Annotated in this window: 847 protein-coding genes, 10 tRNA genes, 1 other RNA gene and 4 pseudogenes (1 of these 862 running past the window's edge); 394 read left to right on the forward strand and 468 right to left on the reverse strand. The window is 67.7% G+C overall.

The window, feature by feature from the left end:
• Positions 1–713: 713 nt before the first annotated feature.
• The 19 genes from ACQ260_RS00005 (at position 714) to ACQ260_RS00095 (ending at position 19,361) form a co-directional block, all read left to right on the forward strand.
• A complete protein-coding gene (locus tag ACQ260_RS00005; RefSeq protein WP_432557344.1) occupies positions 714–1,175 on the forward strand; it encodes a hypothetical protein in 462 nt (153 codons plus the stop codon).
• Positions 1,172–1,981: a tetratricopeptide repeat protein gene (locus ACQ260_RS00010; protein WP_432557345.1), complete on the forward strand. Its 810-nt coding sequence runs from the start codon at positions 1,172–1,174 to the stop codon at positions 1,979–1,981. Before ACQ260_RS00005 ends, ACQ260_RS00010 begins: the two co-directional genes overlap by 4 nt.
• 7 nt (positions 1,982–1,988) lie before the next feature.
• Complete coding sequence (locus ACQ260_RS00015) at positions 1,989–2,981, forward strand: HAD-IIA family hydrolase (RefSeq protein WP_432557346.1); 993 nt, start codon at positions 1,989–1,991, stop codon at positions 2,979–2,981.
• Positions 2,978–3,766 carry a hypothetical protein gene (locus ACQ260_RS00020; RefSeq protein ID WP_432557347.1) on the forward strand — a complete coding sequence of 263 codons (789 nt, stop codon included), beginning with the start codon at positions 2,978–2,980 and terminating at the stop codon, positions 3,764–3,766. Before ACQ260_RS00015 ends, ACQ260_RS00020 begins: the two co-directional genes overlap by 4 nt.
• Positions 3,763–3,981, forward strand: a complete 219-nt coding sequence (locus ACQ260_RS00025; protein ID WP_432557348.1) for a hypothetical protein — start codon at positions 3,763–3,765, stop codon at positions 3,979–3,981. Before ACQ260_RS00020 ends, ACQ260_RS00025 begins: the two co-directional genes overlap by 4 nt.
• Positions 3,978–4,712 (forward strand): TlyA family RNA methyltransferase, encoded by a 735-nt coding sequence (locus ACQ260_RS00030; RefSeq protein WP_432557349.1) that lies wholly within the window; start codon positions 3,978–3,980, stop codon positions 4,710–4,712. Before ACQ260_RS00025 ends, ACQ260_RS00030 begins: the two co-directional genes overlap by 4 nt.
• On the forward strand, positions 4,706–5,686 hold the full coding sequence (locus ACQ260_RS00035; protein WP_432557350.1) for an NAD kinase: 981 nt from the start codon (positions 4,706–4,708) through the stop codon (positions 5,684–5,686). Before ACQ260_RS00030 ends, ACQ260_RS00035 begins: the two co-directional genes overlap by 7 nt.
• On the forward strand, positions 5,683–7,371 hold the full coding sequence (gene recN / locus ACQ260_RS00040; RefSeq protein ID WP_432557351.1) for a DNA repair protein RecN: 1,689 nt from the start codon (positions 5,683–5,685) through the stop codon (positions 7,369–7,371). Before ACQ260_RS00035 ends, recN begins: the two co-directional genes overlap by 4 nt.
• A gap of 47 nt (positions 7,372–7,418) precedes the next feature.
• Positions 7,419–9,824 (forward strand): SCO7613 C-terminal domain-containing membrane protein, encoded by a 2,406-nt coding sequence (locus tag ACQ260_RS00045; RefSeq protein ID WP_432557352.1) that lies wholly within the window; start codon positions 7,419–7,421, stop codon positions 9,822–9,824.
• 53 nt (positions 9,825–9,877) lie between these two features.
• Positions 9,878–11,602: a CTP synthase gene (pyrG, locus tag ACQ260_RS00050; RefSeq protein ID WP_432557353.1), complete on the forward strand. Its 1,725-nt coding sequence runs from the start codon at positions 9,878–9,880 to the stop codon at positions 11,600–11,602.
• Entirely contained in the window at positions 11,595–12,305 is a 711-nt protein-coding gene (locus ACQ260_RS00055; protein WP_432557354.1) for an NUDIX domain-containing protein, read from the forward strand. The genes pyrG and ACQ260_RS00055 overlap by 8 nt, the downstream gene beginning before the upstream one ends.
• Positions 12,289–13,218, forward strand: a complete 930-nt coding sequence (xerD, locus tag ACQ260_RS00060; RefSeq protein ID WP_432557355.1) for a site-specific tyrosine recombinase XerD — start codon at positions 12,289–12,291, stop codon at positions 13,216–13,218. Before ACQ260_RS00055 ends, xerD begins: the two co-directional genes overlap by 17 nt.
• Before the next feature lie 45 nt (positions 13,219–13,263).
• Positions 13,264–14,199, forward strand: coding sequence for a ParA family protein (locus ACQ260_RS00065; RefSeq protein WP_432557356.1), 936 nt, complete (start codon positions 13,264–13,266; stop codon positions 14,197–14,199).
• Positions 14,184–14,492, forward strand: coding sequence for a hypothetical protein (locus tag ACQ260_RS00070; RefSeq protein ID WP_432557357.1), 309 nt, complete (start codon positions 14,184–14,186; stop codon positions 14,490–14,492). The genes ACQ260_RS00065 and ACQ260_RS00070 overlap by 16 nt, the downstream gene beginning before the upstream one ends.
• A complete protein-coding gene (locus ACQ260_RS00075; protein WP_432557358.1) occupies positions 14,489–15,358 on the forward strand; it encodes a segregation and condensation protein A in 870 nt (289 codons plus the stop codon). The genes ACQ260_RS00070 and ACQ260_RS00075 overlap by 4 nt, the downstream gene beginning before the upstream one ends.
• The gene (gene scpB / locus ACQ260_RS00080; RefSeq protein WP_432557359.1) at positions 15,351–16,034 is read left to right on the forward strand and encodes an SMC-Scp complex subunit ScpB; all 684 of its coding nucleotides are present in this window, start codon (positions 15,351–15,353) and stop codon (positions 16,032–16,034) included. The genes ACQ260_RS00075 and scpB overlap by 8 nt, the downstream gene beginning before the upstream one ends.
• Complete coding sequence (locus tag ACQ260_RS00085) at positions 16,031–16,777, forward strand: pseudouridine synthase (RefSeq protein ID WP_432557360.1); 747 nt, start codon at positions 16,031–16,033, stop codon at positions 16,775–16,777. Before scpB ends, ACQ260_RS00085 begins: the two co-directional genes overlap by 4 nt.
• 9 nt (positions 16,778–16,786) lie before the next feature.
• The gene (pafA, locus tag ACQ260_RS00090) at positions 16,787–18,235 is read left to right on the forward strand and encodes a Pup--protein ligase (RefSeq protein WP_432557361.1); all 1,449 of its coding nucleotides are present in this window, start codon (positions 16,787–16,789) and stop codon (positions 18,233–18,235) included.
• A 109-nt stretch (positions 18,236–18,344) separates the two neighbouring features.
• Positions 18,345–19,361 carry an FKBP-type peptidyl-prolyl cis-trans isomerase gene (locus ACQ260_RS00095; protein WP_432557362.1) on the forward strand — a complete coding sequence of 339 codons (1,017 nt, stop codon included), beginning with the start codon at positions 18,345–18,347 and terminating at the stop codon, positions 19,359–19,361.
• A 10-nt stretch (positions 19,362–19,371) separates the two neighbouring features.
• Here ACQ260_RS00095 and gluQRS read toward each other — a convergent pair whose 3' ends face one another.
• Positions 19,372–20,280 carry a tRNA glutamyl-Q(34) synthetase GluQRS gene (gluQRS, locus tag ACQ260_RS00100; RefSeq protein ID WP_432557363.1) on the reverse strand — a complete coding sequence of 303 codons (909 nt, stop codon included), beginning with the start codon at positions 20,278–20,280 and terminating at the stop codon, positions 19,372–19,374.
• Between the two features lie 50 nt (positions 20,281–20,330).
• Between gluQRS and ACQ260_RS00105 the strand changes: the two genes are divergently transcribed.
• The 9 genes from ACQ260_RS00105 to ACQ260_RS00145 all read left to right on the forward strand — a co-directional run bounded on the left by ACQ260_RS00105 (position 20,331) and on the right by ACQ260_RS00145 (position 29,181).
• The gene (locus ACQ260_RS00105) at positions 20,331–21,347 is read left to right on the forward strand and encodes a helix-turn-helix transcriptional regulator (protein ID WP_432557364.1); all 1,017 of its coding nucleotides are present in this window, start codon (positions 20,331–20,333) and stop codon (positions 21,345–21,347) included.
• Positions 21,344–22,345: a helix-turn-helix transcriptional regulator gene (locus ACQ260_RS00110; protein WP_432557365.1), complete on the forward strand. Its 1,002-nt coding sequence runs from the start codon at positions 21,344–21,346 to the stop codon at positions 22,343–22,345. The genes ACQ260_RS00105 and ACQ260_RS00110 overlap by 4 nt, the downstream gene beginning before the upstream one ends.
• Entirely contained in the window at positions 22,342–22,545 is a 204-nt protein-coding gene (locus ACQ260_RS00115) for a hypothetical protein (protein ID WP_432557366.1), read from the forward strand. Before ACQ260_RS00110 ends, ACQ260_RS00115 begins: the two co-directional genes overlap by 4 nt.
• A 93-nt stretch (positions 22,546–22,638) precedes the next feature.
• Positions 22,639–22,917, forward strand: coding sequence for a twin-arginine translocase TatA/TatE family subunit (gene tatA / locus ACQ260_RS00120; protein ID WP_432557367.1), 279 nt, complete (start codon positions 22,639–22,641; stop codon positions 22,915–22,917).
• Between the two features lie 87 nt (positions 22,918–23,004).
• A complete protein-coding gene (gene tatC, locus ACQ260_RS00125; RefSeq protein WP_432557368.1) occupies positions 23,005–23,775 on the forward strand; it encodes a twin-arginine translocase subunit TatC in 771 nt (256 codons plus the stop codon).
• Positions 23,776–23,815: 40 nt separating this feature from the next.
• Positions 23,816–24,814, forward strand: a complete 999-nt coding sequence (locus ACQ260_RS00130) for a diacylglycerol/lipid kinase family protein (protein WP_432557369.1) — start codon at positions 23,816–23,818, stop codon at positions 24,812–24,814.
• A 104-nt stretch (positions 24,815–24,918) separates the two neighbouring features.
• Positions 24,919–26,112 carry an MFS transporter gene (locus ACQ260_RS00135; protein WP_432557370.1) on the forward strand — a complete coding sequence of 398 codons (1,194 nt, stop codon included), beginning with the start codon at positions 24,919–24,921 and terminating at the stop codon, positions 26,110–26,112.
• 35 nt (positions 26,113–26,147) lie between these two features.
• On the forward strand, positions 26,148–28,964 hold the full coding sequence (locus ACQ260_RS00140; RefSeq protein ID WP_432558335.1) for a DEAD/DEAH box helicase: 2,817 nt from the start codon (positions 26,148–26,150) through the stop codon (positions 28,962–28,964).
• Between the two features lie 46 nt (positions 28,965–29,010).
• On the forward strand, positions 29,011–29,181 hold the full coding sequence (locus ACQ260_RS00145; RefSeq protein WP_432557371.1) for a hypothetical protein: 171 nt from the start codon (positions 29,011–29,013) through the stop codon (positions 29,179–29,181).
• 12 nt (positions 29,182–29,193) lie between these two features.
• Here ACQ260_RS00145 and ACQ260_RS00150 read toward each other — a convergent pair whose 3' ends face one another.
• The gene (locus ACQ260_RS00150) at positions 29,194–30,258 is read right to left on the reverse strand and encodes a MauE/DoxX family redox-associated membrane protein (RefSeq protein WP_432557372.1); all 1,065 of its coding nucleotides are present in this window, start codon (positions 30,256–30,258) and stop codon (positions 29,194–29,196) included.
• 96 nt (positions 30,259–30,354) lie between these two features.
• Here ACQ260_RS00150 and hisF point away from each other — a divergent pair, with 96 nt between their 5' ends.
• Positions 30,355–31,161 carry an imidazole glycerol phosphate synthase subunit HisF gene (hisF, locus tag ACQ260_RS00155; RefSeq protein WP_432557373.1) on the forward strand — a complete coding sequence of 269 codons (807 nt, stop codon included), beginning with the start codon at positions 30,355–30,357 and terminating at the stop codon, positions 31,159–31,161.
• 46 nt (positions 31,162–31,207) lie between these two features.
• Here hisF and ACQ260_RS00160 read toward each other — a convergent pair whose 3' ends face one another.
• The 8 genes from ACQ260_RS00160 to ACQ260_RS00195 all read right to left on the reverse strand — a co-directional run bounded on the left by ACQ260_RS00160 (position 31,208) and on the right by ACQ260_RS00195 (position 38,402).
• The gene (locus ACQ260_RS00160; RefSeq protein WP_432557374.1) at positions 31,208–32,086 is read right to left on the reverse strand and encodes an urease accessory protein UreD; all 879 of its coding nucleotides are present in this window, start codon (positions 32,084–32,086) and stop codon (positions 31,208–31,210) included.
• The gene (ureG, locus tag ACQ260_RS00165) at positions 32,083–32,703 is read right to left on the reverse strand and encodes an urease accessory protein UreG (RefSeq protein ID WP_432557375.1); all 621 of its coding nucleotides are present in this window, start codon (positions 32,701–32,703) and stop codon (positions 32,083–32,085) included. The genes ACQ260_RS00160 and ureG overlap by 4 nt, the downstream gene beginning before the upstream one ends.
• A gap of 8 nt (positions 32,704–32,711) precedes the next feature.
• Positions 32,712–33,350 carry an urease accessory protein UreF gene (locus ACQ260_RS00170; protein WP_432557376.1) on the reverse strand — a complete coding sequence of 213 codons (639 nt, stop codon included), beginning with the start codon at positions 33,348–33,350 and terminating at the stop codon, positions 32,712–32,714.
• Positions 33,347–33,817 carry an urease accessory protein UreE gene (gene ureE / locus ACQ260_RS00175; RefSeq protein ID WP_432557377.1) on the reverse strand — a complete coding sequence of 157 codons (471 nt, stop codon included), beginning with the start codon at positions 33,815–33,817 and terminating at the stop codon, positions 33,347–33,349. Before ureE ends, ACQ260_RS00170 begins: the two co-directional genes overlap by 4 nt.
• A gap of 100 nt (positions 33,818–33,917) precedes the next feature.
• Positions 33,918–35,630 carry an urease subunit alpha gene (gene ureC / locus ACQ260_RS00180; RefSeq protein ID WP_432557378.1) on the reverse strand — a complete coding sequence of 571 codons (1,713 nt, stop codon included), beginning with the start codon at positions 35,628–35,630 and terminating at the stop codon, positions 33,918–33,920.
• Complete coding sequence (locus ACQ260_RS00185; RefSeq protein ID WP_432557379.1) at positions 35,627–36,295, reverse strand: urease subunit gamma; 669 nt, start codon at positions 36,293–36,295, stop codon at positions 35,627–35,629. The genes ureC and ACQ260_RS00185 overlap by 4 nt, the downstream gene beginning before the upstream one ends.
• An 88-nt stretch (positions 36,296–36,383) precedes the next feature.
• Positions 36,384–37,721 (reverse strand): DMT family transporter, encoded by a 1,338-nt coding sequence (locus tag ACQ260_RS00190; protein WP_432557380.1) that lies wholly within the window; start codon positions 37,719–37,721, stop codon positions 36,384–36,386.
• Positions 37,722–38,090: 369 nt separating this feature from the next.
• A complete protein-coding gene (locus tag ACQ260_RS00195) occupies positions 38,091–38,402 on the reverse strand; it encodes an ArsR/SmtB family transcription factor (protein ID WP_432557381.1) in 312 nt (103 codons plus the stop codon).
• Between the two features lie 78 nt (positions 38,403–38,480).
• Here ACQ260_RS00195 and ACQ260_RS00200 point away from each other — a divergent pair, with 78 nt between their 5' ends.
• The 14 genes from ACQ260_RS00200 to ACQ260_RS00265 all read left to right on the forward strand — a co-directional run bounded on the left by ACQ260_RS00200 (position 38,481) and on the right by ACQ260_RS00265 (position 56,069).
• Positions 38,481–40,103 (forward strand): ABC transporter substrate-binding protein, encoded by a 1,623-nt coding sequence (locus tag ACQ260_RS00200; protein WP_432557382.1) that lies wholly within the window; start codon positions 38,481–38,483, stop codon positions 40,101–40,103.
• The gene (locus ACQ260_RS00205; RefSeq protein WP_432557383.1) at positions 40,091–41,110 is read left to right on the forward strand and encodes an ABC transporter permease; all 1,020 of its coding nucleotides are present in this window, start codon (positions 40,091–40,093) and stop codon (positions 41,108–41,110) included. Before ACQ260_RS00200 ends, ACQ260_RS00205 begins: the two co-directional genes overlap by 13 nt.
• Positions 41,103–41,957: an ABC transporter permease gene (locus ACQ260_RS00210; protein WP_432557384.1), complete on the forward strand. Its 855-nt coding sequence runs from the start codon at positions 41,103–41,105 to the stop codon at positions 41,955–41,957. The genes ACQ260_RS00205 and ACQ260_RS00210 overlap by 8 nt, the downstream gene beginning before the upstream one ends.
• Positions 41,954–42,835, forward strand: a complete 882-nt coding sequence (locus ACQ260_RS00215) for an ATP-binding cassette domain-containing protein (RefSeq protein WP_432557385.1) — start codon at positions 41,954–41,956, stop codon at positions 42,833–42,835. Before ACQ260_RS00210 ends, ACQ260_RS00215 begins: the two co-directional genes overlap by 4 nt.
• The gene (locus ACQ260_RS00220) at positions 42,832–43,464 is read left to right on the forward strand and encodes an ABC transporter ATP-binding protein (protein ID WP_432557386.1); all 633 of its coding nucleotides are present in this window, start codon (positions 42,832–42,834) and stop codon (positions 43,462–43,464) included. The genes ACQ260_RS00215 and ACQ260_RS00220 overlap by 4 nt, the downstream gene beginning before the upstream one ends.
• 151 nt (positions 43,465–43,615) lie before the next feature.
• Positions 43,616–44,536, forward strand: coding sequence for a 2-hydroxyacid dehydrogenase (locus ACQ260_RS00225; protein ID WP_432557387.1), 921 nt, complete (start codon positions 43,616–43,618; stop codon positions 44,534–44,536).
• A 73-nt stretch (positions 44,537–44,609) separates the two neighbouring features.
• A complete protein-coding gene (locus ACQ260_RS00230) occupies positions 44,610–45,017 on the forward strand; it encodes an HIT family protein (protein WP_432557388.1) in 408 nt (135 codons plus the stop codon).
• Entirely contained in the window at positions 45,007–46,422 is a 1,416-nt protein-coding gene (locus ACQ260_RS00235) for a glycosyltransferase 87 family protein (RefSeq protein ID WP_432557389.1), read from the forward strand. The genes ACQ260_RS00230 and ACQ260_RS00235 overlap by 11 nt, the downstream gene beginning before the upstream one ends.
• Positions 46,334–48,169: a dihydroxy-acid dehydratase gene (gene ilvD, locus ACQ260_RS00240; RefSeq protein ID WP_432557390.1), complete on the forward strand. Its 1,836-nt coding sequence runs from the start codon at positions 46,334–46,336 to the stop codon at positions 48,167–48,169. The genes ACQ260_RS00235 and ilvD overlap by 89 nt, the downstream gene beginning before the upstream one ends.
• 228 nt (positions 48,170–48,397) lie before the next feature.
• Entirely contained in the window at positions 48,398–51,451 is a 3,054-nt protein-coding gene (locus tag ACQ260_RS00245) for a PKD domain-containing protein (RefSeq protein ID WP_432557391.1), read from the forward strand.
• 339 nt (positions 51,452–51,790) lie between these two features.
• Complete coding sequence (locus ACQ260_RS00250; RefSeq protein WP_432557392.1) at positions 51,791–53,599, forward strand: acetolactate synthase large subunit; 1,809 nt, start codon at positions 51,791–51,793, stop codon at positions 53,597–53,599.
• A complete protein-coding gene (gene ilvN / locus ACQ260_RS00255; RefSeq protein ID WP_432557393.1) occupies positions 53,596–54,138 on the forward strand; it encodes an acetolactate synthase small subunit in 543 nt (180 codons plus the stop codon). The genes ACQ260_RS00250 and ilvN overlap by 4 nt, the downstream gene beginning before the upstream one ends.
• A gap of 199 nt (positions 54,139–54,337) precedes the next feature.
• Complete coding sequence (gene ilvC, locus ACQ260_RS00260) at positions 54,338–55,369, forward strand: ketol-acid reductoisomerase (protein WP_432557394.1); 1,032 nt, start codon at positions 54,338–54,340, stop codon at positions 55,367–55,369.
• Positions 55,370–55,496: 127 nt separating this feature from the next.
• Complete coding sequence (locus ACQ260_RS00265; RefSeq protein ID WP_432557395.1) at positions 55,497–56,069, forward strand: hypothetical protein; 573 nt, start codon at positions 55,497–55,499, stop codon at positions 56,067–56,069.
• Between the two features lie 351 nt (positions 56,070–56,420).
• Here the strand turns inward: ACQ260_RS00265 and ACQ260_RS00270 are convergent, their stop codons facing one another.
• Positions 56,421–57,488 (reverse strand): 3-isopropylmalate dehydrogenase, encoded by a 1,068-nt coding sequence (locus ACQ260_RS00270; protein ID WP_432557396.1) that lies wholly within the window; start codon positions 57,486–57,488, stop codon positions 56,421–56,423.
• Between the two features lie 103 nt (positions 57,489–57,591).
• On the opposite strand from ACQ260_RS00270, the gene ACQ260_RS00275 reads away from it, so the two are divergent.
• Together ACQ260_RS00275 and cimA are read left to right on the forward strand one after the other, a co-directional pair.
• On the forward strand, positions 57,592–58,683 hold the full coding sequence (locus ACQ260_RS00275; RefSeq protein ID WP_432557397.1) for a branched-chain amino acid aminotransferase: 1,092 nt from the start codon (positions 57,592–57,594) through the stop codon (positions 58,681–58,683).
• A gap of 86 nt (positions 58,684–58,769) precedes the next feature.
• On the forward strand, positions 58,770–60,374 hold the full coding sequence (cimA, locus tag ACQ260_RS00280; protein ID WP_432557398.1) for a citramalate synthase: 1,605 nt from the start codon (positions 58,770–58,772) through the stop codon (positions 60,372–60,374).
• A 7-nt stretch (positions 60,375–60,381) separates the two neighbouring features.
• Here the strand turns inward: cimA and ACQ260_RS00285 are convergent, their stop codons facing one another.
• Both ACQ260_RS00285 and ACQ260_RS00290 read right to left on the reverse strand, forming a co-directional pair.
• On the reverse strand, positions 60,382–61,161 hold the full coding sequence (locus tag ACQ260_RS00285; RefSeq protein WP_432557399.1) for a DUF8692 domain-containing protein: 780 nt from the start codon (positions 61,159–61,161) through the stop codon (positions 60,382–60,384).
• A gap of 111 nt (positions 61,162–61,272) precedes the next feature.
• Positions 61,273–62,562: a thymidine phosphorylase gene (locus ACQ260_RS00290; RefSeq protein ID WP_432557400.1), complete on the reverse strand. Its 1,290-nt coding sequence runs from the start codon at positions 62,560–62,562 to the stop codon at positions 61,273–61,275.
• Between the two features lie 48 nt (positions 62,563–62,610).
• Here ACQ260_RS00290 and ACQ260_RS00295 point away from each other — a divergent pair, with 48 nt between their 5' ends.
• The 5 genes from ACQ260_RS00295 to ACQ260_RS00315 all read left to right on the forward strand — a co-directional run bounded on the left by ACQ260_RS00295 (position 62,611) and on the right by ACQ260_RS00315 (position 66,228).
• Positions 62,611–63,429: a fumarylacetoacetate hydrolase family protein gene (locus ACQ260_RS00295; RefSeq protein ID WP_432557401.1), complete on the forward strand. Its 819-nt coding sequence runs from the start codon at positions 62,611–62,613 to the stop codon at positions 63,427–63,429.
• Complete coding sequence (gene gltX / locus ACQ260_RS00300) at positions 63,426–64,964, forward strand: glutamate--tRNA ligase (protein WP_432557402.1); 1,539 nt, start codon at positions 63,426–63,428, stop codon at positions 64,962–64,964. Before ACQ260_RS00295 ends, gltX begins: the two co-directional genes overlap by 4 nt.
• 49 nt (positions 64,965–65,013) lie before the next feature.
• Positions 65,014–65,928 carry a CPBP family intramembrane glutamic endopeptidase gene (locus ACQ260_RS00305; RefSeq protein ID WP_432557403.1) on the forward strand — a complete coding sequence of 305 codons (915 nt, stop codon included), beginning with the start codon at positions 65,014–65,016 and terminating at the stop codon, positions 65,926–65,928.
• A 100-nt stretch (positions 65,929–66,028) separates the two neighbouring features.
• Positions 66,029–66,100: transfer RNA gene (locus ACQ260_RS00310), tRNA-Gln, on the forward strand.
• A 55-nt stretch (positions 66,101–66,155) separates the two neighbouring features.
• Positions 66,156–66,228 (forward strand) — tRNA-Glu (locus ACQ260_RS00315).
• A gap of 858 nt (positions 66,229–67,086) precedes the next feature.
• Here ACQ260_RS00315 and ACQ260_RS00320 read toward each other — a convergent pair.
• Positions 67,087–67,617 (reverse strand): DUF4342 domain-containing protein, encoded by a 531-nt coding sequence (locus ACQ260_RS00320; RefSeq protein ID WP_432557404.1) that lies wholly within the window; start codon positions 67,615–67,617, stop codon positions 67,087–67,089.
• Positions 67,618–68,230: 613 nt separating this feature from the next.
• Here ACQ260_RS00320 and ACQ260_RS00325 point away from each other — a divergent pair.
• Positions 68,231–70,477 (forward strand): peptidase domain-containing ABC transporter, encoded by a 2,247-nt coding sequence (locus tag ACQ260_RS00325; RefSeq protein ID WP_432557405.1) that lies wholly within the window; start codon positions 68,231–68,233, stop codon positions 70,475–70,477.
• 18 nt (positions 70,478–70,495) lie between these two features.
• Here the strand turns inward: ACQ260_RS00325 and ACQ260_RS00330 are convergent, their stop codons facing one another.
• The 3 genes from ACQ260_RS00330 to ACQ260_RS00340 form a co-directional block, all read right to left on the reverse strand.
• Positions 70,496–72,196 carry a glutamine--tRNA ligase/YqeY domain fusion protein gene (locus ACQ260_RS00330; RefSeq protein WP_432557406.1) on the reverse strand — a complete coding sequence of 567 codons (1,701 nt, stop codon included), beginning with the start codon at positions 72,194–72,196 and terminating at the stop codon, positions 70,496–70,498.
• A 64-nt stretch (positions 72,197–72,260) separates the two neighbouring features.
• The gene (gene mptB, locus ACQ260_RS00335) at positions 72,261–73,766 is read right to left on the reverse strand and encodes a polyprenol phosphomannose-dependent alpha 1,6 mannosyltransferase MptB (protein WP_432557407.1); all 1,506 of its coding nucleotides are present in this window, start codon (positions 73,764–73,766) and stop codon (positions 72,261–72,263) included.
• Positions 73,767–73,784: 18 nt separating this feature from the next.
• Positions 73,785–74,510, reverse strand: coding sequence for an IclR family transcriptional regulator (locus tag ACQ260_RS00340; RefSeq protein ID WP_432557408.1), 726 nt, complete (start codon positions 74,508–74,510; stop codon positions 73,785–73,787).
• A 139-nt stretch (positions 74,511–74,649) separates the two neighbouring features.
• Here ACQ260_RS00340 and leuC point away from each other — a divergent pair, with 139 nt between their 5' ends.
• From leuC to ACQ260_RS00355, 3 genes are all read left to right on the forward strand, one after another.
• The gene (leuC, locus tag ACQ260_RS00345) at positions 74,650–76,086 is read left to right on the forward strand and encodes a 3-isopropylmalate dehydratase large subunit (RefSeq protein ID WP_432557409.1); all 1,437 of its coding nucleotides are present in this window, start codon (positions 74,650–74,652) and stop codon (positions 76,084–76,086) included.
• 17 nt (positions 76,087–76,103) lie between these two features.
• Complete coding sequence (gene leuD / locus ACQ260_RS00350; protein ID WP_432557410.1) at positions 76,104–76,709, forward strand: 3-isopropylmalate dehydratase small subunit; 606 nt, start codon at positions 76,104–76,106, stop codon at positions 76,707–76,709.
• Positions 76,710–76,939: 230 nt separating this feature from the next.
• Positions 76,940–77,278 carry an HU family DNA-binding protein gene (locus ACQ260_RS00355; protein ID WP_432557411.1) on the forward strand — a complete coding sequence of 113 codons (339 nt, stop codon included), beginning with the start codon at positions 76,940–76,942 and terminating at the stop codon, positions 77,276–77,278.
• A gap of 2 nt (positions 77,279–77,280) precedes the next feature.
• On the opposite strand, the gene cofC is transcribed toward ACQ260_RS00355, so the two are convergent.
• Complete coding sequence (gene cofC / locus ACQ260_RS00360) at positions 77,281–78,120, reverse strand: 2-phospho-L-lactate guanylyltransferase (RefSeq protein ID WP_432557412.1); 840 nt, start codon at positions 78,118–78,120, stop codon at positions 77,281–77,283.
• A 104-nt stretch (positions 78,121–78,224) separates the two neighbouring features.
• On the opposite strand from cofC, the gene ACQ260_RS00365 reads away from it, so the two are divergent.
• From ACQ260_RS00365 to ACQ260_RS00375, 3 genes are read left to right on the forward strand one after another with little or no spacing between them, the layout of a single operon-like run.
• Complete coding sequence (locus ACQ260_RS00365) at positions 78,225–78,968, forward strand: lysophospholipid acyltransferase family protein (RefSeq protein ID WP_432558336.1); 744 nt, start codon at positions 78,225–78,227, stop codon at positions 78,966–78,968.
• Entirely contained in the window at positions 78,965–79,978 is a 1,014-nt protein-coding gene (locus tag ACQ260_RS00370) for an NAD(P)H-dependent glycerol-3-phosphate dehydrogenase (protein WP_432557413.1), read from the forward strand. The genes ACQ260_RS00365 and ACQ260_RS00370 overlap by 4 nt, the downstream gene beginning before the upstream one ends.
• 45 nt (positions 79,979–80,023) lie before the next feature.
• Complete coding sequence (locus tag ACQ260_RS00375) at positions 80,024–81,145, forward strand: D-alanine--D-alanine ligase family protein (protein ID WP_432557414.1); 1,122 nt, start codon at positions 80,024–80,026, stop codon at positions 81,143–81,145.
• Between the two features lie 3 nt (positions 81,146–81,148).
• Here the strand turns inward: ACQ260_RS00375 and ACQ260_RS00380 are convergent, their stop codons facing one another.
• Both ACQ260_RS00380 and ACQ260_RS00385 read right to left on the reverse strand, forming a co-directional pair.
• Complete coding sequence (locus ACQ260_RS00380; protein WP_432557415.1) at positions 81,149–81,607, reverse strand: DUF3515 family protein; 459 nt, start codon at positions 81,605–81,607, stop codon at positions 81,149–81,151.
• 1 nt (position 81,608) lies between these two features.
• Positions 81,609–81,845, reverse strand: coding sequence for an Lrp/AsnC family transcriptional regulator (locus ACQ260_RS00385; protein ID WP_432557416.1), 237 nt, complete (start codon positions 81,843–81,845; stop codon positions 81,609–81,611).
• Positions 81,846–81,948: 103 nt separating this feature from the next.
• Between ACQ260_RS00385 and ACQ260_RS00390 the strand changes: the two genes are divergently transcribed.
• The 8 genes from ACQ260_RS00390 to ACQ260_RS00425 all read left to right on the forward strand — a co-directional run bounded on the left by ACQ260_RS00390 (position 81,949) and on the right by ACQ260_RS00425 (position 89,680).
• Entirely contained in the window at positions 81,949–82,920 is a 972-nt protein-coding gene (locus ACQ260_RS00390) for a thiamine-phosphate kinase (protein ID WP_432557417.1), read from the forward strand.
• Positions 82,921–83,032: 112 nt separating this feature from the next.
• Positions 83,033–85,690, forward strand: a complete 2,658-nt coding sequence (locus ACQ260_RS00395; protein ID WP_432557418.1) for an FtsK/SpoIIIE family DNA translocase — start codon at positions 83,033–83,035, stop codon at positions 85,688–85,690.
• Positions 85,691–85,735: 45 nt separating this feature from the next.
• Positions 85,736–85,975: a hypothetical protein gene (locus ACQ260_RS00400; protein ID WP_432557419.1), complete on the forward strand. Its 240-nt coding sequence runs from the start codon at positions 85,736–85,738 to the stop codon at positions 85,973–85,975.
• Positions 85,976–86,073: 98 nt separating this feature from the next.
• A complete protein-coding gene (locus tag ACQ260_RS00405) occupies positions 86,074–86,493 on the forward strand; it encodes a RidA family protein (protein WP_432557420.1) in 420 nt (139 codons plus the stop codon).
• Positions 86,494–86,648: 155 nt separating this feature from the next.
• Positions 86,649–88,115 carry a 30S ribosomal protein S12 methylthiotransferase RimO gene (rimO, locus tag ACQ260_RS00410; protein WP_432557421.1) on the forward strand — a complete coding sequence of 489 codons (1,467 nt, stop codon included), beginning with the start codon at positions 86,649–86,651 and terminating at the stop codon, positions 88,113–88,115.
• The gene (pgsA, locus tag ACQ260_RS00415; protein ID WP_432557422.1) at positions 88,112–88,711 is read left to right on the forward strand and encodes a CDP-diacylglycerol--glycerol-3-phosphate 3-phosphatidyltransferase; all 600 of its coding nucleotides are present in this window, start codon (positions 88,112–88,114) and stop codon (positions 88,709–88,711) included. The genes rimO and pgsA (ACQ260_RS00415) overlap by 4 nt, the downstream gene beginning before the upstream one ends.
• A 22-nt stretch (positions 88,712–88,733) precedes the next feature.
• Positions 88,734–89,324: a CinA family protein gene (locus ACQ260_RS00420; RefSeq protein ID WP_432557423.1), complete on the forward strand. Its 591-nt coding sequence runs from the start codon at positions 88,734–88,736 to the stop codon at positions 89,322–89,324.
• An 83-nt stretch (positions 89,325–89,407) separates the two neighbouring features.
• The gene (locus ACQ260_RS00425) at positions 89,408–89,680 is read left to right on the forward strand and encodes a helix-turn-helix domain-containing protein (RefSeq protein ID WP_432558337.1); all 273 of its coding nucleotides are present in this window, start codon (positions 89,408–89,410) and stop codon (positions 89,678–89,680) included.
• A gap of 31 nt (positions 89,681–89,711) precedes the next feature.
• Here ACQ260_RS00425 and ACQ260_RS00430 read toward each other — a convergent pair whose 3' ends face one another.
• Positions 89,712–94,169 (reverse strand): ATP-dependent helicase, encoded by a 4,458-nt coding sequence (locus ACQ260_RS00430; protein ID WP_432557424.1) that lies wholly within the window; start codon positions 94,167–94,169, stop codon positions 89,712–89,714.
• 99 nt (positions 94,170–94,268) lie between these two features.
• Here ACQ260_RS00430 and ACQ260_RS00435 point away from each other — a divergent pair, with 99 nt between their 5' ends.
• From ACQ260_RS00435 to rny, 4 genes are all read left to right on the forward strand, one after another.
• Complete coding sequence (locus ACQ260_RS00435; protein WP_432557425.1) at positions 94,269–94,463, forward strand: DUF3046 domain-containing protein; 195 nt, start codon at positions 94,269–94,271, stop codon at positions 94,461–94,463.
• Positions 94,464–94,691: 228 nt separating this feature from the next.
• Positions 94,692–95,741 (forward strand): recombinase RecA, encoded by a 1,050-nt coding sequence (gene recA / locus ACQ260_RS00440; RefSeq protein ID WP_432557426.1) that lies wholly within the window; start codon positions 94,692–94,694, stop codon positions 95,739–95,741.
• A 59-nt stretch (positions 95,742–95,800) separates the two neighbouring features.
• The gene (locus ACQ260_RS00445) at positions 95,801–96,280 is read left to right on the forward strand and encodes a regulatory protein RecX (protein ID WP_432557427.1); all 480 of its coding nucleotides are present in this window, start codon (positions 95,801–95,803) and stop codon (positions 96,278–96,280) included.
• A 185-nt stretch (positions 96,281–96,465) separates the two neighbouring features.
• Positions 96,466–98,112, forward strand: a complete 1,647-nt coding sequence (gene rny / locus ACQ260_RS00450) for a ribonuclease Y (RefSeq protein WP_432557428.1) — start codon at positions 96,466–96,468, stop codon at positions 98,110–98,112.
• A 73-nt stretch (positions 98,113–98,185) separates the two neighbouring features.
• Here the strand turns inward: rny and ACQ260_RS00455 are convergent, their stop codons facing one another.
• From ACQ260_RS00455 to ACQ260_RS00470, 4 genes are all read right to left on the reverse strand, one after another.
• The gene (locus ACQ260_RS00455) at positions 98,186–99,058 is read right to left on the reverse strand and encodes an amino acid ABC transporter permease (protein ID WP_432557429.1); all 873 of its coding nucleotides are present in this window, start codon (positions 99,056–99,058) and stop codon (positions 98,186–98,188) included.
• A complete protein-coding gene (locus ACQ260_RS00460) occupies positions 99,055–99,738 on the reverse strand; it encodes an amino acid ABC transporter permease (RefSeq protein ID WP_432557430.1) in 684 nt (227 codons plus the stop codon). Before ACQ260_RS00460 ends, ACQ260_RS00455 begins: the two co-directional genes overlap by 4 nt.
• Before the next feature lie 89 nt (positions 99,739–99,827).
• Complete coding sequence (locus ACQ260_RS00465) at positions 99,828–100,688, reverse strand: glutamate ABC transporter substrate-binding protein (protein ID WP_432557431.1); 861 nt, start codon at positions 100,686–100,688, stop codon at positions 99,828–99,830.
• Positions 100,689–100,731: 43 nt separating this feature from the next.
• Complete coding sequence (locus ACQ260_RS00470) at positions 100,732–101,451, reverse strand: amino acid ABC transporter ATP-binding protein (protein ID WP_432558338.1); 720 nt, start codon at positions 101,449–101,451, stop codon at positions 100,732–100,734.
• A gap of 209 nt (positions 101,452–101,660) precedes the next feature.
• Here ACQ260_RS00470 and miaB point away from each other — a divergent pair, with 209 nt between their 5' ends.
• Entirely contained in the window at positions 101,661–103,139 is a 1,479-nt protein-coding gene (gene miaB, locus ACQ260_RS00475) for a tRNA (N6-isopentenyl adenosine(37)-C2)-methylthiotransferase MiaB (RefSeq protein WP_432557432.1), read from the forward strand.
• A gap of 78 nt (positions 103,140–103,217) precedes the next feature.
• Here the strand turns inward: miaB and ACQ260_RS00480 are convergent, their stop codons facing one another.
• The gene (locus ACQ260_RS00480) at positions 103,218–103,478 is read right to left on the reverse strand and encodes an antitoxin (RefSeq protein ID WP_432557433.1); all 261 of its coding nucleotides are present in this window, start codon (positions 103,476–103,478) and stop codon (positions 103,218–103,220) included.
• 149 nt (positions 103,479–103,627) lie between these two features.
• Here ACQ260_RS00480 and miaA point away from each other — a divergent pair, with 149 nt between their 5' ends.
• From miaA to hflX, 3 genes are all read left to right on the forward strand, one after another.
• Positions 103,628–104,563 carry a tRNA (adenosine(37)-N6)-dimethylallyltransferase MiaA gene (gene miaA / locus ACQ260_RS00485; protein WP_432557434.1) on the forward strand — a complete coding sequence of 312 codons (936 nt, stop codon included), beginning with the start codon at positions 103,628–103,630 and terminating at the stop codon, positions 104,561–104,563.
• Between the two features lie 12 nt (positions 104,564–104,575).
• Positions 104,576–105,409 carry a diaminopimelate epimerase gene (gene dapF / locus ACQ260_RS00490; protein ID WP_432557435.1) on the forward strand — a complete coding sequence of 278 codons (834 nt, stop codon included), beginning with the start codon at positions 104,576–104,578 and terminating at the stop codon, positions 105,407–105,409.
• 64 nt (positions 105,410–105,473) lie between these two features.
• The gene (gene hflX, locus ACQ260_RS00495; RefSeq protein ID WP_432557436.1) at positions 105,474–106,961 is read left to right on the forward strand and encodes a GTPase HflX; all 1,488 of its coding nucleotides are present in this window, start codon (positions 105,474–105,476) and stop codon (positions 106,959–106,961) included.
• A 54-nt stretch (positions 106,962–107,015) separates the two neighbouring features.
• Here hflX and purU read toward each other — a convergent pair whose 3' ends face one another.
• Positions 107,016–107,921 carry a formyltetrahydrofolate deformylase gene (gene purU / locus ACQ260_RS00500; protein ID WP_432557437.1) on the reverse strand — a complete coding sequence of 302 codons (906 nt, stop codon included), beginning with the start codon at positions 107,919–107,921 and terminating at the stop codon, positions 107,016–107,018.
• Between the two features lie 461 nt (positions 107,922–108,382).
• Between purU and ACQ260_RS00505 the strand changes: the two genes are divergently transcribed.
• Together ACQ260_RS00505 and ACQ260_RS00510 are read left to right on the forward strand one after the other, a co-directional pair.
• Positions 108,383–109,699: an MFS transporter gene (locus ACQ260_RS00505; RefSeq protein ID WP_432557438.1), complete on the forward strand. Its 1,317-nt coding sequence runs from the start codon at positions 108,383–108,385 to the stop codon at positions 109,697–109,699.
• A gap of 202 nt (positions 109,700–109,901) precedes the next feature.
• Positions 109,902–111,824, forward strand: a complete 1,923-nt coding sequence (locus tag ACQ260_RS00510; protein ID WP_432558339.1) for an ATP-dependent DNA helicase — start codon at positions 109,902–109,904, stop codon at positions 111,822–111,824.
• 10 nt (positions 111,825–111,834) lie between these two features.
• Here the strand turns inward: ACQ260_RS00510 and lexA are convergent, their stop codons facing one another.
• Positions 111,835–112,632, reverse strand: a complete 798-nt coding sequence (gene lexA / locus ACQ260_RS00515; protein ID WP_432557439.1) for a transcriptional repressor LexA — start codon at positions 112,630–112,632, stop codon at positions 111,835–111,837.
• 221 nt (positions 112,633–112,853) lie between these two features.
• On the opposite strand from lexA, the gene ACQ260_RS00520 reads away from it, so the two are divergent.
• The 6 genes from ACQ260_RS00520 (at position 112,854) to ACQ260_RS00545 (ending at position 118,281) form a co-directional block, all read left to right on the forward strand.
• Positions 112,854–113,237, forward strand: a complete 384-nt coding sequence (locus ACQ260_RS00520) for a hypothetical protein (protein ID WP_432557440.1) — start codon at positions 112,854–112,856, stop codon at positions 113,235–113,237.
• Between the two features lie 50 nt (positions 113,238–113,287).
• Positions 113,288–113,716 carry a DUF2752 domain-containing protein gene (locus tag ACQ260_RS00525; protein ID WP_432557441.1) on the forward strand — a complete coding sequence of 143 codons (429 nt, stop codon included), beginning with the start codon at positions 113,288–113,290 and terminating at the stop codon, positions 113,714–113,716.
• Between the two features lie 298 nt (positions 113,717–114,014).
• Positions 114,015–114,476, forward strand: a complete 462-nt coding sequence (nrdR, locus tag ACQ260_RS00530; RefSeq protein ID WP_432557442.1) for a transcriptional regulator NrdR — start codon at positions 114,015–114,017, stop codon at positions 114,474–114,476.
• Positions 114,477–114,538: 62 nt separating this feature from the next.
• Positions 114,539–117,397: a vitamin B12-dependent ribonucleotide reductase gene (locus tag ACQ260_RS00535; RefSeq protein WP_432557443.1), complete on the forward strand. Its 2,859-nt coding sequence runs from the start codon at positions 114,539–114,541 to the stop codon at positions 117,395–117,397.
• Between the two features lie 114 nt (positions 117,398–117,511).
• Complete coding sequence (locus ACQ260_RS00540) at positions 117,512–117,970, forward strand: hypothetical protein (protein WP_432557444.1); 459 nt, start codon at positions 117,512–117,514, stop codon at positions 117,968–117,970.
• A complete protein-coding gene (locus ACQ260_RS00545; protein ID WP_432557445.1) occupies positions 117,967–118,281 on the forward strand; it encodes a transcriptional regulator in 315 nt (104 codons plus the stop codon). Before ACQ260_RS00540 ends, ACQ260_RS00545 begins: the two co-directional genes overlap by 4 nt.
• Before the next feature lie 179 nt (positions 118,282–118,460).
• Here ACQ260_RS00545 and ACQ260_RS00550 read toward each other — a convergent pair whose 3' ends face one another.
• Positions 118,461–119,303, reverse strand: a complete 843-nt coding sequence (locus tag ACQ260_RS00550; RefSeq protein WP_432557446.1) for an HAD family hydrolase — start codon at positions 119,301–119,303, stop codon at positions 118,461–118,463.
• Positions 119,300–120,316: a hypothetical protein gene (locus tag ACQ260_RS00555; protein WP_432557447.1), complete on the reverse strand. Its 1,017-nt coding sequence runs from the start codon at positions 120,314–120,316 to the stop codon at positions 119,300–119,302. Before ACQ260_RS00555 ends, ACQ260_RS00550 begins: the two co-directional genes overlap by 4 nt.
• Positions 120,317–120,923: 607 nt before the next feature.
• Between ACQ260_RS00555 and ACQ260_RS00560 the strand changes: the two genes are divergently transcribed.
• The 7 genes from ACQ260_RS00560 to ACQ260_RS00590 all read left to right on the forward strand — a co-directional run bounded on the left by ACQ260_RS00560 (position 120,924) and on the right by ACQ260_RS00590 (position 129,958).
• Complete coding sequence (locus ACQ260_RS00560; RefSeq protein WP_432557448.1) at positions 120,924–121,841, forward strand: T3SS (YopN, CesT) and YbjN peptide-binding chaperone 1; 918 nt, start codon at positions 120,924–120,926, stop codon at positions 121,839–121,841.
• 23 nt (positions 121,842–121,864) lie between these two features.
• On the forward strand, positions 121,865–122,284 hold the full coding sequence (locus ACQ260_RS00565; RefSeq protein ID WP_432557449.1) for a pyridoxamine 5'-phosphate oxidase family protein: 420 nt from the start codon (positions 121,865–121,867) through the stop codon (positions 122,282–122,284).
• Positions 122,285–122,393: 109 nt separating this feature from the next.
• Positions 122,394–123,287 (forward strand): universal stress protein, encoded by an 894-nt coding sequence (locus tag ACQ260_RS00570; protein ID WP_432557450.1) that lies wholly within the window; start codon positions 122,394–122,396, stop codon positions 123,285–123,287.
• Between the two features lie 44 nt (positions 123,288–123,331).
• Positions 123,332–127,243, forward strand: a complete 3,912-nt coding sequence (gene hrpA / locus ACQ260_RS00575) for an ATP-dependent RNA helicase HrpA (protein WP_432558340.1) — start codon at positions 123,332–123,334, stop codon at positions 127,241–127,243.
• Entirely contained in the window at positions 127,236–128,129 is an 894-nt protein-coding gene (locus ACQ260_RS00580; RefSeq protein WP_432557451.1) for a proteasome assembly chaperone family protein, read from the forward strand. The genes hrpA and ACQ260_RS00580 overlap by 8 nt, the downstream gene beginning before the upstream one ends.
• Positions 128,126–128,998, forward strand: a complete 873-nt coding sequence (locus tag ACQ260_RS00585) for an acyl-CoA thioesterase (protein ID WP_432557452.1) — start codon at positions 128,126–128,128, stop codon at positions 128,996–128,998. The genes ACQ260_RS00580 and ACQ260_RS00585 overlap by 4 nt, the downstream gene beginning before the upstream one ends.
• A 75-nt stretch (positions 128,999–129,073) precedes the next feature.
• Complete coding sequence (locus ACQ260_RS00590) at positions 129,074–129,958, forward strand: acyl-CoA thioesterase (RefSeq protein ID WP_432557453.1); 885 nt, start codon at positions 129,074–129,076, stop codon at positions 129,956–129,958.
• 67 nt (positions 129,959–130,025) lie between these two features.
• Here the strand turns inward: ACQ260_RS00590 and ACQ260_RS00595 are convergent, their stop codons facing one another.
• On the reverse strand, positions 130,026–130,994 hold the full coding sequence (locus ACQ260_RS00595; protein WP_432558341.1) for a sigma-70 family RNA polymerase sigma factor: 969 nt from the start codon (positions 130,992–130,994) through the stop codon (positions 130,026–130,028).
• A gap of 306 nt (positions 130,995–131,300) precedes the next feature.
• Entirely contained in the window at positions 131,301–133,430 is a 2,130-nt protein-coding gene (locus ACQ260_RS00600; RefSeq protein ID WP_432557454.1) for a S9 family peptidase, read from the reverse strand.
• Positions 133,431–133,555: 125 nt separating this feature from the next.
• Here ACQ260_RS00600 and ACQ260_RS00605 point away from each other — a divergent pair, with 125 nt between their 5' ends.
• Together ACQ260_RS00605 and ACQ260_RS00610 are read left to right on the forward strand one after the other, a co-directional pair.
• On the forward strand, positions 133,556–133,915 hold the full coding sequence (locus ACQ260_RS00605) for a universal stress protein (RefSeq protein WP_432557455.1): 360 nt from the start codon (positions 133,556–133,558) through the stop codon (positions 133,913–133,915).
• A 192-nt stretch (positions 133,916–134,107) separates the two neighbouring features.
• On the forward strand, positions 134,108–135,430 hold the full coding sequence (locus ACQ260_RS00610; RefSeq protein WP_432558342.1) for an RNA polymerase sigma factor: 1,323 nt from the start codon (positions 134,108–134,110) through the stop codon (positions 135,428–135,430).
• Positions 135,431–135,517: 87 nt separating this feature from the next.
• Here the strand turns inward: ACQ260_RS00610 and ACQ260_RS00615 are convergent, their stop codons facing one another.
• Positions 135,518–137,149 carry an MFS transporter gene (locus ACQ260_RS00615; protein ID WP_432557456.1) on the reverse strand — a complete coding sequence of 544 codons (1,632 nt, stop codon included), beginning with the start codon at positions 137,147–137,149 and terminating at the stop codon, positions 135,518–135,520.
• A 113-nt stretch (positions 137,150–137,262) separates the two neighbouring features.
• On the opposite strand from ACQ260_RS00615, the gene ACQ260_RS00620 reads away from it, so the two are divergent.
• The 4 genes from ACQ260_RS00620 to ACQ260_RS00635 all read left to right on the forward strand — a co-directional run bounded on the left by ACQ260_RS00620 (position 137,263) and on the right by ACQ260_RS00635 (position 141,057).
• Positions 137,263–137,889, forward strand: coding sequence for a TetR/AcrR family transcriptional regulator (locus tag ACQ260_RS00620; protein ID WP_432557457.1), 627 nt, complete (start codon positions 137,263–137,265; stop codon positions 137,887–137,889).
• Between the two features lie 43 nt (positions 137,890–137,932).
• Positions 137,933–138,868, forward strand: coding sequence for a hypothetical protein (locus ACQ260_RS00625; protein ID WP_432557458.1), 936 nt, complete (start codon positions 137,933–137,935; stop codon positions 138,866–138,868).
• A gap of 132 nt (positions 138,869–139,000) precedes the next feature.
• Positions 139,001–140,053 (forward strand): glycoside hydrolase family 183 protein, encoded by a 1,053-nt coding sequence (locus tag ACQ260_RS00630; RefSeq protein ID WP_432557459.1) that lies wholly within the window; start codon positions 139,001–139,003, stop codon positions 140,051–140,053.
• Positions 140,053–141,057: an LLM class flavin-dependent oxidoreductase gene (locus ACQ260_RS00635; protein ID WP_432557460.1), complete on the forward strand. Its 1,005-nt coding sequence runs from the start codon at positions 140,053–140,055 to the stop codon at positions 141,055–141,057. Before ACQ260_RS00630 ends, ACQ260_RS00635 begins: the two co-directional genes overlap by 1 nt.
• Positions 141,058–141,147: 90 nt before the next feature.
• Here the strand turns inward: ACQ260_RS00635 and ACQ260_RS00640 are convergent, their stop codons facing one another.
• Both ACQ260_RS00640 and ACQ260_RS00645 read right to left on the reverse strand, forming a co-directional pair.
• Positions 141,148–142,083, reverse strand: a complete 936-nt coding sequence (locus ACQ260_RS00640; RefSeq protein WP_432557461.1) for a PRC-barrel domain-containing protein — start codon at positions 142,081–142,083, stop codon at positions 141,148–141,150.
• Positions 142,084–142,282: 199 nt separating this feature from the next.
• The gene (locus ACQ260_RS00645; protein ID WP_432557462.1) at positions 142,283–142,477 is read right to left on the reverse strand and encodes a DUF7455 domain-containing protein; all 195 of its coding nucleotides are present in this window, start codon (positions 142,475–142,477) and stop codon (positions 142,283–142,285) included.
• Between the two features lie 268 nt (positions 142,478–142,745).
• On the opposite strand from ACQ260_RS00645, the gene ACQ260_RS00650 reads away from it, so the two are divergent.
• The 4 genes from ACQ260_RS00650 (at position 142,746) to ACQ260_RS00665 (ending at position 147,582) form a co-directional block, all read left to right on the forward strand.
• On the forward strand, positions 142,746–144,842 hold the full coding sequence (locus ACQ260_RS00650; RefSeq protein WP_432557463.1) for a DNA gyrase/topoisomerase IV subunit B: 2,097 nt from the start codon (positions 142,746–142,748) through the stop codon (positions 144,840–144,842).
• A gap of 52 nt (positions 144,843–144,894) precedes the next feature.
• Entirely contained in the window at positions 144,895–146,235 is a 1,341-nt protein-coding gene (locus ACQ260_RS00655; protein WP_432557464.1) for an MFS transporter, read from the forward strand.
• A 130-nt stretch (positions 146,236–146,365) separates the two neighbouring features.
• A complete protein-coding gene (locus tag ACQ260_RS00660) occupies positions 146,366–146,824 on the forward strand; it encodes an SRPBCC family protein (RefSeq protein WP_432557465.1) in 459 nt (152 codons plus the stop codon).
• A gap of 98 nt (positions 146,825–146,922) precedes the next feature.
• Positions 146,923–147,582, forward strand: a complete 660-nt coding sequence (locus ACQ260_RS00665) for an SDR family oxidoreductase (RefSeq protein WP_432557466.1) — start codon at positions 146,923–146,925, stop codon at positions 147,580–147,582.
• Between the two features lie 25 nt (positions 147,583–147,607).
• Here the strand turns inward: ACQ260_RS00665 and ACQ260_RS00670 are convergent, their stop codons facing one another.
• From ACQ260_RS00670 to ACQ260_RS00680, 3 genes are all read right to left on the reverse strand, one after another.
• Positions 147,608–148,108, reverse strand: coding sequence for a beta-class carbonic anhydrase (locus ACQ260_RS00670; RefSeq protein ID WP_432557467.1), 501 nt, complete (start codon positions 148,106–148,108; stop codon positions 147,608–147,610).
• Positions 148,109–148,190: 82 nt separating this feature from the next.
• The gene (locus ACQ260_RS00675; protein WP_432557468.1) at positions 148,191–150,635 is read right to left on the reverse strand and encodes a DNA gyrase/topoisomerase IV subunit A; all 2,445 of its coding nucleotides are present in this window, start codon (positions 150,633–150,635) and stop codon (positions 148,191–148,193) included.
• Positions 150,636–150,767: 132 nt separating this feature from the next.
• Positions 150,768–151,832, reverse strand: coding sequence for an App1 family protein phosphatidate phosphatase (locus ACQ260_RS00680; RefSeq protein WP_432557469.1), 1,065 nt, complete (start codon positions 151,830–151,832; stop codon positions 150,768–150,770).
• 69 nt (positions 151,833–151,901) lie between these two features.
• Between ACQ260_RS00680 and ACQ260_RS00685 the strand changes: the two genes are divergently transcribed.
• The 5 genes from ACQ260_RS00685 to ACQ260_RS00705 all read left to right on the forward strand — a co-directional run bounded on the left by ACQ260_RS00685 (position 151,902) and on the right by ACQ260_RS00705 (position 158,043).
• On the forward strand, positions 151,902–154,568 hold the full coding sequence (locus tag ACQ260_RS00685) for a GNAT family N-acetyltransferase (protein ID WP_432557470.1): 2,667 nt from the start codon (positions 151,902–151,904) through the stop codon (positions 154,566–154,568).
• Between the two features lie 87 nt (positions 154,569–154,655).
• Positions 154,656–155,288 (forward strand): DUF5998 family protein, encoded by a 633-nt coding sequence (locus tag ACQ260_RS00690; RefSeq protein ID WP_432557471.1) that lies wholly within the window; start codon positions 154,656–154,658, stop codon positions 155,286–155,288.
• Positions 155,289–155,296: 8 nt separating this feature from the next.
• Positions 155,297–156,445 (forward strand): alkaline phosphatase family protein, encoded by a 1,149-nt coding sequence (locus tag ACQ260_RS00695; RefSeq protein WP_432557472.1) that lies wholly within the window; start codon positions 155,297–155,299, stop codon positions 156,443–156,445.
• An 81-nt stretch (positions 156,446–156,526) separates the two neighbouring features.
• Positions 156,527–157,198 carry a thymidine kinase gene (locus ACQ260_RS00700; protein WP_432557473.1) on the forward strand — a complete coding sequence of 224 codons (672 nt, stop codon included), beginning with the start codon at positions 156,527–156,529 and terminating at the stop codon, positions 157,196–157,198.
• Positions 157,195–158,043, forward strand: a complete 849-nt coding sequence (locus ACQ260_RS00705; protein WP_432557474.1) for a sulfurtransferase — start codon at positions 157,195–157,197, stop codon at positions 158,041–158,043. Before ACQ260_RS00700 ends, ACQ260_RS00705 begins: the two co-directional genes overlap by 4 nt.
• A gap of 45 nt (positions 158,044–158,088) precedes the next feature.
• On the opposite strand, the gene sepH is transcribed toward ACQ260_RS00705, so the two are convergent.
• The gene (gene sepH / locus ACQ260_RS00710) at positions 158,089–159,708 is read right to left on the reverse strand and encodes a septation protein SepH (RefSeq protein ID WP_432557475.1); all 1,620 of its coding nucleotides are present in this window, start codon (positions 159,706–159,708) and stop codon (positions 158,089–158,091) included.
• A gap of 185 nt (positions 159,709–159,893) precedes the next feature.
• On the opposite strand from sepH, the gene ACQ260_RS00715 reads away from it, so the two are divergent.
• Positions 159,894–160,985 carry a ferrochelatase gene (locus ACQ260_RS00715; RefSeq protein WP_432557476.1) on the forward strand — a complete coding sequence of 364 codons (1,092 nt, stop codon included), beginning with the start codon at positions 159,894–159,896 and terminating at the stop codon, positions 160,983–160,985.
• A 46-nt stretch (positions 160,986–161,031) separates the two neighbouring features.
• Here the strand turns inward: ACQ260_RS00715 and ACQ260_RS00720 are convergent, their stop codons facing one another.
• Entirely contained in the window at positions 161,032–162,201 is a 1,170-nt protein-coding gene (locus ACQ260_RS00720; protein WP_432557477.1) for a glycerate kinase, read from the reverse strand.
• Positions 162,202–162,398: 197 nt separating this feature from the next.
• Between ACQ260_RS00720 and ACQ260_RS00725 the strand changes: the two genes are divergently transcribed.
• Positions 162,399–162,698, forward strand: coding sequence for a DUF4193 domain-containing protein (locus ACQ260_RS00725; RefSeq protein ID WP_432557478.1), 300 nt, complete (start codon positions 162,399–162,401; stop codon positions 162,696–162,698).
• Between the two features lie 76 nt (positions 162,699–162,774).
• On the opposite strand, the gene ACQ260_RS00730 is transcribed toward ACQ260_RS00725, so the two are convergent.
• Positions 162,775–163,041 (reverse strand): DUF4235 domain-containing protein, encoded by a 267-nt coding sequence (locus tag ACQ260_RS00730; protein WP_432557479.1) that lies wholly within the window; start codon positions 163,039–163,041, stop codon positions 162,775–162,777.
• 94 nt (positions 163,042–163,135) lie between these two features.
• Between ACQ260_RS00730 and ACQ260_RS00735 the strand changes: the two genes are divergently transcribed.
• From ACQ260_RS00735 to ACQ260_RS00750, 4 genes are all read left to right on the forward strand, one after another.
• The gene (locus ACQ260_RS00735) at positions 163,136–163,642 is read left to right on the forward strand and encodes a DUF3093 domain-containing protein (RefSeq protein WP_432557480.1); all 507 of its coding nucleotides are present in this window, start codon (positions 163,136–163,138) and stop codon (positions 163,640–163,642) included.
• On the forward strand, positions 163,629–164,087 hold the full coding sequence (gene dut, locus ACQ260_RS00740) for a dUTP diphosphatase (RefSeq protein WP_432557481.1): 459 nt from the start codon (positions 163,629–163,631) through the stop codon (positions 164,085–164,087). Before ACQ260_RS00735 ends, dut begins: the two co-directional genes overlap by 14 nt.
• 108 nt (positions 164,088–164,195) lie before the next feature.
• On the forward strand, positions 164,196–164,987 hold the full coding sequence (locus ACQ260_RS00745) for a DUF3710 domain-containing protein (protein ID WP_432557482.1): 792 nt from the start codon (positions 164,196–164,198) through the stop codon (positions 164,985–164,987).
• A gap of 16 nt (positions 164,988–165,003) precedes the next feature.
• Positions 165,004–165,393, forward strand: coding sequence for an OB-fold nucleic acid binding domain-containing protein (locus tag ACQ260_RS00750; RefSeq protein ID WP_432557483.1), 390 nt, complete (start codon positions 165,004–165,006; stop codon positions 165,391–165,393).
• A 70-nt stretch (positions 165,394–165,463) separates the two neighbouring features.
• Here ACQ260_RS00750 and ACQ260_RS00755 read toward each other — a convergent pair whose 3' ends face one another.
• The 4 genes from ACQ260_RS00755 to ACQ260_RS00770 form a co-directional block, all read right to left on the reverse strand.
• Positions 165,464–166,165: a potassium channel family protein gene (locus ACQ260_RS00755; RefSeq protein WP_432557484.1), complete on the reverse strand. Its 702-nt coding sequence runs from the start codon at positions 166,163–166,165 to the stop codon at positions 165,464–165,466.
• Between the two features lie 37 nt (positions 166,166–166,202).
• Positions 166,203–166,883: a potassium channel family protein gene (locus tag ACQ260_RS00760; RefSeq protein ID WP_432557485.1), complete on the reverse strand. Its 681-nt coding sequence runs from the start codon at positions 166,881–166,883 to the stop codon at positions 166,203–166,205.
• Positions 166,884–166,944: 61 nt separating this feature from the next.
• The gene (locus ACQ260_RS00765; RefSeq protein WP_432557486.1) at positions 166,945–168,129 is read right to left on the reverse strand and encodes a hypothetical protein; all 1,185 of its coding nucleotides are present in this window, start codon (positions 168,127–168,129) and stop codon (positions 166,945–166,947) included.
• On the reverse strand, positions 168,126–168,686 hold the full coding sequence (locus ACQ260_RS00770; protein WP_432557487.1) for an RNA polymerase sigma factor: 561 nt from the start codon (positions 168,684–168,686) through the stop codon (positions 168,126–168,128). Before ACQ260_RS00770 ends, ACQ260_RS00765 begins: the two co-directional genes overlap by 4 nt.
• Before the next feature lie 181 nt (positions 168,687–168,867).
• On the opposite strand from ACQ260_RS00770, the gene ACQ260_RS00775 reads away from it, so the two are divergent.
• The 3 genes from ACQ260_RS00775 (at position 168,868) to ACQ260_RS00785 (ending at position 174,013) form a co-directional block, all read left to right on the forward strand.
• Positions 168,868–170,133 (forward strand): class I SAM-dependent RNA methyltransferase, encoded by a 1,266-nt coding sequence (locus tag ACQ260_RS00775; RefSeq protein WP_432557488.1) that lies wholly within the window; start codon positions 168,868–168,870, stop codon positions 170,131–170,133.
• Between the two features lie 196 nt (positions 170,134–170,329).
• A complete protein-coding gene (locus tag ACQ260_RS00780) occupies positions 170,330–173,212 on the forward strand; it encodes an aconitate hydratase (protein WP_432557489.1) in 2,883 nt (960 codons plus the stop codon).
• 150 nt (positions 173,213–173,362) lie between these two features.
• Positions 173,363–174,013, forward strand: coding sequence for a DUF1707 SHOCT-like domain-containing protein (locus tag ACQ260_RS00785; RefSeq protein ID WP_432557490.1), 651 nt, complete (start codon positions 173,363–173,365; stop codon positions 174,011–174,013).
• Positions 174,014–174,037: 24 nt separating this feature from the next.
• Here the strand turns inward: ACQ260_RS00785 and ACQ260_RS00790 are convergent, their stop codons facing one another.
• From ACQ260_RS00790 to ACQ260_RS00800, 3 genes are all read right to left on the reverse strand, one after another.
• Complete coding sequence (locus ACQ260_RS00790) at positions 174,038–176,677, reverse strand: polynucleotide kinase-phosphatase (protein ID WP_432557491.1); 2,640 nt, start codon at positions 176,675–176,677, stop codon at positions 174,038–174,040.
• Positions 176,670–178,109: a 3' terminal RNA ribose 2'-O-methyltransferase Hen1 gene (locus tag ACQ260_RS00795; RefSeq protein WP_432557492.1), complete on the reverse strand. Its 1,440-nt coding sequence runs from the start codon at positions 178,107–178,109 to the stop codon at positions 176,670–176,672. The genes ACQ260_RS00790 and ACQ260_RS00795 overlap by 8 nt, the downstream gene beginning before the upstream one ends.
• A gap of 66 nt (positions 178,110–178,175) precedes the next feature.
• A complete protein-coding gene (locus ACQ260_RS00800) occupies positions 178,176–178,595 on the reverse strand; it encodes an HIT family protein (protein ID WP_432557493.1) in 420 nt (139 codons plus the stop codon).
• Between the two features lie 109 nt (positions 178,596–178,704).
• On the opposite strand from ACQ260_RS00800, the gene ACQ260_RS00805 reads away from it, so the two are divergent.
• On the forward strand, positions 178,705–179,118 hold the full coding sequence (locus ACQ260_RS00805; RefSeq protein WP_432557494.1) for a hypothetical protein: 414 nt from the start codon (positions 178,705–178,707) through the stop codon (positions 179,116–179,118).
• A gap of 89 nt (positions 179,119–179,207) precedes the next feature.
• Positions 179,208–181,124: a 1-deoxy-D-xylulose-5-phosphate synthase gene (gene dxs / locus ACQ260_RS00810; protein ID WP_432557495.1), complete on the forward strand. Its 1,917-nt coding sequence runs from the start codon at positions 179,208–179,210 to the stop codon at positions 181,122–181,124.
• 4 nt (positions 181,125–181,128) lie between these two features.
• Here dxs and ACQ260_RS00815 read toward each other — a convergent pair whose 3' ends face one another.
• From ACQ260_RS00815 to ACQ260_RS00830, 4 genes are all read right to left on the reverse strand, one after another.
• Positions 181,129–182,358: an MFS transporter gene (locus tag ACQ260_RS00815; protein WP_432557496.1), complete on the reverse strand. Its 1,230-nt coding sequence runs from the start codon at positions 182,356–182,358 to the stop codon at positions 181,129–181,131.
• Positions 182,355–183,032: a Crp/Fnr family transcriptional regulator gene (locus ACQ260_RS00820; protein WP_432557497.1), complete on the reverse strand. Its 678-nt coding sequence runs from the start codon at positions 183,030–183,032 to the stop codon at positions 182,355–182,357. The genes ACQ260_RS00815 and ACQ260_RS00820 overlap by 4 nt, the downstream gene beginning before the upstream one ends.
• Before the next feature lie 44 nt (positions 183,033–183,076).
• The gene (locus ACQ260_RS00825) at positions 183,077–184,333 is read right to left on the reverse strand and encodes an HRDC domain-containing protein (protein WP_432557498.1); all 1,257 of its coding nucleotides are present in this window, start codon (positions 184,331–184,333) and stop codon (positions 183,077–183,079) included.
• A 71-nt stretch (positions 184,334–184,404) separates the two neighbouring features.
• The gene (locus ACQ260_RS00830; protein ID WP_432557499.1) at positions 184,405–184,989 is read right to left on the reverse strand and encodes a DUF3000 domain-containing protein; all 585 of its coding nucleotides are present in this window, start codon (positions 184,987–184,989) and stop codon (positions 184,405–184,407) included.
• 110 nt (positions 184,990–185,099) lie between these two features.
• Between ACQ260_RS00830 and hemE the strand changes: the two genes are divergently transcribed.
• Genes hemE through ACQ260_RS00845 form a run of 3 tightly spaced genes read left to right on the forward strand, consistent with a single transcriptional unit; the run spans position 185,100 to position 187,870 of the window.
• Positions 185,100–186,194 carry a uroporphyrinogen decarboxylase gene (gene hemE / locus ACQ260_RS00835; protein ID WP_432557500.1) on the forward strand — a complete coding sequence of 365 codons (1,095 nt, stop codon included), beginning with the start codon at positions 185,100–185,102 and terminating at the stop codon, positions 186,192–186,194.
• A gap of 23 nt (positions 186,195–186,217) precedes the next feature.
• Positions 186,218–186,871, forward strand: coding sequence for a hydrogen peroxide-dependent heme synthase (hemQ, locus tag ACQ260_RS00840; protein WP_432558343.1), 654 nt, complete (start codon positions 186,218–186,220; stop codon positions 186,869–186,871).
• A 60-nt stretch (positions 186,872–186,931) separates the two neighbouring features.
• Positions 186,932–187,870 carry an NADP-dependent oxidoreductase gene (locus tag ACQ260_RS00845; protein WP_432557501.1) on the forward strand — a complete coding sequence of 313 codons (939 nt, stop codon included), beginning with the start codon at positions 186,932–186,934 and terminating at the stop codon, positions 187,868–187,870.
• A 45-nt stretch (positions 187,871–187,915) separates the two neighbouring features.
• On the opposite strand, the gene msrB is transcribed toward ACQ260_RS00845, so the two are convergent.
• Together msrB and ACQ260_RS00855 are read right to left on the reverse strand one after the other, a co-directional pair.
• Complete coding sequence (gene msrB / locus ACQ260_RS00850) at positions 187,916–188,344, reverse strand: peptide-methionine (R)-S-oxide reductase MsrB (RefSeq protein WP_432557502.1); 429 nt, start codon at positions 188,342–188,344, stop codon at positions 187,916–187,918.
• 10 nt (positions 188,345–188,354) lie between these two features.
• Entirely contained in the window at positions 188,355–188,972 is a 618-nt protein-coding gene (locus tag ACQ260_RS00855; RefSeq protein WP_432557503.1) for a nucleoside/nucleotide kinase family protein, read from the reverse strand.
• Between the two features lie 118 nt (positions 188,973–189,090).
• Here ACQ260_RS00855 and ACQ260_RS00860 point away from each other — a divergent pair, with 118 nt between their 5' ends.
• The 3 genes from ACQ260_RS00860 to ACQ260_RS00870 all read left to right on the forward strand — a co-directional run bounded on the left by ACQ260_RS00860 (position 189,091) and on the right by ACQ260_RS00870 (position 192,186).
• Positions 189,091–190,098: a ribonuclease HI gene (locus ACQ260_RS00860; RefSeq protein WP_432557504.1), complete on the forward strand. Its 1,008-nt coding sequence runs from the start codon at positions 189,091–189,093 to the stop codon at positions 190,096–190,098.
• A 103-nt stretch (positions 190,099–190,201) separates the two neighbouring features.
• Positions 190,202–191,278 carry a DNA polymerase domain-containing protein gene (locus ACQ260_RS00865; RefSeq protein WP_432557505.1) on the forward strand — a complete coding sequence of 359 codons (1,077 nt, stop codon included), beginning with the start codon at positions 190,202–190,204 and terminating at the stop codon, positions 191,276–191,278.
• Between the two features lie 35 nt (positions 191,279–191,313).
• The gene (locus tag ACQ260_RS00870; protein ID WP_432557506.1) at positions 191,314–192,186 is read left to right on the forward strand and encodes a PPK2 family polyphosphate kinase; all 873 of its coding nucleotides are present in this window, start codon (positions 191,314–191,316) and stop codon (positions 192,184–192,186) included.
• 61 nt (positions 192,187–192,247) lie between these two features.
• On the opposite strand, the gene ACQ260_RS00875 is transcribed toward ACQ260_RS00870, so the two are convergent.
• The 7 genes from ACQ260_RS00875 to ACQ260_RS00905 all read right to left on the reverse strand — a co-directional run bounded on the left by ACQ260_RS00875 (position 192,248) and on the right by ACQ260_RS00905 (position 198,948).
• Positions 192,248–193,096, reverse strand: a complete 849-nt coding sequence (locus tag ACQ260_RS00875; protein WP_432557507.1) for a sirohydrochlorin chelatase — start codon at positions 193,094–193,096, stop codon at positions 192,248–192,250.
• A 193-nt stretch (positions 193,097–193,289) separates the two neighbouring features.
• Positions 193,290–194,207, reverse strand: a complete 918-nt coding sequence (locus ACQ260_RS00880) for a YihY/virulence factor BrkB family protein (protein ID WP_432557508.1) — start codon at positions 194,205–194,207, stop codon at positions 193,290–193,292.
• A 42-nt stretch (positions 194,208–194,249) separates the two neighbouring features.
• Positions 194,250–194,678 carry a CBS domain-containing protein gene (locus tag ACQ260_RS00885; RefSeq protein WP_432557509.1) on the reverse strand — a complete coding sequence of 143 codons (429 nt, stop codon included), beginning with the start codon at positions 194,676–194,678 and terminating at the stop codon, positions 194,250–194,252.
• A gap of 159 nt (positions 194,679–194,837) precedes the next feature.
• Positions 194,838–195,692 carry an alpha/beta fold hydrolase gene (locus ACQ260_RS00890; protein WP_432557510.1) on the reverse strand — a complete coding sequence of 285 codons (855 nt, stop codon included), beginning with the start codon at positions 195,690–195,692 and terminating at the stop codon, positions 194,838–194,840.
• Between the two features lie 172 nt (positions 195,693–195,864).
• Positions 195,865–197,907 (reverse strand): PQQ-dependent sugar dehydrogenase, encoded by a 2,043-nt coding sequence (locus ACQ260_RS00895; RefSeq protein ID WP_432557511.1) that lies wholly within the window; start codon positions 197,905–197,907, stop codon positions 195,865–195,867.
• Positions 197,908–197,985: 78 nt separating this feature from the next.
• On the reverse strand, positions 197,986–198,636 hold the full coding sequence (locus tag ACQ260_RS00900; RefSeq protein ID WP_432557512.1) for an NUDIX hydrolase: 651 nt from the start codon (positions 198,634–198,636) through the stop codon (positions 197,986–197,988).
• 54 nt (positions 198,637–198,690) lie between these two features.
• Positions 198,691–198,948: a zinc-ribbon domain-containing protein gene (locus tag ACQ260_RS00905; RefSeq protein ID WP_432557513.1), complete on the reverse strand. Its 258-nt coding sequence runs from the start codon at positions 198,946–198,948 to the stop codon at positions 198,691–198,693.
• A gap of 116 nt (positions 198,949–199,064) precedes the next feature.
• Here ACQ260_RS00905 and ACQ260_RS00910 point away from each other — a divergent pair, with 116 nt between their 5' ends.
• The 4 genes from ACQ260_RS00910 (at position 199,065) to ACQ260_RS00925 (ending at position 203,389) form a co-directional block, all read left to right on the forward strand.
• Positions 199,065–200,339 (forward strand): thiamine pyrophosphate-dependent enzyme, encoded by a 1,275-nt coding sequence (locus ACQ260_RS00910; RefSeq protein ID WP_432557514.1) that lies wholly within the window; start codon positions 199,065–199,067, stop codon positions 200,337–200,339.
• Between the two features lies 1 nt (position 200,340).
• Complete coding sequence (locus ACQ260_RS00915; protein WP_432557515.1) at positions 200,341–201,357, forward strand: alpha-ketoacid dehydrogenase subunit beta; 1,017 nt, start codon at positions 200,341–200,343, stop codon at positions 201,355–201,357.
• 3 nt (positions 201,358–201,360) lie between these two features.
• Positions 201,361–202,644 (forward strand): dihydrolipoamide acetyltransferase family protein, encoded by a 1,284-nt coding sequence (locus tag ACQ260_RS00920; protein WP_432557516.1) that lies wholly within the window; start codon positions 201,361–201,363, stop codon positions 202,642–202,644.
• Positions 202,645–202,798: 154 nt separating this feature from the next.
• Entirely contained in the window at positions 202,799–203,389 is a 591-nt protein-coding gene (locus tag ACQ260_RS00925; RefSeq protein WP_432557517.1) for a hypothetical protein, read from the forward strand.
• A 75-nt stretch (positions 203,390–203,464) separates the two neighbouring features.
• Here ACQ260_RS00925 and ctlX read toward each other — a convergent pair whose 3' ends face one another.
• Both ctlX and ACQ260_RS00935 read right to left on the reverse strand, forming a co-directional pair.
• Positions 203,465–204,388, reverse strand: a complete 924-nt coding sequence (gene ctlX / locus ACQ260_RS00930; protein WP_432557518.1) for a citrulline utilization hydrolase CtlX — start codon at positions 204,386–204,388, stop codon at positions 203,465–203,467.
• A gap of 21 nt (positions 204,389–204,409) precedes the next feature.
• Entirely contained in the window at positions 204,410–205,240 is an 831-nt protein-coding gene (locus tag ACQ260_RS00935; RefSeq protein ID WP_432557519.1) for an SDR family oxidoreductase, read from the reverse strand.
• Positions 205,241–205,316: 76 nt separating this feature from the next.
• Here ACQ260_RS00935 and ACQ260_RS00940 point away from each other — a divergent pair, with 76 nt between their 5' ends.
• The 3 genes from ACQ260_RS00940 to ACQ260_RS00950 all read left to right on the forward strand — a co-directional run bounded on the left by ACQ260_RS00940 (position 205,317) and on the right by ACQ260_RS00950 (position 210,326).
• Entirely contained in the window at positions 205,317–205,811 is a 495-nt protein-coding gene (locus ACQ260_RS00940) for a pyridoxamine 5'-phosphate oxidase family protein (RefSeq protein WP_432557520.1), read from the forward strand.
• Between the two features lie 240 nt (positions 205,812–206,051).
• Positions 206,052–207,992 carry a hypothetical protein gene (locus ACQ260_RS00945; protein ID WP_432557521.1) on the forward strand — a complete coding sequence of 647 codons (1,941 nt, stop codon included), beginning with the start codon at positions 206,052–206,054 and terminating at the stop codon, positions 207,990–207,992.
• A gap of 174 nt (positions 207,993–208,166) precedes the next feature.
• Positions 208,167–210,326: a hypothetical protein gene (locus ACQ260_RS00950; RefSeq protein ID WP_432557522.1), complete on the forward strand. Its 2,160-nt coding sequence runs from the start codon at positions 208,167–208,169 to the stop codon at positions 210,324–210,326.
• 175 nt (positions 210,327–210,501) lie between these two features.
• Here the strand turns inward: ACQ260_RS00950 and ACQ260_RS00955 are convergent.
• The 3 genes from ACQ260_RS00955 to ACQ260_RS00965 all read right to left on the reverse strand — a co-directional run bounded on the left by ACQ260_RS00955 (position 210,502) and on the right by ACQ260_RS00965 (position 210,763).
• Positions 210,502–210,577 (reverse strand) — tRNA-Val (locus ACQ260_RS00955).
• Position 210,578: 1 nt separating this feature from the next.
• Positions 210,579–210,649 (reverse strand) — tRNA-Cys (locus ACQ260_RS00960).
• Positions 210,650–210,690: 41 nt separating this feature from the next.
• A tRNA-Gly gene (locus ACQ260_RS00965) sits at positions 210,691–210,763 on the reverse strand.
• Between the two features lie 133 nt (positions 210,764–210,896).
• On the opposite strand from ACQ260_RS00965, the gene ACQ260_RS00970 reads away from it, so the two are divergent.
• Positions 210,897–211,763, forward strand: coding sequence for an aminotransferase class IV (locus ACQ260_RS00970; RefSeq protein ID WP_432557523.1), 867 nt, complete (start codon positions 210,897–210,899; stop codon positions 211,761–211,763).
• 72 nt (positions 211,764–211,835) lie between these two features.
• Here the strand turns inward: ACQ260_RS00970 and ACQ260_RS00975 are convergent, their stop codons facing one another.
• Positions 211,836–212,267 (reverse strand): hypothetical protein, encoded by a 432-nt coding sequence (locus tag ACQ260_RS00975; RefSeq protein ID WP_432557524.1) that lies wholly within the window; start codon positions 212,265–212,267, stop codon positions 211,836–211,838.
• A 151-nt stretch (positions 212,268–212,418) separates the two neighbouring features.
• Between ACQ260_RS00975 and ACQ260_RS00980 the strand changes: the two genes are divergently transcribed.
• Positions 212,419–212,494: transfer RNA gene (locus ACQ260_RS00980), tRNA-Val, on the forward strand.
• A 414-nt stretch (positions 212,495–212,908) separates the two neighbouring features.
• Here the strand turns inward: ACQ260_RS00980 and ACQ260_RS00985 are convergent.
• The gene (locus tag ACQ260_RS00985) at positions 212,909–213,445 is read right to left on the reverse strand and encodes a flavin reductase family protein (protein WP_432557525.1); all 537 of its coding nucleotides are present in this window, start codon (positions 213,443–213,445) and stop codon (positions 212,909–212,911) included.
• Positions 213,438–214,178 (reverse strand): pyrimidine reductase family protein, encoded by a 741-nt coding sequence (locus ACQ260_RS00990; protein ID WP_432557526.1) that lies wholly within the window; start codon positions 214,176–214,178, stop codon positions 213,438–213,440. The genes ACQ260_RS00985 and ACQ260_RS00990 overlap by 8 nt, the downstream gene beginning before the upstream one ends.
• Before the next feature lie 148 nt (positions 214,179–214,326).
• Here ACQ260_RS00990 and thrS point away from each other — a divergent pair, with 148 nt between their 5' ends.
• The 15 genes from thrS to ACQ260_RS01065 all read left to right on the forward strand — a co-directional run bounded on the left by thrS (position 214,327) and on the right by ACQ260_RS01065 (position 229,362).
• Positions 214,327–216,315, forward strand: a complete 1,989-nt coding sequence (thrS, locus tag ACQ260_RS00995) for a threonine--tRNA ligase (RefSeq protein ID WP_432557527.1) — start codon at positions 214,327–214,329, stop codon at positions 216,313–216,315.
• Positions 216,316–216,357: 42 nt separating this feature from the next.
• Positions 216,358–216,918: an HIT family protein gene (locus ACQ260_RS01000; RefSeq protein WP_432557528.1), complete on the forward strand. Its 561-nt coding sequence runs from the start codon at positions 216,358–216,360 to the stop codon at positions 216,916–216,918.
• Positions 216,919–216,921: 3 nt separating this feature from the next.
• Positions 216,922–217,560, forward strand: coding sequence for a phosphatidylinositol phosphate synthase (gene pgsA, locus ACQ260_RS01005; protein WP_432557529.1), 639 nt, complete (start codon positions 216,922–216,924; stop codon positions 217,558–217,560).
• A complete protein-coding gene (locus tag ACQ260_RS01010; protein WP_432557530.1) occupies positions 217,557–218,459 on the forward strand; it encodes a phosphatidylinositol mannoside acyltransferase in 903 nt (300 codons plus the stop codon). Before pgsA (ACQ260_RS01005) ends, ACQ260_RS01010 begins: the two co-directional genes overlap by 4 nt.
• Complete coding sequence (locus ACQ260_RS01015; RefSeq protein WP_432557531.1) at positions 218,456–219,547, forward strand: glycosyltransferase family 4 protein; 1,092 nt, start codon at positions 218,456–218,458, stop codon at positions 219,545–219,547. Before ACQ260_RS01010 ends, ACQ260_RS01015 begins: the two co-directional genes overlap by 4 nt.
• Before the next feature lie 106 nt (positions 219,548–219,653).
• Positions 219,654–220,430, forward strand: a complete 777-nt coding sequence (locus ACQ260_RS01020; protein WP_432557532.1) for a DUF881 domain-containing protein — start codon at positions 219,654–219,656, stop codon at positions 220,428–220,430.
• The gene (locus ACQ260_RS01025) at positions 220,427–220,759 is read left to right on the forward strand and encodes a small basic family protein (protein ID WP_432557533.1); all 333 of its coding nucleotides are present in this window, start codon (positions 220,427–220,429) and stop codon (positions 220,757–220,759) included. The genes ACQ260_RS01020 and ACQ260_RS01025 overlap by 4 nt, the downstream gene beginning before the upstream one ends.
• Positions 220,752–221,648 carry a DUF881 domain-containing protein gene (locus ACQ260_RS01030; protein ID WP_432557534.1) on the forward strand — a complete coding sequence of 299 codons (897 nt, stop codon included), beginning with the start codon at positions 220,752–220,754 and terminating at the stop codon, positions 221,646–221,648. The genes ACQ260_RS01025 and ACQ260_RS01030 overlap by 8 nt, the downstream gene beginning before the upstream one ends.
• Before the next feature lie 126 nt (positions 221,649–221,774).
• Positions 221,775–222,161, forward strand: coding sequence for a glycine cleavage system protein GcvH (gene gcvH, locus ACQ260_RS01035; RefSeq protein ID WP_432557535.1), 387 nt, complete (start codon positions 221,775–221,777; stop codon positions 222,159–222,161).
• Positions 222,162–222,256: 95 nt separating this feature from the next.
• Positions 222,257–222,796, forward strand: a complete 540-nt coding sequence (locus ACQ260_RS01040; RefSeq protein ID WP_432557536.1) for a zinc-ribbon and FHA domain-containing protein — start codon at positions 222,257–222,259, stop codon at positions 222,794–222,796.
• Entirely contained in the window at positions 222,796–223,509 is a 714-nt protein-coding gene (ftsR, locus tag ACQ260_RS01045; RefSeq protein ID WP_432557537.1) for a transcriptional regulator FtsR, read from the forward strand. The genes ACQ260_RS01040 and ftsR overlap by 1 nt, the downstream gene beginning before the upstream one ends.
• A gap of 60 nt (positions 223,510–223,569) precedes the next feature.
• The gene (locus ACQ260_RS01050; RefSeq protein WP_432557538.1) at positions 223,570–224,049 is read left to right on the forward strand and encodes a bifunctional nuclease family protein; all 480 of its coding nucleotides are present in this window, start codon (positions 223,570–223,572) and stop codon (positions 224,047–224,049) included.
• A gap of 256 nt (positions 224,050–224,305) precedes the next feature.
• On the forward strand, positions 224,306–224,878 hold the full coding sequence (locus ACQ260_RS01055) for a MerR family transcriptional regulator (protein ID WP_432557539.1): 573 nt from the start codon (positions 224,306–224,308) through the stop codon (positions 224,876–224,878).
• 118 nt (positions 224,879–224,996) lie between these two features.
• Entirely contained in the window at positions 224,997–227,861 is a 2,865-nt protein-coding gene (gcvP, locus tag ACQ260_RS01060; RefSeq protein WP_432557540.1) for an aminomethyl-transferring glycine dehydrogenase, read from the forward strand.
• Between the two features lie 43 nt (positions 227,862–227,904).
• Positions 227,905–229,362 carry a YhjD/YihY/BrkB family envelope integrity protein gene (locus tag ACQ260_RS01065; RefSeq protein WP_432557541.1) on the forward strand — a complete coding sequence of 486 codons (1,458 nt, stop codon included), beginning with the start codon at positions 227,905–227,907 and terminating at the stop codon, positions 229,360–229,362.
• Positions 229,363–229,473: 111 nt separating this feature from the next.
• On the opposite strand, the gene ACQ260_RS01070 is transcribed toward ACQ260_RS01065, so the two are convergent.
• Positions 229,474–230,688: a pyrophosphate--fructose-6-phosphate 1-phosphotransferase gene (locus tag ACQ260_RS01070; RefSeq protein ID WP_432557542.1), complete on the reverse strand. Its 1,215-nt coding sequence runs from the start codon at positions 230,686–230,688 to the stop codon at positions 229,474–229,476.
• A 142-nt stretch (positions 230,689–230,830) separates the two neighbouring features.
• Between ACQ260_RS01070 and ACQ260_RS01075 the strand changes: the two genes are divergently transcribed.
• Both ACQ260_RS01075 and ACQ260_RS01080 read left to right on the forward strand, forming a co-directional pair.
• Positions 230,831–231,607, forward strand: coding sequence for a sulfite exporter TauE/SafE family protein (locus ACQ260_RS01075; RefSeq protein ID WP_432557543.1), 777 nt, complete (start codon positions 230,831–230,833; stop codon positions 231,605–231,607).
• Positions 231,608–231,748: 141 nt separating this feature from the next.
• Positions 231,749–232,132: a pilus assembly protein TadG-related protein gene (locus tag ACQ260_RS01080; RefSeq protein WP_432557544.1), complete on the forward strand. Its 384-nt coding sequence runs from the start codon at positions 231,749–231,751 to the stop codon at positions 232,130–232,132.
• Positions 232,133–232,187: 55 nt separating this feature from the next.
• On the opposite strand, the gene ACQ260_RS01085 is transcribed toward ACQ260_RS01080, so the two are convergent.
• Positions 232,188–233,324, reverse strand: coding sequence for a MalY/PatB family protein (locus tag ACQ260_RS01085; protein WP_432557545.1), 1,137 nt, complete (start codon positions 233,322–233,324; stop codon positions 232,188–232,190).
• Between the two features lie 86 nt (positions 233,325–233,410).
• Here ACQ260_RS01085 and ACQ260_RS01090 point away from each other — a divergent pair, with 86 nt between their 5' ends.
• The 4 genes from ACQ260_RS01090 to ACQ260_RS01105 all read left to right on the forward strand — a co-directional run bounded on the left by ACQ260_RS01090 (position 233,411) and on the right by ACQ260_RS01105 (position 235,683).
• Entirely contained in the window at positions 233,411–234,031 is a 621-nt protein-coding gene (locus ACQ260_RS01090; RefSeq protein ID WP_432557546.1) for an L-threonylcarbamoyladenylate synthase, read from the forward strand.
• Positions 234,028–234,414: a CidA/LrgA family protein gene (locus ACQ260_RS01095; protein ID WP_432557547.1), complete on the forward strand. Its 387-nt coding sequence runs from the start codon at positions 234,028–234,030 to the stop codon at positions 234,412–234,414. The genes ACQ260_RS01090 and ACQ260_RS01095 overlap by 4 nt, the downstream gene beginning before the upstream one ends.
• Entirely contained in the window at positions 234,411–235,115 is a 705-nt protein-coding gene (locus ACQ260_RS01100; RefSeq protein WP_432557548.1) for an LrgB family protein, read from the forward strand. The genes ACQ260_RS01095 and ACQ260_RS01100 overlap by 4 nt, the downstream gene beginning before the upstream one ends.
• 109 nt (positions 235,116–235,224) lie before the next feature.
• Positions 235,225–235,683 (forward strand): GNAT family N-acetyltransferase, encoded by a 459-nt coding sequence (locus ACQ260_RS01105; RefSeq protein WP_432558344.1) that lies wholly within the window; start codon positions 235,225–235,227, stop codon positions 235,681–235,683.
• Here the strand turns inward: ACQ260_RS01105 and sppA are convergent.
• Positions 235,670–237,433 (reverse strand): signal peptide peptidase SppA, encoded by a 1,764-nt coding sequence (sppA, locus tag ACQ260_RS01110; RefSeq protein WP_432557549.1) that lies wholly within the window; start codon positions 237,431–237,433, stop codon positions 235,670–235,672. The two genes, ACQ260_RS01105 and sppA, sit on opposite strands and share 14 nt — an antisense overlap.
• A 57-nt stretch (positions 237,434–237,490) precedes the next feature.
• Positions 237,491–238,192, reverse strand: a complete 702-nt coding sequence (locus ACQ260_RS01115; RefSeq protein WP_432557550.1) for a PIG-L deacetylase family protein — start codon at positions 238,190–238,192, stop codon at positions 237,491–237,493.
• Between the two features lie 131 nt (positions 238,193–238,323).
• Between ACQ260_RS01115 and ACQ260_RS01120 the strand changes: the two genes are divergently transcribed.
• From ACQ260_RS01120 to tpx, 8 genes are all read left to right on the forward strand, one after another.
• On the forward strand, positions 238,324–238,848 hold the full coding sequence (locus ACQ260_RS01120) for a hypothetical protein (protein ID WP_432557551.1): 525 nt from the start codon (positions 238,324–238,326) through the stop codon (positions 238,846–238,848).
• A 162-nt stretch (positions 238,849–239,010) separates the two neighbouring features.
• Positions 239,011–240,717, forward strand: coding sequence for a nitrite/sulfite reductase (locus ACQ260_RS01125; RefSeq protein ID WP_432557552.1), 1,707 nt, complete (start codon positions 239,011–239,013; stop codon positions 240,715–240,717).
• Positions 240,714–241,505, forward strand: a complete 792-nt coding sequence (locus ACQ260_RS01130) for a phosphoadenylyl-sulfate reductase (RefSeq protein ID WP_432557553.1) — start codon at positions 240,714–240,716, stop codon at positions 241,503–241,505. Before ACQ260_RS01125 ends, ACQ260_RS01130 begins: the two co-directional genes overlap by 4 nt.
• The gene (gene cysD, locus ACQ260_RS01135) at positions 241,502–242,467 is read left to right on the forward strand and encodes a sulfate adenylyltransferase subunit CysD (RefSeq protein ID WP_432557554.1); all 966 of its coding nucleotides are present in this window, start codon (positions 241,502–241,504) and stop codon (positions 242,465–242,467) included. The genes ACQ260_RS01130 and cysD overlap by 4 nt, the downstream gene beginning before the upstream one ends.
• A complete protein-coding gene (locus tag ACQ260_RS01140; RefSeq protein WP_432557555.1) occupies positions 242,467–243,762 on the forward strand; it encodes a sulfate adenylyltransferase subunit 1 in 1,296 nt (431 codons plus the stop codon). The genes cysD and ACQ260_RS01140 overlap by 1 nt, the downstream gene beginning before the upstream one ends.
• 1 nt (position 243,763) lies before the next feature.
• Positions 243,764–245,029 (forward strand): uroporphyrinogen-III C-methyltransferase, encoded by a 1,266-nt coding sequence (gene cobA / locus ACQ260_RS01145; protein WP_432557556.1) that lies wholly within the window; start codon positions 243,764–243,766, stop codon positions 245,027–245,029.
• Positions 245,026–245,703, forward strand: a complete 678-nt coding sequence (locus ACQ260_RS01150; RefSeq protein ID WP_432557557.1) for a sirohydrochlorin chelatase — start codon at positions 245,026–245,028, stop codon at positions 245,701–245,703. Before cobA ends, ACQ260_RS01150 begins: the two co-directional genes overlap by 4 nt.
• Positions 245,704–245,747: 44 nt before the next feature.
• Positions 245,748–246,245 (forward strand): thiol peroxidase, encoded by a 498-nt coding sequence (gene tpx / locus ACQ260_RS01155; protein WP_432557558.1) that lies wholly within the window; start codon positions 245,748–245,750, stop codon positions 246,243–246,245.
• Between the two features lie 85 nt (positions 246,246–246,330).
• On the opposite strand, the gene ACQ260_RS01160 is transcribed toward tpx, so the two are convergent.
• A complete protein-coding gene (locus ACQ260_RS01160; RefSeq protein WP_432557559.1) occupies positions 246,331–247,590 on the reverse strand; it encodes a benzoate/H(+) symporter BenE family transporter in 1,260 nt (419 codons plus the stop codon).
• Between the two features lie 199 nt (positions 247,591–247,789).
• On the opposite strand from ACQ260_RS01160, the gene ACQ260_RS01165 reads away from it, so the two are divergent.
• Complete coding sequence (locus ACQ260_RS01165) at positions 247,790–248,500, forward strand: maleylpyruvate isomerase family mycothiol-dependent enzyme (protein WP_432557560.1); 711 nt, start codon at positions 247,790–247,792, stop codon at positions 248,498–248,500.
• A 58-nt stretch (positions 248,501–248,558) separates the two neighbouring features.
• Here ACQ260_RS01165 and ACQ260_RS01170 read toward each other — a convergent pair whose 3' ends face one another.
• Positions 248,559–250,055 (reverse strand): Hsp70 family protein, encoded by a 1,497-nt coding sequence (locus tag ACQ260_RS01170; protein WP_432557561.1) that lies wholly within the window; start codon positions 250,053–250,055, stop codon positions 248,559–248,561.
• Between the two features lie 171 nt (positions 250,056–250,226).
• Between ACQ260_RS01170 and ACQ260_RS01175 the strand changes: the two genes are divergently transcribed.
• A complete protein-coding gene (locus ACQ260_RS01175) occupies positions 250,227–251,882 on the forward strand; it encodes an amidohydrolase (RefSeq protein ID WP_432557562.1) in 1,656 nt (551 codons plus the stop codon).
• Here ACQ260_RS01175 and ACQ260_RS01180 read toward each other — a convergent pair.
• From ACQ260_RS01180 to ACQ260_RS01190, 3 genes are read right to left on the reverse strand one after another with little or no spacing between them, the layout of a single operon-like run.
• Positions 251,825–253,234 carry an MBL fold metallo-hydrolase RNA specificity domain-containing protein gene (locus tag ACQ260_RS01180; protein ID WP_432557563.1) on the reverse strand — a complete coding sequence of 470 codons (1,410 nt, stop codon included), beginning with the start codon at positions 253,232–253,234 and terminating at the stop codon, positions 251,825–251,827. The two genes, ACQ260_RS01175 and ACQ260_RS01180, sit on opposite strands and share 58 nt — an antisense overlap.
• Before the next feature lie 41 nt (positions 253,235–253,275).
• Positions 253,276–254,016: an SDR family NAD(P)-dependent oxidoreductase gene (locus ACQ260_RS01185; RefSeq protein ID WP_432557564.1), complete on the reverse strand. Its 741-nt coding sequence runs from the start codon at positions 254,014–254,016 to the stop codon at positions 253,276–253,278.
• Positions 254,013–255,317, reverse strand: a complete 1,305-nt coding sequence (locus tag ACQ260_RS01190; RefSeq protein WP_432557565.1) for a D-arabinono-1,4-lactone oxidase — start codon at positions 255,315–255,317, stop codon at positions 254,013–254,015. The genes ACQ260_RS01185 and ACQ260_RS01190 overlap by 4 nt, the downstream gene beginning before the upstream one ends.
• A gap of 161 nt (positions 255,318–255,478) precedes the next feature.
• Here ACQ260_RS01190 and ACQ260_RS01195 point away from each other — a divergent pair, with 161 nt between their 5' ends.
• On the forward strand, positions 255,479–256,384 hold the full coding sequence (locus ACQ260_RS01195; protein ID WP_432557566.1) for an AEC family transporter: 906 nt from the start codon (positions 255,479–255,481) through the stop codon (positions 256,382–256,384).
• Between the two features lie 56 nt (positions 256,385–256,440).
• Entirely contained in the window at positions 256,441–257,463 is a 1,023-nt protein-coding gene (locus ACQ260_RS01200; protein ID WP_432557567.1) for a hypothetical protein, read from the forward strand.
• Positions 257,464–257,500: 37 nt separating this feature from the next.
• On the opposite strand, the gene ACQ260_RS01205 is transcribed toward ACQ260_RS01200, so the two are convergent.
• On the reverse strand, positions 257,501–258,577 hold the full coding sequence (locus ACQ260_RS01205; RefSeq protein ID WP_432557568.1) for an NAD/NADP octopine/nopaline dehydrogenase family protein: 1,077 nt from the start codon (positions 258,575–258,577) through the stop codon (positions 257,501–257,503).
• A 220-nt stretch (positions 258,578–258,797) separates the two neighbouring features.
• Here ACQ260_RS01205 and glpX point away from each other — a divergent pair, with 220 nt between their 5' ends.
• Entirely contained in the window at positions 258,798–259,826 is a 1,029-nt protein-coding gene (glpX, locus tag ACQ260_RS01210; RefSeq protein WP_432557569.1) for a class II fructose-bisphosphatase, read from the forward strand.
• Here the strand turns inward: glpX and ACQ260_RS01215 are convergent.
• Both ACQ260_RS01215 and ACQ260_RS01220 read right to left on the reverse strand, forming a co-directional pair.
• Positions 259,813–260,208, reverse strand: a complete 396-nt coding sequence (locus tag ACQ260_RS01215) for a VanZ family protein (RefSeq protein ID WP_432557570.1) — start codon at positions 260,206–260,208, stop codon at positions 259,813–259,815. The genes glpX and ACQ260_RS01215 overlap by 14 nt on opposite strands.
• On the reverse strand, positions 260,205–260,744 hold the full coding sequence (locus ACQ260_RS01220) for a glutathione peroxidase (RefSeq protein ID WP_432557571.1): 540 nt from the start codon (positions 260,742–260,744) through the stop codon (positions 260,205–260,207). Before ACQ260_RS01220 ends, ACQ260_RS01215 begins: the two co-directional genes overlap by 4 nt.
• Before the next feature lie 59 nt (positions 260,745–260,803).
• On the opposite strand from ACQ260_RS01220, the gene ACQ260_RS01225 reads away from it, so the two are divergent.
• Entirely contained in the window at positions 260,804–261,202 is a 399-nt protein-coding gene (locus tag ACQ260_RS01225; RefSeq protein WP_432557572.1) for a DUF423 domain-containing protein, read from the forward strand.
• Positions 261,203–261,269: 67 nt separating this feature from the next.
• Here ACQ260_RS01225 and ric read toward each other — a convergent pair whose 3' ends face one another.
• Together ric and ACQ260_RS01235 are read right to left on the reverse strand one after the other, a co-directional pair.
• Complete coding sequence (gene ric / locus ACQ260_RS01230) at positions 261,270–261,941, reverse strand: iron-sulfur cluster repair di-iron protein (RefSeq protein ID WP_432557573.1); 672 nt, start codon at positions 261,939–261,941, stop codon at positions 261,270–261,272.
• Between the two features lie 73 nt (positions 261,942–262,014).
• Complete coding sequence (locus ACQ260_RS01235; RefSeq protein WP_432557574.1) at positions 262,015–262,959, reverse strand: PAC2 family protein; 945 nt, start codon at positions 262,957–262,959, stop codon at positions 262,015–262,017.
• Between the two features lie 88 nt (positions 262,960–263,047).
• Here ACQ260_RS01235 and ACQ260_RS01240 point away from each other — a divergent pair, with 88 nt between their 5' ends.
• The gene (locus ACQ260_RS01240) at positions 263,048–263,437 is read left to right on the forward strand and encodes a DUF2237 family protein (RefSeq protein ID WP_432557575.1); all 390 of its coding nucleotides are present in this window, start codon (positions 263,048–263,050) and stop codon (positions 263,435–263,437) included.
• 39 nt (positions 263,438–263,476) lie between these two features.
• Here the strand turns inward: ACQ260_RS01240 and ACQ260_RS01245 are convergent, their stop codons facing one another.
• The 3 genes from ACQ260_RS01245 to ngg form a co-directional block, all read right to left on the reverse strand.
• Complete coding sequence (locus tag ACQ260_RS01245) at positions 263,477–263,686, reverse strand: hypothetical protein (protein WP_432557576.1); 210 nt, start codon at positions 263,684–263,686, stop codon at positions 263,477–263,479.
• 116 nt (positions 263,687–263,802) lie between these two features.
• Complete coding sequence (locus ACQ260_RS01250) at positions 263,803–265,017, reverse strand: MarP family serine protease (protein WP_432557577.1); 1,215 nt, start codon at positions 265,015–265,017, stop codon at positions 263,803–263,805.
• 13 nt (positions 265,018–265,030) lie between these two features.
• Positions 265,031–266,872 (reverse strand): N-acetylglutaminylglutamine synthetase, encoded by a 1,842-nt coding sequence (ngg, locus tag ACQ260_RS01255; RefSeq protein WP_432557578.1) that lies wholly within the window; start codon positions 266,870–266,872, stop codon positions 265,031–265,033.
• Between the two features lie 263 nt (positions 266,873–267,135).
• On the opposite strand from ngg, the gene ACQ260_RS01260 reads away from it, so the two are divergent.
• From ACQ260_RS01260 to ACQ260_RS01280, 5 genes are all read left to right on the forward strand, one after another.
• Positions 267,136–269,703 (forward strand): sodium-translocating pyrophosphatase, encoded by a 2,568-nt coding sequence (locus ACQ260_RS01260; RefSeq protein ID WP_432558345.1) that lies wholly within the window; start codon positions 267,136–267,138, stop codon positions 269,701–269,703.
• Positions 269,700–270,791, forward strand: coding sequence for a glycosyltransferase family 1 protein (locus tag ACQ260_RS01265; RefSeq protein WP_432557579.1), 1,092 nt, complete (start codon positions 269,700–269,702; stop codon positions 270,789–270,791). Before ACQ260_RS01260 ends, ACQ260_RS01265 begins: the two co-directional genes overlap by 4 nt.
• A 120-nt stretch (positions 270,792–270,911) precedes the next feature.
• Positions 270,912–272,270 carry a phytase gene (locus ACQ260_RS01270; protein WP_432557580.1) on the forward strand — a complete coding sequence of 453 codons (1,359 nt, stop codon included), beginning with the start codon at positions 270,912–270,914 and terminating at the stop codon, positions 272,268–272,270.
• 81 nt (positions 272,271–272,351) lie between these two features.
• Positions 272,352–273,704 (forward strand): glucose-6-phosphate dehydrogenase, encoded by a 1,353-nt coding sequence (locus tag ACQ260_RS01275; RefSeq protein ID WP_432557581.1) that lies wholly within the window; start codon positions 272,352–272,354, stop codon positions 273,702–273,704.
• 159 nt (positions 273,705–273,863) lie between these two features.
• Entirely contained in the window at positions 273,864–275,048 is a 1,185-nt protein-coding gene (locus ACQ260_RS01280; RefSeq protein ID WP_432557582.1) for an alpha/beta hydrolase family protein, read from the forward strand.
• Positions 275,049–275,057: 9 nt separating this feature from the next.
• On the opposite strand, the gene ACQ260_RS01285 is transcribed toward ACQ260_RS01280, so the two are convergent.
• A complete protein-coding gene (locus tag ACQ260_RS01285; RefSeq protein ID WP_432557583.1) occupies positions 275,058–276,101 on the reverse strand; it encodes an Lrp/AsnC family transcriptional regulator in 1,044 nt (347 codons plus the stop codon).
• A 131-nt stretch (positions 276,102–276,232) separates the two neighbouring features.
• On the opposite strand from ACQ260_RS01285, the gene ACQ260_RS01290 reads away from it, so the two are divergent.
• From ACQ260_RS01290 to ocd, 5 genes are read left to right on the forward strand one after another with little or no spacing between them, the layout of a single operon-like run.
• Positions 276,233–277,417 (forward strand): M20 metallopeptidase family protein, encoded by a 1,185-nt coding sequence (locus ACQ260_RS01290; RefSeq protein WP_432557584.1) that lies wholly within the window; start codon positions 276,233–276,235, stop codon positions 277,415–277,417.
• 17 nt (positions 277,418–277,434) lie between these two features.
• On the forward strand, positions 277,435–278,805 hold the full coding sequence (locus tag ACQ260_RS01295; RefSeq protein WP_432557585.1) for an MFS transporter: 1,371 nt from the start codon (positions 277,435–277,437) through the stop codon (positions 278,803–278,805).
• A gap of 10 nt (positions 278,806–278,815) precedes the next feature.
• Positions 278,816–280,432, forward strand: a complete 1,617-nt coding sequence (locus ACQ260_RS01300) for an amidohydrolase (RefSeq protein ID WP_432557586.1) — start codon at positions 278,816–278,818, stop codon at positions 280,430–280,432.
• A 4-nt stretch (positions 280,433–280,436) separates the two neighbouring features.
• Positions 280,437–280,838: a cupin domain-containing protein gene (locus ACQ260_RS01305; RefSeq protein ID WP_432557587.1), complete on the forward strand. Its 402-nt coding sequence runs from the start codon at positions 280,437–280,439 to the stop codon at positions 280,836–280,838.
• Between the two features lie 13 nt (positions 280,839–280,851).
• Positions 280,852–281,880, forward strand: a complete 1,029-nt coding sequence (ocd, locus tag ACQ260_RS01310; RefSeq protein ID WP_432557588.1) for an ornithine cyclodeaminase — start codon at positions 280,852–280,854, stop codon at positions 281,878–281,880.
• A 69-nt stretch (positions 281,881–281,949) separates the two neighbouring features.
• Here ocd and ACQ260_RS01315 read toward each other — a convergent pair whose 3' ends face one another.
• Positions 281,950–285,498 carry a bifunctional proline dehydrogenase/L-glutamate gamma-semialdehyde dehydrogenase gene (locus ACQ260_RS01315; protein WP_432557589.1) on the reverse strand — a complete coding sequence of 1,183 codons (3,549 nt, stop codon included), beginning with the start codon at positions 285,496–285,498 and terminating at the stop codon, positions 281,950–281,952.
• 117 nt (positions 285,499–285,615) lie between these two features.
• On the opposite strand from ACQ260_RS01315, the gene ACQ260_RS01320 reads away from it, so the two are divergent.
• Complete coding sequence (locus tag ACQ260_RS01320) at positions 285,616–286,506, forward strand: LysR family transcriptional regulator (protein ID WP_432557590.1); 891 nt, start codon at positions 285,616–285,618, stop codon at positions 286,504–286,506.
• A 50-nt stretch (positions 286,507–286,556) separates the two neighbouring features.
• Positions 286,557–287,774 (forward strand): multidrug effflux MFS transporter, encoded by a 1,218-nt coding sequence (locus ACQ260_RS01325; RefSeq protein ID WP_432557591.1) that lies wholly within the window; start codon positions 286,557–286,559, stop codon positions 287,772–287,774.
• 258 nt (positions 287,775–288,032) lie between these two features.
• Here the strand turns inward: ACQ260_RS01325 and ACQ260_RS01330 are convergent, their stop codons facing one another.
• The 4 genes from ACQ260_RS01330 to ACQ260_RS01345 form a co-directional block, all read right to left on the reverse strand.
• The gene (locus ACQ260_RS01330; protein WP_432557592.1) at positions 288,033–289,001 is read right to left on the reverse strand and encodes an AEC family transporter; all 969 of its coding nucleotides are present in this window, start codon (positions 288,999–289,001) and stop codon (positions 288,033–288,035) included.
• A gap of 78 nt (positions 289,002–289,079) precedes the next feature.
• Positions 289,080–289,733, reverse strand: coding sequence for an MOSC domain-containing protein (locus ACQ260_RS01335; RefSeq protein ID WP_432557593.1), 654 nt, complete (start codon positions 289,731–289,733; stop codon positions 289,080–289,082).
• Positions 289,734–289,753: 20 nt separating this feature from the next.
• Positions 289,754–289,891, reverse strand: coding sequence for a hypothetical protein (locus tag ACQ260_RS01340; RefSeq protein WP_432557594.1), 138 nt, complete (start codon positions 289,889–289,891; stop codon positions 289,754–289,756).
• 78 nt (positions 289,892–289,969) lie between these two features.
• Entirely contained in the window at positions 289,970–291,772 is a 1,803-nt protein-coding gene (locus ACQ260_RS01345; RefSeq protein WP_432557595.1) for a glycoside hydrolase family 15 protein, read from the reverse strand.
• 57 nt (positions 291,773–291,829) lie between these two features.
• Here ACQ260_RS01345 and ACQ260_RS01350 point away from each other — a divergent pair, with 57 nt between their 5' ends.
• The gene (locus tag ACQ260_RS01350) at positions 291,830–292,717 is read left to right on the forward strand and encodes an SMP-30/gluconolactonase/LRE family protein (RefSeq protein WP_432557596.1); all 888 of its coding nucleotides are present in this window, start codon (positions 291,830–291,832) and stop codon (positions 292,715–292,717) included.
• A gap of 22 nt (positions 292,718–292,739) precedes the next feature.
• Here ACQ260_RS01350 and ACQ260_RS01355 read toward each other — a convergent pair whose 3' ends face one another.
• Positions 292,740–294,230, reverse strand: coding sequence for a potassium/proton antiporter (locus ACQ260_RS01355; protein WP_432557597.1), 1,491 nt, complete (start codon positions 294,228–294,230; stop codon positions 292,740–292,742).
• A 24-nt stretch (positions 294,231–294,254) separates the two neighbouring features.
• On the reverse strand, positions 294,255–295,034 hold the full coding sequence (gene nagB, locus ACQ260_RS01360; RefSeq protein WP_432557598.1) for a glucosamine-6-phosphate deaminase: 780 nt from the start codon (positions 295,032–295,034) through the stop codon (positions 294,255–294,257).
• A gap of 144 nt (positions 295,035–295,178) precedes the next feature.
• Between nagB and ACQ260_RS01365 the strand changes: the two genes are divergently transcribed.
• The gene (locus ACQ260_RS01365; protein WP_432557599.1) at positions 295,179–295,781 is read left to right on the forward strand and encodes a sugar O-acetyltransferase; all 603 of its coding nucleotides are present in this window, start codon (positions 295,179–295,181) and stop codon (positions 295,779–295,781) included.
• Here ACQ260_RS01365 and ACQ260_RS01370 read toward each other — a convergent pair.
• A complete protein-coding gene (locus ACQ260_RS01370; RefSeq protein WP_432557600.1) occupies positions 295,770–296,510 on the reverse strand; it encodes an SGNH/GDSL hydrolase family protein in 741 nt (246 codons plus the stop codon). The genes ACQ260_RS01365 and ACQ260_RS01370 overlap by 12 nt on opposite strands.
• Positions 296,511–296,729: 219 nt before the next feature.
• A complete protein-coding gene (locus tag ACQ260_RS01375; protein WP_432557601.1) occupies positions 296,730–298,904 on the reverse strand; it encodes a malate synthase G in 2,175 nt (724 codons plus the stop codon).
• Between the two features lie 172 nt (positions 298,905–299,076).
• Between ACQ260_RS01375 and ACQ260_RS01380 the strand changes: the two genes are divergently transcribed.
• Positions 299,077–300,513 (forward strand): protein adenylyltransferase SelO, encoded by a 1,437-nt coding sequence (locus tag ACQ260_RS01380; protein WP_432557602.1) that lies wholly within the window; start codon positions 299,077–299,079, stop codon positions 300,511–300,513.
• Positions 300,514–300,516: 3 nt separating this feature from the next.
• Here ACQ260_RS01380 and ACQ260_RS01385 read toward each other — a convergent pair whose 3' ends face one another.
• Genes ACQ260_RS01385 through ACQ260_RS01410 form a run of 6 tightly spaced genes read right to left on the reverse strand, consistent with a single transcriptional unit; the run spans position 300,517 to position 304,741 of the window.
• A complete protein-coding gene (locus ACQ260_RS01385) occupies positions 300,517–301,422 on the reverse strand; it encodes an SDR family oxidoreductase (RefSeq protein ID WP_432557603.1) in 906 nt (301 codons plus the stop codon).
• Between the two features lie 12 nt (positions 301,423–301,434).
• Positions 301,435–302,556 (reverse strand): tocopherol cyclase family protein, encoded by a 1,122-nt coding sequence (locus tag ACQ260_RS01390; protein WP_432557604.1) that lies wholly within the window; start codon positions 302,554–302,556, stop codon positions 301,435–301,437.
• Entirely contained in the window at positions 302,546–302,875 is a 330-nt protein-coding gene (locus ACQ260_RS01395; protein ID WP_432557605.1) for a plasmid stabilization protein, read from the reverse strand. The genes ACQ260_RS01390 and ACQ260_RS01395 overlap by 11 nt, the downstream gene beginning before the upstream one ends.
• A 6-nt stretch (positions 302,876–302,881) precedes the next feature.
• Positions 302,882–303,220 (reverse strand): DJ-1/PfpI family protein, encoded by a 339-nt coding sequence (locus ACQ260_RS01400; RefSeq protein WP_432557606.1) that lies wholly within the window; start codon positions 303,218–303,220, stop codon positions 302,882–302,884.
• Positions 303,221–303,269: 49 nt separating this feature from the next.
• Complete coding sequence (locus ACQ260_RS01405; RefSeq protein WP_432557607.1) at positions 303,270–303,704, reverse strand: hypothetical protein; 435 nt, start codon at positions 303,702–303,704, stop codon at positions 303,270–303,272.
• A gap of 47 nt (positions 303,705–303,751) precedes the next feature.
• Positions 303,752–304,741 carry an LLM class flavin-dependent oxidoreductase gene (locus ACQ260_RS01410; protein ID WP_432557608.1) on the reverse strand — a complete coding sequence of 330 codons (990 nt, stop codon included), beginning with the start codon at positions 304,739–304,741 and terminating at the stop codon, positions 303,752–303,754.
• 202 nt (positions 304,742–304,943) lie between these two features.
• Here ACQ260_RS01410 and ACQ260_RS01415 point away from each other — a divergent pair, with 202 nt between their 5' ends.
• Both ACQ260_RS01415 and yczE read left to right on the forward strand, forming a co-directional pair.
• The gene (locus ACQ260_RS01415; RefSeq protein WP_432557609.1) at positions 304,944–306,839 is read left to right on the forward strand and encodes an FAD-dependent monooxygenase; all 1,896 of its coding nucleotides are present in this window, start codon (positions 304,944–304,946) and stop codon (positions 306,837–306,839) included.
• A 174-nt stretch (positions 306,840–307,013) separates the two neighbouring features.
• Positions 307,014–307,688 carry a membrane protein YczE gene (gene yczE, locus ACQ260_RS01420; RefSeq protein ID WP_432557610.1) on the forward strand — a complete coding sequence of 225 codons (675 nt, stop codon included), beginning with the start codon at positions 307,014–307,016 and terminating at the stop codon, positions 307,686–307,688.
• 4 nt (positions 307,689–307,692) lie between these two features.
• Here the strand turns inward: yczE and ACQ260_RS01425 are convergent, their stop codons facing one another.
• Positions 307,693–308,238 (reverse strand): NADPH-dependent FMN reductase, encoded by a 546-nt coding sequence (locus ACQ260_RS01425; RefSeq protein WP_432557611.1) that lies wholly within the window; start codon positions 308,236–308,238, stop codon positions 307,693–307,695.
• Positions 308,239–308,404: 166 nt separating this feature from the next.
• Here ACQ260_RS01425 and glsA point away from each other — a divergent pair, with 166 nt between their 5' ends.
• On the forward strand, positions 308,405–309,652 hold the full coding sequence (glsA, locus tag ACQ260_RS01430; protein ID WP_432557612.1) for a glutaminase A: 1,248 nt from the start codon (positions 308,405–308,407) through the stop codon (positions 309,650–309,652).
• A gap of 9 nt (positions 309,653–309,661) precedes the next feature.
• Here glsA and ACQ260_RS01435 read toward each other — a convergent pair whose 3' ends face one another.
• On the reverse strand, positions 309,662–310,279 hold the full coding sequence (locus tag ACQ260_RS01435) for a CueP family metal-binding protein (RefSeq protein ID WP_432557613.1): 618 nt from the start codon (positions 310,277–310,279) through the stop codon (positions 309,662–309,664).
• Positions 310,280–310,411: 132 nt separating this feature from the next.
• On the opposite strand from ACQ260_RS01435, the gene ACQ260_RS01440 reads away from it, so the two are divergent.
• From ACQ260_RS01440 to ACQ260_RS01450, 3 genes are read left to right on the forward strand one after another with little or no spacing between them, the layout of a single operon-like run.
• On the forward strand, positions 310,412–311,683 hold the full coding sequence (locus ACQ260_RS01440) for an MFS transporter (protein WP_432557614.1): 1,272 nt from the start codon (positions 310,412–310,414) through the stop codon (positions 311,681–311,683).
• A 12-nt stretch (positions 311,684–311,695) separates the two neighbouring features.
• Complete coding sequence (locus ACQ260_RS01445; RefSeq protein WP_432557615.1) at positions 311,696–313,348, forward strand: FAD-binding dehydrogenase; 1,653 nt, start codon at positions 311,696–311,698, stop codon at positions 313,346–313,348.
• Positions 313,349–313,384: 36 nt separating this feature from the next.
• Positions 313,385–313,819 carry a CoA-binding protein gene (locus ACQ260_RS01450; protein WP_432557616.1) on the forward strand — a complete coding sequence of 145 codons (435 nt, stop codon included), beginning with the start codon at positions 313,385–313,387 and terminating at the stop codon, positions 313,817–313,819.
• Here ACQ260_RS01450 and ACQ260_RS01455 read toward each other — a convergent pair.
• From ACQ260_RS01455 to ACQ260_RS01515, 13 genes are all read right to left on the reverse strand, one after another.
• A complete protein-coding gene (locus tag ACQ260_RS01455; RefSeq protein ID WP_432557617.1) occupies positions 313,812–314,696 on the reverse strand; it encodes an alpha/beta hydrolase in 885 nt (294 codons plus the stop codon). The two genes, ACQ260_RS01450 and ACQ260_RS01455, sit on opposite strands and share 8 nt — an antisense overlap.
• A gap of 22 nt (positions 314,697–314,718) precedes the next feature.
• A complete protein-coding gene (locus tag ACQ260_RS01460; RefSeq protein ID WP_432557618.1) occupies positions 314,719–315,924 on the reverse strand; it encodes a sodium ion-translocating decarboxylase subunit beta in 1,206 nt (401 codons plus the stop codon).
• A gap of 7 nt (positions 315,925–315,931) precedes the next feature.
• On the reverse strand, positions 315,932–316,375 hold the full coding sequence (locus ACQ260_RS01465; protein WP_432557619.1) for an acyl-CoA carboxylase biotin carboxyl carrier protein subunit: 444 nt from the start codon (positions 316,373–316,375) through the stop codon (positions 315,932–315,934).
• Complete coding sequence (locus ACQ260_RS01470; RefSeq protein ID WP_432557620.1) at positions 316,372–316,755, reverse strand: hypothetical protein; 384 nt, start codon at positions 316,753–316,755, stop codon at positions 316,372–316,374. Before ACQ260_RS01470 ends, ACQ260_RS01465 begins: the two co-directional genes overlap by 4 nt.
• Before the next feature lie 13 nt (positions 316,756–316,768).
• Entirely contained in the window at positions 316,769–318,325 is a 1,557-nt protein-coding gene (locus tag ACQ260_RS01475; protein ID WP_432557621.1) for an acyl-CoA carboxylase subunit beta, read from the reverse strand.
• A gap of 101 nt (positions 318,326–318,426) precedes the next feature.
• Positions 318,427–318,819, reverse strand: a complete 393-nt coding sequence (locus ACQ260_RS01480; RefSeq protein ID WP_432557622.1) for an HsmA family protein — start codon at positions 318,817–318,819, stop codon at positions 318,427–318,429.
• 93 nt (positions 318,820–318,912) lie between these two features.
• Complete coding sequence (locus tag ACQ260_RS01485; RefSeq protein WP_432557623.1) at positions 318,913–319,749, reverse strand: ABC transporter ATP-binding protein; 837 nt, start codon at positions 319,747–319,749, stop codon at positions 318,913–318,915.
• Between the two features lie 5 nt (positions 319,750–319,754).
• The gene (locus tag ACQ260_RS01490; RefSeq protein ID WP_432557624.1) at positions 319,755–320,717 is read right to left on the reverse strand and encodes an ABC transporter permease; all 963 of its coding nucleotides are present in this window, start codon (positions 320,715–320,717) and stop codon (positions 319,755–319,757) included.
• Positions 320,714–321,718, reverse strand: a complete 1,005-nt coding sequence (locus ACQ260_RS01495) for an ABC transporter substrate-binding protein (RefSeq protein WP_432557625.1) — start codon at positions 321,716–321,718, stop codon at positions 320,714–320,716. Before ACQ260_RS01495 ends, ACQ260_RS01490 begins: the two co-directional genes overlap by 4 nt.
• 106 nt (positions 321,719–321,824) lie before the next feature.
• Positions 321,825–322,451, reverse strand: coding sequence for an acetate uptake transporter (locus tag ACQ260_RS01500; protein ID WP_432557626.1), 627 nt, complete (start codon positions 322,449–322,451; stop codon positions 321,825–321,827).
• A gap of 163 nt (positions 322,452–322,614) precedes the next feature.
• Positions 322,615–323,142 carry a GyrI-like domain-containing protein gene (locus ACQ260_RS01505; protein ID WP_432557627.1) on the reverse strand — a complete coding sequence of 176 codons (528 nt, stop codon included), beginning with the start codon at positions 323,140–323,142 and terminating at the stop codon, positions 322,615–322,617.
• A 30-nt stretch (positions 323,143–323,172) separates the two neighbouring features.
• Positions 323,173–323,679 (reverse strand): SRPBCC family protein, encoded by a 507-nt coding sequence (locus tag ACQ260_RS01510; RefSeq protein WP_432557628.1) that lies wholly within the window; start codon positions 323,677–323,679, stop codon positions 323,173–323,175.
• 50 nt (positions 323,680–323,729) lie between these two features.
• Positions 323,730–324,068, reverse strand: a complete 339-nt coding sequence (locus ACQ260_RS01515; RefSeq protein ID WP_432557629.1) for an ArsR/SmtB family transcription factor — start codon at positions 324,066–324,068, stop codon at positions 323,730–323,732.
• A 153-nt stretch (positions 324,069–324,221) separates the two neighbouring features.
• Between ACQ260_RS01515 and ACQ260_RS01520 the strand changes: the two genes are divergently transcribed.
• The 5 genes from ACQ260_RS01520 to ACQ260_RS01540 all read left to right on the forward strand — a co-directional run bounded on the left by ACQ260_RS01520 (position 324,222) and on the right by ACQ260_RS01540 (position 329,411).
• Positions 324,222–325,130, forward strand: a complete 909-nt coding sequence (locus ACQ260_RS01520; RefSeq protein ID WP_432557630.1) for a phosphatase PAP2 family protein — start codon at positions 324,222–324,224, stop codon at positions 325,128–325,130.
• A gap of 64 nt (positions 325,131–325,194) precedes the next feature.
• Positions 325,195–326,355: an LLM class flavin-dependent oxidoreductase gene (locus tag ACQ260_RS01525; protein WP_432557631.1), complete on the forward strand. Its 1,161-nt coding sequence runs from the start codon at positions 325,195–325,197 to the stop codon at positions 326,353–326,355.
• Positions 326,352–326,975 (forward strand): FMN reductase, encoded by a 624-nt coding sequence (locus ACQ260_RS01530; protein ID WP_432557632.1) that lies wholly within the window; start codon positions 326,352–326,354, stop codon positions 326,973–326,975. Before ACQ260_RS01525 ends, ACQ260_RS01530 begins: the two co-directional genes overlap by 4 nt.
• Before the next feature lie 40 nt (positions 326,976–327,015).
• The gene (locus ACQ260_RS01535) at positions 327,016–328,998 is read left to right on the forward strand and encodes a heavy metal translocating P-type ATPase (RefSeq protein ID WP_432557633.1); all 1,983 of its coding nucleotides are present in this window, start codon (positions 327,016–327,018) and stop codon (positions 328,996–328,998) included.
• 32 nt (positions 328,999–329,030) lie between these two features.
• Positions 329,031–329,411: a DUF4870 domain-containing protein gene (locus ACQ260_RS01540; protein WP_432557634.1), complete on the forward strand. Its 381-nt coding sequence runs from the start codon at positions 329,031–329,033 to the stop codon at positions 329,409–329,411.
• Between the two features lie 120 nt (positions 329,412–329,531).
• On the opposite strand, the gene ACQ260_RS01545 is transcribed toward ACQ260_RS01540, so the two are convergent.
• Complete coding sequence (locus tag ACQ260_RS01545; protein WP_432557635.1) at positions 329,532–331,253, reverse strand: PHA/PHB synthase family protein; 1,722 nt, start codon at positions 331,251–331,253, stop codon at positions 329,532–329,534.
• Positions 331,254–331,404: 151 nt separating this feature from the next.
• Positions 331,405–332,721 (reverse strand): reverse transcriptase family protein, encoded by a 1,317-nt coding sequence (locus ACQ260_RS01550; protein ID WP_432557636.1) that lies wholly within the window; start codon positions 332,719–332,721, stop codon positions 331,405–331,407.
• A 314-nt stretch (positions 332,722–333,035) separates the two neighbouring features.
• Between ACQ260_RS01550 and ACQ260_RS01555 the strand changes: the two genes are divergently transcribed.
• From ACQ260_RS01555 to ACQ260_RS01565, 3 genes are all read left to right on the forward strand, one after another.
• Positions 333,036–333,845 (forward strand): MerR family transcriptional regulator, encoded by an 810-nt coding sequence (locus tag ACQ260_RS01555; protein WP_432557637.1) that lies wholly within the window; start codon positions 333,036–333,038, stop codon positions 333,843–333,845.
• Between the two features lie 35 nt (positions 333,846–333,880).
• Positions 333,881–334,516 (forward strand): SGNH/GDSL hydrolase family protein, encoded by a 636-nt coding sequence (locus tag ACQ260_RS01560; RefSeq protein WP_432557638.1) that lies wholly within the window; start codon positions 333,881–333,883, stop codon positions 334,514–334,516.
• Between the two features lie 67 nt (positions 334,517–334,583).
• Positions 334,584–334,991 carry a rhodanese-like domain-containing protein gene (locus tag ACQ260_RS01565; protein WP_432557639.1) on the forward strand — a complete coding sequence of 136 codons (408 nt, stop codon included), beginning with the start codon at positions 334,584–334,586 and terminating at the stop codon, positions 334,989–334,991.
• 74 nt (positions 334,992–335,065) lie between these two features.
• On the opposite strand, the gene ACQ260_RS01570 is transcribed toward ACQ260_RS01565, so the two are convergent.
• Positions 335,066–335,356 (reverse strand): amphi-Trp domain-containing protein, encoded by a 291-nt coding sequence (locus ACQ260_RS01570; RefSeq protein ID WP_432557640.1) that lies wholly within the window; start codon positions 335,354–335,356, stop codon positions 335,066–335,068.
• A 105-nt stretch (positions 335,357–335,461) separates the two neighbouring features.
• Between ACQ260_RS01570 and ACQ260_RS01575 the strand changes: the two genes are divergently transcribed.
• Positions 335,462–335,989 (forward strand): YdeI/OmpD-associated family protein, encoded by a 528-nt coding sequence (locus tag ACQ260_RS01575; protein WP_432557641.1) that lies wholly within the window; start codon positions 335,462–335,464, stop codon positions 335,987–335,989.
• 44 nt (positions 335,990–336,033) lie between these two features.
• Here ACQ260_RS01575 and ACQ260_RS01580 read toward each other — a convergent pair whose 3' ends face one another.
• Positions 336,034–336,516, reverse strand: a complete 483-nt coding sequence (locus tag ACQ260_RS01580; RefSeq protein WP_432557642.1) for an OsmC family protein — start codon at positions 336,514–336,516, stop codon at positions 336,034–336,036.
• Positions 336,517–336,886: 370 nt separating this feature from the next.
• Between ACQ260_RS01580 and ilvA the strand changes: the two genes are divergently transcribed.
• Complete coding sequence (ilvA, locus tag ACQ260_RS01585) at positions 336,887–338,104, forward strand: threonine ammonia-lyase (protein ID WP_432557643.1); 1,218 nt, start codon at positions 336,887–336,889, stop codon at positions 338,102–338,104.
• A gap of 19 nt (positions 338,105–338,123) precedes the next feature.
• Here ilvA and purL read toward each other — a convergent pair whose 3' ends face one another.
• Complete coding sequence (gene purL / locus ACQ260_RS01590; RefSeq protein WP_432557644.1) at positions 338,124–342,053, reverse strand: phosphoribosylformylglycinamidine synthase; 3,930 nt, start codon at positions 342,051–342,053, stop codon at positions 338,124–338,126.
• A 190-nt stretch (positions 342,054–342,243) separates the two neighbouring features.
• Between purL and ACQ260_RS01595 the strand changes: the two genes are divergently transcribed.
• The 3 genes from ACQ260_RS01595 to ACQ260_RS01605 all read left to right on the forward strand — a co-directional run bounded on the left by ACQ260_RS01595 (position 342,244) and on the right by ACQ260_RS01605 (position 346,122).
• Entirely contained in the window at positions 342,244–342,399 is a 156-nt protein-coding gene (locus tag ACQ260_RS01595; RefSeq protein ID WP_432557645.1) for a hypothetical protein, read from the forward strand.
• Positions 342,400–343,615: 1,216 nt separating this feature from the next.
• Positions 343,616–344,443 (forward strand): siderophore-interacting protein, encoded by an 828-nt coding sequence (locus ACQ260_RS01600; RefSeq protein WP_432557646.1) that lies wholly within the window; start codon positions 343,616–343,618, stop codon positions 344,441–344,443.
• 95 nt (positions 344,444–344,538) lie between these two features.
• On the forward strand, positions 344,539–346,122 hold the full coding sequence (locus ACQ260_RS01605) for a hypothetical protein (protein WP_432557647.1): 1,584 nt from the start codon (positions 344,539–344,541) through the stop codon (positions 346,120–346,122).
• On the opposite strand, the gene ACQ260_RS01610 is transcribed toward ACQ260_RS01605, so the two are convergent.
• Together ACQ260_RS01610 and ACQ260_RS01615 are read right to left on the reverse strand one after the other, a co-directional pair.
• Positions 346,109–346,492 (reverse strand): YrdB family protein, encoded by a 384-nt coding sequence (locus tag ACQ260_RS01610; RefSeq protein ID WP_432557648.1) that lies wholly within the window; start codon positions 346,490–346,492, stop codon positions 346,109–346,111. The two genes, ACQ260_RS01605 and ACQ260_RS01610, sit on opposite strands and share 14 nt — an antisense overlap.
• A gap of 63 nt (positions 346,493–346,555) precedes the next feature.
• Positions 346,556–347,398: a DUF1206 domain-containing protein gene (locus ACQ260_RS01615; RefSeq protein ID WP_432557649.1), complete on the reverse strand. Its 843-nt coding sequence runs from the start codon at positions 347,396–347,398 to the stop codon at positions 346,556–346,558.
• Positions 347,399–347,587: 189 nt separating this feature from the next.
• On the opposite strand from ACQ260_RS01615, the gene ACQ260_RS01620 reads away from it, so the two are divergent.
• The 6 genes from ACQ260_RS01620 to ACQ260_RS01645 all read left to right on the forward strand — a co-directional run bounded on the left by ACQ260_RS01620 (position 347,588) and on the right by ACQ260_RS01645 (position 355,713).
• Positions 347,588–349,225, forward strand: a complete 1,638-nt coding sequence (locus ACQ260_RS01620; RefSeq protein ID WP_432557650.1) for an ABC transporter substrate-binding protein — start codon at positions 347,588–347,590, stop codon at positions 349,223–349,225.
• 4 nt (positions 349,226–349,229) lie between these two features.
• Positions 349,230–350,183 (forward strand): ABC transporter permease, encoded by a 954-nt coding sequence (locus ACQ260_RS01625; RefSeq protein WP_432557651.1) that lies wholly within the window; start codon positions 349,230–349,232, stop codon positions 350,181–350,183.
• Positions 350,183–351,097, forward strand: a complete 915-nt coding sequence (locus ACQ260_RS01630; RefSeq protein WP_432557652.1) for an ABC transporter permease — start codon at positions 350,183–350,185, stop codon at positions 351,095–351,097. The genes ACQ260_RS01625 and ACQ260_RS01630 overlap by 1 nt, the downstream gene beginning before the upstream one ends.
• Positions 351,094–352,902, forward strand: a complete 1,809-nt coding sequence (locus ACQ260_RS01635) for a dipeptide ABC transporter ATP-binding protein (protein WP_432557653.1) — start codon at positions 351,094–351,096, stop codon at positions 352,900–352,902. Before ACQ260_RS01630 ends, ACQ260_RS01635 begins: the two co-directional genes overlap by 4 nt.
• Entirely contained in the window at positions 352,899–354,968 is a 2,070-nt protein-coding gene (locus tag ACQ260_RS01640) for a CocE/NonD family hydrolase (protein WP_432557654.1), read from the forward strand. Before ACQ260_RS01635 ends, ACQ260_RS01640 begins: the two co-directional genes overlap by 4 nt.
• 175 nt (positions 354,969–355,143) lie before the next feature.
• The gene (locus tag ACQ260_RS01645; protein ID WP_432557655.1) at positions 355,144–355,713 is read left to right on the forward strand and encodes a hypothetical protein; all 570 of its coding nucleotides are present in this window, start codon (positions 355,144–355,146) and stop codon (positions 355,711–355,713) included.
• 278 nt (positions 355,714–355,991) lie between these two features.
• Here ACQ260_RS01645 and ACQ260_RS01650 read toward each other — a convergent pair whose 3' ends face one another.
• The 11 genes from ACQ260_RS01650 to lpdA form a co-directional block, all read right to left on the reverse strand.
• Positions 355,992–356,267, reverse strand: a complete 276-nt coding sequence (locus ACQ260_RS01650; RefSeq protein ID WP_432557656.1) for an acylphosphatase — start codon at positions 356,265–356,267, stop codon at positions 355,992–355,994.
• Positions 356,264–356,668 (reverse strand): (deoxy)nucleoside triphosphate pyrophosphohydrolase, encoded by a 405-nt coding sequence (locus ACQ260_RS01655; RefSeq protein WP_432557657.1) that lies wholly within the window; start codon positions 356,666–356,668, stop codon positions 356,264–356,266. Before ACQ260_RS01655 ends, ACQ260_RS01650 begins: the two co-directional genes overlap by 4 nt.
• Entirely contained in the window at positions 356,665–359,331 is a 2,667-nt protein-coding gene (locus ACQ260_RS01660) for a PEP/pyruvate-binding domain-containing protein (protein WP_432557658.1), read from the reverse strand. Before ACQ260_RS01660 ends, ACQ260_RS01655 begins: the two co-directional genes overlap by 4 nt.
• 19 nt (positions 359,332–359,350) lie before the next feature.
• Positions 359,351–361,585 carry a heavy metal translocating P-type ATPase gene (locus ACQ260_RS01665; RefSeq protein ID WP_432557659.1) on the reverse strand — a complete coding sequence of 745 codons (2,235 nt, stop codon included), beginning with the start codon at positions 361,583–361,585 and terminating at the stop codon, positions 359,351–359,353.
• Positions 361,582–363,621, reverse strand: a complete 2,040-nt coding sequence (locus ACQ260_RS01670; protein WP_432557660.1) for a cytochrome c oxidase assembly protein — start codon at positions 363,619–363,621, stop codon at positions 361,582–361,584. The genes ACQ260_RS01665 and ACQ260_RS01670 overlap by 4 nt, the downstream gene beginning before the upstream one ends.
• Before the next feature lie 136 nt (positions 363,622–363,757).
• Positions 363,758–363,946, reverse strand: coding sequence for a PspC domain-containing protein (locus tag ACQ260_RS01675; RefSeq protein ID WP_432557661.1), 189 nt, complete (start codon positions 363,944–363,946; stop codon positions 363,758–363,760).
• Positions 363,947–364,022: 76 nt separating this feature from the next.
• Complete coding sequence (locus ACQ260_RS01680; protein WP_432557662.1) at positions 364,023–365,153, reverse strand: sulfate/molybdate ABC transporter ATP-binding protein; 1,131 nt, start codon at positions 365,151–365,153, stop codon at positions 364,023–364,025.
• Positions 365,146–365,883 carry an ABC transporter permease gene (locus tag ACQ260_RS01685; protein ID WP_432557663.1) on the reverse strand — a complete coding sequence of 246 codons (738 nt, stop codon included), beginning with the start codon at positions 365,881–365,883 and terminating at the stop codon, positions 365,146–365,148. The genes ACQ260_RS01680 and ACQ260_RS01685 overlap by 8 nt, the downstream gene beginning before the upstream one ends.
• 41 nt (positions 365,884–365,924) lie before the next feature.
• Positions 365,925–366,692: a molybdate ABC transporter substrate-binding protein gene (gene modA, locus ACQ260_RS01690; RefSeq protein ID WP_432557664.1), complete on the reverse strand. Its 768-nt coding sequence runs from the start codon at positions 366,690–366,692 to the stop codon at positions 365,925–365,927.
• Positions 366,689–367,042, reverse strand: a complete 354-nt coding sequence (locus ACQ260_RS01695; protein WP_432558346.1) for a TOBE domain-containing protein — start codon at positions 367,040–367,042, stop codon at positions 366,689–366,691. The genes modA and ACQ260_RS01695 overlap by 4 nt, the downstream gene beginning before the upstream one ends.
• 181 nt (positions 367,043–367,223) lie before the next feature.
• On the reverse strand, positions 367,224–368,618 hold the full coding sequence (gene lpdA, locus ACQ260_RS01700) for a dihydrolipoyl dehydrogenase (protein ID WP_432557665.1): 1,395 nt from the start codon (positions 368,616–368,618) through the stop codon (positions 367,224–367,226).
• A 274-nt stretch (positions 368,619–368,892) separates the two neighbouring features.
• On the opposite strand from lpdA, the gene ACQ260_RS01705 reads away from it, so the two are divergent.
• Positions 368,893–370,389, forward strand: coding sequence for a helix-turn-helix domain-containing protein (locus ACQ260_RS01705; protein WP_432557666.1), 1,497 nt, complete (start codon positions 368,893–368,895; stop codon positions 370,387–370,389).
• A 1-nt stretch (position 370,390) separates the two neighbouring features.
• Here the strand turns inward: ACQ260_RS01705 and pdxY are convergent, their stop codons facing one another.
• Positions 370,391–371,248: a pyridoxal kinase PdxY gene (pdxY, locus tag ACQ260_RS01710; protein WP_432557667.1), complete on the reverse strand. Its 858-nt coding sequence runs from the start codon at positions 371,246–371,248 to the stop codon at positions 370,391–370,393.
• Between the two features lie 130 nt (positions 371,249–371,378).
• Between pdxY and ACQ260_RS01715 the strand changes: the two genes are divergently transcribed.
• The 7 genes from ACQ260_RS01715 to ACQ260_RS01745 all read left to right on the forward strand — a co-directional run bounded on the left by ACQ260_RS01715 (position 371,379) and on the right by ACQ260_RS01745 (position 378,724).
• The gene (locus ACQ260_RS01715) at positions 371,379–371,999 is read left to right on the forward strand and encodes a PGPGW domain-containing protein (RefSeq protein ID WP_432557668.1); all 621 of its coding nucleotides are present in this window, start codon (positions 371,379–371,381) and stop codon (positions 371,997–371,999) included.
• A gap of 16 nt (positions 372,000–372,015) precedes the next feature.
• Positions 372,016–372,816, forward strand: a complete 801-nt coding sequence (locus ACQ260_RS01720; protein ID WP_432557669.1) for a glycerophosphodiester phosphodiesterase family protein — start codon at positions 372,016–372,018, stop codon at positions 372,814–372,816.
• Between the two features lie 58 nt (positions 372,817–372,874).
• On the forward strand, positions 372,875–373,213 hold the full coding sequence (locus ACQ260_RS01725) for an RNA polymerase-binding protein RbpA (protein ID WP_432557670.1): 339 nt from the start codon (positions 372,875–372,877) through the stop codon (positions 373,211–373,213).
• A 90-nt stretch (positions 373,214–373,303) separates the two neighbouring features.
• Positions 373,304–374,593, forward strand: a complete 1,290-nt coding sequence (locus tag ACQ260_RS01730; protein ID WP_432557671.1) for a GlnX family signal transduction membrane protein — start codon at positions 373,304–373,306, stop codon at positions 374,591–374,593.
• A complete protein-coding gene (locus tag ACQ260_RS01735; protein WP_432557672.1) occupies positions 374,590–375,546 on the forward strand; it encodes a glutamate ABC transporter substrate-binding protein in 957 nt (318 codons plus the stop codon). The genes ACQ260_RS01730 and ACQ260_RS01735 overlap by 4 nt, the downstream gene beginning before the upstream one ends.
• A 20-nt stretch (positions 375,547–375,566) precedes the next feature.
• The gene (locus tag ACQ260_RS01740) at positions 375,567–377,798 is read left to right on the forward strand and encodes a serine/threonine-protein kinase (RefSeq protein ID WP_432557673.1); all 2,232 of its coding nucleotides are present in this window, start codon (positions 375,567–375,569) and stop codon (positions 377,796–377,798) included.
• Positions 377,795–378,724 carry a protein phosphatase 2C domain-containing protein gene (locus ACQ260_RS01745; RefSeq protein ID WP_432557674.1) on the forward strand — a complete coding sequence of 310 codons (930 nt, stop codon included), beginning with the start codon at positions 377,795–377,797 and terminating at the stop codon, positions 378,722–378,724. Before ACQ260_RS01740 ends, ACQ260_RS01745 begins: the two co-directional genes overlap by 4 nt.
• Before the next feature lie 18 nt (positions 378,725–378,742).
• Here ACQ260_RS01745 and ACQ260_RS01750 read toward each other — a convergent pair whose 3' ends face one another.
• Genes ACQ260_RS01750 through ACQ260_RS01770 form a run of 5 tightly spaced genes read right to left on the reverse strand, consistent with a single transcriptional unit; the run spans position 378,743 to position 382,522 of the window.
• Entirely contained in the window at positions 378,743–378,931 is a 189-nt protein-coding gene (locus ACQ260_RS01750) for a hypothetical protein (protein ID WP_432557675.1), read from the reverse strand.
• Positions 378,932–378,975: 44 nt separating this feature from the next.
• Positions 378,976–379,554: an FxsA family protein gene (locus ACQ260_RS01755; RefSeq protein ID WP_432557676.1), complete on the reverse strand. Its 579-nt coding sequence runs from the start codon at positions 379,552–379,554 to the stop codon at positions 378,976–378,978.
• A complete protein-coding gene (locus ACQ260_RS01760; protein ID WP_432557677.1) occupies positions 379,551–380,333 on the reverse strand; it encodes a polyprenol monophosphomannose synthase in 783 nt (260 codons plus the stop codon). The genes ACQ260_RS01755 and ACQ260_RS01760 overlap by 4 nt, the downstream gene beginning before the upstream one ends.
• A 2-nt stretch (positions 380,334–380,335) precedes the next feature.
• Positions 380,336–382,033, reverse strand: a complete 1,698-nt coding sequence (gene lnt / locus ACQ260_RS01765; protein ID WP_432557678.1) for an apolipoprotein N-acyltransferase — start codon at positions 382,031–382,033, stop codon at positions 380,336–380,338.
• A gap of 51 nt (positions 382,034–382,084) precedes the next feature.
• Positions 382,085–382,522 (reverse strand): Lrp/AsnC family transcriptional regulator, encoded by a 438-nt coding sequence (locus ACQ260_RS01770; protein WP_432557679.1) that lies wholly within the window; start codon positions 382,520–382,522, stop codon positions 382,085–382,087.
• A gap of 65 nt (positions 382,523–382,587) precedes the next feature.
• On the opposite strand from ACQ260_RS01770, the gene ACQ260_RS01775 reads away from it, so the two are divergent.
• Positions 382,588–383,607 (forward strand): 5'-3' exonuclease, encoded by a 1,020-nt coding sequence (locus ACQ260_RS01775; protein ID WP_432557680.1) that lies wholly within the window; start codon positions 382,588–382,590, stop codon positions 383,605–383,607.
• Here the strand turns inward: ACQ260_RS01775 and ACQ260_RS01780 are convergent.
• The 9 genes from ACQ260_RS01780 to thpR all read right to left on the reverse strand — a co-directional run bounded on the left by ACQ260_RS01780 (position 383,576) and on the right by thpR (position 389,978).
• Positions 383,576–383,800, reverse strand: coding sequence for a hypothetical protein (locus ACQ260_RS01780; protein WP_432557681.1), 225 nt, complete (start codon positions 383,798–383,800; stop codon positions 383,576–383,578). The genes ACQ260_RS01775 and ACQ260_RS01780 overlap by 32 nt on opposite strands.
• Complete coding sequence (locus tag ACQ260_RS01785; RefSeq protein WP_432557682.1) at positions 383,797–384,381, reverse strand: PadR family transcriptional regulator; 585 nt, start codon at positions 384,379–384,381, stop codon at positions 383,797–383,799. The genes ACQ260_RS01780 and ACQ260_RS01785 overlap by 4 nt, the downstream gene beginning before the upstream one ends.
• Before the next feature lie 68 nt (positions 384,382–384,449).
• Positions 384,450–384,893: an HNH endonuclease gene (locus ACQ260_RS01790; protein ID WP_432557683.1), complete on the reverse strand. Its 444-nt coding sequence runs from the start codon at positions 384,891–384,893 to the stop codon at positions 384,450–384,452.
• Between the two features lie 357 nt (positions 384,894–385,250).
• Positions 385,251–385,481 carry a helix-turn-helix domain-containing protein gene (locus tag ACQ260_RS01795; RefSeq protein WP_432557684.1) on the reverse strand — a complete coding sequence of 77 codons (231 nt, stop codon included), beginning with the start codon at positions 385,479–385,481 and terminating at the stop codon, positions 385,251–385,253.
• Positions 385,481–386,098, reverse strand: coding sequence for a DUF2975 domain-containing protein (locus ACQ260_RS01800; RefSeq protein ID WP_432557685.1), 618 nt, complete (start codon positions 386,096–386,098; stop codon positions 385,481–385,483). The genes ACQ260_RS01795 and ACQ260_RS01800 overlap by 1 nt, the downstream gene beginning before the upstream one ends.
• Positions 386,099–386,209: 111 nt before the next feature.
• Positions 386,210–386,842, reverse strand: coding sequence for a methionine biosynthesis protein MetW (gene metW / locus ACQ260_RS01805; protein WP_432557686.1), 633 nt, complete (start codon positions 386,840–386,842; stop codon positions 386,210–386,212).
• Positions 386,839–388,047: a homoserine O-acetyltransferase MetX gene (gene metX / locus ACQ260_RS01810; protein WP_432557687.1), complete on the reverse strand. Its 1,209-nt coding sequence runs from the start codon at positions 388,045–388,047 to the stop codon at positions 386,839–386,841. Before metX ends, metW begins: the two co-directional genes overlap by 4 nt.
• Positions 388,048–388,051: 4 nt before the next feature.
• Positions 388,052–389,350 (reverse strand): O-acetylhomoserine aminocarboxypropyltransferase/cysteine synthase family protein, encoded by a 1,299-nt coding sequence (locus ACQ260_RS01815; RefSeq protein ID WP_432557688.1) that lies wholly within the window; start codon positions 389,348–389,350, stop codon positions 388,052–388,054.
• A 10-nt stretch (positions 389,351–389,360) separates the two neighbouring features.
• Positions 389,361–389,978 carry an RNA 2',3'-cyclic phosphodiesterase gene (gene thpR / locus ACQ260_RS01820; protein WP_432557689.1) on the reverse strand — a complete coding sequence of 206 codons (618 nt, stop codon included), beginning with the start codon at positions 389,976–389,978 and terminating at the stop codon, positions 389,361–389,363.
• 14 nt (positions 389,979–389,992) lie between these two features.
• Here thpR and ACQ260_RS01825 point away from each other — a divergent pair, with 14 nt between their 5' ends.
• The gene (locus ACQ260_RS01825) at positions 389,993–391,069 is read left to right on the forward strand and encodes an ATP-dependent DNA ligase (RefSeq protein WP_432557690.1); all 1,077 of its coding nucleotides are present in this window, start codon (positions 389,993–389,995) and stop codon (positions 391,067–391,069) included.
• 68 nt (positions 391,070–391,137) lie between these two features.
• Here ACQ260_RS01825 and ACQ260_RS01830 read toward each other — a convergent pair whose 3' ends face one another.
• Positions 391,138–391,974, reverse strand: a complete 837-nt coding sequence (locus tag ACQ260_RS01830; protein WP_432557691.1) for a hypothetical protein — start codon at positions 391,972–391,974, stop codon at positions 391,138–391,140.
• Positions 391,975–392,104: 130 nt separating this feature from the next.
• Positions 392,105–392,830 (reverse strand): FadR/GntR family transcriptional regulator, encoded by a 726-nt coding sequence (locus ACQ260_RS01835; protein ID WP_432557692.1) that lies wholly within the window; start codon positions 392,828–392,830, stop codon positions 392,105–392,107.
• Positions 392,831–393,032: 202 nt separating this feature from the next.
• Between ACQ260_RS01835 and ACQ260_RS01840 the strand changes: the two genes are divergently transcribed.
• From ACQ260_RS01840 to ACQ260_RS01850, 3 genes are all read left to right on the forward strand, one after another.
• A complete protein-coding gene (locus tag ACQ260_RS01840) occupies positions 393,033–393,425 on the forward strand; it encodes a hypothetical protein (RefSeq protein ID WP_432557693.1) in 393 nt (130 codons plus the stop codon).
• A gap of 2 nt (positions 393,426–393,427) precedes the next feature.
• Positions 393,428–394,510, forward strand: coding sequence for an alpha/beta fold hydrolase (locus ACQ260_RS01845; RefSeq protein ID WP_432557694.1), 1,083 nt, complete (start codon positions 393,428–393,430; stop codon positions 394,508–394,510).
• A 79-nt stretch (positions 394,511–394,589) separates the two neighbouring features.
• Positions 394,590–394,877: a hypothetical protein gene (locus ACQ260_RS01850; RefSeq protein ID WP_432557695.1), complete on the forward strand. Its 288-nt coding sequence runs from the start codon at positions 394,590–394,592 to the stop codon at positions 394,875–394,877.
• Between the two features lie 61 nt (positions 394,878–394,938).
• Here the strand turns inward: ACQ260_RS01850 and ACQ260_RS01855 are convergent, their stop codons facing one another.
• Both ACQ260_RS01855 and ACQ260_RS01860 read right to left on the reverse strand, forming a co-directional pair.
• The gene (locus ACQ260_RS01855; RefSeq protein WP_432557696.1) at positions 394,939–395,346 is read right to left on the reverse strand and encodes a helix-turn-helix domain-containing protein; all 408 of its coding nucleotides are present in this window, start codon (positions 395,344–395,346) and stop codon (positions 394,939–394,941) included.
• Positions 395,347–395,428: 82 nt separating this feature from the next.
• On the reverse strand, positions 395,429–395,725 hold the full coding sequence (locus tag ACQ260_RS01860; protein ID WP_432557697.1) for a hypothetical protein: 297 nt from the start codon (positions 395,723–395,725) through the stop codon (positions 395,429–395,431).
• A gap of 191 nt (positions 395,726–395,916) precedes the next feature.
• On the opposite strand from ACQ260_RS01860, the gene ACQ260_RS01865 reads away from it, so the two are divergent.
• The 4 genes from ACQ260_RS01865 to ACQ260_RS01880 all read left to right on the forward strand — a co-directional run bounded on the left by ACQ260_RS01865 (position 395,917) and on the right by ACQ260_RS01880 (position 398,340).
• On the forward strand, positions 395,917–396,660 hold the full coding sequence (locus tag ACQ260_RS01865; protein WP_432557698.1) for a hypothetical protein: 744 nt from the start codon (positions 395,917–395,919) through the stop codon (positions 396,658–396,660).
• Positions 396,657–397,190, forward strand: coding sequence for a phage holin family protein (locus ACQ260_RS01870; RefSeq protein ID WP_432557699.1), 534 nt, complete (start codon positions 396,657–396,659; stop codon positions 397,188–397,190). Before ACQ260_RS01865 ends, ACQ260_RS01870 begins: the two co-directional genes overlap by 4 nt.
• On the forward strand, positions 397,187–398,002 hold the full coding sequence (locus tag ACQ260_RS01875) for a DUF3618 domain-containing protein (protein WP_432557700.1): 816 nt from the start codon (positions 397,187–397,189) through the stop codon (positions 398,000–398,002). The genes ACQ260_RS01870 and ACQ260_RS01875 overlap by 4 nt, the downstream gene beginning before the upstream one ends.
• 89 nt (positions 398,003–398,091) lie before the next feature.
• The gene (locus ACQ260_RS01880; protein WP_432557701.1) at positions 398,092–398,340 is read left to right on the forward strand and encodes a hypothetical protein; all 249 of its coding nucleotides are present in this window, start codon (positions 398,092–398,094) and stop codon (positions 398,338–398,340) included.
• 76 nt (positions 398,341–398,416) lie between these two features.
• Here the strand turns inward: ACQ260_RS01880 and ACQ260_RS01885 are convergent, their stop codons facing one another.
• Both ACQ260_RS01885 and ACQ260_RS01890 read right to left on the reverse strand, forming a co-directional pair.
• Positions 398,417–399,778 carry a DEAD/DEAH box helicase gene (locus tag ACQ260_RS01885; RefSeq protein WP_432557702.1) on the reverse strand — a complete coding sequence of 454 codons (1,362 nt, stop codon included), beginning with the start codon at positions 399,776–399,778 and terminating at the stop codon, positions 398,417–398,419.
• A 238-nt stretch (positions 399,779–400,016) separates the two neighbouring features.
• Positions 400,017–400,457, reverse strand: coding sequence for a MauE/DoxX family redox-associated membrane protein (locus tag ACQ260_RS01890; protein WP_432557703.1), 441 nt, complete (start codon positions 400,455–400,457; stop codon positions 400,017–400,019).
• Positions 400,458–400,565: 108 nt separating this feature from the next.
• Between ACQ260_RS01890 and ACQ260_RS01895 the strand changes: the two genes are divergently transcribed.
• Positions 400,566–401,375 carry a glycine betaine ABC transporter substrate-binding protein gene (locus ACQ260_RS01895; RefSeq protein WP_432557704.1) on the forward strand — a complete coding sequence of 270 codons (810 nt, stop codon included), beginning with the start codon at positions 400,566–400,568 and terminating at the stop codon, positions 401,373–401,375.
• Between the two features lie 3 nt (positions 401,376–401,378).
• On the opposite strand, the gene ACQ260_RS01900 is transcribed toward ACQ260_RS01895, so the two are convergent.
• A complete protein-coding gene (locus tag ACQ260_RS01900; RefSeq protein WP_432557705.1) occupies positions 401,379–401,585 on the reverse strand; it encodes a hypothetical protein in 207 nt (68 codons plus the stop codon).
• A 211-nt stretch (positions 401,586–401,796) separates the two neighbouring features.
• Between ACQ260_RS01900 and ACQ260_RS01905 the strand changes: the two genes are divergently transcribed.
• A complete protein-coding gene (locus tag ACQ260_RS01905) occupies positions 401,797–402,477 on the forward strand; it encodes a serine O-acetyltransferase (protein WP_432557706.1) in 681 nt (226 codons plus the stop codon).
• An 8-nt stretch (positions 402,478–402,485) separates the two neighbouring features.
• On the opposite strand, the gene ACQ260_RS01910 is transcribed toward ACQ260_RS01905, so the two are convergent.
• The 3 genes from ACQ260_RS01910 to ACQ260_RS01920 all read right to left on the reverse strand — a co-directional run bounded on the left by ACQ260_RS01910 (position 402,486) and on the right by ACQ260_RS01920 (position 407,774).
• Positions 402,486–402,917 (reverse strand): helix-turn-helix domain-containing protein, encoded by a 432-nt coding sequence (locus ACQ260_RS01910; protein ID WP_432557707.1) that lies wholly within the window; start codon positions 402,915–402,917, stop codon positions 402,486–402,488.
• 366 nt (positions 402,918–403,283) lie between these two features.
• Positions 403,284–407,261, reverse strand: a complete 3,978-nt coding sequence (locus ACQ260_RS01915; RefSeq protein ID WP_432557708.1) for a helix-turn-helix domain-containing protein — start codon at positions 407,259–407,261, stop codon at positions 403,284–403,286.
• A gap of 436 nt (positions 407,262–407,697) precedes the next feature.
• Positions 407,698–407,774, reverse strand: a tRNA-Pro gene (locus ACQ260_RS01920).
• A 200-nt stretch (positions 407,775–407,974) separates the two neighbouring features.
• Between ACQ260_RS01920 and ACQ260_RS01925 the strand changes: the two genes are divergently transcribed.
• Positions 407,975–409,693, forward strand: a complete 1,719-nt coding sequence (locus tag ACQ260_RS01925) for a thiamine pyrophosphate-binding protein (protein ID WP_432557709.1) — start codon at positions 407,975–407,977, stop codon at positions 409,691–409,693.
• Here the strand turns inward: ACQ260_RS01925 and ACQ260_RS01930 are convergent.
• Entirely contained in the window at positions 409,690–410,037 is a 348-nt protein-coding gene (locus ACQ260_RS01930) for a GntR family transcriptional regulator (protein WP_432557710.1), read from the reverse strand. The two genes, ACQ260_RS01925 and ACQ260_RS01930, sit on opposite strands and share 4 nt — an antisense overlap.
• A gap of 37 nt (positions 410,038–410,074) precedes the next feature.
• On the opposite strand from ACQ260_RS01930, the gene ACQ260_RS01935 reads away from it, so the two are divergent.
• The gene (locus ACQ260_RS01935) at positions 410,075–410,413 is read left to right on the forward strand and encodes a DMT family transporter (protein WP_432557711.1); all 339 of its coding nucleotides are present in this window, start codon (positions 410,075–410,077) and stop codon (positions 410,411–410,413) included.
• Here the strand turns inward: ACQ260_RS01935 and der are convergent, their stop codons facing one another.
• From der to ACQ260_RS02010, 15 genes are all read right to left on the reverse strand, one after another.
• Positions 410,414–411,799: a ribosome biogenesis GTPase Der gene (gene der / locus ACQ260_RS01940; RefSeq protein ID WP_432558347.1), complete on the reverse strand. Its 1,386-nt coding sequence runs from the start codon at positions 411,797–411,799 to the stop codon at positions 410,414–410,416. It lies immediately after the preceding gene.
• A gap of 21 nt (positions 411,800–411,820) precedes the next feature.
• The gene (locus tag ACQ260_RS01945) at positions 411,821–412,603 is read right to left on the reverse strand and encodes a lysophospholipid acyltransferase family protein (protein WP_432557712.1); all 783 of its coding nucleotides are present in this window, start codon (positions 412,601–412,603) and stop codon (positions 411,821–411,823) included.
• Positions 412,604–412,626: 23 nt separating this feature from the next.
• Positions 412,627–413,295, reverse strand: coding sequence for a (d)CMP kinase (gene cmk / locus ACQ260_RS01950; RefSeq protein ID WP_432557713.1), 669 nt, complete (start codon positions 413,293–413,295; stop codon positions 412,627–412,629).
• 139 nt (positions 413,296–413,434) lie between these two features.
• A complete protein-coding gene (locus ACQ260_RS01955; RefSeq protein ID WP_432557714.1) occupies positions 413,435–414,256 on the reverse strand; it encodes an ABC transporter permease in 822 nt (273 codons plus the stop codon).
• Positions 414,243–415,172 (reverse strand): ABC transporter ATP-binding protein, encoded by a 930-nt coding sequence (locus ACQ260_RS01960; protein ID WP_432557715.1) that lies wholly within the window; start codon positions 415,170–415,172, stop codon positions 414,243–414,245. The genes ACQ260_RS01955 and ACQ260_RS01960 overlap by 14 nt, the downstream gene beginning before the upstream one ends.
• On the reverse strand, positions 415,169–416,278 hold the full coding sequence (locus ACQ260_RS01965) for a LolA family protein (RefSeq protein ID WP_432557716.1): 1,110 nt from the start codon (positions 416,276–416,278) through the stop codon (positions 415,169–415,171). The genes ACQ260_RS01960 and ACQ260_RS01965 overlap by 4 nt, the downstream gene beginning before the upstream one ends.
• 52 nt (positions 416,279–416,330) lie before the next feature.
• A complete protein-coding gene (locus ACQ260_RS01970) occupies positions 416,331–417,077 on the reverse strand; it encodes a hypothetical protein (RefSeq protein ID WP_432557717.1) in 747 nt (248 codons plus the stop codon).
• A gap of 22 nt (positions 417,078–417,099) precedes the next feature.
• Positions 417,100–418,191, reverse strand: a complete 1,092-nt coding sequence (locus ACQ260_RS01975; RefSeq protein WP_432557718.1) for a prephenate dehydrogenase — start codon at positions 418,189–418,191, stop codon at positions 417,100–417,102.
• An 11-nt stretch (positions 418,192–418,202) separates the two neighbouring features.
• Entirely contained in the window at positions 418,203–418,916 is a 714-nt protein-coding gene (gene prcA / locus ACQ260_RS01980; RefSeq protein WP_432557719.1) for a proteasome subunit alpha, read from the reverse strand.
• A gap of 31 nt (positions 418,917–418,947) precedes the next feature.
• On the reverse strand, positions 418,948–419,778 hold the full coding sequence (gene prcB, locus ACQ260_RS01985) for a proteasome subunit beta (protein ID WP_432557720.1): 831 nt from the start codon (positions 419,776–419,778) through the stop codon (positions 418,948–418,950).
• On the reverse strand, positions 419,775–419,957 hold the full coding sequence (locus ACQ260_RS01990; protein WP_432557721.1) for a ubiquitin-like protein Pup: 183 nt from the start codon (positions 419,955–419,957) through the stop codon (positions 419,775–419,777). Before ACQ260_RS01990 ends, prcB begins: the two co-directional genes overlap by 4 nt.
• A 42-nt stretch (positions 419,958–419,999) precedes the next feature.
• Positions 420,000–420,722 carry a Pr6Pr family membrane protein gene (locus ACQ260_RS01995; protein ID WP_432557722.1) on the reverse strand — a complete coding sequence of 241 codons (723 nt, stop codon included), beginning with the start codon at positions 420,720–420,722 and terminating at the stop codon, positions 420,000–420,002.
• Between the two features lie 19 nt (positions 420,723–420,741).
• Positions 420,742–422,091 (reverse strand): HNH endonuclease signature motif containing protein, encoded by a 1,350-nt coding sequence (locus ACQ260_RS02000; RefSeq protein ID WP_432557723.1) that lies wholly within the window; start codon positions 422,089–422,091, stop codon positions 420,742–420,744.
• 197 nt (positions 422,092–422,288) lie between these two features.
• Positions 422,289–423,788: a depupylase/deamidase Dop gene (dop, locus tag ACQ260_RS02005; RefSeq protein WP_432557724.1), complete on the reverse strand. Its 1,500-nt coding sequence runs from the start codon at positions 423,786–423,788 to the stop codon at positions 422,289–422,291.
• Between the two features lie 53 nt (positions 423,789–423,841).
• Positions 423,842–425,155: a DUF2786 domain-containing protein gene (locus ACQ260_RS02010; RefSeq protein ID WP_432557725.1), complete on the reverse strand. Its 1,314-nt coding sequence runs from the start codon at positions 425,153–425,155 to the stop codon at positions 423,842–423,844.
• A 140-nt stretch (positions 425,156–425,295) separates the two neighbouring features.
• On the opposite strand from ACQ260_RS02010, the gene ACQ260_RS02015 reads away from it, so the two are divergent.
• A complete protein-coding gene (locus ACQ260_RS02015; RefSeq protein WP_432557726.1) occupies positions 425,296–425,667 on the forward strand; it encodes a DUF3054 domain-containing protein in 372 nt (123 codons plus the stop codon).
• Here ACQ260_RS02015 and ACQ260_RS02020 read toward each other — a convergent pair.
• Positions 425,664–426,287 (reverse strand): hypothetical protein, encoded by a 624-nt coding sequence (locus ACQ260_RS02020; protein WP_432557727.1) that lies wholly within the window; start codon positions 426,285–426,287, stop codon positions 425,664–425,666. The genes ACQ260_RS02015 and ACQ260_RS02020 overlap by 4 nt on opposite strands.
• Before the next feature lie 105 nt (positions 426,288–426,392).
• On the opposite strand from ACQ260_RS02020, the gene ACQ260_RS02025 reads away from it, so the two are divergent.
• Together ACQ260_RS02025 and ACQ260_RS02030 are read left to right on the forward strand one after the other, a co-directional pair.
• Complete coding sequence (locus ACQ260_RS02025) at positions 426,393–427,094, forward strand: TetR/AcrR family transcriptional regulator (RefSeq protein ID WP_432557728.1); 702 nt, start codon at positions 426,393–426,395, stop codon at positions 427,092–427,094.
• A 205-nt stretch (positions 427,095–427,299) separates the two neighbouring features.
• Positions 427,300–428,991, forward strand: coding sequence for an ABC transporter ATP-binding protein (locus ACQ260_RS02030; protein ID WP_432557729.1), 1,692 nt, complete (start codon positions 427,300–427,302; stop codon positions 428,989–428,991).
• A gap of 7 nt (positions 428,992–428,998) precedes the next feature.
• Here ACQ260_RS02030 and ACQ260_RS02035 read toward each other — a convergent pair whose 3' ends face one another.
• The 4 genes from ACQ260_RS02035 to ACQ260_RS02050 all read right to left on the reverse strand — a co-directional run bounded on the left by ACQ260_RS02035 (position 428,999) and on the right by ACQ260_RS02050 (position 431,556).
• Complete coding sequence (locus ACQ260_RS02035; RefSeq protein ID WP_432557730.1) at positions 428,999–429,466, reverse strand: lasso peptide biosynthesis B2 protein; 468 nt, start codon at positions 429,464–429,466, stop codon at positions 428,999–429,001.
• 68 nt (positions 429,467–429,534) lie between these two features.
• The gene (locus tag ACQ260_RS02040) at positions 429,535–429,822 is read right to left on the reverse strand and encodes a PqqD family peptide modification chaperone (protein ID WP_432557731.1); all 288 of its coding nucleotides are present in this window, start codon (positions 429,820–429,822) and stop codon (positions 429,535–429,537) included.
• Positions 429,819–430,694, reverse strand: a complete 876-nt coding sequence (locus tag ACQ260_RS02045) for a hypothetical protein (RefSeq protein ID WP_432557732.1) — start codon at positions 430,692–430,694, stop codon at positions 429,819–429,821. Before ACQ260_RS02045 ends, ACQ260_RS02040 begins: the two co-directional genes overlap by 4 nt.
• An 82-nt stretch (positions 430,695–430,776) precedes the next feature.
• Entirely contained in the window at positions 430,777–431,556 is a 780-nt protein-coding gene (locus ACQ260_RS02050; RefSeq protein WP_432557733.1) for an asparagine synthase-related protein, read from the reverse strand.
• An 81-nt stretch (positions 431,557–431,637) separates the two neighbouring features.
• On the opposite strand from ACQ260_RS02050, the gene ACQ260_RS02055 reads away from it, so the two are divergent.
• Positions 431,638–431,805 (forward strand): hypothetical protein, encoded by a 168-nt coding sequence (locus tag ACQ260_RS02055; RefSeq protein WP_432557734.1) that lies wholly within the window; start codon positions 431,638–431,640, stop codon positions 431,803–431,805.
• A 4-nt stretch (positions 431,806–431,809) separates the two neighbouring features.
• On the opposite strand, the gene arc is transcribed toward ACQ260_RS02055, so the two are convergent.
• The 4 genes and pseudogenes from arc to ACQ260_RS02075 form a co-directional block, all read right to left on the reverse strand.
• Positions 431,810–433,546 carry a proteasome ATPase gene (arc, locus tag ACQ260_RS02060; protein ID WP_432557735.1) on the reverse strand — a complete coding sequence of 579 codons (1,737 nt, stop codon included), beginning with the start codon at positions 433,544–433,546 and terminating at the stop codon, positions 431,810–431,812.
• Positions 433,547–433,599: 53 nt separating this feature from the next.
• A pseudogene (locus ACQ260_RS02065) lies at positions 433,600–434,496 on the reverse strand (tRNA (adenine-N1)-methyltransferase); the annotation flags it as partial.
• A gap of 40 nt (positions 434,497–434,536) precedes the next feature.
• Entirely contained in the window at positions 434,537–436,006 is a 1,470-nt protein-coding gene (locus ACQ260_RS02070; RefSeq protein WP_432557736.1) for an ABC transporter substrate-binding protein, read from the reverse strand.
• Positions 436,003–436,701: an HAD family hydrolase gene (locus ACQ260_RS02075; RefSeq protein WP_432557737.1), complete on the reverse strand. Its 699-nt coding sequence runs from the start codon at positions 436,699–436,701 to the stop codon at positions 436,003–436,005. Before ACQ260_RS02075 ends, ACQ260_RS02070 begins: the two co-directional genes overlap by 4 nt.
• A gap of 204 nt (positions 436,702–436,905) precedes the next feature.
• On the opposite strand from ACQ260_RS02075, the gene metH reads away from it, so the two are divergent.
• Positions 436,906–440,556, forward strand: a complete 3,651-nt coding sequence (metH, locus tag ACQ260_RS02080) for a methionine synthase (protein WP_432558348.1) — start codon at positions 436,906–436,908, stop codon at positions 440,554–440,556.
• Here metH and ACQ260_RS02085 read toward each other — a convergent pair.
• Positions 440,541–441,524 (reverse strand): LysR substrate-binding domain-containing protein, encoded by a 984-nt coding sequence (locus ACQ260_RS02085; RefSeq protein ID WP_432557738.1) that lies wholly within the window; start codon positions 441,522–441,524, stop codon positions 440,541–440,543. The two genes, metH and ACQ260_RS02085, sit on opposite strands and share 16 nt — an antisense overlap.
• 93 nt (positions 441,525–441,617) lie before the next feature.
• Here ACQ260_RS02085 and ACQ260_RS02090 point away from each other — a divergent pair, with 93 nt between their 5' ends.
• Both ACQ260_RS02090 and ACQ260_RS02095 read left to right on the forward strand, forming a co-directional pair.
• Positions 441,618–442,160, forward strand: a complete 543-nt coding sequence (locus ACQ260_RS02090) for a 3-hydroxyanthranilate 3,4-dioxygenase (RefSeq protein WP_432557739.1) — start codon at positions 441,618–441,620, stop codon at positions 442,158–442,160.
• The gene (locus ACQ260_RS02095; protein WP_432557740.1) at positions 442,157–443,149 is read left to right on the forward strand and encodes an amidohydrolase family protein; all 993 of its coding nucleotides are present in this window, start codon (positions 442,157–442,159) and stop codon (positions 443,147–443,149) included. Before ACQ260_RS02090 ends, ACQ260_RS02095 begins: the two co-directional genes overlap by 4 nt.
• 70 nt (positions 443,150–443,219) lie before the next feature.
• Here ACQ260_RS02095 and ACQ260_RS02100 read toward each other — a convergent pair whose 3' ends face one another.
• The 4 genes from ACQ260_RS02100 to ACQ260_RS02115 all read right to left on the reverse strand — a co-directional run bounded on the left by ACQ260_RS02100 (position 443,220) and on the right by ACQ260_RS02115 (position 448,559).
• Positions 443,220–443,669, reverse strand: coding sequence for an acyl-CoA thioesterase (locus tag ACQ260_RS02100; protein WP_432557741.1), 450 nt, complete (start codon positions 443,667–443,669; stop codon positions 443,220–443,222).
• A gap of 59 nt (positions 443,670–443,728) precedes the next feature.
• Positions 443,729–445,399, reverse strand: a complete 1,671-nt coding sequence (locus tag ACQ260_RS02105) for an indolepyruvate oxidoreductase subunit beta family protein (protein WP_432557742.1) — start codon at positions 445,397–445,399, stop codon at positions 443,729–443,731.
• A complete protein-coding gene (locus ACQ260_RS02110; protein WP_432557743.1) occupies positions 445,396–447,594 on the reverse strand; it encodes a thiamine pyrophosphate-dependent enzyme in 2,199 nt (732 codons plus the stop codon). The genes ACQ260_RS02105 and ACQ260_RS02110 overlap by 4 nt, the downstream gene beginning before the upstream one ends.
• A 113-nt stretch (positions 447,595–447,707) precedes the next feature.
• Positions 447,708–448,559 carry a PaaX family transcriptional regulator gene (locus ACQ260_RS02115; RefSeq protein ID WP_432557744.1) on the reverse strand — a complete coding sequence of 284 codons (852 nt, stop codon included), beginning with the start codon at positions 448,557–448,559 and terminating at the stop codon, positions 447,708–447,710.
• A 235-nt stretch (positions 448,560–448,794) separates the two neighbouring features.
• Between ACQ260_RS02115 and ACQ260_RS02120 the strand changes: the two genes are divergently transcribed.
• Positions 448,795–449,637, forward strand: a complete 843-nt coding sequence (locus tag ACQ260_RS02120; RefSeq protein ID WP_432557745.1) for a PAC2 family protein — start codon at positions 448,795–448,797, stop codon at positions 449,635–449,637.
• Between the two features lie 7 nt (positions 449,638–449,644).
• Positions 449,645–449,833: a hypothetical protein gene (locus ACQ260_RS02125; protein ID WP_432557746.1), complete on the forward strand. Its 189-nt coding sequence runs from the start codon at positions 449,645–449,647 to the stop codon at positions 449,831–449,833.
• Between the two features lie 109 nt (positions 449,834–449,942).
• Here the strand turns inward: ACQ260_RS02125 and rpe are convergent, their stop codons facing one another.
• The 4 genes from rpe to ACQ260_RS02145 form a co-directional block, all read right to left on the reverse strand.
• Entirely contained in the window at positions 449,943–450,608 is a 666-nt protein-coding gene (rpe, locus tag ACQ260_RS02130; protein ID WP_432558349.1) for a ribulose-phosphate 3-epimerase, read from the reverse strand.
• 83 nt (positions 450,609–450,691) lie between these two features.
• Positions 450,692–452,029, reverse strand: a complete 1,338-nt coding sequence (locus tag ACQ260_RS02135) for an RsmB/NOP family class I SAM-dependent RNA methyltransferase (RefSeq protein ID WP_432557747.1) — start codon at positions 452,027–452,029, stop codon at positions 450,692–450,694.
• Entirely contained in the window at positions 452,026–452,952 is a 927-nt protein-coding gene (fmt, locus tag ACQ260_RS02140) for a methionyl-tRNA formyltransferase (RefSeq protein WP_432557748.1), read from the reverse strand. Before fmt ends, ACQ260_RS02135 begins: the two co-directional genes overlap by 4 nt.
• 30 nt (positions 452,953–452,982) lie before the next feature.
• The gene (locus ACQ260_RS02145) at positions 452,983–454,992 is read right to left on the reverse strand and encodes a primosomal protein N' (protein WP_432557749.1); all 2,010 of its coding nucleotides are present in this window, start codon (positions 454,990–454,992) and stop codon (positions 452,983–452,985) included.
• 100 nt (positions 454,993–455,092) lie between these two features.
• On the opposite strand from ACQ260_RS02145, the gene ACQ260_RS02150 reads away from it, so the two are divergent.
• Positions 455,093–455,458 carry an RNA-binding S4 domain-containing protein gene (locus ACQ260_RS02150; protein WP_432558350.1) on the forward strand — a complete coding sequence of 122 codons (366 nt, stop codon included), beginning with the start codon at positions 455,093–455,095 and terminating at the stop codon, positions 455,456–455,458.
• Between the two features lies 1 nt (position 455,459).
• Here ACQ260_RS02150 and ACQ260_RS02155 read toward each other — a convergent pair whose 3' ends face one another.
• The 14 genes from ACQ260_RS02155 to ACQ260_RS02220 all read right to left on the reverse strand — a co-directional run bounded on the left by ACQ260_RS02155 (position 455,460) and on the right by ACQ260_RS02220 (position 472,030).
• Positions 455,460–456,176, reverse strand: coding sequence for a polysaccharide deacetylase family protein (locus ACQ260_RS02155; RefSeq protein WP_432557750.1), 717 nt, complete (start codon positions 456,174–456,176; stop codon positions 455,460–455,462).
• 4 nt (positions 456,177–456,180) lie between these two features.
• Positions 456,181–457,374: a methionine adenosyltransferase gene (metK, locus tag ACQ260_RS02160; protein ID WP_432557751.1), complete on the reverse strand. Its 1,194-nt coding sequence runs from the start codon at positions 457,372–457,374 to the stop codon at positions 456,181–456,183.
• A 39-nt stretch (positions 457,375–457,413) separates the two neighbouring features.
• Entirely contained in the window at positions 457,414–458,634 is a 1,221-nt protein-coding gene (gene coaBC / locus ACQ260_RS02165; RefSeq protein ID WP_432557752.1) for a bifunctional phosphopantothenoylcysteine decarboxylase/phosphopantothenate--cysteine ligase CoaBC, read from the reverse strand.
• A 12-nt stretch (positions 458,635–458,646) separates the two neighbouring features.
• Positions 458,647–458,973 (reverse strand): DNA-directed RNA polymerase subunit omega, encoded by a 327-nt coding sequence (gene rpoZ, locus ACQ260_RS02170; protein ID WP_432557753.1) that lies wholly within the window; start codon positions 458,971–458,973, stop codon positions 458,647–458,649.
• A gap of 11 nt (positions 458,974–458,984) precedes the next feature.
• A complete protein-coding gene (gmk, locus tag ACQ260_RS02175; RefSeq protein ID WP_432557754.1) occupies positions 458,985–459,635 on the reverse strand; it encodes a guanylate kinase in 651 nt (216 codons plus the stop codon).
• A gap of 9 nt (positions 459,636–459,644) precedes the next feature.
• Positions 459,645–459,971: an integration host factor, actinobacterial type gene (gene mihF, locus ACQ260_RS02180; protein ID WP_432557755.1), complete on the reverse strand. Its 327-nt coding sequence runs from the start codon at positions 459,969–459,971 to the stop codon at positions 459,645–459,647.
• Between the two features lie 93 nt (positions 459,972–460,064).
• Positions 460,065–460,877: an orotidine-5'-phosphate decarboxylase gene (gene pyrF, locus ACQ260_RS02185; protein WP_432557756.1), complete on the reverse strand. Its 813-nt coding sequence runs from the start codon at positions 460,875–460,877 to the stop codon at positions 460,065–460,067.
• Positions 460,877–461,956: a quinone-dependent dihydroorotate dehydrogenase gene (locus ACQ260_RS02190; RefSeq protein ID WP_432557757.1), complete on the reverse strand. Its 1,080-nt coding sequence runs from the start codon at positions 461,954–461,956 to the stop codon at positions 460,877–460,879. The genes pyrF and ACQ260_RS02190 overlap by 1 nt, the downstream gene beginning before the upstream one ends.
• Positions 461,953–465,309, reverse strand: a complete 3,357-nt coding sequence (gene carB / locus ACQ260_RS02195; RefSeq protein WP_432557758.1) for a carbamoyl-phosphate synthase large subunit — start codon at positions 465,307–465,309, stop codon at positions 461,953–461,955. Before carB ends, ACQ260_RS02190 begins: the two co-directional genes overlap by 4 nt.
• A complete protein-coding gene (gene carA / locus ACQ260_RS02200; RefSeq protein ID WP_432557759.1) occupies positions 465,309–466,451 on the reverse strand; it encodes a glutamine-hydrolyzing carbamoyl-phosphate synthase small subunit in 1,143 nt (380 codons plus the stop codon). Before carA ends, carB begins: the two co-directional genes overlap by 1 nt.
• Positions 466,452–466,730: 279 nt before the next feature.
• Positions 466,731–467,843: a ScyD/ScyE family protein gene (locus ACQ260_RS02205; RefSeq protein WP_432557760.1), complete on the reverse strand. Its 1,113-nt coding sequence runs from the start codon at positions 467,841–467,843 to the stop codon at positions 466,731–466,733.
• A 175-nt stretch (positions 467,844–468,018) separates the two neighbouring features.
• Complete coding sequence (locus ACQ260_RS02210) at positions 468,019–469,629, reverse strand: phytoene desaturase family protein (RefSeq protein WP_432557761.1); 1,611 nt, start codon at positions 469,627–469,629, stop codon at positions 468,019–468,021.
• On the reverse strand, positions 469,626–471,239 hold the full coding sequence (locus ACQ260_RS02215; RefSeq protein ID WP_432557762.1) for a flavin-containing monooxygenase: 1,614 nt from the start codon (positions 471,237–471,239) through the stop codon (positions 469,626–469,628). Before ACQ260_RS02215 ends, ACQ260_RS02210 begins: the two co-directional genes overlap by 4 nt.
• A complete protein-coding gene (locus ACQ260_RS02220; RefSeq protein WP_432557763.1) occupies positions 471,236–472,030 on the reverse strand; it encodes an SDR family oxidoreductase in 795 nt (264 codons plus the stop codon). Before ACQ260_RS02220 ends, ACQ260_RS02215 begins: the two co-directional genes overlap by 4 nt.
• Positions 472,031–472,174: 144 nt before the next feature.
• On the opposite strand from ACQ260_RS02220, the gene ACQ260_RS02225 reads away from it, so the two are divergent.
• On the forward strand, positions 472,175–473,158 hold the full coding sequence (locus ACQ260_RS02225; protein WP_432557764.1) for an AraC family transcriptional regulator: 984 nt from the start codon (positions 472,175–472,177) through the stop codon (positions 473,156–473,158).
• 23 nt (positions 473,159–473,181) lie between these two features.
• Positions 473,182–473,955: a cyclase family protein gene (locus tag ACQ260_RS02230; protein WP_432557765.1), complete on the forward strand. Its 774-nt coding sequence runs from the start codon at positions 473,182–473,184 to the stop codon at positions 473,953–473,955.
• A gap of 17 nt (positions 473,956–473,972) precedes the next feature.
• On the opposite strand, the gene nusB is transcribed toward ACQ260_RS02230, so the two are convergent.
• Together nusB and efp are read right to left on the reverse strand one after the other, a co-directional pair.
• A complete protein-coding gene (gene nusB / locus ACQ260_RS02235) occupies positions 473,973–474,491 on the reverse strand; it encodes a transcription antitermination factor NusB (RefSeq protein ID WP_432557766.1) in 519 nt (172 codons plus the stop codon).
• Positions 474,491–475,054 (reverse strand): elongation factor P, encoded by a 564-nt coding sequence (efp, locus tag ACQ260_RS02240; protein WP_432557767.1) that lies wholly within the window; start codon positions 475,052–475,054, stop codon positions 474,491–474,493. The genes nusB and efp overlap by 1 nt, the downstream gene beginning before the upstream one ends.
• A 68-nt stretch (positions 475,055–475,122) precedes the next feature.
• Between efp and ACQ260_RS02245 the strand changes: the two genes are divergently transcribed.
• Together ACQ260_RS02245 and metB are read left to right on the forward strand one after the other, a co-directional pair.
• A complete protein-coding gene (locus ACQ260_RS02245) occupies positions 475,123–476,292 on the forward strand; it encodes an aminotransferase class I/II-fold pyridoxal phosphate-dependent enzyme (RefSeq protein ID WP_432557768.1) in 1,170 nt (389 codons plus the stop codon).
• A gap of 105 nt (positions 476,293–476,397) precedes the next feature.
• Positions 476,398–477,561, forward strand: a complete 1,164-nt coding sequence (gene metB / locus ACQ260_RS02250; RefSeq protein ID WP_432557769.1) for a cystathionine gamma-synthase — start codon at positions 476,398–476,400, stop codon at positions 477,559–477,561.
• A gap of 34 nt (positions 477,562–477,595) precedes the next feature.
• Here metB and rbsK read toward each other — a convergent pair whose 3' ends face one another.
• Positions 477,596–478,552, reverse strand: coding sequence for a ribokinase (gene rbsK / locus ACQ260_RS02255; protein WP_432557770.1), 957 nt, complete (start codon positions 478,550–478,552; stop codon positions 477,596–477,598).
• Between the two features lie 147 nt (positions 478,553–478,699).
• Here rbsK and ACQ260_RS02260 point away from each other — a divergent pair, with 147 nt between their 5' ends.
• Genes ACQ260_RS02260 through ACQ260_RS02290 form a run of 7 tightly spaced genes read left to right on the forward strand, consistent with a single transcriptional unit; the run spans position 478,700 to position 485,865 of the window.
• Positions 478,700–479,647 (forward strand): siderophore ABC transporter substrate-binding protein, encoded by a 948-nt coding sequence (locus tag ACQ260_RS02260; protein ID WP_432557771.1) that lies wholly within the window; start codon positions 478,700–478,702, stop codon positions 479,645–479,647.
• Positions 479,644–480,660, forward strand: a complete 1,017-nt coding sequence (locus ACQ260_RS02265) for an ABC transporter permease (protein ID WP_432557772.1) — start codon at positions 479,644–479,646, stop codon at positions 480,658–480,660. The genes ACQ260_RS02260 and ACQ260_RS02265 overlap by 4 nt, the downstream gene beginning before the upstream one ends.
• The gene (locus ACQ260_RS02270) at positions 480,657–481,658 is read left to right on the forward strand and encodes an iron chelate uptake ABC transporter family permease subunit (RefSeq protein ID WP_432557773.1); all 1,002 of its coding nucleotides are present in this window, start codon (positions 480,657–480,659) and stop codon (positions 481,656–481,658) included. Before ACQ260_RS02265 ends, ACQ260_RS02270 begins: the two co-directional genes overlap by 4 nt.
• Complete coding sequence (locus ACQ260_RS02275; RefSeq protein ID WP_432557774.1) at positions 481,655–482,413, forward strand: iron ABC transporter ATP-binding protein; 759 nt, start codon at positions 481,655–481,657, stop codon at positions 482,411–482,413. Before ACQ260_RS02270 ends, ACQ260_RS02275 begins: the two co-directional genes overlap by 4 nt.
• Before the next feature lie 57 nt (positions 482,414–482,470).
• Positions 482,471–482,713, forward strand: a complete 243-nt coding sequence (locus ACQ260_RS02280) for a hypothetical protein (protein WP_432557775.1) — start codon at positions 482,471–482,473, stop codon at positions 482,711–482,713.
• The gene (locus ACQ260_RS02285; RefSeq protein WP_432557776.1) at positions 482,710–483,582 is read left to right on the forward strand and encodes an aminoglycoside phosphotransferase family protein; all 873 of its coding nucleotides are present in this window, start codon (positions 482,710–482,712) and stop codon (positions 483,580–483,582) included. The genes ACQ260_RS02280 and ACQ260_RS02285 overlap by 4 nt, the downstream gene beginning before the upstream one ends.
• Before the next feature lie 39 nt (positions 483,583–483,621).
• Positions 483,622–485,865: an ATP-binding cassette domain-containing protein gene (locus ACQ260_RS02290; RefSeq protein WP_432557777.1), complete on the forward strand. Its 2,244-nt coding sequence runs from the start codon at positions 483,622–483,624 to the stop codon at positions 485,863–485,865.
• 216 nt (positions 485,866–486,081) lie between these two features.
• Here ACQ260_RS02290 and ACQ260_RS02295 read toward each other — a convergent pair whose 3' ends face one another.
• From ACQ260_RS02295 to ACQ260_RS02360, 14 genes are all read right to left on the reverse strand, one after another.
• Positions 486,082–486,711, reverse strand: coding sequence for a hypothetical protein (locus ACQ260_RS02295; RefSeq protein WP_432557778.1), 630 nt, complete (start codon positions 486,709–486,711; stop codon positions 486,082–486,084).
• Between the two features lie 41 nt (positions 486,712–486,752).
• The gene (locus ACQ260_RS02300; protein WP_432557779.1) at positions 486,753–487,433 is read right to left on the reverse strand and encodes a hypothetical protein; all 681 of its coding nucleotides are present in this window, start codon (positions 487,431–487,433) and stop codon (positions 486,753–486,755) included.
• Between the two features lie 131 nt (positions 487,434–487,564).
• Positions 487,565–488,650, reverse strand: coding sequence for a 3-dehydroquinate synthase (gene aroB / locus ACQ260_RS02305; protein WP_432557780.1), 1,086 nt, complete (start codon positions 488,648–488,650; stop codon positions 487,565–487,567).
• A gap of 40 nt (positions 488,651–488,690) precedes the next feature.
• On the reverse strand, positions 488,691–489,197 hold the full coding sequence (locus ACQ260_RS02310) for a shikimate kinase (RefSeq protein ID WP_432557781.1): 507 nt from the start codon (positions 489,195–489,197) through the stop codon (positions 488,691–488,693).
• Positions 489,194–490,390, reverse strand: a complete 1,197-nt coding sequence (gene aroC / locus ACQ260_RS02315) for a chorismate synthase (RefSeq protein ID WP_432557782.1) — start codon at positions 490,388–490,390, stop codon at positions 489,194–489,196. The genes ACQ260_RS02310 and aroC overlap by 4 nt, the downstream gene beginning before the upstream one ends.
• Before the next feature lie 81 nt (positions 490,391–490,471).
• Positions 490,472–491,362: a shikimate dehydrogenase gene (locus tag ACQ260_RS02320; protein ID WP_432557783.1), complete on the reverse strand. Its 891-nt coding sequence runs from the start codon at positions 491,360–491,362 to the stop codon at positions 490,472–490,474.
• On the reverse strand, positions 491,332–492,471 hold the full coding sequence (mltG, locus tag ACQ260_RS02325; RefSeq protein WP_432557784.1) for an endolytic transglycosylase MltG: 1,140 nt from the start codon (positions 492,469–492,471) through the stop codon (positions 491,332–491,334). The genes ACQ260_RS02320 and mltG overlap by 31 nt, the downstream gene beginning before the upstream one ends.
• Complete coding sequence (gene ruvX, locus ACQ260_RS02330; protein WP_432557785.1) at positions 492,468–492,989, reverse strand: Holliday junction resolvase RuvX; 522 nt, start codon at positions 492,987–492,989, stop codon at positions 492,468–492,470. Before ruvX ends, mltG begins: the two co-directional genes overlap by 4 nt.
• Positions 492,986–495,676, reverse strand: coding sequence for an alanine--tRNA ligase (gene alaS, locus ACQ260_RS02335; RefSeq protein WP_432557786.1), 2,691 nt, complete (start codon positions 495,674–495,676; stop codon positions 492,986–492,988). The genes ruvX and alaS overlap by 4 nt, the downstream gene beginning before the upstream one ends.
• 146 nt (positions 495,677–495,822) lie before the next feature.
• Entirely contained in the window at positions 495,823–496,092 is a 270-nt protein-coding gene (locus ACQ260_RS02340; RefSeq protein ID WP_432557787.1) for a hypothetical protein, read from the reverse strand.
• Positions 496,092–496,475, reverse strand: a complete 384-nt coding sequence (locus ACQ260_RS02345; RefSeq protein WP_432557788.1) for a DUF948 domain-containing protein — start codon at positions 496,473–496,475, stop codon at positions 496,092–496,094. The genes ACQ260_RS02340 and ACQ260_RS02345 overlap by 1 nt, the downstream gene beginning before the upstream one ends.
• Positions 496,476–496,569: 94 nt before the next feature.
• On the reverse strand, positions 496,570–497,289 hold the full coding sequence (locus ACQ260_RS02350) for a Type 1 glutamine amidotransferase-like domain-containing protein (RefSeq protein WP_432557789.1): 720 nt from the start codon (positions 497,287–497,289) through the stop codon (positions 496,570–496,572).
• Between the two features lie 91 nt (positions 497,290–497,380).
• A complete protein-coding gene (locus ACQ260_RS02355) occupies positions 497,381–498,763 on the reverse strand; it encodes a replication-associated recombination protein A (RefSeq protein ID WP_432557790.1) in 1,383 nt (460 codons plus the stop codon).
• A 28-nt stretch (positions 498,764–498,791) separates the two neighbouring features.
• Entirely contained in the window at positions 498,792–500,273 is a 1,482-nt protein-coding gene (locus tag ACQ260_RS02360) for a glutamate-cysteine ligase family protein (protein WP_432557791.1), read from the reverse strand.
• Between the two features lie 152 nt (positions 500,274–500,425).
• Between ACQ260_RS02360 and ACQ260_RS02365 the strand changes: the two genes are divergently transcribed.
• Positions 500,426–500,956: a YbhB/YbcL family Raf kinase inhibitor-like protein gene (locus tag ACQ260_RS02365; protein ID WP_432557792.1), complete on the forward strand. Its 531-nt coding sequence runs from the start codon at positions 500,426–500,428 to the stop codon at positions 500,954–500,956.
• Positions 500,957–500,981: 25 nt separating this feature from the next.
• Here ACQ260_RS02365 and ACQ260_RS02370 read toward each other — a convergent pair whose 3' ends face one another.
• Complete coding sequence (locus tag ACQ260_RS02370; RefSeq protein ID WP_432557793.1) at positions 500,982–501,380, reverse strand: hypothetical protein; 399 nt, start codon at positions 501,378–501,380, stop codon at positions 500,982–500,984.
• Positions 501,381–501,505: 125 nt separating this feature from the next.
• Between ACQ260_RS02370 and ACQ260_RS02375 the strand changes: the two genes are divergently transcribed.
• A complete protein-coding gene (locus ACQ260_RS02375) occupies positions 501,506–502,636 on the forward strand; it encodes a YdcF family protein (RefSeq protein WP_432557794.1) in 1,131 nt (376 codons plus the stop codon).
• Between the two features lie 38 nt (positions 502,637–502,674).
• Here ACQ260_RS02375 and aspS read toward each other — a convergent pair whose 3' ends face one another.
• From aspS to fabI (ACQ260_RS02400), 5 genes are all read right to left on the reverse strand, one after another.
• Positions 502,675–504,498, reverse strand: a complete 1,824-nt coding sequence (gene aspS / locus ACQ260_RS02380) for an aspartate--tRNA ligase (RefSeq protein WP_432557795.1) — start codon at positions 504,496–504,498, stop codon at positions 502,675–502,677.
• Positions 504,499–504,604: 106 nt separating this feature from the next.
• A complete protein-coding gene (locus ACQ260_RS02385) occupies positions 504,605–505,165 on the reverse strand; it encodes a YcxB family protein (protein WP_432557796.1) in 561 nt (186 codons plus the stop codon).
• Positions 505,162–506,484: a histidine--tRNA ligase gene (gene hisS / locus ACQ260_RS02390; RefSeq protein ID WP_432557797.1), complete on the reverse strand. Its 1,323-nt coding sequence runs from the start codon at positions 506,482–506,484 to the stop codon at positions 505,162–505,164. The genes ACQ260_RS02385 and hisS overlap by 4 nt, the downstream gene beginning before the upstream one ends.
• A complete protein-coding gene (locus tag ACQ260_RS02395) occupies positions 506,481–507,176 on the reverse strand; it encodes an MBL fold metallo-hydrolase (RefSeq protein WP_432557798.1) in 696 nt (231 codons plus the stop codon). Before ACQ260_RS02395 ends, hisS begins: the two co-directional genes overlap by 4 nt.
• A 116-nt stretch (positions 507,177–507,292) precedes the next feature.
• Complete coding sequence (gene fabI / locus ACQ260_RS02400; RefSeq protein WP_432557799.1) at positions 507,293–508,066, reverse strand: enoyl-ACP reductase FabI; 774 nt, start codon at positions 508,064–508,066, stop codon at positions 507,293–507,295.
• Positions 508,067–508,330: 264 nt separating this feature from the next.
• Between fabI (ACQ260_RS02400) and ACQ260_RS02405 the strand changes: the two genes are divergently transcribed.
• Positions 508,331–509,575, forward strand: coding sequence for a DUF349 domain-containing protein (locus tag ACQ260_RS02405; RefSeq protein ID WP_432557800.1), 1,245 nt, complete (start codon positions 508,331–508,333; stop codon positions 509,573–509,575).
• Between the two features lie 60 nt (positions 509,576–509,635).
• Here the strand turns inward: ACQ260_RS02405 and ACQ260_RS02410 are convergent, their stop codons facing one another.
• The 15 genes from ACQ260_RS02410 to priA all read right to left on the reverse strand — a co-directional run bounded on the left by ACQ260_RS02410 (position 509,636) and on the right by priA (position 526,895).
• Positions 509,636–511,870 (reverse strand): RelA/SpoT family protein, encoded by a 2,235-nt coding sequence (locus ACQ260_RS02410; protein ID WP_432558351.1) that lies wholly within the window; start codon positions 511,868–511,870, stop codon positions 509,636–509,638.
• A 162-nt stretch (positions 511,871–512,032) separates the two neighbouring features.
• Positions 512,033–513,157 carry a potassium channel family protein gene (locus ACQ260_RS02415; protein WP_432557801.1) on the reverse strand — a complete coding sequence of 375 codons (1,125 nt, stop codon included), beginning with the start codon at positions 513,155–513,157 and terminating at the stop codon, positions 512,033–512,035.
• Positions 513,158–513,159: 2 nt separating this feature from the next.
• Positions 513,160–513,711 (reverse strand): adenine phosphoribosyltransferase, encoded by a 552-nt coding sequence (locus ACQ260_RS02420; RefSeq protein ID WP_432557802.1) that lies wholly within the window; start codon positions 513,709–513,711, stop codon positions 513,160–513,162.
• A 2-nt stretch (positions 513,712–513,713) separates the two neighbouring features.
• Positions 513,714–514,964, reverse strand: coding sequence for a protein translocase subunit SecF (secF, locus tag ACQ260_RS02425; RefSeq protein ID WP_432557803.1), 1,251 nt, complete (start codon positions 514,962–514,964; stop codon positions 513,714–513,716).
• The gene (secD, locus tag ACQ260_RS02430) at positions 514,964–516,640 is read right to left on the reverse strand and encodes a protein translocase subunit SecD (protein WP_432558352.1); all 1,677 of its coding nucleotides are present in this window, start codon (positions 516,638–516,640) and stop codon (positions 514,964–514,966) included. The genes secF and secD overlap by 1 nt, the downstream gene beginning before the upstream one ends.
• Before the next feature lie 38 nt (positions 516,641–516,678).
• On the reverse strand, positions 516,679–517,101 hold the full coding sequence (yajC, locus tag ACQ260_RS02435) for a preprotein translocase subunit YajC (protein ID WP_432557804.1): 423 nt from the start codon (positions 517,099–517,101) through the stop codon (positions 516,679–516,681).
• A 108-nt stretch (positions 517,102–517,209) separates the two neighbouring features.
• Positions 517,210–518,238, reverse strand: coding sequence for a Holliday junction branch migration DNA helicase RuvB (gene ruvB / locus ACQ260_RS02440; RefSeq protein WP_432557805.1), 1,029 nt, complete (start codon positions 518,236–518,238; stop codon positions 517,210–517,212).
• 40 nt (positions 518,239–518,278) lie between these two features.
• Complete coding sequence (gene ruvA, locus ACQ260_RS02445; protein ID WP_432557806.1) at positions 518,279–518,878, reverse strand: Holliday junction branch migration protein RuvA; 600 nt, start codon at positions 518,876–518,878, stop codon at positions 518,279–518,281.
• The gene (gene ruvC, locus ACQ260_RS02450; RefSeq protein WP_432558353.1) at positions 518,875–519,486 is read right to left on the reverse strand and encodes a crossover junction endodeoxyribonuclease RuvC; all 612 of its coding nucleotides are present in this window, start codon (positions 519,484–519,486) and stop codon (positions 518,875–518,877) included. Before ruvC ends, ruvA begins: the two co-directional genes overlap by 4 nt.
• Before the next feature lie 90 nt (positions 519,487–519,576).
• Positions 519,577–520,323, reverse strand: coding sequence for a YebC/PmpR family DNA-binding transcriptional regulator (locus tag ACQ260_RS02455; RefSeq protein WP_432557807.1), 747 nt, complete (start codon positions 520,321–520,323; stop codon positions 519,577–519,579).
• 17 nt (positions 520,324–520,340) lie between these two features.
• Positions 520,341–521,324: a GNAT family N-acetyltransferase gene (locus ACQ260_RS02460; protein WP_432557808.1), complete on the reverse strand. Its 984-nt coding sequence runs from the start codon at positions 521,322–521,324 to the stop codon at positions 520,341–520,343.
• 63 nt (positions 521,325–521,387) lie between these two features.
• The gene (locus tag ACQ260_RS02465) at positions 521,388–522,266 is read right to left on the reverse strand and encodes a 1-acyl-sn-glycerol-3-phosphate acyltransferase (protein ID WP_432557809.1); all 879 of its coding nucleotides are present in this window, start codon (positions 522,264–522,266) and stop codon (positions 521,388–521,390) included.
• A complete protein-coding gene (locus tag ACQ260_RS02470; RefSeq protein WP_432557810.1) occupies positions 522,263–523,783 on the reverse strand; it encodes a lactate racemase domain-containing protein in 1,521 nt (506 codons plus the stop codon). Before ACQ260_RS02470 ends, ACQ260_RS02465 begins: the two co-directional genes overlap by 4 nt.
• 2 nt (positions 523,784–523,785) lie before the next feature.
• Complete coding sequence (locus tag ACQ260_RS02475) at positions 523,786–526,140, reverse strand: HAD-IB family hydrolase (protein ID WP_432557811.1); 2,355 nt, start codon at positions 526,138–526,140, stop codon at positions 523,786–523,788.
• Positions 526,137–526,895 carry a bifunctional 1-(5-phosphoribosyl)-5-((5-phosphoribosylamino)methylideneamino)imidazole-4-carboxamide isomerase/phosphoribosylanthranilate isomerase PriA gene (priA, locus tag ACQ260_RS02480; RefSeq protein WP_432557812.1) on the reverse strand — a complete coding sequence of 253 codons (759 nt, stop codon included), beginning with the start codon at positions 526,893–526,895 and terminating at the stop codon, positions 526,137–526,139. The genes ACQ260_RS02475 and priA overlap by 4 nt, the downstream gene beginning before the upstream one ends.
• Positions 526,896–526,966: 71 nt before the next feature.
• Between priA and ACQ260_RS02485 the strand changes: the two genes are divergently transcribed.
• Positions 526,967–527,437, forward strand: a complete 471-nt coding sequence (locus ACQ260_RS02485) for a PaaI family thioesterase (RefSeq protein WP_432557813.1) — start codon at positions 526,967–526,969, stop codon at positions 527,435–527,437.
• 22 nt (positions 527,438–527,459) lie between these two features.
• On the opposite strand, the gene ACQ260_RS02490 is transcribed toward ACQ260_RS02485, so the two are convergent.
• Both ACQ260_RS02490 and ACQ260_RS02495 read right to left on the reverse strand, forming a co-directional pair.
• Positions 527,460–528,419 (reverse strand): hypothetical protein, encoded by a 960-nt coding sequence (locus tag ACQ260_RS02490; protein WP_432557814.1) that lies wholly within the window; start codon positions 528,417–528,419, stop codon positions 527,460–527,462.
• A 4-nt stretch (positions 528,420–528,423) separates the two neighbouring features.
• Positions 528,424–529,362 carry an N-acetylneuraminate synthase family protein gene (locus ACQ260_RS02495; protein ID WP_432557815.1) on the reverse strand — a complete coding sequence of 313 codons (939 nt, stop codon included), beginning with the start codon at positions 529,360–529,362 and terminating at the stop codon, positions 528,424–528,426.
• Positions 529,363–529,451: 89 nt separating this feature from the next.
• On the opposite strand from ACQ260_RS02495, the gene ACQ260_RS02500 reads away from it, so the two are divergent.
• Genes ACQ260_RS02500 through ACQ260_RS02510 form a run of 3 tightly spaced genes read left to right on the forward strand, consistent with a single transcriptional unit; the run spans position 529,452 to position 532,812 of the window.
• Positions 529,452–530,459 (forward strand): glycosyltransferase family 2 protein, encoded by a 1,008-nt coding sequence (locus ACQ260_RS02500; RefSeq protein WP_432557816.1) that lies wholly within the window; start codon positions 529,452–529,454, stop codon positions 530,457–530,459.
• Positions 530,456–531,469: a glycosyltransferase family 2 protein gene (locus ACQ260_RS02505; protein ID WP_432557817.1), complete on the forward strand. Its 1,014-nt coding sequence runs from the start codon at positions 530,456–530,458 to the stop codon at positions 531,467–531,469. Before ACQ260_RS02500 ends, ACQ260_RS02505 begins: the two co-directional genes overlap by 4 nt.
• Entirely contained in the window at positions 531,466–532,812 is a 1,347-nt protein-coding gene (locus ACQ260_RS02510) for a polysialyltransferase family glycosyltransferase (protein ID WP_432557818.1), read from the forward strand. Before ACQ260_RS02505 ends, ACQ260_RS02510 begins: the two co-directional genes overlap by 4 nt.
• Before the next feature lie 12 nt (positions 532,813–532,824).
• On the opposite strand, the gene hisH is transcribed toward ACQ260_RS02510, so the two are convergent.
• Genes hisH through hisD form a run of 4 tightly spaced genes read right to left on the reverse strand, consistent with a single transcriptional unit; the run spans position 532,825 to position 536,543 of the window.
• Positions 532,825–533,445: an imidazole glycerol phosphate synthase subunit HisH gene (gene hisH / locus ACQ260_RS02515; RefSeq protein ID WP_432557819.1), complete on the reverse strand. Its 621-nt coding sequence runs from the start codon at positions 533,443–533,445 to the stop codon at positions 532,825–532,827.
• Positions 533,442–534,083, reverse strand: a complete 642-nt coding sequence (gene hisB / locus ACQ260_RS02520) for an imidazoleglycerol-phosphate dehydratase HisB (RefSeq protein WP_432557820.1) — start codon at positions 534,081–534,083, stop codon at positions 533,442–533,444. Before hisB ends, hisH begins: the two co-directional genes overlap by 4 nt.
• Positions 534,080–535,204 (reverse strand): histidinol-phosphate transaminase, encoded by a 1,125-nt coding sequence (locus tag ACQ260_RS02525; RefSeq protein WP_432557821.1) that lies wholly within the window; start codon positions 535,202–535,204, stop codon positions 534,080–534,082. Before ACQ260_RS02525 ends, hisB begins: the two co-directional genes overlap by 4 nt.
• A gap of 16 nt (positions 535,205–535,220) precedes the next feature.
• Positions 535,221–536,543 (reverse strand): histidinol dehydrogenase, encoded by a 1,323-nt coding sequence (gene hisD / locus ACQ260_RS02530; RefSeq protein WP_432557822.1) that lies wholly within the window; start codon positions 536,541–536,543, stop codon positions 535,221–535,223.
• 100 nt (positions 536,544–536,643) lie between these two features.
• On the opposite strand from hisD, the gene ACQ260_RS02535 reads away from it, so the two are divergent.
• On the forward strand, positions 536,644–537,450 hold the full coding sequence (locus ACQ260_RS02535) for a DUF554 domain-containing protein (protein WP_432557823.1): 807 nt from the start codon (positions 536,644–536,646) through the stop codon (positions 537,448–537,450).
• The gene (gene ybaK / locus ACQ260_RS02540; RefSeq protein WP_432557824.1) at positions 537,447–537,932 is read left to right on the forward strand and encodes a Cys-tRNA(Pro) deacylase; all 486 of its coding nucleotides are present in this window, start codon (positions 537,447–537,449) and stop codon (positions 537,930–537,932) included. The genes ACQ260_RS02535 and ybaK overlap by 4 nt, the downstream gene beginning before the upstream one ends.
• Here the strand turns inward: ybaK and ACQ260_RS02545 are convergent.
• The 8 genes from ACQ260_RS02545 to ACQ260_RS02580 all read right to left on the reverse strand — a co-directional run bounded on the left by ACQ260_RS02545 (position 537,864) and on the right by ACQ260_RS02580 (position 549,026).
• A complete protein-coding gene (locus ACQ260_RS02545) occupies positions 537,864–538,721 on the reverse strand; it encodes a YhfC family glutamic-type intramembrane protease (protein WP_432557825.1) in 858 nt (285 codons plus the stop codon). The two genes, ybaK and ACQ260_RS02545, sit on opposite strands and share 69 nt — an antisense overlap.
• Entirely contained in the window at positions 538,708–539,346 is a 639-nt protein-coding gene (locus tag ACQ260_RS02550) for a hypothetical protein (RefSeq protein ID WP_432557826.1), read from the reverse strand. The genes ACQ260_RS02545 and ACQ260_RS02550 overlap by 14 nt, the downstream gene beginning before the upstream one ends.
• Complete coding sequence (dnaE, locus tag ACQ260_RS02555; RefSeq protein WP_432557827.1) at positions 539,331–542,891, reverse strand: DNA polymerase III subunit alpha; 3,561 nt, start codon at positions 542,889–542,891, stop codon at positions 539,331–539,333. Before dnaE ends, ACQ260_RS02550 begins: the two co-directional genes overlap by 16 nt.
• Positions 542,892–542,989: 98 nt before the next feature.
• Complete coding sequence (locus tag ACQ260_RS02560) at positions 542,990–543,610, reverse strand: hypothetical protein (protein WP_432557828.1); 621 nt, start codon at positions 543,608–543,610, stop codon at positions 542,990–542,992.
• Between the two features lie 16 nt (positions 543,611–543,626).
• Complete coding sequence (locus tag ACQ260_RS02565) at positions 543,627–544,160, reverse strand: SigE family RNA polymerase sigma factor (protein WP_432557829.1); 534 nt, start codon at positions 544,158–544,160, stop codon at positions 543,627–543,629.
• Between the two features lie 104 nt (positions 544,161–544,264).
• The gene (locus ACQ260_RS02570) at positions 544,265–546,301 is read right to left on the reverse strand and encodes a glycosyl hydrolase (RefSeq protein WP_432557830.1); all 2,037 of its coding nucleotides are present in this window, start codon (positions 546,299–546,301) and stop codon (positions 544,265–544,267) included.
• A complete protein-coding gene (locus ACQ260_RS02575; RefSeq protein ID WP_432557831.1) occupies positions 546,298–547,035 on the reverse strand; it encodes an HlyD family efflux transporter periplasmic adaptor subunit in 738 nt (245 codons plus the stop codon). The genes ACQ260_RS02570 and ACQ260_RS02575 overlap by 4 nt, the downstream gene beginning before the upstream one ends.
• The gene (locus ACQ260_RS02580) at positions 547,032–549,026 is read right to left on the reverse strand and encodes a glycosyltransferase family 2 protein (protein ID WP_432557832.1); all 1,995 of its coding nucleotides are present in this window, start codon (positions 549,024–549,026) and stop codon (positions 547,032–547,034) included. Before ACQ260_RS02580 ends, ACQ260_RS02575 begins: the two co-directional genes overlap by 4 nt.
• Before the next feature lie 168 nt (positions 549,027–549,194).
• Between ACQ260_RS02580 and ACQ260_RS02585 the strand changes: the two genes are divergently transcribed.
• Positions 549,195–550,385, forward strand: coding sequence for an alanine racemase (locus tag ACQ260_RS02585; RefSeq protein WP_432557833.1), 1,191 nt, complete (start codon positions 549,195–549,197; stop codon positions 550,383–550,385).
• A gap of 4 nt (positions 550,386–550,389) precedes the next feature.
• On the opposite strand, the gene ACQ260_RS02590 is transcribed toward ACQ260_RS02585, so the two are convergent.
• The 16 genes from ACQ260_RS02590 to gatC all read right to left on the reverse strand — a co-directional run bounded on the left by ACQ260_RS02590 (position 550,390) and on the right by gatC (position 568,793).
• Positions 550,390–551,856, reverse strand: coding sequence for a glutamate synthase subunit beta (locus ACQ260_RS02590; RefSeq protein ID WP_432557834.1), 1,467 nt, complete (start codon positions 551,854–551,856; stop codon positions 550,390–550,392).
• A 28-nt stretch (positions 551,857–551,884) separates the two neighbouring features.
• Positions 551,885–556,429 (reverse strand): glutamate synthase large subunit, encoded by a 4,545-nt coding sequence (gene gltB / locus ACQ260_RS02595; protein WP_432557835.1) that lies wholly within the window; start codon positions 556,427–556,429, stop codon positions 551,885–551,887.
• Between the two features lie 162 nt (positions 556,430–556,591).
• Complete coding sequence (locus ACQ260_RS02600; RefSeq protein WP_432557836.1) at positions 556,592–557,497, reverse strand: hypothetical protein; 906 nt, start codon at positions 557,495–557,497, stop codon at positions 556,592–556,594.
• A 91-nt stretch (positions 557,498–557,588) separates the two neighbouring features.
• Positions 557,589–558,215 carry an SCO family protein gene (locus tag ACQ260_RS02605; protein ID WP_432557837.1) on the reverse strand — a complete coding sequence of 209 codons (627 nt, stop codon included), beginning with the start codon at positions 558,213–558,215 and terminating at the stop codon, positions 557,589–557,591.
• A 56-nt stretch (positions 558,216–558,271) separates the two neighbouring features.
• Positions 558,272–559,084, reverse strand: coding sequence for a tryptophan synthase subunit alpha (trpA, locus tag ACQ260_RS02610; RefSeq protein ID WP_432557838.1), 813 nt, complete (start codon positions 559,082–559,084; stop codon positions 558,272–558,274).
• On the reverse strand, positions 559,081–560,325 hold the full coding sequence (gene trpB / locus ACQ260_RS02615) for a tryptophan synthase subunit beta (RefSeq protein WP_432557839.1): 1,245 nt from the start codon (positions 560,323–560,325) through the stop codon (positions 559,081–559,083). Before trpB ends, trpA begins: the two co-directional genes overlap by 4 nt.
• Before the next feature lie 37 nt (positions 560,326–560,362).
• Entirely contained in the window at positions 560,363–561,145 is a 783-nt protein-coding gene (gene trpC, locus ACQ260_RS02620) for an indole-3-glycerol phosphate synthase TrpC (protein ID WP_432557840.1), read from the reverse strand.
• Positions 561,145–561,378, reverse strand: a complete 234-nt coding sequence (locus tag ACQ260_RS02625; protein WP_432557841.1) for an HGxxPAAW family protein — start codon at positions 561,376–561,378, stop codon at positions 561,145–561,147. The genes trpC and ACQ260_RS02625 overlap by 1 nt, the downstream gene beginning before the upstream one ends.
• A 36-nt stretch (positions 561,379–561,414) precedes the next feature.
• A complete protein-coding gene (locus ACQ260_RS02630; protein ID WP_432557842.1) occupies positions 561,415–562,023 on the reverse strand; it encodes a Trp biosynthesis-associated membrane protein in 609 nt (202 codons plus the stop codon).
• Positions 562,016–563,557 carry an anthranilate synthase component I gene (locus ACQ260_RS02635; RefSeq protein WP_432557843.1) on the reverse strand — a complete coding sequence of 514 codons (1,542 nt, stop codon included), beginning with the start codon at positions 563,555–563,557 and terminating at the stop codon, positions 562,016–562,018. Before ACQ260_RS02635 ends, ACQ260_RS02630 begins: the two co-directional genes overlap by 8 nt.
• A complete protein-coding gene (gene hisI / locus ACQ260_RS02640) occupies positions 563,554–563,967 on the reverse strand; it encodes a phosphoribosyl-AMP cyclohydrolase (RefSeq protein ID WP_432557844.1) in 414 nt (137 codons plus the stop codon). The genes ACQ260_RS02635 and hisI overlap by 4 nt, the downstream gene beginning before the upstream one ends.
• A gap of 100 nt (positions 563,968–564,067) precedes the next feature.
• On the reverse strand, positions 564,068–564,724 hold the full coding sequence (locus ACQ260_RS02645) for a TIGR03085 family metal-binding protein (RefSeq protein ID WP_432557845.1): 657 nt from the start codon (positions 564,722–564,724) through the stop codon (positions 564,068–564,070).
• 92 nt (positions 564,725–564,816) lie between these two features.
• Positions 564,817–565,452, reverse strand: a complete 636-nt coding sequence (locus ACQ260_RS02650) for a hypothetical protein (RefSeq protein ID WP_432557846.1) — start codon at positions 565,450–565,452, stop codon at positions 564,817–564,819.
• A gap of 25 nt (positions 565,453–565,477) precedes the next feature.
• Positions 565,478–566,992 carry an Asp-tRNA(Asn)/Glu-tRNA(Gln) amidotransferase subunit GatB gene (gene gatB, locus ACQ260_RS02655; protein ID WP_432557847.1) on the reverse strand — a complete coding sequence of 505 codons (1,515 nt, stop codon included), beginning with the start codon at positions 566,990–566,992 and terminating at the stop codon, positions 565,478–565,480.
• Positions 566,989–568,500, reverse strand: a complete 1,512-nt coding sequence (gene gatA, locus ACQ260_RS02660) for an Asp-tRNA(Asn)/Glu-tRNA(Gln) amidotransferase subunit GatA (RefSeq protein WP_432557848.1) — start codon at positions 568,498–568,500, stop codon at positions 566,989–566,991. The genes gatB and gatA overlap by 4 nt, the downstream gene beginning before the upstream one ends.
• Entirely contained in the window at positions 568,497–568,793 is a 297-nt protein-coding gene (gene gatC, locus ACQ260_RS02665; protein ID WP_432557849.1) for an Asp-tRNA(Asn)/Glu-tRNA(Gln) amidotransferase subunit GatC, read from the reverse strand. The genes gatA and gatC overlap by 4 nt, the downstream gene beginning before the upstream one ends.
• Positions 568,794–568,973: 180 nt before the next feature.
• Between gatC and ACQ260_RS02670 the strand changes: the two genes are divergently transcribed.
• Positions 568,974–569,600 (forward strand): ACT domain-containing protein, encoded by a 627-nt coding sequence (locus tag ACQ260_RS02670; protein WP_432557850.1) that lies wholly within the window; start codon positions 568,974–568,976, stop codon positions 569,598–569,600.
• 55 nt (positions 569,601–569,655) lie between these two features.
• On the opposite strand, the gene ACQ260_RS02675 is transcribed toward ACQ260_RS02670, so the two are convergent.
• The gene (locus ACQ260_RS02675; RefSeq protein WP_432557851.1) at positions 569,656–569,847 is read right to left on the reverse strand and encodes a hypothetical protein; all 192 of its coding nucleotides are present in this window, start codon (positions 569,845–569,847) and stop codon (positions 569,656–569,658) included.
• A gap of 1,003 nt (positions 569,848–570,850) precedes the next feature.
• A complete protein-coding gene (locus tag ACQ260_RS02680) occupies positions 570,851–572,386 on the reverse strand; it encodes a PAS domain S-box protein (protein ID WP_432558354.1) in 1,536 nt (511 codons plus the stop codon).
• A gap of 280 nt (positions 572,387–572,666) precedes the next feature.
• On the opposite strand from ACQ260_RS02680, the gene ACQ260_RS02685 reads away from it, so the two are divergent.
• From ACQ260_RS02685 to ACQ260_RS02710, 6 genes are all read left to right on the forward strand, one after another.
• Positions 572,667–573,839, forward strand: a complete 1,173-nt coding sequence (locus ACQ260_RS02685) for an acyl-CoA dehydrogenase family protein (RefSeq protein ID WP_432557852.1) — start codon at positions 572,667–572,669, stop codon at positions 573,837–573,839.
• Between the two features lie 60 nt (positions 573,840–573,899).
• On the forward strand, positions 573,900–574,265 hold the full coding sequence (locus tag ACQ260_RS02690; protein WP_432557853.1) for a hypothetical protein: 366 nt from the start codon (positions 573,900–573,902) through the stop codon (positions 574,263–574,265).
• 57 nt (positions 574,266–574,322) lie between these two features.
• Positions 574,323–575,609, forward strand: coding sequence for an aromatic ring-hydroxylating oxygenase subunit alpha (locus ACQ260_RS02695; protein ID WP_432557854.1), 1,287 nt, complete (start codon positions 574,323–574,325; stop codon positions 575,607–575,609).
• Positions 575,606–576,109 (forward strand): aromatic-ring-hydroxylating dioxygenase subunit beta, encoded by a 504-nt coding sequence (locus ACQ260_RS02700; protein WP_432557855.1) that lies wholly within the window; start codon positions 575,606–575,608, stop codon positions 576,107–576,109. Before ACQ260_RS02695 ends, ACQ260_RS02700 begins: the two co-directional genes overlap by 4 nt.
• A 70-nt stretch (positions 576,110–576,179) precedes the next feature.
• The gene (locus ACQ260_RS02705; RefSeq protein WP_432557856.1) at positions 576,180–576,935 is read left to right on the forward strand and encodes an SDR family NAD(P)-dependent oxidoreductase; all 756 of its coding nucleotides are present in this window, start codon (positions 576,180–576,182) and stop codon (positions 576,933–576,935) included.
• Positions 576,936–577,000: 65 nt separating this feature from the next.
• Positions 577,001–577,951, forward strand: coding sequence for a PDR/VanB family oxidoreductase (locus ACQ260_RS02710; RefSeq protein WP_432557857.1), 951 nt, complete (start codon positions 577,001–577,003; stop codon positions 577,949–577,951).
• Positions 577,952–577,963: 12 nt separating this feature from the next.
• Here the strand turns inward: ACQ260_RS02710 and ACQ260_RS02715 are convergent, their stop codons facing one another.
• From ACQ260_RS02715 to ACQ260_RS02725, 3 genes are read right to left on the reverse strand one after another with little or no spacing between them, the layout of a single operon-like run.
• Positions 577,964–578,626, reverse strand: coding sequence for a response regulator transcription factor (locus ACQ260_RS02715; protein ID WP_432557858.1), 663 nt, complete (start codon positions 578,624–578,626; stop codon positions 577,964–577,966).
• Positions 578,610–578,867, reverse strand: a complete 258-nt coding sequence (locus tag ACQ260_RS02720) for a hypothetical protein (protein ID WP_432557859.1) — start codon at positions 578,865–578,867, stop codon at positions 578,610–578,612. The genes ACQ260_RS02715 and ACQ260_RS02720 overlap by 17 nt, the downstream gene beginning before the upstream one ends.
• 46 nt (positions 578,868–578,913) lie before the next feature.
• A complete protein-coding gene (locus ACQ260_RS02725) occupies positions 578,914–580,203 on the reverse strand; it encodes an amidase (RefSeq protein ID WP_432557860.1) in 1,290 nt (429 codons plus the stop codon).
• A gap of 155 nt (positions 580,204–580,358) precedes the next feature.
• Here ACQ260_RS02725 and ACQ260_RS02730 point away from each other — a divergent pair, with 155 nt between their 5' ends.
• Complete coding sequence (locus tag ACQ260_RS02730; protein WP_432557861.1) at positions 580,359–581,549, forward strand: flavin reductase family protein; 1,191 nt, start codon at positions 580,359–580,361, stop codon at positions 581,547–581,549.
• A 27-nt stretch (positions 581,550–581,576) separates the two neighbouring features.
• Here ACQ260_RS02730 and ligA read toward each other — a convergent pair whose 3' ends face one another.
• The 9 genes from ligA to ACQ260_RS02775 all read right to left on the reverse strand — a co-directional run bounded on the left by ligA (position 581,577) and on the right by ACQ260_RS02775 (position 592,214).
• The gene (gene ligA, locus ACQ260_RS02735) at positions 581,577–583,754 is read right to left on the reverse strand and encodes an NAD-dependent DNA ligase LigA (RefSeq protein WP_432557862.1); all 2,178 of its coding nucleotides are present in this window, start codon (positions 583,752–583,754) and stop codon (positions 581,577–581,579) included.
• Between the two features lie 117 nt (positions 583,755–583,871).
• Entirely contained in the window at positions 583,872–585,179 is a 1,308-nt protein-coding gene (locus tag ACQ260_RS02740; RefSeq protein ID WP_432557863.1) for a TRAP transporter large permease, read from the reverse strand.
• 3 nt (positions 585,180–585,182) lie between these two features.
• Entirely contained in the window at positions 585,183–585,794 is a 612-nt protein-coding gene (locus ACQ260_RS02745) for a TRAP transporter small permease (RefSeq protein WP_432557864.1), read from the reverse strand.
• Complete coding sequence (gene dctP / locus ACQ260_RS02750; protein WP_432557865.1) at positions 585,784–586,872, reverse strand: TRAP transporter substrate-binding protein DctP; 1,089 nt, start codon at positions 586,870–586,872, stop codon at positions 585,784–585,786. Before dctP ends, ACQ260_RS02745 begins: the two co-directional genes overlap by 11 nt.
• A 246-nt stretch (positions 586,873–587,118) precedes the next feature.
• The gene (locus tag ACQ260_RS02755) at positions 587,119–588,132 is read right to left on the reverse strand and encodes a uroporphyrinogen decarboxylase/cobalamine-independent methonine synthase family protein (RefSeq protein ID WP_432557866.1); all 1,014 of its coding nucleotides are present in this window, start codon (positions 588,130–588,132) and stop codon (positions 587,119–587,121) included.
• A complete protein-coding gene (gene mnmA, locus ACQ260_RS02760; RefSeq protein WP_432557867.1) occupies positions 588,129–589,223 on the reverse strand; it encodes a tRNA 2-thiouridine(34) synthase MnmA in 1,095 nt (364 codons plus the stop codon). Before mnmA ends, ACQ260_RS02755 begins: the two co-directional genes overlap by 4 nt.
• Positions 589,224–589,278: 55 nt before the next feature.
• On the reverse strand, positions 589,279–590,424 hold the full coding sequence (locus ACQ260_RS02765; RefSeq protein ID WP_432557868.1) for a cysteine desulfurase family protein: 1,146 nt from the start codon (positions 590,422–590,424) through the stop codon (positions 589,279–589,281).
• A gap of 45 nt (positions 590,425–590,469) precedes the next feature.
• Complete coding sequence (locus ACQ260_RS02770; protein WP_432557869.1) at positions 590,470–591,411, reverse strand: electron transfer flavoprotein subunit alpha/FixB family protein; 942 nt, start codon at positions 591,409–591,411, stop codon at positions 590,470–590,472.
• Positions 591,412–591,431: 20 nt separating this feature from the next.
• Positions 591,432–592,214 carry an electron transfer flavoprotein subunit beta/FixA family protein gene (locus tag ACQ260_RS02775; protein WP_432557870.1) on the reverse strand — a complete coding sequence of 261 codons (783 nt, stop codon included), beginning with the start codon at positions 592,212–592,214 and terminating at the stop codon, positions 591,432–591,434.
• Positions 592,215–592,457: 243 nt separating this feature from the next.
• Here ACQ260_RS02775 and glgX point away from each other — a divergent pair.
• Positions 592,458–594,569 (forward strand): annotated as a pseudogene (gene glgX / locus ACQ260_RS02780) (glycogen debranching protein GlgX); the annotation flags it as partial.
• 60 nt (positions 594,570–594,629) lie between these two features.
• Here the strand turns inward: glgX and ACQ260_RS02785 are convergent.
• Positions 594,630–597,569: an arabinosyltransferase domain-containing protein gene (locus ACQ260_RS02785; RefSeq protein ID WP_432557871.1), complete on the reverse strand. Its 2,940-nt coding sequence runs from the start codon at positions 597,567–597,569 to the stop codon at positions 594,630–594,632.
• A 54-nt stretch (positions 597,570–597,623) separates the two neighbouring features.
• On the reverse strand, positions 597,624–600,176 hold the full coding sequence (glgP, locus tag ACQ260_RS02790) for an alpha-glucan family phosphorylase (RefSeq protein ID WP_432557872.1): 2,553 nt from the start codon (positions 600,174–600,176) through the stop codon (positions 597,624–597,626).
• Here glgP and ACQ260_RS02795 point away from each other — a divergent pair.
• The 4 genes from ACQ260_RS02795 to glgB all read left to right on the forward strand — a co-directional run bounded on the left by ACQ260_RS02795 (position 600,154) and on the right by glgB (position 607,642).
• Complete coding sequence (locus tag ACQ260_RS02795) at positions 600,154–602,346, forward strand: alpha-1,4-glucan--maltose-1-phosphate maltosyltransferase (protein ID WP_432557873.1); 2,193 nt, start codon at positions 600,154–600,156, stop codon at positions 602,344–602,346. The two genes, glgP and ACQ260_RS02795, sit on opposite strands and share 23 nt — an antisense overlap.
• Positions 602,347–602,454: 108 nt before the next feature.
• Entirely contained in the window at positions 602,455–604,260 is a 1,806-nt protein-coding gene (gene treS, locus ACQ260_RS02800) for a maltose alpha-D-glucosyltransferase (protein ID WP_432558355.1), read from the forward strand.
• A gap of 9 nt (positions 604,261–604,269) precedes the next feature.
• The gene (locus ACQ260_RS02805) at positions 604,270–605,724 is read left to right on the forward strand and encodes a maltokinase N-terminal cap-like domain-containing protein (protein ID WP_432557874.1); all 1,455 of its coding nucleotides are present in this window, start codon (positions 604,270–604,272) and stop codon (positions 605,722–605,724) included.
• Positions 605,714–607,642: a 1,4-alpha-glucan branching protein GlgB gene (gene glgB, locus ACQ260_RS02810; RefSeq protein ID WP_432557875.1), complete on the forward strand. Its 1,929-nt coding sequence runs from the start codon at positions 605,714–605,716 to the stop codon at positions 607,640–607,642. Before ACQ260_RS02805 ends, glgB begins: the two co-directional genes overlap by 11 nt.
• A gap of 50 nt (positions 607,643–607,692) precedes the next feature.
• Here the strand turns inward: glgB and ACQ260_RS02815 are convergent, their stop codons facing one another.
• A complete protein-coding gene (locus ACQ260_RS02815; RefSeq protein ID WP_432557876.1) occupies positions 607,693–608,616 on the reverse strand; it encodes a co-chaperone YbbN in 924 nt (307 codons plus the stop codon).
• A 95-nt stretch (positions 608,617–608,711) separates the two neighbouring features.
• Between ACQ260_RS02815 and pgm the strand changes: the two genes are divergently transcribed.
• Positions 608,712–610,340, forward strand: a complete 1,629-nt coding sequence (pgm, locus tag ACQ260_RS02820; protein WP_432557877.1) for a phosphoglucomutase (alpha-D-glucose-1,6-bisphosphate-dependent) — start codon at positions 608,712–608,714, stop codon at positions 610,338–610,340.
• Positions 610,333–611,025, forward strand: coding sequence for an SDR family oxidoreductase (locus ACQ260_RS02825; RefSeq protein WP_432557878.1), 693 nt, complete (start codon positions 610,333–610,335; stop codon positions 611,023–611,025). Before pgm ends, ACQ260_RS02825 begins: the two co-directional genes overlap by 8 nt.
• Positions 611,026–611,046: 21 nt before the next feature.
• On the opposite strand, the gene ACQ260_RS02830 is transcribed toward ACQ260_RS02825, so the two are convergent.
• A complete protein-coding gene (locus ACQ260_RS02830; protein WP_432557879.1) occupies positions 611,047–611,673 on the reverse strand; it encodes a hypothetical protein in 627 nt (208 codons plus the stop codon).
• Positions 611,674–611,698: 25 nt separating this feature from the next.
• Positions 611,699–613,390, reverse strand: coding sequence for a coenzyme B12-dependent isobutyryl-CoA mutase large subunit (gene icmA, locus ACQ260_RS02835; RefSeq protein ID WP_432557880.1), 1,692 nt, complete (start codon positions 613,388–613,390; stop codon positions 611,699–611,701).
• Between the two features lie 88 nt (positions 613,391–613,478).
• Between icmA and ACQ260_RS02840 the strand changes: the two genes are divergently transcribed.
• The gene (locus tag ACQ260_RS02840; RefSeq protein ID WP_432557881.1) at positions 613,479–614,711 is read left to right on the forward strand and encodes a cytidylyltransferase domain-containing protein; all 1,233 of its coding nucleotides are present in this window, start codon (positions 613,479–613,481) and stop codon (positions 614,709–614,711) included.
• Here ACQ260_RS02840 and ACQ260_RS02845 read toward each other — a convergent pair.
• The 5 genes from ACQ260_RS02845 to meaB form a co-directional block, all read right to left on the reverse strand.
• Positions 614,692–615,855 (reverse strand): DUF6716 putative glycosyltransferase, encoded by a 1,164-nt coding sequence (locus tag ACQ260_RS02845; RefSeq protein WP_432557882.1) that lies wholly within the window; start codon positions 615,853–615,855, stop codon positions 614,692–614,694. The genes ACQ260_RS02840 and ACQ260_RS02845 overlap by 20 nt on opposite strands.
• Before the next feature lie 7 nt (positions 615,856–615,862).
• The gene (locus tag ACQ260_RS02850) at positions 615,863–616,363 is read right to left on the reverse strand and encodes a MarR family winged helix-turn-helix transcriptional regulator (RefSeq protein WP_432557883.1); all 501 of its coding nucleotides are present in this window, start codon (positions 616,361–616,363) and stop codon (positions 615,863–615,865) included.
• A complete protein-coding gene (locus ACQ260_RS02855; RefSeq protein ID WP_432557884.1) occupies positions 616,360–616,887 on the reverse strand; it encodes a PH domain-containing protein in 528 nt (175 codons plus the stop codon). Before ACQ260_RS02855 ends, ACQ260_RS02850 begins: the two co-directional genes overlap by 4 nt.
• A gap of 19 nt (positions 616,888–616,906) precedes the next feature.
• On the reverse strand, positions 616,907–617,065 hold the full coding sequence (locus ACQ260_RS02860) for a hypothetical protein (RefSeq protein ID WP_432557885.1): 159 nt from the start codon (positions 617,063–617,065) through the stop codon (positions 616,907–616,909).
• Positions 617,066–617,159: 94 nt separating this feature from the next.
• A complete protein-coding gene (meaB, locus tag ACQ260_RS02865; RefSeq protein WP_432557886.1) occupies positions 617,160–618,125 on the reverse strand; it encodes a methylmalonyl Co-A mutase-associated GTPase MeaB in 966 nt (321 codons plus the stop codon).
• 115 nt (positions 618,126–618,240) lie between these two features.
• Here meaB and mce point away from each other — a divergent pair, with 115 nt between their 5' ends.
• The 3 genes from mce to ACQ260_RS02880 all read left to right on the forward strand — a co-directional run bounded on the left by mce (position 618,241) and on the right by ACQ260_RS02880 (position 621,440).
• Positions 618,241–618,696, forward strand: coding sequence for a methylmalonyl-CoA epimerase (gene mce, locus ACQ260_RS02870; RefSeq protein ID WP_432557887.1), 456 nt, complete (start codon positions 618,241–618,243; stop codon positions 618,694–618,696).
• Between the two features lie 99 nt (positions 618,697–618,795).
• Positions 618,796–620,106: a DivIVA domain-containing protein gene (locus ACQ260_RS02875; protein WP_432557888.1), complete on the forward strand. Its 1,311-nt coding sequence runs from the start codon at positions 618,796–618,798 to the stop codon at positions 620,104–620,106.
• A gap of 311 nt (positions 620,107–620,417) precedes the next feature.
• Positions 620,418–621,440: an AI-2E family transporter gene (locus ACQ260_RS02880; protein WP_432557889.1), complete on the forward strand. Its 1,023-nt coding sequence runs from the start codon at positions 620,418–620,420 to the stop codon at positions 621,438–621,440.
• A gap of 13 nt (positions 621,441–621,453) precedes the next feature.
• Here ACQ260_RS02880 and nucS read toward each other — a convergent pair whose 3' ends face one another.
• The 3 genes from nucS to ACQ260_RS02895 are packed head-to-tail and all read right to left on the reverse strand — an operon-like array spanning position 621,454 to position 624,129.
• Positions 621,454–622,164, reverse strand: coding sequence for an endonuclease NucS (gene nucS, locus ACQ260_RS02885; protein WP_432557890.1), 711 nt, complete (start codon positions 622,162–622,164; stop codon positions 621,454–621,456).
• A gap of 28 nt (positions 622,165–622,192) precedes the next feature.
• Positions 622,193–622,843 (reverse strand): LON peptidase substrate-binding domain-containing protein, encoded by a 651-nt coding sequence (locus ACQ260_RS02890; protein ID WP_432557891.1) that lies wholly within the window; start codon positions 622,841–622,843, stop codon positions 622,193–622,195.
• The gene (locus ACQ260_RS02895; RefSeq protein ID WP_432557892.1) at positions 622,840–624,129 is read right to left on the reverse strand and encodes a PucR family transcriptional regulator; all 1,290 of its coding nucleotides are present in this window, start codon (positions 624,127–624,129) and stop codon (positions 622,840–622,842) included. The genes ACQ260_RS02890 and ACQ260_RS02895 overlap by 4 nt, the downstream gene beginning before the upstream one ends.
• A 284-nt stretch (positions 624,130–624,413) precedes the next feature.
• On the opposite strand from ACQ260_RS02895, the gene ACQ260_RS02900 reads away from it, so the two are divergent.
• From ACQ260_RS02900 to ACQ260_RS02940, 10 genes are all read left to right on the forward strand, one after another.
• Positions 624,414–625,424 carry a ferritin family protein gene (locus ACQ260_RS02900; protein WP_432557893.1) on the forward strand — a complete coding sequence of 337 codons (1,011 nt, stop codon included), beginning with the start codon at positions 624,414–624,416 and terminating at the stop codon, positions 625,422–625,424.
• A gap of 50 nt (positions 625,425–625,474) precedes the next feature.
• On the forward strand, positions 625,475–625,768 hold the full coding sequence (locus ACQ260_RS02905; protein ID WP_432557894.1) for an MmoB/DmpM family protein: 294 nt from the start codon (positions 625,475–625,477) through the stop codon (positions 625,766–625,768).
• Between the two features lie 116 nt (positions 625,769–625,884).
• Positions 625,885–627,372: a YHS domain-containing protein gene (locus ACQ260_RS02910; RefSeq protein WP_432557895.1), complete on the forward strand. Its 1,488-nt coding sequence runs from the start codon at positions 625,885–625,887 to the stop codon at positions 627,370–627,372.
• A gap of 149 nt (positions 627,373–627,521) precedes the next feature.
• Positions 627,522–627,890 carry a phenol hydroxylase subunit P4 gene (locus ACQ260_RS02915; RefSeq protein WP_432557896.1) on the forward strand — a complete coding sequence of 123 codons (369 nt, stop codon included), beginning with the start codon at positions 627,522–627,524 and terminating at the stop codon, positions 627,888–627,890.
• Positions 627,891–627,983: 93 nt separating this feature from the next.
• Positions 627,984–629,048: an NADH:ubiquinone reductase (Na(+)-transporting) subunit F gene (locus tag ACQ260_RS02920; RefSeq protein ID WP_432557897.1), complete on the forward strand. Its 1,065-nt coding sequence runs from the start codon at positions 627,984–627,986 to the stop codon at positions 629,046–629,048.
• Positions 629,048–629,545, forward strand: coding sequence for a hypothetical protein (locus ACQ260_RS02925; protein WP_432557898.1), 498 nt, complete (start codon positions 629,048–629,050; stop codon positions 629,543–629,545). Before ACQ260_RS02920 ends, ACQ260_RS02925 begins: the two co-directional genes overlap by 1 nt.
• Positions 629,538–629,849 carry a hypothetical protein gene (locus ACQ260_RS02930; protein WP_432557899.1) on the forward strand — a complete coding sequence of 104 codons (312 nt, stop codon included), beginning with the start codon at positions 629,538–629,540 and terminating at the stop codon, positions 629,847–629,849. Before ACQ260_RS02925 ends, ACQ260_RS02930 begins: the two co-directional genes overlap by 8 nt.
• 203 nt (positions 629,850–630,052) lie before the next feature.
• Entirely contained in the window at positions 630,053–631,285 is a 1,233-nt protein-coding gene (locus ACQ260_RS02935) for a 3-hydroxyacyl-CoA dehydrogenase (protein ID WP_432557900.1), read from the forward strand.
• A 150-nt stretch (positions 631,286–631,435) separates the two neighbouring features.
• The gene (locus ACQ260_RS17315; protein WP_502219702.1) at positions 631,436–631,714 is read left to right on the forward strand and encodes an Rv1322 family protein; all 279 of its coding nucleotides are present in this window, start codon (positions 631,436–631,438) and stop codon (positions 631,712–631,714) included.
• Between the two features lie 12 nt (positions 631,715–631,726).
• Positions 631,727–632,635, forward strand: coding sequence for an alpha/beta fold hydrolase (locus tag ACQ260_RS02940; RefSeq protein ID WP_432557901.1), 909 nt, complete (start codon positions 631,727–631,729; stop codon positions 632,633–632,635).
• Here ACQ260_RS02940 and ACQ260_RS02945 read toward each other — a convergent pair.
• A complete protein-coding gene (locus ACQ260_RS02945; RefSeq protein WP_432557902.1) occupies positions 632,610–633,290 on the reverse strand; it encodes a peptidylprolyl isomerase in 681 nt (226 codons plus the stop codon). The genes ACQ260_RS02940 and ACQ260_RS02945 overlap by 26 nt on opposite strands.
• 68 nt (positions 633,291–633,358) lie before the next feature.
• Between ACQ260_RS02945 and ACQ260_RS02950 the strand changes: the two genes are divergently transcribed.
• Positions 633,359–634,006: a cob(I)yrinic acid a,c-diamide adenosyltransferase gene (locus ACQ260_RS02950; protein WP_432557903.1), complete on the forward strand. Its 648-nt coding sequence runs from the start codon at positions 633,359–633,361 to the stop codon at positions 634,004–634,006.
• Here ACQ260_RS02950 and ACQ260_RS02955 read toward each other — a convergent pair.
• The 22 genes and pseudogenes from ACQ260_RS02955 to lysA form a co-directional block, all read right to left on the reverse strand.
• On the reverse strand, positions 633,961–634,131 hold the full coding sequence (locus tag ACQ260_RS02955) for a hypothetical protein (RefSeq protein ID WP_432557904.1): 171 nt from the start codon (positions 634,129–634,131) through the stop codon (positions 633,961–633,963). The two genes, ACQ260_RS02950 and ACQ260_RS02955, sit on opposite strands and share 46 nt — an antisense overlap.
• Positions 634,128–634,541: a DUF2550 family protein gene (locus ACQ260_RS02960; protein ID WP_432557905.1), complete on the reverse strand. Its 414-nt coding sequence runs from the start codon at positions 634,539–634,541 to the stop codon at positions 634,128–634,130. The genes ACQ260_RS02955 and ACQ260_RS02960 overlap by 4 nt, the downstream gene beginning before the upstream one ends.
• Before the next feature lie 174 nt (positions 634,542–634,715).
• A complete protein-coding gene (locus ACQ260_RS02965; RefSeq protein ID WP_432557906.1) occupies positions 634,716–635,132 on the reverse strand; it encodes a F0F1 ATP synthase subunit epsilon in 417 nt (138 codons plus the stop codon).
• Positions 635,133–635,134: 2 nt separating this feature from the next.
• Positions 635,135–636,586, reverse strand: a complete 1,452-nt coding sequence (gene atpD / locus ACQ260_RS02970) for a F0F1 ATP synthase subunit beta (RefSeq protein WP_432557907.1) — start codon at positions 636,584–636,586, stop codon at positions 635,135–635,137.
• Positions 636,587–636,590: 4 nt separating this feature from the next.
• A complete protein-coding gene (locus tag ACQ260_RS02975; RefSeq protein WP_432557908.1) occupies positions 636,591–637,502 on the reverse strand; it encodes a F0F1 ATP synthase subunit gamma in 912 nt (303 codons plus the stop codon).
• Between the two features lie 2 nt (positions 637,503–637,504).
• Positions 637,505–639,142, reverse strand: a complete 1,638-nt coding sequence (gene atpA, locus ACQ260_RS02980) for a F0F1 ATP synthase subunit alpha (protein ID WP_432557909.1) — start codon at positions 639,140–639,142, stop codon at positions 637,505–637,507.
• A 135-nt stretch (positions 639,143–639,277) separates the two neighbouring features.
• Complete coding sequence (locus ACQ260_RS02985) at positions 639,278–640,075, reverse strand: F0F1 ATP synthase subunit delta (RefSeq protein ID WP_432557910.1); 798 nt, start codon at positions 640,073–640,075, stop codon at positions 639,278–639,280.
• On the reverse strand, positions 640,072–640,632 hold the full coding sequence (locus tag ACQ260_RS02990; RefSeq protein ID WP_432557911.1) for a F0F1 ATP synthase subunit B: 561 nt from the start codon (positions 640,630–640,632) through the stop codon (positions 640,072–640,074). Before ACQ260_RS02990 ends, ACQ260_RS02985 begins: the two co-directional genes overlap by 4 nt.
• Positions 640,633–640,646: 14 nt before the next feature.
• A complete protein-coding gene (locus ACQ260_RS02995; protein ID WP_432557912.1) occupies positions 640,647–640,868 on the reverse strand; it encodes an ATP synthase subunit C-like protein in 222 nt (73 codons plus the stop codon).
• Positions 640,869–640,933: 65 nt separating this feature from the next.
• The gene (gene atpB / locus ACQ260_RS03000; protein ID WP_432558356.1) at positions 640,934–641,731 is read right to left on the reverse strand and encodes a F0F1 ATP synthase subunit A; all 798 of its coding nucleotides are present in this window, start codon (positions 641,729–641,731) and stop codon (positions 640,934–640,936) included.
• A 35-nt stretch (positions 641,732–641,766) separates the two neighbouring features.
• The gene (locus ACQ260_RS03005; protein WP_432557913.1) at positions 641,767–642,000 is read right to left on the reverse strand and encodes an AtpZ/AtpI family protein; all 234 of its coding nucleotides are present in this window, start codon (positions 641,998–642,000) and stop codon (positions 641,767–641,769) included.
• Positions 641,997–642,482, reverse strand: coding sequence for a hypothetical protein (locus tag ACQ260_RS03010; RefSeq protein ID WP_432557914.1), 486 nt, complete (start codon positions 642,480–642,482; stop codon positions 641,997–641,999). Before ACQ260_RS03010 ends, ACQ260_RS03005 begins: the two co-directional genes overlap by 4 nt.
• 137 nt (positions 642,483–642,619) lie before the next feature.
• Positions 642,620–643,783: an MraY family glycosyltransferase gene (locus ACQ260_RS03015; RefSeq protein ID WP_432557915.1), complete on the reverse strand. Its 1,164-nt coding sequence runs from the start codon at positions 643,781–643,783 to the stop codon at positions 642,620–642,622.
• A gap of 3 nt (positions 643,784–643,786) precedes the next feature.
• Positions 643,787–644,485, reverse strand: a pseudogene (locus tag ACQ260_RS03020) (L-threonylcarbamoyladenylate synthase); the annotation flags it as partial.
• A 143-nt stretch (positions 644,486–644,628) separates the two neighbouring features.
• Positions 644,629–645,489 carry a peptide chain release factor N(5)-glutamine methyltransferase gene (gene prmC / locus ACQ260_RS03025; RefSeq protein WP_432557916.1) on the reverse strand — a complete coding sequence of 287 codons (861 nt, stop codon included), beginning with the start codon at positions 645,487–645,489 and terminating at the stop codon, positions 644,629–644,631.
• Positions 645,482–646,567, reverse strand: coding sequence for a peptide chain release factor 1 (gene prfA, locus ACQ260_RS03030; RefSeq protein ID WP_432557917.1), 1,086 nt, complete (start codon positions 646,565–646,567; stop codon positions 645,482–645,484). Before prfA ends, prmC begins: the two co-directional genes overlap by 8 nt.
• A gap of 89 nt (positions 646,568–646,656) precedes the next feature.
• Entirely contained in the window at positions 646,657–646,881 is a 225-nt protein-coding gene (gene rpmE, locus ACQ260_RS03035) for a 50S ribosomal protein L31 (protein ID WP_432557918.1), read from the reverse strand.
• A 111-nt stretch (positions 646,882–646,992) separates the two neighbouring features.
• A complete protein-coding gene (gene rho, locus ACQ260_RS03040) occupies positions 646,993–648,918 on the reverse strand; it encodes a transcription termination factor Rho (RefSeq protein WP_432558357.1) in 1,926 nt (641 codons plus the stop codon).
• 403 nt (positions 648,919–649,321) lie between these two features.
• The gene (gene thrB, locus ACQ260_RS03045; protein ID WP_432557919.1) at positions 649,322–650,194 is read right to left on the reverse strand and encodes a homoserine kinase; all 873 of its coding nucleotides are present in this window, start codon (positions 650,192–650,194) and stop codon (positions 649,322–649,324) included.
• A 49-nt stretch (positions 650,195–650,243) separates the two neighbouring features.
• Complete coding sequence (gene thrC / locus ACQ260_RS03050) at positions 650,244–651,323, reverse strand: threonine synthase (protein ID WP_432557920.1); 1,080 nt, start codon at positions 651,321–651,323, stop codon at positions 650,244–650,246.
• The gene (locus ACQ260_RS03055) at positions 651,323–652,669 is read right to left on the reverse strand and encodes a homoserine dehydrogenase (RefSeq protein ID WP_432558358.1); all 1,347 of its coding nucleotides are present in this window, start codon (positions 652,667–652,669) and stop codon (positions 651,323–651,325) included. The genes thrC and ACQ260_RS03055 overlap by 1 nt, the downstream gene beginning before the upstream one ends.
• Positions 652,670–652,801: 132 nt before the next feature.
• Complete coding sequence (gene lysA, locus ACQ260_RS03060) at positions 652,802–654,220, reverse strand: diaminopimelate decarboxylase (protein WP_432557921.1); 1,419 nt, start codon at positions 654,218–654,220, stop codon at positions 652,802–652,804.
• A 74-nt stretch (positions 654,221–654,294) separates the two neighbouring features.
• Here lysA and ACQ260_RS03065 point away from each other — a divergent pair.
• From ACQ260_RS03065 to ACQ260_RS03080, 4 genes are all read left to right on the forward strand, one after another.
• Positions 654,295–654,369, forward strand: a tRNA-Arg gene (locus ACQ260_RS03065).
• Between the two features lie 57 nt (positions 654,370–654,426).
• Positions 654,427–655,800: a glycosyltransferase 87 family protein gene (locus tag ACQ260_RS03070; RefSeq protein ID WP_432557922.1), complete on the forward strand. Its 1,374-nt coding sequence runs from the start codon at positions 654,427–654,429 to the stop codon at positions 655,798–655,800.
• A 47-nt stretch (positions 655,801–655,847) separates the two neighbouring features.
• On the forward strand, positions 655,848–659,744 hold the full coding sequence (locus tag ACQ260_RS03075) for a multifunctional oxoglutarate decarboxylase/oxoglutarate dehydrogenase thiamine pyrophosphate-binding subunit/dihydrolipoyllysine-residue succinyltransferase subunit (protein WP_432557923.1): 3,897 nt from the start codon (positions 655,848–655,850) through the stop codon (positions 659,742–659,744).
• Between the two features lies 1 nt (position 659,745).
• Positions 659,746–659,922 (forward strand): DUF6104 family protein, encoded by a 177-nt coding sequence (locus ACQ260_RS03080; RefSeq protein ID WP_432557924.1) that lies wholly within the window; start codon positions 659,746–659,748, stop codon positions 659,920–659,922.
• 73 nt (positions 659,923–659,995) lie between these two features.
• On the opposite strand, the gene ACQ260_RS03085 is transcribed toward ACQ260_RS03080, so the two are convergent.
• Entirely contained in the window at positions 659,996–660,538 is a 543-nt protein-coding gene (locus ACQ260_RS03085) for a TetR family transcriptional regulator (RefSeq protein ID WP_432557925.1), read from the reverse strand.
• 118 nt (positions 660,539–660,656) lie between these two features.
• Here ACQ260_RS03085 and ACQ260_RS03090 point away from each other — a divergent pair, with 118 nt between their 5' ends.
• Genes ACQ260_RS03090 through ACQ260_RS03100 form a run of 3 tightly spaced genes read left to right on the forward strand, consistent with a single transcriptional unit; the run spans position 660,657 to position 663,455 of the window.
• Complete coding sequence (locus ACQ260_RS03090; protein WP_432557926.1) at positions 660,657–661,577, forward strand: ABC transporter substrate-binding protein; 921 nt, start codon at positions 660,657–660,659, stop codon at positions 661,575–661,577.
• A 13-nt stretch (positions 661,578–661,590) separates the two neighbouring features.
• The gene (locus ACQ260_RS03095; RefSeq protein ID WP_432557927.1) at positions 661,591–662,586 is read left to right on the forward strand and encodes an amino acid ABC transporter permease; all 996 of its coding nucleotides are present in this window, start codon (positions 661,591–661,593) and stop codon (positions 662,584–662,586) included.
• A complete protein-coding gene (locus ACQ260_RS03100) occupies positions 662,583–663,455 on the forward strand; it encodes an amino acid ABC transporter ATP-binding protein (RefSeq protein ID WP_432557928.1) in 873 nt (290 codons plus the stop codon). Before ACQ260_RS03095 ends, ACQ260_RS03100 begins: the two co-directional genes overlap by 4 nt.
• 21 nt (positions 663,456–663,476) lie before the next feature.
• Here the strand turns inward: ACQ260_RS03100 and ACQ260_RS03105 are convergent, their stop codons facing one another.
• Positions 663,477–663,890: a hypothetical protein gene (locus tag ACQ260_RS03105; protein WP_432557929.1), complete on the reverse strand. Its 414-nt coding sequence runs from the start codon at positions 663,888–663,890 to the stop codon at positions 663,477–663,479.
• A gap of 226 nt (positions 663,891–664,116) precedes the next feature.
• Here ACQ260_RS03105 and ACQ260_RS03110 point away from each other — a divergent pair, with 226 nt between their 5' ends.
• Complete coding sequence (locus tag ACQ260_RS03110) at positions 664,117–664,368, forward strand: WhiB family transcriptional regulator (protein ID WP_432557930.1); 252 nt, start codon at positions 664,117–664,119, stop codon at positions 664,366–664,368.
• Positions 664,369–664,443: 75 nt separating this feature from the next.
• Here ACQ260_RS03110 and ACQ260_RS03115 read toward each other — a convergent pair whose 3' ends face one another.
• Positions 664,444–665,946 carry a sensor histidine kinase gene (locus tag ACQ260_RS03115; RefSeq protein WP_432557931.1) on the reverse strand — a complete coding sequence of 501 codons (1,503 nt, stop codon included), beginning with the start codon at positions 665,944–665,946 and terminating at the stop codon, positions 664,444–664,446.
• Between the two features lie 183 nt (positions 665,947–666,129).
• On the opposite strand from ACQ260_RS03115, the gene ACQ260_RS03120 reads away from it, so the two are divergent.
• Entirely contained in the window at positions 666,130–666,204 is a 75-nt protein-coding gene (locus ACQ260_RS03120; RefSeq protein ID WP_425474887.1) for a 50S ribosomal protein bL37, read from the forward strand.
• 38 nt (positions 666,205–666,242) lie between these two features.
• Here ACQ260_RS03120 and rsrA read toward each other — a convergent pair whose 3' ends face one another.
• The 5 genes from rsrA to ACQ260_RS03145 all read right to left on the reverse strand — a co-directional run bounded on the left by rsrA (position 666,243) and on the right by ACQ260_RS03145 (position 670,742).
• Complete coding sequence (rsrA, locus tag ACQ260_RS03125) at positions 666,243–666,521, reverse strand: mycothiol system anti-sigma-R factor (RefSeq protein ID WP_432557932.1); 279 nt, start codon at positions 666,519–666,521, stop codon at positions 666,243–666,245.
• The gene (locus tag ACQ260_RS03130) at positions 666,518–667,201 is read right to left on the reverse strand and encodes a sigma-70 family RNA polymerase sigma factor (protein ID WP_432557933.1); all 684 of its coding nucleotides are present in this window, start codon (positions 667,199–667,201) and stop codon (positions 666,518–666,520) included. The genes rsrA and ACQ260_RS03130 overlap by 4 nt, the downstream gene beginning before the upstream one ends.
• Before the next feature lie 71 nt (positions 667,202–667,272).
• Positions 667,273–667,899 carry an alpha/beta hydrolase family protein gene (locus ACQ260_RS03135; RefSeq protein ID WP_432557934.1) on the reverse strand — a complete coding sequence of 209 codons (627 nt, stop codon included), beginning with the start codon at positions 667,897–667,899 and terminating at the stop codon, positions 667,273–667,275.
• Positions 667,900–667,985: 86 nt separating this feature from the next.
• The gene (locus ACQ260_RS03140) at positions 667,986–668,720 is read right to left on the reverse strand and encodes an SOS response-associated peptidase (RefSeq protein WP_432557935.1); all 735 of its coding nucleotides are present in this window, start codon (positions 668,718–668,720) and stop codon (positions 667,986–667,988) included.
• A gap of 75 nt (positions 668,721–668,795) precedes the next feature.
• Entirely contained in the window at positions 668,796–670,742 is a 1,947-nt protein-coding gene (locus ACQ260_RS03145) for a DUF222 domain-containing protein (protein WP_432557936.1), read from the reverse strand.
• Between the two features lie 274 nt (positions 670,743–671,016).
• Between ACQ260_RS03145 and ACQ260_RS03150 the strand changes: the two genes are divergently transcribed.
• The 5 genes from ACQ260_RS03150 to ACQ260_RS03170 all read left to right on the forward strand — a co-directional run bounded on the left by ACQ260_RS03150 (position 671,017) and on the right by ACQ260_RS03170 (position 676,104).
• Positions 671,017–672,162, forward strand: coding sequence for an N-acetylglucosamine-6-phosphate deacetylase (locus ACQ260_RS03150; protein ID WP_432557937.1), 1,146 nt, complete (start codon positions 671,017–671,019; stop codon positions 672,160–672,162).
• Between the two features lie 9 nt (positions 672,163–672,171).
• The gene (locus ACQ260_RS03155; protein ID WP_432557938.1) at positions 672,172–672,759 is read left to right on the forward strand and encodes a DoxX family protein; all 588 of its coding nucleotides are present in this window, start codon (positions 672,172–672,174) and stop codon (positions 672,757–672,759) included.
• Between the two features lie 20 nt (positions 672,760–672,779).
• Positions 672,780–674,165 carry a 3-phosphoshikimate 1-carboxyvinyltransferase gene (gene aroA, locus ACQ260_RS03160; RefSeq protein ID WP_432557939.1) on the forward strand — a complete coding sequence of 462 codons (1,386 nt, stop codon included), beginning with the start codon at positions 672,780–672,782 and terminating at the stop codon, positions 674,163–674,165.
• Positions 674,162–675,184, forward strand: coding sequence for a ribosome small subunit-dependent GTPase A (rsgA, locus tag ACQ260_RS03165; protein ID WP_432557940.1), 1,023 nt, complete (start codon positions 674,162–674,164; stop codon positions 675,182–675,184). Before aroA ends, rsgA begins: the two co-directional genes overlap by 4 nt.
• A 65-nt stretch (positions 675,185–675,249) precedes the next feature.
• Positions 675,250–676,104: an inositol monophosphatase family protein gene (locus tag ACQ260_RS03170; protein ID WP_432557941.1), complete on the forward strand. Its 855-nt coding sequence runs from the start codon at positions 675,250–675,252 to the stop codon at positions 676,102–676,104.
• Positions 676,105–676,111: 7 nt separating this feature from the next.
• On the opposite strand, the gene serA is transcribed toward ACQ260_RS03170, so the two are convergent.
• The 6 genes from serA to ACQ260_RS03200 all read right to left on the reverse strand — a co-directional run bounded on the left by serA (position 676,112) and on the right by ACQ260_RS03200 (position 682,388).
• Positions 676,112–677,314, reverse strand: a complete 1,203-nt coding sequence (gene serA, locus ACQ260_RS03175; RefSeq protein WP_432557942.1) for a phosphoglycerate dehydrogenase — start codon at positions 677,312–677,314, stop codon at positions 676,112–676,114.
• Between the two features lie 70 nt (positions 677,315–677,384).
• Positions 677,385–678,176, reverse strand: coding sequence for an ABC transporter ATP-binding protein (locus tag ACQ260_RS03180; RefSeq protein WP_432557943.1), 792 nt, complete (start codon positions 678,174–678,176; stop codon positions 677,385–677,387).
• Positions 678,173–679,069, reverse strand: coding sequence for an ABC transporter ATP-binding protein (locus tag ACQ260_RS03185; protein ID WP_432557944.1), 897 nt, complete (start codon positions 679,067–679,069; stop codon positions 678,173–678,175). Before ACQ260_RS03185 ends, ACQ260_RS03180 begins: the two co-directional genes overlap by 4 nt.
• Complete coding sequence (locus tag ACQ260_RS03190; protein ID WP_432557945.1) at positions 679,066–679,878, reverse strand: ABC transporter permease; 813 nt, start codon at positions 679,876–679,878, stop codon at positions 679,066–679,068. Before ACQ260_RS03190 ends, ACQ260_RS03185 begins: the two co-directional genes overlap by 4 nt.
• Complete coding sequence (locus ACQ260_RS03195; RefSeq protein WP_432557946.1) at positions 679,875–680,834, reverse strand: ABC transporter permease; 960 nt, start codon at positions 680,832–680,834, stop codon at positions 679,875–679,877. The genes ACQ260_RS03190 and ACQ260_RS03195 overlap by 4 nt, the downstream gene beginning before the upstream one ends.
• Before the next feature lie 27 nt (positions 680,835–680,861).
• Complete coding sequence (locus ACQ260_RS03200; RefSeq protein ID WP_432557947.1) at positions 680,862–682,388, reverse strand: ABC transporter substrate-binding protein; 1,527 nt, start codon at positions 682,386–682,388, stop codon at positions 680,862–680,864.
• Positions 682,389–682,529: 141 nt separating this feature from the next.
• Here ACQ260_RS03200 and ACQ260_RS03205 point away from each other — a divergent pair, with 141 nt between their 5' ends.
• A complete protein-coding gene (locus ACQ260_RS03205) occupies positions 682,530–683,657 on the forward strand; it encodes an FUSC family protein (protein ID WP_432557948.1) in 1,128 nt (375 codons plus the stop codon).
• Positions 683,658–683,722: 65 nt separating this feature from the next.
• A tRNA-Met gene (locus tag ACQ260_RS03210) sits at positions 683,723–683,799 on the forward strand.
• 115 nt (positions 683,800–683,914) lie between these two features.
• On the opposite strand, the gene ACQ260_RS03215 is transcribed toward ACQ260_RS03210, so the two are convergent.
• The 3 genes from ACQ260_RS03215 to ACQ260_RS03225 form a co-directional block, all read right to left on the reverse strand.
• On the reverse strand, positions 683,915–684,466 hold the full coding sequence (locus ACQ260_RS03215; RefSeq protein WP_432557949.1) for a hypothetical protein: 552 nt from the start codon (positions 684,464–684,466) through the stop codon (positions 683,915–683,917).
• Positions 684,453–684,683 (reverse strand): hypothetical protein, encoded by a 231-nt coding sequence (locus ACQ260_RS03220; protein ID WP_432557950.1) that lies wholly within the window; start codon positions 684,681–684,683, stop codon positions 684,453–684,455. Before ACQ260_RS03220 ends, ACQ260_RS03215 begins: the two co-directional genes overlap by 14 nt.
• 92 nt (positions 684,684–684,775) lie before the next feature.
• Positions 684,776–685,279, reverse strand: a complete 504-nt coding sequence (locus ACQ260_RS03225; protein ID WP_432557951.1) for an O-acetyl-ADP-ribose deacetylase — start codon at positions 685,277–685,279, stop codon at positions 684,776–684,778.
• Positions 685,280–685,349: 70 nt separating this feature from the next.
• On the opposite strand from ACQ260_RS03225, the gene ACQ260_RS03230 reads away from it, so the two are divergent.
• Positions 685,350–686,636, forward strand: a complete 1,287-nt coding sequence (locus tag ACQ260_RS03230) for a M16 family metallopeptidase (RefSeq protein WP_432557952.1) — start codon at positions 685,350–685,352, stop codon at positions 686,634–686,636.
• The gene (locus ACQ260_RS03235; RefSeq protein WP_432557953.1) at positions 686,633–687,967 is read left to right on the forward strand and encodes a M16 family metallopeptidase; all 1,335 of its coding nucleotides are present in this window, start codon (positions 686,633–686,635) and stop codon (positions 687,965–687,967) included. Before ACQ260_RS03230 ends, ACQ260_RS03235 begins: the two co-directional genes overlap by 4 nt.
• Positions 687,968–688,004: 37 nt before the next feature.
• Here ACQ260_RS03235 and ACQ260_RS03240 read toward each other — a convergent pair whose 3' ends face one another.
• From ACQ260_RS03240 to ACQ260_RS03255, 4 genes are all read right to left on the reverse strand, one after another.
• Positions 688,005–690,881, reverse strand: coding sequence for a UPF0182 family membrane protein (locus ACQ260_RS03240; RefSeq protein ID WP_432557954.1), 2,877 nt, complete (start codon positions 690,879–690,881; stop codon positions 688,005–688,007).
• Entirely contained in the window at positions 690,878–691,477 is a 600-nt protein-coding gene (locus tag ACQ260_RS03245; RefSeq protein WP_432557955.1) for a PPA1309 family protein, read from the reverse strand. The genes ACQ260_RS03240 and ACQ260_RS03245 overlap by 4 nt, the downstream gene beginning before the upstream one ends.
• 88 nt (positions 691,478–691,565) lie before the next feature.
• Positions 691,566–692,630: a YlbL family protein gene (locus tag ACQ260_RS03250; protein WP_432557956.1), complete on the reverse strand. Its 1,065-nt coding sequence runs from the start codon at positions 692,628–692,630 to the stop codon at positions 691,566–691,568.
• Complete coding sequence (locus ACQ260_RS03255; protein ID WP_432557957.1) at positions 692,627–693,061, reverse strand: molybdenum cofactor biosynthesis protein MoaE; 435 nt, start codon at positions 693,059–693,061, stop codon at positions 692,627–692,629. The genes ACQ260_RS03250 and ACQ260_RS03255 overlap by 4 nt, the downstream gene beginning before the upstream one ends.
• 288 nt (positions 693,062–693,349) lie before the next feature.
• Here ACQ260_RS03255 and ACQ260_RS03260 point away from each other — a divergent pair, with 288 nt between their 5' ends.
• Positions 693,350–694,657 (forward strand): zinc-dependent metalloprotease, encoded by a 1,308-nt coding sequence (locus ACQ260_RS03260; RefSeq protein ID WP_432558359.1) that lies wholly within the window; start codon positions 693,350–693,352, stop codon positions 694,655–694,657.
• A complete protein-coding gene (locus ACQ260_RS03265; protein ID WP_432557958.1) occupies positions 694,650–695,231 on the forward strand; it encodes an NUDIX hydrolase in 582 nt (193 codons plus the stop codon). The genes ACQ260_RS03260 and ACQ260_RS03265 overlap by 8 nt, the downstream gene beginning before the upstream one ends.
• Here the strand turns inward: ACQ260_RS03265 and ACQ260_RS03270 are convergent.
• The gene (locus tag ACQ260_RS03270; protein WP_432557959.1) at positions 695,166–695,756 is read right to left on the reverse strand and encodes a M48 family metallopeptidase; all 591 of its coding nucleotides are present in this window, start codon (positions 695,754–695,756) and stop codon (positions 695,166–695,168) included. The genes ACQ260_RS03265 and ACQ260_RS03270 overlap by 66 nt on opposite strands.
• A gap of 355 nt (positions 695,757–696,111) precedes the next feature.
• Here ACQ260_RS03270 and ACQ260_RS03275 point away from each other — a divergent pair, with 355 nt between their 5' ends.
• Both ACQ260_RS03275 and ACQ260_RS03280 read left to right on the forward strand, forming a co-directional pair.
• Positions 696,112–697,020 carry a hypothetical protein gene (locus tag ACQ260_RS03275; RefSeq protein WP_432557960.1) on the forward strand — a complete coding sequence of 303 codons (909 nt, stop codon included), beginning with the start codon at positions 696,112–696,114 and terminating at the stop codon, positions 697,018–697,020.
• Positions 697,021–697,061: 41 nt separating this feature from the next.
• Positions 697,062–698,402: an ABC1 kinase family protein gene (locus ACQ260_RS03280; protein WP_432557961.1), complete on the forward strand. Its 1,341-nt coding sequence runs from the start codon at positions 697,062–697,064 to the stop codon at positions 698,400–698,402.
• Positions 698,403–698,433: 31 nt separating this feature from the next.
• Here the strand turns inward: ACQ260_RS03280 and ACQ260_RS03285 are convergent, their stop codons facing one another.
• From ACQ260_RS03285 to ACQ260_RS03300, 4 genes are all read right to left on the reverse strand, one after another.
• Entirely contained in the window at positions 698,434–698,781 is a 348-nt protein-coding gene (locus ACQ260_RS03285) for a WhiB family transcriptional regulator (RefSeq protein ID WP_432557962.1), read from the reverse strand.
• 94 nt (positions 698,782–698,875) lie between these two features.
• Positions 698,876–699,076, reverse strand: a complete 201-nt coding sequence (locus tag ACQ260_RS03290; protein WP_432557963.1) for a hypothetical protein — start codon at positions 699,074–699,076, stop codon at positions 698,876–698,878.
• Between the two features lie 143 nt (positions 699,077–699,219).
• Entirely contained in the window at positions 699,220–699,375 is a 156-nt protein-coding gene (locus ACQ260_RS03295; RefSeq protein WP_432557964.1) for a hypothetical protein, read from the reverse strand.
• Positions 699,376–699,393: 18 nt separating this feature from the next.
• Complete coding sequence (locus ACQ260_RS03300) at positions 699,394–699,855, reverse strand: hypothetical protein (protein WP_432557965.1); 462 nt, start codon at positions 699,853–699,855, stop codon at positions 699,394–699,396.
• Between the two features lie 79 nt (positions 699,856–699,934).
• Here ACQ260_RS03300 and ACQ260_RS03305 point away from each other — a divergent pair, with 79 nt between their 5' ends.
• Positions 699,935–700,576, forward strand: a complete 642-nt coding sequence (locus ACQ260_RS03305; protein WP_432557966.1) for a TenA family protein — start codon at positions 699,935–699,937, stop codon at positions 700,574–700,576.
• Between the two features lie 3 nt (positions 700,577–700,579).
• On the opposite strand, the gene ACQ260_RS03310 is transcribed toward ACQ260_RS03305, so the two are convergent.
• A complete protein-coding gene (locus tag ACQ260_RS03310) occupies positions 700,580–702,658 on the reverse strand; it encodes an ATP-dependent DNA helicase UvrD2 (protein ID WP_432558360.1) in 2,079 nt (692 codons plus the stop codon).
• 126 nt (positions 702,659–702,784) lie between these two features.
• Between ACQ260_RS03310 and recC the strand changes: the two genes are divergently transcribed.
• The 4 genes from recC to ACQ260_RS03330 are packed head-to-tail and all read left to right on the forward strand — an operon-like array spanning position 702,785 to position 712,745.
• Positions 702,785–706,096: an exodeoxyribonuclease V subunit gamma gene (recC, locus tag ACQ260_RS03315; protein WP_432557967.1), complete on the forward strand. Its 3,312-nt coding sequence runs from the start codon at positions 702,785–702,787 to the stop codon at positions 706,094–706,096.
• Positions 706,093–709,542 (forward strand): UvrD-helicase domain-containing protein, encoded by a 3,450-nt coding sequence (locus ACQ260_RS03320; RefSeq protein WP_432557968.1) that lies wholly within the window; start codon positions 706,093–706,095, stop codon positions 709,540–709,542. Before recC ends, ACQ260_RS03320 begins: the two co-directional genes overlap by 4 nt.
• On the forward strand, positions 709,539–711,428 hold the full coding sequence (recD, locus tag ACQ260_RS03325) for an exodeoxyribonuclease V subunit alpha (RefSeq protein WP_432557969.1): 1,890 nt from the start codon (positions 709,539–709,541) through the stop codon (positions 711,426–711,428). Before ACQ260_RS03320 ends, recD begins: the two co-directional genes overlap by 4 nt.
• A gap of 54 nt (positions 711,429–711,482) precedes the next feature.
• Complete coding sequence (locus ACQ260_RS03330; RefSeq protein ID WP_432557970.1) at positions 711,483–712,745, forward strand: geranylgeranyl reductase family protein; 1,263 nt, start codon at positions 711,483–711,485, stop codon at positions 712,743–712,745.
• Between the two features lie 9 nt (positions 712,746–712,754).
• Here ACQ260_RS03330 and ACQ260_RS03335 read toward each other — a convergent pair whose 3' ends face one another.
• From ACQ260_RS03335 to ACQ260_RS03355, 5 genes are all read right to left on the reverse strand, one after another.
• Positions 712,755–713,708, reverse strand: coding sequence for an N-acetylmuramoyl-L-alanine amidase (locus ACQ260_RS03335; protein WP_432557971.1), 954 nt, complete (start codon positions 713,706–713,708; stop codon positions 712,755–712,757).
• Entirely contained in the window at positions 713,708–714,547 is an 840-nt protein-coding gene (locus ACQ260_RS03340; protein WP_432557972.1) for a hypothetical protein, read from the reverse strand. Before ACQ260_RS03340 ends, ACQ260_RS03335 begins: the two co-directional genes overlap by 1 nt.
• Before the next feature lie 80 nt (positions 714,548–714,627).
• Complete coding sequence (gene nudC / locus ACQ260_RS03345; RefSeq protein ID WP_432557973.1) at positions 714,628–715,491, reverse strand: NAD(+) diphosphatase; 864 nt, start codon at positions 715,489–715,491, stop codon at positions 714,628–714,630.
• A gap of 4 nt (positions 715,492–715,495) precedes the next feature.
• Entirely contained in the window at positions 715,496–718,756 is a 3,261-nt protein-coding gene (locus ACQ260_RS03350) for an ATP-dependent DNA helicase (RefSeq protein ID WP_432557974.1), read from the reverse strand.
• Positions 718,753–722,019, reverse strand: coding sequence for an ATP-dependent helicase (locus ACQ260_RS03355; RefSeq protein WP_432557975.1), 3,267 nt, complete (start codon positions 722,017–722,019; stop codon positions 718,753–718,755). Before ACQ260_RS03355 ends, ACQ260_RS03350 begins: the two co-directional genes overlap by 4 nt.
• 277 nt (positions 722,020–722,296) lie before the next feature.
• Here ACQ260_RS03355 and ACQ260_RS03360 point away from each other — a divergent pair, with 277 nt between their 5' ends.
• From ACQ260_RS03360 to ACQ260_RS03420, 13 genes are all read left to right on the forward strand, one after another.
• Positions 722,297–722,506, forward strand: coding sequence for a cold-shock protein (locus ACQ260_RS03360; RefSeq protein WP_432557976.1), 210 nt, complete (start codon positions 722,297–722,299; stop codon positions 722,504–722,506).
• Positions 722,507–722,675: 169 nt separating this feature from the next.
• A complete protein-coding gene (locus ACQ260_RS03365; RefSeq protein WP_432557977.1) occupies positions 722,676–723,311 on the forward strand; it encodes a TetR/AcrR family transcriptional regulator in 636 nt (211 codons plus the stop codon).
• A 169-nt stretch (positions 723,312–723,480) separates the two neighbouring features.
• Complete coding sequence (locus ACQ260_RS03370; RefSeq protein WP_432557978.1) at positions 723,481–724,776, forward strand: toxic anion resistance protein; 1,296 nt, start codon at positions 723,481–723,483, stop codon at positions 724,774–724,776.
• Between the two features lie 60 nt (positions 724,777–724,836).
• Positions 724,837–725,442: a hypothetical protein gene (locus tag ACQ260_RS03375; protein WP_432557979.1), complete on the forward strand. Its 606-nt coding sequence runs from the start codon at positions 724,837–724,839 to the stop codon at positions 725,440–725,442.
• 62 nt (positions 725,443–725,504) lie between these two features.
• Positions 725,505–727,475: an AAA family ATPase gene (locus ACQ260_RS03380; protein ID WP_432557980.1), complete on the forward strand. Its 1,971-nt coding sequence runs from the start codon at positions 725,505–725,507 to the stop codon at positions 727,473–727,475.
• Complete coding sequence (locus tag ACQ260_RS03385) at positions 727,475–728,833, forward strand: GlnX family signal transduction membrane protein (protein ID WP_432557981.1); 1,359 nt, start codon at positions 727,475–727,477, stop codon at positions 728,831–728,833. The genes ACQ260_RS03380 and ACQ260_RS03385 overlap by 1 nt, the downstream gene beginning before the upstream one ends.
• Before the next feature lie 46 nt (positions 728,834–728,879).
• Positions 728,880–730,106, forward strand: a complete 1,227-nt coding sequence (locus tag ACQ260_RS03390; RefSeq protein WP_432557982.1) for a coiled-coil domain-containing protein — start codon at positions 728,880–728,882, stop codon at positions 730,104–730,106.
• Positions 730,103–732,487: a serine/threonine-protein kinase gene (locus ACQ260_RS03395; RefSeq protein WP_432557983.1), complete on the forward strand. Its 2,385-nt coding sequence runs from the start codon at positions 730,103–730,105 to the stop codon at positions 732,485–732,487. The genes ACQ260_RS03390 and ACQ260_RS03395 overlap by 4 nt, the downstream gene beginning before the upstream one ends.
• Positions 732,484–733,845, forward strand: a complete 1,362-nt coding sequence (locus ACQ260_RS03400; RefSeq protein ID WP_432557984.1) for a PP2C family protein-serine/threonine phosphatase — start codon at positions 732,484–732,486, stop codon at positions 733,843–733,845. Before ACQ260_RS03395 ends, ACQ260_RS03400 begins: the two co-directional genes overlap by 4 nt.
• Positions 733,846–733,867: 22 nt before the next feature.
• The gene (locus tag ACQ260_RS03405; protein WP_432557985.1) at positions 733,868–735,145 is read left to right on the forward strand and encodes a vWA domain-containing protein; all 1,278 of its coding nucleotides are present in this window, start codon (positions 733,868–733,870) and stop codon (positions 735,143–735,145) included.
• A gap of 182 nt (positions 735,146–735,327) precedes the next feature.
• Entirely contained in the window at positions 735,328–736,044 is a 717-nt protein-coding gene (locus tag ACQ260_RS03410; RefSeq protein ID WP_432557986.1) for an FHA domain-containing protein, read from the forward strand.
• A gap of 108 nt (positions 736,045–736,152) precedes the next feature.
• The gene (locus ACQ260_RS03415) at positions 736,153–736,377 is read left to right on the forward strand and encodes a DUF3107 domain-containing protein (protein ID WP_432557987.1); all 225 of its coding nucleotides are present in this window, start codon (positions 736,153–736,155) and stop codon (positions 736,375–736,377) included.
• A gap of 1 nt (position 736,378) precedes the next feature.
• A complete protein-coding gene (locus tag ACQ260_RS03420) occupies positions 736,379–736,855 on the forward strand; it encodes a hypothetical protein (protein WP_432557988.1) in 477 nt (158 codons plus the stop codon).
• Positions 736,856–736,889: 34 nt separating this feature from the next.
• On the opposite strand, the gene ACQ260_RS03425 is transcribed toward ACQ260_RS03420, so the two are convergent.
• Entirely contained in the window at positions 736,890–737,609 is a 720-nt protein-coding gene (locus tag ACQ260_RS03425) for a ferritin-like fold-containing protein (protein WP_432557989.1), read from the reverse strand.
• Positions 737,610–737,901: 292 nt separating this feature from the next.
• On the opposite strand from ACQ260_RS03425, the gene ACQ260_RS03430 reads away from it, so the two are divergent.
• Complete coding sequence (locus tag ACQ260_RS03430) at positions 737,902–739,413, forward strand: DEAD/DEAH box helicase (RefSeq protein ID WP_432557990.1); 1,512 nt, start codon at positions 737,902–737,904, stop codon at positions 739,411–739,413.
• Here ACQ260_RS03430 and ACQ260_RS03435 read toward each other — a convergent pair.
• Positions 739,410–740,243 carry a PHP domain-containing protein gene (locus ACQ260_RS03435; protein ID WP_432557991.1) on the reverse strand — a complete coding sequence of 278 codons (834 nt, stop codon included), beginning with the start codon at positions 740,241–740,243 and terminating at the stop codon, positions 739,410–739,412. The two genes, ACQ260_RS03430 and ACQ260_RS03435, sit on opposite strands and share 4 nt — an antisense overlap.
• Positions 740,244–740,345: 102 nt before the next feature.
• Here ACQ260_RS03435 and ACQ260_RS03440 point away from each other — a divergent pair, with 102 nt between their 5' ends.
• The 3 genes from ACQ260_RS03440 (at position 740,346) to ACQ260_RS03450 (ending at position 742,464) form a co-directional block, all read left to right on the forward strand.
• Positions 740,346–740,816, forward strand: coding sequence for a DUF2505 domain-containing protein (locus ACQ260_RS03440; RefSeq protein ID WP_432557992.1), 471 nt, complete (start codon positions 740,346–740,348; stop codon positions 740,814–740,816).
• Between the two features lie 66 nt (positions 740,817–740,882).
• Positions 740,883–741,668: a class I SAM-dependent methyltransferase gene (locus ACQ260_RS03445; protein WP_432557993.1), complete on the forward strand. Its 786-nt coding sequence runs from the start codon at positions 740,883–740,885 to the stop codon at positions 741,666–741,668.
• Between the two features lie 130 nt (positions 741,669–741,798).
• Positions 741,799–742,464, forward strand: coding sequence for a hypothetical protein (locus ACQ260_RS03450; protein ID WP_432557994.1), 666 nt, complete (start codon positions 741,799–741,801; stop codon positions 742,462–742,464).
• Here ACQ260_RS03450 and ACQ260_RS03455 read toward each other — a convergent pair.
• The 3 genes from ACQ260_RS03455 to ACQ260_RS03465 form a co-directional block, all read right to left on the reverse strand.
• Positions 742,427–743,935 carry a dynamin family protein gene (locus ACQ260_RS03455; RefSeq protein WP_432557995.1) on the reverse strand — a complete coding sequence of 503 codons (1,509 nt, stop codon included), beginning with the start codon at positions 743,933–743,935 and terminating at the stop codon, positions 742,427–742,429. The two genes, ACQ260_RS03450 and ACQ260_RS03455, sit on opposite strands and share 38 nt — an antisense overlap.
• Positions 743,932–745,788, reverse strand: coding sequence for a dynamin family protein (locus ACQ260_RS03460; RefSeq protein ID WP_432557996.1), 1,857 nt, complete (start codon positions 745,786–745,788; stop codon positions 743,932–743,934). The genes ACQ260_RS03455 and ACQ260_RS03460 overlap by 4 nt, the downstream gene beginning before the upstream one ends.
• A gap of 98 nt (positions 745,789–745,886) precedes the next feature.
• Positions 745,887–747,491 carry an IniB N-terminal domain-containing protein gene (locus ACQ260_RS03465; RefSeq protein ID WP_432557997.1) on the reverse strand — a complete coding sequence of 535 codons (1,605 nt, stop codon included), beginning with the start codon at positions 747,489–747,491 and terminating at the stop codon, positions 745,887–745,889.
• Between the two features lie 288 nt (positions 747,492–747,779).
• Between ACQ260_RS03465 and ACQ260_RS03470 the strand changes: the two genes are divergently transcribed.
• Both ACQ260_RS03470 and ACQ260_RS03475 read left to right on the forward strand, forming a co-directional pair.
• On the forward strand, positions 747,780–749,495 hold the full coding sequence (locus ACQ260_RS03470) for a cell division protein FtsA (protein ID WP_432557998.1): 1,716 nt from the start codon (positions 747,780–747,782) through the stop codon (positions 749,493–749,495).
• The gene (locus ACQ260_RS03475) at positions 749,492–751,852 is read left to right on the forward strand and encodes a response regulator transcription factor (protein WP_432557999.1); all 2,361 of its coding nucleotides are present in this window, start codon (positions 749,492–749,494) and stop codon (positions 751,850–751,852) included. Before ACQ260_RS03470 ends, ACQ260_RS03475 begins: the two co-directional genes overlap by 4 nt.
• Before the next feature lie 9 nt (positions 751,853–751,861).
• On the opposite strand, the gene ku is transcribed toward ACQ260_RS03475, so the two are convergent.
• The 3 genes from ku to ACQ260_RS03490 are packed head-to-tail and all read right to left on the reverse strand — an operon-like array spanning position 751,862 to position 754,894.
• Complete coding sequence (ku, locus tag ACQ260_RS03480; protein WP_432558000.1) at positions 751,862–752,689, reverse strand: non-homologous end joining protein Ku; 828 nt, start codon at positions 752,687–752,689, stop codon at positions 751,862–751,864.
• Position 752,690: 1 nt separating this feature from the next.
• Entirely contained in the window at positions 752,691–753,194 is a 504-nt protein-coding gene (locus ACQ260_RS03485; protein WP_432558001.1) for a DUF6912 family protein, read from the reverse strand.
• Positions 753,191–754,894 carry a wax ester/triacylglycerol synthase family O-acyltransferase gene (locus ACQ260_RS03490; RefSeq protein WP_432558002.1) on the reverse strand — a complete coding sequence of 568 codons (1,704 nt, stop codon included), beginning with the start codon at positions 754,892–754,894 and terminating at the stop codon, positions 753,191–753,193. The genes ACQ260_RS03485 and ACQ260_RS03490 overlap by 4 nt, the downstream gene beginning before the upstream one ends.
• A gap of 156 nt (positions 754,895–755,050) precedes the next feature.
• Here ACQ260_RS03490 and ACQ260_RS03495 point away from each other — a divergent pair, with 156 nt between their 5' ends.
• The gene (locus ACQ260_RS03495; RefSeq protein ID WP_432558003.1) at positions 755,051–755,314 is read left to right on the forward strand and encodes a DUF6489 family protein; all 264 of its coding nucleotides are present in this window, start codon (positions 755,051–755,053) and stop codon (positions 755,312–755,314) included.
• A 122-nt stretch (positions 755,315–755,436) separates the two neighbouring features.
• Positions 755,437–756,030: an Rv3235 family protein gene (locus tag ACQ260_RS03500; protein WP_432558004.1), complete on the forward strand. Its 594-nt coding sequence runs from the start codon at positions 755,437–755,439 to the stop codon at positions 756,028–756,030.
• On the opposite strand, the gene ACQ260_RS03505 is transcribed toward ACQ260_RS03500, so the two are convergent.
• The 4 genes from ACQ260_RS03505 to ACQ260_RS03520 all read right to left on the reverse strand — a co-directional run bounded on the left by ACQ260_RS03505 (position 756,015) and on the right by ACQ260_RS03520 (position 762,346).
• Positions 756,015–756,971, reverse strand: a complete 957-nt coding sequence (locus ACQ260_RS03505) for a polysaccharide deacetylase family protein (protein WP_432558005.1) — start codon at positions 756,969–756,971, stop codon at positions 756,015–756,017. The genes ACQ260_RS03500 and ACQ260_RS03505 overlap by 16 nt on opposite strands.
• A gap of 42 nt (positions 756,972–757,013) precedes the next feature.
• On the reverse strand, positions 757,014–759,890 hold the full coding sequence (gene secA, locus ACQ260_RS03510) for a preprotein translocase subunit SecA (RefSeq protein WP_432558006.1): 2,877 nt from the start codon (positions 759,888–759,890) through the stop codon (positions 757,014–757,016).
• 98 nt (positions 759,891–759,988) lie between these two features.
• Positions 759,989–761,119, reverse strand: coding sequence for a winged helix-turn-helix domain-containing protein (locus ACQ260_RS03515; RefSeq protein ID WP_432558007.1), 1,131 nt, complete (start codon positions 761,117–761,119; stop codon positions 759,989–759,991).
• A gap of 93 nt (positions 761,120–761,212) precedes the next feature.
• Positions 761,213–762,346 carry a pyridoxal-phosphate-dependent aminotransferase family protein gene (locus ACQ260_RS03520; protein ID WP_432558008.1) on the reverse strand — a complete coding sequence of 378 codons (1,134 nt, stop codon included), beginning with the start codon at positions 762,344–762,346 and terminating at the stop codon, positions 761,213–761,215.
• Positions 762,347–762,459: 113 nt separating this feature from the next.
• Between ACQ260_RS03520 and gnd the strand changes: the two genes are divergently transcribed.
• The gene (gene gnd / locus ACQ260_RS03525; protein ID WP_432558361.1) at positions 762,460–763,908 is read left to right on the forward strand and encodes an NADP-dependent phosphogluconate dehydrogenase; all 1,449 of its coding nucleotides are present in this window, start codon (positions 762,460–762,462) and stop codon (positions 763,906–763,908) included.
• Between the two features lie 73 nt (positions 763,909–763,981).
• On the opposite strand, the gene hpf is transcribed toward gnd, so the two are convergent.
• Positions 763,982–764,620, reverse strand: a complete 639-nt coding sequence (gene hpf, locus ACQ260_RS03530) for a ribosome hibernation-promoting factor, HPF/YfiA family (protein WP_432558009.1) — start codon at positions 764,618–764,620, stop codon at positions 763,982–763,984.
• A gap of 296 nt (positions 764,621–764,916) precedes the next feature.
• Here hpf and ACQ260_RS03535 point away from each other — a divergent pair, with 296 nt between their 5' ends.
• The gene (locus ACQ260_RS03535; RefSeq protein WP_432558010.1) at positions 764,917–766,509 is read left to right on the forward strand and encodes an aldehyde dehydrogenase (NADP(+)); all 1,593 of its coding nucleotides are present in this window, start codon (positions 764,917–764,919) and stop codon (positions 766,507–766,509) included.
• Between the two features lie 18 nt (positions 766,510–766,527).
• On the opposite strand, the gene ACQ260_RS03540 is transcribed toward ACQ260_RS03535, so the two are convergent.
• A complete protein-coding gene (locus ACQ260_RS03540) occupies positions 766,528–767,016 on the reverse strand; it encodes a thiamine pyrophosphate-dependent enzyme (protein WP_432558362.1) in 489 nt (162 codons plus the stop codon).
• A 151-nt stretch (positions 767,017–767,167) separates the two neighbouring features.
• Positions 767,168–768,139: pseudogene (locus ACQ260_RS03545) on the reverse strand (thiamine pyrophosphate-binding protein); the annotation flags it as partial.
• 183 nt (positions 768,140–768,322) lie between these two features.
• Here ACQ260_RS03545 and ACQ260_RS03550 point away from each other — a divergent pair.
• The 3 genes from ACQ260_RS03550 to ACQ260_RS03560 are packed head-to-tail and all read left to right on the forward strand — an operon-like array spanning position 768,323 to position 771,775.
• Positions 768,323–769,705, forward strand: a complete 1,383-nt coding sequence (locus ACQ260_RS03550) for an ammonium transporter (protein ID WP_432558011.1) — start codon at positions 768,323–768,325, stop codon at positions 769,703–769,705.
• Positions 769,702–770,040 (forward strand): P-II family nitrogen regulator, encoded by a 339-nt coding sequence (locus ACQ260_RS03555; protein ID WP_432558012.1) that lies wholly within the window; start codon positions 769,702–769,704, stop codon positions 770,038–770,040. Before ACQ260_RS03550 ends, ACQ260_RS03555 begins: the two co-directional genes overlap by 4 nt.
• A 4-nt stretch (positions 770,041–770,044) precedes the next feature.
• The gene (locus ACQ260_RS03560; RefSeq protein ID WP_432558013.1) at positions 770,045–771,775 is read left to right on the forward strand and encodes a [protein-PII] uridylyltransferase family protein; all 1,731 of its coding nucleotides are present in this window, start codon (positions 770,045–770,047) and stop codon (positions 771,773–771,775) included.
• On the opposite strand, the gene ACQ260_RS03565 is transcribed toward ACQ260_RS03560, so the two are convergent.
• The 5 genes from ACQ260_RS03565 to ACQ260_RS03585 all read right to left on the reverse strand — a co-directional run bounded on the left by ACQ260_RS03565 (position 771,754) and on the right by ACQ260_RS03585 (position 777,266).
• Complete coding sequence (locus ACQ260_RS03565; RefSeq protein WP_432558014.1) at positions 771,754–772,497, reverse strand: ComF family protein; 744 nt, start codon at positions 772,495–772,497, stop codon at positions 771,754–771,756. The two genes, ACQ260_RS03560 and ACQ260_RS03565, sit on opposite strands and share 22 nt — an antisense overlap.
• Before the next feature lie 53 nt (positions 772,498–772,550).
• On the reverse strand, positions 772,551–774,305 hold the full coding sequence (locus tag ACQ260_RS03570; RefSeq protein ID WP_432558015.1) for an LpqB family beta-propeller domain-containing protein: 1,755 nt from the start codon (positions 774,303–774,305) through the stop codon (positions 772,551–772,553).
• On the reverse strand, positions 774,305–775,933 hold the full coding sequence (mtrB, locus tag ACQ260_RS03575; protein ID WP_432558016.1) for an MtrAB system histidine kinase MtrB: 1,629 nt from the start codon (positions 775,931–775,933) through the stop codon (positions 774,305–774,307). Before mtrB ends, ACQ260_RS03570 begins: the two co-directional genes overlap by 1 nt.
• Entirely contained in the window at positions 775,920–776,615 is a 696-nt protein-coding gene (mtrA, locus tag ACQ260_RS03580; protein WP_432558017.1) for an MtrAB system response regulator MtrA, read from the reverse strand. The genes mtrB and mtrA overlap by 14 nt, the downstream gene beginning before the upstream one ends.
• A gap of 96 nt (positions 776,616–776,711) precedes the next feature.
• Entirely contained in the window at positions 776,712–777,266 is a 555-nt protein-coding gene (locus tag ACQ260_RS03585; RefSeq protein WP_432558018.1) for a YqgE/AlgH family protein, read from the reverse strand.
• A gap of 163 nt (positions 777,267–777,429) precedes the next feature.
• On the opposite strand from ACQ260_RS03585, the gene ACQ260_RS03590 reads away from it, so the two are divergent.
• From ACQ260_RS03590 to ACQ260_RS03615, 5 genes are all read left to right on the forward strand, one after another.
• On the forward strand, positions 777,430–778,206 hold the full coding sequence (locus ACQ260_RS03590; protein WP_432558019.1) for a dioxygenase family protein: 777 nt from the start codon (positions 777,430–777,432) through the stop codon (positions 778,204–778,206).
• A gap of 364 nt (positions 778,207–778,570) precedes the next feature.
• The gene (locus ACQ260_RS03600; protein WP_432558021.1) at positions 778,571–778,867 is read left to right on the forward strand and encodes an ArsR/SmtB family transcription factor; all 297 of its coding nucleotides are present in this window, start codon (positions 778,571–778,573) and stop codon (positions 778,865–778,867) included.
• Positions 778,868–779,905 (forward strand): permease, encoded by a 1,038-nt coding sequence (locus ACQ260_RS03605; protein ID WP_432558022.1) that lies wholly within the window; start codon positions 778,868–778,870, stop codon positions 779,903–779,905.
• 14 nt (positions 779,906–779,919) lie between these two features.
• Positions 779,920–780,162 (forward strand): thioredoxin family protein, encoded by a 243-nt coding sequence (locus ACQ260_RS03610; protein ID WP_432558023.1) that lies wholly within the window; start codon positions 779,920–779,922, stop codon positions 780,160–780,162.
• 78 nt (positions 780,163–780,240) lie between these two features.
• Positions 780,241–780,807 carry a helix-turn-helix domain-containing protein gene (locus ACQ260_RS03615; RefSeq protein WP_432558024.1) on the forward strand — a complete coding sequence of 189 codons (567 nt, stop codon included), beginning with the start codon at positions 780,241–780,243 and terminating at the stop codon, positions 780,805–780,807.
• An 86-nt stretch (positions 780,808–780,893) separates the two neighbouring features.
• Here ACQ260_RS03615 and ssrA read toward each other — a convergent pair.
• Together ssrA and ACQ260_RS03625 are read right to left on the reverse strand one after the other, a co-directional pair.
• Positions 780,894–781,262, reverse strand: a transfer-messenger RNA (tmRNA) gene (gene ssrA / locus ACQ260_RS03620).
• 170 nt (positions 781,263–781,432) lie between these two features.
• Positions 781,433–782,083 carry a DUF1707 and DUF4870 domain-containing protein gene (locus ACQ260_RS03625; protein ID WP_432558025.1) on the reverse strand — a complete coding sequence of 217 codons (651 nt, stop codon included), beginning with the start codon at positions 782,081–782,083 and terminating at the stop codon, positions 781,433–781,435.
• 119 nt (positions 782,084–782,202) lie between these two features.
• Here ACQ260_RS03625 and ACQ260_RS03630 point away from each other — a divergent pair, with 119 nt between their 5' ends.
• A complete protein-coding gene (locus tag ACQ260_RS03630; RefSeq protein WP_432558026.1) occupies positions 782,203–782,574 on the forward strand; it encodes an FKBP-type peptidyl-prolyl cis-trans isomerase in 372 nt (123 codons plus the stop codon).
• Positions 782,575–782,617: 43 nt separating this feature from the next.
• On the opposite strand, the gene smpB is transcribed toward ACQ260_RS03630, so the two are convergent.
• The 5 genes from smpB to prfB all read right to left on the reverse strand — a co-directional run bounded on the left by smpB (position 782,618) and on the right by prfB (position 787,710).
• Positions 782,618–783,091, reverse strand: coding sequence for an SsrA-binding protein SmpB (smpB, locus tag ACQ260_RS03635; RefSeq protein ID WP_432558027.1), 474 nt, complete (start codon positions 783,089–783,091; stop codon positions 782,618–782,620).
• A 128-nt stretch (positions 783,092–783,219) separates the two neighbouring features.
• On the reverse strand, positions 783,220–784,617 hold the full coding sequence (locus ACQ260_RS03640; RefSeq protein ID WP_432558028.1) for a peptidoglycan DD-metalloendopeptidase family protein: 1,398 nt from the start codon (positions 784,615–784,617) through the stop codon (positions 783,220–783,222).
• Between the two features lie 141 nt (positions 784,618–784,758).
• On the reverse strand, positions 784,759–785,661 hold the full coding sequence (gene ftsX / locus ACQ260_RS03645) for a permease-like cell division protein FtsX (RefSeq protein WP_432558029.1): 903 nt from the start codon (positions 785,659–785,661) through the stop codon (positions 784,759–784,761).
• Between the two features lie 54 nt (positions 785,662–785,715).
• On the reverse strand, positions 785,716–786,402 hold the full coding sequence (ftsE, locus tag ACQ260_RS03650) for a cell division ATP-binding protein FtsE (protein ID WP_432558030.1): 687 nt from the start codon (positions 786,400–786,402) through the stop codon (positions 785,716–785,718).
• A gap of 195 nt (positions 786,403–786,597) precedes the next feature.
• On the reverse strand, positions 786,598–787,710 hold the full coding sequence (gene prfB / locus ACQ260_RS03655) for a peptide chain release factor 2 (RefSeq protein WP_432558031.1): 1,113 nt from the start codon (positions 787,708–787,710) through the stop codon (positions 786,598–786,600).
• Positions 787,711–787,854: 144 nt separating this feature from the next.
• Between prfB and ACQ260_RS03660 the strand changes: the two genes are divergently transcribed.
• Together ACQ260_RS03660 and ACQ260_RS03665 are read left to right on the forward strand one after the other, a co-directional pair.
• A complete protein-coding gene (locus ACQ260_RS03660; RefSeq protein WP_432558032.1) occupies positions 787,855–788,613 on the forward strand; it encodes an AzlC family ABC transporter permease in 759 nt (252 codons plus the stop codon).
• Positions 788,610–788,918: an AzlD domain-containing protein gene (locus ACQ260_RS03665; protein ID WP_432558033.1), complete on the forward strand. Its 309-nt coding sequence runs from the start codon at positions 788,610–788,612 to the stop codon at positions 788,916–788,918. Before ACQ260_RS03660 ends, ACQ260_RS03665 begins: the two co-directional genes overlap by 4 nt.
• On the opposite strand, the gene ACQ260_RS03670 is transcribed toward ACQ260_RS03665, so the two are convergent.
• The 8 genes from ACQ260_RS03670 to ACQ260_RS03705 form a co-directional block, all read right to left on the reverse strand.
• Complete coding sequence (locus ACQ260_RS03670) at positions 788,902–789,810, reverse strand: bifunctional riboflavin kinase/FAD synthetase (protein ID WP_432558034.1); 909 nt, start codon at positions 789,808–789,810, stop codon at positions 788,902–788,904. The two genes, ACQ260_RS03665 and ACQ260_RS03670, sit on opposite strands and share 17 nt — an antisense overlap.
• Positions 789,811–789,883: 73 nt before the next feature.
• On the reverse strand, positions 789,884–790,762 hold the full coding sequence (locus ACQ260_RS03675) for an ion transporter (RefSeq protein WP_432558035.1): 879 nt from the start codon (positions 790,760–790,762) through the stop codon (positions 789,884–789,886).
• A 74-nt stretch (positions 790,763–790,836) separates the two neighbouring features.
• The gene (gene truB, locus ACQ260_RS03680; protein WP_432558036.1) at positions 790,837–791,715 is read right to left on the reverse strand and encodes a tRNA pseudouridine(55) synthase TruB; all 879 of its coding nucleotides are present in this window, start codon (positions 791,713–791,715) and stop codon (positions 790,837–790,839) included.
• Positions 791,712–792,191, reverse strand: coding sequence for a 30S ribosome-binding factor RbfA (rbfA, locus tag ACQ260_RS03685; RefSeq protein WP_432558037.1), 480 nt, complete (start codon positions 792,189–792,191; stop codon positions 791,712–791,714). The genes truB and rbfA overlap by 4 nt, the downstream gene beginning before the upstream one ends.
• A gap of 136 nt (positions 792,192–792,327) precedes the next feature.
• On the reverse strand, positions 792,328–795,288 hold the full coding sequence (infB, locus tag ACQ260_RS03690; RefSeq protein WP_432558038.1) for a translation initiation factor IF-2: 2,961 nt from the start codon (positions 795,286–795,288) through the stop codon (positions 792,328–792,330).
• Positions 795,289–795,466: 178 nt separating this feature from the next.
• Positions 795,467–795,739 carry a YlxR family protein gene (locus tag ACQ260_RS03695; protein WP_432558039.1) on the reverse strand — a complete coding sequence of 91 codons (273 nt, stop codon included), beginning with the start codon at positions 795,737–795,739 and terminating at the stop codon, positions 795,467–795,469.
• 54 nt (positions 795,740–795,793) lie between these two features.
• Positions 795,794–796,465 carry a potassium channel family protein gene (locus tag ACQ260_RS03700; protein ID WP_432558040.1) on the reverse strand — a complete coding sequence of 224 codons (672 nt, stop codon included), beginning with the start codon at positions 796,463–796,465 and terminating at the stop codon, positions 795,794–795,796.
• A gap of 15 nt (positions 796,466–796,480) precedes the next feature.
• Positions 796,481–797,809: a TrkH family potassium uptake protein gene (locus ACQ260_RS03705; protein ID WP_432558041.1), complete on the reverse strand. Its 1,329-nt coding sequence runs from the start codon at positions 797,807–797,809 to the stop codon at positions 796,481–796,483.
• A 118-nt stretch (positions 797,810–797,927) separates the two neighbouring features.
• Here ACQ260_RS03705 and ACQ260_RS03710 point away from each other — a divergent pair, with 118 nt between their 5' ends.
• Positions 797,928–798,635 carry a M50 family metallopeptidase gene (locus ACQ260_RS03710; protein ID WP_432558042.1) on the forward strand — a complete coding sequence of 236 codons (708 nt, stop codon included), beginning with the start codon at positions 797,928–797,930 and terminating at the stop codon, positions 798,633–798,635.
• A gap of 3 nt (positions 798,636–798,638) precedes the next feature.
• On the opposite strand, the gene nusA is transcribed toward ACQ260_RS03710, so the two are convergent.
• Together nusA and rimP are read right to left on the reverse strand one after the other, a co-directional pair.
• Entirely contained in the window at positions 798,639–799,613 is a 975-nt protein-coding gene (gene nusA / locus ACQ260_RS03715; protein WP_432558043.1) for a transcription termination factor NusA, read from the reverse strand.
• Entirely contained in the window at positions 799,613–800,131 is a 519-nt protein-coding gene (gene rimP / locus ACQ260_RS03720; RefSeq protein ID WP_432558044.1) for a ribosome maturation factor RimP, read from the reverse strand. Before rimP ends, nusA begins: the two co-directional genes overlap by 1 nt.
• 105 nt (positions 800,132–800,236) lie before the next feature.
• Between rimP and ACQ260_RS03725 the strand changes: the two genes are divergently transcribed.
• Positions 800,237–801,250, forward strand: a complete 1,014-nt coding sequence (locus tag ACQ260_RS03725; protein WP_432558045.1) for a DUF4439 domain-containing protein — start codon at positions 800,237–800,239, stop codon at positions 801,248–801,250.
• A 27-nt stretch (positions 801,251–801,277) separates the two neighbouring features.
• Here the strand turns inward: ACQ260_RS03725 and ACQ260_RS03730 are convergent, their stop codons facing one another.
• Positions 801,278–802,075: a TSUP family transporter gene (locus ACQ260_RS03730; protein WP_432558046.1), complete on the reverse strand. Its 798-nt coding sequence runs from the start codon at positions 802,073–802,075 to the stop codon at positions 801,278–801,280.
• 176 nt (positions 802,076–802,251) lie between these two features.
• Between ACQ260_RS03730 and ACQ260_RS03735 the strand changes: the two genes are divergently transcribed.
• The 3 genes from ACQ260_RS03735 to ACQ260_RS03745 all read left to right on the forward strand — a co-directional run bounded on the left by ACQ260_RS03735 (position 802,252) and on the right by ACQ260_RS03745 (position 804,687).
• Positions 802,252–802,710 (forward strand): DUF2871 domain-containing protein, encoded by a 459-nt coding sequence (locus ACQ260_RS03735; protein ID WP_432558047.1) that lies wholly within the window; start codon positions 802,252–802,254, stop codon positions 802,708–802,710.
• A gap of 73 nt (positions 802,711–802,783) precedes the next feature.
• Positions 802,784–804,031 (forward strand): sensor histidine kinase, encoded by a 1,248-nt coding sequence (locus ACQ260_RS03740; RefSeq protein WP_432558048.1) that lies wholly within the window; start codon positions 802,784–802,786, stop codon positions 804,029–804,031.
• A complete protein-coding gene (locus ACQ260_RS03745; protein WP_432558363.1) occupies positions 804,031–804,687 on the forward strand; it encodes a response regulator in 657 nt (218 codons plus the stop codon). The genes ACQ260_RS03740 and ACQ260_RS03745 overlap by 1 nt, the downstream gene beginning before the upstream one ends.
• Before the next feature lie 4 nt (positions 804,688–804,691).
• Here ACQ260_RS03745 and ACQ260_RS03750 read toward each other — a convergent pair whose 3' ends face one another.
• The 6 genes from ACQ260_RS03750 to dxr all read right to left on the reverse strand — a co-directional run bounded on the left by ACQ260_RS03750 (position 804,692) and on the right by dxr (position 812,780).
• On the reverse strand, positions 804,692–806,434 hold the full coding sequence (locus tag ACQ260_RS03750; protein WP_432558364.1) for a proline--tRNA ligase: 1,743 nt from the start codon (positions 806,432–806,434) through the stop codon (positions 804,692–804,694).
• A gap of 703 nt (positions 806,435–807,137) precedes the next feature.
• On the reverse strand, positions 807,138–807,884 hold the full coding sequence (locus ACQ260_RS03755) for a hypothetical protein (RefSeq protein ID WP_432558049.1): 747 nt from the start codon (positions 807,882–807,884) through the stop codon (positions 807,138–807,140).
• 152 nt (positions 807,885–808,036) lie between these two features.
• Positions 808,037–808,888, reverse strand: coding sequence for a GNAT family N-acetyltransferase (locus ACQ260_RS03760; protein ID WP_432558050.1), 852 nt, complete (start codon positions 808,886–808,888; stop codon positions 808,037–808,039).
• Positions 808,889–808,902: 14 nt separating this feature from the next.
• Positions 808,903–810,054, reverse strand: a complete 1,152-nt coding sequence (ispG, locus tag ACQ260_RS03765) for a flavodoxin-dependent (E)-4-hydroxy-3-methylbut-2-enyl-diphosphate synthase (protein WP_432558051.1) — start codon at positions 810,052–810,054, stop codon at positions 808,903–808,905.
• A 115-nt stretch (positions 810,055–810,169) separates the two neighbouring features.
• Positions 810,170–811,477, reverse strand: coding sequence for a M50 family metallopeptidase (locus ACQ260_RS03770; RefSeq protein ID WP_432558052.1), 1,308 nt, complete (start codon positions 811,475–811,477; stop codon positions 810,170–810,172).
• A 22-nt stretch (positions 811,478–811,499) separates the two neighbouring features.
• Positions 811,500–812,780, reverse strand: coding sequence for a 1-deoxy-D-xylulose-5-phosphate reductoisomerase (gene dxr / locus ACQ260_RS03775; protein WP_432558053.1), 1,281 nt, complete (start codon positions 812,778–812,780; stop codon positions 811,500–811,502).
• A 140-nt stretch (positions 812,781–812,920) separates the two neighbouring features.
• On the opposite strand from dxr, the gene ACQ260_RS03780 reads away from it, so the two are divergent.
• Positions 812,921–814,438, forward strand: coding sequence for a S8 family peptidase (locus ACQ260_RS03780; protein ID WP_432558054.1), 1,518 nt, complete (start codon positions 812,921–812,923; stop codon positions 814,436–814,438).
• A 31-nt stretch (positions 814,439–814,469) separates the two neighbouring features.
• On the opposite strand, the gene ACQ260_RS03785 is transcribed toward ACQ260_RS03780, so the two are convergent.
• Positions 814,470–814,994, reverse strand: coding sequence for a M23 family metallopeptidase (locus ACQ260_RS03785; protein ID WP_432558055.1), 525 nt, complete (start codon positions 814,992–814,994; stop codon positions 814,470–814,472).
• Positions 814,966–815,088, reverse strand: a complete 123-nt coding sequence (locus tag ACQ260_RS03790; protein ID WP_432558056.1) for a hypothetical protein — start codon at positions 815,086–815,088, stop codon at positions 814,966–814,968. The genes ACQ260_RS03785 and ACQ260_RS03790 overlap by 29 nt, the downstream gene beginning before the upstream one ends.
• Before the next feature lie 152 nt (positions 815,089–815,240).
• Here ACQ260_RS03790 and ACQ260_RS03795 point away from each other — a divergent pair, with 152 nt between their 5' ends.
• The gene (locus ACQ260_RS03795; protein ID WP_432558057.1) at positions 815,241–816,335 is read left to right on the forward strand and encodes an LOG family protein; all 1,095 of its coding nucleotides are present in this window, start codon (positions 815,241–815,243) and stop codon (positions 816,333–816,335) included.
• Here the strand turns inward: ACQ260_RS03795 and ACQ260_RS03800 are convergent.
• The 8 genes from ACQ260_RS03800 to rpsB all read right to left on the reverse strand — a co-directional run bounded on the left by ACQ260_RS03800 (position 816,322) and on the right by rpsB (position 824,210).
• Positions 816,322–817,485, reverse strand: a complete 1,164-nt coding sequence (locus ACQ260_RS03800; protein WP_432558058.1) for a CapA family protein — start codon at positions 817,483–817,485, stop codon at positions 816,322–816,324. The genes ACQ260_RS03795 and ACQ260_RS03800 overlap by 14 nt on opposite strands.
• Before the next feature lie 67 nt (positions 817,486–817,552).
• Positions 817,553–818,893, reverse strand: a complete 1,341-nt coding sequence (gdhA, locus tag ACQ260_RS03805; RefSeq protein WP_432558059.1) for an NADP-specific glutamate dehydrogenase — start codon at positions 818,891–818,893, stop codon at positions 817,553–817,555.
• Position 818,894: 1 nt separating this feature from the next.
• The gene (gene rlmN / locus ACQ260_RS03810) at positions 818,895–820,064 is read right to left on the reverse strand and encodes a dual-specificity RNA methyltransferase RlmN (protein ID WP_432558060.1); all 1,170 of its coding nucleotides are present in this window, start codon (positions 820,062–820,064) and stop codon (positions 818,895–818,897) included.
• Positions 820,061–820,966 (reverse strand): phosphatidate cytidylyltransferase, encoded by a 906-nt coding sequence (locus ACQ260_RS03815; RefSeq protein ID WP_432558061.1) that lies wholly within the window; start codon positions 820,964–820,966, stop codon positions 820,061–820,063. The genes rlmN and ACQ260_RS03815 overlap by 4 nt, the downstream gene beginning before the upstream one ends.
• Positions 820,966–821,520, reverse strand: coding sequence for a ribosome recycling factor (frr, locus tag ACQ260_RS03820; protein ID WP_432558365.1), 555 nt, complete (start codon positions 821,518–821,520; stop codon positions 820,966–820,968). The genes ACQ260_RS03815 and frr overlap by 1 nt, the downstream gene beginning before the upstream one ends.
• A 34-nt stretch (positions 821,521–821,554) precedes the next feature.
• Positions 821,555–822,262: a UMP kinase gene (pyrH, locus tag ACQ260_RS03825; protein ID WP_432558062.1), complete on the reverse strand. Its 708-nt coding sequence runs from the start codon at positions 822,260–822,262 to the stop codon at positions 821,555–821,557.
• A 187-nt stretch (positions 822,263–822,449) separates the two neighbouring features.
• The gene (gene tsf / locus ACQ260_RS03830; protein ID WP_432558063.1) at positions 822,450–823,262 is read right to left on the reverse strand and encodes a translation elongation factor Ts; all 813 of its coding nucleotides are present in this window, start codon (positions 823,260–823,262) and stop codon (positions 822,450–822,452) included.
• Positions 823,263–823,298: 36 nt separating this feature from the next.
• Positions 823,299–824,210: a 30S ribosomal protein S2 gene (gene rpsB / locus ACQ260_RS03835; protein ID WP_432558064.1), complete on the reverse strand. Its 912-nt coding sequence runs from the start codon at positions 824,208–824,210 to the stop codon at positions 823,299–823,301.
• Positions 824,211–824,568: 358 nt separating this feature from the next.
• Here rpsB and ACQ260_RS03840 point away from each other — a divergent pair, with 358 nt between their 5' ends.
• Complete coding sequence (locus ACQ260_RS03840) at positions 824,569–825,573, forward strand: peptidoglycan DD-metalloendopeptidase family protein (RefSeq protein WP_432558065.1); 1,005 nt, start codon at positions 824,569–824,571, stop codon at positions 825,571–825,573.
• 38 nt (positions 825,574–825,611) lie between these two features.
• On the opposite strand, the gene ACQ260_RS03845 is transcribed toward ACQ260_RS03840, so the two are convergent.
• Complete coding sequence (locus ACQ260_RS03845) at positions 825,612–826,580, reverse strand: tyrosine recombinase XerC (protein ID WP_432558066.1); 969 nt, start codon at positions 826,578–826,580, stop codon at positions 825,612–825,614.
• A 146-nt stretch (positions 826,581–826,726) separates the two neighbouring features.
• Between ACQ260_RS03845 and def the strand changes: the two genes are divergently transcribed.
• Entirely contained in the window at positions 826,727–827,329 is a 603-nt protein-coding gene (gene def / locus ACQ260_RS03850) for a peptide deformylase (protein ID WP_432558067.1), read from the forward strand.
• Positions 827,330–827,341: 12 nt separating this feature from the next.
• Here def and ACQ260_RS03855 read toward each other — a convergent pair whose 3' ends face one another.
• From ACQ260_RS03855 to ACQ260_RS03870, 4 genes are read right to left on the reverse strand one after another with little or no spacing between them, the layout of a single operon-like run.
• A complete protein-coding gene (locus tag ACQ260_RS03855) occupies positions 827,342–828,376 on the reverse strand; it encodes a Gfo/Idh/MocA family protein (protein WP_432558068.1) in 1,035 nt (344 codons plus the stop codon).
• Between the two features lie 30 nt (positions 828,377–828,406).
• Positions 828,407–829,207, reverse strand: a complete 801-nt coding sequence (locus ACQ260_RS03860; RefSeq protein ID WP_432558069.1) for a TrmH family RNA methyltransferase — start codon at positions 829,205–829,207, stop codon at positions 828,407–828,409.
• Positions 829,204–829,488 carry a hypothetical protein gene (locus tag ACQ260_RS03865; protein WP_432558070.1) on the reverse strand — a complete coding sequence of 95 codons (285 nt, stop codon included), beginning with the start codon at positions 829,486–829,488 and terminating at the stop codon, positions 829,204–829,206. The genes ACQ260_RS03860 and ACQ260_RS03865 overlap by 4 nt, the downstream gene beginning before the upstream one ends.
• Positions 829,489–829,500: 12 nt before the next feature.
• Positions 829,501–830,283, reverse strand: a complete 783-nt coding sequence (locus tag ACQ260_RS03870) for an ABC transporter ATP-binding protein (RefSeq protein WP_432558071.1) — start codon at positions 830,281–830,283, stop codon at positions 829,501–829,503.
• A 65-nt stretch (positions 830,284–830,348) separates the two neighbouring features.
• On the opposite strand from ACQ260_RS03870, the gene ACQ260_RS03875 reads away from it, so the two are divergent.
• Positions 830,349–831,071, forward strand: a complete 723-nt coding sequence (locus tag ACQ260_RS03875; protein ID WP_432558072.1) for an Rv1486c family protein — start codon at positions 830,349–830,351, stop codon at positions 831,069–831,071.
• Positions 831,072–831,075: 4 nt separating this feature from the next.
• Here ACQ260_RS03875 and fabI (ACQ260_RS03880) read toward each other — a convergent pair whose 3' ends face one another.
• Together fabI (ACQ260_RS03880) and fabG are read right to left on the reverse strand one after the other, a co-directional pair.
• Entirely contained in the window at positions 831,076–831,849 is a 774-nt protein-coding gene (gene fabI / locus ACQ260_RS03880; protein ID WP_432558073.1) for an enoyl-ACP reductase FabI, read from the reverse strand.
• 39 nt (positions 831,850–831,888) lie between these two features.
• Positions 831,889–832,614 carry a 3-oxoacyl-[acyl-carrier-protein] reductase gene (gene fabG, locus ACQ260_RS03885; protein WP_432558074.1) on the reverse strand — a complete coding sequence of 242 codons (726 nt, stop codon included), beginning with the start codon at positions 832,612–832,614 and terminating at the stop codon, positions 831,889–831,891.
• A 106-nt stretch (positions 832,615–832,720) separates the two neighbouring features.
• On the opposite strand from fabG, the gene ACQ260_RS03890 reads away from it, so the two are divergent.
• Positions 832,721–833,074 (forward strand): DUF3099 domain-containing protein, encoded by a 354-nt coding sequence (locus ACQ260_RS03890; protein ID WP_432558075.1) that lies wholly within the window; start codon positions 832,721–832,723, stop codon positions 833,072–833,074.
• Positions 833,075–833,090: 16 nt separating this feature from the next.
• Here the strand turns inward: ACQ260_RS03890 and moaA are convergent, their stop codons facing one another.
• The gene (gene moaA, locus ACQ260_RS03895) at positions 833,091–834,119 is read right to left on the reverse strand and encodes a GTP 3',8-cyclase MoaA (protein WP_432558076.1); all 1,029 of its coding nucleotides are present in this window, start codon (positions 834,117–834,119) and stop codon (positions 833,091–833,093) included.
• Positions 834,120–834,297: 178 nt separating this feature from the next.
• Between moaA and ACQ260_RS03900 the strand changes: the two genes are divergently transcribed.
• Genes ACQ260_RS03900 through ACQ260_RS03910 form a run of 3 tightly spaced genes read left to right on the forward strand, consistent with a single transcriptional unit; the run spans position 834,298 to position 836,277 of the window.
• Complete coding sequence (locus tag ACQ260_RS03900) at positions 834,298–834,600, forward strand: DUF6457 domain-containing protein (protein ID WP_432558077.1); 303 nt, start codon at positions 834,298–834,300, stop codon at positions 834,598–834,600.
• A gap of 30 nt (positions 834,601–834,630) precedes the next feature.
• Entirely contained in the window at positions 834,631–835,413 is a 783-nt protein-coding gene (locus ACQ260_RS03905) for an SURF1 family cytochrome oxidase biogenesis protein (RefSeq protein ID WP_432558078.1), read from the forward strand.
• Positions 835,414–835,428: 15 nt separating this feature from the next.
• A complete protein-coding gene (locus ACQ260_RS03910) occupies positions 835,429–836,277 on the forward strand; it encodes a putative RNA methyltransferase (RefSeq protein ID WP_432558079.1) in 849 nt (282 codons plus the stop codon).
• Here ACQ260_RS03910 and ACQ260_RS03915 read toward each other — a convergent pair.
• A complete protein-coding gene (locus ACQ260_RS03915) occupies positions 836,262–837,629 on the reverse strand; it encodes a polysaccharide deacetylase family protein (protein ID WP_432558080.1) in 1,368 nt (455 codons plus the stop codon). The two genes, ACQ260_RS03910 and ACQ260_RS03915, sit on opposite strands and share 16 nt — an antisense overlap.
• A 129-nt stretch (positions 837,630–837,758) precedes the next feature.
• On the opposite strand from ACQ260_RS03915, the gene ACQ260_RS03920 reads away from it, so the two are divergent.
• From ACQ260_RS03920 to ACQ260_RS03940, 5 genes are all read left to right on the forward strand, one after another.
• Positions 837,759–840,251 carry a glycosyltransferase 87 family protein gene (locus ACQ260_RS03920; protein WP_432558081.1) on the forward strand — a complete coding sequence of 831 codons (2,493 nt, stop codon included), beginning with the start codon at positions 837,759–837,761 and terminating at the stop codon, positions 840,249–840,251.
• 187 nt (positions 840,252–840,438) lie between these two features.
• Positions 840,439–841,233 carry a 2-keto-4-pentenoate hydratase gene (locus tag ACQ260_RS03925; protein WP_432558082.1) on the forward strand — a complete coding sequence of 265 codons (795 nt, stop codon included), beginning with the start codon at positions 840,439–840,441 and terminating at the stop codon, positions 841,231–841,233.
• A 15-nt stretch (positions 841,234–841,248) separates the two neighbouring features.
• Positions 841,249–842,205: an acetaldehyde dehydrogenase (acetylating) gene (locus tag ACQ260_RS03930; protein WP_432558083.1), complete on the forward strand. Its 957-nt coding sequence runs from the start codon at positions 841,249–841,251 to the stop codon at positions 842,203–842,205.
• Positions 842,202–843,218 (forward strand): 4-hydroxy-2-oxovalerate aldolase, encoded by a 1,017-nt coding sequence (gene dmpG, locus ACQ260_RS03935; RefSeq protein ID WP_432558084.1) that lies wholly within the window; start codon positions 842,202–842,204, stop codon positions 843,216–843,218. The genes ACQ260_RS03930 and dmpG overlap by 4 nt, the downstream gene beginning before the upstream one ends.
• 189 nt (positions 843,219–843,407) lie before the next feature.
• Entirely contained in the window at positions 843,408–844,244 is an 837-nt protein-coding gene (locus ACQ260_RS03940) for an IclR family transcriptional regulator (protein ID WP_432558085.1), read from the forward strand.
• Between the two features lie 70 nt (positions 844,245–844,314).
• Here ACQ260_RS03940 and ACQ260_RS03945 read toward each other — a convergent pair whose 3' ends face one another.
• The 5 genes from ACQ260_RS03945 to dnaG form a co-directional block, all read right to left on the reverse strand.
• On the reverse strand, positions 844,315–844,659 hold the full coding sequence (locus tag ACQ260_RS03945; protein ID WP_432558086.1) for a non-heme iron oxygenase ferredoxin subunit: 345 nt from the start codon (positions 844,657–844,659) through the stop codon (positions 844,315–844,317).
• A gap of 134 nt (positions 844,660–844,793) precedes the next feature.
• Positions 844,794–844,866: transfer RNA gene (locus tag ACQ260_RS03950), tRNA-Asn, on the reverse strand.
• 39 nt (positions 844,867–844,905) lie between these two features.
• A complete protein-coding gene (locus tag ACQ260_RS03955; RefSeq protein ID WP_432558087.1) occupies positions 844,906–845,424 on the reverse strand; it encodes a hypothetical protein in 519 nt (172 codons plus the stop codon).
• Positions 845,425–845,444: 20 nt separating this feature from the next.
• Positions 845,445–846,302 (reverse strand): sigma-70 family RNA polymerase sigma factor, encoded by an 858-nt coding sequence (locus ACQ260_RS03960; protein WP_432558088.1) that lies wholly within the window; start codon positions 846,300–846,302, stop codon positions 845,445–845,447.
• A gap of 127 nt (positions 846,303–846,429) precedes the next feature.
• Positions 846,430–848,298, reverse strand: coding sequence for a DNA primase (gene dnaG / locus ACQ260_RS03965; protein ID WP_432558089.1), 1,869 nt, complete (start codon positions 848,296–848,298; stop codon positions 846,430–846,432).
• Between the two features lie 114 nt (positions 848,299–848,412).
• On the opposite strand from dnaG, the gene ACQ260_RS03970 reads away from it, so the two are divergent.
• Positions 848,413–849,336 carry a dioxygenase family protein gene (locus tag ACQ260_RS03970; protein ID WP_432558090.1) on the forward strand — a complete coding sequence of 308 codons (924 nt, stop codon included), beginning with the start codon at positions 848,413–848,415 and terminating at the stop codon, positions 849,334–849,336.
• Between the two features lie 87 nt (positions 849,337–849,423).
• Here ACQ260_RS03970 and ACQ260_RS03975 read toward each other — a convergent pair whose 3' ends face one another.
• From ACQ260_RS03975 to ACQ260_RS03990, 4 genes are all read right to left on the reverse strand, one after another.
• A complete protein-coding gene (locus tag ACQ260_RS03975; RefSeq protein WP_432558091.1) occupies positions 849,424–850,047 on the reverse strand; it encodes a maleylpyruvate isomerase N-terminal domain-containing protein in 624 nt (207 codons plus the stop codon).
• 132 nt (positions 850,048–850,179) lie between these two features.
• Positions 850,180–851,781, reverse strand: a complete 1,602-nt coding sequence (locus ACQ260_RS03980; RefSeq protein WP_432558092.1) for an ABC transporter permease — start codon at positions 851,779–851,781, stop codon at positions 850,180–850,182.
• The gene (locus ACQ260_RS03985) at positions 851,778–852,665 is read right to left on the reverse strand and encodes an ABC transporter ATP-binding protein (protein WP_432558093.1); all 888 of its coding nucleotides are present in this window, start codon (positions 852,663–852,665) and stop codon (positions 851,778–851,780) included. Before ACQ260_RS03985 ends, ACQ260_RS03980 begins: the two co-directional genes overlap by 4 nt.
• Positions 852,662–853,507, reverse strand: a complete 846-nt coding sequence (locus ACQ260_RS03990) for a MerR family transcriptional regulator (protein WP_432558094.1) — start codon at positions 853,505–853,507, stop codon at positions 852,662–852,664. The genes ACQ260_RS03985 and ACQ260_RS03990 overlap by 4 nt, the downstream gene beginning before the upstream one ends.
• Positions 853,508–853,616: 109 nt before the next feature.
• Here ACQ260_RS03990 and ACQ260_RS03995 point away from each other — a divergent pair, with 109 nt between their 5' ends.
• A complete protein-coding gene (locus tag ACQ260_RS03995) occupies positions 853,617–854,378 on the forward strand; it encodes an ABC transporter permease (RefSeq protein ID WP_432558095.1) in 762 nt (253 codons plus the stop codon).
• 93 nt (positions 854,379–854,471) lie between these two features.
• A complete protein-coding gene (locus tag ACQ260_RS04000) occupies positions 854,472–855,440 on the forward strand; it encodes a DUF4097 family beta strand repeat-containing protein (RefSeq protein ID WP_432558096.1) in 969 nt (322 codons plus the stop codon).
• An 82-nt stretch (positions 855,441–855,522) separates the two neighbouring features.
• Here ACQ260_RS04000 and ACQ260_RS04005 read toward each other — a convergent pair whose 3' ends face one another.
• From ACQ260_RS04005 to ACQ260_RS04060, 12 genes are all read right to left on the reverse strand, one after another.
• On the reverse strand, positions 855,523–856,749 hold the full coding sequence (locus tag ACQ260_RS04005; RefSeq protein WP_432558097.1) for a TsoY family (seleno)protein: 1,227 nt from the start codon (positions 856,747–856,749) through the stop codon (positions 855,523–855,525).
• Between the two features lie 132 nt (positions 856,750–856,881).
• Positions 856,882–857,964, reverse strand: coding sequence for an HD domain-containing protein (locus ACQ260_RS04010; protein ID WP_432558366.1), 1,083 nt, complete (start codon positions 857,962–857,964; stop codon positions 856,882–856,884).
• Positions 857,965–858,133: 169 nt separating this feature from the next.
• On the reverse strand, positions 858,134–859,603 hold the full coding sequence (locus ACQ260_RS04015) for a 2-hydroxymuconic semialdehyde dehydrogenase (protein WP_432558098.1): 1,470 nt from the start codon (positions 859,601–859,603) through the stop codon (positions 858,134–858,136).
• A 125-nt stretch (positions 859,604–859,728) separates the two neighbouring features.
• Positions 859,729–859,950 carry a tautomerase family protein gene (locus ACQ260_RS04020; protein WP_432558099.1) on the reverse strand — a complete coding sequence of 74 codons (222 nt, stop codon included), beginning with the start codon at positions 859,948–859,950 and terminating at the stop codon, positions 859,729–859,731.
• A complete protein-coding gene (locus ACQ260_RS04025; RefSeq protein ID WP_432558100.1) occupies positions 859,950–860,753 on the reverse strand; it encodes a 2-keto-4-pentenoate hydratase in 804 nt (267 codons plus the stop codon). Before ACQ260_RS04025 ends, ACQ260_RS04020 begins: the two co-directional genes overlap by 1 nt.
• Positions 860,754–860,825: 72 nt before the next feature.
• On the reverse strand, positions 860,826–861,641 hold the full coding sequence (locus ACQ260_RS04030) for an IclR family transcriptional regulator (protein WP_432558101.1): 816 nt from the start codon (positions 861,639–861,641) through the stop codon (positions 860,826–860,828).
• Between the two features lie 190 nt (positions 861,642–861,831).
• Positions 861,832–862,269 carry a GlcG/HbpS family heme-binding protein gene (locus tag ACQ260_RS04035; RefSeq protein WP_432558102.1) on the reverse strand — a complete coding sequence of 146 codons (438 nt, stop codon included), beginning with the start codon at positions 862,267–862,269 and terminating at the stop codon, positions 861,832–861,834.
• A 163-nt stretch (positions 862,270–862,432) separates the two neighbouring features.
• Complete coding sequence (locus ACQ260_RS04040) at positions 862,433–863,347, reverse strand: catechol 2,3-dioxygenase (RefSeq protein WP_432558103.1); 915 nt, start codon at positions 863,345–863,347, stop codon at positions 862,433–862,435.
• Positions 863,348–863,385: 38 nt separating this feature from the next.
• Positions 863,386–863,709 carry a 2Fe-2S iron-sulfur cluster-binding protein gene (locus ACQ260_RS04045; RefSeq protein ID WP_432558104.1) on the reverse strand — a complete coding sequence of 108 codons (324 nt, stop codon included), beginning with the start codon at positions 863,707–863,709 and terminating at the stop codon, positions 863,386–863,388.
• Between the two features lie 187 nt (positions 863,710–863,896).
• Positions 863,897–865,090 (reverse strand): tRNA dihydrouridine synthase DusB, encoded by a 1,194-nt coding sequence (gene dusB / locus ACQ260_RS04050; RefSeq protein WP_432558105.1) that lies wholly within the window; start codon positions 865,088–865,090, stop codon positions 863,897–863,899.
• 93 nt (positions 865,091–865,183) lie between these two features.
• Complete coding sequence (locus ACQ260_RS04055) at positions 865,184–866,581, reverse strand: glycine--tRNA ligase (protein ID WP_432558106.1); 1,398 nt, start codon at positions 866,579–866,581, stop codon at positions 865,184–865,186.
• A 120-nt stretch (positions 866,582–866,701) separates the two neighbouring features.
• A complete protein-coding gene (locus ACQ260_RS04060; protein WP_432558107.1) occupies positions 866,702–866,998 on the reverse strand; it encodes an antibiotic biosynthesis monooxygenase family protein in 297 nt (98 codons plus the stop codon).
• Between the two features lie 76 nt (positions 866,999–867,074).
• Between ACQ260_RS04060 and ACQ260_RS04065 the strand changes: the two genes are divergently transcribed.
• From ACQ260_RS04065 to ACQ260_RS04080, 4 genes are read left to right on the forward strand one after another with little or no spacing between them, the layout of a single operon-like run.
• On the forward strand, positions 867,075–868,079 hold the full coding sequence (locus ACQ260_RS04065) for a metal ABC transporter substrate-binding protein (protein WP_432558108.1): 1,005 nt from the start codon (positions 867,075–867,077) through the stop codon (positions 868,077–868,079).
• Positions 868,070–868,975 carry a metal ABC transporter ATP-binding protein gene (locus ACQ260_RS04070; RefSeq protein WP_432558109.1) on the forward strand — a complete coding sequence of 302 codons (906 nt, stop codon included), beginning with the start codon at positions 868,070–868,072 and terminating at the stop codon, positions 868,973–868,975. Before ACQ260_RS04065 ends, ACQ260_RS04070 begins: the two co-directional genes overlap by 10 nt.
• Positions 868,972–869,832, forward strand: a complete 861-nt coding sequence (locus ACQ260_RS04075; protein WP_432558110.1) for a metal ABC transporter permease — start codon at positions 868,972–868,974, stop codon at positions 869,830–869,832. The genes ACQ260_RS04070 and ACQ260_RS04075 overlap by 4 nt, the downstream gene beginning before the upstream one ends.
• On the forward strand, positions 869,829–870,236 hold the full coding sequence (locus tag ACQ260_RS04080; RefSeq protein ID WP_432558111.1) for a Fur family transcriptional regulator: 408 nt from the start codon (positions 869,829–869,831) through the stop codon (positions 870,234–870,236). Before ACQ260_RS04075 ends, ACQ260_RS04080 begins: the two co-directional genes overlap by 4 nt.
• Before the next feature lie 21 nt (positions 870,237–870,257).
• Here ACQ260_RS04080 and ACQ260_RS04085 read toward each other — a convergent pair whose 3' ends face one another.
• Positions 870,258–870,980 carry an NUDIX hydrolase gene (locus ACQ260_RS04085; RefSeq protein WP_432558112.1) on the reverse strand — a complete coding sequence of 241 codons (723 nt, stop codon included), beginning with the start codon at positions 870,978–870,980 and terminating at the stop codon, positions 870,258–870,260.
• Positions 870,981–871,072: 92 nt separating this feature from the next.
• Here ACQ260_RS04085 and nadA point away from each other — a divergent pair, with 92 nt between their 5' ends.
• Genes nadA through nadC form a run of 3 tightly spaced genes read left to right on the forward strand, consistent with a single transcriptional unit; the run spans position 871,073 to position 874,759 of the window.
• Positions 871,073–872,119, forward strand: coding sequence for a quinolinate synthase NadA (gene nadA / locus ACQ260_RS04090; protein WP_432558113.1), 1,047 nt, complete (start codon positions 871,073–871,075; stop codon positions 872,117–872,119).
• Positions 872,120–872,123: 4 nt separating this feature from the next.
• Complete coding sequence (nadB, locus tag ACQ260_RS04095; RefSeq protein WP_432558114.1) at positions 872,124–873,866, forward strand: L-aspartate oxidase; 1,743 nt, start codon at positions 872,124–872,126, stop codon at positions 873,864–873,866.
• A complete protein-coding gene (gene nadC / locus ACQ260_RS04100; RefSeq protein ID WP_432558115.1) occupies positions 873,863–874,759 on the forward strand; it encodes a carboxylating nicotinate-nucleotide diphosphorylase in 897 nt (298 codons plus the stop codon). The genes nadB and nadC overlap by 4 nt, the downstream gene beginning before the upstream one ends.
• A 205-nt stretch (positions 874,760–874,964) precedes the next feature.
• Here nadC and recO read toward each other — a convergent pair whose 3' ends face one another.
• Both recO and ACQ260_RS04110 read right to left on the reverse strand, forming a co-directional pair.
• Entirely contained in the window at positions 874,965–875,705 is a 741-nt protein-coding gene (gene recO, locus ACQ260_RS04105) for a DNA repair protein RecO (protein WP_432558116.1), read from the reverse strand.
• 96 nt (positions 875,706–875,801) lie between these two features.
• On the reverse strand, positions 875,802–876,644 hold the full coding sequence (locus ACQ260_RS04110) for an SGNH/GDSL hydrolase family protein (RefSeq protein WP_432558117.1): 843 nt from the start codon (positions 876,642–876,644) through the stop codon (positions 875,802–875,804).
• Between the two features lie 132 nt (positions 876,645–876,776).
• On the opposite strand from ACQ260_RS04110, the gene ACQ260_RS04115 reads away from it, so the two are divergent.
• Positions 876,777–877,616, forward strand: a complete 840-nt coding sequence (locus ACQ260_RS04115) for an isoprenyl transferase (protein WP_432558118.1) — start codon at positions 876,777–876,779, stop codon at positions 877,614–877,616.
• Positions 877,613–879,130, forward strand: a complete 1,518-nt coding sequence (gene glpK, locus ACQ260_RS04120; RefSeq protein ID WP_432558119.1) for a glycerol kinase GlpK — start codon at positions 877,613–877,615, stop codon at positions 879,128–879,130. Before ACQ260_RS04115 ends, glpK begins: the two co-directional genes overlap by 4 nt.
• A gap of 100 nt (positions 879,131–879,230) precedes the next feature.
• Here the strand turns inward: glpK and leuA are convergent, their stop codons facing one another.
• The 3 genes from leuA to argG form a co-directional block, all read right to left on the reverse strand.
• Positions 879,231–880,982 (reverse strand): 2-isopropylmalate synthase, encoded by a 1,752-nt coding sequence (leuA, locus tag ACQ260_RS04125; RefSeq protein ID WP_432558120.1) that lies wholly within the window; start codon positions 880,980–880,982, stop codon positions 879,231–879,233.
• Between the two features lie 235 nt (positions 880,983–881,217).
• Positions 881,218–881,631 (reverse strand): SRPBCC family protein, encoded by a 414-nt coding sequence (locus ACQ260_RS04130; RefSeq protein ID WP_432558121.1) that lies wholly within the window; start codon positions 881,629–881,631, stop codon positions 881,218–881,220.
• A 183-nt stretch (positions 881,632–881,814) separates the two neighbouring features.
• On the reverse strand, positions 881,815–883,233 hold the full coding sequence (gene argG, locus ACQ260_RS04135; RefSeq protein ID WP_432558122.1) for an argininosuccinate synthase: 1,419 nt from the start codon (positions 883,231–883,233) through the stop codon (positions 881,815–881,817).
• Positions 883,234–883,375: 142 nt separating this feature from the next.
• Between argG and ACQ260_RS04140 the strand changes: the two genes are divergently transcribed.
• Together ACQ260_RS04140 and ACQ260_RS04145 are read left to right on the forward strand one after the other, a co-directional pair.
• The gene (locus tag ACQ260_RS04140; RefSeq protein ID WP_432558123.1) at positions 883,376–883,996 is read left to right on the forward strand and encodes a TetR/AcrR family transcriptional regulator; all 621 of its coding nucleotides are present in this window, start codon (positions 883,376–883,378) and stop codon (positions 883,994–883,996) included.
• A 2-nt stretch (positions 883,997–883,998) separates the two neighbouring features.
• Positions 883,999–884,799, forward strand: a complete 801-nt coding sequence (locus tag ACQ260_RS04145) for a maleylpyruvate isomerase family mycothiol-dependent enzyme (protein ID WP_432558124.1) — start codon at positions 883,999–884,001, stop codon at positions 884,797–884,799.
• 33 nt (positions 884,800–884,832) lie between these two features.
• Here the strand turns inward: ACQ260_RS04145 and era are convergent, their stop codons facing one another.
• The 5 genes from era to ACQ260_RS04170 form a co-directional block, all read right to left on the reverse strand.
• Positions 884,833–885,771, reverse strand: coding sequence for a GTPase Era (gene era, locus ACQ260_RS04150; protein WP_432558367.1), 939 nt, complete (start codon positions 885,769–885,771; stop codon positions 884,833–884,835).
• Between the two features lie 118 nt (positions 885,772–885,889).
• The gene (locus ACQ260_RS04155; RefSeq protein ID WP_432558125.1) at positions 885,890–887,233 is read right to left on the reverse strand and encodes a hemolysin family protein; all 1,344 of its coding nucleotides are present in this window, start codon (positions 887,231–887,233) and stop codon (positions 885,890–885,892) included.
• 1 nt (position 887,234) lies between these two features.
• Positions 887,235–887,693 carry an rRNA maturation RNase YbeY gene (gene ybeY, locus ACQ260_RS04160; protein WP_432558126.1) on the reverse strand — a complete coding sequence of 153 codons (459 nt, stop codon included), beginning with the start codon at positions 887,691–887,693 and terminating at the stop codon, positions 887,235–887,237.
• A complete protein-coding gene (locus ACQ260_RS04165) occupies positions 887,690–888,625 on the reverse strand; it encodes a PhoH family protein (RefSeq protein ID WP_432558368.1) in 936 nt (311 codons plus the stop codon). Before ACQ260_RS04165 ends, ybeY begins: the two co-directional genes overlap by 4 nt.
• 189 nt (positions 888,626–888,814) lie before the next feature.
• A complete protein-coding gene (locus tag ACQ260_RS04170) occupies positions 888,815–889,264 on the reverse strand; it encodes a DUF5709 domain-containing protein (protein ID WP_432558127.1) in 450 nt (149 codons plus the stop codon).
• Between the two features lie 129 nt (positions 889,265–889,393).
• Here ACQ260_RS04170 and ACQ260_RS04175 point away from each other — a divergent pair, with 129 nt between their 5' ends.
• Positions 889,394–890,488, forward strand: a complete 1,095-nt coding sequence (locus tag ACQ260_RS04175; RefSeq protein WP_432558128.1) for an ADP-ribosylglycohydrolase family protein — start codon at positions 889,394–889,396, stop codon at positions 890,486–890,488.
• Positions 890,489–890,531: 43 nt separating this feature from the next.
• On the opposite strand, the gene ACQ260_RS04180 is transcribed toward ACQ260_RS04175, so the two are convergent.
• A complete protein-coding gene (locus tag ACQ260_RS04180; protein WP_432558129.1) occupies positions 890,532–891,680 on the reverse strand; it encodes an SPFH domain-containing protein in 1,149 nt (382 codons plus the stop codon).
• A 112-nt stretch (positions 891,681–891,792) separates the two neighbouring features.
• Here ACQ260_RS04180 and ACQ260_RS04185 point away from each other — a divergent pair, with 112 nt between their 5' ends.
• Positions 891,793–892,491, forward strand: coding sequence for a queuosine precursor transporter (locus ACQ260_RS04185; RefSeq protein ID WP_432558130.1), 699 nt, complete (start codon positions 891,793–891,795; stop codon positions 892,489–892,491).
• Positions 892,492–892,573: 82 nt separating this feature from the next.
• Here the strand turns inward: ACQ260_RS04185 and tgt are convergent, their stop codons facing one another.
• From tgt to hrcA, 5 genes are all read right to left on the reverse strand, one after another.
• Positions 892,574–893,818 carry a tRNA guanosine(34) transglycosylase Tgt gene (gene tgt / locus ACQ260_RS04190; RefSeq protein ID WP_432558131.1) on the reverse strand — a complete coding sequence of 415 codons (1,245 nt, stop codon included), beginning with the start codon at positions 893,816–893,818 and terminating at the stop codon, positions 892,574–892,576.
• A 96-nt stretch (positions 893,819–893,914) separates the two neighbouring features.
• Positions 893,915–894,685, reverse strand: coding sequence for an AraC family transcriptional regulator (locus ACQ260_RS04195; protein ID WP_432558132.1), 771 nt, complete (start codon positions 894,683–894,685; stop codon positions 893,915–893,917).
• Positions 894,686–894,781: 96 nt separating this feature from the next.
• Positions 894,782–895,507, reverse strand: a complete 726-nt coding sequence (locus tag ACQ260_RS04200) for a 16S rRNA (uracil(1498)-N(3))-methyltransferase (RefSeq protein ID WP_432558133.1) — start codon at positions 895,505–895,507, stop codon at positions 894,782–894,784.
• Positions 895,504–896,679 (reverse strand): molecular chaperone DnaJ, encoded by a 1,176-nt coding sequence (gene dnaJ, locus ACQ260_RS04205; RefSeq protein WP_432558369.1) that lies wholly within the window; start codon positions 896,677–896,679, stop codon positions 895,504–895,506. Before dnaJ ends, ACQ260_RS04200 begins: the two co-directional genes overlap by 4 nt.
• A gap of 8 nt (positions 896,680–896,687) precedes the next feature.
• On the reverse strand, positions 896,688–897,704 hold the full coding sequence (gene hrcA / locus ACQ260_RS04210; protein WP_432558134.1) for a heat-inducible transcriptional repressor HrcA: 1,017 nt from the start codon (positions 897,702–897,704) through the stop codon (positions 896,688–896,690).
• An 81-nt stretch (positions 897,705–897,785) separates the two neighbouring features.
• Between hrcA and ACQ260_RS04215 the strand changes: the two genes are divergently transcribed.
• Positions 897,786–898,643 (forward strand): MBL fold metallo-hydrolase, encoded by an 858-nt coding sequence (locus tag ACQ260_RS04215; RefSeq protein ID WP_432558135.1) that lies wholly within the window; start codon positions 897,786–897,788, stop codon positions 898,641–898,643.
• A gap of 102 nt (positions 898,644–898,745) precedes the next feature.
• Here the strand turns inward: ACQ260_RS04215 and ACQ260_RS04220 are convergent, their stop codons facing one another.
• Positions 898,746–899,531 carry an inositol monophosphatase family protein gene (locus ACQ260_RS04220; RefSeq protein WP_432558136.1) on the reverse strand — a complete coding sequence of 262 codons (786 nt, stop codon included), beginning with the start codon at positions 899,529–899,531 and terminating at the stop codon, positions 898,746–898,748.
• A 124-nt stretch (positions 899,532–899,655) separates the two neighbouring features.
• Here ACQ260_RS04220 and ACQ260_RS04225 point away from each other — a divergent pair, with 124 nt between their 5' ends.
• Entirely contained in the window at positions 899,656–901,068 is a 1,413-nt protein-coding gene (locus tag ACQ260_RS04225) for a sodium:proton antiporter (protein WP_432558137.1), read from the forward strand.
• On the opposite strand, the gene ACQ260_RS04230 is transcribed toward ACQ260_RS04225, so the two are convergent.
• Both ACQ260_RS04230 and hemW read right to left on the reverse strand, forming a co-directional pair.
• Complete coding sequence (locus tag ACQ260_RS04230) at positions 901,056–901,904, reverse strand: DUF3097 domain-containing protein (protein WP_432558138.1); 849 nt, start codon at positions 901,902–901,904, stop codon at positions 901,056–901,058. The two genes, ACQ260_RS04225 and ACQ260_RS04230, sit on opposite strands and share 13 nt — an antisense overlap.
• Before the next feature lie 55 nt (positions 901,905–901,959).
• Positions 901,960–903,171 (reverse strand): radical SAM family heme chaperone HemW, encoded by a 1,212-nt coding sequence (gene hemW / locus ACQ260_RS04235; RefSeq protein WP_432558139.1) that lies wholly within the window; start codon positions 903,169–903,171, stop codon positions 901,960–901,962.
• Positions 903,172–903,537: 366 nt separating this feature from the next.
• On the opposite strand from hemW, the gene ACQ260_RS04240 reads away from it, so the two are divergent.
• Both ACQ260_RS04240 and ACQ260_RS04245 read left to right on the forward strand, forming a co-directional pair.
• Positions 903,538–904,623, forward strand: coding sequence for an inositol-3-phosphate synthase (locus tag ACQ260_RS04240; RefSeq protein ID WP_432558140.1), 1,086 nt, complete (start codon positions 903,538–903,540; stop codon positions 904,621–904,623).
• A gap of 130 nt (positions 904,624–904,753) precedes the next feature.
• Entirely contained in the window at positions 904,754–905,800 is a 1,047-nt protein-coding gene (locus ACQ260_RS04245; protein WP_432558141.1) for a CPBP family intramembrane glutamic endopeptidase, read from the forward strand.
• Here the strand turns inward: ACQ260_RS04245 and ACQ260_RS04250 are convergent.
• Together ACQ260_RS04250 and lepA are read right to left on the reverse strand one after the other, a co-directional pair.
• Positions 905,779–906,336 (reverse strand): nucleosidase, encoded by a 558-nt coding sequence (locus tag ACQ260_RS04250; RefSeq protein ID WP_432558142.1) that lies wholly within the window; start codon positions 906,334–906,336, stop codon positions 905,779–905,781. The two genes, ACQ260_RS04245 and ACQ260_RS04250, sit on opposite strands and share 22 nt — an antisense overlap.
• Positions 906,337–906,340: 4 nt before the next feature.
• Positions 906,341–908,185 carry a translation elongation factor 4 gene (lepA, locus tag ACQ260_RS04255; RefSeq protein ID WP_432558143.1) on the reverse strand — a complete coding sequence of 615 codons (1,845 nt, stop codon included), beginning with the start codon at positions 908,183–908,185 and terminating at the stop codon, positions 906,341–906,343.
• A gap of 319 nt (positions 908,186–908,504) precedes the next feature.
• Between lepA and ACQ260_RS04260 the strand changes: the two genes are divergently transcribed.
• From ACQ260_RS04260 to rpsT, 3 genes are all read left to right on the forward strand, one after another.
• Positions 908,505–909,053 (forward strand): rhomboid family intramembrane serine protease, encoded by a 549-nt coding sequence (locus ACQ260_RS04260; RefSeq protein ID WP_432558370.1) that lies wholly within the window; start codon positions 908,505–908,507, stop codon positions 909,051–909,053.
• On the forward strand, positions 909,050–909,715 hold the full coding sequence (locus ACQ260_RS04265) for a hypothetical protein (RefSeq protein WP_432558144.1): 666 nt from the start codon (positions 909,050–909,052) through the stop codon (positions 909,713–909,715). Before ACQ260_RS04260 ends, ACQ260_RS04265 begins: the two co-directional genes overlap by 4 nt.
• 157 nt (positions 909,716–909,872) lie before the next feature.
• Positions 909,873–910,133, forward strand: a complete 261-nt coding sequence (gene rpsT / locus ACQ260_RS04270) for a 30S ribosomal protein S20 (protein WP_432558145.1) — start codon at positions 909,873–909,875, stop codon at positions 910,131–910,133.
• A 113-nt stretch (positions 910,134–910,246) separates the two neighbouring features.
• Here rpsT and holA read toward each other — a convergent pair whose 3' ends face one another.
• Positions 910,247–911,221 carry a DNA polymerase III subunit delta gene (gene holA / locus ACQ260_RS04275; protein WP_432558146.1) on the reverse strand — a complete coding sequence of 325 codons (975 nt, stop codon included), beginning with the start codon at positions 911,219–911,221 and terminating at the stop codon, positions 910,247–910,249.
• 149 nt (positions 911,222–911,370) lie between these two features.
• On the opposite strand from holA, the gene mca reads away from it, so the two are divergent.
• Both mca and ACQ260_RS04285 read left to right on the forward strand, forming a co-directional pair.
• Positions 911,371–912,282, forward strand: a complete 912-nt coding sequence (gene mca, locus ACQ260_RS04280) for a mycothiol conjugate amidase Mca (RefSeq protein ID WP_432558371.1) — start codon at positions 911,371–911,373, stop codon at positions 912,280–912,282.
• Between the two features lie 311 nt (positions 912,283–912,593).
• On the forward strand, positions 912,594–913,415 hold the full coding sequence (locus tag ACQ260_RS04285; protein ID WP_432558147.1) for a glycosyltransferase: 822 nt from the start codon (positions 912,594–912,596) through the stop codon (positions 913,413–913,415).
• 37 nt (positions 913,416–913,452) lie between these two features.
• Here ACQ260_RS04285 and ACQ260_RS04290 read toward each other — a convergent pair whose 3' ends face one another.
• The 3 genes from ACQ260_RS04290 to ACQ260_RS04300 all read right to left on the reverse strand — a co-directional run bounded on the left by ACQ260_RS04290 (position 913,453) and on the right by ACQ260_RS04300 (position 916,726).
• Positions 913,453–914,040, reverse strand: coding sequence for a YdcF family protein (locus ACQ260_RS04290; RefSeq protein WP_432558148.1), 588 nt, complete (start codon positions 914,038–914,040; stop codon positions 913,453–913,455).
• 3 nt (positions 914,041–914,043) lie between these two features.
• Positions 914,044–915,465: a sugar transferase gene (locus ACQ260_RS04295; RefSeq protein ID WP_432558149.1), complete on the reverse strand. Its 1,422-nt coding sequence runs from the start codon at positions 915,463–915,465 to the stop codon at positions 914,044–914,046.
• Positions 915,466–915,691: 226 nt separating this feature from the next.
• Positions 915,692–916,726 carry a glycosyltransferase family 2 protein gene (locus ACQ260_RS04300; RefSeq protein WP_432558150.1) on the reverse strand — a complete coding sequence of 345 codons (1,035 nt, stop codon included), beginning with the start codon at positions 916,724–916,726 and terminating at the stop codon, positions 915,692–915,694.
• Positions 916,727–916,973: 247 nt separating this feature from the next.
• Between ACQ260_RS04300 and ACQ260_RS04305 the strand changes: the two genes are divergently transcribed.
• Positions 916,974–918,137, forward strand: a complete 1,164-nt coding sequence (locus ACQ260_RS04305; protein WP_432558151.1) for a hypothetical protein — start codon at positions 916,974–916,976, stop codon at positions 918,135–918,137.
• A gap of 298 nt (positions 918,138–918,435) precedes the next feature.
• On the forward strand, positions 918,436–919,622 hold the 5' portion of the coding sequence (locus tag ACQ260_RS04310) for an oligosaccharide flippase family protein (protein ID WP_432558152.1). The gene runs 415 nt beyond the window's last position; the window shows 1,187 of its 1,602 coding nt (coding positions 1–1,187); its start codon is at positions 918,436–918,438; the stop codon falls past the right edge of the window.

Consider the following 919,622-nt stretch of genomic DNA (forward strand, 5'->3'; position numbering starts at 1 on the left):
CAACACACCCCCCAAAAGGGGGGGCAGGAAAAGGGTCTGAAACCACACGGTTCCAGACCCTTTCCCAATTCCAGGGCCTTTCGCCCATCGAAGCGGACTTCAGACTGGCACCACGCACGTGCTCGCTTTCACCCAGCAACTGCAGGCCGGCCGTGCGCCCTGGCTATATCGGGCCCAATGCGGGAGTGCGCACTCCCCGTTGGGGAGGACACCTTTTGCTTGGATCCCCGCGGACAGGCAGGATTGAGCGGTGGCAGACTACGAGCGGCCTCGACGCCCGCGCAACGATGGATCCCGCGGCCCCGGACGTGGCCCCAGCCGACCTCAGCGACGATCAGGGACCGGCAACCGTTCTCAGCGGAGCTGGGGATCAGACAGCGGGCGGGGTGAGGGCGGAGACCGGTCAGCGGGCCGATACCGCGCAGACAACCGGGATCGCGCAGACAACCGGGATCGTGCCGACAACACCGAGCGCAGAGACAACCGCGACGGCAGGGATAGCCGGGATCGCAGAGACAACCGCGACCGCAGGGATAGCCGGGATCGCGACGATCGCGGCGGCGAGCGGCGGTCTTGGCGGGGAGATGACTCCCGCGCCGGGACCTCTGGTGAAAGCGGCCGTCGCAGAGACTCCTCGGATTCACGGTTCTATGGCGACCGGCGGTCGGACGACCGCCGCTCCAGCGATCGGCGGCCGAAGGACCGACGCTTCGATGATCGCCGCGAGGACCGGGGCGAGCGCTCGGGCGGCCAGCGTTTCGACCGGAATGATCGCCGCGCAGGCGGTCGTTTCGAGCGTGGACCGGACGATCGTCGATCCGATGACCGTCGAGGCACTCAGGATTCGCGACGGGGTGGCGACAAGCGCCGTGATGAGCGACCTCGTTTCGAGCGGCGCGATGACCGGGACGGGGGGGAGCGCCGGGAGGGAGGTTTCCGCCCGGAGCGTCGCGGCGCCAGCGCAGGGGAGCGGTTCGGGCGCGGGGGCGATCGGCGTTCGGGCCCACGTGAGAACCGGCCCCAGGGAGGAGAGCGCCGCCCCTCGGGTGACCGGTTCGACCGTGGTGACCGGTTCGACCGTGGTGAGCGGCGTGACCGTGGTGACCGGTTCGATCGTGGTGAGCGGCGTGACCGTGGTGACCGGTTCGATCGTGATGAGCGGCGTCCATTGGTGACGGATCCGCCGTTGCCGGAGGACCTGGAACTGGATCTGCGCGAACTACCGCGTGGCATGAAGGCGGAATTGCGCAGCCTTCCTCCGGAGATCGCAGACAAGGTGGCCATGCGCCTAATGGCTGCAGGCAAGTTGCTCGAGGTCGATGCCACGGCGGCGTACGAGCAGGTGAAGGTCGCCCGGCGCATTGCGGCGCGACTTCCGATCGTGCGCGCGGCGACGGCGGAGACGGCGTACGCAGCCGGTGACTACCACGCCGCGCTCACGGACTACCGGGCGCTGCGGAGGATGAGTGGCGGGGATGAATACCTGCCGGTCATGGCCGATTGCGAGCGGGCCCTGGGTCGGCCCGAGGAAGCGTTGCGCCTGGCCAGGGAAGCGGCGGACGCGCGCCTCGACGCAGCGAGCGCTGTCGAGATGGTGATGGTCGAGGCGGGCGCTCGAGCTGATCTCGGCCAGCAAGCAGAAGCGCTGCGCCTGCTGGAAAGGGCCATTCGCCTGACCCAGCAACAGCGTCTGAACGACACGAGCAAGGCGCGGCTGCGGTACGCGTACGCCGACCTCCTCGTCGCCCAGGGCCGAGGGGACCAGGCTCGCGAATGGTTCGTGGCGGCCGCCCAACTCGACCGCGACGGCGTGACGGGCGCGGAAGAGCGCGTCGCGGAACTCGACGGCGTAATGATCGATTTCGACGACAGCGACGACGAGGACTGGGACGATCTGGAGGAGTCGGACGAGGAATCCCTCGAGGACGGATCTCTCGACGACGAACCTGTTGACACCGACGCCCTCGAGGACAAGGAGTGAGCTTCGCGTGACTGCGACGTTGATGGATGGCTACGACGCGGCCCTGTTCGACTTGGACGGTGTCGTCTATCTGGGACCGGTAGCCGTCCCCGGTGCCGCCGAGGGGTTGGCGGAGTTGCGGAAACGCGGCGCCCGGATCGGCTTCGTGACCAACAACGCGGCTCGCTCACCCCAAACCGTGGTGGATCACCTCGGCGAGCTGGGGATCGACGCCGCGCTCACCGACGTTGTCGTTTCTTCCCAGGCAGCAGCTCGCTTGCTCGCTGAACGCGTGCCGGCAGGTTCGCCTGTTCTCGTGGTCGGGACCGAAGCGCTGGTCGAGCAGATCGAGGGTGTCGGGCTGCGGGTCGTCGAGGAGGGGGAGAGGCCTGCGGCGGTGATTCAGGGATACCATCCCGACCTGCCCTGGCAGCTCATCAATCGCGCCTGCTATGCCATCGAGGACGGCGCGCCTTGGGTCGCCACCAACACGGACTCGACCCGTCCGACCGACTTGGGGCTCGTGCCGGGGGCGGGAGCGCAGATCGCCGCAGTGCGGATGACCGTCGGCATCGATCCAGTCGTGGCCGGCAAACCATTCAGTCCCTTGCTCGAGGAGACCGTCCGGCGCCTCTCCGCGGCGCGGCCGATCTTCGTCGGGGATCGCATCGACACCGACATCGACGGCGCGGCGACCCTGGGCATGGACAGCCTGTTTGTCTTCAGCGGCGCCCACGGCAAGCGAGACGTGATCGCGGCCGCCAACAGACCGACCCACGTGGGTCTTGATCTCCGGGCGCTCGTCGGACCTGTCGGCGAAACGGCGGTGGGGGAGCGGATGGCGTCCTCCGGTGAGGCGTGCGTACGCCTTGACGACGCCGGCTGGAACATCACCGCACCGCACGACGCCGAGGGGCAGCTAGCCGCGTTCCGCGCGCTGCTGGCCCTGGTGCCCGCCGGTGCCGACCCGACCGAACCGGCGCTCGCCCTGGCCCTGGACCAACTCGATCTGCTGCCGTGATCGGCATTGCCCGGCTCGCCAGGGCCCGGGGGTCGGCGAGATTCGCTAGCGTGGTCAGCAACGAAATGGTTACAAGGGGAGGAACGCCGGTGTTACTCGAAGTGCTTCAGAACTACATGGATGCGGTGAATGGGGCGACCCGGCTGACACAGCGCAACGCCACGGCCATGGCGCGGAACATTCTGATCCAGGCCGGCATGGAGCCGGCAGCCGACATCGTGCACCAGCTGTCCGAGCAGTTGATTGCGGCGCAGGAAGCGCAATACGCGATGATGCGCCAGATGATCCAGGCCGAGGTCAGCGCGACCATGGAGCGCATGGGCGCGGCTAGCCGAGCCATGGGCTACGGCAGCTCGAGCGGCGCCCCCGTCATCGACACTCCCGCGGCACCGGCCGTCGAAGCGGCACCGGAGCCGGAGCCGGAGGTCGAGTCCGACCGGCCGCGTCAGGAAGACCTCATGAAGGAGCAACTGGCCAAGCCGAAGGACGAGCCGGCCGAGGAGCCGGTCGCGGCAAAGAGTGCGCCAGCGTCGAAGGCCACCAAGACGGCTCCGGCGAAGAAGGCACCTGCTGCGAAGAAGGCCACCGCGGCGAAGGCAGCGCCGGCCAAGAAGACGACGGCGAAGTCGACCGCCTCGAAGTCCGCTGCGTCGAAGACGACTGCGTCCAAGACGACTGCTTCGAAGACGGCCGCTTCGAAGGCAGCGCCGTCGAAGACGACCGCCCGCAAGACCACCGCGCAGCCGCGCAAGACGGCTGAGGGTGACGGGACGTCATCGTCGTGACGGGCGCCCCCACCTTCCCGGGGGCAGCCGTGCCACGTCCGGGCCCGGGGAGCACGGCCCCGCCGTCCCCCGAGGTCCCGACCCATCCCGAGGTTCACGCTGCGCTGGCTGACCTCGCGAAGCAACTGTCCGATCTCCCGCTCGCCGAGCACCACGATCGCTATGTGGCGGTTCTCGAGATGCTGCACGGGGTGCTGGACGCCGACGCCACGTGACCGTTCGCCTCGACACGCTCTTGGTCGACCGCGGGCTCGCCCGCTCCAGGAGCCAGGCCGCGACACTCGTGCGCGAGGGCCGGGTCCGGGTGGGTGGTGTGACCGTGCGCAAGCCTGCGACGGCTGTTCCACCACAAGCGGACCTCGATGTCGATGTCGACCCTTGGGTGTCCCGGGCTGCGCACAAACTGCTGGGCGCGCTCGACGACCTGGGGATCGCCGTCCCGGACCGGGTGCTGGACGCAGGTTCGTCCACGGGCGGCTTCACGCAGGTGCTCCTGAGTCGGGGCGCCAAGCGCGTCTTCGCGGTCGACGTCGGCACGGATCAGCTCGCGGCCCAGCTCCGCGACGATCCCCGCGTGAGCGTCCACGAACAAACCAACCTCCGCGATCTCACGCTCGCGCATGTCGACGGGGAGCCGGTCGACCTGGTGGTCGCCGACGTGTCGTTCATCTCGCTGACACTGCTGCTGGCACCGCTGCTGGCTGTTCTTGACTCCTCCGGCGCCGCGTTGCTTATGGTGAAACCCCAATTCGAAGTGGGCCGCGAGCTGCTCGGCAAGGGCGGCGTGGTGCGGGATCCGGCCCAGCGTGCCGCAGCGGTGGCCACGGTGTCAGCGGCCGCGGAGGCGCTCGGCTGGCGAACCATAGCCGAGGTCGCGAGCAAACTCCCCGGCCCCGCTGGGAACGTGGAGTATTTCCTCCACCTCCGTTCGGCTCACCTATGCTGAGCCACGTGAGAACACCCGAGACATGTCGCCGCGTCGCTGTTCTCACGCATATTCACCGGCCGGAGGCCGTCGCGGCCGCCTGCCGCTTCATCAGTGGCATGACAGACCAGGACATCGCCTGTTTGATGCCGCCCGCCGATATCGACGCGATGGGCGCCGCCCTTGATGGCCTGGTGGTCCAGCCTCTGTCGGAGGATCTCCCGGCCGGTGAGGTCGAGGTCGCGGTGGTGTTCGGTGGCGACGGCACGATCCTCCGCGGTGCCGAGTGGGCGATGCCCGCCGACGTGCCCTTGCTCGGCGTCAACCTGGGGCACGTGGGCTTTCTGGCGGAGGCCGAGTCCTGGGAGATCGACCAAGTGGTCGCACACGTGGTCAGCCGGGGCTGGACGATGGAGGAGCGTTTCGTCGTCGAGGTCGTGGTCAGGGATCGACCCGCCCGGGAGGGCGGCCGTGAGATCTGGCGGTCGTTCGCGGTCAACGAGGTCTCGATCGAGAAGGCCGCACGGGAGCGCATGCTCGAACTGTTGATCGCAGTGGACGACCGACCGCTGCACCGGTGGGCCTGTGATGGCGTGCTGGTGGCGACGCCGACGGGCTCGACTGCGTACACGTTCTCCGCGGGCGGACCCGTCATCTGGCCGGAACTCGACGCGCTGCTCGTCGTGCCGCTGAGCGCCCACGCCCTGTTCGCGCGCCCCCTGGTCCTCGGCCCGCAGTCCACGGTCACCTGCCAGCTCGTCGACACGGCGCCCGAGAACAGCGGCGTCGTCTGGTGCGACGGCCGCCGGAGCGTCGATCTGCGCGGCGGCATGGAAATCGAGGTCTCCGCCGGGCCCCACCGGCTCCGGATGGCACGCCTTGGCCTGGCACCGTTCACCGACCGGCTGGTGCGCAAGTTCGGCCTGCGGGTCGAGGGGTGGCGCGGTGCAGCGGAGGCGCGCAACAACCGAGCCGCGGGGCAGCAGCAACCGTGATCAGTGAACTCCGCATCCAGGATCTGGGTGTGATCGAGTCCGCGACCCTGGACCTGGCCCCGGGGTTCACCGCGGTCACCGGCGAGACCGGTGCCGGAAAGACCATGATCGTGACCAGCCTCGGTCTGCTCCTCGGGGGCCGCGCGGATTCGGGCGCCGTGCGGCGAGGCGCAGACCGAGCGCGCGTCGAAGGCACGTTCACCGGAGTGTCGGGTGAGGTCGGCGTACGCGTGGCTGAAGCGGGCGGCGAGCTCGAGGAGGACGCGCTGCTGGTGGCCCGGCAGGTGACCAACAACCGGTCGCGCTGTTTCCTCGGCGGGGCCGGTGTGCCCGTGTCACTCGCCGCCGACATCACCGCCGACCTCGTCACCATTCACGGCCAATCCGAACAGCTCAAGCTCGCTGCACCCGATCGACAGCGGGAGATTCTGGACCGGTACGCCGGACCGCAACTCGCTGCCGACCTCAGCGACTATCGGCGGGACTGGGCCGAGCGACAGGCTGCTCGCGCCGAACTCGTCGAGCTTCGTGATCATGCGCGCGAACGAGCACGGGAGGTCGATCTGCTGCAGTTCGGGCTCACCGAGATCGAGCAGATCGACCCGCAGCCAGGAGAGGACCACGCGCTCGCGGAGGAGGCCGACAAACTGCAGGCCGTCGATGACCTGCGGCTGGCCGCCCACACGGCATTGGTCGCCCTCGCGGGCGACGAGGACAGCATCGACGCCGGATCAGCCCTGACGGCCGCGGCCACGGCCCGCAAGAGCCTGCAGGACGGTGCGGATCGCGATGCTGCCCTGGCGCCGTTCGCGGAGCGCGCGACGGATCTGCAGGTGTTGGCGTCGGAGCTTGCCCAGGACGTGGCCGCGTACCTCTCCGATCTCGAAGCCGACCCCCATCGACTCGAGTGGATCGCCGAACGCCGGGCGGCGCTGCAGGGGTTGACGCGGAAGTACGGCGAAACTGTCGACGAAGTCCTCACCTGGGCGCAGACGTCGGCGGCCAGGCTCGGGGAGCTCACGTCCAGTGACGACCGCATCGACGAACTCGCCCTGCGGGTCGAAGCCCTCGACCGCGCCCTCGCCGCCCGCGCAACCGCCGTCACGAAGAAGCGGCAGCAGGCAGCCGATCGCCTTGCCGACGCCGTCCGCGGCGAACTCACCGCGCTGGCCATGCCGCACGCCCGACTCGAGTTCGCCCTGGAACCGCTCGGCGAACTCGGCCCGCATGGCGCCGAGCAGGTCGTGCTCCAGTTCACCGCCAATCCCGGGAGCGCCCCCCGCCCAATCGGCAAGGTCGCCTCGGGTGGCGAGTTGTCCCGCATTCGGCTCGCGCTGGAGGTGGTGCTGGCGGAAGGGTCCGGCACCGGAACGTTCGTCTTCGACGAAGTCGATTCCGGCGTCGGCGGCGCCGTGGCGATCGAGATCGGCCGACGGCTCGCCAAGCTCTCCCAGCATGCTCAGGTCGTCGTCGTCACCCACCTCGCCCAAGTAGCGGCGTTCGCCGACCGGCACCTGCTCGTGCGCAAGGCATCCGACGGGCAGGTCACCACCTCTGGCGTCCACCTGCTCGGCGACGAGGACCGGGTCGCCGAACTGGCGCGCATGATGGCCGGCCTCGAGGATTCGGACACAGCGCTCGCCCACGCGCGCGAGCTGCGGACTCTGGGCGCCAGGCGCGACTGAACCCCGCCGCCCGCACCATGGAACGGTGACCGATCGACGAGGGATTCGTGGCTGACAAGGCAAACGCTAGCTATTTCGATGCAGCACGCTGCCCGGTGTGCGGGGTTCCGCGGGCCGGGGAGGAGTGCGGTGGGTGCGGGATATCGTACGCAGACACCCGCGTCTCCGAACTCGGCCGGATCCTCCTGCAAGCCGACGCGCTCCGCGGCGACCTGCTCCGACAGCCGCGCAGGACTCCACCGCGCAGGACTCCACGGGACCGGACCCCACCGCACCAGGCCGCCGCACCAGGTCCGGGGCCGGCTGGGCGAGCACCCGCTCAGAGCCCATCGGTCGGCTGGATCCTTCTCGGCGTCGGCGCCCTGTGTCTCGCGGTCGCAGCCGGCATCTTCATCGCCGTCACCTGGGACACCCTCGGGTGGTTCGTCCGCGGGCTGATCATGCTCGGGGTCACCGGTGTCTTTGCGGCGCTGACCGAGGTGACGCGCCGCAAGCAACTGCGTGCCTCGGCCGAGACGCTCGCCGCCGTCACCGGAGTGCTGTGGACGGGAACGCTCATCGCCAGCGCGCGACTGCTGCCGGGCAGCGCCTGGTGGACCGCCCTGATCGGGCTCCTGATGCTCTTCGCGGCGCTGGTCGCGGATCGCTGGCATGCCCACCACCGCGATCGGCTCCGAGCGGTTGATGCGCTCGCCGCGATAGCGCTGCCGGTCCTGTTCGGCGGTGCGAGTGTTGCGGCGGGGGAGCGGCAGGCACTGGTGTCGATGGGCGCAGTGGTGGCGGCCACGGCTGCCCATTTGCGCTGGTTCCGTGGCCGGCTGATCGTGACCCGCGGGGTCCTGTTGGCTATCGGCGCCCTCGCCGCTGCCGGGCTCGCCGCCCAGGGCCTGATCGGGCTCGCCGGGGAGGCCCTCGTCGACGGGTGGCGGGTGCTGTTCGTGATCACGGCGCTGGGGGCGCTCACCAGGCTGAGCGCGGTGCGGCTCGTCCGACGCGCGGCTGCCGCAGTGGCCGGCGCCCTCGCCGCCGGTGCGCTGCTGGCACTGACCGGACGGTTGCCGTTCGAGACCGCGGTCTGGGTCATGCTGGCGCTCACGGTTCCGGGCCTATTGACCTGGCTCGGTGCCCGCGGTCACGGCGAGCTCACCGCAACCGTCCGGTCCGCGGGACTCGGCTGGCTGGTCCCCCCGGGCGTCTTCGGCCTGGGCTTCGTCCTCGTGACGCTCGCGCGGATGGTCCCCGGACCGGGCGTCGCCGAACCAGGACCGTTGTGGATGCTGAGCACGATCGGCTTCATCGGCCTGGGGCTCGTCGCGGCCGTGGTTCGCACCCAGCGCCGACAGCGCTCGCTCCGCGCTTTCGATGCAGGGCTGGTCCTGGGCGCCTGGACGGTTTCGCTGGTGCTCGTCTACGGCTCCTATCCGATCGCTCTCGCCGTGCTGGCCCCTGCCTTTCTGGGTCTGCTCGCGCTCGCTGCCAGGACCGGGCGTCGGGTGCCGTTCTGGTGTGCGGTCGCGCTCGCGGTCTGGCTCTGGAGCCTGGTCGCGGCCGGAGGCTGGATCGCGCCGACGGCTCTCCTGGTCGTGGGGCTGGCGGCGCTGGGCTGGGGATATGGCCGGTGGCCGCTGCGTGTCGGCGCGCTGATCGTCGGCTGGCTCGCACTGCCGGCGGTTCTGCTCCTGCTGAACGAACCTCTGCGCAGCCTCGGGTTCGACGCCGCCGACGCGAACGCGGTGTGCGCGGTCCTGGTTGCCGTCCTCGCTGGAGCCGTGCTCGCCACGCACCAGTGGTGGTGGCTGGACCATCGCGCCCGGGTCGTGACGGAGATCGCGGCGCTGTTCTGGGCCGCTGCCGCGGCGCTCATCGCCCTTGCTGTCGCCGACCGACCCACCACCGCGCTGTGCCTGCTCGTGTTCGGTGTCGCGCTGGTCGTGGCAGGGCAGCCGCCCGAGCGGCGGGCGTACGCCTGGTCGGCCATCGGCGTTCTCACTCTGGCCAGCTGGACGTGGTTGATGCACCAGGGCGTCACGCTCGTGGAGTGGTACACCCTCCCCACCGCCGCCGTCCTCCTCGCCATCGGGACCCGCACGCTGCGACGCGACCGGGCAGCCAGCTCGTGGCGTACGCTCCTGCCCGGCCTCCTCTTCGGCGTGCTCCCGAGCACGACGCTGGCCCTCAGCGAACCCATCTCCATCCGCGCACTCATCGTCGGCGTGGCCGCGGTCGCGCTCATCCTTGTCGGACTGGTCCGACACCTCGCCGCCTGTTTCGTCGTGGGCGCGATCGTGCTGGCGCTGCTGGCGGTGGTGGAATTGTGGCCGTACGCGGCGTATGTGCCTCGCTGGGCCGGGTTCGCGGCCGCCGGTGTCCTGCTGGTCGCCATCGGTGTGCGCTGGGAAGCCCGACTGCGGGACCTCAAGCGGATGGGCGGCTATCTCCGCGGTCTCCGCTGACGCGCCTGAACGGCGTAGGCGAAAACCGTCTGTTCGGGATAGGCTGAAACCCCGTGGGAAGCGCCAAGAAGACCAAACACGTATTCGTGACCGGAGGCGTCGCCTCCTCGCTCGGCAAGGGCCTCACGGCTTCGAGCCTCGGCAGCCTGCTCAGCGCCCGCGGCCTGCGGGTGACCATGCAGAAGCTGGATCCCTATCTCAACGTGGATCCCGGCACGATGAACCCCTTCCAGCACGGCGAGGTTTTCGTCACCGAGGACGGGGCCGAGGCGGACCTCGACATCGGGCACTATGAGCGGTTCCTGGATGTGAACCTCAACGCCGATGCCAACGTGACCACCGGCAAGGTCTATTCGACGGTCATCACCAAGGAACGGCGCGGTGACTATCTCGGCGACACGGTCCAGGTGATCCCGCACATCACGAACGAGATCAAGGACGAGATGCTCGCGATGGCCACGCCGGGCATCGACGTGGTGCTCCACGAGATCGGCGGCACCGTCGGCGACATCGAGTCCCTGCCGTTCCTGGAGGCCGCCCGCCAGGTCCGCCGGGATGTCGGTCGCGAGAACTGCTTCTTCCTGCACGTGTCCCTGGTGCCCTATATCGGCCCGTCGAAGGAACTCAAGACCAAGCCCACCCAGCACTCCGTCGCCCAGTTGCGCCAAGTGGGCATCCAGCCCGACGCGATCGTGTGCCGCGCGGACCGGGACCTGCCGGAGGGCATCAAGCGCAAGATCGCGCTCATGTGCGACGTCGAGGAGGAGGCCGTGATCTCGTGCCTCGACGCCCCGAGCATCTATGACATCCCCAAGGTGCTGCACCGCGAGGGACTGGATGCCTATCTGGTGCGCAAGCTGGACCTGCCCTTCCGCGATGTCGAGTGGACCGTGTGGAACGACCTCCTCGACCGGGTGCACAACCCGACGAACGAGGTGACGGTGGCGCTGGTCGGGAAGTACATCGACCTCCCCGACGCCTATCTCTCGGTCGTCGAGGCGCTGCGGGCCGGTGGTTTCGCCGCGAAGGCGAAGGTGCACATCCGGTGGGTCGCGTCCGACGAGTGCGTCACGAACGAGGGGGCCCGCAAGCACCTGTCCGACGTCGACGCGGTCTGCGTCCCGGGCGGCTTCGGGATCCGGGGCGTGGAGGGGAAGCTGGGCGCGCTGAAGTTCGCCCGGGAGAACCGCATCCCGACCCTCGGCCTGTGCCTGGGCCTGCAGTGCATGGTGATCGAGTTCGCCCGCACCGTCGTCGGCATCGACCACGCGGCGTCCACCGAGTTCGATCCCGACACCGACAACCCCGTCATCGCCACCATGGCCGAACAGGTCGACATCGTCTCCGGGAGCGGCGACCTGGGCGGCAGCATGCGGCTCGGTTCCTATGACGCCGACCTGGTGCGCGGCTCGATCGTGGCAGGGCTCTATGGGGTCCACCACGTCGCCGAACGGCACCGCCATCGCTACGAGGTCAACAACGCCTATCGGGATCAGCTGGAGAAGGCCGGGCTGGTCATCTCCGGCACGAGTCCGAATGGGACCCTGGTGGAGTTCGTCGAGCTCCCGGCCGAAACGCACCCCTTCTATGTCGCGACCCAGGCCCACCCGGAATACAAGTCCCGGCCGACAAAGGCCCACCCGCTGTTCCTCGGTCTGATCCGCGCGGCCCTGCGCCACCAGCGTTCGGGCCGGCTGTGGGAGGACGTTGACACCGAGACCACGAGCACGCAGTCGGAGGGGTCCGAGCCCACGAAGGATGCGTCGACCGATGACTGATCCCGCGCAGCTGCCGGTTCGTCGCGACGCCGCAGACACCCCCGAGCTCTGGCCGGTCCGGAACCGCCGCGTCCTGGCGAGGGGACGGCTGTTCGACTATTTCGCCGATGAGGTCGAGACCCCCGACGGGGACACGATGCGTCGCGACTTCATCGACCACACCAGCGCCGTGGCCGTCATCGCGGTCGATGCGGACGAACAGGTGGTGGTCGTCCACCAATACCGCCACCCGGTCGCCTTCCGCCTCATCGAGCCTCCCGCCGGACTGCTGGACCAGGATGGCGAGGACTGGTTGGCCGCAGCCCAGCGCGAGCTCGCCGAGGAAGCGGGTCTGGCGGCGGGGGAGTGGCGGCTGCTCGTCGACATGATGACCACTCCCGGCGGGGTGAACGAGTCGATCCGCATCTATCTCGCGCGGGACCTGCGGGCGGCGGGCGCCCCGGACGGGTTCGAGCCCGAAGGGGAGGAGGCCCACATGGACCTCCTGCGGGTGCCGGTGGACGACCTGGTCGCGGGCATCCTGGCCGGGCGCCTGCAGAGCCCGTCGCTGGTGGCGGGGGTGTTGGCGTACGCGGCGGCTCGCGACCGGCTCGACCGACTCCGACCGGCGGACTCGCCGTGGCCGGCCCGCACCCAGGTGACCCGCATGCGCGCCGCCGCCCCCGGGACCGAACGGGACGAGTCGCATGGCGACCCCGCTTGAACAGCTGATCGCCACCTTCTTGGACCATCTCCAGGTCGAACGGGGCATGTCCCGCCACACGGTCGCGGGCTATCGGCGCGATCTTGCCCGCTATGCCGACCACCTCGCGGGCCGGGGCATCACAGACCCGGCCGCGGTGACACCGGCCGACATCACCGGCCACACGGTGGCGCTGGGCGCGACGCTCGCGCCCGCCAGCGTCGCTCGTGCCACCGTTGCGGTCCGCAGCCTGCATCGATTCGCGGTCACCGAAGGGCTCACCGACCAGGATCCCGCCGCCACGGTGAAACCGCCCCGGCAGGGGCAGCGGCTCCCCAAGGCACTGCCGCTCGATCAGGTTCAGAGGCTGCTCGACGCCCCCGACACCACCACCCCGGAGGGACTGCGCGATGCCGCGCTGCTGGAACTGCTCTATGGCACCGGTGCCAGGATCTCCGAGATCGTCAATCTTGACGTCGACGACGTCGGGCGGCTCGTCGGTCACGACGCCGACCCCGGCGCGGGGCTCCACCTGGTCGGCAAGGGAGACCGGGAGCGGATCGTGCCCCTGGGCCGCTATGCCCGGGCGGCGATCGATGCGTGGCTGGTCCGGGGGCGGCCCGCGTACTCCACCCGCGGCCGCGGCACCACCACGCCCGCCCTGTTCCTCAACGCCCGCGGCGGACGGCTTTCGCGACAAAGCGCGTGGGCACTGCTTCGGGCGTACGCCGACAAGGCGGGGATCACCGCCGAGATCTCGCCACACACCCTGCGGCACAGCTATGCGACCCATCTGCTGGACGGTGGCGCCGACGTGCGGGTGGTGCAGGAACTGCTCGGACATTCGTCGGTGACGACGACGCAGATCTATACGATGGTCACGGTGGATCATCTGCGTGAGACCTATCTGACGGCGCACCCACGGGCGTACTAGGCTCGTGGAATCCACTTGCTCGACCACCTCCGAGAGGACCAATCAGTGGCAGCACTCGATCAGAACCGGACCGGCACCACCCAGGCGCCGACGGGTCCCCTGTTCGACGTCGAGGAACCGCTGACCGACGACGTCAATCAACTCGGCCCGACCGGCCGACCCTGGCCCGACCTGCCCGAACCTGCCGCCCCGGGACCGGGTCCGAAGCGCGCGCTGATCCTCGCGATGTGCAACCAGAAGGGCGGCGTCGGCAAGACCACGACGACGATCAACCTCGGTGCCGCGCTCGCGGAGACCGGTCGCAGAGTCCTCCTGGTCGACTTCGATCCGCAGGGATCGCTGTCGGTGGGCCTCGGCATCAACCCGCACACGCTGGACGTCAGCGTCTATAACCTCCTCCTCACGCGCGACACCGATGTCGACGAGGTGATCGACGAGACGATCGTGGAGGGCATGGACATCCTGCCGTCCAACATCGACCTGTCGGCAGCTGAGTTGCAGCTGGTGTCCGAGGTTGCCCGCGAGCAGGTCCTGACGAGGGTCCTCGACCGGGTGCGAGATCGCTACGACGTGATCCTCATCGACTGCGCGCCGTCGCTCGGTCTCCTCACGATCAACGCGCTGACCGCGGCCGACGGGGTGATCATGCCGCTGGAGTGCGAGTTCTTCGCACTGCGCGGAATTGCACTGCTCACGGACACCATCGCCAAGGTGCAGGAACGCCTGAATCCGCGTTTGGAAATCACCGGCATTCTGGGCACAATGTATGATTCACGCACGTTGCACAGCCGTGAGGTGCTCGAGCGTGTCGTCCAGGCGTTCGGTGATGTGGTCTTCCACACAGTGATCCGTCGGACGGTGAAGTTCCCCGAGACCACGGTCGCGGGCGAACCGATCACGACTTATGCATCGTCCTCACCCGGGGCCGAGGCATACCGTTCATTGGCCCGGGAGGTGCTCCACCGATGCCCCGCAAAGTGACCCTGCCTGGCTCGAGTGATCCGCTGCGCGCAGCAGAGATCGCTGGCCGAGCGCCGGTTGAGACCAGCCCCTCGAGGGGGACGGGTCGGGTCCGGCACGAAGAGAAAATAACGGTCTATGTCAGCCGGGCCGAGCTGCTCCGACTCGAGCAGGCACGGCTGAGCCTGCGCGCCGAGCACGGGCTGGCGGTTGACCGCGGCCGGATCGTGCGCGAGGCCGTGGCCGCCGCGCTCGATGAATTCGACGCCGAGGGTTCCGACGCCGACCTGTTGCGCCGCCTGGCCGAGTCGTGACCCCTGCGGAGGACGGGCCGGAGCACACTGAACCCTCTGGCTTCACCCTCCACCTCGACAACTTCGAGGGCCCCTTCGACCTCTTGCTGCAGTTGATTGCCAAGCACGAGCTCGACATCACCGAAGTCGCGCTGTCTCGCGTGACCGACGAGTTCATCGCCCACATCAAGGCGGCCGGTGCCGTGTGGGATCTCGAGAAGACCAGCCACTTCCTGGTCGTCGCCGCCACCCTGTTGGATCTCAAGGCTGCTCGCCTGCTGCCGGACGGGGAGATCGAGGGCGAGGAGGATCTCGCACTTCTCGAGGCCCGTGATCTGCTCTTCGCCCGGCTCCTGCAGTACCGCGCGTTCAAACACGTGTCGTTCTGGATGGCGGAGGTGCTGGCGACCGAGCAGCGGAGGTACGCCCGCCCCGGCGGACTCGAACCCCAATTCGCGCGGCTCCTCCCCGAGGTGCGTCTGCGGGTCACACCGGATCGCCTCGCTGCGCTGGCCGCGAGCGCGATGGCCCCCAAACAAGCGGCGCAGGTGTCGTTGACCCATCTGCACGCGCCGAAGGTCAGCGTCCGGGAACAGGCCGAGCTGCTGATCGACCGGCTGCGACTCCGCCGCACCCTGAGCTTCCGCGCCCTCATCGCGGACTCACCCGACCGCATCACGACCGTGTGCCGCTTCCTCGCGCTGCTCGAGCTCTTCCGGGAGCGCGCGGTCGTGTTCGAACAAGACATGCCGCTCGCGGAACTGGTGGTGCGGTGGACTGGATCCGACACCGGCGAGCTGGACATTTCGGACGAGTTCGACGAGACCGACCCGGAATCGGCACCTGACCGCACCCAGGACGACACGGAGGAGACCATCGATGGCTGACCTCACCGGGGCCCTCGAGGCCTTGCTGTTGATGGCGGAGGAACCGGTGGCGGCGGTGACCCTGGCCGAGGCCGTCCAGGAGCCGGTCGAGCGGGTGACGGCGGCCCTCGACGAGCTCCGCGAGTTCTATGACGCCACCGGGAGAGGTTTCGAACTCCGGCATGTCGCGGGCGGGTGGCGCTACTACACGCGGGCGGAGCATGCCGACCTGATCGGCCGCTGGCTCGTCGACGGGAGACACGCGACCCTGTCCCAGGCCGCGCTCGAAACCCTCGCGGTCATCGCTTATCTCCAGCCGGTCTCCCGCAGCCGGGTGGCAGCGGTTCGCGGGGTGAGCGTCGACGGCGTGATCCGGACGCTCACGGCGCGTGGCCTGATCGCCGAGTCCGGGACCGACGAACACTCCGGCGCCATGCTGTTCGCCACCACGCCGCTGTTCTGCGAGAAGATGGGCCTCGCGTCGCTGGCCGAGCTTCCTCCGCTGGCGCCGCACCTGCCGGACGCCCTCGATCTGGAGGCCGAGCTCGCCCGAGAGGCTGCCCGCGCGGACGCCGCGGCTGCCCTCGCCGGCGTGGACGAGGAGGGGGCGATGGCCGAGCCGGCGGACGAGGATCAGGTGGGCAGCGACTCGGCGTACTTTCCGGGAGAACCACCACAAGACCAAGGAGACCAATGACTGAGGATGCCCCCGAGGGCGTGCGCCTGCAGAAAGTTCTCGCCCAGGCTGGAGTCGCCTCGCGCCGGGCCGCGGAGATCATGATCGCGGAGGGCCGCGTGGAGGTCAACGGCAAACCCGTCACCGAACAGGGCATGCGAGTGGATCCGGAACGCGACCACATCCGGGTCGACGGGTCACGGATTCCGAGCGCCCGACGGCATGTCTATCTGGCCTTCAACAAACCCAAGGGCGTCGTCTCCACGATGGAGGATCCCGAGGGTCGGCCGACGCTGACCGAATATCTGCCACGCAACACCCCGCGGCTGTTCCACGTCGGCCGCCTCGACTTCGAGACCACCGGCCTGCTGCTGATGACCAACGATGGAGATCTGACCCAGCGGCTGTCCCATCCGTCCTATGAGGTGCCGAAGACCTATCTCGCCGAGGTCGACGGGGTCATGGACAACCACGCGCTCAAGCGCCTCGAAAAGGGCGTGACGCTCGACGACGGCTTCGTGAAGGCCGATCGCGTCAAGCTCGTCTCGCGGCACCCGACGACCGAACGGACGCTCGTGCAGGTCACCCTGCACTCCGGAGCCAACCGCGTGGTGCGTCGCATGCTCGACTCCGTCGGGTTCCCCGTCCGCAAACTGTCGCGGATCGCGTTCGGTCCCATCCGGCTCGGGACGCTGCCCGTGGGGGAGACCCGGGAGCTCACCCGCGAGGAACTCGGCAAGCTTCTCGACGCTGCCAGCATGTGAGGAGGCACGATGGAGCAGCCGTTCCTGACCAGACGCATCTATGGACTGGAGACTGAGTTCGGGGTTATCTGCAACACCCTCGGCCACCGTCGGCTCAGCGCTGACGAGGCGGCCCGGCACCTGTTCCGGGACGTCGTCGCGTGGGGGCGGTCCAGCAACGTGTTCCTCGCCAACGGATCGCGGATCTATCTGGACGTGGGGTCGCACCCGGAGTACGCAACCGCCGAATGCGACGACATCGACGAGTTGATCGCGCATGACCGGGCCGGGGAACGGATCTTCCACGACCTCGCCCAACGTGCCGACGGCCGGCTCGCCGAGGAAGGCATCGACGGTGCCCTCTATCTGTTCAAGAACAACACGGACTCCCACGGCAACTCCTATGGCTGCCACGAGAACTATCTGATCGGGCGGACACGCGAACTCGGTCCCATCACCATGAACCTGGTGCCGTTCCTGGTCTCCCGCCAACTCATCTGCGGCGCGGGCAAGCTCGCCCCCAATGGGGAATATCGCGTCTCACAGCGCGCCGACCACATGTGGGACGGGGTGTCGTCCGCAACGACGCGCATGCGGCCCATGATCAACACCCGCGACGAACCGCACGCCGATCCGGGCCGGTTCCGCCGGCTGCACGTGATCATCGGTGACTCCAACATGTCCGAGACGTCCACCTGGCTCAAGGTGGGCAGCACCGAACTCGTGCTGCGGCTCATCGAGTCGGGCACCGCACTGCGCAATCTCGCGCTCGAGAACCCGATCCGCGCGGTCCGGGAACTCGCACGGGATCCGTTCGGCCGCACCGAGGTGATGCTGGCGACCGGGCGCACGATCACCGGACTCGAACTGCAGCAGGAATATCTGCAGGCGGCGCTGGACCTCGTCGAGCGCACCGGGGATCCGGGCGAGCGGCTGCGGGCGGTGCTCGGGCTGTGGGAACGCGTCCTCGCCGCGCTCGAGGCCAAGGACATGACCCCGCTCGAGGCGGACATCGATTGGGCGATCAAGCACAAGCTGCTGCGCCGATATGCCGACCGCAACTCGCTCCCGTGGACCGACCCCCGCATCCAGCAACTCGACCTCGCCTATCACGACATCGCCCCGGGGCGTGGGCTGTTCACCCTGTTGGAGGCGCGTGGGGCGGTGAGCCGGGTGACCGATGACGAAACGGTCGAGCGTGCTCGGACCGAGGCACCGCGGACGACGCGTGCCCACCTTCGCGGCGCCTTCGTGACGGCCGCCCAAGCGGCCGGTGTCGACTATTCCGTCGACTGGACCACCCTCAAGGTGAACGAGCCACCGCCGCGCGCGTGGCGCGCCCCCGATCCGCTCGCGAAAGCCGGAACGGAGGACAGCCTCTATCTGCCGGTGCTCTGCAAGGACCCGTTCGCCGCCACGGACCAGCGGGTCGACCGACTTCTCGAACTCCTGGCCAGAACCCGTCCGCAAGACGTGTGAGCTCCGGGCCGCCGGGCCGACTTCGGGTAGCGTGGCAGCCTGGATCAGGCCCGGGACATCGATCCCGCGGCCGTCCCATCGCCCTCGTCGCCCGACCGAAAGCTGGACCGTGACTCGTCGCCTTCGCGCCCTCCTGCCCGCCACGCTGGCCGTTGCCCTGATCACGCTCTCCGCCTGCGGGTCGGACGCCCCCGACACGGCTGCCTCGCCGGGGCCGAGCCCCACGGTGACCGCCGCCGAGAGCGCCGAGCCCACGCCGACCGCTGAGGCGACCACGTCGGCCACTGACCTCGAGGGCATCACGGTCGAGGGCGCGCCGGGCGAGGAACCCAAAGTGACCGTTCCCGCACCGTTCGGGGTCGATGAGACCATCAACCGCGTCATCACCCCCGGTGATGGTCCGGTGGTGCGTGAGGACGGATCGGTCGAGGTCCACTACGTCGGCATCAACGGGCGGACGGGGGAACCGTTCGACGACTCGTGGAGCAGCGGCGCGCCCGTCCAATTCTCGCTGGCCCAAGTCGTGCCCGGTTTCGCCAAGGGACTCGCCGGCGAGCGAGTCGGCAGCCGCGTGCTGATCGCGATGCCCGGCAAGGACGGCTATGACAGCAGCGGCGGCAACCCACAGGCCGGCATCGAGGTGGGCGACACCCTGGTGTTTGCCGTGGACATCACCGACGCCCCGCTCGAGCGCGCCGAGGGTGACCCCGTGGCGCCCCGCGCGGGCCTCCCGACTGTGGAGTTCGACGGTGACAAGCCGAAGGTGACGATCCCGGCGGGCGCGGCGGCACCGACCGAACTCATCGTCCAGCCGCTGATCCAGGGCAAGGGCAAGCCTGTCCAGGCCACCGATGCGATCACCGCCCGCTATCAGGCGGTGCTGTGGAAGGACGGCTCCGTCGTCGACGACACCTATGGGGGTGCCGCCGAGACCGAGCTCCTCTCGGCCCTCATCCCGGCCTGGCAGGAAGCACTCAAGGACAAGCCCGTCGGCTCCCGCCTGCTGATCGTGTCACCGCCCGACAAGGCCTATCCGGCCGATCCGGGAGCCCGCAAACCCAATCCCGCAGCGGGCGAGACGGTGGTTTACGTTCTTGACCTCCTCCACACCCAGCCCGGTCAGTGAGACCGGCGGCTCAACTCCCCACACGGAAGACGGACGGTTCCCGCGGCAGCGCTGCGGGATCGAACCGCTCGAGCAACAACTCCGGGGTCACCTGCTCGCCCCCGGCGCTGAGCCCCAGGCTCTCGCCGATCCAGCGCAGCACCCACGCCACGTCGCGTCCGGACGCCGCCAACTCGGTGAGACTGATCGCGCCGTCGCGTTTGGCCAGGCGCACCCCGTCGGCGTTGACGACGAGAGGGACATGGGCGTACGCGGGCACCGTGCCCCCCAGCTGTTGCGCGAGCCACGCCTGGCGCGGGGCGGAGGACAACAGGTCGTCCCCGCGGACCACCTGGTCGACGCCCATCGCGAGATCGTCCACGACCACCGCGAGGTTGTAGGCCCAGACACCGTCGCCGCGGCGCAACACGAAGTCGTCCACAGGTCCGCTGATGCGGCCGGCGATGTCGTCCGTGATCGTCATCCAGGCCTCGTCCGCGCGGATCCGCAGTGCCCCCCGGCGCGTGCGGCGCCGCTCGGTGCGCTCGGCCTCGGTCAGGTCGCGGCAGGTTCCCGGATAGGGCCGGAACCCGTCCCGTGTCTCGTGGGGTGCGCTGGCGGCCTCCGCGATCTCGCGACGGGTGCAAAAGCACTCATAGACCCGATCGTCGAGGGACGCGACGGCTGCGGCGTACTTGTCGAGGCGCTGCGACTGCCGCACCGGGTCGCCGTCGAAATCCAGCCCGAGCCGCGCGAGATCGGCGAGCTGACGGGCCTCGGTGCCGTCCGCCGCACGCACCCGATCGGTGTCCAGGTCCTCGACCCGCAGCAGGAAGGCCCGGCCGGTGCTGCGCGCGAACAGCCAGGCGAGCACGGCCGTGCGCAAATTGCCGATGTGGAGATCCGACGTCGGACTGGGTGCGTATCGCCCCGCTGCCACAGCACCTCCCTGGTAACGTCCCGGCTGTCGTGGAAAGGGAACGGTCCAGCATGGCACCTCGCAAGTCCGAGCGCATTCTGAACCTGACCATCTGCCTGCTCTCGGCCCGGCGATTCCTGACGCGGGAGCAGATCCGGGGTGCGGTGGAGGGGTACGCGGGGCTGTCCGACATCGCGTTCGAGCGCATGTTCGAGCGGGACAAGGAAGAGCTCCGCGAGCTGGGCGTCCCGGTCGAGACCGGCACCGAATCCACCTACTTCGGCGACGAGCTCGGCTATCGCATCCCGCGCGGGGACTTCGAGTTGCCACCCATCGGGTTCACCGCCGACGAAGCGGCGGTCGTGTCCATGGCCGGCCGGGTCTGGCAGGAGGCCAACCTCGCCGAATCGACCCAGCTGGCGCTGGCCAAGCTGAGGGCCGCAGGACTGGTGAGCCCGGACCGCACGGAATTGCTCGCCCCGACCTCGACCGCGCGGGTGGCCGCCTTCGAACCGCTGTGGCAGGCGTTGGTCGCCGGTCGACGCGTGCGCTTCGACTACCGCCGAGCCGGCGGCGAACAGTCCGCACGGCGTCTGGTGGAGCCTTGGGGAATCGTGTCCCACAAGGGAAACTGGTATCTGATCGGGCTCGACGTCGACCGCGCCGACACCCGCATGTTCAAACTCGCCCGCATCCTCGACGAACCGGTCGCCGAGGGCCCCGATGGTGCTGTCCGCGTGCCGGAACCGCTCGATCTCCGTGCCCTTGCCGAACGCCTCGAACCGGGCCGGCCGGATCGACGGGCGCTGCTCGCGATCCGAGCGGGCAGAGCACCGGCATTGCGACGACGGGGTGAACCGGTCGAGACTCCGCGGTTGCCGGGCGGGGGTCGCGTGCCGGGTGGATTCGAGACGTACGCGGTCGGGTTCGGCGCGCTCGACGTCATGGCGACCGAGATCGCCGGGAGCGGCAGCGATGTGATCGTGCTCGATCCACCGGAGCTGCGCGCGCTCGTGCGCCGCCAGCTGGCCGCGGTCGTCGAGAGCCTGCGGCCCGAGAACGCACCGGTCCCGGGGGGTGCATCGTGAGTCGACGTGCGACTTCTCGGGAGCAGGTGCCCCGGCTGCTGTCGTTGGTGCCGTATCTCCAGCGCCGTCCGGGCGCCCGCGTCGCGGATGTCGCCGCCGAATTCGGGATCACCCCGGCGCAGCTGCGCAAGGACCTGGGGGTGCTCTATATGTGCGGCCTGCCGGGCCTGCTGCCCGGTGATCTCATCGAGATCGACATGGAGGCCGTGGACGGTGACGGGGTCATCTTCCTCACCAATGCCGAGTTCCTGGCCCGCCCGCTCCGGCTCACGCCCGCAGAGGTCCTCCCGCTCATCCTGGGGCTGCGGACGCTGCGGGAGGTCGCCGGTTCCGATGCGCTCGCGAGCATCGACAGTGCGTTGGCCAAACTGACGGCCGTGGCCGGTGACTCCGCCGACCTGGCCGATCGCATCCGGATCGGCGTCCGGGCCGCCGACGAACCGGTGCGGGAAGCGATCTCGACGGCGCTGGGAGCGGGCGTACGCCTGCGGCTCACCTATGACTCGCCGAGCCGCGGCCGGACGACGACCCGGCTGGTGGACCCGGACAGTTTGCGGATGCGGGACGGGTACGCCTACCTCGAGGCCTGGAGCGATCCGGTCGACGAGGGCAGCGCGGGCGGATGGCGGAGCTTCCGGCTCGACCGCATCGCGGAGGCGGAGGTCACGACGGAGCCGGCGATCGAGCGGCCGGGCGCGCCGGATCCGCCCGAGGGGTGGCTGGATCGGCTCAGCACGGCCGCCGAGGTGGAGCTGGAGCTGGCGCCGCCGGCGACATGGGTGGCGGAGTACTACCCCGTGGCGGAGCGGACACCACAGCCGGGTGGTGGTCTGCGCGTGCGCCTGCGGGTGGCCGATCCGGCCTGGTTCCGGGGACTGCTGCTGCGGCTCGGTGGCGACGCGACGGTCGTGGCGCCCGCGGGGGCAGGCGAGTCGGCGGCACTGGAGGCGGTGGCTGCGGAGGCGCAATACGCGGCGCTGTTCGGGACATCATCATGAACTGGTGGTTAATTTTCGGCGCGATCGGGTTGTACGCCGTCCTCCAGACCGTGCTGCTCGTGTGGTGGCTGTGGCGCAAGGGACGGGGCGTAATCGCCGAGTTCGGCGTGCTCGCCGAGCGCGCCGACCAACTCGCCGACATTCTGGGCGGCCTCGACCCGTCCCAGCAGGGGCCCGACGCTCGTGAACGGTTGCATTGACCACCCTGCGCGTCGACGTAGGATGGCGGACGTCGCGATCGGAACGATTGACGAACGGGCGGGGGCCTGACCTCGCGCGAAGAGAGGAACGACATGACTCCGCTGGTGTTCGGTCTCGGACCGATGGAACTGGTCATCATTCTGGTCGTGGTGCTGCTGCTGTTCGGCGGCTCCCGTCTTGCCGGGCTCGGGCGCAGCAGCGGCCGGGCGATCCGGGAGTTCAAGGAGGAAACCCGCGGTTTGAAGGCCGAGGACGAGGCAAAGAAGGCTGCCGACCGCCCTCGTGGGATCGAGGATGCCGGCGCGACCCGCCCCGACGTTGCGGACGCGGAGATCGTGGAGCCCAAGCCGCGTCCCGAAGACCAGCGCTGATCCACGGTGACTGAGGTTTCCGCGCGCCCCCGGCGCAGGATCAGCCTCAAGTGGCTGAAACCTCCGCCCGTCCCCAAGGACGGGAACATGACGCTGTTCGAGCACTTGGCCGAACTGCGTTATCGACTGGTCGTCGCCGTCTTGTGGATCGTGCTTGCGATGATCGTCTGCGCGCTCTTCTATGGCCGTCTCTACGACGTCCTGCTCCAGCCGTTCGTGTCGGCCAGCGAGGCACTGATGGCCCGCCGGCCCAACGCGGAGATCCAGGCGGTGAACATCGGCGTCACCGCGCCGCCGATCCTTGCGCTGAAGATCGTCGGAGTCGCCGGGCTGATCGCGGCGGCGCCCCTGTGGCTCTATCAACTCTGGGCGTTCCTCGCTCCCGGCCTGCTGGCCAAGGAGAAGAAGTGGGCCCTGCTGTTCCTGGCCGCGGCGACCCCGCTGTTCCTCAGCGGCGTCGCGGTCGGCTATTGGGTGCTGCCCAAGGGCATCGAGGTCATGCTGGGCTTCACCCCGGAATCGGTCCCGGTGGCGAACCTGCTGGATCTGCAATATTTCCTGACGTTCCTCATCCGGCTCATGCTCGTGTTCGGGCTGGCATTCCTGCTCCCGGTGGTCATCGTGACCCTGAACCTGGTCGGGGTGGTCAAGGCCAGACAACTGGCGAGCGCACGGCCGTTCATCATCTTCGGCGTCTTCATCTTCGGTGCGGTTGCGACCCCGTCCACCGACCCGTTCTCGATGCTGGCGCTGGCCCTCCCGATGACGGTGCTCTATGGCATCGCCGAAGTGATCTGCCGCATCAACGACAAGGCGAGACGGCGTCGCGACCCCGATGCCGACCTGCTCGACCTCTGATTGACGCACCGTCCGTCACCGCCTGAAGCCCAAGGACCCCATGACACCCCTGCACCGCTATGACGGCGCCACGCTGACCCTGGTCGTGAATCCTCGCGCTGGCCGCGGCCGTGCAGCGAAGCTGTTGCCCCAAGTCTGTCGCGAACTGCTGAAGGGCATGCCCGGTGCTGCGCTGCGTGTCCACCAGACCTCGGACTTCGCCGAGGCTCGCCAGCGTTGCATCATGGCGGCCGAGAACGCGCGGCCCGCCCATGACGGCGTCCCTGCCGACGCACTCCTCGTGATGGGCGGGGACGGGATGATGACCCTCGGTGTGAATGCCTGCGCCGACACCGAAGTGCCCCTCGGGCTCATCCCGGCGGGCACCGGCAATGACATGTGTCGGGGATTGGGCATCCGGGTCTTCAACCCGGTCCAGGCCGCCCACTGGGTGATCTCCGGGCGCACCCGCCGGGTGGACACCCTGCGCATCGAGGGCGCACTCGCCGGTGGCGCCGAGGTGCGTTCGGTCGGGACCGTGGTCGCGACCGGCTATGCCGCGATGGTCAATCGGCGCGCCAACCACAGCAAATGGCCGATCGGTGGCCTGCGCTACGCGGTCGCGGCGCTCGCCGAACTGGCCAAGTTCGAACCCTTGACCTATCACTTGACGATCGACGGACGCCAGCGGGTCGTTCCCGCGATGTTCGTCGCAGTGGCCAACGCGCCCTACTTCGGTGGCGGGATGAAGATCGCGCCCACCGCGGACGTCACGGACGGTCTGATCGATGTCACGATCGCTCACCCGGTGAGCCGCAACACGCTCCTGCGGCTCCTGCCGACAATGTTCTCGGGACGGTTCGTCAACGATCCGGCGGTGGAGCGACTCACCGCGACGGAAGTGATCGTCGACGGACCGGGGGTCTATGGCATGGGCGACGGTGAGGAACTCGGCGACGCGCCCTTGCGGATCTCCGTGGCACCCCGGTCCCTCACCGTGTTCGGCGGAGAGATCGAGACGCCCGCGGCGGACGAAGGAGAGGCTGCGGCGGAGGCCTGACCCTGGCTCCTCATCTCGATTCGAGACGGTCACGATCGCGAACTCCCGGGTCATCCAGCGGCACCCGGAGTGGCTTAATCGATAGGCACCGTCAGAATGTCCGCATGAAGCCACAGACGATTGCCCGCTGGGTGCTGGTCGGGATGCTCCTTGCCGCATTCATGCTGCGGGCGCCCATCACTGCGGTGCCCCCCGTGCTCAAGGCCATCGCCGAGGACCTCGCGCTGAACCCGACCGCGGCCGGGTTCGTCTCGACGTTGCCGCTGTTGTGCTTCGGTGTGTTCGCCTTCGTGACCCCGTTTCTCTCGGCGAAGCTCGGGGTCGAGCCAACGCTTTGGGTCGCGGTCCTGCTGCTGATCGTCGGCATCGGCGTGCGTCTCGTCGTCGATGTCGGACCGTTCTTCATGGGAACCTTGCTCATCGGTCTCGGGGTGGCGATCGGGAACGTGATCGTGCCCGCCCTCGCCCGAACATGGTTCGCCACCCGGCTCGCCTTCGTGATGGGGCTCTATTCGGTCACCCTGCAGATGAGCGGTGCACTCGGCCCGCTCGTGACTTCGATCGGGGTGGGCACCGGCCTCTCCTGGTCGACCTCGATCGGCTTTTGGCTGATCCCGGCGATCATCGCCCTGCTGGTGTGGTCGATCGTCAGCCTGATCGTGCGTCGACAGACCCACAACCAACCCCACAAGGGTGCCCAGCCGACCGGGCTGCGGCACGTGGCCCGAACCCGACTTGCCTGGATCATCACGTTCGTGATGGGCGTGCAATCGCTGCTGTTCTATTCACTGCTGACCTGGCTGCCGACCCAGTTCCGCGAGATTGGCGCGACCGACACTCAAGCCGGGCTCATGCTGACGGCCTTCACGCTGCTGGGATTCCCCGGGTCTTTCATGGCCAAGTTCGTCACCGTCCATCCGCGAGCCCCCCGCAACCTCATCGTCATGTTCTCGATCTATTGGGTGGGCCTGATCCTGCTGTGGATCGGCCTCCCGGTCACGGTGCTGACCGGCGCGGTAATCGCCGGTCTGGGCCAGGGGATCTGCCTCGCGATGGCGCTGACATTCATCGCCCACCAATCCAACCCCGCCGATGTGCCGGCGACCTCTGCGCTCGCCCAGGGCGTGGGCTATCTCATCGCCGCAACGGGCCCGGTGCTGGTCGGCTTCCTCTATGACCGGACCGGCAGCCTGCAGCTCGGCGAGTTCATCCTGGTGATCCTCACGGTGCCCTTGACCATCGGTGCCGTGTATGTCGCTCGCTCCATCCGGCCGCGACGTGATGAAGTGGAAGTGTGACTGATCCCGACGCCGAACTGACCCCCGCGGAGCGCATGGCCCTCTTCCGCGAACGCCAGAAAACCCCGATGCTCAACGAGTTCTCGGCGGCCTACGGGTTCGAATTCGATGATTTCCAGCGGACGGCCTGCGCCCACATCGAGGGCGGTTCCGGGGTGCTCGTCGCTGCGCCGACCGGAGCCGGCAAGACGATCGCGGGCGAGTTCGCGGTCTTCATGGCGGTGCAAACCGGGCGGAAGGCTTTCTACACCACCCCGATCAAGGCGCTGTCCAATCAGAAATACCACGATCTCGTCGCCCGCTACGGGCCCGACAAGGTCGGCCTGTTGACCGGCGATACGTCGATCAACTCCGAGGCGCCGGTCGTCGTCATGACGACCGAAGTGCTGCGCAACATGATTTACGCCGGGTCCACCACCCTGAAGGGCCTCGGCTATGTGGTGATGGACGAGGTCCACTATCTCGCGGACAGATTCCGCGGCGCGGTCTGGGAAGAGGTCATCATCGGTCTCGCGGAATCCGTGGTGGTCGTCGCGCTCTCGGCCACCGTGTCGAACGCCGAGGAGTTCGGTGACTGGCTCGCCGAGGTCCGGGGTCGCATGGAGATCGTGGTCTCCGAGCGCAGGCCGGTGCCGCTTTATCAGCACGTCCTCGTCGGTCGTCGCCTCCATGACCTGTTCGACGACGTCGCCCCGACCGCGGTCCTGGACGGTTCCAGGGTGCGGGCCGAGGTGAATCCTGCGCTGTTGCGGGTGTCGAAGGACGAGTCGCGCGGTGTGCGCGACGATGCTCGCAGGCCACGCGGCCGCTCCGGACGCGGCAAGCGGGCACATGGCCACGGTTCGGGTTCCTATGGCGGCGCCGCGCACCGGGACCATCGCGACCGCAGCCGCTATCGGCCGCCGAGCAGGGCGGACATCATCGAAACGCTCGACCGCGCGGATCTGCTGCCGGCGATCGTGTTCATCTTTTCGCGGGTCGGCTGCGATGCTGCGGTGAAGCAGGTCCTGGGTTCCGGCGTACGCCTCACGAACGCGAGCGACCGCGCCGCGATCCTCGACATCGTCGACCGCCACATCGTCGGGCTCAGCCCGGCGGATCTCGAGGCCCTCGACTACGACGACTTCCTCGAAGCGCTGCTGCGCGGCGTCGCGGCGCATCACGCCGGCATGCTGCCCGCCTTCAAGGAATGCGTCGAGGAATGCTTCGTCAACAACCTGATCAAAGTCGTGTTCGCGACCGAGACCCTGGCTCTCGGCATCAACATGCCGGCCCGGTCGGTGGTCCTGGAGAAGCTGGTCAAGTTCAACGGTGATGTGCACGCGGACATCACGCCGGGGGAGTACACGCAGCTGACCGGCCGTGCAGGGCGGCGGGGGATCGACATCGAAGGACACGCGGTCGTTCTCTGGCAGCCGGGGATGGACCCGCGAGCGGTGGCCGGGCTGGCCTCACGGCGTACCTATCCGCTCAAATCCTCCTTCGCCCCCACCTACAACATGGCCGTCAACCTGGTTGGTGCCGTCGGGCACGACCGGGCGCGCACGTTGCTCGAGCAGAGCTTCGCCCAGTTCCAGTCGGACCGGTCCGTCGTCGGGTTGTCCCGCGCGATCCAGCGCAACAGCGACCAGGCCGAGTTGTTCTGGCGGCAGGCGGAGTGTGACCAGGGGGACTTCGAGGAGTACGCACGCCTGCGTGCCGAGATCTCCGAGGTCGAGGCGGAGGCCGCCCGCAACCGCAAGGCGGACAAGCGTGCCGAAGCCCTCGACGCGCTGCTCAAGCTCGAGCCCGGCGACATCATCCACGTGCCGAGCGGCAAGTCCCAGGGCTGGGCCGTGGTGATCGACCCCGGTGTGCGGTCGGCCCGGAACGAGCCCCACCCGCTGGTGATGGGGGAGGACCGGCACTCCCGCCGGCTCACGCTCTCGGACTTCCCGACCCCGCCGCGGGTCGCCGGCCGGATGCGGATCCCCAAGAAGTTCCACATCAAGGACGCTCACGCACGACGAAGTCTCAACGCAGCTTTCCAGTCGCGACTCGCCGACATCGACCGCACCGCAGCTCGCTGGCGGACCGGGCCGATGGACGAGGAGATTGCGGCCCGGATCGCTGAGTTGCGGTCCGAACTCAAGAACCATCCGTCTCACCGCTGTCCCGACCGGGAAGCGCATGCCCGGTTCGCGGAGAAGGCCTTGCGAGCGGAGCGCGACAACCGGGACATCAAGGCGCGGGTCGAGCGCCGGACCAACACGATCGCACTGCAGTTCGACAAGATCTGCCAGGTGCTCGAGTCGATGGGCTATCTCGTGTCCGCGGCGGGTGGTGTCCTGCGGGTCAGCGACGCCGGGCGGATGTTGGCTCGGATCTATGCCGAGCTCGATCTCGTCACGACCGAATGCATCCGGCGGGACGTGTTCGCCGGGCTGACCGCACCGCAGCTGGCTGCGGCGCTGTCGACGCTCATCTATGAGGCACGGCGGACCGAGTTCGGCGCTCGGCCACCGCGGATGCCCGACGCCGCCACGGATCAGACGCTCAAGGAGATCCGCACGATCTATCGCGAGGTGTCGCTCGTGGAGCGTGACTTCCGCTTGGAGCGCGGCCCCGAACCAGAACTCGGGTTCGCCCGGCCGGCGTTTGCCTGGGCCGCCGGTCGGCCGCTGGGCGAGATCCTGGACGAGTCGGGACTGACCGCCGGCGATTTCGTGCGATGGGTGCGGCAGGTCATCGACTTCGCGGACCAAGTGCGCGACGCGGCCGGTCCGGGGGAACTGCGGGAGGTCTGCCGCGAGTTGCGGGCGGCCATGCAGCGTGGGGTCGTCGCTTTCGCCGCGGACACCGGGACGCCCTGACCGGGCGAGTGCATCTGGAAGCTGACCTCCGGGTCTTAATCGTCGGGTGATCACCCGACGAACCTGGTGGGCCGTCACCGGCCCCGGGGTCTTCGCGCCCGCAGGTGAGCCGGCCGCCGGGGGATGGGCACTGACGCGCTCCGGGCCGGTGGCGCAGACGATCCTGGTGCGGCGCACGGCGCGGGAGGTCCCGGCGCCCACCATCAGCTATGCGTGAGGTGTCGTCGGATCATCCCGCCTGCACGGCGTCTTCGGTGAGCGCCGCAGCGATGTCGTCGAAGAACTCGATCACCGATTGGGCTCCGACGACGGGACCGCCCGCCAGATAGCCATCGGCGCCCAGGAGCACCGCGCCCGGCGAGGCGAGCTGCAGCGTGATGATGAAGATGCCCTCCTCATCGACGAACCACTCGTCGCCAAGCGCCGCAGGCGTCACATAGGGGTTCTCGGCGTCTGTTTCGGCGGCGAACACGACATGGATCCCGATCATGTCTCCGACACGTTCGCGCAGTGCGGGGAGCGACTCCAGGGCCGGCACACAGGCGCCGCAGCCAGGATTGATGAACACCAGGAGCCGCGCCTGCGTCGCTGCCAAGTGACGGAGGGTCACCCGCTGGTCTCCGGCCGGCAGCCCCAGCGAGACATGCGGGATCGGAGTCCGTTCATAGTCGGCCTCGTCGGTCAGCACTTCTCCGTCAGCCGCTGCCGGATCTGTCGCTCCGGCGGGGACGTGGGCAGGGACGGCGGTGGCTCCGGTGTCCGGTTCGGGGTCCTGCCCTGCGTACACCATGAGCCCGGCGACCAGCACGCCCAACCCGACCATCCCGAGCCATGCCCACGACGCAGCATCGGCGTCCAGCCAGCGGGCCAGCACGGACCGGCCGGCCACTGCATCGATCAGCACCCATCCCGAGACCGCCACCAGGACGGCGTTCCGGACGACCGTGACGGGCCCGACCACCCCCAGCCCGAGGCGCCCCAGACAGCCGCACTCGACTGGGTGATCGAACCGGGCGGCGCGAGCGATGATGACGAGGTACGCCACAAACAGCGCGCACGCGGCCACAGCGGCGGCGACCAAGAGGGGACCACCGAGGACGACCAGAGCAAGAGCCAGCACGATCTCCGCCCACGGCAGCAGCGTCGGAGCGGGGCTGCGGGTCAGCCACGGGGGCATCTGCAGCGTGATGAACGACTCCCGAACCGCTGCCGCGTCCCGCAATTTGGCGATTCCGCTGACGATCAGGACGACCGCGAGGAGAAGCGTGGGAATTGATGAGGCGAGAGCGAGCACCGACTCAATCTAACCCGGCTGCCCCGCCGCGGACCGCGTTGTTCGCAACGGTGACCCGGGCGTCGAGCGGTGCCGGGAATGGTTCAGGATGGGGGCATGTCCGTTGCCGTTCGCATCATCGCCTGCCTCGACGTCCACGACGGTCGCGTGGTCAAGGGAGTCAATTTCGTCAATCTCCGGGACGCAGGCGACCCGGTCGAACTGGCGGCCGCCTATGACGCCGCCGGCATCGACGAACTGACGTTCCTCGACATCTCGGCGTCGCACGAGGGTCGGGCCACCACTCGGGACATGGTCCGACGGACCGCTGAATCGGTGTTCATCCCTTTGACGGTGGGTGGCGGCATTGGGTCCGTGGAGGACGTCGACGATCTGCTGCGCCATGGTGCCGACAAGGTCGGCGTCAACACCGCAGCCATCCGTCGACCGGAACTCATTCGCGAGATCACCACGCGCTTCGGCAACCAGGTGCTGGTCCTCTCGGTCGATGCCCGTCGCGAGGGCGGCACGGCGTCCGGCTTCGGCGTCACCACGCACGGGGGACGGCAGTCCGCTGGTCTCGATGCGGTCGAGTGGTGCCGGCGGGCGGTCGACCTCGGCGCGGGGGAGATCCTTCTCAACTCGATGGATGCGGACGGGACCACCGCTGGGTTCGACCTGGAGATGATCGAGGCCGTCCGCAAGGTTGTCGACGTGCCGGTCATCGCGTCCGGTGGTGCGGGCACTGCCGCCCATTTCGTCGATGCGGCCCGGGCCGGTGCGGACGCGGTGCTCGCTGCCAGCGTCTTTCATTTCGGCACGGTGTCGGTCGGCGAGGTCAAGGACGAGATGGCGGCCGCCGGCTTCGAGATCCGCAACGAGCGATTGGCGCCGGATGCTTCTCCGGGAGCCAGCGAGGCCTGACCTGGTCGTGTGGCGGGCGTTCGGACATCGTGGTTGGTCCTGACCATCAGTACCGCCGCAGGTCCAGTCTGCCCTGCCCGGTCGTGTGGAACCGGTCGAGTTCGTTGAGGTCGAGCAGCAGCGCGGACAGGGCGTCCGTGGAGCCGGCGAGCGCGCGGACCATCAGCCACGCGACGCCGTGCCGTTCTCCCGCCGTCACACCAACGCGGTCCAGGCCACAGCTCTCCACGAGACCCCGCACGGCGTCCGTGTAGTCGGGGGAGGCCACGTGGCGGCCGAGGACGAGAGCGCTGCCCAGGTGCGAGAACCCCTCCATGTACCCGATGCCGTTGATGGCCGGACCGATGGTCGCCGGGGTGATGCGCAGGTTGTCGGTGCAGACCAGCCCGCCGTCGGTGTGCACGTCGATCCTCAGGCGCATGCCGGCATAGGTGAACCGCGCACCCTCGGGATCCCACCCGGGCGTGATGATCTCCCCGAAGAATGCCTGGGCGTCCGGCGCCACGGTCAGCGTGGTCGTCTGTCGGTAGTCGGCCTCGCGGTATGCGATGGTCTGGTCCGGCATGTACTCCAGCCGGCTGCCGGCCCCGACGGTGAACGCGCCCACCTGCACCGCGGGCGCCTCGGGCGTCCGATAGATGCGGGTCGCCCCCTGGTTCGCCAACAGCAGGTGGGCGCCGGGCTGAACGTCGACGTCGATCCGGTACGTCTCGCCGAAGTAGGCACCGCCGGGGTTGATGACGATGTACGTGATCTGCCCCGAATCATCGAGGTAGAGGGCCCGCATCAGGCGCAGGACGCCCGCACTGACCGTCCGCGTCGGGTGTGTCCTGTCCCCGCGGCGGGCGACCGAGAGCGACAACGAGCCCGCGGCCTCTCCCGCCACGGCGGCCGGGCTGCGAAAGCCCAACGAGGGCGGGGTCACGCCAGGTCGTCCATCAGCACGCTGTGGCGCATCCACGCGACCACCTCGTCGAGACCCTCGTCGGTCTTGAGGTTCGTGAAGACGAACGGGTTCTCACCCCGGACCTTGTCGGTGTCCGACCTCATCACGTCCAGGTTCGCACCCACGTAGGGGGCGAGGTCTGTCTTGTTGATGACCAGCAGGTCGGACTTGATCATGCCGTGCCCGGCCTTGCGCGGGATCTTCTCACCCTGGGCTACGTCGATCACATAGATCGAGAAGTCGACCAGCTCGGGGCTGAACGTTGCCGAGAGGTTGTCGCCTCCCGACTCGATGAACAGCACTTCCAGGTCAGGGTGGCGCCGGATCATTTCCTCGACGGCGGCATCGTTCATCGACGTGTCCTCGCGGACGGCCGTGTGCGGGCAACCACCGGTCTCGACGCCGATGATGCGATCCTCGGGAAGCACGCTCGTGGCGGCGAGGATCTTGGCGTCCTCGATGGTGTAGATGTCGTTCGTGATGGCAGCCATCGACACGTCGCCGGACATCGATCGGGTGATCCGCTCGATCAGTTGCGTCTTGCCGGCACCGACGGGGCCGCCGACGCCAATGCGGATGGGTCCGTCCTGGGTCACTTCTTCTCCTAACTCATGAACATGCGTGCGCGCAGCCGCTCGTGCTGCATCTGGGCTATCTCCAGGCCGGGGGCCACCATGCCCAGGTCTCCCTCGTCCAGCGTTTTCACCACGTGACAGACGTGCTCGATCCAGGCGTGCGCCGCGGCGACCACCAGTTGGCCGTCCGACTGGCCGATCGGGATGCCCCGCACCGCGTTCTGCGTCAGCGTGTTCACGGTGCCGGTCAGGTGGCCCATGATGGCATCGGAGCACGGCACGTCGAAATGCCGGGTGATGCGGGCGTACTCGAGGGCGGGGTGCGCCAGCTCGACCTGTGTGGGCGGCGTGCCGAGCGCCTCGACCCCGATCTTGCGCAGGCGCTTGGCCATGGCGATGTCGGCGGCCCGCAACTGGGCGGGCAGGGTGCAGGCGACCACCCGCTCGGCCAGCACGGCCTCGTCGACGCCGTCGTAGAGCAGGCGCATCGCGAGCGCGTCGGTGAAGGTGAGCTGGTTGGCGACGTACACCTCCAGCCATGCGGTGAACGTCCTCGCGTCCTTCACCTCGCCCCGAGCGAGGTACTGCTCGAACCCGAACGAGTGGCTGAACCCGCCCGTGGGCAGGGCGGAGTCACTCAGCTGGAGCAGAAGGGCGAGGGCTCTCAATGGGTGTGCTCGCTGTGTCGGAACGGCACGGGCATGATGCGGTCCTGGCGCTCGAAGGGGACGCCCACCCCCTGCAGGTACTGCTCCACCGTGTGGTCGTACTGGACCACCATCACCTCGGCGTCGTACTCGGAGTCCGCCCCGAAGAACTGGGCCTGCAGGTGCCTGTTGCCCAGGGTGTGGGCCACGACCGCCATCTCCAGGATCGACCGGGCGCGGATGACCAGCACGTCGGTCGCCTCGACCCGCACCACGATCGCGTTGTGGTCGTCGAGGGCCAGGATGTCGCCGTCCCTCAGGTCCGCAGATCCGGTCGGGAGCCTCAGTCCCACCTCCGTGCCGTGGTCGGTCCGCATCCGCTGGATGCGCTTGACCAGCTGGGCGCTCGGCACCGTGATGGTCTCGACATGGACGCCGTCGGGCAGCGGCGTCTCGTTCACATTGCCCGTGATGTTCGTGATCAGCATGGTCCCCTCGACGTTTCTTTGTGTGGCCCCGCCCCCCCCGCACCGGGAACGAGCCGCAAGCCCTCGCGGCCTGCGGCTCGCCCCCATGGATGGAAGCGGGTCAGAACAGGAAATAGCGCTGCGCCAGGGCCACCTGCTCGGCGGGCTCGGACGTCAGGACCTCCCCGTCGATCGACACCTCGTACGTCTGCGGATCGACCTTGATGTCGGGCGTCGCGCAGTTGAGCTTGAGGTCCGCCTTCGTGAGGTTCCGGATCCCGTGGACGGCGTAGGCCTTCTTGGTGAGGCCCAACTCCTCCGGGACGCCGGCGTCCAGCGACGCCTTGGACACGAAGACGAGGCTGCTCTCGCCGCGCGCACGGCCGTGGGCCGCGAACTGGTTGCGCATCGTCCGCGGCTGCGGGGTGGGGATGGACGCGTTGGCGTCACCCATCACTGCGTTCGCGATGATCCCACCCTTGATCACGAGGTCCGGCTTGGCGCCGAAGAACTTCGGGTCCCAGAGCACGAGGTCGGCGAACTTTCCGACCTCGACCGAGCCGACCTCGTCACCGATACCGTGCGCGATCGCCGGGTTGATCGTGTATTTGGCGATGTAGCGCTTGATGCGGGTGTTGTCGTCGTGCTCGGAGTCGCCCTCGAGCGGGCCGCGCTGGGCCTTCATCGCGTCGGCCACCTGCCAGGTGCGGGTGATGACCTCGCCGATCCGGCCCATGGCCTGGGAGTCCGAGGAGGTGATCGCGAAGACGCCCAGGTCGTGCAGGACGTCCTCGGCCGCGATCGTCTCCTTGCGGATGCGGGAGTCGGCGAACGCGACGTCCTCCGGGATGGACGGCTTGAGGTGGTGGCACACCATCAGCATGTCCATGTGTTCCTCGGCCGTGTTGACCGTGTAAGGAAGGGTCGGATTGGTCGAGGCGGGAAGGACGTTGGGTAGGCCCGCAATCTTGATGATGTCGGGGGCGTGACCACCACCGGCACCCTCGGTGTGGAACGTGTGGATGACCCGGCCGCCGATCGAGGCGATGGTGTCATCGATGAAGCCGCCCTCGTTGAGCGTGTCGGTGTGGATCGCCACCTGGACGTCGTACTCGTCAGCCACAGTCAGCGAGGTGTTGATCGATGAGTGGGTCGAGCCCCAGTCCTCGTGCACCTTGAGGCCGCAGGCACCCGCAGTGATCTGCTCGGCCAAGGCCTCCGTGGCGGACGCGTGGCCCTTCCCGAGCACGCCGATGTTCATCGGGAAGTCGTCCGTGGCCTGCAGCATCCGCTGGACCCACCAAGGGCCCGGCGTGATCGTGGTCGCCTTCGTGCCCTCGGCCGGACCCGTTCCGCCGCCGATCATCGTGGTCAGGCCGGACGCCAGCGCCACACCCATCTGGTCGGTCGAGATGAAGTGGATATGGGTGTCGATGCCACCCGCGGTGAGAATCTTGCCCTCACCCGCGATGACCTCCGTCGCGACGCCGATCGTGATGTCGACGCCCGCCTGGACGTCGGGGTTGCCGGCCTTGCCGATCGCCTGGATCCGTCCGTCACGCAGGGCCACGTCGGCCTTGTAGATGCCCGAGTAATCCACGATCAGCGCATTGGTGATGACCGTGTCGGGTATCCCCTCGGATCGGGTGACGCGCGAGTTCTGCCCCATGCCATCCCGGATCACCTTGCCGCCGCCGAACACGGACTCGTCGCCGTAGACCGCGAGATCACGCTCGACCTTCGCGAACAGGTCGGTGTCCCCGAGGCGAACGGCATCGCCGGTGGTGGGGCCGTACAACTCGACGTACTGGCGGCGCTCGATCTTCTGGCTCATGATGCATTCTCCTTGTCGCTCGCGGTCGCGTCGAGCGGGCGGTCGTACTCACTGCGGAACCCGTAGACGGCGCGGTTGCCCGCGAAGGCCACGAGGTTCACCGTCCGCGCGTCACCCGGCTCGAACCGCGCGGCGGTCCCGGCGGGAATGTCGAGCCGGAAGCCGACCGTGGCGTCCCGGTCGAACTCCAGCGCCGAGTTGACCTCGGCGAAGTGGAAGTGCGAACCGACCTGGACCGGACGGTCGCCCGTGTTCTCGACCTGGATCGAGATGGCCTCGCGCTCCTCGTTGATGATCACCGGCTCGTCGTTGAGGATCACCTCGCCCGGCCGGGCACCGGACGCGGCGGCGTCCGGCCCCCCGGCCCGGATGGGGTCGTGCACCGAGACGAGCTTGGTGCCGTCGGGGAACGTGACCTCGACCTGGATCACATCGATCAGGTCCGCGACACCGTCCATCACATCGGATTCACTCAGGATGGTGGTGCCGAAGCTCATCAGGTCGGCCACCGTGCGTCCGTCGCGGGCCCCCTCCATGATCTCGGATGTGATCAGAGCCACAGCCTCGGGCTGGTTCAGCTTGACGCCCCGCTCGCGGCGGCGCCGCGCGACATCGGCTGCGACGACGATCAGTAGCTTCTCTTGTTCTCTCGGTGTGATCCGCACATTTCCTCCTGGATCGATGGAGTGGTTCTCTCGACGAGACTTAGCGGGAGTGGGCGCCGCCGACCGGCGCCCACCCATGGCAGGGCTGTCAGGACTTCTCGGCGCCGCCCTGCCCGTCCTGCGTGACGATGACCATCAGGCCGGCGGCGACGACGGTCTGCGCGATGGTGAAGGCGGTGTTCCAGCCGACTTGACCAGTGACGAAGTTGTGTGCGGCTGCCGCGATACCAAGCAAGACAGCAGCCGCGCCCAGCAGGGCGAACACTGCACGACTCCTCGCCCCCTGCCGTTCCCGAGGAACGGCCGCCTCGGCCGTGGGTGCTCTGGAGGCTGCTCTCTTGCCTGTGAGTGCTCCGACGGCTGTCTGAATCAAGCCGTTCTGCCATCCGACGCAGCCCAGAATCAGCGCCACACCTACCCACTGCAGCCACGACGGCCACTCAGCGAACAGCGGACCAGCAATGATGACCGAGGTCACGGGCGAGAGGAGAAGGATGCCTGCAGACAGGGTCGGGTGCAGCCAGACCGAGCCATACTGAACCAATGTCCAGGCAGCGGCCTGGCCAAGAACGATCAACAGAATGAGGCTGACCCAGTTGCCCAGGTTGACCGGGTCACCAGCCATGGTCGCCTCGCGAAGGCTCGGGTTGTCGCCGAGCGATGCAGGGAGCACCATCTCACCGGAGACAGGATCCTTGGTGAGAACACCCTGAGTGACGTTGAAGCCATTGCCGCCGGTGAACATCCAGATGAGCGGAGCAACCGCCTGAGCCAGCATCGTGTACATCATCGGCTGGATGTACAGGTCCTTGCGTGGAGCGCTGGTGGACGCCTTGCGGGAGAGATACAGGTAGAGGGAGTAGCAGAGGCCGGAGGTAAGACCAAAGGCGGTACCGATGACCGACGTCTTGATCCCACCGATCGTCGCTGGACCAGCCGCACCTTCAGCAGGCTCGAAAACCCCGCCGGTGAAGAGAACACCGACGATCATGATGGGGAGGATGAAGACGAAGGATTTGGGCAGCTTCACCTTGTCAACAACCGCTGCCAGCATCGGCACGATCACGACCTGAAGGTTGAGCAGAATTGCTGCGACACCGGAACCGATCAGGAAGATCGAGTAGTTCCATGCCGTGAAGTCGATTCCCAGGAAGATGCCGGAAATCGCTGCCAGCACGATGCCTTGGCGATGCAGGCCCTGCTTCTTCCGGATTTCATGGATTCCCAAGGGGAGCAGCAGAAGGAAGCCAAGGATGACACGGAGGAAGGCCTGGGTGGCCGGGTCCATGTTGGAGGCCTTGACCCACAGTGGGGTACCCGAGAGGAAGAGAGTACCGACAAGCAGCCAGACGACGGCCTTGCCATGGCTCACCTCCTTGACGGGGACAGGGATCCGTGACCCCGTCGCGCTGGCTAGCTGATTCATGGTGTCATCCTTCCGGGGAGCGAGGTTGGTGCGGGGGTGGCCAGCGCCGCCGATGGCAACGGCGACTCGGGATTGGTGTGGAGGATGAGGACCGTCACCGGGTTCTGGCGCTGGGACGCGTGCTTATCCGCCCAGCTGACCGCTTTGTCGGACCGGGGCGACCCACCGGTGCTCTCGTAATCGTCGACCACCTTGACAACCTCTTGGGGGGAGTTGCGTGATCCTCGGGCCGATGTTGCACCCGAGGCAGGGCAGCCTCACGGGCCCTAGCGCCACCCTAGCCGAGATTCCCTCAGGTTTGGGCGGGGCTGCACCGAGACGTCAAAAGGGCCGAAGACCGTCGGCGACGGAGGGCAACCCGCCCCTGTTTCAGCGCGCGTGCTGGTGCCCCATGAAGTGCAGGACTTGGTGGACCACGTCGTCGACGAGCCGGTATCGCATCAGGCGACCCTCGCGGCGTCCTTCGACCCAGCCCTGGTCGCGCAGCACCCGGAGTGCCTGGGATGCCGCCGTCTGTGTGATGCCGGCCGCCATGGCGAGATCCAGCACCGATGGTTCTGGGAAGAGGTGCATGTGGGACAGCAGTTTCAGCCGAGTGGGATCGGCGAGGAGCTCGAATCGACGCGCCCAGTCCTCGGTCGAGGTCGGCATCTGCGGCGGGGGCCGGTGAATCTCCGGCACTGCACACCTCCTCGCGTCGCGCTGCTAGGATCCCGAATCATGTGTCCAGCTGGACATATGATGTCCGCAGGAGGGCCAATGATATCGCCGCGTGTCCGACACCTCGCCGCCGCGGCGACCACCGGCCTCCTGCTGACGGCCTGTGCGGCACAGCCTGCGGCCCCCTCGAGCGCGGGGAACGGCGCCGCCAGCACCGAGATCATCCTGGCCGACGCCTACGATCTGGGCGGGTACAACCCCATCGCCGGTTACGGCGAACTCGGCGTCTCCCCCCTGTACGACGGGCTGATGCGGCTCGACAGCACCGACGACCGCGCGCTCCCGTCGTTCGCCCCTGCGCTCGCCTCTGCGTACCCCACGCCCAACGCCGACTTCACCGAGTGGACCGTCCCCCTCCGCCGGGGAGTCGTCTTCCACGACGGCACCACATTTGATGCGGCCGACGTCGTGGCCACCTATTCTGCGGTGCTCGACCCGGCCAGCGCGTCCGAGATCGGTTCGGCCTTCGCCATGCTCGACACCGTGACCGCCACGCGCACGGACGACAATGAAACGGTCACGTTCCGCCTCAAGTACCCCTACGCAGACTTCCCGGCGCGGATGCTGCTGGCCATCGCCCCCTCTGAGAAGCTGACCGGTGGGCCCGCCTCCGAGTCGAGTCTGAACACCGAGCCCATCGGCACCGGCCCCTATCGGCTCACCGAGCTGACCGCCGACCGGGCCGTCTTCACCGCCTTCGACGAGCACTGGGCCGGCCCACCCCAGGTGACGAAGCTCACCACCGTCCACCTGCCCGACGACAACGCCCGGGCAATGCGGGTCAAGGCGGGCGAGTTCGACGGAACGATCATCCCCCCGGCGCTCGCGCGGACGTTCGAGGCGCAGCCCGGCTTCCGGGTCGAGGCCGCCAACTCCGCCGACTGGCGCGGGGTGTCCCTGCCCGCTGACGTGGCGTTCACTGCCGACCCCCAGGTGCGCATCGCCCTGAACCTCGCAGTCGACCGCCGGGCCATGGTCGACACGGTCCTGGCCGGCTACGGTACGCCCGCGCACACGCCGGTCTCGGCGGTCTACGGCGACTCGTTCGACGCCGAGGCGACCTTCGCCCACGATCCCGACCGTGCCGAAGAGATCCTGGACGCGGCAGGGTGGGTTCCCGGGCCGGACGGCGTCCGCGCCAAGGGGGGCGACCGGGCGGCGTTCACCGTTGCGTTCAACCCGACCGACTCGGTGCGCCGCGACCTGGCCACGGCGTTCGCCGCCGACCTGGGACGCATTGGCGTCGAGGTGAGCCTCGAAGGTCTTGACTGGGGCCGCCTCGAGGCCCGTGTGAACGATGTCGGCATCCTGCTCGGCGGGGGTGACAAGCCGTACTCCCTCGACACGCAGGTGTACGCGACCCTGCACACTCCCGTGTCGGGCACCTCGATGTGGGACAACCCCGGCCGTTTCGGAACCCCCGCGCGGGACGCCGCCCTCGACGAGGCCCGCCGGACGGCCGACGACGCCACCCGGGCGGAGCTGTACCGCCGGGTGCAGGCCGACTACCTGAGTGACCCGTCCTACGTGTTCCTGGCGTTCGTGCAGCACACCTACGTCGTGCGCGACAGCGACTGGAACCGCACCCCCGTGACCATCGAACCGCACGCCCACGGAGTCAACTGGGGCCCATGGTGGAACCTGGCCACATGGGAGCGTTGACGGCGACCCTCGTTCCCGCCCGGCGCAGGAGGCGTCGCCGCGAGGTGACCGGCTTGGTCGGACGCCGGGTGGCGGTAATGGTCCCGGTGCTCGTGGCGATCTCCGCGGGAGTGTTCGTGCTGGCGGACGTCTCCCCGTTCGACGCCCTCGTGGGCTACCTCGGTGACCGCTACCAGTTCGCGACCCCTGAGCAGAAGGCCGCCATCACCGAGGCGTTGAACCTCGACCAGGGCTGGTGGGCGGCATGGACGTCGTGGCTGTCCGATCTGGGCCACGGGAACCTGGGCCACTCGCGTGGTTTCGCGATGCCCGTGGCCGAGGTCGTCGAGCAACGGCTGCCCTGGACGCTGCTGCTGTCGGCGGCAGGGCTCATCCTCGCGGTGATCTGTGGCCTGCTCGGTGGGCTGTTGACTGCACTCCACCCCGGTTCACATCTCGATCGGCTCGTCCAGCGCCTCGCGGTGGTCGTCCAGGCAGTACCCCCGTTCGTAGTGGCCCTGGGTGCGGTGACGGTCGGGGCGCTGATGCTGGGCTGGTTCCCTGCGGGCGGGGCAACACCGGTGGGCGGGACGCCCACGATGTCGTCGGTTCTCCGCCACCTCGCCCTGCCGGCGCTCGTGCTCGGCATCTCGCAGACGCCATGGCTGCTGCTCACCGTCCGGGCCGAGATCACCTCGGCTCTGGCGTCGGACGCCGTACGCGCGGCCGTCGCTCGCGGCGTCCCCTGGCGACGGGTGGTGACGGGACACGTGCTGCCCCCCTCGCTGGCTCCTCTGGCCACGCTGGTCGGCATCCGCCTGCCCGAGCTGATCGTGGGGGCGGTCCTCGTGGAAGAGGTGTTCGCGTGGCCGGGCCTGGCCGCTGCGCTCGTCACCTCCGCGCGGACGCTCGACCTGCCGCTCCTGGCCTTCCTGACGGTGGTCAGCACGGCACTCGTCCTCCTCGCGTCACTGCTGGCCGATATCGCGTACCTGTACCTCGACCCGCGGGTGCGCGCCGATGGCTGACCAGTTGCTCACCGGGGCGACGCCCCGCGCCCTCGTGCCTCGCTTGGGCGGCATGGTCGTCGGGCTGTTGGCCGTCGCCGGCTACGCCCTGCTCACCCCCGTGCTCGCGCCCGCCGGATGGCTCGAGGTCGACCTCACCCTCGCCCGGGAGGCGCCATCGGTCGCGCACTGGTTCGGAACGGACAACGCCGGGCGCGACTTGTTCGTCCGCGTCGCACAGGGGCTCCGCGTGAGCCTCGTGATCGCCGTCGTCTGTGCGCTCGCGTCGACGGTGATCGGGATCGCCGTCGGGACGGTCGCGGCCATGGTCGGCGGGCTCGTCGACGGCGTCCTCATGCGGATCACCGACGCCACCAACGCACTCCCGCATCTCCTGCTCGGCATCGTGATCGTCGCCTTCTTCCCCGGATCGCTGCCGGCGATCATCGCCTCCATCGCGCTCACACACTGGCCGCAGGTGGCGCGCATCGTGCGCTCGGTGGCGGTCACCGCCCGCCGCAGCGAGTTCGTGGACGCCGCCTATCTGGCCGGAGCCCGGCGCCGCGACGTGCTGGCGCGCCACATCCTGCCCGCGGTGTCGGGGCAGGCGACGGTCGCCGTCGTCCTGCTCCTGCCGCACGCCATCTGGCACGAATCGACATTGTCGTTCCTGGGGCTGGGGCTGTCGCCGGACCGCGCGTCGCTGGGCACCCTGCTCGCCATCGCCCGCGGCGAGATGCTGATCGGCGCCTGGTGGACCCTCGTCTTCCCCGCGGCCGCGCTCGTCCTGGCCACGCTCGCGGCGTCCGGACTGGCGGGGTGGCTGCAGCGTCACCACGCCCCCGTCGTCGAGGGGCGGGTGGCATGAGCATCGTCTCGATTCTCGGGCTCACCCTCCGGATCCCCACCCGTCTGCGCGGGCGCCCCGCCACTGTCCACGCCGCCACGGACGTGTCGCTGAGCCTGGAACCAGGACGCGTGCACGCCCTCATCGGCGAATCGGGCAGCGGCAAGTCCGTGCTCGCCTCGACCCTCAACGGACTGCTGCCGCCCGGCACGATCGCGCGCGGAACCGTCGAGGTGGACGGCGTCGACGTCACGCCTGCGTTGGGCCACCCGCGGCATCGGGCCTGGACGGACCTGCGCGGCCGGGTCGTCGGCAGCGTCGCGCAGTCGGCGGCGACGGCGTTCACCCCGATGCGCACGGTCCGCAGTCAACTGGCCGAGGCGGTGGACGCCCTCGGCGGTCTCCAGGACCCCGACGAACTGGCGGCCACTGCGTCCCTGCCCGCCTGGGCGCTGGATGCGTACCCGCACGAGTTGTCCGGCGGACTCATCGGCCGGGCGGCGCTGGCGGCGGCTCTCGCCGGGCAGCCATCCGTCCTCGTGGCGGACGAGCCCACCGCGTCCCTGGACCGATCCTTGGCCACCCGCGTGTTGTCGCTGTTGCGCGAGCAGGCCGACGCAGGCGTGGGCGTCCTGCTCATCACCCACGACCTGGGCGCGCTGTTGGACGGCGCGCGGGCTGCCCGTCCGCTGGTCGACGACGTGTCGGTGATGTATGCCGGGCGCCTCGTCGAACAAGGCCCTGCGGATGCGGTCTGGACAAACCCGGAACACGCCTTCACCCGAGCATTGTTGGCCGCGCTGCCCCGCAACGGGCTCCACCCGGTCCCGGGCGACCCGCCCGCATTGACCGACCTCGACGAGCGGGTCCGGTTCGAGGACCGGCTGGTGGCGCCATGAGCCTGACCGCGAGCGACCTCCGTGTGGGCTACGACGGGCGGATCGTGCTCGACGGCATCTCGCTGCGCGTCGATCCCGGCCGGACGGTGGGGCTGGCCGGACCGTCCGGGATCGGGAAATCGACGCTGGCCAGCGCGCTGGCCGGGCTCATCCGCCCGTACGCGGGGACGGTCACCCTCGACGGGGTGCCGGTGGGAACTCGCCGCGGCCGCATGGACGGGCGCGTCACGATGCTGTTCCAGTCCCCACGTCGCTCGTGCAGCCCCCGACAACGGTTGGGCGACCTCATCGCAGAGCCCTTGGGTTACCGGGGCCGCCGGCGTCGCGACCAGTCAACCCGCGTGGGGCAGCTGGCGTCCGAGGTGGGGCTCACCGCCGACCTGCTCGGACGCCTCCCGGACGAGGTCAGCGACGGACAGCTACAGCGCGCCGCGCTCGCGCGCGCGCTGGCCACCGACCCCCAGTACCTGCTGTGCGACGAGGCTACCGCCATGCTCGACGCGCTCACGACCGCGTCGATCGTCTCCACCCTGCGACGTCGTGCGGACGCCGGCCTCGGCGTCCTCGCCATCAGCCATGACCGCGAACTCCTGGATGCCTGGGCCGACCAGGTGGTGGAACTGGGCTGATCCAGGCCGACTCAGCAGCCCGGCGTACCCCTCGAGAACCGGCTCCACTGAGCGCGCGACCGCGCTGGACGCGGAGTGACCGCCGGGTGAGCACCATCGCGGCTGTGATAGGGATGCCGCATGTACGCCACGAGTACCGCGGAGGTTTGAGATGAGAGCCTGGCTGCCGTTCGCCACTCTGGCCGAGGCCGAGCAGGCGCTCGGCCCGCTGCCCGCGGGCGTGGAATTCGACCCGTTCCCCGACCCCGAGGGCCCCTGGCCGGAGACGATCGACGAAGTCGGCTTCCTCGTGGTGCCCTACCTCAGCGGCACCGACTGGCTGGCGCGGATCGGGGAGATGACGAGCCTGCAGGTGGTCCAGCTCAACCTCGCCGGCTATGACGCCTATGTCGGCCGGATCCCCGACGGGGTGGCGCTCTGCAACGCCGCCGGTGTGCACGACACCGGGACCGCGGAGATGGCGCTGGCGCTCCTGCTCGCTCAGGGCCGCAAGCTCGACCGCTATGCGCGCAACATGACCGCCGGGCACTGGGAGCGCGACGGATTCGGCTGGTCGATCGCCGACCGCCGGGCCCTCATCGTCGGCTATGGCGGCATCGGTCAAGCCATCGAGCGCCGGCTGGAGCCGTTCGAGCTGGCGAGCATCACGAAGGTGGCCAGGACCGCCCGGGGCGACATCCACGCCTTCGGCGACCTCGACGGGTTGTTGCCCGAAACCGACATCGTGCTCATCGCCTGTCCGTTGACCGAGGAGACCGCCGGCATGTTCGACGCCCGCCGCCTCGCCCTGTTGCCGGACGGTGCCGTCGTCGTCAATGTCGCCCGCGGCCCGATCATCGACACCGACGCGCTCCTCGCCGAGACGTCCGCGGGGCGTCTGCGCGCTGCACTCGACGTCACCGACCCCGAACCGCTGCCGCAGGACCACCCGTTGTGGCACAGTCCCGGCGTACTCATCGCGCCCCACACCGGCGGCCCCGCGACTTCCTTCTGGCCCCGCGCCAACGCCCTCATCGCGCGTCAGCTGGCCCACTGGGCCAAGGGCGAACCACTGGAGAATCGGGTCCGCTGAGTGCGTGCCGGGCTGCGGGACGCCCTCGTCGGCGCCTGCCGGACGCGGCCCGGATTGTGGTAGTGATGCCCGCATGGATTGTCTGTTCTGCGCCATCATCGCCGGTGACGTCCCGTCGCGGCAGATCTATGCCGACGACCACGCGGTCGCCTTCCTCGACATCGCGCCGTGGCACCGCGGACACAGCCTGGTGATCCCGCGCCGGCATGTGGTCGACGTCCTCGAGGAGGGTCCCGCACTCATCGATATCGCGCCGGCAATCCAGACCACCTCTCGGTTGCTGATGGACCGCCTGGGCGCCGACGGGCTCAACATGGTCATGAACAACCGCGCGGTCGCGGGGCAGGAGGTCTTCCACCTGCACGTGCATCTCGTGCCGCGATATTCGGAGCACCCCGGCATGCGGGCGCTGTTCCGGCCCGATCCTGCCGCCGGGTCGGACCTCGACGCTCTGCACGCCCATCTGACCGGTGCCGTCTGAGACAGCAGGCCCGGGGGTAGCGGCTGACGAAGCACCCCGACCCCTCAGCCGACGTCTGCTGCGGCTCACGATCGAGGTTGCCCCCGCGCTCGTCGTCGCGCTGGTTCTTCTGCCCTGGATCATCGCCACCGGCAGCGGCCGGCCCTGGCAGCCCGCCATGATCGATCTCGACGTTTACGTGGCGGCAGTCCGGGACCTGCTGGCGGGCGGGGACATCTATGCCACCCGCACCCCGAAGTGGAATCTGCCGTTCATCTATCCACCGATCGCCGCGCTGATCATGGTGCCGGTGGCGTGGCTGCCGACCTGGGTCCTGCAAATCGTGTGGGCGGTCCTGACCGTCGTGGCGCAGCGCCTGATCCTGGTCCGGGCGGGAGTACGCCGCGCAGGTGCGCTTGCGCTGGCCAACGCGGGCCTGGTGCTGGCGTTCGAACCGTTTCGGACCACTCTCGGATACGGCCAGGTCAACACCCTCCTGATGGCGCTGGTCGTCGCGGATCTCCTGCCGCGGAGGGAACGGTCCGGGTGGTTCCCCCGAGGTGCCTTGATCGGGCTGGCGGCGGCCATCAAGCTCACCCCGCTGGCGTTCGTGGTGTTCGCCGTGCTGGTCGGGCGGCGCGCGGTGGCGGTCTGGGGGGTGGGCACCTTCGTCGGGCTGACCGGGCTCGGCGCGCTGATCCTGCCGCGGGAGACCGCGGTGTTCGCGCGCAAGGTTCTGACCGGCAATCTTTACGGGGACCCGGTGTATGTCGGCAACCAGTCGGTGAATGCCGTCTTTGCGCGGCTGGTGGGAAACGACCCGACGACCGAACGGATCGCGCTTCTCGCGAGCGGGCTCGCCGGCCTCCTGGCGTTGATCGTGGCCGTCCTGTGGTGGCGACGCGGACAGCGCGTCCTCGCCGTGGGGCTCGTGGGTCTCGCGACCTGCCTCGCCTCCCCGCTGTCCTGGACCCACCATCATGTGTGGGCCCTGCTGATTGCAGTGGCGGTCTTGTCCAGCACGTTGGCGTGGTGGCCCCGGGTCGTGGGCGGCACGTGGTCACTGTGGATCGCGCTGTGCCCGGTGTTGGTGTTCCTGCCCTACGGTTCGGGCGCCGAGGCAGGCTATTCGGTGGGTCAGCAGGTCGTGGCCAATCTCGGCCCGGCGCTGGCCATAGCGCTGTGCTTGGGCCTGCTCGTCGAGGCGATCGCAGGATCCGATCGGGGGCTGGCCGTCCCAACGAGCAGCCGGTGCGCAGGGTTGAGTGCTCGGCTAATGTCGTGCGCATCACTCCTGGCGGCGTGCGGAGCGCCGTCCCGCCCGTTGAAGGACAACCATGCCCGAACTTCGTTCCCGCACCAGCACACACGGCCGCAACATGGCGGGCGCCCGCGCGCTCTGGCGCGCGACCGGCATGGGCGATGACGATTTCGGCAAACCGATCGTCGCGATTGCCAACTCCTTCACCCAGTTCGTGCCCGGGCACGTCCACCTCAAGGACATGGGGCAACTCGTGGCCGGCGCGGTGGCGGAGGCCGGGGGAGTGGCCAAGGAGTTCAACACCATCGCGGTCGACGACGGCATCGCGATGGGGCACGGCGGCATGCTCTATTCATTGCCGAGCCGCGAACTGATCGCGGACTCCGTCGAATACATGGTCAACGCCCACTGCGCCGACGCGCTGGTGTGCATCTCCAACTGCGACAAGATCACCCCCGGCATGCTGATGGCTGCGATGCGCCTCAATATCCCGGCCGTGTTCGTCTCGGGCGGGGCGATGGAGGCCGGCAAGGCGATGGTGATCGACGGGGTGGCCTATGCAAAGACCGATCTGATCCAGGCCATGAGCGCCACCGCCGATGACGCGGTCTCCGATGCCGAGGTGCTGGACATCGAGCGCTCCGCGTGCCCGACGTGTGGTTCCTGCTCGGGCATGTTCACCGCCAACTCGATGAACTGCCTCACGGAGGCCCTCGGGCTGTCGCTGCCAGGCAACGGCACGACCCTGGCCACCCACGCCTATCGGCGGGAGCTGTTCCTCACCGCGGGCCGGACCGTGGTCGACTTGGCCCGTCGCTATTACGAGAAGGACGACGAGTCGGTCCTGCCCCGCAACATCGCGAACAAGGCGGCTTTCCGCAACGCGATGGCGCTCGACATCGCCATGGGGGGGTCGACCAACACGATCCTGCACACGCTCGCTGCCGCGATCGAAGGAGAGATCGACTTCACCCTCACCGACATCGAGGACCTGTCGAAGCGGGTGCCCTGCCTGGCCAAGGTCGCGCCGAATCACAACGACTATCACATCGAGGACGTGCACCGCGCCGGCGGCATCCCCGCGCTGCTGGGCGAACTCGACCGCGCCGACCTGCTCGAGGACTCCGTTCACACCGTGCACAGCCACGATCTGCGAACGTGGCTGGACGCCTGGGACATCCGCGGCGACAAGGCGGTGCCCGAGGCCGTCGACCTGTTCCACGCTGCCCCGGGTGGCGTGCGGACCACGGAGGCGTTCTCCACCGAGAACCGCTGGGATGCGCTCGACACGGACGCGGCGGAGGGATGCATCCGGGACGTCGCGCATGCGTACACGAAGGACGGCGGTCTCGCCGTGCTCTACGGCAACCTCGCGACCGAAGGTGCCGTGATCAAGTCCGCGGGCATCGACGAGGAGCTCTTCCACTTCGTCGGAACGGCGATCGTGGTCGATTCGCAGGAGGATGCGATCACCAAGATCCTGGACAAGACGGTGCAGCCCGGACACGTCGTGGTGATCCGCTATGAGGGTCCGCAGGGAGGACCGGGGATGCAGGAGATGCTCTATCCCACGTCATTCCTGAAGGGACGCGGGCTCGGCAAGACTTGTGCCCTGATCACTGACGGCCGCTTCTCGGGTGGCACGTCGGGCATCTCGATCGGCCACATCTCCCCGGAAGCGTCCGGTGGCGGCACGATCGGCCTCGTCGAGGACGGGGACGAGATCGAGATCAACGTCCACAAACGGCTGCTGCGACTCAACGTCGACGATGCCGAACTGGAGCGGCGCCGGGCCGCGAAGGGTGCCCTTCCCTGGGCGCCGGCGAGCCGCGATCGAGTGGTCTCCAAGGCGCTGAAGGCCTACGCCGCGATGGTGCGTCCTGCTTCCTTCGGAGCCGTCCGCGACATCTGACAGGAGCATTTCGGGCAGGGCCGCTGGGCACGGTCCCCGCGGGCCTCACCTGTTCCTGGCACTTCCGGTTCCGGGCAACGGAGAATGAGGGACGGCTGAACGGACCGGCAGCCAGTTAACGGCTGCATAACGTTCTCGATTCGACCTGTGCGGAAGCCGTGGAGTTGCGCGAAATCCTGCGGTTCCCACCGTTAGTCTGCGGGTGCCCACAGAACCTACGGGGGAAGAATGAAGAGAACACTGCGTGCGCGCGTGCTGTGTCTGATGGCGATGGTCGCCCTGGCGCTCCCGCTCGCGATCGCCGGCCCAACGGGAGCCGCCCATGCGGCCATCCCCTCGGGCTTCCAAATCGTCAACTATCCGACTGGCCATGCGCCCGGCATGGGGACCGCGCTGACGGACTTCGCCTTCACGCCGGACAACAAGGGCTACTACAGCCTCGGCAAGGGCGGCTCGGTCCGCTGGTCCTCCCTGGACGGCCGGATCAACCGTGAGATCGCCCGGCTGTCCGTGACCACCCAGCAGGACCTCGGCGCCGTTTCGATCGACCTCGGTCACAACTACGGACTGCCCGGCGGCTCCAACAGCCTTTGGATCGTGCGGATTCGCCCCGACGGCCGTCCCGGCCGTTGCCCCGAGGACAACGCCTGCGGCGAGAACGTCCTCAGCGAATTCAACGTCAACTTCGACGCCGCCGGCAACCCGGTCAGCCTGGGCGCCGAGCGCCGCGTGCTCTGGTTCCCCAACCGCGACATCACCCACGGCATGGACAGCGTCGTCGTCGACAAGGACGGCTCGCTCTGGGTCAGCATCGGTGACGGCGCGAGCTTCCGCGAAATGGATCCGGACGCTTTCGACGCTCAGCGTCGTGACTCGCCGTACGGCCGCATCATGCACATCGACCGCGAGGGCGCGGGCATGCCGACCAACCCCGAGTTCGACCCGCGGAACAGCCATGCGTGGTATTCGAAGACCTACGCGCGCGGCTTCCGCAACCCGTTCCGTCTCCGCCTCCACCCGACGCTGGGTCTCCCGATGGTCGGCGACGTGGGCTGGAACACCACCGAAGAGCACAACATTGTGCGCCGCGGTGGCAACTATGGCTGGCCGTGCTGGGAAGGCACCGCCCGGACCCCCGAATACTCCACGCGTCTCGCCGGGTGCGCAACCGTGACGAGTGCGACGCCGATCTTCCAGTATTCCCGCGACCGCGGCATGGGCAGCAGCGCCATGGGCGGCATCATCTACACCGGCACCCCGGACGGCAGCCCGGGCTATCCGTCGAGCTATGTGGGCACGTACTTCTTCGCCGACTACACCGCCGGCCGGATCTACACCATGCGCTTCAACGACACGGCCACGGCGCTCGTCACCCCGCCGAACCCGGCCGGCTGGGCCACCAACGTCGCCCCGAACGCCGTCGGCATCCCGGTGTCACTGAAGCACGCGGCCAACGGCGATGTCGCCTATTCCGACTTCGCCTCCGGCAACATCCGGCGCCTCTCCTACATCAGCTCGAACCGGTCTCCTGTCGCCAATGCGAGCTACCGGACGACCAGCAATGCGAACGAGGTCGCTTTCACCCTCGACGCCAGCGATCCCGACAATGATCCGCTGAGCTATCGGTGGACGTTCGGTGACGGCACCACCTCGACCGACCCCAACCCCGTCAAGCGCTACGGCTCCGCCGGAACCTATGACGTCCGCGTCGTGGTGACCGATGGTCGCGGTGGCTCGACCACGGTGGACCTGCGCGTCAACACGGCCGACGGCACGCCGACCCTGACGCTGACCACGCCGCCGGCCACCCGCACCTATGCGGTCGGTGACGCCATCAACCTCACCGCCACGGCAACGGACGACGAGGACGGTGCGCTGACCGCGGACGTTCAGTGGAGCACACAGCTCGAGACCTGCAAGGGCGACGTCTGTGAGACCACGACCGGTCCGTCGGCCACCGGTGGCACCTACAACGCCACCTACACGGTCGGCGCCGGTGACTTCACCAACTGGCACATCACCGCACGGGTCACCGACAGCTCGGGTGCGACCCAGACGCAGACCTATGTCGCGCGTCCGACCCTCCGCAGCCTGACGGTCACCAACAACGCCGGTGCGCCGATCTCGATCAACGGAGCCCTCGGTGGCACCCGCCAGATCGCGGTCGGCTCCTCCGTCGGTCTGGTGGCCCCGCGCAGCGCGGACGGCACCACGTTCATGCGATGGAGCGACGGTTCCGACCTGAGCTCGCGCACGATCACCATGCCGAACAGCGATCTCGCTCTCGAGGCGGTCTACAGCACCCGGATCTCGCAGCGCTACGACAGTGATGCCGCAGCGCGGGCGACCCTCGGTGCGCCGGTCGGTCCCGAGGTCTCGATCCCGGGCGTCGGCCGCCAGCAGGTCTACGAGCGCGGTCACATGTACTACTCGGAGAGCGCCGGCGTCCGCATGGTCTACGGCGCAATCCTGGCGACCTACATCAGCCAGGGCGGGGCTGCCCGTCTCGGTGTCCCCACGACTGATGAGATTGCCACGCCGGACGGTGGCGGCCGGATGAACAACTTCGCCGGCACTGCGGCCAACCCGTCGCCGGTGATCTATTGGAAGCCGGCCACCGGTGCCCATCTGGTGATGGGTTCGATCAAGGCGCAGCACGACACGATGGGTGCGACCCGCGGCGTGCACGGTTATCCGCGGAACTCCGAGTCCACGACGCCGAACGGGCGTGCGCAGTACAACGACTTCGAGAACGGCGGCATCTATTGGAGCGGCACGACGGGTGCTCGCAGCGTCTATGGCGCCATCTATGGCACCTGGTCCCGCTTCGGTTGGGAGGCCGGTCACCTCGGCCTGCCGACCACCTCGGAGCTCGCCACGCCGAACGGACGCGGTCGTTACAACCACTTCGAGGGTGGCTCGATCTACTGGTCGCCGGCGACCGGCGCCAATGAGATCCGGGGATCCATCCGCGCCAAGTGGGCCGGCCTCGGCTGGGAGACCTCCTTGCTGCGGTTCCCGACCACCAACGAACTCCCGACTCCTGACCGAGTCGGACGGTTCAACCACTTCGAGGGTGGCTCCATCTATTGGAGCCCGCGCACCGGGGCCTGGGAAGTCCATGGCCTGATCCGCGAGGAGTGGGCACGTCGTGGCTGGGAGCGTTCGTCGCTCGGCTATCCGACCAGCGACGAGTTCGCTGTCCCGGGTGGTCGTCGCTCGAACTTCGAGCGCGGCTATATCGAGTGGGTCAACGGGCGCATCAACGTCGTCGTTCGATGACGGTCTGACGCGCTGAAAACAGCAACAGCGGTCACGGGCTTTCGGGCTCGTGGCCGCTGTTGTTCTGCCTGCGGTCCGTGATGTGGTCGGCCTGTGCCGAAGTTGATTTGGCTGCCAGCATGAGGCATTGTGTGCGTGTGCAGCAGTACCAGATTCTCGTAGTGAACTAGCGTGTCGGCCGGGTGATCCCCCGCAACCGGTGCGCTCCCTCGCCTGCCTCGTGGCAGCGGGGGTTTTTTGTTGCAGGTGACCCCTGCGCAGGAGGAACGACGAGAGGAACGGACTGATGACGTGGGTGCGCAGAGTGCGGCCCACGCTCACAGAACGTGGAGGACACAGATGAAGGTCTCAGAGACTCAGGCGGCACCGCCGCCGACCGATGAGGACGCGGCGGAGGGCCAACAGGCTCCTGAAGCGCCCCAGACCATGACCGGCTCGCAGGCGCTGGTCAGGTCACTGGAGATGGCCGGGGTGGAGGTGGTCTTCGGCATTCCGGGTGGCGCGATTCTCCCTGCCTATGACCCGCTCTTCGATTCCGAGATCGTCCGGCACATCCTCGTGCGCCACGAGCAGGGTGCCGGTCACGCCGCACAGGGCTACGCGGTTGCCACCGGCCGTGTCGGCGTCTGCATGGCCACATCCGGGCCAGGGGCGACCAACCTCGTCACCCCGCTCGCCGATGCCTATATGGACTCGGTCCCGATCGTTGCCATCACCGGACAGGTCAGCAGCAAGGCGATCGGCACGGACGCCTTTCAGGAGGCCGATATTCGGGGCATCACGATGCCCATCACCAAGCACAATTTCTTGGTCACCAAGCCCGAGGACATCGCCACTGCCGTCGCGGAGGCGTTCCACATTGCGCTCTCCGGACGTCCCGGTCCGGTCCTGGTGGACATCAGCAAGGACGCCCTCCAGAACTCGTGCGAGTTCGAGTGGCCCAAGACCCTCGAACTGCCCGGCTATCGCCCGACGACCAAGCCGCACAGCAAGCAGATCCGGGAGGCCTCACGTCTCATCTCCGAGGCGTCCCGCCCGACGTTCTATGTCGGTGGCGGAGTCGTCAAGGCCAAGGCGTTCGCTGAACTCCGCGAGTTGGTCGAGCTCACGGGTATCCCGATCGTGACGACCCTCATGGCCCGGGGCGCTTTCCCGGACAGCCACGATCTGCACATGGGCATGCCTGGGATGCATGGCTCGGTCTCGGCGGTCGGAGCGTTGCAGCGCAGCGATCTGCTCATCGCGCTGGGCACTCGATTCGACGATCGTGTCACGGGAGAGCTCAAGTCGTTCGCTCCCGACGCGAAGATCATCCATGCCGACATCGACCCTGCGGAGATCTCGAAGAACCGCCGGGCCGACGTGCCGATCGTCGGTGACGTCAAGGAGGTCATCTCCCAGCTCATCGGCCGCATGAAGGAGGCCGACGTTCCGGACTACTCCGGGTGGGTCGCCTATCTGGACGAGATGAAGCGGCGCTATCCGACGGGCTACGACGAGCCCGAGGACGGCAGCCTCTCGCCGCAGTACGTCATTCAGCGCATCGGCGAGCTGACCGGGCCGGACGCGTACTATGCAGCCGGTGTGGGCCAGCACCAGATGTGGGCAGCCCACTTCCTGCCGTTCGAGACCCCTGGCCGCTGGCTCAACTCCGGCGGTCTCGGCACGATGGGCTATTGCGTTCCCGCGGCCATGGGCGCCCAGGTCGCCCATCCCGGCGAGATCGTCTGGGGCATCGATGGCGACGGTTGCTTCCAGATGACCAACCAGGAACTCGTCACCTGTGCGCTCGAGGGCATCCCGGTCAAGATCGCCGTCATCAACAACGAGTCGCTCGGCATGGTTCGCCAGTGGCAGACGCTGTTCTATGGCGGACGCTATTCCAACACGGACCTGAACTCGTGGCGCATTCCCGACTTCCCCAAGCTCGCCGAAGCGATGGGTTGTGTGGGTCTGCGGGCCGAATCCCGAGATGAAGTCGACGACGTCATCAAGCAGGCACTCGAGATCAATGACCGGCCGGTCGTGGTCGAGTTCGTGGTGCACAAGGACGCAATGGTGTGGCCGATGGTCCCCGCCGGCACGAGCAACAACGCCATCCAGATCGCCCGTGACATGGCCCCGGATTGGGAAGGAGAGGTCCTGTGAGCGACTTCAAGAACCACACGCTCTCGGTCGTCGTCCTCAACAAGCCGGGCGTCCTGACCCGGATCGCCGCGCTGTTCTCCCGGCGTGGGTTCAACATCGAGTCTCTGGCCGTGGGCCCGACGGAGGATCCGGCGTTGTCGCGGATCACCCTGGTGGCGAACGTCGACGAGGTCTCGCTCGAACAGCTCACCAAGCAGTTGAACAAGCTGGTCGAGGTCCTCAAGATCGTCGAACTGGACGACACCGCCGTGCGTCGCGAGTTGCTGATGATCAAGGTTCGGGCCACCCCGGAGATCCGCAGCCAGGTCCTTGAGATCGTCAACCTGTTCCGGTCCAAGACCGTGGACATCGCAGCCGATTCGATGACGATCGAGGCGACCGGCGGCACCGACAAGATCGAGGCTCTCGTCCGGATGCTCGAGCCCTACGGCATCAAGGAATATGTCCAGTCCGGCGTCGTGGCGCTCAGCCGTGGCAGCCGGTCCCTGACGGACCGCACCGCCCGGGGCGAGCGCGCGCGCCCGATCCGGATCGTCTGAGGCGATGAGTACGCCCGGGAATCCCCGGGCGTACTCCGGACGCGAATCCCCAGACTCGCGCCACCAGGCGTCAACCACTAACCTCAACCCGTCATCACTGGCGGGGGCAACACTTTCTTTCGGCAAGGACCGCTTGCCGGGACCAACATTTCCTGCGGCAACCAAGGCTTGCCGGAAGCGACAAGGAGAACCAAGCACCGTGGCAACCGAACTTTTCTATGACTCCGATGCCGATCTGTCCGTGATCCAGGGCCGCAAGGTCGCTGTCATCGGCTTCGGCAGCCAGGGCCACGCCCACTCGTTGTCGCTGCGCGACTCCGGTGTCGATGTGCGCGTGGGTCTGGCGGAGGGCTCCAAGAGCCGCGCCAAGGCCGAGGCCCAGGGCCTGCGCGTCGTCACCCCGGCCGAGGCGGCCAAGGAGGCGGACGTGATCATGATCCTCGTCCCGGACCACATTCAGCGCAAGGTCTATGCCGAGGACGTCGAGCCCAACCTGAACGAGGGCGACGCCCTGTTCTTTGCGCACGGCTTCAACATCCGCTTCGGCTATATCAAGCCGCCGGCCAACGTGGACGTCGCCATGGTCGCGCCGAAGGGGCCGGGTCACCTCGTGCGGCGTGAATACTCCGAGGGTCGCGGCGTGCCCGTGCTCGTCGCAGTCGAGCAGGACGCCACCGGCAAGGCCTGGGATCTCGCCCTGTCCTATGCCAAGGGCATCGGCGGGCTGCGCGCCGGTGGCATCAAGACCACCTTCACCGAAGAGTGCGAGACCGACCTGTTCGGTGAGCAGGCCGTGCTGTGCGGCGGCATGTCCCACCTCGTCCAGGCCGGATTCGAGACCCTCGTCGAGGCGGGCTATCAGCCTGAGGTCGCCTACTTCGAGTGCCTCCACGAGCTCAAGCTCCTCGTCGACCTGATGTACGAGGGTGGCATCGCCAAGATGCGTTGGTCGATCTCCGACACCGCTGAGTTCGGTGACTATGTCTCCGGCCCGCGGGTGATCGACGACCATGTCAAGGCGAACCTGAAGCAGATCCTGGCCGAGATCCAGGACGGGAGCTTCGCCAAGAAGTTCATCGACGACCAGGACAACGGTGCCAAGGACTTCCAGGGTTACCGCGACTCCCACGAGTCCCACCAGATTGAGGCCACCGGCAAGGAGCTCCGCGGCCTGATGGCGTGGGTCAAGTCGCATGACGACGACTATGTCGAGGGCACCGCGGCGCGCTGATCGACCACCGCTCGTCCGGTGCGACGAGCTCTCATCCCGACCCCGTCCGGAATCTTCCGGACGGGGTCGCGCCATTCCGGACGAAGGGCGGTGCCGCCCGACGGGCCCGGTGAGGCAGGATTGCTGCATGTCGGATGCCGAGCATTCCCTGCAAGGACAACGTCAGCAGATCCGTCGACGACGGCGGAGGCGCAACTTGGTGGCGCTCGGCGTCGTTCTGGCGCTCGTCGTGGCGGCCCTGGTTGCCGTGGCCTTGAACGCGGGGCGATGGGGGGTCCCACTGTTCGGGTTCACCAACGAATATGGCTCCAAGTGCCGCAATGACTGGCTCGGGCACCAATGCTCCGAGCTGACGATGGCCGACGTCGAGCGCCACATCCGAGTTGATGTCCCGGATGGGGCCCGCTTGCTCTCCGGGGCATGGCGGCAAACCCATGACTATGAGTTGACTGCGCGCCTCGTCTATCCGCAGGCGGTCGCGCGGGAGGGCTGGGACCGGCTGACCGAGGAATACGGCGACTGCAGGGAGAACCTGCCCAGCCCCCTCGACGCCGAGCCGGGGCTGACCGGCCTGTGCGTGATGACGAATGCCGGCAGTTTCGGGTTGGGCTCGGAGCCGGGCCCGGAGATCTGGCGAATCGCGACCGGCACGCAACCGGACGGTGACACGGTGGTCGATCTGCTGATCCGCAGCCGCTGACCCCGCGGATAGCCATCGCCTGTCCACCATGTGAGCCAAGTCACGAGTCCGTGCCCGATAACTACTAGGGGGACCTACTATTCATTCGGTAGCCCTACTATTTCGTGGGCGTCCGATCGAATGCGAAGGAGCGGCTCGTGTACGACATGTACCCCCAAGCGTGGTCAGAGCAGTCGGCGACCGGCCCCCAGCCCCAGGCACCCGCGCCGCGTCGTCGCCGCCGGGCCCCGGTCCCGCAGCCAGAAGTTCCCGTGCGGCTCGAGGCCTGACCTCACCTCACCCATCAACGCGCAACGAGCGCTGCCGACGAACCGGCAGCGCTCGTTGCGCGCTCAACAGGCTTGCCAGGATTCAGACGCGGGCAGCGATGGCGTCACCGATGCCCGCGGTGGTCCGACGCTCGCCCTTGCGCTCTGCGATGTCGGCGTTGACCGCGTTCTCGATCCTCTTGGCCTCGTCGGTGCGGCCCAGGTGGTCGAGCATCATCGCGGTGGACAGGATGGCCGCGGTCGGATCCGCGAGCTGCTGTCCGGCGATGTCCGGCGCAGAGCCGTGCACTGGCTCGAACATCGACGGGAAACGTCCGTCCGGGTTGATGTTGCCGCTGGCGGCGAGACCGATGCCACCGGTGACCGCCCCGGCCAGGTCGGTGAGGATGTCCCCGAACAGGTTGTCGGTGACGATGACGTCGAAGCGCGCCGGGTCGGTGGCGAGGAAGATCGTCGCCGCATCGATGTGCAGGTAGTCGGTTTCGACCTGCGGATATTCCGCCGCGATCTCCTCGAAGTAGCGACGCCACAGGCCGCCGGCATTGACCAGCACATTGTGCTTGTGGACCAGAGTGAGGTGGTTGCGGCGGTTGGTGGCGCGGACGAAAGCATCACGGATGATGCGCTCGACGCCCAGCGCGGTGTTGACGCTCACCTCGGTCGCGATCTCGTTCGGGGTGCCCTGCCGGACCACACCACCGTTCCCGCAATACAGGCCCTCGGTGCCCTCACGGACGATCAGGAAGTCCACGGACTTGCCGTCGATGACGTGGGCGGCCAACGGAACCGGCATGCCCGGATAGATCTTGGACGGCCGGAGGTTGACGTAGTGATCGAAAAGGAACCGCAGCCGCAGCAACAGCCCCCGCTCCAGGATGCCCGACGGCACCCGCGTGTCGCCGGGGGCAGCACCCACGGCGCCCAGCAGGATCACGTCGGCCTGCTTGAGTTCCTCGACCACAGAGTCGGGCAGGACCTCACCGGTCCGCAGCCAGCGCTCGGCGCCGAGGTCATAGTCCACCTTCTCGAAGGTGTCCGCACCGGCCACCGCGTCGAGGACTTTGAGCCCTTCGGCGACGACTTCCGGTCCGATTCCGTCCCCACCGATGACAGCCAAGGTGGGCTTGCTGTTGTTCACGTTCGTCGACACCCGTCGCAATCTAGTGACCGCGCTCGCGCACGAGCAGGGGGTCTCAGGAATCCCGCCCCGGGCGTACGCGGTCTCTTCCGGCCGCATGCGATAAGTTCCCCGCATGAGTCTGAACTTCGACGTCCATCGCAACCCGCAGCCGCGCTCCGCGGAGCAGCGGAATGCCATCCTGGCCAACCCGGGATTCGGGACGAGGTTCACCGACCACATGGCCGTCGCGACATGGACGGCAGTCGACGGGTGGCATGACTCGGCTGTGGTGCCGTATGCGCCGTTCCAGCTCGATCCGGCGGCCGCGATCCTGCATTACGCGCAGGGCGTGTTCGAGGGGCTCAAGGCCTATCGACATCCCGACGGATCGATCTGGCTCTTCCGTGCGGAGGAGAACGCGAAACGCTTCCAGAACTCCGCACGCAGGCTCGGTCTGCCGGAGCTGGCGGTCGACGACTTCCTGGGCAGCATCCAGGCGCTGGTCCGCGCCGACCGGGAGTGGGTGCCCGATCCCGCCGGCGGCGAGGCGAGCCTTTATCTGCGTCCGTTCATGTTCGCGTCGGAGGCGTTTCTCGGCGTCCGCGCGGCCCATCACGTTACTTATTCACTGATCGCATCGCCGGCCGGCGCCTATTTCGCCTCCGGGGTGAAGCCGGTGTCGATCTGGATCACGACCAAATACTCCCGAGCGGGTGCCGGCGGCACCGGAGCGGCCAAGTGCGGCGGCAACTATGCCTCGTCGCTGCTCGCCCAGGAGGAGGCCGCCCGCAACGATTGCGCTCAGGTGCTCTTCGCCGACGCCGGCAGCCATGAGTTCGTCGAGGAACTCGGCGGCATGAACATCTGGTTCGTCCGGGATGGAGAGCTCGTCACCCCCGCGCTCACCGGCTCGATCCTGGAAGGTGTCACACGTTCCTCCATCCTCACGTTGGCCGCGCAGCGTGGCCTTCGGCCCGTCGAGCGCGCAGTGGGGTTGGCCGAGCTGCTGGAAGGCATTGCGGACCACTCGATCACCGAGGTCTTCGCCTGCGGCACCGCGGCAGTGATCACACCGATCGGTCGGTTCGCGGACGAATCGGGCCGGGACTACACGGTGGGTGATGGTCACGTGGGTCCGCACACTGCGGGTCTGCGGCAGTCGCTGCTGGATGTCCAGTTCGGCCGGGCCGAGGACACGCAGGGTTGGCTGACGCGCATCGCCTGACGCGTTCGCGGTCGTCCCGGGCGCTGTCCGGTCTCAGCCCGCGAGAGGGACTGGCCAGATAGTGGGCGCCTGACCAGACTTGGGGGGTGACCCTCAGCCATGATTCGTACGCCCAGCCATCGCTCGTCGCGCCCGAGTCCTTCCAGGTCTACGACACGACGCTGCGGGACGGTGCCCAGCAGGAGGGCCTGCGTCTGTCCGTCGCGGACAAGCTGAAGATCGCGGGCCACTTGGACGACTTCGGAGTCACCTTCATCGAGGGTGGCTGGCCGGGAGCGAACCCGGGCGACACCGCGTTCTTCGAGGCGGTGCGGTCCGGGGAGATCACGCTGAAACACTCGTTGTTGTCGGCGTTCGGCTTCACCCGCAGGGTGGGTCGCAAGGCCGCGGACGACCCCATGATCGCGGCTGTCCGGGACTCGGGTGCGCCGGTCGCCTGCCTCGTGGCGAAGAGCCACGTGCGCCACGTCGAGCAGGCGCTGCGCACGACGCTTGCCGAGAACCTCGAGATGATCGCGGACACGGTCGCCCACCTCGTCGCCGAGGGGCAGCGCGTCTTCCTCGATGCCGAGCACTTCTTCGACGGCTATCGGACGGACCGGGGATATGCCTTGGAGGTCATCCGCACCGCCGCCGACGCGGGTGCCGAGGTCGTGGTGCTGTGCGACACCAACGGCGGCATGCTGCCCTCCTGGATGCCGGACATCGTGGGCGACGCCGGGGAGGTCGGGATCGACCTGGGGATCCACTGCCACAACGACTCCGGCTGCGCAGTTGCCAACACCCTTGCCGCCGTGGAGGCCGGTGCCGTCCATGTGCAGGGCACGATCAACGGTTATGGGGAGCGCACCGGCAACGCCGACCTGCTGCAGGTGGTGGCGAATTTGGAGCTGAAGTACGGCTGGGAGGTGTTGCCGCCCGGCTCGCTTGCTGAAGCGACCCGCATTTCCCACGCGATCGCCGGAGTCACCAACAGCCCCGGATCACCGCGGCAGCCCTATGTCGGGCAATCGGCGTTCGCGCACAAGGCGGGTCTGCACGCGTCGGCGATCCGCGTCGACCCGATGCTCTATCAGCACATCGATCCGGCGGTCGTCGGCAACGACATGCGCACCCTCGTGTCCGATATGGCCGGTCGCGCGAACATCCAGCTCAAGGGCGAGGAACTCGGCTACGACCTGTCCGATCGTGACTTGGCGGCGAAGGTCACCGACGTGGTCAAGGAGCGTGAGTCGCGTGGCTATTCCTATGAGGCTGCGGACGCGAGCTTCGAGTTGCTGCTCCGCGACGTGACCGATCGACTGCAGTTGCCCTTCGAGGTCCACCACTGGCGTGTGCACACGCATTCCCACAGCCCGACCCAGACCGACACCGAAGCGACGGTGAAGCTCACGGCCAAGGCGATCGAGCGTCTGTTCGTGGGGGAGGGGAACGGTCCGGTCAACGCCCTCGACCATGCGCTGCGCAGGGCGCTCGCCGACGCTTATCCCCAGGTGCTCTCCTATGACCTCACCGACTATCGGGTGCGCATCCTCGACGAGGGGCACGGCACCGATGCAACCGTCCGCGTGCTCATCGACACCACCGACGGCGAGCGCTCCTGGACGACCGTCGGGGTGGGGGAGAACGTGATCGAGGCCTCCTGGGAGGCGCTCAGCGACGCCTATCTCTATGGGCTGATCACCGAATAGCCAGCGGTCACCCGTCGGTGCGTGTCCGCAGAGACGAGCCGCTCCCGCGCTCGGCTTCGGCGGGCGTGAGAGGGTGACCCGCGCCCAGGTCAAGGCGGCGAATCCCCGGAATCCGCGCGCGGACCCGCTGCAGCATTCGAGGCGATTGATGGCCCAGCGCGGTGTGGAACAGATAAGCCACTAGAAGGCTCAACGCGAGCATTTCTCCACCGTCTTCGACCAGACCCAACACCATTTCGATCGGTGCGAAAGCCCCCAGCAGGCTGTGAACAGCGTCGACGCCGACCGCGAAGAACGCCATCAGGCCGACGAGCAGCAGAATGTCGATGAATATGCCACGGACCACGGGCCGGCTGAAGAAGCAACCGATCAGGACCAGCCCCAGCCCCACGGCGATCGCAGCCACCGCTACCAGGAGCTCACCGATGTGATAGGAACGCAGGCCGAAATGGGGGATCTGCAGAACCTCGGCGAGCCATGCCCCCACGTTCTCGTGGATCTGCAGCACGTCATCCAGCGCTAGATAGGCAATGAATGGCACCCATAACAGCAGAGCCTTGGTGCGCCCGGTGCGGGCCAGCACCACCAGGAGCAGTCCACACCAGGCGAATTTGGCGTACTGGAGGAATTCCGCGTAGCCGCCGTCCTGAGTGACGGACCACACGGGCCCCGCCACCCCTAGACCGGTGTGGAGAACTGCGTCGACCACGATCATGAGCACGTCGAGAACGACCAGCATGCCAAGCAGCAGCAATGCGGGAAGGTTTCGATTGGATGTCCTCCACATGACTGCACAGTAAACACCGAACTTGAGCGTCCGAGTAACATTTCGCCGTCCGTGATCAAATGCGGCCCTCTTTGCGGGCCTTACTGCTGCGGTCAGCCGGTCAGTCGAAGGTCAACCGATGCGGTCCAGCACGACCGGGCCGACGATCGGCGGCTCGGACTCGACGGTGAGGGCGTCGGCCAGGTCGGCGAGCGCAGATTCGAAGCGTTCCGGGGTATCAGTGTGGAGGGTGAAGACAGGCTCGCCGCGGCGCACCTCGTCACCCGGGCGCACATGCCACTCCACACCCGCCCCCGCCTGGACAGGATCCTCCTTGCGAGCCCGGCCCGCCCCGAGCCGCCAAGCCGCGAGCCCCACGGACAGCGCGTCGAGGGACGTGACGTACCCATCCGCATCCGCGCGCACGACCTCCGTGTGCCGAGCCACCGGGAGCGATGCCTCGGGATCGCCCTCCTGGGCTGCGATCATCGCCCGCCAGACGTCCATCGCCTTGCCCGAAGCCAGCACCTGCGCCGGGTCAACATCGGCCCGCCCGGCACCGGCCAGCATCTCCCGGGCGAGTGCCAGGGTGAGTTCGACAACGTCGGCAGGCCCGCCGCCCGCCAGCACCTCGACGGACTCGCGCACTTCGAGCGCGTTGCCCGCCGTCCGGCCGAGCGGGGTGGACATGTCGGTGAGAAGGGCCGTCGTGCGTACGCCCGCGTCAGTGCCCAGCCCGACCATCGTGCGAGCCAGTTCGGCTGCCTGGTCGCCGGTCTTCATGAATGCCCCGGACCCGACTTTCACGTCCAGCACCAGAGCCCCAGTGCCTTCGGCGATCTTCTTGCTCATGATCGAGCTGGCGATGAGGGGGATCGACTCGACGGTGCCGGTGACATCGCGGAGCGCGTACAACTTCTTGTCCGCCGGCGCCAGACCGGACCCGGCCGCACAGATCACCGCACCGACCACCGACAGGATCTGCATCATGCGGTCATTGGTGAGCGACGCCTGCCAGCCGGGGATCGACTCGAGCTTGTCGAGGGTGCCACCCGTGTGGCCGAGCCCCCGCCCGGAGAGCTGGGGGACCGCGACACCGCAGGCTGCCACCAACGGAGCCAATGGCAGGGTGATCTTGTCGCCCACCCCGCCCGTCGAGTGCTTGTCGGCGGTCGGTCGCCCGAGGCCGGAGAAGTCGAGCCGCTCACCGGTGCCGATCATCGCTGCGGTCCAGCGCCGCAGTTCTCGGGGCTCGAGCCCTCGGAAGAAGATGGCCATGGCCAGCGCGGACATCTGTTCGTCGGCGATCAGTCCCGCGGTATAGGCCTGAATGAGCCAGTCGATCTGGGCGTCGGTGAACGCCGCCCCGTCCCGCTTGGCTCGGATGAGGTCAACGGTCTCGAAGCGGTCACTGGTGTTCATGGATGGCAGTATGCCTGCCGCCGGTCAGCCGACCGATAGGGTGGGGCAATGCGCGTCGCACGCTTTTCCACCGGGGGAGACCCGGTCTATGGCCTTGTCGAGCTCGCCGAGGACGGCGGGCCGCACCCCGATACCGTTGCCGTCATCAGCGGAGATCCGCTGGCGACCTCGGTCCAGTTCACCGGCGAACGTCACGCCCTGGCTGACGTCCGGCTGCTGGCACCGGTGATCCCACGGAGCAAGGTGATCGCAGTCGGTCCCAACTATGTGGATCTGGCGAGGGACCTCGGTCAGGAACTGACCGACACCCCGATCACGTTCTTCAAGCCGAACACCGCGGTCATCGGGCCGAACGAAGCGATCATCTATCCCGATTTCAGCCGGGAGGTCGGCTTCGAGGGTGAGCTCGCCGTGGTGATCGGTCGCATCTGCAAGGAGGTCCCGCCGGAGCGGGTGCAGGATGTGATCTTCGGGTACACGATCGGCAACGACGTCTCCGCCCGGGATATCCAGTTCAACGAAGCCCAGTGGAGCCGGGCCAAGGGCTTCGACACCTCGTGCCCGCTCGGTCCGTGGATCACCTGTCACCTGTCCGTGGAGGAGGCGCAGAACCTGCGGATCACCACGACCCTGGACGGCGAGGTCCACCAGAACGCGTCGACCGCCGACATGGTCCACTCGATCACCGATCTCGTGTCGTTCATTTCGGGCTATATGACCCTGCTGCCCGGGGACGTCCTGTTGACCGGCACTCCCGGCGGTGTCGGGCTCATGGAGCCCGGCCAGACCGTGTCCGTCAGCATCGAACAACTCGGCACGCTCACCAACCCGGTGATCGGCGGTCCGTTGGCAGGAGATCAGCAGTGACCGACGCCCCCGCGTCCCAGGCGTCTGACGCCGTCACGCAGGACGTGCTCGGCGGCCTCGACCCCAGCGAGGTCCGCGTACGCTTTCCACCCTCGCCCACCGGAAATCTGCACGTCGGCAACGTCCGGAGCGCCCTGTTCAACTGGGCGTTCGCCCGGCACTTCGGCGGCACATTCGTCCTGCGGATCGAGGACACGGATGCTGCGCGCAGCACCGAGGAGTCCTTGCGAGGCGTGCTCGACGCACTCGACTGGCTCGGCCTCGATCCCGATGAAGGCCCGGAACAGGGCGGCGACTATGGGCCATATGTGCAGTCGGAGCGACGAGACGTGTACGCCGAGGTCGTCGACCGGCTGATCGCCGGCGGTCACGCCTATCGCTGCTACTGCACCCGTGAGGAGCAGGAGGCTCGCATCGAGGCCTCCGGAGGTGACGCGCAGGCCGGATACGACGGCCACTGCCGCGACCTGAGCGAGGAACAGGTGTCCGCCTATCAGGCGGAGCAGCGTTCCTTCGTCGTGCGGATGCGGATGCCGGACCGGGACATCACCTTCCACGACCTGGTCCGCGGCGAGATCACCTTCCCGGTCGGAAACGTGCCGGACTACGTGATCGTGCGGGGCAACGGTGATCCGCTGTACACGCTGGTGAATCCCGTCGACGATTCCCTGATGCGGATCACGCACGTGCTGCGCGGCGAGGATCTGCTGTCGTCGACCCCGCGGCAGATCGTGCTTTATCAAGCGTTGGCCGAGTTGGGGATCGGTTCGGGGCGTACGCCGATCTTCGGCCACCTGCCGATGGTGATGGGGGAGGGCAACCGACGACTGTCCAAGCGCGACGCCGGCTCGGGACTCGCCGAATATCGCGAGCGAGGATTCCTGCCCGAGGGGCTGCTGAACTATCTGGCGCTCCTCGGCTGGGCGATCGCGGAGGATCGCGACGTGTTCACGATGGCGGAGATGGTCGAGGCCTTCGACATCCGACGCGTGAGCGGCAACCCGGCACGGTTCGACCCGAAGAAGTGCGAGGCGATCAACGCCGCTCACATCCGGATGCTGTCCGACGCCGAGCTGGTGCCGCACCTGGTGCCGTTCATGGTGAGTGCCGGTTTGGTTACCGACCCACCCCAGGCCGACGAGCTGGCAAAGCTCGAGGGAGCGACGCCGCTGATCAAGGAGCGGCTGAACACCTGCGGCGAGGTGGTGGAGAAGGTTCGGTTCCTCTTCACGCCGGACGAGCGGATCGAGATCGAGGAAAAGGCCCGGCTCAAGCCGGACGACGCAGCGGTGCTGGACGCGGCGGTCGGGGCCTTGGAGACGCTGGAGCCGTTCGAGGCGGATGCGATCCAGACGGCGTTGCGGACGTCGCTCGTTGATGGGCTGGGGCTGAAGCCGAAGTTCGCGTTCGGACCGGTTCGCGTCGCGCTCACCGGCAGCAAGGTGTCCCCACCTCTGTTCGAATCGATGGAGCTGCTCGGTCGGGCGTCCACGCTTGATCGACTGGCCCGGGCTCGCGCCACCGTCGAGGCCTGAGGTGGCCGGCGGGAATATCGCGCCGACACACGGTTGGGGGTCGCCCGGGTTGGCGGCGCCCCGACCGGGTGCGACTTATCCGCTGGTCCTGCGGGGTGAGTCGTACGCATGGTGGCGCTCGGCGATGGGTGTCCTGCTCGCACCGATGTTCTGGCTCCTCCTCGGGGGGGCACTGTCCTCCGGGGTGCTGTTTCTGGCTTGGCAGATCCGCGATCGGGGACTGTCTCAGGAGGCGTTCTTTGCCGCTGCCCTGCGGTATGAGTTCTGGGAGGGGATGCTGGCCGGACACCTCCAGATCGCCCTGCTGATCCCGATCACCCTGCTCATGGTGCGGTCGTGGCACATGGTTCATCCGAGCTATCTGTGGTCGGTCGAAGGTCGTCCTCGCTGGGGATATCTGTTCGTGTGTGCAGCGGTCGCCGCGGTTGTGTTCGGGGCGTACATCGGCACGATGCCCTTGCGAGGTGCTCCGCTGACGTGGCAGCCCCAAGAAGGATTCTGGGCGTTCTTCGTGGTCATCCTGATTACGTCGCCGCTGCAGGCTGCCGCAGAGGAGTTCCTGTTCCGCGGCTATCTGCTGCAGGCGTTGGGTTCGCTGGTCGCCAATCCCTGGTTCGGTGTGGTGACTTCGGCGTTGGTGTTCGCGCTGTTCCACAGCACGCAGAACCTGCCATTGTTTCTGAGCCGTTTCGCGTTCGGGCTCGTCATGGGTTGGTTGGTGCTGCGCACCGGGGGTATTGAGGCGGCCGTCGCCGCGCACGTCGTGAACAACGTCTTCGCGTTCACCCTGGCCGGGCTGACCAGCACGATCTCGGAGGCGCGGACGCTGACCGAGGTCGGGTGGGCCCAGTCGTTCTCCGACGTCATCATCTATTCGATCATCACGCTCATCGCCGCCGGCGTCGCCGTTGCGATGAAGCTGCGGAACAGGGTGCCCGAGGAGGACCGCACAGCGGCACGGTGACAGGGTTGTGATTTGCGAGCACGCGCGGTGTGGAGTAATGTTTCTCCTCGTTGCCGGGGCGAAAACTCGGGCAACCGAGCCGCTGGGACACCAGTGGCATTGGGGTATGGTGTAATTGGCAGCACGACTGATTCTGGTTCAGTTAGTTGAGGTTCGAGTCCTTATACCCCAGCGGAGAAGCGATTTCGCACGGAATAGATCTCTGTGCTAGGTTTCTTCAGCTAGATGGCCCCGTTGTGTAGCGGCCTAGCACGCCGCCCTCTCAAGGCGGTAGCGCGGGTTCGAATCCCGTCGGGGCTACGCTATTCGCCCGGATTCCAAGGTTATGGAATCCGGGCGATAATCATTTCTGGCAGAGTTGATTGCCGCATTCTGGCTTGAGTTAAGGATGCCAGCGGCTGCTATCTTGGTTGGATTTCACGGAATCTGCTTGGGTAGTTTCACGAAATCAGAGGGCGCAATTGCCGAAAGGGTTTCGAGGATCAAGGATGGATCTGGGTCTTTCAGGCGAGTGTGGTGAGTGGATCAAGACGTTCGCCGGTACGTGAGGTCTCAGGCCTGACTTGGGATAGTCGGGCCAGCGCTTGGGATGTCAGGACTTCACTTGAGACCGGCCTGCAACTGTGGAAGGCCTGCACTTAAGACAGGCTGGCCGCGTGTCCGCTTGCTGGCGTACGTACGTTCGCGGGTTCAACGATCACACCACTCGCACCAAGATCATGAAGAGCCGCTGGTGCACGTTGGTGCTGGATACCAGCAAGCTCACTGGCTCAGGCGTGGCAACTCTCATTGGGCACGCAGGCGCCGCATTCTGCCCGGATCGGTGCGGCTGTCGACACGACAGTGGCACTGGGGCCCGTCGGGCGGCATCGGGCCCGCTAGCGCTGCATTGGGCCCGTCGGGGCGGCGTCGAGCCCGCTAGCGCCGCATTGAGCCCGCTAGCGCTGCATTCCGCATGGTGTGCATGCCGTGCGGAATGCGGCTTTCGCGGGCCTAATGGAGAGTGCGCGGGCCCAATGGGAGGTACGCGGGCCCAATGGGAGGTACGCGGGCCCAATGGCGGGTGACGCCGAGCCCGCGGGCCCCACTGGGGCGACATTAAGCGTCATTGCGGGAAGAACCGACCGCGGCTTCTCGCCAGTCCTCCCGGTCTCCACTTCAGATGTTTGCGCTGGGGTCCTCGGGTGCGCTGGGGTCCTCGGGTGCGCTGGGGTCCTCGGGTGGGCGGCGGTGTTCGGCAGCGTCGTCCGCATAGGTCTCGGTGTCCACCGGCTCGGGCTCGAACGGGTCCTCCACAAACCCGGCGGTCCCTTCGCCCGCAGCGCCCGCAACGTCGGCTGACTCGGAGTTCGGGTCGCTGGTCGCTGCCGAATCCGGTGCGCCCGCAGCCGGGGAGGTCGCCGACTCTGAGTCAAGTGGGTCGGCGCGCTCGACTTCGAGCTGTACGCGCGCCACTACGGCTGCCAAGGCGCCCACCGCGGCCAGCACGGGGGAGGCGACGCTGAGCAGACCACCGGCGACGACCGAAACGTTCAGCGGCAGGCTGAGGAGTTCCTGGCCGCGCTGGTCCTTGATAACCACGCGGCGGGCGTTGATGTCACGAATCAAGTCGTTGAGCTTGGCCACCAACTGATCGCCGGCTACCTCGATCTTGTCGACGAACGGGCTGGTGCGCTGTGCGTCCTTCATGGTTCCTCCGACTGCTCGCTGGGACCCTCCACTCTAGGCGCAGGCAGCCAAGACGCGGCCAGATAACCGGTCCGGCCTGAACGAGCGGTCAGCGGTCCGACTGCATTGGCCGCGCCAACATCCGCACACTACGACCGAACACGTCCCCCCTTCTGTGGCTGATTGCGGGGCCCGGTATAAGCCGAGACCTGACGACGGCCGACCCGGCGGTGGCAGACGCCTTATATGACAAAAAGGTGACACTCTCCGGAGGTCTTGGTCTCATCCGCCTAACTTTGTTAGTGAAGCAAACATGAAGGGAAATGCTTCGCTATTGACATTCTTCGGAACGCGCGGAGGGAGGTGTGATCATGCATGAGTTGAACGTGAGTGAAATGCGCCACGTGGAGGGCGGTTGGATGCTTGCAGTGGCTAGGGCCTCAGCGTACGCCAGGTACTACTACGAGCACCGCACATCGGGACGTCACTACACCAACTATGGCTTCCTGGGGATTAGGTGCCCCGTCTGTGGAAAGCCGTGACCCAGTTTGTCAATCAAATCGGTGTCGGGTGGAGAGTCGCGTGAGTGACGCCCACCCGACACCGTTGCCGAGCCATCACGAGGACTGAAGAAGTGCGCACGAAAGTTGTCCGGCAGCACGATGAGCGTGACTGCGGCGCTGCCTGCCTCGCAATTGTTTCCCGTCATTACGGCCTGCGATATCCTATTTCCAAATTCCGCGAATTAACCCAGACAAACAAGCGTGGTGTAAATCTCTACGGCTTGGTGAGCGGTGGTCGAGACCTTGGGTTCGCTGCCGAGGCTCTCTCTGGTACGCGAACCGAGCTCCTCGAGGCCGTCGAGGCTGGCCGTGTGTCGACGCCGTTCATAGCGCACATTCATGAGAATTCGATGCTCCACTTCGTGGTAGTCAGCCACATGAAGAAGGAGCAGGTAGGTCTATCCGACCCTGCGCGGGGCCTTCGAAAGCTCTCCCTGGATGAATTCAGCGAGCTCTGGACCGGGTACGTCGTCAACCTCCGCAAGACACCCGAGTTCGTTCCCGGAAACCATCACAGAAACAACCTTCTTCGCTTCGGGGCCCTGCTGAACGGCCAGTACGCGAGGCTCTTGGGCGTTCTTCTTCTCTCGCTGGTGATCTCAGCGGTCGGGATCGTGGGAGCGTTCGCCTTCCAACTTGTGATCGGCGAATCGGTGCCTGACAGCTCACCATCGCCAGGCGGCAGGGACGCCGCTTTGGCCGAGGGGCTTGCCGGGGCAAGCCAGCGTGTAGCTGAGTGGACATCAGCGTCCGTCCTGGGCGCGGTGTTCGGGTCGCTGATAGCGCTCTACGTCGTCCAAGCCGTGATCCAAGTCCTGCGCGGATATCTCATCTTCGCGGTGTCGAAGAGGATCGATATCCGCCTTCTGCTGTCCTATTTCAACCACGTAGTCGACCTGCCGGTGTCCTCAAGCAGTCTTCGCACCACCGGCGAATACATGTCGCGATTCAGCGATGCAGGAGCAATCCGGGCGGCGATCTCGGGCGTTACCGTATCCTTGGTTCTTGATGCCACGATGGTGATCGGGTGCGGGATAATCCTGTACTTGCAGAGTGGGCCATTGTTTTGGGTGGCACTCGTTCTGGTGATTTTGTACGTCATCGTTCTGCTGGTTTATCGGAAGCCGATCGAAAAGACCAATCGGACGGTCATGGAGTCCAACTCCATGTTCCAGTCTTTCTTGAAGGAGTCGATCGACGGGGCGGAAACCGTCAAGGCGGCCGGTGCGGGTGACCATGTGAAACAAAAGGCGGAAGGAAAATTCCTCGGTTTTGCGAACGCAATCGTGCGGGCAGGCATGGTTGGTGTGTCGCAAGAGGCGTTGTCGGAAGTGGTACAGACGGTCGGCACCGTGGTCGTTCTCTGGCTCGGTTTCTCTATGGTCGCCAGCGGGGAAATCGGACTCGGCACATTGATCACCTTCTATGCGCTGCTCGCATACTTTGTTCAGCCCATAAAGAATCTCGTCGGTCTCCAGCCGGAGATCCAGACAGCGCTCGTGGCGGCGGATCGACTGAATGACGTTCTGGATTTGCAGACAGAAGGACTGCCGACCGAAGGCCAACGGATCGAAAACGTCGAACGCTGGGACTTGGCGGACGTTCGCTTCCGTTACGGCAACGGTGAACTCGTGCTGCGAGACGCTTCGCTCACGGTCAAGCGAGGTGAACGCGTCGCGATCGTCGGCGCCAGCGGCAGCGGCAAGACAACGTTGGCAAAGTTGTTGTTGAGGTTCTATTCACCGGAATCTGGGCGGATCACGGCCGACGGCATTCCGGTGGAAGTGATGAGTCTTTCATCGCTGAGAGACGCGATCGCCTACGTTGACCAGAACACATTTCTCTTCGCTGATTCCATCAAAAACAATCTCACCCTGGGGAACGTGGACGTCACTGATGAGGAGATTCGGGACGCTTGCAGGGCGAGCCATGCCGACGGGTTCATCGCCGAGTTGCCGATGGGTCTGGACACACCTCTCGACGAGAACGGCATGAACCTGTCGGGGGGACAGCGGCAGCGGTTGGCCATCGCCAGAGCGCTGCTGAAACGGCCACAGCTCCTGATTCTTGATGAAGCCACCAGCAGTTTGGACACGATCACCGAAGCGGGCATCCGCGACACGGTATTCGGCCACGGTGGTGACTTGACCTGCATCCTCATCGCTCATCGGCTGACGACGATTCAGGAGTGTGACCGGATCTATGTGATGGACCGTGGACGTGTCATCGAGCAGGGAAGCCATGAGGAACTTGTCTCCCGGGGCGGGGAATACGCGCGGCTGTGGGACAAGCAGAGGCTGGGGAAGGTCGCCGTCTGATCGGCGGCGCGGACGGACCTATTTCCCCTGGCGCTTCTGAATGTTTGCCCATTCGTCGCGCAGACCGACTGTCCGGTGGAACAGCAGCGGTTCACGCGGATCGTGCGCGAAATAACCCAGCCGCTCGAACTGCACGACCTCGCCAAGGGGAGTCTCCGCCAGCGCCGGCTCGACCTTGCACCCGGTGAGCACTTCACGCGAGTCGGGGTTCAGGTCATCCAGCGGCTCACCGGTGCGCTCGCCGGGGACCTCGGCGCTGAACAACCGGTCATACAACATCACTGTCGCATCCACCGCGTGCGCCGCCGACACCCAGTGCATGGTCGACTTCACCTTGCGGCCATCGGGAGCGTTCCCGCCGCGCGAGTCCGGATCGTGGGTCGCGTGGATGGCCACGATGTTGCCGGCGGCGTCCTTCTCCACGCCGGTGGCAGTCACCAAGTACGCGCCGCGGAGGCGTACCTCCCGCCCCGGCGACAACCGAAAAAACTTGGGCGGCGGAACCTCGGCGAAATCGTCGGCCTCGATCCACAGCTCACCCGTGAACGGCACGGACCGCACCCCGTCATCCGGATTCTCCGGGTTGTTGGTGAGCTCGAACCACTCGACCTTCGGCTCGCCGTCGATGCCCACGGGCCAGTCGTCGAGGATCAGCTTCACGGGCCGGGTGACAGCCATTCGCCGCTGCGCGGAGCGGTTCAGCTCGCGCCGCACGAACGACTCCAGCAACTCGATCGACTGGCGCGAGTTGGTCTTCGTCACCCCGATGTAGTCACAGAACTCCGTGATCGCCGACGCCGGATAACCGCGGCGGCGCAGTCCCCGCAGCGTCGGCAGGCGCGGATCGTCCCAGCCGTCGACAACGCCGTCCTCCAACAGTTTGCGCAGGCGTCGCTTCGAGGTCACCGTGTGCGTGATCTCCAACCGGGCGAACTCGGTTTGGCGGGGACGGTCGCCGGGGAGGGGGAGATGCTCGAGATACCAGTCATAGAGCGCCCGGTTGTCCTGGAACTCCAGCGTGCACAGCGAGTGGGTGACGCCTTCGATCGCGTCCGACTGGCCATGGGCCCAGTCATACGTCGGATAGATGCACCACTCATCACCGGTGCGGTAGTGGTGGGCGCGGCGAATGCGATACATGATCGGGTCGCGCAACTGCATGTTCTCGTGGCTCATGTCGATCTTGGCCCGCAGGACGCGCGAACCATCGGGGAATTCCCCGGCGCGCATGCGGCGAAACAGATCGAGGTTCTCCTCGGGGCCCCGGTTGCGGAAGGGGCTCTCGACGCCCGGCTGGCCATAGCCGCCGCGCTGGGCGGAGATGGTGTCGGCGTCGGAGTCGTCGACATACGCCAACCCCTTGCCGATCAGGAACTGTGCCCAGTCATAGAGCTGCTCGAAATAGTCGGATGCGTGCAGCGTCGGCTCTGGCGGGGTGAACCCGAGCCACTCGATGTCGGCGATGATCGAGTCGACGTATTCCGCTTCCTCGGTGTCCGGGTTCGTGTCGTCGAGGCGCAACTGGCAGACGCCGCCGAACTCACGGGCGATGCCGAAGTCGATCACGATCGCCTTGGCGTGGCCGATGTGCAGATAGCCGTTGGGTTCCGGTGGGAACCGGGTCTGGACGCGCCCGCCGAAGGTGCCCTGCTCAATGTCCCTGCGGACCATCGCACGGATGAAATCGGAGTTCGCGGAAGCGCCGGCAGCCTCTGTCATGGGCGTCAACCTAGCAGGGCACCGAGGGCTGCGAAGCGGCGCGGAAGCGTGCTCTCCACGCCGTTCAACTGTGCTGCGCAGCCCCCGTGACACGGGCGCCCCAACGCCACCATGCCGCCGCGATCAACGCCCCCAGCGGGACCACGATGGCGGGGGAGAGATATTCCTGCAGCACGCCTGACACAAGCAGCATAAGTGTGATCGCGCCGGCGATCCGCACGAGGCGTCGGGTCGGGTGGCAGAAAGCGAGGAGCGGGCCGCCCCAGAGGATGTACCAAGGCTGGATCGCAGCTCCCAGCAGACCGAACGCCAGGAGCAGGCCGGCTGTGAACCGCACCGGACGCGTCAGCGCCCAGCGGCCGGCGACCCAGATGAACGCCGCGATCATCAGCGCGGTCGACGTCAGCGTGAGGACCGTGTCCACCACGCTCACGGGTGCGTCGAGGGCCAGTGCTCCTTGGGCGAGCCAGCTGAGTGGCGAGTGGTTGATGACAAGGCTCGGGGAACCGGCATTCTCGCTGAGCCAGCCGAACCACAGCCCGCGCGGCGCGGACACGGCCAAGAACGTTGCGGCGCCGATCGCTCCGCCGAGCACGAGCCGGCCGGCCAGTCGACCCCAGGGGACAGGGCTGCCCGGCGTCCGATGTTCACCGAGGACGTTGAACAGCACCACGCCCAACCCCGCGAACACCGCCGGCTGTTTGACCGCTGCAGCGAGCCCGATGACGATGCACCCGGTGACAAGGCCGAACCGAGTGCGCGCGAGCCAGAGCGCCAGCATGATGAGTCCGACCATGAGGGCGTCGTTGTGGGCACCGCCGATGAACTGGATCAGCAGCAGGGGATTCAGTGCGACGAACCACAAGGCCGACTGTTCGCCGGCGCCGACCGTGCGGGCGAGTGGCGCGGCGACCGCCAGCATGAGCCCGAACCCGGCGAGCGCCATGAGCCGCATCGCCACGGGTGCCCAATAGGGGTGTGCCCCGGTCAGGTCCACGATGAGGTGCTGCAAATGCAGCGCCAGCGGCGGATAGACCGCCGTTGTCGGCCGCCAGGTCGGATAGACGCTCTCGGCGAACGGACTCGGAAAGCCCATCGCGAACACATAGGGGTCGAGTCCCTGATGGAGCAGCCAGCCCTGGGCGGCATAGGCGTACGCATCGGCTGTCAGGAGGGCAGGGACCGGCCAGAACGGGAGCGTCCAGAGGAGGGCGATTCTGCGGAAGGGTATGCCCCAGCCCGGCGCGTGTTCGGTGCCGTCCTCGGTGCGGGTCCGTCGGGACGGGCGCAGCCGCCACCACGCGACGAACATGAGCAGTGAGCCGATCAGACCGGACAGGCGGGCGACATAGCGTCCGCTCGACTCACGTGTCCAGGCGGCATGGCGCTCGAGCCACTGGCGGGGGCCGTCCTCGAGATAGCCGACGCCGAACGCCATGAGCGCGACCAGGGTCGCGCCGAGGAATCCGAGCAGAGCCCAGAGCCGAACGTGTCGGTGGTGGTCGGGGGCGGTCGAGGGCACCGCGCCATGCGTCGGGGGCGGGGCAATCCCCCTGGATGGATCGCTCATCAGGTCCGAGCTTAGGGGTCAGCTCTCGGAGCCGCTGTGGCGCAGGACCTCCGAGAGTCGATCAGCGGCAGCCATCACGGCGCGGGCATGCAGCCGGCCGGGCTGGCGGGAGAGTCGTTCGATCGGTCCGGAGACGCTGAGCGCGGCGATCACCTTGCCGGATGGGGAGCGGACGGGTGCGGAAACCGACGCCACCCCCGCCTCGCGCTCACCCACGGACTGTGCCCAGCCGCGACGGCGGACCGACGCGAGGGCGACCGCGGAATAGCGGGAGCCCCGCAGACCGCGTTGCATGCGATCGGGCTCCTCCCAGGCGAGCAGGACCTGGGCGGCGGACCCCGCGGCCATGGTCAGCTGGCTGCCGACGGGCACGGTGTCGCGCAGGCCGGAGAGTCGTTCGGCAGCGGCAACGCAGATGCGGAGATCGCCTTGGCGCCGGAAGAGCTGGGTGGACTCGCCGGTGATGTCGCGCAGTCGCGAGAGCACGGGGCCAGCGGTGGCGAGCAGTCGGTCCTCGCCGGCGGCCGACGCGAGTTCAGCGAGCCGGGGGCCGAGCACGAAGCGACCCTGCAGGTCGCGGCCCACCAGGCGGTGGTGTTCGAGTGCGACGGCGAGGCGATGGGCCGTGGGCCTCGCCAAGCCGGTGGCAGTCACCAGGCCCGCCAGAGTCGTCGGGCCGGTCTCCAGTGCGCCCAGCACCAGAGCTGCCTTGTCCAGTACGCCCACACCGCTCGTGTTGTCCATACTCTGATACTGCCAAGTGTCCACAATCTGGGCACTTCTATAGTCCGCTCTGCGAAACGTTCCTGACTGTGTGCCCTTTTCCTCTAAGTGGCCCCCGGAGCAGTCAGAATCCGCCGGTCGCCAACCCCTGGATGGAGTCATGACAGACGAGCCCACGAATGCCGCGGCTGATGCCGGCCGGCCTCTGACCCTCAGCGAGAAGCTCTGGCGCGACCATGTCGTGCGCTCCGCGGACGGTGAGCCAGATCTGCTCTATATCGACCTGCACCTGGTGCATGAGGTCACGAGCCCGCAGGCGTTCGACGGGCTCCGGCAGAGCGGTCGGAGCGTACGCCGACCCGACCTCACCCTCGCGACCGAGGACCACAACACCCCCACGATCGACATCAACAAGCCGATCGCGGATCCCGTGTCCAAGCTGCAGGTCGACACGCTGCGACAGAACGCGGAGGAGTTCGGCATCCGGCTGCACAGCCTCGGTGACCTCGACCAGGGCGTCGTGCACATCATAGGTCCGCAGCTGGGCGTGACCCAGCCCGGCATGACGATCGTCTGCGGGGACTCGCACACCTCCACGCACGGCGCGTTCGGTGCGATCGCCTTCGGCATCGGCACCTCCGAGGTCGAGCACGTGCTCGCCACCCAGACCCTGCCCCAGGCCAAGCCCAAGACCATGGCCGTCAACGTCGAGGGCGACCTGCCCGAGGGCGTGACCGCCAAGGACCTGGCGCTCGCGCTGATCGCCCAGGTCGGCACCGGCGGTGGCCAGGGCCACATGGTCGAATATCGCGGCAAGGCCATTTCCGACATGTCGATGGAGGGTCGCATGACCCTGTGCAACCTCTCCATCGAGTGGGGCGCCAAGGCAGGCATGATCGCCCCCGACCAGACGACCTTCGACTATCTCAAGGGTCGCCCGCATGCGCCCGAGGGCGCCGAGTGGGACGACGCCGTCGCCTATTGGCAGACCCTGCGCACCGATGAGGGCGCGACCTTCGACGCCGAGATCACTGTCGACGCCACCCAACTCACCCCGTTCGTGACCTGGGGCACCAACCCCGGTCAGGGTGTCCCCCTGGGCGCCAACGTTCCGTCGCCCGCGGACTTCTCGGATCCGGTGGACAAGGCGGCCGCCGAGCGGGCGCTGGAATACATGGGTCTCGAGGCGGGAACGCCGATGCGCGACGTGCGCGTCGACACAGTCTTCCTTGGCTCCTGCACCAACGGCCGCATCGAGGACCTGCGCCTGGCTGCCCAGGTGCTGGAGGGGCACCACGTCGCCGACGGCACCCGGATGCTCGTCGTCCCGGGGTCCGCCCGCGTCCGCCTGCAGGCCATGGGCGAGGGCCTCGACAAGATCTTCACCGCCGCCGGCGCCGAGTGGCGCGAAGCGGGCTGCTCGATGTGCCTGGGCATGAACCCGGACCAGCTCGCTCCCGGAGAGCGCAGCGCGTCCACCTCGAACCGCAACTTCGAGGGGCGCCAGGGCAAGGGTGGGCGCACCCACCTCGTCTCGCCCGCCGTCGCCGCCGCCACTGCGGTGCGCGGTCACCTCGCCAGCCCGGCCGATCTCTGAGCCCAAGGAGCCCTGTGATGGACAAGTTCACCACCCACACCGGCACTGCGGTGCCGCTGCGTCGCAGCAACGTCGACACCGACCAGATCATCCCCGCCGTCTATCTCAAGCGGGTCACCAAGACGGGTTTCGAGGACGGACTGTTCGCCGCCTGGCGCAACGATCCCGAGTTCGTCCTGAACCAGCCCGAGCGCGAGGGAGCGACGGTCCTCATCGCCGGTCCCGACTTCGGGACCGGTTCCTCCCGCGAGCACGCCGTCTGGGCCCTGCAGAACTATGGCTTCAAGGTGGTCATCGGTTCGCGCTTCGGTGACATCTTTCGCAGCAACTCCGGCAAGGCCGGGCTGCTCATTGCCGTGATCGACCAGGCCGACGTCGAGAAGCTCTGGGAGTGCACGGAGGCCGACGCCACCCAGGAACTCACGATCGATCTCGGAGCACGCACGATCACGTGCTGCGGGGAGGCGATTCCGTTCCAGATCGACGACTACACCCAGTGGCGTCTGCTGGAGGGGCTCGACGACATCGGGCTCACGCTGCGGCACGACGAGACGATCACCGCCTATGAACAGCAGCGGCCGTCGTTCAAGCCGAAGACGCTGCCCGCGAAGGTCGCCGGCTGACGCTGCGCCTGTTCTCCACCGAAAAGCCCGGGGCCTCGTGCTCCGGGCTTTTTATCTCGACAATGTCCCCGAGCGGAGCTTTTCCCGCCGGATTCCGTGCAAGATCGCGAATCCTTCGCCAGATGTTTGTGTTCGGGATCCCTTAGTGCTTAGCGTTATAAGTCCAAAGGGGCGACGCCGGTGTCGCCGCGAGCGACCAGCGCAGCTGGCGCACCCAGGAGGTGGACACGATGAACAAGGCCGAACTCATCGAAGCCCTGTCCGTTCACTTTGGCGGCAACAAGGCCGAAGCGGCCAGGATGCTCAACATCGTCGTCGAGACGATCATTCAGGAGACCGCCCGCACGGGGAAGGTCGGCATCACCGGGTTCGGCGTCTTCGAGACCATCGCGCGCGAGGAGCGCGTCGTCCGCAACCCACGCACCGGTGAACGCAAGACTGCTGAGGCGACCACGATCGTCCGGTTCCGGCCCGGTTCCGATCTCAAGGCCTATGTCGCCGGCGAGAAACCTGTGCCACCGCCGCCGAGCACGGTCCGCGATGTGCGGGGTCCGCGCAAGAAGCGCTGACCTCAGATCCACGCGTGACGCACCGCGCCACCGGAGTCCCGCACCAGGTGCAGGCGTTGGCCTGGCGCGAGGCGGCGCAATTCGGGCCCGAGCGCGCCCGCTGCGGCGTACCCCCGTGATCCCGACGCCAACACCAACTCCCAGCCCGCGCCGGACCGACCGACCACGGTGCCGGTCGTGTGCTCCGCGAGCGCGGCACCGTCCATCAGCAGCGTCACCGGATCCTGCACGCCGAGGGGGATCGCGCGGACGAGGTCGGTGGGGTTGTCGGCGTCGAGGCGTACGCCCGGCGCGGCCGCCAACTCCACCGCGCCCGAGGCCTCGTGCCGGGCCGCGGAGTCGCGACCGAACTCGGGAGACAGCGCCATCCCGTGCGCCGCGAGCAGCGTCGTGCCCGTGCCCATGTCGTCGCGCACGAACCATCGCCCCGCACCGGTGCAGCCCGCCATCGTCGACCGAAGATCGACCGCAGTCAGCGCGGGCAGATCGGCCATGGCCGCCACCACCAGCGCACAACCCTCCGCTCGCAGCACTCGCTCTCCCGCCTCGAATGCGGCGTCGAGACCGGAGCGGGGGTCCGGCACCACCCGGACGTCGACCCCGTGGGCGCCGAGCAGCGGCCCGATTCCGGGTGCCGTCGTCACGACCGCGACGACGTCCAGGACCTCGCTCCAGGCGCGGGCGACCGCGACCGCCATCAGCGCGGCGAGCCGGCCCCGATGGGCGGCCGACAGTGCCGTCATGCGCGACTTCGCCCGGCTGAGGTCCTTCACCGCGATCACCACGCCCGCCCGGCCCGGGGGAGTGGGCGCAACGCGGGGATCGTCAGCTGGGCACGCCATGACCAGGGATGCTGCCACATGTCGGAGGGCCGGCGCTAAAGTGAGCCGACCGGTCGGGTGTGCGAGGAAGGGTGCCTGTGAGTCGAGCCATCGCGCGCCTGCGGATGCGGGACGTCATCTCCGAACCCGCCGAGCCCATGCTCCGCCGGACGGTCGGCGCACTGGCGGCGATCCTCCGCCTGCTGACCCACCAGGACTGGCGCGGTCGCGACCGGATCCCCGCCACGGGCGGCGTGGTGTTCGTGGTCAACCACATCTCGAACTTCGATCCCCTGGCCTATGGGCACTATCTGACCTGGGCCGGCCGCTGGCCCCGGTTCCTCGCGAAGGAAGCGATCTTCCAGGTCCCGCTGTTGGGTTTCGTGGCGAGTCGGTCGGGTCAGATCAAGGTACGCCGCGGCGGTCCAGAAGCGGGCGCCGCCGTCGATGCCGCCGTGCAGGCCATCCGCGAGGGCAAGAGCGTCTCCGTCTATCCCGAGGGAACGATCACCGCCGACCCCCTGACGTGGCCCATGACCGGGCGCACCGGCGCCGCCCGCATCGCGCTGGCCGCCAACTGCCCGGTCATCCCGGTCGGCCAGTGGGGCGCCAACGAGGTGCTGCCGGGCAAGAAGCTGACCTGGCCACGTCTGTTCCCCCGAAAAACGATGCGATTGCTCGCCGGCCACCCTGTTCCCTTGGACGACCTGCGGGCGCGACCATTGGACGAGCAGGTTCTCGACGAGGCGACCGACCGCATTCTTGACGCGATCACTGCCCTCGTGGCGGAGCTTCGGCAGGAAACGCCTCCCCCCGGGCGCTGGGACATGGCGGCGGGCCGTCGCCTGACATCGGAGGGGCGGGCATGACCGACAACAACGGGGGAAACTATCGACAGGTCACCGTGATGGGCGCCGGGGCCTGGGGCACCGCGTTCGCGATGATCCTGGCCGATGCCGGCAATCAGGTGCGTCTGTGGGCCCGGCGGCCCGAGATCGCCCGAGCAATCGAGGTCACCCGCTGCAACCCGGGCTATCTGCGCGGCGTCCGGCTCCCCGACAGCGTCACGGCGGTGAGTGACCCCGGCGACGCGCTCGCCGACGCCGAGGCCGTCGTCCTGGCCGTTCCGTCGCAGCAACTGCGCGCCAACCTCGCCCAGTGGGACATTCCGACCGGGACTGACGTCGTCAGCCTCGCCAAGGGGGTGGAGGTGGGCACGCTCCAGACGATGAGCCAGGTGATGGAGGCCTCCGGGATCGATCACGGGCGGATCCTCGCGGTCAGCGGACCCAACCTGGCCGACGAGATCGCTGCCAAACAGCCGGCCACGACCGTGGTCGCCGGGAACGACAGCGCAGCGGCTGAGCGGTTCGGTGCGGCGTGCCGGACTGCGTACTTCCGGCCCTATACCTCCACCGACCTTCTCGGCTGCGAGATCGCCGGGGCCACGAAGAACGCGATCGCGTTGGCGGTGGGCATGGCGATGGGGCGCGGGTTCGGGGCGAACTCGATGGCCTCGCTCATGACCCGCGGGCTGGCCGAGACCTCGCGGCTGGGGGAATCGCTCGGGGCGGACCCTCACACCTTCGCAGGCCTCGCCGGCATGGGCGATCTGGTGGCGACGTGCATGTCGCCGCTTTCGCGCAACCGGACGTTCGGCGAACATCTCGGCCGCGGGCTGAACGTGGAAGAGGCGGCCGAGGTGTCGCGAGGAATCGCGGAAGGCGTGCGCTCCAGCGCATCCATTCTCCAACTGGCCGAACGCCAGGATGTCGAGATGCCGATCGTCGAGCGCGTCGTCCGGGTCCTCGGCGGGAAGATCGAGCCCGAGGAGGCCATCCGCTCCCTCATGGCCCGCGAGACGAAGCCAGAACGGTGAGGGCGCTGACGCGATTCCCGGCCGTCGGCCGGTAGGGTCGCCTCCGTGCATGCGAACACCGACATCCCGACCGTCGCGATCGTCTTCGGTGGAGACTCCAGCGAACACCAGATTTCCTGCCTGACCGCCGCCAGTGTGGCGAGGGCGATCGATCCGGAGCGATTCCGGGTCGTGGGGATCGGCATCACCCGTTCCGGCCGCTGGGTGCACGTCCCGGTCGAGGAGATCCGCGAACTCCAGGTCGAGGACAAGGTTTTGCCGTCCCTGTCCGAGGACCGGTTGGAGGCGATCCTGCACCGCGGGCCCGACGGCGCGGAACTCGTGATCCGCGACGGGGACCGCCTGATCGACCCCGTGCGGGTCGACGTCGCGCTCGCGCTGCTGCACGGTCCGTTCGGTGAGGACGGGACGATCCAGGGCCTGTTCGAGATGCAGGGCGTGCGCTATGTCGGGTCCGGGGTGGCCGCGAGCGCGATCGGCATGGACAAGCACTTCATGAAGCTCGTGTTTTCGGCGCAGGGTCTGCCGATCGGGCCCTATGTGGCAATCAGCCCGCGCGAATGGGAGACCGACCGCGCGGCAGCGCTCGATGCGGTCGCGTCGCTGCACTTCCCCGTCTATGTGAAGCCCGCCCGCGGTGGCTCTTCCATGGGCATCTCCCGGGTCGAGCGCGCGGAGGACGTCGAGGTGGCGGTCGAGAGGGCCCGCGATTTCGACCCGAAGGTGCTGGTGGAACAGGGCTTCGTGGACTGCCGCGAGATCGAGTGCGGGGTCCTGGGCGCGCTTGACGGGGGCTGGGCGGCGGCGTCGGTGCCGGCGGAGATCCGCATGCACACCGAGGACGCGTTCTATGACTTCGAGGCGAAATATCTGCCGGACGAGCAGGTGAGCCTCGACGTGCCGGCCGACATCCTCCCGGACGTCGCCGACCGGGTGCGTGCGATGGCGGTGAAGGCTTTCCACGCGCTCGATGGCGAGGGTCTGGCACGCGTGGACTTCTTCGTCGATCGCACCGGCGAGATCTGGATCAACGAGATCAACACGATGCCGGGCTTCACCGCTCTGTCGATGTTCCCCCGCATGTGGGAGCACAGCGGCCTTGACTATCCACAGCTGATCACGCGCCTCATCGAACTCGCGCTGACCCGGCCCCTCGGATTGCGTTGAGGGTCACAGGCAAGGGCTGTGCTCGATGTTGTGCGCCTTGATCGCGTCCGCGACATCGACCAGCGCGTCGGCCTCGGGTGCGTACTTCGACGGCACCCCCAACTCGATCCGCACCTCCCGGCCGATCGTCGTGAACAGCCAGCCGCCCTCGCCCTCCTCGGCGAACCAGCCGACGCCGTTGACATCGAAACAGCGCGTGTCGGTGGCCATGGCGGCCGGCTCTGGGACGCCGCATTTGAACGTGATCGGCGGAGTGCCCCACGCGGCGCTGATCGTGCCCGTGGTGTCTCGTTGCGGAACGTTCAGGACGGTGCGAGGAAGCTCGTTGACGATGCGTTCGCACAACTGGCGCGTCGCCGGATCGACCTCGGGCTCGGTGATCGAGACGGGCCCCGCGCAGGCAACGAGCCCGAGCGCGAGTGATCCGGCCCCGAGGAGGGCCGCAGGGTGACGCCTGACCACCTCAGAGCGTGACGACGGGGCAGGTCACGGTCCGGGTGATGCCCGGCACCGCCTGGACTTGCGCGACGACCAGTTGGCCCAACCTGTCGACGCTCTCCGCCTCCACGCTGACGATCACGTCATAGGGCCCTGTCACATCCTCTGCCAGGAGCACACCGTCGAGGGCGCGGATCTGTTGGGCGACCTCCGCGGCTCTCCCCACCGCGGTCTGGACCAGGATGTAGGCCTTGACTGCCATCAGTCATCTCCTAGAGCTCGGGTTCTGCGGTCACGGTACCTTGTCGCCGTCCGCGCTTTGCCGCACAGACGAGCAAACCGACGTCCCCGACCAGGAGATCCCCATGACGGTTCCGTCCCCCAAGGAATCCCACAGCCTCGGCGAGTTGGGTGAGTTCGGGCTGATCGCCAGCATCACCGCCGATCTTGATGCGGACGAGCGCGTGCCGATCGGTCCTGGCGACGACGGCGCCGTCGTGCGGATCGACGGAGACCTGGTGGTGTCGACGGACACGGTGGTCGAGGGAGTGCACTTCCGCAGCGACTGGTCGTTGCCGCATGAGGTCGGTCAGCGCGCGATCGCGGCGGCGGTGGCCGACCTGATCGCGATGGGGGCGCGGCCGGTCGCCATGGTCATCGCGTTCAGCGGGCCGGGTGAGCTGGCGGCGTCCTGGGCGAAGCAGTGCACGCAGGGGATGAAGCTGGAGGCAGCCAAGTCCGGAATCGCTCTCGTCGGCGGCGATGTCACCTCCGGTCCCGTGGTCGTTCTCACGGTGACGGTCCTCGGTGACCTCGCCGGGCATCCGCCGATCCTTCGTTCCGGTGCCCGGCCCGGTCACGTGGTCGCCCTCCGCGGTCGCATCGGGTGGTCCGCCGCCGGCCTGCGGGTGCTGAGCCGTGGTTTCCGGTCGCCGAGAGCGCTGGTGGAGGCGTACAAGGTCCCGGAGGTTGTCTATTCGGCCGGCGGTGAGGCGCGGGCCGCGGGGGCGACCGCGATGATCGACGTGTCCGACGGGTTGTTGGCGGATCTGGGTCATGTGGCGGAGGCGTCCGGAGTACGCATCAACGTTCGGCGCGACGCCTTCACCCTCCCCGAGCCGCTGCAGGCCGTGTCCGCGGCGATCGGGGCGGATCCGTGGACGTTCATCCTCACCGGGGGAGAGGATCACGCCTTCGCGGCGACGTTCACCACCGTCGAGGCCGTCCCCAACGGCTGGCTGGTGATCGGCGAGGTCGCTGCGGGCGAGCCCGGCGTCACCGTCGACGGTGCCGCCTGGGACGCGGCGGGTGGCTGGGACCACTTCCACCGCGGCTGACGGGACCAACGGCCGGGGGCTGGGCTGAGCACGCGCCATCGGGACCGACTGCTTCGCCCACGTCGGCGTGGGACGCGGAGCGCTGTCGGCCGCATCGCCTAGGGTGGGGCCCATGGCGAGCCGCGCGACTTCCCCGGCGCGGACAAGAAGCTCGACGGCAGCGTCGGGATCGCGTCCGCGACCATCCGGAACCAAGAAGACCACTGCTTCCCGCCCCGCGTCCCGGGGCGGTTCTGCTGCCCGGACGCCTGCGAAGGGGGGCGGCCGCAAGCCCGCTCCGCGTCGCCCACCGGCGAAACGTCGGCCACCGCAGCGCGGCGTCTTCGAAACCATCGCAGTCGGGATCATCGCGGTGTTCCGGGGGCTGGCGCACGGCACGGGCACCGCTATCCGGTCGATCGGGCACAGCGCTCGAGACCTGGATCCGGGACTTCGCCGCGACGGCGCAGGACTGTTCCTGCTCGGCTCGGCGATCGTGCTCGCCGCGGCCTTCTGGTGGTCGATCCCGGACCCGGTCGGTCCGGGCATCGTCACGGGCATCAGCACGGTGGTCGGCACGTTGGCATTCGCGTCGCCGCTGCTGTTGGGCTGGATGGCGTGGCGTACGCTGCGCCACCCCGATCGCAACGGACCTGTCGGCCGGCAGGTCATCGGGTGGCTCGCCATGCTGCTCGGCCTGCTCGGCCTCGTCAACATCGCGCACGGCCTGCCCCGCCCGGAGACCCCCGAGAAGCTCCGCACCGCTGGCGGCATGCTCGGCTATATCTCCTCCAGCCTGCTCGCCGATCTCCTGACCGTGTGGGTCGCTGTGCCACTGCTGGTGCTGCTCATGCTGTTCGGTGTGCTCGTCGTCGTCGGCCTGCCCCTCTATGAGTTGGGCGACCGCGTCCGCGCGCTGTTCGTGCGGGATGCGAGTGGCGGCGACCACGACCTCGAATACGGGGTCGATGAGGCGTACGACACGCCGCTCGTGCGGGAGCGGGCCCGTGACCAAGAACCGGCGCCGGAGACGCCGAAGCCGCGCAAACGGCGCACTCGCGCAGCAGCCGAACCCGAGGCTCCCGTCGAGAACAGGCTGCCCGGCGAGACTCCGGGCGACGTGTTCGACATCGAGACCTTCGGCACCGAAGAGCCCACCCTCGCCGGATCCGGCGCGGACAAGAAGGTCACCGCCGGGCTGCCGCCCGAGGCGCCGAAGCCCAAACGGTCGACGCCGGTCCCGCCCGAGCCGGAGGTCGGCGAGGTCGAGGCCCCGGTGCACTCGCCGATGCCGCCGCGCGTGGAGCAACTGCAGTTGTCCGGTGACGTGCAATATGTGCTCCCGGACGCGACGATGCTCAAGTCCGGGAGCGTGCCCAAGGCCCGCACCGCCGCCAACGACGCGGTGGTGAGCGCCCTCACCGAAGTGCTGGACCAGTTCAATGTGGACGCGGCGGTGACGGGATATACGCGTGGCCCGACGGTCACCCGCTATGAGGTCGAGCTCGGGCCGGCGGTGAAGGTCGAGCGCGTGACAGCGCTCAGCAAGAACATCGCCTATGCGGTCGCGTCGCAGGATGTCCGCATCCTCTCGCCGATCCCCGGCAAGTCCGCCATCGGCATCGAGATCCCGAACACCGACAAGGAGATCGTCTCCCTCGGTGACGTGTTGCGGTCCACCCGGGCACGCAACGACCATCACCCGATGACCGTCGGGCTCGGCAAGGACGTCGAGGGTGGGTTCGTGATCGCCAACATGGCGAAGATGCCGCACCTGTTGGTCGCCGGTGCGACCGGTTCGGGCAAGTCGTCGTTCATCAACTCGCTGATCACGTCGGTCATGATGCGCTCTACACCGGATGAGGTGCGGATGCTGCTGGTGGATCCGAAGCGGGTGGAGTTGACGGCGTACGAGGGGATTCCGCACCTCGTCACCCCGATCATCACCAACCCCAAGAAGGCGGCCGAGGCGCTGCAGTGGGTCGTGCGCGAGATGGACATGCGCTATGACGATCTGGCCAACTTCGGTTTCCGGCACGTGGACGACTTCAACAAGGCGGTCCGTGCGGGAGCCGTGCAGGCGCCCGAGGGCTCGGAACGCACGCTGACTCCGTATCCGTATCTCCTCGTCGTGGTCGACGAGCTTGCCGATCTGATGATGGTCGCTCCGCGGGACGTGGAGGACTCGATCGTCCGCATCACCCAGCTCGCGCGTGCGGCCGGCATCCATCTGGTGCTCGCGACCCAGCGGCCCTCGACCGATGTCGTCACGGGGCTGATCAAGGCCAATGTTCCGTCACGGCTCGCCTTCGCGACGTCGTCGATGACCGATTCGCGGGTCATCCTCGACCAGCCGGGCGCGGAGAAGCTGGTCGGCCAGGGTGACGGACTGTTCCTGCCGATGGGCTCGAGCAAGCCGGTCCGAGTCCAGGGTTCGTGGGTGGGGGAGAAGGAGGTACGCGAGGTCGTCAAGCACGTCACCGGCCAGCTGACCCCCACCTATGACGAGAACGTGACCGCGCCCGCGGCGGCAGAGAAGAAGGTCGCGGAGGACATCGGGGACGATCTGGAGCTGGTGTTGGAGGCCGTCCAACTCGTCGTGAATCTGCAGCTCGGGTCGACCTCGATGCTGCAGCGGAAGTTGCGGGTCGGGTTCGCGAAGGCGGGTCGCCTGATGGACATCCTCGAGACCCGCGGCGTCGTCGGACCCTCGGAAGGCTCGAAACCGCGCGAAGTGCTGGTCAAGCCGGACGACCTGGACGAGGTGCTCGCGAACCTGCAGGCGTCCTGAGGGAAACACCCCCCGGGGGCAGCAGCTCGTTAGTGAGGAGAACCCATGGTTTTCACTCCCACGGATATCGGCCGACTGGTGACCCCAGGCGCACCCGTGCTGTCCCCCGACGGGACCCGCGCCGCGTTCACCGTGACCCGCACCGACGTCGAGGCCAACAGCTATCGCTCAGCGGTGTGGTTGGTGCGCACCGACGGCTCGGCACCAGCTCGCCAAGTGACCGCCGACAACAATGACGCGAATCCCATGGGCCGGAACGATGGAGCCCTCAGCCAGAGTTCCTAACCGAGCTCAAATCGGTGATCATGCAGACCAGGCATTGACCCAATCCGCAGAGCCCGTCCGGCCCGAATGTGGTCCGGGCCAGAGCAAAGGAGCATTCAATGAGTGGCGCACAGGTCGTGGCAGGCATGGCGAAGCCGCGCGGACGATTCCCTCACGTGAAGGTGGTGGGCGACTTCATCTATGTGTCGGGCACGAGTTCGCGTCGTCCCGATAACACGTTCGTCGGTGTCGAGGTAGACGAGTTGGGGGTCACCAATCTCGATATTCGTGCCCAGACGAGAGCGGTGATCGAGAACATCCAGGCGATTCTGCGGGGTGTGGGCGCAGAGCTTTCGGACCTGGTGCAGGTCACCAGCTATCTGGTGAACATGAACGACTTCGGCGGCTACAACGAGGTTTACGCGGAGATGTTCGACGAGAGCGGGCCCACCCGCACGACGGTAGCGGTGCATCAGTTGCCGCATCCGCACTTGTTGATCGAGATCCAGGGCGTCGCCTATCGCCCTCAGCAGAAATAAAGGGGCAGAGAACCCCGATCGAAGCGCGTTCGGCGAGGACGTCGGTGTTCATCCTGTTCTGCTGATGGTGCAGGCAATCTCCAGAGCGGGGCTTTGCGTACCCCCAGCAGAACGCAAGCGCCGGTCATCAGCCGGACGTGGGAGAATGAGCCGCGATGACTGACGACTCACTGACCTCTGTCCACCTCGTGACCCTTGGCTGCGCACGCAACGAGGTCGACTCCGAAGAACTCGCGGCACGGCTCGAGGCCGGCGGGTTCCGCTTGGTCGACGAACCCGAGGATGCCGACGCGGTGATGGTCAACACGTGCGGGTTCATCGAGGCCGCCAAGATGGACTCGATCAACACGCTGATGGCCGCTGCGGATCTCAAGGACCAGGGCAAGGCCAAGGCAGTGGTCGCGGTCGGCTGCATGGCCGAGCGCTACGGCAAGGAATTGGCGAGCGAACTGACCGAGACCGATGCGGTGCTCGGGTTCGATGACTACGCCGACATCGCCGGCCGCCTCAACTCGATCATGGGTGGGGAAACCCATCAGTCGCACGTGCCGCGCGATCGGCGTACGCTCCTGCCCCTCAGCCCCGTCGCTCGTCATTCCGGTGGGCACACTCCCGTGCCCGGGCACGGGGACGAGTACGCGGCAGTCGGTGCCCAGGCAGGCGACGCCTATGGCGCGCGGGTCCTGCGGCGGCGGCTCGAGGCGGGACCGATGGCGCCGTTGAAGCTGGCCTCCGGGTGCGACCGTCGGTGCGCGTTCTGCGCGATCCCGGCGTTCCGCGGCGCGTACCTCTCCCGCCGCCCCACCGATGTCCTCGCCGAGGCCCGCTGGCTGGCCGACCAAGGTGTGAAAGAGATCTTCCTGGTGAGTGAGAACTCGTCGTCGTACGGCAAGGATCTCGGTGACCTCCGCCTCCTCGAGACCCTCCTCGGCGACTTGTCGAAGGTCGATGGTCTGGAGTGGATCCGGGTGAGCTATCTGCAACCGGCCGAGACCCGGCCGAGCCTCATCGAGGCGATGGTGGCGACCGAGAAGGTGGTGCCGTACTTCGACTTGTCGTTCCAGCACGCCTCCGGCCCGGTCCTGCGACGGATGCGGCGGTTCGGGGACGCAGATCAGTTCTTGAGCCTGATCGATTCAGTGCGGAAGGCCGCGCCGACCGCCGGTATCCGCTCGAACTTCATCCTGGGTTTCCCCGGCGAGACCGAGGCCGACGTGCAGATCGTCGAGGACTTCCTGACCGCAGCGCGCCTGGACGCCATCGGCGTGTTCGGCTATTCCGACGAGGACGGCACTGAGGCGGCGTCGATGGGCGACAAGCTGGCGGCCGACGTTATCGAGGAACGCCGGGCGCGAATCGCGGACCTTGCTGACCATTTGGTCGATCAGCGCGCCGAGGAGCGGGTGGGGGAGCGCGTTCGGGTGCTCGTCGAGGAAATCGATCCTGACGGCGTTGTCGTCGGCCGGGCGGAGCATCAGGGTCCCGAGGTGGACGGCACCTGTGAGCTGGTCGGGGACCTCGGGTCGCCTGGCGGTCCCGAGCCTGTCGTGGGGACGGTTGTCGAGGGAGTGGTTGTGGAGAGCGAAGGCGTCGATCTCGTCGTGGAGGTGACCGGGGCATGACCACCCAGACAGCGCCTTCGTCACTGAATGGACCGAACGTCCTCACCACGTTGCGCCTGGTGGTCGTGCCGGTGTTCGCGTGGATGCTCTTGGCCCACGGGGACGATCCGAACTGGCGGATCGCGACCACCGTCGTTTTCGCCGTGGCGATCCTCACCGATCTCATCGACGGGTGGTGGGCCCGCCGAGCGAACCTTGTCACGAACTTCGGCAAGATCGCCGACCCCATTGCCGACAAGGCGATCACCGGCATGGCGTTCGTCGGCCTGAGCATCCTCGGCGAACTGCCCTGGGCGGTCACGATCATCATCCTGGTGCGGGAATGGGGCATCACGCTGATGCGATTCCTGCTGCTGCGCAAGGGCGTCGTCCTGGCGGCCAATCGCGGCGGCAAGCTGAAGACCGTGTTGCAGGCGGTGGCCCTGATCCTGTTCCTGTTGCCGTTGCCGGGTTATGAATGGGGCACGCCGTTCACCTTGGCGGCGCTGCCCGAGGTGACGTCCTGGGTCGTGATGGCGATCGCGTTGATCGTCACAGTCGTCACCGGCGTCGACTATGTGCGGGGTGCTTTCGAGAGTGAGAGTGAGACAGCATGAGCGCCCGGGGAGCTGATCGGCGGTGATCCTCGATCAGGAAGGTCTCAGCATCGCGCGGGCCGTCGTGCTGGCGGCTAGTGCGGAGGGGCGTACGCTCGCGACCGCGGAATCGCTCACCGGCGGACTGCTGGGCGCAACGATCACCTCGGTGCCCGGTGCCTCCGTCGTCTATCGGGGCGGTCTGATCACCTATGCGACCGACGTGAAGGCCACGCTCGGTGGGGTGCCGGACGATGTCCTCGAACACCATGGTGCGGTGGCGGCCGAGACGGCCAAGGCGCTCGCAGAGGGGGCCGCCCGGCAGTGCGGCGCCGATGTCGGGCTGGCGTTGACGGGCGTCGCGGGCCCGGCCGTTCAGGAGGGGCACCCACCGGGAACCGTGTGGCTGGGTTGGTCTCTCGCGAGTGGGGCAACCGGCGCGCAGTTGCTGAACCTCGCCGGCACGCGACCGGAGATCCGCGCGGTCGCCGTGCGTCGAGCGTTGGAGTTGGCGCTCGCGCTGCTGCAGGGCGACCTGCCTCCGGACGCCCTTGAGGATCCGGAATCGGTCGTGCCGGACGCCGGCAGCGTGGTTGAGCCTCGACCGGCCATCGTGGACGCGACCGTGGAATAGGATTGCGCGACGCTCCGTTGACCAGTGGTGCCTGTGCGTGTGTGCAGGTCGTTGGATAGAGTCGGTGCATGGTCGAGGAAGGTGTGAAACCGATGCTCTTGCGTGAGTTGGTCGGTGAGACCTTGCGCTCCGAACGCGCGGCGCAGGGCAAGACCCTGCGCGAAGTCTCGGCCTCTGCCCGCGTCAGCCTCGGCTATCTCTCGGAGGTGGAGCGGGGGCAGAAGGAAGCATCGAGCGAATTGCTGGCCGCGATCTGTGGTTCGCTCGATCTGCCGCTCTCGACACTGTTGTCGATCATGAGCGAGAAATGCGCAGCACAGGAACTGCCGTTGGAGGTCCAGGCGGCTGCCGCCTGAGCCCGACCGCTCTCGGTGCACCCGTCCTCATTCAGCGTGCGCGCAACTTCATGCCCTGCGGGGTCATCACGAATCCGGCTGCTTCGAGCGCGGAACGGATTTTCGCATTCTCGAACACGTGTTGTCCGTCAACCCGCTCGATCGTGATGTCGTGCAGGCTTGCCCGGGTGACTGTTGCAGCAAGTTCCTCCAGACCTGCTGACAGCTGCAGGGGTTCCGGTGTGAATGTCAGCAGCGTCTTGGCCCCGCGTTCCAGATAGCCGATCAGGTGACCGTCAACGAGCATGACGAGTGCACCAGGTTTTCGCCCTGGTCGGTGGCCGCTTTCCCGGTCGGGCCACGGCAGCGCGGCTCCATAGGCGTTGGCGGGATCGGTGGCGGCGAGCACGAGGGCACCGCTGGCCGGCTGGTCCCGCAGCCGATCGACCGTGGCTGAGGTGGCGAACTGGGCGGCGCCGAGGCCGTCGACGAAATAGCCGCGGAGACACTGGCCGGTTTCCTCAAGCTGGCTGAGACCGCGATAGACGGGGCCGAACGATCCGTCGGGCTGCTCGGAAAGGACTCCGCCCCTGGTGACCACGCCGTGCCGGTCGAGCAGCAGCAGGAGGTGTTCGATGCGGTCCGCAGGCGTCGGCTCGGCGACCGCCGCCCACCGACCGGTCACCTGAGGGGCGACCGGTGGCGCAGCAGTCTGGCGGGCGGCGCGGAGCATGCCACTGCGTGAGCGGGTGCGGGGCACACGCCGTGTCTTCAGCGCACCCCGACCGGCCAGCGCACGGACGGGCGAGAACGTGTCCGATCGGACCCGGCCGCCCCAGACCAGCTCCCAGAGGCCGCGTTCCCAGTCCCCGCGGCTGTGGTCATCGTTGATCAGGTCATTGAAGAACCAACCACCGCCGCGGCCGAGACGTTCCCACAGCGCCAACGCCGTGGCCGACTCGGGCAGCGGACGGACCGGTGGGGTGACCAGGGTTGCCGGCCACAGGCGCACCCACCCATCCCACTCGCCGATCGCACCGTCGCCTGTCCAGACGACTTCGCCGGCTGCCAGCACCTCATCCAGAAGCGCGGGCGCATAGTCAGCGACGCGTGAGGGCAGGACGAGTGATTCCCACATGCTCGCCGGGACCGCGCAGCCGGCGAGCTGATCGATCGCACCGAGCACGCCGTCCACCCCGCGGGTGCCGCTGTTGACGCCCTGCCAGCCGGGCAGGAACCGGGCGTACGTGGCCTGGTCCACCGGCTCCACTGCCGCCCGCAGGGCTGCGAGCGTGCGCCGTTTGATCCAGGACAGAACCCTGTGATGGCACCACTGGCGCTCGGGAGCGTCCGAGAAGCGGCTGTGCACGAGCGTGCCGGCGTCCTGGAGTCTGCGACAGGCAGCGACGACCAAGCCCGGTGCCAGGCCATAACGATCTGCGACAACACGATCGGCGAAGGGGCCATGGGTGCGAGCCCACCGCAGGACGAGGTCCTCGACCGGGTCACCGTCAGCGGCACTCACCCCGAACCCCGGTGGGGCCGGCACGCCGATCCCGTCCACGAGCCGTGGCAGGTCCTCGGTGACAGCAAGTCGCTCGTGGCCCGCGATGCGGACCGGCGCGATCCGGCGGGCCTGCACGAGTTCATCCACGGCGGCTGTGACGTCGAGTTGGGCGGCGCGCGCCAGCAGCTCAGCCAGCCCGAAGGGGCCGGCCGTGCGGATCAGATCGAACAACTGCTCCACCGTGGTTGCCCGGCGATCTTCGGCAAGGCCCTGCAACTCGGCCTCGACCTGGGCAATGATGTCCGGATCGAGCACCTGAGTGAACCCATCAGTGCCGAGCAGCTCCGCCAGCAGGGCCGTGTCTAGGGTGAGTGCGGCCGCACGCCGCTCGGCGAGGGGCGTGTCGCCCTCATAGACGAACTGGCCGACATAGCCGAACAACAGCGACCGGGCGAACGGCGACGGGCGCGGGGTTTCCACTTCGACGACCCGGATCTCGCGCGCATTGACAGCCCGCTGAACGCGTTCGAGACCGGAGAGATCGAAGACATCGTGCAGGCATTCGCGCATGGTCTCCAGCGTGATCGGGAAATCGGGATGACCGGCTGCGACCTCGAGCAGTTGCGCCGCGCGCATGCGCTGCTGCCACAGCGGTGCGCGCGCCCTCGGATCCCGACGGGGGAGCAGGAGTGCGCGGGCGGCACACTCGCGGAAGCGCGAGGCGAACAGCGCGGAACCACCGACCTCCTCGGTGATCAGGCGAACGAGCTCGTCCGGATCGAACGTCAGCAATTCCGCGCCCGGCGGTTGCCCGTCGGTGTCCGGGACGCGGATCACGATGCCGTCGTTGGTGGCGGTCGCTTGGACGTCGATGCCGTGCTGCTCGCGGGCATTGCGTCCGATGGCGAGTGCCCAGGCGGACAGAACTGGCGTGCCGAGACCCGAGTGGAGGCACAGCTGCCAGTCGCCGAGATCGTCGCGGAACCGCTCGAGCACCAGTGTCGTGTCGGTGGGCAGCGCGCCGGTGGCTTCCTGTTGCTCCCTCAGGTAGCGCAGCAGATTGTCAGCAGCCCTGGCGTCCAAGCCTCGCTGGGCGAGGGTGCGCGCTGCCTGCCCGGGGTCGGAGATCAACTCGCGGAGGAATGCACCGTGGGCGAGGCCGAGCTCCACAGGGCGGCCGGGGGAGTCGCCCTTCCAGAAGGGGAGGCGACCGGGAATTCCCGGGGCGGGGGAGACCTGGACCTGGTCGTGCGTGATGGCCTCGATGCGCCAGGAGGTGGTGCCCAGGGTAAACACATCGCCCACCCGGGACTCATACACCATCTCCTCGTCGAGCTCACCGACGCGACGGGCGGCACCCTCGCCGACGAGAAAGACGCCGAACAGGCCGCGATCGGGGATGGTTCCGCCCGACGTGACCGCCAACCGCTGGGCGCCGGGACGCGCCGTCAGCAGCCCCGACTCCCGATCCCACACCAGGCGGGGGCGCAACTCGGCAAAATCCTCGCTGGGATAGCGGCCTGTGAGCATGTCCAGCACCGCCTCGAAGGCGGACCTCGGAAGACGCGTGAAGGAAGCCGCTCGTCTGACCAGTTCGAAAAGTGCGTCCGCGGTGATCGGCTCGCCGGCCGTGATCGCAACGATCTGCTGGGCCAGCACGTCCAGCGGGTTCTCCAGCTCGGCGACCTCTTCGATCAACCCGTCCCGCATGCGTTGGACGACCAGCGCGGCTTCGACCAGGTCACCCCGGTGAATCGGGAAGAACGCACCCTTCGACACCGCCCCGACTTGGTGGCCTGCCCGTCCGACCCGCTGAAGGCCGCTGGCGACCGAGGGTGGTGCCTCGACTTGGACGACCACATCGACCGCACCCATGTCGATCCCGAGCTCAAGGGAACTGGTCGCGACGACACACCGCAGGACGCCCGACTTGAGCTCCGCTTCGACGACCGCGCGCTGCTCCTTGCTCACCGAGCCGTGGTGGGCGCGCGCCACGATCCCGGCGTCGATGTGGGTGCCTCGGCTGGCACCGGACTGGGCCATCAGTTGCGCAGGCGTCGGATTGTCGGGCAGTTCGACACCCTGCCTCTCTGCCCACAGCTCGTTGAGCCGTGCCGTGACACGCTCCGCCAACCGGCGGGAGTTGACGAACACGATGGTCGAGCGATGGCCGAGGACGATGTCCAGCACCTGTTCAGTGATATGGGGCCAGATCGAGCCGCTGCGGGCCTCCTCCGGTTCGTTTCCCTCATCGGGCGCGGCGAGATCGTCCACCGGGACCCGGACATCGAGTTCCCAGACCTTGGGTGCGGGCGGTGCCACGACGCGCACGGACTCGAGCGTGTGGAGAAATCTGGCGACACGCTCAGCCGGGCGTACTGTCGCCGACAGCCCGATCCGTTGCACGGGACCCTCCGTGAGGGCCGCGAGCCGCTCGAGGGACAGGGCCAGATGCGCTCCTCGCTTGGTGGCGGCGAGGACGTGGATCTCGTCAATGATCACGGTGCGCACGCCACGCAGCGCCTCGCGTGCCCCTGATGTCAGCATAAGAAACAGTGACTCGGGTGTGGTGATGAGAATGTCGGGCGGGTGGGCGATCAGCCGGCGTCGTTCCGATGCCGGTGTATCACCGGACCGCACACCCGCGCGGATATCGGGCACCGGTTGTCCGAGTCGGGCGGCGGCCTGACCGATGCCCCGCAGCGGCGCCCTCAAGTTGCGCTCCACGTCCACCGCAAGCGCCTTGAGTGGCGACACATAGAGGACGCGACACCTATGTGTGGGGTCCGCCGAGTCATGCATGAGGTCGTCGAGCGCGGCAAGAAAGGCTGCCAGCGTCTTGCCGGAACCGGTCGGGGCGATGACCAGTGCGTGTTCACCGGACCGGATCGCCTGCCAGGCCTCGGCTTGCGCAGGTGTGGGCGCGGCGAAGGAATTTGTGAACCACTCGCGTGTGGCCGCGCCGAAGCCCGCAAGGGGGTCGGGGCCAATCGAGGTGATCACGGGAACAGTCTGGCAGGGCGCTCCGACAATGAGGATCGCCCGCGGTTCGCGGAATCGTGGGCGTACGCCGACGCTCGCTGACAGCCATAGACTGCCGCGGTGCGAGAGACCGACCTGTGGGCGAGACTGAATCGACACCTGGGCTCTGCGTACGCCCAGGTCTGGGCGGATCAGACCAGTCTTGCCGGACTCGGCAATCGGACCGTGCGTGATGCCCTGCGCGCCGGGGTCCCCTGCAAAACGATCTGGCGTGTGGTGTGGGAGGCGCTTGAGCTCCCGGCTATCGAGCGCTGACCGTCGCCCGCGGCGTCCCGACGGGCGGCATCCGGACACGCCCGGCGATGCGATTTGCGTTCGAACACTTGTTCGGTATGTTTTCCACCGGCGGCACGAACCACGGAGCACTATCCACAGCCCAGCATCTCGTTGCGGAAAATGTCAGTGGCGCTGCATAACGTGCTGGATGACAGTGAACGACACCTCCCCCGCGCCCTCGGCTCGGGTCCAGAAAGGGAATCCACCATGGCTGTTGCGGACCGTCAGAAGGCGCTGGAGGCAGCGCTCGCCCAGATCGACAAGCAGCACGGCAAGGGTTCGGTCATGCGGCTCGGTGAGCGTGCCTATGTGCCGATCGAAGCCATCCCGACCGGCTCGGTCGCGCTCGACATCGCGCTCGGCATCGGTGGCCTGCCCCGCGGTCGTGTGGTGGAGATCTATGGCCCGGAGTCCAGCGGCAAGACCACCGTCGCGCTGCACGCGATTGCGAACGCACAGGCTCTGGGCGGCATCTGTGCCTTCATTGATGCCGAGCATGCGCTCGATCCCGAATACGCGAAGAAGCTGGGCGTCGACACCGACGCTCTGCTCGTGTCACAACCGGACAACGGTGAGCAGGCACTCGAGATCGCGGACATGTTGGTCCGCTCCGGGGCCTTGGCTCTGATCGTCATCGACTCGGTCGCCGCGCTGACCCCGCGCGCCGAGATCGAGGGGGAAATGGGAGACAGCCACGTTGGCCTGCAAGCTCGCCTGATGAGCCAGGCGCTGCGCAAGATGACCGGTGCGCTCAGCGGTGCGGGCACCACGGCAATTTTCATCAACCAGCTGCGCGAGAAGATCGGTGTGATGTTCGGTTCTCCCGAGACCACCACTGGCGGTCGGGCGCTCAAATTCTATTCCTCGGTCAGGCTGGACGTGCGACGCATCGAGACGCTGAAGGACGGCCAGGACATGGTCGGCAACCGCACCCGCGTCAAGGTCGTGAAGAACAAAGTGGCGCCACCGTTCAAGCAGGCCGAGTTCGACATCCTTTATGGTCAGGGCATCTCGCGCGAAGGCAGCCTGATCGACATGGGCGTTGACCAGGGCTTTATCCGCAAGGCCGGTGCGTGGTTCACCTATGAGTCCGATCAGCTTGGTCAGGGCAAGGAGAACGCTCGCAACTTCCTGCGCAACAACCCCGAGGTCGCCAATGAGATCGAGCGCAAGATCAAGGAGAAGCTCGGCATCGGTGTGGTCAAGGAAGAGGTGCCTGCTGGCGTTGATCCGGTGACGGGTGAGGTGGAGTTCTGAGCAGTCCACGGGGGTCCGACGCAGCGGGCCGTCAGGAACAGGACGCGGATCCCGAGGACGTGGCGCGCGCCATCGTCCTGCGCCTGCTCACCATGCAGGCCCGCACGCGCCGAGAACTCTCGGATGCCCTGCGCCGCCGCAACGTTCCGGAAGAGGTCGCCGAGTCGGTGCTTGATCGCATGGCTGAGGTCGGCCTCGTCAATGATGCCCAGTTCGCTGACGCGTGGGTGGAATCCAGGCAGCAACGACGGCAGTTGTCGCGGACAGGGCTGCGCCGGGAGTTGCAGCGCAAGGGTGTGGAGCGGGAACTGATCGAGGATGCCGTCGGCCGCGTCTCGGGGGAGGACGAGCAGGAAGCGGCGCGGGCGCTCGCAGAGAAGAAGCTGCGGTCCGTCCGTGGCCTGGACCCTCAGGTCCAGCGCAGACGGATCGCCGGCGCGCTGGCGCGCCGGGGATTCTCGGGCGAGGTGATCGGTTCGGTGCTGCGGGAGCTGCCGTTCGGTGCCGAAGATGACGACTCGGCGGAGGCCTTTTCTTGAATACCGCAGTCACCCCGTTTAGCCTGCTCAAGTGAGACTTCTCGCAGTCCGATGCCGGTGCGTTCGCACGTGCCAGTGAGTTGGACCCTGACCGTCGGCCCTTCGGGTCGAACACAGGGCCTCCGTCGCTGAACGTGACACTCGCAGCGCCGACCGCGAGTCACTGACGAGCGACGGAGGCAGGCGTGGGCGGTTGGGACATTCTGCAGCTAGTCGTGCTTGTGCTGGTGCTTACCGCCATCGTCGGCCTGTCGTTGACCGTGCGTCGAAGCCGGAAAGCCGGCGCCGAGCGCGAACGGGAGCGCGAGGTGTGGCGTCAGGAGGAGCGCTATCGCCTTGAAGCGGAGCTCAGCAAACTGCGCGCTGTCGCCGAGGAACAGGACCGGGAGACCCGGGCAAACGCGGAAGAGCTGCTGCGTGAGGTCGAGGCTGCGCGAGACGAACTCCGACGCGACCGGATCGACCAGGAGCAGCGGTTGCACGAGGCTTCCCGCGAGCTCGACAGGCAGCGGGCCGAGATCCGCGAGCTGCGGGCCGCCGGGGACCGCAGAGATCAACGTCTGGCCCACCGCGAGGAAAGACTTGACACCGAGGCCCGCAGCCATGACGAACGTGCCGTGGCCCTCGACGAGCGGCAGCGTGAGCTCGACACTCGCGCGCGCGAGTTGGCCGGCCTCGACACCGAACGGCGCGCGGAGCTTGAGCGGATCGGCGAGTTGACTGCGGACCAGGCGCGGACAGAACTCGTCACCGAGATCGAACAAGAGGCCCGCCGCCAGGGCGCGGTCCTGGCCCGCAAGATCGAGGACGAGGCGACGCGGGAGGCGGAGAGCCGTGCCCAGCACATCATTGTGTCCACGATCCAGAGGGTTGCGTCTGAGCAGACGGCGGAGTCCGTCGTCTCCACCGTCGAACTGCCCGGCGACGAGATGAAGGGGCGAATCATCGGCCGCGAGGGTCGCAATATCCGCGCGTTCGAACAGATCACTGGCGTCAACGTCATGATCGACGACACGCCGGGCAGCGTCCTGCTGTCCTGCTTCGATCCGGTGCGACGGGAGACTGCGCGTCTCACGCTGACCGAGCTGGTCGCCGATGGGCGCATCCATCCGGCCCGCATCGAAGAGGTCTTCGAACGCAGCCGGGGGAGGATCTCCGAGCGCTGCATCCGCGCCGCAGAAGATGCGTTGACCGAAGTCGGGATCTCTGACCTGCACCCTGAGCTCGTGCCGGTTCTTGGCGCGCTGCGTTATCGGACCTCCTACGGGCAGAACGTCCTCAAGCACTTGGTGGAATGCGCTCATCTTGCAGGAGTCATGGCAGCCGAACTCCGACTCGATGTCGCCGCCTGCAAACGAGCTGCGTTCCTGCACGACATCGGGAAGGCGCTGACCCACGAGGTGGAGGGTACGCATGCCATCATCGGGGCGAACCTCGCCCGGAAATATGGTGAGCACCCCGACATCGTTCATGCCATCGAGGCCCACCACAACGAAGTCGAGCCGCGCACGGTCGAGGCGATTCTCACCCAGGCCTGTGACGCGATCAGCGGCGGACGCCCGGGCGCACGCCGGGAGTCGCTGGAGTCCTATGTCCATCGGCTCGAGCGACTCGAGGAGATCGCCGGCGCACACCCGGGCGTCGAGAAGGTGTTCGCCATGCAGGCCGGGCGCGAGGTGCGCGTCATGGTCTCACCGGAACATGTTGACGATATCGAGGCCCAGATCCTCGCCCGCGACATCGTGAAGCAGATCGAGGAAGAGCTCACCTATCCAGGCAACATCAAGGTCACGGTGGTGCGGGAGTCCCGCGCGACTGAACTCGCTCGCTGAACAGGCCGAGCGGACAAACGAAAACCCCCACGTTCTTGGCAAGAGCGTGGGGGTTCGGTCGTGCGACCTGATCTCAGGGGGTCAGTGAGGTGGTGTTGTCCTCAGCAGCCACTGGTTGAGCGGTGGCGCGCCCCGAGGTCCGGGTCGACATCCGCTTTTCCAGCCACTGGGCCAGAGCCGTCAACGCATAGTTCAGGAGGACGAACACCACGCCGGCCACGATGAAGGCGACGATCAGGTTGCTGCGCACGGACGCCAAGGTTTGGGCGGCGCGAAGGAGTTCGGAGTAGCCGATCATGTAGCCAAGCGCGCTGTCCTTGAGGACCACCACCAGCTGAGTGACCAAGGATGGCAGCATGGCCCGGATCGCCTGTGGCAGCTGGATCGCCGTGAGGGTCTGCCCACGAGTCAGACCAACGGCGAGGCCGGCCTCACCCTGTCCCCGTGGGAGCGAGTGCACGCCGGAGCGAATGAGCTCTGCGATGACTGAGGCGTTGTAGAACGTGAGGCCCAGCACAACCGATGACAGGAGCAGGATGTGACCGGTCAGGAGCCCGTTGAACAGGAAGAGCGCCCACGCGAAGATCATCATGATCAGCACCGGCACGGCGCGGAAGAACTCGACGAAGATCGACGCGGGGATCCGGATCCAAGCCTTGTGGGACAGCCTGCCGGCGCCCAGGAGAACGCCTAGGATCGAGGCCAGCACCACAGCGATGAGTGCGGCCTGCAGGGTGCCGAGGAGGCCGGGCCAGATATACATGGTCCACGTCGAGGCCTCTGCGAACGGCGCCCATTTCTCGGCCGTGAGCTGGGATCTCAACCCATAGATCACCGCGGCGAGCGCGGCGACGAGGACGGTGAGCGTAACCACCGTCAGGAGGAGGTGCCGGCGCCGGGCCCGGGGGCCGGGAGCGTCAAACAGAACAGTCGCTTCAGCACTCATCGCTGCACCGCCAACCGCCGGGAAAGCCACGTGAACAGGAGGCCGGTCGGCAGGGTGAGCACGACGAAGCCGAAGGCGATCACAAAGAAGATCAGGAAGAGGAGATCGGGGTTGAACTCGATCATGTAACGCATGATGTAGGAGGCCTCCGCCACACCGATCGTCGCGACCACGGTGGTGTTCTTGGTGAGAGCGATCAGGGTGTTGCCGAGCGGAGCGATCGCGCCACGGAACGCCTGCGGGAGGACGACCTCCCGCAGCCCCAGACCGAAGTCGAGGCCGATGGCGCGTGCCGCTTCGGCCTGACCCTGGGGGACAGTGTTGACACCCGAACGGAGGGCTTCGGCCACGAAGGCGGCGTGATAGACGGCGAGGGCGATCACGCCCCAGGCAACGTTGTGCCAGCTGAGGGGAGAGGACAACGGGAGTGGGCTGAGCCGCATGTTGTTCCAGAACCCGAGTGCGCAGAACGCGACAATCAGCGTCAGCGGCGTGTTCCGGACGACGTTGACATAGAACGCACCCAGCCGCTGCATGAAGGGGACCGGGCTGACCCGCATGATCCCGACGATCGTGCCGAGGACGAGGGAACCGATAGCAGACAGGACGGTCAACAACAGGGTCATCGCGAACGCAGCGAGCACGTTGTACTCGGTGAACAGAGTCACAATTCCGTCCATCGGTCCCCTTCCTCAGGTCGTGATCGGGCGGTCGGCCCGGGCGCTGGCCCGGGCCGACCTGGTGATGTCAGGTGAATGGTGAGCTGAGATCAGGAACAGGCGGCAGGCTTCGGCGGGTTGGTTGCCGCGTCGGGCGTGAAGCCCGAGGCGCCCACCGTCTTGTCGAGGGCTGCCTGCCAGTCGCCGCTGTCGACCATCTTGGTCAGCGCCGCGTTGATCTTCTCGCAGAGCTCGACGTCGCCCTTCTTGATGCCGACACCGTAGAGCTCCTCGGAGAACGGCGAACCGACGACCTTGAGCTTGCCTGCGTACTGCTCCTGCGCCGCATAGCCGGCAAGGATCACGTTGTCGGTCGTGACCGCGTCCACAGCACCGGAGTTGAGCGCCTCGACGCACTTGGAATAGGTGTCGTATTCCTGAAGTTCCACGTCCTTGGAGTGCTCGTCCTTGATGCGCTTGGCAGGGGTCGAGCCGGTGACGGAACAGAGCTTCTTGCCGTTCATGTTGTCAGGTCCCGTGATGTCCGAATCCTCACGCACGAGGAGATCCTGGCCGGCGATGAAATAAGGGCCGGCGAAGGAGACCTTCTCCTTGCGGGCATCGGTGATCGAATAGGTGGCGAAGATCATCTCCACCTGGCCGCCCTGGATCATGGTCTCCCGCTGTGCGGATGGGGTCTCGATGAAGTTGACGGAGCCATAGCCGAGCTCGTCTGCCACATAGTTGGCGACCTCGACGTCGAAGCCTGTGTAACCGGAGGCTTCCTTCAGGCCGAGACCGGGCTGGTCGTATTTGATGCCGATATTGACAGTGCCGCCACCGCCGTCGCCATTGTCACCGCCCCCACCGGGTCCTGCCGGTGTGGCGCCGGGCGTCGTATTGCACGCGGACATGGTGGCCAGCAGGCCAATGGTGGCAATGCCGGCGAAAATCTTGGACTTGGGCTTCATCGCTTCCTCCGTTGGTTCGATTGTGCGGTTGTTGGGGGCTGAGTCAGTGGGTGAGGATCTTGCCGAGGAAGTCCTTGGCGCGGCTGCTCTGGGGATTGGTGAAGAACGTCTCCGGCTCGGCCTGCTCGACGATCTGGCCGTCGGCCATGAACACCACCCGGTTGGCCGCTTTGCGAGCAAAGCCCATCTCATGGGTGATCACGACCATCGTCATGCCCTCGCGCGCGAGGTCCACCATGACGTCGAGCACTTCGTTGATCATCTCGGGATCGAGCGCAGAGGTTGGCTCGTCGAACAGGATCACCTTGGGGTTCATCGCGAGCGCGCGGGCAATCGCGACGCGCTGTTGCTGGCCGCCGGACAATTGCGCTGGGTATTTGCCGGACTGATTGTCCACGCCCACACGCTTCAGAAGTTTCATGCCCTCTTCCTTGGCCTTGGCCGAGGAGAGCTTGCGTACCTTCATCGGACCCAAGGTGACGTTCTCGAGAATCGTCTTGTGCGCGAACAGGTTGAACGACTGGAACACCATGCCGACGTCGGCGCGCAGTTTCGCCAGCGCCTTGCCCTCCTCGGGCAGCGTCTTTCCGTCGATCGAGATCGTCCCGGAGTCGATCGTCTCGAGACGGTTGATGGTGCGACACAGGGTGGACTTGCCGGAGCCGGATGGCCCGATGACGACGACGACCTCGCCCCTGCCGATCGTGAGGTCGATGTCCTTCAGCACATGCAGGGGGCCGAAATGCTTGTTGACGTTGTCCATCACGACCAGCGGATCGAAGTTCTTGGACTGCCGTCGGGACTCGCCTGGCGGATAACGGTCGAACTCTGCATCAGTCGACAAGTCGTCCTGGTTCTCCCCAGGGAACACGGCATCCTGCGTCATACCAGGACCTTAAGGGACAAACCTACGCTCGGGTAGGTCTTCATGATTACGGCACGGTTTCGATTCCGGGCTAGCCTTGGTGGGCCATGACAGTGACCGATGAACCCGCACGCAGCCAGCCCCGCACCTATGAGGTGCGCACCTACGGCTGTCAAATGAACGTCCATGACTCCGAACGCATCCAGGGTCTTCTGGATGCAGCCGGCTATGTTCCCGCGCCCAAGGGCGCCGACGCGGACGTGGTCGTGTTCAACACCTGCGCAGTTCGGGAGAATGCCGACAACCGCCTTTACGGCAATCTCGGTCATCTTGCCGAGGTCAAGCGGCGCCACGACGGGATGCAGATCGCCGTCGGAGGCTGCATGGCGCAGAAGGATCGCGACATGGTCGTCAAGCGTGCCCCGTGGGTCGACGTCGTGTTCGGTACGCACAACGTCGGCTCCCTGCCCGCGCTGCTCGAACGTGCCCGCATCCAGCAGGAGGCACAGGTCGAGATCAAGGAAGCCCTCGAGACGTTCCCGTCGAACCTGCCCACGCGCCGGGACTCGGCGTACGCGGCCTGGGTCTCCATCTCCGTCGGCTGCAACAACACCTGCACCTTCTGCATCGTTCCCTCGCTGCGCGGCAAGGAGACCGACCGTCGCCCGGGCGACATCCTCGCCGAGATCCGCGCGCTGGTCGCCGAGGGCGTGCAGGAGATCACGCTGCTCGGGCAGAACGTCAACACCTATGGGGTGGAGTTCGGCGACAAGCAGGCATTCTCGAAGCTTCTGCGCGCCTGCGGTGACATCGACGGACTGGAACGCGTGCGGTTCACCTCACCGCATCCCGCGGCGTTCACAGACGACGTCATCGAGGCCATGGCGGACACCCACAACGTCATGCCCCAACTCCACATGCCGCTGCAGTCCGGTTCCGACCGGATCCTCAAGGCGATGCGTCGCTCCTATCGCAGCGAGCGTTTCCTCGGCATTCTCGATCGCGTCCGGGCAGCCATGCCGCAGGCTGCGATCACGACCGACATCATCGTGGGCTTCCCCGGCGAGACGGAGGAGGACTTCGTCGAGACGTTGGCGGTCGTCGAGCAGGCGCGTTTCGCGGCGGCGTTCACGTTCCAGTATTCGATTCGTCCGGGTACGCCGGCCGCGACGATGCCCGACCAGGTGTCGAAGGAAATCGTCTCCGACCGCTATCGGCGACTGGTTGATCTCGTCGATGGCATCGCCTGGGACGAGAACAAGAAGTTCGTGGGGGAGCGTGTCGAGGTGATGTTCGCCGACAACGAGGGCCGCAAGGACGCCGCGACCTCCCGCATGTCCGGCCGCGCGCGCGACAATCGGCTGGTCCATGTGGCGGTGCCCGAGAACCCCGAGCTCAGACCGCGGCCGGGCGACATCGCCGAGGCCGTCGTCGACTACGCGGCACCGCACCATCTCAATGCCGACGGCGGGATCAACAACCTCCGGCGTACGCGTGGGGGAGACGCCTGGGCCGCGCGGAAGGCTGCCCCCGTGACGTCGTCCGCGGTCAGCCTCGGACTGCCGACGATCGGCCGGCGGGCCTGACTCAACTGTCGGAGACCGGCCCCGAACATGCCGAAGGCCGCCCACCCTGCGGTGAGCGGCCCTCGGAGAAAACGATGGTCAGGCCGGCGGCTGTCCGGGCGCGCCCGGCTCGGCCGGGGGCAGGTTGCCCTCGGGGGCCTCGGCGTTCGGCGGTGGCGCATCGACCGGAGCCCGCTCGCCACCGTACTGACCCTTGACGAAGTCCTGGCCCTTGTCGACGTGCGCGGCGTGCTGACCACCGGTGCGCTGGTCGATCATGTCACCTGCCTTGTCGACGATGCCGTCGGCCTTGTCGGGGTTTTTCGAGGCGAAGTCCTTGGCCTTGTCGAAGATGCCCATGCGTCTTCCTCCTTGGTCTGGGTTTCGCGACGCCCGACCGCTCGGCCGGTGCCACTGGCCGCCGGTTGACGGCCTGGTCCCCAGTATGACGGCTCGCTCCTCTCGCCGATCACGACCCCCCCTCGCCCGGGTCGGGCACACTGGCTCGCGTGGAGCAGACCCTCGTCCTGATCGGCCCGACCGCGAGCGGCAAATCGTCGTTGGCAGTCGCGTACGCACAACTGCGCATCTCCCGCGGCCAACCCGCAGAGGTGATCAACGCCGACTCGATGCTCGTCTATCGCGGCATGGACATCGGCACGGCGAAGCCGAGCGAGGCCGAGCGGGCAGGGATTCCGCATCACTTGATCGACATCGCCGACGTCACCGAGACCGCCTCGGTGGCGGAGTTCCAACAGCTCGCCCGGGCCGCCATCGACGACTGCCATGCCCGTGGGGTGTTGCCGATCGTCGTGGGTGGGTCCGCGCTCTATACACGCGCGATCGTCGACGAGTTCGACTTCCCGGGCACCGATCCCGGCGTACGCGCGCGCTGGGAAGCCGAACTCACTCGCGTCGGGCCGGAAGCACTGCACCGAATCCTCGCCGAGCGGGCTCCCGACACAGCAGCGGGCATCCTCCCCGGCAACGGCCGCCGGATTGTTCGCGCGCTGGAGGTCATCGAGCTGACCGGGGGCTTCACGCCGAAACTGCCGGAATGGACGTACGCGCTCCCCGGTGTCGTCCAGGTCGGCCTCGAACTCGAACGCGATGAACTCGACCGACGGATTGCAGCGCGGGTGGAGGAGATGTGGGCGGCGGGTCTGGTGGCGGAGGTACGCAGGCTCATCCCGCTCGGTCTCCGCGACGGCCTCACCGCCGCGCGGGCGCTGGGCTATCGGCAGGTGCTGCAATTCCTGGACGGGGAACTGACGGAGGCTGAGGCGAAGGAGGCGACGGTCGTCGGCACGCGCCGCTTCGCGCGCAAACAGTTGGGCTGGTATCGACGCGACCACCGCATCGCCTGGCTCCCCGCACTGGCCGAGGACCTCGTGGAGAGCGTGGACCGGCTGATGAGCGGGATGGACACGTCCAGCAGCGGGTGAAAGCCTCGGATCATGCGCACCTGGAATGTCGCCAAAGGACACGGCACCGAGAACGATTTCGTGATCCTGCTCGACCGCCACGGCATGGCGAGCCCGAGCCCGACGGACGTGCGCCTGCTCTGCGATCGCCGCACGGGTCTCGGTGGTGACGGACTGCTCCGGGTGGTCTCAGCTGGGCAGATCCCCGAGTGGGCCGGCGACCCCAAGGTCTGGTTCATGGACTATCGCAACGCCGACGGTTCGGTGTCGGAGATGTGCGGCAACGGGGTACGCGTGTTTGCGCGCTATCTCGTCGAGGAGGGCCTCGCCAACGGCCCCGACATCCCGGTCGGGACTCGCGCGGGCCTGAAGCGCGTCACGATGCAGCGCGACGGCCAAGTCCGCGTCGACATGGGTCAGGTGCTGGTCGACGACGAGCCGACGCAGGTGTCGCTCGGTGGCGTGACCATGACGGCGACAAAGGTCGACGTGGGAAATCCGCACGCGGTTGCATTCGTCGAGGATGTGGCACCGCTCGATCTCACCCGGGCACCGGAATTCGACGCGGAGCGCTATCCCGACGGCGTTAACGTCGAGTTCGTCGAGGTCGTCGCGCCGGGCCACGTGCGGATGCGCGTGTTCGAGCGCGGCGTGGGGGAGACCCGGTCCTGCGGGACCGGAACCGTCGCGGTCGCTGCGGCGGCACGGCGGGCGTTCGGCGGTGACGACTGGCGCGTGGACGTGCCCGGAGGGACGCTGCACATCGAGGTGGAGAGCACCCCAGACGGCGGTATCGAACGCGCCCTGATGACCGGGCCGGCGGTCGTGCACATCCGCGGTGACGTGCAGGTGCTCGACGAGCAGTGACGGCTCTTCGCCCCTGGCTTATTCGCTCGCTTAGTCGGTCCGGGCGTGCCATTGTGGAGGGACGATGACAGCGCGCCTCAACGATGACTTTCCCGACGACGACCTCGACCAGCTCGAGGACGAAGACCTGTCGGATGACTGGCCCGAGGATGACTTGGGCGAAGCCGAGGATGACTCGGACGACTATGACGGTGACCAGCTCGACCTGGCCGAGCGGCACTCTCTGCGCCGCGTGGCAGGCATGTCGACCGAGCTCGAGGACGTCACCGAGGTCGAATATCGGCAGCTGCTCCTCGAACGGGTGGTGCTCGTTTCCGTGTGGACGACCGGCTCCCAGGAGGACGCGGACAACGCGATGGCAGAGCTGAAGCAGCTCGCCGAGACCGCGGGATCGCAGGTCCTGGAGGGTTTGGTGCAGCGGCGTTCAAAGCCGGATCCGGCGACCTATATCGGCCGCGGCAAGGTCGCCGAGGTGCGGGAGGTCGTGATCGCAACAGGGGCGGACACCGTCATCTGCGACGGCGAGTTGAGCCCTGCACAACTCCGCAACCTGGAGGACGAGATCAAGGTCAAGGTCATCGATCGGACCTCGCTGATTCTTGACATCTTCGCCCAGCACGCCAAGTCCGTGGAGGGAAAGACCCAGGTCGAGCTGGCGCAGCTCAACTATCTCAAGCAGCGCCTGCGCGGGTGGGGCGGGAATCTGTCCCGGCAGGCCGGTGGCCAGGCTGCCGGTGGCGCAGGCATCGGCGGGCGCGGTCCGGGTGAGACCAAGCTCGAGACAGACCGGCGCCGGATCCACTCGCGGATCGCGCAACTCCGGGCGAAGCTCCGCGACATGGACTCGACCCGGGAGACGAAGAGGGCGGAGCGTCGACGACACCGGGTGCCGTCAGTGGCGATCGTGGGGTACACCAACGCCGGCAAGTCCTCCCTGCTCAATCGGCTGACCGGCGCGGGCGTACTCGTCGAAGACGCCCTCTTCGCCACCCTCGACCCGACCACTCGGCGGACTGAAACCACGGACGGCCGGGTCTACACGCTCACCGACACCGTCGGTTTCGTCCGCCACCTGCCCCACGACCTGGTCGAGGCATTCGCCTCGACGCTGGAGGAATCGACGGACGCCGATCTGCTCGTGCACGTCGTCGACGGCGCTGACGCTGATCCGTTGGGTCAGATCTCCGCGGTGCGCACGGTCCTCAACGACATCGGCGCGGGCGACAACCCCGAGTTGCTCGTCATTAACAAGGCCGATCGGGCGTCGGAGGAGAACCTGCAACTGCTGCGCACCCGCTTTCCCGACGCCGTCGTCGTCTCCGCCCGGACCGGAGCCGGGGTGGACGAATTGAAGAGCGTGATCGACGGACGCCTTCCGCGCCCGGAGGTCGAGGTGCGGGCCTTGGTGCCATACAGCCGCGGCGATCTGCTCGACAAAGTCCATCGCTCGGGTGAGTTCGTCACCACCGAGCACACGGCTGACGGGACGCGGATCGTCGCTCGTGTCCATCCCGAGGTCGCCGCGGAGTTCGAGGAGTTCTTTGAGGGGTGACCGCCCCGGTCGGTCGAGTTCGGAGCGGGGTGCGTGGCAATCTGACCACTGCGGTCAGGCAAAGACCACCGTGGTGTTGCCCCGCCGGAGCACTCGGTCCTCGCAGTGCCATTGCACGGCCCGGACGAACACCGCCCGTTCGATGTCAGCACCCCGCCTGCGCAGCGTCGCGACGGTGTCGTCGTGGGAGACGCGGGCGACATCCTGCTCGATGATCGGCCCCTCGTCGAGGTCCTCGGTCGCATAGTGCGCCGTCGCGCCGATCAGCTTCACGCCGCGCGCGTGCGCCTGAGCATAGGGCGAGGCGCCGATGAACGCGGGCAGGAAGCTGTGGTGGATGTTGATGACCGGGCAGCCGACGTCCCGCAGGAACGTAGTGGACAGGATTTGCATATAGCGGGCCATGACCACAACGTCGAAGTTGTCCTTGAGGAGACGCAACTGCTCGGCCTCCGCTGCCTCCTTGTTCTCCTTGGTGACGGGGATGTGGACGAAGGACAGGCCGAACGAGCGGACGGCGGGCCCGAGGTCGGCGTGGTTGGAGATGACCAGACCGATGTTGATCGGCAGTTCGCCACGGCGCCACCGCCACAGCAACTCCATCAGGCAGTGGTCATATTTCGACACCATGACGGCGACTCGTTTCGGCACCGCCGACTGGGTGATCTGCCAGTCGTCGACATCGAACGGGTCGACGACGGTCAACGCGAACTGTTCGCGCACCTCGTCGATGATGGCGGTGAGATTGGGCATGCGGAACACGATCCGCAGGAAGATCGGGCCGCCTTCGGGATCGGTGGTGGTCTGGTCCGACTCGATGATGTTGGCGTTGCGCTCAGCCAGGAAGGTGGCGACGGCCGCCACCACGCCGGGTCGGTCGGCACAGTGGACGGTCAAGCGGCCCTCATCCGGACTGATTGCCTGGGCCAGGGTGCGGTCGGTTCCAGTCAGGATGGTCATCGTCGACTCCTTGGTTCATTGCTCTAAGCCGCATCTTGCCATTCCGGTCCGACAATCGAGCCCCAGCGCGTGAAATCGGCTCCTGCCGCCCTGAAGTCGTGCCGTTCAGCCAACGCAGCGCCCTGACCGCCGCTACCCAGCCGGCGCGACCCCTTCGATCCGCAGAGTCCGCCACACCCACTGTCCGGAGTCGATCAGCGGCCGCCGCGCGCAGCCGCAACGAGTCGTGACCCGCCTCAGCGCAGCATTGTCGAAGCCAATGCCATGGACAGTGCGAGGTCGTTGCTGTCATGCTGTCAGCAGTTGCGTTATGGTCCCATGAATTAATGCAATACCTGAAAGTGCGATGATGCGCTTTCGGGATGTGCCTGATCGAGCTCGGGCCCGCGATCAGTGAATTCCAGTTCGACTGGAGCCTTTCTCCCAACCTGCTCATATTGCCCCCGGAAAAGAGCATTGCTATGGCTTCACCTACCACTGAGCCCCTCGACAAGTCTCATCTGATTCCCAAGGGCGAGAGATATCGCGCCCTTATCGCCAGCGCTGTCGGCAGCGTTATCGAGTGGTATGACTACTTCCTTTACGGCACCATGGCCGCGATCGTCTTCGGGCCGTTGTTCTTCCCGTCGGACGATCCCGTCATCAGTCAGATTCTGTCCTTGACGTCATTCGCGCTGGCCTTCTTGGTCCGGCCGGTCGGCGGCATCTTGTTCTCGCACATGGGCGACCGGATCGGCCGGAAGATCACCCTCATCATCACGCTGTCGTTGATGGGATTGGCGACGATCGCCATGGGCTTGTTGCCGACCTACGCGAGCATCGGGATCGCAGCGCCGATCCTGCTCACCGTCCTTCGGCTCATCCAGGGTCTCGCCCTCGGCGGCGAATGGGGCGGTGGCCTGTTGCTGGCAGTCGAATATTCCCCGAGCCATCGCCGCGGCTTCTATGGAGCCATCCCCCAGACCGGAGCGCTCGCAGGCCTTGCCTTGGGCAACTTGGCGGTGACCGGAAGTCTGGCCGTCTTCTCCGAGGAAGACTTCCTGTCGTTCGGCTGGCGCATTCCGTTCCTGATTTCTGCCGCCCTGGTGCTGCTTGGCCTATGGATCCGGAAGGCGGTGGGCGAAACACCGTCGTTCAAGAAGGTCCAGGCCGAACGCACACAGGAAAAGTTGCCGATCGCCGCGGTGTTCCGGAAGAACTGGCGAGAAGTGTTCATCGTCATTGGCGCCAAGGCCATCGAAACGGCGACGTTCTTCCTGTTCGCGACCTACACAATCTCCTTCATGGTCAGCATCGGATATGAGCGACTTGAAGCCCTCAATGCGGTGTTGATCGCGGCGGTCGTGACGATTCCGATCATGCTGGCTGCCGGCGCTATTTCGGACCGCGTCGGCCGGAAGAAGGTGTACACGGTCGGCACCGTTCTCGCGATGGCCTTCGTCATCCCGTATTTCGAGTTGCTGAAGACCGGCAACTGGTGGCTCGCTCTCTTGGCGATCTTCATCGGATTCAGCTGCATTTGGGCGCTGGTCGGCGCGACGCTCGGTTCCTATTTCGCCGAGAGTTTCCCACCGGCCGTTCGCTATACGGGTGTCTCGTTGGGTTATCAGGTCGGCGCCGCGCTCTTCGGCGGCCCGCTTCCGTTGATTGCCACGGCGTTGGTGGCGGCGTACGCCAGCACACTGCCTGTCGGCTTGGTCGTCATTGCCTTCGGCGCCATCTCGCTGGTGGCGCTGGCGTTCACGCGGGACCGCACGGGCCAGCCGCTCGACGGCTGACCCCGGCTCGGCGGCAGCTATGCGAGCAGCCGCCCTGGGAACGACCTTGACCGACCCGGCAGAGCCGGCCGGACTTCTTCCGGGCGGCTCTGTCGGCGCGGTTGGCTAAGGTTGCCCGGTGACTTCCACCCCTGACCATCGCGCCGTTCTGGCCCATGCCGTCGAGCAACTCGGCGGGAGCGAGCGGCCCGGTCAGGTGGCGATGGCGGACGCGGTCGCAGAGGCGCTTGCCACCGGACAGCATCTGCTTGTGCAGGCGGGCACGGGCACCGGCAAATCGCTCGGCTATCTTGCGCCGGCCCTGATGAGGGCTGCCGGCGCGTCCGAGCGTGTCGTGGTGGCCACCGCCACTCTCGCGCTGCAGGCCCAACTTGCCAAGACCGACATTCCCCGCGCACTCGACGCGGTGGAGAAGGTTCTCGGGCGGCGACCCCGCACGGCGATCCTGAAGGGCCGGTCGAACTACGCGTGCTTGTTGCGGGTCCGCGATCAGGCCGTCGAGGACCAAGACACTTTGTTGGGCTCGACGGAGGTCGTCGAAGCCATGCGTGCCACGGCCCAATCAGCCGACTCGGTTGTGGGCGCTGAAGTTGTGGCGCTGCGAGAGTGGGCGGAGACCCAGGCGGACGACCATGGGCTGGCCGATCGGGATGATGCGCCGTCCCATACGGCCAAGGCATGGGCCCAGGTGTCGGTCCCGGTCCGCGAGTGCGTCGGTGCCCAGCGGTGTCCCTATGGCGAGGTGTGCTTCGTGGAGAAGTCGCGCGAGGTCGCGCGCGCCGCTGATCTCGTGGTGACGAATCATGCCCTGTTGGCGATCGACGCCATGCACGGCGGAACGGCGTTGCCTGAGCATGATCATGTCATCATCGACGAAGCCCACGAGTTGGTCGCCCGGGTCACCGGGGCGGCGTCCGCGGAGTTGTCGCCACAGCAGGTGGAACGCATCGCCAAACGATCGCTGCCTTGGCTGTCGGACGAGCTCGGCCTGGAATTCCTCGAGATGGGCGACGTGCTCCGCGAGGCGCTGGACGCGGCACCGCTGGAGCAGGTGCCCGGTCCAGACGCCCCCGTCGTCCGGGCATTCGAGCAGGTGCGTGACGTCACCCGCAAGGTGGTGAGCGCCATGGGCGGCAAGGAGGCGGACAACGAGGAGCGCCAAGCGCAGGCCGCGGTCAAGGAAGTCTTCGACGTGGCGGAGCGGATGGCGGCTCTCGGGGACTTCGATGTCATCTATGTCGCCGAACGAGATCGCATGGGTCGGGAGGCTCGAGTCGCGCCACTCAGCGTGGCCGGGCTGATGCGGGAGAAGGTGCTGAATCAGGTCACGACGATCCTGACGTCGGCGACGCTGAGGATCGGCGGGGATTTCGAATCGGCTGCGGGTTCAGTGGGTCTCCGGCGTGACGAGCGCAGGGAGCTTCCCGCGCCGCCGGCAGAGGACGAGGAACTCACCTGGCGGGGCATCGACGTCGGGTCACCGTTCCACTATGCGAAGCAGGGGATTCTCTACATCAGCAGGAGCCTGCCCCGTCCCGGGCGCGACGGAATCTCTGACGCAGTGCTGGCGGAGGTCGCAGAGTTGGTGTGGGCAGCTGGTGGCCGGACGCTCGGCCTGTTCGCCTCCACGCGTTCGGCCGAGGTCGCCGCGCGGCATGTGCGGGAGAACTTGAAGAAGCACACCGTGCTGTGCCAAGGAGATGCCCAACTGTCCGAACTGACACGGCGCTTCATCGACGAACCGGAGACGAGCCTCTTCGGGACGATGTCGCTGTGGCAGGGGATCGACGTGCCGGGTGACACATGCAGGCTGGTGATCATCGACAAGATCCCGTTTCCGCGCCCGGACGACCCACTGATGCAGGCGCGCCAGCGTGCGGTGGCCGAGGCAGGGGGCAATGGGTTCATGGCAGTAGCGGCGGGTCATGCGGCACTGCTCCTCGCCCAAGGAGCCGGACGACTTATCCGACGTGCCACGGACAGGGGCGTCGTCGCCGTGCTCGACCCCCGCCTCAGCACTGCGCGCTATGGCTCGTTCCTGCGTGCGGGGATGCCTCCGATGTGGCAGACGAACGATCCGGAGATCGTTGTCCAGGCACTTCGCAGGCTGAGCGCGGAGACCTGACACCCGCCCGTCAGACGCGACGCAGCACCGCAACCACTTTGCCCAGGATGGTGGCGTCGTTGCCGTCGATCGGATCGTATGCAGAGTTGTGCGGCATCAGCCACACCTGCGAGCCGGTCCTCTTGAAGGTCTTGACCGTGGCCTCGTTGTCAAGCAGGGCGGCAACCATGTCGCCGTTGTCGGCGGTCGGCTGCTGTCGAATGACGACCCAGTCCCCGTCACACACCGCAGCGTCGATCATGGAGTCACCACGCACCTCCAGCAGGAACAGGTTGCCCTCACCGACCAGTTGCCTCGGCAACGGGAACACGTCCTCCACACGTTCCTCGGCCAAGATCGGTCCGCCGGCCGCGATCCGGCCCAGAACCGGCACGGCGACAGCCTCCGGGAAAGCGTCGCCGATTCCGGTCTCGTCGTTCGTCGATGCCGCGCCCGACCGAATGCCGGAACCGGAAGTGGGCGCCGCGTCCGGCAGCAGGACCTCCAGCGCGCGAGGGCGATTGGGGTCGCGGCGCAGAAAACCCTTGTGCTCCAGAACCTTCAACTGGTGGGAGACCGACGACGAACTGGCCAAGCCGACCTGTTCGCACATCTCCCGGATGCTCGGCGGATAACCCCGCGTCTCCACCGCATCCTTGATGACCTGGAGGATGTGACGTTGGCGCGGCGTGAGCCCATGGGCGTCCCGCGGGCCATCGGGCAGTTCTGACACCGTGCCCCCGGCGGCGACGATCTGGGCCTCGACTTCCGCTTTGCTGGGGCGCCCTCGGCGACGACGGGGGGTAAGGGTGTTTTCGCTGTCTGCCATGAGCCCAAACATACGCGGATTCCCTGCCCGATTGAAACATTTGTTCGAAGTGACGGCCGCGTGTCGCTTTCCTCGATCAAAAGTGTCGGACCCGCCTGATGGGCTTCCTGCTGTCGGGTCGTTCGGGCCCGGAGGGCAGGCTCCGATTAGGGGTTGTGTTCGAATCACTACTAGGCAAGACTGTTCTTCGAACAAATGTTCGACGAACGCGAGGAGGGGTTATGAGCGCTCTGATGGATGTCCGGTTGGCGGATGCTGCAGTGCGTCCCGGCCGGCGAGGTCGCCCGCAGGAGGCTGCTCGCCGCCGCGTCCGGACTGCACCGGCCGGGCGCATGGTTCAGCCGGGCCGGCAAGGACGACCCGAGGGTGTGCGCGGTCCGGAGGTGGGCCGGGCAGTTCGTCGCGGATCTGCTGAAGTGCCGCCGGCAGTGTTGGATCTCGGTTTCCGGCTGACGGACCGGGGGCTCGCGGTGGCGATGGGCGTCATCGTCGCCTTGATGGTGACAGCGCTCGTGTGCGTGGGGGCGACCGCAATGCGCGTGACCGCCGAACCGGCAGCGTCGGTGACCCCGGGGGTCTCGGTGGCGGAGTCGGCGTCTCGGTGAGCGCTTGGGTCACCTCTGTTGCCCCGGATAATGGCCTCATGCAGCCGCCGATGAAGTCCGTGACCCCGGGGGGTCCGCTGTCAGCTGGGGTGGACGGTGTTCGCCGGCTGGGGTGGCTGTCTCTATTCGGTGGCGCGTGTGCGGTCGCCGGAGGGGTCTATGTGGTCACGGGGGAAGGGGCGCCTTGTCCATTCCTGGCGGTGACAGGGTGGCTGTGTCCGCTGTGTGGCGGTTCGCGGATGGGCGGCGCCCTTTTGCGCGGTGATGTCGCTGCCGCCTGGGGCTGGAACCCCTATGTGCTTGTGCTGGCAACCGTTCTGGCCGGAGTCTGGGTCTGGACCGCGCTGCGGATCGCGCTCGAACGGCCTGCTGGCCTGCCGGGCCTCCTCGGCCGCTTGGACACGTGGCGTCCGGCGTGGATCGTCCTGCTGTTGGCGGCTCCCGGCCTCGTCTTCATGCTCCTGCGCAACGTCCTCTGACCAGCTTTGTGTGACGCGCCAGGATCCAAGCGGCGCGGTCGCGGGAGTGTCGTGGCGGGGGAGCCTGTCATACCGAAGTTGGACGCGCAAGCCGGTGTCCGAGCCCCGAGCGAAGCACTTGCCTCTTGTGGGGGAGGCGCCTAGGGTGTCCATATCTAGTAGTTACAACCTTGTTGTTAATCCACAGGTTGTGGTTCTTGTCCACAGCCTGTCCACACCGATCACACAGGTTTGTCCCCAGGGATATCCCCAGCCGGGGCCTGTGGGGTCGCCGAATCGTCACCGGAGGTGAGTGCACATGCGCTGTCCCTACTGCCGACACAACGACTCCCGCGTGCTGGACTCGCGCTCGGTCGACGAGGGTGCGGGCATTCGCCGACGTCGTCAGTGTCCGGCCTGCGAGCGTCGCTTCACCACGATCGAGCAGATGCAGATGGTCGTGGTCAAGCGGTCCGGTGTGGTGGAGCAGTTCAACCGGGACAAGGTTGTGAACGGCGTTCGCAAGGCCTGCAAAGGCCGCCCGGTGACCGAGGAGCAACTCGCACGGCTCGGTCAGGAGGTCGAGGAGGCCCTTCGCGCCTCGGGGCTGCCGGAGATTCCGGCCGGCGAGGTTGGGGTCGCCATCCTCACCCCGCTGCGCGCTCTCGACGAGGTTGCCTATCTCCGCTTCGCGAGCGTCTACAAGCAATACGAGTCCGTGGACGATTTCGAAGCAGAGATCGCGCGGCTCCGGCAGCAGGCTGCCACCGTTGCCGACTGAGGCGACGCACCGACAACCAAACCCACCCCGCGTCCAAGGACGCCATCTCCGAGAGGAACGCAATGACCGAGACCGCGCGCTCCAGTCGCAAGACCGGCAAGGCCCGCACCGGCCTGACAATCGATCGCGTTTTCACCACCGACGGCGTCCACCCGTATGACGAGGTGGTCTGGGAACGCCGCGACATCGTCCAGACCAACTGGAAGACCGGCGAGAACGTCTTCGAGCAGCGCGGGGTGGAGTTCCCCGATTTCTGGTCGATGAATGCCTCGACGATCGTCACCACGAAATACTTCCGGGGCGCGCTCGGCACCGAAGCCCGGGAACAGGGCCTCAAGCAGTTGATCGACCGGGTGGTGAAGACCTATCGCACCGCGGGCCAGGAGCACGGCTACTTCGCCACCGAGGCCGACGCGGAGATCTTCGAGCACGAGCTCACCTGGATGCTGTTGCATCAGGTCTTCAGCTTCAACTCCCCGGTCTGGTTCAACGTCGGCACCAAGAGCCCGCAGCAGGTGAGCGCGTGCTTCATCCTCTCGGTTGACGACTCGATGGACTCGATCCTGAACTGGTACAAGGAGGAGGGCTTCATCTTCAAGGGCGGCTCCGGCGCCGGCCTGAATCTCTCCCGCATCCGCTCGTCCAAGGAGTTGCTGTCCTCCGGTGGCACCGCCTCCGGTCCCGTTTCCTTTATGCGCGGCGCCGATGCGTCCGCCGGGACGATCAAGTCCGGTGGCGCCACCCGTCGTGCGGCGAAGATGGTCGTGCTCGACGTCGACCACCCCGACATCGAGGAGTTCATCGAGACCAAGGCGCGAGAGGAGAACAAGATCCGCGCGCTGCGCGACGCCGGTTTCGACATGGATCTGGGCGGCAAGGACATCACCTCGGTGCAATACCAGAACGCGAACAACTCGGTGCGGGTCTCGGACGAGTTCATGCGGGCGGTGGAGGACGGCGGCGACTTCGCACTGACGTCGCGCACCGACGGGCAGGTCGTGGAGCGCGTCGATGCCCGCGAGCTGTTCCAGAAGATCGCCAAGGCGGCCTGGGAGTGCGCGGACCCCGGGGTGCAGTACGACGACACCATCAATGCTTGGCACACCAACCCTGAGACCGGTCGGATCACTGCGTCCAACCCCTGCTCGGAGTACATGTCGCTCGACAACTCCTCCTGCAACCTCGCCAGCCTCAACCTGCTGAAGTTCCTGACCGAGGAGGACCGCTTCGACGCCGAGCTGTTCACCAAGGCCGTCGAGTTGATCATTACCGCGATGGACATCTCGATCTGTTTCGCGGACTTCCCGACCGAGGCCATCGGCGAGACGACGCGCAACTACCGTCAGTTGGGCATTGGGTACGCGAACTTGGGCGCCCTGCTGATGGCGACCGGACACGGCTATGACTCCGAGGGCGGTCGCTCGTTCGCCGCAGCGATCACCTCCCTCATGACCGGCGCCTCCTATCGCCGGTCAGCCGAGCTTGCCGCGATCGTGGGTCCCTACAACGGGTACGCCCGGAACGCTGATGCCCATCAGCGCGTCATGCGCAAGCACCAGGCCGCCAACGACTCGCTGCGCACGATTTCCGGCATCGACGGTGATGTGCACAAGTTGGCGACCAGGGAATGGGACCAGGTCGTCAAGCTCGGGGCGAACAACGGGTTCCGCAATGCCCAGGCGTCGGTGCTGGCTCCGACCGGGACCATCGGCTTCATGATGGACTGCGACACCACCGGCATCGAGCCGGACTTCTCGCTGGTCAAGTTCAAGAAGCTCGTCGGCGGTGGCTCGATGCAGATCGTCAATCAGACGATCCCGCGCGCGCTCACCAAACTCGGCTATGCGGCGGAGACGGTGGAAGCGATCGTGGAATACATCGCCGAGCACGGACATGTGATCGACGCACCAGGGCTTCGGACCGAGCACTACGAGGTGTTCGATACCGCTATGGGCGCGCGGGCCATCCGCCCGATGGGCCATGTGCGCATGATGGCGGCCGTGCAGCCGTTCCTCTCCGGTGCGATCTCGAAGACGGTGAACCTGCCGGAGAGCGCGACGGTGGAGGAGATTGCGGACGTCTATCTGCAGGGTTGGAAGCTCGGCCTCAAGGCGCTCGCGGTCTATCGCGACAATTGCAAGGTCGGCCAGCCCCTGTCGGATGCCAAGAAGAAGGAGGAGAAGGCGGAGGCGCCGGCCCCTGCTCCCGCGGTGGAGTACCGTCCGCGGCGCAAGCGACTGCCCAAGAAGCGTCCCTCGATGACAACGTCGTTCACTGTGGGTGGCGCTGAGGGCTACCTCACGTCCGGGTCCTATCCCGACGACGGTCTGGGCGAAGTCTTCCTGAAGCTCGGCAAGCAGGGTTCGACCCTGGCGGGCGTCATGGACGCCTTCTCGATCGCGGTGTCCATCGCGCTGCAGTACGGCGTGCCCCTCGACACCTACGTCCAGAAGTTCACCAACATGAAGTTCGAGCCGGCCGGCATGACCGACGACCCGGATATCCGGATGGCGCAGTCGATCATCGACTATGTTTTCCGCCGTCTTGCGCTCGACTATCTGTCGTTCGACGAGCGTTCGGAGCTCGGCATCTATACGGCCGCCGAACGCGCCCGCTATGTGGAGACCGGGTCCTATGTCGCGGACGAGGTCGAGGAGATCGAGTCCGAGTCGCTGAAGAATGACGCGGGTGACGAGGTCGACACGGATCGGCCTGGCAAGAACTCGGCGCCAGCAGCGATCAAGGAGATCAACCTGATCAAGCCGGCGCCGGCGGAGGCGCATACGTCGGCGGAGCTTATGGAGTCCCTCACCGGCAGCACCGTTGACGCGCCGCTCTGCTTCACCTGCGGCACCAAGATGCGTCCCAGCGGCTCCTGCTATGTGTGTGAGGGCTGCGGCGCAACGAGCGGCTGCAGCTGATCGTGCACGCTTCGGCGCCCGCCGGTCCCATTTCGGGGTCGGCGGGCGTTGGTGTTCCCTTCCAACACGGTTGACACTTGCGAAACTGGAAAGCATTTCGGTAAACTTTCCGTCATGGAAAGCAGTCGGCAAACGCTCCTTGGGGCCGAGCGTGCAGCAGCGGCCCCCTTCATCGACTATCCGCGGGTCCCGATCTGGTATCCAGCGTTTATTGCCGTCATCTTCACCCTGATCGGAGTGAGCGCCGCGCTCTTCTTCGAGTTCGAGTCCTGGGTGGGCTGGCTGACGCTCGGCATTGCGCTGGCTGCGGTCCTCGGGTTCGCGTCCTGGTATCGGCGGCAGTGGGGCACCTGGCCACGGATGGGGGCGGCGCCGCCGGAGATCAGAAGGGCCTATCTCACGTGCCTGGCGGGCTTCGCGATCGTGGCGCTGCTGACCGCTCTCGCGTGGATCCTCCTGGGGTGGCCGGCCGGCCTCGTGGTGGTTTTCGTCACGATCTTCGTCCTCATCACCCTCTATGAACGCGTGATCTATCCGCGAGCAGCGGAAAAGGTCCGGAAGCGGCTCGCATGACGAGCCCACTCGAGGAGTTCGACCCCGTGATCCACCCGCCCAAGAGGCTTGCCGCGATGGCCCTGCTGGATGCGTCCGAGGGCGCCGACTTCTCGTTCCTGCGGGACCACCTGCACCTCTCCGACTCCGACCTGTCGAAACAGATGTCGACGCTGCAGGCAGCAGGCTATGTGACCATCCACAAGTCCGGCCGCGGCCGGGGCAGCAGCACCAGCTTCACGATCACCAAGAACGGGCGGGCGGCGTACCGTCGCCATCGTCGGGCACTGACCGCACTGCTCACACAGGAGGAGGCCTCACAGAACCTCTGAGCAGTGCCCGGGGGCTGGCCGTCCAGGCGTCACCGCCGAGCCGGGCGATTCCCGCGCACGGACCTGCCGGTGTCGCTCATGACGGCAATGCGCATCGTCTCGGTCCATGCCGGCCCGGGCATGCCGGATAGGTTGAGGTTGTCGCGACCACGGGCTCAGGGCAGGTGGCAGCCGGGGCTTCAGGAGGTGGATTGCGCCGGAGGTACGCCGGCAAGCAGCCCCTCGAGCCAGTCCGCCACAGCCTCGTCGGCGTTGGTGGCGGGCAGGATCTCGTCGGCAGCCACCTGCGCCTCAGGCATCGCATTGCCCATCGCCACTCCGTGACCTGCCCAGGTGAGCATCTCCACATCATTGCGGGCGTCTCCGAACGCCACCACATCACCGTCGGCGATCTTCAACAGCTCGCACAGTCGCGCCAGCCCGGTGGCCTTGCTCACTCCTGCGGCAGCTACCTCGAGGAAGGGTGCGCCCGACAGGGTCGGCGTACAGCCTTCGATCCCCAGCCCCGCGACCGCGTCGAACAGCTCTGCCGGCGTGTGCTCGCTCGACCTGACCACAATCTTGAGGCACGGTTCCGCGGCCAGGTCGACGAGCGTCCCGCGGCGCATCACCCGCGGCTGGATGGAGTGGTCGCGATGGACGGACAACGCCGCGTACCCCTCCTCGGCCACGAAATCCCATCCGTAGTTCCGCACTACGGCGAAACGAGCCGACGGGACCGCGGCACGCAGCCCGGTGAGCAACTCGCGGACCACCTCGGTCTCGATGGCCACGCTGAACAGGGCGCGGCTCTCGCCGAAATGCCAGGCGTACGCACCGTTGGCGCACACGCCCCACGAGTCGAAGCCGGCCGGCTCGGCAATGCCGACCAAGCCGATGGGGGAGCGGGCCGTGACGGGCACGACGAGCACGCCGGCGGCCCGCACCCGGTCGAGCGCCCGCCTGGTGCGCGCGCCGACGGTCGTGTCCGGCCGCAGCAGCGTCCCGTCGAGATCGGTGGCGACCAGGCGTGGCAACGTCACGTGAAGCTGGCCTCCGGGTTGCCCGAGCCGAGCTTGACCACGACGCCGGCCGGATTGGTCTGGGTCTGGGGGACCAAGGTGCCGCGCCGACCGTTCTGGGTCGCGGACGCCCGGATCTCGTTGGCCACCTGCACTGTCGCCGACGCCGTCATCGTGGCCCCGTTGAACCGGAACTCGACGTCCTGCCACGGATCGTTCTTGAGCGTGTACCGGATCGTCGACGTGTCGATCGTCAGCCCTTCCTCGCGCCACAGAATGAACGGGCAGTTGGGGGGCGCCAGCTCCCTGGACTTCATGCACTCGTCGATCAGTCGCTTGCCGGCCTCGATGCTCCGGTCGCGGCCTTCGTCGCTCAGGACTGGCTCCGGTTCCCAGTCGGTGTCGGTCGCGGTGGGCGAACTGAGCACGAACTCCGTGCGATCGAGCCCGACCAGTGGGTTCGTCGAGGTCACGGAATAGGAGCCGGGAAACAGGTTGTACGCACCCGGCCCCACGGTCACGCCGTTCACGAGACGTTCCGGCCCATTGAGTCCGAGCTTGACCGGTGCCGAGACCTGGTCGATCTTCCATTCGTTGTCGACCTTGCGGAGCGGCAGATCGACCGTCTGCGGCTGCTCCCCGATGGAATAGGTGACCTTGGCAGTGCCGGTGTTCCAAACACCTGGGGTTTCCTCGTTGAGCACGGTCTCGTTGACAGCTGCTCCGGTCATCGCGGCCCGCTTGTTCGCCTCGAACAGCACGTCCCGGCTGAGCAGGTCATTGTTGCCCTCGGGCGGGCTGGCGGCATAAGCGAGCGCCTTCTCCGCGTCGGACTCGCTGAGCGCCTGCAGGAACCCCTCGGCGGTGGAGCCGGCGGCTGCGACCTGACGGGTTTCCTCCGCCTTGCGCTGTTCTTCGGCGATGCGAGCCTCTTCGGCCGCACGCTCGGCAGCGACCTGCTGCTGGTGGTTCCGGAACAGCACGGCACCCACGACGATCAGCGCGAGTGCGAGCACTGCCGCGCCGACGATCAAAGCGATCTTCTTGGTGTTGCGCGGCTCTCGCGCGGGCGGCAGTGCGCCACCGCCGGCGAATTGGGGACCTCCGGGAGGCGGGGCCGCCGGGAAGCGTTTGGTGGTGGCTTCCGGGTCGAAACCTTGGCCCCCGGGACCGCCCGGCCCGGGCGGGGGCGTCGGCCCGCTCGGGCCGCCGGGCCCGCCCCAGGACTGACCGGCCGGGTGCTGTGGCCCACCCTGCCCTTGGTGGCCGCCAAACCCACCCGGGCCACCGGCTCCGCCCGGGCCGTGCGACCCACCCGACCCACCCGACCCACTTGGTCCGTGCGGTCCAGCGGGCCCTTGGCCCTGCGGCCATGGGGATGATCCTCCGAATCCGGGGGGCTGGCTCATGGCGCTCCTTCCAACGTGGCGCGGTCGCTCGATAACCGTAGGTCGTCCCCGGGCCATCGGACGGCTGCAACTAGGGAACGCCAACCGCTGGGCCGATCGACGCGGTCAGCGTACCTCCCTGAAATCCTCCCAAATCCGCGGCCGGCCGCCCAGCGAAAGCGCTTGGACTCCCATGGGCTGGGGGACTAGGTTCACAGGAGCACGGCCGGACACGAAAGAACAGGACCACGGGGTGCCCGAATACGACGACTTCGACCTGGACCGCAGCACGGAGCAGGCCTGGCGCAACTTCGAGGAGCGCCTGTCCGAGGTGGTCTCCGTGATGGACGATACCCAGGATCTGACGATCGGATCGGTGGCCGTCACGACGACCGAAACGGTGCCGTTCGTCCGTTTCTCCGCGGCAAACAGGGGTCTCGTGCGTGCCGAGGCCGCCAGCAACGGGGTTCTCGGCGAGCACTATCAACTGCTCCCGCCCCAGCTCGAGGCGTTCGACGAACAGGGCTGGAAGTCTCCGGTGTCGGAAGGTGACCGGCCGACCCCGAACTTTTGGATCGAGCTGCCGCAGGAGGAATCGGACACGCTCGCGCGCCTGGCTGTTGTCGCCCTCCGCGATATCTATGGCATCCAGCATCCCGTCTTCCTGGCGCCGGACCAACTTGCCGAGATTCTGCAGCCGGACCCCAAACCACTCATCGGTCAGTCCGAGTTCGATGCCGAGGACGTGACCGCGGTCGTGCCCGTCAACCCTGAGCACCTCGAGGACATGATCGAGGCGGAACTGGCCGAGATGTTCGGTCATCGGCCACCCAGGGACTCCGAGGGAGACCTGACGATCCGCGTCGGATCGACGATGCTGTTCATTCGCGTCTCGGCCGATCACCGGGAGATCATCGTGTTCGCGCCACTGGTGCACGAGGTCGAGGGCCGGTCACGGGCGATGGAGATCCTGTCCGACCTCAACACCGAGGTGCGGTTCATCAAGTTCCAGCTGATCCGGGACCGCGTGTTCGTGAGCCTGAGTGTGTTCGCGCACCCGTTCGTGCCGGCGCATCTCCTGCAAGCGGTGCGGATGATGAGCGAGGTGGCGGACGGGATCGATGACGAGCTCGCGAGCCGTCTGCGTGGACGGACCACGTTCGAAAGCTGATCAACTAGTTCGTTGGAGGTCCTGTGGAGAACCCAGGAGGCATGCCGGGTCGGTTCGAGGCGCTTCCCGAGTCGGAGGTCATGGCCCTTCTGCGCACGCACCAGATCGGACGCGTCGCCTGGGAAGCGGCGAAAGGGCCGGTGATCCTGCCGGTCGCGTACGCGTGGAGCGACGGCCTCATCGCCTTCCGCACGGCTGCCGGCAGCGCGCTGGCGGAACTGGCGACACCGACGGACGTCGCCTTCCAGATCGATGAGTTCGATGTCGAGACCGCCACCGGGTGGAGCGTGCTGATGAGCGCGACCACCACGCGGGTCACGTCACCGGAGGAGATCGTCAGTTGGCACGATCTTCTGCCGGAGCCGTGGGCGCCCGGCGGACGTGACTGGGTCATCCGCCTGACCCCGCGCAGCATCAGCGGTCGGGTGGTCGCTCGCGCTTGAGGAGTACGCCCCGCCGGCCTGCATCCACCGTTGCCGGGGCTGCTGTGCGGGTGTCGGTGCTGCGGTCTACGATCAGGGAAACGTGGTCTTCAGCGGAGAGGGAAAGTCGATGACCGAGAGCTCGGAACGACGCAATCTGGTGGTCGTCGGAGTCGACGGCTCCGAGGACGGCCTGCGGGCGGTCGACTACGGGGTGCGTGAGGCCGAGAGCCAAGGGGCCGACCTGTTGCTGGCCCATGCCGTGGATGACGCGGTGTTGGCCGGCGCGTGGGGTGTCGTCTATGACCCCAACCTGCTGGAGGAAGCCGGCGAGGAGGCCGCGCAGGAGGCGAAGAAGCGGGCGCTGTCGCTCGGTTTCGCCGCCGAACGACTGACCACGAAGATCTACATGGGCAACCCGGGCGCCGTGTTGACCCGCTTGTCGGAGAACGCGCGGACTCTCGTGGTGGGGCGCCGGGCCCTGAGTGGCCTGGAGCGGTTGTTCGTGGGTTCGACCAGCGTCGGCGTGGCCGCCACCGCGCATTGCCCGACGATCATGGTCTCCGCCGCGAGCCACCGCCCCAAGACCGGTGACATCGGTCTGATCGGCGTCGGTGTGCACACCGGCGAGCCGAGCGAGGAATGCCTCGGCTATGCGTTCGCAGAGGCCGCTCACCGCGGCTCCCGTCTCGAGGTCATCCACGCTTTCAACCTCCCGACGAGCTTCTTCGCCGACCGGAGCCAGCGCGCGGAACGCGAGGAAAACCACGCCAAGGGCGCGCGCGAGGTGCTGGCCACGCTGGTGGCTCCGTTCGCGGAGCGCTATCCCCAGGTCGATGTGACCCAGACGGTCGTCGCGGCCCATCCGGTCGACGAGCTCAACCGGCGCTCCGATGAACTCGACCTGCTGGTGCTCGGCGTGCACGGTTCCGGTCTTCCGGTGCTGTCCCCGGGTGCGACCATCCGAGCCGTCATGGCACACGGTCACTGCCCGCTGGCGTTGGTGCGGGAGGACAAGCGCTGAACGACGGACGCGACGAGCGCGGGACGCGGGCAGGGGAGTCACCTCTGCCCGCGCTGCTGTCCCCACCCGAGCGGCCCTTCGACGGGGTCCTCGAATTCGACCCCGACCTGCCGATCAGCGCCCGGGCCGACGATATTGCGACGGCCATCCGGGACCATCAGGTGGTCGTCGTCGCCGGCGAGACCGGTTCGGGCAAGACGACCCAGTTGCCCAAGATCTGCCTGCGGCTCGGCCTCGGTCGCATAGCCCACACCCAGCCGCGCCGCATCGCGGCCCGCTCGGTTGCCGAGCGCATCGCCGAGGAGACCGCCACGGAACTCGGTGACGAGATCGGCTATCAGGTCCGCTTCACCCGCAAGGCCGGACGCCGGACGCGGCTGCTCGTGATGACCGACGGCGTGCTGCTGGCCGAGATCAGCCACGACCGTGACCTGCGGCGCTATGACTGCATCATCATCGACGAGGCCCACGAGCGCAGCCTCAACATCGACTTCCTTCTCGGCTATCTCAAGCAGTTGCTCCCGCGCAGGCCCGACCTGAAGGTGATCATCACCTCGGCGACGATCGACACTGCGCGCTTCTCCCGGCACTTCGACGACGCACCGATCATCGAAGTGTCCGGCCGGACCTATCCGGTGGAGATCCGCTATCGCCCGATCGTGGAGGATCTGCCCATCGAGGACGACGCGGACCCACTGACTCAGCCCGTCGTCGCCGAAGCCCGTGACCAGATCGACGCCATCTGTGCCGCCGTGGAAGAAGTCCGGGCGCTCGGACCCGGTGACGTCCTCGTCTTCCTGTCCGGCGAGCGGGAGATCCGGGACACCGCCGAAGCCCTCACGGCGATGAAACTGCGACACACCGAGATCCTGCCGCTCTATGCACGGTTGTCCGCGGCGGAGCAGCACAGGGTATTCAGTCGGCATACCGGGCAACGGATCGTGCTCGCGACCAACGTGGCAGAGACCTCCATCACCGTCCCCGGCATTCGTTATGTCATCGATCCGGGCACAGCGCGGATGTCGCGCTATTCGACGCGCACGAAGGTCCAGCGACTGCCGATCGAGCCGGTGTCCCGAGCCAGCGCGAACCAGCGCGCGGGCCGGTGCGGTCGCGTTGGGCCGGGCGTGTGCATCCGGTTGTTCAGCGAGGCCGACTTCCTGGCGCGGCCGGAGTTCACCGAGCCGGAGATTCTGCGCACCAATCTGGCGTCAGTGATCCTCCAGATGGCCCACGCCGACCTCGGTGACATTGCGTCGTTCCCGTTCGTCGAGCCTCCGGACTCGGGTCAGATCACCGACGGTCTGCGTCTGCTGACCGAGCTCGGCGCGCTGAAGACTGGCGCGGGCGGACGCCGCGGAGAGCAGGGCCGGAGCCCACGCCTCACCCGCATCGGCCACCAGCTGTCGCGCATCCCGCTGGACCCGCGCATGGCCCGCATGCTGGTGGAGGCCGACCGGCGCAGCTGCCTCCGCGAGGTCATCGTCATCGTCGCCGGCCTCACGATCCAGGATCCTCGCGAGCGCCCGGCCGATCACAAGGAGAAGGCGGACACCCTCCACCGCCGGTTCTTCGCGCCGATGCCCGAGGGCCCGGACGCCGAGAAGCCGATTCCCGACGGGTCGGACTTCATCGCCCTGCTCCGGCTCTGGGACTATCTCGTGGTCCAGCGCAAGGAGCTGTCCGGCAACGCGTTCCGGCGGATGTGCCGCGACGAGTTCCTCAATTTCCTGCGCATCCGCGAGTGGCAGGATCTCGTTGGGCAACTCAAGGAGATCACGCGCGAGCTCAAGCTGACCCGCAATGAGGCGGCTGCCGATCACGCGTCGATCCACACCGCGATCCTCTCCGGCTTGCTGTCCCACATCGGCCTCGCCGACCTCGAGGATCCGAAACCGTCCCGGCAGCGTGGTGCGACCCGGCGGCGTCCCGGCCCCCGGGAATATCTGGGCGCGCGTGGCAGCAGGTTCGCCATCAACCCCGGCTCCGCCGTCGCGAAAACGCAACCGCCCCTCGTCATGGCAGGCGAACTGGTCGAAACCACCCGGTTGTGGGCGAGGACCGTGGCCGGGATCGAAGCGGCGTGGGTCGAGGAGGTCGGGGGGCACCTCCTGCGGCGTACGCACTCGGAACCCCACTGGTCGGCCCGCGCGGGAGCGGTGGTCGCAACCGAAAAGGTCAGCCTTCTCGGGGTGCCGATCATTGCGGGCCGCACGGTCAACTATTCCCAAATCGACCCCCAGGCCGCGCGTGAGATCTTCATCCGTGCCGCCCTGGTGGAGGGCGATTGGCGCACGCGGCATCATTTCTACGGTCGGAACGTGGAGGTACGCAGGGAGGCCGAAGCACTCGAGGAACGCTCCCGTCGCCGGGACATTGTCGTCGACGACCACGTGATCTTCGACTTCTACGACGCCCGCATCCCGGCCGACGTGGTGTCCGTGCGCCATTTCGATGCCTGGTGGCGGGTGCAGCGGCGCACCGACGACGCTTTCCTCGACCTCACCCTCGACGATCTCATCGCGACCGACGCACCGGCCGCGGGCGACTTCCCCGACACCTGGCGGATCGGCGACACCGACCTCCCGGTGACCTATGTGTTCGACCCCGGTTCCGGAGCCGACGGGGTCAGCGTCGATCTGCAGTTGGCCAAGCTCAACCAGATCCCGGCCGAGCCCTTCGGTTGGCAGGTCCCCGGGCTGCGACTCGAACTCGCCACGGAACTGATCCGCAGCCTGCCGAAGGCCACGCGAACCCGGTTCGTCCCGGCCCCGGATCATGCCCGGGCGGCACTCACCTGGCTGGCCGACCAGCGTGCGCCCCACACGGAGGCCTTTCCGCAGGCACTCGGCCGGGCGCTCCGGGCGCTCACCGGCGAGATCGTCCCCGACGCGGAATGGGATCCGGCGAAGCTCGACGACCATTTGCGGGTCACGTTCGTCATCCGCGACGCCGCCCGCAACCAGCGCGAGGTCGGCCGCGGGAAGGATCTTGCCGATCTACGCCGACGGTTCGCACCTGCTCTCACCGAAAAGCTGACGAAAGCGGCAGCGAAACCGGGGCGTACGCGCGCGACGACCTGGACGTTCGGCACCCTTCCCGATCACCAGCGGGTCGGCGGCGGGGTCGGCTATCCGGGGCTGGTCGACGAGGGGGACGCGGTGTCGCTGGTCGTGCACGACAACCCGGGGATTCGTGACCGCCAGCACGCCCTCGGCATTCGGCGGCTGGTGCAGCTCACCACGCCCGACCCCACGAAATGGGTGGTGGCTCATCTGTCCAACACCGACAAGCTGGCCCTCGGCCACAGTCCCTATTCCGGCGTGCCCGCCCTGCTCGCCGATGCCCGCCTCAAAGCAGCCGGTGACCTGATCGTCGAGGCCGGGGTGGAGACCGCGCTCCACGGCTCGTCGGACAGCGGCATTCGGATCCGTACGCAGGCAGATTTCGAGGCACTGCGGGACCGGGTCCGGGCCGACCTCCCTGACCGGATGCGCCTGGTGGTCGCGCAGACGGCGGAGATCCTGCGCCGCAATCAACAGGTGTCCGTGGCCGTCGAGGCCGTGACGGATCCCGAGATCGCGGACGACATCCGCGAGCATCGCGACACGCTGGTCTTCGACGGCTTCATCGCGGCCACTGGTGAGCCGTGGTTCAGCCAATTGGCCAAATATCTGAGCGCGATCGACCAGCGCATCATCGTCCGGCGGGGCAACTCGCGCCGCGACGACGATGCGCTGGGGGTGATTTGGCCGTTGGAGAGCGAGTTCGCAGAACTGCTCGCGCAGGCACCCCCCGGCCCGCTTCCGGCCGAGGTGGCGGAAGTCGGCTGGCTGCTGGAGGAACTGCGGGTCTCCTTGTTCGCCCAGAGCCTCGGCACCATCCGACCGGTGTCGGCGAAACGCGTGCGGACGGCGTTGGCCGGGGCAGCGCAGTACATTGGGCGCCATGCTTGATCCCCGCCTGCTCTACACCTTCAACCCCGCGTTGTGGGAGGACCTGCGGGGTCGCCGGCCAGTCCTCGTCCACCTCCTGGATGGCTATGTCGATGCGGGGCGTGTCGGCGCCACGCTGTCGGAGCACATTCTTGAGACCTGCGACTTCGATCTGTTGGTCGAGTTCGACCACGATCAACTGCATGACTATCGGAGCCGTCGGCCCACGATGGTGTTCGACACCGATCAGTGGAAGTCCGCGGAGCAGTTCCAGCTGGCCATGCACCGGGTGATCGCCCCGAACGGTGAGCATTTCGTGCTGCTGACCGGCCTCGAACCGGACAGCCAGTGGGAGCGCGCGACCGCCGCCATGACCGGGCTGGCCCAGCGGCTGGACGTGCGCCTCGCCGTCACCTCGCACGGCATTCCGACCGGGGTCCCGCACACGCGGCCGAGCCTGATCACGGAGTACGCGAGCCGTCCGGGCCTCATCCGGACCCGCAATCCTGCTTGGGTGGGCCGCATCGAGGTGCCGGGCAGTTTCGGGTCCTATCTGGAGTTGCAGCTCGGCCGGCTCGGGATCGATGCCTTGGGGTTGGCTGTCAACGTCCCGCACTATCTGTCCCAGGCGCCGTTCTTCCAGGCTTCGATCGCCGCCCTGCATCGCCTCAACGACGCCACGGGTCTCGGACTGAGCCTCGGGGATCTGCCCGACAAGGCCGAGACCAACCTGCACGAGATCGGCACCGAGGTGGCCGCCTCGGGAGAGGTGCAGGAGGTCGTGGACCAGCTTGAGCGGCAATACGACCAGGCGCGACGCACCGGGCCGGTGCCGTCCGCCGACGAGATCGGTGCGGAGCTCGAGCGGTTCCTGGCCGAGCAGAACGACAAGGACGACGACCGGTGAGCCTGCTCAGCCCGATTCCCGAGTTGCTCCAGTTGCTGGACCTGGAGGAGATCGAAGTCGATCTGTTCCGGGGGCGCAATCCGCGGACGGACCGGCAGCGTGCCTTCGGCGGTCAGGTGTTGGCGCAGTCCCTCCTGGCTGCGGCCCGCACGGTGCCTGATGAGCGGGCCGTCCATTCGATGCACGCCTATTTCCTGCGCCCCGGCAAGGCCAACAAGCCGATGATCTTCGACGTGGAGAACCTGCGCGACGGCCGCAGCTTCTCCAGCCGGCGGGTGTCCGTGCGCCAGGACGGCGCGGTCGTGATGGCGATGTCCGCGTCGTTCCACATCGAGGAGCCGGGGCTGGAGCACCAGGACGCGATGCCTGAAGTCCCGGCCGCGGAGGAATGCCCGAAGATGAGCGAGGTCATGGCGGGCCGGAGCGGGGCACCCGCGGCGCTTTATGACCAGCTGTGGGGTGGCTACGACGTTCGCTGGGTCGGTTCCTCCGGTGCTGACGGCACGATCCCGGCCAACGTGCACGGATCGCACGTGCGCATCTGGGTGCGGGCCAACGGCGAATTGCCCGAGGACGCGCATCTGCACGATGCGGTGTTGGCGTACCTGTCGGATCTCACGCTGCTCGGTGTCTCCACGGTCCCGCACGCGCCGCTGTTCGACAGCCGCAGCTTCCAGGCGGCGTCGATCGACCATGCGATGTGGTTTCACCGTCCGGTGCGGGCGGATCAGTGGTGGCTCTATGACCAGGTGTCGCCGATCGCGATCAATGCGCGCGGCTATTCGTCGTCCCGGATCTTCCAGAATGGGCTGCTCGTCGCGTCCGCGACTCAGGAAGGTCTCATCCGGCCGGTCACCACGAAGCGGTGAGACGATCCCGGCGCGCGGCGGTCGACGCGGGACCATGGTGCCTACTGCCAAGTAATGAGTCTTGAAGGGACGACCGTGAGCCTGCTGAGCCCGATTCCCGAGCTGCTGGACCTGTTGGACCTGGAGGAGATCGAGATCGATCTGTTCCGGGGACGCAACCCGCAGACGGACCGCCAGCGTGCCTTCGGCGGTCAGGTGCTGGCCCAAGCGCTCATGGCGGTCGGACGCACGGTGCCGGCGGGCCGGTCGGTGCATTCGATGCACGCCTATTTCCTGCGTCCGGGCAAAACCAACAAGCCGATGATCTTCGATGTGGAGAACATCCGGGACGGCAACAGTTTCTCGGCCCGCCGGGTGCTCGTCCGGCAGGACGGTGCGCATGTGCTCGGTCTCACTGCCTCGTTCCACATCCGCGAGGAGGGGCTGGAGCACCAAGATCCGCCGCCGCCGGTGCCGCCGCCGGAGGAGTGCCGCAAGATGAGCGACGTCATGGCCACCCTCGGCGGTGCACCCGCGCAGCTCTGGGAGAAGCAGTGGGGCGGTTATGACGTCCGCTGGGTCGGCTCGTCCGGTGCCGACGGCACGATCCCGTCGATCGCGCACGGCGCTCACGCGCGGATCTGGGTGCGGGCCAACTCGGAACTGCCCGACGATCCACATCTGCATGCGGCTGTGCTGGCGTACCTCTCGGACCTCACGCTGCTCGGTGTCTCCACGGTCCCGCACGCCCCGGTGTTCGACGAACGGCGATTCCAGGCGGCGTCGATCGACCATGCGATGTGGTTCCACCGTCCGGTGCGGGCGGATCAGTGGTGGCTCTATGACCAGGTGTCGCCGATCGCCATCAACGCCCGCGGCTATTCGACCTCCCGCATCTTCCAGAACGATCAACTGGTCGCATCCGCCACCCAGGAAGGGTTGATCCGGCCCGTGACGAGCAGTTCCGGCCCGGACGCCTGACGATCGTCCCTGGACATGGTGAACGCCCCGGCTCGGGGGGACCGGGGCGTTCAGCTCGGGGGAGGACTCAGGCGGCGAGCTCGGTGTTCGTGCGGAGCTTTGCGAGCGCGTGCCGCTCGATCTGGCGGACCCGCTCAGCGGTGATGCCCCAGATCTGACCGATATCGGCGAGCTTGGCCTGACGCCCGTCGACGAGTCCATAGCGGCGACGCACGACATCCGCGGACCGCTCATCGAGATCGGCGAGCATGTCCTCAAGGCGCTCGCGCTCTTCCATGTCGATGACCATCTCGTCCGGACCCGGCATCGGCTCGCGGGCGATCAGATCACCGAGGGACGTGTCGCCGTCCTCCTCGACGGGGGCGTCGAGGCTGATGTGGTCACGCCCATAGCGGATGAGGTCGACCACGCGCTCGACCTCGATGCCGAGTTCCTCGGCGATCTCCTCGAGCTCGGGTTCGCGACCCAGGTTGCGCTCGAGATTGCGGCGGACCGCCGAGACCTGGTTGACCTGCTCAGCAACGTGGACCGGAAGTCGCACGATGCGGCCCTGTTGTGCCATCCCGCGTGAGATGGACTGCCGCACCCACCACGTGGCATAGGTGGAGAACTTGAAGCCCTTCGCGTAGTCGAATTTCTCGACCGCACGGATGAGCCCGGTGTTGCCTTCCTGGACGAGGTCGAGGAGCGGCATCTGGGCGCGGCCATAGCGACGCGCCACCGACACGACCAAACGCAGGTTGGCGGTGACGAAGCGCTGCATCGCGGCTTCGCCATCGGCGACCAGCTGCTCGAGTTCGTCGCGTGACGCGCGTTTGGCCGCCTTGCCGTTCTCGCGCGCAGCGGCTGTGCGCTGCGTGCGGGTGATCTCGCCGTCGAGGATCTTCTGTGCATAGAGACCCGCCTCAATGGTGCGGGCGAGTTCAACCTCTTCCTGCGCGGTCAGCAGCGCAGTGCGGGCAATCCCCTCGAGATAAAGGCCCACCGCATCCTTGCCGTCGATGCCGTCATTGGCGCGGGGGCGGGTGGCGGACATGGCTGCCATGGAGATTCCTTTCGTGGCCTTCATCCGCACAACGTCCGGGGACGTCAAAAGGATTCCCCAGAAACCCTGAACCAGCCCTGATCGCTACTCGGAGACCATGGGCGGACCCCAAACTACGACCGTGGTCTGACCTCGCGCAGGCCGCAGTGGGGGAGAACCCCCATTATCCGGGCATTACCAGTCTTCCGGGGGCCTGCGATTGTTCAGTTCGTCAGTGGGCGCCCGCCACGTGGGCTCCCGCGATGGCTGTCCTCCAGTCTGCCCGAGCCGACCAAATTCCGGCCCGCAAGTGTGCCGTCAGGTGACCTGATCGATCAGCCAGGCGTACTCGAACGCCGCCTCCCGCCACGCGTTGTAGCGACCCGAAACGCCACCGTGGCCGGCGACCATCTCGCAGCGGAACAGCGTCGGACGGTCGGCCTGGTTGGTGGCCCGGTCACGCAGCGCGGCCACCCACTTGGCCGGCTCGACGAAGAACACGCGGGTGTCGTTCAGGCTCGTCGTGGCGAGGATCGCGGGATAGTCCTGTGCGGTGACGTTCTCATAGGGCGAATACGTCTTCATGTACGCATACACCGCCGGGTCGTGCAGCGGGTCGCCCCACTCCTCCCACTCGGTCACGGTCAACGGCAGCTCGGGATTGAGGATCGTGGTCAGCGCGTCCACGAACGGCACCGAGGCATGGATCGCGCGGAACACCTCGGGCGCCAGGTTCGCGACCGCACCCATCAGGAGCCCGCCGGCGCTCCCGCCCTGGGCAGCCAGGCGATCGTGGGACGTATAGCCCAGCTCCACCAGCCGCCGCCCCGCCGCGATGAAGTCGGTGAACGTGTTGCGCTTGTGGAGCATCTTGCCGTTTTCGTACCAGGCGCGACCCAGTTCGCCGCCGCCGCGGATGTGCGCGATAGCAAAGACGAAGCCCCTGTCCAGCAGGGAGAGGCGCATCGTGGAGAACGTCGGGTCGATGCTGATCTCATAAGACCCATAGCCGTAGAGCAGCGCGGGCGCCGAGCCGTCGAGCGGGACGTCCCGACGGCGCACGACCGAGATGGGCACCTCGGTCCCGTCCGCGGCCGTCGCCCAGATCCGCTCGGAGAGATAGTCGTCGGGGGAGTACGCCCCCCGGCTCGGGTGGTCCAGCACCGGTGTCGTCTTGAGCGTCGTGAGGTCGCCCGTCGTGAGATCGAGGCTGAGAACCGATGGTGGGGTCACCAAGGATGTGTAGAGGATTCGCACGCGATCGGTGTCGAAGTCCTCACTGCCCTGGGCGTACACGGTGTGCACTGCCTCGGTGAACTCCGCCTCGAACGGGGCACCACCGGCGCGCGGGTGGATCTCGATGGCGGTGAGTCCGTTTCGGCGGAGGCCGACGACCACGTGGCCCGCGTACGCGTTGACGTCGCTGTAACGCACCCCGCCGGTCGGTCCGAGAAAGGCCTGCCAGGTTGCGAATGGCGCGAGCGCGCCCGGGCCGGACGGGGCCGGGAGGGCGGCGCGCGACACCGAGAAGTCGGGGGAGTCGGCGTTGTGGATGATGAAGAGTTCGTTGTCGGCGACCTCGACCAGGTATTCCAGGCCTTCGGTGCGTCCGGCAACCGTTTGTGGTGTCGCTTCGGGGTCGCCGGCCGGGAGCAGCCACACCTCCGTGGTCAGCTTGGAACCGGCCGTGAGGACGACCCAGTTCCGGTCGCGGGATTCGTCGGCCGCGAGCCAGAACATCTCATCGGGCTCGGTCAGCACGAGAACGTCCTCGGACGGGTCGGTGCCGAGCGTGTGCCGCCAGACCTCGTGGGGTCGCCACGCCTCGTCGACCCGCACATAGAACAACAGGCCGTCGCCGCTCCAATTGGCTCCGTGCCCGGTCTGGGGGATGGCGACACCGAGGTCCTCGCCCGTCGCGATGTCGCGGACCCGCAGCTCATAGCGCTCGTCGCCCGCGGTGTCGATCGAGTAGGCGAGGAGCTCGCCGTTCGGGGACACCGCGAAAGCGCCGAGGCTGAAGAAGGTGTGCCCGGCGGCGGCCTCGTTCTCGTCGAACAGCACCTGTTCGGTGGCCCGCAGCCCGGGATCCTCGGGATCGGGGATCACGGCCGGGTCGCTCGCCGGCATCCGGCAGTGCACCGGATAGTCCTGGCCCTCGATGGTGCGCCGGTAGTACCACCACCCCTCCTCCCCATGCCGGTGGAAACGTGGCACCGACAGGTCGGTCTCCAGCGTCCGGGCCTTCACGTCGTTGAACAGCTCGTCCTCCAGCGGCTTGAGGTGAGCGGTTTGATGGGCCGTCCAGGCATTCTCTGCGGCCAGGTGGGCCAGCACCTCGGGGTCGGCGGCGTCCCGCAGCCACTCCCAGTCGTCGACGACCGTGTCACCGTGGTGGCTGCGTTCGACCGGGCGTTTGGCGGGAAGTGGTGGCGTAGGCGTCGACATGGACCCGAGGATAGTGGCGTCCGAAGGGTGCTCCTCGCGCACGTCAGCGGGCCGTCATGGCAGACTGCCACCTTGAGGGGCCGGCCCCAGCGCGGGGCGTGACGGCCAAGGGGGATTGGGTTCGGATGACGATCGTCGTGGGATTCTCGAACAAGCGCGAAGGCTGGGCCGCCTTGGAACACGCGGCACAGGAGGCGCGACTGCGCGGGCTGCCGGTCGTGCTCGTCCCGAACACCGAGCGCGAGGACGTCTCCGCCGGGCGCGAGGAGCTCGAGAAGGCCGGCGTCGACGTCATCGTGGAGAATCCGTCGGACGTGGGCCGCATCGCCGACCACGTCATCGACGTCGCCAACCGCACCAACGCGGAACTGCTTGTCATCGGGCTTCGGCGGCGATCCCCGACCGGGAAGCTCTTGCTGGGTCTGAACGCACAGCGCATCCTCCTCGACGCGTCCTGTCCGGTGCACGCGGTGAAGGCGGACTGAACGGGCACGGTGGAGCGATTTGGCATTACGTGCCAGAATGGCTCTGATGCATCGTCTTGACAGCAGCGTGGTCTGTTGCGCCCAAAGATCAGGGTGACGGTGTGCTCCTGCCCGTGAAGAAGGCCGAGGTATTTGGTGACGCCCTCCCAGCAACAAGTGTCCGCCGCAGCGGTGACCGCAGAATCCGCCGAGGTGGAGGAGGCCCCCGTCCAGGCGACGGCAAAGAAGGCTCCTGCCAAGAAGACGGCAAAGGCTGCGACGGCTCGCAAGGCGCCGGTAAAAAAGACAACAACTGCCAAGCGCGCCCCGGCCAAGAAGGCCGCTGCCAAGAAGACGACGGCCAAGAAGGTCGCGGACCCGACCCGTGTCGAAGTGGTGAACCGGCTCGCCGAGGGATCGGCCGAGGTGGAAGCGAAGATCGAGGGTGACGAACTCGTCCTCACGGTCGGCAAGAAGCGCACCCTCGATGACGTCGACGAGGGCGAGTTCAAGCCCGAGGCGGTTGCCGAGGAGGAGAAGGAACTCACCGAGGAACAGCAAGGCTTCTCGTTGTCGGACGCCGATGACGCCGACGAGCCCGAGCAGCAGGTCATGGCGGCCGGTGCCACCGCCGACCCGGTGAAGGACTATCTCAAGCAGATCGGCAAGGTCGCGCTCCTGAACGCCGAGCAGGAGGTCGAGCTCGCCAAGCGCATCGAGGCCGGCCTGTTCGCCGACGAGCGGCTGAACGATGATGCGTTCAAGGTGCCGACCGGCGACTTCGACGACTACGAGTGGATCGCCGAGGACGGCAAGCGCGCCAAGAACCACCTGTTGGAGGCCAACCTGCGGTTGGTGGTGTCCCTGGCGAAGCGCTACACCGGCCGCGGGATGCTGTTCCTGGACCTGATCCAGGAGGGCAACCTGGGCCTGATCCGTGCGGTGGAGAAGTTCGACTACACCAAGGGCTACAAGTTCTCGACTTATGCGACCTGGTGGATCAAGCAGGCCATCACTCGCGCCATGGCGGACCAGGCCCGCACGATTCGCATCCCGGTGCACATGGTCGAGGTCATCAACAAGCTCGCCCGCGTTCAGCGTCAGATGCTGCAGGACCTCGGTCGCGAACCCACTCCGGAGGAGCTCGCCAAGGAGCTCGACATGACTCCGGAGAAAGTCGTCGAGGTGCAGAAGTATGGTCGTGAACCGATCTCCCTGCACACCCCGTTGGGTGAGGACGGCGACTCCGAGTTCGGTGACCTGATCGAGGACTCCGAGGCCGTGGTGCCGGCGGATGCGGTGAGCTTCACCCTTCTGCAGGAACAGCTCCATGACGTCCTCGACACCTTGTCGGAGCGCGAGGCGGGGGTCGTGTCCATGCGGTTCGGCCTCACCGACGGCCAGCCGAAGACCCTCGACGAGATCGGCAAGGTCTATGGCGTGACCCGCGAGCGGATCCGCCAGATCGAGTCCAAGACGATGTCCAAACTGCGCCACCCGTCGCGGTCCCAGGTCCTCCGGGATTATCTGGACTGATCGGCTGCGCAGCCGGCATGCAGCGGGGGTTCGCGGATGCGGCCCCCGCTGTTGCATTCCCCACGAGCCATCGAGCGCGCCGGAAAGTCACCGACGCTCGGCAGCGTCGCTCTCGGGTGTGGAGGTTTCCTCCCGCCGGCCGGTGTTCGCGGATTCGCGGAGGCCCAACGTGGCGAGGAAGCCCAGCCCGAGGATGCCCGCCGCGAACCCGGTCGACACCTTGGCACCGTGCACCAGCGCGTCGGCAGCTGCGTCGGCCGCCGGTGCGGTCTGCGGGTTCTCCCGAAGCGCCGGAATCGCCGCACCGATGGACTCGTGGACGGCGGTTTCGACGGGTCCACGCGTCTCCTCCGGCACGCCCGCCGCGGCCATGCGGTCAGCGGTGCCGGTGGACAGGGACGCGATCAGCAGGCCGCCCAGCACTGCGATCCCCATGGCCGAGCCGAGTTGGCGGATCGTCGTCTGCGTCCCGGAGGCTTCGCCCGAATAGCCCTTGGGCACATCCGCGAGCATGACGTTGGTGACCTGGGCAGTGGCCAGGCCGACACCGAGGCCATAGACGAAGAGCCAAGCGGCCAGGGACCAGAAGGATCCCGGCAGCGCCCACGCGATGCCGCCGACGGCCACGGCCTCGAGCAGCACCCCTGCCCGGACGACCGCGCGGGTCCCGAACCGGGACGCGAGATGCGGGACGCCCGCGGACATCACGAACGTCCCGAGGGCGAGGACCATCATCAGCCAACCGGTCTTCAGCGCGTCATAGTCCAAGGCGCCCTGCAGCACCAGCGGCATCGTGAACAGCATGCCGAACTCGCCGAGCGTGATGACGAAGGAGGCGATGGCGCCGTTGCGGAAATTGGCGATCCGCCACAGGCCGAGGTGGGTCTGGACGACCTTGCCGGCCCGGTCGCGAGCTCGTTCGACCGCGACCCAGGCAGCCAGCAGCGCCAAGCCGCCGATGAGGGCGATGATGACTGGGGAGATGCTGCCGTCGGCTTGGCGGATCCAGCCGTATTGCGACGACTCGATCAACCCGAACACGATCGCAGCCAGTCCCAGGGTGGCGAGGACGGTGCCCGGCAGGTCGATTCCGCGACGCAGGTGCGGATCGCGGGTTTCGGGGAGATAGCGGTACGCCAACCCCAACGCGATCAACCCGAACGGGATGTTCAACCAGAACGCCCAACGCCAACTGACATCGGTGGCCAGCCAGCCGCCGACGAGCGGCCCGACCGCCGCCATCCCACCGATCGTGGATCCATAGATGGCGAACGCGATGCCGCGATCCCGACCGGTGAACAGGGTGTTGATCGTCGATGCGGTGGCAGGGAGCACCATCGCAGCGCCGACGCCCTGCACGAGGCGGGCCATCAACAGGACCATTGGTGTGCCCGCCGCGCCGGCAACCACCGATGACGCCATGAACACCACCAAGCCGGCGTTGAACATCAGCTTGCGGCCGAACAGGTCACCGAGGCGGCCGGAGGTGAGCATGAGCGAGGCAAAGACGAGCGCATAGACCGCACCGACCCACTGGGCCTGCGTCGCTGACATGCCGAGGTCCTCGATGACCACCGGGAGGGCGACGTTGGCGATGGTCGCGTCCATGATGACGAGAGAGGTGCCCAGCGCGATCGCAGCCATGGCGCGCCAGCGGTGCGGGGCGTGGGGGACCGTCGGGCCGGGGGTGGCGGCATCGGGCCGGGAAGAGTCGGACATTCGCGTACTCCAGTAAAGCGGGACCAAGAGTCCTTGGTGACGCGATGACGGTAACATCCCGACGCATCGTCGGTAAGATCGTCCGGATCATCCCTTCGGTTGACGGGAGAGAGATGCCCAAGATCGACGCCGCCACGGTGGCCGAGCACCGCGCGCGGCGAGAGCGGCAGGTGATCGAGGCCGCTGTCTCGCTCCTGACCTCCAAGGGGCCGTCCGCCGTCACGCCCGCGGCCGTGGCGCAACGAACGGGTCTGGCCAGGACGAGTGTTTACCAGTACGCCGGATCGTCAGCCGAGTTGGTCGGGGCCGCGGTGGAAGCGCTGTTCGTGCGGGCCGAGGACGACCTCACCGCAGCGCTGGCGGCCGCCGGACCGGATCCACACCGGCGGGTAGCGGCGATCGTTCGTGCGGTGTTGGAGGGCGCCGCCGCAGGACACAGTCCCAACCACAGCCTGGATGTTGCGCAGTTGCCACCCGACCAGCGCACCAGGCTCGGCGCCCTGCATGGTCGACTCCTTGCGCCCCTGGAAGCCGCCATTGCCGACTCAGGAGTCGCCGAGGCGGGCGCGGTGGCCGCCCTGGTCTGGGGCGCCATCAACGGCGCCGTGCCGTTGCTGGAGCGGGGCTATCCGGTGGAGCGGCTGGTGGAACTGGCACTTGGCTTCATCGGTGACGGCGTGCCGGGGTGTCGTTCGCCCGGCGCGGACGGAACGGTGTCAAGTGGCGGGACGGAGATCTGAGATCTCGGCCCAAGGCTGTCGGTCAAGTCAGCAAAATGGGGATATGGACTCCGACCTCATCGACGAACTTGCGGCACTGCGCCGTGGGCGCGGCGTGCGGCGCCCCAATCCACGCGCCTGGATCGGTCCTCGTCTGAAGGAAATGCTCACCGCCCATGCTGCATCGGCGGCTACCGGCGACGATCTGCGACGTGCGCTGGTCGAGGAACTGCGGAGCGCGGTCAAGGACTTGCCACAGGACTTGGCCACTGCTTATCTCGCGGCGAACGCCATCGCGGGGTCCGACGCTCCCTTGCTCGGCGAACGGCTCGAATTGGTCGGCAGCCGGCAAGATCGACACCCGCGGACCGTCAGGCGTCGTCTGGCAGAGGCGGATGAACTCGTTGCGGCCGCGCTGGCGAGGAGAGGCGAAGTCCGGGAGGCGGAGGACGCCATCTTCCGCAGGGGTTGGCACCTGGACAAATTCTCTGTTGAGCTCCGGCTGGATCTGCCGCGACCGGTGCACCTCACCCGCAGAACCATTCGCGTCGTCGCCCCGACGCTGGCCGAGATCACTGACGTGTTCGGGCTGCCGCACGAGACCGGCGAAGCGGTCCGTGTCGAAGCGCTTGAGGGCTGTGTCCTCATCGAATCGGTCCAGGTGTCGGACTCGGTGTGGCGGTCGCGATTCGCGTTGCCGCGCGTGCTGCACGAGGGGGAGACCCACTCCGTGGGCATCGGTGTCGAGGTGCCGAGCCTCGAGCACGTCGAGCCCTTCGTGATCATGGCGCCCGTGCGCGCTTGCCGGGAGTTCTCCTGCCGGATTGTGGTCGGTGATTCCCGGGCCCACGGTTTCGAGCGCATCAATGGCGTGCCCGTGATTGCCATGCAGGATCCGGGACCCATCGGCGAGCTGGTCGCCAGCACTGACGGCGTGGTGACTGCCAGCTTCCGCGAGATGTCGCCGGGGTTGGCGTACGGAATTCGCTGGGCGAGGTGACAGCTCAGCGGTTCCTGGATTTCGGCGTGCGGTCGGAGGGGACGGCGAGCGGTACGGTTTCACCGGCGCGCCAGACACGCGCAAGAAAAACGGCCGGTGGATCGCCGGGCCGCGGGAACGAGGAGGAGACGCATGTCGACGTCGCCGGTGCGGGTCGTCGAGACCGTGCGGCACAGCAAGATCACGGGTCCGGATTCGATCAACAGCACCGCCGAAAGATTCGGCGTCACCGCCACGGATCTGGGGTTGCTGTGGGATGCCGGTCCCGATGGTGCGGGCAACGACCGGGTGTTCGTGATGTTCGGGGACACGTACGGTGACGGCTGGGGAGGTCGGGGCGCCGGTCCGGGGACGGCGGACTGGCGCACCAACGTGCTGTTCGCGTCGTCCAACAAGGATTTGGAGTCGGAGAGCGTGCGGTTGGACTCGGCAGTCAGTCGAGTACGCCGCGGAGGCGCCGCCCAAGTCATTCGCCGGAACCGCCTCAATGTGCCCCGGGCGAAGTTCCCCGAGCACACGCTCATCCCGAACGCCGGCATCACGGTGGATGGCGTCCACTATGTGCAGTGGATGTCCGTCGCTTTCTGGCGCGGCGGCGGCAAGTGGCGGACCTTCCAGTCCGGGATCGCGGTCTCGCGTGACGACGCCCGCACCTGGGCAAAACCCGTGCGCGGCCGCTGGCTCAACCTGTTCGGCGGCAACCGCTTCCAGGTCGCGGCGTTCACCCGGGATGCGGACTGGGTCTATCTGTTCGGCACCACCAATGGCAGGCATGGTCCCGCCTATGTGGCCCGGGTCCGGCCGGATCGGGTCGCGCGTGCTGGGGCGTACTCCTATTGGGACGGGACCGAGTGGCAGAGTCGCGAGCGTCGCGCTGCGCCGGTGATCGACGGGCCGATCGGCGAGATGTCGGTGATCCACCACCGTGGCCTGGACCGATGGCTGGCCCTGCACCTGGACGAGGACCGTGCGGCGATCGTCCTGCACAGCGCACCGGAGATCACCGGACCGTGGTCGACGGGTGTCGAGGTCGCCTCGGGCAGGGACTATCCGGCCCTTTATGGTGGATACATCCACCCGTGGGCGGTCGATGATGACCGGATCTATTGGCTGATGTCGCAGTGGGATCCGTACAACGTGTTTCTCATGCGCACCACGCTCGCCCTCGATGAGAAGGACCAGTGATGTCGGTTCCCCTGTCCGTGCTCGATCTTGCCCACGTCGCCAAGGGGGCCACCTCGGGCGACGCGTTGTGGCGCACCGTCGAGATCGCCAAGCGTGCCGAAGCTGCGGGCTATCTGCGGTTCTGGGTCGCCGAACACCACAACATGCCGACCGTTGCCTCGACCTCGCCACCGGTGCTGATCGCGGCGATGGCGGCGGAGACCGAACGGATCCGCCTGGGCTCCGGCGGTGTCATGCTGCCGAACCACGCTCCGCTCGTGGTCGCGGAGCAGTTCGCGATGCTCGAGGCGCTGCACCCTGGACGGATCGATCTCGGGCTCGGTCGTGCGCCCGGCACCGACCAGACGACCGCGCACGCGTTGCGCCGTGACGGCGGTCAACAGGGGGTCGACGAGTTCCCGCAACACGTGCTGGAGTTGCTCGCCTGGTTCGGCGATGATCGGCTGCCCGACTCGTTGGCGCGCTATCTGACCGCGACGCCGGCACCTGGCGAGACGCACCCCGAGGTGTGGCTGCTCGGGTCATCGGGCTATGCGGCGCAGTTGGCCGGTCTGCTCGGGCTGCCCTATTGCTATGCCCACCACTTCGGCACGTTCGATCCGGTCGAGGTGCTGGATGCCTATCGCGCGAGGTTCCAGCCATCGCCGGCTCTCGCCGAGCCCTATGCGATGGTGTGCACCACCGTGATTGCCGCAGACTCCGCCGAGGAGGCCGACTTCCTGGCCGGTCCTGCTCGGATCATGCAGATCGAGGCGCGCACCGGACGACGCCGGCCGATCGTTTCACCGGAGGAAGCCGCCGCACGCGAGTTCGACGAGCTCGAGCAATCCATCCTGGCCCAGAACTCCGGCACCCGGTTTCTCGGGGAAGGTGCCGAGGTCTCCGCACGACTCAAGCAGTTCGTCGCCGAAACCGGTGTGCAGGAACTGATGATCGCATCGAGCACCTTCGACACCGAGGCCAAGGCTCGGACCCTAGAGCTCGTCGCGCAACACTGGACCTGACGGGTGGCGTCCGGCGACGATGCCCAGGCCGGACATGAGGAAAGCCCCCGGAAACCGAGTTCCCGGGGGCTTTCTCAGGACGAGGCAGGGTCAGGCCAGCGGCCGATCGGAGCCACCGTCGTGGCGACGCAGCCGCGGGCGGCCACTGCGCTGCTGGTCACGCTCCATGAACTGGCGGTCCTTGTCCAGCAAGTCACGCTCGCGCTGCAGGAGATCGCGCTCGCGTTCCAGCAAATCGCGCTCGGGGTCATCGTCGCCGGCCCCGGCCCCGGCGCCCGCGCTGGCGTCGTAGTCCCGGTCCTGACCGAGTCCGGTCCCGCGATCGGTCAGGCCCTGATTGCCACCGCGATCCCTGTCCAGAACGTCCCCGCGGTCACGCACGTCGTCGCGGAGATCGTTTCGGTCGCGGTCACGCACGTCGTCGCGGAGATCGTTTCGGTCGCGGTCGCGGTGGTCGCCACGATCCCGGCTGCCTGCTGCGGCCGCGGCGAGGCCGCCGACCCCGGCGGCGGTGCCGGCCGCTGCAGTGCCGCGACCGGTGTCGTCCGAACGGTCGCGCAGGTCCGCGCGGTCGTCGCGCACGTCACCGCGGTCGTCTCGCAGGTCGCGATCATGCAGGTCACCGCGGTCGTCGCGCCCGTCCCGGTCGTGCAGATCGCGGTCATCGTGACCCATCACGCGGTCCGCGCGCGTGCGGTCGTCGTGATCCTGGCCTGCGGCTCCGATCCCGTAATAGTCATACAGCGAGTCTTCGTCCCGCTCGTCCAGGTGATGGCCCGGATCGAAGTGGGGAGCGTCCTTGATGACCGCCTTGTCGAAGGGCACCTGCAGGACGTCGTCGTTGATCTGCGCGCCCTCCAGAGGGATGAGGCTTTCGTTGGTCCCGAAGAACCCGGTGTTCACGGTCACCCAGGACGGCCGGCCGGAGTCGTCGTCCAGATAGACCTGCTGCACTCGCCCGACCTTCTGGCCGTCGCGGTCATAGACGGTGGCGCGGTGGAGGTCGTCGGCAGAGAGATTCTGCATCGAATCGCCTTTCGCTTTTGGCCCTCGACCGCCGTTGGCCGAGGCATCCGTAGGAAAAGCGTAGGGCATATGTCGACAAGCGTGTCAGGGGGTCGTGGCCTTCGTCGACCGGGATCCGGGCGGTGTGGGATGAGACCGGTGGGAAAGCCAACGGCCCCGCACCTCATTGAGGTCGGGGCCGCGGGTGTCGTTCGCGTTATCAGTTCAGCTTCGCAGACTCATCATGGATGTTGAGAGCCACCTGGCGCAGCTTGTCGGAGTGCTGCTTGGAGTGGTGGTTGCAGAACAAGAGGTCGAAGCCGTTCTCAAGGGTCACACGCACATAGGCCTGGGCGCCGCAGCGGTCGCAACGGTCAGCTGCAGTCAGGCTGTTGTCGATCACGGTGGTGGTCACGGGTGGCCTCCTTTTTCTCCCATTTCATCTGCACAAACAGATAATCGAGGGGATTTGTTCCCGGTGGTGAGCCGGAGCTTGCATTGAGCGTACTGGCCGAACGACGAATGTCCAGCAGATTGGGTTCCAGTCGCGTTACAGGTCGACCGGACCGCCATCGTACGCCGTGGCACCAAGCCGGCAAGCGCGCGTTCCGGGGGCGGACTGAGGGGACGGACACAACGCGGATCGCACCGCAATTCGCGCGGCCCTCACGTACGCTCGCGGGGTGTCAGAATCCGTCTCCTCCCGCACCACCAAGAAGCAGTCGCAGGGGCACGACTACGAAGCCCGCCACCTGCTCGTCCTGGAAGGGCTCGAAGCCGTGCGGAAGCGCCCGGCGATGTATATCGGGTCCACCGACACCAAGGGCCTCATGCACTGCCTCTGGGAGATCATCGACAACTCCGTCGACGAAGCCTTGGGCGGCTTCGGCACCGAGATAGACGTGGTTCTCGGTCAGGACGGGTCGATCACCGTGCGCGACACTGCTCGCGGCATCCCCGTCGACATCGAGCCCCGGACGGGCCTGTCCGGTGTCGAGGTTGTCTTCACCAAGCTCCATGCCGGCGGCAAGTTCGGCGCCGGCTCCTACAACGCGACCGGAGGACTTCACGGCGTCGGCGCCTCTGTGGTCAACGCACTGGCGGCACGCCTGGACGTGCAGATCGACCGCGACCAAGCCACGTGGGCGATGTCGTTCCGCCACGGGATCCCCGGCACGTTCGATGGGGACGGCCCGGACGCTGCCTTCACACCCGGATCACAGCTGCAGAAGATCGGCAAGGTGAAGCGTGGGGTCACCGGCACGCGCGTGCGCTACTGGCCCGACCGGCAGATCTTCCTGCCCGATGCCGAGCTCAGCATGGATGCTCTGACGGCCCGCGCCCGACAGACCAGCTTCCTGGTGCCCGGTCTGGAGATCCGGGTGCGCGACGAGCGCGGCGACGAGCCCACCGACGAAGTCCATCGCCACGACGGGGGGATCTCGGAGTTCTGCGAGTTCCTTGCTCCCGATCAGCCCGTCACCGACATCATCCGACTGCAGGGCACCGACCGGTTCACCGAAACCGTGCCGATGCTGGACGATCTCACCGGCGCGCTGACCCCGACGGACGTCGAACGGGATCTCGAGGTCGACATCGCGCTCCGCTGGGGGACAGGTTATGAGACCACCACCCGGTCGTTCGTGAACATCATTGCCACACCCAAGGGCGGCACCCACGTCCAGGGCTACGAGCGGGCTCTCACCCGCGCGGTCATCCGAGCACTCGAGGGCACGCGACTGCTCAACAAGGGCGACGAGATCACCAAGGACGATGCTCTGGAGGGGCTCACCTCTGTCGTGACGGTCCGGCTGGCCGAGCCGCAATTCGAGGGTCAGACCAAGGAGGTCCTGGGGACGCCGGCGGTGACGAAGCTCGTGGCGGGGATCGTCGAGGCCGAGCTGGCCGAGTTCCTGAGCTCCACCAAACCCGCGGTGCGTCCGCAGGCGCGCACTGTGCTCGAGAAGGTGGTCGCCGCCTCCCGGACCCGGGTCGCTGCCCGTGCGCACAAAGAGGCCCAGCGGCGCAAGACGGCGCTGGAGTCGTCGACGCTGCCGCCGAAGCTCAAGGACTGTCGGTCCAACGACGTCGAGAAGTGCGAACTGTTCATCGTGGAGGGTGATTCGGCCCTCGGCACCGCCCAGCGGGCCCGGGATTCCGAGTTTCAGGCGCTGCTGCCGATCCGCGGCAAGATCCTGAACGTGCAGAAGGCCACCGTGGGCGACATGCTCAAGAACCTCGAGTGCGCGTCGATCATCCAGGTCGTCGGCGCGGGGTCGGGCAGCAACTTCGACATCGACGCCGCACGCTACGGAAAGATCATCTTCATGGCGGACGCCGACTCCGACGGCGCCCATATCCGGTGCCTGCTCGCCACGCTGTTCTTCCGCTACATGCGCCCGCTGCTGGAGGCCGGCCGCGTCTATACGGCCGTGCCGCCACTGCATCGGTTCGAGATCACCAACCCGCGCAAGGGAATGGAGAAATACCTCTACACCTATTCCGACGTGGAATATCAACGCAAATCCGCTGAGCTGACCAAGCGGGGCATCGCGTTCAAGGAGCCGCAGCGCTACAAGGGGCTCGGTGAGATGGACGCCGATCAGCTCAAGGAGACCACCATGTCCCCACGGCACCGGACGCTCCGACGCATGACCGTCGACGACGCGGCGATCGCGGAGGCCACCTTCGAGATGCTCATGGGCAACGAGGTGGCGCCGCGCAAGGAGTTCATCATCGACGGTGCGTACGCGATCGACGCCGAACACATCGACGCCTGAGGCTCGCGGGGCAGAGCGCGGCCGGCGAGGGAAAGGCCGTTATGGTGAGCGCGTGAGCACCCAGCCGGCGCCCGAGGTGGCGCTGAAGGAACGCCCCGCCGACCGCCGCGCCATCGTCTCGTGGTGCCTGTGGGATTTCGGCTCGAACGCCTACAACACCGTCATCCTGTCGTTCGTCTTCTCCGTCTACGTGACCAGCGCCGCAGCGCCCACGCCGGAACGCGGCCAGGAGATCTTCTCCTTGCTCCAGACCGTCGCCGGCATCACGGTCGCGGTGCTGGCCCCGATGTTGGGCGCCTGGGGCGATCAGGTCCGCAAACGTCGCCGCATGCTCACGGTCGCCACGGTGATGGTCGTCGTCTGCATAGCCCTGTTGTGGTTCGTGCTGCCCTATGAGCCGGGACGTGGGGAGTTCTACATCTTCCTGGGTGCGGCGCTGATCGCCGGTGCCAACGTGTTCCAGCAGATCGCCGAGATCTTCTACAACGCCATGCTGATCGACATCTCCAACCCGCGCACCATCGGACGGATCTCCGGTGTCGCGTGGGGCCTGGGCTATTTCGCCGGTGTCCTCTGCCTCATCCTCGCGCTCTTCGGGTTCGTGCTCGACGGCGGCATGTTCGGACTGCCGACGGCCGAGTCCGAGAACATCCGGGCGATCGCGCTGGTGATGGCCGCTTGGTTGCTGCTCTGGTCGATCCCCGTGATGATCTTCGGCCCGGAGGCCGCCCCGCGCGAGGTCACGGAGCGGTTCAACGTCTTTCGGGCGTACCGCGACATCGCCCGCCGACTCGTCCACATGTGGCGTTTTGAGCGCGGCCTGCTGCATTTCCTCATCGCGTCGGCGGTCTATCGCGACGGGCTCGCCGCCGTTTTCGCGTTTGCGGGTGTGATCGCGACCAGTTCCTATGGGTTCGCCGCCGAAGAGGTCATCTATTTCGGGCTGGCCGCGAACTTCCTCGCAGCCGTCGGCGCCTGGGTGTTCGGCATGATTGACGACCGCTTCGGCCCACGGCCGGTCATCCTCATCGCGCTGATCACCATGGTGGTCCTCGGCGTCATCTTGGTGTCGACCCCGAGCAAGGTGCTGTTCTGGGTCTGTGGGCTCGGCATCGCCTCGCTCGTCGGCGCAGTGCAGTCCTCCTCGCGGACCCTGTTGGCTCGCATCACCCCGGTCGGTCAGGAGAATGAGACGTTCGGGCTGTACGCCACGATCGGTCGCGCCGCAAGCTTCATCGCCCCGTTCCTGTTGTTCGTTTTCACGGCCCTCCTCGGTGCGCGATTCGGGCTGCTGGGCATCGTGCTCACTCTCGCTGCCGGCCTCGCCCTGTTCATTCCCTTGCGCATTGCCGGGGTCACCCACGGGCATCGCCGAGCCCTCGAACAGCCCTGACCCACGTCCCGGGTCAGGTCCGCAGCAGCCCTCGGTCGGCGGCCGGAGCGGCCGATCACCGGGGCCGGAGACTTATTGCCACAAGTAATCAGGGCATTACAATTCTGCAACAGTGGCCTAGGCTCAAAGGATGCCCTCCTTTTCGATCACGCGACGCACTCATATTGAGGCGTCGCAGGATCGCGTCCGGGACTTCGTCGAGGACTTTCGAAAGTGGTCCGGCTGGTGCCCGTGGGAGCAGGACGGTGTCGAGCTGGAGCGATCGTTCGCGGGACCGAAGCGGGGAGTGGGGGCGACCTATGCCTGGGCCGGCAAGGGACATGCCCGCACCGGCACGATGGTCATGACCGGCGCTGGTGACGACGGCGTGGACATCGACCTGCTGTTCACCTTTCCGTGCCCTGTCCGACAGCAGGTGCGCGTGGAGGTCACACCAGCGGGGGAGGGGACCGACGTCGTCTGGACCATGAGCGGTCGACATAACTGGGTGGGCGAGTTCGTGTTCCGCGTGAGCGCGCTGGAACGCCGCATGGGCAAGGATTTCGAGGACGGTCTCCAACGGCTGAAGAAGCTGGTCGAGGCGGCCTGAGGGCGATTGCACGGGCTGGTCCAACGGCTTTGTGAAAAGGCGACTTGTCTCCCTGAACTAGAGTGGGCCGGACCACACGCTCTGGAGGGAGTTTCCTGATGGCAAGCGTCGTTCTCATTGGTGGCCACGGCAAGATCGCCCTGCTGACCGCCGCCAAACTCATCAACGCCGGCCACGAGGTCACGTCGGTTTTCCGCAATCCCGATCACCACGATGAAGTGGCCGCCACGGGTGCGACCCCGCGACTCGGGGACGTGGAGGCGATGGACACGGTCGCTCTCGCCGACTTGGTGTCCGGTCATGACGTCGTCGTCTGGTCCGCCGGTGCCGGCGGTGGCAATCCGCCCCGCACCTATGCCGTCGACAGAGACGCCGCCATTCGCTCGATGGAGGCCGCCCAGGAGGCGGGCGTCCCGCGCTATGTGATGGTGTCCTATCTGGGCGCGAGCACCGATCACGGAGTCGCCGAGGACGACCCGTTCTTCCCCTATGCCGAGTCGAAGGCGGCCGCCGACGAACACCTGCGCTCCAGTGGTCTGGGCTGGACCCTGGTGATGCCCAGCCGGCTCACCGATGATCCGTCGCAGGGCAAGGTGACGCCGCGGGCGACCGAGCAGGGGCCCACCTCGCGTGAACTCGTGGCCGATGTGATCGTCGCGGCAGTCGGCGCCGACCCGGCGACGGTGTCACGCCGGGAGCTGAAGTTCACCGACGGGGACATCCCGATCGCGGAGGCGCTTGCCAACCGGCCGAAGTGAGGCTGAGCGCCGGCCGAGCTGACGCTCAGAGAATCTGCTGGATCCGGCCGGTGTCGACGTCATAGAGAAAGCCGCCGATCTCGACATCGAGATCCTTGACCAAAGGGTGGTTGCGCAAGCGGGACACGTCATAGCGCAGCCCGGCGGCTTGGTCCGGGGTGGAGCCCAGGATCATGCCGTGGATGTCGACGCCGTGCCGATCCATGATCCGGTCCGCGACCGACGCGTCGTCACCGGACGCCATTGCGCACCGCGTGTGCGGCACGAGCATGATCCTTTCCACGTTGAGCAGATAGACGCTCAGAATCAGGCCGACCATGGCGTCGGTGGTGATGCGCCCGCCCGGTGTCCGGAGGATCTTGGCGTCACCGAGTTTGAGTCCGAGCATCTCCAACGGTTCGATGCGGGAGTCCATGCAGGTGAGCACACCGACACCCGCCCGCGCGATGCCGTCGAATCCGCCGCTGTGGAACTGCTTTGCGTATGTCTCGTTGGCCGCCAGCAGGTCGTCGAATCCACGCGTCATGGTCGTCATCGTAAAGCCGCGGCGACCGTTCCCGCAGGCAGGCCGCCGGCAACCCGCCGGGCGGGTGGGCTCGGGGCGCTGCTCAGGCGGTGCCGATGGTCCCGATCGACTTCTTGGCAGGTGTGCCGGATCCGTCCCTGCGGGGATCCGCCGCGGGCAACTCGACCGGGGTTCCCGTGGCCGAGGCGGCGATCGCGGGCCCCCGCCCGGCCCAGCCGAGCTGCAGCCGGTCGATGCCTTTGAGGAAACGGTGGCAGCGCACGCCGGCGGTGGCGCGGCCCTTCGCAGGGTACGCCGACAGCGGCGTCACCTTCACCGTCGGCGTCTCGGTCCCCGGCAGCGCCTCCCCGGCGGCCGTCATGGTGACGACTTCGCCGGACGACACCCCCGCGGCACCGAAGAAGATGACCTCGGCACCAGTGGCCAGCTTGATCCCGGCCACGCCGGATCCGGCTCGGCCCTGCGGATTGACCAGGTCCGTGGAAAAGCGCAGCAGTTGCGCATCCGACGTGATGAACACGAGGTCCTGGCCTTCCTCGTCGGTCAACTCGACGGCACCGACAAGCCGGTCCTTCGGGTCCTTGAAGGTGATGACCTCCCACGAGTCCTTGTTCAGAATGTCGGCCTTGACCACTTTCACCACACCGCGTGCGGTCCCGATCGCCAGCCCCGGCGATTCCGGATCGAGGCTCGCCAGGCACAGCACCTGCTCGCCGCGCTCGAGGTCGATGAGGTCTCCGATGCGGCTGCCGCCGGCGAGGTTGGGCGCATTGGCGGTCAGCGGGACGGTCGGCAGGTCGAGGGCGTTCATTCGGATCACCCGGCCGGCGGAGGTGATCACGCCGAAATCGCCTCGGGCCGTGCCCCGGATCACCGACTGCAGGACGTCGTGCTTCGCGCGGGGCCCGCGGTCCGGCAGCGGCGACTCGGTGTCCACGCGGGCCACGAGTCCGGTCGTGGACAGCAGCAGCCAGCAGGGTGCATCCGCGATCTCCAGGGGGCCCGGTGCGGACGCAGCCGCCGACTGACCGGATGATTCGAGCAGAACGGTGCGCCGCGGCGTACCGAATCGTTTCGCCACCTCCGCCAACTCGTCGTTGACGACCCCCCGCAGCTTGTCGTCGTTGTCGATGATCTCGTTGAGCTCGGCGATCCGGACCCGCAGGTCGTCGCGCTCTGACTCCAGCTCGATCCGCGAATATTTCGTCAGGCGCCGCAACTGCATGTCGAGGATGTAGTTCGCCTGCACTTCCGTCAGCTCGAACACCTCCATGAGCTTCGCCCGCGCGGTCGCGGCGTCCTCGGAGCCACGGATGATCGCGATCACATCGTCAATGTCGAGAATCGCGATCAGCAAACCCTCGACCAGATGCAGCCGGTCCGCGGCCTTGTTGCGGTTGAATGTCGTGCGGCGGAGCGTGACCTCCAGCCGGTGCTCGAGGAAGACCGTCAGCATGTCGTGCAGCGACATCGTGCGGGGCTGGCCATCGACCAGTGCGACCGAGTTGATCGAGAAGGAATCCTCGAGCTTGGTGAGGCGATAGAGCTGCTCGAGGACGGCCTCGGGGTTGAAGCCGTTCTTGATCTCGATCACCAGACGCGTGCCCGAGGTGAGGTCCGCGAGGTCCTTGACGTCGGCGATTCCGGTGAGCTTTTTCGTCTGCACCAGCTTTTTGATCTGTTCGATGACTTTCTCGGTCCCGACGAGATAGGGCAGCTCGGTGACCACGATGCCCTGACGACGCGGCGTGACCTTCTCGATGCGTGCGGTGGCGCGGATCTTGAAGGAGCCTTTGCCGGTCGCGTACGCATCCGCGACGCCGCTCAAGCCCACGATCCGGCCGCCGGTCGGCAGATCGGGCCCGGGGATGAACCGCATCAGCGTCTCGAGACCGGCGTTCGGGTGCTTGAGCAGGTGCCGGAGCGCCTGCACGACCTCGCCGAGGTTGTGCGGGGCGATGTTGGTGGCCATGCCGACCGCGATCCCGGTCGTGCCGTTGACCAGCAGGTTGGGGAACGCCGCCGGCAGCACGACCGGCTCGGACTCCTTGCCGTCGTAGTTCGGCTTGAAATCGACCGTGTCCTGATCGAGTTCGTCGGTCATCGCGAGCGCCGGGTGGTCCATGCGGCATTCCGTGTAACGCATAGCCGCCGGTCCCGCATCCGGTGAGCCGAAGTTGCCGTGGCCGTCGATCAGCGGCAGCCGCATCGTCCATTCCTGAGCGAGCCGGACCAGTGCGTCATAGATCGCGCTGTCGCCGTGCGGGTGATACAGACCCATGACCTGTCCGACCACGCGAGCGCACTTCACGTGGCTGCGGTCGGGCCGGAGATTCATCTCGTCCATCGCGAACAGGATCCGGCGCTGGACCGGTTTCAGTCCGTCGCGGGCATCAGGGAGGGCGCGGGCATAGATGACCGAATAGGCATATTCCAGGAACGAGGATTCCATCTCCGACGAAACGTCGACATCGACGATCCGTTCGGTGAAGTCGTCGTCGGTCACGTCGGGTGTCTTGCGCGCCATGGGTTGGTGGCCACTCCTCTGATCGGTGCAGCGGTCATTGTGGCATGCGGATCAGACAGTACGCCGCAGCGGCGCAGCATCGGACCCCGCGGTGGGCGCCGTCGGCGCGCCGCGGGGCCGGGTAACGGAGGGTCAGGGCCGGACCGGCTCCTGTTTGGGCAGCTCGCCCGCCATGGCCTGCAGGAGCAGCGGCTCGAGACCATGGCCGTCGCCCGCGCGCACCTCCGGCACCACGGTCAGCTCGTCGGCGATTTCCTCGAGCTCGAGCGACTGGAGTGTGCCGTGGGACAGGATCTGCTCGCCCGGGGTCAGCTGGCGGAGCCCGATGATGCGAACGCGGTCCGGGTGGGCCTCGGCGAATTCGCCATAGATGCTCGGGTCGTGCTGGCCGTCGTCGCCGATGAGGATCCACTGAACCTTGGGAAAGTCGATCGCCAGATCGCGGAGGTTGATCCGCTTGTGTTCCTGGCCGGACCGGAACCACCCCGAGTTGGTCGGCCCCCAGTCCGTCAGGAGCAGGGCACCATCGGGGAACCGGTGGTGTTTGAGGAAACGGGTGAGCGTGTCCGCGGTGTTCCAGGCACCCGTGGACAGATAGACGACCGGCGCTTCGGGGTTCTCGGCGAGCAACTGTCGATAGAGCTCGGGCATGCCCGGAACGACCTGGCGGGCCGACTCGTGCAGCACGAACGTATTCCAGGCCGCCAGCAGCGGGCGGGGGAGCGACGTGCTGATCACGGTGTCGTCGATATCGCTCACGATGCCGAACTCCTGGTCGGGATCGATCACCATGATCGGGGCCTGCATCTCGTGCTCACCGGAGCGAAGCGTGACCTGGTGCCAGCCCGGCTCGAGCCCCCGCACCGGCAGGCGGGTGTCCACATAGCCGTTGCGGTCGGTCGGCAGCAGATAAGTCTGGTCGCCGACGTGGCACTCGCAGGTGCCACTGGAGACCGGGACCGTGAAGAAGTTGCGCCAGCCGCGGCGGTTGAGGGGAGCGTCGTCCGAGAGCGGCCGCACCTGGCCATCGGCCAGTGGCGGCGACAGCACCACTCGTGCCAGCACGCGGATGAACTTCGATGAGCCATAGCCGACATACGGGATAACGCGCTCCGACCAGCCTCGTCGTCGTGCCACGACGTTGAGCTGGCGGTTGATTCGGTCCTCGATCCGGGCGGCGATGAAGGGGCGGGCCATGGGACAGACATTAACGGGTGCCCGCCCGCCTCCTGTCGGGGTCCCGCTCGGCAACGTAGGCTGGAGTCTGTGAGCGACACCGATGCCGCAGCAGTTTCCACGATGCCCTATCCCGGCCACTGGGAGAAGGATGTCCTGCTGGCCGATGGGAGCACAGCCCACCTGCGGCCGGTCCGTCCCGACGACGACGACCGGCTGATCGCGTTCTATGCGCGCGTCTCGCCGGAATCGAAATACCTCCGGTTCTTCGCGCCCTATCCCGTGTTATCGGCGAAGGACGTCGAACGGTTCACGCAGGTCGACCACAACGACCGCGTCGCGCTGATCCTGACGGTCGGGCCCAACATGGTGGCGATCGGGCGCTATGACCGCATTGATGACTCCGAGGCCGAGGTTGCGTTCTTGGTGGAGGACTCGCAGCAGGGCAAGGGCTGCGGCCAGCTGCTGCTCGAGCATCTCGCCGAGGCCGCTCGCGAGCGCGGGATTCAGCGGTTCATCGCCGAGGTGCTTCCCCAGAACCGGCGCATGGTGAGCGTCTTCGCGGACGCCGGTTACAAGGTCTCCCGCGAATACGAGGACGGGTTGATCATCGTCGAGTTCCCGATCCAGCCCACGGACTCGTCGTGGGAGGTAATGCTCCGCCGCGAGCACCGGGCCGAGTCGACCTCGATCCACCGCCTCCTGCACCCACGGAAGATCGCGATGGTCGGGCCTCCGGTCGCGTTGGTGCGCGGGCTCGAGGCACTGCGGGGGTCCGGGTTCACCGGCGAACTGATCGGCGTCTGCCCCGGTGAGGAGGAGATCGAGCTCGGTGACCTGCCGATGGTCCCGGATCTGGCGCACCTGCCCGACGATCTCGACATCGTCGCGACGGTTCTGCCGTCGGACGAGGTGGTCGACGTGATCGAGGCCGTGTCGGGGAAGTGTTTCGGGATCTACGCCATCCAGGGCGGCAGCTTCGGCGGGGAACAGAACTACCTGGTGATCGACCAGGCCCGATCACACGGGGTGCGGCTGCTCGGCCCGGACGCGCTCGGCATCATCAACACGGATCCCGAGATCTGCATGAACGCGTCGCCGGCGCCGATGCCGCGGCCGGGCACCGTGTCGCTGTTCTGCCAGTCGTCCGCGCTCGGCGTCATGCTCCTCGAGGGCGCCCTGAACCGCTATCTGGGTCTCGCCACGTTCATCTCCTCCGGCCTGTTCGCAGACGTGACCAGCAATGACGTCATGCAGTTCTGGATGGACGACGAGGCCACCGATGTGTGCCTGCTGTCGTTGGACCGGATCGGCAACCCGCGAAAGTTCACCCGCATCCTGCGGAGTCTGGCGATGCAGAAGCCTGTCGTTCTGTTCTCCCCGGGCCGCACCGAGCGCGAACCCCGCCTCGGGATGACGCCGGGTGGGCGGGAGGCGCCGCCCGAAGCGATCGATGCGATCTTCCGGCAGTCCGGTGTCATCGTCTGCTCGCGCCGCGATGCGATGTATGACGTGGCGCAGATCCTCGTCCGGCAGCCCCTCCCCGCCGGCAACCGGGTCCGGGTCGTGTCGAACTCGCCGGCGATCCTGGGGCATATTGACCGGGTCGCGCAACGGCACGGACTCGATTGCAGCGATCCGATGATCCTCGAGGGGCTGCCGCGACCGGAGCGGTTCGCCGAGGCCGCGGCGCTCGCCCTCGAGGATGATTCGTGCGATGTGGTCGTCGTCGCGCTCGTCGACATCTACAACCAGATCGCAGCAGCCACCCACCAGCAGCTGTTCGAGTTGTCGAAGGTGTCCCGGAAGACGATGATCGGCGTGTTCGCGGATTTCGTGGAACTGAAGCCGCAGGATGGGGCCGCCGACGGCATGGGGCGGCTGCCCACATTTTCCAGTTATGCGGACGCCATGGAAGCACTGGCTGCGGTTTCGGCGTACGCACGGTGGCGCGAGACCGATCACGGTGACACGGTCGATATCGAGCCCGACCACATCGCCGCGCGCTGCCTCGTGCGCGAGGTGCTCCGCCAGGCCCCGCAGGGGCGTGCCCTCACCGACGACGAGGTCGTCGACCTCTTGGCCGCCTATGGCATCCCGCTGGTTCCGCGCTATCGCGTTCAAAGCCTTCCCGAGGCCTGCGTGCGCGCCGACGAGCTCGGCTGGGACGTGGTGCTGAAGGCCGGCGCGCGGGCACTGCGCTATGGCCCGGACCCGGGCGCGAGCGTCTTCCGGCATCTCGACAACGACATCGAAATGCTCGAGGCCTGGAACGACCTCGGCCTGCTCGTCGACCAACTCGGTCTGGGTCGACCCGGGTCGAGCCCGCAACGGTTCGCGGAGCCCGTCGTGCAGAAGATGGTGCCGCCCGGGGTGTCGCTCGAGATCACCAAGATCGAAGATCCGGCGTTCGGTCCGATTCTGTCGCTCGCGCTCGCCGGCGTCGATGCCGCGATCATGGGCGATGCGGTCTATCGGGTGCCGCCGCTCACGTCGACCGATGCCCGGCACATGGTCCGCGAACTGCGTGCAGCTCCGCTGCTCTTCGCTCATCGCGAGTCCGGTGCCCTGGACATCTCGGCGGTCGAGGACCTCCTCCAGCGGGTGGCGCAGCTCGCGGACGATCTGCCGCAGCTCGCTGAGCTCACCCTGGAACGCTGCATCGTCTCCCCGCAGGGCGTCCACGTCGTCTCGGCCCAGGGCAGCGTCCTGCCGACCGCCGCCGAGCGGCACCAGCTCTCCCGGACCGTGGGGTGACCGGTCTGGCACGACGTGCGCAGGCGTCGCCGACCACGGACTGCCACGCCCGGGTGCATCCGCTGGAACTCGTGTGAGAATGGCCCAATGGCTTTCATGAACGGTCGGTCGATCAGCGGCCCCGATGCCGCCCAGAGGTCTGCCCTGCGCAGCGACCTGGAGTCCTGTGGCTATTTCCCCGCCCTCGTCGAGGATGCCGTGCTCCTCGCCGTCGGTGATGAGGAGGTGCTCGAGTTCGTCGTCCACCATGAGCCCACGTTCAACCGTGACGAGATCCGCAGGCACCTCACGATCCTGGTGCTGACGCCGACCCGTCTCATCGTCGGACACACCGACGAGCAGCCCTCCGACGGGCCAACCGGGCCGACTTCGGCAGCCACGTCGACCGAGTCGATCAACTTGGCCGCCATCAACACCGTCGCGCTCACCAGGGTGGTCATCGAGCCGGAGAATTATCGCCCGGGCGCCCCCGCCTATGAGGCATGGCTGTCGGTGTCCTGGGGTGCGATGCGACGCATCGACCTGGAGCCCGCCGGCTGCGCCGACCCCAACTGCGAGGCGGACCACGGGCTCACCGGCACCCTGACCCCGGACGACCTGATCGTGCGCATGAGCGCTGCCGCGGACGGGGCGCAGCGTGTCGAGCACTTGGTGAGTTTCACCACCAGCCTGCAGCGCGCGACCGGCCGGGGCGCCATCTCCACCCGAGTGGGACGTTGACTGTGGCAGTGTTTCCCCAGTCCATGGTGCTGCCTGCCTACGGCGCCGGAAGCGTTGCCGATGTCCTGCCATCAGTGGGGGCACGCCTGGGCATGCCGGGCGCCGACGACCTGCTCGGCCTTCCCGACGGCGACCGCTGGGTCGTCCTGCTGATCGACGGGCTGGGGGAGGACCTGCTCGCCGGTGCGGCCGAGGATGCGCCCTTCCTGAGCGGCCTGCGGGCCGACAACGGGCGGGTCATCACGGCCGGAGCACCCAGCACCACCGTCACCTCCATCACGAGCCTGGGCACCGGGCTGCCGCCCGGCGGGCACGGGATGGCCGGATACAGCTTCCGCATCCATGGACCGTCTCCGGCCCGGGGTGGACGAGACCAGATCCTCAATGCCCTGTTGTGGGACAGCACCACCACGGCCGCCGAACTGCAACCGGTGCCCACGTGGTTCGAACATGCCGAGGCAGCCGGGATCACGGCGTCGACGGTGACGCCTGCTCGATTCCAGGGCACCGGGCTGACGGAGTCCGCGCTGCGCGGAGCCCGTTTTGTCGGGATCCGTGACGAATCCGACGGCGAGGGCTGGCTGCGGTCGGTGGTGACCGCGGCGACAGCGTCCGACCGCACGCTGGTCTATGCCTATGAACGCGCCCTCGATCACATCGGCCACGGGGCCGGCGTCTCCTCCAAGGACTGGCTCGACGTCCTCCGGGTCATCGACCAACGCGCCGCCAGACTGCGCGCGGAACTCCCCGATGACGTGCAACTCCTCATCACCGCGGACCACGGCATGCTCGATGTGCCAGGACGCAACTTCGTCCTCATCGAACACGAGCCCGCACTGATGGCCGGCCTGCGCAGCTTCGCGGGGGAGGGGCGGCTGCGGCACTTCTACACCGATGAGCCGGACGCCCTTGCCGTCCGCTGGGCCGATCGCATGGGTGATCATGCGTGGGTCCGCACCCGGGACGATGCGTTCGATGAAGGCTGGTTCGGATCGAGCGACGACCGCGTGCGCGACCGTTTCGGGGACGTCATTGTCGCGATGCGCACCGACTGGGCCGTCATGTCCACGTCCCTGCCGCGTGAACTCGACATCATCGGCATGCATGGGTCCCTGACGCCGGTGGAGATGAATGTGCCCCTGCTGCTTGCTCACTGACGACCAGCGCATCGGAAGGCTCGCGCGGCCGAGCGGCCGGCTGGCGTGACTTCCCGTCGCCCGCGGATAGACTCCCCGCCCGTGGCTGATCTGATCTTCTTCACCGGACCCATGGACTGTGGAAAGTCGACGCTGGCGCTGCAGATGGATCACACGCAACGGACGGGTGGCCGTCTCGGTCTCCTGCTCACCCGGGAGGACCGGAGTGGCGCTGCCGTGATCTCCTCCCGTCTCGGGCTGCAGGAGACGGCCCTGGAAGTGAACGACGACCTCGATCTCTGGACCACGATCGTGCGTCGCCTCACGGCTGGCGAGCGCATCGACTATCTGATCTGCGACGAGTCCCAGTTTTTCACCCCCGCGCATGTCGATCAGCTGGCCCGGCTCGTCGACGAATTGCGGATCGACGTCTTCGCTTTCGGCATCCTCACCGACTTCCGCACTGAGCTGTTCCCCGGTTCCCGCCGCCTCGTCGAGCTCGCCGACCGCATCGAGACCCTCCAGGTGCAGCCTCTGTGCTGGTGTGGCCAGCGGGCGACCCACAACGCGCGCACGATCGGTGGCCGGGTGATCACCGAAGGGAGTCAGGTAGTCGTCGGCGATACCGTGGGCGTTGATGACACGGTCCCGGCGGGCGAGGTCGCCTATGAGGTCCTCTGCCGTCGCCACCATCGCCTGCGAATGAGCCGTGCCGTCGCCCAGGCAACACTCAGCCCCGACCCCTTGCCGTTCGGACAGGAGCCACTGTCATGACCGTCCTCATCTCCGTCCACGAGCTCCGCGCCGCGCTCGCGGGCAGCCGTCCGCCCGTGGTCCTCGACGTTCGTTGGCCGGGGCCGGCGGGGAAGGGAACGGGATTGTCGGCGTACCGCACCGCCCACGTCCCGCACTCCATCTGGATCGACCTCGACGCCGAACTGGCCGCGCCGGCGAGCGGACCGGGCGGTCGGCACCCCCTGCCGGAGCCGGAGGTCTTCGAGGCGGCGATGCGGCGGGCCGGCGTGTCCGCCGACCGGGCCGTCGTTGTGCTCGACGGGGGCAACTCCCTGGCAGCCGGCCGGCTGTGGTGGCTCCTGCGGGATGCGGGACACGACCGGGTGCGCGTGCTCGACGGAGGGTTCTCGGCCTGGGAGCGCGCCGGCGCCGAGGTCGCGACCGGCGATCCCGATCCTGTGGCGTTCGGCGACTTTGTGGCACGTCCCGGGCAACTCCCCACCGTTGACGCCCACGAGATCCTCGCCGGCCTGAACAAGCCCGGCTCGGGAACGCTGTGGGATGTTCGGGCGGCGGAGCGATACCGCGGCGACACGGAACCGATCGATCCCATCGCCGGCCATATCCCGGGAGCCCGCAATCTTCCGACGGCCAACCTTCAGCATGCCGACGGGAGCTTCCTCGAGATGGGGGCGCTCCGGGAGTCGCTGGCCGACGTGCACGCCGGGGATGTCGTCTATTGCGGGTCCGGCATCACCGCCGCCCAGGCGCTGCTCGCCCTGGCAGCAGCCGGCCGGGCGGACGGGGTGCGTCTTTATCCGGGATCGTGGAGCGACTGGATCAGCTCGGGTGACCGTCCGGTCGAGGTGGGTACGCAGGACTGAGCGGCCCGCCGGATCTGTTTTCGTCTGCCGACGGTCCTGCTCAGGTCACTCGGGCTTCGGACCGCCGAACATGATCTCATCCCAGGACGGGACGGAGGCCCGCTTCTTGCGGGCACCTCGGCGCTTGGCGGCACCGGGTGCGACTTGGACGGTCGGCTCGTCATCAACCAGAGCAGGCTGCCCGGAAGGCTGCAGGGGCTCGGTCCTGGCGGGAGCATCCAATGGGCGCACCAATGTCGGCTCGGCTTCCGCACGCTCGCGCTGGACCCGAGCAGGCGGCTCTGTCGGGACGTCCCGCGTCTCTTGGGGTTCCCCGGGCGCCACCGGCATGGGCTGCTGCTCCCGGCTGGCGGTTCCGGACGGCTCCGCGTCCGCGTCCGGCGTGCTCTCGACGGGTGCGTCGGACACCGGCTGGAGCCGTGTCACCGACTCCGGTGCCATCACTGGTTCCGCCGGTCCCGGCGCGGGTTCCGGCTGCTGTGGCGATGCCATGGATTCGGACTGCGATGCGGCAGGCTCGATCACGGGATCCGTTTCGGGTTCGCTCGCGGGTTCCGGTCTGCTGGACGCAGGATCGGGCTCGGTCATCACCACAGCGTCGATCACGGGTCGCGGCTGTGCGGGCTCCGGTTGGGCGGACTCCGGTTGGGCGGGCTCTGGCTGTGAACCCGCTGGCTGGTCGGGCGCGGACTGCTCGGGCTGGGACTCTTGCTGGTCGGGCACGGACTGCTCGGGCTGGGCCTCGGGCCGATCCTCTTGCTGCTCGGCGATCACCGGTTCGGGGTCCGGACCCGCAGGCGCTTCCGCCACGATGGGGTCGGTCAGCCCGGAATAGATGTTGATGGAGTCCTCGGCGATCCCGCCGAGCATGTCATAGAGGACATCCAGTTCCGAGCGGCCCTCCGGCACCACGCCATAGGCGTCGATCTCCGCTTCGAGTTCCTCGCGGATCTCTTGGGGGCTGGCGACGCTGCGGGGGAACCACTCATCGGGTTCTTCACCCTCTGCACGCAGGAGATGTCCCGGCACGTCGTCCAGCGTGATCGTGGGTTCCTCGTCGGGGTCGAACGTCGACGGCACCTCGGGTTCCGGATCGGCGGTCGCGGTCGGCGGATCCTCGCCGACGACCCGCACGAGGGCGAGTTCGTCCCGCTCGGCGGCTTCCTCATCCTCCGCGAGGAGCCACCGGGACTCGGCATCATCAGCGACCGAGAACCGGCCCCCGAGGTCGAAGAGGAACCTGGCCGAGCGCTCTTCGTCGGCCTGCGTCCAGCGGGCCACGATGGTCCACCGCTTGTCTTCGTTGCGCCACGCGTCCCAGACGGCGCTCTCGGGGTCGGTGCCGTGGGCCAGCAATTGCTCCCTGGTGACGGCGCCGAGGGTGCGGTGGCTGCCGGGCTCGCCGTGGCGTCGGACGCTCGAGGCGAGTGCCAGCCCGGCAATGTACTCCCGTTCCGCCAGCACGGGCGCAGCAAAGCGTTCGATCCGATCGGCCGGCGCGCCGGAGAGCCGGGCGACCTCTTCAAGAGATTCCCCGGCGCGGATCCGGGCCTGAATCTCCCGGGGTCGCAACGCGCTGTCCATGTCGCTCTCCAGTGTCCGTCTCGGGGCAAACCCGCTCGGTTCCGCGGTTTTGGGTCTGAACTGCGACATGCGTTTGGGCATGTCGTGCAGGTCTCGACCGTACAGTAGCCATCAACCTATCCCCATGTCGTCGCCGGTGCGCGTGGACGGGCCGAATGCCCGTTGCACAGGTGCCGACATGCCGTGCGGTCGATGTCGCCCCACCTCGAGGAGCGTCGGTCCGTCTGAAAGGATTGCCGTTAACAACCAACCCCTGGGAGGCCCGCATGACCGCGACCCTTCAGCCGTACGACGCGCTGCTCCTGATCTCGTTCGGCGGGCCGGAATCGCCTGAGGAGGTCATGCCGTTCTTGCTGCGCGTGACGGCCGGCAGGGGAGTGCCGCAGGCCCGGCTGGAGCAGGTTGCGGAGCGTTATCTCGCCCGCGGTGGCGTCAGCCCGATCAACGACGAGACTCGGGCGCTGGCGGATGCTCTGCGGGCCGAACTGACGTCGCGCGGGCTGGACCTGCCGCTGGAGATCGGCAACCGCAACTCGCCCCCGTTCCTGTCCCAGGCGCTGGACAAGCTCGCCGCGGGCGGCGCGCGGCGGGTGCTCAGCCTGACGACGAGCGCCTATCCGTCCTATCCCTCCTGCAGGCAATATCTGGAGAACGTCGCCGACGCGCTCACCGAGGTGCCCGTGGATATGGAGGTGGACGGGATCCGTCACTACGCCCACCACCCCGGTTTCGTCGCGGCGAACGTGGCGGCGGTGACGCAGGCGGTGCGGGAGCTCGGCAGGGCCCAGCAGCACAGTCCGACGCACTTGGTCTTCGTGACCCACTCGCTGCCGGTCGAGCTGGCGGAGACCAGCGGGCCGCCCCCGTGGGAGTCGCCGGGCAGTTATGTGGACTGGCACCTGACGCTCGCCCACAACGTGAGCGACAAGGTCAGCCTGGCCGTGGGCCGTGACCTCCCGTGGTCGCTCGCCTATTGCTCCCGTTCGGGCGCACCTCATCAGCCCTGGCTCGAGCCGGACATCAAGGACCACCTCACCGACCTCGCGGACCGGGGCACCTCCCAAGTCGTGCTGGCCCCCATTGGATTCACGTCCGACCACATGGAAGTGGTGTGGGACCTGGACGAGGAAGCTGTGCCGCATGCGGAATCGCTCGGGCTCAGGGTGCGGCGGGCGAGCACCGCCCGAACCCATCCCGAGTTCGTGGCCGGCCTGGTGGACCTCATGCTGGAACGGTCCGCGGTCGCGCGGGGCGAGCAGGTCCTCCCCAAGGTCATCGACCACGGCAGCCCGGGGCGGCACGCTTGCCCGGGCAACTGTTGCCCGCACCCGACGCGTCGAGGCGCTCCCACCGCCTGACCCCGGGAGACCGGGCCCGCGGCATCCCGCTGTTCTGGTCAACCGGTCACGGCCGGCCACCGTCGCGTGCCGCCTCGAAGTCGGCGGCCGCGGCTGCACCGGCTTCCCTCAACCAGCGAGCCGGTTGGGCGACCGCGCGGTCGGCGCTGCCCGCTAGTTGAGTGAGGGAGTACGCCCGGCAGTCCGCCGGTGCGGTCTCGACGGCGCCTGCGATCACGATCCGGTGATGCGGCCCGCTGAGTTCCAGTGCGTGTCCGACCGTTTTGCCCGCCTGCGATGTCGCATCGAGACGCCCCTCTCCCGTGATCAAGACGTCGGCACGTGCGGCTGCGGCCACCAGACCCGTGGTCCGTGCGACGAACGGCGCTCCCGGCACCAGATGGGCTCCCAGAACCGCCACCAGGGCATAGGCGGTGCCGCCGGCCGCGCCCAGGCCTGGCTGCTGTGGATCGACGCCGATCAGGTCCGCCAGCCGCGCGAGTCCGCGGTCCAGGATGTCGATGTCGGCGGCACTGGCACCCTTCTGGGGACCGAACACCCGGGCAGCGCCCGTGGGCCCCAACAGCGGCGCGGTCACGTCGGACAGGACCGTGATCGGACCCGGCCGGACCAGCGCCGACAGGTCGACCCTGGCGAGTCGGAAAAGCTGTCCGCCACCGGGGGGCAGCGAGTGCCCCGACGCGTCCAGGAACCGTGCGCCGAGCGCGGTGAGCAGCCCCGCGCCGCCGTCGGTGGAAGCGGAACCACCCAGACCCACCAGGATTTCCCGGCGCTCACTGCTGCGAAGGCGCGGCTCAGCGTCGGGCCTGCGGTCCTGACGTTGGCGGGAAGCGGCGTCATCCGCGGCAATCGCCCGCAGGACCTCCCCGAGCCCGCGTGTCGATGCACCCAACGGATCGGGGCTTTGCAGCAGCGGCAGCCCCGACACCACTGCGAGCTCAGCCGCAGCCCGACCATCACCCAGCCGCACCCAGCGTCCGGCCACCGGTCGGCCATCGGGGCCGGTCACCGGCCCGGTGTCCTGCCAGTCGGCGTGTGGGTCGGACCCTGCGAGTGCCGCCAGCGTGCCCTCGCCACCGTCCGCCTGGGGGAGCAGCGAGACGTCGTCGTCGGGGCGTACGCGCCGCCAGCCCGCCGCGATCGCCTCAGCCGCGGCAGTGGCGTCAATCGTGCCCTTGAACGAGTCCGGGGCGATGACGACGCTGGATTTTGCCATCGAACTACTCTGACATGACCTCGCGCATGCCGGATCCGCCCGCTCCGCGCCCACGGTGGCTCGGGTTGTGATATGCATACGCGCAGGATTTCGCGGTCTGCCGCATCAGAACGCGAACGACGAGCACAGCTTGGCCCGGACCGGAGCGCGGTTGGTTCGCATCCGCCGGCACCACGTTCGGATCGAAGAAGGGAACTATGGCCACCGATTACGACGCCCCGCGCAAGTCCGATGAGGAAATCAGCGAGGACTCCATCGAGGAGCTGAAGACGCGGCGCAATGACAAGAACTCGGGAAAGGTCGACGAGGACGAGGTCGAAGCGGCCGAGGCCTTCGAGCTTCCCGGTGCCGATCTTTCCCACGAGGAACTGACCGTGCGGGTGCTGCCGCGCCAGCAGGACGAATTCACCTGCGCGGGCTGCTTCCTCGTGCGACACCGCAGTCAGATCGCCGAGGAGCGCAACGGGCAGGCCTATTGCCTCGACTGCGCCGGCTGATCGGCAGACGACAGCAGCACGACAAAAAGACGAGAGGGGCCCTCTGGAGGGCCCCTCTGATCGTTTGGTCGCTCGCTCAGAGCTTGGTGAGCGTGTCGTCGTTGAGCGCCTTGCGCATCCGCTTCAGCACGCTGCGGTTGGTGAGCAGCTGTGCGGTGCCGACACCGATGGCACTGGCCGACGCCCACGTGATCGCCAGGTGCAGCGGCGTGTCCGGGTCGCCGGGTTCCGGCGGCTCCTCGCCCGTGACGATCTCCCACACTTTGGTGAGAGCCTTCTGAGCGGCAATCGTTGTCGCGGCGCCGATCAGCGCAGCATAGATCTTCCAAACCATCGAGTTCATTGCTCTCCCCATGCGGTTGTCCGGCACTGCGTTCATAGTAGGGCCGAGCGATAGCGTGGAGATGACCACACCCCCGGCGCGGAAGGAGCCCATCGTGACCGCCGATCCCCGTCCACCTGCCCCCCTGTTCAGGGAACGCCTCGGTGTTCCCGTGCGGTGGTGGCTGGTGGCGTTGTTCTTCGTGGTGTCGGTGTTCGTCGCGGTGGCCTTCTATCTCGGACCCCTCAACGGCTTGATCGCTGCGGTCCTGTGTGCCGGGATCGTGGCGGCCGTGCTGGTGCCCTACGGTTCGCTCACGGTGACCGTCGACGAACGGGCGCTGACGGTGGGACCCAACCGGATCGAATGGGCCTGGGTGGGCGGCGCCACGACGCTGGACGCCGACGCGGCGCGGCATCGTCTCGGCCCGGGCGCCGATGTGCGGGCGCACCTCGCCGTGCGCCCCTATGTGCAGGAATCGGTCGAAGTCACCGTCGTCGACGCGGCCGACCCCCATCCCTATTGGCTGATCAGCTCGCGGCGTGCGGCCGAGCTCGCGGCTGCCGTCAACGCCCACGCCGGTGCCCGCACCGCGGAGGAGGTCACCGATGCCGACTCCTGATGTCGAGGTGCTCATCCATCGGTTGGACCCGGACCTGCCGGTGCCTGCGTACTCCCATGAAGGCGACGCCGGCGCAGACCTCCACACGACCGAGGACCTCGTGCTCGCGCCCGGTGAACGGCGGCTGGTGGGGACGGGTGTGGCGGTGGCGTTGCCGTGGGGGTACGCAGGGTTCGTTCACCCGCGTTCCGGGCTCGCGGCGCGCCATGGGCTCACCGTCGTCAACGCACCCGGCACCATCGACGCCGGTTATCGTGGCGAGATCAAGGTGTGTCTGCTGAACACCGACCGCGAGCAACCGATCTCGTTGCGCCGTGGTGACCGGATCGCTCAGTTGGTGATCCAGACCGTTGCGCGGGCGAGCTTTGTCGAGGCGGCCGACCTGCCGGACAGCATGCGTGGGGTCGGCGGCCACGGTTCGACGGGAACCGGCCGGGACCGCTGACCCACGGGATGCGCTGGGTCCCGGGCCCGGCAAGTGTCAAGATGGAAGACGGGTCCGACCACCCCTGGGTGGTGACTCGAAACAATCGACGATTCGGAGAAGGCACCCATGATCTTTGGTCGCAAGAACAAGAAGGCTGACGAGGTGGTCGACGAGACCCCGACCGTCACCGATAGCGAGGGCAGCGACCTGACCGATGCCGCCGGTGCAGAAACTCCCGAGAACGCCACAGCCGAGGAGTCGCCCGAAGCGGATCCCGTGGACCCAGGCACGAGCACCGATCGCGACTGGGCCGCGTTCGACCTGAGCGCCGACTGGCGAGAGGACGGCCCGTTCGACATCGATGAGGTCGACCTCGATGCCGATGAGGTGCAACGGCTGGACTTCGGCTCGCTCATCGTCACGCCCCCGCCGGGCGCCGAGCTCCGGCTTCAAGTGGCCGAAGGCACCGAGACCATCGTCGCAATCCTGGTCGTGGTCGGGGAGTCCGCGCTCGAGCTCTCAGCCTTCTCCGCGCCCCGCACGCCCGGGCTGTGGTCGGAGATCCGTCAGCAGATCATCGATCAGACGAACGAGGCGAACGGGACCGCGGATTGCGTTGAGGGGCCGTTCGGCACCGAGCTGGTGCGCAACGTCCCGGTGCAATTGCCCGACGGGCGGTTCGGCATGCAGGTCACCCGGACGTGGGTGGCTGAAGGCCCCCGTTGGTTGTTGCGGGGCGTGGTCATGGGGCGTGCGGCAATGACGGGCGACGTGGACAACGATGTCGTCGGACCGCTGTTCGATGCTTTCTGCGACATCGTCGTCCGCCGCGGTGAGCATCCGAAGCCGGTCGGTGACCTGCTCCAGCTGCAGCTCCCCGAGCAGGCCCAGATCCACCGGTTGCCGGCCCAGGGCTGATCAGGAGGCGAACTCGATGGGCGAGAGCAAGCGGCCGGGTGGCTTCATGGGCGCGCTGCGGCGCATGGTGAGCTCAACCGCCGAGCGGGATGCCGAAGACATGCGGCGCCTGGCCGAGGAGCAGGGCGCCCGACCGGTCGACGAGTGCGTCGACCGGGAGCGGGTCTCACTGGTCGGCACCATCCGCAGCGTCACTATCCCGCCCCCGGAGGAGCCGCCCCGGCTGGAGGCAGAATTCGATGACGGGTCCGGGCAGGTCAAGCTGATCTTCATGGGGCGGCGTTCGATCTCCGGCATCCAAGCGGGCTCGATCCTCCGCATCGAAGGTCGGCTCTCGTGCCAACGGGGGCAGCGCAAGATGTTCAATCCGCGCTATGAGCTCACGCACGTGCCCGGGATCGACTGAAGGCGAACGTCCCCATCTGCCCTGACCGACCCCGCAGAACGGCCGGGGTGGGACCAGCACGTCGAAGCCCTCAGAACGGTGTGTCGTTCTGCGTCACGACCCGGGGGTTCATCGCATCCGATGTGAGCTCGTTCGCCAGGTCGCGTTCGTGCTCCTCGGCGGTGACGAACAGGAGTTCGTCACCGCCCTCCAACGCCCCGTCCCGGTCGGGAGCCATGGCCCGGCCGTTGCGAATGATCGCGACCAGCACGGAGTCGCCGGGGAGTTCGAGTTCCGCGAGCCGCCGACCGATCCAGGGGCTGTCGTCCGGCAGGGTCATCTCGACCAGGTTGGTGCCGCCGTCCTTGAACGTGAACAGCCGGACGAGATCGCCAACCGTGACGGCCTCCTCGACGAGCGCCGACATGAGCCGCGGCGTCGACACGGAGACGTCGACGCCCCACACCTCGTCGAACATCCATTCGTTGCCCGGGTGATTGACCCGCCCGACCGTGCGCGGAACCCCGAACTCGGTCTTGGCGAGCAGCGAATGCACGAGGTTGACCTTGTCGTCGCCGGTGGCCGCGATCGCGACGTCACAGTGCTCCAGGCCGGCCTCCTCCAGGGAGGACATCTCGCAGGCATCGGCGAGCAGCCATTCGGCGTCCGGCACCGACTCGGTCTTGATCGCCTTGGGGTCCTTGTCGATGAGCAACACCCGGTGGCCGTTGAGGAGCAGTTCGCGGGCGATCGAACGACCCACGTTCCCCGCTCCGGCGATGGCGATGCGCATGGTTGTTCTCGCTCTCAATGTGCGGTTCTCGAACGGTTCAGTGTCGACGGGGTGGGGCACCGAGGACGGCCTCGACATCGCTGACCCGCTCGGTCTCACAGGCGGCATAAGCGAGATCCCCGTCCTGGAAGATGGTGTCCGCCCGAGGAACCATGCCGGTGCCCACCCGCAACAGGAACGGGATGGGGGTGCGGGCGGCCTCCTGCATGCGGCCGACGGTCTGGCCCACCCAGTCGGGGTGGACGTGCACTTCGAGCAGGCCGACGGTGCCGGCGCGATCCCGCCACACCGGCTCGGACCCCTCGGGCAGAAGCCGTCGAAGCACCCGGTCGGCAGCCCACCGGACGGTGGCCACTGTGGGGATGCCGAGGCGTTCATAGACCTCCGCACGGTCGGGGTCATAAATGCGGGCGACAACGTTCTCGATGTCGAAGAACTCCCGCACGACCCGGGCGGCAAGGATGTTGGAGTTGTCGCCGCTCGACACCGCGGCGAAGCCGTCGGCCTCCTCGATTCCTGCCTTGAGCAGCACATCCCGGTCGAACCCGACCCCCTTGACCGTGCGGCCTGCGAAGGTGGGGCCCAACCGGCGGAAGGCATCGACGTCAACGTCGATCACCGCAACGCTGTGGCCGCGTTTCTCGAGGCTGTTGGCCAGCCGCGAACCCACGCGGCCGCAGCCCATGATGACGATGTGCACGTTGCTGAATGTACCCATTCGACGGCCCCCGCGCCGCTCCCGGTGCGATCGGTGAGCGGCGCGGAGCGCTGATCGTGGGTCAGGAACCGGAGCCGCTCACCGGGCGCTGGTGGCCCAGGACGGTGCCGTCACGGAGCGTGAGGGTATAGGTGCTCGCGCTCGGCCCGGTGGCCGCCTGTGCGTGGGCTGCGCCCTGCGGGAGGGGCCAGCGGGCACGGAACGTCCCGTCGCGCACCTCGGCCACCGTGTCCCGGCCGTCCGCGTGCACGGTCACCCCGATGACGTCGGAACCGACCAGTCCGCCGGCGGTGCCGATCCCGCCATCCGAACCGACCCCACCGCCGCGTTCGACCCGTCCGATCTCCCGCGGCCCGGGTCGCGGGCCACGGTCCATGCCGTCGTCCACGCCGGTGCGCACGGAGCCGTCGACCAGGGTCACGTCGAAACGGATGTCGGTGATCATGGGCTCCTCGAACGGTCCCTGCACGGGCCACCACGCGGCGAACACCCCGTCGGTCACCGTCGCGTCCAGCGTGAGCCCGTTCGCGTGGATCGTGACCGACCGGACGTCAGCGCCGACCCTGCCGGACGTGTCCGCATAGCCACCGTCCGCTCCACCTTTCAGCCCGTTGCCGAAACTGCGCAGTTCGTCCGGGCCGAGCGGGGGCCTCGGCGGGGTTTCGGTCGTGGCGATGCCGCCACCGCCGGCCACGGGCCGGGTGGGGCGATCGGCGTCGAACATGCACGAATAGGTCGAGTCGTTATCGGTCACCAGGGACACCAGGATGACCTCGCCGCGTTGCTCGGCCAGCACCGTGCGGGCGGTCTCCGCGCGCGGCTGGGGCTGGGGCCCGCCACCGCGGGAACCGGTCGCCCGCTCGGCCAAGACCTTCTGACAGGCGTCGACAGCCTTGTCCCTGGTCGCGCCCGTCACGGGGATGGGTTCGGCGGTCCAGGTGGCGTACGCCGGCGTCACCGGCCACAGACTCGGCAGCGTGGCGGCGGCCACGGCGAAGGCTGCGGCGGCGGCTCCGATGGCCACCCAGCGGGCACGGGGGCGACCCGACGACAGCGATCGCGTCGGCCGCCGCTGTTCGTCTGACGGCGGGCCGCCGGGGGTGCCGGGCTGGGCGGGGGACGGGGTGGCGGTGATGTGCTCGAGCAACGCGTCGGCGCGCCCACGGGCATCGGTGCCGAGGTCGTCCGGTGCGGGGTCGAGGGTGCGCAGCAGGTCGTCGAGGCGGTCGTCGCGGTCGGGAGTCATGGCAGAACCTCCTGGGTGGTCGAGGAAGCACGGGAAGAAGCGGGTCGCGAGGCAGACGGCGGGGACCCGAGCTCGCGGCGCAGGGCGGCGCGGGCGCGGGCGAGGCGTACGCGGACCGCGCCGGGGGTCAGCTCGAGGACCGCGCCCACCTGGGCGGCGGTGAGCCGCTCGAACACCACGAGGGCAAGAACCTCCTGATCGGTGTCGCGCAGGCGTTTCCACGCCCGGGCGAGATCGGCCCGCAGGATCGCCGCGTCGGTGTCGCCATCGGGGAGTCCGGGCGCGCTGTCGTGGTCGATGAGCCGCACCAGGAGCCCGTCCCGACGGCGTTCGGATCGCCGGTCGTTGAGCAGGCAATGGCGCGCGATCCCGAACAGCCAGGCCCGGGCGTCCCCCGGATCGTCCGGGAGATCGGCGATCCGTCGCCAGGCGATGAGAAATGCGTCGGCGGCGACGTCCTCCGCGCGCTCGGGTTCGGTGCGCCGGCGGGCAAAGCGCACAACGTCGGCATAACTGTCCGCGAACGCTGCGCGGAAGCGTTGCTCGCTCGGTCTCATGTGTCTCACATCCCGTACCTGTCCGGATCCTGCCGCAGCGTTACATGTCCTCGCTGCGGATCGAAACGACTTGCTGCCGGCGCCGCCCGTGAGGATCCGCTGGCCTATCGTCTGATCGGCACCGGTCGGCAGCCGGCTCCTCCGAGCCCGCCCCCGTCGCGCCGGTCGGAGGAGAGGCAGCATGTCTGAACCCACGGAAGCGTCCGACCCCAACCCTGTCCCCGGGGACGGTCTGATCGTCGGACCCGTCACGGTGGGCGAGGTCGCGCACGGCGGCCACTGTGTGGCACGGGTCGCGGACCCGTCGGCAGGGTCCGGTGGTCGGGTGGTGTTCGTCCGTCACGCGTTGCCCGGCGAGCAGGTGCTCGTCCGGCTCACCGACACCTCGCACCAGCGGTTCTGGCGCGGCGATGCGGTGGAGATCGTGGTCGGGGCGTCGGATCGTCGACCGCCGCCCTGTCCCGCCTTTCGCCCCGGTGGATGTGGTGGCTGCGACTTCCAGCACGCGACCGAAGACGCGCAGCGAGACCTGAAGCGACGCGTGGTCGCCGAACAACTCCGGCGGCTCGGGGGGATCGAGTGGGCCGGTGAAGTCGAAGAAGTCGCGCCGGTGTGGGCCTGGCGGACCCGGATGCGTTATCTGCTCACGCCCGACGGGCCGGGGCTGCGCGCCCATCGATCCCATGAGGTGATCCCGGTCCCGCCCGAGGGGTGCCGGATCGCCGCAGACCGAGGGGCGCTGGGGGAGATCATGCAGGACCTGGAAACGCATGCTTCGGGGGTCCGGCGCTCCGGAAGTGATCCGCTCAGCGGATCAGATCCGGACGGCGTGGAGACCATCCCCGAACTCCTGGTCGTCGCGAGTCCCGATGGGATCCGGACGGGTCCGCCAGGAAGCCGGGAGGCGATCGAAGAGCGGGCGGGCGGCCGGACCTTCGGGCTCGACCTCGGCGGGTTCTGGCAGGTGCACCCGCGCGCGGCGGACGTGCTGGTGGCCGCGGTGCTGGACGGACTGGAGCCGGCGGCGGGGGAGCGCGCGTTCGATCTGTATTGCGGAGTCGGGCTGTTTGCCGGTGCCCTCGCCGATCGGGGCGTACGCGTCTGGGGCGTGGAGTCCGCGCGTCGCGCGATCGAGCATGCCCGGCGCAATGTGCCGGACGCACGCTTCAGCGTGGGCCGTGTGGAGCGGACCCTGCGTACGCTCCCGAAAACGACCGACCTCGTGGTGCTCGACCCGCCGCGTGCGGGGGCGGGTCGAGCGGTGCTCGAACAACTCACCCGAAGGCGACCCAGGGCGGTGGCGTATGTCGCCTGTGATCCGGCGGCGTTGGGCAGGGACGTGGCGTACGCGCAGGAACTCGGGTGGCGGATCCAGGAGATCCGCGCGTTTGATCTGTTCCCCCAGACCCACCACGTCGAATGTGTGGCGATCTTCACACGCTCCTGAGCGAGCCCTGTGCGCACGGGAAAACGAACAACCCGCGCGGGGGTGCCGCCACGTGGTTGGATGGGGGACGGGCAGTCCGCTGCCGTCATGAGAGCGTGCGCGGACGATACCGCCGAGGGTGGTATCTTGACGTCAAGAGACTTTCCTGGGGCACCCCATGCTCCGGGGGCAAACAACGAGTCCGGGAGTTGATTCCATGAGTGTCAACAGTTTTGGAGCCAAGGCCAACCTGGAGGTGGCCGGCAAGACGTATGAGATCTTCAAGCTCGACTCGGTGGTCGGGTCGGCTGATCTGCCGTACAGCTTGAAGATTCTCCTCGAGTGCCTCCTTCGCACCGAGGATGGCGCCAACGTGACCGCCGAAGACATCCGTGCGCTGGGTGAGTGGGATCCCTCGGCCAACCCGGACAAGGAAATCCAGTTCACGCCGGCCCGCGTCATCATGCAGGACTTCACCGGTGTGCCCTGCGTGGTCGACCTCGCCACCATGCGCGAGGCCATCGTGGAGATGGGTGGCGACGCCGACAAGGTGAACCCGCTGTCGCCGGCCGAGATGGTCATCGACCACTCCGTCATCGCCGACGTGTTCGGCACCGCCGATGCGTTCGTGCGCAACGTGGAGATCGAGTACGGCCGCAACGAGGAGCGGTACAAGTTCCTCCGCTGGGGCCAGACCGCCTTCGACGACTTCAAGGTCGTCCCCCCGGGCACCGGCATCGTCCACCAGGTCAACATCGAGCACCTCGCCCGTGTGGTGTTCCCGCGCGAGGTCAACGGCGTGCTGCAGGCGTACCCCGACACCTGCGTCGGCACCGACTCCCACACCACCATGGTCAACGGCCTCGGCGTCGTGGGCTGGGGCGTGGGCGGCATCGAGGCCGAGGCCGCGATGCTGGGCCAGCCCGTGTCGATGCTCATCCCGCGTGTGGTCGGCTTCAAGCTGTCCGGTGAGCTGAAGGAAGGCGTGACCGCGACCGACCTCGTGCTCACGATCACCGACATGCTGCGCAAGCATCAGGTCGTCGGCAAGTTCGTCGAGTTCTATGGCCCCGGCGTTTCCCAGGTGCCGCTGGCGAACCGCGCCACGATCGGCAACATGTCGCCGGAATACGGCTCCACGATCGCCGTCTTCCCGATCGACGACAAGACCACCGACTATCTGCGGCTGACCGGTCGTTCGGAGGAGCAGATCGAGCTGGTCGAGGCGTACGCCAAGGCGCAGGGCCTCTGGCACGACGACAACGCGGAGCCCCGCTATTCGGAGCACATGGAACTCGACCTGAGCACGGTCGTGCCGTCGATCGCCGGCCCGAAGCGTCCGCAGGATCGCATTGAGCTCTCCAAGTCGAAGAGCCAGTTCCGCAGCGATCTGCGCAACTATGTCAAGGACATCGAGCCCGCGCTGACTGCCCAGGACAAGGCTGCGGCCGACAGCTTCCCCGCCTCCGACGCCCCGGCCGCCGCTGCGGGTGAGGAGAAGTCCGGTGGCCTGCTGGGTGGCTTGCTGAACAAGGCCAAGAACGTCGTCGACACCGTCGTGGACAAGGTTGAGGACGTCGTCGAGGACGTCAAGGGGAAGACCGGCCAGGGTGATGCCCGTGCCGAGCGCAAGATCCCCGTGACGCTGGAGAGCGGCGAGCAGTTCGATCTCGACCATGGCGCCGTCGTGGTCGCGTCGATCACCTCCTGCACCAACACCTCCAACCCGAGCGTCATGCTCGCGGCGGCGCTGGTGGCGAAGAAGGCGGTCGAGAAGGGCCTGACCCGCAAGCCGTGGGTCAAGACCACCTTGGCCCCGGGCTCGAAGGTCGTCACCGACTACTACGACAAGGCCGGTCTGCAGCCCTACATGGACAAGATCGGGTTCAACCTGGTCGGTTATGGCTGCGTGACCTGCATCGGCAACACCGGCCCGATCATCCCCGAGGTGTCGGCCGCTGTGAACGAGCACGACCTCGCCGTCACCGCGGTGCTGTCCGGCAACCGCAACTTCGAGGGCCGCATCAGCCCCGACGTGAAGATGAACTATCTGGCCAGCCCGCCGCTGGTCGTCGTCTATGCGCTCGCCGGCACGATGGACATCGACCTGTACAACGATCCGATCGGGCAGGACGAGCAGGGCAACGACGTCTTCATGCGCGACATCTGGCCGACCACCGCGGAGATCGACGAGGCCATCTCGGTCATCGACGCCGACATGTTCGCGTCCCGCTATGCCGACGTCTTCGCCGGTGACGAGCGCTGGCAGAACCTGCCGACCCCGGCGGGCTCGACCTTCGCGTGGGAGGACGAGTCCACCTATGTCCGCAAGCCACCGTATTTCGAGGGCATGCCCGAGAACCCCGAGCCCGTCGGCGACATCACGGGCGCCCGGGTCCTGCTGAAGCTGGGCGATTCGGTCACCACCGACCACATCTCCCCGGCCGGCAACATCAAGGCGGACACCCCGGCGGGTCAGTACCTGATCTCCAAGGGCGTCGAGCCCCGGGACTTCAACTCCTACGGCTCCCGCCGTGGCAACCACGAGGTCATGATGCGCGGCACGTTCGCCAACATCCGCCTCCGCAACCAGGTGGCGCCCGGCACCGAGGGCGGCTACACCCGCGACTTCACCGCCGAGGGTGGCCCGGTCGGCTTCGTCTACGACGCCTCGGTGAACTACCAGGCCGCCGGCATCCCGCTGGTCGTGCTGGGTGGCAAGGAATACGGCTCCGGCTCCTCGCGTGACTGGGCCGCCAAGGGTTCCGCGCTGCTGGGCATCAAGGCCGTCATCACCGAGAGCTTCGAGCGCATCCACCGCTCGAACCTCATCGGCATGGGCGTCCTGCCGCTGCAGTTCCCCGACGGCGAGTCGGCCGACTCGCTGGGCCTGACCGGCGAGGAGGTCTTCGACATCGTCGGGATCACCGAGCTGAACAACGGCACTACGCCGCGGACGATGAAGGTCACCGCGACCAAGGCCGACGGCAGCAAGACCGAGTTCGACGCGGTCGTGCGCATCGACACGCCGGGCGAGCGGGAGTACTACCTGAACGGTGGCATCCTCCAGTACGTCCTGCGGAACATGGCCAAGGCCTGAGGTTGAGCTGACCGAGGCCTGACGGTCTTGGTCACCGCCCAGAAAGGGGCCCGGGGAACAATCCCGGGCCCCTTTCGCCGCTTCTCCAGCCTCGCTGAGGAACGTGCACGACGCCGGGCCGGGCCCGGGTTGCCGAGTAGGTTGACCCCCATGACTGATGGGCACCTTAGGGTCGGCACCGTTCAGCGCGAGAACGCTGTAGAGATCCTGCGGAACGCCGCCGCCGACGACCGGATCACGTTCGATGAACTCGATGACCGCGTGGCGGCGGCATTCCAGGCGAGGACCCAGCAGGATCTGGCGACCGTCCTTGGGGATCTGGTGCCGGCAGCTGACCTCGAACGGGCACTGACCGCAGTAATGCCGCTCCGAGATGGCCCTGGCTATGCGTGGGACAACCCCTTGATCTTCGAGAGCCTCGATGGCCGGGGTATCTATCTGACCGGCTTCTGGGAAGTCCCGCCGTTCCTGGAGCTTCGCCTTGCAAGAGGCAAAGCACGCGTCGACTTCTCCCGTGCCACCACCAAGGCGCCGGTCATCGACATCGAGGTCGTTGGCCAGAAGCCCACCTATCTGTTCGTGCCGGACGGGTGGGCTGTCGATGGCCAGCACATGAACGCGACCGCTTGGAGCGGCTACACCGGCATGAACGTGCGGACGCGTCCCCGACGGGGCTGTCCGCGTGTCATCGTGCGCGGCACGGGCATGGTGGTGGCGCGCGCTGCGACGCCGAAGGACATCGCACGCTCGGACAGGCACCTGGCCAAGGGGCGCCCTGCCCTGCCACCGGCGATCGACTGAGTCGGTGGGTGCTGCAGTCCCATCTCACAGGCGTGGATCGACGGCCTCGGACTCCATCGCCAGGACCGCGAACACCCGCTGGTGGACCTTCCAGAGCGGTTCGCCGGCGACGAACCCCTCCAGCGCATCCAGTCCCAGGGCATGCTCGCGCTCCGCGAGATGTCGCTTCTTGCCGAGCTGCCGCTTGCGCAACACGTCCAACGACTCGAGATAGTCAGGGCCATAGACGATCCGCAGGTATTCGCGGCCCCGCACCTTCAGGCCTGCCTGCCCGCCGCGGGCCCGGCCGACGGGCAGGTCGGGGACACGCATGCCAGCAGGCTTGACGACCATCCCCTCGCCACCGGAAGCGGTGAGGTCCAGCCACCAGTCGACGGCTGCCGCCTTCTCCGTGGCGGAGGTGAGATCGACGAACACGTGCCGAGTCGGGGTGAGGAACGGCGAGTCCAACCGAGCGAGTTCGGCCAGATGCCACTCATGCGGTTCGGTGATCGCCGGCGCGTGGCCCTCGACGGCGAGGATCTGGAACGGTGCCAGCGTGACGCCGGCGAGTCCGTCGGTCGGGCGACAGTACGCCGCGTAGGCATCCCGAAACTTCTCCGCGTTCGCCAGACGCCGCCGGCTCCGCTCTGCCAAGGTTGCCACGGCGCCGTGCGCATCGGCGTCGAGCCCCCGGGCGGCGGTCGCCTGGAGCACATCCAGAGCCACCGGCAGAGCGGCACGCGCCGCGGCACCGACTGCGGCGTACTGCGAACGGATCAACCCACCTGCCTTGGCCGACCACGGCAACAGCTCGCAGTCCAACGCCACCCAGTCGGTGTCCAGGGCAGTGAACAGGGGCAGGATCGCGTCGCGCACCCGGGCGACCAGGGTGGCGCCCGCGGGACCGGGGAAGAACGGTCGGCCCGTGCGGGTGAACACGGACCCGCTGCTGCCGTCCGCGATCCCGAACCGTCGTTCGGCAACCCCGGGGTCCCGTGCGATCACGGCGATCGCTCGTGAGCCCATGTGCTTCTCCTCGCAGACGACGCGACTGACGCCCCAGTTGGCATACTCTGCGAATGCCTCCTCCGGTCGCTCCAACCAACCTTCCAGCGTCGACGCGCGCGAGGGCGACATCGTGGGGGGCAAATAAATCAACCAGCGCGGATCGACGGCGAACCGGCTCATCACCTCCAGCGCGGCCGCCGCGTTCTCCTCGGGGATCTTCACCTTGCCCGCACGCGGGGCCTCCAGCCACCGGGCTCCGAGAACGTCGTCGATGTGCAGCACAGACGACTCGCGCCCGTCGGATTCCGCCTGCGCGGGTGGGGCGAGGGGGCGGGTGGGGGCGTACCACTCCTGTTCGGCCGGCACGGTCACCAACTCGAGCTCTGGATATCGCAACGCGGTGAGCGCGCCACCGAACACGCAGCCGGTGTCGATGCAGATCGTGTTGTTGAGCCATTCGGCGGTGGGAGTGGGCGTGTGGCCGAAGACCACGCGGGCGTCACCGCGGTAGTCCTTCGCCCATGGCAGCCGCACCGGCAGCCCGTATTCGTCGGTTTCACCGGTCGTGTCGCCATAGAGCGCGAAGGCGCGGACGCGCGCGGAGGTGCGCCCGTGGTAGGCCTCCTTGAGCCCTGCGTGGGCCACGACGAGTTTGCCGCCATCGAGCACGTAGTGGCTGATCAGCCCCGCCATGAAGTCCCGCGCCGCGCGGGTGAATTCCGGTGGTTCTGCGGCGAGCTGGGTGAGCGACTCCTCGAGCCCGTGGGCGATTCGCACCTTGCGGCCGTCGAGGGCGCGCACGAGCTTCACCTCGTGGTTGCCGGCGACGCACAGGGCCGTGCCGGCGGCGACCATGCCCATCACCAGCCGGAGTGAGCCGGTGATGTCGGGACCACGATCGACCAGATCGCCGACGAACACGGCGGTCCGCCCCTCGGGGTGGGTTGCGCCGATCGCCACGGGCACCGTCGTCCTGTGGCCGTCGGCTGCGGTCGCGTGCTCGATCTGCCACCCGAGGTCGGTGAGGAGAGTGCGCAACTCGCTCGCGCACCCGTGCACGTCGCCGATGATGTCGAACGGGCCGTGGAGGTCGGTGCGGTCGTTCCAGGAGCGCTCCCGGATGACGTCCGTCGCGCTGATCCGGTCGACTCCCCGGAGCACGTGCACGCGTCGGAAGCCCTCCCGCTTCGCCCGGCTGAGCGTGCGGTGGAGATCCCGCAACTGACGTTTGATGACGTCCCGGCCGAAATTCCGGTCCGCGCGGGCGGCGGTGCGCTCTGCGGCAACGCTCTCGGGGACGTCGAGGACGATCGCGTCGACCAGGACGTGGTGGCGTTTGGCCAGCGCGACCAGCTCGGCACGGGCCTTCGCTTGGACGTTCGTCGCGTCGACCACCGTGAGGAGGCCGCGGCGCAGCCGGGTCCCCACGATGTAGTGCAGGACATCGAACGCGTCCGCCGTCGCGTTCTGGTCGTTCTCGTCGTCCGCGACCAAGCCGCGGCAGAAGTCGCTCGAGATGACCTCCGTGGGCCGGAAGTGGGCGCGCGCGAACGTCGACTTCCCGCTGCCCGAGACACCGACGAGGAGGATGAGGCCACCTGCGGGTACGCCGATCGCCACCCGGTCGGTTGCGTCCGGGTGGTTGGCACGGGTGGGATCGGGGGTCTCAGTCACGGGTGAACACTCCCAACTGCGTGGGCGCGCCGTGCGTCGGGTCGGCGCGACCGATGCTGCGGATCTCGACCAGATAGCCGTGCGCGCCCGCGACGCGGTCGCACCAGGCGGCGAACTCGGCGCGGTCCCACTCGAAGCGGTGGTCCGGGTGCCGCAGCAGCCCGGTCGGGGCCGCGGTGCCGCGCCCGGTGTCGAACACCGTGTTGTGCTCCCGGTTCGGCGTGCTCACGAGCACCGCGCCCGGGCGAGCCTCGGCGAAGACGACCCGCTCGAGCGCGCCGAGCCGGGACTCGTCGACGTGCTCGATGACCTCCATGAGGACAGCCGCATCGAAGCCGGCGAGCCGCGGATCGGCGTACGTCAGTGCACTCTGGAACACCTGCACCCGTTCGATCTCGCGCTCACTGCGATCGGGTCGGTCGAGCCACAGCCGGCGGGTGGCCTGCCGAAGCGCTCGGAGCGACACATCGGTGCCGACGATCCGGGTGAAACGTGATGTCGCGACCAACTGTTCGAGGAACGCGCCCGAACCGCAACCGAGGTCGATCACGGATTTGGCATCGAGTCCGACGAGCGTCCGGAGGATCTCCTCGTGTCGTTGGGCGTTCAGCGGGATCCGGTCGGCCGCGGGCATGTCGATGTCATCGGTGTCGGCAGCGGTGCCGTCGGCCGTCGTGAGCGCGGACTCGGTATCGCCGTCGAGCTCCGCGAGCCGGGCGAGCGCTTCGTCGACGAGACCCCGGCGGCGCAGATAGCGGCGTGTGATGAGCTCCCGATCGGGGTGGGCAGCGAGCCAGGCTCCACCCGAGCGCAACAGCTTGTCGACTTCATCGGGCCCTTGCCAATAGTGCTTTGCCTCGTCGAAGACCGGCAGCAGGACGTGGAGGTGTTTGAGTGCATCGGCGAGCCGGATCGTGCCGGTCAGCCGCAAACGCAGATAGCGAGAATCGCCCCAGTCGGGGAATGTCTCGTCGAGGCCGATCGGCTCGGCGGAGACGGTCCAGCCGAGCGGTTCGAAGATGCGTCGGGCGAGTTCGGCACCACCGTTGCAGGGGAGCACGGGGATGCCGAGCTCGAGCGGAATCGGTCTGTCGGCGAGCTCGGGGCGCGCGTTGCAGCGGCCGGCCCGTGCGGTGCTGAAGATGTCCGCCACCGCGACTCCGAGCAGGGAGGAGGCAGCGTAGGGGCGGTCGTTGACGTACTGCGCCAGGCTGAAGTCCGGCGAGTTGCCCGCGGTCCGGTGGCGCGCGAGCTCGATCCCGTCGATGTCGAGGATCAGCGCGGCGGTGCAGCGCTCGTCGGTCGCCTCCGGATAGCAGACGATCGCGGTGCCGAACGATTGACGGAAGTGCTGGACCCTGTCGGGATGCTTGTGCAGCAGGTAGCCGAGATCGGTGGCCGGGGAGTGGGTCGTCGAGATGGTGAGCAGCACGCGGTCAGTGTGCCCCAGGGCGTCGGCCGTCGGCGAAGGAGTTTTGGAAGTTGTCGACCCGAGCCGTTATGCGCAGGCGGCCTCCAGCGCTTCGCGGATGAGGGTTCCGTACGCCGCGAGCTCGCCCTCGGCGTACTTCACCCGTGGCCAGAAAAAGCCACGCAACCCATCACCTTTGGTGCGGGGCACGACGTGCACATGGAGATGGGGGATCGACTGGCTCACGACGTTGTTGAGAGCGACGAACGTCCCACTGCACCCGAGCGCGACCGGGAGCGCCGAGGCGACCCGTTGCACCTCGGCGAAAAACGGGCCGAGCGCTGCGGCGGGCAGATCGGGCAACGTGGCGGCGTGGGGGAGCGGACAGACGAGCACGTGACCCTTGAAGACGGGCCGATGGTCCAGGAACGCGATCACGTGGTCGTTGCGGAGCACGACCTCCGCGTCCGCCTCTCCGGCCGCGATCGAACAAACAATGTCGGACATGACGTCAATGATGCTGCGCAGGATCTCTGGGGCGGTGGCGACAGGCGTTGACGGAGTCGAACACCTCACCTAGAATCGAACACATATTCGATCAAGGGAAGGGCCGGACATGACCGTGCAGATGACGATGGTGTGTGGCGGCGAGCGCGTCGAGACCTCGCTCTATGTTCCCCCCGGCTGGCCGGAGGGTGTGCGCCCGCCGGGAGCGCCCGAATGGGAGACCACAGCCGTGGCTTGGTTGCTGGACTGTTGCCCGGCTGACTTCCGAAGCTATCCGGTGCTTCGCCGACATCCGGTGGTGTTGGCGGGGTTTGCCGCCCAGTTCGTCGAGAGCCAATATCGGGCGAGCCGGGCGGGCCTGACCGGCGTGCGCGACAGCCTGGGGGATCAGGTGCCGCCCCATGTGGTCGAGTCGGCCGTCGAGGCGTGGCAGGAGCAGGCGGCACATCTGGTGCGGGTGCGCCGGGCGGTCGCACTGGTCGAGGAGGCACTGCGGGGAAAGGTTTTCATTCGTCGTCTCTGACCGTGGTCCGGGGTTGGTGTGCCATCTGGCGACCCAGGTCCGAGATGCGGTGAGGGCGAATTGGGGGTGACGTGCCTAAACTGGCGATCATGCCTTTGTTGGATCGCATCAGGGGTCCGCGTGATCTCGAAAACCTGAACCGTGACGAGCTGACCCAGCTTGCCTCGGAGATCAGGTCCTTCCTGGTCACCAGCGTCAGCCGCACGGGCGGCCACCTCGGTCCCAATCTCGGTGTGGTGGAGCTCACTATCGCCCTGCACAGGGTCTTCGACTCGCCCAAGGACCCGATCGTTTTCGACACGGGCCACCAGAGCTACGTCCACAAGATCCTCACCGGACGACAGGACGGGTTTGCGGCGCTGCGGCAAAAGGGTGGCCTCTCGGGCTATCCGAGTCGCACCGAATCCGATCACGACTGGGTCGAGAGTTCGCACGCGTCCTCGTCACTGTCCTGGGCCGAGGGACTCGCCAAGGGATTTCGGCTCAAGGGCGAGGACCGCACGGTCGTTGCGGTGATCGGTGACGGCGCGCTCACCGGGGGCATGACCTGGGAAGCGGTCAACAACATCGCGGTGCAGAAGGATCTGCCGCTGGTGATCGTGGCCAACGACAATGGCCGTTCCTATACGCCGACGGTCGGCGGCATCGCTCGCCACCTGACCTCCCTGCGCACTGATCGGCGATATGAGCAGAGCCTCGATTTCATCCGCAAGGCCATGACCCAGACTCCGTTTGTCGGTCAAGCGGCTTATGACTGGTTCCACGGGCTGAAGATCGGCCTCAAGGACGTTCTCGCTCCGCAGGGCCTCTTTGCCGATCTTGGCATGAAATACGTGGGTCCGATCGACGGTCACGATCAGCAGGAACTCGAGCACGCTCTGCTCCAGGCCAAGCGGTTCGGTGGGCCGGTGATCGTCCACGTGCTCACTCAGAAGGGTCGGGGATTCGAGGCGGCTGAGCAGCATGAGGAGGACCGGTTCCACTCGGTCGGTCAGATCGACGAGATCACCGGTGAGCCTCTCGCAGTGAGCTCCAAGCGCTCCTGGACGGACGTGTTCTCCGAAGAGGTCCTCAAGATCGGTCACGATCGCCAGGATGTCGTCACGCTGACAGCGGCGATGCTGCACCCGACGGGCCTGCACAGATTCGCCGAGGCATTTCCTGAGCGCACGTTCGACGTGGGCATCGCCGAACAGCATGCCGTCGCCTCGGCCGCCGGGCTGTCCGCTGCCGGCCTGCACCCGGTCGTTGCGATCTATTCGACGTTCCTCAACCGGGCTTTCGACCAGGTGGTCATGGACGTCGCGCTCCACCGGCAGGGTGTCACATTCGTGCTCGACCGCGCCGGGATCACCGGCTCCGACGGTGCCAGCCACAACGGAGTCTGGGACTGCTCGATCCTGTCGGTCGTGCCGGGTCTGCATCTGGCGGCACCGCGGGACGAGACGCGCCTGCGCGAGGCGCTGCGCGCCGCCGTTGAGATCGATGACGCCCCCAGTGTGGTCAGGTTCGGCAAGGACAAGTTGCCGCCCGACATGGAGGCGGTGCGGAACATCGACGGCGTGGACGTGCTCGTGGAGTCCGAGGAGCAGCAGGTGCTTCTCGTGGCTCACGGCGCGTTCGTCACCCTCGGTCTGGAGGTGGCCGAAGGGCTCACCGCCCAAGGGATCGGGGTCACCGTGGTGGATCCGGTCTGGGCGCTTCCGGTCAACCCCGCGCTGGTGAGCCTGGCCGCCGATCATGATCTGGTGATCACGCTCGAGGATTCGGGCGTGGTCGGCGGACTCGGCTCGCGTCTGGCCCAAGAACTGGCCCGGAACGAGGTTGCGACTCCGATCCGTGAGTTCGGCGTCCCCGACAGGTTCCTGGACCACGGGTCCCGGAGCGAGATCATGGAAGAACTCGGTCTGGTGCCGCAGGAGCTCACCCGCTATGCGGTCGAGACCGTCCTGCGCGGGCAGCCGCACCCGGCGGATGACCCTGCCGTGGACACCCGGGAGGGCTGACGCCTTAGGTCAGATGTGGTCTTGCCACGCGCCGCGCGACCAGCACATAGATCAGCAGTCCGACCAGGGGCAGCACGCCGGCGGCCAGGAAGGTGTTCTGGAAGCCCAACGGCCCGACCAACGGACCCATGAGGACCGGTCCGAGACCGGTGGCGGCGTCGACCACGAGGAAATAGCTGGAGACCCCCAGCCCCATCTGGGTGGGTGACAGCCGGGACACCGCGATCGCTTGGCCGACCGACAGCAGGGTGCCATAGCCGAGCCCCAGCACCGCGGCGCCGATCAACAGCGCCGCCGGGCCACCGGCAAGCGCGGTCAATGCCATGCCGACGGTCACCAGCACCAGCAGCGGCAACGTGACAACGTCATCGTTGAGCCGGTCCTGGAGCACGCCGGCCCCGGGGCGGGAGACGGCGATCACCAAGGCATAGATCAGGAAGTACGAGGAAGCCGCGGGCACCAGCCCGCGTTCGGCGGCGAACATATTGAGGTACGCCAGCAACGTCGAGAACCCGATCGCACACAAGCCCACGACGATGCCGATCGGCAGGGCCGGCGGGGCGACCCAGGTGCGGGAGCGGGGTGCATCCGCCGGCGGACGACCGGACAATCGGGGGGCTGCCACCAGCGCGGCCCCGAGGGCTAACACCGCAAAGCCGACCGTCACGAGGAACACCGCACGCTGGCCGGCGCCCGTGTTGACCAACGACAGTGCCACGAACGGAGCCAGGCCGGTCGCGAGCGTCTGCCCCATCATCGACCAGCCCGAGGCCTCACCACGTCGCGAAGGCGGGGCGAGACCGATCGCGGCACCGACCAGTGCGGTGGCCGCGAAACCGAAGAACACCCCGTGCACCACGCGGATCACCAGCAGGGTCGCGAGGGTCGCCGGCAAGAGGTAGGCAAGGCAGGACAACACCAGTCCGATCAGCGAACCGAGCGACACTCGCCGCGAACCCAACCGGCCGATCGCACGCCCGGCCGGGAGCCTGGCGAGCACGGCGCCGAAGAAAAACGACGAACTGGCGATGCCGGCCATCGTCTCGGATGCCCCGAATTCCGCGACCGCATGGCCGGCCATGGTTGGCACCAGCAGGAAGAAGGTGAATCCGACCCCGAGGACCGAGAGGGCGCACATCGCGAATGGCAGCGTCCACAGCCGCGCGCGCGACGTGGCTGGGCGACTCTCTTCTCCGGTCGCGCTTTCCGGCAGGTCCCCGGTGGGTGAGGTCACACTTCGGCCCGCCTGATGAGTGCCTCGGCATCGTGGATCACCACACCGCGACGGCCGGCCAACTCGATCGCGCCGGCGTCGGCGAGTTCGCGCAGTCGGCGACTCAACGTCTCGGGGGTCGTCCCCAGATAGGAGGCGATGTCCTTTTTCGCCATCGGCAGTTCGAGGAGATCCCCGGCTGCCGTCGGGGAGGCGGGGAGTTCGAGCAAGTACGCCGCCACTCGTGCCCCGACATCCGCATTGCCGAAGGCCGCGAGCATCCGCTCCGCCGCAGCCAGCCGCTCGGCCTGCACCTGAAGCATCCGCACGGCGATGTCCGGGTAGCGCGCAACGAGCCGGGCAAGATCCTCATGGTGGAACGTGCAGAGCTGCGCGTCGGTCTCGGCGAACGCGAAATGGTCGGGGCGACGGCCCAGCACAAAGGACGTCTCACCGACGGCGTCGCCCTCGCCGAGCATGCGGATGAGCCGCTCTCGACCGCTGTCGAGCAGGTGGACCAGGCGGACCACACCCGAATGAACCACCAGCAGACGACGCATCGGGCTGCCTGCCGACATCACCTGCTCTCCGGCAGCCACGTGGACCGGTCGGGCAAAGCCGGCCACCTCGGCCTGCTGCTCGGGGTTGAGTGTCCGGAAGACCGGCACGCGGGTGACACAGGAATCGACAGGCACCACTCAACCTCCTCAGGTCCGTTCTGCCTGCCGGAAAGTCCTCGTCATCGGGCGTTCACCGTGCGCAGTGCCTCGGTAAGTGCTTCCGCTGTGAGCTCGCGCTGCCAGGGCCGGGCGCCATGGCCCGCGAGAAACTCGTCGACGGCTTCGCGGTCGAGGTCGGTCGGCGGTTGCCACGCCAAGCGGCGCCATGTGTCCGGCGTGAGCAGATTCTCCTGGGGGAGAAAGTGTTCCTCGGCGAGTTCGTTCACCACCTCGCGCAGTGCCAGATAGCGCGCGTGCGCGGCCGGGTCGCGATGCTCCCAGGAGCGCGGATTGGGCGGCCCGTCGTTGGGCAGGTGCAGCGGCGGCAAGCCGGACTTCGGCAGGGCGAGCGCTCGGTCGAGGGCCGCCGACCAGACCGACTCGAGACGGCGGGCGGGGCGTCGCTGGAATCCGGCGATCGCGCGCATGCTGGTCCTGGTGGGCTGCTGCACGGCCGCCAAATCGGCGATCGCCCTGTCCTGCAGGATCCGCCCGGGTGCGCGATCCTGGCTCCGGGCGATCTCGTCGCGGGCCAGCCACAACTCGCGCACGATTGCCATGCCGACCGGACTGCGGACCCCATGGATGCCGGACGTCCGCCGCCAGGGGTCCACCCGGGGGACCGGCGGCTCCCCGGCCTTGGCAGCGAGATGGGCGAACTCCTGGGCGGCCCACTCCGTCTTGCCGGCAGCATCCAACTCGCCCGCGAGAATGTCCCGCAACTCGATCAGCAACTCGACGTCGAGCGCGGCATAGGTCAACCAGTCCTTCGGCAGAGGACGCGTGGACCAGTCCGCCGCCGAGTGCTCCTTGAGCAGCTTCTTGCCGAAATAGACCTCGATCAGCGTCCCCAGGGCGACCCGGGGCAGACCCAGCAGCCGACCTGCCAGCTCGGTGTCGAACAGCCGACTGGGGATGAGGCCCACTTCGGCCAGGCAGGGCGTGTCCTGGCTGGCGGCGTGGATGATCCATTCGTCGCCGCCGATCGCCTGCTCGAGGGCGCCGAAGTCCGCCGGGGCGGCCTCGCTGGTGAACGGCACGGGATCGATCAGGACGGTGCCTGCACCGGCACGACGCAGCTGGATCAGATAAGCGCGCGCCGAATAGCGATAGCCCTGGGCCCGCTCGGCGTCGATCGCGACGGGTCCGGAACCCGCACGCAACGACTGAATCGCGTCGGCCAGGGCAGTCGGGGAGGCGATCACGTCGCCGAGCGGCTCTGCTGGGGCGCTGAGGACCGGCAGCTCCGCGATCTCGTCGCTCAGTTCGATCCCCACCCGCACACCCTATCGCCGTCGTGGGATTCGAGGCGATTCCGGTCGCGGCTCGGCCGGCCGGTCACCGGTCGTCAGCGACCTCGCGCTCGGCGCGCCGACGGAATCATGACGACGCCCTCCGGCAGCGGCGGAAGTCCGGCGAGGCTGCACAACAGATGATCCCAGGCACTCAGGTGGGCGGAGAGGCCTTCACCGTCGCGGAGCAGCGGAGTCCAGGACGCCCGAATCTCCACTTCCGCCCGCGCCGGCTCGCTCTCCAGGGAGCCGAACGATTGGCTGGCCACCGATGTGACCGTCCCGCTGGGGGCCGTGTAATCGGCGCCCTGACGCTCCAACGCATCCGTGAGCCAACTCCAGCCGACCTCCGGGAGCAGAGGATCGGCGACCAGCTCGGGTTCGACGTCGGCACGGGCAAAGCTCACGAGGCGGAAGTCGCCGTCCCAGGAATCGTTGCCCGCCGGATCGTGTAACAGGACGAGTCGGCCGTTGCCGAGCTCGAGGTCCTCGGACATGACGTCGGCGGTGATGGCAGCGGCGAACGGGGCGATGCGCTGTGGCGCCGGGATCTCGTCGATGCTGAGTTCCGGGCGCCAGACATGCGCGGACAGCTCCTGCAACGTCTTCGCGAACGAAGGAGGGAGCGCGCTGGTTTCCATGCCGAGACCCACCCTCGAAGCCTAATCGGGGCGATAGCTACACGGGTCGTCGACGCGCCGGGCGACGGACGCGGGGCTGTGACCTGGACCCGCCGTGTCAGGATGGCGCGGTGACCGATGCACCGTTGCTGGCCGCTGCCCGTCGAGACAATCCAGAGGATCTGGTTCCGGTCTGGTTCATGCGCCAGGCCGGTCGATCCCTGCCGGAATACAAGAAAGTCCGGGAGGGCATCACCATGTTGGATGCCTGCACGATGCCCGATCTCGTCCGTGAGATCACCATGCAGCCGGTGCGCCGCCATGACGTGGATGCCGCGATCTTCTATTCGGACATCATGGTGCCGGTGAAGGCGGCCGGCCTCGATCTCGACATCACGCCCGGGATCGGCCCGCAGATCGCGCAACCCATCCGGAGCCGGGCGGATCTCGACCGGCTGCCGGAGCTCACCCCCGACATGATCGGCTATATCGCCGAAGCGGTGGGCCTGGTCGTCGACGAACTCGGCGGACCGGAATCGGCGAAGCCCCTCATCGGTTTCGCCGGAGCTCCGTTCACCCTCGCCAGCTATCTGATCGAGGGGGGGCCCAGCAAGGACTACGCCCGGACAAAGGCGCTCATGGTGTCCGACCCTGACCTGTGGCACGACCTGTGCGCGCGGCTCGCTCAGATCTCCCAAGTGTTCCTGCAGGTTCAGGTCGCCGCAGGCGCGCGGGCGATCCAGCTCTTCGACTCGTGGGCCGGTTCGCTGCCCGCGCAGGACTATCAGCGTTATGTCATGCCGCACTCCGCCGGGGTTCTCGCGGCGCTGGGGGAGACCGGTGTGCCGCGGATCCACTTCGGCGTGGGCACGGGCGAGTTGTTGCCCCTGCTGGGTCAGGCCGGCGCTGACGTCCTGGGGGTCGACTGGCGCATTCCGCTCGATGAGGCGGCGCGGCGAGTCGGGCCTGCGTACGCCCTGCAGGGGAACCTGGACCCCGCCCTGCTCGGTGCGCCCTGGGCGGTGCTGGCCGAGCGGGTTCGCGACGTGATCCGCGCGGGGGCCGCCGCCGACGGCCACATCTTCAACCTCGGTCACGGCGTGCCGCCCACGACCGACCCGACGGTGCTCACCCGGATCGTCGAATTGATCCACACCGAAGGACCCGAACTCCGGCGGGCGGCCCGCGCCACCGCCGCTGATCAGCTCGAAAGGACGCACCCGTGACCAAGGCTCGCGACATCAACGAGATGCAGCGCTACACGATGTGGTCGGTGTTCGCCCGCACCGACATCGTCGAGGAGTCCCTCGCCGCGGACGCGATCGCCGCGATCGAGAAGGCCACCGACGGACAGGATCTGGTGATCCGGGGCTGGTACGACGTTGCCGGCCTCCGCGCCGACGCCGACGTGATGGTGTGGTGGCACGCACCGGAATACACCACCCTGCAGGCCGCCTATCACGCGTTCCGGGCCAGCGAGCTGGGGCGTACGCTCGAGCCGGTCTGGTCCCAGCTCGCGATCCACCGCCCGGCCGAGTTCAACAAGTCGCACGTGCCGGCATTCATGGCCGACGAGAACGCCAAGGCGAACATCTGTGTCTATCCGTTCGTGCGGTCGTACGAGTGGTATCTCCTGCCCGATGAGGAGCGCCGCGCGCTGCTGGTCGAGCACGGCAAGATGGGCCGGGAATACCCCGACGTCCGTGCGAACACCATGCAGTCGTTCGCGCTGGGAGACTATGAGTGGATCCTTGCCTTCGAGGCGGACGATCTCGGGCGCATCGTCGATCTCATGCGCATTCTCCGCGGCTCCGGCGCCCGGCGCCACGTCCGCGAGGAAGTGCCGTTCTTCACCGGTCACCGCCGTGAGCTCGCGGAGATCGTGCGGTCCTGGCGGGGCTGACCCCGGTCCGGCGGTTCCCCCTCGTGCCGGCGCACGGGGCCGCCCTGTGATGATGGCTTCATGAGAGCTGCGTTGATCGACCGCTTCGGGGGACCGGAGGAACTGCATATCGGCGAGGTCCCCGTGCCCGAGCCCAGCGCGGGGGAGGTGCTGGTCAGGATGCTGTCTGCGGGCACCAACCCGCTGGACTACAAGATCCGTGATGGCTCCTCAGGCATGGCCAAGAAGCTCACCGCCGATGACTTCCCCCTGATCCTCGGGCGGGAAGGCTGCGGCGTGGTCGAGGCGCTCGGGCCAGGTGTGAGCGGGCTGGAGGTGGGCCAAACCGTGTTCGGCATGCCGGCGCTCACCCACCGCGCCGGCTGCTATGCGGAATACGCGGCACTGCCGGTCAACTGCCTGGCCCCCGTGCCGGTCGATGCCGACCCCATCGTGTTCGGCGGGACCGCGCTGGTGTTGAGCACGGCGCTCACGGCCGCGATCGATCAAGGGCGGGTCTCCGAAGGCGAGAATGTCCTCATCCATGGCGGCACCGGTGGTGTCGGCCAGTTGGCGGTGCAGTTGTGCCGCCGCGCCGGCGCGCAGGTCTGGGCGACCGCGTCGACCCGCAACCAAGACCGGCTGGTCGACCTCGGTGCCAACCCGATCGACTATTCGACCCAGGACTTCACCCAGGCGAGCCCCAAGATGGATCTGATCATCGACGGCGCCTATTTCGACACGTTCCTGCCCAGCCTCGACCATCTCGTCGAGGGCGGCCGCATCGTCGTGCTGCCCTCGCTGGCCGATCTGACCCCGGCCAAGGAGCGCGGCATCGAGGCTCACATCCCGGTGTTCGGGCCGATGCCTGACCGCCTCGCCGAACTCGCACCGGATGTTGCCTCCGGCGCTCTGTCGATCGAGGTTGCGGAGGTGTTGCCGCTCGACCGGGTCGCCGACGCCCACCGGCAACTCGAAACAGGACACTCGCGCGGCAAGATCATCCTCGACCTCAGATGAGCGCGGCACCCGAACGTCGAAGGCCCGTGCCGGGCCCGCCCGCGGTCAGCTCTCCTCGGCGGGCTCCAGCACCATGGCGATCGAGTTGATGCAATAGCGCAGATCCGTCGGGGTCTTGTAGCCCTCACCACTGAACACGTGGCCCAGGTGGGAGTCACACGCGGCACAACGAACCTCTGTGCGCGGATAACCGAGCAGATGATCAGTGTGATAGGTCACCTGATCCTTCGCCAAGGGCGCAAAGAACGACGGCCAGCCGCAGTGCGAGTCGAACTTGGTCTCGCTGCGAAAGAGCTCCGCATCGCACGCCTTGCACCGATAGACACCCTCGGTCGTGGTGTCGGTGTATTTGCCCACGTGCGGCGGCTCCGTCGCGGCCTGTCGCAGCACTTTGAACTCGAAGTCACTGAGCTGGGCACGCCACTCGGCCTCGGTCTTGATGACGGTGGGCTTGATCTCCTGCGCTTCTGCCATGTGTGCCACCCTAACCCTCGAGCCGAATGACCACGTCCGCACGGGCGGCGGTCGGCGCGATGATGCGAGCGTTGGGTTCGTCCACCTGATCAACCCAGGCCCGTGCATCGTCGGCGCTGTCCCCGGCACGGGCGCGGCGAGCAAGGAGCCTGCTCCGGCGGGTCTCGTCGCTGAGTTGGAGGAACCAGGCCTCGTCCAGGCGTGAGCGGATGTCGCCCCAATCGGGACGGTCGAGCAGCAGATAGTTGCCCTCGACAATGACAAGGCGGGCTTCCGGGTCGATGGGGATCGCGCCTGCGACGGCTGTCTCGGTCGGGCGGTCGAACCGCGGCGCATAGATGATCTCCGGCCCGTCCTCCCGCAGCCTGTCGAGCAAGGCCTTGAACCCCGGCACATCGAAGGTGTCCGGCGCGCCCTTCCGCTCGCGACGCCCGAGCCGCACCAGCTCTTCGTTGGCCAGATGGAAACCGTCCATCGGCACCACCGCGGCCCGCGGTCCCATGGCGTCGGCCAGCCCCCGGGCGATCGTCGACTTCGCGGATCCGGGCGGACCGGCGATGCCGAGCAGCCGGCGCTCGCCATCGGCGATAAGTGCTTGCATGCGTTCGACCAGGACGTTGATCTCCATCGGGCGTACGCTATCGCCCCGCGCCCGGCACGCCGAGGTCGCGGAGCGCGCCGGTCTCGGAGAGAAACTCGCCCGGGGAATTTTCGCAATGCGGGTGCGGCCGCGGGGTTGACTGGGCATGAGCATCCTCAGCAGCCTCTCCAGCGCCCTTGTCAGTTGGCTCTTCCCAGCCGCCGGCCGCCCTGCGGATTTCGGGGAGGTGGTCCACTGGGCTGAACCAGCGGCTCCCGATCCCGAACAGACCGACGTTGCGTCCCGCCCGGTCCTGACCGTCCTGATCTGGCTCGCCCCCCGTGTGGGCGGCCACCGGCTGGTGTTCGCCTGGAGTCGTGATGACGAACCTCCGGTGCTGTCGGACGAGCCGGTCGCGGGTCTCGACCAGCGCACCAGGAACGCTCGGGTCCTGGACCGCTTCGCCGAGGCGTACTCCCTCGCCCAACAGCACGACTGCGATCTCGACCTCTGGCTGGGTTGCCGACCCGTTCGGGACGAGCTCGCCCAAGTCGTCGGGGCGTTCCCGGGGCTGAGCCTGCGGGACCGGCCGGGGGAGCGGCACGTCGGGCTGCGGGAGTACGCCGTCGCGCGGCTGGAGTGCCCGGTCGGGGTCTCGCCACCGGCCCGGACTCAACCGGAGACGTTCACGCCGCCGACGTTGGTGGTTGCCACCGACGCCTCGATCGCCCGGGGCGTGTGTGGCATCGGAATCGCCTGCATCACCGAAGCCGGCGAGGTGGCGACCGAGTTCATCGACTCCGGTGAGTGCATCACCGTCGGGGAGATCCTGGCCGTCGATCTCGCGCTGCGCACCTTCCCGAACCAGCCGCTGACGGTCCTCACCGACAGTCGGGCCGTCGAGCATGCGGTGGCGCATCCCCATCGCCAGTCCCCGGCCGCACGCCGAGCACTCACCCGCATCGCCCGCGCCGAGCGTGCCGGCTTGCTGACGATCCACTGGGTCCGCGCGCACCGCGGACATCCCCTCAACGAGGCAGCCGACCGGCACGCCCGGGCAACCCGTGCGGAAGCCCAACTCCGGCAGTCTGCGCCAACACCGCAGGCGATCACGGCAGACATCGCCGCTGAAGTCGCGGCCGGCCGGGGGAACGGCCAATCCGCTGTCGCCTGACCCCGACGAAGGGTCGAGGCCACGGGGCTCTATCGCGAGCCTCACTTGCCGGCGGACGCGCCGGGCGAGTGACGCACGGCGGCGCGCCCCCTAGATTGAGGCCATGGCAGCCAAGGCCGTGGAACTCGAGGCAGGGGGGCGTGTCGTCCGCGTCTCCAGCCCGGACAAGATGTATTTCCCCGAGCTGGGTCTGACCAAGCTCGATGTGATCCGCTATTACCTGGCCGTCGGCGACGGGCTGTTGGCCGCGCTCCGGGAACGACCCACGACGATGGAGCGGTGGCCCGGTGGTGTCCGAGAGGGCATGCGTCTGGTCACGCGGATGGGCGACGGCGGCGATGCGTTCTATCAAAAGCGCGTGCCCAAGGGCGCGCCGGACTGGGTGCAGACGGCGACGATCCGCTTCCCGTCCGGCCGCACCGCCGACGAGGTCTGCCCGACCGAGTTGGCAACGATCGCTTGGATGGGCAACCTCGGCACGCTGCGGTTCCATCCTTGGCCGGTGCGGATGGCCGACACCGAGCTGGTCGACGAACTCCGCATCGACCTCGATCCCCAGCCCGGCACCGACTTCGCGGACGCTGCGCGGGCCGCACTCGAGTTCCGCGAGGTCCTCGCCGACGCCGGCCTCGAGGGCATGCCCAAGACCTCCGGCGGCCGCGGTGTGCACGTGTTCGTCCCCGTCCAGGGGTGCGGATTCATCGAAGCCCGGCACGCCGTGATCGCGTTGGGCCGCGAGCTCGCCCGGCGTCTGCCGGACCGGGTGACCACGCACTGGTGGAAGGAGGAACGGGGGGAGCGGATCTTCGTGGATTTCAACCAGATGGCCAGGGACCGGACCATCGCGGCGGCGTACTCCATCCGACCCGTCCCGCAAGCCCGCGTCTCCGCCCCGCTCACCTGGGCCGAGCTCGAGTCGGCGAGTCCCGACGACTTCACCGTGGTGACGATGCAGGAACGGTACGCAGAGTTTGGCGATGTGTGGGCCCCGCTCTATGAGCAGGGGCCGGGGCGGATCGACACGGCGCTCGCATGGTTCGCCCGCGACGCAGAGGCGGGGGAGGGTGAGATGCCCTATCCGCCGGAGTACCCGAAGATGCCCGGCGAGCCCCCACGTGTGCAGCCCAGCAAGAAGGTTGCCGAGCACTGGGATGCCGACGGGAACCGCGTGGAGGGTTGAGCCCGTCGTCTGCGCGGCTGCGGCAGACTGAGCAGATGGCGAAGAGCAAGAAGAAAAAGGACACCGAGTTTTCGGTCGCAGACGCCCTCCGTGTGCCCGCGGGCCCCGTGCGGGTCGAGGACTTCGACCCGGGCGCAGCGCCCGCGTACCCGGGGGAGGGCAAGGACGATGCCCCGGCCCAGATGGCGGCTATGGCGCCGGAGTTGTCGGATCTGCAGGAGCGGCTGTACGCGGCAGGTCGCGACAACCCTGACTCGCCCAGGTTGCTGCTGATGCTCCAGGGGCTGGACACCTCCGGCAAGGGCGGCGTCATTCGGCACGCCGTCGGGATGGTGGATCCGCAGGGCATCGACCTGACCGCGTTCAAGGTGCCGACGGCGGAGGAGCGCGCCCACCACTATCTGTGGCGGATCCGCAAGGCGCTCCCCGCACCCGGCATGATCGGCATCTTCGACCGTTCGCACTATGAGGATGTCCTCGTCGTCCGTGTCGACGAACTCGTGTCGATGGAGGAAATCCCCCGGCGCTTCGACGAGATCAATGCCTTCGAGGCCGAGCTCGCCGACCAGGGCATCACCCTGATCAAGTGTTTCCTGAACGTGTCCCACGAGGAGCAGAAGGAGCGTCTCCTCGAGCGGCTGAGAGATCCCGAGAAGCACTGGAAATACAACCCCGGGGACGTTGACGTGCGCATGAAGTGGACGGACTATATGGACGCCTATTCCGATGTCCTGACCCACTGCAACACCGAGCGCGCCCCGTGGTTCGTGGTGCCGGCCGACAGGAAGTGGTATCGCAATTGGGCGGTCGCACGGCTCATGCTCGAGCACCTGCGGGCACTCGATCTGGGCTGGCCCGCGGCGGACTTCGACGTCACCGGGGAGATCGCGCGGGTGGACGCGACCTGAGACAGCAGTGGCCCCGGAGATCGCTCCCCGGGGCCACTGCGAAGTCCGTGATCAGAGCGGCTCAGGCACCGAGGACCCGCAGGTGGCGATCGTTTTCGGCGGTCTGGCGGTCATCGTTCTCCGCCTCGGTGATGCCGAAGTCGATCAGGTCCATGGCCGCCACCGCATAGCGTCCCCATGCGATGTCGAGGAGTTCCTCCTCGGCGCCCAGCGGATCGGAGACCGCGATCGCGCCGGCTCGATAGGCCTGGTCAGCCTGGTGCATCCAGACCTCGTCCGGGGCGAGGAACAGTGAACCGACAGCAATATGGCGTCGGCCCTGGCCCCGCAGCGAGTTGATGGCGGTGGCAATGCCGGGAGCCATGCCGGTCGCGGTCGCCGTCACAACCGGGAGTTTGTGGTGCAGCGACCACTGCCGCGCCCGACGCGACAACAGGGACTGGCTGCGCTGGTCGTGGGTGCCTTCGCAGGACAGCACCAACCCATCGAGCTCATAGGCGTGCGCCGCGGACAGCGCCGTGCGCAGGCGGCGGTCCACCAGAGAGAGCAGGGTCGCCTCCGGGCCCACGGGGCGTGCGACGCCGATCCGAAGCTTGGGGTGGGTTTTCTGCACGGACTCGACCATCGCCAGAATCTTCGGGTCGGTGCCGAAGGTGCTGGAGAGATTCATGGGGACGAACACCAATTCGGTGGTCTTCGAGCGAGCAATGCGCGCGACTACTTGGGGTCCGCTGGGCGGACAGTGGTCGAGGAAGGCGGTATGCACCGACACTTCAGGACGGGCGGTCTGAATGCCCACGCGCATCGCATGGGCCACCTCAGCCACTTGGTTGCTGGTGCTGCCATGTGCAAGCAGGACAAGCGCCGGAGCTGTCATCGCGGGATAGGCCTTCCCCAGTCGGGCAGGCACGAAGAAAGGTAGGCTGGCGCCCGCATTTCCCTCAAAGCCTGCAAGTGGATCGGCGCCGTTGCCGTGTCAAGCGTTCAAGCGCTGGTGCGACCTGCAACCACTCGACGACTTCACTTAACCGGGCGCGCCCGGCCTACGCCAACCTCGATATCATAGTGTGAGATAACGTTTCGCATATTGGAACACAACTGGCCTAGTTCGCACAATTTTCGCTTTGCTGAGGGGTTTCGTCCGGAGGATCCTCGGCCTCATCCACGTCTTCCAGCACATGTTCCGCCGTCTGTGCGGTGATGCCCACCCATCGGGGGGCCACCTTGGCGACCGCCGCGTTGAGGGCGGCGCCGACCAATGCGGCGAACGCAATCAGATAAAGCCACAGCAACAGGGCGATCGGGGCGGCGAGCGGGCCGAAGATCGAGGTTCCGCCGGTGAGAGTGGTCAGGATCCACCGCAGGGCCGCAGATCCCAGCAGCCAGACGATCAGGGTGAGGGCGGCGCCCGGAACGTGGGCCCGCCAATAGTGGCGCACCGGGGTCGCCCAGTGGAGCAGCGTGACCAAGACGGCCAGCGTCGCCACGAGAACGATCGGCCAATAGAGCGCGGCCAGGATGCCGAGTCGGTCCGGCAGCAGCCGTTCGACGAGCCGTGGTCCTGCGACCACGAGCGGGAGTGTGATTGCGCCGCCGAGGAGAAAGGCGAGATAGACGCCGAACGACCAGATCCGGGCTCGGACCAGGCCGCGGGTGCCGCCAACGCCATACATGATCATGATCGCGTCGACGAACACCGCGGTGGCGCGCGAGCCGCTCCACAGAGCGATGAGAAAGCCGAGCGACACGATGTCGAACCGGCTGGAGCCCAGCACCTCGTCCAAGGTGGGCGCGATGAGTTGGTGGACGGTGTCCGGGGTCAAGAACTGACCTGCGTAGTGCAGCGCTTGGTCCCGGAACCCCGACACGTCGGTCAGAGTGAAGCGCCGGGCGATGAAGCCGATGGAGCCGGCGAGGCCGAACACCAGCGGCGGCAGCGACAGCAGGGTGAAGAATGCAACCTCGGCCGCCAGACCGGTCACCCGATAGTGCAGGCTTGCGAGCACGGTCTGCTGCAGCATCCGCCACAGCCCGCGCAGGCGGCGATTGATGGTTGTCCCCAATCAGCCCTGCACGTAGGAGATCAGCTGGTTGCGCTCCTCGGTGAGCTGATCCAACCGGCTCTTGACGACGTCGCCGATGCTGATGATGGCGGCGAGTTGCTCCTCCCGCAGCACCGGAAGATGCCGGATGCGCAGGTTCGTCATGCGTTCGGCCAGCGTGGCGATGTCCTCGCCGGGCTGGCACGTGTGGACGTCCCGCGACATGAGCGTCGCGACATCCTGTTCGAGGATTGCTGCGCCGGACTCCGCCAAGCCGCGCACCACATCACGTTCACTGGCGATGCCGTGGACGAATCCCCGGTCGTCCGACACCACGACGGCGCCGATCTTGTGCTTGTTCAGCAGGGCTACCAACGCCGCGACAGTCTCGTCGCTGCGGATGGTGATGACCTCTGCGCCTTTGCGATTCACCACATCCTGGACTTTCATGCGCCAAACTTAAACGGCGAGAGCCTCCCCGCGCCAGAGAACTCGTGCCTTGCCTCATGAAAGTTCCTTCGGCTCTCGGCGGAATTGCCGTCCCGCGCCGGAATTGCCACGACCCCCGGCTGCCGCGGGGTGCGGAGCCGGGGGCCGTGAACGGGTGAATCAGGCAACTTCCTTGCGGTTGAAGAAGTTGATCAGCGACTGGGCGAAGTCCGCCTCGCGCTCGATCTGGACCCAGTGACCGCAGTGGGCGAAGACCTGGAGGTCGGCGCGGTCGATCATCTGATGCAGGGCATAAGAGGTCGACAGCGGGATGACCTGGTCCTCGCGGCCGTGGATGACGAGGGTCTCCTGCTTGATGCCGCGGATCTTGTCGGCATCGGTGATCTGCGACTGGACCCAGCGCTGACGCGGAGCCGGGAACATCGCGGAGAACGACTCGTGGAAACCGGGCTCGATGGAGGCCTTGTAGCGGGTCTCGGCCAGGTTCTCGTTCTGGGCCAGCTCGTCGCCCCACGCCATGGTGCGGATGGCCTGGGCCATGTTCTCCACCGACGGCTCATAGCCCCAGATGGTGTCCAGGCCCTCGCCCTCGACGATCGGGAAGTCGACGCCCATGGAGCCCATGAGCACGAGGCGCTCAACGGCCTCCGGGTGATCAGTGGTCAGACGGATCGCGTTCGAGCCACCGAAGGAGTTGCCCACGAGGTGGGCCTTCTCGATCCCCTTGGCCTGCATGAAGGCATAGGTCTGGTCGGCCCAGACCTGGCAGTTGAACTCGATGCCCTCGGGGCGGTCCGAATAGCCGAAGCCGACCATGTCGGGGGCGAGCACGTGGAAGTGCTCGGAGAGGATCGGGATGATGCCGCGCCAGTTGGCATAAGCGGTCACGCCGGGGCCCGAGCCGTGCATCAGGATGACGGGCGTGCCGCCCTTGTCCTCGCCGGCCTCGAGATAGTTGGTGTTGAATTCACCAGTCTTGATGCTCTTACCGATTGCCGGGTTTTCTTCGGCCATGGGTGTGTCCTCCACCTGTCGATTGACCAGATCGCCCCACTCTGGACGACCTTCTCTCCGAACCTTAGTGGTCGCTCTCACGACGGACTAGGCCACCCCCGCCTAGTGGACTCGAAACCTGCAAATCACCCCGCGCGGGCACGCGGCGGGGTGATCTTCCGAGCGGTTCGCATCACCAGCGCAGGTGCATCATCCCACCTTGGAACGGTTGCCAGCAGTGCCCGGGCTCGCATGCCTCTTCGCCCGTTGGATAACCCCAGCGGCCGTTTTCCCAGCCCGACCGGGCCCAGGTGTCCCTGAGGGCGCCTCGCACAGGCTGTGCTCCCGAAGCCGGAGACCAATAGATCGAGCCGTTCTGGAAGGTTTGGAAGCATCCTCCGCGGGTCAGGCCGCATGCTTCGTCGCCCGTGGGATAGCGGAGCACCCCGGTCTCCGCGCCCATCTGGGCGAAGCGTGCCTGGATCGCGCCGCGAACGAACTGCGCCCCTGTCGCGGGTGACCAATAGATGGTCCCGCCCTGGAATCGCTGGAAGCAGCCCCCGGCGGCCAGCCCACAGATCTCGCTGGTCACGGGATAGCCGAGGAAGCTCCGCTCCCAGCCCATCCGGGCCCATTTGTCGCGGATGGCCCCGCGCGCGAACCGTGCGCCGGTTGCCGGCGACCAATAGATCGAGCCGCCCTGGAAGTGCTGGAAGCAGCCGCCTCGGGTCAGCCCGCAGATCTCGTCCGTCGTCGGATAGCCGAGGAGGCCGCTCTCCCAGCCCTGCCCGGCCCACTGGTCGCGGATGAGGCCACGGGTGAAGCGCCCTCCGGTGGCGGGGGACCAATAGATCGAGCCGCCCTGGAACGTCTGGAAGCAACCTTCCCCGCGCAGCCCGCAGACCGTGTCACCGGTCGGATAGCCGAGGAAGCCGGCCTCCCAGCCCTGGCGGCCCCAGTGATCCCGGACCGCGCCACGCACCACCTGCGCGCCGGTCGCCGGGGACCAATAGACCGAACCCTTCTCATAGCGGCTGAAGCAGCCACCACGAGCCAGTCCGCACCACGGACCCCCGTCGCGAACCCCGAGGAGGCCGGCGCCCGCTGCCGCGTATGCCCAGTCGGTCGGGTGCTGGCCCGGCACCAGCGCCCGGGCGTCCACCAGCAGAATCCGGTCGGCGTTGTTGCCGTTGGAGGTCACGACGAACAGGCGCCCGTCGGCTGCGGGCAGCAGGGTGCGGATCCGGCCATATCGGCCGGTGAAGTGGCGGGTGGGCGTGCCACCATCGGTCGGCACTGCCCACACCGACTGGCCGCGCAGGCCGGCGATCAACACCGTGCGACCGACCACCGTCAGCCCGGAGGGGGAGGCATCGGCGGGCCGCCACGTGTGGACGGGATTCGTGTACGCAGGATCGCTGCAGGGTTCGGTCGAGCCGAATCGGAAGTTGCCCTCGCAGAGGGGCCAGCCATAGTTGCGTCCCCGCTCGATGCGGTTGAGTTCGTCCCAGGCGTTCTGGCCGAACTCCGACGCCCACATGCGGCCGGTGCTGTCCCAGTCGATGCCCTGCACGTTTCGGTGCCCATAGGACCAGATGCGGGCCTCGAGGCCGGGCCGTCCGGCGAACGGATTGCCGGGCGCCGCTGCGCCGTCGCGATCTATGCGGAGGATCTTGCCGGCCATGCTCCGCAGGTCCTGCGCGGTGGCGCGATTGTTGGTGTCGCCGGTCGTCACATAGAGATAGCCGTCCGGCCCGAACTTGAGCTGGCCACCCGAGTGCGCTCTTCCATGGGGAATGCCGGACAGGATCACCCGGTCCGGAGTGATCCGTCCACCGTCCCAGGTGAGCCGCCAGATGCGGTTGTCGTTGCCGGTTTCGGTGATGGTGGAGGCGTACGCGAACAACACGCGCGGGTTCTCCGGGTCGCGGACCAGTCCGAGCAGGCCGCCCTCGTTGAGCGGTTGAACATTCGGCACGGTGCCCACGACTCGCCGTTGGCCATCCCCGGTGACCCGACTGATCTCAGCCGAGTCGGACGAGGTCACCAGCACCGAACCGTCGTCCAACTGGACAATGCCCCAGGGCAGATGGAGTCCACCGGCGATGGTGGTCTCTCCGGGCGCCCAAGGAACGGGCGCTGCCTCCGCTGTCGGAGCGGACGGCGCGAGCAGGCTGAGTGTGCAGACGAGAGTTGCGAGCAGCGCAATAATTCGTGTGCGGAGGGATGGGATCACAGGACCCAGATTCGCAGTCTCAGGCCTGAGTGACGCGTTAGAACACGCGCAGGGTGTCGACTTTTCTTCGCACTGACGTCAGATGTCGCGGGCGTACGCGGCAAGGAGTCGGTAGGGCAGCGCGTGCCTGATCGTCGCATCCCACGGTCGAGAGTGCCCGCCCAGCTCCAGCACGGACTCCAGCAGGTTGGCGGTGACGCCCCAGACGATCAGGTCGTCGACGAAGAAGCCCGGGCCCCGGAAGCCGCCGGGGGCAGTGGCGGTGAACCGGTTGATCGGATTGGCGAGTTCGGCGACGGTGGGCAGCACGACGCGGCGTACTTCCTCCGGATCCACCACGCCCACCGCGTGTGGCTCGTGCCACCAGCCGAGCACCGGGATGAAGGCGGTCCGATTCGGGGTCATATAGACCCCCGGCAGGAGGTCGATGATCTCCACCGTGCGCGGATCGACGCCTATCTCCTCGGTGCTCTCCCGCACTGCGGCCTGGGCCGGCGTCTCGCCGGGGTCGACATGCCCGCCGGGAAACACGACCTGGGCCGCGTGCGAGCGCAGATGGTGGGCCCGCTCGGTCAGCACCACGCGGGTATCACCGGCGTCATCGGCCCAGAACAGCACCAGCACGGCCGACGAACGCAAGGGGTCCGGTGGCACGGGATGCTCGGCGAACCACGCCGGGACGTTCGCATCCAGCCGCCCTCGGATCGAGCGGAGCCAGTCGGGGACCACGGGCTGACTGTACGCCGCAGCGCCCGCCGGGAGACGGTGTCGTCCGCGCCGTGATCACCGCAGGTGCTGCCGCGACTGCAGCGAACCCGTCAGTTGCTCGGCCTCCTCGCGATCGAGCCGGCTCTCCGCGCCGCACATCGCGCATTGCATGCCGAACCGCGTGGAGACGGTGAACAGGGGGATGAAGAAGAGGGTGAACTTGTCGGTCACCTTCTCGAGGCGGTGGGCGGCGGGGTGCCCGCAATATCGGCACACCAGCGTGAGGACGCCCAAGATCTCGCGATAACCCTTGGTGCCGAAAATCAGAAGCATGCAGCGAGCCTACGCGGCTTGGCGGCGTGTTCATCCACAGGCCGACCCGACCCCCGAGAAGTGCGACTTTCGGGGCAAATGTGAGCTGTGTCACAGCGATCTGGCAAGCTTGATGAATGGAGCCACTGAAACTCACCATCCCTGAGCCACAGTGCCGCCCCGGTGACAACCCGGACTTCTCCGAGGTGGCGATCCCACCTGCAGGGGCGGCCCCGCGTCCTGCGCTCGATGCGCCTGCCGAATCCATGCATGACCTCGCGTTCACGCTCATCCGCGTGTTGGACGACGAAGGCCATGCGGTCGGCCCCTGGGCTGAAAGCCCAGAATCCACCGCCGGCGTCGATCCGACGACCGGCACCGAAAAGCTCTCGTTGTCGTTCGACCAACTGCGCGAAGGCCTGGAACACATGCTGACGCTGCGGGCCCTCGACCACCGGATGCTGCTGGCCCAGCGACAGCAGAAAACGTCGTTCTATATGCCGCACCTCGGCGAGGAGGCGGTCTCGTGCGCGTTCCGACGTGCTCTGCGTGAGGGCGACATGAACTTCCCGACCTATCGCCAGGCGGGTCTCCTGATCGCGGGCGGTTATCCGCTGCTGTCGATGATGAATCAGGTGTACGCGAACGCCGGTGACCCCACCCACGGGCGCCAGCTGCCGGTGCTCTATTCCGCGAAGGACCACGGGTTCTTCTCGATCTCGGGCAATCTGGCGACCCAGATCCCGCAGGCGGTCGGGTGGGCCATGGCCTCCGCGATCGCGGGCGACACCAAGATCGCGGTCGCCTGGATCGGGGACGGGTCCACGGCGGAGGGTGACTTCCATGCCGGGCTCGTGTTCGCGTCCACCTATCAGCCGCCGGTCGTGCTCAACGTCGTCAACAACCAGTGGGCGATCTCGACCTTCCAGGGCATCCCGCGTGGCCGGTCACGGACCCTGGCCCATCGGGGTCTCGGCTATGGCATCCCGTCGTTGCGGGTCGACGGCAACGACTATCTGGCGGTGTACGCGGCCGGTCGCTGGGCTGCCGATCGAGCCCGGGCCGGCCACGGTCCCACGCTGATCGAGCACGTGACCTATCGCGCCGGCGGACATTCCACCTCCGATGACCCATCGGCCTATCGCCCGGCCGGGGAAAGCGAGGCATGGCCGCTGGGTGATCCGATCCAACGCCTGAAGCAGCACCTCATCGTCTCCGGCGAGTGGTCCGAGGAACAGCATGCCGAACTGATCGCCAAGGTCACCGAACACGTGATCGAGACGCAGCAGCAGGCCGAGACGATCGGCACCCTGCACCACGGCAGCCGCTCGAGCCGCAAGTTCATGTTCGATGGCGTCTTCGAGGACCTCCCGCCCCACTTGGAGCGCCAGCGCGAGGAAGCGGGGTTCTGACATGCGCACGATGTCGATGATCGAAGCGATCCGCGACGCGCACGATGTCGCGATGGACGCCGATGAGCGCGTCGTGGTCTACGGCCAGGACGTCGGCTATTTCGGCGGGGTGTTCCGGTGCACGGCGGGGTTGCAGAAGAAATATGGCAAGAGCCGCTGCTTTGACGCTCCCATCTCCGAACAGGGGATCGTCGGGACCGCGATCGGCATGGCGGCGTACGGACTCCGACCCATCGTCGAGATCCAGTTCGCCGACTATATGTACCCGGCGTACGACCAACTCGTCTCCGAAGCCGCCCGGTTGCGCTATCGCTCTGCCGGAGACTTCACCTGCCCGATGGTCGTCCGCATGCCCATGGGCGGCGGGATCTTCGGCGCCCAGACCCACAGTCAGTCGCCCGAGGCGCTGTTCACCCATGTGGCCGGCCTGAAGACGGTGATTCCGTCGAATCCCCATGACGCCAAAGGGCTGCTGCTCGCCGCGATCGAGGACCCCGATCCGGTGATCTTTCTGGAGCCCAAACGGCTCTACAACGGGCCGTTCGACGGACACCCGGATCGGCCGATCGTGGCCTGGAAGGGCAACAAGGCGGCCGAGGTGCCGGAAGGGCACTATGTCGAGCCGTTGGGCAAGGCGGTCATCCGCCGGGCCGGTGAAGCGGTGACGGTGCTGACGTACGGGACGATGGTCTACGTCGCGTTGGCTGCAGCCGCTGAGGCCGGGATCGACGCCGAGGTGATCGATCTGCGCACGCTGGTGCCGCTCGATCTCGAGACGATCACCGCGTCGGTCCGCAAGACCGGGCGGTGTGTGATCGTCCATGAGGCGACGCTGACCAGCGGCTACGGCGCCGAGCTCGCCGCGCTCGTCCAGTCGGAATGCTTCTATTCGCTGGAGGCACCGGTCCGCCGTGTGGCGGGGTGGGACATGCCGTATCCGCATGTCCACGAGTGGCACTACTTCCCGGGGCCTGCTCGGGTCGGGTGCGCGCTCCGCGAGACGGCAGAGGCGGTGTGAGAGATGGGGGAGTACGCCATCAAGATGCCCGACATCGGTGAGGGAATCGCCGAGGCCGAGCTCATCGAATGGTTGGTGAACGTCGGCGACGAGGTCGCGACCGACGCGCCGCTCGCCGAGGTCACCACCGACAAGGCTCGGGTGCAGATTCCGTCGCCGGTCGCCGGGACCGTGCACTCGCTGGGCGCCGAGCCGGGAGAGTTCATCGCAGTCGGCGCGGAGTTGATCCGGCTCACCGTCGCCGGCGGTGGCAACGTCGGTCCTGCCGCCAGGACCGAGGAGGCTGACAGGACCGTGGCGACCGCCAAGCCCGGCGACGCCAGGTCCGAGGTGTCCGCCAAATCCGGGAACCCCACCAAGCGGGAGCATTCCGCGGAACTCGAGGAACCCGCCCAATCCGCGCGCCCCGCCATAGCGGCATCGGCCAAGGTGCTGGCCGCTCCGGCGGTGCGGGGGCGCGCCCGCGATGCCGGTGTGGATCTCGGCGACGTCCGGGCAACCGGACCGGAAGGCCGGGTGACCGCGGCCGACCTCGCGGCTCACCTCAACCGGTCGGGCGCGGCGCCCGCGCCGGCCGCCGAGTCCGTCGAGGACATTCAGCTCATGGGGATCAGGCGCATCACTGCCAAGCGCATGCAGCAGGCCTGGCGCGAAGTGCCTCACATCACCATCGTGGAAGAAGTGGATGTCACGGAACTGGAGAGTCTGCGTACTCGCCTCAACAGCGACCACACGCCCAGGGTGACGGTCCTGCCGTTCGTGATGCGCGCGATCGTGGCAGCGGTGGGGGAGCAGCCGGAATTCAACGCGCACTTCGATGATCAGACGGACACCATCAGGCGATACACGCCAGTGCACGTGGGCATCGCCACACAGGCGCCCGACGGGCTGAAGGTTCCGGTGATCCGCGATGCGGGCGCGCTGGATCTGTGGGAGGCCGCAGCGCGGATCGAGGAGCTGAGCGCGGCAGTCCGTGACGGCAGGGCCGGAAGGGAGGAACTGAGCGGGTCCACGATCACGGTCACCTCCCTGGGGAAACTGGGGGCGATCGCGACGACGCCGATCATCAACCGTCCTGAGGTCGCCATCGTCGGTGTGAACCGAATGGCCGTGCGGCCGATGTGGAACGGCTCGGAGTTCGTGCCGCGGACGATGATGAACCTGTCCAGCAGCTTTGATCACCGGGTGATCGACGGCTGGGCGGCCGCGCGCTTCGTTGCCCGGTTGAAGGAGTTGCTGGAAATGCCGGCGCTGCTGTTCATCCCGACGAAGCCCCAGGGGGCTTGAGGGGTCATCACCCCCCAAGGGGTGTGCCGTGGCCCGTGCCGACTCCGTATGGTTGTGCTTGGTGCCCACCGCTGGTGGTCACCCGAGGACTGGGACCACCCCTTTTTCAACCCTCCTCGAACAACGAAATATCGCCAAATGGAAGGCAGTTTGAATGACCTCCATGTCCGAGCAGTACCTCGAGAACACCCGTGAAGCCCAGGCCAAGTGGGTCGAGGCCACCAAGTCCGTGCTTGATGAAGCCAAGCGGGCCTTCGACGGCGAGACCCTCGCCGTTGATCCGGCCGTCGCCGGTGAGCGCTGGCAGCAGGGGATCGACCAGGTCTTCGACTTCTGGACCCGCGTGGTCGAGTTCAACCGTGACGTCGCGAAGCGAGTCGCCGACGCCAATCTCGAATACCTCAACGTCCTGCAGCGTCAGGCCGAGGCCGCCGGCGGGCAGGCGCTCGCGCGCTTCGAGGAGGCCCGCGTCCGGGCCGCCCAGGTTGCCGATCAGACCCAGAGCGCACTCGCCAAGTCGGCGAGCGAGCTGGAGAACGCCGGGAACATCGTCGCGGAGAAGACCGCCCGTCAGTTCGAGAAGAACGTCGACACCGCGGCCGACCAGACCGTGGCGATGAGCCAGCGGGTTGGGGACCAGGCCGAGAAGGCTGCGGCCGAAGGGGAGGACGTTGCCGAGTCCGCCCGCAAGGAGACCCGACAGGCCGGAGCCCGCGCCCGCAAGGCCGCTGACACCGACAAGTAACACCCCACCGGAGCGTGTCGGCTCGAGCCCGCACGCTCCGGCGGTTGCTGCACGCGGGCATTCACCTGTCCCAGCTCAACGGCGCGACAGGTGGATGCCCGCGAGCATGCACCGCACCGAGCCCCCCGCGAGTTCGATCGTGGGCACATCGATCGCCACGAGTTGGGCCGACGACTCGATCCGCGCGCGCTGGTCCGCTGTGAACGATGCCGCCGCGCGGGCGGAACATGCATAGATCCGCCGATCTGAGCCGCTGAGCTCCAAACCATTGCCGGCGAACTCGGTCACCTGCTCCCACGAGATCTCGATCACGTCGCGACCCGAGTCACGCAACCGGGCGACGATCTCATCGCGGCGCGCGGCGTCGGTCATCACCTCGGTGCACAGCACCGCGAACTCGGTAGCGATGCTGCAGATCACGTTGGTGTGATAGATCGCGTTCCCGGCCGGGTCGCGGTTCGCGAAAACCATGGGCTCATAGCCGAAGTGGGTGCAGAACCGTTCCAGCAGGATGGGGTCGGCCCGATAGGACTCCCCGACATAGGCCACCCGTTCGGCGTGGTCGAGGATCATCGCGCCCGTCCCCTCCAGGAACAGTCCGTCGGGTTCCATGCCGGAATAGTCGATGATTTCCTGCACGCGATATTCACTCTTCAGCATCTCGATCACGTCCGGTCGGCGTTCCCCCCTGCGGCTGGGTGCTGCCATCGGATAGATCGCGACCCGGCCGCCGCGGTGCGTCGAGAACCAGTTGTTGGGAAACACCGAGTCAGGCGTCTCCCTGGTCAGGTCGTCGAACACATGCACCCGAACGCCGTGCTCCATGAGTGTGCGTGCAACAGCATCGACCTCACGAAGGGCGCGGGCTTCAAAGGTCTCCGCGTTGATCTCGGGACGCGGAAGTTGGAAGACGTTGTCGGCTGCAGTCTCGGGGTTCGGTGTGAAGTAGTGCGGTCGCACCATCACGACCGCCGATGGAGCCTGGATCTGGTGGCGCATGGCCTCATCGTGGGCCGTCCGTCACGAAGTGTCCACCGCCCAGCGCCGGAACCCACCCTCGGAGTTGAGGACCTGCCCGACGACCCAGCGCCCTTCGTCGGAGACGAGGAAGGCCACAAGTCGCGAGACGTCATCGGGCTCCCCGAACCGGCCGAGTGGGAAGCTCTTGCGCAGGCCGTCGAGTTGCTCAGGGGTGAACGAGCCGCCCTCCGGGCTGAGGTATCCCGTATCCACCGGCCCCGGGTTGATCACGTTGAGCAGGATTCCGCGGTCGAGAAGTCCGTCAGCCACCGAAGCAGCGACCCCGGCGAGTGCGGCCTTGCTGGCCGCGTACGCAATCTCATCCCGCATCGGGCCCAACTGTTGCCCGGAAGTGAACCAGATGACGCGCCCGCCCGCGCGGCCATCGTGCCGAGCGGCGAACTCCTTCGTGAGCAGGATCGTGGAACGGGTGTTGACCGCATAGTGCTGATCGAGCCGTGCCGGCGTCATGTCCGCGAGCGGACCGTCCCCGCCCGACCGCGCGTGGACAGCGGCGAGGATGTCGAGGTGGCCGTACGCCGCAGTGGCCGCGTCGACCACCCTCGTCGGGGCTGACGGGTCGGCGAGGTCCGCGCCGAGGTGTTCGACTCGGCGAGTCGGATCGATCGCGCGCAGCTCAGCGACGACGCTGTCGAGGTCATCGGCGCCCCAGGGCTGCCGCTCGTCGTGCGGCCGGTGATGTGTCACGAACAGGTCGGCGCCCATGGCCAGCAGCCGCCTCGCCACCGCGAACGCGATGCCCTGTCGACGGCTGACACCGGTCACGAGCGCAACGCGGCCGAGGAGTGGAGGATTCGGTTGGCGGGTCATGGCGTCAACCTCCCACGATCGGCCCGCCGTCTCCAGGTACATTCGTAAGAATAGATAAATCGATAGGAGAATTCGCATGACCGAAGCACCCAACCCGACCGAGAACCGTCGCAAGGTCGCCGAGTTGATCAAGGGCGTTCGCATCGCGATGCTCACGACCATCGACGAGGCCGGGCGGCTGGTGAGCCGTCCGATGACGACCCAGGATGTCGAGTTCGACGGGAGCATTTGGTTCATCGCCCAGCGTGACTCGGATCTGGCGCGTCAGATCGAAGCCGGCCGCGTCGAAGCGAACGTGGCGTATGCCGGGTCCTCCAGCTGGGTCTCCGTTTCCGGCAAGGCGCGAGTGGTCAACGATCCCGTCAAGCTGCGGGACGAGTGGAACAGGTTCACCGACGCCTTCTTCGAGAGCGGCCCGGATGATCCGAACAACGTGCTGATTCTGGTCGAGGGCGAGAGCGCCGAATACTGGGATTCCCCGGGCGGAAAGGTCACCCAACTCGCCCAGCTCGCCAAGTCGCTCATCACCAAGGAGCCCGTCGAGGGTGAGAACAAGGTGATGGATCTCTGAGGTGTCGGGAATCGGCGCGGCTGGTCGCGAGCGGGACGTGAGTGGGATGGGCGCGCGGTCGAACCACGCGACGCGATTAATCACGATCCTTACCGCATATAAAAGCCTCACCTTCTAGCTGAGGTCCCGGGAACCCGTGTGGCGCCTGAGCCTGCTGTGGCGCGGGTTTCCGGGGTTAACGATTGAATTCTAAATCATGATTCGTTGACACCTGAGAAATACCCTCAGCATTGTGTGAGCGTGACCACACCGACCAAACGGAAGCTGTTCGCGTTCCCCGGCGCGTTGGCGGCAGGAATCCTGCTGACATCGATCGGAACAGGACCAGCTGAGGCCCAGGCCGCGGCGGTCTATCCGCACATCTGGGCCGCCCATGCGCCCACCTACCAGCAACTGCCCGACGATGCACCGCTCGATCCGAACTCGGCCGCGATCATCCAGAACATCAAGCGGTACGGCATTGAGCAGTGGGGAGATCCCGCTCGCGGTCTACCGTCGATGAACCTGAACACACACAGTTACTCCGCCCCATTCTGGGTGGCCAGCAATGACGACCCTGCGTACGACATCAAGTTCACCGATTGTCAGCGGAAAGGCGCGACGCCGCGCGAGTTCGAAGAGCTTCGGGGCGTGCACATCCCCGATCGGGCGAGGCCTTCCTCCGGCACCGACAGCCAGCTGTCGGTCTACAACCGGGACACCGGCCGTTACGTGGACCTGTGGGTTTCCCAGAAGCGGGCAGACGGATGGTACGCCTGCTGGGGCGGATCTATCAGTGACTCGCACACCGCCAACGGCTTCTTCCCGTCGCCCCGGGGTGTCTCGGCGTCCGGTAGCGCGCTCGAGCCATACATGATCAAGGCCGCCGAACTCCGGGCTGGCCGGATCGACCACGTGATCGGGATGTCCGTGCCGATCGAGGTCGTTGACAGCTACGTCTCCAGGCCGGCAACGCGAACGGACGGGCACTTGCCGCGGGCGTACAACACCGTGTCCGAAGGACAGCTTCTGCGCCTCCCTGCGAACCTGGACGTCGACGCGCTCAACCTGCACCCCGTGGCGGCGACCATCGCACGGGCCGCCCAGGAACACGGCTTCATGATCGTCGACCGCTCGGGTGGCATCAATCTCTCGGCAGAGAACGCCATCACGTTCGACGTCGACCCCTATCCCGCGCTGTTCGGTCAGGCGGACAGCTGGAACGTGATGCTGGGTGGCCGTCATCGGCAATACAACCCCTTCCCCTGGGACCGTCTGCAGGCGGTGCAGCGGGACTACATCGGACCGATCACGAACGTCGGGGGAGACGTAACGCCGACACCGACACCTACGCCCACCGCGACGGCGTCCCCGACTCCCACCGTGACGCCTACTGCGACGGCGACGCCAACGGCGACGACCTCCCCGACGCCCACGGCGACTGCGACCCCGACGCCCACGGCGACTGCCACGCCCACGGCGACTGCGACCCCGACGGCGACTGCTACGCCCACGGCGACTGCGACCCCGACCACGCCGCCTCCGACGTCCGGGGTACGCGTGATCGTCGGCGACCAATCGACCCACACGTTCGGGTTCGATGCGGTGGGCGCGCCTCCCGGGACCCGGATGGACATCACCTGGAGACGCGGCACGGCTGGCCAGACGGCGTTCACTACTGCGGATACGTGGTGGTCGGGCCAGCAGCCGAACTACAGGGACGCCATTGCGATCCTGCGGGACTCGACTGGTCGGGAACTCGCGCGGTCGGAAGTCCTAAAGCCATCCGGCGCGCCCATCATCGAGCCGCCGCCCATGGTTCAGGGTCCGCCGCCGACAGTCACGCCGACGCCACCTCCCACAACTCCGCCGGTGACAGTTACACCGACGCCACCTCCCACAACTCCGCCGGTGACAGTTACACCGACGCCACCTCCCACAACTCCGCCGCCGGCGACTGGCGTGCGGTTGGCCCCGACCGATCATTCCCGGGCGACCTTCGGATTCATGGCTGAAGGCGCTATTCCCGCAGGGGCGAGGATGGAGATCACCTGGACCCGCAATGGGTATGGCCAAAGCACCTCCACTTCGGCCATGGACTGGTGGTCAGGCAATCAAGCGGGATACCGCAATGCCCAAGCCACGCTGATCGACTCTTCGGGCCGGGTGGTTGCACGATCTTCGATCATTCACGGCTGGTGATCGAACTACTGCTCTGATTGGGTGGCGGTGTTTCCGCACAGGGCGCGTCGAGTTTCGTGATGGCGCGCCCTGTGCGGGTATACGCGGACAGCTACCGTGCTGCGTCTCAGGGCGTGGGTGTCCGTGTCATGCGCCCATTCTTGGCCTCTTGATTTTGGTCTTAGGCTTTGGCCTATGACTGCCCCTCCAACCACAGTTCGGCCGGATGCGCACGAGCAGCCGCGCACGCAGGAGTCGTTTCGGACCGTGCTGATCAACAGCACGACGGCCGCGGTTCTGGCCACCGGGATCATGATCCTGCTCCATGAGTTGGTGCATCTGGTGGCGGGCTTGGCACTCGGCTTCCCCGGTGTTCTGTTCCCCTTTGGGGTCGAGCACGTCGGCGAGCCGACTCCGGGGCAAGAAGCCTTCATGGCGTTGTCTGCGCCCGTGTTCAGCCTCGTCACCGGCATCATCATGGCGTTGTGGCTGCCACTGCGCCGCAAGGGTGGTTTTGCTCATTTGCTGTGGCTGTGGTTGGCATTCACCTCGCTCATGGAGGGTGTTGGCTATCTGATCATTACGCCGTTCGGCGCGGGGGACACCGCCGTTGCGGCGTCGAGCCTCGGTTGGCCGGTCGGCGTACAGATCGCAATCTGCCTGGTCGGAGTTGGCCTGCTGTTCCTCATCGCGCGGCTCTTCGCGCCCCACGTCGGGCGGCATGGCGGACCTGAGAAGGGCCCGCTCTCCCGGCAATGGGCGTTTGCGTTCTGGCCATGGGTGATCGGCACCGTGGTGAATGTCGCGTTGGCGATCACGTACTTCAACCTGTCCTCTGCGGAGATGGGCAGTGGCGCCGGCGTCGCGATCGTCGCCGCCAGCGTGGCGCTTCTCGTCTTCGCTCCGATGGCCTTCATCTTCCAGCGCTGGTTCGACAAGAACTACGAGCCGCTTGGACTCCGACCGGTGCCCGTCGTGGGACTGGTCGCGTTGGCCCTGCTGCTTGTCTTCAACTTCGTGAGTCTCGGTGGGATCAGGGCCGGAGGGGACGCGGCCACCGGGCCCGCCTATGAGCACATCTGGGCGCCCGATGCGCCGACCTATCGCGCGCTCCCGGACGACGCTCCGGTCGATCCGAATAGCACTGCGATCGTTCAGCACATCAAGCACTGGGGCATCGAGCAGTGGGGGGACAAGTCGCGCGGGCTGCCATCGATGAACCTCAGCACCTACGACTATTCGGCGCCGTTCTGGATCGCCACCAATGCGGATCCCCAGCACGACATCAAGTTCCACGACTGCTTGGACCAACACGACGACACGCCGGAGCAATTCGACGAATTGCGGGGTGTGCACATTCCGGACAACGCCCGTGCCTCCGGCGGAACCGACAAGCAACTCTCGGTGTTCAACTCGGACTCCGGCCGCTATGTCGACCTGTGGGTCGCGGAGAAGCGCGCCGATGGCTGGTACGCCTGTTGGGGCGGCTCCATCGACGACGCTCGGACGTCCCACGGCTTCTATCCCTGGCCCAAGGGGGTATCGGCATCCGGCAGCGCGCTGGAGCCCTACACGATCAAGGCGGCCGAACTGCAGGCGGGCCACATCGATCACGTGATCGGGATGGCTCTCCCCGTCGAGGTCGTCGACACCTATATTTCGGAGCCTGCCACACGAACCGATGGCGTGCTGCCGCGTGGTGACAACACGATCTCCGAGGGCCAGTTGCTGCGGCTCCCGGCCGATCTCGACATCGACGCGCTCAACCTGCACCCGGTCGCCCGGACGATCGCCAAGGCGGCCCAGGAGCATGGCTTCATGATCGTCGACCGCTCGGGAGGCATCAACCTGTCGGTGCAGAACGCCGCCACGTTCGACGTCGATCCCTATCCGGCGCTCTTCGGTGAAGCCGAAAGCTGGAACCTGATGTGGGGCGGGCCGCAGCAGACTTACGCACCGTTCCCCTGGGACGAGCTCCAGGCACTGGAGCGTGACTATGTCCCACCAGTGTCGGCCGAGGTCGCCGATCAACTCGCCGCAGCTGCGGAGGCGAGTGCCTCAGCAGCGGCAGCTTCCGCGCAGGCAGAGGGTCGCGGCGCAGAGGCGGGAACGGCCGGGATCACGCTCGAAGTGACTGACGAGTCGGAGGATTCGTTCGGCTTCCTGGCGACCGGTGCGCCGGAGGGAGCTCAACTGGAGATCACGTGGACCATCGAGGGCAGCACCCAGCAGACCACTACGGAAGCAATGGACTGGTGGTCAGGCACAAAGGTGGGTTATAGCAATGCCCAAGCCACCTTGGTCGACGCCGACGGCAACGTCCTCGCCAGGTCGCCTGTGGTCAAGCCGGTCTAGCGCTCAGCGAGCGCTGCAGCTCGTCGACCCAAGCAGAAGAGCCCGGCGGGGTGATCGCCTTAGCCCCGCCGGCGCGGAACTGCAGGGCGCGCAGCTGCGAGTCGACAAGATCTTGCGATCGAACGAAGATGGCCCCTGACTGGAGGTTTCTCCTAGTCAGAGGCCATTTCGATGGTGGTGGGCGGTACCAGATTTGAACTGATGACCTCTTCCGTGTCAGGGAAGCGCGCTACCAACTGCGCCAACCGCCCGAGGTGGGTACGGGATTTGAACCCGTGTACACGGATTTGCAGTCCGTTGCCTCGCCTCTCGGCCAACCCACCAACTGGAGTGGGATTGCTCCCGGGTGGGGACCCACGCTCCGAGCGGACGACGGGATTCGAACCCGCGACCCTCACCTTGGCAAGGTGATGCTCTACCAACTGAGCCACGTCCGCATCAGGTTGAGATCTCTCTCTTCCTGCTTCGCTCTGTCGGGGTTGCCCCCTCCAGCGCGTGGATTAACTTAGCTCACCGATTGGACCCGCGCAAATCGGATAGAACCGAGCGTGTTGGCGGCATGATGGAGGCATGACCGAGAGCGCGCGTTCTGCGTACCCCCAAGGCCTCCGCACCTGGATCGACGGCACGCTTTTCGCCGACCCGGCCCAAGCGCTGGTCCCTGCGGCCGACCACGGGCTGGTGGCGGGCGACGGTGTCTTCGAGGTGCTCAAGGTGACGGAGCTCGGGGCATTCGCGATCACGCGCCACCTCGCGAGGCTGGAGCGATCCGCTGAGCGGATGGGGCTGCCCGCTCCTGATCTCGGCCACGTCCGCCTCGGCATCGACGAAGTGCTCGCGGACCTGTCCGACTGGGAGATTCCGCACGGGCGCTTGCGAATCACCTACACGGACGGCATCGGCCCGCTCGCTTCATATCGGACGGCCGACCGGCCGTTGGTCGTCGTCTCGGCCGAACCCAGTCCGGTTCCCGAGGCGGCGGGCGGCATCGTCACCCTGCCGTGGACCCGCAATGTGAACGGAGCGATGACCGGCATCAAGACGACCTCTTACGGCGAGAACGTGCGGGGGTTGATGTACGCGAAGGCGCGCAATGCCGGCGAAGGGATCTTCGTCAACACCGACGGACTGTTGTGTGAGGGGACCGGCACCAACATCTTCTGCGTGTTCGACGAACAGATCGTCACGCCGCCCATTTCGACCGGCGCGCTGGACGGTGTGACGCGCGCGCTCGTGCTCGAGTGGTTCGGCGGCGAGGAACGCAACCTCACTCTCGCGGAGGCGAAGGGGGCCGATGAGGTCTTCCTGACGTCGACCACGCGGGATGTGCAGGCGGTCAACGATTGGGACCAACTCACGTGGCAGGCCCCGGGCCCGGTGGCGACGCGGTTGCGTGCCGAGTTCCGGCAGCGTGCGGTGGAGGACCCCGACCCCTGATCCTGGTATGTGGGGGTGAGGAGGTTGATTTCGGCGGGCTGGCTCTCGGGATTTCGTGGCTCAGGATTCGGCTCAGAACCCCTTGCGCACCTTGGCCATGCCCTCATGGGTGACTGTCCAGAAGATGATCGCGCCCGTCTTGTCCCGGATGACGATGTCGACGTCGCCGAAGTCGGAAAAATCCGTGCGCTCCCACGGCGGATCAGGGATGGTGCGAAAGAAGCCGTCATAGCCGCGCAGGGCAGTGAACACATCGCGGTGGTAGCGGCAGCGCAGCAGCGTCGACTGCCGCGCAGGTCGCATATAACCGGGCCGTTGCCCCACACCCTCCCGGCGCTCGATCACGTAGTCGGCGACCTGTTCTGGCAGCGACTCGTTCCCCACCGTGCGGTGCAGCACGAACTCGATCTCGTTCGTGGACGTGCGGATGCGGTCGAGGAACCGCAGGTACTCGTCCCGGGTCCGCAACGAGACGTCCTCGAACTCTGCCTCCGCCTGGCTCATCGCCCTCCCATTGCTCGATCGGCTCACGATAACCAGTGGTTCGGTCGCGCGCACGAGCTTTGCGACGGGGGAGTTGTTGGCGTACGCCCACGGTGTCCGCCGCGCCGATTCGGCACGCTCGCGGATCTTCGGCTATAGTCAACCCTCGCACGGGCGGTTGGCGCAGTTGGTAGCGCGTTTCGTTCACACCGAAGAGGTCGCTGGTTCGAGTCCAGTACCGCCCACCATCATCACAGAAGCCTTTGGCCAGCACCCAAGCTGAGCCAGAGGCTTTCTGCTTTCCACGGTCTCACGAGCAGGCGGAGCGCGACCTCGCAGCACGGGGGCGGACCCTGCATCCCCACATCGACTCTCCGACACGCATGCATGTCGGAGAGTGCATCCGGTGATGCAGAGTTGCTGTTCGTGATGCAGAGTGCGTGAAAAGGCATCGCGGCGCGGCCGGGAAGGCGGTCGGATAACCGGCGTCAGCGGTCGGATAACCGGCGTCAGCGGTCGGATAACCGGCGTCAGCGGTCGGATAACTCGGATAAGTCGGGTAGGCGGTCGGACAATCTGGTCAGCGGTCGAACAAGCAGTGAGCGCCGCGCGGACCGCCTCACCTGCGGGATCGCCGGGAGCGGATCGGGGGCTGGTGCCGCCTATGCCGGATCGGTCCGTGTCACCGCTGGCGCCGGACGGTCCTCCGCGGCGTGTCCTGGGCTGAGCCCGCCGAGCGCATCGAATCGAAGCGGCCGTAAGTCCTCTGCGCAATGGGCATCCTGGACAGTCAACAGGAAACAGGCGTGATCCCCGCCCGCCTCGAACAGCGCTGCACGCCGACCGATGAATCGATTGGGGAGCGCGTCAAGGAGCGGCGCCTGCGATTCCCCGGCGTGCCAGGCCACGTGCTCGAACTTGTCGATCTCGTCGCCACTGGACTCGCCGAACAAGCGAGCCACGTCCTCGTCGGACGGGGTGAGGAAATGCACCGCCAGCTCGGTGGCGTGCAACGCGACCCGGTAGGTGTGGTTCGCCTTCGAGAGCCAGACCCCGTGCTGGAGCGGGTCGATCCCGCACTGACTGTGGAAGCCCACGACGCAACCCGCGCGTTCCCGACCGTCGGAGGCCGTGACCACCAGCATGGCGGTGTTGCAATAGCGCATCAGTTCGTCGTAGGAGTCACCGGCGTCACTCATCGACGGCCCGTTCGTATCGCAGGAACAAAGTGGACTCGTGTGCGAGCGTGTGGCAGAGACGGTACGCCGAAAGGCCACCACCCTCCGGCGTCAACGCGACCGGCAGGGGATCGCCACCCATGATCGGTGACACCGTGAGGCACAGTTCGTCGAGCAGCCCCTGGGCGGCGAACCGGCCGAGGAGCGTCGGACCGCCCTCGCACAGGACCGTCGGCAATCCGCGCTCGGCGAATTCCCGGAGCAGCGCGTCGAGGTCGACGCCCTCGTCGCCCACGACAAGCACCTCCGCGGCGGCGCGAGCCCGCTCGAGCCGGTCGGCTGGGGCGGAAGCACAGGTCACCACCATCGTCAGCGCCTCCGCCTTGGTGAACAGGGGGGTGTCCCAGTCGAGATCGAGCGATCGGCTCACCACTGCGACGGGCGGCAGCGGCGTACGCCCCGCAGCCACGCGGGCGGCCTGGCGGGACTCCGGCAACCTGACCGGACCATAGCCCTCCTTGCGCACCGTCTCCGCGCCCACCAGAACGACATCCGCCAGGGCACGCATGAGCCGGAACAACTCCACGTCCGGCCCATCGGACAGCGGCCCCACCCGGCCGCCGAACGCTGCCGTGCCATCGAGTCCGGCCACCATGTTGGCCATCGTCCAGGCCCGGCCGGCGGGCGGAACCCGTGGAACGGCATAGGGCGCGAGCAGGTCGGAAACGGCCGCTGCGGTGCGGAGTTCGTGCATGGTGCCCCCTCGGTCGGCTGGCACCACGAAGAATATCGGTTTGCCGACATACATCCAGTGGCCGCTTGAGCGAGCCATCCGACCCGTCGGGCACAATGGGTGGCTGGGTCGGCCATTGTCGGGTCGATCCTCGTTTCTCCCGAAAGGCATGCCCGTGTCCATCACCATCACCGTCGTCAGCCCGGATTCCAGCGAACCGCGACAGGTGGACACAACGACTACCGGCCTCGACCTGTTCGGCGACGACCGGTCGATCGTGGCGATGCAGGTCAACGGCGAGACCAAGGACCTCGTGCATATGCTCGCCGATGGTGATGAGGTCGTGCCCGTCCTGGTCACCTCCGACGAAGGCCTCGCGATCCTGCGCCACTCCTGCGCCCACGTCGCAGCCCAGGCGGTGCAGAATCTGCACGCCGAGGCCAAGCTCGGCATCGGCCCGCCGATCACCGATGGCTTCTACTACGACTTTCTGCTGGAGGAACCGCTCACCCCGGAGCGGCTGAAGGTCATCGAGAAGAAGATGGTCGGCATCATCAAGGAGCGGCAGCGCTTCGTGCGCCGGGTCGTGTCGGACGACGAGGCCGTGGCGGAGCTCCAGTCGGAGCCCTTCAAGCTCGAGCTCGTACAGCTCAAGGGCAGTGCCGCCGACACCGAGGGCGCGATGGTCGAGGTCGGCGCCGGTGAGCTCACGATCTATGACAACGTCCGGCGCGACGACTCCACGGCGTGGGGCGATCTGTGCCGTGGCCCGCACGTCCCACACACGGGCTATATCAACCAGGCGGCGTTCGCGCTGACCCGGACCTCTGCGGCGTACTGGCGCGGCGACCAGGCCAATCCCCAACTGCAGCGCCTCTATGGCACGGCCTGGGCGACCAAGGACGATCTGCAGGCATACAAGACCCGGCTCGAGGAGGCCGCCAAGCGCGACCATCGCAAGCTGGGCGCCGAGCTCGACCTCTATTCGTTCCCGGAGAACATCGGCCCCGGCCTGCCGGTCTTCCACCCCAAGGGCGGGGTGATCAAGCGCGAGATGGAGGACTATGTCCGCCGGCGCCACATCGAGGAGGGCTTTCTCTATGTGGGTACGCCGCACATCGCCAAGGAGGACCTCTACTACACCTCCGGCCACCTGCCCTATTACGCCGACGGCATGTTCCCGCCGATCGACGACGACGGTCACCTCTATCGCCTCAAGGCGATGAACTGCCCGATGCACAACGAGATCTTCCGCAGTCGCGGCCGGTCCTATCGGGAGCTGCCGCTGCGATTCTTCGAGTTCGGCACCGTCTATCGCAACGAGAAGTCCGGCGTGCTCCAGGGCCTGACCCGGGTCCGTTCGATCACCCAGGACGACTCGCACTCCTATTGCACTCCCGAGCAGGCGCCCGCGGAGATCAAGCACCTCCTCAACTTCGTCCTGAGCCTCCTGCGCGACTTCGGCCTCGACGACTTCTATCTCGAGCTCTCGACGCGCGACGACAAGAAGAAGGACAAGTTCATCGGCACCGACGAGGACTGGGAGACCGCGACCGAGGTCCTGCGCACCGTCTGCGCGGAAACCGGCCTCGAGGTCGTGCCGGATCCGGGGGGTGCCGCCTATTACGGCCCCAAGGTGTCGGTCCAGGCCCGGGACGCGATCGGGCGGACGTGGCAGATGTCGACGATCCAGTACGACTTCAACATGGCCCGGCGGTTCGAGTTGGAGTACACCGCCGCGGACGGCTCCAGACAGTGCCCGGTGATGATCCACTCCGCCAAGTTCGGGTCGATCGAGCGATTCATCGGCGTGCTGGTCGAGCACTATGCCGGTGCGTTCCCCGTCTGGTTGTCGCCGGTCCAGGTCACCGCCGTTCCGGTGGCAGCCGAGTTCAACGATTATCTCGAGGACGTCGCGCAGCAGCTCCGGAAGGCGGGCGTCCGCGTCGAGGTCGACACCTCGGACGACCGCTTCCCCAAGAAGATCCGCACGGCCAGCAAGCAGAAGGTGCCGTATGTCCTCATCGCCGGCGAGGAGGACCGTTCGGCCGGCGCGGTGTCGTTCCGCTATCGCGACGGCTCGCAGAAGAACGGCGTCCCGATCGCGGAGGCGGTCGCGGAGATCACCAAGGCCATCGCGGACAAGGTCCAGGTGTGAGCGCTCGCGATTCCCGGTCGTTCCGGCGCCACGGGAGGGGCCATGGCTGAGCCACCCCTGGAGCGCGCTGAGGACTTCGCCGGCGTCCCCGACGGCTTCGACCGGCTCTGGACACCGCACCGGATGGTCTATGTCGGTGGACAGGACAAGCCCAAGGACAGTTCGGCCGGGCAGTGTCCGTTCTGCCGGTCCCCGCAACGTCCGGACGACGAGGGCCTGATCGTGCGACGCGCAGAGCATGCGTACGTCGTCATGAACCTCTATCCCTATTCCCCCGGGCACGTGCTGGTGTGCCCCTATCGGCATGTCGCGGACTACACGGACCTCACTCCCGAGGAGGTCATCGAGGTGGCCGTGCTCAGCCGCCAGGCGATGCGGGTGATCCGGGCGGTCTCGGATCCCGGCGGGTTCAATCTCGGCATGAACCAGGGCCGCATCGCCGGTGCCGGAATCCAGGCGCACCTGCACCAGCACGTGGTCCCGCGCTGGGCGGGCGACCTCAATTTCATGCCCCTCATCGGCAGGACCAAGCCGGTGCCGGTGCTGCTGGGCGACACGCGCGCCGCGCTGGCCGCGGCATGGGACGAGCACGCGGGGGACTGAGCGATGCTGGAGCGGCTGCGGGGAGTCCAAGGAGTCGTGCTGCGGCCGTTCGCCAGACTGCTGCTGCGGTTGGGCGTGCATCCCGATGCAGTCACCTGGTTCGGCGCCCTCTCCGTGACGGTGACCGCGCTGGTGTGCTTCGGCATGGGTTGGTTGTGGCAGGGGGCTCTGGCTGTTGCCGTCCTGTCGTGCAGCGACATGATCGACGGCCACATGGCTCGGGAGTCCGGCAGCGCCGGCCGCTGGGGTGGCTTTCTCGACGCCACCCTCGACCGGGTCGCCGATGCGGGTGTGATCGGTGGTCTCGCGTGGCATCTGGGGTTGCGGGCAGGCAGCGCATGGGCCGTGCTGGCGGTGGTGGCGCTCGTGCTGGCGCAAGCGACGTCGTACGTCAAAGCCCGCGCCGAAGCGATCAATTGCCAGGCCGACGTCGGCCTGGTCACCCGGGCGGACAGAATCGCGCTCGCGCTGCTCGGGGCGTTGCTGGGCGGGCTGGGGGTGCCCTATGCACTGGAGGTCGCCGTCGTGCTTCTCGTGCTGGGCGGCGCGATCACGGTGGTCCAGCGGTTGGTGGCGGTACGCCGGCAGTTGCGCTCCCCGGCCTCTGCGCCCGCCTCCGGACCGATTCGGGTGCGCACATGATCCGCGACTGGATCAATCGGCAGATCTTCGCCTTGGGCCGGCACGTCGCGCCGCGGTTGGGGCCGGCAGCGGTGCGGGGCCTGGGCCGGGCGGCGTACTTCGGCGCGCGACTTGACCACACCCACCTCGAGACCTATCGGCACAACCTGCGCATCGTGCTCGGCCGGGAACCCGACGAGACTCTGCTGCGCGCAGGAATCGCCTCGTGGGTGCGGACCTATGTCGAGGTATTGGCGCTGCCGGCCTGGAGCCGCGACGAGGTGCTCGACCGGGTCGTCACGGTGGGGGAGCGGCATTTTCGGGGAGCAATGGCAGGTCCCGGCGCGGTCGTCGCGCTGCCGCACCTGGGCAACTGGGATCTCGCCGGCGCCTGGGCGTGCCTCTCGGGATTCCCGGTCACGACTGTGGCAGAGAACCTCGGTCCGCGGGAGTTCGCGGCCTTCAGCGCGATCCGCGGCCGACTCGGCATGGAAGTCGTCGCGCACGATGATCCGGGTGCCCTCGGTGAATTGGTGGGCGCAGTCCGTCGTGGTCGGCTCGTCTGCCTGCTCAGCGACCGCGACCTGGCCGGCACCGGCCTGCCGGTGCGCTTCGCCGACCGCATCGTCACCATGCCCTCCGGCCCGGCGCTGGTCGCGCGACGCACCGGCGCGACGCTGCTGGCGGCGGCGGGGCGCTATACCGATGACGGCATGGTGCTCGAGATCTCCGCACCGATCTCGGCGCGACCCGGGCGCGCGGGCCTGATCGCCATGACCCAGGACATCGCGGACTTCTTCCTCGACCAGGTGCGACGTGCGCCTGCCGACTGGCACATGCTCCAGCCGTTCTTCGACCCGGGGGCCGTCGGACGTCGCGGGACGGCAGCGACGGCAGCCCGGCCGGCAGGTGACGGATGAGGATCGGGCTGGTCTGTCCCTATTCGTTCGCTGCTCCGGGTGGCGTTCAGAACCATGTCCTGGGGCTCGCCGGTTGGCTCCGTGCGCAGGGCCATGATCCCGCGATCCTGGCGCCCGGCCCGGTCCCGGAACAGGCACTCGCGCGGCGCGGCCTCGACCCCACCCACTTCACCAGCCTGGGCGACACGTTGGCCATCCCGTGGAACGGGTCGATCGCCCGGGTTTCGGGTGGACCGGGGACGGCACTTCGTGTGCGCCGATGGTTGGCCGAACAACGCCTCGACGTCCTCCACCTCCACGAGCCCGTCACGCCGTCCGCTGCGCTGTGGGCACTCCTGGCGGCGCGCATGCCGATCGTGGCGACCTTCCACCTTGCGACAGAACGCTCACGGCTGCTGGCGCTCGCCGGGCAGGCGCTCGCTCGGCCCCTGCGTGACATCGATCGTGCAATCGCGGTCTCGGCAACAGCGGCCGCCGTCGTGCGCCGCCACCTCGGACTCGAGCCCACGATCGTGTCCAACGGGATCGATGTCACCGACTTCGCCCTGCCGCGGCAGTCGTTCTCCCCGCAACGGGTGGCCTTCCTCGGTCGGCTCGCCGAACCTCGCAAGGGCCTGGGGGTGCTCCTCGCGGCCCTGCCCCGTCTGCGCACGCTGTTCGATGCACCCTTGGACGTGGTCGTCGCCGGACCGGGGGAACCCGCGCTGCCGCCCGACGTTCGTTATCTGGGAGCGCCCGATGACGATGGACGGGCCGAGCTGCTGCGGACGACCGATGTGCTCGTGGCGCCCAACCTGGGTGGCGAGAGCTTCGGGCTGATCCTGGTCGAGGCGATGGCCGCCGGTGCCCCCGTGGTGGCGTCCGACCTGCCTGCTTTCGTGGACGTCCTCACGGCAGATGACGGACGCAAGGTGGGGCGTACCTTCCCGGTCGGCGACGCACGCGCCCTGGCCCGCGCGATTCACGCGACACTCGGCGACCCAGTCGCGTCCGCCCGCCAGTTGAGGGAGCATGCCGCCCGGTTCGACTGGTCCGTGGTGGGCCCGCTGGTGCTGGACAACTACAGGCGGGCGCGGGGCCGCGGCTGAATGTCGACTTTCCCGGCGATGGGGTCGTGAATGGTGGCTGACTGGGCACTACGCTGGCAGGGTGAGCCCGCCCCGGTTGACCCCTCAGTTGCGCAAGGACGCGAGCATGGATTTGCTCAACGACATCCTGCGCAATCCGATGGACCCCGATTATCGGGCAATCGCCGAGGGCCGACGGATCCCGCGGCCCGCTTCGAAGATCTCGATGCTGATCATCGCTCTTCTCATCGGCGCCATGTTCACCCTGTCCGCGGTCCAGACGACCCGGAGCGCGCCGGCAGCCGCGACGGAACGCGAGCATCTGATTCGTCAGGCCCGCGACCAGGAGCGGGAGCAGGAAACGCTGCGCAACGACATCGAGCAATTGCGCACGGACAGCGCCAATCAGCGGGCCGGGCTGCTCGCCGACAGCGAGGATGCGCGTCTTGCCCAGGCGGAGATCGAGCGTCTCGCGCCCGGTGCGGGAGAGATTCCGGTCATCGGTCCCGGCCTGGTCATCGTGGTGGACGACGCGCCGGCCGTCCGGGACGACAAACTGAACCGGGTGCTCGACAAGGATCTGCAAATGATGGTCAACGCGCTGTGGTTTGCCGGGGCAGAGGCGGTCGCGATCAACGGACACCGGGTTTCGGGCCTGACCGCGATCCGCAGCGCCGGTGATGCCGTGACCGTGAATTATCGTTCACTCACCAGGCCCTATCGCGTCGAGGCGATTGGTGACCCCCAGACCTTGGCTGCCCGTTTCGCCGACAGTCCCGGCGGGCAAGCGTGGCAGGCATTGGCGCAGAACTATCAGATGAGGTTTGACATCGCACAGGCGGATCAGCTCCAACTGCGAGCTGATCCAAGCTTGGCGCTCAAGCACGCGAGGAGGGCGACGTGATCCCCCTGATCGGTCTCCTGATCGGCATCATTCTCGGCATCGTGCTGGAACCCTCGTTGCCCGCGTTCCTGCAGCCATATCTGCCGATTGCGATCGTGGCGGCGATGGACGCCATGTTCGGCGGGCTGCGCGCCTTCCTCGAGGGGGTCTTCACCGACAGAGTGTTCATCATCTCCTTCGCCTCCAATGTCCTGATCGCCGCGCTGATCGTGTGGCTCGGTGACCAGATCGGTGTCGGTGCCCAGTTGTCGACCGGTGTGATCGTCGTCCTGGGCATCCGGATCTTCACCAATGTCGCCGCGATCCGAAGGGCGCTGTTCCATGCCTGATCCGCGCGTGCAACCGGACGACGACCTCGACCCCCGCCCGAGCCGGGCGGTGTCGGAGCCGGACGGGTCGGAGCCGGACTTGTCGGAGGCGAAGGGGTCGGAGGCGACCTTGCCCGAGCGGGCGGCGCCCGAGGCGAGAGATCAGGCGGAGCCCGCGCCGGCGGGGGACGCGTCAGCGTGGCGACAGTTGCGGATCGCCCTCACCGCACCACGAAGGACGCAGTTCGTCATAGCGGCAGTCGCCTGCGTGGTGGCTCTCGCCGTGGTGTGGCAGATCCGATCCCAGGGCGACGATGAGATGTATCGCACGGCCCGCCGCGCCGACCTCATTCAGTTGGTCGATGGACTCTCGGAGGAAACCCGGCGCCTCGAGAGTGAGCTGAACGAGCTCGAACAGATCAAGCGTGACCTCGAAAGCGGCAATGACGCCCGCCGCGTCGCGCGCGATCAGACCCAACGTCGACTCGATGCGCTGTCAGTGCTGGCCGGCACCGCACCAGCGACCGGACCCGGCATTCGGATGACGATCAGCGACCCCCAGCGCAAGCTCGGCCCCTCGGTGCTGCTGGACGCGATGGGGGAGATGCGGGACGCCGGCGGCGAGGTCATGGAGTTCAACGACACGATCCGTGTGACCGCCAGCACCTGGGTCGGCGGCAGCCCCGGGCGCCTCATCGTCGATGGGACGAGGTTGCCGGAGACCATCGTGCTCGAGGTGATCGGAGATCCGCATTCGTTGGAGGAAGCGGCCCGGTTCAGGGGCGGTCTTGCCTCCGAGGTGACCAGCCCGCAGGTCGGGGGGCGGATCGATATCGTCCAGTTGCCGCACCTCGACATCCAGTCCGTCCGGACTCCTGCGGAGAACGTGCACGCCAGGCCAGCGGACTGAACCACCACAGGACTTCCGGGCGACACGTCTTCCCCGAGGCAGTCCCACAGCGGCCTCAGGACCGTTAGGCTGGGGCCCGTGAGCAAGCCGGGACCGTCCGGCGTCACGTGAGTTCAGGAGGTTGTGATGGCCGAATTTCCCGAGGACCTGCGGTACAGCGAAGACCACGAGTGGATCCGTCCCGGAAACGAGCTGATCGTCCGGGTCGGCGTGACTGATTATGCAGCGGAGCAGCTGGGCGACATCGTCTATGTGCAGTTGCCCGAGGTCGGCGACTCCGTCGAGGCGGGGGACGCCTGCGGCGAACTGGAGTCGACGAAGAGCACGTCGGACCTCTTGGCGCCGGTGTCCGGTGTGATCACCGCGGTCAACCAGACTGTCGTCGACGCCCCGGAGACCATCAACTCCGACGCCTACGGCGACGGGTGGCTGTTCGAGATCGAGATCGGGTCCGAAGATGCTCTTGACGGCCTGATGGACGCGGACGCCTACGCCGAGCACGCCGACAGCTGAGTCAGTGCCGGCTCAGCCGGCTTGGCGCGAGACAGTAGACTGTGGCATCCGCGCCGAGTCTGCCGCGCGCATGCGGCGATCGCATCGACACAGGAATGAGGAAGTCAACGACGATGCCTTATTGCACTCAATGTGGCAACAGCAATCCCGACGGCAGCAACTTCTGCGCGCGGTGCGGTGCTGAGCTGGTCAAGTTCGACGACATCCCGACCAAGGAACCCAGCGGAGACACCACCACCTCCATCCCGGCGATTGCCGACGACGCCACTGCTGGCGGACGGGAACTGTCAGCGGATGATGAGGCAGCTGTTGACGCCTTGCCGAAGTCACATGCCCTGTTGATCGTCCAGCGCGGCCCCTCGGCCGGAGCCCGGTTTCTCCTGGACTCGGAGCAGACCACCGCAGGCCGCCACCCCGATTCCGACATTTTTCTGGACGACATCACCGTGTCGCGGCACCATGTGCGGTTCACCAAGACCCAGAAGGGCCGGACGGTGGTGGACGTCGGCAGTCTCAACGGCACCTACGTCAATCGGACCCTGATCGACGGGGAGGTGCTGCTGCGACCCGGTGATGAAGTCCAGATCGGCAAGTTCCGCATGATCTACTTTGCGAGTCCGACCGGAACGGATTAATGGCGGGACCTTCATTGCTCAGCATTGGGCAGGTCATGACGCTGCTCCGCGCAGAGTTCCCCGACATCTCGATCTCCAAGATTCGATTTCTCGAGAGTGAGGGTCTGGTCTCGCCGGAGCGGGCGGCGTCCGGTTACCGGAAGTACGCCGAGCGCGACATCGACCGCCTGAAGTACATCCTTCGCGTGCAGAAATCCCATTACCTGCCGTTGAAGGTCATCCGGGAACATCTGGAGATGATGGACCGGGGAATGGTGCCTCCCCAGTTGGAGACGCCACGCCCAGCGCCCCCGTCGGAAACCGACCCCGTGGCGCCTCCCGGCGCGCCTCAGCCGGAGGGCGTCCGCCCCGGCGCTGCCCGCCAGCAGTTGCGCCTTTCCCGTGCCGAACTCCTCGAAGCGAGTGGCCTCTCCGAAGCGGCCTTGGTCGAGTTGGAGAAGGAGCACATTGTCACGCCGCGGCGGGGCACCAATTACTACGGTCGCGATGCGGTTGCGATCGCGATCGCGGCACGTCGACTCGCCCCATACGGCATCGACGTCCGACATCTGCGCCAAGTCAAGAGCTACGCCAGCAGGGAATACGGGATCATCGAGCAGGCCATCGCGCCGTATCAGCGCCGGGCCGGCGGGTCACGCAAGGTTGCCGCCGATGTCACCCAACTGATGATCCACGTGCACGCCGCGATGATGCGGATCGCCAGCGAACGCTGAGAATCCCGTCCGACCGGCAGGTGGGGTCATCGGGCTGGCGCGACCCCGTAGGCTGGAGGCATGCGGGAACTCGATGTCATGGGCGTCCGGGTCGAAATGCCCTCCAATATCCCCATGGTCCTCCTCCGTGAGGTCGGGGGCCATCGTTATCTGCCCATCTGGATCGGCACGAACGAGGCCTCGGCGATCGCCAGCGCGCAGGAGGGCGTCGTGCCACCGCGTCCGCTGACGCACGATCTCATGATCGATGTGCTGGGGTCGTTGGGCCACACCCTGACCGAAGTGCACATCACCGAGCTCGTCGGGAGGACCTTCCACGCGGTTCTTCTGGTCGACGGCGTCGAGATCAGCGCGCGACCCTCGGATGCCATCGCGCTCGCTCTGCGCTGCGGTGCCGAGATCCTGTGTGCCGAGGAGGTGCTCGACACCGCCGGCATCGATGTGCCCGAGGCCGAGGACGACGAGGTCGAGAAGTTCCGGGAGTTCTTGGACCACGTCAATCCGGATGATTTCGTCACCGAAGAGGATCCCGACGCTTGACCGTCGTGGCCATGCACCCGGCCCAAGCCTCAAGTGATGGTTCAACCGAACCTCAACCGGTCAGCGGCGGTGTGTTTGGCCTAGTGAAACCCCCATTGGTGCGGTCAAGATCACGGTCGGGCGCACAGATCGTGACCTTTCGTTCCGGGCGTGTCGTTGCACCCGGACTGCGCGTGGACGTACCGTCTCGGTTAGTTCCGCCGACGTAATACGAACGGTGGAACTCACCCGGAAGCCCCCGACGTGAGGACGCCCAGTGAACAGCAGCAGAGAAGCCCAGCCCACGGATGAGCCCGTGGTGGCGCAGGACCTCCTGTTCGACGGTGAGTTCACCCCGGTTCCGGAGGACGCAGGCTTCAGGGGCCCGGTCGCGGCCAATGTCGCGGGCATCAGCTATCGACAGCTCGACTATTGGGCTCGCACGGGGCTGGTCACCCCCGAAATCCGGGGTGCTGCCGGATCCGGCTCGCAGCGTCTATATTCGTTTCGCGACGTTCTCCTGCTCAAGGTCATCAAGCGACTCATTGATGTCGGGATCTCGCTGCAACAGATTCGCAAGGCGGTCGACCATCTCCGCGCACGGGGCGTTGAAGACCTGACCACCATCACGCTTATGAGTGATGGCGTCACGGTGTTCGAGTGCACGAGCGATCACGAGGTCATCGACCTCCTGAGCGGCGGCCAGGGCATGTTCGGCATTGCGCTCGGCAGCGTCTGGAAGGACCTCGAAGGGTCGCTCATGGAACTGCCCAGCGAGCGCGTCGATGTCGCCGACGAGGCTCCGATGGACGAACTCTCCCAGCGGCGAAAGGCTCGCCGGATCGGCTGACCGGAGGGCCTTCGCGAGTCCGTGAAGTCGCCACCCCCGACGCCGTGCGTGGGCTAAGTTGGTCGCTATACGGGGTGTCACCGGAGGGCGGTGATGCAGGTTCCCAAAGGAGCGTTCCATGGCCCAGCTAGCAGATTCCGGCTTTCCTGCCCGTCATATCGGGATCGATGACGCCGCCCGAGCGACGATGCTGGAGCGGCTCGGACTCAGCAGTCTCGACGAGCTGGTCGACAAGGCCATGCCATCGGCCATTCGCAGCGACCCGCCCGAGTTGCCTGACCCCATCACCGAGCTGGAGGTGCAGAACAAGCTCCAGGATCTCGCCGCACGCAACAACGCGTTGACGTCGATGATCGGCCTCGGCTACTACGGCACCGTCACACCCCCGGTGATCCGCCGCAACGTCGTGGAATCACCAGCGTGGTATACGGCGTACACCCCTTATCAACCCGAGATCTCCCAGGGCCGACTCGAGGCCCTGCTGAACTTCCAGACCACGGTGTCCGACCTGACCGGGCTGCCCACAGCCGGCGCGTCGTTGCTCGACGAGGGCACCGCAGTCGCCGAGGCCATCCTGCTGGCACGACGCCAAGTGAAGAAGGGCGCGGTCGTCGTTGTCGACGGCGACATCTTCCCTCAATCCCTGGCGGTCGTGCAGACCCGCTGCCGCGCGATGGGCATTGACGTCGTGGTGGCCGAGGGCTCCCTGGTCGAGGCCCTGCAAACCAACGAGGCGTTCGCCGTGGTGGTGCAGACTCCCGGAGCCAGCGGTCGAGTGGCGCCGGCGGATGAGCTCCGTGCAATCGCCGAGAAAGCCCACGAAAACAACGCTCTGGTCATTGCGGCCTGTGACCTGATGGCGCTGACCGTGACCGAGGCGGTTGGGGAATGGGGCGCCGACGTGGCGGTGGGTTCCAGCCAGCGTTTCGGTGTGCCGCTCTTCTTCGGCGGCCCCCATGCCGGATTCATCTCGGTCCGCAAGGGACTTGAACGGCAGATGCCGGGCCGTCTGGTCGGTGTCTCCAAGGACACCGACGGGGTGCCCGCGATCCGTCTCGCGCTCCAGACCCGCGAGCAGCACATCCGCCGGGAAAAGGCCACGTCCAACATCTGCACGGCGCAGGCGCTGCTGGCGATCATCGCTGCGATGTATGCGACGTACCACGGCCCGAAGGGACTCACCGGCATCGCCACAGCCATCCACGAGAAGGCGCGCCGCGTGGCGGGCTCGCTGCAGGCCGCGGGCTTCGAGATCGTGCACGACTCGTTCTTCGACACGGTTCAGGTGAAGGTCCCCGGTCAGGCCGCGGCGATCGTCGACAAGGCCCGCGACGAGGGCGTTCACCTGCGTCAGGCCGACAACGACACCGTTGGCATCAGCGTGGGTGAGGACGCGGACGAACATGACCTCGCGGCAGTGTGCCGTGCGTTCGGAACCGAGCTCGGCACCGAGACCCACGGCGACCTGGCCGGGCAGACCCGCACCACCGAATTTCTCACGCACGAAGTGTTCAACACCTATCACTCCGAAACCACGATGCTGCGCTATCTGCGATTGCTTTCGGATCGTGACTTCGCACTGGACCGCGGCATGATCCCGCTCGGTTCCTGCACGATGAAGCTCAACTCGGTCGCCGAGATGGAGGCAATGACCTATCCGGGTTTCGCGAACCTCCATCCGTTCTGCCCGCCGGCCGATGCCGAGGGCTACGTCGCGTTGATCTCGTCGCTGGAAGACTGGCTGGCGAGCGTCACGGGTTATGCCCGGGTGTCCATCCAGCCCAATGCCGGTTCCCAGGGTGAGTTCGCGGGCCTGCTGGCGATCCGGGCGTACCACGAGGCCAACGGCGACGACCAGCGGACCATCTGCCTGATCCCGTCCTCTGCACACGGCACGAACGCCGCCTCCGCGCACATGGCCGGGATGAAGGTCGTCGTTGTGAAGAGCGCCGACAACGGCGAAGTGGACCTCGACGATCTGGATGCGAAGATCGAGAAGCACCGCGACCAGCTCGCCGCCATCATGGTGACCTATCCATCGACGCACGGCGTCTATGAGGAGGGGATCACCGCCATCTGCGAGAAGGTCCACGCGGCTGGTGGCCAGGTCTATGTCGACGGCGCCAACCTGAACGCCCTGCTCGGGTTCGCGCAGCCGGGCAAATTCGGTGGCGACGTGTCCCACCTGAACCTGCACAAGACGTTCGCGATCCCGCACGGTGGCGGTGGTCCGGGTGTCGGACCGGTTGCGGTCGGTGCCCACCTCGCGCCCTATTTGCCCAACCATCCGTTGTGGGCGGATGCCGGACCGGACACCGGTGTCGGGCCGGTGTCAGCTGCGCCGTTCGGCTCTGCCGGCGTGCTGTCGATTACGTGGGCCTACATCGCGATGATGGGAGCGAGCGGTCTCGCCCAAGCGACCCAGAACGCGATTCTGTCGGCGAACTACATCGCGAAGCGGCTCGGGGAGCACTACCCCGTGCTCTACACCGGCAACAACGGCCTCGTCGCCCATGAGTGCATCCTCGATCTGCGTGGGATCAGCAAGGAGACCGGCGTCACGGTGGATGACGTCGCGAAGCGGCTCATCGATTATGGCTTCCATGCGCCGACGATGTCCTTCCCGGTCGCGGGCACGCTCATGGTCGAGCCCACCGAATCGGAGAGCCTCGCCGAGGTCGACCGGTTCTGCGACGCGATGATCGCGATTCGCGGGGAGATCGACCAAGTCGCGGCGGGGGAGTGGCCGGCCGACAACAATCCGTTGGTGAACGCACCGCACCCCTTGGCACAGGTGACGGCGGACGAGTGGACTCGGCCGTACAGCCGAGCGCTTGCCGGTTATCCCGCCGGGCGACACAGCGGACCGATCGCGGGGGTCGGCCAGGACAAGTACTGGCCGCCGGTGTCCCGGATCGAGCAGGCGTACGGTGACCGAAATCTGGTGTGCTCCTGCCCCCCGATCGAGGCGTATGCCGACTAGTCGATAGCTTGGGGTCCGCAACCAGCTGAAGGGCGGACCCCAAATGGACGTGCAGAAGATCTTGGCGCATCCAACCGTGGCACACGTGCTGCGGATGAATGCCCGGTTCACAAACCGACTGGGCATGCAGTTCGCGGGGGCGGTGACCTATTTCTCCGTTCTCGCGATGGTCCCCATCCTCATGTTTGCGTTCGCCATCGCCGGCATGGTCCTCACCGAATTCCGGCCCGATCTCCTCGCCACGCTGAAGGACAGCGTGGTGGGCATGATCGAGGGCGCGCCCGAGGACGTGACAGCCAATATCGCAGACGTCATCGAGGACGCGGCCAGCAACTGGGCGGGCATCGGCATCATCGGTCTGTTGTCCCTCGCCTATGCCGGCAGCGGCTGGATCAAGAACCTCAAGAGCGCGGTGCGCGCCCAGTTCCGGCCCGAGTTCGACCAGGCCGAGGACAAGTCCAACATCGTCGTCGAGACACTGAAGAACCTGGGCATCCTGCTGATGCTGTTGCTCGCGGTCGCGGTGACCTTCGGCGTGGCGTCCTTCGCAACCAGCATGACCAGCACGGTGATCGGCTGGCTCGGGCTCGAGAATGTTCCGGGCATCGGATTCTTCACCCGCGCACTCTCCCTGCTGATCTCGCTCGCAGCCGGCTGGATCCTGTTCCTTTTCCTCTATCGGGTGCTGCCCGAGCACAAGCCACGCACCAAGGCGCTGCTCATTGGCGCCCTGATCGGCTCGGCCGTTCTGGCGATCCTGCAATACTTCACCGGCGCCCTCGTCGGTTCGTTCCTCAACAACCCGGCTGCCGCGTTGTTCGGACCGGTGATCGTCCTGCTGCTGTTCTTCAACCTCTTCGCGCGAGTGATCTTGATGGTGGCGGCCTGGATTGCGACCGACAACCAGCCGGCAGTCGCGCACAAGTGGACCGAAGCCGATCGCCCGCTGCTCGGACGCTCCGACGTGATCGTGGCCGACGACCTGCACTGGTCCGCGGCCGAGGCCGACCGGCAGGCGCAGGAGATCGCCAAGGCCGATGCCAAACTGAGTCGGACCGAGAAGGTCAACGCGGTCAAGGATGCCCTGCCTGGGCTGTCCGCGGATCCGCAGAAGGAAAAGGTGGCCTTCGACGAGGCAGTCGAGGTGCGGATGGGGGCGGTGGCCGCAGAGCACGGCGCGCCACCCCAACTCGCGCCGCATCCGGAGCAGACCACCGTCAGCGGCGACCGGATCGGTGCTGACGCGGCTGAAGCTCAGCCGGGGATGGCGGGAGCCGGCCGCACGGCTCCGGGCGGAGCCCACGACGATTCGGACGGCGATCGGTACGCCGCCGTCGACGGTCGGAAGTTCTTCACCGAGGAGTCCGAACCGGTCTCCCGCAGTGCAGCGATCAAGAATGCTCGGGCGAGCATGGCGACCGGCTATGCCGCGGGACTCGCGACCGGCTCGGGTCTCGGCGCGGCCGCAGCTCTGGTGCTCGGACGGATCTTCCGGCGCTGACCCGCCTAAGCGGATCGGTCGCGGCCGCCCCGGGCGGGGTCCGAGCCCAGCCCTGGGCGGCCGTGACGCCAGGCCTCACTTCGTGGCGGCGAGCCGCCGCCGATCACCGGCTCACTCGGTCGGCGAGGGAACCTGCTGTCCGATGCCGCGCAGCATCTCCTGATACCACCCCGTCCCGAGATCGAAGAGCTTGCCGCCTTTGATCCGCTGGAAATCGATGGCGCTGAGCTTGTCGTCGTTTTCCTCGTCATGCCCGATGACGCCCGACTCGCCGCGGAGCGCGCAGTCGACGGCGAAGTCGGTGCACTCCTTGATCAGGTCCAGATCCGCTTGGTTGGCCGCGGCGGAGCGGGAGTAGTAGCCCGACTTCTGCACCATCACCTTTTCGGCACCGAGCAGCTCCGCGAACTCTTTGGCGAACCAGGCACCCGGATTGATCTTGTCCAGCTTTACGTGCCCGAACGGGTCACGGGGGACCTCCTTGCCTGCGGCCTCCATCTCGCCCACGATGCTGTCGAGGCCGGCGCCCTCCGAGAGGAAGATCGTCACGTTGCCGACGCTGTCCATGATTCCCTTCAGGCGCTCGGACTCGGCCTGGAGATCGATGTGGCCCTCAGGCACGTAGACGGCGTGGACGTCCCATGCTTCACGGGAAAGGCCGATCTCCGGCAGCCATTCTCGGGTGTCCAGCCAGTCCCGGTACGCCTTCGCCGTGGCGGCCGTCAGCCAGCCGCAGTTGCGGCCCATGACCTCGTGCACGATCAGCATCCGCGACGCCGAGTTGTGCTCGGCGACGATGTTCTGGGCGAATCGTGAGCCCATCGCCGCGGCGGTCCACGCACCCAGGGACTGGCGGATCGGAATGACGTCGTTGTCGATGGTCTTGGGCAGGCCGACCACGGTCAGCCCGTAGTCGTGCTTGGCGAGATAGGCCGCCAGGTCGGCAGCCGTGGTGTTGGTGTCGTCGCCGCCGATCGTGTGCAGCACATCGACCCCGTCGGCCACGAGCCGGTCGGCCGCGACCTGGAGCGGGTCCTGGCCCTTCTCGATCAGCTTGCGCTTGGTGAGATCCTTGATGTTGGTGAGCTTGACCCGGGAGTTGCCCAGCGGCGATCCGCCGTATTCGTGCAGCAGCCCGGCATTCGCCCGCACCTCGTCGGTCACCCGGATAAAGTCACCGGTCAGCAACCCTTGGTAGCCGTGGCGATAGCCGATGATCTCGGTGTCGGGGGACAACTCCGAATAGCGCTGGATCAACCCCCCGATCGCGGAGGACAGGCACGGCGCGAAACCGCCGGCGGTGAGGAGCGCTACCTTCTGAACCATTGGGGGACCTCCTGGGTGCTCATCGCTCGCGCCCTGGGGCAGACGCGATGTCGTCTCGGGTCCAGACTATTCAGAGTGGAGCTGCTGTGGGGCAGCGGGGAGGACAACGCAAAGCCTCAGTTTGCGGATCGCCGATTGTGCTGTGGCATCGTGGGACGTCAGCGACGAAAGGGGCGGCGTGCTCGAGTGGGGATTTCTGGTCTCGGCGATCGCCGTCCTCGCAGGTGCCGTAGCGCAGCGGGTCACCGGCATGGGGTTCGTGCTGTTGGCAGTGCCCTTTCTGGTGCTGGCCCAAGGACCGGTGGACGGCGTGATTCTCGCCAACTGGTGCGGCGTGATCGCCTCCGCCACCAACTTGATCGCCGTGCGCAAGCACGTGGACTGGCCGCGCATTCTGTGGATCTCGGGTGCGGCGGTCATCGGCTGCCTGCCGGGCGCCCTGCTCATCCTGCTCGCACCCATCAACGTGCTCGCGCTCGTGGTGGCGCTCATCACCTTGGTCGCACTCATCGTGTCGGTGCGCTCGCCCGAAGGGTCGCTCAACGACGGCCGGGGCGCGCGGATCGGTGCTGGGTTCTTGTCGGGGTTCATGGGGGTCACCGCTGGCGTCGCGGGTCCGGCGATGGTCATCTATCGCAAGGCCGTCGACTGGTCGGACCTTCGCCGGTTCACCGCGTCCCTGCAATTCCACTTCATGGTTGCGGGCATCGCGGCAATCCTGACCAAGTGGGGCCAGGGCCCGTCGTTCTCCGTCCCCCAGTGGGCGGTGTTTCTCTCGATGTTGTTCGTCGGAGCGTTCATCGGCTCCCGGCTGTCACGCCATGTGTCCGGCAAACTCGGGCTGAAGCTGGTGCTCATCATCGCGTTCGCCGGCACAATCGCCACCCTGGTGCGGGCCGTGCTGAGCCTGATCGGCTGAGGGCAGCATCGGAAACTTCCACCCCCGATCCTGTGGACAGTCGCGCCAACGGGGCCGACCGGACGCCATGCTGATGCGGTGCGCCCCCACTTCGTCCTTGTCCGCTCAGCCGTCCCCGGTCCGTCCCGCGATGAACGAGGCATGTCGCTGTCCGTGCTCGTGATGCTCTGGATCGGGGCGATCATCCTCGTGGCCGGACTGGTCGTCGACGGCGGGCAACAGGTCACCGCCGCGCGGCGTGCGGAATCGGCAGCAGCGGGAGCAGCTCGGGCAGCCGCCGATGCAGGCGGGACCTATCGCTTGGCCGGCCGCAACGATCCGGGCGCAGGCATTGCCGCGGCACAGGCCTATCTGGCTGCCTCCGATCGCGTGACCGGCGCCGTGACGCTCACCGGTGGGGTCGTCCGGGTCACCACCGAATCCAGCAACCCCACAATCTTCCTGTCGGTGCTGGGGATCAACGAGGTCCGCGCCGAGGCTGCCGCCGAAGCCGATCTGGTCCGGGGCCCAGGAACCGGCGGCTAACCCAGCCCGGGCTGTCGCAGCAGGATGGCCGGTCGATGGACCGCAGCAGGACGGTCTAGTCGATGGACGCCGCCATGCGGCGGACTGCGTCGGTGATGATCTCCGGGCTCGTGGCGAGGTTCATGCGCACGTGACCGGCTCCACCGGCGCCGAACGTGAGGCCATTGTTCAGCGCGACCCTGCCTCGGTTGAGGAACGTCCGGCCCGGATCCTCCAGACCGAGATCACGGCAGTCCAACCAGGCCAGATAGGTCGCCTCGCCAGGGAGATAACGCACCTGCGGCAGCTGCTCATTCAGCAACCGGGAGAGCAGTCGGCGATTGGCCTCGATCTCGCCGAGGGCGTCGGCCAGCCACTCCCGCCCCTCCCGCAGCGCGGTCACGTGGGTGACCACGCCCAGATAGCTGATCGAGTGCGTGATCTCGTCGGGCATCGCGATCAGACGCCCGGCGATGTCCGGGCTGCCGATCGCGACGGCCGATTTCAACCCGGCAAGATTCCAGGCCTTGGAGGCGGAGATGATGATCACCGCGTCCTGCACGCCGTCAATGGACAGCATCGGGGTGTGTCGCGCCGGCGCAGACACCAGCGGCGCATGGATCTCGTCGGAGACGATGCGCACACCGTGCTCGGCCGCGAGGCGGGCAACGACGGTGAGTTCTTCCCGGGTGGGGGCGGTGCCCTGCGGGTTCTGCGGGTTGCACAGCAGATAGGCCTCCGGCTTGAGCCCACCCTCGCCGGCGAACGCAGCGCCCAGCGCCTCGAGATCGATCCGGCCGTCCTCGGTCTGCTGGACCTCAATGATCGGCCGGTCGGCCCAGGTCAGATATTTGTAGAACTGCGGATAGACGGGCGGGTTGATCACAACGGGCGCACCACGGGTGCCGAGCAGGTCGAGCACCGCGACGATGCCCTGCATCACGTCGGGCACGGGGATCGCCTGGGTGACCGGGTCGAAGGTCCAGTCCCAGACCTCTGCGGCGTACTCGGCGAACGCCACCTCATAGGGCCGGCCCACCGGATAGCCCGTGTCGCCATCGGCCGCGGCCGCGGTGAGCGCCTCCAGGACGGCCGGCGCGGGACGGCAATCCATCTCCGCGACCCACACCGGCAGCACGTCCGCCGGATAGGTCTGCCACTTGAGGCTCTTGCGGCGGCGCAGCTCGTCGAGGGACAGGTCGAAGACGGTCACCCGCGGCACTCTAGTCCACGCCACCGGCCTCCGCCTGAGCCCCGGGGACCTGTCCCGGCACGGGATCGGGACCCTAGACTCGCGCCATGGCGAAGTATTTCGAGGTGCACCCCGACAATCCCCAGCCCCGCGCGATCGGCCAGGTGGTCGACATCCTCAACGATGGTGGGCTGGTGGCGTACCCGACGGATTCCGGGTTCGCTCTTGGCTGCAAGATGGGCAACAAGGAGGGCCTCGAGCGCATCCGGAAGATCCGGGAGCTCGACGACAAGCACCACTTCACCTTGGTCTGCAGCGAGTTCGCGCAGCTCGGCCAATTCGTGCACATGGGCAACGACGTGTTCCGGTTGGTGAAGGCGAACACGCCGGGGCAGTACACGTTCATTCTCGAGGGCACTCGTGAGGTCCCGAAGCAGATGCTCCAGGCCAAGAAGAAGACCGTCGGCGTCCGCATCCCCGATCACCGCACAAGCCTGGCTCTCCTCACCGAACTCGGCGAACCGATCATGTCCAGCAGCCTGATCCTTCCCGGGGAGAGCGAGCCGATGAGCGAGGGCTGGCAGATCAACGAGGAACTCGGTCATTTCGTCGATGCGGTGCTCGACTCCGGGGACGTCAGCACGGACCCGACGACCGTCATCAACTTCACCGATGGCGACGTAGTCATCGACCGGGTGGGGGCGGGAGACCCGACTCCGTTCCAGTGAGCGCTCCGCGCTTCCCCTTGGGCGGTCTGCTGATCATTCTCGGCTGCCAGTTTCTGGGAATGGCGATCGCCGCGCTCAGCGGCATCCCCGTGCCGGGCACGGTGCTGGGGATGTTGATCTTTTTCGCGTACCTGCAGTGGCAGAAGCCCGGCCTCAATGCCAGCAGCGTGCGCGCGGCCGACGGACTGCTCGCCAACATGCAGTTGTTCTTCATCCCACCCGGCGTCGGCATCCTCGCCCACTTCGCGCTGCTCCGGGCTGAATGGGGCGCCGCGCTCGGCGGCCTGTTCGCCGGGTGGGCCGCGGCGCACGTGGTGACGGCTGTCGTGGCGGTCGCCATGCTGCGGCTGTTCCGCCGCCGGGCCACGGAGGCCGAGGCATGACGCTGTGGAATTCGTTGACCTCCTCGCCCGTGTTCGGCGTTGTGGTCACGCTCGGCGTCTATCAACTGACCGTGCTGGTGGCCCGACGGGCGCGGGGCCGGGCGTACGCGAACCCGGTCCTGTGGTCCTGCGTGCTTCTCGTCGCGATGCTGGGACTGACGCGGACCCCGGTCGAGGACTACGCGCGCGGCGGTGATCTGATCGCGTTCTTCCTGGGCCCCGCCACGGTGGCGCTCGCGCTGCCGTTGCACCGGCAACTCGACCGGGTCAAGGAGGCGGTGATCCCGATCGTCGCGGCCTCGGTGTTCGGGGCGAGCGCCGCCGTGCTCGTGGCCGGCTGGGTGACCAGGGCCCTCGGCGGGGGAAATGCGCTCGTCGCGTCGATGCTGCCCAAGTCCGCCACGACACCGGTGGCGCTCGCGGTCTCCGAGACGATCGGCGGCATCCCCGCGCTGACTGCGGCACTGGTGATCCTCACGGGAGTGCTGGGTGCCGTCGCTGGGCCGGGGCTGCTCCGGCTGATCCGCATTCGGAGCGAGATTGCCGGCGGCCTCGCGATGGGCATCTCGGCGCACGGCATCGGCACGGCTCGGGCTTTGGGGGAGAGCCAGCTGATGGGGGCGTTCTCCGCGCTCGCGATGGCGCTCAGCGCGGTGGTGACTCCGATCGTCGTCGCGTTGCTGCTGCCGGTCCTGGTGTGAGAGCAGTGGCACCGCACCGCCCCCGGCCTTGGGTGGGGACCGGCGTTGAATCCGGCCGTCCGGTGACGATTCGCGCAGCGTCCAGCGGCCTAGGATGCTCGTCGTGCTGATGCAACACGCTCGCTGGGCTGCGCTCGACCCCGTCCTCGCGTATCGCCTGCTGGCCCTGCGGTCCGCCGTCTTCGTGGTGGAACAGGACTGCGTCTATGCCGATCCCGACGGGCGGGACCTGGAGCCCGATGCCGAACACTGGTGGATCGCCGAAGGCGACCGAGTGCTCGCCTGTCTGCGGGTCTTGGTCGAGCCGGGAGGAGCTGGTGGGGGCGTACGCCGGATCGGGCGGGTGGTCACCGATGTCGCAGCGCGCGGGCAGGGGCTCGCCGGACAACTGGTCGACGCAGTGCTGGCCGCCCATCCCGACGAGGAGTTCATCCTGTCGGGCCAACTGCACCTCGCGGAGTGGTATTCCGGGTTCGGTTTCGTCGCCGAGGGCGAGCCGTATCCGGAGGACGGCATCCCGCACGTGTTGATGCGCCGCACCCCGGGGGCAGGGCTCAGCGGAGACTGAGCCGCCACGGCAGCGCGAGGACTCCGTCGACGCGCCCGATGCCCGACAACTCCGCAATCGCTGTGAGGCGGTCCTCCGGGCCGCCGGTGAGGAGTTGCTCCAGAGCGGACGCCGCCTGCACGCTCGCGCCCGATCGGCTCTCACTGGACTCCGCCGGTTTGAGTTGCTCCAGCCAGGGCAACGCAGGAACACCACGCACCTGCAGAGCATCGAGCTTCGTGTCCAGCCGCTCGGCGGCGAGGTCGAGGGCCGTCGCCATGCCGCCCAATCGGTCGACGAGCTTGCGCTCGTGGGCATCCGCCCCGGTCCAGACCCGGCCCCGGGCCAAGGGCTCCAGGTCCGCGAGGTCCAGGCCCCGGTCCTCGGCCGCTTTCGTGGTGAAGTCGGCATAGACGTCGTCCAGCCAGCTGTTGAGCTTGGCCCACTCGGTCTCGTCGAACGGTTTGTGGCTGCTGAACCAGCCGGCGTTGGCGCCGGCGATGATGTCCTCACGGATCAGCCCCATTCGGTCGGTGAGACCCGTGAGCACGAACTTTCCGGCCAGCACGCCGATGGATCCGGTGAGCGTGGTCGGGTTGGCGACGATGGCGTCACAGCCCATGGCCGCGAAATAGCCGCCGGAGGCCGCGAGCGTGCCCATCGACGCGATGACCGGCTTTCCGGTGGCCCGGAGTTGCTGCACTTCCCGCCGGATCGTGTCCGAGGCGATGTAGGAACCACCCGGAGAGTTGATGCGCAGGACGACCGCCTTCACGGTCTCGTCCCGGGCCGCTTCCCGCAGGTGCGCCGTGATGGTGTCCGAGCCGGCGGAACTGCTCGATGGCCCCGACTGGCTCGGGCCGAAAATGATGCTGCCGTTGAGCTCGACAAGGCCGATCGCCGGCTTGCGGCGCCCGAATGCCTCCTCGAGCCGCGCGGAGCACCCCGACCGGGAATAGCGGTGGGCATATTGCAGCGAAACCTTCCGGTCGGCGTCGCTCGTCCCGGAACGCTTATCGGTCGTCGCGACCGTGCCGAACCGGCGGCGCAACTCGGCGTACACCTCATCGCGATAACCCAGGCGGTCGACCAGGCCGGCCTCACGGGCGGCCTCGGCGGCCACGGGGGAGTTGTCCACGACGTGACGGATCGCGGCAGGATCGAGGTGCCTGCGCTCGGCCACGCCGGCGATCGTGTCCTCGAGGATCGAGTCGGCGATCCGCTGCATCATCTCGCGATGCTCGTCGGTGATCTCGCGCGCGGCGAACTGGTCAGCCGCGGTCTTGTATTCCTTGCGCTGCGCGAACTGCGGCTCGACGTTCAGCTTTTCCAGACCGCCCCGCAGCAGCGTGATGCCGAGCTGCACACCGTTGAGTCCGAGGGTTCCCGACGGCGCGAGCCACACCTCCTGGGCGAAGGACGCCACGCGATAGGCCATCGTCGCGTTGCCGAGCTCGCCGAAGCTCTCGGTCCAGGCGATCGTCGGCTTGTGCTGCCCGAAGCGGTGGAGCAACTCGCCGATCTCGTCGCACTGGTCGGGCGACAGCGGGCAGGAGCCGACGTGGATCACCAAGCCGGCCACGTGTTTGTCGGTGGCAGCCTTGCGCAGGCCGTCGCGGATCTGGCGCATGGCCGCGGAGTGCCGGGCCCGGAACGCCTCCAGCGGATGGCTCGGCGACTGGCTGATCACACCGCGGGCGAGATCGAGTTCGAGGACGAGGGGATGGTCTGGGAAGGGGCGAGCGGTTCGCAGCAGCGCGATCGGATCCATGCGTTGAGCCTAGGTGACGCCCCGGAGCAGGCCCGGTTTCCGGGGGATGTTTCAGGGTCAGCGCTTGATGCGGAGGAAGTCCTCGGCGAAGTGGCCGTCCGGCAGTCCGTGGGTCGCCGCGAGCGAGGCTGCCCGGCTCCGCACCATCTGACCGAGTTCGTCGCCTCGGTGGGCGACCTGGGACTGGTGCTGGAGCAGCGCGTTGACCTTGCGGTCGATGGTGCCGGTGATGTCGACGGTGTGCGTGCCGGCCGGATGACCCATCACCCAGAACTCCGGCACGGTGAACGGCTCAAGGCCCTCGTCGGTGATGAGCTCCGGCCACGCGAACTGGTTCTCGGCCGCCGGATAGATCGCCCGGATGGTGGCCTCGCCGCAGGCAAGGTGGTCCGGGTGCGAGGCGAAGATCCGGTCGTAGGTGCGCTCGGCGTTCTGGATCAGCATGAGATCCGGTCGGACCTGGCGGATCACCCGCACGATGTCGCGCTGCAGGTCATAGGTCGGTTGGAGCCAACCGTCGCGATAGCCGTCGAGGAATCGGACGTCACTGATGCCCAGCACCTCGCCCGCGGCCCGCTGCTCGCGTTCCCGGATCTGGGGCATCTGTTCGTGCAGCGACGGGTCGAACCCGCCCTGTTCGCCGCGCGTGCAATACAGCGCGGTGACCTCCCAGCCCACGTCGGTCAGGCCGGCGAGGGTGCCGCCGGCACCGAAATCGGCATCGTCCGGATGTGCAACGACGACAAGGGCGCGGGGCATGGGGCATTCTCCTGTTCACTGCCGCAGCATGGTTCGCTCTGCGGACGATTCCGGCCAGTTTCCCACGTCGGTGGTCGTTCACGCCGGGCGTGTGCCGCAGCGCGGAGGGTTCGGTCAGGCATGCTGGAGGTGTGACCGATCAGCCCACGACTCCGCTGCCCCTGCCGGGGCAGGCCCAGCGGCCACCGGCCTGGGCGGACGCGGCGACCCGCCGCTCGGTCAACCGCACGCTCTGGGTCGCGCTGCTCCTGCTCCTCATCGCGATCGTGGCCATCGGCAGCTGCGTGGCGATCGTGGTGCGCGATTTCCTGGCGGAGTCCTGGGGGCTCGGGGTGCTCGTCGTCACCGCCGGTGTCGCCGGGGGTGCGCTCGCGGGTGCGGTGACGATGCTGGTCATCTGGGTGCGTACGCGGGGTTTTCTGCGCCGTGGGCCTTGGGTTCCCGGCGAGCTGACCCTGGCGGAGGGACGGGATGCCGAGATCGTGTTCGGCCGCTCGGTCGCGTCGATCCGGATGGAAATCCGCACGGGCGCGTTCGGTGATCCGGGGGACAAGCTCGAGGTCGAGGTCCGCTCCGACGGCGACCGGATCCTGATCACGGTGCCGCCCTCGCGGCGCATCCTGCGGGCGTCGCCCGCGCGTGACAACCGCGATTGACCTCTCCGGCTGGTTGCGCGACCCCGCATCCCATCCCATGATCCGGACCCCGATTTGGGGATTGCCTATGGGTCCATTACGGTTCCCAATGACCTGGGCAGGTGTGACCACTGCCTCCCCCGTGCCGCCCGGACGGGGACCATCGTCGACAGGTGTGACCAGATGAATCCCAGCTCCGCTCCGGCTGCGCCCCCCCGCACCACGCGCCCCGCTCGCAACACCAAGCCCCAAGGGCAATGGAAGATCGACGGCAAGACCCCGTTGAACCCCAACGAGGAGTTCAAGGCGGCGGACAACGGCCTGAACGTGCGTCAGCGGATCATCGATCTCTATTCCAAGGTCGGCTATGCCGAGATCCCGCACGATGACCTCTTCGGCCGGTTCCGCTGGTGGGGTCTCTATACCCAGCGCCGACAGGGCATCGACGGCGCCCGCACGTCGAAGCTCGAGGCGGAGGCACTCTCGGACGAATACTTCATGATGCGCATCCGCCTGGACGGGGGCGCGGTGAGCACCGATCAGGTCCGCGTGATCGCGGGCATCTCCACGGAACTCGCCCGGGACACCGCGGACATCTCCGATCGGCAGAACATCCAGCTGCACTGGATCCGCATCGAGGATGTGCCCGAGATCTGGGACCGCCTCAACAACGCCGGCATGGACACCGTCGAGGCGTGCGGTGATGTGCCGCGCGTGATCCTGGGATCGCCGGTCGCCGGCATCGCCGCGGACGAGCTCATCGATCCCACGCCGGTGATCGAGGAGATCAAGGCCAAATACGTCAACAATCCCGAGTTCTCGAACCTGCCCCGCAAATACAAGAGCGCAATCACCGGCCACCCGAGCCTGGATGTGGTGCACGAGATCAACGACGTGTCGCTCGTCGCCGTCGTGCATCCGGAGTTGGGTGTCGGCTATGACCTGTGGGTCGGTGGGGGGCTCTCGACCGTCCCGATGCTCGCCAAGCGTCTCGGTGTCTTCGTCCGCCCCGAGGAGGCTGCCGAGGTCTGGGCCGGGGTTACTTCGATCTTCCGGGACTACGGCTATCGCCGCCAGCGCACCCGCAACCGGCTCAAGTTCCTGGTCAACGACTGGGGGGTGGAGAAGTTCCGCCAGATCCTGCAGGACGAATATCTCGGCAGGGCACTCCCGGACGGGCCGGCGCCGGAGCGCGCGAGCGGCAACCACGACCATGTCGGGATCCACCAGCAGAAGGACGGCAAGGTCTGGGTCGGCGCAGCAGCAACCGTGGGCCGGATCTCCGGCACCATCCTCGCCCGCATCGCCGACCTCGCCGAGGCCGCCGGCTCGAAGCGCATCCGGTTCACCCCGCACCAGAAGCTGCTGATCCTCGACGTCGACCCCGCCAAGGCCGAGGAACTGATCGACGGGCTGGCCGAGATCGGGCTCCAGGCCCGTCCGAGCATCTTCCGCCGCGGCACGATGGCCTGCACCGGCATCGAATACTGCAAGCTGGCCTTCGTCGAGACCAAGGACCTGGGCCGCACGCTGGTCGACGAGCTGGAACGCCGGCTCGCGGATGTCGACCTCGGCGACACGCAGTTGTCGATCAACATCAACGGCTGCCAGAACTCCTGCGCCCGCATCCAGGTCGCCGACATCGGTCTCAAGGGCCAGCTGGTGGGCGGGGACACGTTCGGTTTCCAGGTTCACCTCGGCGGCGGGCTCGCCGACGCGCCGACCCGTGATGGCGGCGAGCTCGGCCGCACGATCCGCGGCCACAAGGTGACCGCCGAAGACCTGCCCGACTGGACCGAACGGGTGATCCGTCGCTTCGCCGCCGATCGCATCGAGGGCGAGACGTTCGCCCAGTGGGCACACAGGGCGGATGAGGAGTCGTTCGCATGAGTCGGCCCGACCTGAACGCCCTGGCCGCGCTGGGCAACGGGGAGCAGCGGATCAGCCTGCAGGCGCCGACGCGGACGCTCACCGCACCTCTGGAGCGTACGCCGGCAGAACTCGAAGCCCTCGCTCACGAAGCCGGAGAGCGCTTCGCGGACGCGACGGCCGAAGAGGTTTTGGCCTGGGCCGGCGAGACGTTCGGCAGCAAGCTGGCAGTCGCCTGCTCGATGGCGGCCGACACTGTGCTGGCCCACCTCGCCAGCCAGGTGTTGCCGGGCGTGGACGTGCTGTTCCTGAACACGGGTTATCACTTCCAGGAGACGTACGCGACCCGCGACGCGCTCGCCGCGAAAATGCCGATCACGCTCGTGGAGATCCTCCCCAAGCAGACCGTCGAGCAGCAGGACGCCGAGCACGGGGAGAAGCTGCACGACCGCGACCCCGCGCTGTGCTGCCAACTGCGCAAGGTCGAGCCGCTCAACACGACGCTGGCCGGCTATCAGGCCTGGATCACCGGCGTCCGCCGCGAGGACAACGCCCTGCGCGCCAATGCCCGGCTCGTCGAATGGGACGCCAGCCACGGCGTGGTCAAGCTCAACCCGCTGGCGGCGTGGACGTTCGATGAGGTGATCGAGTACGCCCAGAACAACGCCGTGCCGATCAACCCGCTGCTCGCCGACGGCTATCCGTCGATCGGCTGTGCGCCCTGCACCCGTCGGGTCGCTCCCGGCGAAGACCCCCGCGCCGGCCGCTGGGCCGGCCTCAACAAGACAGAATGTGGGATCCACCTGTGAGCCTCGACACTGCGAAGCCCGTTGCGTCCGACACCACGGCGTCCAACACTGTGGCCGCCGAAAGCCCCCGGCACCTGGATCAACTCTCCGCCCTGGAGAGCGAATCGATCCACATCTTCCGTGAGGTCACCGCTGAGCGCGAGCGGCCCGTGCTGCTGTTCTCCGGCGGCAAGGACTCCGTCGTCATGCTCCACCTGGCCCGCAAGGCCTTCTGGCCGGCGCCGGTGCCCTTCCCCGTCCTGCACGTGGACACCGGACACAACTTTCCGGAGGTGATGGACTTCCGCGACCGGACCGTCCGCGACTTCGGGCTCCGGCTCGAGGTCGCCCGCGTCCAGGACTGGATCGACGACGGCCGGCTCGCCGAGCGCGCCGACGGCACCCGCAACCCGCTCCAGACCGCCCCGCTGCTCGACGCGATCGAGCGTGGCCGGTTCGATGCCGTCTATGGCGGCGGCCGTCGCGACGAGGAGAAGGCGCGGGCCAAGGAGCGCGTGGTGTCGCTGCGCGACGACTTCGGCCAGTGGGACCCGCGCAACCAGCGCCCGGAGCTGTGGAACCTCTACAACACCCGCCACCGCGCCGGTGAGCACGTGCGGGTGTTCCCACTGTCCAACTGGACCGAGCTCGACATCTGGCGCTACATCGCGCGGGAAAAGATCGAGTTGCCGAGCCTCTACTACGCGCACGAGCGCGAGGTGTTCGAGCGTGACGGGATGCTGCTCGCGGTGGGCGAGTTCAGCCGACCCCGCGACGGCGAGGCCGTGGCGACCCGACAGGTGCGCTATCGCACGGTCGGCGACATGTCCTGCACCGGCGCGGTCGAGTCCGACGCGGCCGACGTCGAGGACGTTCTCACCGAAGTCGCCGCCACCCGCATCACCGAGCGGGGCGCGACCCGCGCCGATGACCGCATCACCGAAGCCGCCATGGAAGACCGGAAGAAGGAGGGGTACTTCTGATGAGCACCCTGTTGAGGCTCGCCACGGCGGGTTCCGTCGATGACGGCAAGTCCACCCTGGTCGGGCGGCTGCTGCACGACACCAAGTCCATCCTCGCCGACCAGCTCGATGCCGTGGAGCGGGTGAGTCGGGAGCGTGGCCTGGAGACCGCCGATCTCGCTCTGCTCACCGATGGTCTTCGTGCCGAGCGGGAGCAGGGGATCACGATCGATGTGGCATACCGCTATTTCGCCACCCCCACCCGCTCCTTCGTGCTGGCGGACTGCCCGGGGCACGTGCAGTACACGCGGAACACCGTCACCGGCTCCTCCACCGCCGACGTGATCGTGCTCCTGGTCGACGCCCGCCACGGAGTGGTGGAGCAGACCCGCAGGCATCTGGCGGTCGCGTCACTGCTGCGGGTGCCCCACGTGATCATCGCGGTCAACAAGATCGACCTCGTCGACTTCGCCGAGGAGGTGTTCCTCGGGGTCGAGGCCGATGTCCGCAAGGTCATCGACGATCTCGGGATCCCGGGCGTCACCGTCATCCCGGTGTCGGCGCTGAACGGCGACAACATTGCCGAGGACTCGACCCGCACGCCGTGGTATTCCGGTCCGTCCCTTCTCGAGTTGCTCGAGACGCTGCCCGCGGGCGAGAACCCGGAGGGGCAGCCCTTCCGGCTCCCGGTCCAATACGTGCTCCGTCCGCAGGCGGCTGCTGTCGACCCGGCTTACGTCGAATACCGGGGGTACGCCGGCCAGATCGCCTCGGGTGTCGTCCGCGTCGGGGACCGGATCAGCGTCCTGCCGAGCGGCCGCACCGCCACGGTCACCGGCATCGACACCGCCGACGGTGAGCTGGAGGAGGCCTTCGCCGGTCAGTCCGTGAGCGTACGCCTGTCCGACGACATCGACCTTTCCCGTGGTGATCTCATCGCTGCCGCTGATGCCGCGCCGCTGCCCACGCGCGAGGTCGAGGCCTTGGTGTGCTGGCTGCACGACCGGCCGCTGCGGGCGGGGGACAAGGTCCTGTTGAAGCACACGACGCGCACCGTGCGGGCGATCGTGCGGGAGTTGGACAGCCGCCTCGACCTCGACTCGCTCACCGGCGTGCCGACCCAGCAGCTCGAGCTCAACGACATCGGGCGGGTCCAGCTCAAGCTGGCCGACGAGATCTCCGCCGAAACCTATGCGGAATCGCGCCAGACCGGTTCGTTTCTGTTGATCGACGCCCAGACCGGGCACACCCTGGCTGCCGGCATGATTCGCAGCACGGTGCCGGAGGATCTCAGCGCCACGGACTGGGTGATCTGAGGTGTTTTCCCTCGCCGTCGACCTGACCGACGTCCCGGTGCTCGCCGTCGGCGGGGGACCGGTGTCCGCCCGCCGCGTCCACGCGTTCCTGGCGGCAGGAGCGGCCGTGACCGTCGTCGCGCCGACGCTCTGCCCCGCGCTGCAGCCGCTGCCCCTCGGCGTGCGGTGGCACGCTCGGGGCGTGGCCCCGGAGGACCTCGACGGGGTCCGTCTGGTCCACACCGCCACCGGCGACCCCGAGATCGACCGCAAGGTCGTGGAGATGGCAGGGGAGCGCGGGATCTGGTGCGTCAACGCGTCGGCATCAGCCGAAGGGACCGCCGTGGTGCCGGCCCGTGCCTCGGTGCCCACGCCGACCGGCGAGGTGACCGTCGCCGTCTCCTCGGCCGACCCGGTGCGATCGGTCGAGATCCGCAACCGCATCAGCCATGACCTCCGGACCGAACCGACCGGCCTCCGCCCCCGCCGGCCGCACGGCGGCTGGGTCGCGCTCGTCGGGGGCGGCCCCGGTGATGCCGAGCTCCTGACCTCGCGGGCGCTCACCCTGCTGCACAGCGCCGATGTCGTGGTGATCGACCGGCTCGCCCCGCACTCGGTGCTGCAGACGCTCGATCCGGACGTGTTGGTGATCGACGTGGGCAAGGTCCCGGGGCGCCACGCGGTGCCGCAGCACGAGATCAACCGGCTGATCGTGGAGCACGCTCACGCCGGCCGCGGTGTGGTGCGGTTGAAGGGCGGTGACCCTTACGTGCTCGGCCGCGGCGAGGAGGAGCGTCTCGCCTGTGTGGCCGCCGGTGTCGAGGTCGAGGTCGTCCCGGGCATCAGCAGCGCGCTGGCAGTGCCGGCCGCCGCGGGGATCCCCGTGACCCATCGCGGCATCTCACGCGGCTTCACCGTGGTGACCGGTCACGACCAGATCCCGCAGCTGCCCGCCGACACCGGCCACACCCTGGTGATCCTCATGGGGGTGGCCCAGCTGCGCGACACGGCGACTCGCCTGATCGCGCTCGGCCGGTCGGCCGACTGCCCGGTGGCGGTGGTGGAACGGGGGTGTACGCCTCAGCAGCGCGTCACCGTCGCTCCGCTGGCCCGCATCGCCGGCGTGGCGGCGGCCCGGGGCGTGGAGTCCCCGGCGGTGATCGTCGTCGGAGACGTGGTGCGGCTGGGCCCGGATTGGGCCGCCGGACTCGCCCAGTGCGACGAACTCGATCACGACCGGCACGACGAACTCGACGTGCTGGGAATCGACCTGAAGGCCAGCGCATGACGGTCCGGATCCTCGCCGCGCACGGCACGGAGAACGCCGCCGGCCAAGCGATGATCCGATCCGTCGCGGCGGCGGTCTCCACTCGCGTCGGGCCGGTGCGCATCGCCTGGCTCGACCTGCTGGAGCCGACCTTGGCGCAGGTGCTGGCGGAGGTGGAGGACCACGAGCAGGTGGTGATCGCGCCGCTGCTCCTGAGCGAGGGCTATCACGACCGCGCGGATATCCCCGCGGTCGTCGCGGCGGCGGCGCCACACGCCGTGGTCACGCCGGTGCTCGGTGACGACCCCCGCCTGGTCAAGGCGTTGGCCGGCCGGTTGATCAAGGCCGGCTGGGAGGGTGAACCCGTCGTCCTCGGGGCCACCGGCTCGTCCCGCGACAGTTGGCACGAGCTCGTGGGCCGGGTCGCCGCCGCCCTGGGTGAGCGATTGGAGACCGAGGTCGAGGTTGGTGTGCTGTCCGGACCGGGGCGCACGGTCGCAGACTCGCTCGACCGTTTGCGCCGCTGTCCGCAGGGTCGGGAGGACCGGCGGGTCGCAGTCTCGGCGTACCTCCTCGCCGACGGCTTCTTCCACACCCGACTCGCCGCCGTGGGCGCCGACCTCACCACCGCCCCGATCGGGGCACATCCCGCGCTGGTCAACCTGCTCGTGGACCGGTTCGAGACCCACGCGTGAGCCCGCGCCCACCCGGTGCCGGGGTGCGTGCTAAACATGACGCCATGGCGACTACTGCATTCAAGGGCGACCCCGTTCAGACCGTCGGTGACCTTCCGGCCCCGGGCACGCCCGCGCCGGACTTCGTGGTGACCGGGTCCGACCTTTCCGAGATCAAGCTGACCGACGTGGCCGGGCGCCGCGTGGTGCTCAATATTTTCCCCAGCATCGACACGGGCGTGTGCGCGACCAGCGTCCGGAAGTTCAACGAACTGGCCGCGGGCCTCGACAACACCACCGTGCTGTGCGTGTCCGCCGACCTGCCGTTCGCGCTCGGCCGGTTCTGCGGAGCCGAGGGCATCGAAAACGTGACCACCGGATCGACGTTCCGTTCCAGCTTCGGCGCGGACTACGGCGTCACCATGGCCGACGGACCGCTGCAGGGCCTGCTCGCCCGCTCGGTCGTCGTGCTCGACACCGATGGCACGGTCCTGCATTCCGAGCTGGTGCCGGAGATCACGCAGGAGCCGGACTACGACGCAGCGACCACCGCGCTGGGCTGACCCCCGCGGGGCCTGCCCGCCACACGCCACAGGGCCACGCTTCCCTCGTCGGGAGGCGTGGCCCTGTGCTGTGGTCGGGCGACTCTCAGATCTCGGCGGCCGGGTCCGGTTTGGGTGGCCGCGGGCGGAGAATGGCGTACGCCACGATCCCGGCGAGCAGACCCCAGAAGGCGGACACGATGCCGAAAGCGGTGATGCCGGAGATCGTCACCGCGAGCGTGATCAGCGCGGCCTCGATGACGGACTTGTGGTGCTTGCCCTCGTGCATGGTGTCGTAGAGCGAGTTCTGCAACGGGCTCAGCAGTGCCACACCGGCGAGCGCGGTGATCATCCCCGGCGGGATTGCGGAGAACAGCGACACGATGAACGTGGCCAGGAACCCGCCGACAATGTAGAACAGGCCGCACGACATGCCCGCGATATAGCGGCGCCGCTTGTCCGGATGGGACTCCGCGGACGTGGCGATGGCCGCCGTGACCGCCGCGAAGTTGAGCGCGTGGCTGCCGAACGGGGCGAAGATCGCCGAGGCGATGCCGGCGCTGCCGAGCAGGAGCTTGTCGTTGGCGTCGTATCCCGAATGGTGCATGACGATCAGGCCCGGCGCGTTCTGTCCCGCGGCGGTCACGATGAACAGGGGCACGGCGATCTCGAGGATCGCCTGCAGGGAGAACGTCGGGGTGACCCACACGGGAACGGTCAGCGCGAACTCGACCGCGAGCGGATTGGTGGCGCCGGAGACCAGGGCCAGCAGACCGCCGACCGCCATCGCTACGAAGACCGCATAGCGCGGGTTCCAGCGACGTCCGACGAGATAGCCGAGGATCAGGCCGCCCGCGACCAGCCAGTTCGCCAGGACGGCTTCGGCGACCTTGATGGCGAAGGGGAAGAGTACGCCGGCGAGGACGGCAGCAGTGATCGGTTTGGGTGTCGCCGCGATCAGCTTGCCCACCAAGCCCGTGGCGCCGAGGACAGCCGACGCGACGCCGCACACGATGAAGGCGCCGATGACGTCGGAGAAGCGGCCGGACTCGACGTAGGGGCCGAGCGATGTCACCAGCAGCGCAGCACCCGGGATCGACCAGGCCACCATGATCGGCTGCCGGGTGAACCAGGAGAACAGCAGGCTCATCACACCCGAGCCGACCGAGATGGCCCAGACCCAGGACGCAGTGAGTTCAGGAGAGAGACCGCCGGCACGGGCAGCCTCGAGGGTCACCAGCAGAGGGCCGGCGTAGGAAACCGCGACCGCAATGAAACCCGCCATGATCGCCGACGCGGAAACATCCCGACGCAGGCTGGGCCGATAACGGTCGGTGGGTGTGTCAGCCGTCTTCGTCTGGGGCAAGACACTCCTCCTCGTCAGTGGGGCAGCCGGTCTTCGGGCCGGCTTGTGAGTGGGGACGGACCGCCCCAGTCTCGCGCAGCAACACCGATCCGACCATCTCGTGTGCCAAATGTGCTCGGCGGCTTGAATCGAGGGCTGTGACGTCCAAGTTCGCACACCCGGTGTAGCGCCCCACCCGGGCGCGGACCAAACTGGGTCCATGAACAAGACTGCTGCGTACATGCCCGCTGACCTCAACCGCCTCGAGCGCGAGACCGGCATGATCATGGCGACCATCGAGAGCCTGACCGACAACGAAATGGCCGCCCCGTCGCACGCCGAAGGCTGGACTCGTGCCGACGTCGTGGCCCACCTCGTGGGCAACGCCCGCGCTCTCGGCCGGCTCATCGACTGGGCCGTGACCGGGAACAAGCAGGCGATGTATTCGTCGATGGAGGAGCGCAACGCCGAGATCGCCGAACTCGCCGCGCTGCCGCCGGCAGAGCTCAAGCAGAAGATGCGCGAAGCGAACGCCGGCTTCGCCAAGGCCGCGGATCAGCTGCGCGCCGGCAAACTCGGCGCCGAAGAGGTGGAGATGGCGTCCGGGCCCGTCAATCCCTATCTGCTGCCTGCCTATCGCATCTCCGAGATCATCGTGCACCACTACGATCTCGACACCCTGTGGGGAATCGACGAGGCCGACATCGATGCCCTCGAGGACGCGCTCGACCTCGCTGTCGCCCGCATCCAGAAGCGCGACGACTATCCCGGACTGCAGATCGAGACCGACGAGGGCGAGAGCTATACCGTCGGCAGCGGCGGTCCGACGCTCAAGGGCGGTCGCGACGCGGTCCTCGGCTGGATCACCCGCGGCACCACCGAGGGTCTCCGCGTCGACGGTGAACTGCCGGAGCGTCCGGACTTCGCATAGCCTTCGCCGCTATCGCGGCGGGCCTGGGGCGACCCCCGGGCCGCCGCGATAGCGGTCTTCAGGTGCTTGCCAGTGACTCCTCCAGAGCGAAGCCCGTGTCGAGATCGGTGATCCGGACGGTGACGATCCCGTTCGGGTCGATCACATAGCGTTCCTCGACCTCCGGCCCTTCGTCCCGGCGCTCCACGGCGACCGGGACCGGGGCCGGTTCGCGTTGCAAGGCTGCCTCGAACGGGAACACGATGCGTCCGAAGGGCACGACATCCCCCGCGGGGTGGCCGGAAGGATCGAGTTGGGCGTACTCGACGAAGCGGAACTCGCCCACGTTGTGCCGTGCCCGATAGCGCCGGACGACCACCTGTTCACCGTCCGCGGGCACCTCGGCAGCGCGGTCGAGGATCGGGTCGAAGCTGAGCGCCCGGCCGTCGGCGACCTCGCGGAACACCCCGAACCCACGGGAGAGCCGTTCGGTCAGGGAGAAGCCGGATTGCGCATCCGCGGCGATCGCAAGACCGATCGCGGTGGAGGCAGCCGGATAGGGCGAACGATGCACCCGCCGGCCGAAGCGCTCACGCAGGAGACGCGGCACGAGCGGCAACCCTGATCCACCACCGACGAGATAGATGCCGGCGACATCGCTGAGCTCCGCGGTCTCGGCGTCCAGGCCACCCAGCAGCGGTCGCATGGCCGCCAGACTCTGCTCGACCAACGGTGTCGCGGCGGCATAGAAGTCGTTGACGTCGACCACCACCACGTCCCCCGCCGCCTCCAGCGCGATGCGCCGGGTCTGCGGGGACAGTCGTTCCTTCGCCTCGCGGCAAGCCATCAGCAGGTCATCGGCTGCGGTGGGGGACAGCCTGTCGGCTGGAGTGCCGATCGCGGTCAGCGCGAGATCTGCCAGCACCCGATCGAAATCGTCACCGCCCAGGGCATTCACACCCAGCGAGTCGACCACCTCGTGAGCGGTTCCCTCGACCTTGACCAGAGAGGCGTCGAAGGTGCCCCCGCCCAGGTCGTAGACGATCAGCCGCGTGCGCTTGGAACTGATCGTGCGTGGCTGACGGTGGGTGTATTCGAATCCGGCCGCCGATGGCTCGTTCATCATCGCCGTGACCGGGAACCCCGCCCGGCGGAACGACTCCAGGGTCCAGAACCGCTGCGGACCGTGGGCGTGCGCAGGAACGGAGATGACGGTCGAGGTGACCGAGGCCCAGTCGATGCCGGACCGCACCAACGCTTCCCGCAGAGCGACCAGGTGGGACTCGAGGACGGTCACCAAGGGGAAAACCGCATCACCGACTCGCACCAGCGTGTCCGGACCGAAGTCCGGGGTGGCGAGCAGCCTTTTGAACGAGCGCAGCAGTGGAGCGCCCTGCTCGGCGGCCGCCAGCGCCTCGAACCCGTGGACGAGACGATTCCCGGCCAGCGCCGCAACCGATGGGAACCAATCGTGGGAGTCGCCGAGTTGGTCGGTCAGGCCGACCACCGGATAGTTGCCGCGGTCGGCGACCGCGGTGATGGTGCGCGTGGTCCCGAAGTCCACACCGAGATCCATATCCGCTCCTCCGCGGCAGCACCGCGCCATGGGCTGAAGTCATGGGGGAAGCGCGGCCACCTCGGCTCCGAGAGTACCAAGCGAGCCTTCCCGCGGCGGCAAGTTGCGCGGCCACCGACCGGTTTCCGTGAACGGCTGCCTCCGGGACGACGGACGGTGTTGACTTGTGCGATGACGACGCTGACCCTGACCAACGGCCGGATCTTCACGGCGCAGAGTGCCGACCATTTCGCCTCCGCAATGCGGATCGTGGACGGTGTCATCGACTGGATCGGCGACGAAGCAGACCTGTCCGAATCCGAGCTCGCCTCGGCTCATGATCTCGCCGGTGCGACGGTGCTGCCCGGTCTCCTGGACGTCCACATCCACCCGATCTTCACGGCGACGCTCGCGGGGGCCGCGAACCTGCTGCCACCGGCGGTGACCACACTGGACGAGCTGATCGAGGCGCTGCGGGCGCAACCCACGGTCGGCGTGCTGGACGCGGACGGAAACCCCCGCTGGATCGAGGGATTCGGTTATGACGAGTCGACCTTTGAGGGGCGCCGGAAGCCCGACCGGCACGATCTCGACCGGGTGAGCACGTGCCAGCCGGTGTTCATCCGACGCTGCGACGGACACAACGGCTCGGTCAACACCGCGGCGCTCGCGCTGTGTGGGATCACGACGAAAACCCCTGATCCGCACGGCGGCCGATTCGAGCGTGAATCCGGCGGCTTCCCCAGTGGCGTCCTCACCGAGCATTCCGCGACGTCCGTGGTCGCGGAGCACAAACCCGCACAGACGGCCGCCGACATCGTGCAAGAGCTGGGCCAAGTGGGTCGGCACTATCTGAGCGAGGGCTTGGTCGGAGTCTGTGACCTGCTGGCCAGCTTCATCGATGAGCCACTGGAGCGCGTCCGCGAGGCCAATGGCAGCGGGTTCGTGCAACAGTGCCCGATCTATCTGGGATGGGCGGAAGCGATCCGGGACTATCCCGAAGGGCTCACCGACGCCGACCGCAGCGGACCGGTGCACATTGCCGGGCTCAAGGTGTTCATCGACGGCGCGTTCTCCGACCAGACCGCGTGGTGCAAGTGCGCCTATCGGGACAGCACGGAAACGGGGATCCGGACGCTGACCGATGAGGACTTCGCCACCGCAGTCGCTTGGGCGCGGGCCAACAAGATCCAGCTCTCGTGCCATGCGATGGGCGACGCCGCCGTGCAGTTCGTGCTCGACGCGCTGGGCGATGAGGAGCCGTGGCTGACGGACGTGCCGTGCGTGCGCATCGAGCACGCCACTCTCGTGAGCGACGAGATGATCGACCAGCTCAATGCCGCGCGCATGAGCTTCGCCGTGATCTCGCACACGATCTTCTATTTCGCGGAGTACGCCAGCTACGAGGCCGCGCTCACCGATGAACTGGCCGGTGAGGCCTACCCGATCCGCCGCTACTTCGATCGTGTCCCGGCCACCGCCCTGTCATCCGACGCGCCCGCCACCGCCTGGGCGACGGCCGATCACGTGTTCTCCTCGGTCAAGGCTGCCGTGGTCCGGAAGTCCCACACCGGAGCCGATATCGGGCAGGCGCAAGCGGTGAGCCTGGGGGAGGCACTGCTGCTCTACACGGCCCGGGCCGCCTCGGTCGCCCGCTTCGACCGACTCGGCAAGCTGGCGCCGGGCATGCTCGGCTCGTTCGTCGTGCTGGACCGCGACCCGTTCGCGATCGACCCGGAGGAGTTGGACCTGGTCACCGTCGCCGAGACCTGGCTCGAGGGCGAGCTGGCCTATTCGGCGGGCTCGAAATCGTCGACCGGTGGATTGAGCGTCACGACCTCGCCATAGCGCGGCACGACTGCTGTCCAGCCGAACTCCTGCTCGATGCGCGCCGCGAACGATGCTGCGACCTCGGGTTCACCGTGGGTCACGAAAACGGTCTCGGGCTCCTCGTCGAGTTCACGGAGCCAATCGAGCAGGTCGGAGCAGTCCCCGTGCACCGAGAACTCCCGGTCGCGGACGATCTTCGCGCGCACCTTCACATAGCGACCGTTGATCTTGACCTGCTTGGCGCCTTCCTCGAGGTCGCGCCCGCGCGTGCCTTCGGCCTGGAAGCCGGTCAGCACGACCGTGCTCCTGGGGTCCGGCAGAGCCCGGGCGAGGTGATGCAACACCCGGCCACCCTCGGCCATGCCCGACGACGACACGATGATGCGCGGACCACTCCGCTTGTTCAACGTCTTGGACTCCCGGCCCGATCGGACCTCACGAAGCTGCGGCAACCCGGTGAAGTCTTCGACATCGATGTCGCCGCGGAGCTCGTCGAGGGACTCGTCGCGATAGACGTCCAGCGCCGCCAGCGCCATCGGGCCGTCGACGATCACCGGGACATCGGGGATGCGGCCGGCACGGAACATCTCCGTGAGTGCACGCATGACCGCCTCGGTCCGATCGATCGCGAAGGCCGGCACGATGACCTCGCCCCCCGCGGCGACCGTGCGGCGGATGGCTTCGGCGAAGTCCTCGTGCGCCGGGCCGTCCGGCTCGGGATGTTCGCGATCGCCATACGTCGATTCGATGAGGACGAACCGGGCCCCCTCCGGAATGGCTCTCGGCTTGAGGATCGGATGGTCGTGGCGTCCCACGTCACCCGAGAAGAGCACGTCGGCCTCATCGACGCGCACGTGGATGCTGGCCGAGCCGAGAATGTGCCCGGATCGCGTCCAGGTCGCGCTGAGGCCCTCGCCGAGGTCCACCTCGGTGTCCCAATCGATTCGCCGGAACAACGGCAGGGTGTTCTCGACGTCTTTGATGGTGTAGAGGGGAAGGGCCGGTGAGTGCTTGGACCAACCGCCCGCGTTCGCCTCCGAAGCCTGCGCCTCCTGGAGTTTGCCGGCGTCCCGCAGCACGATCTCGGCCAGTCGCCGAGTGCCTTCGGTGGCCCAGATGGGACCGGTGAAACCCTGCCTGACCAGCGCGGGCAGATAGCTTGCGTGGTCGGTGTGGGCGTGGGTGAGCAGGACGTCGGTGATCGTCGCGGGGTCGACCGGGAACTCGGCCCAGTTGAGCTCACGCCACTGCTTCTCGCCCTGGAACATGCCGGCGTCGACCAGCACCCGGCGCTCGCCGATCGTCAGCAGATATTTGGATCCGGTCACGGTGCCGACCGCGCCGAGGAAGGTCAGGTTCACAGGCCTCATGGGGGAAGTGAAGCAGACGCTCCCGACACTCGGCGCTCGGGTCAGCGCGGCATGCGCCGCCAGATCGCGCGTGGAATGAACGGTGCGACGGAGAACATCACCCGCAGTTGCCACGGGATCCAGAGCTCGACGCGTCGGCCGGTTCGGATCTCCCGCACCACCGCATCGGCCACCTTGTCCGGTGTCGACGAGAAGGGTGCCGGGTCCAGGCCCTCGGTCATGCGACCGATGACGAAGCCGGGCCGGGCGATGATGAGGCGTACGCCGGTCCCATGCAGTGCATCCGCCAGACCCGAGGCGAACCCGTCGAGCCCGGCCTTCGCCGAGCCGTAGACATAGTTGGCCCGTCGGACGCGCACCCCGGCGACGGAGGAGAAGGCGACCAGCGTGCCGGCTCCCCGGGCACGCATCCGCTCGGCCAAGGCCGTCAACAGGCTGGCCTGGGCGATGAAGTCTGTCCGGAGGATCGCGACGGCCGCCCGATGGTCCCGCTCCGCCTCGGTCTGATCGCCGAGAATCCCGAACGCGAGCACCGCGATGTCGATGGGGCCGGCCGCGGCCTCGATCCGCTCGACGAGGTCGGCGTGGCCATCGGTGTCATCGGCATCGAACTCCAAGGAGATGACTCGTGTCGCACCGGCGGCGCGGCAGGCCTTCTCCTCGGCGGTGACCGGCCCCGGCCGGGCCAGCAGCACGACGGTGTTGCCCGGTGCGAGGCGCGTCGCGATGGCCGAGCCGATCTCGCTGCGACCGCCGAAGACGGCGACGACCGAGCCGGTCATGCGGCGTCCAGCAGGGGCGCGAGCCGGGGGTGCAGGAACCGTCCGAGGGGGTCGAGCCGGTGGCGTACTGCCTGAAAATCGGCCCACCGCGGCAGTGACCGGAAGTCATAGTGCAACGGGTCGAAATACTTTCCCCAATGCGGCAGGCCCTCGTGCGCCGCCAGCGCTGCCTGGATCTCGCCGAGCAGTTCGACCGAGCCGTCCGCGACCGAACCATCCTCGCGCTGATAGACGACGAAACCGAACCAGCAGGTGGGGCGGTCGTACGCGGCCGCGAGCCACGCATTGGTCGGCCCGGTGGGGCGGAGGATGACGGGGTAGTGCAGACGGTACGCGGAGTTTGCGAGGACGCGACGCAGATCGTCGGCCGCGGCCCGGAAGCGGTCGAGGGGCACCCCGACCTCCATGTTGATCTGCGGAGCCGGAATGCCGTTGCGGAAGATCTCGACCAGGTCTCCGGTCGTGTCGGCGTAGTCATAGAAGCGGCCGACCGTGCGCTGGGGGGCGATCGTGCGGTCATCGCTGCGGAGCTCGGCCCCCATGCGTTCCTGGGTCGCCTGCAGGACGGGGTTGAGATCGGCATGGGTGGTGGCGCTCGGGTCGATCGGCGCGCCCGAGTCGGCGGGGGAGACCTCCCACACGTGGACGCGGTCCTCCTCGGTGAACCACCAAGCCTTCACATGCTCGGACCGATCGTTCCAGGTCCGAAAGTTCTGGCGCAGGTCGTCGCCGGAGGTCGTGTATTTGTGCGCCACGTAGTCGCGGTTGGGCGCCACCGCGAGGGTGACCTCGGTGATCAGGCCCAGCGACCCGAGATGAAGCTGAAACGCCCCGAAGGCCTCGCCAGCGCGTTCGATGCGGCGCAGTTGGCCGGTGGCATCGAGATAGTCGATCGACAGCACGGTGTCGGCGATCAGTCCTTCGCCGGTGCCCTGAGCATGGGTGCCGGTGCCGATCGCGCCGGCAACCGTCTGCTCGGTGATGACGGGTGGGCAGATCGGCAGGGTGCGGCCGCGGTCGCGCAGGTGGTCCCAGAGGGCCCCGAGCGTGCAGTCGCCGGTCACCGTGATCGTCTCGCAGTCGCTCGCGAGGATGTGCTGCTCGGAGCGCAGATGCACGGCGAGCCCGTCCTGAGCCGTCACATAAGTCGGATAACTGAACCGCGAACCGAGCGGCTGCAGCCGGGAGTCGCATTCGCGGATCAACTGGGCGGCCTCCTCGACACCACGGACGGCCACGTTGCGATCCTCGTTGGCCAAGGTCGTCGTGGCGCACCAGTTGGTGTTCGGAAGGTTTGTCACGGTGTGCTGCACAAGGGGATTGTCCCAGTTTCTCGGAATCGGGGCGGGCCATGTGCCGCCGTGCGGCAGGTGCGCCGCATTCCTCCCGGCGGATTGGGCAGACTGCCCAGAGAGATCATCGGGCACCGGAGCCCAGCGATCCCGATGCGAGAGGACACCACATGGGATTGATGCTGGCATTGATCAACGTCATCGTGCCCGTGCTGATCGTCGCCGGCAGCGGATTCATGCTCGGCCGCCTCTTTCCGCTGGATGCCGGGACCATCAGCAAGATCGCGCTCAACGCCCTGACGCCCGCGCTGTGTCTGCACGTCCTGCTCACCACGGAGGTGTCGGGACAGGTGGGCGTCACCCTGGTCGGTGCCTATGTGCTGGTCTCGCTGGTCGGCGCGGCCATCGGCGGGCTGCTCACTCCGGCCGTGCCGGCCCCCACGCGCCGTGCGGTGATGGCCAGCGTTGCGATCTCCAACAGCGGCAACATGGGTCTGCCGATCGCGCTGTTCGCGCTCGGGCAGGCGGGTTTCGAGCAGAGCGTGCTGATGTTCCTCGCGTCGGTCGTGCTCGGTTTCGTCGTCGGCCCGTTGCTGTTCGGCTCCGGCGAAGGGGCAGTGTCTGCCCTGAAGGGCATGGTGAAGCTCCCGGTGTGGTGGGCGATCGCCCTCGCATTGGTCCTGCGCCTGCTGGACTGGTCGCTCCCGCTCGGCGTGATGCGCGGTGTGGAGATGCTGTCCGACGCCGCTCTGCCGATCGTCCTGCTGGCCCTCGGCGTGCAGCTCGGTGCCACGAAGCGGCTCCACATCACCCGCCCGGTCGTGACCGCAACCCTGGTGCGGGTCGTGGGCATGCCGTTCCTCTCCCTCGGCATGGGGCTGTTGTTCGGGCTGAGCGGGGTGCCGCTCCAGGCGCTCGTCCTCGCCGGCGCGATGCCGACGGCGGTGAACGCGTTCCTGTTGTCCCTGGAATACAAGGGCGACGTCCGGACCGTCGCCGACACGGTCACGCTGTCGACAGTCCTGAGCCTGTTCGTGGTGGCCGGCGTGACCGCGGCGCTGCCGTTGTTGCCCTAGGCGGGGATTGTTTGTGTGACGCGCTTGTCGGTGTTGGGCGCGGCATAGGGTGAGGCATGGCCGCGATCCGTTTCGTCGAACACCAGATCACCGCGCGCGTGCCCGAGCTGGGCAACGCCACGAACGTCATCGACGCCGGGCTGACCATCCGCGTCGATCCGCTGACCGGGCACACCGCCCGGATTCTGCACCAAGGGCAGTTGGCTCCGAGCGCTCGGACCGACCTCACCGACCTCACGACCCCGCCGCCGTTCTGTCCGTTCTGTGCGGACAAGCTCGAGGTGGCGACGGGGGTGATCGCCCCGTCGATCACCGACGAGGGCCGCATCCGTCGGGGTGCGAGCGCGGTCGTGCCGAATGTGCTGGCGTACTCGGAGTTTTCCTCCGTCGGTCTGTATGACACCACCCGCCACTTCGTGGGGCTGCGCGACCTGACTCCGCAGCTGATCGGGGATCTGTTCGTCGGGTTGGTGGCGTACGCGCGCGGCGTCGGCGGCCTCCGTCCCATGTGGCACTCGATCAACGCGAACTATCTGCCGCCCGCCGGCAGCTCCGTCGTGCACCCGCATGCGCAGACCGCGCACGACGACATCGGCACGACCGCACAACGAAACCTGGTGGCGGCCTCGGAACGTTGGCCGGGGAACTTCTGGCACGAACTCGTCGAGCAGGAAGCGGGGGGACCCCGCTGGCTGGGCACGCGCGGTCGCGTCCACGTGCTCACACCGTGGGCCCCGATCGGATTCCACGAGGTCTGGCTGCTGATTCCGGAACTGCATGACATTCTCGAGCTCACCGACGACGATTGCGCGGATCTCGGCGCTGTCCTGTCCGGGGTGCTGATGGGCTATGACGCGCTCGATCTGGCGTCGTTCAACTGGGCACTGTACGGCGGCGGCCCCAGCCCGAGCAGCGACTTCGGGTTGCTGTTACGGATCGTCAGCCGGGCCAACCCGGAGCCCGTCTATCGCAGCGATGTCACCTATTTCGAACGGCTCCATGCCGAGGCCATGATCGACATGGGGCCCGAGGAGGTCGCCAAGAAGCTGGCACCGCACCTGGCGGCGGTCCTCGGCTAGGACGCCCACGGCACCGTGGCGCTCACCCGCCGGTCGCTCAGAGCCCGCGTACCTGCTCGGGGCTCAGCTCCCCGAACCCCAGGTCCTTCGGCAGCCGCTTGCCCTGAGCGCGGAAGTCGGTCGTCAGCACGATCGAGGCCAGGGAGATCACCGTGTCCATCGCCGGCGTGGGCACGTCGAACTGCTTGGCCAGCTCGGACATGAACACCAGCCCATATGGCACGTCCTCGGTGAGATAGCGGAAGTCGAGGGACTTGGGCGCCTGGGACTTGGCGAAGCCGATGCCCTGGTTGTAGCCCTTCAGGTAGGTCGCCTCGGACAGATAGCCCTGGCGCAGCCCGAGCTCCGGATCGGGCACGACGTCGACGCCGATCGCGTTGCCGAGCGCGACGCGCTCCTTGTCGATCGCCTCGATCAGTGCGGCCGACGCAGGCGTGACCCCCTCGGTGTAGAAAAGGAAGTCCCCCTCGGTGTTCTCGATGCGGCTCGCATTGAGCAGCATGATCGCCGGGTGGAGGACGGGGTTGCCGTTCTGCAAAGTGGTCTGCAGCACGTTCTTCGCTGCCTCGGTCTGGGGCCAGACGGTCCGCAGCCTGCCGAGGAGTTCCGGGGTCCGATGGCTGGGCAGCGTCGCGACATAGAGCCCGTCGAGGACCCGGGTCGTGACGCGGATGACGCCAGGGGCGATGACGCGGCAACCGTAGGGGAGCGTGCTCGTCTCGCCGATCAGATAGGTGTCGTCACGCAGATCGAGGCCGAGGGCCTGTTTGAGGACGACGGCGCCGTTGCAGGCGCTGGGGAGCAGACAGTACGCGGCGTCGGTGGTCAGCCTGCCGCGCAGCGCCTCGCCCATGGCTTCGTGGGCGTACGCGGGACCGACGATGAGGACCAGTTCGGTGTCGGCCAGAGCTTTGTCGAGGTCATGCCCCGCGTACCGGATGGGAGCAGTGCCCTCGAACTTCACTCTGCCTTCGATGGCGCCGTTGCGTGCGATGGCGGCGATGTTGTCCGGGAACTGCCGGGAGTCCCACATCGACACCTGATGCCCCGCTTGGGCCCACTCGAATGCTGCAGCCGTGGCTCCGTTGCCGGATCCCATGATCGTGACGCGCACGTGAATCTCCTAGATCGCACAAGAGGACGATCCGATCCTCTCGCGCTCTGCGAGGATCGATGTGAGGGTTCGCAGAATGAAGGGGGTACGCGGGGCGCGTGGTGCCGCACCGCACCACCTCTGGCGCCGAGGTGTGCGTATCGCCGGAAGACCCGGAACGCGAAACGCTAGGGTGGCAAGCAAAACCGGACCCGAGGTCCAGATGCGAGGAGGCAGTCGAATGAGTGAAAAGTTCGAGCGAGGATACATGCTCGGCAACCACAACCTGGGTCTGGATCTGATGCGGGCCACGGAAGCGGCCGCCCTGGCGGCGGCACGCTGGGCCGGCCGGGGGCAAAAGGAATCCGGCGACGGCGCCGCCGTGGACGCCATGCGCGCAGTGCTCACCGGCGTCCGCATGGCCGGCACGATCATCATCGGCGAGGGCGAGAAGGACGAAGCGCCCATGCTGCACAACGGCGAAAAGGTCGGCAGCGGCTATGGGCCCTATGTCGACATCGCGGTGGACCCGGTGGACGGCACCCGCCTGCTGGCCCTCGGCATGCGGAACTCGATCGCTGTGCTGGCGGCGGCCGAGTCCGGGACGATGTACAACCCGACGATGTGTTTCTATATGGACAAACTCGTCGTCGGTGCCGAAGCTGCCGATGCCATCGATATCGAAGCGCCGATCGGCGACAACATCCAGAAGGTCGCCAAGGCCAAGGGCAAGCAACCCGAGGACATCGTCGTGGCCATGCTGAACCGGGAGCGGCACGAGGATCTGGCCAAGGCCATTCGCGCGGCCGGTGCCCGGACGCGGATGTACACGGACGGTGACGTCGCCGCGTCCGTCGCTGCTGCGTCCTCGAGCGTGACCAGCGTCGACATCCTGGCCGGCGTCGGTGGCAGCCCCGAGGGCGTTGTCAGCGCCTGCGCGATGAAGGCCATGGGCGGTCGCATCCTGGCCAAGTTGCACCCGACCTCCGACGAGGAACGGCAGCGCACCATCGATGCCGGGCTCGACCCCGACAAGGTGCTCGACACCAACGATCTGGTCTCGAGCGAGAACACGTTGTTCGTGGCGACCGGCATCACCGATGGTGACTTGGTCGACGGCGTGCACTATCTCCCCGGCGGAGGGGCGCGGACACACTCCGTGGTCATGAGGTCGTCGTCCGGGACCACGCGCTATATCGAGGCGTTCCACCACCTCGACAAGCTCAACGCCTATGCGCAGGCCTCCGGCCAGCGGCTCAAGGAGCTCTGACCGGCGACCGTCCCCTGCGGGTCGCGCGCGCATGACCCCAGCCACGCGTCCCGCAGGCCGCCCCCAAGACGCCCAAACCGATCCCGACCAGATCGGCGAGGGCGTCACCCAATTCACCGCCGCGATAAGGAATCCACAGCTCCTGCACGATCTCGCTCACGACTATCTGAAGCAGTGCGATCGGCAGCACGATTCGCCGCAGCACCCTCGCGTGCAGGAGGAGTGCGACCGGAACAGCGAACAGCAGCACGTGCACGATCTTGTCCGCGCCCGGGACGGGGATGCTGAACCTCGGCTCGGGACTGCCTGGAGAATAGAGGGCCCAGCACTGGGCCAGGGCCGCAAGCAGGCCCAGAGCCAACGGGATCCTGCGCCGCATCATGCGGCAAGGGCTGCCTCAATGTCCTCGCGCAACGCCTCGGGCGTCTCGGTCGGCAGATAGCGCTCGATCACCTGCCCGTCCCGGTCGACGAGGAATTTTGTGAAGTTCCACTCCAGATAGTCGCCGTTCTCACCCCGCGGTTGATTGGCCAAGTGCTCCGCGAACGCCGGCGGGGGAGTGCCCTTGCCGGTCGCGCGCTGGGACCGCAACCAGGCGAATGCTGGGTGGGCGTCGGGGCCGTTGACATCGACCTTCGAAAACATTGGGAAGTCGACGCCATAGTTGAGTTGGCAGAACTCGGAGATCTCGGTGTCGCTGCCCGGCTCCTGGGCGCCGAACTGATTGCACGGGAATCCCAACACGGCAAGGCCGCGGTCCGCATATTCCTCGTGCAGCCGCTGCAGGCCTTCGTAGTGCGGGGTCAGACCGCATTCGCTCGCGGTGTTCACCACCAGCACCACCTTGCCGGCATAGGACGCCAGATCCTGATCGGTGCCATCCAACCGAATTGCATGAAAGTCATGGAGCGAAGTCATGCTGTCCATCGTAAGTGCTGGCTTTCGATCCCACGGTTCCGCCGACCTACAGTGGGGGCATGCGACGAAACACCACTTTCATCATCGCCGCGGTGCTCGCCGCCGTCGGCATCGCTCTCGGTGCGTTCGGCGCCCACGGGCTCAAGGACGTGGTGGAACCGGCCATGCTGGCCAACTGGGAGACAGGGGTGCGCTATCACATGTACGCAGCCCTCGCGATGCTCGCCATCAGCGCCCGACCCGAGCAGCGTCGCGCCCCGTGGTTCCTCCTGGGGGGTGCGTTGGTCTTCGGTGGGTCGTTGTATTTGATGGCCCTCACCGGCGCCCGCTGGCTCGGCGCCGTCACCCCGTTCGGTGGGGTGCTCCTGATCGTGGGGCTGTTGATTGCTGCGTTCGATGTCAGCCGGGCCGCGCGCCCGGCGGCCGACGTGCCCGAGAGGGAGTACGCCGACCGCTGAAGCGCAGTCAGCACGCCCCGATCACGAGTTCGAGCAGGACGCCCGGGTCGCGCGTGACTCCGGGCGCTCAGCGGAGCCTGGGGAACAGGATGTTGTTCTCCTTGTGGATGTGGGTGTGCAGGTCCCGCTCGGCATCCTCGAGTCCGGCATAGAGAGCACGATATGACCCGCAGCCGTCAGCCGGGACCTCGAAGCCGCCGGTCAGCTCGCGCAGGCGCGCGAGGAGCTCCCCGGCTTCGTCGTGCTCGCCCATGAGCTTCTCCACGCCTTCGCGCGAGAACGAGTTGCCATCGGCCTCGGCCTGCTTGATCGCGGGAAACTCTTCCTGTTCCTCGGTCATCAGATGCTCGGTGAGATCGGTGACCAGTGCCTGCCAGGTCAGCTGAACCTCGCGCAACTCGGGATGGTTCGCGCCGTGCACCCGAGCCACCTTGTTGGCCAGCTGGGTGACGCGCGGCATCTCCCGCCAGAGATATTCGTGGTGGGTCGAGACGAGGTGATCGCACAACTCGGCATTCGTCAGCTTCGTCACGTCGAGCTCATCGGTCGCGGGTGCCACCGCTGTGAGCTCGGCGAGGATCGCTTCGGCGTCCAGGCCGCTTTCAGCAGCAGCCGCCGCCAGCGGTCGCTGACCGCCACAGCAATAGTCGAGTCCGTGGGCTTCGAGAACCCGGGCGGTGCCGGGGTTCACTGCCACGAAGTCGCCAACGAGGGTCGCGGTGCTGAGTTCTGCTGACATGGGGCTCCTTCGCCTGATTTTAAACGGAATCAATCGTGTTAATCATAGCCCTGTCCGCGCCGATTGCCGAGGCTCACTCGGTGTCATCGGAATCGCCGACCGCACCATCATCACCGGCAGACCCGTCCTCGTCGTCCAGCCCGCGCAGAAAATCCTCGACCTGAGCGCCGATCTCGTCCGCGCTCGGGACGGCCGCGGCTCCCTGCGTGAGGCTGCGCTGCGTCATGAAGTGGTCGAACTGCTCCTCGAGCTGGGCGACCATCTGCTGGGCCTCTTCCGACTCGGTCACCTCCGCGTCGACACGCTCCCGCAGAATCTGCGCCGCTGCTGGGAGCCCGCCGAGCGGGAGTTCAAGCCGAGTGCGACCGGACAGCCGGTCGAGCAGGGCGATCGCAGCCTCCGGAACGTCGCCCTGAGCCAGATAGTGCGGCACATGAGCGACGAGACCGGTGACAGTGCGACCGCGTTCACCGAGACGCAGAGACAGCAGGCTGGTGAAAGTGGCCCCCATCTCGAAGGCCATCGGCACGGAATCCTCCACCGGAACGAGGTCCGGGCCGCCGGCGAACCGGCTCACGTGCAACGGGCGCGTGTGCGGAGCGGGCGCCGGCACGCCCTGGAGGATGACCGTCTCGGTGATATCGAACTGATCGATCAGATAGTCGACGGTGCCGACGAGACGCTCCCACTGCAGGCTGGGCTCCGGCCCGGCCAGCAGAAGAAAGCTCTTGCCCTGGGCGTCGCTGACGTGGTGCAGATCGATCGTGGGCGTGCGATAGCCGGTGAAATGATCTCGCTCGAAGCCGATCCCGGGACGCAGCGCGCCATAATCCAGGACCTGGTCACTGTCCACTCCGCCGAGCCGGTGGTTCGGCAGGGTGTTGAGCAAGTGCTGCGTGATTGTGCGCTGGGTGTGCCCCGGGTCTCGGCTCCCGAGCGTGACGAGCAGCGTCCGGGCGCGAACCGTGCGCCGATCGACGTGCGGATCGAACTCAAACAGGCTGACGGGGTCGAGCATGGGTGCCTCCACAGGTGTCGAGGAAGTTGAAAAGTCAATGTCTCAACGCCTCCGCGGGATTCGGTATTCCCGCGAGTAAGCTCCCCCCATGGATCCGCTGAACGTCCTCGGTGAGCCCCTGCAGCCTTGTGGAAGCGACCCGATGACGGGTTTCTTTCGGGATGGTTGCTGCGCGTGGGTGCCGCAGGACCTCGGCAATCACACGGTGTGCGCGGTGATGACGGCGGATTTTCTGCGCTATCAGCGCAACGCCGGGAACGACTTGATCACTCCCATTCCTGCCTACGATTTTCCGGGGCTCAAGCCGGGGGATCGGTGGTGCGTCGTTGCACGCCGATGGCTGCAGGCTTATCTGGCCGGCTATCCGGCCCCGGTGGTGCTGGCGAGCACCCACGAGAAGGCGCTCGAGGTGGTCCCGCTGGATGCACTGCGGGAGCACGCAGTGGACGTGCCCGACGACATCTCGTCCCTGGGTTGATGTCCGGGGCCGCCGATGGCGCCGGGCTCGATCACCGGGTCAGGGACGGAGGTCCGGCCCCTGCTCCATCAGATTCACTCGCGGCGGGTGCAGGATGCTGCGTGCCACGTTCCGAAAATCGAAGCGATCGAGGATGCGGGCGGCGTCCTCGTCGGAGAGATCGTAGGCATGCGCCAACATGCGCACATTCTCCGTATAGAAGGCGTGCAACTTGTCCACGCCCTTGATGAACTGCAGTTCGTTGCTCACAGTGGCCTTCCGGGTAGGCAGAGTCGCTGTTGCTTCGGACTCGGCAAACCGTAGCCCCTGGCCGGTGGATTTTGAAGGCTGGTGGCTGCCCGTGGACGTCGGGCGGCAGACGATGGTCACGCCGCACAGTTCCCCGTGCTGACCGGTTGGGTCAGATTGGCTGCCTCGTCGAGCATCTGGGCCGACCCGGCGTTGGTGATGACGAATCCGGTGTCGACCGATGTGCCCGAGCGGGCAAAGATCGTGCCGGCCACTTCGCCGGACTCCGTCAACAGCGGGCCACCGGAGTTGCCGGGGATGACCCGGGCATAGATCGAATAGATCTCCCGCTGCACCGGCCGACTGTCATAGATGTCGTTGCCCGTCGCGGTCAGCGTGCCCCGCACCCGGGCAGACTCCACGCGATAGGGGCCGCCGCGCGGGAAACCGGCAACGACTGCCGAGTCACCGCGGTGCAGCGCAGCGGCGCGTGCGAGTGGCTCCGCGCGGAGCCGCGGGACCTCGAGGATTGCAAGATCGAGATCGGGATCGAACCCGACCACCTGTGCGCTCAGGCGGGCGCCGGTCCCGCCGACCTGCACGGTCACGGCGTTGGAACCGGCGACGACGTGGGCGTTCGTGACGATTCGTTGGGGCGACACGACCCAACCGGTGCCCGTGCCGGCTGCGTTGCACCGGACCATGGATGAGTTGACCTTGACGATGCTGTCGGCAGCTGCCCGGACACCGGGGTTGTTGACGATCTGGGCATCCGGTGAGTCGGCCGGCAGATCCGGTTCTGTGGCCGGATCGCCGAAGACCCTGGGGAAGCCGGCGTCATAGAGCTCGCTGGTGGCGCGGGCCGCGAAATCGACGACAGCCGGAGGTGTGTTGTCGGAGATGGTGGAGAGCACCTTCGACTCGTCCATCAGCCCGCGCCATGACGCGGGCGACAAGGGATACAGAGCAAGGCTTGCGAGCCCCAACAGCACTGCCGCCATCGCAGCGGACAGCAGGGACCCCGCGAGGCTGTCGCCGCGGCCCAGGACGCCGGTCCGCCGGCCGGCCATGATGCGGCGCCCGGCATCGGAGAGCAGGCCATAGCCCAAGCTCGCGAGCAGCAGCACCCCGAACAGCATGACGACCGCCCGCGCGATCGCGTTCTCGCGGAATGTCTCGGTCGGCGCCATCATCTGCGGCAGCCCCCAGATCGCAATCCAACCACCGGCGATCAACCCGGCGACACCCAGCGCGCTGGCGAGAAACCCCCGATACCAGCCCGTGATCGCCTGCATCAGCAGAACGGCGACGAGAATGATGTCGAGGACGAGGGCTCCGGTCACGAGGTCCATGCCGATGTCTTTCTCACTCGTGGCCGATCGCGTCGCCGGGCCCGGTGGTGTCCCTGTCGGCAGTCTCGGGCCGGCCCGGCTGCCAGGCGCGCGGGGGCGCGGTTGTGCGTGGGAAGAGCAGATCGATGAAGGCCTCGGCGGTCGGGCGGGGCTCGTGGTTGGCGAGGCCGGGCCGTTCGTTGGCTTCGATGAAGGCGTACGCGGTGCCGGTCACGTCCGGCACCATGAGATCGATGCCCGTGACGGGAATGCCGATGGCCTTCGCGGCGGTGACGGCGGCCTCGCCGAGCTCCGGGTGGATGGTGTCGGTGACGTCGTGGATGGTGCCGCCCGTGTGCAGGTTCGCGGTCTTGCGCACGTGCAGGGATTCGCCGCGGGGGAGCACGTCGTCCAGGGCCCAGCCACTCTCACGGACCGTCGCCTCGGTGACATCGTCCAGCGGGATCGAGGACTCCCCGCCGGTCGCCGCCTCACGTCGTCGGCTCTGCGCCTTGATGAGGTCGCCGATCGTGTGCTCGCCGGTGCCGACGACGGTGGCCGGCCGGCGGACCGCAGCGGCCACGATCTTGTCGTCGATGACGAGCACCCGCAGGTCGTGCCCGGGGCAGTGCTCCTCAAGCACAATGGTTGCCTCCGGGCCGCCGGCACGCCTGAGCGCGGCGTCGAGGGCAGCATCGTCGCGTACTCCCACCGTGATCCCCTGGCCCTGCTCACCGCGAGCCGGTTTGACGACGACCGTCCCCACTTCGGCCAGGAACCCCCGGTCCTCGTCGTCGAAAGTGGCGACCCGCCCGCGCGGCACGCGAACACCCGCCGCCTCGACAACCTTGCGGGTGAGCCGCTTGTCGTCGCAGATGCTCATGGCCACCGCGGACGTCAGTTGGGACAGGGACTCGCGGGTCACGATCGAGGTGCCGCCGTGCTCGAGCTGCAGCAGGCCCGCCTCGGCGTCGAGAACAGTCACCGCGACCCCGCGGCGGATGGCTTCGTCGGCGATGATCCGGGCATACGGGTTCAGGGCGTCCAGATCGACGGTGGAGGCGAACAGGTGCTGGTTGATGGCGTTCTTGCGCTTCACCGCGACGATCGGCACCTGGTGAAACCCGAGCCGTTCATAGAGCCGGATGGCGGGATCGTTGGTGTGGATCACCGAGAGGTCGATCTGTTCCCGACCGCGGGCCCACATGGTCCGCACCAAGTGGCGCACCAACAGGTCGCCGACCCCCGGCACGGTGCAGCCGGGATCGACGGCGAGGCTCCACAGGCTCGACCCCTTCTCCTGGTCGTCGAACAACTCCACGTGATCGAGGCCCGTGACAGTCCCCAGGACCTCGCCGGTGGCGTCGTCGACGGCGATCAGATAAAGCACCCCCACCTGCTTGGTCTGGTTGTGCCACATCAGATCGACATCCGCCGGGACCATGCGGTTCTTCACATAGGCACGGTTCATCGCGGCGCACTCGTCGCGACCCTGCGGCTCGCGGACGGTGACGCCGGGGACGACCCGCGGGCCGATGTCCTGGGCGAGATCCAGCCGGTAGGTGTAGCTCGGATCCAGGAAGTAGTCCTGCGCATGGCGGGACACGAAGATGTGCGGGTGCGGGAGATAGAGACAGATGTCACGCCGCCCCGAGCCGCCTGCTCGCATCATTTCGCCGATGGTGTCCGGGTCCGGGAAGGTCTGGCCGAAAAGGATTCGGCCCCAGCCGAGGTCCTGCACGACATTCTTCGGTCCCTGGCTGTTTGAGATCCGGTTCTTTTCGGTCCGGTCGGACCGGGTCTGCGGATCCCGGGCGGTGCGGTCGCGGGTCTGGTCGTCGATGGGGGACATCGGCTCGCTCTCGATCGCGGACACCGACCCGAGGGGTCGGTTGTTGACACCTCAACAGTAACGGCCGCCACAAGGGGGAATACACAAATCGACCGAGTCGCGGACACCTGCGGCTCAGCATCCGACCGGTTTCACCAACCCGCGGACACTGTCGGTGGTCGGCCCTATTCTCGGTGCCGGGAGTGTCTGCACCGTCGCAGGCAGCTCTGGACGAACGACAAGGATGTGCGATCGTGACGTGGCTCTCGCGCCGACCGCGGATGATTGAGTCCGCGGGTCCGGCCCCATTGGCCCGCAAGAACCGTTCCCTCATTCCGCTCCTGATGGCGACAGTCGGACTGCTCGTCCTCAGCGGTTGCGCTGCTGCGCCCCCGCCCGGCGCCGAGGGGCGCCACATCGGTGGCGAGGCCACCCTCGAGTTGCCGGATCTCGGCTCCGTGGAGTTCATCGGCGGCGTCTCCGGCCCCGTTCTGCTCGGGATCGGGATGATTCTCTGCCTGTTCGGCCTGGGGTTCGGAGTGGCGACCTATGCGCAGCTGAACCGCATGCCGGTGCACCGCTCGATGCGGGAGATCTCCGAGTTGATCTATGCCACCTGCAAGGCCTATCTCTTGCAGCAGGGCAAGTTCCTGATGCTGCTCTGGGTGTTCATCGCGGTCGTGATCGTCGCCTACTACAAGTTTCTGGTCGACTTCTCGTGGGGCCGCGTGGCCATCATCATCGCGTTCAGCCTGATCGGCATGGCCGGTTCCTACGGGGTGGCGTGGTATGGGATTCGCGTCAACACCCTGGCCAACTCGCGGGCGGCCTTCGCCTCGCTCGGGGGCAAGCCCTATCCGGTGCATGCCATCCCGATGCGATCGGGCATGTCGGTCGGCATGGTGCTGATCTCGGTCGAACTGTTCCTGATGCTGGTCATCCTCCTCTTCCTGCCGGGAGAGATCGCGGGCTCGTGCTTCATTGGCTTCGCGATCGGTGAGTCGCTCGGCGCCTCGGTGCTGCGCATCGCGGGTGGCATCTTCACCAAGATCGCCGACATCGGCTCCGACCTGATGAAGATCGTCTTCAAGATCAAGGAGGACGACGCGCGCAACCCGGGCGTGATCGCCGACTGCACCGGTGACAATGCCGGCGACTCGGTCGGCCCGTCGGCCGATGGTTTCGAGACCTATGGCGTCACCGGCGTCGCGCTGATCACTTTCATCCTGCTGGCCGTGCACGACCCGGCCGTGCAGGTCACGCTCCTGGTCTGGATGTTCGTCATCCGCGCTGTGATGCTGATCGCGTCGGCGCTGTCCTATCTCGCCAACGACATCTTCACCCGCAGCCGGTGGGGCAACCGGACGCAGATGGACTTCGAGGCCCCCCTGACCAATCTCGTCTGGGTCACCTCCATCCTGTGCATCGCGTTCACCTTCGCCACCTCGTGGCTGCTGCTGAGCCACGAGCCGAACGGGCTCTGGTGGAAGATGTCGGCAATCGTGACGTGTGGCACCCTGGCCGGCGCGCTCATCCCCGAACTGGTCAAGGTGTTCACCTCCACCAGCGCCAGCCACGTCCGCGAGGTCGTGAAGTCCTCCCGCGAGGGCGGACCGTCGCTCAACATCCTCTCGGGTCTTGTCGCCGGCAACTTCTCCGGATTCTGGCTGGGGATCGCGATTGTCGGTCTCATGGCGGCCGCGTTCGGGATCAGTGAGACCGGCCTCGAGGAACTCATGCTCGCGCCCGCCGTGTTCGCTTTCGGCCTCGTGGCGTTCGGCTTCCTCAGCATGGGCCCCGTCACGATTGCGGTCGATTCCTATGGGCCGGTGACCGACAACGCCCAGTCGGTCTATGAGCTGTCGGTGATCGAGGAGATCGACGGCATTGACGCCGAGATCGAGCGCGACTATGGCTTCACGCCGGAGTGGGATCGCGCCAAGCAGATGCTGGAGGAGAACGACGGAGCGGGCAACACCTTCAAGGCGACCGCCAAGCCGGTGCTGATCGGGACGGCGGTCGTGGGCGCGACCACGATGATCTTCTCGATCATCATCGGTCTCACCCAAGGCCTGCAGCCCGACCTCGTGGCCAACCTCTCGCTGCTCCACGCCCCGTTCCTGCTCGGGCTGATCACCGGCGGTGCGATCATCTATTGGTTCACCGGTGCATCGATCCAAGCCGTGACCACGGGTTCCTATCGAGCGGTGGAATTCATCAAGGACAACATCCAACTTGACGGCGTGACCAAGGCCTCCACCGAGGACTCCAAGCGAGTTGTCGAGATCTGCACCCAATATGCCCAGAAGGGCATGTTGAACATGTTCCTCGCGGTGTTCTTCGCCACGTTGGCGTTCGCGTTCGCCGAGCCCTATTTCTTCATCGGCTATCTCGTGTCGATCGCGATGTTCGGGCTGTATCAGGCGATCTTCATGGCCAACGCCGGCGGTGCGTGGGACAACGCGAAGAAGATCGTGGAGGTGGACCTCCACGCCAAGGGCACGCCGTTGCACGACGCGACGATCGTGGGTGACACCGTCGGCGACCCCTACAAGGACACCTCTTCGGTCGCCCTGAACCCAGTGATCAAGTTCACCACGCTGTTCGGACTCCTCGCGGTCGAGCTCGCCGTGAGCCTCGACTATCAGGGCTTGGGCGGTTGGACCTACGTCCTCGCCGGCGCCTTCTTCGTGGCAGCGTCGGTGTTCGTCTGGCGTTCGTTCTATGCGATGCGGATTCGCTCGCGTGTCGGGGACGAGCCGGACGCGCCGGAGAGCAAGGCCGGTCGCCGGTCGACTCCGCCGCCGCCGAAGGATCTGGTGAACCGTCAGAATCCGGCGGAGTACGCAGAGTTGAAAGAGGAGGATGCGCGATGAAGGTCGCTGTGAAATATGGCCTGACCCCCAATCAGCCATTGGTCGATGAGAGTGGAGACATCGTTGGGCTGGGTGCCGGCCCCCTGCTCGTCCGCCGGTTGCTGCGGCTGTTCGAGCCGGCCATCCTGATCGGTCCCACCAGCCAGCGCTGCAACGGCTTCGACATGGTGCCGCTGGAATTCCTCGATGCCCGCGACACGCTCGTGATCAACATGGACGTGATCGACTCGACCTATGTGTGGGGCGTTCTCCACTCGACCGCGCCCGAGCCGAAACTGATGAACTTCGTGTGGTGGTCGGCGACTCAGAACTATCACCACCGGGTCAACAAGGCACTGCTCGGACTGACCTTCGCGCTGTTCCCGACGTTCGCCAACTCGGAACGCACCGCCAGCGAGGTGCGAGAGATCATGCGGAAATGGACCACGCAGCCGTTCGTCGAGCAGGCCCGGCTGGCCTGGTCCAACTTGGGCGTGCGGGCCGAAAGAGTCCAACCGCGCCGGGAGCCGCAGGTCCCCGTGGTGCTCTATCCGGCGATCTATGCCCATGACAGCAAACACCCCTGGGAGTTCATCGACGTCGTCGAAAAGGTGGCGAAAAAGGCGCAGATCCAAGTGCAGATGCGGTTGCACGAGGCGCACCTGATCAGCGAACCCGCCATGCACATGTCGCGGCACAAATGGGCCTGGGTGGGGCCTTTGCGCACGCGCGAGGGCTATTGGGAGGCACTGGCCGGCACGACAGCATTCCTGGCGACGTCGCGCTCGGAGTCCTATGGCCTCGAATACATCGAGGCACTGCTCGCCGGTGTGGTGGGGGTTTTCGTCGACACACCCTGGGCGCGCGCGATTCTCCCGGAGAACTATCCGTTCATCTATCGGACCGAGGCGGAGGCCGTTGCCATGCTGACGCGCGCGGTGACCGATCCCGCCGGGTGCCGCGCCGAGGTCGATGCGGTCGCGGGTGGTTCGTTCTCGGACTGGATCCGGGAGCACCACAGCGACGACGACTTCGAGCGGGCGCTGGCCGGCAAGGTGAAGGCGTGGTTCGGCGAGGCGCCCGGGCCCGCTGCCGAACTGGTCGGCTGAGAATCCCACAGGGGGCCGGTCGCCGAACCTCTGGGGCGTACACGGTCGAGACCGGAGCGGGACACCAGAAGTTCAACGGTGGTTCGCCCAGGGGCCAATGGGGCGCGCAAATGTGACCCCATGCAGATCACCAGCCGCGCGCTCGCGGCCCTTGCCGTCCCGTTCCTCGCGCTGGGCTCGACCGTTCTGGTCGCCCCGGCCCACGCCGCGCCCACCAAGCCGGTGCCCTCGGCCACCGTCACCGCCCGGGTCCAGACCCCAACCCTCTATGACTCCGAGGAGGGCGGGAATGCCTCGGGCGACGACCCCGCCATCTGGGTCCACCCGACCGATTCGCACGACTCGCTCGTCCTGGCCACCGCCAAGGAGGGCGGGCTGCGGGTCTATGACCTGAGCGGGCGCGAGGTGCAGGCGCTCGCGGCGGACGCATTCCCCAACGACGGGCGTTACAACAACGTGGACATCGCCTACGGCATCCAGCTCGGCGACCGGACCGTCGACCTGGCAGTCGCCTCGGACCGCTACAACGACACGCTGCGCTTCTTCGTGATCGACCCCGCCGGATCGCGGGCGGCCACCCCGCTCACCGAGGTCACCGCCGCGGGGTACGACTGGCTGTTCGTCCGGAGCCAGGCGGAGCTCGAGGATGAGACCACGGCCTATGGCCTGGCGATCTGGCAGCCGGCGAAGGGCGAGGGGGCGTACGCGGTCGTGACCCAGGAGGGCCGCACGAACCTCGCGGTCGCCGAGATCCTGCCGCAGGCCGACGGCACCGTCGCCTATCGCGTCGTGCGCGAGCTCCGGCTGCCCGGCACGTTCACTCTGCCGAACGGCACCACCTGGACCCCCTGCGAGGAGCCGGGTGTCGACCCGCAGTTCGAGGGCGTCACCGTCGACAACGCGAACGGCGTGCTGTACGCGGCCCAAGAGGACGTCGGCCTCTGGCGCATCGATCTCGAGGGCAAGAAGGCCCCGGTGCTGATCGACAAGGTCACCGACTTCGGCATCCAGCGGACCTACGACGCGGCCGCGGACGAGTGCCTGCCGAACCCGGGTCAGCCGACGGTCGAGAACAACCCCTTCGGCGGCAACATCACCGCGGATGCCGAGGGCGTGGACCTCTACTACGGCCAGGGCAACACGGGTTATGTCATCCTCGCGTCGCAGGGCTCCGACGAATTCCTCGTCTATCAGCGCCAGGGCAACAACAAGCTGCTCGGCACCTTCCGGGTCGGCGCCTCGTCCGACATCGACGAGGTCAACGGCTCCGACGGCCTGGCCGTCACCAACCGTCCGGTCGGCGACTTCCGTCAGGGTCTGCTCGTCGTCCACGACGAGCCCCACACCGGAGCTGGGGTCGACGAGGACCAGGATCCGACCAACTTCCACTTCGTCCAGTGGAGCGACGTCGCCGGCGCCCTCGACCTGCCGTTGAACCAGGCGTCGCTGCGGGCCACGAACAACCCCGCCCACCGCTGAGGGTTCTCCCTGGCGACCGGACGGGATCGGGACGTGACTAAGGTCGGTCCTGCCCGTGCCGGTCGACCAAGGAGCCCTGCGATGTCCGCCCAGCCGATAAACTTCGTCATCCTCGGGGCCAGTGGGGATCTTGCCTCCCGCCTGCTGCTGCCGGGGCTCGGCACGCTGCTCGCCACGAACGGGGACCGGCACGTGCGGGTCATCGGCGTCGCGCGCTCCGAGAAATCCGATGCAGAGTGGCAGGACCTCATCCGCACCGTGCTGGGCGAGCAGGAGTGCGGGCGCGCGGCATTGCAGCAGGTGGCGGAGTCGAGTCGGTGGGTGCAAGTCGAGGACTACGGCGGGGCCGAGCTGGCGGCGCTGCTGAACGACCTGGACGGGCCGAGCGTGCTCTACTTCGCCCTGCCGCCGGCGGCCACCGAACAGGCGTGCGAGGGGCTATGCGGGCAGGACCTGCCCGATGACCTCGTGCTGGCGCTGGAGAAACCCTTCGGCAATGACCTCGAGGGCGCTCGACGACTCAATGCCCTGGTGGCCGAGCTGGCACCGGAGGAGCGGGTGTTCCGGGTCGATCACTTCCTCGGCAAGAACACGGTCCTCAACGTGCTCGGGGTCCGATTCGCGAACCTGCTCCTGGAGACCGCCTGGAATGCCGACCGGATCGAAAGGATCGAGATCGTCGCCGACGAAACCCTCGCGCTGGAGGGGCGGGCCGGCTACTACGACAACGCCGGCGCGCTCATCGACATGGTGCAGAGCCACCTCCTGCTCGTCATGAGCCTCGTCACGATGGAGGAGCCCGCACGCATCGCGACGCCCGAGTTGCCGGACCTCATGCTCCACACCCTCCGCAGCACCCACCTCTGGGGCGACGACCCGATCGAGGCCTCCAAACGTGCTCGCTACATCGAGGGCGAAGTCGACGGGAAGCGGGTGCCGGCGTACGTCGACGAAGAAGGCGTCGATGCCGACCGCAACACCGAGACCCTGGCCGAGGTAACGCTCGAGGTCCGCAACCAGCGCTGGGCCGGGGTGCCCATCCTGTTGCGCTCCGGCAAGGCCCTGGCCGAGGACCGCTCCACGATCACGGTCCGTTTCCGTCCCGTTCGCCATCTGCCCGAAGGTCTTGAGGGCGGCTGCCCGGAGAACGTCCTGACGATCGGCATGACCCCGCAACGCATCGCGCTCAGCCTCGCCACCAACACCGACACCCAACGCCTCAGGCTGAGCACCACGGAGCTTGGCGCCGAGCTGGGGGAGAGTCCGCTGCGGCCGTACGGGGAGATCCTCGGGCGCATTTTCGACCGCGACCACCTCCTGTCCGTTCGCGGTGATGTGGCCGAGGAATGCTGGCGCATTCTCGAGCCCGTGATCGAGGCGTGGCGGTCGGATCGGGTTCCGTTGGAGGAGTACGCCGCAGGAGCCGCGATCTAGTGGTCTGCCACGCGGTAACGACAGGCGGGCTGCTCGCCCGAGGAGATGTGATGAGACGCCGTTCCATTCCGGGCGAGATGAAGGCCGCGTCGTCGTGAAGACGGGCTAAGGTCCTCCTTGCTTGGGAAAGTGAACACCTTTCCCTGTTCGGAGGTACCCGTGTCGTCCGCTCTTCGATCCAAGAAGATCATCATTCCCGCTGCTGTCCTCGCCGTTGGTGGCGTCGGCGTCGGCGCCGCCGCATTGACCATGCAGGAGGGTGTCGCGGCGGAGACCGTCCTCGACTGCGGCACGTTCAACTTCCCCAAGTGCAGCAACTCTGACAAGCAGTTCGATGATTCGTTCGTCGAGTCGGCACCCGCGGTCACCGAGCGTGCGGTCGGCGGATTCGGCGGGCAGGCAGACTGCACGCCGGAGCGTACGCCCGTCGTCTTCGTCCACGGCAACGCGGACCGGGCGACCAACTGGGATTCGGACATCACGGGGCCGGTCGGCGACCGCCCGGTCGCTCCGCTGTCCGTCTATGACGAGTTCCGCGCTGCGGGCTATTCGGGCTGTGAGCTGTTCGGGCTCACCTATCTCTCGGAGGCCGATCAGAAGGTACCGCAGGACAACTATCACGAGCCGGACGGCTATGCCGAGATCCTGGACTTCGTGGATGCGGTCCGGGACTACACCGGCAGCGAGCAGGTCAACATCGTGTCGCACTCGTTCGGAGTGTCGATGTCCATGGCCGCCATGACGTGGGATGCAGAGACCCGTGGCGGTGACGGATGGCACCGCGTGGAGCGGTTCGTCAACATCGCCGGCGGTCTGCGGGGACTTGGCTCCTGCCGCGTGGTCGGCTATGCGAACCCGATCGCCAAGACGTGCGGTTCGCAGAACGTCTTCGGGGAGTACGTTTTCGGATTCCATCCGGATGGCGCGGGGTACGCGAACAACGACTGGACCGGTGCCGAAGGGCCGCGCAGCCTGCGCTCCATGCCTGCCCTGCACCCGGAGGTAGCGTTCTATACCATCTCCGCCGGCGCCTATGACCAGGTGCACTGCACGCCCAACGACCGGTTCGAGGACTGCGCCCAGGGTGCGCTCTTCGAGCCGAGCGACAACGTGCGTGCGCAGATCGACGTGGGGACCGGGACGCCTGCCGCCCATATCGACAACGACCTCGCCGACGGTGCGATCTTCAACATGGCGGCCGGGGACCTGGACGGCGTCGGCCACTTCAAGGCCAAGAACAACACCGGCCGCATCCTGGTCGAGATGCTCGGCACCGAGTGCCGGCAGGCCGAGTGCACCGCGACCTATGAGTCCGGCCCGGCGGTTCCCGTAGCCCCGCTCTGACGGTCCGCGTCAGCGGGATGCTGTCCAGCGTTCCGCGGTCTCGGCGGGCATGCACTCCGGGAGAATGCGCGCGAAGTCCGGGGCGACTACTTCGGTTGCCCGGCCTTCCTGCGTGAGCAGCCAGCCCATCCGTTTGCGGGCCCGGAGATGCACCATGGTCTCGTTCGGTGTGAGCGTCGGGTGAGCCGCGGCGAGCATGCGCTCGAACTGCGCAAGTTCGTCGAAGTGTCGGGCGCGCATGCTGAACACCAGGTTGGCCGCCCCCGTGGTCGAGGCGCACATGCGCAATTCCGGGCGGTGCCGCAGCGTTTCGATCACCGCGGTCTTGGCGCCCATCGGCACGTTGGCGAACCAGGACCATTCGATGGACCATCCCGAGAGCTCGGGGGCCACATCGCAGCGCGACACCACCTGTCGGTGACCACGCAGGTGGCCCAGCTCGCGGTGCACCGTGCTGGAAGGACGCCCGACCTCACGGGCCAACGACGCCACACTTGCCCGGCCGTCCTGAGCGAGAGCACGCAGGAGCCGACTGTCCGGAGGGGCCGGGTGGCCGCCGGCTTGTCCGCAGGACATCTGCGCCTGCACGGCCCGTTGCTGTTCGGGATCGAGGGCGTCCAACCGCCAACTGCTGCCCTCGGTGTGCAGGTTGGTGACGAGCGAACAGCGGGTGTTCGTGACACCGGGCAGGGCGTGCAACGTGTCCAGCACGAAAGCGGACAGCTCGCCCTGGCTGCGGACCATCACCGTGATCAGCAGATCACGGCCGCCGGAGCACTCGTCGAGGCTCAGGATGGTCGGGTGCCGGCACAGTTCGGTGGCGATCCCGGGCGCTGAACCGGGCGTGCACTGCACATCGATGAAAGCGGTGAGGCAATCTCCGGTCGGGCTGGGATATGTCGTGATCCAAGCCAGCCCGGCTTCGGTGAGGCGGGCCCAGCGACGGGCGAGACTCGAGGCGGACATACCGAGGATCTGGGCTGCAGTGACCCAAGGGATGCGCGGATCGAGCTGCAGGAGGTGAGCGATCTGCAGGTCGAGTTCGTCATGCATGGTCGAACGTTAAGCCCTTTTCGGGAGAAATTGGCACGGAATCGATCAAGTTGGGATATTTCCGAATCTGCGTCCTGATGGCGTTCCCGCCCATCAAAATTACGGCACGCCCCAATGACGTGGAGATGACCATGAGCCTGAAGACCCCTGCCATTCCTCTCGAAAGCGTCGTGGCCTGGCGACGCTATCTGCACTCCCATCCCGAGCTGTCGTTCAAGGAGTTCGAAACCGCCGACTTCCTGATGGCCACGCTGAAGAAGTTGGGCGTCGAGGCGAGCAAACCAACCGAGACCTCCGTCCTGGGCGTCGTCAAGGGCACCGGCAAGATCGAGGACCCCACCCGCACGATCGCGCTACGGGCCGATACAGACGCCCTTCCGGTCCAGGAGGAGACCGGCCTGCCGTTCGCGTCTGAGGTTCCCGGTGTGATGCATGCCTGCGGGCATGACGCCCACACCGCGATGCTCCTGGGGACCGCTGCAGTGTTGAGCAAGAACCGGGACAAGTTCGGCGGGACCGTGAAGCTGATCTTCCAGCACGCCGAGGAACTGAATCCGGGCGGCGCGCGGGATCTGGTGGCCGCCGGCGTCCTGCAGGGTGTGAACCGGATCTATGGCTTCCACGTGATGAACGGGCCCATCGGCACGATCCATGTCAGCCGTGGCGCCGCCACCTCCAGCGCGGGCGGCTTCTTTCTCAGCATCCAGGGTCAGGGCGCCCACGGGTCGATGCCGCACAAGGGCACGGATCCCGTGCTGTGTGCGTCGCAGATCGTCGTGGCACTCAACCACATCGTGTCCCGCAACATGAATCCGACGGACATGGTCGTGGTGAACCCGGGCAGCATTCAGTCCGGTGAGGCACCGAACGTCATCCCCGACACCGCGAAGCTTGGCTGTTCCATCCGCACGACGTCCGCAGAGGCGTCCAGCCTGGCCTACAAGCGTGCCGAGACCGTCGTCAAGGGCATCTGCATGGCCTACGGCTGCACCTACAAGTTCGACTGGGTGCCGCCCTACGACATCGTGGTGAACGACGACGAGTGCGTCGACGTGGTGATCGAGGCCGCCGGTCACGCGGTCGGCCCGGAGAACGTCGAGGTCGTGCCGGCGAGCAGCGGCAGCGAGGATTTCTCCAATTACCTCAAGGTCGTGCCCGGAGCATTCGTCTTCGTGAACGGCGGCGACGCAGCCCAGGGCCTGCCGTTCGTGAATCACCATCCGAAGTTCGACGTCGTCGAACATCCCACGCTCGGGAACGGGGTGGCCACCCAGTTGGCCATCATCAATCACGAGCTCGGCATCGACCGTCCTTGAGCACCCAGGAGCCCCCGATGTCCGTCCCCACCGCCGCGCCCACCGAGCGCCCGCCCACACCCACCGGCCAGAGCACCGTCCGGCACTGGGTCGTCGTGATCGGCACGACGCTGGTCATGGTCGCTGCATCGGTCGTCCTGTCCGGGCTGTCGCTCGTGACGGCGCCCGTCGTGGCGAATCTTTACACGGCCGATGACGGCCGGACCCCGATCAACGGCGGCGCCGCCGCCTTCCTGATCTATTTCAGCCTGATGACCGCCGCGATCGTGGTGCCGCTGATGTTCTTCTCGGGTCGACTGCTGGCGAAATATGGCGCCCGGGTCATGCTCGTCGTCGGTGGCATCGTCATCGCGGCGGGACTGGCGGTGTTCGCGGTCTCGACCAACAGCGCGATGTTCTATGCCGCCGGCATCATCATGGGTCTCGGCTATGGCGCCAGCCTGGCCCTCATCCCGCCCGCACTTGTCACCGCGTGGTTCGTGGCCAAGAAGGGGCTCGTCCTGGGCATCGTGCTGGCCGGCACCGGCGTCGGCGGCTTCCTGTGGTCCTTCATCCTGCCGCCGCTGATGGCGCAGGCGCCTGATGCCTGGCGCACGGCCGTGTGGCTCATGGCCGGAGCACTGTTGGCTCTGGTGATCCTGCCGGCCCTGCTGCTGATCAAGAACAAGCCAGGTGATGTCGGGCTGGTGCCCTATGGGATGGCTGAAGGGGCTGCGGGGCCGGCCCGTCCCGATCCGAATGCCGTCCTGCCGGGGCTGACCTACCAGCAGGCGATTCGGTCGGCGGCGTTCTGGATCGCGGCCGCCGGGTTCTTCCTGTTCGGCGTGGCCGTTGCGGTGACGCAGGTGCTCTCCATCGTGTTCAAGAGCGCCGCCTATGAGAACCCCATCGATCGTGCCACCTGGACGCCGCAGCAGATTTCGTTCTATTCCACGCTGTTCATGGTCTGGACCATCGCACTGGTGTTCTGGAAACCGATCCTGGGCATTCTCAACGACAAGATCGGGCTGATCGGCATGATGCTGGTCACCCTGGCCCTCATGGTCGCGGCACTGTTCTATATGCCCTCGATGCTTTACGGCAGCAACACCGCACTCATGTTCGCCGCCATGGTCGGCATGTCTGCGGGCATCTCGAACGCCACGGTCACACCCCCACTCGTCATGGCCGCCGCGGTCGGTCCCCGTGACTTCGGCCGGGTTTTCGCGCTCGCGGTGGCCCTCTACTACGCCGGCAACGCGATAGGCGCACCGCTGTGGGGCTTCCTGGGCAACCTCGGGCAGTACGCATTGGGCATGCGCCTCGCGCCGATCCTCGTCGGTCTGTTCATCCTCGCCTCGGTTGCCGCCGTGCGCATGGGCAAGGCCCAGTGGGCCAACAAAACCTGAGGAGGAGCACATGTCCACCTATTACCGGCACGACAAGATCTTCCAGGGTCGCGACGAGACGTCCTGGCTCACCGCCTTCGCGGTCGAAGCCGGAGTGATCACCTGGGTGGGCCGGGCTGAGGACATCCCTGCCGACGCCGACGTCCGGGACCTCGGCGGTGCCGTGGTCCTGCCGGGTCTCATCGACGCCCACACCCATCCGACCTACATCGCGCTCACCGTCGACGCGGTCGCCTGCACGGTGCCCGAGGTGCACTCGATCGACGAGATGGTCGCCGCGCTGCAAGCTCACCCCAACCACGGCAAGGACCGGAACACGTGGATCGAGGGCTGGGGCTACGACGAGTCCAAGCTCGCCGAAGGGCGCACGCCGACCCGCCACGACCTCGACCAAGTGTCCACCACCCAACCGGTGTTCGTGCTGCGCTCGTGCTGTCACTCCGCAATCTGCAACACCAGGGCCCTGGAGATCGCCGGCATCACCGCGGAGACGCCGGACCCGCCCAACGCCCGCTTCGGCCGCGAACCGGACGGCACACCCAACGGCGTGCTCACCGAACACGCCGCCAATCTGGCGGTCTCCAAGGCAAAGGGCTCGGCAGGGTTCGACGCCGAGGCCGCGGCGCTGGCCCGAACGACCAGCCACCTGGCGGCTCGCGGGATCGTGGCCGTGACCGACATGTTCTGTCGGCCCGGCGAATACACCCAACTCGACCAATACCGCGCCGCCGCCGAGAAAGGGTTCCGTCAACACACGCGGATCTACTATCACTTCGACAAGTTGCTCGAGGACGGGCTGACCGACTTCGCCGAGTCCGACCTCACGGGCCGGGTGGCCATCGGTGGCATCAAGCTGTTCATGGACGGCTCGATGTCGGATCGGACCGCCTGGATGTGCGACCCCTATCCGGACAGCACGGAGACGGGCATGCGCACTGTCTCGCAGGAGACGATGGCCGCCGCACTCGACTTCGCCCGGCGAAACAACGTGCAGATCGCCTTCCATGCGATGGGCGACCGAGCGATCTCGGAGGTTGTGGACTTCTATGCCGACGAGGAGCCGTGGCTCGAGGACTATCCCTCGGTGCGGATCGAGCACGGCAGCGTCACGAGTCCGGAACTGCACGATCGGATGCGGAACGCGCGGATGCACTTCGGCCTCGCCAGCAACGTCGACTTCTTCTTCGCCGAATACGACTCCTATTCGGTGAACCTGACCCCCGACCAATTCCGGCGTACCTATATGGTCCGCGACCTGTATGCCAGCATCGAGGCGCTCGCCCTGACCTCGGATGCGCCCGCCACCACGTGGTCCGATCCGGACAATCCGTTCATGTCGATTCAGGCGGCGGTCACTCGAAAGGCCTATAACGGTGCGGACATCGTGCCCGAACAGGCCGTATCCGTGCCCCAGGCGATCCTGCTCTACACGAGTCGGGCAGCCAAGCTCGCGGACTTCGGCAACACCGGCCAGATCGCGCCCGGATTCGACGCGAACTTCATCACCCTCAGCGATGACATCTTCACCATCGACCCGACAACGATCATCGACACACGGGTGACCGGGACATGGATCCGGGGCGACCGCGTGCACACGCTCGAAAACACCGCGGCAGACAAGGAGTAATCCCGTGCCCAAGGCATCCAAGCACAACGCCGAGCGACGTCAGGAAATCCCGGGCGCAGTCAGCGTCTCGAGCGATTTCCCCAATGGGTGGACGGTCAACTTCGAGACCGAGACCGCCGACGTGGACACCACCCCCTTCTATGAGCATCTGCCCGACAAGCAGTGCCAGACCCCGCACATGGGTTATGTGATCGTGGGGGAGATCCGCTATCGAACGGCGGCCGGTGAGGAAGTGTTCGTCACCGGGGACGCCTATTACGTCCCCGCCGGGCACACCTCGCTCGTTCGCGAGGGCACGGATTATGTCGAGTTCAGTCCTTCGAAGGAGCAGACCGAGACCTATCAGCACGTGGTGGACCACTGGGGCTTCCTGGCGCCAGGTGACCCGCTGATCATCGCCCCTTGAGAGTGAGCGCAGCATGACGATGTTCGTCGGCGTTGCCAACATGGTCGCCTTCGTCAAGGATGTGGGAGCCGAGCGGGCCATCCGCGACATCGGCCGCATCATCGAGGGCGATTTCGCCCGGTGGCAGAGCTTCGATCTCGTGCCACGGATGGCCAGCCACACGCCCCTCGGGGTCATCGAGCTGATGCCCACCAGCGACGGACGGAACTACTCGTTCAAATACGTCAACGGGCATCCCTCGAATCCCGCCCGCGGCTATCAGACGGTGGTTGCCTTCGGGACGCTGGCGGATGTCTATACGGGCTATCCGATCCTGCTTGCCGAGATGACGCTGCTGACCGCGTTGCGGACGGCAGGGATGTCGGGACTGGCCTCCCGGATCCTGGCCCGAGAGGACTCCGAGCGCATGGCCCTGATCGGAGCCGGGAGCCAAGCCGAGTTCCAGGCGCTCGCACATCGGTCGGCCCTCGGCATCAACGAGCTCAGCGTCTGGGACGTCGATGCGGAGGCCATGGTCAAGGCCCGGAAGAACCTCCAGTCCCTCGGTTTCGAGGTCCGCCTCGCGTCGGGTCCGGAGGACGCAGTCGCGGGAGCGGACATCGTGACGACGTGCACGGCGGACAAGGTCTATGCCACCGTGCTGTTCGACAGGTGGGTCACGAGCGGCATGCATATCAACGCCATCGGTGGCGATTGTCCGGGCAAGACCGAGTTGGAGCCCTCGATCCTGCACCGGGGGCCCGTTTTCGTCGAGCACCCGCCCCAGACCCGCATCGAGGGGGAGATCCAGCACCAACCCGAGGATTTCCCGGTCACCGAGCTCTGGCGCGTTATTGCGGGCAAGGAGCCGGGACGTGAGCGCGACGACCAGGTCACCATCTTCGATTCGGTCGGCTTCGCGATCGAGGACTTCTCGGCGCTGACCTATGTGCACGAACGGGCGTCGGTCACCGGGCATTTCATCGACATCGATCTGGTGGCCGAACCGGACGATCCGAAGGATCTCTTCGGCATGGTCGGCACCCCGGTGCCGGTGGGCTGACTCTGAGGAAGCAACGAGGGCCGAGCGAATCCTGACGCTCGGCCCTCGTTGCTTCTCTCGCGGCCGCTTTCAGATCAGGTGGTCGGTCAGCTGGTTCGGCGTTCCGAATCGGTGCGCGGTGATGGCGATCGCCTGTTCCCGCAGGAACGGCAGCATCTCGACACGTCCGGCTTCGGTGACCGGTTGCGCCACGACGGCCAGGTCGGGCCGTCCTCCGGTCGCCTCGGCGAGCTCGCGTACGCCGGCCGCCGCGGTGGCGGGGTCGGCACTGATCCACCGGATGCGCGAGGCAGGCAGCCGGCGGGCCGTGGCCCTGAACGCTGCGTCCTCGGCCACCGTCACCCTGAGACCCACCGCCGCGAGGGCGGCCCGCAGAGCAGGTGCCAACTCGACGGCGCTGGACACGTCCGGGGTGGCCCCTGCGCGAAGTGCCGCGGCGATGACCCGCACGAGGTCGGCCACCCGACCACCTTCGGCGAGCCGGATCACGCCGCCCGGCATCGGTCGATAACGCAGCAGGTCACGCTCGGCCAGCAATTGCTGCACGTCTCGGGTGACCCCGAACTCGGTTGCCCAGGCGAGTTCGTCGCTGGCGGCCGCCCGCAGCAGCGATTCGGCCTCCTCTGTGGTGATCACGTCGGGCTGCGTCGCGGCCACGGATGCCGCCGCTTCGAGGACGGTCCCGACCCCGGGATGGCTGGGCGCGCGGCCCGCGGTCGCAGGGACCGGGCGCCAGTCGACGAGGGGGACGAGATAGTTCGGCCCGCCCGCCTTGGTGGTCGGACCGACCACGGAGCGCTTCCAACCTCCGAACGGTTGCCGCTGGACGATGGCGCCGGTGATGCCGCGATTGACATACAGGTTCCCGGCGTGGATCCGGTCCAGCCAGAGGCAGATCTCGTCCGGATCGAGCGAGTGAATGCCCGCCGTCAGGCCATAGTCGACCTCGTTCGCGATCTCGATGGCCTCCTCCAAGGTGTCGACATGCATGATGCCGAGGACCGGACCGAAATATTCGGTGAGGTGATATTCGCTGCCGCGCCGGACACCCCAGCGCACGCCCGGGCTCCACAGTTCGCCGGTGGTGTCGAGCTTGCGGGGCTCGACAACCCAGTTCTCTCCCTCGCCGAGGGTGGTCAGGCCGCGCAGAAGCTTGCCCTCTGCGGGGGCGATGATCGGACCCATCTGGGCGGTCGCGTCCCACGGGCGACCGACGGCCAGGGAGTGGACGCCGTCGAGCAGTTGATTGCGCAGGCGCCGGGACCGGCCGGCCTGTCCGACGAGGATCAGGAGTGACGCGGCGGAGCACTTCTGGCCGGCGTGGCCGAAGGCCGAGTTGATCGCGTCCTTCGCCGCCAAGTCATAGTCGGCATGGGGCGTCACGATCAGGGCATTCTTGCCGGATGTCTCGGCCAGCAACTGCAGATCCGGCCGGAAGGACCGGAAGAGCTCGGCCGTCTCATAACCACCGGTGAGAATGATGCGCTCAACCCGCTCATCGCTGATCAACTGGGCGCCCAGATCGTTCTCCGACAGGTTGACGAGCTGCAGCACGTCCTTGGGGATGCCCGCCTCCCACAACGCTTCCACCATCACCGCGCCCGTGCGAACCGCCGGGGGAGCGGGTTTGATGATGACGGGCGCACCGGTCGCGAGGGCGGCGAGGGTGGACCCGGCGGGAATGGCGATCGGGAAGTTCCACGGTGGGGTGACGACGATCAGTTGGGCGGGCTCTGCCCGGGCGCCGTCGACCCGATCGAGCGAGCGGGCGAGTTCGGCATAGAAGTGGGCAAAGTCGATCGCCTCGGAGACCTCGGGATCGGACTGATCGATGAGTTTCCCGGCCTCCGCCGCAGCGACCTCCATGAGCTCCGCACGGCGGGCCTCGAGCACGTCACCGGCGCGGTGCAGGAACTCGGCGCGTTCATCGCCGGACAGCGCGGCCCACTGGGAGCCTGCCTCCAGCGCGGTGCGGATCCGCTGGTCGAGTTCCTCGGTCGTCGTCACCGTGTTGCTGTCGACGGCCTCGACGCCGAGGGCGGACGTTCGGGCCCGCTCCCGGATACCTTGCGCCCACTCCTGGTTGACCGGGAGCGACGGGTCGGTGTCAGGGGCGTTGCGGAACCCATTCGTCGGCTGCTCCGTCCGTGCGGGCTCGGTGCGGTCCTGGACCCGATGGGTCGGCGTCGCTGTGACCGCGAGGCCTTGGAGAGACGCGAGGAAGCGGTCCCGTTCGCGCGCGAAGAGGGCCTGGTCGTCGACCAGCTCGAACACCGCGGACATGAAGTTGTCCCGGCTCGCGCCCTCTTCGAGGCGGCGAATCAGATAGGCGATCGCGACGTCGAACTCCTTGGGGTGGACGACAGGGGTATAGAGCAACAGGTCGCCCACATCGCGGCGGACGGCCTCGGCCTGCTGCTGGGCCATGCCGATCAGCATCTCGAAGTCGATGCCGTGCTCGACCCCACGCTCCTTGGCCACGAGCCAGGCGAAGGCCACGTCGAACAGGTTGTGGCCCGCGACTCCGACGGTGACGTTGCGGACCCGATCCGGAGTGAGCGCGGACAACAGCACGCGCTTGTAGTGGGTGTCGCTCTCCTGCTTGGTGTGCCACGTCGCGAGCGGCCAGCCGTGCAAGGAGGCATCCATGCGCTCCATCGGGAGGTTCGCCCCCTTGACCAGGCGCACCTTGATCGGTGCGCCGCCCGCATCGACCCGTCGCGCCGCCCACTCCTGCAGGCGCTCCATCGCCGGGAGGGCATCGGGGAGATAGGCCTGCAGCACGATGCCCGCGTTGAGGTTGTGCAACTCGGGATGGTCGAGGAGGCGGGTGAAGACCTCGAGCGTCATGGCGAGGTCCTTGTATTCCTCCATGTCGAGGTTGATGAACTTCGGGGTCGGGCTGGACGCAGCGAACCGGAAGAGGGGCAGGAGTCGTTCGATGACCTCGTCGACGGTCTCGGCGAAGGACCAGGGCTGATGGGGGGCCGTGGTCGAGGAGACCTTGATCGAGACGTAATCGACGTCGTCCCGCTCGAGGAGTGCCCGGGTGCCTTCGAGACGCCGATCGGCCTCTCGTCGGCCGAGGACCGCCTCGCCGAGCAGGTTGATGTTGAGGCGTACGCCGGTCTTGCGGATCTTTGCGATCGCTGCCCCGAGCCGGGCGTCCGTGGCATCGATGATCAGATGGCTGACCATCTCGCGCAACACGCGGCGGGCGATCGGGACCACGACCGCGGGGGCGAGCGGCGCGATGCCGCCGCCGAGCTGGAGGGCCTTGCGCATCGGCCACGGGACGAACTTGGGCGGCCGGGCGGCAAGTTCGCGCAGCGTCTGGGCGGCGACTGCGTGGTCCTCGGGGCGGATGACCCCGTCGACGAAGCGGACCGTGAAGTCCAGCCCGTCGGGGTCGCGGAGGACGTCGGCCAACTGCTCACCGGCGGCGTCGCCAGGGATCGTCTCTGCCGTCTCGAGCCAGCGGCGCACCTGGGCCTCGACAGCCGGCGCGAGAGCCTGGAGGCGATCCAGCTCGGCTTGGTCAAGGGTCAGGGAGTGGGGGGTGGTGAAGGAGCGGGAACGCGCGCCGGTGAGGCCGGCGTGAGGAGCGACAGTGCTCATGGGGGTCTCCTTTGACGCGAGCGGGGCCTCCCTCCAGTCTCCCCAGGAAGATCATTCGCGTAAAGTGATGATTCCTGACGCATATCCATCACTTGAAGTGAATGATCGGAGCATGCCGTGCTCGATGTCCGACGACTCCGGTTGCTGCGTGAACTGCGGTTGCGCGGCACGATTGCCGCAGTCGCGGCGGCGTTGAACTATGCCCCGTCGGCCGTGTCGCAGCAGCTGTCGCTGCTGGAGCGTGAGGTGGGCGTACGCCTGACCGAAAAGCGGGGACGCCGGCTGCAACTGACCCCGCAGGCCGAGCTGCTGGCGGACCACGCGGAGGCCGTCCTCGAACGCCTCGAGCTCGCCGAACGGGAACTGGCCGGCTCGCTCGGCCGACCGCTGGGCACGGTGCGCGTGGCGGTTTTCCAGTCGGCGGCGCTCGCGCTCGTGCCGCGGATGCTGCAGATCCTCGCCGGGCTGGCCCCGGATGTGCGGATCGAGATGGTGCAGCGCGAGCCGGAGACCGCGCTCTATGACACCCGAGTGGGTGACTTCGATCTGGTGGTGGCGGAGCAATATCCGGGCCACGCCGCGCCGTGGCATCCGGGTCTCGACCGAGAGATTCTCATGACCGACCCCCTCCGGCTGGCGGTGCAGCGCGACAGCGAGGCCACATGCCTCAGCGACATGGACGGCAGCGCCTGGGTGCTCGAGCCGTTGGGTGCCGCCTCGCGTCACTGGGTGGTTCAGCGCTGCCGCCTGCAGGGGTTCGAGCCGGACGTGCGTTTCGCAACGGCCGACCTGCAGGCGCAGATGCGTCTGATCGAGGCTGGACATGCGGTGGGCATGGTCAACGGGCTCGCGGCGATGGGCGCCGGCCCGGCGCTGCGGTTGATCGCGCTGCCGGATAACCCAGAGCGAGAAATCTTCACCTCGACCCGCAAGGCATCGCAGGCTTCGCCGGCGATCGCCGCGGTGCGCGAGGCGCTCAGGACGGCTGTCCCCGCCGAGTTCCGCTGACCGCCGGGACGCGGGTGCGGGGCCACGAATAGCTGCAAGACTTCGCGGTGATGCCGACCGTTTCTCACTCCCCAGGCAGCAGATTGCTGCTCGTCGCGCTGGCGCTGTTATCGACGCTGGCACCGTTCGCGACGGACATGTATCTCCCTTCCTTTCCCGTCATGGCCCACGAGCTCGGTGTGCCGGTCACGGTCATCCAGCTCACGCTGACGACATTCTTTCTCGGGGTGGCCGCGGGGCAGCTCGTGCTGGGGCCGTTGTCGGACCGCACCGGCCGCAAGCCCCCGCTGGTGGTCGGGTCGGTGCTGTGCCTGGTGGCGTCGGCGGTGGCAGCGATGGCCCCGAATGCCGAGGTGCTCCTGGCGGCCCGGCTGGTGCAGGGCTTCACCGGAGCGGCGGGGATCGTAATTGCCCGGGCGATCGTGGCTGACATCTATCGCGGGGTGGCGGCAGCCAAGATGTTCAGCCTGCTCGCGATGGTGGGCGGCATCGCGCCGGTGGTCGCCCCGTTGATCGGCGGTGTGCTTGCGGTGCCCGTCGGGTGGCGCGGAATTCTGTGGGCGCTGACGGCGGTGACAGGACTCATGTTGCTCGCCGTGATCTTCGTGGTTCCGGAGACGCACGGCCGGGCGGCGCGTGCTCATCCTGAACCCGCAGTGTCCGCGAGCGGTCGAAGGCGACCGGCACTGTTCCTCCTCCTGCGGCGTCCGGGATATCTCGCGAACGCCCTGACGATGACCTTCGCCTTCGTCGTGTTGATGGGCTATATCGCCTCGTCGCCGTTCGTGTTCCAGACGATCATGGGCTTCGGCGTCCTCGGCAGCGGTGTCCTTTTCGCCATCAACTCGGCCGGGATCTTTCTCGGCAGCACGATCAACATGAGGCTCGTCGAGAAGCAGGGGCAGCATCGGATGATGGGGGTGGGACTCGTCGGCCTCGTCGCCGGCGTACTCCTCCTCACCCTCCAACAAGTCCTCGACCTCCCGGTCCTGCTGATCGAAGTGCCGTTGTTGTTCTTCACGATCGGCGTCGGGTTCCTGTTCGGAAATTCGGTGGCGTTGGCGTTGGGGTACGCGGCAGATGCGCGCGGGGCCGGGTCCGCGCTGATCGGTGCGTCGCAGTTCCTCGCCGGCGCGATCGTGGCACCGCTCGTCGGGCTCGCGGGTCCGGGCTCGGTCGTTCCCCTCACGATCCTCGCCGCGGTGGGAACGCTGGTGTGCCTCGGTTGTTTCCGGGTGAGCGTGCGCATGGGACCGGCTGAGCATTGATCCGGTGATTGGCCGGATCGCAGGGCGGTGCCGAAGCTACGAGCACAGCGATCAGAGGGCTGTCCGCGATCAGAGGGCTGTCAGCGATCAGAGGGCTGTCAGCTTCGCCCGTAGTGGTTTCGGCCCCTGAGATGTACCGGCAGACCGGGCGCGATCCTTTCCACAGCAATGCCGGACCCCATGTGGGGACATCTCAGGGGCCGAAACCCGGTGCCCCGGCCAACACGCCCCGACACGCCCATTCGGCACGAGAACGGCTCAGGTGAGCAGCGCGACCGCGGCGGAGAAGCTGGCGAAGCTCAGGACGGTGGACACAAGGATTACCCGGGCGACGCGGCCGTTGTCAGCACCGAACCGTTCCGCCAGCACCGACACGTTGGCAGCGGCGGGCAGCGCGGCCGCCAGGACCAGCACGACGAGGGCACTTTCGCTCAGGGGCAGGCCGAGCGCGATCGCCCCACGTCCGAGCAGCCACACGAACAGCGGATGGGCAAACAGCTTCAGCGCGGCCAGCCAATAGACGTCACCGAACGCCCGAATCCCCGTCCTGATCCGACCGTCAGGAGTGTTGCCCTGTTCGCGGGCGAGCACTGCCCCGATCGTGAAGAGTGCGACCGGGGTGGCGGCGGCAGCGAGCAAGGTGATCACCTGGTCGATCGGGGCGGGCAGCGTCAGTCCGGTCGCTCCCCAAGCGCCCCCCAGAGCGATGGCCCACGGCAGGGGATTGCGGGACATCCGCGTGAGGGCGCCCCGGAGTTCGGCCCAGGCACTCCGTTTCTCGCCGGCACCCCGGTGCGAGAACGCCACCCCCAAGGACTGGATGAGCACGATGTCCACCAAGAGGGACGCGATGATCGGGCCGTTGGCAGTGGCACCCAGGAGGGTGGTGAGCAGCGGCACGCCCATGAATCCGGAATTCGGCAGCACGGCGATCAAGGCGCCGAACGATGCGTCCAGCCAACCCAGCTTGCGCCGCAACGCAGTGGTGGCGGCGATCGCCATGATCAGCAGGCCACTCAGGAACCACAGGCCGAGGACCACCGGGTCGAGCAGTTCGGCGATCGGGGTCCTCGCGCCCAGCTGGAACAGCATCGCAGTGAGTGCGAAATAGAGCACGAACGTGTTCATTCCCGGCACCGCCACCAGCGGCAGGATGCGCAGGCGGGCAGCGAGATAGCCGATCAACACCAGCGCGAAGAACGGGAAGGTCACTGAGAGAATGGCCACCTGCGGAGTATCGCACTCGTCTCCCCGACCGGATCAGCGCGGACCGGTGGCCCGGCGCGTTCGGCTCGCTGCGCTCGTTCAGCTGGAGCGGCTCAGGAGCCACTCGGCGCGCCGCAGGAGGCGGGCCCGCCAGTCGTCGTTGAGGCCGGGAGCGGCCGCAAGGGCGCGCAACTCATCGGGTGCGGGGCGGTGGTCCCGATCGGTCGCGAGCAGGCGTGCGAGCGTCATGTCCGGGGCAGGCCGATCGTCGAGGCTGACCGGGTCACCTGCGGCCAATTCGCCCGGGGTGAGCACCCGCGCGTACCACCCGGGGCACCCCAATTTCACGACCACCTGGTTGAGGCCGGGGGAGTCCAACCGGTGGTCGATCTTCCAGCACGGCCGGCGCGGCTGGCTCACCTGCAGCCGGACCGTGCCGATCCGATAGATGTCCCCGATGCAGACGGCGGACTCCGTCAGACCGGGCGCGGACAGGTTCTCCCCGAGCACACCGGGACGCAGCTGTCCGGCCAGTTCCGGCCGCGCCGCTGCCAACAGGGCATAGTTCTCCGGCGGATAGAGGTGGACTGCCTTCTCCGGGCCACCATGGACCCGCAGGTCCCCTTGTTGGTCCCCGGTGAGGCCGTCCGCGTCCACCCGGACCGCGCCCCCGACTGGGTGCTTGACGATCGCCGACAGCTGCCCTTCCGGGGCCAACGGCGCCGGGGTGCCGACGAAGACGGCGTCCAGCACGCGGGGCTGGACGGTGGTCGTCAGCCGTCGACCTTCTTCATCTGGACGCCGCAGCAGATCTCCTCGTGACGCCCCGAGGTGCAGTTGCAGGCCTTCTCATAGACCAGCTGCGCACCGCACTTCTCACAGGCATACCGTTCACCGGCAGGTCGAGCCATGGGGTCCTCCTCACAACGGGTCCTCGGTGGTCCGAGGCGTCCTCCTGACCCTCCACGGTACTCCGGCGCCGCCCCGTCTCAGGCGGCATCCCCCGCGTCCAGGATCGCCGCCGCGGCACGCACGAGCCCGAGGTGGCTGAACGCCTGGGGGAAGTTGCCGGCGAGGCGGCCGCTGGTCGGGTCGTATTCCTCACTCAGCAGCCCCACGTCGTTGGCCAGACCGACCAGTCGATCCATGAGCGCGACGGCGTCGTCGAGGCGACCGCTGCACGCGTACTGCTCCACGAGCCAGAACGAGCAGATCAGGAACGGATATTCGTCCCCCGTGAGACCGTCCAGTCCGGCAGCGGTCCGATAGCGGTGGAGCAGACCGGAGCCGTCGCCCAGCTCGGCCTCGATCCGGTCGACGGTCCCGAGCATGCGGGGATCGTCATAGGAGCAGAACCCCGTGTGCGGCAGCTGCAGCAGCGACGCGTCCACCTCGGTGTTGTCGTAGGTCTGCGTGAACGAGTTCGATCCGGGATCGAAACCGTGCTCGTCGATCTCGGTCTGCAGCCGTGCCCGCAGCTCGCGCCAGCGGTCGACGGGACCGTCCAGCCCGTGCTGCTCCACCGCCTGGATCCCCTGGTCGAACGCGGCCCACATCATCGCCCGCCCGTGGGTGAACTTGTGCGCCTCCCCGCGCATCTCCCAGATCCCGTGATCCTCGCGATCGAAGTGCTCTTCGCAGTAGTGGAGGAGCTGGCGTTGCAGCCCCCACGACCACGCATCCTCACCCTGTCCGTTGTCCCGCAACTGACCGAGCGCCAGCATCACCTCGCCCACCACATCGGCCTGATATTGGTCGACGGCGCCGTTGCCGATCCGCACGGGCCTCGAGTCGGCATAGCCGGGCAGGTGGTCGAGTTCGCTCTCGGGAAGGTTCCGTTCACCCGCGATGCCATACATGATCTGCAGCTGCGAAACGTCCCCGGCCACCGCTCGCAGCAGCCAGTCGCGCCAGTGCACGGCCTTGTCGGAATTCCCGTGCGCCACGAGGACCTCGATGGTGAAGGCGGCGTCCCGGAGCCATGTGTATCGGTAGTCCCAGTTGCGCTCGCCCCCGAATTCCTCCGGCAACGAGGTCGTCGGTGCCGCGACGATCCCGCCGGTCGAGGAGTTCGTCAAAGCGCGCAGCACTTGCAGGGAGCGCCGCACTGGTGCGCGGTAACGCCCCCGGACCTCCAGATCACCGCTCCACTGCGCCCAGAACCGTTCGGTCTCGCCGATGGCGGCCGCCGGGTGGGCGGGCTTCGGGAACGGACGGTGCGAGGGGAACCACAGCATCTGCCAATCGAGGCGGCCGCCCTCGCGCAGCGGCGTCCGGGTGGTCAGGCAGGGGGAATGGGCACCGTGGGGTCCACACTCGGGATCGAGGTCCGGACCCGAGAGGAGGATGCCGACGGGTCCGGCCATGACGACGAGCCCCTGGGGTTCCTGTCGGATCCAGGGCACGACCTGCCCGTAGTTGAGGCGCAGCCGCAGGTCCTGTTCGACCACCACCTCGCCCGACACGCATTCGACGACCCGCATGAGGTCGACCTCGTCGGCGCCCGACGGCAGCAGGTCCAGGACGCGGGCCGTGCCGGTCGGGCTCTCCCACGTGGTCTCCAGGACGAACGAATCGCCGCGATAGCGCCGCTCGACCACGGTGCCGTCGGCGATCGTGAGCTGCCAGCGCCCGTGGTCCGGCGTGCCGAGCAGTGCACAGAACACCGCGGGGGAGTCCATCCGGGGCAGACACAGCCAGTCGATGCTCCCCTCCCTGGACACCAGGGCAGCGGTGCGCATGTCGGCCAGCAGGGCGTACTCCTCGATGGGGGTGCTCAGGTGCGTGCTCATGCGGCCCAGTCTCCCAAAGCCCTTGGGCAGCCCCGATGAGCCACCTAGGGTGAGGTCATGAAAGCGGAGCGGCTGACGGAGACCATCGCATACCACGGTGAGGGTCCCGTGTGGTTCCCCAGCCTCCGGCGCCTGCGGTGCGTGGACATGCTCCACGGGGCAATTCTGACGCTGGACCCGGCCGATTCGGGTTCCGGTTTGATCGGGCGGGATCGGGTGGAGCGTACGCCGGTTGGGTCTCCGATTGCGTCGGTCCTCCGGCCGCGGGTCGGCGGAGGAGCTGTGATCGCCACGGAGTCCGGCATCTCGCTGGCGAGAACGGACGACCTGTCCGACCTGACGCCGGCGGTGGAACTGTTCCGGGACGAACGCCTGCGCACGAACGAGGGCGGGTGTGATCCCGAGGGCCGGTTCTATGTGGGCACGATGGCCTATGACCGGACCGAGGGCGCCGCCTCGGTGTATCGCTGGGACGGGCCGGGCAGCGAGCCCCGCACCGTGATCGCGCCGGTCACGACCTCGAACGGGATCGATTGGAGTCCGGACGGCAAACGTGCCTACTACAACGACACCCCGACCATGACCGTCTGGGCGTTCGATCATGATCCTGCGACCGGGCTCGGTCGGCGGCGGCCCTGGGTGACGATCGACGAGCACGCAGGGCGGCCTGATGGTCTCTGTGTCGATGCGGAGGGCGGTGTCTGGGTGGCGCTCAACAAGGGGTCCGCGGTCCACCGCTATGCCCCGGACGGCACGCTGAGCGAGATCATCGACGTGCCGGTTCATCAAGTCACGGCGTGCACGTTCGGCGGGGCGGATCTCGATCAACTCTTCATCACGACGTCGCGGGAAAACCTCGAGGATCACGAGGAACCGGCCGCCGGATCCGTCTATGTGGTGCGACCTGGCGTGCGCGGGCTCGAGGCGCGGCCGTTCGCCGGTTGATCGGGATCGGCCGCGCGGCGCGTCAATGGGTGCCGGAGAACCATCGGCCGAGCCGGCCGCCGCGATCAACATGACTCAGGCGTTCGGTGACCGCGGGCAAGTCCTCGGGTTTGCAGGTGAGGATGAGTTCGTCCCCGGTCCTGAGATGGGTGTCGTCACCCGGCACGAGGATCTCGCCCCCGCGGATGATCATCGACACGGTCGCCCGATCGGGGAGGCGGAGTTCTTTGACGGTGACGCGGTGCAGGCGGGAGCCGGGCAGCACGGCCGCTTTGAGCACCATGACGTCGGCATCGTCCAGCGCAGCGGATTCGAAAGTCATCTCGGTTGTCCCGGCGGGCTCGGAGACGCGGGTCAAGCGCGCCACGAGCGGCAGGGTCGGACCTTGGACGAGGGTGAACACGATGACCATCAGGAAGACCACATCGAAGATGTGCTCACCATCCGGCACCGAGGAGGCCATGGTCATCGCCGCGAGGACGATGGGGACCGCACCTCGCAGCCCACCCCACGAGATGAAGATCTGCTCGCGCAACGGCACCCGGAAGGGCAGGAGGCAGGCGAACACGGAAACCGGACGGGCGACGAAGGTCAGCAGCACGCCGACCACCAGTGCGGGAGCAATGGCGTCCACCAGCCGGTGTGGGCTGGCCAACAGCCCGAGCATCATGAACAGCGACATCTGTGCGAGCCACGCCAACGCCTCGACGAACCCGATCGTGGTGCGATGGTGGGGGAGCCCGCTGTTGCCGACCACCAGACCGGCGACGTAACAGGCCAGGAGACCTGACGCTCCGATGATGCCCGCCCCTGCGAACGCGACCATGCCGATCGCCACCGCTCCCAACGGATAGAGCCCGCTCGCGGGCAGCGCCGCCAGTCGAAGCAAGGACGCTCCCCCGAGGGCGACCAGCAGTCCCACGGCGGCGCCGACGCCGAGTTGGAATGCGGCGGAGGTGAGCATCCCGGCGGGTGACATCTCGAACCACGCGTCCGAGATGACGACCGCGATGAGCACGATGACCGGTGGGTCGTTGAATCCGGATTCGGCCTCCAGCGTCTGGCGGATGCGGTGCACCACCGGGAGCCGTCGCAGGATGGCGAAGGTTGCCGCCGCGTCGGTCGACGAGGCCACTGCGCCGAAAATCACGGCGGTGCGCCAATCGACATCGAGGACCCAGAACACGACGGTGGAGGTGACGGCGACGGAAATCAGCACCCCCGCGGTGGCGAGGACGACCGATCGCGCGACGACCGGTTTGATCGCGGCGGCGCGAGTGGTATAGCCGCCTTCCCAGAGGATGATCGCCAGGAGCAGCGTGCCGACCTGTCGGGTGAGTTCCACGTTGTCATAGGTGAGGCCGATGCCACCGTCACCGAGGAGCATGCCGATGCCGACGAACAGCAACAGCACGGGCATGCCGAGCCGATGGGACAACTTGATTGCGACGAGGGCCAGCAGCAGCAGGCCGGTTGCCGCGAGAAGCAGCACATGAAGCGTTTCATCGCTCATGGCGCCTCCACGGTGGGCTGTTGGTCAGTGACCGTATCCCGGGATGATCTGTCGCTCGCGGCGATAGAAGTCGACCCTCGCCAGCATGGAGCCGGCGAACTCGTCCACCAAGAACGTTACCTTCGGGTGCAGTTGCAGGGCAGAGGCGGGGACGCTTGAGGTGAGTTCGCCCTCGATCGCCGAGCGGATCGCCGGAGCTTTGCCCGCGCCCGTGGCGATCAGCACCAGTCGACCGGCCTCGAGGATCGTGCCGATTCCTTGGCTGAGCGCGAGCAGCGGCACGTCCTCGGCGTCGTCGTCGAAGAACCGAGCGTTCGCGTCCACGGTCTGGTGGGTCAAGGCGACCACCCTAGTCCGGGAGGCGAACGACGAGGTCGGCTCGTTGAAGCCGATGTGTCCGTTGTGGCCGATGCCCAGCAGTTGCAGATCAATCCCGCCTGCGGCGCTGATTGCCTGTTCATAGTCGGCGCATTCGGCGACGGGATCGGCGGCCTTGCCGTTGAGGACGGTCAGTTGGGCAGGATCCAGGTTGCAGGGGCCGACCACGTGGTCGTCCAGGAACGCGCGATAGGACATGGGATGGTCGGCCGCCAGGCCGACATATTCGTCCAGGGCGAAGAACCGCACCGAGGACAGGTCCAGGGTGCCGGCAGCGACACGACGCGCCATTTCGACGTAGATCGGAATCGGCGACGACCCGGTCGCGAGCCCAATCACGGCGTCCGGACGGTCCGCGATCCGCTCCGCGATCAGATCGGTCGCAAAGCGGCCGAGAGCCTCCCCGTCGTCCTGGATGATCCGCATGGCACTCCGTCCTTCGGACGTGGTCAGGCGGCGGTTTCCTGACTTCAGCCCGCAATCGTTTTCCCGCATGGTAGTGCGCGACCTCTTGTTCGACATCGCGGGCTGCTGCTGCGCGGAACGCCTCGGCCACTAGCGTGCACGGTCGTGACTTCATCGATGCCCTCCGACCATCGCACCCAGCGCGAGCGCATGCTGGCCGGCGATCTGTACATCGCGGATGACCCCGATCTCGCTGCGGCCTCCGGGCGGGCGCTTCGGCTCCAGGCGGAGTACGCCCAGCTCTATCCCCACGATCAGCAGGCCGCTCGAGCCGTTCTGGCCGATCTCCTGGGCGAAGTGGGGGAGGGCGCCGATATCCGCCCGCCGCTCTTCGTCGACTATGGCGAACAGCTCAGCGTGGGCGCCGGGACATTCGTGAACTTCGGTCTGATCGCGCTCGATGTGGCTCCCATCCGGATCGGCCGGGACTGTCAGCTCGGACCGGGTGTGCAGTTGCTGACGCCGACCCATCCGCTCGATCCGGAGTTGCGGCGCGCCAAGTGGGAGGCGGCGGAGCCGATCACGCTCGAGGACAATGTGTGGCTCGGCGGTGGGGTCATCGTGCTCGCCGGCGTTTCGATCGGAGAGAACTCGGTGATCGGTGCGGGCGCGGTGGTCACCCGGGACATCCCCGCCAACGTGGTGGCGGTGGGCAATCCGGCGCGTGTCGTCAGGACGCTGATGCCGGGGGACTCGTCAGGACGCTGATGTGGCGCTCGGGCTGGCGAGGTATTCCGCCAGCAACGCGTCGGCCCAGCCCGCATAGCCGGCCGCGGTCATGTGCATCCCGTCTGCTGCGAACAGGGTGGGGTCCAAGGGCTTCGGCGGGCGACTGGAAGCGAACGTGACATTGTCCCGTCCGCTGGCGATGCGTGCGGTGACGACGTCCATCTCCTGGCCGCGGCGATCGAGAAACTCGGCGAGCGGGCTCGGAAGCTGAGGGAAGTCCTTCAGCGGCGGCATGCCGGCGACGAGGACATGTCGGTTGCGGACAGCGAGATCCTCGACGGCGGCTGCCATGTCGATGCTCCAATCCGCGAGCGTCTCCCCGTTGATCACATCGCTCACCCCGGCGAGCAGGACGACCAGGTGATAGTCGTTGTCCAGTTGGGGAATCACATGGTGACGGGTCAGGCACACCGTCGAGCCCTGCGCGCCCCGCGCCGTCCATTCGACCTCGCGTCCCAGAGCATCGCGCACACGGCGGGCGAGAGCACCGGCGATGCCGTGGTCGTGCTCGGTCACCCCGACCCCCGCGGCGGTGGACTCACCGACGATGGCCAAGCGGAACGAAGGCCGTCCGGGCCCCGGGACGACGCCATGATCGAGACCCTCGGCGCAGGACAGCACCGGGCGGCGGTTGCGCAGCCACAGCGCCTGGGCGGCGATCACCGGGGCTTGCCAGAGCCTGACCGTGTGGGGGTCACGGGTGCGCATGTGCATGTTTGCCTCGTGGGATAGCGGTCATGTGGCCTCCGGAGTGGATCCGGACCCTGGGAGTAAGTATAAGTCCATCATAATCTTTCTGAGACTCTCCAAGCCAACTATAAGCCGAGCCTTTGCGGCAGTTTTGCGGTCGGCCACCTCCGAAGCGTCGGGACCGGGCGACAAAAAAACGGGCACCCCGCGAAAAGCGGGGTGCCCGTTCGGCTGGAATCAGAGACCCAGCGAGGCCTTCAGCTTCCGCCGGTAGGCGTGGAGCAGCGGTTCGGTATAACCCGACGGCGACTTCGTGCCCTGCAGGATCAGGTCCCGCGCGGCGCACCAGGCGATGCTGTCGGTGAACTCCGGAGCCATGTTCCGATAGAGCGGGTCACCGGCGTTCTGTTGGTCGACGACCGGCGCCATGCGCTTGAGCGAGTCGAGGACGAACTCCTCGCTGACGATGCCGTGGCGGATCCAGTTGGCGATCAGCTGCGAGGAGATGCGACAGGTGGCCCGATCCTCCATCAGGTCGATGTCGTTGATGTCCGGCACCTTGGAGCAGCCGACACCCTGATCGATCCAGCGGACGACATAGCCGAGGATCGACTGGCAGGAGTTGTCGATCTCGTTCCGCTTCTCATCCTCGGTCCAGTCCGTGCTCTCCGCGACGGGAATCGTGAGGATGTCGGCGAGCTCGGCGCGCGCACCGCCCGCCCGCAGCTCGTCCTGGATCGCCTTGACATCGACCCGGTGATAGTGGGTCGCGTGCAGGGCGGCACCGGTCGGCGACGGCACCCACGCGGTGCTGGCGCCGGCCTTCGGCTGACCGATCTTCTGCTCGAGCATCTCGGCCATCAGCTCGGTCATGGCCCACATGCCCTTGCCGATCTGGGCCTTGCCGGGCAGCCCGTGCTTGAGACCGGTGTCGACGTTCCAGTCCTCATAGGACGTCATCCACGTGGCGTTCTTCATCTCCGCCTTGCGGATCATGGCGCCGGCCTCCATGGAGGTGTGGATCTCGTCACCTGTGCGATCGAGGAACCCGGTGTTGATGAACACGACGCGGTCGATCGCCTGCTCGATGCACGCCGACAGGTTCACGGTCGTGCGGCGCTCCTCGTCCATGATGCCGACCTTGAGCGTGTTCTCCGGCAGACCGACGACCTGCTCGACAGCGGCAAACAGCTCGGTGGTGAACGCGACTTCGTCGGGGCCGTGCTGCTTCGGCTTCACGATATAGATCGAGCCGGTGCGCGAGTTGCGCTTCTCGTTGCTCTCCACGAGGCCCGGGATGGCGCACAGCGAAGTGACGAGGGCGTCGAGGATGCCCTCCGGCAGCTCCTCGCCGCGGGAATCCAGCACTGCCGGGTTCGTCATCAGGTGGCCGACGTTGCGGACGAACATGAGCACACGGCCCGGCAGACGGACCTCGCCGCCGTCCGGCGCGGTCCAGGTCCGGTCGGCGTTGAGCACGCGGTCGAAGGTCTTGTCGCCCTTGGTCATGTGCTCCGACGCGGTGCCGTCGTTGAGCAGCAGCCAGTTGCGATAACCGATGACCTTGTCCTCGGCGTCGACGGCCGCGACGGAGTCCTCGAGGTCCATGATCGCGGTGATCGCGGCCTCGACCACGATGTCCTTGACGCCGGCCTTGTCGGTCGAGCCGATGGTGTCCTCGGCGTCGATCACGATCTCGATGTGGAGCCCGTTGTTCTTCAGCAGCACCGCCGTGGGGGCGTCGGCATCGCCGGAGAAGCCGGCGTACTTCTCCGGATCCTTGAGGCCCACGGTCTCGCCGCCGGACAGAGTGGCGACCAGCCGCTCACCGGCTGCGTACTTCGTCACATCCGCATGCGAACCCGACTCCAGCGGAGCGGCGGTGTCGAGCAGCTCACGGCCCCACGCGATGACCTTGTCACCGCGGACCTTGTTGTAGCCCTTGCCGCGCTCGGCGCCGCCCTCGTCGGGGATGGCGTTGGTGCCGTACAGGGCGTCGTAGAGCGAGTGCCACCGGGCGTTGGCCGCGTTGATCGCGAAGCGACGGTTGAGGATCGGCACCACGAGCTGGGGACCGGAGACCTCGGAGATCTCGGTGTCCACGTTCTCGGTGCGGACCTGGAAGTCAGCGGGCGGTTCGACCAGATAGCCGATCTTCTGCAGGAACGCGACGTAGTCGTCCATGGCCGGCGCGCCCGGATTCGCCCGGTGATATTCGTCGATCCGGTGCTGCAGGTCCTCACGGATCTGCAGCAGTTGGGCGTTGCGCGGGGCGAAACGGGCGAATACGTCGGTGAACCCCTGCCAATAGGCTTCGGGATCGACGTCGGTCTTGGGCAGCGCCTCGTCGTTGATGAAGTCGACCAAGATCTTGTCGACCTGCAGGTCGCCGATCTTCACACGTTCGGTCATCGAGCAAATCTCCTGTTCGTTCGGGTCGCGGCCGGACACAGCCCAGTACGCCGCAGCGAAGTGCGCAGCACCCCTGACCGATAAGCCTAGCCGGGTGTGCGGACCTCGTGGTCGCGTCCGAAATCCTGAACCCGGTTGGGAACAACTGCGGCTGGCTCGGGGTTGCGTGGTCATGGACACGAATACGTTGTCGCGATTCGAGCAGACGTACGCAGAGGCCCTGCCCAAACTGTCGACGCCGTGGCGTGCGGCCGAGGCGCCCGCGCCCGAGCTCGTCGTGCTCAACGAACCCGTGGCCCGCGAGCTGGGTCTCGATCCTGACGAGTTGCGCTCGCCCGAGGGCGTCGCGTTCCTGGTCGGCCGGGTGCCCGACGAGGTCGAGACGGTCGCACAGGTCTATGCGGGCCACCAGTTCGGCGGCTATTCGCCGCGGCTCGGCGACGGTCGGGCACTGCTGGTGGGTGAGCTCACGGACGCGCACGGCCGACGTCGGGACCTCCATCTGAAGGGCTCGGGTCGCACGCCGTTCGCGCGGGGCGGCGACGGGAAGGCCGTGATCGGGCCGATGCTCCGTGAATATCTGATCTCCGAGGCGATGCATGCCCTGGGCATCCCGACCACCCGTTCGCTGGCGGTCGTCAGGACCGGCGAGTCTGTCTTCCGGGAGGGTCCGCAGCCGGGTGCCGTGCTGAGCCGGGTGGCGGCGAGCCATCTGCGGGTGGGGACTTTCGAGTACGCCGCAGCGCTGCGCGATCCGGAGCTCCTGCGGGGCCTGGCGGATTATGCGATCGAGCGACACCACCCGGAAGCCCGGGCTGCGGACAACCCCTATCTGGAGTTCTATCGACGGGTGATGCGCGCCCAGGCGGCGTTGATCGTGGACTGGATGGGCGTCGGGTTCATCCACGGTGTGATGAACACCGACAACGTGACGATCTCGGGCGAGACGATCGACTATGGCCCGTGCGCGTTCATGGACGCGTTCGATCCGGGCACCGTGTTCAGCTCGATCGATACCGGCGGGCGTTATGCCTACGGCAATCAGCCGTCGGTCGGGCAGTGGAACCTCGCCAGGTTCGGTGAGGCACTGCTGCCGCTGTTCGCACCGGACGAGGACGCGGCGATCGAGCTCGCGATGGAGGTGCTGACGGAGTTCGGGACGCTCTACAACGAACTCGCGCTGGAGCGGATGAGCGCCAAGCTCGGGCTCGCGCGCCCTGACGCAGGGCTGGTCGAGGCCATCCTCGGACTGCTGCACCGGGACAAGGTGGACTTCACGAACTTCTTCCGCGCCTTGGCGGCCGGCACGGCCGAGGGGTTGTTCACCGACCGTGCCGTGTTCGCGGCCTGGGCCGAGAAGCGAGCGAGCCTGCTGCCCGCCGACCCGACGGCCGTGCACGCAGCCATGGACGCGCTCAACCCGGCGTACATTCCGCGGAATCACCGGGTTGAAGAGGCGCTGCTAGCGGCCCAGTTCGGCAACCTCGAGCCGTTCGACCGGCTGCTCACGGCCGTGCAGGCACCGTTCGAGGTCCGGGCCGGGCTCGAGGATCTTGCCGAGCCCGACCCGGACGAAGGTCGCGGGTTCCGCACGTTCTGCGGGACCTGACACTCAGAAGACCGGCTTGCCGCCGGTGACGCCGAGGACGGTGCCGGTGACGTACGACGCCTCGCGCGGGCTCGCCAGATAGACGAAAGCCCCGGCGAGTTCGGCCGGCTGGCCGGCACGACCCAAGGGCGTGTCGCCGCCGAAGCTCGGCATGCTGTCGCCGCCCTTGGTCGCCGGCTGCAGCGGCGTCCAGATCGGTCCCGGGGCCACGGCGTTCACCCGGACGCCCTTCGGGCCGAGTTCGGCGGCGAGATTGGCGGTGAAGTTGTTGATGGCCGCCTTCGTCGCTGCATAGTCGGACAGGGAGACCGACGGGTCGTACGCCTGGATCGAGCTCACGTTGATGATGCTCGCGCCCTTCTGGAGGTGGGAGAGGGACTGCTGGGTGACCCAGAACAGGGCGTACAGGTTCGTCTTGAACACGCGGTCCATCTGCTCGGTCGTCACACTCGCGAGCCCTTCCTCCCTGCGGGCCCATTGATAGCCCGCGTTGTTCACGAGGATGTCCAGCCCGCCGAGTTGGCCGGCGGCGTCGTCCACGACTCCGCGGGCCGTGGCCTCCACGGTGAGGTCGCCCGGCACGAGGACGCACTTGCGGCCGGCCTTCTCCACCCAGCGCTGGGTTTCCTCGGCATCCTGTTGTTCGTCGGCCAGATAGTTGATGGCCACGTCGCAGCCCTCGCGCGCGAACGCAATCGCGACCGCACGGCCGATGCCCGAGTCCCCGCCGGTGATCAGGGCCCGCAGCCCCTCGAGGCGGTTGTGGCCGACCCACGATTCCTCGCCGTGGTCGGGCACCGGGGTCATCTCGCCGGTCAAACCCGGGGGCTGCTGTTGCTGTTCGGGGAAACCGCCCTCGTCGTTCACCATGGCGGCAGCGTCGCGATCGACTTTCTGGTGGTCGGTCATGGGATCGTCCCTTCAGTCAGTGCTTGCTTCGTTGGGTCCTGCTGGTTTCGGATGCCGCAGGGGGCGGGGATCGCCGCCGCGGCGGGCCAGTTCGGCTTCGGCGAGGTCACGCCCACCGATCTCCAGTGCGGCCAGGGTGGTGTGTCCGTGCCAGACGACACGGCCGTTCTCCCGCACGAGAACGCGGAGGTCCCCGACCAGGTGCTCCAGATCACCCGGCGCATTCCGCCGCTCCTCGACCAGAGGCACCGGCAGCACGAAGGAATGGTCGGGGTTGGCGACGGCATCGACCTCGATCTGCCAGCGTGGGGAGCGCCCGCGCAATGTCCACGAACCGGGTCGCGCTGTCGTCGTGACCGGGGAAATGAGGGGATCGCCCAGCCGGACGACGCGGCCGTCCGGCAGCGCCGCCACGAGTGCCGTGACCTCGGTCTCCAGGCCGCGGCCGGCAAGTTTCGGTCCGGCGGTGATCCGGCCACCGGCGAAGGCGACGCAGGCGTTCCGTTCGGCGAAGCCCTGAGCCTGACCCCACCACCATGCGGTCGGGAAGCCGCCCCGGCCCCAGTTCTTCTCGGCATAGACCTGCCAGCCGTCCACGGCGGTCCGTTCACCGTCGATCGTCACCGAACCCGTGGCGTGGCCGCCGAGGAGCCAGGGATGCCAATACTGATTCAGCCCCGGCACGGTCTGGAACACACTCGAACCGCCGAAGACGCGCCCGGGCCAGCGTCGCGGTGCCTCGACAGTGAAGTCGACCCGGGACGAGCCGACCGCCATGCGGACCTGCCGCTCGGAGGCACGGACTTCGTCGGCGACACGGATGCCCAAGCGCTGTGGGTCGGCCCACGCGTCGGAGAGCTCACCGGCATCCAGGGTTCCACCCGGCTCCGTCGCGATGCCAACCGTCGCCCATGCCGGGCCGGTCGCCGGCGTGTTGATGCCGGTGAGTGCGATGACGACCCGGCCCGAGGCGGGATCGGTCAGACGCCAGAAATAGCCCTCCATCGAGACCCCATGCCACGGCAGGGGGTCGCCGAAGGGCAGATCGGCACCGGTGGCGCGATAGCGGCGCAGCGCGGTGCCGGCGATGCGGGACGGCCAGTGAAACACCGCGCGGGGGAAGTCAGCGGTCATCCAGCGCCCTGCGGAGCTCGTCCTTGGTCATCTTCGAGCGGCCCTTGATCTTCTTGCGCTTGGCGTCCTCATAGAGCTGGGCCTTGGTGCGGCCCTGCGCGCCCGAGTGGGACCGCAGACCTCCGCGGCGACCGGACGAGATGTCCTCGATGGAGGTGCGACTGGCCTCTTTCGACTCACCGGCCCGGGCACGTTCCTTGTTCACCGTCCGCGCCGCGATCTCTTTCGCGACCTTCTCGGACTCGCCACGCTCCTCGGCGCTGTCCTTGATGTGCTCGTATTGCCGCTCGCGCTTGGCGCTCCACCCCTCCTGCGGCATGGCGGATCACGCCGCCGAGCCGTGGTGCAGGGCCTCGAGAAGCGCGCCGTTGAAGGCCTCGAGGTCATCGGGATTGCGCGAGGTGATCAGGTTGCCGTCCACGACACCGCCGGGCAGCACCAGGGCGGCGAAGTCCTCGGTGGAGGCCGCTTTCACCTCCACGTCGACCGGATAGGTGTTGGACTTGTCAAGGTGATTGAAGGCCTGGACCTCGCCGGACTTCGGGCTGAGGAGCACGGGGGTCCACCCTGCCTCCTTGACCGCCGCCCAGGGAGACGTGAGCTCGATCTCCTCGATGCCCTCGTGGGCGACGAGAAACGCGACCTGCTTCGTTGGGTTGGTCATATGTCGACAATACGTGGGGCTCGGGCAGGTCGCAGGAGCGGCCCCCGAATCAGCCGTTGTGGCGGAGGGTGGCCTCGAGCCCTTCGCTCGGCTCCAGAGGCACCACCTTGACCAGGATGAGGCGCTCATCGTCGGAGCTTCTGCCGGCGGTCCGGACGGTCGTGTCCACCTGCTGGGGACTGTCGGGAGTCACCGTCACGGTGTGGTCGTCCTGGCCACCACTGCCGAAGGTCACGTCCACCTTCCCGGTGCGGAGCGTGATGGTTCCGGAGAGGTCGACCTGCCTGCTGTGGTCGTTGACCGACAGCGAACCGCTGGCGGGCTTGTCGATGCGCTCGATCGTGAGGGTGCAGTCCCAGCCTTGGAGCGTGCCTCCGCTGCATCTGCTCGCCAGTGCGTTGTCGGGTGTGCTGCAGGCCGCCAGCAAGGGCAGCGATGCCAGCAACGCAGTGGCAGCGCCGAGCCGGAATGTGATCTGGGTCATGCCAGTGAAGCGTAGAGGCCTCCCGGCTCCTTCCGGGCCTCTTTCCTTCACAGGCTGGGCAGCACCTCAGTGGACAGGAGTCGGATCGACTCCACCGCGTGCTCGATCGGCATCCCGGCCCAGTGCGTCCGCAGAATGAGCTCGGTCACACCCAACTCCAGCCAGGGCCGCAGAGCGGCCACGCAGTCAGCCGGGGATCCGACGATGAAGCGCTGGTCGGCCAACTGGGCGTACGCCGCATCGAACGCGTCCCGATCCGGCATCACCTTGTTCTGACCCCAATCTGCGTAGGTCTTGTATTTCGCCGCCAGGAAGGGCTCTGCTCGCCGCAGGGCCGTCTCGCGGTCGGGGCCGCAGAACACCTCACGCATGAGGGGCAGCGGCCCGGGGCGCCCTCCGCGGGCCACGCGATACAACTCGAGTTGGCGACTGATCGTGTCGAGCGTCGCGTGCGGGTTGACCATCCAGGCATCAGCGAGGCGCGCAGCCCGCTGCACAGCGCTGTCGCTGTTCGCGGCCATCCAGATCGGCGGCCCGGGTGTTTGCACAGGCAACAGGCTCAGTCGCGCGCCCCGAAGGCGACACCAGGGCAGGTCCGCGTCCACGGCTTCCCCGGCCCACAACCGGCGGACGATCGAGAGATTGTCCTCGAAACGGTCGATCCGGCTCGTGCCGATGCCGAAGGCGGCGTACTCCACGTCTCGATAACCCAGTCCCACCCCGAATGTCAGCTGACCGCCCGCGATGATGTCGAGCGTCGCCAGCTGTTCGGCCACATCGACCGGATTGTGCAGCGCGAGCAGCCAGATGCCGGTGCCGATCCGCATGCCCTCGGCCTCTGCGGCCGCCCGCGCGAGCATGGGCAGCGGCTGGAAGTGCGCGAGGTCGTCGCCGAGATAGTGGTGGCCGGCGAACACCGCAGCCCAGCCGCCGTCCCGGGCCGCTCGCACCAGCGCCAACTGTTCGCGCAGGGCGGCGGCCGGGTCGTGGCCGGGGTAGTACTGGTTCGTCAGATAGAGACCGACGGGCACCGACATTTCGTCAGCCTAGCCTCGGTCACGCAAGCCGGACCGTTCGCCATTCGCCGCCGCGGATTGTGTCCACTCACAGCGCCGAACACGCGGGTTTTGGTCGACGGGCCATTGCGCCAGCCACGAAACGTCGGAACGATGGGCACACACTGCGGCGTTCGCCGGGAAACCGGCTGCGCCTTGATCTCAACGCTGAGAGGGAAACCGCATGCAGTATTTCCAGGACGGTTACGTCAAGGGCGATCCCCGGATCCGCAAGATGGCCGAGGGCCGCTCGGAGGAACAGGGTCCGCTGCCCGACGAGGTGGACGTCCTCATCATCGGCACCGGCCCCGCCGGCCTGCTGTTGGCTGCCCAGCTCTCGGAGTTCCCCGAGATCAACACCCGCATCGTCGAGAAGGCCGACGGTCCGCTGCCGGTGGGCCGGGCCGACGGTGTCAACTGCCGCACGGTGGAGACCTTCGAGGCCTTTGGCCTCGCGGACAAGATGACCGATGAGGCGTACTGGGTGAACGAGACCCACTTCTGGGGACCGGACCCCTCCGACCCGAGCCGGATCAAGCGGTTCGGCAGGGTCCAGGACGTGCGCGACGGACTCTCGGAGTTCCCGCACGTGATCGTGAACCAGGCCCGCCTGCTCGACTTCTTGTTGGAATACATGGACGGCTCGCCCAGCCGCCTCAAGGTGGACTATTCGCACGAGTTGACCAGCATGGTGCCGCCGAAGGAGACCGAGGACGGTCTCGCGGCGGTGACGCTGAGCACCCCGGAGGGGGAGAAGGTCGTCAAGGCGAAATATGTCGTCGGGTGCGACGGCGCGCATTCCATCGTGCGCGAGTCGATCGGTCGCGTCGCTCAGGGATACGGCGCCGACAAGGCCTGGGGCGTCATGGACCTGCTCGCGGTCACCGACTTCCCCGAGATCCGCTTCAAGTGCACCATCCAGTCCGGCGACGGCGGCAACATCCTGCTGATCCCGCGCGAGGGCGGCCACCTGTTCCGTCTCTATGTGGACATGGGTGAGATCGCGTCCGACGCCTGGCTCACCGAGGACGAGGTGCTCGCGAAGGCCAACAACGTCCTGTCGCAGTTCTCCTTGGACGTCAAGGAGGTCGCCTGGTTCTCCGTCTATCGCGTCGGTCACCGCGTCACGGACAAGTTCGACGACGTCGACGAGGCCGAGATCGGCCAGCGCGCGCCGCAGGTCTTCATCGCCGGTGACGCCTGTCACACCCACACGGCGAAGGCCGGTCAGGGCATGAACGTCTCCATGCAGGACACCTTCAACCTCGGCTGGAAGATGGCCGCGGTTATCCAGGGCCGCAGCCCCGCCAGCCTGCTCGACACCTATTCCGCCGAGCGCAAGGTCATCGCCCAGGATCTCATCGACATGGATACCCGCTGGTCCCAGGCCATCGGCGGTGCCGGCCGGGTCGACTCGAGCGATGAGAAGGCCGTCCAGGCCGCTTTCGCGGAGGTCGAGCGTCAGTTCGTCAAGAACGGTGAGTTCACCGCCGGCCTGGCCACGCACTACACGCCGAGCCTGCTCACCGGTGAGGACACCTATCTGCACCTTGCCAAGGGCTATCCGCCCGGTCGGCGCTTCAAGTCGCAGGAAGTCATCTGCATGGGCGACGGCAAGCGCATGCACCTCGGCCACCAGCACCAGGCGGACGGCCGTTGGCGTCTGTATGCCTTCGCCGACGTCGTCGACCCCCGCAACAGCGGCTCGAAGTTCCTGCAGTTGATGGAGTGGCTGGCGTCGGACGATTCGCCGGTGGCGAAGTACACGCCGAAGGACTGGCCCACCGATGGCGTGTTCGACGTCCGCGGCATTGTCCAGCAGTCCCACTTCGAGGTGGACTGGTTCGAAATGCCGGACTTCCTCAAGCCGCGCGTCGGCATCCACGGGCTGGTGGACTACGAGAAGTGCTTCGCGGCGGTCGAGGACACCGACCGGGACATCTTCGACATGCAGCAGATCGACCGTGGTCAGGGTGCGCTCGTGGTGGTGCGCCCGGATCAGTACGTCTCCCTCGTCCTCCCGCTCGACGCCTTTGACGAGCTGAATGCGTTCTTCGCGGGGTTCATGACTGAGGTCTGACCGTTCTCGGGCCCGTTTGGGGCTGCAGTACGCCAGCGGTGGCGGGGGAGACCCTGTCGCCGCCGTTGCGTTCCCGGCCCCTGGGATGTACCGCAGAGAGGGGTGCCATCCCCGGTGGCCGGATGGCACCGGCTCTGTTGGTACATCTCAGGAGTGGTGCGTCAGTCTGTACGCATGACCGCTCGCCCCCACGCCGACCGCCCGGTGGAACTCACCAAGCTCGGCCCGCTCGCACAGCTCCGCGCGGGCCGGCTCGGCCGACGGCTTCCGCAGCTGTTCGCCGGGCTGGTCCTCTTCGGTGTGTCCATGGCTCTGCTGATCCGCGGGACTTTGGGGGTCATGCCCTGGGATGTGCTCCACCAGGGCATCGCACTCCATGTGCCGTTGACGTTCGGTCAGGTGGTGATCGCGACCTCGATGCTCGTCCTGGCCCTGTGGGCCGTGATCCGGCAGGCACCCGGCCTGGGCACGGTCGCCAATGCGATCGTGGTGGGGCTGGTTGTTGATCCGTCTCTGGCAGTGATTCCCGAACCCGAGGGTCTGCCCGCGCGACTCGGCCTGGTGGTGGCCGGCGTGCTGCTCAACGGGTTGGCGTCCGCCATGTATATCGGCGCCCAACTCGGCCCCGGCCCCCGCGATGGGCTCATGACCGGATTCGCACGGCTCACCGGTCGGTCCCTTCGCCTCATCCGCACCAGCATCGAGGTCCTTGTCCTGGCAGCCGGGTGGTTGTTGGGCGGGGTGGTGGGCGTCGGCACGGTCGCGTACGCCCTTGCCATCGGACCACTGACACAGGCGCTGCTCCCTTGGTGGATCGTCCGCCTGCCGGCGCCGCCACCCCACCGCTGAAGGCTCAGGCCAGCTTCTTGGTCATCTCCACCAACTGGTCCAGCAGCGTCGTGATCTCCGCACTCCGGCGCTCGTTGGGGGTGAACCCCTCGTCGCCGAACTCGGTGAAGAGACTGATCTCCAGTTGGGCCCGCACGTCGACCATCGACAGGTTGCCGACGATCTGACGCCACTGCTCGACCGCGCGTACGCCGCCGGCCGACCCGTAGCCCACGAAACCGATCGGCTTGCCGACCCACTCGGGACCCAGGACGTCGACGGCGTTCTTCAGCGCGCCGGGAACGCCGTGGTTGTATTCGGGAGTCACGAAGACAAACCCGTCGCAGGCATCGATCGCCCGACTCCAGGCGGTCACCTCGGGAGAGTCGTAGTTCTTGTTCGCCTGCATGGGGTGCGTCGGCGAGTCGAGCAGGGGCACGCGGAAGTCCTTGAGGTCAAGCACCTCATATTCGGCGTCCGCACGTTTGTCGGCCTGGTCCTTAACCCATGCTCCGACAGAGGCGCCGAGGCGCCCCTCGCGGATCGAGCCGATGACGATGCCGATCTTCATGGTGAACCTCTCCGCTGCGGCCTTCGCGCAGCCGGTTGATTGATCAATAAAGCATCTATTCTGTCAAACCCCACCGACGCTCTTGTTGTGCCCCTCCCACCGCCGTGGCGCAGGCAGAGCCCAACCCGATCGCTCCGGTCGGGTGCCGGGTGACAGGGTGGGCGCTATGAGCACTCCCGAAGCGACCGCCGCCCGCACCCCGATTCTGCGTCATCTCGACCGCCTCGTGGACTCCGCGCGGCACCTGAGCGACGGGGAACCCCGCGAGGTCGGAGTCGGTGATCCCAACGGGTGCGGTGCGGCGATCTGCACCGTAGACGGCCATGTCTATGGTGCGGGGGACGTGGACGTGGAGTTCGCGATCCAGTCCATCTCCAAGTCCTTCACCTATGCCCTCGCGCTGTGCGATCGCGGCACGGACTATGTGGACCAGAAGATCAACGTCGAGCCGTCCGGCGAGGCGTTCAACGAGATCTCTCTCGATGGGGAACCCGGCCGCCCCGCCAATCCGTTGGTGAACATCGGCGCGATCGCGGCCGACTGGTGCGTGACCGGTGATCGCTTCCCGCGCATCCTCGAGTTCTATGAGCGGCTCGCCGGACGGTCACTCGCGATGAGTGAGGAGGTCTATCAGGCCGAGGGCGAGGGGGCCGCGCGGAACCGGGCGCTGGCGTGGCTGCTGACCTCGGCCGGGGTGATCGAGGGAGATCCGGGAGAGGCGCTGGACGCCTATCTCCGGCAGTGCTCCGTGCTGGTCACGGCCACCGATCTCGCGATCATGGGAGCCACCCTGGCCAACCGGGGAGTGCAACCGGTGACCGGGGACCGGGTGATGTCCGAGGCCGTCGCCGAACGGGTGCTGTCGGTGATGGCGACCTGCGGGATGTATGACGATGCCGGCGCGTGGATGATCCGCGTCGGTCTCCCGGCCAAGTCGGGGGTGGGCGGCGGCATCGTCGCGGCGGCCTCGGGCCAACTCGGCATCGGGACGTTCGGGCCCCCGCTGGACGGCCACGGCAACAGCGTCCGGGGCACCGAGATGTGCGCCCAGCTGTCCCACGACTTCGATCTGCACTTCGCCCGGGTGCCCCGACCGCATCACTCCACCGTGCGCCGGGTCGTCGAGCTGTCGCCGGAGGCGCGGCTGGTGGAACTCCAGGGTGGGCTCGCCTTTCTCGGGATCGAGGCCGCACTGCAGGCGGTGTTGACCGCCGCCGAGGATCGACCCGCGGTGGTGGTGGACATGACCCGGGTGACCCACCTCGTGGCGCACGCGCGCGACCTGTTGCCCCAACTGACCGAGCGGCTCCGGGAGACCGGGCACCGGCTCATCGTCGTCGGCGGGGAGTCGCTGCTCGGCGACGCCACGGTCTGCCGTGACGTCGACGAGGCCCTCGCCGTGTTGGCCGACTGACCGCAGGGCTCAGGTCAGCTGCAGCGTCGTGACGCAGGTCGGATCCTGAGCGCCGGTCGAAATGGGCGCGGTGACCGATTTGCCCTCATGCTCCACCGTGATCTCCCCGGTGATGTCCTTGGGCAGCCACACGCCGATGAAGCCGTTGTCGAACGTTGTCATCGGCTCGTCGACGAGAGTCTCACCCGCCCCCGTGGTGATCTTCACATCCATCGTCTGCTGGGCCAACTCGCCCTGGCAGCTGGCGAGGTTGTGGTTGAAGCAGTCGTGCGTCCGATTCAGGTAGGGCGCGAACGCGAGATAGAAGTTGTCCTCCAACGGCAGCGAGACCTGACCCCCGTCGTCGGACAGCACGAGCTCGTTCGGGCGCACGGATCCGACGGGACCTCCGTGACGGTCCTCGTTCGTGCGGTCGAGTTGATCGACGATCTGTTCGGCGGACTGTCCCGCCAGCCCGTGGCGGGCAAGGAATTGCTGCGCGTTCTCCCCGCCGGTCGACTGACCGGTGCCTGCCTGGGGCGCGCTTGCCCCGGAGCCGCCCGGCTGGGCCGCGTCCGTGCCGGAGCAACCGGTCAGCAGCAGAACTCCGGCGGTGGCGAACGAGGCGAGCAGCAGCGGCGTTTTCATGGGGGCTCCTCTGGACAGGGGATTGACACGGTTTGTCGGAGGCAAGTGAATCAGCTGACGCGCGGGAGATCAGCATCCGCACGCTATTCTCCCGGGGATTTCCGGCGGCGGTCGGCGCGTACGATCACGTCCGTGCTGGCAACCTCTCGCCCACGACCGAGCGCCTGGAGGGTCGTGTTCGCGTTCGGGCTGGTGTCCCTGTTCGCCGACATGGTCTATGAGGGCGCCCGTTCGCTGTACGGTCCGGCGTTGGTCGCGCTGGGCGCGTCGGCGGCGATCGTCGGCCTGATCACCGGCGCGGGCGAGGCCATGGCGTTGGTGCTGCGGCTCTTCGCCGGCCCGGTGGCCGATCGGCGCGGGGCGCATTGGTCCTTCACGATTCTGGGGTATGGCCTCACAGCGGCCTGCGTACCCCTGCTCGCCCTGGCCCCGCGCTTCGGCGCCGCCGGCCTGCTCGTCGGATCGGCACTGATCCTCCTCGAGCGAGCGGGGAAGGCGGTGCGGTCGCCGTCGAAATCGGCGCTGCTCGCGTACGCCGCCAAGGCGGTCGGCCGGGGCAAGGGATTCGGTGTCCACAAGGCGCTCGACCAGGTCGGCGCATTCGCCGGGCCGCTGGCAGCGGCAGCGGTCATCGTCGTCACCGGCTCGCTGTGGCTCGGGTTCGGCTGGCTCGTGCTCCCCGGCGTCGTCGCGATGGTGATCCTGCTCGCGATCCGGCGGACGGTGCCGGACATGAGGGTGTACGCACCGGAGCCGGCTGACGAGGAATCGCCGGCGGCCGGACCGGCGGTCGGGTGGTGGCGTGGCGCACTCGGCGCACAGCTGCCGCGCGCGTTCTTCGCGTACGCCGTCGCCGCTGCCCTCACCACCGCCGGACTCGTCACCTTCGCGGTCATCTCGGTGCATCTGACGCGCGATCTCGGCGTGGCCACGGCGGCGATCCCGCTGATCTATGCCGGGGCCATGCTCGTCGAGGCGCTCGCCGCCCTGCTGACCGGTTGGGTCTTCGACCGCGTCGGCGCCCGGATCCTGTTGGTGGTGCCGCTGCTCGTGGCTGCGGTCCCGGCCCTGGCCTTCGCGCCGGTGCTGGGCCTCGCGCTGGCGGGGGTTGCGGTCTGGGCGGGGGCGTACGGGATCCAGGACTCGACGATCAAGGCACTCGTGGCCGACCTGGTGCCGGCGGGGCAGCTGGCGGGCGCGTACGGGATCTTCGCGGCCATCCAGGGTGCCTTCGCGATCGCCGGTGGATTCTGGGCCGGATTCCTGCTGGACCGGTCGATCCCGGCGCTCGTCGCCGTGGTGGCGGGGACCCAGATCGTCGCCTTCGCATTGCTCCTTTGGACCGTGCGCCGATCCGCCACCGGGGTTTCGCCCGGAGCGGGCAACCGGTCGGCCCGCCCGTGACACAGTGGAGCCATGGACGCCGATGTGATCGTGGTGGGTGCGGGACTGGCCGGGCTCGTGGCGGCCGCGGAGATCGCGGACCGCGGTCATCGCGTGGTGATCGTCGACCAGGAGGGTGAACAGTCGCTCGGCGGTCAGGCGTACTGGTCCCTCGGGGGGCTCTTCATGATCGACACCCCCGAGCAGCGCCGGATGGGCATCAAGGACTCCTTCGCCCTCGCCCGCCAGGACTGGCTGGGCAGCGCCGGGTTCGACCGGCCCGAGGATTATTGGCCGCAACGGTGGGCCGAGGCCTATCTCGACTTCGCCCACGGGGAGAAACGGAAGTGGCTCGCGGCCATGGGGCACCGGCTGTTCCCCGTCGTCGGCTGGGCCGAGCGGGGGGACGGGCGGGCGGAGGGGCACGGCAACTCGGTGCCGCGCTTCCACATCACGTGGGGCACCGGCCCGGCGGTCGTCGGGCTGTTCGAGGCCCGCGTCCGGGAGCACGTGGCCGGCGGTCGCATCCGGCTCGCGTTCCGGCACCGGGTCGATCACCTCGCCATGCGGGGCGAGGGCGTCAGGGGTGTGCGGGGATCGGTCCTGGCGCCGGACGATGCTGCGCGCGGGCGGCCGACGAATCGTGACGTCGCCGACCGGTTCGCCCTCGAGGCGCAGGCCGTGCTCGTCACCTCCGGCGGGATCGGCGGGAACCACGCGCTGGTGCGCAAGGCCTGGCCCGAGCGGCTCGGCCCGCCGCCGGAGTCGATGGTGGCGGGCGTGCCGGCGTACGTGGACGGGCAGATGCTCACCACCGCCCAGTGGACCGGTGCCCGGATGATCAACCCGGATCGGATGTGGCACTACGTGGAGGGCCTCCGGAACTGGGCGCCGATCTGGGAGAACCACGGGATCCGGATCCTGCCCGGTCCATCGAGTCTGTGGCTCGATGCGACGGGTCGTCGCCTGCCGGCGCCGTTCTATCCCGGGTTCGACACGCTCGGCACCCTGCAGCACCTGCGGGGGACGGGCTACGACTACAGCTGGTTCGTCCTCACGCAGAAGATCATCGAGAAGGAGTTCGCGCTCTCGGGCTCCGAGCAGAACCCCGACCTGACCGGCAAGGATCTGCGGCTGCTCGCCCGGCGGGCACGGGGCCGCGGTGCGCCGGAGCCTGTCGAGAAGTTCAAGGAGTCCGGCGAGGACTTCGTGGTCGCCGAGACGGTGGCGGAGTTGGCAGCCGGCATGAACGAGGTCGGCGACGAGCCGCTGATCGACGCGGGCGCACTCCAGCACCTGCTGCAATGCCGGGACCGGGAGCTCGCGAACGAGTTCGGCAAGGACGCTCAGCTCGCGTTCATCCGCGGTCACCGTCGCCATCGCGGGGACAAGCTGCTCCGGACCGCCGCACCGCACGCGATGCTGGACCCGGCGAACGGACCCCTCATCGCGGTCCGGCTGAACATCCTGACCCGCAAGACCCTCGGGGGGCTGGAGACCGATCTCGACGGCCGCTGCCTGCGCCTCGACGGGACGCCGGTGCCCGGCCTGTACGCCGCCGGCGAGGCCGCCGGGTTCGGCGGTGGCGGCATGATGGGCTATCGGGCGCTGGAGGGCACCTTCCTGGGCGGTTGCCTGTTCAGCGGTCGCACCACCGGGCGGGCCCTGGCCGACCGCCTCGGGTGAGGCGGCTGCCTTGGGCGGGTGTGTGACACTGGGCCGGTGACCACAGTGATCAACGAACCCGACCAGATCCGTGCAGCTCTGCTGACGCCCGGCACGTGGGCCGTTGTGGGGTTGTCGAGCAACACGAGCCGGACGGCGCACCGGATCGCGAGCTGGCTTGCCGAGCACCTCGACCACACGATCATCCCCATCCACCCGGCTGCGGAGGAGGTGCTGGGTCAGCAGGGGTACGCGAAACTGGCCGACATCCCGGACGGCACCCACGTGGACGTGGTCGACTGCTTCGTCCGCTCCGAACTCGTCGGAGCCGTGGTGGACGAGGCCATCGAACAGAAGGACCGGCTCGGCATCCGCATGGTGTGGCTGCAGCTGGGTGTCATCGACGAGGCCGCCGCCGAACGTGCTGCCGCGGCTGGACTGCAGGTTGTCATGGATACCTGCCCGAAGATCGAATATCCGCGCCTCACCTGACCAGCAGCGCCAGCCAGTCCCTGATCGCATCGAGCGCTCGGCCTGCTGCCGGCACGGTGTCCCAATAACTGAGGCAGCCGTGTTCGACACCCGGCAGGTGATGCCGGGCGAGCTCGACGCCCTCGGCCGTGAGCCGTTCCGCATAGGCATCGATCTCGGAGTTGAGCGCGTCGTGCTCGGCGTCGAGGATGAGCGCCGGCGCCAGACCGGCGAGCGATTCGGCACGCAGCGGGGAGGCGTCGGGCCCGGTCCGCAGCTCAGCGGGGCAATAGAGATCCCAGATCAACTGGATGTGGCTGCGGCTGTCGGGCGCGGCTCGATAGGACGGGCGGTCCGGATCGCAGTCCGTCACCGGATAGACGAGGATCTGGCCGTCGAGGCGTACGCCGGCATCGCGCGCCCGACGTGCCACGACCGTGGCGAGATTTCCGCCGGAGGAGTCGCCGCCGACGACCAGCCCGAAGCCATCGGCGAGCGTTGTCCCTAGGCTGCCGAGCTCATCGTCCGCGTGCTGCACCGCCCACTGCCACGCCGCCCATGCGTCCTCCACCCCTGCGGGAAAGGGTCGTTCGGGCGCCTTCGCATAGTCGACGAGGAGGACGGCCCAGCCGGTGCGACGGGCCAGTTCCCGACCGAGGCGGTCGAAGGTGTCGATGCTCCCGGTGACCCAACCGCCGCCGTGCAGATAGACGAGCACTCCGGCCGGCCGGTCGGTCGGGACAAGGAAGCGCGCGCGCACCGGGGCGGCGTCGGGCACGGTCAGCGAGAGCTCCCGGGTGGCAGCCATGTCCGGTCCGGGCCCGAGGGCGCGCTTGCGGGCGGCGTTGTCCTCGCGCCAGGCGGCGATCGCAGCTGGGCTGGGGGTGGCAGTCGTCATGGGCCCATTCTGGCCGGTGGCCTCATCGCAGGAGGGCGACGAACGCACCCGCGATGATGGCCGAGGTGATGACGCCCGAGATATTCGCGCCCAGTGCATGGGGCATGATGATCGCCTGCGGGTTCGCTGCGCTGGCCACCTTCTGAGCCACCTTGGATGTGGTCGGTGTGCAGCTGACGCCGGCGATGCCGATGACGGGGTTGTACTTGCGGCCGGTCGCGAAGTACATCACATAGCCGCCCGCGATGCCGCCGATCCCGGAGATCAGCAGGGCCAGCATTCCGAGCACGAGCAGCTGCAGCACGACCGGGTTGAGCAGCGTGCTGGCCTCGCAGAGCACGCCGAGGGTGAGCCCCAGGAAGAAGGTCGCGCCATAGAGGACCGTCGTGCTCAGCAGCTTCTGGAATTCAACGATCCCGGACTCTCGAACCGCGACACCGAGGAACAGCGACAGGAACAGCGGCGCCGCCACCGGGAACATGAAGCACAGCAGCGTGGAGATGACCACTGCGAACAGCAGTTTCTGGCCGGAGGTGATGGGTTTGGTCTTGTCGGGCGGCATCGGCAGGCCGCGCAGGCGAGCCGGCACCATCAATCGGATCAGATAGGGATAACCGCCGTACGCGAGACCCAGATAGAGATAGCCGACGACCGTAATAGGAACGAAGATCTCGGGCGCGAGCACGAGCGAGACGAACAGCACCATCGGCCCGTCCGCACCACCGATCGCGGCGACCGAGGCCGCCTGGGCGGGCGTCATGTCGAACATGCGCGCGAGCGGATAGACGACGAACGTGCCGGCCTCGGCGAACAGCGCGATCACCATGCTCTGGAACGGCCTGGCCATCACGTATCCGACGTCCAGCAGCACCCCGATTCCCAGGAACACCAGGCAGGCGATGAGGCCGTTGCTGAACGTCAACGTATAGATCGGCTGCAGCCAGTCGATCTGCAGCGTTGTCACGACATCGTCGGTCGATGACACCAGCGGATCGACGAACAGCGTCCCGAAGCGGTGGCCGTCGAAGATGAGCACGCCCGCGTTCACGGCGGACATGCCCATCCCCATCGGGATCATCAGCAACGGTTCGAGCACTTCCTTCTTGCCGAGATAGACCAAGCCGAACCCGACGAAGACCAGCACCACGCGGCCGATCGCGATCGCCGGTTCCTGCTGGAACAGGGTGCCGATGCCCTGGAAGACGTTGAGGAGCTCGGAGGGGTCCACGGCTGCCTCAGGAGATCGAGAGGATCTGCTGTCCGACCTGGACGCCGTCGCCGACGGCCGCGTCGATGCTGGCCACCGTGCCGCCCTGCTCGACGACAAGTGGTGTCTTCATCTTCATCGCTTCGATGATCGCGACAGTTTCCCCGTCGGAGACCTGCTGGCCCTGGGTGACGAGGATCTCGACCAGCACGCCGGACATGGGTGCCAGCACGGCTCCCGTGGCGAGGGCAGGCTGAACCCCAGCAGCGGTGGCGGGCGGTGGGGGCACGGCCGCGCCCCCACCCGCGGGAGCCGTGCCGGCGGACTCCCGGCTCGGCGGTGGCGCAGACGGCGGTGACGGCATCACCATCGAACCCGGCTGGGGATAGAACGAGGTGCCGGGATCGGTGCGGTCCTCGACGGTCACGTCGTATTCGTGGCCGTTCACCGTGACGCGAAGCGTGCGGATCATGCGGGGCCTCCTGGGTCGCGAGGTCTGGGCGCGGTGTGGCGGGGGGCGGTGCGGGGACCGAGATGGTGGGACGTGTGGTGGGTCTGTCGGCCGGACGCCGCCCACGCGGTCTCGGCCCTCGGCTGGATGTGGACGATGCGGGCGTCGTCATCGAAGACCACGCTGACCGCGGCAGCGATGACGGCAACATGTTCCTCAGGCGGTGCGGAACCACCTGCCGGGACGGCAGCCGTCGGCACGATCGCATCGACGATCTCCTCCGGCGCGCGCCGCCCCGCGCGCCCCATCACCAAGGTGATGACCTTGACCACCAGCGCCACCATCATGGCGATCGCCACCGTCAGCACGGCGACGGTGATCATCAGGGTCAGGGCATCCATGTGTTCCTCGTCCTCAGAGCGGGATGTTGCCGTGCTTCTTGGCGGGACGGAGCTCGTTCTTGCTCAGCGTCTTGCGCAGACTGAGCGCCAGCTGGGAGCGGGTCTCAGCGGGCTCGATGACGTCGGTGATATAGCCGCGTCCGGCCGACAGATACGGGGACGCGAACTCCTCGCGATATTCCCGGACCAGCTCCGCACGGCGCGCGGCAGGATCCTCGGCCTCCTCGATGGCCTTGCGATGCAGGATGTTCACCGCGCCCTCGCCACCCATGACGGCGATCTCGGCGTTGGGCCATGCGTACACGAAATCCGCGCCCATCTCCTGACTGCACATCGCCAAGTAGGACCCCCCATAGGCCTTGCGGAGGATAACGGTGAGTTTGGGGACGGTGGACGAGGCGTACGCGAACAGCATCTTCGCGCCGTGGCGGATGATCCCGCCGCGCTCCTGCTCGACGCCGGGCAGGAAGCCGGGCACATCGACCAGCGTGACCAAGGGGATGTTGAACGCGTTGCAGAACCGGATGAACCGGGCGCCCTTGTCGGAGGCATCGATGTCGAGCGCGCCGGCCATGTGCATCGGTTGGTTCGCGATGATGCCCGTCACCAATCCCTCGATGCGGGCGAACCCGACGATCAGGTTGCGGGCGAAGTTCGCGTGGACCTCCAGCAACTGGCCGTCGTCGACGAGCCGGGTGATGATCGCGCGCACATCCATGGGCGTGCTGGGGTCGTCGGGCACCAGCATGTTCATGCCCTCGTCCCGGATCATCGCCAGGTCCGGGCGGAGCTCGTGCGGCGGGTCCTCGGCGTTGTTGGCCGGCAGATAGGACAGCAGGCTCGTCACGATGGCGATCGCCTCGGTCTCGTCGGCGGCGACGAAGTGGGCGTTGCCACTGACCGCCGAGTGCATCGCGGCGCTGCCGATCTCGTCCATCGAGGTGGCTCGGCCGGTGACCGCCTTGATGACATCGGGGCCGGTGATGAACATCTGGGAGTGCGACTCGGTCATGATGACGAAGTCCATGAGAGCGGGGGAGTACGCGGCGCCGCCCGCACAGGGCCCGCAGATCACGGCAACCTGTGGGACAACCCCGGACATCAGGACGTTGTTGTAAAAGACATCGCCATAGCCCGACAGCGCATCGACACCCTCCTGGATCCGGGCGCCGCCGGAGTCCTGGAACGCGACGAGCGGAATGCCCGCCTGGGTCGCGTACTTCATCAGATCCACGATCTTGCCCGCATGCATCTTGCCGAGCGTGCCGGCTGCGACGGTGAAGTCCTGGGCGAACGCCGCGATCAGGCTGCCGTTCACATAACCCGTGCCGGTGACGACACCGTCCGCGGCCAGCACCCGGTCGTCGAGGCCGGTCGAGTGGTGCCGGACGTGCATGCCGACTTCCTGGAAGGTGCCGGGTTGAAAGAGATACGCCAACCGCTCCCGCGCCGACAGCAGGCCTTTGCCCCTGCGCTTCGCGAGCTTGTCCTCACCACCGCCCAGGGCGAGGGTGCGGCGTCGTCGATAGAGCTCGTCGAGATCACGCTCGGACAGCGGCAAGTCAGGCACCCCCAAGGACCGGGCATCACATCGATGTGATGCGGGACACGTGGCACCCTATTCCGTCAACGCGGATCGTGGGGGCATTTCCGTCGGGAAACGCGAACCCGTCAGAGCACCGCACCGGCGAGACCGGTGAAATAGGGAACCAACCAGATGGCCCAGACCACAACCGAGAACCGGTGGAAGGTCGCCTTCTCCTGTGGTCGGTTGCGGATCAACACGACCACGGCCCAGAGCAGATGGAGCGCCATGAGGATCAGCGCCACGGCTCCGGTGACGGCCATCACTGCGTTCAACGCGCCGGCCAGGCCGTCGCGCTGCGGGCCTTCGTTCGACGCGAGGAGGCTCATCAGGAAGGTCCCGGCCCCGTCAGCGGCCAGCCCGAGGGCGAACAGGACGGCGTGGACGGCGCGCAGACTGCCGGCCGCCCGCTCGGTCCAAACTCCGGCGGAATAGAAGCCGAGCGCTGCGGTGATGAGCACGATGGCGGAGATGAGCATGTCTCCAGCCTCGCTCGCGAGACCCTTTCCCTGCGCGGCCCGAACGTCCACCTTTGGATGGAACATCCGGACCGCGACCAAGAGGGTTGGGAGCTAGCTCTTCGGATCGGTCGGCTCCGCCGGCTCCGTCCGATCCGCCTCCGCTGCGCCCAGCAGGGTGCGGTCCGTGGTGACCTTGAGCTTGGCGAACTCATCGAGGAGGTCCTGCACGGTCGCGTTCTGCTTGTCCGCGCCGGACAGCTCGAACACGATGCGGCCACCGTGCATCATGATCAGCCGGTTGCCGAGCCGCAGGGCTTGGGCCATGTTGTGGGTGACCATGAGCGTGGTGAGCTCATAGCGCTCCACGGCCGCCTCCGTCAGCTGCGTGACATGTTCCGCACGCGCGGGGTCAAGGGCTGCCGTGTGCTCGTCCAGAAGCAGGATGCGCGGGTTGCTGAAGGTCGCCATCAGCAGGCTGAGCGCTTGCCGCTGGCCGCCGGAGAGGAGGCCCACATCGACATGGAGCCGATCCTCGAGGCCAAGGTCGAGCGCGCGCAGTTCCTCACGGAACACGGCCCGCTTGGCACGCGTGAGGGACTGACGCAACCCGCGGCGTTTGCCCCTGGAATAGGCCATCGACAGGTTTTGCTCCACTGTCCCGTTGGGACAGGTGCCCGCCATCGGGTCCTGGAACACTCGCCCGACATAGCGGGCGACCTTGAAGTCGGGTTCCTTGGTCACGTCGCGGTTGTCGACCATGACCCGGCCGGATTCCGGACGGTACGCCCCAGCGACCACGTTGAGCAGCGTCGACTTCCCGGCGCCGTTCGAGCCGATCACCGTGACGAAGTCACGCTCGGCGACTTGGAGAGAGACGTTGTCGAGGGCGACCCGCTCGTTGGGGGTGTGGGGGAAGAAGACCTTGCTGACGTCCTTGACTTCGAGCATGCGCGTCACCTTCCCACGGCGGCGGTCGGACGGTCGGACTCCGCGGCGGACCTTGTCGCTGCGGCCATCTGGCGTTCGCGCCGCTTCGCCTTCCAACGCTTGAAGATCGTCATGCGGGGCAACAGGAGCGCCAGCACCACGAGAACGGCCGAGATGAGCTTCATGTCGTTGGGATCGAAGCCCACGGACAGCGCCAGCTGGATGACCTCGCGATAGATGACCGAGCCCAGCACGACGGCGGCCGTCGCCACCACGAAGTGCCGACTGGGGAGCACGGCTTGGCCGAGGATCACCGAGGCGAGGCCCGCCACGATGAGGCCGATGCCCATGCCGATGTCGGCGTACCCCTGGTATTGCGCCATGATCGCGCCCGAGAGGCCGACCAGGGCGTTGCTGATCACGAGGCCCAGAATCTTCATCGCGTCGGTCGAGACGCCCTGAGCCCGGATCATCGCTTCGTTGTCGCCGGTCGCCTGCATCGCGAGGCCGGTGTCCGTTGACAGGAACCAGTCGACGATGAGCAGGACCACGATCACCACAGCGATGAAGATGCCCACCGAGGCCCACGTGCCGAACAGCCCGGCATCGCGAACGTCGGACAGGGTGGTGTCGGTGCGCAGGAGCGGCAGATTGGCCCGGCCCATGATCCGCAGGTTGATCGAATAGAGCGCGATCTGCGTGAGAATGCCTGCCAGCAGGGGATTGATCTTGCCCTTGGTGTGCAGGAGTCCGGTGATCAGTCCGGCCAGGGCACCGGCGACCACGGCGAATCCGGTCGCGACCCACGGGTTGACCCCGGCGATGATCGCCGACGCGGCGACGGCAGCTCCAGTGGTGAAGCTGCCGTCGACGGTCAGGTCGGGAAAATTCAGGACGCGGAACGTGATGTAGACGCCCAGCGCCATGATCCCGAAGATCAGCCCAAGGTCAGCTGCCGCGAGACCCTGGTTGAGGAAGGTCTGGATCATGAGGAGACGTCAGTCGCCCCGGCCAGGAGATCCTCGGGGATGGTGACGCCCATGCGCTCGGCGGCACCCTTGTTCACGTAGGTGGTGTATTCCTTCTGGTCCTCCACCGGCATGGAGGCCGGATCCGCGCCGTCCTTGAGGATGCGGACCGCCATCTCGCCGGTCTGCTTGCCCAGCTGGCGATAGTCGATGCCGGTGGTGATGACGCCGCCACCGCGGACGGAGTCGCCCTCGCCGACGATCAGCGGGATCTTCTTCTGCTCGGCGACCTGCACGACCGCGGCCAGGCCCGACACGACGTTGTTGTCGGTCGGCACATAGATCGCATCGACGTCGAGCGTCGCCGCGGCCTGGGAGACCTCACCGGTATTGGTGACGGTCTTGAGCACCAGCTCCAGACCCTCCTTCTCAGCCGCCGCCTTGGCCAGCTCGACCTGCACCTCGGAGTTGACCTCACCGGAGCTGTAGAGGACGCCCACCGTGCGGGCCTCGGGCTTCAGCTTCTTGACCAGCGCGATCTGATCGGCGACCGGGTTCATGTCGGTGGTGCCGGTCACGTTGCTGCCGGGCGCTTCATTGCTCTCCACGAGCTTCGCGGCGACCGGGTCGGTGACGGCGGTGAAGAGGATCGGCTTGTTGGTGATGACCTGGGCCGAGGCCTGGGCCGTCGGGGTGGCGATCGCGAGCACCAGATCGAAGTTGCCGGTGTTGAACTTCTGGGCGATAGCGGTGGCGGTCGCCTGCTCGCCCTGCGCGTTGTTCTCGTCATAGGTCACGTTGAGGCCGGCTTCCTCGACCGCTTCCTTGAAGCCCTCGCGCGCGGCGTCGAGCGACGGGTGGGCAACGATCTGCGTGACGCCGATCCGGTATTCCTGGTCAGCGCCGCCGCCTCCGTCACCTCCGCCCGCGGGCTGGGTCGTTCCGCCGTTCGAGCAGCCCGCCAGGGCCAGGGCAGCGGTAGCAATCAGCGCGGCTAGCGCACGCGCGGGCGACTTCTTCATCGCAGGGTCCTTCCGTCCATCGACATCGGTGGCTGTGGGGGTGGCCCACAAGCTATCCGATCCTGCCGACATCGACGTGATCGTCCCGGAGGACGTCTGCGCCGACTCAGCGCTTCCCCAGCGGCAGCACCTCGCGGCCGAAGGTGAAGGAGAGCACGGAGGCGGCAGAGAGATACCACGCCGCCGCTGCGGTCGCCAGCCCGATGAAGCCGCCGATGCGCGTGGCGACGACGAGCCCACCGAGGGCGCCCACCGTGAGCAGGACGAACGTGACGAACAACAGCGCAAACGTGATGAACATCGCGCGATGGACGCGGGTGGCCGCGATCAGGAGGTACGCAGTGAACACGGTCCACGCGAGGAGGAACACGCCGGTCGCGGAGTGGGCGGTCTCCTTGGGCAACCCGGGGGCGACGAACGTGACGTAGTACCAGAACGACATCCAGAAACCGCCGTAGGAGCAGAAGACGACCGCACCGAACGTGGAGCCCTTGAAGAACTCCAGGGTTCCGGCGACGAGCTGCACCACACCGCCATAGAACAGCGCGAGGCCGAACACCACGGGCTCCAACGTCACGGGCAGGAGGCCGGCGTTGAAGATGCTCAGCACGAAGGTGGTCAGCGCGAAGGCGGCTGTGCCGAGCGCACCCGGGTCCGCGATGAAGGCTCCGGGATTGGTGGGGAGTGCGGTGCCGATCTGCTGCGTGGCGGCGGGGGCGAGTTGCTGCGTCATCGAGATCCTCTTCTGCAACGCGCGGATTCGCTGGTCTGCAACGGTTGTCCGCGCCGTGGGGGTGTGCAGAGCGTAGGCAGATCGCCGCCGATGACGTCGGTCAACCGCAAGAATTCACAGCAGCCCGTCTCGGAGTCTCCTCTTCGTGCGGAGTCGGTCCGGTTCAGTGCTCCCGCAGGCGGACGACGAGGTCGGTGCGCAACGTCGCAGGATCGACGTCGGGTGTCGGCTCGGTCACATAGACCTCCCAGAACGGGAAGTCCGGCTGATGGCCCGCCGTGGCGATCTCGTTCATGAAGCGACCCCATGCCTCACCCAGACCGTCATAGGAGCCGAGATGGGACACCACGGCGATCCGGCCGGCGGGCAGGACCGAAGGGGTCAGGGTGACACCCGACGTGGTGGCCTGCGCCTCCCCGAGTGGCCGGTCGACGGGAATGCCGACCTCGAAGTCGACAGTCTCGGTCGGCATGCGGTGATGCAGTGAGAAGGGAGGGCCGATCGGCCGCAGACCCTGCGTGCCCAACGCCGGGAACAGCGCCCCGAACGTCTCGTCGAACAACGGCGCCATCTCCGCCATCGGATGGTCGTGGGCCACGTTGACGACCGTCGGGAATTCTTCCGCGTCGAGATAGGTCACCTCGGGCCAGGGGCCGGCGAGGAAATAGGGGTGTGCAGGGCCTGCGGTCACGGTCGGCTCCTTCTGTTTGACAGCGTGCCTTCAGATTTCACCATGGGCGAGGAGGTCGTCCAGCTTCGCGTACCCCTCATTCACGCCCGTCTCCATGCCACTGCTCAACCATGCGTCGCGGCCCTCGAACGAATCGAGCAGGGACTGGGCGTGCAGGCGCGTACGCCCGTCGCCCAGGTCCTCGAAACGAAGGGTTTCGAGCGACACGGCCTCCGGCATGGACTCGAAGGAGAAGGTCTGCACGATCCGATCCTGGCTGACCTCGTGGAAACAGCCACGGAAGGCGTAGTCGCCATCATCACGCCGGTTGACGAACCGCCACGATCCGCCGTCACGGGCGTCCCAATAGTCGATGACCGTGTCGAGGTTGCTCGGTCCGATCCAACGGGCATACAGCTCCGGATCGGTGTGCGCGCGCAACAGTTGGGCCGGCGTGGCCTTGAAGTCCCGGGTGATCCGGATGACGGGCACGGTGGCGTCCGCCTCGATGTGGGCGGTGTCATGTCGGCGAGTGGAGTCGGTGGAATTGGCGGACATGGTCGGTCCTTTCCGAGGGTGCGCTTCGGTGCGCCGGGGTGGGGGAGCGTTCAGTCCTCGTCCAGGTCGGCGAGCACTGCATCGAGTCGGCGGAAGCGTTCCTCCGCGCGACGCTGGTGTTGGTCGATCCATGTCAGCATCGGGGTGAGGACGTCCGCCTCCAGGTGGACGGGTCGGCGCTGCGCCTCGCGACGCTGAGTCACCAACCCGGCTTGGGCCAGCACTTTCAGATGCTTGGACACCGCCTGCAGGCTCATCCCATAGGGAGCGGCGAGCTCGGAGACGGTCGCATCACCCAGGGTGAGACGGGCCACGATGTCACGGCGGGTCGGATCGGCCAGCGCCGCGAATGCGAGGTTGAGCGACTCCTCCTGGGAACGTTCGGTCAACGGATCCCCTTCGATCTTTGATCAACCGTTCGGTTGAATAAGAGAATATGCCCGGGTTCGCATGATGTCAACCGTTCGGTTGAGTACGCGGGATCCCGCGTCCGTCGACATGTCTTTTCGGGTCGGGTTCGCCAGTCGTGCAACAGTGAAGCCATGGATTCGTCAACGCTGCCGGAGCGCTCCATCGATGACCACCGGATCGTGCGCTGGTCGACGGCGGCCGGGCGCGTTGTGGCGTCGCTGGTGCTCCGCACCCAGCGCTGGTCGCAGGCCAACGTGGTCCTGGCGGTCACGCTCGTGGTTTCGCTCGGGTTCGTGGTGGGGGCGACCGTGCTGGCGGGGGAGATATACGAGGCAGTCGCAGAAGCCGACGGCATCGCGCTGCTGGACCGCCCGCTGCTCGACTGGATCCTCACCGTGCGCTCGCCGGGGCTCGATGCCGTGGTCGCGTTCTATTCGAACACCGGCGGTCCGGTGCTCCAGCCGATCATCACCGGCGTGGTGCTGCTGTTCCTGGCTTGGCGATGGCGCAGCAGGACCCCGGTGGTCCTGGCCCTGATTGCCGTCGCGGGATCGCTGGTGATGACCCTCGTCGGAAAAGGGCTGATCGGACGCGCCCGCCCGCCGCTGAGCGAGGCGATCCCGCCGTTCGAGCATTCACCGAGCTTTCCCAGCGGTCACACGCTCAATGCGACCGTGATCGCCGCGATCGTGTGTTATCTGATGCTGCACTGGTTCCGCACGCGAGGGGTCCGCACGCTGTGGGTCGTGCTGATGACGATCTATGCGGTCACGATGGGCTTGAGCCGGGTCTATCTCGGCCACCACTGGCTCACGGATGTGGTGGTTGGCTGGCTGCTGGGTCTGGCCTGGGTGTCCGTGGTGATCGTTCTGCACCGGCTCTGGTTGCTCGCTCGGTCGAAGCACGGTGAGCAACGCTGGACGACGATGCTGACCTCGAGGTCGAGCCCGCCGGACTCGGTCGAGGCGGAGTCGGTCGATCGGGAGGATCCGAACGCGGAAGCCGGCCCGGATGTCCATGCGCGCGAGCCTCGGGAATAGACCGCGCCCGAAGGTGGTTGAATAGTCAACAACTGAGGAAGGCGGCCACGCGAGCATGAGCAGCATGCAGTTCGGAATCTTCACCATCGGCGATCTGACGACCGATCCGCAGACGGGGCGTACGCCCACCGAGAACCAGCGCATCAAGAACACGATCGAGATCGCCCGCAAGGCGGAGGAGATCGGGCTGGATGTCTTCGCGACCGGCGAGCACCACAACCCGCCCTTCGTCGCCCCGGCCAACCCGCCCGTGCTCCTGGCCAACATCGCCGCGCAGACCGAGCGGATCATCCTGTCGACCGCGACCACGCTCATCACGACGAATGACCCGGTGCGGCTGGCGGAGGACTATGCGTACCTCCAGCATCTCGCCGACGGCCGCATGGACCTGATGATGGGCCGCGGCAACACCGGTCCGGTCTATCCGTGGTTCGGCAAGGACATCCGTGAGGGCATCAATCTCGCGGTCGAGAACTATGCGTTGCTGCACCGGCTCTGGCGCGAGGAGAACGTGACCTGGGAGGGCCGTTTCCGCACGCCCCTGAACAGCTTCACCGCGACCCCGCGCCCACTGGACGGGATCGCGCCGTTCGTGTGGCACGGCTCGATCCGCAGCCCGGAGATCGCCGAGCAGGCAGCGTTCTATGGCGATGGCTTCTTCCACAACCACATCTTCTGGCCCAAGGAGCACACCCAACGAATGGTGGAGCTCTATCGCCGGCGCTTCGCGCACTATGGCCACGGCACGCCCGAGCAGGGGATCGTCGGCCTCGGTGGCCAGGTGTTCATGGCGAAGAACAGTCAGGACGCGATTGCGCAGTTCCGCCCGTACTTCGACCGCGCCCCCGTCTATGGCGGCGGCCCGCCACTGGAATCGTTCATGAAGCAGACGCCGCTGACCGTGGGCAGCCCGCAGCAGATCATCGAGCGGACCCTCGGCTTCCGTGACTATGTCGGCGACTATCAGCGCCAGTTGTTCCTCATCGACCATGCGGGCCTGCCGCAGCAGACCGTGCTCGAGCAGATGGATCTGCTGGGCGAGATCGTGCCGGTGCTGCGGGCGGAGTTCGACAAGGTACGCAAGCCCGGCGTCCCGGACGCCCCGACCCATGCCGGCCTGGTCGCCTCGGCCGGGGGACCGCTGGCTGCCGCCCAGCCGGACGAGCCCGTCGTCGATCGCTGGACCGGCACTCGCGCCGAGGACAACAACCGGAGGAATGCATGAGCAAGCGCGTTGTGGTGGTGAGCGCCGGCCTGCGCTCGCCGTCGTCCACCAAGCTCCTCGCGGATCAGCTCGCGGCCGCCGTCGAGCGGCTGGCTGCGGTCGAGGTGCGGCATGTCGAGGTCCGCGAGCACGCGCACGCGATCGCGGATGCGCTGATGACCGGCTTCCCGAGCGGCGCGCTGGCGGAGGACCTGGGCGCCGTGGCGGGCGCGGATGCCCTGATCGTCGTGACCCCGACCTTCCAGGCTTCCTATTCGGGGCTGTTCAAGTCGTTCATGGATCTCGTCGAGACGGATTCCGTGCGCGGAACCCCGGTGCTGCTGGCCGCCACGGGGGGCTCGGAGCGCCACTCGCTCATGATCGAGTCCGCGCTGCGGCCGTTGTTCGCCTATCTCGGCGCGGTCTCCGTCCCGACGGGCGTCTATGCGGCGACCTCGGACTTCGGGGGTGAGTACGCCGCAGCGCTCGCCGGGCGTGTCGACCGCGCGGCGAGCGAGCTCGCGACGCTGGCCGGCCTCGATGGCCATGAGGCGAGTGGGCGCTCGGTGCGGCGTACCCCCGTGGACGAATTCGCGGATGTCACCCCGTTTTCGGAGCTGTTGAATCGGGTCAGGACGTGACCGAGAAGGGCGGGGCCACCGGGCCCAAGGCGGTGTAGGCATGAGCGCGTGCGGCTGTGCGGTCCCGCCCGCTGTTCCCGTTGAGGACGAGGGCAAGCGCCCATGGTGGCGGGACCGGCACGTCATGATCCCGGTGTGGTCCGGCGTCGCCCTGCTCGGCGGACTCGCGGCGGAGTGGTCCGGCGCCGGGGTCGCCGCCCAGATCCTGTTCTGGATCGGTCTGCTCCTCGGCGCCTCGACCTTCGTCCCGGGTTCTCTGCGGAACCTGTTCAGCAAGCGTCGGCTCGGCATCGGCCTGCTGATGACGATCAGTGCCATCGGCGCGGTGATCCTGGGGTTCGTCGAAGAGGCCGCGGCACTGGCGTTCCTCTATTCGATCTCCGAGGCGCTCGAGGACCGTGCCATGGACCGTGCTCGCGCGGGATTGCGGAGCCTGCTGACGCTGGTGCCCGAGACCGCAACCGTCCGCAGAGGAGGGTTGAGCGTCGAAGTGTCGGCCGAGGAACTGCGGATCGGTGACCTGCTGCTGGTCCGTCCGGGTGAGCGCGTGGCCACCGATGGTTTGGTTCGTTCCGGACGCAGCAGTCTCGACACCTCCGCCATCACCGGCGAGTCGATCCCGGTCGCGGTGGCACCGGGGGACCGGGTGTCGGCAGGGTCGATCAACGCGTCGGGGGCACTGGAGATCGAGGCCGGTGCGCCTGGCGTCGACAACTCATTGACGAAGATCGTCGACCTGGTCGAGCAGGCCCAGAGCGAAAAGGGTCAGCGAGCACGCCTGGCCGATCGGCTCGCCCGGCCGCTCGTGCCCGGTGTGCTGGTCCTGGCGCTTCTGGTCGGTGTCATTGGGTCCTTGTTCGGGGACCCGGCAACCTGGATCACGCGCGCTCTGGTCGTCCTGGTCGCGGCCTCTCCGTGCGCGATGGCGATCTCGGTCCCCGTGACAGTGGTTTCTGCCATCGGCGCCGCCACCCGCTTCGGCGTTGTGATCAAGTCAGGCGCAGCCTTCGAACGCTTCGGCACCGTTGGCCACCTCGCCGTGGACAAGACCGGCACGCTCACCCGCAACGAGCCCATCGTGACCGCGATCGTCAGCACCACCGGCGCGTCCCGTGCAGACGTGCTCCGCTGGGCCGCGGCTGTCGAGGAGCACAGCACCCACCCGCTCGCCACGGCGATCACCACCGCGTTCACCTCGTCCGGGCCCGATGCTCCGGCACAGGCACTGCCGGCCGCTTCAGCGGTCCGGGAGGAACCCGGCCAAGGCCTCATCGGTCAGGTCGACGGCGCCACCATCTCCGTCGGCAGCCCGCGTTGGCTCGGCACCGGGGCGCTGGCGGCGGAGGTGGAGAGGTTCGAGGCCGAGGGCATGTCCGTGGTGGTCATCGCCCGCGACGGCATCGTGGTGGGCGCGATCGGCGTGCGCGATGAGCTCCGCCCCGAGGTCCCCGCGGTGATCGAGGAGCTGACCGCCGGTGGCACCGCTGTCACCATGCTCACCGGGGACAACGCCCGCACCGCGCAGGCGCTGGCACAGGCAGCCGGGATCGCGGACGTGCGCGCCGAACTTCGCCCCGAGGACAAGGCCGCCGCGGTCCGCGCACTGGCCGAACGGCAGCCGACCGCCATGATCGGCGACGGCATCAACGACGCACCCGCCCTGGCCGCCGCGGACGTGGGCATCGCCATGGGTGTCACCGGCTCGGATGCCGCGATCGAATCCGCGGATGTCGCGTTCACGGGCCACGACCTCCGGCTGATCCCGCAAGCACTGGCCCACGCCCGCCGCGGCCGGCGGATCATCAACCAGAACATCGTGCTCTCCGCGCTGATCATCATCGTGCTGCTCCCGCTGGCGATCACCGGCCTCCTCGGCCTGGCAGCCGTCGTGCTCGTGCACGAGGTCGCCGAGGTGATCGTGATCCTCAACGGACTGCGGGCGGCGCGTGCGCCTCGCGCCACCGTCGGGGCCCGACCCGAGGGCAGCCCGGAGTCCACCCTGGCTGCTCCCTTGAGTCGATAGTCCAGTGACCTTTCGGGGGTCAGGATGGAGTCATGAACAATCAGTACGCCAACTCCGTCAGCCACGATGACCGCCTCTGGGCCATGCTCGCCCACCTCTCCGCGGCCATCGCCGCGATCGTCTCCGTCGGCTGGCTCACCATCGTCGGCCCGCTCCTCGTGTGGGTCTTCAAGAAGGACAGTTCCAGGTTCGTGCGCACCGCGGCAGCGGGTGCGTTCAACTTCACCATCACCATGTGGCTGATCACCCTCATCGGCTGGATCCTGACCGTCACCGTCATCGGCGCTGTGGTCGGCATCCCGATGATCATCATCGGCTCGATCGGCTCGATCGTGCTCGGTGTCTGGGGCGCCATCAAGGCCTGGGGCGGCAACGCCTTCACCTATCCGTGGCAGGTGCGTGTCCTGAGCTGACAGCCGGACCGCTGCGGCGTACTTTCACGGAAACACCACGGCACGACAGAAGAGGCCCGCGGGACTGTCCCGCGGGCCTCTTCGCTGTGCTGCAACCAGGTGCAGCGATCCAAGTTCGGATCAGACGACCTGGACCTTCACATACTGGCCAGGCGCTGCCTCCAGGACCGGGTGGGCCTTGTTGCCCTGGGCCTTGGGCGCAGCGACCTTCTCGCCGGCAGCGGTTTCGAGCCACTCATACCAGAGCGGCCACCAGCTGCCCGGAACGCTCTCGGCGCTGTCGAACCACGCCTCGGGCGTGCCGCCCGTGGTGCCGTTGATCCAATAGTTGCGCTTCTTCTTGGCCGGCGGGTTCACGACACCCGCGATGTGGCCGGACGCACCGAGGACGAACTTGGTGTCGCCCCCGAGCAGCTTGCTGCTCTCATAGGCCGAGGTCCAGAGGACGATGTGGTCCTCCTTGGCCGCGAACACGAACGCCGGGATGTCGACGCTGCCGAGATCGACCTTGACGCCGGCCTGGGTGGTGCCGCCGGGGTTCTTGAGGTTGTTCTCGAGATACATGTTCCGGAGATACCAGCAGTACATCGGACCGGGCAGGTTGCTGCTGTCCGCGTTCCAGAACAGGATGTCGAACGCGGGCGGGGCCTGGCCCTTGAGATAACCGGCGGTGACGTAGTTCCAGATCAGGTCGTTGGCTCGCAGCGACGAGAACACCTGCGCGAGCTGCTTGCCCTCGAAGACGCCGCCCTTGCCGATCGACTTCTCCTGCGCCTCGACGGTGTCCTCGCCGAGCAGGACGCCGATCTCGCCGGGCTCGGCGAAGTCGAGCAGGGTGGTCAGCAGGGTAAGGGTCGCGGCCGGCTTCTCCCCGCGGGCCTTGGCGACGGCGAGGGCGCTGGTGAGCAGGGTGCCGCCGATGCAGAAGCCCAGCACCTGAGCCTGCTTGGAGCCGGCGATCTCGTTCGCGGTGGCCAGGGCAGTCAGGATGCTCTCGACATAGTCGTCCCAGGTCTTGTCACGGACGCTCTCGTCGGCGTTGCGCCACGACATGAGGAACACGTTGTGGCCGGCGTCGACCGCATGCTTGACGAACGAATTCGACGGCTGGAGGTCGAGAATGTAGTACTTGTTGATCGACGGCGGGACGATCACGAGCGGGGTCGCGTAGACCTCGTCGGTGGTCGCCTTGTAGTGGATCAGCTCGAAGAGCTCGGTGCGGAACACGACGGAGCCCTCGGTCGTGCCGACGTTGACGCCGACCTCGAACGCGCTCATGTCGGTCTGCGAGATGCGGCCCTGGGCAAGGTCCTCGGCGAACAGCTTGGCGCCGTCGACGAGGCTCGCGCCGCCGGTCTCCATCGCCTTTTCGATCGCCTCGGGGTTGGTCAGCAGCGTGTTGGACGGGCTGACAGCGTCGGTGATCTGCCGCAGCGCGAACTGCCACTGGGCCTTTTCCTTGTCCTCGAGCGGAGCCGCGTCGAGGGCCTTGAACATGTTCTCGGTGGTGGCGAGATAGGTGCGCGCGAGCAGTTCGAAGCGCGGATCCTTCGTCCAGGCCTCACCGGCGAAACGCTTGTCGGTGATCGGCTTGGTGAACGCCTCGGCGCCGGGGATCATCTTGAGCCACGGCGCGAACATTTCCTGGATCGGAGCGGTCCACTGCTGGAAGAGCTCCATCTGAGCCTTCGTCAGATCGTTGAACGCCTTGGTCCAGGGAACCAGCGCCTCGGCGAGCTGCTTGCTCATGCCGATCGCGTCACCCGAGGGGGTCAGGACGGCTTGCTGTTGTTTCACCAGATCGGTCAACCATTGCGTCGGATCAGTGGTCGGTGTGGCCATGCCGGACTCCCGTGGGCTAGTCGGAATTGATACGCGAGGACCTTATCGCCGGGTCCCTCAGCGCAACGCTTGAGGGTTCACATCGTGCCGTGAACGGTGCGGTTGGGGAAGTACCCAGACCCCGGAACGGAACGCTCGCCGAACCGGGGACCTAGCCGAAGTCGATCTCTGCGTACCTCGCCAACAACCGCTGCCCGCGCACCGGGTTGAGTTGCGCGACCCACGCGATGCGACCGCGCAGATGGGCCGCGAAGTCCAGCACATCGTCGCGGTTGGCTTGCTCCACGCCGTTGACGGCGGCGTCGTGCAAGATCGCCTTGAGCCGCTCGTAGTCCCGGCGGGGCGCATTCGGCCGGTTGTTCACCACGATGCCGGTGACCCGTTGCTGCGCTCCGCGGCCGAGACTGCGCGTCTTCGTGGGGTTGAGCGTGAAGCCTTCCGCGCGGATGATCCGGGTGATGGCGTGGAGGGAGGGTAGGCGGTCGCCGGAGAAGGTCAGGTCGTCCGCATAACGGCTGTAGCTCCCGCCCAGGCGGACCGCCAACCCGGTCAGCCGCCGGTCCAGGCGGAAGCAGATCGCGTTGGACCAGGCCGGCGAGCTGGGGGAGCCCTGCGGGAGGTGCGGTTCGCGCAGCCGGGCGCGCAGCGCTGCTCGTTGGTCGTCGGAACCACCCGGGGGCATGCGGTTCAGCACGGCTATCGGCGTCGCCGTCGTCGAGAGGCCCGCGAGCACATAGGCGACTTGCTCGGGATATCCGGCGGCGAAGAGCAGGCCGAAGATTCGGCGGGCGGTGATGTGGGCGAAGAAGTCGCGCAGATCGATGGTCAGGACGCGCCGCTGGCCCACGTGGCGGTCGGCGTGGGCGAGTGCGTTGCGGCCGGGCACGAAGCCGTACGCGGAGTCGTGCGCCCCGAGGGTCCGCACCAGGGTGGCGATGCGTCGCTGGGTCCGCTTGAGCAGTGAATTCGGGGCCTCGAGGAGGCGGGGTGGACCCGCGCGTCGGGAGGTCCAGGTTGCCCGATACGGCTGCAGCGGGCCCTCCGGCAGGCGCCGGTGACGGTGCTGGTTGTCGGCGAGCCAGGCGAGCTCGTTCGGCGGGAGTCCGAGCCAGGCGCTGAGGGCGGCTTCGTCGGGCAGCGGCGGGACACCGTCCCAGCTGCGGGCGGCCATTGTGGTGGGGGAGAGCGGCCAGTGTTGCGGCCGCCACGGAATCCCTGCTTGTCGCGCGCCGATGCGTGCCTGCTGGAACGTCGGCAGGCCGAGGAGTTCGGGGGCGAGGGCCCGGGCGCGCACTTGGTGCGGCGTGGGGTGGATCTCCAGCAATTCGCGCACGATCGCCGTCGCGTGCGCCAAGGAGACGGTCTCGTGGGGCAGGATGCCGATCGTGCGGGAGATCAGCTCGGGGGTGGTCCAACTCGATGAGAACAGGGCCCGGGCCAAGGCGCGAGCGACGGGGTCTTGCGACATCGGACCTGCCTCGACCGGACGGATGCAGCTCAACTCCGAGGAGTTGAGGGCGACCGGCACGACTTCCCGCTGTGCGGGCCGGTAGGCGCGTGGAGCGCGCTGACCGGCTTGCGCTGGACTGGCTCGGATTGTTCGACTGCCCGAGGGAACCTCGGACCACCGACGAGGTCGGTCGTCTCGTCCCGGTCGCCTCGCCGCACCATATCAACGTCGTTCTTCAGTGCCGCGAAGGTGATCGTCGGCATAGATAGCACCCCCTCCGGTTACATCCTCCGTCTTGACCCTCACGTCGGGTGAGGCACCAGGGTGGAGTCATGACCGCACGAACAGGCAGGATCGGCTCGATGGACCAGGTGGACTCGATGGACCAGGTGGAATTGACAGTGGGCGCCGTGGCCGAGGAGTTCGGCATCACGATCCGCACGTTGCACCACTACGACACCATCGGGCTGCTGGTCCCGAGCGCTCGAACGCCGGCCGGCTATCGGCTCTATACGCCGACCGACCTGGAGCGCCTGAGCACGATCGTCGTCTATCGCCGTCTCGGGTTTTCCCTCGAGGAGGTCGCTTCGCTGATCGATGGCGACGGGTCAGTCGTCGAGCACCTGCAGCGACAGCGCGCGGCGGTCATGACCAGGCTGGCCGAGATGGAGGATCTCGTGTCGGCAATCGACCGAGCATTGGAGAACGAGATGAACCACACACCAGCCAGCCCGCAGGACCTGAAGGACCTGTTCGGCGATTCGTTCGATGAGGCGTACGCCGCAGAGGCCCAGGAACGCTGGGGTGATACCGAGGCGTGGCGACAGTCCAGGGAGCGGACTGCGCACTGGACCGCCCAGGATTGGGCGGAGATCAAGGCGGAGGGCGACGCCATCAACGCGGACTTCATCGCGGCGTTGATCAGTGGGACGCCCGCAGCGGGCGACAGCGCCATGGACATTGCGGAGCGGCACCGCCGGTCGGTTGAACGGCACTATGACTGCTCACCCGAGTTCCACCGGCACCTGGCCGATCTCTATGTCGCTGATGAGCGCTACACCGCCTATTTCGACAAGCTCCACCCGGGCCTCGCCGCCTATGTGCGCGACGCGATCCACGCCAACGCGGATCGGCAGGCCTGACCCGGCACTGTCGGAGGCTTCTATGCTCCTGCATTATGGACCTCGCCCTCCCGACACTGCTCGCTCGCGGCCCGGTCACCTGGCTTCTGGCGGGTGACTCGATCACCAGCGGCTGGGGGTTGGCGGATTATCGTGATTCGTACGCTGGCCGGTTCACCGCCCACCTTGCTGGCGCTGCCGGGTCCGTGCGTGCGCAGGATCGGGTCGCCAACAGCGGCGTCCCGGGCGCGACCGTTTGGGACGCCCTGCGCGACTTCGAATGGCGGGTGACGCGTCACCGAGCCGACGTGGTGACTGTGTTGTTCGGCATGAACGATGCCGGGTGGGGGATCGGTGGTCTCGATCGCTTCGAGGCCGGCCTGGCGGAGTTCGTCAGCGACGTCAGCGAGGCGGGCGCGACGGTCGTCCTGCAGACGACCTATCCGGTGGGTCCGGAGGGTGAGGGTACGCACGAGGCGCTGCCGGCGTACAACGAGGCGGTCCGGAACCTCGCGGCCCGCACCGATCGGGTGCTCGTCGATCACGAACGGCATTGGGCCGGACTGGAGGTCCCCGAGTCGTGGTATCTCGACCCCTATCACCTCACTGAGAGCGGCCATGCCGAGTTGGCCCGTCTGCTGGTGCGCACGCTGCTGGGCCCGGGGGAAGGGGACGCCGCCGTTGTGTCTTGATCCGCCACACGGGTCAGAACACAAGGCCTCGGGACCCTGTCCCGGAGCAGCCGGATAGGGTCCCATCATGCTGGGGCGGATCGGGTCAATGGGGCTGTTGGCGCGAGCCGAGGCGGCGCTCGATCGGCTGGCCCCGGCGCAGGCGCTGGCCGAGCAGCAGGCCGGGGCCATCCTGATCGATGTTCGCACTGCCCGTCACCGCGCTGAGACTGCGGAGCTGCCCGGCGCTTTGGCGATCGATCTCACGGTGCTGCCGTGGCGTCTTGATCCGACCTTTCCCTATCGGATCCCGGAGGCGACGGCTTGGGATCTGCGTTGGATCCTCATCTGCCGGCACGGGTATTCATCCGCCCTCTGCGCTTGGAACCTCCGCCAGATGGGAATCGATCGCGCGACGGATGTGATCGGTGGCTTCGATGCCTGGGTCGCAGCCGGGCTGCCGACGACCGACGTCGCGCCCGACGAACGCTCTTGACAACGCTATTGACTCAGGCTCGGGGCAGCCGGTCGCGCCGTCAGTCCCGTCGGGTGATCGGTTGCGTCAGGCGGTCAGGCGATCGTCAGGCCGCCAGTGCGCTGCTCGCCGGTCGGATTGCCCTCCGCGTCGACCCGCCATTCGATTTCGATCTCCAACTCGCGGGTGGTTCGCGTCGGTTTGACCGAGTCCTTGACCTCCGTCTCGACTCTGAGGGTCTCGGGGAGCGCGATGTCGAGATCGGCGGCACCGTCGCCGAGGGTCATCTGCCCTGTCCGGATTTTCGTCGCGAAGGACTCCAGGAGATCGGCCAGTTCGTCACGGGACATGACCGCCTTCGACTTGATGAGCACGTTGGTTGGCAAGGTGAAGCTCCTCTCCAGAAGTGGGGATTGTTGGTGCCATTATCTCATATATGGTGTGCTCGCGCTGTGGTCCACGTTGTCTCTGCCCACGACTAATCTGAGTTCATGAGCATCGCATTTGAGGGGCACGTGCAGCAGATCGGCGAGCGACTGATCGTGCGCCTGCCGGCAGAGGCCAGCGGAGCACTGCCTTCGCGCGGGCAAGTCGCGGTGGAGGGGGAGCTGGACGACCATCCGTTCGCGACGGTGCTGGAGCCGGACGGACGCAAGGGCCACTGGATCGCCATCGACCCGGAGCTTCGGGACGCCTTGGCGCTGCGAGACGGTGAACCCGTGGTCGGTGCGCTCACCCCGACCAAGGCCTGGCCCGAACCGGCACTGCCCGAGGATCTGGCCGCAGCGCTCGACGGAGCCGCCGATCTGGCCGAGACCTGGGCCAGCCTCACGCCGATGGCTCGCTGGGAGTGGGTTCGCTGGGTGAAGGCCACCAAGAACCCCGAGACGCGAGCGCGGCGGGTCGAGGTCAGCCTCTCCAAGCTGCGCGACGGCAAGCGGCGACCCTGCTGTTTCGATCTCTCATCGTGCACCGATCCTGAGGTGTCCAAGAGCGGCAAGCTCATCGACCTGGGCTGACCTCGGGACGTCATAGACCCGCTCGACCCGCGTCTTTGCTCTCGTCATGACGGTTTCCGCCCGTCCAGCACGAGCGTTTCGGGGGAGTGGCGTACCGGAAAATTCATCGACGACGCAATGAAACAGGCTGCTCCCGCTTCGCGGTGGATCTGCTCCATCAACGCGACATGGGCGGGATCGGTGATCGTCACACGCGGCCGGAGCAAGACCTCGGTGAAGTGCCCACCGATGCCCTCCTGCTGCATGGTGCCGATGGGGGAGTCCTCGTACGCCACCACGGTCACACCATGCATCACCGCCACGTGCAGCAACGACAACAGATGGCACTCACTGAGCGCGGCGAGCAGGAGCACCTCCGGATTCCACCGCGCCGGGTCACCCCGGAACGGCTTGTCCGCGGAGAGCTCCAGGTCCGGTCGACCGTCGCTGCGGGCGAGGACGTCCCGCGCGTACTCCCGATAGCCCGACGTGCCCGTCCCCAGGTTGCCCGTCCACGTGAGGTCGAGGGCATAAGTATGAGTGGCCATGAAGACACCCAACCCCCAGCGGCGCCCATTAGTCCAGAAGGAAATAGGCGGCGAGGCCTTGATAGTGCACGGTGGGGGAGAGGGACCGCGCGGTGCCGGCCTCGCTTGCCTCAGCGGGCGACCACATCCACTTTTCCGGGTGTCGACGGGTCCGGTCCCTGAGATGTGCCCACACGGCGAGTGCCATCCCGCTCTGGCGGATGCTGCCGCGCACAGTGGTACATCTCAGGGACCGAGATCCACACCGACGCCCGGCGGCCGGGTTTGGGCCTCCGACCCGGACGCCTCCCTCGGGCCTCGGACCTGGCGCCCTCCCTGGGGGCTCAGCCCTGGACAGGCCGACCTAAGGGGGCGGGATAGCCTGTCGCACATGGCAAAGGTGCCCACTGTCTCGATCGATGAGGTGCGCGCTGCCCGGGAGCTGCTCGCCGATGTCATCTCAGCGACTCCGATGGAGCGTTCGGGGGCACTGTCCGCGCGCATCGGCGCGGAGACCTATCTGAAGTGCGAGAACCTGCAGCGCGCCGGTTCGTTCAAGATCCGCGGGGCCTATACGCGGATGAGTCGGCTGAGCCCGGAGGAGCGGGAGCGCGGCGTGGTCGCGGCGAGCGCCGGCAACCACGCGCAGGGAGTGGCGCTCGCGGCGCAACTGCTCGGGATCCGGTCCAAGGTCTACATGCCGGTCGGCGCGCCCATGCCCAAGCTGGCGGCCACCCGCGCCTATGGCGCCGAGGTCGAGCAGGTCGGGGCGACGCTCGACGAGTCATTGGACGCCGCCGAGGACTATGCCGAGCGCACCGGCGCGGTCCTCATCCACCCGTTCGACCACGCCGACATCGTCGCCGGGCAGGGGACCTGTGGCCTGGAGATCCTCGAGCAGTGCCCTGACGTGCAGACCATCGTGGTCGGCCTTGGCGGCGGGGGGCTACTGGCCGGCATCGCGGTGGTGGCGCGGGCGCTGCGTCCGGATGTGCGCATCATCGGGGTGCAGGCGGAGCAGGCGGCGGCGTACCCCCACTCACTCGAGGTCGGCGAGCCCGTCGCGGCCGAGCGCATGGCCACCATGGCCGACGGGATCGCGGTCGGGCTGCCCGGTGACGTGACCTTTCCGTTGGTGCGGGATCTGGTGGACGAGGTGGTCACGGTCAGCGAGGAGAGCCTGGCGCGCGCCGCGCTCTTCCTGCTGGAGCGTGCCAAGCTCGTGGTCGAGCCGGCCGGCGCCGCGAGCGTCGCGCACCTGATGTCCCGCGCGGCTGACCCGCTGCCGGGTCCCGTCGTCGCCGTGCTCTCCGGCGGCAACATCGACCCGCTGCTGCTGATGCGGATCATCCGGCACGGCATGGCGGTCGCGGGACGCTTTCTGCAGGTTGCGGTGGTGGCACCCGACGCCCCCGGCGCGCTGTCCGGGCTGCTCGCCGAGGTCGCGGACACTCGGGCCAACGTCGTGGACGTCGGCCACCTGCGCACCGGCACCAACCTCCGCGTCGACCAGGTCGAGATCGACCTGGTGCTGGAGACCCGCAATCGTGAGCACCAGCGGGAGGTGCTCGAGCGGCTGCGGGAGAAGGGGTACGAGGTCCGTCAGTGAGGCCGGGCCGAGCGGGCCCTCAGCCCACCCACACCCGGGCGTTGCGGAACATCCGGAGCCACGGGCTCTCCTGATCGATCGGCTCGGAGGTCCAGCTCATCTGCACGTTCCGGGCCACCCGCTCCGGGTGGGGCATCATCGCGGTGAACCGGCCGTCGGGCGTGGTCACCGCGGTCAGGCCGGCGGGGGAGCCGTTCGGGTTGGCGGGGTACGCCGCAGCGGTCCGGCCGTGGCCGTCGACGAAGCGCAGCGCCCGGTGCACCGCGTCGAGGTCGCCACGGGTGGCGAAGTCCGCCCGGCCCTCACCGTGGGCGACGACGATCGGGACCTGCGAACCCGCCATGCCGGTGAAGAACAGTGACGGGGAGTCGAGGACCTCGACCATCGACAGCCGCGCCTCGTACTGCTCACTCACATTCCGCGTGAACAACGGCCACGCCTCGGCACCCGGGATGAGGCCGGCAAGCGCGCCGAACATCTGGCAGCCGTTGCAGATGCCGAGCCCGAACGTGTCGGGACGGGCGAAGAAGCCGGCGAAGGCCTCGGTCAGGCGCGGGTTGTGCAGCACCGAGCGGGCCCAGCCCTCGCCGGCGCCGAGGGTGTCGCCGTACGAAAAGCCACCGCACGCCACCAGGCCCACGGCCTGGCCCAGATCGAAGCGGCCGTTCTGCAGGTCTGTCATGTGCACGTCGAACGTGTCGAATCCCGCGCGGTCGAAGGCGTACGCCGTCTCGACGTGACTGTTCACACCCTGTTCGCGCAGGACCGCGACGACCGGCCGCGCGCCGGTGTTGACGAAGGGGGCCGCGATGTCGTCGGTGGGGTCGAAGGTGGTGTGCACCCGCAGGCCGGGATCGTCGTCGGCCGCGAATGCCGCGTGCTCGGAATCCGCGCAATCCGGGTTGTCGCGCAGGGCCGCGATCCGCCAGGAGACCTCGTCCCAGGCCTGACCCAGATCACGGAGGGACTCGTCGAGCACGGGGTCGCCGGCGAGGCGTACCCGCACGCGACGGTCGGCCCGGCTGGACCCGATCCGCGCGGTGAGCTCCGCGAGGCCGTGCTCGGCCAGGATCGCCTCGGCCCGGTCGACCTCGGCGCTCGGCACGGCGAGCAGCGCCCCCAACTCCTCGCTGAACAGCTGGGCGACCGAGCCGACCTCGAGGTCCACGCCGGTCGCGCCCGCGAAGGCCATCTCGCACGCCGCCGCCCAAAGCCCGCCGTCGGAGCGATCGTGATAGGCGGTGACCACGCCGGCCGCCCGCAGGGCGTTCACCCCGGCGACCAGGTTCACCAGCCGCGCCGGGTCGTCCAGGTCGGGGACCACATCGCCGAAGTCGCCGTTGACCTGCGCGAGCATCGACCCGCCGAGGCGGTCCGCGCCGGCACCGAGATCGACGAGGAGCAGGGTCGAGTCAATCGTGAGCTGGGGGGTGAGCGTGCCGCGCACGTCCGCCAGCGACGCGAACGCCGACACCACCAGCGACACCGGGGACGTGACCTGCTTGGTCTCGTCGCCATCGGTCCATTTCGTGCGCATCGACAGCGAGTCCTTGCCCACGGGCACGCTCACGCCGAGCGCGGGACAGAGCTCCAGCGCAACGGCGCGGACGGTGTCGAACAACGCCGCGTCCTCGCTCGGCTCGCCACAGGCGGCCATCCAGTTGCAGGACAGTTTCACCCCCGACAGCGTGATCGGCGCGGCGAGGAGGTTGGTGATCGCCTCGCCGACCGCCATGCGTCCGGAGGCGGGGGCGTCGAGGGCGGCGAGCGGCGTGCGCTCACCCGAACTCATCGCCTGCCCTCCGTACCCCACGAAATCCGACAGCGTCACCGCCACGTCCGCGACCGGCACCTGCCACGGACCGACCATCTGGTCGCGGTGGCTGAGCCCGCCGACCGTGCGGTCGCCGATCGTGATGAGGAAGCGCTTGCTGGCGACGCTGGGGTGGCGGAGGACGGCGTACGCGGAGTCGCGCAGCCGGTCCGGATCCGCGAACGGCGCGAGATCGAGCGGGGGAGCGGTGCGGGTCACGCGGGTGACATCGCGCGTCATGCGCGGCGGCTTCCCCAGCAGGACCTCCAGGGGCATCTCGATCGCCGGATCGTCCCCGGGACCGTGCTCCGTCGCGTTGTCGTCGAGGACGAGCTGGCCGTCGGCGTACGCCACGCCGACCACCGCGAACGGCGCCCGCTCGCGCTCACAGATCGCGGCGAACGAGGCCAGGCTCTCGGGGGCGATGGCCAGGACATAGCGCTCCTGGCTCTCGTTGCACCAGATCTCCTTGGGGGCGAGGCCGGACTCCTCGAGGGGTACGCGGTTGAGATCGAACCGCGCGCCCATCCCGGCGTCGTCGACGAGCTCGGGGAACGCGTTGCTCAGACCGCCGGCGCCGACGTCGTGGATGGCCAGGATCGGGTTGTCCCCAGCGAGCGCCCAGCAGGCGTTGATCACCTCCTGCGCGCGGCGTTCCATCTCGGGATTGCCGCGCTGGACCGAATCGAAGTCGAGCTCCGCGGTGTTGGTGCCGGCCGCCATGCTCGACGCGGCGCCGCCGCCCATGCCGATCCGCATCCCGGGGCCGCCGAGCTGGATGAGCAGGCTGCCCGCGCCGAACTGGATCTTCTCGGTGAGTTCCGCGCTGATCGAGCCGAGGCCGCCGGCGCTCATGATGGGCTTGTGATAGCCGCGGCGTACGCCGTCGACGGTCTGCTCATAGACCCGGAAGAACCCGCCCAACCCGGGGCGGCCGAACTCGTTGTTGAACGCGGCCGCGCCGATGGGGGCGTCGATCATGATCTCCAAGGGAGTGGCGATGTGCCCGGGCGCACCATAGGTGTCGCGCTCCCAGGGCTCGCTGGTGCCCGGCAGATTGAGGTTGGACACGACGAAGCCGGTCAGGCCCGCCTTGGGCTGGGAGCCGCGGCCGGTCGCGCCCTCGTCGCGGATCTCGCCGCCCGCGCCGGTCGCCGCGCCGGGGAAGGGGGAGATCGCGGTCGGATGGTTGTGGGTCTCGACCTTCATGAGGACGTGAACGTCCCCGGGGCGCTGGGCGTACTTGGCCGGGCCCGCATAACCGGCCGCGGACTCGGGCACGAAGCGCGTGACGGGGCCGCCGGCCATGACCGAGGCGTTGTCCTTGTACGCGACGATGGTCCCGTTGTCCGGCCCGCCGGCCACCTGTTCGGTATGCCGGATCATGCCGAACAGCGAATTCGTCTGGGGTTCGCCGTCGATGATGAAGTCGGCGTTGAAGATCTTGTGCCGGCAGTGCTCGGAGTTCGCCTGGGCGAACATCATCAGCTCGACATCGGTGGGGTTGCGGCCCAGACCGGTGAACGCGGCGACGAGATAGTCGATCTCGTCCTCGGACAGCGCAAGGCCGAACTCCCGGTTGGCCCTGGCGAGTGCGTCGTGTCCGTGGGTCAGGACGTCGACGTGGGCCATGGGTTCGGCGTCGCGGTCGGCGAAGAGGGCGTACGCCGCCTCGCGGTCCGGCAGGACCGACTCGGTCATGCGGTCGTGGAGGAGTGCGGCGCAGGCGGCGTACTCACTCTCGGTGAGCTGATCGACCGCCACCGCGTATTCGGTCACGCGCTCCACGCGGTGCACATCGATCCCGCAGTTGTGCACGATGTCGGTCGCCTTGCTCGCCCAGGGCGAGATCGTGCCCAGGCGGGGTGCGACGACGAAGTGGACCGCGGCGGTGTCGGTGGGGGTGGTGTACGCGTCGCCGTAGGTGAGGATCTCCGTGAGCTCGCTGACGGTGTCGGGCGAGGGGGAGTGCTCTGTCGCGACGAGATGGAGGAAGCGGGCGGACACGCTGGTGATGCGTGGCGCGACTGCCTGCAGCCGCGCGAGGAGCGCGCGGGCACGGAAGTCCGAGAGCGCCGACCCGCCGGCGAGAGGAAGGATCTCGAGGTGGTGCGACGGGATGGGCGACGCGGACATGCGGGGGCCTCCAGCGATAGAACAGCGGATCGCGCTCGAGCCTATCGCCCGGCACCGACAAGGCCTGAGAGACAAGACGCCGATCCAGTACTACAAGGCCGCCGTTGGGCTCTACTCTTGGTGTCATGAGTGAACCAGTTCGAAGACCCCGCCGACCGTGGCGGGATTCATCCACGGAACAGGAGCCGACATGGCCCACTCATCTCATCGGCAGCACAAGGGCTGCCAGCTCTGCAAGCCCCATAAGAATCGTCGTCATGGTCGCGCCATTCGCGAACCGTGGCCGGTCCTGCGCAAGATCGGCAAGAAGCGCCGCGTGACTCGAGGAGACCTCGGCGACGAGTGACTTGCCCCATCATTCCTGAGTACCGTCGGCGTTTCACGCCACGGCGTCCGTGGCTCAGATGCTCACCCTCGAATCTGCGGCGCCTGCACCGCAGCCGATCCGGCTGCCCAAGCGCCCGCTCGGCTCCTCTTCCATGTGCTCAACCCGTTCGTGCAGCATCGAACGGGCATGACTTTGGGAGCCCCTCATGCACGCCCGCAGCGCCTGCCGCCCACCCCTTCGGTGAGGAGCCAGGTTGGCTTCAGAATCGGACGTGAAGATGAACATGTTGCGTGGACGTCGCCTCGGGGCGGTTCTGCTGGCCTTCTCAGCGTTCCTTTGGGTTTCGGCGTACTGCTGCCAGGTGCGGCCCTTGAGCAGGATCTTGAAGGGCTCCGCGCCCGCTTCAGCATCTCGTTGCGAAGCAGTGGGGGACTGACTTCGTATTTCGTCGCCGCTTCGAAAACTGCGTCCTTGGTCGGCGCAAGCACTGAGTCGAGGCGGGCCAGCACCGTGAACGGCAGGATCACAGATGAAGTTGGGGTCAGGAAATGACATAATGTCGCTTATCGGACTAGCACGTCGGGGAGCGCCAGGTCCTCAATGAGCTCAGTCAGCTCAATCTGCCGGACCGTGAAGATCGCTTCGGCATCATCGGGTTTCTCGAGCGCGCGCATCGGATTGTTGACGGTCCCCGCAGTCCACTTCGGCAAATTGGTCGGCGGTTCCTCGCTGACGCCGCCCTCCACCTCGCAACATGGGCCCTCACCCTGCATCACCAAGTCCACTCTCCGACACGCATGCGTGTCACTAAGTCGCAGTCAGGATGCGAAGTCATAGACGATGCCGACGCTCGGGTGATGACACAACTGATCTGGCGGTTCTTCATAAGAGAACGCGACGGACTCGCGGAAGCGTCGTAGGCATTATTTCATCCTGCCGATGAAGTGACATAACGTTCGGCGCGTCGAGTTCAAGCCCTGGCATCGAGCCCGCCTCGCTGACGTCTACCCCTTCACTTCGCAACACGGGCTCTCATCCTGCATCACCAAGTCCACTCTCCGACGCGCATGCGTGTCACTAAGTCGCAGTCAGGATGCAGAGTGAGGCGCCATGCAGCGAGGTCGACTGACCGCAGGGGCGGCACATGCCACTGGTACACGGTCTCGTTGAATCATCCATTAGGTTAGGATTACCTAACTCGACCCTTCGGTCGTGGGTTCCTCAGGAGGCTTTGATGTACGGACAAGTCGTCAGCACCGAAAAGCTGACCCCGCAATTGGTGCGTGTGGTGCTCGGCGGCGAGGGCCTGGCCGATTTCGAGGACCCGAAGTCGGCGGATGCGTACGTGAACTGCTTCTTCCTCCCGCCCGACGCGCCCTACGGGGTGCCGTTCGAGCCGGACGCCGTCCGGGACCTGCCGCGTGAGCAGCGGCCGTTTCCGCGCCGGATCACCGTGCGTGCCTGGGATCCGGCGCGGCGCGAGCTCACGCTGGACATCGCGGTGCATGGAGAGGTGGGGTACGCCGGCCGCTGGGCCCTCCACGCCAAACCTGGCGATCGTCTCCAATTCAAAGGGCCTGCCGATGGCTACTCCCCCGACCCCGCGGCCGACTCCTACCTATTCGTCGGCGACGAGAGCGCACTGCCCGCCATCGCCGCGTGTGCTGAACGCGTGCCCTCCGGCAAACCGGTCACGATCGTCGCCGAGGTCGAGGACGCGGACGGCGAGATCGCCCTCGACTCCCCCGGCGAGCTGATCGTGCACTGGGTTCACAGAGCGGGCCGGACGGACCTGGACAATCTCCTCGCCGACGCGGTCACCGCGCTCCCCCGCCCCGATGGCTCCGTGAGCGCCTTCGTCCATGGCGAGGCCGCCGCCACGCGGGCCGTACGCAGAGTGCTGCTCAGCAACGGGATCGTCGAGCTCGAGCGTTTGTCCTGCTCGCCGTACTGGCGACGAGGCTTGGACGACGAGGGCTGGCGGGCGATCAAGGGTCAATGGGTACGCGCGGTCAACGCCGAGACCTTCCCCGCCACGGCCGGCGACCGGGCCGAGATCTAAGCGTTTCGCAACCGAACCGTCCGCGCGGACGCTGGACCCCGAGGGCATAGTCCGCGAAGGTTGACGACACATCGACAGTTCGGAAGGCCCTCCCTGTGACATCCCCACGCGATTCGCGAGTCAAGCACTCCACGGCCGGGCGCCTGCTCGCACTCGTGCTGACCATCGGCGCCCTGGGTGCCTGTTCATCGGGTTCCTCCCCCCTGCCCGAGCTTCCCGGCCGGTCGGCCAAGGTCGCGCTCGTCGACAGCAGCGAATCGGTCGTCGTCACGGGCAACTCGCCCGCGGAGGTGACCGCAGCGCTGAGCGCGGCGTTGTTCGAAAGCGCCCCGGCGGCCGTGCTGGCCGACCCGTCTGCCGATCTTGCTGTCGCAGACGACTTGGGCATCCCGGTCCTGATCGTCTCCGACGACGGGGCGAGCACCCCAACCCCGGCTGCCGGTGAGGCCGACCAGGCTGATTCAGCAGCGCCCAATGCCGACACGGCAACAGTGGGAGACGAACTCGAGCGCCTCGGCGTCGACACCGTGCTGGCGCTGGGCGCGGCCGCCACGAGGGTCGCCGATCAGGCCGGCGTCGAGGCAGTGCCCGATGCCGCCGGCCTGCCGGAGATCGAGAAGGCCGAGGCCAACCCGGAAACCGCGGTCATCGTCGCCGGCCCCGAGACCTCCGGTCTGGACGAACCCACCACGGCGGCCGTCGCCACGACCTCGGCCGCGGCGGGAGCGACGGTCATCCGGACGCGCTCGGGTGATCCCCGGGAGACCCGGGAATCCGTCGACGCCGCAGCAGCGGCCAAACCCACCCGTGTCATCGGTGTGGGCGATGGGCTCGGCGACCCAGCTCAGTTGGCTGCCCGGATGGAAGCGGCGTCGACCGGCGTTCAGCTGCCCGGAGGCGGTCAACTGCATGCCCCCGGAAAGCAATACATCGCTCAGTACGGCTATCCCGGTGTGCCGGTCCTCGGCGTCCTGGGCGAGCAGGACCTCGACGCGAGCGTGGAACGCGCCAAACGGCAGGCTGCGGCGTACGAGGAGCTGACCGACCAGACCGTCGTCCCCATGTTCGAGATCATCACGACCGTGGCGCTGGGCGAGCCGTCGCCGAACGGGAACTACACCAACGAGCCCGATCCTGAGCTGTTCCGGCCCTGGGTCGAGCGGGCCGGTGAGGAAGGCATCTACGTGGTGCTCGATCTGCAGCCCGGCCGGGCGGATCTGGTGGATCAGGCAAAGAAATACGAATCCCTGTTGCGCCATCCCCATGTCGGGCTCGCCATCGATCCCGAGTGGAAGCTCAAGCCGGATCAGCGCCCGCTCCAGCAGATCGGGCAGGTGCAGGCGGAGGAGGTCAACCGCGTGGGTGACTGGCTCAGCGGGCTGACCCGCGAGAACAACCTCCCGCAGAAGCTGTTCGTGCTCCACCAGTTCCAGCTCCGCATGCTGCCCGATCGCGAGCAGATCAAGACCGACCATGACGAACTGCAGACCCTCATCCACGTCGACGGTCAGGGCCCCCAGGGCGCCAAGCAAGACACTTGGCGTGTGATGACGGAGAGCCCGCCGGAAAATGTCGTCTGGGGATGGAAGAACTTCCACGACGAGGACTCGCCGATGCTGACGCCGCAGCAGACAATCAACCAGGTCGACCCGTCCCCGGTGATGATCAGTTATCAGTAGGGCTGTCGGGTGCTGCCCGGCGCGTGGCTCTCGCCCCGATCGCCGCAGTGAGGATGAGGCCCGTCAACAGCCCGGCCAGGCTGACGTAATCAATGACGAGCAGCCCCGCCACGGCAGCGGAGAACACGATGAACTGAACGATCAGCTTGATCGGCGTCGGGGCCTTGGATTTCGGTGACGCCAGCAAACCCCAGCTGACCAGGATGAGGATCACCACGCCGCCGGCCACCAGCGCCCCGCGCCAACCGTCCCCGGCCAGCCGATAAGCGGTGACCCCGATGGCAGCCCAAGCCGCCATTTCGGCGAGGAACAGAAGCACAAGGAACAGCCCCTGCATGCCGCCCAGGTCCGGCTCGTGCGTTTCGCTCACCAGGCAACCCTAGGTGCACAGCCCAGCGAATAGACGCCAGGTGCGGCGACCTGATCGTCCGGATCAGACGTTCTCGTAGTTCACGTTCTTCGACCAGACGAAGCAGTAGATGCCGAAGGCCGCAAAGCCGACGCCCATCGCGATGAGGAGGACCTGGCCGAACGGTTGGTCCTGGAGCGTCTTGAGCGCCCCATCAGTGCCGCCTGCCTTCTCGGCGTCATAGGTGATGGCAGCCCAGAGGAACAGCCCGCCGACGAGTCCGATGGCGACGCCCTTCACCGCCCAACCGACCATGCCGAGCTTCTTCCCCCACTCGGGCGCACCCGCCTCAAGGTCATCCTTGGCGAACTTGCGGCGTACGCCCTTCACGATGTGCGCCACGCCCACACCGATGACGATCAACCCGACCAGACCCACGAGGACGCGCCCGAAGGGGGCGGACATGAGCATCGCCGTCGTGCTCTGCGCGGACTCCTCGGAGTCACCGGTGTCGCTGCCGATCGCGAGGAGGAGGGCTGAGATGCCGATACCGGAATACATGATCACTCGACCCGCCGAGGAGATCTTCTTGCGGATCATCTTCTTCTTCTCGCGGTTGCGATAACCGAACAACGCCTCCAGGAGTTGCCAGATCGCCAGCGTGAACAGACCGATCGCGAAAACGATCATCAACACGTTGCCGAGGGGTTTGGACACGAGGTCCTTGAGCGCCCCGTCGGTCGAGGCCTCACCGCTCCCCCCGAGCGCAATCTGGATGCACAGCCAGCCGAGCAGCAAATGGATGATTCCGAAGCAGACGAGCCCGACGGTCACGAGCGTCCGGTACGCAGGGTGGTCCTGCACTTGCGACCCAGCGCGCTGGACCTGGTTTCCAGCGCCGCGGGCTTTGTCCCCCGCTGCACCCATGTTCGGACGTGACGATCGCGTGGCCATTCCATCCCCCATGTCTCGCTGACCCACCCATGATCGCAGACATGTCGACTCGCCCCGCCGGGAGGTTGTCGACCAACGGAAAAGTCAACGCTGCCTAACGAAACTGCCCAAACCGCGTGAAGAGGTAGGTATTCGTGACGAGTCGGGCTTAGGTTGACGGAGATGTCTCTCCCCCTCGACGGTCCACCTGTGTCGCCGCTCGGCCAGGCCGAAGGCACGTGGCACGGATCGCCCCTGCCCCGCCGGAGTCTGCTCCGGATGGCGACCGCCGGTGCGCTCGCGGTCGGCGGCATCACCGCCCTCTCCGGGTGCTCACAGGCACAGGGGCCGGTCGCGCTGCCCACGGATGCCGCTCAGGGAACGCCCAGCCGAGGCGGCCGGCTGCGCATTGCCCGGCCCGCGAACTCCCGCGCCGAAACGCTGGACTCGGCGGCCTCCCTGTCTGCGTACGAGTATCTCGGCGCTCTTTACAACCGCCTGGTGAAACTGGACGAGCAGGGGCAGCCGGTGCCCGATCTCGCCTCGGACTGGGACGTGACCCCCGATGCGAAGCGCTGGACCTTCCGGATGCGCGACGGGGTGCATTTCCACGACGGCCGACCGTTCACCGCCCGGGACGCAGCCTTCACGCTGGCGCACATCCTCGATCCCGAGGTGGGATCACCCCAGGCCGGCGTGCTCTCGTCGGTGATGTCCACCGCCGGCATCTCCGCACCGGATCCGACCACGCTGGTGGTCGAACTCGACTCCCCGCACTCCGATCTGCCGTCGCTGCTCACGGCGTACCAGTGCTACATCGTCCCCGACGGCTCCACGCTCGAGGAGATCCAGTACTCCGGCAACGGCACCGGACCGTTCCGGTTGTCGAGCTTCCGACCCGGCGGGCGCGGGACGGTGGAGGCGTACGACGATCACTTCGCCGGCCGGCCGGTCCTCGACGGCATCGATTTCTTCTCGATCCAGGACACGCAGGCGCGGGTGAACGCGCTCATGGCGAAGCAGATCGATCTGATCTCGCAGACCAACCTCGACTTCGCCACCGCCCAGGTCGTGGCCGCGTCGTCGGCCGCGACGATCGCCCGGGTGAAGAACGGCCAGTGGTACACGATTCCCACCCTCGCCACCTCCAAGGAATTCGGCGATGTGCGGATCCGGCAGGCGCTCAAGCTGGCGTACGACCCGGAACGCATCCTCAACGTGGCCGTCCAGGGCGCCGGCACGATCGGCCACGACAACCCCGTGGTCCCGACCGACGCTGCTTATCTGGAGTCCGAGCACGTGCGCGATCCGGAGCGGGCCAAGGCGTTGCTCGCCGAGGCCGGGCATCGCGACGGTTTCGCGTTCGAGCTCTCCACCTCGAGCCTCGATCCCGTGTTCACGCCCATGGCGGTGTCGTTTGCCAACGCGGTCCGCGACGCGGGGTTCCGGGTGCGGGTACGCAACGAATCGGCCGACTCCTATTACACCCAGGTGTGGATGATCAAGCCGGCGATGGTGACGTACTGGTACACCGGCCGGCCCGTCGACCAGCTGCTCAACCAGATCTTCCGCTCGGGCAGCTCCTACAACGAATCGGCGTGGGCGAATCCCACCTTCGACTCGGTGCTCGACGCCGCGCGCGCGGAGGTCGACGCGGATCGCCGCAACCAGCACTATCGCGACGCCCAGGAGCTGGTCATCCGCGAGGGTGCCACGATCACGCCGATGTTCGCCGACCGTCTGGTCGGCCTGAGCCGGGAGGTCCTGAACTATCGCGAGCACGGATTCGAGTTCGACTATCTGCAGATCGGGCTGAGGTGATCGCATGCTGCGACTGATCCTGGTCCGTCTCGGCACCGCGGTGCTGACGGTCTGGCTTGCGTCCCTGTTCGTGTTCGTCGCCGTCCAACTGCTCCCCGGCGACGTGGCCCAGCAGATCCTCGGCCAGGACGCGACCCCGGAGGCCGTGGCGGCCATGCGCGAGAGCCTGGGCCTCAACCGTCCCGTCTTCGAGCGCTATGTCGACTGGCTGGGCGGCATGCTCACCGGCGACATGGGCACGTCCCTCGTGTCCGGTGAACCGGTCGCGGACACCCTGCTCCTCCACGCCCGCAACACCCTGCTGATCGCGATCCCGACGATCATCCTGGGCATCACCCTGTCGGTCGTGCTCGGTCTCCTCGCCGGCCTCTATCGCGGCCGGGGCACCGACCGGACGATTTCCGGCCTCGCCCTCGTCGGGATGTCGGTCCCGGAATTCGTGACCGCCACCGTGCTGGTCCTGCTGTTCGCGATCGCGATCCCGATCTTTCCGGCGGTCGTGATCGACGGGGCGGAGGCCAGGGTTTCCGAGCTCATCCCGTTCAGTGTGCTCCCGGTGATCGTGCTGACGATCTCCATGGCGGCGTACATCATCCGGATGACCCGGGCGGGCGTGATCGACGCGCTGGCCTCGGAGTTCGTGACAACGGCTCAGCTCAAGGGCGTACGCCCCGGCCGCGTGGTCCTGCGCCACGCGCTGCCGAGCGCGATCCTGCCCACCCTGAACGTGATCGCGATCAACATCGCCTGGCTGATCGGCGGCGTCGTCGTGGTCGAGGCGGTGTTCAACTATCCGGGCATGGGCACGCTCATGATCGAGTCGGTGCACAACCGCGACCTGCCGGTGATCCAGGCCATCGCCGTCCTGTCGGCATCGGTCTATGCCCTCACCAACCTGGGCGCCGACCTCGTCGCCATGGGTCTCGATCCCCGCCAGCGATCCGGGAGGTTCCACTGATGAGCCAGACCTCGCAGGTCCCGTCGGCGACCCCGCAGGAACCGACACCGACCGTGGCGCGCGAGTCCCGCGGAGTCCGCGTACGCCGTGCCCTGCGCGACTCCCCCACGCTCACCGTCGGACTGATCCTCGTGGGGCTGCACATCGTCATCGCCCTGCTCGCGCCGGTGCTCACACCGTTCGACCCGACCGTCTCCGTGCCGAGCGAAGCCCTCTACGGCGCCACCGCCGAGCACTGGCTCGGCACCGACCAGTATGGCCGCGACGTCCTCACCCGCACGGTCTGGGGCGGACGCTATGCCCTGCTCGTGGCGTTCCTCGCCACGACGGTCGCCGTCGCGCTCGGCACGCTGATCGGGGTGATCACCGCTTATCTTCGCGGTTGGTTCGACCTGGTCGTCATGCGCATCGTCGATGCCATGCTCTCGGTGCCGACGATCCTGTCCCTGCTGGTGATCGTGACCGTCTTCGGCAACGGACTGCCGGTCATCGTGCTGGCCGTGACGATCATCTATACCCCGGCGGTGACGCGGGTGGTCCGCGGCGCTGCCTCGACCGTGGTGTCGCTGGACTTCGTCACCGCGGCGCGGGCGCGCGGCGAGGGCACCCTCTCGATCGTGTTCCGGGAAGTGCTGCCGTCCATTCCGGGGGTGATCCTGGTGGAGTACGCGATGCGCGCGTCCTGGGTGATCCTGCTCGTCTCCACGCTGTCGTTCCTCGGCTTCGGCGCGAACCCGCCGACGCCCGACTGGGGCCTGATGATCTCCGAGGGCCGCACGTCGCTCACGGTCGTGCCGCTGGCCACGATCGCGCCGATCGTTGCGCTCGCCACCCTGGTCATCGGGATGTCCGCGCTCGCCGACGGCCTGTCCGGACGCCTGGGCGTCGACCGACTTCAGCGAGGTGCCGCATGACCGCGGTCGCGCAGCCCGGCACCGGGCCCTTCGTGCGGATCGAGGACCTCTCGATCTCCTATCGGACCGGTCGGGACCGGCCGGCCATCGATGTCACGCACGACGTCGACCTCGCCGTCGACACCGGTCAAACCCTCGCGATCGTGGGCGAGTCCGGCTCCGGCAAGTCGACGGTCGCGAGGACGCTGTTGGCCTATCTGCGCGGCGGGTCCTTCCTCCGCTCCGGGCAGGTGTTCGTCGACGACACGGAGGTGTTCTCGCTCACCGGGGAGGATCTGCGCCGGCACCGCGGCGGGACCGTGGCGCTCGTCGCCCAGAACGCCGGCCAGGCGCTCACCCCGTCCATGCGGGTCGGGCGGCAGGTCGCCGAGGCGCTCGAAGTGCACGGCCGCACGGCCACCGCCGACCACATCGCCGAGCTGCTCGAGCACGTGAAACTCCCTGGTCGCCTGGCCCGTGCGTACCCCCACCAGCTCTCCGGCGGTCAGCAGCAGCGCGTCGCGATCGCGATGGCCGTCGCGGCGCGGCCGAAGGTGCTCGTGCTCGACGAGCCGACCACCGCCCTCGACGTCCTCACCCAGGCGAGCGTGCTGCGCCTTCTGCGCGACCTCGCCGCGGAGCTCCAGACGGCGACCGTGCTGGTCTCCCATGACCTCGGCGTCGTGGCCGGGATGGCCGACGAGGTGGCGGTCATGCGGGCGGGCCGGGTCGTGGAGCGGTCGGGGGTACGCACGGTGCTGCGGGACCCGAGTCACGACTACACGCGCCAGTTGCTGGCCTCGGCACCTCGACTGGACGACAACGGCATCGTCGAAGTGCACGCGGACGGCACCCGGACGATCCGGCCGCGCCCGGACCTGCTCGACCCCGACATCGTCGTGACCGGCACCGACGTGGCGGTCACCTATGGGCGGGGAGCCCAGGCGAACCGGGCCGTCGATGGAGTCGACATCACCGTGCGCCGCGGCGAGATCCTCGCGTTGGTCGGGGAATCCGGGTCCGGCAAGTCGACGCTCGCCTGGGCGGTCGCCGGTCTCAACCCCATCAGTGACGGCACCTTGGTCTACAGCAGTGAGAGCGACGGGGCGTCCGGTGGTGCTGGCGACCACGACCTCTCCCAGCCGGTCCGCAAGCGTCCGATCGATCTGCGGCGCCGCATTCAGTTGGCCTTCCAGAACGCCGACACGGCCTTGAATCCGAGGGTCACGGTGGCCACCTCCCTGGCCCGACCGCTGAAGTTGTTCAAGACGGTGCCCGCCGCGCGGATCGGCGAGCGACAGCGTGAGCTGATGGAGCAGGTGGACCTGCCGGAGGGGTTCCTGCGACGGCTCCCCGGCCAGCTGTCCGGCGGGCAGCGGCAGCGCGTGGGCATCGCCCGGGCGCTCGCCGGGGATCCCTCGATCATCATCGCGGACGAGATCACGACCGCCCTCGATGTGTCGGTGCAGGCCCAGGTGCTGCGCCTGCTGGACGACATCCGCCGGGACAACAACCTGTCCTGCCTGTTCATCAGCCATGATCTGGCCGTCGTGCACGGCGTCGCGGACCGCGTGATGGTCATGCACGCGGCTCGGGTCGTGGAGGAAGGGCCGGTCGAGGCGGTGTTCGCCGACCCGCGTCATCCCTACACGAAGGAACTCCTCGGCGCCACGCTCGCCGCCCCCGGCGACAGCGACGAGCGCCCCGATCCACTGAACCGGGTCGCGGAGGACCGCACCTGGGTCAGCGAGGAGAGCGACGGCTGGGAGGATGCCGGGAACGGCCACCGCTGGCGGCGGTGGCGCAGCACCCAAGGAGGATCGTGAGTCTGCGCCTCGTCCATCCCGACGACCTGCCACACCGGACCGAGGTCCGCCACGTGTGGATCCCCATGGCCGATGGTGTGCGGCTGCACGCGCGGATCTGGCTCCCCGTGGACGCGGAGCAGAATCCCGTCCCGGCGCTGCTGGAGTACCTCCCCTATCGCAAGTCCGATTGGACCGCGGTCCGCGATGCCGAACGTCATCCCTGGTACGCAGGCCACGGCTATGCCTCCGTCCGCGTCGACATCCGCGGCACGGGTGACTCGGAGGGCGTGTTCGACGACGAGTACTCCGAACACGAGCTCGCCGATGGCCTCGCGGTCATCGCGTGGCTCGCGGAGCAGCCCTGGTGCACCGGCCGGGTCGGCATGTTCGGCATCTCGTGGGGCGGGTTCAACTCGCTCCAACTCGCAGCGCTGCGCCCGCCGGCACTGAAAGCGATCGTGACGGTCTGCTCCACCGACGACCGCTTCGACAACGACGTGCACTATGTCGGGGGGGCGGTGCTGGGCATCGACATGACGGCCTGGGCCGGCACGATGCTGGCGTTCTCCTCCCGGCCACCCGACCCGCTGCACGTCGGGGACCGCTGGCGCGAGCTCTGGCACGCCCGGGTCGACCACCTCACTCCCCCACTGCTTACCTGGCTCGCCCACCAGACCCGCGACGACTATTGGCGCCGCGGCTCGGTGTGCGAGGACTACGGCGCGATCGAGGCGGCGGTGCTCGCCGTCGGCGGGTGGGCCGATCCCTATCACGACACCGTCCTCCGGCTGGTCGAGAACCTGCCCGGCCCGGTGCGCGGAATCCTCGGGCCGTGGGCCCACCAATATCCCGACCGCGCCACCCGCCCCGGTCCGGCGATCGGGTTCCTGCAGGAGACGCTGCGCTGGTGGGACCACTGGTTGAAGGACGAACCGACCGGGGTCATGGACGACCCGGAGCTCCGCGTTTTCCTCGAAGACCCCCGCCCGCCCGAACCCAACCCGGGCGACGTGCCGGGGGTCTGGCTGGCCACGCAGTGGCCGACCGCCGACGTCGCCACGGCCGCCTGGCCCCTGGTCGCTCCGTCGGTGCCGGCGCGCGAGGGGTGGGTCACCGTCAGCACGCCCCAGCACGTCGGCGTGGACTCGGGCAAGTTCTTCCCCTATGGCAACGCCACCGACCTGCCCCCGGACCAGCGGGCCGAGGACGGTCGCGGGGTGGCCTTCGAGCTGTTCGTTGCCGACGAGGAGATCACCCTGGTCGGCCGGCCGGCGGTGCGGCTGCTGCTCGACAGCTCGACCCCCCGGGGCCAAGTGATCGCGCGGCTCTGCGACGTGGCCCCCGACGGGTCGTCCCGGCTGCTGTCCCGGGGCGTACTCAACCTCTCCACCCGCCACGGACGCGATCGCACCGACCCGTTCATCCCCGGGGAGCCCGAATCGATCGAGATCGTCCTCACCGGCCTCGGGGTGCGGCTCGCTCCCGGCCACGCGCTGCGGCTGGTGCTTTCGTCCACCTATTGGCCGTGGGTGTGGCCGCAGCCCGACGACGCGGTCCTCCGCGTCCACCTGCCCTCCAGTTCGGTGGAGCTGCCGGTTCTGGACCCGGAGCGTACGCCGGCCGCGGACGAGGTGACCTGGGCAGAGCCGGAACACGCCCTGCAGCATGACCCTGTCGTGTTTCACCACGTGCGGCCCCGAGGACCGGAAGGCGCCGAGATGGTGGAACGGGAAGTCCGCCAAGACGTCGAGGCCCGCCGCTGGACCTTGCTGGTCGACCCGGCGTACGGCGGCTCACGAACCTATCCCAACGGCTTGGTCTATGGCGAGGAAGCCCACGAGACCTATGCGATCACCGAGGACGATCCCCTGTCGGGGCTGGCGACCTCGCGGTGGCGGGTCAGCCTGCAGCGGGACGGCTGGCACGTGGTGGTCCACACGGCCCAGGACCTGCGGTGCGACGCCGAGAACTTCTTCGTGCGCGCGAGTCTGCTGGCCCAAGTGCTGAGTGCGGACGGGCAGTCCGTGCTGGAGACCGTCGCCCACCGGACGTGGGATGAGCGGATCCCTCGCACTGCCGGGTGAACTGAGGGCGTCCGAGGCAGACTTTCCGGTCGTTCGCAGGCAGACGATCGTGATCTTCATCACATCGTTCCATTTTCGCTCCCGTTGAGGTCTGCCCGTACTACCCGAGGTAGTAGTTCATGCTTCAATGAGCCCCGGCAACTCAAAACTAAGACTTCTCAGAGGAGATATCAGAATGCGCCGTAGTGCACTCGACAAGCTGATCTCGTTCATCGGATTGGCACTTGCCGCCCTGCTCATCGTCGGTGGCGGCCTCCTGACCTGGGCCAGCAGCTTCGTGGCGTCCCAGGTTGAAAGCCAGCTCGCTTCGCAGCGCATCACCATGCCGTCCGGTCCGGCTCTCGACGCCCTGGGCAACGAAGAGGACAAGAAGGCCCTGGAGCCCTATGCCGGCAACATGATGTCGACCGGTGACGAGGCCAAGGCGTTCGCCGACCACTACATCCTCAACCACATGAACGCGTCCTCGGACGGCAAGACCTATGAAGAGGTCTCTGGCGAGTTCATGAAGCTTGAGGACAAGACCACCCCCGAGGCTCAGCAGATGGGCCAGCTGCGGCAGAGCCTGTTCATGGGCAACACCCTCCGCGGTCTGCTCCTGAACGCCTATGCCTTCGGCACCATGGGCAAGATCGCCAGCATCGCCGCGATCGCAGCCTTCGTCGGTGGCGTTGTCATGCTCGTCCTCTCCCTGCTCGGCTTCCGCCACGCGAAGTCGGCTCGTGGCAACCAGATGGTCGCCTGACCTTTCGCATAACGCACAGCGGCCGGCCCTCCGGGGTTCGGCCGCTGTGTCAATTGCGGCGCAATCCGCGCCGCGAACGGTCGCGGTACCCATTGCGGCGCAATCCGCGCCGCGAACGGTCGCGGTACCCATTGCGGCGCAATCCGCGCCGCGAACGGTCGCTCCTCGTTCCTCACGTCGTCGCTCGCTGCGCTCGCTCCTTGGGTTCGTCCACTCGGCCGGGGGCCGGACGCTCCCCGGGGACCCTGCCACTTGAGTTGGACCGTGGCGGCCGGACCTCAAGACCGGGTAACGAACTCTTGGTCGCCCTGGACCTGGCGATCCGAGGTGAGCACGCGGTCGACCCGCGCGTACGCCGGTCCCTCCCCCGCCCACGCGACCAGTGCTTCGACCGCCGAACGCTCGCCCTCGGCCTCGAATTCGACGCGTCCATCGGGCAGATTGCGCACCCAGCCGGCGACTCCGAGACGGTGGGCCTCGCGCTTCATGGAATAGCGGTAGGACACCCCCTGAACCCGGCCACTCACCACGCCATGGATGCGGATGCGGTTCATCGGTCCTCCAGCAGGTCGGCGATGCGGGCCGCGATCGGGACGTCCGCGGGCAGCCACTGGACCGAGCCCAAGTCGGCCGGGCGGAGCCAGCGGAGTTGGTCGTGGTCCGGTCCTGGAGAGGGTACGCCCAGAGGTCTCGCGAGCCACACGCGCAGGTGCAACTCGGCGCTGATCGGCCACGTCCCGCCGTCGTCGGGCACGACTTCGCACCCGAGTTCAACGCTCAGCCCTAGTTCCTCCGCGAGCTCGCGATGGAGCGCGGCCACAGCCTCCTCACCGGGCTCGCACTTCCCGCCGGGGAACTCCCAGAAGCCGGCCGGTCGCCGTCTGCGGGCTGCGAGCACCAGACCGTGCCGCACCACAGCGGCACCCACCACCAAGGTGCGGCTTTCGTGTGTCACCCGACCGCCTCGTCTGCCGATGACGGTTCCACCGCGTGGATCCGACCGGAGGTCCCGTCCAGCCGGATGCGCTGTCCCGTGCGGAACCGTTTCGTCGCGTCGTGAACACCAACGACTGCCGGCAGACCGTGCTCACGAGCGACCACTGAGCCGTGGGTCATGAGACCGCCGACCTCGGTGATCAGGCCACCGGCAGTCAGGAAGAGCGGGGTCCACGCCGGATCCGTGCCCGGACAGACGAGGATCTCGCCGGCCTCGAGCGTTGCCGTCGCGGGGTCGAACATGACCCGGACAACGCCTTCCACCACCCCTGGCGACACGGGACTGCCGGTGATGACGCCGTCGGTGTCACCGATGCCTTCGAAGAACGCGCGGCCGTCTCCCGCGAGGACCCGGGGAACGTGGCGGCGGCGGTGATGCGACGCGGCCTGAACCCGCTTGGTGATCGTCGCCCGCCACGCGTCAGCGGGTCTTTGATCGAGATGCTCGAGTTCGCACAGGGTGAGGTACGCGATGTCTCCCGGACGCTCGAGCACCCCCTCGCCCACCAGATCACGGCCGCTGTCCAGAAGTGCTTCGCGCGCATGCCCGAGGGCTTGCACCAAGGTGAACTTGGGCGTCTCCCTCGCCCCGAGAAGGCCCCGCAGCGTGCGGGCGAGGAAGCGCGCCTGCGTTCCCCGGACAGGTCCCAGACGGCGCGCCAACTCAACGATCGCGGAGCGGGCTGCAGCGCGTCCGGCAGCGAGGCCGGCCTCCGGTCCCTGTCCCCGGTCGGCGAGGAACGCGGCGAGAGAACGGAGCACGGCGGCCGGTTCCTCGCGCCAGCGCGGACGGCCGAGATCGATCTCGGCCACGGCCCGCATGCCATAGCGCTGCATGAAGTCCGTCAGTGACTCCTGGATCGGCGCAGGAAGGCGCCCGGCGAGCCAGTCCGCGGCCACGTCCTCGATCTCCCCGGCGCGCAGCCGCTCACTCGTGGCTCTGTCGCCGCGGACCATCTCGGCAACGTCCCACAGGGCGACGTCCATGGCGGCGGTGACGTTGCCGTCCAATGCCCGCAACGCCTCCAGGGACAGGCGGGCACCCTCCTCGCCGAGCGGCTCGGCGAGAGACCGCAGGAGCTGAACCATCGGCAGAGAAGGCCCCATGATGGGCGCGAATCGCGGCAACAGGGTGGGCAGGCCTGCCCGCATGCTGTGGCGGATCGCCGCCACCCGCGCGGACAAGCGCGTGCGGGGATCCGGGGCCAGGGCGGCAGCAGCGAACTCGGTGGCGACAGCTTGTTCGAACTGCTCGGCCACGCCGGTCAAGGTGTGGCGATAACTCGAGGGATCGACCACCAGTTGCGGAACGCGCCGCAGGATCGGGGCGATGAGGCGGCCCGCCCTGCGTACCGTCCCCCATCGCACGCCCGTCCCTGCAGGCGCGGCATCCGTGACGAGCTCCGCGACTGTCGCCGCGACGCCCGGCTCCACCATCGCCAGGATCCGTGGCAGCAGTGCCCGTCCCACTCTCGTCCGCAACAACCCGTCCATCCGGATCCACAGCCGATCCCCGGCCGGCCGGATGAACCCGACCGTGTGTCCGTCGGTGGGCAGGTCGAAGAAGTGCGCCAGTCCCACGAACAGCTGCAGGAGGGCGTCCTGACCGAGCGGGGTCAGCGGATCCAACACGCCCTGCACGGCGCCGAACGACAACCACAGCGAGTCCTCCGGCACGTCAGCCGGCACGGGGAACAGCGAGGTGATCGGTCGGGCCTGGACGATCCAGGGGGCGCCGTCGCCGTCGATGGCCCACTCGACGTCCTGGGGTTCCCGACAGAGATCCTCGATCGCACCGCCCAAACCGGCGAGTGTGCGGAGTTCCGCGGGGCTCAGGCAGGACCCCGAGGTCTCCGTCGCCGCGATCGTGTCGACTCCTCCGTCCCTGTTGGCCACCGTGCGGTGGGACTTGGCGCCGAGGGTCTGCGACCGTACGCGGCCGGCGCGGTCCACGACGAACTGGTCGGGTTCGACCTGCCCCGAGACGAGCGCCTCCCCGAGTCCCGGCGTGGCATCGATGACGAGCTCACGACGGCGACCGGTGAGCGGATTGGCGGTGAACAGCACCCCGCTGACGTCGGCCGGGACGAGTTCCTGCAGGACGACCGCCAGCTCGACCTCGGCGTCTGCGAGACCGTGGGAGAGCCGATAGGCGATGGCCCGGGCGGTCCAGAGGCTCGACCAGCAGGACACGATGGCGGCGCGGAGCGCCTCGGGTCCGCGAACGTTGAGGAAGGTGTCCTGCTGCCCGGCGAACGAGAGGTCGGGCAGGTCCTCGGCAGTGGCCGAGGAGCGGACCGCGAGCGGCCGGTCGAGGAGCTCACCGAGAGCGGGCCGGAGCGTCGCCAGCAGGCGAGTGGGGCGGCCATCGGCGAACGCGGCGCGGATGCGGGTGGACGCGTCTGCCAACGCGGCGTGATCGGCCGGATCAACGTCGGTCAGGGCATCGGCGATGACGGCAGCGAGGCCGTGCTCTGTGACGTACGCGCGATAGGCGGAGGTGGTGAGGACGACGCCCGGCGGCACCGGGAACCCGGCCCGCAGGAGCCGGCCCAAGCTCAGGGCCTTGCCCCCGACCTCGGCCAAGGTGGTGTCGGCAGTCAGGGGCAGGACCGTGTTCACGGGCCCAGCATAGGCACGATCAGTGCAGGGTCCGGTTGCGCAGCCGCAGGCTGTTGCCGACCACCATCAGGGACGACAGCGACATGGCCAGGCCCGCGATGAGCGGATTGAGCAGGCCGGCTGCGGCAAGCGGGATGGCTGCTGTGTTGTAGCCGAATGCCCACAGCAGGTTGCCCCGGATCGTGCGCAGAGTCGCCCGGGAGAGCGCGATCGCGTCCGGGACCACATGGAGGTTCTCCCGGACACAGATGATGTCGGCGGACTTCATCGCCACATCGGTGCCCGACACCATGGCCAGACCCAGATCGGCCGTCGCAAGCGCGGCGGCATCATTGATGCCGTCACCGACCATCGCGACCTGGTGCCCCTCGCTCTGCAGTCGGGCGATCTCGCCGGCCTTGTCCGCCGGCAGGACCCCGGCGATCCAGGTGTCGATCCCGGCCTGATGCGCCACCGCTGCCGCCGCGCGTTCGTGGTCACCGGTCAGGAGGATCACTTTGAGACCCCGGTCCTTGAGGCGCCGGACCGCATCGGCGGCCGAGGGCCGGACGCTGTCGGTGAGCACGAAGACGCCGACGATCTCGCCGTCGACCGAAACCATCACAGGGGTGGCGCCCGCGTCCCGGGCCGACTCCACCACCGATGCGGTGGCCCCCGTCAGGTCCGGGTCGCCGAGAGCACGCTCGTTCCCCACGATCACTCGGTGGCCGTCCACCAGACCCGACGCTCCTTGGCCCGGCGTCGTCACGAACTCGGTCACCGGCAGGATGTCGCCGCGGTGATCCGCCACGATCGCCTTGGCGAGCGGGTGGTCGGAGTGGGACTCGACGGACGCTGCCAGGCGGCGTACGTCCCCGTCCGTGCGGCCCGCGGTCGCCGTGAACGACTCGACCACGAGATTGCCCGGCGTGATCGTCCCGGTCTTGTCGAACACGACCGTGTCGATCCGTCCGCTGGACTCCAGAGCCTGCTGTGTCTTGATGAGGATGCCGAGCTGACCTCCTCGACCGACACCCACCATCAAGGCGGTCGGGGTGGCCAGACCGAGCGCGCACGGGCAGGCGATGATCAGGACCGACAGGGCCGCGCTGGCCGAGGCGCGGATGCTGTGGTCGGTGAGGAGCCAGCCCGCGAGGGTGGCCGCACTGATGAGCAGCACGGCAGGCACGAACCACCCGACGACCTTGTCGACCAGTTGCTGCACCTTGGCCTTGCGCATCTGGGCCTGCTCCGCCAGTGCTGCCATCTGGGCCAATTGGGTGTGGGCGCCGACCCGGGCGGCCGTCACGACGAGTCGACCGGTGAGGTTGACCGTGCCGCCCAGGACCTCCGAGCCCGGTGCCACCTCGGCGGGCACCGGCTCGCCGGTCATCATCGAGGTGTCGATGGTGGACACCCCCTCGGCGATCGCGCCGTCGGCTGCGACCCGCTCCCCTGCCCGCACGACGAAGCGTTCGCCGCGCACGAGTTCCTCGATGGGCACCACGTGCTCGGTCCCGTCGGCGGCCAGTTTGCGAACTTGTTTGGGAGCGAGGGCGTTCAGGGCACCGAGGACGCCCTGGGCCGAGCGCCGGGCACGGGCCTCGAAATAGCGGCCGGCCAGGAGGAACGTCGTTACGGCAGCCGCGACCTCGAAATAGATCGCGTCGGCGCCGGCGGGCGTGATCCCATAGCCGAGCCAATAGCCCTCGGTGTCCTCCGCGCCGAGGATGATCGAGACCAGGGACCAGGAGAAGGCGGAGAGCACGCCGAGCGACACGAGGGTATCCATGCTGAACGAGCGGTTGCGCAGGTTGCGCCACGTCGCGACATGGAAGGGCATGGCGCACCAGAACACGACCGGAATGGCCATGGCGACGCAGAGCCACTCCCACAGGGGGAAGCGCAACTCGGGCACCAGCGCGAGCACGATCGTGAGATTGCCGAGCGGGATCGTGAGGATGGCCGCCAGCGCCAGCCGGCGCCGCAGCATGCCGACCCGCTCCTCGGAGATGCGCCCGAGCTCGGAGTCATCCCCCGTGGCCTCGGCGGCGTCATAGCCGGCCTTCTTGACCACCTGGATGGCGTCGTCGGCGCTGACCGGGCCGGAGATCACGGCACGCTCGGTCGCATAGTTGACGGTTGCCGTGACTCCGTCCAGCTTGTTGAGCTTCTTTTCGATCCGGGTCGCGCAGGCGGCGCAGGTCATGCCGCCGACCGCCAACTCGATCTGTTGGGCGGTCTGTGCTGCCCCGGGCGTGGTGTCGGTGGTCATCGGTCGGCCCGCTCCGACAGCTTGCGCAGCATTTCGTTGTAGGCCTCATGGGCATCGTCCAGCCCCTCGTCCATCGCGCGATCCTGGCGTTTGGCGTCCCGGGAGTCCTGGGCGAACCATTGGAACACGAGCGCGATGACGACCACGAGCATCGGGATCTCACCCATGGCCCACGTGTATTGCCCACCCATCTTCTGATCCGCGACGAGATCGGTCATCCACGCCACATCAAGACCGCGATAGAAGTTCGACCCGATCACGAAGTCGGAGCTGAGCAGGATGACGGCAAAGAACGCGTGGAATGGCATCGCGGCGAACAGGAAGCCGAGCTTCGCCACGTGCGGCAGCTCGCGCGGATTGCGGTCGGCGCCGATGAGCAGGCCGAAGAACAGCAGCCCGGAGATCAGGAAGTGCAGCGTCATGAACTGATGGCCCCAGTGATAACGCATCAAATATTCGAACACCCCGGAGAAATAGACGACATAGGCGGTGCCGATGAAGTTGATGCCCACCACGACCGGGTGCATCAGATATTCGAGCGGCTTCCACGTCACCAGGGCGTTGAGCAGTTCGCGGGCGCTCGTCGGGTGTCCGGGCGCGTGGGTGGGCAGCACGCGCAGGGCAAGGGTGATCGGCGCTCCCAGCACCGCGAGGACGGGCACCAGCATGTTCACCGTCATGTGCGCCAGCATGTGATAGCTGAACGCGGCTCCCGAATAGGCCCAGATGCCCGCCGAACCGACCCAGAGCAGCAGCACGAACGCGCACACCCAGGCGATCGTCCGTCCAACCGGCCAGTGGATGCCGCGCCGGGCGAGGATGATGTGGGCCGCAACATAGAGGACGATCGCGAGCACCGAGATCGTCACGAACAGCAGATTGGGTCGCCCGGGCAGAATCAGGGATGCCATCGTGGGGGGCGTGTTGACCTCATAGCCCAGGAAGTTGATCTGGGCCGAGCCCTGCGGGGCGAGGAATCTCGGCGGGGCCATGTGGGCCATCGCCGTCTGCACCCCGGTCAGCACCACGCCCACTGCCAAGTCGGCGGCCAGGCCCGCGCGGGTGCGGGCGCGCGTCCGCAGCCCGAGCCAATTGCGGACGGCAAGCATCGCCCAGCCGATCACGAGCGCCAGGCTGGCGATGCCATAACCGGTGGCGAGCGGGTGGGTGCCGGCCAGCTCATACCACATCACCACCACAGCGGACACGACCACCACGGTGGCCGCGACGGCCATGGTCCAGCCATATCTCCGGCCGCGCACGGCGTCGGCGTCGGACTCCACGGTGAACAGGGCGGCGGCGGCCGAGGCGATGGCCACGACCCCCGCGATGCCGGCGAAGATGGCGGCGTCCGTGCCGAAGTCGTGGTCAGCGCCCACCGAGACATTGCCGGTGACGACCGGCGGGAGTTGCCACACCACGCCGATCAGCAGGACGGTCATGGCGGCTCCGGCGCGTCGCATCCGTCGTGCGGAGATCGCGATCACCAGGGCGACGACGGCGGGGATCAGCCAGGCCTGGGCCGGTTGAGTCGCGCCCACGAACGGTCCCAGCGCCTGCAGCGCCGACGCGAGTGTCACGCCGTTGTTCTCGGCCGCGGTGAGGGGCACCATCACGAGGCTGAACGCGCACCAGATGGCGGCGGTGGTGCCGGCTCCCCGAACCAGGCGGCGGCCGGCGTCCGTCAGCTCGTGGTGGCGCCGTTTGGTGGTGGAATAGAACGTCCCGGCCAGGAGCAGGCCGAAGGTCGCGAGCATGGCCAGGTTGGCCCCGAAATGCATGACGCCGGTCACGTGATTGGACAGCGCGTCGGCCTGTTCCCGCCCGCGCAGGGCCGGGAGAGCGCTCTGATAGGCGGTCCCGAGGAGGACGATCGCCAGGCCGAGTCCGGTGGCGGCCCACACGGCCAATAGGGCGCCGCTGGGCACCGGCGGTCGGACCGCCGATGGAGGCGCCTGCTCGTCGGCGGGGGTCACCGGGCTCGTCGGGACCTCGTCCGGGTTGGCCTGTGGTTCGACCTGATCGGGGCTGCTCACCGGTCTCCTCTTCGTGCGGGAACGCCCACCGGCTGTGGGGTCACCCTCCATTACACATCGTCCGACCGACAACACCGTCGCACAAGTCAGCAGGTGGGCGCCTGCCCACACCCTGGATCATTGTGGAGCCAATGGATCACTCGCTCGGGATGAGCACCCAGGCGATCAGATAGAGCAACACCTGCGGGCCCGGGAGCAGCATGCTGGCCACGGCCGCCACGCGGACCCATCGGGGATCCACTCCCAATCGGCGACCGATCGCGGCGCACACTCCCGCGATCATCCGATCGTCGCGGGGGCGCTGCAGGACAAGGGCGTTGGCCATGGCGGCTTCCTTTCGTCGCGCTTCCTCCACTGTGGACCATCGCGCGAGATCCCGCACCCCTTCCGCGGACGCAAAGTCAGCGCCCTGCAGGTCGAGCGCGGGGATCGGACACCGTCTGGTGCGGTGCGGATCGGTGCAGGCGTACTTGGGTCGCCTTCACCACCGCGACCAAACGCATCCCCGGAACCAACCCCAGCTCGGCCACGGCAGCAGCCGTCAGGTCGACGCGGAGGGCTTGGGCGCCGGCGTGGACCGTCACACCGACCACCGGTCCACGCGAGTCGAGCGCGACAACCTCCGCGTCGAGCGTGTTGCGGGGACTGCCCCCGGGCGCGGTCCGGTGCAGGCTGATCGCATCCGGCGCCACCGTGGCGCGCGCCTCCTCCCCCGGCTTGATCTCGCCGATGCCGACGAGCACCGGGCCGTGGTCCAGCCGGAGAGATGTGGCGTCGACAGCCGTGCCGTGCAGCAGGTTGACGCCCACAAAATCCGCGACGAACCCGGTGGGCGGCGCGGTGAGCACCTCATCGAGACCGCCGGCAGCCACCACCCTGCCCGCCTCCAGCACCACGAGTCCCTCGGCCAGCGCGAGCACGTCCAGCAGGTCGTGGGTGACCAACAGCGTGGTGACACCTTCGAGGCGTTCCCGGAGCAGCCGGCGCAGGTCCGGGGTCGAAGCAGCGTCGAGTGCCGCGAACGGCTCGTCGAGCAGCACTACGTCGGGGTCGATCGCGAGGGCTCGGGCCATCGCGACCCGCTGGGCCTGGCCACCGGACAATTGCCGGGGACGTCGGTCCGCCAGATGCTCGGCACCGACCGCGGTCAGCTCGAACCGGGCCCGCGCCCTGGCCACGTCACGGCGTACGCCGCGGGCTCGCGGTCCGAAGGCGACGTTGTCGAGCACGCTCAGATGGGGAAACAACAGGGGCCGTTGCTCCAGATAGCCGATCCGACGCCTGTGCGCGGGCACCAGCGAGCGCGCATCGGCGACCCGCGTCCCGTCAATCGTGATCCCGCCCGAGTCGGGCTGGAGCGCGCCCGCCAGGAGTTGGATGGCGGTGGACTTGCCGGAGCCGTTGGGTCCGATGAGCGCCGTCGTGGAACCTCTGCGTGCCGAGAACGCCAGCTGCACGCCACGGCGCTCGACGGTGGCGGCAACGGTCAGAGCGTGCGCTAGGGGGCTGCCCGGCGGCCCGGGTTCAGGCATGGGTTCCCCAGGTGTGCAGGCGGGTGGCCAGACCCACGACGATGCCCGCCACCGCGAGGAGCACGACGGCAAGCGCGAGGGCCAGCTCGGAGTCGGATTCCCGCAGGAGATAGATCTCCAGGGGAAGGGTGCGCGTGACGCCCTGCAGGGAACCGGCGAACGTCAGGGTGGCCCCGAACTCACCGAGTGCCCGCGCGAATGACAGGGCGGCTCCCGATGCGAGCGCGGGCGCCGCCATCGGCACGGTGACGCGGAAGAACGCCCGGGTGGGGCCGGCACCGAGATAGCCGGCCGCACGCTCGAAGTCCGCACCGCTCGACCGCAGAGCCCCCTCAAGAGAGATCACCAGGAACGGCAGCGCCACGAACGTCTGCGCGACGATGACGGCGATGGTGGTGAAGCCGATCTCAACGCCGAGCGCGGACAGGTGGGAGCCGATCAGTCCCCGTCGACCGAGGGTCGTGAGCAGGGCGAGACCTGCCACTACCGGAGGCAGCACCATCGGCACGGTCACCAGGGTCCGGGCGAAATGGGTCCACCGCCCGGTGGACCGGGCCAGCGCAAGCGCTGTGGGCACGCCCAGGATCAGCACGAGAACGGTCGACACGGCACAGGTGGCCAAGCTCAAGCCCAGGGCATCACGGGCGCGTGCCGAGGCGAGGAGTTGCGGCAGCTCCACCCAGTTGGCCCGCAGCAGCAGGCCAACCAGGGGAACCCCGAGCAGCGTCATGGTGAGGCCAAGCGGAAGCCAGACCCACCGTGGGACCGAACTCACCGAGGTGGGCCGAAGCCGAACTCGGTGAGTGCCTTCTGGCCACGCTCGCCCGTGATCAGCGCGAGGAAATCGTCCGCGCCGGCTGGGTTCGGGGCGTTCGTGACCTTGGCGATCCAGTAGGTGTTGGGGTCCTCGTTCGCTCCCGGGATCTGCAGGGTCTCCACCTTTTCGCCGGCCTGGGTCGCGTCCGTGGCATAGACGATGCCGGCGTCGGCTTCACCCGAGGTCACCTTGCCCAGGACATCGGTCACATTGCTTTCCTCGGAGACGGGCTCAAGCGCGAGTCCGTTGGTCTCCGCGACGCGTGCGGTCGCACCGCCGCACGGCACCTCCGGTGCGCAGACGACCAGTCGGGCGCCGTCCAGGGATGCGTCGAAACCGGTGACATTGCCGGGATTGCCGGCCGGCACGACGAGGACGAGATAGTTCGTGGCGAACATCACCGGGTCGCCGTCGATGACGCCTGCCGCGACTGCCTTGTCCATGTTGCGCTGGTCGGCGGAGGCGAAAACATCGGCCGGCGCGCCGCCGACGATCTGGTCGACGAGCCCCGACGAGCCATCGAACGAGAAGGAGACGTCCGTTCCCTCTGCGGCCAACGGGAATGCCTTGTTGAGGGAGGCCGCGGCGAAGACGGTGGTCGGACCCGTTGCCTGCGTGCTCCGGGGCGGTGTCTCCGCATCGGCGGACGTGCCTCGGTCTGACTGGCCACAGCCGGCGAGCATGAGGATCGCCCCGACCAGGGCGACGAGCAGACGTTTCATGTGCGGCTCCGTTCGATGGATACGTTGGTGGCCTTGATGACCGCGGTTGCGATGGACCCGACCTCGATGCCGAGTTCCTGCACGGCCTCGGTCGAGATCAGCGACACGATGCGATAGCGCCCACACTGCAGCTCGACCTGACTCATCACGGGATCGGAGCGCACATCGGTCACCAGTCCGGTGAGGTGGTTGCGCGACGACCGTGTGCCGACCCCCGGGTCGAGTCGGTCGATGGGATGGTCGGCGGCGATGTCCTGGGCGAGTGCGGCGAGCTCGGCACCATCGACGATCCGTCGGCCCGCGTCATCCATGGCGGAGCGAAGGCGACCCTGGTCGATCCATCGACGCATCGTGTCGTCGCTGACACCGAGCAGGTCTGCCGCATGTGAAATCCGAATATCCGTCACAAATGGAACATATCAGCCGCATACGCGGAGTTTCATACCGGGTTGTCGGCGATGTGAACGCAAAACAGCGCCCGTTCGAACCGAGAGCTTTCCGACTCGAACGGGCGCTTTGAGGTGCCGGGGATCAGAGGTTGATCATGTGTCCGGTGACGCCGTGGACGGCTTCCTTGATCGCCTCCGAGAGCGTCGGATGGGCGTGGATCGTCCTGCCCACTTCCTCGGTGGTCAGATCCCACATCTGGGCGAGCACGAGTTCCGGCAGGAGCTCCGTCACGTCCGGGCCGATCATCGTGGCCCCGAGGATCTCGTTATGGGTCGCATCGGCGATCACCTTGACGAAACCGGTGGCATCCCCGAGGCCATGAGCCTTGCCGTTGGCGGAGAACGGGAATTTGCCGACCTTGACCTCGTAGCCCTTGTCCTTGGCCTGCTGCTCGGAGTAACCGAACGTCGCGATCTGGGGCTGGCAATAGGTGGCCCGCGGGATCATGTCGTAGTTGATCGGCATCGTTTCAGCGCCGCCGATGGTCTCGGCAGCCACGACGCCCTGCGCCTCGGCAGTGTGGGCCAGCATGAGCTTGCCGGTGACATCCCCGATCGCATAAAGGCCCTCGACGTTGGTGCGCATGAAGTCGTCGATGGCGATCGCGCCGCGGTCGGTGAGCTCGACTCCGGTGTTCTCCAGGCCATAGCCCTCGGTCCGGGGCGCGAATCCGATGGCTGAGAGCAACCGATCCGCCTCCAGCGTTTCCTGGCCGCCCTTCTCGGAGCTCACGGTCACGCGGACGCCCTCGCCGGTGTCCTCGACCGATTCGACCTTGGTGCTGGTCATCATCTTGACGCCGAGCTTCTTGTACGCCTTCGCCAACTCCGCCGACACCTCGGGGTCCTCAGTCGGCACGATGCGGTCCAAGAACTCCACGACGGTCACGTCGACGCCATAGGTGCGGAGCACATAGGCGAACTCGATGCCGATCGCGCCGGACCCCGCGATGACGATCGAGCCCGGCACCTCCGGATCGAGGATGAGCTCCTCGTAGGTCTGGACGTTCTTGCTGGTCTCCACGCCGGGCAGCATGCGCGTGACCGAGCCGGCGGCGATGATGCAGTTGTCGAACGTCAGGGTCTCGTCGTCCTTGCCGCCGGACACTTTGAGCGTCTTCGCGTCGACGAACTCCCCCCAGCCGTCGAACTCGGTGATCTTGTTCTTGCGCATCAGGTAATGGACGCCCTTGACCATCCGGTCCGCGACGCCGCGCGAGCGCTTGTGCGCAACGCCGTAATCCACCGTGATATCGCCGTTGATCCCGAAGGTCTTGGCCTCCTTGGTCACGATGTGCGCGAGTTCCGCATTCCGCAGGAGGGATTTCGTCGGAATGCAGCCGACGTTGAGACACACGCCACCCCAATAGCGCTTCTCGACCACGGCGACCTTCAGTCCGAGCTGCGCCGCGCGGATCGCAGCCACATATCCACCCGGGCCGGCCCCCAGGACCACAACGTCAAAGTGCGCACTCATGGTGCTCACTCTATGCACTTCCGAGCCCCCGCGGGGCGTTGCCCCCCACGTCGGGAGAACCGCTTTCGCGGGCGGGCCGAGGGTGCGACGGAGACTGTGCTGCTGCGGCGTACTCCGCCGGGACTGTCCGAAAGCCTGCCGACGCCGTCAAGGTCTGAATGCGCGCGCCGCCCGATCGACCCGCCAGGAGGCACAGCCTTCGGAAATATCTCTGATATGAGTTACCGTTTTCGACGTGACTGTGACTGAGACTTCTCTGTATCGAGTAGGCGCGATGATCCGCCAAGCCCGCCAGCACCGCGGCCTCACCCAATCCCAACTGGCTGACCAGTTGGGCACGAGCCAGAGTGCGATCCACCGGATCGAGACCGGCAATCAGAACCTCAGCCTCGAGATGATCAACCGGATCGCGACCGCGCTCAACAGCGAGCTGATCTCGGTCGGCGCCGGCGGACCGGTCCACCTGCGCGTCAACGGTCCCACCAAGCTCTCGGGCGCGATCGACGTGCGCTCCTCCAAGAACGCCGGCGTGGCCCTGCTCTGCGCCTCGCTGCTCAACCGCGGCACCACCGTCCTGCGCGGCATCGCCCGCATCGAGGAGGTCAACCGCATCCTCGAGGTCCTCACCAGCATCGGCGTCGAGGCCACGTGGTCCGACGACAAGTCCGACCTCACCCTCAAGCGCCCCAACGAACTGAAGCTGGACGAGATGGACGTCGACGCGGCGCGTCGCACCCGCTCGATCATCATGTTCCTGGGGCCGCTGCTGCACTTCTATGAGCAGTTCCAGTTGCCGTACGCCGGTGGTTGCGACCTCGGCCAGCGCACCATCGAGCCCCACCTCCAGGTGCTGCGCCATTTCGGTCTCGAGGTGCAGGCGACCGAGGGCTACTACCAGGTCAACACCAATAAGGTCTGCCCCACCCACACCGTGGTGCTCACCGAGCGCGGCGACACCGTGACCGAGAACGCCCTCATGGCTGCGGCGATCACTCCGGGCACCACCACGATCCGCAACGCGAGCCCGAACTACATGGTCCAGGACCTCTGCTTCTTCCTGCAGCAGCTCGGCGTCACGATCGAGGGCATCGGCAGCACAACCCTGCGCATCACCGGCGTCGATCCGAACAGCGTCCACACCGATGTCGAGTACGCCCCCTCCGAGGATCCCATCGAGGCCATGAGCCTGATCACCGCCGCGATCGTCACCGAGTCCGAGCTGACGATCCGCCGGGTCCCGATCGAGTTCCTCGAGATCGAGCTGGCCATCCTCCGCGAGATGGGGCTCCGGTTCGACATCAGCAGCGAATACCGCGCCGAGAACGGTCAGACCCGCCTCGTCGATCTCACCGTTCATCCGTCCAAGCTCAAGGCGCCGATCGACAAGATCCACCCCATGCCGTTCCCGGGGCTGAACATCGACAACCTGCCGTTCTTCGGCGTGATCGCCGCGGCGGCCGAGGGCCAGACGCTGATCAACGACTGGGTCTATGACAACCGCGCCATCCACATGACGAACCTCAACCGCTTGGGCGCGAACATCCAGCTCCTCGACCCGCACCGGATCATCGTCACGGGCCCGACCCGCTGGCGCGCGCAGGAGGTCATCTGTCCCCCGGCCCTGCGTCCGGCGGTCTGCATCCTCATCTCGATGCTCGCGGCTCGCGGGACCTCGATCCTGCGTGACGTCTATGTCATCAACCGTGGTTATGAGGACCTCGCGAACCGCCTGAACGCGGTCGGCGCCAACATCCAGGTCTTCCAGGACTGACTCAGCGCAGTCTGACCGCGTCGAAGCTGTGGCTCGGGTTGGCGATCTCCTCCTGCGCCTGCACGAGCCGCAGCTCGCGCTCCCCCGAGTCGGTGGTGGCCTTCAGCACCCCATAGACGATCTCGGCCGTGCGCTCCAGCGCGCGCGCAGTGCCCTGCCCGCCGAGCAGTGCGGTGAGGAACATCGCGCTCGTGAGATCACCCGATCCGGTGAAATGCCGGTCCAACAACGGAGTGGTGACGAGCCACGCGCCCTCGTCATCGACGGCCACCATGTCCAACGTCCCGGGCTGCTGGCGATCGTGGACGACGGAGGTCACCAGCACGGTGCGCGGACCTGTGGCGCGCAGCTGGTCGACCGCGTCCAGCACTTCGGCCAAGGTGGCCGAATCGGTGCCGGTGAGGAAATTCAGCTCGAAGTGGTTCGGCGTGACCACGTCGGCCTTCGGCGCCACCTCGTCGCGCAAGAACTCGGGCACCCCCGGCCGCACGAAGAACCCGCGGCCCACATCCCCCATCACCGGGTCACAGCAATAGATCGCCGCGGCGTTCCGCTGCTTGACCAGGTCCACGGCCCGCAGGATCTCGCCCCCGACGTCGACCGCTCCCTGATAGCCGGACAGGACGCCGTCGACACGGTCCAGCACGTCACGCTCATCGATCCCCGTCACGACCTCGCGAATGTCCGAGGCGGTGAGGAGGGGGCCGCGCCAAGTCCCATACGACGTGTTGTTCGAGAAGTGCACCGTGATCACCGGCCAGACGTCGACACCGAGTCGCTGCATGGGGAAAACCGCCGCCGAATTGCCGGCGTGCCCATAGGCCACGGTGGACTGAATGGAGAGGATCGTCGTCGTCACCGGCTCATCCTGCCACCCGGGCGGTCGTCGCCGGTGTCCTGTTCGCGATCCGTGCGGGCTGCTGATCTGCGGGGGTGCGCCCTACCGGCCGCTTGCGTACCCCATCTGCCCACCCGCATAAAGTGGCCCCATGCGTGCTGAGCGGGACGAGTCCGAGGAGGACCGACCCGGCGCGACCGAGGGATTGGACAAGGAGGCCCAAGCCATCACCGAGCAAGCCACCGCATCGGCCGTGACGAGAGACTCCTCCGAACCCGACGCCGACCACGCCGAACCCGACGCCGACGAGGCCGAATCGGACTCCGGTCTGCATCTGCCCCACCTGCCGCACATTCGCCCGCCGAACCTCATTGAGCCGGAGGAAGACCGCTGGCGGTGGCGCGCGAAGATCCGTCGTGACCCGCGGAAGCTGTTCTTCTATCGGATCGGGGTCGGGATCGCGGGGCTCGTGCTCATGATCGCGGCCGCGTTGACCGGTCCCCTGCCCGGCCCGGGCGGGATCCCGCTGTTCTTGCTGGGGTTGGCGATCTGGTCGAGCGAGTTCGAGCGGGCAAACCGGCTCATGGGGTGGTTCAAACGTCAGTTCGACCGATATCGGGGGTGGAGCCGGGGCCGGCGCGTGCTTTTCTGGGCCGTGGTCATCGTCTGTGCCTGGGCCTTCTTCTATCTCGGCATGCTCATCTATGGGATTCCGCTCTGGCTGCCCGACGCCGCCCAGGAATGGCTGCAGCGGCTGCCGGGAGTGCGCTGACGGACATACTGATCGCATGCTCTCGGCCCGGCGCCTGCGCGCCTCCCAGCACCCCTATTTCGACGCTCCCTTCATCGCCATGGCCCATCGGGGCGGGGCGTTGCTGCCGGCGAACATCGGTCGGGAGAACACCCTCCACGCTTTCGCCCGGGCCGTGGAACTCGGCTACCGCTATCTCGAGACCGACGTCCATGTCACGGCCGACGGCACGCTGGTCGCCTTTCACGACGACCGACTCGACCGGGTCACGGATCGGGCCGGGCTGATCGCGGAGTTGCCGTGGGCGGAAGTGCGCAAAGCCCGGATCGGGGGTCACGACGCCGTCCCCACACTCGACGAGTTGCTCGACGCGTTCCCCGACCGACGGTTCAACATCGACATCAAGGCGCCCGGTGCAGTCGACCCTCTCGTCCGGACGCTCGCGGCGCATCGGGCCGAGGATCGTGTCTGCGTGGGCTCCTTCGGCGTCGATCGCATTCGCGCGTTCCGCCGCCGGACGGGTGGGTCGGTCGCGACCTCACTGTCCCAAGTGGGGGTGGCTTGGACCAGATTCCTGCCGCTGGTGCCGCGTGTGTTGCCGGCGCCGGGACTGGCTCTGCAGATTCCCATCCACACCGAGATCCGGGGACGACAGGTCAGGCTCGTCACGCGGGGCCTGATCGCCCGTGCGCACGCCGCCGGGCTGCACGTGCATGTGTGGACGATCGATGATCCTCGGGTTATGCACGAGTTGCTCGATCTCGGGATAGATGGCCTGATCAGTGACAGGATCGATGTGCTGCGGGAAGTCTGCGAGGAACGTCGCCTCTGGAACTGAGGGAACAAATCCGGACTTCCGGGCGTTGCACGGGTCAAGACGTCTTCTGGAGGTTGCCATGGCTGATCGTTCACTGCGCGGAACCGGGTTGGGCGCCAAGAGCTTCGAGGATGAGTCCAGCATCGAATTCGCGCCTCGTCAGGAGATCGGGTTCGACTGCCCTGCCGGACACCACTTCTCGCGGGTGTTCGCGGAGGGTGCGGAGTTGCCGACGAGTTGGGAGTGCCCCCGTTGTGGGCGGCTGTCCAAACGCTCGGACGGCGTGGAAATGGTGCTCAAGGAGGAGAAGCCAGCTCGGACCCACTGGGACATGCTGCTGGAGCGGCGCTCGATCGCCGAGCTGGAGGATCTGCTCGCTGAGCGACTCGATCTCCTGAGATCGAAGCACAGCGCCTGACCGTTTCCGCTCGACCGGGTGGCCCGAAGCCCGGTGATGACCCCGCGTCACACCGCGGTCGGGACCGGGTCACCCGCTAGTCTCGGCCGCATGACGCAGGCCACCCAAAGTGCCCCGCCGGGGGCTGCAGCCACATCGTCCTCGGCGGTTGTCGGGTCATCCGGACATGCCTCCGTGCCGGCGGGCCGGGAGATTCCCCAGCAGCTGAGCCGGATGCGCATCCTCAGCGTGATTGTCGTCCTCGCCTTTGCCGCGCTCACAGCTTTGCAGCTCATCATCGCGGGCCAGTCGCTTCAGGCGGCCGACAAGGACACCGCACAGCTCGTCCGAGTGCAGGACATCAAAGTGCACATGCTGCGCGCCGACGCGCTCGCCACGAATGCCTTCCTCATCGGGGGCCTCGAGGCCCCCGAGCAGCGCGAACGCTATGACGCATCCCTCGCGGCCGTGAGCCGCGGCATCGCAGAGGCAGCCCAGGCGCAGCCCCTTGACCGGGCTGTGCTGGTCGAGTTGAACGAGGTCGTGCTCCACTACGCCGAGGGCATGGCGCAGGCGCGCGCCACCAACCGACAGGGCCTGCCGGTGGGAGCCGGCTATCTGCGCGCCTCCAGCAACGAGTTGCGTGACCGCGGCGTCGTGCTCATCGATGCACTCGTCGACGCGAACACCGAGCGGGCGTCCCGCTCCCTGGGTGCCCACATCCCCGTGCTGGTGGCCCTGCCCGCCTTTGCCGCGCTGATCGTGCTCGGGCTCATGAACCAGTGGATCGCGCGCCGATTCCACCGCCGCGTCAACACCGGGCTTGCCGGTGCCGCGGCGGCAATTCTCGTCCTCGGCATCGCAGCTTTCGCGCTGAGCATGACCCAGGCGGGCGCGAACGCGCAGCTGCGGTCGGGCGACTATGCGACCGCAGTCAACGGTTCCGAGGCCCGCAGCGCTGCCAATGCGGCCAAGACCAACGAGAGCCTGCGTCTCGTGGCGCGCGGCTCGGGCCAGTCGTTCGAGGACGCCTGGGAAGAGTTCTCGGGTGAGGTCGGTGCCGCGCTGCAGGAGCCCGAGCTGGCGGGTGCGCCGACACAGGACTGGGAAGATTACGTCGCCGGACACCGCGAGGTAGTCCGCCTCGATTCCGGTGGCGAGTGGGACGCTGCGGTCGCGTTGGCGACCAACCGGGACGACAACTCACCGAGCAGCCGGTTCGCCGCGTTCGATGCAGGCATGGAGGATCTGATCACCTCCGCGGCTGACAACGCGTCGACCGTCCTGCGCTCCACCCGTCCCGCCTTTCTCATCACCACGATTGCGACGATCCTCGGTGGCCTCGCAGCAGCGGGCCTCGCTTGGCGCGGGGTCACGGCCCGTCTGAAGGAGTACGCATGATCCGCCGCCTCACCGGCTCCCTCGTCGGAGCGCTCACCATTTTCGCGCTGGCCGCCTGCGGTGCGACGCCCACTGTCGTTCCACCGGTGCCTGAGCCGACCCAGGACGCCGCGCCTCCCGCCGCGGCCGGGCCCACCTGTGACAACGCCACCCAGTCCTATGCACCGACCGGCCTCCCGGGTCCGGATGACCTGCCCTCCGGCTCCACGATGGCCGCCATCAAGCAGCGCGGCCGCTTAGTGGTGGGCGTCTCGTCCGACAGCTATCTTCTCGGCTCCCGCAACCCGCAGACCGGCGTGATCGAAGGCTTCGACATCGACATGGCCCACGCGATGGCCAAGGCAATCTTCGGCGCAGACGCGCAGGCGCAACTCCGAGTCATCTCGGCCGCTGACCGCATCCCGCTTCTGGAAGCCCATGAAGTCGATCTCGTCGTCCGCAACATGACGATGACGTGTGATCGTTGGGAACAGATCGGATTCTCGGCGGAATATTACCGCTCAGGGCAGAAGCTGATGGTGCGCAAGGGCTCGGGGATCACGAACCTGGACACGTTGGCGGAACGGCGCGTCTGCGCACCGCGCGGCACCTCCACCCTCAACCAGATCCGCGAACTCGCGCCCGGCGCGGAGCTCGTCCCCGCCGACACCCACACCGGCTGTTTGGTGCTCTTCCAGCAGGGGCGGGTCGACGCGATCACCGGTGACGACACCGTGCTGGCCGGCCTGGCGGCCCAAGATCCCTACGGTGTCGTCCTGCCGGGCGATGCTTTCACCGAGGAGCCCTACGGCATCGGCGTCCCGGCGGATCAGGTGGACATGGCCCGATTCGCGAACGCAGTGCTGGAACGCATGCGGGCCGACGGCCGTTGGCAAGCGTCCTACGACCGCTGGCTCCGGCCGACCCTGGGCGAGGGACAGCAGCCCAACCCCGTTTATGGTCGCGACGACTGACGCACCCGGAAGGACCTGAGATGAGCGCATGTTCCCAGCCCGGTTGCACCGGTTCTGTCCATGACGGCTATTGCGACGTGTGTGGCATGCCGCCGGACGCGCCGCCGGCTGCGCCTGCGGACGCGGACGAGGCAACGGCGCTGGCCGACGACACCGCCCTGGCCGACGACATCGACTCGGGCCGCAGCGTCGCGTCCGCACGCCTCGGGTCTGCCGCGATGGGATCGGCACGGACGGGCTCCCAATCGACACGGCGTGTCCGCTCCGACTCGCAGCGCGTGCGTTCCGCACGGCTGGGTGCCGGCCTCACGACCATCCCGTCGGTCGAACCCGTTGATCCCCATGTGGTCGTCAAGGCGGAGGCGTCCGTCCCGGAGGCGAAGCGGAACTGTGCCCAGTGCGGCTCCCCGGTGGGGCGGGCGGTCGGCGGCCGCCCGGGCCGGGAGGAGGGATTCTGCTCCAAGTGCGGAACAGCCTTCTCGTTCTCCGCGAAGCTCAGAAAGGGAGACCTGGTCGCCGGGCAATATCTGGTGGCCGGTGCTCTCGCGCACGGCGGTCTCGGGTGGATCTATCTGGCTCAGGACCGCAACGTGTCCGACCGGTGGGTGGTCCTCAAGGGCCTCCTGAATTCCAGCGACCCCGACGCCCTCGCCGCGGCTATTGCCGAGCAGCGGTTCCTGGCCCGCGTCGATCACCCGTCGATCGTCCAGATCTACAACTTCGTCACCCATGACGAGGCCGGCTACATCGTGATGGAGTTCGTCGGCGGGCAGTCACTGAAGCAGATCCTCAAGGATCGGATGGCCGCCAACGGTGGGGTCTATGAACCGCTGCCGGTGGACCAGGCGTTGGCGTACATCATTGAGATCCTGCCCGCCTTCCAATATCTCCACGATCAGGGCATGGTCTATTGCGACTTCAAACCCGACAACCTGATCCAGATCGGGGACGCCGTCAAGCTGATCGACCTCGGCGGTGTGCGCCACCTGCAGGACGATGGCTCCGCGATCTATGGCACGGTCGGCTATCAGGCCCCGGAAGTGCCGCGCCAGGGCACGAGCGTGGCGTCCGACATCTACACGATCGGCCGGACACTGCTGGTGCTGTGCCATGAGTTCCGCGGCTATCAGACCACCTATCTGCACAGCCTGCCGGAACCCGCCGACACTCCCCTGTTCCAGCAATACGACTCGTTGTTCTGGCTGCTCACGAAGTGCTGCGCCCCGAACCCGGACGACCGGTTCGGGTCGGCCGACGAGTTGCGGGCACAGGCGCTCGGCGTGCTCCGCGAGGTCGTGGCACTGAAGTCCCCCGGAGCCGCCCAGACGTCGGCGCCCTCCCTCTATTTCGCGAATCCGGCGGCGTCCACCGACCGCATGACGTGGGATGAACTGCCGGCGCTGAAGCCGGATCCGAGCGATCAGCAGTACGCCTGGCTGCAGAACATCGCCCCCGGCGATCCGGAGACCCGTCTGCAGGACTTGGCGACCGCGCCGGCCGAGACCGCAGAGATCTGGTTGGCCCGCGGTGAGGAGCACCTGCGGGCCGGAGACCCGGCGATGGCCGAGAACTGCGCCCAGAGGATGCTCAAGGCCGATCCGTGGGAGTGGCGCGCGCTGTGGTTGAGCGGCCTCGCCGCCCTGCAGGCGGCGGATCCCACGCGGGCACAGCAGGCGTTCAACACCGTCTATCAGCAGGTCCCGGGGGAACTCGCGCCGAAGCTCGCGCTCGCCGTGGCGTGTGAAGCGGGCGAACAACTCGATGTCGCGGAGAACCTCTATCGGACCTGCGCCGAGACCGATGCCGCCTATGTCGCGCCCGCCGCGTTCGGGCTCGCCCGGGTTCGCGTGGCGCGCAGTGATATCGCGGACGCGACCGCAGCACTCGACATGGTGCCGCCCAGCAGCCGCAGCTATGTCGAATCCCGGCGCTTCCGAGCCGACCTGCTGGCCGGCTCCGAGCACGCGGACGTCGCCACGCTGGACGCCGCGATGAAGAGCATCGACGGGGTGTCATTGGGAGTCACCGAACGCGAAACCATCGTGTCGCGGGTGCTGTCGCGAGCCCTCGACCTGCTGTCCGGAAAGGGGCCGCAGCAGGGCAGGATCGGACCCTTCGAGACCAAGGAGCCCGTGCTCCGGGATGCACTGGAGAGCTCCTATCGGACGCTCGCCCGTGAGGCCCTGCGACCCGAGGACCGCATCGATTTGGTCAACCAGGCCAATTCCGTCCGCAGCTGGACCCTGCGATGAGCACCGAACCAGCGCGGACGATGGAGTGCGAGCGGTGCGGCCATCCGATGCACGACGACGCGGTCTTCTGTGAAAACTGTGGCGCGGCGGTGTCCACCCCGGTGCAGGACGAGAAGGGCGACCGCGATCACTTCACTCTGGCACCGGCCTCCTGGGTGGCCGGCGTCTGCGATCGCGGTCAGGTGGACCGCGGCAACGAGGACGCCATGGCTCTCGCCGCGACCGAACCCGCCGGGTCGCACGCGGCGCTGGTCGTGTGCGATGGCGTCACCTCCGCCCCGGATTCCGATGTCGCCTCGCTGGCCGCGGCCCGGGCAGCACTGGCTATCCTCGCTGCGCCGTTCAGCAAGGGGCTGGGCGGGGAGGACAGCGCCGTGGTGGCGGCGGGGCGTACCTTCGAGCGGGCGGTTCGCGAGGCCCAGACCGCAGTGTTGCGGGAGAGCGAACGCAACTCCGTGCGGGCCGGAGCCTGCACTTTCGCCGCGGCGGTCGTGTCGGGCGACGTGGTGTGGACGGCGGGGATCGGGGACTCGCGGGTCTATCTGGTCCCCGACGACGGCAAGCCGCTCATGCTCACCACCGATGACTCGATGGCCGAGCTGCTGATTTCCTCCGGTGTCCCCCGGGCTGATGCCGAGGACACGCCGATCGCCCACACGATCACTCGCTGGTTGGGGGTGGACGCCCCGGACTTGGATCCGCACGCGCGGAGGTTCGAGTTGTCCGGTCCCGGTTGGCTCATCGTTTGTTCGGACGGGCTGTGGAACTATGCGTCTGCGGAGCAGGATGTCGCCGCGGTGCTGGCAGAAGTCCAGGAAACAGTGTCCTCGTCCGAGCCGTTGGCGCTGGCAGAGGGACTCGTGCGGTGGGCCAACGAGCAGGGCGGCAGCGACAACGTCACCGTGGCGCTGGCCCGGGTCGGCTGAGTCAACCCGATCGCGTGGTCACGTGCGCGGCGGTGGTGGTGGCGCGTTGCGGTTCCGCCATTGGAGGACGGCAAGGAAGCCGGCGATGCTGAAGAACAGCAGCACCCAAGTGATCGGATCGGCCTCGTTGCGGAAGATCCGAAGGATCTGACTCACCGCGACGAAGCTCAACGCGAACACGGTGATCGAGAACAGCAGTCGGTGCATGGATGCCTCCGGGTGGTGTTGTGGGATGCCGGGCCCCGTCTGGTTCAGCGGCGCTCGTCACGGTCGTCGTCGGCGACCGGTTCTTCAACGACCTCGCCTTGGATGACGTCGCCCTGGGCCGGGGGCGGGCCCGGATGTTCGTCGACCGGGCGCGGCGGGAAGCCGGGCATGCCGAACGGGGGCAGCATCCCTGGCTCCGGTGTGAACTTGCGGGCCTGACGGGCGATCGACCATCCGAGAACGCGTCGCATCATCGGCCGGGTGAACGGCAGCAGGAACAGCATCGCGACAATGTCGGTGAGGAAGCCCGGGAAGACCAGCAGGAGCGCGCCCACCAGCACCATCGCTGCGTCCGCCATGCGGCCGCTCGGAAACTCGCCTGTCCGGAGCGCCTCGTTGATGCCCTTCCAGGCCTTGCCACCCTCACGTCGCGACAGCCACGTGCCGAGCACGGCCAAGACGATCAGCAACCCGATCGTGGGCAGAAGGCCGATCCAGTTCCCGACCTGCAGCAGCACCCAGATCTCGGCCATCGGCACTGCGATCAGCAGCACCAACAGCAGCGGGAGGGTCCAGGAGCGTCGGCGACGACCGGAACCGGGCGGCAGCTGCGGAGAGCTCATCGGCCGATCGGCCTGCCCTTGCCGCGCAGGCCCCGGAGCTGGGTCAGCCGGTGGTTGACGCCCATCTTCGTGGTCTGCTTGAGCGCTTCGAAGAACACATCGGAAGTCATCTTGGAGTTGCCTCGCTCCCGCTCCTTGAAGTCGATCGGCACCTCCACGACGGTCATGCCGTTCTGATAGGTGTGCCAGGTCAGGTCGCGCTGGATGCCGTAGCCCTCGGCCTCGATGTCATCAATGATGAGACGCAGGGTTGCGGCCTTGAACGCGTTGAGTCCGCCGGTCACGTCCTTGATCGGCATCCCCAGCATGAGTCTGGTCCAGAGGGAGCCGGCCCGGGACAGGACCTCGCGATGCAGGGGCCAGTTGACGACCGACCCGCCCTTGACCCAGCGCGATCCCTTCACCATGTCGGCGCCGGCGACCAGCGCGTCCAGCAGCCGGTGCAACTGCTCGGGCTGGTGGGAGCCATCGGCGTCGAACTCGACGAGCACGTCGTAGTCTCGCTCCAGCCCCCACCGGAAACTCGCAAGATAGGCAGCGCTGAGGCCTTCCTTGCCCTTGCGGTGCAGCACCTGGATGTGGTCGTCGGCCGCGGCGAGCTCGTCGGCGATGCGGCCCGTGCCGTCCGGTGAGTTGTCGTCCGCGATGAGGATGTGGGCGGCAGGCACCGCCGTCCGGAGGCGCTGCGTGATCAATTCGATGTTCTCGGCCTCGTTGTACGTCGGGATGATGACGAGGATCCTGCCCAGGCCAGGATAGGAATCGATCTTGTCGGCCACGGTCACTTCTTTCGCAGATCGTCGGATGCCTCAGCGCGCTGGCTGTCAATCCCCCATTCTGGCCCATCCGGCGGCGGAACCGCCAAAGCCCGGTCCGTGCGTCGGCGCACCAATGCGGTTCGACCTGCGAGAGTCAGCGCCACAACGGCTCCCGCAAGCGTCACGGCGTCGTAGACGCTCGCCAGCCGGACGGCCGGAGTCAGCGCCGTTCGCAGCGGCACCACATAGCTGTTCGAGGTCGCCGTGCCCACTTCGCTGCGGTCCAGGATCCGCCCGAACGGATCGATGAACCCCGACTCCGCGTTCGTGGTCGACACCACGATCTCCCGGCGGGCTTCCATCGCCCGCACCCGGGTGATCGCGAACTGCTGCGGGATCTGCGCTGTGCCGCGATAGGTCGCGTTGTTCGACTGCACCACCAGGACCTGGGATCCACGGACTGCCTCATGGACGGTCGCGTCGTAGGCGAGTTCGAAGCAGATCACATCCCCGACCCGGAGGGTGCGTCCGTCGGGCAGGGTCCCGGACAGTACGCCCGGCTCGGTGCCCGGCACGGATTGCGCGCCCACCAGTTCGAGCAGGGGAATTCGGGGCAGCAGGATGTCGCGGAAGGGGATGTATTCCCCGAACGGCACCAGATTCCGCTTGTGGTATTTGTCGGTGATCCCCCGCTCCGGATCCCACCACAGCGCGGTGGTCTGGCGCTCGTTCGCGCCGGGGCCGTCCGTTACCGCACCGACCAGGATCGGTCGTTCGGCCACGGCCACGGCGGACGCGACGGTGGCCCGCGTCTGAGCGTCGGTCTGCGGGTCGATGTCGGTGGAGTTCTCCGGCCAGAGCACGAAATCCGGCATGGGCACCGCGCCGGCACGCGCCCGCGCCATCAACGTGATCGTCTCGCCCAGATGATTGTTGGTGACCGACCGGGCACGTCCCATGGCACCGATGCCGGCGCCTCCGTCGACATTCCCCTGGACCATGCCGATGGTGACGGAGCCTTGGTCCCCGGCGGGCTGATAGGCGGCACCGACCGAAATGATGCCTGCGATCCCGATGAGGACACCGAGGGTAATGGTCGTCGGACACACCCACCCGCGCGGGTTCGCCCAGAGCCTGACCACCAGCCACGCGAGCAGGGCGGCCAGGAGCGCTGTCGCAACCGTCACCCCCATGACACCCACGATGGGCAGGACTCCCCCGAGCGGGGCGTCTGCCTGGGCGTACGCCAACCGGATCCACCCGAACCCACCGAACGGGACACGCGCATAGATGAACTCGATCGCTCCCCAGGCAAGACCGACGGCCAACGGCCACCACGTCAGGCCACGCAGCCACCGGACCGCCATCCCGAGCAGGCCGAAGAACAGTGCTTCGAACGCGATCAATGCCGCTGCGAGGAACGCGCCGGCACCGTCGACAAGCGCGGACAGCCAATTGAGGGACACCGCGCCCAGCCCGAGTCCGAAGCCATAGCCCAGCCCGAAGCCCCGCCCCGCGGGGCGCAACTTCGGGTCGAACAGCATCAACCAGCCGGCCATCCCGACGAACAGCAGGGGCCACAGGTTGGTGGGCGCGAACGCCAACCCGGCCACGGCGCCCATCGCCGTCGCGACGACGAACCGCAGACCCCGGGGCCACGCCGGGACGAGGTGCTGTGTCGTCGGACCGGCACAGGGGCTGGTGGGGAGACAGATCGCCACGGCCGCGAGCCTACTCGCGCCTGCGAGTCCGACCGGCTCTCACGACGTCCCTCAGAGGGTCGAACGGTCGGCGAACGGCACCGAGAGCACCAAGGTGGTGTGGGTCGAGACCCGCGCGTGGGATCGGATCTCCGCGAGGAGCCGCTCCAGATCGGTCGGGTTCTCGCACTGCACCATCAACAGATAGTTGGCATCGCCCGCGATCGAATAGCAGGACACGATCTCGGGGATGTGCTGCAGCCGGTCGGGGGTGTCGTCGGGTTGACCCGGCTCGAACGGCTGCACCGCGATGAACGCGGTCAACCCGCGGCCGAGCGCGGTCCGATCGATGAGGGCGGTATAGCCCCGGATGATCCCCCGCTGCTCCAGACGGCGCACGCGCTGTTGTGCCGCGGAGGTCGACAGCCCGGTCTCGCGGCCGATGTCGGTGTAGGAGATGCGTCCGTCCGCAGCCAGCAGCTTCAGGATCTTCTTGTCCATCTCCTCCATGGCAGCAGTGTTCCACTGCTCGCGGGGCGCTCGGATTTCGTCCACGGGTGAGGAATCATGGCGCCATGACCCAACCTGCCGACGGCGGCGCCAGGCTGATGCTGCTGGACACCGCGAGCCTCTATTTCCGGGCGTTCTATGGGATGCCGGACAGCCTGCGCACTCCGGACGGTCAGCCGGTGAATGCCGTGCGCGGCCTGCTCGACTTCATAGCCCGGCTGATCCGCGATCACGACGCCACCCACCTCGTCGCCTGTTGGGACAATGACTGGCGGCCGCAGTGGCGGGTGGACCTTCTGCCGAGCTACAAGACCCATCGAGTCGCGGTGCCGGCCCCGGGGTCCGCTGCGGCTTCGGTCATCGGCGCCGGCGGCGTAGGCGCTGAATCGGGCGTTGCCGAGGAGGCACCGGACACCCTCGCCCCTCAAGTGCCGTGGATCATGGAGACCCTGACCGCGCTCGGACTGTCGGTGGTGGGCGTCGACGGGTTCGAGGCCGATGACGTGATCGCCACGCTGGCCACAAGGTTCGCCCCGGAGTGTGAGCGCGTGGACGTCGTCACCGGGGACCGCGACCTGTTTCAACTGGTCGATGACCAGCTGGGGATTCGCTGTCTCTACACTGCGCGGGGCATGTCGAACCTCGCGGCGGTCGACGCGGCCTGGGTGCGGGACAAATACGGGATCGAACCCCAGCGCTATGCCGACTTCGCAGCCCTGCGCGGCGACACGTCCGACGGCATCCCCGGTGTCGCGGGAGTCGGGGAGAAGACGGCGGCGGTTCTGGTGAACGAGTACGCCGATCTCCCCGCTCTGGTGGCCGCCGCTGAGGACCCAGCGTCCCGACTGACCAAGGCACAACGCACCCGCGTGCTGGCGGGTCGGGACTATCTCGCCTTCGCCGGCGATGTCGTGCGCACGCGCAGGGACCTCGACGTGGCGGTCGCGCTGAACGAGGTGGCGCTCCCCCAGGCGCCCGCAGACCTCGATGAGTTTGCGGCGCTCACCGACCGACTCGGGCTCGGCAGCAGCGCCGAACGCATCGTGGCCGCGCTCAGCCGCGATTCCGGCGCAGCACGGCACTGAAGGTGAGGATCAGGCCCGCGAGACCCAGGACGGCACCGACGACGAAACCGATCGTGTCGCTGGGCACGGCAGCGCAGTTCCCGTCGGGGCACGAACGCCACGGGGTGAGGAAGAACAGCGCCATCACCGCGAAGCCGACGAAGAACAGGGCCTGACCGATCACGAAATTGCGGGAGATGCCGAGGCTGTTCATGCGGAAGCGTCCTTCAGTGCGGGAGTGTCATCGTCGGCCCGGGTCGCGTCACCGGCGTCGCTGTCGAAGCGTGCCAGCAAATCATCGGTGGCGTCCAGCCAGGTGATCTCGGTCCGGATGTGGGCGAGCCGTCGGGCCCTGGCGGCATAGCGCAGGGCGCTGCCGAGGTCGGTGCCACGCTCCCACCTCTCGGAAGTGAGCTCCTCCTCGACGGCTTGGAGGTCCGCACGGCGTTCGGCGAGCGTTTGCCGGGTGTTGGCCGGCGGGCACAGCGAGCCGAACCACACCCGGAGGTCGAATGGGTCGCGCGGACCGGTCGGCACCTCCGCAGGTGACGCCAACCAGCTCCGCAACTCCGCTCGGCCGGCGGCGGTGATCTCATGGGGATGCTGACTGGGCCGGTCCGTCTGCACGACGGTGTGCCGGGTCACCAGTTTGATCTTGGTGAGGCTGGCGAGGGTTCGATAGATCTGAGCCTGGTCCGCGGACCACAGACCCGCGGCGGTGATGCGGTGACGGATGTCGTATCCGGTGAGAGGCCCTTCGTGCAAAAGGCCCAGAATCACATGCTTGAGAGACACATATGCAGGATAGGTCCTATAGGTGTGTTGTCACCTATAGGACCTATCCAAATCAGTCGTGTCGCGGGTCAGTGCGTCGCCAGCTCGGCGCGCGACGGCGCGTACGGCTTGAACAACAGCGCCATCCCCGCCTCCTTGGGCGTCCGGTCGGCCTTGATCAGGTTGCACGGACCGCAGGCCGAGATCGTGTTCAGCCAGGAGTTCGGCCCGCCGCGCGAGGTCGGCAACAGGTGGTCGACCGTTGACGCGTGACCGCCGCAATAGGCGCAGGTGTGTCGGTCCCGCTTGAGGACGCCGCGCTTGGTCCAGCCCGGGGCCCGCGCATAGAGGAAAGCGGTCTTCACATAGCGGATCAGCCGGAGGACCACGGGCCACGGATAGGGTCCGATGGCGTGACCTTCTCGGGCCTCCTCGACGATCGCGACCTCACGCACCAACATGCCGATCGCGTGCTTCACCGACACTGTGTGCAGGGCTGTGTTGTCGGTGTTGAGCACCAGGACTCCGCTCATGATCTCCTCCTTCCACGGCGACGCAGGGCGCTGAAAACACAAAAACCGTCCTGCGAGACCGCAGGACGGTGACTTGACGCCGACAAACTCCACGGGAGGAGGTCAGCCCAGACAGCCATCGATCGTGCGGCGACGCAGGCAGGGACACCAAGGCGACAGGCTCTGATCGGTCGTGACGATGCCGGTGGCATAGCGCTCGTCGAACATGGCCTGCTCCTTTCGTGCTCCATTGATTGGTGCTTCAGCGGGCTCATCGTGCCCGGGCAGGGCGATGATCCGGAAACAGAATAGTTGCGCGCTGGAGAACTGTCACCGAATTTCTTCGGCAGATCTTGCTGGTCACCAGAAGCGTCGGGCCTATTCCGGGACCGACGCCACCGAGAAGAGGTCGCCCACGCTGCAGTCGAGTGCGGAGCAGATCGCGGTGAGCGTTGCGAATCGGACCGCCTTCGCCCGATTGTTCTTGAGCACGGACAGATTGACCAGGGACACCCCGACCTCCTCGCTCAGCGCGGTGAGCGTCATCCCCCTCGCCTCCAGCAGGCGGTCAAGGTGGCAGACCACCCGGTGCGGATCCTCGACCGGCATCAGACCAGCCCCTCGACGTCCTCGCGAAGGGCAAGGCCCCGCGCGTACACCTCTGTCAGCACCACCAGCAACGCCGCCACCACGATCGGCAGGAAGTCCTGCAGCCGGACAGTGAACAGGACCGACGGCAGCGACTGGACCTGGGTGATCAGCATGAAGTTGACCAGCGGACCCAGGAAGGGCCAGCACGCCGCCGCAAAGGCGACGCTGAGGGCGAGAACCCGGGCGTGCCGAAGGGAGCGCCGCGTGAAGGGCTCCCCCGCCATGACCGCATCGATCAGCCGCCACAAGCACCAGACGGCGATCAGGCCTGCGATGAGGAGGACTGCTGCAGGGAGTCCGGCCAACGCGCGCTGGCCCAGCGTCGGATCGGACACCGTCCATTCGATTTCCGAGCTGAACCGGGCGGACGCGCCGGTTGCGATGTCCGGGGCGGCATAGGCCGGCCCATCCTCGGCCACGCTGCTCGTGAAGTGCAGCGGACCGGTCGGCCAGAACTGGATCGCACAACCAACGACCAAGAACAGGGCTGCGATCAGGAGAACGACGCGGGCGGCGATGAAGTCCCCCCTGGACGCGGTGAACATCGACTTGGTGGGAGCAGAGGTATCGGACATTGGCGTTGGCCTTCCGGCGAATCGGGGCGAGGATGCTGCAACACCATGAATCTTATCGAGAGTCGATATTATCGAGTCTCGATAAGCGTGAGTTTTTCCAAGGAGTTTTGTTCAGCTTTTTCTCAGCACGTAGACGGCCGAACCGGCCAGCAGATTGGCCATGCGCACGCCCCGTTTCAGCGGCCGCCACGATTCCACCAGCGGGATGCGTGTCTCGATCTCGAAGCCGGTCGCCGCGAAGAACGCCTCCAGGTCGGCGAGCGTCGTGTAGCGAACGTTGGGCGAGTCATACCAGGTGAACGGCAGGTCCTTGGAGATCGGCATATGCCCACCGATCAGTGCCAACCGATTGCGCCACAGTCCGAAGTTGGGCACCGAGACGATGATCCGCTCCCCCACGCGCCCCATCTCCTCGATGAGCGCCCGCGGCTGCCGGATCGCCTGCAGGGTCCTCGACATCACCACCATGTCGTAGGAGTTGTCCGCGAAGTGCTGCAGACCGGCCTCGATGTCGAGATCGATGATCGACAATCCGCGTCGGATCGCTTTGATGACCTGGTCATTGTCGCTGTCCACACCCGTGCCGGTGCAGTCCTTGTGGGCCATCAGATGGGCGAGGAGAGTCCCGGAGCCACAGCCGAGGTCCAGGACACGGGAACCGGCCGGGATCAGATCCGCCACCAGGGCGAGGTCAGCCCGGAGCGGCGTGTGCCCGAGCGGGGTGTCGTGATCGTTGACCCTCACAGCACCTCTTCCTGTGCGCGCTCCAGGAAAGCGCGGATCGTGTCGTGGTACGCCGAAATCGGCAGCAGGAACGAGTCATGTCCCCACACCGACGGGATCTCCCGGAACGTGACCGGCAGACGACCACGCTCCAGGACATGCGCGATGCGCCGGGAATGGCTGGTGTCGAATCGCCAGTCGGTGTCGAAGGACAGCACGCAGAACTTCGTGCCCGCCTGCTGCACGGCGGCGAACGCGTCGCCGGGGCGGTCCTCGTCGATGTCGGCGAACGCGTCGAAATAGTCCATGACGCGGGTCAGATAGAGATAGGACAGCGCATCGAAGCGGTTGAGGAACGCCTCGCCCTGATAGTTGAGATAGCTCTCGACCGCGAAATCAGCACCGAACCCGTGGCGCGGGGTCTCGGAGTCCTGGAAGCGGCGACCGAACTTCTCGGCGAGCCCTTCCTCGGACAGATAGGTGATGTGCGCCATCATCCGCGCGATCGAGAGCCCGAAGTCGGGGTTCGTGCCGTTCTCGCGATAACGCCCCTCGGCGAAACCGGGATCGCGCTTGATCGCCTCCCGCGCCACCGCGGAGAACGCGATGTTCTGCGCGGTGAGCCGGGACGACGCGGCGATGATCAGTGCGTGGGTCATGTCCTCGGGATGCGACAGAGCCCACTGGAGGACCTGCATGCCACCGAGCGAGCCGCCGACGGCGGCGAGCAGCCGGCGTACGCCCAAATGCGCCAGGAGCGCCCGGTGCACGGTCACGAAATCCGCCATCTGGAGCAGAGGAAAGTCCAGCCCGTATTCGCGGCCCGTGGCGGGATTCATCGAGGCCGGTCCGGTCGTGCCCTGACAACCACCCAACAGATTCGCCGACACCACGAACAGGTGATCGGTGTCGACCGGTCGGCCCGGGCCGATCAGATTGTCCCACCAGCCCGCTTTGCGCGACCCCTCGTGCGTGCCGGCAGCGTTGGCGTCCCCGGTCAGCGCATGGCAGATGAAGACGGCGTTGGTGCCCTCGTCGTTGAGCTCGCCATAGGTCTCATAGGCGACATCGACCTCGGTGAGGGTCGCTCCGCTGGTGAGCGTGAGCGGGTGGGACGCATCGAACAGTCGCACCCGGTGCGTTTCGACGGTGCCCACCCCCGGGCCGACGGGTGTGCCGAGGGTCGTTTCCGACGAGGTCGGCCCGAGGGTGGATCCACTTGTCACCGGGTCATTCTCCCCCACCGCCGTGGGCGCTCAGGGACTGGTCCAAGTCGGCGATGATGTCGTCGATGTGCTCGATGCCGATCGACAGACGGACCATGTCAGCCGGCACCCCGGCCGCCACCAGTTCGTTCTCGGTGAGCTGACTGTGGGTGGTCGAGGCGTTGTGGATGGCCAGCGACTTGGCATCGCCGATGTTCGCCAGGTGCGAGAACAGCTGCAGCCCTTCCACGAAGCGGGAGCCCGCCTCGCGCCCGGCCTTGAGCCCGAACGACACCAGACCGCCATAACCGCGGCCGGTGAAAACGCGGTCCGCGACCGCTCCATAGGGATTGCCCTCGAGCCCCGGATAGTTCACATAGGCGACCGCCGGGTGACCCGCCAGATAGTCCGCCACCTTCTGGGCGTTCTCGCAATGCCGCTCCATGCGCAGATGGAGTGTCTCGAGACCCTGCAGGAACAGCCACGAGTTCATCGGTGCCTGGGTCGCGCCGGTGTTGCGCAGCAGGACGGTGCGAGCCCGGATGATGTAGGCGAGATTGCCGACAGCCTCGGTCCACACGACACCGTGATAGGCCCCGTCGGGCCCGGTCAGCCCGGGGAACCGCTCCGCATGAGCATTCCAGTCGAAGTTGCCGGAATCGACGATGACGCCGCCCATCGAGGTGCCGTGGCCGCCGATGTACTTCGTCGCCGCATGGACCGACACGTCCGCACCATGCTCGAACGGCTTGCACAGGAACGGGGTCGTCGCGGTGTTGTCGACGATGAACGGCAACCCCTGGGCGTGGGCGGCCTCGGACCAGGCGTCGAGGTCGATCACGTTGATCTTGGGGTTGCACAGGGTCTCACCGAAGACCAGCTTGGTCTTGTCGTCGACGTGCTGCGCGAGGTCCTCGGGCTTCTCGGGATCGACGAAGCGGACCTCGATGCCGTACTGCGGCAGCGTGTGCGCGAACAGCGCGTAGGTGCCGCCGTAGAGCGTCGACAGCGCGATGATGTTGTCGCCCGCGTAGGTCAGGTTCAGCACCGCATAGGTGATGGCGGCCGCACCCGACGAGGTGGACACCGCCCCGACACCGCCCTCGAGGGCGGTGATGCGCTCCTCGAAGACGCCCGTCGTCGGGTTCATGATGCGCGAATAGATGTTGCCAGGCTTGCGCAGCGCGAAGAGATCGGCCGCGTGCTCGGCGTCATCGAAGACATAGGAAGTGGTCTGATAGATCGGCACAGCGCGGGCGTTGGTGGCGCTGTCGGGCTCCTCCTGGCCGGCGTGCACGGCCAGGGTTTCTGGGCGATAGGACATGGGGAGCAACCTAGTCACCCGCGCCGACGGTTTCCAGACGACCCAAGGCTCCGCCCGACCCGGCGGGTTTGAACGGGAAACGCCCCAGGACCTCATAGCGTGAGCGGTTGCGCGGCCCTTGGCGCAGGTGCGAGCGGATCAGGGTGAGTTCGGTCGCTGTCCAGTCGAAGCCCCCGAACGAATCGAGTACGCCCAGCCACCGCGTACCGTCGAACCGCGTCCGGGTCCGGGCGAGCGTGAGGTGGGGCACGAACCGCGCCCCGTCGGGCGGCGCGCCGACCGTGCTCGCCAGTGCCCTGCCGGTCTTGCTCAATGCGGCCAGCGGTTCGTCCCCCAGCGTCACGCCCAGATAGAACACCCTGGCCTGGAAGGGATCGGGAAAGCAGCCGCCGCCTCCGATGCGGACCGGGAAGCGTGGCGTACGCGCGGCCAACTGGTCCAGGCCCTCCAGGAGCGGGTCCAGGCTCCGATCGGGCAGGTCGTCGATGAACAGGGTGGTGATGTGCCAGTGCTCGGGCCAGACCCACGACAGCCGCCGGTCGGCTTCGCGCCGAGGGCCGATGTAGTCCTCCATTTCTTCGATCACGGTCTGCGGCGGGACCACCGCCGCGAAGGTACGTCCGGTCATGCTTCGATGATGCCGTGAAACTGCCTGTGCTGCCTCCCGTGAAGCCGATGCTCGCCAAACCCGTGGCGGCGATCCCGCCCGGGCAGCTGTATGAGCCGAAGTGGGACGGGTTCCGCTCGATCGTGTTCGCCGATGGCGACGAGGTGGTGCTGGGCAGTCGCAACGAACGCCCGCTCACGCGCTATTTCCCGGAGTTGGTGAGGGAGTTCGTCGACCAGCTCGACGTCCCCTGCGTGCTCGATGGGGAGATCATCGTGCCGGGGCCGGGCCGGCGGCGGCTTGAGTTCGAGATGCTGCAGCAGCGGATCCATCCGGCCGAGAGTCGGGTGCGGATGTTGTCCGAGACGACACCGGCGGAGTACGTCGCCTTCGACCTTCTCGCCGTCGGCGACCAGGACCTGCGCGACCAGCCGCTGGCGACGCGGCGTGCGCGTCTGGTGGAGCTCTTCTCGACCGTGCGCGCGCCCCTGCACCTGACCCCACTCACCGATGACGTCGAGGTCGCGCAGCGCTGGTTCACGGAGTGGGAAGGGGCTGGCCTCGACGGCATCATCGCCAAGGCGCCGGACTTGGCGTACCTCCCCGACAAGCGGGTCATGAGCAAGGTCAAGCATGCCCGCACGGCCGACTGCGTCGTCGCCGGCTATCGCCCCCACAAGAACGACGCCGAGGCGATCGGGTCACTGCTGTTGGGGCTCTATGACGACGAGGGGCGGTTGGCATCGGTCGGTGTGATCGGCGCATTCCCGGCGAAGCGACGCAAGGAGATGTACGCCGAACTCCAGCCGCTGGTCACCGACCTGGTGGATCATCCGTGGTCGTGGGCTGCGGAAATGACCGATCACGAAGGCGCTCGATCGCCGCGGAAATCCGAGATGTCGCGCTGGAACAACGGAAAAGACCTGAGCTTCGTGCCGCTGCGGCCGGAACTGGTGGTGGAAGTGAAATACGACTATTTGGAAGGATCCCGTTTTCGGCACACGGGGCAATTCTCCAAGTGGCGACCTGACCGTGATCCGGCGTCGTGCACGTTCGACCAGTTGGAAAGCATTGCGCCATTCGATCTGAACGAGATTCTGCCCATCACCTGAGCTGCGTGAACAAAACTGTGGCCCCGGACGCGATGCCCGGGGCCACAGTTTTTGAAGCTGGTCAGAAATCAGCGCTTGCGGCGAGCGCGGTTCAGGCCGTAACCGGCAGCACCGAGGAGGCCGGCACCGGCAACGCCGAGGAAGATCAGGCCGCTGGCGTCAGCCTCGCCACCGGAGTTGACCTTCTTCGGGTGATCCGGCTTGTGGGTCTTGCCGGGATCCGTCGGCGTGGCGCTGGCTTCCCAGGTCACGCTGGCGCTCGGGTCCGTGGACACGGTGGGGTCTCCGGTCGTGGGAGCCGTGGGATCAGTGCTCGTGGTGGGGTCCGCGGTCGAGGTCGGGTCCGCAGTCGAGGTCGGGTCCGCAGTCGAGGTGGGATCCGCGGTCGAGGTCGGGTCCGCGGTCGAGGTCGGGTCGCTCGTCGGCGGCGTCGAGGTGCAGTTGTCGATGGTGAAGACCTTGGTGCCGATGTCAGCGGAACCGGAGTAGGCGGTCACCTTGACCTGGGTCACAGTCTGATTGGCAACCGGGGCCAACGTGAAGTTCTGGCGCAGGTTCAGTTCGCTGCCGGACTTGCTCTCGGTGACCCGCATGGACAGGGGGCTTGCATTCACCGCTTGGCCACCCGTCTGGCCTCCGCGGCCACCCTGGGTCTCGAAGGCGATGCGGACGTCTTCGCCGCCCGCGGCGACGCCGCCGTAACCACGCAGTTCGACGGCGACCGTGCAGCCGTCGATGTGCGGGTTGTTGTCAGGGACCTCAGTGATGCTCGCCGGATCCTGCACGGCAACGCTGCCGCTGCCGTCGATTGCGAAGGCGGGCGCCGCTGAGAAGGTGGACAGCGCCACCGTTGTGCCGAGTGCTGCAGCCGCGATACGGCGTGCGTGCTTGTGGGTGATGTTCATGATGATCTCCATCGCATCGGGGAAGGTATGTGGGAGAAGTCCGTGCGATGGAGTCTTTCGGCAGCGCGCGCTAACGGCACGCACCGACGCGGCGTGTCATCAAAATGATATGAACGCGTTCAACCGCGTGTCAGGCCATGAGCTCGTCGCGGCCCTCGCTCGCGAGCGTTGCGTCCGCAAGCCGGCCGAGGTGGCGTTCGAGACGAGTCCGTGCACGCGCCCAGTCGCCGATCGCCAGAGCGTCGTGGATGGCCTCGTGCTCGCGGTGGCACACACCCTGGTCGAGCAGGATGAATTCGGGATCTTGAGGCGTCCCGTCGATTTCCTCACCGTGCATTTCGATGAGGGTCTGGGCAAACAGCGCCAGAGGGGCATTGTCCGCTCGCTGCGCGAGCGTGACGTGGAATCCATGACCCGAATCCTGGGTGCCGATGGTGCTGGATTCGAACTGAATAGCAGCCATGAGCTGACCACTCACCGCAGGATCCACCGCACGTTCCGCGAGAGAATCGAAGCACGTGAGCTCGAGAGCCGTGCGGGCCGCCACCAGGCTGGCCAGATCGAGGCGCTGATATTGCAGCAGCAGCGAGGCCGACCGGCGGACCGCGTGCGCGCTCGGCGCGTCGACGACCAAGCCGCCACCTGGCCCCCGCCGCATCCGCGCCGTGCCGTGATGTTCCAGGAGCCGGACTGCTTCGCGGAGGACACCGCGACTCGCGCCGTGCTCCTCCATCAGCGACTGTTCCGACCCGATGAGCTGACCCACGGGCCAGCCCAGTTCCACGATGCGATCCTCGATGGCCCGTGCCACATGCTCGGCGCGTTTTTGGCTGCCACCCTGGCTAGCACGGCTCATCGGAGTCTCCTCGGCTTATGTCTGGATTCTGCATAGAGGATCCCCCACTCAAGCTATCGATCGCATTTTCCGGGCCGCCAGGCGGGACGCACCCGACGCGTGCGGCGCCACCGCCGCGGTGAGCATGCGACCAGCCATTCCGGACTGCGGTCGAGCCGACTAGCATCGGAGTGGAGAGCCACCGAGACAAAGGACATTCGCCATGACCGAACAGGTCACTGTTACCGAGCGCTTGCGCAAGGGAATCGATGAATTCTTCGGGTCCAGCGGCGCAGGCCTGGAAGAGGTCGTCAACACCAAGGCCTTCGGCGACATCCTTGCCCAGCTCACGGGCAACCTTGTTGCCATCAGCCGCATCGGTGGCGAAACCCTCGACCTCCTGATCCGCAACGCGCGTCTCGCCGGCCGCCGTGACGTTTCCGAGCTGGGGCGGCAGCTCGCCCGCAACGAGGACAAGCTCGAGGCCGTGCTGGCCCTGGTCGAAGAACTGCAGGACGAGCTCAAGGCCGAGCGGGCCAAGAACGCGGGTGCCGAGCCGAGCGCACCGGCCAAGAAGGCGACGGCGCGCAAGTCGGCCGTCTCCGGAACGGAGTGACCGTGGCCGCCTCAGGTCTCAAGGGCGCCCTTCGCGGAGCGGCGCGGCTGCCGAAGCAGCTCCTCGAGTTCTCCAACATCATGCTGACGACCGAGGACGCGCGCGTGGGCGCGACGCCCAAAGAGGTCGTGTGGACCTACCGCAAGACGACGCTCTATCGCTACCGCTCCACCAACCGCCGCCATCCGGTGCCGATCCTCTTGGTGTTCGCTCTGATCAACCGCCCGGACATCTTTGATCTCCGGCCCGGCAACTCGTTCGTCGAATTCCTGCTGGAGCAGGGGTTCGATGTCTATCTCGTCGACTGGGGCATCGCAGGTGACGAGGAGAGCGAGATGGGTCTCGACGACTACGCGCTCGATCATCTGCCCGCTGCGATCCGCGAACTGCGTCGCCGCAGCGGAGCGGATGAGATCACCATGGTCGGCTGGTGCATGGGCGCCGCCCTCAGCGGCATTTATCTCGCACTGACCCCGGACGCTCCCGTCCGCAACTGGGTGCCTCTCACCATGCCCCTCGACACCGAGAACAGCACCTATCAGACCTGGATGGGCCGCGAGACGTTCGACGTCGACCAGTTGGCCCGCAGCATTCCCTCGCTGCCCGGCTGGGCAGTGAACACGGCGAACAAGATGTTGAAGCCGGTGCCGAACTTCCTCGGGACGCCCGTGCGTCTGTGGACCCAGGTGCAGGACGGCACCGTGAACAAGGTCAGTCATCAGGCGATGGCCAAGTGGGTCGCAGACAATCCCCCGTTTCCGGCCAAGGCATTCGCCGAATGGGTGAACGCCCTCTTCAAGGAGAACGCACTCGTCAAGGGCGAGATGGTGATGCGTGGACAGCCGGTCGACCTCGGCAACATCCGCCAGTCAGTCCTGATCGTGACGGCGTCGATGGACCACATCGCCCCCCGCGAAGGGACACTCCCGCTGCTCGACCTGTTGGGTTCGGACGACGTGGAATATATGGACCGGGTCGGAGGCCACATCGGCCTGATGGCCGGTTCGAAGGCGAAACGGGAGATCTGGCCCGAGATCGTCGCGTGGCTCGAGCCGCGAAGCCAACTCGAGCCACGAAGCCAATAAGAAACGGAACATCGAGCTCCGGGCCCGATCGGACGCTCGCTAGCATCAGGCACGAAGAACACATCACGAAGGAACGAACATGACCGAGAACACCCAGAGGGCGGCGCAGGAAGCCATGCAGACCGCTGAGGCCACCATTGCCCGCATCCGCGAGTTCAACGAGAAGCTGATCGAGACTGCCAAGGCTTCCGGCAACGTCGCTCTCGACAGCTATGAGAAGGCTCTCAGGAGCATGCTCGACTTCCAGAAGCAGATGGCGAACGCCAGCCAGGTCGAGTGGCTCAACACCCTGGCCTCCACCCAGGTCCAGTTCGTTCAGGATCTGAGCGACGCCTACACGAAGGCTGCGCGCGACCTGCTTCGCTGACCTTCGCTCAGGATCACAACGGGCCCCGTCGATCAACGACGGGGCCCGTTCTGTGCTCCGCTCAATCGTTGTCCGCGGACTCCCCTGGCCTGTCGCCCTCCGTGCGGCCACCCAGCTGCAGGGCCTGGTTCACCGCCAAGAACGAGCGATAAATCCCCATCAGGCATTCACGCTGGGGCGGACTGAGTTCGGATGCACGTTCGATCGACTTGGCGACCTCCGACGCCCCCGCGCCCGGTGAACGCTCCACCCCGGAGCGTTCATAGAGTTCGTCGACCGTGATGCCCAATGTGGTGGCGATCGCTGCCGTCACGGATTCCGAGGGGGCACGCAGACCGCGCTCGATCTGTGACAAATAGGGATTCGAGATGCCGACCATCTTCGACATCTGGCGCATTGACATCTGCGACAGCTCACGCTGTCGTCGGATGAATGCCCCGAGCATGGACCGCGGTGCCACATCCCTCATTCCTTCACCCTACGCCAACTGACGCTGACCCGGGCTCATGCCTAGCGTTGAGCCAGCACCCCGCCAGCAGACACTCTGTTGCTCATTCCAGCGGTGGCAGACCCTGGGCGGCGGCATGCTCCTCGACCCACAGCGTGAGGGCGGCGATCATGCGATGGCTGCTCGGGTTGTGAGCCTTCTCCGGGACTGCGCCGACGATGTCGCCCCCGGGCTCATAGATGACTGCGTTGCGCGAAAACTGCTCGTGAACGATTCGCCACCCCGACTCGTGCTCGCAAATCAACGACCACACGGTGGGACCCGCGAGCAGCACATTTCGGGCCGACTCATGACGCACGGTCCACGGTCCGCCGGCACTGGTCGAGAACGAGTGGTTCATCTGCCCTCCCTTGCGCCTCTTCATTCTTGCGCGTCGTCATGCAACGCTCATCACCACCCTAACGGCGGGGTTTCCACCCAACTGGCGATGCCCCTGTCCAGCATGGGATATCGACATGTAGATTTGCATCTACGGCCGTGGACGCGGCTGGTCACGCTGAGCACGCAGACAATGCGAGGCAGGAGCAGAGAATGACCAACGATCCCTACACCCCCGAACGTGATGTGAAGGGCCGGAGTGCTGAGCAGGCCGGCGAAGTCAAGGATCATGCACTTCAGGAGGCGACCGACGTCAAGGACCACGCCACCGGTGCCGCCCGTGACGTCGCCCAGACCGCCGGCGCCGAAGCCAAGGCAGTCGCCCGCGACGCACAGCGCGAACTGCGCGGACTGGTCGACAGCGGCCTGACCGAACTGAACAGCCAACTGGGCACAGGCCAGACCCGACTCGCGAGCGGGCTTCGCGAGGTCGTCGCGGAACTCGGCGAGATGGTCCAGGGCAGCCAGCATGACGGCTACGCCACCCAGGCAGCCCGCGAGCTGTCCGGGCGCGGCGAACGACTGGTGGGGTGGCTCGAAACACATGAGCCGAGAGACGCCGTGACCGAGGTGCGGCGTTATGCCTCCCGGAACCCGTGGACGTTCTTGGCGTTGGCAGCAGGAGCCGGCCTTCTCGTGGGCCGTTTCGCTCGCGGGCTGCGGGACGACAACGTCGACGATGAGCCCTATGCGGGTTACGACAGCCGCCGGGGCTACGCGCAGCAGCAGCCTGCCGTCGGGCTCGGGTACGCCGAGCCGCCCACTGGGTCGACTTGGTCTCCGGACCTCGCCGGTGGCACGCAGGCGCAGGGCGGCTACCGTCCGGGAGCCACGGGACAGCCCTACGAGGCCCAGTTCGGTGAGGGCCAGTTCGGTGATCCGGGTGAGCGCCGATGACCGATCGCTTCGACAGCACGGACCCTTTGGCCGGCGCGCAGCACCCTCAGCATGCGCCCGGCACGGGATCCCATGCGTACGACGACGCGGGCCTGTCCCAAGGCCGCTCGATCGATCGGCAACTCGCAGGCGACGACCGGTCGATCGGTGACATCTTCTCCGACCTGACGGCCAATCTGTCCACGCTGATGCGGCAGGAGGTCGCGCTGGCGAAGGCAGAGGTGCGCCAGAGCGCCACCAACGCCGGCAAGGGCGCCGGTCTGCTGGCCGGTGCAGGAGTCGCCGGCCACATGGTCCTGATGTTCCTGTCGCTCGGGCTCTGGTGGCTCATTGCCCACCTGCTCGACTCGACTGACCCCCGGTTCGGGTGGGCCTTCGTGATCGTGGCCGTGATCTGGGCTGTTATCGCGGGCATCCTCGCCGCTGCCGGCAAGTCGTCACTCAACAAGGTCGAGGGAGCTCCTCGGACCGCCGAAACCGTAGGCCAGATCCCCAATGCCCTCAAGGGCGAGGAGGCGAAGAACCGATGACCACCCATAACGATCCCGACGACATCCGTCGCGATATCGAGCGCACCCGCGCACACCTCAGCCAGGACGTCAACGCGCTGGCCGACGAAGCCAAGCCGGGCAACGTGGTCCGACGCCAGGTCGAAGGGGTCAAGGAGGGCGCTCAGAACCTCAAGGAGCGCGTTTTCGGGTCCCCCGACGAGGACGTGTACGGATATCCGCACCAGTCGGGACCGTCGGCGTTGGACCGCGCGCAGCAGTTCGGTGACGATGCCCGCCAGACGGTGCAGGATGCGCCGCGCCAGCTCAAGCGCCGTGCGCGGGGCAACCCTTTGGCCGCGGGCCTTATCGCCTTCGGTGCGGGTGCCCTGCTCGGCAGCCTGATCCCGACGTCACAGCGGGAGCAGCAGCTCGCGAGCGACCTGAAGGACCGGGCACAGCCGGCTGTCGATGCCGTGCAGGCCGCGGCCAAGGATGCTGCGGAACACCTCAAGCCGGAAGCCCAGCAGGCCGCCCAGAGCGTCAAGGAATCCGCTACCCAGTCTGCCCAGTTCGTTGCTGATGAGGGCCGGGTGCAGGCACAGGATGTCCGCGACCACGCGGCCACTTCGGCCCAGGACGTCCGCAGCCACGGCAAGGATGCTGTGCAGGAGGTCCGGGACGAGAGCCAAAAGTCCCCCGGCACGACGGGGCGCGATCCCATCGGCACCGACCCGGAGCTCGTCGATCCGATGCCCGGTGATCCGGTCGCGATCGACCCTGAAGGACGACCGACCCGCCCGGGCATCACCGACCAAGGCGAGTGGCCGACAGGTTCCGAGCCGACACGCTGACCCCGACCGCCAGGTCGGACACACCCACCCACGGGCAAGGTGGTGGCATCATGGCCGGTGTCACCCCTTGCCCGACCAGGAGGTCTTACATGGCCAAGAACCCGTTCATGAGCGCCTATCTGAGTTCGTGGAACAAGATGGCGAACACCGCCCGCGGTTCCATGACCGCCGCGGCGAAGGCGGAACAGAAGAAGGCGGGCAAGCAGATGATGGACGCGTGGTTCGACGCCTTCACGCCGCCGTCGGCATCGAAATCCACCAAGAAGCGCTCGACGGCCAAGAAGTCGACCGCGAAACGGAAGCCGTCCACAGCGAAGAGCCGGCGTACTTCTCGCTGATTTCACTCCGCAACAGCCCGGTGCACAGGCCGCAAAGCCACGCACCGGGCTGTTGACGTCCGGAGGTCGTCCCGGGTCAGCCGCGCCCCATCTGCGAGGAGAAGGCCGCTGCACCACCCGACCGGCGCCGGTTCCCTGATTGCCCGCTGCGTCGACCCGCGCCCGGTTTGGCGGCTCCCCGGCGGCCGCGGCCGCTGCGGTCGGTGTTGTTGGGCACGCTGCGCCTGGTGTTTCCAGCCGGGGTCTGGGGCACGGGGGCGACCCAGCCGCCGGGGAAGGCCCGCTCCCCCGGCGCGAGATCCTGAAGCACGGGATGGCCGACCGCTGCCACGGTCGTCGTCGGCCGGATTCCCGCCTTGCGCATCAGATCACCGACATCTCGACGCTGCTCGTCCGTCATCAAGGTCACCACGGTGCCCGACGCGCCGGCGCGGGCTGTGCGGCCGGATCGGTGAAGGTACGCCTTGTGCTCCGCCGGCGGATCAGCATGCACGACCAGCGACACGTCGTCGACGTGGATGCCACGGGCAGCGATGTCTGTCGCAACGAGGGTCTGGACCGCACCGGAATGAAAGGCATCCATCATGCGGGTCCGGGCGTTCTGGCTCAGGTTGCCGTGCAACTCCACCGCGGGCACTCCCGCGCTGTTGAGCTTTCTGGTCAAGGACTTGGCTCGGTGCTTCGTCCGGGTGAAGATCACCGTGCGGCCCGGTGCTGCAGCCAGGTCCAGGAGCACCTTCGGGTGAGCCTCCTTCGTGACGTGCAGGATGTGATGATCCATCGCGGCGACCGGGGACTGCGCCGAATCGGCCTCGTGGGTCACGGCGCGGCGGAGATAGCGCGTGACCAGACCGTGCACCGCCTTGTCGAGGGTGGCCGAGAACAGCATGCGCTGGCCGGTTGCCGGCGTCCGGTCCAGCAGCCGACGAACCGCGGGCAGGAAGCCGAGATCGGCCATGTGGTCCGCCTCGTCCAGCACGGTGATCTCGATCGCGTCGAGGCTCACGTGGCCCTGTCCGATGAGGTCCTCCAGCCGACCCGGGCAGGCGACGACGATGTCGACGCCCTTGCGAAGAGCGGTCACCTGCGGGTTCTGTCCGACACCGCCGAAGATCGTCCGGCTGGTGAGCCCGGCCGCCTCGGCCAGCGGCAGGAGGGATTCGTTGATCTGGTTCACGAGTTCGCGGGTGGGCGCGAGAATCAGGGCGCGCGGCCGCTTGGGGGTACGCCGACCACCGGTCAGCCGCGCCACCATCGGCAGCAGGAATGCATAGGTCTTGCCCGATCCCGTGCGCCCACGACCGAGCACGTCACGCCCGGCAAGGGAGTCCGGCAGCGTGGCCGCCTGGATGGGAGTGGGGGTAGTGATGCCCCGCGCGGTCAGGACGGCGACAAGGGCAGTGGGCACGCCGAGTGCCCCGAAAGTATCGGAAGACAAGAAGCTCCAATTTGGTGCCGGGTTCTGCTCGACGCGGGACGACCGCGGCGCACGGGCACAGATGAGATGAAGAAGCCCGATGCAGAACACCCAGGCAGCACCAGCCTAGTGCCTCTCCGGGATCCGACCCGCCACCGTGCCGGTTGGCAGACCTCCGCAGCCTCCCACGTCGCTGAGGTGGCCCGCGGCAGCAGCGGCCGAACGTGGGTCGTCCAGGCTCGGCCGCTGATGTCGCTTGTCAGGCGGCGGCGGACACCTTCTTGCGCCGCTTCCGTCGCCCGAAGAGCGAGTCGAGCACCAGCGTGGCGCCGATGCCCAGGAAGGCCACATCCTTCGCGAGTCCGGTGCCCTGCTCGGTCGGCCGGAAGCCGTCCTCCTGGGTCATGCCGGGCGTCCGCAGATACATATTCACCAAGCCGGCACTGAAGGCCGTGAGCCCCAGACCGGCGAGGAAGGACGGCACGAACGGCACGAGGAGCGCCCCGCCGATCGCGATCTCGCCGATCGGCAAGGCCTTGGCGAACGTCTTGTCATCCACCTTCTCGAGCAAGGGCACTCCCGCGGCGCCCATCTGCTTCATGCCGGCGGCCTGTTCCTCGGGCATGCCGAGCTTGGACACGCCTGAGTTCAGGAAGAATGCCCCGGCGGCGAGACGGATGGGCAAATGGCTCAGCTTCATCGTGAAGCTCCCTTCGAGTCGGTGACGCAGCCAGCGTATCCAGCGCCCCCGACGCTCCCACAGGCCCCGGCGCTAATCTCGATCTACCAAAGGTGTGGGGAGACGACCATGGGCGCATCCGGTCAGATCGTGCTCGGCCGCTTGGCCGAGTCCAGCCATCAGGTGGCAGGCGCGGTGGTCGAAGAGGTCCTCCTCCGCCTCGGTCATGACGTCGCGGTCATGGACGGCCTGCACACGGACATGTATGCGGCGCTCGCCGCGGGTGACATTCACCTGTTTGCCACCGGGTGGCTCCCCCACGGCCACGGCATCCTGTGGGCCGGGGTCAAGGACCGGGTCGACGAGGTAGCCACCCTGTTCACCGGCGCGCGATATTTCTGGGCCGTCCCCTGTTACGTTCCCCAGGCACAGGTGGCCGAGCTCGAAGACCTCAGCGACCCGGACGTCGTGGAGGACATGACCACGCTCACGATCGTCGGTTCCACCCCGGCGTCGGGCCTCAACCGCTGGTCCGCCCAACTGATTGAGGCGTACGGCTTGGCCGAAGCCGGCTGGCAGCTCCAACCTGGCAGCGTCGACGAAATCATCGCCACGGTCCGCCGCCGGTTGGGCGCCGGGGACTGGTTCGTGACTCCGACCTGGGTGCCCCACCACCTCAGCGACGTGTTCGACCTGCGCCGGCTGGACGATCCCCGCCGCGTCTTCCCACCACCCGATCGCGCCTCGCTGCTGGGCCACCGGGAATCAGTCGCCCTCCTGCCGGAGCGAACAAGGAGGGTGCTCGGGCGTGTCCGTTTAACCGTCGACGACGTCAACGAGATGGACAGTCTGGTCAATCTTGACGGTTTGGATCCGCTCGTGGCCGCCAGGGAGTGGATGGACGAGCGGGACAGCTTGGTGCGGTGCTGGCTGGCGTGAAGATCAGGGCTCGATGGAGATCTGATAGACCCAGCTGGCGGCGTTGCTGTCGTCCTTCACTTCGCCCCAGCCCTCGCACTCGGGATGCATGCCGAGCTTCTTGATGAGCGCCGTGACCACGTCGTCGACGGGAGTGCCGGCGGGCGCAGTGGCCTCGAGATGCTGGGTGCCGTCCCGCTGCCGGGATTTCGCGATGATCTTCACGTCCATCCTTCGAGTCTAGGAGGGTACGCAGGGCTGCGCCCGGGCGGGCGCTGAGATCCGGCTCACGCGGGCGTGCACCCGGGGCGTACGCACGGCCGGCGGCGCGCAGAGTGGCACACACGGACCAAACTGACTGCTGGTAACCCTACTCTTACGTTAGGGTAGGGTTGTCCGCTTGAATCCCCTGACGCCAGCTCTCCCCCGCGAAGGATCCCCCATGCCCCGTGTCGACCAGCAGCGCGCCGGACGCACCCCGTGGAAAGCGACATCCGGTGACCCCGTCACCCATGACACCCCTCCCCGCATCCCCGCCGAACGCTGGTGGGTCGAGAAGCTGGCCCGGCGTTATCCGATCGTCGACATCATCAGAGAGGATCGGCAGACTAACGGTGGGTTCAGCCAGCCCGGGTGTCAGGCGGTCCTGTTCCACCGGCTGGCCAACTGGGCCGAGTCGGGAAACGCTCCTTGGGCGCTCCGAGGTCCCGTGCGGACGCTGGCCAAGTGGGGCGGACGGGTGAGCAGGATGGTGTACGGCATCGAGCTCCCGGCCGAGGTCACCCTCGGACGACGGGTGCGGATCGCCCATCAGAGCGGGATCGTGATCCACCCGGACGCCGTGATCGACGACGACGTGCTGATCCGCCAGAACGTCACCATCGGCCTCCGCGGGGACAACGACGAGGGTGAGCCCCACGCCGTGCCACACATTCATCGCGGGGTCTCTCTCGGGGCCGGCGCCGTCGTGGTCGGTCCGATCGACATCGGTCCGGCGGCGACCGTGGGGGCGAACGCGGTGGTGACGGCCGACGTGCCTGCCGGCGGCAAAGCAGTGGCTCCCAGGAGTCGGATTCACGCCCCTGCACGACGTGGACCCGAGTTCCGAGTGGTCAGCGGCTGAACGCGGCCTCAGCCTGCGTCGGTGGTCGGGGAAGAACCCGGGACCTTGGTCGCCGTCCGCAACCGCCTGGTGAGGCTTCTGGCGAGACTCACGCGCTCCTCGAGGGCTCGCAGCCTCTTCTTCACCGTCGCGTGAGCGTCCTCGAGAGAACCCGAACCCTCGGGTGGCTCCGCGCCGGTTTCCGCAGCGCGGCAGACGTCGACGATGGGCAGGATCTCGTCCAGGGACAGGTCCATCACGCGCAGCATCATGACGAGACGCAGGCGTTCGACGGCTTCGGCGCCGAACACTCGGAACCCCCCGGCGGTGCGACTGTCGGCCTTGACCAGGCCCAACTCCTCGTAGTGCCGGATGGACCGCAGGCTCAGCCCGGTCAGCTCCGCGACGTCGCCGATGAGGAGAGGTCCGTCCGGGACGGGGCCCGTCGGAGGAATCGTCAACAATGTGGGCTCCAGACCACTTGCCCCCCATTCACCTTCTGACAAGGCAATTTAATTGTCGGGCTGACAGGATTTGAACCTGCGATCCCTTGGAGGATCCGGTCGATTTCCGGTCTCCGCCGGTTGTCTCGGGAATTCGCGGGTGCCCTTCTGTTACAGGGAACCGGGCGGTTCGCTTGGTCTGAGTGTAGCGGGTTGGTGGTGGGTTGTGGCGGATCGTTCGGGTGAGCATCTGGTGGGCGGCGGCGCAAGAAGCCCTATTAGGAAGTACCGCTTCAGGCCAGCTCCTGACGGCGTAACTCGGCCAGTACAGCGAGGATGACGTCGTGACGGCCGCAGCGCTCATCGCCACGGCTGCCGGCGGTTTCAGTCCAGATCTTGGTTCAGTTGGGCCCGTTCGTCCTCGCGGACGGCATCGCGTTCGTAGGACTCTGCAAGGGCGCGCAGGATGCGCGCAGTTCGGGGCCAATGCGCCTGGACCGCCAGACTCCATTGCTTGTACTGCTCAGCCAGCGTTCGCTCCTGGCTGCCGCCGTCGTGGACACCACGCCAGGTGACACCGCGGCTGTTCAGTCGGCCGGTGATTGCACCGTTCTCTAGGTCGCGACTCCCGATTGACTCGATGAGATCTCGAACTGGGGCGGGCGGCCAGATTCCGTCAGCGTCGACCGGTGCGTGAGCAAAGGTTTGGCCAATCAGTTCGTCACCGATGTCCGCTCGGTCAAGGTCGGATAGTTGCAAACGAGCCTGCTTAGTCCACTCCTGCATCGCAGCTTGATCAAGTGTGCCGTCCTCCTGTCGTCCCGGGAAGCCGTGCCAACCGCGAAGGACCCACCAGGCGTGCTCAGTTAGCGGATCCGCACTCTTGCTCTGACGGTGAGGCTCGTTTGCACCCCGGAACGTGCGTTGAACGAGATCAACGAACAGGGCAGGGTCCGAGGCGAGAGCCTGGTTAAGGGCGCGTGGTTCGCGGTCGTGCTGGAGGAGCCTGAAATAGCCGAATTCCAGAGATGCGAGGTCGGCAACCGGCACGTCGGCTGCGGCTAGGTAATCCAGCAATGTCCCGACATAGTGGCCGGTCATCTGTGACATTCCCGCCCGCCCTGGGTCCTGGGTAATCGCTGCGCGCAAGACGGATAGGACTAGCGTTGTGCTTGGGAGATGCCTCTTCTGGTCTGCCGTCGGGTTGAAGATGCCGTGGCTCGCGATCGCAATCGCCGACCAAGCTCGGGCTCGCCCAAGGAGCAACTCGATGGCTTTGGTGAGATCTTCATGGGGAACGAACTCGAACGGCGCCTCGGACCAGAAGAGATCTTCAACAACTGGGAACTCGCGGAGAACCTCCCAGAGCCGGCTATCAGTCGGGACGTTGAGCACGAACTTTTTCATGGCCTCGCTCTCCACGTCGCCCCGTTCGAGTGCTCGCCTGAGATCCGTTGGTCCATCGACGATGAGACGGCTACGGACCCACGCTGTCGCGGCTTCCTGAAGCGCTGTGTTATCCGATGCCAGCCAGTCCAGCATGGTGTCGAGAGCATCAATCGGCTCGTAGGTTGACAGAGTCCAGCCGACCTGTGTTGGAGCCTCAGCACGGACCGCTACTGCGCCGAGCTGTTCCCACGCGTCGGGGCGGGCAAACAGAACGTCAAGTGCTTCGCGCCGTTTGGCTTCCAGCGCTGTCCGGTAGTGCTCGTAGTCGTTCCGGTCTGCACCCGACAGGTCCGGGTGCCAATTGAAGAGATACGCGAACCGGCGGAGGTCATCAGCAGGTTGGAGCAATTCGGCCAGTTCGTGTAAGCGGGCAAGTCGCTCCGCTGGCAGTGCCCAGTCCGCGTCTTGGAAACGCTCGTGCCGCGCTGCGGTCTCTCGGACCTTTTCGAACAGGGCCAGTCGAATGTCCTCATCCAAGTCGCCGCGCGATGCCTCGTCGTCGAGAAACTCGATGATCCGATTCGCTTCGTCCTGGCCGACCGTGGACAGCGCTTCCACAAGCCATGGGAGGGCGGTGCGATCTGCCTTGGCCCATTCGATTGCTCGGTCGACCAGGCTCGTCGCGAAAGCGAACCATTCGCTGTTCAGCATCCGGTCGCTGGGGGGCTTCCAGAGTTGATAGCGCGGCTCGTTGGGTGGCGAGACCCAGGCATTGCTGTCGGGCCACAGGGCCTTGAGTAAAGCCCAGCCTGTCGTCTCACTCACGATCCGGCAGGCATCGAGCGCTTGGAGTCGGGTCGCAAGATCTGCGCCAGTGTTCCGAATCCATCCGCAAAGGACGGTCGACATGCTTGCGAGTGGATTGTTGCCCGAGTTCTTCGGCAGTTCGTAGCGGCAGAGTTCGGTCAGAATCTGAGTTGCGCGAACGAGGTGGTCGGGCGACCAGCAGAGCACTTCCAAGGCCCACAACAGGTGATGCTGTTGACCCGACGGCCCCAGTGCCAGCGGATCGTCACTGGCCTGGAACATGCGGCCTACGGTTGGGTTTCTGGTTGCAAGGTCATCTTCCAGTGCCGAAAGGAAGGCGTCTGGAGCGGCCTCGGCAAGAAGTGGGAGCACGTCGGCGATTGCGCCCCAAGTGTGACCCTCGGAGCCGGTAGTGACCTGACGCAGCATGGCGCGCACGACTCGTTCGGCCACTGAGGATGCGAGATTGGTGTCACCGGGCCCTGACTCGATCGCTCCCGCCAGGGCGAGGCTCTCGGCGATACCGTGCCTCAGGGCAGGCGAGTAGGTTCTGCGCTGCCCCATCAATTGGGCGGCGATCCGCTCGTGCGAACTGAGGCCTTCATATGGATTTGGGTCTAGGAGAACGCTGGTTGCGATCTCTGCCCATCGCGACGCCAGTTCTGATGACACTAGGTTGCCAAACTCGAGGAACGCCTCCTCCAGGGAGGTGAATACAAAGACGTTTCGCACGCTCCGGATCGCCGGATCGGGTCCGCGGCTGGCGTCGGCGATAGCGCGCTGTAGGTCGACTGAGGGGACGGCGGCCAGTTCACTCAGGACTCGCAGATCCTCGGGTCGATCGGTCCACCGACTGGCCAGCATCAGTGCGGCGAGCGTGGCGGCCAGCGGCGGCTGAGACCACGTTGGCTGCTGTACGCGAGGGGAGCGCGAAAGCCGCCGGGCCAATGCGGGCATGCTCCGACGAGCAAGTACCGCGAGGCGATCGGCTTGGCGCCATTCTGCGTCACCTGCTCTGAATGCCTCGGCCGCCTCGTTCCGGCCAACCCTCGGCAGGCGGATGTCGAAACTACGGCGCATGGCAGAGCCGCTATCGACGATAGAGACGACATGCCTACCGCTAGCGAGGGCGCGGGCTACGTCTGCATTGTCGAAGTCGGGCACCAAAATTCCAGGCCCTGGGAGAGCCACTACTCGATCCCAGACGCCTGTTGACCGGACGATTGTGACCGTGCCAGGCTCACTCGACTTATCGTCCTCTGGCGTGAGGCACGCGTGCAAGAACCCCAAGGCGTCGTCGACCCACTCCGCTTGGATCGACGTAACCCTCGGTTCGTCACTAAGCAGGGAACGCAGTCGCTGCGCCTCCTTAGCTCGCCCGGCGACGAAGAGATTCAGCGGAAGAGCTGGTTCGGTAGCAGCGGAGAAACGGTCCCACCATGTCTCCAGAGTCAGCGCGTCCCCGGGGCGAAGACCAAGCATTTCCGAGATCCACAGGTGTGCGGCGGGCGCAACCTGCAGCCAAGCTTCGAGGTCATCCGCATCGAGGACGAAGACATCCTTGAAGAGTTTCTCGGCTCGTCGCTCGGCGGCCCACGAGTCCTTGCCCTGCCATCGACGAACTGTTACGAAGACGAAGGTGACATCTTGCGATGCCTCGCCCTTTCGTCCGTCGTAGTCCTTGGTGGCTTTGCGCTTAGAGTCCCTGTCGGTGCCGAACTCGAACCAGATCTGCCCTGCCGGCAGCAAGTGCGTCCGGCCCTCGAGGGTCGCCACCCCGTCCTTGCCGGCCAGGGCAACCCCATCGCCTGTCCGAATTGAGATCTGGCCAGCCCCGGGGGTCTCGAACAACAGCCTACGCACCAACTCCGGAAGCCGATCCTGAGCTTCGCGAGCGTTGGTCTCGGGCCACAGCGCGAGCTGGCTCGCAGTCGCATATTCGGGACTGGCGATTCGTCGTTCGGCAGCAAGGCTCACGGCCGGCGCGCCCCGTTGTGCTTTGAGTCGCTCCACGTCGCTCGCACGGAACCTGTAGAACGACGTCCCCGGCACCCGCGCATCCGGGAGCAATCCTCGCTTGGCATACGACCGCACGGTGTTCTCGTGCACGGCCAGTCGCCTGGCTGTCTCGCGCACGTTCAGAAACTCAGGAGCAGCATCATTCACACCAACAGCTTACATGCATGTAGACTTTGTGCACTTGATGGCGACGAGCTTGGTGTCGGGAAACAGAGGACTGGACGTGGATACGGTGAGCGAGGCAATTGACCCGTCGTGGTGGGAGGACGTGCTGGCGGCGTCGGTTGATGCGCACCACCTCTGTCACCACCGCCACCCGATACGGCGACCCGGCGGGCACGTTGACCGAAAACGGCATGGTCTACACCGTCCGGCTGGCCGGCCGCGGCCGGGCCGGGGACGGACCCACCTCGAAACCGAACTCCGATCACCCGGAAAGAACGGGCACCCGAACCACCCCCAGACCCAGGGCGAGGTCGAACGGTTCCCGCAAACCCTCCAGTTCACCGACCACCTACACAAAAAATAGCTCGAACCTACAAAACATAGGTTCGAGCTATTCCAATGTCCTGCGACATCACAATGGTCGGGCTGACAGGATTTGAACCTGCGACCCCTTGACCCCCAGTCAAGTGCGCTACCAAGCTGCGCTACAGCCCGTTATTGGTGTTGTGCGTCGCCCCCTTGCGGGGTCAACCGGATGAACCTTACACGAAGGCGGCCCGGTTGCTCAAAATCCTTCGCGGCCGGTCGGACCTTTGCCTTTCCGGGTCGAAACCGGTCCCCTTCCAGTACCGACATATCGACTGTTGATGACACGGTTCGACTAGCGTGGACACACCGAGCCGAAGGAGTCCACGATGACCGATTCCCCCACGAGCCCCGACGAGCACGCGATCACGACGGAGGCACACGAGGTGCCCGTGTCGGCTCTCACCCCCGACGCAGTCACCGGCGGCGACATTCTCGTCGAGGTCATGCGCGCGGCAGGCGTGGAGGTGGCGTTCGGGGTCATCAGCATTCACAACCTCCCCCTGGTCGAGGCGGTCGACCGTGAGCTGCGCTTCGTTCCGGTCCGTCACGAGGCGGCGGCGATCAACGCGGCGGACGGGTACGCCCGGGCCACCGGTGGCATCGGTGTCGCGATCACGTCGACCGGGACGGGCGCCGGCAACGCGGCCGGCGCGATGCTCGAGGCACTCACGGCCCAGAGCCCGGTGCTGCACGTGACCGGCAACATCAACGCGGAGCTCATCGGCGAGGGAAAGGGCGCCTACCACGAGGTGCCCCGTCAGCTCGCGATGCTCCAGTCGGTCTCCTCCCATGCGATGCGGATCGAGACGGCGCGCCAGCCCCGCGCGGTCCTTACCGACGCACTTCGGTTGTTGCGCACCGCGCCGACCGGTCCCGTGAGCGTGGACTGGCCCATCGACCTGCAATACACCGCCGATCCCGAAGCCCAGAACAAGATCGATGAGCGCGATCCGCAGCCACGCGCCGGAGCCCGGCGAGATCTGGAGCGAGCCGCGGCCGTTCTGCAAGAGGCGCGGCGCCCGCTGATCTGGGCCGGGGGCGGAGCGCGGCGCGTCGGGCCGACCCTCGTCGCGCTGGCCGAGGCCTGGGGAGCCGGCGTACTCACCGGCGCAAACGGCCGCGGTTCCATCCCCGAGGACCATCCGCTCTGCATTGGCAACTTCGCCGCCGACGAGGCCCTCGCCGACCTGCTCGCGGACGCTGATTGCCTGCTCACGATCGGCAGCCACCTGCGTGGCAACGAGACCCGCAACTTCGAGTTGCCGCTGCCCGCCACGCATGTCCAGATCGATGTCGATCCCGACGCCCTGGGACGCAACTATCCGGTCAGCGTCGGACTGCACGCGGACGCCCGGGTGGTGGTCCCTGCGCTGCTGGAGGCGCTCGGCGAGGCAGAGATTCCCGGGACGGATGACGACTGGGGGGCGCGCGTGGCGCAGGCCGCAGCTGCCGCCCGCAAGTCCCACCGCAAGGACATCGGCGCGTACGCCCAGATCTGCGACTCCCTCCGCAAGCGTCTCCCCCGCCGGTCGCCGATCGTGCGCGACGTCTCGATCCCGGGCAGCTCGTGGGGCAATCGATTGCTGGCGGTGTTCGATCCGACCGACAATCTGTACGCCGCGGGTGGCGGCATCGGCCAGGGCCTCGCCATGGCGATCGGGGCAGCCGTGGGCCGACCGGATCAGCCGGTGCTGGCGATGATCGGCGACGGTGGCCTGGCGGTGCACCTGGGCGAACTCGCCGTGCTCGCGGCCGAGCGTCCCGACGTCGTGGTGGTGCTCTTCAACGACGGCGGCTACGGGGTGCTCCGCAACATGCAGACCGCGGCCCATCGTCCCCAGCGTGCCGTCGATCTGCACACCCCCGACTTCGAACGGCTCGCGGAGTCGTTCGGGCTCAAGCACCGTCACGTCGCGAGTGCAGAGGACTTCGACAAGGCGCTGAAGAAGGCGTTGAAGAAGGGCGGCCCCTCGATCCTCGAGATCGACGTGACGGCCCTGCGTCCGCGTCCGGCCGATCTCGTGCCCCCGGCCGAAGTGCCCTAGCCGCCGGCCCGGTGGAGGAAGAGCACGGCGTCGTCGGTGTCGAAACCCAGCCCACGCATCGCCTTCAGATAGTCGAGCGCCAGTTCTAGCCCCCGCGCCTCGGCGTTCCCGTCGAAGCGCTCGGCGATCATGGTGCCCCGGCGACCGGCCGTGTGCACCCAGCCGCCAGCCTCGAGTTCCCGATAGGCCTTGGCGACGGTGTTGGGCGCGAGGCCCAGCTGGTCGGCGAGCCGGCGTACGCTCGGCAGGCGCTCCCCCGGCACCCACGCGCCCGACTCGATCCGCGTCACCACGAACGCACGCAGTTCCTCCGACGTGCCGATCGGTCCCTCGATGTGCAGCATGCGGGCATTCTCCCAGCGCCCCGGCATAGTGAGTGCCGTGAGTGGATATGTTCCCCTGGCCGGCGCCATCCTCGTCGAGGTCATCGCGACCCTTTCCCTGCGCGGTGCGACGCGCCAGGGACACTGGTGGCAGTGGCTGATCGTGGTGATCGGCTATGCCTCCGCCTTCGCGCTGCTGGCGCTCGCCCTGCGGACGATCGGGGTGGGTCCGGCGTACGCGCTGTGGTCAGGGCTCGGCACGGCAGGGATCGCGATCGCCGGTTGGTTCGTGTTCGGGGAACGGCTCACCATGCCGGCGATTCTGGGCATTGCGCTGATCATTGCCGGCGTGGTGCTGATCGAGCTCGGGGGACGCCAGGGCGCGGCGCAGCCCTGATCAGCGGTTCTTGCGCTTCTCCCGCGCCCGCATCTCGACGTGCACCGGCGTGCCGGTGAAGTCGAACTCCTCCCGCAGGCGACGTTCGACGAACCGCAAATAGCCGTCGTCGAGCTTGCCGGAGGTGAACAGCACGAACGTCGGCGGACGGTTCTGGGCCTGTGTGCCGAACAGGATCCGCGGCTGCTTGCCCCCGCGCACCGGGTGCGGGTGGGAGGCGACGAGGCGGCCGAGGAAGGCGTTGAGTTTTCCGGTGGGTACGCGGGTTTCCCAGCCCTCCAGCGCCTGCTCGATCGCAGGTCCCAGCCGGTGGACGCCGCGACCGGTCTGGGCCGAGATATTGACCTTCGCGGCCCACGCGAAGCCATAGAGCTCGCGCTCGATCTCGCGGTCGAGATAGTACCGGCGCTCCTCGTCGGTGAGGTCCCACTTGTTGAAGGCGACGACGAGCGCTCGGCCGGCGTCCTCGACCATCGACAGGATGCGGAGGTCCTGCTCGGTCACCGGCTCGGAGGCCTCGATGAGCACGACACAGCACTCGGCGCGTTCGATGGCGCGGTGCGTGCGGAGCGACGCATAGTACTCATGCCCCGACGCCTCCTTCACCCGCCGCCGAATCCCGGCCGTGTCGATGAAGCGATAGACCTTGCCGTCGACCTCGACGAGTTCATCCACCGGGTCGACGGTGGTGCCGGCGACGTTGTCCACCACGGAGCGCTGCTGCCCGGCGAGCTTGTTGAGCAGGGACGACTTGCCGACGTTGGGCTTGCCGACAAGTGCGACCCGGTGCGGGCCACCGAGCTCCACGTCGAAGGACTCCTTCGGGGCTTCCGGGAGGGCCTCGAGGACGGCATCGAGCAGATCACCGGTGCCCCGCCCGTGCAAGGCGGAGACCGCCCACGGCTGCCCGAGACCGAGATTCCACATCGCGGCCGCCTCGGCCTCGGTGCGCTGGTCGTCGACCTTGTTGGCCGCGAGCACAACCGGCTTCCTGGACTTCCGCAGGATGCGGACCACGGCTTCGTCCTCGTCGACGGTGCCGACCGTGGCGTCCACCACGAACAACACCGCATCGGCGGCCTCGATCGCCAGCTCGGCCTGTTCCGCGATCTGTGCGGCGAGGCCCTGGGCGTCGGAGACCCAGCCGCCAGTGTCCACGAGCACGAACTCGCGGCCGTTCCAGTTGGCGTCATAGGAGACCCGGTCGCGGGTCACGCCCGGCACGTCCTGCACGACCGCGGCCTGCCGGCGGATGATGCGGTTGACGAGCGTGGACTTGCCAACGTTGGGCCGCCCGACGACGGCCACGACCGGTTTGATGGTGGCGCGCTCGTCGTCCTCGACGGCCTCGTCGGTTCCGAAATCGGTCATGTCCGCCCTCTCAATCCATGCGTCCGGGCGGTCCGCTCACGCAGCAGCGGCGACCTTCGACGCGGGTACGCCCGGGAGTGCCATCCCGGTCAGGACCTCCGCCCGCGCGACGTGGGCAGCCAACTGGCGGCGTACTTCCTCCGTGCGCGCCGTGACCACCTGCTGACGCCGGGGCCAGGGGGTCCGGTCGATGGCAATCGGTTCACCGTACACGATATGCATCTCCGCACCCCGCCGCGGCACGTCCTTGATCGACTGACCGGGCTCCCGCGTGCCGAGCAGCGCCACGGGAATGATGGGCGCGCCGGTGACCATCGCGAGGTACGCCGCACCTCCGCGGATGCGCGCCATGTCTCCGATGTCCCGCCCGCCTTCGGGGAAGATCCCCAGGAAGTGGCCCTCATGGAGCACCTTCACCGCCCGCCGCAGCGCGCGCGTGTCGATCTCCCGCTGATGCACCGGGATCTGGCCGGCTGCCTGGAGGAGCCGACCCACGCGTCCCTCGAACAGGTCCGACTTCGCCAGCGCGAACGTGGCGCGCGGGGTCATCGTCACCAGCAACGGACCGTCGAGGACACCGATGTGGTTCGCGGCCAGGATCGCCGGGCCGTTCGTCGGCAGGTGCTCCAGACCGTGCAGACGGATCCGCCACTGGCGTCGGAACAGCCAGGCCGCCGTGCCGCGGACCGAGCGGAGCACGCCGATCCGGTTGGCGGGCAGGTCCGGGGACAGGACCGGCAGGTGAGTGGGGTTGGCCACCGGCGAAGCGCTGGCGCCAGGCAGCGGGACGGGCACAGCCAGGTCGAGACGATCACTCACAAGCACTCCTGTCGGTCAGTGGATCAGGTGGCCTGCGCCAGCGCGCAGATCCGGTCGATCACCTCAGGCAGGCTGAGGTGGGTCGAATCAACTACGGTCACGCCCGGAGCCGCCTCGGTGAAGGCGGCCACGGTCGAGTCATCGGCATCACGGCGGATGACCTGGTCGGTGACCTGCGCCTGGTCGGCCTTCTCCCCCAATTCCGCAGCTCGGCGGGCGATGCGGGCGGCGGGGTCGGCGACGAGCAGCACGCGGATGGGCGCCTCCGGTGCAACGACGGTCGTGATGTCCCGGCCCTCGGCGACGATGCCGTGCGGGGCGCCGGCGATGAGCGCGCGCTGCAGGGCGATCAGGATGTCGCGGACCGCCTGGATGGTCGCGACCCGCGACACGGTGGCGGAGATGCGGGGTTCGCGGATGGCCTCGGTCACATCGTTGCCGTCGATCGCGATGGTGAACGAGGTCGGGTCGAGGCTGATCTCCAGGTCCGCGGCGCGGATCGCGTCCACGATGTCGGCGGGCTCCGTCAGGTCGCGCTCGGCCACGAGCCAGGCGGCTGCGCGATACATCGCTCCCGTGTCCAGATAGGCCAGACCCAGCCGCTCGGCCACGCCACGAGCGGTGCTCGACTTGCCCGATCCACTCGGGCCGTCGATCGCCACGATCAACGGCTTCTCCACGTCGGTCACCATATGCATCTCCTCACCAGCGAAACGGCCCGCAGACGGGCCCGTGACGATATGTCACGCAACGTTCAACGCTAGTACGGATAGGTGTTCCAGCGCGCTCCCCCGCGCGTTTCCCGGACGTCACGTGGAGGTCAGCCGGGGTTCAGCTGGTGATGTCCTTGGTCGCGAATCGGGCCCAGGCGGCGGAACCGAACACCACCGTGTACGCCGCCGCCAGCAGCAGTCCCCGCTGGATGTTGTCGAAGAACATCGGATCGCGAAGCAGGTCGGTGCCGGCCATCCAGTGGTGCACGAACAGCCAGGGGTGCAGCCATTCCAACTGCGGGATCGTGTCGAGGATCCAGGAGATCATCACGACGCCCGCGGTCGCGAGAGTGGCGGCGATCGGTTGTTCGGTGAGGGTGGAGATGAACAACCCCACGGCCGCCAGTGCGGCGAGGCACACCCCCAGATAGCCGACGATCAGCAGCAGACGTCCCAGTCCGTCGGCAATCGGGATCTCCACACCGGACAGGAGCCGCACAGGTTTGAGGCCGAACAGCAGCAACCCGATCAGCAGCCCCGCGACGGCGACCGTGAGCGGGGCGAGGAAGGCACCGACGACCAGGCCCGCGTACTTCGTCACGATCAATCGCGTCCGGTGGACCGGGACGGTCAGCAGATAACGCAACGTGCCCTGGTTGGCCTCTCCCGCGATCGCATCCCCGCACAGGGCCGCGATCGCGAGGGGCAGGAACAGGGTGATCATCACGCTCAGGGCGCTGACGGCCACGAAGAAGCCGTTCTCGGTGATCTCACCGATGAAATCCGGCCCGTGCGGACCGCCGGGCCTCGACAGGCGGACGGCGACCGCCATCATGATCGGGATCGCGGCGAGCACCGCGAGACCGACCTGGTTGCGGCGCCGAGTGGCCATCAGCCGCAACTCGGAGCCCAGCAGCCGCACAGCCCTAGCCGCTGACATCGAAGCCCTCCCCCGTCTGGGCGATGAACAGATCTTCCAGGCTGGGCCGAGCGACTTCGAACCCGCGTACGCCGACCCCGGCGTGCACAAGCGCCGCGACCAGAGTCTCCGGCGCGTGGGTGTCCTCGAGGAAGCCGGTGACACCGCCGTCGGTCGGTGAGACGTCGTGGACGTGGTGGTCGGTGAGAACGGTCTCGGCGCCCGCGGGGTCGCCGGTCAGGACGGTGATGCGGGGGCGGGCACTGCCGCGTACCTCCGCCAACGGCCCCTGCGACACCAACTCCCCCGTCCGCATCATCCCCACGTGCGAACAGATCTGTTCGACCTCGCTCAGCAGGTGACTCGACACCAGGATGCTGACACCGTCGGCGTTGAGGTCGGACAGCAGCGCGCGCACCTCGCGCGTCCCTTGGGGGTCGAGGCCGTTGGTCGGTTCATCGAGGATCAGCAGGTCACGGGGTTGGAGCAGTGCGGCCGCGATGCCGAGGCGTTGGCGCATGCCGAGGGAGTACGCGCGGTAGCGCTTCCGGGCCGCCGCGCTCAGCCCGACCCGTTCGAGCGCCGCCCCGACACGCCGGCGACAGGTCGCGGGGTCCGCATTGAGGTCCGCGGCGTCGATGCGCACGAGATTGTCGTGCCCGGACAGATAGGGGTGGAACGCCGGACCCTCGACGAGGGCACCCACCCGGCCGAGGACGCGGGCATCGCCGTGGCCCACGGGCTGATCGAGGACGGTCGCGGACCCCGCGGTCGGACGGATCAGGCCGAGAAGCATGCGGATGGTGGTGGTCTTGCCGGAGCCGTTCGGCCCGAGGAAGCCATAGACCGCACCCTGCGGGACGTGGAGATCGACAGCATCGACCACGCGTTGCTTGCCGAAATCCTTGGTCAGGCCGGACGTGCGAACGGCGATCACTGCGGGATCGCGGCGACCACGACGTCGCTGGGCACCATGCCGACTGCCATCCGGCCATCGTCGGTAATGACGACCGTGAACAGCGAGCTGGTGAGCACCTTGCCGGTCCCCCACGCACCCTGCACGGTCGGCAGCTGCTCGACCATCTGCTGCAAGTCGGCCGGCGCACCCCGGTGCTCGGCGCGACGATGAGCGGCGGGATCGTCGTTCTTGGGCATCTCGGGCATCGCGGTGATCGTCACCTTGTCCCAGCCGTCGCCGACGACGGTTGGTTCCGGATGCTCGGCGGGCTTCTCCGTGCCCTCGTGCCGCGGTTTGTTGCTGGGGTCGATCTGGTCGACCGTGGCGCCTGTCGGCGGTGCGAAGTCGAACACCGAATCATCGGGCGCGCTGAAATCGACTTGGGTGAAGCCCACCTGGAGCGCCGGCTTGTCCGCGCCCGTCGACCAGACCTCGACCCGCAGTGGCGCGCGGGTCTCGGCGTCGATCGCGATTGTCACCTTCGCCACGAGAGTGTCGGTGGACTTGGGGTCGAGCACGAGTTCGTACGCAGACCGACCGGCCACACGGGAAGTCTGGGAGACGGTGACGCTGGTGGTCGGCTCGATGTTGGCGAGGATCTGCTGGGCGGCTTCCTGCGGCGTGCGCGGGGTCGTCGGTCCCGTCGGCCGCTGGGCATGCTTGGCCTCATGCTCGTCGGGCACCACCGCGTGCTTCACCGTGCGGTCCTTGCTCGACCACTGCCAGACGTCATCGCCGTTGCGGATGACCGACGACTCGGAACCATCAGCGAGAACGGAGATCCTGGATTTGTCGTCGCCGGCATGCCAGACACGGACGGTGTGCGTGCCGGACGTGAGGGCCGCGAAGTCGGAGTCGTCGCCGACAGGGAGGGCCGGCAGACCGAGGTCGCTGCGGGTTTCGACGGTTCCGGAGAACGCGTCGACCTGCGGGTTCTGCAACTCGACGAGCAGTTGTTCGGCCGTCTTGGGCGGCAGTGCCGGATCGGCGATCGCCTGGGGAGCGATCGTCGCCGCGCCGATCGCGGCCACGGCCAGGGCAGGCACGGCCCACCGGATCATCGGATGCCTCGAGGTCACAGCCATGGCGTCAGTCTAGGTCCCCGCGCCAAGCCCGGCAGGAGCCGCCGCGGAGCCGTCAGAAGTGCGGTGTCTTGAACGAAGCCTCCACCGCCTGGTTGTCATCGAGCCTGGCCGTCACGCCATAGCCCTTGTCCGACTGCCAGCCCGTGGCAGGGGTGGCCGACAGGGTGAAATTCCCGGCGTGGTCCGGATAGACGTTCAGGTCCACGGGGAGCACCGAGCTGAGGTCCTCATTCACCGACACCCGGACGCCGAAGCCGGGCGGAAACCCGCTCCCTGTGATCGTGATCGGCCCATTGCGTTCGGTGGGCGCGGTGGTCGTGATGAGCGCGCTGCCATCCAGCGCCGGAGGTGACGGCAGCGCTCGCTCGAGCGTGAAGAGCCGCTGACCGGTGCCCGGTGGGGACATCACCGTTCCATACCGCTGCACCTGAACGAAATAGGCACCCACCTGCCACGGCGCGACCGGCTTGATCGTCGTGGTGAACGTTCCATCGGGCGCGACCGCCACGGTATTGCCGCCCACATGGGTCGCACCGTTGTCGACGTCGACCTGCAGGCTCAGACCGGGAGTGAATCCTGTGCCGATGATCGCGATCGTGGCCCGGTCGGATGTCGGGAGGCCACCGGCCGCCACCCGCCCGTCACCCATCAGCGCCGGAGGCGCGACGGACTGGATCGGCGCGGGGGCCACTTGGGCGGGCTCGGGCGCCGCGGACCAGGGGCGCTGGACCATCCAGGCTCCCAGCAGCGCACCCACGCCCAGCGCCACGGCTGCGAAACGGAGGTTGATGCCAAACATGTCAGTCCTTCGGCCCGGCGGCTCAGACCACGCGCCAGCCGCGGCCGCGCATGAACTCGGCGAACGATTCGGCCCGGTCCGGCATGAGCTCGATGAGCAGACGACCGACCTGGCGCACCTCGTCGTGTTCGATCGAGATGTCCTCGATGTTGACGCCGGCATCGTCCGCATCAGCGAACAGGTGTGCAAGCGAGCCCGGGGTGTCCGGGATCTCGACGGTGACCACGGCATAGTCGATCGGGCGCCCGCCGTGCTTGCCGGGAATCGCTTGAGTGCCTCGACGGCCTGCCTCCAACAACTCCTTCACATCGCCACGCATTTCGAGTCGGCGGCCGAGCTCGCTGATCCGCTCTCCCAACGCTGATAACTCGCGACCGACTGCGGCGGAATTGCCCGCCAGGATCTGTTCCCAGAGCACGGGGTCCCCGGCCGCGATCCGCGTGACGTCGCGTACTCCTTGGCCCGCCAGAGCGAGGTGGTCCGCGGGACGACCCTCAAGGCCCGCCGCCACCATGGCCGACACCGCGTGGGGCAGATGGGAAACGGCGGCGACTGCGAGGTCGTGCTCATGGGGGTCCATCAGCAGGGTGCGGGCACCGCACGCCTTGCCCAGGGCGATCACCGCGTCCACGGCCCCGGGCGTGGCTGTGGCGTGCGGGGTGACGACCCAACTGCGATCGATGAAGAGATCAGGGGTGGCGGTGACCGGGCCGGCGAGGTGCGATCCGGCCATCGGGTGTGAGCCGACGTACCGCCGCAGTTCCAATCCCTCGCTCTCCAGCGCGGTCAGCACGCCTTGTTTGATCGACCCGACATCGGTGATGGTGGCGTTGGGGAACTCGTCCAGGGCAGCCGAAAGCACTCCCGGGAGCGCACGGGGCGGCACAGCGACCACCACGAGTGCCACGGCCTCGGGGTCGATGCTCTCGACTTGACCGGCCCCGCGACCGGCCGCGACGCGGGCATGGCTCAGCACCTTGTCCCGGAGGTGCACCTCTTCGCCGGCGGCGGTGAGGGCGCAGCCCACGGAGGCACCGACCAGGCCCGTGCCGATGATCAGGATCGGGCCGAGCGAGGATTCAGCTGTGTCGGCGCCGGCTGGCTGGCCGCTCACCGTGACGGCGTTCACTCCCCGCCCTCGACGGGTGCGGCCACCGCACCGAGGAGTTGAGCCAGCTGCGGCCCGCGTACCCGCCGGAACTTGCGGGGCTGGGTCCGAGTCCGGTCGAGGACCGCGACCTCCAAGGACTCAACGCTCAGCCGCTCACCCTCCCCGCTGAGGCCGGCCACGGCGTTGCGGATGGCATCCGCCAGAGGCGCGTCGTCGGCGTAGTGCTGCGCGATGCGCTTGGCGATCTCATCGGCGTTGCCGCCCATGACCGCGAAGTGTTCCTCGTCCCCGACCGATCCGTCGTAGGTCAGGCGGTAGATCTGATCGGTGGCCGCTGTCTGCCCGAGCTCGGCGACGATGATCTCGACCTCGTAGGGCTTCTCGGCGCCGGACGAGAAGATGGTGCCGAGCAGCTGGGCGTACGCGTTCGCGAGCCCTCGACCCGTGACATCCGCTCGGTCATAGGAATAGCCGCGCATGTCTGCGTGTCGGATCCCTGCGATCCGAAGGTTTTCGAACTCGTTGTAGCGCCCGACGGCGGCGAACCCGATCCGGTCATAGATCTCGGAGACCTTGTGCAAGGCCTGCGAACGGTTTTCCGCGACGAAGCAGATCCCGTCGGCATAGCGCATCACGACCACAGAACGGCCGCGCGCGATGCCCTTGCGGGCGAAGTCGGCGCGGTCCTTCATCTGCTGTTCGGGTGCCACATAGACGGGCATGCTCATGACGAACGGTCTCCTGGGTGGGTCGGTTTGGTCAGATCAGAGGTGCAGCGGGACCGTCGGGCCGTTCCTGCCGGGCGGCGATGATGCGGTCCACGATGACGCCGATGCGATCGGCGTCGAACGTGTCGATCCCCTCCGGCGAAGCGGTCATCACGACGGGGAAAATGCGCCGCTGCATATCCGGGCCACCGGTGGCGGAGTCATCGTCGGCCGCGTCATAGAGTGCCTGGATCACGACGGTCGCGCATTCCTCGGCCGTCAGGTCCTGCCGATAGAGCTTCTTGAGCGATCCGCGCGCATAGATCGAGCCGGAGCCGACCGCATGGAAGGCGGTCTCCTCATAGCGGCCGCCGGTGGCGTCGTAGGACCAGATCCGGCCTTGCTCGGCCACCAGGTCCCAGCCGGCGAACAGCGGCAGCACGGCGAGGCCCTGCATGGCCATCGGGAGGTTGCCGCGGATCATGGCCGCCAGGCGATTCGCCTTGCCGTCCAGGGACAGCGGGGCGCCCTCGATCTTCTCGTAGTGCTCGAGCTCCACGCGGAACAGGCGGACCATCTCCACAGCAAGACCCGCGGCGCCAGCGATCCCGACCAGCGAATATTCATCGGAGGCATAGACCTTCTCGATATCGCGCTGGGCGATCATGTTGCCCATCGTGGCCCGGCGATCACCGGCCATGACCACACCGCCCGGATAGGTCGCCGAGACAATCGTGGTGCCGTGGGGGGCAAGATGTGCAGCATCCGTGGCGGGCGCGCGATGCGCCGGCATCAACTCGGGGGCGACCTCGGTCAGGAACTCGGTGAAAGAGCTGGACCCCGCGCGCAGGTACGCGGCCGGCAGCCCCACACCGCGGCTCACTCGCCGCCCTTCTGCACGAAGGACCGGACGAACTCGGCCGCGTTGGATTCGAGGACCCCGTCGATCTCGTCGAGGATCGAGTCGAAATCGTCCAGGTCGGTCTGTTCGGCCCGGACCGGTTCTAGTTCCTCGAGTTCCTCTTCGGCCCGGCGTGCCCGTTCGTGGCGTGACTCGCTCATCTCTGCTCCCTCCGCCAGCGTTGGCGTGTGTGGAGTCCAAGCCTAGCCATTCTCTGCGACAGTCCCGTCCTGCTGTCCGGGGCGGGCTGGTACGCGGAGCCCGCGGCGGGATGCCCAGGCCCTGAGCACGCCGAGGAGGTGAACCAGCACCCCGATGATGATGAACGACAGGGTGACCATGCCGATGGTGGTGAGCACGACCGGCCAGCCGCCAGGGAGGGTGGGGTCGACGAAGGAATAGGGGTACCAAGCGGTGATCACGCCCAGCAACAGCAGCCAGCCGAGATAGATCAACGGATAGATAAGCCACAGGAACGGGCGGGCCCAGGTTGATCGACGGTCCATGTGGACCGTCACCCAGCCCACCAGCGCCACCACCGGCGCGAAGCGGTGCTCGATGATCCCGGTCCACCCGATATTCCAGATGAGGATCTCCTCGGGCGGCGCGACGACGAACACATAGACCAGTCCCGTCATCAGGAGATAGAAGGTCGAAGCACCGCGCAGGCCGTCCCACCAGCGGGGCAGGCGAGATCGGACGGTCAGGGCACCGATCACGAGCACGACGGCGAAGATGACGTTCGACTGGATCGTGAAATAGGAATAGAGCTGCAGCAGATCCACCTCGCCGCGGCCAGCGGCGGCGTCGAACGTATTGGCGATCAAAGCAGCAGCCACCAGCCCACCCACGACCAAGCGCAGCGCGCGGATCCAGGCACGGTCCGGATGGAGGATCCGGTCTGCTTCTCCGGCCTGTGACTCCACGTCTTGATGTTACTCCGCCTCAGGCGGCGGCGTGGATGGTGAATAGCGCGGCGACGCACTCGTGGATGCTGTAACCGTGACCGGCACCGGGCGGGAACACACGGTCATGGTCGGGCCGGATGGCCTGGTCGTGGGCCCAGTCCCCGAGCGCGTGGAGCAGCTGTTCGTCCGTCACGAGGTGGCTGGTGGCGGTGAGTTCGGTGCCGTCCGGCAGCGTGAACCGCCAAGCCCCGGGATGGCCGGTGATGGCAATCGCGCCGTCGTGGACGGCGGTGTGGTGGCGCTGGCACAACAACATCAAGTTCGGCAGATCGGTGGGCCCGCCGAGGGCCCAATGGATGATGTGGTGTGCCTTCAACCAGCGGGTATGGGTGCAGCCGGGGAACTGGCAATGCTTGTCCCGGGCGATGAGGGCGCGGCGCTGGCCACGGCTCACGGTCCGGCGGGCCCGGCCCAGATGCAGCGGGACGCCATCGCTGTCGCGGATCACGCCCTGCAGCGTGCAGTCACACGCCAGACGCGCCGCCGTCGTCGGCTCGATGCCACCGCGATTCGGGATCTCACACGTTCCCGCGGGAACGTCGTGGGCGGTGCAGTCGGGGTGGGTCAGGGTGTCGGCATCGACCAGCACGGTCACCAGGTGATGGTCATCCTCCGGGTCACGGGCATCGCCGGCCAGATACACCCGCGCCAGATCGAGCAGTGCATCCACCAACGGCACCCCAGGCGTCGACTCGGACTCGGATGTAGTGGCGGATTGCGCCGCCGACTGCGCGGTGCGCAGGGCGGCTTCGACCAGTGCGGCCTCATCCACCGGCAACAGAACGCGGAACTCTGTCAGATCGTCCTCACGCTCCTTGATGGTCAATGACCGCCGAGCTTCGGCCGCGATGCGCGAACCGGCCGCGCCCCGATAGGCCCGCACCGTGCGCGCAAGCTGCGACGCCGTCATCTCCAACGCCAGCTCGCACAGGCGTACCTCGTCGAACGGAAGTGATGCTTCGTTCTCCGTCTGTTCGGGGTCGGTCGAGGTGGTGTCGGTCGACGTGGTGTCGATCGAGGCGGTGTCGACATCGAGCAAACGGGTGATCTCACGGACCTTGGAATAGGTGAGCTGACCATCAGCCATCAACCGGTTGGTCTCCGGCAGATGCCCGAGCGCACGAGCAACCCGCACATGCTCACGAGCCGTGCCCGGCGCGATGGAGCAGGCGAAGGAGAGCCAGTGCGCGGTGGACGTGATGCCGTGGGACCAAGTCCACCCTTGAGTGCGGTCGAACTCAGCCAAGGCGGTCAGGAACTGGTGATCGAGCTGGGTCCGGGCAGCGGTCAGGCCCTGCAGTTTCTCGCCAAGCGTTTCAGCGCGCACACGGTCCAGATTGATCACCGGCGACGCATGGTCAGAAGCAGAGGCAGGGACAGCGAAATCCGACATGACGATCTCCAAGAGGAAGAGGACCAGTCCCTCAACCCCAACAGAAGCCACCGACACTTTCCGCAACGCGCAATTGCGCAGCGAGGCACTTCCGAGCAGAGAGCAGCGAGCGGGCGCAGGCGAGATGCGCGCTACAGGCCGAGCGCGACGATGAGGCCACCGATGTCGTCGTGGGCATCGAGCTGCGCGCCGACGTGATCCTTGGTCCCACGCAACGGGTCGAGCATCGGAATCCGCAGCAACGTGCGGCGCTGGGGTACCTCCACGATCAGCGAGTCCCAGGCCGCAGCGACCACCGACTGGGGATAGCGGGCCATGCAGCGGCCGCGGAAGTACGCCCGCGTGTCGGTCGGTGGTTCGAGCCGGGCTTGATCGATGTCCTCGTCGGTGAGGAGTCGCCGCATCCGGCCCTTGCGGACAAGTGCGGAATAGAGACTCTTCGCGGGATCCACATCGCTGTATTGCAGGTCGATCAACGCAAGCTTGGGATGGTCCCAGGTGAGCCCGTCTCGTTGCCGATAGGACTCCATCAGCGTCCACTTGGCGACCCAGTCCAGCCGGTCGCCCAAGTCACGCGGATCGCGGCGCAGGGCGTCGATGGTGTCCTGCCACGCGACCAGGAGGTCCTTGGCCTCGCTCAGATTCAGGAGTCGTTCGGGCTGTTGGTCGACCACCTTGGCGGCCGCTGCGGCGTACGTCTCCTGGAGATCCAGCGCCGTCATCTCCCGCCCGTCGGCGAGCTCGAGGAGCGCGCTGCAGGTCAGATCGTGGCTGACCGCCCGCATGGCGGCGACCGGCCGGGCGAGCCGTACGCCGTCACCGACCAGATTGGCCTCGATGGCCGCGAGGACCAGCCCGGCGGTCCCGACCTTCAGCCAGCCGGCGAACTCCGATCGGTTGGCGTCCCCGGTGATGACGTGCAATCGCCGGTGAAGGCGGTTGTCGGCGTGCGGTTCGTCACGGGTGTTGATGATCGGGCGGTTGAGGGTGGTCTCCAAGCCGACCTCGGCCTCGAAGAAGTCCGCGCGCTGGGTGATCTGGAAACCGGGCTGCTCGCTGTGCTGGCCGATCCCGACTCGGCCGGCGCCGGTGAGCGGCTGGCGAGAGACCAGGAAGCCGGTGAACTGCACCACCACGCGATGAAAAGGCGTGGAACGCTGGAGGAGATAGTTCTCGTGCGTGCCGTACGAGGCACCCTTGCCGTCGGTGTTGTTCTTGTGGATCCGCATCTGCTGACCGAGGCGAGCACCTGCGCGTTCGGCGGCAGCGTGCACGATCCGGTCGCCGGCAGCGTCCCAGAGCACGGCATCGCGCGCGGTGGTGACCTCGGGGCCCGAGTACTCGGGATGGGCATGGTCGACGTAGAGCCGCGCCCCGTTGGTGAGGATGAGGTTGGCCATCGTGTCGTCGTCGGTGAGCTGGCTGGGATGGGCGATGTCCCGGGGGACCGTGAAACCGCGCGCGTCCGCGAGGGGGTTCTCGGTGTCGTAGTCCCAGCGCTGGGTGGCGCCCGCGAGTTCGGCATACGTGCGCACCAGCAGGTTGCTCCAGTGCATCGGATGCAGCCCGGCAGCCGGGCCATCGCCATGGACCGTGATGCCGTATTCCGTTTCGATGCCGAACACGCTCATCCCGCGACTCTAGCGATGGCACGCATCCGCGGAGCCCTTGTCGGGGGAACGGCTCAGCGCTTGAGCTCCTCCCCTGCTGCGATCCGCGCCAGATCGGCGGCAGCGCGCCCCGCCGCCCAGCCCTCGTCGTCACTGATCATCGCCGAGGCCACCTCCGTCGTGGCCGGGAACATCGCCGCGAATGCCTGTTCGGTCTCCTGCCGTCGAGACGCAAGGATCGGCAGGAGGTCCCGCCCGGCAGCCTTCGCCTCCGCGCTGGCTTTGGCGGTCTCTTCGTCCGTGGCGGTACGCAGCCGCTCGCTGATGCGCTGAGCGAACGACATGAGAAAGGAGACCCGGAACGAGCGCGTACGCGAGGTCCCGTCCCAACGGACGCGGCTGCCTTCCCGCCTCAGGCTCGACGTTGCCTGGACCAACAGCGAGGTGAACAGATTTTGCACCGCCACCAACTCGGCGGGGAACCCGACGACGGTGCAGAACGACCATTCCTTCGCCCAGACGACTCGGCATGAACTGGCGTCCGCGACGGCCCCGAGCAGCATGGCCTTGGCCTGCTCATAGGGAGCGTCGAGACCGATCCGCAACGCCTGCGGGGCGTCCCCGGGAGCGCGCTGACCAGCCGCCGCCAACAGCGCCATGTCGATGCTGTGCCGAGCCATCAGCGCCTGCGCCGCAGCGGTGAACGACTCGGCCTCGGCCTCGAACGTCGTGGATTCCGCTTTGGCGAGCAGGCCTCGGACGCGAGCCAGGATGCGGTCGTCGACAGCCGGTCCAGCGCGCTCGGAACGTGGCTGGGCCTGGCCGGGCGGCGGCCAGTGTTGTTCGATTTTCGGCAGGTGGGTCAGCACGGCGGCCGCCTCCACTGCGCCGATCACGATCTGATCCCAGTCGCGGTGTCCGGTGCGTGCCCGCAGGTGCCCCGAGTCCTCGGGCCACCAGCGTTCGGCTTCCAGGGCATCGAGTTGATCCCAGAACCGCTGATCCACCAAAGCGCGCGCGTACTGGCCAAGCTCCCCCAGCATCGCGTCCCGCATGACCCGGCCCGCCCACTTCGACCGTTTGCGCGCGAGCCGGTGCAGGTCGTCCGGCTGCCAGCCCAGACCCCACAACAGCGCCAGCGTCCCGGCCAAGAGGTTCTCCAGGACCTCGGCCACTGTCTGTCGCCAGAGCGGGTCATCGCCGTCGAGTTGATGTGGTCGCCGGCGATTCTCGGCGGCCGCCAACACAGCCCGAGCAACCCGGTCGGAGACCTCGTCGGGCCGTCCCGGCCGCTCCTGATCGCTGTCGCGCAACCACCAGTCGCCCTCCCACGGGTCGGCGGGAACCCCGAAAGGGCTTGCAGCGAATCTGTTGTCGTCGATGGCCATGGCGTCCTCCTGAGGTCGGGGCTTCACCAACCTCCCAGCTAGGACCGACAAATCGAACGTCCGGACCGGAGCGGACAACACCAGCTTTGGATCGGACAACATCGGCCAGCAACTCGGACAGCCCCACTATTCTCGGCGGCATGAAGGTGGTCCTGGGGTTTCTCGTCGACGTCTGGCTTGTCCTGACGTTTGTTACCCTCAGTCGCCTCAGCCACAACCAGGTCATCGACGCTGCCGGAGTCCTCGGGACCGCTTGGCCGTTCCTGGTGGGGCTGGTTCTCGGATGGCTCATCACGCGATCCTGGCGGACCACGCTCACCTTCCCTGCGGCGCTCGGGGTCTTCGTGTGCACTCTGGCCCTCGGCATCGCGTTCCGTCACATCACCTTCACCGGCGCGCAACCTTCGTTCGTTGCCATGGCCTTCTCGGTGTTGTCCGTGCTGGTGATGGGGTGGCGGCTGATCGCGTACCTCGAAATCCGCCGGCGCACCATCCCCCAACCGGCCGACTAGCGGTGCTTCCCTGACAGCCGGGCGGCCGCGACCAGTGCCGCAATCAACACGATCACCGCATGAGCGACCCGTCCGGCCGGCGGCAGGAAGAACACCGGCAGCCAGGCACACATGGCGACCGAATGGACGGCGAGGGCTGCGCGTCCGATTCGATCGGGAGTACGCACGGCCCGCGCGACCAACACCGCCAACCAGCCGAGCGCGATCCAACCGCCGGCAAAGGTGATCATGGGCAGCGGGCCGTAGCGGAAAGCTTGGGCGATCGCGGCTGCCTGCTCCACGCGGAGGGATCCGAGGACATGGAGGCCGAAAGCCTCCGCCCCGTAGTACGGAACCAGCAGGCCGACCGACAGCCAGCCCAGGACGCGCCCCTTGCGTGTCGCCACGGAGCCGCCGAGTGCGGCGTACAGAACGAAGCCCGCGACCGCCAGCAGGTGCGAGACCGGCCACAGGATCTGGGACCAAGCAGCCGGGGTGTCTCCCTCGCTCCAGGGGCGGAGGGCGATGTACCCGAAGAGGGCCGCACCGGAGGCGGCCAGCAGGAGCGTCGGGAACGGGCGGCGAGTGGGGACCGATGTGGTGGTCGTCGTGTGGGCTGCGGTGTGGGCGGTCTGGATCATGTCTCTCTCCTCACGTAAAGCGAGAGCATTGCTCTCGAATGTAAGAATGCACGACCCGAAGGCTGCTCGCAAGAGCACTGCTCTCGATGTGGTGAAATGGCTCGCATGGCCACTGCCCGTGAACGACATCACGCCCTGCAGCGCGAGCGGATCCTCGACGTCGCGCGCGCCCATCTGGCCCGCGACGGGGCCGCCCAACTGTCGTTGCGCAAGGTAATCGCCGACGTGGGGATGGTGTCGTCGGCCATCCATCGGTACTTCCCCACCCGCGACGACCTCCTCACCGCGCTGCTGCTGGAGAGCTATCGCAACCTCGGCTCGGCGTTGGCGCGGGTGACCGATGAAGATCCCGCTGCACGATTCCGAGCGCTGGCGCACGCTTTCATCGAGTGGGCGCTCGAGCACCCGCAGGAGTTCGCGCTGCTCTATGGCACGCCGGTGGCCCACTATCGTGCACCCGGCGACACCATCGAGCTCGCCGGCGCGGTGGTCCGCCCGTTCCTGGTAGCGATCGCGGATGGCTATCGAGCGGGCCAGATCTCAGCTCCGGAGGAGTTGGTCGAGCCGCTGTACGCCCAGTCGTCCGCCATGACTGCAGCCGTGGGACTGGACATGCCACCTGGGATTGCCATCCGGGGTGTGGACGCGTTCGCCCACCTGGTCGGCGCGCTCGTGCTCCACCTCGGCGGCCATTTCGTGGGCACGTTCGAACCCTTTGCTCCCCTCGCGGACCGGCTCACGCTGGGAACCAGTCGAACCGCGGGCTTCGCCGACGGTGCTACGCTCCCCGGGATCGCGACCCCGTGACTGGGGCGACCAATTCGGGGGGCACGTGAGCGACGCTGATAGAAGACTCGAAGCCGCGGTCGAGGGGAAGAGACGCCAGAAATCGATCCGGCGCCTGCCCCATCTGATCGGCCGATCGCTGCGGCTCGTCTGGCGCGCCGGCCCATGGCTCTTCAGCACGTCGACGGCCATCCAACTCTTGAATGGACTGCTGCTGGCCGCCTAGGTGCTGCTGGTCGGCTTGGTGCTCGATGCGATTCTCCACGTTCAGGGCGGCGCCTCGTCATGGAACGCTGTCGTCCTTCCCGTCACCGGACTCGCGCTGGTGATGGGCCTGGGGAACGTCATAAGTGCTGCGCAAGGCCTGATGCAACGGCTATTGGGCGAACTGGTGGTGCTCGGCATCTGGGCAAGAGTGCTTGACGTATCAACGAAAGTGCCCCTGCTTGAGTTCGAGAGGCCGGCCTTCTATGACCGGCTCCAGCGTGTCCAGTCGAACGCCGTCACCCAGCCCTTCGCGCTCACCCAGGGCGTGATCGGCATCATCGGTGGTCTGGCCGGCCTCGTCGGCCTCGTCGCCTCGATCTTCGTGATGTCCCCCTTGGTGCTGCCCATCTTGGTCCTCGCCGGGCTGCCGCTCTATTTCGGTTCACGCATCCTCAGCAGGATGGAGTTCGACTTCGGGGTCGCCCAAGTGCCGGGAGTCCGGTTGCGCGGCTATCTGCGGTCACTGCAGGTTCAACGGGAATCAGCGCATGAGATCCGGGCTTTCGGGCTCACCGATGCATTGCGGGATCGATTCGACCGAAGCTATCTCACCTACATCACAGAGCTGCGTCGACACATCCGGAGACGGCTGACCGTTGCACTCAGCACCAACCTGCTGTCTGCTGCCGCGATCGCGCTCACCCTCGTCTTTCTGGTGTGGCTGGTTGCCCGGGGAGAGCTCGATCTGGCGTCGGCGGGGGCAGCGATCGTGGCTGTCCGGATGATCGCCGGACAGCTCACCGCTCTGTTCGGCGGAGTGCAGCGGGTGTTCGAATCGCGACTGTATCTTGACGATTTCGATGAGTTCCTGTCGATGACCCATCCAGAAGCAGCTCTCGAATCGGGCCGAGAGCCAGCTCCACATGGCTTCGCGACCCTCACTGCGCGGGACTTGACGTTCACCTATCCGGAAACAACTCGGCCTGTTCTGCAGGGCGTCTCGCTGACCGTCAACAAGGGCGAAATCGTCGCGCTGGTTGGTGAGAACGGTTCGGGCAAGACGACCTTGGCCAAGCTGCTGGCCGGTCTCTATCAGCCGTCCGGAGGCACCATCAGTTGGGATGGGGCCGATGTCCAGAGCTATGCGCCAGGCAGCCTGAACGAGTCGATTGCGCTGATCTTCCAGGATTTCATCCGATATCAGCTGTCTGCCCGCGAGAACATCGGCTTCGGTCGCGTGGACCAGGTTGGCGACTCGGAGGCGATCATTCGAGCAGCGCAACAGGCAGGTGCCCATGATTACCTCGAACGCCTGCCCGAGGGCTACGACACAATTCTGTCCCGAATGTTCAAGGGCGGGCAGGACCTATCCATCGGACAATGGCAGCGGGTTGCGATTGCCCGAGCGTTCTTCAGGGACGCGCCTTTTGTCATTCTCGATGAACCGACTGCTTCGCTTGATCCGCGCGCGGAGCACGCGTTGTTCGAGAAGCTGCGGGAGCTCTTGGCGGGGCGCACCGTCCTGTTTATCTCCCATCGGTTGTCGACCGTGCGATCGGCCGACCGGGTCTATGTCCTTCACGAGGGACAGATCATCGAGCACGGCACACATGAGGAGTTGATGGCCGTCGGTGGCCGGTACGCGGAATTGTTCACCCTGCAGGCCGCCGAATACCTCCGGCCCTCGAACGATGAAGGTGACTTGGACTAGGACGTGTTCAGGACGGGGATGGCCCTCTGGACTCGACGGATTCGTCGGCAAACCACGTCATCGGCTTGTAGTGGAGATGCACTCCGCCCCCGGTGACGATCAGTGGACCGCAGCGGAGCCAGACATGCGTCTCCAGCCCGCTCCGGTTCTTGTCGAACTTGGCGCCGTAATAGAACGTGGTGGGGATCCCTTTTCGATGCAGCAACCACCAAGCCGTGAGTGCCTGCGGATAGCAATTGCTGTTGGTCGGTGTCTTGTCCGCGAGCCGGGCGATAGCGCGTCCCACGCGTCGGGCAAATCGGACCTGGTCGCGGGACACGCCATCGGTGGACGTCTCGCGCATGGGTGTGCCCAGCCGCTTGGTGATGCTCTGCATTGTGCCGATCGTGATGACACCCCGCATGACGATCAACAGGGCATAGACGCGGAGCATGAAAAGGCGTCCCACTCCGGCTGCCCAGATGTCAGCGGCCATGCGGCGCACCCGCGTCCATCCTCGACCAGGACTTACAACCTCGCGCATAGGGTTCCCACTACAGCCTGCTAGGTGCTGACGACGAGGAGCCCACGGTCCTGGAGCTTCTCTAGGAACGCGATCGTTTCCTGATGGCAGGTGTCCACATCGACATCGAACTCGCCGCGGAGCCGCTCGCACAGCCGATCCACGGTCATCGGTGTCGCAAGGTGATCCCAGATCGCCTTGCCCACGTCTCGCAATCCGTAGTAGCTGCCGCCACTGATGTCCAGCATGACAGTCTCCGACTCACTCACGTCGTTGGCCAACACGTCGGCGCGTCGGTGTACCTGTGTCTTCAGCGAAATGTCACTCATTCCAATCCTTCCCTGCTCTGCAATCGTCGCAGCACCAAGTCGGCGAGCTGCTCGACGCTGTCCAAGCCAGCAGGGCGCCTCACTCGGAGAATGTTCGCCGATTTCGCGACTTGGGCGGCGAGCTCGAAATGTGTTGCCCTGCGATCCAGCCCGTCCAGCAGAATTCCGCGATAGGTATTGTGAATCACAGTCGGAAATGCCTCGATCGGGCTGAGTTCCTCAATGACGCACTCATACCCGTCATAAGGACCCGCGAGATGCACCAGATGCGTCAACGGAATATCTCGTTCCGAGAACTGTTCCGGGACCTGACGCTCGAACTTGTCCCACGATCTCTTGGTCCGGGGCAGATTGGACGTGTCAATGGCAAGCCGTTCTGCAGCATCGGCCCAGAGCCGTGTCCTCGGATAGGACGGGACGACGATAGGAGTGCCGTCCTGGTCGACGCGCACCGCACAGACATCATCCACGACCATCGGATAGCCCCGCCTGAGAAATTCTGCCAAGAGCGTGCTCTTCCCTGATCCCGAGTCGCCCGCGAACAGGACACACCCGTGGTCAGTCGCTACGCCACTTGCATGCAGAACAAGAAAGCCACGCTGGTGCAGGAGGGCACCCAAACAGGTGCCCAGCAAATAGACCCGGAGATCGTGCGGAGTCGCGTCCGGATGAGGGTCAATAAGGATTTCCCGCCCACCACGAACCAAGTATCGCCCGACATCGGAGATCCGCAGCAACAACGCTTCTGCGTTGACCTGGTGCACAGCACTGGAACCGGCCGGGTTGCAGAGTTCGTCAGGGAACTCGGCCACCGCGACCGTCACATCGGGCGCCGTGTCACGGCTTCGATCGTCCTCGCCCGCCGGCAGCATCTACGGGATGGGAATGGTCGAGGAAAAAACGAGCCCGTAGGCCCGGAATCGGTGGCGGATTTCGTCGCTCATCAACCCTCCATCACTGTGCCGACAACTGAGTGAAGGCGAGCCAGACGCCAGAGCCGATCTGATTTCCCACCCTATCCAAGCTGGCCAGCATTTGGTGAATATCGATGTACGGGTTGTCCAAACGTCCCATGAGCGGGTCGCGGTAGGCGAGCGTCGGTTCGCGCAGCACGGCCTTCATCTGGTGGATCGCTGCGTTGTCATACTTCGAAGGGTTCCAACTGAGCGAATCCGGGAGAACACCCTTCATGGCGGTTCTATACAACCACCGTTTCCAGCCGTTTCGGAAGAACATCCGACCCGGCAGACTGAGCGCGAAATCCAGCACCCTTCGGTCAAGGAGTGGAAACTTGTACGTGAGGCCGAGGGACGCGCCGTGAGCCGCCCACGACTCCATGCGCGCCGGGAGGTGTCCGCGCCTCAGCAGCGCGGCCTGCACTCGACGCACGCCAACGAACTCTCGGATTGGGCGCGGCTCCAGGGGGTCGACAGCCGTCAGGAGTTCGGCAAAGTCAGGCTGGAAATACTTGGGCACAGGCACTGGTTCCCGTCGGCGATAGACGAGAGTGTCCGGCAGCAACGGCCAAACAACGCGGTGTTTCCAAGCACCTCGCAACGTGCCCCCATGGATGCGTTGTCGGAGGCGGAACTCCCGGTGCACGGTGGACAGGTCGCCGCGGCGGGCCAGTTCGGCGAAGTAGCCACGCCCATTGAACGCAATTGCCTCGTCGCCGCCCCACCCTGACAGCATCGTGCGGACCCCTGACACGACCGCCTGACGACTCGTCGCCATCTCATAGTCCAAGGTGGTCCGAGGACGCAGAGGAACGTCCCTGTAGACAACTTCCACGACGTCACTCGGCTGGATCCGTGCGTGGAGATCGGGACTTCTCTCGAACCGAACCTTGTTCGCAAGTTCACGCAAGCGGAGATCACCGAAGAACTGACCGCTGGTGGCTTCGAGATCAAGTATTTCGCGCGGGCGCCCTACGGCCACGCGGTCGCGGTGGCCACCGGACCCGATCACGAACCTGCGACCTGACGGATCACAAGTACTGACCCGTATTCGCGGACGTCTCGATGCTGCGGTTGGTCGGGTGCTTGGCGGTGTAGAGCGTGCGAATGAACGCGATCCGCTCGCCCTTCTTGCCGGAGATCCGGGCCCAGTCGTCGGGGTTGGTGGTGTTCGGCAGGTCCTCGTTCTCGGCGAACTCATCGTCACACGCCTGCAGCAGGTGCCCGACGTTGATCCCGCCGGATCCGTCGCGCAACCGGTCCTTGATCGCCGACTTCTTGGCACGCCCGACGATGTTCTGGATCATCGCCCCGGAGGCAAAGTCCTTGAAGAACAGCACTTCCTTGTCGCCGCCGGCGTACGTCACCTCGAGGAACCGGTTCTCCGGTGACTCGGCGTACATATGCGCCACCGCCGCATCGATCATCGCCTGCCGGCACAGTTCCGGATCGCCGTCGAACCGGGCCAGGTCGGCCTCGTCCAACGGCAGGCCAGGCGTGAAATAGCGCGCGAAGATCTCGCGACCCGCCTCGGCGTCCGGCCGTTCGATCTTGATCTTCACGTCCAGGCGGCCGGGCCGCAGGATGGCGGGGTCGATCATGTCCTCCCTGTTCGACGCACCGATCACGATGACGTTGTTCAGCCCTTCGACACCGTCCAGCTCGCTCAGCAGCTGGGGCACGATCGTCGTCTCCACGTCGGAGGACACACCACTCCCCCGCGTCCGGAACAGCGAGTCCATCTCGTCGAAGAACACGATCACCGGCATGCCCTCGGACGCCTTGGCACGGGCACGCTGGAAGATCAGGCGGATATAGCGCTCGGTCTCGCCGACATACTTGTTGAGCAGTTCCGGACCCTTGACGTTCAGGAAGAAGCTGCGGCCCTCCTCCCCGGTCAGCTCGGTGACCTTGCGCGCCAGTGAGTTCGCGACGGCCTTGGCGATCATGGTCTTCCCGCACCCGGGCGGACCATAGAGCAGGACCCCCTTGGGGGCGGTCAGTTCATATTCGGCATAGAGATCGGCGTGCAGGAACGGCAACTCCACGGCGTCCTGGATCTGCTCGATCTGGCGGGTCAGTCCCCCGATGGCCGAATAGTCGATGTCCGGCACTTCCTCCAGCACCAGATCCTCGACCTCGAGCTTGGGCACGACCTCGAACGCATAGTGCACCTTGCGGTCGACCATGAGCAGGTCGCCCGGGCGCAACGTGCGCTCCACGAGCTCATCGGCGAGGCGCACCACCAACTCCTCGTCGGCGTGCGCCGTCACCACAGCGCGGCGCCCGTCGTGCAGCAGGTCCTTGAGCGCGGTGATCTCTCCCGACTGCGGCGGCCCGACCACCCCGACGATGACCAGCGACTCGTTCAGCAGGACCTGCGCGCCCGGGATCAGCGCGTCGACGGACACGTCATCGGCGACGCTGGTGCGCACCCGCCGGTTGGCGGTCTGGATGTCCGCGAGTCGCAGTTCGGCGTTCGGCTCGGCCGGCAGCAGCGCGTCGAGGATCCCGAACGTCAGGGGCGGCGCGCCCAGCGCATCCAGCTGTGTCTTGAGGGTGACGATGCGGTCCTTGGCGTCCCGGAGCGTACGCGCCAAACGCTCGTTCTGTGCCGCCACGCTGCGGGCGTCACTCCGCGCCTCGGCGAGCCGCTTCTCCAGCGCGGCCAACTCCCGCGGGTGCCGCGCGATTCGGTCCCGCAGCTCGGCCACCTCGGCCCGCAGTGCACTGACACGGGCCTGCAGGTCCGGGTTCGCTTCACTCACGACAACCTCCTCGTTGACGATTCACAGTACCCGCGCGGACCCACTCCCCGGGCCTACTCCTCCGTGTCGGCCTCCGGCACCCAGGGCGGCCGTGGTCCGGTGTAGTCCGGACCGTACGCCCCCGGCGCCGGCCGGCGCTTCCGCAGCGGACTCGTCACCCCGGGCGCCAGCCGCCGAGCGGTGACGAGGAAGCCGGTGTGGCTCGACGTTCCGTGTGCCGGCCGGATCGCCAGCCCCTCTGCGTGCCACTTGCGCACGATCGTCTCCGTCCCCTCGGGCTCGGTGAACCCCTGGTGCACCCGGATCGTGTCCATGACGCGCCCGAGTTGGGTGGTGGTGGCGACATAGCAGAGGAGTACGCCACCAGGCACCAGCCGCTCCGCCACCGCGTCGATGCACTCCCACGGCGCGAGCATGTCGAGCACGACCCGGTCGAGCTCCGCCGGGTCGTCCGGGTCGGCGGTCAACGACTCCACCAGATCCCCCACCCGGACCTCCCACGCGGGATGCGGCCCCTCGAGCCAGGTCTCGACGTTCCGCTGGGCGATCTCGGCGAAGTCGGCACGCCGTTCATACGACCACAACCGCCCTGTCGGCCCGATCGCCCGGAGCAGCGACAGCGTCAGGGCGCCGGAGCCGACCCCGGCTTCCAACACGCGGGCGCCCGGGAAGATGTCGGCGGCCATCACGATCTGGGCCGCTTCCTTGGGATAGACCACGGCCGCCCCGCGCGGCATCGTCACGGAGAAGTCCGACATGAGGGGCCGGAGCACGAGGAACTCCATGCCACCAACGGACCGCACCACGACCCCGTCCGGTCCCCCGATGAGATCGTCGTGTGCGATCCCGCCCTTGGTCGTGTGGGTCTTGCGCCCGGCACCGAGCCGCACCGAGTGCATCTTGCCCTTCGGGTCGGTGAGCGTCACCCACTCACCTTCGGCGAGCGGCCCCGTGCGTACGCCGGAAAGGTCCTGATGAACGCCCAACTGATCAGACATGCGTGAACCCCCACAGCCCCAGTTGCCAGCACGGGCCGATCCAGTTCTGGTGCTCGATGTTGACCGGGTTGAATCCGACGCCTGGGGTTTTCCAGAACGTTTCGTCGGCCTGCGCGAGGGGCACCACGGTCGCGTCGGCGGCAGCCGCCTCCTGCAGGGCTTGCGCGGCCGCCTCGGCGTCCGGCAACGTCTCCGCAGCCCGGAACGCGAGCTCCAACTCCCGCACGGCGGCCTCCCGGCCAGGGAGCGGGAACTCCACATAAGGCTGCAGCCAGGCCAGCTCGGTGTTCGTCCACGCCTGCGTCAGCCGCAGCCGGACGTCGGCGTCCGGATCATCGCCGACGAGCCGGACCGTCAGTTCGGGCTCCAGCGCTGTCTTCACCCGGTCGGCCATCTCGGCCTGCCCGGGCAGCCGGCTGTCAAAGCCGAGGGTGAGCTCGCCGCTCACCCCGTGCGCCTCGGGCCGGTCCCCCATCGAGAAGGTGGCGGCGCTGAAACCCGCGCCCTCCGGCACGACCGAATCCAGCGTCCGGATCGTCCCGGTGGCGTCCCGCACCCATTCCCGCACGGCGGCGTCGTCCCGGCGCGGCGAGTCCGGGTTCCAGACCAGCCGCTGAACGGCCGCACCCGGCAGGTCCTCCGCCTCGAACGTCCCGTCGTTGGGCACCCGGCCCGGCGGAACGCGCCACAGCACGTCGACGGTGCGCGTGGCGACCGCTCGATCCAGGGCTTCGGGCGTGGAATAGGTCTTGAGGGAAACTGCAGGGGTCGACGGCCAGTACGGCCCGTTGTAGCGCTGATAGCGGATCAGCCGCAGCTCGTCGAGGTTCGAGACGTCGGCGAAGAACGGGCCCGAGCTCGAAGGTCGCTGCCACTGCGGCCAGAGCTCGTTCGCGTTGTAGACCGACTCGTCCACGATCGAGGCCGCCGGGGACGCAAGCGCATAGCCGAACGCGCGATCGTGCTGCTTGAGCTTGAAGTCGATGCGCCACTCGTCGTCCTCCGGGATGATCATCTCCTCGATCGTGTCGAGGAGCCGCGCGGAGGAGCCGGGCACCGCGAGCGCCCGAGCGCGTTCGATGGAGAACTTCACGTCGCTGGCCGTCAGATCGTTGCCGTTGGTGAACGACAGGTTCTTGCGGATACCGCACGAATAGGTGAGCTCGTCGATATACCAGCAATCCGTCGCCGCGTCCGGTTTCAGCGCACCGGTCCCGACCTGGACCGTCATGAGTCGCTGAAAGACGTTGAGCGCATAGATCGTGGACCCGGTGTCGGTGGCTGCTGCCGGGTCGGTGGTGGTCACGCGCCCGAACGTCGCCACGGTCAGCGGCCGCTCCACAACGGCGGCCGGGTCATCCTCGGGCGTCACGTCGACCGTGCAGCCCGACGCCACCGCAACAGCCAGCACGATGCCGCTCAGCGCCGCTGCCTTCAGGCCGGCGCGCAAACCCCGCGTCACCGGACCAGCTCCGCGGACATCAGGGCGCGCAATTCGGCAACTCTCACGCCCGACAGTGTCTCAAGCAGCACTCGACGCTCTGCAGGCGGCGGGGTGACGACGTTCGGCACGACGGCAACCACGCAGCCGGCGGAGTTGCCGGAGTCGGCGCCCGTGAGAGAGTCCTCGATGACGAGGCAGTCCTCCGGACGTACGCCGAGTTGGGCGGCCGCGGTGAGATAGGGCTCCGGATGCGGTTTGCCGTGGGTGACGTCGTCGCCGCCGACCACGACCGCGAACGGGCTGTCGTCCAACCGGTCGAGCACGGTCACCAGCATCTCCCGGAAAGACGCGGACACGAGCGCGCACGGAATGCCGGCTTCGCGCAAGTCGGCCAGCAGAGCCGGCACACCGGGGCGCCACTCCAGATCGGCCACCCGCAGGTCCTCGAGCACACGCGCGACCAGCAGCTCGGTCACCTGCTCGTCGGTCAGGTCGTCGCGGCCGGCCGCCAAGCGGATGGATCGGCCGGTCCGGATGAGGGAGTTGCCGATGTTGGCCTTCGCCAACTCGTCGGACCACTGGCCGCCGAGTTCTTCGGTCAACCTATGCTCGTTGCTGATCCAGAATGGTTCGGTGTCGACCAACGTGCCGTCAAAGTCCCACAGGACTGCGGCGGGCAGAGCTGTGGACGAGGAAATCGGGTGCGCATTCATGTCCCGGCCAGTGTCCCAGAGAAAATCGCGAGCCCAAGACAGGACCCACCGGACGAACCCGTGGGCCACAATGGCCCAGCGGCTGCCGTGGTTGCGCCGACCGCGCCACGAGAAGACAGCAGTCCCCCCGGAAGGAACACCGTGACGACCGAAGTCCGCCCTGACACCACCGCCCAGCTCCGTCGCCTGCTCGCCGAGCGGGTCATGATCCTCGACGGCGCGATGGGCACCATGGTGCAGCGGCACGGTCTGGCCGAGGCCGACTTCCGCGGCGAGCGCTTCGCCGACTGGCCGAGCGATCTCAAGGGCAACAACGACCTGCTGTCGCTGACGCAGCCCGAGATCATCGCCGGCATCCACCGCGGCTATCTCGAAGCGGGCGCGGACATCGTCGAGACCAACACGTTCAACGCCCAGCGCATCTCGCTGGCGGACTATGGCATGCAGGACCTGGCCAGGGAGATCAATGTCGCCGCCGCCCGGCTGGCCCGCGCGGAGGCCGATCGGGCCTCGACCCCGGACAAGCCGCGCTTCGTGGCCGGCGCGCTCGGCCCGACCGTCCGCACGGCGTCGATCAGCCCCGACGTGAACGATCCCGGCGCCCGCAACGTGTCCTACGACGAGCTTGTGGCGGCGTACCTCGAGCAGGCCGAAGGCCTCGTCGACGGCGGCGCCGACATCCTGATGATCGAGACGATCTTCGACACTCTCAATGCCAAAGCCGCGATCTTTGCGCTCGAGACCCTGTTCGAGGACCGCGGGCGGCGCTGGCCGGTGATCATCTCCGGCACGATCACCGACGCGTCCGGGCGCACGCTGAGCGGGCAGGTGACGGAGGCGTTCTGGAATTCGGTACGCCATGCCCGCCCCCTCGCTGTCGGACTGAACTGCGCCCTTGGTGCCGCCGAGATGCGGCCCTATGTGGCCGAGCTGGCCCGGATCGCCGACACCTATGTGTCGTGCTATCCGAACGCGGGACTGCCGAACGCGTTCGGCGAATACGACGAGACGCCGGAGCACATGTCCGGGCTCGTCGGTGAGTTCGCCGACGCCGGCCTGGTGAACATCCTCGGCGGGTGCTGCGGCACCACCCCCGAGCACATCGCGGCGATCGCGGAGGCTGCCCGGAGCGTGACCCCGCGTACTCCCGCGGACGTCGAACCCGCCATGCGACTCGCCGGGCTCGAGCCGGTCACGATCACCGACGAATCCCTCTTCGTCAACGTTGGCGAGCGGACCAACATCACCGGCTCCGCCCGGTTCAAGAAGCTGATCAAGGCCGGCGACTACGACACGGCCCTGGAGGTCGCCCGTCAACAGGTCGAGGCCGGTGCCCAGGTCATCGACGTCAACATGGACGAGGGCATGATCGACGGCGTTGCCGCGATGGACCGCTTCGGCAAGCTGATCGCCTCCGAGCCCGACATCGCGCGCGTCCCGATCATGGTCGACTCCTCGAAGTGGGAGGTGATCGAGGCAGGCCTGAAGACCATCCAGGGCAAGCCGATCATCAACTCCATCTCGATGAAGGAGGGCGTCGACGAGTTCGTTGCGCATGCGCGGTTGGCGCGAAAATACGGCGCCGCCGTCGTGGTGATGGCGTTCGACGAGGACGGTCAGGCCGACACGTTCGAGCGGCGGATCGAGATCGCCGAGAAGGCCTATCGGATTCTCGTCGACGAGGTCGGCTTCCCTGCCGAGGACATCATCATCGACCCGAACATCTTCGCCCTGGCGACGGGCATCGAGGAGCACGCGGCCTATGGCATCGACTTCATCGAGGCCACCCGCTGGATCAAGCAGAACCTGCCGGGCGCGCTCGTCTCGGGCGGGCTGTCCAACGTGTCGTTCTCGTTCCGCGGCAACAACCCGGTGCGCGAGGCGATCCACGCGGTGTTCCTGTTCCACGCGATCAGGGCCGGCATGGACATGGGCATCGTCAACGCCGGCCAGCTGGTCGTCCTCGACGAGGTCGATCCCGAGCTGCGCGAGCGCATCGAGGACGTCGTCCTCAATCGTCGGCCCGATGCCGCCGAGCGGCTGCTGGAGGTCGCCGAACGGTTCAACGTGAGCGCCGAGGCCGACGAGCAGGCAGCCGAGGAGTGGCGCTCGCTGCCCACCCCCGAACGCATTACTCACGCGTTGGTCAAGGGCATCGACAGCAACATCGAGGCCGACACCGAGGAACTGCGCGCCGCGATCGACGCGCGTGGTGGGCATCCGATCGAGGTGATCGAGGGCCCGCTGATGGACGGGATGAACGTCGTCGGCGAGCTGTTCGGGTCCGGCAAGATGTTCCTCCCCCAGGTCGTGAAGTCGGCCCGGGTGATGAAGAAGGCGGTTGCCTATCTGGTGCCGTTCATCGAGGCGCTCAAGGATCCCGATGCCCCGCCGGTCGCCAAGGGCCGGATCGTGATGGCGACCGTGAAGGGCGATGTCCATGACATCGGCAAGAACATCGTCGGCGTGGTGCTGCAGTGCAACAACTATGAAGTCATCGACCTCGGCGTCATGGTGCCGGCGCAGAAGATCATCGCCGCGGCCGAGGAGCACAGCGCGGACGTCATCGGGCTGTCCGGGCTGATCACCCCCTCGCTGGACGAGATGGTGAACTTCGCCGCGGAGCTGCAGCGTCTGGGTTGGGACAAGCCGCTGCTGATCGGTGGTGCCACGACCTCGAAGGCGCACACGGCGGTGAAGGTCGCCCCCCGCTATGAGGGGCCGGTCATCTGGGTGAAGGACGCCTCCCGCTCCGTGCCGGTCGTGGCCCAGTTGCTGTCGGACGAGCGGCGCGGCGAGCTGCTCACCGAGACCGCCGAGGACTATGCCGGCATCCGGAAGCGCCACGCGGCGAAGAGCGGCGACCGGCGTACCCTCACCTATGCCCAAGCCCGCGCCAACGCCCCCACGATCGACTGGGCCGCGTATGCGCCGACGACGCCGGCCAAGCCCGGGATCACCGAGTTGCTGGACTATCCGCTGACCGAGCTGCGGGAGTTCATCGACTGGACCCCGTTCTTCGGGGCGTGGGAGTTCAAGGGCCGCTATCCCGACATCCTGCACAACCCCGCACAGGGCGAGGCGGCTCGCAAACTCTTCGAGGACGGTCAGGAGATGCTCGACCGGGTGACCGCGGAGGGCTGGCTGACCGCCAACGGCGTGATCGGGCTGTTCCCGGCGAACGCGGTGGGTGACGATGTCGAGGTGTACGCGGATTCCGCGCGCGCCGAGATCCGCGCCCGGCTCCACCACCTGCGCCAGCAGGGCCAGCACCGCGCGGGCATCCCGAACAAGTCGCTGGCCGACTTCGTGGCGCCCAAGGACTCCGGCGTGGCCGACTGGATGGGTGCGTTCGCGGTGACCGCCGGATTGGGGGCCACCGAGCAGATCATGAAGTTCAAGGCCGAGCTCGACGACTATTCCGCGATCCTCCTGGAAGCGATCGCGGACCGGCTCGCAGAGGCGTTCGCGGAACGGTTGCACCAGCGCGTGCGGACGGAATTCTGGGGGTACGCGAGCGACGAGACGCTGTCCAACGACGAGCTCATCGCCGAGTCCTATCGCGGCATCCGGCCGGCACCCGGCTATCCGGCGTGCCCCGACCATACCGAGAAGCAGACGCTGTGGGAGCTCCTGGACGTGCATGCCCGGACCGGGATCGAGCTCACCGACGGCATGGCCATGTGGCCGGGTGCCGCGGTGTCGGGGTGGTATTTCGGGCATCCGGACTCGCAGTACTTCGTCGTGGGACGCGTCGGTCAGGATCAGGTCGCGGACTATGCGGAGCGCAAGGGCTGGGCCATGGACGAGGCCGAGCGGTGGCTGTCGCCGAACTTGGGCTACGACCCGGAATAGGGCACGGCTGACCCCGGATAGTGCTGCTCGATCGACTGCTCGAGCTGCTCGCGCAGCGGAACCGCGGCCTCGTGCAGGGCGGCGATCAGCGCGGCCGTTGCCGCCGTCGGTGCGCCTCGCAGTCGGGTCAGCCCGATCCCCCAGGAGACCGTGGGCAACGGTGTCGGGAGCACGGCCAGCTCGGGATCGTGCCGCGCCACGAGCAGCGGCAGCACACCGACGTGTCGGCCGCCGCGCAGCAGCTGGCGCACGGTGAGGACCGTGCTGCATTCGACGAGGTCGGCGGGCTGGCCCGTGCCGGCTTGGTGGAAGACGTCATCGAGTTCGGTGCGCAGGTCGGTTTCCCGCAGGGGCAGCACCCACGGATAGTCCAGCAGCGCCGGCAACCCCGCTGGATGGGCCGCGTCCTGTGCGGGGTGGTCGAGCCCGGTGACCAGCACCATCGGTTCGCGATAGAGCTCGTCGAACTCGAGCCGGTGGTCCCGGGCCCGCGGCGCCCGGCCGGCGACCACGTCGAGCTCGCCGCCGAACAGGCCCTGGAGCAGCTCGTCGACCGTGCCTTCCCGGACGATCACCCGCAGACCCGGCCGGGATCGGCCCAGGGCGAGGATCGCGTGCGGCACCAGCAGGTGCGAGGCGGCGACGAACGTGCCGACGGCGACCGTGCCCGCGTACCCCTCCCGCAGATCCTCCACCCGCTGGCCCGCCGTCCTCAGCTCGCCCAGCACCGTGCGCGCGTGGCGCAGATAGCTCTGCCCGGCCTCCGTAGGCGTCATGCCGCGAGCCTGACGGACGAACAGGGTGACGCCGAGGATCTCTTCCAGTTCGGCGACGGCGCGTGACACGACCGGCTGGGTGACGAAGAGCGCACCGGCAGCCCTCAGGACGCTGCCGTGATCCGCGACCGCGACTGCAATCAGGAGATGCCGCAGTTTCAGGCGGGGATCAAGACGCTCAGGTATGCCCATGGAGACATATTAGGTATGGGGAAAGGTACTGGTCTTCCGCGCGATTCTTGCCCAGCATGGAGAGTCCATGGCGGAGTCACTCAAGGAGGAGTCATGACCGCACTGCCGCCCGTGTTCAACTTCGAGAAGTGGATCACGGAACACCGCGAGGAGCTCAAGCCACCGGTGAACAACCGGGTCATGTGGCGAGAGGGCGAACACTTCATCGTCCAAGTGGTCGGTGGCCCCAACGAGCGCACCGACTATCACATCGAGCCCTATGAGGAATGGTTCTATCAATACAAGGGCAATATGCACGTGAACGTGCAGACCGATGAGGGCGTTCAGCGCGTCGACATCCGCGAGGGTGACATGTGGCTGCTGCCGGCGGGGATGCCGCATTCTCCGCAGCGCCCCGAGCCGGGCTCGATCGGCATCGTGCTCGAACGGATCCGCGAGGAGGGGGTCGACGAGACCTTCCGGTGGTATTGCTTCGAGTGCAACGCCCCCGTCCACGAGCGCACCCTTCACGTGAGCGACATCGTCAAGGATCTGCCGCCGGTGATGATCGAGTTCTTCGAGAACGAGGACCTGCGGCACTGCCCGCAGTGCGGAGCGGTGCACCCCGGCCGCAAGCCGAAGGCCGAGTCTGCATGATCGACGCGCACACCCACTATGTGCCCTCCGACTGGCCCGATCTGAACGAGGCGGTGTGCCCCGCCCCGGACTGGCCGTGGCTCAAACCGGTCAGCGAGCGCGACGCCATGATCATGGTGGGCTCCTCGGAGTTCCGGAAGATCGGCGCGGAGTGCTGGTCCCCGGACATCCGACGGGCCGACATGGCCGAATCGGGCGTCACGACCCAGGTCGTGTCACCGACGCCCGTCTTCTTCGAGTACGCGCGGTCGCCGCGCGAGGCCGCCAAGGTGTCGCGGATCTTCAACGACATCGCTCGCGAGATGTTCGCGGACGCCGGGGATGAGTTCCTGACGTTCTGCCAGGTGCCGCTGCAGGACACCGACCTGGCGTGCGAGGAACTCGATCGCTCCTTGGCGAACGGTCACGTCGGCGTCGAGATCGGCAACCACGTCGGGGACCGTGACCTCGACGACGAGGGCGTGCTCACGTTTCTGCAGCACTGCGCGGCCGTGGGTGCGCCAGTGTTCGTGCACCCGTGGGACATGCCGAGCTCACCGCGGTTGGCGCGGTGGATGGGACGCTGGCTGGCGGGGATGCCCGCCGAGACGCATCTCTCGCTGCTGTCGCTGGTGCTGTCCGGCGCGTTCGACCGGCTGCCGGAGAGCCTGCGCATCGCGTTCGCCCACGGAGGTGGGTCGTTCGCCTTCTGGCTCGGCCGGGTGGAGAACGCCTGGCATCGGTCCCCGCATGTGAGCCGGGACTGTGACAAGCCGCCGTCGAGCTATCTCGGCCGCTTCTATGTGGACTCCGTGGTCTTCGATCAGCGCGCCCTGCGGCTCCTCGTCGACACCGTCGGGGCCGATCGCGTCCTCGTCGGGTCCGACTATCCCTATCCCCTCGGCGAGACGCCCGTCGGCCAGGTGCTGGCCGACGCGGACTGGCTCGACGATTCGGGTCGGGCGCTCATCCGCTCCGGCAACGCCGAGCGTTTCCTGGGCTTGACCTGACCCGCCCGCCGGCGACACGCCGACCGGGCTGCTGCAGTTATGCCTGCTCCCCTCGGCGTGTCGCGGCACGTCAGGGGTGTAGCGCCCCTGCCGGCTCGCGGACGGGCACGATTTCGGGTGCCGTGAGCAGGGCGCGTACGTCCTCGGACCAGGGCACCGAACCACCCGTGGGGTCCGGTGCGTGCACAACCGTGTGCCGGCACTCGATCTTCACCTCGTCCCCCTCGCGCACCTCGGTGGCGAATGTCGCCGTGCTGCGGGTCAGCGCGATCACGCCCACCTCGACGGTCAGCTCGGCGCCGAACCAGATGCGGCCACGGAAATCCACGTGCATGTTCACGCGCGGCAGCGTGGGCACCATGGCGCCCAAGCCGAGGCGATAGAAGAGCTCGTGCTCCCCCTCCTCCAGCCAGCGCACCGCGGCACTGAAGTGGTGGTGGCCGGTCGCATCCGTCTCCGCCCAGGTGAGGCGCCGGTGGATCAGCGTCCGGGCGCCGGTGATCTCGTCACGCACAGTCATGATGTGGTTCCTTCCCCCGCGCAGGCGGGATCAACTTGGGTCGGGCACGGCTGTGAGCGTCAGCCCTCGACGCCGACCAATTCCGGGGTGGCATCGAGCTCGGCCACGAGCGCGGAGCCGTCCTCGTCACGCAGGGCCGCGGACCGCAGCCGGGCGAGCACGGATGCGGCGTCCGGGCGGCCGGCCAGTTGTTCGGAGGCATCGAGCAGGGCGGCGAAGCTCCGCTCACCGCGCTCCCAGGTCTCGCCATAGCCCTTCAGCACGCGGGCACAGCACGCGATCTCGCGAGCGAGATCGGGATCCTCGCTCGCGTGCCGAACGACGCGATCAAGCCAGGCATCGATCTCGCGCTGCTCGTGGATGAAGCGCAGGGAGCGGGGCCGGATCGGCCGCAGCCGGGCGAGGGCGGTCAGGACCGTATACCCAGGCACCGACGTCGTGTTCACCACGATCCCCTTGTGGGCGACCACGTGCACGGCCTTGGCGAAGAGGGCGTTGTCGCGGAGCCGACGCCCCAGCCCGACGGGCAGGGTGTCGGTGATCTCCTCAAGTTGTGGGTGGAGATATTCCCTGACCTCGACCGGCTGGTCGTCCTGCGCCTTCGCCTCCTTGCGGATGCCCTCGATGCGCTCGCGCCGCACCTTCTGGAACGCCACCTGGATCGTGTCCTGGTAGCACATCCAAAGGGCGGTCCACCGAGCGACCTCGTTGACCAGCTGCGCGGTGCCGGCCGGGTCACGTTCGAGCGGCACGACCCGGGCCACGCGGTCCAGATAGCGGGTGGCGTACGCCGCGTCCTGATAGACGCCCGTCCGCTCAACGCCCCGCAACAGCATGAGGCGAGCCCCTGCGGGGAACTCCCGGGCGATCCTGTCGGCATGGTCCCGGAGGGCGGGCCCGACCAAGTCGTGCGGACGCAGGGCGGCGATGGCGGAGAGCCGCTCGTCCTCCTCGGCCTGCAGTTCCTCGGGGGTTCTCGGCCGGCTGCCGAGGGTGAGGAACACCTTCTCCCCCGACGGCTGAGCTGCCGGAGCCGGCGGCGCGAGCGCTGCTTGGGCAGCCTCGAAACCGGCCGCGAACGCCCGCAGCGAGCTCTCCACGCCCTTGTTCGTGGCCCGGATGACGTCCTCGCACTCGGCCCGGGTGAACGGGGTCGCGCCACTGCCGGCGAAAGCTCCGAACAGCGATGCGCTGATGACGCTCCCGGCATCCACGGCAAGGCGGTTGAAGTCGGCACTGACCAGGTTCTTCGCCGCCGCTCGGGCTCCCCGGAGAAGCTCCTCGGAGTCGACGCGACAATCCCCGAGGCCCGACTTCTCGTCGATCGAATAGACCCGGTTGGTCGACGCGATGAGCGTCGTGCGATCGGGAGTGACGAACCCGCGGTGCACCGCGCGGCCAGCCTCCATCAACTCGGACGCGATCACGATGTCGACCTGGCCCGGTGCCGGCATGGTGGAGAGCACCGGGCGCTGCCGCCCGCGGCCCGAGGCCTGGACTGCGGGCGGCACCAGTTCGATGTAGTAGACGGTCGCACCCGTGCGCTGCGCGACGCCGGCCACCGAGGTGTTCTGGGTGATCCAACCGGCGGCCCGACCGGTGTCGGCGATCCAGTTGGACAGAACGCCGCCGCCTTCACCGCCCATGGCCAGGACCGCGATCGTCAGCGGTCGCAGACCGCGGGCCCAGGTGCCGGTGGTCGTGTGGTCATCGACGCGGGTGCTCGTCATGCGCGTGCTCCTTCGAGGTGATTGGCACTCGACTCGGCGGACTCGAACTTCCGGGCCCGGGCCTCGGTGCCGTCGGACAGCACCTTGGTCCAGGCCTTGCGGGCCTTCTGGCGCAGGCGGTCCAGCTTGGAGGGGTTCTGCACCACGTCCGAGCGATAGAACGAGGGGCACAGGGCCGCCGCGTGCGCGTTGGCCCCGCAGACACCGCATCCGACACAGCTGTCGATGACGGTGGCAACCGGGTCGATCCGCAGCGGATCGGGGTTGGACTTGATCGTGAGGGACGGGCACCCGGAGATGCGGATGCAGGCGTGGTCGCCGGTGCAGGTGTCGGCGTCGACGCCATAGCGCTGGCGCACGACCCGCTTGCCGGCGGCCACCGCCTTCGCGGTCTCGGGCCGGACGCGTCGCTGCCGGTTGAGCTGACATTCGCTCTGGGCCACCACGACCTTCGGTCCCTCGGACTTGGTGGTGAGCGCGTCGACGAAGACGTCGCGCAGCTCCGCGATCTTGAAGGTGTTGCTGACCGTCGTCGCCCACTTCACCCCGATGCCCCGCACGGCACGTTCGATCGAGTGCTGCGTGGACCGGAAGGGGTGATCGGCCTGCGACGACAGCAGGTCCTGACCACCGGTGGCGGCGGCGTACTCATTGTCGATCACGACCAGCATCTGATCGGACTTGTTGAACACCGCATTGCCGACGCCGCTGGTGAGGCCGTTGTGCCAGAAGCCGCCGTCCCCCATGATCGCGACGGTGCGTTTGTCCGACCCGGTGGAGTTGAACGCAGCCGCGCCGGCGGAGCCGAGGCCATAGCCCATCGTGGTGGCGCCCAGGTTGAACGGCTCGCCGGAACCGAACAGGTGGCAGCCGATGTCGGCGGAGATGTGGTGCTGGCCGGTCTCCTGCTCGGCCAGCTTGAGCGCGGCGAAGATCGGTCGCTCCGGGCACCCGGTGCACAGGCCGGGCGGCCGCGGCTGCACCACCTGCTGGTCGACCCGCTTGGCGAACGGGCTCGCCTCGTCGGTGGCGTCGAGCAGGAGCGTCGGCCTGGCCGTGACCAAGCCGGGCGCGTGCCGGTCGAAGAACTGCACGAGGCCGCGGGTGATGACCGTGGGGGTGTACTCCCCCGCCATCGTCAGCATGTCCTTGCCGTGCAGTTTGGCCGCGATGTCGTGCTGACGCAGGACCTTGCTGATGTTCTGCTCGAGATAATCCGGCTGGCCCTCCTCGATGAGCAGCACCGCCTTCTTGTCCTGACAGAACCGCACGACCTCCTCGTCGATGACCGGATAGGCCACGTTCATGACGTAAGTGGGGACTTGGACATCGCCGAACGTGTCCGAAAGGCCCAGCAGCTCCATGCCGCGGTTGAAGGTGTTGTAGAGACCGCCCTGGACGATGATCCCCACGTCCGAGTCGTCACCCCCGAAGAACTCGTTGAGTCCGTTCTCGGTGATGTATTTCACGGCCGCCGGCCAGCGCTGCTCGATCTTCTCGATCTCGTGGGCGAAGCTCATCGGCGGCAGCACCACGCGGGAGTGGTCCTTCTGCGGGTTCTGGCCCGCTTCCTGGACCGTCATGATCGGGCGCCGGTTGTCCTTGGCGATGAAGCTGCCGGTGAGGTGGTTCGACCGCAGTCGCAGCTGCAGAAGGATCGGGGTGTTGGACACCTCCGAGAGCTCGAAGCTCTTCTCGACGGCGTCGACGATGGCCTCGATGTCGGGGCGCGGGTCCAGCAGCCACATCTGGGACTTCATCGCGAACGCGTGGCTCCGCTCCTGCATGATGCTGGAGCCCTCGCCGTAGTCCTCCCCCAGGATGACCACCGCGCCGCCCTTGACCCCGCCGCTGGCAAGGTTCGCGAGCGCGTCGGAGGCCACGTTGGTGCCAACGGTCGACTTGAACGCAATCGCACCGCGCAACGGGTAGTGGACCGACGCCGCGAGCATTGCGGCAGCGGTGGCCTCGGACGCGCTGTTCTCGAAGTGGACGCCCAGCTCGGTCAGGATCTCGTGGGCGTCGCCGAGGACGTCCATGAGGTGAGAGATGGGCGCACCTTGATAGCCGCCGACGTAGGCCACACCCGACTGCAGCAGGGCCTTCGTGACGGCAAGGATCCCCTCACCATGGAATTCCGTCCCCGCGCCACTGCGGAGTTGCAACACCTCTGTTGCGAATGAACGTTCGGCCATGAGTGCCTCTCGTGGGTCGGACCTCTCGAACACAAGACGTCGTCCAGCATATGCCGCCTTTCCGACGATCGTCTAGAAATGCGTAGACGAGGTGTCGTGAAGTGGATAGCCGGTCAGCGCAGGACCGCGCCGGCGTGCTCAGCCGCAGGCCCCTCGAATCGGGCCAGCAAACGGGCGAAGAGGTCAGCGGCCACCTGCCCCGGCCAGGGGTCCGGAAGGTACGCAAGGGGCAGGCCCGGGTCGAGATAGGGCAAGCGGCGCCACTCGGTGACCAGCGGGACGAAGATCCGGAAGGCCTCCAGCGGGGAGGGCTCGGGGCCGCCGGCGGGCCAAGCCGCGAGCACCGGCTCATAGGCATCGACGAACTCGCGATAGAGCGCCTCGAGCGCCGGGAGGTTCCACGCGTTGCGCACGCGCTCGGCGAGGTCCGCAGTGCCGAGCGGCTCTGCCCGGAAGAAGTGCACATAGCCCTCGAGCCCGTCATCGAGCAGCCCGTTCCAGGCCGACTCGAACAGCCAGGCCGGCGCGATCCAGAGGCCTGGGGTGACGGAGCCGAACCCGCGCTTGGTGAGCATGGTCCGGATGCGGTGCCGCAGATGGCGCTCCGACTCGGGCACGCTGAACGCGGCCAGCAGCCAGGGGTCCCCCACCTCCGCTCGCCGCGGCTCGAAGATGCGGCTGTCGCCGTCGGCCAGGATGCGCGCCAGATCGTCGGACATCGCATAGCTCGCCACCCCGTCCACCCGCACACTCGCCAGCAGACCGCGCTTCTTGAGTCGCGAGACGGCCGAACGCACCGCGGCCCCCTCGGCGCCCAGATCCCCGAGCAGCCGAATCAGATCCGCGACCGCGAGCAGCCCGCCGCGCTGGCGCGCGTACAGGCCGAAGATCGAAACGATCAAATGCTGATTCCGGGGACCCGCCGGCGCATCGGTCGGTTCCACCACGGAGTCAGCGATCGTCATGCGCCCAGAGACTAGCGCTCGCTTTCGCCAACGGAGTTCGAACCTGGAGGCCGGATTCCCTATGGCGTAACTTTTTCGATGGTAGTGACGCCGCAACATCCGTGGGTTAAGGTCATCGCACTCCGAGGGGCCGCCGAGTCCGCCTCGATTTTGCTGCGCAACTCGACGCAGAGGAGGCCCAAGCAGAGCTGGGCGATCAGGAACGGTCACGCGAGCCCCCACTATCCTTGAGCCCATGGCTGACGCACAGCGCTCACTGCGCGACCTCCACGATCCCATCGCCGTCCTCGCGTTCAGCGGGTGGAACGACGCCGGATCCGCGGCGACCGACGCGCTCGGCCACCTGCTCGATCTGAGCGACGCGACCCGGGTGTTCAGCCTGGACTCGGACGACTTCTATGACTTCCAGGTGCACCGTCCGGCTGTCCGGCGCCCACGTGGCAGCGGACGTGTCATCGAGTGGCCGAGCACGGATGTGTGGATCGGGGAGCTGAGCGGTCGCGAGTTGGTCCTCATCACGGGTCCGGAGCCGAACCTGAGATGGCGTTCGTACGCGACCTCGCTCATCTCCGTCCTGCGCTCCGCCCGACCGTCGTTGGTGCTCTGCCTCGGTGCGCTATTGGCCGACAACGCCCACACGCGTCCGGTTCCGGTGACCCGGACCAGTGCCGACCCAGAGCTGGCCGAGCGACTCGGGCTGGATATGCCGACCTATGAAGGTCCCACGGGAATGACCGGCATCATGGCGGATCATTGCCATGAGGCGGGGTTCGACACCATCAGCCTGTGGGCGGCGGTCCCCCATTACGTGGCCCAGCCTCCTCACCCCCGCGCCACTCAGGCACTGCTCGGTCGGATCGAGGACCTCACCGATCTCAGCATCGATCTCGGTGATCTGCCGGAACTGGTCCGGGCGTGGGATCGTGGTGTCGCCGAGTTGATCAACGACGATCCCGAGCTCGCCGGCTATGTCGCCTCTCTGGAGGCAGATCAGGATGAAGCCGAGCTGCCCGAGGCAACCGGCGACGCGATTGCCGCGGAGTTCCAGCGTTATCTCCGCCGTCGCGGCGATCAGTGAGGCCCGAGTGAACACAGGAATGCTCGTCGGCTTCGGCATGCTCGTGATCGGTCTGTTGACCGGTCTCGCGGGGATCCTGTTGGTGTCCGGGTCCCCCGCCGGCAGCCCCCGCCGACGCAAGGGATTCGTCCTCGTGGGCGTGGGTCTCGGTGGCGTCTGGATCGGCGGCTTCATCGGGGCGTTCTCGTCGCTCTGACCCCCTGAGATGTACCAACCAGACCGGCACCATCCCGCTCACCGACATCGCACCCCGTGGGTGGGGACATCTCAGGGAGCGGATGCCGACGACCCGCCGAGCGCACCCCTCAGTGGCAGTGGCCGCCCAGTTCCTCGGCCCGGTCGCGCAGCTGACGGATCATGGCGTCGGGGTCATCCGCCCCGAAGACCGCCGATCCCGCAACGAACACGTCCGCACCGGCCTCGATGCACTGATCGATCGTCGCCTCCGAGACCCCGCCATCAATCTGGATCCAGATGTCCAGTCCGGACTTCTTGACCAGCTCCCGGGTGCGACGGACCTTCGGCAGCATGATGTCCAGGAACTTCTGCCCTCCGAACCCGGGCTCGACGGTCATGATCAGGATCATGTCCAGCTCGGGCAGCAAGTCCGCATAGGGCAGGATGTCCGTCTGCGGCTTCAGCCCCATCGACGCCCGAGCGCCGAGTGACCGCAGTTCCCGCGCGAGCCGCACTGGTGCCTTGCAGGCCTCGACGTGGAAGGTGACGGACTGGCAGCCCGCCTCCGCGTATGCCGGCGCCCAGCGGTCCGGGTCGGCGATCATCAGGTGCATGTCGAGATGATGATCGGTCACCTTGCGGATGGCCTCGACCACCGGCAGCCCGAATGTCAGGTTCGGCACGAAGTGATAGTCCATCACGTCGAGATGCAGGCCGTCGGAGGACGGGATCGCCTCGATGTCGCGCTGGAAGTTCGCGAAATCGGCGGACAACAGACTCGGATGGATGCGCATTCCCACGCCCGGGAGCCTAGTGCACGCTCCGCCTCACGACCCCGGCATGAACGCCGGTTCACCCGGATGGGTGAGGGCCGGGGTCAGCGCCGACGCAACAGTGCCTGAAACATGGCGTCAGTGCCGTCCCGGTGCGGCCACAACTGCACGTCGGGACCGATGCGTTCGACATCGTCACGATCGGCGAGGACGGCGTCGACGATCTCGACGGTCTCACGGCGGTGCGGTGAGCAGGTCACATAGGAGACGATCCCGCCGGGCCGCGCGGCATTGATCGCGCTGTCCAGCAGCCGTCGTTGGAGCGGGACGAGTGTGTCGAGGTCGTCGGGAGTACGCCGCCAGCGCGCTTCCGGCCGCCGACGCAGCGCCCCGAGCCCGGTGCACGGCACATCAGCCATGACCCGGGCGAACGTCGAGTCCGGCCAAGCCGGCCGGGTGCCATCGGCGGCGATCACGAGGGGCGCGTGTCTGCCCGCGTACGCCCGCACCGCCTGCCCGACCAGCACCGCTCGATGGGGCTGCAGCTCTGACGCCAACAACCACGTGCCCTGGTCGATCGCAAGGCCGGCCAGGAGCGCGGCCTTGCCGCCGGGACCGGCGCACAGGTCGAGCCACGGCCCGTCCGTAGCCTCGATTTCGGCCAGCCGGAGGGCAACGCGCTGGGAGCCCGGGTCCTGGACGCCGGCACGGCCCTCACGGACCGCCGCGAACCGGCCAGGGTGTCCGGTCACCATCGCCGCGGTCGGCACGTCCGGGTGCGCGGTCGCCCCGGCACCCACCAACTCGGCGGCGGTCGCCAGCCCCGGTCGGATCGCGAGGGCGGTGACCGGGCGCTCGTTGTTGGCGGCCAACGCGGCCTCCAGCTCCTCCGCCGGCAGCACATCGGCGAGAGCATCGACGATCCAGCGAGGATGGTGCGTGCGCAGGGCCAGCCTGTCGCGGCTGTCCAGTCCCGAGGACAGGATCGTCAGCCAGCCGTCGAGGTCGTGCGCGTCGATGCGGCGGGTGATCGCGTTCGCCAATCCGGTCGTGTGCTCGCCGACCGCGGCACCGGCGAGATCGACCGTGGCCGCGACCGCCGCATGGCTCGGCACGCGCATCCCCAGGAGTTGGTGGGCCCCGAGGCGGAGCACGTCGACAATGGCCGCCTGCAAGCTCGACAAGCTGCGTCCGCCGGCGGCTTCGATGATCCGGTCATACGTGCCCAGATGACGACAGGTGCCGTGCAGCAACTCGGTCGCGAACGCGGCGTCGCGGTCGTCCAGGCGCCGCTCGGCGAAGAGAGCAGGGCCGACGAGGTTGGCGTACCCGTCATGCGCCGTCACCGCCCGCAGCGCGTCGAAGGCTGCTCGCCGAGCCGCGTCCACCCGTCGCCGCCGCGGTGATCTCCCGCGGTGCGCTCGAGGTCCGCCGCGGCTCATGCCCCGAACCGCTCGCCGGGAGCGAGCTCGACGCCACGGGCCCAGTCGGCCGCCTTCATCGCCTTTTTGCCGAACGGCTGCACCACGTCGAGCTCGAGCGGCCGGGACCCCGTGCCGACCTGCAGCCACTGTTTGGCTGCGTTGATGACGCCGGGATCGAGCGGGGCGCCGCCGGCGGGATGGGCACGGAGGATCTTGAACCGTTCACCGCGGAAGGTCGTCCACGCACCGGGCGCCGGCGTGCACCCCCGGATCCGCCGGTCGACCTCCTCGTCGGTCGCCGCCCAGTTGACCTCTGCCTCGGCCACGGTCAGCTTGGGTGCCACGGTGACCCCCTCGGCCGGCTGGGGCGTTGCGACTGCGGTCCCTGCGGCCAGCTCATCCATCACGCCGGTCAGCAAACCGGCACCCTCGTCGGCGAGACGGGTCAGCAGGTCACCGGCGGTCTCGTTCGCAGCGATGGGCGTTCGGAGTTCGGCATAGACGTCCCCCGCGTCCAATTCGGGAACGATGTCGAACACGCAGGCGCCCGTTTCGGCGTCACCGGCCATGATCGCCCGCTGCACGGGAGCGGCGCCGCGCCAGCGCGGCAGCAGTGAGAAGTGCAGGTTGACCCAGCCGTGCCGCGGGATCTCCAGCACCGCGCTCGGGAGGATCGCGCCATAGGCGACGACCGGACAGCAGTCCGGCTCGAGCGCGGCGAGGCGCTGCTGGAAGTCGGCCTCGCGCGGATGGCCGGGCTTGAGCACCTCGATGCCGAGTTCCTCGGCGCGCTGGGCGACCGGGCTGGCCACGAGCCGCTTGCCGCGACCGGCCGGCGCGTCCGGTCGCGTCACCACCGCGACGACCTCGTGCCCGGAGGCGGCGAGAGCATTGAGACTGGGGACGGCCACCTCGGGAGTGCCGGCAAAGACAAGACGCACCCTCGGGAGTCTAACCATCCCGCTCCGGTGTCAGTCGAAGTCGATGGGGTCGACGCGGACCCGCAGGGCGCCGGGCAGCTTCTTGGCCGAGCGGATCGCGACGGTGTCCCGGACGGTCTGGACAAACGCGTGTGCTTCATCCGATGGTGCACGCAGGATGAGCCGACCGATGGCCTCCTCCGCATGCGCGGGCTTGGGCAGCTCGACCGGCCCCCAGATGTGCAGACCGGTGAGCCCGTTGGCGTGGCCCACAGCCGCGCCGAACTCTCCGAGCGCGGTGAGCGGTCCCTCGACCGTGATCATCTTGGTCGCCGGTGTGACACCGGCGTCTGCCCGGTCCCGCAACTCACGGTGTGCGAATCCCGCGGGATCGCCCCGGACGAGGGCCTGCAGCGCCACCGCGTCCGTCGGCCCGACCGCGATGACCGTACCGTGCTCGGCCCCAGGCCTCACAAGTCCGATCGCGTTCAGCCAACGCCGGTGAGCCTCCTCGCTCGCGCGCAGATCGATCCGCGTAAGCAGGAGTTCGGCGTCCAGGAGGACGGCCGCCGCATAGCCGGTGTCCGCGAGCGGCTCGGCTCCCGGAGTGGCGATGACCAGCGCCGGCTCGGGACCGACCGTGTCGACGACCCGGTCGGCGGCGGACTGGATCACCTTCGTCCCGCGGAATGCCTGGCCGAGCTCCTCAGCGGTGCGGGCGGCACCGACGACGGGGGCGCGCCAGTTGGTGCCCGAACATTCCGGACACCGCCATCCGGTGACCGGACGCGCGCACCAGTCGCAGGCCGCATGCGCGGACCCAGCCCGGATCGGGCCATGGCAGTGCGGGCACTCCACAGGTGCACGGCAGTCCGCACACACGAGGACCACGAGATAGCCCGCCCTCGGCACCTGGACGAGCACCGGTCCGGCGGCCAGACCGGCACGGATCACCTCGAAAACCTGGCGCGGCAGCCGGACCGAGTGGGCGAGCGGATCCCGCTCGAGCTCCCAGTCGGTGTCGGCGGCCAACCGGACGGCGGGTGCGACGCGGCGCTGCGGTCCCGGGGCGAGGGCGAGCGGGCGGAGCCAGTCGCGCTCGATGAGTTGTTCGACCTCGCACGTGCGGTGTCGGGCCGCGAACAGGGCCGCGCAGCGTGCGATGCCCGCCCGCAGCGCCAGGACCTCGCGCACGTGCGGATAGGGCGCCCGGGGCTCGCTGTGGAGGTCGTCACCGTCGTCCCAGAGTCCGACGAGGCCGAGCTTGTGGACCGGAGCGTACGCAGCCGCCCGCGTCCCCAGCACCAACCGCACGTGTCCCCGGGACACTGCGAGGAACGACCGATAGCGGACCGCCGGGCCGTCCTCCGCGCTGAGGGTGACGAACGACGACTCACCGAACCGCTCAGTGCAGGCCGCCGCGAGCCGGGCAAGGTCCCGTGCATCCGGCACGATGAGGAGCACGCCCCGCCCCGAGTCGAGGGTCGCCCGGGCGGCCTCGACGAACCCGCCCACCCAGTCCCCCGCCGGCCCGGCGGTCGGGGCGACCTGCCACGCCGCCCGCGGTGAATCGCCGCGCGCCAACGCCGTCAGGAACTCGGGGCCGGTCGGATAGTAGTCGAAGGGTGTCACCCGCACGTCGTCCACCAGTGGCTCCTGACGGTCCGGCGGGTCCGCCTTTTCCGTCGCGGCGTGGCGGGGCGGCACCGCGAGGCGCATGACGTCGGCGAAGCTCCCCGCATAGTGGTCCGCGACCGCACGGATCAGCTCGGCCACCTCGGGCCTGAGCACCGGCTCCGCCGACACGACCCGCTCGAGCGGTGAGAGGGTCCGCAACGGATCGCTCTCCTCCCCCAGCTCGAGGATGAACCCGTCCCGCAACTGGCCCGCGAACCTCACCCTCACCCGGACTCCCGGTTGGGCCTGGGCCACGAACCGGTCCGGCACCAGATAGTCGAACAGGCGGTCCAGATGCGGCAAAGGCATATCCACCGCTACGCGCGCGATCGGTCGGCCCTCGCCAGGGGCCAGCGCATCGGGCGGAATCAATGCATCGGACATGGTCGCGATCCTAGAAGGACCCTCCGACAATCCCGCTCGTCGATCCGACGCCGCCGACGACGGTCGGGTGTATAACGGAGGCCTCGACGAAAGGGGCGACGTGGCACGACTCGACGTGTGGCTGTGGTCGGTGCGGTTGTTCAAGACCCGCTCGGCGGCCACGAGTGCCTGCAAGGGTGGCCACATCCGCCTGAACGACAACCCGGTCAAGCCGGCCCAGCAGGTCAAGGTCGGCGACCGCGTGACGTGGCGACAGCCGGGCTGGACCCGGGAGTTCGAGGTCACCCAGCTGATCACCAAGCGGGTCGGGGCGCCGATCGCCGTGCAGTGCTACGTCGACCATTCACCCGAACGGCCCGCCCACCTCTCGACGCCCGTGGCTCGTCGTGATCGCGGCGCCGGGCGCCCGACCAAGAAGGACCGCCGGGCCCTCGACCGGCTGCGCGGACGACCGGTGGCCGACTGAGTCAGCGCAGCGCCAGCAACTGCTCGACGGTGACGAAGCGATAGCCCCGGCCCTTGAGTTCCTCGATCACCGGCTCGATCGCCGCCTGAGTCGGCGTACGCCCCTGCCACGGGTGCAGCAACACGATCGACCCGGGGCGCACGCCCTCGACCGTCAACCGCACCAGGTCGTCGGTCGACTGCGGCGGACCGCCGGAATAGTCCTCGACCGCGACGTCCCACATGATCGTGCGGCGGTCGTGCTGATGGAGATAGCGCGGCAGCCCGACCAGCTTCTTTCCGAACGGCGGTCGGAACTCGATCGGGCCGTCATAGCCGGCCTCGCGGATCGCCGCGTCCGTCCGTTCGATCTCCTGCGCGATCTTCTCCCGACCGAGCAGGACCATGCGGGGGTGGCTCCAGGAATGGTTCGCCAGCTGGTGCCCGCCCGCCACGATCGCCCGGGCCGATCGCGGATCGGCCGCCACCGATTCCCCGACGACGAAGAAGGTCGCCGGCACATCGTGCTCAGCGAGCGTCCGCAGAATCGCGTCGGTGACCCGGCCCGTCGGGCCGTCGTCGAATGTCAGCGCCACGACCTTCTCGGTGGTGTTCACGCGCGCCACGAGCTCTCCCGCGATCTGAACGGTCCGGGAGTTCACGAGCTTGTACGCCCCGGCCCCCAGCACCAGCACCGCTGCGAGAAGCAACGCGGCGATGGCCGGCAGCCGGCGACGCACGGGATCAGCCCTTGACGGTCCGGGCGAGCACGTCGGCCCGGTCGGTGGCCTCCCAGGTGAACTCGGGGAGGTCGCGGCCGAAGTGGCCGTACGCCGACGTCGCAGCATAGATCGGCCGCTTGAGGTTCAGCGACGCACCGATCGCCGCGGGCCGCAGGTCGAAGGTCGCGAGCACAGCGTCGGAGATCTGCCCGACCGGGACCTGCTCGGTGCCGAAGCACTCGAGATAGAACCCCACCGGATGGGCGCGGCCGATCGCGTACGCCACCTGCACCTCACACCGCCGCGCCAGCCCGGACGCGACGACGTTCTTGGCGACCCAGCGCATCGCGTACGACGCCGACCGGTCCACCTTCGACGGATCCTTGCCCGACATCGCGCCGCCGCCGTGGCGCGCCATGCCGCCATAGGTGTCGACGATGATCTTTCGCCCGGTCAGTCCGGCATCGCCCATGGGGCCACCGATGACGAACTTCCCGGTCGGGTTCACCAGCGAGCGATAGTCGTGATGTGCGAGGTCGAAATCGGCCAGCACCGGCTCGATGACCAGTTCGCGCACGTCGGGGGCGAGCATCGCGTCCAGATCGATGTCCGGGGCGTGCTGGCAGGACACGACGACCGTGTCCAGTCGCACGGGCCGATCGCCGTCGTATTCGATCGTGACCTGAGTCTTGCCGTCCGGCCGCAGATAAGGCATCACGCCCTCCTTGCGCACCGCGGTGAGCCGTTCGGCGAGGCGATGGGCGAGGTCGATCGGCAGCGGCATCAGCGATGCAGTGTCGTCGCACGCATAGCCGAACATCAGGCCCTGGTCACCCGCGCCCTGCAGGTCGAACTCGTCCACGGACTCCTGCAGCCGCTCCTCGAGCGCCGTGTCGACGCCCTGAGCGATGTCCGGGGACTGCTGCCCGATCGAGACCTGGACTCCGCAGGAGGCACCGTCGAAGGACTTGTGCGAGGAGTCATAGCCGATCTCGAGGATCTTGTCGCGGACGAGGTGCGGAATCTCTGCGTACGCCTCCGTGGTCACCTCACCGGCCACCACCACCAGGCCCGTCGTCACGAGTGTCTCGACGGCGACCCGCGACTCGGGATCCTGCCGCAACATCTCGTCGAGGATGGTGTCGCTGATGGCGTCGGCGATCTTGTCCGGATGACCCTCGGTCACGGATTCGGAGGTGAACAGGCGTGTGCTCACGGGTTTCCTTCCAGTCTTGCGCGGGGGATGGCTGACAGGTCAGCGTGGGGACACGGCAAGCGCCGCATCCAGGATGCGATGAGCGACCACGGTCTTCGACCCCTCGGCCTCGGCCACCACGGCGTCGGGCGAGATCACCTTGATGCTGTTGTCATCCGCGCCGAACACTTTGCCACCACTCACGTTGTTGAGCACCAGCAGGTCGCAGCCCTTGCGGTCGAGCTTGGCCCGGCCCAGCCGCAGGAGGTCCTCGTCGTCGACAGCCGTCTCCGCCGCGAACCCCACGATGACCTGGGGTCGAGGGCGGTTGTGTGCGAGCGTCTTGAGGACGTCGGTGGTCTGGACGAGATCGACGTTGAGGCCCGAGGACTCCGACGTCTTCTTGATCTTGCCCTCGGCCCGCGAAGCGGGAGTGAAGTCGGCGGCGGCCACCGCCATGACGATCACGTCCGCGGACGGGCTCAGCTCGGTCATGGCGTCGGCCAAATCACCAGTGCTGGTGACCTGGCGGACCTCGCAGCCGCTGGGGACCGGATGCTCGACGTGGGCGGCAACGACCGTGACTCGAGCGCCGCGCAGCGCCGCGGCGCGGGCGATCGACAGCCCCATGAGGCCGGAGGACGCGTTGCCGAGGAAGCGAACCGGGTCGAGGTGTTCCCGGGTGCCGCCCGCACTCACCACGACGTGTCGCCCGGCCAAGTCCTGGCCGGCGGCCGAGGCGGCGGTGTCGGTGTGACCGAGCAGGCTCAGCGCGACCTGGTGGATATCGCTCGCCTCCGGCAGTCGACCGGGCCCGGTGTCCGCGCCAGTGAGTCGGCCGGACGCCGGGTTCATGACCACCACGCCCCGCTCGCGCAGGGTGGCGGCGTTCGCCTGCGTGGCCGGGTGCAGCCACATCTCCGTGTGCATCGCCGGTGCCATCAGGACCGGGCAATGGGCCGTCAAGAGCGTGTTCGTCAGCAGGTCATCGGCACGGCCGGTGGCGGCGCGTGCCAACAGGTCCGCGGTCGCCGGAGCGACCACCACGAGATCGGCGGTCTGGCCGAGCTTCACGTGCCGGACCTCGTGGCTGTCGTCGAACACCTCTGTGTGCACCGGATTGCCCGACAGCGCCTGCCACGTGGTGAGGCCCACGAAGTTGAGCGCGGCAGCGGTCGGGACGACGGTCACATCATGGCCGGCCTCGGTGAAACGGCGCAGCAGCTCACAGGCCTTGTACGCAGCAATACCGCCGGCCACACCCAGGACGATGCGGCTCATTCGTCAACCCGCTCAGGCGGGGAACTCGGGGTCCCCGAAGGTCGGGTCGCTGAAATCGTCGAGGGGGGTCTCCGGCACGGCGTTCGGATCGATGTCATGGCACTCGAGCACGCCGGCGTTCACCTCGCGCAGGGCGATCGATAGGGGCTTCTCCTGGATGCCGGTGTCGACCAGCGGCCCGACGTTCTCCAACAGGCCTTCGCCGAGCTGGGAGTAATAGGCGTTGATCTGGCGAGCACGCTTGGCGGCGAACAGCACCAGCCGATATTTCGAGTCCACCCGAGTCAGGAGGTCGTCGATCGGAGGATTGGTGATGCCGGGAGCGGGATTCGTGGTCAATGCAGGCCTTCTCAAGTCGATGGCAGGTTTTCGTCCGTCGCACGGGCATCGGGCGCGGCTTGTTCGCGCGCCTGCGCCTGAGCCGGCGGACACAATCCCAGCAAGCCTATCAGTTCATCAACCGCCAGCTCGACATCGTCGTTGACCAGGACGTGGTCGAACTCCGCCTGAGCGGCCATCTCGGCCCGCGCGGTGACCAGCCGTCGCTCCCGCTGGGAGGTCGTCTCGGTCCCGCGGTGCTCCAGCCTGCGCACGAGTTCGTCCCAACTGGGCGGGGCGATGAAGACGAACTGGGCGTCGGGCAGGTTGCGCCGAACTTGGCGGGCGCCCTGCAGCTCGATCTCCAGCAGGACGCAGCGACCGGCCGCGAGTGCCGCCTCAACCGGCGCGCGCGGCGTGCCATAACGGTCGGTGCCGTGCACCAGCGCCCATTCAAGGAGTCCGTTGGCGGCGATGAGGTCGTCGAACTCCTCGCTGCTCACGAAGTGATAATGCTGCCCGTCGACCTCTCCCGGCCGTGGGGCGCGGGTGGTGGCCGAAGTGGACAGCCAGATCTCGGGATGTCGGGCCAACGCTGCCGCAACCACGGTGCCCTTGCCGACCGCAGTCGGGCCGGACACCACGGTCACGCGCGGCACGGCCGGGGTCGTGCGGTCGGTCATCGGGGTGGTTCAGCCCTTCTGTTTGGGGGCGAACTCGGCGCGCAGGCTCGCAATCTGGTGCGGGCCCAGGCCGCGCAGGCGGCGGTTGGCCGCAATATCCAGCCGGGTCATGACCTCGGCCGCGCGCTTCTCCCCCACCCGCGGGAGGCATTTCAACACGTCGACGACCTTGGTGTGGGCCACGACGTCGTCGCTTTCGGCGAGCTCGATGACGTCCGAGAGCGTCAGGCGGCCGGCGCGCAGGCTCTCCTTGACCTCGGCCCGGCGTCGGCGGGCCGCCGTGGCGGCCTCGCGCGCCTGGCGCAACTGCTCGTCGCTCAGTGGCGGAATCGGCACGGCCACCTCCCCGGGTTGTTCTCGGACTGTCGGACTCAACCTAGCGGGTTTCCGTCCCGCCGTCAGACTTCCGACTGCACGCGTGGACTTCCGTCAGCTCACCTCGGTGAGGGCATCGGTGACCGCACGGCGAAGCGCGTCCGGATTGGGCCCGGCGCCCATGATGCCGCGGCTCGAAGTGGGCAGGACGCGATCGGTCGCGGAGCCGAACAACGCAGTGAGCCCGTCGATGGTGCCGCCCTGGGCGCCGATGCCCGGCACCAGGATCGAGCCGGTGAAGCGGGTGAGATCGACGTCGAGGCCGGGCAGCGTACCCCCGATCACCAACCCGAACGGTCCCGGGTCACGACCGGCATTGGCGGCGTTGACCTCGTCGACCATCAGCTGTGCCACACTCCGCCCACCGGCATCGGCCAGTTGGACCTGGCTGCCTTCCGGATTCGACGTGCGGCACAGCACATAAAGCCCGCGACCGGTGGCCTCAGCCAGTTGGATCGCGGGCGTCAGCGACCCGAACCCGAGATAGGGGCTCACCGTGAGGGCGTCGGCGGCGAGCGGGGAGTCGTTCGACAGGTACGCCCGCGCGTAGCCGGCCATCGTCGAACCGATGTCACCGCGTTTGGCGTCCATGATCACCATGGCACCGGCCTTGTCTGCGGCGGCAAGGAAGCGTTCGAGGACCCCGATGCCGGCCGAGCCGAACGCCTCGAACAGGGCACTCTGGGGTTTGAAAACTGCCACTAGGTCGCCGAGGGCGTCGACCATGCCGCGCACACACTCCGCCAGCCCCGCGACATCGGCGGTGAGCCCCCAGTCCTGCAGCAGTTGTGGATGTGGGTCGACTCCGACGCACAGCCGTCCGCGGGTGGCGAGCTGCTCGGCGAGGCGCGGTCCGAAATCGGTCATCAGCGGGCCCTCTCGTTGATCTCATTGACCAGTGCGGGACCGCGATAGACATAGCCGGTGTAGAGCTGGATCAGCGCCGCCCCCGCGTCCATCATCGCCAATGCGTCATCGCCGCTCATGATGCCCCCCACGCCGATGATCGGGAGCTCTGTGCGGGCGGCGAGCCAACCGACCACCTCTCGAGCTCGCGCGGTCAGCGGGGCACCTGACAGACCGCCCGCTTCGTCGGCGAGGGCCCGGTCCGCGCCGACCAGTCCGTCGCGGGACAGGGTGGTGTTGGTCGCGATCAGGCCGCCGGCGCCGGCGGCGGTGCAGACCGACAGCACGTCCTCGAGCGCGTCGAACGTGAGGTCCGGGGCCACCTTGACGAACACAGGCACCGGGTCGGTGGCATCGAAACTCCGCGCCGCCGTCACGAGGGCGGCCACCAGTTGCTGCAGTGCGTCCGCGTCCTGGAGGCTCCGCAGCCCGGGGGTGTTCGGGCTCGAGACGTTCACCGCGACATAGTCGGCGTGCGGGGCCAGCAGCCCGAACGAGGTCAGGTAGTCACCGGTCGCCTCGGCGAGTGGAGTCACCTTGGATTTCCCGAGCGAGATGCCGATCGGGATCCCGGCCGCTCGGTTCCCCCGGCGCACGCCCGCGCGCTCGAGCGTGGCCGCCAGCGCGGCAGCACCGGGGTTGTTGAAGCCCATCCGGTTGATGATCCCGCGGGATTCCCGCGCCCGGAACAGTCGAGGCTGGTCGTTGCCCGGCTGCGCGTGCGCGGTCACCGTGCCCAGCTCGACGTGGGAGAAGCCCAGCGCGCCCCAGGCGTGGACGCCGACACCGAACTTGTCGAGCCCCGCGGCCAGGCCGACCGGGCCGGGGAAGTCGATGCCGGCAACGCGCCTGGAGGTGCCGCGGACGTGCAGGCCGGCGGCAGCGGCACGGAGCGGGCGTACGCGCGCGAGGGTCTGCGCGGCAGCCAGCGTCCGCTCGTGGGCGACCTCGGGGTCGCCGCCGCCAAGCCGGAACAGCACAGGTCGCAGCAGCCGTCCATAGCCCGCGGCCAGAACACGGGTCCGAAGACCAGCGGTCACGCCCCGCCCCCGATGTGCTCGGCCCAGTCCTGCAGGGACATCACATCGACGTCGCCGGCGATCAGAGCCTCGATCCCCTGGACCGCCGCGGACAGGCCTTGGACGGTGGTGATGCAGGGGATGTCGTGCCGGACCGCAGCGGTCCGGATCTCATAGCCGTCCGCCCGCGGTGCGCCGTCGGCCGAGCTCGCACCGTGCGGAGTGTTGAAGATCAGGTCGACGTCGCCCGCTTCGATCAACTGCACGATGGTGGGCTCACCGTCGGGCCCGGGCCCCTGGGTGTGCTTGCGGACCGGGGTGACCGGGACGCCATTGCGCTTCAGCGCTGTGGCGGTGCCGGACGTCGCCAGCAGCTCGAAGCCCATGTCATGCAGCTTCTTGATCGGGAAGATCGCGTGCCGCTTGTCCCGGTTCGCCGCCGACACGAAGATGCGGCCCTCCTTGGGGAGGTTGCCGTACGCCGCCGCCTGACTCTTCGCGAACGCCACGCCGAAGTTCGACGCGAGACCCATCACCTCGCCGGTCGACTTCATCTCCGGCCCGAGGATCGTGTCGACAGACACGCCCTCCGTGGTCCGGAAGCGGTTGAACGGCATCACGGCTTCCTTCACCGCGAGGGGGGCGCCGTTGCTGATATCGGCCCCGTCCCCGCCGGACCGCAACATGCCTTCGGCCCGCAACTCCGCGATCGTGGCGCCCAGCATGATCCGTGCCGCCGCCTTCGCGAGCTGGGTCGCGGTGGCCTTCGACACGAACGGCACCGTGCGGGAGGCGCGGGGGTTGGCCTCCAGGACATACAGCGTGTCGCCGGCCAGGGCGTACTGGATGTTGAGCAGTCCCCGCACGCCCACACCGCGCGCGATCGCCTCGGTCGACTCGCGGATCTTGTTGATGATCTTGTCGCCCAGCGTGAGCGCCGGCAAGGCGCAGGCGGAATCGCCCGAGTGCACGCCCGCCTCCTCGATGTGCTCCATGATCCCGCCGAGATAGAGCTCGTGGCCGTCATACAGGGCATCGACGTCAATCTCCACCGCGTCGTCGAGGAAGCGGTCCACCAGGACCGGGTGCTCGGGTGAGATCTGGGTGGCACGTTCGATGTACGCCGCCAGCGCCACGTCGTCATAGACGATCTCCATGCCGCGACCGCCCAGCACATAGGAAGGGCGCACCAGGACGGGATAGCCGATCTCGGTGGCGATGCGCTTGGCTTCGGCGAAGGAGTACGCCATCCCGTGCTTCGGTGCCGGCAGATTGGCCTCCGCCAGGACTCGGCCGAACGCACCGCGCTCCTCCGCGAGATCGATCGCCTCCGGGCTGGTGCCCACGATGGGCACACCCGCGTCCTTCAGCGCCTGCGCCAGCTTGAGCGGGGTCTGCCCGCCCAACTGCACAATGACACCGGCGATCGGACCGGCCTGCTGCTCCGCATGCACGATCTCGAGGACGTCCTCCAGGGTGAGCGGCTCGAAATAGAGCCGGTCGGAGGTGTCGTAGTCGGTCGACACAGTCTCGGGGTTGCAGTTGACCATGATGGTCTCGAACCCGGCGTCCTGCAGCGTCATGGCTGCGTGCACGCAGGAATAGTCGAACTCGATGCCCTGACCGATCCGGTTCGGCCCGGAGCCGAGGATGATGACCGCCGGCTTCTCCCGCGGCATGACCTCGGTCTCGGAGTCATAGGACGAGTAGTGGTAGGGCGTCTTGGCCGCGAACTCGGCCGCGCAGGTGTCCACCGTCTTGAACACGGGGCGCACGCCCAGCGCCCAGCGAACACCTCGCACGACGTCCACCGACATGTGGCGGGCCGCCGCGATCTGCTCGTCGGAAAAGCCGTGCCGCTTGGCGGTGCGGAGGAGGTCGGTGGTGAGCTCGGGTGCGTCCAGCAGCTCGTCGGCGATCTCGGTGAGCAGGACCAACTGGTCGATGAACCACGGATCGATCTTGGTCGCCTCGAACACCTGCTCCGGCGTCGCGCCGGCCATCAGCAACTGGAACACCACCTGCAGGCGGCCGTCGTGCGGACGGGCCGCGGAGGTGAGCAGTTCGTCGATCCACTCGGTCAGGGTCCCGGCCTCCTGCCGGGCCTCCGTTTCGCGGCGCGCAGCGGCGAAGTCGAACCGGGCCCGGGGATCCTCGAGCGAGCGGAGCGCCTTGCCGAGCGCCTCGGTGAAGTTGCGGCCGAGCGCCATGGCCTCACCGACGGACTTCATGTGTGTGGTGAGGGTGTCGTCGGCGTGCGGGAACTTCTCGAACGCGAAGCGCGGCACCTTCACCACGACATAGTCGAGGGCCGGCTCGAAGCTCGCCGGGGTCTCCTCGGTGATGTCGTTCCGGATCTCGTCGAGCGTGTACCCGATGGCGACCTTCGCCGCGATCTTGGCGATCGGGAAACCGGTCGCCTTGGAGGCCAGCGCCGAGGACCGCGACACGCGTGGGTTCATCTCGATCACGATCATGCGTCCGTCGGCCGGGTTGACCGCGAACTGGATGTTGCAGCCGCCGGTGTCCACGCCCACGGCGCGGATGATGCCGATGCCGACGTCACGCATCCGCTGATATTCGCGGTCGGTGAGCGTCATGGCGGGGGCCACCGTGATCGAGTCGCCGGTGTGCACGCCCATCGGATCGAAGTTCTCGATCGAGCAGACGATGACGACGTTGTCGGCCTTGTCGCGCATCACCTCCAGCTCGTATTCCTTCCACCCGAGGATCGATTCCTCGATCAGGACCTCGGTGACCGGGCTTGCGGCGAGACCGTTGCCTGCGATGTGGCGGAGTTGCGCCTCGTCGTACGCAAACCCCGAACCCACCCCGCCCATCGTGAAGGACGGCCGGATGACGACCGGATAGCCCAGATCGTCCGCCGCCGCGATGACCTCGTCCATCGTGTGGCAGATGTGCGACTTCGCGACCTCCGCCGGACCGCCCGGAACCTCGAGCTGCTGGACGATCTCCTTGAACTCCTCGCGGTTCTCACCGCGCTGGATGGCCTCGATCGAAGCGCCGATGAGCTCGACGCCGTATTTCTCCAGCACCCCGTTCTCGTGCAGGGACACGGCGGCGTTCAACGCGGTCTGGCCACCGAGAGTCGCGAGGAGGGCGTCGGGCCGCTCCTTGGCGATGACCCGCTCGACGAACTCCGGGGTGATGGGCTCGACATAGGTCGCGTCCGCGAACTCCGGGTCCGTCATGATCGTCGCCGGGTTGGAGTTGACCAGGACGACCCGGAACCCCTCTTCGCGCAGGACACGGCATGCCTGCGTACCCGAATAGTCGAACTCGCAGGCCTGTCCGATCACGATCGGCCCGGAGCCGATCACCATGATGGACTTGATGTCTGTGCGCCGAGGCATCAGGCGTCCTTCCCGTTCTGCATGACGTCAACGAAGCGGTCGAAGAGATAGCTGGAGTCGTGGGGACCCGCGGCTGCCTCGGGGTGGTATTGGACGGAGAACGACTTCAGGGTGCCCTGGTCGTCGCGCAACTCCAGGCCCTCGACGACGTTGTCGTTCAGCCCGACGTGACTGACCCTGGCGGTGCCCCACTTGGTCGGGACGTCCGTGTCCAGTGGCGCGTCCACGGCGAAGCCATGATTGTGAGCGGTGATTTCCACCCGCCGATCGTTGAGATCCATCACCGGCTGGTTGACGCCGCGGTGGCCATATTTCAACTTGTAGGTCCCGAAGCCCAACGCCCGGCCGAAGATCTGGTTGCCGAAGCAGATGCCGAAATAGGGCAGGCCCGCATCGAGCACGGCGGTCAGCAGCGCGACCGCGTCGTCGGCGGCGGCAGGGTCGCCCGGGCCATTGGAGAAGAAGACCCCGTCGGGGTTGAGGGCCCGGATCTCGTCGATGGTCGTCGAGGCGGGCAGCACGTGGACCTCGCAGCCACGTTCGGCCATCCGGAAGGGGGTCATCGACTTGATGCCCAGATCGATCGCGGCGACGGTGAAGCGCTTGTCCCCTTCGGGGCCGATGACATAGGGCTCCGCGGTGGTGACTTCGGCGACCAGGTCGGCACCGGTCATCGGGGGCTGCTCGAGCACGCGGGCGAGCAGCGCCCGTGGGTCGGTCTCGACCGTGGAGATGCCCACCCGCATCGTGCCGCGCTCGCGGAGGTGCCGGGTGAGCGCCCGGGTGTCGATTCCCTGGATGCCGACGATGCCCTGCTCGGTCAGCTCGGCATCGAGCGACTTGGTGGAGCGCCAGCTGGAGAAGACGCGCGCGGCGTCCCGAACCACATAACCGGCCACCCAGATCTTCGCGGACTCGTCGTCCTCCTCGTTCCAGCCGGTGTTGCCGATATGGGGCGAGGTCTGGATCACGACCTGACGGCGATAGCTCGGGTCGGTGAGCGTTTCCTGATAGCCGCCCATCGCGGTGACGAACACCGCCTCACCGAAGGTCTCCCCCGCCGCACCATAACTGTGGCCGCGATAGGTGGTGCCGTCTTCGAGCACCAGCAGGGCAGGGCTCAGGGACTGGGAATCTGACATGTGTGTGACCGTCCTTTCCTGCCTCACGGGACAGGACTTAAAGGTTGGTGGTTGTCCGCGCGAAACTATCAGGGGCTGCGCATCGCCCCCGCCACGTCTCGTCACCGGTCGACGGCTGCCACAGCCTGTCGATCATAGCCGTGCGCGCCCCGGGTGACAGTCCACGACCGTCAGCGACGGGTGTGATGGATCTCATGTCCGCCCGGAAACGGAATGACCGGGCCGCTCCCGAAGGAACGACCCGGCCAGCGGCTGGTCCAGCGACCGTACGCCGCAGAATTACCTCAACCCAACCTCACGCACCTTGCCGGCGGGGCCCAGCACGTCCGTCGTCACATAGGCCGTGTTGCCCCTGATCGCGATCCCATAGGGAGCGGTCAGGTTCTCGGCGACGGCCGGATGCCCGGCGGCTGGGGCGGTCTCACCCGGGATCACGCGGCGAACGGATCCGACCGGCAGGGCCCCGGGCGGGAGCGAATAGAAGCCGGCGTCCGACAGTTGCACGGCAAACAACGTGTTGCCTCGGAAATCGAGGCTGGTGACGTTGGTCAGACCGGTGGCATAGACGGAACGCTCGCCGCTCCGGGTCACCCGATAGATGGTCGAGGCGCCGGCAGGAGCCGGAAAGCCGTTGAGTTCGGAGACGTAGTAGGCCCCGTCCGGCCCCTTCACCACATCGGTGGGCACCGACTGGAAGGGAATCCTGGTGTTGGGATCCCACGGCAGTGGCGCAGTGCGGTCACCCGGGAACACGGCGATCGTCCGCTCGCCACGCTTGCCCACCTGCACGAGGTCGTTGCCACCCGCATCGACGACGGCCCAGTTGTGCGCGTCCTGGGCGAGAATGCCCGTCGGGTTGGAATCCGGGCCCGGCACACCGTCCGGATTGTGTGCCTGCTCATAGGCCGCGAGGTCTGCCGCCGTGCTGAGCGTCCCGCCGAGCCGCCCGACCTGCAGGGTTCCGAGGGTGCGGGCCGCCTCGCCGAACCCTGATCGGAACGCCGTGTCCCCGCCCAGCCCCAGCAAAATCGCCACATTGTTGCCGCGGACATCGACATCCGCCGGGCCGGTGGCACCGATCGACGGCAGACCGGTCACCACCTGCCGCTGGCGGGCACCGTCGATCTCGGTGATCGCTCCCGTCAGCCCGAAGCAGGCGGGCCCCTCCGCGCCCTCCTGGCAGGGCCCCTCCCCGCCGAGCCCGGACTCGGCGACATAGATCCGGTTCCCCGGGCCGACGGACAGCTGACGGGGATTGTGCAGACCATCAGCGATGACGCCGTCGGCATCCGGCTGTGTCGGCGCCGCATGGGCCCACTGGACCGGGGACAGGGTGGCGGCCAGTGCCGCGACGGTGGCGGCTGCGAGCGCGAGCCGGGTCGGACGGTGCATGGTTCCTCCTGGGAAGCTCCGGCTTCATTGCCGGGAAGTGGCTGCCGGCCGCGACGCGGCCTTGTCCAACGTCCCAGAGACCCAGGTCACACCCATATGATTATTAGAGAATAATTCCAAGTGACTTTCCTGAGAATCTCTCACCACCTCACGGGCCCGGTCTCACGCCCTTCCTTCAGCCGCTTCGCCCGAGGATCCGACGGAATCGCTCCCCCCTCGGCGCGTGTGCCCCGATCAGGCCCTGCGCCGCGATGTGGCCAGAACCGCCGCCCAACCCGGGTCCGGGATGAGTCGATGCCCCGATGTGCCACAACCCCGGCACACTCGTGCGGTGCCGCGCAGTCGTCGGCCCGGGCCGCCACAGCAGGTTCTGATCGAGCTCTGCAGATCCCGCATAGGGATCGCCCCGTCCGGCGTTCGGATTCCACGCCTCGAGGTCGGTCGGCGCGAGTGCGACGACCTTGCGCACGGCCGCACGCACCCCCGGGGCATGCTCCTCCACCACCTCCAGCACCCGATCGACGTACCCGTCCACCAACTCCCCCGTCCACCCACCGCGGGTGTCGAGCCGTCCGGCGGCATCGCCGACCGGGGCGTACGGGACTTCCTGCAACTGCAACCACAGCTGACCGGAACCCGCCGGCACCCGCTCGGGATCGAGCAGGAACTGCTGCCCGACAGCAACGGTCGGTCGCCTCGGGAGGAGGCCCGCGCTCGCCTCCGCGCACGCGACGCCCGTCGAACCGGACCCGGTCGACAGGTGCACCAACGGCGCCCCGGCCAGGCTGCGTTCGCTCCATTCGAGCGGGCGATCGAGGGTGACGTGGATCTGCATGGCGCCGCGGCCGAAGCGGTACGCGGACGCCTCCGCCCGTTCGGTCTCGCGGCCCGGTCCCGGAAGCAGCCGGTTCCAGAGCACATCCGGTGTGACCGAGGCCAGCACCGCGCGCGTGGCCGTGATCCGCGCCTGACCGGCCAACACACCGACCACCCGGTTCCCCTCGAGGATGAGCCGATCGACCGTGGTTCCCGTGCGGATCTCGACCCCGCGTTCACGAAGCAGTCCCTCGAACGCCGCGACGAACCGCCCGGCGCCGCCGGCGACGACAGGCAGGCCGGCCCCGTGCATCGTGGCCGCGAGCAGCGGCATCATGAGCCCGCCGGAGGCCGAGTCCGGGTTGAGTCCGGCATGCAGCAACCACGGCGCCCACACTTGATCGACCTCGGTGCCGACGAAGTGCGTCGCGGACCAGTTGCGGCCCGACATCGCGGTGTCCCGGCCCCAGGCCTCGAGACCGCGTCGGCCGCCTCTGCGCAGCAGCTTGAGCACGGGCGCCATGGCCGCCGGCGACCGCAACTCGATGCCCAGCAAGGCACCGATCGCATCCAGATCACCGCCGAGCCGGTCGAGCGCCGCCAGATAGGCCGCTCCGTCCTCTTCACGGGCAAAGCCGGCGGCCGTCGCGGCCGGGTCACGGTGGGCCACCGCGACGGAGTCCGGGCCGATCGATCCGGTGAGGACGCCGTCGGTGTTGCGGTATTCGAGTCCGTGGCGGGCCAGGTCCGCGCCCAGATCGGCGAACGCCGCCCCGATGTGCAGCAGCGGGTGCCAACTCGAGAACGTGTCGTGCACGAATCCCGGCTCGACGATCTCGCCGGAGGCAATGAAGCCACCGATGCGGTCGTGGCTGTCGACCAGGCAGACCCGCCAGCCGGCGCCGGCCAGTTCAGCGGCAGCCACCATGCCGTTGATGCCGGCGCCGACGACGATTGCGTCGAAGCTCACGACTGACCCGCGCTCGCGACCTTGCCCGCCTTGGCCGCCGAACGCTCCGTGAAGCCGTCGGTGTCCCGCTCCACGAGTCGGCGTCCGGTGCGGCGTTCATGGCGCTCGATCAACTGCTGCGGGATCGAGCGATAGTCGCTGGCTTCCGTCGTCGTCATCCACTGTTCCGCCTTCTTGGCGGGCGAGACGTCGAGACCGATGTCGGACAGGATCTCGTCGATGTTGTGCATCGAGAACGGAATGATGTTGGTGCCGCGGGCGTGATGCCCCTCGGTCCGCTCCTCCATCCACCGCAACTTCTCGGCCACCCGCCGGCGCCGGACGTCGACGCTGGGGAGGTTGAGTTCGTCCATGAGGTACGCGCCGATCCAGATCGCGGCGGCCTCCGCGCTGAGCGGCGAATAGAACGACGAGTTGTAGCCACAGAACGCGAGACCCCGCACCTCGTGGGGAAGGATCTGGCGATAGAGCTCGAAGTTGCCGCGCTCGTCGGTGATCCGGTCCTGCAACTCGGCCGACAGGAACGGCACCTCCTGCCGGAAGCCGGTGGCACACACGATGACCTCGGCGGGGATGACGTCGCCGTTGTTGAGGCGTGCGGCCGGCTTGCCGTCGAGCGTCGTGAGCTCGCTGATGAGCGTGTCCCGGACGACCTTGAGCTCACCGGTCGCAACCTTTTCGAAGAAGCCCTCAGTGACCAGGGACACGGTGGAGCGTGCGATGCGCTCGAAGCCGCCGTCCGGCACCAGCCCGAGCTTGTCCAGCCCGAGTTGCTTGGTCGCCATGGCCTGGACGCTGCCGAGCATGGACTTGGTCACGCCCTTGCCGCGACCGTGCATGAACCGCTCGACGCCCCTGACGTGCTGATATTCGAAGAGCCCCTCCCCCATCCGCGTCAGCATGAGGTGCTTGAAGTTGAGCATGCCCATGAGCATCCGGGGCATCTTCCACAGCAGCTGACGCGCCACCACGATGGTGGTGGCCGCGCCCTCGGACAGCGACACCGCGACGTCGCAGGCCGACTTCCCATAGCCGACGACCACGAGTTCCTTGTCTGCCACGACACTCAGGTCATGGACCTCGCTCGGCGCGAGCACTTGGCCGCCGGCCGCCTCGAACTCGGCCCGCCCCGGCCAGTTCGGGATGAACGGCACCGAGAAGATGCCGTTGGCGACGACCAGGAAGTCGAATTCCTCAGCCTGCTCGGCACCGGCCGGCGCGCCCTGTTCGTCGACGGGCCGCGTCGTGACGGTCCAGCGCACGTCGCCGTTCAGCAGTTCTTGGTCCGCGTGGACGACCTCGGTGGCGAGGCGCAAGTGTGGTTCGAGCCCGAACATGCTGGCGTACCCCGCCATATAGGCCTGGACCTGAGCCCCGCTCGGCCACTCGGGATAGCTGTCGGGCATCTTGAGGTCGGAGAGATAATAGGTGCCCTTGTTGTTCTGCGTGCAGAGCCCGGGATACCGCCGCGTGCGGCTCCAGACACCGCCAACGTCGGGACACTTCTCGAAGATGGTGACGTCGTGGCCGAATTCCTTCAGATGCTTGCCTGCGGCGAGGCCGGCGAAGCCGGCGCCGATGATCGCGATCTTCATGGTGGTCCTCTTCATTCGCTGAGTTTGGGGATGGCGGGCACGGCCTGTTCCGGGCCCATGGCGGAATAGCCGCCGTCGGCGGCCCAGTCGGCACCCGTGACGACGGAGGCGGCGTCGGACGCGAGGAAGGCGACGACGCGGCCGACCTCGACGGGGTCACCGACGCGGCCGGTCAGGTGGAAGGGCGCCGCGACGCGATCGGTCTTGTCCCGGTCACCGCCGGAGAGGGCGTCCATGACCTTCGACCACGTCCAACCCGGGCTGACCGAATTGACCCGGATCCCGTCGGCCGCGAAATCCATGGCCATCGAGCGGGTGACCTGCACGAGGGTGGCCTTGCAGGCGGGATAGACCCAGCGGCCGGTCTGGGCAACCGAGCTCGAGATCGACGTGAAGTTGACGATCGCGCCGTGGCCGGACGCGGCGAGCTTCGCACGAGCCGCGAGGGCGAGTTGCAAGGCCGACACGACGTTCACGTTGAACGCGGTCAACCAGTCCTGCCGGGTCGTGGCGGCGCCGTCGTCGAGATAGGTGCAGGCGAGGTTCACGAGGATGTCGAGGGCCGGCAGGTCGTCGAGCAGGCCGGCGACGGCAGTGTCGTCGGTGATGTCGAGTTCGACGAACCGTACGCCCAGTTCGTCGACCAGCGGCTGTGCGCCCTCGGCATCGATGTCGACGACGATGACCTTCGCGCCGCGGTCGTGCAACGCCCGCACGACACCGTGGCCGACCAGCGTGGCTCCGCCGGTGACGATGGCCGTCCGGCCGGCCAGGGACGCCGGATCAAGAGTCAGTTCACTGTTCATGGTGCCCGACGCTAAGCACCGCCTTGCCGGGCGGCTATCCGAATTGCGTCATAGATAGCGTTTTCTTGTCGACGGTCTCGCAAGTGCAATATCGAGGATCTAGAGTGGTCCTCAACGCACACCGCCGTGCCCGAAGGAGAACCGATGAGCGACAGCGCGATCCAGCGCGAAGCGACCGACGCACTCCGCCGGGGCATGCAGACGCGCGACGTCGACATCGCCCGCAAGGAGATCGGGCGGCTGTTCTGCCCGCATCAGTTGCGCCCGTCCGCGCAGGGGCTCGACGTTCGGGTGCGCGCCCATCACGCCGGGCCGATCGCCCTCGTCGGGTTGGACTATGGCCACCGGGTCCGGATCACCCCCGGCGAACTGAGAACCTTCTATCTGATCCAGGTGCCGCTGGCCGGGTCGACGCAGATCGGGCTCGGCAAGGAGCGCCTCGTGTCCACGCCGTCGGTGGCGGCGGTGCTGTCCCCGAACGAGCCGGTCGACATGCTGTGGTCGGAGTCCGCGCCGCACCTGCTGTGCCGCATCGAACGCCGCGCGCTGCACGAGGAGCTCCAAATGCTGACCGGTGAGGTGCCCAGTGCACCGATCCGGTTCCAGGCCGCGATGCCGCTCACCGCACCGGGCGTCCGCACGTGGCTGGACGGACTCCGCACCGTCTGGCATCAACTGCAGGGGCAGGCGCCCCGGACCGCCGACTGGCATCGCAGCGTCCTCACCACCCTTCTGCTGACGCAGCCCCACAACCACAGCGCGCTGCTGCAGGCCCGCGCCGGGGACGCGAGCGCCGTGCGCCGAGCGGTCGCATTCATGGAGCAGCGGCTCGGCGGATCCGTGAACGTGCCGGAGGTCGCGGCGGCGGTGGGGGTGGGCGTACGCGGCCTCCAACGCGCGTTCCGCGCCGAGTTGGACACCACCCCGGCCGCGTGGCTCAAGCGCCGCCGACTGAGCCTGGCTCGAGAACGTCTCCTCGCGGCCGAACCGGGCTCCACGACCGTCACCGTGCTTGCCGGCCAGTGCGGCATCACCCACCTCGGCCGGTTCGCGGCCGATTATCAGACGATGTTCGGCGAACACCCGTCGGACTCTCTTGCCCGCCCGGCCGAACCGGTCCGGGTCTGACTCCCGATCCGCAAAGGAACACCATGTCCGTTCTGTCCCAGCTCGCCGATGCCCTCAACAACGGTTCGATCGAGATCATCGACCTCACCACCCCGCTGTCGTCGGAGACCCCGATTCTCCAGCTGCCGCCGCAGTTCGGTCAGACGTGGCCTTTCGAGCTCGAGGTGATCAGCGACTGCGATGAGAAGGGCCCGGGCTGGTATTGGAACAACTTCCGCACCGGCGAGCACACCGGCACCCACTTCGACGCCCCGAACCACTGGATCAGCGGTCGCGACCTCGAGGACATCGCGTCCGTCGCGCCCACCAAGATGATCCGGCCGCTGGTGGTCATCGACGTGGTGGCAGAGGTCGAGAAGGACGTGGATTTCCTGCTGACGGTGGACCACATCAAGGCGTGGGAGGCCGAGAACGGACCGCTGCCGGAGGGCGGGTGGCTGATCGTGCGGACAGGCTGGGCACCGCGCACCTACAACCAGGACGAGGCTCTCGGCAACTCCGAAACCGGTCCGCACTCCCCTGGCATGACCGTCGAGTGCGCCAAGTGGCTTGCGGAGGAGGCCCCGATCATCGGCGTCGGCGTTGAAACTGTCGGCACCGATGCGGGCATCGCCCACTCGATGGATCCGCAGTTCCCGTGTCACCACTTGATGCTGGGCGCGGGAAAGTACGGCGTCACGCAGCTCAAGAACGTCGACAAGCTGCCCACGACCGGCGCCATGATCGTCGCCACCCCGCTGCCCATCGTCAACGGTTCGGGCTCGCCCGCGCGCGTGCTGGCGCTCGTCGAACGCTGACCGCGGGTTGCCCCGCCTCAGTCGTCGGCGGAGGTGTCCTGTGCCGGCGGCTGACTGCGGGCGGGCATCCGCGCGATCTTGGCGAGGAGCCCGTTGACGAAGACCGGGGAGTCGTCGGTCGACAACTCATCGACGAGCGCAACCGCCTCAGCGATCGCGACCTCGTCCGGCACGTCGGTGCGGTCGATCTCGAACACCCCGATGCGGACCGCAGCGCGATCGACGCGCGGCATGCGCAGCACGGTCCAACCGGGCGCGAGCGCAACCTGGATCCGCTCATCGATGTCGGCCAAGTGTTCGACCACCCCGTGCACGAGTTCCTGGGTGAACAGGCGCACGGGCGGGGCAGCGTCCTCCTGGTGGCGTTGCGACCGCTCGATCAGCACCTCCAGAGGGCTGAGCCTGCGCACCTCGGCCTCGAAGAGAATGTCCAGCGCGCGCTTGCGGGCCTTGGACCGGGTCGACAGCTGCCGCGGAGGCTTCTGATCCTTGGCCGGTCCGATGAGCTGCAGCTCAGCGGGGTCGAAATTGGACATCAGTTGGTGACGCGGCCGAGATAATCGCCGGTCCGGGTGTCGACCTTGACCTTTTCGCCCTGGGACAGGAACAGCGGCACCTGGATCTGCTTGCCGGTCTCCACCGTCGCGGGCTTGGTGCCACCGGTCGAGCGATCGCCCTGGAGGCCTGGCTCCGTATAGGTGATCACCAGTTCCACCGACGCCGGCAGCTCGATGAACAGCGGGTTGCCCTGATGGGTCGCGACGGTCGCCATCTGCTCTTCGAGCATGTAGTCCTTGGCATCACCCACGATGTCGTCCGGAATGACGATCTGGTCATAGGTGGTCATGTCCATGAACACGAAGCCGGTGCCGTCGTGATACAGGTACTGCATCTCGCTGCGGTCCACCGTCGCGGTGTCGACCTTGGTATCGGAGTTGAACGTCTTGTCGACCGTCTTGCCGGTGAGCACGTTCTTGATCTTGGTGCGGACGACAGCGTTGCCCTTGCCCGGCTTGTGGTGCTGGAACCACAGCACCTGCCAGAGCTGACCGTCCAGGTCGAGGACCATGCCGTTCTTGATGTCGTTCGTCGAAGCCACTGTCTGCCTTTCCGCGGATTGCCGACTGCCCAGTCTAGCCGTCTCGGGCGGGGCGATAGTTTCGCTCCATGACGGACACCCCCCTGGTCGAGCGGCTGCGCGGCTTCACGACGACGATCTTCTCCGAGATGTCCCAGCTCGCGACCCAGCACGACGCGATCAACCTCGGGCAGGGGTTCCCGGACACCGCCGGTCCCCAGGAGGTCTTGGACGAGGCCGTGCGCGCACTTCGCGCCGGCCGCAACCAGTACCCGCCGGGTCACGGGATCCCGGAGTTGCGGCGAGCGATCGCGGAGCATCAGCGGACGTTCTATGACCTTGAGCTCGATCCGTTGCGCGAGGTGATGGTCAGCGCCGGCGCCACCGAGGCGATGTCCGCCGCGATCCTCGCGCTGTGCGAGGTCGGTGCCGAGGTGGTCGCGCTGGAGCCGAGCTACGACTGCTACGCGGGTGCGGTGGCCATGGCGGGCGGGCGGTTTCGGCAGGTACGCCTCCACGAACCCACCTATTCTCTCGATCTTGCCGAACTTGAGGCGGCACTGACTCCGCGTACGCGGATCATCATCGTCAACTCACCGCATAATCCGACCGGACACGTGCTGACGCGCGACGAGCTGCACGGCATCGCCGAACTCGCGAGCCGGCACGACCTGATCGTGCTCACCGACGAGGTCTATGAGCACATGGTGTTCGACGACCACCGCCACATCCCAATCGCAACGCTGCCGGGGATGTTCGACCGCACGGTGACGATCTCCTCGGCGGGCAAGACGTTCTCGGTGACAGGCTGGAAGATCGGCTGGCTGACCGCGCCAGCGAAGTTCATCGACGCGATCCACACGACGAAGCAGAACATGACCTACGCGAACGGCACACCCTTCCAGCACGGGGTCACCGCTGGCCTGGGGCTGCCGCCGGAGCGATTCCGGGCGATCGGCATCGGCTATCAGCGGCTGCGGGACATCCTTGCCGAGGGGCTGACGGAAGCGGGTTTCGACGTTCACCCCGTGGGCGGGACGTTCTTCATGATGGCCGATATCTCGCCGTTGAATTTCGATGGTGACGGCTATGAGTTCTGCCGTCGGCTCCCGGAATGGACCGGCGTAGCGGCCATTCCGGCACAGGTGTTCTATGGTGAGCCGCAGACCGCGCGGAACCTGGTCCGGTTCTGTTTCGGCAAGCGTCCCGAGGTGCTCGCCGAAGCTGCCGCACGGCTCGCACGCATCTGTCGAGCCTGACCGAAGGCCTTCCGCGCGCACCCCCCGGAACGACCCGTCGCACGACCGCGACAACCCTTCGCACGTGGCGTCACCCCGCGCCCGACACAGAAAGCTGACCCTCCGATGACCGAGCCCTCAGACATCACGCGCGCCCTGCGCGCCGGCATCGGCACGGACACCTCCGCGGGTGCCGTGATCCCGCCGATCCATCTCAGCACGACCTATACGTTCGCCGGGTTCAACGAACCCCGCGCCCACGATTACGCCCGGGCGACCAACCCGACCCGCGAGCTGCTGGCCGATGCCATCGTCACCCTCGAGGGCGGCGCCGGCGGCATCGTGTGCGCGTCGGGCATGGGAGCGATCACCACCGTGCTCCTGGCCATGCTGAAGGTCGGCGACTCGATCGCGATCCCCCACGACTGCTACGGCGGCTCGTGGCGGCTGTTCCACCGCATGGCGGAGCGCGGCAACTTCACCGTCCACACGATCGACTTCACCGACACCGAGACCGCTTGCGAATCGATTCGCCGCCTGGCCCCGACAGTCGTCTGGCTGGAGACCCCGTCGAACCCGCTGCTGCGGATCACCGACCTCGAGCCGATCATCGCAACCTCGCAGGAGGTGGGCGCCAAGACCGTCGTCGACAACACGTTCCTAACACCGGTGCTGCAGCGACCGCTGGCCATGGGTGCCGACATCGTCGTGCATTCGACGACCAAATATCTGAACGGCCACTCGGATGTGATCGGCGGCGCCGTGGTGGCGCGTAGGGCCGAGGACGCGGAGCTCTGCGATTTCTGGGCCAAGACCGCGGGCACGATGGGCACCGCGTTCGACTCGTGGCTGGTGCTGCGGGGCATGCGGACGCTGCCGGTGCGGATGCGAGCTCACGAGGCAGGCGCCTCGGCAGTCGCAGCTGCGCTGCGCGAACACCCGGCCGTCCGGACCGTGCACTATCCCGGCCTGCCGGACCATCCCGGACACGAGATCGCGGCCCGCCAGCAGGGTGGGTTCGGCGGCATGGTCTCGTTCGAACTCTTCGGTGAGGCCGAGGTGCGCGCCTTTATTGACGGACTCCAATGCTTCTCGCTCGCCGAGTCCCTCGGTGGCACCGAGTCACTCGTGTCCCATCCGGTCACGATGACCCATGCCTCGATGAGCCCGGAGGCCCTCGCCAAGGCGGGGCTGTCCGGCGGCCTGTTGCGCCTGTCGGTCGGACTGGAGGACCCGGCGGACCTCATCGCGGACCTGCAGGCCGGGCTGGAGCGCGTCACCGGTCTGTGACGGCGTCGGCGATGTTACGCCGCCAGGAACTGGTTCATGACGACCTTGTCGGCCAGGGCAGTGCGAACCCCGTCCGGGCGCGAAAATCCGCTGCTGTGGCGTACGCGGTTTGGGTGCCGCGCCGGGTGACGGAGTCAGCGGCGTACGCGGTCGCGAGCTCGATCGAACGCCGGACGTCCCCGGTGTGCACGAGGCAATGGGCCAAGCAACCGATAAACGCATCCCCGGCGCCGGTGGTGTCGACCGGCTCGACCGACCGGGCCGGAAACCGAACGCTGTGGTCGTCGTTCACCCACAACACCCCTTCTCCGCCGAGAGTCACAATGACGTTTGCGATGCCGCAGGCGAGCAGCGCGCCGGCGGATGCCTCGACTTCGTGTCCCGAGTCCTGACCCACTGGGCGGCCGCGCCGGAGCCGCGTCAGTGCCTGGAGCTCACCCACGTTGGGGACCAGATAGTCAACGTTGGCGATCCTTTCCAAGTCGAGTTCGGGTGGCACCGGCGCCGGATTGAGCAGGACGGGAATCCCCGCCTCGGCGCCCAGTTGGACCGCGCGATAGACGGTCTCCAACGGGATCTCCAGTTGGAGCACGAGGAGTCGGCAGCGCGCAATCGCCTCAGCTGCCCTGTCGATATCGGCGACTGAGAGGTGGGCGTTCGCGCCGGCGACGATCAGGATGGAATTTTCACCGTCCGGGCCGACCAGAATGGGCGCCACCCCGGACGTTGTGTCGGTGCGGCTCACGAAGTGCGTCTCGATACCGTTCTCGAGGAAGTTGCGCAGGCTGAGCTCGGCGAACGGGTCGTTGCCAATCCTGGTCACGAACAGCACCTCGGAACCGAGGCGGGTCGCGGCTACTGCCTGATTGGCACCCTTGCCCCCGCAGCCCAGCGCGAAGTCGCGCGCAGGCAGCGTTTCGCCCGGGACGGGCATCCGATCGATATAGGTGACCAGATCGACATTGGTCGAGCCGACAACAGCAATGTCCATGGCGCCCATCGTGACATTCGCCGGTGGCCCGGCCCTCGGGTGCTGACGCCGGCTGACGTGATGAGCGTCACAAACGACCCCATGGACACAAGCTGCGAGGGAAGTTAGGTTAGCCTTGCCTAATCAACCGACGAAGGAGTCTCCCCCATGGTTCGCCGCCTAGCCGCTCTGCTCACAGTGCTGCTGCTCAGTTTGACCGCGTGTGGACAGGGCGGTCAAACCGATCGCACCTCCGCACCGAGCGGTGAGCACATCACGGTCACCCACACGCAGGGGACCACGGAGTTGGAGGGATCGCCCGAGAAGATCGTCGTGCTCGACTTCGGCGCTCTCGACACGGTCAAGGCCCTCGGCCTCGGTGACAAGGTCGTCGGCCTGCCGAAGCGGGCACTGCCGGCCTTCCTCGGCGAGTTCGCCGACGAGAAGTTCGAGGACGTCGGCACCCTCCAGGAACCGAACCTCGAAACCATCAGCAAGCTCGATCCGGATCTCGTGATCGTGGGCTTCCGTTCGGCGGCGAAATATCCGGAGCTGAGCCAGCACTGGCCGACGATCGACATCACGTTCACCTCCGACAAGAACCTCATCGACGGCACCGCCGCCGCGGCGGCCCCGATCGCCGAAGCCTTCGGCAAGCAGGCCGAGGCCGACGCGAAGATCGCTGCACTGCGCGCGAAGGCGACCGGTCTGGAGGCCAAGGGCGCAGACGCCGGCAAGGGCCTCATCGTGATGACCAGCGGCGGCAAGATCTCGCTCCACGGCCCCAAGTCCCGTTATGGCGTGGTCCACACGCTGCTGGGTGTCCCCCAGGCCCGGGAGAACATCGCCGCCGAATCCCACGGCGAACCCGCAAGCTTCGAGCTGCTCGCCGAGATCAACCCCGAAGTGATGTTCGTCGTGGACCGCGACGCCGCGATCGGCACCGAGGGCCAGAACGCTCGCCAGATCCTCGACAACGAGCTCGTGCGCGGCACCACGGCCTGGCAGCAGAATCGCCTCGTGATGCTGGACGGCTCGCGCTGGTACATCACCATCCACGGCCTCGACAACGCCGGCGCCATGCTGGACGAGGCCGCCCAAGGACTGCCGGCATGACCCTGCTGGACCTCCGCTCCCCCGGCGTCGTGACCTCCAGCACGGCGCCGGGGAACACCCCTGCCACAACCGCCGGCCCCCGACCGGCCGTGATTGCCTGGGGGCTGGCCGCGACCGCGCTGGTCGGTCTGATCGCGCTCAGCCTGGTCGTTGGCGCCGGCTCGCTCGATGACCACCTCCTGTGGGCCTCGCGGGTGCCTCGGACCGTGGCGGTGGTGCTGTCCGGTGCCGCGATGGCGCTCGGCGGTCTGTTGATGCAGCTCCTGGTCCGCAACCGGTTCGTCGAACCGTCGACGGTCGGCACCACCGAGTCCGCCGCGGCGGGACTGCTGGTCGCGACGATCTGGCTGCCGTCGCTCCCCGTCGTCGGCAAGATGGGGTTCGCGGTGGTGACCGCGCTTCTCGGCACGGCCCTGTTCCTGCGCGTCATCCGATCGGTCCCGCCGCAGTCCGCCATCGTGGTCGTCCCCCTGATCGGCCTCATGCTGTCGGGCGTCGTCTCGGCCGCGACAACCTTCGTCGCCTATCACTTCGATCTCCTGCAGACCATGACGATGTGGGTGACCGGGGACTTCTCCGGCGTGATCCGCGGACGCTTCGAGCTCCTGTGGCTGGTCGCCGTGCTCCTCGTCGTGACCTATCTGTTCGCCGACCGGTTCACCGTCGCCGGGCTCGGCAAGGACCACGCCACCGGCCTGGGGCTCAACCACCGTGCGGTCATGGCCCTCGGACTCGGGATCGTGGCCGTCAGCGCCGCCGTGTGCGTCGTGGTGGTCGGAGGGCTGCCGTTCCTCGGACTCGTCGTCCCCAACCTCGTGAGCATGGCGATGGGTGACAACCTGCGCCGCTCGCTGCCCGTGGTCTGCCTGGGCGGAGCCGCGTTCGTGCTGGCCTGCGACATCCTCGCCCGGGTCCTCAACCATCCCTATGAGCTGCCGGTCGGCGTCATCGTCGGCGTCATCGGTGCCGCCGGGTTCCTCGCCCTGTTGCTCCGCAGGAAGGGGCTCCGATGAGCGCCGTCCTCACTGCTCCCACCCCGACCCGCAGCACCACCCGGCCCGGCAGCCGACCGGGCGTACGCCTGCTGCTCCTCGCGCTCGCGGCGGTGGGCGCGATCGCGGCGTACTATCTCATCGACTCCGGCGGCAATCTGGACTTCGTCCTCGCGTATCGCACGCGCAAACTGGCCGCGCTGGTCCTCGTCGGCTGGGCCGTCGCCGTGTCGACCGTGCTGTTCCACACGATCACGACCAATCGGATCCTGACCCCGTCGATCATGGGCTTCGACTCCCTGTATGTGGCGCTGCAGACCGCCGGGATCTTCTTCCTCGGGGTCGTCGGGGTGAACGCACTTGGCCCGGTCGCCCAATTCGGCATCAACACCGTGGTCATGACGGGCCTGTCGGTCGCCCTGTTCACCGTCCTGTTGACACGCCTCGGCAGATCGGTGCATCTGCTGGTGCTGATCGGCATCGTTGCCGGCACGCTCCTGCGCTCGCTCGCCGCACTGCTGCAGCGCATCATGGAGCCGAACGCCTTCCTCGTCCTGCAGAACCGATTGTTCGCGTCGTTCACGTCCGTCCAGCCGAGTCTGCTGGTGGTCGCCGCCGTGCTGATCGTGGCGACGTGCGTGGCGGTCTGGCGCCAACGGTACGCGCTGGACGTCCTGGCGCTGGGTCCCGACATCGCCACCGGTCTGGGCCTGGATCACCGCCGCGCGCTGGTGTGGGTGCTGGTCGCCGTGTCGATCCTGGTGTCGGTCTCGACGGCGCTCGTCGGCCCGATCACCTTCTTCGGGCTGTTGGTGGCGAACTTGGCCTATCTGGTCGTCGGGAGCCATCGGCACGCCCACACGCTCGTCGGTGCCGGCCTGTTGGCCGTCATCACCCTCGTCGGGGGCCAGGCCGTGCTCGAGCACGTCTTCGACCAGGGGACCGTGCTGAGCGTGATCATCGAATTCGTGGGCGGGATCGCATTCATCGCCCTGTTGCTGGGAGGACGTCGCCGATGATCAAAGTGTCCGGAGTGACCAAGAGCTATGGGTCGGCGGTCGTCGTCGACGGCGTGTCGCTGGAGCTGCCGGTCGGCGGCGTGACCTCGATCATCGGACCCAACGGCGCGGGCAAATCGACGCTGCTGGGCATGGTCGCCCGGCTCCTCAAGGCCGATGCGGGGCGCATGACCGTCGGTGAGCTCGACGTGGCCGCGTGCGACACCCGCGAGCTGGCCAAGGTGCTGTCGGTGCTCAAGCAGGACAACCACCTGGCGGTGCGCCTGACGGTCGCGGACCTGGTCGCGTTCGGTCGCTATCCGCACTGCGGCGGACGGCTCGGCCCCCGGGACCGGGAGCTCGTCGACGCGGCGATCGGCTATCTGGACCTGGGCGACCTGCGGGACCGCTATCTCGACGAGATGTCCGGCGGCCAGCGACAGCGGGCGTTCGTCGCGATGGTGCTCGCCCAGGACACCGACTATGTGCTGCTGGACGAGCCTCTCAACAACCTCGACATGTCGCACGCGCGGGCGATGATGCGGCGGCTCCGCCGGGCGGCGGATGAGCTCGACAAGACGATCGTCGTGGTGATCCACGACATCAACTTCGCCTCGGTGTGGTCGGACCGGATCGTCGCGATGAAGGACGGCCGCGTCGTCGCCGTGGGCGGCCCTGACGACATCATCGACGAACGCGTGCTCCGCGACATCTATGACATGGACCTCGCCGTGCGGGAGGTCGAGGGCCAACGCCTGGCGCTGTACTACGCCTGATTCCCCTGATGGCACAACAAGCTGCGCGCTCGGAGGCTTTCGGTTACGGTCCAGTACATGACTTCTCAGCTCCCGGCCCATGTCCAGGCGATCCTCGACGGCGAGTACGGGTTGGAGGAGTGTTTCGACATCATGCGTGCGGCCCGCGTGAAGGCGGAGTACCGCTTCCACGCTGACGCCGAGCACTCCAACGAGGAGATCGCCAGCGCCGTCGCCGCCATGTTGGCACCGCTGAAGGACCTGAGCGATCAGGCGGAGATGAGCCTGCGTGCCCTGGAGGAACGCCTCCTCGATCAGTGAGTGCCCCTGATCCGGACCTGGAGCGCACACTCCGCGAGCTTCTCGCGGAGTGGCAACTGACCCCGGTGGACGAACCATTCGCGGGAGTCGCATCGCTGGTTCAACCCGTGCACGACCGCGCGGGATTCCGCTGTTGCCTGAAGGTCTCGACAGTGGAGGAATCGAATCGGGGCGAGTCCGCCACTCTGCAGGTCTGGCACGGTCGTGGCGCGGTCGAGCTGCTCCGCGCGGATCCGCGTCGTCGCGCCGTGCTGCTGGAATGGCTGGGCGAACCACTCACCAACCGGTCCGGTGACAAGGCGCTGAGCGAAGTCGCGCGTCTCTACGGCGTACTCCATCTCGAAGCCGCCCCCCAACTGCCGTCGCTCTTCGATGCTGCTGGCCGCTGGCTGAACGATCTCGAGGATCTCGGCCGCGACGTCCCGGCGCCCCCGAGGTTCGTCCAACAGGCTCTGCGTGCGGGCCGGGACCTCATCACCGACGCGCCCACCCACGTGGTGCACGGGGACCTGCATGACGGCAACGTGCTGTGGCGCGAGCGAACGCAGGAATGGGTGGTGATCGACCCGAAGGGCTATCGCGGGGATCCCGCCTATGAGCCCGCGCCCATGCTGTGGAACCGCTGGGACGAACTGGAGTGGTTCGGCAATCCCGGTGAGGCGATTCGGGACCGGTTCTATGTGCTCGTGGACGGCTCCGGGCTCGATGAGCGTCGGGCGCGGGACTGGGTCGTCGTGCGGGCGATCGTCAACGTGTCCTGGGCCGTGCTGGATGCTCGCCGCGAGCGTCGGGAGCTCACCGACGCCGACAACGGCTGGATCACCCGCAACGTGACGTTGGCCAAGGCGATGCAGGAGGTTCAGCCCTAGCAATGGCGCCGAGCGTCACCGGGGCCCTAGGTTGTCCCGGTGGAATCGATCCAGGTCCGCGGTGCGCGCGAGAACAATCTGAAATCCGTCGATGTTGACGTTCCCAAACGGCAGCTGACGGTGTTCACCGGAGTCTCGGGCTCGGGGAAATCGTCACTGGTGTTCGGCACGATCGCCGCCGAGGCGCGCCGGCTGATCGACGAGACCTATGAGGTGTTCGTCCAGAACTTCATGCCTGCCCAGCCGCAGCCGGACGCGGACGAACTGCGCAACCTCACCCCCGCGATCCTGGTCAGCCAGGAGCAGATGGGGGCCAACACCCGCTCGACGGTCGGCACCGCCACCGATGCCTATGCCGTGCTCCGCACGATCTTCGCGCACCTCGGCGACCCCGTGCTCCATGCACCGATCAGGTTCTCGTTCAACGACCCCCGCGGCATGTGTCCGGAGTGCGGCGGCGCCGGGCGGGTCTCGGCGATCGACGAGGATGCCCTGGTCGACCCGGCCAAGTCCCTCAACGAGGGTGCGATCGACTTTCCCGGCTATGGCGCCGGATCGTGGAGTTGGAAGCTGTACGCCGAGTCCGGGCTGCTGGACCCCGACAAGTTGGTCGGTGACTATTCGGCCGATGAGCGTGCACTTCTCCTGCACAGCGCCGAACGGAAGGTGCAGCTCAACGGCATCAACATGACCTATGAGGGTCTGGTGCCACGGCTCACCAAGTCGGCGCTCAGCAAGGACGTCGAGTCGATGAAGCCGGCGATGAAAGCAGCCGTCGAGCGAATCGCGTCGTTCGCGACCTGCCCTGCCTGCGCCGGATCGAGGCTCAACGCGGAGGCCAATGCCGTGCGCCTCGGCGGGCGGTCGATCCACGACTGCACGCGGATGGAGATCGAGCAACTGGATGAGTTCCTGGCGGGGCTGGGCCGGGATGCCGAGGGCGGCGTACCCCTCATCGCCAAGCTCCGTGAGCAACTCGCCGGCTTCATGTCGATCGGGCTCGGCTATCTGAGTCTCGACCGGCCCGCCTCGACGCTGTCGGGCGGTGAGGCCCAGCGAGTGAAGATGGTGCGCCACCTGGGCAGTGCGCTGACCGATGTGACCTATGTGTTCGACGAACCGACCATCGGCCTCCATCCGCACGACGTCCAGCTCATGAACGGTCTGCTGCAGCGCCTCCGCGACAAGGGCAACACCGTCCTGGTCGTCGAACACAAGCCCGAGGTGATGGCGGTCGCCGACCATTTGATCGACCTCGGGCCACGGGCCGGTACGCACGGCGGCGAGGTCGTCTATGCCGGGGATTTTGCCGGCCTCCGGGCCTCCGGCACGCTGACCGGCAACCACCTGGAACAGCGCCAGCAGCTCAAGACCGACCCCCGCTCCCCGACAGGGTGGCTCGAGATCCGCGATGCGCGCGAGCACAACCTGCAGGGCGTGGACGTGGACGTCCCCACAGGTGTGCTCGTCGCAGTCACCGGGGTGGCGGGCTCGGGCAAGTCGTCGCTCATCCACGGGTGCCTGCCGCGCGCCGGGGTCTCGTTCGTCGACCAGTCCGCGATCAAGGGATCGCGGCGGTCCAACCCGGCCACCTATACCGGCATCCTCGAGCAGATCCGCAAGGTCTTCGCCAAGGCCACCGGAACCAAGCCGGCGCTGTTCTCCGCCAACTCGGCGGGCGCCTGCCCCGACTGCAAGGGTCTCGGCGTCATCATCCACGAACTCGGCTTCATGGCCACAGTCGAAACCCCCTGCGAGACCTGCGACGGACGGCAGTTCACCGCAGAGGTCCTGGAACTGAAGCTCCGCGACCGGTCGATCGCGGATGTCATGGCGATGAGCATCGAGGAGGCGCACGACTTCTTCACCGAGCGGACCATCCGGCCGCTGCTGGCGCGGCTGGTGGATGTCGGGCTCTCCTATGTCCGATTGGGCCAGCGGCTCAACTCGCTGTCCGGTGGAGAGCGGCAGCGGTTGAAGCTGGCCATGCAGGACCAAAGTCAACCGGTGCTGGTGCTGGACGAGCCGACAAGTGGGTTGCACATGGCCGATGTCGACAACCTGATCGGGCTGCTGGACCGTGTCGTCGACTCCGGGCACACGGTCATCGTGATCGAGCACAACCTCGATGTGATCGCGCGGGCCGACTGGATCATCGACATGGGGCCCGGCGCGGGTCACGAGGGCGGGCGGGTGGTCTTCTCGGGTACGCCGGCCCAGCTCGTCGATCACGTCCGCGCCGGCGGCCAGTCGCTGACCGGTGAGCACCTGGCCCGGCGGTGACCCCGGGCGCTCGGTGCCCTGCTGGCCGGGGTGCATGATGACCGAGCCACCGTCGCGGGGCCGACACGCCCACCGGCGGCTGCAAATGTGACGTGATGTCACGAATGCCGGCGCGACACGCGTGTCGGGGCCGCCACTTGTGACATCCAGGCACAAGTGCAGCTCGGGCTCCGCGTGTCGGCCTCGCCCTGACCGCCGCGGCGCAGGTCTGAGGGTTCACCGCGGGTCCTGACGGTCCGACGACCAACGCGCCTCGAGGGTGATGCCGACGACGAACGAGCCGATCGCCAGCAGTCCGGAGACGATGAGACTGATCCATTCCCAGGTCGTCGTGGGGGCAAGGGCGAACTCGGCGGAGCGATCCCAAGTCGTGGGCATGGCGATGTAGCCGATCGCGAACGAAATGGCGGTGTAGACGCCGCCGAGCAGCGGGTACCTCTCAACGATGCCGAACTGCGAGATCGCCAGGGGCAGCAGGCCGAGTGCGCACCACGGTGCTGCGTCGAGGTTCCCCGTGCTGAGGAAGTACTGCTGCAGGCCGACGGATCCGTAGGCGATGAGCGCGGGTCCGGAGAACAGCCGGAGGAACAGCGACGCTCGGTCCCGCGCGAAGGGCAGCAGGAGGAAGACGACGACGATGCCGAAGAACACGGGGAAGAGAACGGTCGTCATGTACAAGCCATCGAGGAACGAGAATCCCCCGGCGGGATGGAAGACCCAGCCGAACCTCTCCACCCAGTCATGTCCGAGGAATGCCGTCTGCACCACGCCGTTGACCACAAAGATCGCGAGACCGAGGAGCCACGCCCGAATGGGTGGCCAGAAGACGCGCAACCAAAGTTCCATGGCCTATCCCCCTGATCGCCCGGCCGCGCTGAGGAGGTGCCTCACACGCCGGTCTTGGCGAGGCCGCCCCGGTTCTCCTTCGGAGTGCGCGGCGCACCCGGTGCGGTGGTCCGCGGTGTGGTGGGCCGGTTCGTCGGGGCACACTTCGCGGTCAGGTCGATGCCGCCTTCCTCAACGTTGACCGTGCGGCCTTCGGCGTCCTTCGCGAGCCAGCCGAAGTTGTCGGCCGTGCTGGTGATCTTCCGGCTCTGGGTGTTGTAGATGGTGGTGCGGTTCGTGTCGCCCGAGTTCTTCTGGCCGTAGTCGAGGGTGACATGGCCGCCGGTGTTGTTGGTGAAGGTGGCGGAGTTGCAGCCGTATTCGACCGTGAACAGCTTGCCCTGCTCGTCGCGTTCCTCATCGGAGCACTTGGCCGTCAGGTCGACGCCCGGCCATTCGAGGATGCCGACCTCGGCACCGTTGGGCAGCGTGGCGGTGTAGCCGAAGTTCTTCACCTTCGCCATCACCTTCACACTCTTGCCGGCGGGCACCTGGACGGCCACCACGTCGCCGGAGTTCGCGGTGCCATAGTTCACGTTGACGGTTTCGGAATAGGTGTTGGTGAAGGTGGCGGAGTTGCAGCCGTAGTCCACGCTCACGTCACCAGCGGCGTACGCCGGAACGACGCTCAGGCCGGCAACAACGAGTCCGGCGGCGAATGCGGTGGCGATGATCTTCTTCATGGTGACCCTCCGGCTCAGCGACAGTTCGTTCTGTCACCCCGGAGGAATCCGGCACCGCCCGCAGGGTTCCATTTCCTCGCCCGGTGATCTTTTCGTGATCACCGCACCGAGCAGATCCGGCCGGGACGCAGTCAGCCGGCGAACCGCGCGTACGCCGCAGCCAACACGTCCTCACCGGGACCCGCGCAGATCTCCGCGCTGCCGAGCCCGTTGAGGAGCACGAATCGCAACGTCGAGCCGCGGGTCTTCTTGTCGAGGCTCATGGCCTCGCGCAGGGCGGGCCAGGCATCGGGGCGATAGGTGGTGGGGACCCCCAGGGCCGCCAGCACCGAGCGGTGCCGCTCGGCCAGGTCGTCGTCGATCCTCCCCAGCAGGCGGGCGAGCTCGGCGACATAGATCATGCCGATGCCGACGGCCTCCCCGTGCCGCATCCGATAGTTCTCGAGTTTCTCGACCGCGTGTCCGAGCGTGTGGCCGTAGTTGAGGATCTCCCGTCCGACCGTCGCGCCCTTGGAGGTCGCTTCGCGCAGGTCCGCACTCACCACGCGCGCCTTGACGGCGATCCCGCGGCGCACGATCTCGGCCAGGCGATCCGAATCCACCCGCAGCGCCTCGACCGGGTCCTCCTCGACCAGATCGAGGATCACCGGATCGGCGATGAAGCCGCACTTGACGGCCTCGACCATGCCGGCCCGCAGGTCGGCTTCCGGGAGGGTACGCAACAGCGACAGATCGCAGAGCACACCGATCGGCTCGTGGAAAGCCCCGACGAGGTTCTTGCCGGCGCTGATGTTGATGCCGGTCTTGCCGCCCACCGCGGCGTCGACCATGCCGAGCACGGTCGTCGGCACAGTCACGAACCGAATGCCGCGCAGCCAGGAGGCAGCGACGAACCCACCGAGGTCGGTCGTCGCTCCCCCGCCGAGGGCGATGAGCAGGTCCGACCGGGTGAATCCCTCGGCCGCGAGGCGGTCCCAGCACGCGACCAGCACCTCGGCGGTCTTGGCAGCCTCGGCATCCGGCAGCTCGATCATCGTCACCCGTGCGCGCAGCCCTTCGGCCAGCGCCGACGCCCGCTCCCGCAGGACGGGGGCGTACAGCAGCGCCACCCGCTCGGTGTCGCCGACCAGATCCGGCAGCAACTCCAACGCCCCGGCACGCGTGTGCACCTCATAGGGTCGCTCAGCGGCGACGCGGATCACTTCGAGGTCGGTCATGCTCATCCCTTCAGCGGCTTGAACGCCGGGCGCAGGCTTTTCAGTCGGCTTTCCCCAGCGCCACCATGATTTCCGCGACGATTTCGGCGGGTGCCCGGTCGTCGGTGGTGACGCTGATGGTCGCAGCCTCCCGATAGAGCGGCGTGCGTTCGTTCAACAGCTTGATCAACCGCCCACGCACGTTGCCCAGCAGCAGGGGTCGCGCGGTGTCCATGCCGACCCGCTTCGTCGCGGTGCTGATCGAGCATTCGAGCCACACGACCTCGTGGTCCGCCAGCGCGCGACGGATGTCTGGGTTCATGATCGCGCCGCCCCCCAGCGCCACCACGCCGCCCTCGGCGAGCCGCGCGATGGTCGCAGTCTCCTCGAGCTGGCGGAAGTGCGGTTCCCCGTGGGTCACGAAGATGTCGGCGATCGACAGTTGCTGATCCGCTTCGATCGCGGCGTCCACGTCCACGAACGGCCGCCCGAGTTCGCCGGCCAGCAGCCGACCGATCGTCGACTTGCCCGACCCCGGGGCCCCGATGAGGGCGACGGCGCGGGTCATCTCGCGATGTCCAGGCCGCGGTCGGCGATGTCGGCAAGGTACGCCGCACAGTTGCGTTTCGTTTCCGCGACGGAGTCGCCGCCGAACTTCTCCAGCACCGCCTCGGCGAGCACCAACGCCACCATGGCCTCCGCCACCACGCCGGCCGCCGGAACGGCGCACACATCGGAGCGCTGATGGTGGGCGACGGCCGGTTCGCCGGTTGTGGTGTCGAGGGTCCGCAGAGCCCGCGGGACGGTCGCGATCGGCTTCATGGCCGCCCGAACACGCAGAACCTCACCGGTCGACATGCCGCCCTCGGTGCCGCCGGCGCGGTGCCCGGCCCGTGCGATGCCGTCAGACCCGGGCACGATCTCGTCGTGCGCCGCAGAGCCCCGCGAGCGTGCCAGTTCGAAGCCGTCCCCGACCTCGACCCCCTTGATGGCCTGGATGCCCATGAGAGCGCCCGCGAGCCGGGCGTCGAGTCGGCGATCACCCATCGTGTGGGAGCCCAACCCGGGCGGACAGCCCCACGCGAGCACCTCGACCACGCCACCGAGCGTGTCCCCGTCCTTGTGGCACTGGTCGATCTCCTCGATCATCGCCTGCGCGGCACCTTCATCGGCGCAGCGCACCGGCGACTCGTCGATGCGGGGCAGGTCGGCCATCGTGGGCAGGAGACCGGCGGGCGTACGCGCGGTGCCCAACTCGACCACGTGCGACAGGATCGTGATGCCCAAGGCCTGCTCGAGAAAATTCATCGCGATCTGACCGAGGGCCACCCGAGCGGCGGTCTCACGGGCAGAGGCGCGCTCCAGGATGGGCCTGGCCTCGTCCCAGTCGTACTTCTGCATGCCCACCAGGTCCGCGTGTCCCGGCCTGGGCCGGGTCAGCTTCGCATTCCTCGCCTGAGCCGCCAGCACCTCGGGGTCGACAGGGTCCGCCGCCATGACGGTCTCCCACTTCGGCCATTCGGTGTTGCCCACCTGGAGCGCGATCGGTGACCCGAGGGTCTCGCCGTGGCGCACGCCGCCGAGGATTGTGACCTGATCCGCCTCGAACTTCATCCTGGCCCCGCGCCCGTATCCCAGTCGCCGCCGCGCCAACGCGCCGGCGATGTCGTCGGAGGTGACCCGGACATGGGCCGGCAGCCCATCGATCGTCGCCACGAGGGCGGGACCGTGCGATTCCCCTGCGGTGAGCCAGCGAAGCATGATTCCTCTCCTGTGCGTCATGTGCCGACGCACCGGGGCATTCTCGCAGAGATGACTACGCCCGGTCTCGCCGCCCGTCCCTCAAACAGACTCCCCACGGGCCGCGATCGCGGCTCGGCCGGCGGTCATCAGCACGTCTGCGGCGATCGTGCGCCCCGTCATCAACTCGACCTGCGCGATCGCCTGCCCCACCAGCATGTCCAGACCGGAGAACACAACCCTGCCTGCCTCTGCGGCGACGCGACCCAGCTCGGTCGGCCACGGGTCATAGATGGCATCGAACACGATCTGCTGGCTCGCCGCCGCACGTTCGGCAAGCTGATCAGCCGCGCCCTTGGTCGCGGTGGCGATCAGCAACTGTGACTCGGGGAGGTCGGTGAAATCGGTGATGCGGGGAGTCACCCCGGTCGCCTCGAACATCGGTCCCCAGGCTTCGACCTTGGCCCGGGTTCGGGCGCACACGGTGATGTCCGCCACGCCCATCGTCGTCAGCGCCACGAACGCCGAGCGGGCGGTCGCCCCGCCGCCCAGAACCACCGCCGACTCGATCGGCACATCGGCTGCCGACGCGACGTCGAAGTGCGCCACCAGCGGTCGCCAGAACCCCTCGATGTCGGTGTTGTGGACCACGATCCGATCGCCGTCGAAGATCAGAGTGTTCGCAGCCCCGGTGAGGCGGGCGGCCGTGCTCACCGCACCGATGTCCAGCGCCTCGTCCTTCAACGGCATGGTCATGCTGAAACCACGCCAGTTCGGGCCACAGGATCCGACGAACTCGGCCAACTCGCCGCGATCCACCGCGAACCGGTCATAGCGCCAGTCTGTGAGGCCGAGTTCCGCGTACGCCGCCGCGTGCAGCACCGGCGACAACGAATGCTGGATCGGGAACCCCAGGACGGCGCATCGGTTCTGGCCGGGACCGGGCGGACCGACGAGTTGGCTCAGCACTTGCCCGGGTTGTCCTGGCACCACGCCCGGAACTTGCGCACGTTCTGCTCGTGCTCGGCGAAGGTCTCCGCGAACGCGGTCTCGCCGGTGTCCATGTTGACGGAGACGAAGTATTTCCAGTCACCATCCGCGGGGTTGGCCGCCGCCTCCAGCGCCGAGCGTCCGGGAGCGCCGATGGGACCAGGCGGGATTCCCGCGTGGACATAGGTGTTGTAGGGGGAGGGGTTGGCGCGGTCGGCGTCCGTCGTCGTGACCCCACCCGTGCGGGGGTGGTTCACCGCGTAGTGGACCGTGGAGTCCATCTGGAGCGGCATGGACGGCTTCGCGTCCAGTCGGTTGTAGATCACGCGGGCGACCTTTGCACGGTCCTCGGGTCGTCGCACCTCCGCCTCGATGATCGACGCGATAGTGACCAAGTCGCCTGGTTCCCGGTTGAGCTCGCCTGCGCGGGCCTCCAACTGGACATCGTTGGCCTTGCGCATGAAGTTGGCGGTCATCTGCTTGAGCGCGGTGTTCGGGTCCTCGCCGGACATCTCGTAGGTGTCGGGGAACAGATAGCCCTCCGGGTTGCCCTTCGCCCAGGAAGGCAGTCCGTAAGCGTCGGGATTCTTGAGCGCTTCCTCGAACCGCTCGGCCGGAATCCCTGTCTGCTCCGCGAGGGCGGCCACTTGCTCATTGATGCGCAGGCCTTCGCGGATGAGGAAACGCTTCCCGCCCTTGACACCGGCATCCAGCATGGCCTGGATCGCATCGCGAGCACGCATTTTGGTCTGCAGCGTATAGGTGCCCGCCTGCAACTGATTGGCGTTCGGGATCTCGGCCGCCGCACGACTGAACGCGTCTGTCGATGCCACGACGTCCGCATCCTTCAGGATCGAGCCGATCTCGTCGACGGTCGAGCCCTGCGGGATCTCGACCTCGACATCGTCCTCACCGGGACCTGGATAGTCCTCGGCGACGAACAGGCCGGTCACTGCGGTGCCCACCTTGTTATAGGCGAACAGTCCCCCACCGATCAGGACGACCAGCGACAGCACCACCGCAAAGAGGCTCTTGGCGTGGCGGAACGTCTCGTTCCAATCCCGTTCGTCGTCGGGTCGCTTCCTTTGTTCCGGTTTCAGCAGATCGCTCAACCCTGAACCCCTCGTGTCTCGGTCAACAGCTCACCGGGCGGCGAACCTGTGCTGCGCTCTGCCTCAAGCGCATGCTCGAGGATGGTGACCGCTGCGACCATGTCGATCACGGACCGTTGCTGGCGAGCGGTCCGACCGCTCGCGGACAGTGCCCGAGCGGCTGTCACCGTGGTCAATCTTTCGTCGAGCAAGCGTACCTGAACCGGCCTGATCCTTTTCTCAAGCGATTTCGCGTGCCGCCGGATCTTGTTGGCCGACGGGCCCTCGCCGCCGGACAGGGAACGCGGCAGCCCGAGGATGAGCTCGAGCGGGCCGTGTTCGCGCACCAACTCGGCAATCCGCCCTTCGGCGGCCTTTCCGGCGGGCACGGTTTCCAGTGGGTACGCCAATAGTCCCGCAGCATCACACGCGGCCACGCCGATCCGGGCATCACCCCAGTCGACCGCGAGGCGCACGCCCGGACGAAACCCGGCCGCCGCCCGTGGCTGCCCCGCGCCCTCCCGAGCATCTCCGGTCACGACGTGACGACCCGACCGACCTCGAACTCCACGGCCTCGAGCGCCGCCGGAATTGCGGTCGCATCGCTGCCACCGCCCTGGGCGAGGTCGTCCTTGCCGCCGCCCTTGCCGCCCAGCTTCTCGGTGCCGAGCTTCACCAGGGCGCCGGCCTTGAGCCCGCGGTCCCGGGCGCCCTCGTTGGTCGCGATGACGAGCGCCGGTTTGTCGGCCGTCCCGCCGACGAGCACGACCACACCGGGCCGGCTGCCGAGTCGGCTCCGGACCTCCTGGGCGAGCGTGCGCAGGTCGCCGCCGCCGACGCCCTCGACGTGCTTGCCGACGAACCCGACGCCCCACATGTCCTTCGCGGCGTCCGCCAGGCCCTTGGCGTTGCCCAGGACCTCGGCGGACTTATAGGCCGCAATCTGCTTCTCGGCATCCTTCAGCTGGACCAGCATCTTTTCGACGCGGTCGACGAGCGCATCCGGACGGACCTTGAGCATGCCGGTGAGGTTCGACACCAAGGTGCGTTCGGCCGCCATGTGCTTGAAGGCGTCGGTGGACACCAGCGCCTCGACGCGACGCACGCCCGAACCGATCGATTGCTCCCCCAACAGCGTCAGCATGCCGATCTGCGACGAGTGCTGGACGTGGGTGCCGCCGCACAGCTCGCGGGACCACGGACCGCCCATCTCGACCATGCGGACGACATCCGGATATTTCTCCCCGAACATCGCCATCGCCCCGAGCTCCTTCGCCTCGCTGAGCGGCAGTTCCCGCGAGGTGACCGCGAGGTCGTTGCGGATAGCCTCGTTGGCGAGACCCTCGACCTCGTCGCGCTGGGCCTGGCTGAGCCCGGAGGTGGCGTTGAAGTCGAAGCGCAGATAGCCGGGCTTGTTGTAGGACCCTGCCTGCACCGCGGTCGGACCGACCACCTCGTGCAGCACGGCGTGGACGATGTGGGTGGCGGAATGTGCCTGACAAGCACCCATCCGGTGGAACGGGTCAACGCTGGCGAGCACATCCGCGCCCGTCTCGAGCAGACCACTGCCGACCTCGACCTTGTGCACGATCAGCCCGTCGATGGGCCGCTGGACGTCGAGGACGTCGAGTCGGGTGCCCCCCGCGTCGATCGTGCCGCGGTCGGCGTCCTGACCGCCGGCCTCCGCATAGAACGGGGTGTCGGCCAGCACAACCTCGACCACATCGCCGGGCTCGGCGGAATGAACGAGCTCGCCGTCGCGGACGATGCCGAGCACGTTCGAGTCGACCGTCAGTTCTTGGAAGCCCCGGAAACCGGTGGCACCGTGGGCACGGAGGTTCTTGTATGCCTCCGTGCTCTGCGCGCCACCCTTCTTGGCGCGCGCATCCGCCCGCGCGCGCTCCTTCTGCTCCGCCATGAGCGCCGTGAATTGGTCGCGGTCGACCTGCAGCCCCTGCTCGGCGGCCATCTCGAGCGTGAGGTCGATCGGGAAGCCATACGTGTCGTGCAGTTGGAAGGCACGGTCGCCGGACAGCGTGGACTGGTCCTTGGCCTTCGCGTCCGCGACGGCGACGTCGAAGATCTGGGTCCCGGCGGCGAGGGTGCGGCGGAAGGCGTCCTCCTCCGCGAAGGCCACCGTGGACACCCGCTCCCAGCCCTCGAGGATCTCCGGATAGGACGTGGACATCTGGTCGCGGCTGACCGGCAGGAGCTCCGGCAGGACCTTGTCCTCCACGCCGAGCAGACGCATCGCCCGGATCGAGCGGCGCAGAAGCCGACGCAGCACATAGCCGCGGGCTTCGTTGCCCGGCGTGACGCCATCGGTCATCAGCATCAGGGACGACCGGACGTGGTCGGCCACCACGCGCATCCGGATGTCGTCCTCCGCGTCGACGCCATAGCGCTTGCCGGCGAGCTCGGCCGCGCGGTCGATGACCGGATAGACCTCGTCGATCTCATAGAGGTTGTCGACTCCCTGGAGCAGATAGGCCACTCGCTCCAGGCCCATGCCGGTGTCGATGTTCTTGGCCGGCAGGTCGCCGACGATGTCGAAGTCATCCTTGGCCCGCACGGCGGAAAGCTCGTTCTGCATGAACACGAGGTTCCAGATCTCCAGGAACCGGTCCTCGTCCACCACCGGACCGCCATCGGGCCCGAACTCGGGGCCGCGGTCGATATAGATCTCGGAGCACGGACCGCCCGGACCCGGAATGCCCATGTTCCAGAAATTGTCCGTGAGATTTCGCTGCTGGATCCGGTCGGCCGGGACGCCGACCTTCTGCCAGAGCTTGATCGCCTCGATGTCACCGTCGGGGAAGTTCGGGTGGTGGCCGGGACCCAGGACGGTCACCCAGACCTTGTCCGGATCGAAACCGAGACCGCCGTTGTGCTGCTCCGCGGTGACCAGTTCCCAGGCATAGGCGATCGCGTCTGCCTTGAAATAGTCACCGAAGGAGAAGTTGCCGTTCATCTGGAAGAACGTCCCGTGCCGGGTCGTCTTGCCGACCTCTTCGATATCGAGGGTCCGCACACACTTCTGCACGCTGGCGGCGCGATCGAAGGGCGGGTTCTCCTGACCCGTGAAATAGGGCTTGAACGGCACCATGCCGGCGTTGACGAACAGCAGGGTCGGATCGTGATAGAGCAGAGGAGCCGACGGCACGACCTGGTGGCCGCGCGCGGCGAAGAAGTCGAGGAAACGGCGCCGGATGTCGGCTGTCTTCATGTGTCTGATCCTTGGCTGACGTCGAGTTCGATCGGTGGCAGGGCCACCCTCAGGACAACGTGGACCGGTCGAGAATATTCCCCGACGCTGGTCCGACTGCCCAGTCTAGGACGCTGGACCGACAGTGCCAGCCCGTGCTCAACGGCTCAGGGCCTCGTGGAGGGATGATCCGCCGGCATCAGCAGCTGCGTGCGCAACTCGTCCTCGCGCTGGCGTGCTCCGTCAGCGACGTTGTGCAGGAAGTCTGCGAGGTCCTCGCTGACCCGCACCTTGCGCTGGCCGATGGCGCGGCCGAGCGTACGCCCGATCTGCGCGGGGCTGGTCTGATCGGCCAACGCCCGCGCCTTCTGCCGTCCCTTGAGCACGACATAGCCACCTGTCACGGCGCCGAGGCCGAACCACACCGCTGCCTTCATCAGGCCTTCCTCCGCTTGGGCCCGGGACCGATGGCCCGGCGTACTCCATAACCAACCGCTGACAACTTCAGCAACGGCACCCCGACAGTCTCCTTGAACAACGACGAGAACTCGGCCGCGTTCCGCGCCACGTCAGCGGCGTGGGCACTCACCCGCGCGGCGTCCTCGGTCACGACCGCCAACTTCTCCAGCTCCACGTTGGTCGCGCTGACCGTGCCCTTCAGTTCGGTCAGGATGGGCACCGACTCCGCGCCGAGGTCCCGCACCTGCCGCCGCATTTCCCCCAGCACTCCGCCCAGCTTCAACAACGGCACCGCACACAGCAGCACCAGGAGCAGGAGAGCGCCCGCGGCGATCAGACCGGCGACTTCGCCAGCAGACATGTCAGTCCCTTACCTCGATGGGTTGCCGGGCCACTGTAGTCCACCGCACCGGAGTCCACGCCATCGCGCACGCTCTCCGTCGCCACGCCGGATGTCAGATCAGTTTGGTTTTCAACGGCTCCACGATCACGCCGGACGTCGTCGGGGTGAAACTGCCATAGACGCGGTGGACCCGGGCAGTCCGGTTCTCGGCGACGAAGCGCATGCGACCCTGGGACGTGACGTGCACGGCGGCACCGTCGTCCGCGCCATAACCATCCGGGAGACGGCCTTCCGCCACCCAGTTCGCGAAGTCCGGGGCCCGCTGCTCCTCACCATCGAAATGCGGGCAGAACGAGCCCTTGATGAGGCCCATCCCCCCATGCCACGGCTGCAGGGTCGGTCCGAACGAGTCGGTCGAGCACGCCTCGAACCAGACGTTGGCGCCGGCGGAGATGCCGGCGAGCACCGTGTCCCGGTCCTTCATCCGATCGCGGATCGCATGAGTCAAGCCGTGCGCCTCCCACAGCGCGACCAGGTTGACTGTCGAACCACCACCGACCAGAAGCACATCCGCCTCGCCCATCGCGCGCTTGATCGACTCGCGCGCGTTCTCCCACAGGGTCAGCACGCTGGTCCGGATCCCCATCGGCGCATAGGCGGTCAGGAACTGGTTGATATAGCGCGGATCATCGGCGGAGGCGGTCGGGACAAAACAGACGTGGGGGGTCCTCGCGTCGCTGAGGCCGACGATGTAGCGATCGAGGGGCGTCACTGCCCCGTTCGCCGACATCGAAAAACCGCCGCCTCCCATGGCCACGATGTGAGTCGTCATGGGCGACATCTTCGCAGACCGTGCCCGATCCGCAGGGCCGAAACCCCCAGATCCACCCGGTCCGCGTGGTGAAGGTCACCGCGCCGGTCGGTCACGATTCCCGACCCAGCAGTCTGCGCAGCGCCTCAAGGCGTTGCTGCAGCCCCGCCTCCGCGCCGTGCGGGGTGGGCTCGTAATACCGCGCGTCGGCCAGTTCGTCCGGCAGGTACTGCTGCGCCGCGACCCCGTGCTCCGCGTCATGCGCATAGAGGTAACCCTTGCCGTGGCCAAGTGCTTTCGCACCGGGATAGTGCGCGTCCCGAAGATGCAGCGGGACCTGTCCGATCCGGCCGGCCTTGATATCGGCGGTGGCCTTGTTGAGACCCATGTACGCCGCATTCGACTTCGGTGCCATCGCGCACGCCACGGTCGCGTGGGCCAGGTTGATCCGCGCCTCGGGCATCCCGATCAGTTGGACGGACTGGGCCGCCGCCACACAGGTCTGCAGCACCGACGAATCCGCGAGCCCGATGTCCTCGGAGGCCAGGATCACCAGTCGCCGTGCGATGAAACGCGGGTCCTCTCCGGCCTCGATCATCCGAGCCAGATAGTGCAGCGAAGCGTCGACATCGGAGCCCCGCATGGACTTGATGAACGCGCTGATGACGTCATAGTGCTGATCGCCGTCCGCGTCATAGCGCACCGCGGCGCGGTCCACCGCCTGCTCCACCGTGCCCAGCTCGATGCGGGTCGTGTCGCGGGCAGCCGCGCCGGCGGCGGCCTCCTCGAGATAGGTCAGCACCCGCCGCGCGTCCCCGCCCGCCATCCGTCGGAGCGCGTCGCGGGCGTCGTCGGTCAGCGTGTACGCCTCCCCCGCCGCTGTCCGCAGACCCCGCTCGTCGGTCAGCGCCCGGTCGATCAGGGCGTCGATGTCCTCGGTCGACAAGGGCTGGAGCGTCAACAGCAGCGAACGCGACAGCAGGGGTGAGATCACGGAGAAGCTCGGGTTTTCCGTCGTCGCCGCGATGAGAGTCACGATCCGATTCTCGACCGCGGGCAGCAGGACATCCTGCTGGGATTTCGAGAAGCGGTGGACCTCGTCGACGAACAGCACCGTGCGGGTGCCGCGGGCGAGATCACGACGCGCCTGGTCGAGAACTGCGCGCACCTCTTTCACTCCCGCCGTGACCGCCGAGATCTCCACGAACCGCGCGTCGTTGGTCTGGGACACCACCGCCGCAATCGTGGTCTTCCCCACCCCGGGCGGTCCCCACAGGAACACCGACATGGCCGTCTGACCGGACGCCAGCCTGCGCAGCGGCGACCCGGGGGCCAGCAGATGTTGCTGACCGACGATCTCCTCGATCGTCCGGGGTCGGAGACGAACGGCCAGCGGTGCACCGGCGTGATCGGTGTGCGAAAGGCTCCCCCCCGCCCCCACCGGCTCCGCGCGGGACGCGGGTTCCTCGAGGTTGCCGAAAAGGTCCTCGGTCATCGCCGCCGCCCCGGGCTCTCGGGACGCTTCACGGCAGGGACCACGTGTGCACCGGCTCGTTGCTGTGCATGCCCTCGACATAGCGCGTCAGCATGCGCTGCAGAGCCTCCTCGCGCGCCATCCCCGCCTGCTCGAATCTCGTCACGGTGTCGATCTGCCAACTCGCCCCGTTGCGGCCGAGCAAACAGCGCTGCTCGATGATCGTCAGATAGCGATCGATCACGTTCTGCGAGACGCCCCAGGACTCCAGGCCTGCGGCCGCCCGCGGCAACAGGTGACGCAGCACCAACTCGTCGACACTGAGTTCGCCGAAACCCGGCCAATAGACCGAGGCCTCCAGCCCGTCCCTCGCGCAGTTGGAGAAGTTCTGCGCGGCCGCCGAGAAGCTCAACCTGGACCAGACCGGCCGGTCACTGGTCGCGAGCGTGCGCACCAACCCGTAGTAGAAGGCCGCATTCGCCATCGTGTCAATGATCGTGGGCCCCGCCGGCAGCACCCGGTTCTCCACCCGCAGGTGCGGCTGCCCGTCGACCACGTCGTAGATCGGCCGGTTCCACCGATAGATCGTGCCGTTGTGCAGGCACATCTCCGCCAACTGCGGGGTGCGACCCGATTCCAGCACCGCCTGCGGGTCCTCGTCGCTCACCTCGGCCAACAGGCTGGGAAAATAACGGGTGTTCTCCTCGAACAGGTCGAAGATCGAGGTCACCCAGCGTTCGCCGAAGAACACACGGGGGCGGACACCCTGATTGCGCAGCTCGACCGGCCGCGTATCCGTCGCCTGCTTGAACAACTCGATCCGTGTTTCGGCGTGCAGTCGTTTCCCGAAGAGAAATGGTGAGTTCGCGCCCACGCCGAGCTGGGGACCGCTGACGGCCTGGGCGGCATTCCAGTACGCCGCGAACTCCCCCGGCGACACCTGCAGATGGAGCTGCACAGATGTGCACGCCGACTCCGGCGCGATCGAGTCGGCCCACATCCGCAACCGCTCGCCGGTCGGCCCCTCGATGTCGAGCTCGATGTCCTCCCCGCGGGCGTTGAAGATCGAATCGTTCAGGGCGGTGTAACGCCGGTCGTCAGAGATCCACTCACCGTTGAAATGCTCGGGCTGCAGTGTGGGCAAAATGCCGATGCAGCAGATGTGCGACCCCGTCTGCTTGGCGATCTGCTCCGCCCGATTCAACGACGCACGCAACTCTTCCTCGCGGCGCAGCGCGGAGTCACCGCCCAGCACCCTGGGCGGGCTGTTCAGCTCGATGTTGTAGCGCGCGAGCTCCGTTTGATAGTCCGGATCCTCGAGCGCCGCCAGCACCTCGGCATTGCCGAAGCTCGGTTCACCCTCGTTGGTGATCAGGTTGAGCTCGATCTCGAGGCCGGTCATCGGGCGTTCGGACTCGAACGGATGATGGGCGAGCATCAACTCGAAAACGTCCAGTCCGCGGCGCACCTTCGTGCGGAACTCGCGCCGTTGTTCTCGGGTATAGCGCGCGGTGCTGACTTCCTTGCCCAAGACCGGCTCCCTGTCTGCCCGTGTGTCGTGACTGCGACTCTGCTGCAGGCCAGCCTAGAGGGGACCGGCACTGTGCGGGTGGTGCTCCTGCAAGCGGACTGAGTTCCTAGACTGTTCATGAGATCGAGAGCAACGAAGCGAAGGAGCCGATCATGGAGAACTCCCCCCTGGCCAAGCTGAACGACGTCCCCCGGTTCGACGTGTCGAGCACCGACGTCGCCGATGGCCAGCAACTCCCGGAAGCCCAGCGCTCGGGAAAGATGCAGGTGCCGGGCGGTCAGGACGTGTCACCTCAACTGTCGTGGTCCGGCTTCCCCGAGGGCACCAAGTCCTTCGCGGTGACTTGCTATGACCCCGATGCCCCCACGCAGTCGGGTTGGTGGCACTGGGCCGTGCTCAACATCCCCGCCGACGTCACATCCCTGCCCACGAACGCCGGCGACCCCGACAATCCAGGTGTGCCGGACGGCGCCATCACTCTGAAGAACGACGCCGGCTTCCCCGGCTATCTCGGTGCTGCGCCGCCCAACGGTCACGGCGACCACCGCTATTTCTTCATGGTCCACGCCGTTGACGTCGAGAAGCTGGACGTGGAGGCGGACGGCACGCCGGCGTTGCTCGGGTTCAATCTCTTCTTCCACTCCATCGGCCGAGGCTGGATCGCGCCGACGTTCGGACACTGAGTTTGAGATAGCAGCGCAGACGTCCTCAACCCCAGAGCTTGAGGACACGGACGCCCAAAGAGCCCAGATCGAAGCGCACGGACTGCGGGACGCGGGACGGTCCATCGGCATACTGCAGGCTCGCCTCGAGGTTGACCTCATTGCCCGCTTGGATCGCGGCCACGATTTCCTCATCGATGCGAGCCTTGGCGGCGGCCGCGCCCCGCGGGCCGAGAATGAGGTTCGGCCCGGCGTCCTCGCCGCCGAACTGCTCGCCGATGATGAGAAACGGCTCGATCCGCCCGTCGATGGCTGCCTGATCACAAAGCTCCACCGTGGTCAGGTCGCTGAAATCCTCGCCGCTGTTGACGTCGATGACCTGTTCCGGCGGCGGGGGCTGAGCCGGATCTGTTCCGGCCTGCTTTTTCTTGAAGAGTCCGAACACACCTCGACGCTAACTGACGTCCGGGGGCACGGTCGGCCGATTCGTCCAGATCAGGGAGGGCCCCGGGCACGGTCAGGGCCCGGCGGGCGGGATCTGGCTCGCTGCCGGCGCGCAGTCGGGGGAGAATGAAGCACGTGTTCGTGATCAGCCTCGTTCTCTGTGCCGTTGTGGTGACCCTGACCGTCGTGGCGGTGCGCCGGGATGCGCGCTGGCTGGGGAATGCGTACCTCATCGGCCTCTCGGCACTTCTCGTCCTGATCACCGCCCTCTCAGTTCCGGGTCTCGCTGCGCTGATCCTCGTCGGTGGCTTCGTCGGTCTGGTGCTCGCTCCCTTGTCGGTCGTCGTGCTCGTGGTTTTCCTCATCTTCAACGGCCTGACGATGGTGCGTCGGGAGAGCCGGTCGCTCGCCAATCTGCTGTCCCTCATCGCCGGCCTCGGCATCGCGGCCGTCATGGCGGCCAGCCTGATCGTCCTCGTGAACCCGAACACACCGCTTACGCCGCTGGCGCTGGCCGCGGTCCTTGCGCTGGGTTATCTCGGGTTCGAGTTCACCTGTTTCGTGGGCTATGCCTGGGCCTATGCCCAGATCGCCCGCCGCGTGCCGGCCTCCCACGTGATCGTCCTGGGCTCGGGCCTCAAGGACGGACGGACCGTCGGTCCGCTGCTGGCCGGCCGGGTGGATGCCGGCATCGAGCATTATCGACGCATTCGGGCTGCCGGGCGCGAGCCGCTCCTCGTCCTCTCCGGCGGCCAGGGACCCGACGAGCACGTGCCGGAGGCGCGCGCGATGGCCGACTATGCACTCGCCCGCGGCGTACCCGCGGAACACCTGCTGGTCGAGGACCGCTCCCGCACGACCCTGGAAAATTTGCGGTTCACCCGTGCGCTCATCGCAGGGCGGGACGACTCACCGGCCGCACTGTCGGTCGCGCAGCACAGACCGCCCACAGACGCGCTGGAAGCCCGCGCCGGCACGGCGACCAAGCCCGGACTTCCGTGGTTCGCGCCCCCGGTCGATGCCTCGATGCTGATCGTGACGAGTGATTATCACGCGCTGCGGGCGGCGACGTACGCGCGGGAGCTAGGGCTTCCCGCCCACGCCGTCGGGGCGCGCACAGCGCGCTATTTCTGGCCCAGCGCAGTCCTGCGAGAGTTCGTCGCCGTGCTGAACCGGCAACGGAAACGCCACGTCGTGCTGCTCGCACTCATCGCGCTCCCGCTGCCGTTGTTCCTGCTCCTCCTGGCACTCCTCTAGAGCCGGCTCTGCCGGCTGCGGAGTCCCGGACGCCGGGATTACGCCTTCGCGTCGCCCTGCTTCGACTCGTCCTGCTTCGCCTCGTCCTTCTTGGGCTCGGGTTTGAAGTCCACCCCGGCCTCCTTGCGCTGCTGCGGGGTGATCGGCGCGGGCGCCTGGGTCAGCGGATCGAACCCGCCGCCGGACTTCGGGAAGGCGATCGTGTCCCGGATCGACTCGGTGCCGGCGAGCAGGGACACGATGCGGTCCCAGCCGAACGCGATGCCGCCGTGGGGCGGGGCGCCGAACGAGAACGCGTCGAGGAGGAAGCCGAACTTCTCCTGGGCCTCCTCGTCGGAGATACCCATCACCTTGAACACGCGCTCCTGGACGTCCCGGCGGTGGATACGGATCGAGCCGCCGCCGATCTCGTTGCCGTTGCAGACCATGTCATAGGCGTACGCGAGCGCACTGCCGGGATCGGTGTCGAACGTGTCGACGGACTCCGGCTTCGGTGAGGTGAACGCGTGGTGGACCGCGGTCCACGCGCCACCGCCAACCGCGACGTCACCGGCGGCGACGGCGTCGGAGGTCGGCTCGAACAAGGGCGCGTCCACGACCCACAGGAAGGACCACGCGTCCTCGGGAATCATGTCGGTGCGCTTCGCGATCTCGACGCGGGCGGCGCCGAGCAGTTCCTGCGACGGCTTGCGCTTGCCGGCGGCGAAAAAGATGCAGTCGCCGGGCTTCGCCCCCACCTGGTCGGCGAGTCCGGCGCGCTCGGTCTCGGAGATGTTCTTGGCGACCGGGCCACCGAGTTCGCCGTCCTCGGCGACCGTGACATAGGCCAAGCCCTTGGCGCCGCGCTGACGGGCCCACTCCTGCCAGGCGTCGAAGGTGCGCCGCGGCTGTGCCGCGCCGCCCGGCATGACGACGGCTCCGACGTATTCGTTCTGGAACACCCGGAACGGGGTGTCCGCGAAGAACTCGGTCACCTCGACGAGCTTGTTGTCGAACCGCAGGTCCGGCTTGTCGGAGCCATAGCTGTCCATGGCATCGCGATAGCTGATCCGCGGGAACGGGGTGGTGAGCTCCACGTCCTTGAGCTGCCAGATTTCCCTGACGATCTCCTCGCCGAGCTCGATGACGTCGTCCTGGTCGACGAAGCTCATCTCGATGTCGAGCTGGGTGAACTCGGGCTGGCGGTCGGCGCGGAAGTCCTCGTCACGATAGCAGCGGGCGATCTGGTAGTACCGCTCCATGCCGCCCACCATCAGCAGCTGCTTGAACAGCTGCGGGGACTGCGGCAGGGCGTACCAGTTCCCGGGGCTCAGCCGCGCGGGCACCAGGAAGTCGCGCGCCCCTTCGGGGGTGGACTTGGTGAGCGTCGGAGTTTCGATCTCGACGAAATCCCGCTCGCCCAGCACCTTGCGGGCTGCGGCGTTGACCTTCGACCGCAGGCGGATCACGTCGCCGGCCGCCTTGCGGCGCAGATCGAGATAGCGATAGCGCAGCCGCGCCTCCTCGCCGACGTTGATCCGTTCGTCGATCTGGAACGGCAGGGGCGCGGACGGGTTGAGGACCTCGAGGTCACGGATCACGATCTCGACCCCACCGGTGGGCAGGTTCGGGTTGACGTTCTCCTCATCCCGGGCCTCGACGACGCCGGTGACCTTCACGCAGAACTCGTTGCGGAGATCGTGGATGCCGGCGGACTCCAGATATTCGTCCCGGACGACCACCTGACAGACGCCCGAGGCGTCGCGCAGGTCCAGGAAGGCCACGCCTCCATGGTCCCGTCGCTTGGCCACCCACCCGGCGAGGGTGACGGTCTGGCCGATGTCTTCGGTGCGCAGTGTGCCGGCAGCATGCGTGCGGATCACGGGCGATTCCCTTCTGTTCCCTTGTGTGTGGCCCGCATAGACGGTGCGGGCCCGAACGAAACCTAGCCGATCAGTTCAGCGTCGGCGAACACGACCGCAGGGGGCGTCATCCGGCCGAGCGCGGGCGCTGCGGCCGCGCGGGCTCCTCGTCCCAGTCCATCTCGACGAACGCGCCCTCTAGCGGCTCGTCGTCAGGGTCGATGCGGGCGTGGAGGACCTCACGAAGCAGGTCCTGTTCGTCCACGTCGATGCCTGCTTTCGGCAACACCACGAGGAGCCGACCCCGCACCCCGCCGGAGGCCAGGACGAAATCGTTCTCGTCCTCCAGCCACCGGGTGAACCGGGACCAGGCAAACCGGTCGCGGTCCACGCTCACGCCGTCGGAGTCGAGGACGACCCGCTGCACCTTCTGCGCCTGCGCCTCGGCGCGGGCGCGCAGCAGCGCCAGTCCATACAGCACCACCGCGGCCACCGCGAGGAGCACCGCGAGCAGACTCGGGCGCACCCCGAACAACACCTGCACCGCAATCAGGAACAGCGCCGCCCCGAGCGCGAGCCCGCAGCCGATCCCGACGACGGGATTGACGACGTGGCGCAGGCGATGGAGCCAGCCGCGCTTCGGCGGCACCTCGACCCGATAGTCCAGCCGTCCGTCCTCGGTGATCATGCAGGCCCCACGACCGGCGTGAGGTCCTCGGTCGGCGGCAACCAGGTGGCGGCGTCGGCGGCGACCTGCTCGCCGCTGCGGATGTCTTTCACCTCACCGGAGGAGAACCAGACGAACGGAATGCCTCGGCGGTCTGCGTACTTGATCTGCTTGCCGAACCGGTCCGCCTTCGGCGCGACCTCGGTCGCGATCCCCCGTGCCCGCAGCTGCTGGGCGGTCTCTATCGCCTCGGCGCGGGTCTCCTCCGCATCGACGGCAACAAGGACGCAGGTCGGCACCGAACGGCTCACGGTGAGCTTGCCCTTGGTGACGAGCGGCACGAGGATCCGGGTCACCCCGAACGAATAGCCGACACCCGGATAGGTGGTCTTCCCATCGGAGGCGAGCGAGTCATAGCGGCCCCCGGAGGCGACCGACCCCATCTTCTCGAAGCCGACCAGCTCGGTCTCATAGACCGTGCCCGTGTAGTAGTCGAGCCCCCGGGCGATCTTCAGGTCGGCGACGATCCGACCCGGAACTGCGGAGGCGGCGGTGGTCACCAAGGTGGCGAGTTCGTCGAGGCCCTGGTCCAGGAGGTCGGAGCGTACGCCCAAGTCCCGCACCCGGTCGACGAACGACGCGTCCGCGGCCTGGATGTCGGCGAGCGCCACACATTGGCGAGCGACCGCCTCCGGCAGGCCGAGGTCCGTCACGAGCAGCTCGACCACCGCGTCGGGGCCGATCTTGTCGAACTTGTCGACGCGCTGCAGCACCGCCGCCGTGTCCTCGATCCCGAGTCCCTCATAGAAGCCCTGGGACAGTTTGCGGTTGTTGACGTGCATCAGGACCGGTGGAATCCCGAGCTCGGTGTGCAGCCGCTCGAAGGCCTCGAGCGCCACCAGCGGGATCTCCACATCGTGGTGCGCGGCCAGCGTCTCGGACCCGATGATGTCGATGTCGGCCTGGCAGAACTCGCGATAACGCCCTTCCTGGGGACGCTCACCGCGCCAGACCTTCTGGATCTGATAGCGACGGAAGGGGAACGCGAGGTGGCCCGAGTTCTCCAGCACATAACGCGCGGCTGGCACCGTGAGGTCGAAGTGCAGCCCCATCTCGTCCGCGCTGTCGCCCTCGGCATGCAGCCGACGAACAGCGAAGATCTCCTTGTCGATCTCCCCCTTGCGGGCGAGGACGTCGAGCGGCTCGACCACGCGGGTCTCGATGGAGCCGAAGCCGTGCAATTCGAACGACGAGCGCAGGATGTCCAGCGCGCGCTGCTCGATAATCCTCCCGGCGGGCAGGAATTCCGGATAACCGGAGATCGGCTTGGGACGGCTCACAGCATGTTCTCCTGGAGATAGGGGTTGGTGGCGCGCTCGCGCCCGATGGTCGTCTGTCCCCCGTGGCCCGACAGCACGGCGGCGGTGTCGGGCAGGTCGAGGATGACGTCCCGCAGCGTACGCACCATCTGCGCAGGATCGCCACCGGGTAAATCGGTGCGTCCGATGCTGCCCGCGAACAGCACATCGCCGGAGAAGACCACGCGGTCGATCTGCGGCCCGGCGGCATCGAAAGGGATCTCCAACAAGGTGCAGCCGGGCGTGTGTCCCGGCGCATGGCGGTGGGTGAAGTCAATGCCGGCGTACGCATGAGTGCCGCTCGCGGGCAGACTGCGGACGTCCTGCGGTTCGGTGAGGCCATCAGCTCCGCCGCTGTAGCCGCGGCACAGCTGGATGAGCTCCGACATGCCGAGCCGGTCGAAGGGCAGCGACAGCATGTGCCGGTCCGCGTCGTGGATATAGACGGGGATCCCGTAGCGCTGGGTGATCTCGTGGACGGCGAACACGTGATCGATATGGCCGTGGGTGAGCAGGACGGCGACGGGCGCCAGGTCGTGTTCGGTGACGATTTTGTCGACCGAGCCGCCAGCGGTCATGCCGGGATCGATGATGACGCACTCGGCGCCCGGTTCACGGGCGACGACATAGCAGTTGGTCTGCAGGGGGCCGGCGGGAAAGGAGGCGATCAACACAACGGGTGAGTCTAGTCCTCCCGGCGGACAGCCACGGGCGTCATTCAGGACGCAGTGACCCGCCGCGCGGGCCGAGGGCTGACCCGGCCCGCCCGACGGGCGTTCGAGGGAAACGGTCAGGCAGCGATGTGATAACCGGCGTCGACGAACAACGTCTGTCCGGTCATCCCGCTGGCAGCGTCCGTGCACAGGAACGCCGAGAGGCCGGCGACCTCGTCCAGGCTGACGAGTCGCTTCATCGGGGACTTGCTCTCGGCCAGATGGAGCAGCCCGTCGAAGTCCGACAGACCGGAGGCAGCGCGGGTGCGGACCGGGCCGGAGGACACCGCATGCACGCGAATGCCCTGCGTGCCGAGTTCCAGCGCCATATAGCGCACAGTGGCCTCGAGGGCGGCCTTGATCGGGCCCATGATCCCGTAGTTGGGGATGGCCTGCTCGGACCCGATGTAGGTCATGGTCAGCATGCTGCCCCCGTCGGGCATGTGCGGGGCGCAGAGACGGCCGAGTTCGGCGAACGAGTGGCACGACACGGTCATGGCCCTCGCGAACCCTTCCGGGGAACTGTCGACGATGCGGCCGTGGAGATCGGCGAGCGGGGCCCAGGCGATCGAGTGGACGACGAAGTCGAGCTGACCGAGTTCCGCGACGGCCTGGTCCACGACGGCTTCGAGGGCGCCCTCCTCCTCGACGTTCAGGTTGAGCAGGGTGACACCGAGGTCATCGGTGAGCGGCTGGACATACTTGCGAGCCTTGTCGTTGAGACAGGTCGTGACCAGGTCGGCGCCCAAGGCACGAGCGGTCCTCGCCACGCCATAGGCAAGGCTCCTTTCGTTGGCGAGGCCGACGATCAGGCCCTTCTTGCCGGACAGATCCATCATCGAGGCGGACATATTGGGGCACTCCCTCCACGTTTGTGTCCGTGACACCTCGTCGTGCCCGAAACTCCACGCCAGCAGCGAATCCTGCTGTCGTCATGCGAATCCAGACGTTAGCGAGAATCGCGTCCTCAGCTAACACTCGTGTCGGATAGCGGGACAATCGACCGAGATCCCGGCACCGACGACGCCGGAGGGCGGAGTGCCTTTCTGGTCTCCCGGGGTTTCGGGGGTCCGCAGTGTGCGATTGTCCGGTCTCGATGGGGCAAGATAGGCAGCATGAGTGACACTGCAGGTCCCGCCGCCTTCGGCCGGGTCGCCGAGGACGGAACCGTCTATGTCCGCACCGCCGATGGAGAGCGTTCCGTCGGGCAGGTCCCGGATGTCTCCCCCGAGGAAGCGCTGGCGTTCTTCGTCAGGCGCTACGAGAGTCTGCAGGTCGAGGTCGACCTGCTGGCTGCCCGGGTCAGGGCCGGCACGATGTCACCCGAAGAGGCCCGCAAGGCCGTCAACACGCACAAGACCCAGATCATCGAGGCCAATGCGGTCGGTGATCTCCAGAGCCTCGCCGATCGACTGGACTCCCTGACGGGGGCGATCTCCGAGCAGGCCGAGGCGCGCAAGGCGCAGCGCGCCCAGCAGAACGAGCAGACCCGTGCGACCAAGGAGCAGATGGTGGCCGAGGCGGAGGCTCTCGCCGCGGGCAATGACTGGCGCGGCGGCGTCAACCGGTTCCGGGCTCTCCTCGAGAGCTGGAAGGCTCTCCCCCGCATCGATCGGCAGACCGATGACGCGCTCTGGCACCGATTCTCCAGTGCGCGCACGACCTATACCCGGCGCCGCAAGGCCCAGTTCGCGCAGCAGGCCGAAAAGCGCGACCAGGCCAAGCGCGTCAAGCAGGAGATCATCACCGAGGCGGAAGCGATCGCCGGGTCGACCGACTGGGGACCCACGGCCGGCGCGTTCCGCGACCTCATGCAACGGTGGAAGGCTGCCGGCCCCGCCCCGCGCGATGTCGACGAGCAGCTCTGGCAGACCTTCCGCGGGCTCCAGGACCAATTCTTCGCCGCCCGCAGCGCCGCCCTCAGCGAGCAGGACGCCGAGTTCCGCGGCAATCAGGAGGCCAAGGAGGCGCTCCTGGCGGAGGCCGAGCAGACCGTCCTGCCGATCAAGGACCTGAACGTCTCGAAGCAGGCCTTCCGCGCGTTCCTCGACAAGTTCGCCGAGATCGGGAAGGTCCCGCGGGATGCCATTCGCCCGATCGACAACCGGGTGCGGGCGCTCGAGCAGGCGATTCGCAACGCCGAGGAGGAGCAGTGGCGCCGGACCAATCCGGAAGCCCGTCAGCGCGCCTCCGACACGGCCAACAAGTTGCAGACCCAGATCGACCAACTCGAGCAGAAGGCCGCCAAAGCCGAGGCGCGTGGTGACGAGCGGAAGGCCAAGGAGCACCGCGAGGCCGCAGCGACGTATCGCAGCTGGTTGGAGCAGGCCGAGAAGGCGGTCCAGGACTTCACCGGCTGATCGGTCCTGAAGAGCTGTGGGGCCGCCTCTCGGGGTGGCCCCACGGTCTTTTTCGCCCGCCTATTGCTTGACCCGATAAACGTCGAACACTCCGGGCACCCGCCGCACCGCCTGCAGCAGCGCCTCCAGGTGTTTGGGATCGGGTGTCTCGAAGGTCATCCGCGTCTTGAACACGCGCTGCTTGTCGGTCGTCATCGTTGCCGACACGATGCTCACGTGATGTTCCGACACCGCGCGGGTGATGTCGTGCAGCAGACCGGTCCGATCCAAGCCCTCGATCTGCACCGCCACCAGGAAAGAGCTCTCGGCGGTGGGCGCCCACGACACCTCGACCAGCCGTTCCGGTGAGGCGCGCAGGCTGTCCGCGTTGGTGCAGTCCGTGCGATGCACGGAAACACCCTGGCCGCGGGTGATGAACCCCATGATCTCGTCGCCGGGCACCGGGGTGCAGCACCGGGCCAGCTTGACCCACAGGTCGGTGTCCCCGTGGACCGCGACGCCCGTGCCGTTGACGGACGTGCGGTTGCCCCGACGTCGCTGCGTGGTCAGCGAGGCGCCCTCGGAGACCTCCTCGGCGGTTTCGTCGCTGCCGCCGGCGACGCGGATCAACCGCTGGACCGCGGCTTGGGCGGAGATCTGGTGCCGGCCGATCGCTGCGTACAGCGCCGTGACATCGGCCAGCCGGTAGTGATGGGCGACCGCGGTCACGTTCTCCAGCGTGATGATTCGCTGCAGTGCCAAGCCGGCCTTGCGGACCTGCTTCGCGAGCATTTCTCGGCCGCTGTCGACGGTGGCCTCCCGCTGTTCGCGGGAGAAATATTGCCGGATCTTGTTGCGGGCCTTGGGGCTCTTGACGAACTCGAGCCAGTCCCGGCTCGGGCCGGCGCCCTCGGCCTTGGAGGTCATGATGTCGACCACGTCGCCGTTGACGAGGGTCGACTCCAACGGCACGAGGCGCCCGTTCACGCGGGCCCCGATGCAGTGCTGTCCGACTTCGGTGTGGATCGCATAGGCAAAGTCGACCGGAGTGGACCCGCCGGGCAGCGTGATCACCTCGCCCCTGGGTGTATAGACATAGACCTCGGCAGAACTGATCTCGTAGCGCAGGCCCTCGAGGAACTCGCCCGGGTCGGCAGCCTCCCGCTGCCATTCGGTGAGGGAGCGCACCCAGGTCAGCTCCGAGCCATCGGGGTTGACGACCTTGTCCGCGGCCGTCTTGGTGGGGCTTTCCTTGTATTTCCAGTGCGCTGCGACACCGTACTCCGCGCGACGGTGCATGTCGTGGGTGCGGATCTGCAGTTCGACCGGTTTGCCGGACGGACCGATGACGGTGGTGTGGAGCGATTGGTACATGTTGAACTTCGGAACCGCGATGTAGTCCTTGAAGCGCCCCGGGAGGGGATTCCACCGCACGTGCATCACGCCGAGCGCGGCGTAGCAGTCCCGTGGTGTGTCCACCAGGATCCGCAGCCCGACGAGGTCGTAGATGTCGGCGAAGTCGCGGCCGCGGACGACCATTTTCTGATAGATCGAGTAGTAGTGCTTCGGACGGCCGTGCACGGTCGCCTTGATGCGCGCGTCCTTGAGGTCGCCGGTGACCGTCTCCGTCACCTGGGCGAGCAGTTTCTCGCGCTGGGGCGCCCGTTCGGCGACCAGTTGCACGATCTCGGCATAGATCTTGGGGTGGAGCACCGCGAAGGCGAGGTCCTCGAGCTCCCATTTGACCGCGTTCATGCCGAGCCGGTGCGCCAGCGGGGCGAAGATGTCGATCGTCTCGTTGGCGATCCGTGTCTGCTTGTCAGGGCGCAGGAAGTGGAGCGTGCGCATGTTGTGCAGGCGATCGGCAAGTTTGATGACCAGCACGCGGATATCGCGCGCCATCGCGACGACCATCTTGCGGATCGTCTCGGCCTGGGTGGAATCGCCGTAGGTGACCTTGTCCAGCTTGGTCACCCCGTCGACCAGGCGCGCGACCTCGTCACCGAAGTCGGCCGTGAGCTGCTCGATCGTGTAGGACGTGTCCTCCACCGTGTCGTGCAGCAGCGCCGCACACAGCGTCGACTCCGTCAGACCGAGTTCGGCCAGGATGGTCGCGACGGCCAGAGGGTGGGTGATGTAGGGATCGCCGCTCTTGCGCAACTGTCCACGGTGATAATGCTCGGCGGTCCGATAGGCCCGTTCGACGACCGCCGTGTCAGCCTTGGGATGGTTGCTCCGCACCACCTTGAACAGCGGATCCAACACGGAAGCCTGGGAGGGTCGTCCGAACCTCGCGAGCCGGTGGCGCATGGACATGCGCGGCTGCTCGGGCCCGCTCGACAGCCGGTCCGGGACTTTGGGCGTCGCTGTGACCGCGCCGAGATCCTGCGAGTCGTTCACCCGTCCGCACCTCCTGTCACGCAATCAAACAGTTTAGTCACGAGAGTACGCCGTGCGTGCCACCGCCCGGCTTCATCCTCAGTCGTCGTCGAGGGCGCCACCCCGGTCATACCGCACCGGAATCTCCCGGTCCCGGGTCGGTCGGCCGTCCGCGGCCGTGCTCCGGCGAACCACCACGAGTTCGTCGCCGAGCTCGAGGTTGGCCACGGTGGGGTCGAAATAGCGGCGGAGCGTCTTGTTGCGCACGACGGCGATCACGCGTTCCTCGGTGATGTCCCCCGGGCTGCGGCCGACCTCCTCCGACCGGACCTGGCGTTCGCTGAGCTCGAGTCCTTCACCGGAGGTCAACAGGTCCTCCAGCATCGTGCCGATGTTGGGACTGACCGCGGACATCCCCAACAGGCGCCCGACCATGTCCGACGACGTGACGACGGAGTCGGCGCCGGACTGGCGCAGCAGGGAGACGTTCTGTTCCTCGCGGACAGCGACGACGATGTGGGCGCGCGGGTTGAGCTGGCGGGCGGTGAGTGTCACGAGGATCGTCGAGTCGTCCCGGTCCAAGGTGATGATGACCTCGCGGGCCTTGGTTATCTCCGCGCGGCGCAGGATCTCGCGCCGGGTCGCGTCACCCTCGATCGCGGCGACCCCGTCGAGGTTCGCATCGACGATGGCGCTCGGGCGGGCGTCGATCACGACGACCTTGGAGGTGTCCCGGCCGTGGCGGGCCAAGGTGGACACCGCGGTCCGGCCCTTGGTGCCGTAGCCGACGACGACGATGTGGTTGCGCATGCGTTTCCTCCAGCGGGCGTCGATGAGCACGCGGCGCCCCTCGGTGGCGAGGACCTCAAGGGTGGTGCCGACCAACAGGACCAGGAAGATGATGCGCAAGGGGGTGATCACGAGCGCATTGATGATCCTGGCGTGCGTGCTGACCGGCGTGATGTCGCCGTAGCCGGTCGTGGTCATGGTGACGGTCGCGTAATAGAGCGCGTCGACGAAGTTGATGCCGTCCTGGTTGACGTTGTCACTGTAGGAGCCGCGGTCGACCCACACCACCAACGTGATGATGGTCAGCAGGGCCAGGCCGAACAGCCCCCGCAACAAAAGTTCCCGAGCGGGTGTCGTGCCGCGATTGGGCAACGACACCAGGCTGATCTGGCGCGGATTCAGCCCGCCACTCGGGTCCGGGATGATGCCGGCCATGGTCAGCTCTCGACCGTGAGCAACGCGTCGATCCGGTCTAGGCCGGCTTCCAGCAGGCGGGCACGTGCGCCGAGGAACCCGAGCTCGAGCAGCACCGCCACCCCGGCAAGGTCCGCATCGAGGGATCGCACGAGTTCGGCCGTGGCCGCGACCGTTCCCCCGGTGGCCAGCACATCGTCGACGATCAGGACCCGCATGCCCCGACCGAGGGCATCCGCGTGCATCAGGAGCTCATCGGTGCCGTATTCCAGCGCGAACGTGGCCGACAGAGTCGGCCTGGGCAACTTGCCCGGTTTCCGCACGGGCACGAACCCGACCCCCAGCGCATGCGCGACCGGAGCCCCCATGATGAACCCGCGGGCCTCCATGCCCACCACGATGTCGATGTTCGGCGGCGCCAGTTCGACCAGTCCGTCGACGGCCATCCGAAATCCATCGGGGTCGGCCAGGAGCGGCGTGATGTCCTTGAAGACGACCCCCGGTCGGGGGAAGTCAGGGACGTCGGCGATCAGCGCGGACAGCGTCTCCTGCGGTGTGGAACGGGCGACCGGCATCACTATTTCTTCCGTTCGCTCCGGGTCTGGCGACGTGGTTGCTGCCGATCAGCGGGAATGGTCGGCCACTGTTGTGCCGTGCTGGTGGTGATCCTCGGTGCAGCGGGCTCCGTCTCCAGGTCGTCGCTCGCGTCGTCGTCCGCGGGCTCCACCACGCTGTCCTCGACCGGATCGGTGGGGACCTCGACCGGTTCCCGGCGACCCGACCTCCGCGTTGCGACCCCCGAGGTGCCGCGCTCGACCGCCTCGGTGTGTTCCCGGATCTCCGGTTCGCGCATCTTCATGTCGACGAGCAGCGGCGTGGCGATCAGCACTGACGAATAGGCACCCGCGATCATGCCGACGAACAGGACAAGGCCGAGGTCCTTGAGTGGTCCCGTGCCGAGATAGAGCCAGCCTGCGACCAGCAGGGCCGCCACGGGCAGCACGCCGATGATGGTGGTGTTGATCGACCGGATGAGGACTTGGTTGACGGCCTTGTTGGCCAGCGCGGCATAGGTGGAACGGCGTTGATCGTGCAGGCCGCGCACGTTCTCCCGGACCTTGTCGAACACCACGACCGTGTCATAGAGCGAATAGCCGAGGATCGTCAGCATGCCGATGAGCGTCGCCGGGGTGAAGGTGAAGCCGATCAGGGCATAGATCCCGATCGTGAGCACCAAGTCGTGCAACAGCGCCACAATCGCTGCGATCGACATCTTCAGGTCTCGGAAATAGACCCAGATGAGGAGCATGACGAGGACGAGGAACACCCCGAGCGCGATCAGGCCCTGCTGGGTGATCTGCTTGCCCCAGGAGGCGCCGATCAGGCTGTACGCCACTTGGTCGGGGTCGACGCCGACCTGTTCGGCGATGACCTCGCGCATCACCGGAACCTCGGTCTGTGGATCCAGGGTGCGGGTCTGGATGCGGACCGTGTTGTCGCCCATCGTCGTGACGGTCGTGTCGCCGAGGTCCGGCAAGCCGGAGCCCTGGACGGCTGCGCGCATCTCGTCGACCGTCTGGGTGGTGACGCGGGTGGGCGCCTGGAAGTCGGCGCCGCCGGAGAACTCGATGCCGAGCGCCAGCCCGCGGAACACCAGCGCCGCCAGAGCGATCGCGATGATGATGCCGGACATCACATACCACCGCTTGCGCAGCCCGACGATGTTCAGCGAGATGTCACCGGTATAGAGCCGGTTCGCGATGCTCTTCCTGCCGGAGGCCGCCTTGTTCGGCGCCGAGGTCGACTCGTTCAGTTCCGTGTCGGACATCACGCCTCCTTCCCTGCCGCGACCGGCACCTTGGGTGTGCGGCGACTGGTCCGCCCGGACAGGGTACGGACGCCGAGATGCTCGGTGTCCAGGCCCGAGAGCTTGTGGCCGTCGCCGAAGAACTTGGTCCGCACCAGCAGCGACATGAGCGGCTTGGTGAAGAAGAACACGACCGCCAGGTCGAGGAGCGTGGTGAGCCCGAGGATGAACGCGAAGCCCTTGATGCCACCCATCGCCAGAATGAACAGGACGATGGCCGACAGGAGTGTGACGGCATCCGAGATGAGGATGGTGTTCTTGGATCTCGCCCAGCCCGCTTCGACCGCGGACCGGAGCGATCTGCCCTCCCGGACCTCGTCCCGGATCCGTTCGAAGAAGATGACGAACGAGTCGGCGGTCAGGCCGATCGCGACGATCGCACCGGCGATGCCGGGCAGGTTCAGCGCGAACCCGACGGACTGCCCGAGCAGGACCGTCATCGCATAGGTGAACGCCGCAGCCACGCCCAGCGACAGCACGACCACGAGGAACAGCCCGCGGTAATAGAAGATCGCGTAGGCGACCACCAGCGCGAGACCGATGAGACCGGCGATGATGCCGGCCCGCAACTGCTCACCACCGAGGGTCGCCGACACGTTGGAGACCTCGGACACCTCGAAGGCCAGCGGCAGCGCGCCATATTTCAGGACGTTCGACAGTTCGGTCGCCGACCGCTCGTTGAAGGAGCCGGAGATCTCCGCGCGACCGCCCGGGATGGACTGACTCACGCTCGGGGCCGAGATCACCCGGCCGTCGAGGACGATCGCGAAGCGGTTCTGCGGGTCCTGATTGGCGGCGAGAGCGCCGGTCGCCTGCTCGAACATCGTGGCGCCCTGGCCGTCGAACTCCAGGTTGACGACCCAGTTCAGCTGATTCTGCGGGACCCCCGCGGACGCGGTGGTCAGACGATCGCCGGTGATCATCGCCGGACCGAGGAGATATTTTTCCGTGCCGGTCCGATCACACGCGACCAGTGGCTGGTCGGAGATGTCGGGGATCTCTTCGCCGCACTCGTATTCGGTGAAGTCGACGAAATCGTTCTCGGTGGGTTGCCACGTGGTCGCCTGTTCCGGCGGCAGCCCCTGGCCGGGCTCGGTGGGACGCGGAGTGCGGGGCGGCGGCGGCGCGGTCGGCAGCATCGGTGCCGGCCGGTTCGCTCCGGCGGTGGGGTCGGCCGCCGGGTCGTCAGCAGGTTGCTCCTCACCGGGCGCCTGCTCACCCGGCGCGACGGTGGCGTCTGCGCCCGGTTCTCCGGCACCTGGCTCCGGGCTGCCGGGATCCGGCAACGGTGGCTGCACGGCCTCCACGTGATAAACCGCGCGGAACGTCAGAACCGCTGTCTGACCGACCATGCGGACCAGTTCGTCCTGCTGCACGTTCGGCACGGTCACGACCACTTGGCGGTCACCGGAGGTCGTCACCTCGCTCTCGCCCACACCGAGCGAGTCGACGCGCTGCTGAATGATGGTCCGCGCCTGCTCCAAGCTTTCCGACGAGGGCGCACCACCGCCGGCGGTGTTGCTGGCGGTCAATGTGATCGTCGTGCCGCCGCGCAGGTCGAGACCGAGCTTCGGGGTCCACGTGCGGGTGGCCGCCATCACCCCGAACATCGCCGCGAGGATGACGAACAGGATGATGATCGTGCGCAGCGGATGTCCATACCGACTCGGCATGCTCAGCCCTTCTGCCCTTCGTCGCGGCGATCATCGTCGTCGGTGCGCTCCTCGAGCGGCCACGGGTCCTCCACGGACGGCTCATCCAGCGGCCACGGATCGTCGATCACGTGGTCCTCCCCCGCGGTCCCGTCGAGGAACACGGCGTCCTCGGCGAACTGCGACTCGAGGGTGATCACCTGCAACACGGCCTGCTTGAGCACCAGCATCTGCAGGCCCGGCGCGACCTCCACTTTCACCTGCCGTTCGCCGACCTCGGTGACGGTCCCATAGATGCCCGAGTTGAGCATCACCCGCGTCCCCGGGGTCATCGAGTCGGCAAGCTTCGCCTGCTCCGCCTGCCGTTTCCGGTTCGGACGAATGATGAGGAAATAGAACGAGGCCACCATCAAGGCGATCAATAGGCCGGTGGTCATTGGGTCCATGAGTCCCGCAATCCTGTGCTCGTGTCCCGCGAAGGGCTGACTGCCGGAGTCTACCCACGCGATCGATGGATAACGCGTCAATCCGTGGCGCGAACGTGTCGCCCGCGCTCACGTGAAGAGGTCGGGCCCCTGGTGGCCGGCCGGTGGGGTGAGCCCAAGGTGTCGCCAGGCGGCTTCGGTGGCCACCCGGCCCCTCTGCGTACGCATCAAAAAGCCCTGCCGCACAAGGAAAGGCTCCGCGACCTCCTCGACGGTCTCGGCCTCCTCCCCCACCGAGATCGCGAGCGTCGACAGACCGACCGGGCCGCCGCCGAACCGGCGACAGATGGCCTCCAGCACCCCCCGGTCGAGCCGGTCGAGACCGAGTTCATCCACCTCGTACAACTCCAGCGCAGCCCGCGCCAGTGCCGGGGTCACCCGCCCGTCCGCCTTGACCTGGGCATAGTCCCGAACCCGCCGCAGCAGACGGTTGGCGATCCGGGGCGTGCCACGCGATCTGCGCGCGATCTCCACGGCCGCGTCGCCGGACAGTCGGACCCCCAGAACGGCCGCGGACCGGACGATGATCCGCTCAATGGCATCGGTCTCATAGAAGTCGAGTTGAGCGGTGAACCCGAACCGGTCGCGCAACGGGCCGGGCAACAACCCCGCGCGCGTGGTCGCCCCCACGAGGGTGAACGGCGGGATCTCCAACGGGATCGCAGTGGCGCCGGGGCCCTTGCCGACGATCACGTCGACCCGGAAGTCCTCCATCGCGAGATAGAGCATCTCCTCGGCCGGCCGGGACATGCGGTGGATCTCGTCGAGGAAGAAGACCTCGCCCTCCACCAGGCCCGACAGGATCGCCGCGAGGTCACCGGCGTGCTGGATCGCGGGTCCCGAGGAGATCCGGATCGGTGCGCCCATCTCACTGGCGATGATCATGGCGAGCGTGGTCTTGCCGAGTCCGGGCGGACCGGACAGCAGCACGTGATCGGGCACGCCACCGCGGTGTTTGGCCGCCGCGAGCACGAGCCCCAACTGGTCCGCCACCCGCGGCTGGCCCCGGAACTCCGCGAGCGAGCCGGGGCGCAGCGCGGACTCGGCCGCCTGTTCATCGGGGAACGCGTGCGGGTCGACCGGGGAGTGTTCTGTCACGGGCGCGAGCCTACTTCGCACGGGCGACAGTCAGGGCCGCTCACTTCTTCGCCAGGGTCCGCAGCGCCGCGCGCATGAGCACCGCGACGTTGGGTTCCGTCTCGGCCAGGTCGGCGACCCGGTCGCACGCGGTCTCGGCGTCCTTCGTCGACCAGCCGAGCCCCTGCAAACCCTGGGAGACCTGGTCGCGCCACTGCGGGGTGCCGGTGCTGACCGGCCGGAGCGCGGTGATGGCCCCGAGCGCCTGCACCTTGTCCTTCAGCTCGAGCACGATCTTCTGGGCACCCTTCGGTCCGATGCCGGGCACGCGCGTGAGCGTCTTGTGGTCCTCTGCGACGATCGCGCTGCGGAACTCGTCCGGGCTGAGCACGGCGAGGAGCGCTTGGGCGAGACGCGGCCCGACGCCGGAGGCCGTCTGGGCCAGCTCGAAGCAGTCCCGCTCATCGGCTTCGGCAAAGCCATAGAGCGTCAGCGAATCCTCCCGCACCACCAGCGAGGTGTGGAGGTGCGCAGGCTGGCCGAGGCGGACGCTCGTGGCGGTCGACGGCGTGCATTCAACACGGCACCCGAATCCGTTGAGGTCCATCACGACCCACGTCGCGCCGACCGCGGCGACAGTGCCCTGCAGATGGGCGATCACGGTCGTCTCCTTCCGACTCGTCGGGTGGCGGCGTTCACGCGCTCCACTTGGCGGCGGGAGAGCTCGGCGGCCCGCGCCAGAGCACTGCCGTGGTGCCCGCCATCGCGCTCGACCCGCCGCAGCGCTTCCTCGATCCGGTTGCTCGTCTGTCCTCGCCACACCTGACAGATCCCCAGCGCCACGGCGTCCGCCGCGTCCGCAGGCTTGGGCGGTGCATCCAACCGGAGAACCCGAGCCACCATGTGTCCGACCTGGTCCTTCCCGGCCCGGCCATTGCCGGTGATCGCGGCCTTCACCTCGCTCGGCGTGTGCTGGGCAACGGGGATGGCCTGTCGTGCGCCGACCAGCATCGCGATGCCGGCGGCCTGTGCCGTGCCGATGACGGTCGGGGTGTTGTTCTGGGCGAACACCCGCTCGACCGCCAACACGTCGGGGAGCCACCGGGAGACCAGCCTGCTGAGTTCCTCTTCGAGGGTCACGAGCCGGCGCGGCACATCGAGATCGGCAGCCGTTCTGATCACCCCGACGGCCAACAGGTCGGGCGGGCGGCCCGGCGTACCCTCCACCACACTGAACCCGCAGCGTGTCAGACCGGGATCGACCCCCAGCACCCGCATGCGACCTCCCGTTGGAACAGACGTTCGGATCCTAACCGTGGAACGCGCTGCTCGACCGCAGGCCACGCCGGGCCCGAGGTGTCAGTCCTCCTGCGGGAGCTCGGCGTTGTCGTAGACGTTCTGCACGTCGTCGAGGTCCTCGAGCGCGTCGACGATGCGCTCGAGCTTGCCCGCGGTCTCCTCGTCGACGGGCGAGTCATAGTCGGGGACCATGCGCACCTCGGCGGATTCGTAGTCGAGGCCGGCGGCCTGGACCGCCTTGCGGACGTCGACGACGTCGTTGGGTTCGCAGATGATCGTGAAGCCCTCGCCCTCGTCGAGGACCTCGTCGGCGCCGGCCTCGAGGGTGGCCTCGACCAGATCGTCCTCGGAGACCGCGCGGCCGTCCTGGGCCTTGGCCACCTCGACGACGCCCTTGCGCTGATAGATCCGCGAGACCGAGCCGACGTCGGCCATCGTGCCGCCGTTGCGGGTGACCGCCACCTTCACTTCGGCGGCAGAGCGGTTGCGGTTGTCGGTGAGGCATTCGATGAGGACGCCGATGCCGCCGGGGGCCATCGCCTCGTACCACAACGTTTCGTAGTTGACGGCATCCGCACCGGCACCCGAGCCGCGCTTGACCGCGCGGTCGATGTTGTCGTTGGGCACCGAGGACTTCTTGGCCTTCTGGATCGCGTCATAGAGCGTCGGGTTGCCGGCCGGATCGCCGCCTCCGAGGCGCGCCGCGACCTCGACGTTCTTCACAAGCTTCGCGAAGAGTTTGCCTCGCTTCGCGTCCAGGACTGCCTTCTTGTGTTTGGTTGTCGCCCACTTGGAATGACCTGCCATTGACCCGGCCTTTCTGATCAGTGTGTGAGTGCGGCTCGTGCTTCCTCAGGGGTTTCGAGCCGCTCGTATTGAATGATGGTGTCGGTGGGCTCGTAGCCCAGCGATCGATAGAGCGAGGTGCCGCCGCCGTCGACCGAGTCCAATCCGACGCCGCCCGCGTCCATGCCGGCGCGGCGGAACGAGTCGAGGGATCGGGCGAGCAGCACGCGGGCGATGTTGCGGCCACGTTGCGCGGGACGCACACCGAGCCTGTCCGTCCAGCCGAGTGCCGGTCCGCCGAGATCGTCGGTGGAGGAGTTGAGGGCATAGCCGACTACGGTGTTCCACTGATCCACCGCGACCCACGACAGGTCGGGCCGGGCGTGGTCCACCGCCAGCGAAGCAGCCCACGCCTCGGCATCGACTTCCTCCGAGCCCCATCGGTGCGCGAACGCCTCGTTGTGGGCCTCCCGCGTGGGCTCCACCCACTCGGGCCCGAACTGTTCGAAACGAACGCCCAGCACCGGGGTGACGACGAACTCGGCCACCCGCCCGCTGGTGGGGAACGGGCAGACCATGTCGATCAGCCACCGTGTCGGTGCGAAGCCCTGATGGGTGAGCAGGGAGCGTTTGTTGGACATGGAGGCGTCGCTGAAAGCGACCAGCCGCAGCGGACCGGGCGATTCAGTCGCCAGGAACCAATCGCGTGCGCGGCGCAACTGCCAGTCGAGCAGCGCTCGGCCGATGCCCTGGTGGCGGAAGGCCGGATGGACAGCACCATCGAGCCGCACGGTGTCCGGGACCTCGGCGACCGTGAGCCAGCCGACGGCAACCATCGACGACCGCTCGTAGCCCAGCGCGATGAGGTCCGACGCCAAGGGTCCACTGGCCTCGAACCACGCGGGCAGATCTTCCGGCCCCCACCGTTGGGTGGTGTCGTCGAAGGCAGCGATTGCGGACAGCAGGGCGTGCACTTCGGCGAGGTCCGCTGCCTCGCCCGAGCGCCACCGCAGAGGAGTCACGTCGTTCAGACTGTGTGACACTTTCACCCCTCCGGCAGACAGCAGTGGCACACTCTAGCGGGTTCACCGCCAAATCCGGGGTGTTTCCGCCACGCCGCCCTTCTGCGGGCGGGCTGTCTGGGCCCATACGTGGCGCCAGGTGTGGGCGGTCTGGGGTGTCTTCGAACCGGGCAGTTGGCCGGGCTCGGAGCGTTGCACGGCCCACCAGGTCGCGCCGTCCTCGGCGATCAGCCCGTCGACGGCGGCCTCCTGGTCCCGGGAGTCGGCGCCCGCGTGCAGGGGGCCACCGAAGCGGACGCTGACCCGCGACACACCGGGGGTGGCTCGCACCGCCCGGGCACCACGAATGCCCACCGGCACCACGGGCAGGCCCGTCTGCTCGGCCAGATCGGCGGCGAACGAGTGGAACGGACGCTTCGTGGCGCCGGCAGCCGGCAGCCCCTCGGGAAAGACCAGAACGGACCAGCCGTCGCCGAGCAGGTTCGCGAGGCGTACGCCGTCGGCGCCCGGGGCGTCGAAGTCCAGGCGCACACGCCGCCGGAGCAGTCCGGACAGGAAGCCGACCGGCTCCCGCGGCACCGTGACCACCGCGGTGCGGGCCCGGCGTGCCGGGTCGAGGCGCGCCAACACGAGTTCCGCGGCGTTGGCCGTCGGATGGTTCGCCACGAAGATCACCGGGCCGGCGGGCAGTCGCGCCGGCACCGGCCCGTCCAACGCGATCCACGGGGGCACCGGCGCCAGGCGCCTGGGGAGGCTCCCTCGCGCCGGGTCCTCGAACCGGCGGCCCGAGATGGCCTGTGGGGCGTTCTCCGGCCCGGACCAGCGCGCGCCCGCGATCAGCTGGCGCGCATCGCGCACCAGGCCGCGCACGAGACGGGGCCGACGGCCCCCGGACGTGGCCCAGCGGGCGAGCGCACGGGGTTCGACCTCGTTGGTGCTCATGCGGTCACGTCCGCGATCAGCGACGGCGGGGTGTGGAGGTGCAGGATGTCGGGGCTGCGGCCCACGGAGGCGGAGGCGATCTCCAGTGCGTCGGCCAGGGTGCTGGCGGCCCGGTGGCCCAGGCGCTCCGCGCTGGCCCGGTCGGCGCCGACCCAGATGATGTCGCCACAGTGGTCGATCGCCGGCTGCAGGGCGTCCCACAATTGCAGCGGGTGGGTGCCGTGGAAGGCGTTCTGGGTGCGATAGAGACTCACATACCACTCATCCGAAACGAACCGTTCCTCGTGCTCCGCGCGGATTTGCGCGGCGTCGGTCGTGGTGGTCAGGACCTCCGCGAAGAAGTCCGCCGAGGCGGCGTGGAAGCGGGCGTTGAACTCCTGTGTCAATGGATGAAACAGGATCAGGGCGCCACCCTCGCGGACGGCTGGCTTGCCCGTGTGGGCGCCGAAGGTGCGGGCCAGGGTGTCCCAAGCAGCGATCAACGGGTTCATGACCGCGCCGTGGTTGTGCTCGGTGACCGGTGCCGGGCCGGCGATGACGACATCGGCCTGTGCGCCAATGTCGACCCGCTGTTGGTCCATCAGGGCCGCGCGGCTGGCTTCGCCCACGGCCGCGGTGTCACCGCCGTTGACGGCCAGCACACCGTACGGTGCCGAGGGCGAGTCCAGCAGCAGCCCGCGGACGCGATGGGGCGCGAACCCCTGCAGGCGGCGCAGTCCCAACGCGTTGACCCGATCGCGGATATTCCACTCCCATTCGCGCTTGCCGAGGAAGGCAAGGCGCGGCGGATAGAGCGACTGGTCGAGCACAATCTCCAGATGCCAGACGGTCAGGTGCTCGGCGAGCACGCCGGCTACCTCGTCGCGAACCTGCGGATCACCGCCCCGGCCGAGCTGGGCCCATGCGGTCGCCGCACCTGTGATGCCGGTGGTGAGCTGTTGCCAACCGGTGTGGCTCAGGTCGCTGACCACACACACGTCGATGACCAGGTCCGCCTCGGCGACGGCACGGTTGATGCGCACGCCCGGTGCGATCTCCACGAGATCGGGGGCCTCGGCATCATGCGGCCCGATGAGACCGTCGCTGGCGAACGAGCGGTGCACCCGCTCCCCCACGAGCCCGCGGATCTCCTCCTCGTTCTGGGCCCGGCGCAGGCCATTGGCTGCGACCAGGCGGACGTCGTCGATGCCGGCGTCGGCCGCCAGACTGAGGATCTGTTCGAGCGCTTCGGTGCGCACGTCCGGGCGCGCCATGGCCGGCGCCGGCCGTGCGGCGTCGGTGAACACGATCGCCAACTTGATGCCGGGTCGGAGCAGGTCACCGAGCGGCACCTGTCCGAGCGGCTCGGTGAGGGCGCGGCCGATGGCGAGGGCGGGGTCGATGCCGGGCCGGGACTCGGCCGGATAGGCCACCCGTGTGCCCAGAGGCAGCCGCTCGAGGCGGCAGCCGGCCCCCTCGGCGATCAGCAGGGGCGGGGTGCGCTCGTCCACCTCGAGGACGAAACCGGGGCGGTGCATGCTCACTTCTCCTTCGCGGGCGTGATCGACCAGCGGGGCGTCTGGGACATCGCAGCCCACTCCACGACTGACCATGAGTTCTTCTGAGCCGCTCGCATCAACCCGATGTCCGGGTTGACCGCGACGGGGTGGCCGACCACCGACAGCATCGGGAGGTCGACGTGGGAATCGGCGTACGCGTACGACTGCGCCAGGTCGATCCCGTTCAGGCTCGCCCAGTGGCGCAACCACGCCGATCGGGACTCGCCCACCATCGGCGGACCGGTGAGGAAGCCCGTGCATCGTCCGTCCTCGTCAACCGCGAGTTCCGCGGCGACGATGACGTCGAACAGCGGCCGGAGCGGGCGGGTGAGGGGCCGGATCGCGCCCGTCATCAGCACCGTGGTGTGGCCCTGGGCACGATGTTCACGGATGCGCCGGACGGCGTCCGGGGACAACCGGTCGAGGATGTGCTCGGAGATCCGTTCGTCGACGGTCTCCTCGAGCGCGGCCAGATCGGCCCCCTCATAACGGCGATACAGCGCACGCAGGAACGTGCCGCGGTCCCGTCGCTCGGCCCGGAGATAGCTCGGCAGCGACTTCACCAGCGAGGCGATCTCGGATGCCTTGGCCACCGCACCCAACTCGGGCAGCTTGGCCCACAGATAGGTCTCGACAACGTTGCCGCTCATGACGGTGCCGTCGAGGTCGAAGACCGCGACGACCGACTTCGGATCGGCGGTCGAGCGACTGAGGTCGCGATAGGTCGACGCGGTGTTGCCGCGGCGCCGACGCACGGCATCCATGCGCCGGACGGGCGCAGTGACCGCCGGGCAGTGGATCTCCTCGATGTATTCGGTCCAGTCCACAGCGGCCGAATCGAACGCCCAGGTGTCCACGTCGTCCGGGTGCAGGGAACGGTGCAGGGCGAGCGTGTGGTCGTCGACGAAGTGGAGCTCCGTCCGCAGATATTCGCCGTAGATCGTGAGATAGCGCCGCAGGAAGCCGAGCCGGCCGGTGGCCTTGTCGAGGGAGCGTGCGTACGCGCGGGTGCGCGCCGAGCGCGGCGCGAAGCTCAGCACCCGGTCCGCCCACTTCGAGGCGACCTCCGACGTGGCCAGGAACCGCTCGACCTGCGCCGAACCGGGCCAGTTCCAGATCGGGAGCTTCGTCTGTCCGCGATCGCCGCGCTCGAACGGGTGATCGGTGAAATAGCGCCGGACGTGGACATAGATGTCGCGAAACGTCAGCGGATTGCGGGCGCCGGAATTGGAGTGATAGAACTCCGGGCGCCCGACCGCGGGCTGGGTGGCGCACACGGCCAGAATGCAGTTGACCACCATGTCGCAGGGGATGATGTCGATGACCGAGTCCGGGGAGGCCGGGATCTCCGGAAGGTCGCCCTTGCCGTAGGCGAGGATGATCGGCTCCGCCATCTTGAAGCCCTCGATCCATCCCGGATAGGGATGCTTGAGCGAGGACTCCACGATCGCCGGACGCACGATCGACACCTGCATGTCGTGACCCAGGTCTGCGACGATGCGCTCGCCCATCGCCTTGGCGAACGTGTAGACATCGGTCCAGCCGACCGACCGCGCCCGCTCGGTGCCGGCGAGCACGAGCTGCTCGTGGACCCACTCCTTGCGGCGGCGCTCCGTGTCGGCCGCAGTGGTGAGGAAGCCGGCCTGGCGGTGCTCCTTCTCCGCCTGCTCGCGCAGTTCGGTCAGCCGCTCGGCGCTGCGGGACTCGATCTCGATCCGTTCGGCCAGCTTGAGCGCCCACTCGGTCTCGACCTGATAGTCGACCTCGTGCTCGTGGGCGGCTTCGGGGATCGCGCCGCGTCGTCGTCCGGCGGTGTACGCCGTCGACACGTGCACGTAGTGCGGCACCTTGACGAGGTTGCCGTCGGCGTCGGACATCGCCTCGCGCAGCTTGTCGAGCAGCGCCTTCGTGCCCAACACGTTGGTCTTGAACGCCTGATCGATGGGCGGGTCGAACGACACGTCACCCGCACAGTGGATCAGCACGTCGGTGTCCCGCGGCAGATCCGGCACGTTGGGCAGGTCGCCCTCGATAACCTGGACGCGTGCATCGAGCAGTTCCTCGGCACCACCGGCGGCGTCCCGGACCTCGGCGAAGATTCGCTTCTTGACGAGCTGGACCATGCGGTCACGGGCCGAGGCGGAGCCTTTGCGCCGCACGAGGACGCCGGCGGTCGTGTCGGGCAGCTCGGTGAGGATCTTCCACAGGATCTGTTCGCCGATGAATCCGGTCACGCCGGTGAGGACGATCTTCTTGCCCGCGAGCAGGTGCTTCAGACGCCCGTCGAGCAACGGACCGTCATGGACCTTGCCGCTGAGCAGCGTCTGATGACTCACCGGGGGTCCTCGTCTCGAACGGGGATGTCGGCGCCGCGGGCGACGGCGAGCGCGTCGGCGAGGGTGAAGTTGCCCACATAGAGCGCCGTGCCGACGATCGCGCCCTCGATGCCGATCGGGACCAGCCCGCGGAGCCGGCGCAGGTCCTCCAGGGAGGAGATCCCGCCCGAGGCCACGACAGGGTTCTCGGTCCGGGCACAGATCGCGCCCAGCACCTCGTAGTTCGGGCCCGTGAGCATGCCGTCGGACGCGACGTCGGTGACGACGTAACGGCGGCAGCCGGCGGCGTCGAGGCGGGCCACGGTCTCGAACACGTTCCCGCCCTCGGAGGTCCAGCCCCGGGCCGCAAGCTTGTCGCCCTTGACATCGAGGCTGATCGCGATGCGGTCGCGGTGCCGGTGAATGATCTGTTCGCACCACTCGGGGTTCTCGAGCGCCGCGGTCCCGATGTTGACCCGCGTGCAGCCGGTCGCCAGCGCGCGCTCCAGGGAGGCGTCGTCGCGGATGCCGCCGGAGAGCTCGACCTGCAGATCGGTCTCGTCGATGAGGCGACCGATGACATCAAGATTCTGACCGCGGCCGAATGCCGCATCCAGATCCACCACGTGCAACCATTCCGCGCCGCCGTCCTGCCACCGACGGGCGGCCTCGACCGGGTCTCCGAACACCTTCTCGGTGCCATCAACCCCTTGGACCAGTTGGACGGCTTGGCCGCCCTTCACATCAACCGCAGGCAGCAACGTCAAGGATTCCACCCGGGCATGTTATCGGAGTCGTCCGGGCTGGCAGGCTGGGCGCACCACGGCGACCCTGAGGAGGAGTTCCGATGTCCGAGCCCGCGATCCAGCAGTTCTATGACGAGGACCTGGCCCAATGCTTCGGGTGCGGGGTGCACAACCCCGCCGGGCACCGGTTCAGCACCCGGTGGCTGCCGGATCGCACCACCGAGACCCGGTTCACTCCGGAACCGGAGCACACCGCGATCCGGGGATTCGTCTATGGCGGGGTCGTCGCGAGCCTGATCGACTGCGCTGGAACCGGGAGTGCCGCGCTGGCCGCGGGCCGCGAGCGAGGCGTCGACGCCGCGACCGACGGAGCGCTGCGGTTCGTGACGGGCACGCTCGAGGTGCGCTATGAGCGCCCCACTCCCATGGGACCGGAGCTGGTGTGCAGCGGGACGATCGCCGAGGTGCGGGGCCGCAAGGTCACCGTCGAGCTCGTGGTCACCGCCGAGGGCACCGTGGTGGCCCGCGGCCGGGTGATCGCCCTGGAGGCCCCGGACACCATGGCCGGCTGACCGGCCGCGGCCCGAGCGACGGTCAGATCCCGTGCACGAACGCGCGTTCCTCGCCGCGGGCATCGGCTGCGAACCAGTCGTCCTCGACGGTGAGCGGCTCGATGGTGACCGCCGTGTCGGCCAGCACGAGCGGCAGGGTGTGCAGCACCGTGGAGGGGAAGGACAGGATGCTGCGCCCGACCGGACCGCGTCGGGCGTACACCTCCATCGGCAGATCCGGCCGCACGATCCGCACCCCCAGCCGCTCGATCGTGGCCAATTTTTCGGGCGACTCGTGGCGATGGGGCAGATAGCGGGCGACCGCCCGTCGGGTGGCGAGGCGTTCGATCCCCCGCAGGTACGCCGCCCCGGCGACGACCCCTGTCTCCACCAGCGACGTGCCCATGAGGTCCGTGCCGTCGAGGGTCTGCGGGGGGCCGAAACGGTCCCGAACCCACGCATAGGTGTTCGGGGTGACGGGCAGGTCGGTGTCGAGAGGCATGGCGCTGAACAACTCGACCCTGTCGCTGCGGCGGCCGAGGAGCCGCTCGGCGCGGCGGCCGACCGCCCGATGAGCTCGGGACCGGCGGGCCACGTGCCACCGACGCAGCTCGGCCCCGCTCGCCCACTGCTCGGCGAAGCGCAGCGTGGCGGTCCCGTCGTCGACGACGACCAGCCGCAGGTGCCTTCCGGCCGCGGTGAGAAGGAGATGGGCGAACGCCGCATAAGGATCACCGAGCACGATCGTGTCCGCCGCCCGGACCGCGCGGACGCAGCGGGCCAGCGCAGATCCCGCGCCCGGTCCCTTTCCGCGGACCTCGGCCCAGCGGACGACGAAGCCGTCGCGGCGCACCAGGTCGGTGAGCCGATGCAGTTGGAACCGGGTCACCGGATCGCCCGGCCCGAGGACGACGAGATCGGCATCGATCCCGGTCGCCGCAGCCCACTCGACCGCGTTCAGCAGTTGGGCCGGGCTCTCGACGAAGCCCAGGGTGTTGCCCACGGACTCAGACGCGTGGGGTGTGGATGTGGTCGTCGCCCGCGTCCGCGATCACCCCGGGGACCCGGCGCAGCTTCTTCATCGGGCCAAGCTCGGACTCATAGACCTTCTTGACCCCGTCACCGAGCGACTTCTCGATCACGCGGATGTCCCGGACGAGCCGCTCAAGGCCGCCCGGCTCGACGGACGCGGCCTGGTCCGAGCCCCACATGGCCCGGTCGAGGGTGATGTGGCGCTCGATGAACACCGCGCCGAGAGCGACGGCCGCCAGGGTCGTCTGCAGGCCCGTCTCGTGGCCGGAATAGCCGATCGGGACGTTCGGATATTCCTTGTTGAGGGTGTTGATCATGCGCAGGTTGAGCTCTTCCGGCTTGGCCGGATAAGTGCTGGTGGCATGGCACATGAGGATCTGTTCGCTGCCCAGCACCTCGACCGCATGCCGGATCTGGGCCGGGGTCGACATGCCGGTGGACAGGATCACGGTCCGACCCGTGGCGCGAAGCTTGCCGAGCAGGTCGTCGTCGGTGAGCGACGCGGACGCGACCTTGTGCGCGGGGAGATCGAACTGCTCGAGGAAGTCGACCGCCTCGGTGTCCCACGGTGAGGCGAACCAGGCGATGTCGTGCGCCTTGCAGTATTCGTCGATGCGGCTGTATTCCTCGACCCCGAACTCCACGCGGTGGCGATAGTCGATATAGCGCATGCGACCCCACGGGGTGTCCCGCTCGAGATCCCACTGGTCACGCGGGGTGGCGATCTCGGGCGTGCGCTTCTGGAACTTCACGGCGTCCGCACCCGCGTGGACCGCCGCGTCGATGAGCCGCAGAGCATTGTCCAAGTCGCCGTTGTGGTTGATGCCGATCTCGCCCGTGACATAGACCGGATGGCCCGGTCCCACAGGACGGTCGCCGAACAGGCGCACCTTGCTGCTCTCGGCTGTGCTCATAGTTCCTTCTCCCATCGACCGGTCGCGTCGAAAGGCTACACGCTGCCGGCGCTGGGCTGACCTCCCCGTTCCCCCACTAGGGTGGCGCCATGCCCGCTGCACATCCGCTGCTCACCGTGGTGGTGAACTTCTTCCGGCTGGGCCCCCTGGCCGAGGACGCTCTGGCCAGCCTTCGCTGGTCGAGCGACCCACGGATCCGGTTCCTCCTGGTCGACGATGCATCCCCGGACGACACACCGGAGCGGTTGCGACGCACCGCACGCGAGCTGCCGGGTGCCGAGGTCCTGGAACTGCCGGACAACCGGGGGCTGGCGGGCGCCCGCATGGCCGCGCTGGCCGAACTGGAGACCGACTGGTTCACGTTCCTGGACGGGGACGACTGGGTGTCGAAGGGCTACTACCCCGCCCTGCTCGATGAAGTCCTCGCGCTCGGCGTCGACTGGGTCCGCACCGATCACATCCAGTGCACCGGCCGCGAGCGCACGCTCGTCCGGATCCCCGACGTCAACCGGGCGGGACGGATCGGCAGTCCGCGCGAGTCCATCCTGTCGGCACGCACGAGTTCGGTGGATTTCGCCCATGCGTGGTCCGGCGTCTATCACCGTCGCCTCGCCGAAGAGGGACTCGTCTTCTATCCGCCCGAACTGCGCACGGCCGAGGACCGGCCGACGATCTGGCGGCTCCACCTGTCGGTGCCGGAGTTCACGATCGCCCGCACGGTCGGCGTCCATTATCGGCAAGCCGTCGAGGGGTCGCTGACCCAAACCGGCGATGTGCGCCAACTCGCGGTCACCGAGTCGATGCGGCAGGTGGGCGAGATCGTCGCGGCCGACCGCGAGGCCGACCGTTTCCGGGCCAAGGTCCTGAGGACCTGGGCCGGCCTGTTCGCATGGCACTGGCAGCACCGGGGCAGGTTCACCCCGGCGCTGCGGGCCCGGTTCATCGTGGAGGCCGCGGGCCTGCTCGACACGGCCGATCCCGAAGAACTCCAGGCGGTCATCCGGGCCATGCCCGAGAGCCGGCGCCAAGCGGTCGAGTCCCTGCGCCGAGCGGCCCGCGTCCTGTCGGTCGCCCCCCTCCCGGGAGCCCGCCGATGACCGCGACGCTCACGGTCGTGATCCCGTGCTATCGCCTGGCCACCCGCCTCCCCCTCACCCTCGCCAGTCTGGCTCGGGCCATCGACGACCGGGTCGAGCTGCTGTTCGTCGATGATGCCTCGCCGGATGCCACGGCCGACGTGCTCGAGGCCGCCCTCCCCCGCCTCCCCCGCGCCCGACTCCACCGGCTCGACCAGAACCTCGGACTCTCGGGCGCCCGCAACGCCGGGGCAGCGTTGGCGGAGACCGACTACCTCACCTTCTTCGACGGTGACGACACCGTGGTCCGCGACTATTTTCCAGCGCTGCTGGACGCGATCGCCGGACTGGGCGTACCCATGATCCGCACCGACCACATCGAAGTGACCGGCCGGGACCGCGTGCTGCGCAGGGTGCCCGCCGGGTGCCGGGACGGGCGCATCGAGGCAGCGCGGGAGGCGATCCTGCCGGTGGGTCAGCGGACGGCCGTGGATTATCCGTACGCCTGGGCCGGCGCCTATCACCGCTCGCTCGCGGAAGCCGGCACGCTGCGCTTCCCTGATGCGCTGCGCACAGCGGAGGACCGGCCATGGATCTGGCAACTGCACCTCGGTGCGGAGGCGTTCTCGGTGCCCGGGCTCGCCGGGGTGCACTATCACCGCGACCAGCCCGGTTCGCTGACCAGGCTGGCCGACTCGACCCAGCTCGATTTCGTCGCGGCGATGGAACAGGTGATCCGGATCGTTCGCGCCGATCCCGATGCCGAGCGGTTCCTGCCCAAGGCGGTGCGCCGGTGGTGTGAGCTCACGCTCCATCACCTGGGGCGGATGGAGCGATTCGCTCCCGAGGTACGCCGAACGTTCCGTCTGCTGTTGGGTCGCGCCCTCGCCGGTGCCCCGCAGCCGTTCCTCAACGACACCCTCGCGGACCTGACCCCCGACCGGCGGAACCGGCTCACCCGGTTGATGGCCGACGCCGCGAACCCCGCCGACCGGCAGGCCCGCACCGAACCCGAACGGAGAGCACGATGACCCGCACGCACCTGTTCGAGGTGTCCACCCTCTTCGGCCTCGCGACCCTCAACGCCGCACTGGCCGCGGGCCTGTTCCCCGGCGATGGTCCCCGAATCCTCATCTGCAGCAACAACGCGCAGGTCCCGGAGGCCGTCGCCGACCTGACCGAGGCCCCGGCCTTCGCCGGCTTGGCCGAGCCGTTCGACCGGGTCGTGTCCTTCAACGACGCGATCGCGCCGCTGCACCCGTCGGTGTGGACCCCGTCGGAGGCGGAGATGCCGGTGTGGGAACGCTATTTCCGGTTGTTGTGGGACCTGGGCGACGGGCCGGTGCATCTGGTGGTCGAGTCGATCCAGGTGTCCCCGGCCCAAGCGCTCGCATGGTCGTTCCCGCAGGCATCGATCGACGTCTATGCGGACGGGCTGATGAGCTATGGCCCGACGCGCAACAAGATCCTGTCCGAGGTGGGCTCCCGCATCGAGCGGTTGCTGCACCTGGACCTGGTTCCGGGGCTGGCCCCGCTGTTGCTGGAGGAATTCGGGGTCGAGCGCCGGATCATCCCGACCGACGCCTTCCGGACCGTGCTTGCCGACCTGGGCGCGGACGCCGGGCTGCCGGAGACCACGGGCCCGGTCGCGCTGTTGCTGGGGCAATATCTCTCCCCGCTCGGTCTCATCACCAGCGCAGAGGAGGAGGCCCTGCACACGCGCATGCTCGAGGCAGCGGTCGCTCGCGGCTTCCGGCGGGTCGTGTTCAAACCCCACCCGACGGCCCCGACCGAGCTGGCCGGTCCGATGCTCGCCCGGGCCGCGGAGCTGGGCGCAGAGGTCGAGGTGTTCACGGCGCCGGTGCTCGCGGAGACCCTGTTCGAGCGGATCGAGACAGGGCTGGTGGTCGGGTGCTTCTCGACCGCTCTCATGACGGCCCAGTCCGTCTATGGCCTGCCGGTGGTCCGGGTCGGCACCGAGGATCTGCTCGCCGCGCTCAAGCCGTTCCCCAACAGCAACCGAATCCCGCTCGTCATCATCGACTCGCTGGTCGCGGGCCCGGACGGCCCTGCCCGGCTGGGCCTGCCCGAAGTCACGCGCCTGATCGAGGCGGTCGGCTTCGTGATGCAGCCCGAGGTGCTGGCCCACCGCCGCGCCGCCGCGAGCGACTGGCTCTGGGAACACGGGACCGCGGAGGCGCGCTTCTTCCCGGCGGTGCGACTGGGCGAGCTGGGTCTGCCCGGCGGGCGTCAGACGCTCAGGACAAGGTTGGCGCCGTCACTGCGCAGAGCCGCGCGCTCGGCGTACGCGATCGAACGGAAACTTGAGGAACGCCTGATGGGGCCGATCCGCGGGGTCCCGGGCGGCGGCTGAGAGCGGTCCGGCTCAGCGGCCCAGCGACGCCACCCAGTTGCCGAGCAGCCGCAGACCAGCACCGCCCGATTTTTCGGGATGGAACTGCGTGCCGCTCACCGCGCCGTGCTCGACGGCCGCGACGAACCGGTCGGCCTCGTGGTCGCACCAGGTCGTGTGATCGGCTCCAGTGGTGTGCACGCCATAGGAATGGACGAAATAGAACCGTTGGTCGGCGACGCGGTCGAAGAGCACGGACCCGGCCGGGGCGTCAACGAGGTTCCAGCCCATGTGCGGCAGGCGACGCGCGGCCAGTCGTTCGACGCGCCCGGGCAGGACGCCACAGCCTGCGGACTGGACACCGTGTTCCACGCCCTCGTCGAACAGCACCTGATAGCCGACGCAGATGCCCAGCACCGGCCGGCCGGCAGCCGCCCGGGCACGGATCGCGTCATCGCCACCGATCCCACGGAGCCCGGCCATGCAGGCCGCATAGGCGCCGACCCCCGGCACCACCAGCCCGTCCGCGCGCTCGGCCGTCGCGACATCGGCGGACAGGACCACCTCGGCCCCGGCCCGCTCCAGCGCCCGGCAGGCCGACCGAAGATTGCCGGACCCGTAGTCGAGGACGACCACGCGCCGGCCGCCGCTCACAGGGCGCCCTTGGTGCTGGGCACGCCGGCGATCCGGCCGTCCGGTTCGAGGGCGGTCCGCAGGGCCCGGGCGAGCGCCTTGACCTGGGCCTCCACGATGTGGTGCGGGTCCCGGCCCGCAACCAGCGTGAGATGGATGCAGATCCCGGCGTTGAAGGCGAGGGTTTCGACGATGTGGCGGGTCATGGAGCCGACATACGGTGTGCCCGGCGTCCCGTCCGGCCACGGCCCGCCACCGATCTGCGCATAGGCCTGCGCGTCAGGCTCACCGCTGTGGACGCAATAGGGTCGCCCGGCGATGTCGACCACACACTGGGCGAGCGCTTCGTCGAGGGGCACCAGCGCGTCCCCGAAGCGGCGGATGCCCCGCTTGTCGCCGAAGGCCTCCCGCAACGCCTGGCCCAGCACGATGGCGGTGTCCTCGACGACGTGATGAGCGTCGATCCAGACGTCCCCGGTGGCCTCGATCTCCAGATCGATCAGCGAGTGCCGGCTCAGCGAGGTCAGCATGTGGTCGAAGAACCCAACGCCTGTGCTGACCGTGGATTCGCCGGTGCCGTCCAGGTTGACGCGGACGCGGACTCCGGACTCGGAGGTCTTGCGCTCGGCCGTCGCCGTGCGGGATGTGTGATCGGTCATCGGCTCATCTCCTCGTTCGCCAGGACGCGCAGCAGGGCTGCCTTGAATGCCGCCATCTCGGCCGGTGTCCCGACGGACACCCGCAACATGCCGGCCGGGCCGGTCTCGCGGATCAGCACTCCGTCGGCAAGGAGCTGCGACCAGACCTCGTGCCGGTCCGCGAACGCCCCGAACAGGACAAAGTTGGCCTGCGTCGGCACCACGGGCAGGCCCTGTTCGCGGAGCCAATCGACGAGATCGTCACGCGCCGCCCGGAGCTCGGCGACGTGCGCCATCATCTCCGGGGCGTTGTCGAGTGCGACCGACGCCACGGCCTGCGTGATCCCGGACAAGTGATAAGGCAGCCGCACGATCCGGCAGGCGTCGACGATCGCCGGCGCCGCGGCCAGATAACCGAGTCGACCGCCGGCGAATGCGAACGCCTTGCTCATCGTCCGGCTCACGACGAGGCGCGGATAATCGCCGAGCAGTTCGAGCGCGGTGGGCAGGCCGGGGGTGACGAATTCCTGGTACGCCTCATCGATCACCACGATGCCCGGCGCGACGTCGAGCAGCGTCCGGATCGTGTCGAGCCCGGTGACCGTGCCGGTCGGGTTGTTGGGCGTGGTGACCACGACAACGTCGGGCTGGTGCCGGGTGACGGCCGCGACCACCCGGTCGGGATCGAGGGTGAAGTCATCGGCGCGCGGCTCGACCACGAATCGGGTGTGGGTGTTGCGGGCGTACTCCGGATACATCGAATAGGTCGGCCCGAACGTCAGCAGCGACCGGTCGGGCCCGGCGAAGGCCTGGAGCAGGTGGGTCATGACCTCGTTCGACCCGTTCGCGGCCCAGATGTTGTCGGCCGTCAGGCCGTGACCCAGATAGCGCGCGAGCCGACTCCGCAGCGCACGGGCCTCCCGGTCGGGATAGCGGTTCATGACCGTCGCGGCCTCGGCGGCGGCGGTCGCGATCTCGGCGCGCACGCGGTCGCTCGGCGCATACGGGTTCTCGTTGACGTTCAGCAGCACCGGCACGTCGAGCTGGGGAGCGCCATAGGGCTCCTCCCCCACCAATTCGGGGCGCAGCGGCAGGTCCGCCAGACCGATGGCGGCGGCGGACCCTTGGGCACGGGTGGTCACGGTTTCCTCTCGGGGATCAGTCGCGGGGGTCGGTGAATCGGACGGTCACGGCCGCGCCGTGGGCGGGCAGATCCTCCGCGTGGGCGAAGGTCTCCACCGTGCGGCGTACGCCGGCCAGCGCGTCGGCCGAATAGTCGATCAGATGCACGTGGCGCAGGAACGACTGGACGGTCAGTCCCGAAGAGTGCGCAGCGGCGCCGGCGGTCGGCAGGACGTGGGTGGACCCGGCACAGTAGTCGCCGAGCGAGACCGGCGCGTAGGTGCCGATGAAGATGGCCCCGGCGTTCGTGACCCTTTGGGCGAGGTCAGCCGCGTCACGCGTGTGGATCTCCAGGTGTTCGGCGCCATAGGCATCCACGACCGCGAGGCCCTGGTCGATGTCGTCGACCAGCACGATGCCGGACTGGTCGCCCGTGAGCGCGGTCCGGATGCGGTCCTGGTGTCGGGTGTTGGCAATCTGCGGTTCGAGCGCCGCCTGCACGGCGCCCGCGAGTTCGCTCGAGTCGGTGACGAGGACCGACCCTGCGAGCGGGTCGTGTTCTGCCTGGGAGATGAGGTCGGCGGCAACGTGGGCCGGGTGGGCGGTGTCGTCGGCCAGGATCGCGATCTCCGTCGGCCCGGCCTCTGAGTCGATGCCGATCCGGCCCTTGAGCAGGCGCTTGGCGGCGACGACATAAATGTTGCCGGGGCCCGTGACGAGATCGACGGCGGCGCAGAGCCCCGGAACCCCATAGGCGAACATCGCCACGGCCTGGGCGCCCCCCACGGCGAAGACCTCGTCCACACCGAGGATGCTGCAGAGCGCAAGGATGTTCGGGTGCGGCAATCCGCCGAACTCCTCCTGCGGCGGCGAGGTGACGGCGATCGATCGCACGCCCGCGACCTGGGCGGGCACCACGTTCATGATCACGCTGGAGGCCAACGGGGCGAGGCCGCCCGGCACATAGAGGCCGACGCGGTTGACCGGGATCGTCTTGTGGGTCACGCGCGCCCCAGCCGCCACGTCGACCTCGATCGACTCGTCTCCCCGCTCCGCGACCGCCACCGCACGGCGGCGCTCGATCGCGACCTCGAAGGCGGCCCGGACGTCGGGATCCAGTTGGGCCTCGGCGTCGGCGAGCGCCTCGGTCGGCACCCGGAAGCTGCTGGGCACCACGCGATCGAACCGTTCGGAGAGCTCCCGGAGCGCGTCCTCTCCGCGCTCGGCCACCGCGTCACAGATCGGGGCGACCGCCGCCATGGCAGCAGCGACGTCGAACGGCGCGCGGGGCACGATGCGCCGATAATCGAGGGTTTCGCCGGCAGCCAGCCGGCCTCGCAGATCCAGAGTTCGCAGCACGGAGGCGATTCTAGAGAGCCGAACCGAATGCCTGCCCGGAATATCACCGCTGGCTGGCGTCCGGCGGACGGCACCCGGGTGCGGTGCAAGAATCGCGGCCATGTTCATCGGTTTCGGCACCGTCGTCAATGTCGCCACCGTGATCCTCGGTGCGGGGATCGGGATGGCTCTTGGCCACCGGCTGCCGCAGCGCACCCGGGACACCGTGACCGACTCCCTTGGCTTGGTGACCCTGCTCATCGGTGCCCTGACCGCGATGGACGTGACCTCGACCGCGCTCAGCGACCGCGTCGGATCGTCCGCCCCGATCCTGATCGTGCTGGGCTCGCTGCTGATCGGGGGCATCGTGGGATCCCTGGTCGACCTCGAGCGACGGCTGGAGGACTTGGGCGCCTGGCTGCGCCGGATGCTCGTCCGCCGCGACGGCGGCACGTCCGCCCATCCGGAGGGAACCGACGAGGGGCCGGACACCGGGGCCGCGCATCTGTCGGCCCGCGAGCGGTTCATCGAGGGCTTCGTCTCGGCTTCGCTGTTGTTCTGCATCGGTCCCCTCACGATCCTCGGGTCGCTGTCCGACGGGCTCGGCAACGGCGCCGATCAATTGGTGCTCAAGGCGGTCCTCGACGGGTTTGCGGCCATTGCGTTCGCCGCCTCCCTCGGCATCGGGGTGATGGCGTCGGCGCTCGTGGTCGGCGTGGTCCAGGGGTCGCTGACACTGGTGGGGTTCCTCCTCGGTGATTTCCTGCCCGAGCCACACCTCATGGCTCTCACCGGAACCGGTGGGCTGATGCTGCTCGGAGTGGGCATGCGGTTGCTGAACATTCGTCAGATCCCGGTCGGCAACCTGCTGCCCGCGTTGGTCGTGGCTCCGATCCTGGTCGAGATCGTTTCCCGGGTGCAGGGATGAGCCGCGGTTCTTCGGGTACGCCGGCCACCCGGCTCCTCGACAGCCGCGGTGTGAGCTATCGCCTGCATGCGTACGCCCACGACAGCGGCAACCGCAGCTTCGGCGCTGAAGCTGCCGAGCGCCTGGGGCTGCCGCCCGAACAGGTCTTCAAGACGTTGCTGGTCGACACCGGCGGGGGCTTGGCGGTCGCCATCGTCCCGGTGGCCGGCGCCCTCGATCTCAAGGCGGTCGCCACGGCACTGGGGGCGAAAAAGGTCGGGATGGCCGACCCTGCGGTCGCCGAACGGGTCACGGGCATGGTGGTGGGCGGGATCTCGCCGCTCGGGCAGAAGCGCGCGTTGCCGACGGTGCTGGATGCCAGCGCGCTCGAGTTCCCGACGGTCTTCGTCTCCGCCGGTCGACGGGGCCTGGACCTAGAGCTCGCCCCGGGCGACCTGGTCGCTCTCACCGGGGCTCTCGTCACCGCGGTCGCCCGCTCCTGACGCGAACGCAGGCCGGATCCGAACCACCCAGGCGATGGCGATCGCAGCGACCACCAACAGCAACGCCTCGACGGCCAGCACCGGCCAGCCCCAGACCGTGAGGGCCACCACGGCGACGAAATTCGCCACCCCGTGAATGAGCATCGCCAGCAGCCACGCGGCGACCGGCCGTCCGCGCTCCACGCCCAGCAGCACCAGGACGCTGAGTCCGACGTGCAGGGCGACCGCCGCCACCCGCTCGAGTCCGCCGGCCGTGGCAGCGAGCACGGTGACGGCGCCGAGTTGGCTCTGCAGCGCCGCGGCGGCTTCGGGCGGCATCGTCGCGGTGAGGGATCCCCATTGGCCGGCCTTCACCAGGATCCCCATCACCAAAACGCCCACGAGGGAGAGACCCACGAGCACGAACGCCTCGATGCCGCCATGGCCCAGTCCGAACGCGACACCGTCCGCCTGGGTGCGCCTCCGGGTGCGGAAGAACAGGGTGAGCACCAGCAGACGTCCGGTTTCCTCGAACACCGCCGCGCTGAAGCTGAGCACGAGCGCGGCCCACACGGCGTGGCTCAGCAGCGCCTGCCATTCGGGGAGCACGGGCAGCACGACGGTGATCAGCGGGATTCGGATGAGCAGCTGTGTCACCGTGAAGGTGAGCACGCCGAGTCCGAAACCGGCCCACAACCAGCGGCGGCCCCGCGCCCAGAAGATCTGGACCAGCAGCGGACCGAGGAGGCACAGCAGGGCGACCAGACCAACCGCGATCAGGCCGGAGCCCGACACGTCAGAGGGCAGCATCGCGACCCTCCGCGCCCGGATCCTCCGGGTCCGGGACCAGCGCCGAGATCAGCATGAGGACCAGCACGGCCGCGAAGGGCCAGATAAGCAACGCGGCCGGGGCCCGGAGGGTCAGCTCGATCGGCAGGGTCTGACCGGGGGTGGCCGCCGCCAACCGTTCGTTGAACGGGCCCGGACCCAGCTGGGACCCCACCAACCAGCACAGGAGCGCCATCACGAGCGACCCGACGATCGCCAGGAAGACACAAGGCCATCCCAGACCCGAGAACCAGGACCAGACGACCAGCCCGCAGATCACCCCGAGCACGACGCCCAGCAGCGCGAACCACGCATCGGCCGCGACGATCCCGGCGAGACCACGCTCGGTGACCGTCGCGTTCCCGGCCTCGTCCACCGCATAGGTGGTGAGGGGCACGATCCAGAACCAGAGGACGCCGGCGAGACAGCCAGTGACCACCACCCCCGCGAGGAACAGCGCCAAGTGACGGCCCGGGCGGGCGACCCGCCGGTGCCGCAACCGTTCTGCCGGCGGCAGGGTGCCCGTCGTGACGGAGTCACCGCGATGCCGCACGCTCGGCGGCCCGGAGCCGCCGGCCCCCGCTTCGGCGTTCACACGTTCAGACATGACGGCCCCAGCAGCGCCTTGAGATCGGCCATCAGCGGCGGCGACGGAGTGACGCGCAGCTGATCGTCGATGCGCCACACGGTCGTCCTCTGATTGCTCTGCAATCGCAGATGCACTTCGGTCATGCCCGGGTGTGCCCGCAGCACCTGGCGCAACTCGGTGACCACGGGCGCCGTGCACCGAGTCGCGGGCAACGAGATGACCACCGGCTTGCCGGGCCCCTGGTCGACGTCGGGGAGCGTGACTTCGTTGGCCTGCATGGTCACCGAATCGTCCCTGGCTCTGACCTTGCCCCGGATCCGGACGACGGTGTCCGTCGCGAGAATCGTGGAGACCAGCGCATAGGCCTGGGGGAAGAGGACCACCTCCATGCCGGCCTCGAGGTCCTCGACCGTCAGGATCGCCATATAGTCGCCGCTCTTCGTCGTCTTGCGGACGATATTGGTGATCATGCCGGCGATCGCGACGGTGGTGTCCCGCGGGCCGTCCTCGGCGATCAGGGCCCCGATGGAGAGGTCCCGCTCGGCGGCGAGGATGTGCTCGAGCCCGTGCAGCGGGTGATCGGACACATAGAGACCGAGCATTTCCCGTTCGAACGCCAGCTTGGTCTGCTTGTCCCAGTCGGGCAGGTCGGGCACGGTCTGCTGCGCCATGCCCGACTGCTCGTCACCGCTGTCCCCGAAAGCGCCGAACAGGTCGTCCTGGCCGTTCGCCTCGTTGCGTTTGATGTCGATGACCTGGTCGACGGCGTTCTCGAAGATCTCCATCAGCGCACGGCGCGGGTGTCCGAGTGAATCGAACGCGCCGGCCTTGACGAGCGATTCGATCAGCCGCTTGTTGCAGGCCTGCAAAGGTGCCTTGTCGAGGAAGTCATGGAAGCTCGTGGCCTTGCCCTTGGTCTCGCGCTCCTCGACCATGAGCCCGACGACCGCGCCGCCGACGTTGCGGACCGCGGACAACCCGAAGCGGATGTCGGTCCCGACCGGGGTGAAGTTCATCGCCGATTCGTTGACGTCGGGCGGGAGGACCTTGATGCCCATGTGGCGGCACTCCCCCAGATAGATCGCCATCTTGTCCTTGTCGTCCTTCACCGAGGTCAACAGGGCGGCCATATATTCAGTGGGATAGTTGGCCTTCAGATAGGCGGTCCAATAGGAGACCAGACCGTACGCCGCCGTGTGCGCCTTGTTGAACGCATAGTCGGAGAACGGCACCAGGACGCCCCACAGTGCCGCGATGGAGGCAGGGTTGAACCCGTTGGCCTGCATGCCGGCCTCGAAGTTCACGTATTCGGCGTCGAGCACCTCGCGCTTCTTCTTGCCCATCGCGCGCCGGAGGAGATCGGCATTGCCGAGGGTATAACCGGCGAGCTGCTGGGCGATCGCCATGACCTGTTCCTGATAGATCACCAGGCCATAGGTGGTGCCGAGGATCGGCTCGAGCGCCTCGATCATCTCGGTCTGCAGCTTGCCCTTCAGCTGGGGATCGAGCGGGATCAACTCCTGCTTGCCGTTCTTGCGCAGAGCGAAGTTGGTGTGGGCGTTCACGCCCATGGGTCCGGGCCGATAGAGCGCGAGCGCCGCGGAGATGTCCTCGAAGTTGTCCGGTTGCATCAACCGCAGCAGGCTGCGCATGCCGCCGCCATCGAGCTGGAACACCCCCAAGGTGTCGCCGCGGCCGAGCAACTCATAGGTCGCGCGATCGGTCATGTCCTTGCTGAGGGCTTCGAGGTCAATGTCGAGGTCCCGGTTGAGCTTCACGTTCGCCAGCGCATCGTCCAGGATCGTCAGGTTGCGGAGCCCCAGGAAGTCCATCTTGACCAGGCCGAGCGCCTCACAGGTCGGATAGTCGAACTGGGTGATGATCGCGCCGTCGGACTCCCGCTTCATCACGGGGATGATGTCCTCGAGCGGCTCCGACGACATGATCACGCCCGCCGCATGCACGCCCCACTGTCGCTTCAGGCCCTCGATGCCGATGCCGGTATCGACGACCTCCTTGACCTCGGGGTCGGAGTCATACAGCTCCCGGAACTCCTGGCCCTCGGTGAACCGTTTGTGGTCGGGGTTGAACAGATCCTTCAGGGGCACGTCCTTGCCCATCACCGCGGGCGGCATCGCCTTGGTGATCTTTTCGCCCATCGAGAACGGTTTGCCGAGCAACCGCGCGGAGTCCTTGACCGCCTGCTTGGCCTTGATGGTGCCGTAGGTGACGATCTGGCACACCCGGTCGTCGCCGTATTTCTCGGTGACGTAGTGGATGACCTCCCCGCGCCGGCGCTCGTCGAAGTCGATGTCGAAGTCCGGCATCGACTTCCGCTCCGGGTTGAGGAACCGCTCGAAGATCAGTCCGTGCGGGATGGGGTCGAGATCGGTGATCTGCATCGCGTACGCACACATCGACCCAGCACCCGACCCGCGTCCCGGGCCCACCCGGATGCCGTTGTTCTTCGCCCAGCGGATGAAGTCCGACACCACGAGGAAATAGCCCGCATAGCCCTTCGCGGTGATGACCTCGATCTCGAAGTCCGCCTGCTTGGTCGCATAGTCCGGGACGTTGTTGTCGAAGCGCTGCAGGAGGCCGGTGCGGACCTCCTCGACGAACCACGTCTCCTCGGTGTGCCCGGCCGGGACCGGGAACTTGGGCATATAGCGCCCTTCGCCCTCGGTGAACGAGATCTCGCACCGCTCGGCGATCTCGAGGGTGTTGTTGCACGCCTCCGGGAGCTCGGAGAACAGCGCCCGCATCTCCGCCGCGGACTTGAGGTAGTAGCCGTTGCCGTCGAACTTGAACCGTCCGGGCTGGTGCTTGTGGGCGCCGGCAGACACGCAGAGGAGGTTGTCGTGCGCCTCGGCGTCCTCCGGGTTCACGTAGTGCGAGTCGTTGGTCGCCACCAGCGGGAGCTTGAGCTCGCGGGCCAGCTTGAGCAGGTCGTGCCGGATCCTGGTCTCGATGTCGAGCCCGTGGTCCATGATCTCGCAATAGAAGTTGCCGGGGCCGAAGATGTCGCGGAACTCGGCGGCGGCCTCGACCGCTTCCCGATATTTCCCGACCCGCAGATAGGTCTGGATCTCGCCCGACGGGCAGCCGGTGGTGGCGATCAGTCCGTGCCCGAACCGGTTCAGCAGCTCACGGTCCGCGCGGGGTTTGTAGAAGAAGCCTTCCTTCGATGAGCGCGAGCTCAGTCGGAACAGGTTGTGCATCGCGGTGTTGTCGGGTGCCCACATCGTCATGTGGGTGTACGCCCCTTTGGCCGCGACGTCGTCTCCGGTGCCGTCGCCGAATTGCACCCGTTTGCGTTCCTGACGCTTGCCGTGGCCGGGCACCAGATAGGCCTCGAGGCCGATGATCGGCTTGACCCCGGTGCCCTGTGATCTCTTGAAGAACTCGTAGGCGCCGAACAGGTTGCCGTGGTCGGTCACGGCGATGGCGGGCATGCCCATCTCGGCAGCCCGGGTGAACATGTCCGGGACACGCGCCGCCCCGTCCAGCATCGAGAATTCCGAATGCACGTGAAGGTGCACGAAGTTGTCCTTCTCGTACATCCCTGTGCGCCCTCCTGTGCCCCGCCGATCCGAAGGCCCCAGCCTAGACGCTGACACCGACAGTGGACCCTCCCGAGACGCGCGCCGCACGATCGGTCTCAGCCGCTCCAGATCGCCTGTCCCGAAGCGTTGAGCGCGCGGGCTCCCCGGGGCGGTTCCGGGACCTGAGAACCGGGCAGCACGCCCACCCACAGCTCACCGGAGCCCGGCACCGACGAGGTCCGCAGGTTGAGCCAGCCGGCCCGCTGTTCGACCTGGAGCACGGTCGTGTCGGGCCCGGACGGCGCCAGCACGACCAGCCACTGCTCGTCCCGTTCATCGGGCACGCGCAGCATCCGTTCCGTGCGAGGGGCACATCCGATCTCCCCGCCGTCGCCGCTGCGGACCAGGCACCACCGTTCCGGATGGACGAGCAGGCGCCGGCCCGGGATCACGCCGGAGTTCATCTCGGGGCCACCACGCTCGTCCTCCACCGGCCCCGGAACGGCGGCAGGCGGGGTGGCGTACACCGATCCCGACTCCGGCTGGGCATCGAACGCGGTCTGTCGGAGCGTGGCCACTCCGAATCCGGCCACCAGCACGAGAGCCGCGGCAACGGTCCCGACCCGGGCGAGACCCATCGCGCGCCGACGTTTCGCGGCAGCGATGATCGCCTGGCCGTCCAAGGCCCGCGGGGTGCCCTGCCGCAGTGCCCCGCGCAACCGGTCCTCCGTCGTCACCGCTCCACACCCACCTTCATCGCTCCTCCCCCACCTTCTCGGAGTGCTCACGCAGTCTGGCGAGGGCACGGTGGCAGGCGCTCTTCACGGTGCCCACCCTGATGCCGAGCTCGGCGGCGGTGGCTTCCTCGGAGAGATCCTCCAGATAGCGCAGCACGATCACCGATCGCTCGCGGGGGGTCAGTTCTGCGAGCGCGCGCCGCAGGGCGATCCGATCGATGATCTGCAACATGTCGTCGGCGGGGACCTGACCACCGGGCAGCGCGAACAACGTGCGCGCCTCGGCCACGAACTCGGCCGGATTCTCCCGCCATGGCTGGCGCCGGAGCCGGTCGTTGTTGAGGTTGATCAGCATGCGCCGCACATACGCATACGGATCACTCGCCTGCGCCACTCGTCCCCACTTCAGATAGGCCTTCTCCAACACCGACTGGGTCAGATCTTCGGCGGCCTGGAAGTCACCGCACAGGTGTCGGGCGAGCAGCAGCAGCCGGGGCGATCGCTCGGCGACGAACCGGGCGAACTCGGCGTCCCGCTGAGCCCTGGACATGTCGGCTGTGCGTTCCTTCCGTCTCGGCCTCTGTCCCCAGAAACGGATGGGGGGGCGCGGGAGGTTCCGCGAACGGAAGCCCTCGTGTTCGGACGACAGCAACCCTATCCGCTCTGCCCGGCTGCATGCAGCCAAGCGAGCAGATAGGCGTAGGTGTTGCCGTCGTCGACGTCATCCGGGCCCATGGCCCTCGCCTCGGTCAGCGCCTGCTGACGGTCCTCCTCGCCGGCGAGCGCGGAGTACATGAGCAGATAATCGCCGTACTGCTGCTGGAACCCCCGTGTCCCGGTCGCTTCCGCCACGTTCTCGCGGATGCGCTCCGGATCGCCTGCCAGGTGATCGGACGACGGGCTGGCCGGGATGACCAGGATCGCCAGGGCGGCCGCCGGCTCCGGGGAGAACCAGGTCGCATAGTCGCGTTTGCCGCCGAAGTTCAGCGGGGTGATTGTGTGGTCGTATCCGGCATAGGCCGGGTCGTTGCGGTCGAAGTCGGTCCAGTAGGCCCGCGACGCCTGCGCCTCCACCGCATGCAGCCACTGGCCCTGGGCCTCGAGCGCGCTGTTGCCGCTCGCCCGCGCCCAGAGGGTGAGCCCGGCCCAGGCGTTGATCGCCTCGGACACGGATTCCTGGTTGTTGCCATCGGCGAACGGAGCGGTGCCGGATGCCCACGAGTGGCCGCCGTAGGCGTCGAAGTTCCGCCACTGCGGGAAGTGCTCGGTCGCCGGCGCCATGGCGATATCGGCCGCCAGCAGGTTCATCACCGGAGCGATGTCCTGCTGGAGGGCCGGGTCGTCGGCGGCGAGGATGCCCGCCGCGTACAGGAAATAGCCGTAGTGGAAGTGGTGGTCGTTGAATTCGTCCGCGCCGAAGGAGGCCTCCTGCCCCACGACGCCGCGGTTGGTCGGGTCATAGGTGAAGCAGAACGTGGCGCGGTCGTCACAGCCGTTCGGGTCCGCCCACCTGCGCAGCTCGGTCGTGGCCCGCTCCCGCAGGATCTCGGCCTCGGTGTCGGCCCCGACCTGACGGGCGATGCCCAGCAGCGTCGCGTCACGATAGAGCGCCTTGCCACCGAAATAGGTGTCCGCCGGATAGGGCTCCGCACCGTGCACGTCGCGCTTGACGGCCTCCGCGATCTCGGTGCGGGCGGTCTGATCGAGCCCGTCGAGATCGAGCCCGCTGCGGGCCGCACGCAGGGGCGCGGTCCAGGTGAGCTCGGTGCCCCGGCAGAGCGCCATGGTGCCGTACGCCGACCGGTAGGTGCCCAGATCGCAGCCCTCGGCGCCGGTCCGCTGGTGCGGCAGGGCGGCCAAGGCAGTGGGGCCGCCGCCGCGGGTCCGCCAGGTGAGCGTCGTGGCCACCTCGTCGTCCACCGCGTACGCCACGGAGGTCCCGTCGAGCGGGTCGGCCGCGAGCTCCGCGAGGGTGGCGGCATCTCCGTCCTCGGGGACTGCGAAGAACGTGGTGTGCTCGCCCGCCGCGAGGGTGACGCCCGTGTCGGTGAGGGTGCCGCCGGTGACGGCGTACTCCCCCTCCCCTGCGGTCACGGTGCGCACCCGCTCGTCGCCGGTGAACGGGATGTTGGTGCTGAGGGTGAGGTCCTGCTCGGCGGTGAGACCGATGAACGGCGAGCCACGCGCGATCACCACGTGGCCGGCCGGCTCGCTGCCGGCGAGGGCGGTGAGGGTCACCGACATGTCGTCATAGGCAGTGACCCGCCAATCGGTGACGTCGGCCAGCGTGACCTGGATCGTCGGGGTGTAGCCACCGATGATCGTCTTCCCGGTGCTGTGCACCGGCGGGAGGCCGAACCCGAAGGTGTTCTCCTCGACGCCGAAGGTCAGCGGAAGCGGAAACACCGGCTGGATCTGGTCACCGAAGACCAGGCCGGAGAACCACCGGTTGGTCGGGGGTGTCAGGCCGTCGGCGAGGCGGACCGGCCGCAGGTCCTTGCCCGGACGTTCGGGCAGGATTGCCGGGTCGGCCTCCGCCGCACTCAGGACTCGCGTCGCGGGACTCGGCGTGGCGGGAGGCTGCGGGGTGTCACCGCCCCCCGTGCAGGCGGTGAGCACCAGCAGGAGCCCCGCCAGGAGGGCCGTGGCCCCTCGGACCCTGCCGTTCGGGGTCGATCGCGGCCGCCTCATCGGAGACCGATCTTCGTGAGAAAGGCCATCATGGCGTCGGTCGGGCCGGCGAGAACGCCGTCGTCGCGCAGCTCGAGGACGGTGACGACCGGCGAGCCCTGCCGCGTGAGGTGGGCAAAGCGCGGGTCCGCGAGGTCGTCGCTGTGCACGCGGACCTGGGTGACGGCCTGACCGTCCTCGGTGGACACCGCGACCCCGTCCGCGTGGCCGTCCACCCGTTCGTTGTTGGGCAGGAAGATGCTCACCCGGCTCCCGTCCTCGACGCGGCCATAGTCGGTGGGGCTCATGAGATAGGTCGCGATGACCTGCCGCTGCCCGTCGGCGACCACGGTCGCCATGGGTGCTCCGTTCGCGAGAAAGCTGCCGACCTCGGCCTGCGAGTCGGTCACATAACCGTCCTGGACGGCGCGATAGGTGACGGTGCCGTCGCTGGTGTCGATCTCATAGGCATCGGTCGACGCCGGCTTGACGCCGTGCCCCAGGTCCTGCTGGAGGGTGATCGACGAGACCGTGAACAGACGGTCCCCGCGCCGGACCTCCGAGCCGTTCTTGACAAAGGTATCGGTCACGACGCCGCCATAGGCGGAGCTGACGACGGTCTGGGGTGCGTTCACGGTGGCCGAGACGCTCGACACGCGGGTCTGTCGTTGGTTGTAGAGCAGCGTCAGGGCGGCGCACAGGAACAGGATGGCGAGCAGGCCCCCGATCAGCCGGAGGCGGTTGGCGGTGGTCATCGGGTCTCCTCGGGGTGGTGGGTGCCCCAGCGGGACACCGCGGGACGGGCGGCGGTCGGTTCGTCGATGGTCCAGGGCTCCGGGTCCTCGGCCCAGCCGGCGGCCCGCATGGGCCGCGGCATGGCGCCGAAGTCGTCGTCCTCCGGCCGGATCGGTGAGGGCAGGTGGACGGGCAGGGGCCCGGTCGTCGGATAGGGGTCGGCCCCGGGGCCGCGGATGGCGCGCGGGGTGGGAAGTTCGGTGGCGGTGGCGTTGCCGTCGGCCAGCGCGCGGATGCGTCCGGCCGCAGCCTGAATCTCGTTCCGGTCGAGGACGAGGCCACCGGGCTCGTCGATCGCCTCGGTCGGGGCGGAATCCGCCGGCTGCCCGGTGGCGCGGCCCCGGTTGCGATCCTCGGCGAGCGCGACGCCGACGAACGTGCCGAGCGCGATCGTGTTGACGATGTTCCAGAAGGTGGCGATGTTGAACTGCTGCATCGACCAATCGCGCCAGAGCGCGACGGCGCTGGCACCCAACAGGAACGTGAACACCAGCACCTGCGGGATGATGTAGTTGAACGCGGAATTCCGGGCCCCCGCGGCACCGGTGACCGACCATTTGGTGTCCGCACCGATGAACGCGTTGCGCAGCGCCTTGCCATAGATCGGGAAGGACGCCGAGCTGAGCATCAGCACCTCCCAGCGGAACGAGCCGAGCGTGAAGAACGCGAGCACGATCTGCATGACATAGAAGCCCGAATAGAACAGCGCCCACGTGAGCGGGCCGACGGTCAGATTGACCGGGCGGAGGTCGAAGAAGATCTCGAGCGCCGGCACGAAGAGCAGCAGGCCGGGAACGATGCCGACGAGATAGTGGGTCGCGGTGACGAGATACATCAACCGCTGGTCGAGCGTGAGTCGACGGCGGGGGCTCAGGGGGTTGTGGGTGAACATGATCTCGAAGCCACCGGTGGCCCAGCGCAACTGCTGTTTGCTGTAGGCCTCGATGGTCTCCGGCGCGTCTCCGACCGCCAGCGTGTTGGGAATATAGACGCTGCGCCAGCCGCGCTCGTGGAGCATCAGCGAGGTCCACACGTCCTCGGACTTCGACAGGGCATAGATGCCGCCGATGTCGAGGACGGCGTCGCGGCGATAGAGCACGTTGGTGCCGACGCAGAACGCGGCGTTGAACTGGTTCCGGCCGGGCTGGATGAAGCGATAGAACATCGTCTGCATATAGCCCGCACCGCGGGAGATGACGTTGTGCAGGTTGCCGTAGGTCTGCGGCGTCTGCACGAAGGCGACCGACTCGTCGCGCATGAACGGGAGGGTCTCCTCGAGGAACGCCCGCTTGGCGACGAAGTCGGCGTCGAGGATGACGAAATATTCACCCTTGGCGACCGACATCGCGTTGTTGATGTTGCCTGCCTTCGCGCCGTGATTGTTCAGCCGGCGGATATAGGAACAGCCCAGCTCGGCCGCCAGCGCCTCCACCTCATCGGACCGGCCGTCGTCGAGGATCCAGGTGCGGTGGGCCCCCCGGATGGCGAGCGCCGCCTCCGCGGTCCGGCGAATGACGTCGAGATCCTCGCCATAGACGGTGATCATGACGTCGACCGTGACCGGACGTCCCCGGAGGTGCAGCGGCCACTGGGTCGGGTCATGCTCGACGCCGAGCCGCCGGTTGGTCGCGGCGTCATAGAGGGCGTCCTTGGCCGCGTGGAAGGCGTAGTCCCGCGGGCTCTTGCTGCCGGACAGGATCGTCCACATCGCCATGATCGCGTGGAACACGAGGATCGTCTCGGCGACGATCACCAGCAGCCAGGGCAGCAGGTCGCCGCGGTTGGCGGGGTTGAGCAGGAACGCCGCATAGGCGAACACACCGATCGTCGCGATCAGGGCGACGACCAGCATGACCGGTGAATAGGGGTTCCGGGTCGCGGCGCGACGCGAGTCCGGAACTTCTCCGGTGGGCGGCGACGCGACGGGTGGAGGCGCAGGCAGGACAGCCATGAAGAGTCTTCCTTCTGGGGGGTGGTTGGATGACGCAAGTGGCGCGGTGTTCGGCCGCGGTCAAGGCCGGGGCACAATCGAAGCTAACACTTTGTCGATTTACCGCCCGTGGGAGTGCCACAGGGCGAAACGGGACCGCGGGGTGGGTGCTGGCATACCCTGCCTCCCATGCGCCACACCCTCGACCGGCCCAAGAACTGGCCGACAGACACGGCCGGCACGCCCATCGACCGCATCGCCGAGCGGGGGTGGTCGCTGCTCAGGGATTTCGCCACCCCGATCTGTTCTCTGGCCGAGTCCGACCTCGCGCACAACCTGGCCACGGTCGCGGAGTGGTGCCGCGCCGCCGGGGTGGAGCTCGCTCCCCACGGCAAGACCACGATGTCGCCGGAACTGATCCGGCGGCAGCTCGAGCACGGGGCCTGGGCGATCACGGCGGCCACGCCAAGGCAGGCGGAGCGCATGGTCGACTGGGGGGTGCGGCGGATCGTGCTGGCGAACGTCTGCGCGGACCCGCGTCCACTCGCCGAACTGCTGGCGCGGGACGTGGAGGTGCTGACGTTCGTTGATTCTGTCGAGTCCGTACGCCTGACCGCCGCTGCCGTCCCCTCCCGTTCCCGCCTGCCGGTCCTCATCGAGGTGGGCGCCCCCGGCGGCCGCTGCGGTGTGCGCGACGTGCCGACGGGGCTGGCCCTCGCGACCGCGGTCGCCCGCGAACCGAGCCTGGATCTGGTGGGCGTGGCCGCCTTCGAGGGGACGGTGACCGGGCGGGACGCCGACACGGTCGCGGCGGTGCGGACCCACATCGACGTCGTCCGTCGGCTGGCCCGGGGGCTGGCCGACGTCCACGCCTTTGCTCCGGACCGCCCGGTGCTGCTGTCCGCGGGGGGTTCGATGTATCCCGATCTCGTCCTCGACGGGCTGCGCACCGATCTCGGCCGGGAGTCGCAGATCCTGCTCAGATCGGGGTGTTCAGTGATCCACGACCACGGGTTGTATGCCGAGTCCGCCCGTGGTCCCGCTGTCCGGCCCGCGCTGCGGGTGTGGTCCCGGGTCCTGTCGGTGCCCGAACCGGACTGGGCCATCATCGATGCCGGCAAGCGGGATCTGACCGTCGATCCGCCCGCCCGGGTTCTGAGCGTACGCCGCGAGGCGGGGGCCCCCCGCGCACTGGACCTGCTCGTCGACCATCACAACGACCAGCACGGTTATGTCCGCTGCGGCGGCGCGGATCTCCGGGTCGGCGACATCCTCGAGCTGGGGATCTCCCACCCCTGCCTCACCTTCGACCGGTGGACCCACGTCCCGCTGGTCGATGACGAGCTGCGGGTCGTGGGTGCCGTCCGGACGTGCTTCTGACCTGTCAGACCACCAGCGGCCGCTCGGTCGGGGCAATGGGCTTGGGGAGCTTGGTGTCACCGGTGAGGTACCAGTCGACCCCGGCCGCGCAGGAACGCCCCTCCGCGATCGCCCACACGATCAGTGACTGACCCCGTCCGGCGTCCCCGCAGACGAACACGCCGGGCTTCGAGGTCTCGTAGTGCTCGTCACGGGCGATGTTGCCGCGGGCGTCGAGCTCGAGGTTGAACTGCTCGACGAGCCCGGCGGTTTCCGGACCGGTGAAGCCCATGGCGAGCAGGACGAGCTGTGCGGGCAATTCGCGCTCACTGCCTTCGACCGGGGTGAATTTCCCGTCGGCCAGCGCCACTTCGACCAGCTTCAGCCCGGCCACGCCCCCGTCGCCGTCGTCCACGAACTCACTGGTGGAAACGGCATAAAGGCGCTCGCCGCCCTCCTCGTGAGCGGAGCTGACGCGATAGATCATCGGATAGGTCGGCCACGGCTGGTTGTCCGGCCGGAGCTCGGTCGGCCGCGGCAGGATCTCGAGCTGCGTGATCGACCGGGCGCCCTGTCGGATGGACGTGCCGAGGCAGTCCGCGCCGGTGTCCCCGCCGCCGATGATCACCACGTCCTTGCCGGTCGCGAGGATCTGGCCGTCCACCTCCTGGCCGAGCGCGGCCCGATTGGCCTGGGGCAGGAACTCCATGGCCTGGTGGATGCCGGTCAGTTCCCGGCCCGGGATCGGCAGATCCCGGGGCACGGTCGACCCGATGGCGAGAACGACCGCGTCATAGCGGTCGATCAGCTCATCGGCGGTGAGGTCGACGCCGACGTTGACGCCGGTGCGGAAGATCGTGCCCTCGTTGCGCATCTGACGCAGGCGGCGGTCCAGGACGGACTTCTCCATCTTGAACTCGGGGATGCCATAGCGCAGCAAACCACCGGGGGCGTCGTCACGCTCATAGACCGCGACGGTGTGCCCCTCCCGGGTCAACTGCTGCGCCGCCGCCAGACCCGCCGGGCCGGACCCGATGACGGCAACCGTCTTGTTGGTGTGCCACTGCGGGAGCTGGGCCTTGACCGCGCGGTTGTCCCAACCGCGGTCGATGATCGCCACCTCGACGTTCTTGATCGTCACCGGATCGCCGGAGATGCCCACCACGCAGGCGGTCTCGCACGGGGCCGGGCAGAGCCGGCCGGTGAACTCCGGGAAGTTGTTGGTGGCGTGCAGACGGTCCAGCGCGTCGTTCCAGTCGTTTCGATAGACCAGATCGTTCCACTCCGGGATGAGGTTGCCCAGCGGGCAGCCGGAGTGACAGAACGGGATGCCGCAATCCATGCAGCGACTCGCCTGTTCGGAGATGATCGGCAGCAGCGCCTTCCCGGGCCCGCCGGGATAGACCTCCTGCCAGTCGTTGATGCGCTCGTCGACCGGACGGCGCTCGGCGACCTTGCGGCCGTGGTTCAGAAATCCTCGCGGATCAGCCATTGGCTCGGTTCCTTGCTCTCGTCGGTGGTCAGGCGGTGACGGCCGCCATCATGCGGCGGTCGGTCTCGTCGGGGTCGAGGCCCTCGCGTTCGGCGCTTTCCCGCGCGGCGAGGACCTTGGCGTACTCCCGCGGGAGCACCTTCGTGAACGTCCCCGCGATGTCGGTCGCGAGCAGGTCGGCGGCCAGGGTCGACCCGGTCTCCCGCTCATAGCGGGTGAGCAGGTCGGTCACGACGGCCACGTCGGCCGCGTTCAACTCGACCAGGTCGACCATCTCCGGGTTGAGGTTCTGGGGGTGGAGGTCGCGGACGTACGCGACCCCGCCGGACATGCCCGCCGCGAAGTTGCGGCCGGTCCCGCCGAGGATGAGGACGAGACCTCCGGTCATGTACTCACAGCCGTGGTCCCCGACCCCCTCCACCACCGCGGTGGCGCCGGAGTTGCGGACGCAGAACCGCTCCCCGACCTGGCCGCGGAGGAAGATCTCGCCGGAGGTCGCGCCGTAGCCGATGACGTTGCCCGCGATGATCTGCTCGCGCGGGGAGAACTGCACGTCATCGGGCGTCGTGACGACGAGCCGGCCCCCGGACAGGCCCTTTCCGACGTAGTCGTTGGAGTCGCCGATCAGCCGCAGCGTCACCCCGCGGGGGACGAACGCGCCGAAGCTCTGCCCGGCGGAACCGCGGAGGGTGATGTCGATCGTGTCGTCGTCGAAGCCGGCGCCCCGGGTCGCCTTGGTGACCTCGTGGCCCAGGATCGTGCCGACGGTGCGGTGGACGTTGCGTACGCTCACCTCACCGGTCACCCGCTCCCCCCGTTCCAGTGCGGGCGCCGCGAGCGGGATCAACTCCGTCCGGTCCAGCGAGTGCTCCAGACCGTGGTCCTGGCCGATGGTGTTGCGCAGGGGCGAGGTCCGGGCGAAACCCCCGGTCGCCCTGTGGAGGATCGGTCCGAGATCGAGTCCCTTCGCCTTCCAGTACGCCTCGGCGGCGCGCGTCTCGAGCATGTCGACGCGGCCGATCGCCTCGTCGAGCGTGCGGAAACCGAGCGCGGCGAGGTGCTCCCGGACTTCCTCCGCGATGTACTCGAAGAAGTTCACCACGAATTCCGGCCTGCCGGTGAAGCGCTCCCGCAGCACCGGGTTCTGTGTCGCTACCCCGACCGGACAGGTGTCGAGGTGGCAGACACGCATCATCACGCAGCCGGAGACCACCAGCGGCGCGGTGGCGAACCCGAACTCCTCGGCACCCAGCAGCGCGCCGATCATGACGTCCCGGCCGGTCTTGAGCTGACCGTCGACCTGGACGACGATGCGGTCGCGCAGGCCGTTGATGAGCAGGGTCTGCTGGGCCTCCGCGAGCCCGAGCTCCCAGGGCCCGCCGGCGTGCTTGAGCGAAGTCAGCGGAGCCGCGCCCGTGCCGCCGTCGTGGCCGGAGATCAGCACCACATCCGCCTTCGCCTTGGACACGCCGGCCGCGACCGTGCCGACCCCGACCTCGGCGACCAGCTTCACGTGGATGCGGGCGGCCGTGTTGGCGCACTTGAGGTCGTGGATGAGCTGCTTGAGGTCCTCGATCGAATAGATGTCGTGGTGCGGCGGCGGCGAGATGAGCCCGACGCCCGGCGTCGAGTGGCGGGTCTTCGCCACCCACGGATACACCTTGTTGCCGGGCAGCTGTCCGCCCTCCCCGGGCTTCGCACCCTGGGCCATCTTGATCTGGATGTCGTCCGCGTTCGTCAGATAGTCCGAGGTCACCCCGAACCGCCCCGAGGCCACCTGCTTGATCGCCGACCGTCGCTGCAGGTCATAGAGGCGATCGGGGTCCTCGCCGCCCTCGCCGGTGTTGGACTTGCCGCCGAGCATGTTCATCGCCACGGCCAGCGTCTCGTGGGCCTCCTGGCTGATCGAGCCATAGGACATCGCACCCGTCGAGAAGCGCTTGACGATCTCCGAGACCGGTTCGACCTCGTCGATGGGGATCGGCGTCCGCTCGCTGGTGAACTCCAGGAGTCCCCGGAGGGTCATCAACCGCTTGGACTGGTCGTCGACATGAGCGGTGTACTGCTTGAAGATGTCATAGCGACCGGCGCGCGTGGCGTGCTGCAGGCGGAAGACGGTCTCCGGGTCGAACAGGTGCGGCTCGCCCTCGCGGCGCCACTGATATTCGCCGCCGACCTCGAGCTCACGGTGCGGCAGCGGAATGCCGTCGGCGGGATAGGCCTTGAGATGCCGCAGCCGGATCTCCTCCGCGATCTCGTCCAGACCGAGGCCCCCCAGCTTGGCGGGTGTGCCGGTGAAGTACTGATCCACCACCTCGTTCGCCAACCCGAGGCATTCGAAGATCTGCGCACCCGTATAGGAGGCGACCGTCGACACGCCCATCTTCGACATCACCTTGAGGACGCCCTTGCCGAGCGCCTTCTTGACGTGCTGCACGGCCTGCTCGGGGTCGACGCCGACATAGACCTCCTCCCGGGCCATGTCCTCGGCGCTTTCGAACACCAGATAGGGGTTGACCGCGGAGGCGCCGAACCCGAGGAGGGTGGCCACGTGGTGAACCTCGCGGACGTCACCCGCCTCCACAACCAGCGCCGAGCGCGTGCGGGCCTTCTGCCGGACCAGGTGATGGTGGACCGCCGCGGTCAGCAGCAGGGACGGGATCGGCGCCAGTTCTGCGTTGGAGTGGCGGTCGGAGAGGATCACGGTCCGGGCGCCGTCGAGGATCGCCCGGTGCACCTCCTTGCAGATCCGGTCCAGCGCGTGCCGCAGGCCCATGCCACCGTCCTCGACGCGATAGAGGCCGCGGACGGTGACGGGCGCGAAGCCCGGCATGTCACCGCGCCGGTTCAGCGTGACGAGCTTGGCGAACTCGTCGTTGTCGAGCACCGGGAACGGGATGACGATCTGGCGGCAGGACGCCGGGCCGGGGGCCAGCAGGTTCTCCTCCTGGCCGATGGTGCCGGCGAGCGACGTGACCAGTTCCTCGCGGATGGCGTCGAGCGGTGGGTTGGTCACCTGGGCGAACAACTGGGAGAAATAGTCGAACAGCAGCCGCGGCCGCTCGCTGATCGCTGCGATCGGCGAGTCGGTGCCCATGGAGCCGATCGGCTCGGCGCCGCTGTTCGCCATCGGCGCGATGATGAGGCGGAGTTCCTCCTCGGTATAGCCGAAGACCTGCTGGCGGCGCGTCACCGAGCTGTGGCCGTGCACGGTGTGCTCCCGCTCGGGCAGATCGGCCAGATCGATGAGCCCGGCGGCGAGCCATTCGCCATAGGGCTGCTCGGCAGCGAGTGTGTCCTTGATCTCGTCGTTGGGCACGATCCGGTGCTGGGCGAGGTCGGCAAGGAACATCTGACCGGGCTGCATCCGGCCCTTCTCGATCACCGTGGCCTGGTCGATGTCGGGCAGGACGCCGGCCTCGGAAGCCATGACGACGAGCCCGTCGTCGGTGACCCAATAGCGGCCCGGCCGCAGACCGTTGCGGTCCAGGACGGCGCCGATGACGGTGCCGTCGGTGAAGCACACGCTGGCCGGGCCGTCCCAGGGCTCCATGAGGCAGGAGTGGAAGCGATAGAAATCTCGCCGCCCGGCCGCCATGGCGGGGTTGTTCTCCCACGCCTCGGGGATCATCATCAGCACTGCGTGCGGCAGCGATCGCCCACCGAGGTGCAGGAGTTCCAGGACCTCGTCGAACGAGGCGGAGTCGGATTGCTCCGGGTTGCAGATCGGGAACAGTCGTTCGAGGTTGCCGGGGATCAGATCGGATGCGAGCAGTTCTTCCCGCGCGCGCATCCAGTTGCGGTTGCCCTTGACCGTGTTGATCTCGCCGTTGTGAGCGATCATCCGGAACGGATGAGCCAGCTCCCAGGCGGGAAATGTGTTGGTCGAGAACCGGGAGTGCACGAGCGCCAGCGCACTCGCCATGCGCTCGTCATGCAGGTCCGGGAAGACCTCCTCGAGCTGGTCGGTGGTCAGCATGCCCTTGTAGACGAGGGTGCGCGCGGACAGCGACGGGAAATAGACGCCCTGCTCATGTTCGGCGCGTCGCCGCAGGCCATAGGTGAGGCGATCGAGTTCGATGCCCGTCTCGCCGGCGGGGCCGGTGACGACGAGGTGGGCGAAGTGGGGCATGAGCTCCAGCGACACCGGGCTGAGGGTCGATCCGTCGACGGGGATGTCGCGCCAGCCCAGCACCGTGAGGTTCTCGCTGGCGGCGATCTTCTCCAGCGCCTCGACGGCTCGGGTGCGTTCGGTCTCGTCGGCGGGCAGAAAGGCTGTGCCGACCGCGTACGCCCCGGGGGCCGGCAGGTCGAACCCGCACACCGCGCGCAGGAACGCGTCGGGCACCTGCAGGAGGATGCCGGCACCATCGCCGGCCGCGGTGTCCGCGCCGGTGGCGCCGCGATGGTCCAGGTTGCGGAGAGCCTCGAGGCCCTTGCGGACGATGTCGTGGTCAGGAATCCCACTCAGGTGGGCGACGAAAGCCACCCCACAGGCGTCGTGCTCGAACAACGGGTCATAAAGACCTTCCGCACGGCGGCGCAGTTTGCGGACCTGGGACTCCTGGGTCATGGGCTCTCCTTGCGTGTGGTGCCGGCGGCACGGTAGCCGGAGAGTGCTCAACTCGAAGTCGGGACATGGGCCAGCCCCGAGTGAGCGTGGGACTGCGTTGACCCCTCTGCGGCGGGAAACACTGGAGACCGCCCCGGCCGGGGCAGCCCATCCATCGAACGATCAGTGGATCGATCGCTCACGTGGCGGAGCCCCGCCGGGTTCGGCCGGGTCCACGTTCTTGTCCCGAGCCGACCGCGCCCGCTCTGCGAGTGCGGCCCGACGATAGTAATAGACGCCGACGCTCGCCGCAGCAGCGCAAGCCAAAGAAATTGCAAACATTGGCTGCCACATCCCCTGTTCCTCGTCGAGGATCAGGAAAAAGCCCAGCCCGCAGATGAGCCGGAACGCCACCGCAGAGGCCCAGTGGCCGAACCGCATGCGGCTGTGCAGGATGACGAGCAGCACCGACACCGAGATGGTCATCACATAATGCGCTGCGATGAACAGCAGGAGCCCCAGAGCATCACCTGTGCGACCGAAACGGTCCAGCACGCCCTGCCAGGCGGGCCAGGCCCACGTGCCCCAGATGATCCCGATGATCACGCCGGTCATCACGACACCGAAGCGGCGGCGCAGGCTGGGCTGCAGCACGGTGCGGAAACCGAACTCCTGGAGGGTCAGACCGATCAGCAGGCCGAGCGCCACCAGCAGGAAGATCGTCAGCGAATCTCCCGGCAACGCCAACGGGTGCGGCACCAGGGGAAGGTCGATCGGCTTCATGCGCCAGCGGAAAAACGTATAGAACTGCACGCACGTCAGCACGATCGCCAACGCCACCGCCGACGCGAGCACGACGCGACGCACGACCTGAACGTTGAAGCCCAGCCCGGGGCGCCAGAGAGCGCCGAGCTGGAGCCGACGATTCAGGGCCAGCACCGCGAGGCCGCCTGCCAACGGGCCGAAGGAACCGAGATCGAACACCCAATAGGCGATCGCGAATCGGCTGTGCAGCCAGAAGCCGACCGCGGACACCGCTGCACTGACCACGACGAAAACGGCCAGCATCAACCCGATCCGCTGTTTCACTGCACTCCCCCACTGTTCGATGCCCGATCATCTTGACCCATGTCGGCCCGGGTTGTCGCGCACGTGTCCCGCTCGGGCGAGTTCCCGGTGATCACCGTTGGCGTGCCACCAGCAGAGCCAGATCGTCCGCCACGTGGTTGACGGGGACCTCGGAGGTCCAGACCAGCACGCCGTTGTCGTCGCGGTCGAACGCCACGATCTGGTCGCCGTGCAGCAGCATCCCGTCGGGGTCTCGGTGGATCTCCACACCCAGCTCGGCGGCGAGCGCGGGGACCTCGTCGGCGGGTGGCGTCAACCCCACGAAGTCACGGTCGAACCGGTCCAGCCACGACCGCAACTGCGCCTGGTGGGCGGGGGCGGGGTCCGGCGTGATGTCGATCACCAGCACGGTGACGTCATCGTGAACGTCCATCGGCACGCGCTCCAGCGCTCCGGCCAGTCCGGTCAGCACGTCGCCGCACACGTTGGGACACTCGCGATAACCGAAAAAGACCAGGGTGACCGAACTGCTCGGGCTCTTCCGCAGGTTGAAGCGTTGTCCGGAGGTATCGGTCAGCGTGAGGTCGGGCATGACGAACGGACGGTCCTGCCACGCCCCGTGATAGCCGGGTGTGGCCTCCGGCGCCTTGGGCGCGACCGCACCCTGTGACCTCGGCGACATGCAGCCGACCACGAGGACTGCCCCCAGCAGGGCCAGCGCGATCAAGCAGCGGCGCACGGACACTCCCTCCGACCTCCCGCCAGCCTAATGAGCGCGGGCAAGGGGAAGCGGAATCAGCCTCGAACGCCGGCCGCGAGATCGTCGAGCACCTGCTGCAATTCGGTCAGGTCGGCGGGCGTGCCGGCGTCCTCCGCGGCGATCATGGTCCGCACGAGCGCCGATCCCACGATGACGCCATCGGCGAACTGCGCGATCTCGCGGGCCTGCGCCCCGTTCGACACGCCCAGGCCGATGCCGATCGGCACGTCCGGGCGAAGAGCGCGGATCCGGCGCACCAGTTCTGGAGCCAGCTTCGAGGACTCGGTCCGCGCTCCGGTGACGCCCATGACGGCGGTCGCATAGACCCAGCCGCGGCAGGCGTCGACGGTCTTGGCGATCCGCTCCTCGGTGGACGACGGGGCGACCAGGAAGATGCGGTCGAGACCGTGCGCGTCGGAGGCCGCCAGCCATTCGCCGGCTTCATCGGGGGTCAGGTCGGGCGTGATCAGGCCGCATCCACCGGCATTGGCGAAGTCCCGGGCGAACCGGTCGACCCCATAGCGCTCGACCAGGTTCCAATAGGTCATCACGACCGCCCGTCCCCCGGCTCCGCTCACGGCTTCGGCTGCGGCGAGGGCATCCTTCGTGCGCACACCGCGCGCGAGTGCCGCGGTCCCGGTGCGCTGGATCACCGGGCCGTCCATGACCGGGTCGGAATAGGGCAGGCCGATCTCGACGATGTCGCACACGCGGGCCATGGCCCGGAGCGCCTCGAGGGAGGTCGGCACGTCCGGATAACCGACGTGCATGAAGCCGATGAGGGCCGCCCGGCCCTCCGCCTTGGCAGCGGTGAGCGCTGCCCCGGACCTGCCGGTGTCGAAACTCATTCCTCGTCGCCTGTCGTCATGTCGGCGCTGCCGTCCAGGCCGAACCACCTGATCGCCGTCTCCACGTCCTTGTCACCGCGACCGGAGAGGCTGACCAGGATCAGCGGTTCCGCCGCGGGGTCGCTCTCGGCGACCCGCTGGCCGAGGCGCAGCGCCCCGGCCAGCGCGTGGGCCGACTCGATGGCCGGCATGATCCCCTCGGTCTGGGTGAGCAGCTTGAGTGCTTCCATCGCCTCGGCGTCGGTGACCGCCTCATAGCGGGCCCGGCCCGTGTCCGCCAGCCAGGCGTGCTCGGGCCCGACACCCGGATAGTCGAGGCCGGCGGAGATCGAGTGGGAGTCCTTGGTCTGGCCGTCCTCGTCCTGCAGGACAAAGGTGCGCATGCCGTGCAGCACGCCCATGCGGCCCTCCGAGATGGTCGCGGCATGCCGACCGGTGTCGAGACCCTCGCCTCCGGCCTCGAAACCGAAGAGTTGGACATCGGGATCCGGGATGAAGTCGGAGAAGATGCCCATCGCGTTGGAGCCGCCGCCCACACACGCGGCCACGAAATCAGGGAGCCGACCGAAGCGCGCCTGCATCTGATGGCGGGCTTCGGTCGAGATGATCCGCTGGAACTCGCGGACGATCAGCGGGAACGGGTGCGGGCCGCCCACCGAGCCGATGAGATAGTGCGTGTCGTCGACCGAGGCGACCCAGTCGCGCAGCGCCTCGTTCATCGCGTCCTTCAGCGTCTGCGACCCTGAGGTGACCGCCACCACTTCCGCGCCGAGCATCTGCATGCGGGCGACGTTGAGCGCCTGCCGGTCCGTGTCGACCTGGCCCATATAGACCCGGCATTCCATCCCGAAGAGCGCCGCGGCGGTCGCGGTGGCGACGCCGTGCTGGCCGGCGCCGGTCTCCGCGATCAGCCGGGTCTTGCCCATCCGCTTGGTCAGCAGCGCCTGGCCCAGCACGTTGTTGATCTTGTGCGAACCGGTGTGGTTGAGGTCCTCGCGCTTGAGCACGATGCGGGCGTTGCCGGCGTGGGTCGAGAACCGCGGCACCTCCGTGATGGGGCTCGGCCGCCCGACATACTCCGTGTGCAACCGACCGAGCTCCGCAGCGAACGCCTGGTCGTTGCGGGCCTCCTCGAAGGCCTGTTCGAGCTGAGCCAGGGCGGCGTACAGCGCCTCGGGCACGAATTTGCCTCCGAACCGGTCGAAATGACCGGTCGGGTCGGGCAGGACTCGGGATTCCACGGTGTCTCCAGGGGGGTGTTGGGATGGGTGCGGCAGATCAGCGACCTGCAGCAAGCATGGCGCTCACCGCGTCGGCAGGATCCGCACCGGTGACGAGTGCTTCGCCGACGAGGGCCACATCGGCGCCGGCCGCGGCGAACGCGGCCACGTCGGCCGGCGTGCGGACGCCGGACTCGGCCACCTTGATGACCCCGTCGGGAATGTCGGCCGCGAGCCGCGCGAAGTTGGACCGGTCGACCTCGAGGGTTTTCAGGTCGCGGTTGTTCACCCCCAGCACATCGGCGCCCACCGCGAGAGCGCGGGCCACCTCGGCCTGGGTGTGAGCCTCGACCAGGGCGGTGAGGCCGAGCTCCGTGGCGTACGCCAGCAGGTCCGCCAACTGCGTGTCGTCCAGCGCGGCGACGATCAGCAGGATCAAGTCGGCGCCGTTCGCCCGGGCCTCCAGGATCTGATAGTCGGTCACCACGAAGTCCTTGCGGAGGACGGGCACGTCGACCCGCTCACGGACGGCGACTAGGTCGGCGAGCGACCCGTTGAAGCGGCGTTCCTCGGTGAGCACGGAGATGGCGGAGGCGCCGCCGGCAGCGTACGCCGCCGCAAGACCGGCGGGGTCACCGATCGTTGCGAGCTGACCCTTGGAGGGGCTGGACCGCTTCACTTCGGCGATCAGGCGCACGCCGGGGGAACGGAAATCCGCGCGGGGATCACGGGGAGCCGGCAGCGCGGCGACCCGTTCGGCAAGCTGCGCGACCGACACCGCCCGCTGGCGGGCGGCGAGATCCTCCCGAACCCCGACGATGATGTCGTCGAGAACGGTCATCAGTCCTGCCCGAGACCCATCTTGTTCATGATGCCGCCGACGATCGGCGAGAGAGCGAACACGATGCCGCCGACGATGGCGATCGGGATGTTGATGGACGGGAAGTCACCTGGGCCCGAGAGGAAGGCGATCGTGAGGATGATTGCTCCGATGAGGGCCATGATCGAGCCCGTCCACGCCGCAGCGGTGCGGCCGTGATGGATCTCCTTGACAGTGGTGCGGCGACGATTCATCGATCCCTCTTTCAGGCAGGCTCAAGCGGCTTCGCGTCATTCTCCCTGATCGGATCGCTTCCTGCCACTCGGATCGCCTTCCGGGCCCCTGATTTCCGTGGGGTCGAAGCCCGCGTCCATGGCTTTCCAGACGTCCGCGGCGTCGTCCTCGGCCGTGGTGGTGCTGCGGGCGGCGATGCGTGCGTACCTGTCGCGCCGCGCAGGCCAGCGTCCGGCTCGGGCGCTGAGCACGCTCGCCCCACCGACGACCAACACACCGCAGGCGAGATAGAACCAGCGCAGTCCGGTCGGCGCCAGTTCTTCGTTGCCGGGCACGAAACCCGGGCCGGACGTCAGGTCGACAGCACTCACGCCGGCGGTCGCCGCGACCACCACCATCCCGATGCCGAGGGCGACGAGCAGGACGCCGAGGACCGTGCGGGCGCGGCGGCCGGACAGCGCCGCGAGCCCGGTGCCGGCAGCCGCCGCGCCGGCCAGCACCCCGGCCAGGGAGGCGGTCGCATCGTTGCCGGTGGTGCCGGTGGTGACCGCCGGATGGGTCCACCAGTTCTGCGTCGCGAGCAGCAGACCGACGAGACTGGCGAGCGCCAGCAGTCCGAAGGCCGCGCCCCGCTCGCGTGCCGAGTTCCGCACCCGATCAGACATGTGCAGCTGTCTCGGTGAGGCTGGTGAGGCCGTCGGCCGCAACGATCGCGCGCAGCACCGCGGCCGCCTTGTTGCGGCATTCGGTGTCCTCGGTGGCCGGCACGGAGTCGGCGACGATCCCGGCCCCGGCCTGGACGAACGCGGTGCCGTCCTTGATCAGCGTGCTGCGGATGGCGATGGCGGTGTCGGAGTCACCGTTGAAGTCGAACCAGCCGACGACGCCGCCATAGACGCCCCGGCGGGTGCGCTCGAGCCGCTCGATGATCTCCATCGCCCGGACCTTGGGCGCCCCGGAGAGGGTGCCCGCCGGGAAGCAGGCGAGGGTGGCGTCCAATGCGGTCTGCCCCGGCGCGAGGACACCGGTGACGGCGGCTTCGAGGTGCATGACGTGCGAATAGCGGCGTACCTTCATGAACTCCACCACCTCCACGCTGCCCGGCACGCAGACCCGACCCAGGTCGTTGCGCCCCAGGTCGACCAGCATGAGGTGCTCGGCACGTTCCTTCTCGTCGGCCAGCAACTCCGCCTCCAGGGCGGCGTCCTCTGCGGCGTCGGCGCCGCGCGGGCGGGTGCCCGCGATGGGATGGGTCTCGGCCTGACCGCCCCGCACGGTGACCAGTGCTTCCGGGGAGGACCCGACGATGTCGAAGCCGTCGAGGCGGACGAGGAAGAGATACGGGCTCGGGTTGACCAACCGCAGGCGGCGATAGACCTCGAAGGCGTCTGCCGCGTCACGGATCTCGAAACGTTGGGAGACCACGATCTGGAACGCCTCGCCGGCCTCGATGTCCGCGATCGCCGCACGGACGCAGTCCTCGAACTCCGCGCTGGTGCGTTGCCGACGGACCCGGTCGTCGAGATGGGCGGCTGCGGCGGTCCGGACCCGGGCGAGCGGGGCGGCCGGTCGGGCCAGGTCCGCCACCATCTGCTCGACGCGCGCGACGGCGTCGGCGTACGCCTGGTCGACCGGCTCGTCCGTCGCATCGAAGTTGATCGCGTTGGCGAGCAACCACACCTCGCCGGTCTCGTGATCGATCGCCGCCAGGTCGCTCACCAGCAACATGGCGAGCTCGGGCAGGCCGAGATCGTCGATCGTGTCCTCGGGCAGGCGCTCCAGGCGGCGGACGATGTCATAGCCGAGATAGCCCACGAAACCCGAGGTCAGCGGCGGCAGGCCGGGCTGGGGTTCGCCGGAGATGAGCAGATCCAACGACTGCCGCAGGGCGTCCAGCGGGTCGCCGCCCTCACCGCCGGCCGCGGGCAGGCCGACGGGCGCGTTGCCGTCCCAGACCGCCTGACCGTCGCGACTGGTCAGGGTCGCCGCCGCACGCACGCCGATGAAGGACCACCGGGACCGCACGCCGTGCTCGACGGACTCCAACAGGAACGTGCCGGGCCGGGACTCGGCGAGACGGTGATAGAGGCTGACGGGAGTGTCGGCGTCGCTGACCACGCGCGTGGCCACCGTGATGACCCGGCGGTCCTCGGCCAACGTGCGGAACTCGTCGAGGGATGGGACGACGACCGGGTTCACCGCGCGTCCTCCTTCGACGTGGGCTCGGTCCCCGGCTCGCCCGCCGCGGCGAGGAGCAGGTGGGCATCGAAACAGCTGGTGGTGTTGAGGTGACACGCGGGCCCGGTCTGGTCGACCTTCACCAACAGGGTGTCTCCGTCACAGTCGAGTCGGACCTCGCGCACCGCCTGCACGTGGCCGGACTCCTCACCCTTGATCCACAACTTCTGGCGGCTGCGCGACCAATAGGTGCCGCGGCCGGTCGTGAGGGTGAGTTGGAGAGCTTCGTCGTTCATCCACGCCATCATCAGCACCTGCCCGCTCGTCGCGTCCTGCACGATGGCAGGCACCAATCCGGCCGCCGTGCGTTTGAGCAGGGCGGCCACCTCGGGATCGAGCTGGTCGGGGGTGGGCTTCTCGCTGTCGGTCACCGCGCCAGTCTGACAGTTTCTGCCGGGATCGCCATTCCACGGAACTCAGAACGGTCGGGAACCGCAGGATTGTCGGAGCTGTGTCAGGGGGTCGTCCCGTTCACATGTCCAGTTCGGTCGTCGCCAGCCGTGCGAGAGCGGCCTCGTCACCGACGAGACGGACGTGGCTGTGTGCCTGGCGCCCGGAGGCATAGATCATCAATTCCGACGGTTGGCCGATGATCGTGACGATCTCACCGCCGGCCATGACCCGAACGGTGTCCGGCTGCCCCGCCGCGCCGGCCGATCGCTCCCGTTCGAGCACCACGCCGACCTCGGCGCGACGAAAGAGCGCGCGGCCCATGAGCTTCATCCGGCGCCACATCCAGTCCTCGACCTCATCGGGAAGCTCTCGTGGAGCGGCCGGGGCATCCCCCGCGCGGCGCACGTCCTCGTGGTGAACGAAGAACTCCACCGTGTTCGCCTCTTCGTCGACACCGGGAAACGCGAACACCGAAAGGCGCGCCGGTCCCCTGCGCACTCGCTCAACCAGCTCGTGGAACGACCACCGCGCCTTGGTTTCACTCATCCGCCGCTCGGTGAGACCGGCGAGCGGCTTGGCCACGATGCCCGGGGCGCCGAGCGGGTCGGTCTCTCGGATCCAGAGGTGTGCTGCGAGATCGTGAGTGGTCCAATCGCCGCACAGGGTAGGGGCCTCGGGGCCGGCCAACTCCAGCGCGTCGCACAGCGCGGCTCGTTCGGACTTCGCGAATTTCACATCGGCAGACTACACACGGGACACCGGGCGCGAGACTCCTGAGGTGGTCCGTCTCGGCCTGGCCCACCCCTCTCCCGCTGCGGCCGCCCGCCTCAGGGTTCGGGCAACGCCTCATAGAGCTCGTTGCTGAACTCCGCGAGCAAGTCGATCCCGGTGGCGGGATCCATGGCGATCGTGACGAGATAGCCGCCGCGCAGCAGCCCGACACACTGACCCAGCCGGTCGGTCCAGCCACAGCTGAAGCGGTCGAAGCGCCGGATGTCGCGGAGCCCGGACGCGGCTTCGTAGTCGGACTGGGACGTTACGCGTCCCTCGACGAGCACGACGCGCATGGGGTCGGTCCCATCGCCGGACAGATAGTCGACGCTGTCGTGCTGGCCGTGCGGGAGGATCGGGCCGTCCTCGCGGCGGGTCAGCGTGCGGTCCCCCACCTCCCCGGGCAACCACGTCCCCTCCAACGGCTTGGCAAACAGGTCCGCCGGAGGGTGGGTCGCGATCCGGCCGGCCTCGGTGCGGTCGGTCGCCTGGCGAACGCTGATCACGGCCACCGGCACCAACAGCAGGATCAGCGCCACCAGCAGCCAGCGATAGCCGAGCGTGTTGCGCCGCGGCTTCGGGGCCCGATGGTCATCACCCGGCCGCGGTTCGACCGCGGTCGGCTCGCCCCTCGGCAGGTTCCGATCGCTCCGCGCGCTCCCGGCCGACGCCCCCGTCGCCTTGTCCGCCATGGCTGGCTATCCCCGTCCCGACCACTCAGGTCAGTTTGGCGAGGATCAGTTCTCGCACCCGAGCCGCATCCGCCTGGCCCTTCATCTCCTTCATGACGGCTCCGATCAACGCGCCGGCCGCCTGAACCTTGCCACCGCGGATCCGCTCGGCGACGTCAGGGTTGGCGGCGATCGCAGCATCCACCGCGGCCGACAGCGCCCCGTCGTCGGACACCACGACCAGGCCCCGCTTCTCGACGACGTCGGCCGGCTCGCCCTCACCGGCCAACACCCCATCGAACACCTGCCGTGCCAGCTTGTCGTTGACGACGCCGTCGTCCACCAAGGCCTGCACCGCAGCCACCTGCACGGGCGTCACGCCGACCTCGGCCAGCGCGACGCCGGCCTCGTTCGCGCGCCGCGCGAGCTCCGACAGCCACCACTTGCGCGCCGCCTGCGGCGCGCACCCGGCGCGTACCGTCTCGTCCACCAAACCGACCGCATCCGCCGCGACGACATCGCCGAACTCGCGCTCGGAGAAACCCCATTCACTCGTCAACCGCTTGAGCCGCTCGGCCGGCGGCTCCGGCAACGTCGCTCGCAGTTCCTCGACCCAATCCCGGCTCGGCGCGACCGGGACCAGGTCCGGCTCGGGGAAATAGCGATAGTCCTCCGCCGTCTCCTTGGGCCGCCCCGAGGTCGTGCCCTGCGTGTCCTCGTGCCAGTGCCGCGTCTCCTGCACGATCGTCCCACCGGCATCGAGCACGCCGGCCTGTCGCATGATCTCGTGCCGCACGGCGCCCTCGACCGAACGCAGCGAGTTGACGTTCTTGGTCTCGGTCCGCGTCCCGAACGGCAGGTCGGCACTCACCCGCAGCGAAACGTTCGCGTCGCAACGCACGTTGCCGCGCTCCATCCGCGCGTCGGACACATCGAGCGCTTTCATGAGATCGCGGATCGCACCCACGTATGCCTTCGCGACCTGCGGTGCCTTCTCCCCGGCCCCCTCGATGGGGCGGGTGACGATTTCGATGAGCGGTACGCCACACCGGTTGTAGTCCAGCAGCGAATAGTCCGCACCGTGGATGCGGCCGGTGACACCACCGCGGTGGGTCGACTTGCCGGTGTCTTCCTCCATGTGGGCCCGCTCGATCTCGACGCGGAAGATCTCGCCGTCGACGTCGACGTCGATCCAGCCGTTGAAGGCGATCGGTTCGTCGTACTGCGAGATCTGATAGTTCTTCGGCATGTCGGGATAGAAATAGTTCTTCCGGGCGAACCGGCACCACTCGGCGATCTCGCAGTTCAGCGCGAGGCCGATCCGGATCGCCGATTCGATCGCCTTCGCGTTCGCCACCGGCATCGAGCCGGGCAACCCCAGACACACCGGGCAGGTCTGGGTGTTGGGCTCGGCACCGAATTCGGTCGAGCAGCCGCAGAACATCTTGGACCGGGTGTTGAGCTCGACGTGCACCTCGAGGCCGAGCACCGGGTCATAGCGGTCGATGGCGTCGTCGAAGTTGACGAGGGTGGCGTACGCCGCAGTCGGTCCTGTGGTCACGCGAGGCTCCCTTCGAGCGTGGGGATGCGGTCCAGCAGGGAGCCGCCCCAGGTCTGCTGCAACGACCGCTCCAGCGCGGCGCCGACGCGATAGAGCCGGTCGTCCTTCATCGCCGGTGCCATCACATGGAACCCGACCGGCAGGCCGTCGTCGGGGGACAGCCCGGCCGGGAACGAGGCCGACGCGTTTCCGGCCAGATTGGACGGGATCGTGCAGAGATCGTTCTTGTACATGGCCAGCGGATCGTTGATCCGCTCCCCCAGCTTGAAGGCAGTCGTCGGGGCGGTCGGTGACACCAGCACGTCGGCCCGCTCGAACGCTTGGTTGAAGTCGCGCTGGATCAGGGTGCGGATCTTCTGCGCCGACCCGTAGTAGGCGTCGTAGTAGCCCGCCGACAGCGCGTAGGTGCCGATGATGATGCGTCGCTTCACCTCATCGCCCAGACCCTGGCCGCGGGTGTAGCTCATGACCTCGTCCGCCGAGCGGACCCCGTCGTCACCGGCGCGCAGGCCATAGCGCATGGCGTCGAAGCGGGCCAGGTTGGAGGATGCCTCCGCAGGATGGATCAGGTAATAGGCAGCGAGGGCGTACTCGAAATGCGGGCACGACACCTCGACCACCTCGGCGCCCAGCGACTCCAGCAGGGCCACGGTCTCGGCGAAGACCTGCTCGACACCAGCCGCGTATCCCTCACCGCCCAGCTCCTTCACCACGCCCACCCGCAGGCCCGCGACATCACCGGATTGCGCCGCAGCGACCACATCCGGCACGGGCGCATCGATGGAGGTGGCATCGCGCGGGTCATGCCCGGCGATGATCCGGTGGAGCAGCGCCGCGTCGAGGACCGTGCGGGCGCAGGGCCCGGGCTGATCGAGCGATGAGGCCAAGGCGATCTGGCCGAAACGTGAGGTGCCGCCATAGGTCGGCTTGACCCCCACGGTGCCGGTCACCGCGCCGGGCTGGCGAATCGAGCCGCCGGTGTCGGAACCGATGGCCAACGGCGCCTCGAACGCAGCCAGCGCCGCAGCCGAGCCGCCCCCGGAACCGCCGGGGATCCGGTCGAGAGACCACGGGTTGCGGGTGGGGCCGAAGGCAGAGTTCTCCGTCGACGAGCCCATCGCGAACTCGTCGAGGTTCGTCTTGCCGAGGATGACGAGGTCGGCGTCGAGGAGGCGCTGGGTGACGGTCGCGTTGTAGGGCGACACCCATCCCTCCAACATGCGCGAGCCCGCCGTCGTGGGCCCCTCGGTCCAGGTGAAAACGTCCTTGAGCGCCAGCGGGACACCGGCCAACGGGCCTAATTCCGCACCGGCGGCGCGTTTCGCGTCGACGCGGCGCGCCATCTCGAGCGCCGTGTCCGCCCCGACGTGAAGGAACGCGTTCACCGATGAATCAACCGCTGCGATCTGGTCGAGGTGGGCACGGGCGATCTCCTCGGCCGACCGCTCGCCCGAAGCGATCTGGTCGGCCAGTTCGACCGCGGTCGAGCGGAGGATGTCGCTGGTCATGCTTCCTCCCCCAGGATGCGAGGGACCCGGAAGCGGTCATCCTCGGCGGCCGGCGCCATCGCGAGTGCCTGCTCGCGAGGCAGCGACGGCTCCAGCACGTCGGGCCGGAAAACGTTGGTGAGCGGCTCCGGATGGGATGTCGGCGGCACATCCGTCGTGTCCAGCATGGACACCTGCGCCACTGCCTCCAGGATCACCTCCAGCTGGGGCGCCAAGCGGGAGAGTTCGTCCTCGCTCAGCTCGATCCGGGCCAGCTGTCCCAGCTTGGCCACCTCCGACACCGTCAAAGCCACGTTCGTTCTCCTTCGCGCCATGTGCGGTTCCGCGCACGCCCGCCCATCGTAGTGCCGCGCTCGCCCACCGCCAGCGCGACGGACGGAGGCGCCGGCGGCCGGAGGTTACAACCTTGTGTCGACTCGATGCCCGGCGTGGGACCGTTGGATTGTCGACAGTCCTTGGGACAAAATGACGACGTGTTCCTCATCAGAGTGTCGTTGCCAGACCGTCCCGGTGCGTTGGGTGCGGTTGCCAGCGCGCTCGGCAATGCCGGGGCCGACATCCAAGCCGTCGAGATCGTGGGCCGGGAGTTCGGCCGGGTGGTCGACGACTTCATCGTGAACCTGCCGGTCGGCATGATGCCGGACTCCGCCGTGAGCGCGTGCACCAGCTCTCCGGGCGTGCAGGTGCTGTGGTGCTCCCGCTATCCGGGCGGTGCCGGCCTCGAATCCGACGTCGAGGTGCTCGAGCGCATGCTTGCCGACCCCGACAATGCCGCTGAGATCCTCACCGAGGCCGCTCCCCCGGTGTTCCATTGTCATTGGGCCGTTCTGGTGGATGCGTCGGCCGGTCAGGTCGTCCATGCCACGCCGTTGGCGCCGGACCTCGACTCGGCCGCACTGGACAAGATCGGCGCTCTGGACGAGTGCCGGACAGCGGACCTGCCCGCCGGTTGGGTGCCGGAATGGGTCGAGACCGTGATCGGGGTCATCCCGGTCGGCAGCGACCGAGCGGTGGTGGCCGGCCGCCACGGTGGGCCTGACTTCCTCGCCGCCGAGATGGCGCGGCTGCGCTATCTGGCCACGCTCATCAGCATGGCCTGACTCGAGGGCGACTCGGTCACGTTCGAGGCGCGCGGGCGGCCGCAGGGCTGGTTGTTCACCGGAACTGCAGCCAGAAATACCATCCGACCAGCACGACCACGGCCAACGCGAGCGTGAAGAAAACGGGCGCCAACCATCGGCCACGCTTCTTCTGCTTGGTGCTCGGCAGACCCGTCGGACCCCACTCCCCGATCGATGGCCGCACCCGCGCCGGGACCGGCCCGTTGAGGTTGAGGTTCGACCACACGGAGGTCTTCTTGCGTTCACCGGCCAGCCCGGCGGCGGGTGGTGCTGGTGCGGGCGGTGCTGGTGCGGGCGCTGCTGATGCGGGCTTTGCTGATGCGGGCTTTGCTGATGCGGGGGTTGCTGCAGCTGGCGCGGTCGCTGCGACCTCCGGTGTTGGCGCGACCCCCGGGGTCGGTGTCGCGGTGGGCTGGTCGGACATGTTGCGAGCCTAGTCCTGGGCTCGGCAGCACCGAAGTGAACGGTTGGGGGCAAGACCAACACCTGGGCGTCGGCTTGAACACGAGATACCTCGCCGCACCAGCCATATCCACCAGCCACCTCGCAGCACCAATAGCCACCTTGCGGAACCAGACACCTCGGGGCGAGCCACCCCGGAGCACCAGCCATTGCCGCCAGCCACCTCGCAGCACCACCAGCCACCTCGCACCACGAAACCGACTTGGTGACACGCATGCATGCAGCAAAGTGATTTCCAGGATGCAGAGTCGACGCTGATGTTGCACAGTCGACGCTCATGTTGCACAGTCGACGCTCATGTTGCACAGTTGGCGAGCAAGTGCCGCACACCCCGGAGCACCAGCCACCGCCACCAGCCACCTCGCAGCACCACCAGCCACCTCGCACCACGAAACCGACTTGGTGACACGCATGCATGCAGCAAAGTGACTTCCAGGATGCAGAGTCGACGCTGATGTTGCACAGTCGACGCTGATGTCGGACAGTCAGCGAGCAAGTGCCGCACACCCCAGCATCTGGGCTGCAACGGGGCCGCAGCTTCGTGGCCGACACGTTCCCGTCCGGACCCTTCGGTGTGCTCCCCCGACCACGGCCGCCGCGTCCTTGCGCACAGGCATGGACAGGACCCCGAAGCGCACGACGGTGCAGGCGACCGGAACGGAGCCAGAACCACCTTCAACCCGTGCAGTGACCCCCAACCCGTGCACTGGCCCAACCCGTGCACTCGGCCCCAACTCCTGCGCCGGCTCCAACTCCCCGGCTGCCCGCTAACTCCCCGCGCGGGCCTCGTTGTCGAATGAGTGGAAGCGGGGCAGACGGACGGTCACGATGGTGCCGCTGAACAGGTTGTCTTCGACGATGACCTCGCCTTGGTGCCGCTCGACGATGCGCTGGGACAAGACCAGCCCGATGCCGGCACCGTCCTGTTTGCTCGAGAATGCGTTCATCTGCATGCGGCTGCTCGTGGTGGCCATCGGCCCTCGCGTGCTGCCCGCCTGGGCCCGGGCCAAGCCCCGACCCCAGTCGGTCACCGACACGCAGACCCAGTCGCCGTCGGCGAACGAGCGCACGTGCACATGCTTCTCGGCGGTGCATTCGAGCGCCGCCTCGTCGATCGCGTTGAAGCAGAAATTGATGATCGCCTGCCCGATGAGGATGTGCTCGCCGGTGATCGGCAGCGGCCCGTCCGCAAAGTCCGAGGTGACCTCGATCCCTTTCTCCGCTGCCCGGAGTTCACAGAAATAGAGGCTCTCGCGCAAAATCGCGTTCAGGTCCTCGGGCGCCGCGGTGCTCTCGATCCGCTGCACATAGCGGCGCACGCTGGCGACGATCTCCGCCGTGCGGTCCAACTGGTGCCGGGCCTTGTCGAGCCCATACCGAATGTCAGCCGGCTCCAGGCGTCCCGATTCCAGCCGCCCCTTCAAGCCGCTGAGGAAATTGGTGGCCGCCGCGAGTGGCTGGCCGAGCTCGTGCGCCAGCGTCATCGCCATATCGCCCATGGCGTTGTAGCGAGCGAGGTACTGCAAGTGAGCCTGCTGCAATTCGTTCTCACGCTGCATCTCCACCTTGGTGGTGATGTCCCGCAGGATCACGGTCGTGGAGCTGATGCCGTCGTGCGCCACCCGCTCGTGCATCGCGGACAACCACATCCTCGAGCGATCCGACCGCTGCACCTCAAGGATCATCTCGATCGGTTCCTCGGGTTCGTCGGAGACCGCCGCGTCCGTCGGCAGCGCGGCCCGGTCGGGGTTGAGGAACGTGACCTTGCCCAGATCCTCCAGCCGCTTGCCGATGAGCTCGTCGGGGTCGCGGTCCAGCAGCCGACTCACGAACTCGGATGCGTCCGCGACGCGCTGTTGATCGTCGAGCAGGAGAATGGCTGCCGAAGCCTGCACCATGATCCGGGACAGATAGTCGCTCGTGCGGCTCAGCTCCTGCTGGAGTTCGACCTCTTGGCTGATGTTGCGGAACTGGACCATGACCATGGGACCCTCCGCGAACTGCACCAGCCGGGCCACCGCGTCGGTGAGGAAGTCCTTGCCGTCCTTCGACCGATATTTCCAGGCCCGCCGGGCAACCCCCTTCTCGACTGCCTCCTGCAGCCACCCCACGCCGAGCTCGCGTCGAAACTGCTTCTCCTGCGCGCTCATGTGGTGGGCTTTGAGGGGGCGCAACTCGGCGAGTGAGAACCCGAACATCCGGCAAGCCGCGGGATTCGCCCAGCGGATGGTCTTGGTGTCGGCGTCATGGATGAGGATGCCGGTCTCCGTGAGCATGGTCATCGCCCGGAAGTCGTCCGCCATGGGGAACACGACACCCTCCTCTGCAGTCCCGAGCCTCGGGTCGTGGAGTCATGGTCTCGGTTGCAGCCCTGCAGTGGCCAGTGGGGATTTCTTTATTGTCGAAGCGTCTCGGCGAACCGCGCCACTGGATCTCCACACCGGACCTGACCGGACGCGACACAGAGCACGGCTCGACCCGGTCTAGGTGATTTCTTTACCACGCTCCGGGGAAGTTCCAATGGTGGCTGCGGGGCCGAATTCCTACGGTGGAATCAATCATCATCGAGTCACCGGAGGGACCATGACCGCACCGACCGCGAAGAAGCGAGTGAGTGCCGAACCGGAGGGCCCAGCACGGGAAGCCGCGTTTGCAGACGCCCTCGAGGTGCTCAAGGAGCGCCGGGACGAGTTCAACGACCAGGGGTTCGTGCCCCGGGACTACATCGACCTGCTCAAGAAGGCCGGCCTCTTCCGCGCTTCAACCCCCAAGCGGTTCGGCGGTGACGCCATCAATCCGGCACGCTTCCTCGAGCGCATCGAGGCCATCTCGGAGATCGATCCGGCGACCGGCTGGGTCGCGAGCTTCGGTTCTGCGCTGCAGTACTTCTCCGCGCTGCCCGTCGAGACCCAGGAGGAGATCTATGCGGACGGGCCGGATCTTGTGTACGCCGGTGGGCACTTCCCCATGCAGGAGGCCGAGGAGGTCGAGGGCGGCTACTTGTGCACCGGCAAGTGGCTGTTCGGGTCCGGGTGCGCTGGCGCCGATCTGATCGGCGTCGGGCTCAAGGGCGGCCCGGAGGCCAAGGGCAAGCCGGTCACCGCGGTGTTTCCCGCCGATCAGGTCGAGATCGTCACCAACTGGGATGTGTCCGGCATGCGCGCAACGGGCTCCAACGAGCTCGTCCTGGACAAGGCGTTCGTCCCCAAGGAATGGACCTTCATCCGCGGCGGCGAGCCCAAGATCGACGAGCCGCTGAACCGCTATCCGGGTGTCGCCTATGCCGCACAGGTCCTGTCCGTCACCTCGCTCGGAGCGGCCCGGGCGGCTCTCGACTACACCCGCGAAGTGGGCGCAGCCGGATCGTCCATCACCGGTGGCCAGAAGAAGGGCGACCGCGGCACCTATCAGATGGGGCTCGCCCAAGCCGAGGCCAAGGTTCGCTCCGCCCGCGCCTTCTTCTATGACGAGACCGAGCGGGTGTGGGCGTTGGCCGAGGCCGACGCCGAGATCAGCCCCGAGACCGCGGCGATCCTCCGGCTGGCCACGTCAAACCTTGCACATGTGTGCCGCGAAGCGATTCTCACGTGCTTCGACTTGGCCGGCACCGGCGCGATCTATCGCAACCACCCGCTGCAGCGCTATCTGCAGGACGGCCTTGTGCCGGCCCAGCACGCCATGCTGCAGACCAACACGATCGAGGCCACGGGTGCGGTGCTGCTGGGCGCCCAGGTCACGATTCCGAGCTTCCCCTGAGCCAGCGCGACCGCGCGTACCCCCAAGATCCCCCACCACGGGCCCCCGAAAGGAATCCACATGGCTGAACCACTGCGCGTGCTCTTCTGCATGGGCATCAACCAGAACTTCTTCGACCTGCCCAAGGCGGAGATCGGCACGGTCTGGAAGGCCTTCGCCCAGATGATGGCCGACATGGAAGACATGGATGGCGTCACCGTGCTCGGCAACATGGACGACGACTCGCACATGGTCGGTCCCTCCGACGGCTGGCCCTGGACCTGCTATGTCCTCGCGGATGTTGTCGATCAGGAGACCGTCAAGGCCGCCTGCAACCTGTTCCGGACGACGATGGTCGACGAGACCTACGCGCTGTGGCGGTACGCCAAGGTCGAGGCGCGCATGGGACGTGCCCTCACCATCCGTCCCGACGTGAAGACCGACTGACCGCACGCATCCCGTGATCCGGGTCCGGCGGTGAGCCGGACAACCACAAGGAGGAACATGTCCACCAACGCCGCGGACACCACCAGGTCCGCCGACCTCGTCACCGATGACCGGGTCGAGGGCCGCCTCTATACCGACCCCGAGATCTTCGAAGAGGAAATGCAGAAGATCTTCTACAAGTCCTGGGTGTGGGTCGCCCACGAGAGCGAGATCCCCCAGGCCGGCTCGTTCAAGACCACCTTCGTCGGCCAGCAGCCCGTCATCGTCGTGCGTGACCGCAAGGGCAACTTCAACACGCTGCTCAACCGCTGCCGCCACCGCGGAGCCACGGTCTGTGACCAGCCGAACGGGAAGGCCAACGGCTTCACCTGTCCTTACCACAACTGGTCCTACGGACTCGACGGCAAGCTGCGCGGTGTGCCCTACCCCGAGGGCTACGAGGACATCCTCGACAAGGCCGACTTCCCGCTGGGCAAGCTCCGCACGGAGTCCTATCTCGGCATGATCTGGGCGACATTCAATGCCGACGCGGAGCCGCTGGAGGACTTCCTCGGCGACGCCAAGCTCTGGATGGAGCGCTTCTTCAAGCAGACCAACGGCTATCCGACGAAGGTCATCGGCACGCACAAGTTCCGCTTCAACGGCAACTGGAAGATCCAGCTCGAGAACACCACCGACGGCTATCACTTCCCGATGGTCCACAAGTCCTGGATGACCTCGGTCGACGAGGAAACCGCCGACATGATGTCGTTCATGAACGACCCCGAGGCGGTCACCCACAACCTCGGCAACGGGCACAGCGTCGCGATCATGGCCACCGCGCACATGGACCTCGACATCGACGACGGGACCGAGGAGATCCAGCCGCGGTTCCATCACCTGGTCGAGCAGTTGGAGTCCGACGGCTATTCGGAGGCCGAGATCCGCCGCATGATGCGCTCGATGCACGGCTGCGGGTTCAACCTCAACACGTTCCCGAACGTCGCCATGTCCTCCGCCTTCTTCCGCGTGCTCATCCCGATTTCTGTGAACGAAACCGAGATCTGGCACATGGCGCTCGGGATGGAGGGCGGCCCGGAATACGTGAACCAGGAGCGGCTGCGCATCCACGAGCACTTCCAGGGCCCGTTCGGATTCGGTTCCCCGGATGACGCCGAGGGGTGGGACCGGGTGCAGATCGGCGCGGGCGCCGATCCGGCCATGCCGATCATGGTCAACCGCGGTCTCAACCGTGAGGTCACCAGCCCCGAGGGGTGGCCGACCTCCCACGTGACCGACGAAACCGGCATGCGCGAGGCCTATGCCCAGTGGAAGAAGATGATGAGCGCGGAGGACGAGAAGTGAGCGAGCAGACCCCCACCAACTGGCTCGGGGACGAGCGCGTGCAGCGCGCGATCACCCTGATCTGGCACGAGGCCGCCCTGCTGGACGCCAAGGACTATCTGGCGTGGCAGGAGCTCTATACCCCCGAGGCGATCTATGTCATCCCGATCGACCCGGACACGGAGGACTTCGCCGCATCACTCAACATGGTCTTTGACGACGACCGCATGCGCCGCATGCGCGTGGAGCGGATGATGCAGGGCTTCAGCCCGTCGGCGGTTGCCGCCGCCCGGACGATCCGGACGGTCTCGAACTTCCGGCCGACGTCGGTCACCGACGACGAGGTGACCCTGAAGGCGAATCAGACCGTGGTCGCCTACAAGCGCAACCGGTTCCAGACCAACGCAGGAGAAGTGACATTCACCATTGCCCTGGGTGGCGACGGTGACCGGATCGCGACCAAGGTGATTCGCCTCCTCAACAGCGAGGACGCCGTCACCGCGTCCGGCTATCTGCTGTGACCCACCGCGCGGCGCCGGAGATCGTTCCCGGCGCCGCGTCACCGCATCGAAGAGCCCCAAGGAGATCCCGATGAGTCAGTCCCCGACGCCCGGAACAGCCGTCGTCACCGGTGCCGCGGGCGGGATGGGCGAGCAGATCGTCCGCCGCCTGTTCGCGGACGGCCACCGCGTCCTGGTCACCGACCTGGACCCCGAGGCCGCCGACGCTCTCGCTCGCGACCTCGACCCACGTGGTGAGCGCAGCGCAGGTCTGCGTCTCGACGTGTCCCGGCGGGCCGACTTCGAGGCCGCGCTCGCGGCGGTGACGGACCGTTGGGGTACGCCGACCATCATGGTCAACAACGCCGCTGTGACCCAGGCCGCCGATCTCATGACGCTCAGCGCCGAAGACTTCTCCAAGGTGCTCGATGTCAACACCAGCGCCATTTTCCTGGGCTGCCAGGTGTTCGGCGCGGCGATGGCGGAGGCCGGCTTCGGCCGCATCATCAACATGGCGTCGCTGGCGGGGCAGAACGGCGGCACCGCGACCGGCGGTCACTATGCGGCCTCCAAGGGCGCCATTCTCACGCTCACCAAGGTGTTCGCCCGTGAGCTCGCGAGCAGGGGCGTGACCGTCAACGCGATCTCGCCGGGGCCGCACGACCTGCCGATCATCCACCGCACCGTTCCCGCCGAGAAGCTCGACGCCGTCCGCGCCACCATCCCGGTCGGCCATTTCGGCGACCCGGCGTTCATCGGCGATGTTGTCGCCCTGCTGGCCTCCGAACGCGCCGGTTTCGTCACCGGGGCCTGCTGGGATGTCAACGGCGGCCTCTACGTCCGCTGAGCATTGACCGGCGCGGCCGGGCGTACGCTCTCCATCCACCGAATCGACCCGAGAAAGACCCAGCCATGAAGATGATCGACGTCAAGGTCGTCGAGATCGTCGACGAGACCCCCACCATCAAGTCCTTTCGCTTCGAGCGCGTGGACGGCAAACCGCTGGGCACCTATCAGGCGGGCGCGCACGTCGACGTGGTCGGGCCTACCGCGGTCACGCGGCAATACTCCCTGTGCAGCACTCCGGACGACCCCAACTCCTATACCGTCGCCGTCAAGCGCGAGGACAAGGGCCGGGGCGGCTCAAGCGCCCTGCACGAGCTCGCAGTGGGCGACGTGCTCCAGATCAGCGAGCCGCGCAACCTCATGGGTGTCGACCTGAGCGCGGATCACCACGTGCTGATGGCAGCCGGCATCGGAGTCACCCCGATGCTGTCCATGGCGCGGTGGCTCGATGTGCATGGCTACAGCTTCGAGCTCCACTACTACGCACGCAGCTCCGAGGAGGCAGCCTTCTTGCCGCTCCTCCAGGAACGGTGCCCGGAGAAGCTCCACGCACATCTCGGCATCGCCGCCGACGAGCACGAGCCGCGGCTTCGTGCCACGATGGCGGCCATGCCCACGGGCAGCCACGTCTATCACTGCGGACCCGGCCCGTTCATGGAACTGGTCGACCGGATCGCCCATGAGTTCCTGCCCGACGAGAAGATCCACCAGGAATCGTTCCAGGCGGCCGAACAGCCGGATGCGGCGGAGAACACGGCGTTCGAGGTCGAGTTCGAGGACGAGACCTATCAGATCCCGCCTGACAAGAGCATCGTCGAGGTCCTCCACGAACACGACATCGAGGTGGACGTGTCGTGCCAGGAAGGCATCTGCGGCACCTGCATCCTCTCCGTGCTGGAGGGCACCCCGGAGCACCGCGACAGCGTCCTCACGAAGGCTGAGAAGGCCGCGAACGAAACCATCGCGGTCTGCGTCTCCCGGTCGAAGACCCCGAGGCTCGTCCTCGACTGGTACTGATCAGTAGCGGACTCAGGACTCGATCGACGCCCCGAACCGCAGGACATCGCGCACCAGGGTGTTGATCGAGTCCGCGTCGGTCTTGGACTTGATCCGGGCACGGTGCACGTCGACGGTCTTGACGCTCATGCCGAGGCGCCGCGCAATGTTCTGGCTCGGCAAACCCTCGACGACCAGGCAGAGGATCTCACGCTCGCGCGGGGTCAGGGTGTCGAGCTTCGCCTGCAGACCCGCGCGTTCACGGTGTGCGAGCCAACGGTCGCGGGCCGTGACGATCCCCGCCTGCACGACATCGAGCAGGTGCTGGGGTTCATAGGGCTTCTCGAGAAAATCGATCGCTCCCCGCTGCATCACCCGGACCGACATCTTGATGTCACCGTGCGCGGACACGAAGATCACGGCCACGTGCGGCAGCTCCTCGACCAGGATCTCCTGCAACCGCGTGCCGCTCATGCGTGGCATCCGGACGTCGAGGATCAGGCAGGCGGGGTGCTGGCCGCGATACCGGTCCAGGAATTCGTCGGCCGAGTCACACGTGATCGCGCGGATGCCGATGCTGTCCAGCAGCCAGGAGACCGACTCCAGCAGTTCCGGGTCGTCATCAACCACATATACATGGGCGTCGGTCTCGCGGTGGGCGCGCACGGACCCCGCGCCGTCAGGCCGCGTCGACATCCCGCCAGCGCGCCTCTGCGGTCCAATAGTGCACCCCGGCCGGGCTGACGCCGTGCTGCCAGTCCGTCGTGCGCTCCAAGTCGGGTTCCTGCTTGGCGATCGACTCGTCCGCACCCTGCGGCCCGTCCTTGGGGACACCCCAGTGCACCCAGTTCACCTCGCGCCCGTGGCGGTCGTGGACGAACAGGTCGACGTGATGCCAGCCATAGTTGAGGGTGTCTTCATAACACTGCAAAAACATCCGGTGATGTTCGGTCGGTCGCGGCTTCATGAGTCTCGCTCCCCTCTCACTCGTCGGATTCTGTGCGGGTGCCTGCGATCAGCCGTTCGAGGCGCCGCGCCTGGGCGAGCACCCGGCCTTCGGCTCCGGGCAAGCCAATCACCTGAAGTCCCAGTGGACGGCCGTCCCCAGAGCGTACGCCCGGGACAGTCACCACCGGGAGACCCAACAGCTGCCACGGGCGACTCAGGACCGGGGACCCGGTCACCGACAGGCCCGCGGGCGCCGGGCCGAGGGCGGCGGGACCGACGATCACCCCGCTGTCCCGCAGCAACACCTCGAGTTCGGCCATCGACCGGTCCCGGCGGATCAGCGCAGCCTGATAGTCGTCGTTCACGACCCGCTGGCCTGTGCGCAGCAACTCGCCGAGAGGAGCGCTGAGCTCGTCGAGCCGGCCCAGCAGCTCCGGACGTTCACGGCAGGCCTCATACGCCATGATCGTCGCGTGATCCGCCGCCAGGGTCTGCACGTGATCGTCCCAATCCAACTGACCAACCCCGGGCATGTCCTCGGCCAGGCGTTCTTCGGCAAGCGCGACCGCCTGAGCCATCGCGGGGGCGACCGTGTCGAGATCGGAACCACGCCAGATGAGGATGTGCCCGCTTCCCGTGGCGCCGGCGCCGGCGCCGATGAGCGCCTCCTGGGCGTACGCGAGATCCTCGACCGACCGGGCCAGCAACCCGAGCGAATCGAGCGAGGGGCTGAGCCCCGTAATCCCGCCGAGGTCGACGGCCCCGCGTGTGAGCACCATGCCCGCGACACCACAGAACGCCGCAGGCCGCGTCAGCGAACCGGCCGTCTGACTGCCCAACGCCAGCGGGACCATGCCCGCGGCGACCGCTGCTGCCGAACCGCTGGAGGACCCGCCAGGGGTGTGGCCGGGCGCCGCTGGGTTCTCGGTGGGACCCGGCTTGAAATAGGCGAACTCGGTCGTGACGGTCTTGCCGACGACGACGGCCCCGCGCGACTGCAACAACTCGACACACGCAGCCGACGCGCCCACCGGCTCGGCCGAGGTGATGTCGCTCCCGCACCGAGTCGGCAGTCCGGCCAGGTCGATGATGTCCTTGACCCCGACCGGCACGCCACTCAGCGGCCCCGAACGGCGACCCGCGTCAACTTCTCCGGCCGACCGATCGGCGCCCGGGTCCAACGCCACCCAGGCGTGAACCCGTGGCTCACCCTGCTGGATGCGGTTGCGCGCATCCGCGAGCACCTCCGCGGCGGTCGCCCGGCCCTCCGTGACCGCGGCGGCCAATTCGTTCAGCGGACGGTCGAGCGTGGATTCCTGCGTCAACGTTGATCACCTCGCGGTCCATCCTCGCGGATGTCGCCAAACCGATGCCAGTCCGGGTAAAGGTTTCTCCCCTGTCTTCTTAGGCGGATCGCTACCTAACGTTTCATCGTGAACCAAAGGGTTGACTCGCCCACCCGCTCAAGGAGAGCTCAACGATGACCGAATCCACCACCGCGATCACCCAGGCGTTGTTCCGCGAAGTCCTCGGCCATTATCCGACCGGTGTCACCATCGTCACCGGCACCGCGGCCGACGGCGAGCACCTCGCGATGATCGTCGGCACGTTCACCTCGGTGTCGCTCGATCCGCCGTTGGTCGCGTTCCTGCCGATGCGGACCTCCAAGACGTTCGCCCGGCTGGCCGAGTGCGAGTCGCTGTGCATCAACGTGCTGACCGGCGACCAGGAGGATCTCGGTCGCACGATCGCCTCCAGGTGGGAGAACAAGCTCGACGGCGTCGATTGGTTCCCCTCGCCCTCGGGCGACCCGATCCTGGCCGACTCGCTGGCCTGGTTGGACGTGCGGCTGGAATCGACGATCGAGGCCGGCGACCACTCGATCGCGTTGTGCCGCATCGTCGACATGGCCGTGCACAATCCGGTCGCACCGCTGATCTTCTTCCAGGGCGGCTATGGCAGCTTCGTCATCCCGCCGCTGGTGGCCCGCATCGACGATGGGATCATCGCGGCGGTCACCGAGGCCGTCTCCGCCCGCGATGAGATCGACCAACTCGCCACTGAGATCGGCTGCGAGGTCGGGCTCATCACCGCAGTCAACCGCGACGAGCTCGCCACCGTCGCCTCCGCCGTCGGTCCCGGCAAGCGCACGGCCGACGGGCTCGGTGAGCGCCTGCCGATGATCCCCCCGATCGGTGACACGTACATCGCGACCGCCGGCAGTGAGCATCGCGACTACTGGCTCGCCAAGGCCAAGTCGGCGACCGATGAACAGCGCAAGAACTTCGAGGCGCGACTCGACTACTGCCGCGAGCACGGTTATCTGGTGTCGTTCCTGCCTGAGGAGGGCGAAGGGGCGTACGCCAACATGAGCGAGGCCGCCCACCAGTACGCCGCCGGCAAGCTCACGCCCGCGCAGGAACGCGAGATCCGCGACCGCATCAGCAGGACTGCGGTCGACTACGCACCCCGCGAGCTGAAGGCGGACGAGACCTATGACGTCGGTTCCATCGTCATTCCTCTGACCGACCGCAACGGCGAATCGACGCTGACCCTGCGGCTCGGTCAGTTGCCCCGCAGGGCATCGGGTGCCGAGGTAAAGCGGTGGGTCGACCGCGGCCTGGCCGCGGCGCGGGCGATCGAAGCCCAACTCGCGACCGTCACCGACTGATCCCACCAACCGACCCCGCCGACGGGCTCATTCCTCCACGCGGGCGAGGGCCGCAGCACTCTCCGGACCCTGTTCGAGCAGAACGGCGAACCCCTCGGCATCGAGGATCGGGCGCTTGAGCGCAACGGCCTTGTCGGCCTTCGAACCGGCGGAATCGCCGACGACGACAAAATCGGTCTTCTTGGAGACCGAGGACGCTGATCGACCGCCACGCGCGGTGATCGCCTCGGCTGCGGAATCCCGCGTGAAGCCCGGGAGCGACCCCGTCACCACGATCGACAGTCCGGTGAGCGTCTGCGGCAGTGCGTCGGAAGTTGCGACAGGCTCGTCGGCGAGCACACAGCCGGCGGCCTGCCACTTGGCCACGATCTCGCGGCGCCAGTCGGTGCCGAACCATTCGCGGATGGACTCCGCGATCGTCGGGCCGATGCCTTCGACCGCGGCGAGTTCCTCGCGCGTGGCCGACCCGAGCGCGTCGATGCTGGGGAAGGCTGCCGCCACATCCGGGGCGACGCCCTTGCCGATGTGGCGGATGCTCAGGGCAACCAGGAACTTGGCGAACGGCCGGGTCTTGGCCTCCTCCAGGTTCGCCAGCAACTTCAGCCCGTTCGCGTTGAGCACTCGGTCACCGGCCCCGGCCTCCTTCTCGGCCTTCTTGGCGGCACGAGTGAAGAACTCGGTCCGGGCCAGCCCGTCGGGGGTCAGATCGAACAGGTCGCCTTCGTCGGTGATGAGCCCCGCAGCCAGGAGCGCATCCCCGGCGCGCTCCCCCAGCACCTCGATGTCGAGGGCCTGCCGTGATGCCAGATGGAACAACCGTTCGCGCAGCTGGGCCGGACACGACCGCTGGTTGGGGCAGCGGGTGTCCTTCTCGCCCTCCTTCTCGGGCGCGAGCGGGGACCCGCAGTCCGGGCACTCGGTCGGCATCACGAACGCCCGCTCGGTTCCGTCCCGCAGGTCCACGACCGGCCCCAGAATCTCTGGGATCACATCACCGGCCTTGCGCAGCACCACAGTGTCCCCGATGAGCACCCCCTTGCGCTCGACCTCGTGCTGGTTGTGCAGAGTCGCCATCGCCACCGTCGACCCGGCTACGGACACAGGATCCATCACGGCATAAGGCGTCACCCGCCCGGTCCGCCCGACATTCACCCTGATGTCGAGGAGTTTCGTCGTGACCTCCTCCGGGGGATATTTGAAGGCGATCGCCCACCGCGGCGCCCGGCTCGTGCTGCCGAGGAGATCCTGCAGGCGCCGCTCGTCCACCTTCACCACGACGCCGTCGATCTCGTGCACATAGTCGTGGCGGTGCGCGGCGACCCACTGCACGAATTCCCACACCCCGGCCAGGTCGGCGACGACCTTCGCATGCTGCGTGGTGGGCACGCCGAAGCCGCGCAACAGATCGTACGCCTCACTCAGCCGGTCGATCTCAAGCCCGCTCACGGCACCCAAACCGTGCGCGATGAACGCCAGCGGCCTGGTGGCCGTGACCCGCGGATCCTTCTGCCGCAGGGAACCCGCAGCGGCGTTGCGGGGGTTCGCGAAAGGCGCCTTCCCCTGGTCGACCAGCGACTCGTTGAGTTCGCGAAAGCGTTCGATCCCGAGGAAGACCTCGCCGCGCACCTCGAGCACATCGGGGACCTCGCCGTCGTGCCCGGTGATCCGCTCGGGAACCGTCCTGATCGTCCGGATGTTCGCGGTGATGTCCTCCCCGACCCGGCCATCGCCGCGGGTGGCAGCACGGACCAACCGACCCTGCTCATAGACGAGGTCCACCGCGAGCCCGTCGATCTTCAGCTCGCACAGGAACCCGGACCGCGCCAATCCCGGCCCCGCGTCACGGGTGACCCGGTCGAACCAATGCCGAAGCTCCTCCTCCGAGAACGCGTTGTCCAGACTCTGCATCGGGGTGAGGTGGGCGACCGGAGCAAAGGTGGTCGAGGGCGGGCCACCGACCTGCTGGGAGGGCGAGTCCGGCGTACGCAACCCCGGGAACCTGTCCTCCAACTCGACCAGTTCCCGCATCAGCGTGTCGAACTCGCCGTCCGCCATCGTCGGTGCGTCGAGCACGTGATAACGCCAGCGTGCCTCGTCCAGCAGCTCGGTCAGTTCGGCGTGCCGTTCCCGTGCTTCCGAGGGCGCCTCGGCGAGAGGACGCGTGGCGGGCGCAGCGGGCAGTTCCTCGATCGGTTCGTCGGTCACGCGGAAAACATAGCGGGACCGGGGGACGCGCAAAGGTCCCGACCGGTCATGGGTGCAGACCGTTCGGGACCTTCGCCGAGGCGAGCGCCGGTGTTCGGCGCGGGTGGATCTCCGACGCTAACCCATGAGACTGGGCAGAATGAGCGCGATCGACGGGATCATGGCGATCAGCAACATGACCACCAAGTCGGAGCCGATCCACGGCAATGATGCCTTGTAGAGGGTGGTGAGCGGCGTCGACGGCGAGACACCCTTCATCACGAACAGGCTCATGCCGAACGGTGGTGTCGTGTTGGCGATCTGCAGGTTGATCATCAGCAGGATAGAGAACCACACCGGGTCCCAGTTGAACGCGGCGACGATCGGCATGAACAACGGCGCGGTGACCATCATGATCGACACCTGGTCGATGAACGCACCCAGGATGAGCACGACCACCATGATGACAAGCAGCATGAGCGCGCTGCTGGTGATGCTGCCGGTCACGGCGCGGACGAGACCCTGGGTGGCACCGTTGAAGCTCATCAACTGGCTGTAGAGCGTCGATCCGAGCACGATCATGAAGATCATCGCCGTGGTCTGCACGGTGCCCACCGCGGCCGCCAGAAGGCTCTTGACCGAGAGACGACGCATGACCACGCCCAGGACGAGCGCCGCGAGCGCACCGACCGCTGCGGACTCCGTCGGGGTCGCGATGCCGAAGAAGATCAGACCGAGCACGACGGCGATCAGCAGGCCGGGGGCAAGTGCGTTCTTGAAACCATCGCGGATGATCTCGGCCCAGGTCCTGCTGGGTTCCTTGGTCGTGTCCGCCTTGGTCCGCATGCTCCAGAAGACGACGATGATCGCATAGCCGATCGCCATGAGGATGCCGGGGATGATGCCGGCGATCAGCAGTGGTCCGATCGGCACCTCGGCGATGCCACCCCAGAGAATGGCAAAGGCGCTCGGGGGCAGGATCATGGCCAGTCCGCCGGCGGCCAGGATGGAGCCGGTGGAGAGCCGCTCGTCATAACCGCGGGCCCGCATCTGCGGCAGCAGCGTCCGGCCGAACAGCGCGGTGTTGGCAAGGGTCGAGCCGGAGAGCAGGCCGAACATCGCACCGCCGCCGACAGCCACCATCGCCAGCCGGCCCGGAAGCCGGCCGAGCACTCTTGCGATCTCGCCGAGAGCCTGTTGAGCAATCTTCGTCTGGAAGAGCAACTCGCCCATGAAGATGAACAACGGGATGGCGGTGAACACGAAGCTGTCGACGCTGGCGAGCACGCTGAGGCCCACCTGGCGCGAGGCAGCGTTGACGGTGTTGTAGCTGATGAGGGAGCCGACGATGCCGGTGCCCAGCATCGCGAACGCGACCGGCACCCGCAGCATGAGCAGAACCACCATCGTGGCGAGGAACCCGCCCAGGAAGATGTACCACTCCACGGGTCAGTCCTCCATTCCCAGGGTGGGGGCGTGGTTCTTGTGCCGGATGGAGTCGATGAAGCTTCGGATCAGCGCAAGTCCCAGGACCACAAAGCCGGCCAACACCGAGCCCGAAACCCAATAGCGCGGCAGCCGCAGGTCACCGGCGACCGTGGTGCCGCGCCGCAGGTCCGCCTCCAGCACCTGCCACATGGCGAAACAAAGCAGCACGACCACGACCAACTGAAAGACCAAACCGAAATAGTGGAGAGCCTTGAGCGCCTTCTTGCCGAGGATGAAGTCGGCCAGTTCGAGGCGCACGTGTTCGTCGCGCAGCGCCAGGCCGGGCGCGCCGAGGATGACCACGAAGATCATCGCCAGACCTGCCAGCTCGATCGCGCCGGTCAGGCCCTGTCCGGCGGCGCGGACCGCCACCGAATACGAGATACCCAGGGTGAGCGCCACGATGACCAGCGCACCCAGCCACTCCAGGATCCGCATCGGCAGCCAGGTCGGGGGCAATCCCTCGCCGTGTTCTGCGTCGATGGCTGCGTGCAGATCATGTGCCGGGCTGGGCGGGGCGGACTCGGCAATCGAGTCCGCCCCTTCACCCGTCCGATCGGGATCACTGTTCACTGGTGCCCTTGATGTCGATGCCGCCCGGGACGACCTCCTTCAGGTCACCGCCATATTCGGCCTCGAAACGCTCGCGAATCTGCAGAGCCGCGGGCGAGTCACTGGTGATGCGGTTCCAGTCGAGGGTGTCCCACGCGTCGATGTAGGCGATCTTCAGCATCCGCTGCGTGTCCTCGTCGTTGAACTCGAGTCGCTCCACACCCGCATCGAGCCATTTCTGGGTCTCGTCGGCTTGGAGCGCCTGATAGTGCTCGAAGATCGCGGGCTCGGCTTCCGCCATCGCCTCGGTGATCGCTTCCTGAGTAGCCGGCTCGAGGCCGTCCCACGTGTCCTGATTGATCACGGTGTTGGCCACGGAGTCATAGAAGCGCGGGACCATGTAGTACTTGGCCTGCTTTTCCAGCCCGAGACCGGTCACACCGACAGAGGTCCACGTCGTCCCCTGCACCACGCCGCGTTCCAGCGCGGTATAGACCTCGCTGCCGGGCATCTCCACCGGGGTTCCGCCAAGAGCCCGGACCATGTTCGAGGTGGTGGAGGAGACCCGGACGGACTTGCCGGTCAGGTCCGGCGTGTCGATCCTGTCCTTCAGCATGATGACCTGCGGGATGCCCGAGTGCGTGCGGCCGACCAGGTGAACACCGATCGGCTCATGGACCTCCTGCCACAGCTCGACGAGACCGTTCTCGCGCTCCTGCTGGGGGCTGAACGGCGTGAACCGCTGGATCTCCATCGCCGGCAACTGGCCTGTGTAGTAGTCACCGGGCAGATGAGCACCGTCGATCGCACCGGAGGACACGCTTTCGATCAGCTGGGTCGGGGCGATGACCTCGGGTCCACCGCGATATTCGATCGTGACCCAGGGGGCCTTCTCCGCCAGCTTGTCCCGGAACATCCAGAAGCCGTCATTGTTCTCGAGCTTCTCCGGGAAACCGGTGACGAAGGTGAGGGTGACCGGGGTGTTGTCCCCGTCCTCGCCGCCGCCGCCGCCCGCTGCACCGTTGCCACCGCACGCGCTGAGACCGAGCGCCAGGCTCATGGTCGCCGCCGCCGCCGCGAACAAAGTCCTTCTCTTCATCGCCACTCCCTTGTTGGCCAGCTGATTCATGTGCAGCCCTTCAGTCGACGGTCCGGGGGGACGATGTTGTCCTGCGCCATCCAGCGGCTGGCCCCGACCCGGCCCGAGACCGGAAGGATCTATGCAAGGAAAACCCTAGATAGCGCACGCACGAGGGGATATTGGAGAACCTCAACACCGCGCTAGGGGAAACCTTTACCCCCATTCCGGAGCCAAGGCCTGCCCCGGGATGACCTGAGCCAAGGCTCAGCGCGCGAGTTCGTCGCCCACGATCGCGGCGGCCTCGCGGAGGTTGCGCAGGACGGCGACCGCGGGCCGTTGGGTCCAGCCGGCGAGGCCGCAGGCGGGGGTGAGGACGAGCCGACCCGCCCAGGCCGACCCCAGCTCGAGCGGCCGGAGAATGGCCAGCGCCCGCTCCGCCAGACGGTCGGGGCGCAGCGGCTGGTCGAGCACGTGGGTGGGCGCGATGCCCAACCAGAGAGCGTGCCCGGCCTCGATCCCGGGGCCGAGCCGGTCGAGCGTGTCGGTATCGAGGAATTCGCCAGGCAGCGAGACGGCGTCGAACCCCGCCCGCAGGACGAGCTCGGGGTCGAGTCCGGCCGCGCAGCAGTGGAGGGCCGTGGTCAGTGTCCCCTCGTACGCCGACCGCGCGGTCTCCACGACCGAGGTCAGGGTGCCGCTCAGCTCGGGCAATTCGACGCTGCGGAAGCGGGAGAACCCGCTCGCGGTCCGGATGCGTCCGGCGCCGACGCGTGGCAGGAGCGGCTCGTCGAGTTGGAGGGTCAACGACAGATCCGGCAGCCGGCGCTGCAGTTCGGCAAGGGTGGCGGCGATGCCCTCCGCGAGGGCGCCCGCGAGGTCGCGCCTGGCGCCGTGGTCGGCCAGCATTCGGTCCCCGCGCGGCCGCTCGATCATCGCGGCCAGCGTCCACGGTCCGGTGACGGCGAGCTTGAAGGCACCCGCGTACCCCTGCGCCGTCTCCTCGAGCAGATCCAGGTCCTCGCGCCAACGGGCTTTCGCGCGCCGGTGATCGATGCCGGCCGCATCGGTCACCCGCCACCCCGCGGGCTGGAGGTCGAGTCCAAACTCGTCGATGAGTGCCGCGGCCCGCCCGATCATGTCCGAGCCGATGCCCCGACTCGGCAGTTCCGCCATGTGCGGGACATCCGGGGCGTCGCCAAGTTCCCCGAACAGCAGCCGCTGGGCGGCGGCGAAGTCCTCCCCCGGCCAGGAACCGATCCCGGTGACGCCGACCTTCATCGTGCGACGTCCCCGGCTCGGGCCGTCCGGGTTGCATCGATCGTCGCCGACCCGACGACAAGGTCATCGCGATAGAGGACGACGCCTTGCCCCGGGGCGATGCCGGTCGCAGGTTCGTCGAGTCGAATCGTCAGCCTGTCCGCCGGCTCGACCGTGGCGGGCATGGGTTCCCCGTGCGCGCGGACCTGAACAAGGCCGCGCCACGCGGCAGTCAGCGGCTGCCGCGTCCACGTCGGGCGGATCGCCTCGATGGTGGTGATGTTCAGGGACTCCTTCGGACCGACGACGACGCGGCGGTCGACCGGGGAGATCGACAGCACATAGCGCGGCCGGCCGTCCGCCGCCGGTGTCCCCACCCGCAAGCCCTTCCGCTGGCCGACCGTGAAGCGGTGCGTGCCCTGGTGCTCGCCGAGGCGTACGCCGTCCTCGTCGAGGATCTCCCCCGGCTGCGCTCCCAGCCGTCGCTCGAGAAACCCGGCCGTGTCGCCGGTCGGAATGAAGCAGATGTCGTGAGAATCGGGCTTCTTGGCGACGCGGAGGCCCCGTCGCTCGGCCTCGGCCCGAACATCCGGCTTGAGCGAATCCCCGAGCGGGAACGCGCAGTGCCGCAACTGTTCGGCACCCAGCATGCCCAGCACGTACGACTGGTCCTTCGCCGGATCGACCGCCCGTCGCAGTTCGGGGCCGTCCGGACCCTGTGCGAGCCGCGCATAGTGGCCGGTGGCCACCGCATCGAACCCCAGCGCCAGTCCCCGGCGCAGCACAGCGGCGAACTTGATCTTCTCGTTGCAGCGCAGGCAGGGATTCGGGGTGCGCCCCGCCGCGTACTCACTCACGAAATCCTCGATCACGTCGTCCCGGAATTCGTCGGAGAAGTCCCAGACATAGAACGGGATCCCGAGTTTGTCGGCAGCGCGCCGCGCGTCGTGGCTGTCCTCGAGCGAACAGCAGCCGCGGGCACCCGAGCGGAACGACTGCGGGTTCTTGGACAGCGCGAGATGGATGCCCGTGACGTCGTGTCCGGCGTCGACCATGCGCGCGGCAGCGACCGCCGAATCCACCCCGCCCGACATAGCGGCCAGCACCCGCACGTTCGCCAATCCTCTCCGCCCGGAACTCACCCCGCCCCGGCAACCGGCGCCCAGTCTAACGACCGCCGGCGAGCCGGGCCCGTTCGACGACGTGCGGAAGCGCCGCGACCAGCCTGGTGAGATCAACCGCGGTCGTGTTCCACCCGAACGACAGCCGCAACGATTCGCGCGCCTGGTTCTCGTCCCGACCCATGGCGAGCAGCACAGGACTCGGCTGGTGTACGCCGGCCGTGCACGCGGATCCCGTGGAACAGTCGAAACCCTCGGCGTCCAACAGCAGCAACAGATCGTCGGCCCGGGCACCGGGGAACGAAACATTGAGGATTGCCGGCGAACCCGGGCGCCCGTTGACCACGCCCCCGAAGAGCCGCACCGCATAGCGCATCCGCTCGACAAGCCGTTCGAGACGCGCGGATTCGTCGTCGAGATCGCGCACCGCCCGATGGACTGCGGCCGCGAACGCGGCGGCGAGCGCCGGGGCCGCGGTCCCCGAACGCAGGTCGCGTTCCTGGCCACCACCGAAGGCGTACGCGCGCAATGGCAACTCCCGGCGCACCAGCAGGGCGCCGATCCCGATCGGACCGCCGATCTTGTGGGCGGACAGGGACAGAAGGTCCAACTCCGACTCCGCGAACTGGACGGGCACGTGCCCGACCGCCTGCACCGCGTCGCTGTGCACCCACGTCCCTGCGGCGCGTGCGCAGGCGACCACTTCGTCGATCGGCTGGATCGTGCCGGTCTCGTTGTTCACCCACATGACCGAAGTGAGTTGGGTCGGCGTCTCCAGCGCGCTCGCCAACGCGGCGATATCAAGGAGGCCCTCGTGGTCGACCGGCACGATCGCGACATCGGCGCCCTCGCGGCCCAGCGCGGCCATCGTCTCGGCCACCGCCGGATGCTCGACCGCGGACCGAACGAGCCGGTCACGGCGTGCGATCGTGCCGCGCGGTCGGGCCCGCCACGCCCCTTGGATCGCGAGGTTGTCCGCCTCGGTGCCGCCGGAGGTGAACACAACCTCCGTCGGGTGGGCGCGGAGGTCGTCCGCGATCTGTTCCCGGGCGTCCTCCAGCACCGCACGCGCAGCACGCCCCGCCGCATGCAGCGACGAGGCGTTGCCCGCGAGCCCCAGCCGCGCGGTGAGCGCAGCAGCAGCCTCGGGCACCATCGGTGATGAGGCGGCGTGATCCAGATAAGACCGCATTGGCGAAAGCCTATGCTTCGAGGCCCCCGCCGGGCCACGCAGGAATCAGCCTTTCTGCTTGCGCACACCTTCGGTGACGGCCGGGAGCACCTTGTGAAGGTCGCCGACGATGCCGAGGTCGACCATCTCGAAGATCGGGGCTTCCTCGTCCTTGTTGACGGCCACGACCGCCTTGGACGTCTGCATGCCGGCCCGGTGCTGGATGGCACCGGAGATGCCGGCGGCGACATAGAGCTGTGGAGAGACGGTCTTGCCGGTCTGGCCGACCTGGTAACTGTGCGGATACCACCCCGCGTCCACCGCCGCGCGGGAGGCACCGACTGCCGCGCGCAATTCGTCCGCCAGCGCTTCGACCGCGGAGAAATCACCGCCGGTGCCGCGACCGCCGGAGACCACGATCGCGGCCTCGGTCAACTCGGGCCGGCCGGAGGCGGCCTTCTCCTCGGAGGCAGCGATGCGCGCGCCCTTGGCGGCGTCGGGAATCTCGACCGCGAGCGTTTCCACCGTCCCGGCCGCCGGCGCGGGCTCCGGAACGCAGCTGTTCGCCTTCACCGTCACGACCGGGATCCCCCGCGTGACCTCTGCTGCGACCGTCCAGTTGCCGGCGAAGACCGATTGGACCGTGCCCTCGGCGGTGACATCGACCGCATCGGTGATCAACCCGGCATCGAGCTTCACGGCCAGCCGGCCGGCAATCTCCTTGTTGTCCAGAGTCGACGTCAACAGGACGGCGGCAGGTGCCTTGGCCTCCACCACCTGGGCCAGAGCCTCTGCCTTGGGGGCCACCAGGAACTCGGCCAGGGCCGGGTCGGTGATCTCGACCACCGATCCGGCTCCGAACTCCCCGAGCGTGCTCGCGACGTCACCAGCCGCACCGAACACAACCGCGACAGGATCGCCGAGACGGCGAGCGATCGTGAGCAACTCCAGCGTGGGCTTCGCCACGCGGCCCTCGGCGACCTCGGCGACGACTACGACATTCGACATGCGCTGTTCTCCCGTGCTTCTCAGAGGTATTTGCCGGCGGACAGGAAGTCGACGAACTCCGCCGCTCCGGACCCGTCGGAATCGGTGACGATGCGGCCCGCCTCCTTGGGCGGGCGCGGGGTGGTCTGCGTGACCTTGGTCGCGGCGGCCGCGAGGCCGACCTCGTCCGCCTCGATGCCCAGGTCATCGAGGTCCCACTCCTCGACCTTCTTCTTCTTGGCCGCCATGATTCCCTTCATCGAGGGATAGCGGGCCTCGCCCGACTGGTCGGTGACCGAGACGATCGCCGGCAGCGAGGCCTCGATCCGCTGGGAGGCGGCATCGCCGTCACGCCGGATGGATGCCACGTTGTTCTCGACCTTCAGGTCGACACCGAACGTGGCCGCCGGCCAGCCCAGACGTTCTGCGAGCATCGCGGGAATCACGCCCATGCTGCCGTCGGTCGACGACATGCCGCACACGACCAGGTCAGGGGCGATCTTCGTGATGGCGGCGGCCAAGATCTTGCTGCTCGCGAGAGCGTCCGAGCCGTGGATGTCGTCGTCGTTGATATGCACGCCCGCGTGGGCACCCATCTGCAGGGCCTTCTTGATGGCGTCTGCGGCGTCGTCGGGACCCATCGTCAGGGCGATGATCTCGACGTCGTCCCCGGTCTCCGCGACGCGCAACGCTTGCTCCACCGCATATTCGTCCAGTTCGGACAGCAGTCCGTCGGCTGATTCGCGATCAACCGTCCCGTCGTCGGCGAACTCGCGGTCGCCGGTCGCATCCGGCACGTGCTTGACCAAGGTGACGATCTTCATCTCTCTCCACTCTGAAAGGACGTTCGGCGCCGGCGGCGCATGGACAACTATAAGTTACTGGTCAGTACTGGACAATGCCCAGCCGCTTCCGATTGTGCGGGAACCTATTTGTCGACCGACCCCGCACCGCGGCCGCCTCGCTGCGTCCTCGGACCTCCCGACCCCGCCTGTCGGGCTCACGGGGGCAGTTCACCCCCAGCCGGGTACAATCGCCCGGCTGCTGCCGTCTATCTCGGAGGAACAATGGCCCGGATCCTGCCCGCCCCGCACGACTCGAGCCAGTTGGGCGCCCGGCTGACCGAGGACGGCTGCCATTTCGCGCTCTGGGCACCGCGGGCGAAGCGTGTCGAGCTCGCGCTGGTCGCCGAGGACCGGAGCCAGGTCAACTACGACATGACCATGCGCTACGACGACGGGGTCTGGGCGGTTTTCGTCCCGCACGTGCGGCAGGAGCAGCGCTACGGCTTCCGCGTGCACGGCGACTGGAACCCGAGCGACGGCGCCCGGTTCAATCCGGCGCGCCTCCTGCTCGACCCGTACGCCAAGGCGATCACCGCCGGCGTCGACTACAACGGGCCGATTCTCGACCACCCCGCGCACGATGACTACGAGCTCGACCCCACGGACTCCTCGCGGGCGGTTCCGCTCGCTGTGGTCGTCGCCGACAGCCCGCCCCCCGTGCCGATCGCCCACCGCAAGCCCCTGAGTGACTCGGTCATCTACGAGGTCCATGTCAAGGGCTTCACCCAGAATCATCCGGCGGTGCCGGAGCACATCCGGGGGACGTACGCCGGCATGGCCTATCCCGCGGTCATCGAGCACCTGCTCGACCTCGGCGTGACGGCGGTCGAACTGCTGCCCTGCCACCACTTCGTCTCCGAACCCTTCATCGTGGGCCGCGGGCTCACCAACTATTGGGGCTACAACAGCATGGGCTTCTTCGCACCCCACGCTGCGTACTGCTCCGTCGGCACCCTCGGCCAGCAGGTCAACGAGTGGAAGCAGATGGTCTCGGCATTCCACGAGGCCGGCATCGAGGTCATCCTCGACGTCGTCTACAACCACACTGGCGAGGGCGGCCACGAGGGCCCGACCCTGTCGTTCCGGGGCATCGACCACGGCGGCTACTACCGACTCACCGAGGACCGCCGCAACGACTACGACGTCACCGGGTGTGGCAACTCCGTCGACACGTCGGTGACCGGCGTGCTCGACATGATCATCGACTCGATGCGCTACTGGGTGACCGAGATGGGCGTCGACGGCTTCCGCTTCGACCTCGCCTCCGAACTGATCCGCGACGGTCACCACCACGTCGACCAGGAGCATCCGTTCAAGCGACGCATCGCGGCCGATCAGGCCTTCGACGACATCAAGATGATCGCGGAGCCGTGGGACGTGGGGCCGTATGGCTATCAGGTCGGCAACTGGGGGCCGGGCTGGAGCGAGTGGAACGACCGGTTCCGCGACTTCACCCGTGACTTCTGGCGCGGCCAGGTGTCCGGGGTGCAGGAGCTCGCGAGCCGCCTCTCCGGATCGGGCGACCTGTTCGACACCCCGGGCCGCTCCCCCGCCGCCTCCATCAACATGGTGACGGCGCACGACGGGTTCACCCTCCGTGACCTGGTGAGCTACAACCACAAACACAACGAGGCCAACGGCGAGGACAATCGGGACGGCTCGGACGACAACCGGTCCTGGAACTGCGGCCACGAGGGCGAAACGGACGACCCCACGGTCAACGCGCTGCGCCACCGCCAGGCGAAGAACATCATGGCGACGATGTGCCTGGCGACCGGCGTGCCCATGATCACCGCCGGCGACGAGATGGGCCGCACCCAGGACGGGAACAACAACGCCTACTGCCAGGATTCACCGATTTCCTGGGTGTCCTGGGACACCAAGGAGGAGTGGCAGGATCTCTATTCGATGACCCGCGAGATCCTGCGGCTCCGCACGGACCACCCCGTGTTGCGGCCGGAGCGCTATCGCTATCACGACGAGGTCCGCGACGCCGACGGCAATGGTCTCGGTCGGGTGGAACTGACCTGGTTCAACGAGGCGGGCAACGAGATGGATCCGGGCAACTGGCACGATCCGGGCCGCCGGACGCTGGCGATGTACTGCAGCGACAGCGACGAAGCCTTCCTCACGTATCTGCACGCCAGCGCCGAGGGCGTCGACGTCACCCTGCCCGGGGAACCGTGGGCCGTCGACTATCGCGTGATGGTCCACAGCGGTTTCAACGGCGAGTTCCCGGACGCCGAGCATGTCCTGCCGGCCGGCTCGATCCTGCATCTCCCCGGTCGCAGCGTCGCCTTGTTGCAGGCCACCGTCCTGGCTCCCTCAGAGCCCGAGGAGTCCGCCGCGGCCCAGGGCAGTGCGACCGCTGACGACGCAGGTGCGGACCCCGATTCAGGGGACGGCGGGGACGCGCTCGAGACCCCCGCGGAGGCGGGCGCCGAGCTCGATGTCGAGGCGGTGTCCGACGGCCTCGCCGGGGACGAGGCGGATCAGGTCGAGGGCTGACATCTCGGCCTCGGTGTAGTCGGACTCCGCATACAGCGGCACGCGACTCGGCTTCGTCAGCCCCAGCACTCCCGCGAACGGCCCGCCCGAGCGGGAGTGGTAGGACATGTTGCCCGGCTGTTCGGAGTCCGACAGCACATAGTCGGCGATCTCGACCCGCCCGTTGCCCTGGTTCGGGGTGTCGAGGCACGGGGCGAAGAACGCGAGGTTCCAGGCGATCGCGACCGTCTCACGACGGGTGAGCTCGAGCAGGGGTCGCGTGATGGGTACGCGAGGCTGCGCGACCACGAACGCCGTCTCCTCGCCCGTTTTCGGATCGGGGCGGGCCGGGCCGTCCGATTCGGCGATGATGCGGAAGCGCTCGACGTCCGCGCTGGGGTGGAGCCGGATGTCGCTGAGATCCGACATGGCCAGGGTCTTGCGGGTCGGGGTGAGCGCGCGCTGTGTGCCGGTGTCGTATTCGACGGTCACCCGGTGCTCCCCATCGATGCCGCCGACCGCGATCACCAGCGGCCAGCGGCCGTCCCGGACGCCGGCAGGCAGATCGAACCAGCCCGTTTCCAGCCGGTCCGCCGCGACCGGGTCCGCGGCCCAGGCGAGCAGGCCGGAGGTGGCGGGCTCGGTGAAGTGATCTCCCGTCGTCGGGAGCGCGCCACGCCCGGGGTCGGGCTCATAGTGCAGGGACCGCTCCAACTTGCAGGACTCTCCCGTGAGCACCGAAACAGCCGCGGACATGAGGGTGTAGCGGTCCTGCCCGCGCGTCAGCGCGGCCTGGGCGAAGTTGGCGTACTGCGAACCACTCAACAGGGCCAGCCCCAAGGCGTACGCCATCGCCACGCGCCCCGAACGCCCACGCAGACCGCCTGCCCGACCGCGTCGGACCAGCCAGGCGGCGAGCAGCAGGCCCGCCAGGACGACGAACGGCCACAGTGGAACCGGCCCGAGCGCCAACGGGTTCTTGTCCAGCAGGAGGCCGAGGGTGGACAGCTTCCACCACGTGTTGTTGTGGTGCATCGCCAGTCCGACGACCGCGAGCGAACCGCCGAGGAGGAGGCCGGCGGCAGCACCGTGCGCCCGCGCTGTGGCGCCGCGCGCGAGCACGTGCGCCCCCACCGCCATGGCCAGCGGCCCCAGGAGGAGCAGGGCCCCGAAATGGTGCGGCAACTTGGTCGGACCGAGCAGCATGACCACGAACAGGGCGACCGCACCCCCGACCACCTGGATCGCGACCTGCCGGTTCACGCCGGGCAGGCCCGACCGGTCGCGACGCCGCAGTCGCCACAGCATGAAAACCAGGGCGACCACGCTGAGATAGACACTGAACTGGCGCGCGGCGAACGACCACCAGAGCTTCCAATAGCGCTGATAGTCCTCCCAGAAGGGATAGATCGGTCCGAACTCCGTCCGCGCCCTGTTCGACGACAGGACGCTGGCCAGACTCTGGTCGGCAAACATGAGCAGCACGACCGCCCCCAGGGCCGCGAGCCACGCGATGGCGACGGCTGCGGCGCGGAGTGGTGTCGGACGCAACCAGCGCCACAGCTTGGGCGCGGCAATGACGAAGGGAGCCACTGCCAGCAGACCGGTGGGCCCCGCGCCGACGGTGAGGCCGGCGACGAGCGCACCGATCAACAGCGGCGCGATCGCGCGGCGGTGCAGCGCATCGAGGACGCACAGCAGCACGATGCCGCTGCCGAGGGCGAAGAAGATCTCCGGGCGCAGGGAGTTCGCGAACACCAACCACAGCAGGGTGAAGCCGGCGGCGAGGGCTACCCGGGGCGCCCGGGTCGATCCCGCAGCCGGGTCCGGCAGCAACCGAGGCACCAACCCGTGGCGCACGAGGAGCCAGGCCGCGACCGCGAGGAGGGCCGGCAGGAGCCGGAGCCAGAATGGTTCCATCGACAGCGCACCCCAGCGGGCATAGATCTCGTAGAACCAGCCGAACGGTGCCTCCGGCGCGTTGTTCCAACGAACGTAATTGCCGACATAACCGCTCATGTCCGGTGTCCGGATGATCTGCGCGATGAAGCCGTCATCGTCGGTGGCACCGCCGACCACCACACCCACGACGATCGCGCCCAACACCACGACGTCGTCCACTCCGTAGCGCGGGCGGACAGGACGCCACCGCCGGCGTGGGCGGTCCCCGAGGGCCGCCAGCGCCAACGCGACCGCCAGCAGCGCAGCACTGACCGTGCCCACGACCACCTTCACCGAGGAGGGGGACGAATCCCACTGCGTGTCGGCGACAACGGTGGCCCGGACCCCCCTCGCCTGCGGTCCCGCGGTCAGCGAATCGAGTGCCGGCCGCAGGTCGCCGTCGTGACGAAAGATCTCGCTTCCGTCGGCGGTGACGACCACGGCCCGGTCGTCGACGTCCACCACCAGTTCACCGCAATCCCCGGGCACCGGTGTGCGCAGGGTTTCACCGCGCAGGGTGAGGGACAGCACCCCGTCCGCGAGGGTGATCCGGCCGCGGGCGGCCTGCATGCCCTCGTCCACCGCGCGGACCGTGTCGAGCAACTGGCCGGGATTGCTGCCGGCGGTCGCGCAGTCCACCGTGAGGATGAGCCGTTCCGGTCGATAAGGGCTGAGCGGAAGTGCTGCCGCACCCTCGCCGTCCCAGTGATAGGCAGCCGTGTGCTGCACCACGGGCAGCGTCGGGAACACCACCATCCCGAGCCCCGCCAACAACGCGAGGACCAGCACCGCAGGCCAGCGCTCCGGTTGTGGCCGCGACCGCCGGGCACGTGCCACGACGCGGCGCAGCGCCGTCTCCGGCCGCTCCACCACGGAGCGCGGCGCGTGCGAGGCTGGGTCGGTCACGACGCCGATCCTAGGTCGTCAGCCTCCCGACGCCACGGTGACGCCCCCAGTCGCTCAGAACCCGCCCAGTGGGAGGGTGGCCACCCCCAGTTCGGCATCGGACACGAGCAACTCGTGACGGGGCACCACCCGCACGGTCAGACCGATCGGACCCGTGTGCCGGGCCTGTTTGGTGATCGAATAGCGGCGATAGCCGTCCTCGGCCTCGGTCCAGGACTCCATGGGATAGCGGCGCACGTCATGGAGTTCGTCGTGATCGTCGACCGGACCCGCGACCAACTGCACCTCGACGTCCTCGGGATGCAGCTCGCCGAGCCGGACGAGCGCGCTGACCGGGAAGAGATCGTTCACCTCAACGGTCCCGCCGGCGGATTCCAGCTCGACATGTTCCACCCGCACCTGCGGCCACGCCGCCCGGACCCGACGCTTCCACTGGGCCAGCTCCGTCGCTCGGTCCGCGGTGATGAGCCTGTCCGCAGCGGCGGCCGGGGCGTACAACTTTGTGACGTAGTCCCGAACCATCCGCGACGCCAGGACCTTCGGGCCCAGCCCCGCGATCGTGTCGCGGATCATCTGCACCCATCGCTGTGGGACACCGCTCGAGTCGCGGTCGTAGTAGCGGGGGACGATCTCGTTCTCGATCAGCTCGTACATGAACCGGGCCTCGACGTCGTCGCGCGCGACCGGGTCCGAGATGTTCTCGGCCGACGGGATCTCCCAGCCCCAGTCTGCCCCGAACCACTCATCCCACCACCCATCCCGGATCGACAGGTTGGCCGCACCGTTCAGGGCCGCCTTCATGCCCGATGTGCCGCAGGCCTCATAGGGCCGCAGCGGGTTGTTGATCCAGACGTCGCACCCCGGATAGAGCGGGCGTGCGAGCGACATGTCGTAGTCCGGCAGGAACACGATCCGGTGCCGGACTTCCTCGTCGTCGGCGAACTGCACCATCTCCTGGATCAGCGATTTGCCGGTGTCGTCGGCGGGGTGGGCCTTGCCCGCGATCACGATCTGGATCGGCCGCTCGGGATCGAGCAGCAACCGCTTGAGCCGGTCCCGGTCGCGCAGCATGAGCGTGAGGCGCTTGTAGGAAGCGCCGCGACGCGCGAACCCGAAGGTCAGGATGTGCGGATCGAGCGCCGAGGAGACCCAGTCGCTGTTGATGCCCCGCGCGCGACAGCTGGCCGCCAGCCGCTCGCGGGCCATGTTCACCAGATCACCTCGCATCTGTCGCTTGAGCGCCCAGATCGTGTGGGGATCGACGCGCTCCAGCGCGGACCAGTCGTAACCGTCGATGACGCTCTCGGTGTCCGACACGGGGCTCTCCAGCAGTTCCTGCAGCTCCGGATGGACCCACGTCCGATGGTGCACCCCATTGGTGATGGACCCGATCGGCACCTCGCTCGTGTCGAAGGCCGGCCATAGCCCGTGGAACATCTCCCGGGACACCTCGCCGTGCAACTGGGACACCCCGTTGGCCCGCTGCCCCAGCCGGAAGCCCATCACCGCCATGTTGAACCGACCCGGATCGCCGCCCGTGAAATCCTCCGTCCCGAACCCGAGGATGCGCTCCAGCGGCAGATCGCCGAAATCCTGGAATTGGTCGACGATCAACTCCCGAGGGAAGCGGTCGATGCCCGCCGCCACCGGCGTGTGCGTCGTGAACACGTTGCCGGCGCGGGTCTTCTCGACGGCCGAGTCGAAGTCCATGCCCTCGTCGATATATTCCCGGATCCGCTCCAGCCCGAGGAAACCGGCGTGGCCCTCGTTGCAGTGATAAACGTCGGGCGCGGGGTGGCCGGTGATGCGGCAGAACTCCCGCAGCGCCCGCACGCCACCAATGCCGAGAAGCACCTCCTGGGCGAGGCGGTGGTCGCTGCCACCGCCATAGAGACGGTCGGTGATCTTGTGCATGTCGTCGTTGCCCTCGACGTCGGCGTCGAGCAGCAGCAGCGGCACGCGGCCCACCTGGGCGATCCAGACCGCGGCCCACAGGCGGCGACCGCGCAGTTGCACATCGATCGTGACCTGACGCCCGGACTCATCGGCCAACGGGCGGATCGGCAGGGAACTGGTGTCGAGACTCGGATACCACTCCTGCTGCCAGCCGTGCGAATTCAGCGTCTGGCGGAAATAACCGTGGCGATAGAGCAGGCCGACCCCGATGATCGGCACCCCGAGGTCGGACGCGGCCTTCAGGTGGTCGCCGGCGAGGATGCCGAGACCGCCCGAATAGATCGGGAGCACCTCGGAGATGCCGAACTCCGCGGAGAAATAGGCGATCGCGTTCGGGGCGTCCGTCTCCTGGGCGTACCCCTGGTACCACAGCTCACCCCCCAGATATTCGTGGAGGTCGGCCTGCGCCCGCTGCAGGTTGCGGACGAACCGGTTGTCGGCGGCCAGGACCTGGAGGCGGTCCGGCGAGACCTGGGCCAGCAGCTGGATCGGATCGCCCTTGGTGGTCTCCCACAGCACGGGGTCGATGGCCCGGAAGATCTCCTTCGTCTCCTGGTGCCAGGCCCAACGGAGGTTGGTCGAGAGTTCTTCGAGCGGCTTGAGCGGGTCCGGCAGAACCGGCTGGACAATGAAACGACGGATGGCACGCACGTTCAGCACGCTACCGCCGAAGACGCCGGAATCCCGGCGAAGTGGCGAAAGCCGTCCCCGGTCACGGCAGGAATGGGTCGGCTGCACAGAGGTGGCCGACCCCGCTAGTTTGGATCCCGTGACTGCGAACAGTTCCGGGACCTCTCGCCCGTCGACCACCACCCCGCCGGCGCTGACCCCCACCACCCTGTCCTCCGAGCTCGGTCACGTGATCGGGCGCATCCCCGTCACCAAGGTCTCCCCCGTCCTCGAGGGCGGGGCCTATGCCGCCAAGGCAGCCGTCGGCGAGCTCGTGCCGATCCGCGCGACCGTGTTCCGGGAGGGTCACGATGCCGTGGCCGCGACCGTGGTGCTCACCGACCCCGACGGCCGTGTCACCCGTGCCCGCATGGAGAAGTGCGAGCCTGCGGGCTTCGACCGCTGGGAAGCGCTCGTGCGCCCCGAGCAGGAGGGCCTCTGGACCTTCCGCGTCGAGGGCTGGGACGACCCGTGGGGCACCTGGACCCACCACGCCGAGGTGAAGCTTCCCGAGCGCATCGACGTCGAGCTCGTCTGCGGGGAAGGCCGGTTGCTGTTCAAGGAGGCCGCTGAGGCGGCGTACGCGGGCGGCTCGCCGGGCGCCGGCAAACGGCTCGAGAGTCTGGCTGATCGCTGCGAGCCCACCGTCGACGTGCGCTATCTGATGCATGACCTGCTCGGCGAGGAAGCTGACGAGCTCATGCAGAAGTTCGGTCCGCGGCGGCTGGTGTCCCCGACCCCGGACTATCCGTTGTTCGTCGACCGTGAGCGCGCGCTCTTCAGTGCGTGGTATGAGTTCTTCCCCCGTTCCCAGGGCGCCACCCAGGACCCGGAGACGGGTGTCTGGACGTCCGGCACGTTCGACAGCTCGCACGAGCGCCTCGAAGCGGCCGCGGACATGGGTTTCGACGTCGTCTATCTCCCGCCGATCCACCCGATCGGTGACCAGTTCCGCAAGGGCAAGAACAACACGCTGACCCCGGCGGCCGGGGACCCCGGCTCCCCGTGGGCCATCGGCAACACCGCGGGTGGCCACGACGCGATCCATCCCGACCTCGGCGACTGGGCCGCGTTCGACCGGTTCGTCGCGAAGGCCAAGTCGCTCGGCCTGGAGGTCGCGCTCGACTTTGCCCTCCAGGCGTCACCGGACCATCCCTGGGTGACCGAGCATCCCGAGTGGTTCACCGAGCGAATCGACGGCACGATCGCTTATGCGGAGAACCCGCCGAAGAAATACCAGGACATCTATCCGATCAACTTCGACCGTGACCGCGAAGGCATCTATGCCGAGTGCCTGCGCATCCTGCGGGTGTGGATCGACCGCGGCGTGACGATCTTCCGGGTCGACAACCCGCACACGAAGCCGGTCGAGTTCTGGGCGTGGTTGTTGGCGGAAGTACGCCGGACGAACCCCGAGGTGCTGTTCCTCGCGGAGGCGTTCACCCGGCCCGAGATGATGCACATGCTGGGCAAGGTCGGCTACCAGCTGTCCTACACCTACTTCACCTGGCGCAACGAGAAGTGGGAGTTGGAGGAATACCTCCACGAGTTGAGCCAGGAAATGGACACCTTCTATCGCCCGAGCTTCTGGGTCAACACCCCCGACATCAACCCGAAGTTCCTGCAGACCTCGGGTCCTGCGGGCTTCACCATCCGGGCCGTCCTCGCCGCCACGCTGTCGCCCAGTTGGGGGATGTATTCGGGGTATGAACTCTTCGAGCACGCGCCGCTGCGGCTCGGGGGTGAGGAATACCTCGACTCCGAGAAATACGAATACCGGCCGCGGGACTGGTCGGGCGGGGCGTACGGGAATCTCAACACGCTCATCCGCCTGCTCAACGAGGTCCGCCGGGCCGAGCCGGCGCTGCAGCAACTGCGTCAGATCACCTTCCACCACGTCCCGAACGCGCAGGTGATGGCCTATTCCAAGCACGACGGGGATTCCCACGTGCTGGTCGTGTGCTCGCTGGACCCGCACAACATCCAGGAGGCCGAGGTCTACATCGAGATGGAGGCCTTCGGCGCCGGACCGGACGCGCTGCTGGATGTGCGCGACGCGATCACGGGGGCCGAATACCGCTGGGGCGCCAAGAATTTCGTGCGGCTGACCCCTGCGGACCCGGCCCACGTTTTCGTTGTCTCCCCCGCCTGACCGCGCCTGTCCGGGGCGGCTGCCCGCGCCCCGGGACTCGAACGAGGACCTGTGAACGAGAACCGATCCGCGCTTCCCGATGAGCCCATCCTGGATGCCACCGCCGGCATGGACCCCCATGACCACGAATGGTTCAAAAAGGCGGTCTTCTACGAGGTAATGGTCCGCAGTTTCCGCGACTCCAACGCAGACGGCATCGGCGACCTGGCGGGCCTGTCGGAGAAGCTGGACTATCTCCAGTGGCTCGGCGTCGACTGCCTCTGGCTGCCGCCGTTCTTCCCGTCCCCGCTCGCGGACGGCGGTTACGACGTCTCGGACTACACTGACGTGCTGCCCGCACTGGGCACGCTCGATGAGTTCAAAGAGTTCGTCGCCGGCGCGCATGCCCGTGGCATCCGGATCATCACCGACTTCGTGATGAACCACACCTCGGACCAGCATCCGTGGTTCCAGCAGTCGCGCTCGGACCCCGCCGGACCCTACGGCGACTTCTATGTCTGGGCCGACGGCGTTCCCGAGGGGTCGGAGGACCCGACCCGCACCCCGGTGCGCGTGCCCGGGGACCCGCAGGCGTACGCCGATGCCCGCATCATCTTCCTCGACACCGAACCGTCGAACTGGACCTATGACGAGGTGCGGGGCCAGTACTACTGGCATCGCTTCTTCCACCACCAGCCCGACCTGAACTTCGAGAACCCCCGGGTGCTGGCCGAGATCATGGACGCGATCCGCTTCTGGCTGGACCTCGGCATCGACGGATTCCGGTTGGATGCGGTGCCGTATCTGATCGAGGAGGACGGGACCGACTGCGAGAACCTGCCCGGCACCCACCGGATCCTCAAAGAGGTCCGGGCGATGATCGACGCGGAGTTCCCGGGGCGGATCCTCCTGTGCGAGGCCAACCAATGGCCACAGGACGTGGTCGAATATTTCGGGGACGACGACGAGTGCCACATGGCCTTCCACTTCCCCGTCATGCCGCGCCTTTTCATGGGCCTGCGCAGGGAATCCCGCGAGTGCATCTCCGAGATCCTGGCGGCGACACCCGCCATCCCACCCGGCTGCCAGTGGGGCACGTTCCTGCGTAACCACGACGAGCTGACACTCGAAATGGTCACGGAGGAGGAGCGGAACTACATGTGGGCCGAGTACGCCCCCGATCCCCGCATGGTCAGCAATCTCGGCATCCGGCGGCGGCTCGCCCCTCTGGTCGACGGGGACATGCGGCGTGTCCACCTCCTCCACGCACTGCTGCTCGCCCTGCCGGGGTCGCCGGTGCTCTACTACGGCGACGAGATCGGCATGGGCGACAACATCTGGCTGAACGACCGCGACGGCGTGCGCACGCCGATGCAGTGGAACTCGTTCGAGGGAGCCGGCTTTTCCGACGCCGCCGAGGAGCACTTCTTCCTGCCGTTGATCCAGGATCCGCGCTATGCGCCGGCGGGTGTGAACGTCGAGCAACAGATGCTCGATCCCGGTTCGCTGCTGATCTGGCTCCGCGCGCTGCTCGTCATCCGGCGCAACCACCCGCTGTTCGGGCTCGGTGACTTCACCGACCTCGGCGGGGACAACGAGAAGGTCTTCTCGTTCCTGCGGAGCCACACCGACACCGACGGCCGGCAGATGTCAGTGCTGTGCGTCAACAACCTGTCTCCCGAGCCGCAGACCGTGGCCCTGGACCTGTCGAGCTTCACCGGTCTCGTCCCATACGACCTCCTGCGCGACGACGACCATGCGATGATCCAAGCTGGCCCGTTCGAACTGGAGGTCGCCGGTCACGGATTCCTGTGGCTGCGCATCATGGCCGACGATCCGGACCTGCCCGAACCCGATCCGGGCCCCGGAACCGCCGCCGCCAGCACCACGATCGAGGAGGACGATCTCGCCATCGACTCCGTCCCGGCCACCTGAAGGAGAAGGATGCAGAAAGCGTCACCGGACCACGCCCTTCCGTCCGTCGCGGAAGTGGTCGAGGCTGCCCTGCCCCGCGCGCGCTGGTTCGCGGGCAAGGGCAGCGCCGTCCGAGTCCGCGCGCTGGTGGCGCTGCCGTGGCTCACTGGGCCCGACCTCCCAGCGGTGCGGCTCGAGATCGCCGAGGTCGTGAACGCGGACGATCCGCGACGGGTCGAGCACTATCTGGTCCCATTGTCCTATCGCAGCGCCTCCGACCCGATCGGTCCCGGCCTCGGCGTGGCGACCCATGCGAGCCTCGGCCCTGTGTCGGTGCACGACGCGACCGCCGACCCCTATGCAGGTGACGTCCTGCTGCAGTTGGTCGCCTCACCCCACGAGATCACCGGCGACGACGTGCGGCTCGTGTGCTCGGTGCTGGACACCGGACGCCTGCGCCCGGGGCTCCCGGCCCGACGGTTCGGTGGCGAACAGAGCAACACCTCGATCATGTTCGCCGACGTGGCGATGCTGAAGTTCTTCCGACGGCTCGAGTTCGGGGGCGAGAACCTCGACATCGAGATCCACCGCGAGCTCGCGGGTGGTCCCGCGGCCGCCCGGGTCGCCGGACTGATGAGCTGGCTCACCGCGGAGTGGACCGACTTCACCGGCCGGGAGCGGCGGGCGGACCTGGGCATGCTCGTCGAACAGGTGCCCGGCGCCGCGGACGGCTGGGATCTCGCCGTCACGAGCGTGTCCGACAAGACGGACTTCTCCGAGCAAGCGGCCGAGCTCGGACACGCGCTCCGGGAGGTCCATGCCGGGCTGGCGGAGGCCTTCGGCACCACTGTCGTCTCCGGGACCGAGCAGGCCGCGGCAATGCGACAACGACTGGTGGCCGCCATCGCCGACGTGGACGAGATCACCCCTTTGCACGGCGCCCTCGACAGCCGCCTCGCGCGGTTGGGCGATGTGCAGCAGACCGTGCAGCGGATCCATGGCGACTTCCATCTCGGACAGGTGCTCCTGGCCCGCAAGGGGCCCCGGCCCGGGTGGCGCATCATCGACTTCGAGGGTGAGCCGCTGAAGACACTGGCCGAACGCCGTGAACCCGACACGGTCTGGCGTGACGTCGCCGGGCTGCTGCGCTCGTTCGACTATGCGGGCGCCTTTGCCGTCCGTTCCGACGGAGCGGATCCGCACATGGCGTCGGCGTGGGTGGCCGCCTGCCAGGAGTCGTTCCTCCGGGCGTACGCCGGGCGAACCCTCACCCCCGACGAGCAGCACATCCTGCAGGCCTATCAGATCGACAAAGCGGCCTACGAGTGCCGCTACGAGAAGCGCAATCGGCCCGATTGGCTCTCGCTCCCCCTCGCGGCACTTGCCACGCTCGCCGCTGACTCGCACACCGCTCAACCTCGGGCGGCCACCCGCCCCCACGGCACCGAACCGCACGCTTTCGAAGGAGACAACCATGGGCGCTGATCGCCATGGCGGACTGCACGGCTGGGACTTCGAGGGGTTCCACAGCGGCGGCGACACCGAGTTGTGGAAGCGACTCGGATCGCACGTCGTCACGATCCCCGGGAATGACGGCGCGGAGGTGAGCGGCACGCGGTTCACCGTGTGGGCCCCGAACGCCCGCGAGGTGCGCCTCGTCGGCGAGTTCAACGGCTGGAACGCCGACGCACACCCCATGGAGTTGATTCCGGGGTCCGGGGTCTGGGGACTGTTCGTGCCCGGGGTGGGTGCGGGGGCGGTGTACAAGTACAAGATCCACGGCGCCGACGGCCGGTGGGTGGACAAAGCCGACCCGATGGCTCGGTTCGCCCAAGGCATTCCGGACACCGCATCGATCGTGTGGGAGAGCTCCTATCAGTGGGGCGACGACGCCTGGCTCGCCAAGCGTGCGGCCTCCCACCCCCATGCTGAGCCGATGTCGATCTATGAGGTCCACCTCGGTGGCTGGCGCCCGGGCAAGACCTATCGCGAGCTCGCGGACGAACTCGTCGAATACGTGACCTGGCAGGGCTACACCCACGTCGAATTCTTGCCACTCGCCCAGCACCCCTATGCCCCGTCCTGGGGCTACCAGGTGACGGGCTACTACGCACCGATGTCGAACTTCGGCACCCCGGACGAGTTCCGTCTGCTTGTCGATCGGCTCCACCAGGCCGGCATCGGCGTGATCATGGACTGGGTGCCCGGGCACTTCCCGAAGGACGACTGGGCCCTCGGGCGCTTCGACGGCACCGCCCTCTATGAACACTCCGACCCGCGGCAGGGCGAACAGCCCGACTGGGGCACCTATGTGTTCAACTTCGGCCGCAACGAGGTCAAGTCATTCCTGGTGTCCAACGCGCTGTATTGGATCAAGGAATTCCACATCGACGGTCTGCGGGTCGATGCCGTGGCGTCGATGCTCTATCTGGACTATTCGCGCGGCGACGACTGGGTGCCGAACGCCTACGGCGGCCGGGAGAATCTCGAGGCCGTCGACTTCCTGCGCTATGTCAACAAGCACCTGTACGAGCGCGAACCCGGCTGCATGATCATCGCCGAGGAATCCACGTCGTGGCCGGGCGTCACCAAACCCGTCCACCACGGCGGCCTCGGCTTCGGTTTCAAATGGAACATGGGCTGGATGAACGACACCCTCAGCTATCTGCGCGAGGAGCCGATCAATCGGCAATACCACCACAACAAGATGACGTTCGCGATGATGTACGCCTTCTCCGAGAACTTCGTCCTGCCCATCAGCCACGACGAGGTCGTCCACGGCAAGGGGTCGATGATCAACAAGATCCCGGGCGACGACTGGCAGAAGTTCGCGACGCTGCGCGCCTACTACAGCTTCATGTGGTCGTTCCCCGGCAAACAGTTGGTGTTCATGGGCAACGAGTTCGGCCAGCGCAAGGAATTCGACGAACACGCCGGCCTGGAATGGTGGGTATCGGAACTGTGGGGCCACCGCGGCCTCCAGTTGCTGTTCCGCCGGCTCAACGAGCTCTATCGCGAGCACCCCACCCTGTGGGAGTTGGATTCCGATCCGCAGGGGTTCCGCTGGATCAACGCCGACGACGCCGGGGGCAACGTATTCACGTTCCTGCGCTTCGACGAACAGGGCAATGCGCTCGCTTGCGCAGTGAACTTTTCCCCCGTCCCCCGGAGCGACTATCTCGTCGGTCTGCCCCACAGCGGCCGCTGGGCCGAGGTGCTCAACACCGACGCCGAGGAATTCCACGGCTCCGGCCAGTGGGGCAATCAGGGCGAGGTGCAGGCCCACCAAGTGCCGACCCACGGCTTCGAACACAGCGCGGAGATCACCGTGCCGCCACTGGCCGCCGTGTGGCTCACCTGGGACCGCAGCAGCGTGGTGGAGGGTGACGCGGGCCTGCAGTGACCGTGGCCACGGGGCTGGCACGACGCTTCGTGACAGCCCCGGTCACGCGATCAGAACAACGCGCTGGCGAGCTTGCGCCGAAACGTGAGGACCGCCGGGTCCGTGGGACCAACCGTGTCGAACAGCTCCAGGAGTCGGACGCGGGCCGTCTCCCGGTCATCTCCCGCTGTGCGCCGGATGACGGCCACCAGGCGCTCGAAGGCGCCCTCCACGTTGCCCTGAACCATGTCGAAGTCCGCGGCCGCCAGCTGGGCCTCGATGTTGTCGGGCTCCGAGGCCCCACGCGTGAGCTCCGAACCGTCGAGGGTCGCGGCCCGGGCCAGCAGACCGGCCTGGGCGTGACCGACCTGGGCCTCGGTGTCGTTCGGGGTCTCCTTGAGGAGCTTGTCGAATTCGGCGCGGGCCGTCGCGAAGTCCCCGGCCTCCATCGCTGCGTACGCCGCATCGAACCGCGGGTCGCTCGGGCGCGCGGGAGCACCGCCCTCGCCCTCACCGTCCTGCGGCCCGGCCACCGGATCCGCCTTGCCGACGATGCCGTTCGCCACCGCTGCCTGGAGCACCTGATCAATGACCGCCAGGAGGTTGCGCTTGGGCTGGACACCCTGGAACAGCGGCGCTGCCTGACCGCCCAACAGCGCGATCACCGTGGGCAGCGCCTGGATCGACAAGGCCTGGGCCAACTCGGGCGCGACGTCCGCATCGACCCGGGCGAGGAGAACCTTGCCGTCCATGCCGTTCACAACCTCGGCGAGGTCGTTGCTCATCACCGTGCCACCCTGTGCGCGGGCCGAGGTGAACTCGACAAGGACCGGATGCTTGACCGACAAGCGGATCATCGCGTCGAAGTCCTGCGGGGTGCGCATCTCGGTCACATAGCTGGGGCCCGCGCTCCCGCTCGCACCTTGGCCGGGGGGCTGCTGGGCGAGGGACGACAGGTCGACCGCTCCGGGGCGGCTGAAGCTCTCTGAGGTCATGCGGCCCATTGTTGCAGGTGGCCCCGAGGGGGCCCGTGCCCAGGGAAAACACCCGGGAGGCTACCCGGACGCGGCCGGGTGAATACGATGCCCCTATGGCTCATCCGCGTGCTGGCACAGTCGCCCTCCCCGAAGACCTCATCGATGTCGACGCCGTTCTCGGCGCCTATTACGACCTCACCCCGGACCCCGACAACCCGGAACAGCAGGTGTCCTTCGGCACCTCCGGCCACCGGGGGTCGAGCCTGGACACCAAGTTCAACGAGTTGCACATCGCGGCCACGACGCAGGCGATCGTCGAATACCGCGCCGGGCAGGGCATCGACGGGCCGCTGTTCCTCGGCAAGGACACCCACGCCCTGTCGCTGCCCGCCTGGCAGACCGCCATCGAGGTCCTGGTCGCCCACGGCGTCGCCGTGCACGCCGAGCGGGAGCAGGACTACACCCCGACCCCGGCGGTCTCCCGGGCCATCATCGTCCACAACGCGGGCTCCGGCGCGCGCGCCGACGGCATCGTCGTCACCCCCTCCCACAACCCGCCGCGTGACGGCGGCTTCAAATACAACCCGCCGCATGGCGGCCCGGCCGACACCGACGCCACGTCCTGGATCGCCGACCGCGCCAACGAGTTGATGCGCGACCCGGCACAGATTCGGCGCACTGCCTATGACCGCGCCAAGGCGGACGTGACCACCCACGACTATCTGACCGCCTATGGCAACGACCTCGCGAACGTGCTCAACCTGGACGCGATCCGGGAGGCCGGAATCCGGATCGGTGCGGATCCGATGGGTGGGGCGTCGGTGCAGTATTGGGGCTGGATCGCCGACCACCTCGGTCTCGACCTCACGGTCGTCAACCCCAGGGTCGACCCCACCTGGGCGTTCATGACCCTGGACACCGACGGCAAGATCCGGATGGACTGCTCCTCCCCCGACGCCATGGCCAGTCTCATCGCCAACCGCGTCGACTATCAGATCGCCACCGGCAACGATGCCGACTCCGACCGACACGGCATCGTGACCCCGGACGCCGGCCTCATGAACCCGAACGCCTATCTGGCGGTCGCGATCGAATATCTGTTCAGCCACCGTGAGGGCTGGTCCGCCAACGCAGGAATCGGCAAGACGCTCGTGTCGTCCAGCCTCATCGACAAGGTCGCCGCCGAGCTCGGTCGGCGCCTGGTCGAGGTGCCGGTCGGCTTCAAGTGGTTCGTGCCCGGCCTCGGTGACGGGTCGATCGGGTTCGGCGGCGAGGAATCGGCAGGCGCGTCGTTCCTGACCCTCGACGGCCACACCTGGACCACCGACAAGGACGGCATCATTCTCGGTCTGCTGGCGAGCGAGATCCTCGCGGTCACCGGAGAGAGCCCCAGCGAGCGCTATGCGGCGATCGAGGCACGCAACGGGGCGTCCGCGTACGCGCGCATCGACGCCGACGCCAACCGCGAGCAGAAGGCCCGCCTCAGCAAGCTGTCGTCCGCGGATGTCACCGCCACCCAGCTGGCCGGCGAGCCGATCACCCAGATCCTCACCGAAGCGCCGGGCAACAACGCCCCGATCGGCGGCCTGAAGGTCGTGACCGAGAGCGCGTGGTTCGCGGCGCGGCCGTCGGGGACCGAGGACAAGTACAAGATCTATGCGGAGTCCCTGCGCGGCACCGATCACTTGGCCGAGGTCCAGGCCGAGGCGAAGGCTGTGGTCGACGGAGTGCTGGGTGGCTGAGCGGACGCGACCGGTCGCCCTCATCACGGGCGGCACCCGCGGCATCGGACGAGCGATCGCCGACGTCCTGGCCGTCGACCACCGACTGCTGATCGGCGGGCGGGACCGCGAGCGCTGTGCGGAGGTGGCAGCCGGCTATCCGGACGCCGTCGGCTGGCCGGCTGACGTGACCGACGGGGCGGCGGTGAGCGCAGCGGTCGAGGGGATCGAACGGCTCGACGTGCTCGTCCACTCGGCCGGCGTTGCCGAGGGCACGGTCGTCTCGGACACCCCTCGAGAGGCATGGAAGCGCGTGCTGGAGACGAACGTGGTGGCGGTCGCCGACCTCACCCGGTTGCTGCTGCCCGCGCTGCGCGCAGCGGGTGGTCAGGTGGTCCTGATCAACTCCGGCGCGTCGATGCGTCCCGTGCCCGGCAGCTCGGTCTATGCGGCGAGCAAGGCGGCTCTGACCTCCTTCGGCGATGCGCTGCGGGAGGAGGAACGCGGCCGCGTCCGCGTGTGCTCCGTGCACCCCGGCCGGGTGGACACCGACATGCAGATCGAACTCCAGGCCCGGAAGGGCCGGGCCTACGACCCGAGCGAGCACCTGCGACCGGAGTCGATCGCCGCCGCGGTGCGGTTGGCTGTCGATGCCTCACCGGAGGCAATGCTCGAGTCGATGGTCATCCGGCCGGCGTTCGGCTAGGCGGGCGGAGGTCGCTCGCACTCAGATCCGCGGCGTCGGCAGCGGCCCGTCCAGGAGCAACTCGGGGGCGCACCGCTCGACCGTGGCCGACGCCCAGACGAAGGCCCCGGTCACGGTCTTCCGGTCGTGCCGGGCGAGCCTCGACCGGAACTCCGTCAACGTGAGCGGCACCAGTTCCAGGTGCGGTTCCGCGCCGTGGAGGCCGTCGAAGAGGTGCTCGTTGTAATGGAACCGGCCGGTCTCCCAGACGTAGGTCCAGTGGCACCACCCGTCGTGCGTGAGACGTGCGAACCAGTTGATCCGCGCGTCCGCCGGCACCGGATCGCCTCGCTCCGCCGGGGCCCGCCGGTCGATCACGGCGTAGACCTGCGGGAGATGCCGGGCCAGACAGAACTCCCGGCCGGCGACGACCGGATGCCACGCGTCGCGTTCCTGGCCGGCCCGGAACGCGGTGACCTTGCGGGCCAACTCCTGTCGTGTGCGGTCGACGGCAGCCCCGTCCTCGCTGGCACCGTGTGTCGCGAGCCTGTCCAACTGGCCGGACATCAAGGCCGCCATCCGGGTCAGCGTGCCGACGCCATGATGAACGAACTGTCGGGTGGCCACCGGCCGGGAGATCAGATCCCAATCGATGATGCGGTCGGCCAACTCGTCCTCCTGCCGGGTCCGGGGTTCAGAAGCGTGCGGGTTCGGCGTACTCCCCCCACTCCGCCCGCAAGGCATTGCAGATCTCGCCCAACGTCGCCTCCGCGCGCACGGCGGCGAGCATCGGTTCGATGAGGTTGTCGCTGCCCCGCCCGGCGGTCACCATGGCGTCCAGCGCTGCGGTGACGGCGCCGTCGTCCCGACTCGCCCGCCGCTCGGCGAGCACCCGGACCTGCTCCCGCTCGACCTCGTGGGAGACCCGAAGGATCTCCAAGTCCCCGGTCACCGATCCCGGATGGCAGTTCACGCCGACGACCCGTTTGGCGCCGGACTCGAGTTGCGTCTGATACGCGTACGCCGACTCGGCGATCTCCGCGCTGAACCAGCCGTCCTCGATGCCGCGCAGCAAGCCCGCGGTGATGGGACCGATCGGATGGCCGCCGCCGCGCTCACCGAGCTCACGAATGCGGGTGAAGATCGCCTCGGCCTCCTCCTCGAGACGATCGGTGAGCGCCTCCAGATACCACGACCCACCCAGCGGATCCGCCACGTTGACCACCCCGGTCTCCTCGGCGAGCACCTGCTGCGTCCGCAGCGCGATCTCCGCGGCTTGCTCACTGGGCAGCGCCAGCGTCTCGTCGAGAGCGTTGGTGTGCAGCGAGTTCGTTCCCCCGAGCACAGCGGCCAGTGCCTCGACGGCGGTGCGCACCACGTTGTTGTACGGCTGCTGCGCCGTCAGCGACACCCCCGCCGTCTGGGTGTGGAATCGCAGCCACTGCGCCCGTTCCGTGCGCGCCCCGAAATGGTCGCGCATCCAGCGGGCCCAGATCCGCCGGGCCGCCCGGAACTTCGCGATCTCCTCGAAGAAGTCGATGTGGGCATCGAAGAAGAAGCTCAGCCCGGGTGCGAACGTGTCGACATCCAGTCCGCGCGACAGGCCGAGTTCCACATAGCCGAAGCCGTCAGCGAGGGTGTACGCCAACTCCTGCGCCGCCGTCGCCCCCGCTTCCCGGATGTGATAACCGGAGACCGACAGGGGCTTGTAGTCGGGCATTCGCGCGGAGGTGTATTCCATGAGGTCACCGATCAGCCGCAGGTGCGGTTCGGGGGCGAACAACCATTCCTTCTGCGCGATGTATTCCTTGTAGATGTCGGTCTGCAGCGTCCCGTTCAGGGTGGTCGTGTCGACGCCGGCGCGTTCCGCTGCCACCACGTACATGCAGAAGATCGGGATCGCCGGGCCGGAGATGGTCATGGAGGTCGTGACCGCGCCCAGGTCGATGCCGTTGAACAAGACCTCCATGTCGGCCACGGAGTCGATCGCGACGCCGCAGTGCCCGACCTCACCGAGCGACCGGGGATCGTCGGAGTCGCGGCCCATGAGCGTGGGCATGTCGAAGGCCACCGACAGGCCACCGCCACCGGCATCGAGGATCATCCGATAGCGCTCGTTGGTCTGGTGGGCATTGCCGAAGCCGGCGAACTGGCGGATCGTCCAGGGCCGTCCGCGATAGCCCGTCGCGTACAACCCCCGGGTGAACGGGAACTCCCCCGGCCAGCCGATCCGCGGCATGCGCTCATCGGACGACTCGTCGGCGGGCCCATAGACGGGCTCCACCGTTTCGCCGGACAACGTGGTGAAGTCGCGGTCGCGGACCTTGCCGGCCGCGACCGCCGCATCCCAGGCAGCGATCCAGCGTTCGCGTCCAGTGGTCCCCATGGCTGCCTCCGTCGGTCGTCGTTGACCCTCCCCAGAATCGTAGGACATCCGACGGAGGGCGGACGCCGGTCCTCGCTAGGCTGCGCGAATGAGAACGGTCGCGATCATCCCGGCCCGGGGCGGCTCCCAAGGCGTCCCCGGCAAGAATCTCCGCCCGATCGGTGGCATTCCGCTGGTCGCCCGCGCGGTGCGGGCCTGCCGGGCCGCCAAACGGATCGATGCGATCTTCGTGACCACCGATGATGCGGCGATCGCCGCCGCCGCACGGGCCGCCGGCGCGGAGATCATCGACCGTCCGGCGGAGTTGGCGGGGCATACCGCGTCGAGCGAGTCGGCGCTGCTCCACGGGCTGGACGACCTGGCCGGCCGTGGGATCGGGGCGGACATCCTGGTGTTCGTGCAGTGCACCTCGCCGTTCATCCGACCGCAGGATCTCGATGCCGGGGTCGCCCTGGTCGAGTCGGGAGCCGCGGACTCGACGTTCTCCGGCATCGAGACCTATGAGTTCCTCTGGCGGGACGCTGATCCGGACAGCACCGCCGGGTCTGGGGCGATGGTCGGTCAGAACCACTCCGCAGACCATCGGCCGCGGCGGCAGGACCGGCGCCCTGACTATCGGGAGACCGGCGCGTTCTATGTGATGACCGTGGCGGGGTTCCGTGCGGCGAAGCACCGGTTCTTCGGCACGACCCGGGTTGTGCCGGTCTCCGAACTGGCCTCGTTGGAGATCGACACCGCCGAGGAGCTCGCGCTGGCCGATGCCTTCGCCGGTGTGCTCGACAGGCCCTCAGCCGGCCAGACCGACGGGGAGGCCATTGACGTCGATGCGGTCATCACCGATTTCGACGGGGTGCACACCGCGGACACCGCCTATGTGGATGAGCACGGGCGGGAGGTCGTGCGGGTCTCCCGCAGCGACGGCATGGGCGTCTCGATGCTGCGCAAGGCCGGCATCCCGTTCCTCATCTGCTCCCGGGAGACCAACCCCGTGGTCACCGTCCGGGCGGCCAAATTGGGCGTCAGCGTCGTGCAGGCACTCACCGACAAGCGGACGGCGATCCTCGAATGGCTCGCCGAAACCGGTGTGGAGCCCGCGCGGACCGCGTACGTCGGCAATGACATCAACGACCTCGGCCCCATGTCCGTGGTCGGCTGGCCGATCGCGGTCGCCGACGCGCACCCCGATGTGCTGCGCGCAGCCCGGGTGATCCTGGCACGGCGGGGCGGGGAGGGGGCGGTCCGGGAAGTCTGCGATCGGGTCGCTGCCACGCATGCCGGTGCGCGCGCCGTCGCCGATGGGATCAGCCGCTCGGAGGCCTGAGCCGCTGCAATCCCCGCCACACCCAGGCCGGCGGCAACACCCGCAGCTGGCGCCGCGCCCGGGTCGACCACGGGTCCCGGGCCGCAGCCGTGGCGACCGCGACCCGACCCGCACCGCCGCGACGCGCCGCCACGGCCTGTTCGAGTGCCGCGATCCAGTCGTCATCGGCGGCCGGGTGGAAATAGTTGTCGTGCAACCAGGCCGGGCGTGGGCGGCTGAACTCGCCGGCAGCGAGCCGATCGAGGCCCCCGAGCAGCCCCGAGTCGAGAAACACGGTGTTGATGAGCTCATCGGTCACGCCGAACTCGTCCAGCACCAGGGACGGCACACCCGCCGCGATCGCCTCGAGCGCCGCCGTGGAGGAAACGGTGACGAATCCTGCCGCATCGCGCAGGGCAGCGGCCATGGAGCCTGCGACGAACCCGATCGGGCGGCGCTGCTCCAACTGCGCCCAGAGATCCGCATAGGGCAAGTCCTCGTTGTGGGCCTGGCGTTCCCCCGGGAGCGCCCGAACCTTGACCACCGGGTCCAGACCGGTGGGCAGCGCCGAGAGCGCCGCGAGGATCGCGCACCGCTCCTGGGCGGTCGCCGGGACGAGGGCCTGCGCGGCGAACACCACAGCACGGCCCCCCGGATCGGCCGGGGCAACGGTGGACAGGAACGGCAGAGTGGCCAGCGCGAGCCGGGGCCCGAAACCGACCCGAGCGATGACGTCGGCGTACGCCGTGATCTCACGGTGGCTGTGCAGGATCATGACGTCGAAGTCCCGCCGGTGCCGGATCGCCGGTTCATTGGCCGGAAAACTGATGCCGGGCAAACCCGTGGCCAGCACGGGCCGGTCCGGACCCAGGACACCACCCCAGGCCAGGAGGTCGCGGATCGCCTCGATGGCCGGCCCGGTGGCCGCGACCAGCAGCACGTCGGGGGCAAGATCCCGCAGCGTGCGAGCAAGACGCACACCGGACACCCGCCCGACCGGACGCCCCGGGTGATCGCGCAGGACGGCAGCGATCTGGGCAGCGGACGGGGCGATCACGTTGTCGAGCACGAGATGGCGCACGGCCCACCGCGGGGGCGCCGCGGCGGTGAGGGCGACGGCCCATTTCAGATAGGAGTCGGAATCCGACAGCGTGAGCACACGCATGGGCTGCTCAGAAATCCCCGGCGGCCAGTCTGATGTTGCGGAGGATGGCGCTGAGTTCCCCGCACTGCTCCTGGGTGAGGGCACCGAGGCCGAACTGCGCCCGGGTGATTGCCTCCGTGGCCTCTGCCAGAACGCGCTTGCCTTTCTCCGTCAGCGAAGCCAGCACGGCCCGTCCGTCGTCGGGATGGCGCTGGCGCTCGATCAGGCCCGCGGCCGCCAATCGCTGCACCAGCGGAGTCACCGACGTGGCGTGCACCTGGAGTCGCTCACCGATCTTGCCCAACGGCAGGGCGCCCGACCGCGAGAACGACAGGAGCACCAGCACCTCATAACGCGCGAACGTGAGCCCGAACGGTTTGACCGCCTCGTCCATTTCCGTGATGACCAACTGGTGCACGCGCATCAGCGAAGTGATCGCCCGCATCCGCGGCACATCGGGATAGTCATGCGAACCCCACAGTTCGGCTCCCCGTTCGATCGGGTCGAACGGCAGGGGTGTCCTCGTCACATCGCCTCCTGGTCCCGTCGCCGGACGGGCTGGCGTGCACCCGACCGCTGGATGACGCGCTGGATGGTGAGGTCCCTCTCGTCCGGCCTTGCAACGTATCGGATGTCCCGCAGCCCCTGGTCCTGCGCTGCCGATTCGAAGACGAAATGGCCATAGCCGAAGATCTGGCCGAGGATCGGCTTGTTGACGGTGATGTCGAGAATGCGCTGCATCGGCATCGTGGCAGTTTGTTGGCTCACGATGCCGTGGACTCGGAAGACGCGCATGTTCGTGATGACGAACCGATCCATGTGCGCTCCGTGAATCGCCCACACGCAACGGAGGAACAGGAGCAGGCCTGCCAACAATGGAATCGGCCAGACGGGGCCGGCGAAGGGCATCGCCAAGAAGAGAAGCATGCACCCGACGAGACCGACAAGAGCCCAAGCGACCGCCATCGGATGCTTGCGCACCTCGTCGATGATCTCCTCGCCCTCATCGCTGATCAGGTGCTGTTCGACGCAGGGATTCAGGAAGCGTTGCACGGTCCGGACCTGCCCGGGTTCACCCGGACGCCAGGGTCGCAAAGAAGGTGAACAGCGATTCGAAAGCCCCGAAGAACCCCCGCACGGCGTTCGCGGCGTCAGCCGGGCGGGTGATCAGATAGAACAAACAGAAGGCGATCACCAGGAAAAGCACGGATTTCTGGATGAATGCCCTCACGTTGTGCCTCCGGTTGACTGCGGTGCTCGGGAAGTGCGCAGAACTCTGACTATTCCTAGCGCACGACGCGGCCGTGACCGAGCAGGCTCGCCGTTCAGAGGTTCCGCAGCAGGAGATCGGCCGCGCTGAACGGGTCGGTTCGCCCGTCCCGCACGCGCGCTGCGAGGTCGGCCGCGACGGCGCGGTCCCCGGTGAGGAAACGCCTCCGCACCTCGGCCAGGGCGAGCGCTTCGATCTCCGCCCGGAACCTGGCCAGCCGGCGTCGATCCCAGGCCCCACTGAGGCGCTGCGCTGCGCGGTGCGCCTCGATCTGGTCCGCCAGCTCGGCAATGCCCTCCCCCGCGCTGGCGACGGTGCGGACGATCGGGGGTTTCCACTCCTGCGGCCCGCGCTGCGGATCGAGGGCGATCATCCCCCGGATCTCACGCTGCAGGTTCTGCACGCCATCGCGATCTGCCTTGTTGATGACGAACACATCCCCGATCTCCAGGATGCCGGCCTTGGCGACCTGGATCCCATCACCCATCCCAGGCGCGAGCAGCACGAGCGTGGTGTCGGCGGTGGAGGCGATCTCCACTTCGGACTGCCCTACCCCGACGGTCTCGACGAGGACCACATCGAACCGGGCGGTGTCGAACACGCGCAGCGCCTGCGGAGCGGCAGTGGACAGCCCGCCGAGGTGGCCTCGCGAGGCCATCGACCGGATATAGACACCTGTGTCCAAGGAATGATTCTGCATGCGCACGCGATCACCGAGAACCGCTCCCCCCGTGAAGGGCGACGACGGGTCGACCGCGAGCACGCCGATCCGCACCCCCCGTCGACGGAAAGCCGCGATCAGGGCCGCAACTGTCGTCGACTTCCCCACCCCCGGCGAGCCGGTCAGCCCGACCACGTGGGCATGGCCGGTGTGCGGCGCCATCAGACTCATCGCTTCGCGCAGCCGCGGCGAATTGTTCTCCACCAGGCTGATCAGACGGGCGATCGCACGGACCCGCCCGGCGCGCGCGTTGGCCACCAGCTGCTGCAGGTCGGCGCCGGGCGCCGGGTCGGTCGTCATGTCCATCTCCGCCTCCCGGGGATCCGCACATCGTTGCTCTCTCACCCTAACGACCACGGCTCCCGGAAGCGCCGATCTGCCCCCGGGACCGGCTGAGCTGTGCAACTCTGGGGACATGGAAACCCCCGCAGCAGTCCCGGACCATCTCTTCGTTTGCGTCGACCACGTCGGCCTGGCGGTCCCCGACCTCGACGAGGCAATCCGCTTCCACACCGAGGTGCTTGGATGGCGCGTTTTGCACCGCGAGACCAATGAGGAGCAGGGCGTCGAGGAAGCGATGCTCGGCACTGGCGCCCAGGGCGCCGAGAACGCACAGATCCAGTTGCTCGCGCCCCTGCGGCCCGAGTCCGCGATCGGCAAATTCCTCGACCGCAGCGGCCCCGGGCTGCAGCAACTGGCCTATCGGGTCACCGACATCGACGCGGTGTGCACCGTGCTCAGAGAGCGCGGCGTCCGGCTGCTCTATGACGAGCCCCGCCGCGGCACCGCCGGGTCGCGAATCAACTTCGTGCACCCCAAGGACGCCAAGGGCGTCCTGCTGGAACTGGTGGAGCAGGGCGCGGGCCACTAGGCGTGGGAATGTCGCAGACGCGACCGTGGCCTTCCCGTGTTCGACCCAACCGGGCCGGTAATGTTGCGGCCGGTGTCCACCTCGTGAGGGAGAACAATGGTGACCGACGATTCGGGTCTGAGTCTGTTCGATGAAACGGCCAGCGCGGCCGGCAATTTCCCTAGCGCTCTGCGCGGTTATGACCGGCAGGCGGTGGATGAATATGTCCTCAGCCTCGAGGGGCAGCGGGCACGGCTGCGCGAGCAGGTCGCGCGGCTCCAGCAGGAACTGCACGAGGCGGTCAACCGCCCGGAACGTCGTCCGGAAGAGAACGATTTCACCCATCTGGGCGGCTACACGACCGAAATGCTGGGCGCCGCGCGCGCCCAGGCACGGGAAATCACCGACCGGGCATCCGCGGACGCCGAGCAGGTCATGGAAGAGGCCCGCCGCCAGGCGAACTACATCCGCGAACAGGCCGAGCGCGACGGTGAGGACGTCCGCACCACGGCGATGGGCGAGTTGCGCGAGCTCCGGGCCAACCTCGAGCGTCAGGTGGGCGAGCAGGTTGCCCTGGCCCGCGAGGAAGGCGACCGGCTCGTCGTCGGGGCCAAGCAGCACGCGGAGTCGCTCACCACGCAGGCACAGCGCAAGGCCCAGGCGATGCTCGAAGCAGCCCGCCTCGAAGCCGCTTCGGTGCGCCAGTCCGCGGAGCGCGAGGCAGCCACGCTGCGCGCGAATTCGGCAACCGAACGGGAACAGCTCCTCGCGAAGCTGACCGCGGAGCACGAGGAGTCGGCTTCCGCCAGCGAGAAGCTGCTCGCGGACGCGACCCTCAACCATGAGGAGGCCCAGAAGCTGCTCGCAGCAGAGATGGACAACGCGACCAAGCTCCGTCACGAGTCGCTCACCGAAGCCGAGCGGGTCAAGGTCCACGCGTCGCGCGAGGCAGATGCCCTCGTCACGAATGCCCGCAAGGAAGCGGCTCAGATCCTGCAGAAGGCGGAACAGCAGGCAGCCTTCCGTGGCCAGGAGATGACCAGGGAGAACGAACGGCTGGCCCGTCGCAAGCAGGCGATCTTGGCGCAGCTCAACAGCCTCAGCGCCTTGGCCAGCCAGACCGCCGCGGACTTCCCCGACACGATCCCGCTCGAGCAGCGGATGGAACTGGCCGCCCAGGAGGGCACCGCGGTCGAGGGACCTGCCACGCAGGAGGCCACGATGATCCGACCGGCGCCGAAGCCCGCCCAGCTCGAGAAGGGCACGGGGGGCAAGGCACGGCAGGATTCGTCGCCCACCGAGCCGGCGGCCGATGGCACCGACCCGGACATCACCACCGCGCGCACCACTGACCAGAAACCAGCTGACCAGAAGCAGGCCGACCAGAAGCAGCAGGCCGACCAGCCCCAGGGGTCAACCAAGTCGCGATGAGCGAGAGCTCGCAGTCCGCTTCCGCGGACGGCCCGGCCAACGCACCTGCGGAGGCCGGGCCGTCGACAGCGGGCCTCAGGTCGACAGCGGACCGCAACCTGCCGCCGGAGCGGGCCGACACCGGCCCACCGGCACCGAGGGGACCGGCCGGGCGCGCCGGCCGCTCCCGTCGAGGACGCATTGCCCACGCGTTGAAGCGCGCCGTCGTGACAAGTCGTCGCAGCGAAGACATTCGCCATTCGGCGCCGCCGGCCCCCACGACGCCGGTTGTGCCGGACCCGCCACCGGACCCACGATTCGCGATTGCCCGGATGTCGCCCTTTGCGATCGGGTTCTTCGGCGCCCTCGGCGCTCTGGTGGCGATCACGCTGGTGACGATCCTGGGCCAGATCCAATCGATTCTCGTGCTCGTGGTGTTGTCGCTGTTCATCTCGCTGGGCCTGAACCCGGCGGTTGAAACCCTCAATCGGCGGGGCCTTCGCCGGGGCTTCAGCGTCGGTCTGGTCGCGATCGCGGCGCTGGCCGTTGTGGTGCTGGCGGGCTGGGCGGTCGTCCCGGTGTTCACCGTCCAGATCACCCAACTGTTCACCTCAGCGCCTGATCTGCTGGTCGAGTTGCGCAACAACCCGCAGATCGCCGAGTTGGATCGTCAATACGGAATCATTCAACGAGCAACCGAGTTCTTCACGAGCCAAGGACTGCTGAACAGCGTTTTCGGCGGCCTGCTCGGAGCAGGCCGTCTCCTCGCCAATGCGGTGTTCTCCCTCATCGTGACCGCGGTGCTGACGCTGTATTTTCTGGCCTCCCTGCCCGCCATCAAAGAAACGATCTATCGCCTCGCGCCCGCAAGCCGTCGAGCGCGGGTGCGCTACCTGGCGGACGAGATGTTCCGCCGGATCGGCGGCTATCTCAGCGGCATGTTCCTGGTGGTGACGACCTCGGGCACCTGCAGCTTCATCTTCATGATGGTGATCGGACTCGCCAACTATGCCCTCGCGCTCGCGGTGATGGTGGCGCTGTTCGCGTTCATCCCGCTGGTCGGGTCGAACCTGTCGATGATCCTGGTGTCGCTGGTGGCGCTCACGACCATCGGTCCGTGGGCCGCCGTCGCCACGATCGTCTATTTCCTCATCTATCAGCAGTTCGAGGCCTATGTGATCCAACCGCGGGTCATGAAGCGGCAGGTCGACGTGCCCGGTGTGCTCGTGATCGTCGCGGCTCTCGCCGGCGGCACGCTCCTGGGCATCGTGGGCGCGCTCATGGCGATCCCGACCGCGGCTGCCCTGCTCCTGCTCTATCGCGAGGTGCTGCTGCCCCGGCTCGACCGGACCTGATCCGGGCCGAGAATCAGAACAGGCGGTCCTCGGCGTTGTCCATCCCGCGCAGGGCGTCGTAGTCGACGGTCACACACGCAATACCCCGATCAGCCGCCAAGACCTTTGCCTGTGGCTTGATCAACTGGGCCGCGAACACCCCCTGCACGTCGCCGAGGAGGGGGTCCCGCCGCAACAGGTCGAGATAGCGGGTCAGCTGTTCGACGCCGTCGATCTCGCCGCGGCGTTTGATCTCGACCGCCACATAAGCTCCGCCCGCCGTGCGGCACATGAGGTCGACGGGGCCGATCGCGGTCGGATATTCCCGACGGACCAAGGTGAGCCCGTCACCCAGGGTCTCGGGATGTTCAGCCAGGAGGGCTTGGAGGTGGGCTTCCACCCCGTCCTTCTGCAGCCCCGGGTCGACTCCCAGTTCGTGGCTGGTGTCGTGGAGCACCTCGAACACCGAGATCTGCAAGGTGGCGCCGTCCTTGCCCTTGACCTCCCAGACCTCGCGGACCTCGTGGTCCAGGTCGGCGGTCACCGCGGCTTCGTCCGCTTCCGGTGCACGCACGGTCAGCGTGCAGGGCGGCGTCATCCAATTCAGCGGCTTGTACGCCCCACCATCCGCGTGAATCGACACCGAGCCGTCGGCCTTCACCAGGATCAGCCGTCGAGCGGGGGGCAGATGCGCCGTCAGGGCACCTGCGAAATCGACCTGGCAGCGGGCAATCACCAATCGCACGCAGGCCAACCTAACCCATGGCGGGTAGTCAATTGGTGCTCTGGCGACGGTCCCCCTGGAAGGGCACGCTCCCGGTGCTCCGCAGCAACGCGGCCTCGCGACGCAGGCACTTGGTCAGCAGGTCGAGCCGTTCCGCTCTCGCCGCGGCGAGCACCCGGAGACGTTCGGTCTGAGTGAAGGGGCCGCCCGCCGCAAGCCACCAGATGAGTTCGTCAGGGTCGGCCGGGACTGTGCCGAGTTCGAGTCCGGCGGCGTCCGCGTACGCCAAGAGCGCGGCGCGCAGTGCTCCGACGGGACCGGCGTCCGAGTCGACGGCCGAATCATCGGGCAGCGGACGGACCCGCGCCATCAGATAGGGCGTGGCACGGTCGACGATCTCAATGCGGTCGAAGCGCCACGTGCCAGTCGCCCGCAGCAGCACGCGCGAGCCGGCCTCGCGAATCTCGTCGATCCGCACGGCGCAGCCGGTGGGGACGATGCCATGCAGATTCTCCTGACCCACCTCGTGCCCGCTGCTGATCGCAACCACCCCGAACTCACGAGGTTCGGTGCCGGTGAGGTCCTCCAGCAGCCGCAGATAGCGTGGCTCGAAGATGCGGAGTTCAAGCGGCATCCCGGGGAACTGCACCATCCCGAGAGGGAACAACGGCACCTCGCGATGCCGGATCGTCGGGGTCATGATTCGCCCTCCCCGAGGTCGGTGCCCCGGAGCGCGGCAGTTCGGCCCGGGGCGATGTTGCTGCCGTGGTCCCCGATCGCGTAGTGGTGGTAGTTCAGCGCTGCCGCCACCGCGAGCCGGTTGGTCTCGAACGACACGCCCAGCTCGTCGATGGCCCGGGCCACGCGGTATTTCACCGTGTTTCGGTGGACGAACAGGCGCGTGGCCGCTGCGGACGCGTTCTCCCCCACCTCCAGGTACACCCGCAACGTCTCCCGCAACCTCGCCCGGTCGTCGCATTCGGTGCCGAGTTCGCCCAGCACGCTGAGCACCCACGGCTGACTCTCCCCCGCATGCCGGCTCAGCAGCGAGGTGACGGCGACATCCCGATAGCGCACCGCCGGTTCGCCGATCGAGCCCGGGAGTTGTGCGACATCATGGGCGGCCACCGCCTGGTAGTGAGTGCTGCGGAAGCCGACCAAGCCGTGCGCCGGCTCGCCGAAGCTCACCCGCAGTTCGGCGGTGGTCCACAGGGCACGGCTGATCTGGGTCGTCGCCTGGCGCACCGGACCGCCGAGCGATACCCAGGCGTGCACCGATACGAGGTCCCGTGGTGACACCACCACGTCGTCGACCGGTCCCAACTGCCTCAGCGCCCGGACGATCCGCACCAACCGGTTGCCGCGGACGGTGCCGTGCTGGCTCCACACCACCAAGCCGAGATGCCGGGCGTCGAGGACGTAGTGCAGCAGCGCCTCGATCTGATCGACATCCTCGGCGACCTCCAGGGCGAAGGCGACATCCTCGGGCGCGATCCCACCGACCTTCGCCCGGGTCCGCTCCTGGGCCATCATGTGCTGCTCCCCGACGGCGTCGTCGAGCACTGAGAAGCACGAAAGCTGCCAGGTCACCATCGGCACGACGAGGTCGAGGGAGGCCGGCTCGGGCAATGCCAGCTCCAACTCCGCCAACATCCTGTTGAGCAGCCAGCGTTGTGCAATCTGCCCAACCAATACCGTCCGATAGGCCGGGAGCCCGCGCTCGCCCATGCGTCGCGCGAAAGCCAGGGTCGGCGACGTGGGCGGAGGCGGCGGGCAGGGTTTCAGGTCGATCAGACCGCCCACCGTGACCTGAATGACGTGGCGGGTCATCTCGTCCAAAGTGCGCTGCAGACCCGGATCGATCTTGCGGAACTCAGGCATCCTCGCCTTGATCGCGGAAGTCAACTCCTGGGCCAAGGTGGTGTGTCTGGCGAGCATTCGTTTCGCGACCGTGGTCCGGACGGACCGCCAACGATCAGCCGACATGCCTGCACGCGGGCGCACAGAGGCCGGGGCGCCAACTCCATTGCTGGTCCATGGTGACAGCAAAATGCAGCGGGTGCGAGGAGCGCAACCAGCTGTGCTGCCAGACGGAACAAACCCGGGTCGATGGCCGTGACTGTGTGCACTTTGAACAACCGCTCGCGGCCCGGCGCACGTCCCCGACAAGGGCCTAGCCGAGGGCTGGGGTGGCACTTATCGTGGTTCTCAGGTGAGCGGGGGCGCAGCCCCGCCGCAGTCCGGATCACAGTCGATCCAGAGGAGACTCGATGAGCAACATCCGCACACACACGATTGAGCCCAGGCGGGCCGCCTACGCAGAGCTGGAGCGCCGATTCGGCGAAAAGGCTGGCTCCCGTTATCAGGAAGCCGTCTATCGGGCCCAGCCGGAGGAGAACTTCCACTACCGGCCCATGTGGGACCCGTCCCGCGAGCTCTATGACCCCGACTACAGCGTTCTGAAGCTGACGGACCCGTACTTGTACACCGATCCGCGTCAGTTCTACTACGCCAGCTTCGTGGCCAAGCGGGCCGAGGACTACGAGAACTTCGCCAAGAACCTCAAGTTCATCGAGGAGCGCAACCTGGTCGAGCGGCTCGCGGAGCACTGGAAGACTGTGATCCAGAGCCTCTATCTCCCCATGCGTCACTGGGAGGGCGCGGCCCAGTTGATCCTCATCAACGGCGGTCGCTTCGCCTGGGGCCACAGCATCTCGCAGGTCCTGTCGCTGTCGTCGTTCGACCGTCTCGGCAACGCACAGGCCCACTCGATGATCGGTCTGACCGTGGCCGGCGGCACCACCGAGGCGCTCGATGTCGCCAAGGAGCACTGGATGGACAGCGAGGCCCTCCAGCCGCTGCGGAAGTACACCGAGGAAGCCCTCATCGAGAAGGACTGGGGCGTCGGCTTGATCGCGGTCGACCTCATCGATGCCCAGTTGTTCCCGCTCATGCACGCCTATGTCGAGGACATGGCGCTGGCCGAGGGCGCGACGGTCATGTCGTTGCTCAACGAGCACTTCACGACTTGGTACGCCGATCAGCAGAAGTGGCTCAACCCGCTGCTGAAGGCATGGGTCAACGACGAGAACCACGGCGAGCAGAACGCCCAGGCGCTCAAGGACATGGTCGAGACCCGTCTCGGACAGGCCACGGCCGCGGTTCAGGCCATCGCCGAACAGTTCGACGCCACGCTCCCGCAGAAGGGCGCCGTCGACTTCCTGACGCAGAACACCGAAGCCCTCAAGAAGCGCTACTCCGACCTGGGCATCCCCCTCTGACGAGGCCGGACCCTTCACCACATCGTCCGACCACACCTGAGGAGAATCACATGACCGAAGCCAAGGCCCGTCGCCCTCGCGTCGCCAGCATCGACATCCAGGACACCGAGACCAACCGACCCATCGTTGAAGCCATCGTCGAGGACAATCCCGACGCCGAGCTGCTCTATCAGCCCGGAATGGTGAAGATCCGCAACGACGGCGGTCTTCGCATCAACAAGGAGACGGTTGAGAAGCACCTGGGCGAGGAGTGGGAGACCTCCGAGATCCAGCTCTCGATCATCTCGATGTCCGGCAACCTCGACATCGAAGACGACTACATCGAAATCGCTTGGCGCCGCTGACGTTGTTCCCGGCTCTCTGAGCCCACCGCGGAGACATCCGCAGGCCCGCCCGACGAAGGCGGCCGAACCCCGAACGAATATCACAGGAGATATTGAGAATGGCCAAGAAAGCTTCAATGCGTGAGCGTTACGCCACGATGACCCGTGGGCTCGACTGGGAGCCCAGCTATGTGACCGAAGAGCAGATGTACCCGTACACCCAGTTCGAGGGCATCAAGATCCACGACTGGGATGCCTGGGAGGATCCCTTCCGGCTGACCGTCGAGGCGTACCACAAGTATCAGTCCGAGAAGGACAAGCGCCTCTACGCCGTCATCGACAGCTTCGCCCAGGGCCAGGGCCATCTGCAGGCGTCCGACGCGCGCTACTTCAACGCAGTCCGCATGTTCCTCCAGGGCGTGACCCCGCTCGAATACCAGGCGTACCGCAACTTCGGCTATCTGGCCCGCCACCTCAACGGTGCCGGCGCCCGCATCGCCTGCCTGTACCAGAGCATCGACGAACTGCGCCACAACCAGACGCAGACTCACGCGGTGTCGCAGTACAACAAGTACTACGACCACCTCCAGGATCCGAACGTCATGCACGACCGGGTTTGGTATCTGTCGGTGCCGAAGTCGTTCTTCGACGACGGCCTGTCGGCCGGCCCGTTCGAGTTCATGCTCGCGATCTCGTTCAGCTTCGAGTACTTCCTGACCAACCTGCTGTTCGTGCCCTTCATGTCGGGTGCGAGCTTCAACGGCGACCTGAGCACCATGACGTTCGGCTTCTCGGCCCAGTCCGACGAGTCGCGCCACATGACGCTCGGTCTCGAGGTCATCAAGTTCATCCTCGAGCAGGACGAGGACAACGTCCCGATCATCCAGGACTGGGTCGACAAGTGGTTCTGGCGTGGCTATCGCCTGCTGAGCATCGTGGCCCTGATGCAGGACTACTTCCTGCCGAAGAAGGCCATGTCCTGGAAGGAATCCTTCGAGCTCTATCTCGAGCAGCAGATGCTCGAAGGCCTGTTCCCCGACCTGGAGTACTACGGCATCCGGCCGCCGCGCCATGTCGACCAGGCGATCACCGAGAAGAACTACATGCCCCACCAGGCATTCTGGATCTTCTACAACTACGCCCACGCCGGTGCGTACAACACCACCATCCCCTTCGCGGACGAGATGGAATGGTTCTCGGAGCAGTACGGTGAGCACTTCGACGACTTCTATCGCCCGGCCTACGAGAAGGCGCGCGAGATGCAGGCCGACGGCAACCGCTTCTTCAACGGCGGTCTGCCCATGCTCTGCCAGGTCTGCCAGATCCCGATGGGCTTCACCGAGCCCGGCAACCCGGTGGCGCACGCCCAGCGTGTGAGCCACTACGAGGGCGAGCGCTACAACACCTGCTCCGATGGCTGCAAGTGGATCTTCGATCGCGAGCCGTGGAAGTACCGCCAGGCCTGGCTGCCGGTGCACCAGATCTATCAGGGCAACTGCGGTGGCAACACCATCCCCGAGGTTCTGGACTGGTACGGCATCAACACCAGCGAGAACGGCGAGTACCTGGACACCACCGACGCCAAGAACTGGGCCAAGTGGCACGAGCCCGCCAACGTTTCCTGATTCGTGCCTCCCCGTCCGGCGGGCCTGCGTGCGCAGCGCAGGCACGCCTCGGGGTGGCTCTCCAGCGTCACCCCGAACCATCCCTTCCGAGCGCCACGCCGGCGCCCGGGCACTGAACTAGTCACGATGCTGTGATTCTTGGAGTGAAAATGATCATCGATCCCGAGATTGCCAAAGCCCCCTCTGAAATGGTCCCGCCGCCGACCGAATTCGGCGAGTACAACTTCCCGTCCCGCGACCACATCTCCCTGTACGGAGACGACCAGCTCGTCAACGTCTGGTGGCGCGGCACCGTGTTCAACGTCTGCCCCTCGTGCTTCCGGGTCCCCCGCAACATGAAGTGGTCGGACTTCGTGGCCAACGTGGTGACCCCGTGGGCGTCCAAGGACCCCGACTATGACGCGTCCCGCGTCACGAAGTGGCAGATGGACGACACTGCCATCGAGCCCAAGGACGACGACACCCTCGAGAGCATCGGCGTCGAGCACAAGGGTCTCGTCAGCTTCGAGATCGCCTGACACCCACCCGACGCACCGGGCACTGGCCGGCCACCGCTGGGCGCGCGGCCGGCCAGTGCCGTGTTCGACACATCACGCAAGAAAGAGACTTGGATGACAACCCACACCATCCGCATCGAATCGCTCGACGCCGAGGTCGAGTGCCGGGAAGACCAGAACATCCTCGACGCGTGCCTCCGCAACGGCGTGTGGCTCCCCCACGCCTGCACCCACGGCACGTGCGGCACCTGCAAGGTCGAGATCCTCGACGGGGATGTCAACCATCAGGACGCCTCCGAATTCGCCCTCATGGAATATGAGCGCAACGAGGGCAAGACCCTCGTCTGTGTCGCCACCCCAGAGTCCGACGTCACGATCGAGGCGGACGTCGAGGCCGAGGAGGGTGTGACCATGCACCCCGTCCGGGACTACAAGGGCGTCGTCAGCGCGCTCGAGGACTGTGCCCGGGAGACCCGCCGGATCACCATCGACCTGGACACCCCGATCGAGTTCAATGCAGGGCAGTACGTCCAGGTCACCCTGCCGAACACCGACGGCGAGTTCCGCAGCTGGTCGATGGCCAACTCGCCCAAGGACGGCAACCAGATCGAGCTCGCCGTTCGGCGCACCCCCGGCGGCAAGGGCACCGACGGCTGGATCTTCAAGGACCTGAAGGTTGGCGACGAGGTCAAGATCGCCGGGCCCTATGGACGCTTCTTCGTGCGAACCGCCAAGGAGAAGCCGATCATCATGATCGGCGGCGGCACCGGCCTGTCCCCGCTCAAGTCGATGGTCAAGCACGTCATCGAGGAAGAGACCGGCCAGGTCATGCACCTCTATCACGGTGTGCGCGGAGCCGAGGACCTGTACGACGTCGAGTACTTCCGTCAGTTGCAGGAGGAGCACGAGGACCAGTTCTTCTATCACCCCTGCCTGTCCGAGGAAGAGGGCGTCGAGAACACCTCCTTCGGCCTGGTGACCGATGTCATCGACGAGGACTTCAAGACCCTCCGCGGCATGGTGGCGTACATCTGCGGTCCGCCGCCCATGGTCGAGGCGTCGCTCAAGATGCTCATGAAGAAGCGCCTGTTCCCGCGTGACACCTATCGCGAGGACTTCTTCGACTCTTCCGACAAGGAGACCGGCGGCACCCGGTCGCCGCTGATGAGGACCAACTGATGAGTGAACATGCTCATGACTATCCGCCCACGGCACGGGACAGCCCCCATGACGTGGTGCTGACTCCGTTCATGGTCCGTGTGCGGGAGGCAACGACCGGTGGGGATGCCACCTCCACCCTCGTCTTCAAACGGTCCAGACCCGAGCAGATCGCCGTGGCGACCTGGGAGTGGTTCGGCCTGCGTACGCGTGCCGAGCACGTGATCTCCGAGGCCAATTCCATGCTCGACCCAGCAGGCGACCACATCACGCTCGAGGACGAGTACGGCACCGGCCACTTGAGCTTCACGCTGCGGTGGCGCGATCGATCGGTGCGGGTATCGATCGACCAGGAAGACAGGCACACTGGTCTGATCGTCGCGGAATCGCCCGAGTTCGATCAGATGGGAGGGGAGGTGCTCCCGGAGAACGAGGCGTTCATGGAAGAACTTGCCATCTCGCTCATCGGGATCGACCGCCCGGAGATTCAGCTCAATGAGGAGAAGAAGCATGAGTGAAACCACCTTGGTCACCTTCCACTGGAAGGGTGACAGCGCCGAACTACAGGAGCGCTACAACCAAGTGCTCAGTCACGTGGTCGACGTCTCCCCGGCCAGGCCGCTGGTGCATTTGGCGGCACCGGTCGCCGACGGCTTCAAGGTGTTCGATGTGTGGACCAACGAGGACATCGCTCGCAAGATGGTCGAGAACCCTGCGTTCAACCTGAAACTGCAGGACTTCGGCCTCGGCGAGGTCGACATCGAGTTCACCAAGGTGCACCGGATGGGCTGGCCCATCTCGGAGTCCCCGATGTACCGCTGATCCAAGTCGCAATCAAGGAGCCGGCCCACCCCCTGGGCCGGCTCCTGCTGCGTCCGCGCCCGGCAGCAGTCGCCCGGAGTTCAGCAGCCCTACCGATGAGTAGAAAAGGTGCATTGTAGGGGTTCGCGCCCGCCTGCGTACAATTATCAGCCGATCCGTGAACATGCCACGGCGGGATTAGCAACTAGCTAAACTCACGAAACGTGACAGAAAACAAGAAGGTAGCCGTAATCGGCCAGGGCACCATGGGTGCCGGCATCACTGAAGTCTTCGCCAAGGCCGGCTTCGAGGTTCACGCTGTCGACAACAACGAGGCAGCGCTCGAGCGGGGTCGTTCCATCATCCAGAAGTCCACCGGCCGCGCTGTGTCGAAGGGCCGGATGACCGAGGAGGAGCAGGCCGCTCTCGTCGGTCGCATCACCTATTTCACCGATCCTGCCGAGGCCGTGACCGACGTCAGTCTGGTCGTCGAGGCCGTCTTCGAGGACCTCGGCATCAAGCAGGACATCTTCAAGAAGATCGACGCGGCCGCTCCCGAGGGCGCCATCCTCGCGACCAACACCTCGTCGCTGGCCATCACCGCGATCGCCGCTGCGGTGTCCCGCCCGGAACGTGTCGTGGGCGTGCACTTCTTCAACCCGGCCCCGGTGCAGACCCTGGTCGAGGTCATCCGCACGGTCTATACCGATGATTCGGTCGTCGAGCAGCTCGTCGAGCTGCTCAAGGGCCTGCGCAAGTCGCCGGTCGTGGTCAACGACCGCGCGGGCTTCATCGTCAACGCGCTCCTCGTGCCCTACATCGGCTCCGCCATCCATCTCTATGAGAACGGCTTCGCGACCCGCGAGGAGATCGACAGCGCGATGGTCGAGGCCGCCGGCTATCCGATGGGCCCGCTGGCGCTCGCTGACATGATCGGCAACGACGTGTGCCTCGCGGTCCTCGAGAAGCTCTATGACGAGACCAAGAACCGCGTCAACGCGCCTGCGCCGATCCTGTCCCGGTTGGTGACCGCCAACATGCAGGGCCGCAAGACCGGCAAGGGCTTCTATACCTATGTCGACGGCAAGGTCTCCGAGGATCGGGGTCCGATCCGTCGTCCGCTGCAGTCGCGCAAGGCTGAGCTCCCCGACCGTCTCGTCGGTGAATACCTGAACAACTGCATCAAGATGGTCGAGGAGAACTATGCCTCCGTCGACGCCGTCAACACCGGCATGGCCGAGGGCTGCCGGATGCCGAAGCCGTTCGAGGTGCTCAAGGAGATGACCCCGAAGCGCGTCCTGGAGATCGTCGAAGGCATCTATGCCGAGACCGGCGAGCCGGGGCACCGTCCGGCCCGCCTCCTGCGTCAGCTTGCCGAGGCCGACGACCAGGCCGGCGCCCTCGACGAGTTGCAGGCTTCCACCGCGGATTTGCACGCCAGCAACCCGCGCGGCTGACCTCAGTCTCCTGCTGACCTCAGTCTCCTGCTGACCCAAGTGGCCGGCGGGACCGAGACCCAAGGCATCCTGTTCCTCAGGACGCCACACCGGTTTCGGTTCCCGTCGGCCACCTGCTTTGCTAGTGGTTAGTCCCAACAGGAGCCCGATATGCCCAGCAGCCGCCGCCGGTCGAAGCACGCCCGGCCGCATCGCCCGCTCGGTGGCCACCACCCGGTGACCCAGACGCGCAGCGATGGCGAGTGGCTGGTCCGCGGAATCCCGGAGGGCTCGTCGACGAAGGCCTATCGCTGTCCTGGCTGCCAGCAGTCCATCGCGGTGGGCGCGGCACACGTCGTAGTGTGGCCCCGCACAGCATCACTGGGTAGTCCGTCGGCGATCGATGAACGGCGTCACTGGCACCGAGGGTGCTGGGACCGCCGCCGCTAGAAGGGAAGGCACGTGACGATCACCCGCAGCGAAGGGCTCCACACCCTGCACATCGGAGACAAGGGGCCCACCATCGCGTTCTGCCATGGCGTCTTCGGACAAGCGAAGAACTGGACCACCGTGGCCAAGGCGCTCGCGAGCGGCGATGGTCCGACCTATCAGTCGATCCTGATCGACATGCCCAACCACGGCCGATCAGCCTGGACCGACACGCTTTCCTATCACCAGATGGCGGACGACCTGGCCGAGTTTCTCGAGCCCTATGCGCCCCTGTCCATCGTGGGCCACTCCATGGGCGGCAAAGCCGTGATGAACCTCGCGATCCGATATCCCCATCTCGTCGACCGGCTCGTGGTGGTCGACATGTCTCCGGTCCGCTATGAGGGCGTGCGACAGTTCAACCATCTCGTCAACGCGATGGTGACCCTCGATATCTCGGACCTCCCGGATCGCCGCACCGCTGAGGAGCGCATCGCGGCCGAGGTCCCGACGGCTTCGGTCCGCCAGTTCCTCCTGCAGAACCTGCACCGGGTCCAGCAGCGCAACGGAGCTGCCCCCAAGTGGTTCTGGCAGCCGAACCTCCAGTTGATCGCCGGCAACCTCGACATGCTGGCCGGTTGGGAGGAGCCGAACGGTTCGCCGTTCGAGGGGCCGGTGCTCTGGATCGGCGGCGACCAGGCTGACTACATCCTCCCCGAATACAACGACGCCATGCGACGCCTGTTTCCCCGCTCACGGCTCATGATGCTCAAGGGCGTCGGTCACTGGGTCCACAGCGAGGCCCCGGAGATCTTCATCCCCGCGGTGCGCCGCTTCCTCGATAGTGGTCGCGCACTCGAACGACCACAGACCCGGTCGGCCGGGGTCGTCGCGCCGAAGCCACGGACACCCGGCCTCATTGAACCGGTGTCACGTCGATGATCCGAGCCTCGTTGTTGGGACGTCCGGAACCGTCCGGGTTGCTCCCGTCCTGACCTTCCACGGCGATCCGCGCAACGACTCCCAGTGATTCTGGGTCCATTTGCCCGAAGACCGTGTAGTTCGGCGGCAACTCGGAATCCTCATAGACCAAGAAGAACTGCGATCCGTTCGTGTTCGGCCCGGCGTTGGCCATTGCCACGGTCCCCGCACGATAGGTGGTCGAGCCCTTGACCTCATCAGCGAACCGATATCCGGGGCCGCCACGGCCGGTGCCCGTCGGGTCACCGCACTGCAGGACGAAGATCCCGGAATCAACGAGCCGGTGACATTGCGTGTCGTCGAAAAAGCCTTGTTTCGCCAATGCTTCGAACGAGTGCACCGTGCACGGCGTGGCTGCCCGATCCATCGTCACCGTGACCGGGCCCTGGCTGGTATTGAGCACGTAGCCCACCGTGCCGGTCGTCTGGATGTCGTTGGTCGATGGCGGGTCCACCGCTCGGGCCGGCTCGCCGAAAGGATCGAAGCTGCACAGGCTCGCACCAGCGGTCCCTTGCTGTTCCTCCGTGGCTCCGGGCGCACCGGAGGTGGGCGTGCACGCGGCCAGCGGCAGCAGGAACAAGAGGGAGACAGCGGGCAACAATCGAGGCTTGATCACCGGCTCAGCCTAACGGGGCGGTGCCCGTAACCCGGCGACCAGAACGGCACGTCGGGTAGGTTGGCGCCATGGTCGTCCTGAGCCGCATCTATACACGCACCGGCGACGGCGGGGACACCCGATTGTCGGATATGTCCTTGGCCCGCAAGACCGATCCGCGCGTCGCCGCCTATGGTGACGTCGACGAGACCAATTCCGCGATCGGTGTCGCGCTCGCCCACCGGACCGCGATGCCGGCTGCCATCTGCGCAGCCCTGGATCGCGTACAGAACGAGTTGTTCGACGTCGGAGCTGACCTGTCCAATCCGTTGGCAGTCAATCCTGCGCACCCTCCCCTCCGCATCACGGCCGAAGCAGTGGACCGTCTCGAGGCCTGGTGCGACGAGTTCGGTGAGGACCTTCCGACCCTGCGGTCGTTCATTCTTCCGGGAGGTACGCCGGCGGGCGCGGCTCTCCATCTTGCCCGGACCATCTGCCGCAGAGCGGAGCGCTCCGCCTGGGTCGCTGTGGAAACTTATGGAACCGAACCTGCCGGGGACGAGACCGCGGGTGGGATCAACGAAGTCGCCGTGCGCTATCTCAACCGGCTGTCGGATCTGCTTTTCATCTGCGCGCGTGCCGTCAACGGGGCCGAGGGCGAGGTCCTGTGGGTTCCCGGTGGGGATCGGGATCAGGACGCTGACGAGTCGAACAGCAACGACGTCAGCGACCAATAGAGCACGACGAGGACACCGAATATCACCGGTCCGCCCCACCAGTCCGGCCGGTCGCTGAGCCAGACGATCAGCGCGAGCAGACCTGCGAGACCGGTCAATCCCAAACCGACGGTGGTGCGTGTCATGACCGGAATCGGCCAACGCTCGGCGGTGCGGCCTCGAGCCAGGCGAGGAGCGCGGTGAGGGCTTCTGTGTCCATCGAAAGCTCCCAGACGGTGCTCTCGCCTCCCCCGCTGGTCTCCAGGCGCACGATGCGCTGGCCGTTCAGCCCGTCGGGATCGTTCGTGCGTGTCTGGGCACGGATTCCACTGGCGGCGCGGCTGAGCGTGTGCGCGGGACGAAAACCGATCCCCGGGCGCGGAAACCACTCCAGATCGTCGCCCGCGCACCGAGCGAGACCAAGCTGCCAATCCGGTTCCGAGGCAGCCCCGAGATTCAACTCACAGTCGAAGATGCTTCCGTGTCGCGCCAGCAGACGCCGCCTGACCGAAGGCCAAGCCACCACGACGGCGACGCACAGCAACAGCAGGGCCACAACCGGAACCAAACTGCCCCACTCCATAGCGTGAATCTAGCGACCGGCGGGCGTGAACTCCAGTCAGCGGACAGCCGCCCATCCTGCAGCGAAGCTATGGTCCGAAAGAACGACAATCGGGGCCGGTGCACCGTGTGGTGCACCGGCCCCGATTGACTTGCTCACAAGCGCGAGTCAGACGCCGGACTGCCGCCCGTTGAGCTTCTGCGCGGCCTTGACCTGCGCGGATGCCCGGAGGAACTGCTTGCGGGTCTCCTCGCTCTGATCACCTTCGTCGAGCTTCTTGTTGGCCTCGGCCAGCTCCCGCTCGGCGCGATCCAGAGAGATCTCGCCGGTGGAGGCGAACTCGCTCAGGATGGATACCCGGTTGTGGTCGACCGAGATGAAGCCGCCGTCCACCGCGATGACCTCGCGGGTGCCGTCCGTGGCGAAAACCTCCACCGCGTTGGGCACCAGGAGCGCCAGCATCGGCTGGTGACGGGGCAGAATCCCGACGTCCCCTTCGGACGTCCTGGTGACAACCTGGTTGGCTTCCCCGGACCAGACGACCCGGTCCGCGGAGACCACCTCGACGTGCAGCGGATCGGCCATGCTCAGCCTTCCTTCTGGATCTTGTCCCAGTTCTCCATGACCATGTCCATGCCGCCGACGTTGAAGAACGCCTGCTCGGCGATGTGATCAACATCACCGCGGCAGATCATCTGGAAGCCCTCGATGGTGTCCTCCAGCGGGACGGTCGAGCCGGGCACCTGGGTGAACTTCTCGGCCATATAGGTGTTCTGCGACAGGAACTGCTGGATGCGCCGAGCGCGGGCCACGACGATCTTGTCCTCTTCCGAGAGCTCGTCGACGCCGAGGATGGCGATGATGTCCTGGAGTTCCTTGTTGCGCTGCAGGATCTGCTTCACCTGGATGGCGGTGTCGTAGTGCTCCTGACCGATGTATTGCGGATCGAGGATCCGCGAGGACGAGCTCAGCGGGTCGACCGCGGGATAGAGACCACGCGAGGCAATCTCACGAGAAAGCTCGGTGGTCGCATCCAGGTGCGCGAAGGTGGTCGCTGGTGCCGGGTCCGTGTAGTCATCCGCCGGCACGTAGATGGCCTGCATCGAGGTGATCGAGTGACCACGGACCGAGGTGATGCGCTCCTGCAGCTGCCCCATCTCGTCGGCGAGGTTCGGCTGATAGCCCACCGCGGACGGCATCCGGCCGAGCAGCGTCGACACCTCGGAACCCGCCTGAGTGAACCGGAAGATGTTGTCGATGAACAACAGCACGTCCTGGTTCTGCACATCACGGAAATATTCCGCCATGGTCAGCGCCGAGAGCGCGACGCGGAGACGGGTGCCCGGGGGTTCATCCATCTGGCCGAACACGAGCGCGGTGTCCTTGAACACACCCGCCTCGTCCATTTCCATGATCAGGTCGTTGCCCTCACGGGTCCGCTCCCCCACGCCGGCGAACACCGAGGTGCCACCGAAGTTGTGGGCGATGCGATAGATCATCTCCTGGATCAGCACGGTCTTGCCGACGCCTGCGCCGCCGAACAGTCCGATCTTGCCACCCTGGACATACGGGGTGAGAAGGTCGAGGACCTTGATGCCGGTCTGCAGCATTTCGGTCTTGGACTCGAGCTGCTCGAACTTCGGGGGCTCACGGTGGATGGGCCACCGCTCGGTGATCTCGAGGCTCGCCGGGTCGACGTTGAGGACGTCACCGGTCACGTTCCAGACGTGGCCCTTGGTGATGTCGCCCACGGGCACCGTGATCGGCGAACCGGTGTCCCGCACTTCCTGACCACGACGGAGACCGTCGGTCGGCTTCATGGAGATGGCGCGGACAATGTTGTCGCCCACGTGGAGCTCGACCTCGAGCGTGATGGTCCGGGTGCTGTCGCCCAGGGTGATGTCGACCTCGAGCGCGTTCAGGATGTCGGGCATCTGGTCCGGCGGGAACTCGACGTCCACGACGGGGCCGATGACCCGGGCGATCCGGCCGATGGCGCCGGTCCGGGTCTCGTTCGAATCGTTCAGTGTGGCAGTCATATCCTTACTCCGCGTCCTGGCTAGCGTCGGCGAGCGCGTTCGCGCCACCCACGATCTCGGTGATTTCCTGGGTGATCTCGGCCTGGCGAGCCTGGTTGGCCTCGCGCGTCAGGCGTTCGATCAGCTGCTGGGCGTTGTCCGTCGCCGCCTTCATCGCCTTCTGGCGGGCCGCCAGCTCCGAGGCCGCGGCCTGCAGCAGGCAATAGTGGATGCGGCTCGCCACATAGAGCGGCAGCAGCTTGTCGAGGACCTCTTCGGCATCCGGCTCGAACTCATAAAGCGGGAAGGCCTGGCCCTCCTCGATGGGCTCGTCGGACTCGACGACCTCCAGCGGGAGGAGGCGGATGACCTCGACCTGCTGGGTCATCATCGACACGAAGCGGGTGAAGACGATGTGGATCTCGTCGACACCGCCCTCCTCCGCCGGCGTCTGGAAGGCTCCGATGAGCTCGTCGGCGATCTCCTTGGCGTGGGCATAGTCCGGTGAGTCCGAATAGCCCTCCCACACCTTGGCGACCTCGCGCTCACGGAACTGGTAGTAGGCCGCCGCCTTGCGACCGGCCAGATACGGCACGACCTCGAGGTTCTCGTCCCGCAGGAACTCGGCCAGCGACTCGCCCTGCTTGATCACAGCGGACGAATACGCTCCCGCGAGACCGCGGTCGGAGGTGATGAGCAGCATCGCCGCCCGAGTCGGGTTCTCGGGCTCGGTGGTCAGCACGTGGTCGACGTCCGAGAACGTCGCCACGGCTGAGACCGCTCGGGTGAGCTCCCGGGCATAGGGCGCGGCAGCGCGTGCGCGCTGCTGCGCCTTGATGATCCGGGAGGAGGCGATGAGCTCCATCGCGCGGGTGATCTTCTTGGTCGTGGAGACCGAGTTCCTCCGCTGACGAAGTTCACGCAGACTGGAAGCCATCCTCAGCCCCGCTTCTGCACGACGATCTGCTCCTGCAGCACGTCGTCCTCTTCCAGGGCCTCGGCCTCTTCATGTCCGGCCTTGAGGAACTTGCCGTCCGAGGTCTGGAAACCCTGCTTGAACTTTTCGATCTCGTCCTTCAGCGCGGCGGCGGTGTCGTCGTCGAACTTCTGGGTCTCGGAAATCGTGTGCAGGACCGAGCTCGAGTGGCGCAGGTGATCGAGCAGTTCCTGCTCGAACCGAAGCACGTCCTCCACCGGGACCTCGTCGAAGAGACCGTTGGTGCCGGCCCACACGCTGACCACCTGGTCCTCCACCGGATACGGCGAATACTGCGGCTGGCGCAGCAGTTCGGTGAGCCGCGCGCCACGGTCGAGCTGGCGACGGGAGGCAGCGTCGAGATCGGAGGCGAACATGGCGAACGCCTGCATGTCCCGGTACTGCGCCAGGCCGATCTTCAGGGTGCCGGCCACGTTCTTCATCGCCTTGATCTGCGCCGCGCCACCGACTCGGGACACCGAGATGCCCACGTCCACGGCGGGCCGCTGGTTGGCGTTGAACAGATCAGACTGCAGGAAGATCTGGCCGTCGGTGATGGAGATGACGTTGGTCGGGATGAACGCCGAAACGTCGTTCGCCTTGGTCTCGATGATCGGCAGACCGGTCATCGAACCGCCACCGAGCTCGTCGGAGAGCTTCGCGCAGCGCTCCAGCAGGCGGGAGTGGAGATAGAACACGTCACCCGGGTACGCCTCACGACCCGGCGGCCGCCGGAGAAGGAGGGACATCGCACGATAGGCCTCGGCCTGCTTGGTGAGGTCGTCGAACACGATGAGGACGTGCTTGCCCTCATACATCCAGTGCTGGCCGATGGCCGAGCCGGCGTACGGAGCGATGTACTTGAAGCCGGCGGGATCGGACGCCGGAGCGTGCACGATGGTGGTGTATTCCATCGCGCCGGCCTCCTCCAGCACGCCCTTGACCTCGGCGATGGTGGAGCCCTTCTGGCCGATGGCGACATAGATGCAGCGCACCTGCTTCTTGGGGTCGCCCGACTCCCAGTTGGACTTCTGGTTGATGATGGTGTCGATCGCGAGCGCGGTCTTGCCGGTCTTGCGGTCACCGATGATCAGCTGGCGCTGGCCGCGGCCGATCGGGATCATCGCGTCGATCGACTTGAGGCCGGTCTGCAGCGGTTCGCGAACCTCCTGCCGGTCCATGACGCCGGCTGCCTGGAGCTCGAGCGCACGACGGCCGTCGGTGGCGATGTCGCCCAGTCCGTCGATCGGGTTGCCCATCGCATCGACCACGCGACCGAGGTAGCCCTCGCCCACGGGGACCGAGAGGACCTCGCCGGTCCCGTGGACCTTGGAGCCCTCCTCGATGCCTTCGGAGTTGCCCATGACCACGACACCGATCTCGCGGACGTCGAGGTTCAGCGCGATGCCCATCGTGCCGTTTTCGAACCGCACGAGCTCGTTGGCCATGCAGGAGGGCAGCCCCTCGACCCGAGCAATGCCGTCACCCGAGGTGACGACGGTCCCCACCTCTTCGCGCGAGGAGGTCTCCGGGGTGTAGTTCTGGACGAACTGGTCCAGCGCGTTCCGGATCTCCTCCGGACGAATTGTGAGTTCCGCCATCGTTGCGTCCCTGCTCTCGTTTCTTTCGTTCTATCCGTTGTGGATGTTGTCGGAGTGCTCTTGTGACCAGCAGCGCCTCGGGGGTCCGGTCCGTTGGCGCTGCGCGCCCCGGCCCCACCGGGCCGGGGCAGGAGTTCAGTGGATCCTGCGCCGCGCGTCGTCGAGACGCCCGGCGACGGTCCCTTCGATGACCTCGTCACCCAGCTCGACCCGGACACCGCCCAGGACGTCCGGATCCACGACAACATGCATCGCGACCTCGCGCCCGACCTGACGACTCAGCGCCGCCCGCAACCGCTCGTGCTGCTCAGGCGTGAGCGGCCTGGCGACCCGCACGGTGGCCAGGCCCCTGCGCCGCAGATCTGCGGCCAGAGCCAGATAGCCCTCCACGGTGTCGACATAGCTGCCGCCACGGTTTCCGACCGCTCGGCGGGCAAGGACGACCGTGGCCTCATGGGCCTTGCCGTCCAGGAGCCTGGTCACCAGACCCTGCCGGGCATCGACCTCGCTGCGACGATCCCGCAGGGCCTCGCTGAGGTGTTGGTCCCCCACAACGGCTCGCCCGAAGCGGAACAGTTCGTCCTCGACATTGTCGAGTTGTCCATTCTGCTGGGCGGCCCGCAGCTCGGCGCGCACGCCCTGGCGTTCAACCGCCGAGATCAGGGAACGTCCTCCGGACCAGCGCATCCCGACCGCCTGCTCGACCACCCAGACAGCGGCGGGCGAGATGCGATCCGTCAGCAGCTGGCGGGCCAGTGCCTTTCGCTGTTCCTCGGGGAGGCCCGGGTCGGTGAGGCTGCGGCGCAGGGCCGGCTGGCCCTCGATCGCGTCGACAACCGCGAAGAGCTCACCGGCCAGAGTGGAGACGGGCTGCTGCTCGTCGAGCACCCTGTCCAGTGCGCTCAGCCGGCTCTCCTCGGCTGCGCTGCTCATGCCTGCCCCTGCGCCGTCGTTCCACCGGTGGCAACGGGCTGCGCTTCCAGGTCGGCGATGAAGCGGTCCACCGTGCGGCGGGCACGCTCATCATCGTCCAGCGATTCGCCGACGATGCGACCGGCGAGGGTGGTGGCGAGCCCACCGACCTCACCGCGCAGCTGCGCGATGGTCTGGCTCCGTTCAGCCTCGATCTGGGCCTTCGCATTGGCGATCACCCGCGCGGCCTCGGCGTCAGCCTGCTCTCGCAGCTCCGCCTTGATGCGGGCACCCTCGTTCTTGGCCTCTTCCCGGATGCGGGCAGCCTCCTGGCGGGCCTCGGCGAGCTGCGACTGGTATTCCTCCAGCGCGGCCTGTGCCTCAGCCTGTGCCTTCTCGGCCTTCTCCATGCCGCCCTGGATCGCAGCCGTACGCTCCGCGTACATCTTTTCGAACGCCGGGACAACCTTCGCGCGGATCACCAAGAAGACGATCAGCAGCAGGATGATGCCGGCGATGAACTCCGACCAGTAGTGCGGCCACAGCGGACCCAGCAGTTCGGCTGGTCCGCCTGCCATGGGGGTGACCACGATCAGCCCAGAACGAAGGCGAGGGCAATGCCGATGATGGCGAGCGCCTCAACCACGGCGAAGCCGATCCACGCGGTGCCCATGAGGGCGCCACGGGCTTCCGGCTGACGCGCGGTGCCGTTGATGACAGCCGCGAAGATCATGGCAACGCCAAGGCCCGGGCCGAGCGTGGCCAGACCGTAGCCGATCATGTTGATCGAGCCATTGATTTCCATGAGGGTCATTGCGTTTCCTTTCGGAGGTTTCCCCTGCCCGGTTGTCGGTCAAGGGCAGGGAGTCTGGGGTTGGATCAGTGCTCTTCGGCGGTCGCCGATTGCACATAGGAGGCGGTCAGAACCGTGAAGACATAGGCCTGGAGCGCACCGATCAGGATCTCCAGCGCGAAGATCGCGAAGGAGAACGCATAGGAGACGCCGCCGGCGACCCGATAGAACAGGCTCTCGCCCTGGGTTATGAGGTACGCACCACCCACCACGAACACCAGCACAACGAGGTGACCGGCGAACAGGTTGGCGAACAAACGGAGGGCCAGAGTGACCGGGCGCACGATGAAGTTCGACAGGAACTCGATCGGGATGATGATCGGGGTGAGCCACCAGGGCACACCGGCGGGGATAAGGCTGTTCTTCAGATAGCCGAAGAATCCGTGCTTGGCGACCCCCGCGCCGTTATAGACGAACCAGGCCATCACCGCGAACGCATAGGCATAGCCGATGTTCGAGAACGTCGGGAACATGAACGGCGCGAAGATGCCGAACCAGTTGTTGATCAGCAGGAAGGAGAACAGCGCCAGCAGGAACGGCAGATAGCGCCGGAAATCCGCACCCAAGGCGTCCCGGGCAATGCCGTTCCGGACGATGTCATAGACGCTTTCGGCGAGGAACTGGCTCTTGGTCGGCACGACCTTGAGGCGGCGGGCGACGAGCCACCACAGCAGGATCACCAGGATCGCAGCGATGATCGCCTGAACGAGCGGCTTGTTGAACCAATCGAGACCAGCGATGAAGCCGCCGTCGAAGACGAAGTCGTTCTCGCCGGGGGGCACGTAAGGACCGCCGGTCTCTAGTGGCGGCAAGATATTCATCAGCGGACCCACGCTGCCTCCTTGGGTGAACACACTCATCAGCTAACCTGCCCGTAACGCCGGATGATCAAAATCACCGACAACGCTGTGCCCACCACGATGCCCACGGGCAGCAGGAATGTGGTGTGGAGGAAGTGGTCACCGAGCCATCCGAGACCACCGTAGAGGACGGGACCGGAGATCAGATAGGACAACACTCGATAGCCCTGTTCGGTGCCTCCGGTGTCCTTCATCGCGGTCGGGACATTACCAGTCGACTTCTGGTCCGTCACTTCTCGACTCCCCTCTCGACGGGCTCGTCGAAGTTGGGGATGCGCAGCTTGGAGAAGACGATCACTTCGCCCGCGATCCAGCCCACGACTGTGGCAACAGCGGTGATGACGAGCGGCGCCGCGAGGAGCCGGCTCTCCCCACTGGCATTGCCCAGATAGAGGAACAGCAGCCCGCCCAGAGCGGCCACCCGTGCGATATAGGACGCCACCGAGGCGCGGAAGACGGTTCGCGCCGGGGCATCGGCAACCTGGATTTGGACCCACTGGCCGACGGTATAGAAGAGCACGACCATCGCGGCGGCGAGCCCGGCGCTCGCGAGCCCGGGCAGACCGTCGCGCACGAGAAAGATCCCCACGCAGGTGAGTGCGGCGACGTGCGCCCCGGCAAGGCCGCCCGCCAACAGTCGACGAGCCCGAACCACCGCGATGCTGGGTCCCGACTGGGAGGGCCTGACGGCTACCTCGTCAGCCGAACCGGTCATCGTGATCATCGTCTCGCTGTCTGTCGGGGCACGGGCACACGACGGCTCGGCCGTCGGTGAACTGGCTTGTGAAACTTAGCACAATCTACTCAGGGGCGTGCCGTTCGTTCAGCCATGGACACGTGGTCGGCCCACTGTCAGGGGAGGTCCTGAATCCGTGCCTCCGCCTGGCGCTCGGCCCTGCGGACGACCCGTTTAGCGACCGGATCGACCGCTGGCCGCCCGCTGCCGACCGTGAAATAGGTGACCACGCCCATCGCTGCCAGCACGCCCACCACCATCGGCCAGTGGGGATAGAAGCCGATGAGGATGACGCCGAAGGAGATCAGGGCGGACCAGACGTACATGAGGATGACCGCACGCCGGTGCGAATGTCCCTGGTCCAGCAATCGGTGGTGCAGATGCTGTTTGTCCGCCACCCAGAACCAAGTGCCGCCGTACGTCCGGCGCAGGAACGCGAGCACGAAATCCAGGAACGGCAACGCCATGATCGCGAGGGGAAGGATCAACGGCAGGTACGCCGCCATCAGTCCGGTCTCGGTCGTCTGCAGGCCCGAGGAATCGATCTGGCCGGTGAGTGAGATCGTCGAGGTCGCCAGCATCAGCCCGAGCAGCAACGCACCCGAATCGCCCATGAACATGCGCGCGGGGAAGAAGTTGTGCGGCAGGAAGCCCAGACACACACCCGCGATCGCGATCGTGAGCAGGCTGGCGGTCGTCGCGCGCGGAAGGGCGAGGCTGGCGACGAGGAGATAGGAGTACGCGAAGAACGCGAGCGCGCCGATCGCCACCACTCCCGAAGCCAGTCCGTCCAGCCCGTCGACATAGTTCACCGCGTTCGAGCACAGCACGATGAAGAACACGGTCACGGCAATCGAGATCGAATCGTCGAGCGAGATGATCGTGTTGGGCAGCGGGATCCAGAGCATCTTCACGCCGTTGGCCACGACCAGTCCGGCGGCCAGCACCTGTCCGGCAAGCTTGGTGATCGCGTTCAGCTCGAACAGATCGTCCAGCACCCCGACCGCGCAGATCAGAACTCCCGCGATCAGAACCGCCCGGAAGTCGTGTTGGATCAGCAGGTTCCGACCGAGGAACGGCAGGTGGGTCGCCACGACGAACGCGACGGTCACGCCGCCGAGCATCGCGATGCCACCGAAATAGGGAATCGGGATCGCGTGGACATCCCGGTCCCGGACTCGGGCAACGGCTCCGGTGCGCAACGCGAGCCTGCGGCACAACCCACTGAGCAGATAGGTCGTGGTCGCGGTCACGAACAGCACCAGGAGGTATTCGGTCATGCGTCAGCCGGTCTCGTCGCGCGCCTGGGTGGAGGTTTCGTCGGTGTCGCCGGCGGGTTCGTCCGCCCGTGCGGAGTCCAGCGGGATCCGCTCCTCGAGATAGGGCACGACCGCACGCAACTGCTCAAGCGTGAGAGATCCGGGGCGGACGACGATACCGTAGTCGGAGGCGGTGAAATCGACGATCGTCGACGGCACCTGGCCGGGCGTCGGCCCGCCATCGAGATAGATCTCGACCGCGTCACCCAGTTGGTCCCGGGCCTCCTGCGCTGTGACGGCCGCCGGCTGACCGGTGCGGTTGGCGCTGGACACGGCGAGCGGCCCGGTCGCCCGGAGAAATTCGCGAGCCACGTCGTGATCGGGGACCCGCACCGCGATGGTTCCCTGCGTGTCCCCCAAGTTCATCGACAGGCTGGTCTGGGCCTGCAGGATCAGCGTGAGCGCACCGGGCCAGAAGTGTTCGGCCAGCTTCTTGGCCGCATCCGGGATGTCCCGTCCGAGCGCCATGAGCACGCCCGGGTCGCCGATGAGCACGGGCGGCGGCATGTCCCGCCCTCGACCCTTTGCGTCGAGCAGGCGCTGGACAGCGGCCGGGGAGAACGCGTCGACGCCGATGCCATAGACGGTGTCGGTCGGCAGAACGACACAGGCGCCGGAGCGAACGGCCGCAACCGCGGTCTGGACCGCGTCCTCCCGCTGGTCACCGGCACAGCTCAACAGTCTCCCCCGGTCCGGGGCGGCTTCCTGGTCGGGCTGGGACATGTCGGTCACGCCGCCATCCTGCCACTTCCCGCCCGGGCCGGCCCTTCACGACCCATCGCGGGACACCAGTCTCCAGGTCCGGCTCATCGACGGGTCGCGGTGAGGAAGCGGGGCCGGCCCGTGAGGTCCTCGTGATCGCGGACCGCTGCCCAACTCCCCTGGTCGACGAAGACGGCCGGCGCCGATTCCGCCTGGACCTCGGCGTGTTCGGCACACAACCAACCCCCGGGACGCAACAAACGCGCACCGGTCACGGACAGCACGCGCAGGGCATCGAGCCCGTCGGCGCCGGAGAACAGGGCGAGCGGTGGTTCGTGTTTGCGCACTTCCTCGGTCACGCCGAGATACGCGTCCAGCGGGACGTACGGCGGATTGCAGATCACCACGTCCACCTGTCCGGTCAGCCCCGGCAGCGCGTCGGCCATGTCCCCCTGGATGAGGTCGACTCCCGTGCCGGCGAGGTTCCGGGCGGCGTACGCGTACGCCTCCCCCGACAACTCCACGGCCACCTGACGGCACCCGGGCGCTTCCACGGCCACAGCCAGCGAGATCGCCCCCGAACCGGCGCAAAGCTCGACGACCAACGGTTCGCGGCCCTCCTCCTGGAGGGCGCGCACCCGCTCGATCGCCAGCCCGGTCATGACCTCGGTCTCCGGGCGGGGCAGGAACACGCCGGGTCCCACCTCGACCCGCACTGTTCGGAACCAGGCCTCACCGGTGATGTGCTGGAGCGGGATGCCGTCGGCACGTTGGTGGAGGGCGGTGGTGTACGCAGCGGTCTGCGCCACGTCGGGAGACGGCGCGGTGAACAGTTCGGCCAGCGTGAGTCCCATCGCGTGGGCCAGCAGGATCCGGGCATCGGCCTGCGGCGAGGGCTGGCCGGCCAGCGTCAGGACCTCCGTGCCAGCCCGGAGCGCGGCCGCGGCGGAAGCCCAGTCACCCATGCGTGCCGTCACCGACCCGGGCGAGGCGCTGCGCCAGATCGGCCTCCTGCAGAGCCGTCACCACAGCCGACAGATCGCCGGCAAGGACAGCGTCGAGGTTGTAGGCCTTGAACCCGATTCGGTGGTCGGCGATGCGGTTCTCGGGGAAGTTGTAGGTCCGGATCCGTTCGCTGCGGTCGACCGTGCGGATCTGGGAGGCACGGGCCGACGACGCTTCCGCTGCGGCCTGTTCCTCCGCAAGCGCAGTGAGCCGGGAGCGAAGCACACGGAGCGCCTGGGCCCTGTTCTGGAGCTGGGACCGCTCGTTCTGGCACGAAACCACCAGCCCGGTGGGCAGATGCGTGATGCGCACTGCGGAGTCGGTGGTGTTGACGCCCTGTCCGCCCTTGCCGGAGGACCGGAACACGTCGACGCGCAGGTCGTTCTCGTCGATCTCGATGTCGGTGTCCTCGACCTCGGGCATGACGAGCACTCCGGCCGCCGAGGTGTGCACCCGTCCTTGGGTCTCGGTCACGGGGACACGCTGCACCCGATGCACGCCGCCCTCGAACTTGAGCACCGCATAAGGCATGGCATCGGGCTCGGCATGGGCGCCGGCCTTCACGGCGACGGTGACCGACTTCACTCCCCCGAGGTCGGTTTCCTGCGCGTCGAGAATCTCGATCTTCCAGCCGCGGGATTCGGCATAGCGGGTGTACATCCGCAGCAGATCCCCGGCGAACAGCGCCGACTCCTCGCCACCCTCGCCGGATTTGATCTCCATGAGCGCGTCGGCCGAATCGTTGGGATCGCGCGGGGCCAGCAGCCGCGTGAGGCGCTCGGCGACCTCCTCGGCACGCCCGGCCAGGTCCTCCGCCTCCTCGGCGAACGCCGGGTCATCCGCCGCCAGTTCCCGGGCCGCGGCGAGGTCACCCAGCAGTTCCTCGTGCTCCGTGAGCGCCTTGACGACGGGGGTGAGCTCGGCATAGCGCCGAGCCAGCCGCCGGGCGAGTGCGACGTCGCTGTGGACACCCGGGTCCGCAAGCCGCGCCTCGAGCTCGGCGTGTTCTGTGCGCAGGGGCGCAGCGGACTCGAACATCTCGCTCCCTTCCCGGGTGGACGGCTGCCTGCGGACGACAAACGCCGGGCACCCGGTTCTCCCGGGCCCCCGGCGTTGTGCAGACGTGCTTACTTCTTCTTGCCGATCTTGGCATTGCCGAAGCGCTTCTCGAAGCGCGCGACGCGGCCGCCGGTGTCGAGGATCTTCTGCTTGCCCGTGTAGAACGGGTGGCAGTTGGCACAGACCTCGGCACGGATGATGCCGTTGTCGGCAGTGCTGTTGGTCACGAAGGTGTTGCCACAGGTGCAGGTCACCCGGGTCTCACCGTAGTTGGGATGAATCCCCTGCTTCATGATGTCTCCTTGAGAGGTTGATGCCCGGGTCCCCGATCGGAGATGTGGGGTGAACCGGACCGACTGTCCATTCTGCCGCAACGCGTCCGCGCCGCCAAATGTTCCCGCGGGTCAGTCGTCCCGGCCCGGCGTGGTCTTGGAGATGACCAGCAGGAACTCGTTGTTCGACTTCGTCTTCTTCATCCGGTTGAGCAGCATCTCGAGCGCCTGCTGCCCGTCCAGACCCGACAGGACCCGACGGAGCTTCCAGATGATCGCGAGCTCCTCACGGCCGAGCAGCAGCTCTTCACGCCGCGTACCCGACTGAACCGCGTCAATCGCCGGGAAGATCCGCTTGTCGGCGAACTCGCGCCGCAGCCGCAGCTCCATATTGCCGGTGCCCTTGAACTCCTCGAAGATGACCTCGTCCATCTTGGAGCCGGTCTCGATCAGCGCGGTCGCGAGAATCGTCAGCGAACCGCCGTTCTCGATGTTGCGGGCGGCGCCGAAGAACTTCTTGGGCGGATAGAGCGCCGCCGAGTCGACACCACCGGAGAGGATGCGGCCGGAGGCGGGTGCGGCGATGTTGTACGCACGACCCAGGCGCGTGATGCCGTCCAGCAGCACCACGACGTCCTTGCCCATCTCCACCAGACGCTTGGCGCGCTCGATCGCCAGTTCAGCGACCAGCGTATGGTCGCTGGCGGGCCTGTCGAACGTGGACGCGATGACCTCCCCCGAGACGGTGCGCTGGAAGTCTGTGACTTCTTCAGGACGCTCGTCGACGAGGACGACCATGAGGTGCACCTCGGGGTTGTTCTCGGTGATCGCGTTGGCGATGTGTTGCATGATCATCGTCTTGCCCGCCTTGGGCGGGGAGACGATGAGCCCGCGCTGCCCCTTGCCGATCGGCGACACCAGGTCGATGATGCGGCCGGTCATGTTGAGGGGCGTGGTTTCCAGCCGCAGGCGTTCCTGCGGATAGAGCGGGGTGAGCTTGCTGAACTCGACGCGACCCTTCGCCTGCTCCGGGTCGTGGCCGTTGACGGTGTCGAGCCGCACGAGCGGGTTGAACTTTTCCCGGCGCTCGCCCTCACGAGGCTGCCGCATGGCGCCGGTGACGACATCACCCTTGCGCAATCCGAACTTGCGCACCATCGACAGCGACACATACGCATCGTCGGAACCGGGCAGATAGCCCGAGGTGCGCACGAACGCATAGGAGTCGAGCACATCCAGAATGCCGGCGATGTTGACGAGGACATCGTCCTCGCTGATCACCGGATCGGCGTCGAGCCGATCGAGGCCGGTGTTGCCCCGCCCGCGGCGGTTCTGACGATCCCGACTGCGACGCCGGCGGCTGCGACGGCTGCCGCCACCATCATCGTCGAAATCGCGGGAGTCGTTCCGGTTGCCGCTGTCACGGCCGGACTGCTGGCTGTCACGCTCGGACTGCTGACCATCACGCCCGGACTGCTGGCTGTCACGGCCGGACTGCTGATTGTCACGGCCGGACTGCTGCCGGTCGCCCGAATCCCGGCGGTTGCGCTGAGGACGCTCGCCCGAGTCGTCGCCCTTGGCGTCGTTCGACTCCTGCTGGCCCTCGCCTGCTTCACCACCGCGCAGCTCTGCCTCGAGCCGCCGGCCGAGCTCCCGACGGGTCTCCTCATCGGAGCCCGACTCCTCCGTGCGACGTTCCCGTCGGGCGCGGCGGCCCTCACGCTGACCGCCGTCCTCGGTGCCCGAGCCACCCTCCTGGTTCGGCTGGATTTCGGCCTCGCCGGCCGACTCCGACCGCCCACGCTCCGACTGACCACGCTCGTCCTGGCCACGCTCCGACTGACCACGCTCGTCCTGACCGTGCTCTGACCGGCCACGCCCGACACGGTCGCTGCCGTTCTCCTGAACGGGCCGATCCGCCCGCGATGAGCGCGCGCCGGAATCGCCCGTGCCGGACTGCGCCGACTTGATGGCATCGATAAGGGCGCTCTTGCGCATCGTCCCGGTCCCGCGCAGCCCGAGGCTGGAAGCCAACTGCTTGAGCTCGGGAAGCAGCATGGCCTCCAGGCCGGAACCCTTGCGACGACGTCCGGAGGAGATCTCCGTTGCGGTCTCGGCCTCGCTGCCGGCCACTGTGGGCGTCGCTTCGGTGGTTTCTGTCACTGGTGTCCTTTCGGTCCAGCCGCGTCGTTCCGGGTGAACTCGCTCGGCCGGGGCGGACCACATGAACGTGGTGGTGATTCTGCTCAGGTCGGAGCCTCGCGGAGCGATGGCATCCAAGGGGGTGACCCTCCAGCGCTCCGGGCGTGCAACCACGTGGTGTGCTGAGGAATCGGGCGCCAGACCTGTGCGGCGCGCAGGGAACGACAAAAATCTTCCCGTTGGCATCCACACTAGCACCGCATCGGGAGCGGCCCGCAACCTTCATCCACCGAACAACACGGCAGCGGGTCCGAGACCGTCACCCGATGATTTCGGCGGGCCCTCCGACATCGAGCGTGTGCCGACGGAACACGCCCGCCTCCGAACCGTCGAGCTCGACTGCCTTGGCCGCGTCGGTCAGCACCAGCACGGTCGGGCCGGCACCGCTGATGACCGCACCGAATCCGCGGCCGCGCAGGCTCCGCACGAGCTGCGCGGCCTCCGGCATCAGCTCAGCCCGATAGTCCTGATGCAGCCATTCGCGCGTGGCGGCATGCAACAGGGCGGGTTCGTTGGCGAGCGCGTGGGTCAGCAGGGCCGCGCGGCCGGAGTTCTTCGCGGCATCACCATGCGGCACCACATCCGGCAGGGCCTTGCGCGCGGCCTTGGTGGCCACCGGTGCCGGATGGACATAGGCGAACAGGCGGACATCCTGGTGAATGTGCCCGGATGCCGCGTGCACGGTGCCGGGCGCGTTCTCCTCATCGACCCAGGTCAGGACGAAGCCGCCGAAGATTGCGGCGGCCACGTTGTCCGGGTGGCCTTCCACCTTGTTGGACTCGGTGAGCAGCCACTGCCGGTCCACCTCCTCCTCGGGGCGGGCCAGCGCCCAGGCGGCCAGGAGGCCGGCAACCGTCGCCGCAGCCGACGAACCCAGTCCGCGCGTGTGCGGGATCGTGTTGTGGGCCACGAGACGTACGCCCGGCGCGGCCGCCCCGAGCGCCGCGAGCCCTTGGTCCAGACAGCGGATGACCAGGTGCGAGCGGTCGCGCGGCACGAAGCCGGCGCCTTCCCCGGTCACCTCGACCTGAACACCGGAACTCAGCACCTCGATGGTGCAGTCGTCGAGCCAGTCGAAGGCGAGGCCCAGACTGTCGAAGCCGGGCCCCAGATTGGCTGTGTTGGCGGGCACGCGCAGATGAACCCGACGCCCCGCCGGGAGCATTTCCCCGGCCACCGGCTCAGGCCAGCCCGATGGCGTCGGCCACGGCCATCGCCTCCGGGGCGACGACCTCTGTGCGGATATCGATGCCCGACAGGGCGGTGTCGATGTCCTTGAGACCGTTGCCCGTGACCGTGATCGTGATCCTCTGACCGGATTCGAGCTCGCCCGCGGCATGAGCCGCCAGGAGCGCAGCGATGCCCGAGGCGGAAGCAGGCTCGACGAAGATGCCCTCGTGGGCGGCCAGGAAACGCTGGGCCGCGAGGATCTGCTCATCGGAGACGGCGGTGAACTGTCCGCCGGATTCGTCGCGGGCGGCGTTGGCCAGGTCAGCGGAGGCGGGGTTGCCGATCCGGATCGCGGTGGCGATCGTCTCAGGGTTGAGCACCGGGTGGCCCAGGACGAGCGGTGCCGCACCCTCGGCCTGGACGGCCCACATCCGGGGGCGCTTGGTTGCCTTGCCGGCGTCGGCGTACTGCTTGAAGCCCCGCCAGTAGGCCGGCATGTTCCCGGCGTTGCCGATGGGCATCACATGCAGATCGGGGGCGTCGCCGAGCGCGTCGACGATCTCGAAGGCCGCGGTTTTCTGACCCTCCAGACGGAACGGGTTGACCGAGTTGACCAGCGCGACCGGATAGGCCTCGGCCAGCTTGCGGGCCACCGTGAGGCATTCGTCGAAGTTGCCGTCGACCTGGACGATCTGGGCGCCATAGACGATCGCCTGGGCCAGCTTGCCCTTCGCGATCTTGCCCTGCGGCAGCAGCACGATCGGCTTCATCCCGGCGCGGACCGCATAGGCAGCGGCCGACGCCGACGTGTTGCCGGTGGACGCGCACACGACCGCTTGGGCGCCCTCAGCCTTGGCCTTGGACACCGCCATCGTCATGCCGCGGTCCTTGAACGAACCGGTCGGGTTGGCCCCCTCGACCTTGATCCACACCTCGCAGTCGAAGCGGGCGGAGAGGACGGGCGCTTGGACAAGCGGGGTGCTCCCCTCGCCGAGACTCACCACCGGGTCACCGGACTCGATCGGCAACCACGTGCGATAGCGCTCGATCAAACCGGACTGCACCGCGCTGAACTGGCGTTCGTTCGCCATCACTCACCCTCGACTCTCATGACCGACAGAACCTCGTGCACCTGCGGCAAATCGCCCAACGCCCGCACGGTCGCGCTCAGCGCTGCTTCAGGCGCGGCGTGTGTGACCAGCACGAGCCGCGCACCGGCTTCGTCGGAGCGCAGGGACGCCTCCTGCCGCATCGTCTGCACCGACACGTGGTGGTCGGCGAAACAGGCAGCGACGGTGGCCAGCACGCCCGGCTGGTCGACCACTTCGAGGCTGATGAAATAGCGGGTGACGACATCGTCCATGCTCATGACCCGGCGGTTCGCGTACGCGGACTCGCCCGGGCCCGATGTCCCGCGCACCCGGTTGCGCGCGACGGTGACGAGGTCGCCCATGACCGCGGAGGCAGTCGGGTCGCCGCCCGCGCCAGGACCATAGAACATCAGCCGGCCGGCATTCGTCGACTCGACGACGACGGCGTTGTAGGCACCGCCCACCGAGGCCAGCGGGTGACTGTTGGGGATCATCGCGGGATGGGTGCGCACCGAGATGAAGCGCTCGCCCTGCACGATCTCGGACCGGCAGATGGCGAGCGCCTTGACCGTGCAGTCCATGGACTTGGCGGCGGCTATGTCGGAGCTGCTGATCTCGGTGATGCCCTCGCGGTGCACGTCGTCGGCGGTCACGCGGCTGTGGAATGCCAGCCCGGCGAGGATCGCGGCCTTCGCCGCCGCGTCGAAGCCCTCGACGTCGGCGGTCGGATCGGCTTCGGCATAACCGAGAGCCTGCGCCTCGGCGAGCACCTCGTCGAACCCGGAGCCCTCCGTGTGCATCTTGTCGAGGATGAAGTTGGTGGTGCCGTTCACGATGCCCATGACGGTCGTGACGTCATCGCCGACCAAGGACTCGCGCAGCGGGCGGATGATCGGGATGGCGCCGGCGACGGCGGCCTCGTAGTAGAGGTCCACCCCCGCCTGCTCGGCGGCCTCGAACAACCGCGGCCCGTCCTCGGCCAGCAGCGCCTTGTTGGCGGTCACCACGGATGCTCCGTGCTCGATCGCGGTCAGGATCAGGCTCCGGGCCGGCTCGATGCCGCCGATGACCTCGACGACGAGATCGACGTCCGGCCGGGCGACGAGGCCCTCGGCGTCGGTGGTGAACAGGGCCGGATCCAATCCGGCGCGCTCGACGCCGGTGCGGCGGACGGCGATGCCCGCCACCTCCAGGCGTCGCCCGACGCGGGCGGCCAGATCGTCTGCATGGTCGGTCAGCAGGCGGGCGACCGCCGATCCGACGACACCACAACCGAGCAGGGCCACCCGCAACGGTTCGTCGGCGGTTGTCTGTGCCCCCACGGCGGAGTCGGACGGGCTCGTGATCATGGGTTCAGACTCTCCCTGTTCGTCGTGCACGGTGGACTGGGTCGGTTCATTCTCATGCCTGTGCGGGCGTTTGGTCGAACCGGTACGCCAGGCGATCCTGCCAGCCGGGCGATGCCCCGCGGGCTGCGGTCACGCATCCGGGGCGTAGCCGGCGTCCAAAGCCAGCAGGTCGGCCATCGTCTCCCGCCGGATGAGCGTCGTGAGCTCACCGTCTCGGACGGACACCACGGGCGGCTTCAGCGCGTGGTTGTAGTTGTTCGCCATCGAGCGACTGTAGGCACCCGCGCCCGGCACCGCGATGACGTCCCCGGGGGTGATGTCGGCAGGCAAGAACTCGTCGCGGACGAGAATGTCACCGGACTCGCAGTGCTTGCCGACCACGCGGCACAACAGGGGCCCCGCGTCCGACCGACGGGATGCAACGGTGGCCGAATATTCGGCGCCGTAGAGGGCGGGACGGATGTTGTCGCTCATGCCGCCGTCGACCGACACATAGCAGCGCTGGACGCCCTCAGCGAGGTCGACCATCTTCACCGTGCCGACGCGATAGAGCGCCATGCCGGGGGTTCCGCTGATCGCGCGACCGGGCTCGACCGAAAGCCTCGGGACGTTGGTCAGCTCGAGGCCTCGGCACTCGCGCCGGACCAGCGCCTCCATGGCGCCGGCGAGATATTCCGCGGAGCGCGGCCGGTCGGCGCTGATATAGGGAATGCCGAACCCACCGCCCAGATCGAGCTCGGGCAGATCAACGCCCGTGCGATCGAGGAACTCCTTGTGCAGTTCCAGCGTGCGCCGGATCGCAACCTCAAAGCCGGCGACTTCGAAGATCTGGGAACCGATGTGGGAGTGAATGCCACGCAGGTCCAGATCCGGGGCCCGGTGACAGGCGAGTAGACCCTCGAGCGCCTGCCCGCCGGTGATCGACAGACCGAACTTCTGGTCTTCGTGAGCGGTGGCGATGTACTCGTGCGTGTGCGCCTCCACACCCGCCGTCACGCGCACCATCACGCCAACCCGCACCTGGCGCTCGGCGCAGATCTCCTGCAGCCGTTCGATCTCGGTGAGGGAGTCGACGATGATCCGGCCCACTCCGACCTCGACGGCCTGCGTCAGCTCCGCCACGGTTTTGTTGTTGCCGTGGAAGCCGATGCGTTCGGCGGGCATGCCGCCGGCCAGTGCCACGGTGAGTTCGTTGCCCGAGCACACGTCCATGTTGAGCCCCTCCTCCGCGATCCAGCGCGCGCTGGTCGTGCACAGGAACGACTTCGCGGCATAGAACACGTCCCAACCGTCGAAGGCAGCCCGGAACTCGCGGGCGCGGGCGCGGAAGTCGAGTTCGTCGATCACGTACGCCGGAGTCTCCACCCGGTCGACGATCTCGCTGACGGCCAAGCCACCGACTCGCAGCACGCCGTCCGCTCCGCGCGTCACGGTCCGCGACCACAACTTGGGGTCGAGCGCGTTCACGTCCACCGGGGTCTGGAGCCACTTGGGTGCGGGCGTCACGGTGTCTGCGTGGATCGCTCCGGCAACGTGCATGTGAGTCATGCCCCGAACTGTGCCAGATGGTGGCAATCCGCCGAAAATTGTCTGCTACTGTGTTCGTCGGCCCAAAACGCCGGGCCCCCGTAGCTCAGGGGATAGAGCACCGCCCTCCGGAGGCGGGAGCACAGGTTCGAATCCTGTCGGGGGCGCCATCAGTCGGGACCGTCGCGTGATTCGAGCGACTCCCTGCGAGCGACTACCCTGCGTCTGTGCCGCTCTCTTCCTCCTCCGCGACCGCAACCGGTCCGCGCACCGACGCCCGTGCGGCCACCGCTCTCCGGACCGCCGACGGGGACCTCCGGCCGCTGCCGGTCATCGTGGTCATGCTCGTCACGCGGGTCGTGATCGCGTGGAACTGGGTCGTGCCCGAGGAGTTCGCTCTCGGTGACATCCCTTATTACTGGAGCCGCATCTCCGAGCTGGGCGAGGTCGGCATTGAAGCGACGATGCGGGAATACCCGACCCCGATGGTTTGGCTCTTCTCCATCCCCCACTGGCTCGGCGGCGGGACCGAGGACGGCTACGCGGGGTGGTTCGTGGCGTTCATTCTGGCAGCCGATCTGACGTTCTGCGCCCTGATCGCTGCGAGCCGTCTGCCGCGCCGGGGCTGGGCGATCGCCCTCTGGTCGGTGGCATGCATGGCGCTGGGCCCGCTGATCTGGCTCCGCTTCGATCTGGTGCCATCGGTGATCGTCGGCGGTGCACTGCTCCTCGCGGCCCGGCGGCCGGCAACCGCGGGAGGACTGCTGGCAGTGGGAGCCGGCACCAAACTCTGGCCCGGTGTCTTCTTGCCTCTGTTGCTGAACCGGCCCCGCACCGGGGGCGGGCGGAGCTGGGTGGCGCCCACCGTCGGGTTCGTTGTCACCGGCGCCGCGCTCGTGGTCGCCAGCCTTGTCGCGGGTGGCTGGACCCGGTTGGTCTCACCCCTGGTCTGGCAGTCCGACCGCGGCCTGCAGATCGAGTCCGTGCCGGCATCGGTTCTCATGACTCTCCGGGCGATCCGGCCGGCGCGCTGGGAGATCACCATCTCGCAATATCAAGCTTTCGAAATTTTCGGGGCAGGGGTCGAAGAGTTCCTGGTGGTCGCCGATGTGTTGGCGGTCGTCGGGGTCGGCCTCGGGCTCGCCGTGGTCGTCTGGCACTGGCGCAGGGCGTACGCAGACCCCGCTGGCTGGGCCACGGGCGCCGCCGTGGCGACCATCGCCATCGTGGGTCTGCTGATCGTGACCAACAAGACGCTGAGTCCGCAGTACGTCATCTGGCTCGCCGGTCCGGTCGCCGCCCTGGTCGCGGGGCACCGACCCGGCGTACGCGGATCGCGCGCGGCGCCGGTCGTGCGCTGGTCTGTCCTCCTGCTCGCGACAGCTGCCCTGACCCATGTGGTCTTTCCGGAGTTGTACGACCGACTCAACGGCATGGCCGACGACCCGGTGTGGTCGCCTTGGGCGACGGTCGCGCTGGTGCTCCGCAACTTGTTGCTGGTCATTTTCACCGCAGACGTCGTGCGGCATGCGTTGCGAAGAAATCCGAGGACGGTGGCCCCCGGGAGCGACGGCTTTGGGTACCCTCGGTTGAAGGCTTAGCCTCAGACACAACCAGGTGAAATTCACTTAATCGGAAGAAGGCGATTGTGGCCATCGCGCCCGAGCAAGAGCAGTCCGACTTCGGCGCCAACGACTGGCTCCTCGAAGAGATGTACGAGCAGTACCAGGCCGACCCGTCGTCGGTCGATCCCCAGTGGGCGGCCTATTTCAAGGCCCGCGGAGCCGGTGGCAACGACGCCCCCGCGAAGCGCGATGAAGCCCCGACCAAGCGGGACGAAGCCCCGCCGAAGCGTGCCGGCGCCCCGCCCAAGTCTGCTGCTCCCCCCGCCGACGAGAAGCCGGCTGCCAAGGGCGCCGCCCGCAAGGACACTCCGCACCAGCCCCCGGCCAAGCGGCCGGAGCCGAAACCGGCCCCGATGAAGTCTGCCGCCGAGACACCGGCTCCCGATCTGCCACCCGCCAAGGTTGAGCGCGCCCCCAACGCTCCCCGGGCGACCGTCGAGGGTCCGAACGTCGTGCGTGACCTGCGTCCGGACCGCCGGGCTGCCGGGGGCCTGCCGGCCGACCCGCCGAATCCCACGGTTCGCGAGGCCGCCGGCGACAATGTGCCGACCCGCACGATCCTGCGGGGCGCCACCGGCCGGACCGCGAAGAACATGGACCTGTCGCTGGCGCTGCCGACCGCGACCAGCGTCCGCACGATCCCGATGAAGCTGGTCATCGACCAGCGCATCGTCATCAACTCTCATCTCCGGCGTTCGCGCGGCGGCAAGATCTCGTTCACCCATCTCATCGGCTATGCCATGATCCGGGCGCTCCGGGACATCCCGGAGATGAACAACCACTACGACGAAACCGACGGCAAACCGACGATGGTGGAGCCGAACACCATCAACCTCGGCATCGCGATCGATCTGGCCAAGGGCGACGGCACCCGGCAGCTGATGGTGCCGAGCATCAAGGGCTGCGAGGACCTCGACTTCGCGCAGTTCTGGGCGGCCTATGAGGACTTGGTCGCGAGGGCCCGCAAGGGTGAGCTCCAGCTGCCCGACTTCGCCGACACGACCCTCACCCTGACCAACCCCGGCGGCCTCGGCACGCAGCACTCGGTGCCGCGGCTCATGCCGGGACAGGGCACGATCATCGGGGTCGGCAACATCGACTTCCCACCGGAATACCAGGGCGCCGATCCCGAGCGCCTGAACGACATCGGCGTCTCCAAGATGATGACGCTGACGTCGACCTATGACCACCGGGTCATCCAGGGCGCGCAGTCCGGCGAATATCTCCGCCGCATCCACGAGTTGCTGCTGGGCGACGGCGGCTTCTACGACGAGATCTTCAGCGCTCTGCGTGTGCCCTATGCCCCGATCAAGTGGAGCACCGACGCATCGGTGAACCGCGAGTCCCAGGTCGGCAAGCAGGCACGCGTCCTGGAGCTGATCAACGCCTATCGGACCTCCGGCCACTTCATGGCCGATATCGATCCGCTCGAATACCGCCAGCGTTCGCACCCGGACCTCGAGATCGAAACCCACGGCCTGACGCTGTGGGACCTCGACCGGCCGTTCGCGACCGGCACCTTCGGCGGCGACAAGCCGTTCATGCAGCTGCGCGAGATCCTCGGGGTGCTGCGGGACTCCTACTGCCGCCAGGTCGGCATCGAATACATGCACATCCCCGACCCGGACCAGCGCAAGTGGATCCAGGACCGGATCGAGAAGCACGGCGAGAAGCTGCCCCGCGAGGAGCAGCTGCGGATCGTGGACAAGTTGAACGAGGCCGAGATCTTCGAGACCTTCCTGCAGACGAAGTTCGTCGGGCAGAAACGGTTCTCCCTCGAGGGCGGCGAGGCCGCGATCGTGCTGCTGGACGAGATCTGCGACGGAGCCGCCAACTCGGGTCTCGACGAGGTCTGCATCGGCATGCCCCACCGCGGCCGGCTGAACGTGCTCGCGAACATCGTGGGCAAGTCCTATGGCCAGATCTTCCGCGAGTTCGACGGCAACCTCGACCCGCGCACGGTCGAGGGCTCGGGCGACGTGAAATATCACCTCGGCGCCGACGGCCAGTTCACGGCGCTGTCGGGCCGGACGATCCGCACGTCCGTCGCGGCGAACCCGTCGCACCTGGAGGCGGTCAACCCCGTCCTCGAGGGCATCGTCCGCGCCAAGCAGGACCTGCTGAACCGCGTGAACGAGTTCCCGGTGCTGCCGGTGCTCATCCACGGCGATTCTGCCTTCGCCGGTCAGGGCGTGGTGTTCGAGACCATGCAGATGTCGCAGTTGCGCGGTTATCGCACCGGCGGCACGATCCACGTGGTCATCAACAACCAGATCGGGTTCACCACTCCCCCGTTCGCCTCCCGCAGCTCGGTCTATTGCACCGACGTCGCCAAGACCGTGGGCGCCCCGGTGTTCCACGTGAACGGCGATGACCCCGAGGCCTGCGTCCGCGTGGCGCGGCTGGCGTTCGAGTTCCGGCAGGAGTTCAACAAGGACGTCGTCATCGACGTGGTCTGCTATCGCCGTCGCGGCCACAACGAGGGCGACGACCCGAGCTTCACCAACCCGTTGATGTATGACCTGATCGACCGCAAGCGCTCCACCCGCAAGCTCTACACCGAAGCGCTGATCGGCCGTGGCGACATCTCCACCGACGATGCCGAAGCCGCCATGACCCGCTTCCAGCGTCGACTGGAAGAGGTGTTCCAGGAGGTGCGGGACGATCCGGACGACCTCGCCGACTACAGCCGCGTGCCGAACTACCCGATCAAGCGCGGCCGGCACGAGCCGACGTCGATCACCCCGGAGATGATGCGGCTGATCTCCCAGGCGCACATCAACGTCCCGGACGGATTCACCGTCCACAACAAGGTGCTCCCGCAGCTGGAGCGCCGCGCCAAGGCGATCCTGAACGGACCGATCGACTGGGCCACCGCCGAGATCCTCGCGTTCGGCTCGCTGCTGCTGGAGGGACGTCCCGTCCGGTTGACCGGTCAGGACTCGCGCCGCGGCACGTTCTCCCAGCGGTTCGCCGCCGTGGTCGACCGCAAGACCGACGACCACTGGGTGCCGATCCGCAACATGCAGAAGGGCCAGGCCTATTTCCAGGTCTTCGACTCCCTGCTGAGTGAGTACGCGGTGCTCGGCTTCGAATACGGCTATTCGGTCGTGCGGCCCGAGGCACTGGTGCTGTGGGAGGCGCAGTTCGGCGACTTCGTGAACGGTGCCCAGACGATCACCGACGAGTTCATCTCGTCGGGTCAGGCGAAGTGGACGCAGAAGTCCGGCATCGTGCTCCTGCTGCCCCACGGCTACGAGGGCCAGGGACCGGACCACTCGTCCGCGCGAATCGAGCGCTGGCTGCAGTTGTGCGCGGAGGACGCGCTGGCCGTGTGCCAGCCCTCGACGCCGGCGAGCTATTTCCACCTGCTGCGCACGCATGCGTACGTCAACTGGCACCGCCCCCTGATCGTCGCCACGCCGAAGTCGATGTTGCGCAACAAGCGCGCGGTGTCGCAGCCGGAGGACTTCACCGGCGGCAAGTGGCGTGCGCTGATCGACGACGAGTCGATCCAGGATCCGAAGAAGGTCAAGACGATCATCTTCTGCTCCGGCAAGGTGCGTTGGGACTTGGAGAACGCCCGCGAGAAGGAGGGCCGGCAGGAGGAGATCGCGATCTTCGCGTTCGAGCGGCTCTATCCCCTGCCGGATCGGGAGCTCGCGAAGGCGCTGCAGCCCTATGGGCACGTCACCGACATCCGGTGGGTCCAGGACGAGCCGGAGAACCAGGGTGCCTGGCAGTTCATGGCCTATCACCTGCCGGCCGCGGTCAAGGAGTTCCTGCCCGATCGCGACCTGCGGATGACACCGATCACCCGCCCGGCGTCGTCTGCCCCGTCGGTGGGCCTCGCCAAGCATCACGAGCAGGAGCAGGCGGAGCTCATCCGCACCGCGATGCTCCGGGCCGAGGATCTGTGAGATGTATTTCACCGATCGCGGCATCGAAGAACTCGAGAGTCGCAGGGGCGATGAGGAAGTGAGCTTCCTCTGGCTCGGCGAACAGCTGCGGACGTTCGTCGACCTGAACCCCGAGTTCGAGACGCCCGTCGAGCGGCTGGCCACGTGGCTGGCGCGGCTCGACGACGAGGACGACTGACAATCGGGGTACGCGCAGTGGGCGGTCGGCCGGGTTGCATGCCCGGCCGGCCGTTGCGCGTTTCGGGACTGGATCAGTGCCGGGTCAACCCGGCGACCAGCAGCCCGACCCCGTAGTCGAACGCGGCGTCCGGATCGGGACCGGGCGGGCCTGCGACGCCGAGTTGCAGGGACTGCGCGTACCCCTGCCGGTCCAGGGTGTGGCCCAAGACGAAGTGCACGACCAGCGCCGCGGCCGCGCCCGCCTCCTCCGGGGGCACGCCGGCGGTGGTCAGTGCTTCGGCGAACAGGTCGGCCGGGGTGTGGTCGAGGAGCCGCATGGCCAGCACGGACGAGACCAGTTCCGCGCCGTCGCGGTGCGCCAGCAGGTGGTCCCGGAATTCGAAGCACCAGCGACGGAGAGCGACCGGCGAGACGTCCGTGGGGCCGGTCAGTCCGCCCAGGACCTCGGCGGCCAAGCCTGCCAGCAGGGACTGTTTGTTGGCGAAATGCCAATAGAGCGCGGCGGGCGCGGCGCCCAGAGCACCGGCGATCCGTCGCATCGAGAGGTCTGCGAGACCGTAGTCGTCCAGGATGTCGAGCGCGGTGGTCACGATGGCAGTGCGGGTGAGGGCCACCGCACGAGGCTAACCCACGTCCACACACGGGCCGTTCGAGGCGAATTATTGCGACAGGGTCGGTTAATGTGCGTGTCGGCGCGAACAATTCCTGCCATTCCTCGTTCAAGGGAGAACCATGAAGCCCCGCAGACTTGCACTGCTCGCCTGTGCGTCCTTGGCCGCACTCACCTTCTCCGCCTGCGGCTCCGATTCCCTGGGCACCTCAGCCGCGCCGGGCGGCGGCAACGACACGGCGGAATCGATTCCGGCCGTGTCCCCCAATCCGGCCCTGACCGAACGACTGCCCGAGAACATCCGCAGCGCGAACAAGATCGTGGTGGGCACGGACGCCACCTATGCCCCGAATGAGTTCCTCGACACCGACGGCCGGACCGTGATCGGTGCAGACGTGGACCTGTTCAACGCGGTCGCCGCCAAACTCGGCGTGCCCGAGGTCGAGTGGCAGCCCGCCGGCTTCGACACGATCATCACGGGCGTCCAGGGCAACAAGTTCAACGCCGGCGTTTCCTCGTTCACCATCAACGAGCGGCGCTTGGAGCAGGTGCACATGGTGAGCTATTTCGATGCCGGCACGCAATGGGCGACCGCCGCCGGGAACCCGAAGGATGTCGACCCGGAGAACGCCTGCGGCAAGACGATCGCCGTCCAGACCGGCACCATCCAGGACGAGGACGACCTGCCGGTCCGCCAGGAGAAGTGCGGGGACAACAAGATCAACATCCTGCAGTTCGAGGGCCAGGACCAAGCCACCGCGGCGGTCGTCTCGGGCCGTGCCGATGCGATGCTGGCCGATTCACCGATCATCGCGTACGCGGTCAAGCAGTCCGAGGACAAGCTCGCCGCGCTGGGCGACATCTATGACTCCGCGCCCTACGGCATCGTGGTCCACAAGGACCAGACCGAATTCGCAGAAGCAGTCGCCGAGGCACTGAACGAGCTGAAGGCCGACGGCACCTATGAGGCGATCCTGGAGAAGTGGGGCACCGAGCAGGGCGCGATCGACCAGTTCGAAGTCAACCCGACCGTAGGCAGCTGACCGGCACCTTGTCATGACCGATCACACACCTTCCGGGCCAACCGCCGGCGAGGCGACGGCCGACGTGTCGTCGCCCGCCGGTCGGCCCGGTGCCATCGACGCCGTCGCCGTCCGCCATCCGTGGCGTTGGGCGGCCGTCGCGATCATCGCCGTCCTGGTTGCGATGTTCATCAACATGATCGTCTTCAACCCGGCCTTCAACTGGCCGTTCGTGTTCCAGGCGATGAACCAGTCGCCGGTCATCGAGGGCTTCATCAAGGGCACCCTGCTCGTCACCGCGCTCAGCATGGTCTTTGGCGTCATCGGTGGTGTTGTCCTCGCAGTCATGCGCCTGTCGGACAACCCGATCCTGTCGACGGTCTCGTGGGTCTACACCTGGTTCTTCCGCGCGATCCCACGCTATGTGCTCCTCACGATCATGGGCGCGCTCGGCATCGTCTTCCAGGACGGGCTGGCGCTGGGTGTCCCGTTCGACTGGAAGATCATCGAGTGGTTCGGTCTGCCGGCCGACACCTCTTGGCGATTCCTGACGCTCAACGCCAACCAATTGTTCGCGGGGCTGGCGGGTGCCGTGATCGGCATGGCGGCCTCTGAGGCTGCCTATATGGCGGAGATCGCCCGGGCCGGCATCCTGAGCGTCGACAAGGGCCAGGCCGAGGCGGCCCAGGCGCTCGGCATGAGCCCCCGCAAGGCGATGGTGCGCGTCGTCCTCCCGCAGGCCATGCGCGTGATTGTGCCGCCGACCGGCAACGAGACGATCGCGATGTTGAAGGACACCTCGTTGCTTCTCGCCATTCCGCTCACGACAGAACTGTTCTTCCAGTTGAAGGCGATCGGTTCGAGGACTTATCAGACCTTCCCGGTCTTGATCTCGGCGACGCTGTACTACCTGATCGCGACCAGCATCCTGATGATCGGCCAGAGCTGGCTCGAACGGCACTTCGGGAAGGGTTTCGGCACCTCAGCCAGCGAGAGAGGCCAACAAATCAAGATGAGGACCGACCATTGAGCAGCGCACCGTCCGGCCCGCACCCGGCCCCCGGGCTCGGCCCCGGCACGCCCCTCGTGCGAGCGGTGAACGCCACCAAGTCGTTCGGCAACAACGAGGTGCTCAAGGGCATCGATCTCGACATCGAGCGCGGCGAGGTCGTGTGCCTGCTCGGTCCGTCCGGTTCCGGCAAGACCACATTCCTGCGGCTGATCAACCAGATGGAGACTCTCACCGGCGGTCGCATCTGGGTCGACGGTGAGCTCATCGGCATCGAGGAGCGCCGCGGACGGCTCCACAGGCGGAAGGCCACCGACATCGCACGGCAGCGCGCCGGCATCGGCATGGTGTTCCAACGGTTCAACCTTTTCCCCCACATGACTGCGCTGGGCAACGTCATGGAAGCACCCGTCCACGTCAAGAAAGTGCCGCGGGCACAGGCGAAGGAGCGCGCGTTGGCGCTGCTCGATCAGGTCGGCCTGGCTGATCGTGTGTCGTACTATCCCACCCAGCTCTCCGGCGGTCAGCAGCAACGAGTGGCGATCGCGCGAGCGTTGGCGATGGACCCCCAGCTGATGCTGTTCGACGAGCCGACGTCCGCATTGGACCCGGAGCTGGTGGGTGAGGTGCTGGGAGTCATGAAGGCGCTCGCGCGTGATGGCATGACGATGATCGTGGTCACGCACGAAATGGGGTTCGCCCGCGAGGTCGCAGATCGGGTCGTGTTCATGGACGACGGCGTGGTCGTGGAGCAGGGGCCGCCGCAACAGGTCCTCTCCGATCCACGGCAGGAACGCACCAAGGCCTTCCTGGCGCGGGTCCGCCACGAGGCCGAGGCCCGGGACGCGCAGGTCGCCGCCCAGGTCGAGGGACTCGTCCAAGAGGACTGAGCGGCGGCTGGTCGTTGCGAATCAGTCGCTGCGGTTCAACAGGTGCGGCACGAGGGCGCGCGTCGATGAGGGCAGCACGAGGCAGACGATCGTCGTGATCGACACTAGCCCCAGCACAACGCCGACCCATGTGGTCGCGCCACCCAGGAAGGAATAGGCAACCGGCAATTGCACGACCTGCGTGGCCACCGCCGGGCCACGGCTCCAGGACCGAAGACGGAGCAACCCACGGGCCACGATGATCAGCCCGACAGCATAGGCCACCAGCAGGATCGTGCTGCCGATGCCGACCACGGCGCGCTCGGGCCGCACGTTGAAGGCCTCCAGCAGCCCCAAGGCCGCGGCCACTGCAGCGACCAAAATGAGCAATCCGGCTGCCACGCGCACTGCCGTCGGCGGTCGTCGAGTGGGCTCGGTGCGGGTCGTCTGAGTCACGGGGCCAAATCTAGTCCGAAGGCGCACAATCGCCTTCCGGTGCCCTCTTCTTGATGGGCAATTCCTCAACCACTATAGGAATGTGAGCCACGAGACGGTCCAATGCCTTGTATTCCCAGTGGATAGTTGCCAATCTTGGTGAGTCAGAACACACAGGCACCCAGCCTTCCCCGCAGCGCCGCGACCGGAGACCGGGCTGCCACCGAACTTAAGGATGGCTTAGGCAATGGATTGGCGCCACAAGGCAGCCTGTCTGGACGAGGATCCCGAACTCTTCTTTCCGATCGGGAACACGGGTCCCGCACTCCTGCAGATCGAGGAGGCCAAACAGGTCTGCAAGCGATGCGAGGTGCGCGAAGCCTGCCTCCAGTGGGCACTCGAGGCCGGACAGGACCACGGGGTCTGGGGCGGATTGTCGGAGGACGAACGCCGGGCGATGAAGCGGCGTGCCGCCCGGTCACGCATTCGCAGCGCCTGAAGCCCGTCACCGCTCAAGCGGTCAGGCGCGAACCCGGATGGCCGGTCCATCCGGGTTTTCTGCGCGTTCGAAAGCTCAGGGATCGCCGACCCCGGGCAACATCTGCTCGTGCAGTGGCAGTGAGATAACCGCCCGGGACCCCGGGCCCTCGGGGTTGTTCGCCAACTCGAAGGTCCCGCCGAGGTCGGCCATGAGCGTGCCCACGATGCTCAGCCCCAAGCTGCGTGAGCCCTCCAGGGTGAAGTCCGCGGGCAGGCCCGAGCCGTCGTCGATGACCTCGACCGTCAGCCGGTTGTTCTCGAGTCGCGGGCGCACCCGAACCAGACCGCGATGGGCATCCGACAGCCCGTGTTCCAGTGCGTTCTGGCACAGCTCGGTGACGACCAGGGAAAGGTTGGTGGCCACGTCCGCGGGGACCAGGCCGAAACTCCCCTCCCGCTTGGCGGTGACGTTGTCCCCGCGGGTCAGCGCCAGGCCGCCGACCATCGCGAGCACCCGGTCGGCGACGTCGTCGAACTCGACCGCATCGTCATAGGACTGGGACAGCGTCTCGTGCACCACCGCGATCGCGGCGACGCGCGAGACAGCCTCCGTGAGCGCCGCGCGCGCCTCCGGTGACTGGATCCGCCGGGCCTGCATGCGCAGCAGTGCGGCGACCGTCTGCAGGTTGTTCTTGACCCGGTGGTGGATCTCTCGGATGGTCGCATCCTTGGTGACCAGCTGGCGCTCGCGCTTGGTCAATTCGGTGACGTCGCGGCACAGCACGACCACGCCGGCGCACTGGTTGCCGTCGGTGAGGGGCAGCAGTCGCAGCCGGATCGCGATCATGCCGACCGCAACACCGATCTCCGTCGCCTCACCCAGCGCGAACGCCTCCTCGAGGGGGTCGGGTCCGCCCGATTCCCAATCGACCGGCACCTGCAGCGATCGCGTGATCGCAGGGAGGTTTTCGTCCTCTAGATCCGCGGCCAGTCCCATGCGGCGATAGGCGGTCACGGCGTTCGGCGTCGCGTACATCACGTTAAGATGCGCGTCCAACCGGATCAACCCATCGCCGACACGGGGACTGATGACCGGGTCGCTGGGAATCCCAGGGATGGGGAACTCGCCCCGCTCCAACATGCCGGTCAGTGTCTCGGCGATCTCCAGATAGGTGTCCTCCAGCGAGCCGGGCGCCCGGACGCCCATCTGGTTGGTATGGCGTTCGACCACCGCAACGACCCGGTCGCAACGCTTGATCGGAATCGCGTGCACCCCGACCGGAACGCCCGCCTGGATCCTGTTCTCGGAGGTCTCGACGATCTTGCCGGTGAGATAGGCCTCCGGCACGCCCTGCTCGGGCTGATAGGCCAGCCGGTCGCCCGCGACATCGTCGTCGAGGGCGGTCGGGCCGGTCGTCGGTCGGATCTGGGCGACGGCCCAGAAGATGTTCGGGTCCCGGTCCGGCACCCACAGCACCAAGTCGGAAAAGGAGAGGTCGGCAACCAACTGCCACTCGGCCACCAGCCGGAACAGGAATGCCTCGTCATCGGCGCTGATGTCGGCGTGGTCCCGCATCAACTGAGTCATCAGTTGCATGGTCCACACCATAGTCAGCATTGCGTCAGCTGCGGTCGGCGGGCCGACCGCCCCTTGCATGGTGTGAGGGTGATCGGATTTCGCGTGCTCGTCGGCCCGCGGCTAGAATCGTTCGTCGGTCACCGTCCGGTGGCCGGTGTCCCTTCGGACGCCGCGATGTCCATACCTGACGAGGAGGCAAGCATGGGAAAGACCGGTCGCAAGCGTCGCGCCCGTCGCAAGAAGAGCGCGAACCACGGCAAGCGCCCCAACTCCTGAGTCGGACCTCCCTGGGCTTGTCGAACCGAGCCGGGGACTCAGTCCGCGCGCCAGCGCGTGATCGAGGTCATGATCGTCACCCGCAGCTGCTGGGGCGCCTTTTCCGCCCGGCAGCAGCGGCTGACGAGTTGCTTGAGCGCAAACACGACATCGTAGTCGTCCAAGCAGTGCTCGCAGGCGTCCAGGTGGGCCCGAATTGCGTCCGCTGCGGTGGTGCCGTCCAGCTCGTGATCCAGAAACTCGTGCATGCGCCCGAGAATTTCCGAGCAGTCCGATTCCTTGTGCAGGCCGGCCAGCGGATCGGAGTCGGTGCTCATTCGCCGGCCTCCTTCGGCATCAAACCGTTCTCCCGGGCATAGTCGGCCAGGGCCGTGCGCAACTGGCGCCGCCCACGATTCAGCCGCGACATCACCGTGCCGATCGGCGTCCCCATGATCTCGGCGATCTCCTTGTAGGCAAAGCCCTCGACGTCCGCCAAATAGACGGCCAGCCTGAAGTCGGGCGACAGCTCCTGGAGGGCGGAGGTCACGGCACTGTCGGGCATCCGATCGAGCGCCTCGACCTCGGCCGAACGCAGGCCGCGCGACGTGTGTGACTCGGCTCGCGCCAACTGCCAATCCTCGACGTCCTCACCGTCCGCGATCTTCGGAGAGCGCTGGGCCTTCCGATAGCTGTTGATGTAGGAGTTCGTCAGGATCCGATAGAGCCAAGCCTTCAGGTTGGTCCCCGGCTTGTACTGATGGAAGGACCCGTAGGCCTTCGCATAGGTCTCCTGAACCAAGTCCTCGGCGTCGGCGGGGTTGCGCGTCATCCGGAGCGCGGCTCCATAGAGCTGATCCAAGTATTCGAGCGCGTCCCGTTCGAACCGGACATCCCGCTCCGCCGGCGTTTCGGTCGCCAGATCGACATCGGCATCCAGCGGGAGGTCCGGGGCAGGCTGATCCGCCCGGTCTGGAGAGTCCGGGCTGGTGGATTCATCGGTCCGCGGCAGTGTCATCACATAGGACAGTACCGGGCTCTTGGATTCACAGGTGACCATCACCCCCGTCAACATCGAATCGGCGCGGGCTATTCCCTGCCCCTCAGAAGGTCGTCGAGGAACTCGCGCACGCTGGTGACGAGGAGATCCGCAACGCCGTCCGGGTCGAGTGGGCCACGTTTCGCGGGCTTGAACTCGTGGGCACAGCCCGGCACGGCCACCATGGAGTGATGCGGCGCATCGGCGACGGTGGTCGCAATCTCGGTCGGCGTGCCGAACGGGTCCCGCTCCCCCTGAATCACCAGCACGGGGCACCCGGGTCCCAACAGTTCAGCTGCCCGGCTGGACTCCGGCCTGCCGGGCGGGTGCAGCGGAAACGAGAGGGCGATCACCCCAGCGACCTCGTCCGGGGCGTCGGCAACCACGGAACGGCAGGCGACTCGGGCCCCGGCGCTTCGTCCGCCGAGGAAGAGCGGGAGGTCGGCGAATTGCTCGCGGACGTACGCGCGGGCTGCCTGCCAGCCCAGGTCGAGGCGTGCGGGTGCGGGGGCGACCCTCTTCCCCGCGGTCCGCCACGGCTGCTCGAACCGAAGCACGGCGGTGCGGTCTCGGCTGAGACGAGTCAGCGCCTCGAGATCGGGGGCGTCGACACCACCGCCCGCTCCGTGCCCCAGCAGAAGCACGGCCCGTGGGCGCTCCGGGCTGCTGATGAACATGCGTGCAGGTCCGAGCTCAGTCTCAATGGCACGAATGTGCTCGAACGGCCCGATGCTCTCCTCCCGGGCGGCGTCCCGCGGGCAGGTCACGGCTGTTCCAGCGGCTGCACGAGCTCAGGTCCGTTGTTGCGCACGTTCCCCACCGCCGCGCCGACAGCGTAGGCGGCCAATTGGTCCGCATCCGTCACGCGCAGGAGCTCGAGGGCATCTCCCGGATCCGTGCGGCGCGGATCCAACCAGTCGGACCAAGCGTCCCGCTGGATGATCATGGGCATGCGGTCGTGGATGTGCCCGAGAGCATCGGTTGCGGTGGTCGTGATAATCGAGCACGTGGTGAGCCAGGCGTCCGGATCGCCCTGAGGCCGGCTGTCGTCACGCCAGAACTCATAAATCCCGGCCATCACCAGCAGTCCCCCGTCGGCGCGATGGATGAAGAACGGCTGCTTCTTTTTGGGGTCGGCGCCGGCGTACCACTCGTAATAGCCGTCGGCCGGCAACAGGCACCGCCTGCTGGCGAAAGCCTTGCGGAAGGACGGCTTCTCAGCCACGGTCTCGAACCGGGCGTTGATCAGCCGGGCCCCGCCCTTGGCGTCCTTCGCCCAGGACGGCACGAGTCCCCAGCGGAGTTGGACGAGCTTGCGGGTGGCGTCGGCGTCAGGGGCATCCTTGGGTACGCGTTCCACCACGGCCGGCACCGGATCCGTCGGAGCGACATTCCAACTCGGGCCTTCCGGCGCGTCGGTCACCTCATCGATGTCGAACTCGTCCACGAGCTCTGCCAAGTCTGCCGAAGCTGCATAGCGTCCACACACCCTCACCACGCTAGTGGGCCCTGGGCACGCTTCGCGCCCCTCTGGGCCGGTTGGTGATGCTGGGGCCAGCAGATCGGCGGCGGCTCAGAAGGGTGGTGGCCCGTTGGGATCGATTCCGGACCAAGGTTCGGGGAAATGTTGGCCATTCCACGGCGGCGGCGAGTCCGGGTCGGGGATCAGTTCGGGTTGCAGTGACTCCGCGGGGAGGTGGTCCCGCACCCGGCCGGTGTCATTGCCGTGCCCGCAGTCCCCAGCTGAGCCGCTGCCGGCAGCCGTGGCGGGGTGGGCGTCGGGGATGAGTGCTTGGCGGGCGCGGTCGGACAGGCGGCGGTAGGCCGGGGGTGGGGTGGTGTCAGGGTCGGCGCGATAGGTGCCGTGCGGGGTGACCCAGAACTGTTGTCCGGCCGGGGTGGTCCAATGATAGGTGCCGGCGCGGACGGTGGTCTTGCGGTAGCCGCCGAACGTCTTGGCACGATGGGCCTTGGGTGATTCGGGGGCAAGGTTGTCGGTGTGGGTGGGCCCGTCGGGGTAGGGCACGACGTGGTCGCACTGCACGTGCTGGGCGGTCGAGGAGCGGTTGCTGTAGGGGAACACCACGGTGGGATTGCGGAGTTTGACGGCGCGGGCGATGCGGTCGGGGATCTGGTAGCCGTCCACGCCCTGGGGAACGGAGGGGTCGAGCACGGGGGTGATCACGACTTTGTCGGCGCGGGCGAGCAGGTCGTGGATCTGGGACAGGGCGAGCTCGCCCAACTGATGACTGTGGCCGCCGGCGCTGGTGATCAGGTCGGCCAGGGTGAGGTGGAGGTCCAGGTGCAGCGTCGCGATCCGCCAGGGACTGCCGACCGAGGTCGTGGGCGCGGCCGGGTCGCGGCCACCGGTGCCGCGGATCGTGCGGCTACCGGCCCCGGACAGATCCAGCGCGCACCCGTCGCCCGAACCACCCGCTGGACGATCGGGGCCGCCGGAGCCAGGGTGCTCACCGGACCCCCCGGGCTCATCGAAGTCGTCGCGCTCACCGAAGTCGTCGCGCTCACCGAAGTCGTCGCGCACAACGGAGTCGTCGGGCACAACGGAGTCGTCGGGCACAACGAAGTCAGGTCGGTCGGGCCCGGGCTCCGCGTCCTCACCGCCGTCCGAGCTGCCGGAGTTGGGGTCGGCAGGGGCCACATGGGCAATCGTGCCTGTGAGCAGGTCGGCGGCGTGAGCGGGGTCGGCAAGTGCTTCCAGAGCTGCGGCACGGAGTTCGTTGCGCGTGCCGTCCAACCCGGCCGCTTCGAGGATGTCGGCGAGGTCGTCCAAGGTCTGGTCCAGCGCCAGCCCGGCCGGCCCGTCGAGTTGCCCGCGCAGGGCAGCAGTGCCGGCCTCACCCTTGGTGATCGCAACGAACCGGGCCGCCAGTTCCTGGCGGCGGCGCTCCTCAGCTCCTGCGGGATCGAGGCGGGCTATCAACAGACCGACCCGAGTCAGTGCTTGGTGAGGAGTCCAGCCCTCAAGGAACGGGGCGATGTGGCGATCGAGTTCGTGGGCGATATCGAAAGACAGCCCGGCAGTGCGGGTGTTCTGCGCGATCCGACGTGCGAGCCAGCCCAGCACCCGACCCTGGAGCAACAACTGCCAGGTCCGCGGCAATCGGTGGCGCAGGTCGAGCACGTCAGCGATCAGCGCGGCCGCGGACTCGGGAGAGATCCCGAGAGCGGGCCCGACCTCGAAGGTGATGAACTCCGCGATCTCGGGGGTGCCTTCGGCACCGAAGTGCCACAACCGTTCACCGTAGAGCGTGCGGGGCGTGCCGCCGAAATAGACCTCGGCGGCTTCGGCAGAGTTGTCGATCCAGCAGTACACATCGGCGGCCGCGGCGATCAACGCGTATTGATCCACCTCCGCTTCCCGCTCACGCTCTGCAGCAGCACGCAAGCTCGCGATCACCCGCACCCGGTCCCACCCCTGCACCGGCTCCACAGCGCTCGGCCGCGTCCACTCATCGCCCGCGGCAGGATCATCAGGCGGGACCATCAAGGGGTGGGTCATCACGATCACCTCGCACCTATTCGAACTAGTGATCTAAATCTTAAGTGTCCCCTCCGACAGTTATGGCGCGCATCGTCATCTATCCACAGGCATTGACAGCTCCTTTCCTGCCAAGATTGCCCCCTAGTGACAGGAAGCGCAGGTGGTGAGGAGCATTGATGGGCGACCCACCTGGTGATCTGATGCGGCACCATCGCCTGCCCCAGCGGCTGGGGACGATCAGTGACGCGCGAACTGCGGACTTGGCGGCCGCTCAATTGCTGCCGGAGGCATCATGACCGTGCTGCGGGCAGCCAGGGTGTTCACGGGCGAGCAGGAGTTCAGTCCCGGCGAGGTGGTTCTGGCCGGTGATCGCATCGTGGGGGTCGGCCCGGCAGTCGCCGGGCGGGCAGTGGATGTCGACCTCGGCGACGCCACCCTGGCGCCCGGATTCGTGGACGCGCACTGCCATGGCGCGGCGGGCCGCGCTTTCAGTGAGGACCCGGACGCCGTGCTGGCCTTCCACCGCGCACACGGCACCACGAGCATGATCGCATCCTTGGTGAGCGAGCCGTTGGACATCCTGCACGAACAGATCGCCCGGTTGGCGCCTCTCGTCCGGGACGGCTCGCTCGCCGGCATCCATCTGGAGGGACCGTGGCTGGCGGCCGCGTACAAAGGCGCCCACGCCGAGGAGCACCTGCGCGATCCGGATCCCGCCGAGGTGCGAGCAGCGCTCGACGCGGGGGCCGGCACCGTCCGCATGGTGACGGTGGCCGCCGAGCGTCCCGGCGGGCCCGCGGCGATCGCCCTGCTGCGCGAGCGCGGCGTCGTCGCGGCCCTCGGCCACACGGCAGCGAATCACGCCGTCGCTGTCGCCGCGATCGATGCCGGGGTCACGGGCGCCACCCATCTGTTCAACGCGATGCCGCCCTTGCACCACCGCGACCCGGGCCCGGTGCTGGCGCTGCTCAACGACCCCCGGGTGTGGCTCGAGGTGATCCAGGACGGCGTCCACCTCTCCCCCGACCTCGTCGCCTGGCTCTTCGACGTCTGCCCCAAGAGACTCGTCCTGATCAGCGACGCCATGGCCGCGACCGGCTGTTGCGACGGCGCCTATCGGATCGGTTCCCTGCCTGTCGAGGTCCGGAACGGCATCGCTCTGCTCGCCGGCACCGACACCCTCGCCGGCAGCACGCTGACGCTGGACGTCGCGCTCGGACACGCGGTGGCGGCCGGCGTCGACTGGCGGGCGGCCGTTCGGTCGCTGACCGTTCAGCCGGCGCGCTATCTCGGGCTGACGGACGTGGGCGAATTGCGCCCGGGCGCCAAGGCCGATCTGGTTGCCCTCGACGGCGACTGGCAAGTGACCGGGGTCTGGCACCGCGGTCGTCATGTCGACACCCACCCCGGTCTTGGCAGCGTCACAGCGACACGGTAAACATGACCCATGAACCTGCTGCGTGCCGCCGCCCGAACCATGCTCGCCGGCTATTTCGTCGTGAACGGCGTGAAGGCCCTGAAGGACCCCGCACCATATGCGGCGGAACAGGAGCGATTCGCGTCCACTGTGGTCCCCTTGGCGCGCAAGGTCGCGCCGGAGGTGGCGACCTCGTTGCCCCAGGACACCGAGACCTATGCCCGCGTCGCCGGCGGCCTGCAGGTGGCCGGTGGCCTCGGTCTGATCTCCGGCAAGGGCCGTCGCTTGGGCGCTGGTCTCATCGCGCTGTCGATGGTGCCCCAGCTCATGGGCTTCTCTGCGAAGGGCCTTACCCCGGAGGAAAAGGCGCTCGCGCGCAACGATCTGTTGAAGAACGTCGCCCTGCTCGGCGGCTCGCTCATCGCAGCCGGTGACACCGAGGGTCGTCCGGGCCTCGCTTGGCGCGCCCAGGATTCGGCCGCCAAGCTGTCACGCAGCGTCGATCACACGCGCAGAGCGCTGTCGAAGGACGCCGAACTGACCAAGCTGCAGTTGGCGCGCCAGGTCGACAATGTCAAGCACCGGGTCGCTCTTCAGGCGAAGGATCTGACCCACTGACCCGTCGATAGACTTCGGTTGTGACTACTGACCCGAACTCTGCTGCCCCGGCGCGCCCACGTCGCGCGGTCGACTCGGGCCCATGGCCCGCACCCATCGCGACTGAGCCGGTCCATGCCACCGTGCGGGTCCCGGGGTCCAAGTCAGAAACCAATCGCGCACTGGTGCTGGCGGCACTTGCCGACGGGCCCTCGACCATCGTCGGCGCCCTGGAGGCCCGCGACACTCTCCTGATGCGCACCGGCCTGCGGCAGCTCGGGGTGGCGGTCGACAAGACGCCCGACGGCTTGCTCGTCACCCCGCCGGCGCGGCTCGCCGAGATGCCCGCCACCATCCACTGCGGACTGGCCGGAACCGTCATGCGGTTCCTGCCGGCCGTGGCTGCTCTCGGGCCCGGCCCGATCGAGTTCACCGGTGACCCCCAGGCGGAGGGCCGCCCGATGGGTCCGGTGCTCGACGCGCTATATGACATGGGCGCGGACGTGACGCCCGGCACCAACGCATTGCCGTTCACCATCGGTGGGCGAGCTGACCTCCCCGGCGGCGCGATCAGGCTGGATTCCTCCACGTCGAGCCAGTTCCTGTCGGCCTTGCTGCTCATCGGGGCGCGCTGCGAGCAGGGCCTCACGATCGAGGACATCGGACCCACGCTGCCGAGCAAGCCGCACATCGATATGACGATCGCGATGCTCCGGGAGCGTGGGGTGCGAGTCGACGACTCCCGGCACGGCCACTGGCGGGTCGAGCCCGGACCGATCGCCGCCAAGGACGTGGTGATCGCCCCGGACCTGTCCAACGCCTCGCCGTTCCTCGCCGCGGCGGTCATCACCGGCGGCCAGATCACGATCCCGGACTGGCCGGCGGACACCCACCAGCCGGGCGACCGATTGCGAACCATCCTCGCCGAGTTCGGCGCCAGAGCGGTCCTGGAAAACGGCGACCTCACGGTCACTGGTGACGGCATTGTCCACGGCGTCGACCTCGACCTCTCCGAAGTGTCCGAGCTGACCCCGGTCGTCGCCGCGCTCGCCGCCGTGGCGCGCGAGAAGTCGCATTTGCGGGGCGTCCGGCACATCCGCGGTCACGAGACAGACCGACTCGCCGCACTGGAGGCCGAGCTCAACGGTCTCGGCTCCCACGTCCATCAGACCGATGACGGCCTCGTGATCCACCCCCGCGTCCTGCACGGCGGAGAGTGGCGGACGTACGCCGACCACCGCATGGCGCACGCCGGTGCGTTGCTCGGTCTTCTCGTCGATGCCGTGACCCTGGACGACATCGGCTGCACCAGCAAGACGATGCCCGACTTCTCGTTGCTGTGGACCCAGATGCTCGCCGACTCCGACGAGTGGCTCGACCGTCAGATCGCCGCCGAGCGCGCCGCCGGAGACGGGGACGGTCGGTGAGCCGACGGCGTGGGGGGATCCATTCGGATGAACACGCTGGTTTCGACCGTCCCCGACGCCGCAGCCGCCCGCGCACCAAGCAGCGTCCGGACTATTCCGATGCGCCGGTCGGGTTGGTGACCACCGTCGACCGCGGCCGTTTTCGGGTGCTGTTGCTCAATGAGACCTACGAGCCCGTGGGCCCGCTCGTCACGACGACCAAGGCGCGGTCGCTGGGTCGCAAGTCGGTGATCGTCGGTGACCGAGTCCGGCTGGACGGCGACGTGTCTGGCGCCGAGGGAACCCTTGCGCGCATCGTGGAGGTGCTCGAACGCACCACCGTGCTCCGCCGCACCGCCGACGATGACGATCCCTTCGAGCGGCCCGTGGTCGCCAACGCCGACCAGTTGGTGATCGTGACCGCCCTTGCCGACCCCCCGCCTCGCACCGGCATGATCGATCGCATCCTGGTGGCCGGCTATGACGCTGGCCTTGACCCACTGCTCTGCCTGACCAAGGCCGATCTCGCATCCCCGGACGAGTTGATCGGCGCCTATGCTCCGCTGGGCGTGCCGGTGGTCGTGACGGAACCGGGCGCCGATCTGACCCCGCTCAGGACGCTCCTGGCGGACAAGGTCTCGGTGCTGGTCGGGCACTCGGGAGTCGGGAAGTCGACGCTCGTCAATGCCCTGATTCCCGGCATCGACCGGGCGACCGGAGACGTCAACGTCGTCACCGGCCGTGGCCGGCACACCTCGACCTCGGCCATCGCCCTGGAATTGCCGGACCACGGCGGGTGGGTCGTCGACACACCCGGCGTACGCTCTTTCGGACTCAGCCACATCACCCCGGCCGACGTTCTCAAGGCGTTCCCCGACCTGGTCGGCTTCACCTCCGACTGCCCCCGCGGCTGCGCGCACGACGACGAGGCGACCGACTGCGCGCTGGACGATGCGTGGCGCAACGGCGACGTCCCACGGGCCCGCATCGAGTCCTTCCGCCGGATGATCTCGGCGCGCAAACTCCCCCACGAGATGTGATCCGCCCACGGTTCGGGTCCGTGAGCGGCCCCGGTTGCAGAGCACCGAGCGGCTAACCTGTGGCCATGACCGTGCGCCCGACTTCCCCGTCAGCTGCTGACTTCACCGAGGATCTGCGGCTGGCCCACATGATGGCCGACAACGCCGACTCGATCACGATGGCGCGCTTCAAGTCCCAGGACCTCAAGATTTCCGCCAAGCCTGACATGTCGAACGTGACCGACGCAGATCTTGCGGTCGAGGAGGCATGCCGACGCACCTTGGCCCGCGCCCGCCCCCGTGACGCCGTGCAGGGCGAGGAGTTCGACGACACCGGTTGGGGTCCGCGCCGCTGGGTGATCGACCCGATCGACGGAACCTCCAATTTCGTCCGCGGCGTCCCGGTCTGGGCCACTCTGATCGCGCTCATGATCGAGGACGAGGTGGTGGCAGGGGTCGTCAGCGCCCCCGCCCTGGGCCGGCGCTGGTGGGCCGCAAAGGGCGCCGGGGCATTCATGGGCAAGTCACTGCACCAAGCCCAGCGCATCGGCGTCTCCCGGGTCTCCGACGTCACCGATGCGTCACTGTCCTATTCGTCGCTGCACGGGTGGGTCGCCGAAGGCCTGGGCCAGAACTTCGTCGATCTCATGCGGTCGGTGTGGCGGAGCAGGGCCTATGGGGATTTCTGGTCCTACATGCTCGTCGCCGAGGGCGCGGTGGACATCGCCTGTGAACCCGAGCTCTCGCTCCACGACATGGCGGCCCCCAGCATCGTCGTCACCGAAGCGGGCGGGACTTTCACATCCGTGGAGGGCTCTCCCGGCCCGGTCGGGCCCGGCGCTATCGCCACCAACGGCGTCCTCCACGAACTCGTCGTGGAACAGTTGACCGCCGGGGGTGCCGTGGATCCCGAGGCACCGCACCGGCGGCCGGAGAACTAGCGATGCATCAGCCCTTGGTGGTCACCTGGCGCAGCCGGACGGTCTCCGGGAGGTCGCGCAGGACCTCCGCGAGTTCGTCCACGCGGGCACCGGAGACGTCGGTGATCACATAGCCGTATTCCCCGTGCGTGGCCAGCGTCTGCCGGTCGATGTTGACCTCATGATCGGCGATCGCCTGGTTCATGCGGGCGAGCACGCCCGGGACGTTGTGGTGCAGATGGAGCAGACGCACCGTGACACCGTTGTCGACATTCGCCTGGGGCAGGTTCACCGACATGACGGTCGAGCCTGTTTCGTGGAAGTCCACCAACTTGTTCGCCACGAAGAAGCCGATGTCCTGTTGCGCCTCCGCGGTCGAGCCACCGATGTGCGGCGTCAGAATGACGTTCGGAATGCCCTGCAGCACGGAGGTGAACGGGTCGCCGTTGGCCTTGGGCTCCTCCGGGAAAACGTCCACGGCGGCGCCGGCGACATGACCGGACAGAAGATTGTCCCGGAGTGCGTCGTGGTCCACCACGAACCCACGGGCGAGATTCAGAAACAGGCTGCGGCGGCGCATCATCGCGAACTGCTCGGCGCCGAAGAAGCCGGCATTGCCCGGGCGACCGTCCACATGAAGCGAGATCGTCTCGGCGGTGTTGAGGAGTTCCTCGAGCGAGGAGCAGCGCTGCGCATTGCCGAGCGCGAGTTTGTCCACGATGTCATAGAAATAGACCCGCATGCCCAACGATTCGGCGACGACCGACAGCTGCGAGCCGATGTTGCCATAGCCGATGATGCCCAGCGACCGGCCACGCACCTCATGAGCGCCCTTGGCGGACTTGTCCCAGCGGCCCTCGTGGAGCGCGGTCGACTTGTCGAACAGGCGGCGGGCCATCGTGATGATCTCGCCGATCGCGAGCTCCACGACCGATCGCGTGTTGGAGAACGGCGCGTTGAAGGCCGGGATGCCCCGAGCGGCGGCCGCATTGAGATCGATCTGATTCGTGCCGATGCAGAAGGCCCCGATCGCCTCCAGGCCGGGGCGGGCGGCCAGGACCCGCTCTGTCACCTGGGTCTTGGAGCGGATGCCCAGCATCGCGACACCGTCGAGTGCGTCGATCAACTCGTCCTCGTCCATCGCACGGCTGTGCAGGGTCACGTCGAACCCGCGAGCCTCGAGGATCTTGACAGCGTCGGTGTGGATGTTCTCCAAGAGCAATGCCTTCACGGCGCGTGATTCTAATCCTCCGGGCGGGGACTCTCCGACCGGAGTTCCGGCCTGCGGTCCTGACTTCGGGTCAGTCCAGTCGGATGCGTGGGACCGCCGCCAGCAATTCGGCGGTGTACGCCGCAGCGGGCGCGGCGTACACCTCCTCTGTCGGACCCGCCTCCTCGACCTTTCCGCGCCGCAAAACCAGCACCTCGTTGCAGATGTGCCGAACCACCATCAGGTCGTGGCTCACGAACACGAGGGTCAGACCGAAATCATCGACGAGTTCGTCGAGGAGATTGAGGACCTGAGCCCGGACCGAAACGTCCAGGGCCGAAACCGGCTCGTCGGCGATCAGCACCTCGGGGTTGGGCGCGAGCGCCCGGGCGATGGCGATGCGCTGCCGCTGACCACCGGAGAACTCGTGCGGATATCTCCTGCCCGAATCGGCGGGCAGTCCCACGGCGTCGAGCACCTTGGCCAGGCGCCCCTGCTGATCCGTCGGCACGTCCGATCGGGTCCGCAGAAGCCGGGAGCGCAGTGGTTCGCAGATGATGTCGGCCACCGTCATCCGTGGGTTGAGCGACGAGCGCGGGTCCTGGAAGACCATCTGAACCTCGGCCCGCAGGAATCCGAGGCGACGTTCTGGCAGACCCTCGATCGGGCGGCCGTGAAACTTGATCGTGCCGGAAGTCGGCCGATCCAGGGCCGCCATCATGCGGATGAGCGTCGACTTGCCGGAGCCGGACTCCCCCACCACCCCCAGACGGGCGCCCTTCTCGAGCGTGAGGGACAGGTTGTCGACCGCCACGACCGGAGTCCGGCCGGCCGCGTCGAACACCCGCCGCACGTGTTCGAGGACATAGACGGGTTCGCTCATCGCGTGCTCCGGTCGAAGAAGTCGGACACCACGGGCAGCCGCTCCCCCGGCTCGACCTGGTCGAGACGGGCGGTGGCGATGAGGCCGCGGGTATATCCATGCCTGGGCTCGTTGAAGATCTCTCGCGTCGTGCCATGCTCCACGACTTCGCCATCGAGCATGACCATGATCTCGCTGCACACCTGGGACACGACCGCGAGGTCGTGGCTGATGAACAGACAGGCCGCCCCGACGTCGTCCAGAGCGTCGTCCAGCAGCCGCAACACCCGTGCCTGGACGGTGACGTCGAGGGCCGTGGTGGGTTCATCGCAGATGACCAGCGACGGGCGGTTGATCAGCGCCATCGCCAGAACCACCCGCTGGCGCTGGCCGCCCGACAACTGGTGCGGATAGGACGCCGCAACCCGCGCGGGGTCCGCAAGGCCGACCTCCTCCAGAATGCCGAGCACCTCCGCCCGGGCGCGCTGCCGCGCACTGCCGCGCTGGTGCAGCAGCCACACCTCGGCGACCTGCCGGCCCACCTTCATCGTCGGGTCGAGCGCGGTCATGGGTTCCTGGAAGACCATGGTCATCACGTCACCCCGCAACCGGGAGATCGTCCGGTCGGGCCGGCCCACGATCTCCTGGCCCGCCACCCGGATCGAGCCGGTGACCGTGGCCGTCTCGGCCAACAGTCCCATGACGGCCAGAGCCGTCACCGACTTGCCCGACCCGGACTCGCCGATCAGACCAATGCGCTGGCCGCGGGCGAGTGAGAAGTCGATCCCGTGGAGAACCTCTCGCCGCTCCTTGCCGAACGCCACCCGCAGGTCTCGGACTTCGACGAGGGTCTCACCCAAGGGCCGATCGGGATCGGCCCGGAGATCTTGGGGCTCGCGTGGCGGTGTATTCATTGCAGCTCCCGCAGCCTGGGGTCGAGCAGATCGCGCAGGCCGTCACCGAGCAGGTTGAACCCGAGCACCGCCAGCGCGATCGCCAGCCCCGGCCAGAGCGCCTGGAGGGGGTCGGCGAACATGTACGTCTGTGCCTCCCGCAGCATCCGTCCCCAGGTGGGCACCGGCGGGGGCGTACCCAACCCCAGATAGCTCAGCGCCGCCTCCGCCAGGATCGCGATGCCGAACGACACCGACGCCTGCACGCCGATCACCGGGGCGATGTTGGGCAGGACATGGCGCAGGGCGGTCGCGAGCCGGCCGGTGCCGGAAGCCTTCGCCGCCAGGACATAGTCGGAGGCCATCACGCTGAGGGTCGCCGCCCTGGCGACGCGGGCGAACGCGGGGATCGTGGCGATGCCGATTGCCGTCATCGCGGTCCCGGTCGACCCGCCGAATCCGGCCGCAAGGAGGATCGCGAGCAGAAGGGCAGGAAACGCGTAGAGCACGTCCACCCCCCGCATGATCACCTCGCTGATCCAGCTGGGTGCCATGCCGGCCAGCATGCCGAGGGGTACGCCGACGACCGCCGCGATTGCCACCGCGATGATGCCCACCATGAGGCAGATCCGGGCACCGGACATCAGCATCGACACGATGTCGATGCCGTAGTTGTCCGTCCCGAGCAGGTGCGGCCACCCCGGTCCGAGCAACCGGACGTCCGGGCGTACGCGCAGCGGATCGAACGGAGTCCAGAACAGGGCGACGACCGCCACCAGCACGACCAGCCCGACGAGCACGACGCCCGTCCACAGCCCTGCCCGCTTCATCGGGCACCCCGGGCGCGGAGACGGGGGTCGAGCGCGACATACGAGAGATCGACGAGCGCGTTGATCACGAGAACGATGAACACGAGCAGCATGACCGTGCCTTGGACGACGATCATGTCGCGCTGGGACACGGCTTGCAGGAGCATCGACCCCAGGCCGGGCAGGGTGAACACGGACTCGATCACGATCGCGCCCACGAACAGGGTCGAGAACTGCAGGCCCAGCACGGTCACGACCGAGAGCGATGCGTTGCGCAGGCCGTGCCGGATCAACGCCGGGAACTGTCGCCACCCGATCGCGCGGGCGGTCCGGTAATAGTCCTCGGCCAGCACCTCGATGATCGCGGAGCGAACATAGCGAGCAATGACCGCGGCCTGGACGATCGCCAGCGACAGCACGGGCAGGACGAGATGCCGGAGCCACTGCACCGGGCTCGACCAGAACGGCACATAGCCGTTCGCGGGGAACCACCGCAGTTGCACAGCGAAGACATAGATGCCGATGATGCCGGCCCAGAACGCAGGGATCGCCAAGCCGATCTGCGAGAGCCCGGACGCCGCGAAGCCCTCGATGTGCCGCCGGCGCAGGGCTGCGACCATGCCGACAGGCACCGCGAGCACGAGCGCCGCGACCATGCCCCAGAAGACCAGCCAGAACGTCACCGGGAACTTCATGCCGATCTGTTCGGCGACGGGCCGCCGGGTCAGCAGCGAGGTGCCGTAGTCGCCGGTCAACATCCCGCCGACCCACTCGAAATAGCGGACCGGTCCCGGTCGGTCGATGCCCAACTGCTGACGCAGCGCCTCCACGGCCTCCGGCGAGGCGCCCTGCCCGAGCATGACGGTCGCCGCGTCGCCCGGCAACGCCTCACTGATGATGAAGATCAGCACGGATGCCAGCGCGAGGCTGACGACGAACACCACCAATCGGGTGACGATCCACCTGAGCAGGCGCATGGCAGCGGCTCGCCCCCGGGCCCGGCGTCAGCGGGTCGCCATAGTGGTGACGTCGAAGCTCAACGTTGTCGCGTTCTGCGGCACCCCGGTGATGTTCGGCGTGGTGATCACCAGGTTCGGCAACAGGAACAGCCAGTCGGCGGCGGCATCCTGGCTCATGAGCCGGGCGGCTTCCTTGAGCTTGTCGGCCTGCTCTTCCGCCGGTCCCGTGTCGGCCTCGTTGACGAGCCGCTGGAACTCCTCGCTGTTGTAGTGGAAGTAGTAGTCCGGGTTTGCGAAGCGCACGATGTCGCGGGCCTCCACATGGGCGACGATCGACATGTCGTAATCGCCCTGGGTCAGCACCGTGTCCACCCAGCGAGCGGGGAACTCGAGCTGATCGATCTCGGCCTCGATGCCGACCTCTCGCAACTGGGACTGCACGAACTGACCGGCCGAGCCCGCGTACGGCAACGTGGGCAGACGGAGACGAAGGCGGAGATTCTGCACGCCTGCCTCGGCGAGCAGCGCCTTCGCCCGCTCGGGGTCATAGGGGAAATCGCCGGTGCGGTCCTCGAACCACGGATCGGTGGGCGGCACCATGGCGCCGATCAGCTCGCCCTTGCCGGCCCACACGGTGTCGCGCAGCGCCTTCTTGTCGATGGCGTGGCGAATGGCCTGCCGGACCCGAGGATCCTTCAGCCCCTCGGAGCTGTTGTTCATGGACAGCACGACCTCGCCGTTGGTGGTCCCGTCAATCACGGTGAAACGCTCCGTGTCGCTGAACTGCGGCAACGCGGCCGGGGCCTGGAGGTTGGAGATGATGTCCAGATCACCCGCCAGCATCGCGGCATTCATCGCGTTCGGGTCGGTGAAGTAGCGGAAGTTGACGTTCTCGAACCGTGCAGCGGTGGCCCAGTAGTTCGGGTTCTTCACCAGACTCACCGAAGAGTTGGGAATCCAGGTGTCGAGCTGGAAGGGGCCGGACCCGGTCGTCTTGTTCGCGAGGTCATCGGTCGACTCGGAGTCGAACACGATGCCACCGGTGGACGACATGTCCCACAGCCACATGTTGCTCGGCCGGTTGAGGACGACCTCGAGGGTCTTCGCATCGACCGCACGGGCCGACTCGACGACCGACATCTGACGCTTCAGAGTGGCGGTGGTGGTGCCGTCCTGGATCCGCTCAATGCTCCAGACAACGTCCTTGGCCTCAACGGCACGCCCGGAGGCGAACCGCGCGGCGGGATCGATCTGGAAGGTATAGGTCAGGTTGTCCGCCGACACATCCCACCGCTGCGCCAGCAGCGGGCGCAGCCGACCCTCGGAGTCGACTTTCACCAAGGTCTCGTAGACGTTGTAGAGCAACACCTGCGGGATGGCCGCAGCATCGTTCGCGGTCGGGTCGAGCGTCGGCGGGCTGGCCGTGGCCCCGACAGTGAGGTGCGTCTTCGCAGGCCCGTTCTGATTTCCGGGGCCGGCCGGCGAGTCACCCCGCGTTGTGCAGGCGCTCAACAGCAGAGCGGCAACGGCCAGCACGGCCAGAACGAGACGTCCTGCAGGGCGTTTGGTCATCTGACTCGACCTCCGTCGGAGAATTTGGACGCGGATCATCTAACCATGCGCAGCCGCCCAAGGGCAGAGTCTCACCGCCGGCTGAGCGGTATCCGCCGATGCGTTGCCCACGTGCCGGGCCCGACGGGCCATGATGTTGGGGTGGACCGGTTCTCTCTCCAGCGCCTCCGGCTGCGCGCCTTCGACCTGAGCGAGCGATCGTTCAGGTTCGGCCGGGCGGCCCAGCGCCGCGGGGTCGAGCGCTGGCGCAACCGGATCTGGATGATCTCCCAACAGGCGCTGGCAGCCGGCCTCGCGTGGCTGTTCGCCCAGCAGGTGCTTGGGCACTCGATGCCGGTGTTCGCGGCCATCGCGGCGATCCTGACGCTGGGCTCGAGCTTCGGCCAGCGGCTCGGCCGGGCGACCGAGGTGGCCCTCGGCGTCGCGCTCGGCGTGTTCTTCGGGGACCTGTTCGTGCTGCTGTTCGATCGCGGCTGGTGGCAGATCATCGTGGTCGTGGTCCTGGCGATGTCGGTCGCGATCTTCCTCCGCGCGCGGGACCTGATGGTCACCCAGGCCGGCGTACAAGCCGTGGTGGTCGTCGTCATGCCGCTCGGCGACACTGTCTTCACCCGCTGGATCGACGCGTTGATCGGATGCGCGCTGGCGTTGTTGATCGCTCTCGTCGCGCCCACCGGGCCAATCCGGAAACCGAGTGACCTGGCCGCCGGCGTCCTCAACGAATGCGCTGCCGTGCTGGACGAGGTGCATAGCTCCGTGGTCGAGGAGGACCTCGATGCCGGCGACCGCGTCCTCGAGCGTGCCCGAGCGGTCAGCGATCGGATGCAGGGACTGGACGAAGCCGCCGCCGAGGGGCTGGCGGTCGTGCGCTATTCGCCCTTTCTCCGGCGCAACCGCTCCCACATGGTCGACCTCGTCGCCCTCACCGAGCCGCTGGACCGCCTGACGCGCAACGTGCGAGTTCTCGCGCGGCGGGCGGCAGTCGCCATATGGCACGACGAGAAGATGCCGGACAGCTATCTCGAGCTGATGGAACTGGTCGCGCTCGAGATGAGAGCCTGCGCCCGCGAACTCGCCGAGGGTCAACTGCCGGTCGACACGCGGGCCCGGGTGATCGAGCTCGGCACCACCCACATCAATCTCGAGTTGGTCGACGAGATCTCTTCGATCGTGATCCTGGCGCAGCTCCGCTCGATCCTGGTGGATCTTCTGGAGGTGACGGGAATGACGTACGCCGACGCCCGCGACGCCCTGCCCGACCGGCACTGACACCCGAGCAACCGCCCGATTTGCCTTCTCTTGGGACTCGTGTAAGGTTGACCAAGCAACAACGACGCGGGGTGGAGCAGCTCGGTAGCTCGCTGGGCTCATAACCCAGAGGTCACAGGTTCAAATCCTGTCCCCGCTACCAAACGAATCGGCCCCTGACTAGTGGAAACACTCGTCAGGGGCCGATTCACTTACTAGCCCGTGCATCAAAGGTGCAGTCGCCGCTGACTCGTGTGATCCACGGCACGCCCGCCGGGTCAAGCCTCGCGAGCGCAGTTGTCGGCCGGTTCGGGATCTGCCGGGATCCCGAGGTCCCGGACGAGATAGAGCCACGGGAAGGCGCGTACCGCGACGCTCCAGCCGTCGATCTCATACGACTTGGCCAATTTCCGCCACACGACCCGCTTGGTCTCCCACTGCGTGTCGGTCCGCTCGACGAGGTGGTAGAGCATGCCTGCTCCGACCGTACGCCATCCCTGCCGTCCGGCGAGGGCGAGCTCGGGGAGTTCATCCAAAGCGGTAACTGGTCCGAGGCGGCGAAGCTCCTTGCCCTCCGCTGACTCGTTCGCGACCGAGCCGAAGCGCTGCTGAACGGCCTGTCGACTCAACCCGAGGACGTTTCCGATCGCAGCCCACGAGTGACCGTTCATTCGGGCCGCTGAAACGGCCTGCCGCAGCAGGTCCGAGACGACCACGCTCGCGTCGGCCGCGCGCCGAACGAGGACGAGGTGGTCCGGCTCCTCCATGTGCTCATGACCGAGGACGGCCGCTGAGAGGCTGTCCGCGAGCTCGCTGTCAGTCTCGATCACTCGGCCGCCACATCGGGGCGTCGCCAGATCGCCGGCGGTCCTGGATCTCCCGTCCGAAGAAGTATGCGGCTAGCACCATGAGGGCGATTGTCGCGCCTTGGAAGAGACCACGAAAGAAGCCACCCTCGAAGAATCCGGTGGCGAGGTAGGTCCCCAAGCCGAGCAGGAGAAGGACGAAACCGCCCGAGAGGCGCGTCGTGCTTGTGACTTTGCTCATATGTCAAGGCTGCCTTGACTGATGGGCCGTGTCAAGTGCGATACCCGGACCTTCGGACCGACGCCGACCTGTGATCCTGGCCGCAATCGCCCTCACCCGAGGTTGATGCGGGCGGCGATGTCGGCGTACGTCCCCTCGTCGAACGCCACCAGTCGCGCCTCCTCGACGCTCCCGTCGAACGCCCCGAGCACCTCGACCGCGCAGGCGATCGCGTCGTCCTTCGGCCAGCCGTAGATCCCGGCGCTGATCAGCGGGAACGCAATCGTCCGGGCGCCGAGTTCGTCCGCGACCTCGAGCGAGCGCCGATAGCACGACTCCAGAAGTCGGCGGTCACGCTGCCCCGCGCGGTAGTTCGGCCCGACCGTGTGGATGACCCACTTCGCCGCCATGGCACCGGCCGTGGTCCAGCCCGCGTCACCAGTCGCGAGACCGTCCGGGAACCGCTGGATGCAGTCCTCGAGGATGGCCCTGCCGCCCGCACGGTGGATGGCGCCGTCGACCCCTCCCCCACCACGCATGGCGTTATTCGCGGCATTGACGATCGCGTGGACGGCCTGCTGGGTGATGTCGCCTTGGACTGTGGTGATCGTGGTCATGCGTCCGATTATCCCAAAGGGGGTGTATTGGGCGGTTTCCAACGGAAAGGTGTCGGCCGGGTGTGGTTCTATGGCGCGCATGGAATCCGGCCGCTATCCGATCCACGACACCCGCTTGGCCAATGGCCTGCGGGTGATCGTCAGCCCCGACCACCAAGCGCCGGCGGTGGCGTTGAATCTTTGGTATGACGTCGGTTCCCGCCACGAGGAACCCGGTCGGACAGGCTTCGCGCACCTGTTCGAGCACCTGATGTTCCAGGGGTCGGCCAACGTCCAGTCCGGCCAGCACATCGCCCTGATGCAGTCCGCGGGGGCATCGGTCAACGCCACCACCTGGTTCGACCGCACCAACTATTTCGAAGCGCTCCCGACCGGCGGCCTTGAACTGGCGCTGTGGCTGGAGGCCGACCGCATGGCCACGCTCCTCGATGCCGTCGGTCAGGAAAACCTCGACAACCAGCGCGAGGTCGTCAAGGAGGAGAAGCGGCAGCGCTATGACAACGTCCCCTATGGCGATGTCATGGAGCGCTTGGTCGCCCTGACATTCCCGCCGGACCACCCCTATGGACACACGACGATCGGGTCGATGGCAGACCTCGATGCAGCGAGCCTGGACTATGTCCACCACTTCTTCCGGACGCACTATCTGCCGAACAACTGCGTCCTCACTCTCGTCGGCGACATCACGCCCGCCGACGGGGTGACCCTCGTTGAGCGCTACTTCGGTCACATCCCGGCCGGCGAGCTCCCGCCCCCGCCTCCCGAGCCGCAGCTGGGACCGATCAGCGGCCTTCCGCGCGACGAGACGACGGCGCCGGTGCCGGCCGATGCCGCGTACTTCACTTGGCGACTCCCACCACTCGGCACCCGCACCGTCGACGCGGCCGACCTGGCGTTGTTCATCATCGGTGGGAGCCAGACGAGCCGGTTCCACCGGGCGCTTGTTCGCGAGGCCGAGCTGGCGACCGGCGCAGGCTCGTCGGCGCTGCAGCTGATCGGCGGTCACTCGTTCGGGTTCTCGTCGGCGCGAGCGCGCGACGGTGTGGCGCCGGAGCGGTTAGAGGAGGCGATGGTCGCCGAAGTGGACCGGTTCATCGCGGAGGGGCCGACGGCAGAGGAAGTACGCCGAGCGCGCGCACAGTTCGAACGCTCCTGGTTGCAGTCCCTCGCCCGCTTCGAGACCCGCGCCGACCAGCTTTCCGCCGCGGCGACGCTGCTCGATGACCCGGAACGCATCAACACCCGCATCCACACGGTGACCTCGATCGACGGTGACGAGATCCGGGCCGCAGCGGCAGAGCACCTGTCCCCCGACCACCGCGCAACCCTGCTCTATCGCCGGGAGGAGACCCGATGACCACGCCCCGACCGGCATTGCAGCCGCCCGCCGAATGGCACTACCCCGCTGCCCGCGAGGCCACGTTGACCAACGGGATCCGCGTCCTCGTCCACGACATGCCGGGGCAACAGGTCATCTCGGCCATCCTCGTGCTGGACGTGCCGTTGCATCTGGAGGATCGGGCGATCGAGGGCGTCGCCACGGTGTGCGCTCGCGCGCTCGATGAGGGTACGCAGACCCACCCGGGTGACCGCTTCGCCGAGGTGCTGGAGACCGAGGGCGCCGCCTTCGGCGCCAACCAGGCCTATTCGGGCCTCCAGGCCATGATCGACGTCCCGGCGACTCGCTTCGAACCGGCGCTGGAACTGCTGGCCGATGCCGTGCGCCGACCCGAGTTGCGAGACTCCGACTGCACCCGGCACGTCGCCCTGCGCCTGGCCGAACTGGACCAGCAGCGGGCCAACTCGGCCCACTGGGCGTCGTGGGGCTTCCGCGGCGCGGTGTTCGACGAGGGCTCGCGGGTCCAGCGACTTCCCGGTGGTGAGCCGGCGAGCGTCGCTGCGGTCACCCCGGAGGCCGTGCGGGACTTCCACCGCCGTCACTACGGTCCCGCGGGAGCGACTCTGGTCCTGGCCGGGGAATTCCCCAAGGACCCGGTGCCATTGGCCGAGCAGGCGTTCGGGGACTGGATGAACCCGGAGCAGGACCATGTGACCCACCTGGTGCCCGGCGCCGCCGAACCCACTGCCCTCCTGTTGCATCGCCCGGGCGCGGTCCAGGCCGATCTCCGCCTCGGTGGTTTCGGCATCGACCGGCACGATCCGCGCTGGCCCGCGTTCCAGGTCGGGACCTATGCGGTCGGTGGTGCCTTCCTGAGCCGGCTGAACAAGGTGCTGCGCGAGGAACGGGGCTACACCTACGGAGTCGGGCTGCAGAGCGCCCCGTTGCGTCACGGCGGGTCCTTTGCGGTGGCCGGCTCGTTCCGGACCGAGGTGCTCGTGCCCGCACTCGAGGAGGCGCGCGCCCTGCTCGATGTCTCCGAAGCACCTGTGACCGCGGCCGAGGTCACCGATGCCGTGAACTACTTCACCGGTGTCTCGACGCTGCGCTATGCCACCGCCGCCGGAATCGCCGACCAGACGGCTTCGACGGCGCTGCGGGGCTTGCCGCTGGACTACATCGACCGCTATCTGGCCAGCATCCGGGCGACGTCGCCGGACGGAGCCACTGCGGCGTACCGCGACATCATCGACCTCACCAAGCTGACCCTCGTCGTTGCCGGCGACGCCGACGAACTCGCCGATCCACTGGCCGCGGCCGGCTATACCGTCAGCGTCGTCACCGAGTGACCGGGGGCGCTGCATCGCCGGCAACGCCCCGACTCGGTCAGTCGCCGAGCGCCGTCTGCGCCCGCTGCATGGCCGTCCGGGCCTCCTCGATCTTGCGCTGATAGAGCCCCAAGTCCCCGTTCTGCAGGGCCTGCTGTGCCTCGGTGAAGGCGGTGTTGGCCTCGTTGAGCGCCCGGACCGCCGCTGGATTGTCGGCCGGTCGCGGCTCTCCGGGGGTGCCCGGTGTGGCGCCCTCGGTAACGGGGGGCTCGGCCCCCTCCTCCACCTCTCCGGTTGACGCTCCAGCGTCTCCACCGAACACTTGGTCGAGCGCCTCCTGCAGCGTCTCACCGATGCCGACGCGCTCGCCGAACCGCACGGTGACGAACGTCAGCGCGGGATAGGAACCCTGGCCGGCGGCCTTCTGGGTGTAGATCGGCTGGGCATACAGCAACCCACCGCCCAGGGGCAGCGTGAGCAGGTTGCCGTAGACGACCTGCGCAGCGCCTTGGTTGAGATAGGGACGCAGGCGCATGGCGACCGCTTCGTCGGTCACCATGGCGTTGAACGTCTGGTTGGGACCGTCGACCTGCTGCGAGTCGGACATGCGCAGGATCCGCATGCGGCCGTATTCCGGGCTGGCCGTGTCCGCGTTCACCGCCATGAACGCGGCAAGGTTGTTGCGGCCGCGTGGCACGAACACCGTCGTCTGCGAGAAGTGGGCCTGGTTGTCGCCCGGCCACTTGATCGACAGCAGATAGGGGTTCTCCCGCTCGTTGTTCTGGGCGACGGGGTCGTTGGGGATCACCCAGAGGTCGTTCTGCTGGAACCACGCCATCGGATCGGTCACGTGATAGCGACCCAGCACGTCCCGCTGGACCTTGAAGAGATCATCGGGATAGCGCAGGTGTTCCAGCAGCGCCGGCGAGATCTCCGAACGCGGCCGGACAGTCTCGGGATAGGCCTTCTGCCACGTCTGCAAAATTGGGTCGGATTCGTCCCACGCATAGAGCGTCACGCTGCCGTCATAGGCGTCCACCACGGCCTTGACCGAGTTGCGGATGTAGTTGACCCGTGTGTCCGGCTGCACCGTCGTGCCCCGGGTCTGCGTGTCGGAGATCGCCTGGTCCAGCGAGATCCGGTGGGAGTTCGGATAGTTGTTGGACGTGGTGTAGGCGTCCACGACCCACACGATCCGCCCCTCGACCACGGCCGGATAGAGGTTCGAGTCCACGGTCAGCCACGGCGCAGCGGCTTGGACGCGCTCCTTCGGAGTGCGGTTGTAGATGATCTTCGACGCCTCGTTGACACGGCCCGACAACAGGATGTTCACGTCCGCCATGCGGGTCGCATAGAGCAGTCGGTTGAACCAGTTGCCGATCGGCACGCCGCCCTCGCCGGTGTAGGTGTTGCGGCGCTCGCCGCCGCCCTCACCACCACCGGGGGTGTCGAGCTCGACGGGCGGGGTCCCGGCCGGAGCGCCCACGATCGAATAGTCGGCGTGCTGCTCACCGAAATAGATCCGCGCCTGGTGCTCGGGCAGCTTGCCCACGGGCGGAACATCACGGACCAGCCACTCGGGCTCACCACCGGGCTGGCGGCGGTTGCCATAGGACGCGACCATGCCGTGGCCATGCGTATAGACCGTGCGCACGTTGTTCCACGACCGGTCCTGCAGGCCGTCGATGTCGAGCTCGCGGACGGCCACGACCGCATCGGTCTCCTGACCGTCGACGACATAGCGGTCGACGTCGAGCACATTCGCGAATGAATAGAAGCCGCGCACCTGCTGGAGCTGGTCGAACGTCGGCGCGATCACGGCCGGGTCCATGAGACGGATGCCCGGCAGCGCCGCGGCGTCGGCCCGGAGCTGACCCGCGGTGGCCTCCGTCTCGGCGTCGTAGTTGGTGATCTCCACATCGTCGATCCCGTAGGCCTCGCGGGTCGCCTGAATATGGGCCTGGATGAACGGCCGCTCCTTGTCCGGCTCGTTCGGGTTGACCTCGATCGCCTGGACACCAGCCGGATAGATCAGCGTGAGCAGGATGCTCGACACCACGGCCAGGACCAGTGCGGCGACCGGGATCATCCACCGGCGCAGGAACACGTTGGAGAGGAACAGGAGCGCGCAGATCGCGGTGATGATCGCCACGACGAGCGAGGCGGTCACGCGGGCATTCTGATCGGTGAAGCTCATGCCGGTCAGCAACTGGTTGGTGGTCGTCTGATAGCCATAGCGGTCGAGCCACGCGCTGACGGCAAAGCACAGCACCGTGAGCCCGATCAGGATCGACAGGTGCACCTGGGCGGCCCGGGAGGTGGTCCGCCGCTCGCCCTTGGCGACGCGGAGCGCGCCCATCACGTAGTGCACGATTGCCGCCGCGATCGTGGAGAAGACGAGCATGGCGGTGACCATCGCGACGACCCAGCGAAGCCAGGGCAACTCGAAGACATAGAACGACACGTCGAACCCGAAATAGGGATCCTGGACACCGAACGGCGTCCGGTTGAGCCAGGAGAGCCACGTGCCGACCTGGCTTGCGCCGGAGACACCGGCGAACAGCGCGACGACCACGCCGAGGCCGATCATGATCTGGACGAAGCGGGACTCGAGGGTCTCGCGATAGCGCTCCAGCAATTCGCTGGCCATGGGCCCCGGTCGGGTAGTGGGCCGCAGGCGATAGGCCAGCGCGGTGTTGCCGACGATCGCCAGGGCCATGATCAGACCGACGACGAGGAAGAGCACGACCCGGGTGACGAACGTGATCGTGAAGACTTGGGGATAGTTCATCGAGACGAACCACAGGCGGTCCGTCCAGATGCTCGTGAACAGGACGAAGAGCAACACCACCGCCGACACCACGACGAGGGTGGGCAGCAGAGCGCCGCGGCGCCTGGGCGCGGACTCGGTGGGAATCCTGGTCGACGCGCTCAAGTTGTCCTCCTTGAATCCTGGCGAAGGCGATGGCCGGGCTGATCGTGGTCAAGAGTAGCCGCGAGCACCGACACAACCCCCGGAGCGAGATCCGGGCTGCTCAGCAGATCCTCAGGATTGCTGACCAGACGAGCGAAACAGTGCGCCGCCCCGTCCCGGAGAACGCCGACGACAAGTCGCAGATCCTGCCGCTCGGGATGCTCTGCGACGAATCGCTCGGCCTCCGCCGGGTCCGCCGGCAGATCGGCCTCGAACGCGGCCGGCAGGAAGGTCCGCTCGAGCGACAGCGCGCAGCCGGTGACGGCGTCGGGCCACGTGATGCGGCCGAGGACCTGGTGCAAGGCAGACTCTGACGCGGCAGTTCCCTCCCCCGCGCCGACGCTGCGGAAGTCATCCTGTTCGATGGAGCTGAGCGCACCCGGCGGATGCCCTTCGGCGCTGGAACGCAGACCCAGATGTGCCGCCAACTCGGGTTCGGCCGCGATCAGTTCATCTGTGCGCACGAGTGCGAACAGCCTGGCCGGCTGGTCCCAGCCCGCCTCCCCCACGTGGTGCTCGAGCTCGACCAGAGCTGCTACAAGCGCGTCGTCTGTCATGCGGTCCTTCGGTGTCGGGACGCAGATGCGTCCGGTGTCGGATGGACAAGTCGGTTTCTGTGCCCGGCGCCACGGCGTACGCCCGCCCTCAGCATCGCGGCACCTCTGCGGCGCGGGCCGGGTTCCCCAGCGCCTGCAGTCCGGTGACCGCATCCTGCAACGTGTCGACCCGGATCAATTCGAGATCGGTCCGCAGGTCCGCCAGGTCGCGGCAATTGGCGGCGGGCACGAGGAACACCGACGCGTCCGCCCGCTCGGCGCTGGCGATCTTTTCCTGCAGCCCCCCGATCGGTCCCACACGTCCGGCGGGATTGATCCGACCTGTGCCGGCGACCGACCGGCCCTGCAGCACGTCGGCCGGCGCGATCTGGTCATAGATGGCGAGCGCGAACACCAAACCGGCGCTGGGCCCCCCGATGTCGTGACTGATCCCGAAGTTCACGCGCGGCTCATAGCGATAGCCCAAGCCGATCTCCACCCCGATCATCGCGCGGCCCGGCGAGTTGGGGTTCTCGGCGGTGACGACATCGGCGTTCACCAACCGTCCCTCCCGTTCGACAGTGAACCGGATCGGCTCGCCCGCCCGTTGCCCAGTGATGCGGGTCGCGACCTCCTCCGGGGTGGTCACCGCCGCACCGTCCACGGCGAGCACGAGGTCGCCGGGTCGCAGACGCTCGTCGGCGGGACTCGCGACGGTGACCGAAGAGATCATGGGCAGTTGCTCCACCGGCACCTCGGCGGCCCGCAGCGCCGCGACGACCGCGTCCTGCTGCGAGGTGTCCATCATCCTTCGTTCCTCGGCGCGAACCTGCTCGCTGGTCTTGCCCGGGTCATAGACAGCATCGCGCGGCAACGCATCCCTGCGTGGCAGCAGGAAGGCCAGCACCGCCTCAGGCAGACTCGTCCGGGCGTCGGCGCGCGTGACGGCCACGGTGGTCATGTGAAGCTTCCCGTTGGCGGGTTCGGCCGGGATGCCCTCGACCCGGATCATCGGCTGACCTTCATCGTCAGTGGCGAGGATGTCGTATGCGCTGCCCGGGCTATAGACCACGTAGGGCACCGGCAGCACGGCGATCAGCAGGGCCAGAACGACGAATGCGACTGCGGCCGTCAGCGCCAACCAGGTCTGGCGCGTCAGCCGGATCGCTCTCATGGGCAGCCGACCCAGTCCACGCTGCCGTCGGCGTAATGCTGTTCCTTCCAGATCGGCACCTCGGATTTCAGGGTGTCGATGAGGTCCCGGGCCGCGGCGAAGGCATCGGCCCGGTGGACGGCGCCGGCGGCGACGACAACCGCAAGGTCGCCGATCCGCAGGGCGCCCACCCGGTGCTCGGCCGCCACTGCGAGCACCTCGTGGCGGTCGGCGACCTCCCCCACCACGCGGGCGAGTTCGGTCGTGGCACTGGGATGCGCGGAATAGTCCAGGGAGCGCACGGACTTTCCCCCGTCGTGGTCACGGACCAGGCCCACGAACACGGTGAGACCGCCGACGGCGTCCGAACGGACTGCGTCGAGGACCCGATCGACGCTCAACGGCTGATCGGACACTGCGCTGTGGGTCTGCCGGGACTGCTGGGGCTGCACGGGACGACCATACCTGCGCAAAACCGTGTGTGGACGATCGCACGGTGATCGGGACGGCGAAGCGCAGATGAGCCGCGCAGCCCGTGGTCACCTCGGCGGCGCCGGTGGCCGCTGCTTGGCGGGTGCGGTTGAATGGAGGGTACGCAACGACGAGGAGTCAGCTCGATGTCCGACCAGAACGACCCCGGCGACAAGCGCGACCGCGACGGTGACCCGAACGAGAACCCGTTCGAGGCCCTGTTCTCGGGACTCGGCTTCGGCGGCGCGGGTCAACCGGATCTGAACACGATGATGAACCAGGTCCGCCAGATGATGTCCCAGATGGGACTCGGCGGCATGTTCGGTGACCCCGAAGCCCAGCCCACCTCCCAGTGGGAACCGATCCGGGATGTGGCCCGCCGCGTCGTCGCTGCCCAGGGCAGCGATCCCTCGACCTCCGCAACCCAGCTGAGCGAACTGCGTGATGCCGTGCGGCTCGCGGACACCTGGCTCGACGGGGCGACCGCGTTCCCGGCCACCGGCGGCCAGGTGGCCGTGTGGAGCCGTGCGGAGTGGGTCGAACAGACGATGCCGACCTGGCGGCGCCTGATCGAGCCGGTCGCCGATGCGATGAGCGAGGCCATGGCCGACTCCATGTCCGGCGGCGAGGGCCTCGAGGGCGCGTTGCCCGGACTGGATGCCTTCCTGCGGCCGCTGTTGAAGTCGAGTGGCGCCCAAGTGTTCGGCCTCCAAGCCGGCCAAGCGATCGGCACGCTGGCGGCGAGCGTGTTGAGCGCGACCGAAGCCGGCCTCCCGCTGTCCGGCGACGCCGAGCAGACGCTCGCGCTGGTGCCCACAAATGTGGCCGCCTTCGCCGACGGCCTCGACCAGTCCACGGATGACATCCGGCTCTATCTGGCGCTCCGTGAGGTCGCTCGTCAGCGGCTGTTCGCGGCAACGCCGTGGCTCGGACCGCAGTTGCTCACCCTCGTGGAAAGCTATGCGCGCGGCATCCGGATCGATTTGTCCTCCCTGGAATCGGCCATGGGATCGTTCGATCCGACCAACCTCACTCCCGAATCGATGAAGGAGATGAGCGACCAGCTTCAGGGCACTCTCTTCGAACCCCAGCAGACGAATGAGCAGAAAGCCGTTCTCGAACGACTGGAAACGCTGCTCGCCCTCATCGAGGGCTGGGTGGACGAGGTGGTGGCCCAGGCCACCAAGCAGTGGATGCCCAGTGCGACCGCGCTGGCCGAGACCATGCGACGCCGCCGGGCGACGTCCGGCCCGACCGAAGCGACGTTCCAGGCTCTCGTCGGGCTGGAACTGCGTCCTCGCAGGCTGCGTGACGCGGCCAACCTGTGGGCGGCTCTGCGGGAGGCCCGGGGCACCGAGGGCCGGGACGATGTGTGGAACCACCCCGACGTGGTGCCGACAGCCGCCGATCTCGATGACCCGCTGGGATTCGTCAGCGGTGAACGTTCGCCTGCCGCCGCGCCGGTCGACGACCTCGACGCCGAACTCGCCCGCCTGCTGGAGCAGGCCGAGCAGGAACGGGACGCCGAGCGTCGCGGCGACGAGGAGGACCGGGGAGACGACAACACCGGTGGCTGAGCACCCCGCGAGAGCGGCGCTCTCGGCGGACTGCTTGGCCGCGCTGTCGGCGTACGCGCCGGACGAGGCCTCCCAGCGCAGCTTGCGAGACGACTTCGTCGACCACCTGCGGTCCCGCGGGGATGGCTGGTCCCGGTCCTGCCCCGGCGCACACCTCACCGCGAGCGCGATCATCTCGTCGCCCTCAGCGGACCGCTTCCTGCTGATCCGGCACCGCAAGCTCGACCGTTGGCTGCAGACCGGCGGTCACATCGAGGCGACGGATGCGACCCTCTCCGACGCGGCGCTGCGGGAGGCCCGCGAGGAGTCCGGACTGGCCGATCTCGAGCTCGTGCCGGGGATCCTGCATCTGGATCGGCACGACGTGCCATGCGGGACGGTGCGGCCGGCGTACCACCTGGACGTCCGCTATCTCATCCTCGCCCGTTCCCCTGGCCGCCTGACGGCCACGGAGGAAGTCCAGGACGTCCGGTGGTTCGGTCCGGACGAGCTGCCCACGGACGAGGAGTCAGTCACCGTCCTCGTCGACCTCGCCCGCCATCGGCTCGTTCGAGCGGGCGGCCAGACCGGCTGAATAGCCGTTGAGAAAGCCCTTGGCCTCGCTCATGCGGGGGTACGCCTGGAGCAGCGCCCAGAACGCGGGTCCGTGCCCGGACTCGACAAGATGCGCCAGCTCGTGCAGCAGGACGTAGTCGACCACCCAGTCCGGGAAGTCTTTCAACCGGCTCGACAACCGGATCGTGCGCGCCGCAGAGGCGCACGAGCCCCAGCGCTTCCCCTGTGTCTTGGACCAGGTGACCGACACCGGCATCGGGATCGCCGGCACGACAGGGAGCAGATAGGTCTCGCGCAGGGCCAGGGCGCGGGTCAGCAGGGCGCCGTCCGATCGGTCCTGCCGGCGTTTCTCGTGCCTGCGGAGCCGCTCGAGCATGCGCGCGGCCCAGCCGGGTTCATCCGCGCGCGACACGCCGGACGGGAGTTCCAGGACGATGTGGCCGTTATCGCGGAAGATTGCTGCGTTGCGGGTGCGCCGTGGATTGCGGCGGACCACCACGGCTTCGCCGTCGACATGGTGCACGGTCTCGTTGCGACTGGCCATGGCGGCACTCTAGAACCAGGGCGTGTTCGCCTCGTGGACAGTGAGACGAGCGTCACAACACCATCCGTTCATCCCCAGGCCAACTGTTCTCCGACTGAATTTCAGGTAGGGCCATCCACATCTGTCCTTCCTGCATACACAACCAATCCACACACTTGTCCACAGGCCGTGGACAAGTGCAGCCACGGAGGGCTTGACGGCGGCGGTGGGTGGCGCATACCGTCGTTCCCACGGGGCCCTCAGATGGTTCGAGCCGCTCGCAGGGGAAGGCAAGCGGTAACGACTCCCTGAGGGCCCCTTTCATGCCTGTGGATAACCGCCCCACGGATCGCTTGGATTCGGCAGGCTCGTCGTCATGGCCGAACCCCCGCCCTCTCTCCGTCCCCATGTCCCGGTTCTGGACCGAAGCCCCACCGAGCTGCAGGTCGGGCTCGATGAGGGAATCGTCCTGCCCGCCCAGCCCGAGATCCGCGCGGCACTGGCCGGGCTTAACGGCACCCGTCCGCTCGCCCGAGTCGCGCAGGACTCGGGGCTGTCGCGCGGCCAACTGGTCACGCTGATCGGCCACCTGCGGACCGCGGGCCTGTTGGCCGAACCTGTCGATGTGCCTCGGCGGCTGGTGCGACTGCTCGGTGCGGGCGTGCTGGCGCGGGCTTTCGCGGAGGAGTACGCGGCGTCCCCGCCGGGCGAGCTGCAAGTCGTGGATCCGGGGCCGCCGACGCCCGGGCTCTATGTCCATCCGCTGCCCACCGCTGCGGAGACGCTGCGCGCTCATCTGCGAGCCCTGGGGGGCCAACGCATCAGCACGGCCTCGCACTGGTATCGCCCGGAGGGGCCCACGGCCGACATCACCGTGATCGCGTTCGACCGACTCGAGTGCGACCGGGCCATCACGGACACCCTGCTCCGCGCCGATCAGCCGCACCTGTTCGTGCGCCCGCTGCCGGACGGCGCGATCGTCGGGCCGCTGGTGGTGCCGGGGTCGACCTGCTGCACGCGCTGCATGGACCTCGTGCGGACCCGCGACCGGGCCTGGCCACGGTTGCTCGCGCAACTGTGCCTCGCCGAGTGCCGACCGCCCCAAGAAGTGCTGCGCTGGGCCGCGGCGACGGCGGTGCTGCAGGTGCGGGCCTGGCTGTCCGGCGGCCAACCCGAAGCCGTGGGGTCGACACTAGAGATCCGCACGGACAGCTGGGTGATTGCCCAACGGCACTGGCCGTTCCACCCGGACTGCGGGTGTTCCGAACTCCAGGGCTCCGGGTGAGCCGAAACCGTGCAACCTCGCCGAACGGGCACAATGGGCGCATGGCTCGACCCTCTGCGTCCGATCCCGACCCCCACGTGAGCGGCTCTGCGTTCCGCAGAGGCTCCCGCCTGCTGTCCTTGCCGTTCGGAGTGGCGGGCAGGGCCACAAAGGGGCTCGGGCGGCGCTTGGCCGGCACGAGCGCCGAGACGGTGAGCGCGCAGCTGAGGGCCGAAACTGCTGAACAACTGTTCCGCGTGCTGGGCGAGCTCAAGGGCGGTGCGATGAAGTTCGGTCAGGTGCTGAGCCTGTTCGAGGTCATGCTGCCCGAGGACATCGCCGGACCCTATCGGGTGCAACTGCGCAAGCTGCAGGACTCGGCGCCACCGATGCCGACGTCGCGGGTGCATGCTGTGCTCGCCCGCGAGTTCGGCGAGGGGTGGCGTGACCTGTTCAGCGACTTCTCCGCCCGACCGACCGCGGCTGCGTCGATCGGCCAGGTGCACAAGGCGGTGTGGGCCGAGACCGGCGAGGCAGTCGCGGTGAAGGTCCAATATCCGGGTGCAGACAAGGCACTGGAGAGCGACCTGAAGCAGCTCTCCCGGATCACGGGTCTCATCTCGCCACTGACCGGAGGGATCGAAGTCAAGCCGCTCATCGAGGAGATCGTGGATCGGATCCTGGAGGAAACCGACTACAACCTCGAGTCCGAACACCAGCAACAGGCGGCCGAGGGATTCAGCGGTCATCCCGAGTTCAAGGTGCCGAGGGTGCTCACGCACACGCCCCGGGCCATGGTGAGCGAGTGGATCGAGGGTGTCGCGCTGTCCACGGTCGCTGATCGGCCCGAGGCGGAGCGGAACGAGTTGGGGTTGAGGTATGTGAAGTTCCTCTTCGCCGGACCGTCCGTCGCCGGCCTCCTCCACGCTGACCCGCATCCCGGCAACTTCAAGGTGATGCCCGACGGCAGACTCGGCGTCGTGGACTGGGGGCTGGTGTCACGGTTGCCCGACGGGTTGCCGCCGGCCATGGGCCGTCTGCTCCGCATCGCGGTGCGGGGCGGTGCGCACGAAGTCACCGAGGGCCTCAAACAAGAAGGCTTCATCGCGCGCAATGCCGGCGACATCGACCCGACCGAACTGCTCGACTATTTGAGCCCGTTCCTGGAGCCGGCGGAGGTCGAGGAGTTCCACTTCACGCGGTCGTGGATGCAGCGGGAGTTCAAACGTGTGGGCGACACCAAGGCCAGCGGGACCCTGCTGCAGCAACTGAATCTGCCGCCTTCCTATGCCCTGATCCACCGGGTCTGGCTGGGCGGCATCGCCGTGCTATCCCAGCTTGATGTCCGGGCGAGCTTCCGCTCCATCCTGGACGAATATCTGCCGGAATGGCAGGAGCGCTGACCTTGGGGGTCAGCGCTCCTGGCGTCCGTTTTCACGCGGCACGATGGACCCGCCGGTCCGCGCCGACCCGGCGCACCGGCGACCCGAGTTCGGCGGGCGGGATCGGCACGACCGGAACGGGGTGCTTGCGCGGGCGGCCACGGGGCCTCTTGCGCGCAACGATCTCACCGTTGACGATGAGCTCGCCGCCCCAGACGCCGCAGGCCTCTCGACGGCGCAACGCACCGTCGAGGCACTCGGCGCGCGCGGGGCAGTCGGCGCACAGGGTCTTCGCGAACTCGATCTCGGCGGGCGCCTCGGCGAAGAAGACTTCCGGGTCGACCAAGTGGCACGGCAGCGATGCCGATATCGCGTCCTCGTCAATCAGGGCGGCGATCATGGTGTGTTTCTCCTCGGATGTTGCCTGCTGGTCCGGGAAACACAAAGGCCGTGAATCCCGGTCTGGGTTCACGGCCTGCAGGCGAAACGGAGAGCTATCCGTGTTTGGCTCGCGGGCGTGGCACCAGAGGGTTGACAGAGAGATGAGCAAAATGGACGTGGCCGTTGGCGGCGAAATCGCGGGGCTGACCGTGCAGCCGTCGCCAACCGAAGCAGCGTTCGCGATAGTCGATGCGCGTGGGGACGCCACAGGACACCAACTGCTCCATCTCCGGCTGCGCTGTGATGTTCAGCATCGGTGTCCCTCCTCTCCACAACTCGGCCTGGCCCTCTCCGGGTCCGGCGTGCCCACGTCAGCAGGCGGAATCTACCTTACGATTCGTCGCAGATTTTCTGCAACATATTTTTGACTAGGGGTTTCACCCCTTTTTCTGTCTGATCAGTTCAGGATGAACAGCGGCAAGCAGACCGCGAGGAACGCGATCACCGCAGCGGCGATGACACCGAGCGTGATCAGACCCTGCATGGAGTCCGAATCGTCCTCGGTGTCCCAGCCGGTCTGGGTGGCCGACTCCTGGAGCTTCTTCTCGGACATGGGAGGCTTCCTTCCGGATCAGGACTGGGTCAGTCGGATGACATCGGCGACGAGCGCGATCGTCAGCACGATGAAGACGGCGGCCATGAACCACGTATAGGTCCATTTCGATCGGTGGTCGGCGACCCAGAACCTGCGTACGCCCAGGGCTCCGCTCACATAGGCCACGAGCACCAGCGCAATCCCCACCGGCGCGGCGACGACGCCGGCGATGCTCACGAGCGGCACCAGCAGCGGGATCGCGACATAGGTGGCCAAGCACCGGATGCCCGAGATCACCACCGAGACACGGAACGCGCGGTGCGCGGAGAGACTGGCCTTCTTGTCCACCGTCGAGACCCGCAGCAGCCGACGCATTCGGCGTTCGGCGGTGCTGTGAGAAGGGGCGGCGGGTGATTCGGTCACCGGCAGCGGTCCACGGCTGTGCGGGAGCGCGGCCCGATCGCTGTCGGCGGAGGTCGGAGCCGCGTGCTGAGCCATGGTGCGGACTGTATCAAGGGCGCGGCATTCTCCCGGCATCTTCGGCCGAGATCGGAACCGGCTTGGCTAGTGTCTGACCATGTTCACCGACCACGCGTGGAACGACATCCGCCCGATCCTGACGGCCATCGAAACCCATCCGTTCGTGATCGGGCTGGGCGACGGCTCACTGGACTCGGACAAGTACGCCTATTACATGGCCCAGGACGCTCTCTATCTCGCTGACTATGGTCGTGTGCTGGCGCTGGCCGCGGCTCAGGCGCCCAGCGTGACGGAACTCCAGTTCTGGGCTGACAGCGCCACCGCGACTGCGGTCACAGAGCGAGAACTGCACGCGCGCTATGTCGCTGACTTCGACAACGTCGAGCCCTCCCCCACCTGCACCGCCTACACGAGTTTCCTCGCGAACTGCGCGACCCGCGGCAGTTACGCCCTGGTCGCTGCCGCGGTGCTCCCGTGTTTCTGGATCTACGACCACATCGGGCGGCGGCTCCTCGACGCCCTGGACCACGGCGAGCACCCGTACGCCGGGTGGATCCAGACCTACGCCGACCCGGCGTTCAACGAGGCGAGCAGGCGGGCCCAAGAACTCACCAACGCTGCCGTCGACCCGCTGCCGCTCGAGCACCAGCAGCAGGCCCTGCGGGCGTTCCGGACAGCGGCTCGCTACGAGTACATGTTCTGGGACGCCGCGTGGCGGCAGGAGACTTGGCCGGTCTGATGGTCACTCGCGGCGCAGGATCTCCAGGAGATCCGCGCCGTATTTCTCTATCTTCACCCGTCCGATCCCGCTGATCCCGAGCAGTCCCTGCTCGTCGGTCGGGAGTTGTTCGGCCAGGGCCTGGAGGGTGGCGTCGGTGACAATGCAGTACGCAGGCAGCTTCTGCTCCTTCGCCCGGTCGGTGCGCCAGTCCTTGAGCTCGGCCAAGAGGTCCTCATCGAACGTCGACGGGCAGTCCTCATGGCGACCGAGCTTCCGTTCGACCCCACTGGTCAGGCTGTTGCCGCAGACCCGGCACCGTGCCGCCTGCGCACTGCGTCGACGGCGGGGCTCCCGCCCGACCGCCGGTGCCGACGGGGCAGTGTCCGGGCGTACGCCATCCAGAAACCGCGACGCGCGCCGGTTTCCGCCGCCGGACCGGCTGCGGGACCACGACACGTGGAGGTGCTCCCGCGCACGGGTGACCGCGACGTAGAGCAGACGCCGCTCCTCCGCGAGCTCGTGAGGCTTGGTCGCCAGGATGAACGGCAGGGTGCCCTCGTGAACACCCACGACCGCGACGGCATCCCACTCGAGGCCCTTCGCGGAGTGGATCGTCGCGAGCGTGACCCCCTGCGCAACGGGTGCGTGCTGGGCGTCGGCCCGCCGCTGGAGCTCCGCGACCACGGCATCGAGCGTCGTGAACTCGTCCTGGGCCACAAGGTCGTCGGCGACCGAGGCCAGCGCGGCGAGCGATTCCCACCGTTCCCGACGCTGACCGCCGCCGGTGGGTGGCTCGGTTGTCCAGCCGAGTCCGGTGAGCACAGCACGCACCTCGGCGGCGGCCGATCCGTCCCCACCGCCCCCCGCCTTGGTGGCCGCTGTCAGGGCGCCGAGCGCCTGGCGCACCTCCGGCCGCTCATAGAAGCGCTCGGCGCCACGCACCAGATAGGGGATGTCGCGGTCCGCGAGGGCCTGTTCGAACGCGGGTGACTGCGCGTTGATCCGGAAGAGGACCGCCATCTCGCGATAGTCGACACCGTCTGCGCGCCGCGCGGCGAGCCAGTCGGCAACCCGCGCGGCCTCGGTGGCCTCATCGGGTGCCTCGACGAACTCCGGCGCCGGCCCGGACGGCCGCTGGGCCTGGAGCGTGACCGCGGTCATCGCGCCGGCCGATCCGGAGCCCTCTCGCCCGGTTGCCCGCATGATGCGGTTGGCGACATCCACCACCTGCGGAGTCGAGCGATAGTCACGCACCAGACGAATGACCGTGGTGTCTCGGTGGCGCCGGGCGAAGCCAGTCAGATAATCGGCTCGTGCCCCCGCGAAGGAATGGATGGTCTGCGCCGGATCTCCCACGACGCAGAGATCGCTTCGGTCGCCCAGCCACAGATTGACCAAGGTCTCCTGGAGCGGGGACACGTCCTGGTATTCGTCCACGACCAAGTGGCGATAGGTCCGGCGGATCTCGTCGGCGACGTCGGTCTGATCGGTGAGGAGAGCGGTCGCGCAGAGCAGGATGTCCTCGAAGTCGATGCGATCCCGGGCGCGCTTGGCCTCCTCATAGCCCTCGAAGACCCGCGCGACGACCTCCGGCGTCACCGACGCCAGGGTCCGGTTGAAACTGTCGGCGATCGCGGGATAGTCCGCCGGGACCACATTGGACACCTTGGCCCACGAGATCTCCCCGACGAGATCACGCAACACGGAGGTGTCGACCTGGACACGCAGACGGCCGGCGGCCTCGGCAACCAGGCCCATCCTGTTGTCGAGGATCGCGGGGAGGGGTGAACCGTGGACGCGGGGCCAGAAATATTGCAGCTGCCGCAGCGCCGCGGAGTGGAATGTGCGGGCCTGCACCCCGGGCACGCCGAGTTGCTGAAGTCGGCCCCGCATCTCCCCCGCCGCCCGGGTGGTGAAGGTCACTGCGAGCACCGAGGTCGGCTGATAGACGCCGGTGTGCACCCCGTAGGCGATGCGGTGGGTGATCGCCCGGGTCTTGCCCGTCCCCGCCCCAGCGATCACCGCCACGGGCCCGGCGAGCGTCGTCGCCACTTGGCGCTGCTCGGGGTCCAGTGCCTGCAACAAGGAGTCCGGATCCATCACGCCTGGCACCCTAGTCGCCGCCTCCGACGTAATCGGAAATCTGCCGGATTCGCACCATTTCGAACCAGTGGTCGGTCGCCACAGCCATCGTTGTCGGACGGCCCCTCTAGGGTGGTCCGTGCCATGAAAACGACTGTTCCCTCCGGGCTCTTCCTGCACCGCGCGACCGGCACCGCCGCGCTCGCCCGCGGATTGGCGGACACCCTCGCCGACCCGCTCGACGATCCGTTCATCCCCGAGCTCGTGTCCGTGCCGACCCCGGGGGTGGAGCGCTGGTTGTCCCAGGCCCTTGCTGGACATCTCGGATCCTCCGGTCAGGGCGACGGGGTCTCGGCGGGCATCGATTTCCTGCGGCTCGAGCAGTTGGTGCGCCGGGTCGTCGAGGGCACGCTCGGGCTCGATCCGGCGACCGACCCATGGCGCGGCGAACGCATCGTCTGGGCGATCCTGCGCATCCTCGACGCCAACCTGGGCCAGCCGTGGGCGGGTCCGGTCCGGGCGCATCTGGATCCGCGGGTGCCGACGTCGAGGAGATATGCCACCGCGGCGCGGGTCGCGACTCTGTTCCGTTCCTATGCGGCCCAGCGCCCGGAACTCCTGCGAGACTGGCGCGCCGGCCGTGCCGTGGACCCGAGCGGCGCGGCGCTCGACCAGCACGCGCAATGGCAGCACGAGCTCTGGACGGCGCTACGGGACGACCTGGGCGGACCGGATCCGGAGGAGCGGATGGCACGGACTGCTGCGCTCCTGGCCGATGATCCAGGCCGCCTTGACCTGCCTGACCGCCTTTCGGTGTTCGGCCCGACTCGCCTCGACACGAGCCAGCTGACGGTGCTTGCCGCACTCGCCCACCATAGGTCCGTTCATCTGTGGTTGCCCCACCCGTCGCCGGTGCTGTGGGAGCGGGTGCGCAACGCGACCTCTGGGGCGTACAGGGGGGAGCGGAGCGCCGACCCCACCGCTTTGATCCCGCGGCACCGACTCACCCGACGGCTGGCCCGGGACGCCCGGGAACTGCAGTTGGTGCTGGGCGACCTGGCCATCGACTCGACGGTGGCCGAGGAGCCCACTCCTGCGCCCTCGACGGTCCTCCAACGGCTGCAGGCGGCCATCCGTGACGACGTCGAGAGCCCGGCTCGGCTTCCGATCGCGCCGGAGGACGACAGCATCCGCCTTCATGTCTGCCACGGACCCGACCGTCAGGTGGAGGTGCTCCGCGAGGTGGTCCTCGGCCTCCTGGCCGACCACCCGGATCTCGAACCGCGCGACATCCTCGTGATGTGCCCGGATATCGACCGGTTCGCTCCCCTGGTGTCCGCCACCTTCGCACTCGACACGCCCGCGGACGGAATGGGGCATCCAGGACAGGATTTGAAGGTGCGCCTCGCCGACCGCTCGCTGCGCGAATTGAACCCCCTGCTGGCGACGCTGCAAAGCCTTCTGGCGCTCGGAGACTCGCGCGCCGGCGCCTCGGATCTGCTCGATCTGTGCGCCGACCCGCCGATCGCGCGGCGGTTCGGGTTCACCGACACCCATCTCGAACGATTGCGGGAGCTCGTCCCGCGGTCCGGAGTGCGCTGGGGGCTCGACCTGGCGCATCGCGAGCGGTTCAGCATGGGTGGTTACGGGCAGAACACGTGGATGGCCGGACTGGAACGGATGCTCCTCGGGGTCGCGATGGACGATCGGGATCAGCATGTTCAGGGCACGGTCCTGCCGATGGGCGAGGTCGAATCCAGCGACGTCGACCTGATCGGCCGCTTGGTCGAGTTCGTGCACCGACTTCGACGGATTGTCGCGTCGTTCAATGGCCCCCGGACGTTGCCCGCGTGGACGGCGGCCTGCCGTGAGGCCTTGGATCTCGTGACGGATGTTGCCGCGGTCGACATCTGGCAGCGGACGCACGCCTGGACCGAGCTCACCGAGTTGGCCGAGACCGCGGAAGCCGACACGGACGTTCTGTTGTCGCCCGCAGACCTCCGGGCCGTGCTGGCCGACGCGTTCACCGGGCGCCCCAGCCGGGCAAACTTCCGGACCGGCGCGCTCACGCTCTGCACCCTCAGCCCGATGCGCTCCGTGCCTCATCGCGCCGTGGTGCTGCTCGGGCTCGACGACGGCATGTTCCCCCGTCGTGGGCACGCGGACGGTGACGACCTGCTCGCCGCCACCCCGTGGGTCGGCGACCGCGACCCTCGCAGTGAGGACCGACAGATCCTCCTGGACGCCGTGCTCGCCGCCGGTGACCATCTGTTGGTGATTCACTCGGGGGCGAGCCCACAGACGGGTGAGCGCCGTCCCCCGGCGGTTCCGCTGGCGGAAGTCCGTGGCGCGATCGAAGATCTCACCGACGGTGACCCGTGGGAGCGGCTGGAGGTCCGCCACCCCCTGCAGCCGTTTGCCGTGGCCAATTTCCACCCCGCACCGTTCAGTTTCGATGCCCGAGCGGCCCGCGCCGCGGCAGCGCTCATCCGCAGCCGCACCGCTCCGGTCCAGGCGGTGCCCCAGGCGCTGACCGATACTCGCCTGCCCATGCCGCCGGAGCTGGAACAGGAGGTGGTGCCCGTCGAGTTGGCAGATCTGCTCACGTTCTTCGCCAACCCCGCCCGTGGCTTGCTCCGGCGGCGGGCCCAGATCTACGTGGGAAACGAGGACGAGTCGAAACCCGACGAGATCCCGATCGATCCGGACGGGCTGGAACGCTGGGCCATCGGCGACCGCATGCTCCGCGCGCACCTTGGGGGCGCGGAACTCGAGGACATTCGGACAGCGGAGTTCTGCCGGGGCGAGGTGCCTCCACGACAGCGGGGGATCGACCTGTTGAATGCCGTGGAACAGGACGTCCGCAAGATCCGGGCCGCAGCCGACCCGTGGCTCACGGCACCGGCCACCAGTCAGTGGGTGTCGATCGACCTCGGCCGTTTCCGGCTCAGCGGCATGGTCTCGGGCATCCGGGACAGAAAGATCGTGCGGGTGGGCTTCGGCGGGGTCCGCGGAAAGCAACGGCTGCGGGCCTGGATCGAGCTCCTCGCGCTCAAAGCTACCTGCCCTGACGTCGTCTGGCGCTCGGTCGTCCTCGGCAAGGGCGGTGACGGCTCGATTCTCGGACCGGTTGCCGAGGTCGACGCTCGTGCCAGGCTCAACGACCTTCTTCAACTCTGGGTCCGCGGGCTCTGCGAGTTGCTCCCGCTGCCACCGAACACCGCACTGGCCCAGGTCCAGGCCAACCGGCCGGGCGGCAATCGGTGGGGTCCGGAGGACGCCTGGAAGAACGAGTGCGATGCCGCCTGGGAGCGCTTCGGGCTGAGGCCCCGCTACTTGAGCACGCTCAAACACCGCCCAGCCACCGCTGCGGACGGACGCGGCAGCGGATCGGCGTTCGAGGTGCTCGCCCACCGGGTCTTCGACCCCTTGATCGCCGAGGAGGGCACACTGTGACCGCTCGACCCGCCCACGGCACCATCGCGCCCACCCCGTTCGATGTGACGGGTCCCCTGCCCGGAGTCGGCACCCACGTGCTCGAGGCGTCTGCCGGCACCGGCAAAACCTATGCCATCGCCGCGCTGGCAACTCGCTATCTGGCTGAGGGGGTGCCGTTGCCTCAGCTCATGATGGTGACCTTCAGCCGTGCCGCGACCCAAGAACTCCGCGACCGCATCCGGGCCCGGTTGACCGACACCGAGTTCGCGCTCCTCCGCGCCCTGGACGGCGCGGACCCCGGTTCCGACCAGGTGGATCAGCTGCTGTGCCGGGGCTCCGCGGACGAACTGCGGATCCGGCTCCAGCGCATCGCCACTGCTCTGGCCGACTTCGATGCCGCGACGATCAGCACGACGCATGAGTTCTGCGGCCGCATGCTCGACGGGCTGGGCGTGCTGGCCGGGACCGACCCGGGCGCGGTGCTGGTCGAAGATCTGTCGGACCTCGCCAGGGAGGTCGCGGCCGACTTCTGGCTGCGGGCGTTCGCCGAAGTGGACCGCCCAGACTTCCGCTGGCGCGAGGCCGAGGAGATCGCGCTCCGGGTGGCGCGGTTCGACGGGCCGTTCGCACCCGACCCCGCCACGCTGCCCACCTACGCTCGGCAGTTCGGTTTCGCCACGGCCGTCCGCCGCGAGATCCAACGGCGCAAGACCGTCCGTGGCCTCATCACCCACGACGACCTGCTGACCCGGCTCCGGGACCTGCTCCGCGGCAAGGTGTCGCCCGATGCGGAGCCCGACCGCACCTTGGCCGAGGCTGTCCGCACCCGCCTGCGCAACCGTTTCCGCGTGGTGCTGGTGGATGAATTCCAGGACACCGATCCCGTGCAGTGGGAGATCCTCGAGCGGACATTCGCGGGCCACTCGACCATGGTGCTGATCGGTGACCCCAAGCAGGCCATCTATGGCTTCCGCGGAGCGGAGGTCAACGCCTATTTGGCAGCGGTCGGTTCTCCCGGGGCCCACCTGCACACGCTGAGCACGAACTGGCGCACCGACGCCGGTCTTGTCGAGGCCGTCGGCGCGCTGTTCGGGCAGGCGCAGCTCGGCGACGAACGGATCGTCGTCCGCGAGGTGTCCGCCCACCACGACGATCGGTTCACTGTTGCGGACGAGGACCTCGCGGCTCCGCTGCGCCTCAAGGTGCTGCCCCCATCTCCGGACAGCGACTCCAAAGGACCGACCCTCACCGAGCTGCGCAACCGGGTTCACGACGATCTGGTCGCAGATATCGGCCGCCTGCTCGCACCGGAGGCGGACGCCAGGGTCGACCTGGGCGAAGGCCCGCGGCGCATCACTCCGCGGGATGTCGCTGTGCTGGTGCGCGGCAAGCACACGGCCGACAGCATCCGGGACCGTCTGACGGCCGCCGGGATCCCCGCTGTGCACACGGGCGCGACCAGCGTGTTCGACACCCCGCAGGCGCAGGACTGGCTCACGCTCCTGCGCGCCTGTGAGGCTCCTCGGTCGGAGACCATCCGGGCGACCGCGCTGACGAGCTTCGTCGGGTGGTCTCTCGTCGATCTCGCAACTGCCGGCGACCAGGAGCTAGCCGATCTGTCCGGGCGCATCAGGGGCTGGGCGCGAACATTGAGCCGACACGGTCTGGCGGCTCTGTCGGAGGCAGTCCTGGAGTCCGGGCTCGCGGAACGGCTCCTGGAACGGGTCGGCGGCGACCGGGAACTCACCGATCTGCGCCATCTCGGCGAGTTGCTGCATGCCGCACAGGTCCGCGAACGCTTCGGCACCACGGCCCTCGCCGAATGGCTCGACGAGCGCATCCGGGAGGGGCGCGCCGCATCCGACGATCGGACCCGACGCATGGAATCCGATGCCGATGCCGTGCAGATCATGACGTTCCATCGGGCGAAGGGGCTTGAATTCCCCGTCGTCTATCTTCCCGACCGGTGGGAAACCCGGAGGACGATGGACGACGGTGCCCCGTTCGAGTTCCACCACGGCGGCATCCGCCACCTCTATCTTGCGGGGAGGGGCCGTGACCGCAATGCAGCGCGAAAGCTCCACGATGCCGAGGAGGCCGGCGAAGAGCTTCGGTTGTTGTATGTGGCGGCCACCCGCGCCCAGTGTCGCCTCGTCCTGTGGTGGGCCGCGCACGAGAAGAGGACGCCGGCCGCGCCGCTGCACCGGATGCTGTTCCGCGCCGGTGACCCCGCTCCCCGGCCTGCCTATCCCTGCCGCACCTCGCCCGCCGACCTGCTGCACGCGCCCGGCATCTCCGTGCAGCAGGTCGGCACGATCCCGGCCGGTGCCCCGCCGGGCCTGGCGGATCCGGTCCCGGAGCTTCGGGCCCGGTCCTTCACCCGGACGGTGGACCGCGACTGGCGGCGGACTTCCTATTCCAACCTCACGGCCCGCGTCCACGAGCTGAGCCACAGCGCGACGGAACAGCCGAGCGAAACCGTGGAGCACGACGAACTCCAACTGCTGACCGACGAGGCGGAGCCCCAAGCCACGACTCCGTTGCCCGCGCCCACCGGCGAGCTGGCACGGCCATCACCGATGACCGACCTCCCACGCGGTGCCGCTTTCGGCACGCTTGTGCACGCGATCTATGAAACGTTCGATCCGCACGCGGACGACCTCGATGCCGAGATCCGGGATCATGCCGGTCGATGGCTGAGCCGGTTGCCGGTCGAGTCGCCCGGCAACGATCTCACTGCGGAGACGTTGGCCGAGGCGCTGCTGCCGGCCATCCGCACACCGCTCGGGCCGCTGGCCGGCGGGTTGCGGCTGTGCGACATTCCGGGTCGCGACCGGTTGGCGGAGTTGGATTTCGAGTACGCCCTGGCAGGCGGTGAACGGCCCTCGCGCAGGGTGCTGCTCGGCGAGCTGAGCGGCCTGCTGGCACGGCATCTGACACCCGACGACCCGCTTGCGGCCTATCCCGCCCGACTGGCCGATCCCCTGCTCACCGACGAAGTGTTGCGCGGCTTCTTGGTCGGATCGATCGACGCCGTGCTGCGTGTCCCAGACGCGCCCGGGCAGCAGCGCTATCTGATCGTGGACTACAAGACCAACTGGCTCGGTCCCCTCGAGGGCGGGGAAGGACTGGTCCTCGGGCATTACGTCCCCTCCGCGATGGCGGACGCGATGATGACGGCGCACTATCCGCTGCAGGCGCTGCTCTATGCCGTCGCGTTGCACCGTTTCCTGCGGTGGCGGCTGCCCGACTATGACCCCGACCGGCACCTCGGCGGGGTGGTCTATCTGTTTGTCCGGGGCATGGCCGGTCCCGATACGCCCGTGGTGGACGGGATGCCGTGCGGCGTGTTCGCCTGGCGGCCGTCGGCAGCTCTCATCACAGAACTGTCCGACCTGTTGGCCGGTCTGGACATGGATGCCGCTCTCACGGATACCGCTGCCGGCGACCAGGAGGAACGATGACAATCGCCGACCGCGTGCTCGACGCCGACGGTTTGCTTGCCGAGTTCAACGCCGCGGAGGTGCTCGCACCCGCAGATGTGCACACGGCGCGGCTGGTGTGCGATCTGTGGGCAGAGCCCGACGACCGTGTGCGGCTGGCCGTGGCCCTGGTGGTGCGGGCCCTGCGGGCGGGTTCGGTGTGCCTCGACATCACTCGGCTCGCGGAGTTCGTCATCGACACCCTTGAGGAGCCGGACGGGAAACTCGACTGGCCCGATCCTGCAGAGTGGGCGGAAGCGATCCGGCGCTCACCGGTGGTCGCCACCGGCCGCCGCGGACAGGGCGGACAACCGCTGCGGCTCATGGGAGATCTTCTCTACCTCGAACGCTATTGGCGCACAGAGGAGACCGTCCGACATCACCTCGACGTCCGCCAGGGCTCGTCGACGGGATTCGACACCGGTGGAGCGCTGCAGGCGGAGCGGGGCGCGGACACCGTCACGGTGGCCGCGGTGCGCCGGGAACTCGATGCGTTGTTCGACGATCCGGATCTGCCGTCGGACCAGCCCCATCATCAACGTCTGGCTGCCACAATGACGGGGCTCAGCCGGATCACCGTGATCGCCGGCGGTCCCGGCACCGGCAAGACCACCGTGGTCGCAAAGATCCTCGCGCTGCACCACGCCTTGCGCAGCCGCCCGCCCGTGGTCGCACTTGCGGCCCCGACCGGGAAAGCGGCGGCACGGCTCGAGGAGGCGGTCCTGCAGACGATGACCGGGCTGGCCGCGCCTTGGTCGGTCACCCCCGTTCCCCGTGCCGTGACCCTCCACTCGCTGCTGGGATGGATGCCCGGGAACCGTCCCCGGCATGACGCCGACAACCCGCTGCCACACGAACTCGTGGTCGTGGACGAGATGTCGATGGTGTCGCTCACGCAGATGGCAGCGCTCCTGGAGGCATTGCGGCCCGATGCGCGGCTGGTGCTCGTGGGTGATCCTGACCAGCTCGCGTCGGTCGAGGCGGGCGCCGTGCTCGCCGACATCACTCGGGCGGCTCCATCCGCGCCGCCGGCCCAGCTGTCGGCGTTGGCAGCGTTGGAGCCCCGTGATCGCCCGACCGCGTTGCCGACCGGCGCAGGAGTGGTGACGCTGCAACACACGTGGCGCTTCGGTGGCGGCATCGAACGGCTGGCCCGCGCCATCCGCAGCGGGGACGCCGACGAGGCGCTGGCGGTGCTGGGGAGCGGCGCTTCCGATGTCCGGCTGATCGCGACCGACGCCTCGATCGCCGCACCCGCTCTCGAAGAAGTCCGCCAGCAGTCGGTCGCTGCCGGCCGCCGGATGCATGCCGCAGCCGTTGCCGGGGATGCCCACGAGGCGCTGGCGGCGCTCGAGGAGCACCGAGTGTTGTGCGCTCACCGTCGTGGCCCGTTCGGCGTCGCTCGCTGGGAGCGGCAGGTGTTGGACTGGCTGCGGTCAGGGATCGCTGGTTATGACACGGGCGGGGACCTGCACCCGGGACTCCCGATCATGGTGACGGACAACGACCGGGACGCGGGTCTCTACAACGGCGACACCGGCGTCATCGTCCGCACCGCGCAGGGTTTGCGTGCCGCGTTCGCCCGAGGCGGCGCGCCGATGCTGTTCACCACGCTGCACCTCCGCGAGATCGTCAGCGTCCACGCCATGACGGTCCACAAATCGCAGGGCAGTCAGTTCCGGCAGGTCACCCTCGTCCTCCCGCCCGTGGAGTCACCGCTGCTCACGCGGGAACTCGTCTACACCGCCGTGACGCGAGCGAGCCGTGGGGTGGAGATCATCGGGTCGCCCGAGGCGTTCGCCCGGGCCGTGACGCGCCCCGCCAATCGGGCTTCGGGATTGGGCACTGGTCGTCCCGCGCTGCCGTGACCTGCTCCGTGTCACGGATTGGGCGCGCTCGTCCGGTGCTGCGACAATCGGGCGGTGACCGATTCGCCCGTGCTCGAGACCCTGCCCGATGAAACCGACGTCCTGGTGGTGGGGGCGGGCCCGGCCGGTTCCGCCGCAGCCGCCTGGGCGGCCCGCCTGGGCCTGGACACCGTGCTCGCCGACGCAGCCACCTTTCCCCGGGACAAGACGTGCGGGGACGGTCTCACACCACGGGCTATCGGAGAACTCACCAAACTCGGCCTCGCCGACTGGCTGCGAGCTCACACGACCAACCAGGGCCTCCGCGCCCATGGCTTCGGTCAGACCCTGCACCTGCGCTGGCCCGGCGGCAACCTTCCCGACTGGGGCTCCGCCGTAGCCCGGACCGAGTTCGACGATCATCTCCGCACGGTCGCACTGGATTCCGGCGCGATCGGCGTCGAAGGCATGCGGGCGGTTGATGTCCGGCGCGGCGAGAGAGGTCGCGTGACGGCGGTCGTGTTCAGGAGAGGCAAGGAAACCGTCGAGATCGGTTGTCGCCGATTGATCGTCGCGGACGGGGTCCGCTCCCCCCTCGGCAAGGTTCTGGGCCGGGAATGGCACCGGGACACCGTCTATGCGATCGCCGGGCGGGCGTACATCGATTCGACCCGCAGCGACGACCCATGGATCTCCTCGCACCTGGAACTCCGGGACACAGAGGGGGACATCATGGCCGGCTATGGCTGGATATTCCCCCTCGGCAACGGCACGGTCAACATCGGGGCCGGTTCCCTCGCCACCGCGAAACGACCGGTCGACGTGGCGATCAAGCCTCTGATTCAGGTCTATCGAGACACGATCGGCGAAGATTTCGGGCTCGCCGGCGAGATCCGCCGCGTGGCCTCCGCCCTGCTCCCGATGGGCGGTGCCGTCAGCAACGTGGCCGGCCCCAACTGGGCCCTGATCGGCGACGCCGCCGCCTGTGTGAACCCGCTGAACGGGGAGGGCATCGATTACGGCTTGGAGACCGGTCGGCTGGTCGCGGAACTCCTCGCTGACGGTGACTATCCGCTGACACACTCGTGGCGGACGCTGCTCGAGCGGAACTACGGCGAGACCTTCTCGATCGCCCGCCGCCTGTCGGGCCTCGTGACGGTGCCGCGGCTGCTGCCGACGCTCGGGCCGGTCGGGATGCGGTCCAAGTTCCTCATGACGCTGGCGCTCCGCTGGATGGGCAACCTCGTCACCGACGAGGACCGGGATGCGGCGGCGCGCATCTGGCGGTGGGCCGGTCGCCGTTCGATCGCCGTTGACGCCCGCCCGCCGTTCTCGTGACGGCTGGGCTCACCGCGGCTTCTGTCCGCTGAGGACACCACCGGCGATCGCGCCGACTCCGAGGACTCCGGCACCGACTGCCAGCGGGACCGCTAGATCGCCGAGCTTCTCCCGCAGTCCGGACTCCCCGACCTCCGCCCCCGCCGGCTCGGTTGATATCGCCGGTGGCGGAGCGGACGTGCCACGGGTTTGCTCACTGGACGTCAGCGCAGACGCCTTGGGGCTCTGGGCCGGCGTGGGGAGGGGAGCCGCGACCGAGGTCGCCTGTGCCCCGAGCAGGGCCCGCGCACCGGGCAGAATCTGTGAGCGGACCAGCGGATAAAGGGCCTCACCGGGGCAACTCGTCTGCGACATGTCGCGGTGTCCCACGACGGGGTCGGTCGTCACCTCGGTCCCCTTCGGCCAGCGATTCGAGCCCCTGCTCGTGAAAGCGATCGACTGGCTGCCGGCGAGATCGATCCGATAGCGGTCCGCGAGCCAAGCCACCAGCGCGGTCATGGCGGTCATCGCTGCGTCGGTGGGCAAGCTCGCCGTGTGGTCACCGACGAAACAGCACAGTTGGGCGTACCCCTGACTCCCACCCGTCGCGTCGCCTCGCACCGGACCCGCGAGGCTTCCGGTGCGGCCTTCCCAGATCTCGCCGAAGGGGTCGACGAAGAAGTTGTACGCCACATCAGGCCACCCCTTCGTCCCCGTGTGATAGTCGAAGAAGCTCCGCAGTCGCCCCGGGATGGACCCCGGTTTCTCGGTGTTCGGGCTCTCGGAATGGTGGATGATCAGGAATCGCACGTCCTCGTCCTTGAGCGTGCCGGAGGCGGACCGACCACCCGCCCAGTCCGCTCGGGGATGAATTGCGGGCCGTGCGGGGCCCGCGTACGCCGACGTGCCTGCCCCTGCCAGTCCGAACGCGGCCATCGCCCCCAGCCCGGCGATCAGCATCCCGCGTCGGCTGACCCCGGACATCAGCTCACCTGGCGTGGATAGCAGGTGCCGCCGACCGGGCGGTTCAGCACAGAGCACCACCCGTTCGCTTCGTTGCGGGAGCTGGAGCCCGTCACGGCAATGGCCCAATAGCCACCGTTCAGGCCGGCAACCCTGTCCGAGTCGACCACGACGACCTGAGCCCGCCCGGACAGCCCATCGGCCATGGCCCAGGCCTCCTGCTCACTGCGCTGGTTCTTGGGCATCGAGTCGAGCACGGTGATCCACGAGCCCGACGGGAGGCCGGTGACCGTCCTCGTGACGGGCTCGGTCGTGGCCTGCGCGGGCACCGACGGGGGCGCGGTGGTCGCCGGCTCGACCGGAGCGGCGGGGGCCTGGGTGCCGGGCGGACGGATCGACGGTGTCACAGCGGCTCCCTGATCGTCGTAGGCGACCGAGGCCGGGCGGGGCGCGAACAGCGACTGGCCCCGCAGGATCGGGATGACGGCGAAGACGAGCACAAGCGCCTGCACGATCATGAGCGCCCCGAACGTGATGCCGAACGCTCGCCAATAGACACCCGTCGGGGCATTCATCGAACGCGCCCGGCCCGCCGCGGTCGAGGCCGGAATCAGGCCGAACAAACCGAAGAAGAGGGTGACCACCACGGTGGGCCACAGTCGGGGTGGCGCGGGGGCCGGCCAAGCAGGAGGGAACTGCCCCGGCCCCGGCGGCCCACTGGGGCCACCGGGCCCCCGGGTACCCCCCAGCATGGTCCGATAAGGATCCAACGGCTGCCCGTCCGGGCCGGACTGCTGCACATGGGCACCGCCCCAGGGATCCCCCTGTGGTGGTGGCGGCGGACCCCACTGCTGACTCATCCGGCACTCCCTCGGTTGTGTCTGGTGCACCCTAGACAACCCGACCGGGGGCGCGGAAGTCGTCATTCTGCGTGACATCCTCAGCCCAACAACCGTCCCTGCCAGGCGGTGATCAGCCGGTGCGCGATGCTGGCCTTTCCGGGCATGATGACCCGGCCCTCGGCCAGATCGGCGGCCAGGTCGGCGCGGGTGAACCACGCGGCTTCTTCGATCTCGTCCCGATCGATGGTCAACTCGGCAGACACCGAGTCGGCGACGAACCCGACCATGAGCGACCTGGGGAAGGGCCACGGTTGGGAACCGAAATAGCGGACCTCGCGCAGCCGCACCCCGGACTCCTCGAAGACCTCGCGGTGCACCGCCTGTTCGAGGGATTCCCCGGCATCGACGAAACCGGCGAGCACCGACATCCGGCCGGGGTCCCAGCTGCTCTGACGGCCCAGGAGGATCCGGTCGTCGGGGTCGATGACCGCGACAATGACTGCCGGGTCGGTGCGCGGGAACTGCACCCGACCACAGACCGGACAACGACGCGTGAGCCCGCCGGCAGTGGCTCGGGTGCGGGCCCCGCATCCCGAACAGTGCGGTTCGAGCCGATGCCAGGCGGTGAGGGCCACGGCGCCGACGGTCAGCTCGAGCGCAGCCCCACCCGTGACCGCGCCGAGGTGGCGCAGAGAGGCGCTGGGGCCGATGATCGGCCCTTCGGTGGTGAACCACGGGATGCCGTCCACCAGACCGAGAAAGGTGTGGAGTTGCGCGTTGTAGTTTCCCGACGTCGGCACTCCCGCCGGGCCGCTGCCCGTCTCGTCGGTGGCGACCTGTCCGTCCGAGTCGACGAGCAGCAGTCGGGCGCCCGGTCGGCGCCACTGCGCCGAGACCCACTCCGGCACCTTCCGCCGGTTGTCAGCCCGATCGAGTGACGCCTCGGACATCCACGCATGCATGGCGTCAGCGTAACGTCCACCGCACCAGGTCAACCGGATCGGGCAACGCGGCGGGACGAACCACCTCATCGGTCCGCACGAGATAGAACGCGGCGTCGACGCGGTCCTCCGGCACACCTTCGAGCTCAGCCCAAGCTCGGCGATAGAGAGCGAGCTGACCGGGGTCGGTCGCGTCTGCGCGGCCGGTCTTCCAGTCGATGACCTGCCAGTCGTACGCAGGATCACTGCTCCGATAGACCGCGTCGATCCGGCCGCGCAGCGCCAGGCCTTCGACCATCAGCACGAACGGGACCTCCATCCGAACCGGGACCCGTTCGCCGAACGCGCCCGCCGCGAACCGGTCGCAGAGCTCCTTGAGTTCAGTGTCGTCGGCCGCGGTGTCGTCGTCGCGTTCCTGGAAGTCCTCGGTGTCCACGAGCGGCACCGGTGCTCCGCGCGCCGCGTAGTGGCGTTCCACCCACTGGTGGAAGCGGGTGCCGAAGCGCGCCGCTGGGGACGGTGGCGCGGGCATCGGCCGGATCAGGCTGTTCGCATAACCACCCGGGTCGCGAGCGGCCATGAGCAGCCCAGTCGCCGACATGGATTCGGGCAGGGCCACTTTCCGACGTCCACGGCGGGCCTCGCGTGCTTCGGCCAGCAGGCGGTCGACGTCGTCGTCCCAACCCGCGATCGTCTCGGCCTCATCCAGCAATCCGAAGTCGGCGCCGGGCGGTTCGTAGTCCCCCGTCTGGCGCTGCCGCTCGCGCGCCGCAGCCACGGCCAGCGCTGCATCCTGCCGTCGGGCGCGCGCATCCGGGTCGAGAGGTCGCGGCCAGGGCACCGGTTCAGGATCGACCTGGAGTGGATTCGCCTGACCGGGTTCGGGTTCGGGGGCGTGTGCCAGCACCCGTCCTTGCGTCTCGGCCTCAGCGTGGATGGCGGACAGATAGGCGGACAGTTCACGGGGCTTGACGGTGTCCGGCCGCCAGCGATGCGCGCTCCCGATCAGGAACCGCTTCGCCCGCGTGACTGCGACATAACCGAGTCGGTCCTCGGCGTGCCGCTGCTCGCTCTTCAGTGCCTCGGCATAGGCCGCAATGCCGTCCTTGGTCGCGTCCAGGATCTGAGGGATCGACGCGGCATCGCCCCGCAGATCTGCCGGCACCGCGTCGGCGCGCCGGAGCCAGTTGTCGGTGACGCGGTCGGACGGAAACACACCTTTCACGAGAGCAGGGAGAAAAACCATGGTCCACTCGAGGCCTTTGGCCTTGTGCACGGTGAGCAGTTTGACGGAATCGCTGTCCGAGGGCGTGGCCTGATCGAGGCCGGTGCCCTGGTCCTCCTCCGCCTGCAGATAGGCGAGCAGCCCGCCCAGGGAGGCATCGCCATCCACGTCCACGTAGTCCGCGACGGCGTCGACGAACACGGCCAGTTGATTTCGTCGGGACATGCGGGCGAAATGGGGCGTGGCGACCAGCTCGACGTCCAGGCCCAAGGTGTGAATGACGCGCCGGGTGAGGTCGAGCACAGGTTCATCGGTGTGACTCCGCAGGTCCGCGAGCTCCGTCGCGAACGCAGCGAACCGCACCCGTGCCTCCTCGGAATAGTGCAGGGCGCCCGGATCGGTGACGGCGTCCAGCAGGCTGACGACCTCGGTGGCGTCGATCTCGGCCACCGCGCCCTCCAGCGCGGCGAGGAGCGCATCACTGGCGTCGTCCGTCCGGTCCCGGTCGCGCGCGAGGTCCCGCGCTCGTCTTCCGAGCAGCGCCAGGTCACGGGGGCCGATTCCCCAGCGCGGTCCCGCGAGCAGCCGCAGGAGCTCCGGATTGGCGGTCACGTCGTCGAGCACGCGCAGCGTTGCCACCACATCGCGCACTTCGGGGAGAGCGAGGAGACCGCCCAACCCGACGATTTCGACGGGCACATCCCGACCGATGAGTTCCGAATAGACAGCGCTGATGTCGGCGTTCCGGCGGGTCAACACTGCGATGTCCGACCAAGCCGCCACCTGACCCTCTGCGCGTGCCGCGACCACGCAATCGGCGAGCCAGGTGAGCTCGTCAGCCCACGTCGCGAACGTGGCGGCGGAGACCTCACCCGGCGGAGCATCGGGCGGGGCCAACAGGATGCTGTCCCCGGCGGCCTCCGCCAACACGGGATCGGCCCGGAGACCGGCCGCCAATTGGTTGGCGACCTCGAGGATGCGGTGTCCCGAGCGTCTGTTGACGGTGAGAGCGAAACTCGCGGCAGGGAAGCCGTCCCGTCCCGGAAAGTCTGTGACGAACTGCAGGATGTTGCTGGCGGCGGCTCCCCGCCAGCCATAGATCGCCTGGCACGGATCCCCGACGGCGGTCACGGGATGCCCGCGCCCGTGGTGGGGGTCCGGACCGGAGAAGAGCCCTTGCAGAAGCGCTGCCTGCGCGGCCGAGGTGTCCTGGTATTCGTCCAGCAGCACGACCCGGAATTGGTCGCGGACCAGTTCGGCGACCTCCGGCACGCGCTGCACGAGACCAGCGGCAACCGCCATCTGGTCCGCGAACTCGACCACGCCCAGACGATGCTTCAGCTCCTGATAGTCCGCGACCAAGCTGGCCAGCTCGAGTCGTTCCGCGAGCGCCGCCTGGGCGTTGCGCACATCGGCATAAGGCTTCTTGGCTCGGGTCAGTGGAGCCTCCGCCCAGGCGAGCAACCATTGCCGGGCATGCCGGTCGAGGACGTCGCGGTCCACCAGGTGAGCCTGCAGATCCGCATCGAGTTTGAGCACGCGTTCAACCAACGTCGCTGGCCGCAAACGCGACAGCGCTTCGAACGGGCCCGCGGCATTGGCGACGACACGCGCGGCCAGACGGAACCGTGTGGCGCCCGAGATCATCGTGCGGTCGCCGTCGACGCCGATGCGCAGGCCGTGCTCGGACACGAGACGAGCAGCGAAGGCGTCATAGGTCATCACGACCTGTTCACCGGCTTCGTCCACACCGTCGGTGTCCAGCACACCGGCCTGGATCAGGGCGGCCCGGATCCGCACAGACAACTCTCCTGCCGCCTTGCGAGTGAACGTGAGACCGAGCACGTGCTCGGGCCGGACCGCACCTGTTCCGACAAGCCACACAACACGGGCGGCCATCACGGTTGTCTTTCCCGACCCCGCCCCGGCGATGATGACCCCGGGTTCCAGCGGGGCCGTGATCGCGTCGAGTTGCTGATCCGAGAACGGGATGCCGAGGGCGTCGCACAGCTCCCGGCGGTCTGTCAGGCGCCGACGGAACACACTGCTCGGGGCGGTCATCCCACCACCTCCGAGCTCCGGGCCGGGCAACTCGCGGCGAACGAGCACCACCGGCAGGCGGGTCCGACCTTGGCGGGGAACTCCTCCGCTCGCACGATGTGCGCTGCGTCTGCCAGCCGGGCGTGCACCCAGGTCGGGTGTTGGTCCCTGATCCCCGGCGGGTCGTCGGTCACGTGGGGGGACTCCTGCAGCGAGGCCTGCGGGAACACCTTGGGGAAGGGCAGATCACCCGCGTCCTGCAGACGCAGATAGACCAGCTCGGCACCGGCGACGCGACGCTCACCGGGGGCGAGGTCGTCGAAGGCACCGGTGAGCGCTGCCAGCTGATAGACACCCAGTTGCTCGTGGGTAGGGATCGAGCGCTTCTCGGGCGCAGTCCGGCCGGTCTTGAAGTCCACAATCTGAAGGCCCGCCGGGGTCAGCTCGAGCCGATCCACCGAACCGGTGAGCACCACCCGATCACCCGCAACCTCGACGGGCACCTCGAACTCGACCTCGACGCCGAGGAGCGTGCGGTGGTCATGGGCGGCGACCCAGTTCGCATAGCGCTCGAGCATGGACTCCGCGTGTGCGCGCTCGACCGCCGACAGATAGGCGGCTTCGAAGCCCAGCCGGTGCCAGACGAGATCGAGCTGGTCGACGAGATCGGTCGCGGGGATCTCCTCCTCCGCTGCGTGCCGGACCAGCACGTGCAGGATGTCGCCGGTCCCCGCTGCCGCACGTCGACCCGGCTCCGCCGCAGCTCGGCGGCCCAGGAACCACTGCCGAGGGCAGCTGAGCAGACCGCCCAGCGCCGAGCCGGAGATGCGCACGGGCTCCTGAGGGGGCAGCACCGGCACATCCGAGGTGGTTGTCGGCCGGAGACCCCACCAGGCCGCTGGGTCCGCCGCCGGAGCGAGCGGCCGGTCGTCGTCGTCGCGGGCGTCGGCCAACCTTGCCAGGCGAATCGCGGCGGCGTCCCGCAGCGTGGGGCTGGCCTCCGGGTCCACGCTGATGCGGCGCAATTCCCCGATCAGGGCCGGGATCGTCAGCGGCCGGGCCGGGCGCCCCGGAAACACCTGTGGCCGGATCCCGAGGTCGGCGATAAAGCGGGAAGGCTGGTCCCCCTCCCCTTCGGTGCCCTCGACCGACGACACCACAAGTCGTTCGCGCGCGCGGGTGCACGCCACATAGAAGAGCCGCCTCTCCTCCGCCAGCCGGGCCGACAGCGGCAGCGGGTCGGTCAGCCCCACACCGCCCGCGGTCCCGGTCCGGCCCAGCCGGTCGGCATCCAGAAGTGAGCCCCGCACCCGCAGGTCGGGCCACACGCCCTCCTGGACCGAGGCGACCACGACCAGCGGCCACTCCAAGCCTTTGGCCCGGTGTGCGGTCATGAGCCGCACGCCCTGCCCGCGCAGATCGGCTTCCCGCCGGGTGTCGGCAGGGATCTGCTGGGATTGCACCTCTGCCAGGAAGGCCGAGACGCCGCGAGCGCCGACCAACTCCTCGGCCCGGGACGCGATGTCGAACAGGGCGCACACCGCATCCAGATCCCGGTCGGCCCGCCGGCCCCCATCGCCGCCACGCAGGGCCTCTCGGTGCAGTCGCTTCGGCCAATCTGTTCCCGCCCAGGCGACCCACAGGACTTCCTCGGCCGCCCCGCCCTCGGCGATCCGCGCGCGGACGCCGTTCAGCAGCTCGACAAGTGCTGCGACCCGCGCGAGCTCCACGTGCTCGTGCCCGAGCGCTTCACGACAATCAGCGAGCCACTCCTGGTCGATCAGAACTCGCCGGATCAGCTCGCCGGACAACTCCGGCAGTGCGGAACCGGCGAGCTCGGCTCGCTCGACCGCGCGCAACGATCGCCCGAGCCGCCGCACTCCGAGGCTGTCCAGGCCACCGAGGGGCGACTGCACAAGCCGAACGGCCTCGTCGACGGTGGGACCGTCGGGTTGGAGCGCAACCTCCAGCGCCAGCAGGAGCGGCCGCACGGCGAGCTCCGCCGAGAGTGCGATCTCGTCGCCCGCGACCTCGATCGGCACCCCCGCGGCCGTGAGCGCTCGCGCCAGCCCCGGCAGATTGCGGCGCCCGGAGCGGACGAGGACCGCCATGTCTCCCCAGCCCAAGCCGTCCCGGAGGTGGGCGTGGCGCAACAAGTGCGCGATGTGCTCCGCCTCTGCGCCGGCGGATTCATGAACCCGCACCTCGACCCGTCCCCGCCCGGTGGACGGGGCGTCCGCTGGCTCCCGAAACTTTTCGCGCACGTCCGGTGGAAGTGCTCTGACGAGCGGCAGCCTCGCGGCGACACGACGGGTCGCGTGCGCGATGCGGGACCCCGAGCGATGCGAGGTCCCGAGGGCCTGGACGGGCGCCGACGCACCCGACGCTGTGCGGAACAGGTCGGGAAAGTCGAGAATGCCGCGCGTCTGCGCTCCGCGGAACCCATAGATCGACTGGTCCGGGTCGCCGAAAGCGACGACCGTCGCTCCGGGACCGGCCAATTCGGCGACGAGCTGCGCCTGGGCGACGTCGGTGTCCTGGTATTCGTCCAGGAAGAACCCGTCGAACTCGGCGCGCAGCGGCTCGCGGATCCCCGGGTCCGTCAACAGAATCCGGCACCGATGGACCAGCTCGGGATAGTCCAGCACCTGCTCGAAGTCGAGCACATCCAGGTATTCCGCCATGAAGCGGCCCACCCCGGCCCATTCCGGCCGGCCCGCGTCGCGTGCCACGTCGACGAGGTCATCCGGATCGAGGCCGAGCTGACGGGTCCGAGCCAGCACCGCCCGGATCTCGGTTGCGAAGGCCCGCGTCCCGAGCGCTCCGGCGACCGAATCCGGCCAGTGCTGCAGTCGTGGATCCTGGCCCGCCAAAGTCTCCCGGACCCGGAACTCCTGCTCCGGCGCCGTGAGCACCCGCCAACCCGGGCCGTGCTCGACGGTCGGCCCGAACCGCCGCAGCAGCGCGAAACAGAACGAGTGATAGGTCATCGCCAACGGCGTCACCGTAGGCCGTCCGAGGCGCTGGGTGATGCGCACCCGAAGATCCGCCGCCGCCCGCCGGGAGAAGGTGAGGACGAGCGGACTTCGCGTACGCCCACCATCACCGCTCCGTTCGATCCGGCGCGCGACTGCCTCCACGAGCGCGGTCGTCTTGCCGGTCCCCGGCCCCGCCAACACCAGCAGGGGCCCAACCAGATGCTCGGCGACCGCTGCCTGGTCGGCGTCCAACCCGGCGAACCCTCGCGCGACCCGCCCCGGACGCTCCAACGTGAATCCCGTCATGCCTCTCCTGTTCAGCTCCGAAAACAAGCCAAGCAGAGCCCACCGACAATCACGGGCGCGGTGGACGGACCGGCCGTCACCCGCTTGTTCCCTCTCAGAGAACATTGCCGTTATATAGACATATTTTTCGATCCCGGTTCACATTTGCCGCGAACATGTGGAAGTGTGGGTTTCACTGTTCGCACAGTGTCGGATTGGTGCAGCCAACCGCCTTCCCGGCCAGAACGGTGTGGACCCTGCGGATTGTCGGGTCCGGAGCAACAAGGAAGAGAAAGATATGGCACAGGGAACCGTCAAGTGGTTCAACGCCGAAAAGGGCTACGGCTTCATCGCTGTCGATGGCGGCGGACCGGATGACGACGTGTTCGTCCACTTCAGCGCGATCGAGACCACGGGCTACAAGACCCTCGACGAGGGTCAGCGCGTCGAGTTCGAGACCACTCAGGGCCCGAAGGGCCCGCAGGCCGACAAGGTGCGGCCTCTCTGATCCACCCGGGTTAGTCCCCTGACACGTGTCGGACCCGGGACCGCAAGACCCATGACTCCTCACCGGCGATATCCACTCGGATGTCGCCGGTGAGCTTTTCCCCCACGACACACCGCCCCGCACCGCCCAGTGATGGAGAAGCAGGTGACTCGTCGGTAGCATCTGAAAAATGACCGATCACGTCCAGGCCGCCAACGGCGCGATGGGCCGTCCAGCGCGGATGCCACGCGACCAGCGTCGGCTGCAATTGTTGGACGTCGCAGGTCAGGTGTTCGCGGACAAGGGCTACCACAATGCGGCGATGGATGACATCGCGGAGGCCGCCGGGGTCTCGAAGCCGGTGCTCTATCAGCACTTCCCGTCCAAACTCGACCTCTATCTCGCGCTCGTCGACCGGGCCAGCGAGGAGATCGTCGATCTCGTGCGGGCCGCGATTGCGGGCACGACCAACAATTCCGAGCGCGTCAGCGCGGCTCTCGGCAGTTTCTATGAGTTCGTCGCGCAGGCCGGGAAGTCCTTCCGGTTCGTCTTCGAGTCCGATCTGATCGGCGACGCGCAGGTGTCCGACCGGATCTGGCAAGCGCACCGCGATCTTGCGGAAGCCATCGGACAGTCGATCGCACACGACACCCGCATGTCCCCCGAGCGTGCCCGCCTCCTCGGCATCTCGCTGGTGGGGCTCGCGCAGGTCGGCGCCCGCTATTGGGTGAGCGAACTCCGCGACGAACTTTCCGCGCACGAGGCAAGTTCCCTTATTTCGACGCTTGCCTGGCGCGGGATTCGGGGATTCCCCCTCGCGGAGTGAGCTCCGTTCCCCCTCTTCCGCCCACGTCGTGGGGCGTACGCCCGGGTCGCGATCCGGGCAGGGTCAGGGCCCGTTGCCCCCTGGTGGCGGGTAGATTGACCGTGCTGGCGACCTCGCCACAACCTGCCGTGCCCGGCCCCACCATCCCCGAGCCTGACGTGAGGACCCGATGAGCAACCAACAGCCCTTCCCGTCGTACGACAGCGGTGGCGCCGCAGCGCAGCCGGCCCCGCTCGCTCCGCCGGCCGGAATGGACAACGTCCTCACGCTCGAGGCGCCGCCGGCCCCCGCCCCGGTCACCGCCACCCAGGCCCCGCGCATGGCCCCGCCGGTCAAGACCGAGCAGGTGCCTGTCCTCGACCAGAAGGTCGACGCGTTCATGTCCGCGCTCACTTCCGCTCAACCGAAGTCTCCGGAGATGGAGGCCCAGGCGACCGCGGTCCGCAACATGGGCGACGCGGACATCCGCAGGGCCGCGGAAACCTCGAACCGGCTGTTGAACGCCCCCGTCAAAGCGCTCAAGGAGGGCGGGATCTCCCAGGGATCGAACATCGGGCAGACGCTGCTGGAGTTGCGGCGCACGGTGGAGGACCTCGATCCGTCCCAGGCAACGGGCGTGCGCAAGTTCCTCGGGATGATCCCGATGGGCGACAAGATCGTGGACTATTTCCGCAAATATCAGTCCGCCCAGTCGCACCTCAACGGGCTGCTGCACGCGCTGCAGAACGGCAAGGACGAGCTGACCAAGGACAACGTGGCGCTCAACATGGAGAAGCAAAACCTGTGGGCGACCATGGGCCGCCTCAACCAATACATCTATATCGCCGAGCGGCTCGACGCGAAGCTCGCGGCCCAGATCGCGGAGATGGAGATCACCGATCCCGACAAGGCGCAGGCGCTGAGTCAGGACGTTCTGTTCTATGTCCGGCAGAAGCACCAGGACCTGCTCACCCAGCTCGCGGTCTCGATCCAGTCCTATCTGGCGATCGACATCATCATCAAGAACAACCTGGAGCTCATCAAGGGCGTCGACCGCGCGTCCACGACGACGATGTCAGCCCTGCGGACCGCGGTCATCGTCTCCCAGGCGCTCACGAACCAGAAGCTGGTCCTCGATCAGATCACGGCGCTCAACACCACGACATCCAACATCATCGAGCAGACCTCGCTGGCGCTGAAACAGAACTCGGCCGCGATCCAGAAGGGCGCGGCGGAGTCCACCCTGGGCCTGCCCCAACTGCAGAACGCGTTCCAGAACATCTACGCCACCATGGACTCGATCGACCAGTTCAAGATGCAGGCTCTCGACAACATGGCGCAGACCATCGGCGTCCTCGAACACGAGGTCGAGAAGTCGCGCAGCTACCTCGACCGGGTCTCCCAGCAGGACCAACGTCTGGCGTCGGGCTCGATGAACTTCGAGGGTGCCCCACCGCAGAACGACCAGCGCACCACTTGGCGCTGACCCTCGGGGTCACGCCAACCTCCAGCCACACATCAACGAGCAGAACCGGACAGGCCGCATATGGGATTTCTCGACTGGGTTCGCGGAGTCAACGAGAAGTTGGAGCCGCAAGGCGCCACGACGACTCCTCCGGTGCCGACCGAGAACGACATTCTGAACGCATTGGACCGCACCCAACAGCTCGCGCGGGACGCCAAGCTCCACCCGTTCGTCCTCGCGCGGGTCAACCGTGTGGCACGGGTCATCCGGGACACGCTGCCGCGGATGAAATCCGTGGGTCTGGGCAGTTCGGATGCGTACGCGGTGATGGCAACCGCCACCGACTATCTCCCAGAGGCCCTCGGCGGCTATCTCCGGCTGCCCCGGGACTGGGCCGACAGCCGCCCGATCGACAACGGCAAGACGTCGTTGATGCTGCTGATCGACCAGCTGGACCTGCTGGGCGCGACGATGGACAAGATCTTCGACGCCGTGGCACGGGCTGACGCCGACGCCTTGATCGCGCACGGCCGCTTCCTGACTGCGAGGTTCGGTCACGAAGCAACCGGTGGCGAGCTGGACCTGCAGGCCGGCGCACGCTCGATCGCACCCCAGCACGCCCCACAGCCGAGCCCGCCACCGGGTGCCCAGCCCGCCGGTCCGGTGAACCCGCTCGACCTGCCCTGACCGACCGACTCCTTCCACTCCGACCACGCCCCTCGACCCGTTGTGAGCCAGGAGGCCAGACGATGTCCGACCAGTCCCCCACCACCGACCGCCCGACCGGCTCCCTGCGTGAAGTCCTCGATCGGCTGGCCGTGGTCGCCGACGCTGCCGGCCTGGACCCGGACGCCGCGCGTGCCGAGGGGATGGCGCTCGCGGCAGCTGTCGCCGAGTCCGGCAAGCAGGCGTTCGTCGCCTGGGCGGAACAGGTCGGGGAAGAGCCGAGCGCCGAGCGGTTCATGACCATGGCCCAGCACGGGCGGCGCTGGCGCGGCGCGCCGACCACGCTGCTGCAGGAACTCGTGCACACGCGGCCGGCGCAGGCGCCTGCGTACGCCAAGGTTCTCGCCGACCTCTGCACCGCCGCATGCACGCTGGGCCAACCCAATGCTCGTGTGGCGGGAAACGCCCAAGCCGCTGCCGCCGCGCAGCTCTCGGCCGCTGGTCCGGGCGGCGCCGTGCCCCCCACCGCCCCCTCGCCCCCGGACACCGGCGTGAACGATTCTCCGTTTGCACAACCGCCGGTGAGCGGTGACGTGCTCGCTGGGACCGGCCCCGCGCCGACCCACCCACTCGCCGGCCGTGCCCAGGACTTCGCCGCCCAGACGGGACAGCGCGCCCAGGAGTTCGCCCGGCAGGCTCCGGAGGTGCTGCGCAACGTGCTGGACCAGCTCAACCAGAGCGTCCGGCGCCAGCAGGCGGATGTGCAGCAGCAGTGGCCGGGTTCGAGCCTCGATCTCGATTTCGACCTGCCGCTAGGGCCCGGAGCGTTCCCCGGATTGCCGGGGGGCACTCCCCTGCCACCCCCGGACAGCGCGGCCGACCGGCCCGGGTCGTCGCCGCAGCCCCCTGATCCGTACGCCGCAGGGGTCCCGACCCATCCGGTTCAGCCGACCGTCGGAGACACCGAAACCCCCGTCGCGGCACAGGACGCGGCACCGGCCACCGCTCAGGAACCCGCCGCTGACGAACCCGAACCGCGCAGTCTCGACGACTTGCTCACGGAGCTGGACGCGTTGACCGGGCTGACCCGGGTCAAGGAGGAGATCCACAAGCAGTCGGCCATGCTGCGGGTCGAAGCGCTGCGGGCGAAGGAGGGCCTCCGGAGCGCGACTGTGACCCGCCACCTGGTGTTCGTCGGCAACCCGGGCACCGGCAAGACCACCGTGGCCCGCTTGGTGGCCGGGATCTATCAGGCATTGGGGCTGCTGTCGAAGGGCCAGCTGGTCGAGGTCGACCGCTCCGAGCTCGTGGCGGGCTATCTGGGTCAGACCGCGATCAAGACGGCGGAGGTCGTGAAGTCCGCCGAGGGCGGGGTGCTGTTCATCGACGAGGCCTATTCGCTGTCGGGGGATCAGTACGGCACCGAAGCCATCAACACCCTCGTCAAGGAGATGGAGGACAAGCGGGACGACTTGGTGGTGATCGTGGCTGGTTATCCCGTGCCGATGGCCGTGTTCATCGCGGAGAATCCCGGCCTCAGCTCGCGGTTCCGGACGACGATCGGGTTCGAGGACTACACCGAGGACGAGTTGGTGGAGATCTTTCGCGGCATGGTCGCCAAGGCGGACTACGACGCGGCCGACGAGACCGTCGCGCGGTTCCGCGAGATCCTCGGCCAGCAGGAGCGCAACTCCACCTTCGGCAACGGGCGATTCGCCAGGAACTGTCTCGAGGCTGCGATCGGCGCACATGCCTGGCGCCTGCGCGACGTCGAGGAGCCCACGGTCGAGGACTTGCGCGTCCTCGTTCCGGAGGACCTCGACTCCATGGACAACGGCGATGACGACGAGCTGCCCGATCTCTCGACGTTCCAGCCGGCCCCCGGTCAGCCGTTGACCGCCCCCGAGGATTTCGACGACGCCGATGACCTCGTGGACTTCGGCGCGCCGGGTGCCGACGGCGGCGTCGACCAGCAGGCCGCCGACGTGCCGCCCGTCGATGCCGCCCAGGAGGACGGGCCCTCCGTGCCGGAGGGCCGCGCGGGGGACGACTGATGACCGCCACCCCTCCCCAGCCGACCGGTGCCAGGGCCGGCGCTGCGATCCCGGCCGCAGGAGACGCCGCCAAGACCGGGTCCGAAGCAGTCGCAGCAGCACCCAGCTCGAAGGCCCCCGCCACCTCCCAGGCCTCTGCGTCGCCGACCGGTCCACCGGTGGCGCGGCCGGAGGCCCGCGCCACCTCGACCCCCAAGCTGGTGCGCGGCTGGCTCATGTTCACCACGCTGTCCTTGGTCGCCTTCACCGTCCTCGGCGTGCTGTCGCTGCTGAACACCCGCGATTCCCTGTCCGGGGCCGGTGAGGCCATCGGCCAGCTGAGCCGGGTCGAACAGATCCGCACCGACCTCCTGCGGGCGGACGCCAGCGCCGCCCACCTCCTCCTGGGGTCGGGAGAATCCGAATATCAGGAAGCTCTCGGCCAGGCCCGGACAGTTCTGGTCGAGACCGCCGTCAACGCGCCGGACGAAGCCGCCGCGCTGGCCGAGGTGAACCGCGATCTCGACGCTTATGCCGCAAAGCTCGAGGAGGCGCGCGTGGGCCGGAACTCACCCGCCGGTGAGGCCGCCCTCATCGATGCCGGCCAGCAGCTGCGGACCGGGGTGCTGCCGGCGCTCGACGAGGTCGTGCGGGCCAACTCCGATCTCGTCGACGAGCGCACCCGCACCTCCTCCAGTGCGCCGCTGGTGGTCTCCGGGATAGCAGCCCTGGTCGGGCTGGTCGGCACCGCGCTCAGCCTGAGCATCAGGTTCCACCGGGTCGTCAACCTCGGGCTCGCGGCCGCATTGCTCCTGGTAGCCGCGGCGTTCGCCTTCGGGCAGTGGACCCTTGGCGAGGCCAACACCCTGGTCGACCAGCAGGCCCGGCGCGCGATGACGACCTTCCAGGAGACCGCTGCGGCGCGCGGGTCTGCGTACAATGCGCGCGCCCAGGAAGCCCTCGCGCTCATCCAGCGCCGGGACGACGCGGCAGCGGACACCCCTTGGGCAACGGCTGCCGACGACACGCGGGCGGCACTGGACCGGATCCCGGATTCGGTTGCACTCGACCTCACCGCTGCGTGGGACCTTTATGCCCGCGCGCACGCCGACGTCCGTGATCTCGCCGGTCGAGGACAGTGGGACGAGGCCCAGCGCCATGCCGTGCACCAGGGAACCGATGCCGCCGGCGCTCGTTTCGCCGAGTTCGACGAGGCAGTCACGAGCGCCATGACCAGTGCAGGCGCGACGTCCGGCCGCTTGGTCAAAGAGCCCCGGCTGAGTCTCGAAGTGGCCGCACTCGGCGTGGGTGTGGCCGGTTTTGCAGCCATTCTCTGCAGCTGGGCGGGCGTGCGGCCAAGGCTGCGGGAGTACGCATGACGTCAGCGCGCTTCAGTGTCTCCGGCGACCACTACGGTGGACAACCATGACCGATCAGCCCTCCCCCCGCGCCCGTGCCGTCGTCGCTCCCACGGCCCCCGGACGCCTGGGCGTTCCCCTGCACCCGGAGCAGGCACGCCGCTATCTGGGCGACCTCCACACGTGGGTGGATGCGCGACGGCGGGAGCTCGATCTGCTGGACGCCGCAGTGCTGCGGTCGCCTCATCGCGCCCAGCTGACCCGCGACATGATGCTGTCGCTGGCCTTGTGGAAGGCCGTCAAGGATCGCCTCGATCTGCTGATGGCGACGTGGGATTCCGGCCGCGTGGGACTCACCGAGCGGGAACGCATGGCCGCGCTGATCTGGGGCCGCCTCGACGCGACCCTCGATCCCTCCCTGCTCGCCGGTCGGGCAGACCAGAACGAGCAGAACAAGGCTGCAACGGGTTCGCCCGGCAGCGACGTCAGCGGCCTGACGGTCTCGCTCCCGGAGGCTTGCAGGCTCTCCGATGCGATGGCCGCCCAGCTCCGGACACGCTTGGCGTTGGATCCCGATGCAGATCAGGTGACCGCGCGCCTGCGGGAGCTTCGGGCCCAGCTCGAGCGGATCCGGGACCAGGTGGCACTCGAGCCCGCGGGCCTGCGTGCGGCGCCGGAGGCAAAACTGGCAGACCTCGCGGAGCGGGTCAGGGACATGGCCCAGCGGCTGGACCGGGGCGGGGACATCGGTGGGTTGATCGGGCCGGCGGAAATCGAGGCCGCCCGCTTCGAGCGCGATCTCATCGTGGGCGGGGTGGAGCGGCGCGAGGCGCGCGGGCTCGTTGACAAGGCACGTGAGTTGCGCAACGACCTGGAATCCCGGCAGGCCGCGATGAAGCAGTTGGTTGTCCAGTGCGTACGCCGGGTCGTCCCCGCCCCGCGCTATGCCGTCCCGGATCCGGACGCGCTGGGCCCCGTGCCGAACACCCGCCCGGAGCTCGAGGACTATCTGGAGAAGCTGCACCGGGTGGGACGAGCGATGCAGGTCGTGCAGGACGCCTACACGCAGGCCCTGCAGCATCACGAAGAGCTGGTCGGTCGGCTCGCCGGCCACCGTTCGCGGGCGGTGCAACTCGGTTTCGCGGGCGATGCCGATCTGACCGCGCTCGACGCTCTCACGACCGACATCCTCACGCGGGAACCATCCCCGGTCCCGCTGGCGACTGAGCTGGTCGAGGCCTACGAGGTGTTCGTCCAGTGGCTGGCCAGTCAGCCCAAGGAGCAGCCCGAGTGAAGTGCGCACAGCCGGGCTGCTCCGGTGCCATCGCCGACGGCTACTGCGACATCTGCGGGATGCCGGCCGGAGCGATGCCCGCCGGGGGTGGGGCCTCCGCAGCAGCCCCGGCCTCGACCCCGCCGGCGACCGCGGCCCGCGCGCAGCAGACTGTGCACGCCCGCCCCGGCAGTCGGCCTGCATCCGCATCGACCGGCCGCTGTCCGATGCCCGGCTGCGGAGGCGAGATCCGCGACGGCTATTGCGACATCTGCGGCTCCCCGCCCGATGCCGCCGCGCCGCCGGAGGACGCCGATGCCGGCGCAGCCGCGTTGACCACCACGTCCACCAGGCTCGGTTCGACTGCTCTCGGCAGCCAGCTGGTCCCGGGAAGGGGCGCGACCCGCCGCACCACAACGGCAGCTCAGCGCATGCGCGGTGCCCGCATCGGCGCGGGGCTCACCCGGGTGCCCCCCGCGCCTGCGGTGGACCCAGCGCGCGCCGTCCTGCGCAATCCGGTCGTTCCGGAGAACAAGCGCAACTGCCCCAGCTGTGGCGCCCCGGTCGGCCGCTCACGCCAGGGCCAGCCCGGCCGAACCACCGGGTTCTGCGCCAAATGCCGCAAACCTTTTTCCTTCGACCCCAAGCTGGCGGCGGGCGCCATTGTCGCCGGCCAATACGAAGTGGCCGGGTGCCTTGCCCACGGCGGACTCGGGTGGATCTATCTGGCCCGTGATCTGAATGTGTCGCGCCGGTGGGTCGTGCTCAAAGGTCTGCTCAACTCTGGTGATGCGGATGCGAACGCCGCCGCGATCGCCGAGCAGCAGTTTCTTGCCCAGGTCACCCATCCGCTGATCGTGGAGATCCACAACTTCGTCAGCCACGACGGTTCCGGCTATATCGTCATGGAGTTCGTCGGCGGTCGTTCGCTCAAGCAACTCCTGCAGGACCGCATGGCGAAGAACGGCGGGGAATACGATCCGCTCCCGGTCGACCAGGCGATCGCCTATCTGGTGGAGCTGCTCCCCGCTTTCCAATACCTCCATGACCAAGGCCTGATCTATTGCGATTTCAAGCCCGACAACGTCATCCAGGTCGGCGACGGGCTCAAGCTCATCGATCTCGGGGGCGTTCGGCGGGTCGACGACCCCGACTCCGCGATCTTCGGCACCGTCGGCTATCAAGCGCCGGAAGTCGCGACTCAAGGGGTCTCACCGCAGTCGGACATCTTCACCATCGGCCGGACCCTCATGGTCCTCTGCGCGGAGTTCCGGGGCTATCAAACAACGTTCGAGTTCACCTTCCCCGCTGTCGAGCGCACACCCATGTTCCAGCAGAACGACTCGTTCTATCGGCTGCTCCAGCGGTGTTGCGCACCGGACCCGGCCGACCGCTTCACCAGCGCCGACGAGCTGCGCGTGCAGTTGCTCGGCATCCTGCGAGAAACCGTCGCCCGACGGACCCGGGGCACCGCGCTGACATCCGCGGCGTCGGTCCTGTTCGAGTCGCCATCGGTGGTGGGCAGCACGCTGGACTGGAACGGTCTGCCCGAGTTGCGTCCGGACTCACACGATCCCCAGCACGGCTGGCTCAGCAATGTGTCCATCGACGATCCTCGGCAGCGACTGCAGTTGCTGGGCGGGGCGCCGGCCCGGACAGCGGAGGTCGCCCTCGCCATGTGCCGCGCGCTGCTCGAGATCGGCAGCCAGACCGCTGCGATCGATGAGTTGGCCGATTCCCTGCTCTCCGACGACCCATGGGAGTGGCGAGCGGTGTGGATGCAGGGTCTCGCTGCGCTGCAGGGTGAGCGATGGAAGGCAGCGCAGGCGGCATTCAACGCCGTCTACGGTCAGGTTCCCGGCGAGCTGGCCCCGAAGCTGGCGCTCGCGCTGGCCTGTGAACACGGGGGTGAGCCCGGGATCGCGGAGGGGCTCTATGCCACGTGCGTCGCCACTGATGCCAACTTCGTCACGCCGGCCGCGTTCGGTCTCGCCCGCATCCGGGCCCGCAAGGGCGATCTCGACGGGGCGGTTGCCGCGCTCGACATGGTGCCGGCCACGTCGCGAGCGTACGCGGAGTCCCGCCGGCTCCGGGCCCGCCATCTCCTCACCCTGGGTGCGGGGTTGAAGGAACTCGACGAAGCGATGCGATCGGTCCAGGGAGTGCGGATGGACGCGCCCCAGGCCGACGAGTTCCGGGTGCACATTCTCGAACGTGCGCTCGGGGAAGTGCGTGCGCACGGGCCGCGGCGCAACACGACGGTCGGCGGGCATCAAGCCACGGAGGACGCCCTGCGAACCGCGCTCGCCGAGGCCTATCGCTCCTTGGCCCAGCACCGCCCCGATTCCCGGGTGGAACTGATCGACCGCGCCAACCGACTGAGGAAGTGGAGTCTGCTGTGAATGAGCCATTCGAGTCCGTCGAGCGCGCCGTGCCCGACACCTGGCAGGTCTCCGGTCCGCCGGCCGCTGCCGGCTCCACACGCTGCCCGTCATGTGGCGACGAAGTCACAGCATGGGAGGCATTCTGCGAGGGCTGCGGCGCCCAATTGACACCCACCGAAGCTCGACCAGCAGAACTCGTGGCCGACGAGGTGCCGGTCTCGCGCGTGCTCCAGGCCGACGAGCCGGGTTCAGCGTCGGCGCGAGCCTGCCTCGAGTGTGGCGGGCGGATCGATCCGGATGGCTATTGCGAGCAGTGCGGCGCCAAAGCGCCCTCCGAACGTGACCATTTTGTCGAGAGCCCGGCCACATGGGTCGGTGGTGTGTGCGACCGTGGCGTCCGCCACCACCGCAACGAGGATGCGATGGCGCTCTCGGCCGATCCGGTGCCGGGCAGCCACGCGGTGCTGGTGGTGTGCGACGGAGTGTCATCCTCTGACGATTCCCACCTGGCGTCGCTGGCAGCAGCGCGGGCGGCACGAGGTGTCCTGGTGGCCCGTCATCCGGTCGGGATGGCCGTGCCGGAGTCGCAGGTCGCGGCGCGGACCGCGACCTTCACCGAGGCGGTGGCCGCAGCCAATGAAGCGATCGTGGCAGGCACTGATCCAGCCAGCACCAACGCGCCCTCCTGCACGATCGCGGCAGCCGAGGTCGACGGGGATCTCATCGTCTGGGGGAACATCGGCGACTCGCGGGTCTATTGGATGGCTGATACCGGCCCCTCTCGGCAGTTGAGCGTCGATGACTCGATGGCGCAGTTGCGGATGACGGCAGGAGTGCCCCGGGCCGAGGCGGAGAGCGGACCCGGTTCTCATGCCATCACCCGCTGGCTCGGCATGGACGCCCCCGATCTCATCCCAACCACCGGACATCTGCAGCGACCTGGCAACGGCTGGCTGCTGGTGTGCTCGGACGGCCTGTGGAACTACGCCTCCGACCCCGAGGATCTCGAGGTGGTGTTCGCCCGGATTCTCCTGGCAAACCCCGCGGCGGCCGACCCGAGCCTGCTCGCTCTCGAACTTGTCCGCTGGGCGAACGCCCAAGGCGGCAAGGACAACATCACGGTGGCGTTGGCCCGCTTCGGGTCGCTCGACGGCTTCCCGGGCCGCACGGACGCGTCGTTGGAGAGCCCGATCGAGCCGGGAGACTCCACCCCGACCGTGCATACTGTCCCCGTACGCACAGAAGCGGACCCTGAGCCCCAACCGTCACCCACCGGCGAACCGGATGCAGCCACATCCGCAGCCCGTGACGATGGGATCACGGATCCGGAGTCCGCGCCGGCCGATGGGTCGCCGGCACCACGCATCGAACACTGACGCAGGGAGAGAATTCAGGACCATGGCAGATTTCACCTCGGCGGTTTATCAGAACGAGTTCCTCCCGGACGGCGGCACCGATGTCAACGCGATTGTCACCGTGACCTGCTCCGGCGCAGGCACGGCGGGCCAGAGCGGCGGCGACGCCGGCGAGATCATCATCGTCGATACCTCCGGATCCATGGGCGAGACCAACATGGAGGCAGCCAAGAACGCGGCGATCGTTGCGCTGGACCACATCGTCGACGGGACTTGGTTCGCGGTGGTCGCCGGAAATCATCAGGCGTATTTGGCGTATCCCGTCACCCGCGGCGGCCAAGGGATGGTCCGAATGGATTCGTCCACGCGTTTCCAGGCCGCCCAGGCGATCCGCTATTTCCATTCCGACGGTGGCACGGCCATCGGGTCCTGGCTCAACCTCACCCGTGCGCTCTTCAACTCGGTTCCCGGCCTCACCCAGCGGCACGCAATCCTGCTGACCGACGGCGAGAACCACAACGAGACTCCCCAGCAGTTGGACGCGGCGATCCAGGCGTCGATCGGGCAGTTCCAGTGCGACTGCCGCGGGATCGGTGTGGACTGGAAAGTGTCGGAGATCAGGCGGGTGGCCCAGGCGCTGCTCGGCACGGTCGACATCATTCCTCACCCCACCCAGATGGGTGCAGTCTTCGCCGAGCTGATGCAGAAGTCGATGGGCCGCGGCGTGGCCGAAGCCGAGCTGCGAGTCTGGGCTCCCCAGGGGGCGCAGGTGATGTTCGTCCGTCAGGTGTCCCCCACCGTCGAAGACCTCACCAGCCGGTCCCGGCAGATCAATCCCCTCACCAAGGGCTATCCCACGGGGGCATGGGGTGACGAATCACGCGACTATCACGTCGCGATCCGGCTGGCCGCGAAGGCGGTCGGACAGGAACAGCTCGCGGCGCGCGTGCAGTTGTCGGTGCGGGACAATGTGGTGACGCAGGGGCTCGTCAAGGCCAAGTGGTCCTCCGACGACACGCTCACGACGCGGATCAACCCGGCGGTCGCCCACTACACCGGCCAGACAGAGTTGGCCGAGGCGATTCAGCAGGGCCTGGCGGCCAAGGCCGCCGGCGACGACGCCACGGCCACAACAAAGCTCGGCCGCGCGGTCAAGCTCGCTGCGGAGACCGGCAATGACGAGGCAACTGCGAAACTGCGGAAGGTCGTCGATGTGCAGGACGTGGAAACGGGTACCGTCAGGCTCAAGAAGGCCGTCGACAAGGCCGACGAGATGGCCCTCGACACCGCGTCCACCAAGACCACCAGGATCCGAGGCTGACAATGGCACCTGCTGTCTGCCCGAACGGGCACACCAGCGATTCCGATGACTACTGCGACACCTGCGGATCGCCCATCGACCAGGGGGGCGGCGCGTCCCCGGGCGCGTCGGCCGGGTCGAGCACGGAAGCGCGGCAGGAGTCGTCCAAACCACTCGGCGTCGTTTGCCCCAACTGTGCCGTGATGAACGCACCCGGCGCCCTGTTCTGCGAGGCGTGCGGCTACGACTACACCACTGGCACCATGCCCCGACCGCCCGAGCCGTCCATCCTGGATCTCGACAGTCCGCTGCCCGAGGCTGCCGCGCCGGACGTCACCGAGGCCCCCGAACCGTCCGCCCAGGTGAGCCCGGCGGCGCCGCCGGATGCGGACGCAGGAGCAGCGGACGATCTCGCTGCCCCCGCACCCGCACGGGCAGCGGAGGAGCGCACCGCCGCCCCGGAGCTCGCACCGGCTCCCCCCGAGTCCGCGAGCGAAACCTTCGACTGGGTGCTCGAGGTCTGGGTCGATCCGGAGTGGTATGCGCTGCAGGACAGTCCTGACCCCATGCCGTCGGCGGGTCTGCCCGACATCGTCCCGCTGCGCAAGCGGACATTGCTGATCGGTCGTCCTTCTCGGAGCCGCAACATCAACCCGGATATTGACTGTGAGCCGGACACCGGCATCAGTCGCCGGCAAGCGCAGCTGTCGACCGACGGCACGCGTTGGTTCATCGAGGACCTCGGGTCCGCGAACGGCACGTTCGTCGCCGATGCCGCGGGCGGCCTGCCCAGCACCCCGATTCCCACCGGCCGCCGGCGCGAGTTGTCCGGTGATGAACGCATCTATCTGGGCGCATGGACGCGACTGGTCCTGCGTCGCGCGACGCCGGAGGAGCAGGAGGCGTTCGCGACGGCCTGAGGAGGCGCCCGCTGCGCCGTCGGCGAACAGATTCCGGTCCGCGCCCCGTGCTGTGGCACCGTGGACCCCGCACGAGCGGACGCACGTCCGCCATCACCAGGAGGAACCGTGGAAGTCAAGGTCGGGATCCAGCACATCACGCGTGAGCTCACCGTCGAAACCGACGACACCGCCACCCAGGTCATCGAGGCTTTCCAGAAGGCGATCGCTGAGGACGGGTTGCTCACCCTGACCGACACCAAGGGTGGGAGCACTCTGATTCGTGCCGCGTCGGTCGCATACCTGGACCTCGGCAAGGAGCAACCGCGCCGCGTGGGCTTCGGCGACATCTGAGGTGCGACGGCTCCTGAGGCGCTGGGGCGTCGCGCTCGCGCTCGTCGCCCTGGTCATCCTCTATGTCGCCCTCAAGGTGGCACAGCAGGAGTCCGACGGGATCGTGTGGGCGGGGGTGCTGTTGCCGGCGGCCTTCGTCTTCTCGCCGCTGATGTTCCCCCGGCCCCGCGCGACGCGGGCTGATGCCCTGGCTGCACCGGATCGAGTGGCGATCTATTACAAACCGGCGGACTTCTTCTGCATCCGGACGCGGCTCGCGCTCGGCAGCATCGCCAAGAAGGCGCTGTGGATCGACGCCATCGCAGACCCGGAAGCCGAGGCCTGGGTTCGGGAGGTCAACCGCGGGGATCTGCTGGCTCCCACGGTGGTCATCGGTGAGGAACTCAAGCGCAACCCCGATCCGCACTGGATCGGCCGACACCTTCTGCCCCCGGAAGCCGAGTCCGCGGAACAGTCGAACCGTCCGACCGACAGTTGACGCCGGCGCACCCACCGCAGACTCTGCGTACTCCCTAGCTCGCCAACCCCAAGCGCTCCATGCGCAAAGCGTGGTTCTCGACCAGTCGGGTCAGCATCCGGGCAATTGCAGCCAGGTCCATCCCCGGTCGGTCGACTGTCCCGCTGAGCAGACCGGTGAGTGCAGCGCGCTCGTTGGCGACCTGCTGCGCCTGCGTCAGAGCCTCACCCACGAGCCGTCGGCCCCACAGCGCGAGCCGTCCGCCGACCGCCGGTTCGTCAGCGATGGCCTGGCGGACCCGACCCACGATGTAGTCGGTCTGCCGGTCGGTGGTCAGCACTTCGTCGACGAGGGCTCGGGTGCCGGCGTCGACATAGGCGGCGATCTCGCGATAGAAGTCGGCTGCGAAGCCGTCTCCCACGTACGCCGACACCAGCGTCTCCAGCCATATCTTCGCCTGCGCCCGCTTGTGATAGTCGTCGAACGGGCGATGGAATGGCTCCATCGCGTCCAGCACGTCGACGTCGAAGGTCCACAGGTGGTCCCGCACGGACTCGAAATGACGGAACTGGGCAACGGCCATCGACGCGGTCATCACCTGGTCGGCGAGCGTCGGCGCAGTCGCCGCGTCGTCGGACAATCGTTGGAATGCCGTCAGCCCGCCATAGGCGAGAATCCCGAGAAGATCCACCACCCCAGCCCGATAGTCGGCGTCCCCCGCCGCGGCATCGGCAGGGTTGCCTGCGGCGACCTGCGAACCGACGATTTCGTCCATGTCTGTCAGGGTAGCTAGAATCCCTTGAGAGGACGCGCTCGCCTGCGTGTCTGATTCCTGGCCGGGAGCCCTATTGGCCCTCGCGTCGGCCGCGCCGGCCCGCTGCTGCGGACCGTCGACTGCGATGCCGCCGGGAATCATTATTTGCGTCGTGTCGACGCGAATGGAACTGCCTCCGGGTCCTGACGGGTCCGGGACCTGACGAACGGACACTCCCCTGACCACCAAAGCTTCCCTGACAACCGACGAGGGCTTCCCCGCCCGGCATGACGAAGCCGATCTGACCGACGTCGTGGCCGCCGAGATCGTCACCGATGATGAACCCATCGAGGACGAGGCCACCACATTCGCCGACCTCGGCGTCCTGCCGGAGATCTGCGCCGCGCTCGCCGAAGTGGGCATCACCCACCCCTTCCCCATTCAGGCCATGGCGATCCCGATCGCTGTCGCGGGCACCGACATGATCGGTCAGGCGCGCACCGGAACCGGCAAGACGCTGGCATTCGGCATCTCGCTGCTCCAGCGCATCACCGTCGACAACGAGCCCGGCGTCGCGCCGCAGGCCCTCGTGGTGGCCCCGACCCGCGAGCTCGCGCTCCAGGTCGCCAAGGATCTCCGGATCGCCTCGACCGTCCGCGAGGCACGTGTCCTCACGGTGTACGGCGGAGTCGGTTACGAACCGCAGTTGGATGCGCTGGCCGCGGGTGTCGACGTCGTGGTGGGTACGCCCGGCCGCCTGCTCGATCTGATGGACCGGGGTGCGCTGGATCTGCGACACCTCAAGGTATTGGTGCTGGACGAGGCGGACGAGATGCTCGATCTCGGGTTCCTCCCGGATGTGGAGCGTCTCATCGCCCACACGCCGGCCTCGCGCCAGACGCTGCTCTTCTCCGCGACGATGCCGTCCGCGATCGCCTCGCTCGCCCGGACCCATCTCACGCAGCCGGTGAACATCCGGGCGGAGCACCACGATGAGTCCTCAACGGTGCCGCTGACCACCCAGCACGTGTTCCAGGCGCACGACCTGGACAAGCCCGAGATCGTCGGACGGGTGCTCCAGGCGACCGACGTCGAAAAGGTCATGATCTTCTGCCGCACCAAGCGAGCGGCCCAGCGCATCGCGGATGAGCTGGTGGACCGGGGCTTCGCCGCTGCCGCCATCCATGGCGACCTGCGCCAGGAGGCCCGGGAGCGCGCGCTGAAGCGGTTCCGCGAGGGCAAGGTTCGGGTTCTTGTCGCCACGGATGTCGCTGCGCGCGGCATCGACGTGTCCGGTGTCAGTCACGTCATCAACTACGAGTGCCCGGACGATGACAAGACCTATGTCCACCGCATTGGGCGCACAGGGCGAGCGGGTGCCTCCGGAGTGGCGATCACTTTGGTCGACTGGCAGGACCTCACTCGCTGGAAGGTCATCAACAACAGCCTCGATTTGGACTTCGATGAGCCGTTGGAGACGTATTCGACTTCCCCGCACCTGTTCACGGAACTGTCGATCCCCGAGGGCGTGAAGGGCCGGCTCAAGGCGGAGAAGCCGGCTGACGAAGGCCGCGAACGCCCACGGCAGCCGCGCCCGGCCCGCACCCGGAGCCGACGGCGCACGCGCAACGGCCAGCCATTGGAGGGTTCTGCGACCGACGTTGCACCGAGTGGCGACGCCGCGGTGTCTGCGGGCGAGGAGCCGGTGGCGACCGGGTCAGGCGCCGCGCCGGAGGGCGATGCGACCAAGCCACGGCGTCGACGCCGGCGCAGGACCCGCAGTCGCGCGGGTGACAACGCCACGGCCGGCGAGGCGACCGACTAACCCAGCCGGGCCAACAACTCTGCGTACACCGCCGGATCGGTCAAGTTGCAGCCCAACTGCATGTGGGGCTTCCCGGTCCCGTGGTGATCGCTTGACCCCGTGCCCAGGGCGCCCAGATCGGACGCCAGGGCGCGGAGCCGCCGTCGTTGTTCGTCGCCGTGGTCCTCGTGGTCGATCTCGAAACCGTCCAGCCCGTGCCGGTCGACCAGATCCGCCAGCACCGATTCGGTCAGCACATCAACGCTCGATCGGCCCCACGGATGGGCGATGATCGCCAGCCCACCGGCGGCATGCACGAGTTCGATGCCCGTGCGGACATCGGGGTGATAGCGCGGAATGTACGCCGGCCCGTCGTCGGCGAGGAACCGCTGGAACGCCTCGTCACGCGATGCGACGTGCCCCCGCGACACGAGGGCATCTGCGATGTGCGGGCGGCCGATCGAGGGCGCCTCCCCAACGTGAGCCATCACCTCCGCTTCCGTCACCGGGACTCCCAGATCCGCCAGCCGCTCCAGCATCCGCGGCAGGCGGTCGGCCCGTCCATCGCGGATTCGTGCCATCTCAGCGAGCAGATCCTCGTTGTCCGGATCCATCCCGTAGGCGAGCAGGTGCACGGACTTGCCCTCGAACTCGCAGGAAAGCTCCATGCCCTCGAGCAACTCGATGCCCTCCCGCCGCGCCGCTGCCCGCACGGCCGGCAGATGCTCGAACGTGTCGTGATCGGTGACGCCCAGGACGTCCAGGCCGATGGCCCGCGCCAGTGCGAGCAACTCATCAGGGGTGTCCGTGCCGTCCGAAACCGTGGTGTGGCTGTGCAGGTCGATGCGCATATGTGCGTGGTCTCCTTAGTGCTCCGACGAGCTGCAGCCTAACGGGGTGGGGCGTGGGGGGCCGATGCCCACCGGCTTGCGTGAGCCCGGCATGATTGCGCCATGGAAATCAACACCAGCTTGGTATTTCCCGCTGACCCTGCGACCGTCTTCGGCATGATGACCGATCCGGATTTCCTCACCGAGGTGGCAAAGGAAGCAGGCTCTCTGGATCAGACGATCCGCGTGAACGGACTGACCACCACAAGCGAGCGCACCCTGGCAGCACCGGATGCCGCGAAGAAGTTCACCGGCGACACGATCCGCATCGTCGAGGAACGAGTGTGGTCCGAGGCTCAACCAGATGGCGCCCGCACGGCATCGCTCAACCTGACCTCGCCCGGCCAGCCGATCTCCATGCCCGGTTCCGTGAGCCTCACCCCCCAGGGCGACAGCACCCGCATTGACATCGTCGGCGATCTCACCGTGAAGATCCCCTTGGTCGGCAAGAAGCTGGAGAAGATGGCGGCACCCGCGGTGGAGGACGGCATCAGGGCCGAACAGCGGGTCGCACTGCGCCGCCTGGGGAAATAGCCCCACCTTTCGAGACGAATCGTCTCGCAATGTGAACTTTCTCCTTTACGCTGGCAGGGTCGACTCATGTCCACGTCCCGATACATGCACGGCCATCACGACTCGGTCCTGCGCGCCCACGGGTGGCGCACGGCGGAGAACTCCGCGGGTTATCTCCTGCCGCACCTTCGGCCCGACATGGCGCTGCTGGACATCGGCGCGGGGCCTGGGACGATCACGCAGGATCTCGCGTCCCGAGTTGGGCGAGTGGTGGCAACAGAGATCGACGAGGAGACTCTGGCCAAGACCCGCGCAGGCGTGCCCGCGCCCAATGTCACCTTCGCCGTCGCCGACGTGCACGACCTCGAGTTTCCCGATGGAATGTTCGAGGTCGTCCATGCGCACCAGGTCATCCAACACGTGGCCGACCCGGTCGGCGCGTTGTCGGAGATGCGCAGGGTTTGCCGGCCGGAGGGCTTCATCGCAGTGCGTGACGTGGACTATTCCGCGATCTCCGTGCACCCGTGGACGCCACCGCTCGTCGAATGGCTCGAGCTCTATCGCACGCTCGCCCGAGCCGATGGCGGGGAACCGGACGCAGGACCCCGGCTGCTCGAGTGGGCGCACGCTGCAGGCTGTCGTGCGGTGACTCCATCCGCGTCGGTGTGGTGTTTCGCGACACCTGAGGACCGGTCCTATTGGGGTGGGACCTGGGCCGATCGCGTCCTGCACTCGCGCTTCGCCGAGCGGGCCCGTGCGCACGGGGTCAAACAGGCCGACTTGGCGGCAATCGCCGATGCGTGGCTGGACTGGGCGGCGAACCCGGACGGCTGGATCACCTTGACGCACGGAGAGATCTTGGCGCGCCCCTGAGCGCACGCTGAGGGAGAGAGCGTTGTCGTTGAACGGCAACGAAGAATCTTGCTGCGCGCACACAGCGGAAAGCCTCACGATCCGCGCCGATCCTATAGTCGGGACAATCACCGCAGAGTGAGGATCCCCCATGGCTGACAGCCGGCCCCCCGGCGCATCGGACACACCTCGACGCGCCTATTCGCCCGACTCCGCCGCGGAGCCGGATGCATCCCCGGAAACACCGGAGAACGAGTCCGACACCGGATCCCTGCCCGACCAGTCGAACAGCACTCGCACGGCAGCAGAGCCGGCACCGAGCCGACCAAGCCGCCCTCCGGTCGTGACCGAGCAGGCCGAAGTAATCGAGCGAACGCGTCCGGGACGGATCCAGTGGGCTTCGGAGCGGGCCTGGGGAGTTGCTGTGGCGCTGGGCGCGCTGGCCTTCATCACGGCGTGGATCGGTCACCGAGGAGCTGTCGATGCACTGATCACCAAGGTGCCCGAGGCCGACCCCGAGACACAGCGGGAAGCTGCCGGAATCCTGCACTACACCGCACTGGCGGTCACCGGTGCCGGTGTCCTCGCCGAAACGCTGTTGCTCGCCTTCCTGCGTCGACGCGGCAACCTGACCCGAGTGCTGCTGTCACTCCTTGCCGTGGCATCCGTCGCCATGCTGCCCTTGGCGCTCGAAATCATCGGGCCGACGAACTGGCTGGGCGTGGTCGTGACGGTCGGCCTGATCACCCATGCCGTCGGTGCCCTGCTCGGGTCTGTCCTCATGTGGTTGCCGATCGGTCGACGTCGGCCAACATGACCGCCATCCGGTCCAGCGCCCCCACCACGGCGATGGCGACCCGCCGCGCGGGCCGCCAGGTCCCAGGGGCGGCGGCCACCGCACCCCAGTGCTGCGTCAGCGCCACGAGTTGAGCGCTGGCCTCGTTGATGCCGTCATCGGGCTTCAAGCCCAATCGGTGCCGCACCGTGGGACCTTCATCCCCGAGCACGCGGGCAGCCACCAGTGCGTCCTCCGGGGCCAAGCCCTGCACCGCAGCCCTGCGCGCCTGCACCACAAAGGACAGTTCGGCCAGCGGTTGGCCCACCTCGACACGGAAGCGATCACACGCTGCCAAGAGGTCACGCCGACCGGGTTCGGAGCACTCCTCTGCCACCTGCTCGAGCAGCGTGACCGCGTTGCGAGCAATCAGGACTCGCGCCCGCGGGAGGAAGTGCTCGGTCAGCACAGCCTCGACCGCGCCGAGCCCGCTCTGGCTCTCGAGTTCGGCCGCCAAGTCTGCAGGTGTGGTGCTGCCCTGCCGGATGAGTGCCGTGCCCATCCTGATCCCGAACAGGCCGAGCCTGCGGACGAGTGCCTGCCGCTGGTCGGGCGTGCCACCCAGACCATGCTGCGCATAGCGGTCCGCCGAGATCAGCATCGCCTCGCGCTCGTCACGGGACACGGTCGTCAGTGCGGCCAGGAGATCGAAATCGTCCTGCCGCAACATGCGAGCGCCCTGAGCAAGCAGTCCTGCGACAGGAATCACCCCGACACTGTGAGCCCGCAGCATGGGCTCGTCCGCATAGGACCGTGCGACATCTCGGGCCGACACCAGGCTGTCGATGCGCCCACCTCCCAGTTCGTCCGCCCGGGACAGCACCACCAAGGTGGTCGCGGCACCGTGGGCATCCGCTGCGCCACGCGCAAGATCGCTGACGAAGGTGAGATCCACCGAGTGACGGTGGCGCATCAGATAGATGACGGCATCCACCGCTGCTGCCCCGGCCGACTCCAACAACAGGTCGGTCGTCCGGTCCGACGCTTCCGTGGTCAGCGAATCGATCCCGGGTGTGTCGATCAGCGTGAGTCGCTCCAGGAAAGGCGACGGCCAATCAACCTCGACCCGCGAGACCTCGGCCGGGGACAGTCCGCCGAGCCCCATGACAAACTGGCCACCCCGTCGCCGGAAGGGCAACTCCGTGACCGACCCGTCCTTGGCCACGACGCGTGTTGCGGGCACCCGGCCGAACTGGAACCACGTGGTCACCATCGTGCACTCACCCGCATCGGTCGGTGCCAGTTCATCGCCCAGAAAGGCGTTCACCAAGGTTGACTTGCCGGCCTTCACCTTGCCGGCCATAGCGACCCGCAACGGCCCTTCTAGCCGTTCCCGGGAGAAGCCAACCTGCGCCGCGAGCTCCGGCAGGCCGGCTGTGGCACGGTCGGCGACCGTGAAAAGCTCCCGGGCGAGCGGCAGCGGGTCGCTCGGATCGGCGTCGAGAAGACTCATGAGGACGGCCCCGTGCGTTCGATCCGGAGCGCCTTGGCGGCTCCGTTGCCCAATCGGCCCGCTTCGGTCAGCGTGTCCCGCAGGAGTGCGATCCGAGCCGTGCGTTCGGCTTTGGAGGCCGCCGCCGCTGCGCGGGCGGCAAGGAGCGATTCAGCCAGCGACTTCTGGAGTTCGTCGGCGCGCGTCGAATAATAGTCGCGCAGGCCCCGTTGGACCTGGCGCAACCGGTCCCGGAGTGACTTCAGCACCTGGAACTGGATGTCGTCGAGATAGCGTCGCACCATTGCCTTTGCCTCGGCCTGTCGCCGCTGCAGGCGCGCGCCCTTCTCGTCGGAGTACGCCTTCGCACCCAGCAGCAGACCTGCACCGATCGAAATCGGGTTGACCAGCGCCAAGCCTGCGATGGACGTCAGCAAGCCGAACATCAGCACGCCGCCATAGGACCCGCGCATGCCGATGAACACCTTCTGCCCCAAGTGCAGACGTCCCCGGTCGATGTCACCCAATTCGGGGGCCAGACCGAGCAGCCCGTCGGTCTCGCCCACCGCGAACGATGGCAACGCACGTCCCGCATCCGCCGTGAAGTGCTCCGCAACCCGGTCGCACAACCAGGCGGTGTTGGCCTCGGCCCAGGTGAACGTCTCCTGCAGCACGTCGGCACAGCGCGCCTCGAGCCACTGGCTGAACTCGTCCCACACCGCGCCCGGGTCCCCGGAGTCGATGCTGTTCTCGGCGTCCCGGGTCAGTGCCCGCACCCGATCCCGCAGATCGTGATCGAGATCGGAGGTGAGATCGGCGACACCGTCGTTGAGGGTCGTCTGCCAGCGCGCCGACCGCGCGCGCAGTTCATCTGCCTCGGCGTTCGCGCGCTCCAGTTCGTCAATCATGTCCGGAAGTTTCCCCGGGTCCTCGAGCCCGCGGAGCTCCGGGGTCAGCATCAGCTGGATGTGGTCACAAGCGGTCAGGACATCACGACAGACCGAGCGGTGCGCAAGAACCTTCGCCTGACCGAGGATCTGCTCTTCGAGGTGACGAGTGAGGGCGGGAAAGCCGGATTCTTCGTCAAGGCTCTGGTCCTTCAGCCGCAACGCGAGGTCGCGCACCAGCGAGGACACCGGAACGATGGGGGCCGTGATCCCGGCACGATCAAGGTGACCACGATTCAACTCGACGATGCGGCGCCATTCAGGTTGCAGATCCGTCTTGGTGGTCACACACGTCACGTTCGGGCAGATCTTGAGCACACCGGCAAGAAACTCGAGCTCTGTCGCCGAATATTCTGCCGTGGCATCGGAGACGAACAGCACCGCGTCTGCGCTGGGCAGGGCTGCGACGGTCACAGCGCTCTGGCTGGTTCTCAGGCCGCCCACACCCGGTGTGTCGACCAGCACGAGGCCGCGGTGCAACAGATCTCGCGGCAAGCTCACCTCAAGATGCTGCACCCGGCGACCAGCACCCTCGTGAGCATTGAGGTCCCAGGCCTGGAGCTGATCCAGCGGCAGTGAAACCGAGCGCAGATCTTCCGCTGTGATGGAATCGGCGTCCGGGGCATCCACCACCCGCGCCGACGGAACCTGCGCGAACGACACGATGGTCGGCACGGCGGTGGTTACGTCGTCACCCACCTTGCACAGCGGTGCGTTGAGCAACGAGTTCACAAGTGCGCTCTTGCCCTGCTTGAACTCACCGATGACCATCACCCGCGTGGTCGGTTCCTCCCATCGCCGACGCGTCCCGGTGAGCAGCGCGGTGAGGTCGGTTCGCCCGGTGGCAGTCACCATCGCCTGCGCCCGCTCGATGAACGCGGAGGTGCTCAGCTTCGTCGTGGCCGGTGGAGCCGTGGATTCGGACAACGCATTCCTCTCATGACGAACCGGCTGGCCCGGACAAATGCCCGAGCCAGCCGGTCAGCAGGCCATCAGCATGGAGTCATGCTAAGCGGCGATAGGGATCACGCAGTCGCATCGCCCGGGCCGGACTCCACTGCTGCGCTGTTGTTGCTCAGGACATCGCCCACGGAGTTGTCGACGTACGTGTTGGAGTCGTCGGTGTAGCTGGAGTTGTCCGAGTTGTCCGCGTAAGACGAGTTGTCCGAGTTGTCCGCGTAAGACGAGTTGTCGGAGTTGTCGTTGAGCGAGTCCGTGTTCGAGTTGTCCTGGAAGGAATCCTCGATCTCAACCTCGACATCCACATTGGTGGAGCTGTCGGAGTCGTAGGAATCGTTGACCGAGTTGTCGTTGAACGAGTCCGCGTTCGAGTTGTCCTGGAAGGAATCCTCAATCTCGACGGAGTTGTCCGAGTTGTCGGAATTGTCCGAGTTGTCGGAATTGTCGGAGTTGTCCTGGAAGGAGTCCTCGATCTCGACATTGGTGGAATTGTCGGAGTTGTCCTGGAAGGAATCCTCGATCTCCACATCCACGTTGGTGGAGTTGTCCGAGTTGTCGGAGTTGTCCGAGTTATCGGAATTGTCGTTGAACGAGTCCGTGTTCGAGTTGTCCTGGAAGGAGTCCTCGATCTCGACATCCACGTTGGTGGAGCTGTCGGAGTTGTAGGAGTCGTCGACCGAGTTGTCCGAGTTGTCGGTCGTGATGACGTCGTTGTCCTGGTTGTAGGAGCCGTTCACCGAGTGGTTGGAGTTGTCGGTGTTGGTCGTGACCGTGGTGTGAGTGGTGTCGTTGTCCTGGTTGAACGACCCCGTGATGTTGGTCGTGCGGACGTCCACGTCCTCGCCCGCGGCGATCGCGCCGACACCGTTTGCGCTCACTGCGTCGCGGCCCGCAACGGTCGCGTTCCCCTCTGCGCGGACCGCGCTGCCGCCGGCCACGATGGCGTCGTCCTCGGCCCGGATCACATCGCCGTCGGCCACGATCGCGTCGTCACCGTTCACGACCAGCGCGTCCCGCCCGGCGACGGTGTTGCCCTCACCGCTGACCGCCAGCGCATCGCGACCGCCCACGGCAGCGCCGTCGCCGGAAGCCGTGAGAGAGGACTGGTTGAACCACTGCTGGACGTCCCCGGTGGTCCAGATGTTCTGGCTCACCGATTGGTCGACGATGGTGTCGCGGTCGTCGACGACAGTCGTGTAGCTGTAGTTGTTGACGACCTGATGGAGCTGGGTCACCGCGTGGCTGTGATCATCGCCGCGGGGAGCGTGCTCCGAGCGACCATGCTCGGAGCGACCGTTGTCGTCGCAATCCTTGGCCTTGGCCGGACCGTGTCCCGCCGCCGCAGGGGCCTTGGCAGCGACGGTAGCGGTCGAGCTGTTCGCCGCGGCCGCAGAGGCGCCCGTGGCGCCCGCCTGACCCACGTCGCCGGCGCTTGTGTTGACCTCGGCGGCGGTGTTGTATTCGCGGGCCTGCACCGGCTTGTAGTCGACGGAGATCGGGGCGTAGTCGACGACGACCGGCATGACGGCATTGATGTCGGCCGTGCTGACATCGGAAAGGCCGGCATCAGCCAGAGCCGCCTCGGGGTCTGCTTCGAAGGCAGCACGGGCCTCGGGGTCGCCTAGCAGCCTGAGAATGAAATCGAGCAAGTCGCTAACGGAAACAGCCATGGTCTTCTCCTGCGGAATGGGGGTCTTCGGCGCTGGGTCACGCCGCCACCAGAAACGCTAGGCCGGGGTGTCGGCATCGGGTGAGCGGTCACGCCCCTCTGCCGGCGGACACGAACAGCGGGCTCCGGCCAAGCGCTCGATTGAGGGAATAGGGGGTGCACCCCCCTCAAGAGCGAGGGCTGAGAACTTAGGGGGACAACTTGTGACCTGCACCCACTGGGGTCCACCATGGAATGGCTTGATCCCCCCGTCCTCTATGTTTCGGCTTGCCCTCGGGCAGGAGGCGAAGTGTCGAACCCCGTGCAGAACGCGGACGTCGTCGTCCGCGTTGCGGCCTCAGCGATCCATGTCGTGACCGGCAGTCGCGGCGAGTGGCATGCGCGTGCCGTTCCGGTCCCGGCGGGCATGACCGCCGCGTTCGGCGGGGCCACGCCGTCCAGCCTCGACCAGAATCATCGGACACCCACAGAAATCGTGTGCGCGGCGCTCAGCGAGGCCATCGATTGCTCGCTGGCTGGAAAAGCTGTGCTGGTGGTGCTCCCGGACGAGTGGGGGCGCTATCGCCGGCAGCTGATCACCGAGTTCTTGGAACGAGCGGGCGGTCGCGTTCGCACATGTTCAGAGACGCACTTCGCCCTGGCCGGGACCGCATCCGATTCGACGTCCACAGCGGCTGAGGCACACCGTCCGGTTCTGCTGCTGAGGGTGGGCTCGGCAACCACCTCAGCCACCCTCGCGACCATGGCTGGTGAGCGTTGGACACTGTCGCAGCGTGTCGAGACCGAATGGGGCGGTGACGACCTCGACGACGGTCTCCTCAGGTTCGTCGCTGACCGTCTGCCACCCGGCGACGGGGTCACGACACAACTTCGCACAGCATGCACGGCCGCTCGTGAGCTGCTGACGACCGCGGTCCACGCAGATGTGACCGACGCCCGGGGCACGGTGCGCATCCACCGCGCTGATCTGGACGAGATCGCACGACCATGTGCCGAAGAGGCGCTGCGGGCCACGCTCCAGACAGTCCTGCGGAGGTTCCCCGACGAACCAGCTCACATCTGGGTGACAGGTGGCGCTGCCGCCACACCGCTGGTGGCGCAACTCACGTCCGAACTGGCCGACCGCCCCGTCCGCGTCGTCGATTGGGCGAGTCAGGCCGCAGCCGTCCTGCCGGCATCCCCCGCGGCACCGGTGTCCGGCACCACACCTGTTCCGACGCCACGGCCGCTGCCCACTCCGCCGCTCACAGATGTGGCGGCGCCTGCAGCCCCTCCCCGACCAGTCCGTCACAGCCGTCGGTCGGACACCCGACGACGGGCCGCGGCTCTCGTCGCGGCAGGCGTCGTGTTGGCGGCCTTCGGGACGGCGGCGGCGCTCTCCGGGGGCGCCAACTCGATGCTCAACATGATCGTGGGCGAAGTCGACCCTGCCCCGCAGGTGTCCGGCAATGGGCTACCGCCGGCCGCGGCGGCCACCCGGCCTCCAGTGAGCGTTGGCGGCCAGCCCGCGGGTGTGGAGGACGCGGTTCCCGCCCCCGCTCCCGGTGCGCCCGACATGCGAACGGACCGAGTGACTCGCGATTCAGCCGACCCCGCTCCGGGACAACCCACAGCGTCCGACGGAGCCCCTGCCCAGCCGGCAGATCAGGGCGAAGCGGCCCCAGCCCGGGAGCCCCGCGCCGAAGAACCCATCCGGCCCCCGGCAGCCGCCCCTGTTCCGGAACGTGCACCAGCCCCGGCGCCAACCAGCCGCCCACCGGCACCTGCCCCGTCGGCTACCACGAGCCGGCCTGCACCGGCACCGACCACTCGGCCGCCGGAGCCGTCAACGGCCCCGGCACCGACGAGTTCGGCACCGCCCCCACCACCCGTCACTACCGAGCCTCCTGCACCGCCCCGCCAGGACCCGACGCCCCCGCCAGCCGCGCCGACCGAGGCCGACGAGCCTGATGCGGTGCGGACTGACCCCGCCCCCAAGCCCCCAGCGGGCGACACCACCCCATGAGAACCGGCCCGGTTGCGGGACAGACCCGTCACTGGCCACCCGCCCAACTGCAGGCCGACCTCGACCGCGCCCTGGCCCGGAACACGGATCTGTTGATCACGGGTCGGCTCGGCGCCGGCCGGACCCGGGCCGCCGAACACGCGCAAGTGCTGCTCGATGCGGCCGGTGTGCAGAGCCAGGTCATCCATCTGGAGAGCCGCCCCACCACGGCGCCGGTGGGTCGCTGCATCTTCGTCGGTGAACCCACCGTGCGGCCAGGCGACTTCCCAGATCGCTCGGTCACGCACGTGATTGCCCACGCGTGGACCCTGGACGAACTCGTCACGGCCTTCCCGACGACGGACGCACGCATCCTGTCCAGGCTGCATGCAGACACTGCGGGGCATTACGCCTATCTGGCGGCGTGGGATGCTGCCGGGCGACCGGTGCAGGCGATCGATCCGCAGATCTGGCAACACGTCGTCGACCGAGCTCTCTCCACGCTGTCCCGGTCCGCCGCAGCGCTGGCCGAGGAACTGGCCTGCGGTTTCCGGGTCATGGGCACACCGCCCGCCCCCTCCCTGGCAGGCGCGAACGGAGATCCGGCAGCGCTGATGACCGAACTGGACAATGCCGCCCTGCTGGCCGAGTCGGGCGAGTTGCTCCCGGCCGCCGTGGTGGCGATCGACCGCCGCCTCGCCCCCTATCGGCGCCACCTGCTGAGAAGGGAGTTCCTCGGTCAGCTCACAGACCCGAGCGCACACGAGGACTTGCTGCTGCGCTGGGCAGAGAACGGTGCGAGTGACCCATCACTCACGAACCTCCTCGTCGGCCTCGGGGAACAGGCACGCTGGCGAGAGCCCGCACAGGCTCTGCGTTGCTATGCCGCCGCCGGGCGCTCACCCGACGTGGATGACGTGCGGCGGGCGGGCATCGCGGAAACATCCCTGCTGCTCGGTGACCGTGGCCGCGCCCGGGACGCCGCCGAAGCAGTGCTCACCGGTGCCCCATGCCCCGCACGGGCGCGGGCGCTGAGGGTCGCCGAGGACATCTGGACGGCCAAGGGGCGGCCGGGGCTGGCGGCCGAGCTGAACGACCGCTACGCGACGGACGGTTCGCTCGTCCAGCATGCCGGGTGGTTCCTCACTCAGCTGCGAGTCGGCAATCTCGCGGCAGCCCGCTCCCGATGGACCCAGCGGTCGTCCACCACCCCGACCACGATCGACGAGATCGCCTGCATTGCGCTGGTCGACGCCCTCGACGCCTCGGTGACGTCAGAGCGCTCCAACGCCGACGACGCTGTCATCGAGCGACTGGCCGATCTCGGCCCCGAGCTGTCGGTGGAGTGCCGGGTGACCACGGACTGGGCCGGAGTGGTGACAGCGCTGGCCCTCGCCGCAGGTCGGGCACCGGCAGCCGCGCGGATGCTCGCAGCCCTCGACGGTGCCCCAGATTTCACTCCCGACCACCAGGTGCTGACAGCGTGGGCCGAGCTCCGCTCCGGACGAGCAGCTCAGGCCGCGAGCCTGTTCGCGGAGATTCCAACGGACACTCTGACGCCGCGCGGTGACCTGCTGGCCTCCGGGCTGGCGCTGGCGCTGGCGCAGCACACCAATGACCGGAACGCGCTGGTGGCGGGCTGGCCGGCCATGGTGGCGGCGATCGGTCAGTGCGAACCGGACCTGTTCGGCCTGATCGCTCACGCCGATCTGATGGTGGCCGCTGCTCGGCTCCGCGAGGGCGCCACGATCCGGCAAGCCTGGGCGGCCGCCCACGATCTGTTGGGCCGGCTCGAATTCCCCGCAGTCTGGTCCAATCTGGTCGACTGGGCACAGATCCAGGCGGCCATCCTCACCGATCGGCCGGATGAGATCAGGGACCCTGCGCAGCGGCTGCGCCGGTCCGCCGACCATTCGCCACAGGCGGCTGTGCTCGCCACTGCCGGTCGGATCTGGATCGATGTGTTGGCCAAGTCCTTCGACCCCAAGGACGTCCTGAGCGCAGCTCAGAATCTCGCCCAGGTCGGCGTACCGCTCGACGGGGCCCGCCTCGCGTCCCACGCGGCCGCCCGCTGCGAGGACGACCTGGTGCGCCGCGACCTCCTGGAGATGGCACGCCTGACCCACCAGATCGCCGTGGAACCCGCAGGCTCGCACTCATCGGTGTCCGCTCTGCGACTCAGCGCCCGCGAGGTGCAGGTCGCGTCCCTGGTCGTGCAGCACCGCAGCTATCGCGAGATCGGTGAAACCCTGTTCCTGTCCCCACGCACGGTGGAGAACCATGTCGCTCGCATGCGACGCCGCGCGGGTGCGCGGACCCGTCGGGAACTGCTGGACCAGTTGCGTGAAGCGCTGCGGGACCTGGGCCACGTGGTCTGAGCGACGCGCTCAGCCGGCCTTGGACTTCGACTTCTTCCCGCTCCCTTCCTTGGCCTCGCGACGCTGCTTCGCGGCCTCCACCGATGCCCGCAGCGCCGCCACGAGATCCACCACATCGGCATCCTGCGCCTCGGGCGCCGTCTCGGTAGGCGGCGCGACCCCCGCCAGCTTGGCGTTGACGACCTCTTCGAGCGCCTCGCGATAGGAATCGCTGTATTGTTCCGGCTCGAAATCCCCGGACAGCGCGTCGATGAACGTCTTTGCCATCGTGATCTCCGCGTCGGAGACCGTCACCTCCGCAGGCGGCGCCGCGAATGCACCGTCGCGGATCTCGTCCGGCCAGATCATCGTGTGCATCAGCAGTTGATTGTCCTTGACCCGGATCAGCGCCAGGTTCTCCCGGGATCGGATCGCGACCTTCACCAGGGCCGCCCGGCCGGACGCGGTGAGAGCGTCGCGGAGGAGAACATAGGGTTTCACCCCCGGACCGTCGGCTTCGAGGAAATAGGTCTTGTCGAAGTACGTCGGATCGACTTCTTCCTCCTCGACGAACTGCACCACCTCGACCGCCTTGGTGGTCGGCAACGGCAAATTGTCGAAGTCCTCCTTCTCGAGGATCGCCATCCGTCCGTCCGGAGTTTCATAGCCCTTCGCGATCTCCGCGTACGGAATCTCCTCCCCGCACTTCTCGCAGACGCGCTTGTATTTGATCCGGCCGCCGTCTTCCGGGTGCACCTGGCGGAAGCTGATGTCCTTTTCCTCGGTGGCCGAATAGAGCTTCACAGGAATCGTGACCAGCCCGAACGAGATGGCGCCCTTCCAGATGGACCGTGGCATGTCAGTCTCCGTTCGCGGGTGGAGCGCCCAACCCGGCCAGCGCCTGGTCGAGTTCGGTCGGGTCGAACCACAGGAGGTGGTGGTGCTCCAGAAATTTGTGGGTTGCGTCGTCGGCCCAGAGGTCGGCGAGTGTGCGCCCGTGCGTTGTGTCAGCGTACGCCCGCACAGCCGGGAGGGACACCGGGTCGTCGGTGAAAACTGCGCGGACATCACGCCAAGTGATCTCGGGCCGGGCCACCTCCCCGAACTCCTTCTCCCCCGTCTCCGCGGGCAACTGCGCAATCTCGGCGGCAAGCAGCAAGCGCACCCGTCCGTCGATGAGGCACCGCAACGACGCGAACAGCTGAGCGGCGAAGTCGGCGTCCTCGTCCGCGTCGGGGCCATAGTCGAAGGTGGTGCGGAGGGTGGGCGTCGCGGCGTATGCCGCACCGGGTCGCAGCGACGATCCGTCCCGCAACGCGCCCACGTCGGTCGGGTCCGCGGGAATGAACACCATGGGTTTCATGTGTCCCCACGCTCCCCGGGGCCGGCCTCGGGCGGTGGCGTCGGTGCAGCCGGGGGCGCCGCTTTCTTGATCGGCGCCTTCCGCGGCGCACTCTTGGCTGCCGTCTTGCGTGGTGCCGTCTTCGCGGCGGTGGACTTCTTGGCGGCGGATCCGGCTGCCGATTTCTTGGCCGTGGCGCCGGTGGCAGTTTTCTTGACTGCCGTCCCGGGTGCCGTCTTCTTCGTTGCAGCCCGCTTCTTCTCCCCGGCACTCGCGGCCCGGGTCGGTTGCCGGGTTGCCTCGGCGCGAGCGGCGGTCTCCAGCAGTTCCAACCGGGCATCGGTGAGGCACTGGGCGAGCACGTCGAGATCGTTCATCGAGTCACGATCGCCGGTGAGACCGAAGAACACCTGGCCGTTGTAGGAGGTGACCCCGATCGCCAGAAGCTGGCCAGGGGCGAGCGGCAGCACCGGATAGCTGGCCACCATCGGCGCGCCGCCGGCATAGAGCGCGTGCTGCGGTCCGGGGGCGTTGGTGATGAGCAGATCGTGCGGCCGCCGAGACATTGTCGCCGCAACCCGGACGCCCAATGCGTGAAGCGTGCTGGGGGCGAACCCGGCGATGTCGCTGATGGTTCGTGCGCTGACGGCCCTGCCGGTGTCGGTGTGGGCTCGCGTGCCGAACGACACCTGGTGGAGCCGCATGAGAGCGTTCGCCTCATCGACCGGCAACTGGATGAGATGGGGCGCCACGTGGCTGCCGAGCGAGGTGGGCTCGCCGTCCTCGTCAATCACGCTCATGGGCACCATGGCGAGTATTCCTCCGGAAAGCGCCGGCTCGCCCCTCGTCGCCAGCCAATCCCGCAGCGCACCCGAGATGAGAGCCAGCACGACGTCGTTGACGGTGTAGCGCTCGTTCATCCGGAGGGCCCGCAACTCCTCCAGGGGCATGCTCACCTGAGCGACCCGTCGCTGCTCCGAGGGCGCCCCCGCGAGCGGGGTGTCCCCGCGAGGCCGGATGCCACCCCGCAGCGCGGCACCGGCGAACTCGCCCAGGGCGCCGCCCACGCCGCCGACCGCCTCCCCGACAGCCACCGCCGTCCCGAGCAGTCCCGTCATGCCGCGGCGTGCTGCATCGAACAGTGCATCGCGATCGGTGAGGCTCTGCCGGACAGCGTCGACCACGAGGTCGACCGGGCGGGGTTCGGGAGTCGGCTCCCAGGGCTCGCCGCCGATCAGGTCGCCCGGGTCGGCGGTGTCGTCCAGGAGCACTTGGCCGAGATCGACCCCGTCCATGCCGTCCACGAGCAATTGGTGGGTCTTCGTCACGAGCGCGAAGCGGTTGTCGGCCAGTCCCTCGACCAGATAGACCTCCCACAGTGGCCGTGATCGATCGAGGCGGCGGGCGCACACCCGGCCGACGAACTCCCGCAGCTGTTCAGGGGTCCCGCCGCGCGGCAGCGCCGACCGCCGCACGTGATAGCTCAGGTCGAAGTCCTCATCCTCGACCCAGACCGGCGCGGCCAGCGCGCCCGGCACGGGCAGGAGTCGCATCCGATAACGCGGCACATAAGCCAACCGGTCGCTGATGACGGTGACCAGCCGGTCGATGTCGAAGTCGTCCGGGGTGGCGAAGATGTCCACCGCGCTGGTGTGCGCGGGCGTGTGCTGGGTGTCGAGCGCCAACAGGGACATCTCGCGCGCGGTGAGGCGGGTCGGCATGGGACCAACCGTAGCCGAGCCGTGAGACGCGTGGCCCATCGCGGGGCGCAGGCTGCAAATCCCCACCGGCCGACGAATCCGACCGAAACACACCCCGGGGGTCATGGCCCCAGTGCAATCGAGGTGCATAGGATCAGGAGACGAAGGAGGCTCCACATGAACATCTCTGTCAACGTCGATTGCACTCCCCAGGAGCTGCGGGCGTTCCTCGGCCTGCCCGATGTGGCGCCCATGCAGAAGTCGATCATGGACGAGATGGAGCGTCGCCTGCTCGAATCCATGGAACACCTGTCCCCCAGCGCGATGTTGCGAGACTGGTTCAGCCCGTCGGGCACGATGCAGCAGGGTCTGCTGAATCTCTTCCAGCCCGGCCGGATGCAGGCGGGCGGCGACACCTCCGACGACGACTCGCAGGATTGACCTCGGCAACATGCCGGGGGCCGGCCTGACTCCGCTCGTCATCTCGGCGTGTTGTCCACAGATTTGTCCCCGTCTTCCGGCGGTCCCCGAAACGGCCGCTTGTTCTTCGCCACGCTGGAGGCATGACCGCCATCACCAGCACCCGAACTGCCCCATCGATCGGCGCGCATCCTGCGTCCACCAGCATTGATGACCTGTCGTGCTCTCCCGCGCCCGACCTCCGGCCTGCCGCGGTTCGATGGCATCGCCCGCCGGAGTCAGGCAACGGCATGGTGCCGCTGCCCCTCCACCACGAGCTGACTGGCGGTGTCGACCCGGCGGCCGCTGCATCGCAACAGGCTGGTCTCGACGCGGTCCGAGCCCATGCCCGATCGCTGTTGGTCGCCCTCGTCGACGCGATCCAGGGCCGCCGGCCGGCCGCTCAGTTGACCCGGTGGGTCGGGGACGGTGTCATGGCGGAGGTGACCCTGCGCGCTCGGCTTCACCAACGCGCGCCCCGGCCCCTGGCGGTGCGTTCGATGCGGGTGCAGCCGGTGGACGAGTCGACTGTCGAGGTGGCGGCCCGGTTGCAGGCGGGCGACCGGTTCACGGCGGCGGCCCTGCGGCTGGAACGCATCGGCACCCGCTGGTTCTGTCCGGTCGCTGATTTCGGACCTCTCCCCAAGGACACCCACCCGTTCCACCGGGTGCGGGAATCAGATCAGCGACGGCTATAGACGCGGCCGGGATGCGTTCCCCCGAGCAGTTCGGACACCGTGACAAGGACATAGCCCTGCGACTGCAGGTCATCGATGATCCCGGGCACGGCATCCACGGTCGACCCATGAATGTCGTGCATCAGCACGATGGAGCCGGACCGTGCCCGCTGCTGCACCACACTCCGGATCGCCGGCGCGCTGCGCGTGCGCCAGTCGCTCGTGTCGAGGTCCCAGAGGATCACGGCCTCGCCCGCTTCGGCAGCCATGGCGTCAACGGCGCTGTTTCGTGCGCCATAGGGCGGGCGGAAGACCGTCACGTCCTTGCCCGTGATCTCCTCGATGGTGGCGTGGTTGCCCACGATCTCCCGACGGAGTTGTGCGGCGCCGACCCTGTCCAGTTGAGGGTGGGTCGAGGAGTGGTCGCCGAGTTCCATTCCCGGGGTGTTGGCGACCTGGCGTGCGATGCCGGGGTTGGCGCGAATGGCGACGCCCTGCATGAAGAACGTCGCCCGAGCACCCTTGCTGGTCAGCATGCCCAGCAGACGCGAAGTGTGCGGTCCCGGTCCGTCGTCGAACGTGAGCGCGATGCATTTGTGCACCGAGCAGTCCACACTGCCGGGAGGCGGCGGGTTGCGCCGCGCGGACGAAGAACCCGCGGCGTTCGAAGCAGCGCCACGTGGGGAGGGGCTGGGCGCGTCGAGCACAACACGGGTCAGCGCTTTCGCCCGGGCTGCCGGAACCGCGAGTTCCTGCTCAGGTTCCGCGGCGGACGGCGTCGGGTCCGCAGTGGCCGCCCCCGGTGCCGGGATGACCGACGGTGTCGGCTCGGGTTCGCTCGACGTGATGGACGGCGCCGGCGTCGCCGCCGTCACCGGCCGGCTGGGTGCGCAACCGACCGTGGTGACCGCCAGAACAGCGCAGACCGCCAGGATGAGGGACCGGAGAGACAGCGTTCGCACGCCGGCATCCTAAGTGGCTCATCACCCAGGCGACAGCCGTCCTCAGGACCGCCGACCGTGGCACATCTTGAACTTCTTGCCCGAGCCGCACGGACAGGGCTGGTTGCGGCCAGTGCCCGCGAAGGGGTCCGACTCGTCCACGTCCAGATCCTCGACCGTGCTTTCCTCACTGCCGTCCTCTGCCGGGGCCGAATAGTTGAGTTTGCGCGGCTTCTGTTCGGCGCCCTTGATGTGGATCTTGGGGCGCTCGTGCTCGGCCAACTCCTCGTTGGTCGGCTCCGAGGTGTCCTCGACAGCCTCTTCGGCCACGTCGGGGGCCGCGACCTGCTCTGCGGTCGCGACGGCTGTCGCGGCGGGCTGGGCCGCCTTGACGGCCTCGAGCCGAGCGGCGATGTCCTCCGCGGTGACCGGAGCGCCGCCGGCGCTGAGCACCGGCGCGACCTCGGGCTTCTGGACCTCAACCTGATAGACGAATCCCACGACTTCTTCCATGAAGGCGTCCATCATCGCGTTGAACATGTCGCCACCCTCGCGCTGATATTCCACCAGCGGGTCGCGCTGCGCCATGGCCCGCAGGCCGATGCCCTCGCGCAGATAGTCCATCTCATAGAGGTGCTCGCGCCACTTGCGATCGAGGACCGTCAGCATGACCTGCCGCTCCAGCTCCCGCATGTTGTCCTCGCCGAGTTCCTCCGCCCGCTGGTCATAGGCGGCCTGGGCGTCGGCGACGAAGTCCTTCACCAGCTCTTCCTGCGTGATCTCGCGATCCAGATAATCGTCGACCTGCAAGGTGACCGGATAGAGGGTGCCGAGCTGGGTCCAGAGCTCGTCGAGGTCCCATTCCTCCGCGAATCCCTGCGTACCCCCGCGAACGTATTCCTCGACCACCCGATCGACCGTCGCGCGGAGCTGTTTCTCGACGTCCGCACCCTCCAGCAGCTGGCGCCGGTCGCCATAAATGACATGGCGCTGCCGGTTCATCACGTCGTCGTATTTCAGAACGTTCTTGCGCATCTCGAAGTTCTGCGACTCGACCTGCTTCTGCGCCGACGCGATGGAGTCCGAGACACGCTTGTTCTCGATCGGCTGGTCATCCGGGATCTTCAGCGCCTGCAGCACCCAGTCGACAATGTCCGACTTGAACAGCCGCATCAGATCGTCGCCGAGCGACAGATAGAACCGTGACTCCCCCGGGTCGCCCTGACGTCCCGACCGGCCCCGGAGCTGATTGTCGATGCGGCGGGACTCGTGGCGCTCCGACCCGACGACATAGAGCCCACCGAGCTCCACGACCTCGTCGTGCTCGGCCGCCACCTGCTCCTCGAAAGCCTTGAGCGTCGCGGGCCATTCGGCTTCGTACGCTTCCGCGTCCGCGACCGGGTCCAGCCCCTTCTCGCGCAGCTTCTCCTGGGCGAGGAACTCGGCGTTGCCGCCGAGGATGATGTCGGTGCCTCGACCGGCCATGTTGGTCGCGACGGTCACCGCGCCCTTGTGGCCCGCGCGGGCAACGATCGCGGCCTCCCGCGCGTGGTTCTTGGCGTTCAGCACCTCATGCGGGATCCGGGACTCGGTGAGCATTTCCGCGAGCACCTCGGACTTCGCCACCGACGCCGTGCCGATGAGAATCGGCTGGCCCTTCTTGTGGCGCTCCTTGACGTCAGTGATGATCGCCTCGAACTTCGCCTTCTCCGTGCGATAGATCAGGTCCTTGTTGTCGATCCTGACCATCGGTTTGTTGGTGTCGATCGGCAGCACCGACAGGCCATAGATCTTCTGGAACTCCGACTCCTCCGTCTTGGCGGTGCCGGTCATGCCGGACAACTTGTCGTACATCCGGAAGAAGTTCTGCAGCGTCACGGTGGCGAGCGTCTGGTATTCGTCCTTGATCTCGACGCGTTCCTTCGCCTCGATCGCCTGGTGCAGGCCCTCGTTGTAGCGGCGGCCGTGCAGCGTGCGGCCCGTGTGCTCGTCGACGATCAGGACCTCGCCCCGAATGACCACATAGTCCCGGTCGCGCTTGAAGAGTTCCTTGGCCTTGATCGCGTTGTTCAGATAGGAGATCAGCGGCGTGTTCGCCGACTCGTAGAGGTTCTCGATGCCGAGCCGGTCCTCGACGACCGTGATGCCCTGCTCCAGGATCGAGATCGTCTTCTTCTTCTCGTCGACCTCGTAGTGGCGGTCCTTGAGCATGCGGTCGGCGATCTTGGCGAACTCCGGATACCACTCATGAGTGTCCTCAGCCGGGCCGGAGATGATCAGCGGGGTGCGGGCCTCGTCGACCAGGATGGAGTCGACCTCGTCGACGATCGCGAAGTGGTGGCCGCGCTGAACCAGGTCTTCGGTCGTCAGCGCCATGTTGTCGCGCAGATAGTCGAAGCCGAACTCGTTGTTGGTGCCATAGGTGATGTCCGCCGCATAGGCCTCACGCCGCTCTGCCGGCGTCATGTGCGCGAGGATGCAGCCGACGGTCAGACCCAGGAAGTGATGGATGCGGCCCATCTGCTCCGACTGGGTTTCGGCCAGATAGTCGTTCACGGTGACAACGTGGACACCCTTGCCGGTGAGCGCGTTGAGATAGGACGGGAGGGTCGCGACAAGCGTCTTGCCCTCACCGGTCTTCATCTCGGCGATGTTGCCCAGATGGAGCGCCGCGCCACCCATGATCTGGACGTCGAAGTGCCGCTTGCCGAGCACGCGACGACTCGCTTCCCGGACCGTGGCGAACGCCTCCGGCATGATGTCCTCGAGGGTCTCGCCGTCGGCGAGCCGCGACTTGAACTCCTCGGTCTGCCCCCGCAGTTCCTCGTCGGTCATCTCTTCGAAGTCGGGCTCGACGAGGTTGACCTGGTCGGCCACCGCCCTGAGCCGGCGAAGGATCTTGCCCTCGCCGAGACGGAGGAACTTGTCGAAAACAGCCACGGGTTCGGCTCCTGGGGATCGTCTGGTCCTTGGCGACGGGCACGGCCGTCACAACCTTCGCCATCCTAGTGGCTTCGCAGCGGCAAACCTGCGCACGCTCAGCGTGGTTGCCGCTCCATCTCGGCGGTGAGGTCACCGATGAGGTCTCCGCGGGCCCCCGTCTCGATCCGGTCGAGGTCGAGCCAGCGGGCGAGTTCGCCGAGTTCGAGGCTGAGTTCCCGCGCCGTGTACGCCGGGTCCGCGTCCTGTTCGACCCACGCGCCCAGCACCCGGAGGCACCCGGCGGCGCGGTCGGCCTTCAGATCGACGCGCGCCGCGAACGACTCCCCCAACAAGAACGGATACACGTAGTAACCGTGCCGACGCCGGGCCGCAGGAACATAGATCTCGATGCGATAGTCGAACCCGAAGAGCTCTCGCAGTCGGCGCCGCTCGAACACCATCGAGTCGAACGGGCTGAGCAGCGCCCGCGCGTCGATGCGGCGAGGTCTGCGCGCCGCTGTCCAGAGGTACGCAGGCCGCGCCCAGCCGGCCACCTCCACAGGTTCCAGCTCGCCGGCTGCCACGAGGGTGCCCACTGCCGCGGCCGTCTCATCGCTGGTCAGCCGGAAGTAGTCGGCGAAGCAGGTCATGGACCCGATGCCGAGGGCCGCCGCAGCCCGGCGTACCAACTCGACGTGGGCATCGACGACCGCGGGCGTGGGCACGGACCGGACGGCCGCGGGAAGCACGCGGTCCGGGAGGTCGTAGACCCGCTCGAACTGGGCGTTGCGTCGGGCCGCCGTGATCTCGCCGGTCCAGAACAACCACTCGCACGCGGTCTTGACCGCGGACCAGTTCCAGCCCCAGTGTTCCCGTGCCCGGCCGTCCTCGACCTGGTCGATCCCGCGGGCGGTCACGGGACCGATGCGCGCGACGTCGGCGAGCACCCGTTCCACCAGCCCCGGATGGTCGGCGGCGATGCGCCGCATGCTGCCCCACGCTTCCTCGCCGGCGCGTTCGGCCCGGAACCGCAGCGCCGGCTCGAGGGTGACGTCGATGAGGGACGCCGCGTGGCCCCAGTATTCGAACAGCCGCCTCGGCGCACGGCCGGCCGCTCGGTCCACCAAACCGGTGTCATAGGGGCCGAGCCGGGAGAAGAACGGCAGATAGTGCGCGCGCCGGACGACGTTGATCGAGTCGATCTGGACCTGGGCGATCCGGGTGATCGTCGCTTGGATCTCGCGCATCGTGACCGCGCGCGCGGGTCGCGGCGCACCGAACCCCTGGGCCGCGAGGGCGATGCGCCGCGCCTGCGCGAGCGGAATGACCCGAGTCGTGACTCAGCCGATCTTGTCGAGCGCGTCCATCAGGCGCTGGACGGTGCCGTCCACGTCCGCCCACTTGTCCAGGCCGAACAGGCCCATGCGGAACGTCGCGAAGTCGGCGGGCTCATCACAGCCCAGCGGGACACCGGCCGCGGCCTGGACGCCAACTTTCGCGAGTTCCGCGGCGGTCGAGCGACCCGCGACCGGCTCGTGGCAGACCACGACGGACGGCGAGACGAACTCGGGAGCAGACACGGAGAGGATGCCGCGCTCGGCCAGCCCGGCGCGGATCTTGGTGCCGAGGTCCCACTGGGCCGCCCGGAGGTTCTCCAGGCCCCGGTCGATCGTCTCGTGCATGACCGCGGCGTTGTGCTGGAGCGTGTCGGTGGGGACGGTGGCGTGATAGGCGTGCTTGCCCTCGGCGTACCCCTCCGAGATCGTCAGCCACTTCTTCAGATCGGCGGCGAAGCTCGAGCTCGTCGTCGCCTCGATCGCCGCGCGGCCGTTCTCGGAGAACATGACATAGCCGGCACACGGCCGTCCGCTCCAGCCCTTCTGGGGAGCACTGATCAACAGGTCCGCGCCCACCGCGGTCATGTCGGTCCACAGCGCACCGGACGCGACGCAGTCGAGGATGAACAGGCCACCGACCGCGTGGGTCGCGTCGGCGACCGACCGCAGATATCCGTCGTCGAGCAGCATCCCCGACGCCGTTTCCACATGGGGGGCGAAGACGATCTCCGGCCGTTCCTGCTCGATCCGTGCCACGACCTCCCCGATCGGCGCGGGCGCCCACGGCGAGGGGTTGGCGTCCGTCGTCGGGCGGGCCTTCAACACGGTGTGGTGGTCGGTGATGGCGCCGGCGTCGATGATCTGCGACCAGCGATAGGAGAAGAAGCCGTTGCGCAGCACCAGAACGCGCTTGCCGTGGGCAAACTGGCGGGCGACCGCCTCCATCGCGAACGAGCCACCGCCGGGGATGATCGCGACCGAGTGGGCGGAGTACGTCTGCTTCAACATTCCGATGATGTCCTGCATCACCCGCACGAACCGGGCGGACATGTGGTTGAGCGCGCGGTCGGTGAAAACCACGGAATATTCGAGCAGGCCGTCGGGATCGACGTTCGACAAGGGCAGGTGCTGCGACATGGTGCACACCCTAGGACGCCGCGAATGCACCCGAAACACGGGGCTCGCGGGAGGGAGACCCGGCGTACCCGCTCGAAATCCCGCTCGGGAGAATGGGATCCCTTCGAGAGAGGCTGAACATGTCTGGTTCCCCCAAGGCCCACGTGGGCGTGATCGGCATGGCCGTCATGGGCTCCAATCTGGCCCGCAATTTCGTCCGCAACGGAGTCCGGACGGCGGTCTACAACCGCACGTACGCACGCACTCAGCAGGTCATCCAGGCGCATGGCGACGAGGGCGAATTCCTTCCGGCGGAGAAGCTCGACGATTTCGTCGCGAGCCTGGAGCAACCACGCCGGATCATCATCATGGTCAAGGCGGGCGCCGGAACCGATGCGGTGATCGACGAACTCGTCCCGCTGCTGTCCGACGGCGACATCGTCGTGGACGGGGGCAACGCCCACTACGAGGACACCCGCCGCCGGGAGCAGAAGCTGCGCGCGGAGGGACTCCACTTCGTCGGCGCCGGCATATCCGGTGGCGAGGAGGGCGCGCTGAACGGTCCGAGCATCATGCCGGGTGGTTCCCGCGAGTCCTATGCCGCGCTCGGGCCGGCGCTCGAACGGATCGCCGCCGACTACGAAGGTGAGCCGTGCTGCACCTGGATCGGCACCGATGGCGCCGGGCATTTCGTGAAGATGGTGCACAACGGCATCGAGTACGCCGACATGCAGTTCATCGCCGAGGCCTACGACGTGCTGCGCGCCGCTGGATTGACCGTGCCGGAGATCGCCGACGTTTTCCGTGAGTGGAACACCGGCGACCTCGACTCGTTCCTGATCGAGATCACCGCGACCGTGCTCGACCAGACGGACCCGCGTGACGGGGACCGCCCGTTGGTGGACGTCATCGTGGACCAGGCGGAACAGAAGGGCACCGGCCGGTGGACCGCGCAGATCGCGTTGGAACTGGGGGTCCCGGTGAACACGATCGCCGAGTCGGTGTTCGCCCGCTCGACCTCAGGACATCCGGAACTGCGCGACGCGGCGAGGGCCGTCCTCGAGGGGCCGCAGCGGGCCATGACCGGACTCGACCGCGACGAGTTGGTCGCGTCGTTGCGGGACGCGCTGTGGGCGTCGAAGGTGGTGGCGTACGCGCAGGGACTCGACATGATCCGCCGCGCGAGTGAGGAGCACGGCTGGGACATCGACATCGCCGGCGTCGCGAAGATCTGGCGGGCCGGGTGCATCATCCGGGCTCGGCTGTTGGAGCGGATCCGCTCGGAGTACGCCGCCAACAGCCTCACCACACTCCTCGAGGCGCCGTCGGTCGCCGCCGACCTCGCCAAGGCCCAGGACGGCTGGCGCCGAACGATCGCACTTGCCGTCAGCGCAGGCGTCCCGGTGCCGGGATTCGCCGCCGCGCTCGCGTACTACGACACCGTCCGCGCCGACCGCTTGCCGGCGGCGCTGGTGCAGGGGCTGCGGGACTTCTTCGGCGCCCACACCTATCGGCGCATCGACGATGAGGGAAGCTTCCACGTGGAGTGGAGCGACGACCGCAGCGAAACCCGGACCGACTGAGCCACGATCCGATCTCGGGCTGAATTGAACAACGGCCCGGGCTCACCATCGAGCCCGGGCCGTTGCTTGGGTGTCAGGCGCTCCTGACCTCGTCCTCTTCCTCGGTCATGGCGAGACGGATGACGCCATAGTCGTAGGCCTTCCGGCGATAGACCACGCTCGGTGCACCGGTGGCCTTGTCGACGAACAGATAGAAGTCGTGACCGACGAGTTCCATCTCCTCAAGGGCACGGTCCAAGGACATCGGGGCTGCGGCGTGCTCCTTCTCGCGCACGATGAGCGGCCCATCGCCCTTGACTTCCATGCCCGCCACCGTGCGGGTGTCGTCGTCCTCCTCGGTGGCCTGGACGTCCGGCGCGTCCATCAGCCAGTCGACGTCTCGGATCGTCTGGTGGCCACGGTGTCCGCGGCGGTCGCGGCGGCGGTCGGCGGCGCGACGAAGTCGTGCCATGAGCTTGTCGAGAGCCTGCTCGAAAGCTGCGACCTTGTCATTGGCGCAGGCCTCGGCGCGGATGACCGGTCCTCTGCTCCGGAGAGTGATCTCAGCCCTGACCGCTTCGTCGGGCGCCCGCTTCGTGCCGGTCGCGGAGATCTGAACCTCCACGCGGATGACCCGCTCAGAGAGCTTGTCGATCCGGGTGATGCGATCCATCACATGGGCACGGAACTCGTCGGAAACCTGGCAATGGCGCCCTGTCACCGTAACGTCCATCACTACCTCCTAGGGTATTGGCTGCCCCCCGGACCCGCAGCGCGCGGGCCCGAAGAAACACAAAAGGCACCTCGACCCACCCGTCCCGCGAAGCGGGCGAATGGCGTCTGCGGTGCCATACCTGAACGTTAGTCCGGTCGTCGTTCGTTTTCCAGCCATTCATCTCGATGTCTTGCAATCACCCCGAAGCCGCAAAATCCACGGGAGTTCTCGGGCTTGGGCCGGGCCCATCCGAGCCGAGCGGCGCGGCCTAAGCTGGTCGAACGCGAAGTCGCGTCGGGACCGAGGGAGGCAGCGTGGCCGGGAATCTGAACGGATCGATGTTCGTGGCGGGCACGGCGGTCGCGGGAGCCGGAGAGGTGTTCCGGGCGGTGGATCCGGCGACGGGCACCGAACTGGAGCCCGCGTACGCCGCAGCTTCCGCCGCGCAGTTGGCCGAGGCCGCGGAGGCCGCCCGGATTGCCTTTCCGGCATTCCGACGGACGGCCCCCGAAGTCCGGGCAGACCTTCTCCGGGCCATCGCGGACGGACTCGACGCCGAGCCCGACCTGGTGGACCGCGTCCGCGCCGAGACCGGCATTCTCCCCGAACGCGTCGCTGCCGAACGGACGCGCACCAGCAATCAACTCCGGCTGTTCGCCGATGTCGTGACCGAGGGCAGCTATCTGGGCCTGCGCATCGATCGTGGCAATCCCGCACGCGTGCCCCTGCCCAAGCCGGACCTCCGGCACCGGTTCATCCCGCTCGGCCCCGTTGCCGTGTTCGGGGCCAGCAACTTCCCGCTGGCGTTCTCGGTGGCGGGCGGGGACACCGCAGCAGCGCTGGCGGCCGGCTGTCCCGTGGTGGTCAAGGCCCACGAAGCGCACCCCGGCACCTCCGAGATCGTCGGCCGCATCATCACCGACGCCGTGGCAGGGCTCGGTCTGCCGCCTGGCACCTTCTCGCTCATCGCCGGGCACACGCCGGAACTTGCCGTCGCCCTGGTGACGCATCCGGCCATCCAAGCGGTGGGGTTCACGGGGTCCCGGCGTGCCGGGCTGGCGCTGACGGCCGCCGCTCAGCGTCGCCCGGTGCCCATTCCCGTGTTCGCCGAGATGGCCAGCATCAACCCGGTCTTGGTTCTCCCCGGCGCCCTGTCGGAGCGGGGCCCGGAGATCGGCAGGGGCCTCATCGGCTCGGTGCTCACGGGCTTCGGTCAGTTGTGCACGAGCCCGGGGCTGGTTTTCGTCCCGGACCTCCCGGATGCGGATGCACTGGTCGAGGCCGCCGCGACAGCGGTCGAGAGTTCCGGATCCGGATGCATGCTGACTCCCCGGATCGCGGAATCGTTCGCCGCGGGCGTGGCGCGATTGGAGTCGGTCCCGGGCGTACGCCGGCTGGCCCGCGCCGCCACCGAGGACGACATCTCTGCCCTGTGCACGCCCACTCTGTTCGACACCGACCTCGAGACTTTCCTCGAGCATCACGAGGAGTTGACCGGGGAGGTGTTCGGTTCGGTCACGTTGCTCGTCCGCGTTCCCGGAGACCTGACCGAGGCGGTGCGCAACCACGTCCTGCCCCTGCTCGAAGGCCAGCTCACCGCCACCATCCACGCCGAACCCGACGATCACGATGCCGCGGCCGGCCTCCTGGACGAACTGGAGTTGCTGGCGGGCCGGATCGTGTTCAACGGATGGTCCACCGGTCTCGAGGTCAATGACGCGGTCATCCACGGCGGTCCGTTCCCTGCCACCTCTGCCCCGGCCACCACCTCGGTGGGCACCCGTGCGATCGAGCGGTTCCTGCGACCGGTCGCCTATCAGAATGTGCCGCCCGCGCTCCTGCCGCGAGAACTCCAGGACGATACCCGGGGAATCTGGCGTCGGGTCGACGGCCGGTTCACTGCCTGAGCAGGGCTCCGGCACCCGTCAGAGGTCGCGGGGCACCTGGATCTCGATCAGGCTCGGCACGTCGCCTCCGGGGCGCTCCGCCCACGCGGCCCGCAGTTCCTCGGGTGTCGCGACGGTGGCACCAAAAGCGCCGTACGCGCGAGCGAGCGCCGCGAAGTCCGGGTTGTGCAGTGCAGTCGCCACCGGCCGGCCGGGGAACTCCCGCCGCTGGTGATCGCGAATGACACCGTACGTCTCGTTGTTGATCACGACGACCGTAAGGCCCAGCTTGTTCTGGACGGCGGTCGCGAGTTCCTGCCCGTTCATCAGGAAACAACCGTCGCCGGCGAACGCCACGACCTCCCGCTCCGGGTGCAGCAGTTTGGCCGTCACCGCCGCGGGCAGGCCATAACCCATCGCCCCCGAGGCCGACCCCAGACAGGTGCCGTAGGTCGTGCAGTCGTTGGGCCCAGAATGTGTACGCCCCCGCCCCGACGGTGAGAACCGCATCCGCGGGCAGGAGCTCATTGAGCACCGTCATGCAATCGGCGGCCAGCCGGGCGCCGGTGGCCCCGGACCGCACATGGTCCAGGTTGGCCCGCAATCTCGCTCGCCACGCCGCCGACGCGCTCGCCACCGGTCCGCCGTGGGCGATCAGGTCCTGCCATGCCTGAGCGAATGCCCCGGGGTCTGCAACCACGCCGATCTCGATCGGCAGCAGCTTGCCGATGAGGCCCGGCGCCGGATGCACCTGCAGGACGCGTGCTGCTGGCACCGGATCGTCGAGCCAGCCAGCCGCGGTCTGCTCGTCCGGCCGGGTGCCGAGCAGAAGCACCACATCGGCTTCCCGTGCCGCCACCGAGAGCCCCGCGGTCGAGAGCGGGCCGAACCCGCCCACATAGCCGGGCAAGGTGTTGTCGACCAGATCCTGCCGGCGGAACGCTGTGGCGAACGGGAGTCCGGTGTGCTGAACCAGTTCGGCCAGCGCGCGGACTCCTGCGGCGGACCAGGCGCTGCCGCCCACGACCACCAGCGGTCGCTCCGCAGCGGCGAGGGCTTCGGCTATGGCCGCCACGGACTCGGGCGCGGGCGCGGGCGCCAGCGGCGGGCTTGGCGGCACGACCGGGGCGGTGGTCTCCATGCGGAGCATGTCCTCGGGCAGGACGACGATCACCGGCCCGGGTTCGCCCGTCACCGCTGTCCGCCAGGCCCGCGCCACATATTCGGGAACCCGGTGCGGATCGCGGATCTCCACGACCTCCTTGGCGATCCCAGCGAACATCAGGCGATAGTCGACCTCCTGGAACGACCGTCGGTCGAGTTCGCCCAACGGCACTTGACCGACGAACAGCAACATGGGGTTGGCGTCCTGGTCCGCCATGTGCACGCCGATCGACGCATTGGTCGCACCGGGCCCGCGGGTGACCATCGCCACCCCAGGTCGTCCGGTCAGCTGCCCATAGGCCGACGCCATCATCGCGGCGCCGCCCTCCTGACGGTTGGTCACCACCCGCACGTGCTCCCGGGCCTCATAGAGCCCGTCCAGAACGCCGAGGAAACTCTCCCCCGGGACACAGAAGACCGTGTCGGCGCCGAGCGCCACCAGTTGCTGGACCAGTGCGTGACCAGCGATCCGTGACGCTTCGGGCATGGTGCGCTCCTTCGTCTGCCGTCTTCGAGCCCTTCGTGGTTGAGCCTAATCGGCCGTGGGTGTGGGGCCGATCGGGAGCGGCGGATCGTGTGAAACGTGCTCGAAACACACGGGCCGATTCAGGCACAGACTCGTAACACGACGACAATCGCCACGAAACAGCCGTGCGGTGGAGTTCTCGCCATGGAAACAGGAATCAACACCGGTGACACCGCCTGGGTGCTCATCAGCGCGGCACTCGTGCTCATGATGACCGTCCCCGGCCTCGCGTTGTTCTATGGCGGCATGACCAGGGTCAAGGCCGTCCTCAACATGATGATGATGAGCTTCTCCGCCTTGGCCGTGGTGGGGGTGCTCTGGGTTCTCTTCGGCTATAGCCTCACCTTCGGCAACTCGATCGGCGGCGCAGGGATCGTCGGCAATCCCCTCGAGTTCGCAGGGCTCAAGGGCCTCATGAGCGAGTCGGCGGTGTCCGGGACGATCCCGACGCTGGCCTTCGTCGCGTTCCAGTCCGCGTTCGCGATCATCGCGGTCGCACTGATCTCCGGAGCGGTTGCCGACCGGATGAAGTTCAGCGCTTGGCTCGTGTTCGCCGCGATCTGGGCCGTCGTGGTCTATTTCCCCGTGGCCCACTGGGTGTTCGCCTTCAGCAGCGAGGACGACAGCACGATAGGCGGCTGGATCGCCAATGGGATCGAGGCGCTCGACTTCGCCGGCGGGACGGCGATCCACATCAACGCCGGCGCGGCTGCCCTTGCTCTGGTGCTGGTGCTCGGCAAGCGCATCGGGTTCGGAAAGGAGCCCATGCGGCCGCACAACCTGCCCTTCGTGATGATGGGTGCCGCCCTGCTGTTCGTCGGCTGGTTCGGGTTCAACGCCGGTTCCGCGCTCGGCGCCAATACCTTGGCCGCGGTTGCCTTCATCAACACCATTGCCGCCACCGCGGCTGCTGTCATCGGCTGGCTTGTGCTGGAACGACTCCGGGACGGGCACGCCACGAGCCTCGGCGCGGCGTCGGGCGTGATCGCCGGCCTGGTCGGCATCACGCCGGCAGCCAACTCCGTGAGCCCACTCGGTGCGCTCGCGATCGGCCTCGTCTGCGGCGCGGTCTCTGCCTGGGCTGTCGGACTGAAATATCGCCTGGGCTATGACGACTCCCTCGACGTCGTCGGTGTCCACCTCGTCTCCGGTCTCATCGGCACCGTGCTGATCGGTTTCCTGGCCGACCCGGCCTCCCCGGCGGGCGTCGCCGGTCTCCTCTTCGGTGGCGGTCCCGACCAACTCTGGCGCCAGAGCGTGGGCGCCCTCGCGGTCCTGGTCTTCTCCTTCGTGGTCACGTTCGTGATCGCCAAGGCCCTCGACCTGACCATGGGTCTCCGCATCCCGGCCGAGTTCGAGGCAGAGGGCATCGACACCCGCATCCACGCCGAGTCCGGATACGATCTCAATCCGTTCGGTGGCCGCATCGGGAAGGGCGGGCTGGCTCAGCCCAGCAGCACCCCGGCCGCCGGTTCTGCCGAGACCCCCGAGACCGAGACCCTCAATCCGGAAGGCAGCGTCAAGTGAAGCTCATCACCGCCATCATCAAGCCCCATCAGCTGGACCCCGTGAAGCAGGCCCTCGAGGCGTTCGGGATCACCGGCCTGACCGTCTCCGAGGCGTCCGGCTATGGGCGACAGCGCGGCCACAGCGAGGTCTATCGCGGCGCGGAATATGAAGTCGACTTCGTGCCCAAGGTCCGCCTCGAGGTGCTGGTCGAGGACGGGGACGCCGAGTCGGTCATCAGCGTGATCGTCAAGCAGGCCCAGACCGGCAAGATCGGGGACGGGAAAGTGTGGTCCGTCCCGGTGGAAGAGGTCGTTCGGGTCAGAACCGGGGAGCGCGGTCCAGCCGCGCTGTGAACCGATGACCCGACCGAGCCAACATTCCGCGCTCGCCGAGGTCACCACGCTGCGGACCGATGCCGGTGTCCGGGGAGTCACTTCTCCGGACACCGGCATTCGTTTCCGGGCGGACCTGGCGGGAGCGCTGCGCCGCTGGCTGAGTGAGTTGTGGCAGGCATCCGGCACACCTGCCAAGGGCACCGCGCTCGCCTGCACCGGTTCCTTGGCCCGCCAGGAGGGCGGGCCCCACAGCGACCTCGACCTGATCGTCCTCCATGACCGCGGTGTCCGGGCCGCTGAACTCTCCCGGGTCGCCGAGCGGTTGTGGTATCCCATCTGGGACTCCGGCATCACCCTCGACCACGCGGTCCGCTCGGTGCAGGATTGCCGCCGGGTGGCCGCCACGGACCTCAACGTCGCGGGCGCACTGCTGGATCTTTCCCTGATCGCCGGGGACGCCGACCTGGTTCGCCGGGCCGCACGGCAATTGGGCGAGGACTGGCGAGCGAACGCCCGGAAGCGGCTGCCGGAGGTCCTGGACCACATCGCCGAACGGCACGAACGCTTCGGCGAACTGGCCCAGATGCTGGAGCCGGATCTCAAGGAGGCCAAGGGCGGCCTGCGCGACATGTCGGTGCTCCGGACGATGACGGCCTCCTGGTTGGCCGACCGCCCCCATGGCGCGATCGACGAGGCGAACGTCTTCCTCCTGGACGTCCGGGACGCCCTCCAACGGGTGACCGGGAGGCCCCGGAACGTGCTGACCAAGCACGACCAGGCCGAGGTCGCCGCACAGCTCGGCTTCTCCGACAGCGACGAACTGTTGGCCCGCCTCGGAAACTCTGCGCGGCGGATTTCGCAGGCGACGCACGAGACCCTGCGCCGAGCGAGCCAGTCCCACCGCAGTCGTCTGGGCCGCCGCGGACCGCGCCGGCCGGAACTCGTGCCACTCCACCCCGGGATCTATGCCCATGACGGCGAACTGGTCGTGGGTCCGATTCGGGGCGGAACCGCAGAGGACCACGACCTGCTCCCGTGGCGTGCGGCTGCGACGTCCTCTCGGCAATCGCTGCCGCTGTCTCCCACCTCGGCCCGCCGACTCGCTGATTGGCCCGCGGCGGGAGCGTCCTGGCCCGTCGCCGCACGCGGTCTGTTCGCCGACCTCCTCGCCGGGCCGGGCCTGCTGGAGACATGGAACAGCCTCGACCTCGCCGGCGTGATCGATCGATGGCTCCCCGAATGGGCTGCCATCCGGGACCGGCCCCAGCACAATCCACTGCACCGCCACACCGTGGACCGACACAGTCTGGAGACGGTGCTGGAGGCGAATCGGCTCGTTGACCGGGTGGACCGCCCCGACGTCCTGCTCACCGCGGCGCTCCTCCATGACCTCGGCAAGCGCCCCGGGGTGGCGGACCACTCCGCCGCGGGCGCCCGGCTGGTCGGGGTCGTCAGTGACCGGATGGGCTGGCCGGAAGGCGACCGCAAACTGCTGCGGCTGCTTGTCGCGGAACACCTGACGCTCATGGCATTGGCCACCGGACACGACCCGACCGACCCCGGCACGACCCATCGGCTGGCCGACCTGGTGGAGCACCGGGCCCCGACCCTGCGCCTGCTGGCTGCCTTGACCGAGGCAGATGCTCGGTCGGCGGGCCCGCGGACCTGGACCGCGGTCCGGGCGAGTCTCATGAAAGATCTCGTGGCCCGCACCCTCGCGGCGATCGGCGATCACGCGACTCCGGCGGCGTGAGACGGCGATCCGTCCGGTCCGGAGCGCTTCGCCCTTGGCAGGTACCGCCGGATCGTCGCGGCCACGACGACGGCGCCAAGGACTGGGGTGCCCGCGAGTTCCAGTGCCCGAGCACCTGCCGCAAGCGACGCGCCCGTGGTCGTCACGTCATCGAGCAGGACGGGAACCGACCCGGCGGGGCCACAGCGGCGTACCACCACGTGATCCATCTTGTTGGCCCAGCGTTCGGCGGCATCCAGACCGACCTGGTCGACCACCCGCCCACGCATGCACAACAAGGACCGCACCGGCAGAACGAGCCCACATTCCTGACGCAGTTGCCGCGATACGCGACGGGCCAAGACGGCCGTATGGTCCATCCCCCGCCGACGGACAGCGCCCGCGGTCGACGGGATCGGCACCAGGTGATAGCGATCACCCGGGCGGCCGAGAGCGGCAAGGAGGTGCGCCACAGCACGGGCCAGCCGGTCCGCAAGTGCTCCGCTGAGCCCGGTGAGCGCCTCGTCCTTGAACGCCGACACAAGGCGCGGCACCACCCCGACGTAGTCACCGCCGGCCACCGTCAACGGCAGATGCGGCGGAGACGGGTCGCGGCCCACGAACCGCACGTGCCCGGCGGCCAGTGCGGCCCTGCAGGCCAGGCAGAGCGAACGTCCCGGGCGGTCGCACCCCGGGCACCGGTAGCCGAGGAACAGGTCGGCGGCAGCATCGATGAGGGTCACGGCCCTACGATGCGGGATTCAGCCCGGATCGGTTCAGGCCCCGTGCGCCCGAGTCAGCCGGCGTACGCGACCGCGTTCAGCCCGCGCACCAGCAGCGGCCACCGATAGTCGTCCTCGAATCGCCAGGAGCCGTTGTGGCCGACCACGACCGCGCGCCCGTTCTCGGACCGTGGCGACGTGGCCACCGCGAACGACTGCCAGTTGTCCGGCTGCCCGATCTCGGTGACGGAGGCCGCATAGACGTCCAGTCGATAGGGGCGCACTGTCTGGCGCCCGTCGCCGCTGGCGAGCACGATCAGGTTCGTCGGGGTCAGCCAGCCGACGTCGGGGATCTGGTCGGGTCGTGGATATCCCGGTTCCTCCAACGAAACCTCCCGCCACCCGTCCACCACGACGGCTGGGTTGGTGCGATTGATCCGGGCGACCCCCACCTCGAGCCGTCCCTCCCCCGTGCGGCGCACCGCGGCGAGTCGGGTGCCGTCGGGCGCGATCCGGTACGCCTCCACCCGCGTCCCCGCGAACGCCTCGAGCCGAATGGGCTCCACGCGATCACCGATGAGGCGATAGGCCACCTGACCCTCCGCCTCGTCATCCGCGATCGTCCACAGTTCCACGTCCTGCGACCGCACGAATTGGGGCCGCAGGATGTGTTGCGCCTGCAGCACGGGCGGCGGCAGGGTCTCGTCCAACAGCCCGGCCCGGAGAGTATGTTCACCCTCGCTCACCCAGGCGATCCGCTCACCGGTCGGCGAGACGTCGAGGCTGGTGACGCCCGGCACCGAACCCAACGCGCCGGGGACCGACCGCAGGTCGGCGCCCTGCGGTGAGTCGACGACGGTGACGAACCCCTCGTCGGTCGCCCCGAAGAGCTGGACCGTGCGCAGCCCCGGGGTGGGGTCGAGCCAGGAGAACGCGTGGATGCGCACCACTCCGTCCTCCGCCTCGGGCACGGCGTAGGGCGCGCCGTTCAGCAGGAAGCGCACCCCGGTGACGCCGTCCAATTGGCTCAGCGTCCAAGTGATCTGACCGGCCATCCGCGACCGCTGCTCGTCGGCCAGCGCGGCGACCGACTCGTTGAGTGACACCTCGACGACCCCGTCCGCGTCGATGATGGCCGCCTGCACGTTGAGCCGGGTCTGGCTGGGGATCGCCGTCGCAACCGCGGGATTGAGCCACTCGGTGGGGCCCCGCAGGAGTGCCTGCAGGAGGGCCGTGGGTGTCCAGTTGCCGACCGGCACGAAAATAGGATCCGGGACGACGGTCGTCCAGGTCGGGTCATAGAAATAGATATTCGCCGGACGATAGAACTTCTCGAACAGATAGCGGGAGACGAGCAGACCGTTGGGCGGGTTGGCAATGCGCCACTCTCCGTCGGTGTCCCGGGTCATCACGAAGTCGTGAGTCAGGGTGTCGACGCTGGGCCGGAAAGCGCCGTCCTGGCCGACGAACCCGCGCAGCGGCGCCTCGAGGCTCGCGCTCTCGGGCGTCGAGGTCACTCCATAACCGTCTTCATAAACCGTGATCCCGTTCTCGGGTCGCCACGAATCCCGGACGTCGGTGGCCAGATAGAGCCGGGCCACCGAATAGCCCTGCTGATAGTTCGCCATCGCCTGGAGAAAACCCTCGACGACCGTTCTCGGGGCCGCTCCGCGCAGCGGCGGCTCGGCCGCCACCTCCACCGACACGTCGGGCAACCGACTCGGCCCGGCCGCCGGATCCACGGGACCCGAAGTCGGGATGCGCGCGCACCCGGACATCAACAGCCCCAGCAGGCCCAGCCACAGGACAATCCCCCGCACGCTCCGCATCAGGCCTCACTCCCCGGCCCCGCGGTCAACGCCGGCCGATGGGCCCTCCCGGACTCGGCCAGATCGCGCGGGATGACCGGCAACGGCGAGATCTCGAGAACGGCGCCCGCGACCCGCGGCAGGGTGAGCCGGAACTGTGCGCCCTGGTCCGGTCGCCCCCATGCGTTGAGCCAGCCGCCGTGCAGGCGAGCGTCCTCCATGGCGATCGACAGTCCCAGACCCGTGCCACCGACCGTGCGGTTGCGGGCCGGGTCCGCCCGCCAGAAACGGTGAAAGACCTGCTTCACATGATTCGCCTCGAAGCCGACCCCGTGGTCCCGGACCGCGACGGCCACCGCCTTGTCGTCCCCGGCGATGAGAATGTCGATGGGGCGCCCCTCTCCGTGCTCGATCGCGTTGGCAATGAGGTTGCGCAGAATGCGCCGGACCCGGCGGACATCGATCTCCGCGGTCGTCGGGCCCGTCGTCGTGACGGTCAGCACCGAGCCGGTCCGGTCGGCGAACGACTGCTGGGCGTCGATCTCGTTGACAACCACTTCCTTGAGGTCGGCGACCTCCCGGCTCAACTCGGCCGCTCCGGCATCGAATCGGGAGATTTCCAGGAGATCGCCGAGCAGAGATTCGAAGCGGTCCAGCTCGTGCTGCAACAACTCCACCGCGCGCTGCTCCATCGGCTCGAACTCCGTCCGGGCGTCATGCAGCATCTCGGCGGCCATGCGGACGGTGGTGAGCGGTGTGCGCAACTCGTGGGAGACGTCGGACACGAAGCGCTGTTGGACGCGGGAGAGCTCCTCCAACTGCGATATCTGCTTCTGCAGCTCGGCGGCCATGTTGTTCATCGTGGTGGCCAGCGAGGCGAGGTCATCAGTGCCCCGCACGGTCATCCGGTCGTCGAGCCGGCCGGAGGTTATCCGTTCGGCCTGCAATCGCGCTTCCCTGATCGGCGCCACCACCTGGCGCGACACGAGCGCCGCGATGATCGCGAGCAGCAGGATGAGCAGGAAGCCCGTGGAGACCGCCGCGCGTTCGAGGACTTCGAGCGTGCGCTGCTCCTGGGTCAGCGGAAAGATGAGATAGATCGGATAGCGCGCCAGAGACGGAGTTTCGAGGCTGGCCCCGATCGCGAGGCCAGGTTCGCTCGTCTCGTCGGCATAGAAGACCTCGGTGGGCGTGACCCAGAGCCGGCCGGTCTCGCTGTTCGCGGCCACCTGCTCACGCAGCGCGCCGGGCACCGAACCGGGCATCACGCCGCCGGAGCGGATGTCGGACACGGGTCCTTGCACGATGACCTGATATTGCCCGGAGACGGCACCCCTGTTGGCCACCTCGAACGTGAGCTGGGTCAGCAGGTCGTTCACTGAGGTTGTCGTGATATCAGCGGCGCGCAACTGGCGTTGTGCAGTGTCGATCGCGACCGCTGCCTCCGCAACGGCCGCGTGCCGCTTGGCGCTGACAACGCCCTCGGTCGCCAAGGCCAGCAGCAGGATTCCCCCCAGTGTGATGACGAGCGCGGAAGCGACCAGCGTGCTGCCGACGACACGCACCGGCAGAGATGCCCACCAGAGCCGGGCCGGGGCAGTGACCAACCGCCCGAGCCGAGTCCGCCAGGGAATTTCAGGCAAGCTCACCGGCCTTGTAGCCGATCCCTCGCACCGTGACCACGATCCGTGGCCGCTCCGGGTCGAGCTCGATCTTCGACCGCAGCCGCTGGACATGAACGTTGACCAGGCGAGTATCCGCGGCATGACGATAGCCCCAGACCTCTTCCAGCAGCGTTTCGCGGCTGAAGACCTGCTTGGGCTTGCGGGCCAAGGCGAGGAGCAGGTCGAATTCCAGCGGGGTCAGCGGGATCGCAACGCCGCCGCGTTTCACCGAGTGACCCTCGACCGAGATCGCGAGATCACCGATCCGCAGAAGGTCACCGTCGCCGGACTCGGCGAGCCGCCGGAGTCGGGTGCGGATGCGCGCAACGAGTTCCTTCGCCTTGAAGGGTTTCGGCACGTAGTCATCCGCTCCGGCTTCCAGACCCTGGACCACGTCGAGGGTGTCCGATCGCGCAGTGAGCATCACGATCGGAACTCCGGATTCGGCCCGGATGTCGCGGCAGATGGAGACCCCGTCGCGCCCGGGCAGCATGAGGTCCAGCAGAACCAGGTCTGGCTGCGTGTCCCGGAACGCCTGCAGGGCTCGATCGCCGTCCGCGCACCAAGCGGTCTCGAAGCCCTCCTGGCGAAGCACGATCTGCAGCATCTCCGCCAGCGCCGCGTCATCGTCGACGACCAGGATGCGGGCATTCGGCTTGTCCGTCACCGGTTCCCCTCTCGTGTGGCTTGGATCATCCTACGCTGGCGCACGCGGACCGGCGGTTCCCCGAACCCCGGTGTGTCTGCGGCATTCAGCCACCGATCAGTTGTCGTCGGGGCTGTCGGTCCAGGTCGAATAGATCGCGGTGTCCGGGTCCTGACGGCGGAGCACTCGCTGCCACAGGTCGCTTTGATCGATTCCGAAGATGTCGTCATGGCGCGATCGGGCAACGAACCACGCGTCGCGGGCGAGCTCTGACTCCAGCTGGCCGGGCGCCCACCCCGCGTACCCCGCGAAAATCCGCATCGCGTCATAGGCACCCGCCACGAGTTCGATGGGAGTGTCCAGGTGCAGCAGGCCAACGGATTCGAAGATCCGTCGCCAACCCGGCGGCTCCTCATCGCTGCCGACACTCGCGAGACAGATCGCGCCGTTGCGGGACACGGGTCCGCCGTCGAACAGCACGCGCGGCTCGGACACCACCGTTTCCCATCCGGGGAGGGCCGACGCCAACTCGAGGTCGGAGCGCTTGTTGAGCACGACGCCCAGCGTGCCGCTGGTGTCGGCATCGATGATGAGGACGACCGTGAAGTCGAACACGCCGTCCTGCAGCACGACGTGGGAGATGAGGAGATCGCCGGGGCTCACCGCGTTCATGAGCACCCCCCGCCGGCTGCACGCCTCCCCTGCCCAGCCGCGGCGGTCCTGCGTGTCTCGTCTCCCCTCACAGGGGGCACCCTACCGGGGCCACCGGACCGACTCTTGACCGTGCGCTGGACACCATGGAATATTAGTTGAACCTTCAATGTTAGGTGAGGACATGACCCGTCAGCCCACGATATTCCTCAGCCACGGCGCGCCGCCCTTGGCCGACGACGCCCTGTGGACCCGTGAACTCGCCCAGTGGTCCAGCGGTCTTCCCCGGCCGAAAAGCATCCTGATGGTCTCCGCACACTGGGAGGCCCAACCGATTTCCGTGTCGGCCCACCGCGAAGAGCGTCCGCTGCTTTACGACTTCTGGGGCTTCCCGGAACGCTATTACACCGTCACCTATCCCGCTCCGCTGGCGCCGGAGCTGGCCGGAGACGTCGCGCGGATGATCGGCGCAGGAAACGTCGCCGCCGACCACGACCGCGGCCTGGACCATGGCGCCTATGTGCCGCTGAAGGAAATGTTTCCCGACGCCGACATCCCGGTGCTGCAACTCTCTCTGCCGACCCTTGCTCCGCAGGCGCTCTTCGACATAGGTCGGCAGCTGGCGCCGCTGCGGGATTCCGGCACGCTCATCATCGGCTCCGGGTTCACGACCCACAACCTGCGTTGGTTCAATCCGCGCAACCCCGCCGATGCGCCGGCTCCGACGCCGTCGGTGGAGTTCGACCAATGGGCCGCGGAAGCCGTCGCAGCCCGTGACATCGACGCCCTCCTCAACTTCGAGTCCGTGGCTCCCGCCGCCAGAGATGCCCATCCCCGCACCGAGCACTGGGCTCCCCTATACGTCGCGCTGGGCGCGGCGGATGCCGGAACCGGTACGCCCACGTCGGTGATCGACGGGTTCTGGTTCGGGCTCGCGAAGCGCTCGTGGCAGTTCGACTGAGCCTGCTTCGAACCCTCGCGACAAGAGCGGGTTCGCTTTCGATTGATTCACTTGGCGTTGGCGGGGAGTTGGGTGATGAGGTCGCGCCCGCGGCGCTCGATGTCGTCGCGGATGCGGCGAACGGTGGGCAGGTCTTCGGCGTGCGGGTCGTCGATCTCCCCAGTTCTCGTAGCGCTTGCCGGGGAAGACGGGGCAGGCGTCGCCGCAGCCCATTGTGACCACCACGTCAGCAGCCCGAACCGTCTCGTCGGTCCAGGGCTTGGGGAACTCGCGGGAGATGTCGATGCCCCGCTCGGCCATGGCCTCGATGGTGACGGGGTTGACAGCATCCGTGGGAGCGACGCGGCAGGTGTACACTTCAAACGTGTTTGAATCGAATCAGCTTGAAGTGCCGGCGCGGGCGCAACTGCTGGCGGTCGTCGCCGACCCCATCCGCCTGCAGGTGGTGCAGACGCTCGCCCGAGAGGGCACCCGGTGCGTCTGCAATCTCCAGCCGGATCCCCCGATCCCCGACAACAAGCTCAGCTACCACCTCAAGGTGCTACGCGACGCGGGCCTCGTCACGGTCTCGCGGCGTGGTAAGTGGATGGACTACAGCCTCGCCGACGACGCTCTCGACCGCCTGCACGCCGCGCTGCCGTCACTGGCGGGGGTGGGCTAGGTGGTCCAGGCGCTGGAGAGCCGCAACGACACGCGGCTGCGCCTGATGCTCGCCGGCGGCGCCATGCTGTGGGTCGCCCTCTGGCTGGCCAACGAGCGGGGCTGGGACGCGCTGGTCGGCCTGCTGGGACTCGACCTGAAATCGCGGCCGGTCGGCGCGGTGCATTTCTTCCTCTACGACACGGTCAAGATCTTCCTGCTACTGCTAGGCCTGATGTTCGTCGTCGGGATGCTGCGGGCGTCGCTCGACCTGGAGAAGGCCCGCACGTTCCTAGAAGGCCGCGGATTGTTCGTCGGCCTCGTCCTCGCCGTCGCGCTCGGGGTGGTCACACCCTTCTGCTCGTGCAGCTCAATCCCGCTGTTCATCGGTTTCGTCGCCGCGGGCATTCCCCTCTCGGTGACGCTGACATTCCTGATCGCCTCCCCTCTGGTCAGCGAGATCGCGGCGATCATGATCGGCGACCAGTTCGGCTGGGGCATCGCGCTCGCCTACCTGGTAGCCGGCAGCGTCCTGTCGATCCTCATCGGCTGGATCTTTTCGCGGTTCAACCTCGAGCCGTGGGTGGAGGACGTGGTCAAGAGCGGCCGCGTCGCGACGCTCCACACCGGCGGACACAAGCCCACTCTGCCCCAGCGCGTTGACGCCGCCGTCGAGGAGACCAAGGACATCTTCGGTGACGTGTGGAAGTGGGTGCTGCTGGGCGTTGCACTTGGCGCCGCGATCCACGGCTGGGTGCCGGCGGACTTCTTCGCGCGCTTCGCGGGACCGGACAACCCGTTCGCCGTCGTGGTCGCGACGGTCGCGGGCATGCCGCTGTACGTCAACGGCGCGGGCGTTGTCCCCGTCGGGGAGGCACTGTGGACCAAGGGCATGTCGCTCGGCACCGTGATGGCGTTCATGATGAGCTCCATCGCGCTGTCGATCCCGCAGGCCATCATGCTGCGCCGCGTGCTCAAGCCACGGCTGCTGGCCCTCTACTTCGGCGCCGTGACCCTCGGGATCATGGCACTCGGCTTCCTGTTCAACCTGTTCGGATGACGAAAGGACACACAATGAGGATCAAGGTGCTCGGGCCTGGCTGCAAGAACTGCCAGAACCTGGAGAAGAACACCAAGGCGGCGCTCAAGGAACTCGGGCTCCATGCCGACATCGTGAAGGTCACCGAGTACGGCGACATCGCGGGTTACGGCGTGATGAAGACGCCTGGCCTGGTGATCGACGAGAAAGTGGTGCTGAGCGGGAAGGTTGCCAGCCCTGCGGAGATCATGAAGTTGCTGAAGGCGGCGTCGGCGTAGGCCGGAGCGGTCGCACTAACGACCAAACACTCCGCCTCCAGCTGGCCGCAGGCAGAAGAGCCTGTTACCGACACAGGTGTGTATAGCATCCTTTGCTATACCCTAGGCATGAGCGACCGAAGTGAACTGCTGCGGCAGGTGATGCGGGAGACGCACACCAGCCAGAGCCTGCTCTCGAGACTCAGTGGAGTGCATCAGCCGAGCATCAGCCAATTCCTATCCGGACGAGTTGAGCTGAGCGATGAGCAACTGGACCGCCTGCTCTCCTGCATGGGTCGGCGCTTGCAGGTAGTTCGTAGCGTTGTCGAGCCTGACCTGACCCGGTCAGAACTTCGTTCCTGGCGTCTTCACCGCCAGATCGCGTCACAACTGAACCGCAGCACCCTGCCCATCTGGCGCCCGACCATGAAGAAGAACCTCATCGACCTGCGCGGTCGGGTAACCGGGCAGCCCCACGAATGCAACCTCGACTGCAACCTCGACCGCTGGCTGCAACTCATCAAGGAAGAGGACTTGGGCGGAATCAAGCGAGTGCTCACCGGTCCTCGTGGACCCGGGAACATCGACCGACGCCTCCAGTCCGTCCCAGATGTTCACGCTGGGGCGGCGTACGCCGCGCAACGCTGGCTCAGTTCCTGCAGGTGAGCCCTCCGCTTTCCAGAGCCAAACAGCGTCACACGAATCCAACATGACGAAAGCCCCGCCGGCAGGAGCCGGCGGGGCCTTCACAGGGGTGGAGGTGCGGGGAATTGAACCCCGGTCCTCGAAGGATGACCTGAGACTTCTCCGGGTGCAGTCAGTGTCGCGGTCTGCTCGGCCCCTGCACTCGCACTGACACGTCGCAGCCGGGCCCAGTCCTGGAAAAGTCCCCCACCGTCCCCAGGACAAAGACGGTGGAGCGAGCCTTCTGAATGAGGCCAGGAACCGGACCGAAGGCTAAGTCCGGGCTGACCCTTCGGTCACTGCTCAGGCAGCGAGAGCGAAGTCAGTGCGCTTGTTGTCGGCACTTATTGGTTTCCACAGAGCGTTAACGAGATAACTGTGGCTCCTCGACCCGCTTCCCTCAGGACTATCGCCCCAAGTCGAAACCGATCACCCCCCTGTTCAGTTGGCACCCCCGCCCGGAGGCGGGAGCGGCGCGCCACTTCGCCCTGAGGCCCGTGGCGCCGAATCGGCCGAAGAGCCGATCCGAAGTGTTCATGCTATCGCAGACAACGCTGACCGGTCACCGAGTTATTCCCAGACCTGTGTCGTCTTGCTCCCCGCGGGCTCACTTCTCCTTGAGAATCTCCCAGCGAGCGATCTTGCGAGCCGGGTTCTGCCAGTTCTCACCCTGAGCAGCCTTGACGCCACCGACGATCGTGAGCACGAACCAAGCGATCCAGGCAAAGCCGATCAGCCAGCCGAACCGGTCGTCGACAATGCCGTTGGCGATCATCGCGACGATGAAGAACAGCGTGGACACGAACTGGAAGTTGAACGCCTTCGCCGCCTCGCGCTTGGCGAAGCTGCCGGGGGTCGCCACCAGATTGACCAGCAGCGGGCCGAAGATCCAGGAGACGAACGGCGAGAAGTGGGCGATGGCCGCGGCGGCGCGCCCGCTGCTGCTGCCGGCATCCTGGCGCACGAGGTTCGGTCGATAAGCCGGATGGAGTCCCAGCGCCTTGGAGGTCGGCGGGACATCCACGAGGCCATAGAACGCTTGGTTCAGATCCCGCCGGGTCTGCGCTTGGAGCACCTGCTCCATGCGTCCGTCGAACTCGAACTCGTTGAGGCGCCCGTCGGCATAAGCATCTGCCAAAAAGCGCTCCGCCCGGTCACGTTCATCAAGGGTCACGCCAAGGCCGAGGCTCGGATGCACGGGCTGCGGTTTCGAGCTCGCGGGCACATAGTCGGAATACTGCGGGAACTGTCCGGTCATGGCTCCTATTCTTCCTCGGTCGCCTGCATCGGGCCATCGGGCGTGTCCCGGGTGTCTCCCTGAGCGAAGTGGGGAAGGAGGTCCCCGTGGAGCTGGGGCGCCCCAGTAGAGTCCGGCCCATGAACACCAAACCAGAAGTGGATTTCCCCGACGGCCCGCCTCCTGCGGATCTCGAGATTACCGATATCACAGTCGGTGATGGCGACGAGGCCGTCGCCGGCAAGGTCGTGCAGGTGCACTACGTGGGTGTGTCGTTCTCCACCGGGGAAGAGTTCGACTCGTCCTGGAATCGCGGTGCGCCACTCGCGTTTCCACTCGGGGCCCAGCGCGTCATCGCCGGCTGGGATCAGGGGATCCAGGGCATGAAGGTCGGCGGTCGACGCAAGCTGGTGATTCCCCCGCATCTGGCCTATGGCGAGCACGGCGCGGGAGGCGTGATCAAGCCGGGCGAGACCCTGATCTTCGTCTGCGATCTCGTCGCCGTTCAGTGAGCACCCGCCCCTGAGCTCGGGGGCGTCGCTGAGGCCTCGTGGCTCAGCGGCGGCGCTGTCGGTCCGCGAGCGCCCGTTCGGCTTCGCGGTTCGCATCGCGTCGACGGATCGTCTCGCGCTTGTCGTATTCCCGTTTGCCGGTCGCCACCGCGATCTCGACCTTCGCATAGCCGTCGCTGAAATAGAGCGACAGCGGGACGAGGGTGCTGCCGGTGGTTTGCAGGGCTCGGCTGATGCGGTCGATCTCCCGCCTGTTGAGCAGGAGCTTGCGCGTGCGGCGCGCAGTGTGGTTGGTCCAGGTGCCGTGACTGTATTCAGGGATGTGCGCCTGACGGAGCCAGACCTCGCCGTCATCGACGGTCGCGAAGGCATCCACCAGCGAGGCGCGCCCCTGACGCAGGGACTTCACCTCCGTGCCGGTCAGCACCAGCCCCGCCTCATAGGTGTCGTGGATGTGATAGTCGTGGCGAGCCTTCTTGTTCTGCGCCACCATCGTGCGTCCCTTTTCCTTGGCCATGCGTTTCCTGCCCCCGTCGTCCGAACGATTTAGCCTAGCGCCCACGACGACAGCACCGCGCCGCATTTTCCTCTCGCTCCCCTCGGGAGGAAAACGCGGCGCGGTGCTGAGGGATGATCACAAGGTGATCAGAAACCCAGGGTCTGCGGGTTGGTGACCTTGCCGTTGACCCAGGTCATGAGGTGCAGGTGACATCCGGTCGAATAGCCGGTCGTGCCGACATATCCGATCACGTCACCCTGCTTGACGCGTTGGCCCGGGCTGACCGTGTAGCGCGTCGCATGGTTGTAGCCCGTGGTGATGTATTGCCCATCGACCCGGCCGTGATCGATCATCAGGCGGTTGCCATAACCGGCGTTGTAATAGCGCTCGGTCACCACACCATCGGCGGCCGCGCGCAGCGGCGTGTTGCACGCTGCGCCGTAGTCCGTGCCGTCGTGCAGCTTCCACACCTTCAGCACCGGGTGCAGCCGCATCCCATAGCGCGAGGTGACCGGTCCGGACGAGGGCTTGATGAACGGGCTGGCCGGCGCAGCTGCTGGGGCCGGGGGTGCAGGCACGGCGGCCGCACCGCCCTGCGCCTGCGCCCTGGCCTGATCGGCTCGTTCCTGCGCCGCTTCGGTCTCCGCCCTCACCCGGGCGGCTTCGATGTCGGCCCGGGACCGCTCGACGGCCCGGTTCTCCCGATCAAGGCGCGCAGCTTCCGCGAGCCGCGCGGCCTCGGCCTCCTGGGCACGCATGCGCGCGATGATGCGAGTCTCGACGTCTGTCTGCTCAGCGGACAGCGCCCGGGCGTGGTTCTGGCTGGCCTGGAGCTGCTGTCCCGCGACGAGCTCGGCATTGGCGTTGGCCTCGACGAGCAGGGCTACGGCCCGCTCCTCCTCGATTGCCTGCGCAGCGAGTCGCTGGCGCTTGACCAGGTTGGCCGCAGCAGCCGCCCGCTCTTCCGCCATCTGCTGTTCGATGCGAGCCTGCCGCTCCTGCGCGGCGACCAGTTGGGCCTGCAGCGCTTCGAGCTTGTCGAGTTCTGCCTGGGTGGAGTCGAACATCGTCGTCGACCATTGCACCCGGTTGTTGATGTCGCCGGTGCTGGCGCCTGTCACGACCATGCCGATGCCGACCATGTTCGTGCGCTGCTGGTATTGAGTCCTGACGACATTGCCGACCTCGATGCGCTGGGCGCCGACATTGCGCTCGCCCTCGGCGACGGCTGCCTTGGCTGCCTCGAGTTCGTTCTGGGCCTGGGCCAGTCGGCCGGCAGCGGCCTGGTCGTCGGTTTGGGCCTGGGTCAGCTGCCGGTGGGTCTCGGCGAGTTGGTCGCGTGCCTGGGTCAGCTGCCCCTGCGACTGCTTGAGTGCCGAGGTCGCATTGGCGAGCGACTTGATGTCCGAGTCGAGTCGCGACTGCGCGGCCGTGAGGTCCTGGGAGATCCGATCGCGCTGGTTGTCGAGGTCGTCGGCCCAAGCCGGCACGGCGACGGTCATGCCGAGCGCGAGCACGGCGAGACCGGCGGCGAACCGACGCACGTTCCGTCCTGCCCCGGATCTGGAGGTGGCGAGACGTCGACGTGACGCATCGCTGTTTAGCGGGCCGCCGGTGAGGGCGGTGGGAAGATCCCGTTGCACAGCTGGTCCCCAATCCTGTCGGGGTGGTTGCCCACCCGGTCGTTACACCTTCAAGTACTTTCTGGTCGCTATCAGCGTTGGTATTATTGACAGCAAGATTCCGACGATGGCAACTCCCAACATGGCCAAACCCGTGTGTGGCCAGCCAATCCAGGGTGAAGCCTTGATCAAGACTTCAGCGTTCTTGATGATAAGGAAGTAAACTGCTGCGGCCAGTGTGACGCATGCGAGCACGATGCCGATGATCGCGCTGATGAGCGCCTCGAGCAGGAACGGCAGCATGATGTGCAGGTTCCCAGCACCGACGAGCCGCATGATCCCGATCTCCCTGCGCCGCGCGAAAGCCGCCATGCGGATCGTGTTGCCGATCTGCAGTGCCGCCGCGATCAGCAACAGCACCGAGGCGATGATGGTCCCCCACTGCAGGAGGCTCAGCCACCCGAAGAGGCTGTCGAGGACCTGGTGGAGATCTTGGACCGCCTGCACGCCTTTGAGGCCCGACACGGCGGACACGACCCCTTGGTATTGCTCCGGGTCAATGAGCTTCACCCGGAAGGACTCCTGCATCTGGTCCACGGTCAGCGAGTCCTGGATCGGGCTGCCCTCATAGGCTCTGCGGAATTCGTCGTAGGCCTGCTCCTTGGACTCGAAGAACACGTCCTGCACCTCCGGGTTGGTGCGGATCGTCTGCTCGATCACGTCCTTCTGCGCCTGGGTCACCTCCTGGCCCGGATCGCAATTGTCGCCACGCGTGTCGGCGGTGCAGAGAAAGACCGAGATCTCGATCTTGTCGTACCAGTTGCCCTTCATCAGATCGACCTGCTGATTCGCCAACAGACCGACACCGAACAGCGACAGCGACACCCACATGGTCACGATCACCGCAACCGTCATGGTCAGGTTGCGGCGGAGGCCGTTGAACGTTTCGGACAGGGTGTGGCGCATGTCAGCTTTCCTGGAGGTTCATGGTGATGGGGCAGATTCGGAGGCTGCTGGTGATCACTGGTAGCCGTAGACCCCCTTGCTCTGATCGCGCACCAGCTCACCGTCGTCGAGCTCGATCACGCGTTTGCGCATCTGGTCGACGATGGTGGAGTCATGGGTCGCCATGACGACGGTGGTCTCGGACCGGTTGATCTTGTCGAGCAGCTTCATGATCCCGACACTGGTCGCGGGGTCGAGGTTGCCGGTCGGTTCGTCGGCGATCAGCACCTGGGGCCGGTTGACGAACGCGCGCGCGATCGCCACGCGTTGCTGCTCACCACCGGACAGTTCCTCCGGCAGCCGGTCGCCCTTGCCGCCCAGACCGACCATCTCCAGTGTTTCGGGGACGGCCTTGCGGATGAAGCTGGTCGGCTTGCCGATCACCTGCAGAGCGAAGGCGACGTTCTGGTTGACGGTCTTGCCGGGCAACAGCCGGAAATCCTGGAACACCATGCCGATCTGCCTCCGCAGCGCGGGGATCTTCCAGTTCGGCAGCCGCGTGAGATCCTTGCCGGCCACCCAGACCTTGCCAGTGGTCGGCCGCAGCTCACGCAGGATCAAGCGCATGAAGGTGGACTTGCCCGACCCCGAGGGCCCGACAAGGAAGACGAACTCCCCCTTGCCGATCTCCACGTCCACGTTCTTCAGCGCCGGCCGACGCTGGCCGTCATAGGTCTTGGTGACGTTCTCGAATCGAATCACGTGCGTTGTCCGGGCCGGGCTAGACGATCATGCCGTTTGGGCATGCCCCGACGCGGTCAGCAGGGGAACGGCCTGCAGCGAGTGTAGGCGTACGTTTCCGGCGTCCCGCTGTATTTGCTCACCGTGGGAGTGTTGACCGACCGCCCGCGCAGATCAGATGACAACCTCGGCGCGCCTCCCACTCCCCGCCCGGGTTCAGTCGGTGGCGGTTTCCTGACGCTTGCGCCAGCGGATCCCCGCGTCGATGAAGCCGTCGATCTCACCGTCGAACACCGCGGTCGTGTTCCCCGTTTCGTGCTCGGTGCGCAGATCCTTGACCATCTGATAGGGGTGCAGGACATAGGAGCGCATCTGCTCGCCCCACGAACCGCTGCCGCCGCCCTTGAGGGCATTCATCTCGGCTTCCTTCTCGGCCCGGGCCTTTTCCAGCAATCGGGACTGGAGGACCCGGAGCGCCGCCGCCTTGTTCTGCAGCTGCGACTTCTCGTTCTGGCACGAGACGACGATGCCGGTCGGGAGGTGGGTGATCCGCACTGCGGAGTCCGTCGTGTTGACCGACTGCCCACCCGGGCCCGACGAGCGGAAGACGTCGATCCGCATCTCGTTCTCGGGGATCTCGATGCTGTCGGTCTCCTCGGTGACCGGGAGCACGTCAACGCCGGCGAACGAGGTCTGGCGACGGCCTTGGTTGTCGAACGGGGAGATCCGCACCAGCCGGTGCGTGCCTTGCTCGACCGACAGCGTCCCATAGGCGAATGGCGCCTTGACGCTGAACGTGGCCGACTTGATGCCGGCCTCTTCGGCATAGGACGTGTCATAGACCTCGGTGCCGTAGCCGTGCCGCTCGGCCCACCGCAGATACATCCGCATCAGCTTCTCGGCGAAGTCGGAGGCGTCGACACCGCCGGCCTCCGCCCGGATGGTGATCATGGCTTCGCGTTCGTCGTATTCCCCGGACAACAGGGTCCGGACCTCCAGCGCTTCGATGTCCTTGGTGATGCGACCGAGCTCTCGCTCGGCCTCCGCCATCGATTCGGCGTCCCCCTCCTCCTCAGCGAGTTCGACGAGCACGGCGAGATCGTCGAGGCGGGCACGCAGCCCACCGACCCGTTCGAGTTCGCCCTGCAACGCGGAGAGTCGCGACGTGACCCGCTGAGCGTTGGCCTGGTCGTCCCAGAGGTCCGGTGCCGCGACCTGCTCCTCGAGCTCGGCGATCTCCGCCTTCTTGCTCTCAGGGTCGACAACCGCCTCGATGGCGCTCATCGAGCGTTCGAGGTGGGACAGGGAACTTCCGAAGTCAACAGCCACAAGGAGTGAGTCTAGTCGCCCGCGCCACCGTTCGGCGCCACCGGTCGCCGGACAACCATCGCTTGTTCCGGACTGGACGAACCCCGCACCGAGGTCGAGACTGTCCGACGAGGAACCCTGACACCGAACCTGGAGCCCCCGTTCGTGACTGCGTCCACCGCCGACCCCCTGCGCCGCTCACCCGCCTTTCGCGCCGGCCTGTCGATCGCGCTGGCCGTCGGTCTCTATGGCATCTCGTTCGGCGCCCTCGCGGTCGCGTCCGGCCTCAATGTGTGGCAGGCCCAAGCGCTGAGCCTCCTGATGTTCACCGGGGGTTCCCAGTTCGCCTTCATCGGCGTCGTCGCCGGCGGCGGTGGTGGCCCCGCAGCCGTGGCGGCAGCGACACTGTTGGGCCTGCGCAACGGCATCTACGGCATGCAGATGAATGCCCTGTTGCGTCCTCGCGGCTGGCGTCGGCCGGTCGCCGCTCACGTCACCATCGACGAGTCTGCCGCCGTCGCCATGGGCCAGGAATCGCCCATCGAGCGACACCGCGGCTTCTGGAGCGCGGGTCTCGGCGTGTTCGCGCTGTGGAACACCTTCACCCTGGTGGGGGCGCTGGCGGGCAACGCCCTGGGCGATCCCCGGCAGTGGGGCCTCGACGGTGCGGCGGTGGCGGCGTTCGTCGGGCTGCTCTGGCCACGCCTGCGCAACCGCGAGCCAGTCGCCATAGCCGTGATCTGCGGCGTGGTGACAGCGCTGTGCATTCCCTTTCTGCCACCCGGAGCGCCGATCCTCGTTGCCGCTGCAGTGGCAGCACTGATGTCCATCGCCGCCCGCGGGCCGGCGAACGAAGGGCTCGAACGCGATTTCACCGCGGATCGTGCCGAAGCGCCGCACCAGGCCGAAAATGGTGATCGATGATGTGGTTCTGGGTTCTCCTGGCGTGTCTGATCGCGTACGCCACCAAAGGCGCCGGCTATCTCATCCCCACATCGCGCCTGGAGTCGCCGCGCGTAACCCGGCTCGCGGGCATCCTCACCGTCGGCCTGCTTGCCGCGCTGATCACGATGAACACCTTCGGCGACGGCCAGGCGCTGCGCATCGACGCCCGGCTCGCCGCGCTGGTGGTGGCAATCGGCGCCTGCGCGCTCCGGGCGCCCTATCTGCTCGTGGTGGTGTTGGGTGCCGCCGCCGCGGCCGTCGTGCGCCTCAGCGGTTGGGGCTGAGCCCGAGAACCTCGCGCGTCCGCTCGACGTCGGCGCCGATCTGCTCGATCAACTGTGGAATGCCTCCGAATCGGACGTTGCCGCGCAACCGCTCCACGAAGTCGACGTGAAGCGTGACGCCATAAAGCGCCAGGTCATCGTGGTCGAGCGCATGGCCTTCCACGACGACGGCCGGCACGTCGTCGAAAGTCGGATTGGTGCCCACGGAGATCGCCGCCGGCCACACGGGAGCATCAGCGGGTTCCGCCACGCGCATCCACCCTGCGTACACCCCCGCACCAGGCGCCGCGAAGCCGGCCGGAACCGGAAGATTGGCCGTGGGGAAACCGAACTCGCGCCCGCGCTGGTGACCGACGACCACGGTGCCGGTGAAGCGGAACGGGCGGCCGAGGTGATGCGCCGCCTCGGCCACGTTGCCCTCGGCGAGCAACCCCCGGATCTCGGTCGAGCTCGTCTCGAGATGGTCGGTGAGGAGGAGCTCCAGCCCGGTGACCTCGAACCGGCCCTTGCCCCACGCCCGCAGTGTGTCCACGTTGCCGCTGGCCCGATGACCGAACCGAAAGTTCTGCCCCACCACGACGCGAACGGGATTGAGCGGTCGGATATAGCAAGTCAGAAAGTCCTCCGGGCTCATCGCCATGAGCTCCCGGTCGAACGAGATGACCTCGACGACGTCGGCGCCGGCCTGCTGCAGCAGGTGCACACGCTCCTCGAGGTCGCACAGGAGCAGCGGTTCGGAGCCGGGTCGCACGACCGAGATCGGATGGGGCCAAAAGGTGACCGCCACGAGCCGGGCACCGGGCTCAAGCTCCCGCGCGGTGCGCAGCACCTCTTGGTGGCCCTTGTGCACACCGTCGAAGTTGCCGATGACCACCACGCTGGCTGGCTTCACGTCCTGCCCTCCTCGATTCGTCCGCGGCGATCCTAGCGATGCCGGTCGCGCGAGGCACAGTCGCGGGGGTCGGTCAGGTCTCCCGTTGCCGACGGTATTTGGCATCCAGGCCCGCCAGCTTCCGCTCCAGCTTGTCGATAACTTCCTGCAGTTCGTTGATCGTGTCCGCGAGCTCGGGATCGGCGGCATCGTCCCGATCACGCTCCTTGTACGCGGTTTCCAGCGCGTTGATCACAATGCCGATGACGAGATTGATGACGACATAGGTGCCCAGGAGGATGAACGAGATGACATACGGCAGCGCCCACGGGGAGGCGTCGCGCAGGACATACATGATCTCGTTCCAGCCCTCCAGTGTGAGGAGGGTGAACAGAGTCAACATGCCCTCGCCGAGGTTGCCGAAGTATTCCGGGGCGGTCTCGTTGAAGATCATGTAGCCGACGACGGCGTACAGATAGCAGAGCAGCGCCATGAGCGCGAGCAGGCTCAGAGCCGGCAACGCGGCCCTTCGCAGGCCGTCGACGAGGACGCGGAAGTCCGGCATGACCCGGGCCAGTCGCGCGATCCGGGCCAAGCGGACCATTCGGAGTGCAGTGGGGTTCCAGTGCCAGACCGGCAACAGCCCGAGGACGATCACGAACGTGTCGAACACGTTCCAGGGATCGCGGAGAAACCTGATCACCCGGAATCGATAGGCGGCCAGCCGGATGAGCAGTTCGAAGACAAAAAAAGCGAGGAACCAGGAGTCGAGCGGATCGGCGATGCGCTGCAGTTCACCGGGAATGCGCTGATAGGTCTGCAGGCCGAGGGCGACCGCGTTCGCGACGATAACCGCGACGACCAGGGACTGGAACCAGCGGGCATTGGCGACCTCGTGAGCCTTGCGCTGCCAGGCCGGTGAAGTCGCGTCGATGGTGCTCGCCGTGTCGCCCACGATCCGTTCGCTGGCCACGTGATCCTCCCTGGAGTCCGGACGCTCGGCGTCACTCTATTGGGGAACGTATCGGCTCAGGGGTGAACAGGACCTCAGACGAACACCGCTTCAGGCACCGCATCCTGACCGTCGGGTCGATAGAGAGCCAGGAAGCGTCCGCGGTCGAGGAGCGCGGTGAGCCCACTGAGGGGTACGCCCGGGAGTCGCTGCCCATAACGAATCGCGGCGGCTGCCCGTTCGTCGACCTCGAGAGTGTCGAAGCACTCCGGCACCACGTCGTCCAGGCTGAGCAGCGGGAGCGCATCGGAGTCGGCGTCGACCACGTGGGCCCGGTCGAGCCCGAAGGGCCCCACGCGGGTGCGGCGGAGAGCGGTCAGGTGCCCGCCCGTCCCGAGCCGCGCCCCCAGGTCACGAGCGAGGGCCCGGATGTAGGTGCCGGACGAACAGCGCACCGTGACATCGCAGTCGAGCACGTGGACGCCCTCGGCCATCCCTGGGCGCACCTCGTGCAGATCGAATGCGTGCACGGTGACCGGCCGCGACTGCAGCGTCACGTCCTCCCCTGCCCGGACCCGTGCGTACGCCCGTTTCCCGTCCACCTTGATCGCGGACACTGCCGTCGGGATCTGCAGGATGTCACCGGTGAAGGCGGGAATGGCTGCGCGGACCGCCGGCTCCTCCAGCCCGGCGGCACCGGGCGCGCCGGTGAGGTCGCCTTCGGCGTCATCGGTCACGGTGGTGATGCCGAGGCGGATGGTGGCGGCGTACTCCTTCTCCGTCAGCATCAAATGGCCCAGCAGACGGGTCGCTCGATTGACGCCGATGACGAGCACACCGGTCGCCATCGGGTCGAGCGTGCCGGCATGGCCGACCTTTCGGGTGCCGAGGATCCGCCGGCAGCGACCCACAACCTGGTGCGACGTCCAGCCCGGAAGTTTGTCGACGACGGCGATGCCGACGGAATCGGTCACGGACGCTCGTCCGGCTCGTTCTGATCGCCGGCCTGGAGCTCGTCGTCGAAATCGTCGTCCGAGTCGGCGTGCTTGTAAGGATCGGCGCCACCGGCATATTCCGCCCCCGCGGCACGCGCGGCCAGTTCCTCGTCGGCCGTGCGGGTCTGCGCGAGCAGTTCCTCGATGTGACGCGCGTTCTCCGGCACCGCGTCCAGCACGAATTCGAGCGCCGGAGCGAAACGCAGACCGAGCTGCTTGCCGATGGTCGAACGCAGGAGGCCCTTCGCGGACTCGAGAGCAGCCGCCGACGACGCGAGATCGGCGTCCGCTCCGAGGACGGTGTAGAAGATGCTCGCCTCCCGGGAGTCACCGGTCAACCGCACATCGGTGATGGTGACGAACCCCAACCGGGGGTCCTTGATCCGTCGCTCGAGCATCTGGGCGACGATCACCTTGATCTGGTCGGCGAGCTTGCGGGCGCGGGGGTTGCTCATGGCGGGCCTTTCTTGTCGGTGTGTGCATCGAACGGATGGGGCCGACGAGGCCCCGGGACGGCGCAGCGGGTGGGTCCTTGTGAACCCACCCGCCGCAACCGGTCACCGAACCATGCCGGCGGTCAGCCGGCAGGGATCAGCTGCGCGGCTTCTCCCGCATCTCGTAGGTCTCGACGATGTCGCCGAGCTTGAGATCGTTGAAGTTCCCGAGCGTCAGACCGCACTCGTAACCCTCGCGGACCTCAGTGACATCGTCCTTCTCGCGACGCAGCGAGTTGATGTCGGTATCGACCACGACCACGCCGTCGCGCAGGAGCCGCGCCTTGGCGTTGCGCCGGATGAGACCGTCGAGGACCATGCAGCCCGCGATCGTGCCGAACTTGGAGGAACGGAAGATCTCGCGGATCTCCGCATGGCCGAGCACGGCCTCCTCGTAGATCGGCTTGAGCATGCCCCGGAGCGCCGCCTCGATCTCGTCGATCGCGCCGTAGATGACCGAGTAGTAGCGGATATCGACGTTCTCGCGATCCGCCTGCTCGGTGGCCTTGCCCTGAGCACGGACGTTGTAGCCGATGATCACCGCACCGGACGCGGCAGCGAGCGAGACGTTGGTCTCCGTAATCGCGCCGACGCCACGGTCGATGACCCGCAGCGACACCTCGTCGCCCACATCGATCTTCGACAGAGCCTCTTCCAGCGCTTCGACCGAACCGGCCGAATCGCCCTTGAGGATGAGCAGGAGCTCCTGGGTCTCGCCCTTCTCGAGCTGCTCGAACAGCTGATCGAGCGTCTTGCGGCGGGCGCCGGCGGCCTGGGCAGCCGCGCGGTTGCGCGCCTCCCGCTGGTCGGCGATCTGCCGTGCGGTCCGGTCGTCGGCCACGACGAGGAACGAGTCCCCCGCACCCGGCACCGAGGTGAGGCCGAGGACCTGGACCGGCATCGACGGCGGAGCCTCGTCGACGTTCTCGCCGACGTCGTTCACCAGTGCCCGCACACGTCCGTGAGCCGGGCCGGCCACGATCGAGTCGCCGACCTTCAGCGTGCCGCGCTGGACCAGCACCGTGGCGACCGGGCCGCGGCCCTTGTCGAGGTGGGCTTCGATCGCAACGCCCTGGGCGTCCATGGTCGGGTTGGCCCGCAAGTCGAGCGCCGCGTCGGCGGTCAGGACGACCGCCTCGAGCAACTCGTCCAAGCCCTGGCCCGTCACGGCTGACACGTCGACGAACATGGTCTCGCCGCCGTACTCCTCCGGCACGAGACCGTATTCGGTCAGCTGGCCGCGGACCTTGCTCGGGTCTGCCGTCTCCTTGTCGATCTTGTTGACGGCCACCACGACCGGCACTTCCGCCGCCAGGGCGTGGTTGAGCGCCTCGATCGTCTGCGGCATCACGCCGTCGTCGGCCGCCACCACAAGGATCGCGATGTCGGTCGACTTGGCACCGCGGGCACGCATTGCGGTAAATGCCTCGTGACCAGGGGTGTCGATGAAGGTGATGCGACGATCCTTGTCGTCGACCTCGGTCTTCACCTGATACGCGCCGATGGTCTGGGTGATGCCGCCGGCCTCGCCGCCCGCCACGTTCGCCTTGCGGAGCGTGTCGAGCAGGCGGGTCTTGCCGTGGTCGACGTGACCCATGACGGTGACCACGGGCGGCCGGGGAGCGAGATCCTCCTCGTCGCCCTCGTCCTCACCGAACTCGAGGTCGAACCGCTCCAGCAGCTCACGATCCTCGTCCTCCGGCGAGACCACCTGGATGTTGTAGTTCAACTCCGCACCCAGCAACTGCAAGGTGTCGTCGTTCACCGACTGGGTCGCGGTGACCATCTCGCCCAGGCTGAACAGCACCTGCACGAGCTGTGCGGCGTCGACATTGATCTTCTCGGCCAGATCGGTCAGCGAGGCGCCTCGGCGCAACCGCACGGTCGCTCCGTCGCCCTGCCGGATCCGGACGCCACCGATCGACGGGGCCTCCATCTGGTCGAACTCTTGACGACGCTGCTTCTTGGACTTGCGTCCCCGACGCTGCTGACCGCCACGGCCGAAGGCACCCTGAGTGCCGGCTCCGCCCCGACCACCACGGCCGCGACCACCGGCGGGCGGACCGCCACCGGGCCCACCCGGGCCCATGCCCGGACCGCCACGACCGGGACCGCCACCGGGGCGACCCCGACCGGGGCCACCACCGCGGCCACGGGTCGTCGAGCCACCGAGCGTGCTCTGCTTGGGCATCATCGCCGGGTTCGGGCGCGGCATGCCCGGGACACCGCCGGGAGCACCACCGGGGCGCGGGCCACCGGGACGGGGCCCGTCGGCGCGGCCACCCTGCGGACGCGGTCCGCCCGGACGAGCGTCACCGCGAGCGTCGGGACGGCCGGCGCCGTCCGGGCGTCGGCGCTGAGTGCCCATGCCCTGGGACGAAGCGAACGGGTTGTTCCCGGGCCGCGGGGTTCCCGGCCGGGGGCGAGGGGCGCCCGGGAGGCCGCCGGTCGAACCGGGGCGCGGTCCGGGGGTGGCCCGGGGGCCGGGCACCGGCGGACGCGGAGCACCCGGACGAGGGCCGGGCGCCGACGGACGTTCCGCCCCGGGCCGCGGGGCCTCCGGGGTGCGTGGTGCGGCCGGCCTGCCGGGCGCCGCGGGAGCGCTCGGGCGCCCCGGTCCGGGCGTGCCGGGCCGCGGCGTCGAGGGACGGCGTTCGGCCGCCGGGCGGGCACCGGTCGGCTCCTCAGCGGGCTTTGGCGCCCGCGGCGCGGGACGCGGACCGGGCGTGGGCCCCGGTCGGCCGGCCGCGGGGGTGCGCGGCGTCGGAGCGCCGGGTGCCGCGGCAGCGGGACCGGGAGCGGGAGTTTGCTTGGGGGCGGGCGGTCCGGGGCGTGGCCCAGGGGTCGCCTTGCGGGGGGCGCTCGGCTTGGCAGCCGATCCGGACGCCTCACCGGCACCGCCGGACGCCAACCGGTCGCGGAGACGCCGGACAACGGGCGGTTCGATGGTTGACGACGCCGAGCGAACGAACTCGCCCATGTCGTTCAGTGTTTTGAGGACTTGCTTGCTTTCGAGTCCGAGCTCCTTCGCGAGCTCGTAGACACGGACCTTGGCCACTACTCTCCTTCAGGTCCGCATCCGCGCGCGGACCAGTTAGTTGTCGAACATGCTCATTGGTGCGTACTCATCGAGTGGTCATGAGCGTCAGCCCACCTTCTGATAGGTGCCCCGCCGGAGAATCGGCGAAGCGCTGGTCACACTCACCCGCGCGGAGCGCAGGAGCGCATCGGCCATTCTATGCGCTTCCTTCCCTTTTTGCATAAGCGGAGGCCAGCGCGGACAGAACCGAAGTGTCCACATCAGGGGCCCGCAGCGCTCTCGGCACGGCCCTGCGGCGCACGGCCACGGCGATGCACTCGTGGTCGGGATGGACATAGGCCCCACGGCCGGGGAGACGCTGTCGTTCGTCGACCACGACGGCCCGAGCGGCCTCGTCCACCACCAGCCGCAGGAGGTCGCTCGGGGCGGCGGTGCACCGGCAACCGACGCACGTCCGTTGGGGGCTCATCTCTCGCACGCTAGCGCGATCGCGGTCGGTTCCGCGCCCCTGTCCCATTCGCCCTCAGCGCAGCCGGCAGAACGCCTCGACGAGCGGCGTCGCGCCGGCCACGACGAGCTCATCGCCGGCTTGGACGATCGTCTCCGGGCGGCCGTACGCGAAGTCCATGCCGGGCCGCTTCACCCCGACGATCGTCACGTCATAGGTGCTGCGGATGACCGAAGCCGCCAACGTCTTGCCCCACGCGAACTCCGGCGCAACGGCACGCGCGATCGAGAACCCGTCATCGAACTCGATGAAGTCGTTCATATTGCCGGCGACCATGTGCGCCACGCGGCGGCCCATGCTGCGCTCGGGATAGATGACCTTGTGGGCGCCCACCCGTTCCAGGATCAACCCATGCCGCGAGCTCACGGCTTTGGCCCAGATCTGTGACACCCCGGCCTCCGACAGCCCCAGGACCGTCATGATCGAGGCCTCCAGGTCGGAGCCGATGGCGACGACGGCCCTGTCGAAATCGCGGACGCCGATCTGGTCCAAGGCCTCGGGATCGGTCGCATCCAACTGCGCTACGTGCGGAAGCTCGTTCGAATAGCGCTGCACCATGTCCACGCGTTCGTCGATCGCGAGCACATCGATGCCGAGGCGCAGCATCGTGACCGCTGCCGCGTACCCGAACCTGCCCAGCCCGACGACCAGCACCGTGCTCGCCGGCAGCCTGCGCTTCCTGACCATGATGACTCCTCTCGATCAGCCCACGAGGGGGCGTTCCTCGGGCATGTGGATCCGGGACTGGCGTCGGTGCACGGTCATCGCCGCGACCACGGTGATGGGCCCGACGCGGCCGCAGAACATCAGGACCATCAGCACCACTTTCCCGATCGGCGGCATCAGGGGCGTCAGATTCGCACTGAGTCCCACCGTCCCGAACGCCGAGATGCACTCGAACAGGACCACGTCGAGGCGGAAGTGCGTGGCGGACAGGATGATGATCGTGCCGAGAGCGATGAGCCCGATGGCGAGCAGGACCACCGTCAAGCCTTGACGGATGGTCTGAGTGCCGACCGTTCGATGGCCGATCCGCACTTGGGGTTCGCCGGTCACTTCGGACCAGATGACGTACGCCAGCAGGAAGAACGTGCCGACCTTGATGCCGCCGGCGGTGCCGGCCGATCCGCCGCCGATGAACATCAGGGCATAGTGCACCAGCAGGGTCTCGGGTCGGACCGCCCCATAGTCGACGGAGTTGAAACCTGCGGTGCGCGGGAACACCGAGCCGGCGGTCGAGGCGACGATCTTGCCCCACAGGTCGAGCGGACCGATCGTCGCGTGGTTTCGCCACTCGACGATCGCGAAGGCGAGAAAGCCGAACAGCAGCAGGATCAACGTGCCCGCCACCGTGAGCCGGGCATGGACGGACCAGTCGTGCGGACGGAACAGTTTGCGCTGCCGGATCAATTCGAAATACACCGGGAAGCCGATGCCACCTGCGATCACTGCGGCACACAGCGGGAAGATGATCCAGGCGTCGGCCACGAACCCCATGACGTTATCCGAATAGAGCGCGAATCCCGCGTTGTTGAAGGCCGAAATCGCATGGAAGAGCCCGTGCCAGGCGGCACTCGCCCAGTCGTCGTCGTAGGCGGCCCGGAACCGCAACGTGAGCACGACAGCAATCACGACCTCCGAGAGGATCACCGCGAGCGCGATCTTCTGCGGAAGGTGGCGAACGTCACCGAGCCGCGCGCGACTCTCGCTCTGGGTGCTGGTCACCGTCGCCAGGCTGAGTCGCCGGCCCAGCAACAACGCGATCATGGTGGTCAAGGTCATGATCCCGAACCCACCGATCTGGATGAGCACGAGAATGATGACCTTACCCACGGTCGACCAGTGCGTTGCGGTGTCCAGCGTGACGAGGCCGGTGACACACGTCGCGGAGACCGCCGTGAACAGTGCATCGACGGGTGGGGTGGACCGGCCCTCGGCGTGCGAGAACGGCAGCATCAGCAACAGCCCACCGACCCCGATCGCGGTCCCGAACGCGACCGGGACCATCCGGGCGGGATTCCTTGCCTTCATCGAGCCCTGCCGTTGTCCGGGGCCGTGGTGCGGCCTACGATCCGTGGCCCGGACAACCGGGCCCGGAAATGAACAGTACGCCCGGTCGCCGGGTCGCGACACCGTATCGTTCCCGGACGTGGAGTTCTCGTGGCCGGAGTTGATCGACCGGGTGCTGGCCGTCCAGCCGGTCCCGCAGCCCGCGACGGTCGCCGTCCTCGGGGCGGTGGCCCTCGGACTGGTGATCATCGCCTGGCCGCTGACCCGGATGATCATCACGATCGCGCATGAGGCGGGACATGCCGGAGTGGCGCTGGTCACCGGCCGGCGGTTGACCGGCATCAGGCTGCATTCCGACACCTCGGGTCTGACCGTGTCCCGCGGCAGGCCCCGCGGGCCCGGCATGGTCGCGACGCTGCTTGCCGGCTATCTCGCCCCGGGCCTCCTCGGTCTCGGCGCGGCCCTGCTGCTGGCCTCCGGGCGCGCGGCGCTCCTCATCGCCCTGCTCGTGGTCGCCCTGGCGGCGATGCTGGTCATGATCCGCAACCTCTTCGGGCTGTTGGTGCTCGTGATCGGGCTCGCCGGGACGGCCGCCGCGGTGTGGTATCTGGCGCCCTTGCACCAGTCCTGGGTGGCGTACGTCCTCACCTGGACGCTGCTGCTGGCCGCACCACGACCGGTGCTGGAGTCGGCACGGCAGCGCTCCCGCCAGTCCGACGCCGCCCAGCTGAGGCGCCTCACCGGCGTGCCGACGTGGTGGTGGACGTCTGTCTTCCTCGTCGGCACGCTGGCCTGTCTGATGCTCGGGCTGGGAGTGCTGGCGCCGGGTGTCCTGCGGCTGGGGTGAACGTCAGGCCGGCGGTTCGGTGTCGGACCGGATGTCGATGCGCCACCCGGTGAGACGTGCGGCAAGGCGGGCGTTCTGCCCTTCCCGCCCGATCGCGAGCGAGAGCTGATAGTCCGGCACCACCACGCGGGCAGCCCGGGCCTGCGGATCGACGACGCGGACGCTGCTCACCTTCGCCGGGGAGAGCGCCTGACCCACGAACCGGGCGGGATCCTCCGACCAGTCGATGATGTCGATCTTCTCCTCGTTCAGCTCGTGCATCACTGCGCGAACACGCTGCCCCATCGGCCCGATGCACGCGCCCTTGGCCGACACATCCGGGTTGTTGGATTTCACCGCGATCTTGGTGCGGTGCCCCGCTTCCCGGGCGACCGCCTTGATCTCGACGACCCCCTCCTCGATCTCGGGCACCTCGAGGCGGAAGAGCCGCTCGACCAGACCGGGATGGGTCCGGGACACCACCACCTGGGGACCGCGCATCTCCTTGCGCACCGACACGACGTAGACCCGCAACCGCTTGCCGTGGCTGTAGTCCTCGCCCGGCACCTGCTCGGCCTGCGGCAGGATCGCCTCCAACGAGCCGAGGTCCACCCGGACCGTCCGGGAATCGCGGTCCTGCTGGACGACCCCGACGACGATGTCGCCCTCGCTGGCTGCGAAGTGCCCGTATTTCTGCTCGTCCTGGGCGTCCCGCAACCGCTGGAAGATCACCTGCCGGGCGGTCGCCGCCGCGACGCGACCGAAGTCGGCGGGCGTGTCGTCGTATTCGCCGATGACGTTGCCCTCCTCGTCCCGCTCCGGAGCGAGGACCTGCACCCGGCCGGTCTTTCGGTCGAGCTGCACCCGCGCACCGCGGATCGGGTGTTCGGTCTTGTCATAGGCGTTGAGCAGCGCTTCCTCGAGCGCTGTCACGAGGACGTCGAGGGGAATCTCCTTGTCCTTCTCGATCGTGCGCAGGACGGACATGTCGATATCCATCAGTCCTCCCCTTCCTCTGTCTGTGTCTTGTCCTTCTTCGCGGACACGAACTCCACCTGCACGAGCGCCTTCGCGATCTCCGCCAACGGCAGGTCCCGTTCGGTGGTGGTCTGCTTCTTCGGGTCGGTCACGACCTCGAGGGTCACCACTTCCTCGGTGCTGGTCAGCACACGTCCGGTGACCTCTCCGCCCTCGACGAGGTTCGCCTTGACCAACCGGCCGGCGTTGCGGCGCCAGTGCTTGGGCTCGGTGAGGGGCCGCGAGATGCCGCGGGAGGAGACCTCCAGCGTGTACGGCTGCTGGCCCAGGAAGTCCGCTTCGTCCAGCGCGACCGAGATCGCCTTGGTGGCCTCGGAGATGTCGTCCAAGCTCGGGCCGCGGCCCTCGGGTCCGTCGCCGTCGACGACGATCCGGAGCAACCGCCGACGACCGGCGGGAACCGAGTCCAATGAGTCCAATTCCAGTGCGAATTGGGCAAGGAGTGGTGTCAACAGGGAAGTCAGTTGGCCGTCTTTCATGCGTTCCGCACCTCCTGGCGTCTCCGCCGATCCTCTTGTGGCTTCAATTGTCCCGGGCGCCCGGTGTCGGGACAGCATACCCGCCCCGTGCGATAGCGTCGGCGCGTGATTTCCGTGCCCCGTCGCCGCTTCCTGGCCCTGGCCGGGACGGCTGCCCTGGCGGTGACCGGATGCCAGGTCAGCGATCCGGTGGTCCACGGCGGCCCGACCGCTCCCCCGCCCGAGCCGTCCCCCACACCCGAGCCCCTGCGCCCGGGTCAGCAGGCGGCACTGGAGCATGAGGTCGCCCTCGCCGCCTTGGCTGCGCAGGCCCACACCGGGGCCGAGCGCCTGCGGTTGGGTCCGGGACAGGCCGCAGCCGCCGGCTGGATGGCGACTGCCCATGACGCCCATGCCACTGCGCTGCTCGACCCCCATCCGGCCCGTCGAGCCACCACCGCGCCCACGACGGGGCCGTCACCCAGGCCACGACCGACGCCGTCCGGGACGTTGGCAGCGACGACACGGGACCAGGCGATCGACCAGTTGCGCGACCGCCTCGAGCGCGCGTTGTCGGATTATCGCCGCGCGGCCCTCGGCGACCAGGGCCCCACCGCGCTGGTGTGGGGCTCGTTGGCGGCGTACGCCCGGTCGGCCCAGGCCGCGCTGACACGCGACGAACCCCGGCCCCGCCCACCGGTGGTCGAGGTCCGCGAGCTGGAGCCGTGGAGCGACGCCGAAGCCGAGCAACAGGCGCTGCGGCAGGTGCATGCGCTGGTGTACGGCTATCAGGTCGCCATCCCCTGGTTCCCGCGAGCCGAGGGCCAGACGGCCTATGGGGTTCTCGTGCAGCGCCGCGATCTGCGGGACCGGTTGGCCAAGGCTCTCCGCACGCGTGGTCAGGCCGCGCCGGCCGCCGAGCCGGCGTACGCCCTCCCTCACCAACCCACCGACCGCGCGACCGCCGCCGAACTGCTGTGGCGCATGGAGTCGGCGTACGCGCCCTTCGCCGGCGCCTGGCTCGCCGCCGCGACCGATGCCGATGCTCGCCGCGAGGCGCTGGAGAGCCTGGAGCAGTCCGCCGTGCTGGGCGTCGAGTGGGGCGGGCCGCTGTCGGTCTGGCCGGGCTGGCCGAGCTGACCGGATCCGCCGCGGGCGGCCGAGCTGTCAGCCGAAGAACTGGCGCCAGGTGTCGTACGCCAGCTTGAGCACCAGGGCGCCGATCACGATCAGGAATACTTTGCGGACGAACGCGCTGCCGTTGCGCAGAGCGGTGCGGGCGCCGAGCCAGCCGCCGGAGAGGTTCGCGACCGCCATGAGCGCGCCGATCCCCCAAAGGATCTCGCCGTTCAGGCCGAAGACGCTGATCGCGGCCACATTGGTGGTGAGGTTGGCGATCTTGGCTTTGGCGGAGGCTTCGAGAAAGCCATAGCCGAGCACGGCCACCATCGCGATCACGAAGAACGACCCGGTCCCGGGGCCGAGAATGCCGTCATAGAGCCCGACGCTTCCGCCGATCGCGGCCGTGCGGACGATCTCGCCGAAGCCGGCGTGCCGGGGCTGGTGGACCAGTCCTAGCTCGGGCCGGAAGACGGTGAACAGCCCCACCGCGATGAGCGCCACCAAGACGATCGGGGTGAGCGCTGTCTTGGGGATGAGCCGTGCCATCGCGGCCCCGGCTGCCGACCCGGCGAACGCCGACAGCACCAACGGAATCAGGGTCGGCACGTGGAGCGCGATTTTGCGGGCATAGGTGATCGTCGCGGTGAGCGTGCCGGCGACCGAGGAGATCTTGTTGGTGCCGAGGACGTGCGCCGTGGGGGTGTCGGCGGGCAACCCGATCAGCAGAGCCGGCAACTGGATGAGGCCTCCCCCACCGACGACCGCATCGACCCAGCCGGCCACGAACGCCGCCAGCACGAGACCGGCGACGACGGCCAGGGAGATCCCGTGCAGATCGAACACCTGCGCAGTCTGCGCCCCGTGGCGAGTCGGCAGCAAGTCGAGTCCCCGGAACCGCCGCCCGGCGGCCCTCCTCGAGGGGTGCCATCGACCGAAAGGATGATGCGCCGCGGTGGGATCGAGGGGCGGAATTTCCTAGCCTCGAAGGGTCACATTCTCCCACGTCACGGAAGGCATCAATGCGCACCGCACTGTTCCGTTCCGCCGCGATCTGGACCGCTGTCGGTCTGGCGAGCGGCCTGTTCTATCGCGAGTTCACCAAGTTCAACGACGTCGCCGGCGGCACCCAGCTCGCGGTCGTGCACACCCATACCCTGACCCTCGGCACGATGATGATGCTGCTCTGGCTGGCTCTCGTCGCACAGTTCCACCGGGCCGCCACCGACCGGCTGTTCCGCATCGGGTTCTGGCTCTGGCAGGCGGGCCTCGCGCTGACCACTGCGGGACTGCTGGTGAAGGGCAGCCTCCAGGTCCTCGACCACGGCATGCAGAACAGCCCCATGATCGCCGGGTTCTCGGGGCTTGGCCACATGACGCTCACCGCGGCATTCATCCTGTTCTTCCTGGGTCTGCGCCGCGCGCTGAAGTCAGCCGACGGAACCGCCACTCCCGTGGTCAAGGAAGGCGTGCACGTCTGAACCAGGCTGTCGGGTGCGGTGGATGACCCCGTCGGGGTCGAGAAGGGCGGCCGTCGTGAGTAGCGTCACCACCATGCAGCGCGCCATCCGCACCCTCGCCGCACTGCAGCACGTCCTGTTCCTCGCACTCAGCGTCCTCGGTCTGGGCCGGGGGCTGGCCACCGGCGCGCACCCGGCGGCCGCCTTCGGCACCACCGCTCTGCTGCTGGTGTGGTATTCCGCGGGCGTGCTCACGACCCTCCGCGACGGCGGTCACCGTGAGGAAGTGCTCGGGCCCCGTCCCGGTCGTTGGGGGGTGGTGTGGCTCCTGGGTCTCACCGTCTGTTGGCTGGCGACCGTCGCGGCGTCGGGCGAGAACGTGTGGATCGCGTTCCCGCTCTGGCTCCTGGCCGGGCACCTGTTGCCGTTGGGGTGGGCGATAGCGTACGCCGTCGTCGTCCTCGGCGTCGTCGTCATCCGTCCGTGGCATCTGACCGGGGCCTTGACCATGGCCGGGGTGGTCGGTCCGACGATCGGGGCGGCGTTCGCGCTGGTCGTCTCCCGCGGTCAGGTGCATTTGGTGCGGGAAGCGCTGGAGCGGCAGCTCCTCATCGCATCCCTGGTGACCGCGAGGGAGGAGACCGAGACCCTGCATGCGGAGTTGGCTACCGCCCAACGCGAAGCCGGCGCCCTCGGCGAACGCGCGCGGCTGGCGCGGGACATCCACGACACGCTGGCGCAGGGGTTCTCGTCGATCGTCCTGCTCGCCCGAGCCGGTCGCGGGGCGGACGATCCCGAACGCTGGTGGGAGAGCCTCGGCCGGATCGAGGAGACCGCGCGGGACAATCTGGGTTCGGCCCGCGAGGTGGTCGCGGAACTGACTCCTGCGGACGTGACGGAATCGGGGTTGGTCGCGGCGCTGGACCGCCTGCTCGACCGGCTCGCAACAGACACGGGGATCCGCACGGAATTGCATGTCGATGGAGATCTGCGCGGACTGCCGACCGCTGTCGAAGTCGCCCTCCTGCGAACGGCGCAGGGAGCGTTGGCGAACGTACGCCGCCATGCGCGCGCCAACCGCGTCGGAGTGTCGCTGAGTGCGGGAGAAGACGCCGTGCTGCTGGACGTGGTCGATGACGGGGTCGGGTTCGACCCGGGCGCGCTGCCGGCGACACCGGCAGTGCCGGGGCGCGGGGGCTATGGCCTGCTGTCCACCCGGGCGCGGCTGCGCGAACTGGGCGGGCGGCTCGAGATCGAATCCGCCCCGGGCGAGGGCACCGCGCTCAGCGCTCAGGTCCCGCTGTCGGCCACCCGCCCACCCGACCCGTCGGAGGCAACATGATGAACGTGCGCGTGCTGCTGGTGGATGATCATCCCGTCGTCCGCGCGGGGCTGCGCGCCCTGCTGCAGGACCGCGACGGGATCGAGGTCGTCGGCGAGGCCGCGGATGCCGCAGCTGCGCTCGCTCTGGCCAGGAACCCGTCCGTCGCGCCGGATGTGGTGCTCTGTGATCTCCGGCTGGGTCCGGGCGGGGACGGCGTGGACGTGGCGAAAGCCCTGGAGGGCTCCGGCACGAAGGCAGATCGAGGCGCGGTGGCGCCGCCGGCGGTTGTCATCCTGACCACCTTCGACCATGACGCGGACATCGTTCGGGCGGTGGAGGCCGGGGCCGCCGGCTATCTGCTCAAGGACGCTCCCCCGGACGAGATCGTCACGGCGATCGTGCGAGCGGCCCGGGGGGAGACCGTGCTCACCGCCGATCTCACGGCGCGGGTCGTGGAGACGATGCGGGAGCGTACGCGAGCCCCGTTGAGCGACCGCGAACTCGACGTCCTGCGGCTGGTCGCCGAGGGGAAATCCAATCGCGAGATCGCCCGGGCACTGTTCGTCAGCGAGGCCACGGTGAAGACGCACCTCAACCACGCGTTCGGAAAGCTCGGTGTCGCGAGCCGCACGGCAGCGGTGGCAGCCGCGCGCCGCACCGGCGTGCTGGACTGATCCGTCAGCCGGACACCGCGGCGGCGATCTCGTCGACCGCGGTCTCCACCGGCACCTCGCGCCTGTCACCGGTTCTGCGGTCGCGGAGCTCGACGACCCCCTGGGCGAGGCCGCGCCCCACGACGACGGAAGCCGGCATGCCGAGCAGTTCCGCATCGGCGAACTTCACCCCCGGGGACGCCTTGCGGTCATCCAACAACACCCGGATCCCCCGCCTCGTCAGTGCTTCGGCGATCTCGGTCGCCTTCGCGAGGATCTCATCGCCCTTGCCCGTGGCCAGGATCTGCACCGCATAGGGCGCGAGTCCCCGCGGCCAGCACAGGCCTTTGTCGTCACAGGTGGTCTCCGCGATCGTGGCGACGGCACGGGACACACCCACCCCATAGGAGCCCATCGTGACCGTGACCTGTTTGCCGTTGGAGTCAAGGACCTTGAGGCCGAGCGCATCGGCGTACTTCCGGCCCAACTGGAAAATGTGCCCCATCTCGATGCCACGGGCCAACGTCAGCGGACCGGAACCATCGGGTGCAGGATCGCCCTCGCGGATCTCGGCGACGTCGATGTGCCCGTCCGGGGTGAAGTCGCGGCCGCACACGAGGTCGAACACGTGCTTTCCGGGGGTGTTCGCGCCGGTGATCCACCGGGTGCCCTCGACGACGCGGGGGTCGACCAGATAGCTGACGCCGGACCCGTCCTCGTTGCCGCCGAGCGCCTCGGGGCCGATATAGCCGCGGACGAGTTGGGGATAGCCGGCGAAGTCCTCGTCGGTGAAGGCTTCCACGGTCGCGGGCTCCATCATCGCGGCCAAGCGCTTCTCGTCGACCTCGCGGTCGCCGGGGACGCCGATCACCAGAGGTGTGCGCGTGCCGTCGGGCGCCACGAGCATCACGACAACGTTCTTCAACGTGTCTGCGGCCGTATAGGCGGCGTTCGGGAACAACTGGTTCGCGAACGCGACCAGCGACTCGATGGTGGCGGTGTCGGGGGTGTCCTCCACGTGGGCGGCCGGCGCGTCGTCGAACGGGACCGGCTCGCCGGGCGCGAAGCTGACGGCCTCGACGTTGGCGGCATAGCCGCCGGGCGACCGCACGAAGGTGTCCTCGCCGTTCTCGGCGACCGCCAGAAACTCCTCGGACGCCGACCCACCCATGGCTCCGGACGTGGCTTGAACGATCACATAGTCGAAGCCGAGTCGATCGAAGATCCTGATGTACGCCTCACGATGCCGGTCATAGGACCTCTGCAGCCCTTCGTCGTCGACGTCGAAGGAGTAGGAGTCCTTCATGACGAACTCACGGCCGCGGAGCAGACCAGCGCGGGGCCGGGCCTCGTCGCGGTATTTCGTTTGGATCTGATAGAGCGACAGCGGCAGGTCCTTGTAGGACGAATAGAGGTCCTTGACCAGCAGGGTGAACATTTCTTCGTGCGTCGGCCCGAGGAGATAGTCACCATCACGGCGATCATGCAGACGGAAGAGGTTGTCGCCGTATTCGGTCCAACGGTTCGTCGCCTCATAGGGCTCGCGGGGCAATAGCGCCGGGAAACGGACCTCCTGGGCGCCGATGGCGTCCATCTCCTCCCGGACGATGCGTTCGACGTTGTGCAGCACGGCGAGACCGAGCGGCAGCCAGGAATAGATGCCCGGAGCCACGCGACGGATATATCCGGCGCGCACGAGCCAGCGGTGGCTGGGCACCTCCGCGTCCGCCGGGTCCTCCCGCAGGGTCCGGACGAACAGTTGGGACATCCTGGCGAGCTCGGACACGTGCGCTTCTCCTGGGGTGAGTGGATCCTGATCGGCACCACCCTAGCGCCGATATCCGTGCCTCAGATCTCTGCGGTCGAGCGCAGAGCGAGCGTTCGCGGCGCGGATTGCGCCGCACCACAACACAGCCCCGGCGAGCGTGCCCCAGGCCTGCGCGGACGAACCCAAGGAGAGAGCGCAGCGAACGACGACGTGAGGAGCGCAGAGCGAGCGTTCGCGGCGCGGATTGCGCCGCACCACACCACACCCCCGGCGAGCGTGCCCCAGGCCTGCGCGGACGAACCCAAGGAGAGAGCGCAGCGAACGACGACGTGAGGAGCGCAGAGCGAGCGTTCGCGGCGCGGATTGCGCCGCACCACACCACACCCCCGGCGAGCGTGCCCCAGGCCTGCGCGGACGAACCCAAGGAGAGAGCGCAGCGAACGACGACGTGAGGAGCGCAGAGCGAGCGTTCGCGGCGCGGATTGCGCCGCACCACACCACACCCCCGGCGAGCGTGCCCCAGGCCTGCGCGGACGAACCCAAGGAGAGAGCGCAGCGAACGACGACGTGAGGAGCGCAGAGCGAGCGTTCGCGGCGCGGATTGCGCCGCAATTGAAACGCCGCGGCCGACGCACCCTTACGAGTACGCCGGCCGCGACTTCGCGTGACTGACTCGTGTCATGACACGAATCAGAAAGCCTGATCAGGGACGGTGCTTGGCGAAAACGCCGGCGGTCACACCGTCCGGGTCGGTCACAGTGAAGAACGGGGTGTCGGCTTCGTGGAAGACGTCGCCCACGTGGTGGCCGAGGGTCTTGAGCCGTGCGGCGACCTGATCCAGGGGCTCCGTCGTGACGAAACCGATCTGAACCTCGGCCTGACCGTCGGAGCACGCCATGAGGTTGCCGGGCGCCAGGCCGATGACACCCGCGGGCGCCTCGGAGCTCAGGACGCGCCAGTCGACTTGGCCGTCCTGCTGGAGGCTGAACCCGAGGACCTCGAAGAATTCGCTGTCGCCGGCGACCGAGAGGCTGTGGCGCAGGGCCACGATCTCGACCGGGTTGGCGGCCTTCTGAGCCTCGGTGCGGTCGAGCACCGCCTGGCCGACCCAGATGGCCTGGCCATTGGTATCGGTCACGGTGACGCCGGGGGCGCCGACCTCGGACCGCTCGAAGTTGAGGTCATAGGACTCGAAGAGGTCCGCAGCAGCGTTGTAGTCATTGGTGCAGAAAGAGAGCTCGGCGCGGCCGGGGCGGCCACGGTCCGGGTTCTCGTAAAGAGCGACGACACCGCCCTTTGCATAGACGTAGGTCAGGTCCGGATCGTGCTCGTTGAAGAGCACGGGACCCATCCCGAGCGCCTGCAGAAAGTCAACCATGCTGTCCACGTCATTCGTGCCGCGGAACAAGCACACAGTGAAAGTGAGTTCGTTCTGCATGGTGATGGTCATCAATCCTCCCTTGCGGCCGGTCGTTGCCCGGCACACAACAAAATTTACGCGAGGGTTAGCAATGCTAGCTAACCCCGTTCAGCTGAACGGCACGCCCTCGAAAGAGCCAATGAAACCCCTAGTCAAGCGATCATTGAGGCTCTTAGCCTGCCCTAATAGAGAACCGTTGCAAACTCGCCCACCTCCTCGAAACCAACCTTGCGGTAGGTCGCGCGGGCCCGCTCATTGAACGAGTTCACATAGAGGGAAATGGTGCAGAACTCCTCGCGCGCCAGCGCTACGACACCCGCCATGGCGGGCACCGCAAGCCCCTGCCCGCGATAGACCGGATCGAGCCAGACGCCCTGGACCTGGCCCACACCTTGGGCCGCCGATCCGATGTCGGACTTGTAGACCACGCGGCCCTCGTGGAGGATCCCGAACGCCCTGCCCGCGTCGATCACCTGGTGCACGTAGGTGCGATAGGGACCCGGGTCTCCTCCCACAATCGGGGAAACGCCCACTTCCTCCGTGTACATCCTCACCGCGGCGTCGAAATAGGCGTCGGCGTGTTCCCGGCCGATGCGGCGGAGGGCCGGGTGCGGTGGGACCGCGGGCGATTCGGCGAGTGCCATCATCGGCTGACTGGACCTGAGCTCGCGGATGTTTCCCCAGGACTTGCCCCAGTGTTCACTGAGCCGGCTCCAGAGGGCCAGCGCCTGATCCGCGGGACCCACGATCGAGCTGCAGCGCCGGATCCCGGTCAGGGCCCGAACGAACCCCTCGATCGAATCGTCGTCCGCAGCGACCGGCACGACGTTCGCGCCTTGGTGGCAGAGCGAGACCAGCTCACCCTGCCGGAAATAGCCATAGATCGGGCAGCCGAGCCGCCACGATTCGAGGCCGTACGCCTGCACCCGCGCCGCAACGAACACATTCTCGACCGGATCGCGCGCGAGGAGGTCCCGCACCGCCCCGAGGTCGCGGTTGTCGAGGGTGCGGACTCCCGTCCGCCGTGGACTCACGGGATCGCCGATCGTCAGGCGCTGACGCTGACCTCGGGCGCGCCGTCGCCGGGCATGTCCTCGGCGAGGCGCAGTGCTTCCTCGATGAGAGTCTCGACGATGTCCGACTCCTTGACGGTCTTGATGACCTCGCCCTTCACAAAGATCTGACCCTTGCCGTTGCCCGAGGCCACGCCCAGGTCGGCCTCGCGGGCTTCGCCGGGGCCGTTGACGACGCACCCCATCACGGCGACCCGCAACGGAACGGTCAGGCCTTCGAGCCCCGCGGTCACGCGCTCAGCGAGCGTATAGACGTCGACCTGAGCGCGCCCGCACGACGGGCAGGACACGATCTCGAGCTTGCGGGGACGAAGATTGAGCGACTCGAGGATCTTCGACCCGACCTTGACTTCCTCGACCGGATCGGCCGAGAGGGAGACCCGGATGGTGTCGCCGATGCCCCTGCTGAGCAGCGCACCGAACGCCACGGCGGACTTGATCGTCCCCTGGAACGCTGGACCTGCCTCGGTGACGCCGAGGTGCAGGGGCCAGTCGCCCCGCTCGGAGAGGAGTTCATAGGCGCGAACCATCACAACGGGATCGTTGTGCTTGACCGAGATTTTGAAGTCATGGAAGTCGTGCTCCTCGAACAGGGACGCCTCCCAGACGGCAGACTCGACCAACGCCTCGGGAGTCGCCTTGCCGTATTTCTCCAGCAGACGCTTGTCCAACGATCCCGCGTTGACCCCGATGCGGATGCTGACGCCGGCATCCTTGGCGGCTCTGGCAATCGCCCCGACCTGATCGTCGAAGGCCTTGATGTTGCCGGGGTTCACTCGCACGGCCGCACAGCCCGCGTCGATCGCGGCGAAGACGTATTTGGGTTGGAAGTGGATATCGGCGATCACCGGGATCTGCGACTGCCGCGCGATCTCGGGCAGTGCCGCCGCATCGTCCTGACTCGGGCAGGCCACCCGCACGATGTCACAGCCGGCCGCGGTCAGCTGCGCGATCTGCTGCAGCGTTGAGTTGACGTCGGTGGTCGCCGTCGTGGTCATGGACTGGACCGAGATGGGCGCGTCTCCGCCGACGAGCACCTTGCCGACTTTGATCTGCCGGGTGGGGCGCCGAGGAGCGAGAGTTTCGGGCGCCTCCGGAACAGCCGGGACGGGCAGGTCGACGCTCATGAAATTCCTCCGCAAGGTCCAACGGTGTCTCAAGCGGCCCGCGCCGCGGGCCTTACCCAGTCTGTCAGATCAACCAAGGGTGGGCGCTCGGCGCTCGCCGCGGCGCCGACGGTGGTCAGAACAACCGCACGGGATCAATGATGTCGGCAAGGATCAGCACGATGCCGGAGAGGGCGATGAACGCGAACACTGCATACGCCACCGGCAGCATCTTCGCGGTGTCTAGATAGCCCGGGTCGGGGCGACGGAGAAGTCGCGCGAACTGACGGCGTACCCATTCCGCGATCGCTCCGACGATGTGGCCGCCGTCCAACGGCAGCAGCGGCACGAAATTGAACAAGGCCACGAACAGATTGACATTGCCGAGCAGAACCAAGAAGGTCGCCACCTTGTCACCCGCGCCGAGCTGGGTCGTCGTGCTGATCTCGCCGGCGGCCCGGCTGGCGCCCACGACGCTCATCGGGCCATAGATGTCGCGGGGCTGGCCGGTCACGAGGTTCACCCCGGTGTTCCAGATCTTCACGGGGAATTGAGCGAGCGCGACGACTGACATGCGCGTCATGTCGCCCATGTCCTGCAGGACCAGTCCGGGTCCGGCGTGGATTCGTTCGGTGGTCGGCGTGAAGCCGAGGAATCCTGCGTCGACCCGTTTCGCTGGATCCCAAGTGTCGGGCACACCGGTGAGCACCGTGTTGACCGGGGTCAGCGCGACACGGTGACCACCGCGATCGACCACGATCTCGGCACGCCCGTCGCGGTTCTCCCGGATAATGCCCTGCAACTGCCGCCAGTCGTCGATGGGCGCACCGTTGAAGGTCACGATGCGGTCGCCCGGCTGCAGTCCCGCCTGAACGGCCGGAGTCAACGGATCCCCGGGCAAACACTCGTCACGATCGGCCCGGTCGGCGGGCACGACGCACTGCGCCACCCCCTGCACGACCGGCTGAGGGCGATAGCTGCCGTGGATGCCCAACACACCCCACAGAATCAAGAAGGCGAGAACGAGGTTCATCGTGGGGCCGCCGGCCATGATGATGAGCTTCTGCCACGTGCTCTTCTGGAAGAACAGGCGACCGTCGTCGCTGGGTTTGATGTCGGCCCATTCCGCTTCGCGGCTCGACTCGATCATCGTCGCGAGAGGGTTGGCGGAGCTGCCGGCGTCGCGGATGCGGCCGGTCTTCTTCTCCGGCGGATACATCCCCACGAGCTTTACGTAGCCCCCGAGGGGGACCGCCTTGACGCCGTATTCCGTCTCGCCCTTCCGGAAGCTCCAGAGCGTCTTGCCGAAGCCGACGAAATATTCGGTGACCTTTACCCCGAACAGCTTGCCGGGCAGCATGTGACCCACCTCGTGCAGCGCGATCGAGGCCATGATGAGGGCGAAGAAAAGGACTGCTCCGCCGATGTAGATCAGGGTGTCCATGGGTGTCGGCAGCTCCGCGGGGTCAGGCGAACGGTCGGGTCGCGTCGGCAGCATCCTCGCCGGATGCCAACTGCGCGGCCCGGGTGCGAGCCCAACGGTCGGCCGCCCACACTGCGTCGACGGTCACCTGATCGGGCCCGGTGAATGTGGATCCTACGTCTGCTGCCGAAACGGAGCCCTCCGCGCGGTTCGGCACCGGGCCGGCCAGATGCTCCTCGAGCACCGCGCCCACGGTGTCGACGATGTCGAGAAAACCGATCTGCCCGGCGCAGAACGCGTCGACGCATGCCTCGTTGGCGGCGTTGAACACTGCCGGCGCCGTTCCCCCGGCCCGGCCGGCGCGCTTGGCGAGCATGATGGCGGGAAACGCCTCGTGGTCGATGGGCTCGAACGTCCACTCGCCGGCCTTCGTCCAGTCGCAGGCCGGCGCCGCATCCGCGAGCCGGTCCGGCCAGGTGAGCCCCAGCGCGATGGGGAGTTTCATATCCGGCGGCGAGCACTGCGCCATGGTGGAACCGTCGACGAACTCGACCATCGAATGGACGATCGACTGCGGGTGTGCGACAGCCTCGATGTCATCGAGGTCGACGTCATAGAGCAGCGCGGCTTCCAGGACCTCGAGCGCCTTGTTCACCAGGGTCGCGGAGTTGATCGTGATGACCCGGCCCATGTTCCAGGTCGGATGCTTCATCGCCTGATCGGGCGTCACCTCGGCCATCCGTTGCCGGGTCCACCCGCGGAACGGCCCGCCGGACGCGGTCACGATCACCTTCCGCACCTCTTCGCGCCGACCGGCCCGCAGGCATTGGGCAATGGCGGAGTGCTCGGAGTCGACCGCGACGATCTGCCCCTCGGCCGCCGCGTCCGTCACGAGTCGCCCACCCACAACGAGCGACTCCTTGTTGGCGAGCGCAAGCGTGGTGCCCGCCTTGAGCGCGGCAAGGGTGGCGCCGAGGCCGGCGGATCCGGTGATCCCGTTCAGCACCACATCGCATTCCGTGGCTGCGAGCTCCGTTGCGGCGTCCGGACCCGCCAGAATCCTCGGCAAAGTCATCTCCCCCGCGTTCCAGCCGCGGTCCTTCGCCGCGGCATAGAGCGCAAGTTGCAGGTCCTGAACGGCTGATGCCTGCGCAACCGCGACGGCAGCCGGGCGTACCTCAAGAATCTGGCGCGCCAGCAACTGGACGTTCCCGCCCCCGGCGGCCAGCCCGGCGACCCGGAACCGGTCGGGTCGTTCGGCGATCACCTCCAGCGCCTGGGTTCCGATCGAACCGGTGCTGCCAAGAATCACGACGTCACGCACCGGGCCAGTCTGGCACGGGCTCGGACCCGGGTACGGAACTGCTCGCCTGCGGCCAATGCCTTATAGGTTCATCACTTCCGGGGCGTTCGAGAGCGGCTTTACGCTGACGCTACTTTGACCGCACTACCCCAGGAGAGACAATGTCGTCTTCTCGAATCCGTCGCGCCGCACTCGCCTGCATGGCAGTGGGCGCGCTGGCAATGCCCGCCGTCGGCGCCGCACAGGCCGCACCCAACGCGGAACCACCGTCGACCCCCGTGCCCTTCACGGCGGTGGAGGGCGAAGTGATGAGCTACGTCATCAACACGAAGAACGCCAATCCCGGCATGATCAACACCGCGGAGAAGGCCGTCCGCGCTGCCGGCGGCACCGTCGTCCAGAGCTGGCCGCAGATCGGCGTGGTGATCGCCCATTCGACCCACGCCGACTTCCTCACCAAGATCCGCGCGACCAAGAGCCCGTCGATCGAGTCGGCCGGCCCGACCCGGACCGCTCCGGTGGTGGAGGGTACGCCCGGGACCCCGGACTTCAAGCGCAAGGGCGCCTCGGGCTACAAGAAGAAGCCGGAGTTCACCAACGGTGACGCTCCGGCACCGGTGAACCCTGCCGAAGGCCCCGGTGACCCGCTCGAGCCCCAGCAGTGGGACATGCAGATGATCAAGGCCGATCAGGCGCACGAGATCACGCTGGGTTCCCGCAATGTGCTGGTGGGCGTCCTCGACTCGGGCATCGATCCGGACCACCCGGACCTGGCCCCCAACCTGGATGCCGCCAACTCCATCAACTGCTCCGCGGCGGGTCAGCCCGACCGGACCGCGCTCGCGTGGCAGGACACCACGAGCTATCACGGCACCCACGTGGCCGGCACGATCGCCGCGGCCCGCAACGGCGTCGGCATGGTCGGCGTTGCCCCCGGCGTCCGAATCGCCTCGGTGAAGGTCGTCAACGACGACGGCTACATCTTCCCGGAGTACGCGATCTGCGGGTTCGTCTGGGCCGCCGACCGCAACATGGACGTGACCAACAACTCCTATTACGTCGACCCGTTCGAGTTCTGGTGCGGCGACCAGCCCAACCAGGCACCGGCGATGGAGGCCGTCCGCCGTTCGGTCGCCTATGCCACCGGCAAGGGTGTCGTTCACGCGGCAGCGGCCGGCAACTCCGCCTACGATCTGGCCAACAAGACCACCGACGAGGGCTCGCCCAACGATTCGACCCCGATCCTGCGCCAGCTCAACAGCACGTGCAAGGATCTGCCGACCGAGCTCCCCGGCGTGGTGAGCGTCTCCGCGGTCAACAACACGGGCACCAAGGCCACGTTCTCCAACTATGGCCTCGGCAAGATCTCCGTCACGGCGCCGGGTCAGCGAATCCTGTCGACCATGCCGACCGATCACCCGGTGGCGCCGAACTACGCCCTGCTGTCCGGCACCTCGATGGCGTCCCCCCACGTCGCAGGCGTGCTGGCGCTGCTGAAGTCGACCCACCCGTCGGCGTCGCCGGCCGAGCTCATCGCGATGCTCGAGGCGCAGGCGGATGACACGAGCTGCCCCGTCTCCTACCCCGGCGGTCAGACCTGCACGGGCACGACGGAGGACAACTCGTTCTACGGCGAGGGCATGGTCGACGCCCTGGACGCGGTCTCGACCAGCCGCTGACCCGTCCGGCTCGCGCTCCGGGGAGGTTCACTCACGACCGGAGCGCGAGCACGTCGGCGGGATCCGTGGCCGACGACACTCCCCCGCCGACGCTGCGCCGTTCGAGATGGAGGTGGCAGCCGTCGGGTGCGCCGAGTGCCCCCACCTCCGCGATCGGCTGGCCCGGGACGACCCGGTCACCGTCGCCGACGAGCAGCGTCTGCGCGTGGGCCACGAGCAGATCTCGCTCGGCGGTGCGGATGCGGAAGGCCTTCGCGCCGTACGCCGACCCCAGGCCGCCGGTCACCACCCGACCGGACACCGCCGAGCGCAGCGTCTCCCCGCAGGGTATGGCGACATCGATGCCGTGGTGGAACCCCTGGCTGCCGGGGCAGCGGGGATCGCTTGTGTACCAGGGTGCCGAGGTGCACCCGAACCCGATCATCACCCGGTGGCGGCCGTCGAACCAAGGGGAGGCATAGCGGGTCCGGTCCTCGGTGAAGAACCGCCAGCGTGGATCAGCCGAAGCTGTCGGCTCAGGCGCCGGCTCATCCGTGGGTGTCGCGGTCCGACTCACGCTCACGGACGGGGAAGTCGTCGGGGACGGGCTTGCGCTCACGGAGGGCGTCGGGACCGCCGGCGAACTCTGCGTACCCCCTGGCCCTGCGCACGAACTCAACGCGAGCGCGCAAACGAAGACGAGGGCACCGCGGCGCGGGAGGGCGTCGCGTGCAAGGGGGGTACGCAGGGTCCGTGCCGGGTCGCTCATGGCCACCAGCCTGCCCCACCCAGGCTCACTCGGGATGCTGGCTAGTCTGCCCCCGTGGAACGCACACTGCTCGAGGTCGAGTCCCTCGCCGAGTTCGACGAACACATCACCGGTGCCACGAGCCTGGCCGGCTGGTTGCTCCAGTCGGTGGACCTGTCCGAGCGGGGCGCGGAGTTGCGGCGCGTCGATCCGGCCGGTGCGCTGTTTCTCGGCTGCACGCTGACCGACCGCACGCATCTGAGCCTGGTGCGGCGTGGTGCGCACGTGTTTCCGCGGATCGGCCAGGTCCCGTTCAATCCCTATCGGGCGCAGCTCTACACGGCGGCGGAGCTCTACGACTCACCGCATTATGCGGACAGCACCGACGCGCGGGTCTATGACTGGCTGCAGGCACGGCTCCCCCACCCCGCACTGCCCGACACGCTCGCGATGACCCTGCACGATCACGCGGTTACCGACGCGCTCGATCAGCTGCACATCGACCGCGACCGAACGGTCGGCATCATGGGCGGGCACAAATTGCGTCGGGATGAGGTGGGGTACGCCGCAGCGGCCCATCTGGCGGCGACCCTGGCAGAACAGGACGCGGTGATCCTCACCGGCGGCGGTCCGGGGGCCATGGAGGCCGCGAACCTCGGTGCGCGCTATGCCGGCTGCCGGAGCCGATTGGACGACGCGTGCGCAGAGCTGGCGACCGTGCCGTCGTTCCTGCCCGACATCGATGCGTGGGCGGCGACCGCACTCGCCGTGCTCGACGGCTGCCCCCGGACCGATGCGGTCCCCTCGATCGGAATCCCGACCTGGCACTACGGCCACGAACCGCCGAACGTGTTCGCAAGCCACATCGCGAAGTACTTCCACAACGCGCTCCGCGAGGACGAGTTGCTGCGCTGCGCCCGGGCCGGGATCGTGTGTCTACCCGGCGCCGCAGGCACTGTGCAGGAGATCTTCCAGGCGACGACGGCGAACTACTACGCGACCGACGCCGAACCCGTGGTGCCGATGGTGCTCGTGGGCCGCGCGTACTGGACGGAAACGTTCCCCGCCTGGCAGCTGCTGAGCGCGCTCGGGGAGGGCCGGCGGATGGCGCAGGTGATCCACCTCGTGGACGACCCAGCCGAGGTGCCCGAGTTGCTCAGGACTCGATGAGGCCCTCGGTGCCGCCGAGTGAGTGCACGACCCCACGCGTCCGCTCCTGAGCGACACGGAGCCGCTGGGAGTCGCCCTCACCCGCCGCAAGCGCCGTGTTGACCAGGAACAGCCGCGCCGGCTTGCCGGCACGCGACGGGGTGACGAGGGTCGGGATGAACTCGGCGCGTTCGACGGTGAACCCGCCGGATTCCTCGCGGAAGGTGAAACGGGCCGTCACTCCCTCATAGCCCCGCGGGACGTTGGCCTTGTGCTGGGCCACGAGGTTGCCGAGCCCGAAGACGACCCATTTGCCGTTGACCTTGGTCCACGGTTGAACCACGTGGACATGGTGGCCATAGACGAGGTCGACGTCGGGTGACGCCGTGAGCTGGTCCGCGAGCCTGCGCTGCTGGGCGTTGGGCTGGGACGAATACTCGTCGCCCCCGTGGATCGCGACCAGAACGATATCGGCCCCGCCCGCGCGCGCCCATGCGGCCCGGCGCAGGAGCGTGTCGGCGTCGAGATCCGGGACAGACCAGTGCTTTCCCTTCGGACGCGGGATGCCATTGGTGTCGTACGTTCCGGTGACGACCGCGATCCGGACGCCGTCCGCTGTGGTGAACGTGCGCGGAGCGTCCGCTTCCTCCTGCGACCGCGCGGTGCCGGCATGCGCGATGCCGCGGGCGTCCATAGCGTCCAGCGTGCGCACGAGACCGTCCCAGCCATCGTCCAGCGAGTGGTTCGAGGCCGTCGTGCAGAGGTCATAACCGACGTCTTTCACCGCGTCGAGGGTTTCTTGGGGTGCCTTGAACGCCGGATAGTAGCTGTAGGGGCCACCCGGTCGCGCCACCGGGACCTCGTTGTGGCAGATCGCCATGTCGGCCGTCTCGACCACCGGCCGGACGCCGTCGAGCAGCGGCCGGAAGTCGAGCGTGGGGTCAGGGCCGGACGCCGCGCGCTGCGCATCGAAGACGAGCGTGTTGTGCCACAACAGGTCGCCGTTCATGACCACCGTCGCCGCGCGGGGAGCAGCCTCCGGCGCGACCGGCGCACTGGCGTGGCGCATCGGCGCACAGCCTGCGAGGAGTGCCAGCGGGATCAAGGCCGCCACCGCGACGAGCGCACCGCGGAGCAGCGGGCGACGACGGAGACGGAAAAGGGTCCTCATGTCGCCACTTAAGCCGACAGAAGACCCTTTCGCGCCCAACCGCCCCCGAGAGGCGGCCAAATGTCCCTTAAATGACACCCAAGGCGATCACCGCGTCCGCCACCTTGGTGAAGCCCGCGATGTTCGCGCCCAGCACATAGTTGCCGGGAGCGCCGTATTCCTCGGCGGTCTCCGCGCAGTTCTGGTGGATGCCCACCATGATGTCCTGGAGGCGTTCCTCGGTGTACTCGAAGTCCCAGGAGTCCCGCGACGCGTTCTGCTGCATCTCCAGCGCCGACGTGGCGACGCCACCGGCGTTGGCCGCCTTGCCCGGCGCGAAGGCGATGCCGGCGTCCTGCAGGAGCGCGACCGCCTCGGGGGTGCAGGGCATGTTGGCGCCCTCGCTGACGGCGACGACACCGTTCTTGATCAAGGTCCGGGCGTGGTCGGCGTTCAGCTCGTTCTGAGTGGCGCAGGGCAGCGCGATGTCACACGGGACATCCCAGATCGAACCGGACTCCGCGAAGCGCGCACGGCCACCGCGGCGTGCGGCGTACTCGCTCACCCGGGCGCGCTCGACCTCCTTGATCTGCTTCATCAGCTCGAGATCGAGGCCGTCCTCATCCACGACATAGCCGGACGAGTCGGAACAGGCGATGACGGTGGCACCCAACTGGGTCGCCTTCTCGGTGGCATAGATCGCCACGTTGCCGGAACCCGACACGATGACCTTGCGGCCGTCGAGGCTCTCGCCCTTGGCCTTCAGCATCTCCTGGGTGAACATCACGGTGCCATAGCCGGTTGCCTCCGTGCGGACCAGCGAACCGCCCCAGGTGATGCCCTTGCCGGTGAGCACGCCCGACTCATAACGGTTGGTGATGCGCTTGTACTGCCCGAAGAGGAAGCCGATCTCACGACCGCCGACACCGATGTCACCGGCCGGCACGTCGGTGTATTCACCCAAATGGCGATAGAGCTCGGTCATGAAGGACTGGCAGAACCGCATGATCTCGCCCTCGGACCGACCGCGGGGATCGAAGTCCGACCCGCCCTTGCCACCACCGATGGGCATGCCGGTCAGGGAGTTCTTGAAGATCTGCTCGAAGCCCAGGAACTTGATGATGCCCAGATAGACCGAGGGATGAAACCGGAGGCCGCCCTTGTAGGGGCCGAGCACCGAGGAGAACTCCACCCGGAATCCGCGGTTGATCTGCACGTTGTTGTTGTCGTCCATCCACGGGACGCGGAAGATGATCTGCCGTTCGGGCTCGCAGATGCGCTCGAGCACGGCGGCGTCGACATATTGCGGGTTGCGCTCCAGCACCGGGGAGAGGCTCTCGAAGACCTCTTTGACCGACTGGTGGAACTCGGCCTCACCGGGGTTGCGCCGGACGACCGTGTCGTAGGTCTCCTGGATCTTGGTGTCCATCTCAGTCCTTCCTGTTCGAACCGGTCGCTGCGAGCTGGCCGCAGGCGCCGTCGATCTCACGACCGCGAGTGTCGCGGACCGTGACGGGTACGCCAGCCGCCTCCAGCCGCCGGACGAACTCCCTTTCGTCAGCGGGCCGCGAGGCGGTCCATCGCGATCCGGGCGTCGGGTTGAGCGGGATCAGGTTCACGTGCACCCAGCCCCAGTCGCCACGGCGCTTGAGCACCTTGGCGAGCAGATCAGCCCGATGAGCCTGATCGTTCACGTCCTTGATGAGGGCGTACTCGATCGAGACCCGTCGCTTGGTCGCCCGCGCATACTGCCACGCCGCGTCGACCGCCTCCGCCACCTTCCATCTGGTGTTCACCGGGACGATTTCATCGCGGAGTTCGTCGTCCGGGGCGTGCAGGCTGAGGGCCAGGGTCACCGGGATGCCTTCATCGGCCAACTGCCGGATGCGGGGCACCAGACCGACCGTGGAGACTGTGATCCCGCGGGCGCTGATGCCGAGGCCATGGGGTCCGGGAGCGATGAGTTGGCGAACGGCGCCGACCACGGCGTTGTAGTTCGCCAGCGGTTCCCCCATCCCCATGAACACGATGTTGTTGACCCGGCCCGGGCCGCCGGCGATCTCCCCACGGTGCAGGGCGCGGGCCCCGGCGAGCACCTGTTCGACGATCTCCGCGGTGGACATGTTGCGCTGCAGACCGCCCTGGCCGGTGGCACAGAACGGGCACGCCATCCCGCACCCGGCTTGGCTGGAGACACAGATCGTGGTGCGCATGTGCTGGTCCTCGCCCTGGCGTGGATAGCGCATCAGCACCGACTCGACGAGCGCGCCGTCATGGAGGCGCCACAGGGTCTTGACGGTATGGCCGTGGTCTGCGCTGAGGTCGTGCACCGTGTCGAGGAGGCTGGGGAAGAACGTCTCCGCGACCGCCTCGCGCTGCGCCGCGGGCAGGTCGGTCCAGGTGGTCGGGTCGTCGTTGAGACGGTCGAACCACTGTCGGGAGATTTGATCCGCCCGGTACGCCGGCAGTCCCGCGCGACGCACGGCTTCCTTCCGGGCGGCCGGATCCAAGTCGGTCCAGTGCGTCGGCGGCTTGCCGCGGCGCGGGGCGTCAAAGACGAGCGGCAACCGGGTGCTGTCCGAAGCGGCGCGCTCGCTCAACCGACACCTCCGGGAATGAGCAGGACCATCAGGAACCAAGCGGCAGGCGCGGCGACAAGCAGGGAGTCGAGCCGATCCATGACACCGCCGTGACCGGGGAGGAAGGACGACATGTCCTTGATGCCGACATCGCGTTTGACCAACGACTCGATGAGGTCACCGCAGGCGCCGACGATGACAAGGACCGCCCCGAGGATGATCCCCACCCAGAACGGGGCATGGAGCCCGTAGACGACGAACAGAATGGCGCCGACCACACCGAAGAGGATCGAGCCGGCGAACCCTTCCCACGTCTTCTTCGGGCTGATCCGGGGCGCCATTTTGTGTTTGCCGAACAGCACGCCCGCGACGTAGCCGCCGATGTCACCGAGCGCCACGACCGAGATGAAGGTGATGACCCGCATCCGGCCGAGCTCGTCGGCCAGCATGAGGCCGACGAATGATCCGAGCAGCGGGATATAGCCGATGATGAACAGGCTTGCCGCGGCATCCCGGACATAACCCTGCTCGCCCTTGGGCATCCGCCAGATCAACGTCACCAGCGCGGTGATCCCGATGGTGGCGAGCATCAGGGTGTTCGCCGAGATGCCCAGGTCCCGCTGCCCGGCGAAATAGGCGCTGATCACGATGGCCACCGTGCCGATGACGATCGGCACGATGGCGGAATGCATGTCCAGACGCTTCAGCGCTTGGTGGACCTCGACGGCGCCGAGGGCGAGCGCAAGACCCACCAGGATCTGGAAGCCCAGCGGGAACCAACCGAGCGTCACGACCAAGGCCGCCGACAGCACCACGCCCACCGTGATCGCAGCCGGGAGGTTGCGGCCGGCGCGACCGTGGTCGGGCGCAGGGGGCGCGGGAGGGATCCCGGGCCCTGGCGTGGACGGCTCAGGTGTCGTCATCAGACTTCGAGGAGCTCCGCTTCCTTGTTCTTGAGCAGTTCGTCGATCCGATCGGTGTGGCCCTTGGTGAGAGTCTCGAGCTCCTTCTCCGCACGCGCCACCTCGTCCTCGCCGGCCTCCTTGTCCTTGACCAGCTTGTCGAGGTGGTCCTTCGCATGGCGACGAACGTTGCGGATCGCAACCCGGGAATCCTCTGCCTTGTGCTTGGCGAGCTTCGTGTATTCCTTGCGGCGCTCCTCGGTGAGCTCCGGCAGGGACACGCGGATGGCGTGGCCGTCGGTCGCGGGATTGACGCCGAGGTCGGAGTCGCGGATCGCCTTCTCCACGGAGTGGAGCGTGCCGCGGTCGAAGGGGGTGATGAGGACCATGCGGGCGTCGACGACCTGCACGCTCGCCAGCTGCTGGAGCGGCATGTCCTGCCCGTAGGCGTTGGCCACGATCTTGGCGAACATGGCGGGATGCGCTCGTCCGGTGCGGATGGCGCCGAACTCTTCCTTTGCGTGCTCCACTGCCTGGTCCATCCTGACCTTGGCGTCTTTCATGATGTCGGCGATCACGTGATCGGTCCTTCCTCGGGTAGGGCGAAACTCAGGCGTGCACGGTCGTGCCGATCTTTTCACCGTTGACCGCGCGGGCGATGTTGCCCTCGGTGTCGAGGTTGAAGAAGATCATCGGCAAAGAATAGTCACGGGCCATCGAGATGGCGGTGGCGTCGGCGACCTTGAGGTCGCGGGCGAGAAACTCGTCATAGGTGAGGTCGTCGAACTTCACGGCGTCCGGATTGGTGCGCGGGTCGGAGTCATAGACCCCGTCGGTGCCCTGCTTGCCCATGAGGAGGACCTCGGCACCGATTTCGAGCGCTCGCTGGGCGGCAACGGTGTCGGTCGAGAAATACGGCATCCCCGAACCCGCGCCGAAGATGACGAGACGTCCCTTCTCAAGGTGTCGCTCCGCGCGTCGCGGGATGTAGGGCTCGGCCACCTGTCCCATGGTGATCGCCGTCTGCACGCGGGTGTTGATCCCCGCCTTCTCGCAGAAGTCCTGCAGCGCGAGGCAGTTCATCACAGTGCCGAGCATGCCCATGTAGTCAGCACGATCACGCTCCATGCCGCGCTGCTGCAGCTCGGCGCCCCGGAAGAAGTTGCCTCCGCCGACCACGACGGCGACCTGCACATTGCGCTGGACGACCTCCGCGATCTGTCGTGCGATGCTCGCCACGACATCCGGATCCACGCCCACGCGACCACCACCGAAGGCCTCACCGGACAACTTCAGCAGGACGCGCTTGTAGGTCATGGTTCTCCTCGTCAAAGTTCCAGTGGGTGTCGCGGCCCATCATCCCGCACAACAGGAGACCGTGACCAATCGCCCCACCCGGAAAAGGCTCGACCGTGTCCGAGGCGAGGTCGCCGGCCCCACAAACGGAACCGGGCGCCGCAGGAGCACTGGACTCCCGCGACGCCCGGCGTACGTGATCCGAGGATCAGGAACCGGCAGCCTCGAACCGCACGAAGCGGCTCACCTTGGCGCCGGCAGCGTCGAGCTGCTGGCCCACCGACTTCTTCTCATCGGTGATGGACTGCTGGTCCACCAAGCAGACCTCCTTGAAGAAGCCGTTGAGGCGACCCTCGACGATCTTGGGCAGCGCCTTCTCCGGCTTGCCCTCTTCGCGGGACTTGGCCTCGGCGATGCGCCGCTCGTTCTCGACGATGTCGGCGGGGACCTCGTCGCGCGAGACATACTGCGGCTTCATCGACGCGACCTGGAGGGCGACGCCACGCAGCAGCTCGGAATCACCCTCGCCGGAAACGATCACACCGACCTGCGGCGGCAGATCCGAGGCGCGACGGTGGAGATAGACGGCGGTGTCGCCACCGAGATAGGCCGCATTGCGGACCTCGAGCTTCTCGCCGATCTTGACGGCCAGATCGTGCACCGCGTCGGCGACGGTCTTGCCGTTGCCGAGGGCGAGCGCGTTGACGGCGTCCACGCCGTCGGCCTGAGCGGCGTCGGCAGCCTGGGCGATCTCCTGAGCCAGTTCCATGAACTCGGCGTTCTTGGCGACGAAGTCGGTCTCGGCCGCGAGCTGGATGAGCGCTCCGCCGGCGTTGGCGACGAGGCCGTTGCTGGCGTCGCGGTCAGCGCGCTTGGCAGCCTTGGCCTGACCCGACACGCGGAGGACCTCCACCGCCTTGTCGAAATCACCATCGGCCTCGGTGAGGGCCTTCTTCGCATCCATCATGCCCGCGCCGGTGGCGTCGCGGAGCTTCTTCACATCAGCAGCGGTAATGGCCATGTGTGTCCTTGTCTGTGTGTCTCGAGGGAAGTCCGGTCAGTTGGTCTCGGTGGTCTCAGCGGTCTCGGCCGCAGCAGCCTGCTCGGGCTGCTCCTGCTCCGCGGCGGCTTCGGCAGCGGGAGCCTCGGCGGCCGGAGCGTCGGTGGCGGCGGCGTCGGCCGGGGCCTCGGCAGCGTCCTGGGCGTCACCGGCAAGGAGCTCGCGCTCCCAGTCGGGCATCGGCTCGGCCGCAACCTCGGCCTCGGCACCGGTGGCGCCGGAGCGGGACATGAGGCCGTCGGCGACAGCGTCGGCGATCACGCGAGTGAGCAGCGCGACGGAACGGATCGCATCGTCGTTGCCCGGGATGGCGAAGTCGACCTCATCGGGGTCGCAGTTGGTGTCGAGGATGCCGATCACGGGGATCCGCAGCTTGCGCGCCTCGTCGACGGCGAGGTGCTCCTTCTTGGTGTCGACGACCCAAACCGCCTGCGGGGTCTTGGGCATGTCCCGGATGCCGCCGAGGTCCTTCTCCAGCTTGTCCTTCTCACGCTTGAGCATGAGGAGTTCCTTCTTGGTCAGGCCGGACCCCGCAACCGTGTCGAAGTCCATGGCCTCGAGCTCCTTGAGCCGCGAGATCCGCTTGGAGATGGTCTGGAAGTTGGTCAGCATGCCGCCGAGCCAGCGCTGGTTGACGAACGGCATCCCGACCCGCGTCGCCTGCTCGGCGATCGCTTCCTGGGCCTGCTTCTTGGTGCCGACGAAGAGGATCTGGCCGCCGCGGGCGACGGTCTCCTTGACGAAGGCATACGCCTGGTCGATATAGGTCAGCGACTGCTGCAGATCGATGATGTAGATGCCGTTGCGCTCGGTGAAGATGAAGCGCTTCATCTTCGGGTTCCAACGACGGGTCTGGTGCCCGAAGTGAACGCCGGACTCGAGCAATTGACGGGCTGTGACGACGGCCATGGCCGTTCCTCCTTGTGTGGGCGCACGCACGCGGCGGGCGCCGAACTGGTTGTTTCGATGCCGACCGTCGGCATCGCCTGATGCAGCATCCGCAGGAAGCCGCCGAGGCGGACCAGTCCCTGCAGAGGGGTGTGACTGCATGCGAAGTCAGCCCGGATGGCCGGACTGCAGGGCACAGTCTAGGTGGTCGGGGCCGGTGCCCACCAAATTTGGGCGACTGGGGCGCCGAGAACACCGCGAGGATGACGGTTGCGCAAGCCGTGCTGGATTGTCCACAGGCTGACGGGGGGCCGAAGCGGTATCCACAGGTTCGCTCGGCGGCCGGTCCGCACGGCGTCGGGTCGCGCACGGTGCAGTCATGCGGATGTGGTGGTGGTGCCTGCTGGCCGGGCTTGTGGTGACGTTGGGTTGTGCGGCCCCGGTGAGGGCGTGGGGAGTTCCGGAGGGGGGTACGCCGGGTGAGCTGGCTCCTCCCGTCCGCGGCGCGCCGGAGGTCGTGCGGCCGTTCGAGCCACCCGCGGAACGTTGGCGGGCCGGTCACCGCGGCGTCGATGTCGCGGCACCCGTCGGCGGCGAGATCCTCGCGACGGCGAACGGGGTGGTGAGCTTCGTCGGCCGGATCGCCGGCCGCAATGTGCTGGTGATCGACCACGGTGAGGTCCGGACGACCTACGAGCCCGTGAGCGCCACCGTCCCGGTCGGCACCCGCGTGCGGGCCGGCCAGGTGGTGGGCCGGCTCGACGAGGGCCACGACTGCGGCCGGGCCGGCGTGACCTGTGTGCATGTCGGACTGCGGCAGGGTGAGGACTACCTCGCGCCCGTGTTCGTGGTGGCGGCCCAGAACACCGTCCGGCTGCTGCCGGAGGACGCTGCCGAGGCGATCGAAGCCCGGGCCGCAGAGCGGGCGGCCGCGGCAGCCGCAGCGGCAGCAGCAGCCGGCGACGGAGGGCCGCCTCCAGCGCCGGGCTCGAGTGGGTTGGTGAGACCCGCGGCCGGGCCGATCACCTCACGGTTCGGGATGCGGCGGCATCCGGTGCTGGGGGTGTGGAAGTTGCATGACGGGACCGACTTCGGGCTCCCCTGCGGTGCGCCTCTGCGCGCGGTGGCCGCGGGACGGGTGACGCAGTCGTATTTCAACGCCGGCTATGGCAATCGGCTGTTCATCGACCACGGATCGGTCAACGGGCGGCGGCTGATGACTTCTTACAACCATGCGATCCGGTTCACCGTCGGCGTGGGCGAGCACGTCAGCGCCGGTCAGGTCATCGGGCTCAACGGCACGACCGGCTATTCGACCGGGTGCCACCTGCACCTGATGATGTGGGTGGACGGGCGTCTGGTCGATCCGGAGCGTTGGCTTTGAAACTGCGGAGGGCGACCTCGGCTGGTTGCACCGGCGGCTCAGGCGCGCGGGTGCGCCTGCTCGAAGGCCGCGCGCAGCCGGTCGTTGGTGACGTGGGTATAGATCTGTGTCGTCGCCAACGATGCGTGCCCGAGCATCTCCTGCACGCTGCGGAGGTCCGCACCCCCTTCGAGCAGGTGGGTCGCCATCGCGTGCCGCAGTCCGTGCGGGCCGAGGTCCGGGGCGCCCGGCACCGCGGTCAGTGCCCGGTGGACCACGCGCCGCACGACGCGCGGGTTGATCCGGCCGCCGCGCTCGCCGACGAACACCGCCGTGCCGGCGTCGGGGCCGGCCAGCTCGTGCCGTTGCGTGAGCCATGTCTCGACGGCGCGCCAGGCGGGTGCCCCCATCGGCACCGCTCGTTCCTTGTTGCCCTTGCCGATGACGCGGATCACGCGCCGGTCCCGATCCAGATCATCGAGATCGAGGCCACAGAGCTCGGCGACCCGGACCCCTGTGGCGTACAGGACTTCGAGGAGCGCCGCGTCCCGCGAACCGACCGGACCGGGCTCCTCGGCCGCCCGCGCGACAAGGGACCGCAGAAGCGTGTCGGCCTCGGTCTGGCTGAGCGTGGCGGGCAGACGCCGGGGCAGCTTGGGGGAACGCAGACCCAGCGCCGGGTCGGACGGGATGCGTCCGGTCTCGTGGGCCCAAGCGAAGAAGACGCGCGCGGCAGCCGCACGCCGCTGCAGCGTGGTCCGCTCGGCGCCGAGCGCGCCCTGCTGAGCCAACCAGTTCCGCAGGTGCCTGCGGTCGACCGTGGTGAGATCCGTGCGCCCGAGCGCATGGACATGCCGGAAGAGATGGGTGAGGTCACCCGCATAGGCGCGAACGGTGTGCGGGGACAGCCGGCGTTCCCGCTCCAGGAAGGCGACATAGGTGAGCAGCATTCGGGTCAGTTCCGCCGGGAGTTCATCCGCTGCCGATCCCTGAGCGGTGTCTTCGGTCTCGTCCCTCGGTTCGCTCATCGTCTCCAGTGTGCGTCGCAGCCGCGGTGACGGGACAGCGGCGCGCCGCAGCGGTGGGCGGCACCCGCTGCTCACGGGCGGTGCGGGGTGGGTCAGGGAACGATACGATGCGCTCCGACCTGGCTTCTTGACCCGAGGACACGCACATGACCGCTGAGCCGACTCCCCGCACTGATTTGACCGAAGGCGGGTCGGTGCGGCCCATCACGCGGTGGGGTACGCCGGTGATGCACGCCAAGACCAGACCGGTGACCGACTTCACCGACGAGGAGTTCCGGACTCTGGTCCGCGACATGTTCGCCACCATGAAGGCGGCAGCGGGCGTCGGATTGGCTGCCACACAGGTCGGCGTGGACCTGGCCGTGTTCGTCTTCGACTGCCCGGACGACAACGAGGTCCGCCATGTCGGCGTGGTCTGCAACCCAGTGGTGACGTTGCCCGAGGGACGCGACCGCAAGTTGGAGGCGGCCGAGGAGGGCTGTCTGTCGTTGCCGGGTGCCTATCAGCCGCTGGCCCGGCCCGACAGGGCGACCTGCACCGGTCAGGACGTCGACGGCAACGACATCACGATCGAGGGCACGGGGCTGCTGGCGCGCTGCCTGCAGCACGAGACAGACCACCTCAATGGAACCGTGTTCGGGGACCGCCTGTCCTCGAGGGCCCGCAAGAAGCTCTATGCCCAGCACGAGGAACTCGCCGAGCGCTATCTCGAGGACTGGCCGATCTCGCCGAAACAGGCCGCAAGCTGAGCAGAGCCCTGCTCACCCGAGAAGCACTACCCGTCGCTCGCGATCGCTGACGCGTGCCGCGTCCAGCACTTCCAGAGTCGCCACCGCTTCCGCGCCGCTGACCGGCAGTCGCTCTGTGCCAGCCACGGCCCGAGCAAACTGCGTGTAGTAATCCTGATATGCGCCCCGCTCCGATGGCACCCGGCGCTCCCCCGCTGCCGTCCGCAGGGTGCCCCAGCGCTCCTCGACCTCGACACCCCACGCATCGCCCTCGTGGACCGGACGCCGGCCCTCCAACACCGCCGCGAACTGAACATCGGTCATCGCCGAGTGATAGCTGCCGCGTTCGGCATAGATCCGCAGCTCACGGCCAGCTGCGTGATTGGCTTTGCTGGCCGACAGGTTGGAGACCACGCCGCCTGCGTGGCGCAGAGTCATCGTGAACCCTGCATCCGTCGGCCCCTCCGGTCGATCGATCCAGGAGAGGGCGGCGTACACCTCGGTCACCGGCCCGAAAAGCCACAACGCTTGGTCCACCACGTGCGTGCCGAGGTCCCGCAGCAGGCCACCGTCGGGGCCTGGATCGATCGTCGTCGGGTCGTCGATGTCGAACCGCGACTCGAAACGCCAGACCTGGCCGAGTTCCCCGCCGACCAGCAGGGCGCCGAGCGTCCGGATGTCGGTGTCCCACCGCCGATTGTGGAACACGCCCAACGGCACGCCCGCGTGCTCGGCTGCCGCCACGAGCTCGCGACCACCGCGCGCGTCGGGCGCGAACGGCTTGTCGGCCACTACCGCGACGCCGCGATCGACCGCCTCCAGCACCAGTTCCCGCCGCGTCGCCGGCGGGGTCGTGATGACGACGGCGTCCACGCCCGCGGCCAGGAGATGGGTCAGCGAGTCGAAGGCCGGCACCCCGGGGAAGTCGCCCGCCAGCTCAGCCCGACGTTCCGGTGAGCGCGTCACCACGCCGACGAGGTCGACCCCCTCCGCCCCTGCGATGAACGGGGCGTGGAAAAGGCGCCCGCCGAGGCCATATCCGACCAGTCCGATCCGAAGGTTCGCCATGCCCTGATCCTGCCCGACGCCACGACCGGGTCAGCGCAGGGCATAGCACGCGACGGCCGCAGCGGCTGCCACGTTCAGCGAATCGATCCCCGCCTGCATCGGGATGACGGCCACCTCATCCGCCTCGCTGACCCAGCGCTCGGAGAGACCGGCACCCTCGGTGCCGAGCAGAATCGCCACCTTGTCGTCCACGCCCAGCGAGCGGGCGACGTCATCGAGTTCCCGGGCGTCGGGCGTCAGGGCGAGGGCGATCACCCGATAGCCCGCGTCGCGGAGCATCCCCACCGCACCGGACCAGTCATCGAGCCGCGCCCACGGCAGCGAGAACACCGCCCCCATCGCGACCTTGATCGAGCGGCGATAGAGCGGATCAGCGGCTCTGGGCGCGAGCAGCGCGCCGTCCCAGCCGAGTCCGGCCGCGCACCGCAGAATCGCCCCGACGTTCGTGTGATCGACGATGTCCTCCAGCACGACAAGCCTGCGCAGCCCGAGCAGGTCCACGGCACGGTGGCGGGTCTCTCGGTGCAGGGAAGCCAGGGCTCCCCGATGGACATGGAATCCGGTCACCTGCTCGGCCAGTTCCTCGGTCACGAGATAGACGGGCACGTCGGGATGGGCCGCCACCACGTCGTTCAGCGACGCGAGCCAACGCTCTGCCAACAGGAACGAACGGGGCCGATAGCCGCCTTCGACCGCGCGCCGAATGACCTTCTCGCCCTCGGCGATGAACAACCCCTCGGCACTTTCCAGGTGCCGGCGCAGGGACACGTCCCGCAATCGCACATAGTCGGCCAGCCGTTCATCGCCGGGGACATCGATCGCGATGATCACGGGGCTGCCCGTCGGGCAGGAGTGCCGGCACCAGGATTACGCCGTTCGACGACACGCACGACCACGACCAGGACCACGCTGACGACCACACAGACTCCAGCCTGCACCCAGAACCGATCCGGGACGAACGCCGCAACGCCGCCGGCCGCCGCCGGCCCCCCAGCCGCAGCAAGAACGATCCGGCTGCGAGCGAGCACGGCAGCAGTAACCACCAGGACGAACAGGCAGAGCCACCACGCCCAGACGTGATCGCCGAGCCAGTCGTTGAGGTTGACGGGCATCGTGCGGCCCGCTCAGACGGCTCGGACCGTCCAGCGACCCGCGCGTTCGGTGAGCTCGAGGTCGATGTCGAAAGTCTCGGACAGATTCCCGTCCGTCAGCGTCTCGTGCAGCGGCCCGGCTGCCACGATGGCGCCCTGCTTCAACAAGAGGGCGTGGGTCATCCCGACCGGGATTTCCTCGACGTGATGGGTGACCAGCACGGTGGCCGGTGCATACGGGTCCTGCGCGAGCTCGGTCAGGGTCGCGACCAAGGCTTCCCGTCCGGCCACGTCAAGTCCTGCTGCGGGTTCGTCCAGCAACAACAGTTCCGGATCGGTCATCAGCGCCCGCGCGATCTGCACGCGTTTCCGTTCACCCTCCGAAAGGGTGCCGAAGGTGCGATCGGCGAGGTGGTCCACCCGCAGCAAGTCCAGCAACTCGTCAGCGCGCTCGGCGTCCATCGGGTCATATTGCTCCCGCCAGCGACCGCTCACGGCATAAGCCGCGGTGATCACGACATCGTGCACCCGTTCGCCGCGGGGGATCCGCTCGGCCAGCGCGGCAGAGGTGACCCCGATGCGAGGGCGCAACTCGAACACATCAACCCGGCCGAGGCGTTCGCCCAGCAACTCTGCGGTGCCGGAGCTGGGGTGCAGGTGGCCGCCGATGATCTGCATTAGCGTGGTCTTCCCCGCACCGTTGGGGCCGATGATGACCCATCGGTCTTCCTCACCCACCTGCCAGGTGATGCCATCGAGAAGGGTCGCCCCGTTTCGGACGAGGCTGACATCGACGAGATCCACCACTGCGGCCATGGGCGTCAACCTATCAACTCGCGATTGGTCGACGCAGGACCACATGCGCCGCGTACCCTCTTCCCGTGCCCCTGTCCGCCGCTATCTCACTGACCGCGCACCTCAACGCCTGTCGACACTCCGCGCTGAGCGCCGAGGTCGCTGCCCACGCGGTCACCGGCGACCACGCGGCGCATCACGTGATCGACGGGCACGGGCTCCTCGGGCTGGACCCGTTCAGTGCTAGCGAGCTCGAGGCGGCCATGGGGGCTGCCCTCCTGCTGTTCGACTGCGACTGGCTTCTGGTGACCCCGCGCCCGGGACGGCTTGCACCGCTCACCGGGCCGGTCGAACTGACCACTCTCGCCCTGGAGGTGGGCGCCGCGGTGATCGCCCAGTCGGGCGGGGTGGCGTGGGTACCCCAACCGGTTGGCCCGGCAATCCAGTGGACGATCCTGCCCGCGAACCGGCCCGGCGCCGTGGGTGATGCGAGCGAGGCGGACCGTCACCTTCGCGAGTCTGTGGTGCAGGCGGGGCGTACGCTCGCAGACCTGCCCCTCGGCACAGCCGAGCGACCCGAGATCGCTCCGCCGCCCGTCCTGCCGCCGGTCTATGGCCGCCGGGCCCAACAGACCGTGGCGCGGGCCTGGCAGTTGGTGCATGCCCTGGAGGTGGCGTTGACCGACGATGGGATCACCCTGCACACGCTTGGCGCCGGGGCACGGCGCCAAGCGCTCAGCGCCCTCCGCGATGCAGCGGACAACGCGCTGGTGACGGCGGTCAGCTGGACCGGCGTCGAGCGGCGGTGATGGCTCAGGCGCCGACCGCGTGCAGACCGCCGTCGACGTGCACGATCTCGCCGGTGGTCGCCGGGAAGAAATCGCTGAGCAGGGCGATAACGGCCTTGGCCGTGGGTCCGTTGTCCTTCGGGTCCCAGCCGAGCGGCGCCCGCTGACCCCACACCTCGTTGAATGCCTCGGCGCCAGGGATCGCCTTCTTGGCGATCGTCTCCAGCGGGCCGGCGGCGACCAGGTTGGAGCGGATGCCCTCGGGGCCGAGATAGCGGGCGAGATAACGGCTGGTGGACTCGAGGGCGGCCTTCGCGACGCCCATCCAGTCGTACGCCGGCCAGGCGACCGTCGCGTCGAACGTCAGGCCCACCACGGAGCCGCCCTCGGTCATGAGCGGCTTGCAGGCCATCGCGAGGGAGACGAGGGAATAGGCCGACACGCGCACCGCCGCGTCCACGTCCGCGCCGGGGGCCTCGAGGAACTTCCCGCCCATCGAGGTGGCGGCGTTGGCGAACGCGATCGAGTGCACGACTCCGTCGACGCGTTCCATGCCGGCCTCACGCAGGCGGTCGGCGAGAGTAGCGAGATGGTCGTCATCGGTGACGTCGATCTCCAGCAGCGCCGGCACCGGATCGAGCTTCTTGATCACTCGATTGGACAGGCTCATCGCGCGACCGAAATTGGACACCACCACGCTGGCGCCCTCCGCCTGGGCCAGGCGTGCGACCTCATAGGCGATCGAGGTGTTGTGCGTCAGGCCCGTGACCAGCACGTTCTTGCCGTCGAGAATTCCCATGGATGTGTCCTTCTGGTTCTGCTGCTGGAGAAGAGTGGGTCAGTGCCCCATGCCCAGGCCGCCGTCGACCGGGATGACCGCACCCGTGATATAGCCGGCGTTGTCGGACGCGAGATATTCGACCGCGGCCGCGATGTCGGCGACCTGACCGAGGCGCCCGAGAGGGATCTGGCCCTGATAGGCCTTCACTTGCTCCTCGGACAGCACCGCGGTCATGTCGGTCTCGATGAAGCCCGGGGCCACCACGTTGGCGGTGACGTTGCGCGAGCCGAGTTCTCGGGCGATCGAGCGGGCCATGCCGACGAGACCGGACTTCGATGCCGCATAGTTCACCTGGCCGGCCGAGCCGAGCAGCCCGACGACGGACGAGATGAAGATGATCCGGCCGAACCGGGCACGCATCATTGCGCGGGCGGCGCGGCGGGCGACGCGGAAGCTCCCGGTCAGGTTGGTTTCGATGACCTTGTCCCAGTCGGAGTCCGAGATGCGCACCATCAGGTTGTCCGCCGTGACGCCGGCATTCGCGATCAGGACCTCGACGGGGCCGTGGGCCTCCTCGACCTGCTTGAACGCGGCATCGACCTGGTCGGCGTCGGTGACATCACACTGGACGCCCAGAACGCCGTCGGGCACCCCGCCACTGCGATAGGTCGCGGCGACCTTGTGTCCGGCGGCGGCGAAGTGTTCGGCGATGGCGCGGCCGATGCCCTTGCTTCCCCCGGTGACGAGGACGGAACGCGCGGGCTGGGACTCGGAGGCAGTCATGGGGGCAACCTTGCCACAGAACAACCTTTGAGCGCTGCTGTCAAAGCCGCGGGTCCCACCGCGGCCATCGCTGTCTGCTCCGGCTGCTCCGGCGTATGGTGGACGGATGGCAGGTGGGCGATCGGTGCGTGCCACGCGCCGCCTTGGTGCGGACGCGGTCATCACCGACGCCCGGCACGGTCGATCCCGAGACCTGCAGGGCCGGGAGATCCGTTATCTCATCACGATGAGCTTCCGGGTGGCGTGCTTCATCGCGATGATCTTCGTCCCGAACAACGTCTTCCGGTTGGTCCTCATCGCCGGCGCCGCGTTCCTGCCCGCGATCGCAGTGCTGTTCGCGAACGCGGTGGAGAAGCGCAGTGCCAAGCTGCAGCCCATCGAGCATGGCGAACCCGAATATCGGCGGGCGCTCCCCAAAGAGGCGACGGAGATCGTCGATGGCGAGGTCGTCGAGGACTGAGCGCGGGGGGGTCCGATCAGCCGCCGATCGCGCTCATCGGCCGGTCCGGCTGAAGGAATGTCGGATCGTCGATCCCATGACCCGGGAGCTTGCCCCGCACCGCGATGACCCACCGCTCAGCGATCTCGCGATCGCTGACGCCCGCCCTCAGCGGTCCCCGCAAATCTGATTCCTCGCGCGAAAACAGACAGGTGCGCAACTGACCGTCGCTGGTCAGACGCACTCGGTCACATGCACCACAGAACGGGCGGGTGACAGCGGCGATGATCCCGACGCGCTGCGGCGTACTCCCCACCCGGAACAACTCCGCCGGCGCCGCTCCTCGCGTAACGCGGTCCACCGGGTCCTCCACCAAGTCGAACCGTCCGGACAGCTTCGCGTGGATCTCGTCCGCGGTCACCATCTCGGACCGGCGCCAGCCGTGCTGGGCGTCCAGCGGCATCTGCTCGATGAAACGGAGCTGGACCCCCTTCTCCCCTGCCCAGGCGACCAAGCCCGGGGCCTCGTGATCGTTGATGCCGCGCATGAGAACGGCGTTGATCTTCACTGGAGCGAGGCCGGAGGCCACGGCCGCGTCGATGCCGGCCAGCACGTCCGCGAGCCGGTCCCTGCGGGTCAGGGTCTTGAAGGTCTCGGGATCCAGGGTGTCGAGCGACACGTTGAGGCGGTCCAGCCCGGCGGCCACAAGGGCATCGGCCCGGTCAGCCAATCCGATGCCGTTGGTCGTGAGCGCGAGGCCGGGCTTGTCTCCCGAAGGCGTACGCAAAGTGGCCAGCTCGGCGACCAGCGCTTCAAGTCCGGCGCGCAGCAGAGGTTCGCCGCCAGTAAGGCGGATCGTCCGGATGCCGAGGTGCTCGACGCCGATTCCGGCGAGGCGAACCAACTCACCGTCGGTCAGCACCTCGTCCTTGGGCAACCACGGCAACCCCTCTGCAGGCATGCAATAAGTGCAGCGCAGGTTGCAGCGGTCGGTCAGGGAGATTCTGAGGTCGGTGGCGACCCGGCCATGGCTGTCGGTGAGGCGCAACGGGGTCGATTCGGACATAGGGACGAGTCTAGGTCGCATCCGCCACTGGGCCAGATCGGGGCGGTGGCCCGAACCGCAGGCCCGCGTGACATCATCGAGCCGTTGATCTGCCCTGGCCGCACGGCCGGGCACCGACGAGCAACCGGCGGAGGCGCAGATGGCCGAAGCCGCACAGGGTTGCTCGGGAAGGAACAGCATGAGCGACGACCAGAACACCAACCTGGAGACCTGGGTCAACACGTTGTCCGACGAACTGGCGACCGGGCTCACGATCGACGAGGAGTCGATGCACATCATCTTGGACCTCGCCCGCGATGCGGCGCACGAGGTTCTGCGGCCTGCCGCGCCACTCACCACCTTCTTGGTCGGCGTCGCCGTCGGCCGCGGCACATCCCTTGGTGCTGCGGCCGCGCGCGCGACCGAGGTCTGCCTGAGCAGAGCGAGCGAGACCCAGCCGGAGACTGTCGAGACCCAGCCGGAGACTGTTCGGGAGGACTGAGGCGTCCGCCCGCCCGAGTAGGGTGGCCGGGTGAACAGGCTCTGGAAACGGTGGATCGCGCTCGCACTCTTCGTGATCGTGCTGGGCGTCACCTTCGTGTTCCTGGGTCGGTGGCAACTCGATCGCCTGGATCAGCGCCACGCCCGGAACGACGCGATTCTCGCCAACGAAGCCGCCGCGCCGAAGCCGTTCGACCAAGTCTTCGCGCCGGGGGTGACGATCACCGACGCGGACCAGTGGCAGCGTGTGATCGCGACCGGCACGTTCGATGCCGAGCATCAGTTCCAGGTTCGATATCGCTTCAACAACTCCCAACCAGGCTTCGAGGTCGTCACTCCCTTGCGCACGACCACGGGCCAGACGGTCCTGGTCAACCGTGGATTCATTCATGTCCCGGGTGGCCGGGGAATCCCCACCACACTGCCGGCACCACCCGCCGGGCAGGTCACCGTCATGGGACATGTGCGACGCAGTGAGCAGGGCAAACCCCAGGCAATCGACCCGAACGAGGGCATGGTGCGACTCATCAATGCTCCTGCGATCGGCCGGACCCTGCCCTACCCCGTCCTCGACGGCTGGATCGCGACGCTGGAGATGAACCCGGCGCAGCAGGCGGAGTTCGAGACCTTGGCCCTGCCGGAGATCTCCGACGGACCGCATTTTTGGTACGCCATGCAGTGGTTCCTCTTCGCCCTCATCGGCCTGACCGGCTTGGTCATCTTCATTCGCGGCGACCTGCGCGAACGGCGGAATCGGCGAGCCGGCACCGCTGCGGAAGGACCCGCGCGAACCCCGGACAGCCTCACCTCCTGATCCGGCGGTGTCCCATTGCTCACCGACGTCATCGATCTGCTGCACTGCCCGCACTGCACGGGTGAACTCACGTTGACCGGCGGCACGGCCGGGTGTCCGGCCGGTCACCGGTTCGACGTCGCACGGCAGGGTCAGCTCAACCTGCTGCGTCGCTCTGCCGGCGCGAATGCGGACACCGCCGCCATGGTGGCCGACCGCGTCGCGTTCTTGGCTGCCGGGCACTACGCGCCGATCGCCGAGCTAGTGGCCTCCGCGGCCGTCGGGTCGGTGGCCGTGGAGGCGGGCGCCGGGACCGGCTACTACCTCGACGCCGTCGTCTCCCGCCTCGCTCGGACCGCACCCGGAGCGCGGGGCCTCGCGACCGACGTCTCGACCTATGCCTCCCGCCGCGCCGCCAAACTCCCCCGCATCGGAGCGGTCGTCGCCGATACCTGGGCCGGCCTGCCGATCCGCTCCGGGATAGCCGACACCGTTCTGGCTGTCTTCGCCCCCCGCAATCTCGAGGAGTTCGCCCGAATCTGTGCCCCGTCGGGCCGGGTTCTGGTGGTCACTCCGCTGCCCGCCCACCTGGCGGAGGTACGCCACACCGCCGGCCTCATGACGATCGAGGAAGGCAAGCACGAGCGGCTGCTCGCCGAGGCCCGCACGTGCCTCACCCACGATCGGCACGAGGACCTCTGTTATCGGATCGACCTGTCCCCGGACGAGCAGCGGCACTTGATCGGCATGGGCCCGAACGCCTTCCACACACAGCCGGCAGGGCGTCCCGAAACCTCGATCGCGACGACCGTCGCCGTCCGGCTGGATGTGTTCCGGCACCCAGCCGCTTCAACAGCCCCCGGACGGGGTCAGCGGGCCGTATAGACCCGGCCCGGCTGCGTCCCGCCCAGGAGTTCGCTGACGGTGACGAGTTCATAGCCACGGGCCTTGAGCCCCGCCACGATCGCGGGTGCGGCATCGACCGTGGTGCTGTGAATGTCATGCATGAGGACGATCGACCCTGGCTGTGCCTGACTGAGAACTCGACTGGAGACGGTCGAGGCGTTGCGATCGCGCCAGTCCCAGGTGTCCACGTTCCAGATGATCACGCTCATGCCCTGTTCCCGGGCCACGCTGTCGACCGTGGCATTCCGTGCACCGTAGGGCGGGCGGAAAACGGTCGGGGTCACGCCCGAGGCCGTCCGGATCCGGGCCTGCGTGTCGGCGAGCTGGGACCGGATGCCTGCGGAACCGAGCCCGGTCAGGTCGGGGTGGCTGCGCGAATGGTTGCCGATCTCCATGCCCATGTCGCGCATGCGGCGCACGGTGCCGGCGTTCGACGAAACACGATCGCCGACGAGGAAGAAGGTTGCCTTGGCATTGTTCCGGCCCAGGGTGTCGAGGAGCCGGTTCGTGTGCACCCCGGGACCGTCGTCATAGGTCAGAGCAATGCAGCGCTGCACCGAACAGTCGACCCGGCCCCCTCCTGGAGTCGGGGTGACGATGCCGCGATCGCTGCGCCAGGTGATGCGACCGCGCTGATAACTCTGGTCACAGATGCGGACGCCGCCCTCGGTGCGGCACGACTCGTTGGAGGTCGGATAGCCATAGCGGCCGGCCTCCCAGCCGTTGGCCGCCCAATGGTCATAGATCCGTCCGGTCACGGCAAAGGAGCCGGAGGCGGGCGACCAATACATAAATCCGTTCGCGAACCGCTGGAAACACCCGCCCTGGCGGAGCCCGCAGGCTTCACCAGCCGCGGGATAACCGATCGACGAGTTCTCCCATCCGATGCGCGAATAGCCGTCGAAGATCGCGCCGAAGATGCGATAGGTGCCATGGCGAGGATGGAAATAGATGTTGCCGTTCTGGAAGCGCTGACCGCAGCCACCGTCGCGCAGTCCGCAGAACTCCCCGGAGGTCGGATAGCCCGAGATGCCACGCTCCCAGCCGTTCGCACCCCAGATGTCGCGGATCGCACCACGGATTTCCTGCGCCCCCGTGCGGGGCGTCCAATAAATCGAACCACGCTCGAAGCGCTGCCCGCAGCCACCCTGCACGAGACCGCAGAACTCGGGCCCCAGCGGCTCGCCGACCATGTGCCTCACTTGTTGCCACCGATCACCGATGGCACCCACCACCGGAGGCGCGGCGGTCGCCTGCGTCGGGATGAGCAGCGCGAGCAGGACCAGCATCATCCCGCCCAAGCGCAGCAGGCGCCGGACCAAAGCCGTCATTCGGGTCTCCCTGTTCTCGATCGGTGGCCGGACCCACCGTCATGGCAGAAAGATATGGCGCGCGACCGACGGTTTCGGCCCATGCGCGGGCGTGTCGGTGTGTCGGACCGATCTGCAACGATGACCGGCATGTCCGCACTCCCCACCGTCGACCGCCCGGCCAATTTGCCGCAGGGACTGCGCGAGCTCGCGTGGCTAGTGCTGCCGGTGCTGGCGGCCGCGTGGGCGAGCTGGGGCGTGGTGATGGATCCCCGCCACGGCACCGATCTCCACGGCTATCAGGCCGTCGGGCGGGCGGTGCTGGGCGGTGAGCCTTTCTATACGGCGGCGATTCCCGGGCAGTTCCTCCTGTCGCCGGTCGGTGCGCTCGGGACCGTTCTGTCGGTGCCGTTCAACGATCCGGTGCTCCACCTCGGGTGGGGCGCCCTGTGCGCACTCGCCGTGCTGGGTCTGCTTCGGCGAGCCGGGGTGCAGGGTTTCGCCCTCTCCCTGCTGGCGGCGATCGTGGTCACGGTGCCGCCGGGTCGCGTCGCCATGACGCAGGGGCGGCTGACCTGGCTGATCATGCTCGCGCTGGTGATCGACCTGGTCGACTGGCAGCGACGCCCGCGCTGGCTCCCGCGGGGGCTGCTCACCGGCCTGGCTACCGCGGTGTGGCCCTTCACCTGGCCTTTCCTCGCCGTGCTCCTGCTGCGCGAGCGACGGTCGGGCGTGCTCGCCCTTGGCACGCTCGCCGCGGCATCCCTGACAGCGGCTGCGGCGCTGCCCCGGATGACCCTGGTGTTCTGGACCGAGGTCATGCCAGCGCGTCTCGCCGTCCGCGAGTCCACGCTCTCGTCCTCCAATCACTCGATGCTCGGGGCCGCCTTGCGCCTGTTCGGTCCGGAGGCACGCTGGCCGGCCCTCGCGCTCATGATCGTGGCCGGGGCGGCGGCAATCGCCGCTGCCGTCTGGTGGGATCGACTCGACCGGCCGTGGCTGGCCGTGACGATGGCGACGGTGGGCGTGCTCGTCGCGTCGCCGTTGCTGCCCAACCCGGATCTGGTGTGGATCCTGCTCCCGGTTGTCGCTGTGACCATCGCCAGGACGTCGTCCGGCGAGGTTGCCGCGCACGATCGCCGCACGCCGATCGGTCTATCGATCGTCGTCATGTTCGCCCTGGCGTGGATCCTCGCCGACCCGTTGGGTGCGCTGCCCCGTTTCAAACCTGTCGCGGAGTTCGACCTCGTCGAGCGTTTGGTCACCGCCGGCGTCCCGCTGCTCGCGCTGGGACTGGCCGTGATCGGTCTGCTCGACGCGCGCGCAGGTCTGCGTACGCGGGGGGATCCCGCCCCACGACTGGCGCGCTTCTGGCACCACCGCGCCACAATGGTGACCGGCAGCCTCGTCCTGGCCGTCGGCGCAGCCGCGTGGTGCGCGGCGATCACGGACGCCGATGTGCATGCGTTCGTGGGCTGGGATCCCGCCATGGCCGACTTCGAGGTCTATCTCCGCGCCGCGCGGGCGTTCATCGCCCAAGAGCCGCTTTATGTTGCTGATGAGGGCCAGTGGCCGTTCCTCTATCCGCCGTTCGCCGCGCTGCTGGCCGTGCCGCTCGGGGTGCTGCCCCGTGGCCTGGTCCAATTCGGCTGGCTGGCGCTGACCGTCGGCGGCCTGTTGGCGCTCCTCCACAGGCTGCGGCTGCGCGGCTGGCACATCGCCTTCGCCACGATGGTGTGCATCTTCATCGCGGGCCCGATCCGGAGCACGATCGGGCTGGGGCAGATCTCCGTGCTGCTGATGGTGATGTGTCTGCTCGACATCGCGCCCGGTCGCGGGCTGATCCTCTCCTGGCTGGCTCGGTTCCCGGCGCTGCGGGCACGACTGGCCGGTCGTGACCGGCTGCTCCCCGCCGGGGTCCTCATCGGCATCGCGACGGCGATCAAGCTCACACCGGGGCTCTTCATTCCCCTGCTGTGGTTCACCGGTCGCCGCCGGGCCGCGGTCGTGGCCACCCTCACCACCGGTGCCGCCTGCCTGCTCGGGTTCGTCGTGTCGCCGAGACAGTCGTGGCACTACTGGACGCAGGTCGCACTCGGCGGACTCGAGTTCTTCCCCGATCCCCGCGGCTGGATGCACAACCAGTCATGGGCCAGCGCCTGGCAGCGCTTCGTCGGGCTGGACCCAACGCTGACCCGCATCGGCATCCTGATCGGGGTGGCCTTCACCCTGCTGGGTTTGCTCGCCGCAATCCGGGCCGTGCGTCGCGGGCACGTGCTGCTGGGCGCGAGCCTGTGCGGTCTCGCCGCATTGTCGGCCCTCCCCGTTGCCTGGAATCACTATTTCGTCTGGGCCCTGCCGCTCGGGGTGGCGCTGCTGCGGCCGGGCGTGCCACGGGCCCTCCGGGTGGTCGGCCTGCTGGCGACGACCTGGCTGATCACCGAGCCGTTCTGGACGGTCGCCTATGCCGGACCCGATCCTCTCGAGTTCGCCCGATGGGGTCTAGCCGAAAAGCTTGTCGGGGGCGCTGGAGCCCTGCTCACGATGGCGATGACGGCTGTCGCGGCAGTGATCCCGCCCACAGAGCGGACATCTGATGGCCACGCGCGGGGGTCGGACCTTGCGCAAATCCCGCGCGACTAGTGGGATTGGGCTGCTGGGACGGAGCTGCGACTCACGGGCTCGACCAGCACGCGTGGACGAAGTGCCGCGTTTCGTTCCCCGGAACGGATCGCGCCGGACAGCCGGGATGTGCTTAAAGTCATTGCACTGCCTGGCAGTTGGCTCCTTCGTCCACACGACGGAGTAGTCATCAACGAGGAGGAACTCCATGTCCGACCGTAAGGCGCAGCATCAGCAGTTGGCCGATGCACTGCTGGAAGCGTACGCGACCAAAAAGGCTATCCCCCCATTGCGGGACAGCCTTGAGAACATGAACATTGATGATGCCTACGCGATTCAGCAGATCCAGGAAAAGGCCCTGCTCGCCCGCGGTGAGAAGATCATCGGCCGCAAGATCGGTCTGACCTCTTTGGCCATGCAGAAGCAGCTCGGTGTGGACAGCCCGGACTTCGGGTTCATGACCGACGACCCGCGCTTCATCGGCAACGATGATGCGCACTTCAACTCGCAGGATTTCCTCCAGCCGCGGATCGAACCGGAGTTGGCCTTCTATCTGAAGGACGACCTGGCCGGGCCGGGGGTAACTCTTGAGCAGGCTGTCGACGCCATCGGCACCGTGCACAAGGCAATCGAAATCGTTGACTCCCGCGTCGCCGACTGGAACATCCATTTGGTGGACACGGTCGCCGACAACGCTTCCTACGGCGCGATCGCGTGGTCGAAGGAACCGATCGACATCGACAAGAACGACCTCATCAACATGACCTGCAAGCTCACCGTCAATGGTGAGGTCGTGGGTGAGGGAACAGGCGCCGATGTCATGGGCCACCCCGCAGCACCGCTGCAGTGGCTCGCGAACACCCTTGGTGAACAGGGTGTGACCCTGAAGGCCGGTCAGGTTGTCCTGCCCGGAAGCTTCACCCGCATGATCGCCGTGGACGCCGGCACGTCGGTTACGGCCGACTATGGCGAGCACGGCACGTTCACCATCCATTTCGACTGATAGGAGGGACCACTAGTGGACCCCAGGGAGCGTAAGGATCGTCCTTACACCGCAGCGATCATCGGCCCGGGCAATATCGGCTCGGATCTGATGTTCAAGCTGTTGCGGCGCAGTCAGTACATCCAGCCGACCTACATGATCGGTGTCGACCCAACCTCCGACGGCCTCGCCCGCGCCAAGCGCCTGGGCCTCAAGACCTCGGCCGAGGGTGTGGACTGGCTTCTCGCTCAGGACGACCTCCCCGATTTCGTGTTCGACGCCACGAGCGCCAAGGCCCACCTGGCTGCCGCGCCCCGTTTCGCCGAGGCCGGAATCCATGCGATCGACCTGACCCCCGCCGCTGTGGGTCCATATTTGTGTCCTCCGGTGAACCTCGATTCCCTCGAGGATGTCGCCAACGTCAACATGATCACCTGCGGTGGTCAGGCCACCACTCCGATGGTGGCCGCCGTGTCCCGGATCGTGCCGGTCGACTATGCCGAGATCGTTGCGTCGATCGCGTCCAAGTCGGCCGGCCCCGGGACCCGCGCCAACATCGACGAGTTCACCGAGACCACTGCCGCGGCTCTCGAAGCTGTCGGTGGGGCCAAGAAGGGCAAAGCCATCATCATCCTCAACCCGGCCGAGCCGCCGTTGATGATGCGCAACACGGTCTTTTGCTCGCTGCCCGCCGAAGCGGCTGAGCCGGGCAAGCTCCAGGACGAGGTGCGCGAGTCCATCGCCAAGATGGTCGAGACCGTCCAGGACTATGTCCCGGGCTATGACCTGACCGCTGACCCGCAGTTCGACCACGCCCGTCCCGAGTGGAACAACTGGGGCCGGGTCACCTGCCTCGTGCAGGTGAAGGGCGCTGCGGATTACCTGCCGGAGTACGCCGGCAACCTCGACATCATCACCGCCGCCGCGACGCGGACCGGCGACATGCTGGTCGAGCGCATCGAAGCGAACAAGAAGGTGGGGGCCAACGCATGACCGACATCCAGGTGCGCATCACCGACACATCGCTGCGCGACGGCTCGCACGCCATGCGGCATCAGTACACGATCGACGAGGTCACCGCGGTCGCCAAGGCTCTCGACACTGCCGGCGTCCCGGTTATTGAGGTCACCCACGGTGACGGTCTCGCCGGCTCCAGCTTCAACTACGGGTTCTCCAAGACCAACGAGCTCGATCTGATCGAGGCCGTCAAGGAGAGCGTGACGCAGGCCAAGGTTGCGGCCCTCATGCTGCCCGGTCTCGGCACCGTGCACGAGATGCGCGAGGCCAAGGCCCGCGGCATCGACATCATCCGGATTGCCACGCACTGCACCGAGGCGGATGTCTCGATCCAGCACTTCAACGCGGCTCGGGAGATGGGTCTCGAAACCGTCGGCTTCCTGATGCTGTCGCACATGACGACCCCGGCCGAGCTGGCCAAGCAGGCCCGGATCCAGGTCGACGCCGGTTGTCAGTGCGTCTATGTCGTCGACTCTGCCGGCGCCCTCATCATGGAGGACGTCACCGACCGGGTGAACGCCCTGCGTGACGAACTCGGTGACGACGCCGAGGTCGGCTATCACGGCCACCAGAACATGAGCTTCGGCGTCGCCAACTCGGTGCTGGCCGCACGCGCCGGCGCCACCCAGGTCGACGGGTCCCTCAAGGCCCTCGGCGCAGGTGCGGGCAACTCCCCCACCGAGGTGCTCGTCGCTGCCTTCGAGCGTCTGGGCATCCACACGGGTGTCGACACCAAGAGCATCCTGGATGCCGCGGAGGACGTGATGGGCCCGATGATCCCGCGCCTTCCGGTGATGGACCGCGCGTCGATCATCCAGGGCAAGGCGGGTGTCTACAACTCCTTCCTCTTCCACGCGGAGCGGGCGGCGGAGCGCTACGGCGTCCCCGTCACCGAGATCCTCGAGGAAATCGGCCGCCGTCGCTATGTCGGTGGCCAGGAGGACATGATCATCGACGTGGCGGTGTCGCTGGCCAACGCCGCTGCCTGAGTGATTCTCGACCGCCAACGGCGGTTACAAAAAGGCTCGATCTCCCACGCCTGTTGGGAGTCGGGCCTTTTTGTTTGCCCAGATCCCCGCGCGCGGGGTCCCCAACGTTGCCTCACGAGCGCTACACTGACTCGACTCCACGAGGACTCGGGTCGACGTGCATCAGGACGCCGACGAGGGCAAACTCCAATGACGGAACGGGGGGCCATGGGGACCCAGCGGGACAGCCGCACAGCAGTGGACAAAGCGCTCAGCCTGCTCGGGGCTTTCGGCAAGGACGCCTCTTCAGGGGTTGGGGTGAGCGAGCTGGCGCGGCGAACCGAGCTAAGCAAGTCAACCGCATTCCGCCTGCTGGCCGTGCTTGAGAAGAACGGCGCGGTCGAACGTGCCGGCAGCAACTATCGATTGGGACCGTTGCTCAATGAGCTCACGGCCCCGGTGACGGTGCCAGAGGTCGAGGAGCTCAGGGACATCCTGACGCCGTTCCTCGCGCATCTTTACGAACGCACACGCCAGACGGTGCATCTGGCTGTGCTCGAGGGGGCGCATGTCGTCTATCTCAACAAGCTCCACGGATTGCACCATGTGCCGTCACCGTCCCGCATCGGGGGCAGGCTGCCGGCGTTCTGCACAGCGGTCGGCAAGATCCTCCTGTGCTACAACCAAGCTCTGATCGATGAGGTCCTGGACGGCGAGGAACTCCCCCAGTGGACGCCCTATACCGTCACCGACCCTGAGGAGCTTCGCAAGCAACTCAACGATGCCAAGACGCGCGGCTTTGCCTTTGAGCGGGAGGAAACGATGCGGGGACTCAGCTGCATCGCCGCACCGGTCCTCAGCGCCACCGGCACCCCGGTGGCCGCCCTGTCGGTCTCAGCCCCCACTGGGAGGTTCGATCCCAACGCCGAACTGCACGCAGTGCGGGAAGTGTCGGCGAAAGCCTCCCAGGCCTATGCGGCGCGCAAGCGTGCCGCGCGCCGAGCAGCTGTCAGCGAAGCCGCAGCGGCCGCAGCCAGGGACGCCTGATCTGCGACGGACGAATAGACCCCTCGGGAGCACTGCTCTCGAGGGGTCTTTCTTTGTGCGCCCAGCGGGGTCAGAGATCACCCTTCTCGGACCCGGGGGTCACCCAGACCTCACCGTCCCGGACCTCCACGGCGTGGGTGCCAACGGGCTCGGTCGCCGGCAGGCTGAGCGCTTCGCCGGTCTCCAGGGAGAAGGCTGCAGCGTGCAACGGGCATTCGATGCAGTCATCCTCCACCCAACCCTCGGCCAGGGATGCCAACGCGTGACTGCAGGTGTTGTCGAGCGCATAGAACTCCCCCGCCTCCGTCCGCACGAGCACCACATCATCCTGCGTGCCCATCACATCACGGGAGATACGAAGTGCTTCCCCTGGTTCGACGTCTTCCACTGCCGCCACGCGGACCGCGTCGCTCATGCTTCTGCTCCTTATCGTCGGCTGCCGCAGATGCTAGCCGGGCGGGTGATTGGCCTCGGACAACGCGGCATCCATGGGCAATTACAAAGAGCTCCCGACCAGGATTTCACCTAGTCAGAAGCTCTTTGCTAACGCTCCCCCGACTGGACTCGAACCAGTAACCCTTCGATTAACAGTCGAATGCTCTGCCAATTGAGCTACGGGGGATTGGCCCGTGGCGCGATTGGAGACTCTAGCAGCTTTCACTCATATGTCGAAATCGTGCCGGACCTCCTCGAGAGCTGCCGCCAACGCCGCTCGGGTGGCTTCGTCATCGGGGGTTCCGCGTCCTCGCCGGGTGCGCCAGTCGAGTTCTCCGTCGGCGTGCGTGAGATCGCGTCGAGCGCTCACCACGCCGCCCTCTCGCGTCCCCTCGATCGGGACGTGCTTCTGGACCACGATCGATGCGTGCACCCGTTCGCGGAAAACCTCCGGCACCTGCTCCGGATTGTCCATGACCGCGCTTCCGCGGCGACCAGAGCTCTCCTCCCATCGGAGTTCCCGGTTCTGATCGTTCCAGCCACCCTGCTCGATCTCGTGCCACCCGATCAGTCGCCAGTCCTGGCCGTGCAGCTGCGCGAGAACGTCGGGCAGAACGATGCACCAACCGTCGGGGGTCCGCGCACCCGACAACGGCTTCTTGCTCCGTCGGCCGAACTTCGAGCGATAGGCCTCTCGCAATGACGAGAGTGCGTCCGGATCAATACGCGTACGTCGAAAGACCATGGCGCCATTCTGCCCGCCGCTCAACCGGCCAGTGGCAGATGCTCGGTCGAGCAGATGTCGCGAAGACGCTCCAGCGCTCGCGCCTCGATCCGCCGGACGGTCGACTTCGACACGCCCAGCACGTCTGCGATACCGGCGAAGCTGTGCGAGGCCCCGGCGAATCCGAATCGCAGTCCGACCACGCGCCGTTCGATGACCGGCAGTGCACCGAGCCACGCCCCGATTTCGGGGGTGGCCACCCCCACCTGCTCCAGCGCATGGAGCGCACGTGGGTCCGGTGGGTCGATGACCGCCCCCGAATCGTCGACGAGTCCGATCGGCGGTTCGACCGCCAGCAGTTCCGCAACGGCGGCGACGTCCTGGCCGACCTCCCCGGCCACATCGGCAGCGGTGACCTGCCGACCCAACGTCTGGCTCATCCGGTCGGCCACGGCGCACAGCGTGCGGCGCCGCTCAGCGCGGTGTTCGCTCAAGGGCACCGAGCCGCATCGGGTCGCCACGACCTTCGCCACCTGGGCCCGGATCCAGGGCAACGCATAGGTAGCGAACCGGACGTTGTGCCGATGGTCGAAGCGGTCAACGGCGCAGATGAGCCCACCAATGCCTTCCTGGAACAGATCGGCGAAGCCGAGCCCGCTGCGTCTCGCCGCGGAATGCGCGACCATCGCGACGAGCCGGACATTCGCGAGCACGTACCGCTCCCGCGCCGCCACCCCCTCGTGAACCAGCATTTCCAGTTCGCCGGTCGATGCCGAGCCCGCGGGCAGTTCTCCCGCGAGGGCGGCGGCCGCGACGGTGCCGACCTCCATTCGTCTGGCCAGTTCGATTTCCTCGGCGGCCGTCAAGAGATCCTCCGCCGGCAAGAGCACATCAGTCATGCCGATACCTTGCGGGACTTCCGGCGCTTCGGACCGGCACCCGAGCCGGTCTGTGGAGGCAGCATTCGGACAACACCAGTTGCGCCGCCGATCTGGCGAGCGCGCGAGCGGTCCGCTAGAGCGTGCCTCAGTCCAGCGAGCCGACCGTGCGTTGCTGAAGTTCCTTGCGCCTGGCTTCGAGCTCAAGGAGTTCGACGAACATCCTGTTGTACGCCGGCTGGTCGGTCAGCGGGTTGGTCCGCTGCAGTCGCGACTTGAGGTCGGCAACGGCGCGGGTCACGCTGAGGAGCCTGAGTTTGGCCGCGTACGCCGCCACGTAGGCACGATCCGGATCATGGAGGAACTGCTCGACGGCAAGCGCCACCACCAACTGGCGCAGCGTGAGGCTCTCCGAGGTCTCGGCAATCTGTCGGCTCCAGTCCCCGCTGAACGGCTGGCCCGCGGCCTCCTGCGCCGCCGCCCAGACAGCCCGATAGGCCGGGTGGGTGAAGTCCTCCGCGCTCACACCGTCCCAGTCGGTCCCGAGCAGGTCGGGTCGTTGCACGACCAGCTTGATGTAACCCCGCTCGACGGCCAGGCGACCCTCGTGTGGATCGGGCCACGGCAGATCGGTCTGTGACGCTGCGCGCGCGATGGGTTCCGGGGCGGGTTCCCGACCGGTGGCCTGTCCCCCGCTGCGGGCCGCCCGGGTGACTTCTCGGCGCACCTCCTCCACATCCATCCCGATCATCCCCGCCAACTCCCGCACATAGGCACCCACCAGCGAACTGTCCCGGATGCTGCCGACCAGTGGCGCGGCGGCGCGGAGGGCCGCGAGCCGACCGTCAGCCCGGTCGAGGTCGAAGCGGCTGATGGCGTTGGACATGACGAAGCGATAGAGCGGCACGCGACGCGCCACGAGTTCCCGCACCGCCGCCTCACCCTGTTGCAACCGCAGATCGCAGGGGTCGAGGCCAGTCGGCTCCACCGCGACGTAGGTCTGGGTGGTGAACTGCCGGTCGAACGAGAACACCTTGATGGCGGCTGCCTGTCCCGCTGCATCGCCGTCGAATGTGAAGACGATCTCGCCGCTGAAGGCATCCCCACCGAGCAGCCGCTGGATCGTGCGGGCGTGCTCCTCGCCGAACGCGGTGCCGCAGGAGGCCACCGCCGTGTCGATGCCGGAGAGGTGGGCAGCCATGACGTCCGTGTAGCCCTCGACCACGACCGCCTGCGACTTCTTCCCGATCGCCCGACGGGCCAGGTCGAGGCCGTAGAGAACCTGGGATTTCTTGTAGACGGGGGTTTCGGGGGTGTTGAGATATTTCGCCGGCATCCGGTCGTCCTCCAGGATCCGCCGCGCGCCGAACCCCACCACGTTGTGACCCGCGTCCCTGATCGGCCACAGCAGTCGCCCCTGGAAGAAGTCCCAGCCCGCCTCGCGGACCAACCCGGCCTTGATCAGGACCGAGCGGTCGAAGCCGAGCGCCCGCAGCCGGTCGCCCAGGTCCCTACCGCCCCGCGGCGCCCAGCCCACACCGAAGTGATCGGCTGCCGACCGGTCGAATCCGCGCTGATCGAGAAACCGCCGCCCCTCGAGCGCGTCCGGTCCGGTGAGGTTCCCTGCGAAGAATTCGGCGGCGGCCTGGTTGGCCTCCAAGATCTTTGTCCGCAAGCCAGGCTCGGCGCGCGGCCCGTCGCCGTCGATATAGCGCAGCACGACACCAGTGCGGTCCGCCAGCTGCTCGATCGCCTCGACGAACGTGATGTTGTCGTGCTTCATGAGGAACGCGATGACGTCGCCGCCCTCACCACAGCCAAAGCAATAGAACAATCCCTTCGAGGGCGTCACCTGGAAGCTCGGGGTCTTCTCATCGTGGAAGGGGCACAGACCCTTCAGAGAGCCACCGCCGGCGTTGCGCAGCGCCACCGCCGCGCCAACGATGTCCTCGATCTTGGCGCGGCTGCGCACCTCGGCCACGTCGTCGTCCGCGATCCTGCCAGTCCTGCCCACCACGGCCGCGAGTCTACGCGGCGTGCACCCCTGCCACGCCCCAGCCGAATCCACACCATTCCCAGCACCCGTGTCGCCATGCTGAACTGGGGACCCACCGACGGCAGGAGATGTCCCATGCCCCTGAGCGAAGCCCCCAGCGGACCGACCGACAACGACAACTATGTGGACGCTGTGCATGACCGAGGCCTGCGGTTCGATCTGGGTACGCTGAGTCGCCGGCGCGCACTCGCGCTCTTCGGCTCGGCGGGGCTGGTGGGGCTGGCCGGATGCGCCACCGGCACGGGGATCTCCGGGGCACCGACCCCGGGCAGCGGGACGACGACGGAAGTGGCCTCGCCGGCCACGGCCGGCGCGACTGCTGTCGGTGGAAATGCCACTGCCGCCAGGGCGAGCGGCACAGCGACGACGGAGTGCGTCGCAGAAGTGCCGGATGAAACCGCTGGGCCTTTCCCCGGTGACGGGTCCAATGGCGCCAACGCGCTCACAACCTCGGGCGTGGTGCGCAATGACATCCGGTCGAGCTTCGCGGGCGCGACCGGCATAGCTGTGGGCGTACCCCTGACACTCCGCCTGACCGTGCTCGCTGACGCGTGCAAACCCATGGCGGGCGCGGCGGTCTATGTGTGGCACTGCGACCGCGAGGGTGGCTATTCGATGTATTCCGCCGCCGTCCGCCACGAGAACTACCTCCGCGGGGTCGCCGCGACCGACGCCGCCGGCACGGTCGAGTTCACCAGCATCTTCCCCGGTTGCTATGCCGGGCGCTGGCCGCATATCCATTTCCAGGTGTTCGAGTCGCTGGGCGCCGCGACCTCGGGTCGGCGCGAGATCGTCAAGACCTCGCAGATCGCGTTCCCCGAGGACGCTTGTCGGGCCGCATACGCCGCCGACGGCTATGACACCAGCGTCTCCAACCTGTCCCGGACCTCGCTGAGGGCCGACGGCATCTTCCGCGACGACGGCGGAGCACGACAGATGGCCACGATGTCCGGCAGCAATGCACGCTGGACCGCAGCCCTGACCGTGACGGTGAACTGACGCGGTGCCCGCTCCGTGGCAGCATTCTCAGCCCCGCCTGGGCTGGTCCTCATCCTCAGCCGCGCCTGGGCTGGTCCTCGCAGTCCGTCAGAGCAGGCTGAACCCCACGGGCAGACCACACCGACCGGTCAGCGCCCGCACTGCGATTGCCGCGTCGTCCGCCTCTGCCAAGTCTGCGACGAGGGCGAGGGCCTGCCGCGTCGATCGACGGGTGCCGGCCGGCGCCGCGACGCCCAATGCGACCGCCAGGTCGAGCGAATGAACCGTGAGCTCGAACGCGCGGGTCGGCAGATAGTCGATGAGCATCATCGGCCCGGCCACAGTCATCACCGGGGCGTCGTCGGGGCTGCGCGCGACCAGCGCCAGCACCCGGTTCGCCATGTCGGCCACGGCAGCCGCGGGGGCCGCGCCGAGCGCCCGTCCGGCTTCTCGTCCACGTTCGGCGATCTGGCCGTGGTCGACGGCGGCCCGGCGGACGGTGGTGAAATAGGCCGCTGCGTTGTCCACCCACGACGCGCCATCCGGCACTTCCGCGGCAAGATGGGCCTCCACCGTGCTGAAGGCGCGGCACGTGTGCCCTATGAGGTCGCGAACGGTCCACTCCCCCAACCCGGGACCATCGAACGACTCCGGACCGATCCCCTGCACCAGCTCCACGAAACCCTGACCGGTGTCGGCGAACCACGCCCGGATCTGCTGTGACTCATCCATCGTGGCCCCCTTCAGGAACCGAGAGCGAACGCTCCACTGCGCAAGAATTGAACAGTCGATGCTCAATTCTGGCCTCCGAACGCCCAATTTGCGGATCGATTGTTCAGTTCCTGCGCCGAAACGAGAGTGACCTCAACCGAGGCGCAGATCGCGACGGCCGACCAAGGCGGTGGCGGCGGCTATCCCGACGACGGCGCCGAGCCCCAGGCCGATCGGAACGGGCCCCAGCCAGGCCTTCCAGTCCGGCAGCCCATCCCCCGACGGGGCGTGCCCCAGCAGACTCAGGTCCACCGCCCAGGCCGGGAGGTCGACCAAGGCCCCGAACAGCACCGTGAATCCGCTCCAGGCCACGATGAGCCAGATTGCCGACGCCCACCGCGGGACCAGGCCCACCAGCAGTGCGGTCAGTCCGACACACAGAAGCAGGCCGGGTGCCTCGCCGAGGCTGGCGGACACGGCGTAGGCCATTGGTTCGCCCTCGTCCAACTGTGCCTCCCCGATCAGGCCCATGAGCACGCCCGATGCCGCGAGCAGACCCACCGAGACAACCACGGCCACCAGGACCCGCGCGAGCAGCGCCCGCCAGCGCCGCACTCCAGTGGCCAGCTCGTGGACCAGCCGCCCGCTCGTCTCCTCGCCACGGAAGCGCAGCACCAGCACGACGCCGCAGATCATCACGAGCAGGGCGATGAAGGTGCCGAGGAAATTGAAATAGGCGGCCGCAGGGTCTGCCGGCCCACCCAGCTGGTTCATCAGCTCGCCGGTCGCGGGGTCGGTGGCGATCGTGGTCACGAGCCCGTCGGCCATCGACCCGAACAAGCCGGCCGTCCCGAGGATTGCCAGGCTCCAGCCGGCAATCGATCCTCGCGCGCTGACCCAGGCCCACCCCTCCGGCGTCCGTACGCGGAGTCCCCGACCGCTGCGTTGCGCACCTGCCACCAGTGCCGAGCCCAGCTCGCGGCGCCGCGCCAGCAGGACACCGACGGCACCGAAAGCCGCCGTGATCACCGCGATCGGCGCCAGCGCCCAGAACCGGTCCTCGGTGTACGGTCCCACGACCGTCTTCCACCCGAACGGCGTCAACCACTGCAGGGCATCCGCCCACCAGCCACTGCCGAAGTCCGCGATCACCCGCTCACCGAATCCGAGCGCGACGGCCGCGAACGCCCAGCCGCGTGCGCTGCGCGCATCGGGACGGAGCTGCGCACAGATCACAGCCCACAGACCGCAGCACAGCGGGGCCAGGAACGCGACCGCACCATAGGCCAACGCCCCCTCGACCGTGAGCTCGGAGATCGTGGCCGTCTGGGCCAGCAGGATCAGCGCCGAGCCGCCACCGACGGCGGCACAGGCACCCGCGAGGACCGCGATGGCGCTGCCGAGCGGCACTCCGGGGCGCACGCCCACCGACCGCACCAGTTCCAGCGTCCCCGCGTCCTCCTCGCCACGCGTCATCGAGATCGCGAGCAGCACGGCCATCACCGCGGCCAAGATGACGATGTAGCTGCCGGTCTCCCACGCGAACAACTGCCCGAGTGTGCCGGGATCCGGCAGTTCGCCATAGAGCACCTTCGAACCCTGGGTCGCCTGGAGCTGTTCGACCAGCACCACCCGGGACTCGGGATCCCCGTACGTGGCTTCATAGGACGGTGCCGTGATCGCCACCAAGGAGAGCAGCCCGACGACCCACGCGATCAGCGCGAGGCGATGGCGACGCGCCAACAGCCTGATCATCGCGCCGCCACCTCGTAGTGCCGCAGGAACAGGTTCTCCAGACTCGCGGGGGTCACCGTGACATCAGTGGCACCGGCGTTCGCGATCAACGCCAGCACCTCCGGCAGCTCGTCCCGGCCGACCTCCGCGACCAAGCGCTCGTCTGCGACCTCGGGCTTCCAGCGCCGCAGGTCCTCGGCCAGCGCCGGGACCTCCGGACCGCCGACCGCGACCTCGAGGGCCGCCAGATGCCGGAGTTGGGCGAGGCTGCCGGACTCCACGATCCGGCCGTCGCGCACGATCGTGACATCGGTGCACAACCGCTCCACCTCGGCCAGGATGTGGCTCGACAACAGGACCGTCCGGCCCTCGGCCGCCGCCTCCTCGATGCAGTGGGCGAACACCGTCTCCATCAGCGGATCGAGACCGGAGGTCGGCTCGTCGAGAATCAACAGCTCGGTCGGTGCGGCCAGCGCCGCGACGAGCAGCACCTTCTGCCGGTTGCCGGTCGAATAGGACCGCACCCGCTTGGACGGGTCGAGCGCGAACCGCTCGATGAGTTGGTTCTCCCGTTCGCGATTGCGTACGCCACGCAGCCCTCCCAGCACGTCGAGCACCTGGCGTCCGGTCAGATTGGACCACAGCGCAACGTCGCCGGGAATGTAGGAGATCTGGCGAGTCACCTCGGCAGGGCGGACCCCGGGATCGAGCCCGAGCACCGAGACGTGTCCCGAGGTTGCCTGATAGAGCCCCAGCAGGACACGAATGGTGGTGGACTTGCCGGCGCCGTTCGGGCCGAGGAATCCGTGGACACTGCCGGGTGCGACCGTCAGGTCGACGCCGTCGAGAGCTCGGAACGACCCGAACGTCTTGACCAGGTCGCGGACTTCGATGGGTGGGGTCATGAGTGCTGTCCTCTCGTGGTGACGGGGTTCGGGGCGCCTGTGTCGTCGATAAGCGCGATGATCTGGCCGACGCTGCGGCGGATGACTTCCTCCTGGCGGCCATCGCTGCAGACGAGGATCGAGAAGTTGATCAGGGCCTCCATCGACCGGGGCCGTCTGGCCCAGGCGGGCAGGATGTTGAGCATGCCCTCGGTGATCTCGCGGTTGTCCAGCGACCACTGGACCATCGCGGCCACGAGGTCGTCGATCTCCGCGGTCGCGTTGTCGTCGGCCAACTCGGGCAGCCGGGCATAACGCGTATAGAAGTCGACCACCAGCGCCATGTCCTCCGGGGTGAGTGCGTTGATCAGCCGTTCCGCCCGTTTCGGCACCAACCCCCTTTGGGCGAACATCTCCGCGAGCCGGCGTTCCCGCTGAAGCACCTTGCGGGCCGCGGGATCGCGGGTGGCGTCGGCAAGCCGGTCATAGAAGCGTTCCAGCGCGGGCGGCAGGGCGGTGAGCTGGCGGCCATCCTCGGCCATTGCGATGAGGGCCGTGATCCGCCGCCGTTGGGACTGCAGCTCGGTGATCCGCTCGTCGATGCTCGTCGCGGTGGCGCGCAGGTCATGGAGGCTTGCCGACTCCGCCAGCTGGTCTTCCGCGGCCAGCAACTCGGCCACCGCGTCGAGCGACAACCCCGCTTCGGCCAGCCAACGAATCCGCAGGATGCGGGCGACGTGTTCGAGGCCGTAGTCCCGGCGTACCCCCCTGCCGGAGGGCACCGGCACCAAACCGACCTGATGGTAATAGCGGATTGTCCGCACGGTCGTGCCCGTCAGTTCGGCGCAGTCAGAGATCCGCATGCACCATTCTCGTCATGTGACGTTGCGTCACAGTCAAGTCCCTTTCGGGGTACGCGTCCGGCCACCACGCACACGCGCTGCTCGTGGCCGAACGATTACGCTGACGGCCATGACCCCCACGGAGCCCGGCTGGCCTCTCGCCATCGCCCTCATCGCGTTGGTTGCTCTGGCTGTCGCCGTGTCGCTGGTCGCCCGGCTGGGGCTGAGCCGGTCGGTGCTGTGGGCCTGTCTCCGGGCCGTGGTGCAACTCGCCGCCGTCTCATTGATCATCACCGCGACCCTGACCCACCTCGCGCTCGCGATCGGCTTCGGGCTCCTCATGTTCGCGGTCGCTGTGTTCACCTCAGCAGGCCGCTGCGGCGTGCGTGATCGCTGGTGGTGGGTCGCCATGGCGATGGCGGCGGGAGTGTTACCGGTGCTCCTCATCGTCTTCTTGTCCGGCACCGCTCCCCTGACCGGCGCCGCGCTGGTGCCCATCGCCGGAATCATCATCGGCAACACCATGACCGGACATACGCTCCTGGGGCGGAAGGCGTTCGGCGAATTGCGTGGCCGCATCGGGGAATACGAGGCCGGGCTGGCCCTCGGGCTGGAACGCCCGATGGTGATCGAGGCCATCATCGACCGGAGCCGCGCGGAAGCGGTGATCCCTAATCTGGACTCAACCCGCACGGTCGGCTTGGTGACTCTGCCGGGCGCTTTCGTGGGTGTCCTGCTTGGTGGCGGCAGCCCTCTCGAGGCCGGGGCAGCGCAGGTCCTCGTGCTGTTCGGCATCCTCGCCGCCCAGTTCGTCACTGTCACCGTGGCCGCCTGGCTGGTCGGCTCGGCGCATCTCCTCCCGGAGGATCTCAGGTCTCGGTTGCGTCCCTGACCGGACCCTGACCGTCACCCGGAACAACCCGCGCGCGCACTGACAATGCCCTCCCCGGGTGATTGGCTCGAGGGAGCACCGAAGGAGACCATCATGCGCCCCTCGTCCCCTGAGCCGACTTATCGCAACCCGCACGACCCGAACGATCCCGAGCCCTGGGGACCTGCTGAGACTTTGCCGCCGAGCGCCCCGCTGGGTCCGGTCGCGTCAACCGGCGGACCCGGCGCGGTGGACGGCAGACCGGCGCGGCACGATGGCCGGCGCAGCGGCCGGCGCATCGGCGCGGTGCTCACCACCGGTCTGGTCGTCGCAGGGGCTGCTTGGGCGGGTGCGGGTCTCCTCGGCTCCGACGTGACCACGGAGGTGACAGCCCCGGTCACCTCCGTGCGGGTGATCTCGGGCAACACCGCCATTCAGGTGCGCTATGAGGACGTGCCGACCGCTCGGATCGTCGAGCACGATCGCCAGCGGGGCAGCCGGCTCGAACAGCGGGTCGTCGACGGGGAACTCATCGTCGATTATCGCGGTGGGGGCTTCAGTTTCGGGCCGTCGTTCAACCGCCGATTGGACATCGTGTTGCCCGCCGGCACGAGGCAGGACACGCCCGACCTGGTCGTGCGCGGCACCACAGGCAGCATCACGGTCGACGGGGATTTCGGCACGACCGACCTGACGACCACGACGGGCTCGGTGCATGCCTCGGGTAGCTTCGACACCGTGCGGACGAAGGTGACCACCGGGGGCATCGACGTGACCGGACGAGCGGACAGCGCTTCTGCCGAGAGCACGACGGGCAGCATCGACATCCGCGTCGAGGGTTCCCGAAGCGTTCGGGCGCAGGCCAGCACAGGGTCGGTCGATGTCACGGTGGACGGCCCGCAGCCCGATGAGGTTGAGGCGAGAACGACCACGGGCAGCGTTGACGTGGATGTCCCGGACGGCAGCTATGCGGTGCAGGCGACCAGCCGCACGGGCAGCGTGCGGGTCGACGTCGACGAGGACGGGGCGGCGCCGCATCGGATCCAGGCCGAGACCGGCACCGGTTCAGTGCGCATCTTCTGACTTCCTTTGCACGCCGAAGGGTCCGGTCGCAATGACGCAACCGGACCCTTCCGCGTTGTTCGACGCCCTAGGGGCCGACCGATCAGACGGCGGCCAGTTCCTCTTCCTTGGCAACCGGCTCGTTGTGGCTGACCTTCGGGTCGCCCATCAGGCGGCGGTCGAGCTGGAACAGTGTCTGGATCGTTCGGACCTGGAGGAGCAGCACCAGCGCATGCAGCGCGAGGTGCACCGGCGAGAACAGGGTGACGATGTCGGTCTTGACCAGGCCCCAGTGGATGAAGAACATGCTCAGCACCGACAGGGCGACGCCGGGGCAGATCAGGCCATAGGAGGGGATGCTGCTGTCCGTCCCGCGCACGAACCGTGCGAAATACCCCTGGCGGCGCATGACGGCCCAGCCGATCAAACCCATCACCAGTTGTGCCGCCACGAGCAGGCCAAGGACGACGAAGGTGATGACAGGGTTGAGCTCGGTGTCCAGCAGGTTGTGGCTCACACCCGAGGCGAGACGGACAAAGGTGATGCCGACGAGCGTGAAGATCGGAATGCCCATCCACAGCGTCGGACCGCCCTCGATCGCGAGGCCGTTGCGCAGGATCGCGGCAAAGCTCACCGGCAGCTTCACAAGGATCCAGGCGGCAGCAGCCGCGAGGAAAATGAAGGCGCCCACCATGCCGAGAACCGAGACCGCGGTGATCTTGCTCATGGCAGCAGGCGCTGCGAAACCGACCGCGATCATCGTGAAGGCGAACGCCGGCAGGATCTGGGAGAAGTGATTGGTGTCGTCGTTGTCGAAGCCCTGCTGCGAGATGAGGCGGGCCAAATAGCGACCGAAGAAGAAGAACGCGAGCGCGCCGATGGCGGAGAAAGCCAACAGCGAGAACGGGAACAGCCACTCGACCTTGCTCCACAGGCCCGGAATGCCGAGGGCACCCAGGATGAACAGCACGTTCACGGTCATGGCGAGGGTGAGCGGGACAGCCATGAGCGTCACCTCACCGTTGGAGGAACGCAGCGCCCGATAGGCCGGCTCGCGGCGCAGTCGGTTGAACGCACGCAGGTTGGCGAGCAACACCAGGACGTGCTTGATCGCGAAGAAGACGATGCCGATCAGCGCGAGCGTGGTCATCACCTGGAGGCCGATCCCCTCCACCCGATAGACGTTCACCACGTCGGAGAACGTCGGCATCGGGCTGGTCGGGTGCGGGATCAGAAACATGAGGTACATGAAGAACGACACCGACAGTCCACCCGCACCGAGTGCGGCGAGGAAATAGAGCGGTCGATATTCGCGAGCGAACCGTGGCACGGTGAACTCCTTCTCGATCAAGACCAGGGACACCCCCCGGGGTATGAGAAAGACCATATCTTATACCCCGGGGGGTATCAAAAGGAACGGTCGAACGTGCCGCTCAACGGTCCACAAGCACGCCGCCGGCGCTCACTGATTCCGGTCGATGCCCTTCGGCAATCGGTCCTCCGGCCAGCCCAACTCCCGCACCGCTGTGTCGAACGCATAGCGGTCGGTCATGCCACCAATCCACGTCACCGCGGCATGGATGGCCTCGGGACTGCCCGGATCCGCATCCACACCCCGTCGGATGGCCCTGGGGCGCTGTGCGAAGTGATCGACCAGGGCCCGCAGCACGTCGACGACGGCGACGGCCTGCGCGACCGACTCGGGACGGGTATAGATCCGCTCGTAGTTGAACGCCCGCAGCGCTGCCAGCGCCTGCGCGGGCCCCGCGGCCATTCCGACTTGGCCCGTCGATTCGACCGCATCGATCACGGCGTGGACGAACGTGCGCAATTGCTCACGTCGGGTGCGTCCGCACACGGCGGCCACGTCCGCCGGAATGTCGGCCTCGCGCACGATGCCGGCCTTGATCGCGTCCTCCAGGTCATGCGCGCAATAGGCGATGCGGTCAGCCCAGGAGACGACTTCGCCCTCCACGCTGCCGGGCGCAGGTCGGGACCATGAGTGATTCCGGATGCCGTCCAAGGTTTCCGCGCAGAGATTGAGCGGTGCCAGCACCACATTGGCCCCCCAGGGCCCGTGGTCATAACCACCGGGCACGTAGGGGTCGAAAGCATCCTCCGAGGCGTGTCCCCCGGGGCCGTGACCGCAGTCGTGACCGAGCGCGATCGCCTCGGTGAGACTCGCGTTCACCCCGATCCCGCGCGCGATCGACGTCGCGACCTGAGCAACCTCGAGCGCATGAGTGAGCCGGGTCCGCTCGTGATCGGCCGGATGGACGACCACCTGCGTCTTGCCGGCGAGCCTTCGGAAGGCGTTGGAGTGGACGATGCGGTCCCGGTCCCGCTCGAAACACGTGCGCTCGGGATCCGGCTCCTCCTCGACCACTCGATTGCCCGCGCCGCGCGCCAGCGTCGCGCCCGGCACAAGCATCTCGGCTTCCCGCTCCTCACGGAACTCCCGACCCCGACGCTGCCCCAAACGCACAGCCGCGACCGAATCGCGATGAGCCCGGATGACGGACTGCTCGTGCCGGTGGCCGGCCATCGTGGCGGCCCACTCGACGGAGCGGGGCAGCGGGTTGTTCATGGGGCTCCTCTGCGTCGCGTACGCCCAGACCCTACTCTCACCACCCGACACCCCGACAGGCTGAAGCCCCGGCCGCTCAGCGCCCGGGGCTTCACGCTGTCAGACCCTGAAATCAGGGTGCCTGCACTCAGTACTTCACGCAGACGTTCGACAACTCGGTGTAGAAGTCGAGCCCATGCACGCCGCCCTCACGGCCGATGCCGGAGTGCTTCATGCCGCCGAACGCGGTCCGCAGGTCACGCAGGAACCAGCTGTTGACCCACACGATGCCGGCCTCCAGCTGCGGCGCGACCCGGTGGACCCGGCTGGCGTTCGTGGTGAAGAACGTGGCCGCCAGACCATAGTTGGTGTCGTTGGCCAGCTTGATCACCTCGTCCTCGTCGGTGAACGGGATGAGCGCCGTGCACGGGCCGAAGATCTCCTCGGTGGCGACCCGGGAGTCGTGGGTCAGTCCGGTCCAGATCGTCGGCTCCACCCAGGAACCGCCATCCCGCTCGTCCTCGAACGCGGGCGCGCCACCACCGGTGACGACGGTTGCCCCCTCCTCCTCGGCGAGCTTGTAGTACGACAGCACCTTCTCGCGGTGCTCGTCGGAGACGACCGGACCGAAGTTGGTCGTGTCCTCATCCGGATAGCCGTAGTGCAACTGGTTCTCGGCGTAGTCCTTCAACCTGTCCCGGACCTGGTCGAAGATCGACTCGTGCACATAGACCCGCTCCGTGCCCAGGCAGACCTGGCCCGTGTTCAGGAAGCACGAGCGTCCCAGTTCCTTGATCGTCAGGTCGAGATCGGCGTCCTCGAACACGATGCCGGGGTTCTTGCCGCCCATCTCCATCGACGCACCCTTGAGTGTCGGGGCGATGGCCTTGAGGATGATGGAGCCGGTCAGGGTCTCGCCGGTGAACGTGATGCCGTCGATGTCCGGATGAGAGGTGAGCAACTGCCCGGTGTCACCGAAGCCGTGGACGACGTTGTAGACGCCCTCGGGCACGCCGACCTCGTTCATGACCTCGCCCATGAGCGTCGCCGTCGACGGGGTGACCTCGGACGGCTTGACGACCACGGTGTTGCCGCAGGCAAGCGCGGGGCCTGCCTTGAAGGTCATGAGCAACAGCGGCAGGTTCCACGGCGAGATGATGCCGATCACGCCGCGCGGTCGGCGCACGCCGTAGTTCAGTGCGCCCGAGCCGTCCGGCGTGTCCAGCATGAAGGTCTCGGTCGGGTTTTCCCGGAGCACGTCCGCGAAGGCGGCGAAGTTCGAGGCGCCACGCGGAATGTCGACGTGGGAGGCGACGGAATAGGGCTTGCCGGTGTCGAGGACCTCTGCCTCGAGGAAATCATCGAAGCGCTTCTGCACGCCTTCGGCGATGGCCCGGACCATCTTGGCCCGGTCCTGCTGTGTCAGCTTGCCCCAGGGTCCGTGCAGGGCGGCGCGCGCGGCGGCGACGGCCGCGTCCACCTCCGCCTGTCCGGCCTTGTGAGCCTTGGCGGTCACCTCACCGGTGACCGGATAGAGAACGTCGAAGGTCTCGCTGGTCTCGACGTACTTCCCGTTGATGAAGTTCGGCAGTTGCCGAACGGTGATGTTCTTTCGCACGGATTGTGTCCCTTCCCTGGGATCGACCGAGCGCGAGCGAACCAGCGCTCAGCTTCGTTGAGGGCGCTTTTCTGTATTCACGAGACGAGCGCCCGGTGCCCCGCAAAGAGCACCGGGCCCCGCACTTAACTCTGCGTACCCGCTGCGTTGCGTTGTCTCTCGGCGCGTTCGGCGAGCGTTTCGTCCGCCGCCGCGAAATGCGTCCTCGGCACCTCGCGGATGATGACCCGCACCGACTCCTTCTTCGCCACGTCGGTTTCCACCACGGCGTTCGTCAGTTCTGTGATGAGCGCGCGCAGCTTCTCCGGGGTGCGGCCTTCGGCCAACGTGACCTCGATGATCGGCATCAGCTCGCCTTGTCCGGATCCTCGCCACCATCGATGGTTACTGCACCGAGCGTCCCGAATTTCACCTCGACCTTGCTCCCCGGCGGAGAGAAGACGGCGTCGGTGACGCCACCGGTCAGCACGACCCAGCCGGGCTCGATGGCCAGTCCACGACGAGCGAGATCGTTCGCCGCCAGAGCGAGAGCCTCGCCCGGGTGGCCCTGGACGTCCTTGCCGGTGCCGGTCTGCTCGAGCTTGCCGTCGACATAGACCTCGACGGATTCCGTCAGCAGATCGATGTCATCGGGGCTGACCGCCTGGTCGATCACGACATAGGCGCCGCTGGAGGCATTGTCGGCAATGACGTCGCCGGCGCGGAACCGGAAGTTCCGATAGCGCGAGTCGATGACCTCGGCGCCGCCCGCCACGGTCTCCACGGCTGCCATCGCCGTCTCACGCGTCACCCCCGGGCCCTCGAGTCGGTCCTTCATGACGAAGACGATCTCGGGCTCGATGCGCGGATGGATGAGCTTCGCCTGCGGCACCGGGTCACCGATCTCCATGACCATGTCGTCGGTCAGCCAGGCAACGAACGGCGCGTGCACATTCATGCGGCGCTGCTTGGCCTCACTGGTGAGTCCGAGCTTCACGCCGATGAGCTTCTCGCCGCGCGCGAGCCGCTTTTCAAGATTGGCGTCCTGGATGCGATAACCGGTGTCCACGTCGAGTTCGGGCCACTCGTCGGTGAACGGCTCCCGGTCACGTCGCTCCGCCTCACAGGCGAGCAGTTCGGCAGCGACGCTTTCCTCGTCCCACTGGGCCATGGATCCTCCTTGATGATGGCTTACGGATGCCACGTTACCCACGCGACACCACCGAGTCGTCCGTCAGACCGGTCAGCTGGGCATTCCGCCCGGTCTGCGCATCATTTCGTGGGCAATTCGCCTGGCCGAACGCTGGAGGACCTGGACCAGCAACGGCAGCCGCATGCCCAGATCGTGTCGTCGGCCGAGAAACGAGAGCGCCGACGTGACCGGACCTCGCGCATCCATGATCGGCACGGCGACGCTGCTGATCCCGTCATAGGACTCGTCCTCGCTGAGCGCGTACCCCACTTTCCGGACCGACCGCAGCGCCGCCTCCCATTCGCTGCGCGTCCGGACGGTCGATCTGGCCCGAGGTGGGAAACCTGCCTCCGCCCGGACCTGGGCGAACTCGGGATTCCACGCAGCGATGGCTTTCCCGGAACTCGCCACGTGAGAGGGCAGCCGTCGACCGGACTCGCTGAGGTTCCGCCCGGACTCCGGTGACTCGAGTCGCTCGATGAAGACGATGTCGGCGCCATCGCAGACCGAGAGGTTGACCGTCAGCCCGGTCCGGCGACTCAGGTCAAGGCAGATGGGCATCGCGACCGCCCGCAGGGGATGGCGGACCTGCGCCAGGTGACCGAGCTCGAACAGGTGAAGGCCCAGCCGATAGCGTCCGCTGTCCTCGTCCTGCTCGATGAAGCCACGGGACCGCAGGGTGGACAACAGCCGGTGCGCGGTGCTCTTGGCGATGCCGAGCCGCCGCGCCAGGTCGGAGACGCCGAGTTCCTCCTCGGTCGCGAAGCACTCGAGCAGGTCGAGCGCCGAACCCACTGACCGCAACCCGCCCGCTTCCTCGGCCTGCTTGGGAGTGCTGGTGCGTCGATCGTCCTCAATCCGCGACACGGCCCCTCCCCCCTGGTCGCGCGGACCACGCTGCCCGGCTGCGACGGTCCGTGCCTGCATTCTGGCGCGCGCTCCGACGGGGAGCAATAGCCCCTTCTCCCTCCCGCGGACGCCTCAGCGGTCCCGACCGGGCAATGGAAACGGGGCGTCCGCAGAACCTGCGGACGCCCCGGATCGACGATCGGAGGGGTCAGCCGCCGGTGACAGCGTCGGCGCCCGCTTGGGCAACGGTCGCGTCCTCCTCTGCGGAACCGCCGGAAACGCCCACAGCACCGGCGACCTGGCCGTCGATCATGATCGGCACGCCGCCACCGAACATCACCAGGCGCGGACGGTGCGGAAAGCCGATCATCAGGCCGGGGTCAGGGTCGCCCGAGAGCGCCGGAACCCACTGGGAGGTGGGGAGGCCGTTGCCGATGACGACGGAATAGGCCTTGTCCTGGGCGATGCCGCTCGAGATCAGCATCGCTCCGTCCATGCGCTCGAACGACATGAGGTTGCCGCCGGCGTCGACGACGGCGATGTTCATCTTGGTGTTCGTCTCCTCGGCCTTGGCGAGGGCGGCGTCGAGGGCAGCGCGCGCACCGGCACGGGTGAGGGTGGGCTGGGACTTGGTCAGCTCTGACATGGGACCTTCCAGTGTTCGACTCGTTTGGTGGACGCCGCTCAGGCTATCCATCGCGGGTCCCCCGGGACAGAGTCACCCCCGCCCCATGGGATCCATGAGGCGGGGGTGAACAGGTCAGGTCAGCGGGCAACTCCGGCGCGGTGGCATCCGGCGCTGCCACCGATCAGGTGAACACGGTGGTGAAGCGCTCGTTGAGCTCCCGTGCGTGATAGAAGATGCCCTTGCCCACCTGGTCGGCGGTCCAGGTGACCATCGGACGGTCGCGGTGGGAGAGGAGCCCACCGGCGAACACCTCGTTGCGGTTGCCCGAGGGGTCGAAGAAATAGACGGTCCGGCCGCGGGTGATGCCGTGACGGGTCGGGCCGATGTCGATCGGGACATCGTCCATCGCCATCAGGTCCGCCGCCCGGCCCACTTCGTTCCAGTCCTCGAGGCGGAACGCGAAGTGGTGGATGCCGGCCTGCGGGCCCTTGAGGACCGCCATCTGGTGATAGATGTTGTTGTTGGTCATCCACACCGCGATGGTGTCGGCGTCGTCGTCCAGCGAGGTGGCAACACGCTCGGTGGTGAAATAGTCGAAGGTCGCGATGAAGAACTTCTCCATCAGGGCCGGGTCATCGGTGCTGAGCAGCGAATGGTCGAGGCAGGGGGCACCGATGCCGACCAGGTGACGCGGGAACGCCTCCGGGTTGTGGGTGCCGACCTCGGTGCTGACCTCGGTCATGTGGTGATAGACCTCGAAGACGTGCTCCGAAGGTGTGTGAATGCGGATGCCGTCACCAACCTCGGGGTTCTCGCCCGCGGACATGCGCTCGACGGTGGCGCCAAAGTCCTGGGCGCGCTTCTCGATGACCGCGATGTCGTCTTCGTATTCGACCTTGAAGCCATACTTGATGACGCCGACGCCGCCCTCTTCGAGCACGACCGAGTGGTGGTTCCACTCGTCCCAACCCTTGTACCAAACACGATTGCCTTCGGCCTTCATCTCATAGAGGCCCATCGTGTTGGCGTAGTGGTTCTTCGCCTCCGCCATGTCGGTGACCCGCAGGTGGATGTAACCCAATCGCATGACGCTCATACAGCAACTCCTTTGTCGACGAGCGTTGAATCTGCCGATCAGGCAGCAGGGGGATGCAGCAACGGGTTTGTCACCCGAAGGGCTGACTTGAGCAGAGTGATCCTGATCTCCTCACCCTGGGGAACGGCCCGGCAGCCCAGGCAGACTCCCTCGGCGCGCTCCTCGGCGGGCAACGCAGTCTCAGCGACGGGTCGGTTGTGCTCGATGGTGCCTTCGACGACGCGAACCTTGCAGATCCCGCAGCCACCGCGACGGCATCCGAGGAGGAACGTGTAGCCATTCTTGTTGAGCGCGGCCATGATGGTGTCGCCCTCAGCCACAGGCACCTTCACCCCATTGGGTTCGACGATGATCTCCGGCACTACCTCACTACCCTTTCCCCGATCCCCGCGGCTCAGCCGCTCCGCGAGGTAGACCCTAACTTTCCATGGCAGACCTCTTCAAGACACTTGCGTTCCCGTTAGCGGAACGAAACACGCCGTCCGCGACGTGATGTTGATCATAGTTCGGCAAGCGCTCTGCAGAGCGTCGTTCAGGAATGTGGTCGCGTCAACCACCAGAGACATCGCTCTCCGCGCCGGACAGGTCGAGGGCGAGCCCGGAGCGGTCGGCCAACCAACCGTCCGGCATCACGACCTTCGCGCGCGGGGAACCCTGTCGCCCGCGCGGTGCACCCAACTCCCGGGTGGGGAACGGCGCGGCTGGGTCGAGCTGGGCCAGCCGGTCATCAAGTTCGGCGACCGAGCTGACCATCGCCAGCCCTCGGCGGGCGTCGCCACCCACGGGGTATCCCTTGAAATACCACGCCATGTGCTTGCGGAGATCCGCGAGGCCACGCTTCTCACCCATGAGTGACGCCATCAGTTCACCATGGCGGCGTACGGTCGCAGCGACCTCACCCAAATTCGGCAGCGTGCGCTCCGACCGCCCGGCGAACGCGTCCGCCAGGTCCCGGAACAGCCACGGCCGGCCCAAGCAGCCACGGCCCACCACCACGCCGGCGCAGCCGGTGTGTTCGACCATCCGCAAAGCCGTCTCGGCCTCCCAGATGTCACCGTTGCCGAGGACGGGGATGTCCACCGCGGCCACGAGTTCGGCGATGGCATCCCAGTCGGCTTCCCCCGAATAGGACTGCGCGACCGTGCGCCCGTGCAGCGCGATCGCGGCACACCCGGACTCCTCGGCGATCCGACCGGCATCGAGATAGGTCAGGTGGTCGGCATCGATCCCCTTGCGGGTCTTCATGGTCACGGGCACGCCGTAGCGGTCCGCCGCCGCGACCGTCGCGGTGAGGATCGCGCGCAGCCGGTCCCGTTTCCACGGCAGTACGCCGCCACCGCCCTTGCGCGTCACCTTGGGCACCGGGCAGCCGAAGTTGAGGTCGACATGAGCGACGCCGAACTCGTTGCACAGGATTTCCGTGGCGTGCGCCATCGTGGCCGGATCGACGCCATAGAGCTGCACCGAATGCAGCGTCTCCCCCGGGTCGAACGCGAGCATGTCCAACGACTTCCGGTCACGCTCCACCAGCCCGCGCGACGTGATCATCTCGCAGACGAACAGCCCCTTGCGACCGGTGCCCGGCTCTCCGCCCGCCTCCGCCTGCTCCCGGCACAGCTGCCGATAGGCCGCATTGGTCACCCCGGCCATCGGCGCCAGCACGACCGGTGTCGTGCTGGTGACCGCACCCGGGCGGGAGGGCGCGGCGAGGACAAGTGGGGCGTACGCGGGCAGGGTCTGCATAGGAGTGACGAGCGGCCTTCCGGGTCGACGAACCGGGTCATTCTAGTCGTCTTCCGCCCGGTCGGCCGCCAGAGTTTCGCCGGGACCTCCTGATCAGCAGCCGATCAGGCGCTGGGCGAGATAGCCCTCGACCTGGTCGAGCGCGACGCGCTCCTGGCCCATCGTGTCGCGGTCGCGAACGGTGACGGCCTGGTCCTCGAGGGTGTCGAAGTCCACGGTGATGCAGAACGGCGTGCCGATCTCGTCCTGGCGACGATAGCGACGGCCGATCGCCTGGGCGTCATCGAAGTCGACGTTCCAGTTCTTCCGCAGTTGCGCGGCCAAGTCCCGAGCCTTCGGCGACAGGGACTCGTTCCGCGACAGCGGAAGCACGGCCACCTTCACCGGCGCGAGGCGCTTGTCGAGTTTGAGGACGGTCCGAAGGTCGGTGCCGCCCTTGGCGTTGGGCGCTTCCTCCTCGGCGTACGCGTCCACCATGAACGCCATCAGCGACCGCGTGAGGCCGGCGGACGGCTCGATCACATAGGGCGTCCAGCGCTCGTTGGCCTGCTGATCGAAGTACTGCATCTGCTTCTCCTTGCCGGAATGCTCACCGTGCGTGGAGAGATCGAAATCGGTGCGGTTGGCGATGCCCTCGAGCTCGCCCCACTCCGATCCCTGGAACTGGAAGCGGTATTCGATGTCGACCGTGCGCTTCGAATAGTGCGAGAGCTTCTCCTGCGGGTGCTCATAGAGGCGCAGGTTGTCGCGGTCGATGCCGAGATCGGTGTACCACCCCACGCGGGCATCGATCCAGTGCTGATGCCATTCCTCGTCGGTGCCGGGCTGCACGAAGAACTCGAGCTCCATCTGCTCGAACTCGCGCGTGCGGAAGATGAAGTTGCCGGGGGTGATCTCGTTGCGGAAGGACTTGCCGACCTGACCGATGCCGAACGGCGGCTTCATCCGAGCGGTGGTCATGACATTGGCGAAGTTGACGAAGATGCCCTGGGCGGTCTCGGGGCGCAGATAATGCAGACCGGACTCGTCCTCGACCGGGCCGAGGAACGTCTTGAGCAGACCGTTGAACAGCCGCGGCTCGCTCCACTGCTCCTTGGCGCCGCAGTTGGGGCAGGCGATCAGCGCCATGTCGACCGTGTCGGGGTTGTCGATGCCCTTCTTCTCGGCGTACTCCTCCTGCAAATGATCCTCACGGAACCGCCGATGGCAGGACTTGCACTCGATCAGCGGGTCCACGAAAGCCTTGAGGTGACCGGAGGCCTCCCACACCTTGGACGGGAGGATCACCGAGGAGTCGAGGCCGACGACGTCGTCACGGCCGGTGACCATCGTCTTCCACCACTGGCGCTTGATGTTCTCCTTGAGCTCGACGCCATAGGGACCGTAGTCCCAGGCCGACCTCGTCCCGCCATAGATCTCTCCGCAGGGGAACACGAACCCGCGGTCCTTGCAAAGGTTGATGACTTTGTCGAGCCTGCTCTGGGGCGCCACACGAACTCCTCGATTTAGGGGCACACGGATACCCGGCTGGCATCCGTCGGTCCGCAGCACAGGCTAGCGGGACTCCGCGAACGCAGACAGTTGCCGCGGTCAGTGGACTCCGGGGAAACGTCAGTTGGACCGCGGCAGGTTCTCACCCACGACGTCGGGCGCGGCGTACGCCGAGGGCTCGTCGATCGCCTCCGACAGCAGCGGCACCACCACCATCTTCGATTCGATCCCACCGAGCGCCCGACGATAGGACCCCACGTTCTCCCATCGAGTGACGAGGACCCAGAGATCCGGCTCGTCGAGGTTCTGGCCGACCTGGGCATCGAGAAAGCCCGGCTTGCCACGGAGAATCTCGACCACCGGCGCCAGCCGCGCATCGAAGTCCGGACCCCCACGAAACCTGTTCACCACGATCACGGCCTCAACCCTAAGCCACACCACGATCGCGCCTTATTGGTTTTGATTTTCAACTTCGACATGCCACGATGGGGCCATGCGTTCATTCACCCGCACCGCCGGAGTCGCTCTCGCCACCGCCGCACTGCTCGCCACCGCGGCCTGCGGAGGGGGCACGGGCAGCACGACCAACGACCCGGGGACGGGTGACAAGCTCGACGTGGTCGTCGCCTTCTATCCCTTGCAGTTCACTGCCGAGCGAGTGGCCGGGGACGCCGCGACGATCACCAACCTCACCCAACCGGGCGCGGACGCCCACGGGCTCGAACTCACCCCCCGCCAGATCGCCGCCCTCTCCGAGGCCGACCTCGTGATCTATCAGAGCGGCTTCCAGCCGGCGGTCGATGACGCCATCGCCCAGATCAAACCGGCTCGGGCCCTGGATGTGACGCGCGTGGCCACGGTCCACACCGTCGACGCGGCCGGCGAACACGTCCACGCCGGCGAGGATGCCCACGCGGGCGAAAACGAGCACGCAGGCGAGGAGGGGCACACCGAGGACGACGGTCACAATCACGGCAGCGCCGACCCCCATCTGTGGCTCGACCTCGACAACATGCGCAAGATTGCGGATGCCACCGCGGAGCAGTTGGGCGAGGTTCGCCCCGAGGAGCAGTCGGCGTTCCGGACGAATGCGGACGCGCTGAAGGGGGAATACGTGACGCTGGACGAGTCCTTCAAGTCCGGCCTGGCGACGTGTGAGCGGCGCGAGATCATCGTGTCGCACGCGGCCTTCGGCTATTTGACCGACCGCTACGACCTGACGCAGATTCCGATTCGCGGCCTGGAACCCGACCTGGAACCGTCTCCCGCCCGGGTCGCCGAAGTGCAGCGACTGGCCCGCGAGCACGGTGTCACCACGATCTTCTATGAGACGCTGGTCTCCCCGGCCGTGGCTGAAGCGGTGGCCGGCGACCTGGGCCTCAAGACCGACGTGCTCGACCCCTTGGAGGGGCTGACACCTCAGTCGAAAGGCTCGACCTATCTCGAGGTCATGAACTCCAACCTCGCGGCACTGAAGGCGGCGAACGCGTGCAGCTGACGAACTCCCCCTCCTCCGATCGAGCCCCCGGCCGGGCCGCCGATCGGCGGCCCACGGCGGGCACGACCGTGCTCGCGGTCGAGGATCTCGAGGTGGTGCTCGGCGCCACCACGGCCCTGACCGGCGCCACCACCACGGTCCGCCAAGGCGAGGCAGTCGCCCTCATGGGGGCGAACGGATCCGGGAAGTCCACGATGCTGAGGGCGATCCTGAATCTGGTCCCGCACAAGGGTTCGGTCGAGTTGTTCGGCACCCCCCACCCCCGGTTCCGGGACTGGCACCGCATCGGTTTCGTCCCCCAGCACTCGGATCCGGCGCTCCAGCGGGCCAGCGTCCGGGAGGTCGTGTCGACGGGGCGTCTCGCTCGCCGGCGACCCTTCGCCATGGTGGGTCGCTCCGAGCGCCGGCTGGTGACCGAATTGATCGCCCGCGTCGGCCTGCAGGGTCGTGAGGGCTGGGAAATGAGCGAACTGTCCGGCGGTCAGCAGCAGCGCGCCCGGATCGCACGCGCGCTGGCCACCGAGCCCGACCTGCTCGTGCTCGACGAGCCGCTCGTCGGCCTCGACCTGCCGTCCCAGCGGGGGTTGGCCGACCTGCTGCGCGAGTTGAAGGAACAGGGTCTCGCGATGCTTGTCGTCCTGCATGAGCTCGGCCCCCTCGGTGCACTGATGGACCGGGCGCTCGTGCTCGACCACGGGCACCTGGTGCACGACGGCAGAGTGCCCAGCAAGGACGACCAAGCCCGGCTGCTCGCCACGGGCGAGCTCTCCCTGCACGCCGACTGCCGCGAACACGTGCACGGCCATGACCATCACCACGAACACGACACCGAGGCGACCGAGATCACCAGTGGCCCCGGGCTCGTGGACAACCCCTGGATCGGGGAACGCTCGTGAACCTGCTCGACTTCGCGTTCATGCAGCGCGCCCTCATCACCGCGTTGCTCACCGGCCTCATGGCACCCGCCATCGGCACCTATATCGTCCAGCGCCGTTTGAGCCTGCTCGGCGACGGTCTCGGGCATGTGGCGATCGCGGGCGTCGGCCTCGCCGTGATGACGAACACCGCTCCCCTGCCGGTCGCGATCGTCGTGTGCACCGCCGGCGCGATCGCCGTCGAACTGCTCCGCCAGTTCGGCAAGGCGACCGGTGACGTGGGCTTGGCAATCCTGTTCTACGGCGGCCTCGCCGCAGGCGTCCTGATGGCGGGAGTCGCCGGCCAGGGCGCCGCCGCGCTCAGCCAATATCTGTTCGGCTCCCTGACCACCGTCTCCACCAGCGATGTCTGGTGGGTCGCCATCCTGTCCGCAGTGGTGCTCCTGGCAGCCCTGGGCCTCGCGCCGCAGCTGTTCGCGGTGTCGACCGATGAGGAATACGCCAAGGTGCTCGGCCTCAGGACACGGGCTTACAACCTGCTGATCGTCGTCCTCGCCGCCATCACCGTCACGGTCTCCATGCGCACCGTCGGGCTCCTCCTCGTCAGCGCACTGATGGTGGTCCCCGCCGCCGCGGCGGGCAACCTGGTCCGCGGCTTCACCGCCGGGCTGCTGACCGCGATGGGCCTCGGGGTGCTCACGGCCGTCGGCGGGACCGTCGGGTCCTTCTATTTCGACACGGCACCCGGTGCGCTGATCGTCATGCTCGCAATCGCGGTGTTCGCTCTGTCCTGGCCCGTGTCGGCCCTCAAGGCACGGCACGGCCGCGGGGCCGATGCCCATGCGCACGACGCCGTCCCGGTGGGAGGCAGCGCATGACCCGCCTGCCGGCCCGGCCCCCGCAGCCGGGGCTGCGACGAACCCGGCAACGGGCTGCGATCAGCGATCTGCTCGGGGAGATCGACGACTTCCGCACCGCCCAGCAGATCCACGACATCCTGCGCGACAACGGCGAGGCCGTCGGACTCACGACGGTCTATCGCACGCTCCAGGCCATGGCGGACGCCGGTGAGGTGGACGTGATCCGGCACGACGGCGAAGCAGCCTTCCGGCGGTGCCACACCGCGGCGCATCATCACCACCTGGTCTGCCGCAAATGCGGCCACGCCGTGGAGATCTCCGCACCGGTGGTCGAACAGTGGGCGGACGAGGTCGCCCGCGACCACGGCTTCCGTGACGCCGACCACGAGCTCGAGATCTTCGGCGTCTGCCGCAACTGCTGACCAATCGTCGGTCAAGAAGGTCTAGCGGGACGGCCGCAACACCGCGAACGGGTCGGTGACCTCCAGTTCCCGCGCGGTGAAGCGATAGAGCCGGGGCGGTCTGCCACCGTTCTCCCCCGGCTCGCCGAAACCTCCCGTCGCCTCGAGTTGAGCGCGCCGGCGGAGGATGCGCTGCAGGTTCGTGACCGAGATCTCCTGGTCGAGCGCCACCTCATAGATGTCCCGGAGTTGCGCGAGCGTGAACTCGGCGGGAACCAGCGCGAACCCAAGATTCGTGTACGACAACTTCGACCGCATCCGCGCCACCCCCTCGTCGATCACGTGGGCATGGTCGAAGGCCATCGAGGGCAGGTCCCCCACCGGCAACCAGGCCGCATGTTGCGGCAGACGCGGCTCGCTCGTGGCGGCCACCAGTCCCAGATAGGCGGTGGCGATCGTGCGCTGCGACGGGTCGCGCCCAGGTGCGGAGAGGGTCCGCAGTTGCTCCAGGTGCGAGATCTCCTCCAGTTCGACCTGGGTCGCGAGGTGTCGGCGTACGCTCGCCCCGATCGCCTCGTCCTGCCCGACCGGACCGCTCGGCAGCGCCCAATCACCCGCGAATGGGTCGCGGCGGCGGCGCCAGGCGAGGACGGAGAGGGTGTACGCAGGCTCCCCGGCGCCGGCCACCCGCGGCCGGACCTGCAGAATGACCGCCAGCGCCTCATGGCGGAAACGGGCCACCACAGGCTCCTCCAGCTGCTCCACGGGGCCACCCTATTAGACACGGCCAGTTTTTGCTTGCTAGGCTAAAACCAGTTTTCGCCCAATGAGCGATAACCCTGAACCGCGGAGGACCGATGACGACCACCGATCTGGGCACCGACAAGACCTCTGCCGGCTCGCTGCCGACCAGCGACGACTGGCAGAACTGGACGCCGGCCGAGTTCGAGGCCTGGGCCGCCGAGGTCCACCGGCTGGCCGAGGAAAAGGACGCGGTGATCCTGGCGCACAACTATCAGTTGCCCGCGATCCAGGAAGTCGCCCACCACGTCGGCGATTCGCTCGCGTTGTCCCGGCTCGCCGCCACCGCCACCCAGAGCACGATCGTGTTCGCGGGCGTGCACTTCATGGCCGAGACCGCAAAGCTGCTCTCCCCCGAGAAGACCGTCCTGATCCCGGACGCCAACGCCGGCTGTTCGCTCGCCGACACCATCACCGCGGAGCAGTTGCGGGAGTGGAAGGCTGAGCATCCCGGGGCCGTCGTGGTGTCGTATGTCAACACCACCGCCGCCGTGAAAGCCGAGACCGACATCTGCTGCACCTCCTCCAACGCGGTCGACGTCGTGCGCTCGATCCCGGAGGACACCCCGATCCTGTTCTGCCCGGACCAGTTCCTCGGCGCCCACGTGCGTCGCGAGACCGGCCGCAAGAACATCCACGTCTGGCTCGGCGAGTGCCACGTGCACGCGGACATTTCCCCCGCCGACCTGGAGCAGCAGGTCAAGGACAATCCCGAGGCCGAGTTGTTCGTCCACCCCGAATGCGGCTGCACGACCAGCGCCTTGTGGATGGCGTCGTCGGGCGACATCCCCAAGGACCGGACCCACATTCTGTCCACCGGCGGCATGCTCGATGAGGCGCGCAGGACCACGGCCAAGAAGGTCCTCGTGGCCACCGAGGTCGGGATGCTCCATCAGTTGCGCAAGGCCAATCAGAAGACGGACTTCCAAGCCGTGAACCCCCAGGCCGCGTGCCGGTTCATGCAGATGATCACCCCGCCGAAGCTGCTGCGGAGCCTGCAGGAAGGCGTCGACGAGGTCGATGTCGACCCGGAGACCGCAGCCCGCGCCCGCGCGGCGGTCGAGCGCATGGTGGCCATCGGCAACCCCGGCAGCGGGGAATGATCGCGTGAACAATCCGGAATCCGGTGCCCGGCGGCCGCCGGCCGCCCCCGCCGCCGACTCCCGGCCGGCTCCCGGCCTGCCGAGCCCCGGAACGCGCGGCCGCGCCATCGGTCGCGAGCTCGCCACCCCTCCGGTCGCCTGGACCGACACCGCGCAGGTCGTGGTGGTCGGCTCCGGCGCCGCAGGTCTGGCGACGACCGTCGAGTTGGCGACGGCCGGGATCGACACATTGGTCGTCACCCGCGGAGAGATCACCGAAACCGCCACGGATTGGGCCCAGGGTGGCCTCGCCGCGGTGTGGTCCGACGAGGACTCGCTGGCCCTGCACGTGTCCGACACGCTCACGGCGGGAGCGGGTCTGTGCGATGTCGACGCGGTGTGGGACCTGGTGACGAATGCCCCGGAGGCGATCGAAGAGCTCATCACGCTGGGGGCGCAGTTCGACACCGACGCCACCGGCGCCTATGACCTCCACCTCGAGGGCGGCCACCACGCGCGGCGCATCCTGCACGCCGGCGGCGATGCCACCGGCCGCGAGGTCCAGCGCACCCTGTCCGCCGCCCTCCACGCGGCGATCCTCAACCCGGAGTCGTCGATCCGGGTCCGAGCTCATACTCGCTTGATCGACGTCCTCACCGACGCCGACGGCGCCGCCTGCGGCGTGCGGGTGATCGACGCCGACGGCCGGATCGGCGAGATCGCCAGCCCCGCGGTAGTCCTCGCTGCCGGTGGGATCGGACAGCTCTGGTCCCTCACCACCAACCCCTCGGTCGCCACCGGGGACGGGATCGCCGCAGCGTTGCGGGCGGGCGCGACGATCCGGGACATCGAGTTCGTCCAGTTCCACCCGACGATCCTCGTCGTGCCGGAGGCCCACCGGCGGCCGGGCGACCGCGGCGTACTGATCTCCGAAGCCGTCCGCGGCGAAGGCGCCTTCCTGATCGACCGGACCGGAGCCCGGGTCATGCAGGGATTGCACCCGCTCGCCGACCTCGCCCCCCGCGATGTCGTGGCCTCCTCGATGGAGGCGCACATGGCGCGCACGGGCGAGCCCAACCTGTTCCTCGACGCCACACATTTCGGCGCCGACAAGTGGGAGTCGCACTTCCCCTCGATCCTCGGCATGTGCCGGGAGCGGGGCGTCGACCCGGTCACCGAGCCCATCCCGGTCCGGCCCGCCGCGCACTATCTGTGCGGCGGGGTGTCGGCGGATCTGCAGGGCACGACGGAAGTACCCGGTCTCTATGCCGTCGGCGAAGTCGCCGCCACCGGGGTCCAGGGTGCAAATCGCCTGGCCTCCAACTCCGTGACCGAGGGGCTCGTCGCGGGTGAGCGGCTGGGCGCTTTGCTGGTCGGCGACCGGTTCGGCTGGACTCCGGCGGAGACAGTACGCAGGGCTGCTGCTCCCGTGACCGATCCAGCGGCTCTCGTCGACCTCCGTCGAGCGACCGACGAGGGCGTGTCGGTCCACCGGACCGATGCGGGCCTGCGGGCGGCGCTGCGGACGCTGGCCGAGCTTCCGGCGACGGACGACTTCTGCCATGAGAGTCTCGATGCGGAGAATCTGCGTACCGTCGGCACCCTCGTCGCAACCTCTGCCCTCGCCCGCACCGAATCGCGGGGTTGCCACCGCCGCGCGGACCATCCGCAGCAGGTGCCGGCGTGGGTGCGCCGGCTCGCGTTGCGGTTGAACGGCGGGCTGCGGATTCGCCAAGAACCCATCAACGCCGAGGAGGACCCCGAATGACCAGCTGGCCCACGGAGATCACCGATGCCCTGACCGACGCGGGCCTCGATCCCGCACACGTTGCCGAGGTCATCGACCGCACCCTGGCCGAGGACCTCTCCTGGGGTCCGGACGTGACCAGCGAAGCCACGCTCGACGCCGACGCGACCGGCACCGCCGATGTGGTTGCCCGCACGTCCGGCTGTCTGGCCGGTGTCCCGATCGCGGCGGCGGTGGTGCACACGATGGCCGCACAACAGGGCGTCCAAGCCACCACCACGCTCGTCGCCGCCGACGGCGACCGCGTCACCAAGGGCGATCTGGTGCTGACGGTGACCGGTCCCCTGCGCTGTCTGCTCACCGCCGAGCGCACCATGCTCAACCTGCTCTGCCAGTTGTCCGGGGTGGCGACGGCGACTGCAGCGTGGGCCGATGCGCTGGCCGGCACCGAGGCGAAGGTCCGCGACACGCGGAAGACGGTGCCCGGGTTGCGGGTGTTGCAGAAGTACGCGGTCCGCTGCGGCGGTGGCGTCAACCACCGGATGGGGCTCGGTGACGCCGCACTCATCAAGGACAACCACGTGGCGGCGGCCGGCTCGGTCGCCGCGGCTTTCGCAGCTGTGCGCGAGCACTCCCCCGATATTGCCGTCGAGGTCGAGGTCGACAACCTCGACCAGCTGCGCGAGGCCATCGACGCCGGCGCGGAACTCATCCTGCTCGACAACATGACTCCCGCTCAGATGCGCGAAGCTGTCGCCCTGTGCCGACCCGCCGGTGTGCGGACCGAGGCCAGCGGCGGGCTCACGCTGAACGATGCACCCGCGGTCGGTGCGACCGGCGTGGACTTCATCGCCGTTGGTGCCCTGACGCACTCGGCCGTCGTGCTGGATCTGGGGTTCGACCTGCGCGCCTGACCGCACTGGCCCCGCCCCGCCTGTTCCGCCACCCACTCGGCCCGAAAGACCTCTCGGTCATACCAGCCCCTGGGATGTACCACAGGAAGCGGCAGCATCTCCCCAGGCGAGGTTGCACCAACTCTGTTGGTACATCTCAGGGTGCGAGCGCCCGATCCGCCAAAAACCCGGACCGCAGGGCGCTGTCGGCGACCCAGCCCAGGAATCAGCGCTCCAGATGCGCGAACGACCGCAGGCCTCGTTCCAGGTGCCAGGTCACGAACGCCGCAGTGAGTCCGCTGCCTTCCCGGATGACCTCGGGAGTGGCCTCGCGGGTCGCGGGCCAGTCTCCGGTGAGCAGCGCGGCGAGGTACGTCAGCGTCGCAGGCCTGGGCTGCGCCGACCCCGGCGGGCGGCAGACGCTGCACACCACGCCACCGGCTGCCGGGGAGAACGCCCGGTGCGGGCCCTCGGTGCCGCACTTCGCGCAGTCGGTGAACGTCGGCGCATAGCCGGCCACTGCCAGGGACCGCAGGAGAAATGAGTCGAGGATCGTCGCCGTCTCCCTCGGTCCGTCGGAGGTGCCCTCGTTGAGCACGCGCAGTGCGCCGACGAGGAGCAGGTACTGCTGCACCGCAGGCTGTCCCTCCTCGGTCACCAACCGGTCGGCGGTCTCGAGCATGACCTGCCCGGCCGTATATCGCGGAAAGTCCCCCGCCAGCCGATCGCCGAACGCATGCAGCGACTCCACCTGCGCGACGATGTCCAAGCTGCGGCCGGTGGCCAGCTGCACGTCGATGTGGCTGAACGGTTCGAGCCGGGCACCGAACTTCGACGACGTGCGACGCACCCCGCGCGCGGCCGCGCGTACCTTCCCGTGCCGACGCGACAACAGGGTGATGATGCGGTCGGCTTCACCCAGCTTGTGGGTGCGCAGCACGACGGCTTCATCACGATAGGTGGCCACCGGCCAATTATCCCCGACGTCGCCGCCGATCTCGTGCGGAGCTCGTCAGCGCGTCGAGGGGGAACAGCTGGACACCGCGCCGTGCGTCCCGGCGACTCAGTTTCCGGCCGTGGCCCTGGTGACGATTCCGTTGACGCCGAACTGCCGGGCGACCACGCGGGCGTACGCAACCTGTCCTGCATCGTTTGGGTGGAACAGTTCGAAGAGCGCGACCTGGTCGGTGAGGCCGTTGACGTACGGCACCCGGGCGCAGCTCGCATGGCCCTTGAACGCCGGAGTCGGGTCGGCAAACACAAGACCGGCTGCCTCCGCCTGTGCCTTGATCACCGCGTTGAGCCGGTCAGTGGCCTGGTTGAGCAGCTTGAACTCGGCCCGGGTGAAAGCCTGCCCATCGAGGCAGTCATCGTGCTTGAACAGGTTCGGATAGCCGACGACTACCACTGTGGCATCGGGAGCGGCCAGGTTGATCTTGCCGAACAGCCCGGCGAGGCCGGCCGCAAACTGCGGGCTGGCCGCGATGGATTCCGCGTACGCCACCGCCGCGGCACAGGCCTCGTCCGGCTGCAGGGCACAGGCGAGCAGCACATTCGAGAAGCCGACATCGTTGCCGCCGGCGGTGACCGTGATGTAGTCGGTGCCCGGCTCGAGCTGGTCGACCTGCGCGGCGATCCCGGAGATCGTGGCGCCGGAGCACGCCAGATAGTCGAGGTCCCATCCGGTCGCATTCGCGATCAGGGCGGGATAGCCCTCGGGTGACTGGAAGCAGGAGGTCGCAGGGCTGCCGGTCCCCACTCCTGCAGAGAAGGAATCGCCGAGGGCGGCATATCGAGGAGCGTCGGCAGAAGCAGTCGTCTCGGCGTATGCGGTGCCGAGAGACCCACCGAGCGCGAGGATTCCGGCGGCGACGGCCGTGCTGCCACGAAGGAGCCAGTTGTTCATGAGAGTTAGATTCCAGTAAGGCCGGCAGGGTGTCAATGGGCTTCGGCCATCATCGCGACCTCTCGTCTGCGTCGCCACGCGCCGATTTCGGTGGCTGCCCCGATGTCGGCCGGAGTCGCTACGCTCACGACTGTGAGCCGGAAGTCCAAGCCTGTCCCACCACGACGCACGCCCAGCCCCCACCCGTCCGGGGCCAGACCACCCGTGCTGCCCAAGGAAGTGATCCCTCAGCACGTGGCGATCGTGATGGACGGCAACGGGCGCTGGGCGAAGGCCCGCAACCTGCCGCGGACCAAGGGGCACGAAGCCGGCGAGGCGGTGCTGTTCGACGTGATCGAGGGCGCGATCGAGATCGGGGTGAAATATCTGTCGGTCTATGCCTTCTCCACCGAGAACTGGCGTCGCTCCCCCGACGAGGTGCGGTTCCTGATGGGGTTCAACCGCGATGTGATCCACCGGCGACGGGACGAGTTGGATGATCTGGGAGTGCGCGTGCGCTGGGCCGGACGTCGCCCCCGGCTATGGGGTTCGGTGATCAAGGAGCTCCAGACCGCCGAGGAACAGAGCAGGAACAACGACACGCTGGTGTTGCAGTTCTGCGTGAACTACGGCGGTCGGGCCGAGATCGTCGACGCCGCACGTCAGGTCGCCGAGCTCGCCAAACAAGGCAAGCTCGATCCGGCGCGCTTGACCGAGGACCGGTTCCGCGCGTTCCTCGACGAGCCGGAGATCCCGGATGTCGACCTCTTCGTGCGGTCCTCGGGCGAGCAGCGCTTTTCGAACTTCCTGCTGTGGCAGTCCGCCTATGCCGAGATGGTTTTCCTCGACACCCTTTGGCCGGACTGGGATCGTCGTCACCTGTGGCAAGCCATTGAGTTGTACGCCCAACGCGACCGCCGCTATGGCGGCGCCATCCCCAACACGGTGATCCCCGACGCCACCGAGACGGACAAGCCAGAGGCAGCCCGATGACCGACCGAAAATATGTCCTGTCCATCGACCAGGGCACCACCTCGACCAGGGCGATCGTGTTCGACCATGCCGGACACGCGGTCGCGGCCGGCCAGGCCGAACACCAGCAGTTGTTCCCCCGGCCCGGCTGGGTCGAGCACGACCCCATGGAGATCTGGACGAACACGATTCAATGCGTCGCGCTGGCGCTCACGCGGGCCCGGATCACCCACCTGCACGTCGCCGCGATCGGCATCACCAACCAGCGCGAGACGACCGTGGTGTGGGATGTCCGCACCGGCCAGCCGGTCACCAACGCGATCGTCTGGCAGGACACGCGCACGGCGGAACTGTGCCGCGAACTCGGCGGTGATGAGGGGGCGGACCGTTGGAAGGATCGCGTCGGTCTGCCGCTGGCGACCTATTTCGCGGGACCGAAGGTCCGTTGGGTCCTCGACAACGTCGAGGGCGCGCGAGCGGACGCGGAGGCCGGGCATTTGCGAATGGGCACGATCGACTCGTGGCTGATCTGGAACCTGACGGGCGGCCCGAACGGCGGCCTGCATGTCACGGACGTGACCAACGCGTCGCGAACGATGCTGATGGATCTGCGCACGCTCGAGTGGGACCAGGAGATCGCGCGGGCGATGGACATCCCCCGGTCGATGCTTCCGGAGATCCGGCCGTCGGTGGGCGACTTCGGCACGGTCGGGTCGACCGGCCTGCTGGGAGGCAGGCCGATCACGGGCGTTCTCGGCGATCAGCAGGCTGCGCTGTTCGGTCAGGCCTGCTTCACACCCGGCATGGCAAAAAATACGTATGGCACCGGCTGCTTCGTGCTGACCAACACCGGCGATGAGGTCATCGAGTCGAAGTCAGGACTCGTTTCGACGGTCGGCTATCAGCTCGCGGGCGAGCCCGCGGTCTATGCGCTCGAGGGCTCCATCGCGGTCGCCGGGTCGCTCATCCAGTGGCTGCGGGACAACCTCGGCCTGATCGCCTCCGCCCCCGAAGTGGAAGAACTCGCGGCGTCGGTGGAGGATAACGGGGGTGCGTACATCGTGCCCGCCTTCTCCGGCCTCTTCGCCCCGCACTGGCGCGACGACGCCCGCGGGGTGATTGCGGGGCTCACGCGCTACGTGACCAAGGCGCACCTGGCGCGGGCGGCGCTCGAGGCGTCTGCTTACCAAACCCGCGACGTGCTGGACGCAATGCAGTCCGATTCGGGCAGGCCGATCTCCGAATTACGCGTCGACGGCGGCATGACTGCCAACGAGTTGCTGATGCAGTTCCAGGCCGACCAACTGGGCATCGACGTCATCCGGCCGACGGTGATCGAGACGACCGCTTTGGGCGCCGCCTATGCCGCTGGTGTCGGCGTCGGATTCTGGTCCGGCACCGACGAAGTCACCGGCAACTGGTCCGAGGAGCTCCGCTGGTCCGCCGCCATGGACCGCGCCGAGGCCGACCGGTTGCACCGCAACTGGACCAAGGCCGTCGAGCGGACGATGGGCTGGGTGGACGGGGACACGTGATCCGGCCGACCACTCCGCCACCCGACCTGTCCGGTCGCACGCGATAACGCCCCCGGCCCGGCACCACTGTGGGACCGGGCCGGGTTTCGGTTACGCAGACTCAGCGAATCGCGCGATTGACCGCGTTGTTCACCGCCATCAGCGACGCGGTGATGATGTTCTCGTGGATGCCGACGCCCCACATGATGCGGGCCTCCTCGGCTTCCCCGATCTCGCACTCGACGAACGCGGCAGCCTTGGCATCGCCGCCGGCGGCCATCGCGTGCTCGCGATAATCGAGGACGCGGACGGCGCGGTGACCGAAGCTGGAGAGCGCATCGACATACGCCGACACCGGGCCGTTGCCCTCACCGTGGATCCAGAACTCCTCGCCGTTCATCGAGACCAATGCGTCGACGGTGTCGATGCCGTTGTTCACGGTCTTGATGCTGGACACCTGCAGTGGACCGTCGGCCTGGATGTATTCGTTCTGGAAGATCTCCCACAGCTCTTCCGAGGTGATCTCGTGGCTGGTCTCGTCGGTCTCCCGCTGAACCACGCGCGAGAACTCGATCTGCAGACGACGCGGCAGGTCGAGTTTGTGGTCGGCCTTCATGATGTACGCCATCCCGCCCTTGCCGGACTGCGAGTTGACGCGGATCACGGCCTCATAGGTGCGCCCGACATCGTGGGGATCGATCGGCAGATAAGGCGCCTCCCAGGCGATCTCGTGGATGCCCTTGCCCTGCTCGGTCGCCTCCTTTTCCAGCGCCTCGAGGCCCTTCTTGATGGCGTCCTGGTGGGAGCCGGAGAAGGCGGTGAACACCAGGTCGCCGGCATAGGGGTGCCGGGGATGAACGGGCAGACCGGTGCAATATTCAACGGTCCGGCGGATCTCGTCGATGTTGGAGAAGTCGATCATCGGGTCGATGCCCTGGCTGAACAGGTTCATGCCCAGGGTGACCAGGTCCACGTTGCCGGTGCGCTCGCCGTGACCGAACAGGCAGCCCTCCACGCGATCCGCACCGGCCATGACGCCGAGCTCGGTGGCGGCCACCGCGGTGCCCCGGTCGTTGTGGGGGTGCAGCGAGATCGCGACGTGGTCACGGTTGCGGACGTGACGACCGAAATATTCGATCTGGTCGGCATAAGTGTTCGGCGTCGACATCTCGACCGTGGCCGGCAGGTTCAGAATGATCTCGCGGTCAGCCTCGGGCTGCCACACGTCCATGACACCGTTGCAGACCTCGATGGCGAAATCTGTGGGGGTCTGCGTGAAGATCTCCGGGGAATATTGATAACCGAACTTCACGTCGCCGAGGTTCTGTTCGGCGTACTTCATCACCATCTCCGTGCCCCGCTTCGCCAGCGCGATGCACTCGGCTTCGTCGATGCCGAACACGACGCGACGGAACAGTTCCGCGGTCGCGTTGTAGAGGTGGATGTTGGCCTTGTTGGCGCCAACCAGTGACTGGACGGTGCGCTCGATGAGGTCCTCACGCGCTTGGGTGAGCACGGACACGTGCACGTCGTCGGGGATCGCGTCCTCTTCGATCAGATGCCGCACGAAGTCGAAGTCGGTCTGCGACGCGGACGGGAAACCGATCTCGATTTCCTTGTAGCCCATCTGCACCAGCATGTCGAACATGCGCCGCTTGCGCGCGGGAGTCATGGGGTCGATGAGCGCCTGGTTGCCGTCCCGCAGGTCGGTCGACAGCCAGCGCGGAGCCTTGGTGATCTTCTTGGTCGGCCATGTCCGATCAGGGACGTCGACCGGCTGGAAGGCCGTATAGCGGTGGTAGGGCATCGGGCTCGGCTGCTGCACGGGCTTGGTCTGAACCCGGGTGCCGAACGCATTGGGAGAGAAAGTCATTGGTGTCCTCGCTGATCGAAATGGTCATCGGCGGGACGGCGCGCGAGACTCCGCAGCGAGGAGGCCATCCCGTCAGAGGACCTCGCTGCGGCACCCAAGGAGGAGGGTCCACCGAGCCATGCGAGGAACAATAACCCATGTTCGCCCTGATCGGGAATGCGGCTCGGACGCGAACGACCCCCGCAGGGCTTGCGCCACGGTGCGGGGGCCGGAAGGTCGGTAGCGGGGACCGAAATCAGTTCGCCTGCTCTTCGATGCGGGTGAGTGCGGCATCCCAGTGCTGGGCGAGCCACTCGCGATCGACGTCACCGGGCAGGTTCTCGTGCACGAGCTCCAGCTCGGTGCTGTCGTCACCGAGGGAACGCATATGGAGGTCGACCAGGGTCGCCGGGGCGTCTTCGTTTGCGTGCCAGGAGAACCGGATCTGCTCGAGGGGATGGAAACTGCGAGTGACGCCATAGCTGCCGTCGGTGGCCTGCCAGCCGTCGCCCTTGTTGCCCAGTTCACCGCCTTCGCCGAGCAGTGCGCTGGCGCCCTCAGGGGCCATCAGGGAATCCCACACGCGGTTGATCGACTGCGGGAGCGTGCGGGTGACCCTGACGCTGTCGGTGAGCGTGGTGTCCTCCGTGCCGGTGGTTTCGGTGGCCATGTGTCTGCCTTCCGTTGGGTTTTCTGCGTCTGGCGTTGACGCGTTCTGACAAGCCTAGATCCGGAGACCGACAACGAACAGGACTGGCGTCACAGCACTTCGTGTGGACTCCATCACCTCGCCCTTGTTCGTCATCGGTTCACCATGGTTCGCGGGCTTCTGCCCGCTGTTTCGCGGGCGATTTCAGTCGACGCCGAGGTCGAACGCGGCGCGGTCCAGGAGCTCCTCGCCTTCCTCTTCCGGACGTCCGGCAGAGATGGCCTGGGCGCCACCGCTCTCCAGCTCGCCGACCAGCTCGGCGGTGGCCCCGCCGACGACGCCGATCTGTGCGTACTGCTCGAGCCGCGCCCGCGAGTCGGCGATGTCGAGGTTGCGCATGGTGAGCTGACCGATGCGGTCCTCCGGCCCGAACGCCGCGTCACCGACCCGCTCCATGGACAGCTTCTCCGGGTGATAGCTGAGCCCCGGACCGGAGGTGTCGAGGAACTGATAATCGTCGCCCCGGCGCAAGCGGACGGTCACCGATCCGGTCACGGCCGAGCCGACCCACCGCACGATCGATTCGCGCAGCATGAGCGACTGAGGATCCATCCAGCGCCCCTCATACATCAAGCGCCCGAGCCGCCGGCCCTCGTTGTGATAGTTCGCGATCGTGTCCTCGTTGTGAATCGCATTGAGCAGCCGCTCATAACCGATGTGGAGCAGCGCCATGCCGGGGGCCTCATAGATGCCGCGGGACTTCGCCTCGATGATCCGGTTCTCGATCTGGTCGGAGACCCCGAGTCCGTGCCGGCCGCCGATCTCGTTGGCGAGCATCACCAGACCGACGGGATCGGAGGCGAAGTCCTGGCCGTTGATCGCGACCGGCCGCCCCTGCTCGAAGGTCAGCGTGACCTCCTCGGTCGCGATCTCGACGTCCTCACGCCACGCGGCGACTCCCATGATCGGCTCGACGATGTCGAGGCCGGTGTCGAGGTGTTCCAGTCGCTTGGCCTCATGAGTCGCGCCCCAGATGTTGGCGTCGGTGGAATAGGCCTTTTCCTTCGAATCGCGATAGGGCAGGTTGCGCTCGGTGAGCCACTGGCTCATCTCGTCGCGGCCACCGAGCTCATCGACGAACTCGGTGTCCAGCCAGGGCTTGTAGATTCGGAGGTTCGGGTTGGCCAACAGGCCGTAGCGATAGAACCGCTCGATGTCGTTGCCTTTGTAGGTCGAGCCATCGCCCCAGATGTCGACCTGGTCGTCCTTCATGGCCCGCACGAGCAACATGCCGGTCACGGCGCGACCGAGCGGGGTGGTGTTGAAATAAACCTTGCCGGCCGTCCGGATGTGGAAGGCGCCGCACATCAGCGCGACGAGCCCTTCCTCGACCAGCGCCTCCTTGCAGTCGACCAGGCGGGCGATCTCCGCACCGTACTCCCCCGCACGCCCGGGGACCGACTCGATGTCCGGCTCGTCGTACTGCCCGATATCAGCCGTGTACGTGCACGGGATCGCGCCCTTCTCACGCATCCACGCGACAGCAACAGAGGTGTCGAGCCCGCCGGAAAAGGCGATGCCGACGCGTTCACCGACAGGGAGACTGGTCAGAACCTTGGACATGCCCGGAAGCCTAGCGCATAGTTATGCCATCGAGCGAATGTTCATGCCCTACGCCCCTCCCGCGTTAAATCGCGGGCAGCCACTCGCACCCGAGGCCCGACAGCTCTTGATTTCCTAATGCCATTAGGAGATCATTTTTCCCATGGGCAAGGTCGAGGAGCGCCGCGCGCGAGTGACCGACGCGATCGTCGCAGCCGCCACCGAGGTCATGGCCGAGAGTGGCGCGGCAGCCCTGTCGCTCGGCGAGGTGGCCCGCCGCGTTGGCATGCGTACGCCCTCGCTCTATGGCTATTTCGGCAGCCGGGGAGAACTGTGCGATGAGATCTTCCGGCGCGGGTGGATCGACTACGGCCGGCTGACGGCCGGACTCGAGATCACAGCAGGAACCGACCTGCGGGAGGAACTGCGCAGCGGAATCCTCGCCTCGGTGTCCTGGGCCAACGACAACCGGGCTGCGGCCGAGCTGATGTTCTGGCGGCCCATCCCGAACTGGCGGCCGGCGAGCGAGGCCTTCGCCCCGGCGATCGAGATGGTTGCCCGCACCACGAGGATCGTTGCCGATGCACAATCCGTCGGCCTGCTTCGAGCGGACGCCGAGGTGACGGAGATGAGCGAGCTGCTCGGTGTGATCTTTTCCGGTGTGATCAGCCAGCAGCTGTCGAACGAGCCCGGGGTCCGTGCCGAGGACGGCCGGATCAGCAGACATGCCGGCGCCTTCGCCGACATGTTCATGAGTCATTACGGCAGCACCGAGGAGGCATGAACATGACCCAGACGGCGACCATGCGGGCACGGGAGCTGCCCCAGACCGACCCCGCGACAGCACGCGCGAATCTGACAGCGGAGTTCGTCGCGCTCATCGATCTGGTCGACGGGCTGGCCCCCGACGACTGGACGAGACCGACCGAGTGCACCGGCTGGACGGTCCGGCACATGGTCGCGCACATCGCGGGCAGCGCCGAGTGCGCGGTGCGCAAATCCACTTTGCTGAGGGTGTATGCCTCGGCGGGTTGGAACTCCCGCAAGGCACCGGACACGTTCATCGATCACATGTGCGCCGCACAGATCGCGGCGCGGGCGGACATGACCGACCGGGAGGTGGCCGCGGATCTGAAGCGATGGGCCCGGGACGCGCCTGCCCGGCTCGCAGCGGCACCCGGGTTCATCCGCCGCCTGCGCGTGCCTGCGGCCAGCGGCGCGCCGAAGGGCGCGACCCTGAGCTGGTTCCTGGATGTCATCAACACCCGGGACGTGTGGATGCACCGGGTGGATCTCGCCCGGGCGCTCGGGGTCGCCCGCGAGACGACCGTCGCGGAGCCCGAAGCGGTCCGACAGGTGATCCGTGATCTCGACACCGACTGGTCCGGCCCGCCGCTCGCGCTCACCCTGACCGGGGTTGGCGGCGGGACCTGGCGGATCGGTGCGGGCGACCCGGTGGCGCACGTCACCGAGGATGCGGTGGCGTTCCTCCGGCTCCTGTCCGGGCGATCGGACGAGTGCCCGCTCGCAACTGACGGCGATCCGTCCGCAGCGGATTCCTTGCGCGCGGCTCGGGTGCTCTTCTGATCGGCGTCCCGCCCGCGGGGGCGGCGTACCGACTCAGAACCCCAGCCGGTTGAGGTGTTTCGGGTCGCGCTGCCATTCCTTGAGCACCTTGACGCGCAGATCCAGGTGGACCGGTGTGCCGAGCAGGCGCTGGATCTGCTGGCGGGCCGCCGACCCGACCTCGCGGAGGCGACTGCCGCGGTGCCCGATCATGATCCCCTTCTGGGAATCGCGCTCGACGATGAGGTTCGCATAGATGTCCAGCAGCGGCTTGTCCTCCGGACGTCCGTCGCGAAGGCCCATCTCCTCGATCGTCACCACAATTGAATGCGGCAGCTCGTCGCGCACGCCCTCCAGCGCGGATTCACGGATGAGCTCCGCGACCAACGTCTCGGTGGGTTCGTCGGTGATCTCGCCGTCGGGATAGTACGCCGGCCCCTCCGGCAGCAACGACACAAGAAGGTCGCCCACCTTCTCGACCTGGTCCCCCGACACCGCGGACACCGGCACCATGTGCTCCCACCGGATGCCGATCTTCTCCTCCATCGCGGCGATGGCGAGCAGATGCTGCCGCATCCGCTCCCCCGACACCAGGTCGGACTTGGTGGCCAGCGCGATCAGCTTCGGCCGGTTGGGCAACTCCGCGATCTGGGTCACCAGATAGGTGTCGCCCGGACCGATGCGCTGGTCGGCGGGCAAGCAGACGCCGATGACATCCACCTCCGACCAGGTTTCGTGGACGAGATCGTTCAGCCTCTCCCCCAGCAGCGTCCGCGGCTTGTGCAGACCCGGGGTGTCGATGAGCACCATCTGTGCATCCGGCCGGTGCACGATGCCGCGGATCGCGTGGCGCGTCGTCTGCGGTTTGGACGAGGTGATCGCAATCTTGCTGCCCACCAGCGCGTTGGTCAGCGTCGACTTGCCGGCATTCGGACGGCCGACGAAGCAGGCGAAACCGGACCGGAATCCCTCGGGACGACCAGCGTCTCCCATGCCCAGCGTCACCGTGGTCTCCTTCGGTCGGTTCGGGCGGCGCCGGTCGGCACTCCCGGAGTTGGGTGCGGGTTGTGGCCGCTGACGGCGGCCCCGGCAGCATCAAAGCACAAGAGCCTCACGTGGCGCGGTCGGCTGATTCCCTGGCGAACGCGGCGGCCGCGTCGACACCGACGTCATCCGTGTCGTCCCCGGCCACGCGGGTGACCAGGAGGGTCGAGATCTGGTTGCGGCGGCCCTGCCCGCGCTCCGCGACGAGCTCGAGGCCATGGACCCGGGCAGCCGACCCGGGGATGGGGACCTTGTTGAGCTCCTTGGCCAGCAGTCCACCGGCGGAGTCGACGTCCTCGTCGTCCAGGTCGAGACCGAAGAGCTCACCGAGCTCGTCGATCGGCAGACGGGAGGAGACCCGATAGCGGTCCGGACCCAACTGCACGAACGGCGGCTGTTCGGATTCGTCGAACTCGTCCACGATCTCTCCGACGATCTCCTCGAGGATGTCCTCGATCGTGGCCAGGCCGGCGGTCCCGCCGAACTCATCGACCACCAGCACCAGGTGGCTCCGGCTCGCCTGCATGTCCCGCAGGAGTTCGTCGACCGGTTTGGAGTCCGGGCACCAGACCGGCTCGCGCATCATCGACGACACCTTTTCCGACGTCTGGGAATTCGCGTTGTCATAGACGCGTTTCATGACGTCCTTGAGATAGAGCACACCGATCACGTCGTCGAGGCCGCCCTCCCCGATGACCGGGATCCGGCTGAAGCCAGATCGCAGCGCCAAGGACATCGCCTGGCGCAGGGTCTTGTTGTGTTCGATGAACACGACGTTGGTGCGCGGCACCATGACTTCCTTGACGATGGAGTCCCCGAGATCGAACACGGAGCGGATCATCCGGTGCTCGCGTGCCTCGATCAGTTCGCTGGCCACGGCCTTGTCGACCATCTCGCGCAGTTCCGCCTCGGTGCTGAACGGCCCGTCGGCGAATCCACGGCCCGGGGTCAGCGCGTTCCCCAGCAGGATCAACAGCTGCGGCAGCGGCCCGAGGATCGTCGTCAGCATCGACAACGGCCCGGACGCGGCGAGCGCGATCCGGTCCGCGTGCTGCCGCCCGAGGGTCCGCGGGGCGACGCCCCACAGCACATAGGACACCAGCACCATCGAGCCGATGATCGTCAACAACCGCTGCCAGTTCTCGGTGAGGTTCGTGATGACCACCATCGCCACGAGCGTGATCGCACCGATCTCGAACAGGGTGCGGACGAACAGCGTCGTGTTGAGATAGGGCGGCGGGTCGGCCGTGATCAGCGCCAGACGCTTGGCTCCGGGACGCCCCTCGTCGACGAGGACCTCGGCCCGCGCCTTGGAAAACGAATACAAAGCCGCCTCGGCCGCTGCCATCAGTCCGGCGAGGACCGTCAGGAGCAGCGCCACGCCCAGCGCGATCCAGTCGATGCGCTCCACGTCAGCGGTCCCGCTGGTCCGCCCACGCGGCGAGCAGGCGGTCCTTGAGACCGAACATCTCGGCCTTCTCCTCCGGCGTCCCATGGTCGAAGCCGAGCAGGTGGAGCATCCCGTGCACGAGCAGATATTCCGCCTCGTCATCGGGCGTGCGGCCGTGTTCGGCCGCCTGTGCAGCGGTGATTGTCGGGCAGAGCACCACGTCCCCCAACAGGCCCAGTGGGGGTTCCTCCTCGTCGCTCGGCGGCCGCAACTCATCCATCGGGAACGACAACACGTCGGTCGGCCCCGGCTCCCCCATGAACTTCTCGTGATAGGCGCTCATCGTCGGCTCGTCGACGAACACGAGCGACAGCTCGGCCTGCGGATGGATGCGCAGCTCATCCAGGACGAATGTCGCGAGCCGGATCAGCCCCGTCTCGTCGACTTCGACGCCGGACTCGTTGTTGAGGTCGACGCTCATCGGCGGCCCTGCCGCTGGTCATGGACGGACTCATAGCGGTCATAGGCCGCCACGATCCTGCCGACGAGCTTGTGCCGGACGACGTCGTGGTTGGTGAGAGTGCAGAACGCGATGTCATCAACCCCGTCGAGAATGTGGCGCACCTCGCGGAGACCGCTCTTCTGACCGCCCGGCAGGTCCACCTGGGTGACGTCACCCGTCACCACCATGCGGGAGTTGAACCCGAGTCGGGTGAGGAACATCTTCATCTGTTCCATCGATGTGTTCTGGGCCTCGTCGAGGATGATGAACGCGTCGTTGAGCGTACGCCCTCGCATATAGGCGAGCGGCGCGACCTCGATCGTGCCCGCCGTCAGCAGGCGCGGAATCGCCTCGGGGTCCATCATGTCGTGCAACGCGTCGTAGAGCGGTCGCAGATAGGGGTCGATCTTGTCGCTCAGGGTGCCCGGGAGGAACCCGAGCCGCTCCCCGGCCTCGACGGCGGGCCGGGTCAGGATGATCCGGTTCACATCCTTGTTCTGCAACGCCTGAACGGCCTTGGCCATCGCGAGATAGGTCTTGCCCGTCCCCGCCGGCCCGACACCGAACACCACGGTGTGTGCGTCGATCGCATCCACATAGCGCTTCTGGTTGAGCGTCTTGGGCCGGATCGTGCGGCCCCGGCTGGACAGGATGTTGGCCGTGAGCACCTCGGCCGGTCGTTCATCAGTGTGAGCCCGCATCATTGCGACGATCCGCTCGACCGCGTCGCCGGTGAGCCCTTGGCCGGTGCGGATGACGGTGACCATCTCGGTGAGCACCTCGGTCCCGAGCGCCAATGCATCCGGATCGCCCGTCAGCGTGATCTGGTTCCCGCGGACGTGGATATCGGCATCCAACTCCGACTCGAGGATGCGCAGGAAGGCATCCGCCGGGCCGAGAATGTTGACCATGTCGATGCTCGCCGGGATCGTGATCTGGCGGGAACCGGACTCGCCTGCCACGCCCGGGCGGTCCAACTGTTGCGGTCTGATGGGGTGCCTCCATGCTCGGCGGATAATGTCCCCTCAGTGTAATGACCGCAACAGACAGCAGCACCGGGGTTTCGCCCCACACCCCCGCGAGCGGCGCATCGCTATGCGTCAGTCGTCGATGTCGCGGTCGATCTCGTCCTCGTCGATGATGTGCATCGCCGCTTCCTCGGCCGTCGCGGCGGCACCATCGATGCCGACGTCGGTGCCGATCAGCTGCGACTCGCGATCCTCCCCCGGATAGCCCTGGTTGGCGTCGACCAGACGTCCCGCCCGTCGGCGCCCCACCTCTTTGTCATCCAGATATTCGCCATCGTCCGTCGCATCGGCCTCCGGCATCTCCTGTTTGATGCGCTGCTCCAGCGTCTCGCCCTGACGCATCTCGGCCACGGTGTTGCCGAACCCCTCGGCGACGGACCAATCGTCGGGAGGGATATAGCCCTCCTCCATCGGATCGGCGATCCCACGGTCGATCAGGGTGCGATCGGACTCCAGCTGATCAAGCTGCTCGGACCCGTCGGGGACCATTTCGTCAATGAACTGGTCGTTGTCGGTGCTCATGGACCAATGTTGCCACCGATGTTCGACGCGGTCATGCCTGACTCGTGGTTCCGGAGTGTGGTCTGTGCCGCATCTGAAGGTTTGCCAATTCGCGGGGCGGCAACTCATCGAGTGAACTATTTTGGGCGCATGGGGCAGGGGGACCAAAGACCCAGCGGACGGGGCGCTGCTCCTCCGACCGGCTTTCCGGAGGCATTCACCAACAGCTTCCGCGGGATGCTGCTCGGAGGGTTGCTCGGCGACGTCCGGAACTCCGGCGACAACCTCCTCCACTCGGGACCGGTGATGCACCAGCTCTGCTGGACCATCGATGCGCTCATCCGACACCGGCTGCACACGCGCACGCAGGAACAAGGACAGGGCCTCGTCCAGACGGACCAACCGTTCTCCCCCACGTCGCACATCCGAAATGGGCTGCTCCACTGGGGATCACTCGCTCGCGGGTGGCCGAACACCGCGATGCCGGAAGGCTGGCTCGGCGAGGTGCCGGCGCTGCGCGTCGACCGCGGCCCGACCCAGGCGGAGGACTCCGCCCGCGCCGATCTCGTCGACGAACGCTCGCTGTCCCGCAACGATTTCCGCACGTCCTCGGCGCTGTTCCGGACGCTGCCGATCGCGGCGTCGTCCGTGGTCGCCGGACCGGACGTGGTGGCGGGATGGTGCGCCACCGCAACCGGGCTCACGCACGGACACCCCGAGGCCTGGAGCGCCGCCGCGCTCATGGGGGTCTTGGTGGGCAGTCACCTGACCGAGGTCTTTCGGTCCGGTCCCTGGGCGAGGATCGACGCCCTCACCACCATCAACTGGTTCTTCAGCGACATGCCGGAGCATCCGATGGCAGAGATGCTGCGACCCGGGCTCACCGACGCCGCGTGGTCGCCGGCGACTCTTGCCCGGCTCTCACCGGACGATTCAACGGCAGCGGTTCTTGCCGGCTCGCTCTATCTGTTCGAGCATTTCCGCGACGAGCGGCCGTCCGCGATCCGTGCCCTGGCGGCACGTGCTGCGGCTCCGCACGCGGTGGCCTCGCTCACGTCGGCCCTCATCGGACTGGAGCGCGGCCCGGGCGGGCTGGACTCGCGCGAACTCAGTCGACACGAACTCTCCTGGGTGCTGGACGCGTTGGCCCGCGACTACTGCGTCACGCTGTGGTCGCCACCCGCCCATCACGGCGAAATGGATGCGCTGGCAGAGATGACGCTCCGCTATCCCGAGCAGGCGTGAGCCGCACGGGACGCGGAGCGCGCGGGTTCAGCGGTGGCTGGGTTCAGTCGCGCTGGAATCGACGGGTGAGTTCGTCGCGCACGCCCTGTGGCAGATGCCCGGCGGCACGCTGCACGGCCTCGCCATAGCCGGCCTGCCGGCTCTCAAGCTCGTGTCGGCGGCGCGCATCCGCTGCCTGGAGTTCCTCGGTGCGCCGACGCTCCTCCGCGGCCCGCTGTTCGGCCGCCCGCCTGGCTCGATTGGCCTCCTGGACCTCGTCTTCATCGCCGGCGTTGCGGGCCCGATCGGCCTCCTGGCCGGTCAGCAGAGCGCTCTGGACCTCCCTGGAGAGGTCACCGAGCGCGCCCGGGTTGTTCGGGAGCATGAGGACATTGGACCGGCCGTTGCGGGCGATGTCCTGCAAGGTGTCGAAATACTGCGTCATCAACAGCAGGTGCTCGGCAGTCGCCTCGATGCCGGCGGCGCGCAACATTTCGTATTGCTCCGCGATGCCCATCGCGATCGCCTTCCGCTGCGCGGCGACGCCCTCACCCTGCAGCCGGCGGGCCTCCGCCTCGGCCTGGGCCTGGGTGACGCGCTTGATCTTGTCCGCCTCGGCGAGCGACTGAGCGGCATCCCGCTCGCGCTGTGCGGCGTTGATCGAGTTCATCGAGTCCCGCACGCGGGGGTCGGGAGAGATGTCGGTGACCAGGGTATTGACGATGCGGAAGCCATACTCCGCCATCGACCGCGACAACCGCTCCTCCACCGTGGTGGCGATGTCGTCCTTGGATTCGAACGCCGTGTCGAGGGTCAGCGTCGACAGTGCCGAGCGAACGGTGTCGAACACATAGGAGCGGATCTGCTCCTCCGGGTCGGACAGGCGATAGTACGCATCCACGACCGCATGCTCATCCACCACGTACTGCACCGCGACCGGGATCGTCACGAACACGTTGTCCTTGGTCTTGGTTTCGATGTTGACCTCGAGCTGCTTCACGCGCAGCGAGATCGGCTTGGTGATGCTGTCGATGAACGGCACCTTCGTGTTCAGCCCAGGACCGGCCACCCGGCGGAACTTGCTGAACCGCTCGATGATGACGTTCTCCTGGGTCTTGACCTGGAAGAAGATGCTGGTGCGCAGGCCGCCGAACAAAAGGATGCCGACGACCACGAGAATGATGGCGATAATGATGATGGCTTCGAAACCCATGTCGGCCTTTCACGTTATCTGGGCAGAGGGGTTGGGGGATTCGCGTCCCCCAGCCTAGAAGAGGCGTCCAAACCTGTCGGCCGCCTCTCGCGCCGGGCCTACACTCTCGCACGTGAAGCAGACCAGCCTCCGCCCTGTCGCGTACGCAACCATCGGTTCCGGCAACTACGCCGTCCTGGTCGCGCTCATGGCCGTGGTGGTGGTGCTGTCCAATATCGGCGGGTCAAAGGGAGTTATCTTCGGCCCGGTCATCACCGACGGCGGCTTCTTCCTCTTCCCGCTCGCCTACATCTGCGGTGACATCATCACCGAGATCTACGGCGCGAAAGCCGCCCGACGGGCGATCTTCACCGGCTTTGCGGCCAGCGTGCTCGCCGTCGTGACCTACGCGATCATCATCGTGCTCCCAGGCTTCGACGACGACTACGGGATCGCCAAGCAGCAGGCACTGGAGGTCGCCCTCGGCCCGGTCTGGCAGATCGTCCTGGCGAGCGTCCTCGGCTTCCTCGCGGGCCAGAACCTCAACACCCTGGTGATGTCGATCATGAAGAAGCGACATCTGGAGCGCGGCCTTTTCGCCCGCATGATCAGCTCGACCGGTCTGGGCGAGTTCGTCGACACCCTCGTGTTCTGCACCGTCGCGGCAACGGCCATCGGAATTACCACGGTCGGCCAGTGGGCCAACTACACGTTCTTCGGCTTCCTCTACAAGACGCTGTTGCAGTACGCCCTCATGCCGGTCACCGCTTGGGTCATCGGCCGCATCAAGCGTTACGAGCCGACCTATCAGGCGGCGCTGGACCCACGCTGAGCCCGCGTACGCACGGCCTGCCAACACCAGCGGCCACCCTCACCCTTTGACCCGCCCCGCGGGTCAGATCACAACGCCGCGCTCACCCACCGCCGGCCGCCACCTTCCCGGCATAGAACCGCCCCAGGAAGTCGTCGCGGAACGCGTCGAACTCGCCCATCTCGATCGACCGACGGATCGCATCGACGAGGCGGACCGTGAACCGCTCGTTGTGAATCGTGGCCAGCGTGAAGACGGCGAGTTCTTTCGCTTTGAAGAGATGGTGAAGGTACGCGCGCGTGTAGTTCGCGCAGGTGTAACAGTCGCACCCCTCCTCGATGGGGGCAAAGTTGCGCCGGTTGCGCGCGGTGTCGACGTTGAACCGGCCGTCGGCGGTGTAGAGCGCGGCGTTCCGCGCGACCCGCGAGGGCTGGACGCAATCGAAGGTGTCGGCCCCCGCCGCGATCGCGGCGAACAGGTCGTCGGGTTCGGAGATTCCCAGCAGGTGCCGCGGGCGGTCCTCAGGCAGTTCCTCGGTCACCCAGCGCACGATCCGGCCCAGGTTCTCCTTCTCCAAGGCTCCGCCGATGCCGAACCCGTCGAACCGCTGCCCGTCGATCTCCATCGAGCCGAGGTCGTGGGCTGCCTTGCGGCGCAGGTCCTCGTATTGCGCCCCCTGCAGCACGCCGAACAGCGCCTGATAGGGCTTGCCGACTCGTTCCTCGGTCAGCCGTCGGTGTTCGGCGAGGCAGCGCTCAGCCCAGAGCCGCGTCCGCTCCAACGACTCAACTTGATAGTCGCGCGTGTTCATCAGCGTCGTCAGCTCGTCGAACGCGAACATGATGTCCGCGCCAAGCTGATGCTGGACCTGCATCGACACCTCGGGCGTGAATCGGTGCAGCGAGCCGTTCAAGTGGGACTTGAACGTCACGCCGTCGTCGTCGACCCTGGACAATCGTTCCTTCCCGCCGGCAGTGGCGGCATCGTCCTCGGCCCGCTCGACGCTCATCGCGATGACCTTCTTGAACCCCGAGCCGAGGCTCATCACCTGGAATCCCCCGGAGTCGGTGAACGTCGGACCGGGCCAGTTCATGAAGCGGCCCAGTCCCCCGGCCTCGTCGACGATGTCGGCGCCGGGCTGGAGATAGAGGTGGTACGCGTTCGCCAGCAGGGCCTGAGCCCCGAGGTCGGCCATCATCTCCGGGAGCACCCCTTTGACGGTGGCCTGCGTCCCCACGGGGATGAAGGCGGGCGTGCGGATGGTGCCGTGTGGGGTCGTGATCACCCCGGCACGCCCACCGCGCTCGTCCAGCCTGGTGCCGATCTCGAACCCGAACTCCTCTGTCACGACCGTTGAGCCTAGCGTCAGGTCCGACCCCTGAGAGTACCCGCACGAACCGCACCATCCCGTCCACGGCGATGGCTGCACCCTGGCGGGGACATCTCAGGGCGACTCGCCCGAGCCCATCAGGGAGCGCTGATAGCGGCCCGGGCTCTGGCCAACCATCAGGGTGAAGATCTCGATGAAGCCACTCGGGTTGGCCCAACCGCACGCCAGCGCCGTGTCGAGGACCGAAACCCCGTCCGCCAACAGCAGCAGCGCCGAGTGGATCCGCAACTGGGTGCGCCATTGCGGGAACGTCATCCCGGTCTCGGACCGGAACAGGCGACTCAGGGTCCGCTCGCCGGCGCCGACCCGACGCCCGAGATCGCGCAGGGTCGCAGGTGAATCCAGTTCTCGCTCGACGATCCGGGTGACCTCGCGGAGCCGGTCATCGGTCGGTTGCGGCAGGTGCAGGGGTTGCTCGGGCGCCGCGCTCAGGTCGTCGATCGTGACCAGCCGGAGCCGATCGCGGGCCTCCAGCGACCGCACCCCGCCACCGGTCAGCCGCAGCACGGCCTCGCAGGCGAGTGCTGTCATGACGAGCACCATCGGCCGGTCGGGCAGGAGGTCAGCCTGCTCATCGGACATGAACACGATGCGCATGTCGGTCGTGCCATGGGCGTGATGCTGGTGCTCCGACCCGGCAGGGATCCAGATGGCGCGATTGGGCGGAGCGATCCAGGACCCGTGAGGTGTCGCCAGAGAGAGGACACCGGCCGCGGGATAGACGAGATGGCCCTGATCGTGCGAATGCGCGGGCGTGTGCTCCCGGTGGCGCAGGACGTGGACCGATTCCGGCAGGGTCGACTCATAATGGCGGATTTCAGGCATCTGAAGTCAGATTAACAGTTGGGCGCCGAGAGAAGACCGGATGCAATGGATGCTGGGGAACAAGGCAGCACCCGAGCGGGTGCCGCCGGCTGATTCTCAGCTGCGCAACCGCAGGTGGCCGACCGCGACGACACCGGCCGTCGATGTGCGCAGCACCCCGTCGCCGAGCGTCACGACTCGAGCGCCCGCCTCGACGAGCAGTGCGAGCTCCTCCGGCCCGATACCACCCTCCGGGCCGACGACGAGCGCCACTGTTCCCGAGGCGGGCAATTCGATCGCCGCCAAGGACTCCGTCCCGTCCTCGTGGAGCACGAGAGCGAGGTCGGCGGCGCCCAGCAGGTCGACCAGTGCACGCGTCGACAGGGTGTCGCCCACGAGGGGGATGCGGAATCGGCGCGACTGTTTGGCCGCCTCGCGGGCGGTCGACTGCCACTTGGCGCGAGACTTCTCTCCGCGGTCGCCCTGCCACTTCACGATGGAGCGGGCGGCCTGCCAGGGCCGGATCTCGTCCACGCCGACCTCGGTCATCATCTCGACAGCGAGCTCGCTGCGGTCGCCCTTGGCGAGACCCTGCACAGCGACGATCCGCACCGGCGGTGCCGGTGTCTCGACCACCTCGAGCACCTCGAGGTCCAGCCCCTGCTTGTCGGAGCCCGTCGTCAGGCAGCGGACCCCTCGCCCCCTGCCGTCGGCCAGGAGGATCTCCTCACCGACGCGAATGCGGCGTACCACCGCCGCATGCCGACCCTCGTCCCCCGCCAGCCGGAGGACCGCCCCGACCGCCGGATCCGCCAGGTCGGCGAGGAACAGCGGCAGCGTCACCGGAACGCTTCGCGGAACTTCTCGAACATCCCCTTGTCCCGCTTGTGCCCGTGATGGGGATCGAAGTTGTTCTCCTCGCGCAGGTTCGCGAGGTCCTCGAGCAGCTTGCGCTGTTCATGGCTGAGCTTGGTCGGCGTCTGGACGAGCAGAGTGACCCCGAGTTCGCCGCGGCGGTTGCTGCGGAGAGCGGGTACGCCCATCCCCGGGATCGCGATCCGCGTCCCGGATTGCGTGCCGGCCGGGATCTCCACCGCGACCGTGCGGGCCACGTCCTCGGTCTCGGGAAGGTCCGCGTCGAGCGTCTGCACCTCGATCTCCGTGCCGAGCGCGGCCGCCGTCATCGGGACCTTCACGACCATTTCGAGATTGTCACCGTCCCTCCGGAAGAGGGGATGCTCGGCGACGATGAGCTCGACATACAGGTCACCGGCGGGACCACCGCCGGGCCCGACCTCGCCCTGGGAAGCGAGGTGAATGCGGTTGCCGGTGCTGACGCCCGCAGGGATCTTGACGGTGAGGCTGCGATTGGAGCGCACGCGCCCGTCGCCGTCGCACTCACCGCACGGATTGGGGATCGTGGAGCCATAGCCGCGGCAGGTCGGGCACGTCTGGCTGGTGCGGATGTCCCCGAGGAACGATCGCTGCACATGCGTGATCTCACCGTGCCCGTGGCAGGTGCGACAGTTGGTCGGTTTGGCGTTCTCGGCGGATCCGCTGCCCTGACACCGTGGGCACAACACGGCGGTCTCGACCGTGATCGGCTTGTTGATGCCGAACGCCGCCTCGTGCAGTTCGAGCTGGACCCGCACGAGCGCATCCTGGCCGCGCCGCACCCGGGACCGCGGCCCGCGCGACGCCTGCTGGCCGAACATCGCATCCACGAGATTCGTGAAATCGAAGCCCGCGCCCGCGAAGTCGCCGAATCCGCCTGGCCCGAAACCGCCCGCCCGGCCGCCGCCCAGCGGGTCACCTCCGCGGTCATAGATGCTGCGCTTGCGCTCATCCGAGAGGACCTCATAGGCCTCCTGGATCTGCTTGAACTTCTCATCGGCCCCGGCCTCGGTCGCGACGTCGGGGTGATATTTCATCGCCATCCGCCGATAGGCCTTTTTGATCTGTTCGGCGCTGGCGTCTCGGGACACGCCGAGGAGCTCGTAGTAGTCAGACATCAGTGGGAGTTTCAACCTTCGGTGAGGAATCGGCCGACGTATCGCGCAACCGCACGAACTGAGGCCATGGTGGCGGGGTAGTCCATCCTGGTCGGGCCCATGATGCCGAGCCCGGCCCATACGTCGTCTGGGCTACCGTACGCCGCAGCCACCAGCGAGGTCGACTGCAGCGGTTCATATTCGTTCTCATGGCCGATCCGGACGGTGACCGTGTCACCGGTCGCGGCCTGGTCCAGGAGGCGCAGCAGGACGACCTGCTCCTCCAGCGCCTCCAGCACTGGCTGGACGGTGGTGGTGAAGTCACCGAACCGGGTCAGGTTCGGCACCCCGGCGACGGCCACGCGGGTCGTGGGCTCGCTGGACAGGACCTCGAGCAGCGCGGCCACGGCGATCCTGGTCCGCGCCTGGGGTCCGGGCGGAGCGGGCAGATCTGCGAGCAGACCCAGCTCGACCGCAGCCTCGGCCGCCGTGCGGCCGACCACGGAGTCGTTCAGCCGCGTCTTCAACGCCACCAGGTCGGTCTCGTCGTGCTCGGGCAGCTCGATCGCGCGCTGTTCCACGCGCCCGAGCGAGTTGATGACGATGAGCAGCACGCGGTCCTGGGTCAACGACACCAGCTCGACGTGGCGGAGAGTGGTGTTGGACTGGATCGGATATTGCACGATCGCGACCTGCTGGGTGATCTGGGCCAGCAGTCGCACGGTCCGGCTCACGATGTCGTCGATGTCGACCGCGCCGGACAGGAAGGCCTGGATCGCGCGGCGCTCGGCCGGCGACAGCGGTTTGACGGTCGCGAGCTTGTCGACGAACAGGCGATAGCCCTTGTCGGTGGGGATGCGTCCGGCGCTGGTGTGGGGCTGGGTGATGTACCCCTCATCCTCCAGACTCGCCATGTCATTCCGCACCGTCGCCGACGAAACGCCCAGGTTGTGCCGGTCCACGAGCGCCTTGGAGCCGACGGGCTCGCGGGTCGCGACATAGTCGGTCACGATCGCATGGAGAACGCGGAGCTTCCGCTCGTCGAGCACTGTCCCCCCTTTCGTCTCCACGGCCGCCCGTGCGGGCACCCCGATTGGCACTCTGCTGAAGCGAGTGCCAGTGTAACCCCTATGACCGGTCCTGCAGACTCCACGAACCGCACAACGGCAAGCGAAGGCACCTGGCAGCCAGTGGCCGACGGCATCTATCGCTTGGTGGCCGAACCCGATTCGGTGACCATCGGCCTGATCGTCGGGTCCGAGTCGGCGTTGTTGATCGACTGTGGGAGTACGCCGGAGCAAGGCGCGCGGTTGCGTCAATCCGTGGCGAACGTCACCGACAAGCCCCTGCGCGGTGTCGTGATCACCCATGAGGACCGCGACCACTGGTTCGGGCTCGCCGCCTTCGACGACCTCGAGTCGTATGGACATGAGACCCTCACCCAGCGCATCGACGCACCGGAAACCCTGGCCGAGGCCGAGCGCTTGGGTCTCACGCGCGCAGATCTGCGTACCCCCACCCAGGACTTTTCCATCGCCCGTGCCCTCGACCTCGGCGACCGGTATGTCGAACTGGTCCATCTCGGGCACGCACACACCCACAGCGACGTGGTCGTGAACGTGCCGCAGTCGAAGGTCCTGTTCGCCGGAGACCTCATCGAGAACCCGCACCCCTGGTTCGGGCCGGCCTCCTCGCCTCGCGGTTGGCCTGCGACGCTGAACATGATGATCGGCATGGTGCAGTCCGACGCGATCGTCGTCCCGGGCCACGGCGACATCGTGGACGCCCAGTTCATCGTGCAGACGCTGGCGAGCATGGCCTCGGTCCCCTACGAGACCGAACGGCTCGTCCACGCAGGCGTGAAGTTCGAGGACGCCGCCGAGCAGGGCGAGTGGCCGCTGCCGTGGGAAAACATCGCAGAAGGCGTGCGGACCGCGTACGCAGAGATGAGCGCCCAAGGAGTGACGCGTCGGCTGCCGCTGGTGTGAGATCGCGCGGAGTGACCCCCCGGGCTCCGCTGTTTCCGTGCGGGGGCGACCCCCGCACCCCCGCGCTCCGCTTGTGGTCAGGACCGCACCTCGGTGGTCACGTCACCCTGTGATGCAGCGCCGCCCGATCTCCCAGGTCTCCTCGTTCACAGCCACCACGAGCGGCTCGTCAGTGGGTTCGGCCCGATAGTCCCGGCCGTCGATCGTGCGGGATATCCCGCCCGCCTCGCGGAGGATCAGCGAGCCCGGGACGTGGTCCCAGGGCTTCATGTGGCGATAGATCAGGAAATCACCGATGCCGAGCGCGATGTTCGGATAGTCGATCCCGCAGGCATAGAAGGTCCAGCCGAGTTCTTCCACCCCCGCGGGGCGCCGACGCAGCAGGCGACGGTGGGTCGTGGCGCCGCGGACGTGGGCGAGATCCGGCGTCGGCAGGGTGACCGGCTGATCGTTGCAGGTGGCGCCGGACCCGAGCTCGGCGACCCACGCCCTGTCGAGTTCGGGCTGCCAGATCCACCCGCGGGTGATCTCTCCGGACCGCAGTTCCCCGACCATCACCGCATAGTCCTTGCGGCCATGAATGAAATTCCGCGTTCCGTCGACGGGGTCGATCACGAAGGCGTGCGGCACGTCGTGCACCAGGTCCGCCGCCCCGGGGTCCGCCGCAGTGGCCTCCTCCCCGACGATCAGGGCGTCGGGATAGGCGGCGTGCAGCAGAGCGGAGATCCGCACTTCGGCTTCGTGGTCTGCGACCGTCACGAAGTCGCCGGGGTTCTTCTCCGAGATGTCGTCGTCGGCAAGTGCTCGCCAGCGTGGTCGGATGACCTCCTCGGCGGTCTCCTGCATCAACAGCAGGATCTGCTCGGTGGTCAGCCCTGATCCGGTCATGGCACTACATTGCCGCAGATTGCCAAAATGTCGCGTCCGGCTATCTCATGGACCGGTCTCGGTCATAATCAGCCAATCCGGTGCAGCACGCCGGCGACTCAACGGCGAGCGCGCGGGAGCGAATGTGACCATCCACGCAATGACGGTGCAGTGGTGGTCTGCTTTGCCGTTCGTGACCCTGCTGCTGTCCATCGCGATTCTTCCGCTGATCCCGGCGACCGAACACGCGTGGGAGCGCAACCGGGTCAAACTGGCGGTAGCGCTCGCGTGCGGCCTGCCCGTCGCGTTGTGGTTCGTCGTGGCCGGCGAGGGATTGTCCGTGATTCATGCGCTGGTGGAGTACGGACAGTTCATCTGTCTGCTGTTCGCCCTGTTCGTGGTGTCGGGGGGCATCTTTCTGAGCGGCGACATCCGCGCTACCCCGCGGGCGAACACGACCTTCCTCGCCATTGGTGGCGTGGCCGCCTCGTTCATCGGCACCACCGGTGCAGCGATGCTCCTCATCCGTCCGCTGCTGAACACCAACCGGGAGCGCGAGCACAAGGTGCACACGGTGGTGTTCGCCATCTTCATCGTGGCCAACTGCGGCGGCCTGCTCACCCCGCTCGGCGACCCGCCCCTGTTCCTGGGGTTCCTCCGCGGGGTGCCGTTCGAATGGACGTTCGGGCTGTGGCCGCAGTGGCTGATGGTGAACACGTTGCTGCTGCTCACTTACTACGCGATGGACCGGCGGGCGTACGCCAACGAGTCCGACTTCGCCATCGCCTGGGACAAGTCGAGCCAGACCAAGCTGAGCGTCGTCGGCAAGCGCAACTTCATCTTCTTCGCCCTCGTGATCCTCGGCGTCGCGTTCGTCCCCTCTCTCGACCTGCACGCCATCGAGACCGGTCACGCCGGGCTCGCCCAGTGGATCCCGTGGCGAGAACTGCTCTTTCTCACCGCGGCCGCGCTGTCCTATTTCGTCGGCAGCCGGCACGTCCGGTTCCAGCTGAACCAGTTCACGTGGTCGCCGATCATCGAAGTAGCAGCGCTGTTCATCGGCATCTTCCTGGCCATGATCCCCGCGCTGGCCTTTCTGCGACAGGTGGCGCCCGACCTGCCGCTCAACACGGTGACCTTCTTCGTGTTCTCCGGATCGCTGTCGGCTTTCCTCGACAACGCCCCGACCTACGTCACGTTCTTCGAGATGGCGGCGCAATTGCCGGGCGAGCCACGGATCGGCACCGCGCCAGGTGTCCCCGAGGCCTATCTCCTGGCCATCTCACTGGGTGCGGTGCTGTGCGGCGCGATCACCTATATCGGCAACGGACCGAACTTCATGGTGAAGGCCGTCGCGGACTCAGCCGGTGTCCGGACGCCCAGCTTCGGGGGTTACCTCGTGTGGTCCTTGCGCTATCTCGTGCCGTCGATCACGGCGATGGTCCTGGTCTTCCTCACCACCGGCTGGCTGTGGCGCGGGCTCGGCATCGCCCTTGCGGCCGCGATCGTCATCCGTTCCCTGTGGCTCGCGAAAGCACCCCTGCGTCAGCCCACGTGATCGGCGGTGACGAAATCGATGAGCTTCTCCACCTCGGTCAACAGCTTCGGGTCAAGATCGGTCCACGAGTCGACTTTGGACAGCAGATGCTGCCAGGCCCGGGCGATGTCCGCCTGGTTCCCGTGCGGCCACCCCAGGTGCGCGCAGATGCCGGACTTCCAGTCGGTCCCGCGCGGGATCGTCGGCCACGCCTTCAGCCCGACCTTGGCGGGTTTGATGGCGGCCCAGATGTCGATGAACCGGTGGCCTGTGACGAAAACCCACTCCGCATAGGGTCCCGACGCGACGGCGTCGGCGATCCGCTGCTCCTTGCTGCCCGCCACAAGATGATCGGCCAGGACGCCGAGCCGACACCCCTCCTCCGGCCCGAACTTCTCCACGATTGCCGGCAGGTCGTCGATGCCGCCGAGGAACTCGACCACCACCCCAACGTGACGCAGGTCGTCGCCCCAGATCTTCTCGATCAGCTCGGCATCGTGGCGGCCCTCGACATAGATCCGGCTCGGCAGCGCGACTTTGGCCTTCGTCCCCGGTTGACTGCGTCGCGAGCCCGATGCCGTGTGGGTGAGGGTCTTGGGCGGCGCGCCCTTCTTCTGCGGGACCACCAGCGACACCGGCTTGCCATCGATCCAGAAGCCGGCCCCGAGCGGGAACGACCGGGTCTTGCCGCGGCGGTCCTCGAGGACCACGATCCCGTTCTCCCAGCGCACGACCGCGCCGACGAAACCGGTCGACACGTCCTCGACCACCAGACCCACCTCGAGCGGGTGATCAGCGGACTTCTTGCGCCCGGCCTGTTGCCAGCCGGGCTTCAACACGTCGGAGGAATAGCGCACCTGGTGATGCTAGGCGAGCGCGGCGCGGCGATCGGGACACGACACTCACGCGCGGTCAGTCCAGCAGGTCCCGGACGACCCCGTCAGCGAGCAACCGTCCGCGGAGGGTGAGGACGGCACGGTCCGCGCGCACCTCCAGCAGTCCCCCGGCCACGGGACCCGCTAGCCGGCCGCGCTCGGACTTTGTCAGGACCTCCAGCGGCAGCCCGTCGGCCAACCGCAGTTCCAGCAGGATCCGTTCGATGCGTCGGGTCGGCGCGTCCAGCACCTCGCGCGCGTACCCCGGTGACTCCCCCGCCGCCAGGCGACCGGACCATGCGGTCGGGTGCTTCACGTTCCAGAACCTGACCCCACCCACGTGGCTGTGCGCGCCGGGCCCGATGCCCCACCAGGTCCCGCCGCGCCAGTACGCCAGGTTGTGTCGGCACCGATCCGCACGCGTGCGGGCCCAGTTGCTGACCTCGTACCACCCGAAGCCCGCCCTGCCCAGCACCTCGTCCGCGAGCAGGTATTTGTCCGCCAGATCGTCGTCCTCCGGTTCCGGCAGTTCACCGCGTCGCATCCGGGCTGCCAACCGGGTGCCCTCCTCGACGATCAGCGCATAGGCGCTGACATGGTCGGGTGCGGCCGCCAGCGCGGCATCGAGCGAGCTCCGCCACGAGTCGAGGCTCTCCCCTGGCGTCCCATAGATGAGGTCCAGGCTGATCGAGTCGAAGCCCGCCGCGCGGGCCTCCGCCACAGCAGCCTGCGCGCGGCCGGCGGTGTGCTCGCGGTCGAGAATTCGCAGTACGCCGGCATCGGCCGACTGCATGCCGAACGAGATGCGGTTGAACCCCGCTGCCCGCAATGCTTCGAGATCGGTCGCGTCGACGCTGTCCGGGTTGGACTCCGTGGTGACCTCCGCATCCGCGGCGAGACCGAACCGTCCCTCGATCTCGGCCAGCACCCGTGCGAGATCCGCAGCTGGCAACAACGTCGGCGTACCCCCGCCGACGAACACCGTGCCCACCGCCGGACGGTCCGACCCGAGCACCCGATCCGCAAGGGCGAGCTCCGCGATCGCCGCAGCCGCCCAGTCGCGCCTCGAGCCGCCGCCGCCGAGCTCCTCCGCCGTATAGGTGTTGAAGTCGCAATATCCGCAGCGCGACCGACAGAAGGGCACATGCAGATAGATGCTCAGCGTGGCGTCCGGGACCTCGGCGAGCGCCGCCGCCGGCAGCGAGCCGTCGCGCGGGACCGGGTCGCCCTCGGGCAGCGTCGACGGCATGGCACCTTCCTGACTCGTCGCCCGGTGAGGAACGACTGGTTCGATTCCGTCAGGTTAGAGCCACATCCGACAACGAAGGTGACCGGGGCGGGAGGGTATGCCGCGCGATCACCGCTCACCTGAAGAAGCAGGCGATGCGCGATATTGCCCCGGCGAGGAACTGAACTGACCCGAACCACCGCTCTGCCTCCTGCGTTGACTAGGAGAAACGATGCTCGGGGATCAACAATCTAGACGCCCGCGGGCGGCGTTCTGCCCAACGGAACACCCGAATCGCTGGCTGGAAGAAATTTCAACTACAATATCCGGTGGCCCGCATGCAGGCGGACCCTCCGAAACGCTTGGACCCTGTCCTCAGGAGGCTCTGTGTCCACAAACCCCATCCGTGTCGCCATCGTCGGCGTCGGCAACTGTGCATCCTCGCTCGTCCAGGGCGTCGAGTTCTATCGCAACGCGGCGGACGACGAGGTCGTCCCCGGCCTGATGCATGTGCGCTTCGGTGACTATCACGTCGGTGACGTGCAGTTCGTCGCCGCTTTCGACGTGGACGCCGAGAAGGTTGGCCAGGATCTCTCGAAGGCCATCTATGCCTCGCAGAACAACACGCTGGTGTTCTGCGAAGTGCCGACTACCGGCATCATCGTGGATCGGGGACCGACTCTGGATGGGCTTGGGCGCTATTACCGGGAGTCGATTCTCGAGTCGTCCGCCACGCCGGTCGACGTCGTCGCGCGCCTCAAGGAGGCCAAGGTCGACGTCGTCGTGAGCTATCTGCCGGTGGGCTCGGAGGAGGCCGATCGCTTCTATGCGCAGGCAGCCATCGATGCGGGCTGTGCGTTCGTGAACGCGCTGCCGGTGTTCATCGCGGGCACGCCAGAGTGGGCCGAGAAGTTCGCCGATGCCGGCTTGCCGATCGTCGGCGACGACATCAAGTCCCAGGTGGGTGCCACCATCACCCACCGCGTCATGGCGCGACTGATGGAGGAGCGCGGCTATGTGGTCGACCGCACCTATCAGCTGAACGTCGGCGGCAACATGGACTTCAAGAACATGCTCGAGCGCGACCGGCTGGAGTCCAAGAAGATCTCGAAGACCCAGGCCGTCACCTCGAACCTGGACAAGGAACTCGGCGACAACGATGTGCACATCGGCCCGTCCGACTACGTCGGGTGGCTGGAGGACCGCAAGTTCGCGTTCGTCCGGCTCGAGGGCCACGGCTTCGGGAACGCGCCGATGAGCATCGAATACAAGCTCGAGGTCTGGGACTCCCCCAACTCCGCCGGCGTGATCATCGACGCCATCCGCGCGGCAAAGATCGGTCTCGATCGTGGCGTGGGCGGTCCGCTGCTGTCGGCCTCGTCCTATTTGATGAAGTCCCCGCCCGAGCAGCGCCGCGATGACGTCGCGCGTGCCTCGCTCGAAGCGTTCATCGCCGGCGAGCTCGAGCGCTGACCCTCGGCTGAGCCGGGTCCGGCCTGTCCGTTGCGGCCAGGCCGGCAAGGCCGTCGCATCGCGGACCGATCCCGCGATTTGCCTGTGGATAGTGCGGCGATCGCTTGTCAGGGTCTGCTGGGATGGACGCATGAGCTCGCCGCCGCCCCGCCATTTCCCGCCGCCCCCGCATCCTGCCCTCCCACACGCGCGGACCGGCACTCCGCCCTTGCCGACACCGGTGGACTATGTCGGGCTCACCCGACCGGGGCGACGCTGGTGGCGGTTCCTCGTCTCGCTGTTGTTGCTCGGCGCGATTGTCGGCGCAGGCCAGCTGATCGTGACCCTGGCTTTCATCGTCGTGGGCCTCGTGGCCGGCTGGGATCCGCTGTGGTTCATGACATCCCTGGTCGACCTGTCCGCGGTCCGGATGTCGCCGGGATCGTTGTTGTATGTCAATCTCGGGCTCGCCACTCTCATCCCCGCCTCGATCATCTCCACCCGGGTGGCGCAGGGCATCCGTGCGGGATTCGTGCATTCCGTGGCCGGGCGCTTCCGCTGGGCGCTCTTCGGCCAAGTGGCGCTGCTCCTGCTGCCGGTCTGGCTGCTGTTCCTGCTCGGGTCGGTCGCGCTGTCCGGGGGCTCGCTCACCGACCTGAACCCACATCCACAACTGTGGGCGCTGCTCCTGGTGTGCTGGCTCACGACACCCCTGCAGTCCGCTGGTGAGGAATATGCGTTTCGGGGCTGGCTGCTGCAGAACCTCGGCGGGCTGTTCGCAATCCGCGTCCTTGCCTGGGCTCTGCCGATCACCACCTCCGCCGTCCTGTTCGGTTTCCTGCACGGGAGCGCCGATCCGTGGGTGCTCGGGAGTCTCATGATCATGGCGGTCGCCACCGGCATCCTGACGTGGCGCTCCGGGGGCCTCGAGGCCGCGGTCGCCCTGCACACGGTCAACAACATGGTGACCATGCACATCACGCTGTTCCTCGGTGGCTTCGACGCCGCCTTCGTCAGCGAGGACACCACCGGAAACCCGTTGGATCTGCTCGCCACCCTCGTCGTCTATGCGATCGCCATCGGGATCGTGTGGTGGTGGCTCAAACGGCGGCGGGTGGCCAACACGACCACCGTCGATCCGCGGATCCCCCGCTGGATGCCCAGTGCGCCCGCGCCTCAGCCGAACAGTCGTCCATAGGCGGCCGCAAGTGCGCGGGCCGAGCGGTCGGCCAATTCGGTCCAGGCCAAGGCTGCCTCGTCGGCCGAGTCCGAAATGTGTTTGATCACGCGGAGGTGGACGCCCAGTTCGCGACAGGCGTACGCGATGGCGAAGCCCTCCATGTCCACGACATCACAGCGCCCCACGAGCGCCTGTCGGGCTGCTCCGCCGGCCACGAACGCATCCCCGCTGCCGAGGACCGGTCCGGTCCCGCCGAGCTCGATGCGGTTGTCCGGGGTGAATCCGAGGGCACGAAGCATCTCCTCGTCGACATCCCGGTTGATGACGGCTGAGGGCTCGAAGACGTCCTCCTGATGCGGGCCGAGCGCGCCCACGCTGCCGAGGTTGACGACCAGCAGGTCGGCCCGCTGCTCGGGCGCCGGAGCTCGGTCGAGGATCGCGCGCGTGGTGGCAACCGCGGCCTTGGTCAACCCGACGCCCGTCAGCACGAGGTCGGTGTCCGCGGGCAGATAGCGGGCTTCCTGCGGGAGCGCAACGAGCACGAGGGGACGCATGGGCCTATTTTTCGCCCTTGTCCTTGCCGCCCTCGCCGGTCGAGAGTGCCGCGACGAACGCCTCCTGGGGCACCTCCACGCGGCCGACCATCTTCATCCGCTTCTTGCCTTCCTTCTGCTTCTCGAGCAGCTTGCGCTTGCGGGAGATGTCGCCGCCATAGCACTTGGCGAGCACGTCCTTGCGGATGGCGCGGATGGTCTCGCGCGCGATGACCCGCGAGCCAATCGCTGCCTGGATCGGCACCTCGAACTGCTGCCGCGGGATGAGCTCCTTGAGCTTGGACGCCATCGCGACACCATAGGCATAGGCCTTGTCCTTGTGGACGATGGCGGAGAACGCATCCACGGGATCGCCGTGCAGGAGAATGTCGACCTTGACGAGATCCGCTGCCTCTTCACCGGCGTCGTCGTAATCGAGGGATGCGTACCCCTTGGTCCGTGACTTGAGCGCGTCGAAAAAGTCGAACACGATCTCGGCCAGCGGCAGCAGATAGCGAATCTCGACGCGGTCCTCCGACAGATAGTCCAGGCCCTGCTGCACACCACGGCGGGTCTGGCAGAGCTCGAGGATCGTGCCGATGTATTCCGCCGGCGCCAGGATCGTCGCCTTGACCATGGGTTCGTAGACCTCGGCGATCTTGCCTGTGGTCGGGTATTCGCTCGGGTTCGTGACCGTGTGCTCGGACCCGTCCTCCAGCACCACGCGATAGACCACGTTGGGCGCGGTGGAGATCAGATCCAGGTTGAACTCGCGCTCCAGCCGCTCGCGGACGATCTCCATGTGCAGCAGCCCGAGGAAGCCGATGCGGAAACCGAAGCCCAGAGCGCCAGAGGTCTCCGGCTCATAGGTCAATGCGGCATCGTTGAGCTGCAGCTTCTCGAGCGCTTCACGCAGCTCGGGAAAGTCGTTCCCGTCGATTGGATAGAGCCCTGCGTACACCATCGGATTCGGGTGCTGATAGCCCGACAGCATCTCCGCCGCCGGCCGCACCGCCGAGGTGACCGTGTCACCCACCCGGGATTGGCGGACTTCCTTCACACCGGTGATCAGATAGCCCGTCTCACCGACACCGAGCTTGTCGACCTTCTTCGGCTCGGGCGAGATCACCCCCACCTCAAGCACCTCATGGGTCGCCTTGGTCGACATCATCAGGATCCGTTCCCGGTGGGACAACTCCCCGTCGACCACGCGCACATAGGTCACCACGCCGCGATAGGTGTCATAGACCGAGTCGAAGATGAGCGCGCGTGCCGCAGCGTCGGCATCGCCGACGGGTGGCGGAATCTCGGCGACGACGTGGTCGAGCAACTCCTTGACCCCTGCACCGGTCTTCGCGCTGACCTTGAGCACCTCGTCGGGGTCACAGCCGATGATGCCGGCGATCTCCGCCGCATATTTCTCCGGCTGTGCACTCGGCAGGTCGATCTTGTTCAGCACTGGAATGATGTGCAGATCGGCATCGATCGCGAGATAGAGGTTCGCCAGCGTCTGGGCCTCGATGCCCTGCGCCGCGTCGACCAAGAGGATCGCACCCTCGCAGGCTTCGAGTGATCGTGAGACCTCATAAGTGAAGTCGACGTGGCCAGGGGTGTCGATCATGTTCAACACATAATGCTGCCCGTCGATCTCGTAGGGCATCCGGACCGCCTGCGACTTGATCGTGATGCCACGCTCACGTTCGATGTCCATCCGATCCAGGTATTGCGCCCGCATCGCCCGGTCGTCGACGATCCCGGTGATCTGCAGCATGCGGTCGGCCAACGTGGATTTGCCGTGGTCGATGTGCGCGATGATGCAGAAGTTGCGAATGATCGCCGGGTCGGTCTGTCCGGCAATGGGTGCGGTCATGTGCGTCCTGAGTCAGGGGCTGTGCGCCCGGCGTGTGGTGGACGGTCGATTGTCTCACAGTTTCAATTGCGTTCAATTGCGCGGACTTGCGCCACGCGATCGCTCGGCCCGCCTGCGGGCGACGACGCGCAGGTTCCGGTCAAGGGCCCTGAAGCCGCTGCCGCATCGAGGTCCCACGGGGGCTGCGGACATCGGCAAGTCCGGCGCGCGCGAGTTGGTTGAGTCTGGCCCTGTCGTCAGGAGAATGGAACGCATGGCGTACACCAACCCCACCGCTCCCCCACGCAAAGTCGAAACCCCCAAGGGGGCAGCGATCTTCATGGTGGTGGCCGTTGTCTTCCTCTGGATCCTCGAGATAATCGACACGATCCTGCTCGGCTGGCTCGACCGCCTCGGCATCCACGCCCAGGAGCCGACGGGCTGGGCCGGCATTCTGTTCGCGCCATTCCTGCATGCCGGGTTCGGGCACCTGCTCGCCAACTCGATCCCGCTGCTCGTGCTCGGCTTCCTGATTCTCGTGGGACGCGGTGGTGCGCTGCGCATGGCGTGGTCGACGTTGGTGTCGATGGTGTCCTCGGGCATCGCCGCTTGGCTCCTGACGCCTGCGCATCACATCGTGGTCGGCGCCTCGGGCGTCGTGTTCGGGTGGTTGACCTACCTGGTCGCGCGCGGCTTCTTCGCCCGCGACGTGAAATCGATCCTGATCTCGATCCTCGTCTTCATCCTCTATGGTTCGGTCCTCTGGGGCGTCTTCCCGACCCAGGTCGGCGTTTCCTGGCAGGCGCACCTGGGTGGTGCGATCGGTGGCGTGTTCGCGGCATGGGTGATGCATCGTCGGGCCGCTCGAAAGGTGTCGGTGGGGTTGTGAGTGTGGTTGGTGCGGGTCGGCGGGGAGTACGCCGGCTCGTTCTCAAGGTGTGTGTGCCCATCGCTGCGGTCACGCTCGTCGCAGCCTGCGGGTCGGCCACCGACCCGTCGGAGAAGCGGATTCGCGAGCGGGCAAGCCATGCGCAGGTGGGCCTCGACGCCCGGCTGACCCCACTGATGCGCCAGCAGGAAGTGATCGCCGACTGGCGGGCCGACTATTGCGTGGACGACCCCTTCACCACGGCCGAATGGGATTGCTTCGCCACGCGCAACATCGCGATCTCCACTCCGGATCTGCGCGCCGGCGCACAGGCCGTGGACACCGAGCTCACGCGCTTGGGGTGCCATCCGCAGGGCGACCCCGAGTTGATGGGCCTCACCGTGATGCTGGACAACCAGGCCGATCTCGAGCCGGCCCATGCGCTGCCGACCGTGCAGTTCCGCTGCGGTGAAGACTCGATCTTCATTCAGCCGAGCGACGCCTCCGACCCCCGGCTGGCCACGATCCAACGTCCGGACGCCTGGCCCGAAGAGGCCACGGGCGGCGCGGGCAGCCGCATGTTGGGCGGTGGCACCATAACCGAGGAAGACGCCAACCGGCTGCGCTCGACCGGAGAAGATTTCATGTTGGCCACCGCGATGCGCAACTATCACAGCGAATGATGGCCTAGGCTTTTTGGGAACGCGCGCCACCCCGCACGCCCTCCGGTGAACTGCCGGTTTGGCGATGGGCGCTGTGCGGCGTATAGTTTTCCACCGTGCTATCGCGACCCTTCGCGAGCACATCCACGAAATACTCAGCGAATCAGAGGCCTGCCCAGTGGCGAATATCAAGTCCCAGATCAAGCGGAACAAGACGAACGAGAAGGCTCGGCTGCGCAACAAGGCCGTGAAGTCCGAGTTCAAGACGGCTATCCGTCGCTTCAACGAGGCGGCGGAGACCGGTGATAGCGAGAAGGCGAAGGACGCTGCCCGCAAGGCGACCCGCCTCCTCGACAAGGCGGTCAGCAAGGGTGTCATCCACCGCAACCAGGCTGCCAACAAGAAGTCCGCGGTTGCGAGCCGCGCTGCTGCGCTCTGACCCCTCGCCGCTGAGCCTCTCGGGCGCCTCGACCATCGGTCGGGGCGCCTTTCGGCGTTGAGTCGGTGGAGCGCGATGCTGGCTCCGACGGGACTGCCCCGCTGTCTTGCGCTTCAGGCGCGCCGGCAGCCCACGACAGCCAGGAGGCAACGCTCAAGCGCATAGTCCGCATCATCGGCAGCGCCCTTGACGTCCGCATCTGCCTGAGCAACGTGCTGGATGGCGGCGGCGAGTCCGCGCGCGTCCCACCCCCGCAACTGAACCCGCATGGAACGGATCTTCCAGGGCGGAACCCCGATGTCCCTGGCGAGGTCGTTGTCCCCCATTCCGCTCCGGTTGGCCTGCAGCTTGCCGAGACCCCGCAGCCCGGCAGCCAGCGCTGACGTGACCAGGACCGGCGCTGTGCCGGTGTCCAGCGCCCAGCGGAGCTGCTCCAGCGCACGCACCGTGCGGCCGGCCAGGATCTCGTCGGTGACGGCAAAGCTGCTCACCTCGGCGCGACCGCCGAAATAGCGCCGCACCAACTCGATGCTCACCTCTTCGTCGCCCATTCGGTCGGCGGCCAGTTGGCTCACGGCTGCCGCGAGCGCACGCAGATCGTGACCGACCGCATCGATGAGAAATTGCGCCGCATCCTCGGGGATCCTGACCCTTGCGGCCTTTGCCTCGTCGTGGACGAACCGGAGAAGATCCTTGGGTTTCGGCAACGGGTTGTCGATGATCTCCGGCTTGGTCTTCTTGAGCTTGTCGAGCAGGCCACGGCCCTTCTGACCACCTGCGTGGACCAGCACCAGGGCAACATCTTCGGGCGGATCCGCCGCCAACGCGACCAAATGATCGATCAGCTCGGCGGGCAGACTCCCGACATCACGCACCACAGCGATCGAAGAGCTCGCGAACAGCGATGCGCCCGCCAATTCCCCCAGCCGTGCGGCATCGAGATGCAGAGCCTCGATGTCATGTCGGTCGGCATCAGGTCGCTCCTTGGCGGCCAGTGCCACCTGCTTGTCCACGGCACGCTCCGCGAGCAACGCTTCCGGGCCCGTCACCAGGAGGACGCGACCGAAGGGACTCACAGCTCTTGCCATGGCCCCAGCATGCCACCGCCCACCGACAGGCGCTGCCTGTCCCTCTGTGCCCTACAACGGAACGCCGGGAACAACCTCACGCCGTGGGGTGTTGTGTGCTGGTGGGTCCCGGATCTCTGCCCCGTGCCTGGAGGAGTTGCTCAATGACCATGTCCCTGCCGCGCTACACGCCTGAGGGCGATCAACTGCGCCTGCTGCACGTGCATGCGCACCCTGACGACGAGTCGAGCAAGGGCGCGGCGACCACGGCGCGCTATGTGGCGGAGGGCGTTCGGGTGGTCGTGGCGACCTGCACCGGTGGCGAACTGGGCTCGATCCTCAATCCGGCGATGGATCGCCCCGACATCGTCGCCAACCTGCCCGAGGTCCGGCGTCGGGAGATGGACCGGGCCCGACAGATCCTCGGTGTCGAACAGGTATGGCTCGGGTTCATGGACTCCGGCCTCCCCGAGGGCGACCCGCTGCCGGCCCTGCCCGAGGGCTGCTTCGCACTGCAGGATCCCGAGGAGGCCGCCGCGCCCCTCGTCCAACTCATCCGGGACCTGAAGCCGCACGTCGTGACGACCTATGACGAGTTCGGTGGCTATCCACACCCGGACCACATCATGTGCCACAAGGTGACGATGGCGGCTGTCCGCCAGGCAGCAGACCCGACCGTGCGCCCCGACCTCGGACGGGCGTGGGAGGTGCCGAAGGTCTATTACCAGCACACCCTGAACCACCCGCGGATGGTCGCGCAGCACCAGGAGATGGTCGCGCGCGGTTTGGAGTCGCCGTACGCCGAGCGCCTCGAGAACTGGTCACACGAAGGTCGTGCACACCCCTCCCGGATCACGACGTCGGTGGAGTGCGGTGACTGGTTCCATGTGCGCGACCAAGCCCTGCTGGCCCATGCGACGCAGGTGGACCCGAACGGCGGCTGGTTCCAGGTGCCGCTCGAGGTGCAGCGCGCCGTCTGGCCGACCGAGGAGTTCGAGTTGGCCATCGACCGGGTCGGAGTCCGCCTTCCGGAGACCGACCTGTTCGCCGGCATCGTGGCCGTTGAGCGACAGGCCGCTTGAACTCTCACCCAGTCCGGAACTCTCACCTTGGTCCGGCCGACTCCCCTGGGAGCCGGCCGCAGGCCGCACTGGCAGCTGTGGCATGATCGAGCGCGCATCGAGACCCCAGTCCGAGGCACGAATAGCCGTCGCCGCGGGTTGCGGCGGATCGGGCTCCACGCCTCAGCAGCGCCCACAAGGGGGAGACTTTGCGGTATTCATTGGCTGACCTGTCGGGTCGGCGACTGCTCCTGGTGTGTTCCACGGGCGGACACCTGACCGAGCTGACACGCTTGGTTCCCCAGCTGGATGTCGATCCGGCAAGCATCTGGGTGACTTTCGACACTCCACAGAGCCGCAGCCTGCTCCGTGGACGAGAGGTCCACTTCGTGCCTTATGTGAGCCCGCGGGACTATCGCGGCGTCGTCAAGGCGAGCCGCATCCTCTGGCCACTGCTCAAGGAGGTCGAGGGTGGCCTGTCGACTGGTGCCGGTGTGGCTCTGGCAGCGCTGCCCCCGCTCCTGCTGCGCGGCAAGCCCGCTGTCTATCTCGAGAGCATCGCGCGCATCGAGGGTCCGTCGCTGACAGGAAAAGTCCTGTCCCGGCTGCCGAAGATCGGCCTCTATTCACAGCATTCGGATTGGGCCCGCCCACCGTGGCGCCTCGGCCCGTCCGTGCTGTCTCAATATCGCCAGGAGCCCAGCCCTCCCCGACCGATTCGCCGGGTGTTCGTGACCCTGGGCACCATCAAGCCTTATCGATTCGACCGTTTGATCGACACCGTGCTCGCTTACTGCCGACAGAACCCCGACCTTGATGTTCTGTGGCAGGTCGGGTCGACCAGCCGCACGGATCTGCCTGGGCAGGTCGTCGAGCAACTCTCGGATGCTGATTTCGCGGCAGCACTCCGCGAGCACGACCTGATCGTCGCCCACGCAGGCGTCGGCGTGGCCATGAACATCCTGGATCAAGGACACATTCCCCTGTTGATGGCGCGGGAACACACCCATGACGAGCACGTGGATGATCACCAGGGTGAGATCCTCGAGCACTTGGTCGGCTTGGGGCTGGCGGTTCGAGCCGAAGAAGCGCTGACGGATAAGTCCCTGCTCGATCACGTGCGCGCCACCCAGATCCTGAGGGACGCTCCCTGACCCCGACGAGACGACGCGGTCGACGAGCGGAACTCTGTCAGCCCGAGAGTCCGAAGGGCAGCATGTCGTCACAACCCGGCGTGGCCGACGCCTTTGCCCAACTGATGGTCTCGTAGAACGCCTTGACGACCCGCTCGCGCCGACCATAGGGATAGTTGGTCGAGCCGAAACGCATGTCCCCCGAATAGCAGCGCTCGAACAGCAGCCTGGTTCTGGGCACATGCGCCGGCCACGTCACGACCGTGACGGACGACCACCCATGATCCTCCATGAGGCTGGGCAGGACCATGGCCTCGCCCTGAGTGGTGGCCGGTTGAGGTTCGATGCACACCACAGGACGGCCGCTATGGAAGCCCTCGAGACACTCGGGGAGGTTGTAATCCGTCCAGCTCAGCACCAGCGCGTCGGCGAGCCCCTCTTCGAGCATCTGGAGGCCCATCCCTGCCCCGTAACGCTCGCCGCCGAGGAGATAGATCACGTCCGAGTGCTGCGGCGGATCCAGGCGCGGCTGGTCGAACCGCGGAAACACCAGCAGCAGCCATCCCGTGGCTATCGCCATGATCGCAGCGAGACCGACCGAGACGACCCGGATCCACCGATGCCGCCACACGTGGTGGAACTTCACCGATCAGTAGGCTCCGGAACCCGCGAGCACGGCCTTTCCGGTGCGCCCGAGGATGATGAGGTCCGAGACGATTGACCAGTTCTCGACATAGTAGAGATCGAAACGGACCGACTCTTCCCAGCTCAGCTCGCTCCGGCCGTTGATCTGCCACAGACCGGTCATGCCAGGCTTCACCAGCAGGCGACGCCGAACGTCGGCGTCGTAAACGGCGACTTCCGACGGCAGAGGCGGTCGCGGCCCGACGAGGCTCATGTCACCGCGGAGCACATCGAACAGCTGTGGCAGCTCATCGAGGCTGTATTTCCGCAGGAAGGTGCCCAAGGGGGTAATCCGTGGATCGTTGCGGATCTTGACCAGCGGACCGCTGTCCTCGTTCACCGCCTCGGTGGACGCCAACCAGGCGGCGTCATTGCGGATTTTCTCGGCGTTGACGACCATCGAACGAAACTTGGTCATGCGGAACGGCTTGCCATCCAGACCGACACGTTCCTGACGAAAGAACACGGGTCCCCGATCCTGGCGCCACACGAGGAACGCGAGCACGGCGAACACGGGGCTGAGCAGGCCGATCAGAATGGCGGCACCAACCCGATCGAACATCGTCTTGGCAAACAGCCGAGGACCGCTGAAGACCGGCTGCTCCACCAGGAGCAGCGCGTGCCCATCCATGGGACGGGTGCGAACCCGTGGGCCGGCGACGTCGACCAACCCCGGCACCACGATGAGGTCGGTGTTCGTGCCCTCCAACTGCCAGGACAGGTTCCGCAAACCGCCTTCGTCGTCGAGGTGCGACACAACCGCGACCACGTCAGCGCCTTCCGATCGGGCCACCAACGAGGCTTCCCGCGCGCGCCCCAGCACCGGCACGCCACCGATGGACCTGGCGGTGAAATCGTCGGTCGGGCAGACACCGATCACGTGATAGCCAGCGCCGGGGTTGGAGTGCAGACTGCGGATCACGGTCTCGATGCGGTCACGCGTGCCCGTAACGATCGTCCTGCTGCTGTGGCGCCCAGCGATGCGATGCCGCACCAGCCATTTCCGCCAGAGCCATCGACCGACAAGAAGGGCGCACAAGCCGACGGGCAGAGCCACCACGACGTAACCGCGGGCCACTTCGAGCTTCAGCACATAGCTGCCGATGGCGATCGACCCGAAGATGAAGAAGGTCGCTTTGATCACCGAGCGGTATTCCTCGGGCCCGTGTCCGAGCATTCTCGCGTCGTAGGAATCGAACAGGCGCAGGGCGAAAACCCATCCGCAGGCGAGCGCGACCAAGCGGGCCACGTGGCCGACGCTTGCGCCGTCGCCCGCGAGGCTCAGGTTGTAGTCACCGAACCGGGCGAACTCAGCCAAGAGCACCACGCCGACGATGATGCCCAGGTCCGTGAGTGCCAACCGACGACCCACCGCACCTTTCGGCATCGATGCATAGTTCTCGCGTACGCGATGCTCCAATAACGTCACTCTGTCCCCCAAAACAACTGTCGCGCCGACACACGCCCTGAACTACGCGGCCACCGTTCGTCGGACCCTATGCTCCTATGTCAGCGGTGCAGTTCCAAACCGACGGTGCTCCAAGCGGAACGCAGACGCACGAAAACTCTGTCGGTGTTGATAAATCGGGCCCCCGGAACACCTTGGGAGCGGCTTAATCGGCTTCTGCTGCCTCATCGCCAACAGGCACGAAGTCATACCGCCTGTTGAGCTGATCCGAACGCAGCCGCCGTTTGCGCCAGTAGGCCGCGCTCGGCCTGAACCACTGCATGGACTTCGCCTTGATCTGGAGCCGACGATCGTCCGGGAGCAGGGAAGCCGCCTGAGCGAACAGGGCGGTGGCCGTCGAGTAGTCGCGCGCCCGGAGGGCATCGTTGGCCCTCGCCGACAGGCGATACGGCGATCCGAGCTGGTCGCGACGCTCCAGGTGGGCACGCTCCTCCTCGGTCATCACGTCCCAGAACTCGCGACGGAGCTTGTCCATCAGGATGTCCTCGCCCGCCAGCAGCCCGTCCTGATCGTTCGAAAGGCTGTTGTCTGACCAGCGATAGAGCACGTTGGGGTGCGGCTGGAAGGCGGCGCGCCATCCGTTGAAAAGGGCCCTGGCCCAGTAGTCCCAGTCCTCGCTGCGGTCGATATCCGAATCCATCCCGCCGATTTCGCGATGCATGTCAGCCGAGATGAGCGCGTCCATGTTCCCGAAGTTCCGTTGCAGAATCGCCATGCGCTGTTTGCTGGGCGGCAGCGAGGTGGTCACGACAACTGGCCGTTCGAGATCGATTCCCTCGGCCGACAGGAAGTACGCCTGCGAGACGACCCACCACTTGCCCGGACCTGCTGCTCGCATCGTGTCCATCATCGCCGCGATGTGGCCGGGCAGCATGACGTCATCGGCATCGCCGAACGCGATGTACTGGCCCTGGGCCGCGGCGACGCCCACGTTCCGCGCGGCCGACACCCCTTGGTTCTCCTGGTGGATGACCCGGATCATGTCCCCGAACCCCGCTAGCACCTGAGCGGTTCGGTCTGATGAACCGTCGTTCACAACGATGATCTCGAGGTTCGGATAGGTCTGGGACAACGCAGCCGACACGGACCCGCCGATGTGCAACTCGCAATTGTAGGCGGGGATAACGAGACTGATCAGTGGATCACTTGGCATGGGCACCTCCGCGGGCAGCATAGCCATGCCTCATTGCTGGCCTGGAGCGGATCTCGCCCTGCCGCTGCACAGCCGTGTGTCGGTTATAGTGCTGGCTCTTAGCCTCGTCCAACTACCCCTATGGCCATACTCCCCGAAGGGTGATCGAATGCAGCTGCAGCGACTGTTCTCAAAGGGCGTCTGCGGCTCCCTGACGATATGCGTCGCTCTGATGCTCGGGACCGCCCTGCAGCCCGCTTCGGCAGCAACGGACTCCGGAACTGACTCGCGGCCGATGCCTACTCAGGTCTTCCGCGAGGACTCGCCGCTTTATCAGGTCCTGCCCGACGACACCCCGGTCGCCCCTGACTCCGATGAACTGCTCACTGAGTTCAGGCGCCAGATGGTGCAGTACTACGGGTCGCCGGAAGCTCCCTCGATGGACGTCAACTATCACAACTACGCGCCTGCTCTGTATGTGGCGCGGAACAGCGACCCCGTCCACGACATCATCATGTGGAACTGTCAGAACAAGCCCGACAACTGGGACGACGAAGTCTCTCAGCAGCTGAGCGGCATCCATATCCCCGCTGACATGATTCCCGATCAGTCCTTGGACGGATCCGTTTCGATCTATAACGAAGACCAGGACACAGTCACTGACATGTGGCGTGTGCGCAAGAACGATCAGGACCAGTGGGAAGCCTGCTGGGGCGGGACCATCACCAACGCCAAGGAGTCGATGGGCGCGTTCGACCCCAGCTTCGGCGCATCCGCCTCCGGGTTGGCACAGGTGGGCTACACCATCCGCCAGCAGGAACTCCTGAACGGGCAGATCAATCACGTCCTTGGCATCGGGATTCCCGAGATCAAGCTGGCGCCGGCCGTGTCCTGGCCTGCCTCGCGGACCGACGGCAAGCATGCGGGGGTTGCCCTCACCATGGGCCAGCGCATGCGACTCCCCGCCGACCTCGACATCGCTTCGTTGAACCTCTCACCGGCGGCCAGAGCGATCGCTCAAGCGGCACAGGATTACGGAATCATGGTGACCGAGACGTCCGGCTCGGTCGGCCTCGGCGCCGAGAACTTCGTCGGTCTGAAGGAAGACCGCTACGAGGAGATCTTCCGAGGCCGCTGGGCAACGCAGGAGATGTTGGGTGATCCCGCACAGGGCGAGGGCGCTTTTCCGTTCGACAAGCTCGAGGTCCTCCCCGTGGACTACCGCCCGCCACTCAACAATCCGGGGCCCAAGGGTCCTCCGCCGACCGACTTGCCCCGCCCCACCGACCCCACTCCCACCCCCGGCCAACCCCAGCCCGAGCCCACAGAGGCGCCTGACGAAGGCAGCGAAAGCACTGGGCTCATCGTGGCAGCTGCGGTCGGCGGGCTTGGCCTTCTGGCTCTCATTGGTGTCGCGGTTCGGTTCTTCGTGATCAGGTCACGTCAGAGTGGAGCGTGATCCCAAGCGCTCAGCGGGGCCGTCACCAGACCATCAGGACCGTCCGCCCCGCCGGGCGGCCACGCCTGGGTGGCAGTCACAGACCGACCGGGAACCTGACGCCACATCCGCGGACAACCGAACCGACAGCCCCGGCCCAGACGATTCCGCAGAGACCCAGGACACCCCGCGGGCGCATTCGCCCGGGACGACGCGGAGGCCGCTGAGTCCTGCTTCGCCCAGCCACTCCGACCATGAGGCACCGGACGAGTCCCGCACTCCGCTCTGGCACGTCGACGACACTCCCACGGTGATCCGGATGACTCCGATTCCGGAGTGGCCGACCGAGCCTCAGCCCGCCGTCCCTCGCCAGGAGGAACCGGAGACCCCGCCTTCGGAACCACCTGCCCGCCGCGGCGGCGCCAGATCCTTGCTCACCGGCACCGGATGGCAGGCCCTCTCACAGATCCTGCCCCTGATCGTGAACCTGGCTCTGACCCCTTACGTCATCCATGGGTTGGGGCTCGGGCTGTACGGGATCTTTTTGCTGGTCGCATCCCTGCAGATCTTCCTCGGCAGCTTCGACGGCGGCATCGGCGCCAGCGCCGGTCGCTACTTTTCGATCTACGCGGGGCGTGGCGATGCCGTCGCCACGACGCGCCTGCTGTGCACCCTCCAGGTAGCGGTCACTGGCGTCAGTTTGGCCCTTTTCGCGATCGTCTTCTGGGCGGCCCCCGCCATCGTCGCCTTCTTCCCCGCGACCGACCCCGACCCCGCAGGCGCGGTCCTGCTGCTTCGGGTGATGGTGGGAATCTCCGCTGTGGCGCAGATGCGCGGCCTGCTGGCCCAGGTGTTGTATGCCCATCAACGCTTCGCTGTCTCCAGCACGGCCCTGCTCCTCGGGTCCGTCGTCTACACGATCGGCGTGATCTGGACAGTGGAGACCGGACAAGGGCTGACCGGCATCGCCTGGACCTTCATCGGCCAGCAAGTCGTGGGCAGCCTCATCATCGTCCCGAGCGCGTTGCGCCTGCTCAGTCGCGCGGGCGTCGGCTTCGTGTCCAAGGACCTGTTGAAGGAGTTCTTCCAGTACGCGTGGAAGATCCAGATCTCCGGCCTCCTCACCATGGTGTCGGAGCAGGGCGACCACATGCTCGTCGGCAAGTTCGCAGCCCGCGACATGGTGGCGTTCGGAACGGGCGCAAGCTTCGCCAACACCCTCGGCACTGTGCCGATGAACGCCGCCTTTCCGATTCAGTCCCACGTCGGCCAGACGGTGGGCGCCGAAGGACCGGAGGGCGCGGCCGACAACATCGACAGGCTCGAGCGAATCTGGCTGACCGTAATCGTCGGCTGGATTGCCGTCGGGGCGCCGGCTGCGCTATTCGGGGTCAACTCATGGTTGTCTCTGGGGACGACGCTGCCCGGGATCATCGCCTGCCTCGCGCTGATTTCCAGAGGCGCGCATCTCTTCGTGTTCGTCCACACACAGTGGGCGAACACCCT

The organism is Ammonicoccus luteus, assembly GCF_050880385.1.
GTDB lineage: Bacteria > Actinomycetota > Actinomycetes > Propionibacteriales > Propionibacteriaceae > Enemella.

Excerpts from the sequence above, each read along its gene's own strand:
- ACQ260_RS00005 (WP_432557344.1), top strand. The coding sequence starts at position 714 with ATGATCGCCGCGAGGACCGGGGCGAGCGCTCGGGCGGCCAGCGTTTCG.
- ACQ260_RS00035 (WP_432557350.1), top strand. The coding sequence starts at position 4,706 with ATGCTGAGCCACGTGAGAACACCCGAGACATGTCGCCGCGTCGCTGTT.
- ACQ260_RS00055 (WP_432557354.1), top strand. The coding sequence starts at position 11,595 with ATGACTGATCCCGCGCAGCTGCCGGTTCGTCGCGACGCCGCAGACACC.
- xerD (WP_432557355.1), top strand. The coding sequence starts at position 12,289 with ATGGCGACCCCGCTTGAACAGCTGATCGCCACCTTCTTGGACCATCTC.
- ACQ260_RS00070 (WP_432557357.1), top strand. The coding sequence starts at position 14,184 with ATGCCCCGCAAAGTGACCCTGCCTGGCTCGAGTGATCCGCTGCGCGCA.
- scpB (WP_432557359.1), top strand. The coding sequence starts at position 15,351 with ATGGCTGACCTCACCGGGGCCCTCGAGGCCTTGCTGTTGATGGCGGAG.
- ACQ260_RS00085 (WP_432557360.1), top strand. The coding sequence starts at position 16,031 with ATGACTGAGGATGCCCCCGAGGGCGTGCGCCTGCAGAAAGTTCTCGCC.
- pafA (WP_432557361.1), top strand. The coding sequence starts at position 16,787 with ATGGAGCAGCCGTTCCTGACCAGACGCATCTATGGACTGGAGACTGAG.
- ACQ260_RS00105 (WP_432557364.1), top strand. The coding sequence starts at position 20,331 with ATGGCACCTCGCAAGTCCGAGCGCATTCTGAACCTGACCATCTGCCTG.
- ACQ260_RS00115 (WP_432557366.1), top strand. The coding sequence starts at position 22,342 with ATGAACTGGTGGTTAATTTTCGGCGCGATCGGGTTGTACGCCGTCCTC.
- tatA (WP_432557367.1), top strand. The coding sequence starts at position 22,639 with ATGACTCCGCTGGTGTTCGGTCTCGGACCGATGGAACTGGTCATCATT.
- tatC (WP_432557368.1), top strand. The coding sequence starts at position 23,005 with ATGACGCTGTTCGAGCACTTGGCCGAACTGCGTTATCGACTGGTCGTC.
- ACQ260_RS00130 (WP_432557369.1), top strand. The coding sequence starts at position 23,816 with ATGACACCCCTGCACCGCTATGACGGCGCCACGCTGACCCTGGTCGTG.
- ACQ260_RS00135 (WP_432557370.1), top strand. The coding sequence starts at position 24,919 with ATGAAGCCACAGACGATTGCCCGCTGGGTGCTGGTCGGGATGCTCCTT.
- ACQ260_RS00140 (WP_432558335.1), top strand. The coding sequence starts at position 26,148 with ATGGCCCTCTTCCGCGAACGCCAGAAAACCCCGATGCTCAACGAGTTC.
- hisF (WP_432557373.1), top strand. The coding sequence starts at position 30,355 with ATGTCCGTTGCCGTTCGCATCATCGCCTGCCTCGACGTCCACGACGGT.
- ureE (WP_432557377.1), bottom strand. The coding sequence starts at position 33,817 with ATGCTGATCACGAACATCACGGGCAATGTGAACGAGACGCCGCTGCCC.
- ureC (WP_432557378.1), bottom strand. The coding sequence starts at position 35,630 with ATGAGCCAGAAGATCGAGCGCCGCCAGTACGTCGAGTTGTACGGCCCC.
- ACQ260_RS00190 (WP_432557380.1), bottom strand. The coding sequence starts at position 37,721 with ATGAATCAGCTAGCCAGCGCGACGGGGTCACGGATCCCTGTCCCCGTC.
- ACQ260_RS00200 (WP_432557382.1), top strand. The coding sequence starts at position 38,481 with ATGATATCGCCGCGTGTCCGACACCTCGCCGCCGCGGCGACCACCGGC.
- ACQ260_RS00205 (WP_432557383.1), top strand. The coding sequence starts at position 40,091 with ATGGGAGCGTTGACGGCGACCCTCGTTCCCGCCCGGCGCAGGAGGCGT.
- ACQ260_RS00210 (WP_432557384.1), top strand. The coding sequence starts at position 41,103 with ATGGCTGACCAGTTGCTCACCGGGGCGACGCCCCGCGCCCTCGTGCCT.
- ACQ260_RS00215 (WP_432557385.1), top strand. The coding sequence starts at position 41,954 with ATGAGCATCGTCTCGATTCTCGGGCTCACCCTCCGGATCCCCACCCGT.
- ACQ260_RS00220 (WP_432557386.1), top strand. The coding sequence starts at position 42,832 with ATGAGCCTGACCGCGAGCGACCTCCGTGTGGGCTACGACGGGCGGATC.
- ACQ260_RS00225 (WP_432557387.1), top strand. The coding sequence starts at position 43,616 with ATGAGAGCCTGGCTGCCGTTCGCCACTCTGGCCGAGGCCGAGCAGGCG.
- ACQ260_RS00230 (WP_432557388.1), top strand. The coding sequence starts at position 44,610 with ATGGATTGTCTGTTCTGCGCCATCATCGCCGGTGACGTCCCGTCGCGG.
- ilvD (WP_432557390.1), top strand. The coding sequence starts at position 46,334 with ATGCCCGAACTTCGTTCCCGCACCAGCACACACGGCCGCAACATGGCG.
- ACQ260_RS00245 (WP_432557391.1), top strand. The coding sequence starts at position 48,398 with ATGAAGAGAACACTGCGTGCGCGCGTGCTGTGTCTGATGGCGATGGTC.
- ACQ260_RS00250 (WP_432557392.1), top strand. The coding sequence starts at position 51,791 with ATGAAGGTCTCAGAGACTCAGGCGGCACCGCCGCCGACCGATGAGGAC.
- ACQ260_RS00265 (WP_432557395.1), top strand. The coding sequence starts at position 55,497 with ATGTCGGATGCCGAGCATTCCCTGCAAGGACAACGTCAGCAGATCCGT.
- ACQ260_RS00275 (WP_432557397.1), top strand. The coding sequence starts at position 57,592 with ATGAGTCTGAACTTCGACGTCCATCGCAACCCGCAGCCGCGCTCCGCG.
- ACQ260_RS00285 (WP_432557399.1), bottom strand. The coding sequence starts at position 61,161 with ATGTGGAGGACATCCAATCGAAACCTTCCCGCATTGCTGCTGCTTGGC.
- ACQ260_RS00290 (WP_432557400.1), bottom strand. The coding sequence starts at position 62,562 with ATGAACACCAGTGACCGCTTCGAGACCGTTGACCTCATCCGAGCCAAG.
- ACQ260_RS00295 (WP_432557401.1), top strand. The coding sequence starts at position 62,611 with ATGCGCGTCGCACGCTTTTCCACCGGGGGAGACCCGGTCTATGGCCTT.
- ACQ260_RS00320 (WP_432557404.1), bottom strand. The coding sequence starts at position 67,617 with ATGAAGGACGCACAGCGCACCAGCCCGTTCGTCGACAAGATCGAGGTA.
- ACQ260_RS00330 (WP_432557406.1), bottom strand. The coding sequence starts at position 72,196 with ATGACAGAGGCTGCCGGCGCTTCCGCGAACTCCGATTTCATCCGTGCG.
- mptB (WP_432557407.1), bottom strand. The coding sequence starts at position 73,766 with ATGAGCGATCCATCCAGGGGGATTGCCCCGCCCCCGACGCATGGCGCG.
- ACQ260_RS00340 (WP_432557408.1), bottom strand. The coding sequence starts at position 74,510 with ATGGACAACACGAGCGGTGTGGGCGTACTGGACAAGGCAGCTCTGGTG.
- leuC (WP_432557409.1), top strand. The coding sequence starts at position 74,650 with ATGACAGACGAGCCCACGAATGCCGCGGCTGATGCCGGCCGGCCTCTG.
- leuD (WP_432557410.1), top strand. The coding sequence starts at position 76,104 with ATGGACAAGTTCACCACCCACACCGGCACTGCGGTGCCGCTGCGTCGC.
- ACQ260_RS00355 (WP_432557411.1), top strand. The coding sequence starts at position 76,940 with ATGAACAAGGCCGAACTCATCGAAGCCCTGTCCGTTCACTTTGGCGGC.
- cofC (WP_432557412.1), bottom strand. The coding sequence starts at position 78,120 with ATGGCGTGCCCAGCTGACGATCCCCGCGTTGCGCCCACTCCCCCGGGC.
- ACQ260_RS00365 (WP_432558336.1), top strand. The coding sequence starts at position 78,225 with ATGCGGGACGTCATCTCCGAACCCGCCGAGCCCATGCTCCGCCGGACG.
- ACQ260_RS00370 (WP_432557413.1), top strand. The coding sequence starts at position 78,965 with ATGACCGACAACAACGGGGGAAACTATCGACAGGTCACCGTGATGGGC.
- ACQ260_RS00385 (WP_432557416.1), bottom strand. The coding sequence starts at position 81,845 with ATGGCAGTCAAGGCCTACATCCTGGTCCAGACCGCGGTGGGGAGAGCC.
- ACQ260_RS00390 (WP_432557417.1), top strand. The coding sequence starts at position 81,949 with ATGACGGTTCCGTCCCCCAAGGAATCCCACAGCCTCGGCGAGTTGGGT.
- ACQ260_RS00395 (WP_432557418.1), top strand. The coding sequence starts at position 83,033 with ATGGCGAGCCGCGCGACTTCCCCGGCGCGGACAAGAAGCTCGACGGCA.
- ACQ260_RS00400 (WP_432557419.1), top strand. The coding sequence starts at position 85,736 with ATGGTTTTCACTCCCACGGATATCGGCCGACTGGTGACCCCAGGCGCA.
- ACQ260_RS00405 (WP_432557420.1), top strand. The coding sequence starts at position 86,074 with ATGAGTGGCGCACAGGTCGTGGCAGGCATGGCGAAGCCGCGCGGACGA.
- rimO (WP_432557421.1), top strand. The coding sequence starts at position 86,649 with ATGACTGACGACTCACTGACCTCTGTCCACCTCGTGACCCTTGGCTGC.
- pgsA (WP_432557422.1), top strand. The coding sequence starts at position 88,112 with ATGACCACCCAGACAGCGCCTTCGTCACTGAATGGACCGAACGTCCTC.
- recA (WP_432557426.1), top strand. The coding sequence starts at position 94,692 with ATGGCTGTTGCGGACCGTCAGAAGGCGCTGGAGGCAGCGCTCGCCCAG.
- ACQ260_RS00455 (WP_432557429.1), bottom strand. The coding sequence starts at position 99,058 with ATGAGTGCTGAAGCGACTGTTCTGTTTGACGCTCCCGGCCCCCGGGCC.
- ACQ260_RS00460 (WP_432557430.1), bottom strand. The coding sequence starts at position 99,738 with ATGGACGGAATTGTGACTCTGTTCACCGAGTACAACGTGCTCGCTGCG.
- ACQ260_RS00465 (WP_432557431.1), bottom strand. The coding sequence starts at position 100,688 with ATGAAGCCCAAGTCCAAGATTTTCGCCGGCATTGCCACCATTGGCCTG.
- ACQ260_RS00470 (WP_432558338.1), bottom strand. The coding sequence starts at position 101,451 with ATGGACAACGTCAACAAGCATTTCGGCCCCCTGCATGTGCTGAAGGAC.
- miaB (WP_432557432.1), top strand. The coding sequence starts at position 101,661 with ATGACAGTGACCGATGAACCCGCACGCAGCCAGCCCCGCACCTATGAG.
- ACQ260_RS00480 (WP_432557433.1), bottom strand. The coding sequence starts at position 103,478 with ATGGGCATCTTCGACAAGGCCAAGGACTTCGCCTCGAAAAACCCCGAC.
- dapF (WP_432557435.1), top strand. The coding sequence starts at position 104,576 with ATGCGCACCTGGAATGTCGCCAAAGGACACGGCACCGAGAACGATTTC.
- hflX (WP_432557436.1), top strand. The coding sequence starts at position 105,474 with ATGACAGCGCGCCTCAACGATGACTTTCCCGACGACGACCTCGACCAG.
- purU (WP_432557437.1), bottom strand. The coding sequence starts at position 107,921 with ATGACCATCCTGACTGGAACCGACCGCACCCTGGCCCAGGCAATCAGT.
- ACQ260_RS00505 (WP_432557438.1), top strand. The coding sequence starts at position 108,383 with ATGGCTTCACCTACCACTGAGCCCCTCGACAAGTCTCATCTGATTCCC.
- ACQ260_RS00510 (WP_432558339.1), top strand. The coding sequence starts at position 109,902 with ATGGCGGACGCGGTCGCAGAGGCGCTTGCCACCGGACAGCATCTGCTT.
- lexA (WP_432557439.1), bottom strand. The coding sequence starts at position 112,632 with ATGGCAGACAGCGAAAACACCCTTACCCCCCGTCGTCGCCGAGGGCGC.
- ACQ260_RS00520 (WP_432557440.1), top strand. The coding sequence starts at position 112,854 with ATGAGCGCTCTGATGGATGTCCGGTTGGCGGATGCTGCAGTGCGTCCC.
- ACQ260_RS00525 (WP_432557441.1), top strand. The coding sequence starts at position 113,288 with ATGAAGTCCGTGACCCCGGGGGGTCCGCTGTCAGCTGGGGTGGACGGT.
- nrdR (WP_432557442.1), top strand. The coding sequence starts at position 114,015 with ATGCGCTGTCCCTACTGCCGACACAACGACTCCCGCGTGCTGGACTCG.
- ACQ260_RS00535 (WP_432557443.1), top strand. The coding sequence starts at position 114,539 with ATGACCGAGACCGCGCGCTCCAGTCGCAAGACCGGCAAGGCCCGCACC.
- ACQ260_RS00540 (WP_432557444.1), top strand. The coding sequence starts at position 117,512 with ATGGAAAGCAGTCGGCAAACGCTCCTTGGGGCCGAGCGTGCAGCAGCG.
- ACQ260_RS00545 (WP_432557445.1), top strand. The coding sequence starts at position 117,967 with ATGACGAGCCCACTCGAGGAGTTCGACCCCGTGATCCACCCGCCCAAG.
- ACQ260_RS00570 (WP_432557450.1), top strand. The coding sequence starts at position 122,394 with ATGACCGAGAGCTCGGAACGACGCAATCTGGTGGTCGTCGGAGTCGAC.
- ACQ260_RS00580 (WP_432557451.1), top strand. The coding sequence starts at position 127,236 with ATGCTTGATCCCCGCCTGCTCTACACCTTCAACCCCGCGTTGTGGGAG.
- ACQ260_RS00595 (WP_432558341.1), bottom strand. The coding sequence starts at position 130,994 with ATGTCCGCCACCCGCCCCCGCGCCAATGACGGCATCGACGGCAAGGAT.
- ACQ260_RS00600 (WP_432557454.1), bottom strand. The coding sequence starts at position 133,430 with ATGTCGACGCCTACGCCACCACTTCCCGCCAAACGCCCGGTCGAACGC.
- ACQ260_RS00605 (WP_432557455.1), top strand. The coding sequence starts at position 133,556 with ATGACGATCGTCGTGGGATTCTCGAACAAGCGCGAAGGCTGGGCCGCC.
- ACQ260_RS00615 (WP_432557456.1), bottom strand. The coding sequence starts at position 137,149 with ATGTCCGACTCTTCCCGGCCCGATGCCGCCACCCCCGGCCCGACGGTC.
- ACQ260_RS00620 (WP_432557457.1), top strand. The coding sequence starts at position 137,263 with ATGCCCAAGATCGACGCCGCCACGGTGGCCGAGCACCGCGCGCGGCGA.
- ACQ260_RS00625 (WP_432557458.1), top strand. The coding sequence starts at position 137,933 with ATGGACTCCGACCTCATCGACGAACTTGCGGCACTGCGCCGTGGGCGC.
- ACQ260_RS00630 (WP_432557459.1), top strand. The coding sequence starts at position 139,001 with ATGTCGACGTCGCCGGTGCGGGTCGTCGAGACCGTGCGGCACAGCAAG.
- ACQ260_RS00635 (WP_432557460.1), top strand. The coding sequence starts at position 140,053 with ATGTCGGTTCCCCTGTCCGTGCTCGATCTTGCCCACGTCGCCAAGGGG.
- ACQ260_RS00640 (WP_432557461.1), bottom strand. The coding sequence starts at position 142,083 with ATGCAGAATCTCTCTGCCGACGACCTCCACCGCGCCACCGTCTATGAC.
- ACQ260_RS00660 (WP_432557465.1), top strand. The coding sequence starts at position 146,366 with ATGCCCTCCTTTTCGATCACGCGACGCACTCATATTGAGGCGTCGCAG.
- ACQ260_RS00665 (WP_432557466.1), top strand. The coding sequence starts at position 146,923 with ATGGCAAGCGTCGTTCTCATTGGTGGCCACGGCAAGATCGCCCTGCTG.
- ACQ260_RS00670 (WP_432557467.1), bottom strand. The coding sequence starts at position 148,108 with ATGACGCGTGGATTCGACGACCTGCTGGCGGCCAACGAGACATACGCA.
- ACQ260_RS00675 (WP_432557468.1), bottom strand. The coding sequence starts at position 150,635 with ATGGCGCGCAAGACACCCGACGTGACCGACGACGACTTCACCGAACGG.
- ACQ260_RS00680 (WP_432557469.1), bottom strand. The coding sequence starts at position 151,832 with ATGGCCCGCCCCTTCATCGCCGCCCGGATCGAGGACCGAATCAACCGC.
- ACQ260_RS00690 (WP_432557471.1), top strand. The coding sequence starts at position 154,656 with ATGGCTTTCATGAACGGTCGGTCGATCAGCGGCCCCGATGCCGCCCAG.
- ACQ260_RS00705 (WP_432557474.1), top strand. The coding sequence starts at position 157,195 with ATGACCGTCCTCATCTCCGTCCACGAGCTCCGCGCCGCGCTCGCGGGC.
- sepH (WP_432557475.1), bottom strand. The coding sequence starts at position 159,708 with ATGCCCAAACGCATGTCGCAGTTCAGACCCAAAACCGCGGAACCGAGC.
- ACQ260_RS00715 (WP_432557476.1), top strand. The coding sequence starts at position 159,894 with ATGACCGCGACCCTTCAGCCGTACGACGCGCTGCTCCTGATCTCGTTC.
- ACQ260_RS00720 (WP_432557477.1), bottom strand. The coding sequence starts at position 162,201 with ATGGCAAAATCCAGCGTCGTCATCGCCCCGGACTCGTTCAAGGGCACG.
- ACQ260_RS00725 (WP_432557478.1), top strand. The coding sequence starts at position 162,399 with ATGGCCACCGATTACGACGCCCCGCGCAAGTCCGATGAGGAAATCAGC.
- ACQ260_RS00730 (WP_432557479.1), bottom strand. The coding sequence starts at position 163,041 with ATGAACTCGATGGTTTGGAAGATCTATGCTGCGCTGATCGGCGCCGCG.
- dut (WP_432557481.1), top strand. The coding sequence starts at position 163,629 with ATGCCGACTCCTGATGTCGAGGTGCTCATCCATCGGTTGGACCCGGAC.
- ACQ260_RS00745 (WP_432557482.1), top strand. The coding sequence starts at position 164,196 with ATGATCTTTGGTCGCAAGAACAAGAAGGCTGACGAGGTGGTCGACGAG.
- ACQ260_RS00750 (WP_432557483.1), top strand. The coding sequence starts at position 165,004 with ATGGGCGAGAGCAAGCGGCCGGGTGGCTTCATGGGCGCGCTGCGGCGC.
- ACQ260_RS00755 (WP_432557484.1), bottom strand. The coding sequence starts at position 166,165 with ATGCGCATCGCCATCGCCGGAGCGGGGAACGTGGGTCGTTCGATCGCC.
- ACQ260_RS00760 (WP_432557485.1), bottom strand. The coding sequence starts at position 166,883 with ATGGGTACATTCAGCAACGTGCACATCGTCATCATGGGCTGCGGCCGC.
- ACQ260_RS00765 (WP_432557486.1), bottom strand. The coding sequence starts at position 168,129 with ATGACTCCCGACCGCGACGACCGCCTCGACGACCTGCTGCGCACCCTC.
- ACQ260_RS00770 (WP_432557487.1), bottom strand. The coding sequence starts at position 168,686 with ATGAGACCGAGCGAGCAACGCTTCCGCGCAGCGTTCGCGGACAGTTAT.
- ACQ260_RS00775 (WP_432557488.1), top strand. The coding sequence starts at position 168,868 with ATGTCTGAACCCACGGAAGCGTCCGACCCCAACCCTGTCCCCGGGGAC.
- ACQ260_RS00780 (WP_432557489.1), top strand. The coding sequence starts at position 170,330 with ATGAGTGTCAACAGTTTTGGAGCCAAGGCCAACCTGGAGGTGGCCGGC.
- ACQ260_RS00785 (WP_432557490.1), top strand. The coding sequence starts at position 173,363 with ATGACTGATGGGCACCTTAGGGTCGGCACCGTTCAGCGCGAGAACGCT.
- ACQ260_RS00800 (WP_432557493.1), bottom strand. The coding sequence starts at position 178,595 with ATGTCCGACATTGTTTGTTCGATCGCGGCCGGAGAGGCGGACGCGGAG.
- ACQ260_RS00805 (WP_432557494.1), top strand. The coding sequence starts at position 178,705 with ATGACCGTGCAGATGACGATGGTGTGTGGCGGCGAGCGCGTCGAGACC.
- dxs (WP_432557495.1), top strand. The coding sequence starts at position 179,208 with ATGCCTTTGTTGGATCGCATCAGGGGTCCGCGTGATCTCGAAAACCTG.
- ACQ260_RS00830 (WP_432557499.1), bottom strand. The coding sequence starts at position 184,989 with ATGGAAACCAGCGCGCTCCCTCCTTCGTTCGCGAAGACGTTGCAGGAG.
- hemQ (WP_432558343.1), top strand. The coding sequence starts at position 186,218 with ATGCAGCGCTACACGATGTGGTCGGTGTTCGCCCGCACCGACATCGTC.
- ACQ260_RS00845 (WP_432557501.1), top strand. The coding sequence starts at position 186,932 with ATGAGAGCTGCGTTGATCGACCGCTTCGGGGGACCGGAGGAACTGCAT.
- msrB (WP_432557502.1), bottom strand. The coding sequence starts at position 188,344 with ATGGCAGAAGCGCAGGAGATCAAGCCCACCGTCATCAAGACCGAGGCC.
- ACQ260_RS00855 (WP_432557503.1), bottom strand. The coding sequence starts at position 188,972 with ATGGAGATCAACGTCCTGGTCGAACGCATGCAAGCACTTATCGCCGAT.
- ACQ260_RS00860 (WP_432557504.1), top strand. The coding sequence starts at position 189,091 with ATGAGCATCCTCAGCAGCCTCTCCAGCGCCCTTGTCAGTTGGCTCTTC.
- ACQ260_RS00865 (WP_432557505.1), top strand. The coding sequence starts at position 190,202 with ATGGCAGCCAAGGCCGTGGAACTCGAGGCAGGGGGGCGTGTCGTCCGC.
- ACQ260_RS00870 (WP_432557506.1), top strand. The coding sequence starts at position 191,314 with ATGGCGAAGAGCAAGAAGAAAAAGGACACCGAGTTTTCGGTCGCAGAC.
- ACQ260_RS00880 (WP_432557508.1), bottom strand. The coding sequence starts at position 194,207 with ATGCTGCAGCAGACCGTGCTCGCAAGCCTGCACTATCGGGTGACCGGT.
- ACQ260_RS00885 (WP_432557509.1), bottom strand. The coding sequence starts at position 194,678 with ATGAAAGTCCAGGATGTGGTGAATCGCAAAGGCGCAGAGGTCATCACC.
- ACQ260_RS00890 (WP_432557510.1), bottom strand. The coding sequence starts at position 195,692 with ATGGCCGAAGAAAACCCGGCAATCGGTAAGAGCATCAAGACTGGTGAA.
- ACQ260_RS00905 (WP_432557513.1), bottom strand. The coding sequence starts at position 198,948 with ATGCTTCTGATTTTCGGCACCAAGGGTTATCGCGAGATCTTGGGCGTC.
- ACQ260_RS00910 (WP_432557514.1), top strand. The coding sequence starts at position 199,065 with ATGGAGCCACTGAAACTCACCATCCCTGAGCCACAGTGCCGCCCCGGT.
- ACQ260_RS00915 (WP_432557515.1), top strand. The coding sequence starts at position 200,341 with ATGCGCACGATGTCGATGATCGAAGCGATCCGCGACGCGCACGATGTC.
- ACQ260_RS00920 (WP_432557516.1), top strand. The coding sequence starts at position 201,361 with ATGGGGGAGTACGCCATCAAGATGCCCGACATCGGTGAGGGAATCGCC.
- ACQ260_RS00925 (WP_432557517.1), top strand. The coding sequence starts at position 202,799 with ATGACCTCCATGTCCGAGCAGTACCTCGAGAACACCCGTGAAGCCCAG.
- ctlX (WP_432557518.1), bottom strand. The coding sequence starts at position 204,388 with ATGCGCCACCAGATCCAGGCTCCATCGGCGGTCGTGATGGTGCGACCG.
- ACQ260_RS00935 (WP_432557519.1), bottom strand. The coding sequence starts at position 205,240 with ATGACCCGCCAACCGAATCCTCCACTCCTCGGCCGCGTTGCGCTCGTG.
- ACQ260_RS00940 (WP_432557520.1), top strand. The coding sequence starts at position 205,317 with ATGACCGAAGCACCCAACCCGACCGAGAACCGTCGCAAGGTCGCCGAG.
- ACQ260_RS00950 (WP_432557522.1), top strand. The coding sequence starts at position 208,167 with ATGACTGCCCCTCCAACCACAGTTCGGCCGGATGCGCACGAGCAGCCG.
- ACQ260_RS00970 (WP_432557523.1), top strand. The coding sequence starts at position 210,897 with ATGACCGAGAGCGCGCGTTCTGCGTACCCCCAAGGCCTCCGCACCTGG.
- ACQ260_RS00975 (WP_432557524.1), bottom strand. The coding sequence starts at position 212,267 with ATGAGCCAGGCGGAGGCAGAGTTCGAGGACGTCTCGTTGCGGACCCGG.
- ACQ260_RS00985 (WP_432557525.1), bottom strand. The coding sequence starts at position 213,445 with ATGAGTGACGCCGGTGACTCCTACGACGAACTGATGCGCTATTGCAAC.
- ACQ260_RS00990 (WP_432557526.1), bottom strand. The coding sequence starts at position 214,178 with ATGCACGAACTCCGCACCGCAGCGGCCGTTTCCGACCTGCTCGCGCCC.
- thrS (WP_432557527.1), top strand. The coding sequence starts at position 214,327 with ATGCCCGTGTCCATCACCATCACCGTCGTCAGCCCGGATTCCAGCGAA.
- ACQ260_RS01000 (WP_432557528.1), top strand. The coding sequence starts at position 216,358 with ATGGCTGAGCCACCCCTGGAGCGCGCTGAGGACTTCGCCGGCGTCCCC.
- pgsA (WP_432557529.1), top strand. The coding sequence starts at position 216,922 with ATGCTGGAGCGGCTGCGGGGAGTCCAAGGAGTCGTGCTGCGGCCGTTC.
- ACQ260_RS01010 (WP_432557530.1), top strand. The coding sequence starts at position 217,557 with ATGATCCGCGACTGGATCAATCGGCAGATCTTCGCCTTGGGCCGGCAC.
- ACQ260_RS01015 (WP_432557531.1), top strand. The coding sequence starts at position 218,456 with ATGAGGATCGGGCTGGTCTGTCCCTATTCGTTCGCTGCTCCGGGTGGC.
- ACQ260_RS01020 (WP_432557532.1), top strand. The coding sequence starts at position 219,654 with ATGGATTTGCTCAACGACATCCTGCGCAATCCGATGGACCCCGATTAT.
- ACQ260_RS01030 (WP_432557534.1), top strand. The coding sequence starts at position 220,752 with ATGCCTGATCCGCGCGTGCAACCGGACGACGACCTCGACCCCCGCCCG.
- gcvH (WP_432557535.1), top strand. The coding sequence starts at position 221,775 with ATGGCCGAATTTCCCGAGGACCTGCGGTACAGCGAAGACCACGAGTGG.
- ACQ260_RS01040 (WP_432557536.1), top strand. The coding sequence starts at position 222,257 with ATGAGGAAGTCAACGACGATGCCTTATTGCACTCAATGTGGCAACAGC.
- ftsR (WP_432557537.1), top strand. The coding sequence starts at position 222,796 with ATGGCGGGACCTTCATTGCTCAGCATTGGGCAGGTCATGACGCTGCTC.
- ACQ260_RS01050 (WP_432557538.1), top strand. The coding sequence starts at position 223,570 with ATGCGGGAACTCGATGTCATGGGCGTCCGGGTCGAAATGCCCTCCAAT.
- gcvP (WP_432557540.1), top strand. The coding sequence starts at position 224,997 with ATGGCCCAGCTAGCAGATTCCGGCTTTCCTGCCCGTCATATCGGGATC.
- ACQ260_RS01065 (WP_432557541.1), top strand. The coding sequence starts at position 227,905 with ATGGACGTGCAGAAGATCTTGGCGCATCCAACCGTGGCACACGTGCTG.
- ACQ260_RS01070 (WP_432557542.1), bottom strand. The coding sequence starts at position 230,688 with ATGGTTCAGAAGGTAGCGCTCCTCACCGCCGGCGGTTTCGCGCCGTGC.
- ACQ260_RS01080 (WP_432557544.1), top strand. The coding sequence starts at position 231,749 with ATGTCGCTGTCCGTGCTCGTGATGCTCTGGATCGGGGCGATCATCCTC.
- ACQ260_RS01090 (WP_432557546.1), top strand. The coding sequence starts at position 233,411 with ATGGCGAAGTATTTCGAGGTGCACCCCGACAATCCCCAGCCCCGCGCG.
- ACQ260_RS01100 (WP_432557548.1), top strand. The coding sequence starts at position 234,411 with ATGACGCTGTGGAATTCGTTGACCTCCTCGCCCGTGTTCGGCGTTGTG.
- ACQ260_RS01105 (WP_432558344.1), top strand. The coding sequence starts at position 235,225 with ATGCAACACGCTCGCTGGGCTGCGCTCGACCCCGTCCTCGCGTATCGC.
- sppA (WP_432557549.1), bottom strand. The coding sequence starts at position 237,433 with ATGGATCCGATCGCGCTGCTGCGAACCGCTCGCCCCTTCCCAGACCAT.
- ACQ260_RS01115 (WP_432557550.1), bottom strand. The coding sequence starts at position 238,192 with ATGCCCCGCGCCCTTGTCGTCGTTGCACATCCGGACGATGCCGATTTC.
- ACQ260_RS01125 (WP_432557552.1), top strand. The coding sequence starts at position 239,011 with ATGAATCCCAGCTCCGCTCCGGCTGCGCCCCCCCGCACCACGCGCCCC.
- ACQ260_RS01130 (WP_432557553.1), top strand. The coding sequence starts at position 240,714 with ATGAGTCGGCCCGACCTGAACGCCCTGGCCGCGCTGGGCAACGGGGAG.
- ACQ260_RS01140 (WP_432557555.1), top strand. The coding sequence starts at position 242,467 with ATGAGCACCCTGTTGAGGCTCGCCACGGCGGGTTCCGTCGATGACGGC.
- ACQ260_RS01150 (WP_432557557.1), top strand. The coding sequence starts at position 245,026 with ATGACGGTCCGGATCCTCGCCGCGCACGGCACGGAGAACGCCGCCGGC.
- tpx (WP_432557558.1), top strand. The coding sequence starts at position 245,748 with ATGGCGACTACTGCATTCAAGGGCGACCCCGTTCAGACCGTCGGTGAC.
- ACQ260_RS01165 (WP_432557560.1), top strand. The coding sequence starts at position 247,790 with ATGAACAAGACTGCTGCGTACATGCCCGCTGACCTCAACCGCCTCGAG.
- ACQ260_RS01170 (WP_432557561.1), bottom strand. The coding sequence starts at position 250,055 with ATGGATCTCGGTGTGGACTTCGGGACCACGCGCACCATCACCGCGGTC.
- ACQ260_RS01175 (WP_432557562.1), top strand. The coding sequence starts at position 250,227 with ATGACGACGCTGACCCTGACCAACGGCCGGATCTTCACGGCGCAGAGT.
- ACQ260_RS01180 (WP_432557563.1), bottom strand. The coding sequence starts at position 253,234 with ATGAGGCCTGTGAACCTGACCTTCCTCGGCGCGGTCGGCACCGTGACC.
- ACQ260_RS01185 (WP_432557564.1), bottom strand. The coding sequence starts at position 254,016 with ATGACCGGCTCGGTCGTCGCCGTCTTCGGCGGTCGCAGCGAGATCGGC.
- ACQ260_RS01195 (WP_432557566.1), top strand. The coding sequence starts at position 255,479 with ATGGGATTGATGCTGGCATTGATCAACGTCATCGTGCCCGTGCTGATC.
- ACQ260_RS01200 (WP_432557567.1), top strand. The coding sequence starts at position 256,441 with ATGGCCGCGATCCGTTTCGTCGAACACCAGATCACCGCGCGCGTGCCC.
- glpX (WP_432557569.1), top strand. The coding sequence starts at position 258,798 with ATGAGTGAAAAGTTCGAGCGAGGATACATGCTCGGCAACCACAACCTG.
- ACQ260_RS01215 (WP_432557570.1), bottom strand. The coding sequence starts at position 260,208 with ATGATGCGGCGCAGGATCCCGTTGGCTCTGGGCCTGCTTGCGGCCCTG.
- ACQ260_RS01220 (WP_432557571.1), bottom strand. The coding sequence starts at position 260,744 with ATGACTTCGCTCCATGACTTTCATGCAATTCGGTTGGATGGCACCGAT.
- ACQ260_RS01225 (WP_432557572.1), top strand. The coding sequence starts at position 260,804 with ATGCGACGAAACACCACTTTCATCATCGCCGCGGTGCTCGCCGCCGTC.
- ric (WP_432557573.1), bottom strand. The coding sequence starts at position 261,941 with ATGTCAGCAGAACTCAGCACCGCGACCCTCGTTGGCGACTTCGTGGCA.
- ACQ260_RS01235 (WP_432557574.1), bottom strand. The coding sequence starts at position 262,959 with ATGCTCGACCCCGTCAGCCTGTTTGAGTTCGATCCGCACGTCGATCGG.
- ACQ260_RS01240 (WP_432557575.1), top strand. The coding sequence starts at position 263,048 with ATGGATCCGCTGAACGTCCTCGGTGAGCCCCTGCAGCCTTGTGGAAGC.
- ACQ260_RS01250 (WP_432557577.1), bottom strand. The coding sequence starts at position 265,017 with ATGGACCTCGTGACCGGAGCCCTCGTCCTCGACATCATTCTCGTCGCC.
- ACQ260_RS01265 (WP_432557579.1), top strand. The coding sequence starts at position 269,700 with ATGAAGGTCGCTGTGAAATATGGCCTGACCCCCAATCAGCCATTGGTC.
- ACQ260_RS01270 (WP_432557580.1), top strand. The coding sequence starts at position 270,912 with ATGCAGATCACCAGCCGCGCGCTCGCGGCCCTTGCCGTCCCGTTCCTC.
- ACQ260_RS01275 (WP_432557581.1), top strand. The coding sequence starts at position 272,352 with ATGTCCGCCCAGCCGATAAACTTCGTCATCCTCGGGGCCAGTGGGGAT.
- ACQ260_RS01285 (WP_432557583.1), bottom strand. The coding sequence starts at position 276,101 with ATGCATGACGAACTCGACCTGCAGATCGCTCACCTCCTGCAGCTCGAT.
- ACQ260_RS01290 (WP_432557584.1), top strand. The coding sequence starts at position 276,233 with ATGAGCCTGAAGACCCCTGCCATTCCTCTCGAAAGCGTCGTGGCCTGG.
- ACQ260_RS01295 (WP_432557585.1), top strand. The coding sequence starts at position 277,435 with ATGTCCGTCCCCACCGCCGCGCCCACCGAGCGCCCGCCCACACCCACC.
- ACQ260_RS01300 (WP_432557586.1), top strand. The coding sequence starts at position 278,816 with ATGTCCACCTATTACCGGCACGACAAGATCTTCCAGGGTCGCGACGAG.
- ocd (WP_432557588.1), top strand. The coding sequence starts at position 280,852 with ATGACGATGTTCGTCGGCGTTGCCAACATGGTCGCCTTCGTCAAGGAT.
- ACQ260_RS01315 (WP_432557589.1), bottom strand. The coding sequence starts at position 285,498 with ATGAGCACTGTCGCTCCTCACGCCGGCCTCACCGGCGCGCGTTCCCGC.
- ACQ260_RS01325 (WP_432557591.1), top strand. The coding sequence starts at position 286,557 with ATGCCGACCGTTTCTCACTCCCCAGGCAGCAGATTGCTGCTCGTCGCG.
- ACQ260_RS01340 (WP_432557594.1), bottom strand. The coding sequence starts at position 289,891 with ATGGCTCGACCTGCCGGTGAACGGTATGCCTGTGAGAAGTGCGGTGCG.
- ACQ260_RS01345 (WP_432557595.1), bottom strand. The coding sequence starts at position 291,772 with ATGAGCACGCACCTGAGCACCCCCATCGAGGAGTACGCCCTGCTGGCC.
- ACQ260_RS01350 (WP_432557596.1), top strand. The coding sequence starts at position 291,830 with ATGAAAGCGGAGCGGCTGACGGAGACCATCGCATACCACGGTGAGGGT.
- ACQ260_RS01355 (WP_432557597.1), bottom strand. The coding sequence starts at position 294,230 with ATGAGCGATGAAACGCTTCATGTGCTGCTTCTCGCGGCAACCGGCCTG.
- nagB (WP_432557598.1), bottom strand. The coding sequence starts at position 295,034 with ATGCGGATCATCCAGGACGACGGGGAGGCTCTCGGCCGCTTTGCGACC.
- ACQ260_RS01370 (WP_432557600.1), bottom strand. The coding sequence starts at position 296,510 with ATGCGCACCCGTGACCCCCACACGGTCAGGCTCTGGCAAGCCCCGGTG.
- ACQ260_RS01375 (WP_432557601.1), bottom strand. The coding sequence starts at position 298,904 with ATGACCGAACGTGTGAAGATCGGCGACCTGCAGGTCGACAAGATCTTG.
- ACQ260_RS01380 (WP_432557602.1), top strand. The coding sequence starts at position 299,077 with ATGGACACGAATACGTTGTCGCGATTCGAGCAGACGTACGCAGAGGCC.
- ACQ260_RS01385 (WP_432557603.1), bottom strand. The coding sequence starts at position 301,422 with ATGACCGACCACCAGAAAGTCGATCGCGACGCTGCCGCCATGGTGAAC.
- ACQ260_RS01390 (WP_432557604.1), bottom strand. The coding sequence starts at position 302,556 with ATGACCGCTGACTTCCCCCGCGCGGTGTTTCACTGGCCGTCCCGCATC.
- ACQ260_RS01395 (WP_432557605.1), bottom strand. The coding sequence starts at position 302,875 with ATGCCGCAGGAGGGGTGGAGCGCCAAGCGCGAGCGGCAATACGAGCAC.
- ACQ260_RS01400 (WP_432557606.1), bottom strand. The coding sequence starts at position 303,220 with ATGACCAACCCAACGAAGCAGGTCGCGTTTCTCGTCGCCCACGAGGGC.
- ACQ260_RS01405 (WP_432557607.1), bottom strand. The coding sequence starts at position 303,704 with ATGACCCAGATCACATTCCGGCTCGGCGCTGCCACTGCGTTGCTGGCA.
- ACQ260_RS01410 (WP_432557608.1), bottom strand. The coding sequence starts at position 304,741 with ATGTCGGTGCCCGTCGGTCTCTATCTGACGAACCAGTACTACCCCGGC.
- ACQ260_RS01415 (WP_432557609.1), top strand. The coding sequence starts at position 304,944 with ATGCAGTATTTCCAGGACGGTTACGTCAAGGGCGATCCCCGGATCCGC.
- yczE (WP_432557610.1), top strand. The coding sequence starts at position 307,014 with ATGACCGCTCGCCCCCACGCCGACCGCCCGGTGGAACTCACCAAGCTC.
- ACQ260_RS01425 (WP_432557611.1), bottom strand. The coding sequence starts at position 308,238 with ATGAAGATCGGCATCGTCATCGGCTCGATCCGCGAGGGGCGCCTCGGC.
- glsA (WP_432557612.1), top strand. The coding sequence starts at position 308,405 with ATGAGCACTCCCGAAGCGACCGCCGCCCGCACCCCGATTCTGCGTCAT.
- ACQ260_RS01435 (WP_432557613.1), bottom strand. The coding sequence starts at position 310,279 with ATGAAAACGCCGCTGCTGCTCGCCTCGTTCGCCACCGCCGGAGTTCTG.
- ACQ260_RS01445 (WP_432557615.1), top strand. The coding sequence starts at position 311,696 with ATGGACGCCGATGTGATCGTGGTGGGTGCGGGACTGGCCGGGCTCGTG.
- ACQ260_RS01455 (WP_432557617.1), bottom strand. The coding sequence starts at position 314,696 with ATGACGACTGCCACCCCCAGCCCAGCTGCGATCGCCGCCTGGCGCGAG.
- ACQ260_RS01465 (WP_432557619.1), bottom strand. The coding sequence starts at position 316,375 with ATGATCCGCACGCTTCGCGTCACGGTGAACGGCCACGAATACGACGTG.
- ACQ260_RS01470 (WP_432557620.1), bottom strand. The coding sequence starts at position 316,755 with ATGGATGCCCTGACCCTGATGATCACCGTCGCCGTGCTGACGGTGGCG.
- ACQ260_RS01480 (WP_432557622.1), bottom strand. The coding sequence starts at position 318,819 with ATGCTCATCTCCGCCATCGTGCTCATCACCGCAGCGCTCGGCTTCTAT.
- ACQ260_RS01485 (WP_432557623.1), bottom strand. The coding sequence starts at position 319,749 with ATGCTCGAAGTCAAGGACGTCAGCAAGGTCTTCTTCCCCCACACCCCC.
- ACQ260_RS01490 (WP_432557624.1), bottom strand. The coding sequence starts at position 320,717 with ATGATCCAGACCTTCCTCAACCAGGGTCTCGCGGCAGCTGACCTTGGG.
- ACQ260_RS01495 (WP_432557625.1), bottom strand. The coding sequence starts at position 321,718 with ATGAAGAAGTCGCCCGCGCGTGCGCTAGCCGCGCTGATTGCTACCGCT.
- ACQ260_RS01500 (WP_432557626.1), bottom strand. The coding sequence starts at position 322,451 with ATGACGCAGCAACTCGCCCCCGCCGCCACGCAGCAGATCGGCACCGCA.
- ACQ260_RS01510 (WP_432557628.1), bottom strand. The coding sequence starts at position 323,679 with ATGTCCGCCAATTCCACCGACTCCACTCGCCGACATGACACCGCCCAC.
- ACQ260_RS01520 (WP_432557630.1), top strand. The coding sequence starts at position 324,222 with ATGGATTCGTCAACGCTGCCGGAGCGCTCCATCGATGACCACCGGATC.
- ACQ260_RS01525 (WP_432557631.1), top strand. The coding sequence starts at position 325,195 with ATGCAGTTCGGAATCTTCACCATCGGCGATCTGACGACCGATCCGCAG.
- ACQ260_RS01530 (WP_432557632.1), top strand. The coding sequence starts at position 326,352 with ATGAGCAAGCGCGTTGTGGTGGTGAGCGCCGGCCTGCGCTCGCCGTCG.
- ACQ260_RS01535 (WP_432557633.1), top strand. The coding sequence starts at position 327,016 with ATGAGCGCGTGCGGCTGTGCGGTCCCGCCCGCTGTTCCCGTTGAGGAC.
- ACQ260_RS01540 (WP_432557634.1), top strand. The coding sequence starts at position 329,031 with ATGAACAATCAGTACGCCAACTCCGTCAGCCACGATGACCGCCTCTGG.
- ACQ260_RS01545 (WP_432557635.1), bottom strand. The coding sequence starts at position 331,253 with ATGGCCACACCGACCACTGATCCGACGCAATGGTTGACCGATCTGGTG.
- ACQ260_RS01550 (WP_432557636.1), bottom strand. The coding sequence starts at position 332,721 with ATGTCGCAAGACCCCGTCGCTCGCGCCTTGGCCCGGGCCCTGTTCTCA.
- ACQ260_RS01555 (WP_432557637.1), top strand. The coding sequence starts at position 333,036 with ATGACCGCACGAACAGGCAGGATCGGCTCGATGGACCAGGTGGACTCG.
- ACQ260_RS01560 (WP_432557638.1), top strand. The coding sequence starts at position 333,881 with ATGGACCTCGCCCTCCCGACACTGCTCGCTCGCGGCCCGGTCACCTGG.
- ACQ260_RS01565 (WP_432557639.1), top strand. The coding sequence starts at position 334,584 with ATGCTGGGGCGGATCGGGTCAATGGGGCTGTTGGCGCGAGCCGAGGCG.
- ACQ260_RS01575 (WP_432557641.1), top strand. The coding sequence starts at position 335,462 with ATGAGCATCGCATTTGAGGGGCACGTGCAGCAGATCGGCGAGCGACTG.
- ACQ260_RS01580 (WP_432557642.1), bottom strand. The coding sequence starts at position 336,516 with ATGGCCACTCATACTTATGCCCTCGACCTCACGTGGACGGGCAACCTG.
- ilvA (WP_432557643.1), top strand. The coding sequence starts at position 336,887 with ATGGCAAAGGTGCCCACTGTCTCGATCGATGAGGTGCGCGCTGCCCGG.
- purL (WP_432557644.1), bottom strand. The coding sequence starts at position 342,053 with ATGTCCGCGTCGCCCATCCCGTCGCACCACCTCGAGATCCTTCCTCTC.
- ACQ260_RS01595 (WP_432557645.1), top strand. The coding sequence starts at position 342,244 with ATGGCCCACTCATCTCATCGGCAGCACAAGGGCTGCCAGCTCTGCAAG.
- ACQ260_RS01600 (WP_432557646.1), top strand. The coding sequence starts at position 343,616 with ATGTACGGACAAGTCGTCAGCACCGAAAAGCTGACCCCGCAATTGGTG.
- ACQ260_RS01615 (WP_432557649.1), bottom strand. The coding sequence starts at position 347,398 with ATGGGTGCAGCGGGGGACAAAGCCCGCGGCGCTGGAAACCAGGTCCAG.
- ACQ260_RS01620 (WP_432557650.1), top strand. The coding sequence starts at position 347,588 with ATGTCTCTCCCCCTCGACGGTCCACCTGTGTCGCCGCTCGGCCAGGCC.
- ACQ260_RS01625 (WP_432557651.1), top strand. The coding sequence starts at position 349,230 with ATGCTGCGACTGATCCTGGTCCGTCTCGGCACCGCGGTGCTGACGGTC.
- ACQ260_RS01630 (WP_432557652.1), top strand. The coding sequence starts at position 350,183 with ATGAGCCAGACCTCGCAGGTCCCGTCGGCGACCCCGCAGGAACCGACA.
- ACQ260_RS01635 (WP_432557653.1), top strand. The coding sequence starts at position 351,094 with ATGACCGCGGTCGCGCAGCCCGGCACCGGGCCCTTCGTGCGGATCGAG.
- ACQ260_RS01645 (WP_432557655.1), top strand. The coding sequence starts at position 355,144 with ATGCGCCGTAGTGCACTCGACAAGCTGATCTCGTTCATCGGATTGGCA.
- ACQ260_RS01650 (WP_432557656.1), bottom strand. The coding sequence starts at position 356,267 with ATGAACCGCATCCGCATCCATGGCGTGGTGAGTGGCCGGGTTCAGGGG.
- ACQ260_RS01665 (WP_432557659.1), bottom strand. The coding sequence starts at position 361,585 with ATGACCACCGACACCACGCCCGGGGCAGCACAGACCGCCCAACAGATC.
- ACQ260_RS01675 (WP_432557661.1), bottom strand. The coding sequence starts at position 363,946 with ATGGCCAACGCCCTTGTCCTGCAGCGCCCCCGCGACGATCGGATGATC.
- ACQ260_RS01680 (WP_432557662.1), bottom strand. The coding sequence starts at position 365,153 with ATGCCTGAACCCGGGCCGCCGGGCAGCCCCCTAGCGCACGCTCTGACC.
- ACQ260_RS01685 (WP_432557663.1), bottom strand. The coding sequence starts at position 365,883 with ATGACGCTGCTCGGGGTTCCCCTGGTTGGCCTGCTGCTGCGGGCCAAC.
- modA (WP_432557664.1), bottom strand. The coding sequence starts at position 366,692 with ATGAAACGTCTGCTCGTCGCCCTGGTCGGGGCGATCCTCATGCTCGCC.
- ACQ260_RS01695 (WP_432558346.1), bottom strand. The coding sequence starts at position 367,042 with ATGCGTCGATGGATCGACCAGGGTCGCCTTCGCTCCGCCATGGATGAC.
- lpdA (WP_432557665.1), bottom strand. The coding sequence starts at position 368,618 with ATGAGTGCGCACTTTGACGTTGTGGTCCTGGGGGCCGGCCCGGGTGGA.
- ACQ260_RS01705 (WP_432557666.1), top strand. The coding sequence starts at position 368,893 with ATGATCCGCCAAGCCCGCCAGCACCGCGGCCTCACCCAATCCCAACTG.
- ACQ260_RS01715 (WP_432557668.1), top strand. The coding sequence starts at position 371,379 with ATGCGTGCTGAGCGGGACGAGTCCGAGGAGGACCGACCCGGCGCGACC.
- ACQ260_RS01720 (WP_432557669.1), top strand. The coding sequence starts at position 372,016 with ATGCTCTCGGCCCGGCGCCTGCGCGCCTCCCAGCACCCCTATTTCGAC.
- ACQ260_RS01725 (WP_432557670.1), top strand. The coding sequence starts at position 372,875 with ATGGCTGATCGTTCACTGCGCGGAACCGGGTTGGGCGCCAAGAGCTTC.
- ACQ260_RS01730 (WP_432557671.1), top strand. The coding sequence starts at position 373,304 with ATGACGCAGGCCACCCAAAGTGCCCCGCCGGGGGCTGCAGCCACATCG.
- ACQ260_RS01735 (WP_432557672.1), top strand. The coding sequence starts at position 374,590 with ATGATCCGCCGCCTCACCGGCTCCCTCGTCGGAGCGCTCACCATTTTC.
- ACQ260_RS01740 (WP_432557673.1), top strand. The coding sequence starts at position 375,567 with ATGAGCGCATGTTCCCAGCCCGGTTGCACCGGTTCTGTCCATGACGGC.
- ACQ260_RS01745 (WP_432557674.1), top strand. The coding sequence starts at position 377,795 with ATGAGCACCGAACCAGCGCGGACGATGGAGTGCGAGCGGTGCGGCCAT.
- ACQ260_RS01750 (WP_432557675.1), bottom strand. The coding sequence starts at position 378,931 with ATGCACCGACTGCTGTTCTCGATCACCGTGTTCGCGTTGAGCTTCGTC.
- ACQ260_RS01755 (WP_432557676.1), bottom strand. The coding sequence starts at position 379,554 with ATGAGCTCTCCGCAGCTGCCGCCCGGTTCCGGTCGTCGCCGACGCTCC.
- ACQ260_RS01770 (WP_432557679.1), bottom strand. The coding sequence starts at position 382,522 with ATGGAGGAGATGGACAAGAAGATCCTGAAGCTGCTGGCTGCGGACGGA.
- ACQ260_RS01775 (WP_432557680.1), top strand. The coding sequence starts at position 382,588 with ATGACCCAACCTGCCGACGGCGGCGCCAGGCTGATGCTGCTGGACACC.
- ACQ260_RS01780 (WP_432557681.1), bottom strand. The coding sequence starts at position 383,800 with ATGAACAGCCTCGGCATCTCCCGCAATTTCGTGATCGGTCAGGCCCTG.
- ACQ260_RS01790 (WP_432557683.1), bottom strand. The coding sequence starts at position 384,893 with ATGAGCGGAGTCCTGGTGCTCAACACCGACAACACAGCCCTGCACACA.
- ACQ260_RS01795 (WP_432557684.1), bottom strand. The coding sequence starts at position 385,481 with ATGCCGGTCGAGGATCCGCACCGGGTGGTCTGCCACCTTGACCGCCTG.
- ACQ260_RS01800 (WP_432557685.1), bottom strand. The coding sequence starts at position 386,098 with ATGTCCGATACCTCTGCTCCCACCAAGTCGATGTTCACCGCGTCCAGG.
- ACQ260_RS01815 (WP_432557688.1), bottom strand. The coding sequence starts at position 389,350 with ATGTCCTATCGCCCAGAAACCCTGGCCGTGCACGCCGGCCAGGAGGAG.
- thpR (WP_432557689.1), bottom strand. The coding sequence starts at position 389,978 with ATGACCGGACGTACCTTCGCGGCGGTGGTCCCGCCGCAGACCGTGATC.
- ACQ260_RS01830 (WP_432557691.1), bottom strand. The coding sequence starts at position 391,974 with ATGAACATCACCCACAAGCACGCACGCCGTATCGCGGCTGCAGCACTC.
- ACQ260_RS01835 (WP_432557692.1), bottom strand. The coding sequence starts at position 392,830 with ATGAGCCGTGCTAGCCAGGGTGGCAGCCAAAAACGCGCCGAGCATGTG.
- ACQ260_RS01840 (WP_432557693.1), top strand. The coding sequence starts at position 393,033 with ATGACCGAACAGGTCACTGTTACCGAGCGCTTGCGCAAGGGAATCGAT.
- ACQ260_RS01850 (WP_432557695.1), top strand. The coding sequence starts at position 394,590 with ATGACCGAGAACACCCAGAGGGCGGCGCAGGAAGCCATGCAGACCGCT.
- ACQ260_RS01855 (WP_432557696.1), bottom strand. The coding sequence starts at position 395,346 with ATGAGGGATGTGGCACCGCGGTCCATGCTCGGGGCATTCATCCGACGA.
- ACQ260_RS01860 (WP_432557697.1), bottom strand. The coding sequence starts at position 395,725 with ATGAACCACTCGTTCTCGACCAGTGCCGGCGGACCGTGGACCGTGCGT.
- ACQ260_RS01865 (WP_432557698.1), top strand. The coding sequence starts at position 395,917 with ATGACCAACGATCCCTACACCCCCGAACGTGATGTGAAGGGCCGGAGT.
- ACQ260_RS01870 (WP_432557699.1), top strand. The coding sequence starts at position 396,657 with ATGACCGATCGCTTCGACAGCACGGACCCTTTGGCCGGCGCGCAGCAC.
- ACQ260_RS01875 (WP_432557700.1), top strand. The coding sequence starts at position 397,187 with ATGACCACCCATAACGATCCCGACGACATCCGTCGCGATATCGAGCGC.
- ACQ260_RS01880 (WP_432557701.1), top strand. The coding sequence starts at position 398,092 with ATGGCCAAGAACCCGTTCATGAGCGCCTATCTGAGTTCGTGGAACAAG.
- ACQ260_RS01890 (WP_432557703.1), bottom strand. The coding sequence starts at position 400,457 with ATGAAGCTGAGCCATTTGCCCATCCGTCTCGCCGCCGGGGCATTCTTC.
- ACQ260_RS01895 (WP_432557704.1), top strand. The coding sequence starts at position 400,566 with ATGGGCGCATCCGGTCAGATCGTGCTCGGCCGCTTGGCCGAGTCCAGC.
- ACQ260_RS01900 (WP_432557705.1), bottom strand. The coding sequence starts at position 401,585 with ATGGACGTGAAGATCATCGCGAAATCCCGGCAGCGGGACGGCACCCAG.
- ACQ260_RS01905 (WP_432557706.1), top strand. The coding sequence starts at position 401,797 with ATGCCCCGTGTCGACCAGCAGCGCGCCGGACGCACCCCGTGGAAAGCG.
- ACQ260_RS01925 (WP_432557709.1), top strand. The coding sequence starts at position 407,975 with ATGACCGATTCCCCCACGAGCCCCGACGAGCACGCGATCACGACGGAG.
- ACQ260_RS01930 (WP_432557710.1), bottom strand. The coding sequence starts at position 410,037 with ATGCTGCACATCGAGGGACCGATCGGCACGTCGGAGGAACTGCGTGCG.
- cmk (WP_432557713.1), bottom strand. The coding sequence starts at position 413,295 with ATGGTGACCGACGTGGAGAAGCCGTTGATCGTGGCGATCGACGGCCCG.
- ACQ260_RS01955 (WP_432557714.1), bottom strand. The coding sequence starts at position 414,256 with ATGTCAGCGGCTAGGGCTGTGCGGCTGCTGGGCTCCGAGTTGCGGCTG.
- ACQ260_RS01965 (WP_432557716.1), bottom strand. The coding sequence starts at position 416,278 with ATGGCTGTGACCTCGAGGCATCCGATGATCCGGTGGGCCGTGCCTGCC.
- ACQ260_RS01970 (WP_432557717.1), bottom strand. The coding sequence starts at position 417,077 with ATGTTTGGCATCAACCTCCGTTTCGCAGCCGTGGCGCTGGGCGTGGGT.
- prcA (WP_432557719.1), bottom strand. The coding sequence starts at position 418,916 with ATGAGCATGCCCGTCTATGTGGCACCCGAACAGCAGATGAAGGACCGC.
- ACQ260_RS01990 (WP_432557721.1), bottom strand. The coding sequence starts at position 419,957 with ATGAGCGAGTCACGCCACGAACGGGCACGCCGGGCCGAAGAGGAACTC.
- dop (WP_432557724.1), bottom strand. The coding sequence starts at position 423,788 with ATGAGCGTGTTCGGCATCGAAACGGAATACGGCATCACGGTCCATGGC.
- ACQ260_RS02010 (WP_432557725.1), bottom strand. The coding sequence starts at position 425,155 with ATGGCCATCGACGACAACAGATTCGCTGCAAGCCCTTTCGGGGTTCCC.
- ACQ260_RS02015 (WP_432557726.1), top strand. The coding sequence starts at position 425,296 with ATGAAGGTGGTCCTGGGGTTTCTCGTCGACGTCTGGCTTGTCCTGACG.
- ACQ260_RS02020 (WP_432557727.1), bottom strand. The coding sequence starts at position 426,287 with ATGATCCAGACCGCCCACACCGCAGCCCACACGACGACCACCACATCG.
- ACQ260_RS02025 (WP_432557728.1), top strand. The coding sequence starts at position 426,393 with ATGGCCACTGCCCGTGAACGACATCACGCCCTGCAGCGCGAGCGGATC.
- ACQ260_RS02035 (WP_432557730.1), bottom strand. The coding sequence starts at position 429,466 with ATGGCCGCTGACATCTGGGCAGCCGGAGTGGGACGCCTTTTCATGCTC.
- ACQ260_RS02040 (WP_432557731.1), bottom strand. The coding sequence starts at position 429,822 with ATGAGTGACATTTCGCTGAAGACACAGGTACACCGACGCGCCGACGTG.
- ACQ260_RS02045 (WP_432557732.1), bottom strand. The coding sequence starts at position 430,694 with ATGCTGCCGGCGGGCGAGGACGATCGAAGCCGTGACACGGCGCCCGAT.
- ACQ260_RS02050 (WP_432557733.1), bottom strand. The coding sequence starts at position 431,556 with ATGGCGACGAGTCGTCAGGCGGTCGTGTCAGGGGTCCGCACGATGCTG.
- ACQ260_RS02075 (WP_432557737.1), bottom strand. The coding sequence starts at position 436,701 with ATGAATGCGCACCCGATTTCCTCGTCCACAGCTCTGCCCGCCGCAGTC.
- metH (WP_432558348.1), top strand. The coding sequence starts at position 436,906 with ATGATCCTCGACGGCGCGATGGGCACCATGGTGCAGCGGCACGGTCTG.
- ACQ260_RS02085 (WP_432557738.1), bottom strand. The coding sequence starts at position 441,524 with ATGGGCATACCTGAGCGTCTTGATCCCCGCCTGAAACTGCGGCATCTC.
- ACQ260_RS02090 (WP_432557739.1), top strand. The coding sequence starts at position 441,618 with ATGACCGCACTGCCGCCCGTGTTCAACTTCGAGAAGTGGATCACGGAA.
- ACQ260_RS02095 (WP_432557740.1), top strand. The coding sequence starts at position 442,157 with ATGATCGACGCGCACACCCACTATGTGCCCTCCGACTGGCCCGATCTG.
- ACQ260_RS02100 (WP_432557741.1), bottom strand. The coding sequence starts at position 443,669 with ATGACTGTGCGTGACGAGATCACCGGCGCCCGGACGCTGATCCACCGG.
- ACQ260_RS02105 (WP_432557742.1), bottom strand. The coding sequence starts at position 445,399 with ATGACGAGCACCCGCGTCGATGACCACACGACCACCGGCACCTGGGCC.
- ACQ260_RS02110 (WP_432557743.1), bottom strand. The coding sequence starts at position 447,594 with ATGGCCGAACGTTCATTCGCAACAGAGGTGTTGCAACTCCGCAGTGGC.
- ACQ260_RS02115 (WP_432557744.1), bottom strand. The coding sequence starts at position 448,559 with ATGACGATCGCTGACTCCGTGGTGGAACCGACCGATGCGCCGGCGGGT.
- ACQ260_RS02120 (WP_432557745.1), top strand. The coding sequence starts at position 448,795 with ATGGCTGACGCACAGCGCTCACTGCGCGACCTCCACGATCCCATCGCC.
- rpe (WP_432558349.1), bottom strand. The coding sequence starts at position 450,608 with ATGCGCATCCATCCGAGTCTGTTGTCCGCCGATTTCGCGAACTTCCAG.
- ACQ260_RS02135 (WP_432557747.1), bottom strand. The coding sequence starts at position 452,029 with ATGAGCCGCGGCGGACCTCGAGCGCACCGCGGGAGATCACCGCGGCGG.
- ACQ260_RS02145 (WP_432557749.1), bottom strand. The coding sequence starts at position 454,992 with ATGTCCGATGCATTGATTCCGCCCGATGCGCTGGCCCCTGGCGAGGGC.
- coaBC (WP_432557752.1), bottom strand. The coding sequence starts at position 458,634 with ATGAGCCGCATCGTCCTGGGTGTGGCCGGCGGTATTGCTGCGTACAAG.
- gmk (WP_432557754.1), bottom strand. The coding sequence starts at position 459,635 with ATGACCGACCGCACGACCCCGGCCGTGCCGCGCGTGACCGTGGTGTCC.
- pyrF (WP_432557756.1), bottom strand. The coding sequence starts at position 460,877 with ATGACCGATTTCGGACCGCGCCTCGCCGAGCAGCTCGCCACCCGCGGA.
- carB (WP_432557758.1), bottom strand. The coding sequence starts at position 465,309 with ATGCCTCGGCGCACAGACATCAAGTCCATCATGGTGATCGGCTCCGGG.
- carA (WP_432557759.1), bottom strand. The coding sequence starts at position 466,451 with ATGTCAGATTCCCAGTCCCTGAGCCCTGCCCTGCTGGTGCTCGAAGAC.
- ACQ260_RS02205 (WP_432557760.1), bottom strand. The coding sequence starts at position 467,843 with ATGCACCGTCCGACCCGGCTCGCGCTCGCAGCCGCCACCGTCGCGGCA.
- ACQ260_RS02215 (WP_432557762.1), bottom strand. The coding sequence starts at position 471,239 with ATGAAGAGGACCACCATGAAGATCGCGATCATCGGCGCCGGCTTCGCC.
- ACQ260_RS02220 (WP_432557763.1), bottom strand. The coding sequence starts at position 472,030 with ATGAACAGTGAACTGACTCTTGATCCGGCGTCCCTGGCCGGCCGGACG.
- ACQ260_RS02225 (WP_432557764.1), top strand. The coding sequence starts at position 472,175 with ATGAGCGACAGCGCGATCCAGCGCGAAGCGACCGACGCACTCCGCCGG.
- ACQ260_RS02230 (WP_432557765.1), top strand. The coding sequence starts at position 473,182 with ATGTCCGTTCTGTCCCAGCTCGCCGATGCCCTCAACAACGGTTCGATC.
- nusB (WP_432557766.1), bottom strand. The coding sequence starts at position 474,491 with ATGTCCAATTTCGACCCCGCTGAGCTGCAGCTCATCGGACCGGCCAAG.
- ACQ260_RS02245 (WP_432557768.1), top strand. The coding sequence starts at position 475,123 with ATGACGGACACCCCCCTGGTCGAGCGGCTGCGCGGCTTCACGACGACG.
- metB (WP_432557769.1), top strand. The coding sequence starts at position 476,398 with ATGACCGAGCCCTCAGACATCACGCGCGCCCTGCGCGCCGGCATCGGC.
- rbsK (WP_432557770.1), bottom strand. The coding sequence starts at position 478,552 with ATGGACATTGCTGTTGTCGGCTCGACCAATGTCGATCTGGTCACCTAT.
- ACQ260_RS02260 (WP_432557771.1), top strand. The coding sequence starts at position 478,700 with ATGGTTCGCCGCCTAGCCGCTCTGCTCACAGTGCTGCTGCTCAGTTTG.
- ACQ260_RS02265 (WP_432557772.1), top strand. The coding sequence starts at position 479,644 with ATGACCCTGCTGGACCTCCGCTCCCCCGGCGTCGTGACCTCCAGCACG.
- ACQ260_RS02270 (WP_432557773.1), top strand. The coding sequence starts at position 480,657 with ATGAGCGCCGTCCTCACTGCTCCCACCCCGACCCGCAGCACCACCCGG.
- ACQ260_RS02275 (WP_432557774.1), top strand. The coding sequence starts at position 481,655 with ATGATCAAAGTGTCCGGAGTGACCAAGAGCTATGGGTCGGCGGTCGTC.
- ACQ260_RS02280 (WP_432557775.1), top strand. The coding sequence starts at position 482,471 with ATGACTTCTCAGCTCCCGGCCCATGTCCAGGCGATCCTCGACGGCGAG.
- ACQ260_RS02295 (WP_432557778.1), bottom strand. The coding sequence starts at position 486,711 with ATGGAACTTTGGTTGCGCGTCTTCTGGCCACCCATTCGGGCGTGGCTC.
- ACQ260_RS02300 (WP_432557779.1), bottom strand. The coding sequence starts at position 487,433 with ATGAAGAAGATCATCGCCACCGCATTCGCCGCCGGACTCGTTGTTGCC.
- aroB (WP_432557780.1), bottom strand. The coding sequence starts at position 488,650 with ATGACCGACCTCGAAGTGATCCGCGTCGCCGCTGAGCGACCCTATGAG.
- ACQ260_RS02310 (WP_432557781.1), bottom strand. The coding sequence starts at position 489,197 with ATGACCCGCGCCGTCGCCCTCATCGGGGCCCCGGGGTCGGGCAAGTCG.
- aroC (WP_432557782.1), bottom strand. The coding sequence starts at position 490,390 with ATGCTTCGCTGGCTCACCGCAGGGGAATCGCACGGTCCCGCCCTCGTG.
- alaS (WP_432557786.1), bottom strand. The coding sequence starts at position 495,676 with ATGAAGACAGCCGACATCCGGCGCCGTTTCCTCGACTTCTTCGCCGCG.
- ACQ260_RS02340 (WP_432557787.1), bottom strand. The coding sequence starts at position 496,092 with ATGAAGGCAGCGGTGTGGTTCGGCCTCGGCGCCGTGACAGGTGGCTAT.
- ACQ260_RS02345 (WP_432557788.1), bottom strand. The coding sequence starts at position 496,475 with ATGTCTGCTGGCGAAGTCGCCGGTCTGATCGCCGCGGGCGCTCTCCTG.
- ACQ260_RS02350 (WP_432557789.1), bottom strand. The coding sequence starts at position 497,289 with ATGACGACTCACATCGTGGCCATGGGAGGCGGCGGTTTTTCGATGTCG.
- ACQ260_RS02355 (WP_432557790.1), bottom strand. The coding sequence starts at position 498,763 with ATGACCGAGGACCTTTTCGGCAACCTCGAGGAACCCGCGTCCCGCGCG.
- ACQ260_RS02365 (WP_432557792.1), top strand. The coding sequence starts at position 500,426 with ATGGAGAACTCCCCCCTGGCCAAGCTGAACGACGTCCCCCGGTTCGAC.
- ACQ260_RS02375 (WP_432557794.1), top strand. The coding sequence starts at position 501,506 with ATGAAGCACGTGTTCGTGATCAGCCTCGTTCTCTGTGCCGTTGTGGTG.
- ACQ260_RS02385 (WP_432557796.1), bottom strand. The coding sequence starts at position 505,165 with ATGATCACCGAGGACGGACGGCTGGACTATCGGGTCGAGGTGCCGCCG.
- fabI (WP_432557799.1), bottom strand. The coding sequence starts at position 508,066 with ATGTCCGCCTCGATGATGGATCTGTCCGGCAAGAAGGGCCTGATCGTC.
- ACQ260_RS02405 (WP_432557800.1), top strand. The coding sequence starts at position 508,331 with ATGAGTGACACTGCAGGTCCCGCCGCCTTCGGCCGGGTCGCCGAGGAC.
- ACQ260_RS02410 (WP_432558351.1), bottom strand. The coding sequence starts at position 511,870 with ATGTCCATGCGCCACCGGCTCGCGAGGTTCGGACGACCCTCCCAGGCT.
- ACQ260_RS02415 (WP_432557801.1), bottom strand. The coding sequence starts at position 513,157 with ATGGCCGGCATCATCCCGGACCCGAGTGGCGGGCTGAATCCGCGCCAG.
- ACQ260_RS02420 (WP_432557802.1), bottom strand. The coding sequence starts at position 513,711 with ATGCCGGTCGCCCGTTCCACACCGCAGGAGACGCTGTCCGCGCTGATC.
- secF (WP_432557803.1), bottom strand. The coding sequence starts at position 514,964 with ATGTCCGACACGGAACTGAACGAGTCGACCTCGGCGCCGAACAAGGCG.
- yajC (WP_432557804.1), bottom strand. The coding sequence starts at position 517,101 with ATGGACCCAATGACCACCGGCCTATTGATCGCCTTGATGGTGGCCTCG.
- ACQ260_RS02455 (WP_432557807.1), bottom strand. The coding sequence starts at position 520,323 with ATGGCAGGTCATTCCAAGTGGGCGACAACCAAACACAAGAAGGCAGTC.
- ACQ260_RS02465 (WP_432557809.1), bottom strand. The coding sequence starts at position 522,266 with ATGAGCACCAACGAGGTCGAACCCCGTGCGCTCGCCCGCTGGGCCACG.
- ACQ260_RS02470 (WP_432557810.1), bottom strand. The coding sequence starts at position 523,783 with ATGCACCGCCCCGGTTTCGTCCTCGAGGTGGACGAGCGCACCCCGCCC.
- ACQ260_RS02485 (WP_432557813.1), top strand. The coding sequence starts at position 526,967 with ATGTCCGAGCCCGCGATCCAGCAGTTCTATGACGAGGACCTGGCCCAA.
- ACQ260_RS02495 (WP_432557815.1), bottom strand. The coding sequence starts at position 529,362 with ATGAGCACAGCCGAGAGCAGCAAGGTGCGCCTGTTCGGCGACCGTCCT.
- ACQ260_RS02500 (WP_432557816.1), top strand. The coding sequence starts at position 529,452 with ATGCCCGCTGCACATCCGCTGCTCACCGTGGTGGTGAACTTCTTCCGG.
- ACQ260_RS02505 (WP_432557817.1), top strand. The coding sequence starts at position 530,456 with ATGACCGCGACGCTCACGGTCGTGATCCCGTGCTATCGCCTGGCCACC.
- ACQ260_RS02510 (WP_432557818.1), top strand. The coding sequence starts at position 531,466 with ATGACCCGCACGCACCTGTTCGAGGTGTCCACCCTCTTCGGCCTCGCG.
- hisB (WP_432557820.1), bottom strand. The coding sequence starts at position 534,083 with ATGACCGATCACACATCCCGCACGGCGACGGCCGAGCGCAAGACCTCC.
- ACQ260_RS02535 (WP_432557823.1), top strand. The coding sequence starts at position 536,644 with ATGTTCATCGGTTTCGGCACCGTCGTCAATGTCGCCACCGTGATCCTC.
- ybaK (WP_432557824.1), top strand. The coding sequence starts at position 537,447 with ATGAGCCGCGGTTCTTCGGGTACGCCGGCCACCCGGCTCCTCGACAGC.
- ACQ260_RS02545 (WP_432557825.1), bottom strand. The coding sequence starts at position 538,721 with ATGCTGCCCTCTGACGTGTCGGGCTCCGGCCTGATCGCGGTTGGTCTG.
- ACQ260_RS02550 (WP_432557826.1), bottom strand. The coding sequence starts at position 539,346 with ATGTCTGAACGTGTGAACGCCGAAGCGGGGGCCGGCGGCTCCGGGCCG.
- dnaE (WP_432557827.1), bottom strand. The coding sequence starts at position 542,891 with ATGTACGAGAAGGACAACTTCGTGCACCTTCACGTGCATTCGGAATTC.
- ACQ260_RS02565 (WP_432557829.1), bottom strand. The coding sequence starts at position 544,160 with ATGTCCAGGGCTCAGCGGGACGCCGAGTTCGCCCGGTTCGTCGCCGAG.
- ACQ260_RS02570 (WP_432557830.1), bottom strand. The coding sequence starts at position 546,301 with ATGAGGCGGCCGCGATCGACCCCGAACGGCAGGGTCCGAGGGGCCACG.
- ACQ260_RS02575 (WP_432557831.1), bottom strand. The coding sequence starts at position 547,035 with ATGACCACCGCCAACCGCCTCCGGCTGATCGGGGGCCTGCTCGCCATC.
- ACQ260_RS02580 (WP_432557832.1), bottom strand. The coding sequence starts at position 549,026 with ATGGCTGTCCTGCCTGCGCCTCCACCCGTCGCGTCGCCGCCCACCGGA.
- ACQ260_RS02585 (WP_432557833.1), top strand. The coding sequence starts at position 549,195 with ATGCGCCACACCCTCGACCGGCCCAAGAACTGGCCGACAGACACGGCC.
- ACQ260_RS02590 (WP_432557834.1), bottom strand. The coding sequence starts at position 551,856 with ATGGCTGATCCGCGAGGATTTCTGAACCACGGCCGCAAGGTCGCCGAG.
- gltB (WP_432557835.1), bottom strand. The coding sequence starts at position 556,429 with ATGACCCAGGAGTCCCAGGTCCGCAAACTGCGCCGCCGTGCGGAAGGT.
- trpA (WP_432557838.1), bottom strand. The coding sequence starts at position 559,084 with ATGAGTTTCGACACCGGCAGGTCCGGGGCAGCGCTCACCGCTGCCAAG.
- trpC (WP_432557840.1), bottom strand. The coding sequence starts at position 561,145 with ATGACCGTTCTCGACGACATCATCGTCGGGGTTCGGGAGGATCTCGCC.
- ACQ260_RS02625 (WP_432557841.1), bottom strand. The coding sequence starts at position 561,378 with ATGAATCGTCGCCGCACCACTGTCAAGGAGATCCATCACGGCCGCACC.
- ACQ260_RS02630 (WP_432557842.1), bottom strand. The coding sequence starts at position 562,023 with ATGTCTGATCGGGTGCGGAACTCGGCACGCGAGCGGGGCGCGGCCTTC.
- ACQ260_RS02650 (WP_432557846.1), bottom strand. The coding sequence starts at position 565,452 with ATGGCGGACAAGGCGACGGGGGCGTCGGCCGGGAGCGCGCGGAGCGAT.
- gatA (WP_432557848.1), bottom strand. The coding sequence starts at position 568,500 with ATGACCAGCGACATCCTCCGCTCGACCGCGGTCGAACTGGCCGACCAG.
- ACQ260_RS02680 (WP_432558354.1), bottom strand. The coding sequence starts at position 572,386 with ATGGCGGACGACTTCCGGGCGATGACCATGCTCACGGAGACCGGCATC.
- ACQ260_RS02685 (WP_432557852.1), top strand. The coding sequence starts at position 572,667 with ATGACCGCACCGACCGCGAAGAAGCGAGTGAGTGCCGAACCGGAGGGC.
- ACQ260_RS02690 (WP_432557853.1), top strand. The coding sequence starts at position 573,900 with ATGGCTGAACCACTGCGCGTGCTCTTCTGCATGGGCATCAACCAGAAC.
- ACQ260_RS02695 (WP_432557854.1), top strand. The coding sequence starts at position 574,323 with ATGTCCACCAACGCCGCGGACACCACCAGGTCCGCCGACCTCGTCACC.
- ACQ260_RS02705 (WP_432557856.1), top strand. The coding sequence starts at position 576,180 with ATGAGTCAGTCCCCGACGCCCGGAACAGCCGTCGTCACCGGTGCCGCG.
- ACQ260_RS02710 (WP_432557857.1), top strand. The coding sequence starts at position 577,001 with ATGAAGATGATCGACGTCAAGGTCGTCGAGATCGTCGACGAGACCCCC.
- ACQ260_RS02715 (WP_432557858.1), bottom strand. The coding sequence starts at position 578,626 with ATGTCGACGCGGCCTGACGGCGCGGGGTCCGTGCGCGCCCACCGCGAG.
- ACQ260_RS02720 (WP_432557859.1), bottom strand. The coding sequence starts at position 578,867 with ATGTTTTTGCAGTGTTATGAAGACACCCTCAACTATGGCTGGCATCAC.
- ACQ260_RS02730 (WP_432557861.1), top strand. The coding sequence starts at position 580,359 with ATGACCGAATCCACCACCGCGATCACCCAGGCGTTGTTCCGCGAAGTC.
- dctP (WP_432557865.1), bottom strand. The coding sequence starts at position 586,872 with ATGAAGAGAAGGACTTTGTTCGCGGCGGCGGCGGCGACCATGAGCCTG.
- ACQ260_RS02755 (WP_432557866.1), bottom strand. The coding sequence starts at position 588,132 with ATGAAGGTCGGCGTCACCGGGATCGGTTCCTGGCCGGGGGAGGACTTC.
- ACQ260_RS02765 (WP_432557868.1), bottom strand. The coding sequence starts at position 590,424 with ATGCGGTCTTATCTGGATCACGCCGCCTCATCACCGATGGTGCCCGAG.
- ACQ260_RS02770 (WP_432557869.1), bottom strand. The coding sequence starts at position 591,411 with ATGTCGAATGTCGTAGTCGTCGCCGAGGTCGCCGAGGGCCGCGTGGCG.
- ACQ260_RS02775 (WP_432557870.1), bottom strand. The coding sequence starts at position 592,214 with ATGAAGATCGTCACCTTGGTCAAGCACGTGCCGGATGCGACCGGCGAC.
- ACQ260_RS02795 (WP_432557873.1), top strand. The coding sequence starts at position 600,154 with ATGAAACGACGGATGGCACGCACGTTCAGCACGCTACCGCCGAAGACG.
- treS (WP_432558355.1), top strand. The coding sequence starts at position 602,455 with ATGGACCCCCATGACCACGAATGGTTCAAAAAGGCGGTCTTCTACGAG.
- ACQ260_RS02805 (WP_432557874.1), top strand. The coding sequence starts at position 604,270 with ATGCAGAAAGCGTCACCGGACCACGCCCTTCCGTCCGTCGCGGAAGTG.
- glgB (WP_432557875.1), top strand. The coding sequence starts at position 605,714 with ATGGGCGCTGATCGCCATGGCGGACTGCACGGCTGGGACTTCGAGGGG.
- ACQ260_RS02815 (WP_432557876.1), bottom strand. The coding sequence starts at position 608,616 with ATGACCTCAGAGAGCTTCAGCCGCCCCGGAGCGGTCGACCTGTCGTCC.
- pgm (WP_432557877.1), top strand. The coding sequence starts at position 608,712 with ATGGCTCATCCGCGTGCTGGCACAGTCGCCCTCCCCGAAGACCTCATC.
- icmA (WP_432557880.1), bottom strand. The coding sequence starts at position 613,390 with ATGGGGACCACTGGACGCGAACGCTGGATCGCTGCCTGGGATGCGGCG.
- ACQ260_RS02840 (WP_432557881.1), top strand. The coding sequence starts at position 613,479 with ATGAGAACGGTCGCGATCATCCCGGCCCGGGGCGGCTCCCAAGGCGTC.
- ACQ260_RS02845 (WP_432557882.1), bottom strand. The coding sequence starts at position 615,855 with ATGCGTGTGCTCACGCTGTCGGATTCCGACTCCTATCTGAAATGGGCC.
- meaB (WP_432557886.1), bottom strand. The coding sequence starts at position 618,125 with ATGACGACCGACCCGGCGCCCGGCGCCGACCTGCAGCAGCTGGTGGCC.
- mce (WP_432557887.1), top strand. The coding sequence starts at position 618,241 with ATGGAAACCCCCGCAGCAGTCCCGGACCATCTCTTCGTTTGCGTCGAC.
- ACQ260_RS02880 (WP_432557889.1), top strand. The coding sequence starts at position 620,418 with ATGTCGCCCTTTGCGATCGGGTTCTTCGGCGCCCTCGGCGCTCTGGTG.
- ACQ260_RS02890 (WP_432557891.1), bottom strand. The coding sequence starts at position 622,843 with ATGACCCCGACGATCCGGCATCGCGAGGTGCCGTTGTTCCCTCTCGGG.
- ACQ260_RS02895 (WP_432557892.1), bottom strand. The coding sequence starts at position 624,129 with ATGTCGGCTGATCGTTGGCGGTCCGTCCGGACCACGGTCGCGAAACGA.
- ACQ260_RS02900 (WP_432557893.1), top strand. The coding sequence starts at position 624,414 with ATGAGCAACATCCGCACACACACGATTGAGCCCAGGCGGGCCGCCTAC.
- ACQ260_RS02905 (WP_432557894.1), top strand. The coding sequence starts at position 625,475 with ATGACCGAAGCCAAGGCCCGTCGCCCTCGCGTCGCCAGCATCGACATC.
- ACQ260_RS02910 (WP_432557895.1), top strand. The coding sequence starts at position 625,885 with ATGCGTGAGCGTTACGCCACGATGACCCGTGGGCTCGACTGGGAGCCC.
- ACQ260_RS02915 (WP_432557896.1), top strand. The coding sequence starts at position 627,522 with ATGATCATCGATCCCGAGATTGCCAAAGCCCCCTCTGAAATGGTCCCG.
- ACQ260_RS02920 (WP_432557897.1), top strand. The coding sequence starts at position 627,984 with ATGACAACCCACACCATCCGCATCGAATCGCTCGACGCCGAGGTCGAG.
- ACQ260_RS02925 (WP_432557898.1), top strand. The coding sequence starts at position 629,048 with ATGAGTGAACATGCTCATGACTATCCGCCCACGGCACGGGACAGCCCC.
- ACQ260_RS02930 (WP_432557899.1), top strand. The coding sequence starts at position 629,538 with ATGAGTGAAACCACCTTGGTCACCTTCCACTGGAAGGGTGACAGCGCC.
- ACQ260_RS17315 (WP_502219702.1), top strand. The coding sequence starts at position 631,436 with ATGCCCAGCAGCCGCCGCCGGTCGAAGCACGCCCGGCCGCATCGCCCG.
- ACQ260_RS02950 (WP_432557903.1), top strand. The coding sequence starts at position 633,359 with ATGGTCGTCCTGAGCCGCATCTATACACGCACCGGCGACGGCGGGGAC.
- ACQ260_RS02955 (WP_432557904.1), bottom strand. The coding sequence starts at position 634,131 with ATGACACGCACCACCGTCGGTTTGGGATTGACCGGTCTCGCAGGTCTG.
- ACQ260_RS02965 (WP_432557906.1), bottom strand. The coding sequence starts at position 635,132 with ATGGCCGATCCGCTGCACGTCGAGGTGGTCTCCGCGGACCGGGTCGTC.
- atpD (WP_432557907.1), bottom strand. The coding sequence starts at position 636,586 with ATGACTGCCACACTGAACGATTCGAACGAGACCCGGACCGGCGCCATC.
- ACQ260_RS02975 (WP_432557908.1), bottom strand. The coding sequence starts at position 637,502 with ATGGCTTCCAGTCTGCGTGAACTTCGTCAGCGGAGGAACTCGGTCTCC.
- atpA (WP_432557909.1), bottom strand. The coding sequence starts at position 639,142 with ATGGCGGAACTCACAATTCGTCCGGAGGAGATCCGGAACGCGCTGGAC.
- ACQ260_RS02985 (WP_432557910.1), bottom strand. The coding sequence starts at position 640,075 with ATGAGCAGCGCAGCCGAGGAGAGCCGGCTGAGCGCACTGGACAGGGTG.
- ACQ260_RS02990 (WP_432557911.1), bottom strand. The coding sequence starts at position 640,632 with ATGGCAGGCGGACCAGCCGAACTGCTGGGTCCGCTGTGGCCGCACTAC.
- ACQ260_RS02995 (WP_432557912.1), bottom strand. The coding sequence starts at position 640,868 with ATGACCCTCATGGAAATCAATGGCTCGATCAACATGATCGGCTACGGT.
- ACQ260_RS03010 (WP_432557914.1), bottom strand. The coding sequence starts at position 642,482 with ATGACCGGTTCGGCTGACGAGGTAGCCGTCAGGCCCTCCCAGTCGGGA.
- ACQ260_RS03015 (WP_432557915.1), bottom strand. The coding sequence starts at position 643,783 with ATGACCGAATACCTCCTGGTGCTGTTCGTGACCGCGACCACGACCTAT.
- prmC (WP_432557916.1), bottom strand. The coding sequence starts at position 645,489 with ATGGGTGACTGGGCTTCCGCCGCGGCCGCGCTCCGGGCTGGCACGGAG.
- prfA (WP_432557917.1), bottom strand. The coding sequence starts at position 646,567 with ATGTTCGAGTCCGCTGCGCCCCTGCGCACAGAACACGCCGAGCTCGAG.
- rpmE (WP_432557918.1), bottom strand. The coding sequence starts at position 646,881 with ATGAAGCAGGGGATTCATCCCAACTACGGTGAGACCCGGGTGACCTGC.
- rho (WP_432558357.1), bottom strand. The coding sequence starts at position 648,918 with ATGCTGCTTCCCGAGCTCAAGCAGTTGGCTTCCAGCCTCGGGCTGCGC.
- thrC (WP_432557920.1), bottom strand. The coding sequence starts at position 651,323 with ATGGCGAACGAACGCCAGTTCAGCGCGGTGCAGTCCGGTTTGATCGAG.
- lysA (WP_432557921.1), bottom strand. The coding sequence starts at position 654,220 with ATGACTCACATGCACGTTGCCGGAGCGATCCACGCAGACACCGTGACG.
- ACQ260_RS03080 (WP_432557924.1), top strand. The coding sequence starts at position 659,746 with ATGTATTTCACCGATCGCGGCATCGAAGAACTCGAGAGTCGCAGGGGC.
- ACQ260_RS03090 (WP_432557926.1), top strand. The coding sequence starts at position 660,657 with ATGAAGCCCCGCAGACTTGCACTGCTCGCCTGTGCGTCCTTGGCCGCA.
- ACQ260_RS03095 (WP_432557927.1), top strand. The coding sequence starts at position 661,591 with ATGACCGATCACACACCTTCCGGGCCAACCGCCGGCGAGGCGACGGCC.
- ACQ260_RS03110 (WP_432557930.1), top strand. The coding sequence starts at position 664,117 with ATGGATTGGCGCCACAAGGCAGCCTGTCTGGACGAGGATCCCGAACTC.
- ACQ260_RS03115 (WP_432557931.1), bottom strand. The coding sequence starts at position 665,946 with ATGCAACTGATGACTCAGTTGATGCGGGACCACGCCGACATCAGCGCC.
- rsrA (WP_432557932.1), bottom strand. The coding sequence starts at position 666,521 with ATGAGCACCGACTCCGATCCGCTGGCCGGCCTGCACAAGGAATCGGAC.
- ACQ260_RS03130 (WP_432557933.1), bottom strand. The coding sequence starts at position 667,201 with ATGACACTGCCGCGGACCGATGAATCCACCAGCCCGGACTCTCCAGAC.
- ACQ260_RS03135 (WP_432557934.1), bottom strand. The coding sequence starts at position 667,899 with ATGTTCATCAGCAGCCCGGAGCGCCCACGGGCCGTGCTTCTGCTGGGG.
- ACQ260_RS03145 (WP_432557936.1), bottom strand. The coding sequence starts at position 670,742 with ATGACCCACCCCTTGATGGTCCCGCCTGATGATCCTGCCGCGGGCGAT.
- ACQ260_RS03150 (WP_432557937.1), top strand. The coding sequence starts at position 671,017 with ATGACCGTGCTGCGGGCAGCCAGGGTGTTCACGGGCGAGCAGGAGTTC.
- ACQ260_RS03155 (WP_432557938.1), top strand. The coding sequence starts at position 672,172 with ATGAACCTGCTGCGTGCCGCCGCCCGAACCATGCTCGCCGGCTATTTC.
- ACQ260_RS03170 (WP_432557941.1), top strand. The coding sequence starts at position 675,250 with ATGACCGTGCGCCCGACTTCCCCGTCAGCTGCTGACTTCACCGAGGAT.
- ACQ260_RS03180 (WP_432557943.1), bottom strand. The coding sequence starts at position 678,176 with ATGAGCGAACCCGTCTATGTCCTCGAACACGTGCGGCGGGTGTTCGAC.
- ACQ260_RS03185 (WP_432557944.1), bottom strand. The coding sequence starts at position 679,069 with ATGAATACACCGCCACGCGAGCCCCAAGATCTCCGGGCCGATCCCGAT.
- ACQ260_RS03190 (WP_432557945.1), bottom strand. The coding sequence starts at position 679,878 with ATGAAGCGGGCAGGGCTGTGGACGGGCGTCGTGCTCGTCGGGCTGGTC.
- ACQ260_RS03195 (WP_432557946.1), bottom strand. The coding sequence starts at position 680,834 with ATGCGCCTGCTCAGGTGGATCGTCACCCGATTGGTGGTGTTCGTCGTC.
- ACQ260_RS03200 (WP_432557947.1), bottom strand. The coding sequence starts at position 682,388 with ATGACCAAACGCCCTGCAGGACGTCTCGTTCTGGCCGTGCTGGCCGTT.
- ACQ260_RS03220 (WP_432557950.1), bottom strand. The coding sequence starts at position 684,683 with ATGAGCAAAGTCACAAGCACGACGCGCCTCTCGGGCGGTTTCGTCCTT.
- ACQ260_RS03225 (WP_432557951.1), bottom strand. The coding sequence starts at position 685,279 with ATGACCACGATCACCACAGTCCAAGGCGACATCACCCAGCAGGCCGTC.
- ACQ260_RS03230 (WP_432557952.1), top strand. The coding sequence starts at position 685,350 with ATGGCGCGCATGGAATCCGGCCGCTATCCGATCCACGACACCCGCTTG.
- ACQ260_RS03235 (WP_432557953.1), top strand. The coding sequence starts at position 686,633 with ATGACCACGCCCCGACCGGCATTGCAGCCGCCCGCCGAATGGCACTAC.
- ACQ260_RS03245 (WP_432557955.1), bottom strand. The coding sequence starts at position 691,477 with ATGACAGACGACGCGCTTGTAGCAGCTCTGGTCGAGCTCGAGCACCAC.
- ACQ260_RS03250 (WP_432557956.1), bottom strand. The coding sequence starts at position 692,630 with ATGAGAGCGATCCGGCTGACGCGCCAGACCTGGTTGGCGCTGACGGCC.
- ACQ260_RS03260 (WP_432558359.1), top strand. The coding sequence starts at position 693,350 with ATGATGAACCAGGTCCGCCAGATGATGTCCCAGATGGGACTCGGCGGC.
- ACQ260_RS03270 (WP_432557959.1), bottom strand. The coding sequence starts at position 695,756 with ATGGCCAGTCGCAACGAGACCGTGCACCATGTCGACGGCGAAGCCGTG.
- ACQ260_RS03275 (WP_432557960.1), top strand. The coding sequence starts at position 696,112 with ATGGCCGAACCCCCGCCCTCTCTCCGTCCCCATGTCCCGGTTCTGGAC.
- ACQ260_RS03280 (WP_432557961.1), top strand. The coding sequence starts at position 697,062 with ATGGCTCGACCCTCTGCGTCCGATCCCGACCCCCACGTGAGCGGCTCT.
- ACQ260_RS03285 (WP_432557962.1), bottom strand. The coding sequence starts at position 698,781 with ATGATCGCCGCCCTGATTGACGAGGACGCGATATCGGCATCGCTGCCG.
- ACQ260_RS03290 (WP_432557963.1), bottom strand. The coding sequence starts at position 699,076 with ATGCTGAACATCACAGCGCAGCCGGAGATGGAGCAGTTGGTGTCCTGT.
- ACQ260_RS03295 (WP_432557964.1), bottom strand. The coding sequence starts at position 699,375 with ATGTCCGAGAAGAAGCTCCAGGAGTCGGCCACCCAGACCGGCTGGGAC.
- ACQ260_RS03300 (WP_432557965.1), bottom strand. The coding sequence starts at position 699,855 with ATGGCTCAGCACGCGGCTCCGACCTCCGCCGACAGCGATCGGGCCGCG.
- ACQ260_RS03305 (WP_432557966.1), top strand. The coding sequence starts at position 699,935 with ATGTTCACCGACCACGCGTGGAACGACATCCGCCCGATCCTGACGGCC.
- ACQ260_RS03310 (WP_432558360.1), bottom strand. The coding sequence starts at position 702,658 with ATGGATCCGGACTCCTTGTTGCAGGCACTGGACCCCGAGCAGCGCCAA.
- recC (WP_432557967.1), top strand. The coding sequence starts at position 702,785 with ATGAAAACGACTGTTCCCTCCGGGCTCTTCCTGCACCGCGCGACCGGC.
- recD (WP_432557969.1), top strand. The coding sequence starts at position 709,539 with ATGACAATCGCCGACCGCGTGCTCGACGCCGACGGTTTGCTTGCCGAG.
- ACQ260_RS03335 (WP_432557971.1), bottom strand. The coding sequence starts at position 713,708 with ATGTCCGGGGTCAGCCGACGCGGGATGCTGATCGCCGGGCTGGGGGCG.
- ACQ260_RS03340 (WP_432557972.1), bottom strand. The coding sequence starts at position 714,547 with ATGAGTCAGCAGTGGGGTCCGCCGCCACCACCACAGGGGGATCCCTGG.
- nudC (WP_432557973.1), bottom strand. The coding sequence starts at position 715,491 with ATGCATGCGTGGATGTCCGAGGCGTCACTCGATCGGGCTGACAACCGG.
- ACQ260_RS03350 (WP_432557974.1), bottom strand. The coding sequence starts at position 718,756 with ATGACCGCCCCGAGCAGTGTGTTCCGTCGGCGCCTGACAGACCGCCGG.
- ACQ260_RS03355 (WP_432557975.1), bottom strand. The coding sequence starts at position 722,019 with ATGACGGGATTCACGTTGGAGCGTCCGGGGCGGGTCGCGCGAGGGTTC.
- ACQ260_RS03360 (WP_432557976.1), top strand. The coding sequence starts at position 722,297 with ATGGCACAGGGAACCGTCAAGTGGTTCAACGCCGAAAAGGGCTACGGC.
- ACQ260_RS03365 (WP_432557977.1), top strand. The coding sequence starts at position 722,676 with ATGACCGATCACGTCCAGGCCGCCAACGGCGCGATGGGCCGTCCAGCG.
- ACQ260_RS03370 (WP_432557978.1), top strand. The coding sequence starts at position 723,481 with ATGAGCAACCAACAGCCCTTCCCGTCGTACGACAGCGGTGGCGCCGCA.
- ACQ260_RS03375 (WP_432557979.1), top strand. The coding sequence starts at position 724,837 with ATGGGATTTCTCGACTGGGTTCGCGGAGTCAACGAGAAGTTGGAGCCG.
- ACQ260_RS03380 (WP_432557980.1), top strand. The coding sequence starts at position 725,505 with ATGTCCGACCAGTCCCCCACCACCGACCGCCCGACCGGCTCCCTGCGT.
- ACQ260_RS03385 (WP_432557981.1), top strand. The coding sequence starts at position 727,475 with ATGACCGCCACCCCTCCCCAGCCGACCGGTGCCAGGGCCGGCGCTGCG.
- ACQ260_RS03390 (WP_432557982.1), top strand. The coding sequence starts at position 728,880 with ATGACCGATCAGCCCTCCCCCCGCGCCCGTGCCGTCGTCGCTCCCACG.
- ACQ260_RS03405 (WP_432557985.1), top strand. The coding sequence starts at position 733,868 with ATGGCAGATTTCACCTCGGCGGTTTATCAGAACGAGTTCCTCCCGGAC.
- ACQ260_RS03410 (WP_432557986.1), top strand. The coding sequence starts at position 735,328 with ATGAACGCACCCGGCGCCCTGTTCTGCGAGGCGTGCGGCTACGACTAC.
- ACQ260_RS03425 (WP_432557989.1), bottom strand. The coding sequence starts at position 737,609 with ATGGACGAAATCGTCGGTTCGCAGGTCGCCGCAGGCAACCCTGCCGAT.
- ACQ260_RS03435 (WP_432557991.1), bottom strand. The coding sequence starts at position 740,243 with ATGCGCATCGACCTGCACAGCCACACCACGGTTTCGGACGGCACGGAC.
- ACQ260_RS03440 (WP_432557992.1), top strand. The coding sequence starts at position 740,346 with ATGGAAATCAACACCAGCTTGGTATTTCCCGCTGACCCTGCGACCGTC.
- ACQ260_RS03445 (WP_432557993.1), top strand. The coding sequence starts at position 740,883 with ATGTCCACGTCCCGATACATGCACGGCCATCACGACTCGGTCCTGCGC.
- ACQ260_RS03450 (WP_432557994.1), top strand. The coding sequence starts at position 741,799 with ATGGCTGACAGCCGGCCCCCCGGCGCATCGGACACACCTCGACGCGCC.
- ACQ260_RS03455 (WP_432557995.1), bottom strand. The coding sequence starts at position 743,935 with ATGAGTCTTCTCGACGCCGATCCGAGCGACCCGCTGCCGCTCGCCCGG.
- ACQ260_RS03465 (WP_432557997.1), bottom strand. The coding sequence starts at position 747,491 with ATGGCTGTTTCCGTTAGCGACTTGCTCGATTTCATTCTCAGGCTGCTA.
- ACQ260_RS03475 (WP_432557999.1), top strand. The coding sequence starts at position 749,492 with ATGAGAACCGGCCCGGTTGCGGGACAGACCCGTCACTGGCCACCCGCC.
- ku (WP_432558000.1), bottom strand. The coding sequence starts at position 752,689 with ATGCCACGGTCCATCTGGAAGGGCGCCATCTCGTTCGGGCTGGTCACG.
- ACQ260_RS03485 (WP_432558001.1), bottom strand. The coding sequence starts at position 753,194 with ATGAAACCCATGGTGTTCATTCCCGCGGACCCGACCGACGTGGGCGCG.
- ACQ260_RS03490 (WP_432558002.1), bottom strand. The coding sequence starts at position 754,894 with ATGCCGACCCGCCTCACCGCGCGCGAGATGTCCCTGTTGGCGCTCGAC.
- ACQ260_RS03495 (WP_432558003.1), top strand. The coding sequence starts at position 755,051 with ATGAACATCTCTGTCAACGTCGATTGCACTCCCCAGGAGCTGCGGGCG.
- ACQ260_RS03500 (WP_432558004.1), top strand. The coding sequence starts at position 755,437 with ATGACCGCCATCACCAGCACCCGAACTGCCCCATCGATCGGCGCGCAT.
- ACQ260_RS03515 (WP_432558007.1), bottom strand. The coding sequence starts at position 761,119 with ATGCGCGAGATCCAAGCGACGATCACCCGGATCGCCCAGGTCCAGATC.
- ACQ260_RS03520 (WP_432558008.1), bottom strand. The coding sequence starts at position 762,346 with ATGTCGCAGCACCTGCCCTTGTCGAACGTCGATCCCGACGGCCTGCTC.
- hpf (WP_432558009.1), bottom strand. The coding sequence starts at position 764,620 with ATGGACGTTACGGTGACAGGGCGCCATTGCCAGGTTTCCGACGAGTTC.
- ACQ260_RS03540 (WP_432558362.1), bottom strand. The coding sequence starts at position 767,016 with ATGAGCTCCTGCCCGCGGATGCGGTTCTCACCGTCGGGGCGGGGGCGT.
- ACQ260_RS03550 (WP_432558011.1), top strand. The coding sequence starts at position 768,323 with ATGGAAACAGGAATCAACACCGGTGACACCGCCTGGGTGCTCATCAGC.
- ACQ260_RS03560 (WP_432558013.1), top strand. The coding sequence starts at position 770,045 with ATGACCCGACCGAGCCAACATTCCGCGCTCGCCGAGGTCACCACGCTG.
- ACQ260_RS03570 (WP_432558015.1), bottom strand. The coding sequence starts at position 774,305 with ATGCGGAGCGTGCGGGGGATTGTCCTGTGGCTGGGCCTGCTGGGGCTG.
- ACQ260_RS03585 (WP_432558018.1), bottom strand. The coding sequence starts at position 777,266 with ATGAACGCGGTGAGCCCCGGCGATCTCCTCATCTCCCACGTCGTGCTG.
- ACQ260_RS03590 (WP_432558019.1), top strand. The coding sequence starts at position 777,430 with ATGACCCGTCAGCCCACGATATTCCTCAGCCACGGCGCGCCGCCCTTG.
- ACQ260_RS03610 (WP_432558023.1), top strand. The coding sequence starts at position 779,920 with ATGAGGATCAAGGTGCTCGGGCCTGGCTGCAAGAACTGCCAGAACCTG.
- ACQ260_RS03625 (WP_432558025.1), bottom strand. The coding sequence starts at position 782,083 with ATGACCGGACAGTTCCCGCAGTATTCCGACTATGTGCCCGCGAGCTCG.
- ACQ260_RS03630 (WP_432558026.1), top strand. The coding sequence starts at position 782,203 with ATGAACACCAAACCAGAAGTGGATTTCCCCGACGGCCCGCCTCCTGCG.
- smpB (WP_432558027.1), bottom strand. The coding sequence starts at position 783,091 with ATGGCCAAGGAAAAGGGACGCACGATGGTGGCGCAGAACAAGAAGGCT.
- ftsX (WP_432558029.1), bottom strand. The coding sequence starts at position 785,661 with ATGCGCCACACCCTGTCCGAAACGTTCAACGGCCTCCGCCGCAACCTG.
- ACQ260_RS03665 (WP_432558033.1), top strand. The coding sequence starts at position 788,610 with ATGATGTGGTTCTGGGTTCTCCTGGCGTGTCTGATCGCGTACGCCACC.
- rbfA (WP_432558037.1), bottom strand. The coding sequence starts at position 792,191 with ATGAGCAACCCCCGCGCCCGCAAGCTCGCCGACCAGATCAAGGTGATC.
- ACQ260_RS03695 (WP_432558039.1), bottom strand. The coding sequence starts at position 795,739 with ATGAGCCCCCAACGGACGTGCGTCGGTTGCCGGTGCACCGCCGCCCCG.
- ACQ260_RS03700 (WP_432558040.1), bottom strand. The coding sequence starts at position 796,465 with ATGGTCAGGAAGCGCAGGCTGCCGGCGAGCACGGTGCTGGTCGTCGGG.
- ACQ260_RS03705 (WP_432558041.1), bottom strand. The coding sequence starts at position 797,809 with ATGAAGGCAAGGAATCCCGCCCGGATGGTCCCGGTCGCGTTCGGGACC.
- nusA (WP_432558043.1), bottom strand. The coding sequence starts at position 799,613 with ATGGATATCGACATGTCCGTCCTGCGCACGATCGAGAAGGACAAGGAG.
- rimP (WP_432558044.1), bottom strand. The coding sequence starts at position 800,131 with ATGAAAGACGGCCAACTGACTTCCCTGTTGACACCACTCCTTGCCCAA.
- ACQ260_RS03735 (WP_432558047.1), top strand. The coding sequence starts at position 802,252 with ATGCGCACCGCACTGTTCCGTTCCGCCGCGATCTGGACCGCTGTCGGT.
- ACQ260_RS03740 (WP_432558048.1), top strand. The coding sequence starts at position 802,784 with ATGCAGCGCGCCATCCGCACCCTCGCCGCACTGCAGCACGTCCTGTTC.
- ACQ260_RS03745 (WP_432558363.1), top strand. The coding sequence starts at position 804,031 with ATGAACGTGCGCGTGCTGCTGGTGGATGATCATCCCGTCGTCCGCGCG.
- ACQ260_RS03750 (WP_432558364.1), bottom strand. The coding sequence starts at position 806,434 with ATGTCCCAACTGTTCGTCCGGACCCTGCGGGAGGACCCGGCGGACGCG.
- ACQ260_RS03755 (WP_432558049.1), bottom strand. The coding sequence starts at position 807,884 with ATGACCATCACCATGCAGAACGAACTCACTTTCACTGTGTGCTTGTTC.
- ispG (WP_432558051.1), bottom strand. The coding sequence starts at position 810,054 with ATGAGCGTCGACCTGCCCGTCCCGGCTGTTCCGGAGGCGCCCGAAACT.
- ACQ260_RS03770 (WP_432558052.1), bottom strand. The coding sequence starts at position 811,477 with ATGGACACCCTGATCTACATCGGCGGAGCAGTCCTTTTCTTCGCCCTC.
- ACQ260_RS03780 (WP_432558054.1), top strand. The coding sequence starts at position 812,921 with ATGTCGTCTTCTCGAATCCGTCGCGCCGCACTCGCCTGCATGGCAGTG.
- ACQ260_RS03800 (WP_432558058.1), bottom strand. The coding sequence starts at position 817,485 with ATGAGGACCCTTTTCCGTCTCCGTCGTCGCCCGCTGCTCCGCGGTGCG.
- gdhA (WP_432558059.1), bottom strand. The coding sequence starts at position 818,893 with ATGGACACCAAGATCCAGGAGACCTACGACACGGTCGTCCGGCGCAAC.
- ACQ260_RS03815 (WP_432558061.1), bottom strand. The coding sequence starts at position 820,966 with ATGACGACACCTGAGCCGTCCACGCCAGGGCCCGGGATCCCTCCCGCG.
- pyrH (WP_432558062.1), bottom strand. The coding sequence starts at position 822,262 with ATGACCTACAAGCGCGTCCTGCTGAAGTTGTCCGGTGAGGCCTTCGGT.
- tsf (WP_432558063.1), bottom strand. The coding sequence starts at position 823,262 with ATGGCCATTACCGCTGCTGATGTGAAGAAGCTCCGCGACGCCACCGGC.
- rpsB (WP_432558064.1), bottom strand. The coding sequence starts at position 824,210 with ATGGCCGTCGTCACAGCCCGTCAATTGCTCGAGTCCGGCGTTCACTTC.
- ACQ260_RS03840 (WP_432558065.1), top strand. The coding sequence starts at position 824,569 with ATGCGGATGTGGTGGTGGTGCCTGCTGGCCGGGCTTGTGGTGACGTTG.
- ACQ260_RS03845 (WP_432558066.1), bottom strand. The coding sequence starts at position 826,580 with ATGAGCGAACCGAGGGACGAGACCGAAGACACCGCTCAGGGATCGGCA.
- def (WP_432558067.1), top strand. The coding sequence starts at position 826,727 with ATGACCGCTGAGCCGACTCCCCGCACTGATTTGACCGAAGGCGGGTCG.
- ACQ260_RS03855 (WP_432558068.1), bottom strand. The coding sequence starts at position 828,376 with ATGGCGAACCTTCGGATCGGACTGGTCGGATATGGCCTCGGCGGGCGC.
- ACQ260_RS03865 (WP_432558070.1), bottom strand. The coding sequence starts at position 829,488 with ATGCCCGTCAACCTCAACGACTGGCTCGGCGATCACGTCTGGGCGTGG.
- ACQ260_RS03870 (WP_432558071.1), bottom strand. The coding sequence starts at position 830,283 with ATGGCCGCAGTGGTGGATCTCGTCGATGTCAGCCTCGTCCGAAACGGG.
- fabI (WP_432558073.1), bottom strand. The coding sequence starts at position 831,849 with ATGGGAATTCTCGACGGCAAGAACGTGCTGGTCACGGGCCTGACGCAC.
- fabG (WP_432558074.1), bottom strand. The coding sequence starts at position 832,614 with ATGACTGCCTCCGAGTCCCAGCCCGCGCGTTCCGTCCTCGTCACCGGG.
- ACQ260_RS03890 (WP_432558075.1), top strand. The coding sequence starts at position 832,721 with ATGGCAGGTGGGCGATCGGTGCGTGCCACGCGCCGCCTTGGTGCGGAC.
- moaA (WP_432558076.1), bottom strand. The coding sequence starts at position 834,119 with ATGTCCGAATCGACCCCGTTGCGCCTCACCGACAGCCATGGCCGGGTC.
- ACQ260_RS03900 (WP_432558077.1), top strand. The coding sequence starts at position 834,298 with ATGAGCGACGACCAGAACACCAACCTGGAGACCTGGGTCAACACGTTG.
- ACQ260_RS03915 (WP_432558080.1), bottom strand. The coding sequence starts at position 837,629 with ATGACGGCTTTGGTCCGGCGCCTGCTGCGCTTGGGCGGGATGATGCTG.
- ACQ260_RS03920 (WP_432558081.1), top strand. The coding sequence starts at position 837,759 with ATGTCCGCACTCCCCACCGTCGACCGCCCGGCCAATTTGCCGCAGGGA.
- ACQ260_RS03925 (WP_432558082.1), top strand. The coding sequence starts at position 840,439 with ATGTCCGACCGTAAGGCGCAGCATCAGCAGTTGGCCGATGCACTGCTG.
- dmpG (WP_432558084.1), top strand. The coding sequence starts at position 842,202 with ATGACCGACATCCAGGTGCGCATCACCGACACATCGCTGCGCGACGGC.
- ACQ260_RS03940 (WP_432558085.1), top strand. The coding sequence starts at position 843,408 with ATGACGGAACGGGGGGCCATGGGGACCCAGCGGGACAGCCGCACAGCA.
- ACQ260_RS03945 (WP_432558086.1), bottom strand. The coding sequence starts at position 844,659 with ATGAGCGACGCGGTCCGCGTGGCGGCAGTGGAAGACGTCGAACCAGGG.
- ACQ260_RS03955 (WP_432558087.1), bottom strand. The coding sequence starts at position 845,424 with ATGGTCTTTCGACGTACGCGTATTGATCCGGACGCACTCTCGTCATTG.
- ACQ260_RS03960 (WP_432558088.1), bottom strand. The coding sequence starts at position 846,302 with ATGACTGATGTGCTCTTGCCGGCGGAGGATCTCTTGACGGCCGCCGAG.
- ACQ260_RS03970 (WP_432558090.1), top strand. The coding sequence starts at position 848,413 with ATGCCCCTGAGCGAAGCCCCCAGCGGACCGACCGACAACGACAACTAT.
- ACQ260_RS03975 (WP_432558091.1), bottom strand. The coding sequence starts at position 850,047 with ATGGATGAGTCACAGCAGATCCGGGCGTGGTTCGCCGACACCGGTCAG.
- ACQ260_RS03980 (WP_432558092.1), bottom strand. The coding sequence starts at position 851,781 with ATGATCAGGCTGTTGGCGCGTCGCCATCGCCTCGCGCTGATCGCGTGG.
- ACQ260_RS03985 (WP_432558093.1), bottom strand. The coding sequence starts at position 852,665 with ATGACCCCACCCATCGAAGTCCGCGACCTGGTCAAGACGTTCGGGTCG.
- ACQ260_RS03990 (WP_432558094.1), bottom strand. The coding sequence starts at position 853,507 with ATGCGGATCTCTGACTGCGCCGAACTGACGGGCACGACCGTGCGGACA.
- ACQ260_RS03995 (WP_432558095.1), top strand. The coding sequence starts at position 853,617 with ATGACCCCCACGGAGCCCGGCTGGCCTCTCGCCATCGCCCTCATCGCG.
- ACQ260_RS04000 (WP_432558096.1), top strand. The coding sequence starts at position 854,472 with ATGCGCCCCTCGTCCCCTGAGCCGACTTATCGCAACCCGCACGACCCG.
- ACQ260_RS04010 (WP_432558366.1), bottom strand. The coding sequence starts at position 857,964 with ATGGCCGGCCACCGGCACGAGCAGTCCGTCATCCGGGCTCATCGCGAT.
- ACQ260_RS04020 (WP_432558099.1), bottom strand. The coding sequence starts at position 859,950 with ATGCCGATCATCGAGGTCACGTTGGCCGAAGGCCGCACCCCGGAGAAG.
- ACQ260_RS04025 (WP_432558100.1), bottom strand. The coding sequence starts at position 860,753 with ATGGCCCAGTGGGACGAGGAAAGCGTCGCTGCCGAACTGCTCGCCTGT.
- ACQ260_RS04035 (WP_432558102.1), bottom strand. The coding sequence starts at position 862,269 with ATGTCAGAGCTGACCAAGTCCCAGCCCACCCTCACCCGTGCCGGTGCG.
- ACQ260_RS04040 (WP_432558103.1), bottom strand. The coding sequence starts at position 863,347 with ATGAGCGTCATGCGATTGGGTTACATCCACCTGCGGGTCACCGACATG.
- dusB (WP_432558105.1), bottom strand. The coding sequence starts at position 865,090 with ATGCAGACCCTGCCCGCGTACGCCCCACTTGTCCTCGCCGCGCCCTCC.
- ACQ260_RS04065 (WP_432558108.1), top strand. The coding sequence starts at position 867,075 with ATGCGTTCATTCACCCGCACCGCCGGAGTCGCTCTCGCCACCGCCGCA.
- ACQ260_RS04080 (WP_432558111.1), top strand. The coding sequence starts at position 869,829 with ATGACCCGCCTGCCGGCCCGGCCCCCGCAGCCGGGGCTGCGACGAACC.
- nadA (WP_432558113.1), top strand. The coding sequence starts at position 871,073 with ATGACGACCACCGATCTGGGCACCGACAAGACCTCTGCCGGCTCGCTG.
- nadC (WP_432558115.1), top strand. The coding sequence starts at position 873,863 with ATGACCAGCTGGCCCACGGAGATCACCGATGCCCTGACCGACGCGGGC.
- ACQ260_RS04110 (WP_432558117.1), bottom strand. The coding sequence starts at position 876,644 with ATGAACAACTGGCTCCTTCGTGGCAGCACGGCCGTCGCCGCCGGAATC.
- glpK (WP_432558119.1), top strand. The coding sequence starts at position 877,613 with ATGACCGACCGAAAATATGTCCTGTCCATCGACCAGGGCACCACCTCG.
- leuA (WP_432558120.1), bottom strand. The coding sequence starts at position 880,982 with ATGACTTTCTCTCCCAATGCGTTCGGCACCCGGGTTCAGACCAAGCCC.
- ACQ260_RS04130 (WP_432558121.1), bottom strand. The coding sequence starts at position 881,631 with ATGGCCACCGAAACCACCGGCACGGAGGACACCACGCTCACCGACAGC.
- argG (WP_432558122.1), bottom strand. The coding sequence starts at position 883,233 with ATGTCCAAGGTTCTGACCAGTCTCCCTGTCGGTGAACGCGTCGGCATC.
- ACQ260_RS04140 (WP_432558123.1), top strand. The coding sequence starts at position 883,376 with ATGGGCAAGGTCGAGGAGCGCCGCGCGCGAGTGACCGACGCGATCGTC.
- ACQ260_RS04145 (WP_432558124.1), top strand. The coding sequence starts at position 883,999 with ATGACCCAGACGGCGACCATGCGGGCACGGGAGCTGCCCCAGACCGAC.
- era (WP_432558367.1), bottom strand. The coding sequence starts at position 885,771 with ATGGGAGACGCTGGTCGTCCCGAGGGATTCCGGTCCGGTTTCGCCTGC.
- ybeY (WP_432558126.1), bottom strand. The coding sequence starts at position 887,693 with ATGAGCGTCGACCTCAACAACGAGTCCGGCGTCGAAGTCGACGAGACG.
- ACQ260_RS04165 (WP_432558368.1), bottom strand. The coding sequence starts at position 888,625 with ATGGTCAACATTCTCGGCCCGGCGGATGCCTTCCTGCGCATCCTCGAG.
- ACQ260_RS04170 (WP_432558127.1), bottom strand. The coding sequence starts at position 889,264 with ATGAGCACCGACAACGACCAGTTCATTGACGAAATGGTCCCCGACGGG.
- ACQ260_RS04175 (WP_432558128.1), top strand. The coding sequence starts at position 889,394 with ATGGGGCAGGGGGACCAAAGACCCAGCGGACGGGGCGCTGCTCCTCCG.
- ACQ260_RS04180 (WP_432558129.1), bottom strand. The coding sequence starts at position 891,680 with ATGGGTTTCGAAGCCATCATCATTATCGCCATCATTCTCGTGGTCGTC.
- ACQ260_RS04195 (WP_432558132.1), bottom strand. The coding sequence starts at position 894,685 with ATGCCTGAAATCCGCCATTATGAGTCGACCCTGCCGGAATCGGTCCAC.
- ACQ260_RS04215 (WP_432558135.1), top strand. The coding sequence starts at position 897,786 with ATGACCGGTCCTGCAGACTCCACGAACCGCACAACGGCAAGCGAAGGC.
- ACQ260_RS04220 (WP_432558136.1), bottom strand. The coding sequence starts at position 899,531 with ATGACCGGATCAGGGCTGACCACCGAGCAGATCCTGCTGTTGATGCAG.
- hemW (WP_432558139.1), bottom strand. The coding sequence starts at position 903,171 with ATGCCGTCGACGCTGCCCGAGGGCGACCCGGTCCCGCGCGACGGCTCG.
- ACQ260_RS04245 (WP_432558141.1), top strand. The coding sequence starts at position 904,754 with ATGAGCTCGCCGCCGCCCCGCCATTTCCCGCCGCCCCCGCATCCTGCC.
- ACQ260_RS04250 (WP_432558142.1), bottom strand. The coding sequence starts at position 906,336 with ATGCGTCCCCTCGTGCTCGTTGCGCTCCCGCAGGAAGCCCGCTATCTG.
- lepA (WP_432558143.1), bottom strand. The coding sequence starts at position 908,185 with ATGACCGCACCCATTGCCGGACAGACCGACCCGGCGATCATTCGCAAC.
- ACQ260_RS04260 (WP_432558370.1), top strand. The coding sequence starts at position 908,505 with ATGGTGGTGGCCGTTGTCTTCCTCTGGATCCTCGAGATAATCGACACG.
- holA (WP_432558146.1), bottom strand. The coding sequence starts at position 911,221 with ATGGCAAGAGCTGTGAGTCCCTTCGGTCGCGTCCTCCTGGTGACGGGC.
- mca (WP_432558371.1), top strand. The coding sequence starts at position 911,371 with ATGTCCCTGCCGCGCTACACGCCTGAGGGCGATCAACTGCGCCTGCTG.
- ACQ260_RS04295 (WP_432558149.1), bottom strand. The coding sequence starts at position 915,465 with ATGCCGAAAGGTGCGGTGGGTCGTCGGTTGGCACTCACGGACCTGGGC.
- ACQ260_RS04300 (WP_432558150.1), bottom strand. The coding sequence starts at position 916,726 with ATGGCTATGCTGCCCGCGGAGGTGCCCATGCCAAGTGATCCACTGATC.
- ACQ260_RS04305 (WP_432558151.1), top strand. The coding sequence starts at position 916,974 with ATGCCTACTCAGGTCTTCCGCGAGGACTCGCCGCTTTATCAGGTCCTG.